Here is a 922746-nt window from a genome sequence, read left to right as displayed (position 1 = left end):
AACCTGCGCCTGACTCAGTGCAGCTGCACCCCGTGGCGGGCGGCATGCGTGCGAATATCACGGGTCAGCCGCGCCTTGTCGGCCAAGCTCAGCCAGCTCGCCTCCACCGCATTGAGCGAGAGGCGGCAAAGCTGATCCGCAGTGGCGCCAAGCTCGTCCGCCAGCGCCGCAAAGTTGGCCCCCATGTAACCGCCAAAATAGGCGGGATCGTCGGAGTTGATGGTGACGCAGATCCCCTGCTCCAGCAGTCGCAGCACATTGTGGTGGGCCATCTGGTCAAACACCTTGAGCCGGGTGTTGGAGAGGGGGCAGACGGTGAGCGGCAGCCGGGTATCGGCCAGATAGCGGAGCAGCTCGGGATCGTCGGCCGAGCGCACCCCATGATCGATGCGGCATACCTGCAGCTCGTTGATCGCCTGCCAGATGTAGTCGGCAGGCCCCTCTTCGCCCGCATGGGCCACCACCGGCAGCCCCAGCTCGCGGCATTTGGCAAAAATCCGGGCAAACTTGCTGGGCGGATTGCCCTTCTCCCCCGAGTCGAGGCCGATGCCGTGGATCCGTGACAGGAAGGGCTCGGCCTCTGCCAACGTAGCGAACGCTTCATCCTCGCTCAGGTGGCGCAAAAAGCTCATGATAAGGCGCCAGCTGATGCCAAACTCCTGCTCCCCGCGCTGCAGCGCCCGCTCGATACCGCCGAGCACGGTAGCAAAGGGGATACCGCGGGCAGTGTGGGTCTGCGGGTCGAAGAAGATCTCCACATGCACCACCTTGTCGGCGGCGCACCGCTCAAGATAGGCCCAGGTGAGGTCGAAGAAGTCCTGCTCGGTCACCAGCACACTGGCACCGCGATAGTAGAGGTCGAGAAAGGATTGCAGGCAGTCAAAGTCATAGGCGGCGCGCACGCTGGCCACGTCGGGCCAGGGCAGCGGCACATTGTTGCGTTTGCCAAGCTCGAACATCAGCTCGGGTTCAAGGGTGCCCTCAATGTGAAGGTGCAGCTCCAGCTTGGGCAATTCGGCTATAAAGTGTTCGGCAATAGGGTTATCCATGGCGACGGCTCCATCAGCGACCAGATCCCGGGGGCAACCCCTCCACACGATTGCCCCGACTTCATGCTTATTGTGCGCTCAAGTTGCAAGACAGGGGAGACTTGTCATCAAACAGATTTATAATGGCGTCACAAAAATCATAAATGATTGAACGTCTTACCGATTGGCAGCTCGTCTGCGCCCTGACAAGGAGTTTTCATGAAGAACGTCATCTGTGACATCGACGGTGTCATCCTGCACAACAACGATCTCATTCCCGGCGCCGACCGCTTCGTCCATCGCCTGCTGGAGCAGGGCAGCAAGCTGCTGTTTCTGACCAACTACCCGGCCCAGACCCAGAAAGATCTGCAAAACCGCTTCCGCTCCGCCGGGATCGAGGTGCCGGAGGAGTGCTTCTACACCTCCGCCATGGGCACCGCCGACTTTCTCAAGCGTCAGGATGGCAAGAAGGCCTATGTGATCGGTGAAGGGGCGCTGACCCACGAGCTCTACAAGGCCGGCTTTACCATCACCGATATCGACCCCGACTTCGTGGTGGTGGGCGAGACCCGCAACTACAACTGAACCATGATCCAGCAGGGGGCCAAGTTTGTCGATCAGGGGGCCCGCTTTATCGCCACCAACCCCGATACCCACGGCCCCATGATGCACCCGGCCTGTGGCGCCCTGTGCGCCCCCATCGAGCGGATGACAGGCAAGAAGCCGTTCTATGTCGGCAAGCCGAGCGCCTGGATCATCCGTGCGGCACTGAACCGGATGGAGGCCCACTCCGACGACACCATCATCATCGGCGACAACCTGCGCACCGACATTCTGGCGGGCTTTCAGGCAGGCCTCGAGACGGTGCTGGTGCTCTCCGGGGTGAGCAAGGTCGCCGATATCGACCGCATGCCGTTTCGGCCGAACCACATCTTCGACTCCGTGGTCGACATCGATATCGTCTGATACCCAAGGATTTAAACCGGGCAGGTCTCCCCTGCCCCAGCTGGACCTGTTATGGAACCCATTCTCATCGCCGTGGCCTTTGGCTGCGGCATGCTGGTCAATCTGATTGGCCTGCCCCCTCTGCTCGGCTTTCTGGCCGCCGGTTTTATCCTCAATGGCATGGGCTATCACAACACCCCGGCCCTCAACGAGATCGCCGATCTCGGCGTCACCCTGCTGCTGTTCACCATCGGTCTCAAGCTCAATATCAAGACCCTGATGCGGCGCGATGTGTGGGGCACCACCAGCCTGCATCTGCTGCTCTCCACCCTGCTCTTTACCGTGGTGCTGCTGGTTTGCAAGGGGCTCGGGCTGGTGCTGGCCCTGTCGCTGGACTGGAAGCTGGCACTGCTGCTGGGCTTTGCCCTCTCCTTCTCCAGCACCGTCTTCGCGGTCAAGGTGCTGGAAGATCGCAGCGACATGAACGCCCTCTACGCCCGCATCGCCATCGGCGTGCTGGTGATGCAGGATGTGTTCGCGGTGGCGTTTCTGGCGTTTTCCAGCGGCAAGTGGCCCAGCATCTGGGCGCTCTGGATACTGGGGCTGCCGCTGCTGCGCCCATTGTTGTTCAAGCTATTGGAGCGGGCCGGTCACGGCGAGCTGCAGGTGCTGTTCGGGGTCTTTCTGGCGCTGGTGGTGGGCGCCGCCGGTTTTGAAGTTGTCGGCCTCAAGCCGGATCTGGGAGCCCTTATCATCGGCATGATGCTCGCCTCCCATCCTGCCGCAGCAGGGCTGGCCAAGGCGCTCTTCAACCTCAAAGACCTGTTTCTTATCTGCTTCTTCCTCACCATCGGCCTCAACGGTCTGCCGACCCACGACACCATGTTGCTGGCACTGGCGCTGGTGCTGGCCCTGCCGCTCAAAAGCGCGCTCTACTATCTGGTCTACAGCGGCGCGCACCTGCGAGTGCGCACCGCGCTGCTCTCCACCCTGGCGCTCACCAACTTCTCGGAGTTTGGCCTGATCGTCGCGGCCATCGCCGCCAAGGCGGGCTGGCTCTCCCACGAGTGGCTGGTGGCGGTTTCGCTGGCGCTGGCGGCAAGCTTCATGATCTCCGCTCCGCTCAATGCCCAGAGCGAGCGGATCTACCATCGCATCGGTCACTGGCTCAAGGGGCTGCAGGCGAGCAACCTCCATCCGGAAGACAGACCCATCGAGCTTGGCGATGCGGAGGTGATCATCCTCGGCATGGGGCGGATCGGTCAGGGGGCCTACTTCGAGCTGGAGAACAAGTACGGCAACGTCATCCTCGGGGTGGAGAACGACAGCGAGAAGCTGCCGACCCTGCGCGCCCAGGGGATGAACGTCATCGAGGGGGATGCCACCGATACCGACTTCTGGGACAAGGTGCTGCTCTCCAATCAGGTCAATCTGGTGCTGCTGGCGATGCCCCACCACTCGGGGAATCTCTACGCCATCGAGAAGCTGCGCAGCCACGGTTTTGCCGGCAAGATCGCCGCCATCGTCCGCTTCGAGGATGATATCGCCTCCCTCAAGGAGCAGGGGGTGGATGCGGTGTTCAACGTCTACAACGAAGCGGGCAGCGGCTTTGCCCGCCATGTGATCCGCCGTTTGCAGCCGCTCTGATCCTGCGGCCAGCGGCCCTTGGCAAGGGCTCTTGGCAAGGGAATGATCATCGTTTAAGTTATGCACAACCTCGTTTAATAAAACGAACAAACGCGGGGCCTGGATGGCCCCGCTTTCCTATCTGCCGCAGCCAAGGAGGCACCATGAAGACCCTCAACGACTGGATTTTGCTCGACCGCCATGAGGCGGCCCCCATCCCGCTGATGCCTGCCCCCGAGCGCATTAAAGCGGGCAACCCGAGTCAGACGGTGTGGAACCACTACTCCGATCCCAGCCAGCAGTTTCACATCGGCTTCTGGGCTTGCGAGCCGGGCCGCTGGGCCATCCACTACACCGAGCACGAGTATTGCCAGCTGCTGGAAGGGGATGTGGTGATCCACGATAGTCTGGGCGGCCAGCTGGCCCTCAAACCCGGCGATCAATTTGTCATTCCCGCCGGTTTTGTCGGAGAGTGGGAAACCCTTACCCCCTGTCGCAAGGTCTACGTCATCTTCGAACCCGCCTCGACTTGACGCTCACGTCACCCAGCCCCGTTGCAGCAGCCCTTATCCTGTTGATCCGCTTGACGCTTACGGCATGATTTTCTGCGGTTTTCCCGCTTGCAAAAGGTTTTTCCGCTAGGCATTGTGTCTGACGAGGAATGTAAATGGAATTTCGAGCCCAAACGTGGGGGGCTCATATAAAAATCAAGAGGATTACCGCCAATGTGTTCAATTTTCGGCATTCTGGATATCAAGTCCGATGCAGTAGCCCTGCGCAAATCGGCGCTGGAGATGTCCAAGCGACTTCGTCACCGCGGGCCTGACTGGTCCGGTGTCTACAGCTCCGACAAAGCCATTCTGGTGCATGAGCGTCTGGCCATCGTCGACCCGGGCAATGGCGCCCAGCCGCTCTACAACCCCGAGCGCACCCATGTGCTGGCGGTCAACGGCGAGATCTACAACCACAAAGAGCTGGAAAAGACCCTCAAGGTCGACTTCCAGTTCCAGACCAAATCAGACTGTGAAGTGCTGCTGGCGCTCTACAAGGAGAAGGGCCCGGCGTTTCTCGACGATCTCAACGGCATCTTTGCCTTTATCCTTTATGACGCCGAACAGGATGCCTACCTGATTGGTCGCGACCACATGGGGATCATCCCCCTCTATACCGGTCGCGACGAGCACGGCAACTTCTATGTCGCCTCCGAGATGAAGGCGCTGGTACCGGTCTGCAAGAGCGTCGAAACCTTCCCGCCGGGACACTACCTGTGGAGCAAGGATGGCGAGCTCAAACAGTGGTACAAGCGCGACTGGATGGAATACAGCGCGGTCGAGCACAACGTCAGCGACAAGGCCGAGCTGAAAGCGGCGCTGGAAGCGGCGGTCAAGCGCCAGCTGATGTGCGACGTGCCCTATGGCGTGCTGCTCTCCGGCGGGCTGGACTCCTCCGTCATCTCCGCCATCACCAAGCTCTATGCGGCGCGCCGCATCGAGGACGATGGCAAGAGCGAAGCCTGGTGGCCGCAACTGCACTCCTTCGCCGTCGGGCTGGAAGGCTCACCTGATCTCGCCGCCGCCCGCAAGGTGGCTGACCATCTGGGCACCATCCACCACCAGATCCACTTCACCGTGCAGGAGGGTCTGGATGCCCTGCGCGACGTCATCTATCACCTCGAGACCTATGACGTCACCACCATCCGCGCCTCCACGCCAATGTATCTGATGGCCCGCTACATCAAGGCGATGGGGATCAAAATGGTGCTCTCCGGCGAAGGCTCCGATGAGCTGTTCGGTGGCTATCTCTACTTCCACAAGGCGCCCAACGCCAAAGAGTTCCACGAAGAGAACGTGCGCAAGCTCGCCTCCTTGCACCTCTATGACTGCCTGCGCGCCAACAAATCGATGGCCGCCTGGGGCGTGGAAGGTCGTGTGCCCTTCCTCGACAAGGAGTTCATGGACGTGGCGATGCGCCTGCAGCCGGCTGACAAGATGTGCGGCAAAGGCAAGATTGAGAAGCACATCCTGCGCGAAGCGTTCGAGGATCTGCTGCCCCATGAAGTGGCATGGCGTCAGAAGGAGCAGTTCTCCGATGGCGTGGGTTATTCATGGATCGACAGCCTGAAAGCCATGGTAGAACAAGAGGTGACGGATCAGATGTTCGAAGCGGCCGCATTCCGCTTCCCCATCAACACCCCGCTCACCAAGGAGGCCTACTTCTACCGCGCCATCTTCGACGAGCACTTCCCGCTGGAAGCTGCCGCCCGTACCGTGCCCTACGGCAAGTCGGTCGCCTGCTCCACTCCCACCGCGCTGGAGTGGGATGCCAAGTTCAAAGAGATGGCCGACCCGTCCGGCCGCGCCGTAATGGACGTGCACCAGCAGGGGTATTGATCTGCTGATTGGCAGTCGATGAACAAAGGTATATGTGTTGATAAAGCCTCTCTTAACGAGAGGCTTTTAATTTGCCCCATTAACGCACTGGCATTAATGAAATAACCCAACCAAAGAGATAAAGGATTGGGCTGCTGGTCAAGACACCCTGATGATATCAGTGCTGGGCATCCGGCTGGTTGGCAGGGGCCGCCTTGATAAAGGCCTGCAACTGTTCGCAGTTGGCGACGATGCGGTTGATGGTCGGATACGCGTCCAGCGTCATGTCGTAACGGCGGGCGTTGTAGACCTGGGGCACCAGCATGCAGTCGGCCAGGGTCACTTCGTTGCCGACACAGTAGATACCGGCGGTAGTCATCAGCAGTTGTTCGAGGGCGGTGAAGGTTTCGTCAATCCAGTGGCGATACCAAACCGCCTCGTGCTCCTTGCCCACTCTGAAGTGCTCTTCCAGATAGTTAAGCACCCGCAGATTGTTGAGCGGGTGGATATCACAGGCGATCATGTTGACTATCTGGCGCACCTTGGCACGCGCTTCGGGGGCCGAGGGCATCAGGGGGTGGGCGGGATAGGTTTCGTCAAGGTACTCCATGATGGCGACCGACTGACCGATCTGCACATCGCCATCCACCAGAAAGGGCACCAACCCCTGCGGGTTAATCCGTTTGTAACTCTTCTCGCGCTGCTCCCCCTGCCGCAAATTGATCGGGTGCTGCTCATAATCCAGTCCCTTGAGCTGCAACACGATCCGCACCCGAAAACTGGCTGACGAGCGCCAGTAGCCAAACAACTGCAACATACTTCGTCCTTCTTTTGTCAGCCGACAGGCAGCCTCGCCCCTGTCGGCCCCCCATCTCTCGGGGATCATCACTCTGTCTGGCTGCCACCCTGCACCACTTGCTGGGAGAGTGTGCCAAACAGGCTCTTGCCATTGCGATCCAGCATGGTGATGGCCACTCTATCACCAAATTTCATATAGGGGGTTATAGCTTGATCACAATCAAGAATTTCCAGCATGCGCCGCTCGGCGATGCAGGATGAACCTGCGCTGCGATCGTAGTTGGAGACGGTGCCGGAGCCGATGATGCAGCCCGCACCAAGGGGGCGGGTCTTGGCCGCATGGGCAATCAGCTCGAAGAAGTTGAAGGTCATGTCCACCCCAGCTTCGGGCGCACCGAACAGCGCACCATTGAGGTGAGTCAGAAGCGGCAGATGAACCTTGCCATCGCGCCAGTCATCCCCCAGCTCATCCGGGGTGATGGCCACTGGCGAGAAGGCGCTCGATGGTTTGGACTGGAAGAAGCCAAAGCCCTTGGCCAGCTCGCCCGGAATGAGGTTGCGCAGGCTTACATCGTTGACCAGCATCAGCAATTTGATGTGGCTGGCAGCACCCTGCGGGCTTACCCCCATCGGCACGTCGTCGGTGATGATGGCCACTTCCGACTCGAAATCGATCCCCCACTCCTCGGAGCCCATGACAATCGGCCCACGGGGAGCGAGGAAGCTGTCGGAGCCCCCCTGATACATCAGCGGATCGTGCCAGAAGCTCTCCGGCATCTCGGCGCCGCGGGCCTTGCGCACCAGCTCCACATGGTTGACGTAGGCGCTGCCATCGGCCCACTGGTAGGCGCGCGGCAGCGGAGAGAGGCAAGACGCTTCGTCAAAGGGGAACGCCTCGGCCACGCGGCCCTCGTTAAGCTGCTGATAGACAGCCTCAAGACTGGGGGCAGCCTCGGCCCACTCATCGAGGGCGGCCTGCAAAGTCGGGGCAATCTCGCTCACCCGCACTGCACGGGTCAGATCCCGGCTCACCACCACCAAAGCGCCATCGCGCTTGCCATTGTTCAATGTTGCCAATTTCATAAGCGATTCCTTATTTGCCAGCAGCCGCGTCCGGGCGCTGCCAGCTGGAGACATACCGGGTGTTCTCGATCCGTTCGCAGAGGCTACCGACGTTCAGCGCATCGCGGGTATCAAGCATGACCGCCACCTCGTCGGTGAACTTCTTGGCATAGGCCTGCCCCGCCGCAAACGCCTTGGGATGGGGGCCGTGGGTGAAACCGGCAGGGTGGAAGGTAACCATGCCCCGCTCGATATTGTCCCGGCTGAAGAAATCCCCGGCGTGGTAGAAGAGCACCTCGTCGTAATCGTCATTGCTGTGATAGAAGGGCACCTTGAGGGCGCCGGGGTCGCTCTCGATGGGGCGCGGCACGAAGGTACAAATCACGAAGCGACTCGCCACAAAGGTGGAGTGTGCCGACGGCGGCAGATGGTAGCGGTGGCTCATCAGCGGGCGAATATCCCGCCAGTTGAGGCGCACCACGCACAAATCCCCGTGCCAACCTTGCGCATCCAGCGGGTTGAACGGCCAGGTGATGACCGACACCTGATCATGGCGCTTCACCTGCAGCGACCAGGGATTCTCATCCTGCTGGGCCAAAAAGCGTTCGTTGATGGCGGGCACATCCAGCGCAGTCGGGTCGAAGATGGCGTGATTGCCCACCAGCCCCTTGTCCGGCAGCTGGTAGCTGTCGTTGGTCGCCTCGATCATCAGGATGAACAGGGGCGCCGTCGGCTCGATGCGCCACATGGTGCCACGGGGGATCACCACATAGTCACCATCGCGCAGGGTCAGGTGGCCGTAGTCGCAGAAGAACTCGCCGCCCCCCTCGTGGATAAAGAGCAGCTCGTCGCCGTCGGCGTTGCGCACCAGAAACGGCATCGCCTCGGAGAGCCGCCATATCCGGTAGCGGCAATGGGGGTTGCTGAGAATGTCGGGAGCCACCCAGGGGGAGATCGAACTTACCTCCTCCTGCAGGGCATTCAAGTCAAACAGCCGTGGCCGCAGCGGCCCTTCCCAACTGCTCCAGTCGGTGGGGGCATGCTTGTGGTGCATGTGGGTGGCGGGGCCGAAAAAGCCACTGCGCCCCAGCTCGCGCTCATAGATGGCCTGTTCAGGCAGGTCGGCATGAGCCTGTCGGGAGTGAGCGCCCTCCCGATGGGGGAAGTTAATCCAGTTACGCATTGCTCGCTCCCTCTTTGCGGGCACCCTTCTCATCCTCGCCGCCATCCAGCACGCCACGGCGGATCTGGTCCAGCTCGATCGATTCAAACAGTGCCTTGAAATTGCCCTCACCAAACCCTTCGTTGCCCTTGCGCTGGATGATCTCGAAGAAGACCGGGCCAATCACGGTATCGGTGAAGATCTGCAACAGGATGCCATCCTTGGTGGGAGAGCCGTCGATAAGGATGCGCAGCTCTTTGAGGGCCGCCAGATCCTCCTGATGCCCCTCGACCCGGCTATTCACCTTCTCGTAGTAGGTATCCGGGGTCGGCATAAAGCCGGTACCGCGGCTGCGCAGGGTGCGGATGGTGTGGTAGATGTCGGCCGAGGAGAGCGCAATGTGCTGGATCCCCTCCCCCTTGTACTGGCGCAGGTACTCCTCAATCTGGGACTTGTCATCCGCCGACTCGTTGATGGGGATGCGGATCTTGCCGCAGGGGGCTGTCATGGCGCGTGAATGCAGCCCGGTCAGCTTGCCCTCGATATCGAAGTAGCGAATTTCGCGGAAGTTGCCAATCCGCTCATAGAAATTGGACCAGACATCCATATTGCCGCGATGGACGTTGTGGGTCAGGTGATCGATCTCGATAAGACCGGCATCCACCTCTGCCATCCGGGCCTGCCAGTCGGGGTAGAAGACAAAATCCACGTCATAGATGGAGCCCTTGTCGCCATAACGGTCGACAAAGGAGAGGGTGCTCTCGCCGATACCGTAGATGGCGGGAATATTGAGCTCCATCGGGCCAATCTTGCCGATAAAGGGCTTGGCCCCCTTGGCGATGGCGTACTGCTGTGCCTTGCCCGCATCGCTCACCCGAAATGCCATGCCGCAAACGCTCGGCCCGTGCAGGCTGGCAAACTGCTCCGCCTGGGAGTGGGGCTCGGCATTGACCACGAAGTTGATATCCCCCTGCCGGTAGAGCCAGCACTGCTTGTGTTTATGTTTGGCGACCTCGGCAAACCCGAGCGAGACGAACAGGCTCTTGAGGGCGGCAATCCCCTTGGCATCGGGGGCCGTGTACTCGACGAACTCGAAACCGTCAGTGCCTAACGGATTGATGGTATGGGTGGCGGAAGAGGTGGCATTCATCGGGCGCTCCTTGCTCTTGATTCGGTTAAAACGGATTGCGGCACCCAGCGGCGCAGCAAGTGTTAACAACTTGTTTCATTAGAGGCAGGGCGTAGCAGGAAGAGAAGAGGCGGGCTGCAGATAGTTTTTCTCAGCTGGCAGCAAAAGATGTAAATGGATTGTGACATTCAAGCCGCAGCCCTGCGGATCAACGTGTGACGACCCGCATGGCTGTCAGCTTTGCCTTACAGTTGCCAGTTTTTGACCATCAGATGGGGCAAGCTGGCACGGGCTTTTTGCAGTCGCGTGGGCGTCGGATTGATCAACCACGCCTCTTTCCCCAACCCCAGCAGCGGCAGATCGTGCAGGCTGTCGCTCAAGGCCAGCTCGGTATCGAGGGCGCAGATCTCTGGCAGCAGCTTGTGCTGACCGTGGCAGTAGAAGCGCGGCATCAGGCCGCCAAGCCGGTAGTGCATCTGCGAGCCAATAATCCGGTGGGGCAACTGGCCGGGCAGTTGCTGATAGAGCTGGGCTCGCACCAGTGCGCAGGGGCTGGCGGAGATCACCCAGCAGCGCGCGCCCTCGCTTTGCAGCAGCTCGCGAGCCTGACGATACAGCCCCGGCCTGGTGCTGCAATAGGCGCGCACCAGCTTGCGCCAGCCGAGGGGAGAGAGCCAAAGCGTGATGGCCCACCAGATAAGGGAGATGCCGCGCCGCCGCTGGCTGGGAACCAGATAGACCAACCCACCCAGCGCAATCACCGGCAACAGCAATAGCGGCCAGAGCCTGCGGCGCAGAATATAGCGCAGTAAGCCGGCATGGCTGTCGCCGGGGGCCAGGGTGTCGTCAAAGTCGGCCAGGATCCAGCGCGCTCCACTCCCGCACTCTCGATTCCCCCCCCCTCTTTCGGCACCACAAGTTCAGCTGGCGAGCGGCTTATCATCGGAGCCTCAAGGTGCAAGAGCGGCAATCGCGGCGGTCAGCTCGGGGGTGACAAACTCGGCCCCCTGCGTGGGCGGGCAGAAAAAATCGAACGGCTCGCCCGCTAGGGTAAAGCTGAGCCGCCAGGCATGCAGATAACCGCGATCTGCTGACGTTCCGCCATAGCGCTCATCCCCGAGAATGGGGGCGCCGATGCTTTTGAGGGCAACCCGGATCTGGTGGGTCTTGCCGGTCTGCGGTTTGATGCGATAGAGCCGCAGCCCCTCGCGCACCGACACCGAATCAAACCAGCTGATGGCAGGATTATCCAGCGTGCGCACCAGCATCCAGCTGCCGCCGCGCCCCTTTTGCATATCCCCCTTCACCCAACCCTGTTTCTTCTTCGGTTTACGATCGGAGAGCGCCAGATACTGTTTGCTCACCTCGCGGGCCGCAAAGGCCATGCTCAGTTCGCGGTTCGCCTCAGTGGTGCGGGCCAGCAGCACCAGACCGGAGGTCATCTTGTCGAGCCGGTGTACCGGATAGAGGGTAAGACCCGTATCGGCCTTCACCCGATTGACCAGCCCTGGCTCAGTCTCTCCTCCCTCTTCTCCCTTCTCGTCATGCATGCCGATGCCGGGCTGCTTGTCGATAACCAGAAAATCGGCGTGTTGAAACAGGATCCGGTACATAACACCTCGGGGGACAGGAAAAAGGCCTGCAACCGGCACGCCGGCTGCTCTCGGGCAGGCATTGTCCCTGCTCGGCCACCATTTGGCAAACGGCCGATGGCGATTGCCGGGCGAAAAAAAGCCCCGTCGACATGGCGGGGCTTTTCATCTGGCGTTAACCGGTCACACACTGCGCGGGCGCAGATGGGCGTGCCAGCGAGTCTCCCACTTCTTGAACAGCCAGACGATGACAAAGGTGAGCAACATATAGAGCAGACCGGCTGTCAAAAACGCCTCGAACGGACTGTAGTAGCGGGAGTTGATGATCCGCGCAGCGCCGGTCAGATCGACGATGGTGATGATGCCCGCCACCGCCGAGCCTTGCAGCATGAAGATCACCTCGTTGCTGTAGGCAGGCAACGCCCGGCGAAACGAGTTGGGCAGAATAATCCGGGTCAGGGTCTGCCAGCGGGTCATACCAAAGGCGTTGGCCGCCTCAATCTGGCCACGCGGCATGTTGTGTACCGCCCCGCGCACGATTTCTGCGGTATAGGCGCCGGTGTTGAGGGTAAATGCCAGCAGCGCGCAGAACCAGGCCTCGGAGAAGAGCGACCAGGCAGCACTGTTCTTCAGCCACTCCCACTGGGCAGCGCCGTAGTAGATGATAAAGAGCTGCACCAGTAGCGGAGTACCGCGAAAGAAGTAGATGTAGGCCCAGATCGGCCCCTTGATCAGCCAATTGCGGCTGTTACGCAAAATGCCCAGGGGGATGGCGATCATCAGGCCAAGCAGCAGGGAGAGAGCCACCAGCCAGACCGTGGTGTAGAGACCCTCCCAGTAGGTGGGCCACTCTTTGAGAATGATTGAGAAATCCATGGCTTACCTCGTTTTGATGGCGTAGTGACGCTCGGCCCACTTGAGCGCCGAGGTAGAGACGGCAGTGAAGATCAGGAAGATGAGCGCCACGGCCATGTAGAAGGTAAAGGGTTGCTGAGTCGAACCCGCCGCCAGCGACGCTTTGCGCACCATGTCATCGAGCCCGATGATGGAGACCAGCGCGGTGGTTTTGAGCAGCACCAGCCAGTTGTTGCCAAAGCCCGGCAGGGCGTGCCGCATCATCTGGGGAAAGAGGATCCGCACAAAGAGCTGGCTTGAGCGCATGCCAAAGGCACGAGCCGCCTCCAGCTCCCCCTTGTCCACCGCCAGAATGGCGCCGCGGAAGGTCTCGGTCATATAGGCGCCGAAGATAAAGCCGATGGTCGCCACACCGGCGGCAAACGGGCTGATATCCACATAATCGGGCAGCAGGGAGACCCACTCCTGAGACGGGTTGCTCTGCAGCAACCAGTTATTGTAGGTCTCGTTAACCCAGGAACAGACGGCGTTGATGAACACCTGGCCGCCAAAGAAGAGCAGCATCATCAGCACCAGATCGGGAATGCCGCGGATCAGGGTGGTATAGCTGCTGGCAATGGCGCGGGCCCACTTGTAAGGGGAGAGCTTGGCGAGCGCCCCCAGCATGCCGAGCAGCAGCGCCAGCAGCAGGGAGGCGAGCGCCACCTCCAGCGTGACCCAGGCGCCCTCCAGCAACGAGGCTTCGTATCCTTTCAAATCAAACATATGCAGCTCCATTGCAACTTATCGAGTGGGCTGATGCCTCTGAACAACAAGAGAACCCACATCCTTTCAATACGGCCAGATGCAGCTCCATTGCAATTAATAGGGCCCATCGCTCCACACGGAGAGAACGGGCCCGATGACGACTGACGAGGTGAGCCGGTCGGCCTGTTATTCGCTATCTATGTGGCGAATGACTCACCGTACACGGCTCCGGTTTTTACTCGCCGTATACGTCGAACTCAAAGTACTTGTCGTTGATCGCCTTGTACTTGCCATTAGCTCGCAGCGCCAGAATGGCGGCGTTGAATTTCTCTTTCAGATCCTTGTCAGCCTTGCGCACCGCAATACCGGCACCTTCGCCAAACCACTTGGGATCGGTCAGTTTCGGGCCGACGAATTCAAAGGCATCGCCCCCCTCTTTCTTGAACAGACCGTCGGTGATGGCGGCGGAGTCGGCCAGCACATAGTCGACACGGCCGGATTTCAGATCGAGATAGGCTTCATCGGCAGTGCCGTAACGTTTGATGGTGGCGTTCGGGAAGTTGTCGGTAATGAAGGTATCCATGGAGGTAGCACGCTGTACTGCCACGGTTTTCCCTTCCATGAAGGCTTTGTCGAGCTTGACGTCAGTCCCTTTCTTGGCGGCAAAGCGAGCCGGAATGTGCTGGTACTTCTGGGTGAAGTCCACCTTCTTCTTGCGCTCTTCAGTGATGTCCATGGTGGCGATGATGGCGTCAAACTTGCGCGACAGCAGCGCAGGAATGATGCCGTCCCAATCCTGCTTGACCAGGGTGCACTTCACTTTCATCTCTTCGCACAGGGCATTGGCGATGTCGATATCAAACCCTTTTACCTCGCCATTGGGCTCGGTCCAGGAGAAGGGGGGATAGGCACCCTCAACCCCGATACGCACCTCTTTCCACTCCTTGGCCATCAGGCTGCCGGAAGAGAGGGCAGCAATCACGGTAGTCGCCAGCATCAGCTTGTTCATGTATCTCTCCTTGATAAAACAGTCGATCGTGTAAATCCGGGCTCCGGCCATCAATAGATGGAGGAGATGAATTGTTTGAACCGCTCGGATTTGGGATGGGCAAAAATCTCTTTGGGGTTGCCCTCCTCCTCCACTCTTCCCTGATGCAGGAACATCACCTTGTTCGATACATCGCGGGCAAATGACATCTCGTGGGTCACCACCAGCATGGTACGCCCCTCTTCGGCCAGCTCGCGCATCAGGCCGAGAACTTCTCCCACCAGCTCGGGATCGAGCGCCGAAGTGGGTTCATCAAAGAGCATCACCTCGGGCTCCACCGCCAGCGCACGGGCAATGGCGGCACGTTGCTGCTGACCGCCGGAGAGGTGACCCGGGTAGTAGTCACGCCGCTCCCAGAGTCCAACCCTGTTGAGCAGCTGCTCCGCCTTGGCGATTGCCTCGGCACGGGGCACCTTGAGCACCTGGATCGGCACTTCGATGATGTTCTGCATGATGGTCATGTGCGACCAGAGATTGAAGCTTTGGAAAACCATCGCCAGCCGGCTGCGAATGCGCTCAACCTGACGCATATCCTCCGGCAACCGTTCACCGGAACGGCTGGTTTTCATCCGAATCAATTCGCCATGGAGGGAGACGCTGCCGGATGAGGGGGTTTCCAACAGATTGATACAGCGCAGAAAAGTCGACTTCCCAGAACCCGAGGAGCCGATAAGGGAGATGACATCCCCCTTGTGGGCAGTCATGTCGATGCCCTTGAGCACTTCGTGGGTGCCAAAATATTTGTGCAGATCACGTACTTCCAGTGCGGCAACGTCGCTCATCCATTACAACCTTGTCTGTCCCTAGACGCCGCAGGGGCGTGACTCCACCATCGCAAACTTAACAAAAATTTAACTGATGGCAACCTTCAGCGAAAATATCACCCGGATAGTGAAAAAACAATATGGAACGCGGTAATCCTGGTCAATCGCTCTATTTTCATTCGACTATTGCGTATTTTTCAGCACTTTATTTGCATAAACAGCCGTTTCATCGGCGTTTGGAATACCGCCTTTTTATACCCCAATCATGGCTGTGGCAAGAGAAAAACCACATTCAGTCCGTAACGACTCCAAAATGGCTTTATGCAGCTACTCCCCATGCAGATTCTGGCTGGAGCGAATGGATCAAACTGATTTTATTGGTCCCTTGTCAGGAAGCTGCGTTCCCCTTCGCACACCCCACATCAGGCTGAAAGTAACAACTCCCTAATAAATGGCCCCGACACCCCATGGAAAGCGAGAGAAATGTGACACAGAGCCAATAAGTAATGATAAGGTGGGATTTTTATCAGTTTTTGTGATCGAGGCCCCGATGTTGCTCAATGTCTTGCTGATCCTGTTGCCACTGGTGATCGGCTATCTGGTTCCCCTCTCCTCCGCCCGATTGATCAAGCTGGTCAATCAGGGGCTGGGCAAGATGGTCTACCTCATTCTCTTTCTGATGGGGCTGGGGCTTGCCTATGTGGAGAACCTTGGCAGCAACCTCGCCGTCATCTTCAAAGTGGCCGGGATCATGCTCGGCGCCATTACCCTCTGCAACCTGCTGGCCCTCTGGTGGCTCGACAAGCGCTCGCCGCCGACCCATGCCGCCAGCGATGCCAAAATGCCGAGCAAGCTCCATCTCCTGTGGGAATCGCTGCAGCTCTGCTTTGTGGTACTGGGTGGCGTGCTGCTGGGTCTGCTGGTAGATCTGCGCGCTCTGCCCATCGACAAGTGGAGCGAGTGGGCGCTGATGCTGCTGCTCTTTCTGGTCGGGGTGCAGATGCGCAACTCCGGCATGCGGCTGCGCCAGATCCTGCTCAACCCCTGGGGAATGAAGATCGCCGCCACCGTCATTGTCAGCAGCTGGCTGGGCAGCCTGCTGGCGGCCCAGTTGCTGGGCATGCCCCTGGCTCACGGACTAGCGCTGGGATCGAGTTTCGGCTGGTACTCGCTCTCCGGTATTCTGGTGGCCGACAAGCTGGGGCCTGTGCTGGGCTCTGCCGCCTTTATCAACGATCTGGGACGCGAGCTTATCGCCATCCTGATCATTCCGATCCTGATGCGGCGTCACCCCTCGGCCGCCATCGGCTATGGCGGCGCCACCGCCCTCGACTTCACCCTGCCGGTCATTCAGAAGTCGGGGGGCATCACCGTCGTGCCGGTGGCCATTGTCTCCGGCTTTATCCTGAGCCTGCTCGGCCCCATCCTGATCCTCGGCTTTCTGGCTATCTAGGCGGCCTCTCTCAAGCAAAAGCCCGACACAGTTGTCGGGCTTTTTGTTTGGAAATCGAGACGCGCAATAAAACGCCAAGAGCTTAGCTACGCCACTGACCGCCGCTCATCACCTTAGTGATGGCGAGCGAAGCTGATTTGATCAGCAGCAAGTCGGCATCCTGACCGACCCCGATCCGCCCCTTGCTGCCAAGCCCCAGCGCCTGCGCCGGGTTGGCGCTCACGACCGCCAACGCCACCTCGAGCGGCACCCCGAGCTGGCAGGCACGAACGCACTCCTGCCACAGGCTGGCGATCTGGCCGCAGCGCATCTCGATAAGGCGCCCCTCGCCATCAAAGCGCGGCAGACTGGCGTTGGCATCCGAGCTGAAGCTGATGCGATCGGCCGGTACGTTGGCGGCCAACAGCTCCACCAGCGCATCGGCCGCCAGCCGCTCGCCATCCTCGACCAGATCGGGAAAGCTGGAGGTGGTGAGATCGACCCAGCCTCCCGCCTTGCCCCACTCGATCGCCTCGGCGAAGAGCCAGGGGTTGCGATTGCAGTGGGTCGGATAGAGCTGGCGCAGCGGAATATCGGTTTTGTCACGCAGCGCCCGCAGCGGCGCCAGTGCGCCCTGACCATCCCCCAGATGAAAGAAGCTGACCCCGCTCTTGCCCGCGAGCAACCCGGCCACCCGTGCCTCGCTCACCAGACGGGCCAGCTCGTCGTGGGTTGGTGCGCTGGATCTGTGGTCGCTGATGGCCACCTCCCCCACCCCCAGCACTTCAGGGATCAGGATGATGTCTGACTCCACCGTGCCGGTGATGCTCTTGACCGGCAGGTGGTAGGAGCCGGTATACATGAAGGCGCTCACGCCGGCGGCGCGAAACTCACGCACCTTGCCGAGCACCTGAGCCGGCGAGCGGGTCAGGCTGTCGGTACCAAGCGCCGCCACCAGTGTGGTTACTCCAGCCTTGAGCGCCTCGCTCGCCGCCAGCTCAGGGGTGCGAAAGGCAAAGCCCCCCTCACCGCCACCTCCCGTAATATGCGCCAGCGGATCCACCATGCCTGGCACCAGATAGTGACCCCGTCCATCGACGCGCACCAGTGGCCAGTCGGCGGGCACGCTCATTCCCTTGCCCATCCAGGCGATGCGGCCATCCGCCACCAGCAGATCCTGCTGGCCAAGGTAGGCAGGGCTGAAAATTTCGGCCCCCTCGATCAGGGTCAACATCATGGTTACTCCTCGCTCAATACCGTGACATGCCATCAGGCAGATGGACTATTTACCCACTATTGGCGCGCCGGTGAAAGCACTTCCTGAACAAGACTTTCATGAGAGATGGAAGATCCGCTACTCTCAGCGGCACTATCCGTTCGCAGGCCCCGCTTTCATCATGAACTTTCTGGCTCACCTTCATCTGGCCGCCCATACCGGAAGCTCCCTCACCGGCAACCTGCTCGGTGATTTTGTCAAAGGCTCGCTGCCAACGGGCCTTGCCGCACCGTTTGACGAGGGGATCTGGCTGCACCGCAAAATCGATGCCTTCACCGATAGCCATCCCGAGCACAAGGCGGCCGTCGCCTGTTTCGAGGCCCCCTGGCGCCGCTTTGGCAGCATAGTGGTGGATATGCTCTACGACCACTGGCTGAGCCAGCACTGGGCAGCTTTCAGCACAGACCCCCTGCCCCGCTTTCTCGCGCAGAGCTATGGCCAGTTGCTGGCAGATCACCACGTCTTGCCAGAGGGGTTGCCGCTTCCCCTCAAGCGGATGGCCGAGCAGAACTGGATCGCCTCCTATCAGCGCAAGGAGGGGCTGGCGCAGGCCCTCAATGGTATTGGCCGCCGGCTACGCCGCCCGATGCCGCTCGGCGATGCGCTGCTCACCCTTGATGAAGCGCAATGGCGAGGGTGCGAAGCAGGATTTCTGCGCTTCTACCCGCAACTGATGGGTCACAGCGTGCAGCAGCTGGCCCTGCTCCGGGCAGATTCGGGTCTGGTATCACCGCCATAAAAAACGCCCCTTGCGGGGCGCTCTTCATCACATTGCTGCACGTTACTTCTTGCATTACCTGGCTTCGTCTTTCTTCTTGCGAATGCTGAGGCCCAGTTCGCGGCCACGCAGCCGGGCGTAGTAGATGGTGCCGACAAACGCGAGGGTGGTGAACAGCAGCTCCACCACCGCCAACCACCGCTCCCCCTCATCCGTGGTGATCAGGGTCAGGGCATGGAGGAAGTAGGGCATCAGCACGAAGTTGCCCCAGGCATGGGTATAGGGGTTGCCCTGCACTATCCCCTTGAGGGGGAAAAGCAGCGGCACCGTCCAGATCACCGGCAACAGCCAGGGGTTGAGATCAGGATGGGGCGAGAGCCACAGATGCCAGAGGATGACCCAGCCCAGCAGACCAAAGAAGCCGACCAGGGTCAGCAGACGGGCAAAGCGGGTGCTCACTTGAGGATCTCCAGCACCAGCTCCGGCGGGCGACCAATGCGGGCCTGACCGTTCTTGATGACGATGGGGCGCTCGATCAGCTTGGGATGCTGGTGCATGGCACGGATCAAGTCGTCGCCATTCACTTCACCAAGGCCCAGCTCCTTGTAGAGATCTTCCTTGGTGCGCATCAGCTGGCGCGGGTCGCTAAAGCCGAGCAGGGTCAGCAGCTTGCGGATCTCCTCTTCACTCGGGGCCTGCTCCAGATAGAGCACTACATCAGGGGCGATCCCGTGCTGTTCCAGCAGCGCAAGGGTTTCACGGCTCTTCGAGCAGCGCGGATTGTGGTAAATTTGGGTCTCGCTCATGGTAACTCCCTGATTAATCGCAAGATGGGACAAGAAACGGCGCTATTGTAGGGGAAAGTGATGGTCAGGGTAAGCGGCAGTGGAAAGGAATTGAAACGAATTTGTTGGCTGATTGTGGCTGGCCTGCTGGGCGCCTGCACGCCCGCCCCCGAATTTACCGACGCAGCGGGGCAAACGGTGGCTCTTGACCACTTTGCCGGCAAGCCGCTCTTGGTCAACTACTTCGCCCCTTGGTGCGCCCCCTGCCTGCGAGAGATGCCGCACCTCAACGCGTTGGCTGCCGAGGGAGAGATCGCCGTGGTGGCAATCAACTACGATCCGATCACCCCGGCCGAGCTGGACAAGCTGGCCGCCCAGTACCACATCAAGGTGCCGCTCCTTATTGCCAATGAGGATGCCAGGCTCCCCTTCCCTCGCCCAAGCGGGCTGCCTACCAGCTACCTGCTCGATAGTGAGGGCAAACTCAAGCAGACGCTGGTTGGTGAACTGGGTCAATCGCAGATCGACGCCCTCAAGGCATCCATCAGGCATCCGGGCAACTGAACACCCCCACAGGGTGCAGAGCTGTTTCTCTGACTCACCATAAACAACAAGGGCGCACCAGAGTGCGCCCTTGTTGTTGGCAATAACCTCTCGTCACCCCTTGAGGCTGTCGAGATCCTTCTTGGCTCGCTCCAGCTCGGTGATACGCGCCTCCAGTCGGGCCAGAGTCATCCGGTCACTGGTGGTGCCACGCGCCACGATCAGCTCGTCGATGGCCGCCTGATAATCACCGCGCAGGGAGAGGATTTCAGCCCGCGCCATGTGCAGCTCGGTCATTCTGCCCGCCTTGCGATAGGCGTCGGAGAGCAGGTTCCAGGCCAGATTGTTCTCCTCATGCGCACGGGCATAGGGGTCGAGGATGGCGATGGACTTCTTGTAGTTGCCGCTTTCGAGATAGGCGTTGCCAAGGTTGACCACCACCACCTCGTTGTCCGGCATCTGGCTGCGGAACTTCTCGAGGCGCGCGATGGCCTGGGCACTGCGTCCCTTGGCCAGGTCGATGTCGGTCTGGGCATCGACGATAAAGAGATCTTCCGGATGACGGGTGGCCAGCTCTTTCATCAGCGTATCTGCTTCGTCGGTGCGTTTGAGCTGGATCAGCGCCAGCGCCTTGCCATAGATGGCGGCATCCTTGAGCGGATAATCCCCTTTCTGGATCCGGCTATCGAAGTAACTCAGCATCCCCTGCGGGGTATCTGTGCCATAGCGCACCTGAATGCGCACCTTGGCCAACCAGAAGTCGAGGCTCGGCGGCAGGTCGCGGCGGCCATAGCTGCTCGCCCGGGCTCGGGCCTCGCTGATCCGGGTCTCCGGCAGCGGGTGAGTCAGCAGCATTTCAGGCGGCTTGCTGGCATAGCGATACTCGGCAGCCAGTTTCTGGAAGAAGTTGGCCATCCCCATGGGATCGAAACCGGCATCGTAGAGGGTCTTCATGCCGATCCGGTCCGCTTCGTATTCGTTGTCGCGGGTGTAGTTGATGGCAGACTGCATGGAGAGGCCCAGCGTGGTCTGCAACGCCGCAATACCGGCGGTCGGGTTGATCACCGCCAGTGCGATGGAGCCCACCAGACCGGCCAGAGTCACCGCCGAGCTGCTTGCCTGCGCTTCCATATAGCGGGCGATGTGGCGCTGGGTCACGTGGGTGATTTCGTGGGCCAGTACCGAGGCGAGCTCGCTCTCGCTGTCGGCGTAGAGGAACAGGCCGGTGTGCACCTTGACCCGCCCGCCAAGGAAGGCGGCCGCGTTGATGCTGGGATCGTTAATCAGGAAGAAGGTAAACGGGAAACGCACCCCATCGGCGTTGGAGAGCAGGCGCTGCCCCAGATCGTCGATATATTGGCTCAACACGGGATCATCGATGATCGGCAAACCGGCACGGGCAAAGCGCATGAAGGCGTTGCCATAGCGTACCTCCTGCTCGATGGGCAGGGCCGATACCCCGGCGGTGCCTATGTCAGGAAGCTGATTGTTCGCCTCGGCATGAAACGTGGCGCCCATCAGGGAAGCCAGCAGGGGAAGTGATGCCATCAGGGGGGAAAAGCGTGCCACGTTATCTCTATCTCCATCAGAAAGGGCCTCGGCAGAATACCCTTGCCCATCAAGGGCTACAAGCGTTGTTTCATGCTCTTATCACGGCCATAATAGCGGCCATCTGCGTGATGGAGCCCCCATGGAATATCTCGACCTGACCCCCTGGCGCTGTCCCGAGCCACTGATCCGGCTCAAGCTCTGGTTGCGGGAGGCCAAAACCGGCCAAACCGTGACCATACGGCTGGCCGATGCGGGCTCACGGCAGGATATTCCGGCCTATCTGCAGCGTCTCGGCCACGGGGTCATTCTCACCCCCGAGCCGGATAATACCCTCTCTTTGCAGCTGGTTGTCGGGGCGACACAGCCATCTTGAGCCCCTGTCGTGTAAGGATGCAGTCATGTTAGAAGTCTTGAAGCGCTGGTATCAGACCCGGTTCTCCGATCCCGATGCCGTTACCCTCTTCCTGTTGCTGGTCTTCTGCTTTGCCATCATCTGGCTGTTTGGCGATCTGCTGGCCCCCCTGCTGGTGGCGCTGGTGATGGCCTACCTGCTGGAGTGGCCGGTGGCCCGGCTGCAAAAGGCGGGGCTGTCGCGCACCCTGGCCACCAGCGTCATTCTGATCCTCTTTATTACGGTGGCAGTCGCCGCCCTCTTGGGCCTTATCCCGACCCTGGTCAGTCAGGGGATCAATCTGGCCAAAGAGGCGCCGGCCATGCTGACTCACGCTCAGGATTATGTCCGCACCCTGCCCGACCGCTATCCCGAACTCATCGACGTCAGTCTGGTGGAGACCGTCATCGACAACATTCGCCAGCGCATTCTCAGTGGCGGCGAGCATCTGGTGAGCGCCTCGCTCAGCTCGCTGGTGAACGTGGTCGCCATCATGATCTACCTGATCCTGGTGCCACTGATGGTCTTCTTCATGCTCAAGGACAAGCGGGTCTTGATGGGCAGCCTGCGCCGCTTCCTGCCTCGCAACCGCACCCTGGTCAACCGGGTGTGGGTCGAGATGAACAACCAGATCATCAACTACATCCGCGGCAAGGTGATCGAGATCCTTATCGTCGGCATCGCCACCTATGTCCCCTTCGCCCTGATGGGGCTGCGCTACTCGGTGCTGCTGGCGGTCGCGGTCGGCTTCTCGGTGCTGATCCCCTACATCGGCGCCGCAGTGGTGACTGTGCCGGTGGCCATGGTCGCCCTGTTCCAGTGGGGCCTCACCCCGGAGTTCGCCTGGCTGATGGTGGCCTATCTGGTCATTCAGGCTCTCGATGGCAACCTGCTGGTGCCGGTGCTCTTCTCGGAGGCAGTCAACCTCCATCCGGTCGCCATCATCATCGCCGTGCTGGTCTTTGGCGGATTGTGGGGATTCTGGGGGGTCTTCTTCGCCATTCCCCTCGCCACCCTGGTCAAGGCGGTGATCAATGCCTGGCCAAAACGCGAAGATCTGCCGAGCGCCGCAAAATAACCCGCTTCCCCATGCAATCGTGACAACGGAGTGTCCATGACCTTTTTTCGTCAAATCAGAGCGGCAGGGCTGACGGCCCTGCTCCTCGCTGCCGCCTTGCCCGCCAGCGCCGATATCGACCTTGGTTCCATGGATCTGCTCACCAGCGACAGCCCTACCAGCCCGGTGCCACAGGGCTTTGTCGCCGGTGCGGCGCTCATCGGGGGACAAGCCCGCTATGAGGCGCAAGATAATGCCACCTACGCTATCCCGGGCTTTATCTACTTCGGCAAGCAGTTCATGTTTCTCGGCGATCGGGCGCGCTACTACTTCCACAAAGATGAGAACGTCGCCCTGTACGGCTATGGCCGGGTGCGGTTTGGCAATCTGGACCCCGAGGATTCTCCAGCATTCAGCGGCATGGAACAGCGCAAATGGCAGCTGGAAGGCGGGATTGGTGGCAACATCATCACCCCCTACGCCCTGCTGACAGTGCGAGCCAACAGCGATATCACCGGCCGCAGCAAGGGTCAGGAGCTGCTGCTGTGGGCCGACTTCCCCATCCAGCGCGACAACCTGCTCATCATGCCGGGGATGGGGGTGATGCTGCGCAGCGACAAGATGGCCAACTACTACTTCGGCGGCATCTCCGAAAGCGAGGCCACCGCCCAGCGGCCAGCCTGGGACACGGGCTCAACCCTCTCCCCCATGGCGGCGCTCATCACCAGCTACCGCTTCAGTCCCAACTGGATTGGCATGTTTGCCATGAACTACGAATTGTATGATCGGGACATCAAAAACAGCCCCATCGTCCAGCACGACGGCGAACTCTATGCGGGATTTGCCTTGGGCTATATCTGGTAACGGTGATGCGCTGTGAGATACGAACAAACAAAAGGGAGCACTCGGCTCCCTTTTTCACGACCATCTTCAGGCTGCCCATTCAGGCTGATAGCGCCGCCAGAAACCCGGTCAGCTGCTGATTGACGAAGGCCGGATTTTCCAGCGACGAGATGTGGCCAGCTGCCGGGATCTCCCTGAACGGGCAACCCAGTACCTCGGCCATCAGATAGCCCTCCAGCACCGGGCGCGCCTTGTCCTCGCAGCCGGTCATCACCAAGGCAGGAATGCTGATCTCCTCCAGCCACTCGATGCGATCTTCACGGGTCACAAAGCTGCGGCCCACCGCCACCATGGCGGCAATCTTATCCTTTGGCCAGGCGGCAAGGCGCGCCTTGAAACCGCTCATCAGCGCCTCATCAGGCTGATTGGCAAAAAAGAGCGGCGCCACCTGTTCGACGATGGGCGCCGGCACAGTGCCAAGCTGCTCGATCATCGCCAGCATGCCGAGGTAGCGCTCGCAGGTGATCTGCGGCTCGAGGCCAACGAAACTGTCCATCAGCACCAGCCCCTTGAGGCGAGCTGGGGCCATGCGCGCCAGCTCCACACCCCACATGCCACCGATGGAGAGGCCCACCAGCACGAACTCGTCAACCCCGAGGGCATCGAGCAGCGCCAGATGATCGCGCGCCAGGGTTGCCAGCGTGCAGGCGCCTTCCGGAAGCAGATCGGAATCGCCGTGGCCCCACAGCTCGGGAACGATGCAGCGATAGCTCCCTTTGAGCGCCTCGATTTGCGGCGCCCACATGGCGCTATCCCACAGATAGCTATGGCCAAACAGCAGCACCGGCCCTTGCCCTTCATCCAGATAGGCCATCCGGCGGCCCGCTATCTCCATAAATTGCTTCATGTTATCTCCTGTTGCCAGCGATGGGCGGGCAGTGTATCACGTCCCCCTTGGCAGTCGACTCTCCCTGGTGCAAGCTGAAGTGACGGCAAGAAGGGACTCAAAAAGGAGAAGAAGATGCCGAAGGACAAGAGCAAGAAGCGGCCACGTCTGGAGAAGAAATGTTATGAACACCACCTCGCCCACCTGCAGGAGGAGCTGGTCAAGCTGCAGGAGTGGGTCAAGCAGGAGGGGCTCAAGGTGGTAGTGCTGTTCGAGGGACGGGACGCTGCCGGCAAGGGGGGGGTCATCAAGGCGATCACCGAGCCCCTCAACCCCCGGGTCTGCCGTGTGACGGCGCTGCCCGCCCCCTCAGACAGGGAGCGCTCCCAGTGGTACTTTCAGCGTTATGTGGCCCACCTGCCCGCTGCTGGCGAGATGGTGCTGTTTGACCGCTCCTGGTACAACCGAGCCGGGGTCGAGCGGGTGATGGGCTTTTGCAGCGACGCCGAGTATCGCGAGTTTCTGCGCGCCTGCCCCGAGTTCGAGCGGATGCTGATCCGCTCCGGCATCACCCTGATCAAATACTGGTTCTCGGTCTCCGATGAGGAGCAGGAGAAGCGCTTCAAGGAGCGGATCAACACCCCCATCAAGCGCTGGAAGTTCAGCCCGATGGACTTGCAGTCCCGCTCGCGCTGGGTCGAATACTCCCGCGCCAAAGATGACATGTTCACCTACACCGACACCCAGGACAGTCCCTGGTTTGTGGTGGAGGCGGACGACAAGCGCCGCGCCCGCCTCAACTGCATCGCCCATCTGCTGGGCAAGGTGCCCTACGAGGCGATCCACTACGAGCCCATCAAGCTCCCCCCCATCAAGACCGAAGGGTACGAACGCCCGCCCCTGACCAGCCAGACCTTTGTCCCCGATATTACTGCTGATTTCGAGGGCTGAGCCCTGCCACCGCGCCTGCCGGTTTAGCCAAACGGCAGGCAATAAAAAGCCGGTCGCAAGACCGGCAAAAAGGCATTGAAGATACGGAAAACTTGCACCAAACCGCGATCAGGTACGGATGTACTTGGCGGTGCGGGGGAACGCCTGCTCCTTGGCATCAAACAGATAGCAGGCTTCAGCCGGGATCCCCACGCTGTAGCTCTGACCAGTCGCCACATCCACGTCGGAGGTGGTCTTGACGGTAAAGTCGTGACCATCCACATCCATATAGACGAATGATTCGGCCCCAAGATGCTCGGCAACCTGCACCACGCCGCTCAGCTTGCTGTCGGCATGGGCGTGGCTCAGCGGCACCAGATGCTCCGGGCGGATGCCCAGCTCAACCTTGTCACCCACCGCGCCACGACGGGCATCGACCCGCACCCGCACGCTGTCGCCGGTAGAGAGCTTGACCACGCACTCCTGCTCACCAATCTCCATCAGCTCGGCGGCCAGGAAGTTCATCTTGGGCGAACCGATAAAACCGGCCACAAACTTGTTGTCCGGGTTGTGGTAGAGATCCAGCGGTGAACCGAACTGCTCCAGGTTGCTGGCGGCATCGGCCTTGAGCGGACTCAGCACCACGATCTTGTCGGCCAGGGTCATCGCTTCCACCTGATCGTGGGTCACGTAGATGATGGTGGAGTTGAGCTCCTTGTGCAGCTTGGCGATCTCGATCCGCATCTTGACCCGCAACGCGGCGTCGAGGTTGGAGAGCGGCTCGTCAAACAGGAACACCTGCGGCTGCTGCACGATGGAGCGACCGATGGCAACCCGCTGGCGCTGACCGCCGGAGAGTGCCTTGGGCTTGCGCTCCAGCAGCGGCTCCAGACCCAGAATTTCAGCGGCACGCATCACCCGTTTGTGGATGTTCTCCTTGTCCATCTTCTTGAGCTTGAGGCCAAAGGCCATGTTCTCGTAGATGTTCATGTGCGGATAGAGGGCGTAGGACTGGAACACCATGCCGACGTTGCGCTCTACCGGCGGCACGTCGTTCATGTAGCGACCGCCGATGGTCAGCTCACCGCTGGTGATGTCTTCCAGACCCGCGATCATTCGCAGCAGGGTGGATTTACCGCAGCCGGACGGACCGACGAAGACGATAAACTCCCCTTCCTTGATGGAGAGGTTGATATTGCGCAGGGTGTCCTTGTGAACAGCCGGGTCGTAATTTTTGCGAACGTTGTTGAGTACTACTTCAGCCATGACGAGCTCCGCTCTTGAATCTTTGCAAATCGTGATAGCAGGGGGAGCCTGCTCCCCCTGCCATAAACTTAACCTTTCACACCACCGGCGGTCAGACCGCCAACCAGCCAGCGCTGCGCCAACAGGAACACCACTGTGATGGGGAAGCCGGAGAGCACGGCGGCTGCGGCAAAGTCACCCCACAGGTAGTTCTGCGGATAGAGGTACTGCTGGGCTCCGACCGCCAGGGTCAGATTGTTCACATCCTGCAGCAGGATGGAGGCCATGGGCACCTCGGTAATGGAACCGATAAAGGCCAGAATGAATACCACCGCCAGAATGGGTACCGACAAGGGCAACAGGATCAGGCGGAATGCCTGCCACGGAGTCGCACCGTCGATGGCCGCAGCCTCCTCCAGAGAGGAGTCGATGGTCTCGAAGTAGCCCTTGATGGTCCAGACGTGCAGGGCGATGCCGCCCATGTAGGCAAGGATCAGGCCACCGTGGGTGTTGAGACCCAGCCAGGGGATGTAGTCACCAATCTTGTTAAAGAGCGCATAGATGGCCACCAGTGCCAGCACAGCCGGGAACATCTGGAAAATCAGCATGCCCTGCAGGATGGTGGACTTGCCACGAAAACGCAGGCGGGCAAAGGCGTAGGCACAAGTTGTGGAGAGCGTCACGATCATCAGGGCAGTGATGCCGGCGATCTTGATGGAGTTCCACAACCAGGTCAGCACCGGAAACGGCGGCGGTGTGATGCTGCCGTCGGCGTTGGTGATGGAGATGCCCAGCGCCAGTTTCCAGTGATCCAGGGTTGGGTTGGAGGGGATGATCTCCCCTACCGCGAAGTTACCGTTACGGAACGAGATGGCGATAACCATGATCAACGGGAAGATGATCAGCGCCAGGAAGCCCCACATGACCAGGTGGGTTGCCCACACTCGGTATTTGACTGATTTGGGTTGTACGATTGCCATGTTGAAGCCTCCTTACAGCTGTTTGTCGGCTTTGGACAATTTCAGGTTGAGCAGCGCCAGCGCACCTACGATGAGGAAGATGGCGGTGGCGATGGCACTGGCCAGACCGTAGTCCTGACCACCCGATCCCTGGAATGCAATCCGGTAGGTGTAGCTCACCAGCAGGTCAGTAGTACCGGCCGGAGTGCTGGCACCGATGATGTCCGGAGCACCGTTGGTCAACAACTGGATAAGTACGAAGTTGTTGAAGTTGAAGGCGAACGAGGCAATCAACAGCGGGGTCAGCGGCTTCATCAGCAGCGGCACGGTGATCTTGAAGAAGTTCTGCACCGGACCGGCACCGTCCATGGCGGACGCTTCATAGAGGTCTTCCGGGATAGCTTTGAGCAGGCCCATGCAGAGGATCATCATGTAGGGGTAGCCCAGCCAGGTGTTGACGATCAGGATCATCACCTTGGCCAGCATGGGATTGGTATACCAGTCCGGCTTGATGCCAAAGGCCGCTTCCAGGAACATGTTGATCTCACCGAAGTTCTGGTTGAACAACCCCTTGAACACAAGGATGGAGATAAACGCCGGAATTGCGTAGGGCAGGATCAACATGACCCGATAGAAGCCGCGCCCCTTGAGCGATTCCCACTGCACCAGACAGGCCAGCACCATACCGATGGCCAGAGTGAACGCCACGGAACAGGCAGAGAAGATCACGGTCCAGACGAAGATCTGCAGGAACGGCGCCTGAATACCCGGGTCAGTCACGATGCGGGCGAAGTTCTTCCAACCCACGCTGACCACAAAGCCCGGAGCGATGCCCTTGCCGACAAACTGGCCCTGATCGTCGATGTACTGGTAGAAACCGGTCTCGCCGTTGGGCAGCATCAGCTCGCCGCTCTGGTTGTCGCGCAGCAGGTTGCTGTCTTTGATCACCACGCCGGACTTGAGCACGGCGCCATCCATCAGACGGGTGTACTGGGACTTCTGGGCGGCAAACTTGCGCAGGCTGCTCAGGGTAAGATGGGTGGAACCATCGGGCAGCACCAGATCCAGCGCGCTCAGGTGGGTGCGATGATCTACGATAGCGCGAATGGGCGCCGGTTTGCTGGCAATCTCGCCAGTGACCGGAGTCAGCTCGATAAGCTGAGGTGTAGTCTGTACCCGCCCTTCACTTACGGCCAGTTCGCGGGCCTTGTTGTTCATCAGGGTGACGGGTTGGCTGATATAGGCGTGATCATCCTGGTTCAGCTGCAGCTGGAACTGGCCGTTGTCGCCACCCAGCAGAGTAAAATCGAATTCACCGCCCGACACCTTGTAGGTTTTCTTCAGATGATAATCACGAGCCTGCTCCACGGAGAGCAAGTTGGAGCCCGAATAGTTGGTGAAGGCAATGCCAATCGTGTAGGCAAGAGGGAAGATGATAAATACAACCATGCCAGCCACACCCGGAAAGATGTAGCGATGGGCATAGGTCTTCTTGTTCATGAAGACATACAGACCGACGGATACCACCACCAGATCCAGCAGCGCGAATACCCACTCGCCACTGGCGTACATCATCACGGCTGCGTAGCCGTTGAGGATGGCGACCAGGGCCGCGATAGTCCACTTAAGCCAGGTGTGCTTATCCTTCGGACCGGCATAGGACTCAACAGAAGGTACTACTTCCATGCCAATTAACCTTTATAACGCCAAGAGAGATTTGAGAGAGTGGGAGGCCATTGCGGCCTCCCGGGTAGTGCGAGCTTACTGAACGATACGCTTGGCAGCGGTATCCAGCGCTTCGTCAACACCTTGACGACCGGAGGTCACGTTCTTGAGGGCAGTTTCGAAGGAGGACCAGAAACGGCTCATCTCGGGCACGGACGGCATCGGCTCGCCAGCCTGGGCGTTTTGCATGGTGGCCTTGATGTGCGGATCGGATTCCAGCGTCTTCTGGAAGGATTTCAGCGCAACGGCACCCAGCGGCTTGTCGGCGTTGACCGGAGCCAGACCGGCATCGGTCAGCAGGTAGTTTTCCAGGAACTCGATGGCCAGATCCTTGTTCGGGCTGGCGGCGTTGATGGTGGCACCCAGTACGCCAACGAAGGCTTTAGCCGGTTTGCCCTTCAGGGTCGGCAGCGGCGCTACGCCGTACTTGATGCCGCTCTTGTCCAGGTTGCTCCAGGCCCAGGAACCGTTGATCATCATGGCCACTTCGCCCTTGTTGAACTTGGCATCCATTACGCCGTAGTCGATACCCTTCTCCAGGTGACCGGATTTGATCATCTCAGAGATGTAGCCTACGCCGATCTTGGCGCCAGCGTTGTTCACGCCGGTGTCTTTCACGTCATAACCGGTAGCGGTTTTCTTGAAGGCGTAGCCACCGTTGGCAGCCACCAGCGGGTAGCTGAAGTAGGGGGTGTCATAGGCCCACATGATGGCGCGCTTGCCGTTCTTCTTCAGAGTCTCGTCAATCTTGGCGATCTCTTCGAAGGTCTTCGGCGGCTCAGGCAGCAGATCCTTGTTGTAGATCAGGCTGACTGCTTCCATGGCAACCGGGTAGCCATAGGTTTTACCGTCAACAGTCATGGCATCCCATGCCAGCTGTTCGAATTTGGCTTTAGTCGCAGCGCTCGGCGTTACCGGAACCAGCAGACCGGCCTTGACCCACTCACCGTAACGGTCGTGAGCCCAGAAGAAGATGTCCGGGCCGTTGCCAGTGGCGGCGGCTTGCTGGAATTTCACTTCAACCTGATCCGGGTGAGCAACAGTAACCTTGATGCCGGTTTCTGCTTCAAATTTCTTACCCACTTCAGCCAGACCGTTGTATCCCTTGTCACCGTTGATCCAGATGGTCAGCTGGCCTTCATCGATGGCAGCAGTAGCAGTGCAAGCGACGCCAAGAGTGGCCAGACCGATCAGGGATGACAGCAATTTCTTTTTCATGAGCCTTTCCTTGTAGTAGTTCCGCGCTGTAAGAGCATTGTGTGCGAAGTGAATATTATCCCAAGCGTCATTCGCCTCACATGACGCAACTCGCATTTTTGAAATGCAATTACGTATTTCCTTCCAGAAAGTTTTGAAAACATTTTCTTAAATCGGGGAAATAACCCTGTTTATCGGCTTATTTCAAAACAACAACCGAAATATAATTACCAAACTGAAATATAATTACCCCAATGAAAGGGTTTTCACTTGAATGAAAACCCTTTCAGGTGGTTTATTTTGTTTGATCTGTTAACAAAGCACCGGCCCGGTTTCGCCCTGCCCCTTTCGCCCAATAAAAAAGAGACTCTGCCAAGGCAGAGTCTCTTTTTGCCGGAAATGACGGCTTGATCACATTACGACTGGCGCAGCAGCTGATCCTTGAGGTTGGGCGGTACCCCCTTGATGGTCAGGGTGTCGGTCTGCGGGTCATAAAACACGCGGCTGTTCAACAACTTCTGCTCAAAACTCAGTGTCAGACCGCCGCCGGAACCAACAAACTTGGTCAGCCCGCGCAGGGTAGAACGGTCGGCCGGGAAGCGCTCTTCCAGTTCGTACTCCTGACCAATGAAGCTGTAAAAATCGAGGTCACCCTCGTCGGCATCTTTTGCGGAGAGTTCTGCCGACAGCTCCTTGATCTCGATCTCTTCACCGGCACTCGCCTGCTCGGTGCAATATTTGAAAACCTGCTTTTTATAGTCATTGCGCTCTGCCGGTTCGAGCTGGCGACTCTCGCAATAATCTTCAACTGCCTGCAGCAGCCCTTTATTCTGGATCTTGGCATCCATTCCTTCACGGGCACCCAGCAGATCCATAAAGAAGTCGCCCAGCTTGCGACCAATACGTCCCTTGCTGAAGGTAATATAACGGCGTGACTCGGGTTGGGTTTTCCACTCGGTCAAATCGATGCGGGCCACCAGATTGAGTTTGCCAATATCGAGATACTGGATGTGACGCAACTCCAGCGCTTCGCTGACGGTGACGCTCTCCTTGCCCTCCAGCAGGGCGATCATCAGATAATCGACACCGACATAGTTGTATTTGGCAATCAGCAATACCCCCTGCTCATCGAGGGCGTGCTCCACCAGCTGTTTGACCAGCATCTGGGTCACATTGACCGAGAAGGGAACAAATTCGCTCTGCTCGCCGAGCAGCTGTTCGAGGGCAATGCGAAACGCGGGAGAGGGCTGCTTGGGGGCCTCTTCCCCCTCCGCCAGCTCGGCGACGGCAGCCTCGGGGTCGGCGAAGAAGCCAAAGCCCTTGCCTCCCTTGCCGTTATAGATGCGATGCAGCTCCGCCATCAGCCCCTGTACCGCCTCGTCGGGAGGAAGGGTCTGGCTGCGGGTATCGGCGTGTGGTTGACCATCGCCGCCCTGGCGCAGGGAGTGAAGTATGATCTTGTCGATATCGAGACTCATGTCACAAAGCCATAGTGTTAGCCGAAAGGGTGAAGTATTATAAGGCGCTTTGAACCGAGATGAACTGAAGATTATGCCCATCGTATCAAAGTACAATAACGAGCAGTTTGACGCCCTGATGAACGACCTGATCACCGCCCTGGAGAAGCACAAGGCGCCGGTGGATCTCAGTCTGATGGTGCTCGGCAACCTGACTACCAATATCATCAACGGTATGGCTCCGGCCCAGCGTCAGGCCATCACCGAAAAGTTTGTCCAGGCCCTGACCGCATCGGTCGATAACCGCCACGACACGCACTGAGTCCCCGACTCTGTTGATTTGACGTTTCTCAACGCAGATGGATCACTATGGTCGAAACCGGTAACCCCTATCGTGATAATGTCTCTCGCCTGATCACCTGGGGGCATTGGTTCTCCTTCTTCAACATCATTCTCGCCATGCTGATTGCCACCCGTTACCTGGGTGCCATCAGCTGGCCGTCGACCACCCTTGGTGTGGTCTACCTCGTTGTAAGCTGGATTGGCCACTTCTCGTTTTTAAGTTTCGTCACCTACCTGCTGACGATCTTCCCTTTGAGCTTCGTATTGCCCAAAGAGAAGCCCCTGCGCTTCATCTCCGCCGTCGTGGCGACGCTGGCGCTGGTGCTTTTGCTGATCGACACCCAGGTATTCCGGCTCTTCAAGTTCCACCTCAATGCCCAGGTGTGGCAGTTGCTGCTGGATCAGGCCCAGACCGAGGAGGGCTCGATCTGGAGCATCATCTTCGTTGCCGTGCCGACCATCTTCCTGCTGCAACTGCTGCTGTCGGCCTATGTCTGGCGCAAGATCAACAAGCGCAAGCGCCGTCAGTATGGCAATCAGGTAGGGCTGGCGCTGCTGGTCTGCTTTATCCTGACCCACGTGGTCAACAGCTGGGCGGATGCCACCCTGTATCAGCCCATCACCATGCAGCGCGCCAACTTCCCCCTCTCCTACCCCATGACGGCCCGCTCCTTCCTGGCCAAACACGGCTGGCTGGATCTGGATCAGTACGAGAAGCAGGCAGCCAACCAGAGCGATGACAGTGACAGCCGGATCCGCTATCCGTTGCGGCCGCTCAACGTCAATGCGCCCCTTACCCACAGCAACCTGCTGATTGTGGTGGTCGATTCGCTGCGCTTTGACATGCTCAACAACATCAACATGCCTAATCTGCAGCGCTATGCGGATCAGCATCTCAGCTTCCGCAATCACCTGAGCGGCGGCAACGATGACCTGATGGGGATGTTCAGCCTCTTTTATGGCCTGCCCGGTCACTACTACAAAGAGATCAGCAGCGACAAGCGCCCGCCGGTGCTGTTTGACGAACTGCTGCGCCAGGATTACCAGTTCGGCCTGTTCGGGGCGATAGAAGATGGCCAGAAGTATCGCAAGAGCATCCTCGCCGGTCTGCGCAAACAGGTGTTTGTCTCCGAGCAGACCAACGACGGCAAGCTGCTGACCGACTGGCAGCAGTGGCTGGAGAAGCGCACGCCGGAGCGCCCCTGGTTCTCGCTGGTCTATCTCTCAAGTCCTGGCGACTACCAGCTGCCCGCAACCATGAAGGGCCCTTTCCAGCCGGAGCTGACCAACTTCAATCCGGCTACCGCCTATCGGGCGGAAAACCTGGTGAAGCTGGAGAATCGCTACAAGAACTCGGTCTTCTATACCGACCAGTTGCTGGAAGAGATGCTGACCAAACTGCAGCTGCAGGGCATGGATAGCAATACGGTGGTGGTCATCACCTCCAACCATGGTCAGGAGTTCAACGACACCCAGAGCAACAGCTGGGGCGCTGGCAGCAACTACTCCCTCTATCAGGTGCAGGTGCCCATGGTGGTGGCCTGGCCTGGCCGAAACAGTCAGGTGATCGAGCAGCCGAGCAGCCATTTCGACCTGGCACCGACCCTGATGCAGGGGATGCTGGGGGTGCGTAACCCGCCGCGTGATTACAGCATTGGCCGCTCGCTGTTCGACTTCAGCCCGCGCAACTGGCTGCTGGCCGGGGATCAGAACGACTTTGCCATCTACCAGAGCGGAACTATCACCCACTTCAACAAACAGGGTGACTTCGAGCTACTGGATCGCAACAGCTATCAACCCATCAAGCGGGCCACTCCCGACATGGGCGCCATGATCCAGGTAATGAACGAGCTCAACCGCTTCTACCGTCACCCCTGACAGGCATCTATCTCAAACAAAACGCCCCCGCATTCGGGGGCGTTTTTTGGAGTGGCGCCAAGCAATTGCTGGTGTGGATTATTGAACCTGCCCGGTCGACCATGCCTGCGGCAATTTGTAGCCGGCAAACCGCTTGGCGGCATAAGCCTTGAACTCCGCAGAGTTGTAGGCGGCCGCCACATCCCTGACAAATGGCTTCTCGCTGTCGACCTGCTTCACGACCACCCAGTTGATAAAGGCGTAGCTGCGCTCAAGAAAGAGCCCCTGGCTAAACGGGATGCCGCTGGAGGCGGCAAAATTGCCGTTGATCACCGCAAAATCCACATCCTCCCGCGAACGGGGCAGTTGCGCCGCCTCGAGCAGTACCAGCTTGAGATTGTGCGGGTTGTTCACCACATCAAACTCACTCGCCTTGAGCGGGTTAATCCCCTTCTTGAGAGTGAGCCAGCCCAAATCCTGCAGCATCAGCAGGGCGCGCGCCTGATTGGTGGGATCGTTGGGGATAGCCACCGTACTCCCCTCTTTCAGCTGATCGAGTGTGGCCAACTTGCCGGAATAGAGCCCCATCGGCCCGGTGGGGACCTGCACAACGGGTGTCAGTGACAAACCGCGGTCTTTGCTAAAGCTCTCGAGATAAGGCTTGTGCTGGAAACAGTTCACATCGAGCGAGCCATCCGCCAGCGCAATGTTGGGGGAAACATAGTCGGTAAATTCCACCAGCCTGACCTTGTACCCTTTGGCCTCCAGCTGCGGCTTGATGGAGTCGGTCACCATGTCGGCAAAATCCCCCACCGTAGTGCCGATCACAATCTCTTGGCGATCCTGCTCACCCGCCCAGGCAGTGCCAGCCAGAGTGCCGCTCAGCAAGAGCAATAGAGAACAAAACCAGAAGGTGCGACGCAACATACAAGACTCCCTGTCTCAAGACTCATCAAGGTGATAGCGGACTACTGATTTCAAATTGGAAATCCAGACGTCCAAACGGCTAATGAAAGACAACTTATCAGAGTCGGCTACCAATACCAAGCGACAAAATTGAGGAAGCTTATGAGCCGGGCGACGAAGAGATGGGGAATGAAGAGAACGGAGTGCAAACAAACTACGCCAATGTGGCAGCGCACATCGCGCGCCAGTCAGCATTGACTGCTAACCACCTGACTTAACAACAAAAAGATCAATAGCGAGCGCTGATAAATGCTCTCAATAAAACACACGATCAGCTCCAATGGAATATCTAACATAAAAAAGATCGGATTTCTTTGAGGCTGATCTAACTTATGAAAACAGGTTCTTTTGGCTCTTCATCATCCGTGTGTAGATTCCATTCGCACCCAGGAAGGTGCTCTATAAGATGGAGTTTAAAAATAATGAAGCAAACATCGTTAGCACTGGCGATCACAGCACTGCTGTCGGCTCTGCCAGTTGCATCTGTTCAGGCAAATGAAAGTTGTGCCCCCCTGACCGGCAAGGAAGCCGGACTGGATACCGGCCGCAGCAGCAGCGAACGCTGTCTGCCCGGCATCAACCCGCTGCAGGATCAGCAGTGGTATCTGCTCAACAGTGGCCAGGATGCCTTCAGCGCCCGTGGCGGCGTAGCAGGCAACGACCTCAACCTCTGGTGGGCACATCGCACCGGCGTGCTGGGACAGGGGGTCAATGTGGCCGTGGTGGATGATGGCTTGGCTATCGCCCACCCGGATCTGGCGGACAACGTCCGTCCGGGATCCAAAAACGTGGTGACCGGCAGCGATGACCCGACCCCGACGGATGCGGATACGGCGCACGGCACTTCGGTCTCCGGCATCATAGCGGCGGTAGACAACGCCATCGGCACCAAGGGGATCGCCCCGCGGGCCCAGTTGCAGGGGTTCAACCTGCTGGACGACAACAGCCAGCAGTTGCAGAAAGACTGGCTCTACGCCCTTGGCGACAGCGATGCCAGCCGCGATAACCGGGTGTTCAACCAGAGCTATGGCATGAGCCTGGTCGATCCCCGTCCGGCCAACGACCTGGATCAGGCCCAGCTCGACCGTCTGTTCGAACAGCAAACCCTCAAGGCGCAGAGTGCCGCCTATATCAAGGCTGCCGGCAACGGCTTCAACAAGATAGCGGCGGGCGGCTATGTGCTCAATCGCACCGGCAACGGCCCCAAATTGCCGTTCGAGAACAGCAATCTCGACCCCTCAAACAGCAACTTCTGGAACCTGGTGGTAAGCGCGCTCAACGCAGATGGTGTCAGATCCTCCTACTCCAGCGTCGGCAGCAACGTCTTCCTGAGCGCCACCGGCGGCGAGTACGGTACCGATTCCCCCGCCATGGTGACCACGGATCTGCCCGGCTGCGATATGGGCTATAACCGCACCGACGATCCCCGCACCAACCGGCTGCACGGCAACCCGCAACTGGATGCCAGTTGCGACTACAACGGCGTGATGAACGGCACCTCCTCTGCCACCCCCAGTACCTCGGGTGCCATGGCACTGCTGATGTCCGCCTACCCGGATCTGTCAGTACGCGATTTTCGGGATCTGCTGGCGCGCAGCGCTACCCGGGTCGATGCCAAACATCAGCCCGTGATGGTCAGCTACACCAGCAGCACCGGCAAGGTGCGCGACGTGAAAGGGCTGGAAGGGTGGGAGCGCAATGCCGCCGGCATGTGGTTCAGCCCGACTTACGGTTTCGGTCTGATCGACGTCAACAAGGCGCTTGAGCTGGCAGCCAATCACCAGCCCCTCCCCCCGCTGGTGCAGCTGCCGTGGCAGAAGATCAATGTCACCGGCAGTACCGCTGCCATCCCGGATGTGGGCAACAGCCCGACCAGCTCGACAACCCGCATTGCCACACCGTTGACGGTCGAAGCGGTTCAGGTGATGGTGAGCCTGGATCACCAGCGTCTGCCCGATCTTCTGATCGAACTGGTCTCCCCCGCCGGCACCCGCAGCATCCTGCTGAGCCCCTTCAACAGCCTCGTCGGCCAATCTCTCGACCAGCAGCAGCTGGGCTTTGTGCGCACCAAGGGATTGCGTGACATGCGCCTGCTCTCCCACAAGTTTTACGGTGAATCGGCCGAAGGCCAGTGGCGACTGGAGGTAACCGACGTTGCCAACGGTACCCGTCAGGTCTCTCTGCTCAATCGCAAGACCAAGGAGCGCACCACCCTGACCGAGCGCAACAACCGTCAACCGGGCAAGCTGATCTCATGGTCCCTGCGGGTCCTGGGTCACGATGCCAACCGCAGCTAACACGCTAGGAGTATTACCATGAACAAACCTGTTACCTTGCTTCTGGCAACCCTGCTGGCCCCCCTCTCGGGACAGCTCTGCGCCGAGGAGTCCGTCACCATGGATGGCAAGCAGTACAGCACCATAGAGGTGAACGGCCAGACCTACCTCATTCCCGACAACGGCAGCAAGAAGCGCGTAGCCCGCAGTCTGGATGACAAAGTGCCGCAGCAGAGCCTGCGCCGCGGCGACGTATTGATGCAGGGAGCCGCCAGCCCCGAGCTCACCGTCAGCGGAACCCTGCTGGTGGAAGCTGACAATGCCACCGCCAAGGCGCTGGCGACGCGCCACGGCTTGAACTTCAAGCAGAGCAGCGGCGGTATCGCCCTGCTGGAGGCCAAATCGGGCACCGATCTCAACGCCATCGCCACCAAGCTCCAGAGCGAGGGGGTGAAGGTACAGATCGAGCTGTCGGGGGCCGAGCGGCAACCAAAATAGGTCTCGTCAGCGGGATAACAAAGGGGGCCATCATGGCCCCCTTTCTATTCTCTTCACTACGACAGCGGCTTACTTGCGGCCATTCTGCTCCGCCAGATAGAGCCAGGTGTCGACCACGGTATCCGGGTTGAGCGACACCGAGTCGATCCCCTGCTCCACCAGCCAGGCGGCGAAGTCCGGATGATCAGACGGCCCCTGGCCACAGATCCCCACGTACTTGCCCGCCTTGCGGGCGGCAGCAATGGCCATTGCCAGCAACGCCTTGACCGCCTCGTTGCGCTCGTCGAACAGGTGGGCGATAAGCCCCGAGTCCCTATCAAGTCCAAGCGTGAGCTGGGTCATGTCGTTGGAGCCTATGGAGAAGCCGTCCACGTGCTCGAGGAACTTGTCTGCCAGGAGAGCGTTGCTCGGGATCTCGCACATCATGATCACCTTGAGCCCCCGCTCGCCACGGCGCAGACCGTTCTCGGCCAGGATGTCGATCACCTGCTCCGCCTCGCCCACGGTGCGCACGAAGGGGATCATCACCTCGACGTTGGTCAGCCCCATGACATTGCGCACCCGCTTGATCGCCTCGCACTCGAGGGCAAAACAGGGGCGGAAGCTGTCGGCGATGTAGCGCGACGCGCCACGAAAACCGATCATCGGGTTCTCTTCATGAGGCTCGTAGCCACGGCCGCCCACTAGGTTGGCGTACTCGTTGGACTTGAAGTCCGACATCCGCACGATCACCCGCTCCGGCCAGAAGGCGGCGGCCAGGGTGGCGATACCCTCGGTCAGCTTGGCGACGTAGAACTCCCGCGGGCTCTCGTAACCGGCGATCATCTTGCCGATGGTGGCCTTGAGTTCGGGGCTCTGGCTGTCGAACTCCAGCAGCGCCTTGGGGTGCACCCCGATCATCCGGTTGATGATGAACTCGAGACGGGCCAGACCGACACCGGCGTTTGGCAGCTGGGCGAAGTCGAACGCCCTGTCCGGGTTGCCGACGTTCATCATGATCTTGATGGGCAGACGCGGCATGTTGCCCACCTCGGTGACCGCCACGTCGAAGTCGAGTTCGCCGTCATAGATAAAACCGGTATCCCCTTCCGCGCAGGAGACGGTGATAAGCTGGCCAGCCTCGATGCTATCGGTGGCATTGCCACAACCCACCACCGCCGGAATACCCAGCTCGCGGGCGATGATGGCGGCGTGACAGGTACGGCCGCCCCGGTTGGTCACGATGGCGGAGGCCCGCTTCATGATGGGCTCCCAGTCCGGGTCGGTCATGTCGGTGACCAGCACATCGCCGGGCTGTACTTCATCCATCTGACTGATGGAGGAGATGACCCGCGCGGGGCCCGCGCCAATCTTGTGACCGATGGCCCGCCCCTCGATCAGCACCTTGCCCGCTTGCTTGAGAGCAAAACGCTCCAGGGTGTTGGCCTCCTGGCGGCTGCGCACGGTTTCCGGGCGCGCCTGCACGATGTAGAGCTTGCCATCCTGCCCATCCTTGGCCCACTCGATGTCCATCGGGCGGCCATAATGCTGCTCGATGATGAGGGCCTGCTTGGCCAGCTCCATCACCTCGGCATCCGTGATGCAAAAGCGGCCGCGCTCGGCTTCATGGGTGTCGACGATCTGCACCTGGCGGCCATGGCTGGCATCGCCGGAATAGGTCATCTTGATAAGCTTGGAGCCAAGCGTCTTGCGCACCACCGCCGGGCGTCCTGCCTTGAGGGTCGGTTTGTGCACGTAGAACTCGTCCGGGTTGACCGCCCCCTGCACCACCATCTCGCCAAGACCGTGAGCGCCGGTGATGAACACCACGTCGTTGAAGCCCGACTCGGTATCCAGAGTGAACATGACGCCGGAGGCGGCAAGATCCGAACGCACCATCCGCTGCACCCCGGCCGACAGGGCGACGCCCTTGTGGTCATAACCCTGATGCACCCGATAGGAGATGGCGCGATCGTTGAACAGGGAGGCAAAGACATGCTTGATAGCCACCATGACCGCATCGATGCCGCGCACGTTGAGAAAGGTCTCCTGCTGACCGGCAAAGGAGGCGTCCGGCATATCCTCGGCGGTGGCGGAGGATCGCACCGCAAAAGAGGCATCCAAACCTGCACTCAGTCTGGCGTAAGCCTCCCGGATCGCCTGCTCCAGCGCGCTCTGGAACGGGGCTTCAATCACCCAGTCACGGATCTGCTGACCGGCCCGATTGAGGGCGGCAATGTCATCCACATCCAGATTGTCGAGCAGATGGTGGATCTTGCCGTTGAGGCCGCTTGACTCCAGAAACTCGTTAAACGCAAAGGCGGTGGTGGCAAAGCCCCCCGGCACCGATACACCGGCGCCAGAGAGGTTGCTGATCATCTCGCCAAGGGATGCGTTCTTGCCGCCAACTCGTTCTACGTCCTGCATTCCGAGTTGCTCGTACCAGAGTACGTACTGTTGCACTTGCATGTCTCCAGGTTGGTGGGCAAGGTGCCATGGCACCTTTTTTGTGCCCGATTTTTATAGGTGAGTAAGGTGCGTTATTGTCTCTTTCTTCTATTGCCAACGACCATGAAAACGTTTTCTACTTATGGTCAAAAAAATCCCCGAGCAAGATAGGGGATGGTCGAATGACCCGAACATTCTACAATGCCGACATAAAAAGATAACGACTCAGGTTTGCTAGCCACTTCACAACTTGGGCATGGCAGACCGGTTGACAACAGGGGGATGGTTTCGACAGATACTTCCTGGCCAGCCCCTTGGTCGATGTAACAGGAGCTCTACGTGCACACCGTATTTTATGTTTCAGATGGCACCGCCATCACCGCCGAAGTGTTCGGCCACGCGGTACTGAGCCAGTTTCCACTGGCCTTCGAACAGATCACCATCCCCTTCGTGGAGAGCCGTGAAAAGGCGCGGCAGGTGCGGATGCGGATCGATGAACAGTTTCGCCAGACCGGGGTGCGCCCCATCCTGTTTCACACCATCATCGATCCCCAGGTGCGCGAGGAGGTACTGAAAGCCGAAGCAAGCAGTCACGACTTTCTCAACACCTTCGTCAGCCCGCTGGAGCAGGAGCTGGGGGTGAAGGCCGAGCCCCGCCCCCATCGCACCCACGGCATGGAGAACCGCAAGCTCTATGACGATCGCATCGAGGCGGTCAACTTCGCACTGGCCAACGACGATGGCATCACCACCAAAGAGTACGACGAGGCGGACATCATCCTGATCGGGGTCTCCCGCTGCGGCAAAACCCCCACCAGCCTCTATCTGGCGCTGCAGTTCGGCATTCGCGCCGCCAACTACCCCTTTATCGAGCAGGACATGGGTGGGCTGGAACTGCCAACGCCCCTCAAGGCCAACCGTCACAAACTGTTTGGTCTCACCATAGCGCCGCAGCGGCTGCACGAGATCCGCAACCAGCGCCGCGCCAATAGCCGCTACGCCTCGCTGGAGCAGTGCGAGCAGGAGTTGGCCAGCGTGGAGCGGCTGTTTCGTCAGGAGGCGATCCGTTTTCTCGATACCAGCTCCCACTCAGTCGAGGAGATCAGCGCCAAAATCCTCGAGGCAACCGGCCTGCGTCGCCAGCTCTGTTAAGCCAGCTTGACAGCAAATAAGCCACGCCAGATGCAAAGAGGGGAGAAGCCATCAAGCCTCTCCCCCTCTGTTTCTGGTTATTACCCCATGGCCGCCGTGATAAAAAGCCGTCCGGGATTGCCTAACGATTGAGTTCGGGATTGTTCAGCAAACGGGCATAAAAGGGCAGCAGGCCGTGGCGCCTGCGGATCCGCTCGGCCAGCAAACAACCAGCCAGCGCCCCCACCACACCTCCAGCCAGCAGAAGCAACGGCCAGTGGTGCAACAACCCCTCATCACCCAGTACAAACCAGCCCCCCATCATGGCCGTCATCCCGACCAGCAGCAGCGGACTGGCGGCTATCAGCAGCCAGATCGTCACCAGCAATCCGCTGGCAACCCAGCGCTGCAACAGTGTTACCTCGTCACGAGTATGTCGCTGCTCACCCTGTTGCCTCTCCATCATCAGCCCTCTCCTCCCGGTCAAACACCCAGAAATCAAAACAACTCAACAAATGTCAACAAAACACAATTCGATTGATTGAATTTCAAGCAAAACCTATCTCATCACCTGAAAATCTAATGAAAAAGCTGGTTTGCGACCAAAACACCACCACTTGGCGCGGAAAACAGGTGCATTTATGGCGAATTATCACTATTCTGCTTCCGTTGCCAGTCCAGATTAAAAATTGAAAATGACATGGCGTAACGAAATAAATACAGATTTCGTCAGGTTTTGGCTACGCATCGCGATGCTGCTCAGGAAGAGCCCAACACCGGCAAGAGACAACAGAGATAGGTAAAGGACAGATCCATGGATTTGAAACAAGACGGTGAAGAGCTGAAACGCGGCCTCAAAAACCGCCACATTCAGTTAATTGCGTTAGGCGGTGCCATCGGTACCGGCCTCTTTCTGGGGATTGCCCAGACCATCAAGATGGCAGGCCCCTCCGTACTGCTGGGTTATGCCATCGGCGGCTTTATCGCCTTCCTGATCATGCGCCAGCTCGGTGAAATGGTGGTGGAAGAGCCGGTAGCCGGCTCCTTCAGCCACTTTGCCTACAAATACTGGGGTGAGTTTGCCGGTTTCGCGTCCGGCTGGAACTACTGGGTGCTCTACGTGCTGGTGAGCATGGCCGAGCTGACTGCGGTGGGTATCTACGTCCAATACTGGTGGCCCGAGATCCCGACCTGGATGTCGGCAGCCTTCTTCTTCGTGCTGATCAACACCATCAACCTCTCCAACGTCAAAGCGTTTGGCGAGATGGAGTTCTGGTTCGCCATCATCAAGGTGGTCGCCATCATCGGCATGATCGGCTTTGGCGGCTATCTGCTCATCTCCGGTGCCGGCGGCCCCGATGCGAGCGTGACCAACCTGTGGGCTCAGGGTGGCTTCTTCCCCAACGGCATCAGCGGTCTGGTGATGGCGATGGCGGTGATCATGTTCTCCTTCGGTGGTCTGGAGCTGGTCGGTATTACCGCCGCCGAAGCTGACAACCCCGAAAAGAGCATCCCCAAGGCCACCAATCAGGTGATCTACAGGATCCTGATCTTCTACATCGGCGCCCTGGCCATCCTGATGTCCCTCTACCCCTGGGGTAAAGTGGTCGAAGGCGGCAGCCCGTTTGTGATGATCTTCCACGCACTGGATAGCGATCTGGTCGCCACCGTGCTCAACATTGTGGTGCTGACGGCAGCGCTGTCGGTCTACAACAGCTGCGTCTACTGCAACAGCCGCATGCTGTTCGGTCTGGCCAAACAGGGTAACGGCCCGAAAGTGCTGCTCAAGACCAACAAGAGCGGTGTACCGCTGGTTGCCCTCTCGGTCTCTGCCATCGCCACCCTGCTCTGCGTACTGATCAACTACCTGATGCCGGGCAAGGCCTTTGGTCTGCTGATGGCACTGGTGGTCTCCGCACTGGTGATCAACTGGGCGATGATCAGCCTCGCGCATCTGAAGTTCCGCAAGGCCAAGGTCGCGGAAGGTATCCAGCCCAAGTTCAAGGCGTTCTGGTATCCCTTCGGCAACTACCTCTGCCTCGCGTTCATGGCTGGCATCCTGGTGATCATGTACATGACCCCCGATTTCCGCATCTCGGTCGAACTGATCCCTGCCTGGCTGGTCGTGCTAGGCATCGGCTTCGTCATCAAGCGCAAGGGACAGGCTCAAACCAAGACAGCCGTCAATCTGGGTTGATAACCGGGCTTCTCAATACCAAAAACGCCGATCATCTGATCGGCGTTTTTTCATTCCTGCGATGGGCTTACTGCTAACCAACTGGTGCCTTGGTGGGTAACGGCACTTCACGTGAAGGACTGTTTACGCAGCACTCCTCCTGGAAAAAGGCGATGATCTCTTCCAGTACTGCATATTGGGAGACGCAAAGCAGGGTGCGGCTCTCGCGGTTCTGCTTCACCAGCCCGACCGAGACCAGTGCCGCAATATGATGGCTGAGAGTTGATCCCGGGATCTCCAGCTGCTTTTGCAGCTCACCCACCGGCAACCCCTGCTCCCCCGCCTTGACCAGGTGCTTGAAGATAAACAGACGGGTTGGATGACCCAGCTCCTTCAACGCCTTGGCAACCTCTTCCAGCTCCATTCTCATTCCCCTGCGACACCATAATATTTCGATAATACCAGAAATATCTTGACCATCACATCATTTCGAATATTTTAGAAATATAGTTTTAACCAAGCGAGTATCATGATGAACCACTGGTTACCGATGCTGACTGATGCATCCCGTATGTTTCTGTTCCTGACTTTTGAGCTTTCCATCCTGTTTCTGGTCATCAGTGCAGGGGTCAGTCTGCTGCGGCAAAAGATCCCCGATGAAAAGATCCAGCGCCTGTTGGGGGCACGCAAAGGGAGAGGCTACTTGCTCTCGGCACTGCTCGGCGCCGTTACTCCTTTTTGCAGTTGCTCCACCATCCCCATGCTGAGAGGATTGCTCTCCGCCAAAGCCGGCTTTGGCCCGACCATCACCTTTCTTTTCATCTCCCCGCTCTTGAACCCCATCATCGTCGGCTTGATGTGGGCCACCTTCGGCTGGAAAGTGACACTGCTCTACGCAGTGATTGCCGCCAGCGTCTCCATGCTGGCCAGCCTGCTGCTCGACAAGATGGGGTTCGAACGGCATGTCATTGATGCCAAAGAGGCAATCTCCGGCAGTTGCACCACCGGTTGCAAACCCGGCACCAAGAGATCCTCTCCGGCGCAAACCGCCTGCTGCACAACCAACGCAAGTCCCATCAAGGCCATGCGGCCGATGGCAAGCGCCACCTGCTGTAGTACCTCAGCTCTGAGTGCAGAGGTGCCCCACCCTCTCGTGCTGCCCGGATACCGCTACGACCCAGGTTGCTACAGAAATGCTGCCTGCCCAGTTGCGCAAGGCAGGTGCCGATGCCCGGCAGCAGTTTCGCGATGTACTGCCCTTCCTGCTGCTTGGCGTACTCATCGGCTCTTTCATATATGGCTTTATTCCGGCCGAGTGGATCGCCGCCCATGCCGGCGCCGACAACCCGCTGGCCATCCCCTTCAGCGCTATCGTCGGGATCCCGCTCTATATTCGTGCCGAGGCGGTCATTCCTCTCGCTTCCGTGCTGCTTGGCAAAGGAATGGGGGTGGGCGCCGTAATGGCCCTTATCATCGGCAGCGCCGGCGCCAGCCTGACCGAAGTGATCTTGCTTAGATCCATGTTCAAAGCCCCGATGATAGCGGCCTTCCTGACCGTCATCCTCGGCATGGCAGTCCTGATGGGCTACCTCACGCAACTGTTGTTCTAACAACGCCCTATCCCTCTAAATGCAAAACGCCGATCAGATGATCGGCGTTTTTCAAACAGGTCAGAAGAGCGATGCAGAGCTGCGCGGCAAGAGAAGTGCTGGCAACTCTACGGCAGTATCAACTCTTCACCATTCCACGCCCCATACCATCGGGGTCAGGCAGTCATGCTCGGCGGCATTCGTTGCTGGCGACTCTGTGCACAAAATTCAGATAACGCGGTGCAATACGACGCAAAAAGCTCCATATGGCAACAACAAATCTATTATGTAACAACATAATAAGAGTAATGTATCTGTCATACTCACATGGGACATTCCCATCCAGTTACCGGAGCCTGAACATGGACAGCAGAGCGCTTCACACCCAAGATAACGAGGTGGAACTGACCGATGATACCCAGCTGGTATCCACCACGGATCTCAAGGGGGACATCACCTATGCCAACCCGGCGTTTTGCCAGGTGGCAGGGTACCGCCTCGAAGAGATGATCGGCCAGCACCATAATCTGGTTCGCCATCCCGATATGCCCAAGGCGGCCTTTGCCGATCTCTGGGCCCATCTGCAAGCTGGGAAACCATGGCGCGGACTGGTCAAGAATCGTTGCAAGGATGGCCGCTACTACTGGGTTGACGCCTATGTCACCCCTATCTACGAGGGGGGCCAGATCTCGGGTTACCAGTCGGTTCGCTGTCGTCCCGCCCCGGAGCACAAGGCTCGGGCCGATAAAATGTACAAGGTGCTCAGAGCTAGAGAGAGCGGCTCAGCCATCCGCTTTGGCCAGAATCTGCTGACGCCGACCATGTTCAGCATTCCGTTGTTGCTGGTTTGCGCCGCCATGGCTCTCTGGCTACTCCCCCCCATCCAGGCCTTGCTGGTCATCGCTCCTCTGCTGGCCGTGCTCTGGCTAAACCGCCACCCGCTCTTTCTGACACCAAGATACCTGCAGCGGCTCGAGCAGGATTACGACAGCATCAGCCGTCTAATCTTCTCGGGCGATGCCCCCCATAGCATCGCCGATTTCCATATCAAACTCGGGCAAGCTAGGATCCGTACCGTGCTCGGCCGGGTTGACGATGCAACGGGCTCGCTCAACAGCATGGCCAACGATCTGCAAGGTTCAGCCTCGCTGGCCAGTAAGGATATCTCCTCGCAGGATACCCAGATCCAGCAGATAGCCACGGCCGTGACCCAGATGGCCTCAGCGGCAGAGGAGATCAATCGCAATATTCAGGACAGCAACCAGCAGATTGAAGAGGCTCGCCACCACTGCACCACCACCAACAAGCAGCTCTGCGAGGCGGGAGAGGAGATCGCGACATTGGCAACCCAGGCAGAGCAGGCATTCCAGTCAGCCGTCGAGCTGGCCAGCGAGTCGGAGCGGATCGGCAGCATCATGACTGAAATTCGCGGCATTGCGGATCAGACCAACCTGCTGGCCCTCAATGCTTCCATTGAAGCGGCACGAGCGGGCGAACAGGGGCGCGGTTTTGCCGTAGTCGCCGATGAGGTGCGCAACCTGTCTACCCGTACCCACAAGGCTACCGAGCAGATCCAGAGCAGCATCGGCCACATCCAGCACACGCTGGGGGGATGGAAAGAGATGATGCACCTCAATGTGACTCGCACCAACGCCTGTCTTGCCACTACCCGGGCAAGTACCGGCAACCTGAATCAGGTCGTAGTCGAGATCGACAAGGTCTCGGATTTTTCCAACCAGATTTCCGCCGCGGCCACCCAACAGCAAGCGGTCATCGAAGAGATCAGCCGCAATATCAACCTGATCTCCTCGCTCTCCCACGACAACAGCCTCAAGATCGACAAGGTGAGCGAGACCAGCGCCAGCCTGCTGAACAAGGCAAGCCAGCTCAAAGATTTGAGTCGCACTTTCGGCTAGCGGCCAGCCCTCCCATAGCAAACAGGGCCACCCGTTTGGGTGGCCCTGTTGTTTATAGGTTTACTCCGGACACGCCCTTACTTGGCGTAATCCTCGGTCGGGATGCAGGCGCAGAACAGGTTTCGATCACCGTACACATCGTCGATACGGTTGACTGACGGCCACAGTTTGGCAGCGCGCACGGCCTCCGACGGGAAGACCGCCTCGGCGCGGCTGTAGCCACGGGACCACTCTGCATCCATCACGTCATCCTGGGTGTGCGGCGCATTGACCAGCGGGTTGTCGGTGAGACTCCACTGCCCCTCCTGCACCTTGGCAATCTCGGCGCGGATGGAAGTCATCGCCTCGACGAAGCGGTCCAGCTCGCGCTTGGATTCCGACTCGGTCGGTTCGACCATCAGGGTGCCAGCTACCGGGAAGCTCATGGTCGGCGCGTGGAAGCCGTAGTCCATCAGCCGCTTGGCCACGTCCATCTCGCTGATGCCGGAAGCCTCCTTGAGCGGACGGATATCCAGAATGCACTCGTGAGCTACCCGACCGTTGCGCCCGGAATAGAGCACCGGGAAGGAGTCACCCAGCTTCTTGGCCAGATAGTTGGCATTGAGGATGGCCACCTGAGTGGCTCTCTTCAGTCCTTCGTCACCCAGCATGGCGATGTACATCCAGCTGATGGGCAGGATGCTGGCCGAACCGAACGGTGCAGCCGACACGGCGCCGTTGTTGCGGCTCTCCTTGTCGGTCTTGACTACGGCGTGACCGGCCACGAACGGTGCCAGATGTTTCTTCACGCCGATGGGGCCCATGCCCGGGCCGCCACCGCCATGAGGAATGGCGAAGGTCTTGTGCAGGTTGAGGTGAGATACGTCCGCCCCGATAAAGCCCGGCGCCGTCAACCCGACTTGCGCGTTCATGTTGGCGCCGTCCAGATAGACCTGACCACCGTGCTGGTGAACGATGTCGCACACCTCCTTGATGGTCTCCTCATACACCCCGTGGGTGGAGGGGTAGGTCACCATCAGACAGGAGAGTTGATCCCCCGCCTCGGCCGCCTTGGCGCGCAGATCGTCGAGATCCACGTTGCCCGACTTGTCACAGGCGGTGACGATTACCTTGAGCCCCGCCATCTGGGCAGAGGCCGGGTTGGTACCATGTGCAGAAGCCGGAATGAGACAGATGTCGCGATGCCCCTCACCGCGGGACTCGTGGTACTTCTTGATGGCCAAGAGACCAGCGTACTCGCCCTGAGCCCCGGAGTTGGGCTGCATGCAGACCGCATCGTAACCGGTCACCTTCACCAGCCAGTTTTCGAGGTCGGCCAGCAGCAGCTGGTAGCCCTTGGCCTGCGCCAGCGGGGCAAACGGGTGCAGTTTGCCGAACTCGGGCCAGGTCACCGGGATCATCTCGGCGGTGGCGTTGAGCTTCATGGTGCAGGAGCCCAAGGAGATCATGGCGTAGTTGAGCGCCAGATCCTTGGCTTCGAGACGGTGGATATAACGCAGCATCTCGGTTTCGGAGTGGTACTTGTTGAACACCTCGTGGGTCAGCACGGCGTCGGTGCGCAGCAGATCCTGCGGGATAGCGTGATGAGCCTGAGCCGCCTTGTCGAGAGCCTCGATATCAAGCCCGTGACCTTGACCGAGGAAGAGCTCAAACAGCTCGGCCACATCAGCGCGGGTGGTGGTTTCAGAGAGGGACACCCCTACCGCGCCGTCGAGATCCGCGCGCAGGTTGATGCCCAGCCCCTCGGCCTTGGCGATCAGCTCTGATTTGCCCGTGGTCAGCACGGTCAGGGTATCAAACCAGCTGGCATGCTTGAGGGCGACCCCCTTGGCCTTGAGGCCAAGCGCCAGAATGGTAGTGAGGCGATGCACGCGGGAGGCGATGGTTTTCAGCCCCACCGGGCCGTGATAGACGGCGTAGAAGCTCGCCATGTTGGCCAGCAGCACCTGAGCGGTACAGATGTTGGAGTTGGCTTTCTCGCGGCGAATATGCTGCTCGCGGGTCTGCATCGCCATGCGCAGCGCGGCCTTGCCGCGGGCATCTTTGGAGACACCGATGATACGGCCCGGCATGGAACGTTTGTAGGCATCGCGGGTGGCGAAGAAGGCGGCATGGGGACCACCGTAGCCCATGGGCACGCCAAAACGCTGGGCGGAGCCCAACACCACATCGGCCCCCAGCTCGCCCGGGGATTTGAGCAGCAGCAGGGAGAGCAGATCGGCGCTGACGCAGGCCAGCCCTTTCTGGGCCTGTACTGCTGTAATCAGGGCACGCAGATCTTTCACCTCACCGGTGGTGGTGGGGTACTGGAACAGGGCACCGAACACCTCTTCGCTCACCGCATCGCTCGCGGCGCCGACCGCCACGTCGAAACCGAAGTGAACCGCGCGCTCCTTGACCACGTCGATCACCTGCGGGTGAACGTCGTCGGCCACGAAGAAGAGGTTGGATTTGGACTTGGCCATCCGCTTGGCCAGCGCCATCGCCTCGGCGGCGGCGGTCGCTTCATCCAGCAGGGAGGCGCTCGCCAGATCCATGCCGGTGAGATCAAGCGTCAGCTGCTGGAAGTTGAGCAGGGCTTCGAGACGGCCCTGTGCCAGCTCGGGCTGGTACGGGGTGTAGGCGGTATACCAGCCCGGGTTTTCCAGCACGTTGCGCAAAATGACGTGGGGCACATGGGTATCGTGATAACCCATGCCGATATAGCTCTTGGCAATCTTGTTCTGGGCGGCATAGCCCCTGAGTTTGGCCAGCGCCTCCACTTCGGTCATGCCGGCACCGATGCCGAGCGGGCCCGGCAGGCGAATGGCGGCGGGCACGGTCTGGGCAATCAGATCGTCCAGACTCTCGGCCCCGACGGTCGCCAGCAGCTGGCGCAGCTCTTCCTCGCCCGGGCCGATATGGCGGCGGACAAAATCGTGTTTTTGTTCGAGTTCAAACAGTGACTGGGTCATTTCCCTGATTCCTGATAAATAGGTCCTGCTAATAAATCCTGTATAGACAGTGCTGATAGCCAGCCGTGCCGGCTTCACTCATGTTCGCTATGCCGTTGTCAGAACAAAGCGGCACCGGATGCTCGCGGGCATCCCGGGGGTCACCCTGTAAACAGACCTCAAGCCGTGCCTGAGGATCGAATATGGGCCACTTCACCCGCCTGCAGACCCGGGGCCTGCAGCCATACAAATGGGCCCCGCACTCGCAGGGCCCAAGGGCATTACTCTTCGTCTACCACGTTCTGGTAGCCTTCGGCATCCAGCAGGTTGGCCAGTTCACCTGCGTCATCCAGCTTGATGCGATAGAGCCAGCCTGCGCCGTAGGGGTCGGAGTTGACCAGCTCGGGGCTCCCTTCCAGCTCTTCGTTGACGGCAATGATCTCGCCGCTCACCGGGCTGTAGATGTCGGAGGCAGCCTTGACCGACTCGGCCACGGCGCAGTCGTCACCGGCGCTCACCTGCTTGCCCACTTCCGGCAGCTCGACAAACACCATGTCACCCAGCAGCTCCTGGGCGTGCTCGGTGATGCCGACCACGGCCTCACCGTTGCCTTCGACACGGATCCACTCGTGGGAAGTGGCATATTTCAGTTCGCTCGGGATATGGCTCATCTCTGTTTCCTTTGATCTTTGAGTCGGGTTGAAACGCTCATTGCTAAATCGGGCAGGCGGACGCCTGCCCGCCTGCAAATGTAAGAGGGTTATGCCAGCTTCTGGCCGTTACGGACGAAAGCGGGCTTGGTGACCTTCACGGTGACCAGCTTTTTGCGGATCTCCACCTCGGCCTGCTCGCCGATATCGCGGGGCACCCGCGCCAGCGCGATGCTGTAGCCGAGGGTGGGCGAGAAGGAGCCGGAGGTGATCACACCTTCCCGCTTCTCACCGTTTGCCGCAGTGAAAGTGACCGGCATGCCGGCACGCAGCACCCCTTTCTCCTCCATCACCAGCCCCACCAGCTTGGGCTGGTTGCCCGATGCTTTCTGCGCTTCCAGCGCAGCGCGGCCGATAAAGTTGCGATCAGTCGGCTCCCAGGCGATGGTCCAGGCCATGTTGGCGGCGAGCGGAGAGATTGACTCGTCCATATCCTGACCGTAGAGGTTCATGCCCGCTTCGAGGCGCAGGGTATCGCGGGCACCGAGACCACACGGGGCGACGCCGTTATCCAGCAGTGCCTGCCACAGCTCGCAGGCTTTCTCTTGCGGCACCACGATTTCATAACCATCCTCGCCGGTGTAGCCGGTGGTGGCGATAAAGAGATCGCCAGCCTGCACGCCGAAGAAGGGCTTCATCCCCACCACGGCAGTGCGCTGGGCTGCACTCAGCACGGTAGCCACCTTGAGCTTGGCGTTGGGCCCCTGCACCGCGATCATTGCAAGCTCGGGACGCTCGGTCACGGTGACATCGAAATCGATGGCGTGATGGCGGATCCAGGCCAGGTCCTTCTCGCGGGTGGCAGAGTTGACTACGAGTCGGTAGAAGGTATCGGTCAGGTAATAGGTGATGAGGTCATCGATCACCCCGCCTTCCGGGTTGAGCATGCCGCTGTAGAGGGCCTTGCCGGAGACGGTGAGTTTGGCCACGTCGTTGGCCAGCAGGTGTTGCAGAAAGGCTTTGACCTGTTCGCCGGTCAAATCGACGATGGTCATGTGGGAGACATCGAACATGCCGGCATCGCTGCGCACCGCGTGGTGCTCTTCCAGCTGGGAGCCGTAGTTGATGGGCATCTCCCAACCGTGGAAGTCCACCATCTTGGCGCCGGCTTCCAGGTGTTTGGGATGCAGTACTGTAGTCTGGATCATCGCATTCTTTCCTTAGCAAAAAGCCTTTTCGCTTCAGCGACAGCCCTTGCGATCCGCATCTTCACCCCGGCAGCGCTGCGCCGCAGCGGGAACACTATCGGATCACAGGGTGTGGCTCGCTCCTGCCCTTGCCAGGCAAGAGGGATTCCTTGAACGGAGCGGATTATATGACAAGCCGTCGAGCGTGCCGCTCAAAAAAAACTAATCCCCTCCCCGTAAACTGACTCAAGACACTAAGATAAATGGCGCGATAAAAACAGCCTCAAGCGGCCATAGCCGAGATTAAATTTTGATTTTTACCGTTTCGTCACAATTTGCAGAAAAACGTTTCGCCACACACCAAAATTAAAGGCTGATGCCCAAAATGGGGCATCAGCCTTGTCGGATTACTTTTGTTGCCAAAAGCGGCCAGTAATATTAGTTTTTTTCACCTTTTAGCCGGGTAGGTGCAGGCGTAACAGACGCCACAATCCCGTCAAGACGGGCCAGTGCCGGCAGTTCACCCTCCAGCCCCATGGCCGCACGGATCACTCCCTCCTTGAACGGAGTCAGCAGGTTGGCCGCGCGCAATCCCACGCCCCGCACCAGCTTCTTGAGCGGGTTGGCACCGCTGAACAGCCGCTTGAGCCCCTCCATCGCCGCCAGCATGCGAGCCGCCTCGCTCTTGCGCCAACGCTCGTAGCTGCGCAGGTTGGCAAGCAGACCGATATCTTCGCCCGTGGCATGGTTTTGCAGGATCTGCTCGGCCAGCGCGGCCGCATCGAGCAGGCCGAGGTTGACCCCCTGCCCTGCCAGCGGGTGGATGGTGTGGGCGGCATCCCCCACCAGCACCAGCCGCTCGCGGGCAAAATCGCGGGCATAGCGGGCGGTGAGCGGAATCGCGCTGCGCGGCCCCTCCACCTTGCACAGACCGAGGCGGGCATCGAAGGCGGTGGTGAGCTGACGGTTGAACTGTTCGTCATCACAGGCGCAGAGCGCTTCGGCGCGTGCCGCAGGCAACGACCAGACGATGGAGCAGAGGTTCTCCTGCCACAGGGGCAAAAAGGCGAGCGGGCCATCCGGGGTGAAGATCTGGCGTGCCACCGCCTCGTGGGGCTCGGCACAGCGCACCGTTGCCACCAGCGCGTGGTGACCATAATCCCAGCTGGTGAGCGGAATATCGGCCTGACGGCGCACCCAAGAGTGGGCGCCATCGGCAGCCACCACCAGCTTGGCCGAGATGGCCTGACCATCTTCAAGGAGCAGCAGGGCACCCGCCGGGCCGCTCTGCAGGCTCTTGGCTCTGGCGGGGGTCAGCAACTGGATATTGCTGGCATCGGCAATAGCATCAAGCAGCGCCAGCTGGATCACCCGGTTCTCGACGATATGACCAAGCGAGGGCTGGCGCAGGCTGGCCGCATCAAAGTCTATATGGCCAAAGCTGTCCTGCTCCCACACCGCCATCTTGTCGTAGGCCTGCAGGCGGCGCGCTTCAATGCCGTCCCAGGCGCCGACATGGCGCAGGATCTGCTGGCTGGCGAGGCTCAGGGCGCTGACCCGATTGTCGGCCACCTCCCCCAGCTGCGGGTCGGGTAGTTGCCCCTCGACCACCACCACCTTGAGGGCGCTCTCCTTGAGGGCAGCGGCAAGCCCGAGGCCCACCATGCCACCACCGACAATCACCACATCGACACTTTGCATCTGCATCATCTCATCCTTTCATGGCTGGCCATCGGCCAGCAGAGGGAGGCGCATGGCCTCCCCTCGTGCAACTGTTGAACTCTTTGCTGGGCTCTTTGTTGAACTCTTGCGATTTATTGCCGCCGATTATTGCTACAGAGATCGGCAACGAATCCCAGAGTTCGTGCAGCGAGCGGCGCCTTGAGACAAGGCAGGCGCCCCATCAGGGAGAGCGCCAGATTGCGGCCCGCCACCAGCGGATCGTGGCTGTTGGAGAAGAGCTGAGCCAGCGAGGAGGTGAGCCAGACCGTCTGCTCCTGATCGCGCTGACGCTGCTGCCAGTAACCGCTCAGCACCTTGAAGCTGCCGATATCCTCCCCCTCTGCCAGCGCCTTGGCCACCGCCCCGGTAAGCAGGTCGAGATCCCGCATGCCGAGGTTGAAACCCTGCCCGGCAATGGGGTGCAGGGCATGCGCTGCATTGCCCACCAGCACGGTACGTTGGGCCAGCGGGTAGTCACAGGCAGTCAGGATCAGCGGATAGACGTTGCGCACGCCACATCGCTCGAAGCGACCGAGCCGCCAGCCAAAAGCCTGCTGCAAGCGGGCAAGGAAGGCGGCATCATCGAGCGCCATCAGCTCATCCACCTCGTCCCGTCTAACGCTCCACACCAGCGAAGAGAGGCCGCCCTGCATCGGCAACAGCGCCAGCGGCCCGCTCTCGGTAAAGCGCTCGAATGCACGGCCAGCCGGATCCTGCCGGGTTTTAACGGTGGCGATGATGGCGCTCTGCTCATAGTCGTGACGGCTCACCGGCAGCTTTAACTGGTGGCGCACGAAGGAGTTGCCCCCGTCTGCCGCCACCAGCAGGCGGGTATCAATCTGCTCACCACTCTCGAGGGTAAGAGTCACCCCCTCCTCCCGCGGCGCGACCTCGCGCAATTTGGCCGGACAGATCACCTCGATGTGCGAAATGGCGGCCATCACCCGCTGCAACTCACTGCCCGCCGCAGCCAACTCGATCACCTGACCGAGCGCAGGCAGCCCATACTCCGCCGCCGAGAGGCGAGTCTGACCGCTGTGGCCGCGATCCGAGACATGGATCTGGGTAATGGGGGCGCAGTGGGGCGCAAACAGGGGCCAGAGTCCGCGCCGCTCGAGGGCTTCGCAGGTACCGGCCGAGAGCGCAATGGCGCGCGCATCAAAACCGGGGTGAGCAGGGGTTGCGGATGGTTGCGCCTCGGGGGCACTCGCCTCCAGCAGCAGGATGTCGAGGGGCGAGCCGTCCGGCTTGCGCAGGGCCGCCAGCGAGAGGGCCAGCACGGCACCACTCATTCCACCACCGACCAGCGTCACATCGACCTGTCGCACATCAGATTGGGGCATAAGCAGAGAGGGAGAAGTGAAAAACGTGGCCTCATGCTACCACAAAGGCGACCGGCGGATGTGCGCTTGAGGGCAAAAAAGCGGTTATGGCTCACAGGGTTAGCCAGAATATGGCCGACAAAAAGAGCGCCTGTTGGCGCTCTTGCAAAAGGAGGCTGACTTGCCTGCAACAATCTATCAGTGCAGGGTCGGCGGCGCGCTCGGGGTATCGGGGCGCTTGCCAAACTCTTCGAAGGCCATCATGACCCCCAGTTTGACGTGTTCGTAGAGCACCAGGAAGGAGGCTTCGTTCTCGTCATCTTCCTGATCGAACTCAGCAGAGACCTGAGTGATGCTGGCGATATCCTGGATCATCTCCTGCAGCTCTTCCGACGCACGCGACAGCTCCTGCTGCACTACACCGAAACCGGCCAGAAACGCCTGGGACCAGTCCACCAGCGCATCGATCCGCTCATCGAGGGGGGCATCATCGCTTGGCAACAACAGTTCAACCCCTTTTTGAGCCATCAGGCTCTCGACTACATTGTGATAAAGATCGGTCATCACCTGGCGCACCGGGGCCGGCAAACCGAAACCGTCGTTCACCAAATCGTTGAAATGGGGAACCCAGCTCTTCTCATCCAGTGCCACACCACCACACACCAGACCGCAGATCACACCATGGGCCTCGACTGCACTGGCCATCAGCTCATGCTGCTCCATGATGTCGGCCACAGCCGCATATTTAAGGGGGTTTGTTTTGCTCATAGAGGATCCGCTCAAAGTTCAGGCAAATTTGCAGAATTAATGGTCAGGATCCTAGCATTCTCCCTCTTCCAGAGCCAGCAAGGCCTTGAAACTTATGTATCTGCGCTATATAGTCCCGCCCAGTTGTCCACGTGGATAAAGGCGGAAATCAGCTCCGCCGTATTGAGGAAGGCATGAGCACAGAGGCCGTAGAAATCGTCATTTTGGGACGTCCCTACAAGGTATCCTGTCCCCTGGGACAGCAGGATGCCCTGCGCCAGGCCGCCGACCAGCTGACCGATAAACTGATCGACCTGCGTCAACGCTCCAAAGTCTCCAGCAACGAGCAATTGGCGGTCATGGCGGCGCTTAATTTCTGCCATGAGCTCTGTCTTGAAAAAGAGAAGAACCACCAATACTCTGAGACCATGGACAAGCGGATCAAGATGCTGCAGCGCACTATCGAAGCGGCCTTGATTGAACACGGTCAATATGGCGATTCCAGCGAAGAGGGGCAGCAGCCCTAATCGCAAACTGTTTTGAAATACCCTGGGGTGTTTGTCAGCCGGTTCAAGTCCCCGAGCCGATATTCATACCAAACAGGGGTTCTGCCTTCTGGCTATTGCGCATGCTCGGCACGACCGAGAAGCCTGCGGTCAGATCCGAACCCCGCCTTGAACCGACGGTTCAAGGGCCCAAACCGGCAACGGCATCTCCGGGGTTCCAACTGCAAAAAGCCCGTCACTCATGTGACGGGCTTTTTCTTTTCCTGCTTTTCCCCCCCCCTGCCCCGCACACCAGAAAAATACCCCGGATGAACAGTTCATCCGGGGCATCACTGCATTCACTGTGCAGGCTGTGTTGGCGCAGCCTGCCGCGTTATTCCGTTTATTTGACCAGCAACAGGTTCTCCGGCTGGCGGGAGGCAGTCACCAGCACCGGAATGGACTTGGAAGTGGGGGTAAACGACCCAGCCCCGATACTGTCGATAGGCACCAGTGGGTTTGTCTCCGGATAGTAGGCCGCGATGTTGCCACGCGGGATCTGGTAGATCACCACCACAAAACCGGTCACGCAGCGCTCGCGCCCATCATTGCAGATGGTCGCCATGTCGACCCGATCCCCTTCGGCAAAGCCAAGCTGGCGTGCATCCGCCTCGTTCATGAACACCACGTTGCGCTGGCCCTTGATGCCGCGATAACGGTCATCCATGCCATAGATGGTGGTGTTGTACTGATCGTGAGAGCGCAGGCTCTGCAGCAGCAGTACCGGCTGATCCGCCATCTGCTCGGCATGGCGGGTACACTCTGGCAACACAGAGTGCGGCAGGGTACTGGCACGAAACTCAGCGCTGCCGCTGGCGGTATTCCAGGTCAGCAGCGCTGCGGAGTTATCGAGATGAAAACCGCACGGCTGCTGGATGCGGGTATTGAAATCGGCAAAGCCGGCGATGGTCTGCTCGATAAGATCGCGAATACGAGCATAGTCATCGCGCAGAGCCAGCCAGTCGACCCGCTCGCTGCCCACAGTGGCATGAGCCATCCGCGCCACTATGTCGGTCTCGGAGAGGCAGAGGGGCGACACCGGCTCGGCTGCGCCGGTCGAGGCGTGCACCATGCTGAAGGTGTCCTCCACCGTGATCTTCTGGTTGCCCGTGCGCTGGATATCGAGCTCGGTGCGGCCAAGACAGGGCAGGATCAGTGCCGCCTTGCTCACCTGCAGATGGCTGCGGTTGAGCTTGGTGCTGATCTGCACGTTGAGCTCGGCCTTTTTCATCGCCCCGTAGGTGAAGTCGGTATCGGGCGCCGCTGCCGCCAGGTTGCCGCCCAGGCAGATGAGTACCTTGCTCTTGCCCTCGTGCAACGCCTTGAGCGCCTCATAGACATTGTGGCCACGGGCCCGCGGCAGGCTCACCTGCAGGTGACGCTCGAGCCGGTCGATAAAGGCAGCGGTCGGCTTTTCGTTGATACCCATGGTGCGGTTGCCCTGCACGTTGCTGTGGCCCCGAACCGGACAGAGTCCCGCTCCCGGCTTGCCAATCTGGCCGCGCATCAGGTGCAGGTTGACGATTTCACGGATGGTATCGACCGAGTGCAGATGCTGGGTCACCCCCATGGCCCAGCAGCTGATGATGCGCTGGCTGGCGGCAAATACCCGGGCGGCCTGAACGATGTCGGCCCGGGTCAGGCCGGATTGCTGCTCGATCATGGCCCAGTCGGTGGCACGCACCTGCGCCTCGTACTCGGCAAAGTGGCGGGTGTGGCGGGCGATGAAATCGCGATCCACCGCCTCCGGCGCCTCCTCCAGGATGTACTTGGCCATGCCGCGGATGGCGGCCATGTCGCCACCCAGTTTCGGCGTCAGGTATTGGTGGCTGATGGTGGTGGCCGCCGGGGTCAGCAGCTCGAGCGGGCTCTGCGGGCTGGCAAAGCGCTCCAGCGCCACCTCTTTCAAGTTGTTGAAGCTGACGATCTTGCAGCCGCCGCGCGCTGCCTGACGCAGGGCATTCATCATGCGCGGGTGGTTGGTACCCGGATTCTGACCATAGACGAACACCGCATCGGCCTGGTCGAAGTCATCCAGCACCACAGTCCCCTTGCCGATGCCGACCGACTGGATCAGCGCTACCCCGCTCGCCTCGTGGCACATGTTGGAGCAGTCGGGGAAGTTGTTGGTACCAAACAGGCGACCAAACAGCTGATAGAGGTAGGAAGCTTCGTTGCTGGCACGCCCCGAGGTGTAGAACTCCACCTCGTCCGGGCTATTGAGCCCCTTGAGGGTGTCGGCGATCAGGGTGAAGGAGTCGTCCCAGCTTACCGGCTCATAGTGATCGGTCGCCGGGTTGTAGCGCATCGGCTCGGTCAGCCGCCCCTGATACTCAAGCCAGTAGTCGCTCTGGGTGGCCAGCTGGCGCACCGAGTGGGCGGCGAAAAACTCGGCCCCCACCGTCTTGCCGGTAGACTCCCATGCCACCGCCTTGGCGCCGTTCTCACAAAACTGGAAGGTGCCGTGGTCGTTGTCACCCCAGGCACACCCCGGGCAGTCGAAACCGTCGGTCTGGTTGACCCGCAGCAGGTTCTTGATGTTCTGACGGGTCTTCTGGCTGCGCAGCACCTGTTTCATGGTGGATTGCAGGGACGAAAAACCGCCGGCTTTGGCGGGCTTTTCAATATGACTCATGGCACTCTCCGATGGGATCCGCCGGGCGATAGCTCGAATAGCTGACCGGGGCATCAAACTTGGGAATATGAACGACGTTGAGGTTGTATTTGAGGGCCAGCCTGACCGCCAGCTGGCTGGGCGATGCCAGACAGATAAGATGACGGGCACCAAAGCGGACGGCTTTTTGCACCAGCTCGCTACCGCAACGGCTGGTCACCACCAGGGTGTCGCACGCACCTTGCTGACGCAGCAGCAGGCCGATCAGCTTGTCGAGGGCATTGTGGCGCCCGATATCTTCCCGGCAGTGGAGGATCCGCCCCTCGGCATCCAGCGCCAGCGCCGCATGCAGGGCGCCGTGTTGCTGTCCCTTGAGCTGCCACTGGGCGATCTGCGGGCGCAGCCCCGCCAGCAAGGCCCCATCCAGCGGCGGCGTCAGTGGCAATACCGGCAGTGCGGGCAGCGCCTGCTCCACCGCCGCTACGCCGCAGATGCCGCAGCCGGTCACCCCGGTCAGCCGGCGCTTGTGCTCGGTCAGAGCGGCCAGAGAGCGGTTGGCGATGGTCACATCCAGCACAATACCCTGTTCGGCTGGCGCGATCTCAATGTCGTGGACTTCGTGGTTATGCCGGATGATCCCCTCGCCAAACAGAAAGCCGACGGCAAAATCGTCGAGATCGTCCGGGGTCGCCATCATCACCGCATGGTTGATGCCATTGATGTTGATGGCGACGGCTACCTCCTCCACCAGATGATCCAGTGACGGCAAGTTGGCGGGGGTTGCGACGGGAGAATGGGCAGGCATGCAGGTTGGCCTAAAAATGCAAACTGCATTCAAGTTTAGAGAGGCGACTGACGCAAAACCAATGAAATAAATCTATATCCTGATAGAGTTGCTCTATCGAATATGTTTTTTCAATTGATTAATTCTTCAATAGCCGGTTCCACTGCCTCCACTACAACCAGATGAACATCAAGCAACTTCACTACTTTCACGAGCTGGCCAAACATCGGCATTTTGCCAAAGCGGCCAAAGCCTGCCACATCACCCAACCCACCCTCTCGGCCAGCATTACCGCGCTGGAAAAGAGTGTCGGCACCGATCTGGTGGTACGCACCAGCCAGTTTGTCGCCCTGACCGAGGCGGGTGAGCTGGTGCGCCAGTATGCCGAACGGATGTTGCTGGAACAGGAGGCGCTCAAGCAGGAGCTGGCGCTGTTCCAGGGCGAACTCTCCGGCACCCTGCGCATCGGCATCGTGCCCCAGTCCAATCTCGACATCATGCCGTTTATCGCCCGCTGCAAGCAGCGCTATCCCGACATCGTCATTCGCCTGTCGGTGCTCAGCAACGAAGCCCTGCTCTCACAACTGGAGCTGCATCAGTGCGATATCGGACTGGGATTTGATGAGCCCGCCGGCGGAGTTGGCCGGCGCGCCTTTCATGTCTACCCGCAAGGCGCCAACCAGATGGCGGTGCTGATGAACCGTGACGAAGCGGATCTGTACCCGCACAGCGGCGACATTGCGCTTGCTGAACTGCAGCAACAGCCGTTGGTGCTGCCCAGCCGCACCATGCAATTTCGTCAGTATCTGGATCGCGCCGCCGAGCAGGGGGGAACCTCGCTCAACGTGGTACTGGAGACCGACTCGCTGTTCCATCTGGTCAGCGCCGTACGCCACCGGCTGGGCTGGGCCATCGTCAGCGCCGGCCTCGCCCGCTCTGCCAGCAAGCTCTCGGATCTTGTCTGCTTGCCACTCGCTCCGCTGGAGAATATCGGCCATACCGCCTTTCTGACCCGCCAGCAGAGCATCACCCCCGCCATGCGTGCCTTTCTTGAACTGGTGGCTGAAGGTGAACCGGCAAACGTGCCTTGACGCAGGCCGAGCAGTAGAGCGCATTCGGTTCTGACAAAGAAAAAGCCCGCCAGAAGGCGGGCTTTCAGAGAGCAAGCGCGAGCATCAAATCGCCATCTGCTCGTGCGGCGAGCCGTGGTGGCGCAGCCAGACAAAACTCAGCGCCACGATCAGCACCATCAGGGTCATGATGGCCCCCAGAGTCACCTGCCCGGTCATCGGGAAACCGGCCGCCAGCAGGGTCACCACACCGGCTCCCAGATTCTGCATCCCGCCGAGAATGGCACCCGCGGTGCCGGCCTGCCCCGGGAAGGGCTCGATGGCACAGGAAGTGGCGGTCGGGTAGAGAATACCGCTACCGATGAAGTAGACGGCCGCACCACCGACCAGCGAGGCGGCACTCACCACCCCGAACAGCCCCGGTACCAGAATGATGAGGGAGCCGAGCGCCAGAAAGGCGATGCCAAGACGCATCAGTTTGCCCTGAGTCAAACGGAAGCTCAGCTTGGCAGAGAGCCAGGCACCGAACAGATAGCCGGGCAGCGGCAGCACGAACAACACGCTCACGGTACGGGCGCTCAGTTTCAGCACATCGCCCAGCAGCACACCGGCCGCCGCTTCAAATACCGCGAGTCCCGCAAAGGTCGCCATCAGGCAGAGCAGGTTGCCCTGAAACTTGGGGTTGCCCAGCACATGGCGATAGGCAGCACCGACGCGCAGCGGTTGACGGGCAGCAGCAGGCAGCGTCTCACCAAACCAGGCCATGATCGCCAGGGTGGCTACGGCACCAAAACCGAACAGGAACCAGTAACCGGCACGCCAGTTGAACAGCTCGGTCAGCCAGCCGCCCAGCACCGGTGCCAGCAGCGGGGAGAAGATCACCCCCATGCTCACCAGACTGTTGGCGCGGTTGAGCTCGGCGCCATTGTAGCGATCGCGCATCACGGTACGGCTCATGGCGCCACCGGCACCGGTGCCCAGCCCCTGAACAAAGCTGCCCACCAGCAGGGCGGCGAAATGGGGGATGACCTGAATGATCAGGGTGCCCACCAGAAACACCATCATGCCGACGATCAGCACCGGACGACGACCGATGCGATCCGACAGCGGCCCGTAGACAAACTGGGAGAGGCCATAGGGGATCAGGTAACAGGCCATCACCGCCTGCAACTGGCCCGAGGCCACATTGAAGTCCCCCGCCATCATGGGAATGGAGGGGACATAGAGGGTCTGGGTCATCTGGCCCACAGCGACCATCAGAATGGTCAGTAAAAACAACGGATAAAAACTGTGCCGATCCATATCAGTCCCAAAAAATCGAAAAAATGCTGCCGCCCTCTGGCACAAAATGGCCCAGAGGAATCTGATCACAGAGGCTGTGATGCAATCAAAAACAGTGTTGGAAACAGTAGGCGGGGAGCCCGCCAGACCACCGCACAGGACGCTTGGTGGTATGGGGGCATCATAGTGATTCAGCTCACAGAAAACGAACGAATCTTTATAATCGGCTTGCCTTAGTTTTTCTAATATTACGGGGCGATACGCCCCGTCAGCAGTTCAAAATCAACGTGTTACCATCTGTTGTGCCTGCTTGATAAGCTCATCCGGCTGCTCTTTGCGCGGCGGTATGGTGATCCCCTTCTGGCAGGCAGGCTTCTCGGCCATCCGATCCATCCAGGCTTGCAGATGGGGTAACCCCTCGATGGAGATGCCGCTCCAGTCATAAATCCGCACCCAGGGCCAGGTGGCGATATCGGCGATGCTGTACTCGTCCGCCAGATATTCGTGATGGGCCAGATGGTTGTCGAGCACCTCGAACAGGCGACGCCCCTCTTTCTGATAGCGTTCGATGGCGGCGGGGATCTTCTCGGGGAAGTAGCGATAGAAGACGTTGGCCTGCCCCATCATCGGCCCTACCCCGCCCATCTGGAACATCAACCACTGAATGGCCTGAGAGCGGCGTTTGGGATCCGCCGGCAACAATTTGCCCGTTTTCTCCGCCAGATAGATAAGGATGGCCCCCGACTCGAATACGGCAAAATCGCCGTTATCCCGATCGACGATGGCTGGAATGCGACCGTTGGGGTTGATGGCGAGAAACTCGGGCTTCTTCTGATCCAGTGCCGAGAGATCGAGAGGAATGACCCGATAAGGCAATCCCAGCTCTTCCAGTGCAATGGCCACCTTGAAGCCATTGGGTGTTGCGGCGGTATAAAAGTCGATCATCCTTCACTCCTTGCTGATGTAATCACACTCAAGAGTGAGCATCCTGATGCCCCCTCTTTCACCAAACATGGTTTTACCATAAAGAGTGCGGCGCGCTATCTGTCAGTGATGACAGATAGCGCGCCGCTTGCATAACTTGCCGGGGAAATCAGTTCAAGACGACGGCCGACTTGCGCTGACGCAGCAGGATAAGACGAGAGAGCAGCGGGAAGTAGGATTCCAGCTTGCGCAGCAGCACCCGGCTACACGAGGGGTCTGCCAGTTCTGACTCCTCCAGCACGATGCCGTTGGAGACAAAGTAGAAACGGGGGTCACGCACATCGGGGCCGCAGATGGTGAGATCCTTGTCCCCCTTGCGGATCAACAGCGGCAGTACCGGCAATCCGATGGCATCATCTTCGCCACGGATAAACCCGGCATCCTGCCAGGGGGTATCGCCATCGATCAGCAGGATCGCCGCTTCGGCCTTGGCCGGTTGCCACTCGGTCAGTGGCGTCACGCTGATGTGGGCAAAATGGTCACCATACTCAGGTGATGACCGCAAAATGGCCAGCAGACCTTCACTGGCGCCTGACACGTTTTGACTCACTAATGACAAATTCATGGCTCATATCCCTATGCTCATGGCAGCCAGTATCCGGCTGCTGCCATAAGACTAGCGCAGATTAGGGCTATATTGGAGCCGTCAGATCTGGCAGTCGCAATCAATTGGTCGTAGGGGGATAACAGTTGCCATCGCACAAAATACTGGTATCATACCGCGTCCTTTTATCCCCCGTTCTTTAACATCCAGTGGTGAACCTATGCATCCGATGCTGAATATCGCCGTGCGCGCTGCGCGCAACGCCGGTCAAGTTGTAGTAAAAGCCTTCTCCCAGCCCGAGAACATTGAGGCTATCCAAAAAGGCAGCAATGACTTCGTGACCAACGTTGACCGTGAAGCTGAAGCGGCCATCATTCACACCATCAAAAAATCTTACCCGGAACACAGCATCGTCGCTGAAGAGTCTGGTGAGATTGCCGGTACCAATCCGGACTACCAATGGATCATTGACCCACTGGATGGCACGACCAACCTGGTCAAAGGCATTCCGCACTTTGCCGTCTCCATCGCCCTGCGCGTCAAGGGCAAGACTGAACAAGCCGTTGTTTACGATCCGATCCGTGACGAGCTGTTTACTGCTACCCGTGGTAGTGGCGCCCAGCTGAACGGCTACCGCATTCGTGTCGGCAAGGCCAAAGAGCTGGCTGGCACCGTGCTGGCGACCGGTTTCCCGTTCAAGCAGAAGCATCACATCGAGCCTTACCTGAAGATGTTCCAGAGCATGTTCATCGAATGTGCCGACATCCGTCGCTCCGGCTCTGCCGCACTGGATCTGGCCTACGTGGCTGCCGGTCGTGTCGACGGTTTCTGGGAAATCGGCCTGAAACCCTGGGACACCGCTGCCGGTGAGCTGCTGGCAAAAGAAGCTGGCGCCATCGTCACCGACTTCGTTGGTGGCCACAACTACGAAAACTCCGGCAACATCGTGGTTGCCAACCCGCGCGTCCTGAAAGAGATGCTGGGCAAAATCCGCGAAGAGCTGCCGGAGTCTCTGGCCAAATAAGCCAGCCTTCGAGCAGACAGATAAAAAAACCGGCGCAAGCCGGTTTTTTTATTGCTGCGATATCCCCTGTCAGAGCATTCCAACCAACTGCTGATGCTTTTCTTCCCCGTAGCGCACGCCCCAACAGCTCGCCCCGCTCCCCCTCCCCAAAACAGTTCGTCGCCCTTCTCTCGTTAGCACATACGCCTTAACCAACCTTCTTGAATATCACCGCACACAGGCCGGGATAATCATCTGCCCCCCCTGTTTGCCCTGACCTTCATCCTCTTGCGAAGAACCCCAACCATCAGGCCTCGTACCAATAGCCAGATAAAAAAACACCCGGCACATGGCCGGGTGTCGTGAGGGCATGCAAAGCGCCCCGACTTTTATGAATGAAGAGGCTGGCGTACACCAGCCCCTTTATCAGGCGAGGCGGAAGCGACCGATGGTCTGCTTCAGACCCACCGCCAGCTGGCTCAGCTCCAGACAGGCACGGGCAGTATGATCGGCGCCCAGAGCCACCTCGTTGGCGGACTCGTTGATCCGCTCGACGTTGCGGCCCAGCTCGTCGGAGACCGCATCCTGCTCGCCGCAGGCGCTGGCGATCTGGATCGCCATGTCGGCAATCTGGGCGACCGCCTCTTCAATCTGCTGGATGCCGTTGCTGGTCTGCTCGCTCTGATCCACACACTGGCGGATCATCTCGCAGCTCTGGCCAGTCACCTCTTTGGCCTGATTGGCGCGCGCCTGCAGGGTTTCGATGATGGCCACAATCTCGCCGGTCGAGGCCTGGGTACGACCCGCCAGGGTGCGCACCTCGTCGGCCACCACGGCAAAGCCACGGCCTTGCTCGCCGGCACGGGCAGCTTCGATGGCAGCATTGAGGGCCAGCAGATTGGTCTGCTCGGCGATGCCGCGGATCACATCCACAACGACGTTGATCTGGGCGGATTCACGCTCCAGCTCGGTCACCAGCGTACCGGCCTGCTCGATCTCCTCGGCAACCCGGGTGATGGCCACCAGCGAGCGCTGCACATCCTGATTGCCGCTGCGGGCCAGCGCATTGGCAGAGCTGGCAGAGCTGGAGGCAGTTTCGGTATTGCCAGCCACATCGGCCACGGTGGCCTTCATCTGGGTCATGGCGGTCGCCACCAGCGAGATCTCCTGCTGCTGGCTCTGAATGCCCTTGGCAGACTGCTCGGAGACGGCGCTCACCTCCTCGATGGCAGTGCCAAGCTGGGTGACCGCAGCCACCACCTCTTCGATCAGACCGCGCAGGTTGTCCTGCATCTTGAGAGAGGCTTTGGCAAGCATGCCCAGCTCGTCGCGGCCGATATGCTGACGCTCCAGCTGATGGGTCAGATCGCCGGCGGCAATGGCGTTGGCCTGAGCCACCACGGCTTGCAGCGGCAGGCAGATCTGGCGAGTCAGGAACCAGGTCATCACCACCATGAACACCAGCAAGGCACCGATGCTCACCATGGCGAAGGTGGTCACCATGCTCACGCTGCCAAGCAGGCTGCCACGGTTCTCTTTGACGAAACCGAGGTTCACCTGGATCAGCGAGTTGACCGCCTGCTCCAGCGCCCCGAAGAGCGGGTTGGAGGCAAACAGCTGGGTTTTGGCCTGATCATGCTGGCCCTGCACCAGCAGCATATCAAACTCGTTTACCGAACGTTGATAAGTGAGCCACTGTTGTTTGGCTTGGTTAAACACCTGGCGCTCGTTGTCGGCCCCCACAGTCGCCTCGTAGGCACGAAATGCCTCGTCAACCTTGCGAATATTCTCCTGAATGCGGCCACGACGGGCCTGCAGGTCGGCGGCATCATCCACCATCAGCAGGGCAAACTGGGCCCGACGTACATAAGAGACGTCGTAGAGCAGGGTTTCGACCGAGAGCACGCTCGGCAAAGTGGAGTCGGTAAAATTCAGCACCCGATCGCGCACGCCGCGCAATTCGCTGGAGAGAAAAACACCGAAGACAACGTTGACTGCGGCAATGACCGCAAAAACCACGGCAATCTTTTTGCCGATGGAGAGATTCTTGTAAAACATGATTGGCTGTTGATCCTCAACTGCTGACAAGCAGGTAAACAGTAGCGATCACATCCGTATGAGCTGATCCCGGCCATTCCTGACGGGAGATGGAAGGTTGCGAAAGCGGGGGAAGGACGATTTCGCGAGGCGCGCACTCTATCACAACATCGCCTAATCCTTCACCAGATTTCACTAAATGAATGCAAGCTGATTTCCTTCACAACCCGACATTCATCACAAAATATTTATAGCGACCAAATCATTTCAAATAGTTAACCGATAAATGCAATCGAGGCCGTGGCATGGACAAGGGGCCATCAACTCGTTGTAATGACCAACATAATCCGATGGCGGAGCGCCATCACCCTTCGTTGTAACCATTTGCTGTAACAAGAGGCCCTGTTTATGGATAACAGCTCGTATCTGCCCGCTTCAACCTGGTCTGCCCAGCTGCGTGAACAACTGCAGGCGCGGCCACTTACCGCCCTCGGTCTCTTTATCGCGCTGGCTGCCGTCTTGTTGCTGCTGTTGCAGAGTCTCATCATGCTCGCTACCGGCGAGGTGACCAGCGGCGTGCGCTATGGCCTCATCGGTGGTGCCGCCGGGTTTGCAGCCACCGCCATCGGCGCCCTGCCCGCCCTGTTTCTGCGCTCGGTACCGCAAAAGGTAGAGGACACCATGCTGGGCTTTGCCGCCGGCATGATGCTGGCAGCCAGTGCCTTCTCCCTGCTGCTGCCGGGGCTGGAGGCCGCCGAGGGGATCACCGGCAACGGCTTTAGCGCCGCCGCTGTGGTGGTGGTCGGCATGACCCTCGGGGTGCTGTTGATGCTGGGACTGGATCAGTTCACCCCCCACGAGCATGACAAAACCGGCCCCTGCGGCCCCGGCCACGAGAGCTGCTCCCGGGTCTGGCTGTTCGTCTTTGCCATCGCCCTGCACAACCTGCCGGAGGGGATGGCCATTGGGGTGAGCTTCTCCCAGGGTGATATGTCGGTGGGGCTGCCGCTTACCACCGCCATCGCACTACAGGATATTCCGGAAGGATTAGCGGTGGCGCTGGCCATGTGCGCCGCCGGTTTTCGCCCCTCTGTCGCCGTGCTGGTTGCCATCGCCAGCGGCCTGCTCGAACCGGTTGGCGCCCTGCTCGGGGTGGGGCTCTCCAGCGGCCTTGCCATCGCCTACCCCATCGGACTTGGGCTCGCCGCCGGCGCCATGCTGTTTGTGGTCTCGCACGAGGTGATCCCGGAGACCCACCGCAACGGTCACCAGACCTATGCCACTCTCGGCCTGATGGCGGGCTTTGCCCTGATGATGACCCTCGACACCGCGCTCGGCTAAAGGCTCTCTCTCCTCTCTCATCAATGCTTTTTGTCACCCGCGGCGCTCCCATATGGAGCGCCGCGTTTCATCTCTCCTTGCGCTTGCGCCTCTCGGCGCCGACGCCATCTTTTGTTATGATCTACAGCAACTTAAATTCAGCCACACGGCTATCAAGACGAGGTCAGCAATGAAAGTAGGTATTATCGGCGCCATGGAGCAAGAAGTAGCCCTGCTGCGCAGCCAGATGAGCAACCCCACCACCCTGCAACTGGGCGGCTGCGAGTTCTATCAAGGGATGCTGGCAGGCAAAGAGGTGATCCTGACCCGCTCCGGTATCGGTAAGGTCGCCGCCAGCGTGGCCACCAGCCTGCTGCTGGAAAAATTCGCCCCCGACTGCGTCATCAATACCGGCTCTGCGGGTGGCTTTGCCCAGGATCTGCATATCGGTGATGTGGTGATCGCCAGCGAGATGCGTTTCCACGATGTCGACGTGACCGCCTTTGGTTACGAGATGGGCCAGATGGCGCAGCAACCCGCCGCCTTCCCCTGCGACGAGAAACTCATCGCGGTCGCTCAGGATTGCATCGCCGAGCAGGGCAAGCACCAGACCAAGGTCGGCCTTATCTGTACCGGCGATCAGTTCATGTGCAAACCGGACGCCATCTCCAAGGCTCGCACCGACTTCCCGCAGATGCTGGCGGTCGAGATGGAAGGTGCCGCCATCGGTCAAGTGTGCCACATGTTCAAAGTGCCCTATCTGGTGGTACGCGCGATGTCCGATATCGCCGGCAAGGAACAGGTTGAATCCTTCGATGCCTTCATCGAAGTGGCCGGCAAGCACTCCGCCGAAGTGATCATCAAGATGCTCGGCAAGCTGTGATCGAGACCGGTTCGCTTGATTTGATGGCCGGCGCCCTCCTTTCGACGACGGCGGCCATTCTGGTAGGTGCTGCCCTGCTGGAGGCGGTGATCCCGTGGCCATCCCATCTGCGTCTTTCGGCCGTCACGCCCCTGCTGACCCGGCTGGGGCACAAGGTACACAGACCTGATGGTTCGCCCGGCCAGCAAATGCAGGCCGGCCTGCTGGCAATGCTGGTAGTCTGGCTCCCCTGCGCCGCCGGGCTCTGGTCGCTGCGCAATCTGGCCCTGAGCGAGCCGATCTTCGACCTGCTGTTCCTGCTGCTGATGCTCGAATCCCGTCCGCTGCGCGAACTCGCCCATGCCACCCGCTCGCTCGCCACCCAGGAGACCCTGCCGCTGGCGAGATTGCAGGCAGCCCCCTGGCTCAAACGGGAAACCGGCAAACTCTCGGCCATGGGGCTCGCCAAAGCGGTGACGGAAAGCTGCGCCCTGCGTCTGGTCGGCCAATGGGCTGGCCCGCTGCTGGGATTTGCCCTAGCTGGCGTACAGGGCGCCCTGCTCTGGCGGCTGGTGCAGCTGATGAATCAAAGCTGGAGTCGCAAAGATCCCGCCTTCGACCACTTTGGTCGCGCCGCCAGCGCCCTCTATCAGGGGCTCTATGCCTCCGTCATTTTGCTGCTGGGGCTGCCACTGCTGGCAAGCCGTCTCAAACAGGCCGCACAGCTGCTGCGAAGTGGCGCGCTCTGGCCCTATCCCGCCATGGGGATGCTGCTCACTCTGCTGGTAGACAAGTGCCAGATCCGCCTTGGTGGCCCTCGTTACTATCAGGGGGCTCTCCAGCGCTGGCCCGTCATCGGCACTGGTGCTGAGCCAGATAGCGAGACACCGCGCAAGGTACTCAACATTCTGCAAGGGTGCGGCTGGGGCTGGTTGCTACTGGCGCTGGTTGTCACGGTAGCGGGGTTATTTCATGGGTAGAGTGTTGCGCTTGCCTATCTGGCTGCCCTGCGTGCTGCTTGCCTGGTTGCCCGGTGTCCTGCAGGCCGCTACGCCGACCCGGGTGGTGAGTGTTGTTCCTCACCTGACCGAATTGCTCTACGAGATTGGCGCCGGCGACAAACTGGTGGCCATCGATGATGCCTCAGACTATCCCCCCGAGGTCAAAACCAAGCCAAAGGTGGCGAATTATCGCAGCATCAATGTCGAGGCTGTGCTGGCGCAAAAGCCGGATCTCATTCTCGGCTGGCGCTCGGCTCAATCACGGATGCTGGCCCCGTTGGAACAGCTCGGGATCCCGATCTTCTACTCGGAGCCTACCGATTTTGCCTCGCTGGCCAGCGAGATGCGGGCGCTGGGCAAATTACTGGGGGTGGAAAAGAGCGCCAACGAAGCCGCCGATCGCTATCTGGCACGCCTGCATTCCCTGCAACAGCGCTATGGCCAACCAACCGGCGTCAAGGTGTTCTACCAGCTCTGGGCACCCGCCGCTCACCAGCGTGAGCGGCAACGCCTGGCCCGCTCAGGCCATCGAGCTCTGTGGCGGAGTCAACGTCATGAGCAATGCCAGAACACCCTACCCTCAGGTGAATATTGAACAGGTCATCAGGGCCAACCCAGCTCTGATCCTGGCCGGGAGTCAAGATCCTGACGCCCTGCGTCACTGGCAGCAGTGGCCAAACCTTGATGCGGTGAAACATCACCGACTGATGCTGGTCAACTCCGATGAGCTGCACCGATTCACCCCAAGAGCCCTCAATGCGGTGGAAGATATATGCAGGGCAATCAGAAAGTAACAAAAGCCAAAGAGACCAAAACCTAAGTGATGCCCTTGGCTTTAAAACCGTTTTTATGAATTGATCACACTCTTTACAGAAAAAGCTGGTACTTTATTTGCTAGCATATGATTCATCTACTGTTTTTGAGACGAGATGCCCACAATGTTCAACGATAAAACGCTACTCATAACTGGTGGCACTGGCTCGTTTGGCCAGCGATTGGTCAAGACAGTACTGGAACGTTATAAACCCAAACGCCTTATCATCTATTCTCGTGACGAGCTGAAACAGTTCGAGATGCAGCAAGAGTTCGACGATTCCTGCATGCGTTATTTCATTGGGGATGTCAGAGACGCCAACCGCCTTACCATGGCAATGCGTGGAGTGGATTACGTGGTTCATGCAGCCGCACTCAAACAGGTGCCCGCCGCTGAATACAACCCCATGGAGTGCATCAAAACCAATATTCATGGTGCTGAGAACGTCATCCAGGCAGCCTTGCTCAATCAAGTCAAAAAGGTTATCGCCCTCTCAACTGACAAAGCCGCCAACCCGATCAATCTCTATGGCGCCACCAAGCTGGCATCAGACAAACTCTTCGTGGCGGCCAACAATATTGCGGGTCAAGACCCAACCCGTTTTGCAGTCGTTCGGTATGGCAATGTAGTTGGCTCCCGTGGATCTGTTGTTCCCTTCTTCCAAAAGCTGATTGATCAGGGTATTGATGCCTTGCCGATTACCCATGAAGAGATGACTCGCTTCTGGATCACCTTGCAACAAGGGGTGGATTTCGTTCTTGATAATTTTGGACGGATGAAGGGGGGGGAAATATTCGTTCCCAAATTGCCATCTGTTCGCATCACAGATTTGGCCAGTGCCATGGCACCAAACCTGCCACACAAGATCATCGGCATTCGCCCGGGAGAGAAGCTCCATGAAGTGATGTGCCCTGCCGATGACTCTTATCACACCTTTGAATTTGATGACTTCTTCGTGATCGGCCCAACAATCAACTTCAATAATCGCAACAACGACTTCTCCAAGACAGCTGCGGGCGAAAAAGGAAAGATGGTCGATCAGGGATTTGAATACAACTCTCGAAGCAACCCTGACTTTTTCTCCATTGAACAGCTACAGAAGATGAACCAGAGCAAGGTAGCAGAATGACCCCCTACGGCCGTCAATCTATCAGCCAGGCAGATATCGATGCCGTCGTGGAAGTTCTCAAGTCCGACTTCCTGACCCAAGGACCAGTCGTTCCCCGCTTCGAGCAAGCGGTTGCCGACTACTGTGGAGCTAAATTCGGGGTGGCGGTCAATTCAGGTACTGCTGCACTCCATATCGCCTGTCTGGCGCTGGGCGTCGGCCACGGGGATTGGGTCTGGACATCGCCCATCAGCTTCGTTGCATCCGCCAACTGTGCTCTCTATTGCGGTGCACAAGTCGACTTCGTCGACATTGAGCCAGATACCGGCAACATGTGCGCAGTGGAACTGGAGAGGAAGCTGATTGCCGCCAAGGCGGAAGGGAAACTACCCAAGGTGGTCATACCGGTGCACTTTGCCGGCCTCCCCTGCGATATGAAAGAGATCCATCGGTTGGGGCAAGAATATGGCTTTCGGATCATCGAAGATGCCTGTCACGCCCTAGGGGCTCGCTATCACGATGAACCCACCGGCAACGGCCGCTACAGCGACATCACCGTCTTCAGCTTCCACCCGGTGAAGATCATCACCACCGGTGAAGGGGGAATGGCCATGACCAACGCCCCTGCGCTTGCCAAGACGATGCGTATGCTCCGCAGCCACGGTATCACCCGCGAACCGGAAGACTTTATCAATGAGCCGGATGAGTCATTGGTACTATGAGCAGCAGATGCTCGGTTTCAACTACCGCATGACAGACATTCAGGCTGCGATGGGGTTGAGCCAGATGGCCAATCTGGAAACCTGGATCCTTAAGCGCGGAGAACTGGCCCGATACTACTTTGAAAAGCTGGCACCTGAGCTGCTCCCTCGCTACTTCAGCTCAGAGCGCCGTAGCGCCTTTCACCTGTATGTACAGCATGTAGCCCCAGAGCAACGCAAAGCCCGATTCCAGCAACTTCGTGAACAAGGTATAGGGGCTAACGTGCACTATATGCCGATCTACAAACAGCCTTGGCATCAATGCGGGGAACACCTAGCGAAAGCCGAAAAGTTCTATGCCAGTGCCATCACCTTGCCGCTGTTTCCTGAGCTACAGGTCGAGCGACAAGAAGAAATCTGTCGTCTATTGTCTGGTACGGTGGTATAGAGCTAGTTATCGGACTGTATGGAGATGGTATTCACCTGACTGTTGTCCACAAAAGGGAGTGGTCATACGGCTTCAAACCGGATAACAAAACGGTACCCCTACAGTGTCATCTAGAGTCACCGTATGACCACCAACGAGAAAATAGCACGTCGCAAACTCAGCCAGCTAGAGCTCGCCAAAGAGCTCAATAATGTCAGTAAAGCCTACAAACTCATCGGCTACAGCCGTCAGCAGTTCTACGAAATTCGCCGTAATTACCAGACCTATGGTGCAGAGGGATTGCTCGACAAATTGCCCGGCTGTAAAGGGGCTCATCCCAATCTGGTCGCTCCCGAGATTGAACAGGCCATCCTCGATTACTCCCTCACCAGACCAACTCATGGCCCGCTGCGGGTCGCCCAAGAACTGGCTCTGCAAGGCATCAATGTCAGTGCGGGTGGTGTGCGTGGCGTGTGGCAACGGCACGACTTGCTCTCCAAACACGACCGCTTGCTGCGCCTTGAGAAAACTCACCGTGAGCAGACCATTGAGCTCAATGACGAGCAAATTCGCCTGTTAGAGCGCTTTAGCCCCGAGTTTCGCGAACGCCAGATTGAGGTCCACTACACCGGGGAACTGGTTGCGGTCGACACCTTCTTCGTCGGCGCGCTCAAGGGGGTTGGCAAGGTGTATCTGCAAACAGTGCTGGACTGCTATAGCCGCCACGCTTGGGGACGGCTCTACACGAGCAAGCTGCCGGTAACCTCGGTTCATGTGCTCAATGAAACGGTGCTGCCGTTTTTCGAGGCCCACGAGGCACGCGTCTATACCATCCTGTCGGACAACGGCGCGAGTTCTGTGGACGACCTGACCACCATCCCTACGAGCTGTTTCTGCAACTGGAGGGAATTGAACACCGGACAACCAAGGTACGCAGGCCGCAGAGCAACGGCTTTATCGAGCGACTGCATCGCACACTACTGGATGAACACTTCCGCATCAAAGGGAGGACGACCTGGTATGAGTCGGTAGAGCAGATGCAGACAGACCTAGATAGCTACCTGGAGCACTACAACACCAAGCGGCCACATCAAGGCAGGATGATGGAGGGTCAAATCCCCTACAGCATGTTCAAGAAGGGTCTGAAATTGATACCGAAGGAAGTGCGCTCTAAAGTAGCGTAAACAAGACATCGGTTTGAGGCCGGTGTCAGGTGATAACTAGACCTGTACAAACAGGACGACTGCCTAGTTAAACCCGTTTCGCAGTTTGATCAGACCCGCAATCTCATGCTTTGCTCGTTGCTCACACAAACCAAGAGTAAATAGCAGTCAGCTTTACTTTGTGGAGTAAACAATATTTATACCGACTGTGGTTGTGTTCTTCTCTCCACTCGTTTTTTAGGTTAATCTACTATTGTCCTGCTGTTAATCTGACTGTGTTGTTTCTTTTCATGTGAAGATAATATATCGAAAAATCAAGAAACCAATATGATACATTGTCTAAAAAATTTAATATTATAAATTGGATGTATACCCCCCTTTATTACAATAAATTAATTCAGACCGTTTAATATAGGAGTGTTAGGAATTGAATAATAAAGAAGGTGAGATTCTATCTTTGACTGGGCTGCGATTTGTTGCAGCTCTATATGTTTTTATATTTCATATCCACATTCGCTGGCCAATAACATCTAACAATTTTGTTAGCAACATTGTTGGGCAAGGCGCCGTAGGAATGAGTCTGTTTTTTATACTCTCGGGTTTTGTTCTTGCCTATCGGTATGCAGGGCAGTCGTTCACAGTAAGTGAATACTTAAAGAATAGATTTGCTAGAATATATCCTATCTATGTTGTGGCAGCATTAATAACACTACCGTGGCTTGGGTTTGACATCATTGGAATGTCGATAACCGACACATTTAAAGCGATTTGCAAGGTTGTTTTAATTGTTACATCGAATATATTTCTTGTTCAAGCATGGTTTCCTCAATTTTTTGGTTATTGGAATGATGGTGGTAGTTGGTCAATCTCTGTGGAGGCATTCTGTTATTTAATGCTTCCTTTAATGCTTCCATATCTCTTGAGGGCATCAACGAAAAAACTATTTTTAACGATAGCTATATGTTGGGTATGGGCTACATTACCAGGGATTTCTGCTACTCTGTTTGATGCTACGACCAACCCTGTTTTTTATTCTATGCCCATTTTCCGTTTACCTGAGTTTCTCGTCGGGGTGTGTTCTTTTTTGCTAATTCGCCGAGGCTTTATTTATCAGCACGGTGTATTGGCTCAGATTATTGTTATCTTTTTATTTTTGTTTTACCTTGGTTTTGTTGGGTCAAGGATGTCTAATTATGTTGGTCATAATTGGATTGTAATTCCTGTAGTAGCCTTTATGATCTTTTCATTATCAAACAACAAAGGGATTATATCTTTAATTTTGTCTTCTCGTATTTTTGTTTGGCTAGGCAAAATAAGCTATTGTTTTTATTCTTTTCAAGTATTTATTCTCTTGTTCATGACTACCTATCACGCCAAGTTGGTGGAGATAATCCCAGTCCTTTCCAATAATATTGTTTTAATGGTGGTATCATTTTTTGTGTTAGTGGCGATGTCTGCTGCAGGATATTATTTGATTGAAGAGCCAGCTCGCAAATTCATTAGAATGAAGGGTAGGCGCGTTGAAATGGCAGCATCTCAGCTTTGACCGATATTGCTAGATGATTTCAGGCTGTTCATTAAACTGTTAATATAAGTAAAAGCCCGTTTGGGCTTTTACTTTCTTGACTCACATGTTAGCAGTTATAATAGCCGAGAGAGATTAAAATTAACTATCTCTTCACCAAAGGAATACGAACTGCCGGAATAGTTCCATGTTATCGAGCGTATAACTGTAGCCTCGCCTATACCGTCAGACCTGACAGTTATTGTTATTCAATGAAGGATGCCATACGTCTGCGGCACGGAATTCCAGCTTGTTACGCTCCACGAAGACCTTTCAGCACGAGCTGCCGCCCCTCCGGCCTCAGTGACCCCATCAGGAGCTGAGCTCGTGGGAGAAAACCATCAAGGGGCTGGATAACAAACTGGGAGACCTGATGGCGTGAAACTCGCGACCAACCTCACCCTGGGCGGCCAACCGGCTAATCTCATCGACCACGATATCGTGCTGGATCTCTGCGCGGGCGGCCGCGCAGCCCTCACCATCGAGGGGAGCGCGGAGAAGGGGCAAACCCTGACCGTGGATCTTGGCTACAACGGCGAGCTGCGGCGCTGGTTTATCGGATACGTGTATGACGTGCAGCCCGCCAGCAAGCTGCTGTGCCGCGAGTTGGCCGGTATATTAGGGAGCTCATTTCCAATCAGCCTGCAGCAGGCCACCCTGCGCGGTCTGCTGGCCTGGTTGAGCGACCAGACCCAGCTCACCTTTTTGCTGCCGGATGGGACCGACTATACCGACAAGCCGATCCCCAACTTCACCAGCGCTGGTACCGGCTATCAGTTGCTGAACAACGCGGGTCGCGCCTTCGCAGTGCCGGACTTCATCTGGCATCAGCAATCGGATGGCACCATCTTCGTGGGCACTCATGCCCATAGCCGTTGAGCGGATAGGCCAGTGGAGCTGGATCCGGCTTTCTCTGGCCGCCAGGCGGGAAACACCACCACCACCGCGCCGATCCCGGCCATGCGCCCAGGCGCACTCGTCAACGGCAAGCGGATGGTTAGGGTACGCCTCAAGGGCGACGAGATGGCCCTCACTACGGCAACACCCGGTAAAAAGGTGAAGTCGCCGGAGCGGCGCAAGATGGAGGGCGAATTCCCGGAACTGGCCTACCAGATGCACCTACCCAAGTTCGGGCGAGTCGAGGCCATCAGTGACAACGCGGCAGCTGGCCAGCTCAATGATCCGTTTCGCCCACGCTATGCGGTGGACGTGCAACTGCTGGGGTAAGATGGCCAGCCGGACAAGACCGCCCCACTCTATCGCGCCGTGCCGCTGCCGGTAATGTTCGGCGGGCCTGAGCAGGGACTGCTGCAGTTCCCCGTTGAGGGGACCGTCGTCGAGCTGGGGTTTGCCTTCGGCCGCGCTGACAGGCCATTTATTCGCACCGTACTGAGCTCGGGCTGGCCGCTGCCGGACATCACTCTGGGCGAACAGCTCCAGCTGCTGCGGGTCGAAGTGTTCAGCCGCACCGATGCCGTGGGCAACCAGCGCCGCCATACCGACCGCACCCAGCATGTATCGAGATGGTATTCACCTGACAGTTGCCCACAAAAGGGAGTGGTCATACGGCTTCAAACCGGATAACAAAACGGTACCCCTACCGTGTTATCTGGAGTCACCGTATGACCACCAACGAGAAAGTAGCACGTCGCAAACTCAGCCTGCTAGAGCTCGCCAAATTGCCCGGCTGTAAAGGGGCTCATCCCAATCGGGTCGCTCCCGAGATTGAACAGGCCATCCTCGATTACTCCCTCATCAGGCCAACCCATGGCCCGCTGCGGGTCGCCCAAGAACTTGCTCTGCAGGGCATCAATGTCAGTGCGGGTGGTGTGCGTGGCGTGTGGCAACGGCATGACATGCTCTCCAAACACGACCGCTTGTTGCGCCTCGAGAAAACCCACCGGGAGCAGACCATTGAGCTCAATGACGAGCAAATTCGCCTGTTAGAGCGCTTCAGCCCCAAGTTTCGCGAACGCCAGATTGAGGTTCACTACACCGGGGAGCTGGTGTCGGTCGACACCTTCTTCGTCGGCACGCTCAAGGGGGTTGGCAAGGTGTATCTGCAAACCGTGCAGGACTGCTACAGTCGCCACGCCTGGGGACGGCTCTACACCAGCAAGCTGCCGGTGACCTCGGTTCATGCGCTCAATGAAACGGTGCTGCCGTTTTTCGAGGCCCACGAGGCACGCATCTATACCATCCTGTCGGATAACGGGCGCGAGTTCTGTGGATGCCCAGACCATCATCCCTACGAGCTGTTCCTGCAACTGGAGGAGATTGAGCACCGGACAACCAAGGTACGCAGGCCGCAGAGTAACGGCTTTATCGAGCGACTGCATCGCACACTGCTGGATGAACACTTCCGTATCAAGGGGAGAACGACCTGGTATGAATCGGTAGAGCAGATGCAGACAGACCTGGATAGCTACCTGGAGCACTACAACACCCAGCGGCCACATCAAGACAGGATGATGAAGGGGCAGACGCCTTACAGCATGTTCAAGAAGGGCCTGAAATTGATACCGAAGGAAGTGCGCACTAAAGTAGCGTAAACAAGACACCGGTTTGAAGCCGGTGTCAGGTGATAACTAGATCTGTACACAACTATTTAATCCGTTTTAGAAAACCATCTGGCGCTACGGTAATCTGCAGCTTGGCAGGTATTGCAGTATCGATGACAAATTGATCATGCTCATTAATATATTGCCACACGGCAGTCTTAGGGTTGTTACCTTTACCCCAGAGGCGTCCTTGGCAGAATTCATCTGGCATATGCTCAATAACCGAATCAAAAACAACACAGTAACTACCTTTTGATACCAATGGAGCATAGGCCTCTAACTCGGCCAATACATGCTCGTGAGTGTGATTGCTGTCAAGGCACACAAGAATACGTTCATAAGAACGTGACAACGTTTTGACCTTTTCGACCACTTCAGGTGCGATACTAGAACCCTGAATCATTTCAATGCGTGAACGCATGGGATGAGCATCAATAACCTCACGATTATGAACTCGAATATCAATATCAATACCAATAACCTTACGCTTTGATATCCTTGGGTCAATCATCTTCCCCGCCTGTATAGCATCACACATATCCAGATGTGCCAACATGGATGCGCTGAAAACCAGTGAGCCACCATGTGCAATCCCTGTTTCGATAATTAAATCTGGCCTGACCTCCCAGATTATTTCTTGCATCGCAACTATATCTTGAGGATATTGGATAATGGGTCGCCCCATCCATTGAAAATTATAGGTATATGAGCCAACTCGAGCCACCTCAAGCATCCAGTGTAGAGATGTATCAAACAGTTCACTATCCTGTTCTAGTCGTTGAATATTTTCTGCTACTTGCATTTTGAATTTTACTCTCGGATCCATGAATGACTCCTGTCATCTTTCAATATTTAAAAAATCTATTCGGCCACCAATTTGCGCTCCAAGACGCAGATTTTCATAGCAAAATGCTTCTAGTCCAAAGTTTTTCATTGCCAAGATAGTACGATCCAGATCATATTCTAGCCGTCGTAAGCGGACGCATTTTCCATCAAATAACGCATAACCAGTGCGCCAATCTCCATCTCGAGGTTGTCCAACCGAACCAGGATTACAATAGCAACCATTATCAAAATACACTAACGACTGTACATGGGTATGACCTGAAAAAAGCCATCGTTTTCCTACTGGAATTAGGTCACGGTGCAATTGATACAGATACTGATCCTGTAGGTCATCTGGACCACCATGTACCATTAGAACATCCTCAAATTCGATTTTATTGACCGAATTTTCCAACCATGCAAGATGCCGGTCACCTAAACTACTTTTTTGCATGGCAATAATTTGACTCACCACTCTTGAACGTGGACAATTCTCATTATTAATGATATAGCGGTCGTGATTCCCCAAAATATTGATTGCTGACAATTCTTTTAATAAATCTATACATTCTGGAACTTGAGCCCCATAACCTGCAACATCCCCCAGAGAAATAAATTCTGTTGCTCCTTGTGACTGAGCGTCTTCGACAACGGCCTCAAGCGCAGGAAAATTACCATGAATATCAGTCAATATTGCTATCATATTCGACTCTATCTGCAAAATAACGCCAACCTATTCCTTTACGAATAGTAGGCATATCAGGATTAATACCATTACAATAATATTTTATAGACATGTCTGCTTCGTTGAAGCCAAAGGCAGTTCTCAAAGAGTTACTACTCGAGAAACGGGGATTTATTTCCAATAGGTATGCTTTTCCATCTGATATCCTGAATTGAAAATTAGTGGGACCTTCTGGCTGATAATATACACAAAGCTTTCTGATAACATCATCCATAACTGGAATTTCTTCAACCACTTCCGCCTGCTGTGTACAACCAGCACTGGCTAATCTACGCAAGAAACGGATTGGTCCAATATAATGACCGTCTCCAAAACCAAATATTCCTACGGTATATTCTTGCTCATCAGATCCGACAAATTTTTGTAACATCCACTCTGAATCACACTTTGCAGAAAAATAATTAAAGTCTAACTCATCTTCAATGAGGTGAATTCCCTTAGATCCACTTCCCTCAAGAGGTTTTAAAATAAAAGGTGGGGCCCCAAGGGTGTAGATAGCCGTTATCCAACTGTCAGGACAGCAACTTGGAATAACTTCGATGTCCAACTGAGAAATGTCCTGATGAAATAACCATTTATTAGTTGTTGCCTGCAATAGTTTTGGAGAATTTAGAGCGACAGATACTCTTAATGTATAAAATAATTCTCTATTCATATTGAAAAAACGAATATCTGCATCCACACTGGGAAAAATTAACTTTACTTGATGTCGTGAAACTAGTTCAATCCAAAAATCTAAATAACTTTGGCTAGCCTCATCACATTCTGGCTTTGACTCAAACTCATCAACTATTTGTCTGGAGGAACAACGTGGATTTTTATCAACCCCCACAATTTTAATGCCCGAGCCAATATTTCTTAGACTGGAGATGATCCCCTGGCCTATAATAGCACCAATGCCTGTAACAATAATAGTTAATTCATGATTCATGACACGTCCATTGGCCAAAAGGCGGTAGCAGTTTTTGCATATTTAATTCTATCAAAGCTATCTAGAATAGAAATCCTAGGAAAATATCCCAATCTATTGTAAAGGGTAAAATCTTCACTGAATTTCACTAATCTAAATGGTTTTTTTGAAGGGTCTAGGGTTACCCTTCCCCCAACATTAAATGCTGAATATGCTCGTAATGCCAATGTAGACATATCAATAGATATCTGAGCACAAGCTGGATAAATACCAGACAGTCGGCTTTCTGCTGCCAGCAACATCAAGGTAGCCGCGTCTTCGACATGCAAAAAATTTCTAGGCCCCAGAGAAACTGGCATATTCAGATCCATCCCCCTAGAGGCATATGCAATGATACGCCCCACCCAAGGCTGATGAACACAACATAGCCCCTCATCATCCCAGAGTTGAGTCAAGCGCAGTGAACAAAAACTCCCCCCCAGTTGACACATTCCCAATTGTAACCACTGCTCAGCCTGAGCTTTAGACAATGTATAGCTATTAGGTTGTTGCCCCGCCTCTAACAACTCAAAATCAGAGCCAATTGTCCCAGCATAAACAAGCGAACAAACCCCCGCAGCCTGAGCCAACTTCAAAACCTGATGGCAAGCAGCAACATTAACAGAAATGTTCTGCCCAATCCCCTCTAAGGAATCATCTGAGAAACTGGCAGCACAATGAAATAACACATCAGCTTTGAAACCTGTGGGCAATTCAATGTCTCGCGGAGCACCCAACTCGAGCCAAAAATCATCTTCTTGACCTCTTCCAACTAGCCATACCTGATGCCCACGGGCTTCAAGTAATTTCCTTAACTTGAGACCCAGCATTGAACGGCCCCCCAGTACAATACACTTCATATAATTGTCAGTTCCAACATTATCCCTACACATAATTCAGGAAAGTCAACACCGACTTTCAACATTGCCTGCAAGTTGTCTTCAAAGTTATCGAGAGTTTTAAGAGTGCTTAATGGAAGGGGTTTTAAATATATCCCCTCTTGATAGGTAACTTTATAGCCAGCATGAGTAACCGCCAGTGTGAGTGTGTCCAAGCAATATTGACGAAGATGTCCTAATGCCAAATCATTTTCATTCAGTGAATAGATATCATCAATTATTCCGAGTGCAAGCCCAAACCTGCGATTAAGCGACTTGGCATTAGGTACCGCAATATACAACCTTCCATTTGACTTCAACATATTGCGATACTTTTTCAGTATCAGATGTGGGTCATCTACATGTTCAAGAATAAACCCCATCACTATGACGTCATAATTTTCATCTGACTGAAAATCTTCAAAGTACGATTCAATAACACAACCTGTAAAATCAGGATTATTAGCTTTGAATTGTTTAATAACTACTGATGAGCCGTCCAACACAGTGTAACTATCACTGTGCTCGTTAAATATCTTAGCAGTATGGCCATGCCCTAGACCTAATTCAAGAAGCCGTTCTACATGACCACTTCGCCGAATAACTCTATGGGGGTACCAATTCAAAATGAGATCATTTTCAATACTTGTTACTGAGTTTGGATTATACTCTCCTGATACTAGATTCAAATCTCTTTTCATATTACTTTTGCTCCCAAGAGTAGTATTAACTAAATGCTCGCCACGAAATTTTCCTTGCAGGTAAGAGCGTTACAGCTTCAGGTCCCAGATGGGCAATGGCATCAAGCGCCGTAACATAAGGTGTAAAATCACCAAACTGTTGCGGGTATGGAGTCAATACATAATCGATATAATTGACCTGCAAGCCATTTTTTTCAAATTGCTCATGAAATAAATAATGTTTTGCTCCATGGCCAGTTAAATATTCGCTAGCATGGAGATGCTGGCAGATTTTAATAAGTCGATCACTACTTTTCCCATCAATATTGAGTGACGATGAACAGGAAAATTGTCGTTTTTCTGTCTCAAGCCCCAAATACTGACACATAATTTTGGTTGAAACGATGGCTAGATCACTCAGCGAGTCTGACTGCCTAGAAAACACACTTTGCACAATGTCCATCACATCAGCGCCATAGCGCGTTTGACTAAATGCCTGTTGAAGCATATTAAGATGTTGAGATTGCCAAGGCTTTGTGTTGTCTATCTGTACATCACTGATACGCGCGCCACGATGCCACTTCATCAATGGTACGGTCAACCACACTATGCCATGCTTATTTTTTAGCTGTACCCTATTGAAAAAACCACGAGTGAATTGAACGTCGTCATAAAAAACAAAGGCATTAGAGTAATTTATTTGTTGAAACAAACCGATCCAGGGGAAATACATTGGTTGAGAAATGACTACCGTATAACCATTATTATTGCACACGACAAACCTCACCGTGTAACTTAACAATCACTTGAATAACCTGATCCATTTGCGCAGGAGTAATATCATGATAGCTCGGGAGGTTAATGCTTCTAGCGGCAATATCTTTTGCTAGTGGTTTTCCTTCTGCACCACTAAATACCGGCAGTTGTGATAACGGCCAGAAAAAAACTCTGGCATCAATGTTGGCACTGCTGAATTCAGAAATCAGATGTTCACGAGTGATGCCTAAGTCCCGTTCAAATATAACAGTTGGCATCCAAGCACCATTAACGCCATCAAGAGGCTCAGGATTCATCGACAGTCCTCTCAGGGGAAGCAATGCTTGGCGATAATACTGCAAAATTTGTCTCTTTCGACAAATCAATTCTTCAACCCGAGCCATCTGACCACAACCGATCGCCGCCTGAATATTCGACATCTTGTATTTATATCCCACAGTCTCTGGCCAGAACTGGCGAGTCTGTCCACGTGCTCGACCGTGGTTGCTCAATGTTAACACCCGTTCATAGAGGTCGTCATCATTGGTAACAAACATGCCACCTTCACCGGTTGTCATTGTTTTGGTTCCATGAAATGAAAAAGCACCAAAGCGCCCGATAGAACCAGCTCGCTGGCCATGATATATAGAACCAATCGCTTCTGCTGCATCTTCAATTACAGGAATCCTGTAGCGTTTACCAATCTCAAGCAATTGCGTCATATGGCAGAGGTTGCCATAGAGATGTACTGCAAGAATGGCCTTGGTACGTGGCGTAATTGCAGCCTCAACCAAGTCAGGATCCAGACACCAGGAGTCGGGTAATATATCCACAAAAACAGGTTTCGCCCCCAAATGGATTACGGGGGCAACGCTGGCAATCCAGTTACTGTCAGCCAATATCACTTCATCACCAGCACCGATGCCTAGCGCAGCCATCCCCATATGCAGGGCACCGGTACCGCTTGACGTGGCGATCACGTATTTCACACCCAGATGCTCACGGAAAAGCCGTTCAAAACGGTCAATATATTCATAACAACGCTCTCCCCAGCCGTTGGTCGCCGCATCAGTGGCGTAGCCAATTTCTAGCTCGGTGATAGATGGTTTGGTATATAAGATACGCTCACTCATAGGATCTCCAAACGCGGAACCGCGACGACGAAACGAGTTCCTGCGGCCCTCAGAGGCGCCAGTTGGCGGCTGATTTCATCAGCCAAATTCCAAGGTAAAATCAGGACAAAATCAGGGGGATTAGCCATCAGTACTTCCGGCGGCAAGATTGGAATATGGCTCCCAGGCATAAATCGCCCCTGTTTTGAACAGGCAGCATCACAGATATAAGGCAGCAGATCGGGACGAACACCGGCATAGTTCAACAAAGTATTGCCTTTAGCGGCTGCACCATAGGCAACCACCGTCTGCCCCGCTTGATGCTGTGTTAATAAGAATGAAAGTAGTGAATTTTTGACTCTGTCCGCCTGTGCTTGGAACTTCAGATAGATGTTCAACTGATGTAATCCAGCCACGGCCTCCTGATGCAAGCACTCTGCGACAGCCACAGTATCCGGTCGTTGTTCATCGGCATGACAGGCAAATACCCGTAAGCTTCCGCCATGGGTCGCCAGTGACTCCACGTGGAACACTCTCAGGCCAACCGAAGCCAAAATCCGTAGCACAGTCTGCAGCGACAGATACGAAAAATGCTCGTGATAAACTGTATCGAACTGAACCTGCCGCAATAATTGCAGCAGATGAGGAAACTCCAGCGTCAAAGTTCCACCTGGATTAAGCAGACATTTCAAGCCACGACAAAAATCATTGATATCCGGCACATGGGCGAGAACATTATTACCGATCAGTAGATCCGCCCCTTGTCCTTTTCCTCTCATTTGTTGAGCTAACTCGGAACTAAAAAACTCCCGGATAATCGGAATATCCAGCAATTCAGCAGAAGCGGCAGTACCAGCGGTAGGTTCCACTCCCAGGCAAGGAATCTCTGCAGCTACAAAGTTCTTCAGCAAATACCCATCGTTGGCAGCAATCTCAACCACATGACTCGTGGACGTCAGAGACAACTCGTCAATCATGCGCGCACAATAACGGGCGGCATGAGCTAACCAGCTGGTCGATGTACTTGAAAAATATGCATAATCTGCACAAAAAAGCTGATCTGCCGAAGCAAAATCCTCCGTTTGTACCAGCCAACACTGGTCACACACTCGCAAGCGCAAGGGGTAGGTTACTTCTGGTCGGGAGAGATCGGTGGCAGACAGATAGGCATTCGATGGCGGAGCAAAGCCCAGATCGAGAAAACGATGAACCAGCGGGGTACCGCAGTGTCGGCATCTCATCGAATTAACACTCCTTGAAAACTGTCGTTTAATGCAGAATGCTGGCGATCACGTGCGGAAATTTCTGTTATCGGCATCGGCCATGAAATCTGAAGATACGGATCCAATGGATAGAGTCCTCCTTCTGCAACTGCAACATAGGCTGCCGAATGACAATAAAGCATTTCGACTTCATCACTCAGGGTCTGAAAACCGTGCGCAAATCCTTCTGGAATCAGCAAAGAACGGAGGTTCTCATCCGAAAGTTCCTCCGCATGCCACATCAGAAAAGTCGGTGAATCAGCCCGAATGTCGACAATTACGTCCCAAACCCGCCCCCGAATACAGGTCACCAACTTTTTCTCGGCATGCGGTGGATATTGGAAATGGAGCCCACGGACAGTGCCACAGCGGGACGTACATGTCAGATTGACCTGTGCCACGCATGCCCCCCAACCCAGAACAGACAGATCTTCGACACAGAAGAGTCTGCTCAAAGCACCGCGTGAGTCAGCATGCACTTCGCGCTGCAACAATCTGGCACCAAGTAATGGTTCGGACAATAGGGTAAAACGACTCATGGCTGAGCCTCGTAGGCTTTAATTTGTTGCTCACACAAATCTCGGGCCCCCGCCCCCTGATACCAATCGCGATACCAAGACATGGTCTTCTCAACGGCCTGTGACAATGGCCACCGAGGTGAAATGTTCAAAGTATGCCGCGCCTTGGCTGTCTCCAGCGCCAACCAACTGGTCTCATGAGGGCCAGGTTCACCCACCAAACGCCAAGCCTTCTGATTGAGCCCATAACTAAAAGCCGCCAAATCCACCACCTGCGCCACGCTTGCAGCATCCCGGCTATCTCGGACCGAAGTTATAAGCCCCTGACAATCGAGGCTCTTGATACAGACGTTGAGCCAACACCATATAGGCGGCAATAGGCTCCAAGACATGCTGCCACGGTCGAACGGCCTCGGGGCGCCGAATGGATAAAGTCTGACCTCCTTGCCAGGCCCGTACCGCATCAGGAATCAAACGATCGGCGGACCAATCTCCTCCACCGATGACATTACCAGCTCGAGCAGTTGCGATGGCAACCCCCCTAGCGGCCAAGAATGCCTCACGATAACAACTTATCACCAGTTCACTGGCAGCCTTGCTTGCACTGTATGGATCGTGCCCCCCCAAACGGTCAGTCTCCCGATAAGGCCAAACAGACTCTTGATTGTAATAGACCTTATCCGTGGTAACCATAACAACACTCTTGACTGAGTCCAATGTCCTGAGCGTGTCTAATAAATACACCGACCCCATCAGATTGGTTTCAAATGTTCGTGCTGGCTCACGATAACCCTCTCGAACCAATGATTGCGCTGCAAGATGGAATACGATCTCTGGTCTCACTGTATTTACAAGTGGCACAAAATACTCCGGCGTACAGATATCGCAAATATGATGACGGCATATCTTAGCTATCTCCGCGGCATCAAACAGATTGGGAGTCGAGCTCGGTGCTAGACTAATTCCGCTCACATCAGCACCAAGTCGATGCAGCCACAAGGTCAACCAACTGCCCTTGAAACCTGTATGTCCGGTGACAAGCACCCGTTTCCCCGCCCAAAAGGAAGCATCAATACGCTGCGTCATGCCCATACCTTCCAAGGAGCCCTGTGATTGGCCCATAACTCCTCCAACTGATTCTTTTCACGCAACGTATCCATCGGCTGCCAAAACCCTTGATGTTCGAATGACATCAACTGCGCCATATTTGCTAATGTGGCCAGAGGTTCACCTTCCCAACTGCATTGATCTCCCTCCAGCAATGTGAAAACGGCAGGAGAGAGCACGAAAAAACCGCCATTAATCAAACCTCCATCGCCTCTGGGTTTCTCAGAAAAGCCTGTCACTAGATTGCCGTCCCGAGTCAGAGCACCATAACGACCTGGCGGTGCAACCGCAGTCACTGTTGCGATCTTGCCGTGAGCTTTATGAAAATTAATAAGTTGCCGAATATCCACATCACTGAGTCCATCCCCATAAGTAAAACAAAACGCTGCTTCACCCTTCACGTACTCCTCTACACGTCGTAACCGTCCCCCCGTGAGAGTATCTTCACCAGTATCGACCAATGTTACCCGCCAAGGTTCAACATGGTTATGATGAACTTCCATACGATTATTCGGCATATCAAATGTAACATCCGACATATGTAAAAAATAATTTGCAAAATATTCTTTAATAATATAACCCTTATACCCCAAGCAAATTATGAAATCATTAATCCCATGATGCGAGTACATTTTCATGATATGCCAAAGGATAGGCTTGCCACCAATTTCAATCATAGGTTTTGGCTTAAGATGAGACTCTTCACTTATTCTTGTTCCGAGACCACCAGCAAGGATTATTGCTTTCACACTCACCTCATGTGTTAATGTGTGTTAATGCCAAGTATCTGACATGAATAGTTATTATAGTCTTCTAAATAGTCTAATGCTTCAAATAATTCCATTGCCTTTTCTGATACAGGTTTTCTTGGCAATGCAATACCATCATGCCAATGAATATAAGCCAAGTGTTCGGCGGATATCCCACGAACAAACTCATTTGTTTTTTTCAAGCCAGAGTGATAAATCTCACTTTTTGCTGGTTTAGAATGCTCTATGAGGTTATATTCCAATCTCTCCAGCCTTGGCTTATCAATTGAAGAAATCCAAGGAAGCAACAATTTCTCAAACTTGGCTCGCTCAGTGAAATCAATATCTGACACAACCTTAAGATCCTCTTTTGCCCAAAATGCAATAGCCCCTTTATCTAATTCCAGATTTTTAACTGGACCATCCTTCGCCAACGACTTAATTAGATCAAATTCGGCAGAAACATAAGAGTTATGTCCTACTCCAAGTCCCTTGATTGGTAATTTTTGCCAATAGTCAAATGAATCTCTTCCATAACTTTCAATATACTTACGGGCAGCATAAAGTGACGACCGAGTAGCAGCACCAGTTGAAATCCCATCCATGCTAATAATCAGCATCAAAGCTTGGTTTATGTCGATACATATTTTACTTTCATTTAGAATAGCAATCATCGATGTAAAATCAGGACTCATTGGATGAAATATTCTACCATAACAATTTTTAATGTAAATTAATATGTCTGCCCTAACAAAGCCAGAATATATCTTCCCATAACTATCAGATGACTTGTTAAATCGGCAAAATAAAGGAAAATCAAAACTAAAGCGACGTTCTAATTCTAGAGATGGGGAATATGGTTTTGCAATACCAGGCTTTATTAAAGGATGATAGTCTCCATATAACCCCCCGTTTACTGATTTATTTACATCAAAAAATTCATATTGCCATGTTACTACATCAGGTGTGTATTTTGAGATTTCTTTAGCCATTAAAGACAACGCATCAGAACGCAAAATGAACTTATCACCTAATACTGTAATATATTCACCTTGCGCGCTTTCTATCGCAAATTCCCAGTGATCACACATATTCATAACGGAAGATGGTCTCTTATAGTGAAACCTTGCATCACCTAAAAATGAAGATATTTTATGTTCACACAAAGGAATACACCCATTATCAGATATAATAACTTCAAAATCTGAGAATGTTTGCAACGTTAACGATTTCAATACTTTTATTACAAGCTCGGGTCGATCTCGAGTAGGAATCACAATACTGAAGAATGGTTTTTTAGCCATGACACCCTCCAAGACTAATAAATATAAGTAATAATATTTTTAAAAATCCGGCGCTTATTAAAATTTAAAATGCTCAAAATATTTTATTAAGTCCTAACAAAAAGATAACTTCAAAGAAAGTCTAGGTCGTAGCAGTGCCCCTAAGTAACGCCGTATTAGTAATCCGAGATCTAAGTGTTTTGTTTGAAGTCTGTTTCTCTAGAATATTTACTTCAAAGATGTGTCTTCTTCATTCCTTAATATATTAATTATTTTTCCACATGTTTCTCTATTAATATTTTCAAAATCTTCTTTAGCAGAGAAAATGACATTTAACTTTCCATCACATGCACTTTTCATTTCTGAATAAAGAGCATCAATATTATTCTCCACTAATATCCCTCCACCTAAACGAGTGATTAGCTCCATAGAACCAGCAGTTTTTGTAGCAATCACAGGAGTCCTCAGTAAAAGTGCTTCTAAAATGGCCAGAGAAAAACCTTCAGCACGTGACGATGATAGAAAAAAATCAGCAGCATCAATATAATCATAAGGGTATGCAAGGTGCCCTAAAAAACTGATATTAGGAATGTTAAGCTCTTCTATCATATTCAAAAGTAGGGGCCTGTCGCTGCCTTCTCCAATTATGAGTAGCTGATAATTATCGTAACCCTCATTATTTAATCTATGGCATATATTAATTAGCAAGTCAAAGCCTTTTACATAATCAAGACGACCTACAGTAACAAACGTTAATTTATCAAATGCCAATATATCTCTATTTTTTTTATGACTTGTAATATCATCAATATTTACTATGTTGTAAATCACATGTTTTTTCACCTGCTTAATATCAGGAAATAATGAATCCCATGCCACTTGAGAATTTTTTGTTACAAAAACCACATCAGTAAACAGAGAATACACCGCTGATGCTTCTTTCTTTTTCTGCTCATTGTCAAGATAATAAGAGACATCAGAATGTATCCATCCAATTTTTTTACTTGCATTCCCGGCAACAACTAAAAATGAGCTAAATCCATCAAGGAATGATACATCAATCCGACTATTAGTAATTTTTAATATCCTTCTTAGAACATTCCAATTTATTAATTTAAAAGCAATCTCTACTAATTCTTTATCACTTGGATTAAATAGTATTCTTATCGGGAACTGACTAGGGATTGCATCGAAATAACATCCGATGTTAAAAAGGACAATAATAGATGCTGAAAAAAAATTCTTCGAAAGCATCGTTGTGAGATCAACGAGGGCCTTTTCAGCACCACCATTTCCCAATGTATCGATGAAAAAAGATATGTCACTCTTGGCGTTACTAGCATATCTATCACTACAAATCAAGGCTCTTTCAAGTAAAGGTTGGAATATGCCTGTAAGCATTTTTTGTCCATTGGTTATCAGAAGCTCATCCACACCAATTTTAATTAACTGATCAATTATTTCTTTAGAATAGGAGCTTAATATAACAACTCCATCGAACTCTTTCCCTATAATATTTGGAGGGGATATTACCGGAATGCCGTCAATTATAGAGTCATGTAGGCAACTATTATTATCGGATAGCGCAACAATGTCAAAGACACCATTTATATATGGCAATGCTCTCTTGTATAGACTTCCCACACCAAATATTACTATCTTTTTTTTCATATTATTTTATTCCAGACGTAGTCTACAATTATGTATCTAATATTGATGTTTTAGATTGAGGGCTATATTGATAGAGCCGAGACATAAGTGGTAAAGCTAAAGGACTATTGATGGGCGTTGTTGCCTAAATTAGCCATCAAGTCAAGACTTCCCCTGCCCTTAGTGAGGCCTTCTTACCGGCAGACCAAGGGCATTCAGTTTATTCATTGCACTTACATACGCCATTACCTCTCCCACTTGGCCATTGTATTTTCGCAGACTGATTTTCCCCGCCAACAACTGTTTGAAACAATACATCGCCCTCTCAGCCAGCGAGCTGTGGTGATTCACCGATATCTTCTCCCAATACGCAAGCCCTCCCTTGTGCATAACCAGCACAGCTTCATTTCGCTTCATTTCTTGGTTGTCCCTTTTTCCATAGACCGAGTTCTTGCGAAGCTGGATACAGGCTATCACCCCTTCGCGCGAGGTAAGCAGATGGCTGGCTTTGCTGTCATAGGCACCATCCGCATAAATGGTGCCCAGCTTACGCCACAGAGGATTGGGCCAAGTTGGCAACACCTCGGAATCATAGACATTTTCCAGCGAGATTTCCGCCGCTACGATCTCGTGGGTTACAGGGTCTACCGCCAGAGGCAATTTGCGCCAGACTCGGCGTTTCTCGGCGCCGTGTTTTCTGGCCTTTCACTCGCCTTCACCAAACACCTTTAGCCCGGTTGAGTCGATAACCAGATCGGTAATTCGTCCCTTTGGGGGCTGTCGATAAGCCATCGTTACCGTGCGTGCTCGCTTGCTGACACAGCTGTAATCGGGGGCACAAATCGGTACGTTTATCAACTCGAACAGGAGTCGACTAGCGCCTGAGTTACCCTCAGAGTGGGGCTGAAAATCCCCTTGAGCATCAGGAAAGTAGAAATGGTCTGGTCAGTGTAACGCTGGCTGCGACCTCGTCACCAGTGATAGCCATGGTGAAACCAGTTGTTCATGACTTCAGCATCAATCCAGAAGGTGAGTGAGTCACGGTTAATCAAAGACTTGTTGTATTGAGGCCTGTCAGTGATGGGGTGAAGCTACATACTCATGATACAGGCTTGGATGCAGGCTTGAATGGGGATGATGGTGAGCAAATCACCTCGCCTTCAGTATGTTTCCTTCAAGCGACATCGATTTAGGAAACAACGCCCTATTGACGTATACATACTCATGTATTAACACATACTTAATCTACAGCTTAAGCCTACGTAATTTTACAAGAGGAAAAGTTCTAACTTAATTCTTTCAGAGTTTTTTACCACAACCAATTATAAAAATACTTTTTTTCAAAAAGGCACTCTGAAATTGAAAATAAACATTGTAAAATAGCAACTATATAATAAGTGTTTTCATATCAAGAAAAAAAGTCATCTTCCAATTTAGTTTTTAATGAAAAAAGACCAAGTTGAGATTTTTTGGTATATGTAGGTATGAAATCTTCCTGTGACATTGCCTGACATATTCCATTAAAAATCCCCCTCTCATTGTTCTCAACAACAAGGCCAAACTCACCATCGCGTAGCATTTCTCTACATGCCTTTGAACCAGTGGCAATTATAGGAAGCCCGAGAATAAATGCTTCTCCAATTACTAAAGGCTGTCCCTCATAATATGAAGGCAGTATTAGGATATCTGCTGAACGCATGTAAGGATAGGGATTGTCGCATTCTCCAATCAGCACGACATTATTATCAATTCCTCTATCTAAAATGATGGATTGTACTGTTAGAAACAGATTCCCATGACCAACAATTATCAACTGCAAATTATCATTTACTTTTAAAGCACTCTCAAATGCGTTAAGTAACCGAATAATTCCTTTTTCTTTTGATAGTCTACCAACAAATATAAATTTAATTTCATATTTTTTTTTGCTATGGCGTAACATGTGATCATTTACGTCTAGCAACGCTGATTTACTTACAACATCTTTAACATCAAAAATATTCCCCATAACTGTTTTTTTTACATCTACCCCTTTAAATAGTAGATTGAAACCATTCAAGGCGGAATTAGAAACAAACACAATCTCAGTAAATTCATTATAACAATTAACTTCATCCTCAATCGAAATAAAATTACTTTTTGTTGGATGTGAAACACTGAAATCAGAATGAATCCAAGCTATTTTTTTATGTGCAGGAATTGCACATGCCAATTTTGCAGAAGAGCCTATTGTATAAGAAACAACAATATCAAAACATCTATTTATATAAGTATTATACAGTACATTTGCTGGAAGATATCTAAACAAGCATTGCTGCATTGCACATTCGTTTGGGGTCTTATATATTTCAATAGTAACTACATCATCAGGAATGCGAGTGGTTAGTGTACCGCCACCATTAATAATGACTAATATAACCCTGTTTTTAGAGTAGTCTATAGTTTTTAAAGTATTTAGAAGTGATAATTCTGAACCGCCCATAACCATGGAGTTAACTATAAACAAAATATCTCGTTTAGTACTTGAAACTATTGATTTCAGCTCACTATTTACTCTGCTAGTGTTCGCGTTATCTTTGATATCTGAAAAAGCCATAGCTAGCAATTGTGTTTCATCTGCTATATTGGAAATTCTAGTAGTGCAAACACCTAAATTTATGAGCTGTTGCTTTATTTCATCGAAAAAAAAACTTGCAACAATTATTTTTTCATGCACTAAACACAACGAGGCATCTGGCTTTACAATTATTGAACCATTAATGTATAGGCCATGCTTGCTATAGTCATTATCTAAAAAAAAACTCACATTGTATACATCATATATATACTTCTGAAAGGATTTAAATAATCCACCACTACCAAAAACAATTATCGACTCCATATAATACACCAATCTTTTCTTAAGACGAATTAAAAAACCTTTAACATTAGATACTTCTCACCTGATTGCTTTTTAGAAAAATCAGCTTTTCCTTTGTACTTTCTCAAAGGGAATTTTTGGCAACCAGCAAACATCAAATTGCGCTTGATATAAGATATAAATATCCAAGCTAACATCATTATTTCGGCATAGATGATGCCAGCGTTCTGCTAATACACCAAAATTATCAGGTAGTGTTTTGTGGGTAGAAAGAAAATTAAGCCAATCAGCTAATCGATACAGTTGTTCATCTGATAAGTTTGTCGGTTGATTTACCAGCCATTCATGAGCCTCCATATCTTGCTCAGTAGCTGAAACACCTAGCGAATCCAGATACTTGCTGACAATGCGCCGGTAAAGCTCTCGTTGTCTTACTTTGCGCAATATGGACGATTGGGCGCCATGAATACGATACAGCACCAACACCTCACGCAAGTTGGCGAAACTAACTTCAGGCTTGCTGGTAGCCATTCTGGTCCACAACTCGGTATCTTCAACATCTGTATATTCGGGGTCATATCGAAAACGCTTGTAAACATCAGCACGCACCAGAATCGCGTTGTGTCCAACTCCGTTACTGAATAGCAGAATCGCATTTTTGATAAAATTATCATAAGGTCGGTAATGCCATACCTCATCACGGACACCGAACAGTCTCAGCCAACACCCCACTAGATCTATATGCGGATGTTCGTGTAAAAATGCCATCTGTTTTTCTATTCGCTCAGGTAACGAAATATCATCCCCATCCATCCTGGCTATAAATTCTCCCCGAGCTAGCAATAGCGCTTCGTTCAGACAATTGGCTATTCCCTGCTGCCGCCGGTGATAATGAATGATTCGACTGTCCTTTGCTGCCATCCTGCCAATTACGGATCCAGTTTCATCAGTTGAGCCGTCATCAAATATTATTATCTCCAGATTCTTATAGGTCTGCTTCAATATGCTATCCAGCGCATCTTCGATATAACTAGCACAGTTATGAACAGACATAATGACCGAAACCAAGGGTTTACTAGGTGTTTTTTCAAAACTTGTGCTAAAAATATTTAATGCATTACTCACTGCATCATCCATATCGAAATAGCGGTACTCGGCAAGACGGCCCAAAGCAATCAGTTGCGGGAACTGTGCTAATTCATCGCGGCAAGCCTGATAATGCTGCTTAGCTGAGTCGGTAAACAGCGGGTAGTAAGGCTCTAACCCCTGCTCTGGCTTATAGTCACAGGGATATTCGTACACGATACTGGTGCCGGGATGCTGCTGCCCGCTGAAGTGCTTGAATTCGGTGATCCGCGTGAAGGCTTCTTCATTCGGATAATTGACGGTGGTGACCGGTTGAAATTGCTCTTGCGCCAGATGGCGATGTTCAAAACGCAGTGAGCGATATGGCAGGCAATTCCCTTCTGCCGACATCAACTGATCCAGCATACCCGTATAGATCAGTGGACCGTCGAAAGGCACACCATCCAACATCACCTGCTTCTGCTGCCAATCCAATCTGACACGCTGCACCATGGGGGTAGACAGCCGCACGTCAATCAGCGGGTGCGCGAGCATGCGCTCAAACATGGCGGTATAGCCTTCCGCCGGCACCGCCTGCCAGGGATCGGTGAAGTAGCGATCATCCCGACTCACCACCACGGGCACTCGTGCCGTCACCTCGGGGGAGATCTGCTCGGGCGGTACCCCCCACTGTTTGCTGGTGTAGTTGACGAAGGCTTTCTGATAGATGAAATCTGCCAATTCACCCAGCAGGGGATGCGCCTCTTTGCGCAGTTCCAGAATAGGCACTCTGGCACCATCACCAAACCGAGTGCGCAGGGCCTCAATCATGGCGGCTGCCTTGTCGGCGGGGAAACAGCACTCGATGCTGGTCAGGTTGAACGGGATAGGCACCAACTGCCCGTCGATGCGTGACAACACACGATGCTCATAAGGCAGCCACTCGGTAAACTGCGACAAGTAATCCCACACCTCCTTGTTGTCGGTATGGAAGATGTGTGAACCATAGCGATGGACCAACACCCCATGCTCATCATACTCGTCGAAGCAGTTGCCACCGATATGGTCGCGCTGCTCCAGCACAAGTACCTTCCAACCGAGCTGGCTGGCCATTCGCTCAGCCATGACGGCACCGGAAAGCCCGGCGCCAATGACGATCGCCTGATAACTCATGCCGCCTCTCCAAACAGTTGTTGCATGACCCGTGCTGGATGAGCTCGCTGCGCCCACGCCAGTTGATGTCTCTCATCGAAGAACCAGCCTGGCGCCAGCTTCGCTACCTCAGTAACTGACTGTTCGATAAGTTGCGTGAAGCGGGCAACGTCATCCTGCCGCAGAAAGTAGAGCGCGGCAGAGTAATAGTGATGGGCACGCCCCTGGGCAATGGCCACGGGATCCGCCCCAAACGCAGCGGCATTGTCACAGGCTCGCAGCAGATCACGCAGCGACTGCTCACGACGTTCAGCCGATTTGCGGGTCTGTCCGCCAAAGCTCTGGGTATGGAAGCGATAGCGGCCCAATAACTCGGGGATAAAATCCAGCGTCCCCGGATTGTGGGAGAGGTTCAAGATGTGCCAAGGATAATCGAGGATGATCTTGCACCCCTCGTCGATGGCATTTTCCATCCCTTCATAACGGCGAAACATTATGGAACTGGCATTGACGAACACCCCGAAGCGGATCAATGTCTCCCGTGTCATCACGGGTTCGAGATAGCGAGCATTGTAATAATCGCGGGTGAATAGCTTGATCCGTGCGCCACTTTCATCATCAAACATCTCCGCTTCGTGGTAGCAAAGCGTGCAGCCGGGGTGCGCGTCAAGATAATCTGCTTGGCTCTGCAGCTTGCCCGGCAGAGCCAGATCATCCCCATCGACATAGGCGATGTATTCACCGATAGCCTCTCTCAGCAAGCGTTTCTGGGTCTTGGCCAACCCCATATTCTGCGAATTCTGTAGTGCCTTGAGATGCGGCCACTGCTGCGCCAGCCGCTGCATAATGGCCCAGGAGTCATCGCTCGAGCCGTCATCAATGGCAATGACCTCAAAATCGAAATTGGTTTGCTGTTCCAGCAGACTAAGCAGACAGGGCTCGATAAAGCGCCCGAGGTTATACACCGGCACCAGTACGCTGACTTTCATAGAGGATCCAGAAGTAGAGTAAAAAAGAAGCGAATTGGAGAAAATGGACAAGGCTACCGCACGGTCTCTGTCAACCCTTCCTGCCCTTCATGGCAATATTTACTGCAAGAGCCGTGCCTGACCAAGCTAATTCATTGATATGACTTGATTTATGTGACCTGGCATCCACTATTCAATCCGAGCAAGCTGACGGCTGCAGGCCACCAGCATGTCGATGCCGTCCCAAAGCCATTCGAATGCCAGCGCTTGTCCCGGACTTGCCACCCTATCGATACGGCAGCAAGGCGACAGCTGTAGAGCACACTCAAGCCGCATTTTATCTGGCCCAACCCAGACACAGGTCTGCATATCCCAAGGTTGTAACAGCAACTCATCAAGGGTATCGGCAACGAATTCGGCAACTGTACCTCCTCCGATGTGTTCAAGCCGCAAAGAGGCGGTGGGAGTCAATAAGGTGACGCCAGCAAAGGTCTCCTGCTGCATCTGACCATCGAGAGCGGCATTTTGTTGACAATTGATGAGGCGTTCCATCATCAGGACAGGGCTGTCTGCAAAGGGGGCAAAGACTGCTTCGAGCAAACGACGTCGCAACACACTATCGGGAGTGCCCAACCAGCAAATCGTGGTGGGCGAGGCGCAGGCTTGCTGATTGAAGCGAGTAAAGTCTTGTTGCAAAGCCGCAACCAATTGCCGCCATGCGGCAGCATCCAGGCTGGCGAGCCATTGGCTATCAAATACCGCCATGGAGCGACGATCCGGAAACACAATTTCCTGAGCGCGGGGTGAAAGCGGAATAGCCCGTACCCGACCGATGGTTTCATCACCGCCCCAAATGATGCGAAGGCGGCACCGAGCCGACAGCCAAGCGGTGACGCGTTCGTCATGGTCATACCGGATAAAACGGGTACGCGAGGCAATCTCTTGCCACTCGGGCAGAGAGAAAAGCTCGTTCAGGATGGTCAGCATGGCCTCTTGCACCGGGTCGATGCGCGATGAGAGACGTACCACGGACCCATTGCCCATCAGCAGCGCCATGATCCAGGAGTAGAACGCGACGGTCGGCACGTTGGAGGGTACCAGATGAAAAACCATCCCCAGCGGTGCGCGCCCTGCCATGCGTTTGCGCTGTACCTCAATCTGGCGTGGCCGCAACCAAAAACCAAAAGCGGCCAAATCCGGATTCTCTCGTCCCTCCTGCTGCAGACGTGCAGAGAGCGCAGCCACAAAGTCACCTATGACGGGCGCAAAGCTTGGCAGCGGGCGAGTGACAAAACCTTGCCAGCCGCCGCTGACGGGGGCTACGAAATCGACCTCTGGGCCCGCTTTCCAAATGGCATCTTCTGCATCTGACCGGATCACTGGAAAGTGTCGCTGCATCCCCTCACCTCGGCGCCTTGCTGACGTCCTGATACATGAAAATAACGGCCACGACGACCGCAGGGACAATCATCCTCGCCCAGCAGCACACCAAGATCTTCGCTGAGTAAACTGTGGCCTGGATAACTTTGGGGAATGGCAGAGATCACCTGCAACAAACCGGGTTGGCCGATCCCGAGCGGTCGATGGGTCAGCGGATCCCGCACCAGCAGATCAGCAAAAAGCGGGGCGTGCAGATGGCCCTGCTCGCACTCGACAAACACCGACCCCACCTGTTCCACCATGCCATAGAAGTTGTGGACCCGGCTCAGCCCCAACTGTTCATGGCAGCGCAGCTTGAAGGCAGGATTATCTACCGCGAGGTGTTGCAGCTTCTTCCAGCCACCACTGTGAAAAAGCGTGCCCTGCATCAGCGGCAGTTGCAGACCTCGCTCACGCAGTGGTTCCAGCAGACATTGCCACACCATGAAGGTGAAGCCAAACAGCAGAACCGGCTGGCCCGCATATTTGTCACAAAACGCCTCGATGACCGGCCAGTTGGGCCGCATCTGCTCATCGAGGGCATAGGTATGGTCTCGGCCAAGGAAGGAGAGCCCAAGCGCACCGGCACCGCGGGCTGAAAAGCCGCTGCGGTTTTGAATAAGGGCAGGTTGCTCCACCAGCAGCATGGGCAACCGTTGCTTGCCGACAAACTCTTGCAGGATCTTCACCAGCACCTTGCTCTGCAACGCGGCTGTATCTCGATCCAGCACAATTCGTGACGGCGTTCCGGTAGTGCCAGAGGAGGTCAGCACCTTGAACACCTCGTCTTGCGGCACGCTCTGCCATTGGTCCAATTTGAACAGGCGGGCGGCCAGATAGGGAAGCTCTTGATACGTCGAAGCCGGCCCCCAACCAAACGCCGACAGAATATTGGCAAAAGCTGGGCACCCCTGCCCATGCCGCTGCGTCAATTCATTCAGACGAGCAAGGAGCAGCCCACTTTTTTCACGTTGGGGCAGCCCGAAAACCGGCGCATCAAACAGCCTGTTCATAGCTGCTCCAGCGCTGTTAATAGGGCCGGATAATCAATCTTCATATTGCTGCGTCGTGGCAAATGGTGTTGGTAGATACGCACGCTTGATGGTGGCACCATCAGCCAGCGGGCCACCTCCAGCTGTAGTTCGTCACAGGGGCACGCGTCTGCCTCGATGGCTACCAACAGGCGATCATCGCAGCCGGTCGCGGCGCAGGAATAGCCCCTCCCCTGCAACCAGGCCTCCACTTCAGCCAAGCTCACCCGTTTGCCAAACAGCTTCAGGAAACGATTGAGCCTCCCGGTCAGATAGAATCGGCCCGCCGCATCACAACGAGCCAGATCGCCGGTAAAGAGCGCATCCATATCACGCCCCCGAGCCAGATCTTCAGGGCGCTCCGCATAGCCCAACATCACATTTGGCCCTTGGTAAACCAGCTCCCCCTCCCCGTCGGGAAAGCCGGGCTCATGACGCAGAGAGAGATGCCCGCCCGGTACGGCACGGCCGATGGCATCGGGGGCAATCATCACTTCATCGTGTGCCAACCAGGCGATGCGCGGTGCCGCTTCGGTCTGGCCATACATCACGAAAAAACGGCGTCCCAGTGCAGCTGCCTGCTCGGCAAACTGTTTTGCCAGCGCTGGCTCAAGTCGTCCTCCAGCCTGGGTCATTGTCATCAGACTGGGATAACGCGCCCAGTCAAAACGCAAGCGGTTTAGCATCTGAAAGGTAAACGGTACCCCCGCCACACTGGTGACCTGATGACGATTTACCTCATCCCAGAAGTGGCGCTCAAGGGAGCTGGCAGTGCATGAAACCAGAGAGGCGCCAGCCAAAAGATGGCTGTTGAGCACCGACATGCCGAAGGAGTAAAAAAGTGGCAACGAGGTGATGGCTCGCTCACCCCCGTTCAGCGTCAGATATTCGGCGATGGCCGCAGCATTGGCATCAAGATTGGTTCGCGACAATCGCACCCATTTGCAGGAGCCGGTACTGCCCGATGTCGGCAGCAGCATGGCCAGCTCAGGGTGAAGCGAGGGCGCATCGCCAAGATGCGCAACTGCCCCATCTTCCAATACCCGCAGGCTGACACCAAAGCGCTGGCACTGTTCATGGTGCAACCGGGCATCCTGAGCAGGATCGGCCAACATGATGGCGTGGCCATCACGCAGGGCCAGCAAGTAGTGCAGCAAATGCAGGGTGGACGTCACAAATGGCAGGTAGACCAAATGGCGGCCAGCAGGATAGATGGTGGCCAACTGCGCCACACGCCGAGCCAGCTCCCCATAACTGAGCCACCCCTCTTGCGGGTCTCGCCAGGCGGGCTCCTCATTGCTTTCAACCAGATGCGTCAACAAATCAGGCTGGCTCAAATCACCATCCCCCCATCGACCCCAATCACCTGCCCGGTCACATAGCTCGACAAGTCGGATGCGAGAAACAGGGCCACCTTGGCCACTTCATCTGGCGTACCAATCCGTCCCATCGCGATGCTGGCCACCCGCTCGGCAAACTTATCTTGCGGGATGGCGTGGGCCATATCGGTATCGATAAAACCGGGGGCAATCGCATTGACACGGATCTGGCTGGCGGCCAGCTCCTTGGCCAGTGACTGGGTAATACCGATCACTGCCGCCTTGCTGCCGGCATAGCTGCTGAGCCCAGCTGCCCCCACTTGCCCCATCAGGGAGGCGAGATTGATGATGCTGCTGCCACCACCGCTGCGTTGCATCAGGCGGACGGCATACTGGCTGCAGTAGACCACGCTAAAGGTATTGTTGCTGAATGTCTTTTGCAGATGGGTCTGGTTCGCCATCCCCAATAACGCCTCTTCCAGCATGCCGGCATTGTTGACCAGCACGTCCAGCTGACGAGTCTGAGCAAACAGCTGCTGAAAAGCCTGCTTGACCGCCGACGGATCAGCCACATCAAAACAGAGAGGCTGGCAAGGCACGCCAAACTCGGTACCAATCTCGGTCGCCAGCTGGCTCATGGTCACCTCATCACGGCCTCCCAGCCACAGTTCAGCCCCCTGAGAGGCAAACTGGCGGGCGATGGCAAGACCGATGCCACGCCCGGCACCGGTGATCAACACCCGCTTGCCCTGCAACAGCCCCAGCATCAGAAAGCGACCCCGTACTTGGCCAAGATCTCCCGCGCCTTGCCGACCGAGCTCATGTCGATAATGTCATCGGTGTCGAGCAATACACCGTAGTTATCCTCCAACTGGGCAATCAGCCCCATGTGGGCGACGGAGTCCCACTGCGGGATGCTATTGTAGGCCAGCCCATCGCTGACGCTGCCGATATCGATACCCAGAGCCTCGGCAAAAACCTGTTCCAATGCGATTGTCATCTGAAAAATCTCCGTAGCCGCTCACGGGCGGCATAGTAATCCGCAGGCAGCAGTTCCAATGCGAAAAATCCGTTCTCTTGCCCTATCTGACGGTAACCCAGTTGTTCATTCAAGCGCAGGGCCGAGCGATTGTTCTCCCGAACCAGGGTCCGGATACAACCGATGTGCAACTCATCAAAACCCTGATCAAGCTGGGATAAGGCAGCAGCAATGGCCAACATGGGATGTCGCACGGTCGAGTTGCCCAGATAGAGTCCCGCATCGGCAATCGCCTGCCCCTGTAGCGCGTCCTGGCACTCACCTTTAAGATTGATGTAGCCCGCTCGCACGCCCTTGCACCAGAGCACCCAGTGCTGCTGATCCAGTCGCTCACGGGTGGCGGCAAACCATTGGCGCTGTTGCCGCGGCGAAATACGCGTCTGGGATACCATCTGCATTCGCACCTCATCCTTATTGCGCCAACGTCGCAAGGCAGGAAGATCCCACGGCTCTATCGGGCGTAACTCAACGCCATAGCTCATCTTAAACGCCATCCACTTTTCATGACCTGTCTCTCTTATCGACCACACTGCTGCCATTCCGTAGCAAAAATCGATAATACAAGCAGAAAAACCAGTATAATATCAAAAATAATCAAAGAGTTGTCATCGATTATCCTGGCTTTGGCCAGGCATTGATCCAGCGGAGAGAGCCCATCATGGCCATCGCCATTATCCCGGCCCGGGGTGGCAGCAAACGCATTCCACGCAAGAATATCCTCCCCTTCTGTGGTCAGCCCATGCTCGCCTATGCCATCCAGGCGGCGCAAAAATCTGGCTGTTTCAGCAAGGTGGTGGTCTCCACCGATGATGAGGAGATTGCCAAGGTCGCTCGTCAACTGGGCGCGGAAGTGCCATTTCTGCGGCCAGCCAACCTCGCCGATGATCACACCGGTACCACCCCTGTGGTGATCGACACCATCCAGCGACTCGACCAGCTCGGCATCCAGGCAGAGCACTACTGCTGCATCTATGCCACCGTGCCGCTGATCCAGGCCGACGACCTGAAGGCCGCCTATCAGCAGCTAATCGCAAGCAAGGCTCCATTTGTTTATACCGTGGCCGAGTTTGGCTTCCCTATCCAGCGCGCCGTGCGCATGGATGAGCAGGGCCGGGTCACCCCCTTCTGGCCGGAGCAGATGGCGAAACGCTCTCAGGATCTGGAGCCTGCCTATCAGGATGCTGGCCAGTTCTATTGGGGGACGCAGGCTGCCTGGTTGGGCGGGATCAGCCCCGTCGGTGGAGAGGGGATCGGCCATATTCTGCCAAGACACAGGGTGGTCGATATCGATACACCGGAAGATTGGCACCTGGCCGAATTGCTCTATCAAGTGCTGGCCCAAGATGGCGTTTAAGGTTGCCTTCCGGCTCGACGCCGGCGCCGAAATCGGCCTGGGTCATCTGATGCGCTGTCTGGCCATCGCCGATCGGCTGATAACGGCTGGCGCCGAGTGCCACTTTCTCTGCCATCAGCTACCGGCCCACCTGTTGCCACTGCTGCAATCCCACCAGCATCACCCTCTTTGCGCTCTGGACGACGCAGGCCCCTTGCCCACCTTGCGCCCGGAGTGGCTGGTGTGTGATCACTACCACATTGATCGACAAATCGAGCAGACACTGGCGATGCACTGTGGTCAGTTGCTGGTGATCGACGATCTGGCCGATCGCCCTCATCATGGTCAGTTGCTGCTGGATCAGGGGCCGCTGCGCAGCGCCGCCGATTACCAGTCGCTTACCCCCGCCGATTGCCGGCTGCTGCTGGGCGCCGACTATGCCCTGCTGCGCCCCGCCTATCGCCAGCTAGCACGCCAAAAGGCCAGCCTGTGGCAACGTGGCCTCATCTGCTTTGGCGGCGCTGATCCGGCCGGAGCCTGCCTCACGACCCTCAACACGCTGGCTCGACTGCCCTGGGCCCGAACCATCCGCTGGACCCTGGTGGCTGGCGGGGCCAATCCCTTCTGGCCCGAGCTGGAACAGAGAGTGGCCGAGCTGGCCGACCTCGATTTGGTGCTGCTGCGCCAGAGCGACCAGATGGCCGACCTGATGAGCCGGCACGACTTCGCCATCGGCGCCGCCGGCGGCATGACCTGGGAGCGGGCCTGTCTCGGCCTGCCGACCCTGGCGGTGCCCATCGTCGACAATCAGCAGTTCAACGACGATGTGATCGCCCGCTTCCAGCTGGCTGAGCGGCTGACCCTGAGCGAGCTGGCCGAGCCTGAGCGGCTGCTGCAAGCCCTGCACCGGCTTGAGCAACAGTCAGACGACTACCGCCACCGCGGCCAGCAGCAGGTGGACGGGCTGGGGCTGGATCGCCTCACCGCTTGGCTGCTACCACAGCCCGATTATCAACTGATACCAGATGGCCAACAGTGGCAACTACGCCATGATGACCAGCAGCTGCTCACCCTGACGCTGAACGGTCAGCAACTGACATGGCAGGCCGCCCGGCCACTTCAACCAACGGAGTGGCAAGAGCTGGCACATCGCTTGCAGACAATTCTCTCCCAATTTCCCCTCTATCTTGCCGAGCCACCGCAGATAGCGCCCCCTGCCCCCTGGCAACAGGCGCCGCAAGGCTGGCAACTTGGCACAGGAATCTGAACACAGATGCAGATCGATCATCGCCCCATCAACCAGGAACAGGTTCCCTATGTGATTGCCGAACTGTCGGCCAACCACAATGGCAATCTGGACCGCGCCCTGGCCATCATGACCGCAGCCAAAGCAGCGGGTGCCAGCGCCGTCAAGCTGCAAACTTACCGCCCGGATACCATCACCCTCAAAAGTGATCGACCGGAATTTCAGATCCACGGCGGTTTGTGGGATGGCCACAGCCTCTATGACCTTTATGAGTGGGCGCACACCCCGTGGGAGTGGCACCAGGCGCTGTTTGCCAAAGGGCGCGAGCTGGGCCTGACGGTCTTTAGCAGCCCGTTCGACTTCAGTGCGGTGGATCTGCTGGAATCCCTCGACTGTCCGGCCTACAAGATCGCCTCCTTCGAGCTGGTGGACTTGCCCCTCATCCGCTACGCAGCCCAGACCGGCAAGCCGCTCATCATGTCCACCGGCATGGCGAACGAGGCCGAGATCGCCGCCGCGGTCGAGATGGCACTCAAGCATGGCAACGGCCAGCTGGCACTGCTGCACTGTGTCAGCGGCTATCCGGCGCCGGCAGCCGAGTACAACCTGTGTACCCTCCCCATGTTGCGCCAGCGCTTCGGTGTCGAGGTGGGGCTCTCTGATCACACCCTGGGATCGGCCACGGCCATCGCCGCCATCGCGCTCGGGGCAACCCTCATCGAGAAGCACTTCACTCTGGCACGCGCCGACGGCGGGCCGGATTGCGCCTTCTCCATGGAACCGGCCGAGCTCACCGAGCTGGTGGCCTCGGTCAATACCGCCCATGCCGCCCTCGGGGTGGCTGACTACCAGCTCACCGCCAGTGAACAGGGTAACCGTGCGTTTCGCCGCTCCCTCTATCTGGTCAAGGAGATGGTAGCCGGCGAGGTGCTCACCGCAGAGCACATCAAGTCGGTGCGCCCCGCCCTCGGTCTGCCCCCGGCCGATTACGATCGACTCATCGGCAAGCGGGTTAACCGCGACCTGAGCGCCAATCAGCCTCTCAACTGGGAGTGGATTGCAAAAGATGAATGAAGAGCTGTTGCGCCACCATCTGGCGATCATTGAACAGCGTTGGCCACGGCTAGCAGCCCACCTCACGGTAGCCCAGCTGGGCGATCTGCAGGTTGAATTGTGCGAGGGCATCAGCAGCACGCTACTGGTCAATGGCATCCAGCTGACCAGTCGTCACAACCGGGTTGCAGAAGCCGAATTGCAAGCAGCCAGTCTGCCTATGGCTCCGGTTATACACCTTTACGGCACAGGCCTTGGCGATTTGCAGCGAACATTACTGACACGCCGCGATCTGCGCACCCTGCATATCCACATCCTCAACCAAAGTCTTTTCACTTTGGTACTGGCACTGCTTGAACAGGATGATTGGCTGCAAGACCCCCGCGTGCATCTAACCATGGCTTGCGACGAGCAGGAGATACTCCTGCCCTTCTTCGCTCTACCAAGTGAACTGGAACTGGCAGAAGAGAGTGCTTGTCGTATTCGTGGCCGTTTGATGAGCGAGATACTGGCTGGTTACACACGCCAACGCTTTGATCCCGCATCGCCACGGATCTTAAGCCGGCTGGCTGAGAATATGTCTCTGGTGGCAAACGATGGTGACGTAAGCTCTCTATTTGGCTCTCGTCCTGATGGCAGCGCACTGATCATCGCCAGTGGGCCCACCCTGACACAACATCTGCCAAAACTGGCTGACTGGCTGGCACATCATCCAGACTGGCTGGTAATTTGCGTCGATACAGCGCTGGTTTCGTTACGCAGTTATGGCCTTGCACCTCATGTGGTAGTCAGTATCGATGATGCTATTACCCCGGACAGGTTGCCAGGGGCAGGGTTGGATACAGTCCCTCTTGTCTATGCGCCCATGGTACCATCCGACACTCTTAATGCTTGGCCAGGCCCACGGCTTACCACCTACTCGGCCAGTCCCATGTATGCAGCGCTGGCTCGGAAACATCCCAAGGGAACCCTGCATCAGGGAGGAAGCGTCATTCATCCGACCGTCGATCTGGCAGTACAAATCGGATGCACAGAGGTACTCCTGCTTGGTTGCGATTTTGCCTTCCCCGGTGGCCAGACCCATGCCGGCTGGCAAGACGGGGCTCTCGGCCCCTGCGCCAGTCAGGCACTGAGCTGGGTCGTGGATGGCCATGGGAAACGGGTCTGCACCAATCCCAACTTCACAACCTATCAGATTGAGCTGGAACGCTATATGGCGGCCCATCCCGAAGTTCATTTCTGGAACAGCAGCCGAGATGGTGCAGCTCTGCTCGGTAGTGAATATCATCCGGACTTTGCATCATGACGCTCAAACACCATTGCATCGCCCTCGCCCACCGTTTTAGGCTCGGCCATCATGTGGAGAGTGCCCTGACCCTTCCGGATGTACTCGAACAGGTGTTGCTGGCGCTCCCACAGGAACATCGCAGCGAGGCAGCCAGAATCATTGCCGCATTGCTGGCATGCCAAGAGCGCCATGACTGGCTTGGATTAGCCGATTGGCTGGAAGGTGAACTAGCGGCACTGCTAAGCACCTAGACCGGACTGAGCAAGCCCGCTTCGAGCAACATGTCTGCCAGTTGGCGGGCTTGCCAGAATGGAATGTGGATCGTCTCGGCAATCTCGAACAGGGTCATCTCTCCATCACTGTAAGCAAGCAGGTTCATCATGTCCCGCACAGCCCATCCTGACCAGCGGGTCGATAGATCAGGATAGAGACCGCGCTTGCCCATTTGCGGCTCGCAAAGCACCGTTACTCGATAACGTCCATCCAGCTCAATACATTCAATTGCCCTGCGCACTGCCATAAAGCCTCCCGCCAAGCCAGCAGGCGTTACGAGAGAGAGATCATCAAGCGAGGTGTGATACTCAGGGTAACAACCATATTTGGTGCGCATAATCGAGGCGATCGGCAGGTCAACCCCGGGAGCGCACAGCTGACGCTCATTGGAACCTCGATCCAGAAAGCTGAAACGATGAAATCCCGGGTCAATGTGGGCAAGAGCGTGCAATGCGGCTCTGTCAGCCAATGTACCACCACGGCGTGAGGGCAAATAGGAGTAACCACGTTCATCCCCAAGACAAGAGAGGTTGAACCCCGCCAGCGTCTGTGCTTTCAGGTGTGCCAGATGGCGTGACAGGTATACAATGGCGCCCAGCGTTTCAGGCACCAATATGAGGCGATAGCTATAACGGCGACGCGGCATCCTGGCGAGCCAGGCCATCAAAAACACACCGACCAAGGGACCCGAAAGCTCGTTGTTGGCCATGGATGGATGGCAAAGATAGCTTGACAGCAGGATCTCTTGCTTGCTCTCTCCTGCCAAACACATATCTGCATAAGTCAGTGACCCCGGAGCAAGCGTCGCATCGATCACTACCCGGTACTGCCCTGGCTGCAACTGTTCACGAACCCTGTGAGTCAGACAAAAGCCCCACCGACGCCGGTAGTAGGAAGTGACATAAGGAATGGCATCAGGCAACTCCGGTAACGAGTGCAGGTGCAGCTGCAGTTCTTCCAGAGACAGCATCGTATCAACAGGCTCTGAATACCCCACCAGATGCAGATTGTGATCGCGAAAATCGACTACCCGACGCCCATCCGGCCCCACTATGTAAGCCTCGCGTACGTTCCATTCTTCAGGCACTTGCCAGTCAAAACACTCAGTACCGGTCGGCACTTCGTGAACCTGCAACTCCGGCAGGCAATGGCATAGCAATGCAAGGCTTTCTCGAACGCCATTACCGGTCAGGCTGCGATTGATAGGATAAAGGCGCGCCGCCAGATCATACATGGCCTGGCCAATCTGCGTCGGGTCTTGCCAGTCTGCAGGTAAAAAATCCGTGTCAGGAGTCATGGGTATGCTGAACCAATTCGACAATGTGCCCAAGCGGGCTTAGGAAAAATTGAACGTGGGCGCCGCCAAAGGCGATAGCGGGCTGGCTGGGCCCGAGGGGAAGGTGACGCTGAGCCCGAAGTCGTTCGGCTGCCATCGCTATATCTGCCACTTCATAGGCCAAGTGATTAAGCAGGTTATGACGCGTACGTAACGCCTGGCTGACCGGGCTATCGTCACCGGCCGGAGCAATCAATTCGTAGCAAATCCCGGCATCATCGTATGCAAAACAGATATGTACCCGCTGCAAAGGATCGAGCACCGGCTCGCTAAATCGGGAAATCCCGAGGGTCTCGCGGCAATAGCAAACCCCGAGCTCAAGCTCGGATACCACCAACCCGACATGATGCAGTTTCATGCCCCCTCCCGGATGAGAGCATGGGGATGCTCTGCAATCAGTTGTTTGGCCACCGCGGCAAAGTCGGCGCAACGAACCGCCCAGACCGGTAACCGGCCAAATAACCCCTGATGCCACTTGTTTTGACTTTTAAGAGCTTCAACCAGACGGGAAAGATCTATCTCGCTGGCCAGATCGAGTTTTCGCACAAAGTAGTCACAATACCAGGGGCGCACAGCACCGCCATCGCAGACTTCACCCTCAAAGCGCTTCATAAAGCGATAATCGACACCAAGTTGCTGCTCCACATAGTGGGTGAAGGTAATGCGATCGGGATGGCAGGCAAAACCGGCAATCCAGCCATCATGGGCAGCCAACCAGGCAAAGGGGCTATCTTGACCAAAACAGTCATGACCGCCAGCGGTAATAATCTCGTCCCCCCCCGCACCCCATACGGCCATGCTGAAGATAGGGTCGCGGGTACGCCCCACATCAGGCAGAGTGCGAAACAGTTCCGTCATCAGGCCCACTTCACTGGGAGACGTCACCCGGTCGAAACATACCTTGCGTGTCAGGCTATAAGTGAATGTCGGCACCAGCAGAGTGCCCTCGTCTCCAAGCCACTCCTGTATCCCGCTCCAAAAAGCTTGCATTCCAGCGTTATTACTCTGACCAGGAAACTGGGCTACAGCCATAGCGTCAGAGTGAACCATCAAGGCACTTCCGCGCGAGATCCCTAGCGTGCTCAGAGCATGAGATAGAGCCTCAATCACAGGGCAAGACCACGACGCAACAGCGCATCACGAATATCCTGAAGTTGCTTCATCATCGCCAGCTCTTCAGGATCGAAGCGTACCGAGAAAGTCTGTTCAACCAGTAGCAGAAAATTAAAATGACCGAGCGAATCCCATTCCGGAAATGCGCCGAATCCCAACTGATAGTCGCCTCGCGTGACGGTTGCAGAAGGAAACTGCTGTTCTAACAGAGTGAAGAGATCAGTCATGGTGATAAAACTCCAAAAAAGGCAAATTCAGCTGTGCAAGCGCCAGACTATGGAAATGCTCATGAGAGAAACGGGTGGGATCCGGATTATCACAGGGGGATAACGACAGGGATGCCAACCATGTCAGCGCAGGTTCATTACGTTCACAACGGTTCGAGCCAATAACCAGACGCTCGATCCCCACCTCACGCAGTTCAGCCGAGATACGATCCAGCAGCCAGTATTCCAGACCTCGCGACAGAACTCTGCAACTCAGTGCCAGCGTATCGAGAAAAGCAGTCGTTGAATTGACAGTCTGGATCAGCACAATCCCCACCAATCCATGGTCTGCAAAACAATCCCGCAAAGACACCAACCCACAGAACCCATTTTTAGCCAACAACTCGAGTGTGCGAGCATCATGGCGCAAACAGGAGAGATTAAACTGATTGGTTTTTTTAACAAGCTGTTCTGCCCGGGGAAGATTATCCGGTGCCAGAGGATGAAAATTCGCACACAAGGACAAATGGCGCAGATAGTCGCTTTCACTTCTGGCTTGCTCACGCAGTCGCTCACCTTCGGCCAGTGCGCGGTAGGAAGCCTGGCGCAAGCTGTCATCCTTTGTCAGCCCTTGGGCAAAACCACCGTACGAGAGCAGACTATTGGGCCAATCCCAGATCTCTTGCGGCGGTTCAATCACGTCCACCTGCGATAAAGCAGCGCGAACTTCGGCTCGCTCCAGAGGGGAATCATCCCAAAACACCAGTGCATCAAGACCAAGGTTAAGAGTGCGTGCGATATGGCGCAAGCCGTCTGATTTTCGTCCCCAACCGATTGCCGACGCTGCGATTTGTGCTCGCGACAATTTCATCGCACCATGCTGTTCAAACACAAGCCAGACATCGTCAGGGCTATTCTTGGAACAAAGAGCCAGCAAAACCCCGCGGTTGTACCAGTAACGCACAGCCTCCTGGAAAGATTGGTATAACTTGCCTGCCCCGTCTTGCCCCAGCTGCAAGCCACTTACGCCATCTTCACCGACCACGCCACCCCAAAGGGTATTGTCGCAGTCAAGTACCAAGACTTTGCGCCGAGGTTCCTGATCGCGTGTCCAACGCTCGGCAATCCATGTTGCGAGAGAGCTAATCCCTGGAGCAGAGAGAGGACAGGAAAGCAGGTATCGGTTACGCGAGTCAAAACAGCGTTGTGCACCTTCTTTCATCAACCAGCGAGGTAGATCAAGATTAATGAGGTGAAGCTCGGCAAGCCGTTGGGAAAAGCGAGCATCAAGGGTTTTCACCCAAGGATAGAGGTCGGCACAAGCGCCAGGGGCAGTGAAAAAACAGGCTCCGAGGTAAACTGGTGTGCCACCATCCTCATGAAACGGAAGAAGCAACTCATCCAGCCACATATCAATCTGTTGCTCGAGAGATACAGGTTCAAGGTTCGACCAATGCTGACAACGCGTCTCCGTAAGTAACTGCTCCCAAAACCAGATTACGACCCGAGCATCACCAGAATTGCAGCTATACCATTGTCCTTGTTGCTGGAAGTGGAGTGCAGCCAATTTGGCCAGCGGAGCCCAAGCAACATTGCCAGGCATCAGAAAGGCGGTTGACGCTAGAGAAAGCGAAGCCATTAGCATTCCCTATGATATGAAAAACTTTTTATATCATACAGTTACAAAGTGGGCGTGAACAGTGTCACGCCCCTGAGAAGATTTTACTTAAACACATCGAGACCAACGAAGTAGGTCGTATCGTGCCGTTCAAAAACATCAGCATAGATTTTCTCGGCATCAGAAAAAAACTTGTCCAGCAGCACGATAGCTGAATCGAGTTGCTGAACAAAATAGTCATCTTCTTTCTGAAGTAATGCCATCATCAAAGTAATGATATTGGCATAAAAGTAATTAATTGAACCAATCAACATTCGATACAAATGTGCTTCAGTGCTTGTCAAAAGGTAGAGCAAATAATCATGATGACGCTGCATCATAAGCTGGACCGCATTATAGTCACGATTAACATCATGCCAATCTGAGCGAAACTTTTCGATCACCTGATTAAACAGAGGGACATTGAGGCCAGACTTGAAATCAACCAACGTGAGGTCGAGTGGCTTAAAACATGTATCCATTAGCTCATCAACTATATGACGCTTATCAATATCCCCCCAGACAGGGTTAATTTTTTGGACATACTGCGCCACAGCCCCTTCAATATAAGCACCATCACTAGCGTTGACACAATCAACATCATTATAATCTTTCAAAACACGAGCCATGTTGTGGATTGAAAGCCCAAAGAGATGATTAATTAGAACCTCTCCACCAAAATTACCTGGAGCAGGAAATGTATCGTTAAGGTCTTGATGATATTTTGCCTCCTGCTTTTCATTGTAATACAGGCTCAATTTTGAGTGGTGTTTATCTGCACTTTTATAACCATTATCTATACCAAAAAGGTATATTTTTTTGAACCCCAAAAGTGCAGCATAATTTAGACCCGTATTTCCGACAAAGGGATTTGAATACTCTATGGTATCGAAATCGAATTTATACCCTAAACGAGAACTCAGTAATTTATACATTGGTTCATTGGGTTTGAATGCTAAACCGGTTCTACGGAAAAAGCTCTTACACTCGGGGTGTATAACATCTACACTCAGGAACGCACACCCCTTGAGAAAGTCTCCCGCATTCAATATGTGCAGAAAATCCGCTGAACTTTTAGTTCGTTCAACAGCGACATAAATATCTGGCTTGATCCCCGCTTTATAAAGAGCACTTACGGCTGTGCCACAGGAAATAATTACTGCTTTATTTTGATACTCTGCAATAAAATCTATCGTTTGATCAAGTGATGGCCCATTACCCACAACGAATACAGGGATATCAGCAGACAAACTCATATCTCGCGACTGCTTCAGAAATGGCGTTCCTTCTTGAAGATGAGAATGACTATGTGCCAAGGCATAAACGTTATCATCAAAGAATCCCCAGCCAGTTCTCAACAAGTAGAACTCGGTCTCTACCTTATGAACCAATTTGTCAATCTGGGGGGAGCGATAGTGGCAAAATGAAAAGTATGATGCAGACCAGAAAGCGCCTTTACGATGGAGAGCCTCCATCATATCTGCCGCAAGCAATTGCTCATCGACACCAATAAAAAGATGAATACTGAGCGACTCACTATCCATATATTCAAACAACGAATGCCAATCAAAGCAAAAGAGTGATGCGTAGAAAACATCAAGGTCTGGTTCAAATGCAAACAAATTTCTGACTTTACAGCGCTCGTATAGATAGCCTAGTTGATAACCAAGACCGATGCCATACATTAATGAAAGTGGAATATCCATGGCTAATGCATCTCTCAGATGCAGTCCATTCAGATCCGATGCTTGCTTTAACTGCGATATTTCATTGTTGTATTTGATGTGAATTTGACCATCTATGTACCACTGAGGAGCAAAGTCAACACTTTGGAGAATGCTACTATCAATTACTTCATCTATCTGTTGCTGGGCCTCTACAAACGGATTTTTTCCGTACATAGATACTTGGTCATCCAGCCATAATATATTGGGAATACCATTTTCATTGCAATAAAAACGAAATGCTTTGGCCGGTTTATAATTATTAAAGAAATTATATATATCAGGCATTTTTTCCGAGAATGCCTTCATGTTTAGTTCATATCTTGCTGGAAGCACCTCCAGCATGGCTGCTTCCTGGATCTTTTGCTGTTCAAGACGAGATAGTTCATTCTCGATATTTGTAATTGTTTTTTTCAGATCCATAGAATGGTCAACCTGCATTGGATTTATAACGCTTTGTCGCTTTACCAGCTTTTGAAAATTGCAACAGTTTAATTTCCACACTTGACTTTTGTTCTTCAATCAGAGTAAATATATCTTTAAACTGCTTCAATACCTGTCTTTCTTCTGCATTCAAGTTAGTCCCCGACTTAATCCCAGAAAAAATATCGTCAAGAGAACCTAGATATTTATCTAATTCTATGTCGGCCAAATCAAGTTCACCCCGATTTAGCAACCTCAGAATCAGGTGGCCGTTATCTATAATTCTGGAAAAGGGAGAGTGATTCATTAAACTCCACCACTACTCTTCTGTTGAGCCAATGCCTTATCCTTCTCTTCCACTGGTATCGCATCCCAACCACTCTTCACTGTCACCATCAATTGCAGCACCTCATCAACAGCTGCAGGATCCATATCACGACTCGCATCCATCAAACGACCTTTCATGTAATCATAAAGAGCGAAAAGATCCTCAGGTATCTTGCCATAAGACATATCGAGAGAATCTTGCAAACCATTGATGATCGCCATTGATTTGGAAATGGATTGAGACTTGCCCTCAAAATCGCGGCGTTCAATTGCCCCACGAGCTTGTGAGAGCCGTTCAAGACATCCTTGCATCAAAAGTTGGATGACCCGGTAAGAATCTGCGACTGCCAACTCGGCTTGAAGATTCTGAGTGGTGTAAGCCTTGATATTTTTGCGGTACATACGAGGCACAGCTCCTGACTACAGGTTAATTCGATTTGGTATTGAGCAAATTGAGATAAGAAGCCGATTTGTTCATCTTGGCCAGCATGGTATCCAGGCTGCCGTAACGAGCACGCAAGGTCTCCTGATACTTGGTAAGTTGGGAAGTCACATCCGATTCCTTGCGGCTCACTTCACGCAGATCAGAATTTAAGGATTCCTCGCGCTTTGCCAGCAAACCACCCGTCTTGGAATAGGTTTCCAGCTGAGTTGCCAATTTACCCGCAACCCCATCCTTACCACCAAATACTGCAACGACCTGATCGAAATTCTTGTCGATGGCTTCACTGAACTTGGTATCGTCAATGGACAGCACACCCTTGTTGTCCATCTTTATGCCCATCTGAAAAATGGTTGAATAGGTGGAGGACTTTTGAGACGGGTCGGTAATAACCCCATTCATCATATTTGTCACTGCTCGTGTCGTTGCATCACCGGCCAAGGCTCCACCATCATTCTGGCTCTTTCCTGCAACAATCGAGTTGCGCTTGCCAAGCTCATTGCTCTTTTTGACCAGAGCGTTGTAGCCATCGACAAAACTCTTGACCATGTCTTTGATACCGGCCTTGTCGGTAGTTACTGAAACCTTGTTGGAGCCGAAGGTCGTCACTGGCTTGCCATCACTGCCAGTAGAAGTGGTGCTATCAGATACTCTCAGCACAGTCAGTTTAAGGCCAACAATAGTTCCATCAAATGTATTGGTTGGACTGGTCAGCTCGTTACCATCGACCTTGATCTTGGCATCTTGTGCAGTCTGGCTTTTTGTCAATTTTGAGACAAAATTGTCAGTCAATTCGGTCGTGCTACCAGTGATCTGCAAATCCTTGCCGCTACCGCTAACACCAGAATCAATCACCAACTTGGATTTGCCATCTGACGTATTCATGATGTTGACGCTCAGACCGAAATTGTTAGCGTCATTGTTGATACGTTTGCGAATAGACTGCAGCGAATCGCCCGCCTTGACATCCACATCAAAGCTCTTATCACCAGCCTTTAACGTCAATTTTCCGTCTTGGGTGATAAGCGGTGTCGTCGAGGAGTCAAAGGTACCGTCAAATTTACTGGTTTTCGCCAATTGCTCGACACTGATGTCATATTGCCCATTCGAAGCTCCCGTCTTGCTCTCCACCTTTAGCACGGGTTTATCTTTGTCTTGGGTAATGTCAATTGCACGCTTGTTGAATGCATCATCCTTTGCCATCGCCTGCAGAGTCGTGACGAAAGAGGAGATGGCCGATTTGAGCTGCCCGACACCGGAGAGAGTAATCTGAGTGTTAGTCTTTTTGGTGGTGATAGGCTGCATCAATTGCGCCTTCTTGGCGTTGACACTAGCCGCAATAACTGACTCCAGATCGAGTCCCGAACCAGCACCAGCAGACGTAATAGTAGGCATACTCACTCTCCTCTTAACTCTTCGTATCAGATCTCGTTATCAAGCAACAACCCTACACGAGAACTTCCACCGGCAGCATTCCCATCACGCAGATCCTTGATCCGTTTGCTGATAGCGAGCAACTCTTCGCTCGGGATCTGCCGAATCATTGATTTGGTCTCGGCATCCACCACTTTTATAACTACCTGATCGAGATCTTTTTCAACACTGAAATTGACTGTCCAACCTTGCAACTTGCTGAACTCTTGCAAGTTTTGTACCTCATTTTCAATGTCTGCACTGGACATATTCTGCTTGGTGTTTTTTTCTCCTGCTTGGCTATCCTGCTGTCTTTTCACATCCTGTTGTGCCGTCACCCGCTGCTCTTCTGTTGTACCAAGTAGCACTTGAGCGGCCGGTTGGCCGCTCTTGCTACTTGGCTGAAGAGAAGAAGGAGTGACTGATGACGGGATCCCAATTTCATTGGCCATATCGTCGCTCCTTTTGCTATCTCATCACTGCTTTTCTATTAACCCAGCAGGGACAGAGCAGATTGCGGTCTCTGGTTGGCTTGTGCCAGGATACTGGATGCAGCCTGTTGCAGGATATTCTGCTTGGTCAGGTTGGCAGTCTCAGTCGCAAAGTCTGCGTCACGGATACGAGAGCGTGCTGCGCTCAGGTTCTCAGAGACGTTGGACTGGTTGCGAATAGTGGAGTCAAAACGGTTCTGCACAGCCCCCAACTCAGCTCGTTTGCTATCAACTGCCTTGATCATATAGTCAAGGTTTGCCATCGCAGACTGAGCTGCACTAGCGGTTTTGATGCTATTCATGTTAGCAACAGTCACAGCACTCGAAGCTGCAGTCACTTTATACGGCTCTTTACTACCAGTAGAACCGGCGGCAATAGTAGCACTACCTTTCGATGCTGAAGCGATACCACTGATGGTAAAAGCGCTGGTCATCTTAAAGGTAATGGTCTGACTGGCATCGGCACCAACCTGGAATGTGCCCTTATATTTACCATCCAATAACTTCTGACCACCGAATGTAGTATCACTAGAAATTCGATCTATCTCGGTCATCAGCTGATCATACTCTTGCTGCAGTGCAGTTCGGTCATCGGTATTATTGGAACCGTTTGCTGACTGCTGTGCAAGTGTACGCATGCGTTGGAGCATCGAGGTTGTTTCATCCATGGCTCCTTCAGCTGTTTGAGCAACTGAAATGCCATCATTTGCGTTGCGGTTACCCTGATCCAACCCGTTGACTTGTGAAGTCAAACGGTTGGAGATCTGCAGACCGGCAGCATCATCCTTGGCAGTGTTGATACGAAGACCGGATGCCAACCTGGTATAGGAGGTATCCAGAGACTTGTTGGTATTCATCAGGTTACGCTGGGCGTTCAGTGATGAAATATTTGTGTTGATGTACATGGCCATAAAATATTCTCCCGAAGAACATGCGACTGCAGGTTGCGTCGTCAAAACCGCACGACGGCCCACCGTTTGAAGAGAAGGTTGAACATTCCTGTCTCTTCAGGCGGGTGTCTGTTTGAACGGACAGCCACCCGCAGTAGTGCAAACGTTGGATTCCGAACACCCCTCGATTGCTTCATCTAGGTTAACGGCCACGCTCACACAACCTTTAGGAAAATTGTTGCCGAAGGCGGCAAGAATTATCCGGCAAGCGGCAAACATAGAGGGAGGATAGAAAACGTACGACGGAGGAAAAGCTATCAGGAGGGCATCAACGGCATTGGCATGCTTTGTGCTTTAACTTTGGAAGAGTGACGCTATCTTGGCGCCACAATAAAAAAAGAGGCCGGTAAACCGGCCTAAAACAGAGCGTATGCTCAGGAGAATATGACCAAGCGTGACAGAACTGAACAGCTGGACAACACTTGGCATTACTAGTAGAGAATTATATCTCTCCCGATAGAACAGAGTGCGAACCCGAACACCCCTTTGTTCCATCTCTTGACCAGGGCGGCCTGAACAACCGCCCTGTTTTCTTTTGTTAGCCTTGCAGCAGCGACAGTGCAGATTGCGGACGCTGGTTAGCCTGAGACAGTATGGTCGAAGCAGCCTGTTGCAAAATATTCTGTTTGGTCAGGTTTGCAGTTTCGGTCGCAAAGTCCGCATCACGGATCCGTGAACGTGCTGCACTGACGTTTTCAGAGACGTTTGCCTGGTTACGAATTGTCGAATCGAACCGGTTTTGTACCGCACCCAATTCAGCACGTTTGCTATCTACAACTTTAATCATATAGTCCAAGTTCGCCATTGCTGACTGTGCAGCACTAGCACTCTTGATGGAATTCATGTTCGTAACAGTGATAGCGGAGGACGAGGCAGTTACCTTGTAGGGTTCTTTACTACCAGTACTGCCTGCAGCTATTGTGGCACTTCCTTTGGCCGCAGATGCCATACCAGAAATGGTGAACGCAGTGGTCATTTTAAAAGTGATGGTCTGGGCTGCATCAGCACCAACCTGAAATGTTCCTTTATAACCACCGTTTAGAAGTTGCTGACCACCAAATGTAGTATCTTTGGCAACGCGATCGATTTCGGTCATCAGCTGGTCATACTCCTGCTGTAAAGCAGTACGGTCATCCGTGTTATTTGAACCGTTGGCTGATTGCTGTGCCAAAGTACGCATCCGCTGCAACATACTGGTCACCTCATCCATCGCACCTTCAGCGGTTTGCGCAACCGAAATACCATCGTTGGCGTTGCGGTTACCTTGATCCAGCCCGTTGACCTGGGAGGTCAAACGGTTGGAAATTTGCAAGCCGGCGGCATCGTCTTTTGCGCTGTTGATGCGCAGACCAGATGCCAAACGGGTGTAGGATGTATCCAGTGATTTTGTCGTATTCATCAGGTTACGCTGAGCGTTGAGCGATGAAACGTTGGTGTTGATATAAAGGCCCATGACTATTCTCCTAAGCTATTAAATTTACTCTTCTATTTGCTCGAGCTTTATTATGTTTCGTGCCCGATGCGTCTTATTTAACGGCCCGTTTTTCGATGTCTTTAGCATTTTTTTCAACGCTTCATCGCATTAACGCCGCTTACCCTATTTATCGGCATGTCATCGATTAACTTAAGAAAAAAATCGCCACCAGAGTGAAGATGGGAAGGCCTGTACCAACGAGCCCCTCGCAGCATCGCAAGCAACCCATACGACACCGACGGTTCCACGAAGAGGAAAAAAATCGGGGCAGACTCGCAATTTTGTCGACGGCATCTTGGCGGTTGACGCCGCCAGCCCCTAAAATCGCCGCCCCATCAACAATTTGACGTGAGTTGTTTCCATGCAGACAGTGGTTGAGCAGCTTGTTTACATCAGCGACATGTTTGGTACTGCGGTATTCGCGTTTTCAGGGGTTCTGGTGGCGGGCCGGCTCAGAATGGACGGATTTGGCGTCATGGTTTTGGCGGCAGTCACCGCCATCGGTGGCGGTACCATTCGCGATATGATCCTTGGGGCTACACCTGTATTTTGGGTTCGTGACCCTCTCTACATCTGGGTGGTCATTGCAACAGCACTCATCGGTATGTGGATGGTCAAGTTGCCGCGCCGCATGCCCTGGTATGTCTTGCCGGTGGCGGATGCCTTTGGGCTCGCCCTCTTTACTGTGATCGGCGCCCAGAAAGCCCTCAACTTTGGTACTTCGGGACTAATCGCCGTACTGATGGGCACCATGACCGGAGTAGCTGGCGGCATGATCCGCGATGTGCTGGCCCGAGAAGTGCCCATGGTGCTGCAAAAAGAGATATATGCCACCGCCTGTATCCTCGGCGGCATTCTCTACACGCTGGCACTGGAGGCCGATATGGATCGGGTCACCGCCATGCTTATCTGCATGAGCGCCGTATTTGGCCTGCGGGTTGCCGCCATCTATTGGCATCTCTCCCTGCCCACCTTCTCGCTACAGCGCAGCAATTGAGGGAAGCCCCGCACAGTGTGCGGGGCTTCGCGTTGAACCAAACGCGCTTTTCTGTTGTCATACAACACAGTTGTTGTTAGCCGGAACTTCTCATGCAAAAGATCGGAATGTTCGCCACGCTCTTTCTCACCAGCGTGACGGCACTTCATGCCGAGGCACAGGCGGTGTTTGGCCGATTGGCCTCGGCACCAGTACAGCAGTTCAATCAGGTAATACGTCAGGCCAGCAACGAGCAGCAAGGCTGGGTCAATGACTATCGGGAAGTGGCGCTGCGCTTTGTCGGCCATGGCGACATGACCAGTCGTATCCACGCCCAGCAGCTGGATAACGATCTGGTGCTCTCTGTCGCACTGGATGGCTCGCACAGCGACATGCTCTATATCCTGACCCTCTATCGCAGCAATAATCTCTGGCAGATGCGAGAAGCCGAGATGGGCTGGCGCTGTCAGGGACAAGATTCTTTCACCCCGGTCCCTGCCCCTGATGGGCATGACAAACTGGTGAAATAAAAAAATCCGGCACATTGGCCGGATTTTTTATGGGAGATTGAGCGTCAAATTACGGACGGTAAACTTTGACGTTGGTAAAGCCCTTCTCTTTCAGGTAAAGCGCCTGCAGCTTGCTCATCACGCCGCGATCACAGTAGAGCAGGTAGGTCTTCTCCTTGGGCAGATCGCCAAAGGCGGTAGCCAGCTTGAAGAAGGGGATATGCATGACCTCACGCCCTTCCACCAGCAATGGCTTCTCGTCGTGCTCGTCCATGGAGCGAATATCGAGGATTACCTCATTGTCACCGCTCTCGGCAGTGGTCTCCACTTCCTGAACCTCGGCGGCGGTCTCTTCACCGATACGACGGATATCGAGGTAACGGGCCTCAGCCACCACCTTGTCCAGAATGGCGAAGTCGAAGTTGCCCTCTTCCTCTTCAATGCGCGCCAGATCGGCCTTCACGGTCGGCTTTTTGGAGATGACGCCACAATACTCCGGCATGGTCTCGGCGAACTCCAGAGTGCCGATGCGGCGGGCTTCACTGATGATGTCCGGCTTGTCCCAGGTGATAAGCGGGCGCAGGATCACCTTGTCGGTCACCCGGTCGATGACGTTCAGGTTGGTGAGGGTCTGGCTGGAAACCTGACCCACACACTCGCCGGTCACCAGCGCCGGGATCTGGAACTCGTCGGCCACCTTGGCGGCGGCACGCATCATCATCCGCTTCAGCACCACCCCCATCTGGCCGTTGTCGATCTTCTCGAGGATCTCGGCAACCACCGGCTCGAAGTCCACCGCAGTGAAACGTACCCGATGGGAGGAGCCAAAGCGGTTCCACAGGTGATAGGCCACCTGCTTGACGCCGATTTCGTGAGCGGCGCCGCCCAGATTGAAGAAGCAGTAGTGCACCCGGCAGCCACGCTTGATGAACTGGAAGGAGGCCACACCGGAGTCAAAACCGCCGGAGATGAGGCTCAGCACATCTTCCTGAGTGGCGATGGGCATGCCGCTCAGGCCCTGATGGATGGCGCTGACGATGAAGAGCTCTTCGCCATCGATCTCGAGGTTGATCTTCACATCCGGATTCTTGAGGCGCACGCCGTTGCTTTCACAGTGCTGGTTCAAACCACCGCCCACATAGCGCTCAATCTCGAGAGAGGAGAACTCGTGCTTGCCGTGGCGCTTGGCGCGCACGCAGAAGGTTTTGCCCTTGAGCTGGTCGCCCCACACGGCTTTCACCTGCTCGAAGATGTCGTGCAGATCGGTGAACTTGCTGGCCTGAACCTCGAGGAAGGCCTGAATGCCGGGAATACAGGCCAAAGCTTCGATGGCCTGCTCGCGGAACTGGTCATTGCGGGAGCTCACAATCAGCTTGTCCCAATCCATCCGTACGCGGGCATCGTCGTCGAAGCGGCGCAGGACGTTGCGGATATTGCCCTGCAGGATCTTGATAAAGCGCTGGCGAACCGACTTGCTCTTGATGGTGATTTCCGGGAACAGCTTAATAATGAACTTCATGGTAATGACTCGGGTGACCTTGATTTAAGGGCGCGAATTATATCAGAACTTTGTGGCCAGCGCCTACTGGATGAGCGTTTGCTCACATTACCCCACGCAGTGTTTGCCGTGCAGCGCCAATCTTGCGTATATTCCCGACCCTGCACCCCGGCACCACTTCTGGCGACAGACCGATACGATGAAGACCTATATCTACTACCCCGGTATGGAGGTACGCGACGAGCTCTGGCTCAAGTTTGCCCTGCTCTATCTGGAGCGGCTCGCCTTTGTCTTCACCGTCAGCGAAAAGAGCGGTCTCACCACTCTGCAGCAAACCCTCGAGCAGGAGACCGATCTGCTGGCCAAGCGACCCGATGCCGCCTTCTTTGCCGCCATCACTCCGCAACTCGAAAGCCAGTTAAGCGGTTTGCTTGCTCCCGATTTTGTCCGTCACAAGGTGTTTGGTAACAAGGAGCTGGTCACCCGCTGGCGTCAGGGGGCCAACCACGACTGCTTCTGCCCGGATCAGGCGGGGCTGGAGCGGCTGCACGGCTTTTGCCTCAACCATGGTTTTGCCAGTCGGGATCAGGGGGGGATAAGAATGGCACGGCGCTTTGCCAATCTGCTCTCCATGCGCCTTGCCCGTGAGTGGGCACTCGCCAATGACGGGGCGCTCATTACCGATCACGACTATCTGGACCGCCTGCTCCATCTGCTCGAATCCCGCTACCACAATCGCGGCGGTCAGGATTGCTTCCATCTCGAGATCCCGTTGCAAGTACCCACTCACCTCGGCGAGATCTCTTTCGCCGAGCTTATCGCCCTGCGCGGGCGCAGCGGCTTTCGCCAGCAGTTGGCCGAATTTCATCTGGCCCTCGACAACCTGCTCACCATGCTGGGGAGCGGCTATGCCGATCCGTCGGCCCTGACCCGCTTCGAGCAGGCCCGGCAAGGGCTGAATCAACTGCTCGGCCCCGAGACCATCAGCATGCCACTCACCACCCTGGTCAGCACCAGCCTGCCCGCCGTAGCGATGCTCCACCAGTTAAAAGCGAGTCACCCCGAAAGCAACCTCATCTTCCATCCCATCAAGAAGAGCCACTTTCACCAGCGCAAGAGCCAGCACTTCTTCACCCGGCTCGGCCATCTGCGCCAACCGGGCTGAACCGGTGGAATGAAAAAGGGGTTGGCATCTGCCAACCCCTCTCGTTATCTGCGGCCTACCAATCATCACCACGGTGATTGGCCCGCTCTTGTGCGTCACGGCGCGCTTCCATCGCCCTGTCACGGCGGATATTGGCAGGGGTACAGGCAAACTGTTTCTGATAACAACGTACAAAACTCTCGGAAGCGGGTTCGAAAGGTGAATAGAACCCGGTACGTTCAGGAGAAACATGGTGATCACCATGATTGGTAGTGGCACAGCCCGAACTCATCAGCACCAGCAAGGGACACAGAACACGCAGCAAAAGAGAACTCCCGATTGGATTTGAATGAACTCGCAATTATTCAAAAATTAATTCATCCAATCAAATATTGATGCATTTCAAATGGTTAATTACATTCACCTCAATGGCTGTCGGCAAAACGCTCAACGGGTGATGGTGCCGGCATCACTGTCAGGATGCACCACGCGAAACTCGATGCGATCGCTGTTGCCCGCCTCATCCACCACCACCAACTGGTAGAGCCCCGCCACGCTCAGCACCTGATCCCCATCCCAGCGCAGCCGCTGGCCGTTGAGAAACCAGGCCGGCTTGCCGACACCGCCGAGCACCTTGGGCTGCAGCCGATAGCGCTGGCTGCGGATAAGATTGCCCTCCCCCAGCGCCACGATGCGAATGGGAGCCTGCAGCTCGGCACTCTGCCCCTCCCCTGCACAACCGCTGGCCAGCAGCGCCTGCCGTCGCTCGCCGGGGACCGCCACGGCTCCAGCGACAATGGCCAGAGGGCCCGAAAACCAGATTGCGCCGCATCGGGGCAACGGGTCAGCGTCGGCTTGCCCGCGGCAGTGAGCGCAACTTGACGCAGCGGCGAGGGCCAGTCCATGGGATCCGGCAAGGTGGGAGGATCACGCCCTTCCAGCAACCAGGCACTCTGACGCAGCAAACAGGCTTCAGGCTGGGTCGCGCTCATTTTGCGCCCCAGCGGCCAGCAGATCTCGGCTTCGCTCACCGTATTGGGCTGTGCCGGCAGGGGGCTGTTGTCGGCAAGCCGCGAGTAGACAGAGAGCAGCAGCGGCACAGCTGCACTCTGGCCGTAAAAACCGGGCATGGGGGTGCCGTCGGGGCGTCCCAGCCAGACGCCGATAGTCCAGCGACCGGAGACCCCCATCGCCCAGCTGTCGCGATAGCCATAGCTGGTGCCGGTCTTCCAGGCCAGTCGATTGACCCGGCCGGTCGCCTCGCTGGCAAAAGGCTGATCCGCCCGCCCCTGCGCGCTCAGGATCTGCCAGATAATCCAGGCCGCCCCCGGGCTCAGCAAGGGGCGCGACACCGCCTGCTGCCCCGCCAGCCAGACCGGCATTGCCACCTGCCCCTGCCGGGTCAGCGCGCTGTAGAGCGCCACCAGCTGTTCGAGCCGAATACCCGCAGCCCCCAGCGCGATGGCCGGGTTGGGCTTGTCGGAGAGCGCCAGTCTCACCCCGGCGTTGTCGAGGCGGCTGACCAGTTTGTCCGGCCCAAGCGCCTCCAGCACCTGCACCGCCGGCACGTTGAGGGATTGCTGCAGCGCCTGCGCAAGGGTCACCGGCCCCTGAAAGGCACCGGAAAAGTTGGCGGGGCGATACTCCGAGCCCAGCCTTGGCGCATCGGAGAGCAGGGAGGCCGAATGCACCAATCCTTCGTCCATGGCCAGACCGTAGATGAAGGGCTTGAGGGTGGAGCCGGGAGAGCGGATCGCCTGCACCATGTCGAGGTAACCGTGGCGACGCAAATTGCCATACTCGGCGCTGCCCACATAGGCGCGCACCGCCATGGTTTTGTTGTCTACCAGCAGCAGGGCAGCGGAGGTCTGCTCGGGAAAGCGCCGGATATAGCTCGCCACCCGCCCCTCCAACCAACGCTGCAGATCGCCGTCTATGGTGGTGTGCACCAGCGCCCCGGCCTGATTGTCGGCGGCAAGACGGGCAAAGAGCGGCGCCTCCATCGGCGTGAAGTGGCCGCGAGCCAGCACCGGCTCGATACGCCCCTCCAGCCACACCTGTTCGGGCCAGACGCCTTGCGCTACCAGCCGCTGCATCACCTTGTCACGGGCGGTGCGGGCCCGCTCGGGATGGCGGTCCGGCCGGTTGCGGCTGGGAGCCTGCGGCAGCACCGCCAACAGTGCAGCCTCGGCATAGGTCAGCTTGGCGGCGCTCTTGCCAAGATAAGCAAAACTTGCTGCCTGCACCCCCTCCAGATTGCCGCCAAACGGCGCCCGGTTGAGGTAGACGGTGAGCAGGGTGCGCTTGTCATAGTGCCACTCCAGCTGCAGCGCGCGGGCCATCTGACGCAGCTTGCCGGGCACGCTCCTGTGGTAGGGCTCGATAAGACGCGCCACCTGCATGGTGAGGGTCGAGCCGCCCGACACGGCGCGCCCGTAACGCAGCCACTGCCAGACCCCGCGCACCATGGCCACCGGATTGACCCCGGGATGGCGCCAGAAGTAGCGATCCTCGTAGCCCAGCAGCGCCTCGATATAGCGGGGGGAGACCTGCTCCAGGGTCACGGGATAGCGCCACACGCCGCTGGTATCGGCAAAGGCGCGCAGCGGTCGCCCCTTCATGTCGAGCACCACCCGTGCGTAGGCAGGGTCGAGCGGTGGCGGCGGGAAGAGTCGATCCAGTGCCAGCAATGACAGGAGCAGTGCTACAACGCCCAGCACCGAGCAACGCTGCCAGCGTGGCAGGCGACCAAGCCAGCGCCAGCAAGCGTGGCCACTGCGACCCAATTTCAGCCAACCACGCTGCCAGAAAGTGAGCGGGCGAACCCGCTCAAGGGAGGGAACATTACTCAGAGATGATCACCTCATGGATATCCTCACCCACGGCACGCAGCTCGGGGCGGTACATATCCTCCACCTGGGTCGGCGGCACCTGATAGCGACCCGGCGTCACCGCCCGCATCAGGTAGACCAGTTGCTGGTTGCTCCCCTCGCTCAGATCCAGCGCAGCCGTGTAGCGGTCATCGCGAAACTCCTGATGCTTGAGATAGTCGTTCCACTCGCTCTGCCACGCCGGTTTCCCCTCAATGGAGAGCTCTTCGAGCTTGATGCTGTTGCCAAGGGCCGGGTTCTCCAGCTCGAAGCCAGCGGGCACCATCTCTACCAGCAGGGCATCGGGCACCGCCGATTCGCTGCTGACATTGAGCCGCACCACCACCAGATCGCCCACCTTTACCTTGGCGGGATCAAACGGCTGGCCGTCGCTGTTGAACCAGCTGCGGGTCACACTCATCCCCTTGCTGATCCGTGCTGGCGCCTGTTCGGGGTAACCGACCAGAGTGCGCTGCACATAGAGCGAGCCCTTGCCCTCGTTGGTGACCGCACTGGCCGCCAGCGCCTCGGGGGCACTCAGCTGCAACGGGGCCGAACCGCTCAAGGCTTCAATGCCAGAGGATGAGGCGACCCTGGCCTGCCAGTCGACGGCCGGATCGAAGCGGGCGAGTCGCAGCAGGGCGAGCCGCTCCTGAGTGCTGAGCCACTGACGGTGGGCCAGGGTATCGGCCACCTTGGCGCTGAGGGCTGGCCAGCGCTCCGCAGCCAGCTTGTGCTGGCGCAGCAGGGAGAGCTCAAGGGCCTGATCGCGCAGCGGTGAGCCGTAATCCCCGAGATAATCATCACCGCGCTCGGTCGCCAATGCCCGGCTGAGGGCCTTGGCGGCGTTCTGCTCATCCCCCATGGCCGAGAGGGCCAGCGAGAGGTGCAAGAGCGGCAAGCCGGAACGGGCATGATCGGCCTGCTGCTCCCAGATAAGACGCAGGGTAGCGAGCGGTGCCTTGCCCACCCGGGCCAGCACATAGGCGCTGTAAGCCTGATAGGCCAGCCGGCTGTGCTCGGGGGCACTGCTCCAGCGCTCGCCGTACTGGCTGTCGGTGAGATAGCTTTGCAGCCGGTTCAGCGCCTGATTAAGCATCGCCTCCGGCACGGCGTCACCCGCCTCCTTGCGCGCCAGCAGGTAGTCGGCGGCATAGGCGGTGAGCCACTGCTCCTCGTCGGAGCGGCCATCCCACAGACCAAAGCCGCCGCTTGGCAGTTGCAACCGCTGCAGCCGTTGCAGCAGGGCGCGCTGCACATCCGCCTCGCTCGCCGCTTTCTTGCCCTCTGCGGGTTTGCTCCAGGCGGCCCGCTCATCCGCCGTGGTCAGCAAGTAAGGCCAGGCACGGGACAGGGTCTGCTCCAGACAGGCGTAGGGGTAGTCAGCCAGCGCCTGCCACTGGGCTGCCGGATCCCAGGGCGGAGTACCGGAGAGGCTGAGCAGCCCCTGCAGATTGGCGCGATCCAGCCCGGCCAGCTCACTTTGCGCAAAGCTCATCTGCTGGCCGGGGGCCAGCATCTGGTAGCGCTGGCGAGTCTCGGCAGGCCAGGGGGAGCGCAGCGGCAGATACCAGTCGCGGCTGATGGCAAAATCCTTGCCGCTGGCCGCCAACTGCAGGCTCGCCACACCGCTCGCCACGGTCACGGTGAGCGGCAGGGTCAGCCACTGCTCCTCGCCATTTTTAAGGGCAAGGGTGCCGGGCAACTCGCCATTTGCCTTGAGCCCGCCATTGAGGGTCCAGGCAAGGGAGAGGGTCTGATCCTCGCCGCTCATGTTGCGCAGCTGCACCAGCGCCCGGGTCTCATCCCCTCTGGCGCCAAAGCGCGGCCAGCCGATCTCGGCAACCAAGGGCGCCACCACCTTGACGGCGCGCTCGGCCTCGCCGACTTGCTGTTCGTTCCAGGCCAGCGCCATCAGCGCCAGTTCGCCGTTGAAGTTGGGCAGATCGAGCGGGATCACCGCCTTGCCCTGCTGGTCAAAACTCACCTCGCCGCTCCACAGTGCGGCGATCTCGACCCGACTCTCCAGCGCGCCACCCTTTTTCAGCGGCGCCCGGTCACCCCCATAATTGAGGCGGGCCAGCTTGCCATCCTGCGGCGGGATCACCTGGCCGTAGTTGTCGAACAAATCTTGGGCGAAGCGCTTGCGGCCAAAGAAGATCTCGAACGGGTCGAGAGGCTGGTAGTCGCTGATATTGAGCACGCCCCGATCCACCGCAGCCAGCACCACGCGGCCCTGACTGTTGGGGGTGGAGGTCGCGGTCACTTCCAGTCGAGTGAGCGGCACCGCTTTATCAGGCGCGCTCAGGGTGAGCGGCAGACGGCGCGCTTCCCGATCCAGGGTGAGCGGCACCAGCCCGACCGAGCGCAAGCTCTGTCCCTGCTGGCTACTGACCGGTTTGGACGCGCTGTCTGGCGCGGCGATCTGGGCCGAGATATGCAGATCATGACGCTGCCACTCTGGGCTGACCGGGATCTCGAACTCGCCACGGGCATCCTTGGCACCGCCACCGGCCCCCTTGAGCTCGATACGCAGCCACCAGCGCAGGCCGTCGCCATCCTCCACCAGCAGCAACCCCTTGCCGGGGCGCGGCGCCACCAGCGTCACCTTGGCCTTGTCACCCGCCTGATAGGCACGCTTGTCGAGGGTGATGGCAATCTTGTCAGGCCGTGCCTGCTCGCCACCGCCCCCCCAGGCGTAACTGCCGATCTCCACCCGCAGGCTCGATTGATGGCCCTGACTGTTCTCAACCTCCAACCGATACCAGCCCGCCGCCAGTTGCAGCGTGAGCGGGGTCGGCCCCTTGCCATCCAGCTGCAGGGTCTGCTCCTGCTCCAGATAGGGCTGGCTGTTGAATTCGTACTTCCACCCCTCACCATCGGCGTAGTGCCAGTAGTAGTCACGGTACTCGTTGACAAGGCGCACTTTCACCGCCCCCGCCACCGGTTGGCCTTGCTCATCGAGATTGAGGATCTGGAAGGGCAGAGGCTTACCCCCCTCTACCCGATCCGCCACGAAGTCGGCCTTGAGCGCCGGCCACTGGCTGCCCGCGGGCCAGCCATACTGGGTGCGGCTGCGATTGACGGCGCGACCACCGGGCTCAGCGAGCGACACCCGATAGGCCACCTCCAGCGGCCCGAGGGTACGCACCCCATCGAGTTCATCAGCAAGCGAAAAAGTCCCCTGCCCCTGCGCATCGAGGGTGAGATTGAGGGGCTCGAGATCCCTGGCCTGCTCGGCGAGCTGCACGTCACCCAGAGTGAACTCCTGCCACTGGGTAAAGGGCATGGTAGCGCGGCTGATTTTCACCTCTGCCTTGGCCTTGGTGGCACTGGCTGGCGCACCGTAGAGATAGTCCCCTTGCAGTGGCAGAGTGAGGGCGGCGTCCAGACTCGTCACTTCCCCATCCGGCCCCTTGCCAAGCTGCAGTTTCAGCCGCTCCGGCAGAAACTCCTCCACCAGAAAAGGCCACTCGAAGCGGCTACCGGCGGCGGTCTTGAGGTTGATGGTCCAGCGCCCGAGCGGCGCATCGTCCGGCAAACGCAGACCGTAGTGGGCGGCGCCCAAATTGTCCGGCAGCAGCCGTTTCTGTTCGAGCAATTGACCGTCCGGCTGCTTCACCTCCAGCTCCACCGCCATGCCGGGCAACAGCTGGCCATCCTGCCCCTTGAGCAGGATCTCGCTGTCGAGCCGCTCGCCGGGGCGATAGAGATCGCGCCCGCTGAACAGATAAAGCTGCTGGGCCTGCCAAGGCTGGGTGCCGAGATCGAAGGTGGAGAGATCGAGCGCCGCCCCATCGAGGCGCAGCACCGCCAGATGGTTGCCCTGCTCGGCCAGCAGCAAGCGAGCACCCTGCACCTGATCGAAGCGACGATGGCCCTGCGGATCGGTGGTTTGCACCTGCAGCCGGTTGCCTTTCTCGTCGAGCAGGGAGAGCTGCACATCCTTGAGCGGGTCGGCGCTGGCCAGGGAGCTGACAAACACCTCCAGCTGATCGCGGTAACGGCGGGCACTGAGCCCCATGTCGCTCACCGCAAAATAGGTGGTCTCCTTGCGCCAGTCATAGTTGCCAAGGGGCGACATCACCGCAAAGTAGACGCCAGCCTCCGCCAGCTGCGGCTCCTTCACATTGATGAGGCGGGTCTCGCGCCGGTTGGCATCGAGCTCCAGCGCATAGCGGCCGCTAAACACCCGCTTGGCCCGCTTGGTGATCTGTTCAAGCTCCCAGTTGCCCATGCCGGCACCGGGGCGATACTCGGCCAGGAAACGGGGCAAATACTCGGCATCGACCCGAAAGAAGTCGATATTGACCTCATCCACATTGACCGCGCTGATGGGCAGGCGCAGCTCGTCGCGCAGCGGCAATACCATGCCACTGGCGGTAAAAGAGGCTCCCGCCTCCAGCGGCCGGGTCTTGAGAGTCCAGCTCTGGGGGGATGGGCCCAGCCCCGCCTTGAGGCTCACCTCATAGCTCTTGTCGGGCTGAACGTTCGGGAAATAGAGGGTGCGACCATCGTCGGCCAGGATCCACTCCCCCTGCACCTGCTTGCCCCCTTCACTGACCCCAAGCCAGCTCTGCCAGTTTGCCTTGGGCACCAAGGGGCCGGAGAAGACCAGCGCCAGCGCTGGCGCGTCGCGATATTGACGGGCATTGGCTTGTACGACTGAGCTCGGTGCCCCGGCCTCCTGCTGGGCAGCGGGCTGAGTGGTCGGCGTATTGGCGACAGGCTTGTCGGGGCCACAACCGGCCAGCAGCAAACCGGCCAACCCGGATAGCAGCAGGGCCGACCAGCGGCGACGATTCAGAGAGAGTGCTCCTTGGGCAGAGCAACGGGAAACCGGGCGAGCGTGAAAGAGGCGCATAGATTCCATCCTGGCTGGGATCCGCTGCAACAGCAGCGAGGCAGCAAACAGGATAAAGCATCGAGCGCCCCTGACACAAAGAGGATTCTCGCGACAACAGGCAGAAGCCACCGTGCTGCGACAACGGCCGCCCTTTCAGAGCGGCCAAACACCCAGCAGACCTAAATCAACGGAGGGGGGATTGCTCTCTTTTGGCACCCCCCTTGAACCAGCGAAAGAGGATGGCCGTGACGGCGATAAGGAAGAGCACCAGAGAGGTGATCAGCAGCATGCGGGTCAGCAGTTCGCTATGGGCCACAAAGAAAGGCACCGTCATCGCCAGCTTGCCCACCAGACTCAAACAAAGTGACCAGAGCACGGCGCTGGCAAAGCTCGCCACGCACATGCGCAGCACGCTCAGGCGACCTATCCCCATCAGCATGGGCGTCAGCACCCGGACGAACGGAATAAAGCGAGAGGCGAACATGGCCAGAAAACCATACCGGTTCAGCAGCCGGGTCGCTTTGGGCAAACTGTCTGGCGGCAACATCCGCTCGATATGCTCCATAAAGCGGGTACGCTGCAGCGCCCTGCCTTGCAGATAGGCAAGCACGGAGCCAAACCCCGCCGCCAGCGGCAGATAGATGAGCGTCACTTCCGTCCCCAGAACGCCCATTCCCACCAACCCACCGGCCAGCAGCACCAGGCTGTCTCCCGGCAGGGGGAGAAAGACAAACGCCGACTCCAGCAACAGCACCAGCATCAGACAACAGATGAGCATGGGCACCGCCTGCATCTGGATCAGGGCATCAAAGTCCTGATGCCAAATGGCCATCAACATATCCAGCATCTCTTACTCCCTACCACAACGTTCACCGTGAACGAGGCAGGGGTTATAGCACTCCCCCCATGAACAAAACGTTAATTTTGTCTCGCAGAGAGAAAAAAATGCGGCGAAATGGCGCCAGGCGGAAAAAAGAAAAAGCCCCTCATCTTGCGCGCACAAGGGAGAGGGGCAAACAGGCACAGAAAGGGGTTACTCGGCAGTAGCCATCTGCCAGGTTTTAAAGCCGCCGGAGAGGTTCTTCACCTTGAAGCCATGCTGGCTCAGCAGGCGGCAAGCGACGTGACCACGCAGCCCGACCTGACAGCTGATCAGCAACTCTTTCTCCTTGGGCAGCTCATGGAGGCGACCACGCAGCTCGTCGAGCGGGATATGCATGGCACCCGGAATGCGGCCCAGCTTGTCAAGCTCGGGGCCATTGCGCACATCCACCACCTGCTGGTGAGGATTGTGAGCCTGCACCTCGGCCACGTGGCAGAGCAGGGTATCCCCCTTCAGGTGGTTGCTCGCCACAAACCCGGCCATGTTGATCACATCCTTGGCCGAGCCAAAGGGCGGCGCATAGGTGAGCTCCAGATCCTGCAGATCAAACACGGTCAGGCCAGCGCGCTGGGCTACCGCCAGCACATCGATGCGCTTGTCGATGCCATCCTTGCCCACTGCCTGGGCACCGTAAATCTTGCCATCCGGGGCAAACAGCAGCTTGAGGCTGACTGGATGGGCGCCCGGGTAGTAACCGGCGTGGCTGCCCGGATGGACATAGACCTTCTCGAACGGCAATCCCAGTTGCACCAGTCGCTTCTCGTTGAGGCCGGTGCTGGCCACCGCCAGATCGAACAGCTTGCAGATGGCGGTGCCTTGGGTCTTCTTGTAGGTTTCGCTTCGGCCCAGCATATTGTCGGCGGCGATGCGCCCCTGCCGGTTGGCCGGGCCCGCCAGCGGGATCAGCACTGATTCGCCGGTGACGAAGTCAATCTCCTCCACCGCATCCCCCACCGCATAGATAAAGGGATCCGAGGTGCGCATGCCGGCATCCACCTTGATGCCGCCGCGCGGCCCCAACTCCAGCCCAGCTTTGGCGGCGAGCAGGGTTTCCGGCTTGACGCCGATGGCGAGGATCAAGAGACCGGTATCAAGATGGGAACCATCATTGAGGGTCAGGCGCAGGCCACCGCTGTTGGCGGTAGCCACGGCGGCGGTTTTCTCGGCAGGCAGATCCAGACTCTCGATGGCGGTGAGGCCGGTGCGCAGGCGCAGATCGATCCCCTCTTCCCGGATGCGGGCATGGAGCATGTTGGCCATCTCCCTGTCCACCGGCGCCATCACCTGATCGGAGAGCTCCAGCAGGGTGACATCCAGCTTGCGCTGGTGCAGCGCCTCCATCATCTCCAGCCCGATAAAGCCGCCGCCCACCACGGTCACGTGGCGCGGTTGATCGTGGTGAAGAGAGGCCAGAATCCGGTCCATGTCGGGGATATTGCGCAGGGTATGCACCCGGGGGCTATCGATACCGGGGAAAGGCGGCCGGATCGGCGCAGCGCCCGGGCTCAGCAGCAGCACGTCATAAGGTTCGCGCTGCTCTTCACCGGTTTGCAGGTTGCGCACCAGCAATGTCTTGCCTGCCCTGTCTATCTCGATCACATCGTGGAAGACCCGCACATCGACGTTGAAACGGCGCTTGAAACTCTGGGGAGTCTGCAGCAGCAAGGCATCCCGATTGGGGATATCCCCCCCGATGTGGTAGGGCAGACCGCAGTTGGCAAAGCTGACAAACTCGCCCCGCTCGAACATCACGATCTCCGCCTCTTCGCTCAGCCGGCGTGCTCTGGCGGCCGCCGATGCGCCCCCCGCAACCCCACCGATAATCAGGATCCGTTTCATCTGCAAGACTCCTCCTAGAAGATAATAGCCAATAAATTAGCAATCTCTAATTTAGATTTCAATGAAATTTTGTTTCCCTCGATTTTGCAGTATTCTTGCAGCCCCGACGGTTGCTTAACAGGATGTTGTTCGTTCATGTCGTCTACCGCTCTCAGTCATCTTCCCCCTGCCCTCCAGACTCCCCTTTTCTTTCGTCTGGATCTGCGCAGCCAACGGCTGGTCGCCCTGACCGACGTGATGCAAACGCCGCTCTACTGGCTCGACGAACCGCGCGCCCCCTGGCCTGCCCAGCTGCCCGCCGATCTGCGCCTGCCCATCGAGCAGATGCTGGCCAATGGTCATGGCGGCAAACTCTCCCTGCGCTTTGGTGGCCAGCTCTGGCACATTGCCATCGCCCACGAGCAGGATGGATTCTGGCTTATCTGCCTGCAGCACCGGCATCTGGAGCCGGTTTCCGAGCTGGCACTGCAACTGCCGCGCCTTAGCCAGATGGCGAGCCAGCAACAGTATGCTCTCCTGCTGGAAACCCTCAAGGATAGTCTGGGCGCCGATCGACTCATTCTCTGGCACTATCAGGCCAACGGCGATCTGGGCTGCGAGCAGCTCACTCCCGTCTTTACTCTGGGTGTTGATGGCATCTATCCCATTCGTGGCGACAGCCGCTATATCCGTGCCCTGCGCACCCGCAAATCCCTGAGCTTCTCGGAAGCGGCCCATCAGCCGATGCTGAGCAACCACCTCTATCTGGCCAGTGCCGGCGTCAGCTCGCGCCTCGACGGTGCCATGCTGGAGCAGGACAAGCTCTTTGGCGTGCTCAGCATCGAATATCTCGACCCGACTCCTCTTGGCGACGAGATGCTGCAACTGGTGCGCCACTGCGCCCAACTGCTTGGCCACTGGCAACCGGTGCAGGAGGAGAGCGCAAGCGACCTCGCCCTGCCTGCCGAGCTGCACCAGCTCACAGGCATTGACTACTGCAAAACGTTGCTGCAATGGGCCAAAGCCGCCAGCGGTGCACGTGCCGGCTGGATCGGCGAGTTCCAGCCACGGGGGCAGGATCTCTGGATCATTCCCCGCTGCGTCCTCAACGAGGAGACCTTCTCCGCCCTCAAGCCCCTGCAGATGGATCCGGGCCCCGGCAGGGAGCTATTCCAGCACGGGCAGGCCATCTATGTGGAAGATCTGGCGCTGCGCTATCCTAAGGCTCACCGCCTGCTAGCCCTCAATGCCAGGGCCTATATCGGCATCCCGCTGCACAACTCCGGGGGTACACCGACCGGCCAGCTCACCCTGCTGCTCGACGAGACGCTGAGTGACCCTGAGCCGCTGCTGGATCTCTTGAGCAGCCAGCACGAGCGGGCCGCCATCGAGCTCAAGCGCCTGGCTACCGACGACGCCCTGCGCCTGGCCGAAGTGGCCTTCAATACCCACGACGGCCTGCTGGTGATGGATCACAACGGCATCATCCTCAAGGTGAACCACTCCTTTACCCGCATCACCGGATTTGGCGAGGTGGAGGTCATTGGCCACTCCATCCGCAAGCTGCGCCCCACCTACTATGGCGATCACCTGAAAGAGGATGTCAGTCGGGCCGTGGCCGAGCAGGAGTTCTGGCTGGGTGAGGAGCGCTGCCTGCATCAGGATGGCCACCTCTTCCCGGTGCGCCTGATGGTGAGCGGCGTGAAGGATGAGCGGGGGGAACTCAGCCACTTCATCTGCAGCTTCTACGACATCACCAAGGAGAAAGAGGCCGCCAGACACATAGAGCAGCTCGCCTACTACGACGATCTCTGCGGCCTGCACAATCGCCGCAGCCTCAACACCATTTTGCAGCGCACGCTGGAGACGTCCGATGGTCAGTGGGGGGCATTGCTGCTGGTCGATCTCGACAACTTCAAGTCGATCAACGACTCCCTCGGCCACGCCTGTGGCGATCTGCTGCTGCAGGCGGTGGTGCACCGCTTCAGGGAGCTGCCGCAGGACAATCTGGTACAGGCCCGCATCTCGGGGGATGAATTTGCCCTGCTCTTTACCCAGCTTGGACAGGGTGAGGTAACCGCCAAAATTCTGGCAGAGCACTTCGCCCGCGAGTTGATGGGGCTGTTTCGCACTCCGTTCGAAATCGCCGATCACAAGCTGCACTGCAGCGCTTCAGTCGGGATCAGCCTCTTTGCCGGCAACGGCATGGATCACCTCACCCTGATGCAGCAGGCTGACACGGCCACTCACATGGCCAAGCGCGCCGGTCAGGGCAACTACGTCTTCTTTACCGAAGCGATGGCCGAGCAGGAGAAAAATCGCCTCACCCTCACCAACCAGTTGCGCGATGCCCTGCGCCACCACGAGCTGCAACTGCACTACCAGCCGCAATATCGGGTGGATAACGGCACCCTCTCGGGGGTCGAGGCGCTGCTGCGCTGGCAGCGCAGCGATGGCACCATGGTGCCCCCCGGCGAATTTATCCCCATCGCCGAGGAGACCAGCCTTATCCTCGAGATCGGCTACTGGGTGATGAAAACCGCCTGCGCGCAATACAGCTTCTGGCTCAACCGCGGCCTGCAGCTCCCCCACCTGTCGGTCAACGTCAGCGCCCGCCAGTTCCACACCCAGGGCTTCGTCCAGCAGGTGGAGTACATTCTGCGCGATACCGGCATCCCGCCCTCCCGCCTGCTGCTGGAGGTGACCGAATCCGTAGTGCTGGAGAATCGCATCGAGAGCATCGCCCGCATGCGCCAGCTCAAGGAGCTCGGCATCCTCATCTCCATCGATGACTTTGGCACCGGCTACTCGTCGCTCGCCTACCTGCGGGATCTGCCCGCTGATGAGGTGAAGCTCGACAGAAGCTTCATCCAGACCCTGGTGCACAGCGAGCAGGACAGGGCCATCGTCAAGGCGATCCTCGATCTGGCTCAGGTATTCCGCTTTACCGTCACCGCCGAGGGGGTGGAAGAGGAGGCACAACTGGCCATTCTCCGAGAGCTGGGATGCCAGCATTATCAAGGGTTCCTCACCAGCCGCCCGCTCACCATCAGGGAGCTGGAACAACTGCTGGACGGCAACGGGCCGGACTAAAGGTGTAGGATCAATAGGGGTTTATGTAATAAAATAACGGCCTGCTCGAATCGTTGGAGTTGTCTATGTCAGTCATTAACCGGATCCCTGCCGTTGAAATCAGTGAACAAGCCGAGAGTCACGGCGCCATTGGCCGGATCCATTCCGTTGAAACCTGCGGTACCGTCGACGGTCCGGGAATACGCTTTATCGTATTCATGCAAGGATGCCTGATGCGCTGCAAGTACTGCCACAACCGCGATACCTGGGATACCGAGGGTGGCCGCGAAGTGACAGTGCCGGAGTTGATGAGTGACATCACCAGCTATCGCCACTTCATGAATGCCTCAGGTGGCGGTGTGACCGCATCCGGCGGTGAAGCCATGCTGCAACCTGCTTTCATCACCGAACTCTTTACCGCCTGCAAAGAGAAAGGGATCCACACCTGCCTCGATACCAACGGCTTCGTCCGTCATCTCGACGAACAGGTGGACAAGCTGCTCGACCAGACCGATCTGGTGCTGCTCGACATCAAGCAGATCAATGACGAGAAACACATTCCGCTGACCCACGTCAGCAACAGGTACACCTTGGAGTTTGCCCGCTATCTGGCAGCCAAAGGCAAGACCATGTGGATCCGCTACGTGGTGGTGCCGACCTGGAGCGACGACGACGAGAGCGCCGAAGGGCTGGGTCAGTTCATCGCCGAGCTGGGCGAGAGCGTCGAGAAGGTGGAGCTGCTCCCCTATCACGAACTCGGCAAACACAAGTGGGATGTGCTGGGTGATCCTTACGAGCTGAGCGGGATCAAGCCCCCCAGCAAGGAGACCATGGAGCGGGTCAAGGGGATCCTTGGCAAGTACCACAACAACGTGAAATATTGATGTGCAAGCAGGCTGACTCGTCAGCCTGCTCTGTTTTCGGGTGGCAGGGATCTGGCTGCCCAGCGTAATCTGACTGCCTCGTGAGTGAACGAATGATGAGTGAAGGACAACTCGCCGCTCTTCTGATCTGGCTGCTGCTACTGACTTTCAGCCTGCGCCGCCCCCTGTGGCAACTGCTTCATGACAACCCCCTCTACCAGCATCTGCTGCTGGGGAGCGCCATCGCCCTCATCCCGCTCTGGACGCTGCGCGCCGGTCTGCACGATGGATTGGAGGTGCATTTTCTCGGGCTCACCACCCTCACCCTGCTACTGGGCTGGCGGCTGGCCCTGCTCGCACCCTGTCTGACCCTGCTGGTACTCGACTACTTTGGCGTGACCAATCTGGCCGATTTTGGCTGGCAGGCGCTGGTTGGCATTGCCCTGCCGGTAGCCAGCAGCTGGCTGCTGTTTCTGGCCAGCTGGGCCTGGCTGCCACGCCATCTCTTTGTCTATATCTTCGTTGCCGCCTTTCTTGGCGGCGCCCTCGCCATCTCGGTCAAGGTGGCAGCCAGCGCCCTGCTGATGGGGATAAGCGGCAGCTACCCCTGGCATACCATCACGGCAGACTACCTCTCCATCTGGCCGCTGCTGCTCTTTCCGGAAGCCCTGCTCAACGGCATGGCGATGACGGTGCTTGCCATCTACCGCCCCCACTGGGTCAACACCTTCTTCGATCGCACCTATCTGGGCAAATAACTCCTTTTCCCCGATCTGCGCTCATAAAAAAGGAGAGGCCATGACCTCTCCTTTTGCTATTCCGAATTGTGACACATCCCGGCTTAGTGCAGCTTCAGGGTCGGACGCAGCACACGGTTGATACGACCCACCAGCATGATGAGGCCGGTCTTGACGTAGCCGTGCAGGGCGATCTGGTGCATTCGGTAGAGGGAGATGTACACCAGACGGGCGATGTAGCCTTCCACCATCATGGAGCCGCGCATCAGGTTGCCCATCAGGCTGCCCACGGTGGAGAAGCGGCTGAGGGATACCAGCGAACCGTGGTCGTGATAGAGGTAGGGCTTCATCTCGCCACCGTTCATCTTGGCCAGGATGTTCTTGAATGCCTGGCTGGCCATCTGGTGGGCAGACTGGGCGCGCGGCGGCACGAACTTGCCGTCCGGCTGCGGGCAGGCGGCGCAGTCACCGATGACGAAGATGTTCTCGTCACGGGTGGTCTGCAGGGTCTCTTTCACCACCAGCTGGTTGATGCGGTTGGTCTCAAGACCAGCGATATCCTTCATGAAATCCGGCGCCTTGATACCGGCAGCCCACACCATCAGGTCAGCTTCAATCAGCTCGCCATCCTTGGTATGCAGACCTTCGGCGGTCGCTTCGGTGATCATGGTGGCGGTACGCACATCCACACCCAGCTTGACCAGCTCCTGATGAGCGGCGCCGCTGATGCGCTCCGGCAGGGCCGGCAGGATGCGGGGGCCCGCTTCCACCAGCGTCACCTTCAGGCTGTCAGTGGTCAGGTTCTTGAAGCCGTAGGCGTAGAGCTGCTCGACCGCGTTGTAGAGCTCGGCAGAGAGCTCGACGCCGGTGGCGCCGCCACCAACGATGGCAATCTTCACCTTGTCGCCCGGCTTATATTCGGTCGCGAACTGCAGGAAGCGGTTCATCATGCTGTTGTGGAAACGGTGTGCCTGGGAGGGGCTATCCAGGAAGATGCAGTGATCCTTGATGCCCTTGGTGTTGAAGTCATTGGAAACAGAGCCAATGGCCATCACCAGATAGTCGTAAGGCAGCTCGCGCTCGTTGACCACGATGTCGCCACTGTCGTCGTGGATCGGGGCCAGTACGATGCGTTTCTCGTCACGCTTGATGTCGGTCAGGGTGCCGAGCTGGAAGTCGAAACCGTGGTTTTTGGCGTGAGACTGATAGCTCAGGGCATCGATGCCCGCATCCATGGAGCCGGTAGCTACTTCGTGCAGCAGGGGCTTCCACAGGTGGGTGCGGTTACGATCAACCAGAGTGATCTTGGCCTTGTTCTTCTTGCCAAGCTTGCGACCCAGACTGGTGGCCAGCTCCAGACCACCGGCGCCGCCGCCTACAACGACAATATTCATCATGATGATTTTTCCTCGGTTCCTCAAAACGAAAGGGAGCCATTGGCTCCCTAAAACGAAATCGGTCGACGTGATGGATCAGGCTTCTTTGAAGGCCTTCATCCGCTGCAGATGGTGCGAGATGTTTTTGAACTTATGGGTCTCGCGATCATCCCACACGATGTCGTAATAGTTCTTCAATTCACGTTCAGTGTCCCGATTATCGCGCACTTCATCCTGAACGGAAAGGATACACAGGCAGTTTCCTGAATTTTTCTTACGAAATTCAGTTACACACTTGGTGCCAATATCCTCGTACTCCTCCGGCCGGTCGATCTTGCCCTGCATGTTCTCTTCGGGGTGCAGATTGGGGTTGAAGATCACCTGACGAATGCCGCACAAAAAGCCGATGCGCTCGCTCCAGTAACCGCCGAGTCCGACACCGCAGATGAGGGGCTTGGGATCTGTGCTCATGTCGAGCTGCTTCTTCACTTCCTTGAGCAGGTGGCTCATATCATGACGGGGGTGAACCGTGCTGTAGTGCACGAAACGCACATCATCATCAATAAACTGCAACTGCAGCACTTTCTCGTGATTGCCGGGGCTGGTGGCATCGAAGCCATGCAGGTAGATGATCATGGATAAGACCTCAGGATCTGTGTCGGTTTTATCGAAACTACCCCAGCGGCAGCCTCACGCGCCACCAAAACATCCAACTTTCTTGCTTTGGATCACGCCAGCCCCTGCAACAAGATGCAGCGCATGAGCCCTTGCCAGGCGCAATACGCAAAGCAGCCCTATCAAAGTGAGAGGCTGTGGCCAAAAATGATACCGCCATTACCAATCTGAGATGCCCGGCTACGCCCTTTGTCCCTCTTCTTGTGCCTGATCCCGATCCGGATGTGATTGAACCCTCAAAAAGCCAAACGTTTTCACCACCAGTCACGATTGAGCATGTTTTGTGCACTGACCATGGCCTGCACCGGATCCCTCTCTCTTGCCCATCCCGATGAGTCCGGCGATCCACGCACTCGATAACATCTGTGACCGGGAAAGCCGCGGCTTTCGCTATCTTGCCCCTGCCCGTTGCCGGGGCTCGCCAAGGAGAGATCTGTTGATGAACGAGACCAATCCCCCCGCCTCCCGACCGGGAAAGCGAATACGTCCCGATGACGAAGTGGAGCGCATGCTCCCTGCCGGCCAGCTATTTACCCTAGGCCTGCAGCATGTGCTGGTGATGTATGCCGGCGCCGTCGCCGTCCCACTGGTGATAGGCGGCAGCCTGGGGCTGCCCAAGGAGCAGATCTCCTACCTCATCAGTTCGGATCTCTTCTGCTGCGGCATCGTCACCCTGCTGCAGTGTGTCGGTATCGGGCGTTTCGCCGGGATCCGGCTACCGGTCATCATGTCGGTCACCTTTGCCGCCGTGATGCCCATGCTGGCCATCGGTGCCAATCCGGATCTGGGGCTCACCGGCATCTTCGGCGCCACCATAGCCGCGGGTATCATCTCGACCCTGCTGGTGCCACTGATAGGCCGGTTGATGCCGCTCTTCCCCACCGTGGTGACCGGGGTGGTCATCACCTCCATCGGGATCAGCATCATGCAGGTGGGGATCGACTGGATGGCGGGGGGCAAGGGCAATCCCGAATATGGCAGCCTGCGCTACATCGGCACCAGCTTTCTGGTGCTCGCCTTCATTCTGGTGGTCACCCGCTTTACCAAGGGCTTTTTCAGCAATATCTCGGTGCTGCTCGGCATCCTGTTTGGCTTCGTGGTGGCCATCGCCATGGGGGAAGTGAGTCTGGACGGCCTGAGTGAAGCGGCCTGGTTCGCCCCCATAGTGCCGTTTGCCTTTGGCTGGCCCACCTTCGATCCCATCTCCATCGCCACCCTAACCGTCATCATGCTCATCACCTTTATCGAGTCGATGGGGATGTTTCTGGCCCTTGGCGACATCGTCGGTCATCCGGCCAGCCGCGGCGATATCGTGCGCGGGCTGCGGGTGGATGGCATCGGCACCATCATAGGCGGCGTCTTCAACAGCTTCCCCCACACCTCCTTCTCCCAGAATATCGGGCTGGTGAGCGTGACCGGGGTATCGAGCCGCTGGGTCTGCGTGATGTCTGGGGGGATCCTGCTCGCCTTTGGTCTCATCCCCAAGATGTCGGTGATGGTCGCCTCCATCCCTCCCTTCGTGCTGGGTGGCGCCGGCATCGTGATGTTCGGCATGGTGCTGGCAACCGGGATCCGCATTCTGGCGCGAGCTGACTACAACACCAACCGCCACAACCTCTACATCGTCGCCATCAGCCTCGGGATCGGCATGATACCGACCGTCTCCGGCCACTTCTTCCAGCACTTCCCGGCGGCGCTGCAACCGTTGTTTCATAGTGGCATTCTGCTGGCGACCATCAGCTCGGTAGTGCTCAACCTCTTCTTCAACGGCTACCAGCCTGATCTCATCCACAAACCCAAGCCTTTGCTGGTCGGCCCCATCAAGCCCGAACAAGAGCAGGCATAACCAACAGGCCCCGGGCACAGGTACGGGGCCTGTCACTCACATCACCGCTTACCCAATCAGGCTGGCAGCTGTGCGAAGCGCTCTACCGCCTGAGCCACCTGAGCCAGACTCCCCTGCCAGAAGGCCGACTGGCGAATATCCTGCCCCAGATGTTTTGCCACCAGCGCCTCGGCGCTCATGCGGCCGGTATCGCGCAGCAGGTCGCGGTACGCCTGCGCCACATTGTCGCCTCCCGCCGCCTGGCGACTCATCAGTTGCTCATACACGCCGAGGCTGAAGAGATAACCGAACAGATAGGGATAGTTGTAAAAACCCAGCCCGGCGATGGAGAAGTGCGCCTTGGCCGCCCAGAACATGGGGTGATAGCGGCAGAGGCTCTTCTCATACCAGCGTCCCCACGCCTCATCGGTCAGCGCCTTGAGGCGGGCCGGCGCAACATAGCCATGCTCCCGCTCGGCCACCAGCGCCCGCTCGAAGTCGAAACGGGCCGGGATATTGACCAGGAAGGTAGCTGCTCCATCGGCCTCGGCCCAGGCGATCGCCAACTGCTCCTCAGGACTTTCTGCCTGCTCGAACAGGGCGCTGCGCACCAGGGTCTCGGCAAAGATGGAGGCTGTTTCGGCCAACGTCATGGGATAGCTGCGCTGACTCATCGGCAGATCGCGGATCACCCAGTTGTGCCAGGCGTGGCCCAGCTCATGGGCCAGCGTAATGACGTTGTCCATGGTGCCGGCATAGGTGACGAAGACCCGCGGCTCGACCGGTTCGGCAAATTTGGTGCAGTAGGCGCCGGTGCGGCGATTTGGCGTAGGGGCCGCATCGATCCACCCCTTCTCGGCCATCATCCGGGCAAACTCCCCCATCTCCGGATCGAAACGGCTAAAGGCATCGGCAATCAGCTCGATCGCCTCCTCGAACGGGATCTCGCGGCTGCTGGCAGCCGGAGGCGGCGCAAAGAGATCCTCGGCCCCCGGATCGTCGATACCAAGGCGTGCGGCCATCAGCTCCAGCGCCCGCTGACCCAGAGTGCGGGCCTGCCAGGTCTCGCTCATCAGCGTATCCAGGGTGGCGCGCTCGATATGGCTCTGATGACAGGAGAGATCGAGGGCATCGAGCTGCCGCTCACTGCCGCGCTGACGCGAGAGCTCCAGCCGCCAGCCGTTGATGGCGTTGAGGATGGCGGCCACCGTCTCCTGCTCTCCCTCCCAGCCGGCGCTGATGGCATCGAATGCTTCCCGGCGCAGGGAACGCAGCGGGCTGGAGAGCAGATTGCTCGCCTCTGCCAGTCCCATCTCGCGGCCATCGATCACCAGCCGGATCTTGCCCACCAGATCGTTGTAGAGGTTGCCCCAGGCGTGCAGCCCATCGGTACCAAGACCGATCACCAGCTGCTCTGCCGCCACCGGCAGACGCTGATCCTGCAATCTGCGTTCGTGACGCAGGCGATACTCCTCCTCACCAAGCAGGGGATCCGCCATCAACAGACCAAATTCGGCCTCCGGCAGCGCCAGCATCAGGTCTTCCACCGGCGCCAGCGTCTTGAACAGGTCGGCATTGAGGGCGCGAGCACGGGATGCCAGCTGCTTGGCCTGGGTATCACGAGCATCCTGACTGCCCCGGCAGGCCGCCAGAATCGCCACGTTCCAACCGATATGACGAATGCGGCGGGCACGCAGGCGCACCTCCCGCAGGCAATCTTGCCGCGCATCCCCCGCAAGGTCGGCCAGATTGGCGACCAGCGCCGCCAGTGGTGCAAGGGCAGCACGGGCCTCGGCCATGTCGGACTCAAGCTCGGGACTGTCGAGAGCGGGATAGATATGGTGGTTGTGCCACTGCTGAAGGTATCGGGTTGCTTGCATTGAAGGCTCGTTATCAAGATGTCAAACAGGGAGAGATGGCCGCCAGCGCTTCTCGCTGGCGGCCCCGAAAGATAATGCAGACGCTTATTTGGCTGGCTTGAGTTTGCTTATCAGCGTCATCGCCAGCACCAGCAGCAGGCCCGCCACCACACCGGCCACGGCGTTGAGCAGAGTCGGCGTCACCACTGCCAGTACGGCCCCCACAGTGGGCAGAGTGGCGACAACTGCGGCGGCGCCTTCAATGAGGTGATGGGCGAAAGGCCAACCATGCACCAGAATGCCGCCGCCCACCATAAACATGGCGATCGTCCCCACCAGCGCCAGCAGATGCATCAGCTTGGGCGCCGTACTCAGCAGTCCCTGCCCGACCGAACGGCGCAGTGCCCCGCCATCCGGCTTTTTCAGAAGGTGCAGGCCGATATCATCCAGTTTGACAATCAACCCGACCAGCCCATAAACCCCGATGGTCATCAGCAGTGCGATACCCGCCACCACCGAGAGCTGCAGGGCGATGCTCGCCCCCTGTACTGTGCCAAGGGCGATGACGATAATCTCGGCGGAGAGGATAAAGTCGGTGCGGATCGCCCCCTTCACCTTCTGCTGCTCGAAGGCCACCAGATCGTCAGGAATGGGGCCCGCGTGATGCTCTCCCTCCTCCTGATGAGGCAAAAACTTGTGCGCCAGCTTCTCGGCACCTTCGAAGCAGAGGTAAGCGCCTCCCAGCATCAAGAGCGGGGTGATGAGCCAGGGCACCAGCGCACTGATGGCGATGGCGGCAGGTACCAGAATCAACTTGTTGCGAAATGACCCCTTGGCCACCGCCCATACCACCGGCAGCTCCCGCTCGGCACGCACTCCGGAGACCTGCTTCGCATTGAGGGCAAGATCGTCCCCCAGCACCCCGGCGGTCTTCTTCGCCGCCATCTTGGTCATCAGCGCCACATCATCAAGCACGCTGGCAATATCGTCGAGCAGGGCCAACAAACTGGTTCCGGCCATATCAGAGATTCCTTATATCAGTGAGAAACGTCTACCCAAAAAAAGTCTCGCTCTTGTTCATCACGACCTTGGTCATCAGCGCCACATCATCAAGCACGCTGGCAATATCGTCGAGGAGGGCCAACAAACTGGTTCCGGCCATATCAGAGATTCCTTATATCAGTGAGAACAACCCCGGGAGAGAGGTGTGCGGTCTGATGACCACCAGGGTCTGCAGGGCCACCTCATGGCGCTCGCAGGCCATCATCAGCCGCGCAAGGCAACCGTCGCTCGCCATCTGGGGTTACTTCTTTCGGGCAAAAGATGGCACAGTGTAACGAGAAGCTACCATTTCGGCAGCACCCCGGAGCCATTTGTTATTGGCCCTCCTCAATACACCAGCAAGGAGTCCCCATGCAGCCCTGGCAACCTCTGCTCGATTTCTGGTTTGGCGACCCGGCCGACGACGCCCTGCGTGCCAAACGACAAGCCCCGCTCTGGTGGGGCAAAAGTCGCGAGACCGATGCCCTGCTGGCCCGGCGCTTTGGCATGCAGGCAGAGGCGGCCGCCAACGGGGAGCTGGCCGACTGGGCCGAGCTGCCTCACGGCAGACTGGCGCTGATCCTGCTGCTCGACCAGTTGCCCCGCAATATCCATCGCGGCACACCCACCGCCTTTGCCCGGGATCCGCTCGCCCGCGAGCAGTGCCTCAAGGGGCTATCCCTTGGCATGGATCGGCAGCTCTCGCCGCTGGAGCGGGTCTTCTTCTATCTGCCGCTGGAACACGCCGAATCCCGCGAGCAGCAAGCCAGAAGCGTGGCCCTGTTTGAAGAGCTGGCGGCCGAGCAGGCTCATTCCCCAGCGAACGAGACCTTCGCGGGCTTTGCCGACTTTGCCCGCCGCCATCAGGTGATCATCGAACGCTTTGGCCGCTTCCCCCACCGCAACGACATTCTGGGTCGCACCTCGACGCCGGAAGAGGCGACGTTTTTGCTGCAACCCAGTTCGGGCTTCTAAACCGGCCAGCCATAAAAAAATCCCCGCCATGATCATGACGGGGATTTCTCTTTGCACCGGCCAACCCTCTGGTCAGCTCAAGCCATGGTTATGCCTTGGCGGGAGCACTCTCGCCCAGCTCTTCGGTCTCACCCAGACTGTCTTCGGTCTTGGCGACCACGCTGGCGGCGATGGCGTTGCCCAGCACGTTGGTGGCAGAGCGACCCATATCGAGGAAGTGGTCGATACCCAGCAGCAGCAGGATGCCCGCTTCCGGAATGTGGAACTGGTTCAGGGTCGCGGCAATCACCACCAGAGAGGCGCGCGGCACCCCGGCCATCCCCTTGGAGGTGACCATCAGCAGCAGCAGCATGGTGATCTGCTGGGCGGTGGAGAGCTCGATGCCATAAGCCTGAGCGATGAACATCACCGCGAAGGTGCAGTACATCATGGAGCCGTCGAGGTTGAAGGAGTAACCCATCGGCAACACGAAGCTGGCGATGCGTTTGTCACAGCCGAACTTCTCCAGACGATCAAGCGTCTTCGGATAGGCCGCTTCAGAGCTGGCAGTAGAGAAGGCAAGCAGGATGGGTTCGCGGATCATCGCCAGCAGCTTGATGATGCGGCCACGCAGGAATGCGCCCCCCATGGCAATCAGCAGCAGCCAGAGGCAGCCAAGGGCAATGTAGAACTGGGCCATGAAGCTGCCGTAGGTAACCAGAATACCCAGCCCCTCTTTGGCCACCATGGCGGCAATGGCGCCAAACACGGCGAACGGCGCAAAGTTCATCACGTAACCGGTCACTTTCAGCATGATCTCGGCAGCACTGGCCATCAGCACCACCACCGGCTTGGCCAGATCGCCCAGCGCCGCTGCGGCCAGACCAAAGAACAGGGAGAAGACCACGATCTGCAGGATCTCGTTGGTGGCCATCGCCTCGACCACGCTTTTCGGAATGGCGTGGGTCACGAAATCTTTCAGGGTAATCGCGCCGGCAGAGATGCCAGAGGTAGCGGCATCATTGGGCAGGGAGAGCGAGAGACCCACACCCGGCTGCATCAGGGTGACCATCACCAGACCCAGGCTCAGGGAGAGCAGGGAGGCCAGCATGAACCAGCCGAGGGTTTTGGCACCGATACGACCCACAGTGCGGGTATCGCCCATCTTGGCGATGCCGACCACCAGGGTGGTGAAGACCAATGGTGCGATGATCATCTTGATCAGTCGCAGGAAGATATCGGTCAGGATAGTGATGTTGTTTGCAAAGTCTGCCGCCTGATCGGCAGCAAACAGGCGATAGCCCTGGCCGGTAAGGATGCCAAGCAACATCGAAATGAGGATGGCGACCGTCAGTTTATTCATTTTCATGGGGGAGTCCCGGTTTTGATTGGTGCAAGCCGTTGACAGTGGCATGGGAGCCACTACAGTCCGTTTTTGTGATCCGAGCCGTTGATTCCTGGCGGCTGGTATGCTGGGAGAATGCCTAAAAGCAGGGGGTAAATCTAGAGGCTTACTCCAGAATTTTATGCTGCTGTTAGATGTATGTGATATGGATCTTGCAACAAACCGATATTAATCACCGCTTATTTTAATGTCCGCAAGATATTTGGTGGAAAGCGACTGTTCATTAATTGCCCGCTTTAGCAACCGGAAGGTAAGCAGGGCCGAGATGGTGTGCTGTACCTGCATCTGCGCCATGAAGGTGTCCGGCTCATCCTCGTCAAAGCCGAACATGGGGCGCTCCGGGGTCACCCTTACCGCATCGCGCGCAATGGTCAGCTCCTCCACCTGCAGCATGGGGTAACCCTCCCGCTGCGCCAGCTCCCCTGCCCGCTTGAGCACATATTTGCGGGCCGTCTCCCTGTCCACCAGATCGTTGCCGACAAACTCCAGCTGCCACTTGTCGGGCGCAAGGCGGGTCTCGGAAAAGCCGGTGCGGCCATTCCAGAACGACTTCTCCTGCTGATATGGCGTGGCACAGCCGCCGAGCAGCAGCGAGAGCAAAACCAGAGATCGCCAGATGGATGCAAAGAGAGACACGGTAACCCCCGTCAGGGCAGAAGAGAGTCGCTACTACAGCACAGCGCAAGGGGGATAAACAATCGCAGTAACGGCGAAGAGCAGAAAAGAAAAAAGGCCTTGTCGTTTGACAAGGCCTTTTCCGGGGAATGATGGTCGGCGTGAGAGGATTTGAACCTCCGACCCCTGACACCCCATGACAGTGCGCTACCTGGCTGCGCTACACGCCGACGAAGTCAGTCTGAGCTGACGGGGGCTGAGTTTATGGAGATGGCCCTGCCCTGTCAACAAAGAAACGCCGCCAATTCCCCGACAATGGTGCGTTCGCCTGCTTTGCGAACAATCAGCGGTTAAAGGTCAGCCGCTTGCCCAGGATCTGGTCAGTGACCTGCCCGTTTTGCCAGGCGATCTGACCGTTCACCAGAGTCATCTCCACCGTGCTGTGGAAACGGTAGCCGTTGAAGGGCGACCAGCCACAGTGGTAAAGAATGTTGTCATCGTTGACCACATAGGGCTTGCCCAGATCCAGCAGCACCAGATCGGCAAAGTAGCCCTCGCGGATGTAGCCGCGATCCTGCACCTGGAAACGCTCGGCCACCGCATGGGAGGTCTTCTTGACGATGGTCTCCAGAGTGAACACGCCGTTATGGTAGAGTTCCAGCAATGCCTGCAGGGAGTGCTGCACCAGCGGCACACCGGACGGCGCCTTGAAGTAGCTGTTCTGCTTCTCCTCCCAGGTGTGGGGCGCGTGGTCGGTAGCGATGATGTCGAGCACATCATTGCGCACCGCATCGAGCAGTGCGTGCTGATCGGCCGCGCTCTTCACCGCCGGGTTGCACTTGATCTGGCTACCGAGGGTGTCGTAATCGGCCTCGTTGAAGAACAGATGGTGAACACACACCTCGGCAGTGATGTTCTTGTCTTTCAGTTCACTCAGGTCGTGACTGGCGGTAAAGAGCGACAGCTCCTTGGCGGAGGTCAGATGCAGCACATGCAGCTTAGCGCCGTACTGCTTGGCCAGCGCCACCGCCATGCTGGAGGATTTGTAGCACGCCTCGTCACTGCGAATGCGGCCATGCTCGCCCATCGGCACATTCTCGCCCCACTTGGCCCGCGCCGCCTCTTCGGCTTTGGCGATGGTCGGGGTGTCTTCGCAGTGAGTAACGATCATCACCGGACTCTCGCGGAAGATGGCCGCCAGGGTCTCCTGATTGTCCACCAGCATGTTGCCGGTCGAGGAGCCCATGAACACCTTGACCCCGCAGGATTGCTTGGGATCGAGACGCTTGATCTCTTCCAGGTTGTCGTTGGTAGCACCCAGATAGAAGCTGTAGTTGGCAACGGAGGAGTTGGCGGCGATCTGGTATTTGGCTTCGAGGGCGTCGAGGGTGGTGGTCTGGGGATTGACGTTGGGCATTTCCATGAAACTGGTGGTACCACCGGCGACGGCGGCCCGGGATTCACTGGCGATGGTCCCCTTGTGGGTCAGCCCCGGCTCCCGAAAGTGGACCTGATCATCGATCATTCCGGGGATGAGGTGGCGACCTGCGGCATCGATCACCACCGCATCGTGCGCGTCGATATCGGGTGCGATGCGGGCAATCCGTTCCCCCTCGATCAACACGTCGGAGGCATAGATACGGCCTTCGTTGACCAGGGTGGCATTCTTGATAAGCAGTTTGTTCATGGGGGGTTCCAGTTCCTTTGCCGATAATCGCGGGTCATAATAGCGCAAAACTGCCCTTTCTCTGTAGCAAGGCCTGACTGATGAAGTTATTTGTAAGAGATTTGACCGTGATCGACTCCAGCTACCTGTGCGAACGCCGCGGCATGGTGGGTGAGAGCTGGCTGGTAGATATCGAAATGAGCGGCGAGCTCAACGAGATGAGCATGTTGCTGGACTTCGGCCGGGTAAAGAAGCTGATCAAGTCGATCATCGATGACGAGGTGGATCACAAGCTGCTGGTCCCGACCGAGTGCCCTCTGGTGCATGTCGAGACGCTGGAAGATGGCGAGAGCTGTGTCGATCTGCTGCGCCCCGGCCGCTCCATCCACCTGCGCTGCCCGACTCAGGGCTTTGCCTTTATCCCTGCCCCGCAGGTCGACAAGGAGTCGGTCACCCGCTACCTGCTGGCGGTACTGGCCAAACGGCTGCCGGGCAACATCAAGGATCTGTCGCTGACCCTGCGTCAGGAGGCCATCGACGGCCCCTTCTATCACTACAGCCACGGTCTGAAAAAGCACGATGGCAACTGTCAGCGTATCGCCCACGGCCACCGCTCCCCCATCGAGATCCACATCGATGGCGAGCGTGATGGCGATCTCGAACAGCAGTGGGCCGAACGCTGGGCCGATATCTATCTCGGCACCGATGAGGATAAAGTTGCTCTCGAAGAGCTGGCCCTCAGTGCCCGTGCCAATGTGCAGCTGGGTGAACACCACACCGGCTTCAAATATGTGGCGCCACAGGGACTGTTCCAGCTGGCCATCCCCACCACCGAGGTGGAGATGATCGACACCGACACCACGGTCGAGCTGCTGGCTTGCTACATCGCCCGCGAAGTGAAGAAGATGGTGGGCGACAAGTTCGTCAAGATTGTCGCCTATGAAGGGGTCGGCAAGGGCGCGATTGCCTACGCCTGATCCCCTTGTCACTACCGTAATAACGAGAAGGCCCCGCATCTGCGGGGCCTTGTTGTTTCAACTCTCGACCATCAGGCGCTGAGGCGGAAGCGCTTGACCAGGCTCTCCTGCTGCTCGGCAAGGGAGTCGAGCTGCTGGCTGGTCTGGGCCACCCGCTCGATCCCCTGATAGTTGAGATCCGAGATATCGGAGATGCGGTTGAGGTTGGTGGCGATGTCAGCGCTGGTCGCCTGCTGCTGCTCGGCGGCAGAGGCAATCTGGCTCGACATGTCGCTGATGAGCACCACGATCCCCTGCACCTCTTCCATAGCATTGTTGGCGTGGGAGCTCTGATCCATGCAGCTGTCCATCTCGCGCGAGCACTCCTGCATCACGTTCACCGCTCTGGCGACCCCCTGCTGCAGATTCTCGATCATGGTCTGGATCTCGCTGGTGGATTGCGCGGTGCGCCCCGCCAGACTGCGCACCTCGTCCGCCACCACGGCAAATCCACGCCCCTGCTCGCCTGCGCGCGCCGCCTCGATGGCCGCATTGAGTGCCAACAGGTTGGTCTGCTCGGCGATGCCGCGAATGACATCGAGGATATTGCCGATCTGGCTGCTCATGCTGCTCACATCGCCAATCACCTTGCCGGTCTGTTGCAGCTTGCCCGCCAGCTGATGGGTGGTGGTGATATTGCCCGCCATCACCTTGCGCCCCATCTCGGAAGCCTTCTCCACATCCATCACCCGCTCCAGAGTCTGGTTGGCAGCTTGCGCCACCTCGCGCACCGAGGCCTCCATCTGGGTCATGGCGGCCGCGACCGAGGCGGTCTCCTGCCGCTGTTTCTCCAGATCGGCCCGCACCGATTCGGTGGTATGGCGGTTGCCGTGAGCGGCATCGTTGAGCTGGGCAGATGCGTTGGAGAGCTGGGCCAGCACCTCCCCCATCTGCTCAATCAGCAGGTTGAGCTGGCTGCCCAGCTGGCCAAATTCGTTCTTGCTGTGAAAGCCGATACGCTGGGTCATGTCACCGCGAGTCACCTCAGAGAGGACTCGCAGCAGCTCCCGCAGCGGACGGCGGATCGCCTTGCCCAGGGTGTAGGCCACCAGCATGGCGATCAGGATGGCGACCACGATGCTCGCCCCCTGAGTCAAAGTGCTCTGGCGCTGCACCTCTTTGGCATGCTGGATACTGCCGTTCATCAACTGCTGGCTGCTCGCGGTCATCCGCTCCAGCCGGTTCTGGATCTCGACGATAAGCGCGCTGGCCTGCTTGCTCTTCTCCCGCATCAGCTCCTGCTGCTTCATCAGCGCCAGATACTGGGCCAGCACCCCTTCACTGGCGGTGGTGTCGCGCACGAAGCCGTGGACATAGTGGCCCATGTCGTTCTCGAAATTCTTGAGCTCACCCTGCAGATCCTTGATGGTGCTGTTGAACCCCTCGATCTGCATCTTGTTGCGCTTGAGCGCCCCTTCGATGGGAGCCGGGATGGTCTGGTTGAGGGCGTCCATGGTGGAGAGTTCGATGGCGGAGAGCTTGGTGGTCAGGGTCTCGGAGAGCATCTTGATGAAGCTGTCGTCGATGGTGATCATCATGTCACCCAGATTCTTCTTGAACTGGGGCAGGCTGACCTGAAACTGCCCCTTGGCCAGATTGACCTTGTACAGCCGGGTGAGCAGCGCCTCGTGCTCGCCGGGCAGGGTATCGGTCAGTTCCAGATAACGCGCCACCTGCTCGCCAAGGGCGGTCATCTCGCCCTGCAGTTCGGGGTGTTCGGCCACCTGCTGCCGCAAGGCGGCCAGGGTCTTGTCGACCTGCGCCTTGGCCTGTTTCAGCTCGGCCACTTCGGCCGGCAGCTGTTTGGAGTCCTGCTCGGTCAGCACATCCCCGAGCCACTTGTTGGCACTGAGTAGGCTGATCTGGGTCTGACTGCTGGCGATCACCAGCGGCATCGACTGCTGGGTAACCTGTTCCAGCGCCCCGCCGAGGGTCTCCTGACTACGAAATGTGAGCAGTGAGCTGGCCACCATCACGGCCACCAGAATAGCGAAGCCGAGATAGACCCGCTGCAAGATGGAGAGATCCGACATTGATTGTTTCATTATTATCCCGCTGTATATGCAAAAGTCCCTTGCCTGAGTACCCCGTCCTTTTGATACCCTGCAGACCACCCTGAACAGGCGCTACAGATGACGTCCCTCCGGCTATCGGTATTTTTAACAATAACTGAAGGGAATGGGACATCAGCTGTGTCAAATCTCGGCTTGTGTCACACTTGCCGTGCAGCGCGGAGCCGCTTGGGATCCAAATTCGATTTTCTTTTTCTCATAAGGGAGTTAGCCATGGCGCAAGAAACCATTTTCAGCAAAATCATCCGCAAAGAGATCCCCGCCGACATCCTTTATCAGGACGATCTGGTGACCGCTTTCCGGGACATCCAGCCCAAGGCCAAGACCCACGTGCTGATCATCCCCAATGTGCTGATCCCCACCGTCAACGATGTGGAGCCGGAGCACGAGCTGGCCCTTGGCCGGATGTTCACCGTGGCCCGCAAACTCGCCGCCGACGCGGGGATTGCCGAGGATGGCTACCGCCTCATCATGAACTGCAACCGCCACGGCGGGCAGGAGGTCTACCACATCCACATGCATCTGGTCGGTGGCCAGCCGCTGGGACCGCTGCTCAGCCTGTAATGACTCGCCACATCGCTACCTGCCGCAGCGCCCTGCTGCTCTGCGGCGCCCTGCTGTTGCTGGGGGGCTGCGCCTCCCGCTGGCAAGACATGTTCGTCTCCTACTCCGATCAGATGGTGCCGCTGCGCAACCAGCTGCTGCTGGGCCATGCCGCCGAGGCGCTGCCCGAGGTGCGCGACTCCACCCTCGGCGATGACACCTTTGTCCTCGATCGCCTTGAAGAGGGGCGCATCGCCTGGCTCGCCGGTCAGGATGCGGGCAGCAAGCAGGCGTTTTCTGCCGCCGACAGTCGCCTCGAGTGGGAAGACAATCAGGCCGAATACCGGCTGAGCCACGGTCTGGATCAGGTGGGCAGCCTGCTCACCAACGACCAGTCGATGGCCTACCTCACCCCCGATTACGAACGCACCATGCTGCACCACTATCTGGCCCTCAACTACCTGCAACGGGGTGATGCCGATGGCGCCCTGGTGGAGGTGCGCCGGGCCAATCAGGTGCAGGAGCAGGCCCTGAAACGGCGAGCTGACGAGGTGCGCAAAGCGAAGGATGAGAGCGAAGAGGCCGAGACCGAGGGGGAGATGCGCCAGCTGATGTCGCGCGGCGCACCCGAGCTCGACCGGCTGATCGGCAAGGTCAAGAACGGTTTCCAGAACGCCTATACCTTCTACTTCTCCGCCGTGCTCTATGAGGCTGCGGGGGATCTCAACGACGCTTGGGTCGATTACCAGCGCGGCTACCAGATAGCGCCGGACAACCGCAGCCTGCAAGATGCCTTGCTGCGTCTGGCGGTGCTGCGCGGCGCGCCGGACGAGATCCGCGCGACCGAGAAAAAGGTGGGTCGCAAAGCGCCACCACTCACTAAAAATCAGGGCCAACTGGTGGTGCTGTTTGAAGATGGCCTGATCCCGGCACGGCGCGAACTGTTCCTGCCGCTGCCCATCTCCACCTCACGCGGCGATTTTCGCACCTTTACCGTAGCCATCCCCTATTACGATAATCGGGCCAGCGACACGGGGCCGCTTACAGTCACGCTCGGCAAACGGGTCGAGCAGACCAGCGAATTGGTCAGGCTGGAAGCGCTGGCCGCCAAGGATCTGCAGGAGCGGCTGCCCGGTATGCTGACCCGCCAGGCGCTGCGGCTGGTGGCCAAGGAGCAGATGCGCCGCACCGCCGCCAAAGAGGGGGGCGATGTGGGCAATATTCTGGTGGGGATCTTCAACACCCTCTCGGAGCGTGCCGATACCCGCAGCTGGCTGACACTGCCGGCGCAGGCATCGAGCTGGCAGGGGATGGTGCCGGCGGGTGAGGTGAACCTCACTCTGGGAGCGGGTGCCGCCCAGCGTCAGTTGCCGCTGACCATTCATAGCGGCCGCACCACCCTGGTGTGGGTTCAGCGCCTCGGCGCCGGCCTGACCACCCGGGTGATGCCGCTCTGAGCAAGCGGCAAAGAGAGATGAGCAAGACGATTAACCGGGCAGCTCCCAGTGCTGCCCCACTCACTCCAATCAAGGAGAGCAAGATGAAAGCATACGGGTTGGCCCTCGGGCTCGCGCTGCTGCTGACCGGCTGCGCCACCAACACCTCCGGCGTGGCGCTCTATGGAGCACCGGGCGCCGCAGCGGTGGCGGAGCAGCATCAAAACGTCAACGTCACCCTGACCGAGCTGAGCCGCCGTGAACAGAACGGACTGCTGCAGGTCAATGTGGCCGCCGCCAGCACCCAGCGTGGCGACAACAAGCTGCAATATATGTTCTATTGGTATGATGAGGCCGGTCAGGAGGTCGCCAGCGACGGTCGTGGCTGGACACCGCTCAAGCTGCATGGCTATCAGACCCGCACCCTGTCTGCCCTGGCGCCGAGCCCGACCGCCCGCGGTTACCGGATTTATGTACGTGAAGTGATTGAGGAATCCTACTGATGAAAATGAATCATGCCCTGCTGATCCTGACTGGCGCCCTGCTGCTGGGCGGCTGCTCCAGCACCACGGTCAGCTACGGTGATCCGACCGAAACCGAAACGGTCACCGTCGATTACGGCTCAAGCGATCTGCAGGCCATTGCCGACAAGATGGCGGATTCCATGCTGGCCTCCCCCGCCACCAGCGAGATCACCGCAGGCGGCCGTCCGGTGATGTTCATGGACTCCATCCGCAACAAGACCTCCGAGCACATCGATACTGAAGCGATCACCGACACCATCCGCACCAAGCTGCTGCGGGCCGGCAAGTTCCGCTTCGTTGACATGAGCAAGGTTGCCGCCGTCAAGCAGCAGCTCGAATATCAGCAGAGCAGCGGCATGGTTGATCCCGCCTCCATGGTGCGGCTTGGCAAGCAGACCGGTGCCCGCTACATGGTCTATGGCAACCTCGCCAGCATCGTCAAGGACAATGGCAAGGTGAAAGATGTCTACTACCAGATGACCATGAACCTGATGGACCTGCAAAGCGGCGAGCTGCTCTGGGCTGACCAGAAAGAGATCCGCAAGCAGGCGAAGAAGTCCACCTTTGGCTGGTAAGGCTAATCCGGTGATGCTCGCCCCCGACGCCCTGCTCGCCACGCTCCCCGTCCCATGGCGGGACGGGGCTCTCGAGCCGCTCGGTACGGGCCTCACCAACAGCAACTATCGACTGCGCCTCCCTTCGGGGCGCAGTTACTTTTTGCGTCGGGGCCACCCGGATCCGGTGCGCCTTGGCATCGACCGCGCCACTGAGTGGCAGCTCTATCAGGGAGCGATGGCCGAAGAGCTCGCGCTGCCCTGCCACTATGGTGATCCCGCCAGCGGCCTGATGCTGCTGGAGTGGTGCGACGAGCCAAACTGGCTAGAAGCTGCGCCCCCCGTCGCCGAACAGCCCCGTTTGCTGGCTGAGGTGCTGCGCAAGCTGCATCGCCTCCCTTTGCCCTCCGTGGTGATGGCGGTACGGACCCACGCCGCCGGTTATCGCGCCCGGCTGGCTCATGTACCGACCTGGTTGCCGGCACTCGAGCGCAGCCTGCTTGCCAGCCACGAGCCCGACAATTGCTGGCGACCTTGCCACCATGATCTCAATCCGGCTAACTTGTTGGGTCACGCGCCCTGGGTTATCGACTGGGAGTACGGTGCGGCAGGCCATCCCGGCTTTGAGGTGGCCAGCATCCAACGCACCCACGACTGGCCCGCAGAGCGGCGCAAGGCGCTGGAGGAGCACTATCTGCGCTCGCTCCCGCGCCATGAGTGGCCCGATTTTCACAGCGAGGCGTTCATCCCCTGGGTCGACTATATCGGTCTGCTCTGGGCCCTGCTGATGGCCGAGCAACACGCTTCGCCCGACTACGACGCACTGATTGCCCTTAACCGGCAACGACTGGAGTGACAGATGATCAACAAGGTGCGCTGGCACAAGCCAAAAACCTGGGGTCTGCTACTGCTCGGCCTGCTGCTGACCGGCTGCTCGACCCGGGTTATCTACTACTGGATTGATACCGCCATCATCTGGCAGCTGGACGACTATTTCGTCCTCACCTCACCCCAGAAGGATCTGCTGAGCCGCGAGGTCAAAGGGCTGATGGCATGGCACCGCCAGCACGAGCTGCCCCGCTACGCCCGGGATCTCGATACCCTCGCCAAAGCGGTAGCCAGCCCCATGACACCGGAGCAGATCTCCACCAATCTCGATGCGGTGCAGCAGAGCCTGACCCGCACCCTGGAAAACGCCATTCCCCGCACCGTCAGGCTGGCGAGCACCCTGAGCGATGAGCAGGTGACCCGCTTCATGGCCGATCGGCTCAAGCGCCAGCAGGAGCGGCAGCAGGAGTTTGCCAGTGAACCCAAAGAGAAGATGCTGGCGGAGTTTCGCGACAAGATGAACCAGCGCCTCGAGTACTGGATTGGCGAAGTGAAACCGGCGCAGGCGCCACTGGTGGCCCAGTGGGCCGAGTGGCAGTATGAGCTGATGCCACCTTGGCTCGAGTTCCAGACCTCCTGGACCAAAGAGCTGGACAGGCTGATGCAGCAGCGTCAGAGCCCCGATTTCACCCGCGAGCTGACCGAGCTGCTGGCACAGGGGGATGGCATGATGGATGGCCGCTTCACCGGTTATACCGAGCAGTCGCGCCAGCGCACCGTCAACTGGCTCTGCGCCATGAGCCAGTCGCTGGATCTGGCCCAGCGGGCCCATCTCTACTCCCTGCTCAAGGGCTATGCCCGCGATTTCCAGCAGATGACCGGGAGCTGACAAGGAGCTTCAGAATAATCCTAATTGGGCGGCAAGGGTTGTCCCGCCTGCGCCGCCTGTGGTAGTTTCCCCTTTCCATTTATCGGGAATACCCTTTTGCGCCTTATCGACAAAGTCAAACTGGGGCTGGTGGCACTCGTTGTCTCGCTCACCCTGCTTTGTTCCATCAATGTGATGGAAGGCCCGCTGCTACCCGATCAGCAACAGACCCAGAGCCTCTCGCAAGCGAGCGAGAGCGACGATGGCGTCATCAAGTTTGTTGCGACCAACCAGAATCACCTGCTGCGTTTTGAGCAGTCCCTGCGCAGCGACAACCAGCCCAAAAATGTGGTCTACGAGCTGATCCAGAGCTGGTCTGCCCAGGCCATTCTGCTGGTGCTGCTTGGCTGGCTGTTGCTGGCCGCACAGCTCTACCACAAGCAGCTCTTTCGCGATCCCTTCGCCACCATTCACCGCCACCGGCTGCAGCGCCAGTATCTGCAGTACCGCTTCACCCAGAGCTATCTGAGCGCCTGACCCCGAGGGGTTGGCACAGCCACTGTTTGCTCATCTCCTCCTTCTGACGGATCCCGCTTCGGCCTGATCCGAACTTGATGCATCCCTTTTTCTGCGCCTTGCCGAGCCTTGATGCTATCGGCCTGCGCACCATTCTCCTGACAGAGGCCAATTTGCCATGAGAAAAACCAGTCATACCCTTCTTAACCGCATGAGCAAGTGGCAGTACGCCCTACTGCTGCTCATGCTGCTGACCTTTACCTTCTATTCGCTGCCGACCTTTTTTGGCGAGCAGCCCTCTCTTGGTCTGCACGGTCAGCAGAGCCTGACCACCAAACAGCATATGCTGCTGACCGACAACCACCTGACCCCGACCAAGATCATCGAACAACCTGAGCGGGTCGAGCTGGTCTTTGCCAGCCAGAGCGAACAGCAAAGAGCCAAACAACTGCTGGAGCAGCAGGGCCTCGACAGCGCCGCGCTGACGCTGGAGTTCCACTCCAACGCCCCGACCTGGATCAGCCGCCTTGGTGCCGATCCCATCAAGCTCGGCCTCGATCTGCGCGGCGGCTCCCAGCTGCTGATTGGGGTCGATGTCGATTTCGTCCTCGATGCCCAGACCAAGAATCTGGTCGACACCCTGCGCACCCGCTTCCGTGAAGCCAATCTGCGCGGTGCCGGCGTGGCCCGGGCAGATCTCGGCAGCGTCAATGTCACCCTGCCGGAAGCTGACGATCAGAGTGGCTGGCTCACCATCATCAAGGAGAGTGCCGGTACCCGTCAGGATCAGTGGAAAATGACCCGCAGCGGCAACCAGCTCAAGCTGGTGCTGAGCGAGGCCGAACGCACCCAGCTCATCAACAACGCCGTGACCCAGAACCTCTCCATCCTCAAGAAGCGGATCAACGAACTCGGCATCGTCGAAGCTTCGGTACAGCGTCAGGGGCAGGATGGCATCCGCATCGAGCTGCCGGGTGTGCACAACCCCAAACAGGCGAAAGAGGTGATCGGGGCGACCGCGTCACTGGCCTTCTACGAGGCCAAGGCTGACAGCCACTTCTACATCGCCGATCGCAACGGTCAGGCCGTCGGCATGGCACGCCGGCCAGTGCTGACCGGCGAACACATCGTCGATGCCCGGGCCAATATGGGCGAGATGGGCCAACCGCAGGTCAACATCGTGCTCGACACCCTGGGTGGCAACAAGATGAACCAGTTCAGCCGCCAGCATGTGGGCAAGCCGATGGCGACCGTCTTCACCGAGTACAAGACCAATGCCCAGGGCAAGCTGCGCGCCCAGAGCGAGGTGATCAACGTCGCCACCATCCAGACCGCCCTTGGCAACCAGTTCCGTATCACCGGGATTGGCAGCCTGCCGGAAGCGCAGGAGCTCGCCATGCTGCTGCGCGCCGGTGCCCTCACCGCACCGCTCAAGATCCTGGAAGAGCGCAGTATTGGCCCGACCCTCGGGATGCAGAATATCGAAGCGGGCTTCACCGCCCTCGGGTTCGGCATGGCGGGCATGATGCTGTTCATGATGGCCTGGTATCGCAAGTTCGGCTGGGTCGCCATCACCGCGCTGGTCGCCAACCTGCTGATGCAGGTCGGCATGCTGGCGGTGCTGCCGGGGGCCGTGCTGACCCTGCCGGGGATCGCCGGTCTGGTGCTGACGGTAGGGATGGCGGTAGATACCCACGTACTCATCTTCGAGCGGATCAAGGATCGCCTGCGTGACGGCGGCTCGCTGGCCAACGCCATCGACTTTGGCTATCGCTCGGCATTTCGCACCATCTTCGATGCCAACATCACCACGCTCATCTGCGCCGTTGTGCTCTACTCCATCGGTTCCGGGCCGCTGCAAGGCTTCTCCATCACTCTCATTCTGGGGCTTATCTCCAGCATGGTGACCGGGATCTGGGGTACACGCGCCATCATCAACCCCCTGTGGGGCCGCAGCAGCGAGCGCACGCTGAAGGTGTAACGGGGCGAACTGTCCCCTGATGAGCGGATCCGGCGCCGCCGCCGGCCATTGATATGGCCAGCCAAACGCGCCGGATCAGAGACATTTCCCCCGCAGTGCCAAGGCACGTCGGGATGCGGCCGCCAGCCAGGCGCTGGCAGGCCAAGGAGAGAACTATGTTGAAAATGATTGTTGCCATGGGGCTGACCCGCTGGCGTTACATCGGCCTGTGGGCCTCTATCGTACTGACAGTGGCGAGCATCGCCATGCTGCTGGTCAACGGCCTTGCCCTCGGCCTCGACTTTACCGGTGGCACCCTGCTGGAGTTTCATATCCAGACCCTCAAGGAGGCCCATGAGCTCAACGCCATGCTCACCTCCCCGCTGGCAGGCGCGGTGGAGCTCAGCTCTGCCGGTGTTCCCGGCGAGTGGCTGATCAAGCTGCCTCCGCATGAACTGCCCTGGCAGGCCACCGAGCTTGCCACCATGCTGACCCAGCAACTGGGCATGCCGGTCGAGCTGCTGCGCACCACCATCGTCGGCCCGCAAGTGGGCGCCGAGCTGTTCCAGCAGGGGATGCTGGCGGTGCTGGTCGCCTCCCTCGCCATCTCGGCCTATCTGGCATTCCGCTTCGAGTGGCGTCAGGCCATCGGCATCCTTATCTCGGTGATCCACGATGCCATCGTGGCGCTGGGGTTGCTGGCGCTGTTCAACATCGAGTTTGATCTCAACGTCATCGCCGGTCTGATGGCGGTGATCGGCTACTCCCTCAACGACAGCATCGTGATTTCGGACCGCTTGCGGGATCTGCTGAGCTCGCGCACCCAGATGGGGATCCACGAATGTTCTGATGTCGCCATCAAGGCCACCTTCAGCCGCACCATGATCACCTCGGGTACCACCCTGTTTACCGTCGGGGCACTGCTGCTGTTTGGCGGCGATACCCTCTACGGTTTCTCCTTCACTCTGTTCACCGGCATTCTGGTGGGGACCATCTCCTCCATCACGGTAGCCTCGACCGTGCAGGAGCTGCTGGGTCTGAGCCCGCAGGCCTATCAGAAGAAGGGTGAGGAGCCGCTGGCAGAGGCGGCATAACCGCCCTTTTGGCGGTTCTTTTTACGGTCTGTTTTACCTCCCACCTTCCGGCCCCTGCACACAGGCAGGGGCCTCTTTCCAGCCCCGCTGTTAACGCTGTTAGCTTCTTTTTGCGAAGAAAATTTACGAGTGAGCAGATTGACAGCAAAAGATGAAAAAACAACCACACCTTAATAACAAAAAAGTCATTTTATTACGGCATACCCCGCAAAAGTGTGACTGAAAGCACTTTCTTTAGGTCTCAAAAGCGGCAAGATTGTAGTGATTTATCTACAAAGGGATACAAGATGTTGTTACAACCTGCCAATACAGCAAAAGCAAGACAGTTGCTGAACGAGACCATGGCTTTGGTTCTCGCCGGAGGGCGGGGTAGTCGCCTCAAACAGTTAACTGATAACAGAGCGAAGCCTGCAGTCCACTTTGGCGGAAAATTCCGCATCATCGATTTTGTGCTCTCCAACTGCATCAACTCCGGCATCCGCCGCGTCGGTGTGGTGACCCAGTACAAATCCCACAGCTTGCTGCGCCACCTTCAGTCAGGTTGGTCTTTCTTGCGCTATCAGATGAACGAGTTCATCGACCTGCTGCCCGCGCAGCAGCGCGTGGACGAGGTCAACTGGTATCGGGGCACCGCTGATGCGGTCTATCAGAACCTGGACATCATCCGCGACCATGGTCCCAAATATATCGTCGTACTGGCAGGCGACCACATCTACAAGATGGACTACGCCGCCATGTTGCTCGACCACGTCAACATGGGCGCCAAGGTGACCGTTGCCTGTATCGAAGTGCCGCGCAGTGAAGCGAGTGCCTTCGGGGTAATGGCGATCGATGGCGATCGCAAGATCAATGCCTTTGTGGAAAAACCGGCCAACCCGCCTGCCATGCCGGGCAAGGAAGATACCTCCCTCGCCTCCATGGGGGTCTACATCTTCGATGCCGAGTATCTCTATCAGTTGCTGGATGAAGACATCACCAACGACGAATCCCACCACGATTTCGGGATGGACGTGATCCCTCGCGTGGTGCGGGAAGGGACTGCGTATGCTCACCCGTTTGGCATGTCCTGCGTCGGCTGCAATGCCGAGAAACGCCCCTACTGGCGCGATGTGGGCACAGTGGACTCCTTCTGGGAAGCCAACATGGATCTCGCCTCCGTCACTCCGGAGCTCGATATCTATGATCAGGACTGGCCCATCTGGACCAGCCAGACCATGACGCCGCCTGCCAAGTTCGTGCAGGACAGAAACGGCCAGCACGGCATGACCATCAACTCGATGTTCTCTGGCGGCACCATCGTCAGCGGCTCCTTTATCCTGAGCTCGGTGCTCTTTACCAATGTGCGGGTTCACTCTTTCTGCACCCTGGATCAGGCCGTGGTCTTCCCCGGGGTCGAGATCGGACCGGGCTGCCGCCTGCGCCGGGTGGTGATCGACAAGGGCTGCAAACTGCCGGAAGGGATGGTGATCGGTGAGAACGCCGATGAAGATGCCCGTCGCTTCTATCGCTCCGAACAGGGCATTGTGCTGGTCACCAAAGAGATGCTGGACAAACTCAAGGCGTAATATCACGTCTTGAACGGGGCTCTGGCCCCTATCCGAAGGGGCCATCAGGGCCCCTTTCTTGTTTCTCTGCAGTGTCGAGCCAGCTCTCCCTTTATGCTCTTTTTGCCCTCCCCCAGCACACCGTAAATATTTAATTACAAAAATCACACTTCGTCACGCTATCCCTCGCTATTTTATTACCATAACGACTATGTCAACGCGTTTTTATCTGCATAAATGGCAGTAAACCCGCTTGTTTCACTTGATTGTTTGTTTTTACTTGGTAAGGTGAGGGCGGTTGCGTAACAAAGCACGTACCAGTGTAAACTTAAGCGTACGACTGCTTTTAGAATTCAGTCCAGAGAGAACGACATCATGCAAAGAGATCCCCTGAACAACATCCATATCCAGTCCGAACAAGTGATGATCACGCCTGCCCAGCTCAAGGAAAAATTGCCTATCTCCGCCAAGGCGCTGGCATTCGTGCAAGGGGCCCGCAATACCATCGCCGACATCATCCACCGCCGTGACCACCGCCTGCTGGTGATCTGCGGCCCTTGCTCCATCCACGACATGGAGGCCGCCAAAGAGTACGCAACCAGACTCAAGGCCTTGCATGATGCCTATCAGGACTCTCTCTACATTGTGATGCGGGTTTACTTCGAGAAACCCCGCACCACGGTGGGCTGGAAGGGCTTTATCAACGATCCCAATCTGGATGGCACCTTCGATGTAGAGCTGGGGCTGCATCGTGCCCGCGAGCTGCTCTGCTCGCTGGCCGAAATGGAGCTGCCGCTGGCGACCGAAGCGCTCGACCCCATCAGCCCGCAATACCTGGCCGAGCTCTTCTCTTGGTCGGCCATCGGCGCCCGCACCACCGAATCCCAGACCCACAGAGAGATGGCATCCGGTCTCTCCATGCCGGTCGGCTTCAAGAACGGCACCGACGGCAATCTGGGCACCGCCATCAATGCCCTGCAATCGGCCTCCTCTCCCCACGCCTTTATGGGCATTAACCAGCAGGGCCAGGTCGCGCTGCTGCAGACCCAGGGTAACCCGGATGGCCATGTGATCCTGCGCGGTGGAAAACACCCCAACTACGATTCGGTCAATGTGTCGCTGGCGGAAGAGGCGCTGGAAAAAGCGGGCCTGCAACCTGGGCTGGTGGTGGATTGCAGCCACGGCAACTCCAGCAAGGATCACCGTCTGCAGCCCAAGGTGGCTGACAACGTCATCCACCAGATCCTGGAGGGGAACCGCTCCATCATCGGAGTAATGCTCGAATCCAACCTGTTTGAGGGCAACCAGTCGAGCGAGCAACCCAAGTGCGAGATGCGCTACGGTGTCTCCATCACCGATGCCTGCATCGACTGGAAGACCACAGAGGCGCTGCTGGCCCGCTGCCACAGCCAGCTGGCAGCACCACTCAAGAGCAGAACTGGCGGTTAAGCCGTGATATCTTGATGCAACATATTGAATCACAAGGTGCCGCTGCTGACGGCACCCACAGGGACTGAAGATGGCAGAAGAGTTGAATGCCCTCAGGGACAAGATTGATGCGGTAGACCGGCAGCTGATCGATCTGCTGGCCGCCCGTCTGGCGCTGGTGGGAGAAGTGGGTGAAGTGAAGAGTCGCCACGGGTTGCCCATCTACGCGCCGGATCGGGAGGCCAGCATGCTGGCCCGCCGCCGTACCGAAGCCGAGGCACTGGGCGTGCCGGGTGACCTCATCGAAGACGTGCTGCGCCGGGTGATGCGCGAATCTTACGCCAGTGAAAAAGATACCGGCTTCAAGTGCATGAAGCCGGATCTGGGCAAGGTGGTGATCATCGGCGGTCAGGGCCAGCTTGGCCGCCTGTTTGGCCATATGTTCACCCTCTCGGGCTATCACGTCGATACCCTCGAACAGGCCGATTGGCCGCGCGCTGACGAGCTCCTCGCCGGAGCCGGTCTGGTGATGGTAGCGGTGCCCATCGACATCACCTGCCAGATCATCGACCGGCTCGGCAACCTGCCCGCAGATTGCCTGCTGGTGGATGTCACCAGCATCAAATCAGCGCCGCTCGAGCACATGCTGGCTGTGCACCGGGGGCCTGTGCTGGGGCTGCACCCCATGTTCGGACCGGATGTGGCGAGTCTCGCCAAGCAGGTGATCGTCTGCTGTCAGGGACGTGACGCTGCCGCCAGCCAGTGGCTGCTGGAGCAGATGACCATCTGGGGCGCCCGCCTGCAGCAAGTGGAAGCCAAAGCCCACGATGAGGCGATGACCTTTATCCAGGCGCTGCGCCACTTTGCCACCTTTGCCTATGGCTGGCACCTCTCCCGGGAAGGGGCCAATCTGGAGCGACTGCTGGCGCTGAGCTCCCCTATCTACCGGCTGGAACTGGCCATGGTGGGGCGGTTGTTTGCCCAGGATCCCCACCTCTATGCCGACATCATTTTGTCGTCGCCACAGAACCTCGCGATGATCCGCCGCTACTATCAGAACTTCGGCGAGGCGCTGGGTCTGCTGGAGCGTGGAGACAGGGAGGGTTTTATCGAGGCGTTCAGCCAGGTTTCCGGCTTCTTTGGCGAACACGCCGACCAGTTCCTGCGCGAAAGCCGCACCCTGCTGGCACAAGCCAACGATCGCCGCCAGCACAGCTGAGCGAGCCTGCACCAATCGATTGCCCAGGGAAGATGCCCGTCATCTTCCCTTTTTATTGATACGCCCTTTATTGCCACACTATTTCTTGGCTCTCCATTTTGACTCGCCATCCAAAAGCCCCGGCCTAAACGCAGGTTGGTGATCCTGTTGCAGACCACACTCTTCCCTTATCAGCTCGCCAGCTGAAAATAACCGCACCGGTTTTCCTACCCACTGCTAATAGTCGCTCGCTTGCCACTAATCTGACGGCAATCGAACATCGAACAGCAATACAACCGAATAGCCAAACCACAGGCCCAATCAGCCATATCGGCTATTGGCCTCTTCTGCCACAGATCTGAGGACGAACCAAACCATTGCAGATACACGAAAAGCTATAACGTCCATCCAACAGGCTCTCAATTAGACAACTCTTTAAGGTCAGCCACATCCTTCACTACGTTGAATACAATGCTCCAAACCCCGACAACAGGCCAAGAAGGCTGCCATAAATTTAATTTATGCATTTTCACCAAATGACCTAATTTTTGTTTATACCGCACATATATTTCTCCCCCAGCTCCTTCGTAGCCATTCTCCACCGGATAGAGGCCGTGCCCGAATTTGGGCTGTTCACTCAGCAGAACGTAGCCTGTTAGCCTGAAGACATTTATGAGCTGCAGGAGCAGGAGCAGGAGCAGGAGCAGGAGCAGGAGCAGGAGCAGGAGCAGGAGCAGGAGCAGGAGCAGGAGCAGGAGCAGGAGCAGGAGCAGGAGCAGGAGCAGGAGCAGGAGCAGGAGCAGGAGCAGGAGCAGGAGCAGGAGCAGGAAAGATTAATCGTTACAACGGCTTTGGCAACTTGGGCTGCAATGCGACTTACCCAGCCCCCCATCCAATCACAATCAAGACCGCAAACCGCCCAAAAGAAAATGGCCGGATATCAATCCGGCCATTTTAACGCTTGGTCAAAGACTCAAGCTTGGATATCGCTTGTCAGCAACTTCTTATTAGAAGTTGTACTGCAGAGCAACAGTCCACTCGTCGTCTTTGTTATCCAGACCAACGATTTTATACTCTGTGTAAGCCTTCAGCTTCGGAGTAAAGGCATACTGCACACCCAAGTAGGTGTAATCTGCAATGTCTTCAGGTTTAACAGTTGAGTTAGTAACGCTGTCAATCTTGGAGAAGTTGTAACCAGTCAGGAAAGTCCATGCATCGACATTATAGCTTGCTGCAAGTTCATAACCTTTGAAATTAACTTCTTCGCTACTGCGAGTGATCTGGCTTTCGTTGTACAGACCAGCGAAGTAGAAACCATTGATTGCGTAAGAAGCTGCCAGAGCCCAATCTTCTTTATCGCTCTTCACACCAGTGGTGTTGGACTTATAGTCGTTTTTAGCATAGCCAGCAGCAAGGCCAAGACCGAAGTCAAAATCATAACCCATACTGGCGGCATAACCTTTATCCAGCTTGGAGGCCAGAGCAACAGGCTTGCCGTTGTTGTCGGAACCGAAGGTCAGCTCAGCTTTGTCATCGTTGGTCTGGTAAGAAGCGTTAGCAAAGAAGCCACCCCATTTACCCATGTAAATGACCTGACCTTCTTGACGACCACCGTAAGCGTTCGCTTCAGAACCCCACTCATTGAAGATATCGGTTTTTTCGATCAAACCAGTGTAATAAGCAGTATCGGTCTGACCAAACAGTACTTTGCCGTATTGGGAACCATCGAAACCAACGTAGATATGACGCGGGTCGATATCACTGGTTTTATAGCCAGAGTCTTCTGCAGCGACTTGCCACTCGGTTTTAGCAAAAGCAGACCAAGTGTTGTTCAGTGCAACCTTACCAGACCAACCCAGACGGGTCTGCGCTTTCAGCTCACCATCAACATCTTTATATGCACCAAGATCTTTATCCCATGCATTTGTGTCGCCGTAGTAGTTAGCCTGTACACGGCCGTATACGTCGAAAGTGGTACCGTCTTTGTCATAAATCACAGCAGCGTTAGCTGCGGATGCAAACAGAGCCGGGATAGCAATAGCCAGAATTGTCTTTTTCATAGTTTCCAATGCCTACTGTAATTAAACACTAAGTCTTTGTTATTCCCTGTGTTAGCGATGTACTTTGCATCACTATGACGGCGAGACTAGCACCGGGTTTTCACAACCGCAACGAAAAAACTTGGAACTTTTTATGAAAAGCATAGTCACCGAGGCAGAAATGTGAGCCAGCTCTCACATTGTCCACCCATCAAAGGAAAACGTTTACAATGCTTTTTGCTGTTTTTTTATACTTGCGTAGCCTGTTTTTTAGGTAATTGCAGCTAACTCCCTGATAAACAACCAACCTCATCAGACCAGTGCAAAATAAGGGTGATGAAAGAGCGCCCCTCGACCCCGACAAGGGGATACGGGTATCCTTGGCCTTTCCCCGCGCAACAACCAAACTGGCCTCCTCTTTATGCTGTCAACTCGCCTCAAAGCCACCATTCGTCAAACCTACCGCCAGATTTCGGATGGCTTACCCGGTTTTGTGCCGCGTAAAGAACAGAATTTCCTGGTTGCCGAGATAGCCAAGACGCTGACCGGGGAGTATGACAAACAGCGTCGTATTCTGGTGGCCGAGGCGGGCACCGGTATCGGCAAGTCCCTCTCCTATGCTCAGGGAGCGATCCCTGTCGCAAGATTGACCCAGAAGAAGCTGGTGATCTCCACCGCCACCGTGGCATTGCAGGAGCAGCTGATCCACAAGGATCTCCCCTTCTATCACCGCCACAGCGAGTTGCCATTTCGCTTTATGCTGGTCAAGGGGCGCCAGCGCTACTGCTGCGAACATCTGCTGGAGCAGGCTGCAAGCGGTAGCGAGATGGCCAACTTCGAATTCGACTTCGGCGCCCTGAGCAAACACAAGCCGTCAGAAGCCGACAATAATTGCTATCAGGCGCTATGGCAGGCCTACACCGAAGGCAAGTGGGATGGTGATCGGGACAACTGGCCCAAACCCATTCCCGACCTGTGTTGGGATCGTATCGCCGCCGATCGCCACACCTGCAACAAGGCCCTGACCCATCATCAACACTGCCCCTTCCACCGTGCCCGCAACGACATGGACAGTGCCGATGTGCTGGTGGTCAACCATGCACTGCTGCTATCCGATCTCACCATGGGTGGTGGCATCATCCTGCCGCCACCCGATGAGTGCATCTATGTGCTGGACGAAGCCCACCACCTGCCCACCATCGCCCGGGATCACGGCGCCGCCTCGGCCAGCGTCAAAGGTTCGCGCCGCTGGCTGGAAAAACTGGTGCAAAGTGCTGGCAAGCTGACTCGAACGCTCAATAAAGAGAGCCTCATCGATCCGCAATTGAAGTTGCAGGATGCCCTCGCCTCCATTCAACCCGACCTCAAGGCGGTGGAGCAGTGGCTCGCCAGCAATGACCGGCTGTTTGGCAGCGAGATGCACTACCGTTTTGGCGAAGGGGTATTGCCAGACCCACTGCCGATGCTGGCAGAAAATCTCAAGGAGTCGAGCAAGAAGGCGCTGAGAGCGCTGGACAGAATGCAGGCAGCCATCGGTGAAGCCCTGAAAGATGGCGAGATCCGTCGCAAGGAGGCCGAGCCGCTACTGGCAGAGAGCGGTTTTCATCTGCAGCGCTTGGAGAGCTTCTGCGCCCTGTGGGAGATGTTGGGGCGCCATATTCCCGAGGGGAAGACCCCGCTCGCCCGCTGGATGGCCAAGAGTGACGATGGCGACATCTGGCTGCATGCCTCCCCCATCGAGGTGGGTTATCTGCTGGAAGAGTGGCTCTGGTCCAGATGTCTGGGCGCCGTGCTGGTCTCGGCCACCCTGACCGCCCTCTCCTCCTTTAGCTATTTCCGCCACCAGGTGGGTTTGAAGGAGCACGACGGCACCCGCTATCTGCGCCTGCGCTCCCCCTTTGATTATCAGAAGGCCGAACTCTATCTGCCCAAGATGGCCCATGAGCCCAACTCCCCAGCCTTTACCGACGAGCTGATTAGTGCTCTGCCACGCCTGCTGGCGGGTAAAGAGGCAAGCCTGGTGCTCTTCTCTTCCTACCGGCAGATGAACGAGGTGGCCATTGGTCTCAGGGCAAAGGGGCTCTCTTTGCTGGTACAGGGCGAGGCCTCCCGCAACGCCCTGCTCACCCTGCACAAGCAGAAGTGCGACGGCGGTCAGGCCAGCATCCTGTTCGGTACCGGCAGCTTTTCCGAAGGGCTGGATCTGCCCGGTCACTACCTCACCAACCTGGTCATAACCAAGCTGCCGTTTGCGGTGCCCAACTCGCCGGTGGAAGAGGCCACCGCCGAGTGGGTCGAGAAGCGGGGCGGCAATCCCTTTTTGCAACTGACGGTGCCGGAGGCGTCGCGCAAGCTCATTCAGGCCTGTGGTCGCCTGATCCGCAAGGAGGCCGATCGGGGACGGGTCACTATTCTCGATCGCCGCCTGCTGACCAAACGCTATGGCAAGGGGCTGCTCGATGCCCTGCCCCCGTTCAAACGGCGCATTGAATGACACGCCCGAATCACGCTGCTACTCAATCTTAATGAGAGAAAAGATGATATCTGGGTTGATTTTGACCAACTCAAAGAGCAATTGCCGCAGTGGGCCAAACCTGTAAAAATGAGCCCCTGTTTTCAGCAGGCAATCGTCTGACTGTTCAAGGAGATGAAATGAAACTGACTGTTCTGGTACCGGCACTGGCTGGTCTGTTGTTTGCGGGTAGCGCTCTGGCCAATACCCAGGTCGAAGTAAGTGCCCCTTATGTTGCCCAGCTGATCGACGGCCAACCGATCAACCCCAAACTGCTCGACAAAACCAGCACTTTCCCGCTCAGCGCTGGCAAGCATCAGCTGGTTGTTGCTTTTGAAGGGAACTACTCCAGCCGCAACGACATCAAGCTGGTAACTGCCGAACCGCTGGTGCTCAACTTTACTGCCGCCGACAACCAGAAGCTGGTGCTGGACTTCAAAAAGCCCCGCAATGAAATGGAAGCCAAGCAGTTTGTCAAGGATCAGAAAGTCGCTCTGAAAGACGCCGCCAGCGGTCAGACCGTGGCCAGCGAGCAGTTCGTGATGCCGAAAGTCGAAGGCTTCCAGCTGACTCGTGACTACCAGCAAGAGCTGATCAATATGGGCAAGGCATTCAACCAGCCCAAGACGGTCGCCATCTCCTCTGCTGCTGTTATGGCTGCCGCCAGCGCACCGGTACAGGTAGCGCCGAGCAAGGCCGAGAGCAACCCGGAAGCCCTGACCCAGCTGCAAAACTGGTATAACAAGGCTGATGCGGAGACCCGCAAAGCGTTCCAGATCTGGGTTATCCAGCAGCAGTAACTGGATGATTCATCCCGCATCGCCGGGAGAGACAAGGGGAGCCTGGCTCCCCTTTTTCATATCTGGAGAGGCCCTGCCGTCATGTCACTGCGCATCTTCTATCACCCCCTCTACTCTGCCCTGGCCCTGCCGGAGCGCCATCGCTTCCCGCTGGCCAAGTATCAGGCGCTGTTTGAGCACCTGGGCAGCCTCGGCTATCCACTGGCTGAGGCCGCGCCCGCCAGCCGCACACAGATAGAGAGCGTGCATGATGCGGCTTATGTTGAGGCGGCCCTCGCCGGCACCCTCGATGCGAGCGCCATCCGCCAGCTTGGTTTTCCCTGGTCTCCCTTGCTGATTGAACGCACCCTGCGCTCGGTGGGGGCCACCATTGCCGCCAGCCGCCACGCCCTGGAGCAGGGTTGCGGCCTGCAGATCTCCGGCGGTTATCATCACGCCCACCGGAATGTTGGCAGCGGCTTTTGTCTCTTCAACGATCTGGTGATCGCCGCCCAGACCTGTCTGGACGAAGGGCGCTGCGAGCAGGTACTGATCATCGACCTCGATGTCCATCAAGGGGATGGCAGCGCAGCCCTGTGCCAAGGGCGGCGCGATATTATCACCCTCTCCCTGCACGGGGAGCACAACTTCCCCCGCCACAAGCCCGCCTCCCACATGGATTTCCCTCTGCCAAGCGGCATGCAGGACGATGCCTACCTCACCACGCTGGCAGAGGCGCTCAATCTGGCGCTGCGCCTCTACGCTCCCGACCTCATCCTCTATCAGGCTGGCGTGGACGTGCACCGGGACGACGAGCTTGGCTATCTCGCCTTGAGCGATGAGGGAGTGCGCCAGCGCGATGCCATGGTATTTGACTGCGCCCGGCAGCACGGCTTGCCCATTGCAGCCGTGCCGGGTGGTGGCTACCGGCGCGACTGGCAGCAGTTGATCCCGCTGCATATGCCCCTGTTTGAAGAGGCAAAAAAGCGTTACGGCTAGCCGTTAATCTCTGATAACCGCTGTTGCAGACAACAACAAGGCGGCTCAAGGGCCGCCTCTGCGTTATATCTCACCTCATTTCGCAGTCTTTCTCCCTTATCGGGACGCGAGGATGGCGCCCTGCTGCTCTCGTTCAGGCGTGGGCCACCGGCGTAGGGTGTTTCCCCATGGGGCGCAGCAGCATCAGCAGATAGATAAGCGACACGCTGGCAATCATGATGAAGAGCAAGTTGTCCGAAAGGTGCTGCATCAGGAGCGCAGTATAGGCTGGGCCGAGCAGGCTGCCGATGGTATAGCTCAGCAGCAGTGCCTGATTCATCGCCACCAGCTGATGGTGTTCGACCTTTTCGCAGGCCCAAGCCATGGCCACCGGATAAAGAGTAAAACCGGCAGCGCCCAGGATAAACAGGGCCGGCCCCATCGCCACGCCACCGAGCATGGCTGCGCAACCCAGGATCACCACCAGCACCTGCACCCGCAGTACCGGCAGACGCCCGAAGCGATCCGCCAGACGGCCGACCGGCCACTGCCCCAAGATACCGGCACTCACCATCACCGCCATCCAGTAGCCGATCTCCCCATCGCTCACCCCCTGATGATTGAGGTAGAGCGGCATCAGACCATAGAGCGATCCCAGCACGATGCCGGAGATGATGCAGCCATCGACCCCGAGCCGCGCCTGACGCAGCCGCAGCATCGGCCAGACCCGGGTCGTTCCCTGTGCTTCGCTGTGCTCACTGACGATGCGGGTGAACAACAGCGGCAGAATCGCCGCCAATATCAGTCCGGTCGCCCAGGGCAACACGTCCATCAGGCCGGTCGGCAGCTTGCTGACCAGCAGCTGCCCAAGCACGGTTCCCAGGTAGTAGACCATCATGTAGGCGGCCAGCAGTCGCCCCCGATTTTGCGCGTTGCCGCTGCACATCAGTGCGCTCTCCACCACCACCCAGATCATGGCGCAGCCGATGCCGGCAATGAAGCGCCAGGCGAGCCAGCTCCAGAAACCGAGGGTAATGCCGAGCCCGACACAACCTGTGGCAAAGATAACGGAGGAGAGGTAGTAGCTGCGGTTGAAGCCAAAGCGCTTGATCAGGGTGCCCGCCAGCAGGGTTCCCAGCAGGTTGCCGCTGAAATAGGAGGAGCCGACCATGCCTACCTGCCAGGTCGGCAGATTGTCATGGGCCAGCCAGAGCGGCACCAGAGTATTGAGCACCGCGATGGAGAGGGTCAGCAGCAACAGGCCACAGAGCAGTAACAGCACTGGCCGGGAATATATGGTCATGGGTAGAACCGTGAGGAGAGTCAAAATGCGAGCGCATCATGCCACTGCCAAATCCATTGTCAATCGGCGCTGTAGCCAAGTTGCAAGGTTTTGTTGCACGCAGTGATTACTGCGAGATATGCCCCCATTTAACGCCAGCTGTATCCTTTTGATTAACGAGAGATTTGGCTATAAAACCGGGATATGGCCAGTTGAAAATCCCCCCCTTCGGCCACCTTGGCTCGCTTTTGCGGCCATAAACAGAAAAGGCGGCCCCGTGGGCCGCCTCTTCTTTTATACCGAGCTCAATGCTGGTTAACGCTGACGCTTTTTGGCGTACTTGCGACGGGCCCGCGCCTGGCGCTCCTCTTCCCGCTCCGCCTTCTCTTTGGCCTTCTGCTCGGCCTCGGCATCGGCCTCCACAATTTCGACGCTCACCATCTCCGGGGTCTCCAGCGAGATGCGGCCCAGCATCCCAGAGCGGAATTCGTTGACCAGGATCTCGGACGCCTTGTGCAGATCCGCCAGCCCCCCCTTGCGCATGAAGCCGCGCTGGCGAGCGATCAGATCCAGCAGCTCGATCTCGGTCTCGGGCAGCTCTTCAATCTGATAGCGCGCCTTGATCCGCTCCGGATACGCCTTGAGGAAGTAATCGGCGGCGAACATGGCGATGTCCGCATAGTCATAGACGGTATCCTTGATAGCCGCCGTGATGGCCAGCCGATAACCGCAGGAGGGCGGGTTGAGCTTGGGCCACAAAAAGCCCGGGGTATCGGTCAGGATGACGTGGTTGTCGAGCTTGATCCGCTGCTGGGACTTGGTCACTCCCGCCTCGTTGCCGGTGCGGGCGATGATGCGACCGGCCAGGGTGTTGATCAGGGTAGATTTGCCCACGTTGGGAATACCCATGATCATGGCGCGCACGCCGCGCAGCTCCAGATTGCGCTCCGGCAGCATCTCGTGGCAGAGGGTCAGCAGTTGCTTGATCTTCTCGGGCTCCTGCTGGGTCAGGGGCAACGCCTTGATCCCCTTCTCCTTTTCCATGTGGGCCACCCACAGCTCGGTGATCTCGGGGTCGGCAAGATCCGCCTTGTTGAGCACCTTGATCACCGGAGTATCGCCACGCAGCTCGGGCACCAGCGGGTTTTCGCTGGAGAAGGGGATGCGGGCGTCGAGCATTTCGATGATGACATCGACCTGGGGCATGACCTCGGCAATCTCTTTGCGGGCCTTGTGCATGTGACCGGGGAACCAGTTGATGGACATATCCGTTACTCTCATCTAGGGACTGCGGGCGCGGGCTTGCAATGAAGCGAGCGGCGAGCGGTGGTGGACGCTGGGCGTCGCAAGGGGGCGCATTTTACCTGCACCCGCCCCGATTTGACAGGCCATTCTAGCCCGCGGGTCCTAAACCGGCCAGATTTCCTCCCGTTTGTCAGCCTTGGCAGGCTGCGCTGCAGAGTCCGATTATTGATAGATAAGTGATTGATACAACATCACATTCAGATATCACTTTCACCGGATTGTCATTCACTCTCACTAAAAGTGTCATCTGCGACCTCTAGGCTGCGCTCAGGTTTTACAAGGAGCGAACCTCGATGAAAAAAATGGCAGGTGTTGCAGTGATGATGGGGGCCGCACTGGTCGCCGGCTGCAACTCAGAGAACAACTCGCAGGAGAACAAACCCGGCTCTGGCGCCCGGAACGTGATCTTCTTCCTCGGCGACGGCATGGGGCTCAACACCCTGACCGCCGCCCGCATCTACGGTGTCGGTGAAGAGGGCAGTCTCACCATCGATACCCTGCCGGAGACGGCCTTCATCAAGACCTTCTCCCACGACTCTCAGGTAACCGACTCGGCCCCCTCCATGTCCGCCTACATGACCGGGGTCAAGAGCAACAACGGCGTCATCAGCATGGACAGCGACGCCACTCAGGAGAGCAACTGCAGCAAGAGCGCCGGCAAGCCGGCCACCACCTTGCTGGAGCTGGCCAAGGCCGCCGGCCGCGGTACCGGCGTGGTCACCACCACCCGGGTGACTCACGCCACCCCCGCGGCCACTTATGCCCACCTCTGCAACCGGGATCTGGAAGCCGACATCGCCGCCCAGCTGGTGCCCGGTGGCGCCGGTTACAACAGCGCCCTCAAAGAGGGGGTGGACGTGGTGCTCGGCGGCGGCAGCAGCTTCTTCCTGCCCAAGGCCGACAAAGGCAAACGCGAGGATGGTCGCAACCTCATCTCCGAGATGAAGGCCAAAGGCTACCAGTTTGCCGGCAATCTGGACGAGCTGAACAAGGCCGAGGCGGGCAAGCCGCTGCTGGGGCTGTTTGGTGCAAGCCACATGAAATATGACCTGGATCGCCCCGCCAGCGAGCCCTCCCTGGCCCAGATGACCCTAGCCGCCATCAAGCAGCTCAAAGAGAAGAAGCAGGGTTACTTCCTGATGGTGGAAGGGGGTCGCATCGACCACGCCCTGCACGACACCAACGCCAAGCGTGCCCTGCAGGACACCCTCGCCTTCGACAACGCCATCAAGGCGACCCTCGACGAGGTGACGAAAACCGATCCCGAGTTGAAAAACACCCTGATCGTGGTCACCGCCGACCATGACCATACCCTGGTGCTCAACGGCTACGCCAAGCGTACCGGCAAGACCACCGACGACAACCCCGGCGTGCTCGGGCTGGTGAAGAACTACGAAACCGGCGAGCCGAGCAAAGATGCCGACGGCATGCCCTACACCATCATCGGCTTTGGCAACGGCTACAACCGGGTGGACGGGCCGCGCAGCAGCGTGGCACCGCTGGATGACGCCACCGTCTCCGCCAACGACTATCACCAGGAGGTAGTGGTCAAGGTGGGTGAAATCGGCAACGAGACCCACGGCGGCACCGACGTCTTCCTCGGCGCCATCGGCCGGGGAGCGGATAGCTTCCACGGCTCACTCGACAACACCGCCGTGTTCGGCAAGGTCAAGGCTGCGGCCGGGCTGTAAGGAGCATTCCCATGAAAAGAGCCATCAACCAATCCATGAAGCTGAATCTGCATAAAACCTTGGTCAGCACGGCCCTGCTGGCCGCCCTCTGTGGCGCGACCCAGGCACAGGCCGCCGATGCCAAAAACGTCATCCTCTTTATCGGCGACGGCATGGGCCCCACCGTGCTCACCGCTACCCGTCTCTACAAGGTGGGGGAAGAGGGCAATCTGGAGATGATGAAGCTGGCCCGCAGCGCCCGCATCAAGACCTTCTCCAACGATGCCCAGACCACCGACTCGGCCCCCTCCATGGCGGCGTATACAACCGGGGTCAAGATGAACAACGAGGTGATCGCCATGAGCAGCGACACCAAGGCCGTCGCCCCCGGCAAGGACGCCAACGGCAACAAGGGCATCAACAACTGCGCCAGCGACAACGGCAAGCCGGTGCCCACCATTCTCGAGCTGGCCAAGGCAGCGGGCAAGTCGGTGGGGGCCGTCACCACCACCGAGCTGACCCATGCCACCCCGGCTGCCACCTACTCCCACATCTGCCATCGGGATGCCGCCTACGCCATCGCCGCACAGGCGGTACCGGGCGGCGCCGGCTTCAACCAGGCTCTGGGGAGCGGGGTCGACGTGCTGATGGGGGGCGGCGCCAACCACTGGACGCCCTACAACAGCACCAGCAACAAGGGGGGCCGCGCCGACGGGCGGGATCTTACCGCCGAGCTGACCGCGCAGGGCTATCGCTACGTCACCACTCGCACTGACCTTGCCAAGGTCGATAGCGGCAAGCTCATCGGCCTGTTCAGCGCCAAATCCCACCTCGACTACGAGCTGGACCGCGTCGCCAAGGGGGCGGCCAATACCCAGCCGTCGCTCTCCGAGATGACCGCCAAGGCGATCGATCTGCTGAGCCAGAACAGTCAGGGTTACTTTCTGATGGTGGAAGGGGGCCGTATCGATCACGCCCTGCACGGCACCAATGCCAAGCGCTCGCTCACCGACGCGGTGGCGCTGGACGACGCGGTCAAGACGGCCCTCGGCAAAGTGGATTTGAAAGATACCCTGATCGTGGTCACCGCCGACCATGACCACACCATGACCATCAACGGTTACTCCGCCAAGGGCAACAAGGTGCTGGATCTGGTGAAAAATGGCGACGGCTCGACCCAGAACGACGTGGATGGCAAGCCGTTCACCACCCTGGTGTTCGGCAACGGCCCCAACCGTCCCGACGTGCGCCCCACCCTCACCAGCGATCAGGTGATGGCGGACGACTACCTGCAAGAGACCGGGGTCAAGCTCGGCTCCGAAACCCACGGCGGCGGCGATGTAATGCTTTTTGCTGACGGCGCCGGCAGCAGCCGCTTCAAGGGGACGCTGGACAACACCCGGGTGTTCGGCAAGCTGAAGGAGGCGCTCGGCCTGTAGACGACAGGGCCTGGCATCGCGCCGGGCCCTGCTCGTTCGAGCGATCACTCATGATGCGATATTTACTTCCGCTGTGGCTGCTCGCCAGCAGCCTCTCTTTTCCCCTCCTTGCCGATGAAGCACCCGATCTGGCCGCCCGCATCCACTATCAGGACAGGGTGACCAGCAGCGACGGCATCAGCAAGGAGAGCCAGTGGCAGGAGAAGTGGCTGCGGGTTGGCGATCAGGTGTGGAGCCAGCGGCTCATCCCGCTGCCCCTTGCCCGCGCTTACCACGCCGCTCACGATGCCACCCCGGGCCACAAGCACTTTACCCACCAGATGGCGGCGCGCTGGGTAACCCGCGACCAGCAGGGGATGCTGCAACTGCGCTACGCCGACAGCTGGCACAACCAGCTGGTGGAGGTACCGGAGGAGGAGTACGGTCAGGTGGCTTTCAAACCCGACTGGCCGCGGATCCGCCACCTCATCAACCCGGCCCTGTTGCAGGAGATGACCCCCCTCGATGAAAGCGCCCCCGAACAGGCGCGCTGGTATGAAAGACGCGAGGGCAACCAGCGTACCCGCATCCTCTGGTCGAGTCGCTGGCAGCTGCCGCTGGTGGTGGAGTCGGCGAGCCTCGATGGCTATCGCAGCTACCGGATGGAGGTTGCCCTAAAAACGCTGCCCAAGAATTTGCCCTGGCAGCAGCTGGAGGGGTATCAGACGCTCGATCTGCGGGACTTTTTCGATTGATATGAGGCTCCATAGCGGGCTGACTTGTCTCTGCGGGATGTTACACTCTGTGTACTCATCCCGGATCTGGTCTGCCATGCGTCTCCCCTTGCTCCTGCTGCTCTGCACCTCGCTCCTGCCAGCCTTTCACGCCCGGGCCATGGTGGTGGTCGCGGCTGAAATTCCCCCTTACGTGATCCGCTCTCACCAGGGCGCCCCGAGCGGCATGGCCATAGAGGTGCTGGAGGAGGCGGCCCGTCGCCTCAAGGAGCCGCTGACCATCGAGCTGATGCCGCTGGCTCGCGCCCTCAGCCAGACCCAGCACCGGCAGGATGTGCTGCTGGTGCCGCCGGTGAGAAGCCCCCAGCGCGAGCCACTGTTTCTCTGGATCGCCCCCTTGCTGGACGAGGCCTTCGTGCTGGTGACTCATCGCCAGCACCATCCCCAACCGCTGACAACCGGCGATCTGCCCGGCCTCACCATCGGCGTGATGCGCAGCTCCTATGGCCAGAGCCTGCTGCTCCCGTTCAAACGGATCAAACAGGAAGAGGTGGCCGAAGAGGTCAACAACGCCAGCAAGCTGGCGCGGGGCCGCATTCAGGGCTGGGCGGTGGCCTGGAACTGCGCCCGCTACAACCAGTTGCAGGCAGGCTTGCCGCTGGCGGATCTGGTTCGCGGTGAAACGCTGAAACAGGCTGCGCTCTACCTGGCGGCCAGTCTCCATTTTCCAGCCAAAGAGGCAACACGCTGGCGCGACACCATCGCCGCCATGCGCGATGACGGCAGCCTGGCCCGCATCATCAAGCAGTACGATTACCAGGCACCCTGACAACCTTGTCAGGATAATTGCCAAAGCCGTTCAGAATGGTTATGGTAGCCCCATGAAAAGATTCACTATTTCCTCTCACAAGCTCACACCCTGCTGAGCCCCCGCCTCGCTCCTTCGGCCGCGAGTCGCTTGGGGGCATGGCACTTTCTCGATCTCTCGACACCCTTGTGATGGCCAGCCTGCGTGAGTGGGCCTGGCCCTGTAAGCTATTGATAAGGATTATCTTATGAAACAACCGCATCTCGTTATCTCCAGCCTTGATCTGGATCGGATTGAACAACTGCTCGGCAACCATCCCCAGCACCTTGCCCTGCAAGAGGAGCTGGATCGCGCCGAAATCCGCGAGCCGGCCGATATGCCGCCCGATGTCGTCACCATGAACAGCAAGGTACGCTTCAAGATGCAGAGCAGCGGCAACGAGTTCTGCCTCACCTTGGTCTACCCGCGCGATGCCAAGGGTGACGAGACCAACATCTCGGTACTGGCACCGGTGGGCAGTGCCCTGCTCGGTCTGAAAGTGGGGGACAGCATCGCCTGGCCGGGCCCGGCCGGTCGCACCATCGAGGTGGAGATCCTTGAAGTGGTCTATCAGCCGGAGCGTGCCGGCGAGCTGCACCGCTGATCACGGTTGCGGGCAGGCCAACCCGGAAGGCCAGCCCGCACAGCCTGATCCCGATCAAGCTTCCCCTGCTTATCGGGTCGATTTTCCCCCTATTCCCCCCCGCCCCTTGAGCCTGACTCGGGGGGCAGGTATCTTGTTGGCCGCGTCATGGTCATGACGCACCGAATTTCAGGCTGACATCATGATAAACATTGCCCTTATCGACGATCACCAGATCGTCCGTTCCGGTTTTGCCCAACTGCTCAATCTGGAGCCCGACCTGCAGGTGGTCGCCGAATTTGGCTCCGCCAGCGAGGCGCTGGCCGGCCTGCCCGGCAGTGGCGCCCGGGTCTGCGTCTGCGACATCTCGATGCCCGACCAGTCGGGGCTGGATCTGCTCAAGCAGCTCCCCTCCGGTCTGGCGGTGGTAATGCTCTCGGTACACGACAGCCCCGCCCTCATCGAGCAGGCGTTGCAGACCGGTGCCAAGGGATTTCTCTCCAAGCGCTGCAGCCCGGACGAGCTGATCGCCGCGGTGCGCACCGCCGCGCTCGGCGGCTGCTACCTCACCCCCGACATCGCCCAGAAGCTCGCCAGCAGCAGCCGGGATCCCCTCACCAATCGGGAGCGGGAGATTGCCCAGCTACTGGCGCAGGGGCTGGAGGTGAAGAGCATCGCCGAGCAGCTTGGCCTCTCCCCCAAGACGGTGCATGTCCACCGCGCCAACCTGATGGACAAGCTCAAGGTCAGCAACAACGTCGAGCTGGCCCACCGCATGCTGGATAGCTGGTGATCCACCGTCTTGCCAGCTATGTCGCCATCACGCTGGCGGCCTGCTTCATCTTTGCCGCCGGCTGGTTTTGCCTGTGGAGCATCAGCCTGCATCTGGCGGGTGGCCCGGCACTGGCGGTACTGCTGTTCCCCTTCGGCCTGCGCCTCGGCCTGCTGCTGCAAAGTCCCGGCCGCTACTGGCTGCCGCTACTGCTCTGCGAAGGGGGGCTGCTCTACTGGATCAATCTGGAGGTCGGGCTGCCCCACTGGCAGTGGTTGCTGATCGGCAGTCTGCTCACCCTGCTGCCGCTGCTGATTGCCCGCCGCCAGCCAGTGCGCAACGACTGGCAGCAACTACTGTTGCTGCTCGCCACCGTCTCGGTGGCAGCCCTGCTGCAATCCCTGCTCTGGCATCTGGCGGGAGAAGATGGCCTCTCGGCCCTGCTGCTCACCCTCACCGGCGGGCTCACCCTCACCTCCACCTGCATGCTGATCTGGCACTACCTAACCCGCGCCACCTGGGTGCCGCTCGGCCCTGCACTGGTGGATCAGCCGGTAGACTGGCGCTTTCGCCATCTGGTCTGGTATCTGCTGTTATTCGTGCTGAGCCTCTGGCTGCAGCTGGGGCTGCCCAACTCGCTGGTGCGCTTCACGCCGTTTTGTCTGGCCATCCCCATCATCGCCATGGCGTGGCGCTATGGCTGGCAGGGGGCGCTACTCGCCACCCTGATGAACACCATCGCCCTGCTGGCGAGTCAGGCCTGGCACGACCACCCCCTCGATCTGCTGCTCTCCCTGCTGGCCCAGAGTCTCACCGGCCTGCTGCTGGGCGCCGGGATCCAGCGCCAGCGCGAGCTCAATCAGGCGCTGACCCGCCAGCTTGCCCACAATCGCCAACTCACCGAGCGGCTGCTGGAGACCGAGGAGAGCATCCGCAAAGAGGTGGCGCGCGAGCTGCACGACGACATCGGCCAGACCATCACCGCCATTCGTACCCAAGCCGGTATTGTTCGCCGCCTCGCCCCCGACAATGCGGGGGTGGGCCAGAGCAGCGCCCTGATCGATACCCTCTCCCTTGGCATCTACGACGCGGTGCGCGGTCTGCTCGGTCGCCTGCGCCCGCGCCAGCTCGACGACATGACCCTGGAGCAGGCGGTGCGGGCACTGCTCAGAGAGCTGGAGCTGGAGCGCCACGGCATCGTCACCCGGCTCGAGTGGCAATTGGCGGACAGCGATCTCTCCGATGCCCAGCGGGTCACCCTGTTTCGGGTCTGTCAGGAGGGGCTCAACAACGTGGTCAAACATGCCAACGCCCACTCGGTGACAATCCGGGCGCGGCACGCTGAAGAACAGCTGCAACTGGTGCTGGAGGATGATGGTCGCGGCCTGCCGCAAAGCCGCGCGGCGCAGGGCTATGGTCTGCTCGGTATTCGCGAGCGGGTGCAGGCGCTGGGAGGCACCTTGCAGCTCTCCTGCGTCCACGGCACCCAGTTGACGGTCAACCTCCCCTGCCGCAAGCGGGAGGAGAGCCATGAGTAACCTCGCCCTTCATCAGGGAGGAGCCCCATGCTGAGTTTTATGAGAAGCGCACCGGCGCAACCGCCGATCCGCGAGCAGGCCGAGATCGACGCCACCTATCGCCACTGGCGGCTGCATCTGCTGCTCACCATGTATCTGGGCTATGCGGTCTTCTACTTCACCCGCAAGAGTTTCAACTTCGCCATGCCGGACATGCTGGCGAGCGGCATGCTGGACAAGTCAGACATCGGCATGCTCTGGACCCTGTTCTACATCACCTACGGCTGCTCCAAGTTCTTCTCCGGCATCATCAGCGACCGCGCCAATCCGCGCTACTTCATGGGGATCGGGCTGATGGCCACCGGCGTCATCAATATCCTGTTTGGCCTCTCGTCCGCACTCTGGATGTTTGCCGCCCTCTGGGTGGCCAACGCCTTCTTTCAGGGCTGGGGTTGGCCACCCTGCTCCAAGTTGCTCACCAGCTGGTATTCGCGCAGTGAGCGGGGGGTCTGGTGGTCGGCCTGGAACACAGCCCACAACGCCGGCGGGGCGCTCATCCCCCTTATCGTCAGCACCCTGGCCCTGCAACATGGCTGGCGCTACGGCATGATAGTGCCCGGCCTTATCGCCATTGCGGCCGGTCTGCTGCTCTGCTGGCGGCTGCGGGATACCCCGGCCGCCATGGGACTGCCAACCGTGGGCGAGTGGCGCAAGGATGCGATGGAGCTGGCCCAACAGACTCAGGATGCCGGGCTCTCCCATCGCCAGATCCTGCGCAAATATGTGCTCGGCAACCCCTATATCTGGCTGCTGGCCTGCTGTTACGTGCTGGTCTATGTGGTGCGCACCGCCATCAATGACTGGGGCAACCTCTACATGACCGAGCAGCGCGGCTTCAATCTGATGAGCGCCAACTCGGCCATCTCCATGTTCGAGGTGGGGGGCTTTATCGGCGCCCTGGTGGCGGGCTGGGGATCGGACAAGCTGTTCAACGGCAACCGTGGCCCGATGAACCTCATCTTTGCGGTAGGGATCCTGCTGGCGGTGGGATCGCTCTGGCTGATGCCCTTCTTTAGCTATGTGATGCAGGCGGCCTGCTTCTTCACCATCGGCTTTTTCGTGTTCGGCCCCCAGATGCTGATCGGCATGGCGGCAGCGGAGTGCTCCCACAAAAACTCGGCGGGAGCGGCCACCGGCTTTGTCGGCCTGTTTGCCTATATGGGGGCGGCGCTGTCAGGCTATCCGCTGGCCAAGGTGATGGAGATCTGGCACTGGAACGGCTTCTTCGTGGTGATCTCGGTGGCGGCGGGCGTCTCGGCCCTGCTGCTGCTCCCCTTCCTCAAGGCGCAGGCACCGCGCCCCCAACCTGCCGACACTATGTGATACCGGACTGGGCGGGAGTTACGCCTCCCGACCAGCCTGACAGACCCGGTTCTTGCCCTGCCGCTTGGCGCAATAGAGCGCATGGTCGGCCTGAGTGAACAGAGGATCAAAATGCCACTCCCCGTGCCAGTGGGAGAGCCCCATGCTGACCGTGATGGAGAGGCCGCCCATGTTGCGGTTCGCGACCGCCGCCAGTAATCCTTCGCAGCGCTGCAGCGCCAGCACACCGGGCTGCGAGAAGAGCAGCACAAACTCCTCGCCACCGAAACGGCTGCACATCAGATCGGGCTGGCTACCCAGATAGGCGCCGAGCTCGGCCAGTACCCGATCACCCACCTCGTGGCCATACTGGTCATTGATCTGCTTGAAATCATCGATGTCGAGTACGGCCAGCGCGCCGCCGTCACCCAACTTTTGCTGCTTCAGCTGCTCCATAAAGCCGCGCCGGTTGAGCAGGCCGGTGAGAGGATCGTGGCTCGCCTGCTGGCGCAGCGCCAGCGCCCGGTATTGAGTACAGAGCAGCAACACCCCGAAGGTGGAGAGATAGCTCCCCATCAGCATGGAGAGGAAGGGCAACACATTGACCCCGCTCTTATCCATCAGCATCTGTACGTTGTCCTGCCACAGGAACCAGAGCCGCATCAGGTTGAAGCCGTAGAGCAGGATATTGACCACGGTAAAGACCATCACCGCCGGCAAATAGTCGGGATAGCCGTGACGCCAGACCAGATAGACGATCACCGCCCCCAGCACCATGTAGCTCAGGCAGGCCAGCATCACCCGGGACTCCATCCCCCCCTTCACGATGCACCAGCTCAGGATCACCAGATAGACCAGCATGAAGAGCACACCGACACGCCAGTTCGGAGGCTGGCCGAAAAAGCGCTGCAGCGCCAGCGGCATCAGCGCGATGCAGAGCGTGATCAGGGTGTTGGCCAGCCAGATACCGGATGGGCTGGGGAAAAATGCCTGCAACGAGAAGAGCGTCTGGGCCACCAGCGCACAGAGTGCAGACCACCACCAGTAACCGATACCGGGGATCTCCCTGTGGGTAGACCAGATGATGGAGAGGGTGATAAAGCCAAGACTGTAGCCACCCAACGCCATCAGCATCAGGGTAAAAACGTCCAGTTTCAGCAGCAGTGAGAGCGCCATACAAGAACCAGTTTCAGAAGGTAACTGAGTATATGAGAAGCGTTTGCCAAGACCCAGAGGGGACTGACTGTTTTCACAATAAAAACATATTGTTTACTCTCTCTGTGGCCTGCTTTCCCTGTCGGGATCGCACCACCGCAGGTACAGAAAAAGTCAGAGTACAAAACAAGTCACAAGCGAACCCCATCATATGTAACAAAAGGTATTGAACACAATTTGGGCTTGAACCGGCCACGTTAGATAGATATGTTGTTTTCGTGTGATTTTATGAGTGAAGCGGTGAGCAAAAAGCGCCTCTAACCTATTGAGTATTCTGACACAATTGGTTTTTGGTACATTTTTTGCTCAATTTCGATTCATAGCATCCCATATGGGGCTTTCCCCCGACCCAAGACATTCATCCTGTCTTGCCTGTTGCCGGATGCAGCAGTCTCTTGTGCCACGGAGTCGCACGGGATCAGGTTCAAGGCCGAACACAACATCGACAGAGACGTCACCCATGATCAAAAAACTGATTCTTTCTACCCTGCTCTTCTGCGGGCTGGCGACCGCCGCCCCCGCCACCGCCACTACCCCCACCTCAACCCTGGATGCCGTGCTGGAGCGCGGTGTGCTGCGGGTTGGCTTCGACGCCGGCTATCAACCTTTCGAGATGACCAACAAACAGGGCCAGTACATCGGCTTTGACGTCGATCTCGCCAAGATGGTCGCCAAGGAGATGGGCGTGAAGGTCGAGTTCGTCAACACCGCGTGGGACGGCATCATTCCCGCGCTCCTGACCAACAAGTTCGACGTCATCATGGGCGGCATGACCGTCACTCCGCAGCGCAACCTGCGGGTCAACTTTGCCGATCCCTACATCGTGGTCGGCCAAACCATAGTGGTGCGCAAGGACAAGGCAGCCGAGATCAAATCCTTCACCGACCTCAACGACCCGAAATATAAGATTGCGGTCAAGCTCGGCACCACCGGCGAGCAGGCAGTCAAGCGCCTCATCCCGAAAGCCACCCTGCTGCAGTTTGAAACCCAGGATGACGCCAAGCTGGAAGTGATCAACGGCAAGGTCGATGCCTTCGTCTACGACCTGCCCTACAACGCCATCTTCGCCTCCCAGAACAAGGGCGCCGTGGTACACCTCGACAAGCCGTTCACCTTCGAGCCGCTGGCCTGGGCCATCCGCAAAGGGGATCAGGACACCCTCAACTGGTTCAACAACTACCTGCGCCAGATCAAGGGCGACGGCAGCTACGACCGCCTCTACAAGAAGTGGTTCGAATCCAACGCCTGGCTGAGTCAGCTCAAATAACCTCAAAAGGGGGCGCCTTGCCGCCCCCTCTCGCAACACCCCACACAATAACGAGAAGAGGTTGTGACTGTGCACACACCCAAACCGACAAGACAGATGGAAAAACAGCCCAACCCGCTGCTCTGGCACGGCGTCTTTTTGCTGATGCTGCTGGTGGCCGTGTTCGGCATCTACAAGGCGGTGCAATCCGTTGACTACACCTGGCGCTGGGAACGTATTCCCCAGTACATCGCCTATCAGGCCGAACAGAAGAATTACGCCGAGTTTGACGGCACCGTGGTGGCCGGCACCACTGCCGCAGAGAAAGGCAAACTGTTCCTGCAAAACGATCTCGACCCCAACCAGCGCCAGCCCATCGCGACCAGCGGTGTGCAGGTCAGCGAAGGGGATACCGTCTTTCGTGGCGATGCCCTCGATATCCAGCTGAGCTGGACTGCCGGCCCCATCGCCTGGGGCGTCTGGATGACCATCAAGCTCTCGCTGGTGGCGGGCATCTTCGCCATTTTGCTCGGCACCCTGGCCGGACTGGCCCGACTCTCCCCCAACCCGGCCCTGCGCAATCTGGCCGTCACCTATGTGGAGCTCATTCGCGGCACTCCGCTGCTGGTGCAGATCTTTATCGTCTACTTCTTTATCGGCACCGTACTGAACCTCGATCGCTTCACTGCCGGGGTCGCGGCACTGGCCGTCTTTACCGGCGCCTATGTGGCGGAGATCGTCCGCGCCGGCATCAGCTCCATCCACAAGGGACAGATGGAGGCAGGCCGCAGTCTGGGCCTCACCTCGGCCCAGACCATGCGCTACGTCATCCTGCCGCAGGCGTTCAAGCGGGTGCTGCCGCCACTGGCGGGTCAGTTCATCAACCTGATCAAGGACTCCTCGCTGGTGTCGGTCATCTCCATCACCGACCTGACCAAGGCGGGGCGCGAGGTGGTCAGCTCCACTTTCAGCCCATTCGAGGTGTGGTTCACCGTGGCGCTGCTCTATCTGGTGCTGACCGGTACTCTCTCCTTTCTGGTGCGCCGTCTCGAGGTGAAATATGCGAAAAGCAACTGATCCCATCATCAAGGCGACCGGTGTAGAAAAGTTCTACGGCAGCGAAGTTCATGCCCTGAAAAACGTCAGCACCGAGGTCGCCGAAGGGGAAGTGGTCGTGATCGTCGGCCCCAGCGGCTCCGGCAAGTCCACCTTTCTGCGCACCCTCAACCAGCTGGAGACCATCAACGATGGCGATATCGTGGTGGACGGCATCTGCCTGACCCAGCCGGGCGATGTCAACAAGCTGCGGGAAGAGGTGGGCATGGTGTTCCAGTCCTTCAACCTCTTTCCCCACCTGACGGTACTGGAGAATATCTGCCTCGCCCCGCAAAAAGTGCGGGGACTGTCGCGCAAGGAGGCCGAAGATCGAGCCAAGGTCCTGTTGCTGAAAGTGGGGCTCTCGGCCAAGGCGGGCAGCTACCCCTCCCAGCTCTCCGGTGGTCAGCAGCAGCGGGTGGCCATCGCCCGGGCGCTCGCCATGCAGCCGCGCATCATGCTCTTTGACGAGCCCACCAGCGCGCTCGATCCCGAGATGGTGGGGGAAGTGCTGGACGTCATGAAGGGTCTCGCCCGCGAAGGGATGACCATGGTGGTGGTGACCCACGAGATGGGCTTTGCCCGGGAAGTGGCGGATCGGGTGCTCTTTATGGAGAGCGGCGAGCTGCTGGTAGACGAGAAACCGACTGAGTTTTTCGACAATCCCCCCTCCCCGCGCCTGCGCCAGTTCCTGAGCCAGGTGCTGTAAACGCAGACCCACAGCCAGTTAAAATGGTCAGTCAAAAAAGTGAGAGGAACCATGGTTCCTCTCACTTTTTCTTTGCGGATCGGATGACACAACACTACTCACTGCTGAAGCCGCTCCCGCGGTTACCGGCTCAGCGCGGGGACTTTCCCAGATAGCGCTCGACGATGGGCTTGATCCCGTCGCGCTTTTTGAGCTGATAGAGCCCCTTGTCAAACTGCTCGATAAAGCTCTCCTTGTAGGGAAAATCCCCCTTGCGACTATAACCGAGAAAACCCTGCTCTCGACTGAGCACCGGCCCCTGTTTGAGTAGCGAGATATCGGTCACCGCCAGCTGCTCCCCCTTGATCATGGCGAGCAGTTCATAGAGCAGAGAGAGGCGATCGTTGATGGTGCAATCCACCCGCCCCCGCACAATCTTGAGCAGGTTCTCCCGGTTGCTCTTCACCTCCTCCACATCGATTTTCTTCTCCTTCACCGCCTGCCAGAAGGCATCGCCGCCGACCGCAAAACCGGCATTCATGCCAAAGCGCAAACCTTGATAGTCGAGTGGAAACCTTGCCTGTGGGGTATTGGCAGCCACACTGGCGCCGCACACAACCACCAACTCTTCGTCGAGTAGCGGCTGGGAGTAGGGCCAGATATAGGGGCGAGTATCGGGCAGATAGTAGGGAGGGAAAATGGCAAATGCGCTGCCCTGCTCCACCATGCTCAGACCGCGGCGCCATGGCATCGGTTTGAGCACCACCTCATAGTCGGGCATGACGGAAGTCACCTCGCGGATGATATCGGCATAGATCCCCCGCACCTCTTTGCCCTCCTGCCAGGAGTAGGGGGGATAGCTGGCATCCGCCACTATCTCCACCCGGGTTTTGGCCTGTGCCAGCAGGCAGAATCCCAGCAACAGATAAACACAGATACGCATTAACCAATCCTCTGACGCTCAATCTGCATCAAGCATAGTCAGCGGTCACCATCCATCGGATTGAATTGCGGCCTCACTGCAAACTCGCCAGAGCCATCGGGCAAGAGGCTCGAAAATGTTAATGAAATATTGCTTTCATCCTTTATGCTGGAGAGCAATTGCTCTGAATGGATACCTGCTCATGGATGTGCAACTGATCCTGCTCTACCTATCCCCGATTTTTCTGGCCTTTATCGGCTGGGAGATGGCCTATCTGCGCAAGCATGGCGCAGCTTTTCCAACCGCCACCTACCAGTGGAAAGACCTGCTGGCCAACGCCGCGCTGGCCCTGATGCATCAGGGGGGCGATGCATTGGCAGCCATCGCCATCGCTTATCTCTATGACACCCTCTGGGGCTGGCGACTGTTCGATATCGAGCTGAACTTCTGGAGCGTATTGCTGCTCTTCCTGCTGCAGGATCTCTGTTACTGGCTGTTCCACTTCACCAGCCACCATGTGCGCTGGCTGTGGGCTTCCCACGTGGTACATCACAGCTCGGAGCGGCTCAATCTCTCTACCGCCTTTCGCCAGAGCCTGATGTATCCCATCTCCGGCATGTGGCTGTTCTGGATCCCGATGATTGTCATCGGCTTCCCGCCCGAGGCGGTAGTGGCCACCGTGCTGCTCAGCCTGGGTTTTCAGTTTTTCGTCCACACCCAGGTAGTGGGCAAGCTCGGCTGGCTGGAGTGGATCTTCAACACCCCCTCCCACCACAGGGTGCACCACGCCAGCAACGCCAAATACATAGATCGCAACTTTGCCGGCGTGCTGATTATCTGGGATCGGCTGTTCGGCACCTTTGTCGAGGAAGACCCGACCGAGCCGTGTCGTTTTGGCATCACCAAGCCGATCCACAGCTTCAACCCCCTCACCCTCACCTTCCACGAGTGGCGCGACATGCTGCGCGACGCCCGTGGCCTGCCGTGGCGACAAAAACTCGCCGTGCTGTTTGGCAAACCGGCCGGGCCTGCCAGCCGCTGAGCCTTCTCCCCGGGTCACAACTCCCGGATAGCAAGTCCCTGATAACCCATCCCTGATAACAAGAGAGCGCCATGGTGGCGCTCTCTTTTATGGTCAGTCACCACCTCGATGTCAGAGATGGGCGAACGACCAGACGGCGGGGATCAGGCTCAGCAAGGTCACTCCGGCCAACAGCCGCTCGCGACCGCTCAAGCGAAGATCTGTGCCCAGCTGGCGGCGGCTGTAGAGAAACAGCAGCAGGCCCGGCCCATAGAGCAACAGCGACAACAGCAGATACTCCACCCCGGCAGCATAAAGCAGCCAGAAACCGTAACCGCTCGCCACCAGAGCCACCGCCTGCATCAGGCCTCGGCCCAGCCCGCTCTCCCCCTCCTTGCTGAACGAAAGCTTGAGCAGAAACAGGCCGATCAGCAGGTAGGGCACCAAAATCATCGAGGTGGAGATAAGCAGCAGGCTGGTGTAGCCCTTGCCGAGCAGCCACACCAGCAGCAGACATGTCTGCACCGTCAGGCTGGTGAGCCATAGCGATGCGATAGGCGTCCCGTTGCGGTTCTGGCGCCGGAAGATAGCAGGAAACGCGCCGTGGCGGGCCGCGCTGAACGGCACCTCGGCCGAGAACAGCGTCCAGCTCACATAGGAGGCGAGCACCGAGACGATAAGACCGACGCTGATGAGCAACTTGCCCCAGGAGCCGGTCATCTGGGCCATCAACCCAGCCATGGAGGGGTTGGGCAGGGCCGCCAGCTCAGGCCGGCTCAATATTCCCAGCGCCAGCACCGAGATGAGCACATAGAGCAGCAGCGCCAGTACCACGCCGAGCACAGTGGCCGTGCCCACATCCCGCCGGTTTCTGGCGCGGGCCGACAACACCGCCGCCCCCTCGATGCCGGTAAAGACCCAGAGGGTAATCAACATGGTGTTGCGCACCTGCTCGGAGACCGGCACCGCCAGAGTGCTGCCCTGCTGATCCGCCGCGAAGGTGACCGGGTCGAACCAGTAGCAGGCGAACAGGATAAACAGCAGCAGCGGCAGGCTCTTGGCCAGAGTCGCCACCAGATTGAACAGCGCCGCCTGCTGCACGCCACGGGCCACCAGCAGGTGTACAGACCAGAGGATGCAGGACTCGCCGACAAACGCCGCCAGGGTATTGCCGTCACCAAACCAGATCTGCTCGGGGGTATCGATAAAACTGCCCAGCGCCGCAAAGGCGATGACCAGATAACCCACCACACCGATGGTGGCGCAGAGCCAATAACCCCAGGCGGAGAAGAAGCCCACCAGATCGCCGAAACCGGCGCGGGCGTAGCTGTAGATGCCACCGTCGAGATCCGGCCTTAACCGCGACAGGTAAAGGAAGCTCATGGCGAGCGCCACTATGCCCACCCCGGTCACGCCCCAACCGATCAGCACGGCGCGGGCGCCTGCCACCTCGGCCATATTCTGCGGCAGGCTGAAGATCCCCGCCCCCACCATGGAGCTGAACACCAGCGCGGTGAGAGACCAGAGCCCAATCTTGTTCTCTTTCATGGGGACTCCTTAGCGCAACCGGCTGCTCAGCGCCTGAATATGCTCGGGGCCGATACCGCAGCAACCACCGATAAGATTCGCCCCGGCCGCACGCCAGCGTTCGGCCCAGCCAAGGTAATCCAGCGGCCCCAGATCGGTGCGGATCTCGTCCAGCCCATCGTTGGCGGTGGCCTCCTTGGGTTGCGGCGGGAAGGCGTTGGCATAGGCACCGAGGCGAATGTCGATGCGACCCAGCGCCTGCAATCGGGTGCGGGCAACCTCGAAGGCTCCCTCAATCACCTCGGGCTGACAGCAGTTGAACAGGATGGCGTCCACTCCGGTCGCCACCAGCGCAGTCACCGCATCGGCCACCCGCTCGCCGGAACGCAGCCGCGGCTCGTAGCCCGGCGTCTCATCTTCCAGGGTGAAGGAGACCCAGAACGGCTTGCCATCTTCCGGCAACAGCGCTTTAAGGGCCAGTGGTTCGGCAATCAGGCTCATGGTCTCGGCCAGCCAGATATCCACATGAGGGGATAGCGCCCGGATAAGCGGGATAGCCAGCTCGCTCACCTTGTCCGCCTTGAACAGATCGGCACGGTAAGAGCCAAAGAGCGGTGGTAGAGAACCCGCCACCTGCACGCTGCCCTTCTGCTCGTCAGCCACCTCGCGGGCCAGTTGCCCAGCCAGCGCTGCCAGCCCCTCCCCATCGGCAAAGAAACGCTCATCGCCGATATGAAACGGCACCAGCGCATAGCTGTTGGTGGTGATGACCCGGGCACCGCTCGCCACGTAGGCCTGATGCACCTCGCGCACCGTCTCTGGCGCCTCCATCAAGGCCAGCGCCGACCACTCCGGCTGACGAAACGGGGCCCCCCGCCGTGCCAGCTCGCGCCCCATGCCCCCATCCAGCACCCACAATTCCCTGGTTTCCATCTGTCGTGTCTCTTTGTTATTTGCGTATGTGTCTTGCTGATCTGCGGTTTCACGCAGAATCGCAGCAGATCGTCCGGCTTCATCCGGGTGAAGTACCCGACGGTATGGCCATAAAAACATATAGATGTTTAGATGGCCAAAACAAGATAAAACAAAGTGCCACTGACGGCAATCCGTCGCAGCAGAAATCAGCATGCACACGGCGAGACACACGCAGAAATGCAAAAGGCCACCCGAAGGTGGCCTTTTGTGGCGATATGGTGAGCTGGCCGCTTAATGTCCGGCCAGTACCCGCTTGATCTGTTTCACCCAGTCGGATACCCGACCATCCTGTGGCAAGCGGCGCCAGATCTGCTCCCACTGGGCAGGGCTGAGCGGGCGGCCCAGACGACGCTGCACACCGGCATAGAGGTAGTCGTGCGCCGTGGTGGTGGCATGGGCAGAGGTGAGGAATTTGTAGACCGGATCGGTCAGCCGCACATCTCGCATACCAAGCAGCGGATAGTCATTCTTCACCGCCGCCAGCATGGTTTCACGCATGGCCGACTCGATGTAGCCACGGGCAAACAGGGCGGTCACCGACTCCAGCGATCCCTGCTCCGGCCCGTGATACTCCTCGTCAAACACCGGGCTGGGCTCAGCCACAGCGCTCTGCACCACCGCATCGGGATCCGGCTGCGGCACAACCACGGCGGGCTTTGGCGCCACCGGTTTGGCAGTTACGGTTGCCTTGCGCGGTGCACTCTGGCTGCAGGCGCCGAGTGCCAGAGCGAGCGCCACACAGGCGATCGCACGGGAATGAGACTGCATTTTCATGACTCCTGAAAGCTCCTTTTACGCATCCTGAGCAAGCTTGTCGGTAACGACGGCGGGTTCAATCCGGGTGACCAGCAGCTGATCGATCTTGTAGCTGTCGATATCCACCACTTCGAACTTGTAACCCGCATATTTGACCGAATCGGTCCGTTTGGGGATCTTGCGCAGCATGTACATGATAAAGCCGGCGATGGTCTCGTAGTTCTGATCGTCAGGGAACTCTTCGATATCGAAGGCTCGCATCACGTCGGAGATGGGGGTAACCCCGTCCACCAGCCAGGAGCTCTCGTCCCGCTGCACAATCTGCTCTTCCACCACGTGGGTAGCCCACTCGCCCATGACGGTACTCATCAGGTCGTTCATGGTGACGATACCCACCACCAGCGCGTACTCGTTCATCACCACGGCAAAGTCGCCTCTGTGGTTCTTGAAGTACTCCATCGCCTCGTAGAGGTTGAGGGTATCGGGAATGATGATGACGTTCTGCACCAGCGAGCCGCTATTGAGATCGATGCTCTGGCCACCGATGACGCGGATCAGCAGCTCTTTGGCATCGACAAAGCCCTTGATGCTGTCGAGGTTGTGGTCACAGACCAGAAACTTGTTGTGCGGGTGCTCGGCGATCTTGGCCTTGATGCTCTCTTCATCCTCTTGCAGGGTGAAGTAGATGAGGCTCTCGCGCGCGGTCATGGCGGAGGTCACGCCAAGGGACTGCAGCTCGAACACGTTCTCGATGAGCTGATGCTCCTCGCGCTGGATAACACCCGCTTCGGCACCGGCATCCATCACTGCATAGATATCGTCGGAGGTGATCTCGTCGTTGCGCACGGTGGAGACCCGCATCAGACGGAACAGGGCATTGGCCAGTCCGTTGAAGATCCACACCAGCGGCATCAGCACGGTGACAAAGAAGAGCATGGGACGCACCACCACCACGGCGATCTGCTCGGGCATGATCATGGCCAGGCGCTTGGGCATCAGGTCGGCGATGAGGATAAACATACCGGTGACGAACACGAAGGACGCACCGGAGCTGATCTCGCCAAGCCAGGGGCCCTGATAGAACTCGGAGACGATCCCCTTGATGGCGGGGTTGAGGGCAGACTCACCTAGGATACCACCCAGAATGGCAACAGTATTGAGGCCAATCTGCACCACGGTAAAGAAATTGCCCGGCTGGGCTTGCAGTGCCAGCACCTTTTCGGCCTGACGATTGCCTTCGTCAGCCATCACCTGCAATTTGATTTTGCGGGAGGCCGCGAGGGAGATCTCGGAGAGGGAGAAGAACACACTGCCGCCAACCAGCAGCATCAGAAAGAACAAACTATCGGCAAAACTCATGATTAACCTAATTGCTACGCCCGCCTTAGCACAAGACGGCAAACTGGGCCCGGGAGACCGGACCGTGAGTCCATCCGGGACTCACACAGGGGGAGTATTCTATCAGAAAACAGCCAGTTGGGGGCTTTATCTTACTCCGACCAGTTATGCAACAAAAAAGGCGCCTGACGCGCCTTTTTATTCACTTTCCGCTTAGCCCTTGCCCAGCAGGGTGCCCAGATCGTCCGCCTTGGTGTGGCGCACGTCCTTACCCTTGACGTAGTAGACGATGTACTCGCAGATGTGCTGGCAGCGATCACCGACCCGCTCGATGGCCCGCGCCGCCCACAGCACGTTGAGCACCTGCGGTATGGTGCGGGGATCTTCCATCATGTAGGTCATCAGCTCGCGGATGATGGACTCGTACTCCCGATCCACCTTGTCATCTTCCTTGTAGACCGCCAGCGCTGCATCCAGATCCATCCGGGCAAAGGCGTCGAGCACGTCGTGCAGCATCTTGATGGTACGGCGGCCCATGTTCTCCAGCGACACCAGCGGCGGCTGCGGCTTGTTGGCGTTGTCGGTCAGCATGCGGGCGATCTTGTCCGCCACATCGCCGATGCGCTCCAGATCTGTGATGGTCTTGATGATGGCCATCACCAGTCGCAGGTCGGAGGCGGTCGGCTGACGCTTGGCGATGATGCGGGTGCACTCCTCGTCAATCGCCACTTCCATGGCGTTGACCTTGTGGTCATTGGCCACAATCTTGCGCGCCGCTTCCAGATCCTGATCGTGGATCGCCGCGATGGCGTCGGTCAGCTGCTGCTCCACCATGCCACCCATCACCAGCACCTGGTTGCGCACACTCTCGAGCTCGGCATTGAACTGACCGGAGATATGTTTATTGAGGTTCATATTGTCCATACAAATAGTCCTTGATACTCCGATTATGCCTTAGCCGTTGAATTGACTGCCAATCTGTTTGTGGTGGTTCATCCTCTCCGCTCCTTAACCGTAGCGACCGGTGATGTAGTCTTCGGTCTTCTTCTTGGCCGGGGTGGTGAAGATAGTGTTGGTATCCGAGTACTCGATCAGCTCGCCCATGTACATGAAGGCAGTCTGATCCGAGACCCGCGCCGCCTGCTGCATGTTGTGGGTCACGATCACCACGGTGAACTGGCTCTTGAGCTCGTTGATCAACTCCTCGATGGTGAGGGTTGAAATCGGGTCGAGCGCCGAGGTCGGTTCATCGAGCAGCAGCACTTCCGGCTCGATGGCGATGGCGCGGGCAATCACCAGACGCTGCTGCTGACCACCTGAAAGACCGAAGGCATTATCGTGCAGACGATCCTTCACCTCATCCCACAGGGCCGCGCCGCGCAGGGAGCGCTCGGCAGCATCGTCCAGAGTGCGGCGATCGTTGATCCCCTGCAGACGCAGGCCATAGACCACGTTCTCGTAGATGGACTTGGGGAAGGGGTTGGGGCGCTGGAACACCATGCCCACCCGACGGCGCAGGGCGGAGACGTCGACGCTCTTGTCATAGATGTTTTGACCGTGCAGCTGGATCTCGCCGTCGATGCGGCAAATTTCCACCAGATCGTTCATCCGGTTGATGCAGCGCAGCAGGGTCGATTTACCACAGCCGGAAGGGCCGATAAAGGCGGTTACCTGACCTTTGGGGATCTTCATGTTGACGTTGAACAGCGCCTGTTTGCTGCCGTAGTACAGGTTGAGATCCTTCACCTCCAGCGCGGTCTGCTCCGGGCTCAGGTTGAGCAGGTCGGTCGCGGTATGCTGGGTCGCGGCGGTCGTTACGTTGATCATCTGTTACCTCAAAATCTGTCGGTGGCGGCGGGCAATCTCATCGCCCGCGGCCGGAACGCTTGGCTGGCAGGGGCCTGTCCCCTGCCCGTCTCTGTGGTGGCTGGCCTATTAATGTTCCAGCGACCGGAATTTCTCGCGCAGGTGGTTGCGAATACCGATAGCCGTCAGGTTTAGGCCGACGATCACCGTCACCAGCAGGAAGGAGGTGGCGTAGACCAGAGGACGCGCCGCCTCCACGTTGGGGCTCTGGAAGCCGACGTCATAGATGTGGAAGCCCAGGTGCATGAACTTGCGCTCCACATGCAGGTACGGGAAGTTGCCATCCATCGGCAGGGTCGGAGCCAGTTTCACCACCCCCACCAGCATCAGCGGCGCCACTTCACCGGCCGCACGGGCAATCGCCAGAATGAGACCGGTCATGATGGCCGGGCTCGCCATCGGCAGCACGATGCGCCACAGGGTCTCGGCCTGGGTGGCCCCCAGTGCCAGCGAGCCCTGGCGAATGGTGCTCGGGATCCGCGCCAGCCCCTCTTCGGTGGAGACGATCACCACCGGCAGGGTCAGGATGGCCAGGGTCAGCGCCGACCAGATCACGCCGGGTGAGCCAAAGGTCGGGCTCGGCAGCGCTTCCGGATAGAAGAGGCGGTCGATGCTGCCCCCCAGGGTATAGACGAAGAAGCCCAGACCGAACACGCCGTAAACGATGGAGGGCACGCCCGCCAGGTTGATCACCGCGATGCGGATAAGCTTGGTCAGGCTGTTCTTGCCCGCATACTCGTGCAGGTAGACCGCCGCAATCACGCCGAGCGGGGTCACGATGATCGCCATCAGGAACACCATGAAGACGGTGCCGAAGATGGCCGGGAACACCCCGCCCTCGGTGTTAGCTTCACGGGGATCGTCGGAGACAAACTTGCCGATCTGGTGGAACCAGTAACCTACCTTGGCCAGCAGGCTCATGTCGTTGGGCCACACCACATCCAGTACCTTGGACATCGGCATGGTTACCTGCTCGCCACGCATATCCTTGACGGTGATGCTGTCTCGGTCAGCCTGACTGCGCAGGGAGAAGAGCTCCTTCTCCAGCACCTGATAGCGATCGTTGAGGGCCTGACGCTCGCTCGCCAGCTGGGCTTTGAGCTGATCGGTCAGGTTATTCTCAAGCTCGGCCTTGCGCTCTTTGAGGCGCAGCCGCTCCAGCTGATAGTTGATGCTGCCGATGTCCCCTTTTTGCAGGTCGTTGGCCTGTTCGGAGAGGCCATTGGCCCGCGCCAGCACCCGCTGCAGAGCGGCGTGCAGATCCGTGGTGATCTCGCGCCCATCCTCTTTGACCGAGCTGATGTAGCCGTAGAAGTTGCCGTTGGTGGCGCGCTCAATCATGGCGAGCTCGACCGGCTGACTCTGGGATTTGATGTCGGTCTCCAGCACCCAGCGGAAGTCCAGATCGACAAACTCGCGGTTGCCGGTCTTGACCAGATAGCGGGTCAGCAGCTCACGCTCCTCCCCCTTGAGCGGCAGGCCTGCGGCGCGCAGGCGCTCCACCGGCACCAGCTCGCGATCGTTGATCTCGCCGATCAGCACGCTCTTGTTGCCACTCGCATCTTCCAGCTGCCACTCATAGATAGGGTGAGGCCAGAAGTAGACCAGACCACGCCAGCCGATGAGCAGCAACAGCCCCAGTACCGCGACCAGACTCAGGCTGACGGCGCCGCCGGTCATCCAGATCCACGGGGCCCCTGATTTAAACCACTTACCCATTGTCATTCCTTGGTCCTTACAGAGAGCTGTATTTTTCACGCAACCGCTGACGGATGAACTCGGCCAGGGTGTTGAACAAGAAGGTGAACACGAACAGGACGAAGGCTGCGAGGAACAGCACCCGGTAGTGGGAGCTGCCCACTTCCGACTCCGGCATCTCTACCGCAATGTTGGCGGCGAGGGTACGCAGCCCCTGGAACATGGAGAAGTCCATGATGGGGGTGTTACCGGTGGCCATCAGTACGATCATGGTCTCACCCACGGCGCGGCCAAGGCCCATCATCACCGCCGAGAAGATGCCCGGGCTGGCGGTGAGGATCACCACCCGACTCAGGGTCTGCCACGGGGTGGCACCGAGGGCCAGCGAGCCCTGGGTCAGGTGCTTGGGCACAGAGAAGACCGCATCTTCAGCGATGGAGAAGATGGTCGGAATGACTGCAAAGCCCATGGCGATGCCAACTACCAGCGAGTTGCGCTGGTCGAACTTGATGCCCATGTCGTGGGTCAGCCAGATGCGCGAATCACCGTGCATAAAGGCATTCTCGATGAGCGGGCTCAGCGCGAACGCCCCCCAACCGATGAAGAGCAGCACCGGGATCAGCAGGATGGCGTGCCACCCCTCCGGCAGCCAGGTACGGCTGCGCTCCGGCAAATAGTTCCACACCAGCGCGGTCAGCAGCATTCCCGCCGGCAGCAAAATAAGCAGCAGCACCACGCCAGGCAGAGAGCCCTCGATGATGGGCGCCAGCCAGAGACCCGCCAGGAAGCCGAGGATAACGGTCGGCAGGGCCGCCATGATCTCGACGGTCGGTTTGACATATTTGCGCAGCCCCGCCGACATGAAGTAGGCGGTGTAGATGGCGCCCGCAACACCGAGCGGCACCGCAAACACCATGGCATAGAAGGAGGCTTTCAGGGTACCGAATACCAGCGGCACCAGGCTCAGCTTGGCTTCAAAGTCGTTGCTGGCGGAGGTGGATTGCCACACATACTGGGGCTCGGGATAGCCTTCGTACCACACCTGTTGCCACAGGGCAGACCAGGTCACCTCGGGGTGCTCGTTCTCCACCGCAAACAGCTTGAAGGCATCGCCCTGCTGGGTCAGCAGCAGGTTGTGGCGCGGCGAAATGGCCAGCGCAGAGAAGGCGCCGCCATCGACATGCTCGCTCAGCAACTTGGTCTCGCCGGTGGCGTGGAAGAAACTGACGGTGCCATCCTTGTCGGCGCTGATAAAGCCCTTGCGAAAGTGCTCCGGGGTCAGCTGCGCCACGGCGCCATCACCCTTGAAGTCACGGATCTGGGTGAACTGGCGTTTGCCATCCTTTGCCACTTCAAACCACTGGGAGATGACGCCATTGTCATTGCCCACCAGCAGGGAAGAGGCGCCGGAGAGCAGCTCGACCCGGGTCACGTTGGCATTCGGGGCGTTGATCTCCAGCACGTTGCGCACCGAGATATCGCTCAGGTTCTGGATGTCGTAGACAGAGAGGCGGTTGCCCTCGCGCACGAACAGGATGCGCAGGTTGGGGGTGAGCAGCATCTGATCCACATGGCGCGGCAGGGAGGGAATGGTGTAGTTCTGGGCACTCCACTCAATCTCGCCGGAGAGGAAGTTCTCCTCACCGCTCATCACCGTCATCACGCCACGACCATCTTCGGTCACGGCGGCAGCGGCCATCTTGTCCTTGGTGGCTTCAAACACCATGGTCTTGAGCGCCTTGCCCTCGGGATCCACTACCACCGGCTCTTCGCCGAAGGGGTACTGGAGGCTGGGCTCAATGACGCGCACATCGTTGGGATAGGAAACCTTGAAGGAGGGCTGCACCACCTGTGCCTTGCCGTCGGCAAAACCGTAGGCAATCAGCTTCTGACCCGGCGCGGGCGGCGCCACGGCAGTGATGTCACCGGCCACCTCAGCCTGACCGAGGGATTGACCGACCTTGATCTTGCCATCGCCCTGCACGGCGAAGAAGTTGACCTGTCCGTTGTCGCTGAAGCGATAACCGATCTCGTTCTGCTCCTCCACCCCGAGCCAGGCGGTCTTGCCGCTTGTCGGCAGGGTAAACGAGGCGGTCGGCTCCATCGTGGCGCCATTGAAGATGGGCTTCACCACATAGAGCAGGTAAAAGAAGATAAGCAGTAACGCCACCAGCACCAGCGCCCCACCCGTGGTGACGCCGTACTTGGCCAATTTGTCCTTGATGCGGCGTTTTCGACTCCCCGCCATACCCAGGTGTAACGATTCCGATGACATGCAAAACCTCAATGTAAGCTAGGCTTGGCGGCATTATATGGCGGTTGCATGACAGTTTTGTTACACCCGCCACCTTAAATAAGCAGGATATACAGGGGACGGAATACCAGGGGAGAGAGGAAGTGAAGGCTTAATAACTGATTGTTTTTAAAGTGGTTATAAAAATGGCGAGCGGCGGGTTAGTACATCCCGCCGCTGACCGGCTCAGGCGGAAGCCTCACCCGATTGTTGCAGCGCCAGTTTGGCCGCCTTTTTCTCGGCGCGGCGCCGCTTGAAGAAATCGGAGAGCTGGGTCGAGCAGGCCTCGGCCAGCACGCCTGCGGTCAGCTCGACCCTGTGGTTGTGACGCGGGTCCTGCAAGATCTCGAACACCGACCCCGCCGCCCCCGTCTTGAGATCCGGGGCGCCAAAGACCACCCGCTTGACCCGGCTATGGATGAGGGCACCGGCACACATGCAGCAGGGCTCCAGCGTCACATAGAGGGTGGTGTCGAGCAGGCGGTAGTTCTCCAGCCGGCTACCTGCCGCGCGGATCGCCATCACTTCGGCATGGGCACAGGCATCGTGCTCGCTGATGGAGCGGTTCCACCCCTCCCCCACGATCTCGTCACCCAGCACCAGCACGGCCCCAACCGGGATCTCGCCGATCCCCTCGGCGCGTCCCGCCAGTGCCATGGCGTGGCGCATCCACTTCTCATCCGTTGCGGCCTGTTCCGGCGCATCGGCCCCCTCTGCTGGTTTCACGGCCATGCCTCTCTGTCTGTTCAATCTCTGCATTGGTATTCCATACTTCCACACCTTTCAGCCGACATCATGAATATCTTGCATGAATAGTGGCTGCTGCGGGGCGGCGATTATGCCAAAACTCCCTCCTCCGCCCAAGCCGCATCTTGGCTGCGCAATAAAGAAGCAGTCGGCATCTCTATGATAAAAAAGGAGTTGCACCCATGAGTGCAGATCATTAGACTTCCTCCCCGTCAGCTCAGACTGACCTTGTCGGCGTGTAGCGCAGCCAGGTAGCGCACTGTCATGGGGTGTCAGGGGTCGGAGGTTCAAATCCTCTCACGCCGACCATCATTCCCCGAAAATAGCCCAGTCAAACGACTGGGCTATTTTTTTGCTCCCGTTTTTGCTCTGACCAGCCTTCCCTTTCCCAGCCTTTTGCCCGGTTCAACCCGCACCATCACCGTCAGGAACAAAAAACGTACAGAATCGCTTGAATCTTTTTGATGCGCTCATTAATATGCGCAACTTTCCGCCGGTATCAAGACAGGGAGGTGGAGGCACAAGTGAAGGGATCACTGGCCGGCTTGCATTCAATACGGGAGCAAGCATGAACCAGACCACCGATTTCACCCCGCTCATTCCGCTCTACCCTGTTCCTCACGACAACTCCTGCACCCCGCAGGGTGAAGAGGAAGAGTTGGTCATCCAGCTGGATGTCATCGATCTGGCCGAACCTGACGATGACTACTGAGCCCGCCTGCGGGCGATTTCTCCCTCTCTTTACCTGCTTTTTTCCCTGCTTTTCCCCGTCTTATGCCTCTTGAGACGTACCGCCTTAAAAAAACGACAAACCACTACCAAAACATGATTACACAGTTTAATTGACTGCTGTTTAACCACCACTCCCCGCCCGGTTGATCCCCATCAGCTGATACAAACCTACGTTATTGCGCTCCACTTTCAATGCGGCAAGCCGTCAGCGCCAACAGAGCCCTGCGAAAGCCTGACGGTTTTAAACGAACGTTCACTATCCAGCATCAACGCCATCAGCCTATTGATTGAAATATTTAAACGCACTTCATACAGCTGTTTTTAAAAAGCCTGGAGTAAGGTCGGGATTTGTTTTTGCATTTGTAATTTTATTACGTAATAACTTACGAATCGCATGACAAGAAGGGTGACCGGACGAGCCATCGCCCGGACAGAAAAACCAGGAGCATAACCATCTGTGTAGAGCTTTTATACCAATCCAATAACTCAATTAAAAACATCAACTTAAACATCGACCCCAAACAGGCGTTTTAAAAAAACTGTTGACGTAATCGACAATATTTCGCACCTTATCAATCGTGTTACCCCGTTGTTGCGGGAACGTTTCAGGAACAGGGATTCGACTTTAGTCGTAGTTAGTAAGTTCAAAATGTAATTCTCAAAGGAGTGAACCTTATGTCGGCACCGGCTCAGACCCACTGTAGCGCCCGCCTTCGCATCCAGGGCGAGATGCTGCCCGAATACGCGCAAATTCTGACGCCGGACGCGGTGGCGCTGGTCTCCGAACTGGTAGAACGTTTTGCTCCCCAAAGAGGGGAATTGCTGAAACAACGTGTGGCACGTCAGGCCCGTATCGATGGTGGCGAGCTGCCGGACTTCCTGCCGGAAACCGCCCACATCCGTGAAGGTGACTGGACCATTCGCGGCATTCCCGCCGACCTGCAAGACCGCCGTGTGGAGATCACCGGCCCGGTCGAGCGCAAGATGGTGATCAACGCCCTCAACGCCAACGTCAAGGTATTCATGGCTGACTTCGAGGACTCACTGGCACCCGCCTGGAATAAAGTGATCGAGGGTCAAATCAACCTGCGCGATGCAGTCAACGGTACCGTCTCCTACACCAGTCCGGAAGGAAAGGCCTATACCCTGAACCCCAATCCGGCGGTGCTCATCTGCCGGGTGCGTGGTCTGCACCTGCCGGAAAAACATGTCACTTTCGATGGCGAGCCGATCCCCGGCGGTCTGTTCGATTTTGCCCTCTACTTTCTGCACAACTATCAGGCGCTGCTGGCCAAAGGCTCCGGCCCCTACTTCTACGTACCCAAGCTGCAGAGCCATCTGGAAGGGCGCTGGTGGAGCGAGGTATTTGCCTGGACCGAGGACAAGTTCGGTCTGCCCCGCGGCACCATCAAGGCCACCGTGCTGATTGAAACCCTGCCAGCCGTGTTCGAGATGGATGAACTGCTCTATCAGATGAAGGATCACATCGTTGCGCTGAACTGCGGCCGCTGGGACTACATCTTCAGCTACATCAAGACCTTGAAGAACCATCCGGATCGCGTCCTGCCGGACCGTCAGGTGGTGACCATGGACAAGCCGTTCCTCTCCGCCTACTCGCGGCTGCTGATCAAGACCTGTCACAAGCGCGGTGCGCTGGCGATGGGTGGCATGGCCGCCTTTATTCCGGCCAAGGACGCGGCCGTCAACGAGCAGGTCTTCGCCAAGGTCAAAGCGGACAAGGAGCGCGAAGCCAATAACGGCCACGATGGCACCTGGGTGGCCCACCCTGGCCTCGCCGATACCGCCATGGCGGTATTCAACGCCACCATTGCGGCTGGCGCCAAGAACCAGATCGGCGTACTGCGCGAGCAAGATGCCCCCATCACCGCCGCCGACCTGCTGGCCCCCTGTGAGGGCGAGCGCACCGAGGCCGGGATGCGCACCAATATCCGGGTCGCCCTGCAATATCTGGAAGCCTGGATCAACGGCAACGGCTGCGTGCCCATCTACGGCCTGATGGAAGATGCCGCCACCGCCGAGATCTCCCGCACCTCCATCTGGCAGTGGATCCGCCACGGCAAGAGCCTCGCCAACGGCAAGGTGGTGACCAAGGAGCTGTTCCGCCAGATGCTGGCCGAAGAGCAGGAGGTAGTCAAAGCCGAAGTGGGTGCCGAGCGCTGGCAGGCGGGTGGCTTTGCCGAGGCAAGCGCGCTGATGGAAGAGATCACCTGCGCCGATACCCTGATCGATTTTCTGACGCTGCCCGGTTACGAGCGGCTCTGAACTCCGGGCCCCGGGCGGGGCTCGCCAATAACAAGTCAATGGAAACGTGAAATCAATGAAAGAGGGAACTGATATGGCACTGACCCGTGAGCAACAGATCCAGGCTATCGAGAAAGACTGGGCGGAAAACCCCCGCTGGAAAGGGATCAAGCGCGGCTACAGCGCCGAAGATGTGGTAAACCTGCGCGGCAGCTTGCAGCCGGTGCACACTCTGGCCCAGCGCGGTGCCGACAAGCTGTGGGGTCTGATCCACGGCGACGCCAAAAAGGGCTACGTCAACTGCCTCGGCGCCCTGACCGGTGGTCAGGCGGTGCAGCAGGCCAAGGCGGGGATCGAGGCGATCTACCTCTCCGGCTGGCAGGTGGCGGCGGACAACAACTTGTCCTCCACCATGTATCCGGATCAGTCCCTCTACCCGGCCAACTCGGTGCCGTCCGTGGTGGAGCGCATCAACAACTCTTTCGCCCGTGCCGACCAGATCCAGTGGGCCAACAAGGTTGGGCCGCAGGATGATGGCTTTATCGACTACTTCCTGCCCATCGTGGCGGATGCGGAAGCCGGTTTCGGCGGCGTGCTGAACGCCTTCGAACTGATGAAGGGGATGATTGAAGCAGGTGCCGCCGGCGTGCACTTTGAAGATCAGCTGGCATCAGTCAAGAAGTGCGGCCACATGGGTGGCAAGGTACTGGTACCGACTCAGGAAGCGGTGCAGAAGCTGGTTGCCGCCCGTCTGGCAGCCGATGTGTGCGGCACCACCACGCTGGTGATAGCCCGTACCGACGCCAACGCCGCTGACCTGTTGACCACCGACGCTGACCCGTACGATGCAGACTTCCTGACTGGCGAGCGCACTGCCGAAGGGTTCTACAAGGTACGTGCCGGTATCGATCAGGCCATCGCTCGCGGTCTGGCTTACGCCCCCTACGCCGACATGGTGTGGTGCGAAACCGCCAAGCCGGATCTGGACGAAGCACGTAAATTTGCCGAAGCGATCAAGGCCAAGTTCCCGGATCGTATCCTGGCCTACAACTGCTCGCCGAGCTTCAACTGGAAAAAAAATCTGGACGATGCCACCATCGCCCGCTTCCAGCAGGAGCTCTCCGACATGGGCTACAAGTACCAGTTCATCACCCTCGCGGGTATCCACAACATGTGGTTCCACATGTACGAGCTGGCCTACCAGTACGCCCGTGGCGAAGGGATGAAGCACTACGTCGAGATGGTGCAGGAGCCGGAATTTGCCGCAGCCAGCCGTGGCTACACCTTCGTGGCCCACCAGCAGGAGGTCGGTACCGGTTACTTCGACAAGGTCACCACCGTCATTCAGGGTGGCCAATCCTCGGTGACTGCGCTGACCGGCTCGACCGAAGAAGATCAGTTCCACTGATAGGCCGAGTCCCTTGAGATACCCCTTGATATAGCAAAACCCCGGCCTGAAGCCGGGGTTTCTTTTTATCTGCCACTCAAACGAAAGTCAGGTGCACAACCGCACACCGCTGAGAGGATCAGAGCTCGAGAATCTCTTTGACAAAGGGGATGGTGAGCTTGCGCTTGGCGCGAAATGAGGCGTTGTCGAGCTGATTGAGAGTGGTAAGCAGAGTGCGCATATCGCGCGAGAGGCGGTTGAGCAGGAAGCGGCCCACATCGATGGGCAGTTTGAAGCCCCGCAGCTCGGCACGCAGCTGCAGGGCACTGAGCTTGCCTTCATCATCCAGCTCTTCGAGATGGAAACTCACCCCCCAGTCAAGGCGCGAGGCGAGATCCGGCAGCTGCAGCCCCAGCTTGCGCGGCGCGCTGCAACCGGTGACGATCAGCGTCCCTTCCCCTTTCTCCTGCCAGCGATTGTAAAAATCAAACAGCGCCCGCTCCCAAACGGCATTGCCGGCGATGGCCTCAATGCTGTCGAGGCAGACCAGCGGCAGACTTTCGAGGGCATCAAGCATGCTGGGATCGAGCTGTTCAAACTGATCGAGGGAGAGATAGGCCGCCGCTGCATCGCGGGCATTGACCTCGGCACAGGTGGCATGGAGCAGGTGGGAGCGCCCGGAGCCCTTGGCTCCCCAGAAATAGAGGAAAGGCGACCCCTGACCGATGGCCGCATTCTTGAGGGCGGTGATCAGATGAGCATTGGTGCCGGGATAAAAACTGACGAAGGTTTCATCATCCGGTAGTTGTACGGCTAGGGACAGTTGGGCCGGTTGCTTCACTCGTTGGGCTTTGACTGTGACATTTGTGGCTAAGTGTACCATCGCAATGGCAGATAGAGAACCGCCCGGACAAGCCGGGCGGTAGACAAAAGCCTTGTGAAATCAGGGCTGCGACCATTGGTAACGCAGATTGCTGCCATTATCGTCAACCTTGTGCAAGCGGCTCTCCAGCTGCAGGGCGCGTACCAACTCGCTCTGATCCCCCTGCAGGGTGAAGTTGAAGGTGACCTGATTGCCTTCCAGCTTGCCGATCTCCACCTTGCTGACGTTGGCCATCCCCTGCAGCATCTTCTGCACGGAGATCATGCTGTCCACATCGGATAGGCCATCCACCACCAGGGTCTGACTGGTTGCCGGCCCCGAGATGCGGGCGCCGTAGTTTTTCACCAGCCAGGTCGCCAGGGTATCGGCAAGCCCTTGCGCCACTTCGGCCTGGGTACCCGTGGTGTTGCCTCGGGTCAGTTCGGCCACTTCACCAGCGGCCTTGGGCCCGTAAAGTCCCCAGTCGATGCTCCACTTGTCCCCTTCTGGGGTCAGCTTGCCCAGCACCACCATCTCGGCGCCATAGCGCTGGCTCGCCTTGAGGATGGGATCGGCAAAACGGCCCCAGACGTCGGTGGCACTGACCGCCATGTTGTCGTCGAGATCCATCAGGGGAATGCTGACCGGCAGCCCCAGCGCCAGGGTCTGTTCGCGCAGTGCCTGTGCCCAGCCATCGGTAGACTGGTCTGCCAGCAGATGGCGCTCACCCTGATCCACCACCAGCCAGAGGGCCATCTGGGGACGAGCCGGGCCAAGCAGGGCGAATTTGCTCTCGGAGACCAGGCTGTTGACCTTGTCGCTCTTGAACTCGGCCTTCAGATACTTGACCGAATCCACATCCTGATAGCCATAGCTCTTTACATAGTCGCCCGGCGCAGCCAGCGCCTTGACCACGGCAGGCTGGGTCAGAATGTCCCGCTTGCCGGTCACCTTGATCAACACCTCGCCCAGCGCCTGACCCTGAGCAGCCACCATGTCGCCGGTGGTCGGGGCCTTGCCCTGATAGAGGTCGGTCACCTGAGCGGCCGAGGCAATGAATGACAAGCCGCAGCAGAGGGCGGTCACAACACGTTTGAACATGAACAGAGTCTCGAAATGGGAGATGGTGCTTATGGTAGCGGCAAGGCGCGTCCTGCGGCAAGGCTGGGACAAAGGCCATAAACAGCGAAGCCGGCAGGACGCCGGCTCCGTCAGCCACCTCGGCAGAGGCGGCGTATCACAGCAACTTACTTGGTACCGAAGATCTTGTCGCCGGCATCGCCCAGACCCGGCACGATATAGCCTTTCTCGTTCAGGCCCTGATCGATGGAGGCACAGAACAGCTCAACATCCGGGTGAGCGGCTTCCAGCGCCTTGATGCCTTCCGGTGCGGCAACCAGTACCAGCACCTTGATGGACTGGCAGCCTTTCTTTTTCAGCAGATCGATAGTGGCGATCATGGAGCCACCGGTGGCCAGCATGGGGTCGATGACCAGCGCCAGACGCTCTTCGATGTTGCTGACGATCTTCTCGAAGTAGGGAACCGGCTGCAGGGTCTCTTCATCGCGGTAGATACCGACCACGCTGACACGGGCACTCGGCATGTGCTCCAGCACACCATCCATCATGCCAAGGCCGGCACGCAGGATCGGTACGACGGTTACCTTCTTGCCCTTGATCTGGTCAACTTCTACTGGCCCATTCCAGCCATCGATGATAACCTTCTCGGTTTCGAAGTCAGAGGTAGCTTCATAGGTCAACAAACTGCCCACTTCTTTGGCCAGTTCACGGAAACGCTTGGTGCTGATATCGCCTTCACGCATCAGACCGATCTTGTGTTTGACCAGGGGGTGTTTGACTTCAACGACTTTCATTATTATCTCCTCTAACCTGCCGCAAAAAAATCGCGGAATCATACAACAAAAGCCGCCGCTTGTAGAGCAGTTTTGCGCAAAAACGCGCAAACGATTTCCTTTCTGGTTTTTCGCCGCCACTGTTAGAATACGCCCCGAATTTTACCCTCCACTTCTCACATGACGGGGACTACTCGTGACTGACAAAACCTCACTGAGCTACAAGGATGCTGGCGTGGATATCGATGCCGGCAATGCACTGGTTGAACGTATCAAGGGCGTGTCAAAGCGCACTCGTCGTCCTGAAGTCCTTGGTGGTCTTGGCGGCTTTGGGGCCTTGTGTCAAATCCCTGCGGGCTACAAGGAGCCGGTGCTGGTCTCCGGCACCGACGGTGTGGGCACCAAGCTGCGCCTCGCCATCGATCTGAAAAAACATGACACAGTGGGTATCGATCTGGTGGCCATGTGCGTCAATGACCTGATCGTACAGGGCGCCGAGCCGCTGTTCTTCCTCGACTACTATGCAACCGGCAAGCTGGACGTGGACACAGCAGCAGCCGTGGTCACCGGGATCGGTGCCGGTTGCGAGCAGTCAGGCTGTGCTCTGGTGGGCGGCGAAACCGCCGAGATGCCGGGCATGTATGAAGGGGAAGACTACGACATCGCCGGTTTCTGCGTCGGTGTGGTGGAGAAGAGCGAGATCATCGACGGCAGCAAGGTTGCTGAAGGTGATGCCTTGATCGCCCTGGCCGCCAGTGGCCCCCACTCCAACGGTTTCTCCCTTATTCGCAAGATTCTGGAAGTCTCCAAAGCCGACGTGCATCAGCCGCTGGGTGACACCACCCTGGCCAACGCCCTGCTGGAGCCGACCCGTATCTATGTGAAACCTGTGCTCAAGCTCATCAAAGAGTGCGAGATCCACGCTCTCTCCCACATCACCGGTGGCGGCTTCTGGGAGAACATCCCGCGCGTGCTGCCCGCCAACACCCAGGCGGTGATCGACGAGCAAAGCTGGCAGTGGCCGGCAGTGTTCAGCTGGCTGCAACAGGCTGGCAACGTCACCCGCCACGAGATGTATCGCACCTTCAACTGCGGCGTTGGCATGATCATCGCCCTGCCTGCCCATCAGCTGGAGAAGGCGCTGACCCTGCTCAAAGCCGAGGGCGAGAACGCATGGCACATCGGTCATGTGGCCAAGGCCGCCGATGGCGAGGAGCAGGTCGTCATTCAATGAATGACCGGATCAACAGCCAAATGACCTCCCCTATGAAACGCATCCTGGTGCTAATCTCCGGCAACGGCAGCAATCTGCAGGCAATCCTCGACCACTGCGCCAGTGGCAAGATTGGCGGTGAAGTGGTCGGCGTCATCAGCAACAAGGCCGAGGCCTATGGCCTGATCCGCGCACAAGAGGCAGGGGTGGCAACCACCACCCTCAGCCAGCAGCAGTTTGCCAGCCGGGAGGAGTATGACGCCGCCCTGCTGGCGCTGATGGCAGACTATCAGCCGGATCTGGTGGTACTGGCCGGCTTTATGCGCATATTGAGTGGTGATCTGGTGCGCCACTTCGCCGGACGGATGATCAATATCCACCCCTCCCTGCTGCCGAAATATCAGGGGCTGCACACCCACCAGCGCGCTATCGATGCCGGTGACAGTGAGCATGGCGCCAGCGTCCACTTCGTGACCGAAGAGCTCGACGGTGGTCCGGTGATCCTGCAGGCCTGCGTCCCCATCTTCGAAGGGGATGATGCCGACGAGGTGGCAGCACGGGTACAGGTGCAGGAGCACAGCATCTACCCGCTGGTGGTGCAGTGGTTCTGTGAAGGGCGCTTGCAGATGCGGGATGGATCAGCCTTTCTCGATGGCAAGCAACTGGGCCCGGCAGGCTATGCCAGCGAGTAACCGCTAATCACAGCACGCAAAATGTAACAAGGGAGGCCCAGGCCTCCCTTGTCATTTCCATAGATCAGCGCAATGACCACGTTCATCTTCGATTACGCCGCTACGCGGCTAATCAGACCGGATTGTCGATATCGATAAAGGTGACATCCAACCCGTGCACGGTCGCCAGCCACTCGCCCAGCGCCTTGACGCCGTAACGTTCGGTGGCGTGGTGGCCAGCAGCGTAAAAGTGCATCCCCATCTCGCGAGCGGTGTGGATGGTCTGCTCGGAGGCTTCACCGGAAATAAAGGCATCGATACCCTGCTCCGCTGCCAGATTGATGTAGCTCTGACCGCCGCCAGTGCACCAGGCCACGGAACGGATCAGCTCGGGGCCGCTGTCGCCACAGTGGAGCGGCTCACGACCAAGACGCTCGGCAATCAGCTTGGCAAAATCGCTGCCGCTCATCGGCTCTTCCAGCTTGCCCACCATGGCGACGCTCTTGCTGTTCCACGGCTCCAGGCCACGACGCACCTTGATATCGAGCAGCTTGGCGAGCTGGGCGTTGTTGCCCACCTCGGGATGGACATCGAGCGGCAGGTGGTAGGCAAACAGGTTGATATCGTGGGCCAGCAGGGTCTTGATGCGGCGCTGCTTCATACCGGTGATCTGGGCCGGTTCACCGCTCCAGAAGTAGCCATGGTGAACCAGAATGGCATCGGCATCGGCTGCCACGGCGGCATCGATGAGGGCTTGACTGGCGGTCACGCCGGTCACCACCTTGCGAATGCGCTCGCGCCCCTCGACTTGCAGACCATTGGGGCAGTAATCCTTGATGGCGTGGGGCTCAAGCAGGTGGTTGAGTACGGTTTCCAATTTTCGGTGAGAGATCATAAGGGTCCCTTTATAACGGCGCGATTCCCTGTTTTACCAATAAAAACAAGGCCCCGGCTCAAAACGCCAAGGGCCCTATGATAATCGAGAGCCGCCATCAAGACCATGACGGTTCCCACACAGTGATACTTCCCTCTATTGAGGCACCAGCCTGATTCAGGCAGGCAAGTCGATGCCGGCATCCCGCATCTGGGCCAGCTTGTAGCGCAGAGTACGCGGGCTGATCCCGAGCCGGTCGGCCACATCCTTGCGACTGCCGTTGCACTCTTGCAGGGTGTCGAGAATGATCTGGTGCTCTTGCTGCTTGAGTTCGCTGCCGAGACGATCACCGCCATAAGCGCGCTCTGCGACGGCAAACTCCATCTCCTGCTCGTCCACCTCTTCCAGAATGAGGTGGCTGCAATCGATCACGCCATCCGGGCTGAGGATCAACGCCCGCTGTACCACGTTATCAAGCTCGCGCACGTTGCCGGGCCAGGGATGAGAGAGCAGCCGCTCGCGCGCCTGCGGCTCCAGCTGAGGGGTGGGCAGCCCCTGCTGGCTGGCATGGAGGGCCAGCAGATGTTCAGCCAGCGGCAAGATGTCACCGGGTCGCTCGCACAGGGCTGACCAGCGCAGCGGAAAAACGTTGAGACGGTAGTAGAGATCTTCGCGAAACAGACCATCCTGCACCGCCTTCTTGAGATCCCGGTTGCTGGTGGCGATGACCCGCACATCCAGCGGGATCATCTTGCGGCTGCCGAGCCGCTCTACCTCTTTCTCCTGCAGCACCCGCAACAACTTGGCCTGCAATCCCAGATCCATCTCGGTGATCTCGTCGAGCAGCAGAGTCCCTCCCTGTGCCTGCTCGAACTTGCCGGGGCACCCCTGCACCGCGCCGGTAAACGCCCCCTTCTCATAGCCAAACAGGGTCGCCTCCAGCATGTTCTCCGGAATGGCGGCGCAGTTGATGGCGATAAAGGGCTGCTCAGCGCGGTTGGAGTTGTCGTGGATGTAGCGTGCCAGTACCTCTTTCCCCGTACCACTCGGGCCGGTCACCATGACGGTGGCCTCGCTTCTGGCCACCCGGGTCGCCAGCTGGAACAGCTCGGCGCTCTTGGGATCGCCATAGACCACGGCACGTTTTTCTACCTTCTGGGCCGGCACATAGCGGCTCACCTGGTTGAGCAACACCTCGGGCGAAAAGGGTTTGGCCAGATAGTCGATGGCCCCTTCCCGCATGGCGCGCACCGCGCCGTCGATGTTGGCGTAGGCAGTCATCAGGAGCACCGGCACCTGCGGATACTGCTGGCGTATGGTGGCCAACAGAGTCAGGCCATCCATTCCCCCCATCTGAATATCGGAGATCACCATGTCAAACGGCTGACGGGAGAGCGCCAGCAAGGCCCGCTCGCCGCTGTCTACTTCACGGCACTCATAGCCGCCAAGCAACAGGGTATCGACCAGCGCCTCACGCAGGCCATTGTCATCTTCCACTACCAGGATCCGGGCCTGAGTCATGCTACACCTCCCACGACAGCCAACCTGGCCGCATTGATATGGCTCCCTCTCGGCCGGCACAACTCCTTAACAAGGCTCATGCTGCACCTCCAAGTTGAACCTGCTGCTGATGCAGGGGGAACGACAGAGTAAAACAGGTGCCCTCTCCGGGAACCGAGGCCACACCGACCTCGCCCTGATGGGCACGCACGACGGATTGCACCACCGCCAGCCCAAGGCCGGTGCCCTGGGAGCGAGTGGTAAAGAAGGGTTCGAAAATCTGGCTGAGCAGGTGGGCAGGCATCCCCTTGCCATTGTCGATCACCCGCATCTCGACCCGGGCACCGCTGCGCACTGCACTCACCAGAAGTGACGTTGCCCCCGCCTGCTGGGCGTTGGCAATGAGATTGTTGATGGCTCCGGAGAGCGCACTGCTGTTGGCCAGCAGGCAGAGATCGGGCTCCGGTGCCTCCATATGCAGCTCGCAACCCTGCTGGGCGCAGAACGCCTCAGCCCCCGCCTGCACTTCAGCCAGCAGACCCTGCACCGAGATGGGGGTGACCACCTGATTGTCGCCATTGCGGGCAAACAGCAGGATGTCGTTGATCTGCTTCTCCAAGTCCTGCAGCCGAGCCATCAGCTTTTGCTGAAACTGGGTGCGGGATTCGGGTTTGAGGGTGCGGTTGGCCAGGTTGGCGGCATAGAGCATGGCGGCCGAGAGCGGGGTGCGGATCTGGTGGGCCAACGAAGCGGCCATATTGCCAAGGGCCGACAACCGCTTCATGTGGTTGATGCGATCCTGCAGCTGACGGGTTTCGGTCAAGTCGTTGATAAAGACCAGCTGGCCCGCCTGATCCTGCAGCGGCTGAGTCGAGAGCTGGACCCGGCGACCATCGCGCAGGGAGATCTCGTGGCCGTCATCCTCGCGCGGCTCGAAGCAGCGGGTGATGACGTGACGCCAGAGCTCCCCCTCCAGCGGCTCCCCCAGCAGGTCTATCGCTGCCGGATTGGCACGGGTAATGATGCCAGTGCCATCAAGCAACAGCACCCCGGTCGGGAGCGCCTTGAAGATGGCGTAAAGCTGGCTCACTTCGTGAGACTGGAGTGGGATATCCTGCTGTTGGGCTGTCATAAACCTGACCTCAAACTGGCGACCTGGTCAGGTTATTCAATTTCCATGCCACTAAATTAATCTATTAAAACCAATAGATTGCCGCCTTGCGTCAAGGCTTTGACCCTCAGACGTCTTTGCTCATCCCGTACTTTTTCATCTTCTCGACCAAGGTGGTGCGGCGCATGCCGAGCAGATCGGCGGCGCGGGCCACCACCCCGTCCTGTGACTCCAGCGCCTGACGGATCAGCTCCACTTCGAGGTCGGCCAGCATCTCCTTGAGATTGACCCCCTCCTCCGGCAGCTGCATGGTTCGAGGCGAGGAAAGCGGATGGTCGATCTCCGGCGGATCCTGAAACACAGCGGCCAGTGCATCCCGCTCATCCATCTCGGTCAGTCGCTCATCACGCGGCTCGCTTGGCAGCAAGCGGTAGCGGCTCGGCAGATCGGCCACATCGACAATCTGCTGCGGATAAAGAATGAGCAGCCGCTCAAGCAGGTTGGAGAGCTCGCGCACGTTGCCCGGCCAGGGGTACTGCATCAGCGACTCCATCGCCCGCTGGGTCAGACGGATGGTGCTGTGGTGCTGTTCGGCATGACGGTTGAGCAGCTCCTGCAGCAGCAGGGGGATATCGTCGATGCGATCCCGCAGCGGCGGGGTTTCGATGGGGAAGACGTTGAGGCGATAGTAGAGATCCTCACGAAAACCCTGGGTGCGGATCAGCGCCTCCAGATCCCTGTGAGTCGCGGCGATGATACGCACATCGGCCTGAATGGGCTTGCCACCACCGACCCGATCAAAGAGCCGCTCCTGCAACACCCGCAGCAGCTTGACCTGCATCGGCATCGGCATGTCACCGATCTCGTCGAGAAACAGAGTGCCCCCCTGCGCCAGCTCGAAGCGACCACGCCGTGCGGCGATAGCGCCGGTAAACGCTCCCTTCTCGTGGCCGAACAGCTCGCTCTCCAAGAGCTCCGCCGGAATGGCACCGCAGTTGATGGGCACGAACGGCCCCTGGCTGCGGCCAGAGAGTTCGTGAATGGCGCGCGCCACCACCTCTTTACCGGTACCCGACTCACCGAGGATCAGCACGTTGGCATCGGTCTCGGCAACCTGGCTGATGAGGCGACGCACTTCCTGAATCCCCTTCCCCTTGCCCACCAGCAGGCGCAGTAAAGCCTGCCCCTTGTCATGGGTCTGCTGACGGGGATGCAGAGAAACAAACGCCTGACAGAAGTGCAGGTGGCGAGTCAGCGACTCATAGGTAAACGGCGCCTCGGCAACCCCGATAAAGTTGCTGTTGGGCAGGTCGGCCTCGACCAGAGAGATAAAGGGGGGTTCGGGGGAATGCAGCCAGCAGATCCGGCAGAACACGGGCGCCGAGCTCGCCGGCCAGCACACCTTGCAGGGGGCCGGAAGAGTCGATGGCGACATCCAGATCGCCTTCAGCTACCTCTTGCCACGGGATCCCCATAAACGAGAGCACTGTTCCCAACTGCTGACGCCGCTGCGCATCGGCATCAACAATCAACACGCCCATCTCCACCATATCAATCCCTCGCGACGACCGAATATAATTCATTGTTTTATATAGATATAAAACATATATCACTTATTTTATTTCAGACAGACAAAGTGCCAAAATTCCGACACTTTGTCAAAAATTGTCGTATTCAGGCTAAGTGTATCGACATAAAACGGGGATAAACGAAATGGCTACGGCATTTTTTTCGCAGGGAATATTCAGGTGATACCGCCTTGCCGGCGGCGGTATCACTCAGATGCAGCAGTTCAAGGGTGGATATGGTGGCGCGGGGTCGCGTAGCGGCACTCGGGGAAACGGCTGCAGGCCAGAAAGAGGCGACCGGCATGGGGCCCTTTCTTGGCTTCACGCTCCACCAGCGGCGCATCGCAGCGAGGACAGTGGTGCACCTCTTCATCCTCGTCTTCAGACGGATCGGCAAACAGGTTGTCGGCAAGCTCCGGCTCCTGCACGGGAACCGCAATGCTCGGCGCAGGGCGCTCCAGATTTGGGAAGTGAAGCGGCTCTTCATCGACCGGGCGAACAGTTGCCTGTGGCGAGCCACCGCGGAGCGGCGTGCCAAGATCGACCCCGTCCAGCAACAGAGGATTGAAGGTGGGTTCGCGCCGCTGGCCCGGCAGCAAATCATCGACCAGCGGCTCGCTGGTTTTGACCAGCAACGGCAGAATCTGTTCGCGCAACTCTTCCACCTGATAACCGCTGCTGGCCGGAATTTGCAGCAGGGGCAGACCGGCGCTGTCGCAGGCAGTTTTCAGAAAGAGATCACGCGCCTTGCGCTTCTGATGACGGTGAGAGCTGTCATCCAGCTCGATGGCGCAGATAAACGAGAGGTCGGTCGGATGGCAGAGCAGATAGTCAAAATGCTTGCCGCTGATCTTGTTGAAGTGTTGCTGCCATTTGCTCTTGCCGAGTCCCGCTTGCGGGGTCAGCACATCGGCCACCCGCACCTTGGCCAGGACTCTGGCCTTGTCGCCTACCGCCAGATCCAGAACCCCGAGAAAAGAGCGCTCGGCCGGAGTGAAGAGCGTCTCCTGCAGATCGTAGGGCAGCTGCTTCTGCTCCTTGTTTCTGCTCCAGAAAATCGCCAGCACCAGCAGGGCCAGCAGCAGTAATCCCGACAGGACGAGGGTATTCATGAGAGCACAATCCAGTTCACAACACGAAAGGGGGAACACTTTACCACAGCCAGCGTCACGCAAGGCAGCAGGCAAGCGTATGGAAAGTGTAAAAGTCCCTGCTTTTTATCCATTTGCCAGCGGGCGGGGCTTCATATGACCAGCCACAGCAGGCACAATGCTGGAGAAACCCAATTCCAAGGAGAGCAGGATGCAAAAGCAATTGGTGGTCACCGTGATCGGTGCAGACAAACCAGGTATCGTCGAGAGTCTGGCTGCCGTCATCAGTCGCGAGCAGGGCAACTGGCTGGGCAGTGCCATGAGCGAGCTGGCAGGCCAGTTTGCCGGCATCCTCCATGTAGCCGTGCCCGAGGAGCACTACCGCAGCCTGTGCGAAGCGCTGGCCCTGCTGCCCGGCCTCACCATCAGTTTTGCCGAAGGGACCCCCACCGCCGAACCGGCCCATCAGGTGGTGATGACGGTCACCGGCAATGATCGCCCCGGCATCGTCCACGAAGTGGCGAGCATCCTGCGGCAACTTGATATCAATGTGGCCGATCTCACCACTGGCTGTGAACCGGCACCCCACTCCGGCGCATCGCTCTTCTACGCCCATGCACTGGTTGCCCTGCCAGACGGGCTGGAGATGGAGAGTCTTGTCTCTGCGCTGGAGTCTCTCTCCGATGATCTGGTGGTCGATATTGATGAGGCGATGCCCGAGTAATATTGCTGTCACTTTTCTGTCATATATTCACGTCATACCTGCCGCGCAGAGGCGAACTGATTAGAGACCAGAGGCATAACATGAGCACCGACAAGCTGTATGAAGAGAAAGAGCTGAGCTGGCTCTCATTCAATGAACGGGTGTTGCAAGAAGCGATGGACAAGACGGTCCCCCTCATCGAGCGGGTCCGCTTTTTGGGGATCTTCTCCTCCAACCAGGATGAGTTTTTTAAAGTTCGGGTGTCGGACGTCAAGCGCCGCATTCTGATCAATGAAGTACATGGCGGCGACGATGAAGCCAAGGTGCTGCTGCGCGCCATCCAGCAGAAGGTGATGGCCCTTGGCGAGGCATTCGACAACACCTACAAGGAGCTGCTGATCGCCCTGGCTCGCCACAACATCTTTCTGGTCAACGAAAACCAGCTCTCCGACGCCATCCAGAAGTGGCTGCGGGTGTTCTTTCGGGAGAAGGTGCTGCGCCACATCATCCCGATCCTGCTCAACAAGGAGGTCAACCCGGTCAAGTTCCTGAAAGACGAGCACACCTATCTGGCCATCGAGATGAAAAAGAATGGCCAGGTGATCCAGTATGCGCTGGTGGAAGTGCCGACCGATGACCTGCCCCGTTTCTTCCAGCTGCCGCCGGAAGGGACCCGCCGCAAGAAGCAGATCATCATTCTGGACAATGTGATCCGCTTCTGTCTGGACGAGATCTTCAAAGGCTTCTTCGACTACGACGAGATTGCCGCCTATGCGGTGAAGCTGACCCGGGATGCCGAATATGACCTCTCCGACCAGCTGGACTTGAGCCTGGTCGACAAGATGAGTGACGGCTTGAAACAGCGTCTCACTGCCATGCCGGTACGTTTCGTCTACGAGCGGGAGATGCCGGCGGCGATGATAAGCTTCCTCAAGCTCAAGCTGCAGATCAGCTCCTACGACGCCATCATGCCGGGCGGGCGGTATCACAACTTCAAAGATTTCATCGGCTTCCCCAACGTGGGCCGCGACTATCTGGAAAACCCCAAGCTGCCGGCCATCGATTGCCGCGACTTTGACGGCTTCGTCAATGCCTTCGATGCCATCACCAAGCAGGACATCCTGCTCTACTACCCGTACCACAAGTTCCACCACTTCACCGAGCTGGTGCGTCAGGCGGCGTTCGATCCGGCAGTCAGCGCCATTCGCATCAACATCTATCGAGTCGCCAAGAAGTCGCGGATCATCCACTCCCTCATCGATGCCGCCAACAACGGCAAGAAGGTGACCGTGGTGGTGGAGCTGCGCGCCCGCTTCGACGAAGCGGCCAACATCGACTGGGCCAACATCCTGACCGATGCCGGGGTCAAGGTGGTGTTCGGGGTGCCGAGCCTCAAGATCCACTCCAAGCTCTGCCTCATCACCCGCCACGAAAACGGCGAGGCGGTGCGCTACGCCCATATCGGGACCGGCAATTTCAACGAGAAGACCGCCAAGATCTATACCGACTTCTCGCTGCTGACCCGCCATCCTGACATCACCGCCGAGGTGGAGAGCGTGTTCGAGTACATCGAATACCCCTACCGGCGCTACAAGTTCAACCACCTGCTGGTCTCCCCCATCAACAGTCGGCGTCAGCTCTATCGTCTCATCGACAACGAGCTCTCCAACGCCAAGGCTGGGCAACCCAGCGGCATCACCCTCAAGATCAACAACCTGGTGAACCGTGATCTCATCAACCGGCTCTATGCCGCCGGGCAGGCCGGGGTGCCGATCCAGATGATCATCCGTGGCATGTGTGCCCTGCGCCCGGGAGTGCCAGGCCTCAGTGACAACATCAAGGTGATCAGCATCATCGATCGCTTCCTCGAGCACCCGCGGGTGATGGTGTTCCACAACAAGGGAAACCCCCAGCTCTATATCTCCAGCGCCGACTGGATGAGCCGCAATATTGACGGCCGGATCGAGGTGGGTACCCCCATCTATGACGAGCGGCTCAAACAGCGCATCATGGATATTCTCGAGCTACAACTGAGTGATACCTGCAAGGCGCGGGTGATCGATGCCGACCAGCAGAACGAATATGTGAAGCGGGGCAACCGCCGCAAAATCCGCTCTCAGGTCGCGATTTACGACTATCTCAAACGTATCGAGTCAAACAATGGACAATAGCCTCTACGCCGCCGTCGATCTCGGCTCCAACAGTTTTCATATGGTGATCGCCCATCTGAGCGAAGGGCGTTTTCGCATCGTCGATCGCATCAAGGAGCGGGTGCGGCTGGCGGAAGGGATGGATGAGCAGAAACGAATGAGCCCGGAGGCGATGGAACGCGGCCTCGCCTGTCTGTCACTCTTTGCCGAGCGGCTCACCAACATCAAACCGGATCAGATCCGCATCGCCGGCACCTACACATTGCGCCGAGCCAGCAACGCACGCGAGTTCGTCAGCGAAGCGGCCAAGGTGCTCAACCACCCCATCGAGATCATCAGCGGGCAGGAAGAAGCACGGCTCATCTATCAGGGGGTCGCCCATACCCAGCATATCGAGGGCCAGGTACTGGTCATCGATATCGGCGGCGGTAGCACCGAGCTCATCATCGGTGAAGGGTTTGAACACAAGGCCCTCACCAGCCGCAAGATGGGCTGCGTCAGCTTTACCCAGAGCTTCTTTGCCAGCGGCAAGCTGAGTGACAAGCACTTCACCAATGCAGTGCTGGAGGCGCAGCACCAGCTCGCCCCCATCGTCAACCAGTACCGCAAGCTGGGCTGGCAGAGCTGTCTTGGCAGCTCAGGCTCGATCCGCACCGTGCGGGATGTGCTGCAGGGTGAAGGGCTGACCGATGGCAGCATTACGCTGGAGGGGCTGGAGCGCCTCAAGGCGCTGATGATCGAACACAAGCGGGTCGATAACCTCAAACTGGTCGGGCTCACCGAGGAGCGTCAGGAGGTGTTTGCCGCCGCGGTTGCCATCCTGCTTGGCCTGTTTACCTCGCTGCCCATCGAGCGGCTCGACTACTCTGACGGTGCCCTGCGTGAAGGATTGCTGTATGAGTTCGAGGAGCGCTTGCAGCACCACGATATCCGCGAGCGCACGGCGCAAGCGCTCGGCACCCACTACCGGATGGACCGCAAACAAGCCGCCCGGGTGGAGCAGAGCGTGCTGACCCTGTTTGATGCCCTGCAAGGGCCCTGGCAGATGGAAATAGAGCCCTATCGCGCCATCCTCGGCTGGGCGGCACGGCTGCACGAAATTGGCCTTGCCATCAACTACAGCGGCATCCACCGCCACTCCGCCTATATCCTGCAACACACCGACCTGCCCGGCTTCAACCAGGACGATCAGGCATTGCTGGCCGCGCTGGTACGCTTCCAGCGCAAGGGGCTAAAACTCTCCGAGCTGCCGCCCCTGCCCAACCACGACCTGCAAACCGTGCTTCGCTGCATCCGCATTTTGCGCCTCGCAGTCGCCGCGCACCACAAGCGCCAGGACAACCTGCTGCCTGAGTGGAAAGTTGCGGTACAAGGGGATCAGCTGGTAGTGACCCTGCCGATCGACTGGTGCGAGGAGAACCGTCTCCTGATGCAGAATCTGGAGAAGGAGCACCGTTATTGCCAGGAGCAGGGCTGGCCACTGTTGTTCCAGCTCGGCTGAACCGCAAAGAGAGATATAAAAAAGGCAGCCCGTGGGCTGCCTTTTGCATTCTCAGGTTCTGGCTTACTGCAGCTCGGGCAACAACAGCTTGGCAATCTCGAAGTAGATGATAAGACCGGTACCATCCACCAACGTCGCGATAAAGGGGGCCGATACGACCGCCGGGTCGATACGGAAGCGGCGCAGCACCATGGGGATAACCGACGCCACGGTGGCACTCCAGAGCACGATGGCGATGATGGTCAGAGTAACTACCATGCCAATCTGGGGCCCCACCCCCAGACTCCAGGCTCGCACCCAAGCCGCCAGCGCAATAGCGGCCGAAATGAGCAGACCGGTGGAGAGCTCCTTCTTCAGCACAGTGCCGAGGTTGCGCAAACTCACCTCCCCGACCGCCATGGCTCGCACTATGGTAGTGGTGATCTGGGTACCACTGTTACCACCGGTACCGATCAGCAGAGGGATAAAGAATGCCAGGGCAATAGCAGCTTCCAACTGCTCCTCGAAAGCCCGCAGCACGGTGCCGGTATAGGCTTCGGCCACAAACAGAATGAGCAACCAGCCCACCCGCTTGCGCCACAACTGCCAGGGAGTTGCCTGCAGATAGGGGGTATCCAGCGGCGATGAACCACCCTGCATCTCGGCATCCTCGGTGGATTCGAGCTCCAGGATATCTGCGGCATCATCAACGTGGAAAATACCGACCAGCCGCCCCTGATCCTCGACCGGCAACACCGACAGGTCGCGGTCAATCAGCAGGCGCGCAGCCAGCTCCTGATCCGCACGGGCGTTGATCCGCACCGTTTCACGATCCATCAGAGTTGCGACGCTGGCAAGCGGGTCAGCGATCAGCAGAGTCTTGAGCGAGATGCTCCCCTGCAGACGCCCATCCGCGTTGACCACATAGATGTGGCGAAACAGCTGGGCATTATCCCAGGCATCGTGGATCAGCTGCTTGGCCTTGCCTACGGTATCCTGTTCGCTCACGGCCAGGTATTCATGACGCATGTTGGCCCCGACCGACTCGGTAGGCCAGTCGAGCAGGGAGTAGTACATGGCCTGGGCCTGGGTCGGGAAACGCGCCAACAGCATGGTGCGATCCTGACGGCCGAGCTTGCGCAGGATAGCCACCATCTCGCGACGGGGAATGGCTTCTTGCAAGACTGTAACTATGCTGCCATGCATGCGTTGCAACAGACGACCCGCACTCTCTGCCGACAGAGAGGCGATAAGTTCAGCCCCCTGCGGCACAGGCAAGGTATCAAAGATGCAGTTGAGCTCTTCCGGACGCAGGGTCAGCAGTTGATCGGCGCGCTGAACCGGATCCAGATTGTGTTCCAGCCAACCCTGCAGGCTGGCGAGATCGAGCAATTGATGACGGTTGAGAATGGTGTGTGTTTTCTTCATCACAAATAATCCCATGTGATTTCAGGCGAGCCTGAGCGCGAACGGAGATCCGTTCGCCATCTGAAAGAAAACAGCAATTTGATTGACGAGTAATAGGCAGGAAATGACGCCGTTCGGCGTGTCATCATCCCCACGTACCAGCTTTAGCACTGCATAACGTATCCGGCATGCCGGAAGCCACTTGGGTTTACACCTTAATCCGATGAAAACTGTCCTGATCTTGGGCGTCTCTGGACGTCGTGAGATCAGTGGCCTGTGTTTATACAGGAGCCTCGCCTAACGAGATGCTGCAATTAAACTTGCACAACGCACTGTTGTGCGGGCGGCATAATTGTCCAATCACACAGCAAGGTCAACCCCGCTTCCGCCAGAAACCACCATAGGTAACAGCTTGTTACAATTACTGGCCAAATCACGGCTCAACAACGGGATAGCCCAATATGCAAAAAGGCCCCGGTGGGGGCCTTTTTGCATTTAGCGGATGTAATCAAACAGGGTCAGCCGGCTTATCTTGCTGAAGGAGAGTTGCGACGCACTCAGCGCTGCATCCTCTTTCGACAGTGTTGATATCACCTCGTAGAGATCGGCCTCGGAAACCTTGGCCCTCGCCTCGGTATTCAGTGTGCTCAACCCCTCGTTGGAGCTCATCACCTGCTCAAGGCTATTCATTCGGCCACCCAGCTCGCCCATCCCGTGATCCATGTTCAACCGGGCGTTTTTCATATGGACGGTTGCATCAGCTACCTTATCCTCGAAGGTATCGGCAGAGATGGTCGGATCACGCAGCGCGTTGATGAAGTCGGACATGCCATTGAGAATGTTGTCGTTCTTTGGCGGATTGAGCGAAAACTGCTGTGCTGCCCCACCTGCTGGCAAATCAAGCGTCAACTCAAGGCCGTTGAACGGGATCGCGGTGCCTGGTTTGTAATCACCCGTCTGCAGTGTTGTCCCACCGGAATCCTTGATCTGATAGGTGTCGGGAGGTCCTATTGTGGTGGAAACGGTGTAGTCATTGCTGGCCAGCGCCGAGTTGTAGTTTGACTGGAAAAAGTTATCAAAGTTGCCCTGATCCGCAATGCCAACTTTGATATTGGCTGTCCCCGCGCTGGCAGTTCGCCTGGTTGCCACTATCTCGAAGAGATCCTGACCCGAGTCATTGGCCGCAATCTTCACGGTCGGCGAGACCTGGATCTCGCGCTGCCCGGTATCCCCCTGATAGATGAACTTCCCGTTGGTGTCCTTCACATAGGGCTGGGTCTTGCTCTGGTTGCCGCCAAAGATATATTCCCCCTGAGAGTTCTTGCTGTTCATCAGGTCAAACATCTGCTGCTGCAACCCTTCCAGCTCACTGGCGATGGCTTTGCGGTCATCCATGCTGATGGAGCCATTGTGTGACTTCTGGATCAGGGTCTGGGCACTCAGCATGGCGGTATTCAAAGAATCCAATACCGTCTCTTCATGGCCAAGGCTGTTCTCCAGCAGGCTACCGTTGACCCCATACTGCTTGAAAAGGTCGATCTCCTTGGTCAGCGCCATCTTTTGGCTCATGCCAGCCGGGTCTTCGCCAGCCGTCTGGAATTTATTGCCGGTCTGCAGCTGCTGATACGCGGTATTGAGCCGCTCATTGGCATTGTTGAGGGAATAGATATTCCGGTCGTAGATCATGTTGGTCGTAATGCGCATGACGTTACCTCACGGAAGAGAGCAGTGTGTCGAAAATAGTTTTGGCGGTACTGACGATCTGAGCTGATGCCGCATAGGATTGCTGGAACCGGATCAGATTGGCCGCTTCCTCTTCCAGATTGACCCCGGAGACACTCTCGTAAATACCGGAACTCTGAATAAGTTTGGACTCATTGGCCTTGAGCAAAGTCTTCGCCTGGCTGGTATTGTTACCTACCGACATAACCAGTCCAGAGTAGGCCTCATTAAAGGTCATCTTGTCGTTGGTGGTACCGCCATTGGTGCTCTTGCGCACCAGATCCTTGTTCTGTAAATCGGCCAAAGCGAGACCATTGCTGTTATCGGCAAAGCCGTTGCTGTTGTAGCTGAGAGTAAAGTTGTCACCCGCCTTGACCGTACCGGTAATACTGAACTCGTAACCTGGGGTCTGTTTGGGATTTGCATAGACAGGCCCCGTAGCGGGAGGCGGCAATTGCAGGGCTGCCATCAAATTTTGCCCCTTGCTGGCAGCAGGAGCGACCCCGATTAGAGTCGTTCCTCCTTGGCCATAGACCTCATAGTCACCGGCAGCGTTAATTTTGACCACCTGAGGCGCCGTCGAGCTCAGGCTATTGGAGCCAAAACCTGACCCTGTACCTGTATTGAATACGCCCCCCAGCTTGATATCTGCGCTCCCCGGATTATTTGTGTCCTTCTGCGCTTTGAGCGGAGAAGCCAGAGCCAAATCTTCCGGCCGGGTAATATTTTGCGTTATGCCCGCAGCTGCACTCTTGGTCGGTTGCAGCAGCAGTTTGTCGCCGGTAACTGGTGCTCCGGTCAAATCCACCGAAATACCGTGGCCCGGGATCTGGAAAGTGGCAGGTGGCATAGTCCCCGTTGCAACCGAAGTTGCATTGCCATCCTTGTCCAGTGAAAAGACTTCGTAACCGGTAGCGCTGCTGAAACGGATCTCATAATCAAAAGGAGTCACCTCTGCGCCCTTGCCGGGTACAAAGCTGACTGTAGCCCCGGAGGTTCCTCCGTTGGTGCTGTATGGCAGACCCTTGCTGGTTGGCAGGGTGAAAATATCGCTACCCAGCTCGTTATCCAGATCCATCCCCAGCCGGTTTTGCTGGTTCATGGCATCAGCCATGGCGATGGACAGCTGCCCAAGCTCACGTTTGGTCGGTTCCAGGTCGGTTCGAGCCTTGAAAAGCCCGCCCATGGCGCCACCAAAGGTGTCATGGTTGATAACAGTCTGGTTGGCTCCCAGCGTTAATTGCAGCTCCTGATTACGCGAATCCGGATCTCCAGCCACCTGTTTGAACTGCGCGACACCACCATCCAGAACCAGAGAGTGACCGGTACTCATGTTAACCAGCACACTGCCATTGGCTTGGGGGATGGTGCGAATATCCATCTTTTCTGAAAGCTGGCGAATCGCCTCATCGCGCTGATCAAACAGCATCAGGTTCTCTTCGGGTGAGCCCTGAGTTCGGATAATGGCCTGGTTCAAGTCGTTGATGCTGGTTAGCAGGCTGTTGACCTGCTTGGTCTCGTCATCAATGCGGGTGTTGATGGTGTCACTCTGTTTGTCGAACTGGGCCGAGAGGGTGTGAAACCGGTTGACCATACCGCTCATCTCGCTCATGGCGACCTTGCGGCCACCAATGTCGGCGGGAGACTCGTTGGCAGAGTGAAATGCCTTGAAGTAGGAGGTGATAGCAGCCCCTACGCTGTTGCTGGTATCGCCCAGCAAGCTGTCCACTGATGACATTTGATCATAATGGGTCATGGCTGCATGGTAGGCAGAGGTATCACGACGCACCTCCCCCTGCATATAGCTGTTGAGGATCCGCTCGGTCTTGATATCACCAGTACCCAGGCCAACAGAATTGGTATACACCAGCGTACGCTCACGCACATAGCCCTGGCTATTGACGTTCACTATGTTGTTACTGGTGCTCTGCAGCAGGCGTTGCTGTGCCAGCACACCTGATGAACCAATTCCAAGCAGATCGCTTGCCATATGTTACAGCTCCATCTCGTTGTATTGCGCAATAGCATCGCTGCGCAATACCTGTTTCAGTTTGTTGGCGTAGTGAGGATCTGTGGCATAACCGGCCTTTTGCAGCGCTTCAAAATAGTGATCCGGGCTGTCTACCTTGGCCAACGCCCCCTTGTAACGGGAGCCGGAGGTGAGAAAATCCACGTAATCGTTGAAGCTCTCTTCAAAAGAGTCGTAGGAGCGGAAGGCCGCTTTTTGGCGCGATGCAACCCCTTCCTCATACTCGAGCGTACTCACCACGGCCTTGGGCCCCTCCCAACGGGGATCAGCCTTAATGCCAAACAGGTTGTGAGTTACGTTCCCCTCGCCATCCTTGATCACCCGCTTGCCCCAGCCACTTTCCAGCGCGGCCTGAGCCACCAGTACCGCAGGGCTTAGTCCCAGCTTGTCGGCCGCTTTCTTGGCAAGTGGCATCAAGCGCTGCACAAACTCTTCCGGGCTATCAAACTCTTTGCCATCGGCACTGCTACCAGCTTGGGCGGCTATGCCCATCGGCGGCACGGTACGGTGAGGGCGTACCGGCATGGTGAGCGCAGGTTTATCCTCTGCCATCCCCTTTTCAGCAAAATCCTTGCCAACTTTAGAGGCTTCAATCAAATCATTGGCTGCCCCGGAGGGCGGTTCGTAGGGTTTGTAGGCTCGCTCCGTGCGCTGCGGCATCTTGAGCACCCGTCCATCCTTGTGGGTAAAGGTGGCCGGTGAGAGCTGCTTGGCCACCATATCAGCCAGACCTAACCCACCTTTATTGGTCATATCGGAAACACGCTGCTCATCCAGCATCCCTTCATAAAACTGGGTATAGCTGCTGTTGAACGGGCTATCCTGGGTCAACACCTGATTGGCCTGCCGCATTCCCTGAAAAATCATCTGGGTGAAAATTGACTCGAACTGGCGCGATGCACTCCGGAGCGCTTCCGCCTGCCCCTCTTTGCTGTTGCTCATCTGGCGGAGACGATCCAGGTTTTTGACGTCCTGTACGACCCCGAGATTGATACCGCTGTTAGTGTCAAAGTCCGCCATTTTGCTTACCTCTTTGCCGCCCGTGGCAACCCCTTGCCGCTTGTTACAATATGATCAGCTGTCCTTCGATGGCGCCTGCCTGCTGCAGCGCCTCGAGGATGGCCATCAGGTCACCGGGAGCAACCCCGACCTGGTTGACGGCCCGAACCAACTCATCCAGCGTGGCGCCGGTGTCAAACTTGAACATCCGCCCCTGCTCCTGCTTGACGTTGATAGTCGAACTGTTGGTGGTAGTGGTCTGCCCGCCAGAGAGTGGATTGGGCTGGGAGACCTGCTGGTTTTCCGCGATGGTGACGGTCAACCCACCGTGGCTGATAGCCGCCGGTTTCAACCTGACTTCACTGCCAATGACGATAGTGCCGGTGCGCGAGTTGACGATGATCTTGGCCGCTTCATTGGCCGGATCCACTTCCAGATTCTCGATGGTCGCGAGATAGGAGACTCGCTGACCCGGATCACGCGGCGCATAGACCTTGACCGAAGTGGCATCGAGTGCCTGCGCGGTATTGGGGCCGACCAGGTCGTTCACCACATCGGCCAGTCGGCGTGCAGTAGTAAAATCCGGGCGGTTCAGGTTGAAGGTGATGGTATCGCCCTGACTGAACGCATTGGGTACTTCCCGCTCGACGGTTGCCCCGTTGGCAATGCGCCCGACGGTCGGGGTATTGATCACCACCTTGGAGCCATCCGCCCCTTCAGCGCCCAGACCGCCGACCACCAGACTGCCCTGGGCAACCGCATAGACCCGACCATCAAGCCCCTTGAGAAAGCTCTGCAGCAGAGTACCGCCACGCAGGCTTTTCGCCTCGCCAATCGCGGAAACCGTGACATCAATGGTTTGGCCCGGCTTGGAGAAGGGCGGCAAGTCGGCATGAATAGCTACCGGCGCCACATCCTTGATCTTGGGCTTGATGTTGTCCGGCACCTTGATGCCAAAGTTGTTGAGCATGGTGCGGAAAGTCTGCTCGGTGAAGGCGTTGTTCTTCTCGCCAGTACCGGGCAGACCGACCACCAGACCGTAACCAATCAACTGGTTGGTACGAACCCCTTCAACCGAGCTGATGTCCTTGATCCGGGCGGCATGAGCCATGCCCAGCGGCAATAGACAACAGAGGAGTGTGGCAAGACGGAGTGACTTCATAACATCTCCTAGAGCGGCCACCAGGGACCATTGAAAAAGCTGGTCAGCCATCCCTGTTCCTGGGTATTGGCCAGATCACCGGTACCACCGTAGTAGATACGGGCATTGGCAACTTTCTGGGATGAAACGCTGTTATCAGACGTCACATCTTCTGGCCGGATAAGACCGGTAATACGGATATATTCGTTGCCATTGTTAAGCATGATCCACTTCTCGCCACGCACCAGCAGATTGCCGTTGGGCAATACCTTGGCCACGCTGACCGAGATATTCCCCTGCAGGCTATTGCTCTGATCTGCCTTGGCTTGTCCCTTGAACGCGCCAGTCTGGCCGATGCTCGCCGAGAGGTCATAGGGCCCTGCCGTCACCGGCACGCCACCTAAGCTAACCGCATCCAGATTGAACTTGTTGTCCTTGCCACTCTGGGTGTTGGCTTTTTTGGAGGCAGAGGTCGATTCAGCCAGCTGAATGGTGATGATGTCACCCACCTTGTGCGCCTTGATATCCGAATAGATGCCGTTGACCTGCTCCGGCTGAAAGATAGCTCCTGTCGGTCTCACCGAGACCGGCTCCGACTCCCCGTAAACGGGGGAAAACTCGGGATCATCGGGTTTTGGGGTATTGGGGGTAGAAGTACAACCACCCAGTACCAACAAGCCCAGCATCCATAAGGCTTTCATCATGCACCTCCTACTTAGGTACGCTGGATAAGGAAGGACATCATGCCGTCCACCGCCGAGAGTACCTTGGAGTTCATCTCGTAAACCCGCTGGGCCTGGATCAGGTTGACCAGCTCTTCAGTCACGTTGACGTTGGAGGTCTCCAGCATCCCCTGTTTCACCACGCCCATACCATCGGCCCCCGCAGTTCCCTGAATGGCCGCGCCACTGGACTGGGTTTCCACAAACAGGTTTTCACCCATGGGCTGCAGGCCGCTGGCATTGACGAAATCGGAAAGAGTGATCTGGCCGACCACCTGAGATGCGCCATCTCCCTTGAGCTGGACAGAGACCTGGCCATCTTCGCCAACCGTCACGCTCTGGGCATTTTCCGGGATCTGGATCTCCGGTTGCAGGGTGTAACCGTTGCCAGGAGTAACGATGGTCCCTTCGCTGTTCAGGGTAAATTGACCGTTGCGGGTGTAGGCAGAGCTGCCATCCGGCAACTGCACTTCAAAGTAACCGCGGCCACTGATCATCAGGTCGAGGGAGTTATCCGTGGTTTGCACGTTACCCTGGCTGTGATCTTTCTGGGTCGCGACCACCTTGGCACCGGCACCCAGCATCAATCCAGAGGGGCGCTCGGTATCGGCAGAGGAACGGCCACCGGGCTGGTTGATGTTCTGATACAGCAGATCTTCAAAGATGGCCCGCGACTTTTTAAAGCCCACGGTGCTGGCGTTCGCCAGGTTGTTCGAGGTGACCGAAATATTGGTCTGCTGAGCATCCAACCCGGTCTTGCTGATCCAGAGTGCAGGATTCATGGTGTAACTCCTTGGTTAGCTGATACGCAGCAACTGGGTTTGGGCCTCATCATTCTCTTCGGCCGTTTTCATTAACTTGATCTGGGTTTCGAACTGACGCTGCAGTTGAATGAGGTTGGTCATCTCATCCACCACATTGACGTTGCTGCCTTCCAGAGAGCCGGCAATCAGACCGACCGCAGCTGAGGCTGGCTCATTTTGGCCATCCTTGCGGCGAAACAGGCCATCAGTACCCTTCTCTACCGCATTGGCAGCCGGGTTAACTAACTTGATCCGCTGAAAATCCTCAGACAGGTTGGCAGCCGCACCTTCGGGACGACCGCTGATGGTGCCATCACGGTTGATCTCAAGCTTCTCCATCGGCATCGGCAGCACGATGGGCTGGCCACCATCATCCACCACGTTCAGACCGGTTGAGGTCTGCAGATTGCCAGTCGCATTCACCTGCAAATTTCCCATACGGGTATAGGCCTCACCCCCTTTGGGGTCCTGCACAGCAATCCAGCCCGGGCCATCAACAGCCACATCAAGATCCCGACCTGTTGTCATCAACATGCCATGCTGCAAGTTCTGACCGGGACGCTCCGTCATGGCAAATACCCGGCTGGGCAAGCCTTCCCCAAAGGCCTGCATGCTGCGGGCCTGCTCGAAGTCGGACTTGAAGCCGGTGGTATTGGCATTGGCGAGGTTATTGCTGCGAATAGCCAGGCTATTCATGTTCTCTTTGGCCCCGGACATGGCGATGTAAAGCAGGTGATCCATGGGATTCTCCGTCAAACAGATGACTCTGATGAGGGAACTGCAATTTGAGTGCCAACAGGAAAAATTGGAGGGATATTGAGGGGAGCCTGGACTCAGAAATACAGAGGGGGACATCAGTCCCCCTCTTAAAATAGCCAGTAGATCAATTAACGGATCTGCAGGATGGTCTGTTGCAGCGAGCTGTTGACCTCCAGGGAACGGGAGTTGGCCTGGAAGTTACGCTGGGCAGTGATCAAATCCACCAGCTCTGAGGTCAAATCCACGTTGGATTGTTCCAGCGCCGAGGATTTGACAGTACCGAATGTCCCGGAGTTGGGCGTTCCCGGCAAGGCATCGCCGGAGAGCAGTGACTGCCGCCAGGAGGTATCACCCACCTGGGTCAACCCTTGTGAGTTGGCAAACTTGGCCATAGCGACCATAGCAACCTTCAGAGTCGTGGCGTTGCTATAGGTTGCGGAGACAATGCCATCCGGCGTAATCTCGACTTTGGTCAAGCGGCCAACAGTGGAACCATCCTGTGTCAACTTGTTCACCTCAAATGGTGAGGAGTACTGGGTTACAGTACCGAGCTGAATATCTACCTGCTGGGTACCGTCTGCGCCATTGTTGATGATGCCAGCACCAGGGGTACCCAAGGGAATTGTTTTGATTGCGGCAGGCGTGGTCGGAGTGATCATCTTGCCATCGGCACCGAAGGTGAAGCGGGCTGCCAGTGGTGGAACATTGGTAACGGTTCCCGACATCGTGGTTGCCACACCGCCAGCTACATCTATCGGTTTATTCCCCTCATACATGTACATACGCCAAGCCGTCGGACTTGCCGGCTTGGTTGGATCTGTCGGATCAGCCTCTTTAACAAAATATTGGGTAATTACATGAGGGGATCCCAAAGAGTCATAGATCGTAACTGATGTGGATGAGGCATAACTCTTCGGATTGTTGATTGGATCAAAAAACGAAGGGTCTGCCGCTGAACCACCGGCGGCCAGAGGGGTTGAGTCAGATTTGAGGTTGAAACTGGCTTCGATTTTAGTGGTCTTGGTCGGCTCACCAGCACGATCAGGGATCTGGATCGGTTTGGTTGCGTTGATGCTCACCGCTTTCGGCGTGCCATCGACGTTTACCTCATAACCCTGCAGATAGGCCCCTTGGTTATTGACCATATAGCTGTTTTCATTGAGCTTGAAAGCCCCCGCACGGGTGTAGGTGCGATCTAGGTTGGTCAGACCATCCGAAGTGACAAAAAAGCCGTTACCCTGGATCGCCAAATCCAGCGCATTATTGGTAAATTGCAGTGCCCCTTGATGGAACTGCTGGGCAACAGCGCCTGTCGCGACACCATTACCGACCTGCGTCTTTCCATTGACAAAGATTGAGTTGGCATAGACATCAGCAAATTCAGCACGTGACTCTTTAAAGCCCATGGTGTTGACGTTGGCAATGTTGTTGGCGGTGACGTTCAAGTCTTTCTGTGCCGCATTGACACCGCTCAAGGCATTGTTAAATGACATATATTGCTCCTCAGATCGATGCTGTCGACTTGGTCGTTGACGGTTTCTGGTTTTGGTTGCTTCCCGAAATTTGCAGGATGCTGTTCAGGGTTGTAGTGCCCAGTCCTCTCAAATTGAGCTGGGTCGGATTTGAACCGTTCCCCAGGACCACGCTATCAACCTTGCCATAAGTAAACGCAGTGATACTTTCCGACTTGCCATCCATTGCCCCGTTGGCCTTGATGACGTACTTGCCTGCTTTTGCCGGGTTGCCATCTTTATCTTTGCCATCCCAGCTAAATTCCACGTTACCTCGTTGCTCCCCTTCCAGGGAAAACTCCTTGATAACCTGTCCCTTCTCATCTTCTACCGTAATCTTGACGTTCGAATACTTGTTCTCAAGACCCACAGCAACGACACCGGAAATGGAACCATCCTTTTCCAGATAACCCACGTTGCTTGGCAGCAATACATTCTGGCCAACCAGCGCAGATGCCTGCAACGCCTGACTAGAGGTCATCAGGGTGTTGAGATTGCTCATTTGTGCAGAAAGACTGCTGATGCCCTCAGATGTCGACATCGAGGTCATTTGAGAGAGCATCTGCGCATTGTCTACCGGCTTGAACGGATCCTGGTAGGCAAGTTGCTTGGTCAGCAGCGTCAAAAATGCTGCCTGATCCAGCTCCTTTTTGGGGGCAGTTGTCGTGCCTGTCGTCTGACTAGTGGTTCGGCTGATGCCGTTCACACTGTTGGTTGTATCAACCATGTTGCATTCCCCCTATCAGGACTTGCCAAGATTCAGCGTCTGCTGAAGCATTTTCTTGGCCGAGTCTGCAACCTGAACGTTCGTTTGATAGCTGCGCGAGGCATTGATCATGTCCGCCATCTCTTCAACCATGTTGACGTTCGGCTTGAAAATGAAGCCATCCTTGTCCGCCATGGGATGATTGGGGTTGTACTCCTTGAGCAATGGAGCCTTGCTCTCGACAATCCCTTTCACCTCAACCCCAACCGAGCCCTGATTATCCGACATAGCCTGATCGAGCTGAGCGGCAAAAATTGGCCGCCGGGCATGGTAAGTTTTTTCCACACTGGAGCTGACGCTATCTGCGTTGGCCATATTGCTGGCAACAGTGTTGAGCCGCACGGTCTGCGCGCTCATGGCCGAGCCGGCTATGTCAAAGACCTTGAACAAACTCATCACTGTTCTCCTTTCAGCGCCTTGAGCAGGCCGCTGATCTTGCTATTCATGAATTCAAGGGAGGTCTGATACTCAAGGCTGTTACGCAGGAACTCTGTGCGCTCCTGCTGCACATCCACCGTATTGCCGTCACCGGTATCAGGCTGCAACGGGTTGCGATATTGAACCGAACCGGGCGCATCCATATTCAAGGCAAAGTGTTTTTCGCTGGTGGTAGCCAGACCAAACCCCTGTTGTTGGTGCTGCGCATCCTGCAATGCCTGTGCAAAGTCGATATCTCTGGCCTTGTAGCCAGGGGTATCGGCATTGGCAATATTGCTGGAAAGCACTTCTGCACGCTTGGCACGAACCCCCAGCGTGTATTGATGAACACCAAATGCCTTGTCGAATGAAAGAGCCATAGCTCACCTCCTGCTTGATACTGTTTCCAAGCAAGAGCTATGCCACAAAAGACAGGTAATGAGAGGTACGCAAGTAAAGGGTTGCATCATCAGGAAGCACGGAATGCGCCAATAAACAGGCTGACGATGGAGAACCCACGCACAGAGGGCTTCTGGCATGTCTGGTATAAATAAAGAGGGAGGCATTGTGCCTCCCTCTGGCGTGATATTGCCGCTATTCTGTCAATCCAGCTGGAGTGCGGATTGAAGGCCTATTTCACCTTGTAAACAATCCCCGGATTGCAACGGATCATCTCGAATCGATCAGTCAAACCAGCCAGTGACTCCGATGCCCCCAGCATCAGATATCCTCCCGGATTGAGGCTTGCAGCAAACTGGTTGAGGATCTTTGACTTCACTTCTGGGGCAAAATAGATCAGCACGTTACGACAGAAAATAATGTCAAATTTACCGAGCAAGCTATAGCTTTCCAGTAAATTCAAGGGACGGAACGTGGTCAATTTTCTGACTCGTTCCACCACCCGCATTTTATTGTCACCGTATGGTTCAAAGAACATCTTCTTGCGCTCAGGTGACAAGCCCCGCGCCAAAGCAAGGCTGTCGTAGACACCCTCTTTGCACTGGTTGAGCATGGTGGTCGAAATATCCGTCCCCACGATCTGTACACCACCAGGCAAGGTGCCGGGCTTTTTCATCTGCTGCTCCAGCGCCGTCATGGCAATGGAGTATGGCTCCTGCCCGGAAGATGACGCTGCAGACCAAATCTTGACGGGTCGGCCGCTTTTACCCAGTTCAGGGAAAATCTTGTCAGTCAGCAACTGGAACGGATAGGTGTCACGAAACCAGAGTGTCTCGTTGGTTGTCATGGCATCTACCACTGCCATTTTCAGGTCACGCTCTCGCACACTCATTGCACGGGTAACCAGGTCAGACAGACTCTCGATGCCAAACTGAGCCATCAAAGGTGAAAGACGGCTCTTCACCAGATACTGTTTGTTATCACCCAGCACGATTCCGCTCTGTACCGCCAGAAAATTGCTGAACTGTTTGTATAAGTCGTCCGAAAGTGTCTTCATGCAGCTGTTCTTCTTTATTAGAGTGCGTTTTGTACGGCCTTGGCCAATTCATCCGGTTGGAACTTGGCGATAAAATTGTTGGCCCCCACTTTCTGCACCATTGCCTGGTTGAATACTCCACTGAGGGATGTGTGCAGAATAACATGCAAGTCTTTGAGATTGGGATTATTGCGGATCTCGGCAGTGAAGGTGTAACCATCCATCTCCGGCATTTCGATATCCGAAATGACGAGGGCAATCTGCTCCTTGATAGGACCATTCTTGGTCATCTCAAGCAGCATGTTCAATGCTTCACGACCATCTTTTGCCAATACACACTCAACCCCGATTGCCTCAAGTGCGCGCTGAACCTGTTTACGAGCAACCGATGAGTCATCGGCTACCAGCACAGGGCGTCCGAGAGTGGGGTGCTCGACACTCGCTTCAACCAGCTCCTGACTAACCTCGGTGGAGACCGGAGAGATCTCGTTGAGAATGCGTTCAACGTCGAGAATTTCAACCAACTCACCGTCCACTTCGGTAACCGCCGTCATGTAGTTGATACGGCCTGCGCCCTTCGGCGGCGGTAGAATTGATTCCCAGTTCATGTTGATGATGCGCTCGACCGAGTGGACCAAAAATCCCTGAATGGAGCGGTTGTACTCGGAGATAATAATGAAGCACTTGCTCAGGTCTTCAATGGGACGTTTGCCCATCGCCATGCTCAGGTCAATAACCGAAATAGTCTGACCCCGAATGTGCGCTACCCCGCGAATGCAGGAGTTCAACTTGGGCATCACGGTCAAGGGAGGACACTGCAACACTTCACGCACTTTGAATACGTTGATGCCAAATCTTTGACGTCCATTGAGACGAAACAACAACAACTCCAGCCGGTTTTGCCCCACTAGCTGGGTACGTTGGTTGACCGAGTCCAGGATACTGGCCATAAACACTCCCTAAAAACGCTTGGCATTAATCATGCATGCGTGATGGATTGCGTCAGACTATCGATGTGACAACGAACAGATTCTGAAGCAATCATAGTTAAATATGGTGATATGCGTGAACAACTTATCGACCAACGAGCAAAAATGATTAACCGACTTTTACTCATCAGCCTCTTTTTTGGCAGCATCTCTTCCAGCCACGCCTCGGACGTCACCACCTATTTGCAAGAAAAAGCACAAGAGTTCGTGTTTAACCAGCTCGAGGTGCCATTAGATGCCAAGGCTGAAGTAACGGCGGCAACCCTTGATGAGCGACTTCCATTGACCCGCTGCGACGATCTATTGACCATCAGCTTACCTGGAAAAATGGAAATTCGCCGTAATACAACAGTTTACCTGAAATGTGAGGAAGACAAACCCTGGGATGTCTATCTTCCGGTACGAGTGAGCATCCAGAAGCCCTATGTAACGGTCAACGCTCCGATTGCCAAAGGCGACCTATTGAGTGAAAGCCAGCTGCAACTGGGTTATCAGGATCAGACGCTAATCCGCGGCGACTACCTGACCGACATGAGCATGCTGGTCGGCGTACGCAGCAAACGAGAAATCAAACCGGGGCAACCAATCCGTTTGAGTCAGGTATGTGTAGTATGCAAAGGTGATCAGGTCACTCTGACAGCCGAAAATAGCAGCTTCCAGATCAAAACCATGGCCCGAGCCTTGCAAGATGGCAGCTTCGGAGAGATCATCAAGCTTGTTAATATTCGCTCCGGAAAAACTGTCGAAGGAAAAGTCAGTGCAGTCGGTGCCGTAACGGTCGCTTTTTAAATGTCGGGTTTATCACCAACTTTTTTCTAAAGTTTTGACCTGCCGCACCGATAAACAGGTAAGCAAACCTTAAAGCAGACGAAGGTAACTCAAATGGCCATCAACAATATCAACAACTTGGCGAATAATCGGTTGCAAAACACCGTTAGCAGCCAGGGGACAGGCAACAAGTCAGTCACCTCTTCTTCGCCAGAGCCCGAAAATAAAGCGGCTGCAGTCAAGCTGGACTCCGTCTCCTTGACCAGCGAGGCCCAACAATTGCAAAAGATGCAGCAGAATCTCAATGCGGCCTCAACCGGCAACGAAAGTAAGGTCGAGCGGCTCAAGAAAGCCGTTGCCAGTGGCGAATATCAGGTGAACAGCGAAGCTGTGGCCAAGAAGATGTTCAGCTTTGAGACCAATCTGGACAAAGTTCTCGGATGATGGATCTGCCTTCGTTACTGCACACCCAGGATGAACACCTCAGCCAGATGCAAAGCATTCTGGAAGAGGAGTTCTCGTTGCTCGAAAAGCATCAGGCACTGGCCCTGCCCGAACTCACCGAGCGAAAACAGCTGCTGCTTGCTGAAATAGAGAGTCTGGATAAACAGCTGGCCCAATTGCCTGAGTTGGCTCAGCAACTGGCGGCTTATCCTGACGAGATGACCAGGATCCGGGAAAAACTGGATGCCTGTCAGGAACAAAATGACCTCAACGGTCGACTGCTGGAGCTCAGCATTGTCTCCAATCGCCGTCTGGCGAGCTTTTTAAGTCAGCTGCGCGATCGCAACAGCCTCACCTACGATGCCAAGGGCAATACCCGCTCAGGCACCCGCTCCTTCGGTATCAAGGCCTGACTCTCGACGAGTCAGGCCTTGCCACTTTCTGCAATCAATAAGACCTACAGCACCAGTCGCAGTAATTCTCGCCCGTCGACACAACTTTTGACGCTCAGGACTCCCGCCTCATAGCAGCCATAACTGGCTGGCAGTTCACCGCGTGGAAAACAGATGGAGCCCGGATTCATCAAGATCTGGTCTCCCTGCCGCTCCAGTACCGGAACATGACTGTGGCCGCTCAAAAATACACTGTCCGCAGGCAGTTGCACCTCATCGGGGCGGTAGAGATGACCGTGACTCATAAACCAGCGGCGCCCATCAACCAGTAGCTGGTTGTAAGGGGCTGTGATGGGAAACGCGAGCAGCATCTGATCCACTTCGGAATCGCAATTTCCCCGCACCGCCATGATATAGGGGGCCAGCTCGTTGAGGCGCTCGGCAACTGCAGCCGGGTTGTATCCTTCAGGCACGGGATTGCGCGGGCCGTGGTTGAGCAGATCGCCGAGCAACAGGTAGTGGTTGGGCTGCCAGGTGTCCAGCCGTGACAGCACCAGATCCAGAGCCGTGATGCTGCCGTGAATGTCGGAAATAATGGCAAGTTTCATTAGGTGCTCCTTACAGCGGGCCGAAATAGAGATCCTTGGTGGCAATCGTCCCTTTCAGATTCTGGCTGGGAAGCCCGTGCAAAGTGGGATCAACCAGTCGCATCTGGTTGTAATGATACACGGGGATGATGGGCGCCTCTTCCATCAGCAGCTGTTCGGCATGCTGATAGAGTGCAACCCTGCTCTTCTCATCCAGAGTGCTGGCCGCCTGTTCCAGCAACAGATCAAAATCGGGATTGCAGTAACCGCTTTCGTTGCGCAGATCCTGGCAGCGGAAACTGTTCAGCATGGCCGAGGGCTCGACGTAATCACCGAACAGAAAGCTTCTTGCCACCAGAAAATCACCGCTATCCTTGGCGACCTGATAGTTGTTCCACTCCAGATTGTTGAGCGTGACCTCAACCCCCAACTGACGCCACATACCGGCAATCAAGGTGGCTATCTTCTTGTGGGTATCAGCCGTGTTGTAGGTAATGCTCAGCCTAAGTGGATGAGCACTGCTGTAACCGGCTGCGGTCAGCAATGCAACGGCCCTGGCCTGGCGGGTCATCTGGTCTTCCAGTGCAACAGGGAGAGAGAGGTGGGAGTAACCCGGCATATCGGGCACCAGAGACCAGGCGGCCAGTTCCTCCTGGCCGATCACCGACTTGGCCAACTGATAGCGGTCGATGGCCATGGAGAGTGCCTGGCGCACCCGCACATCCTGCAGCTCGGGGCGGCGCATATTGAAGGTGTAGAGATAGGTGCCCAACAACGGCGATCCCCAGACTCGCAGCGGATCGCTCTGCTTCATCTTCTGGTAATAGTCGGGCGATACCCGGTTGGTCAGCTGTATCTCCCCCGCCTCATAACGCAAACGCTCGGCATGTTGTGAGGCGATGGGCAGATAGGTGACTCGCTGAATGCGGGTATGGCGATCATTCCAGTAATTGCTGTTGCGCTCCGCTTCAAGCCGCTCGTTGGTCACCCGGTTTGCCAAGCGATAGGCACCATTGCTCACCAGCTTGCCGGGCTCGGTTCACTGCTTGCCAAAACGGGCGATCGCCTGCTGATTGACCGGCACGAATGGCAGCTGGCTGATGAGCTGCAGGAAATAGGGAACCGGTCGCTCCAGAGTAACCTTCAGGATCTGCTCGCTCTGCGCCTCGACCCCGAGATTGGCGGGCTCCAGCGCACCGGCATAGATGGACTGGGCATTGTTGATCCCGGCAGTCAGCAGCAAGGTCGCCGAGGGGGAACCGAGGGCAGGATCAAGCAGCCGGCGCCAGGCGTAGACAAAGTCATCGGCAACCAGCGGATCTCCATTGGACCACTTCAACTGGGGGCGCAGGAAAAACCGCCACTCGAGGCCATCTTCGCTCACTTCCCAACGCGCAGCCTGGGCAGGCACGATACGTCCCTGGCCATCCTCGCTAACCAGACCTTCAAAGAGATCCACCAACACCTCCTCACCGGGAAAACCGCTGCGCATCAGCGCCGGATCCAGAGAGTCGGGTTCACCGCCATTACCCTTGACCAACACCTGCCGATCCGACAAGCGGGGCGCCATCTCCACCGTAGTGGCGTATGCCGGCGGTAACGCCAGCACACCGAGTAAAAGCGGAGAAAGCCAGCGTTGCGCCAGCCGGGGGAAGAGACCATACCTCATGACAAAACCTCGAATAAAACCACTGCAGGAGGGGAAGGCCGACGGCGCGCCTGATGAATGCCTGATGCCGCCCTTGTTATCCCCGAAAACGCCCCGTATTGTATCGGGCTTGCCCCGGAGATGGAGTCTTTAGGGTTAATTTTTTCGGGAGTTTTTATGGGTTATGAGTGGCTGGCTCTCGCATCGGCCAGTTTATGGGCAGTTGCCGCCCTGATTTCGGTCAAACCAGCCCGCCATCTGGGCCCGTTTGCCTATAGCCGCTGGCGGATGTTTCTGGTCAGCCTGATGCTTGGCAGCATCAGTCTGCTGACTGGCGGCTGGCACACCCTCTCCGGCAGCGCCCTTCCCCTACTCGCCCTGTCCGGACTGATCGGTATCTTTATCGGCGATACCGCGCTCTACGCCTGTATGAACCGGCTCGGCCCGCGGCGCAGCGGCCTGCTCTTCTCCTGCCATGCCCTCTTCTCTGCCCTGCTCGGACTCTGGATCTTCAATGAACAGTTGACCGGCTCGCGACTGGCTGGCGCCCTGCTGGTCTTTGCCGGCGTCATGCTGGCCATCCTGTTTGGCCGGCGCAGCAGTGGCAGCGAATGGGAGCGGATACGGGGAAGTCTGGCTATCGGTGTGGCGCTTGGCCTCACCGCCGCCCTCTGTCAGAGTCTGGGCGCCATTATCGCCAAGCCGGTCATGATGAGCGGCAACGTCGATGCGGTGAGTGCATCGGGAGTCAGGATGGTCAGCGCCCTGCTGGCCCACTGCGCATTGCGGCTGACCGGATTGCCGCTGACCCGAGCATTTCGTCCCATCAACCGTCAAATCTTCGGCATGATCGCCATCAACGGCTTTCTGGCCATGGCGCTAGGGATGACGCTGATCCTGCTCGCATTGCGATATGGCGACGTGGGAATGGTGGCGATCCTCTCCTCCACCACGCCGGTGATCCTGCTGCCGCTCTTGTGGTGGCACTCGGGGGAACGGCCTTCGGCGGCGGCATGGTGCGGAACCCTGCTCGCCACGCTGGGCACAGTGCTGGTACTGGGTGCCAGCGGCCACTGACACCCGGGAGGATTTAGAAGAGAGCAATCTCGTCTGCGGTGAGTTCACGGTACTCGCCGGGTGCCAGATCTTCATCCAGCGCCAAGCCACCGACCTGCTCGCGGTGCAGACCCACCACCTTGTTGCCGATGGCGGCAAACATCCGCTTCACCTGATGGTACTTGCCCTCGTGGATGGTCAGACGCGCCTCGCACTCACCCAGTAACTCCAACTGGGCGGGACGAGTCTTCTCGGTTTCACTGCGCAACAGCACTCCTTCGGCAAAGAGGGCGATGGCATCCGGGCTCACCGGATCGGCCAGCCAGACGTGATAGGTCTTGGCACACTCGTGGCGGGGAGAAGTGATGCGATGGGACCACTGGCCATCATCGGTCACCAGCACCAGTCCGGTGGTGTCGAGGTCAAGGCGCCCCACCACGTGCAACTTGCCCATGGAGGGCTCATCCATCAGGAAGAAGACGGTCGGATGATCGGGATCCTCGTTGGAGCAGACATATCCCTCGGGTTTGTGCAGCATGAAGTAGCGATTGCGGCGATCCAGAGTGAGAGTGACGCCGTCGAACTCGATCTGGCTCTCTTCATTGATGTGAAACGCCGGCTGCTTGACCACGATGCCATCCACCATGACCTCACCCTGACGGATCAGTTTGCCAACGAGCGAACGGGTCAAATCGGAACAGTCGCACAGAAATTTATCAAGCCGCATTCACAACCTCGGAGTCCAAAAAGTAAAGGGGCAACATTATATCTGGCGGGGGCGACAACGCCACTGTTAACGGGCGGCCAATTGTGACGAAGTGGCCATCCAATGTTACACTGCGCTATGACCCATCACGGGCGATACTCATAATAATAAATCTCGGGAAGCCGCCATGAAGTCTCAAGCATCCTATCCTGTCATCCCCGTCAATCAGCTGAAACCCGGCATGTATGTCATCGCTATTGCCAGCCAGACCGGCGGAATGGAAATTGCCCAGATGGGGTTGGTCACCACTCAGGGACAAATTGCCAATCTGGTTCGTCAGGGTGTACTCACGGTGCGGATCGATCTCTCCCGCAGCAAGCTGGGTCATACCGAGAGCGAAGCGGTCGCGTCGCCCGAGCTTGGCAACGGCAGCGATCAGGCCAGACGCAGGGTCAGTGCCAACGGTGAGGGCAAGGAGCTCAAGATCCGCCGCCTCTATCAGGAAGCACGCGAGCTGCAAGGCAAGTTCATCAGCCATCTCAAGGCAGGCGAACCCATCGATATCACCCCGCTGGCCGAAGTCGCCGAAGAGATGGTAGACACCATGTTTACCCACGGCGACGCCATGCTCTGTCTGGCCCGCATCCGCGCCAAGGATGCCTACCTGATGGAGCACTCCATGAACGTCGCCATCCTGCTGGCCAACTTTGGCCGCTATCTGGGGCTGGAGCGCAGCGTGCTCAAGGAGCTGACGCTCGGGGGATTGCTGCACGATGTGGGCAAGATCATGACGCCCGACGAGGTGCTCAACAAACCGGGCAAGCTGACCGACGAGGAGTTCGCCATCATGCGCCAGCATGTGGTGCACAGCTACGAGATCTTGAGCAACACTCCCGGCATCACCCCCACCATGCTGGAAGTGGCGGCCAATCACCACGAGCGGCTCGATGGCACCGGTTATCCACAGCGGCTCAAAGGCGATCAGCTCTCGCTCTATACCCGCATGAGCGGCATTGTTGATGTCTATGATGCCATCACTGCAGATCGGGTCTACAAGGCGGGGATGCAACCGACCCAGGCGTTTCGCATCCTGCTCAAGGGGCTGCACAGTCACTTCGATGCCGAGCTGGTCACCAAGTTCATCAAATGCATGGGGGTCTATCCGGTGGGTACGCTGGTGCAGCTGTCAAACCAGCGGCTGGCCATTGTCATGCAGCGCAATCAGCAGGAGCCGCTCAAGCCGGTGGTCAAGGTGATCTATCACGCGACCCAGCGCCACTACCTTGATGTGCAGTGGCTGGATCTCGCCAAAAACGGGGTTCAGGAAACCATCGAGAACACGGTTGATCCCAAGGAGTTTGGCATCAATCTGGCCAACTTCGTCTAAATCCGCTCCATCTAGCCCGACTCGCCTTCTCGCTGCCGCTCGGCGCAATGCTGGATGAGAAACTCCTCATCCAGCGGCGACAAATCAAAACGGATACACGCCTCTTCGATGGCTCGAATATCGTGTTGATGGTGCTCGCTGAGCCAGCGCACGGCGCGGCGCAAATCTTCACCATGGGGCAGCAGGGAGTGGTCGCTCATGGGGCACCTCCGATCAGCCATCGACACCAGCCCGTCACGTCGGGCGCTCTCTTATAGCTTAGCCCTCTGCCACCCCGTCATCTTGCCTTCAATCAGGTTCAGGCAAATGCCTGCTGCCAATCCTGATCAAATTTCGCCAGCGCCGCGTCCACCGCCGGCACTCTCAGCAGCTGCTCGGCCACATCGAGCGGCAGAGTGATGGACTGGCAGCCCGCCAGCAGGCAGTCGAGCGCCTGGCGCGGCGTGCGGAACGACGCCGCCAGCACCTTGCTGCCCGGAACATGCAGCGCCAGCAGTTGCTGCAGCTCCTGCACGGTGGCGATGCCGTCGCCCCCCTGCGCATCCAGCCGGTTGACGTAGGGCGCCACGTATTCAGCCCCCGCTACCGCCGCCAGCCAACCCTGCAGCGGGGTATAGACCGCCGTCCCCAGCGTCGGCACCCCGTTGGCAGTCAGGGTCTTGATGGCTGCCAATCCCTCTTCACATACCGGGATCTTGATCACCAGATCGCGGTCCAGTTCACGCAGGGCAAACGCCTCGCGCACCATCTCGGTCTCGGTCTTGGCCATCACTTGGGCAAACAGCCGTGCCTTGGGCCCAAGCACCTCCCGCAAGGCGGGCAGCAACTCGGTCAGCGGCATGCCGCCTGCCGCAGCAATGGACGGATTGGTGGTAACGCCAGCCAGCGGCAGGATCCGTGACCAGCGGCGCACCGCAGCCACATCGGCAGTATCGAGATAAAGCTCCATCTCTGACTCCTTAAAGGGATGTTCAATCTGTCGCCATTTTAGCCAGATAACATCCGCAATTTAGTTGATCAAAATCAAATCAACTTTTGAACGAAAGCAAATAGAATGCAAATACAAAAGGAGGCGGTATGATTTTCGACCTGCAACGCTATTCAACTCACGATGGCCCCGGCATTCGCACCCTGGTATTTCTCAAGGGGTGCTCGCTGGCCTGTCGCTGGTGTCAAAACCCGGAAAGCCGCTCTCCCAAGCCGGACATACTACTCGACCGGCGCCAATGCATCGAGGGATGCCGGCTCTGCAGCGATGCCTGTCCGGCAATCTTGCGTGACAGCCAGGGTGTCCAGCTCGCCCGCTCAACCCTCGGCAATCAGGATGTGGAACGGCTGCGCGGCCTCTGCCCCAGCGAAGCGCTGCAGGTATGCGGCCGGGAGGAGAGTCTGGATCCCCTGATGACCACCATCTTGCGGGATCGCCCCTTCTTCGAGCGCAGCGGCGGCGGAGTCACCCTCTCTGGTGGCGAGCCGTTTATGCAGCCCGAATTTGCTGCCGATCTGCTGGCCCGCTGCAAGGCCGAGGGGCTGCATACCGCAGTGGAAAGTTGCCTGCACGTGCCCTGGCACCAGATTGAGCCAAGCCTCCCCCATCTCGACCTGCTGCTGGCAGATCTCAAGCATGTGGATGAAGTGCGCTTCTTCGACTGGACCCGCGGCAAGGTCGCCCTGCCTCTAGCCAACCTCAAGCGTCTGGCCGAGCGCGGCGTGGCCATGCAGATCCGGGTGCCGCTCATCCCCGGCTTCAATGCCGACCATGCATCCATAGAGGCCATTACCCAAGCTGCCGCCAGCCTTGGCACTGTGCAGGAGATCCACTTTCTCCCCTACCACACCTTGGGCGCAGGCAAATACGCCCTGCTCGACCAACCCTATCAGGCCCCCCTGCTGCCACTCGATGACCCGGCACTGCTCGCCTTTGCCCATGAGTGTGCCCGTGCGCAGGGGCTGACCCCGCTCACCCGGGGCTAGCAACACCCCATGACATCAGCCACTCACGGCCCAATGACCAGAGGATAAGACCATGACCCAGCTCGACCTCACTACCCTGCCCCCGCGGATCCGTGCCCACAAGGAGAGCCTGATCCACATCGTCCAACCGCCGGTCTGCACCGAGCGCGCCCGTCACTACACCGAGGCCTATCAGGCCCATCTGGCCCGGCCGCTGCCGGTGCGCCGCGCCCTGGCGCTGGCCCACCACCTCAAGGAGCGCACCATCTGGATCAAGCACGACGAGCTCATCGTCGGCAACCAGGCCAGTCAGGTGCGGGCGGCGCCGCTCTTTCCCGAATACACGGTGGGCTGGATCGAGAAGGAGATCGACGAGCTGGCCGACCGCCCCGGCGCCGGTTTTGCGGTGAGCATGAGAGACAAGCAGATCATCCACACCCTCACCCCCTTCTGGCGCGGCCAGACGGTGCAGGATCGCTGCTACGGCCTCTTTACCGATGAACAGAAGGGGCTGCTGGAGAGCGGCATCATCAAGGCCGAGGGCAACATGACCTCGGGGGATGCTCACCTCGCGGTCAATTACGAGCAGCTGCTTGCCCTCGGTCTCGATGGCCTCAAGGCCAAGGTAGCCGAGCGGCGTGGTCGGCTCGATCTGGCTGACTGGGCCGACCTGCAACGCGAGCAGTTTTTGCAAGCCGTCGCTATCACCTTCGATGCCGTCAGCCTGCACATCGAACGCTACGCCGCGCTGGCCCGCGACATGGCAGCACAGGAATCGCGCCCCGAGCGCCGCAGTGAACTTGAGACCATAGCGCTCAACTGCGCCCACATCGCCCACCAGCCTCCAGAGACCTTCTGGCAGGCGCTGCAGCTCTGCTACTTCATCCAGCTCATCCTGCAGATCGAGTCCAACGGCCACTCGGTGTCGTTTGGCCGAATGGATCAGTACCTCTACCCCTGGTATCGCCGCGAGGTGGAATTGTCGGAATCCCTGCCGCGCACACGCGCCATCGAACTGCTGCAAGGGTGCTGGCTCAAGCTGCTGGAGGTGAACAAGATCCGCTCTGGCACCCACTCCAAAGCATCTGCCGGCAGCCCGCTCTATCAGAACGTCACCATCGGCGGCCAGAACTGGCTGGATGGCAAGGCCCATGACGCAGTCAACGGTCTCTCCTACGCGATTCTGGAGTCCTGTGGCCAGTTGCGCTCGACCCAGCCCAACCTCTCGGTGCGCTACCACGCCGGCATGAGCGAAGATTTTCTCGACGCCTGCATTCAGGTGATCCGCTGCGGCTTTGGCATGCCCGCCTTCAACAACGACGAGGTGGTGATCCCCGAGTTCATCAAGCTCGGCGTAAGTGAGGAGGATGCCCACCACTACGCCGCCATCGGCTGCATCGAAACCGCAGTGCCCGGCAAGTGGGGCTATCGCTGCACCGGCATGAGCTTCATCAACTTCGCCCGCATCCTGCTGGCGGCGCTCGATGGCGGCCGCGATGCCACCACCGGCAAGGTCTTTTTGCCTCAGTCCCAGTCGCTGCGGGACGGCACGTTCGGCCACTTCGACGAGGTGATGGCCCGCTGGGACGAGCAGGTGCGCTACTTCACCCGCAAATCCATCGAGATCGATTGTGTGGTCGACAGCGTGCTAGAGGCTCAGGCCCACGACATCCTCTGCAGCGCCCTGGTGGATGACTGCATCGAACGTGGCAAAACCATCAAGCAGGGGGGCGCCGTCTATGACTGGGTCTCCGGCCTGCAGGTGGGGATCGCCAACCTGGGCAACAGTCTGGCGGCGCTGAAGAAACTGGTGTTCGAGCAGGGGGTCGTAGACCAGAGTGAGCTGGCCGAAGCGCTCGAGCAGGATTTTGCCGGGGTCAAAGGCGAGCAACTGCGTATGCGCCTCACCAATGCCGCCCCCAAATATGGCAACGATCTGGACGAGGTAGACATGCTGCTGGTACAGGCCTACCAGAGCTACATCGACGAACTCAAGGGGCTGCACAACACCCGTTTCGGACGCGGCCCCATCGGCGGCACCTACTATGCGGGCACCTCCTCCATCTCGGCCAACGTGCCCTTCGGTGCGGCCACCATGGCCACCCCGGATGGCCGCCACGCCCGCACGCCGCTGGCGGAAGGGGCCAGCCCCTCATCGGGTTCGGATCGTCTCGGCCCCACGGCGGTGTTCAACTCCCTTGGCAAGCTGCCCACGGCGGCCATCCTCGGCGGCGTGCTGCTCAACCAGAAGCTGAGCCCGGCCAGCCTTGAAAACGAGCGGGACAAGGCCAAGCTGATGAGCCTGCTGCGCACCTTCTTCGAGGTACACAAGGGGTGGCACGTGCAGTACAACATCGTCTCGCGGGAAACCCTGCTGGCGGCCAAGGCCCATCCCGATCAGTACCGGGATCTGGTGGTGCGGGTGGCGGGTTACTCGGCCTTCTTCACCGCCTTATCCCCCGATGCGCAAGATGATATCATCGCCCGAACCGAGCACAGTCTCTGACGGGCCCCACCAGGGGCAGCTGTGCCCCTTATATGACCGGCAAGCCACCCGAGCGGTGGCTTGCCGCTATCCACTGTCAACCAGCGAGGTCCCATGAACCCACGCCACCAACTGATCCTCACCCTGGTCCATCAGGCCCGCAAGATGAGCGTGAGCGAGCTATCCCAACGTACCGGGGTCTCGGAGGTGACGGTGCGCAACGACCTGACCGCTCTCGAAAAGCAGGGGCTGCTCAAGCGGGTGCACGGCTCGGCCATGGCGCTGGAGAGCGACGACCCCGATGCCAGGATGAACATCAACTACCTGCTCAAGGAGCGCCTCGCCGAGCGGGCCGCCCAGCTGGTGGAGGATGGCGAGACGGTCTTTATCGAGGGGGGCAGCGCCAACGCCCTGCTGGCCCGCCATCTGGCCCTGCACAAGCGGGTCACCATCATCACCATCAGCAGTTACATTGCCCACCTGCTGCGCGATACCCAGGCTCAGGTAGTGCTGCTCGGCGGCCTGTTCCAGCATCAGAGCGAGAGCGTGGTGGGGCCGCTGACCCGACTGTGCATCGAGCAGGTGCACTTCTCCAAGGCCTTCATCGGGGTGGATGGCTTTCATCCCGAGATGGGCTTCACCGGCCGCGACATGATGCGGGCCGACGTGGTCAACAGCGTGCTGGCCAAGGGGGTGACCAATGTGGTCATCACCGACAGCAGCAAGTTCGGCGCCATCCACCCGAGCCCGCTCGGTACACCGGGCCAGATCGGCGTGCTGGTCACCGACGACGCCCTGCCCGCCCCCATGCGGGCCACCCTGGCCGCGCGTGGCATCACGGTGCACTGCGTCGCCGCCTGAATCGCACCTTGCCCCCCGTTGCCGGGGTGCTCCACCACCTGACGGCTTGACGGCGCCCACCGAGGCTGGGGTATGCTCGTCCTCTTTTGGCCTCTCCCGGGCCACGAACCGAAGGACGCCGCATGCACATCAAGGACAAGTTTCTGGCCGCTCTGGTCATTCTCTGCTGGGGGCTCAACTTCGTCGCCATCAAGTGGGGGCTGGAGGGAATTCCCCCGTTGCTGCTGGGGGCGCTGCGCTTTGTCGGTGTGGTCTTTCCCGCCATCTTGCTGGGTCCCCAGACCCGCCATGCCCTGGCGCTGGCTGCTGGCCTATGGCGGCGCCATCAGTCTGGGCCAGTTCTCCTTTCTGTTCTGCGCCATGAAGTTCGGCATGCCGGCTGGCATGGCCTCGCTGGTACTGCAATCCCAGGTGGTGTTCACCCTGCTGTTCGCCATGATCTGGCTGGGTGAGCGCTGGCAACACCACCACTGGGTAGCCCTGCCGCTGGCGGGGGCCGGCCTCTATCTCATCGCCACCCATGGCGAAGGCAATCTCACCCTGCTCGGCTTCGTGCTGACCCTCTGCGCGGCCGCCTGCTGGGGCCTTGGCAACGTCATCAATCGCCAGATCGGGCTGCGCTATCAGACCACCCTGCCCAGCCTTATCGCCTGGGGCGGAGTGGTGCCCATCCTCCCCTTCTTCGCACTCTCCTGGCTGTTCGAGGGGCCGGAACTGATGACCAGCAGCCTGCTCAATATCAGCTGGCAGGGTTTCCTGTGCGTGCTCTATCTCTCCTTTGTCGCTACCTGGCTCGGCTACGGTCTGTGGGGGCGGCTGCTGATGCGCTATCCGGTGGCGCAGGTAGCGCCCCTCTCCCTGCTGGTGCCCTGTGTCGGCATGGTGGCGGCAGCCCTGCTGCTGGACGAGCATCCCACTGCGTTGCAGTGGCTGGGCTCTGCTCTGGTGCTACTCGGCTTTGTGGTGCATCTGCTGGGCGGCCGGCTGCGCTGGTTCAAACCACAGGCCGCCTGATCCGTTATTTGCCCGCCGCCATTGACCGGGGCGAGGAAAATTTCCATCATGAGCCAGCCCCCAACGGGGCTGAAGCCACCATCAGGTGACCTGCAGGACGCAGCTATCAGGAGAGCAAGGATATGCCATCGACATTCACCGCCGGATCCCGGATCATCCCGCGCCTTCTTCGCACCAGTGCCATCACCCTGACCCTCTGTTTGAGTCACTACAGCTGGAGCGCCATCCTGCCAGCCGATTTGAAGTGGGAGAGCAACAACACGGATCCCGTTTACGCGGATCCTGCAGCCAAACGGGGGGGAACATTCCGCGACTTCGTCACCAGTTTCCCCCTCACCCTGCGCAAGTTCGGGCCTGACTCCAATGGTGCGTTTGCTGCCTATGTCAGGGAGACCAACCTGCCGCTGCTGGCCACTCACCCAATTACCGGCAACCCCATGCCGATGCTGGCGAGTGAATGGGCTTTCGGCTCCGACAACAAGACCCTCTATTTTCGCATCAACCCGAAAGCTCGCTGGTCGGACGGCCAACCGGTTACCGCCGATGACTGGGTGTTTACCCTCAAGATGATGCGCAGCAAGGAGATAAACGATCCCTGGTACAACAACTACTACAGTACCCAGATTGTCGATGTGACCCGCTTTGACGACCACACCCTCTCCATCTCCAGCGGCATTGCAAAGAGTCGCCAGGATCTGCTGGAGTCACTGCCCATCAGCCCGGAGCCGAGCCACGCCATCAAGCTCACCAGCAATTGGGTCAAGGAGTACAACTGGAAGGTGCTGCCGGTCACCGGCCCCTACCAGATCGACGAGGTGAAGAAGGGCAAGTCGGTCACTTTCAAACGGGTCAAGGATTGGTGGGGCGATGACGAGCGCTACTTCCAGCACCGCTTCAATCCCGCACGACTCGAGATCAAGGTGATCAGGGATCAGAACATCGCCTGGCAGCACTTCCTGCGCGGCGAGCTCGATACCTTCCCACTGGTGATGCCCAACTGGTGGCATGACAAGAGCAAAACGCCGGAGTTCGAGAAGGGCTATATAGAGCGGCTGTGGTTCTACAACCAGACCCCGCAATCCCCCACGGGCCTCTATCTCAACACCGCCGATCCGCTGCTGAGCGATCTCGATGTGCGGCTCGGCATCCAGCACGCCCTCAATATCGACAAGATGCTCACCACCCTGCTGCGCGGTGATTATCAGCGCCTCAACAGCTACGGCGCAGGTCAGGGAGATTTTACCAACACCGAGCTCAAGGCGCGGCCCTTCGATCCGAAACTGGCGCGCACCTACTTTGCCAAGGCGGGCTTTACCTCCGCCGGCCCTGACGGCATTTTGCAAAATGGCAAGGGAGAGCCGCTTACCCTGACCATCACCTACACCACGGCAGAGCATGCCCAACGTCTGACCCTGCTGCGAGAGGAGGCCAAGAAGGCGGGGCTCAATCTGGAGCTAAACCTGATGGACGCCTCGGCTGGCTTCAAGTCGATACTGGAGAAAAAGCACCAGAGTGCCTGGATGGCCTGGAGTGCTGGTCGCTACCCCGCCTACTGGGAGCACTTTCACAAGATCAACGCCCACAAACCGCAAACCAACAACATCATGAACATCGATGACGAGGCGATGACCGCCCTGGTAGAGCAGTACGACAAGGCTTTCGATTTTGGCAAAAAGGCCGAGCTGTCGCGCCAGATCCAGCAGCGGCTCTATGAGCTCGCCAGCTTCGTGCCCACCTATCAGGTGCCCTACACCCGTGATGGTGCCTGGCGCTGGATAAAACTGCCCAAGGTGCCCGCTACGCCCAAGAGCGAGTTGCTCCACTGGCCCCTCGATGGCGGCAACAGCGGTTACAGCTATGGCGGTCTGTTCTGGATCGACGAACAGGTAAAAAATGAAACGCGGGAGGCCATCAAGAGCGGCCAGAGCTTCCCTACCGTAACTCAGGTCGATACCCGCTTCAAGCAGCCCTGAGCCAGCGGCAGATACAAAAAGACCCCACACACTGGCGGGGTCTTCTTTTGCAACCGGTTTTTTGCAACCTCAGTTGCTCGCGTCGAGCTGGGGGCGATTAGCCGCGCTTGGCCTGCTTCTGGGCAATAGCGTCAGCGATGTCGGCCGGCTCCAGCACAATGCCTTCCTGATCCGGAGTCGGGAACACGGCGACGCACAGTTCGTCCTGCTCCATGCCGTCGATCCAGCGATCAAGCCACACCTTGAGGGTGATGGACTGCGGCTTGCACTCGGCCCACTCCCCTTCGGCCCACGCCTTGGCGTATTCCGGGTGCGGCCATACCGGGATGCAATCTTCATCGTCGGTAGTCAGCATCATGACGCCGTGCTCGTCGGTCAGTACAAACAGCTCTTCATGCTCGACCAGCTTGCTGATGAAGTGATCGTAACGGTAGTCAGCGTTCAGTTGCAGCGCGGCATTGCGCTCGGTGTCGCTCAGTTCATAGCTCATTGGCCAAGTCTCTCTCAATCGATAAAGGGCGCCATGTTCACATCTTGTGGTCAGCTTGTCCAGCCTGCCCCCCCCTGACGCCAGACGGGGGAAGCGAAACGCCCATAAGGATAGAGCAGGGAGCCGGATAAAAAAGCCAGGCTCGCCATATTGGCCGGATTAAAACACCGGGGTGATCAGCTCCACATCCGGTGTTTCACTCAGTTTTTGCCGCAGCCAGTAGGCTGACTCGACCTCGACAAAGCAGAGTTGCTCCCGGCCACTCGCCGCCGCGCTCATCAACTGCTCGAAGCGAAGTTGCTGCTGCGCCAGCCAGGCTGTCGCCAGTTTGGCGCCGTGCGCTTCATCGACCACTTCGCGGCGCAGCTCGAACAGGTTGTCACTGATGGGGCTGTTGATCTTGGCCGCACTGTGCCAATACATCTGGAGATTCTCCATCATCTCGGCATCGTAGTTGGCAAGGGCATCCAGCTCGGCAGTCGCCCCCTCCTTACCGGTGGCAAAGTCACACCAGCCGGCATCGAGACTTGCCAGTTCACGGGCCTGAGCCCCTTTGGCATGCTTGCGCAGTTGGGCAATATCGCTCCCCTTGCGGGCAGGCAACCACAGATCACCCTCATGGCTCTCCAGCAAGGAGGTCAACAGAGAGACGGGGTAGACCGGAAAACCGGCAGAGTGTGAATGCAGCAGGGATACCAGAGTGATCTTGACCATGAGCAATACCTTGAACTGGGCGAACAGTCGCAAGCGAACCGTCCGGTTAACAGGAGGGCTCTATCCTATCACGTTTGGCATGGTGAGGGGCTTGCGAGGAGAAGTGGCAACCATCTGATTACGCCCAAAAAAACAGCACTCGGCAGGGTATGGCAGAGACAAAGACCAATACTTTGAACCAGCGCCCACTAAAGTGGATCCGGGAGTGCTAGTTTGCATACATCTTTAGCGTAAGGAGTAGATCCATGATTGGTATCGATCAGATTTCTGATGACGTAATAAACCAGTTGAAGATACTGGCATGCTTTGATCCGGCCAACATGAGCCTGGGCATCAAATTACGCAGCGACATGTCTGAAGAGCTGTGCCAGGCAGCGGTTCACCTGCATCAGCAAGGGCTCATCAGTGCCGAAGATGGCGGCTACCTCACCCCGTTTGGCATGACCATGGTAGAGCATCTGCAGCACCTGCTGGTCGCACTCAAACCGCTTTGACCGGCTGGGGAGCCCACAGCGAAAAGTTGAGCAGCTCCCAGCGCTCTCCCTGATGGAGATGACAGGCAAACAGCAAAGGACGCTTCGGGTCACTTTTACTTTGCCATCGACCAGCCACTCTGACTCCCTGTCGGGGATCAGGCGGGCCTCAATTTCATCCGGTTGCCGCTCTTCACCTAGCCGCACATGGACAAACTGCTGGCAAACCCGCTCAGCCTCCATGGCGGCCTGCACCGGTGCGGGTTCATCCACAATCGGGGTCAATGCAGTCAGGAGCAACAGGGTCTGGAACATGATTCACACACCGTATGAGTCAGGAACAAAGGCCATATAAACAAAAAGCCGTGGTACCAGAGGCACCACGGCTTTCTTAAATTCTGTAAGAATTACAGAGCAGTTACGTTCTCAGCCTGCGGGCCTTTCTGACCTTGGGTCACAGAGAACTGTACGCGCTGACCTTCAGCCAGGGTACGGAAACCGTTACCTTGAATGGCGCTGAAGTGAACGAAAACGTCCGGGCCGTTTTCTTGCTGGATGAAGCCAAAACCTTTGGTTTCGTTGAAAAACTTAACGGTACCGGTGATCATGTTAGACATATCTTTAAACCTGTATTCAAAATAATTACTTATGCTTTTCAGCGGGTAAAGCTCAAAAAACGGGATTAATTTATGAACAACAGGAAAAGATGTAAAACATCAAATTCATTGACATAACTATCGCCCTTTCAAGCTGCCTAGGATTATACGTGGCTTTGTAGATTACGCAAACAAATTTGTGCCCTGCCAACGGCAGGGCACAACCGTTACAGGGTCGGCGCTTCCAGCGCTTGTACCAGTGCCTTGAGGAAGCGGGCCGCCTCGCCGCCGGTACAGGCTCTGTGGTCAAATGTCATCGACAGCGGCAGTGCCCTCACCGGACGAGCCTCGCCATGGATGAACACCACTTTCTCGAACAACTTACCCGCCCCGATGATGGCCACCTGCGGCGGCGTCACGATAGGGCTGGCATAACGGCCTGCGATGGCGCCGAAGTTGGTGAGCGTAATAGTCGCCCCCTGCAACATCTCGCGGGGCACAGCACGCGCCTTCACATCGGCGATCATCCGATCCAGCCCCTGCCGGATATCTGCCCCCTCCCGCTCGGCTACGTTCTCCATCACCGGCACATAGAGGCCATGTTTGGAATCCACCGCAATGGCCACATTGACCTCTTTGAACAACCGTCTTGACAGGGTTTCACCATCAAACCAGGCGTTCATCGAGGGCTCGGCGCGGCACGCCACGCCAATGGCCTTGATAAGGCGCACCGTCACATCCTCATCAGGGCGCCAGTGACGCAAATCCACCTCGTCGGTGATGCTGACCGGCACCACCGTCTGATGAGAGAGCTCCATCGCCTTGGCCATGGCTCGCCGTGACCCTTTGAGGAATTCGTTGCCACTGCTCTGCTGGGCCTCGAATGCCTGCTGCACATCCAGTTCGGTCACCATACCGCCGCTGCCACTTCCCTTGATCCGGTCGATATCCAGACCCAGTTTTTGTGCCAGCAGTCGCACCGCTGGCATGGCTTGTACCAGCGAGCCACCCGGGGCAATGGCCCCCACCACGAAGTGATCCTCGATATGCTGCTGATGGGCACTCACCTTGCCCACCACGGTGCCATCATCTTCGCCCCCCTCGAATTCCACCAGCGGCGCACCGATATGGAGGATATCCCCCTCGGCGCCGCAGAGACGGGCAATCACCCCGGCCACCGGAGAGGGTACATCCACCAGCGCCTTGGCCGTTTCCACCGACAACAGCACCTGATCGACCTCGACGGTATCACCGGCACTCACCTTCCATTCGACGATCTCGGCTTCGGCCAACCCTTCACCCAGATCAGGTAATTTGAAAAATTTCATAGCCACTGGTTCTCCATCAGCTGGTGAGCGGCATCGGCGATATCCTGCTCGGTGATGAGGTAATACGCTTCGTTGCGATAATAGGGCACGGCGGCATCCACGCCGGTCAACCGTTTGGGCGGCGCCTTGAGGCAGGGAAGTGCCTGCTCGGTCACCCGCGCTACAATTTCGGCCCCGACCCCGAAGCTGCCACACGCCTCATGCACTACCAGCAAGCGACCGGTTTTGCGCACCGAGGTGAGGATGGTCTCCATATCCAACGGCTTGATGGTGGCCAGATCCAGCACCTCGCACTGAATATCCTGCTCGGCCAGCAGGTTCGCCGCCCGCATCACCTCCTGAATGCAGGCTCCCCAGGCCACTACCGTGATATCCCGGCCCGGGCGCAGGGTGAAACAGACATCCAGCGGCAAGCCGACACCGTCATCCACCACCTCGGATTTCATCGAGCGATAGATGCGGTCCGGTTCAAAAAACATCACGGGATCCGGATCACGGATAGCCGAGAGCAGCAGGCCATAGGCGCGTCTCGGGCTGGAGGGGATCACTACCCGTAGCCCGGGAATATGGGCAAACAGTGCCTCGACGCTCTCGCTGTGATGCTCCGGCGAATGGATGCCTGCGCCATAGGGAGAGCGATAGACAAGGGGGCAGGAGAGGCGACCTCGGGTGCGGTTTCGCATCCGCGCCGCCTGACAGATGATCTGCTCCATCCCGGGGAAGATGAAGCCCTGAAACTGGAACTCAGCCACCGGCTTGAGCCCCTGGGTCGCCATGCCGACCGCCACCCCGGCGATCAATCCCTCGGCCAGCGGCGTGTCGATCACCCGCTTGAAACCGAACTTGTCGCGCAGGCCAACCGTGGCACGAAACACCCCGCCGTTGACCCCCACATCCTCGCCCAGTACCACCACATCAGGGTCGTGCTCCATCTCGTAGTGAAGGGCCATGTTGACCGCTTCCAGCAAACTGATCTCACTCATGGCCAACCTCCTGCTTCATCCCCTTGGCAATCACTCGCTCGCGCTGGGGCAAGAGTTCGGCGGGCAGGCTGGCGTAGTGATAATCGAGCATCGCCTCCGGCGGCTGGGGCGCCATCGCCTCATAACGGGCGACCGCCTGCTCTACCTCTCGGGCGGCCTCCGCCAGCAGGCTCTGCTCCTGCTCTTCATCCCACCAGCCCTGGCTGTGCATGAACTGGCGCAGCCGCTTGACCGGCTCCTTGGCCCAAGCGGCCTCGACCTCGGCCCCATCGCGATAGCGAGTGGCATCGTCGGCCGTGGTGTGATCGCCGAGGCGATAACTGACCGCCTCGATCAGGGTCGGCCCCTTACCGCTGCGGGCCCGTTCGACGGCACTGCGGGCGGCATCGTAGACCGCCACCACATCGTTGCCATCCACCTGCAGGCTGCGCACCCCGGCGCCAATCCCCTTCTGGGCCAGCGTAGGGGCGCTCGATTGCAGCTTGCGCGGCACCGAGATAGCCCACTGGTTGTTGTTGACGATGATGACCATCGGCAGGTGCCAGACACCGGCGCAGTTGAGCCCCTCCAGAAAATCCCCCTTGGAGGTGCCACCGTCGCCAATGGTGACCACGGCGACGCGCGGTTGATTACGCAGTTTGAAGGCCGAGGCAATACCGCAGGCGTGGGTGATCTGGGTGGCGATGGGGACGCAGATTGGGAGATCTTCAGAGGGAGTCCCATCGGGTTTGAGAAAATAACTGCCCCGTTCGTCACCACCCCAATATTGCAGGTTCTTCTCCATCGGCACGCCCCGCACATAGAGGGTGGGCATGTCCCGATAGTAGGGAACGTAGACATCCTGCGGCTGCATGGCGAGCCCAATGCCAATCCCCACGGCTTCTGCGCCGAGATGGGAGGGAAAAGTACCGAGTTTGCCGGTTCGTTGCAGCGCAATCGCTTTTTTGTCATAGCTGCGCACCATCACCATATTGCGGTAGAAAGTGTGCAGTATCGCCTTGTCCAGCCAGGTCGGTAAGGTGGCGACCGGGCACCCTTCCGCATCGAGGTAACGAAGGAAAGGGATGTCGACATGGGTCATAACTGGCTCCTTGCCGTTGTAGGCGTCACCGATGCTGGTGACACTTAGATGTAAATACCTTGTTAAATAAAAAGCAAAGGGATTTACTCAGGTAAGACCAGTAGAAACTTCTTTAAAGTAGCGAAGGAGCTGAATTTTCGGCGATGAGTTGCAAGGTATGCCGTAAATGGTGCAACTTTGCAGCGCTGAATGCAGGATGCAAAATGTGAAAAAGGGGAGCCTTGCTCCCCCATTGAGTTACTCAAGTCAGCAGTTACGCCAGCCACTGTTGCAGCTGGCGGGCCATGCCAACTGGCAGCAAGTGAGCGCGACTCAACAAGCGGCTACGCCAGGGCTCGGCCAGCAAGGTGGGGCAAATTCGCATCTCCCGTCCCCGGTCAGTCACGCGCACCAACCTGTCGATAAGAGTCTCCAGCGGCGGATGCGTCGGCCAGTGGGGATAGAGGTCGGCAGTCGCAATCCCGGCCAGCTCGCACACCCGCTCCTCTTTCTCATCACCCTTCCCAGCAACCATTGGCCAGGGGTGAAGGACATGCAGCCAGCCCGGCCATGCAGCCTCCAGCAACTGGCCCAGCGTCGGCTGAGCAAAGTAGGGATCCCCTGCGGCTTTGAGCAGATGGCGCGCCCCCGCCAGCACCACCACGCCGCGAGCGGGAAGTGCAAGAAGACAGTCGGCCAGCGCCTGATCCCGCCCCCTGTTGTGCTGCTGCCACCGCTCCGGGCTCATCTCCTGCCACTCGAATGAGGGCTCGCAGAGATGCACCCGCAGCCGCACATGTTCAGGGCGCGCCATATTGCTCTGGCGCAGAGCGGAAAAGAGAGCCGGAAACTCGGGGGCCATCCAGGCGGGGAAGGCGCAGGAGTCGAGCCAGACTGGATAGAGCCGTGCCAGCGTCAGCGGCTCACCCTGCCAGCTCTCCTCCCCCGCCAGCCATGCATCGAGCAAGCCCTGATGGCGGCGGTTGCCGCACTCCAGCACCAGATCGGTCATGACTCCCCAGAGCGCCGGATCGCAGAGCCAAGCGTGCTGGCACCGGATAAAATCCGGGTGCCAGTGCGGCTCCCCCAGCCCTACCAGCTTGCCCGCCAGCAAGGCTTCCCGGATGGCGGCAACCGGGGTCATGCGTCCCCCTCCTGCCGGATGTTCGGTTGTTGTCCGACCCCATCGACCCGCTCACCAATAAGGGCGCCGACCTTTGCCAGCCAGTCGGGATGCACCATCTCCTGATGCAGGCAGGGGAAGCGCTCATAGCTGATTTCCCCTTTTGTCAGCGACGCCCAGCCACGTCCATCCAGCCAGGGTTGGCGGTAGGCTGACGCCTCGATAAAGATGACGTCCCCGTGGTAGCAGTAGTCGACCGGCTCACGGATCAGTCGGTTGTTGTGGCCCACCAGCTCAATCATGGCGCTCACCACCTGCTCGTCGAGCATGGCCAGCGCACTCCCCTCCGCTCCCAGCCTGGCCACCACGTCACCCCGAGTAAGGGAGTCAAGCGCCTCGTCCGCAACCGCAATGCCTCCCATCCGCAGCAGCGCATCGAGCATCCGCCGCTCGTCGGGCAACGGCTGGGTCTGCCACTGCTGGCAGGGGTAGGCATCGAGCAGCAGCACCATGGCCACCTCCTGTCCCTGCTCTTGCAGCATGGCGGCCATCCGGTGCACCAGCATACCCCCGAGCGACCAGCCGAGCAGCCAGTAGGGCCCCTCGCTCTGCTGACGACGCAGCTCGGTCACATAGTCGAGGGCCAGCTCGTCGAAGCTGACAGGCTGCGGGGCATCCGGCTGACAGAGCGCCCGCGCCTGCAGGGCATAGACCGCCATGTCGGCCGGCAGATGGGGCACCAGCGGCGCATAACACCAGCCGAGCCCGCCGGCGGGGTGGACGCAAAAGAGAGTGGGGCCCGATGTACCCGACTGCGTACCGGGCGCCCGCAGGGGCAACAGCATGGGCATGGCCTCCCGCTCGCCGCCAAGACTGCGCGCCAGCTGGGCGGGGCTCGGTGCTTCGAACAGGCTGGCCAAGGTGAGAGTCTGTCCTATTGATTCCTCAATACGCACCACCAGCTGTGCCGCCAGCAGGGAGTGGCCGCCGAGGGCAAAGAAGTTATCGTCGGCGCCGACTCGCGCCAGCCCCAGCACCTCGGCGAAGAGGCGACAGAGCCGCTCCTCCAGCAGGGTTTTCGGCAACGCCTGACCCACCGCCGATGTCATATCAGGCAGCGGCAGCCCCTTGCGATCCAGCTTGCCATTGGGGGTGAGTGGCAGCTCGGCCAGGTTTACCAAAAGTCCCGGCACCATGTAGTCGGGCAACGCCGCGCCAAGGGCGGGTGCCAACTCGGCCAGCGTCAACTCTCTGCTATCTATGGCCACCACATAGGCCACCAGACGGCGATCGCCGGGGGCAAATTCGGGGGCCAGCACCACCGCCTGCGCCACCCGGGGATGGCGCAGCAGCACCTGCTCGATCTCCTCCAGTTCGATGCGCTGGCCGCGGATCTTCACCTGAAAATCGAGGCGCCCCAGATACTCGATGGCACCATCCTCGCGCCAGGCGGCCAGATCGCCGCTGCGATAGAGCCGTCCCGCCCCGAAGGGGTTGGCAATAAAGCGCTCGGCGGTGAGCTCGGGCTGGCCAAAGTAGCCATCCGCCACCTGCACGCCGCCGATCCAGAGCTCCCCCGCCACACCGGGCGGCACTGGCTGCAACCAGGGGTCGAGAATGTGGATACAGGTATTCCAGACCGGATAGCCGATGGGCACGCTGGTCACCGCCTCATCTGCCCGGCAGGGATACCAGGTGACATCCACCGCCGCCTCGGTCGGGCCATAGAGGTTGTGCAGGGGGGCTGAGAATGTCCCATACCAGCGTTGCACCAGATCGGCGGGCAGCGCCTCGCCGGAGCAGAATACCTGGCGCAGTGCCCTGCAACGCGCAGGTTCGGCTTGTGCGACGAAGATCTGCAGCATGGAGGGGACAAAGTGCAAGGTGGTGATCCCGGCCTGCTCAATCAGCTCGGCAAGGTAGGCGGGATCCTTGTGGCCGCCCGGTTTGGCGAGCACCAGCCGCGCTCCGGTCATAAAGGGCCAGAAGAATTCCCAGATGGAGACATCGAACCCGGCCGGGGTCTTTTGCAGCACCCGATCCGCCGGACCGATGGGATACATGTGCTGCATCCAGAGCAGCCGGTTGACGATGGCGCCATGGCTCACCACCACCCCTTTGGGCCGACCGGTCGAGCCGGAGGTGTAGATGATGTAGGCCGCATCTTCCGGCTTGGGGGCTGGCAGCTCACAAGGTGCTGTCGTTGCCAACTCTACCGCCGCCAGCTGCTCTGCCACACCGGGGGCATCGAGGCAGACAAGTGGCGCGGCCACATCGAGCGGCATCCGCAAGGTGCAACTGGTCAACACCAGCGCAGGATCGCTGCTGGCGAGAATGTAGCCGATCCGCTCCGCCGGGTAGTCCGGGTCAACGGGTACATAGACGGCCCCCACCGCCATGATGGCCTGCTGGGCGAGAATAAGCTCGGGAGCGCGCGGGATCACCACCGCTACCCGACAACCGGGGCCCACGCCCCTCCCCGCCAGATAGCATGCCAGCTGGCGGGTACGCTGGCGCAGCTCGGCCACACGCCAGCGCTCGGCGCCACACTCCAGCGCGATAGCACTCTGATCTGCCGCCGCCAGCCCTTCGGCCAGCAGTGCGCTCAGAGTGGTAGTCGGCAGCGGATGGTCGGTCTGGTTCCAGCGCGCCAGCTCAGCCTGCTCGCAGGGCAGCAGTAGCGGCAAACGCACCGCTTCGGCCTCGTCATCCGCCTCACTCCAGGCGGCCAGATAGGCCAGCAGCCGGGCCAGATGACGCTCGCTCTCCTGATGGCTGAAGCGCCCCTGACGGGTTTCGAGGGTCAGGGTCATAGCGCCTGCCTCCTCGGCAAAGTAGAAAGCGCACTCCTCCACCGACCCCGCCGCCAGCACCTGCACCTCGCCATGAACCTGGTTGTGCCCTTCACCAAAGCTGAGGGTGCGGGCAAAGGGCATCAGATTGACCTGAGGGCCAAACAGCGGCTGGCCCGGCTGACGCTGTTGCAACCACTCCTGACGGCAGCCCTGATGGCGGCGCAGGGCGGCAAATTGCCGCTCGACCAGTGCCAGCAACTCCCCTACCCGGCTGGTGCCGCTCAGCTCGATGCGCAGAGGCACCACATTGACCTTCATGCAGGGGGTATCGGCCGCCGCTGAGCCCAGCCGCCCCATCAGCGGAATACCCAGCACCACCTCGCCAGCGCCACTCATCCGCTGCACATAGCTGGCCACCGCCGCCAGCAGCAGGCTGTAGGGGTGACAGGCCGAACGACTCGCCCGCGCCACCAATGCCTGCCACTGGCGGCCAGCAAGCCGTTGTTCAAGACGATATGTGGGGCCCGGCCCTTGCGCCGGACGGCGGGAGAGCGACGCCGGGTTCTCCACCCCGGCCAGCTGCTGCACGAAGAAATCGCGATCCCGCGCGGCGCGCGGCGAATCCTGATAGGCCGCCTCTTCGGCCAACAACTCCTGCTGGCTCGCATAACGGCAGGGGGCTGGCTGCTCGCCGGCGCAGAGCGCCTCATACCAGCTCGCCACCCGCTGGCAGAGCAAACTCAGGCCAAAGCCGTCGATGGCGATATGGTGCACGGCGATAAACCAGGCCCACCGCCCCTCGCCAAGGCGATAGAGGGTAGTGGCAAACAGCGGCCCCCCGGCCAGATTGAAGGGGACGGCCAGCTGCGCACGCATCTCGGCCTGCGCGGCTGCAAGCGGGTCGGCTTCGCTGCGCAGATCCCGCTCTGCCAGCTGCCAGCAAGCGGGATTGGCCACCATCTGCGGGCCATCGGCAGTGGCCACAAAGGCGCAGTGCAGACCGGGGATCTCGTCGATGGTCTGACGCACCGCGCGGGTGAAGTGATGGGGAGCCAGCGCCCCCTCCAGCAGCCAGTATTCGCCGGTGTTGCAGGCGGGGCTCTGCGGGTATTTTTGCTGGGCAAACCAGATACCCGCCTGAGCGGTGGTTAGCGGCCAGCGCGGGTGCTCACCACGCTGGTGGGTGGCGCGCATCGCCATTGTCTGTTCCATGGGAATGTCCTTGCGCAAACATCGAGCGGGCAGCGGCTTGCCCCTGCCCGCATGGCTGAAAAGCGAGGAGGCCAGGCCTCCTCCATAAAGAGAGTGTCACGCCTGCCAGATCGGCAGAGTGCAGGCTAGACCCCCAGGGTGGCACCGCCATCGACCACCAGATCCTGCAAGGTGATATGGCTGGCGGCATCAGAGGCGAGAAACAGCACGCAGGCAGCCACCTCGTCGGGGGTTCCAAGTTTGCCAAGGGGGATCCCCAGCTTGAACTGCCCGGGCAGACCCGCGATGGTGCGCAGCTCCCCTTCGCGCTGCTCCGCCTCCCCCTCCTGCCACATGCCGCAGAGCATCGGAGTTCGGGTCGAACCCGGCGACACCAGATTGCAGCGCACCCCATAGGGGGCAAGTTCCAGCCCTGCCGTTTGGGTGAGGCTGGTCAGCGCCGCCTTGGAGGCGCCATAGATGCCCATCCCCACTCGCGGCACCCGACCGGCATTGGAGGAGACATTGACGATGGCGCCCCTGCACCGCCCCTTAAACCAGGGGGCCAGGGCCCGCATCAGGTAGAAGGGGGCGAAGGTATTGATGGCGAAGGTGCGCTGCAAGAGGGCGTCATCCACCTCATCGAGCCTGCCGGTCGCCAGTACGCCGGCGACATTGACCAGCACATCGGGCCCCAGCCCCTCATCCAGCAGCTGTTCGCAGCAGCGGGTCACGGCCTCGCTATCGCTGACATCGATCACCACCCTCTTCACGTTGCCGGGCAGCGCCTCGGCCAGTTGCAGATCGAACGCCACCACGCAGGCCCCCGCCTCGGCAAAGGTGCGCGCCACCGCATGGCCAATTCCCTGCGCCGCGCCGGTCACCCAGACGGTTCTACCTTGCCACTCGCTCATGGGGTGCACTCCGGTTCGCTGACGTGATCTTCGTTGACCTGATAAGCCGTATCCTGACTGACATTGAGCTGGCTGACATTGTGCTGACTGGAGAGAAGCTCCCACCACTGAGCCAGGGTCGGCGTGCGGGCCAGCTCGGACAGCTCCACCACCAGCCCCTGCTGACGCCACTCTTCCACCAGCCCCATCACCGCCAGCGAGTCGAGACCGTAGTCGAGCAGGTTGTCATCCTCAGTGGGTTGCTCCTGCTGCATCTCGGCGGGCAGCCGCGCCAACACCAGATCACGCAGTGACTCTCGACTCAGGGGACGTTTGCTGGCCGCCATCACCTCGGCCACGGTAATTACCCGACCGGCATTGCGGCTGACATAGGAGAGCGCCAGCAGATGATCCTCGCGGGAGAAGTCGGCGATGGCATCTGCCACCAGGAAGGGGCGGATATCGCGCATAAAAGCATCGACCGCCGTCTGCATCACCCCGATATGGCCGTAGATGCCGCAGATCACCAGCTGATCCCGCCCCCATCCGGCCATCAGCTCCGCCAGCGGTGAGCGGCAAAAAGCGCTGTAGCGCCACTTGGTCAGCACCGTATCCTGCGGCTCGGGCGCCAGCGCCGGGACGATCGGTTGACGCTCCGGCGCCCGGGTCAATCCGGGCCCCCACATGTCATTGAGCAGCGCCCGATCGGCCTGACTCTGCTCAGCAGGCTGGGCGGTGTAGACCACCGGCATGCCGAGGGCACGCGCCTGACGGATCAGGGTGGCGATATGGTCGATGACCTGATTGATCAGCGGATTGTCCGGCCCGTAGAAGTCGACGAAATAGTGCTGCATATCGTGAACCAGCAAGGCGGCCCGGCCCGGTTCGAAGGGCCAGTTCACCCGCCCGCTGGGCAGCTCCTCAGCAGTGGGCAGCGGATAGGCGGCGAGGGATTGAATGGTCATGCACACTCCTTGGCGAGCTGCTCGCGCAGCGTCTGTTTGTCTATCTTGCCGACCGGGGTGTGGGGCAGTTGCTCCACCAGCACCAGGCGATCGGGCAGTTTGTAATCGGCCACCCCCTGCTCGCGCAGGAAACGGCGCAAGCGGGGCAGATTGAGGGGCTCGCGGCACATCAGAAAGGCGCAGCTGCGCTCCCCGAGCATGGGATCAGGCATGGCGACCAGCGCCGCCTGCCGCACCTCCGGGTGGGTCAGCAACAGCTCTTCAATCTCGAGGGCGTCGATCTTCTCCCCGCCCCGGTTGATCTGATCCTTGTTGCGCCCCACCACCATCAGATGGCCGCCGGGCAAGCGGCAGACCAGATCGCCGGTGCAGTAGAAACCGTCCCGGTCGAAAGCCCGCTGATTGTGGGCATCGGCCTTGAAGTAGCCGCGAAAGGTGTAGGGGCCACGCGTCCAGAGCTCGCCACACTCACCATCAGGCAAGGGGCGCCCGTCGCTATCCCGCACCTCCACCTCGTCACCCGGGCTCATCGGGCGGCCCTGGGTATTGACGATGTGCCACTGGTCATCCTCGATGCGGGTGTAGTTGACCAGCCCCTCGGCCATGCCGAACACCTGCTGCAAGCGGCAGCCAAGGCGGCTCGCCACTGCCTCGGCGTGAGCCGGGCTGAGGCGCGCACCGCCCACCTGCACACACTCCAGGGAGGTCTGCGGATAGTGGCTGGCCGCCTCCAGCCAGAGCGCCAGAGCCGGTGGCACCAGTGCCGCCCAGTTGATCTGATGACGCTGCACCAGCGGCAGACAGGTTGCTGCGGAAGGATCCTTTGCCAGCACTACGCAGCCACCGGCATAAAACACTCCGAGTGCGCCGGGGGAGCTCAGGGGAAAGTTGTGGGGCGCTGGCAGGGCGCAGAGATAGAACACCCGCTCATCCCAACCGCACACCGCCACGCTCTGGCGCACGCTGTAGCCATAGTCATCGTGGGTGCGGGGGATCAGTTTGGGGGTGCCGGTGCTACCGCCGGAGAGCTGGAAAAAGGCGACCTGATCGGCTGGAGTCGGTGTAGGGGTTGGCGCAGTGGCCGTCAACGGCGAACCATCAGCATGAGCCACGGTTTCAGACTGACGCCATGCAAATCCTGACTGAAGATCGCCCCCTTCTGCTGGCTCGAACAGCAGTGTCTGACAGGAAGGCGATATCCGCTCATCAAGGGCCGCGAGGCTTCCCCCTTCACCGGCAAAGCCGGGGTGAGAGGGGCTGAGTACCAGCAAGGCGGGCTCAATCTGGCGGGCAAAGGCCACCAGCTCGCGCCGCTGATGGCTATAAAGGGCGTGCACAGCCACCACTCCGCTGCGGATCAGGGCAAACCAGCAGATATAGAACTCGGCGCAGTTGGGCAACTGAACCAGCGCGGTATCGCCATGACCCAACCCGCGCACGGTCAGCCGCGCCGCCAGCGCATCGACCTCACGTTTTAACTGGCCATAACTGAGGGTGCGCTCGCCGCAGATCAGGGCCGTGCGCTCGGGATAACGTTCGGCAGAGTCATCGAGCAGGGCGGTGAGCGGTTGCCCGCACCACCAACCTTGTGCTCTGTAGTGGGCTGCCAGCTCTACAGGCCAGGGGGTAAAGGGCACCAGCGGCTTCATGCAGTTACCTCCGGCTCCCGGCTTTCGAGACCAAACGCCCGCAACATGGTGCCGAGCTTGGCGGCGGTCTCTTGCCACTCTGCTTCCGGCGAGGAACCCACCACCACTCCGGCGCCGGCATAGAGCCGCAGTTGCCTGCCGGCCAGCACGCCACAGCGAATGGTGACTACCCACTCGCCATTGCCATCGGCATCCATCCAGCCGACGGCGCCACAGTAGAAGCGGCGATCGTACCCCTCAAGCCGGGAGATGGCCTGACGCGCAGCCGAGAGCGGCGTGCCGCATACCGCCGGCGTCGGGTGCAGCGCCAGCGCCAGTGCCAGCACGGAAGAGGGTTCATGGAGCCGCCCGGCGATGCGGGTCGAGAGGTGCCACATGGTAGGAGTGGCGATCACCTGCGGCTCCGGGGGGACATCCAGCTCGCGGCAGTAGGGAGAGAGGGCCGCAGCGACTGCATCGGCCACCAGCGCATGTTCATAGCGATCCTTCTGGGCCCCCAGCAGCTCGGCACTGGCTGCCTGTTGATCGGAAAACGCGTGGCGCGGACGGGAGCCCGCCAGTGGATTGCTCACCACCGCCATCTCGCTGCGCGATACCAGCAGCTCGGGGCTCGCGCCAAGCAGGGTCTCCCCCTCCGGCAGCGGGATCTGGAACACATAGGCGCCCGGATTCTGGGCAAGCAGAGAGCCATAGGCGTGTGCAGGTGAGGTCTGCTCTGCGCTCTGCACGTCGATGGCGCGTGACAGCACCACCTTCTCAAGCTGGCCCTCACTGAACTGCTGCAGCGCTGCCCGCACCGCCCCCTGATAGTGGGCTGAGCCGGTCACTTCGCTCACCTCGCCATGGAGCTGGCAACAACGGGCGGGCAACATCGCATCCCTTGCGACCCACTGCGATTGCGCCGGGATCACCAGATGCCAGGGGGATTGGGTATCAAACGGAATGGCGCCGATGGCGATGGGATTGTCCATCCCCTGCTGGCGCAACTGACGCAGATGGGCGAGCAGTTTTTCCGGTGGAATGCCGGTAAAACTGTCGTGGATACCGGAAGCGACCAGTACCCTGTCACCGCTGGCAAAACAGCACACTTTATCCAGCCCGGCCGCTGTGGCGGGCCACTCTCCTTCCAGTGCATGGTCACACATGACGGTGCTACTCCTTGGAATCAATCACTACCTGAAACGACAAAAAGTGAGTCATTTGACTCACCACATCGCAGGGTGAGCGGCATCCTAACAAGGAGTGAAAAAACGATCAATACAAATGATAATCAATTTCATTAACTTATTTTTAGTCAAAAGAGAGGGGCGAACGAAACCGAACATCGCCGATAAAAAAGAGTTGCGATCGGAGCAAATTAAACTTGATAATGATAACGCTTATCATTTGAATGTTATGGAAGATGTAAATAATGAAATCCTCAACCTCCCGTTTTATTGCCCCCAGCCTGCTGGCCACTACCATCGTCACCCTGCTGACCCAGCAAGCCATCGCCGCCAGCAACGCCCCTCAAGCCGACGAGGTGATCACCGTCACCACCACGGCGCACAATACCCGCTCGGCCCCTGCCTCCATCTCGGTTATCAGTGCCGAACAGATCAAGGCCACACCGGTCAATGACCTTGCCGACCTGCTGCGCCACGAGGTGGGCATCCAGGCCGAGACCGACACCAATGGCCGCAGCGACATCGGTATTCGCGGCATGTCCGGCAAATACACCCTGGTGCTGGTGGATGGCAAACGCCTCTCCTCCTCCAATGCCCTGTGGCGCGGTGGCAACTTCGACAACACCCCGGTGCCCCTTGGCATGATCGAGCGGGTCGAGGTGATCCGCGGCCCCATGTCGGCACTTTACGGCTCCGATGCCATCGGCGGTGTCATCAACATCATCACCAAGCAGCCGGGCAAAACCTGGCAAGGGGCAGCCGATGCCGACTTCAAGGCCATCGAGGGCAAGGATGGCGGCGATCAGCACAGAACCAACCTGGGCTTTACCGGCCCGCTAACCGACAACCTGCTGATCCGGATGAATGGCGAAGTGTACGACCGTCAGGCCTGGACTCCGCCGGAAGCGGCCGATAGCATCCCGCTCATCGAAGCCAAGCAGACCCGCAACTTTGCCTCCACCCTGAGCTGGCTGGTGGATGAGCAGCAGCGCTTCGAGTTTGACTATCTCTACAACCAGGATGAGCGGCCCCTCGATATCTTCCGCAAGACCGGCAACAAGGTGCACAGCCGCCAGCAGCAAAACGATCGCAACCTGTTTGGTCTGACTCACAAGGGGAACTGGAGCTGGGGTGACACTACCGTCATGGCCAACTATGAAAGCTCCCAGATCGACGACTTCAACACCAGCTACTCTGCCCCGCAGCAGCGCGAACTGGAAGAGAACACCTTGACCCTCAAGGGCTATACCAACCTGGCGCTGGCCAACCACTACCTGACCCTGGGTGGTGAATATCTGGATCGGGAGCTGGTGGATGCGGTGAGCTACAAGGATATCGGCGGCAAAGAGAGTCACTCCCAGGAGGCACTATTCGCTCAGGACGAGATCGGCCTGACCGACAGCCTGACCCTGACTCTGGGCGGTCGTTACGATCACCACGAGATCTACGGCAGTCACTTCACCCCGCGCGGCTATCTGGTGTACGAACTGAACGATGTGGTGACCGTCAAAGGCGGGGTCAGCCAGGCCTTCAAGGCGCCGGCACCGCACCAGTACTCCAATGGCTACAGCATCGAGAGTTGCGGCGGCAGTTGCCGCATCTATGGCAGTGACAAGGTCAAGCCGGAAACCAGCACCAACTACGAGCTGGGCGTTATCGCAGGGCAAGGGATCTGGGAAACCAGCGCCACCCTCTTCTACTCCGATATCGACGACATGCTCACCTTCAAACAGCTGCCAAACTCCACTGACCGCACCTGGTACAACCTGGAGAAGGCCACCACCAAAGGGCTGGAGCTGACCGGCAGGCTCAATCTGACCAACGACATCAATCTGGGTGCCAACTACACCTACCTGAAAGCGGAAGGCGATCAGGGTCAGGCCCTACCTGAACGGCCGGAGCACAAGGCCAACGCCAAGCTGACCTGGCAGGCCACCGAGCGGGTCAACGCCTTCGTTGGCACCACCTACACCGGCACCCAATATGCGGAGCAGACCGTCAACAAGGCCGTGGTGCTGCACAAGCTGCCCAGCTATCAGACTTTCGATCTCGGCACCGGCTTCAAGGTCACCGAGAACTTTGATCTGCGGGTCGGTATCACCAACCTGACCGATGTGCGCCTGCAGGAGAAAGACCCCACCTTCCAGAACGTGGAGCCGGGTCGCAGCTACTACATCAGCGGCTCGGCCCGCTTCTAAAGCTCATCAAACCAACAGCGCGGGCCCATGCCCGCGCTGTGTTGCCCGACACAATAAGGGGAAGCTCCCCACTGGACAGCAATGAGCATGCAGGTTTCCATTTCCATAAGGATCGCTCATGTTCACCTCACTACTGAACGCATCACCCCTTGCCACCCTGCCCACCCCGGATGAGTTGCTGCAAGATCACCCCGTACCTCCCCGACTCGCCCGTCAGATAGCGCGCAGCCGCCAGCAAGCCCGCCATATTCTGCATGGAGAGGACGACCGCTTGCTGCTGGTGATCGGTCCCTGCTCCATCCACGATCCCGTCGCCGCCCGCGACTATGGTGGCCGGCTGGCCGAACTGCAGGGCCAATACGGGGATCAGCTGCAACTGGTGATGCGCACCTACTTCGAAAAGCCGCGCACGACGCTCGGCTGGAAGGGATTTATCTTCGATCCGCATCTGGATGGCAGCGATCGGCTGGCAGAGGGATTGCGCCAGGCGCGCGAGCAGCTGATGGCACTCGGGCAAGAGGGGCTCGCCTGTGCCACTGAATTTCTCGATCTCACCAGCATGCTCTATCTGGGGGATCTCATCAGCTGGGGCGCCATCGGTGCCCGCACCACCGAATCCCAGCTCCACCGCCAGCTGGCCTCCGCCCTCCCCTGCCCCATCGGTTTTAAAAACGGCACCGATGGCAACGTCCAGATCGCGGTCGAGGCGATCCTTGCCAGCCGGGCTGCGCACCTCTATCCGCAGCCTTCCGGTGACGGGCGGCTGGCACTGGTGCGCAGTCATGGCAACCCCGATAGTCACCTGATCCTGCGCGGTGGCCGCCTGCCCAACTATCAGAGCAATCATGTGGCAGAGGCTGGCGAGCTACTGCGCCAGCATCATCTCTCCCCTCGCCTGATGATCGATTGCAGCCACGGCAACAGCCAGAAACAACACGCCCGCCAGCTACCCGTGGCCCGGGATCTGGCTGCCCAGCTCGGCAACGGCTGCCACACCATCGCCGCCGTCATGGTGGAGAGTTTTCTCAAGGAGGGACGCCAGGATATAGCCAGCAAGCCGCTGTGCTACGGCCAGTCGGTCACCGATGGCTGCATCGGCTGGGAGCAGACGCGGGTAGTACTCGATGCCCTTGCCGAAGGGGTGGAAGCGCGCCGCCAGCAGCGTATTGCCCTGGCGGGGTAAAACCGGAACGCATGTGGCAGATAAAGATATGGCCCCGATGGGGCCATATTGCTCAGGACTTCTCGCCGCAGATCAGGCGACCGATTCACGCTCCACCAGCTGGGCTTCGAATTTGAGCGGCAACCCCTCTACCGGCTTGTGATCGAGCAGGCGCAGGGCCAGCTCGGCGGCGCGGCTGCCCATCTCCTCGATGGGGTAACGCACCGTGGTGAGCTTGGGATAGATGTAGCGGGCATAGGGAATATCGTCGAACCCCACCACCGACACCTGTTGCGGGATCTTGTAACCACGCTCCAGCAGACAGGAGATGGCTCCGGCCACCATGCCATCGTTGAAACCGAGCACGGCAGTGAACTCGACACCGCGCGCCAGCAGCTCGCTCATCGCCACATAGCCACCGTTCTCGTCGGCAAAGCCGCGGCTGATCAGGGCCGGATCAAGGGCAATACCAGCCCGCCCCAGCGTCTGGGTATAGCCCGCCATCCGTTGCTGACCATCGACGAACTCCTCGTCATCGGAGGTAATAAAGGCAATCTTGCGATGACCGGCATCGAGCAGATGCTGGCAAGCCGTGGTGATCCCGGCCTTGTTGTCGAGCCAGACGCAGCGATCTTCGGCGCCCGGCACCTGACGATTGATAAAGACGATGGGAGTGGTGCCCGCCGCCAGCTCGCTCAGCTCCTCGTCGGGCAGCGCCTTGCTGTGCAGGATCAGGGCATCGCACTGACGCTGCAGCAGAGCCTGAATGGCATGGCGCTCGCGGGTAATGTCATGGTTGCCCGACATCACAATGGTGAACTTGTTTGCCCGATCGACCATGGTTTCAATGCCCCGCATCATCTGGGCGAAGAAGGGACCACCGCAGAGGTCGCCGACCAGCACGCCAATGCAGTTGGAACGCTTGCTGACCAGAGCCTGGGCAAAACTGTTGGGCCGAAAATTGAGTTCCTTCATGGCCGCCAATACGGCCTCGCGCTTTTCCGGGGCGACCTGCGCCGTGTTGTTGATCACGCGCGATACGGTGGAAATAGACACATTTGCCAGCTGAGAAACGTCTTTTATCGTTGCCACTATCCATTCCTTTATTGTGAGGGGAACCTGCTGGTGCCGACGGCCGAGTATATCCCGCTCCCTGGAACATTTCCCGGAGCCCGATCACCACTCATGTTTCCTTTTGTAACAGAGCGTTGCTGATGATACCCGCTGCCTGCGGGATTTGAAAACGGGGCCGACTGGCGGCCCCGTGCTCAATAGGCGTGGTTGAGCTCCCGATCCGACATGAAGCGCAGCGGCTGCTGCAGCTTGTGCTGATAGATGAGGTCAAACGACAACACGTTCTGCACGTAGTTGCGCGTCTCCTTGTAGGGGATGCTCTCGACCCAGACATCCATCGGCTTGTTTTCACTCTGATCGCGCCAGCGCTTCACCCGACCGGGCCCGGCGTTGTAGGCCGCTGCCGCCAGGATCCGGTTGCCATCGTAGAGATCGAGCAAGCGCTTGAGGTAGGCGCTCCCCAGCCGGACGTTCATCGCCGGATCAAACAGCTGCTGTTCGCTGCGATAGGGCACACCGAGCTTGCCGGCAGTCTCTTTGGCGGTCGAGGGCATCAGCTGCATCAGGCCGCGCGCCCCCACAGGTGACTGGGCCATCGGATAGAGCGCACTCTCCTGACGGGATATGGCGTAGAGCAGGCTCATGTTGACCGCCCGCTCCCGCGCCACCTGACTGAAGGTCTGGGTGTAGGGTTTGGGGAAGCGCAGCTCCAGTGCATCCCACGCCTCGGCGCGGATGCTGGAGAGAATGGCCAGCTCATGCCACCCCTGATTGAGGGCGATATGACCAAACTCGATGCGCTGGGCCACCGGGTTGCGATCCATGTTGTGGATCCACTCGGCCCGTGCCGCCGTGATTTCGTTCATCGACAGCAGCTCGCGCACCCGCAGCAGGAAGGGCCAGCGCTGGCTGGCAGTGCGCCAGTCCGGTACATGCTTCACCCCCTGATTGACCATACGGTAGGGCACGCCGGTACGCTGGGCCGCCATAAAACCGTAGAAACCGCGCAGGTTGGCGGTCTCCAGATAGAGATCCTGAGCCGGTTTCTTCTGCCCCTGCACCTCGAGAGAGCGCGCCATCCAGTAGCGCCAGCGATCCTCTTTCTGACGCGCCATCGGCATCTTTTTCACCCAGCCGGATAGGCCGCGCCAATCCTGTTCCCAAATCGCAAGACGGGCCCGCAGCTCGGTGATATCGGGGTCGGCCAACCGCACCACGGTATTGTCGAGCCAGCTGCGCTGGGCCAGTGAGCGATCCAGCAACAGACGACGGGCAATGGCACGCTCAACCGGTTTGACCTCGGCCTGAGTCAGGCCGAAACGGCTGCGAAAGAGCGTCAGCTGGCGCAGTACCGCTTCCGGCTCCTGATTGGCATAACGGGCCAAACCGAGCGAGAGCAGCTTCCTTGAGTAGGGATTGCTGCTGAAATAGGCGGGATTCATCGCCTTGGCGGGCTGTTCGAACAGGGTCACCATCTGATCGCCATAGCTTTGCAGGCTACCCGACAGGTTGGCCCCCAGATGACGGATCAGGTTGGGGTTCTCCGCCTCGAACGCCAGGGTCATCCGCTGCCAGATTTTATCCTGGGTACGCTGACCGGATGCTTGCCACAGCTTGAAGAGCGGCGAGCAGGCGTCAGGGCGGGATTGACCGCTCATCCAGAGTTTGCCAGCCCCCTGCAATGCTTCACCCTGTTTGCCGGTGTTGTAGAGCGCCTGATAGTGCATGCAGAGCAGATCGGTGGAGCTCGGCTTGGCTGGATAGAAGCGCAGGAATTGCGACCACTGCTCGCTCTGGGCCAGATAGGTGAGGTAACTGCGTTCCAGTCGGTTCGACTGGGGGGTATCGCCATGCTCGCGGATAAAGCGGGTCACATCGTTGTAATCGGCCGCCCCGGGCCGAAAAGCGAGCTGGTAGTAATCGAGGTAGGGCAACAGGGGATAATGAGCCAAACGGGCTCTAATTTGCTGGAAACGGGCCTGATCATCGGCCTTTACCGCATCATAAGCCTGACGGTACAGCGACTGCTCCGCTGTTTGTGCCATCAGACCCGGCGCAAACAGCGCCGACAAAACAATTCCCCATACAGCTTTCACTGAACATCTCCATTGCGAGGCAAGAACACCGCCCGCGGGCGGTGGGTCTACTGCCTCCCATTCTACCCGTTGCCAGCCAAGGCGACAGCGGGGAGAAGAGACTATTTTTCTACGCCGCTCAGCTGGATTTCGCGCGGGTACTCTTGTCTCGCGAGGCGCTGCACATATTTCTCCAGATAGGGCACCGGCAACGGCTTGGAAGCAAGATAGCCCTGATAGAAGCTGCACCCCTGCGCCTTGAGAAACTCCAGCTGCTGACGTGACTCCACCCCTTCGGCGGTAACGTTGAACCCCATGTGGCGCGCCATGGCGATCACCGCCTCGACGATGGCCATGTTGTCGCCATCCTTGGGGATGTCCTGAATGAAGGAGCGGTCGATCTTGAGCTCGTCGGCGGGCAGCCGCTTGAGATAGCTCAGGGAGGAGTAACCGGCGCCGAAATCGTCGATGGCAAAGCTGATGCCAAGAGATTTGAGATCCGTCATCTTGCTGATGGTGTCCTCGGCATGGCCCAGCACCACGGATTCGGTGATCTCCAGATTGAGGCAGGCCGGATCCATGCCGGTTTGCGCCAGCACGTCGTGGATCCGCTCGACAAAGTCGGTGGCATGGAACTGCTTGGCACTGACGTTGACCGAGATCTGCGGGATATGGATACCATTCTCTTCCCACAGCACATACTGGGCGCAGGCCTCGTGGAGCACCCAGTTGCCGATATCGACGATGAGATCGCTCTCCTCGGCGATGGGGATAAACTCGGCCGGCGAGACCAGTGCGCGTCCCGCCGGCTGCCAGCGGATCAGCGCCTCGACGCCGATGATGTCGCCGCCATCCACCAGATGCTGGGGCTGATAGTAGAGCGTCAGCTCCTGCTGGTTAAGGGCGTTGCGCAGCTCGTTGTGGATGTGCAGGCGACGATCCGCCTGCTGCTGCATGGAGGCGTCAAAGAAGCGGCGAGTCTTGCGACCGGCCGACTTGGCCTGATACATGGCGGTATCCGCCTGCTTGAGCAGATCATCCACACCCTGCTCCCGATCAGGAAACAGGGTGATGCCGACGCTGGCACCGATGTGCAGTACCTGCCCCGCATAGGTGTAGGGCGCAGCAATCTCGGTAATGAGCCGCTCGGCAATGATGTCGGCCTGCATCTCCGCCTGGGGCGGGCTGGCCGACAGCGACGGCAGCAGCAGGACGAACTCATCCCCACCGAGGCGAGCCAGACAATCACCCTGACGCACCAGCCGTTTGAGCCGGGTCGCGACCTCCTTCAATAGCCAGTCGCCGGTGGCGTGGCCAAGGGAGTCGTTGATGGTCTTGAAGTGATCGAGGTCGATAAAAAGCAGCGCGCCGATCAGACAGCTGTGAGTCGCCTCATTGAAGGTCTGAACCAGGGTTTCATGCAATTGGCGGCGGTTGGGCAGACCGGTCAACTCGTCGTAATAGGCGAGATCCTGGATCCGCCGTTCGGCCGCCTTGCGCTCGGAGATATCCTCGAAGCAGATGACGAAGTGGCTGATCCCCCCCTTCTCATCCTGCACCGGCGTTACGATTTCCCACTGGGGATAGGTATGACCATCGGCGTGCAGGCGCTGGGTTTCACCCTGCCAGCGGCTCAGGGGATTGAGCTCGTAACCGAGCCCCCCCAGATTGGGCCAGAGATCCTGTTCCAGCTGCAGGCCGAGCACAGCCTGGCTGTCGAATCCGGTGATCTGGCTAAAGGCATTGTTGACCCGCAGGATCTTGAAGCCCGGGTCGGTGATGATGATCCCCTCATGGGTTTCGAAAGCTACCGCAGAGAGGCGCATCTGGGCATCTGATTGCAGCCGTTCCAGCTCGGCAACCATCCGCACCGTGAAGGTGTTGAGTACCGAGTTGAGGTTCGCCATGTCTGCCGGCGCCGAGCTGAGCAACGCCAGATGGCCCAGCAGCTGCCCCCGGCCATCAAACAGCGGCTGACCGTAATAGGTCTGACCGGCAGCCAGCCACGGCTGGTACTCCTCCTGCTCGGAGATCACCTCCAGGCAGACCGCGCCCTGCCGATAGAGCTGCTGGCAGGGTGTTCCCGCCAGCGGGTAATCCTTGAGCACCAGCCCGTCGGCGGCCAGCACCCGCACCCGATCCGCAGAGCTCAGCTCACCGACCCAGACCGCATCGACTTGCAGAATGTGGGAGAGCTGTTTGACCAGGGTGTTGAAGAAGTCGAGCCCGGTGCGGGCAGAGAGTGCCTGCGCCAGCTGGGTGAGCAGACTGGTCTGCAGCAAAGGCAGAGAGAGCTTGAGAGACGTTGCAGCAAGCGGGATCAGCCAGCCACAGCAAACCTCCTGGTTGGGCACGAACTGGCCGCTCCAGAGCACATGGTTGAGGGCCCCCTCTTTATCTCTGAGGTGGCCGATAAACTGTTCCGGCAGGTGTGATTCATGAAGGCGGATGAGGAAGTCGGCAAAGCCCGCTTCATCTTCCGGCAGCAGCTGATCGGCCCATGGATGAACCCCCTTTCCTTGCCACTGCTGGCAGGTGCCCTGATCAGAGAGACTCCACTGATCATGCTGCCGATCAAAAAACCACATGACCTGCGTGGCTTGATGCTTCATTTATGACTCCAACACAACAACCGACCACGTTTGATGTCCAGCAACAGGCAGCAGCAACCGCTCCGGATCCGCTCATGAGGTCGAAGAGAGGAGGGGCAAAGTGCAAACATGCGATATCAAGCAGTGGGAACCGGATATGAGGTCGACACAGGGTGCTGCCAAGAGGGGACAGAAACGATCCTATTCCCGTCATACTGCCTGCCAGTTTCAAGGAGCTCAAGCGATTTTTGGCACGAAACCGGAAAAGATCACAATTTATAAGTTGCTGAATAATGATGGCCGCATTTTGTGATTTACGTCACATTTTAAGTACCACCAATCAGTAATCTGAAGGTGAAGACACAAGCAAGACGACCCGAAGGGGGCCTATATGAAAATCGAAATTACCAGCAAAATCATCGACATCACCCCGGCTATTCGCGAGCGTATCGAATCCCGCTTTGAAAAGCTCGAACGTCTTCAGGTGCCTCTCATCACACCCCATGTGATTGTCTCCAAAGAGCGTCTGATGTTCATTGTCGAAGCCAGTGCTGGCATCCCCAACGGCAAACTGTTTGCCCAGGCAGAGCATGAGGATCTCTACGCCGCCATCAACGAATTGGGACAAAAACTGGAGCGTCAACTCAATCGCCATACCGAAAAACCCATTGCCCGTCGCGCCAATGCCGCGTTGAAGGAGCAGGTTGAAACGGACGAAGCTGACGCATAAGGCATCGCGGATCACAAAGAGCATAAAGGCGGGTTATCCCGCCTTTTTGTTTGCCTGATTTTCAGCTGGCTGAACAAAAACACCAGCCCCTAGCTGAGCCAGTGAAGACGGGTATCGACCCCCTGCTGCAAGCGGTCGAGCACCGGCAACAGCACCAGCGGATCCTCCTCCCGCGGCACACTGGCTAGCTTGTGTTGCAGCTTCTCGCGTCCCAGCAGTGTCAGATTGTCAAACACCGCCTCATCGATCAGCGGCTGTCTGGCTACCAGTGGTGGCGTTTGCAGTGCCAGCCAGAGCCGCACATCCACCATGCTCCCCCCCTGCTGCAACCGCTCATTGATGGCACTGCAGTCACTCCCCGCCCCCTCGGCCATCAGCACCTGAGCCTCTCGCAGCTCAAAGTGCGCTCGCCAGTCCCGCGTGTCCGGGCTTGCTGCCGGCTTGGCATCGAACCAGGGCTGCTCTTCAACCGCATCGGTCAGCAGCGCCAGCTGCAATCGGAAATCAGCCCGATCGCCATGCTGAAGATCCAGGTTGAGGCGTTGCCCCAACTGGCCTTCATCGACGAGCAGCTGATTACGGATTGAACTGGGTAGCATGGGATAACTCTTGGAAATGGTGATTTCATCTCTTATCGGCCACATATCCAATTCTTTTAATGGAAAAATCCGCTTCAGGGGTTCACAAAAGCGGAAGATCTGTTAGTATGCGCCTCGCACTTGGGGAGGGGTTCCCGAGCGGCCAAAGGGATCAGACTGTAAATCTGACGGCTCTGCCTTCGAAGGTTCGAATCCTTCTCCCTCCACCATTCAAGTGCAAAAATATGAAGCAATACCCCGTGGAGGGGTTCCCGAGCGGCCAAAGGGATCAGACTGTAAATCTGACGGCTCTGCCTTCGAAGGTTCGAATCCTTCTCCCTCCACCATTATTCAGAAAACCCGGCCTCGCGCCGGGTTTTCGCTTTTCTGGCCATTGTAAATCAGAGCCGGAAGCCATAGCCCTGCCACTCCCCGCCAATCCGATGGCGCAATAAAAACGGGAGGCCAGCGCCTCCCGTTGTTCAGTTCTCACCGCCATCAGAGCGTGAAGCGATAGAAGATATCCACCGCCTGTGCCACCCCGCTCATCGCCTGCAGATAGAGGCGCGGCAGCAGTTCGTAGCGCAGTTTGAACTCGGCGATGGGGCTGAACACCCCGACCCCGTATTGGAACTGCAGGCCCGGCAGCAGATAGGCTGACAGGGTCACCTGGGTGTTATCGCCACTGCCTGCCGTATCGAGGGAAACATCGCTCATCCCGAGCGACTCGCCAATACTCGACACCACCCCATTGGCCTGACTGACCGCCCCCGCCACCAGCAGACCGTTGAAACCGCCATCTTCCCCGGTGGTTTGCAGCCCTTTACCGCGCAGCAGGTAGGAGAGCTGTTCCGACTGCGCCATCTGCGGCTCGGAGTAGACATTGATCGCCGGCTTGCTGGCCGGACCGGTCACCCGCACCCCGACCGTCACCTGCCCCTCGATGGTATCGGGATCACGGTACGCCTCGATATTGAGGAAGGGGCGATCGAGCGGACCAGAGAAGAGGATCCGCCCCTCCTTGATGATCAGGTTCTGGCCATAGGCCTTGAAGCGACCATTGGTGAGCACCAGCTGACCATTGCCTGCCAGCGGCTTGCCCGGATCCTGACGAATATTGAGGCCACCCGATACATCGGTCTTGAGCCCCATCGCCTCCAGCTTCACATCGTTGCCAAGGCGGATCGCCACCTTCATCGCCAGCGGCAGGCTGGCCTGCTTGGGTGGTGGGGGCAGATCGTCATAAACCACGGTGACATCGTCAGAGACAGCGACCGCCGAGTCAGGCAGGCTCTTGACCAGAATGCGCGCCCAGGGGATATCCACCTGACCGGTCACCCGGGTCTCGTCACCCAGCGAGACGGCGATATCGGGGGAGACCTTCACCCGCCCCATCCCCGGATACTGCGCCTCCAGCTCCTTGCCCTGAATGGTGAGGCTGCCGGTCACCGGCATCTTGGCCCAACTGAGCCAGCCCCCCAGTGCCAGCGGCCCCTTGCCAACCAGCATGGAACCATCCAGCTCGGCCCGGTTGCCTTCAATCTTGAGGCGGGTCACCAGCTTGGTCAGGGTCACCATGTCGGAGTGGGTCTGCACCTCGCCATCACTCAGATTGAGCTGGCCAAACAGCAGCGGCGCCGCCAGAGTGCCATCAAAACGGGCATTGGCCGAGATAACCCCGTGCAGGGAGCGCACTTCGGGAATGAGCGGTGCGAAGGTGTCGAGTTTGAGATCATCAAACTTGAGCTGGCCGCCGAGCAGACCGCGGCCGGCAGGCTCCCTGATCAGCAGCTCGGTATCGATATTGCCGATCTGTCTGGAGGCAAAATCGAGACGAATGGCCGCCTGCTGCCGCTCGAAATCAAGGCCCAGCGCCAGCTGCTGGTAGTCGGTCTTGAGATCATCGGTGACAAAGGTGCCCGGCGTGGTACGCACCACCGCATGCAGGGTCGGCTGGTTGCCGCGCCAGCTGGCCCGGCCATCGGCAGAGAGCACCGCCTGCCAGCTAAAGTTGTCCGGCAACCAGGGACGCAAACGCTTGAGGTCAAACCCGGCCAGTGCAAACTCCAGCGAGCCTTGCGCTGCCGACACCTGGCTTCGTTTCACGCAGAGGCTGGCCCCTTGCGAACCGAGGCAGAGCTCCCCCATCGCCACGCGCTGGCGCGGCAGATCCACATCCAGATCCCAGGGCGAGGTGAGATCCCAACGACGCAGCGGGGTTTTGAGCTTGAGCTCGGAGAGCGCGCCACGCCAGTGATCTCCGCGCATGCCGCCCGCCAGTTTGAGGTTGGCCGCAACCGGGTCACCCTTCATGGTCAGGGTCAGCTGATGCTGGTTGAAATCACCATTTAGATTGAGCAGCAGCTGGCTCAGCTTGGTGGCCCCCTGGGTCAACTCGGCAACCGAGAGTGTCAGCTCGCCAGCGGGCTTGGCCCCCAGCGCGCCGTTGCCCTTGAGGGTAATGCCACCGAGATTGGTTCCCGCGTAGTAGAGGCGGCCAGCGGTCAGATCGGCTGCCACTCTGGGGGTCTGCTGGTTACCGCTTACCTTAACCTGCCCTTTGATATCCCCCTTCAGACCGGGATAGATGCCGCCGAGCTGGGGCGCATCGAGTGCCGCATCCAGCTGCCAGCGGGCGGGTGCTATGCTCCCCTTGGCCTGCAGCTGGTTGGGACCGCTTTGCAGCGAGAGGGTCGGGATCTGCCACTCCATCTTGTCGTTGCCGCGCAGCTCACCCTTGAGGGCCAGCGGATACTGGTTGAGCTTGCCATCGATCTTGAGCTTGGGCAGGTTGAGCTCCCAGTGGCCCGCCTCGTTCATCGCAAACCGGCTCTCCAGCTCTCCCGCCAGAGTGCCCTTGAGTTCTGGCAACAATTCGGCCGGATTGATCCCCTTGAACAGGGTCGTCCCCTGCCATTCGATCCCCTTGTTCCACGCAAGCTTGCCATCGAGTTTGAGCTCCCCCTTGAGGGCGTTGAGCTGCAAGGCGATCTTGCTGAGCCGATCCAGATCCCCCTTCCCTTCAAGCACAACCTTGAAAGGAGGCACGTCGGTACCCTTGCCGGCGGTATTAAGAGCAAATTGATAGCCGGAAAGCTTGCCCTTGGCGGTCAGGCTCCCTTTATCCAGCCGATAGTTCGGCTCATCTTTGGCAGGCTTGTGCAACGGCCAGCCGAGGCTCTTCCAGTCGAGGGCCAGATCGAAAGGCAGATCCGGATCGAGCGCGGCCAGAGATCCCTTGAGGTTGGCGGCAACCGGCCCCTTGGCCGCCAGCGTCAGTGCCAGTTTGCCAACCGACCCACCCAGAGTCAGGGTCGCCTGCTCCCCTTGCAGCTCGCCGTCGAGCAGCCCCTTGCGGGCCTTGGCATCCAGCGTCACCGCCAGCGGATAGTCATCCCCCAGCCGGATATTGCCCTTGAGCGCCAGATCCGCCATGGCGTGGCGCAGCGACAGCTCGCGCACCTCGATGTGATCGCCGACGGCACTGGCAGAGAGCTGCAACTTGTCGATCCCTTCGACCAGCTCGCCCTGCTTGTATTGCACCCGGGTCGCACTCACCCCTTCAAGCTGGATGGGAAATGGCAGGTGAATGGCGGGCAGTACTATGGGTTCTACCTTCGCTGCCTTGTCGTTGCCAGCTTTCGCTGTCTTGGGTGCCTTATCGCTGTCACCCTTGGCTGCGCTCTTTGCTACCGGGGAACTTGCGGCCTTGCCGCTAGCCTGAGCCGGCGCCCTGGCTGAGGTGCTGGCAGGAGCATCAGCAATGGTCACACTCAGCTTGTCGAGCACAGGCCCGCGCACGATCAACCCCTTGCGATTGAGGGTGGCGCCGATATCGAGGGATCCCAGCGTCACGGCAACACCGGGTACCGCCAGATCGAGGTCAGCCACCTTGAGGCTATCGACCTGAATTTTGAGGGGGAGCGGATGCCAGACAAAAGGCTCCGATGGCTCTTCCGGGGCTGGCTCCGAGTCAGCCACCTTCACCACCGGATGGGTCACTTCAAGAGATTTGATCCAGAGTTTGCCCTGCAGCAGTTTGCCAAGATCCCAGTCGAGCACGGCGCGATCGACGGTGACATCCACCAGCTCATCCTGCCAACCCGCCCCTTCCAGAGTCCAGCCATAGCCAAGCTGGCCCGCCACCAGCTCCCCCTTGAGGGAGGGCAGCGCCGCCCTGGCCTGTTGCCACAACCACTTGTTGCCCTGATGGGTGAATCCCAGCAGGCTGACGCCGATGAGCAGCAGGAAAATCAGCCCCATCAGCCAGAGAAAGATGCGTTTTACCCAGATCATAATTCAGGCCCCAATGCGAAATGCAGCCGCAAGGGCTTGTCCTCTTCCGATACCCCGACCGCCAGATCCAGCCTGACCTGACCGATGGGGGTCACCCAGCGCACACCGACACCGGTACCTATTTTCCACGGCTCGCTGTAGTCGTTGGTGGCGGTACCGCCATCCACAAACAGGGCTCCCAGCCACTTGTCGCTGAAGCGGTAGTTGTACTCCATACTGGCGACGCTGGTGTAGCGGCCACCGGTCAGCTTGCCGTCCGAGCCGGTCGGCGAGATGGTCTCGTAGCCAAAGCCGCGTACCGTCTGATCACCACCGGTAAAGAAACGCAACGACGGCGGCACCAGCGAGAAGCTGTCGCCTATGATGGCCCCCTGCTCGGCACGCATCAGGAATCTGTGGTTATCCCCCAAGGTACGCAGCCATTTGCTGCGTCCCCACACCCGCATAAAGCTGATGTCGGAGCCCCAGCTGGGGTCGGAGAACTCCAGCGTCAGCTGCTGGCGATCCCCCCAGTCGGGCACCAGACCACCACGCACCCGCAGCCGCGACCAGGAGACACCGGGGATCAGCAGCAAGCTGTTCCCCTCGTCGGCACCCTGGGTATAGATTTCGTTTTCCAGCCGGATAAAGACGTCACGGTCCCAGCTCTCCGGTCGCCGCGTCCAGCGGTGCACACCGACGGTCGTCAGGTCGGAGCGGGTATCGTTGTTGTCCTTGTACTGGTAACCAGTCTGGATCGAGTAGTAGTCCCGCAGCGGGTTGCCCACCGGGATCTGGTAGTCGAAGCTGAGCTCGGCCTCCGGCTGGGAGACCTTGGCGGTAGCAAAGAGGCGGTGGCCATAGCGGTTGACCCAGGGCTTCTCCCAGGTGGCACTCATCCGCGGCCCCACGTCGGTGGCGTAGCCGATACCGGTCTCAATCTCGTGATCGACCCGGTTGTCCAGCGTCACCGAGATGGGCACCCGGTAGTTGCTCGCCTCACTCAGCACCGGCTTGATATCGACCTGACGGAACAACTTGGTGGAGGAGACATCCTGCGACATCTCGGCCAGACGGATGGCGAGATAGGGGTCGCCGCTCTTGATGTTGATAAGCGGCCGAATAAGGTGGAGCGCTTCGGGGGTGGCGTCGTAGCGGATCTCGCCAAAGTGGTAGCGGTGGCCCGACTGGAAGAGGATGTAGATCTCCGCCGTCCCCTTGTCCGGGAATACCTTGACCTGGCTCTTGCCCAGCTTGGCATCGAAGTAACCGCGGGCCAGCCCGAGGCTGCCCAGATCCGCCTTGATCGACTCGTATTTGGCGTGATTGAGGGGATCCCCCTCTTTGAGCGGCAACTGATCGAGCAGGGCGCTGTAGACCTCGTCGCTGCCGGCATCCCCCTCCAGCAGAATATCGAGGCGCGAGACGATGACCGGCTCCCCCTTGTCCACCTCAATCATCACTTTGGACGGGGTTTTCTTGTCGCGGCTCAGGGTGATCTTGGGCTGGTAGTAGCCATACACCTGCAGCGCCTTTTGCACGCTCTCGGTGATTTTGGCGCGAGCCGGGCGGTATTGCCGCTCCTGATAGACGGGCAAGGCGTTGAGGTAGGCTTCAACGTTATCCTTGTTCTCCCCTTTCAACCCCTTGACCTGATAGGTGAGCTTGGCAGCCAGTGCGGGGGTGGCCATCAGCGACAGCATAAGGCCCAACCCGAGCACCAGGAGGCTACGTCGAAGGGCTGAGCCAAAGAGCGAACTCCCTGTCAGCAGGGACGGATTGCATCCTGTCAAAGGTCAATATTCCTGAAAATTGGTTAAGATGGCGGAGCGGCTCACGGCACATCGGAAGCAGAGAAACGGAGCACCCCAGCAAATTGCGAGCCCTATCCTAACATAGGCACCGGCTGGCAACAGTGCGGCATCCGTGGCAAATTCACCATATCTTTGAATACGTTGGCTACAAATCATCCGCTCTGGCGCACATCGCCGGGTTAAAAAACGCCGACCTTGGCCTTCATCTCACCCCAACGCCGCGCTCACCAGTACCACATACCCGCTACGTCCGGATTCCCGCCTGCAAAGGAACGCAAAACAACATGCGACAGGGTTTGTCGGCAGCCGGGTTCCACGGCGCGCTTTTGCTGCAGAATCTCGTCGAATGCCAGTGCCCCGTAGCACACAACCCATTTCGGTTAAGAAATGCTCGTTCAGGGCAATCGAATTATCCCGCTCCCCTTGCCGCCCCCCCTGCCCCACACTTGAAGTCAGCAATTTAAAGGAGACACATCATGCATGCACGTAGCGAACAGATGGCTGACTATATTGCCGATCGTCTCGAGTTCATCACCTTTCTCGCCTGTTGCAGCGCCCTGCTGGCCCTGCTGACCGGCATGAGTGGCCAGCAGGCGCTGGCCTTTACCGCCCTCAACCTGCCGTTTGGCCTCGGGATCCTGCTGGCCATGGCTCTGCTGGCACCGCTGCCCGCTTACTGGCGCCTGCCGGGTATCACCCTGCTGCTGGCAGCTGGCGCCCTGATGACCCTGCAACTGGGCGGCGAGTGGCTCAATCCGCTGGCCATCTGGAGCCTCTACGCCCTGCTCGGGCTGGAGATAATCTGGCAGGCCCGCCCCAAAGCTGCACTGGCGGCTGACGGACGCGGCCAATTGAGGTAACCTTGCGCCCCCGATTTGCCAACCCCAATACCCGAGGAGCGCCCGATGAAAAAAGCCTGTGCCCAGCACATTCTGGTCAAGACCGAAAAACAGTGTCTGGAGATCAAGGAGAAGATCGAAAAGGGCGCCGACTTCGGCCAGATGGCCAAGCGTTTTTCCACCTGTGCCTCTGCCAAACGCTGCGGCGATCTGGGGGAGTTCAACAAGGGGGATATGGTTAAGCCCTTTGACGATGCGGTATTCAAGGGCGAGCTGCTCAAGGTACTGGGGCCGGTGCGCACCAAGTTCGGCTTCCACCTTATCAAGGTGCTCTATCGCAACTGATCCATCCCGTCAGCGCGACCCAATCCCCTGCCAGCGAGGACCGTTTGCAACGGGCCTCGCGCTGTTTTACCGTCTCCCTTGACTTATGGGCCAAAAGCCCCCCAAGCCCATACGAATTTACTAACGTTATCAGGCTATTAAGTTTATTCTTCTCGGCACGTTCCGCACTTCGAGGATGGATCCCGCGCTATGCCCAGCTTATACAGGTGGCCACTGCTGGCCTGGTTGCTCCCTTTGGCAGGGGCTCTTGGCAGCCGCTTTCATCTCTGGCCCTGGTGGCTCGGGTTCACCCTCTGCCTGCTTGGCGCCATCATCTCTCTGGTGTTGCTGGTGCGCCTGCCCTGGTGCCGCAGCCGACACGCCAATGGCTGGGGCGCCGTGCCGCTGCTGCTGCCTCTGGCCTTTGTGGTACAAGCGCTACGCGTACCGCTGGTCAACGATGTCAGTACGGATCCTTACAACCCGCCCCTGTTGCGCTGGGCCAGCGAGCTCAGAACGGCGCAGGATCTGCCGATTAATCCGGCTCCGTTGAAAGCATTTGAGGGTAAACCCGGTCCTCTCTATACCAGGGCCTCCCCAGCCGAAGTGCTCACCGAGGCCCACGCCCTGATGGAGCAGCTCGGCTGGCAGGTGCGGCCAAGCCCTGATGGCCTCGATGCGGTGGCCACCACCGGCTGGTTCGGTTTTCAGGATGATGTGGCGCTGCGAGTCTTTGTCGGCCCCAGCGAAACCCGCATCGACATGCGCTCAGCCTCCCGTCAGGGGCAGAGCGACCTGGGTACCAACCGGGCACGGATCGAGGATTTTCTGATCCGCCTCAACGAGCGGTTGGGTCAGGCCTACAAACCCAATTTGAAGCAATAAGAAGGTCATCAATGCGCGTCGAGGTGAAACCCGACCGGGAATATGCCTGGTTCATCCGCCCCTTTTTCTGGCTGCAACAGCGCAACTACGGTCAGGTGCTCATTCCGGGCAAGTGCTGGGGCCGCTCGCCGCGCCTGTTTGCCGCCGTCGCCACCCTCTATGGCGTCATCAACCGCAAGCGCTCTCCTATCGACCCCGTACTGCGCTCTCTGGTGACGGTGCGGGTCTCCCAGCTCAACTGGTGCCGCTTTTGCGTCGACATCAACGCCATGACCCTCATCAAGCGCGCAGGCTCCAGCGAGAAGGTGGAGGCGCTCGCCAACTGGCGCGAAAGCCCGCTGTTCGACGAGCGGGAGCGGGCCGTGCTCGACTACACCGAGGCGATGACTGGCCTCGATGGGGTCAGCGATGAGCAGGCCGCCCGCCTCAAGCCCTGGTTTGACGATGACGCCATGGTGGAGCTCACCGGCCTCATCGCCTTCCAGAATATGTCGGCCAAGTTCAACGCCGCCCTCGATATCGCGCCGCAGGGCTTCTGCCAACTGCCGGTGCAGCCAGTGCGTCCGGCCCAGCCAGATAGCAAGGACGCCTGATGAGCGGCTCCCGCTTGCTGCTGGTGCTGGTGATGGGCTGCCTCATCGGCGCCTTTTTCGCCTTCGACCTTGGCCACTACCTGAGCCTGCCCCAGCTGCAGGCCCGTCAGGCCGAGCTGGCCGCCCTGGTCGATCGCCATTTCGTCAGCGCCGCCCTGCTGTTTGTCGTCGTCTACGTGGCGAGCACCGCCCTCTCCCTGCCCGGCGCCAGCCTGCTCACCCTGGCCGGCAGCGCCGTGTTTGGCGTTGCCTGGGGGCTGCTGCTGGTCTCCTTTGCCAGCAGCATTGGCGCTACCCTGGCCTTTCTCAGCGCCCGCTTTCTGCTGCGCGACTGGGTCGAGCGGCGCTTTGGCGACAAGCTGGCCAGCTTGCAGGCCGGCATGAAGAAGGAAGGGGCGCTATATCTGCTGAGCCTGCGCCTCATCCCCATCTTCCCCTTCTTTCTGGTCAACCTGCTGATGGGGCTCACTCCCATCAGAGTCAGCACCTACCACTGGGTGAGCCAGCTTGGCATGCTGCCCGGCACCTTTGTCTACGTGCTGGCGGGGAGCGAGCTTGCCAACCTCACCAGCACCGGCAATATCCTCTCCCCCGGCCTGATGGTGGCGCTGACCCTGCTCGGACTGATGCCGATGCTGCTCAAGGGCCTGCAGCGGCGCCTCGCCCTGCATCGGCTGCACGCCCCCTACCGCAAGCCGACCCACTATGACTACAACCTGCTGGTGATTGGCGCCGGAGCCGGCGGCCTCGTGACCAGCTATATCGCCGCGGCGGTGAAGGCCAAGGTAGCGCTCATCGAGAAGCACAAGATGGGGGGCGATTGCCTCAACAGCGGCTGCGTTCCCTCCAAGGCGCTGATCCGAAGCAGCCGCTTTGCCGCCGAGCAGCGCCGGGCCAGTGAACTGGGCTTTGGCCCAAGCCAAGCCAGCGCCGATTTCGCTGCCGTGATGGAGCGGGTCGCCCGCGTCATCAAGGAGGTCGAGCCCCACGACTCCATCGAGCGCTATCAGGGGCTGGGGGTGGAATGTATCGAAGGGGAGGCTCGGCTGGTCTCCCCCTGGGAGGTCGAGGTGAACGGCCAACGCCTTGCCAGCCGCCATATCGTGCTCGCCACCGGCGCCCGGCCGCTGGTGCCCACGCTGCCGGGCCTTGAGCAGGTGCCCTGGCTCACCTCCGACACCCTCTGGCAACTGCGCAGCGCGCCGCGCCAGCTGCTGGTGCTGGGCGGCGGCCCCATCGGCTGCGAGTTGGCCCAGAGTTTTGCCCTGCTCGGCATTCCCGTTACCTTGGTAGAACTCTCGGAGCAGCTGCTACCCCGTGAAGAGCGGGAGGTGGCCGAACTGCTGGCGGAACAGCTGGCCCGCGACGGCGTGCGGGTGCTCACCGGCTGGCGCGCCGAACGAGCCGACTACCTGCCCGCAGTCGCGGGGGATCTCCCCATCCGGCTGCAACTGCGCCGAGGCGAAGAAATGCAGGTGGTGGAAGGGGATCAACTGCTGCTGGCGCTGGGCCGGGTCGCCAACGTCAGCGGCTTCGGGCTCGAAGCGCTGGGGGTGGAGCTGACGCCGCGCGGCACTGTGGCGGTCGATGATTTCCTTGCCACCAACTACCCCAGCATTCTGGCGGTGGGGGACGTAGCGGGCCCTAACCAGCTCACCCATGCCGCAGCCCATCAGGGCTGGTATGCCGCGGTCAATGCCCTGTTCAGCCCGTTCAAGCGCTTTCGGGCTGACTATCGGGTCATGCCGGCCGCCATCTACACCACGCCAGAAATCGCCCGGGTCGGCCTCAACCAGAAAGAGGCCAGGGCGCAGGGCATCCCCTTCGAGCTGACCCGTTTCGAGCTGGCCGAGCTGGACAGAGCCATCGCCGATGGCGAGCGTCAGGGTTTTATCGAGGTGCTCACCGTACCCGGCAAGGATCAGATCCTTGGCGCCACCATAGTGGGCACTCACGCCGGCGAGCGGATCGCCGAATTTGTGCTCGCCATGCGCCACCGCCTCGGCCTTGGCAAGATCCTCGCCACCATTCACGCCTACCCCACCCTGATGGAGGGGAACAAGTATCTGGCAGGTGAGTGGCGACGGGCCCGTCAGCCCGCCACCCTGCTGGCGCTGCTGACCCGTTATCACCGCTGGCGCCGCGGCGCCAGACCCAACTCCAGGTAACCCGGATGCGACACTCATTGCCCTCGTTCAAACAGCTGTTGTGCGCCCTGCCCCTGCTGGCAGGCAGCCTTCTCGTCCATCAGGCCAACGCCGCCGGCAACCCGCTGTGGCAGCAGACCCTTGATGAGGCCAAAGGGCAGACCGTCTACTTCAATGCCTGGGGCGGCAGCCCGGAGATCAACGCCTATCTGGTGTGGGCCGGGCAGGAGCTGGCGCGCGACTATCAGGTCAAGCTGGTGCAGGTGAAGGTGGATGACATCGCCCAGAGCGTCAGCCAGCTGCTGGCCAACAAGCAGGCGGGCAAGCAAACTGGCGGCCCCATTGACCTGCTCTGGGTCAACGGCGAGAACTTCAAGGCGCTCAAGGAGCAGGGGCTGCTCGGAGCTCCCTTTACCCGGGAGCTCCCCAACATGGCGCTGGTAGACAACAGCCTGCCAGTGAGTGAGGACTTCACCCTGCCGGTGGAAGGGCTGGAAGCCCCCTGGGGCATCGGCCAGCTCAATCTGATGGTCGACACCGAAGAGGTCACCAGCCCCCCCACCTCGGCTGCAGCCCTGCTTGCGTGGGCCAAGGCCCACCCCGGCCGCTTCACCTATCCCAAGCCGCCCCAGTTTCACGGCTCCAGCTTTCTCAAGCAGATCTTGCTGGAGCTGACGCCGGATCCCGCCCCTCTCTATCGGGAGGCGACCGATGCCGAATTCATCAGGATCACAGCTCCGCTCTGGGCCTGGCTCGATGAGCTGCACCCGGCACTCTGGCGCAAGGGCAAGCTGTTTCCGGCCAGCGCCGCCGAAACCCGCCAGCTGCTCGATGATGGCGAGCTGGCGATGGCCATCAGCTTCAACCCGCAGGAGGCGCAGAGCGCCGCCCAGATTGGCGCCCTGCCCCCCAGCGTCGAGGCGGTCGCCATGGCAAAGGGGTCGCTCACCAACAGCCATTTTCTCGCCATCCCCTTCAACGCCAACGCCCGCGCGGGGGCCAAGGTGGTCGCCAACTTCCTGCTAAGCCCTGCCGCTCAGGCGCGCAAGGCCGACCCGGCGTACTGGGGTGATCCCGGCGTGCTGCGCAGCGATGCCCTGCCGGACCCCGCCAAGGGACAACCGGCTCTGCGCTTTAAATCGGTGGCAGAGCCCCACCCCAGCTGGCAGCTCAGGCTGGAAGCCGCCTGGGCCGAGCGCTACGGCCACTGATGAGCCGGTTCGGCTACGATCCCCTCGGTTGGCGCCCCCTGTTCACCGCAGGGTGTGCTCTGGTTTTTGGCCTTCCGCTGCTGGCGGGGGGCTGGCTGCTGCTGGCTGAGGGCTTGACCCGACCCCATCTGCAATTGCTGCTGGCCCAACCGGGCCTGTGGCACTCGGCACTGCTGAGCCTGTGGATTGGCGCCGCCTCGACCCTGACCAGCCTGCTGCTGACCGCCCTGCTGCTGGCCCAGAGTGACAGCCGGGCCGTCGGTTGGCTGCGTCGGTTGCTCTCGCCCTTGCTGGCGCTGCCCCATGTCGCATTTGCCATCGGCTTTGCCTTTCTGCTCGCCCCCTCCGGCTGGTTGCTGCGCCTGTTCTCGCCGACCCTCACCGGATTTGAACTGCCACCCGACTGGCAGACCCTGCGCGATCCCGCCGGACTCGGGCTCATCCTAGCCTTGACCCTCAAGGAGACCCCCTTCCTGCTGCTGATGGCGCTCGGTGCGCAAGACCCCACCAGGGTGGCACGCCAGCAGTGGCTGGGGGCGAGCCTCGGCTTTAGCGCCCCTCAGATCTGGTGGCGCCTGCTGCTGCCGGCGCTGTGGCCCGCCCTGCGCCTGCCCATCTATGCGGTGGCAGCCTACGGGGTGGCGGTGGTGGATCTGGCCCAGCTGCTCGGGCCCGATCTCCCCGCCCCGCTGGCCGTGCGCCTGTGGCTCTGGTATCAGGACCCGGATCTCGTCTGGCGCGGCGCCACCGCCAGCGGCGCCCTGCTGCTGCTCGCCATCACGGCGCTGCTGCTGGCCCTGTTGCGGTTGCTGGAGCTGGCCCATCGAACCTTTGGCAAACCCGGCTGGCTCGATGGCAGACGCTCAAAACCAAGCGCTCTTGGCCACACCCTTGCCACAGGCAGCGTGGCGGCCCTGATCGCCATCAATCTGGCGGTATTGGGGGCGCTGCTGCTCTGGTCACTGGCACGGCGCTGGCCCTTTCCCGCCCTCTGGCCGAGCCAGTGGAGCGGCCACTATTGGCTCGACCTGCTGCCGACCCTGTCGCCGCTGCTGACCTCCAGCATGCTGCTGGCGCTGGCGAGCGGGGCTATTGCGCTGGCGATGGCGGTGCTGAGTCTGGAGGCACAGGCGGGCCGCCGCCCCTGGCCGCTCTGGCTCATCTGCCTGCCGCTGCTGCTGCCGCAGGCCAGCCTGCTGTTCGGCATCCGGCTCGGGGTGGACTGGTTCAGTCTCGGATGGGGGGGCGATGGCATCGGCTGGAGCTGGGTGCTCTGGAGCCAGCTGCTGTTTGTCTCTCCCTACGTCTATCTCTGCCTGCACGGCCCCTATCGCCAGTTTGACCCGCGGATCACCCAGAGCGCCCTGCTGCTGGGGGCAACGCCGTGGCGAGCCTGGTGGCAGGTCAAAGCGCCGCTGCTGGCGCGCCCGCTGCTGTTTGCCTTTGCGGTAGGGGCTGCGGTGAGCCTCGCCCAATACCTGCCAACCCTGCTGTTTGGCGCAGGCCGGGTGGTCACCATCACCACCGAGGCGGTGGCCATCGGCAGTGGCCTCAACCGGCGACTGGCGGGGCTCTACGGCCTGCTGCAACTGCTGCTGCCGCTCGTTATCTATCTGCTGGCGCTCTGGTTGCCGGCGCGGATCAATCCAGCGCTCAAGGGGGGCAGCTCACGATGAACTCTCATGATGGAAATGGCCCCATGCTGAGCACCACGCCTCTTCGACTTTATCTTGATGAAAATCTGCTGCTCTCACTGCCCGCCCTGCAGGTGGCGCCGGGCGAGGTGTTGACCCTGATGGGGCCCAGCGGCTGTGGCAAGAGCTCGCTGTTGGCGGCGCTGGCGGGGGTACTGCCCGCAAGCGGCCCGATCCGGCTGGAGGGGGACGTGATCCTTGGCGAGCGCCGGCTCACCCATCTGCCGCCCCAGGTGCGGCGCATCGGCATGCTGTTTCAGGATGATCTGCTGTTCGACCACCTGACTGTGGCGGAGAACCTGATGTTCGGCATGCCGGCCAGCGTGAAGGGGCACAGGGCGCGGCGGGAAAAGGCGGTGGCTACGCTGGCGCAGGTGGATCTGACAAGTCAGGCGGACAAGCTGCCGGGGGCGCTCTCTGGCGGCCAGAAGGCTCGCGTCAACCTGTTGCGGGCCCTGCTGGCCGAACCCGAGGCATTGTTGTTGGACGAACCCTTCTCCCGCCTCGACAAGCCGCTGCGGGCCGCCTTTCGCGAACTGGTGTTCGCCCAGATCAAGGCGCTGGCCATCCCTGCCATTCTGGTGACCCACGACGAAGAGGACGCGCCGGGTACCATACTTCAGCTCACCGAATCCTGTTTTTGACCGAGGAGTTCACCTTGTTTGATCGCCACCTGATCCCCGTTATCCGCAGCCCCCTCAACCGGCTCGCCAAACCGCTCTGCCGCGCCGGGGTCAGCGCCAACCAGATAAGCCTCACCGGCTTTGCCATCGGTATGCTGGCGCTGCCGCTGCTGGCCTTTGGCTGCTATCAGTGGGCGCTGGCGGCCATCCTGTTCAACCGGCTGCTGGACGGGCTCGACGGTGCCGTGGCGCGGGAAACCGGCATCACCGACTGCGGCGGCTTTCTCGACATCACGCTCGACTTTATTTTCTACGCCGCCGTGGTGCTGGGCTTTGCCCTCGCCGCCCCCGCCAATGCGCTGCCCGCCGCCACCCTGCTGTTTGCCTTCATGGGCACCGGCTCGAGCTTTCTGGCATTTGCCATCATGGCGGGCAAGCGGGGCATCGACAATCCGGTCTACCACCACAAGTCTCTCTACTATCTGGGCGGCCTCACCGAGGGGAGCGAGACCATCGCCCTGTTCGTGCTGATGTGCCTGTGGCCCGCCGCCTTCGCCCCGCTCGCCTACGGCTTTGCCCTGCTCTGCGCCATCACCACCCTGACTAGGCTCTGGAGCGGTTACCACACGCTGCGTCCCCCCCGGCGCTAACCAGTGCCGCCCTCACCGGAGGGCTAATCCATCACGCGATGAATTGGCGATGGGTGCAGCGCACGGAACACTTGCGCCCGGATGACAATGTTTTACCATGGCGGCACTTTTATCAGTCTCCTTGAGAACCCTATGCGTCGCCTTGCCTCTCTTCTCACTCTGTCGTTGTTTCCTCTGCTCGGTGGCTGCAGCAGCACGCCGGCTGCCAAGCCCGTGGTCGTCCCCCAACCCAAGAGCGCCTTCATCAACCAGACGCCGTCGCGCAGCCCCGTTTACAGCCAGGGGGTGAGCAAAGGGGACTTCGCCAATCGCACCAATGTGGACAGGTTCGTCCAGAAGATGGTCGAGAAGCACGGTTTTGACAGCGCCCAGCTCCATCAGGTGCTGGCGCAGGCAGAGCGCTACGACTGGATCATCCGTCTGATGGATGCCCAGGCGCCGACCACCGCCAAGCCCACCGGCCCGACCGGCGCCTGGAACCGCTACCGCGCCAAGTTCATCACTCCGGACAACGTACAGAACGGCGTCAACTTCTGGCGCGAATACGCGAGCGAACTCAATCGGGCGGAGCAGATCTACGGAGTGCCGCCCGAGATCATCGTCGGCATTATCGGGGTCGAGACCCGCTGGGGCCGGGTGATGGGCAAGACCCGCATTCTGGATGCGCTGGCCACCCTGGCGTTTGATTACCCGCGCCGCGCCGAGTTCTTCACCAGCGAACTGGAAGCCTTCCTGGTGATGACCCGCGATGAGGGGATGGATCCCACCGAACCCAAAGGCTCCTACGCCGGTGCCATGGGCTACGGCCAGTTCATGCCCTCCAGCTTCCAGCGCTACGCGGTGGATTTTGACGGCAACGGCCACACCAACCTGTGGGATCCGGTGGATGCCATCGGCAGCGTAGCCAACTACTTCAAGGCCCACGGCTGGGAGAAGGGGCAACCGGTGGCGGTGCGTGGTCAGGGCCAGCTGCCCGGCTATGAGCACGGCTTCCAGACCCGCTACCCGGTCGCCTCCCTGCGTCGCGCCGGGCTGACCCCCACCAGCAGCCTTGGCAACCACAGCGAGGCGAGCCTGCTGCGCCTCGATGTCGGCACCGGCTACCAATACTGGTACGGCCTGCCCAACTTCTACGCCATCACCCGCTACAACCACAGCACCCACTACGCCATGGCGGTGTGGCAGCTGGGGCTGGCGGTGAAGGCGGCGCGCTGACAAACCGCGATCAGCAGATAAAAAAAGGAGCCTTAACGGCTCCTTTTTTATACCAATTACTTTATTTATTCACGGCAGATTGACCCGAAATCAGACCCCGGCCTTGGCCAGTGCCGCGGAGACGATCTGCTGGGCCTCCTGCTGGATGAGGTCGAGGTGCGCGTCGCCCTTGAAACTCTCCATGTAGATCTTGTAGATGGACTCGGTGCCGGAGGGGCGCGCCGCGAACCAGCCGTTCTCGGTCACCACCTTGAGGCCGCCGATGGCGGCATCGTTGCCCGGCGCCTTGGTCAGCTTGGCGATGATGGGCTCACCGGCGAGCGTTGAGGCCTCCACCAGTGCCGGATCCAGCTTGGAGAGCACTGCTTTCTGGGCACTGTTGGCCGGGGCGTCGATACGGCGGTAGCTGGAGCGGCCAAATTTGGCTTCCAGTGCGTCGTAATGAGCCTGCGGATCCTTGCCGGTGACCGCCAGAATTTCTGCCGCCAGCAGCGCCAGAATGAAGCCATCCTTGTCAGTGGTCCAGACGGTGCCATCTTTGCGCAGGAAGGAGGCGCCTGCGCTCTCCTCGCCACCAAAGCCGAACTCGCCGCTGTAGAGGCCATCCACGAACCACTTGAAGCCGACCGGCACCTCTTTCAGGGTACGGCCAATCTCGCCGGCAACCCGGTCGATCATGGAGGAAGAGACCAGCGTCTTGCCGACGGCCGCATCGGCAGACCAGCCGGTACGATGGGTAAACAGATACTGGATCGCCACCGCCAGATAGTGGTTCGGGTTCATCAGGCCGGACTTGGTAACGATGCCGTGACGGTCGTAGTCAGGGTCGTTGCCAAGGGCGATGTCGAACTTGTCCTTGAGCGCGATCAGGCTGGCCATGGCGAACGGGCTGGAGCAGTCCATCCGGATCTTGCCGTCTTTATCCAGGGTCATGAAGGAGAAGGTCGGGTCGACCTTGTAGTTCACCACCTCGATATTCAGGCCATAGGTCTTGGCGATGACGTCCCAGTAGGCGACGCCGGAGCCGCCCAGCGGATCGACACCGATCTTGATGCCCGCGTTCTTGATGGCATCCATGTCCAGCACGTTCTTCAGATCATCCACATAGGGGGTGACATAGTCGTGCTCCACCACGAACGGGCTCTTGAGCGCCTCGGCGAACGGCATCCGTTTCACGCCAGCCAGACCCGCTTCCAGAATCGCGTTGGCGCGGTCCTCGACCCACTTGGTGATCTCCCCTTCGGCGGGGCCACCGTGAGGCGGGTTGTACTTGAAGCCACCATCTTCCGGCGGGTTGTGGGACGGAGTGATCACCACGCCGTCAGCACGGGCAGCAGGCTTGCCTGCATTGTGGCGCAGGATGGCGTGAGAGATGACCGGGGTCGGGGTAAAGCCGAGGCCAGCCTGAATGCGGGTTTCAACGCCATTGGCGGCCAGCACTTCGACGGCGCTGGCAAAGGCGGATTCGGACAGGGCGTGAGTATCCATGCCGACAAACAGCGGGCCAGTGATACCGGCCTGCTGGCGATACTCTACCAAGGCCTGGGTCACCGCCAGAATATGGGATTCGGTAAAGGCACTGTGCAGAGCGCTGCCACGGTGGCCGGAGGTACCGAAGGCAACTCGCTGCTCGGGGCGGCTCATGTCCGGCTTGTTAAGGTAGTAGGCGCTGACCAGACGGGGAATATTGGTCAGGTCGCTTAAACGGGCCGGCTGACCGGCGTGGGAATGCTGAGCCATGGCGTTTTCCTTGCGTAATGGCGGCCTTGCCGGGCAAGGCCTGAGTCTTGAAAAACCGTTAGATTGCGCCGCACACCTGCGCGATCACCTCGTCGCCGTAACCCATGCTGCTCATCAGCTGAGCGACCATGTTCTGCTTGCGACTGGTGTTGGTGTTGGTGATCACCCAGAACGGGGTTTCCGGTACCGGCTTGGGCTTGGTGGTGCTGCCACTGGCGCGCAGAGCCTCGGGATCCCGCGAAAAATAGACGCGCTTGCGCCCCTTGATTTCGGTGGCCTGGGTAAACCCGACCGGATCATCCCGGTAGAGGGTACTCAGCACCTGCATGAAACGGTTGATGGACTTCTCTTCCTGCTGCAGCTCGCCTGAATCGAGCAGGGCTTGCAGCCCCTGCGGTGCAGCAACGGCACGGTGTGGTGCCGCAGGCGCTGGCTCGGCAACGGCGGCTGACGCGGCCCCCTGAGCAGGCTGTTCCAGCAGACGGCGCAGGATGTCGGAGGCACTCTCACCGATGTGCCGGGTCTGGCTGGCGATATAGAAGTAGAGATCGTCATCAAGCTCGATGGTTTTCATAGGGATGCGCTGGACTCGTCGAAATTCGGATGCGGCGATTATACATAGGCAAACCCGACAGCCCAAGGGAGGGGCTGGCAGATGTACATGAATCTCATCGAGAATACGGCATAATAGCGGCCCAAGTGTGTGATCGGCCGCACTGATAGCCGATCTGAACGGGATTTTTTAGAAAAAAAACCACACAAATTTCCCCTTCATCACACGAAATCCTTTTCTTTCCAGTGCGTTAAATCATATCGGCAACGCACTCATGACCGAACAAGGTGTCATTTTGCAACAAAAGAGCGTAGTGAACTTCAAAGAGCAGGGTCAGGAACCGGCCGTCATTCTGATCCACGGGCTGTTCGGCAGCCTCGATAACCTGGGCCTGCTGGCCCGCGCCCTCGGCGAGCACTATCGGGTCATCAGCGTCGATTTGCGCAACCACGGCGTCTCGTTTCGCAGCGACGACATGAGCTATCCGGCGCAGGCCGCCGACATACTCGCGCTGATGGATCACCTTGGGCTGGATCAGGCGGCGATAGTCGGCCACTCCATGGGGGGCAAGGTCGGGATGCAGCTTGCCAAGCTGGCGCCCGCGCGGGTGAGCCGGCTGGTGGTGGCCGACATGGCGCCGGTCGCCTATCCCCACTCCCGCCACCAGAATGTGTTCGCCGGCCTCAACGCCACTCTGGCAGCTCAGCCCCAGAGCCGCAGCGATGCAGAGCGCATTCTGGCCGAACATATCGAGATCGCCGGAGTGCGCCAGTTTCTGCTCAAATCCTTCGCCAAAGGCGACGATGGCTGGCAGTGGCGCTTCAATGTGCCTGCTCTTGAGGAGAACTACGCCAACATCATGGGCTGGCCCGAGGATGAGCGCCGCTTCGAGGGGCCAGTGCTCTTTATCAAGGGGGGGGATTCCGATTACATGCAGCCGCAATACAGCGAGGCGGCACTGGCCCAATTCCCGGCGGCAAAGGTGCGCGTCATCGCCGGAACCGGCCACTGGCTGCATGCGGAAAAACCGATGTTGTTCAACAAACTGGTTGTGGATTTCCTGTCCACAGGCGGTTAACAGTTCCAAATCCTTTGTGATATAGTGCGCCCGTCATAAGGAGTGTGCGCAATCCATGCTAAGTGAACATATCGACCTGATCGAAAGTTTGGGCCTCAAGTTATTCTTTGTGGCCATTTTCATATTGATTGGCCTGGCCATTCAGGACGTTCTCAAACGCGGCAACGTGCCCCGTTTCGGTCGTTTCATCGTCTGGTTGGTACTGTTTCTGGGTTGTGCAGGTTTTGTCGCCAAGGGGCTGATCGAACTGGGCTGGGAAGGCTCAGGACTAGGCTAACAATTTTCATCTGTGATGTATGGCCAAACAGCAAACTGATCGAACAACACTGGATCTGTTCGCAAACGAGAAGCGCCCCGGCAGGCCAAAGACCAACCCACTCCCCCGCGAGACCCAACTCAAGATCAACAAGCGTAACCAGCTTAAGCGCGATCGGGAGAATGGGCTGAAGCGGGTAGAGTTAAAGGTGGAGGCCGAGTTGCTGGAGCGCCTGAACCAACTTGCGTTGCAACAGAACATCAGCCGAGCCGAGCTGATCCAATCTATCCTGAAGCAACAGATTGAGTCCGCCTTTGCGGTGGATATTGCAGTCTGAGCGTCAAGCATTAACACCAAATACGGGTAACTAAACACTATGGCAAGTGTAGGTCTGTTTTTTGGCAGCGATACCGGTAACACCGAAGCTGTCGCCAAGATGATCCAGAAAGAGCTGGGCAAGAATCTGATTGAAGTCCGTGACATCGCCAAGAGCAGCAAGGCCGACATCGAGAACTTCGATCTGCTGATGTTCGGTATCCCGACCTGGTACTACGGCGAAGCACAGGCCGACTGGGACGACTTCTTCCCCGATCTGGGCGAAATCGACTTCACCAACAAGCTGGTTGCCATCTTCGGTTGTGGCGATCAGGAAGACTACGCCGAGTACTTCCTCGACGCCATGGGTACCCTGCGCGACATCGTTGAAGCCAAAGGCGCCATCATCATCGGTCACTGGCCGACTGCCGGTTACGAATTCGAAGCCTCCAAGGCGCTGGTAGATGACAAGCACTTCGTCGGCCTGGGCATCGACGAAGATCGTCAGCCTGAATTGACCGCCGAGCGCGTCAAAGGCTGGTGCAAGCAGTTGCACGAAGAGATGTGTCTGGGCGAGCTGGAGTAATCTCCTCCCCCTGCTTGAAGCAACAAGGGCCCCGTCGGGGCCCTTGTTCTATTTGCAATTTGCTGCCGTTCACTCTCCCCTGTGCTCGGGCTTGGCCCGCACATAGAGAGTACGTTTCACCTGCGCCACCAGCTCCCCCTGACCGTCCTGCACCGTCACCTCGAATTCGGGAAAGTATTTGATCCCCCCTTCGGTCGCCGCAACGATTTCGGCCAGCTTGCCATCGCTCAGGTTGAATTCCGCCACCAGCTTGCCCTTGCCCGGTTTGATGTAGTTGATGCTGCCCGCCTTGTCCCAGACGTAATAACGGTTCTTGAAGTAGCCCATCAGCATCAGCGGATAGATGGGATCTGTCATGGCAAACATGCTGCCGCCAAACTGGGTGCGGTTGGCATTCTTGTTCCACCAGCGGGATTTGAGGGTCACCCGGCAGTAGCGAAAATCATCGCTCAGGGTCTCTATCTTGATGCCGGCGCCCCAGAAAGGGGGCCAGGCATTGAGGGCGCGGCGCACCCAGGCCGCGTTGTCAAAAAGCCAATCCATGGATCTCATCCGACCAGATATGTGAAAGTTACATCTTATCAACATCTGCCATCCCGGCAAGTCGATCAAGGTGATTGATTATTTCAATCCAGACCCGGATGAGTGGCTAAACCCTTTGAATTTGCGGGTTTATTTTTAGGGAGGCTACGACCTATAATGACAGGCCAAGCGAGTTGAAGGTTGCCATTCCCGCGGCAGTCCATCAGAATAAACCCCACCTTCGAGAATGCGAATAAGTAGAATATGGCAGACAACAACCAAGCGTTAAAAAAGGCCGGGCTCAAGATCACCTTGCCCCGGGTCAAGATCCTGGAAATCCTGCAACAGCCGGACTGCCAACACACCAGTGCCGAAGATCTCTATAAACGCCTGATCGATCTGGGTGAAGAGATTGGCCTCGCCACCGTCTACCGCGTTCTCAACCAGTTTGATGATGCCGGTATCGTGACCCGCCATCACTTCGAAGGGGGCAAGTCGGTATTCGAACTGGCGACCCAGGAGCACCACGACCATCTGGTTTGCCTGGACTGCGGCAAGGTGATCGAGTTCTCCGACGAGGTGATTGAGCAACGCCAGAGCGAGATCGCCAAAAAGCACAATATCCGTCTCACCAACCACAGCCTCTACCTCTACGGTCACTGTGCCAGCGGTGAGTGCAAGCACGACGACTGAGTCGGCTGCAACATCAGATCACGGACAATAAAAAAGCCAGCATCAGCTGGCTTTTTTATTGTCCGAAACAGGATAGAAGCACAATGGAGGGCAGAGTCTCCCCTGCCCCACTGTATCAGCCTTCTACCTTGCCCCAAGAGTCGCGCAGGGCAACGGTGCGGTTGAACACCAGATGCTCCGGGCTGGAGAGCTTGTTGTCGGCGCAGAAGTAGCCTTCGCGCTCGAACTGGTAAGCCTGCTCCGGCTTGGCGTTCTTGAGCGAAGCCTCGACACGGGCACCCTCAATGATCACCAGGGATTCCGGGTTCAGGGCTGCTTCGAAGTCCTCTTCGGCGCCCGGGTTCGGCACCTTGAACAGACGGTCATAGAGGCGCACTTCTGCCGGCAGGGAGTGAGTAGCGCTGACCCAGTGGATCACCCCTTTCACCTTGCGGCCATCGGCCGGATCCTTGCCCAAGGTCTCGGGGTCGTAGCTGCAGTAGATGCAGGTAACCTTGCCGTCGGCGTCCTTCTCGATGCGCTCGGCCTTGATCACATAGGCATTGCGCAGACGCACTTCCTTGCCCAGCACCAGACGCTTGAACTGCTTGTTCGCCTCTTCTTTGAAGTCCGCTTCGTCGATAAAGATCTCGCGGGTAAAGTTCAGCTCGCGGGTACCCATCTCGGCGTTGCTCGGGTGAGCCGGGGCGGTCAGCACTTCATCGGCAGCCAGGTTCTCGATCACCACCTTCACCGGGTGCAGCACGGCCATGGCGCGCGGCGCATTCTCGTTGAGGTCTTCACGGATACAGGCTTCCAGCATGCTCATCTCGACGATGTTGTCCTGCTTGGTCACGCCGATGCGCTTGCAGAACTCGCGGATGGAAGCCGGAGTGTAGCCACGGCGACGCAGACCGGAGACGGTCAGCATGCGCGGGTCGTCCCAGCCATCGACGTGCTTCTCGGTCACCAGCAGGTTCAGCTTGCGCTTGGACATGACGGTGTATTCGAGGTTCAGACGAGAGAACTCGTACTGACGCGGGTGACAGTCGATGGTGATGTTGTCCAGTACCCAGTCGTACAGACGACGGTTATCCTGGAACTCCAGAGTACAGATGGAGTGGGTGATCCCTTCCAGGGCGTCCGAGATGCAGTGAGTGAAGTCATACATCGGGTAGATGCACCACTTGTCACCGGTCTGGTGGTGGTGGGCAAACTTGATGCGATAGATAACCGGATCGCGCATCACCATGAAGGGAGAAGCCATGTCGATCTTGGCGCGCAGGCAGACGGAGCCCTCGGCAAACTCGCCGTTCTTCATCTTCTCGAACAGGGCCAGGTTCTCTGCCACGCTGCGGTCACGGAACGGGCTGTTCTTGCCCGGCTCGGTCAGGGTGCCGCGGTACTCGCGCATCTGCTCGGGGGAGAGCTCGTCCACATAGGCCAGACCCTTTTCGATCAGCTCAACGGCGTAGCCGTGCAGCTTGTCGAAATAGTCGGAGGAGTAGCAGATCTCGCCGTTCCACTGGAAGCCGAGCCACTGCACGTCCTGCTTGATGGACTCAACGTACTCGATATCTTCCTTCGCCGGGTTGGTATCGTCAAAGCGCAGGTTGCACTGGCCCTGATAGTCGCGGGCGATGCCGAAGTTCAGGCAGATGGATTTGGCGTGGCCGATATGGAGATAACCGTTCGGCTCGGGCGGAAAACGGGTATGCACGCTGCTGTGCTTACCGCTGGCCAGATCTTCATCAATGATCTGACGAATAAAGTTAGTTGGGCTGTTCGCCTGACTCATGGCTCACCTCAAAAAAGCGTCACTGGCGGAAGTTGTGCCGGCTGGCACCCTCATCCCCCCGCCGTCAAGCCGGATATGATCCCTCATTACGCGCCCTGCCTCAACCTGAATTTGGCAGTTCGGGCTATTGGCGTGCTAAAAAGCGGGTCAAAGCAGCCTCGTCACGCCGGATGTATAAAAAAGCCCCGCACTGGGCGGGGCTGAAAGTGATGAAAAACAAAACAGACAATACACACACAACAAAGGCTCACACGCACAGTCAACCTTTCCCAAATCCGATAGACCATCGCCCTTGGGAAAGGCGGGTCTTGCGACCCACCTTGCGTTACGGCATGTGTACTATCAGTTCAGCTCGGTGACGCGGCTGGTGCGCTTGCCATCGAAGCTGGTGGTACGCAGGTAGACCTTGCCATCAACGGCCGGCTTGGCTGCGGCGTCGTAGGCACTCCAGGTCTTGCCATCCAGGCTGTACTGGATGGGCAGGCCCGGCAGATCCACGTTCGCTTCCAGCACACCGTTCACCACTTTGGCACCCGGTACGGAGAGGCGGTATTCAACACCGGCCTGATCCAGTTTCGGCAGGACACGCTGACCCAGCACGTTGGCGAACTGGTTCCACTCTTTGTTCAGAGTGGCCTTGTTGACATGCTTGGTCTCGCCGGAGAACTCGCGACCTTTCACATAGTTCAGCTCGAAGCCACCCTTGTGCCATGCGCGCTCGGCCATGGAGAAGATACGCGGGTAAACCATGTACTCGTACTGAGCGTCGGTACGTACGGTTTCACTCCACTGCTGACCGGAAATGCCCTTGAACTTGACCGGATCCTGGTCACCCTTGGCCACGAAGGCGTTGCCGTCGCGATCAACCGAGGTCTCGGCGTTCTGCGGCAGGTTTTCCGGGGCGAAGGCGAACACCTTGCGGGTGTCGTTGAAACGGGTTGCCCAGTAGTAGCCACGCTCAGCCGGGTGCACCTCGTTCGGGAAGTCGAAGTAGAGGTAATCCGGGTTGGAGAGGACCACTTCGTAACCCTTGTGCGCCCACTTCATCGCTTCGTTGAAGCCACCCCAGTAGAGGGTTTCCCAGAAGTTGACACGGGTGTTGTCGGTGGCGAAGTCCTTGGCGCTGTTGGCGTACTTCAGACCATCTTCCCACGCCTGCAAGGTGGAGAAGCCGTGGCCCTTGACCATCTCGCCCACTTCCTTGGCGAAGTAAACCGGCAGCTCGGCTACGTCCTTGATCTTGCCATCGTCGATCATCTTCTGGCACATCGGGGACTTGCCAAACGGCTTGTCCTGCTTGCTGGAGTCGACATTGCCTTTCCATGCCACCAGCTCTTCTTTCTTGGTGACAGCCGGATCCTGATAACCACCGCCCTGCATGATGTTCTTCGCTTCGTCACCACCGTAGTGCCATGCGGTCAGCGGCTGGCCGGCGGCCTGATGCATCTGGGCAACTTCATCCATCACCTTGGCCACGAAGGTGGCAGCACCCGGCTGGCAAGGGTTGATGAAGGACATCTTGTCGTAGAACTGAACCGAGGTGACGTTGGAGGTATCAGCCGGGTCAGTCAGGCGGAACTGGTTGGCTTCGGCTTCTTTGCCTTCAGCCATCAGACGCTTGTAACGCGCTTCCATGGAGACCACGGCGGCACGGGCGTGCGCCGGCATGTTGATCTCGGGGATAACGGTCACACCGCGCGCTCTGGCATAACGCACCAGGTCGATATAGTCGGACTTGCTGTAGAAACCGGAGCCCTGGTTGTCGCTGGTCGGGCCGGAGCCCAGTTGCGGCAGCAGGCACTTGGTTTCGGAGAGATCGTGGCAACGCTGGCTACCGACCTGAGTCAGTTCCGGCAGGCCCGGGATCTCGAGACGCCAGCCTTCATCGTTGGTCAGGCCCAGGTGCAGCACGTTGAGCTTCATGGCAGACATCTGGTCAACCAGCTTCTTCATGGTCTCCAGGCTGCGGAAGTGACGAGCCACGTCGGTCTGCATACCGCGGTATTCAAAGCGCGGCGCATCTTCAACGGTCATCTGGCTAACCAGCTTGTCATTGACCCCCAGGAGGGAGATCAGGGACTGAGCACCCCAGTAGGCGCCTTCAATGTCGTGACCCTGGATAACAGTGCCTTTCTTGCCGATGGTCATGTCATAACCTTCGGCCTGCTTGAGCTTGCTGCCCAGCTTGATGGTGACCGGGTAGCCGGTGTCGGAGAGGGTAACACCCAGCTTGGTCAGTTGTGCTTTCAGGGCTTCGGCGCGATCGCTCGGCAGATCCAGGGCATTGAGTTTGATGGTGGAGAAGTCAACCTGCGGGCCAGCCTTGACCACCTGCTTCATCGGGGTCGGCAGGATCTGGTTATCGACCTTGCCAGCCGGCAGCAGGGTGCTGGTCTGGTTGGCAGCAAAACGGGTCTCGCTGTTCATCAGGATGTTCTTGTCATCCTTGATGCGCTTCCAGCCATCAGCCGGCATCGGCTTCTCGTAGGTGGTGGCATCGTCGATGTTGCTCATGCTGGCCAGCACTTTCGGCTCGGCACCTTCGCTGGCGACATACCAGTTCGGCATGATGTCAGATTCGAACAGTACCCAATATTCGACCACCAGCGGTACTTCGACGGTGGCATCCTTGGCGAACCCCTGGAACTTCTCGGTTGGCGTCAAACGATAGAGGTCGCCGGTCAGGTGAGTGATGGTGAACTGGTCGTTGTCCACACGCTGGATGCGGCGGATGGAGGAGACATAGATGCTCCAGTCCTTGGAGGTGACGTCAGCACCGGTGTTGGTCAGGTGCAGCTTGGCAACGCCACAGCTCGCCCACTCGGAGCCCAGCGCCTGGCAATCGAGACCGGCACCGGCGCCATCGTTGGTGACCACTTCATACTTGACCACCAGGTTGTTGGCGAGGGAGTCGACCACGGCTTGCTTGGCGGCATCGGCTGCCTGGACCTGGCTGACGAAAACGGTAGACATGGCAATGGCTAACAGAGAATGTTTCAAGTTCATAACTGCTGCTCTCATTTGAAGTAAAGGTTGGATTTTCTTGGCTTTTTTTATATGGGGCCCCGAGGCGGGGCCCTTAGTTATGTCAACAATGGACTTAGACTTGAGGTGAGCGAGTCGCTCGATTAACGCAGGGCTTTCATCTCACCGGCGATGATTTCGGCCAATGGGCCCAGAATCACCTGCAGGTTCTGCTCGCCGAGCTTGACCACACCGGCCGCACCCAGGGCTTTCAGCTTGCGCTCATCGACGATGCTGCGGTCTTTCAGGGTCAGACGCAGACGAGTGATGCAGGCATCGATTGTAACCAGGTTGTCCTGACCACCCAGCACTTCCAGATACTGCTTGGCCAGTTCGGTACGGTTGGTGGACTGGGCAACAGCCGGAGCAGCAGCTTCATCATCTTCACGACCCGGGGTTTTCAGGTTCAGCTTGGCAATGACTACGCGGAACACTGTGTAGTAGAGGCCGAAGAAGACCAGACCCTGAGGGATCAGCATGTACCAGTTGGTTGCCAGCGGGTTGCGGCTGGAGAGCACCATATCCACCAGACCGGCACTGAAACCGAAACCAGCCATCCAGTGCATGGAGGCAGCGATGAACACGGAGATACCGGTCAGCACGGCGTGGATGACATACAGTACCGGAGCTACGAACATGAAGGAGAATTCGAGCGGCTCAGTTACACCAGTGAAGAAGGAGGCAAAGGCAGCAGCGATCATGATGGACGCAACTTTCTCTTTGTTCTCTTTCTTGGCGGAGTGGTAGATGGCCAGAGCGGCACCCGGCAGACCGAACATCATGATGGGGAAGAAACCAGCCTGGTACATACCGACCACGCCTTTCACCTGATCCAGGCTCTTGCCAGCGGCCAGAGCGGCATCGATGGTAGCCTGACCACCCAGGAAGTTCGGGATATCGTTGATACCGGCCACGTTGAACCAGAACACGGAGTTCAGGGCGTGGTGCAGACCAATCGGGATCAGCAGACGGTTGAAGAAGGCGTAGATACCGGCGCCGGTGGAGCCCAGGCTCACAATGGACTCACCGAAGGAGACCAGACCACCGTAGATTGCCGGCCATACTGCCATCAGGATGAAAGATACGACGATCATCACGACGGAGGTTACGATCGGTACCAGACGACGACCGGAGAAGAAGGAGAGAGCCTTGTGCAGCTCGACGCTGCTGAAGCGGTTGTAGAGCTCAGCAGCGATAACACCACACAGGATACCCACGAACTGGTTGCTGATCTTGGCAAACGCGGCAGGAACCTGCTCCACCGGGATGCTCTTGATCTGGGCCACAGCGCCCGGGCTCAGCAGGGTGGTAACGACCAGGAAGCCGACCAGACCTGCCAGAGCAGCAGAACCGTCTTTATCCTTGGACATACCGTAAGCAACACCGACTGCGAACAGTACGGACATGTTATCGATAATGGCTGCGCCCGCTTTAATCAGGAAGGCAGCCAACGCGCTCTCACCACCCCAACCATTCGGGTCAATCCAGTAGCCAACCCCCATCAGGATCGCGGCGGCAGGCAATACCGCTACCGGCACCATCAGGGCACGGCCGATCTTTTGCAAATAACCGAGAATGTTCACGGTTCCTCTCCTTAGTTAATGTTTTTCTAGAAATTAAGTGCTTATCACGTTTGACGCATAAGCCATCAAGGCTTGATTTGCAGTCTAGGGCTTTTATTTCGCTGCGCAAATTAATAAACCGATAATCGTGATCGTTATCACCCAAACAAGATAAAGGTGGTGGATAGATGTGGCTTAGTTCGCAATCTTTATTTACGCTATAAAACAACTTGAATCCGTCTTAGCCCATTGCCACCGTCAAGCCGGTCGCAACCCGACACAGAGGTATCCATATGCGCCTGATCCCGTTGAAGTCCGCCAGCCAAGTAGGCCTGTGGTCTGCCCGTTACATCGTTGACCGTATCAATGCCTTCAAGCCGACAGCAGACCGCCCCTTCGTACTGGGCCTGCCCACCGGTGGCACTCCGCTCAATACCTACAAGCGTCTGATCGAGTTACACAAGGCTGGCGAAGTGAGCTTCCAGAACGTGGTCACCTTCAACATGGATGAGTACGTAGGCCTGCCGGAAGATCACCCGGAGAGCTACCACAGCTTCATGCACAACAACTTCTTCAGCCACATCGACATTCGTCCCGAGAACATCAACATTCTCAACGGCAATGCCGAAGATCTGGTGGCCGAGTGCAAGCGCTACGAAGACAAGATCAAGTCCTACGGCAAGATCCACCTGTTCATGGGCGGCGTCGGCAATGACGGCCACATCGCGTTCAACGAGCCGGCCTCTTCCCTCTCCTCCCGTACCCGGGTCAAGACCCTGACCGAGGATACCCGCATCGCCAACTCCCGCTTCTTCGGTGGCGATATGGAGCAGGTACCCAAGCTGGCGCTGACCGTGGGTGTCGGCACCCTGATGGATGCGGAAGAGATCATGATCCTGGTGACCGGCCACGGCAAGGCACTGGCTCTGCAGGCCGCCGTGGAAGGCAGCGTCAACCACATGTGGACCATCTCCACCCTGCAACTGCATCCGAAGGGAATGATGGTGTGTGACGAGCCCTCCACCATGGAGCTCAAGGTCAAGACCGTTCGCTACTTCCAGCAGCTGGAAGCCGCCAACATCGGCCGTCTGTAAGGAGCGCCCATGTACGCATTGACCAACTGCACTCTCTATACCGGCAGCTGCGTGCTGACCGGTTACGGGGTGCTTATCGAGGGCGACAAGATTGTCGCCATCTCCCGCGAGGCCGAGCTGCCTGCGGGTATCGAGCAGATTGACCTCAAAGGCGCCAATCTGACCGCCGGTTTCATCGACGTGCAGCTCAACGGCTGTGGTGGCGTGATGTTCAATACCGACATCACCACCGAGACCCTGGCCACCATGCAGGCGGCCAACCTGAAATCCGGTACCACCAGCTTCCTGCCGACCCTGATCACCAGTCCGGATGCGGACATGAAGCAGGCCGTCGCCGTCACCCGTGACTACATGGCCGCCCACCCCAACGAGGTGCTGGGTGTCCATCTGGAAGGTCCCTACACCAACCTCAAGCGCAAGGGTATTCACCCTGCCGCGCAAATCCGCCAGCCAGCAGACGAGATGATCGACTTCTTCTGCGCCAACGCGGACGCCATTGCCAAGATCACCCTGGCACCGGAGCGCAACGATTCGGCCCATGTTCGCCGTCTGGTGGATGCGGGGATCCTGGTCTCTGCCGGCCATACTGCAGCCAGTTACGATCAGGCTATGGCTGGTTTTGACAACGGCATTCGTTTTGCCACCCACCTCTACAACGCCATGACCCCGACCCTCAACGGTCGCGAGCCGGGTGTAGTGGGCGCCATTTATGATCGCAAGGATGTCTACGCCGGTGTCATCGTCGATGGCCACCATGTGCACTGGGCCAACGTGCGTCTGGCACACAAAATCCTTGGTGAGCGACTGGTACTGGTCACCGATGCCACTGCTGCGGCAGGGGCGCCGGAAGGGTTTGAGAAATTTGATTTTTGTGGCACCACCGTCTTTTTGCGCGATGGTCAGTGCATTGACGAGAATGGTACACTCGGCGGTTCCTCCCTCACCATGATTGAAGGGGTGGAGAATCTGGTCAAGCAGGTCGGATTACCGCTCGATGAAGCACTGAGAATGGCCAGCCTCTATCCCGCGCGCGCCATTGGATGGGACTCACGTCTCGGTAGTATCCAGGTCGGTAAAGTAGCCAACCTCACTGTCTTCGATCAGGACTTCACGGTCGCGTGGACCGTGGTTAACGGACACTACACACAACAGTGACATCATGACTGGCGGACAAATAGCAAACGTAGATCTTATCAAGCAGGTCAACAGTGCAGCCGTATATCGGCTCATCGACCTGCAAGGCCCCATCTCGCGGGTCAAAATTGCCGAGTTGAGTCAGCTGGCTCCGGCCAGCGTGACCAAAATAACCCGGCAACTGATCGAGCATGGCCTGATCAAGGAGACCTCTCCGCAAGCCTCCACCGGCGGGCGGCGAGCCATCTCGCTGACCACCATCAAGCATCGCTTTCAGTTTGTCTCCGCCAAGCTGGGCCGTGGCTACCTGCAGCTGAGTCTCTATGATCTCGACGGCAAGGAGCTCGACCAGCACGTCATTCAGGTGACCGAGATCGACCAGCAGCCCGTGGTCGACATGCTGCTGCGGGAAATTGGCGCCTTCATCGACGCCAACGCCGAGCGCAGCCGCAATCTCATCAGCATCGCCCTCACCATGCCGGGTCTGGTCAATCCGGAATCCGGCATGGTCATCTATACCCCCAAGTACCAGATCCGCAATCTGGGACTGGCCAAGCTGCTTGAAAACCACTTTAACCTCCCCTGCTACGTGGGCAACGACACCCGCTCGCTGGCGCTGGCCGAACACTTCTTCGGCGAGTCCCGCGACTGCATGGACTCGATTCTGGTGAGCGTCCACCAGGGCACAGGCTCCGGGATCATCACCAAGGGTCAGGTGTTCCTCGGCCAGAACCGCAACGTCGGCGAGATCGGCCATATCCAGGTCGAGCCGCTCGGCAAGCGCTGCCACTGCGGCAACTTTGGCTGCCTCGAGACCATCGCCTCCAACGAAGCGATCATCGACAAGGTGAAGGAGCTTATCAGCCGCGGCCACCAGAGCTCGCTGCAGGAGAAGCACATCACCATTCAGGAGGTGTGCAAGGCGGCACTGGCGGGGGACGAACTGGCTCGCAGCGTCATCGAGAACGTCGGTGAGCATCTGGGACGGGCGGTAGCCATCACGGTCAACCTGTTCAACCCGCAAAAGGTGCTGATCGCCGGCGAAATCACCGCAGCCGAAGAGATCCTCTTCCCGGCTATCCGCCGCTGCGTAGAGCACCAGTCCCTGCCGAGCTTCCACCGTGGTCTGCCCATCGTGAAAGCACGCTTCCAAAACCAACCAACCTATGGCGGCTTTGCGCTGGTTAAACGTGCCCTGCTGGAGGGAGATCTGCTACAGATCATCATGGAGCAGAAGTAAGGTTTATCCTTTTGCAATAAAAAACGGCAGCCACTGGCTGCCGTTTTTTATTGGGCGAATCTCGCCCCCTCATGACTGACTTCTGCAGGCTTTGAACAGATCAAGCTCCCCGTCGTAGACCTTGGTCTGCACATCCATGATCCCCAGCATCGAGTGGAACAGGTTGTCGTGGGAGAAGCGCTTGCTGCTCGCCTCCCCGGCCAGGCAGCTCATATCCAGCTGACGGTCGGCCACCATTTGCGGAGAGAGCCAGGTCAGCAGGGGGACTTTGGTCTGATCGTCCGGCGCGAACTTGTAGGGTGTGCCGTGCAGATAGAGCCCCATGGCTCCTAGCGACTCACCGTGATCCGAGAGGTAGAGCAGGCCGGTGTTGTACTGGCTCTCCAGAGCCTTGAGCTTGTCGATAAGCTGCGCCACCACCTTGTCGGTATAGCGGATAGTGTTGTCATAGGTGTTGACCAGCTCCTCGTCGCTGCAGTTTTCAATGTCGCTGCGCGGACAGTCGGGCACGAATACCCGATCAGTGGCAGGATAGCGGCGATAGTAGGTCGGGCCATGACTCCCCATCAGGTGAAAAACCACCAGCTTGTTGCCCTTCATTCGGGCGATCTGCTGATCCAGCCCCTCCAGCAGTACCTCGTCATAACAGGAACCATCCTTGCAGAACGCCGGATAATCCTTTGGCGCTATATCGATGGTCGGCACATTGCGGCATACCCCCTTGCAACCGGCATCGTTGTCCTTCCAGAGCACCGAGATACCGGCATGCAGCAGCACATCGAGCAAGCCATCCTGAGCGTTCGCCTGCTGCTCGTCATAGCCACGGCGAGTCAGGTTGGAGAACATGCAGGGCACCGAAACCGCGGTGGCGGTGCCGCAGGAGCGCACATCCCGAAACGAGACGATCCCTTCCTCTTTGTCGGTAAAGCTGTTGGTCGGTTTGCCATAACCGTTGAGGGAGTAGTTTTTGCTGCGCGCCGTCTCCCCCACCACCAGAAACATCAGGGTCGGTTTATCCCCTTTGGCGATGACTTTGGCATCAGTCCCCAACGGTTGATAAGGAATGGGGGTGGCAAATACCACGTCGCGGGCATATTTGTAGATGCCGTTGACATAGTTGGCCGGCACTATCTGCTTGCCCAGGATCCGGTGATTGCGGCCGATCGAGACGTAATCCTGATAGTAAAGAGCCGCCACGCCTCCCACGAACAACAGCGAGAGGACCAGTGTGCCAGCCCTGATGGCCAGCCCCTTGTACCAGTTGGCCGGATAGCGCACCTTCAGCGACCAGAGCACCAGCATGGGCAACACGCCGGTCAGCAGGAACCAGAGCACGACCGGCACATTCAGGTAGGAGGTCGCCTCGCTGTTGTTGGTCTCCACTATGTTCTGGATCATGCTGGCATCGAAGATGACGCCGTACTTGAGCATGGCGTAACTGACGATGGAGCCCGTCAGGATCAACAGCGAAAAGAAGGGTTTGAGCAACCAGCGGAAGGTAAAGGGGATAAAGACAGCGTTGAGTGCGGCAAGCAGCACCAGAGGAACCGAGATAACGAAACCGGCCCGGACATGTTCCAGACCACTGATAACAGAATAAAAACGAAGAAAGAAAGGCCAGTTCAGCACCAGTGCGAAAAAGAGCACCAGCAACAAATTCACCTTCATCACACCGAGCGTGATGCGCATAGAAGACTCCTGAATGCCGGACGACACAATAAATGGCGGGGCAACACTACCAGAAACAGTGCCGCCAGCGTAGAAGGCAAAAATTAAGCGTGAATTAAGAGATAACGCAGCGCCCCGTGCGCATCATCACAGCCTCGCATCCAGTCAGCCGTTACCTTGGTTTTTTTGTTGTCTATCCATCGGATTTTGCTAGCTTGTTGGGTAGGCATTCAAGAAATGCGAGTTCATCAATGGCACTGATCGAAGCCTCTATAGAACAGCTGAGGGTTGGCCACTTTATCCATCTTCCCACCGGATGGACAAACCATCCTTTTATGTTCAATGCCTTCAAGATCAAGGATCAGCAGCAGCTGGACATCATTCGCCACCTTGATCTGAACCTCATGATGGTGGACCCCGACAAGAGCGACCTGCCGATCGAGCCGCTACTGCGCGGCGATGTGCCCGATGCTGGCCCCGACCTCGAAGAGCTGGAAGAGCTGATCGCCTCAGGCCCGCCCCCCTTTGATGAGAAAGCCTTCCGCCGCTCCATGCGTGCCGCCGACAAGGCATTTGGCCAGTCGATGAGCGAGCTGCGCGACGCATTGGGCTCCCTCAACCTGAAGCCGGACGAGGGGCTGGCCAATACCGCCCAGATTGTTCGCAATGCCGCCCTCCAGCTCAGTCAGCATGAAGGGCCGCTTGGACTGCACCTGATCCGCAACCCCCACACCGACATTTTGCTGCAACACAGCCTCAACGTGGCCTTTATCGCCATGCTGATGGCACGCGAGCTGGGCATGAACCCCATTGAACTGGAAGAGACCGGTCTGGCCGGACTTATCCACGATATCGGCGAGCTCAAGATACCGAGCCAGATCATCCAGAAGCGTGGTGAGCTCAGCAAGGCAGAGCAAAATTTTCTCAACATGCACCCGCAATACGGGCTCGATATGCTGACCCAGCTCAATGCCTTCGAGCCCAAGATCCGTCAGGTGGCACATCTGCATCATGAACGGCTCGACGGCAGCGGCTATCCGCTGGGGATCAAGGGAGGGGAGATACCACCGCTGGCACGTCTGATTGGACTGGTGGACTTTTATGACGAGCTGTTGCATCCGCGCAGCAGCGCCAATCCGGCGGCGCCCAGCCAGGCCATCAGCCAGCTCTACAAACTTTCCCAGAAGAAGTTCGATCAGACGCTGGTCAAGCTGCTGGTCAAGGTGCTGGGGGTTTATCCACCGGGATCGCTGGTGAAACTCTCGGACGAAACGGTGGCGCTGGTGTTGTCCACCGAACCGACCATGCCGCTCAAACCGAAAATTCTCACCTATATCAAGGGACAGCGCCCGGAAGCCGTACCGATGATCGATCTGCGCGAGGACGAGCGCACCATCACCGCCTTTATCAAGCAGGAAGAGCTGGATGAGGGGCAACGGCTCTTCTTCAATCTGACCCGTCGCTTCTGTTACTACTTTGCGTTTTGAGTTATCCCCAGAAGCTGGGGATAACTCATTGGACAAACCGGAATAATTGCTCGAAGACCCGCCGAAAGGTTGTCATCTGACCATGTATAAAAAACGCCCAGCCATTGGGCCGGGCGGAGCATGCCACCTCCGTGTGGCGTATCCAGCGGATACATTCATGCTCCATCCACCAATACCAACCCCGGTGCGCTTACACAAATATCAATTTAACTTGCTGATTTAATATGGTTTTATCCATCCGTTCTGGCAAACTGGCAGACCGTGCCGCCCCGTTCAGCCGCCAGAACAAGATCCTGATCACACTTATGCACGGGCTGGCGATTATTTCACCCGACTTATGAGGAGCGTTTTTTATGCAGTTGGTCCTCTCCTTGCTGCAGCAGATGAGCGTCAGTCTGGTAATCGCCTACCTCTTTTCCAAAAGCCCGCTGCTGCGACCGCTTGCCAACTATTCTGTCAGACTACCTCACAAGGTACTGATATACATTATTTTTTCCAGCTTTTGCATCCTTGGCACCTATGTCGGCCTCGACATTGATGACGCCATCGCCAACACCCGGGCCGTCGGTGCCGTACTGGGCGGCTTGCTGGGCGGTCCGCTGGTGGGATTTCTGGTCGGACTGACCGGGGGTTTGCATCGTTATACCCTGGGAGGATTCACCGATCTCGCCTGCGCCATCTCCACAACCTGCGAAGGGCTCTTGGGCGGCATAGTGCACTGGCGTCTGATGCGGGCCGGCAAGATGGATGCACTGTTCGAGCCTCGCATCGCCTTCTTTACCACCCTCTATGCCGAAATCCTGCAGATGGTCATCATCCTGCTGGTGGCGACCCCGTTCGACAAATCCCTGCTGCTGGTGCGCACCATTGCCACCCCGATGATTTTGGCCAACTCCTGCGGCGCGGCGCTCTTTATCAGCATGATCCGCGATCAACAGCAGATGTATGAGAAGTTCTCCCGGGTCTTCTCCGCCAAGGCGCTCAATATCGCCAACCGCACCGTGGGGATCATGAGTCAGGGCTTTACCCCCGAGGCGAGCCACAAGATAGCCCGCATCATTCAGGAGGAGACCGGCGTCGGCGCCGTGGCCATTACGGATACCGACAAGATCCTCGCCTTTATCGGCACCGGCGAAGATCACCACTTGCCGGGCACGCCCATCACCTCGGCTATTACCATGCGCGCCATAGAGCGCAACAAGGTGTTGTTCGCCGATGGCAATGCTCAGCCCTATCGCTGCAGCCTTTCGCCTCAATGCCAGTTGGGCTCGGTGCTGGTGATCCCGCTGCAGGGGGACAAAGGGGTGATCGGCACCATCAAGCTCTACGAGCCCAAAAAGCGGCTCTTTCTCAAGATCAACCACACCCTGGGGGAAGGGATCGCCAACCTGCTGTCACAGCAGCTGCTGGCCGGTCGGCTGGAGCAGCAGCAGCGGCTGCTGGTACAGTCCGAACTCAAACTGATCCAGGCCCAGATCAATCCCCATTTTCTGTTCAATACCCTCAACACCATTAGCGCCATCACCCGCCAGGATCCGGGCAAAGCGCGGGATCTGCTGCTGCATTTGTCACGATTTTTCCGCAAGAATCTCAAGCGCCAGAGCGGCCTTACCACCCTGCAGGAGGAGCAGGAGCACTGCCGCTCCTATCTGGAGATCGAGATGGCTCGCTTTGGTGATCGGCTGACGGTGCAAAACGATATTCCGGCCCATCTGGCCACGCTGCAGCTGCCGAGCTTTACCCTGCAGCCCCTTATCGAAAATGCCATCAAGCATGGCATCTCCACCCTGCTGGATAAGGGGTGCCTGCATCTCTACACGGAAGAGACACAGGAGACAGTAACCATCCATGTGGAGGACAACGCCGGTGCCTGGCAGCCGCGCCCGGCCGGGGATGGACTGGGAATGACCATAGTTGATCGGCGTCTCAAGAGCGCCTTTGGCGAGCGCTACGGGGTGACCGTGAGCTGCGAGCTGGAACAGTGGACGCGCGTCTCCGTCACCTTGCCCAAGGAGCAACCATGATCCGGACCCTGATAGTCGATGATGAACACTACGCCCGCGAAGAGCTGAAACAGCACCTTGCCTGTGATCCCGCCATCGAGATAGTGGGGGAAGCAGGGAATGCCATCGAGGCGTTGCCGCTTATTCAGCGTCTCAAGCCAGACGTGGTCTTTCTCGATATCCAGATGCCCAAGCTGAGTGGCATGGAGCTGGTCGCCATGCTCGACCCCCTACCCCGCATCGTCTTTGTCACCGCCTTTGACGAGTACGCCATTCAGGCCTTCGAGGAGAACGCCTTCGACTACCTGCTCAAGCCGGTGGAACCGGCGCGGCTGGCCAAGACCCTCGCCCGTCTCAAGCAGGATATCTCCCCGCAACCGGTCGAAGCGCTGGCCCCCGCCATCCGCCATATTCCCGGCTATCTGCACAACCGGGTACGGCTGCTGCCCATCGAGCAGGTGGAGTATGCCTTCTCCGATCTGGGCGGCGTTCATGTCGCCTGTCAGGGCGAGCTGTTCCACACCCAGCTCACCCTCAAATCCCTGGAGGAGAAGAGCCCGCTGCTGCGCTGCCACCGTCAGTATCTCATCGCCCCTGACGCCATCTTCGAGATCCGGCTGCTCGATAACCAGCTGGCGGAGATCGTCACCCCGAGCGGCGCCCGGGTACCGGTCAGCCGCCGCTACCTGAAAGAGCTGAAGGAGCGACTAGGGCTGGAGTGAACTGTGGAGTGTGCGCCGGATCACAGCCGCCGACCGTTCGGCACGCCATGGCGCCGCTCAACTTTTTTCACCTGCCATTAACAGCTCAACGTCCTAGAGTGGCTGCGCACACCTAAAAATAACAATGCAGGAGCGTAGCAATGATCTGGTTCTTCCTCTGTGTCGGCTTACTTGTGGCCGGCTATTTCATTTATGGCAAGTTCATCGAACGGATATTCGGCCCGAAACCGGAGCTGAAAACCCCCGCCATCACCATGGCTGACGGGGTGGACTATGTCCCCATGTCGGACAAGAAAGTCTATCTGGTTCAACTGCTCAACATCGCCGGCGTCGGCCCCATCTTCGGCCCCATTCTGGGTGCCCTCTATGGCCCGGTCGCCATGCTCTGGATCGTCTTCGGCTGCATCTTCGCCGGCGCGGTTCACGACTACTTCTCCGGCATGCTGTCGGTACGCGCCAGAGGTGCCTCGGTACCGACCGTAGTCGGTGAGCATCTGGGCAATGCCGCCAAACACTTCATGAACCTGTTCGCCGTGGTGCTGCTGATGCTGGTGGGCGTGGTGTTCGTGCTGAGCCCGGCAGGGCTGCTCGCCAACCTCACCTCCACCGATCTGGTCTACTGGATCATGGCGATTTTTGCCTACTACATCCTCGCGACCATAGTCCCCATCGACAAGATCATCGGCCGTTTCTACCCCATCTTCGGCGCCCTGCTGGTCTTCATGTCGGTCGGCCTTATCATCGGCCTGATTGTCTCCGGCAAAGGTTTCTACAACACCGGGATGGACTTCTCCAACCTGCACCCGACCGAGCTGCCGCTCTGGCCGCTGCTGTTCATCACTATCGCCTGTGGCGCGGTATCCGGCTTCCACGCCACCCAGTCACCGCTGATGGCGCGCTGCATGCAGAACGAGAAGTCCGGCCGTTTCATCTTCTACGGCGCCATGATCGGTGAAGGGATCATCGCCCTTATCTGGTGCACCCTGGGTCTCTCCTTCTACGACAGCACCGAAGCGCTCAACGCCACCATGGCCAACGGTGGCCCTGCTGCCGTAGTGCACGAAGTCTCCACGAGCCTGCTCGGCACCGTGGGCGGCATTCTGGCCATTCTCGGTGTGGTGATCCTGCCTATCACCTCGGGCGACACCGCGTTTCGCAGTGCCCGCCTCATCGTGGCGGACTTCCTGAAGCTGACCCAGAAACCGATGGCCAAGCGTCTGCTGATCGCCATCCCCATGTTCATCCTTGGTTTCATCATCTCCAAGGCCGAGTTCGGGGTGATCTGGCGCTACTTCGGCTGGGCCAACCAGACCACCGCCGTCATCATGCTGTGGGCTGCGGCCGCCTTTCTCATCAAAGAGGGCAAGCTGCACTGGGTCTGCACCATCCCGGCCATGTTCATGACCGCCGTGGTGTTTACCTACCTGGCCAACGCCCCCATCGGGTTCGGGCTGGAGATGGGGATCTCGACCATCATAGGTCTCGCCGCCACCACCGTGATTACCGTGGCCTTCCTGGTGAAATTCCGCCAACCGCTGGTCAGCAACCCCAGCGAAGGGTGATGCCGGTATCCGGTTGTAAAAAAAGGGGCCAGCAGGCCCCTTTTACATTGACAAAAAAGCCAATAAAACAACCCGAAATCTCCTTAAGCTCCTATACAGCAGAGCCCCTTTAGATTCCGTGCGGCCTGACGATAAATATGTGATTCTTAATTGCTTTCCCGAATATATGAATCAATGATAAAGCTGTGCTTGAAGCCAGTGGAGGTTATACATGTTCCTTGATTACTTTGCCCTTGGCCTGCTCGTCTTTGTCGCGCTGGTCATCTTCTACGGAATCATCGTGATCCACGATATTCCGTACGAAATTGCCAAACATCGGAATCACCCTCATCAGGATGCCATCCATGTTGCCGGCTGGGTCAGCCTGTTTACGCTGCACGTGTTGTGGCCTTTCCTCTGGATCTGGGCAACCCTCTACCGCCCGGATCGCGGCTGGGGCTTTAACCAGCGCCTGCAAAAAGATGAAGATGATATCGCAGCCCTCAGAGAGGAGCTGGCCGAGCTGAAAGGCCGTCTCAACCATATCGAACAGCAAGAGCAACAGGGATAAATCATGGACCTGCTACTGATCCTGACCTACACGGCACTCTGCGTGGCCATCTTCAAAATCTTCCGGATCCCGCTCAACAAGTGGACTGTTCCCACCGCAGCGCTGGGTGGCGTCGTGCTCATCGGCACCCTCATCATGCTGATGAACTACAACCACCCCTACTCCGAGATGGCGCGCAACTACTACCTCTCCACCCCCATTGTGCCGCTGGTCAAAGGCCGGGTGGTCGAGGTGCCGGTACAAGCCAACCAGCCGGTGAAAAAGGGTGACGTGCTGTTTCGCCTTGATGACGAGCCTTTCAAGCTGAAGGTGGAAAGTCTGACTGCACGGCTCAATGCCAACAAGGATCAACTCAAGTCGATCGATGCCAGACTGCGCTCCGCCAAGCTGGATCGGGATCGCGCCAGCGACCTGATGCGCCGTGGCGTCGGCAAGCAGCGCGACCTCGACGTGACTCAGGCGAGCGTGGACGAGATCGCCGCCCAGATGGATCAGCAACGCGCCACGCTGGAAGACTTGCAAGCCCAGCTCGATGAAGCCAAATACCAGCTGGCCCAGACCGTGGTCTATGCCCCGAGCGATGGCCATGTGGTGCAGCTTGCCCTGCGCCCCGGCATGATCGCCACCCCCTTCATGTATCGTCCGGTGATGACCTTCATCCACAAGGATGAGACCGCCTATGTCGGCTGGTTCTGGCAGAACAGCATGCAGCGTCTGGCGGTGGGTGATGAAGCCGAAGTGGTGATCGACGGCATCCCCGGCAAGATCTTCAAGGGCAAGGTGACTGCCGTGATCCCGGCCATCGCCGCCGGCAACGTGCAGGCCAACGCCATGCTGCTGGATCAGACCAGCGCTATCCGCCCGGGTCGCATGCCGGTACTCATCTCCATCACCGACCCCGAGTGGGCCAAGTATCAGGTGATTGCCGGAGCCAGCGGCCAGGCCGCCGTCTATACCGAGTACTTCCAGCACGTCTCGGTGATGCGCAAGGTACTGCTGCGCATGGCAAGCTGGATGAACTACCTCTTCCCCTTCCACTAAGCACACATGTATTCAACGGGCCGGCATCATGCCGGCCCGCTGTTTTTGTGGCGGCAAGATCCCTATAATGGCGCCATCCTGCCAAGCCCCGCGCCAAACCTGCATGTTCGTTCTCAGACCCTATCAAACCGACGCCGTCAACGCCGTCATCAGCCACTTTCGCAAACACCCGGATCCTGCCGTGGTCGTGCTGCCCACCGGGGCTGGCAAGAGTCTGGTAATCGCCGAGCTGGCCCGCAAGGCGCGCGGTCGGGTGCTGGTGCTGGCCCACGTCAAGGAGCTGGTGGAGCAGAACCACGCCAAGTACGAGGCGTGGGGGCTCAAGGCCGACATCTTCGCCGCCGGCCTCGCCCGAAAGGAGGCGAGCGCCCAGGTGGTGTTTGGCTCGGTGCAGTCGGTAGCACGCAATCTGGATGCCTTCGACGGGGCGTTTTCGCTGCTCATCATCGACGAGTGCCACCGGGTCTCGCTCGATGACGACAGCCAGTACCATCAGGTGATCGACCATCTCAAGGCCGCCAATCCCGCCCTCAAGATCCTCGGCCTCACCGCCACCCCCTATCGCCTCGGGCTGGGCTGGATCTACCGGCGCCACTACCACGGCATGGTCAAAAGCCACGGCGAGCGGCTGTTCGGCGACTGCGTGTTCGAGCTGCCGCTGCGCTTTATGGTCAAAAACGGCTACCTGACGCCGCCGCGCATGGTGGATGCCCCCATCGTTCACTACGACTTCAGCAAGCTGGTGCCGCGGGAGAATGGCCTGTTCAGCGAGGCGGATCTCAACGGCGAGCTCAAGCGGCAGGAGCGGGTTACACCCCATATCCTGAGCCAGGTGCTGGAGTATGCCGCCGACCGGCAGGGGGTGATGATCTTCGCCGCCACCGTCGAACACGCCCGTGAAATCCACGGCCTGCTTGGTGCCAGAGGGGAGCAGGCAGCCCTTATTACCGGCGAAACACCGGGGCCGGAGCGCGATGCCCTCATCAACGCCTTCAAGGCACGCGAGCTCAAGTTTCTGGTCAACGTGGCGGTGCTCACCACCGGCTTCGACGCCCCTCATGTCGATCTTATCGTGATGCTCAGACCCACCGAGTCGGTCTCGCTCTATCAGCAGATCGTCGGGCGGGGCCTGCGCCTCTCGCCGGGCAAGGAGGATTGTCTGGTGCTCGACTACGCCGGCAACAACTTCAACCTGTTTGCCCCCGAAGTGGGGGAACCTCGCCCCCATGCCGGTACCGAGCCGGTGCAGGTGCCCTGCCCCGCCTGCGGCTTTGCCAACACCTTCTGGGGCAAGACCGACGAGGATGGCAAGGTGATCGAGCACTATGGCCGCCGCTGTCAGGGACTGTTTGAAGATGACGAGGGCAATCGCGAGGAGTGCGACTACCGCTTTCGCGCCAAGATCTGCCCCGCTTGCGGCGCCGAAAACGACATCGCAGCCCGCCGCTGCCAGAGCTGCGATCAGCTGCTGGTCGACCCTGACGACAAGCTCAAAGAGGCGCTCAATCTCAAGGATTGCATGGTGATCCGCTGTGCCGGGCTGACCCTCACCGCAGGGCGCGGCAAACAGGGGGAGCGGCTGGAGGTGACCTACCACGATGAGGATGGTCTCACCCTCAATGAGTACTTCGGATTTCACTCCGAGGGCGCGCGGCGCTTGTTTCAACAGCACTTTGTGCGTCATCATTGGCCCGCCCCGGGTCTGGAGCCCGAATTTGCCACCCTGGCGAGCGTGCTGGCGGCAGAAAGCCAGTTTCGCCATCCCGATTTCGTCATCGCCCGCAAATCGGGGCGCTTCTGGCAGATAAAAGAGAAGATTTTTGATTATGAGGGTCGCTATCGCACCGCCAACTCGCTGGCGTGATGGCCAGTGGCGACCGGCATAAATCGTATGAATTGCTTTGCCACGGCCGATCCTGCATCGGCAGGTGAAACAAGGTTGAATTATCAGGGTCAGTGCTATCGGTCTGGCCCCTTCGTCACGTTAGAGGATGTTATGCAGCGGCTGTTGATTGGTTTTTGTGCTCTTTTCTCTCTGGCGGCTCATGCCGCCCCGCTGACGCCCCCTCAGGGTGGCCAGTACGCCATCATAGTGCAGGGTAACAATGGCGTTGAGTTTGCCCGTCATGCGGATCAGATGATCGCCCCCGCCTCCACCATGAAGGTGCTCACCGCGCTGGCGGCCCGCCTTGAGCTGGGTGCCGACTTCCGCTTTGCCACCGACATTCAGGCCCAGCCCGGCGCCAAGCAGGGCAACGTCATCAATGGCGATATCTGGATCAACTTCGTCGGCGACCCCACCCTGTCACGGATGGATCTGCTGGCCCTGTTCAAGCAACTCGGCGTCAACCAGATCAAGGGCAACGTCTACGTCAACACCGGCGCCTACAACGGCTACGAGCGTGGCAACGGCTGGTCGTGGGGGGATCAGACCCTCTGCTTCGCCGCTCCCGTCTCCTCGGTCATCATCGACAAGAACTGCGCCTACGGCACCATTACCGCCACCCAGATCGGCAAACCGGCGGTCGGCAACGTGGCCACCGGCGTGCCCATCGGCATCGGTGCCGACAACGTGGAAGTGATGAGCTACGCCGACATGGCACGCCAGTTCTGCGCACTGGAAGTGGACATGGCCAAGGGCAACTTCTACGAGCTCAAGGGCTGCATCACCCCGAACAAGGATCCGCAGGGTCTGCGCTTCGCCATCCACGACGTGGAGGCCTGGGGCTGGGACAACATTCGCTGGGCGATCGGCACCGTGCCGGTATCAAGCATGACGGCCTGCTGCGGGTTACCCACAAGGCACCGGACAACGCCGAGACGCTGGGCACCCACTACTCGGTCTCCCTGCCGGTGATGCTGGCCAAGATGCTGAAGAAATCGGACAACCTCTATGCCGATACCTTCCTCAAGACCGTGGGCCGCCACTACTACAACAAGCCGGGCAGCTATCGCAGCGGTACCATGGCGGTGCGCGCCATCCTGACCAAGAACGGCATCGATCTGGGCAACGCCACCCTGGCTGACGGCTCCGGCCTCTCCGCTCACAATCTCATCAGCGCCCGCCAGATGCTGTCGGTGCTGAACTTCATCCAGAAAAATGATGCGGAGCTTGGCCTGATCAAGCTGCTGCCAAGCTCGCAGGTAGATGGCACTCTGGCGTGGCGGCGCAGCGTCACCGCCCCCATGATGAAGAACAAGGTGCATGCCAAGACCGGCACCATCACCGGCACCTCCAACCTGGTGGGCTTTATCGATACCGCCGGTGGCCAGCGCAAGGCGTTCGTGATGTTCCAGCGCGGCCTGTCGCAAGACCCGGCGACCCACGATCGCTACCGTGCCAGCAAGGCCCCCTGGCCCTGGACCGTGTTCGAGAAGGGGGTGCTGGAGAGCATCTACCAGCAGCAGCCGATCCAGATTGCCGACGAGAACTGAGGCAATAGAGCCGCTCGAATCACGGTATCGACAATTTCAACTTTAAGTCGTGACGAGGGGGGGATATGCTGTCCCCTGCCTCTTATCAATGGCCTGACCTGACGGTTTCACATAACGGCCTCACCAACGGAGAGAAAAGATGTTTGCAGTGATTTTTGGTCGCCCCGGCTGCCCCTATTGCGTTCGTGCCAAGCAGATTGCCGAGCAGCTGGTTGAACAGCGCGATGATTTCAAATTCCGCTACGTCGATATCCACGCCGAAGGCATCACCAAAGAAGATCTGGCCAAGAGCGCCGGCAAGCCGGTCAACACAGTGCCGCAGATCTTCCTGGACGAGCAGCACATCGGTGGCTGCACCGATTTCGAAGCCTACGCCAAAGAGCATCTGGGCCTCTATCAGCAGTAATGCCTCTGTCGCTGGCAACAGCGCAAAAAAATCCGGCGCCATTGGCGCCGGATTTTTTATGGGGCAATCACCGGTTTACGGCGTCAGCGACTGGGCAGCAAAGCGCGCAATGATGGGGTTGTGATCGGAGCTGTCGGTCGCCGGTGAACTCACCTCGACCAGATCCAGATTGCGGTAGTAGAGGTGATCCAGCGGGCGACCGAAAGCGGTACGGCGCAAGTCAGGCACCGGCACGGCCTCCTGCAGACCCAGCTCTTCAACCAGCTTGCTCAGCCAGAACTGGCGTTTGTCGCTCCAGGTGTTGAAATCACCGGCCAGGATCACCGGCCCCTGATGGCGGCGCACCAGCGCGGTCAAATCATTGAGCTGCTCGCGGAAGGTGGCCATCCCCAGTTCGAAGTTGACCGCATGGAGGTTGATCACCAGCACGCCGTCAGGATCGCCCTGCAACGGATAGAGGCTTACCAGCCCGGATTTGGGGATGCGCAGCAAGGGTTCGGGGGAGCGCACGCCACAGACGAACGCCTGCGGGGTCTTGGCCACCGTCATCACCCCGAACGACACGCCGCCCTGGGTGAAGGCCTGCAGCTGTTGCCACTGGAAATCACCGGCGCGCAGCCAGTCGAGCATCTCGGGACGGGTGGCCGACTCTTGCAGCAGCACCAGATCCTGCCCCTTGGCGTAGCTGTCCATCCCCTCGCGCCAGTTCTTGCGCTGTCCCTTGTAGAGGTTCCAGACCGTGATGCCGAATTCACGGGGCAGCGCCGTGGTCGCCAGCGCCACCAGCGGCGGACGCTGGCAGTCGATACCCGGCACAATCCCATCGGCCGTGACCAGATGGTTCTGATCCGGCACCTCGAAACAGCCTACCAACCCTAGGGTCAGCAGGGAGGTGCCAAGAATGCGATAACTATTTTTCATCGGCTAAACCGCCCGCCTTTGCTTTGTATCTTGACCATCACAAACGTCATCAACGCCGACTAAGCTGATAGTCCCTGTTCCACTCAACCAGAAGGACGCTGTCTCATGGCGAAAGAACTTCGGTACAACGTGACGTTTTATGATCAACAAGGAAACTGTCATCAAGTGGAGCTGGCCACCGTCTACCAGATCAGACGTGACCCGCAGTGCGATCTCTGTCTGTTCGACACCCTTCAGTATGTAGGGTCAGAGGAGATGCTGGAACGCATGATACGGCAAAAAACCGGGCTTGAGCAGGAAATATCCATCATCAACGCCCGGCTTATTTGATCAGGCACTCACCGGAACCGGGCGGGATTTGCCGTGTTCGTCGATGGCGACATAGGTGAAGATCCCCTCGGTCACACAGTAACGCTGGGCGTCGTTTTCGCGCAGTACCGGCTTGACCCACACCTCCAGCTTGAGCTTCATGGAGCTGCGGCCGATCTTCATGCAGCGGCCGTAGCAGCAGACCACATCGCCCACCTTGACCGGACTGTGAAACGTCATGCCTTCGACGGATACGGTACAAATACGTCCTTTTGCCAGCTCCTTGGCCATAATGCCCCCACCTATATCCATCTGGGACATGATCCAGCCACCAAAGATGTCGCCATTGGGGTTGGTATCGGCTGGCATTGCCAGGGTTCTCAGCAACAACTCCCCATCGGGGTGACGTTTTGTATCTACCATCATTACCGCCTCTCTCTCATGGATGGCGGCATGATAGGGGGCGATCACCCCCTTGGCAAACCTCAATTGCCCGAGGCGGCGAGCTCGGCAAACCAGTGGGCCGGATCGGGCCAGCGATAGTTGAATCCCATCTGCTGACAAATCAGCTGACCGTCGATGGGCTGAAATTCACCGGCAGGCTCGATAAAGACCGGCACGGGCAGCCCCTGCTGGCGCGCCGCAAAGGGGTAGAACTGCTCACGTCGCGGATGCACCGGCGCACTCAGGTTGAAGACATCCCCGTCCTTGCCCCGCTCCAGCAGCAAGATGCAGGCCGCCACCACATCGTCCAGATGGACCAGATTGACCGACTGGGCGCCGCCATCCAGGGTCTTGCCCGCCAGGAAACGGCCGGGATGGCGATCCGGGCCATAAAGGCCGGAGGGGCGCACTATCATCACCACCTCGAAACCGGCCGCCAGCACCGCCTGCTCCGCCGCCAGCATCCGCTCGCCACGGGCATGGCGGGGTTTGGGCTGTTCACCCTCCTGCTGCCCCGCTCCCCATACCGAGGTGGCGCTGACAAACAGTACCCGCCGGGTACCACTCGCTTTGGCAAGCGCGCAGGCTTTTGCCACCGCCTGCGGATAGTCATCGGTCTTGCTGGGCGGTACGCAGATAACCAACGATTCGCAGGGGATGGGCCACGCATCCGACATATGGGCAGAGATCGTCAGCGGATGAGCAGCGATCCCCTCCCCCTGCAGACGGGCCGCCTTCTCGGCGCTACTGACCGTCACCGACACCTGCTTGCCTGCCGCCTGCAGGGCCCGCGCCAGCGGCAGCCCGAGCCACCCCGCCCCCAGAATGCCGATCGTCCCGGCGAAATGTTGCTCTGTCATCGTCCCTTCTCCTGCTTGACGCTATTTGCCCCGCAGCTTACCTGCCTTGGTCGGAAAAGGAAGCCTTGGCCAACTCTCCTACAGCCTACAGATAGACAAATGCCGCCAAGATGGCGGCATTTGTCTATCTGGTTCTGTGTCAGCTTCGTCAGCTTCTTATAAAGCCTTTTCTATAGCTCTTTCACCTTGCACGCTTGCTCTGAGCATCAGCAAAAAGGTAGCCACCAGAATCTCTGCTGATGGTTATGAATTCATCTTCATGTTCCCCGTCAAAAAAGGTGCATTCATACGAGGCGGATCGTTCTGCTTCAATTCTTATGCCCGTTACAGTTGCTGGGACTGCACTTCCAATGCTCATCGCAGCAAGTTCTTCCACTCTGGAAATATCAGACTCTAGCTCAGGAAGAATCGCCTCTGCATTACGCAAACAAGCTAAACGGTCTCTGCCTGAAGGGTACTCGACCCAAACAAGCAATCTCCCGATTTGAAATTCGTCACACTCTGGATATGACCCCAAGAGACTTAAAAGGCGATTAGTCATAAGCACCTAACAAATTTGTTCTGTGAAGTGAACCACTCTAACACAGACGTATTTATGAAAAACTTTCAATGCCTTAGTGCCATTCACCTTAAAATACGACCTCGATTAGAGTCGGAAATATGGATGCTTTTACTCTATAACGAGCCCGTCCCTACCCAAATGACTAAAAAGCGGGCCAGTGGCCCGCTTCGTTTTATGCCGAGTTAACCCCATCCTCACACCGGCGGATGGAACTGGCTGGCCTCGCGGGTGGCCATCTCCTCGTAGGTGGCCCACTTCTGCCACGCCACTTTTTGCGCCACCTGCATCAGCCGCTCGGCCTCCTCCGGATGGCTCTGGGCCAGCACCCGATAACGGGTCTCCTCCTGCCGATATTCAGCAAGGGGAATGGAGGGGCGCAGGCTGTCGAGGCTGAAGGGGTTCTGCCCCGCACTGCGCAATACCGGGTTGTAGCGCATCAGCGGCCAGTGACCGGAGGCCACCGCGCGTTTTTGCTGGGTCAGGCCAAACTCCATATCGATACCGTGGGCGATACAGTGGCTGTAGGCGATGATAAGCGACGGGCCCGGATAGGCCTCCGCCTCACGCAAGGCCTGCAGCGCCTGCTGCGGGTTGGCACCAAAGGCGATGCGGGCAACATAGACGTTGCCGTAGGAGATGGCCTGCAACGCCACATCCTTCTTGGCCAGCGTCTTGCCCCCCGCCGCGAACTTGGCGACGGCACCGAGCGGGGTCGATTTCGACATCTGCCCACCGGTGTTGGAGTAGACCTCGGTATCCATCACCAACACGTTCACATCGCGGCCGGAGGCGAGCACATGGTCGAGCCCCGATGAGCCGATGTCATAGGCCCAGCCATCGCCGCCGATGATCCAGACCGAGCGGCGCACCAGCTGATCGATAAGTGACAGCAGCTCGCGGGCCTTGCCGGATTTCACCTCTTCCAATCGCTCCCGCACTTGCGCCACCCGGGTGCGCTGGGCGCGGATCTCCGACTCCAGCCGCTGCGGGGCGCTGATCAGGGTATCGACCAGCTCGGCGCCCAGCTCCCCTTTCATCGCTTCAAGGGCCGCCACCGCCTGACCGTGATGCTGATCGGCGGTGAGACGGAAGCCAAAGCCAAACTCGGCGTTGTCCTCAAACAGGGAGTTCGACCAGGCCGGCCCCTTCCCTTCGCCGTTCTTGGCCCACGGGGTAGTCGGCAGGTTGCCGCCATAGATGGAGGAGCAACCGGTGGCGTTGGCCACCAGCATGCGATCGCCAAACAGCTGGGTCAGCAGCTTGAGATAGGGGGTCTCGCCACAACCGGCGCAGGCACCGGAGAACTCGAACAGGGGTTCGAGGAACTGGGTGCCACGCACGGTGGAGAAATCCACCCGCTCGCGGGCAGGCCAGGGCAGGCTTTCGAACCAGCGCAGCGCCTGCTTCTGACCAGCCAGATGGGGGGCCTTGTCCATCATGGTGATGGCGCGCTCGCCCTCGTGTTCCTCATCCGCCCCGACCCGCACCGGACAGGCCTGCACGCACTGGCCACAGCCGGTGCAATCTTCCGGATAGAGTTGCAAGGTGTAGCGACTGTCGGGGAAGCCCTTGGCTGTGACGGGCACCGACTGCGCCGCCTCGGGGGCAGTCGCCAGCCAGTCCTGATGGTAGAACTTGGCCCGCAGCGCCGCGTGGGGGCAGACAAAGACGCAGTTGCCGCATTGGATGCAGATATCCGAATGCCAAATCGGGATCTCGCGGGCGATATCGCGCTTCTCGAAGCGGCTGGTGGCAGTGGGGTAAGTGCCATCCACCGGCAACATGGAGACTGGGATCAAATCGCCGCGCCCCGCCAGCATCTCGCCGGTGACCCGCTGGACAAACTCGCTGCCACCCGGTGCCAGCGGCAGCGGATAGTCGCTGATCTGCTCCTCACCGGCCGGGATCGCCACCTGATGGAGATGAGCCAGGGTGTCATCCACCGCCGCGAAGTTGCGCTCGACCACTTCTGGCCCCTTGCGGGCATAGCTCTTCTCGATGCTCTCCTTGATCAGCGCAATCGCCTCGTCCCGCGGCAAGATACCGGCCAGGGCGAAGAAGCAGGTCTGCATGATGGTGTTGATGCGATTGCCCATGCCGTTGCGCTCGGCGACCCGATCGCCGTCGATGCAGTAGAGCTGGATGTTGAGGGCGCGAATGCGGGCACGCAGCCGCTCGGGCAGCTCGGCCCAGACCCGGTCAGGCTCATAGGGAGCATTAAGCAGCAGGGTCGCACCTTCGGCGGCGTGCTCCAGCAGATCGACCGACTCGACAAAGCCCCACTGGTGGCAGCCGATAAAGCTCGCCTGTTCGATAAGCCAGGGGGCGTCGATGGGCTCGGGGCCAAAGCGCAGGTGGGAGACGGTACGCGAGCCCGACTTCTTGGAGTCGTAAACGAAGTAGCCCTGGGCGTGGAAGCCCTCCAGCTCGCCGATGATCTTGATGCTGTTCTTGTTGGCGCCCACGGTGCCGTCGGCGCCAAGGCCGAAGAAGAGTGCCCGCACCCGGCTGGCAGGCTCCAGATCACCGATGGGGTGCCAGGCCAGACTGAGGCCCGACACGTCATCCACTATCCCCACGGTAAAGCGCGGGCGCGGCGCATCGGATGCCAGCTCCTCGAATACCGCCGCGCACATGGCGGGGGTGAACTCTTTGGAAGAGAGGCCATAGCGACCGCCGCTAAGCCACGGCAGCCGCTTGATAAGGCCGCGCTGCAAGCCATCGATAAGGGCGCTCTGCACATCCAGCAGCAGTGGCTCACCACCCGCCCCCGGCTCCTTGGTGCGATCGAGCACCGCCATGCGCCGCACGCTCTGCGGTAGCGCATCGAGCAGCGCCTGTACCGGGAAGGGGCGATAGAGGCGAATGACCAGCACCCCGGTCTTGCGATCCTGCCGGTTGAGCCAATCCACGGTGGTGCGGGCGGTGGCCGCCCCCGAGCCCATCAGCACGATGACGTCGGTGGCATCGGGCGCGCCGTGATACTCCACCAGCCGGTAGTGACGACCGGTCAGCTCGCCGAGGTTGTCCATGCACTGCTGCACCCGCGCCGGTACCGCCTCGTAGAAGGGGTTGACGCTCTCGCGGGACTGGAAATAGGTATCCGGGTTCTGGGCGGTGCCGCGCATCACCGGATGATCCGGGTTGAGGGCCCGCGCACGGTGGGCGCGTACCCAGTCGTTGTCGATAAGGGCGCGAATTTCATCTTTGTGCAGTGCGACTATCTTGTTCACCTCGTGGGAGGTACGGAACCCGTCAAAGAAGTGGATAAAGGGCACCCGGCACTGCAGGGTGACGCTGTGGGCGACCAAAGCCAGGTCCTGCGCCTCCTGCACCGAGCCGGAGGCGAGCATGGCAAAGCCGGTGCTGCGCGCCGCCATCACATCCTGATGGTCGCCAAAAATTGACAGCCCCTGCGCCGCCAGCGAACGGGCCGCCACATGGAACACCGCCGAGGTCAATTCACCTGCGATCTTGTACATGTTGGGCAGCATCAGCATCAGCCCCTGACTGGCGGTGAAGGTGGTGGCGAGCGCCCCCGCCTGCAGGGCGCCGTGTACCGTGCCAGCCGCCCCCCCTTCGCTCTGCATCTCCACCACCGTGGGGATGTTGCCCCACAGGTTGGTCTGCCCTTCTGCCGCCCAGGCATCGGCCAGTTCGGCCATGGTCGAGCTCGGAGTGATGGGGTAGATGGCACACACTTCGCTCAGCTGGTACGCCACCCGGGCCGCGGCTTCGTTGCCGTCAACCATGATCAGTTCATGTTTCATTGGGACTCCTCCGGTTGGCGCAGCTCGATGGCGTGGCAGGGACACTGGTCGTGGCAGGCACCGCAGCCGGTGCAGCGCTCGGCATCTACCTGATACCCCAGACCAGGCCCCAGCTTGGCGATGGCCTGCTCGGGGCAGCTGCCATAGCAGCCGTCGCACTCAAAGCAGTTGCCGCAGGAGTAGCAGCGCGCCGCCTCGTAGCGGGCGGCCACCTCATCCAGCCCGCCGATGATCTCGCCAAAGTCGTCCCGCGCCGAGGGAGGTTTGACCGGCTGGCTGCTGGCCGGGGCGTGGGTCTGGAACCAGAGCTGCAACTGCTCCGGCCCCACCAGCGGGTAGGAGAGCGGTTTGTGATAGTGGCGACCGCGCAGCCAGGCATCCATGTGGCGCGCAGCCTTCTTGCCGTGGCCGGTGGCGATGGTGACGGTGCGCTCGGAGGGCACCATATCGCCGCCTGCAAACAGACCCGGCACATCCGTCATCAGGTTTTCGCCAACCTGCACCACCCCCTCCTTGTTGACCCGCACGCCGGGGATGCTTTCCAGCACGCTCAAATCAACTTCCTGACCGAGCGCCAGGATCAGGGAGTCCGCTTCAAGGGTTTCAAACTTGCCGGTGGGCACCGGTTTGCCCTCGGCATCCAGCGCCATCACCTCCACTTCGATATTGGTGTTATCGAGCTGGCGGATGGTGCGCAGCCAGTTGATCTTGATCCCCTCCTCCTCGGCCTCGTCGGCCTCGAAGGCGTGGGCGGGCATATGGTCCCGGTCGCGGCGGTAGATGATCATCGCCTCTTCCACACCGAGGCGGCGGGCGGTACGGGCCGCGTCCATGGCGGTGTTGCCGCCGCCGTAGATGGCTACCCGCCGTCCCAGTTTTGGCGGCGGCAATCCTTTCTCTTCGGCAAGACTGGCCTGTTCGAGGAAACTCACCGCATCGAGGATCTTGCCCGCCTCCCGGGCCGGAATATCGACCCGCTTGGCCAGATGGGCGCCGATGGCCATAAAGACGGCGTCAAAGCCCCCCTCGTCGCGCTCGCGCAGCACATCCTCCACCTTGTGATTAAGAGTGAGGGTCACCCCGGCCGCCACGATGCGGGCCACCTCCCGATCCAGCACATCGCGGGGCAGACGGTAAGCGGGAATACCAAAGCGCAGCATGCCGCCCGCCAGCGGTCCCGCTTCGCGGATCTCCACCTGATGGCCAAGCCGGTTGAGGTGCCAGGCGCAGGAGAGACCTGAGGGGCCGGCGCCGATCACCAGCACCTTCTTGCCGCTGGCAGGGGCAGGTGGCGCGGGCTGCCAACCGCGGGCCAGCGCTTCGTCGCCGAGGAAGCGTTCGATGGCATGGATAGAGACGGATTCATCCACCTGCCCGCGGTTGCAGGCGCTCTCGCAGGGGTGATAGCAGACCCGGCCATGAATGGCGGGCAAGGGGTTCTCTTCGATCAGGGTCTGCCAGGCCGCTTCAAAGCGACCGGCCTGCGCCAAAGAGAGCCAGGCCTGGATATTTTCTCCGGCCGGGCATGCGTGATTGCAGGGTGGCAGGGCCGGCCGCCAGACGGGTAGCCGGGTACGCACCGGGCCTGTTCCCGTTTTCAGGGAGAGATCCGGCAATGGGGTCATGTCCAGTTGTTTGCTCATACATTGCTTTCTTCTTTTTGTGTGACAGGCCCCACCCGATGGCGCTTGATACCGTTTAGCCGAGGCGGACGGTGGCCGGATGAGGAAGAAGCGAAAGCGTTAGAAACTGGGAACTGAGTCGATAATGGCGTCTTTTTTGTACTGATTAGCGAATCAGGATCAAAAAATGTTGCATTTAATGGGTGGTTTTAAACAGAACGTGACCGGGATAACATCTTTCCCGCTTGACTCCACTCCTTATCTCGCCAAGGTTGTGGCCAAGCGGGCAAAAACCGGATAGCCCGGTTGCCCCTCTGCGATTTTTTGCAAAAAAAACTGCATCTATCGAACCCGCATCTCTGCGCCCCGCAAAGAGATTGCCCCTCGCAGTGGGAACCGTTATGTTCCCCTTTTTCCAGGCGAAAGCGCCGCTTCACAAGGATACGAAGATGCCAAGGCTAGACAGCATTCACCTCTACCCCATCAAATCGACCGCCGGCATGCCTCAGACACGCGCCCGGGTCACTCAGGAGGGACTCGCAGGGGATCGCCGCTACATGGTGGTCAATCCTGATGGCACCTTCATCACCGCCCGTACCCACCCCCAATTGCAGCAGGTGGTTGCAACTCCAGTTGCAGGCGGCCTGCAACTGAACTATCCGGGGTTCGAGCCTCTCTCCCTGCAAGAGTCCGACTTCAGCCGTGCCCCTCAAGCGACAGGGGTCTGGGGCGACCGCTTCACCGCCCTGCATACCACCCCCATCGCCGACAGCTGGCTGAGCCGGGTCGCTGGCGAACCGGTAGCGCTGCTTTGGCTCGGCACAGAATCCGACCGCTTTCGCGAGAAGACCGGCACCCGGGTCAGCTTTGCCGACGGTTATCCCCTGCTGCTGATAAGTCAGGCCTCCCTTGAGGATCTCAATCTGCGCTCCGATGCGCTGCACCAGATGAGCCAGTTTCGCACCAATCTGGTGGCGAGCGGCACTCGCCCCTTCGAGGAGGACAGCTGGGTGCGCATCCGCATCGGCGAGGTGGAGTTTCAGGTCGCCAAGCCCTGCAGCCGCTGCATTATGACCACAGTGGAAGCGGGCACCGATCGCTTCAATGCCCTCAAAGAGCCGCTGGCGACCCTCACCCGTTACCGCCGCGGCGAGGATGGCGAGGTCTACTTCGGCCAGAACCTGGTGGCCCTCAACGAGGGCTGGATTGAAGCGGGTAGCGAGATCGAGGTACTGGAGCGCAAGCGCCCTGCCCCCTACCCTGACGGCGCACCGAAAAAGCGCGAGCTGATCTGCGTGGCCCGCGAACCGCTGGCGCGGGATCTGGAGACCTTCTGGTTCGAGGCGGCCGATGGCGAGCCACTGCCCGACTACCTGCCGGGCCAGCATCTGCCCATCAGCCTCGATATCAAACACGAGCGGGTTCAGCGCCGCTATACCCTGAGCTCTACGCCGGATCGGCCGGAGCGCTACAGCATCAGCGTCAAGAAGGTAGGGGGTGGTCGCATCTCCCACTGGCTGCACCAGCAGATGCAGGTGGGCAACACCCTGCTGGCCGCAGTGCCGGCTGGCGAGTTTCACCTTGGTGCCGAGCGCTCGCTTCTGCTGCTCTCGGCAGGCTCCGGCGTCACCCCCATGCTGGCGATGGCCCGTACTCTGGCCTTGCGCGGCGAGCTTGGCGATGTCCACTTTATGCACCTGTGCCGCAGCGAGGCGGATATTCCGGCAGCCAGCGAGCTGCACGCCATGGCGCAGCAGGGGATGACCCTCACCATTATCCTGAGCCAGCCGGACAGTCACTGGCAGGGGCAGCAAGGGCGGCTCGGCGATGAGCATCTCGCACTGGTCAAAGGGTTGGCCGGACGGGAGGTGTTTATCTGCGGCCCCCACGGTTTTATGGCCGATGCAGCGGCAAAAGTGGCAGCGCGCGGCGTACCTGCCACACGCATCAGACAGGAGAGCTTTGGCGGCGCCATTCTCTCGGTTGCCCGCGCTCATCAGCCAGTGCAACTGCGCATCGGTGAGCGGGAGTTTGCCGGCAACAATCAGGGCACCATCCTCGATCAGGCCAGCAAGCAGGGGGTAGATCTCCCCTGGAGCTGCCGCGCCGGCATCTGCGGCAGCTGCAAGCAGACGCTGGTATCTGGCGAGGTGGATCACCCCGACGCCCCCGCCATCAGCGCCGCCGAGCGGGCCGAGGGCAAGATCCTCACCTGCTGCGCAGTGCCGCTGACCAACCTCGTCATCAAATAAGGTGATCGAGCCGCGATAACGCGCGGACAATAAAAAACGGCTGCCGAGGCAGCCGTTTTGCTTGGTAAAAACAGGCGAGATTAACCGCGCAGGGCGGCGATCCGCTGCTCGATGGGCGGGTGGCTCATGAACAGCTCGCTCATGGAGCGCTTGCCGTTGATGCCAAAGGCCATCATGGAGCCTTCCAGCTGCGGCTCGGCACCGCGGGAGAGGCGCTCAAGGGCGGCAATCATCTTGTCGCGACCGGCCAGCTTGGCGGCACCGGCATCGGCGCGGAACTCACGCTGACGGCTGAACCACATGACGATGATGGAGGCGAGTACGCCAAACACCATCTCCAGCACGAACACGGTGATCATGTAGGCAAAACCGCCGGTGCTGCTGCTCTCTTCATCGTTGTTGGAGCTGAAAAAGTTGCTGATGACCCCAGCCACGATGCGGGCGAAGAACATCACGAAGGTGTTCACCACACCCTGGATCAGGGTCAGGGTCACCATGTCGCCGTTGGCCACGTGGCTCACCTCGTGGGCCAGCACCGCTTCCGCCTCGTCGCGGCTCATGCTGTAGAGCAGGCCGGAGGAGACAGCCACCAGCGAATCATCGCGGCGAGCACCGGTAGCAAACGCGTTCATCTCGGGAGAGTCGTAGATCCCCACTTCCGGCATCTGGATCCCGGCTTCACGGGCCTGACGGGCCACAGTGCTCACCAGCCAGTGCTCGGTCTCGTTGCGGGGCTGCTCGATCACCTGGACGCCATAGCTGCGCTTGGCCATCCACTTGGACATCAGCAAGGAGATAAAGGAACCGCCAAAACCGAACACGGCACAGAAGACCAACAGGCCGGAAATACTGGACTTGTTGATACCCAGAACCGAGAACAGGATATTGAGTACCACCCCCAGCACCAGCATGACGGCCAGGTTGGTCACCAGGAATAGTATTATTCGCTTCATATTGACTCCTTGTGAGAATAACGGACATGGCCGGGGTTCATTGAACCTCCCTATCACCATGTTATGGATGGCATTTTAGGGAGATTCGATGAATGTTCGCTGAATATGCCGTCACAGCAGTGGCGAGATATCGAGGCGGCCCTGCAGGTTAGCTTCAAACGGATTGTTTATAAAGGGAATTTCCCCCAGAAACGGCGCTGGCAACAAGCCCCTGAGGGTGTCCAGATTTTCCTGATAGTGGCTCATCGAGCTGTGCAGCCGATTAATAACCCAACCTGCGACCGGCAGCTGATCGTTGCGAATGGCGGCGAAGGTGAGCAGCGCATGGTTGAGGCAGCCAAGCTTGGCCCCCACCACCAGAATCACCGGCATGTTCTCCTGCTTCACCCAGTCTGACAGCAGGTGCTTGCGATCCAGCGGCAGATACCAGCCCCCCGCCCCCTCGACGATGGCAAGCTCGGCCCCCGCCTGTTCAATCTTGCGCAACCCCTCGCTCAGCCCCTGCAGACTGATGGGCTGGCGCGCCTCGCTGGCCGCGATGTGCGGCGCAATCGGCGGCTCGTAGGCATAGGGGTTGACCGCCTCGTAGGGCAGCGGCAGGCTCGCCGCCTCCTGCAACAGGACGGCATCGAGGTTGCGCAGCCCCTCGGGCGTGCGGGCACATCCGGCCGAGACCGGCTTGTAACCCGCACACTTGATTCCCTGTGCGCTGAATTCCCGCAGCAGGGTGCGCGCTACCAGCGTCTTGCCTGCGTCCGTGTCGGTGCCGGTGATAAAGAATGACTTCATAATGCTCTCTCCTTGGCAGGAGAGGGCCCAACGCGCCCCTCCCCCTCATAACTCTGGCTGGTTCAGCAAGGTTTGCCGAGCCGGCCCAGACAGACCCGGTAACTGGCCACCAGCTGGCCATCGGGCTGACGAAATGCTTCATACGCCTGAGCCAGCCGCTGCAATCTGGCGCGACCGCTCAGTCCGGCCGGTGCACTGCGGGCACACTCATCATTGATCTGATTTGCCCCGATCCCCTTGAGATCGCGCAACAACTGCGGCAATTCAAGATAGGCAAGATCCCAGTTTCTGCACTCAAGCCCCGGGGTAATGGCGCCCGCCGATAACAACGCCTGCTCCAATTGTGGCAGGCCAAGGAAGCGGTTGACATGGGCTCGGCCATCTACTTGCTGCCAGGCTGCGCGCAGTTGCCAGAGCGATTCATCGAGCAGGGTGGAGAAGAAGATCTGGCCACCGGGTTTGACCACCCGCAGCAGCTCGGCGAAAGCCTGCGCCGGTCGCTCGCACCACTGCAGCGCCAGACTGGAAAATACCCAGTCAAAAGCGTTGTCGGCAAAGGGGAGCTGTTCGGCATCGCCGCACACCAGTCGGGCGCCGCTGCCGCGCAGGGCCGCCTGCTCCAGCATGCCGGGGGCGAGATCCAGCCCGGTCAGCCCGGCGCAGCGGGTGGCAAGATGAGGCAGGAAGAAGCCGGTGCCGCAGCCCAAATCGAGCCCGCAGCCCCGACGCTCCTCACGTACACCGGCCGCGCTCATCAGCTCGAGCAGCGCCAGCCCCACTTCCTGCTGAAAGCGGGCATGGGCGTCGTAGTGACGAGCCGCCGCCCCGAAACGACGAGCGAGCTGCGCCTTGTCCACCGTTTGAAAACGCTCAGCCATGGCAAGCCTCCCCAACCGTTGTTGCAGCAGGGCTGGCACCCAAGGCATCGAGCAGGCGATCCACATCCTGTTCGCGGTGAGCTGCACTCAGAGTAATGCGCAGCCGGGCCGTACCGACCGGCACGGTGGGCGGGCGGATGGCGCCAACCCAGACACCGCGATCCCGCAGTCGCTCGGCCAGTTGCAAAGCAGCAGAGCTCTCCCCCACCAGCAGCGGCTGGATGGGGGTACTGCTGACCCCGAGTTGCCAACCCAACGCCTCTGCCCCTTGTCGGAAACGGGCGATGAGCTTACCAAGATGGGCGCGGGCCTCATCGGCGGCGCGTACCAATTCGATACTCTTGCTGACCGCACAAGCCTGCGCCGCCGGCATATGGGTGCTGTAGACATAGTGGCGGGCAAAGTTGACCAGATACTCCACCAGCTCGCGGCTGCCGCCGACAAAGGCACCGGCGACGCCAAGCGCCTTGCCAAAGGTGCCCATCTGGATGTGTACACTGGCCGGGTTCACCCCCTGCGCCGCCAGCGTGCCGCGCCCCTCGGGCCCCAGCACGCCGAGACCATGGGCATCGTCGATCATCAGCCAGTTGCCGCTCCGGGCTGCCAATGCCGCGAGTTCACCCCAGGGGGCCTGATCACCATCCATGCTGAACACCCCTTCCGAAACAATCAGTCCGCGATTTGGCTCAAGCTGCCGTTCAAGGGCCGCCATATCGTTGTGGGCAAAGCGCTTCATCTTGCAGGGGAGCTGGCTGCCCATCTCCTGCAGGGAGGCGTGGTTGAGTTTGTCCTGCCACAGCAGGTGTTCCTTGCCAAGCAGCGCTTTGAGCACCGCCTGATTGGCTGAAAAACCGCAGTTGAAGAGCAGCACCGCCTCCACCCCCAACCACTCGGCCAGGGTCTCCTCAAGCTCTTGGTGGGCACGGCTGTACCCGGTCACCAGCGGCGAGGCGCCGGAGCCCGCGCCATAGCGCTCAATCCCCGCTTTGAAGGCGGTCTTGATGGCAGAGTGATCCGCCAGCCCCAGATAGTCGTTGGCGGAAACGTTGAGGTAGTCGTGCCCCGCCACCCTGAGCCGTCCGCCACTCGCGCCATCGGTCACGACGCGGCTGCGTAGCAGGCCGGCCTGCTCGCGCTCGACCAGCGCCGCGCCCAACCCAAAGGGGCCCGTTACTGCAGGGCCGTTCATGGCTGCGCGGCCCCGGCTCGGGGGCGGGTGGCGTCATAAAAGAGATCGCTTGGTTCGCTCTGGCGGCTCATCTCGGCCAGCAACTCCTCTTCTTGGGCCTGATCCGGCTTCTGGGCCCGCTGGGCGGGACGAATGCCGAGCCGCTTGAACAGCTGCATATCGCTGTTTTCGTCCGGGTTGGGGGTGGTCAGCAGCTTGCAGCCATAGAAGATGGAGTTGGCCCCAGCCATAAAGCACATGGCCTGCATCTGCTCGTTCATCTTCTCTCGCCCGGCGGAGAGGCGTACATGGGAGGCTGGCATCATGATCCGCGCCACGGCGATGGTGCGGATAAATTCGAACGGATCGAGGTTCTCCTGATCCTCCAGCGGCGTCCCCTTTACCTTGACCAGCATGTTGATGGGCACACTTTCGGGGTGGCGCGGCAGGTTGGCGAGCGCCATCAAGAGGCCCGCCCGATCTTTCGCCTGCTCGCCCATGCCGACGATGCCGCCGGAGCAGACCTTCATGCCGGCACTGCGTACATGTTCCAGCGTATCGAGCCGATCCTGATAGGTACGGGTGGAGATGATCTCGCCGTAAAACTCCGGCGAGGTGTCGAGGTTGTGGTTGTAGTAATCGAGCCCCGCAGCCCCCAGACGCGCCGCCTGATCGGCGGTGAGCATCCCGAGCGTCATGCAGGTCTCCATGCCGAGCCCGCGCACCTCCTCGATCATCCGGATGATGTAGGGCATGTCCTTCTCTTTGGGGTTACGCCAGGCGGCCCCCATGCAGAAACGGGACGAGCCGTTGGCCTTGGCTTCGCGGGCCCGCTCCAGCACCTTCTCCACCTCCATCAGCCGTTCGGCCTCAAGGCCAGTGTGATAACGGGCGCTCTGGGGGCAGTATTTGCAATCCTCCGGGCAGGCACCGGTCTTGATGGAGAGCAAGGTGCTCACCTGCACTTCGTTCGGGTCAAAGTGGGCGCGGTGGACACTCTGGGCCTGAAACAGCAGATCGTTGAATGGCAGGGCAAACAGGGCCTGAACCTCGGCGAGCGTCCAGTCATGACGAAGGGCGTGACCGCCCGTAGTGAGAGCATTCATACATGGCTTCCGGTTGTTATTGGTGGGATCCTGCGCCCGCCATCCTTGCAAAAGGTCTTTGCAAGAGCGTGAGCGCAAAACCCGCTGCCGAGCTCGTGCGAATAGTGATCTGCGCAGAGCCAAGTGGCTGAAATTGTTGGCTAGTGTAGAGAGCCCGCGTAGACTGTCAACACCGACCAGATCAAACCAATTGACAACAGAACAACAAATGACCAACCAAGAATTTGACCTGCACCATGTGTGGCACCCCTACACCTCTCTCACTCACCCCCTGCCCTGCTATGAAGTGGCCAGCGCCAAGGGGGTGAAGATCAGCCTCAGCGATGGCCGTGAACTGGTGGATGGCATGAGCTCATGGTGGGCTTGCGTGCACGGCTATCAGGTGCCGGAACTGGACGCCGCCGCCACCGCCCAGCTCGGCAAGATGTCCCACGTGATGTTTGGCGGCCTCACCCACGCCCCGGCGGTCGAGCTCTGCCGCAAGCTGGTGGAGATCACTCCGAAGGGGCTGGATCGAGTCTTTCTGGCCGATTCCGGCTCGGTGGCAGTGGAAGTGGCGCTCAAGATGGCGCAGCAGTACTGGCACGCCAAAGGGACGCCCAGAGCCAAATTTGTCGCCCTGCGCAGCGGCTATCACGGCGACACCTTCGGTGCCATGAGCGTCTGCGACCCGGATGGCGGCATGCACGAGCTCTACAAGGGATTCCTGCCCGAGCACTATTTTGTCCAAGCGCCCAGCTGTCGCTTCCACGCCGAGTGGGACGAGCAGTGCGTGGTGGAGCTGGCCGCACTCATGGCGGATCATCACGAGGAGATCGCCGCCATCGTGCTTGAGCCCATCGTGCAAGGGGCTGGCGGCATGCGCTTCTACCATCCCCGCTACCTGCAGTGGGTACGAGCCCTGTGCGACGAATTCGGCGTGCTGCTCATCGCCGACGAAATAGCCACCGGCTTTGGCCGCACCGGCCAGCTGTTTGCCTGCGACTGGGCCGGCATCACTCCCGACATCATGTGTCTGGGCAAGGCGCTCACCGGCGGCTACCTCACCCTCTCGGCAACCCTCACCACCGAGCATGTCGCCCGCACCATCTGTGACGGCAAGGCGGGCGTCTTTATGCACGGTCCCACCTTTATGGGCAATCCGCTTGCCTGCGCGGTGGCCAACGCCTCCATCGAGTTGCTGCTCGCCTCGCCGTGGCAGGAGCGGGTGCGCGCCATCGAACACCAGCTGCGTACCGAGCTGGTGGAGCTGACCCTCAACCCGGCGGTCGCGGATGTACGGGTGCTCGGCGCCATCGGGGTGGTGGAGATGAAGGAGCGGGTGGACGTGGCGCGCATCCAGCGCAAGTTTGTCGAACTGGGCGCCTGGATCCGCCCCTTTGGCAAGCTGGTCTACCTCATGCCCCCCTTCGTTATCACCCCCGAAGAGCTGCGGGTGTTGACCGGTGCCATCAGCCAGGCGATTGCCGAGGGCGAGTTTTAAACATCATCGCGGGTGGCCTCACCGGCCGCCCGTCTGTGGCATCCCCATTTGATATATAAAGAGGGCAAGTTTATGCACCTCACACCCCGTTCACTTGCCGGAATGTGAGCAAAACACCAGACCTGAGGCGCCAAGAGGGGTAGACTGCTGCGGTTTTACCATCAAGAAAGATTGCTCATGCGCCTCTCCATTGCTGCCAAAATCAACTTTTTCCTGCTCTTCATCTTCTCTATGGTACTGGTCTTCTCCGCCGCCTATCAGGCGGTGCGCGAGCGCGATCTCATCCTGAGCCTCATCAAGGAGCAGAGTCAGGAGCAGACCGAAGCCTACTTCGACGGCCTCAACATGCTGATGCTGACCGGCAAGATGGATGCCCGCGACACCCTGCGCGCCAAGTTTCTCGAGCACGCTCATGTGGAGGATGCCCGCATCGTCCGTGGCGACGCGGTAAGCAAACAGTTCGGGCCGGGGCGCCCAGCAGAGCAGGGCAAGGATGACTATGACCAGCTGGCGCTGGCGGGCAAAGGGAGCCTGGAGGTGGTGCACAACGGCATGCACAGCCGGCTGGTAGTGACCCGTCCGCTGCTGGCCAAGAAGGATTTTCGCGGCACAGACTGCACCAGCTGCCATCTGGTGCCGGAGAATACCGTGCTCGGCGCCGTCCGTTTTGATTACTCTCTCGACTCCCTCTTTACCCGGGTCGAGCAGAATATCCTCACCTCGGCGCTGATCCTCACCGGCATCTTCGGGCTGGGGCTGCTGCTGACCCTCTGGGTCATCCGCACCTGGATCGTCCGCCCCCTCAACCAGCTGACCCGCTCGATGGAAGAAGCCACCGACATGCATGACTTCGGCCACCGGCTGGAGGGGGACGATGGTGACGAGATTGGCCGGCTGGCGCTGGCCTACAACCAGATGCTCGACAGCGTGGAGCGCCAGCTTGGCAAGCGTCCCGTTTGCAGCAAGCGGGATCATGAACAGACCCGTACTACGGGCCAACCAGAAGACTAGAGATAGTAGAAGAGCAGGCTGGCGATAAGGATAAGCAGGAGGATCGCCAGATGGACGTGGCGGGCATCCTCCCGGCGGCGATGACGCTTGCGGCCAACAAATAGCGCCACCAGGGTGAGCAGACAGCAACCCCAAAGCCCGTGCAGCAGCCAGGGGGTAAAAACCGGATCCCATCCGGCCCGCACGCTCTCGCCGCCATAGACCAGAAAACCGTAAGCTCGTTCGGGACGGGCGTGGTGATAAATAGAGAGCAGCACGATAAAGCCACCCCAGCAGAGCAGTACCAGCCCCTGCAACAGCCGTGTCAGCCAATCGGGCCCCTTCCGCCGATCTTTCACTCGCCTCTCCTGCCCCGCGACCCCATATCGGGTGAACCATGCCGAAAACCCCACCAGGGTCCGACATTTTTGCTTGTTTATCAAACCCGCGCGGGTAAGATTAACGGCTTAGTCTGCCATCATGGGCCAATGATTGCCCGGGCCAGACCCATAGCGCTGCAAAGAACAAGCTGGAGACAATATTTCGATGACGCACGCATCCGTAGTTGATGTGCTGACCGGTAAACATGCGGTTGGCACCACCCTGACTGTACGAGGGTGGATCCGGACTCGCCGTGATTCCAAGGCGGGGATCTCATTTTTGGCCATTTCCGATGGCTCCTGTTTCCATCCGGTACAGGCCGTCGTCCCCAATACCCTGGCCAATTACGAGAATGAAGTGCAGCGTCTGACCACAGCTTGCTCCGTGGAAGTGACTGGCGTCGTGACCGAATCTCAGGGCAGCGGCCAGGCGTTCGAACTGCAGGCCACCGAAGTCAAGGTTGTCGGCTGGGTCGAAGATCCGGACACCTACCCGATGGCCGCCAAGCGCCACAGCATCGAGTATCTGCGTGAACAGGCTCACCTGCGCCCGCGCACCAACATCGTTGGCGCCGTGACCCGGGTTCGTCACTGCCTGGCTCAGGCCATCCACCGCTTCTTCCACGAAGAGGGTTTTGTCTGGGTAGCGACCCCGCTCATCACCGCCTCTGACACCGAAGGTGCCGGCGAGATGTTCCGCGTCTCTACCCTGGATATGGAAAACCTGCCGCGCACCGACGCCGGCAAGGTGGACTACAACGAAGATTTCTTCGGCAAAGAGGCCTTCCTGACCGTATCCGGCCAGCTGAACGCCGAAACCTATGCCTGTGCCCTCTCCAAGGTCTACACCTTCGGCCCGACCTTCCGCGCCGAAAACTCCAACACCAGCCGTCACCTGGCCGAGTTCTGGATGGTGGAGCCGGAAGTGGCCTTCAACAATCTGGAAGATAACGCCGCGCTGGCCGAAGCCATGCTGAAGTACGTCTTCAACGCCGTACTGACCGAGCGTCGCGACGATCTGGAGTTCTTTGCCCAGCACGTGGACAAGGATGCCATCGGTCGTCTGGAGCGTTTCGTCTCCTCCGACTTCGCCCAGATCGACTACACCGACGCCATCGAAGTGCTGCAGAACTGCGGCAAGAAGTTCGAGTTCCCGGTCTCCTGGGGTATCGACCTCTCCTCCGAGCACGAGCGCTATCTGGCCGAGGAGCACTTCAAGTCTCCGGTAGTCGTGAAGAACTACCCGAAAGATATCAAGGCCTTCTACATGCGCCTCAACGACGACGGCAAGACCGTTGCCGCGATGGACGTACTGGCTCCGGGGATCGGCGAGATCATCGGTGGCTCCCAGCGTGAAGAGCGTCTGGAGGTGCTGGATGCCCGCCTGGCCGAGATGGGCCTGAAGCAGGAAGATTACTGGTGGTATCGCGACCTGCGTCGCTACGGCACCGTACCGCACTCCGGTTTCGGTCTGGGCTTCGAACGTCTGGTGGTCTACGTGACCGGTATGGGCAACGTCCGCGACGTGATCCCCTTCCCGCGTACCCCGCGTACCGCCGAGTTCTGATAACGACAACCTGTCGCACAGATCTGAAAAGCCGACCTTCGGGTCGGCTTTTTTATTGCCCGCTTTATGGCGATACTCAGGATCAATCGGCACAAGGGATCTGTAGCCCATGGGATATCGTCTGCTTCTGTTACTGTTACTGCTCTCTCCCCTGCGGCTTATGGCCGAAACCGTCCGCCTGACCACGCTGGAGTGGCCCCCGTTTACCACCCAAAGCCTGCCCGATGGCGGCCTCACCGGCCATATCGTCAAGCGCGTCTTTGCCGAGGCGGGGCTGGAGGTGGAGTTCGATTTTTTCTCCTGGCAGCGGACGGTGTGGCTCGCCTCCGATCCGGCCCACGGCTATATCGGCTACTTCCCCGAGTATCTAGCCGACAACCAGAGCGACAAGTGGCGTATCTCCGCCAGCGTGGGGGACAGCGTGCTGGGTCTGGCGCAGAAGGCGGGCAAGCCCATCCCCTGGCAACGGCTTGAGGATCTGGTACCCTACCGGATCGGCGTGGTGGCGGGTTACGTCAACACCCGGGAATTTGACGCCATGATGGCGAGCCAGCAGCTCCACACCTTTGCCGTGGATGGCGATCACCTCAACCTGCGCAAGCTGCAGCGCGACCGGCTCGACCTCGCCGTCATCGACCGGGATGTCTTCTATTGGCTGATCCGCCACGATGACAAGCTCCATCCCGAGCAGCTCCAGTTCAATCCGAAGATCCTCGAGCACAAGAGCCTGCACATCATGTTCCGCCCCGACCAGCAGGCATTGCAGCAGCGGGTGGACAAGGCGCTGGCCAGACTCGATATCCAGAAACTGAGCGAGGAGTACCAGCGCCGCTATCTGGCCGATAAATAAGGACTCTTTCGGAATGAGCGGCAAAAGGCCGCCACTGCCGAAAAAAACATCCGAAGAGCCCCCTTTTTACCCCTCTTGTCCTCCTGCCAACCATCCGCAACCAGTTTTCATTTGTCTCCCTTCCTCCATGCTTTTGCACCACCCTATCGGGCAAGATGCCCCTGCTTAAGGGATGGCAACCGGATGAAAAAATGATGGATTTGTTATTAGGTGGTTTTTAAGTGGTTTAATCAAAAATTCATCGAGTTATTGAAGTAACTCAATTTTTTCACTTTTGCAGGGGAGCAAAATAATAACTAACCCTTTTGGGCTAATTAAAAACAGACAATGACAATTCATGGTTCAGGCTACCCGCGGCAACATGGGTTGAATCACACGAGGTAATGGAATGATCTTGATGGAATTTTTGGTGGTACTCGGCTGCTTGCTGCTCGGTACCCGCTTTGGGGGCATGGGGCTTGGTCTCATCAGTGGTATCGGTCTCTTCCTGCTGACCTTCGTTTTCGGTCTGGTGCCGGGCGAACCGCCGGTGCAGGTAATGCTGACCATTCTGGCGGTGATCGGTTGTGCCGCCACCCTGCAGACTGCCGGCGGTCTCAACCTGATGATGCAGGTAGCCGAGCGTCTGCTGCGCCGTCACCCGCAATACATCACTATCCTGGCACCGCTCACCACCTGGACCCTCACCTTCCTGTGCGGTACCGGCCACGTGGTCTACACCATGTTCCCCATCATCGCCGACATCGCGCTGCAGAAGAACATCCGTCCCGAGCGCCCGATGGCTGTCGCCTCCGTTGCCTCCCAGATGGCGATCTGCGCCTCGCCGGTATCGGTTGCCGTAGTCTCCATGGTCTCCATTCTGGCGGCTGGCCACGGTATCGGTCAGGCCTATGGTCTGCTCGACATCCTGATGGTCGCCATCCCCTCCTCCCTGACCGGCGTTATCGTGGCGGCCCTGTGGAGCCTGCGTCGCGGCAAGGATCTGGACAAGGACGAGGAGTTCCAGGCCAAGATCCAGGATCCGGAGCAGCGCGCCTTCATCTACGGTGGTGGCGAGACCCTGCTCAACACCAAATTCCCGAAAGAGGCCTACTGGTCTACCTGGATCTTCTTCGCCGCCATCGCTGCCGTGGTGCTGCTGGGTGCCGATGAGGCGCTGCGCCCCGTCTTCACCATCAAGGACAAGACTGGCCCGCTCTCCATGAACCTGGTGATCCAGATGATGATGCTGATCGCCGGTGCCATCATCCTGATGCGCTGCAAGGTCAAGCCGGGCGAGATCGCCAACGGCGCCGTCTTCAAGGCGGGCATGGTCGCCATCTTCTCCGTATTCGGGGTTGCCTGGATGAGCGAAACCTTCTTCCAGGCCCACATGCCGCTGCTCAAAGAGACCCTGGCCCACGTGGTACAGGCCCAGCCCTGGGCCTACGCGCTGGTGCTGTTCCTTATCTCCAAGCTGGTGAACAGCCAGGCCGCGGCCCTCACCGCCATCGCCCCCATGGGTCTGGCACTGGGTGTGGAGCCGAAACTGCTGATCGCCTTCCTGCCGGCGAGCTACGGCTACTTCGTGCTGCCGACCTACCCGAGCGACCTGGCCTGTATCGGTTTCGACCGATCCGGTACCACCCGCATCGGCAAGTTCATCATCAACCACAGCTTCATCATTCCGGGGCTGATCGGGGTGGTGACCTCCTGCTCGCTGGGCTTTATCCTGACCAGCATCCTGCTCTGACCGGCGCTCCCTGTTCAATCACTGCCACAGGCCCCCGCACGGGGGCCTGTGCTTTGGTGGCGCACACCATACCGCTTTGCCAACCGCCCGCACTCTGGGTAGCATGGCCCCTCTTTTCTTTGCGGAATCTTCCCCATGTCTCGCGTCATCGTACTCTGGAGCGGCGGCAAGGATGCCATGCAGGCCCTCTGCCATGCCCGTGAAGCGGGCCATCAGGTGGTGGCACTGGCTACCTTTGCCCCCCCTGCCCCCCGCTTTCTGGCCCATCCCCTGTCGCAAGTACGTCGACAGGCGGCGGCCCTCGCGCTGCCCCATCTGCTGGTCACCATAGAGGCGCCGTTCGATCTCGGTTATGAGCGGGCGCTGGCCAAGCTCAAGGAGGAGTGGCAACTCGATGGGGTGGTCACCGGCGATATCGACAGCGTGGGCGGCGCGCCTAACTGGATCCGCGAGCGCTGTCGCCCGCTTGGTCTCACCGTGCATACACCGCTCTGGCAACTCTCCCGCGAGGCTCTGCTGGCGGATCTGCTGGCCCGCGGCATCGTCGCCCACCTCTCCTGCGTCGATACCAAAGTGTTGGCCTCCGAGTGGGTGGGACGCACGCTGGATGCGGCCACCCTGGCCGAGTTGCAGCAGCTGGCAGCAACCCGGGGCTTCGATGCCTGCGGCGAGCAGGGGGAGTACCACACCATGGTGACCGACGGCCCGGGCTTTGCGGCGCCGCTGGTGCTCGGCCACTGGCAGCTTGCCCGTCAGGAACAACTTGCCTATCTGCTGGAGGATGAGGGGTAGCGGCGCAGCGCTGTTCGATGTCTCTGCACCGGTACGGCAGATAAAAAACGGGAGGCGATGGCCTCCCGTTTTGCTTGTCTTTGACGCCGACCTATTTGGCCAGCTTGCCCAGCACCCGCTGCAGCAGGCGGATGCGCGGCTCGATGCTATCGAGCAGCAGGAATTCCGCCTCCGAGTGGAAACCGCCGCCCATGGGGCCGAAACCATCCAGCGACGGCACACCCGCCGCTGCGGTAAAGTTGGCATCCGAGCCGCCACCGGCCTCCAGCCAGTTGAAGGTGATCCCCTCCTCCTTGGCTGCCGCCTCCACCAGCGCCATCACGGCCTCGGTGTCGCCACTCGGGCGCATCGCCGGCTTGAAGGTCTGGCGATCCACCTCGACCCGACAGCCCGCAAGGAAGGGGTTGTTGGCCATAAAGGTGAGCCGCTCGTGCACCGCTGCCGCCTCTGCATTGCTCCAGAAGCGCAGATCGACGATCGCCTCGGCAAAGTCGGGCACCACGTTGACGCCGGTGCCGCCCTGTACCACGCCGACGTTCATGGTGGTGCCGGTCTCCATATTGACCTGCTCGTTGATGGCCAGCACCCAATGCGCGAGTTCGGTGATGGCGGAGACCCCTTCGGTCAGCGCCGAACCAGCGTGGGAGGCCTTGCCGTGGAAGGTAATACGGTACTTGGCATTGCCCTTGCGGGCGCTGATGAGATCCCCATTGGGACGGGCTGCTTCGGCCACCAGCACGCAGCCGCTCTGCCTGGCTTTTTCCACCAGCCAATCTTTGGACCAGGGGGAGCCAATCTCCTCGTCGCAGTTGCAGCAGACCAGCACCCTGAGCTTGGCCAGCTGCGCCGGATCCATCTCTTTCAGGGCATACCAGGTGGAGAGCAGGCCGCTCTTCATGTCCGAGACGCCCGGGCCAAAGGCCTGATTGCCTGCAATCTTGAGCGGGCGCTTGGCCGCCGTCCCCTCGGGGAAGACGGTATCCATGTGGCCCACCAGCATCACGTCGTAGTGATCGGCCCCCGGGGCATTGGTTGCCTCGAGGCAGGGGCCACACTCGGCGGCGAACTGGTGGCGGGTCACCTGCCAGCCGATGGCCTCATATTTCTCGGTCATGATGTCGGCCACTTTGGCCACCCCGGCCGGGGTGCGGGTGCCGCAATCGAGGTTGATGAGCGGGGCCAGATCGGCCAGATAGGTATCGAGGGAAAACGGGCGCGTGAGGTTGGTCATTATCTTCTCCATGAAACAATCTGCGATAAAAGCAGCTTGTTTTTGCAACAATGCGGAACGGCGGGCTGTTACACCCGCCTTGCCAACAGCGGTCGACCAGCCCGAACCGGGTGGCCGACCGCCCTGTAAACCACAGCTTTTACATGAACAGCAGATAGTTGAGGGTCAGCGCCGTCACCAGCGCCCCCGCCATGGGCACGCAGGTGCGCTTGACCACCACGAAGGGGGAGACCTTGGCGATGCCCGCACAGGCGATCAGCACCGCCGCAATCGGGGAGACGGTGCGGCCGATACTGGAGGCGAGCTGCATCGGCAGCAGCATGGTCACCGCAGGTACGCCGAATTTGGCCGCCACGGCAGGTGCCAGAGTCGAGAAGCTGAGGAACGCCGCGTTGCCAGAACCCATGATCACCGCCGCCACCATGATGAGGCCCACCATCACCAGGGTCATCAGGCCGCTGCCGATGCCAGCATTGCTGGCTGAATGCAGCAGGGTATCGATGGCGCCGATGGCTTTGAGGGATTCGGCAAACAGCTCGGCACAGACGATCAGCGCCACTACCGGGCCAAACACCTTGCCCATGCCGTCGAGGAAGCTGGAGAGCCCGGCGAAGGCGGTGCGCACCGAGCGGGTTCGCAGCAGCTCACACAACATGCCGATAAAGACCGACAGCAGCATCGCCACTTCCACACTGACGCTGATGGTGGTCACCAGCAGTTTGGAGAAGGTCATCATCAGCACGAAGGGGATGATAGGCAGCAGGGCATACCAGGTGGGCGCCGCTACCGCGTCGGTGCCCTGCTCGTCCAGCTCGGCGTGTTCGCCGCGATGCTGGGCCGGATCCCAGCCATCCTTGCGGTCACAGTGGCGCTGCCAGAAGAAGTGCAGCACCATGGTCACCAGCAGCATGGGGGCCACCAGCCAGATCTGGTAGTCAACGAAATAGCTGGTCGGATCCATGCCGGACTGGCCGGCGGAGAAGATGGCGTTGGTCTGGGTCGGGCCAATCTCGAACGCCTGGGAGGTGGCGATGACGCCACAGGCGGAGGCCGGACTGATACCGAGGTTGCGCATCACCGGATACATGGTGACCATCAACAGCAGACCAAGGCCGGTGGCGGAGGTAACGAACAGGGAGACAAAGACCGCCACCAGATAGCAGATGGAGAGCATCAGGTAGCTGGACTGAATGCCTGCCACCGGTTTGACCGCCACCCGCACCAGCGCCTGGGAGGCACCGATATGGGACATGTAGGTAGCAAAGCCGGCCACCGCCATGATGGTGAGGCCGAGGCCCGCCGCACGGTAGGAGAAGATCCCCTTGAACACTTCGAACAGATCGAACAGGGCGAAGCCGGTGCTCTTGTCAGCGGGCAGAATGGGGTGCAATCCCAGCCAGTAGGCCAGGGTGAAAATGGCCATACCGGCCAATGCCAGCACCGCCTGCGGGTTGTAATCCTTGATGATGCCGTAGACCACGGCAACCAGTACGAGCAAGACGAAGACGAGTTCCAATATTCACTCCTGATAAATTTATCGAAGAGCGAAATCTAGTGATCTGACCAGAACTTGCCTTTGATCCCCATCAATAAAGGGGCCATCACCACTATCAGACAGCATAATATGTCGAGCAGGTAACACTTTTTCATCATTCACACTACCGAGAACCGTTTTACACGGTTTAATCGGGAATTGTGTAACGCGACTCCCCTCTTTTTTGCGTTGGATCAACATAAGCAGCCCCCGAAGCGGCCAAGATGCGCATCGACAAGAGCGACCATTTCGCGCCGGAGAGAGTTATGACAAACCAAGCCACCGCAGGTGTCTCGACCTGCGATTATCAGCTGTGGGATATCCTCGTCGAGTCTGCAAAGGAACGCACCACCATTCGTTACTCCAAACTGGCCAAACTGGCCGGACTGGAGCAGCGTCAGGACGAACTGCGCACCCTGCTGCAGCGTGTTCGCATGTACTGCACCGAAAACCATCTGCCAATCCTCTCCGCCATCGTGGTGGACGATGTGGGCAAATACAGCGGCCTCTCCTCCAGTCTGCCCGACGCCCCCTGGGAACGCGCCCGGGTCTTTGATCACCCCTGGCATCCGCTGCACTGATACCAGCTGCCCCCGGCAGCACAGAAGAGATACTCTTCTGCCTCTCCAGAGCGCGCCACCCGGCGCGTTCTGGCTATCTGGCTCCCCGCGTTTCCTCCTCTCGCCCCTTCCGACGGTGCCATCAGCGTTGCCATGGGATCGCCACAATGCCAGAATCGGGCCCTTGCACTCTGTTGATTCGGATTTTCGGGCGCGGCCACGGCCAGCGCCCACAAGAGAAGGACTCCCCATGGCCACCACCCTCTATGGCATCAAGAACTGCGACACCATCAAGAAAGCCCGCAAGTGGCTGGATGAAGCCGGCATCGACTACCGCTTTCACGACCACCGCGCCGATGGCCTGAACCCGGACGATCTCGACCGCTGGCTGGCCAAGCTCGGCTGGGAAGCGCTGCTCAACAGCCGCGGCACCACCTTCCGCGCTCTGCCGGATGAGGCCAAACAGGGGCTCGACACCGCCAAGGCGCGCGCCCTGCTGCTGGAGCACCCGGCGATGATCAAGCGCCCGCTGCTGGATCGTGACGGCGAGCTGACCCTGGGTTTCAAGGCCGATCACTACCAATCCCTCTTCTCCCGTTAAGGACAACTAAGGACAACTGATGTCGGATGTCATCGCACTGGCCAAGGATCTGATCCGCCGCCCCTCCGTTACCCCGCTGGATGAAGGGTGCCAGACCCTGATGGCGGAGCGCCTCGCCAAACTCGGCTTTGTTATCGAGCCCATGGTATTTGAAGACACCACCAACCTCTGGGCCCGCCGTGGCAGCGAGGGGCCGCTCTTCTGCTTCGCCGGTCACACCGACGTGGTGCCTGCCGGCCCGCTGGACAAATGGCACACCCCGCCGTTCGAGCCGACCATCCGGGATGGCGTGCTCTACGGCCGTGGCGCCGCCGACATGAAGGGCTCGCTGGCAGCCATGGTGGTGGCGGTCGAGCGCTTTGTGGCCGAGCATCCGGATCACACCGGGTCGATCGCCTTCCTTATCACCTCCGATGAGGAGGGGCCCTTTATCAATGGCACCACCCGGGTGATCGACACCCTGGAAGCGCGTAACGAGAAGATCACCTGGTGCATCGTCGGCGAGCCCTCCTCCACCGCCGTGGTCGGGGATGTGGTGAAAAATGGCCGCCGCGGCTCCATCACCGGCGATCTGCTGGTGCGCGGGGTGCAGGGCCATGTCGCCTATCCCCATCTGGCGGACAACCCCATTCACAAAGCCGCGCCAGCGCTGGCTGAACTCGCCGCCACCGTGTGGGATGAGGGCAACGCCTACTTCCCCCCCACCAGCTTCCAGATCGCCAACATTCAGGCGGGTACCGGCGCCTCCAACGTCATTCCCGGCGAACTGCACGTCCAGTTCAACTTCCGCTTCAGCACCGAACTGACCGACCTGGATATCCGCGAGCGGGTCGAGGCGCTGCTGGATAGACACGGTCTCGATTACCAGCTGAACTGGACCCTCTCCGGCCAGCCGTTCCTCACCGATACCGGCAAACTGCTGGCGGCGGCGGTCTCTGCCATCGAGGCGGTCAATGGCCAGCAGCCAGCCCTGCTCACCACCGGCGGCACCTCCGACGGGCGCTTTATCGCCCCCACCGGCGCCGAAGTGATCGAACTCGGCCCGGTCAACGCCACCATCCACAAGGTGAACGAGTGCGTGAAGGCGGACGATCTGGATCTTCTGGCCGACATGTACCAAGGGGTGCTGGAGCGACTGCTGGCATGACACAGGAACAGCTGATGGGGCTCGACGAGAGCCACCTTATTGTGGTGGGGCGCGGCCCCCACCGCCTGACCCCGGCGGCGGCAGCCTCCTTCAACGACATGCAGGTGGCCGCCGCCCACGCCGGTTTCAACCTGCAACCTGCCTCCAGCTGGCGCGGTTTTGATCGCCAGCTCGCCATCTGGAATGGCAAGTGGCGCGGCGAGCGACCGCTGCTCGATGCCAACTGTCAGCCCATCGATGCCCTGCAACTCGGCGAGGAGGAGCGGCTGCACGCTATTTTGCGCTGGAGCGCCCTGCCCGGCACCAGTCGCCACCACTGGGGCACCGATCTCGACATCTATGACCCGGACTGCCTGCCGGCAGACACCAAACTGGCGCTGGAGCCCTGGGAGTATGAAGCCGGGGGCTGGTTTGCCGACTTGAGCGAGTGGCTCACCGACCATATGGGGGATTTCGGTTTCTTCCTGCCTTACGCCAAACCGGTCGGCGCAGGCAGTGGCGTCGCCTACGAGCCGTGGCACATCAGCTTCGCCCCCGAAGCGGGCGAGCAGCAGCTCGACCCGGCTGTGCTGGCACTTTGCCTGCAACAGGCGGATATTGAAGGCAAGGCGACCATTCTGGCCAATCTGGACAAGATCCTGGCTCGTTACGTCACCTTGCCATCCACTGAATTGCCCTGCGATGAAAGGAGTAGCACATGAATCTCTGGCTCTGGATAGGGCTGCCACTGCTCTTTCTGCTCGGGCTGTTTCTCAACGCCATCAAAGACATGAAACGGCTGGAGAAGCAGTTGCCCAAATACAAGGACAAGATCCGTGAAGTGAAGGACGATGACGACGACTGAGTCGTGCCATCCGGGGAGCACCAGTGTGCTCCCTTCTCTTTTTCTCCTGTTTATCTCCTCCCCTTGCCGCTACTCCCCCGGCGTCAGGTTTCCATCTGACCATCACTGCCAACATCCCCTCTCACCCACTCTGCGGGGTCAGAAGATGGCGCGCGAGTGGTGAAAAAATGTCAAAAGATGCAAATTAATGCACGATTAAACCACACAAGGGGGTCTTAAGTGCATATAATGTGCCTACTTTGCCGTTAGTCAGAAAGGAGTTCGCCCTTGGATGCCGTGACCATCAACAGTTTCTTTTTTGTCGGTGCCCTGTTGGTTGGAGCCAGTGTCCTGCTAAGCGCGCTCTCTTCCCGTCTCGGTATTCCCATTCTGGTCATCTTCCTCGCCGTCGGTATGCTGGCGGGGGAAGATGGCCCCGGCGGCATCCACTTCGCCGACTACTCCATCGCCTATCTGGTGGGCAACCTGGCGCTGGCCATCATCCTGCTCGACGGCGGCATGCGCACCCGGGTCTCCTCATTCCGGGTGGCGCTCTGGCCAGCCCTGTCGCTGGCAACGGTCGGGGTAGCCATCACCACCGGCCTGACCGGGCTCGCTGCCGCCTGGCTGTTTGACCTCAACCTGATGCAGGGGATGCTGATCGGCGCCATCGTCGGCTCCACCGATGCGGCGGCAGTCTTCTCCCTGCTCGGCGGGCGCAGCCTCAACGAGCGGGTGAGCGCGACGCTGGAGATAGAATCGGGCAGCAACGACCCCATGGCGGTCTTTCTCACCGTCACCCTGATCGAGGTGCTGGCCAGCAGCCAGCAGGATCTCAACGCCGGTTTTCTGCTGCTGCAGCTCATCAAACAGTTCGGCCTTGGTGCCGGGATCGGCCTTGCCGGTGGCTGGCTGCTGTGGCGGCTGATCAACACCGCCCGCCTGGCTCCTGGTCTCTACCCACTGCTCACAGTGAGCGGCGGCCTGCTCATCTTCGCCCTCACCACAGCGGTGGGTGGCAGCGGCATCCTCGCCATCTATCTCACCGGTCTGTTGCTCGGCAACCTCTCCCTGCGCAGTCGCAGCACTACCTTGTCGGTGCTGGATGGCCTGACCTGGCTCAGCCAGATCGGCATGTTTCTGGTGCTGGGGCTGCTCGCCTCGCCCCACAAGCTGCTGCCCATCGCCCTGCCGGCACTGGCGCTGGCGATGTGGATGATCCTCTTTGCCCGCCCCATCTCGGTCTGGATCGGGCTGCTGCCGTTCAAGAACTTTGCCCCGCGCGAACGCTGGTTTATCTCCTGGGTTGGCCTGCGCGGCGCGGTGCCCATCATTCTGGCGGTATTCCCCATGATGGCGGGGCTGCCCAACGCCCAGCTCTACTTCAACGTCGCCTTCTTCGTGGTGCTGGTCTCGCTGATTTTGCAGGGCAGCTCGCTGCCGCTGGCCTCAAAACTGGCGCGGGTGGAAGTACCGGCCCCACCGTCCCCCATCAACCGCTCGGGGCTCGAGATCGATCTCGACAGCCAGTGGGAGACCTTCGTCTACCAGCTGGGGGAAGAGAAGTGGTGCATCGGCTCGCCGCTGCGGGATCTGCGCATGCCTGCCGGCACCCGGGTCAGCGCCCTGTTTCGCGGCCGCGAGCTGCTCCACCCCTCGGGTAGTACCTGCCTGCAGGCGGACGATATCCTCTGCGTCATCGGCCATGAGCGCGATCTGCCCGCCCTTGGCCAGCTCTTTAGCCAGGCGCCGGAGCAGGATCTCGGCCCGCGCTTCTTCGGTGACTTCCAGCTGGATGCCGCGGCGCGACTGGTGGATCTCGCCCCTATCTACGGGCTGGATGTGAGCGAGGTGGCGGATCAGACACTGGGCGATTTTATTGCCAGCCAGCTTGGCGATAATCTGGTAGTCGGTGACAACATCGAGTGGCAGGGCCTGATCTGAACCGTGGCCGAAATGGATGAGAGCATTCCCGTCAAGATCGGGGTTCGTTTTCAGGAAGAGGATCCGGTCTAGACGACCGGCCCGTATCAAGTCCCCCAGCAAGAAGGGAGAGAGTTATGCCATATCAGAGTTTGCAGTCCGGTCTGCTGCCCCCCTCTGCCAATCTGGGGGTGATCGAGGGCTTTTTTGGCAAGGGATGGAGCTGGCAGGCCCGTGCCCGCTACGCCCAGTGGCTGCCGCGCCACGGTTACGGCTTCTATATCTACGCCCCGAAAGAGGATGGCTATCTGCGCAAGCACTGGGCCCTCCCCTGGCCCGAGCAGCAGCTGGCGGATCTCGCCGAACTGGCACGCCAGTGCCGCGCCAACGGGCTCGCCTTCGGGGTGGGCTTGAGCCCCATGGGGGCGCATCACGACTATGATCGCAAGCGCCCGGCGCTGCTCGAGAAGGTGCGCCTTATCGACGAAGTGCTGCAACCCGACATTCTGGCAGTGCTGTTTGACGACATGAAGGGGGATACCCCGGACCTGGCCCGGCACCAGCTCACCATCGCCCACGACATTGCGGCCCACAGCAAGGCGAGCCGCCTCATCTTCTGCCCCAGCTACTACTCGACCGATCCGGTGCTGGAGAAGGTGTTCGGCGCCATGCCACCCCGCTATCTGGAGGAGATTGGCGAGCAGCTCGACCGCCGCTTCGAGATCTTCTGGACCGGCCCCAAGGTCTGCTCGACCGAGTATCCGGCAGCACACCTCAAACAAGTGACCGAACTGCTCGGCCGCAAACCCTTCCTGTGGGACAACTACCCGGTCAACGATGGCAGCAAGGCGAGCAGCTACCTCTATCTGCGCGCCTTCGAAAACCGCCCTGCCGAGCTGGCGGATCAGCTCTCCGGCCATGCGGTCAACCCGATGAAGCAGGCGGCGCTCTCCGCCCTGCCGCTCGCCACCCTGCCGATGAGCTACAAGCTCGGCAAGCAGTATGATCCCGACAAGGCGCTGCACGCCTCCCTCAACGCCACCTGCGGCCCGCAGATCTCGGCGATGATTGAGGCCGACCTGCCGCTGTTTCAGGATCTGGGGCTGGCCCGGCTCACTCCCGAGCAGATTGCCACCCTCAAGGCGCGCTACCTGCCGTTTCGCGATCAGGCTTGCGTCGATGAAATCGTGCGCTGGCTGGACGGCGAGTATGTGTTCGACCCGGACTGCCTGACCGATTAAACCGCCCCCAAGGGCAGAAAGGAGGTTGTATGGATGCACACCTGCTTTACCAGAACCTGGCGGTGATCGCCGCCTTTTTACTGCTCTACAGCCTGATCGCGGGGCGCTTCGAGTCAAAACTGATCAACGGCCCCCTGCTCTTTCTGCTGAGTGGCTGGCTGCTGGGGCCGGGAGGGCTGGAACTTGTCTCCCTCTCCATCGACAGCGCCGGCATCAAGCTGCTGGCAGAGCTGACTTTGGTGATCGTGCTGTTCAACGATGCCGCCAACACCAACTGGCAGGTGCTGCTGGCCAACCGCCAGCTCCCCATCCGGCTGCTGCTGATCGGCCTCCCCCTCACCCTGCTCTGTGGCGCCCTGTTTGGTCACTGGCTCTTCCCTGACCTGCCGCTCCTGGAGATGGCCATCCTCTCCACCATTCTTGCCCCCACCGATGCGGCGCTCGGCAAGGCGGTGGTGAGCAACCCGGCGGTACCGGCACCACTGCGCGAAGGGCTCAATCAGGAGAGTGGCCTCAACGACGGCATCTGCGTGCCTGTGCTGCTCCTGCTGCTCGCTCTTATCGCCCCCACCGAGGAGCACACCGGCACTGCAGCGCTGGCCATCACCCTGATGCTGGAGGAGATCGGTATCGGTCTTTTGGTCGCCTTCGTGCTGACCGTCCTCACCGTCCGGCTGCTGAAAGTCTCCTATCTCAACGGCTGGCAACTGCCGCTCTGGCGTCAGCTCACCATGCCCGGGCTGGCCCTGCTCTGCTTTGCGCTGGCCCAGACTCTCGGTGGCAGCGGTTTTATCGCCGCCTTCGTCGGTGGTTTGCTGATGGGACGGCGCCTTGGCGAGCACAAACACGCCTATATGGATAGCTGCGAGGGGTATGGCGATCTGCTCTCGGTGGTGATCTGGATGGTGTTTGGCGCCACCCTGATGCCCATCCTGCCGGAGCTGCTGCACTGGCAGTTCTGGCTCTATGCGGCAGCCAGCCTCACCCTGCTGCGGATGGTGCCGGTCTGGCTGAGCCTCATCGGTACCGGCCTCAAGCCGGAGCTCAAGCTCTTTATCGGCTGGTTCGGGCCGCGTGGGCTTGCCAGCATCGTCTTTGCGGTGATGGTGCTGCAAAACGAGCCGGCCCTTATCGGCCAGCGCCCCATCATCGCCACCGTGCTCTGCACCATCATCCTGAGCGTCATCCTGCATGGCCTCACCGCCAACCCCTGGGTCGAGCGTTTCAAGTCCCGCTGAGCCACTTTGCTTTCATAAAAAAATGCCACCTTGCGGTGGCATTTTTCTTTGGTGGCATGGGTCACTGACGGCTCTTACCCGAGCGCCAGCCAGCCCCCCACTCCCAGCATCAGGGTACCGGCGATGCGGTTCATCAGGGTGACGTTGCCGCTCTTGGCGAGGAAGTGGCGCAGGGTGCGACCGCCGCTGGCGTAGAGCAGCAGGCAGGAAAACTCGATGACCAAAATCAGCGCCACCAATGCGGTGATCTGCGGCGCCATCGGTCGGCTGGCCGAGATAAAGGGGGGGAGCAGGGAGATCATGAAGGCCCACCCCTTGGGGTTGGCAATGGCAGTGACAAAGCCCTGCAGCGCCAGCCCCATGGGGCTGCTCTGCTGCCCGGCCGCGAGATCGGCCGGAATAGCCATCTTCCCCTTGGCCTGCCACATCTGGATGCCGAGCCAGATGAGATAGGCACCGCCCACATATTTGAAGGCGGCGAAGATAGCCGGGTAGTTGAGCATGATGGCCGCCACCCCGATCACCGAGAGCACCGACACCAGCCCGACGCCGATCAGCTCGCCCCACATCATGTGCAGGGTGCGGCGCACGCCAAGGCTCATCCCCAGCGTCATCGCCAGAGTCATGCACATGCCGGGGGTGACGGAGACAAAGAAGAAAGTGGGGATAAAGAGCGCCAGAATGGCCGGATCAATCCAGCTGGACACGACAAACCTCCATGGCAAAACAGGGTAGCAAACGAGGATCAGGCTGCGGTAAACGGCGCCGGAATGTTATTTGAGCAAGCCTGTCATCTTGCCCATCCCGCGCTTTTCAGACAAGAAAAAACCTTTGCTTTCAGCATATTTCAGCAAGAAAAGGCTGTGACACCCCCTGTCGCGGCTGTGTAAGATAGCGCCTCCTTCATTTTCGGGGTTACGTCTCATATGTCATTGAATAATCTATCAATAAGAATTCAGGTACTGATACCGCTGCTGCTGGCCAGCCTGCTGATGATGGTGATGATTGCCATCAGCAAACAGGGTCTGGACGAAGCCATTAGTGACATAGATGAGACGACCCAGAGCGTGGTGCGCAACAAGGACGACATTGCCAGGCTGATCCACGCCACCTACCGGCTGCGCACCAGCGCCATCTACGGCCTCTACGACGCGGCCCAGTTTGCCGCCCTGCCCGCCAACCTCAACAGTGCCGAGCAGGAGATCACCACCATTCTCGGCCGTCTGGTGATCCCGGGCGCTGAGCAGGATAACCGTCAGGTGGCCGCAGCCCTGCAGGCCTACCTTGGCCACACCCGCAACAACATGCTGCCGCTGCTGACCCAAAAGCATCAGGGGGGTGGCGATGCCGCAGCATATGAGGCCGCCCGCCTCCAGTTCCGCGAGCTGGGCGAACAGCTCATCAAAGAGATCGACACCATGTCGGCCCACATCAACCAGCTGACCCAGAGCGAGCTGGCGCAGGAGCAGGCCCACTACCATGCCACCCTGCTGCGCACCCTGCTGCTCACGGCCGTCGCCCTGCTGGCGGCACTGCTGTGTGGCTGGTGGCTCTCCGGCCGCATCGTCAGCCCCATCGGCCAGCTGCAGAGCGTGATGCACGCCGTCGCGCAGGGTCGCTTCAACGTCCGCGCCAGGGTCGAGGGTGACAACGAACTGGCCCAGCTGGCCAAGGATATCAACCTCACTCTGGGGCAGCTTGGCAGCACCATCGAAACCCTGACCGGCATCAGCAACAACGTCGCCTCCGCTGCGACCGAGCTGGCCGCCGTGATGACCCAGGCTGAAGCCAACGCCCAGCAGCAGCGCGGCGAAATTGAGCAGGTTGCCTCCGCGGTGACCGAGCTCTCCAGCACGGCCGACAACGTCAACCACAACGCCGCCGTGGCCGACGAGCTGGCCCGCGATGCCAACAGCCGGGTTGAGCAGGGGCTCGCCCTGTTTGGCGAGAGCATTGCCGCCAACAGCCGGATGGCGGGTAGTCTGGAAGATGCCGCCGCCATCGTCGCTCGCCTCAAGACCCAGTCCGAGCAGATCGGCAAGGTGATTGAAGTGATTCAGGGGATCTCCGAGCAGACCAACCTGCTGGCCCTCAACGCGGCCATCGAGGCGGCCCGTGCCGGCGAAACCGGGCGCGGTTTTGCCGTCGTCGCCGACGAGGTGCGGATGCTGGCGGCCAGAACCCAGGCCTCCACCAAGGAGATCCAGGCCATCATCGAGCAGTTGCAAAGCCAGTCCCAATCCGCCAATCAGGGGGTTCAGGAGACGCTGGAGATCCTCGAGAACAACCAGCGCCTCTCCGCGCAGGTACAGGATCTGCTGAGCGGTATCACGGGTGCGGTGCGCCAGATCAACGACGCCAACGCCCAGGTGGCCACCGCCGCCGAGGAGCAGTCCTGCGTCACTGCCGACATCAACCGCAACATCACCAACATCCACGAGATCGTGAGCCAGAGCTCCGCCGGTATCAGCCAGAGTGCCAGCGCCAGCCATGAACTGTCGGATCTGGCCGAGCAGCAGCGCAAGCAGCTCTCTCACTTCCAGCTCTGACACGCGGCCTGAAAGATAAAAAGAGGCCTTCGCAGGCCTCTAGATAGCAATAAAGCCCCTTATTTTATAAATAAGGGGCTTTATTTATTCGGCCACTCCGGATGCCGTTCAGAGGTCATTTACACAGGAAAAACGAGCCGGGGGGCACACAGGGGCCCCCTCCGATCTGCGCCAGCGCTATCGCTCCTGAGGGAGGCACAATGTGAAGCTTGAGTGGCAATGGGTTGCCGCCTGACGGCAACTGTCTCACTCAACCTTCCCGACTTATGCCTGCACGTTGACCTGCTGCTCTTCATCACCACGCTCTTTGCGCCGCTCGGCGGCCTCTTGCAGCAGCGCCTCACGCTCCTTGTCGAGATCAGCCAGCATCCGCTGTTTCTCCTTGATGCTCAGCTCGGGATTATTTGAGATCTCCTCCTTGGCCTGTGCAATCTTGTCGAGCTTCTCCTTGTCCACGCCCAGACGCTGTGCCACCAGGCTATCCCTTGCAATACGAGTCAAGCCGCTCTGCGGACCGGCCGCACTGCCCGAAGAGGAGCTCTCTGTGGTGGAGAGCCCCCCTTGGGCAGTGAAGGCTGCTGTACTCATCACGCCCTGACGGGAGTAGGTCAGTGGCGTGGCGGCTCCGGAGAGGGTTACCCGCTCCCGGCTTGCCTGAGCATCACTGCCCGCCACGGTGCCCACAGGGGTATCCAATACCGGCTGCACACTCTTGCTATTGACGGGATAGGGTTGGCCTACCCGATTGTTGATGATCATCTCGACCTCCTGGACTCCATACGAAACCAATCATGCAGCCAATATTCAGCAATAACCGTGCCCATTCACTCCGGTGTCCTGCGTGACGAGCGCATACGCCCGGCAGGTAAGCCCGGACAAGGTTGCCGGATGGTGGCGAGAAGGCAGATAGAAGGTGGTTGTTTTAAACGCCATTTTTTGGCCATTGGTGTCATAAGGGGCTGGGCTGCGGGGGCAAATGTGAGTATGGTAGAGGCACGTCACTCCCCCTCACGTGAGACCATCATGAGCCTGAGATTCAAGAAACCCGCTTTTATCGCCCTGGGGCTCATTGCCCTCGTTTCCGCCACCTGGCTCGACTACTACCTGCCGGAACACACCATCGCCACCATCACCGGGGTTGAGGTGAAGCGCACCGACAAGGATGGCCCCATCAGCCAGAAGAACCCGGCTGACGGCCCCACTACCGATGTTTACTACATCTATACCGAGCGCACCGGCGAGAAGATCCGGGTGTTCCGCAACGAGGATACCGAGTGGGGCTGGCCCTTCTACTTCAAGTTCAACGCCGCCGACGTACAGGCCAAGGCCAAGTCGATGGAGTTTGAAAAACGGCTCGCCATCATCACCTCCTACGGCTGGCGCATCAATATGCTCTCCATGTTCCCCAACGTCACCAAGATCGAGAGCACCGAGCCTGACGCCTCCACTTGGAGCTTCTTCCGCTGGTTCTGGTTCGGCATCTGGGCACTGGTGATGGGCAAAGCAGCCATCGCGACCTGGCGCTACTTCGATCGTCTCGAGGACGAGCTATGAGCGAGCCGAGCAAGACCCGCACCAGCTTCTACCGGCGGCTCTATGTCGCTTGGCTGATAAGCCAGGGCACGGATACGGTGCCAGCCATCATGGAGGCGACCGGCATGCCGCGCCGCACCGCGCAGGATACCCTGACGGCGCTGGCCGAACTCGATATCAGCTGCGCCTTCGAGCAGACCGAGGGGGCTCGCCACCTGCAGGGGCACTACCGCATCAGCGACTGGGGTCCCATCAATCCGGCGTGGATCAAGGCCCAGCTGCCGCTTATCAAAGAGACGCTGAGCTATCCCTGAAATGACGTCGAGTCAGGCCTGCGACTGGGGAACCCTATTGCAATCCGGCGTGGATCAAGGCCCAGCTGCAGCTTATCAAGGAGACGCTGAGCTATCCCTGATCCGGGAACCGCTCTGCAATCACACTCTGCTTTAAATTAAAGAGGGACCAGCCGACAAGGCTGGCTCCTCTATTTTATTGCTGATGGTGTGGCAGGTCGCCCTACTCGGGCATGGCCGAATCCTGCAACTCCTCGTCAGACTCCCCCTTGGTGCAATCGATGATGGAGCGCTTGGGGTTGTTCGGATCGCGCAGCAGCAGGGGCGCCAACCCCTCGTCATGCTTCTGCTCGTCGCCAAACTCGCTGCCGTAGGCGTTGTGAGTCAACCGGCGGGCATTGGCGATGGGGGTATCGACAAAGAGAGCATGCACTTCGAAGCTGGAAGCGGGCACGATAAAACCGACCACCGGCAGGCCGTGCAGCTCCTCGTGCACCTTGTACCAGGCAAAGCCGTCGCTCACCTTGTAGGGGGTGTAGTTGGCCAGTTGTAGATTGGCGGGCCTGCCCGTCTCATCCACATAGAGATCGGTAAATTCACAGGTCGCCAGCCCCTGCCACATCCGCTCGAATGGCGTCGCACAGCCTGTCAGTTGCAACCCGGCCAGCAGCACCAAGCCTCTCTTCCACATTCCCCGCCCCTTCTTGCAAAAATGAACCGGCGCTCAGTCAAACGCCCGCAGCCGCGTCACCAGCAGATCGATAAAGCCCGGACGATCCAGCCCCAACAATACCAGCGCATTGGCTGGCTTGCCGGTCAGACCATAACGATCCACCACCGTCATCCCCACGGTATGCTCCCCGCTGGTCTCGATATCGACCCGGCACTCGACCCCGTGGAACAGCTCGGGAGCCAGCAACCAGGCAATGGTACAGGGGTCGTGCAGCGGCGCGCCAGCAAATCCCCACTTGGGATCCCGATGGTAGATCATGAAAAAGTCGAGCAGCCCGGCCACACACTGGGCCACCGGATTGGTGATGGCGCGCACCCGCTCGATATCCTCGTCCATCACCTGCGCCTCGTGGGTCACATCAAGGCCACACATGGTGATGGGGATACCCGACTTAAAGACCATATCGGCCGCTTCCGGGTCCACATAAATATTGAATTCCGCCGCAGGCGTCCAGTTGCCAGCCCCTGCGGTGCCCCCCATCAAGACAATGCGGGCAATCTTGGGTTTGAGCTCGGGATGTGCCGCCAACAGCAGGGCGACATTGGTGAGCGGTCCAGTCGGCACCAGGGTCACGGGCTGCGGGCTCTCGCGCAGACATTTGGCCATCAACTCGATCCCCGTCATCCCCTGCGGCGCAAAGGCGGGATCCGGCAGTTTGGGGCCATCGAGGCCCGATTCGCCATGGACGTTGTCGGCGATGATCAACTCGCGGGCCAGCGGTTTCGGCGCCCCCGCCGCCACCAGAATATCGTCCCGCCCCAGCAAGGTGAGGATGCGCAGGGCATTGTTGAGGGTCTTGTCCGGCGTCTGGTTGCCCGCGCTGGTGGTAACTGCCAACACGTCAAGTTCTGGGCTGGCCAGCGCCAGAATCAGGGCGATGGCGTCGTCGTGGCCGGGATCACAATCGAGAATAACGGGCAGTGCCATGGAGAGGGTCCTTACAACATAGGGGTGGATAAGGGGCCGGATTTAGCCGATCCCGAGCGAGCGATTTGAACCATTTGTTAGGCCATGGGCTTCGAGTTGAACGCAGATGATGAATAGAACTATGAGCTAACAAGTATTTTTTCCATCATCCTCGGATCGTTTGGCATTGATGCATATCCTTGTCTGATGTACCACGAAACTAGCCAGCTAGAGTCGATCGTGCGATCAAAAGGGTGGGGCTCAAGCCGAATAGATGTACAGCAAAGGCTTTTGGCTAGCGCTTCTGAGTACGCAAGTAAACTGCGACCGGCCCCTTGACCTCGATACTCAGGAAGAACAAGTATTTCGTAGATGAAGCCATTCTTCTGATCGCTCCAATCTTCGTAGCAAAGAAAACCAACCTCGCATTCATCTATTTTTGCAATGTAATTCCTCGACCTTCCGTTTTGCGCGCGTTCTGCACGCTCGCGGAGCATTGAGTGCGAAATAAGGTCAGGTTTTTTACTTTCGGTGATGGATAGCACTCGCGCTCCAGATGTGAGATTGGCCTAACAGGGAGCCATACCTTAACAAGCAAGCTTCGGATGAACTCGGGAGGGGGTCACAAAACGGGGCCTTGTTGGTGACCCAGGCGGTATGCACGGCACACCGCCTCGCTCAAAGCAGCTCATTATCAAGAGGTTGTGTGGCGCATCCCGTTCATTTTCCGAGGCTGCGCACCGCCCATTCGCCCGGCCGCGCCGGTTCGGGTATGATCGACCCACGTTTTCTGCCCGTGCCCCCTATGTCCGTTATCGTCGACACCTTTATTGCCCCGCCCTGCAATGCCGCCATCGAGACCCTGTTCAAGGATGGGCACCTGCTGCTCATCAACAAGCCGAGCGGCCTGCTGAGCCTGTCGGGCAAAAATCCGCAAAACCTCGACTCGGTGCACTATCGACTGGTGCAGGATTTCCCCGGCTGCACCCTGGTGCATCGCCTCGATTTTGGCACCTCAGGCATCATGGTGGTGGCCAGAAACAAGGCCATCAATGCCCTGCTCTGCCAGCAGTTCAGTCAGCGGGCAGTAAGCAAGGCCTACAGCGCCCTACTCTGCGGTCATCTGATTGACGACGAAGGAGTTATCGACGCCCCCATCGCCAAGGATCCGGCCCTCTTTCCGCTGATGAAGATCTGCGCCGCCAGCGGCAAACCCGCCCGCTCCCGCTATCGGGTGGTTGAACGGCTGGCGCAGCAGATACAGGGGCAGACCGTGCCTTTGACCCGGGTACGACTGGTGCCGGAAACCGGCCGCACCCATCAGCTGCGGATCCACAGCCAGCTGCTGGGCCACCCCATCCTCGGCTGCGATCTCTATGGTGGCCTGCTGCCGCCCGGCTGCGAACAGGCGCCGCGGCTGATGCTGCATGCCAGCGAGCTGGATTTTGCTCATCCGGTGAGCGGCGAGCCGATGCAGATCCGCTGTGCAGCGCCTTTTTAGGAGCAATAAGTAGAGACAACCAGCGCGAGTGCGACGGGATCAGTGAAAGGCGTGACGGGAGAGGAAAAGCGGTAAACGGCGGATAAAGATAGGGGCCGCGCTTTCGCAACGGCCCCCACCCCCCACTCTTTGTGGTGCTATCAGATCAGCTTGCGGGCAGCGCCCAGTACGATCTTGATGGCATCAGATTCGGTCTTCGCCATGGTCTCGGCGTTCGGGATCTCTTGCTGGGTACGGTTGACGATAACGCCAGCCACCATACCGGCACGCAGGCCCTGGCTGGAGCACATGGTCAGCAGGGTTGCAGATTCCATCTCATAGTTCAGCACGCCCATGGCTTGCCACTCTTTCATGGAACCCTGGAAACGGCTCACTACGCGGCCGGATACGGTGTCGTAACGCTCCTGACCCGGGTAGAAGGTGTCAGAGGAAGCAGTCACACCGATGTGCAGCTTGGAGCCCATCTCTTTGGCGGTGTTCACCAGCGCAGTGGTACAGTCGAAGTCGGCAACAGCCGGGAACTCCATCGGTGCGAAGTGGAGGCTGGCACCGTCGAGGCGCACGGAGCCGGTGGTCACGATCACGTCACCCACGTTCAGGTGCGGCTGGATGGCGCCGGTGGTGCCGATACGCAGGAAGGTGCGGATGCCCAGCTGGGCCAGCTCTTCTACCGCGATGGAGGTGGACGGGCCACCGATACCGGTAGAGCAGATGATCACGGCCTTGCCGTCCATCTCGCCGCGCCAGGTAGTGAATTCACGATGGCTGGCCAGGTGCACCGGGTTATCCAACAGCTCTGCGATACGCTTCACGCGCTCGGGGTCACCGGGGACGATCGCCAGGGTGGCGCCTTGCAGATCCGCTTTCTTCAAACCCAAGTGAAATACATCAGACATATTGGACTCCTGGTTGCCCCCTGCCAGCATGGTCAGGGCACAAGTTAAGATGATTCTTTATGATACTTTCAAGCCTTTACCCCCCTCTTCGGGGAGGCGCCAACTATGGTCGAAAGCGCTTTCCAATTCCTTGAAGCGCCTCACACTTCCACGCATTGACAGTGACAAACATTGCGCAAAACGTTTGCTAACTCAATGAAATAATTGACAAACGTTTTTCTGCAAATCGAGTCAGATGCGGGAAAGTCAAGCCTGGTTCAGCGCTTAATTAACGACTCGTGATCGACCCCGTAAAGTTGTAAACAAGATGCTTTTGTATCCCTTTCTAGATGGTAGCCTAGCTCTCAACTACCACTTAATGGCTAACTATAGGAAGTCCATCATGGCTACATTCAAGTTCTATATTCCCGCTATCAACCTGATGGGTGCCGGCTGTCTGCAAGAGGCTGCCGCCGATATCAAGGGTTACGGCTATCGCAAGGCGTTGATCGTCACCGACAAAATTCTCAACCAGATCGGCGTGGTCGCCAAGCTCACCACCCTGCTGGCTGAACATGGTATTGAAAGCGCTGTTTTCGATGAGACCAAACCCAACCCCACTACCAGCAACGTCGAAGCGGGTCTGGCCATGATCAAGGCCAACGGCTGCGATTGTGTCATCTCGCTGGGTGGCGGCTCGCCCCACGACTGTGCCAAGGGCATCGCGCTGGTCGCCGCCAACGGTGGCAGCATCAAGGATTACGAAGGGGTGGATCGCTCCGCCAAACCGCAACTGCCGCTTATCGCCATCAACACCACCGCCGGTACCGCCTCCGAGATGACCCGCTTCTGCATCATTACCGACGAAGCGCGCCACGTGAAAATGGCCATCATCGACAAGCACGTTACCCCGCTGATGTCGGTCAACGACCCCGAGCTGATGCTGGCCAAGCCGGCCGGTCTCACCGCCGCCACCGGTATGGATGCCCTGACCCACGCCATCGAGGCCTATGTCTCCACCATCGCCACCCCGGTGACCGATGCCAGCGCCGTGATGGCCATCGAGCTGATCGCCAAGCACCTGCGCACCGCCGTTCACCACGGCGATGATCTGCACGCCCGCGAGCAGATGGCCTATGCCCAGTTCCTGGCCGGCATGGCCTTCAACAACGCAAGCCTGGGCTATGTGCACGCCATGGCCCACCAGCTGGGCGGTTTCTATGACCTGCCCCACGGTGTCTGCAACGCCGTGCTGCTGCCCCACGTTCAGGCGTTCAACGCCCAGGTGAGCGCCGCTCGTCTGAAGGATGTCGCCCGCTACATGGGGGTGGACGTGAGTGCCATGAGCGACGAACAGGGCGCCGCCGCTGCCATTGCCGCCATCAAGCAGCTGGCGCTGGATGTGAAGATCCCGGCCGGTCTGGAGCAGCTCGGCGTCAAGGCCGACGACTTCGATACCCTGGCCAGCAACGCTCTGAAAGATGCCTGCGGCTTCACCAACCCGAAACAGGCCAGCCACGAAGAGATCGTTGCCATCTTCCGCGCCGCCATGTAACGGCCACCGGATTGCCAGAAAGGGTCGCAGTGCGGCCCTTTTTATTGGCTGATGGATCAATGGCTTTTTACTTCCGTGGAGGGAGTCGGTATGATTTGCCGAGCCAAAAAAGACTGTATGGATGATCTGAACTCGATATGCGGATGAAACACCTGATTGCCGCGGCTTTGACCGCCCTCACCCTCTCCGGTTGCAGCCTGGTCTATCGTATCGATATTCCCCAGGGCAACTATGTGGAACAAAAACAGGTCGACAAACTGCGCCAGGGGATGACCCGCGAGCAGGTCAGCTATGTGCTGGGGACCCCCATGCTGCGTGACGGCTTTGACCCCAACACCTGGTACTACCTCTATGAATTCCAGCCGGGCCACGGCGACAAGGAGCGCAAAGAGCTCACCGTCACCTTCGCCAACGACAGGCTGACCACAGTGACGGGTGACTTCCCGCTGCCAGCAGCTTTCAATACCCCGCTCTGATATACCGCAAAACCGGCCTCGCGCCGGTTTTGTTTTATCCAGCCCCGCGTTATGCATCCTGCCCGTGATCCTGTCAGGGGATACAGTGTCATCTCCCCCATTGCAGCTACCCGCAAATTGCCTGATGCTGATGAGCAGCCACCATGGCATCAACACCATCGAATGACACAGGGAGAATCCCCATGAGCCGGATCCTGATTGCCGGGGCCAGCGGCCTGATCGGTCGCGAACTGGTGCAGCAACTGCCTGCCGAACATGAACTGACCCTGCTCTGTCGCAAGCCGGGCAAGGAGGCGCACCACTGGCTGCCGGTCAATTTTGATGATCTGGCCAGCGTCACCCTCTCCCGCCCGGTCGATATCGCCTTCTGTACCCTTGGTACCACCCGCAAGGAGGCGGGCTCTGCCGAGGCATTTCGCCGGGTCGATCTCGACTATGTGGTCGCCTTTGCCGATCTGGCCCGCCGCCACGGTTGTCAACGGCTCATCGTGGTCTCAAGCATGGGGGCCAGTGCATCGTCCCCGGCTCTCTATCCGCGTACCAAGGGGGAGATGGAGCAGGCCCTGCTGGCCCAATCCTGGCCACGGCTCGCCATCGTGCGGCCCGCTATGCTGCTCGGAGATCGCCAGCCACCGCGCCTCTCCGAGCAGATCTTTCAGACCATCTACCCGCTGTTTCGGCCACTGCTGGTAGGCAAGCTCGCCCGCTGGCGCGCCATCGAGGCCCGTCAGGTGGCCCGCGCCATGATCGCCCTCTCGAAACTGCCCGCCGGGTGCGAGATTGTCGAGAATGAGCAACTACTGGCCCTCTGAGCCCGGCCTTTTCCACCGCTTTCGCATACCGTCGTGAAAACAGAAGGGCAAGCCAACCGGCTTGCCCTTTGTCTATCTGTTGGCGTGATACACCCCAACCACCTCTTGCCACCATTGACCGCGCTCAGCAGTCAGGGCAACCGCCATCAACAGCGAATATGGTCGATAAAGGCGTCGATCTGCTCGCGAGTGCAGGCCGGATTCATAAAGACCGCCTTCTCCCCGGCGATGTAGGAGTATTTGCCGCGGGCGTCGTAGTCTGAGTGGGCCACCGCCTCCACCCAGTTGGTGTAGAGCCCCACCTTGCCGCGCCCCTTGAACAGGCTGCGGTGGTAATCGGTGTTGCGCTGCAGCCGCGCCTTGTAGGCAGGGTCGCTGGAGCGGGCCAGCTCGAAGGCGAACTCGGCTTCTGGGTCACTCACCCACTCGGGGTTGTAGATCTTGAAGCCGACGCTCGGCCCCTGATTCTCCTGCGCCACCAGCTTGACGTTGCCGAGCTGGCTTAACCGGAAGCGGAAGTAGTTGGCATTTTGCAGGCAGTGGGCCAGCACGGTGCGATACCCCTCCACCCCCATATAGTTGAGCGCCGCATAGGCACCGAACAGACCGCTCGCGCCGCGGGAGCACTCGATGGTGGATTGCAGGTGGGTCTGGCCCTGAATGTCCCGCTCAAAATAGGAGAAGTTCTCCGGGTCATTCTCCATCGCCTTGAGGTCATCCTGCTCTTTAATCATCACCAGACTGGAGGTGTAGGGCACATAGCCCCACTTCTGGAAGTCGACGGTAAAGGAGTCGGCATATTTGAGCTCGGCAAAGCGCGCCACGTTGCGTTCGATCCCGGCCAGGGTCGCGGCATTGATGCCAAGCGGGTTGGCGGCAAAGTCGTAATCGAGGAAGAAGATCATCGACCAGCCGATGGCGGCATCGACGTGGATATGCGGTTTGACTGCCACTTCGAACTGCTCGCAGAGGCGATTGCGCAGCTCGAACACGGGTTTCACCTGATCCACCCCGAAGGTATCGGTGGTGCCCATGGTGAGCATGATGGTGGGTACCACGTGCTTCAGGGCAAAACAGGCGGTCAGGGTGCGCTCGAGGTGGTCAAGATCGATGTCATTGTTCTCGCCGACCTGAATGCGGATGGTCTTGTTCTCGATATCGACCCCGAGCAGGGAGAGGTTGGTGATGTTGGAGTAGTGACCGCCCTGGGAGTTGATGATGCGGTAATCCTGATAGTGGCCGAGCCCCTTGTGCTTGGCCTCCGGCAGGCTTTTGCGAATGCCGAGCAGGTAGCCATAGAGGTTACAGAAGGTGCCCCCCTGGGTGAAGATGCCGGTGGCACGTTCGGGATCATAACCCGCCAGCAGCGCAATCTGGCGTACCACCTTCTTCTCCAGCTCCTCGGCCACCCCGGCATATTCGGAGTAGACCAGATTGGGGTTGGCCAGAATGCCCAGCTGGGCACCGTAGATGGCGGGATCCGCCGACATGGTGATGACGTTCTCGACGCTGGAGGGGTTCTCCCAATCCTTCGACAAGGCGGCGGCAAACAGCAGCTCGGCCATCGGCTCGCCCGGGGTGCGCATGGTGGCGGGCACCGGCATGGTCTCGCAGAGATCGGCAAGGCGGGCGCGGCCATCTGGCCAGGCGTTCAGGCGGGCATCCGGGGCCAGGCCACGGGCCCGAAATTCATTGAGGGTGGCAAATCCGGGTTCGCGAAAAACCGGCCATAGATCGGGATTGCGCGAGAAAAAGTTGGCTTTGACTGTGGCGAAACGGGCGGAGAAATCGGGGTGGACGGCATTGACTCTGTCGTCTTGAAGATAAACTAAGTCACTCATTTTTATACCATTAGTACAGCAAATGTGCGGCCGTTATACCCCTGTGCCAGCGGGGCCGACAGTGATAATATCTAATGGCCTACCCTACTTTTTGTCATGTATCAGCCATCACAAGGGCTGGCAAAAAGGCGCCTTTGAGGCGCCTCTTTATATTTCGTGATCTTGCTCTCATCCTGGCTGACAACGCACTAACGGACCGCCATCAGCGCAGGGAGGCCAACAGCCACCGGGCAAACTCCGCCAGCTCGCTCTGCTGCTGCGGGAAGGCCGCCAACCAGGGCTGCAGACGCGCGGCGACAGCGTCCGGTCGATAGCCGCAACCCGCCAGTTCGGCCGCCAGCAGATCAAAGGGGGCCGGCTCCAGAGTATCGCTGAAGAGCTGCGCCCGGGTGATGACCCCTTTTTCCACATCAAAGTGCAGCTCCACCCCGCCCCAGCTGAACCGCTCCTCCAGCAGATGGCTGAACGCCGGGGCATGACCATAGTTCCACTCCCAACTGCGCTGACGGGCGAAGGTCTCGGCAAAGCCCGGCAGATCCGGCATCTGCTCGGGGGAGATATGCTCGGGCTCAACTCGCGCACCGTAATGGTGGAAGAAGGCTTCCTGCAGCGCCTCGCTCACCTGTTGATGGTCGATCCCCGGCAGCAGTTCGCACAGGTTGGCCACCCGGCTGCGCACCGAGGTGATCCCCTTGGCCGCCAGCTTCTTGGGGTCGGGGTTGAGGTAGTTGGCAAGGCGGCCGAGATCGGCGTCCAGCAGTAGGGTGCCGTGGTGAAAACCGCGATCCAGAGTCTCCCGATAGGCCGACCCCGATACCTTGCGCTCCCCGTCCGGAGTCGCCACCAGCAGATCGTTGCGACCGGAGGCAAACGCCTCGATCCCCAATCCCTTGAGCCCGTCCAGCACGATGGCGGTGGAGACGCTCTTGTCATACTCCGGCTTGCCCGCCATGAAGGTGAAGCAACTGTTGCCAAGGTCGTGAAACACGGCGCCACCACCGCTGCTGCGGCGCGCCAGCGTCACTCCGTCCTCTTCCATGCGGCGAGTGTTGCACTCCTTCCACGGGTTCTGGGCACGGCCAATCACCACGGTATTGGCGTTGCGCCAGAGGAACAGCACCCGTTGACGGGGATCCATCTGGCGGAAGATGCACTCCTCGACGGCGAGGTTGAAGAGGGGATCGTGAGAGTCGGAGACAAGCAGACGCAAACGGGACATGAAACAGCCTTATCCGGAACAGGGGGTAACATCATAACACCAGAGCTCGCCAACCGGGTGACGAGGCTGATTTAACCATCAACAAACAACCTGAATACATATTTCCCTCATGTTGAAAACATCGCAGAAGTATCGCATGACATGACGACACAGGCTGACGCTTTCCCGACAAAAAGCGGCAATTTAAACGAAGATTCGGAGGAAAAAACGGCATGATAATGGCTAAAATGCAGCCATTTTCGCAAGCCATATGACTCCGGGATGGGGCAGGCAAGTTGTGAAAACAGACTTCGCAGGCAATTAGTGTGATGAAAAACACAAAAACAAATTCTTATACCGCTACTGCCCTGCTCCGCTAGCCTTTTTCCCCTATTGCAGGTTACAAAAAATTGTTTGACTCTAGCTCTGATACCGCCTCCCGAGAGACACCCTGTATGACGGAGCTCGAACCCTCCCCACGCTGTACGCTCTGGTTCCTGCCCATGCTGGCCAGCTGGATGTTCTCTGCGCTTGCAAGCGTGCCACTGAAGGCCGAAGAGCAAGTCACACTCCAGCTCTCCTGGCAGCATCAGTTCCAGTTTGCCGGTTACTACGCTGCCATTGCCAAGGGCTACTACCGTGAAGCCGGGCTCAACGTCACCCTGCGCGAAGCCACGCCCCGCACCGATGTGGTCAAAGCAGTGACCAATGGCCAGGCGCAGTTTGGCATCAGCGGCAGCGACTTGCTGCTGGCCCGCGCCGCCGGCAAGCCGGTGGTGGTGCTGGCAGCCATGTTGCAGCACTCTCCCCTGCTGCTGCTGACGCTCGATCGACCCGATATCCGCAATGCCGCCGATCTCGCCGGCAAGCGGCTGATGCTGGAACCCGGCTCCGGCGAGCTGCTCACCTATCTCAGCAAACATATTCCCGCCCGGACGTGGCAGATCCACCCCTACGACAACGGCGTCGAAGCGCTGCTCTCAGGCAAGGTGGATGCCATCAGCGCCTACAGCACCACGGAGCCCTTCTACCTGCAGCAAAAGGAGATCCCCTATCGGGTCTTCAGTCCCCGCAGCGCCAACAACGACTTTTACGCCGACAACCTATTTACCTCCGAGCGGGAGCTGGCGACCCGCCCCGGCCGGGTCTTTGCCTTTCGTCAGGCGAGCCTGCGCGGCTGGCGCTATGCCATGGATAATCCGGAGGAGATGATCGACTGGATCATGGAGCACTACCCTAGCGGGGCCGGACGGGAGCAACTCACCTTTGAAGCGCGCGAGACCCGCTCGCTGATGCAGCCCGACTTTGTCGAGCCGGGATACATGCAGCCGGAGCGCTGGCAGCAGATCGCCAATATCTATCGGGAGGCGGGCCTGCTCGCCTCCGACATCAGCCTCGATCGCTTTCTCTATAATCCAGCCCAGGAGCGGCTGCGCCAGCAGCGGCAACTGCTCGACAAGAGCGTGGCCATCGCCATGCTGATCACCTTTACCCTGCTAATCCTGCTCGGCATCTTCCTCCACCTCTACCTGCGTCTGCGTCAGGAGTCGCGCGACCGCCAGCGCCTCACCCGCGAGCTGGCCCAGAGCGAGCAGCACTACCGCTTCGTGGCGGAGAACAGCGCCGACGTGATCTGGACCATGGATACCGCCAGCCTGCGCTTTCGCTACATCAGCCCGGCCATCCAGCCGCTGAGCGGTTACAACGCGAGCGAGCTGTTCGCCCTGCCGTTCAAGAAGCTGCTGCCCGATGCCGCGCGCATAAAACTCAAGGAGGAGATCACCGCCACCCTCGCCGCCTGGTATCGCGGTGAACATGAGCAGACCCGCAGCGTCATTCGCACCGATCTGCGCCACAAGGATGGCCATCTGGTAGCCACCGAGACCATCACCACCCTGCACGGCAACGAGCAGGGGGAGCCGGAAGCCATTCTGGGGGTAACCCGCGACATCACCGAGCGGGCGGCCCGCGAGGAGATGATGCGCCGCCTCGCCTTCTACGATCCCCTGACCGGTCTGCCCAACCGCCGTCTGCTGCAGCAACGGCTGAAAGAGGCGCTGGAGCACAACGCCGACCAACCATTGGCACTGATGTTCATCGATCTCGATCACTTCAAGCCGATCAACGACACCTTCGGCCACGAGACCGGCGATGTGCTGCTCAATATGGTGGCCAAGCGGATGCGCTACTGCGTGCGGGAACATGATCTGGTGGCACGCCTTGGCGGCGACGAATTTGTTATCCTGCTGCCCGACACCAGCGACGAGGCGCTGACCATCGCCGACCACCTCCATCACAGCCTGCGTCACCCGTTCAGGATGAGCGACGAGCAGGAGCTGCGCATCTCCAGCAGTATCGGGATTGCTCTCTATCCGGAGCACGGCGAGGATGCAAAAACCCTGATGCACCACGCGGATCAGGCGATGTATCAGGCGAAAAACCGTGGCCGTGGCCGGGTCTGTCTCTATACCGCCGGGCTCGATCCCGCGCAGGGCTCGCTGGTGTGGCAAGGCAGCCACGAGTGCGGCCATCCCCGCATTGATGCCGAACATCGCCAGCTCTTTGTGCTCACCAACCGGCTGCTGGAGCGGATGAAGGATCACGAGGCCCATCCCGCCCTCTATCTGGAGAGTCTGGAGAACCTGTTCGAGATGGCGCACCACCACTTCACCTTCGAGGAGAGCCTGCTGGCCGAGCTCGATTACCCCGAGCTCGAGACCCACCGTCAGGACCATCAGCAACTGCTGCAAAAAGCCAGCCAGCTGATGACCGCCGCCCGCGCAGGCACCCTCGGCAACGACGAGTTGCTCAACTTCATCATTCAGGAGCTGGTTGTCGGCCATATGAGTCAGGCTGACCGACGCTACTTCCCGCTGCTGAAGGGACGCTGACTCAGCGCCCCGGCCACCTGAATGTGTGAAACGAGAAGGGCCACCCAGGTGGCCCTTCTGTCATTGTGCGCCCGGCTCGTTTGCCGTGATCGCGACCCCACGGCGCGACATCAGGCTGTAGTAGAGCAGCGGGATCACCACCAGGGTGAGCAAAGTGGAGACCAGGATCCCGAAAATCAGGCTGATGGCCAGCCCGTTGAAGATGGGATCATCGAGGATGAACAGGGCCCCGATCATCGCCGCCAACGCGGTCAGCATAATGGGTTTGGCCCGCACCTGCGCCGCCGCAATCACTGCCTGTTCGAACACCACGCCACTCGCCCGCTGCTGCTCGATAAAGTCCACCAGCAGGATGCTGTTGCGTACGATGATCCCGGCGAGCGCAATCATCCCGATCATCGAGGTGGCGGTAAACTGGGCCCCCAGCAGGGCGTGGCCCGGCATCACCCCGATGAGGGTGAGCGGAATGGGGGCCATGATGATGAGCGGCACCAGATAGGAGCGGAACTGGGCCACCACCAGCAGGTAGATGAGGATCATCCCCACCCCATATGCGATGCCCATATCGCGGAAGGTCTCGTAAGTGATCTTCCACTCCCCGTCCCACAACAGCGCCACCTCTCCCAGCTTGTCGGGCTGCTGCACGTAATACTGGGGCAGCGAGATGTCGGCACCAGCGCTAAACATGCCGTAGAGCGGGCTGTCGGTATGGCCCCCCATGTCGGCTACCACCATCACCATGGGCAGCATGTTCTTGTGCATGATATACCCGGGGGCCACCTCATCACGGCGGCTCACCAGCTCGGATACCCGGATGAGCTGGCCGCTCTGGCTGCGCACCTTGAGGGCCAGTACGCCCGCCAGATCCCGTTTGTCACCGGGGGCGAGTTCGATGCGGATCGGCACCGGATACTTGGCGCCGTGCCCCTGCAGCCAGCTGGCATCCTGATAACCCACCCCGCCATTGAGGGTGTTCACCAGATCCCCGAGATCGACCCCGAGCAGGGCCGCCTTGCTGCGATCGATCACCAGCCGCCACTTGGGCTGCGGGTCGGTCAGATAGATATCCACGTCCACCAGATCCGCTGTGGCCACAAAACGGGCCTGTACGGCGCGCGCCGCCGCTTCGCGGGCGGCCTGAGTCGGGCCATACACTTCCGCGACTATGGGGGACCAGACCGGCGGGCCGGGCGGCACTTCTACCACCTTGAGATTGCCTCCCACCGCGCTGGCGATGGCCTGCAGTGGGGCCCGGACCGACTGGGCAATCTGGTGGCTGCTGCGATGGCGCTCATGCTTGTCTACCAGATTGACCTGAATATCCCCCACGTTGGCGCCGCTGCGAATGAAGTAGTGACGCACCAGCCCGTTGAAATTGATGGGAGCAGCGGTGCCGGCGTAGATCTGGTAATCCTTCACCTCGGGCACCTTGGCAAGCTCCCGTCCGACCGCCAGCAGGGTGCGCTCGGTCTGCTCCAGGGTCGCCCCCTCCGGCATATCGAGCACCAGCTGAAATTCCGATTTGTTGTCGAAGGGGAGCATCTTGAGCACCACCCACTGCACCATGGGCATGGCGGCGGCTCCCGCAACCAGCAGCAGGATAGCCAACCAGAGCTTGTGTCTGGATTTCTTGGCGCCGTCACCGATCAGGAAAGGAGTCATCAGCCGGTGAAAAAGACCAGCCTTGGCCTCGCCGTGGGCACCGTGCGCCTCCTCCTTGAGCAAATGGCTCGCCAGCCAGGGTGAGAAGATAAAGGCCACCAGCAGGGAGATAAGCATCCCCATGCTGGCATTGATGGGGATGGGGCTCATGTAGGGGCCCATCAGGCCACTGACAAAGGCCATCGGCAGCAGGGCCGCGATGACAGTCAGGGTCGCCAGTATGGTCGGCCCGCCCACCTCGTCCACCGCCCCCGGAATCAGATCCTTGAGCGACCCCCTGCTCAAACCGCGATGGCGGTGGATGTTCTCCACCACCACGATGGCGTCATCCACCAGAATGCCGATGGAGAAGATCAGCGCAAACAGCGATACCCGGTTGAGGGTAAACCCCCAGGCCCAGCTGGCAAACAGGGTCAGCGCCAGGGTGATGACGATAGCAACGCCCACCACCAGCGCCTCGCGCCAACCCATGCTCACCAGCACCAGCAGCACCACCGCCGTAGTGGCAAAAATCAGCTTGCCGATCAGGGTGTTGGATTTGGTCTCGGCGGTGACGCCGTAGTCCCGAGTCACCGTCACCTCGACCCCGGCAAGGATGAGCCGGTTCTGCAAACTCTCGACCCGTTCTTCCACCCGCTTGGCCACATCAACCGCGTTCTGGCCGGGCTGCTTGCCGATGGCCAGCGTCACCGCCGGATAACTGGCTTGCCCCTGCCCCATACAGCTGCGCTTGGTCGGAGTCTCCTGACCCAGAGAGACCCTGGCCACCTCCCCCAGATAGACCGGCTTGCCGTCGTGCAGCCCCACCACCAGCTCGCGGGCCTCCTGCTCACTTTGCAGGAACTGCCCCACCTGCACCTTAATCTCACTGTTGTTCTGCTCGATAGCCTGTGTCGTGCCTACCTGATTGGCGGCCGCAAGTCGCTGGTTCAGCTCGCCCCAGCTGATGCCATGGGCGCTGAGGGCTGCCGGATCCGGCATCACCCGCAGCATGGCACGTTGGCCCCCCAGGCTGTAGATATCGCGGGTACCGGGAATGCGCTTGAGTTCTGTCTCCAGCTCATGGGCGACCCGGGTCAGCTCGGGGGCGCCCAGTTGCTTGCTCCCCTCTTTGCTCCAATCTTTGCTCCATAAGGTCAGACTCACGATGGGGACATCATCGATCCCCCGGGGTTTTACCAGTGGCTGACCGACTCCGATCCCCTGTGGCAACCAGTCTCGGTTGGAGTCGAGCTGGTTGTTGAGATCGACGATGGCCTGCTCGCGGCTCACCCCCACCTTGAACACCACCACCAGCAGGGCGCCATCGGGCTGGGAAAAAGAGTAGAGGGTATCAATTCCCTTTATCTGGGAGACCACCTGCTCGGCAGGGGTGGTGACGAGAGACTCCACCTCTGCCGGCGTGGCTCCCGGGAAGGGGATATAGACATCGGCGAAGGTGACATCGATCTGCGGCTCCTCCTCCTTGGGGGTCACCAGCACCGCAAACAGGCCGAGCAACAGCCCCACCAGCGCCAGCAGCGGGGTGATGGCCGAGCCCTGAAACAGCGCAGCCAGACGACCGGCAGGCCCCAGCCTCTCCTTGTTGCCGTTCAGCTCGCTACTCATGGGCCACCTCCTGCTGCTGCGCCCAACCATCGGAGGCCAGCTTGTCACCGGCTTGCAGACCGGCCAGGATCTCGCACTGCCCTTCAAAGCAATGGCCGACCCGCACCGGCGTCAGAGCCCAGCCAGCGGGTTGCTGCAGATAGACGCCGTTGAACTCCCCTTGCCGCAGCAGAGCGCGATCCGGCACTTGCAACACCTGACGCTCACCCTGCTTGAGCTGCACCTTGAGCCACATGCCGGGCAATACCCCGGTGGTTTGCGGCGGCAAGTCGAGGCGCAACCTGAAGGCGTGACTCTGGCTGTCGGCATAGTTGAAGCGGGTCAGTTTGACCGGGGTAACAGACTTGCCATCCGGCAGCAGCACCTGCACATCCGCAGGCTCACGAGCAAGCGTCAGGGCGGATTGGGGTAACTCCACCTCCACCCGCAGTGTATCTAGGGAGAAGCCGGAGAGCAGAGGGGTGCCGGGGGCAACTGTCTCCCCCAGCTCCACCAACCGCTTGGTCACCACCCCGGCGTAGGGAGCCAGAATGCGGGTATAACCGTAAGCCTCGCGGGCCTGAGTGAGGGCCGCATCGGCCGCATTGACCTCGGCGCGGGCGGCGCGATCAGTCGCCTGGGCTCTGTCGAGCTGGGCGCGGGTGATCACCCCCTTGGCAATCAGCGCCTGAAAGCGGGCAAGCTGGCGCTCTGCCTCTACCTGCTGGGCCTTGGCTCTGGCAAGCCGCGCCTCGGCACCAGAAACGGCGGCAAACTGCTCCTTGCCGCTGATCTCGAGCAGCGGCTGTCCCGCCTGCACCTGATCGTTCACATCCACCAGCATGCGGGAGACCCGGCCGCTGGTCTGGGCTGCCACCGTCCCCTGATTGATGGCACTGACAGTGCCATCCAGCGTCAGCCAGTCGGTCACCTGATGGGGAACCAGAGTCAGGGTGGCATCACCATTCGCCTCGGCAGACCATGTCATCGGAGAGACAAGAGCGGAGGTCACGGCCAGCATGGCGGCCCCCAACAAGCGGATCTGTTCCATGATATTTCTCCTTCCCCGATCCATTCAGGCAGAGCGGGGGTGGCAGAGCTTCTCCCGCACCTTTACCAAGACCCGATCAACAAGCAAAATCCCGGCCACCATCGCCGCAATAAACAACAGTATCATGGGCTGACCACTGGAAATGAGACTCAAGGCTGGCCCCGGGCAGATACCCACCAATCCCCAACCGATACCGAACAGCGCAGCACCACCGACCAGATTGCGATCCAGCTTTGGGGCAGGTACGGCCGCGATGGGCTCGCCCAGCACACTCTGGCGGCGGGGTTTCACCAGCAGGAAGTAACCCGGCATAAAGACCAGCAGAGCCCCCCCCATCACGAAGGCGAGGCTGGGATCCCAGGCCCCAGCCAGATCGAGAAAACCGGTGACCCGGGCGGGATCCACCATGCCGGAGATGGCCATACCCAGTCCAAACAGCAGGCCCGCAAACAAACTTGTCAGCAATTTCATGGCGATCAGCCCCTTACGACAGATGATGAGTGACGAAGACGGTGATAAAGCCAGCAGCCATAAAGGTCAGGGTGGCGACGATGGAGCGCAGGGAGAGCCGCCCCATGCCGCAGATGCCGTGGCCACTGGTGCAGCCATTGCCGACACGGGTACCGATGCCAACCAGCAGACCGGCCAGCAGCACAACCGGCCAACCGGGCAAGGTAGTGAATGCAGGCATGCTGGCCCAACCCAGAGTCAGCGCTAACCAAGCGCCCGCCCCCAGCCCCAGCAGAAACAGCACCCGCCAAGGCGCACGGTGTTGCAGCGCACCGGCCAGAATACCGCTGATCCCGGCCACCCGGCCGTTGAACAACATCAGGATCAGGGCCGACAGCCCTGCCAGCATGCCGCCGCCCAAAGAGAGCAGCCATTGGCTTTCCATCATCAAGATTCCTTATTTTCTGAGTGACAAAAATGGGTTTGCAGCGCCGTCAGCACATCGGCGGCCACCTCGCTCACCAGCGAGTAGTAGATCTGCTGGGAGACCTTGCGCGAACGGATCAGGCCGTAGCGCTTCAATACCGAAAGTTGCTGGGAGAAGGCCGACTGCCCCAGCTGGCTATGGGCCAGCAGCTCCCCGACCCCCTTCTCCCCCTCCACCAGCTGGCAGAGCACCATCAGGCGTTCGGGATGAGCCAACGCCTTGAGCAGGGAGGCGGCAGCTGTCGCATGTCTGTTCATCTCGTCGAATTGGCTCATAAGAGTAAATTAGCAATTGCTGATATTTGTTCTATTGTATAAAACAACACTAAATTAGCAACATCTAAAATAGATGCGAAGAAAGGCCATGACAGTAGATAACGGAGTCAGAATCGTCGCGGGTTGCATGTTGCTGCTCTCGTTGATCCTTACCACCTGGGTCCATCCGGGTTTTGTCTGGTTGAGCGCCTTTGTCGGGGTCAACCTGATCCAGAGCGCCTTCACCGGTTTCTGCCCGGCAGCCATCATCCTGAGGCGCCTTGGGTTTAAATAAGCGTGCTTGATCGGAGTTGGATGGGTCATGTCAGCCGTCTGTTAGCTCCAGCGCAAGATCTGGCCAGCAGCATAAAGGCGGCTCGACAACCGCAAACGGCCGTCAAGCGGTCGCGGCGAAGTGAGAGCTCAAATTTGTTTCAGGATGTTTCCGCCACTGGCTCGGGGTTTACCCTCTGCATCAGCTCGGCTATCATTCGAGCCTCTTATCAATAGCGGAGACCATCAGTGGGCAACTCATCAAGTGACAGTTGTAGACCGGCCCTGTCAGCCGGTACCAAGGTCGCGAGCTAGCCGCAGGTCTTTCTCTGCCGCATGCTCGCAGCCCTGCGAGAAGCGGAAATCCACTCCCCTCTTCTCTTTTTACACTTGACGTCTGGCGACCATTGGCCAAAAGCCGTGGCCGTCATGCCTGCATAGTTTCTGCTTCCCACAAGGAGGCTGCTATGCGTTTTGTATCAACCAAGTCCGTTGCCAACCCGATGATGGCAACACAGGCTCATCCCCTGCTGAGCAAGCTGGGTCGTGGCTGGCTGCCACTCTGGCTGCGCGGCAAACAGCGCCAGCACCACTACCGGCTGCAGATCCGCTGCGAGGATCGCGCCGATATGGAGCAGGTGCTGGAGATGGTGAACCACACGCTGCAACCTGCCGGCCTGCAGCCCATGCAGTCGATGCGGCCGGGACGCAGCGGTGGTCGGGAGCTGGTGCTCAATGTGCACTGCACCCCGCCCCAGCGCCGCTATCTGGTGCAGTTTGTCCATCAGGTGGGCGTTGCACACCCGGTGCGCTGGGAGTTGCGGCCACGCAGTGATGGCAATCCCCAGCTCAACTGAGCCAAACCATTAACTCCGGGGCTTGCCAGCCCCGTTCAATCCGAGTGAAAAAGTGCCTGCTTCTCCGTGCAAATGGGAGAGGCAGGCCCATTTGACGTGCGTGCTCATCCCCTTTGTGATGGCCTTCACCACGCGCGTCTACTTATCTGCCCGGGTTATGCCAGCACCATCTGGCAGCCCGCTCATCCCGAAGGCCATCGGCAACCAAGAAGGAACAGGCCATGAAAATGTGGCAACAACTTGATCTGATCTCCCTGATCGATACCCTAGCCAGCCTGATGCTGGCCTTCGTGCTGGGGGCGCTGGTCGGGCTGGAGCGCCAGTACCGACAGCGTACCGCCGGTCTGCGTACCAACGTGCTGGTCGCCGTGGGCGCCGCGCTGTTCGTCAATCTGGCCCAGCGTATCTATGACCTGCACGGTGGCAGCTACAGCGTGGTCCACGTAGTGGCCTATATCGTCTCCGGCATCGGCTTTCTCGGCGCCGGTGTCATCATGCGCGAGTCGGGCAATATCCGCGGCATCAACACCGCAGCGACCCTGTGGGGGGTGGCCGCCGTCGGTGCCGCCTGTGGTGCCGGTCTGGCTATAGAAGCGATTCTGGGGGCGCTGTTCGTGCTCGCCGCCAACACCCTGCTGCGGCCGCTGGTCAATCAGATCAACCGGCGTCCGGTGGATAATCTCGACACCGAGGTGACCTACAAGGTGACGGCGCTCACTCCGCGCGAGCACCAGAAAGAGGTGCTGCACTGGCTGGAGGAGATGCTGGAGCAGGCCAACTACCCCCTGAGCGAGCTCGACATCGAACCGTTTGGCGAACGGGATCTGGAGATTTCGGCGGTGCTGCTCGCCACCTCCATCGATGGCGACGAGCTCGACGCCCTGATGGGCAAACTGGGTATTCACCCCCATATCAAACAGGTCTTCTGGCGCGCCAGCACCACAGATTGACCGAAAAAGGCCAAAAAAAGAGCCGGCACAAGGCCGGCTATGTTTATTCGGGTGGCTGAAATCAGCTGGTCAGATCGTCGAAGAAGCGTTTCACCCCTTCGAAGAAGCCTTCCGATTTCGGCTTGTGGGTCTTGGCAGCAGCACCGCTGAACGACTCGTCCAGCTGGCGCAGCAGCTCTTTCTGCTGCTCGGTGAGGTTGACCGGAGTCTCGATCACCACCTTGCACATCAGATCCCCTACCTGGCCGGAGCGCACTGACTTCACGCCCTTGCCACGCATGCGGAACATCTTGCCGGTCTGGGTCTCCGGAGTGACCTTGAGCTTGACCCGGCCATCCAGGGTCGGCACTTCGATCTCACCGCCCAGGGCCGCCGCGGTGAAGCTGATGGGCACTTCGCAGTAGAGGTTGTTGCCGTCACGCACGAAGATCTCGTGCTCTTTGACGTGCACCTGTACGTAGAGATCCCCTGCCGGAGCCCCCGCTTCCCCCGCTTCCCCTTCGCCGGAGAGACGGATGCGATCGCCGGTATCGACACCTGCCGGGATCTTGACCGACAGGGTCTTGGTGCGCTGGTAGCGACCTTCACCGTGGCACTTGCGGCACGGATCCTTGATGATCTTGCCGCGACCGTGACAGTGCGGACACGCCTGCTGCACCGCGAAGAAGCCCTGACGCATCTGCACCTGGCCGGAGCCATGGCAGGTCGGGCAGGTCTGGGCGCTGCTGCCGGTATGGGCACCGGAGCCGTTACAGACTTCACAGTGAACCAAGGTCGGCACCTTGATCTCCTTGGAGACCCCGCGTACCGCCTCTTCCAGCGTCAGCTCCATGGTGTAGCGCAGGTCGGAACCACGGGCCGGGCCACGACGACCACCGCCACGGCTGCCACCGAAGATGTCACCGAACACATCGCCAAAGATGTCGCCAAAGTCGGCACCACCGCCGAAACCACCATGGCCACCGCCACCCTGGCTCGGGTCGACACCGGCATGACCGTACTGGTCATAACGGGCGCGCAGGTTGGCATCGGTCAGGATCTCGTAGGCTTCCTTGACCTCTTTGAACTTCTCTTCGGCACCGGCATCGCCCTGGTTGCGGTCAGGGTGATACTTCATGGCCAGACGCTTGTACGCCTTCTTGATCTCGCGCTCGTCGGCATCTTTCGATACCCCCAGCACCTCGTAGAAATCGCGCTTCGACATACTCATCCTGTGGTTACGCAGACGGGCGTTGGTCACCCAACGCCCGTGAATTCATAAACTAAACCGATGGGCGAAGCCTGCTTCGCCCATCTGGGTCGGGCTTACTTCTTGTCGTCTTTCACTTCTTCGAACTCGGCGTCGACTACGTCGTCGTCAGCCTTGGCAGAAGAGGAGGACTGACCGGCGTCAGCACCGGCGGCACCTTGTGCCTGAGCCTGCTGCTGGGCAATCTCCATCAGCTTCTGGGACGCTTCCAGCAGAGCCTGCTGTTTGGCTTCGATGGCAGCCTTGTCGTCACCCTTGATGGCGGTTTCCAGCTCGCTCAGAGCGGCTTCGATCTTGGTCTTGTCGTCGGCAGGCAGGGCTTCACCGGCTTCGGTGCTCTGCTTGCGTACGGAGTGAACCAGACCATCAGCCTGGTTGCGGGCATGCACCAGCTCTTCGAACTTCTTGTCCTCGGCCGCGTTGGCTTCGGCTTCGCGTACCATGCGTTCGATCTCGTCATCAGACAGACCAGAGGAGGCCTGGATGGTGATCTTCTGCTCTTTGTTGGTCTCTTTGTCTTTCGCAGAGACGTGCAGGATACCGTTAGCATCGATGTCGAAGGTCACTTCGATCTGCGGCAGACCACGCGGAGCCGGACGGATGCCTTCCAGGTTGAACTGGCCCAGAGACTTGTTGTCGCTGGCGCGCTTGCGCTCACCCTGCAGCACGTGAATGGTCACGGCAGACTGGTTGTCTTCGGCAGTGGAGAACACCTGGGACTTCTTGGTCGGGATGGTGGTGTTCTTCTCGATCAGCGCAGTCATCACACTGCCCATGGTTTCGATACCCAGAGAGAGCGGGGTAACGTCCAGCAGCAGTACGTCGGTCTTGTCACCGGACAGTACGGCACCCTGGATGGCAGCACCCATGGCCACGGCTTCGTCCGGGTTGACGTCTTTACGCGGCTCTTTGCCAAAGAACTCGGCAACGGTCTTCTGAACCAGCGGCATACGGGTCTGACCACCAACCAGAATCACATCGTCGATCTCGCCAACTGCCAGACCGGAGTCTTTCAGAGCTACGCGAACCGGCTCCAGAGAGTCCTTCACCATGTCTTCCACCAGGGATTCCAGCTTGGCGCGGGTCACCTTGATGTTCATGTGCTTCGGACCAGTGGCATCTGCAGTGATGTACGGCAGGTTGACGTCGGTCTGCTGGGCAGAAGAGAGCTCGATCTTGGCTTTCTCGGCGGCATCTTTCAGACGCTGCAGAGCCAGCTGGTCGTTGCGCAGGTCGATGCCCTGCTCACGCTTGAACTCATCTACCAGATAGTTGATGACGCGATTGTCGAAGTCTTCACCACCCAGGTGGGTGTTACCGTTGGTCGCCAGTACTTCGAAGGTGGTTTCGCCTTCGACTTCGTCGATCTCGATGATGGAGATATCGAAAGTACCGCCACCCAGGTCATATACGGCAACCTTGCGCTCGCCCTTGACCTTGTTCACGCCGTAAGCGAAAGCAGCTGCAGTCGGTTCGTTGATGATGCGCTTAACATCCAGACCGGCGATGCGACCGGCATCCTTGGTAGCCTGACGCTGGGCGTCGTTGAAGTAGGCCGGAACAGTGATAACTGCTTCGGTTACCGGCTCGCCCAGGTAGTCTTCGGCGGTCTTTTTCATCTTTTTCAGCACTTCGGCAGAGATCTGCGGCGGTGCCATTTTCTTGCCCTTCACCTCAACCCAGGCGTCACCGTTGTCGGCTTTGGCGATGGCGTACGGCATGATCTTCAGGTCACGCTGTACTTCGTCATCTTCAAAACGACGGCCGATCAGACGCTTGATGGCGAACAGGGTGTTTTTCGGGTTGGTGATGGCCTGACGCTTGGCCGGCTGACCAACCAGGATCTCGCCATCATCGGCATAGGCAATGATGGACGGAGTAGTACGATCGCCTTCTGCGTTCTCGATCACGCGAGCAGTGTCGCCGTCCAGAATGGCAACGCAGGAGTTGGTAGTACCCAGGTCAATACCGATGATTTTACCCATTTGAGAAATCTCCAAATACTTTGAATAAACTGGCGAGGAACTCGCCTTAATGCGTTAACGGCTAGGTGGGGCCTGCCAATCTGGCTTTCAAGCTCCCGGCATCAAATTTTTTGTGCCGCCGTGGCCTTGCATCCTATATGGGGTCGCAAGCGGCCACTTCAAGCCCTGCCCCGCAAAAACCCTACCTTTTGTCGTGATCAGTCCATGACAGACCAGACAGATAAACAAAAAGCCCGCCAAGCGGCGGGCCTGGGCATCAAGTGCCGACTCAGTCGGCGGCCTTGGATACCATGACCATGGCCGGACGGATCACCCGACCGTTCAGCTCATAGCCTTTCTGCATCACGGCGATCACGGTGTTCGGCGCCACATCGGCACTCGGCACCATGCTCATCGCCTGATGGGCATTGGGGTCAAACGGCTGGTTGGTCGGATCCAGCGCAACCAGACCGAACTTGGCCACACCGCTCTGCATGGATTTGAGGGTCAGCTCGACACCTTCCACCATCGGCTTGAGGGCGTCGTTCTCCTTGTCGGCGAGCTCGATGGCGCGCTCCAGGTTGTCCAGCACCGGCAGCAGCTCGGCGGCGAACTTCTCCAGCGCAAACTTGTGCGCCTTCTCCACGTCCAGCTCGGTACGACGACGCAGATTCTCCATTTCGGCAGCGGTACGCAGGGCGCGTTCGCGCTCTTCCGCCGCCTTCTGGATGGCGGTCTCCAGCTGCTCTTCCAGTTCGGCGATACGGGCCTGCTCGGCTGTCACTTCACTGTCTACATCGGTCGGCTCGACTGGCTGGGCTTCCACTTGCTCCATCGCTTCAACCTTTTGCTCTTCGTGGTTCATGACATCTCCAGATTCCGGGGTTACTTACGAGGGCCTTGACGTCTGGCTGAGCGACCAGTGACATCAGACCGACTATGTTGGCGCTATTATGGGGATGGATCCCTGTCTTTCAAGGGGAAAAAGGGCAATCCGGGTCACGCAGACAGGACAATTGGCACTTTCCTTGCTGCATCTCTGGCAATCCAGCTCAGCTTTTAACCAGTAGCGTCAAGGAGATAGCCCTCTCCCCTCTGCAAGGGAAGCGCGCGGGAGGACGTCACAAGCGTGACAAACCGCTGTATACTGCCCCCAATACTCACCCAGACCCGACAGACTATGGATTCTCCGTTCAAAACCATCGCCCTGATTGGCAAGCCTCACCACGAGGGAGCCAACCAGACGCTGACCGGCCTGCATCAATACCTGACCTCACGCGGTTTCCGGGTACTGGTGGAGAGCCGGGTTGCCCAGACCCTGAGCATCCTCGATGAAAACGTCATGGATCTGGTTCAGCTCGGCCAGCAGGCCGATCTGGCCATCGTAGTCGGCGGTGACGGCAACATGCTGGGCGCGGCGCGGGTACTGTCGCGCTTCGATGTGGCGGTGATCGGGGTCAACCGGGGCAACCTCGGCTTTCTAACCGATCTCTCGCCGCAGGATTACCTACTGCCGCTGGAACAGGTGCTCTCCGGCCACTACAAAAGCGAGCACCGCTTCCTGCTGGAAGCCTCGGTCTATCGCCATGGCGAGCGCAAGTCGAGTAATCTGGCGGTCAACGAAGCGGTGCTGCACCCGGGCAAGATCGCCCACATGATCGAGTTCGAGGTCTATATCGATGGCAGCTTTATGTATAGCCAGCGCTCGGATGGCATCATTGTCGCCACACCGACCGGCTCAACTGCCTACTCCCTATCGGCAGGTGGCGCCATCCTCACCCCCAAGCTCAACGCCATCACGCTGGTGCCCATGTTCCCGCATACCCTCAGCAGTCGCCCCATTGTACTCGATGCCGACAGCGAAGTGCGGCTGCTGGTCTCGCCGGACAATCAGGACGATGCCATGCAGGTGAGTTGTGACGGTCAGGTGACGCTTGCTGTCCACCCGGGGGACGAGATCCTCATCAAGAAGAGCCACCATCAGCTTCATCTGGTGCATCCGCTCGACTACAGCTACTTCCACGTGCTGCGCAACAAGCTCGGCTGGGGCAGCAAGCTGTTTTAATCGGCGCTGACCGACAACGGCATTGCCACAGAGGGCGCCTGAATTGGCGCCCTTCTCTTTTCTTTTGTGGCAACGTCCCCTGCACTCTCATATCAGTACCTCGCGCCAATAGTCAGCACCGCATTCTCATAGCTATACCGCACTGGCGCGGCTTTCCTTTGTTAAAAATGGTGGCGCCCTCTTTACTGTATATAAGACCAGTATATACTGGATGCATACACAGTAATGTTGACCTATACAGGATGAGACTATGCTGACCCAGCTGACCGTCAACAACTTCGCCATCGTCAAGTTTCTCGAACTCGATCTGCAACCGGGGATGACCTGCATCACAGGTGAGACCGGTGCCGGTAAATCCATCGCCATCGACGCTCTCGGTCTCTGTCTGGGTGAGCGGGCCGAAGCCAGCATGGTGCGGCCCGATAGCGACAAAAGCGAGGTCAGCGCCCGCTTCCTGCTCGACAACAACCCGGCCGCCCGTGCCTGGCTCGCGACCAACGAGCTGGAGAACGAAGGTGAGTGCATCGTGCGGCGAGTCATCTCTGCCGAAGGGCGTTCGCGCAGCTATATCAATGGCGTGCCCGTCCCCCTCACCCAGCTCAAGAATCTGGGCCAGCTGCTGGTCAACGTACACGGCCAGCATGCCCACCAGATGCTGCTCAAACCCGACTACCAGCTCGCCCTGCTCGACGGCTACGCCGGCCACCATCTGCTGCTCGACGAAGTACGCCAGCACTATCAGCAGTGGCGCCAGCTGCAAAACGAACTTAACCGGCTCAAGGCCGAGCAGCAGCAGCGGGAGGCCCGTCGCCAGCTTATCGAGTATCAGGTGCAGGAGCTGGACGAATTTGCCCTGCAGCCGGGCGAGTTTGAGGAGATCGAGGAGGAGCACCAACGGCTGGCCAACGGCACCGAATTGATGCAGGAGTGCGGCTTTTGCCTCGATCTGCTCTACGACAACGAAGAAACCACCATTGCCGGTCTGCTGCAGACCGCCGTTGATCGGGCCGAGGGGCTGGTCAGCATGGACAGCCGCCTCACCCCTGTGCTGGAGATGCTGAACGAAGCCCTGATCGGGGTGCAGGAGAGCCACAGCGAACTGCGCAGCTATCTGGATCGGCTGGAGCTGGATCCCGAACGTTTCAACGAACTGGAAACCCGCCTCTCCAAGGCAATCAATCTGGCCCGCAAACATCACGTCAAACCGGCAGATCTGGCCCAGCATCATCAGGAGCTGGCCTCTGATCTCGCCCGCCTCAACTCAGACGAGGAACGGCTAGAGGGGATGGAAGACGAGCTGGCCGAGGCCCGTCAGGCGTTTGTTCAGGCCGCCGAGGCCCTGAGCCAGAGCCGCCAGCGTTACGCCCAGGAGCTGGGCGCCAAGGTGACCAGCAGCATGCACGAACTGGCGATGCCCGATGGTCGCTTTGCCATCGAGGTGCGCCCCGATGCCCAGAGCAGCCTCTCTCCGCTGGGTATAGATCGGGTCGAATTTATGGTCACCACCAACCCGGGCCAACCGATCCAGCCGCTTGGCAAGGTGGCTTCGGGCGGTGAACTATCGCGTATCAGCCTTGCCATCGTAGTGATCAGCGCTCGCAAGGTCTCCACTCCGACCCTGATTTTCGATGAGGTGGATGTGGGGATCAGCGGCCCGACAGCGGCCGTGGTGGGTCGCCTGCTACGTCAGCTTGGCGAGTCGACTCAGGTGATGGTGGTCACTCACTTGCCGCAGGTGGCGGGCAATGGCCACCAGCACATGGTGGTGAGCAAGCACACCGACGGCAAGACCACCGAAACCCGGATGGATGCGCTCGATCAGAGCGCCCGGCTCAACGAACTGGCTCGCCTGCTGGGAGGGGATCAGATCACCGACATTACCCTGGCCAACGCACGCGAGCTGCTGCACCATTAATCCCCTGGCCAGCCTGATGGCAACATATCCACCGGCTGGCTCTGGCAATAGCATGCATAGTCAGCAGTAGAAAGACACCCCATGCCATTTGCCGAGACGGTAAGATCACCGACCCAGATCAATAAAATGGTGGATTTGGCCAAGCAGGCAGCAACATCTGCCGGGATCGGGTTGCCTTGACGAGGGGGATTTCGCATAGTGTTGCCCCCTTTATGGGTATCCAATTGTGAGGCTTTGTCTATGATCCACGTTTTTGGCCACAAGAATCCCGACAGTGACAGTATCTGCAGCGCTCTGGTGATCGCTGACTGGCTCAATGCACAAGGCCGTCAGGCCACCCCATGGCGCCTCGGCGATCTGCGTACCGAAACCCGCTTCATTCTGGAGCAAGCAGGTGTTGCCGAGCCCGAGCTGCTGACTCAGGATCTGACCGATAAAGATGTCTGGCTGGTCGACTTCAGTGATCTGGAGCAGGGCCCAGCCACCCTCTCCCAGGCCAATGTGCTGGGTCTGGTGGATCACCACCGCCTCGGCTCCCTGATCACCCAGTCTCCGCTGGATGCCTGGATCCGTGCCGTTGGCTGCACCTGCACCATCGCTTTTGATCTGCTGAGCCAACAAGGTGTCGTTACCCGCAGCCAGGCTCGTCTGATGCTGGGTGCCATCATGAGCGACACACTCTGTCTCACCTCGCCAACCACCACCGAGCATGACAAGATCGCCTGCGAGCGTCTTGCACCGCTGGCCGAGGTATCGCTGGCCGAGTTTGGTCAACAGCTGCTGATGGCAAAAACCGATCTGAGCGGCCTCACTCCTGCTCAGTTGCTGCAGCAGGATGAGAAAGCATTCCAGGCCGAAGGTCTGAACTTCATCATGAGCCAGATTGAAGTGGGCAGCGAACAACAGCTTGCCGACCAGATCGACACTCTGCAGCAAGAGATGGCACACCGTGTTGAAGCCGAAGGGCTCGACTTCTTCGTCCTGATGGTGACCGACCTGACCGCCGCCGCCAGCCGCATCTACTTTACCCGCCATGCCAAAGTACCGGCAGAGTCCAGCTACCACCCCGGCTTTGTCAGCCGCAAGAAGCAGGGGCTGCCCTGGGTGATGGAGTTGCTGGCCAAGGCTTAAGCATGCCTATCACCAAGCCTCAGCAAAAGCCCCGCCTCTGTGCGGGGCTTTTTTATTTCACCACCGCTCGAGTCGCGACTTGCCCCCCAATTGACAGGTAACACCATAACTTTGCTTACATATTTTCGGCTGTTATTTGCCATGGCTTTGCTGCACGATTGTCGCCCTGTAACCCTTTCGTGTTCTGATTTCATTCAGGTGTTCAATGAAAATAAGCTCCAAGCTGAGAACCCGGGCGATCTTCACTCTGCTCGGGCTGGCACTGATCGGCTGGCTGGTATGGCCAAGCGATCCTCCCAAAGCGATCCTCAAAGCGCCGGTTACCCGGGAAGATATTGCCCAGACCGTGCTGGCCAGCGGCGTGCTTCAAGCCGTTGAACAGGTTGATGTCGGCGCTCAGGTTTCCGGCCAGGTCACCAAGCTGGCGGTCGAGGCAGGCGATCGGGTCAAGAAGGGGGATTTGCTGGCGGAGATTGATCCGCTCATCGCCCAGAACAACCTGAAAACCGCCGAGGCCGAGCTGGCAAGCAACCGCGCCCAGCTCAAGATCAAGCAGGCTCAGCTCAAGCAGTATCAGCTGGCATGGCAGCGCCAGTCACAGATGTTCAGGCAGGAGGCGAGTTCGCGCGCCGATCTGGAGAGCGCCGAAGCGCAGCTGGCCGTCACCCGGGCTGATCTGCAAAGCAGTCAGGCCAACATCGACAACGCCATCATCAAGGTGGAGCGAGCCAAAACCGAGCTCGGCTACACCAAGATCCTGGCGCCGATGGATGGCACCGTGATTACCATTGTCACCCGCCAGGGCCAGACACTGGCAGCGAGCCAGACGGTACCGACCGTGCTCAAGCTGGCCGACCTCGATACCATGACGGTCAAGGCGCAGATCTCCGAAGCGGATGTCACCAAGGTGAAAGCGGGGATGCCGGTCTATTTCACCCTGATTGGCGATCCGGATACCCGCTATCAGGGGAAATTGCGCGCCGTGGAGTTAGCGCCCACCAACATCAACGATCAGGCTGCAACCGGTACCACCACCAGCAATGCAGCCGTCTACTACTACGCCCTGTTCGATGTGCCCAACCCCGACCATACCCTGCGGGTCGCCATGACGGCCCAGGTGACCATAGTGCTCGGTGAGCGCAAGCAGGTACTCACTGTGCCGCAAACCGCCCTCGGCAAGTCGCTGGGAGACAACGAGTATGAAGTCACTGTGATCAAGGACGATGAGACGACCGAAACCCGCCATATCAAGACCGGCATGAAAGATGAAATCCGGATCGAAGTCGTGAGCGGTCTGGACGAAAAAGAGCAGGTGCAGCTCAATCACGGCGCACCTGCCGCTCAGGATGATGTGGCGGTCATGCTATGAGTGAGCCCCTGATCCAGCTAAAAGGGATCGAGCGGCGCTACCAGAGCGGCGAGCAGGAGGTGACCGTCCTCCATCCCCTTGATCTCGTTATCGAAGCCGGAGAGATGATCGCCATCGTTGGCGCCTCCGGCTCCGGCAAATCGACCCTGATGAACCTGCTGGGCTGCCTCGATCGCCCCAGCGGTGGCCAGTATCTGTTCCGGGGAGAGGATACCGCGACGCTCGATGCGCTGGCGCTCGCCCGCCTGCGCTGCCACCACTTCGGCTTTATCTTCCAGCGCTATCACCTGCTGCCCCATCTCGATGCGGCCGCCAACGTCGAGATCCCGGCCATCTATGCCGGTACCAGTCGCCATGACCGACAAGCACGGGCACGTCAGCTGCTCGGTCGCCTCGGGCTCGCCGAGCGCAGTCACCATACGCCGGGACAACTCTCCGGCGGCCAGCAGCAACGGGTCAGTATTGCCCGGGCGCTGGCCAATGGTGGCGAGGTGATCCTGGCGGACGAACCAACCGGCGCGCTGGACAGCCAGAGCGGCAAGGAGGTGATGGCGATCCTCAAAGAGCTCCATCAGCAGGGGCACACCATCATTCTGGTGACCCATGACATGGAGGTGGCCAGCCACGCCGACCGGATTATTACCCTCAAGGATGGTCGGGTGCAGGAAGATAGCGGACGCAAGGTCGCCGCCAACCAACCTGTCCTCAACGTGCCACCAGCCGCTGGCGAAGGGGCCAGTTATGACTGGGATCGCTATCGGGAGGCGGGGCGTATGGCGGTTCACGCCATGCTGGCCCATCGGATGCGCACCTTCCTCACCATGCTCGGCATCATCATCGGTATCGCCGCCGTGGTGAGCGTGGTCGCGCTGGGACAAGGGGCTAGAACCAAGGTGATCGACCAGATCAATGCCATGGGCACCAACACCATCGAGATATTCCCGGGCAAGGGGTGGGGTGATGAGAAGATGGCGAGCATCCAGACCCTCAACAAGGGGGATCTCGATGCTCTGCTCGGGCAACCCTATCTGGCCGGCGCCAGTCCCGAGATTGCCAGCCCGGGCCAGCTGCGTTACCGCAACAAGACCAGCAGTGGCAGCGTGACCGGGGTGAGCAACGACTACTTCAAGGTGAAAGGAATGACGCTGGTGAGCGGACGCCTGCTCGAATGGCAAGACATCCAGCAGCGTGCTGCCGTCGCCGTGGTGGACAAGAAGAGTATTGGCAGCCTGCTTGGCAAGGATGATCCCGTTGGCAAGGTGGTGATGGTCGGCACGCTGCCGGTGCGCATCATCGGGGTTGTCTCGCAGGAGACAGGTTTTGGCCCATCCAGCCAGTCGGTCAATGTCTGGCTCCCCTACAGTGCGGTGATGAGCCGCCTGATTTCGCAGCATCACTTCAGCCAGCTCACCATTCGGGTCAAGGATGGCATACAGCCGGCACTGGCGGAGCAGGCGGTGATCGAGCTGTTGACCAAACGCCACGGCGTGAAGGACTTCTTCACCTTCAGCAGCGACAGCATCATCAAGTCTGTGGAGAAAACGACCGCCACCATGACCCTGATGGTCTCGGCCATCGCGCTGATCTCGCTGATCGTCGGCGGTGTCGGGGTAATGAACATCATGCTGGTGTCGGTGGTGGAGCGAACCCGCGAGATCGGCATCCGCATGGCGGTCGGAGCCCGTCAGTCCGACATATTGCAGCAATTCCTGATTGAAGCAGTGATGGTAAGTCTGCTCGGTGGGATTTGCGGGGTTGGCCTCTCCCTCGGGATCGGCATGCTCTTCTCCCTGCTGGTCGACAGCATCAAGATGCAGTTCTCGCTCTTCTCTATCCTGATGGCCTTTGGCTGCTCGTCACTCATCGGGATCCTGTTTGGTTATCTGCCAGCGCGCAACGCGGCAAGGCTCGACCCCGTGGTCGCACTGGCGAGGGAATAACATGTACAAATTATCCTGGCTGGCTCTCTGTATCGCCCTTGGTGGCTGCAGCCAGCAGAGCACCTATCACCGGCAAGATCTCGCCATCGCTCCCGTCTGGCAGCAGGCGAACAGCGAACAGCTTGCCACCCAGGCTGGCCCCTGGTGGCAGGCCTTTCACGACCCGCAGCTCAACCAGCTGGTTGAGGCGGTGCTGGCCGCCAACCCGGACATGCGCATTGCCGCCCTCAATCTCAAGAGCGCCCGGCTGGGTGCTGATCAGGCCGATACCAATCTCACCCCCTCGGTCAATGGCAGCTTGGGCGCGAGTAGCAACAAGGATCTGAAGAGCGGTAAATCAACCAGCAGTATGGGGCCATCACTTGGCCTGAGCTATGAAGTGGATCTGTGGGGCAAGCTGGCATCGGCGCGGGATCAGGCAAGCTGGGAAGCGGCCGCCAGCGAGCAGGATCTGGCCAGCACCCGTCTGATGCTGATCGGCAATAGCCTCGAGCAGTATTGGCAGCTTGGCTATCTCGCCTCGGCCATTACCTTGAGCGAGCAACAGCTGGCCAACCTGGCTCGCACCGAACAGTTGACCCAGGCCAAATACAAGGCCGGGGCCATAACCCGACTCGATCTGGCACAGGCCCGCCAGCAGCAAGCGGGCAAACAGGCTGAGCTCGCCTCTCTCAAGGCGCAGCAGGAGCAGGCCCGTAATGCCTTGCGCCTGCTGCTTGGCCGCAGCCACGGACAGCTGGAGTATGCACCGACTTCGCTGACAACCCAGCCCATTCCTGAACTTGCAGTCGGCATTCCAGCCGATCTGCTGGCCCGTCGCCCCGATGTGAAAGCGGCGGAGCTGCGGCTGCGCAAAGCCCTGGCCAGAGGGGATGAGATCCGCACCGGTTTTTATCCGAGCCTCACCCTGACCGGCAGTGCCAGCACAGCCTCGGACAGACTGGCGCAGGTGCTGCAAAATCCGGTCGGCTCTCTGGGTGCAACCCTTGCCCTCCCCTTCCTTGAGTACAACCACACCCGTCTTGCTATTGCGAGCTCACAAGTTGATTACCAGATTGCCGAAACCGAGTTTCGCAAGCAGCTCTATACCGCACTGGTCGAGGTGGAAGACAATCTGGCAGCTCGCAGCTACGGCCAACAGCGGCTCAGCTACCTGCAGGAACAACTCGGGTATGCCAAAGAGTCTGAGCGATTGGCCAAGGCGCGCTTTGAAGCTGGGGCTACCGGAGTTCAGGCCTGGCTCGACGAGCAGAACCGCCTGTGGGATGCCGAGCAAAGCCTGCTGGCTCAGCAGAAGGAACAACTCAACACTACAGCGAAGGTCTATCGTGCCATCGGCGGCAGCGATAAGCTGACCCAATAATCAACATGCCCCACCTCGTGAAAGCGGGTGGGGCCTTGTACATTACCCCCATTTTTACTCCCCCCCCTCCAACGCTCTCCCTTATCTAGAAATATGCAGGATGAGAGATAACGCTTGGTGCAGTTTTGTTTCTGTTGTCATATTCCCCTTCCCATCATTTTGAAGCAAAGACATACAAGGCAAACAACCCTTGTCGGGATCGAGCCGCGCACTACCTGCATTTATCGCAGCTCATAAAATGCTAGAGATAAGGTTTACGGAGAACCAGTTCATAAAGAGGGAGGAAAACGAGTGGTGAGCGGATTGAATAATGCAGTGAGAATATGCAGCAGACAAAAATAATGCCGCACAGAGGCGGCATTATCGAATATCCAAACTGACAAAATCAGATCAGGAAATCGTTCAGATCTTTGCCCTGCTCAACTTGAGCGGCAATGGCTTTCGGCATGCGCCCTTGACCGGTCCAGGTTTTCTCCTGACCATCTTCCTGATATTTGTATTTCGGTGGGCGCGGAGCACGCTTGCTCTTGGTTGCGCCAGTAGAGGCAGCAGGGGCAGCAGCAGTTGCCAGTAGTTCGCGGGGATCAATACCTGCCTGCTGCAGCATTTCAGTGAACTCGCTCAGCTTGCGCTGACGCTCTTCCTGTTCCGCACGCTCCTGCTCAACAGAATCAGCGCGCTCTTGATAAACCAGATCAAACTTCTCTTTCGCTTCCAGCAATTGCTCAAACGGCAGCTCACGAATAGCCGCACGCAGACTACGAATGTTCAGCAGAACCTTCAGAAACTCGTTCATTATTTCCTCACAAAAATCGGTCACAGAGATAACGGTTTTAGAATAGCATGGACAATTCACGACAACATACAGTTTTTATTTACTTCAAGCTTTTTATTCGCAGTTAAGTCAGCGGTGGTTGTCTGTGTTCGCAAAAGAGAACACAGATAATAGATGAAACACGCTTATGCTAGGCTGCCGTTCTGAAAAAACAAGGCTAAATAAACGACAAAGATAGACTCATAATTACCACATAGTGCCGATGATCCCACTCTACATCGGCCAAGTCTATGTTTGATAGACATGAGAAATACCTTAATAAAAAGCACAATGCAATACAATCCACTATATCAAATCAGGAGAGTAGGTCTGCAAACTCAGTGGTTAATGATATACCCCTTCCCCAATTAAGCCCTCGAAGAAATTGCCATCAAAAAATCATCTTATCCATATAAATCATCATGTTATGATGACCCAGATAGCTGGTTCTTGATTTATACAGCTGCAAAGGTAGTAACCAATAGGAAAGGCAGCACTTTAAGAACTGGCTTTCCCGTGAGATTACTGCCCCTTGGCTTCCTTTGCTGCACTATTGGCTCGCTGATCAACGCTATTGATCACTGAGGTGGCTACAGAGCCTGTCAATAAAGGCTCGGTTGGGTATAGCACCAATGCCTCATGACGCAGTGCATTGGCCTCCTCAATCCGCCCCAGCGCATTAAGAGCTATGACCATATTGGCGTATATATTGGCTCTTGGCGTATGGCGAACAAACTCTTTGCCCCAATCAAGATAAGCGTCAAGTTCACCTTTGTTATGGGTCCGCAAACCGACCATAAGACGAACCGAGTTCACATCGAACTCAACTCTGGTCAACCATGCCATTGGATTGACTATATCCAGCAACAAGGTCGGCTCCTTATAGCCACCTCGCTCATATTTGGTAACTACCCAGGCGGTATGGATCGCAGTCAGCATAAAAGGAACCACGACCAGAGGAATCGCAATTGCCATAAAACGCAATAACAACCAAGGGCGACACTCAAATTCCCACCATGTGGTACGCCCATCATTGGTAAGGGCAGCTTCTTCAACCTCAGCATCAATGATGTAAATCAACGTCAGAAGCAGCCACCACAATGCGATAGCATGATAGAGAGGATATTCTGTCTGGGTATGCAACAAGATGGGTGTAACCAGCGCCAACAACGCCATTCCATGACTCAATCTTGTCTTGCTTAGCCGCCACAATAATGCTCCCCCCATGATCACCATTCCGATCATAGGGGCAATGCCACCTTCAACAGCCCAGTAGAGAAATTCATTGTGAGGATGGTCAAGATTGTATTCTATCTGCACCATAGCCGGATTCAGCGCTTTATCCGCCATATAGTGATGCAGGAATACAGACTCAAAACTGCCATATCCCCATCCAGTCCAGGGTGCCTGTAAAATCAGCTTTATTGCGTAGGGCCAATAAATGGATCGCATACCTCCAGATTGATAAATCGCTAGGCCACGCTTGGCTCCCTCCATCCAGTATTGTGATAGCAAGCCAATCACTACCGCTAACATAACCAGAGCCAATACACGCCAAAGCAATTGGTGACGATGGAGTTGCGGTAGCAATAAAAACAGGGCTAACAGGCCACCCAATTGCCCCACCCGGGATTGCAAAACAACCAGCAACAGTGTCACAGATAGAATGACACCATAGCGCAGAGTCATCAGCAAGCGACTCCCATCGCTACGTAATTCCAACCAGATAGCAAGAGCAACCCCGGTTGCCATAAAGGTTGCCATCACATTGGGCTGTTGAAAGATCCCGTAAGGGCGATTGGCCTTGGTGTCATAGCCAATCCAGTTGCCCGGGGTCAGTAGATAAAACTGCACCAGACCAATCACAGCCTCTATCGCGATCGCAATCAAGACGAGATAGAGCAATCGGTCACGCTGCAACCGATTAAATCGCCATTGATAGAGCCCAAATAAAAACAGCAGACCAGCAAACAGCCCCAGCAATCTGGGAATGGCAAAATCCTTAAGTGCAAAGCCTGGATAGAGCATAGGGAACAGCAGTAAAAAAGCCCCTATCCATAACCCAGCCTGTAATGAAGAAAATACCAGGCGCTGGCGTAGCGTCACCTGCCACAGTCCTAGTCCAATAACCAACGAGGCAAAGGTCCATCCCCATGCATTAAAGGGAAGATATAGCCCAGCACCGCCCGGGTTGTGCATAAAAAAGTGCATGCCCATCAGCCAGTAGAGCACGCTTAAAATCATCATGATTCGCGTTAACGTCATAGCCCAGTTCCTGAAGCAGACCCAAAACTGAAAGGGCACCGAAAAGATAGATAAAAAGAAAGGGGGCAAATAGCCCCCTCCACTAAGTCAACCACTCACATTATGCTGCTTCTGGCCGACGAAAAGCATGGCGTACCAGCACAATTGCGACCCCCAGCATACCACCGAGAAGGGTTGCCAATACCACTATCAATGGACGTTTGGGTTTATCACGGCTTAGTGGCTCTTCTGGAGCATCAAGATACGAGAAGGGTCTGAAGCTAATATCATCCATTTTGACAAGCTTGAGACGATCAATCTTCACCTGAAGCTCGGTTAATTTAGGTTGATATGTGGCCAGATCTAGAGTTTTGAGCACCTTCAGTTTTTCTTCCAACCCTTTAGTGCCTAAAGTGAGTGCAAAGCGATCATCGTTATTATAGTTAGTCAGTGGTTGCTCAACGCCAGCAGCTTTGGCAATTGATATAGTCAGAGTCAGATTATCAATATCACTTTTTAACGCACGTTCGGCATCTTCTTTGATTAATTGCAAGCTAGTGTTCAAAATAGAAATATCAGCTGACTGTTTTTCCTTCAGTTTACTGACTATTTCGTGCTGTTGCTTTGAAATAATGAATTGAATATAGGTTTCCAGCAACGTTAATGCCTGACTTGAATTTTCTGCACTGCTCGTAATGATAATCCCTGGTTTTTCCCCTTTTCTATCCACGGCCTCAGCAGTGATTAACTCGGCCCACTTACGTAACCACAGGCGTTGTTCACGCGAATCCAACTGAGCCGACTGAACTTGTTCTTGGAAGAAGGAACTGCCCTTCAAAAAATCGCGACGATTCTCATAAGAGTTGAACTCACGAACGAACTCATCATACAACTCCTGTCCACTGGGAAAACCGCTTATCCCAAACAGTGTAGCTTGGTTGGCCATTCGTGATAGAGGACGCAGATCTTCGCTACGCGGCGCAAAGATCACCGCCTTGGCCGACCAAACTTGTGGCGACAATAGAGCATAGGCAATACCTCCCATAGCAAACACGCCAGTCACCAACAATATCAGAACTTTTTGACGCCACAGCACCAGCACCAACTCTCGCAGATCTATCTCATCTGATGTAGATACTTGTACCCACGGCTCAGGAATAATTGGCGTTTTTTTGCTCATCTTTCTCTCTTCATTGTTAATGTTAAAAATATTACAACATGATTACCATTAAGGGGCACCAACAAAAAAAGGGGCTTGGCGGTCTTTATCCGACAGCAATAAAGGCCACTGTTCAGATAGTGGCCATTTGATCGCTAGGTTAGGGCTATCCCATCGAATAGCAGCTTCATCATTGGGATGATAATAATCGCTACATCTGTAAAAAACATCAGCGCTATCACTGACCACATAAAAACCGTGCGCAAAACCAGGAGGAATCCAGATAAGCTCACCGAGTTCTGCATTTAATCGACGACCCAACCATTGCCCGTATGTGGGCGATGCAGACCGAATATCAACCACCACATCAAAAATGGTTCCGCTAATGACCTGCACCAGTTTACCTTGTGGTCGGCTACGTTGGTAATGCAAGCCACGCAAAGTGCCCCCGACAGAACGACTTAGATTGTCTTGCACCAGCGGATAATAGCCACAGTGTTGCTCAAACTCATCTTGACGAAAACACTCGCGAAATTTGCCACGATGATCAGAAAAAGTTGTGGGCGTAAGAATCATAACCCCCACCAGCGATGTTGTACGATATTGCATTGATAAATCCATACGAAAAAATCAGATGGCCGCTTGCTGTTGACTGTCTAGGCCGTTACTTGACAACGTATCCTTCTGCTCGAAAACACCACTCGAGTCACACACCTAGCGGCGTGGCGAGGAACCATAGCATATATTATTTGTTGCTTACGTATTGGCGAGCACTCGTAACTGGTCGGCATCTCCACAGAACGATGGCTTCAGGCTCTTGGCGCTGTCCACCACGCTGTTGTCGTAAAAATAGAGACCAGTGACCGTATAGTTGTTCTTCCGCTTAAGTGGCTTCTCTTCCAAAGAGATAGTGGTACCCTCTTTATCAAATTCCACCACCCCATAACGTTCTAGGTCAGCACGTGGCAGGCAAAGACGGTTGTAGTACATCTCTCTTTGGCCGCGACTGTCTCCAATTGCCTCTGTAGGTCGTAGCCGTAAAGATATTGTCACCCAGTACCTACACAGGGATTAACGCTTTACCCATAATTAAGGCCTGGGCCAACTCTGCCGAGCGCGGCTGAACCTTGTATTGCAAGTTCAGGCCCCACTGGCTGCCATCACCCTGCAATTACTCAAAACGGGTAGAGCTTGCAGGGTGCTGATGATCAAAATATCGCGAATATCGGCCAACATCAGGGTAGTCAGCGGGTAGCAGACATCGGCTTGTCATAGATAGATGGGCAGCTGCTGCTTGCTCACCGCCATGGTCACCGGATAGAGACGGGTGCCTGAGCCACCGGCCAGAATAATGCCTTTACGTTTGGTCATGATGCTTGTTTCTTATTTTTAAATTGCAAAAGAAAAGGGTGGCTTGTGGCCACACCTTTCTGTTTTATCCCTGCCAGCCAGGGAGGCATTCAACACATCCCTGGCCAATGATTTATTTGCCGAGGATCTCGGTCAACATCCGCTCCACACCGACGGTCCACTCCGGCAGCACCAGATCGAAGGTGCGCTGGAATTTACCGGTATCAAGGCGGGAGTTATGGGGGCGTTTGGCCGGAGTCGGGAAGGCACTGGTCGGCACCGCATTGAGTTTCGTGACAGCAAGTTCAACCCCGGCCTCTCTGGCTTTGGCAAACACCAGCTGGGCGTAGTCAAACCAGGTGGTGGCCCCAGAGGCAATCAGATGGTAGAGCCCGGCGACCTCGGGTTTGCTCTGCGCAACTCGGATCGCATGAGCGGTACAATCGGCCAGCAACTCGGCGCCAGTCGGGGTGCCGAACTGGTCATTGACAACCGACATCTCGCTACGCTCTTTACCAAAACGCAGCATGGTCTTGGCAAAGTTGGCACCGCGGGCGGCGTAGACCCAGCTGGTGCGGAAGATCAGGTGACGGGAGCAAATAGCGGCGCCTTGTTCACCCGCCAGCTTGGTTTCGCCGTAGACGTTAAGCGGTGCCGTTGCATCGGTTTCTACCCAGGGGCGCTCACCGCTGCCATCGAACACATAGTCGGTGGAGTAATGTACCAACCAGGCACCCAATGCTTCCGCTTCTTTGGCGATAGCAGCCACACTGGTGGCATTGAGCAGTTCGGCAAACTCCCGCTCGCTCTCTGCTTTGTCCACTGCGGTATGGGCCGCGGCGTTGACAATCACGTCCGGTTTGACCAGACGTACCGTTTCGGCCACCCCTGCCGGGTTGCTGAAATCGCCGCAATAGTCGGTGGAGTCAAAATCAACGGCAGTGATCCGCCCCAGCGGCGCCAGTGCGCGCTGCAGCTCCCAGCCTACCTGGCCGTTTTTGCCAAACAGCAGAATATGCATCAGGCACGCTCCCCATCGTTCTGTTCAATCGCGGAATAGTGCTGCTCAATCCAGGATTGGTAGGCGCCGCTCTTGATGTTACTCACCCACTGCTGGTTATCCAGATACCACTGCACGGTTTTGCGAATGCCAGACTCGAACGTTTCTTGTGGTTGCCAAGCCAGCTCACGGCTCATCTTGGTCGCATCGATCGCATAGCGGCGATCGTGACCGGGACGATCCGCTACATAGGTGATTTGATCGCGGTAAGAGCCCGCTTTCGGCACCATTTCGTCCAGCAGATCGCAGATGGTGTGTACCACCTCCAGATTCTGTTTCTCGTTATGGCCGCCGATGTTGTAGGTCTCCCCGACCACGCCCGTTATCACCACCTTGTAGAGCGCGCGCGCGTGATCTTCCACGTAGAGCCAGTCACGGATCTGGTCGCCCTTGCCATAGACAGGTAAAGGCTTGCCATCCAGCGCGTTAAGAATGACCAGCGGGATCAGCTTCTCGGGGAAGTGATAAGGGCCGTAGTTGTTGGAGCAGTTGGTGACGATGGTCGGCAGACCGTAGGTGCGGCGCCAGGCGCGCACCAGATGGTCGCTGGAAGCCTTGGAGGCAGAATAGGGGCTGCTGGGGGCGTAGGGGGTGGTCTCGGTAAAGAGCGGCAATGGCTCACCGGCAGCCACTTCATCCGGATGAGGCAGATCGCCATATACCTCGTCGGTGGAGATATGGTGGAAGCGGAAGGCCGCCTTGCGAACCTCGTCCAGGCCGTTCCAGTAAGCGCGAGCCGCTTCCAGCAACATATAGGTGCCAACGATATTGGTCTCGATAAAATCAGCCGGCCCTGTGATGGAGCGATCAACATGGCTCTCGGCGGCCAGATGCATCACCGCATCCGGCTGGTGCAGGGTAAACACCCGATCCAGCTCGGCACGATTGCAGATATCGACCTGCTCAAACGCATAACGCTCGTTTGTCGATACATCGGCCAAGGATTCCAGATTGCCGGCATAGGTGAGTTTATCGAGATTGATAACAGCATCCTGGGTATCACGGATGATATGGCGCACCACGGCAGAGCCGATAAAGCCTGCGCCACCGGTAACGAGAATTTTCATAGATATGCGTTCTCTTGCGAGGAGTGAATACGGAATTGGGTATCGGGGGTATAGAACGGTGAGCAGCTTGAGCAGCTCAAAAAAATCAACAGATCAACAGATAGCATCTGTTACTAACACTATGGCAGAGCTGCCATTCCGCTTAATTGTTGAGCATAAAGATGGGTAATACAGTGGCTACCGCCCCTGGGTTACAGCCCCCAGTTTGCTGCTTTTAACCGATTTTTGTTTGCTGTTGGTCATCGTGTCCTCCAGCATTTTTATGTTTTGATGGTCGATAACTGTGTTACCCGCTCGCATTTTATAGCCAAAAGAGGGGTACCAAACCAAACGACACATAGTCTACCAGCCCGATAAGGGGCAGATTCTATCTCGTTTTCTGTAAACCTGCACAGCAAAAAAGTGCCTTCTACTGTTGTTTTTAATCAAGATTCGATGGAGAACCGAAAGCACTTGATGAACTCATCCGAATCACCTTTCAAAATCGAAAAGTTCGCAGCCAAGTTACCGTTTTTCAGACGAAAAAAATGGGGCAACCGCTCGTGTTGCCCCATTTTATAGTAAGCTTTAACTGACTCTTTTATCAAATTGTGATCTATCGCTCAGAAGAGCTGGACACACTTTTGCTCAGTCACCTTTTGACTCAACCGCTGCAGCCATGCGCGCCTCTTTGCTCTGGTGGCTGGTGAAGTAGCGCATCACCAGCACAAAGAAGAGCGGCACGAAGAAGATGGCCAGCACGGTGGCACTGATCATCCCCCCCATCACGCCGGTACCGATGGCGTTACGGCTGCTGGCGCCGGCGCCGGAGCTGATCACCAGCGGCAGTACCCCGAGGATAAAGGCAAGCGAGGTCATCAGGATCGGGCGCAGACGCAGACGCGCCGCTTCCACCACAGCCTCACCCAGTCCCATCCCCTTGTCATAGAGCTCTTTGGCAAATTCCACGATCAAAATCGCGTTCTTCGCCGACAAGCCTATGGTGGTGAGCAGGCCCACCTGGAAGTAGACATCATTCTCCAGCCCACGCAGAGTTGCGGCCAAAATAGCCCCCAGAACCCCGAGTGGCACCACCAGCATCACCGAGAAGGGGATGCTCCAGCTCTCGTAGAGGGCAGCCAAGCAGAGGAACACCACCAGCAGCGAGATAGCGTAGAGCGCAGGCGCCTGCGAGCCGGCCTGCCGCTCCTGGAAGGAGAGCCCGGTCCACTCGATGCCCACCCCTTCCGGCAGCTTCTTCACCATCTGCTCGATGGCGGCCATCGCATCACCGGTACTCTTGCCGGGCGCCGCTTCCCCGACGATTTCCATCGCCGGCACGCCGTTATAACGCTCAAGACGCGGTGAGCCGAAGCTCCACTCGGTGCTGGCAAACGCGGAGAAGGGCACCATCTGACCGGCGCTGTTGCGCACATACCAGAGCTTGAGATCTTCCGGGTTCATCCGGAAGGGCGCATCAGCCTGCATATAGACCTTCTTGATCCGGCCACGGTCGATGAAATCATTGACGTAGGCAGAACCCCAGGCGCTTGCCAGCGTGTTGTTGATCTCTGCAATGGAGAGCCCCTGCGCCAGCGCCTTCTCGTAGTCAATCTTGATATCGAGCTGCGGCGTATCTTCCATCCCGTTCGGGCGCACCCGCACCAGAGTGGGATCCTGCGCTGCCATGCCGAGCAGCTGGTTGCGCGCCGCCATCAGTTTCTCGTGGCCGATACCGCCGCGATCCTGCAGGAAGAAGTCAAAACCGGTCGCCGTACCCAGCTCCGGGATCGGAGGCAGGTTAAAGGCGAAGACTTGCGCCTCCTTGATGCTGAACAGATAGCCCATGGCGCGGCCGATGATGGCATTGGCGCTGCGATCCGGGCTCTTGCGCTCGCTCCAGTCCTTGAGTTTGATAAAGGCCATGCCGCTGTTCTGACCGCTACCGGCGAAGCTGAAGCCCGCCACCGTCAGTACGGAGTCGACATTGTCCTTCTCGTTTTTCAGGAAGTAGTCGCGCATGTCCGCCAGCACCACCTCGGTGCGCTGCTTGGTCGCCCCCACCGGCAGTTGCACCATGGACATGATGACCCCCTGATCCTCCTCCGGCAGGAAGGAGGTAGGCATCCGCATAAAGAGCACAGCCAGCACCGCCAGCATGGCACCGTAGATGAGGCTGTAGCGCACGCCCTGCTTGATCACCTTGCCCACCCCGCGCTGGTAGCGCTGGGTGCCGGCATCAAAGGCGCGGTTGAACCAGCCAAAGAAGCCGCGCTGAGCACCGAACTCGCCGTGTTTCATCGGCTTGAGCAGAGTGGCACAGAGCGCCGGCGTCAGGATCAGCGCCACCAGCACCGACAAGGTCATGGCCGAGACGATGGTCAGCGAGAACTGGCGATAGATGGCGCCGGTCGAGCCGCCGAAGAAGGCCATCGGCACGAATACGGCGGAGAGCACCAGGGCGATCCCCACCAGCGCGCCGGTGATCTGGCCCATCGACTTGCGGGTCGCCTCAAGCGGGGAGAGATCCTCCTCGCTCATCAACCGCTCCACGTTCTCCACCACCACGATGGCGTCATCCACCAGAAGGCCGATGGCGAGCACCATGCCGAACATGGTGAGGGTGTTGATGGAGAAGCCAAATGCCGCCATCACCCCGAAGGTACCGAGCAGCACCACGGGCACCGCGATAGTCGGGATCAGGGTCGCCCGGAAGTTCTGCAGGAACAGATACATGACGCAGAACACCAGGAAGATCGCCTCGATCAGGGTCTGCACTACCTCCTCGATGGAGATCTTCACAAACGGCGTGGTGTCGTAGGGGTAGACGATCTTCATGTTGGCCGGGAAGTACTCTGACAGCTCGTTGAGCTTGGCGCGCACCTTCTCGGAGGTATCCAGCGCGTTGGCACCGGTCGCCAGCTTGATAGCTACCGCCGCGGTAGGCTGACCGTTGTAGAGCGCCTCGGCGTCATAGCTCTCGCCAGCCAGCTCGACCCGGGCCACATCTTTCAGCCGCACCTTGGCGCCATCCTGAGTCACCCGCAGCAGAATGTCGTTGAACTGCTCGACGGTGGAGAGACGGGTCTGGCCCATGATGGTGGCGGTGAACTGCTGATCGGCCACCGAAGGGGTTCCCCCCAGTTTGCCGAAGGCTACCTGGGCGTTTTGCGCCTTGATCGCCAACTGCACATCACTCGGGGTCATCTGCACCCTGTTGAGCTTGTTGGGGTCGAGCCAGATCCGCATGGAGTACTGGCTGCCGAATAGAGTGATATCCCCTACCCCGTCCAGACGGCTCAGCGGCTCCTTGATGTTGGAGACCACATAGTCCGCCAGATCGTCGTTCTTCATGCTGCCATCGCTGGAGATGAAGGCGGCAACCATCAGGAAGCTGCTGGAGGTCTTCTGTACCCGGATCCCTTGCTGCTGCACCTCTTGCGGCAGCAGCGACATCGCCTGCTGCAGCTTGTTCTGCACCTGCACCTGGGCGATATCGGGATCTGTTCCCGGCTGGAAGGTCAGAGTGACCGACACCCGGCCGGCAGAGTCGGACTGGGAGGACATGTAGAGCAGGTGATCCAGCCCCGTCATGTTCTGTTCGATGATCTGGGTCACCGAGTCCTCTACCGTCTTGGCAGACGCGCCCGGATAGCTGGCGGAGATGCTCACCGCCGGCGGTGCAATGCTCGGATACTGGGCCACCGGCAGCTTGATGATGGCCAGGCTGCCCGCCAGCATGATCACCAGCGCGATCACCCAGGCAAAAATGGGTCTGTCTATGAAAAATCGAGCCATGAAGCGACTACTCCATCCTACTTGTTGGCCGGGGTGACGGCTGTTGCCGGCGCCGCAGCCTGTTCAGCCGGATTGACCACGGCACCCGGACGCACTTTCTGCAACCCGGCCACGATCACCCGCTCGCCGGCATTGAGACCGGACTCCACCACCCAGCTGGTATCGACGATGCGACCCAGCTGAACGTTGCGCAGATCCACCTTGTTGTCAGCGGTCACTACCAGCACGGTAGCGCCACCGTTGGGGGTGCGAGTCACCGCGGTTTGCGGCACCAGCAGCCCTTTGGCTCGCTCGCCCTCTTGCAGGGTGGCGCGCATGAACATGCCGGGCAGCAGCAGATGGGTGGGGTTGGGGACAATCACCCGCAGGGCCACCATGCCGGTGGTCTCATCCACGGTGACGTCGGAGAACTGCAGCGAGCCCTCTTCGCCATAAGTGGTGCCATCTTCCAGCTGGAAGCTCACCTTGGCGCCCTTGTGTTCGTCCTGCACGACCTTGCCCTCGGCCACCAGCCGCTTGAGACGCAGCAGATCGGCGGTAGACTGGCGCACATCGACATACATGGGGTCGAGCTGCTGAATGACGGCGAGGCTGTCAGCCTGCTGGGCGGTTACCAGCGCCCCTTCGGTCACCGCGGAGGTACCGATGCGGCCGCTGATGGGCGCAGTGATGCGGGTGTAACCCAGATTGATCTCGGCGGTGCGCAGGGCCGCCTTGCTCGCCATGATCTCCGCCTGCGCCTGCTTCCAGCTGGCGTCGGCATCGTCATAGTCCTGACGGCTGATGGAGTTGACCTTGAGCAGCTCCTGATAGCGCTTGGCCTTGAGGCGGGCGCTCTGCTCGTTGGCCTGCGCCTTGGCCAGATTGGCCTTGGCGCTGGCGACGGCAGCCTGATAGACAGCCGGATCGATCTGATAGAGCAGATCGCCAGCCTTCACATCGCTCCCCTCGGTAAAGAGGCGCTTGAGGATGATACCCCCCACCTGCGGGCGCACTTCGGCCACCCGCAACGGGGCGCTGCGGCCGGTCAGCTCGCTGGTCAACTTGAGCGGAGCACTCTGCAGGGTCACCACGTCAACCGCGACGGGAGGCATGCCCCCCTGTCCCTGCGGCGCGCCCTTGTCGCCACAACCTGCCAGCAAGCCTGTTGCCAGCAGGGCAAGACCTACCGAACGAGCAAGAATATGTTTATGCATGAAACACCTGAGCCTTTGCCAGTCAATGAACAATCAGGGCCACGTGGGCCCTGTTGGTAAAAATCGGAAAGATGAGGCAATATACATACATTCATAAATGTATGTAAGTGACTTTTTTTGCTGATTAAGGGGCGCAGAAGCAGATGGCCAGACGGACCAAAGAGGAGGCACAGCAGACCCGCTGCACCATCATGAAGACGGCGCTGGATCTCTTCTGCAGCCAGGGGCTGGCCAAGACCAGCCTGACCGACATCGCCAGAGCCGCTGACCTCACGCGCGGGGCCATCTACTGGCACTTCAAAAACAAGGAGGAGCTCTTCTTCTCCCTCTGGGAGGAGCTCTGCCAACCCCTCGCCCACCAGCTCGACGCCTGCGTCAATGAAGAGGAGCCCGACCCCCTCGGCAAGCTGCGCGACTTCCTCAAAGAGGTGCTGACCCGCATCACCCGGGATCAGGCCCACCAGCAGATGTTCACCATCCTCTTCAATCTCGAATCGCTGGAGGGGGAAGCCATCTCCCTGCGCGAACATATCCGCAGCCAGTCCAGCAACTTCTTCCGGGATCTGGAGACCACCCTCACCAACGCCATCCGCCGCGGACAGCTGCCCGCCAATCTGGATCTGCGGCTAGCCTCCACCCTGCTCCACTGTACCCTCGATGGCTACATCATCAACTGGCTCCACTTTCCGGAGCGGATCGATTTGGCTGCCGAGTCGGAGTACCTGCTCGACTGCATGTTCACCATGCTGACCCAACCCCGCAATCCGGCGGTTCGTTCCTAGTGTTCACCCTCTGCGCCAACTTGCGGACCGCTTTGCCAGCGCAGCCCCCGATTTGCTAAGGTAGCGCCCCCTGTAGCCGCCTCGGCCCGAGACCATCGTTGTGACATCCACTGACGCCATCACCCAAGATACCGCCCATTCCGCCAGCCTGACTCCGGCGCACATCGCCTTTACGGCCCGGCTGACCGCTGGCTCCCACCTGCTCAACCTCGACTGCGGTGACGGGGTGGATCTCTGCTGGCTGCGGGATGGCGGTTTTCGGGTCACCGCCTGCGAACCCGAGCTGGCGCTGGCCCGCAGCGCATCGCGCCGCTCGGGTCAGGCGGTGCGCATTTGCCCCATCGCGGGGATGCGCAGCGTGCTCCCCTATGACGGCATCTGGCTCAGCCGCCCCACAGACCTTGCAGGGCAGAAAGCAACTGACACCCTGAGCCATCTCGCCACCCTGCTCAAACCGGGTGCGCCGCTGGCGTTGCCGGTTGCAACCGATCTCGCGGCAGCCATGGCGCAACTGGCCGAACGACTCAAAGAGGATGAGATCCCGCTGGCGATCTGCGCGGAGCAGCCAACCCAATCCGCCGCAGCGTTGAGTTATCTGCTGCTCACCCGCACGACCGCTTGATTGGCGGCGCCGGTTAACCCCTTAACGGCGCTCGCTTTTATCCCGCGCAGGCCCTGACCCGAAGGCCCTGCACGCCCTCTGTCAACCCACCATCTTCAGCACACCATTTTCAGCACTCTATGCCGTATCTTGGCCGCATCTTGCGCGTTTAAATATGGGCGCTTTCCGGTCGGGGAAAATAGCCATTAACAATATTTAACTCGGCATTAACCCATTCAAGACAGACATAATGCGGATTCTGTGTTAGAAAGTGTGATTAATATCAAAATTTAATAACAAATCAGACAATACAACCAACACCGGATTTCCTTATGAAACTTGTCCTCAAACTCATTGCTGGCATCCTTGCCGGTCTCTTGCTCGGTCTCTACGCCCCTGAGTGGGTGGCGCGCGTGCTGTTTACGGCCAAGACAGTCATAGGTCAGCTCATTACCTTCACCATTCCGCTCATCATCCTCTTCTTCATCATGAGCGGTATCGCCAGCCTGCCGAAGAACTCAGGCAAGCTGCTGGGCAAAACCGTGGCCCTCTCCTACTGCTCCACCATTCTGGCGGGCCTGTTCGCCTTTACCGTGGCGAGCCACCTGATCCCGCAGCTGACCACCGCTGCCGAGCCCACTACCGCCGAGGCGGTCAAGCTCGCCTCCTACGTCAATCTGGAGATCCCGCCGCTGTTTGGCGTGATGTCCGCGCTGGCCGCCGCCTTCGTGTTCGGTATCGGCATCAGTGCCACCCAGGCCACCGATCTGCGCCGGGTCGCCGATCAGGGCCGTGACATCATCGACCGCCTGCTGGCCAAGGTGATCATTCCGCTGCTGCCGTTCTACATCGCCGGCGTCTTTGTCGAGATGACGGTGGAAGGCACCGTGTTCGCCACCCTGAAGACCTTCGGCGTGGTGCTGGTGATGGCCATCCTGATGCACTGGATCTGGCTCTCCGTGCTGTTCGTCGGTACCGGTCTGGCCCTTGGCCGCTCACCGGCCCAGCTCATCAAGAACATGCTGCCGGCCTACTTCACCGCGCTGGGTACCATGTCGAGCGCCGCCACCATTCCGGTTGCCCTGCAGTCGAGCAAGAACAACGGGGTGAGCGACGGCATCGCCAACTTCACCGTGCCGCTGTGCGCCACCATTCACCTCTGTGGCTCCACCATTACCCTGGTGACCTGCGCCACCGCGGTGATGTTCCTCTCCGAGCATCTGGCCATTCCGGGCATCGACACCATGCTGCCCTTCATCATGATGCTGGGTGTGATCATGATCGCCGCCCCGGGCGCACCTGGTGGTGGCGTGATGTCGGCACTGGGTCTGCTCACCTCCATGCTCGGTTTCGGTGAAGCCTCCATCGCCCTGATGATCGCCCTCTATCTGGCGCAGGACAGCTTCGGCACCGCCTGCAACGTCACCGGTGACGGAGTGATTGCCCTGTGGGCCGATCGCTTCGCCAATGGCAGCGAGAGCGCTGCTCCCGTGGCCGAGGCCAAACAGGCGTAAGCTCGCCAGGATGGCCCGACCATCCTCTGCCAAAACCACAGGCCCGAACCTCTGTTCGGGCCTGTGTCGTTTCTGCCTTAAGCCATCTGACCTGAGCCAATAAGGCACCATCAGCGCAAGTCGGCCCCCCACACCATCAAATCGGTATCCTGGGGCCACCCACTGCACTCGTCAGATTGTTACTCTAGCGAAACAGTTGCTAAGTAGACTGTTGCGCTCACGATAACAATCAAGCGCATCAACCGCCGCCGGGCCATACTTGCTGCCAGCATCACAGCCGCCCGATCACCACGTGGGCGGCCGCCATCACCGCAGGAGAAGAGATCATGTCCATCTGGTTATTGAGTCTGCTCGCCTCGTTTGTGCTGATCCTCGCCATGACCACCATCATCTGGTGGAGTCAGTATCGGCTGGCCCAGCAGCGACCGGACAAGCAGATCCGCCCCTGCGGCTGCTCAAGCGCCAACGCCGACCACCTCGGCCAGTCAAACGAGCCGCCGCGCAAACCATAACGGGCTGCGGGCGACGAGCCACAAAACCGCTGCCATCAAATCTGACAAATGCAAAGGGGACGCTCGCTGGCGTCCCCCTCTCTTGCTCTGCCTCTTTGGCCCTCTTGATTGCCCCTTATCTCCCTTGTGCTGGTTTTGCCTTCCCCATCTCACTCGGCCGGTTTCGCCTCGTCCGTCTCCGGCGTAGTGGCCGGATCCTGATACTGCTGATAGATGGTATAAAACTCGGCCTTGTTGCGCAGGGCCGCGGCGACACAGGCGGGATCAAACTGGCTGCCGGCATGCTCCTCCAGATAGGCAAAGGCCGTCTCGAACGGCCAGGGCTGCTTGTAGGGGCGCTCGCTGGTCAGAGCATCAAACACATCGGCCACCGCCACGATGCGCGCCGCCAGCGGGATCTCCTCCCCCGCCAGCCCCAGCGGATAGCCGGTGCCGTCGAAGCGCTCGTGATGGCTGGCGATGATATTGGTCAGCATGTCGGTGTGGTGAATGCCGTCGAGGCCAAACTCGCTGATCATCAGGTTAATCATCTCCTGCCCCTTGCCGGGGTGGCTCTTCATGATCTCGAACTCTTCCGGGGTCAGCTTGCCCGGCTTGAGCAGGATGCCGTCCGGCACCGCAATCTTGCCGATGTCGTGCAGCCCGGAGAAGAGATAGACAAACTCCACCTCCTCATCGCTGAGGCCAGTGACAGGGGCCAGGGTTCTGGCGATCAGCCGGGAGTAGGCCGACATCCGGTGCAGATGGTTGGCGGTCTCCTCATCCCGATAGCGGCTGAACTCCCGCGCCGTGGTCAGCGCCCCGCCAAGGGTCTGAATGGAGAAAAACTCGACGGCGATGATGGCCGAGAGCATCTGGGCATAGGCTGACAGCTCGCTTCGGATCGGCTCGTTGAAATAGTCCGGCTCCATGGCATCGCAAAACAGAAAGCCAAACAGCTTGCTGTTGAACAACAGCGGCTCGGTATAGCTGGAGGAATAGCCCGCCTCCAGCAGCTTGCGGCTGTGCTCCGATGCAGAGTCACGCAGAACATCGAGATTGCCGAGCACGCGGGTGTGGTGGTGCTCCGCCAGATAGCGCAGGGAGGGCACATCGCTCAGCTTCACCTCGTACTGCACCAGCGGAGAGTGGCCTTCGGTGCTGTGGGCAAAGGTCTTGAGCTGATCGGTATGAGGGTCGTAGATCGCGATGGCCACCCGGCTCAGCTTGTCAAAACGCTCCCTGAGGGTGGCGTGTACGCTCTGCATCCTTTCGCCAAATGAACTCTCCATGACCATCTCCACCGGATCTCCGTGGTGGGATTATAGTGAATCCCTCTGTCCCCCTCACCTCTGTTGACAGGAAAATCAACAAAGCGGGATCCCGATAACAACCCCGCTCTGCGGGGGCGATAGCCCCATTGATGGCAAGCCATTGGCGGCGATTCACGCCGCCCAATCCTGCCTACTCGGAGATATTGTTCGGTTCTCCCGGCTCCGCTGTATAGTTTTTGGTTAGCCATTTAGGTAAAATCCGCGCCCTTAAAGAGAAGCCACCTAAGAGTGATTGAGCGATGTCCAACACAAAACAGGCCCCCAAAGTAGGATTCGTCTCCCTGGGTTGCCCGAAAAACCTGGTCGATTCCGAGCGCATCCTGACCCAGCTGCGTACCGAAGGGTACGACGTGGTGCCCAGCTATGACGATGCCGAGCTGGTTGTCGTCAACACCTGTGGCTTTATCGACAGTGCAGTGCAGGAGTCGCTCGAAGCGATCGGCGAAGCGCTGGCCGAGAACGGCAAGGTGATCGTCACCGGCTGCCTTGGCGCCAAAGAGAATCAGATCCGCGAGATCCACCCCAAGGTGCTCGAGATCACCGGCCCCCACGCCTATGAAGAGGTGCTGGGTCACGTCCACAAATATGTGGAGAAGCCGCAGCACAACCCCTTCACCAGTCTGGTTCCGGCCCACGGCGTCAAGCTGACCCCGCGCCACTACGCCTATCTGAAGATTTCCGAAGGGTGCAACCACCGCTGCACCTTCTGCATCATCCCCTCCATGCGCGGGGATCTGGTGAGCCGCCCCATCGGCGACGTGCTGGCCGAAGCCAAGCGCCTGAAAGAGGCCGGCGTGAAGGAGCTGCTGGTGATCTCCCAGGACACCTCCGCCTACGGCGTCGATGTGAAGCACCGCACCGGTTTCTACGACGGCATGCCGGTCAAGACCAGCATGGTTGCCCTGTGCGAAGAGCTGGCCAAGCTCGATATCTGGGTACGTCTGCACTACGTCTACCCCTACCCGCACGTGGATGACGTCATCCCGCTGATGCGCGATGGCAAGATCCTGCCCTACCTCGACATCCCGCTGCAGCACGCCAGCCCGCGCATCCTCAAACTGATGAAGCGCCCGGGTTCGGTCGAGCGTACGCTGGAGCGGATCCAGAAGTGGCGCGAGATCTGCCCGCAGATCACCCTGCGCTCCACCTTTATCGTCGGCTTCCCGGGCGAGACCGAGGAAGATTTCCAGATGCTGCTCGACTTCATCGACAAGGCGGAGCTGGATCGCGTCGGTTGCTTCAAATACAGCCCGGTCGAAGGGGCACTGGCCAACGAGCTGCCGGATCCGGTGCCGGAAGAGGTTCAGGAAGAGCGCTTCCAGCGCTTTATGGAGCTGCAACAGCAGGTCTCCATCCGCAAGCTGGCCCGTAAAGTGGGTCAGGAGATGACCGTTATCATCGACGAAGTGGACGAAGAGGGCGCCACTGGCCGCTCTTTTGCCGATGCACCGGAGATCGATGGTCTGGTTTACCTCAACGGCGAAACCGGCCTCAAGCCGGGGGACATGGTCAAGGTGCGGATCGACGAATCCGACGAATATGACCTGTGGGCCAGCCTGATTGGCTAACCCTGCCATGGGTAAACACGCCGCGCGTTGAGCCGATAGCGTTCAACGTAACTAAACAAAAAGCGCCTGATGGCGCTTTTTGTTTAACAACTACCGGCGATAAACCCCTAGCCGAGGTCGTGCAGCGCCTTGCCAAGGGGCGCAGTGAGGCGCAAATCAGAGAAACGCACCGCCAGTCCCTGCCGCTCCGGTGTGCAGCACATCACCCCGATAAAGCAACTCTCGCTTGGCGGAAACGGGGCGAGGCGCAGCAGCGGCCACACCTTGCCATCGGTGGAGTATTGCAGGCGCAAACAGTCCGCCAGCCGGGTCAGCCGCAGCCAGAAACGGCGCGGATTGCCGCTGAAAATGCCGGTGGCCCAGTCAGAGCGCGGATTGGTCAGCACGCTGCCGATCATCGGCTGATCGTCGTTGTACTCGATACCGGCCTTGAGCCAGTGCGCGTCGTCTTGCAGCAGCATCAACCCCGCCTGATCGTAGAGGGTGGTGAACTCCCCCTCGACGCAGACCTGAAAGGTAAACTCACCCGCCACCTCGCAGCCGTAAACATGGCCGCTGTGGCGCTCGAAGCCATACCAGGTGCTACGCCAAAAATCGGTCTGCTGGTCTGTCACCACCTGCAAACCATCGCTGGTCTGGTGCCATTCGGCAGGCTCATTGAGCCAGCGCCACTGCGTCCCTTCCATCATCTCGTTTAACTCCTGTTGTCTCGCCAACTTGCCACTGGCGCCAGCCTGCCGCTTACTTGCCCTGCTTGAAGAGGATGGCGGTAAAGTGGCTCTCTTTGGTGCGCGGGAAGTAGCGATCCTTGTAGCACTGCTTCTCACTGCTCTCGCAATGTACCCCGTTGCTCAGGGTGTAGCTGCCAGGGTCGGCCCCCTGCAGGTTCTTCTGCAAACGGCTGGCCGCCTGCACCCCGAGATGGGCGCGGGTCAGGCCGATGGAGATCCCCTGCGGGTCGGCGCAATAGCCGCCCTTCTTGTCGCACACCACCTTGGCGGCGGGCGAGAAAACGGCCGGAGCCGCGTGAACGCCCCCGATTAGCAGCAGCGCCACCAGCGCAGCCGAGCGTTTGAACATGGTGTTACCTTGATAAACCTTGCAAATCAGGGCGTTAATTTATCACTCCGCTCCCGTGATGGCCAATTGCAACCGCCCTATCAGCCGGTTGCAGTGCCAAGCCCACATAGAGGCTTGGCGCCAAGCGGGCCGCCACCGCTGCAGGGCTGGCTTATCGGGGGGCGAACATGTGTAATAGCCGCCTGTACACGTCAGTCAAAGAGTCCGCCATGCAACTCAAACCCCTTCTCAAGGGACGCTTTCAGCCCCACTGGCAGGCCAGCCATGATCTCATCGAACAGGTGGTCATCTCCTGCATCACGGAGCGGCGCCTGATCCCCGAGGGGGAACCCCTGATGCGTCAGGGGGAGCTATTGCGGGATCTGGTGCTGGTGCCAAGCGGGCGCATCGCCATGGGCCACACCGCCATGAATGGTCGCCGCTTTCAGCTCGGCACCCTGGAGTGCGACAACCAGCTGTTTGGCGAGATGGAGTTCTTCACCGGCTACCGCTGCCAGCTCGACATCATCGCCGAGGAGCCGCTGGAAGTGGCCCGCATCGACGGCGAGCAGCTGGAACAGGCGCTGGTCGCCCACCCCAAGGTGGCGCTCTTCTTTGCCACCGCCATTGCCATCGACTATCAGGACACGGTGGATATCTTCACCTGCCGGATGCTCTATCCCATCAGCTACAACATCGCCCTCGACCTCTATCACAGCCACTGCCACGACAATCCGGTGAGCGGCTTTCGCAAGGGGTATCAGGAGGCGGAACGCTTCGGCACCACGGACAGGGTCTACCGGCGGGCGGTGAAAGAGCTGATGGATAAGGGACTGGTGGAGCGTGGCGAAGAGGGGTTGCAGATCCGCGATCTGGCGGGGCTCAGGGCCTTTCTGGAGCAGCCATAAGTCGCAGGCATCAGTCGCCGCCTGAACAGCAACAAGCGAAACAGCAACAAAAAAGAGGGGCTGTCGATACCGCCCCTCTTGCTGTTTACTCTCCCGCTCAGGCCAGACAAGGCTGGGGCCGGGCCATGCGCAGCGACGCCACCAGCATGGCGAGGATCACGCCGTAGATAAGCGGGATGGCGTACATCACCGCCTGCAGGCCGATCACCTGCTCGAACAGGGCGCTGATGGCCGGGCTGAACATGGCCCCCGCACTGCCGCTGATGAGGATGTAGGAGACGTTCTTGCTCGATGCCTGCCGTACAAACGACACCCCGTAGGCGATAAAGGCGTTGTAGAGCGCGGCGCAGACAAAGCCGTAACCGTAGGTGAGGTATGGCAGCTGGCTCAGGTTGTCAGTGGTGACGATAAGCGCCGTCATCCCCATCGCCAGGGTGATGATCACCAGGAGGAAGGTGCGGATCGCAACGCGGGTCACGATGGCGGTGGAGACCAGCGCGCCAAGCAGGGCCGCCGTCCAGTACTGGGTGATGATATTGCCCGCCTCCTCGAAGGGGATGCCGAACTTGTTCTTCACGAACATGGGCGCCCAGGTGAGGAAGGTGTAGAGCGCCAGCATGCCGAGAAAGAGCCCCAACCCGCCGCTGATGATGCCAAGGTTCCACTCCGAGTGCTCGTTGCCGGCGCTCTCGCCGCCCGCCTCGCAACTGCGAAAGTTGGTCAGCACCGCCACCAGCATGGTCGCCAGCGCCACCACGCCCACCGCCAGATAGCTCCAGCTCCACGCCATGGCGTGAGTCAGGGTGTAGGTAGTGATAAGCGGGAAGACCACCCCGGCCACGTTGAAGGTGGCATCCTGCACCACCAGCATGGTGCTCTGCATCCGCGCCTGCCAGACGCTCACCACCAGAGTCCCCGCAATGCAGAGCCCCACCCCGCCGCACAGGCCGATCACCGTCATGGCCGCCATCACCACATAGAGCGAGCCGGTCAGATGGAGCGAAGCCGCCGCCAGCGCGATCAGGCCGTAGCAGAGCAGCGTCATCCGCTTGAGCCCCACCTTCTCGATGAGGAAGAAGGCGGCAATGGTGCCCGCCAGCGCCCCGCCGTTGAGCAGGGAGAAGATGGAGGCCACCTGATTGACGTCGGCGCCGAACTTGGCGGCGATGGGGTCGATCAGCATGCCGAACTGGGTCGCAAAACCGGCCATCACGAAGTTGGCCAGGAAGCTGATGGCAGTGAGGGAGAGCTTATTGTTCATATTGGATCTCTCTTGGGGTCAGGGTGCGTGCAGGGTTGGGCGGGCCGCGGCGCTTACAGCGCGGTGTGCAGCGCCAGCTCGATCATCTGGTTGAAGGAGAGCTGCCGCTCCTCGGCAGTGGTCTCTTCACCGGTCAGGCAGTGGTCGGAGACCGTCAGGATGGCGAGCGCCTCGATCCCCTGCTGATGGGCCAGCCCGTAGAGACCGGCCACCTCCATGTCGATGCCGAGCACGCCGAACTTCTCCAGCGCCGGAATGAGGTTTTCGTCCGGATCGTAATAGAGATCGCCGGTGAAGATATTGCCCACCTTGACCGGAATGGCCTTCTCCTGCGCCTTGGTAAAGGCCTTGTGCAGCAGGGCGAAGTCGGCCGAGGTGGCCATCTGGTAACCGGCGCTGCGCTTGGCGTTGGTCGGGGAGTCGGTGCCCGCCGCCTGCGCCAGAATCACGTCACGCATCTGCACGTGGCGTTGGGTCGCCCCCAGACTGCCGATACGGATGATCCGCTTGACCCCGAAGTCGTTCACCAGCTCGTGGGCGTAGAGCACCATGGAGGGGATCCCCATGCCGTGGCCCATCACCGAGATGCGCTGGCCGTTGTAGTAGCCGGTGTAGCCCAGCATATTGCGCACATTGGTCACCTCGCGCGCATCGGTCAGAAAGGTTTCGGCGATATAGCGGGCCCGCAGCGGGCCCCCGGCATGATAACGGTCTCGGCGAAATCGCCCGGGTTGGCATTGATATGAGCGGTCATTATTGTTGTGCTCCAGTTTGACTCGTGTGGATGAGGGCATCCTAGCCCCCGCCCCCTCGCCCCTTGCAGGACAAAAGTCCTGTTGCCCCGATCGAGATCCCAGTTCCGGCAACTTCTCCGGGGCCAGCCCCACGTGCCCCCCTTCACCGCCGCTTGTTGGCTCTTAATCAGCCCTGCCCTTGCGGCAAGCGAGCCGTCACTCGCTCAGCGATAACGCCCCTGCGCCCCAAAAAGCGCGGGGGGCCTGATGGCCCCCCGCAAACACACCGGATGAGAAAATGCCTTACTTGGCGGCGCTATCCTTCACGCACTTCTGGACAAAGCTGTTCTTGGCCGCGCCAGCCAGCTTCTTGTCGGCCGCCGCCTTCTCGCACTTGGCCGCCGGATCCACTGCCGCGCCCGTCTTCACGCACTTCTGGATAAAGCTGTTCTTGGCCGCACCGGCCAGCTTCTTGTCGGCGGCCGCCTTCTCGCACGCGCCGGTCGCGGCGCCAGCGGCATCTTTCACGCACTTGCCGACAAAGCTGGTCTTGGCGGCGCCGTTAAGCTTTTTGGCCGCGGCCTGCGCCTCGCACTGCAACTGGGCTGCGTCGTTGGCAAAGACCGGATTGGCCAGCAGCACGCTGCCGCAGAGCAGGCCGAGCAGAATGGTACGCTTCATGGGAGATCTCCTCTCTATCTGGTGATGTGTTTGCATGGTCATATTTGCATGACGATGTGTTGCAAATGGCTGTGATTGCAACAGCTGATTGTTGCCGCAGATCCCCCGCCTCGCCAGCTTGGGAGACGGGCACAGGGCAACTATCGCCCGCACTATAGCGCCGATTGGCAGAGCGGGGTTGTCCCCCAGCCAGTCCTTCCTCAACAGCAAGCCATCCCTCTCTTCCCCGTCACACTCGCCAACCCCAATAAAACCAAGGGCCATGGGAATCCAGTGCCATGCTGCCGCGATTTCTTGAGCCAGCGCAAAAAATCAGTCATTACTGACACTTACGTCACTTTTTGACTGGGGATCACAGATTCGATTGGCTTAACATAGCCATCCGGTGCCTATTCATCTGCGATGGGCTGCTGCCCTCGCTGGTCAATGGAGCATTTTGGAAGCTGTAATCCACGGGCGGTAGCGTGGGTTTTGCACAGTGATTCATGCATTGCGTAGGTTGGCGCTGAGCGTAGCGAAGCCCAACAAGCGTGCCCTCGGTCAGTTGGTGGCCATTAGGTGCAACCGAACAGACCGGATTTTTCACCCCGACACCGGAAAGGAGAACCATGCGCTATCGCCGAGCAACAACCAGTGGGGCATGTTGGTTCTTCACCGTCAACCTGGCTGACCGAAAACAGGATCTGCTGGTACGTCATATCGACCTGCTGCGCGAAGTGCTCCGCCACGTCAAACAGCAACACCCCTTCGAGATTATTGCCATGGTGGTGATGCCGGATCATCTCCATGCCATATGGCAACTACCGCCGGGTGACAGTGACTATCCCATGCGCTGGTCTCTGATCAAGGCAGGCTTTTCACGGGGCATTGCCAAAACAGAGCGGATACGGGAGAGCCGACTCAGAAAACGGGAACGCGGTATCTGGCAACGCCGTTATTGGGAACATCTGATCCGGGATGACAAGGATCTGCAAGCCCATGTCGATTACATCCACTTCAATCCGGTCAAACATGGTTATTGTGCCAAACCTGTCGATTGGCCTTACTCCTCCATTCATCGCCATATCGCCGCAGGATGGATAGGGTCAGATTGGGCCATTAATAGTGATTCGGGTCGGGAATAATCGGCTCGGAATGTGTTGTAGGTTGGCGCTGAGCGCCAGCGAAGCCCAACAAATGGGAGATATTACTCCAAAAAATACGATAGAAATCGTGGCAATAGAAAATCAGCAACCAAATTTAGCATTCTCGGTAAACGTTGGGCTTCACTTCGTTCAGCGCCAACCTACTAGATAACTAGACAGATAGATGAGGATATTATGAACACAAAGCAAGTTATCTTTATTCACGATTATCTAACAAGGTATTTCAGCGATAGTGATGATCCAGTCTCGCCACCTGGAATAAAGAATGAAACTTTATTGGACTCTGCAGTAAATAGACCATTTATGAGTGCGGGAGGGGTGGACGCTTACGATAGTATATTTGACAAAGCTGCTGCATTATTTCATTCACTAATAAACAATCATTGTTTTCACAATGGAAATAAGCGTGTGGCTCTACTTTCTACTCTTGTATATCTAAGTGAAAATGGTTACTTACTTAACTCCGCCTCTGATGAGGATTTATTTGAATTTACTAGACAAGCTGCTGCACATGAACTATCAGAAGATAGAGCCCATGAGTTGGGCATAATATCATACTGGCTTATGTGTAACTCAAGACGCCGTAAAAATGGTGAAAACCAACTCAAGTTTTCTGACCTAAAAGAAATATTGATTGGATTTGATTTTGAAGTTTCTGACTGCATGGGAAGAACTCATGATGTAATACAGAATGGTCGTGTAGTAACAACAATTCTGCAGAAAGGAAGCAAAGGAAAGGAAGATTATGACAAACAGTATATATCTAAGCTAAGGAAAAAATTAAAGCTTACCGCCGAATATGGCGTTGATAGTTATGCTTTCTATGGTGATCGTGGATTTGACCAAACGCTAGGTCGCTTTATGAAGATGCGAGACAAAGTAATGCGTGAGCTAGCGAAAATATAATGACATAAAGAATCCCCCATTACCGGGGGATTTTTATTTCTATCGGTTATCTCAACTCAGCGGCTTAACCCACCAAAAACGCCCTTAACCGGGCAAACTCCGCTGGCAAATTAACGGAGAGCAGCGGCAGCTCGGCGTGCTTGGCCAACGGGCCGGGCAGCGGCACATCGAGATTCAGGATCTCGTCCACCGACTCCTTGAACTTGGCCGGATGGGCGGTGCAGAGGAACACCCCCACTTCATCCTCGGCCAGCTGTTCCCCCAGCAGATCCCAGGCAATGGCGCCGTGGGGCTCGCACAGGTAATCCAGCTGGTGCAGCCGTTTCAGCGCATCTCGAGTCTGAGCATCGTCACGCATACCTGACCCTAAGGTCTCCAGCGCCCAGCCTTTGCGGCGGCACAGTTCTTCTACTCGTGGCCAGTTATTGGGGCGGCTCACATCCATGGCATTCGACAGGGTTGCCACTGTCTGGTGCGGCTCCCACTGACCGGTTTTGAGGTAGCGCGGCACAGTGTCGTTGGCGTTGGTGGCGGCGATAAAGCGCTTCACCGGCAGCCCCAGCGCCTTGGCAATCAAGCCTGCGGTGAGGTTGCCAAAGTTGCCGGACGGCACGCTGATCACCGCCTTGGCGCGATCGGCCTTGGGCAGCTGGGCCACCGCTTCGAAGTAGTAGCAAACCTGCGCCAGCAGACGGCTGATATTGATGGAGTTGGCGGAGTTGAGGCCAATGGCTTTTTTCAGCGCCTCGTCGTCAAAGGCCTGTTTTACCAGCGCCTGACAGGCATCGAAGTCGCCGTCGATGGCGATGGTGCGAATATTGCCGCCGAGGGTGCAGAAGAGCTTCTCCTGCAAGGGGCTGATCTTGCCCTTGGGATAGAGGATCACCACCTCGATCCCCTCCAGCCCGTAGAAGGCGTGGGCCACGGCGGCGCCGGTGTCGCCGGAGGTGGCGGTAAGGATAGTGATCTTGTCATTTGTTCTGAACGCCGCGAGGCACTGGGCCATAAAGCGGCCGCCGAAATCCTTGAACGCCAGGGTCGGGCCGTGGAACAGCTCAAGGGCATAGGTGCCATCCTTGAGCTTCACCAGCGGTGCCGGGAAGGTGAAAGCGGCGTTAACAAGCTCGCTCACTTTGGCGGCGGGCACTTCGTCCCCCAGCAGGTGGCTCAGGATGCGGGCAGAGCGTTCGGCCAGCGGCAGATCGAGCAGGGCATCCACATCGGCGAGCGGTTCGAGTTGTTCGGGGAAGAAGAGCCCCTGTTCGCGACCCAAGCCCTGACGCACCGCCTGCGCGAAGCTCACCTGTTCGCTGTTGTCCTTGATGTTGTAGAGATTCATAGCTCGCTTCCTGTTACCCGTGCCCCGGCCATGTCCAGTTTGCAGACCCGGGCAAATCCATCTTCGTTCTGCACGAAATGTGCTTCCATCCAATCTTTCATCCGCTCGGCCTGCGCCAGCTCCTTCATCACCACAAACACGGTGGGGCCGGAGCCGGAGATACCGGTGGCCAGCGCCCCGTTCTGGGCCGCCTGCGCCCGCACCTCGGCAAAGCCTTCGATCAGCGCCGCGCGGTAGGGCTCGGCAATCACGTCTTTCAGCACGCTCGCCGCCAGCGGCTCCTGCCCGGTGTAGCTGGCGTGGACAAAGGCAGCCAGGCGGCGACCATAGGTGAGGCAATCCTGACGGCGATATTGGGCCGGCAGAATGGCGCGGGCCGCAGCGGTGGAGACCACAGTGCCCGGATAGCAGACCACCCAGTACCACTCGTCAAACACCGGAATGCCCTGGCTGATAACCCCCGCCTCCTCCACCACCAGCTGCATGCCGCCGAGATAACAGGGGGCCACGTTGTCGTAGTGGACGGAGCCGGAGATGCGCCCTTCCATCTCACCCATCAGCAACAGCAGGGCGTGCTCGTCGAGAGGCTCGCCGTGAAAGGCGTTGAGCCCCTCCAGCGCCGCCACCACGCTACAGGCGCTGGAGCCCAGACCCGAGCCGACCGGCAGGTTCTTCTCCAGCACCATTTCGAGCGGCTTGAGGCCAAGGCCGCGCTTCTCCAGCGCCTCGCCATAGGCGACCCAGCAGTCGAACAGGATATTCTTTTTCGGATCGTCCGGCAGCTTGTGGGCGTAGCGGCCCACGGCGGAGAGGGCGAACGGCCCAGCTGTTGCAGAGAGGGCCGCTTTTACCTGCACCCGATCGCCCAAGAGGGAACCATCCACGGGGGCGAGCGCCGCCCCCAGTACATCGAATCCCACGCTCAGGTTGGCGCTGGAGGCGGGTGCATAGGCGACCACGCTACTGCTCTGGTACATGTCTGAACTCATGCTTATAGCTCCTGCTTCCAGTTCTGGGTGCGCAGCACGTCGGCAAAGACGCCCGCCGCAGTCACTTCGGTACCGGCGCCATAGCCGCGCAGCACCAGCGGGATCGGCTGGTAGTAGGTGGAGAAGAAGGCGAGCGCGTTCTCACCGTCTTTGACCTTGAACAGCGGCTCGTCGGCCCCGACCGCCTTGATGGCGACCTTGCACTTGCCACCTTCAATCGATCCCACATAGCGCAGCACCTTGCCTTCACGCTGGGCCGCGGCGAACTGGTCACGGAACCAGCCGTCAGCCTCCGGCAGGCGGGCCATAAAGGCTTCCACGTCGCCACTGACGTCAAATCCCGGCGGCAGCGCCTGCTCCACGTCCACATCGGAGAGCTCCAGCGCCATGCCCGCCTCGCGAGCCAGAATGAGCAGCTTGCGCGCCACATCCATGCCGTTGAGATCGTCGCGGGGATCCGGCTCGGTAAAGCCGTTGCCACGGGCGATCTTGGTCGCCTCGGAGAAGGCCATCCCCTCGTCCAGCTTGCCGAAGATAAAGGAGAGGGAACCGGAGAGGATGCCGTCAAACGCGCGCAGCTTGTCACCGGCCATGATGAGGTTCTGCAGGTTCTCGATAACCGGCAGACCGGCGCCGACGTTGGTCTCGTACAGGAACTTGCGACGAGTCTGGCGGGCGGTGCGGCGCAGCGCCTTGTAGTAATCGAGCGAACCGGTGTTGGCCTTCTTGTTGGGAGTGACCACATGGAAACCGGCGGCGAGGAAGTCGGCGTACTGGACGGCCACCGCCTCGGAGGAGGTGCAGTCGACGATCACCGGGTTGATGATGTGGCTCTCCTCCACCAGCTTTTTCACCCCGTCCAGCGAGAAGCTGTCGCGGGCTTCCACCAGCTGTTCGCGCCAGTTGGCGAGGTTCAGACCATCCTTGTTGACCGCCATCTGGCGGCTGTTGGCGATGCCGACCACCCGCAGACCGGTGCCCTGCTCGGCCAGTACCGGTTGCTGGCGGGCAATCTGATCTACCAGTGCGGCGCCGACGCCACCCACCCCGACCACGAACAGGTCGATAAAGTGCTGGCTGCCAAAGAAGTTCTGGTGGCACGCCTTGATCGCTTCCGCCACCTTGCCGGAGCGCACCACCGCCGAGATGGAGCGCTCGCTGGAGCCCTGCGCGATGGCAACGATATTGATGGAGGCTTGTGCCAGCGAGGTGAAGAAGCGGGCTGCCATCCCCTTGCTGGTGCGCATGCCGTCACCGATCAGGGAGATGATGGCCAGATCGTTCATGATCTCGAGCGGGTCGAGCAGCTGGTTCTTGAACTCCAGCTCGAACTCGCGCTCCAGCACCTTGCGGGTCTTGTCGCTGTCGTAGCTGTGGATACAGAAGCTGACGCTGTATTCGGAAGATGACTGGGTGATCAGCACGATGCTGACCCCGGCGCGGGAGACGGCGGAGAAGATGCGACCGGCCATGCCGACCATCCCCTTCATGCCGGGGCCGGAGACGTTGAACATGCACATGCCGGCCAGATCGGAGATGGCCTTCACTTTGAGGTCATCATCACCGCTCTCGGGGCCGATCAGGGTGCCCGGCCCCTGCGGGTTGAAGCTGTTTTTGATAAGGCAGGGAATGTGGAACTGGGCTACCGGCGCGATGGTTTTCGGGTGCAACACCTTGGCGCCGAAGTAGGAGAGCTCCATCGCCTCCTTGTAGGAGAGGGTTTTCAGCAGGTAGGCATCCGGCACCAGACGGGGGTCACAGCTGTAGCAGCCCTCGACATCGGTCCAGATCTCGCAGCACTCGGCATCGACACAGGCGGCCAATACGGCGGCGGAGTAGTCGGAGCCGTTGCGACCCAGCAGCACGGTTTCACCCTTGTCGCTACCGCCGGTAAAGCCCGGCATCAGGTAGAGGCATTGCTGCTTTTCTGCCACAACAGGACGCAACCCCCTGGCGGCAAAGCGCACCCGGGAGGCTTCGATATCGACGTGAGCTTCGAGGTAGCCGCCATCGGTCACCAGCAGCTCTTCCGGCACGATGAGACCCAGCTCGAGGCCACGCACCCGCAGCAGTTCGTGCATAAAGGCGATGGAGAGGTTCTCGCCACGGCTCAGGATGCGCGCCTGCACATTGTCCGGGCAGAGCCCCAGCAGGCGGATGCCCTGCATCAGCCGCTCCACCTGATCCAGTTCGCTGGTGAGACGAGCCTGCAGCGCCTTGTCATTGAGCGCCGGATAAGCCGCCTTCAACCCGGCCAGCAGGCGGGAGAAGATACCGTTTACTTCAAACAGGGTACTGCTGGCATCCATGCCACGGCTGGTCTGCTCGACCAGCGCCACCAGATGGTTGGTTACCTTGGCAGGAGCAGACAGCACCAGGGCTACCTGAGACTGGCCATGGGTATTCACCGCAATGTCGGCAACCCGTAAAAAACGCTCTGCGTCGGCCAGAGATGACCCGCCAAACTTCAACACTCTCATCGCTTTCTCTCCCTGTAATCCCTGCTGTATAACCGAAAAACCGGTCTGAAAATCATCCAACAAAAAGGCCCGTACTGGGTGGGTACGGGCCTTTTCTGATTTCTGTGCTTGTTCGTCAGCGCATCAACCGGCCCCAGTGCCACCTGTGGTGGTACCGGTAATAATGGTGGTGATGATATTGGTGAATAGCTGCATGACGAACACTCGTGAACGAAACTGGCTTTTAGCAATACCGCGCCGGGCGCAGGGCTGTCAACTTAAACCTCTTTGCCAAGTTTGCGGGCAAGGTCCTTGCAGAGCAGGTGGAGCATGTTCAAATCCCGCTGCGGCAGCATGGGTACCCGGTCCATCACCCACTGATGCAGTTTTTCATCCTGCGAAACTCCGAGTTCACCCAGAATTTCTGCTGTTTTGCTTTTGAGCACGCGAACCTGTCCGCTGTTATCAATATTTTCTGCTGCGACACTTGCCTCATCGAGCAGCGGGCTCAGCTCGTAGGCGTAGAGCATGATCGCCTGCCCCAGATTGAGGGAGGGGTAGCTCACCTTGAGGGGCAGATAGCTGATGAGGTCGACCTCGGCCAGCTGCTCGTTGGAGAGGCCAGACTCTTCGCAGCCAAAGACGATGGCGACCTTGTTGAGGGAAGGCTTGGCGCGGATCTGGTCGCGAATTTCAGCCGGGGTGAGGTAGTGCTGGTAGCGACCACGCTGGCGGGCGGTGGTGGCGATCACCAGATCCATATCGGCCAGCGCCTCGGGCAGGGTGTCGAACGCCTCGGCCTGGGTCAGGATCTCCTGCGCGCCGTGGGCTACCCAGCTCGCTTCATCCTCTTCGTGCACCCGGCTTGCCACCAGTCGCATGGCATCAAAGCCCATGGTTTTCATGGCGCGGGCGGCGGCGCCGACGTTGGCGGGGCGGGCAGGTGCCACCAGGACAAAATAGAGCTTCATCGGGTTTCCTCACAGGCCGGACGGCCTCTCAAACAGACGGCAAACAGTCGCTAAACCATCGCCAAAACAGGGGCGCAATCTACCGTTTATCCGCGAAAATTGCCACTTGAACAGATGTTTCAATGTTGCCATAGTGGCCTGACGCACGCCTTTTTTGCGCCCGTTTTCCGGCGCGTTCGGCCCGAAGAATCACAAGGAAGAGAGAGATGCAGCAGCCATTGGAACAGGCCGTCGCCGAGACCATCTTGCAACGGTTCGAGTCGTTTTACAGCCGGTTTCTCGAGATCACCCGCGGTAGCAAGAGCCGCTTCGAGAACAGCGACTGGCTGGGAGTGCAGCTGGCGGGGCGCGAGCGCATTCGCCTCTATGACCACCATGTGGGGGCCACCGCCAGCTCCATCCGCCAGATGATGGGAGAGCACCACGCCACCCAGGAGCTGCTCAAGCGGGTCAAGGGGGCCTTCAGCGATCTGCTGCCCAAGTGCGAGAACTTCGAGGTGGCGGAGTCCTTCTTCAACTCCGTCTATCGCCGGATCTTTCGCCATCGCAACATCCGCGACGAGAACCTCTATATCCACCCCTTCGTCAGCCGCGGCGACAAGCCCGATCTCGGCGCATTGCTGCGAATCTATCGCACCGATCTGGCCCACCTGCCACAGACCCTGAGCCAGCTTTTGGGGGATTACAGCTTCACCCTCCCCTACGAGGACAAGCAGCGGGATATTGTCGACATCCACCGCCATCTTGCCGAGAACGGCCCGCAAATACTTCATGATGAGCCCTTTGCCATCGAGCTATTGAAAGAGGTGTTCTACCGCAACAAGGGGGCCTATCTGGTGGGGCTGATCCGGGTGAAGGATCAGGTTTTCCCCTTTATCCTGCCCCTGCTCAGCACCGGCCAGAGCATCTATGTGGACACCGTCATCTTCGAGCCGGATCTCGCCTCCATCGTCTTTGGCTTCGCCCGCGCCTACTTTATGGTCTATGCCCGTGAACCGGCGCTGTTTGTCGCCTTCCTGCGCCAGATCATGCCCCACAAGCCCGATTACGAGATCTACAACGCCATCGGCTGCCAGAAGCACGGCAAGACCGAACTCTATCGCCACTACCGCCACCATCTGGCCCAGAGCCGGGATCAGTTCATCATCGCGCCGGGCATCAAGGGGATGGTGATGAGCGTGTTTACCCTCCCCTCCTACGACGTGGTGTTCAAGGTGATCAAGGACGAGTTCACCCCGCCCAAGGAGGTGAGCCACGAGCAGGTCAAAGAGAAGTACCGGCTGGTTAAACAGCACGATCGGGTTGGCCGGATGGCCGATACCCAGGAGTTCACCAACTTCGAGTTTCCGCTGGATCGCATCTCGCCGGAGCTCCTTGCCGAACTCAAAACGGTGGCACCGTCGGCCCTCACCATCACCGACGACAAGCTGGTGATCAAGCACCTCTACACCGAGCGCAAGATGATCCCGCTCAACCTCTATCTGGACAAGGCGGACGAGCAGCAGACCCGGCTCGCGCTGGAGGAGTACGGCAACGCCATCAAGCAGCTGGCAGCGGCCAACATCTTCCCGGGGGACATGCTGTTCAAGAACTTCGGCGTCACCCGTCACGGCCGGGTGGTCTTCTACGACTACGACGAGATCTGCTACATGACGGAGTGCAACTTCCGCCAGATCCCGCCGCCCCGCTACCCCGAGGATGAGTGGAGCGCCGAGCCCTGGTACTCGGTGGCCCCCAACGACATCTTCCCCGAGGAGTTCGCCACCTTCCTGCTGCAAAAGCCGCAGGTGCGCGAGATCATGCTGCAGCTGCACAAGGAGATGTTCGACGCCAACTACTGGAAGATGCTGCAGAGCAACATCAAGGTGGGGGTGTTCGAAGATGTCTACCCCTACCGGCGCAAGAAGCGCTTCAAGTACCAGCGCGGCGGCTGATCCCGCTGGCCCAGCGCGAATGGCAGCAACGAAAACGGGGTGGCCCAAGCCACCCCGTTTTGCTATCCGCTTTGCGCCTTAACTGCCGCGACGGCGGATCACCCCCTCCTGCATGGTGCTCGCCACCAGCACACCATCGCGGGTAAAGAACTGGCCGCGCACCAGACCGCGACCGCTGCTGGCGCTCGGGCTGTCTACCACGTAGAGCAGCCAGTCGTCGAAGCGGAAATCCCGGTGGAACCACATGGAGTGATCGATGGTAGCCACCTGCATATCCGGCTCCCAGTACGACACCCCGTGCGGCTGCAGCGAGGTGAGCAGGAAGTTGAAGTCGGAGGCGTAGGCCAGCAGGTATTTGTGCACCCGCAGATCGTCCGGCATCTGGCCGTTGGCCTTGAACCAGACGTGACGCACCGGGTCCTGCACCGTCGGCCGAATAGGGTCGACCAGGGTCACCGGGCGCATCTCGATGGGCTGCTCGCAGAGGATCTTGTCCCGCAGCGAGGCCGGAATCAGGTTCTCGTAGGGGCGCACCAGCTCCAGCTCGCTCTTGAGCTCCTCCGGCGGGGTGATGCCGGTGGGCATCTGCGCCTGATGCTCGAAGCCATCGGCCGGCACCTGAAACGAGGCGTTGAGATAGAAGATGGGCTTGCCGCCCTGAATCGCCTTGACCCGGCGGGTGGAGACGGTCTGGCCGTCACGGATATTCTCCACGTCATAGACGATGGGACGGGTCACATCCCCCGGACGCAGAAAGTAGGAGTGAAAACTGTGAACCTGACGGCCGGTCTCGACCGTCTGCTTGGCGGCTGACAAGGCCTGCCCCATTACCTGTCCGCCAAACACGGCCCGCAGACCGAGATCCTGGCTCTGGCCCCGAAACAGGCCCTCCTCGATTTTTTCCAGCGCCAGCAACGCCAGCAGCCCATCAAGTACCTTGCTCATTGTTCACTCCTCTGTCAGAGCCGCACAGGCTAACAAGCTCACCGGAGCAGAGCAACCGCCACGCGTCCGTTCATGTCGCCCGGAAGGCGCAGAAACAGAGCGCTTCGAATCTGTTTTTTCCCCGGTGAAACCGTTAATCTGAAAAAAGTCGATAGAGGCGAGGTCACCAGCCATGCACGTTCGTTATCCACTCACCCTCTCTGTCGCTTATCCCTCTTGTTTGCGCCTGCGCCATCCGCTGCTTGCCCCTCTCCTTGCGCTCTCGCTGCTCCCTGCCAGCGCGGCGCAGAGCGCGGTGATCATCACCGGCGAACTGCCCCCCTACTCCTCTGCGGAGCTGGCCAACGGCGGCGAGCTGGCAAGCAAGGTGCTCACCATTCTCAAAGAGGCTGGCCACCCGGATCTGCAGATCTCCTATCAGCCCTGGCCACGCGGACTTAAAAACATCGAGCTGGGCAACGCCATCGCCGCGTTCCCCTTTACCTGGACCAACGAGCGCAGCAACAGCCTGCTGTTCAGCACCCCCATCGCCTTCGATATCCAGTCCTGGTACACCACGCCCGACAAGAAGGGGTTGGAATCCCCGCCCTGGCAGCAAAAAACCGCCTGCGTGCCCAAGGGGTGGTTCTCCGACGCCATCGAGCGGGTCATCAACGATCAGGGGCTGATCGTCAGAACCACCAACCGCCTCAACCAGTGCGTCGAGCTGCTGAAAAAGGGCAAAGTCGATCTGGTGCCCATCAACGACACCTCGAAAAAGAGCCTATCCGAAGAGGACAGCGCCGCCCTCTACCGCCTCTCGCTGTTTCGCCAGAACGTCACCTTCTATCTGGTTACCTCCCGCAACGAAGAGGGGGAGAAGTTTATCCACGACTTCAACGACAAATGGAACGCCCAGGCCTACTGATCCGACCGCCCTTCCGGCTCGCAGACACCGCCACATATCCCCTCCCCCTGGCCGAAGAACACAGCCTGGCCGCATCGGCACCATCAATACCGCAGGATCGGAGGCCGTTGCCACCCCGCTATTCGGTGACTCACTCTGCAACCACTTATGGGATTATTTCACTGGTGATACAGCGAGCCAGCAACTCGTTACATGGATGCAAAAATCATCGCATTGGGCGGGAGCTGGCTGGACGACCTTCTTGCCACCATGGCTGGCCGACAACACCAAACAGCGGCTCGACTTTTTCTCTGCGAAAGATACAATCCATGCACTGGAGATGGCATTCCTCCACATGCATACGCACACAAACCGCCGTTGTGGCTAATGATGCCTACGTTTCAGTCCAGGTCAGGGCTGCGTAGCATATGCACCACTGTCCTGGAGTCTCTGCACTAAAGGACGATTTATATGCTTAATTCGATTCTCGCCATCAGCGTTGGCGCCTCGTTCGGAGCCATATTTCGCTGGCTACTGGGCACATCCCTGAACGCTATCTTTCCTACCCTCCCGCTGGGCACTCTCGTGGCAAACTTGCTGGGAGGCTATCTGATCGGGATCGCTATCGCTTTCTTTTCCGCAAACCCCAATCTCCCCCCTGAATGGCGGCTGCTGGTGATCACCGGTTTTCTCGGCGGGTTAACCACCTTTTCAACATTCTCTGCTGAAGTCACTTCATTACTGCAGGCAGGTCGATTGGCCTGGGCAGGAGGGGCGATTTGTGTCCATGTACTGGGTTCGCTGGCTATGACTCTTGCCGGCATGTGGTCAATGTCAATGCTGCAACGGATGTGACAGGAGTATCTATGCAAGGCTATCAATTAACATTTTACACTCGCCAGGATCGCTCAATCGAGGGTCAACCCTTGGCACAATGGCTGGTCGAACAGGCTAAAGAGCTCGGTATTCAGGGGGCCACCCTGTTGGCTGCCAATGAAGGACTTGGGCATGACCGGCGTCTGCACTCGGCTCATTTTTTCGAACTGTCAGATCAGCCATTGGAAGTGACGTTTTCAGTCACTGACAACGAGGTAAACCTCATTTTCGACCTGCTAAAGAGACACAACACGAGTGTGTTTTATACCTTGATGCCCATAGAGTTCGGGATGTCTGGCGATCGCTAATCTGGTAATCAAATCACTATATCGCCTCTTGTCTGGCATAAGAGGCGATATCGCTTCACCGCACGATTTTACTCTTTCATTGTCTGTTCCAGCACTACTGCCACCGGGGCACTAACCATCGGATGGTTGCGTTAGATAAAAAAAGCCCGCACCAGTTGGTGCGGGCTTTTTGGCAAGTTTGCACGTCTATCAGTGTGTGTCACTGACAAACGGCGCTTATTTGCTGCCGGTGCCGGAGTTGCGGGTAGACGCTTGCGGCTTGCGACGGGCGGTGGTGGCACGGGCACGGGGCTCCTTGCCTTGCAGCTCCTTGTGGCGCTTGACGGCGCGACGGATCTGGGCGGCCTGCTTGTGGCGGCTGCTCTTGCCATCCTGCTGCAGATCGACCTTGGATTCGGTCTCCGGCGGCAGGTTGACCAGACCGCGCAGGTAGTTCACTTCCGGCAGTTTCAGCTCTTGCCAGCCGCCGCGCGGGATAGCACGATCCAGCTTGACGTCGCCGTAGCGGATCCGCATCAGGCGGCTCACCTGCACTTCCTGGGATTCCCACAGGCGGCGCACTTCACGGTTGCGACCTTCGGTCAGGGTGACGTTGAACCACTGGTTCAGACCCTCGCCGCCAGCCGGCTTGATCTTGTTGAACTTGGCCATGCCATCTTCCAGCTGTACGCCCTTGCGCAGGCGCTGCAGCATGGCTTCGGTGATTTCGCCAAACACGCGCACGGCATATTCCCGCTCCACTTCGTGGCTCGGGTGCATCAGGCGGTTGGCCAGCTCACCATCGGTGGTGAACAGCAGCAGACCTGAGGTGTTGACGTCGAGGCGACCAACCGCGATCCAACGGGCCCCTTCCATTTTGGGCAGGCGATCAAACACGGTAGGACGACCTTCCGGATCGTGACGGGTACACATCTCCCCTTCCGGCTTGTGGTAAGCCAGCACGCGGCAGATCACTTCCTCTGCGGCACGGGTCTTGACCTGGTGACCATCCACCCGGATCACGGCGTTCACTTCGACGCGATCCCCCAGCGTGGCGACCTTGCCATCCACACTGACCCGACCTGCGGTGATCAGGGCCTCCATCTCACGACGGGAGCCGTGACCCGCGCGGGCCAACACTTTTTGCAGTTTTTCACTCATCGGGGTTACCTGATTGTTGATCGCTGCCCGTAAACATGGCGGACAACGGGGGTTGCAGCTCGGGATCCAGCTCGGGGAGCTGCTCCAGACTCTGCAGATTAAAGTAATCCAGAAATGCTCTGGTGGTGGCGAGCAGCTCGGGGCGACCCGCCACCTCTTTGTGGCCTATGCTGCGCACCCAGCCACGATCTTTCAAGGTATTCACTATCTGGCTTGAGACCGCGACCCCGCGGATCGCTTCGATCTCGGCCCGGGTGATGGGTTGACGATAGGCAATCAACGTCAGCGTCTCCATCACGGCGCGCGAGTAGCGGGGCGCCCGCTCGCTCCAGAGCCGCGAGAGCTCTTCGGCATAATCCTGACGAGCCTGAAAGCGCCAGCCGGAGGCCACTTCCTTGAGCTCGACGCCCCGTTCGCTGTAATCCTGTTTGAGCTCCGCCAGCAGCAGTTGCACGTAGCGGGTGGTGACCGGATAGTCGGCCAGCACGCTGCCTTTGAGCTCGCTGACGTTGAGCGGACGCCCGGCGACAAAGAGGGCCGCCTCGATCAGCGTCTTTAATCGTTCAGCTGGCAGCGCCATTGGGCGTTCCTCGCAAAAGCCATCTCAATAGGCAAGACCACGCTTCCCCTCCTCACTCTGGTTGGCCAGGGCAAAATGGATCGGACCAGAGGCTCGGCCTGCAAAATCCAGATCAGCTGCTCCTTGCACAGCTCCAGCAGTGCCAGAAAGGTCACCAGCACGCCCATCCGCCCCTCTTCGGCACGCAGCACCTGCTCAAGACGCAGGGTCTGGCCCAGCGAGAGCATGGCGAGGATCTCCGCCATGCGCACCCTGGTCGGGATCTGTTCGCGGCGGATCTGGTGATGCTCAAAATGAGTCGCGCGTTTTACCACACTTTGCATGTAAAGGGCGAGCTCAACCAGCGAAACATCGGGCGCCAGTGGCTTGAGATCGCCAAAATCGGGCGGCAGGGCGGCCGCGATAAAGATCTCCCGCTCCACTCGTGGCAGCTCGCTGACCCGCTCCGCACCTACCTTGTAGCGCTCGTACTCCTGCAGCCGGCGAATAAGGGTGACGCGGGGATCTTCCCCCTCCTCTTCGTCCTCCAGCTCGGGCGCCTTGGGCAGCAGCAGGCGGGATTTGATCTCGGCCAGCCAGGCTGCCATCAGCAGATATTCAGCCGCGAGCTCCAGATTGAGCCCCTGCATCAGCTCCACGTACTCCATGTACTGGGCGGTGATCTGCAGGATCGGCAGATTGAGGATATCGAGCTGCTGACGCCGGATGAGGTAGAGCAGCAGATCGAGCGGCCCCTCGAAGGTATCGAGGAACACCTCCAGCGCATCGGGCGGGATGAACAAGTCCTGGGGCAGCTCGTGGTAGGGCTGCCCCAGGACTTTCGCGATGGGAGGTGTGACGCCTGCGCCGTTATCGCCGGTGCTGGTCGTCACAGGATCTGCGGTATCACTCAAACGGGGTCGGGTCTCCGGCACCGCGACGACGCACGACCGGGTCATCGTCGGAGAAGTCCACGACCGTGGTGGGCTGCTCGCCCAGATAACCGCCGTTGACCACCAGATCGATCTGCTTGCCCAGCTTGTCGTAGATCTCCTCCGGGTCGAACTCCGCCATCTCGGAATCCGGCAGGATCAGCGAGGTGGAGAGCAGCGGCTCGCCGAGGGCTTCCAGCAGCGCCTGGGCAATCTTGTTGTCCGGCACCCGGATACCGATGCTCTTCTTCTTCTCGTTCATCAGGCGGCGCGGCACCTCTTTGGTCGCCTTGAAGATGAAGGTGTAGGCACCCGGAGTGTTGTTCTTGATCAGGCGAAACGCGCCATTATCGACTTTGGCGTAGGTGGCGATCTCGGAAAGATCGCGGCAGACCAGGGTGAAATCGTGGTTGGCGTCGAGCCGACGGATGCGGCAGATGCGCTCCAGCGCCCCCTTGTCACCCATGTGGCAACCCAGCGCATAGCCGGAGTCGGTCGGATAGACGATAACGCCACCGTTCTGGATGATCTGCACCGCCTGGCTGATCAGACGCGCCTGCGGGTTTTCCGGATGTACGTAAAAGTGCTGACTCATACCTTGTTCTCGCAATGGGGGCAGCAACATCTGCCCGCTTGATGGCCATGGAGCCGGGCTCCACGGCACTCACTTACTATTCTGCTTTAAAATTCTTCTCTTGCCGCCGGTCAGCGGCTGGCCACCAGAGCTGCATGCTCTTCCTGACTCAGCCCGAAGTGATCGGGAGAGACCAGCCAGAGCGGCGTCCCCTCTTTGGGTAGCCAGAGATGGCGACCCAGCTCGGCCCAGTTGGAGGGGAAGTGAAAATCGGACCCCACCGAAATGGCCAGACCATATTCGTTCGCCCACTGGCCCAGATTGGCCCGCTCCTGCGGGCTCTGCTGCGGCAGCGAGACCTCCATGGCATCACCGCCTGCCGCCTTGAAGGCCACCAGCAACCGCTTGATCCACTTGGCGGTGAGATCGTAACGGCTGGGATGGGCCAGCACCGCCAACCCGCCCGCAGCGTGAATCGCAGTGATCGCCTCGCCCATCTCGGGCCACTGGGCAGGAGCATACCCCTTGTTGCCTCGGCTCAGGTACTTCTTGAATACCTTTTGCATGTTGTCGGCCACCCCGCGCGCCACCAGCACCCGGGCAAAGTGGGCCCGGGTCACGGCGGCGTCACCGGCCAGCGCTTTGGCCTCTGCATAGGTGCCGGGAATGAGGCACTTCTCCAGACGGCGCCCGATCTCCTGCGCGCGCTCTTCACGGCGAGCCTGCTGACCGGCCAGAAAGTCAGTCAGCTGCGGATTTTTTTCATCCGCCCCCAGCGCCACGATATGAATTTCGTGATGCTCCCAGCCGGTGGAGATCTCGACCCCGCTCACCAGTCGCAGCGGCAGCTGCTCGGCGGCGATGGTGCTGCGTGCTTCATCAAGGCCGGCAAGGGTGTCGTGGTCAGTGATTGCTAACACATCGACCTCTTTCTCGGCGGCGCGGCGCACCAGTTCGGCAGGGCTCAGCACGCCATCCGAAGCGGTAGTATGACAGTGAAGATCGAATCTCATCGGGTTATTCCGCTCTCGTGGTCAGGTCACCATTCATGAAAAATCGGTGAAAGAAGGCTAAAAAGCGACTTGACTTGGCCGCGGCTTTATCGTTTTCTGTAGGCACTTCATTGCAAACATCTTTTTACAGGACTTTATCATGCAAACGACTTCCATCCTGACCATTTGGTGGTGGCACACTCCCTGACATGCGGGCGTGTGGTCGTTGCTGTACCTGTAAACTGACAGCAAATTAAGAACCCAAAGAAAAAGCCCGCTGACCCCAGCGGGCTTTTTTATTATCCGGCAAATGGAGCTGTGATGAAACCGAGAATTCAGACAAGCGTAATGACCAGGCGATGGCGCCCCTGCTGAAACCGCCAGAACCCACCTCATTTTCAAGGCACTTTTTCAAGGTATTAGACGTCATGAACATCGGTAACACGCATCACACGCAAGGGAACGCACTATGACAGCCACGCACCGCCTTCCTCTGGGTGAATTCGATACCCTCAAACTCAACGCCCCCTATGTGGCCGATCCACTGGCGCTCTACAGCGAGTTTTGCCAGCAGCGTCCCAACACCCTGCTGCTGGAATCAGTCGAGATCGACTCCAAGGCAGGCAAACAGAGCCTGCTACTGATCGATGCCTGCCTGCGCATCGAGTGCCGCGGCCGCACCGTGCGGGTACGCAGCCTCAATGACAACGGTGCCCAGTTGCAGAGCCTGCTGACCGAGCGCCTGCCCACCGCCGTTATCCAGAGCCTGGTGGCCGGCGAGCTGCAACTCGACTTCCCGGCCTCCGATCGGGAGCAGGATGAAGATAGCCGCCTGAAGGGGATCAGCGTGCTGGACGTGCTGCGCACCCTGCAACGGGAGCTCGATTGCCAGCTCGGCAAAGAGGCCCTGTTTATGGCGGGCAGTTTCGCCTACGACCTCATCGCCTCTTTTGAAGATCTGCCCGAGGTGCCACAGGGGAGCAACGACTGCCCCGACTACTGCTTCTACGTGGCCGAAACCCTGATCACCATCGACCATATCGAGCGCACCACCCAGCTGATTGCCTGCATCTTTGGCGGCGACAGCGACGAGAGCCGGGTGGAGGACAGATACCACCGCCTGAGCGAGCGTCTCGCCCGGTTCAAGCAAGCCTGCCAGCAGGCGCCGCAACAGGAGCCGGTCACGCCAGCCCTGAGTGGCGGCATCAGCGTGGACAAGAGCGACAAGCAGTTCTGCGCCGAGGTGGAGAAGCTCAAGGGCTTTATCCGCCGCGGTGACATCTTCCAGGTGGTGCCGTCCCGCTGCTTCTCCCTGCCCTGCCCCAGCCCCATCGCCGCCTATCGCCGCCTCAAACAGACCAACCCCAGCCCCTATATGTTCTACGTGCAGGATGAGGGCTTCACCCTGTTTGGCGCCTCCCCCGAGAGCGCGGTGAAGTTCTGCGCCACCAGCCGCGACGTGGAGATGTACCCCATCGCCGGTACCCGTCGCCGCGGCTTCAACCCGGATGGCAGCATCAACCGGGATCTCGACGGCCGCATCGAGCTGGAACTGCGTCAAGACGAGAAAGAGGTAGCCGAGCACCTGATGCTGGTAGATCTGGGCCGCAACGACATCGCCCGCATCTCGGAGCCCGGCACCCGCTACGTCAAGGAGCTGCTGAAAGTGGATCGCTACAGCCACGTGATGCATCTGGTCTCCAAGGTGGTCGGCACCCTGCGTTCCGACCTTGACGCCCTGCACGCCTATCAGGCCTGCATGAACATGGGCACCCTCACCGGCGCCCCCAAAATCCGCGCCAGCGAGCTTATTCGCATGGTGGAAGGCAAGCGCCGCGGCAGCTACGGCGGCGCGGTCGGCTACATCAACGGCGCCGGCGAGATGGATACCTGCATCGTCATTCGTTCTGCTTTCGTGAAAGATGGCGTGGCCCATGTGCAGGCCGGTGCCGGGGTGGTCTATGACTCCAAGCCGCAAGCCGAAGCGGACGAAACCCGCGCCAAGGCGGCCGCCGTGCTGGCCGCCATCGCCGCCAGCCATGGCACCTCCCTGCAAGCCCTGAGCGCCCAGCAGGAGCAACATAAGGACGTGAGCCATGACTAACATCTTCCTGCTCGACAACTTCGATTCATTTACCTACAACCTCGTCGACCAGTTCCGCTCCCTCGGCTATCCGGTGCGGATCTACCGCAACAGCCTGCCGGCCAGCCGCATCATGAGCGAAATCGCCGCCTGCGAAGGGGATGCCGTGCTGGTGCTCTCCCCGGGGCCGGGCGCCCCCCACGAGGCGGGTTGCCTCATCGACCTCATCAAGCTGGCTCGTGGTCAGGTGCCCATCCTCGGTATCTGCCTCGGTCATCAGGCCCTGTGCGAAGCCTACGGCGGCACCGTCGGCGCGGCGGGCGAGATCGTCCACGGCAAGCGTTCGCTGATTGAGCACAACGGCCACGGCGCCTTCGCCGGCCTGCCGAGCCCGCTGCCGGTAGCCCGCTATCACTCGCTGGTCGCTACCTATGTACCGGAAGAGCTGACGGTGATTGCCCACTATCAGGGCATGCCCATGGCCATCGAGCAGCAGGATGAGCGGGTGCTGGGCTTCCAGTTCCACCCGGAATCCATCATGACCTCGGAAGGGGCCCGTCTGCTGACTCAGGCGCTCGCCCATATCACCCGCCCAGAAAGCAGCGTGCGTTAAGGTAAGGAGACCAACATGCATCATCATCTCAACACCCTCTATCAGGGTCAGTCTCTGAGCCGTGAAAGTACCCGCGACGCCTTCGGCCAGGTGGTACGTGGCGAAGTGGATCCCATAGTTCTCGCCAGTTTATTGACCGCCCTCAAGATCAAGGGGGAGACCCCGGAGGAGATCGCCGGCGCCGCCGAGGCCCTCTTGGCTGAAGCGCGCGACTTCCCGCGTCCGGATTATGAATTTTGCGACATCGTCGGCACCGGTGGCGATGGCCTCAACACCATCAACGTCTCCACCACCTCGGCGCTGGTCGCCGCCGCCTGCGGCCTGAAAGTGGCCAAGCACGGCAACCGCTCGGTCTCGAGCAAGTCGGGTTCGAGCGATCTGCTCGACAAGATGGGCATCAAGCTAGACATGAGCCCGGCACAGGCGCGCCGCTGTCTGGATGAGCTCGGCATCTGCTTCCTGTTCGCCCCCCAGTACCACGCCGGGGTGCGCCACGCCATGCCGGTGCGTCAGGCCCTCAAGACCCGCACCCTGTTCAACGTGCTGGGGCCGCTTATCAACCCCGCTCGCCCCACCTATCAGCTGATGGGGGTCTATGCCCCCGAACTGGTGCGCCCCATCGCAGAAACCCTGCTGGCACTGGGGCTGAAAACCGGTATGGTGGTGCACGGTGCCGGGCTGGATGAAATCGCCATCCACGGCCCGACCCAGGTGGCCCAGATCCGTGACGGCGAGATCCGCGAATTTATGATCACCCCGGCTGACTTTGGCCTCGAGACCTATCCGGTCAGCGCCATTCAGGGCGGGGAACCGGAAGAGAACCGCGCCATCACCGCCGCCATTCTGGAGGGGCGTGGCACCCCGGCCCACAACGCCGCCATTGCCGCCAATGTGGCACCGCTGCTGCTGATGGCGGGCAAGGCGAAGGATCTCAAGAGCGCGGCGGCCGAGGTGCTGGCGGTGCTGGCAAGCGGCAAGGCAGCGGATCTGGCTGCTCGGCTGGCCACTTTGAGCCATCAGGAAGCGGGTCATCAGGAGGCATGATGTCAGCCGCCATGTTGCACAACAGTCATTCAGAACGCCCGCAGGGCAAGAGCCAGTTTCGCAAGGATAACGAGATGTCAGACCTTATTGCCCCCCATGCTTTTCTGAACATGGCCTCTATCAGCCAGACCATTCTCGGCAAAATCGTGGCGGCCAAGCAGGAGTGGGTTGCCGCCCGCAAACTGGCCCAGCCGCTGGAGAGCTTCCAGAGCACGCTGACCCCCAGCGATCGGGATTTCGTCGGGGCGCTCAAGGCGGGCTCCACCCGCTTTATTCTGGAGTGCAAGAAGGCCTCCCCCTCCAAGGGCTTGATCCGCGACGATTTCAGCCCGGAAGCGATCGCCGACATCTATGGCAAATACGCCACCGCCATCTCGGTGCTGACCGACGAGAAGTTCTTTCAGGGGGATTTCGCCTTTTTGCCGCGGGTACGCAGCCGCGTCAGCCAGCCGGTGCTCTGCAAGGATTTCATGATTGACCCCTATCAGGTCTATCTGGCCCGCCACTATCAGGCGGACGCCATCCTCTTGATGCTCTCGGTGCTCACCGACGAGGGCTATCGCGCCCTGTTCGCGGTGGCCAAGGAGCTGGGTCTGGGCGTGCTCACCGAGGTGAGCAACGAGGAGGAGCTGACCCGTGCCATCGCGCTGGGGGCACCGGTGATTGGCATCAACAACCGGGATCTGCGGGATTTGAGCGTCGATCTCAACCGCACCAAACAGCTGGCCAAAGACATTCCAAGCGATCGGGTAGTGATCAGCGAGTCCGGCATCAACCACCGCGCCCAGGTAGCGGATCTGCGCCACCACGCCAAGGGCTTTCTGGTGGGCTCATCCCTGATGGCCGAGCCGGATCTGGAGGCTGCGGTGCGCAAGCTGGTACTGGGCCAGAACAAGGTGTGCGGCCTGACCCGCGCCGAAGATGCCGCCGCCGCCCATCAGGCGGGTGCGGTATTTGGGGGTCTTATCTTTGTTGCCAAAAGCCCGCGCTATGTGGACATCCCCGCCGCTCGCGCCGTGATGGCGGGCGCGCCGCTCTCTTACGTCGGGGTATTTCGCAACTCCCAGCCCGCCACCATCGTCAAGACGGTGGAGGCGCTGGGGCTCGCTGCGGTGCAGCTGCACGGGGATGAAGATGCCGCCTATCTCGAGGGATTGCGCGCGCTGCTGCCGGCTGGCTGCCAGATCTGGAAGGCAGTTGGAGTCACAAGTGGCGAGCCGCTGCCCGCCCTCGACTACCCGGCCGATCGCCTGCTGCTGGATACCAAAGTGGGCAGCCAGAGCGGCGGCACCGGTCAAGCGTTCGACTGGGCCATGCTGGCCACGCTCGACAAGAGCAAGTTGATGCTGGCGGGCGGCCTCAATCCCGACAACGCCCTGCAGGCGGCGCAAGTGGGCTGCCTCGGCCTTGATTTCAACTCCGGGGTGGAGAGTGCCCCGGGCCAGAAGGATGCGCACAAGATTGCAGCCGCCTTCGGCGCACTGCGCCAGCTGTGAAAGAGCGCTGAGAACCCGCCAAACACATGCACCAAATGAATGAATCGCTTAAGCCTATAAATACAAGGAATAGTCTATGACCCTGCTCAACCCGTTTTTCGGCGAATTTGGCGGCATGTACGTGCCCCAAATCCTTATCCCAGCCCTGCTCCAGCTGGAGAAAGCCTTTGTCGATGCCAAGGATGATCCGGCCTTTATCGCCGAGTTTCAGTCCCTGCTGACCGAGTATGCCGGTCGCCCGACCCCGCTCACCCTGACCCGTAATCTGACCAAAGGCACCAAGACCCGCCTCTATCTCAAGCGTGAAGATCTGCTGCACGGCGGCGCCCACAAGACCAACCAGGTGCTGGGTCAGGCGCTGCTGGCCAAGCGGATGGGCAAGAGCGAGATCATCGCCGAGACCGGTGCTGGCCAGCACGGCGTGGCCACTGCGCTGGCCTGTGCCCTGCTCGGCCTCAAGTGCCGGGTCTATATGGGTGCCAAGGATTGCGAACGCCAGAAGCCCAACGTCTTTCGCATGAAGCTGATGGGCGCCACCGTCATTCCGGTGCACTCCGGCTCCAGCACCCTCAAAGATGCCTGCAACGAGGCGCTGCGCGACTGGGCTGCCAACTACGAGTCGGCCCACTACCTGCTCGGCACCGCCGCCGGCCCCCACCCCTTCCCCACTATCGTGCGGGAGTTCCAGAAGATGATCGGCGAAGAGGCCAAAGCCCAGTGCTTCGAGAAAGAAGAGCGCTTGCCCGATGCGGTGATCGCCTGCGTCGGCGGCGGCTCGAATGCCATCGGCATGTTTGCCGACTTTATCGATGAGCCGTCGGTGCGCCTCATCGGCGTCGAGCCAGGCGGTCACGGTATCGAGAGCGGCGAGCACGGTGCGCCGCTCGGTCACGGCAGCAAGGGGGTCTTCTTTGGCATGCACTCCTACCTGATGCAAGACAATCAGGGCCAAATTCAGGAGTCCTACTCTGTCTCGGCGGGGCTCGACTTCCCCTCCGTCGGCCCGCAGCACGCCCATCTGGCCGCCATCGGCCGCGCCGAGTACCCCTCGGTGACCGACAAGGAGGCGCTGGACGCCTTCCAGGAGCTGGCCAAATCCGAAGGGATCATACCGGCACTGGAGTCCTCCCACGCGCTGGCCCACGCCCTCAAGATGGCCCGCAGTGAACCGGAAAAAGAGCAGGTGCTCATCGTCAACCTCTCCGGCCGTGGCGACAAAGATATCTTCACCGTCGCTGACATTTTCGAGAAAGAAGGAACCTTGTCATGAACCGTTACGCACAACTCTTCTCCCGTCTGGACGCGGCCAATCAGGGCGCCTTTGTGCCGTTCGTGATGCTGGGAGATCCCACTCCTGAACTCTCGCTGGCCATCGTCGATGCGCTGGTCGCAGGGGGCGCCGATGCCCTCGAGCTCGGCATTCCCTTCTCCGATCCGGTAGCGGATGGCCCCACCATTCAGGGCGCCGCTCTGCGCGCTTTTGCCAGCCACACCACCCCGGACGACTGCTTCGAGCTGCTCGGCCGCATCCGCGCCAAGTACCCGCAGCTGCCCATTGGCCTGCTGGTCTACGCCAACCTGGTCTATGTGCGCAAAATCGACGGCTTTTACGAGAAGTGCCAGCAGGCTGGCGTGGATTCGGTGCTGGTTGCCGACGTGCCGGTACAGATGTGCGCCCCCTACAAGGCGGCCGCCGACAAGTTCGGTATCGACAGCATCTTTATCGCCCCGCCCAATGGCGACGCCGAGACCCTGAAACAGGTGGCGGAGCTCGGCAATGGTTACACCTATCTGGTGAGCCGAGCTGGCGTCACCGGTGCCGAGACCAAGGCCGGCATGCCGGTGGAGGGACTGATCAACACCCTGCGCGAGTTTAATGCGCCCCCCGCCCTGCTCGGCTTTGGCATCAGCGAACCGGCTCAGGTGCGTGAGGCCATCGCCGCTGGCGCCGCCGGTGCCATCTCCGGCTCCGCCGTGGTGAAGATCATCGAGACCCATCACCAGAACCCGGAGCATATGCTCACTCGTCTGAAGGAGTTTGTGGAAGGGATGAAGGCCGCGACCAATAGATAAGGTTGGATTTGGGGTCAGCTGGTTGTGACCCTGATCTGCCAGTTCACATAACCACGCCATAACCATGAGAAAGGGAGCCTGACCGGCTCCCTTTCTTTTTATCTCGCTTGCACCCGCTTGCAGCTCCTAGCTGTTTGCCCCCTCGCCCTCCGGGAGAGGGCTGGGGTGAGGGAAGTCTACGTCAACCCTATTTGCTCACATTGAACACTACTAATGACTAATTTATTGATCCAACACAGATTCCCACCAAAACACGCTTCTCAACGCACGACCATCCCCCTTAAGATACCCGAATGACAATCAATCTATCGGAAGAACGCCATGACAGCGATTGTTGCAATCTCGCAGGTTAACAGCAGCGAACTGGGGGCTGTCACTCAGGGGCGGTAGCCTTGCTGATGCTTGCCATCACCGACTCCTTCGCTGTTTCTTTACACAAGGGTAATAGAAGCGTTAAACAAGGAGATCAAGCAAATATATTAAAATATCAGAGGCATACTGATGATATTTTATTTAATTTTTTCCATGGCAACTATCAGGGCTGAGGCATATGGAAGGCTCTACTATCGGATTGGTGCGACTGTCTATCTAATCACTGTTATACGACTTTCAGCGGAGTGGAGTAAATGTCAGATTCCTTTAAAGAACTTGAAAATCTGAAATCAGTATCCGTAGGCATAAATTCCGATGAAAAGGGCTATATCGACAAACAATGCCCATCAGAGGATTGTGAATTTCTTTTTAAAGTGAACAGTGACGACTGGATTAATCTTTTTAAAGATGAATCGGTTTGGTGCCCGATGTGCGGGCACGAAGCTCCTGCAGACAATTGGTTTACAATTGCTCAAATCGAACATGCTAAAGAAGAAGCTATAAATATAGCAAAGGGGTTAATAAACAAATCTCTTTCTGATATGGTGAAAAAGTTTAATCGTAGCCAGTCTAAAAATAGTTTAGTCTCAATTAACATGAAGCACAATTATTCAAACGTTAGGACATATACTATTCCAGCGAAAGCCGCTGAAGCGATGGAATTAGAAATTACGTGCGAGAAGTGCAATTCACGTTTTTCAGTTTTAGGGAGCGCTTATTTCTGCCCTGCGTGCGGGCACAACTCTGTCACGAAAACATTTAGCGATTCGCTAAGAAAAATTAAGGCTAAATCGGATAACATAGATGTAGTAAGGAAAGCGCTAATCGAAGCGTCAACTAAAGACGATGCCGAATTAACTTGCCGCTCTTTATTGGAAACCAGTATTTCTGATGGTGTTGTGGCATTTCAAAAGTTCTGTGAAGGATTATATGAACCATTTGGAAAAGCACCATTCAATGCATTTCAAAGGCTTGAGCAAGGCAGTAGCTTATGGGCAAACGCCATTGATAAAACCTATAGCGATTGGCTATCCCCTTCTGAAATTAATGAGTTAAATATACTATTTCAAAAACGCCACTTGCTTGCTCATAACGAAGGAATTGTGGATGACAGGTATATTACTAAGTCTAATGATAGTTCATATAAGGTAGGTCAACGAATCGTGGTCTCAAAAAAAGATGTTGAGGCCCTGTTGGTAATCCTTAATAAGTTGGGGCAAGGATTGAAAGAAGCTTGTTGCATCGTATAACAAGAAAATCAGCTGCGCACCTGTGGTTCCGAACGCAGAAAAGCTGCGCCAACAAATCTGGGACACCCACCTTTCTGAGCAAGGAGTAGCATAGCCAGAACACAATAGATGGGGGTCCAAGGTCTGATTCATTCATGGCAATAGGCTGAACTGAACCTTTAAATTATTATAGCACCACATTAGGGAGTTTTAGATGTTGCTTTAAGATACTCCTCGAAACTTTCCCAAGGAATAACACCAAAATCACCAGCAGCCACAAAAACATCACTCATTTCATCATCGGTACGACTCATTTTTTGTGATAGCTGTTTGGCTAATATCTCTATATTGTGTTTTAGAACATCTTGTGTGATCCGATCCGTGGTACCTTCCAACTGCTCACGATACTTAGAAATCCGTTTCAACAATTCAAGTATTTCATCCATACCCTGTTTCCTGTGCGTTTAATCACACAGTACTATAGCATGAGCATGAAAAAAATCAGATACAGAAACTGTGCCACGAAAAAATGAAAAAAAGGCCAGAAGGCCCCAAAACAAAAAGTTTAACTATGAACACCTGTATTTAGTGCTCTTAATCCTTTTCCTTAATCTCTGTTAGAAACTCAACCAACATTTCATAAATCTTGTCCATTATTGGAAGAGAGAAGTCAGCACACCCACCTTTCTGAGCAAGGCGTAGCGCAGCCATAACACAAAAGATAGGTGCCCAGTTTTTTACTCAGCCACAATATATCCAACAACTCTTTCCAACCCCACCACTACCGCCCCCTTCCCCACACCCGCCACCCCATCAATAACAGCATCAATACAACCCCCGGCAGCCAGACCCAGTAGAGCTCGGAGAGGATCACCGCCTCACCTCGGGCGGTGAGATAGGCCTCCAGCTTGAAGGGGGCGACCCGGATCACCTGCCAGGGGCGAAGAAGCGCTCATCACGCCACGGCCAGAGCCAGCCAACCCCCTTGCCGCCGGTGGTGAGGGAATCGAGCAGGCTGTGGGAGAGTAGCGAGACCAGCAGGTGGCGGAATGCTTGGGGTATTCCTATGAGCAGGCAGACTCGTCTCTATTCGTGTCTCAAAGCGCTTGCCATGGGTATCCATCTTACGCATCATTCACAATCTATAGAGTCATACGAAAACGGAATGGTTATGAAAAGGGTTATTACTGCTTTTAATGCTGTTGCAAGCACAAGTTTTAGCCGAAGGTGCCTCCCTGAAAGCCAAAGACCCGCTCGATTTTGTTCCCAAGGGATATGTTGTCTTTGAGAAAATCGAGGGGGATTTAAACAAGAATGGCCAGAGTGATATGGTCATCGTCGTCAAGGGCACTGACAAGCGCAATGTCATTGTTGATGAACACCGTGGTGAGCTGGATCGTAATCGACGAGGACTTATCATCGCGTTCAAGAAGGGGGATCACTATGAGCTGGCTCTCGAAAATCCAAACTGTTTCTCCTCGGAAAATGAAGATGGTGGTGTCTATTTTGCCCCTGAGCTTTGGGTCTCCGTAGAAAAAGGGATCTTGCAAATTCACTATGGCCATGGACGTTATGGTTACTGGTCTTACAAATTCAGATATCAGAACGCCGGTTTCGAATTGATTGGCTACGACATGAGTGAAAACCGCGGCCCCCTCGTTGAGCGGATGACGAGCATTAACTTCTCAACCAAAAAAATATTAATAAAGGAGAACATCAATCAGGATGCTCAAGAAGATGGTGACGAGATCTTCAAGGAAACTTGGAAGCGCTTCAAACTCCCGGCTCCATTCACCCTTAAAACGATCACGGATTTTGACAACTTCTATTACGACAAGTTATATAAAATATCTAACTGATTATATGGTAGAGCTGCGTCTCCATTTCCCAAGAAATACCGTTACAATAAGCGAGCGACAATTATTTGCGAACATTCGTTCTAAAAAATATAATATCAACTCAAGCATATTGGTCACACCATGTACAATTATAGAACAAGTTACTTTGCATCAATCTTATCAAAGAGTAATTCACTCATAGCAAAGATTATTTTTATCATCCTCACCACAATGTTCGCGACCATGACTGCTTTTGGAAAGACAGTCAATGATAATGCTATCTGCAATCTTCCTTCTGCTATGTGCAAACTGGAAGCAGACCTATTGGCAGCAGATAAGGAGTTAAACAAAACTTATCAATCCATATTACAAAAAAATGCATCTGGCGGTTTTGACGACAGTTACGTAAGCAAAGGAGAAATACGAAAAACTCTCATCCAGAGTCAACGGGCCTGGCTTTTATTTTGGGATGAAAACTGCAAAGCCTATTACACATTAAATAGTGGTGGAGCACAGAGAAATGAAGCGAAGATGGAGTGCCAAATAGATATGCTACAAGAACGTATTCAGTATCTAAAGAAAGTTTATTTATAACAAAACCATTTTATTACGGTGGCGCCAATGATGATCCTGTTCCTACTCTCACTACTTCTATTTTCACCCCATACGATGGCGATTGAACCGGCACCGGTAGCCATTTCGCTTGAACATGACCATAGCATTTTACTCACTCAGCAGGTGCAACTTAGCCAGCAAGATAACAAGATAACATTACGCTGCGCCAATCAAATGCTTACGTTTGAGCAAGATGGTATGGGGGATATCAAAAGCCCCGTGCAACGCTACGACTATCCACACTTTAGTTTGCTGACACTCCCGGTAAGCTCTGGTTATGGTGGTGTGAATATATTCCATCGTCTGGTGAAATTGGTGGGTAACGATTGTTCACTCGCGACCAATGATGAAATTGCTAATCCCGAGCTGATGTCAGACAAGATCGAGAGTTCGATGAAATCCGGCCCCAGATATACTGATCGAACCTATCAGCTCAACGCTGACGGCAAGCTGGCACTTATCAGCGAGCGAGAGAATTACGCCTATTTCTGTATCGAAACTCTACATCCTGCCAAAATTGCCGCTATCGGCTGCGATAGCAAACTCCCTGATATCTACCTGACCGTCGGTGTGGCACGAGCCTCTTTTTATGCCAGCGCCGAGAGCGAAAAACCACAAAAGAGTTACCTCATCAAGGGCGATCGGGTACACCTGCTTGATTTCAGTTTTCCGCATGCCCGCTACAAGGTTGCGTTTCACGGCAAAATCGTTACTACCGGCTGGATTGATGCTGCAGATATCGATTTGCCACAATAAGTCGCAACAAAATCAACACCAGCATCAATACAACCCCCGGCAGCCAGACCCAGTAGAGTTCGGAGAGGATCACCGCCTCACCTCGGGCGGTGAGATAGGCCTCCAGCTTGAAGGGGGCGACCCGGATCACCTGCCAGGGGGCGAAGAAACGCTCGTCACGCCACGGCCAGAGCCAGCCAACCCCCTTGCCGCCGGTGGTAAGTGAATCGAGCAGGCTGTGGGAGAGCAGAGAAACCAGCAGAAACGACCAGACAGTGGCGGCGCGGGCCCTTAACTGGCGGTGAAACAGTATGGCCAGAGTGGGCAGGGCAAAGGCAAACAACAGGGAGTGGGTAAAGCCGCGGTGGCCAAAGACATGGCCGTAGGCGACCCCCAGTTTAAAGGCGAGCACATCGGCATCGGGCAGCATGGCGATGGCAACCCCTGCCAGCAGCAGGCGGGGAGGGATAATCCGGCTGCCAAGCCCGAGCCCAAGGCAGAGAGGTACGGCGGCGTGAGTGACTATGGTGGGCATAGCATAAAGCTCCAAGTGAAAACGTGAGCCTACCCTACCCCCGCTCGGTGAAGTGAAGGTGAAGTGCGCCCACTGTATTGGTTCGCTGTTAGCTCAATGCAGCGCCAATCAGCGTTGGCGCGTTAACTTGAAATGTTCATTTAACAGCGGCTGACATGCAGAACGGGATCGTGATAAGTAGTCTCTTCGATTCACATCACAGGAATAGTGGCAGCGATGAATGTACCAAAAAGCGTCGTGCAGATTGCGAGCGTTATCAGCCTTTGGTTAATGACAGGATGCATGGCAGAGGCCGCCTCTGCGCAGCCGCATCAAGAGCCGTACGCGCTGATCTATAACGGGCCGGTTTCTGATGGGGATAGCACGAAGGCGATTGCTGATGTGGTCAGGCAGGTGGGCTTGCCAGTGAGGTATCTCTCCAATATCAGAGAGCTGCCTGCAGAGCTCGATAATGCCAGGGTGTTTATCGTTGGCGGCACAGAGGACGATGTGGAGCCGCTCCTCAACGCCTTCACCTCGGACGCGCGTTCGGCATTAAAAACCTATTTGCAGAATGGTGGCCGCTACCTCGGGATCTGTGGGGGTGCCTTTGTGGCATCCACCGGCTGGTCTGAAGAAGAGGGCTTTGTGCCGGCGCTGGGCCTTGTCCCTGCAACATCCGATGATTATGACGGCGACTTTAGCGCCAGGATCTTCCCGATCACCTGGCTTGGTGAAGAGCGCCAGATGTATTACCAGGCCGGCCCGCAATTTACGCCGGTGCCAAGCCCCGAGCAGGTCAAGGTCATCGCCCATTTTCAAAACCATCATATTGCCGCGCTGATCAGCTCATACGGCACAGGCAAGGTGGCGGTTTCCGGGCCACACCCCGAAGCCCCCGAGTCATGGAAAGCGAACGCGGTGGACGGCGACAAGATGGAGTCGAATATTCATCTAGCCGTTGGACTCGTCAACGAGTTGCTCTCCGAAGAGCCCGTCACCCATTCGAAGTAGGCGCATCCCTACGCCCCTGGATTTGCTCCCATTGCTCGGCCCGGAAGTCAGGGTACCCAATCAGCCGCGATCCATAAAAAACCACCTCCCTGCAAAAGGTCGGTGGTTTTTTATCGGTGGCAGATCACGGGTCGCCGATAAGAAGCGCGCTACCTCAACTTTCGCCCGGGAGCGAGCACAGCTCTTCCTGCACCTGCGGCTATCTCCTTGTGTGAACGCGTAAAGAGCGGCTGACGGCGCGTTGGCCAACCTTTAAAGGAAAATGCTGCGCTGTTGCCAAGTGAGGCGTACCGGCAGATTTCCGGCGTGTTGCTGTGCCCATGATCACACAGTCACAACTCTCGCCCTCCTCTCACCGCGCCCCTGCTTTTTATCATCTAGAGTTAGCGGGCAGTGCAAAGCTGCTGATTTATATACATTCGCCGCCAAGAGGGATCTTTTTTCATGACCGAGCATATCGATCTGCTACCTATCAGCACGGATGATGAGCAGGACGCAGGCAACCGTTACCTCTACTACACCGAAGGGGATCTGGCCCGCATTCTCGCCAATCTGGAACAGCTGCGCCATGCGGTGTTTCCCGCCGCCATCGGAGAGAGCGAAACGGGCGCCGCCGTGCCCCACAACTTTCCGTCCGTCTGTCTGGTGGGGCTGGGGCGCTGCGGCTCCAACATCGCGCAGGATGTGGCCTCGCTGGTCTACAACGCCCGCAGCTTTTATCTCAATGAGTTCAACAGTGAAGAGCAACGCAAGCGGGAGAAGGAGTTTGGTCCGGTGAGCTGGATCCGGCGCAATCTGCGGCTGCCAAACAACGGGGCCCGGCCGGTCTTTCTGATCGAGCCCATGGTGATGCTGGGGGATCTGGACAAGGACATCGATGGCCGCATCCGCCACTCCAATCGCAGCGGCGAAGGTGGCTCCTTGCGTGATTACGCCAAGATGCGGGTGATGGACTTGTCGGAGATCCACGCGGGAGGCGCGGGTAACGCCCCCATCCTTGGCCAGTATCTGGCCAAGATCATCCTCAACAAGAGTCCCCACTACTTCGCCAACTCCGAGTGGCAGGCCATTCATACCTATCTGGTGGACTCCTGTGGCATCAAGGCCAACCAGTCCCGCCTCTATTTCTACATCTTCAGTGCCGGGGGCGGCACCGGCTCCGGCATGGCCTCCGAGTTCGGGCTGGCCCAGCAGTACTCCTACATGAGCAAGACCTTTTCCCCCCCGTCAGAAGAGGAGGAGCACCTCTCCCTCGGGGAGCACTTCATGTTCGATCCCATCTTCACCAGCGGCATCTGCATCCTGCCCAATATCTGTGATCGGGGTATCGAGATCTCGGAAGCGCTGCACATCAACGCGGGGCGCCTGCTGTGCAAGTATCTGGCCGAGGAGTGGGACTTCTCCTATCACTTCGACAACGAGCAGGCGTGCGATGCCAGCATGCTCAAGCGGATCAGGCCCTGGAATGCCATGATGCTGATCTCCAACGACATCATGCGCTATGCCGAAGAGAGCGACGATGGCGAGATCCAGCATGTTGACGTCAACACCATGGAGAAGTACGCCAACCAGTACATCTCCCAGCAGATCTTCAACATTCTTACCGCCCAGGCCGTCACCACCGACTACGACGAAAACTACTTTCGCCGGGCGGGCATCGACATCAGCGAGACCATTCGGCTCGATGCCAACGACCTCTTTATGAGTCTGGCGGGGCCGGTGGCGGTGGCGTATGCCGAGTCTATCTCGCCCCCCGGCGGCCTGTTTGACAAGGAGGACGGGCTCAATGTGGACGATCTCTTCACCCGTTCCATCGAGCTGCCCCACTTCAACAAGATGACCCAGGCCATCGAGGGGATCAGTCTGCTGCCCATCGAGGCGGGCAACTATCGGGAGTATCTGGACGACTATGTGAAAAGTGGCCATGACCCGGCCCACCTCAACGAGCTGCACTTCTTCAAGAACTGCTCCTCCGTGGTGTCGATCATCTCCCTGCCCAAGGAGTACAAGCTCTCCTATATGGATCTCAACCGGCTCAAGTCTCACCTCAACGGGCTCTTCCCCAATACCACCCTCAAGCGCTATGCGCTGGTCATCGGGGCGTCGGCGAACATCTCCCTCACCACCCTGATCGTCAAGAGCCCCTGCCTGAGCGATGACTTCCTGACCCTGATCGTGGCCTTTATCAAGCGCTGCTTTGCCAAGGATCACTATCGCTTCGATGAGCATCTGGACAAGGCGGTGATCGAGATGATCAGCAATGAGGAGTGGAACGATGAGCTGCTCGACAGCATGCTCAACGAGTTCGAGAACCCGGCCAAGATCCTCGATACCAACTGGTACGCCATCAAACCCATGTATGAGAAGAAATATCGGGAGCTTATCCGCGAGAAAGAGAAGTTCGTCTCCATCAACGATATTCGCCTCAGCCGCGAATCAGTGAAAAAGGCGCTGCTCTATCTGCGGGAAATCTATCGCCACCGGGTCAGCAAGACCCGCATTCTCTCCCTCAACCCAAGGCTGGGGGAAGCGAACGCTCGCTAGCACCCTGCCCATAAAGCAAAGCGCCCGCCCCAGATGGGGCGGGCGCTTTTTTACTGGCGCAGCCTGGCTTTATCTCATCAGAGGGAGACAAAGATCCCGGCCAGGGTGGCGCTCATCAGGTTGGCGAGGGTCGCCGCCAGCACCGCCTTGAAGCCCATATTGGCCACATCGTGACGGCGCTCCGGCGCCATGGTGCCGATGGAGCCCAGCTGCACCGCAATGGAGCCCAGATTGGCGAAACCACAGAGGGCGAAAGTGATGATGATCTGGGTGTGGGCGCTCAGATCTGCCTTGATATTGGCAAAGTCCAGATAGGCGACGAACTCGTTCATGATCACCTTCTGACCAATCAGGGATCCTGCCGCCATCATCTCGCTGGCGGGCACGCCAATCAGCCAGGCCACCGGGGCAAACAGATAGCCAAGCAGCTGCTGCAAGGAGAGATCGGCCCAGCCGAACCACTCGCCGACCGTGGTGAGACCTGCGTTGATCATGGTGATAACGCTGACAAAGGCGAGCAGGATGGTGCCGATGGCCACAGCGATTTTCATGCCGCCCATGGCGCCACCCGCCAGCGCATCGATGGCGTTGCTGTAGTCGCTCTTGTCGAGGGTGATCTCGGTCTGATCGCTCACCTGCTGCTGCTCCGGCACCAGCAGTTTGGCCATCAGCAGGCCACCCGGCGCCGCCATAAAGGAGGCGGCGATGAGGTACTTCAGATCCACACCCAGACCGGCGTAACCGCCCAGCACCGAGCCCGCCACCGAGGCCATGCCGCAGGTCATCACCGCAAAGAGTTCAGAGCGGGTCATGCCGGCGAGGAAGGGGCGAATAAGCAGCGGCGACTCCCCTTGCGACAGGAATATGTTGCCGGTGGCCACCAAAGACTCGGCGCGGCTGGTGCCGAGCAGGCGGTGAATCGCGCCGCCCAATACCCTGATCACCCACTGCATGATGCCGAAGTGGTAGAGCACGGCGATCAGCGCGCTGATAAAGATCACCAGCGGCAGTACCCGCACGGCGAAGATAAAGCCGTTGCTGGCCAGATCTCCGAACACGAAGCGGATACCGCTGTCGGCAAAGCCGAGCAGGGCGGAGACGCCATTGCTCATGGCACCGAGCATGATTTGTCCGGGGGGGAAATAGAGCACCAGAGCAGCAAAACCGGTTTGCAGGGCGAGCGCCCCCAGCACGGTTCGCCAGCGGATGGCTCGGCGGTTTTCACTGGCCAGCCAGGCGATAAACATCAGGGCCAGCATACCGACCAGACTCAATAACAGTGTCATCTTGCACCTATGAAGAGAGGAGTTTCATATGGCAAGTCTGCAGACAGGCGTCGCGGGCGATCCGGCGGGAGAGGTGCCGACCCACGCGACACGCAGACCACAAACCTACAGGTTAGTGGCGGGTCCCATCCTGGGGTCATTCACGTTCCGGGTGACAGCATGTATCGGGTGACGCCAGCGCCGTCGCAGGGGGAGATGCGGCCGGGTGGCAGGTCGGGCGGCGATGGTACAGTGATCATCGTCACAGAAAAAGCGGTAAAACGATTGGCCGAAATAACTTTTTCAACTCGTTCACACAACGAAACAGGGCCAGCGTGATGCTGGCCCTATTTCAATCCGTACTTGAGTACTCAGATGATTACTTGAGGCGCTTGCCGCTCGCATCCACCACCTGCTCGCCATCTTCCTTGGCGAAGGCCCCTTTTTGCTGATCGGGCAATATATCGAGCACCAGTTCCGACGGGCGGCACAGCTTGGTGCCGAGGGGGGTGACCACGATAGGCCGGTTGATGAGGATGGGGTGGGCCAGCATGGCATCGATCAGTTCATCATCGCTGAAACGATCTTCCGCCAGACCGAGCGCCTCGTAAGGAGGCACGTTCTTGCGCAGCAGATCGCGCACCGGCATGCCCATGACGGCGATCAGCGCCACCAGCTGGTCACGGAAGGGGGGCGTCTCCAGATAGTAGATGACCGTGGGCTCGACGCCGCTGTTGCGGATCAGCTCCAGGGTGTTGCGGGAGGTACCACATTCCGGGTTGTGATAGATGGTGATTGCACTCATTTGCGTGTCTCTCATGAATCAAGTGAATAGAAAATCGATAGCATCAGTTGGCGGCCATCTGTTAATGGCCATCAGTTAGCGGCTCAGCCCCGCTTCGTACCAGGGTTTGCTGGCGTTAACCACCCGCACCACTAGCAGCATAACCGGCACCTCGATCAGCACCCCGACCACGGTAGCGAGCGCCGCGCCGGAGTGAAAACCGAACAGGCTGATGGCGGCGGCCACCGCCAGCTCGAAGAAGTTGGAGGCGCCGATCAGGGCGGAAGGACAGGCGACCGAGTGCTTCTCCCCCACCTTGCGGTTGAGCCAGTAAGCCAATCCCGAGTTGAACAGCACCTGGATCAGGATCGGTACCGCCAACAGGGCGATAACCAGCGGCTGCTCGATGATGGCGTTGCCCTGAAAGGCGAACAACAGCACCAGAGTGAGCAGCAGGGCCGCCACCGACCAGGGCTGGATGCGGGTCATGACGCTGTCAAAGTGGGCCTCTCCCTTTTGCAGCAAGGCCTTGCGCAGCAGTTGGGCGATGATGACCGGGATGACGATATAGAGCACCACAGAGGTGAGCAGGGTATCCCACGGCACCACTATGCTGGAGACCCCGAGCAGCAGCGCCACCAGCGGGGCGAAGGCAAACACCATGATGAGGTCGTTCACCGCCACCTGCGACAGGGTGAAGTAGGGATCGCCGTTGGTGAGGCGGCTCCAGACAAACACCATGGCGGTGCAGGGAGCCGCCGCCAGCAGGATCAGCCCCGCCACATAGCTGTCGAGCTGATCCGCTGGCAGCCAGTCGGCAAACAGCACGCGAATAAAGAGCCAGCCAAGGAAGGCCATGGAGAAGGGCTTGACCAGCCAGTTGATAAAGAGGGTGACCCCAATTCCCTTCATATGGCCCTTCACCTGATGCAGGGCACCAAAGTCGATCTTGAGCAGCATGGGGATGATCATCACCCAAATCAGCAGCCCCACCGGCAGGTTGACCTTGGCCACCTCCATGGCGCCGATCGCCTTGAAGAGATCCGGTAATCCCTGCCCGAGGCCAATCCCCACCAGAATGCAGAGAGCGACCCAGGCCGTCAGATAACGTTCAAAAAAGCCGATGGCAGGCACGGCCTTGGCATCACATGTTGCAGACATCACAGCTCCCGATGCGGCGCAATTCCGCATCTCCTATTGATTCAAAAAGGTTCAAAACACGGATTTATAACCAGTAACGGCATATTCAAACCGCCCCGGCACGAGCTGGGGCGGCGACTCAATGGTGTTGGCAGAGACGGCGCAGGGCATCGGGCCCCACCGGCTCCTCGGCAAGCAGCGGCACCACGGCGTAGCGGCTGGCGTGTTGCTGCTCGACCGCCTCGATATAGGGCAACTGGCGCTCGGCCCGCAGTTGCAGCAGCGGCGAGCTGACCGAAGCTTGCTGCAAGCTGTGGTTGATAAGCCAGCCCCAGGGCTCGATGCCCGCGCGGCGCAGATCGGATTGCAGATTGGTTGCCTCCTGCACTGGCGTCGGCTCGGGCAGCGTCACAATCAACACCTTGGTCTGTTTGGGATCCTGCAACTGCATCATGGGGGTGGTGAAGTGCAGCCCCTTGTTTCCCATCTGGCGAGCGATCTCCCTGTGGTAAGCGCCGGTGGCGTCGAGCAGCAGCAGGGTGTGGCCGGTGGGGGCTGTATCCATCACCACGAAGCGCTTGCCCGCCTCGCGAATGATGCGGGAAAAAGCCTGAAACACGGCGATCTCCTCGGTACAGGGGGAGCGCAAGTCCTCCTCCAGCAGTGCCCGCCCCTGCTCGTCCAGCGCAGCTCCCTTGATGGCCAGCACCTGAGCGCGGTAACGCTCGGTCTCGGCGTGGGGGTCGATGCGGCTCACCTCCAGATGGGGCAAGCTACCTGCCAGGGTCTCGCTCAGGTGCGCGGCGGGATCCGAGGTGGTGAGGTGCACCGGCAGGCCGCGGCTGGCCAGCGCCACCGCCACGGCAGCCGCCAAGGTGGTTTTGCCTACCCCGCCCTTGCCCATCAGCATGATGAGGCCGTGACCGTCGGCGGCCAGCTCGTCCACCAGCGCACTCAACTCGGGCTGGGCTTGCTTGACCGTGGACTGTGCGGTCGAGAATTGAGCGGTTGTTCCCTCTGATTGCAGCAACAGACGCAAACTGTCGAGCCCCACCAGATTGGTGGCCAGCAGCGGGATATGAGCCTGCGCCAGCCCCTTTATCCCCTGCGGCATTTGGGCGAGAGCCCGTTGTTCACGCTGCCAGAGCGCCATTGCCAACGGATCTCCGGCAATGGCGCCTTCGGGGAAGAGGCCATTGATCACCTGTTGCTGATTCAACAAACCGATGGCGGCCAGCTCCTCGTGGGTGCGAGCCACTTCCCTCAGGGTGGAGTGCTGGGCCCGCGCCACCAGCACCAGACGGGTACGGGCAGCATCAGCCAGCGCGGCGACCGCCTCGGCATACTGGCTGCGCTGTTTCTCCAGCCCCGCCAGCGGGCCGAGGCAGGAGGCATCCCCCTTGCCCTGCTCCAGAAATTCGCTCCAGGCCCCCGGTAGTTGCAGCAGCCGGATGGTGTGGCCGGTAGGGGCCGTATCAAAGACGATATGGTCATACTCGGCCAGCAGCGCCGGGTCGGTCAGCAGGGCGGTGAATTCGTCAAAGGCGGCGATCTCGGTGGTGCAGGCGCCGGAGAGCTGCTCCTCGATGCTGCGCACCACGCTCTCGGGCAACTTGCCGCGCACCGGCCCGACTATCCGCTCCCGATAAGCTTTGGCCGCCGCGGGGGGATCTATCTCCAGCGCCGACAAACCGGGCACTGCGGCGATGGTGGTAACGCGATTACCGATCTCGGTGGCAAACACCTGCCCCACGTTGGAGGCGGGGTCAGTGCTCACCAGCAGCACCCGCTTGCCGGCATCACAGAGGGCCACCGCACTGGCGCAGGCCAGCGAGGTCTTGCCCACCCCGCCCTTGCCGGTGAAAAAGAGAAACGGCGGTGGATTGGTCAGAAAATGGTACATAGCCTCTCCCGAATGGTGCGTCGCGCCTTAGCAGCAACCGCTGCCAGAGCAGCAGCCGCCCTTGACGATCCCCTTGATGGCCGCTTGCGGCGCAGGCAGCCCGGCATAACGGGCCAGCTCGCTGCGGCTCGGGTAACGGCCGGTCAACACAACCTGCCCCTCCACCAGCACCAGCGGCAACCCCTCCTCCCCGGCGTGGGTCAGAAAAGCGCTGACGGCAGGTGTCTCGGCAAACTGCATCGGCTGCTGGGCCAGATTGAAACGCTCGATGGCCACCCCCTGCGCCTTGGCCCAGGCTAGGTCGGCAGCGAAGGTGACCAGTGCCTGATCAACCTCGGTACCGCAGACACCGCTGGAGCAGCAGAGGGCGGGATCAAAAATCTGAATGGAGGACATGGCATTACTCCTTGTTGCAGCAGGGCTGTGCAGGCAGAACATGGGGGGAGCAAGCTGACTCGGCACGCATCACGCCGCACGCCTCGGGATGACCGGCACAGCACTCCTCGGTGAGGTAGGCGATCACATCCAGCATCAGGGGAATATTGGCGCGGTAGCGCAGAAAGCGCCCCTCCTGCTCCACCGACAGCAGACCGGTGTTGAGCATCGCCTTGAGGTGAAACGACAGGGTATTGGGGGCAATATCGAGCTCGCTGGCCAGTTCACCGGCGACCCGCCCCTCCAGCCCGGCCTTCACCAGCAGCCGCCATACATCGAGCCGGATGCCGGATGCCAGCGATTCAAAGACCTTGGTAGCCATCTCTTTGTTCATAGTTGCCTCTCGTTGGATGCCCTTTCATTTCAACTATACAAGAATTATTGAAATGATCAATTTGCAGACTCTCATTTCGCCATGATGCGAGGGAATAGCAAAAGAACCGGGAGAAGAAGCAGGGAGGGGATTGCGTCGGATGAAACAGAGACGCCCTCCGGCAGGGAGGGCGCCAGCCAAGGGTCTGCAACAGACTCTTACTTGGTCACGGGAACGGCGTTGAAGGTGAGCAGGGCCGCCTTGTGGGCATCACTCAGAGTGAGCTGGTTGCCGTTGATGGAGTAGGTTGCCACCTTCTCCAGCTTTTGCAGAAACTCGGTCTCTTTGTTCATGGCGTCGCCGATGCACATCATGCGAGTGGAGCCCATGGCCCCCAGCGTCAAGACACCGTCACCCTGCTTGGTGATACCGCCAAAATAGCGGTTGCAGCCGCCTTTGCCCGCCACCTTGCCGTCGACAACTTGCAGGGTAAAGGTATCGCCGGTGGCACCTTGCAGTTGCCAGCCGGATGCCTGCAGTTGAGTCATGGTAGAACCGGTCGCCATGGCGCAGCCTCCCAGTGCCAGCGCGGCCAGCAGAGTCAGTTTCTTGTTCATGGATTCACCTCTTAATGATTGGACTCATCAATACGGCAGCCTGTTTAACATGCTCAGCGCCTCAGCCAAAGCGATTTATTGTGATCGGAGTTCACTTAACTCCGCTCTGGCATGTGCCATGCTTAAGCTCAGTTCCGGACCCAGGGAGGGGAAAAGAATGACCAAGGCGCTTCTCATCACACTGCTCGCATCCTGCACCAGCGTGGCCGCTCAGGCTGCCGACTGGGATCTCTTCAAGCAGCCAGCCGACCCCGCACTCTATGTGAAAAGTTACTCCGGGGTGCTGCTCAACAGTCAGAGCCATCACAGCGACAGTTTTGATCTCTGGCTGGTCAACAGCGGCTATCAATATCCGCTGATGGATGATGTCAGCCTCTTTATGGAAGCGGGACCGGCGGTGGCGGATCAGAACCGCCAATCAGGTTTCAACATGAGCTCGGGGGTTCGCTATCAGCTCTCCCCCGCCTTCAATGTCGGCAGCCAGATCCGCCATCTGGAGCTCAATCAGGGCAGCACCCTGCTGGAGCTCAACTCCAGCCTGCTGCTGACGCCCAGACTCTCCCTTACCGCCAATTACGGCGTCAGCACCTTCAAAGCCGATCAGGCGCTGAGTCTTGGGGTGGGTTTCAACTTCTGAATCAGATCAGCGGCGTGGCACTCACCACCACGCCGTTGCGATCCGCGTAGATGTAATCCCCTTCATGAATGGTCACGCCGGCAAAGTTCACTACGGCGCCAAGCTCGCCCTGCCCGCGCTTCTCGGTCTTGACCGGACAGGCCGCCAGCGCCTTGACCCCGAGCGCCAGTGTCGCCAGAGTGCCCACATCCCGCGCCGCACCGTGGATCAGGATCCCCTCCCACCCCTGCTCCACCGCCTTGATGGCCAGTTGATCACCAAGCAGAGCCCGGCGCAGTGACCCCCCCCCGTCAATCACCATCACCTTGCCCTGGCCGGGACGATTCACCAGCTCCCGCACCAGACTGTTGTCCTCGTAGCAGGAGAGGGTCACGGCGCGACCATAGAAGATGGCCTTGCCACCAAAATCGTGAAAACAGGGTTCAGCCACTTGCAGCATATCGCCGTGCTGATCGCAGAGGTCGGGCAGAAGATCCAGCATGATTTGATTCCTTTCAGATGCATGAAGATGTTCATTCTTTCATCAACAATCGGCTCTGACAATCCAGAAAGCAGCGATATCTCCCAGACAAACTGCTGATTTATCGCTTAATACCGGCACCAGCCAGAGCTGTCCCTTTTCGATCCAGTAGATGGCGTTCTGGCCAAAGCGGGCAGCCAGTGCGCAAGCCTCTGGCAGGGGCAGCGCCACGGCGAGCGAGGACTCGCGCCAGCTTTCGTCCGGTGCCGCTCCCCACACAGGGCCAGCCATATTGACGCCCGGCATGGACTCCAGATGACGCCAAAGTGCCCGCTCGCGACGCCGGTTGCGACGCTCTCCGACCCATTGGCTGGCTGGATTCCAGGCTGTAACGATGGCAAATTCGGGCCAGGAAGGCATTCCAAATGGCGCTAAAAAGCAAATTTTCTTGTAGTTTTCCCACAAAATCATGTCAATCACATGTTACATTCCATTACATTTTATAGGGGCGAAAACCCGGTTAAGGCCAAGTATGATGCTGTTGTGCCACGGTTTGACCTATATCAAAACAGAGTTAAAAAGTTGCTATCTGACGGCAAAGGGTGTTGTTATGCTCCTGTTAACTGATAAAATGCGGCAACTTCGTAATGGATGACCTTTCCAGGCTTTGCTCGAGTAGTCTTCTCGGGAACCTATAAGTGGCACAGGGATATTTGCCGATACTGATGCCAAATTCACACTATGCCGACCTGACCTTCATACCCAGGATGACGTAATTAATTTTCAGGATCAGTCAGGAAATCGGCTTGAAACGCCAAGAAGTGTTAAATTTAAGATAATTAACTGATAAGAATCTGGGAATACTCATGCAAACACCACACATTCTGATCGTCGAAGACGAACTGGTCACTCGTAATACCCTGAAAAGCATTTTCGAGGCAGAAGGCTACATCGTACTCGAGGCCAACAACGGCGACGAGATGCATCAGGCCCTCACCTCTCACACCATCAATCTGGTGATCATGGACATCAACCTGCCGGGTAAAAACGGCCTGTTGCTGGCCCGCGAGCTGCGCGAGAACGACAACATCGCCCTGATGTTCCTGACCGGTCGCGACAACGAAGTAGACAAGATCCTGGGTCTGGAGATCGGCGCCGATGATTACATCACCAAGCCGTTCAACCCCCGTGAACTGACCATCCGTGCCCGCAACCTGCTGAGCCGCACCATGAACGTGGCTGCCGGTGGCGAAGAGAAGAAGCTAGTTGAGCGCTACCTGTTCAACGGCTGGGCGCTGGATATCAACAGCCGCGCACTGGTCAGCCCCACTGGCGACATGTTCAAGCTGCCGCGCTCCGAGTTCCGTGCCATGCTGCACTTCTGCGAAAACCCGGGCCAGATCCAGACCCGTGCCGAGCTGCTGAAAAAGATGACCGGCCGCGAGCTCAAGCCCCACGACCGTACCGTCGATGTGACCATCCGTCGTATCCGCAAGCACTTCGAAAGCGTCAACGATACCCCGGAGATCATCGCCACCATCCACGGCGAAGGTTACCGTTTCTGCGGCGAGCTGGAGCAGGAGTAATTCCGCACCGCTTACCCATCCGAAGAGGCGCCCGTGGCGCCTTTTCTTTTTCCGGACCCCGGTGCGCCATGAAGAGTGGCAAAGAGAAGCAAATTGCGGACAAACAAAAAGCCCACTCGCATGAGTGGGCTTTTTGCTTTGAAGCTGGAGCGGGCAGCGGGAATCGAACCCGCATCATCAGCTTGGAAGGCTGAGGTAATAGCCATTATACGATGCCCGCCTGGCATCTGAAATTTGGAGCGGGTGATGGGAATCGAACCCACGTATGCAGCTTGGGAAGCTACCGTTCTACCATTGAACTACACCCGCGTCAGGGCTCCTACTATATGCATTTTGCCGGTGAGCGCAATGCCGTCCTTGCCACTTTTTTCAATAAATCAATCTGTTCGGACAAGGATTGAACAGTCGGTTGCTTTTTCAAGCAAACATTTTCAACACAGATAATTTACAAGGTTGCCAAGGCCAAACGGCGAGGATAGTCTTGCGCCACTCGACGCGAGGATGGTGGTAATGGATAAAAAAACGCAAAAACGTCTCTATGGCTGGTTGCGCACGCAATCGAGTCACGGTCGCCGCTGGATCACGATTTCCATCGCTTTTGGCCTGGGTCAGGGCATTCTGATGGTGGCGCAAGCCTGGCTGCTGGCGACCCTGCTCCACGGCTTCATCATTGAGGGCAAACAGCCGGAACAATCCATCACCCTCTTTATTACCCTGCTGCTGGTAACCCTCGGCAAGGCGGCACTCGCCTACGGCCGCGAAGTGGCCAGCTTCAAGGCCGGCAGCGCGGTGCGCCAGACCATCCGCCAGCTGGTACTCACTCGCTTAAGCCGTCTCGGCCCTGCCTATATCCAGCGTCGCCCGGCTGGCAGCTGGGCCAGCCTGCTGCTGGAACAGATTGAAAACATGCAGGATTTCTTCTCCCGCTATCTGCCGCAGATGGCCATCGCGGTCTTTATTCCGGTGGTCATTCTGGTGGCCGTATTCCCGGTCAACTGGGCGGCGGGCCTGATCCTGCTGGGCACAGCACCGCTTATCCCCATCTTCATGATCCTGGTCGGTGTCGGCGCCGCCGATGCCAACCGCCGCAACTTTCAGGCGCTGGCCCGTCTCTCAGGCCACTTCCTCGATCGCCTGAAGGGGCTGCGAACCCTGCAACTCTTCATGCGCACCCAGGCGGAAGGCGACGCCATTCGCGACGCCTCGGAAGATTTTCGCGAGCGCACCATGGAAGTGCTGCGCCTTGCGTTCCTCAGTACCGCCGTACTGGAGTTCTTCGCCGCCATCTCGGTCGCGCTGGTCGCCGTTTACTTCGGCTTCTCCTATATCGATCACCTCGATTTTGGCCACTATGGCAGCAAAGTTACTCTCTTTACCGGCCTGTTCGTGCTCTTCCTTGCCCCCGAGTTCTACGCACCGCTGCGGGAACTGGGTGCCCACTACCATGCCAAGGCACAGGCCATCGGCGCTGCCGAACAGCTGCTCGAATTCCTCGAAGCCGAGGTGAGCGAGCCAGCCGCAGGCAACACCCCTTTTCACGCCGACAGCCCCATCAGGGTGGAAGCCAAAGGTCTGGAAGTGCTGAGCGCCGAGGGCAAGGTGCTGGTCGGCCCCATCGACTTCACCCTTGAGGCCGGTTCACGCACCGCCCTGGTCGGCATCAGTGGTGCCGGCAAAAGCTCGCTGGTCAATGCCCTGCTCGGCTTTGCCCCCTATCGCGGCGAGCTCAAGGTAAATGGTCAGGAGCTGGCCACCCTCGATATGAGTCAGTGGCGCCTGCAACTGGGCTGGCTCTCGCAAAACCCGCAACTGTTCCACGCCTCTCTTCGCGACAACCTGCTGCTGGCCAAGCCAACAGCCAGCGATGCCGAGCTGGAGGAGGCCCTGAAACGGGCGCAGGCATGGGAGTTTGCCATGGAGAAGGGGTTTGACTATCCGGTTGGCGATCAGGCTGGCGGCCTCTCGGTCGGTCAGGCCCAGCGCCTCGCACTGGCGCGTACTCTGCTCAAGTCAACCCAGCTGATGGTGCTGGACGAGCCGACGGCCAGTCTGGATCGCCACTCGGAGCGCGCCATCATGGCCACCCTTGAAGAAGCGATGGCCAACCAGACCCTGCTGATGATCACCCACCGCCTCGACCAGCTCGGCCAGATGGATCAGATCCTGGTGCTGGAGCGCGGTCAGCTGGTGGAACAGGGCAACTTCCAGCAACTTTGTCAGGCAGAGGGGCCGTTCGCCCGGCTGCTCTCCCAACGTTCCGAGGGCTCTCTCGATGACTGATCTCTTGCCGTTTCTGCGCCTCTACCGTCAGCATTGGCTCAGCCTCTCCCTCGGCCTGCTGCTGGCACTGGTCACCCTGATTGCCGGGATGGGGCTGCTGTCCCTCTCCGGCTGGTTCCTCTCTGCCGCCGCCGTTGCCGGGATGGCAGTCGCCAGTCGCGACAGCTTCAACTACATGACGCCGGCTGGCGGGGTGCGCTTCTTCTCCATCATCCGCACCGCCGGTCGCTGGGGTGAGCGAGTAGTAAGCCACGATGCCACCTTCCGGGTACTGACCCGGCTGCGGGTCTGGTTCTGGCAAAAGCTCTCGCCACTCTCCACCGGTACGCTGGCAGGCTTTCGTCAGGCGGATCTGCTCAACCGGCTGGTGGCCGACATCGACGCAATGGACCACGTCTACCTGCGCCTGCTCACCCCCATCGGTGCCGCACTGCTGGGCACGGGCGCCATGGTGCTGTTCCTCTCCCTGTTCGACAGCCGTCTCGCCCTGACCCTTGGTGCCATTCTGCTGTTTGGCATGATCGCCCTGCCGCTGGTGTTCTACTTCCTCGGCCGTCGCCCCGGTCAGGCACTGATCGCCGAAAAGGCCAGCCTGCGCACCCGCATGGTGGACTATCTGGATGGTCAGGCCGAGTTGCAGATGTTTGCCGCCGTCCCCAAGGCTCTCGGTGAACTGCAACAGGCCGAGCAGGCACTGCTCGCCGCCCAGGCCCACATGGCCAAAGTGAGCGGGCTGGCCAACTTCTCGGTGCAACTGCTGAGCGGCTGGACCCTGACCCTGATGCTCTGGATGGCAGGCCACGGCGTTGCGGGCGCGGCTCCCGATCCCGTTACCGCCCTGATGGTATTTGCCACGCTGGCGAGCTTCGAAGCGCTGATGCCGCTGGCGGGATCCTTCCAGCACCTCTCCACCAGCCTCACCTCGGCACGCCGCCTGAACGAGATCCTGCAAGAGGCCAAGGCGCCCGAGTGGGGCAGCGAGCAGGCTCACGCCAGCCAGGGTTCCCTGCAGATCAATGACCTCTACTTCGGTTATCCCGGCAATCCGCAGCCGGTGCTGCGCGGCTGCACCCTGCAACTGCACGCTGGCGAGAAGCTGGCGCTGCTGGGCCAGACCGGCTGTGGCAAATCGACCCTGATGGGCCTGCTGACCCGCGAGTGGAGCCCGCAGGCGGGCAAAATCCTGCTGGGTGGCAAGCCGCTGACCGACTACAGCGAAGGGGCGCTGCGCGCCTCCATCTCGGTGGTGAGCCAACGGGTACACCTCTTTGCCGATACCCTGCGCGGCAACCTCAAGCTGGCGGCACCGACCGCCACTGACGAGCAGCTGGTTGAGGTACTGACCCGGGTTGGCCTTGCCACCCTGCTGGAAGATGAGGCGGGTCTGGATGCCTGGCTCGGCGACGGTGGCCGCCCGCTCTCCGGTGGTGAACGCCGCCGTATCGGTATCGCCCGCGCCCTGCTGCACGATGCGCCGCTCTGGCTGCTCGATGAGCCGACCGAGGGGCTAGACAGCCAGACCGAGCGGGAGATCATGGCGCTGCTGTTCACCCTGGGGGCCGACCGCTCCATGCTGCTCATCTCCCACCGTCTGCTGGGACTGGAGCAGATGGATCGCATCGCCCTGATGGAAGAGGGGCAGATCCGCCTCTGCGCCCCCCATCAGGAGTTGCTGGCAGATGAGTACTATCGCAGCCTGCATCAGCGGCTGGCACCGGCCTGATATCTGCCTGATGGCGGTCACACCCTGACATTCGGGGTCAAAACGGGGCTGGCCGCCACAGGCGACTGGCCCCTATAATGGCCCCTCATTATTCAACAAGATGCCGACATGGAGCGCCTGCGCCTTTCTACTGTCCTCATCACCGACACAAGATACGAGATGATGAAACGCCTGATCCTGATGATGCCCCTGATTGCCTCCGGCTGTGCCAACTACGCCTTCAACAGCAATCTGGATAAAGAGAACTTCGACGACTACTTCAAACCCGGTAGCGTGCGGATTTACGAGCAAGCTCAGCTGGCCGATCTCAACTACCTCTACCTCGGCACCGTCGAGGGGGAATCGTGCCAGGCCGATGCCAAGCAGCCGGTGCCCAACGCAGGTGAAGCGCGCACCCTGGCTCGCCGCCGCGCTGCCGACATGGGCGGCAACGGCGTCACCTTCGACAAGTGCAGCGAATTCAGCGATACCCCCGGCTGCCTGAAGCAGGTGATCTGCTACGGTCAGGCGCTGAAAGTGGCTGAAGAGAAGTAACGACTCATGGCGCTCGCCATCGTGCGTCTCGGCTCGCCCCGTCTCCCCGACGAGGGGCTGCGGATCGGCACGGTACGTCGCCCGCCCCGCGGCGTACCAAAGACCGAGTTTGCCAGCCAGAACTGGTATGACGTCTGGTTCCCCAACCTCGCCCCTAGCAGCGAAACCATGAAGCTGGGGCAGGCCGCGGAGACCCCGGCCCAGTGGGCAGCGTTTGGCAAACAGTACAAGGCCGAGATGGCGCAACCTGCCGCCAGGCATGATCTGGCACTGCTGGCCGCCCTCTCCCACACCACCAACCTGTCGGTGGGTTGCTACTGCGAGCAGGAGTCCCGCTGCCATCGCGCCATTTTGCGGGAGTTGCTGGCGGCCGCAGGTGCGGACATCCGCTAGCACCCGCATGCCATGCCGGTAAAAATAGAAACAAGAGGGCATCATTACGATGCCCTCCTGTTTTCAGGTATGGCATAACGTGCCAATTCGCTATGCGCTATCGCACCTGCTGGCGCAGCAGCGTCTCTTGCTCAACGGTCATCCCTTCAGCCACCGCTGCATCCGGCGTTCGTACCAGCCACTCAGCCAGATCAGCGGCCGTCTCCTCCAGCGGCCGGAAGTTGAGACCATGCACAATGGCCGCCTCGGCGCTGATCCGGCCATAACCGGCATACTCCGGTAACATATTGGGCAGCAGGGTCGGATAGCTCAGCCAGGGCTCAACACCGGCCGCCAGCAGTGCCGGCCAGGGCACCCAATCAGCCTCTATGGGGGAGGCAACTCCCACTCTCGCCGCCAGCCGCTCGACCCAATCGGCCAGCGCAATGCCCGGTTTGACCAGATTGAAAACTCCCGCCAACTGCTGCTCGGCAGCCCGCAGCACAAACTCGGCGCAGTCGCGCACATCCAGATATTGCAGTCGATCCTGCCCCGCCCCCGGCAGCAGCCAGCGCCCACCCTGTTGCACCCGCTTCACCCACCAGGCCATGCGGCCGGTGTGATCATGGGGGCCGCACAATACGCCCGGGCGCAGGATGCAGAGCCGATCCCCCCAGCGGGCGCGATACACCTCTTCGCACACCACCTTGAGCGGGCCATACTCCTCGGGCTGCTCTCCCCCACCGATGACATGCAGGGGCGCCGATTCATCCATTCCGGGTTGAGCAAAGTCGCGATAGACGCTGATGGTGGAGATAAAGATGAGCCGCTCGCAGCGCCCGAGCAGGGCCGCCGACAGGCTCGCCGCATGCTCTGGCCGATAGCAGCAGGTATCGATGACCAGATCCCACTGCAGCCCCTCTCCCTGCAGCGCACCCAGATCGCCATTGCGATCACCGGTGAGCTGTACCAGCTCCCGCCAGTCGGGATGCTGGTGATGGCCGCGATTGAACAGGGTCACCTCGTGACCCCAATCGAGCGCCAGCGCAGTCAGGTGGCGCCCCAAAAATCCGGTGCCACCGATAATCAGCAGTTTCATCCCTCTCCCTCCTCATCCATCCGGCTTACTGTTACGGTCTTCGCACCGTGGCGAGCCAGCACCGCCCCTCCTGTTTGTCCCACCCTACGCAACTTGGCGCCAAGGCACAGCCCTCGATATACCGGGATGAGACGGGGATCACGGCAGCCGACGGCGAGGGCGCCGCACGGGGAAACCTGCGTTTTGGGGCCGCATGTGCTAAATTGCCAGGGTTTTCAGCCAGGATCCGCCATGAAGTTCGAAATCGACACCCTCGGAATTATCCGCTCTCCCTACAAGGAGAAGTTCGCCATTCCGCGCCAGCCCGGCCTGGTCAAATCGGCCCGTGCCCGCCTCGAGCTGCGCCCCCCCTACGATCAGCCGGACGTGCTACGCGGCATCGAGCAGTTCTCCCATCTGTGGCTCAGCTTCGTCTTTCACCAGACCATGGAGCAGGGGTGGAATCCGACGGTTCGCCCGCCGCGCCTGGGCGGCAACGAGCGGGTCGGGGTCTTTGCTACCCGTTCCACCTTTCGCCCCAATCCGCTCGGCCTCTCGGTGGTCGAGCTGCACGGGGTGGGTCGCGAGCGCGGTAAACTCTGGCTGGAGCTGGGGGCCGTCGACCTGCTCGATGGCACTCCCATCGTCGATATCAAACCCTATATTCCCTATGCCGACAGCTTGCCGGAGGCCCGTGGCGGCTTTGCCCCCGATGCCCCGACCCCGCCGCTGACGGTGAGCTTCAGCACGGACGCAGAGTTGCAGCTGCAAACATGGAGCCAGCGCTACCCCGAACTGCGCCAGCTGGTGAGCGAAGTGCTGGCACAGGATCCACGCCCTGCCTACAAGAAGGGCAAGCCGGACGAGAAGGAGTACGGCGTGCGGCTGTTCAACTGCAACGTCCGTTTCCGGATCAGCGAACCCGCCTGCCTGGTCATTGCCATCGAACCGGCCTGACCATCAGGGTCAGGCCAATCTTTTCACGGGCGCTTCACACTGCTCACGGTTTAATTAACCTGTAAATTGTGTGGTATTGATCAGCTCCTCAACGAGCCGGCAGTGATACCATCTCCATGGCAGTATCATGCGGAAAATACAGACGATTTTCCTCTAACGGGCGCTCCGGCCTGCACCTGTGTGCATCCGGCAGGCGTCGCCAATGGAACTGGCCTCCTCCGATCGTTTCGCTCATCGGGAGATGCCACACGGATGTGACTCTTTGACTGAAGGAAACCAACCATGCTGATGAACAGTGAACAACGCTACGGCACCCTGAGTCTCGGGCTGCACTGGCTCACCCTGTGGGCCATGATCGCCGTCTATGCCCTGATCGAATTTCGCGACATTTTTCCCAAAGGAGACCCGGGTCGGGACCTGATGAAGGAGTGGCACTTCATGCTGGGGCTGCTGATCTTCGCACTGGTCTTTGTCAGACTGGCCCTGCGCTGGATGAGCCCGACGCCGCGTATCGTGCCCGAGCTCTCCCCCCTGATGCACAAGCTGGCCAAGCTGGCCCATATCGCCCTCTACGGCTTCCTCATTCTGACCCCGCTGTGTGGCTGGCTGCTGCTGAGCGCCGCCGGCAAGCCCATCCCCTTCTTCGGGTTTGAGTTGCCTGCGCTGATATCGCCGAGCCCTGACGCCAAAGGGTTTATCAAGGATGTGCATGAGACTCTGGGCAACCTGGGTTATGCCCTGATCGCCCTGCACACTGTGGCCGCCCTCTTCCATCACCATGTGCTCAAGGACAACACCCTGACCAATATGCTGCCGCCACGCCGCAGCTAAGGCGTTGCAGACAGACAAAAGAGGGGGCCACCATGGCCCCCTCTTGCTATCCGGCATCCATCACGCCTGCCTGGCCAACTGCTCGCTGCCTTTGCCACGCCCCTCTTTGGCCAGTGCCTTCACATTTCCTTTCCCCTCGACGGGCACGCTCTCTAGCTCCTGATTGGCTGGTACCGGTGCGGGAGAGCTGGCAGAGCTCTCATCCGGACGAGAGTGACCGATAAAGTTGCCTCCCTTGCTGATGGAGAGGCTGCCGCCCTTGAACGTCCCCTGCATGCGGCCACTCTCGAGTATTTCGACTTCGGCGGCAGAGCAGGTACCATCCAGCAAGCCATTGATGATGACATGGGGAGCCTTCACCTCTCCCTCGACACGACCACCCGCCATGATGCGCAGGATCCCGTCGCTCAGCACTATGGTGCCGACCAGCACTCCACGCACCTCCAGATCCCCCTCAAGCTGCAACTCCCCCTTGAAGCGGGCACCTGCGGCGATCACCGTTGCCTTTTCCGGCACTGAGCCCTCGCTCTTGGCTTTTCGTCCAAACATTCCGAATCTCTCCCCCAACCAGACAAGCAGAACCAGCGGCATGGGCGCCACTGGCCATAAATAGGCATCCGACCCCAGCACATAGAGCAGCAGTGCCGCACCCCAGCAGAGCCAGACCAGATAGAGAAGGTCGCTACGCTCCCGCTCCTGCAGGTGGCATCGCCACCTGATGGCCATCTCTCTCATCACCACACCCTTTGCAGCATGGCCAGTCAGCAAATGCCGATGCGATGGCCATCGATAACAACATGCTCGGGATAGACGACCAATCGGAGGAAACTCTGAAGCCCGGGTGATTCAGTCCCGATACAGGCGGGAGGCATTAGGATACGGATTGACTCCGCATAGCGAACATCTTCTAATTGACTGCTTGGATCCCTATGACCGCCGCACACACCATGAAAATTCTCCTGGTCGAAGACGACAAGCTGCTCAATCACCACCTCTCCTCTCTGCTGACCGAAGCAGACAATCAGGTCTACAGCACCGATCAGGCAGGGATTGCGCAGCACTATGCAACGGATTACCCCATCGACGTGGCCATCATCGATCTGGGTCTGCCTGATATGGATGGCCTGCAACTGATCCGCGAACTGCGCGAAAAGCAGATCCCCTTTCCCATCATCGTCCTCACCGCCCGTGGCAACTGGCAGGACAAGGTGGAAGGACTGGAAGCAGGTGCCGATGACTATCTGGTCAAACCGTTTCAGAAGGATGAGCTGCTGGCGCGTCTCAACGCGCTGGTGCGCCGCAGTGCCGGCTTTATCTCGCCGCGAGTGAAAGCGGGTGACTACGAGCTCGATCTCTCCCGCAAGGAGCTGACCATCGCCGGTGAAGTGGCCGTGCTCACCAGCTTCGAATACCTCATTCTGGAGTACCTGATGCGCAACGCCCGTCAGGTGGTCTCCAAGCAGCAGCTGCTCGACCAGCTCTACGGCGATGGCGAAGGGGATCCCAACACCATCGAGGTCATGGTGAGTCGCCTGCGCAAGAAACTGGATCCGGAGGGGACGATTCAACCCATCTCCACCATCCGCCGTCAGGGTTACATCTTCAACCTGTCGTGCAACTGATGCGATTCTGCCCGCTACTGCGGATGGTGCGGGTGCTGCGCCGCTCGCTGCATATCAAGCTGCTGCTCAGCTCCCTGCTGGTCATCGCCCTCAGCATGGGCTTTGCCGTCTATGCCCTCTACCTCGGCCATGTCGAGGAGCAGACCCAGAAAGCGAGCGCCCGGATGCAGGAGAACCTGGCCAAACTCTTCTCCTCGACCGAGCCGAGCCATGGCGGCCCTACCGATCTCAGCCACATCTCCCGCAATGCCGGGGATGCCGACCTCGATACCCTGATTTGCCGCGCCGATGGCGAGCGTATCTGGTCGAGCCTGCACATGCCGGAAGTGATCAAGGCCAAGGAGAGTATCTGTGGCGACCTGATGCAGTATCTGGGGGGGATGGATCTCGACTACTTCTTCAAGAAGCACACCATCAAGAACGGCGAGAGCTACTTCGTCTACAGCCTGCGTTTTATCCGCAATCCCGGCAACGGCACTACTGCATACTACGTAGTGATGATCGATTCGGCCAAACGCTACCACGCCGAATCCCTCGCCTATCTCGGCCATATCGCCCGTCAAGCGGTGCTCGCCTACATGCTGCTGGCCAGCCTGCTGCTGCTCACCACCTACTGGAGCCTCGGCTCCCTGCGCACCATTGCCCGCCAGATCGATGACATTCGCTCCGGCAAGTTGGACTCTCTCTCCAGCGACTTCGAGCAGGAGCTCACCCCGCTCACCGAGTCGGTCAACCAGCTGCTGGAGAACGAACGGCAACAAACCCAGCGCTACCAGCACGCCTTGAACGATCTCGCCCACAGCCTGAAAACCCGGCAGGCGCTGATCCAGATGACCACCCGCGAGCTGGATCTGGGCCGGGAGATCCATGACAACATCAACGAGCAGATCCTCACCATGGATCAGATGATCCAGTACCAGCTCAGACGCGCCGTCACCGGCCGCCAGCGCCTTGCCAGCAAGGGAACCGAGCCGGTGCCACTCATCGAGAAGCTGCTCGCCAGTCTGACCAAGGTCTACCGTCACAAGAAGCTGCAAACCCACTTCACATTCGATGATGATGCCCTGTTCCACGGCGAGCAGGGGGACTTGATGGAGTTAATGGGCAACCTGCTCGACAACGCCTGCAAGTTTGCCATCAGCGAGGTGCGGGTGACCCTCCGTCGCCATCTCGAGCGCCTGCGCATCGAGGTGGAAGATGATGGCCCCGGCATCGACGAGGCCAAATCCGAACAGATCTTCCAGCGCGGCGTGCGCGCCGACAGCTCCCCGGGTCAGGGCATCGGTCTGGCGGTAGTGACCGAAATCGTCCACAGCTACGGCGGCCAGATCCGGGTGGATGAATCTCCTCTTGGCGGTGCCCGTTTTACCCTGGACTTGCCCTGACCTCCGGCCAGCCTCCCTGCAAAACCTCTGCGTTGCGGGCCCTTTAGCGGCCCGCAACCCTTTGCTCATCAGACCACATATTGGTCGCATTCATGTCCCTCGATGTTACAATCCGGTCACAAAAAATCGGGAAAGGTAATGAAAACATGAAGATCCGAATGCTATTGCTGGCCGCCCTGCTCTGCCACGGCGCCGTACAGGCGCAAGAGAAGGCCCCCGATGGCTGGCAAGATGGCCCCATGACCCGTCTCAAGGCACAGGCCCTGCTGCAAACCCTCAACGCCACCTTGCTGAGCAACCCGAGTGCTACCGTCACCCTGCAAAACTGGTGCGCCGACCACAAGATGGCGGGCGAACCGCGCATTCGCGCCCTGCGTGACCAGACAACACGCAAACCAGCCGATGCCGCCACCCGCGAGCTGTTCAAGATCAGCGCCGATGAGCCGGTGGGCTATCGTCGGGTGCAGCTAACTTGCGGTGATCATATCTTCTCGGAAGCGGACAACTGGTATGTCAAAAGCCGCCTCACTCCGGAGATGAACCAGCTGCTCGACAGCAGCGACACCCCGTTCGGGCTCGCGGTCAAGGCGCTCAACTTCAGCCGCAAAACCCTCTCTTCGACCCTGCTCTGGTCACCCCTGCCGGCTGGCTGGGAGATGAAGATGCCCGCCATCACCACCAGCAAGGCGCCATTGGCCATCCCCGAGCAGGTATTGCAGCACCGTGCCCTGCTCTCCCGTGAAGATGGCACGCCGTTCAGTCTGGTGGTCGAGACCTACCGCCGGGATCTGTTCTCCTTCCCGCTGGATGCGGGCAGCAAGTGAACATGGACGGGATATAAGGGGAGTCGCCCCGGTGCAGTGGATGGGGCAATGCAGTAGGCGGAAAGTAATGAGAGCTCGATAACCGGCACAATGCGCAAGCGCTGGTCGGTTATCGACTTATTGATGTGGCATAAAAAAGGCCATCCGGCCAGATCTGTATCCGGATGAGCCGGCATTTATATCAATAGGCATATCAAACGGCTTGATATAAAAAGAGGCCGGACTCTTTCCATTTAGTCCAGCCCCAGGCTACACGGGAGCGATGCATATCAGGCTTCAGGATGCACGGCTTAAAGCGGTGCGGCACCATAACGGTTGGCATATGGGTTGCCACGCTTGGCCTTGAAAAAGAGCACCATCAGCGGGCCGATAATCGGGATTAATCCCAGCAACAAAAACCAGCCATTGCGGTCAATATCGTGCAGACGACGCACACTCAATGCCCAGCAGGGCACAATAATAAAGAGACCATATACGCCCATCAGTTTGTAGCCATAATCCAGCTGTTTGGTCAGCAGCGAGAGAATGACACAAATAACGGTGTTGATAAGTACAAACATCCAATATTCTTTGCGCGAGGCCCGTCCTTTGAAATCAGCAAATTTCTGAATTGCACGAAAATACCAGTTCATAAAAACTCCAGCTTCTGCGTCTATGTTGATTTTGCACGGAGGAGACAGAAATAAGCGATAACATACCCATCGGTATTGATGTTGGTCGCTTGTCATGACCTGCTGCGGCCAGACAAAGATAATGGGACATTGCGATATTCAGCAAGGGGATTTGGATTATAAAATATAAAAGAAAACACCACATTAATCGCCAATATGACCGATGAGCGCCGCCAGCTGCGCCAGCCCTGACTTTGCGCAATGTGACAGGCCGCTGGTTTTAAAGATTTTTGATAATTTTTGATAACTTTTCATCGTGCGAACGCGCACAATAAGGGCTTTGCAGCAGAGCCATAGGGGTGTTTCCGGTCAATGCTGGCCCCGCAAGCCGCACGGTAACGAATGGCAGCTGAAGAATGGAAGCTGGATAACGGCAGCCAACAGTGCGGTAACTGGATAAACGCTACGTTGGCAAGCCAGGCTCAATAACAGCGCATGGATATCAGGGATGACCAGATGAACAAGACTGCGGCTATATTCTCCATTCTCTTCAGCATGAATCTCCATGCAGGCCAGACCATTAACAGTGATGCTCATCCGGTTATCGGGGTATGGCGCCTCAATTTTGCCGATACCAGCTGTTATGAAGAGTACGACTTCAGGGCGGATGGCCGTCTCTATACCTCGGCAAACCAGCAGCAGATCGAATCATCCTATATTATTGAACGCGAGCCATCCGCTTCCGGATTTTACAAGCTGGAAGAGCATATTCTCAATGAGAATGGCGGCAAAGATTGCTTTGATATGTCGCAGAATGAGGATACCGACTATGTCTACTATCTGAAATTTTCGCCATCGGAAGATCAGTTGTTAATCTGTCTCGATGAGAGCGATGAAGAGTGCATTGGCTATTTTATTCGTCAGTCCAGTCCGCACCAACAAAAACTCCAGCAGATAGCGGTAACCACCATGTAGCCCCTGTCTTTATGGATTCCATTTATTTTGTGCTGGCCAGATATTTAAAATATAAAAAGAGGTTGGGTGAGTTCACAGCAAATAAAAACATCTGACCTTGCTTCGACAATACATCTAACAATGTTGCCCACCAAAGAGATAAATATGGTTGTGCTAACCGGTTATATCATTGTGCCTGCCTCCGATTTACCAGCCGTCATGGGGGAGCTTGATAACCATATCCAGCTGACCCGACAGGAACATGGCTGCCAGCAGTTCGAGGTGATGCAAAGCAGACTCAATCCATGCCGCTTCGAGGTCTGCGAGACCTTTCGCGATCCGGCCGCCTTTGCCGCCCATCAGGCCCGGGTCAAAGCCTCCCGCTGGGGGGATATCACGGTCAATGTCGAGAGACACTATACCGTGACGGGACTTGGCGAATAGCCGTAGCCCCTCGCCTATTTTCCACCTTCAACGATTGAGGGACTTATGATCCGCCCATTATCAGAATCCGATCTCGATGCCGCAGTCGAGCTCTGGTATCAGGCCTCGGTCAAGGCCCACGGCTTTATTCCCGCCGACTTCTGGCATGCGCAGCGTGCAGCGATGCGGGATATCTATCTGCCCGCCAGCGAGAGCTGGGTTTATGACGACCAAGGGCTGCTGGCGGGGTTTATCTCCTGGCATCAGGGCTCTGTTGCCGCCCTCTTCATCGCCCCGAGCTTGCAATCACAGGGGCTGGGTCGCCAGCTGCTCGACCACCTCAAGTCACGGCATGAGCAACTTGAGCTCACCGTCTACGCCGAGAATGAGCAGGCGCGACGCTTTTACACCCGCAACGGCTTTCACGAGGGGGAGCAGAGAATATGCGAGCATAGCGGCCACGCCGAGATCATCATGCATTGGCAGCGGGGCATCTGAAGTCAAAAACAGTGGCTGATTGCTGACATGCTGCGGCAGGGCGGGCAGGCGTTACCTTGAATGCCATGACGCCATTCTCTACAATGCCCCACTTTATATCCATTTCGGGTCATAGCCATGAGCGATACCAGCACCAAGCCGGCACTGCCGGATCACCTCTCCTGCAATCCCCGCAGCCCCCACTATGTGGCGGCCTGCTTCGAGCATCCGATCGGTATTCGCCTGAACGGCAAAGAGCGCACCGACGTCGAAGAGTACTGCATCAGCGAAGGCTGGGTGAAGATCCCCTCCCCCAAGGCGCTGGATCGCCGCGGCCAGCCCATCCTGATCAAGCTCAAGGGCACCGTCGAAGCCTATTACAGCTAATTGCAGCTGCCCGCTTCGGTTAAAAACAAGGCCACCCTCGCGGTGGCCTTGTTGTTTGCGTCGCTCAGCCCTGACAACGGGCTGAACGGGTTTATACCCCCAGCCGATCGCGCAGGGTGTACCAGGCGGCGCCGGCGGCGGTGAAGGGGATGCGGAACAACCGGCCACCCGGGAAGGGGTAGTGCGGCAGTTTGGCAAACGCATCGAAGCGCTCCGCCTGACCGCTCAGCACTTCGGAGAGCAGCTTGCCCGCCAGATGGGTACAGGTGACCCCATGGCCGCTGTAGCCCTGCATGTAGTAGATGTTGGGGCCGATGCGGCCAAACTGCGGCAGGCGCGACAGGGTGAGCAGGAAGTTGCCGGTTCAGGTGTACTCCACCTTGACGTCAGCCAGCTGCGGGAAGGTCTTGAGCATCTTGGGGATGATCAGCCGCTCGATATCTTCCGGATCCCGCGCGCCATAGACCACGCCGCCGCCATAGATCAACCGGTGATCGCCGGAGGTACGGTAGTAGTCGAGCAGGTAGTTGCAATCCTCCAGACAGTAGTTCTGCGGCAAGAGTGAACGGGCCCGCTCCTCTCCCAGCACTTCGGTGGCGATCACCTGGGTGCCGCAAGGCATGCTCTTGCTGGCCAGTTCCGGCACCAGATTGCCGAGGTAGGCGTTGCCGGCCACCACGATAAAGCGTGCCTTCACCGCTCCTTTGGCGGTCTTGACCAGCGCCGGCTGACCCGGAGTGATGCTGGTGACGGCGGACTGCTCGAAAATCTGCCCCCCCTGGATGCGGATCGCTTCCGCCTCCCCCAGCGCCAGATTGAGGGGGTGAATATGGCCGCCGCTCTTGTCGAGCAGGGCGCCGACATAGCGATCGCTCGCCACCACCTCGCGCACCCCCTTGGCATCGAGCAGCTCCAGCTGCTCATTGCCCCACTTCTCCCAGCGCGCCTTCTGCGCCTTGAGCTCGTGGAACTGCTTCTCGGTCTCGGCGGCAAAGACGCCCCCCTCCTGCAGATCGCACTGGATGTTATAGTGCTTGATCCGCTCACGGATGATCTGCCCCCCCTCAAACAGCATGGAACCGAGCAGCCTGGCCTGATCCGGCGGGCAGTTCGCTTCTATGGTGTCAATGTCGCGGCTGTAGGAGTTGACGATCTGGCCGCCGTTGCGGCCGCTGGCGCCAAAGCCGACTCGTGCGGCCTCCAGTACCACCACCTTGTAGCCCTTCTCTACCAGATGCAGGGCGCTGGAGAGGCCGGTATAACCCGCCCCGATGACGCAGACATCGCACTCCAGCTGCTCAGTCAATGTCGGGTAGGGCGCGTGTTTATTGGCGCTGGCTGCGTAGTAACTGTTTACATGTTCGGTCATGATCCCTGTTTCCTTACCGGTTCTGTTGCCAAACTACTGTCAGGATTAAAAGCTCGCCGGGGTGTGGGCACTGACGATGCGGCAGGTCTGCCCCGACGGATTGCTGAAACTGTGGGGCTCGCCGGTGTCGATCACATAGCTGTCGCCCGCTTCGAGTTGATAGCTCTGGCCTGCCACCGTCAGGGTCACCGACCCCTCCAGCACAGTGCCGACCTCCTCCCCCTGATGCTTGACCTGCCCGCCGGTGTCGGTGCCGGGGGGATAGGTCTCCAGCATAAAGCCGAGCTGGCGGCGGTTGTTGCCATTGTGCACCAACTTCATCGAGACCCCCTGACTGCCCAGCTCGATAAGCTGTTCAGCCTTGATCACCACGCTGCAGGTGCGGCTCTCCTCCTCGGCGAAAAAGCGCGACAGCGGCAGGCCATAGACGGTGAGCAGCTTTTGCAACGACGCCACCGAGGGGCTCACCTTGTCCTGCTCTATCATGCAGATGGCACCGTGGGTCAGGCCGCTCAGCTCCGCAGCCCGCCGCTGGGAGAGCCCCAGCTGATGGCGCACTGCCGCCAACCGCTCGCCCATGGTACGGGCACCACTCTGCGGCACCAGCTGCAGACGAGCCTCGCACTCACTGCTCTGTGGCCCGCTCATGGCAGGCCCCCTCTCATCTTCAGCCTGCACTCCCGCAACATGGGTCATCTCCCTCTTCCCTCTGGTTAAAATAGCGGACCAGCACCATCCCTGGCTGTTTGCGATGCTACACACACATCGTTAATTATTTTGCACACCCCAACCATCACACCAAGCCACCGGATCGGGGTAAACTGCGCTACACAGCCCATTTTCTAGCACGCAGCACACCAACAATTCAAATATATTTAACACTTGAAAAACATTTCAGCTCAATTTATGGTCTCCCTGTGCTTATTATTTTATACGGCAGCACCACAGGATGAGCCGCATCATCGCCACCTTGCTGCCAGGTTTCACCATTGAGGCTTGCCATGTCCGCTACCAGCTCCAATCAAAGCTTGATCAAATCCCGCGCCTATATAGATGGTCAGTGGTGCGAGGCCGCCAGCGGCCGCACCTTCGAGGTCACCAATCCGGCTACCGGTGCCGTGATCACTCAGGTGCCCGACATGAATGAAGAGGATACCCGACGCGCCATCGCGGCCGCCCACGCGGCACAACCCGCCTGGGCAGCCCTCACCGCCAAGGAGCGCAGCAACAAGCTCTACGCCTGGTTTGCCGCCATCACCGCCCACAGCGATGAACTGGCCCGCATCATGACCTGCGAGCAGGGCAAGCCGCTGGCGGAAGCCAAAGGGGAAGTGACCTACGGCGCCAGCTTCATCCAGTGGTTCGCCGAAGAGGGCAAGCGCGCCTATGGCCGCACCATCCCGGGCTTTAGCGGCGATCGCCGGCTGGCCACCATCAAGCAGCCGGTCGGGGTCGTCGCCGCCATCACCCCGTGGAACTTCCCGATTGCCATGATCACCCGCAAGGCGGGCCCGGCGCTGGCCGCCGGTTGCACCATTGTCATCAAGCCGGCCGCCGAAACACCGCTCTGCGCACTGGCGCTGGCGGTACTGGCCGAGCAGGCGGGCATCCCCGCCGGGGTCATCAATATCGTCACCAGCCACCAGCCGAGCGCGGTGGGCAACGAGCTGTGCAACAACCCGACTGTGCGCAAGCTCTCCTTCACCGGCTCGACCCGCATCGGCAAGCTGCTGATGCGCCAGTGCGCCGACACCATGAAGCGCCTCTCGCTGGAGCTGGGCGGCAACGCCCCCTTTATCGTCTTTGACGACGCCGACCTCGACGCCGCCGTGGCCGGGGCGCTCGCCTCCAAATACCGCAATGCCGGGCAGACCTGCGTCTGCGCCAACCGCATTCTGGTGCAGGCCAGCGTCTATGACGCCTTCGCCGAGAAGCTGACTGCCGCCGTCGCCGCCTTCAAGGTGGGAGATGGCATGAGTGAAGGCACCCAGATCGGTCCGCTCATCAATCCGGCCGCCGCCAGCAAGGTCGCCGAGCTGGTGCAACAATCTGTTGCCGCCGGTGCCGAAGTACTGCTGGGTGGCGAGCCCCACCCCGCCGGCCCCCTCTTCTACCGCCCCACCATTCTCGGCAAGGTCGCCAGGGACAACCCCATCCTGCAGGAGGAGATCTTCGGCCCGGTCGCGCCGCTGGTGCGCTTCGAGAGCGAAGCCGAGGCCATCGCGCTGGCCAACGATACCCCCTATGGTCTGGCCGCCTACTTCTATGGCCGCGACATCGCCCGGGTGTGGCGCGTCGCCGAGCAGCTTGAATACGGCATGGTAGGTATCAACGAGGGGATCATCTCAACCGAATTGGCCCCCTTTGGCGGCATCAAGGAGTCGGGTCTGGGTCGGGAGGGGGCAGCCGAGGGGCTGGAGGAGTATCTGGAGACCAAATACCTCTGCTTTGGCGCCATTCGCTAGAGCAATAGCAACAAAAGGCATCGCATTTACAGATGCCTTTTTGCTGCAACCCATCGTTTTGATAGATAGAGGCAGATAGAGCCGAGCAGTCTGATGGGCTGCTCGGCGAGCACGGGCGGTTTGCCGCCCGCCACCAATTCAGTCAGGGAATTTCGGGGCCAGGGCCCCTCAGGGAGGAAAGATGAGTCAGTCAGAATCAAACAAGGCGTGGCAAGCGCGCCGCGAAGCGGCCGTGGTCAACGGCGTTGGCACCCTGCTGCCGGTCTTTATCGACCGTGCGCAGAATGCCGAGCTGTGGGATGTGGAGGGCAACCGCTACATTGACTTTGCCTCCGGCATCGCCGTGCTCAACACCGGCCACAACCATCCGAAAGTGGTGGCAGCGGTACGCGAGCAGCTGGAAAAATTCAGCCACACCTGCTTTCAGGTCACCCCTTACCCAGGCTATATCGAGCTTGCCGAAAAACTCAACGCCCTGGTGCCCGGCCCGACCCCGAAGCGCACCCTGTTTCTCTCCACCGGCGCCGAGGCGGTCGAGAACGCCATCAAGATCGCCCGTGCCCACACCGGTCGCAGCGGCACCATCGCCTTCAAGGGGGGCTTTCACGGCCGCACCATGATGGGGATGGCGCTCACCGGCAAGGTGGTGCCCTACAAGACCGGCTTTGGCCCCTTCCCGGGCGAGGTCTACCACATCCCCTTCCCCGCCGATTATCTGGGGGTGAGTGAAGAGGATGCCCTGCACGCCCTCGACCTCTGCTTCAGCGCCGATATCGAGCCCTCCCGCGTTGCCGCCATCATCATCGAGCCGGTACAGGGCGAAGGGGGCTTCTATCCCGCCTCGCCGAGCTTTATGCAAAAGCTGCGCAGCATCTGCGACCAGCACGGCATTCTGCTCATCTGCGACGAGATCCAGAGCGGCTTCTGTCGCACCGGCAAGACCTTCGCCACCGAGTATGCCGGCATCGAGCCGGACATCATGACGTTGGCCAAGAGTCTGGCGGGCGGCTTCCCCCTCTCCGCCGTGGTGGGCAAGGCAGAGATCATGAACGCGGCCAAGCCGGGCGGCCTTGGCGGCACCTATGCCGGTTCCCCCATCGCCTGCGCCGCCGCGCTGGCGGTATTGCAGGTGATCGAAGAGGAAAAACTCAACCAGAAAGCACTGGATCAGGGTGAGCAGATCAAGGCGGGGCTGCAACGCATAGCCGAGCGTTTTGACTGCATAGGTCAAATTCGCGGGCCCGGTGCCATGGTGGCCATGGAGCTGGTGAAACAGCGCAATGCCGACCAGCCCGATCCCGACCTCACCAAACGTCTGGTGGCCGAGGCGGGCAAACGCGGTCTGGTCCTGCTCTCATGCGGGGTGCGCGCAAATGTCATCCGTTTTCTCGCCCCGCTGACCGCCCCGGCGGCAGTGATTGACGAAGGGATGCAAATCCTTGAAAAATCACTGGAGGCCGCGCTGGCCTGACCAGCAGGAAAGTAACCGCTAACCTGTGCAAAAAAATGCAGTTTTGCCCCCTTTTTTTCTTGTCAAGGGGGCCCTGCAAATGCACAATGCGCCGCCACTGCAAGGACCGGTATTACCACATCTCGCCGGTCCTTTTTTGTACAGTGAACAAACCCATAAACGAGGCCGGATCACCCCCGGAAAAGATAGCGAGATTGGCAGCAATCTCCCGACACCACATTCAGTGAGGAACAACATGGGGCATCTCAATGCTTTCCGACCGGCTCTGGCCGGTGCGCGCCACCCCGGCGCCCTTGATTCCCGGGCCTCTTTCCCGGTTTCGTTGATGGAGTGTGCCGCCCCGGCACCGCGTGAGGAACAGGCATGATGAACGCCCAACCGGTTGGTCTGAAAAAGACCCTGAAACTGTGGCAGGTCGTGGTCATGGGTCTTGCCTACCTCACCCCCATGGCAGTGTTCGACACCTTCGGCATCGTTACCGAGATCACCGAAGGCCATGTCCCTACCGCCTACCTCTTTGCCCTCATCGGCATGCTGTTCACCGCCCTGAGCTACGGCCATCTGGTGCGCAAGTTCCCGTCGGCAGGCTCCGCCTATACCTATGCCCAGAAGGTGTTCCACCCCTATGTCGGCTTTATGGTGGGCTGGACCTCCCTGCTCGACTATATGTTCATGCCGATGATCAACATGCTGCTGGCCAAGATCTATCTGCAGGCGCTCTTCCCGAACGTAGAGCCCTGGACCTATATCTTCGGTCTGGCGGCGGTGATGACCGCCCTCAACCTGCGCGGCATCAAACTGGTGGCCAACTTCAACAGCGTCATCGTCATCATGCAGTTCAGCATCATCGCCGTCTTTATCGGCCTGATCGCCTGGGGCGTGCACAATGGCGAGGGGCTGGGCACCGTGGCCAGCAGCCGTCCCTTCTTCTCCGAGCAGATCAACATCTCGCCGCTGCTGATGGGGGCCTCGATCCTCTGTCTGTCGTTTCTCGGCTTTGATGCCATCAGCACCCTGTCGGAAGAGACGCCGGATGCGGATCGGGTGATCCCGCGCGCCATCGTGCTGACGGCGCTGATCGGCGGTGTGCTGTTTGTCACCACCTCCTACTTCCTGCAGCTCTTCTTCCCGGACATCTCCCGCTTCCAGCATCCGGATGCGGTGCTGCCGGAGATCGCCCTCTATGTCGGTGGCAAGCTGTTCCAGGCGGTCGTGCTGGTCTGCACCACAGTAGCGGTACTCGCCTCCGGGCTCGCCTCCCACGCCGGCGTATCGCGCCTGCTCTACGTGATGGGACGGGATCGCGCCCTGCCGAGCCGCTTCTTCTCCTATGTGCATCCGAAGTGGCAGACCCCGGCCTGCAATGTGCTGCTGGTCGGCCTGCTCGCCCTCTCCGCAGTTTCGTTCGATCTGGAGATGGCGCTAGCCCTGATCAACTTTGGCGCGCTGGTGGCCTTCACCTTCGTCAATCTGGCGGTGATTGCCCACTTCTATGTGAAGCTCGGTCGCAACAAGAGCCTCAAGGATCATCTGATCTATCTACTGCTGCCGCTCTGTGGCGCCGCCTGCATCGGGGTGCTGTGGCTCAACCTTGAGCCCTCCTCCTTCGAGTTGGGTCTGATCTGGGCTGCGCTCGGTGCCATCTACCTCTTCCTGCGCCTGACGGTGTTCCGCATTCCGCTGCGCACCAGCGAGGAGATGGCGCAATAAGCCAGCCGCGCGGATAAAACGATAAAGGAGCCTGCGGGCTCCTTTGTTTTTACTCTGTCATGCTGATTGTTTAGCGCGTTGCTCTTCGTTTTAACGCTTTGCGGTTGCTCTCCTTCACTGCGCTGGCGATCCCCCTGATCTGCTGTATGTGATGCGGTTATGACCGCCACCTTTTGGCCGCCCCGCATGTTTTGCCATTGCGCTTTTTGCTGAAAATGTGACTGATTTCAAATCGGCACCCGCCACTATCGCCCTCCGTGACGTGGCACTGACCAGGCAAACCATTTAACTTAGTCATTTTTATGACTAAAAATGCAATCGCTATTTTCCCCCGCCAACCCCCTTATTCCCGCCAGCAACGCCTCCGGGAGGTTGGGCAACAGCCCAGGGGATGGCGGCAAATATGATCAGGATCAATCTTGAGGCGCAATGCGCCCTGCAGGGACAATCAGGACAAATTTCGCACAGCAGGAAAATAGTGAACCGCCCCCCTGAATGCCCCCGTAAAGAGGGGGGCGGCACGGGGTCGGCCACAGGGGGCGAGTGACCACTTACATTCGCGGCGATTATGCAAAAAAATGCGATATTGAGCCGATTATTGCTTGTCAAGGGGGAATCCCGAATGCACAATACGCCGCCAATAAAGGACCGATGTTCACTGCGACATCGGTTTTTGTATTTTGAAGAGCAGTGCAAACCCACCACAAGAGGCCGGAAACGTTCCGGAAGTGATACCCGAGATTGCCAACAATCTCCCGACGTTAATGAGGAAAAACATGGGGCGTTTCAATGCTTTCCTGCCGGCTAATACCGGTTTGCGCCTCCCCGGCGCCTTTGATCTGCAGGCCTGCGAATCCACCGCAATCCTGTACTCGTTGCAAGCACGTGCTGCGGCACTGATTGAGGAGAAAGCGTAATGGCATCTCAAGGCGCCAAGCTGCTCAAAACCCTGACCCTGACCCAAGTGATCGTCATGGGTTTGGCCTACCTGACCCCCATGGCTGTATTCGATACCTTCGCCATCGTCGGTGACATCACCGAAGGCCGGGTCGCCACTGCCTATCTGCTGGCCCTCGGCGGCATCCTGCTGACCGCCTTCAGCTACGGCCATCTGGTGCGCAAGTTCCCCTCTGCGGGCTCTGCCTATACCTACGCCCAGAAAGTATTCAACCCCTACATCGGTTTCATGGTCGGCTGGTTCATCCCTGCTCGACTACATGTTCATGCCGATGATCAACATCCTGCTGGCCAAGATCTACCTGACCGCCATGTTCCCGGGTGTCGAGCCCTGGGTCTTCATCTTCGGTCTGGTGACCGTGATGACCTTCCTCAACCTGCGCGGCATCAACCTGGTGGCCAACTTCAATGGCCTCATCGTGGTGATCCAGCTGGCCATCATCACCATCTTCATCGGTCTGATGGCATGGGGCATCTACCACGGTGAAGGCGCCGGCACCCTGATGAGCAGCCGTCCGTTCCACTTCGAGTCAGCACAGCTGGTACCGCTCTTCACCGGCGCAACCATTCTCTGCTTCTCGTTCCTGGGCTTTGACGGTCTCAGCTCTCTCTCCGAAGAGACCCCGAACGCCGGCAAGGTGATCCCCAAGGCGATCGTGCTGACTGCCCTTATCGGCGGCATCATCTTCGTGGTGGTCTCCTACTGCCTGCAGCTCTACTTCCCGAGCCTCTCCCGCTTCCAGCATCCGGATGCGGTACTGCCGGAGATCGCCCTCTATGTCGGTGGCACCTTCTTCCAGTCGGTAGTGCTGGTCTGCACCACGGTCGCGGTACTGGCCTCCGGCATGGCGGCTCACGCCGGTGTGTCGCGCATCCTCTACGTGATGGGTCGTGACCACATGATCCCGGAGCGGGTATTTGGCTACATCCACCCGAAATACCGCACTCCGGCCATCAACGTGCTGATGGTCGGTGCGCTGGCTCTCTCCGCCGTGTCGTTTGATCTGGATACCGCGCTGGCGCTGGTCAACTTCGGTGCGCTGGTGGCATTCAGCTTCGTCAACCTGTCGGTGATCGGTCAGTTCTGGGTGCGCGAGAAGCGCAACAAGACCCTCAAGGACCACATCGTCTATCTGCTGATGCCGCTGCTCGGTGCCGCCACCATCGGCGCCCTCTGGATCAACCTGGAGCAGAGCTCCCTCGAGCTTGGCCTGATCTGGGCTGGCCTCGGCGTGACCTATCTGTTCTTGCGTCTGGCGGTGTTCCGTATCCCGTTCCGTCAGTACGAAGAGGCGGCCGACGCCTGATCGCCTGCGGATAGCGCATAACAAAAGGGGAGCCATGGCTCCCCTTTTTGCTGCCGGTCTGTTGCCGGTCACACGGGCTTGGGCCCGGTCTGCTTACTGCTTATCCAGCACGGCGGTCGCAGCAGCCTTGAGCGGATCGCGAGCGATGGTCTTGGCATCCTGCTCCGCCTTGTGCAGTTGCTGGTTTGCCTTGTCCATCTTCTGCTGCACACCGTTGCTGCTCTCCTTGAGGTCGGCGCGCTTCTCGCCCAGCAGGTCGGTGCGACCTTTTTGCACCTCGGCTTTCACCTTCTCTTTCTCCTGCTTCACCAGCTTGCTGGTATCACAGTTGCCCTTGACACCCAGAGTGGCGTTCACCGCTTCGTTTTTGAGGGCCTTGTCGAGGTTGCAATCTGTTTTCAACAGGCTGGCCTGTGCCCCTGCCGAGAGCAGCCCCAGCGACAGAGAGAGGATCCATGCACGCATCATCTTGTTTACTCCTGCTTGCCAATAAAGGGGCGCAGTGTAGCGATCACGTCCCGGCTGGCAAGGCGGCAGTGCCTTCATTCCCCCTTTTGTCACCCCAGAGCCAACCGGCTCGGTCAGCGCCTGTCGCCGCAGCTCGTCGTCATAAAAACATCATCGAAATGTCACGTTGTCATATTTCTGTCATTAACCACTGATTAAATGCGCGGGTCATCAACAACCCAAGACGGCACGGCCGTCCCAAGAGGCTTTATGCAACAGAGTGACTCCCAACAGCAGCAGTCAGCGACCCGCGCCCTGTTCAACTGGATGAGTGTCATCGCCCTGGTTTACCTGATCCTGGTAGCCGTCGGCGCAGTCTCCCACGGTTTCAAAGGTTTCTCCGGCGGCGCCGAGGGCGCAGCCCAGATCTTCGCGTTTGCCAACAACCCCTTCGTCGCCCTGCTGCTCGGCATCCTGGCGACCGCGCTGGTGCAATCCTCCAGCACTGTGACCTCGGTCATCGTCGGTCTGGTTGCCGGCGGCCTGCCCATCGGCATGGCCATCCCCATGGTCATGGGTGCCAACCTCGGCACCACCATCACCAACACCATCGTTTCGCTGGGCCATGTCCGCGACCGTACCGAATTCCGCCGCGCCTTCGCCGCCGCCACCGTACACGACTTCTTCAACCTGCTGGCCGTGGTCATCTTCCTGCCGCTGGAGCTGATGTTCGGTCTGCTGCAGCATAGCGCCGAATGGCTGGCCAACATGCTGGTGGGCTCTGCCAACATGTCGATGAAGGGCATGGATTTCATGAAGCCGCTGACCGCACCGGCCCAGCAGCTGATCGACAGCGCCGTCTCCTTCCTGCCGGGCAAGGGTGCCGCCATCGCCACCATCGTCATCGGTATCCTGCTGATCCTGGCCAGCGTCACTTATCTGGGCAAAGTGCTGCAGAAGGTGCTGGTTGGCCGCGCCAAAGAGGTACTGCACAAGGCATTGGGCCGTGGCCCGCTGAGCGGCATCACCTCCGGTGCGCTGGTGACCATCATGGTGCAGTCCTCCTCCACCACCACCAGCCTGATGATCCCGCTGGCTGGCGGCGGCGTGTTCAGCACTCGCCAGCTCTACCCCTTCACTCTGGGCGCCAATATCGGTACAACCATCACCGCCCTGCTGGCTGCCACCGCCATCAGCGGAGCCGGTGCCCAGCTGGCCCTGACCATTGCGCTGGTCCACGTACTGTTCAACGTCTTCGCCGTGGCGCTGATTTATGGCCTGCCATTCCTGCGTGACCTGCCGGTGCGCGCCGCCGAAGGGCTGGCCCGGATTGGCAGCGAGAACAAGCTGCTGGCGCTTGGCTATGTGGCGGGACTCTTCTTCGCCCTGCCGGCCCTGATGATGGTCGTGGCCAAGTAAGCGCTGCCGCCATAACAAGGGGCGAGTCACCGACTCGCCCCTTTTTACGTCTGCGCTACCCTGCTTTGCCTGCCCGCTCACATCCTCCCGCCCTGTGGCTCGCCATCAGGGGCGGTGCGCGATAAGATGGCTCCTCATTGCACTCTTTGTCTTTCTTGGAATAGGAAAACCGATGAAATTCATACTGATCGCGCTGCTGGTTGCCGGTGTCGCCTATTACTTCTACTCCAGCAGCAATAACAAGAAGCTGGCCGAAGATAATGTTCGCCAGGGAGCCGAGTTCCTCGCCAGCAATAAGGAGAAACCGCTGGTGACCACCACCGCCTCCGGCCTGCAGTACGAAGTGCTGACTCCGGGCACCGGCACGGTTCACCCCACCGCCACCAGCAAGGTGAAGGTGCACTACGAGGGCAAGCTGCTGGACGGTACCGTCTTTGACAGCTCGGTCGCCCGTGGCGAGCCCATCGAGTTTGGCCTCAATCAGGTGATCAAGGGGTGGACTGAAGGAGTTCAGCTGATGGTGGAAGGAGAGAAGACCCGTTTCTATATCCCGGCCAACCTCGCCTACGGTGACCGCGCCGCCGGCAAAATTCCGCCGGGATCCGTGCTGATCTTTGATGTGGAGCTGCTGGGTATCAAGTAAGCCCCTGTGGCGAAATCCCACGCCCGAGCTTATCTTCGACGTGGCGCTGCCGGGTATCCAGTCAACCGCAGCTCAAAGAGGGCCGACCACCAGTCGGCCCTCTCTGTTTGGAATGAACTCTGGCCATCAGCGCCCATAAAAAAACCGCCCTCGGGCGGTTTTTTGCAATCAGGCTGAATCAGTTCAGATGGACTGCTCTTCGCCCCCCAGGGCGGCAAACAGCGCCGGAATGAACTGGGAGAGCTCGGCGGTCACCAGCGCGAAGTCGGCATCCAGACGGGCGGCCGGGTCTTCGCTGGTCACGTCGTCGTTCTGCTCGCGCAGCTCTTCGCTGAACTTCAGGCGCTTGATGGAGAGATCATCCCCCAGCACGAAGCTAACGGTCTCGCCCCAGTTGAGGGCCAGCTTGGTCACCAGCTTGTCGTTGGCCAGATGGTTCTTGATTTCATCCGTCATCAGATCCTGCTGCTTGCAGCGGATGATGCCGCCGTGCTCCATGGCACTGCGCAGCTCGGCTTCATCTTCCAGGGTGAACGAAGCTGGCAGATTGCCCTCGTTCAGCCACTCGGTCATGGTGATTTCGGGCGGGTTCTTGAGGGCTACCGGCACTACCGGCAGGGAGCCGATGGATTTGCGCAACAGTGCCAGCAGGTCATCCGCCTTCTTGGCAGAGCCCGCATCCACCACCATCAGGTTGTCGGCCGGATTGATCCAGGCGAAGGTCTGGCTGGTACGGCTGAAGGCGCGCGGCAGCAGGGTATGGAGGATCTCCTCTTTCAGCGCTTCCTTCTCTTTCTTCTTGAGGGCACGCCCCTGCTCGAACTCGATCGCCTCTACCTTCTCCGCCAGCATCTCCTTGACCACGGTACCGGGCAGCATCTTCTCCTCCTTGCGAGCGCAGATGAGGATATGGCCGGAGGCAGAGTGGGTCAGGGTTGAGCCGAATTTGCCAAGGGGCTTGACCCACCCGAACCGGGAGATGTCCTGACTGCCGCAAGGGGTGAAGGCACAGGCCTCCAGCTGGGTTTCCAGCTGCTCCACGGTCAGGTCAAAGGGGCGGGTAAAGCGATAAATCTGCAGGTTTTTAAACCACATGGCGTCCTCGGTCTCGATAGATTGTCCGGCGGGCATTGTACTAGAGAGGCGCTTTGTGATCAGCCAATCATTCTTGCTAAATAAAGGGCGATCGACTTCACAGGGTGCCATCCCAGTTACCGGAACTGTCATCAAGTTCCCCTAGACTGCGAAGGTGAAGTTGTTAACAAGGATGAAGATATGTTGCGGCCCAGTCGCCCCGAAGACATGGACGAGATCGTCGAAATCTGGTTGCTGGCCTCCCTGCAGGCCCACGATTTCGTCGATGCCTCCTGCTGGTGGCAGGCTCAGGAGGATCTGCGCACCCGCTACCTCGATCACGCCCATATCTGGGTGTTCGAGGAGCGCGGTGACCTGCTCGGATTTATGGCGCTGGTAGACAACTACCTCGCCGCCCTCTTTGTGCGCCCCGACCGACAGGGACGCGGCGTCGGCCACGCCCTCTTGCAGGAGGCGAAGCGTCAGGGTGCGTCGCTCCACGCCAGAGTCTTCGTGGAAAATTCCCAGGCTGTGCGCTTCTACCGCCGCCACGGCTTTGTCATCGAGGCGGAGGAGTCCGACCCCCTTACCGGCCACCCCCAGTACAAGATGTGCTGCGAACCCGCATGAACTGACGGCAGCCCCCTGTTTTACTTGAAAAAAGCACGGGGCATCCTCATCTTGTCACCATCGGGTGCCACCGGCACCATCCCAGGATCCGGGTTGCTTTCTCATGAAAATCCTCCATACCGCCGACTGGCATCTTGGCCATCAACTCCATGGTCACGACCGCCGTTTTGAACACGATGCCTTCCTCGACTGGCTGACCGATACCCTCAAGGCACGCGAGATCGACGCCCTGCTGGTAGCGGGCGATCTGTTTGATACCGCCAATCCGCCCGCCAGCGCCTGGCAACAGCTCTACCGTTTTCTGGCGCGGCTGCGCGCCGAGCTGCCTCACCTCAACATGGTGCTGATCGGCGGCAACCACGACTCCCCCTCCAAGCTGGATGCCCCCCACGAGCTGCTGCGCGCCTTTGACCTGCATCTGGTAGGCAGCATCAGCCGCGATGGTGATGGCAAACTCGACATCGACCGTCTGCTGGTACCGCTGCAAGACCGGGAGGGCAAGATTGCCGCCTGGTGCGCCGCCGTGCCCTTCCTGCGCAGCAGCGATCTGCGGGTGGAACAGCTGGCAGAGGGGCAAGACAGGCTGATCGAAGGGGTACGCCAAATCTACGCCGAGGTGCTGGCCGAAGGGCGCGCCCGCTGCGGCGATGATCTGCCGCTCATCGCCATGGGCCATGCCTATCTGGCGGCAGGCCAGCTCTCCGAGCTTTCAGAGCGGCGAGTGCTCGGCGGCAACCAGCACGCCCTGCCTGCCGAACTCTTTGCCGGTGCCGACTATACGGCGCTCGGTCACCTCCATCTGGCCCAGAGCCCGGCCGAGGGGGTGCACTACAGCGGCTCGCCGCTGCCGCTTTCGCTCGCCGAAGCCAACTACAACCATCAGGTGCTGGAAGTAACCTTTGCAGAAGGCAAACTGGCCGGGCTGGAGCGGATCCCGGTGCCCCGCGCAGTGGAGATGATCCGTCTGCCCCAGAGCCCTCTCGACGAGGCACTCGAAGCCATCGAGGCACTGACGCTCCCCCCTTGTCCACAAGAAGCACAACCCTTCCTCGAAGTGCGGTTGCTGCTGCCCAAGCCAGAGGCCCGCATCCGCGAGCGGATTCTGGCGGCCATCGCCGACAAACCGATGCGGCTGACCCGCATCAGTACCCAGTATCAGGGCTCGGGCAAAGGGCTGGCCGATGGTCGCGAGCGGCGCAGGCTGGATGAGCTCTCCCCCACCGAGGTGTTTCGCCTCTGCTATCAGCGCCAGTTTGAGGGGGAGCCCGAGGCACAGCTGGTCGCCTCGTTTGAAGAGATCCTGGAGCAGGTGAAGGAGTCAAACCAATGAAAATCTTGTCTCTGTCTGGTGAGAATCTGGCCAGTCTGACCGGCGCCTTCACCATCGACTTTACCCGCGGGGCACTCGGCGCCGCGGGGCTGTTTGCCATCACCGGCAATACCGGCGCCGGCAAGAGCACATTGCTCGACGCTATTTGTCTCGCCCTCTACGACGAGATGCCGCGCTTTATCGCCAATCGCAAGAACGTGGCCGAAGTGGGCCGCATGGATGACGAGGAGAAGCTCAAGGCCAACGACGTGCGCGGCATCCTCAGCCGCGGCCATGCCAGCGGCTTTGCCGAGGTACAGTTTCGCGGCTGCGATGGTCGCATCTGGCTGGCCCGCTGGGCGGTGCGCCGCGCCCGCAACCGCGCCGAAGGGCGCTTTCAGGCACAGGAGCGCACCCTGACCGATGTCGAGTCGGGTCAGGTTTTCTCCGGCAGCAAGCGGGAGCTGCAGGATCGCATCGATGAACTGGTGGGGCTCTCCTGGGAGCAGTTCCGCCGCGCGGTGATCCTGCCGCAGGGGGAGTTTGCCGCCTTCCTCAAATCGGACGCCAACGAGCGCTCCGCCCTGCTCGAACGAATGACCGGCACCGAGCTCTACTCCGCCATCTCCATCCAGACCTATGAGCGGGCGCGGGAGGAGCAGCAGAAGCTGACCGCCATCACCCAGCGCCTCGGCGACGTGGCGCTGATGGACGAGGCAACCCGCGAGCAGTGGGTAAGCCGGCAGGTGAGCCTCGCCACCACCCTCAAGCATGAGCAGCAACAACAGCAGCTGATGCAGGATCTGCGTGACCTCAACGGTCGCATCGCCACCCAGCAGCAAGGTTGCAGCGAGGGTGAAGCCGCGCTGGAGGCCGCTCTGCAGGCCCACGGCGCCGCCGCTCCCGAGCGCGAGGAGTTCGCCCGCGCCGAGCAGGCACAGGTGGCCCGCGCCGATCACGACGAGCTGGCCCGCCTCACTCTTGAGGTGCAGCAGCAGGAGAAGGTGATCGCCGAGCTGGGGCCGGAGCTGGCCAAACTCGAGGAGCAGACCCAGCAGAGCGCCCTCACCGAACAGCAGCTGCTGGCCGAGAAAATTGCCGCCGAGCGCGAATGGGGCGCCCTGCAACCCGAACTCAAGCGGGCACAGGAGCTGGACACCCGCATTCGGGAAAAGCAGCAGCAGTTGCAGAAGATCCAGCAGGAGGGGACTCAGGAGCGGGAAGTGCAGCTCACCCTCGAGCAGGGGTGGCGCGAACAGAGTCAGCAGGTGGAACAGCTCAGGCGCCAGCACCAGCAGTGGAGCCTCTGGCTGGAAGAGAACAAGGAGCTGGCACCGGTCGCCCGCCAGTGGCAGCCCCTGCTCACCGCCATGCAGGATTGGGCCGGGGATGCCGACAAGCTGCAACAACTGCTCACCCTGCGGGATCACAAGCTGCGCGCCCTGCAGCAGCTGCAGCGCCAGCTGGAACAGGGTCAGCAGGAGCGCGACTACTGGCAACATGAACAGACGCGGCTACAGCAGCAACAGAACGAGTTGCAGGAGCAGCAGTGGGAGAGCCGCCTCGCCAAGGCGCAGGAGCTGTGGCAGCAACAGACCGAACAGCTGGGCCAGCTGCGCCAGCTGCTGGAGCTGGCCGACTATGGCCGCAATCACGGCGAGCAGCATACCCGCTTGCAACAGGAGATTGCCCAGCTGGAGCAGGCGCTCGGCAAACTCGCCACCCTTGGCGACGAGCTGGCGCCAGCCCGCGAGCGGCTCGCCCTGCAGCGGGACGAGGCGCGCCACGCGCTGGAGCAGTCCCGAGCGGTGGCCACGTTCGAGCAGTATCGCCATATCCTGAGCGATGGCACCCCCTGCCCGCTCTGCGGCGCCGAGGAGCACCCCTACAGCCAGAGCCAGCCGCAGGTGGCGGGTATTCTCGGTCAACTGGCGGAGCGGGCCCGCAGCCTGGAGCTCGAATGGGAGCGGCTCAACCACCAATACATTCAGTGCGAGAGCGAGCGTCAGGAGCTGGCTCGCCAGCTGGCAGTGCGCCAGCAGCACCTGCCGGAGCTGGAGGCGCGCGCCGAACAGCTGACCCAGCGCTGGCTGCAGCTGGGAGGCGATACCCTGCTGGGCCATCCGCTGCCGCTGCGCCAGAGCCCCATCGAGTGGAACGAGCTGATGAGCACCCTGCTCGGCCACGGCCAGACGCTGGAGCAGGGGCTGGCCCACAGCCAGCAACTGCTGCGTCAGGCCCAGCTAGGCCAGCAGCAGTTGCAGGGAGTGCGTCAGCAGCTGAGCCAGCTGGGCGCCCAGCACCAGCAGTTCGAGCAGCAGTGGCAGGAGACTGACCGTCATCGCATTGCGCTGGAAGGGGAAGTGAAGGCAATGGGCGAGCAGGAAGCGACCCTGCGCCAGCGCCTCGAACAGGGGGGCAACCGTCTCGATGAACAGATGGCTGGCCAACCCTGGCGCCAGTGGCTCGGCAGCCAGCAGTGGCGCGAGTGGCAGCGGGCCTGCGAGGCCTGGCTGCACGGCCAGAGCGAGTGGGAGCGGCTGGCCAGCGAGATCGCCAGCCTCACCCCGGCCCGGAGCGCACAGGAGGCGCGCCTGCAGACCCAGCGCGAGCTGCTGCACAGGCTGGAGCGGGACTACAAGGAGCACGAGCAGCAGCGGCAGGGCCTGCTGACAAGCCGCGCTGCCTGTCTGGGTGGCGAGGAGATCGCACTGGTCGAGAACCGCTGGCAGCAACGACTGCAGCAGCTCGCCAGCGAACTTGAGGCGATGCAACAGAGCGCCCGCGCCCTGCGCGAGCGGCAGACCGAGCTCAAGACCCGTCTCACCCATGTGGAGCAGGAGAAACAGGTGAGCAGCCGCCGCAAACGGGAGGTGCTGGGCCGCTGGGCTGCCCACGCCAGTACCCTCGGCATCGCCGAATATGACTTGCGCCGCCTGCTGGCCATCAGCCCCGATGAGCTCAAGGCGCGCCGTGCCGCCCTGCAAGGGCTGGAGGATGCGGTTGGCGAGGCGCGCACCCGCCTTGCCGAGCGGCAGCGGGCGCTGGCGCTGGAGGAGAGCAAGCGGGAGCGCTATCGCGAACATCACCCCGAGCTGGCTGCCCTGCCGCAGGAGGAGCTGCTGCTGCGGCTCACGGCGCTGGAAGCCCACTGCCGCGAGCTCGACGAGCAACTGTTCGAGTGCAAGAGCACGCTGGCGCAGGCCGAAGCGGCCGCCCTCAAGGCGGGCAGCCTGCAACAGGAGCTGGCCGCCCAGCAGGCGGTGGCCGATCACTGGCAGCAGTTGTGCGATCTGATCGGGCAGGCCAACGGCGCCAAGTTCCGCACCTTTGCCCAGAGCCTCACCCTCGAACGCCTGTTGCTGGAGGCCAACGCCCAGCTCGCCGAGCTCTCGCCCCGCTACCGGCTGGAGCGGGTGCCCGGCACCGATCTGGCACTGCAGGTGGTGGATCTCGACATGGGGGACGAAGTGCGCTCGGTGGACTCCCTCTCCGGCGGCGAGAGTTTTCTGGTGTCGCTGGCGCTGGCGCTGGCCCTCTCCAGCCTCTCGTCGCGGCAGACCCAGGTCGAATCGCTGTTTATCGACGAGGGGTTCGGCACCCTGGATCCGGACAGTCTGGATCTGGCGCTCGCCAGCCTCGACTCCCTGCAGGCCGCCGGTCGCCAGATCGGGGTTATCTCCCACGTCCAGACCCTGGTGGAGCGGATTGGCGTACAAGTCAGAGTTGAAGCCCTCGGTGGCGGCGAAAGCCGGGTTATCGTCCCCTGACCGTAGCCAATCCCCAAAACGACAAGAGCCCGCCAATTGGCGGGCTCTTGCTTGCACGGAGCTCGTTAATCGAAGCGGTAAGCCCCCATGTAGAGGCTGCCGCCATCCCAGCTCTCGTGCAGCAGGGTCGGTGCCTTGCCCTGCGCAGCCCCCAGCGCCACAAAGAGCGGGCGCAGGTGGTCATCGTGGGGATGGGACTCCACCGCTCCGGGGGCCAACCGACGATAGTCGAGCAGCGCCTCTCGCTCCCCTGCCGCCATCGCCCCTTCCAGCCAGTCGACAAACTGGCTCGCCCAGCGCGGCACCGGCGACCCCTCGGGCCCCAAGGCCCGCAGGTTGTGGGTGATGGCGCCGGAGGCGAGGATACCAATCCCCTGACTGCGCAAGTCGGCAAGTGCCTCCCCCAGCTGCCAGAGCTGGGTCGGGGTGAAGCTGGCAGGGATGGAGATCTGCACCAGCGGGATCTCGCTGTCCGGGTCGATCAGGGAGAGCGGTGACCAGACCCCGTGGTCCAGCTCGCGCCTCACCGGGGTGGCTGCCAACCCCGCCAGCGTCAGCTGATCGCCCACCGCCTGCTGTAACCATTCGGGGCTGCTGGCTGGCCAGCGCATCCGGTAGAGCGGCTCGGGGAAGCCGTAAAAGTCGTACATCAGCGCCGGCTTGGGCTCGACGTTGATTTGCAGCTCGCGACTGAACCAGTGAGCGGAGATGACCACCAATCCCTTGAGATCCCCCAGCCGCAGGGTGCTCAGAAAACGGGTGGCAGGTTGATCACGCAACACCAGATCCGGTGCGCCGTGAGAGATAAACCAGACAGGGGCGAGGGACATAACAGTGACTCCAGCAAGGGTTTGGATGGCGATTTTTGCCACAAGGCAACGCCGCTGAATTCATTATCAGCCCGCCTAAACAAGTTAACAATCAGGCTAAATAGATAAGCACTATCAACCTATTTTTGATAATCAGGCGACCAGCCCCACCATTGTCAAAAGAGGGCACCCGGCTGGTTAGCCCGTTTTGCGGTTGCCCCCGCCACCTGATGACCGTTCAATGCCTCTCGCCGGAAAGGGCCACGCGGGTCGCCGCCCCCTGCGCCTGCCACTCCTGCAACAGCAATCGCTCTGCGGCCACCTCTGCCGAGAGCGGTGCCGCACCTTCGGCCGAGTGGTTGCCGGTAAAAGCTGATCGCCAGTGGTGATTGCCCGGCCAGCTGGCGTCAGGCATGGCATGGGCCAGCAACAGTGCCCCCGCCAGCAAAAGCAGTACCGGGCCACCCCATGGGCTGTTTTCCATCTGTTTCCCCTTCACAAGCGCGCCAATGGGCTAACATCTTTGCGCAAGCTGGTGACAAGACGGTGACAGTGAGCAGGTGGTCATTTTACAACATCTGAACCTTCTCTCCGCCAATAAGACACAGATGGCAACATTTGTCGTCAATCAGCTCAGACCAGTGGATGCATGCTCTAAAAAGTGACCAACAGGAAAACGTTATCCCTGAAAAGAAAACGTTATCTGGTCAAAACGTTGTTTCTGGATCATAAAAAGAATCCAAAAACTGGTGTATATTGCTCGGCGGAAACTCCTTAACCATGAAGACTGACATGAAAAAGACCAAAATCGTCTGCACCATCGGTCCCAAGACCGAATCCAAAGAAATGCTGGCAAAAATGCTGGACGCCGGCATGAACGTCATGCGCCTGAACTTCTCTCACGGTGATTACGAAGAGCACGGCACCCGTATCCGCAACCTGCGCGAAGTGATGGCCGAGACCGGCAAGCGCGCAGCTATCCTGCTGGATACCAAGGGTCCGGAAATCCGTACCATGAAGCTGGAAGGTGGCAATGACGTAGCACTGGTTGCTGGCCAGACCTTCACCTTCACCACCGACCAGACCGTGGTTGGCAACAAAGACAAAGTGGCCGTGACCTATGCAGGTTTCGCCAACGACCTGCGCGTCGGCAACCGCATCCTGGTTGACGACGGCCTGATCGGTCTGGACGTCATCGAAATCACCGAGCGCGAAGTTGTTTGTAAAGTACTGAACAACGGCGATCTGGGCGAGAACAAGGGCGTCAACCTGCCGGGCGTCTCCATCAAGCTGCCGGCCCTGGCCGAGAAAGACAAGCGCGACCTGATCTTCGGTTGCGAGCAGAGCGTTGATTTCGTTGCTGCTTCCTTCATCCGCAAGAAAGAAGACGTACTGGAAATCCGTGAGCACCTGAAAGCCCACGGTGGCGAGAACATCCAGATCATCTCCAAGATCGAAAACCAGGAAGGTCTGGACAACTTCGACGAGATCCTGGCTGTTTCCGACGGCATCATGGTTGCTCGTGGCGACATGGGTGTAGAGATCCCGGTTGAAGAGGTTATCTTCGCCCAGAAGATGATCATCGCCAAGTGCAACAAGGCCCGCAAAGTGGTTATCACTGCCACCCAGATGCTGGACTCCATGATCAAGAACCCGCGTCCGACCCGCGCCGAAGCCGGCGACGTGGCCAACGCCATCCTGGACGGTACCGACGCAGTCATGCTGTCCGGTGAGTCCGCCAAGGGTAAGTACCCGCTGGAAGCCGTGACCATCATGGCCACCATCTGCGAGCGTACCGATGCCGTGATGCCGTCCAACCTGTCTGCTTCTAACGACAGCAACAAGCTGCGCATCACCGAAGCCGTATGTAAAGGCGCGGTAGAGACCTCCGAGAAGCTGGACGCCCCGCTGATCGTGGTTGCCACCGAAGGCGGCAAGTCTGCCAAGGCTATCCGCAAGTACTTCCCGAAAGCCTGGATCCTGGCGATCACCACCAACAAGAAGACCGCTGCCCAGCTGGTTCTGACCAAGGGTGTGGTTGCTCACGTGGTTGACAGCATCGCCTCTACCGACGATTTCTATCGCATCGGTAAAGAAGCCGCGCTGGAAATCGGCATGGGCCAGAAAGGTGACGTAGTTGTGATGGTCTCCGGTGCTCTGGTACCGAGCGGCACCACCAACACCGCTTCTGTTCACGTTCTTTAATCGGAACTGAACAAGCTGAAAACGGCGCCTGCGGGCGCCGTTTTTTTTATCCCTCCCCCCTGCTTCGCAAAGAGTGCCGGTGTTAGAATCCCCGCGGATTTAATCTAGGTGGGAAATTTCCCGATCACCGCGCAATAACCCGGAAGTTATATGCAATCAACACCCTTCAAGAGAGCATCGGCCATCCTGTTGCCGCTGCTCTGCCTACTCGTCAGCCTCTGCGGTGCCCCGCAAGCCATGGCGCAGGATGTTCCATCCCGCGCTTCCGTCCAGCGGGCGCTGGACAATCTGGGCAAATCCGAGACCCTGACCGTCAGCCAGCAGGCCGACCAGAAGTTTCTGACTGAAACCCTCACCCTGCTCGACAGCATCGACAAGGAGGAGGCGAAAGCCAAGGCGCAGGCCCAGCGCATTCGCAATCTGCCGGGTGAGCTGCGCGACATCAGCGCCAAGCTCAACGACCTGACCCAGGGCAAGAGCCCGGAGCAGATCAAGAGCGAATACGCCAGCATGAGTCTGGCCGAGCTCGACAACCGCCAGCCCGATGTGCTGGCCAACATGCAGGCCGCCCAGGAGGCGCTCGGCGCCATCGGCAGCCAGCTCACCAACCTGCAGACCCTGCCGGAGCGCGCCCAGAGCAGCATGAGCCGTGCCTATCAGCGCAGTCAGGAGATCCGCAGCCGCCTTAATGCCGGCGAGAGCGTCAGCAGCGCCGAGAAGATGAAGCTCAACACCGAGCTGGCACTGCTCGACCTGCAACTTTCCCAGCTGCAAAAGGATCTGGACAACCGTACCAGCATGCAGGATCTGGCGGTCAAACAGCGCGACTACCAGAACGCCCGCCTCACCAGTGAAGAGCAGAAGCTGCAACTGTTGCAGGAGCAGAGCAGCGCCAAGCGCCTCGGCGACACCGAGAAGACCGCCGAACAGACCGGCGAGCTGGTAGCGACCGAAGACAGCCCGCTGGTACAAAAAGAGCAGGTTCTCAACCACCAGCTCAGCCAGCAACTCATCAGCGCCACCACCAACCTCAACTCGCTGGTACAGAAAAACCTGCAGGCCAAGAGCTGGCTGGAGCGCGGCACCCAGACCGAGCGCAACCTCAACGAACAGGTGCAGATGCTCAAGGGTAATCTGCTGCTGTCACGCATCCTCTATCAGCTCTATCAACAGCTGGAAGCGGCGCCGACCATCGCCGTCAAAAACCTCGAAGAGCAGATCGCCGATCTGCATCTGGCCCAGTTCGAGCTGAGTCAGCAGCGTGACCAGCTGTTCCAGAAGAACCTCTATCTGGACAACCTGATCGCGAGCAGCAAGGAGCCGGTCAGCGATGAAGACAAGGAGAGCCTTGCCAAGCTCATCGATACCCGCATCAACCTGCTCGATCAGCTCAACCGCCAGCTCGACAGCCAGCTCACCAACGCTATCAGCCTGCAGCTGACCCAGCAGCAGCTGGCGCGGGTCTATGCCTCTATCGAATTTACCCTGCAACAGCACATCTTCTGGGTAAGCAGCAACAAACCGATCGACTTCAAGTGGTTTATCAGCTGGCCCGCCCAGGCCTACAAACAGGCCTCCGACTGGGTGCTGAAACCGGACTGGAGCCAGTGGCGCGAAGAGCTGCTGGGGATCTCCCTGCTCGCCTTCCCGCTGCTGCTCATCGGCGGCCTGCTGATGTGGAAGCGTCCGGCACTGGCCGAACGCCAGAAAAAGATTGCCAAGGATCTGGGCCGCTTCCGTCAGGACAGCCAGTGGCACACCCCGCGCGCACTCTTCTTTACCCTGTTGCAGCGCCTGCCGGGCAGCCTGTTCATTCTGGCGGGCGGCCTGCTGCTCACCTACTGTGGTCTGTTGAGCCCCAAGCTCATCTTCCAGATCACTCTGAACCTGGCACTCAGCTATCTGGTCTTCAGCATCTACATGGCGGTGATGCGCCCGGGCGGACTCGGTGAATCCCACTTCCGCATCCCGCGCGCCGAGCTGCAGGCCAAGCGCAACAGCATGCGCTACCTCTGGTTGCCGCTGCTGCCCCTCATCATGCTGTCGACCAAGGCGGTGGTAGAACCCTCCTCCCTAGGCAACGACGTGATTGGTCAGGCACTCACCCTGATCCTGCTGGCGCTGGCCGCCTATCTGGTGTTCCCCATCTCCCGCGCCCGCATCAAGGGTGAGGCGAGCATGGCCCAGACCATGACCGCCATTGCGCTGGCCCTGGCCCCGGTGGCGCTGATCGTGCTGGCGGTGCTCGGCTACTACTACACCGCGCTCAAGCTGACCGGTCGCCTGATCGAATCCTTCTATCTGCTGATCATCTGGAGTCTGGTCTACCGCACCGCCCTGCGCGGGCTGGAGCTGGCGGCCCGTCGTCTGGCCTACCGCCGCGCGGTGGCCAAACGTGAGCACAAATCTTCGGAAGATGCGGAAGGTGGCGAGTCCATCGAAGAGCAACCGATGGATCTGGAGGATGTCAGCCAGCAGTCCCTGCGTCTGACTCGCACCGTACTGCTGCTGATCTTCGGCGTCGCCTTCTACTGGCTCTGGTCCGATCTGGTCGCGGTATTCTCCTACCTCGACAGCATGGTGCTGTGGCACCGCACTGAAGGCACCGGTGCCAATGCCGTGCTCTTCCCCATCAGCCTGAGTGACGTGCTGATCGGCCTCCTGCTGCTCGGCGGCGCCTGGTCGCTGGCACGCAACCTGCCGGGTTTGCTGGAGGTGCTGGTGCTCTCCAAGCTCAATCTGGCTCAGGGGACGGCCTACGCCATCACCACCATGCTCAACTACGTACTGATCGGCTTCGGCTCCCTGACCGCCCTCTCCATGATGGGCGTGCAGTGGGACAAGCTGCAGTGGGTAGCGGGTGGTCTGTCAGTCGGTATCGGTTTTGGCATGAAGGAGATCCTCTCCAACTTCGTCTCCGGCATCATCATCCTGTTCGAGCGTCCGGTGCGGATCGGTGACACCGTCACCATCGGCTCCTTCTCGGGTACCGTCTCGCGGATCCGCATTCGCGCCACCACGCTGACCGACTTCGACCGTAAAGAGGTGATCATCCCCAACCAGCAGCTGATGACCGAGCGTCTGATCAACTGGTCGCTGAGTGACACCGTGACCCGGGTCATCGTGCGGGTGGGCGTGGCATACGGTTCCGATCTGGAGCTGACCCGCACCCTGCTCAAACAGGCGGCGGACGAGAACAGCCGGGTGCTGAAAGACCCGGCGCCCATCGTCTACTTCCTCACCTTCGGTGCCAGCACCCTGGATCACGAGCTGCGCTTCTTCGTGAGCGAACTGGGGGATCGCAACCCTGCGGTGGACGAGTTGAACCGCAAGATCGACCAGCTGTTCCGCGAGAACGGCATCGAGATCGCCTTCAACCAGATGGATGTCTACATCAAGAACATGCAGGGGGAGGAGCAGAAGGTCGAATCCAGCTCCGGCGCCCTGCCGCCACCTCCTGCCGAAGAGGGCAAGCAGCCCGCTTAAGGGGAAGACTGTTCCGGCAAAGCCGCTCACCTGTGTGAGCGGCTTTTTTATTGCGTTCACATGATCGGTCAGCAGATCGGAGGAGGCTCGGCAAGCCCTGGGGAGGTGGCTACCCGGCAAGTGTGGCCCTCTCTGGCGCCAGAATACCGTTATTTTATAAACAAAATTGTTTATAAAATAAGCCGCTAAACGCGTTGAATCATTGCCGCAAGCCGCTCTGATGACATCGGCAGACACCCAGCAGCCCCCTCCGAACCGGTGCAACATGCTGCTACAGCCCCCTTTTACCCTGCTTTCAGATGAGACGATAGCCAGCCCCGGCCGCGCCCCAGAAATCCATTTACCACCTGCGCTGGCTAACCTATGTTAGAGAAAGTGACAAAAGGATCAGGGAGCACCACGTGACGATGGAAGAGAGAGAACTGCAGCAGATCCTGTTTCGCTCCTTTGACGTGATACCGCTCCCCATTCTGGTGTCAGAATCGGTGGCGCGCCGCGAGGGTCTGCCCGATACCGGTGACAACATCCCCGTTCGTCGCCATCGCTTTCTCAACCGCGCCTTTCGCGAACAGCTCGGGTATGACCTGGCCGATCTGCCCGATATGGACAGCTGGTTTCGCCTCGCCTATCCCGATGCAACCTACCGCAGCGCGATCATTCAGGCTTGGCACACCGAGGTAGAACAGTCACTGCAACAGGGTCTGGAGGTGGCAGAGATGCCCGCCCTGATCCGTTGCAAGAATGGCCAGCACCGCTGGTTCGTGGTAACGGCCCAGCTGGGGGCCGATGCCATTCCGAATGGCCATATCGTCACCTTCCGCGACATTCACGACCTGCAGTGTATGGTGGAAGAGGTGAGCCGCCTCTCCTGTACCGACCCCCTCACCGAGCTGTGTAACCGTCGTGGTGCCGAGCAGCAGCTGCAATCCCACCGGATGCAGGGCGATGCCTTTGCCCTGGTGCTGGGCGATATCGACCACTTCAAGCAGATCAACGACCGTTACGGTCACCCTGCGGGGGATGCGGCGCTCTGCGCAGTTGCAGACACCATGACAGAACTGCTGCAACCGGGGGAGTGCCTGGCCCGCTGGGGCGGCGAGGAGTTTCTGCTGATCTTTCCGGATCACACGCTGGAGCAAGCTGCTTGCCGCGCCGAACGGCTGCGCCAGCAGGTCAGCGAGCTGGCCATGCCATGGCAGGGACAGACTATCACTCTCACCATCAGCCTTGGCTGCGCCGCTACCCGGGGCGATCAGAGCATCGACTACCTGCTGATGATGGCCGATCGGGCGCTTTATCTCGCCAAGGAGCAGGGACGTAACCGGGTGGTGGTCACGAAAGAGTAAGGGAGGAGAGGAAACAGGTTCTGGGCCTGTTACTGCTTATTTCTTGATGCGGATCACCGGGGTCTCGCCCACAGTCACGGCACCAGTCATCTTCACCAGCTCTTTGATCTCGTCCATGTTGGAGATGACCACCGGAGTCAGGGTAGATTTGGCTTTCGCTTCCAGAACGGCCAGATCGAACTCGATGATGGTGTCGCCGCGCTTGACCTGCTGGCCTTCCTGAGCGATACGCTTGAAGCCTTCGCCTTTCAGCTCAACGGTGTCGATACCGAAGTGAACGAACAGCTCGATGCCGGAGTCAGATTCCAGAGAGAACGCGTGGTTGGTCTCGAAAATCTTGCCGATGGTGCCGTCGCACGGAGCAACCATTTTGTTGCCAGCCGGCTTGATGGCGATACCGTCACCAACGATTTTCTCGGCGAAGACGACATCAGGCACATCTTCGATCGGCACGATTTCGCCAGACAGCGGAGCAAAGATTTCGATGCCACCGGTGTCAGAGCTATCGTCAGAAACCAGTTTCTTCAGTTTGTCGAACAGACCCATATAAAGCTCCTAGAGATGATTTTTCGCTGTTTGCAGCCGATCTTAGCAGACTGCCTTCTGCTTAATAAAGTTATCTACGCATGCTTCGATTTCAGCAGCGGTGGCAAAGCTCAGTGCTTGATCAGCCATTGCCTTCACATCTTCGAAGTTGGTGTTGCGGATAAGCTTCTTGATACGCGGTACAGAGATGGCGCTCATGGAGAACTCATCCAGACCCATACCCAGCAGCAGCAGGGTGGCACGCTCGTCACCAGCCAGTTCACCACACATACCGGTTCACTTGCCTTCGGCATGGGAAGCATCGATAACCATCTTGATCAGGGTCAGGACGGAGGGTGACAGCGGGTTGTACATCGCGGAGATCATCTCGTTACCACGGTCGACAGCCAGGGTGTACTGGGTCAGGTCGTTGGTACCGATACTGAAGAAATCCACTTCCTTGGCAAGATGATGAGCCATGACGGCAGCAGCCGGGGTCTCGATCATGATACCCACTTCGATGGATTCATCAAAGGCTTTGCCTTCGGCGCGCAGTTCGGCTTTCAGCGTCTCTACGGTAGCTTTCAGGCTACGGAACTCTTCGACAGAGATGATCATCGGGAACATGATGCGCAGTTTGCCGAAGGCAGACGCGCGCAGGATGGCCCGCAGCTGAGCGTGCATGATGTCTTCGCGGTCGAAGAAAATACGCACGGCACGCCAGCCCAGGAAGGGGTTCATCTCTTTCGGGAAATTCATGTACGGCAGCTCTTTGTCGCCGCCAATGTCCATGGTACGCACGATGATCGGCTGATCCGGCATCGCTTCGGCCACTTCTTTGTAGGCTTTGAACTGCTCATCTTCGGTCGGCAGCGCGTCACGGTCCATGAACAGGAACTCGGTACGGTACAGACCCACGCCTTCGGCGCCATTGCGGATGGCACCTTCGGTATCCTTGACGGTACCGATGTTGGCGCACACTTCGACCTGATGACCATCCAGAGTGATGGCAGGCAGATCTTTCAGCTTGGCCAGCTCGTCTTTCTCGGCCTGATAACGGGCCTGAGTCTCTTTAAACTGGGTCAGCTCGGCTTCGCTCGGGTTGATCACAACTTTGTTGTTGATGGCGTCGAGCAGGATCATCTCACCGTTCTTGACGCGATCGGTGATGTCGTTGGTGCCCACGATGGCCGGCAGCTCCAGGGAGCGAGCCATGATGGAGGTGTGGGAAGTACGGCCACCGATGTCGGTAACGAAACCCAGCACATATTTCAGGTTGATCTGAGCAGTTTCGGACGGGGTCAGGTCTTTGGCGACCAGAATCACCTCTTCGTCGATGGTGCTCAGGTTGACAACGGCGATGCCCAGTACGTTCTTGACCAGACGGGTACCGATGTCACGGAAGTCGGTTGCGCGCTCGCGCAGATAGGGGTCGTCCAGCTCGGCCATCATCTTGGCGTACTGTTCGATCACCTCGTAGATGGCTTTGTCGGCGGATGCCTTGTTATCTTTGATGAAGGATTTGATATCCCCTTCCAGCTCTTCATCTTCGAGCAACATGATGTGGCCTTCGAAGATGGCCTCTTTTTCTTCGCCGAAGGTGCGACCGGCCATCTCTTTGATGGCTTCCAGCTGTGCAGCTGACTTGGTGCGGGCTTCGAGGAAGCGGTTGATCTCGACATCAATCTGGTCAGCAGAGATCTTGCCCTGATTGATAACGATTTCATCTTCTTTCAGAAGAAGCGCCTTACCGAATGCGATACCGGGGGACGCAAGAATGCCAGATATCATAATCCTTCCTATTAAAACGACTGTGGGGGAGGAGTAAAGCTGGATTACTCCAGCTCGTCCATCAGGGCAACCAGCTTCTCAACGGCTTTCTGAGCGTCCGGGCCGTCGGCCTGGATGGTCACGTTGGTGCCTTTGGTCAGACCCAGAGTCTGCAGCTTGAACAGGCTCTTGGCGCTGGCGGATTTGCCACCGGAGACCACAGTGATCTCGCTTTGGAATTCTTTGGCTTCTTTCACGAACTGAGCTGCCGGACGGGTGTGCAGGCCGTTTTCAGCAGTAATAACAACAGACTTCTCGTACATGGTTTCACCCCATATTATTGATATTTTTTAGTGAGCAGGTCGCTTTTCAGACAACCTGACCCACCGTGTCAGTATGGATATGTTGTAAAGTAACGAAAGCAGACCCGCAATGGTTTAATCCAGGTCAATTTTCTGTGCAGTATTTCGGTGTCTTGGTCGGGATTTTTCCGTTATTGGGCTACAAGCCGCATCAGGACTGGCCTGAAATTATTTTATAACGAAAAATAACACTTTGTTACTTTGTGATACCTGACCATCAGACACCGCGTGACGCCGCACAGGATATGAGATTTATCACAGAATGTCTGCTTTTTTTCTCGCTCCGGAGCTTGTTATTTTACCCCAAAAAATAAGGGCCCGAGTGGCGCTGGGCGATGCAGAGTCTAGCCCATAAAGAAACGGCGCTCCTGGGAGCGCCGTCTGGTCAGTGCAATCTTGTTGTTTACTGCTGCAATTCCTGTTCGCTGAATACGCCGGCAAACAGGGCGCTGGAGAGGTAGCGCTCCGCGGCGCTCGGCAGGATAACGACAATCGTTTTTCCTTCAAACTCCGGCAGCTCGGCCAGACGGCTGGCAGCCACCACGGCAGCACCGGAGCTGATCCCGGCCAGGATCCCCTCCTCCTCCATCAGGCGGCGGGCCATTTCGATGGCTTCGTCACTGGTCACCTGCTCAACACGATCAATCAGGGAGAGGTCGAGGTTGCCCGGAATAAAGCCGGCACCAATACCCTGGATCTTGTGGGGGCCCGGTTTGATCTCTTCACCGGCCAGCTTCTGGCTGATGACCGGCGACTCGGCAGGTTCGACCGCGACAGAGACCACCGCCTTGCCCAGAGTCTTTTTCAAGTAGCGGGAAACACCGGTAATGGTGCCACCGGTACCGACCCCGGCCACGAACACATCCACCTCACCGTCAGTGGCATCCCAAATCTCGGGGCCGGTGGTCTTTTCGTGGATCTCCGGGTTGGCCGGGTTTTCAAACTGTTGCAACAACACATACTTGCCCGGCTCGGACTCGAGGATCTCGTTGGCCTTGGCGATGGCCCCTTTCATGCCAAGCGGTCCTTCGGTCAGCACCAGATTGGCCCCGAGCGCCTTGAGCAGCTTGCGGCGCTCCAGACTCATGGTGGCCGGCATGGTCAGGGTGATGGGATAGCCGCGAGCAGCCGCGACGAAGGCCAGAGCAATACCCGTGTTGCCGCTGGTGGGCTCGATGATCTCCTTACCCTTGGTCAGGATGCCGCGCTTCTCGGCATCCCAAATCAGGTTGGCACCGATCCGGCACTTGACGCTGAAGCTGGGGTTGCGGCTCTCGATCTTGGCCAGCACGCGGCCTTTGGTAACACGGTTGAGACGAACCAGCGGGGTGTGACCGATAGTCTGGCTATTGTCCTCAAAAATTTTGCTCATGGTGCTATCCCTGTGTTTGTTACGACGATGAAACAAGATTACCCTGTGGTTTCTGAATGAGAAGTGACTATTCGTTATAACCATATGGTATTACAACATATAGAGCTTATTCTCTCTGGCCCCTGACTCCGGGAGCCAATCGTCAAAGGAACCGACGTTATGGGATTTTCAGGAAGCAGCCAGTATCTCGCCTCCGATGCATTGAAGATGGCGGTCAATGCCGCCATCACCCTCGAAAAACCGCTGCTGATCAAAGGGGAGCCAGGCACCGGCAAGACGGTGCTGGCGGAAGCGGTCGCCGACCATCTTGGCACCGATCTCATTGCCTGGCATATCAAGTCCACCACCAAAGCCCAGCAGGGACTCTACGAATATGATGCGGTAGCGCGGCTGCGCGATTCCCAGCTCGGCGACCCCAGAGTGGCCAATATCAGCCACTACATTCGCCAGGGCAAGCTGTGGCAGGCTTTTAGCGCCGAGCAGCGACCGGTGCTGCTGATCGACGAGATCGACAAGGCCGACATCGAATTCCCCAACGATCTGCTGCTGGAGCTGGATCGAATGGAGTTCGATGTTTACGAGACCGGCGAGCGAGTCAGGGCTCGCCAGCGGCCGGTGGTCATCATCACCTCCAACAATGAAAAAGAGCTGCCGGATGCCTTCCTGCGCCGCTGCTTTTTCCACTACATCCGCTTCCCCGACAAGGCCGAGATGCAGGCCATCGTCAAACTCCACTATCCCGACCTCAAGGAGAGCCTGCTTGGCGAAGCGATGGACCTCTTCTTCGAGCTGCGCGAGGTAGAGGGGCTGCGCAAGAAGCCCTCCACCTCGGAACTCTTGGACTGGATCCGCCTGCTCCTGGCCGACGATATCGCCCCCGAGGCGATGCGCGCCCGCGAGCCCGGCAAGCTGGTGCCCGCGCTATATGGCGCTCTGCTCAAGACCGAGCAGGATTTGCATCTATTCGAGAAGCTCGCCTTTCTGGCCCGGCGCGGCAGCTGACTCATGCTGATCGACTTTTTTACCCATCTGCGCCGCCACAAGCTCCCCTGCAGCCTGCGCGAACTGCTGGACTTGCACGCTGCACTGGCTGCCCGGTTGGTCGCCATCGATATGGACGAGTTCTACCAACTCTCCCGCTGCCTGCTGGTAAAAGACGAGGCTCACTACGATCGCTTCGATCGCGCCTTCGCCGAATACTACGAGGGACTGGAAGCCATTCCCCTGCTGCCGGAGAGCCTGCCCGAGGAGTGGCTGCGCAAGGAGTTCGAACGGCTGTTGAGCCCAGAGGAGAAGGCGTTGCTCAAATCCCTCGGCGGACTCGACAAACTGCTGGAGACCCTTAACCAGCGGTTAAGCGAACAGAAAGAGCGCCACGCCGGCGGCAACAAGTGGGTGGGAACCGGTGGCAGCAGCCCGTTTGGCCACGGCGGTTTTCACCCCGAGGGCGTCCGCATGGGTGGAGAGGGGCTGCACGGCAAGGCGACCAAGGTATGGGAGGCCCGTCACTATCGCAACTTCAGCGACGACTCGCCGCTCGGCCAGCGCGCCATTCAGCTGGCGCTGCGCAAGCTCAGACGCTGGGTGCGCAAAGGCAATCCCGACGAGCTTGATCTCGACGACACCATAAAAAGTTCTGCCCGCCAGGGTTGGCTCGATGTGAAGTTGCGGCCCGAGCGCCACAACGGGGTGAAACTGTTGGTCTTTTTCGATGTGGGAGGCTCCATGGATGCCCACGTGGCCGAGGTACAACGCCTCTTCTCCGCGTTGCGCCACGAGTTCAAGCATCTGGAGTACTTCTATTTTCACAACTGCCTCTACGACTTCGTCTGGAAGGATAACGCCCGCCGCTTTGAGGAGCGGTTCGATACCCTGCGCCTGCTGCGCACCTACGGCAGCGACTACCGGGTAATCCTGGTGGGGGATGCCACCATGGGCCCCTACGAGATCACCTGGCCGGGCGGCAGTGTCGAGCAGTGGAACGAGGAGTCGGGTCAGGTGTGGCTCACCCGCCTGCAGCAGCACTTTCCCAAACTGGTGTGGATCAACCCCACCCCGCGCCGGGAGTGGCTCTGGCACCCCTCCATCAAGCTGATGAATGATGTGGTTGGCGGACGGATGCATCCGCTGACCCTGGCGGGTCTCGCTGCGGCGATCGACCAGCTGTAACCCTCTCTACCCTATAAACCGACAAGCCGGGAACGCACCCGGCGAGGAGCAAAGATGACCGCTATCGTGATCAGTGGCTCAGGCCTCTATACACCCCCCTTTGCCGTCAGCAATGAAGAGCTGGTGGCCGCCTTCAACCAGTATGTGGATCTCTACAACGAGGAGAACGCCTCCGCCATCGACGCCGGCCAGCTCCCCGCCAAGCAGCACTCCAGCTGCGAGTTCATCGAGAAGGCGTCCGGCATCAAGAGCCGTTATCTGGTGAGCCGCGAGGGAGTGCTCAACCCCGACATCATGCAGCCGCTGCTGGCTGAGCGGCCCGATGAGATGCCCTCCATCATGGTGGAGATGGCGGTGGCCGCCGCCGAACAGGCGCTGATCGCCGCCGGCCGCGAGCCGGGAGAGATCGATCTGGTGATAGTGGCGGCATCCAACATGCCACGCCCCTATCCGGCGCTGGCCATCGAGCTGCAGCACTATCTGGGAGCGAGCGGCATGGCCTTTGACATGAACGTGGCCTGCTCGTCTGCCACCTTCGGTATCAAAACAGCCGCCGACATGCTGGCGGCAGGCAGCGCCAAACTGGCGCTGGTGGTCAATCCGGAGATCTGTTCGGGGCACCTCAATTTTCGCGATCGGGATAGCCACTTTATCTTCGGTGATGCCTGCACCGCGGTGCTGCTGGAGCGGGAGGCCGATTGCAAGGTGGCCAATCCGTGGCAACTGGTAGCCAGCAAGCTGGTGACCCAGTACTCCAACAACATCCGCAACAACTTCGGCTTTTTGAACCGGCTGAGCCCGCGCACCCGCTACAGCGACGACAAGCTGTTTCGTCAGCAGGGGCGCAAGGTGTTCAAGGAGGTGTTGCCACTGGTGTGCGACCAGATAGCCAACCAGCTCGATGAGCAGGGCTGGCCCGCAGACTCTCTGAGCCGGCTCTGGCTCCATCAGGCCAACCTCACCATGAACCAGTTCATCGGCCGCAAGCTGCTAGGCCACGATGCCAGCCAGCAGGAGGCACCGGTCATCCTCGACAGCTATGGCAATACCAGCTCGGCGGGTTCCATCATCGCGTTTCATCTGTACAATCGCGACCTTCCTGTCGGGGCGCGCGGCGTCCTCTGCTCGTTTGGCGCCGGCTACTCTATCGGTAGCCTGCTGCTGCAACGGTGCTGAGGATGGTGCGCCTGTCGCGGCGGCCATAACAACAAAAACGCTGTTCAGGTGAAATCATGATGAGAATCTCGGGGCGCTGCGCCCTGCACTACGGGGTAACCCTGTCACTCTTTTGTCTCTATGGCTGGCAGGTCTGCCCGTTTCTCGAGAGCCTCACCCTGCCCCAGTTGCTGGGGCCGACCCTGGTGACGTTCGCCATCATGTTCACCGTGCGCAACCAGCTGCTCTCAAGGCGGCCCCTGCCGCGTAACGGGCTGGACGGGTTCGGACTGGAGGTAGGTTTCTACCTGCTGGGAGCACTGCTGCTCTCGGGCTACAACGCCCTGGTTCACGACTTTCCGCTGGAGAGTCACCTCAAGGTATTGCTGGGGATGACCACCCTCGGCTTTCTGGTGGCGGCCGACCTGACTCTGGAGCGGGATTGGCATCGGGCCAGAGCACGGCAAGCCGAGCAGAACCTGGCACTGAGCCAGCCGCTGGCCATGCCGCTGCCACGCAAGTTCACCCTCTTTACCCTGGCAACCCTCACCTTATTGGGGTGCGTATTCTTCTTGCTGTTCAACAAGGATCTGGAGTGGCTGGTGACGGTGGAGCGCAGTCTGCCGAGGGTCGAGGCCCAGCACTACATCCTGTGGGAGATCGCCTTCGTGATGACGGTGACCTTCAGCTATCTCGCCCTCATCATTCACGGCTACGGCCGCAACCTTGGCCTCTCCCTGCGCCACCAGACCAGCACCATGGCCAGAGTGCAATGCGGTGACTTCGATGCCCGGGTGCCGGTCACCCGGGATGACGAGTTTGGCCTTATCGCCGCCAGCACCAATCAGATGATCGGCGAGCTGAAATCCCGCAGCGACGAGCTCAACCTCACCCGTGATGTGGCCATTCTCGGCCTCGCCTCGCTGGCGGAGACCCGCGACAACGAGACCGGCGCCCATATCATCCGCACCCAGCACTACGTCAAGGCGCTGGCACTGCATCTTAGCCTCAGCGACTGGGATAGCTATCCACTGGATGATGCCACCATAGATCTGCTGTTCAAATCGGCCCCGCTGCACGATGTGGGCAAGGTGGGCATTCCCGACGCCATCCTGCTCAAGCCGGGCAAGCTGACCGATGAGGAGTTCGCCATCATGAAGCGCCACCCGCAGATCGGAGCTGATGCGCTGGCGAGCGCCGAGGCGCAGCTGGGCTCCAACTCCTTCCTGCGGCTGGCGCGGGAGATCTCCCTCACCCACCACGAAAAGTGGGATGGCAGCGGCTATCCGGCAGGGCTGGCGGGTGAGGCTATTCCTCTCTCAGGGCGGCTGATGGCGGTGGCGGATGTCTACGATGCCCTCATCTCGAAACGGGTCTACAAACCCGCCTTCAGCCATGAGGACGCGAAGGAGATCATCGTGAAAGGAAGCGGCAGCCATTTCGACCCGAACATCGTCAACGCGTTTCTCGCCTGCGAGGCGCAGTTCAAGGAGATAGCGGCCAAATTTCAGGATCATCGCTGAGTCGGCAAACCCGTTAACGAACCGACAGGTGAAAACTTTGCCTCCTCAAGCTGTTGACAATAAACTTATTTTTGCAAATCACCGCTATTTTTTGACCATTTGAGCGGCACAATCCCGACGCTGGATCACAAGATGAAGGGAAAGTGCCGTCATTTGTCTCTTGTCCACTCGGATAGCTTCCAATGAGTGCGAGGTTTGCTATCATCCGGAAATATTTTTTACCTGTAACCGGTCACAAAAGAATCCCTCATGTACACACAGTTCTTTGGCCTCTCGGAACACCCGTTCTCCATCTCGCCCAATCCCAAATATCTCTATATGAGCGAGCGGCACGGGGAGGCTCTGGCCCATCTCAGCTACGGATTGCAGGATGGCGGCGGCTTTGTGCTACTGACCGGCGAAGTGGGCACCGGCAAGACCACCGTCTCCCGCTGCCTGCTGCAACAGCTGCCCGCCGAGACCGAGATCGCCTATATCCTCAATCCCTCGCTGACCGAGCGGGATCTGCTGGCGGCCATCTGTGACGAGTTTCAGCTTGCCTACCCGACCGAGGCGGGGATCAAGCTGCTGTTCGACCTTATTCGCGACCACCTGCTGGCCAATCTGGCCGCAGGCAAGCGCAGCGTGGTTCTGGTGGATGAGGCCCAGCATCTGCTGCCAGAGGTGCTGGAGCAGCTGCGTCTGCTGACCAACCTCGAAACCGACGAGAAGAAGCTACTGCAGGTGGTGCTGATCGGTCAGCCAGAGCTGCAGCAGATGTTGCGCCAGCCCCTGCTGCGCCAGCTGGCCCAGCGCATTACCGCTCGCTACCACTTGCTGCCCCTGGGTGCTGGCGATGTCGATGCCTATGTTCGCTTCCGGCTGCAGGTCGCCGGCTGCGTGCAGCCCATTTTTACCCCAAAAGCTATCCAGACCCTCCACCGCCTGAGCGGTGGCATTCCCCGTCTTATTAACCTCATCTGCGACCGCGCCCTGATCGCCGCCTTTGCCCGTGGCAGCTACAAAATTGTCCATGGCGACATCAGTCAGGCCGCCTTTGAGGTGAGCGGGATCCGCGACGAGGGGAGCTGGCTCTCGGGCCTTGCGGTCGCGCTGGCTGGGGCCCTGCTGGTAGCTGCGGGCTGGTGGGGCTGGCAGTTCTTCGGCGTCTTCCCCACCCGGCCGGTGGTCAAGGTCGAGGTACCAGTTACCGTCGATGAGACCGCCGAGCAGCAGGAGCAGCTTACCGAGGCGATCAATCAGGCGCTCGACCCCGAGGGCGCAATGCAGAATCTCTACCGGGTCTGGGGCTACGAGCCCGAGCTGGAGGATGCCACCTGCGACAACGCCCCCCGCGCCGGCCTGCGCTGTCAGGAGGGGGAAGCGAGCCTCGACGAGCTGCGCAATCTGCAATACCCCGCCATGGTCAGTCTTACCGACGAGACGGGCGGCATCTACTACGCCACCCTGGTCACTCTCGGCCCCAAGCAGGCGCGCCTGATGATCGGCAACCAGAGCTGGCAGGTTGAGAGGCAGTGGCTCAGCGACAACTGGGGCGGCAGTTACACCCTGCTCTGGCGCATGCCCAAGGGGGGCGCTAGCCTGATCGGCAACAATGCGGGGCAGGCCCAGATCCAGTGGCTCGACAATGCCCTGAGCCGCGCGCTGCAACAGCCCGAGCGCAAGGTGCGCCGTTTCGATAGCGAGCTCAAGAACAAACTGCAGCAGTTCCAGCGGGATCAGGGGCTCAACCCTGACGGCATCGCCGGCAGCAATACCCTGCTGCGCCTCAACGCCCTCTCCGGTGAACCCATGCCCAGACTGGAGGAGGCCTCCTGATGTCTACCCTGCTCAAGGCGCTGCACCGCGCACAGCAACCGCAGCCACAAACCTGTATCCCCGCCATGGGGCTTGCCATGCCCCGTGAAGAGGCTCGGACATCCCGCCGCCTCGTCTGGCTGCTCGCTCCACTCGCCCTGCTGCTAGGTGCTGGCGCCAACTATGGCTGGCACCTGCTCCACCTGCGCCCCATCGAGGAGAAGGTCGAGGTGAAAGAGGTGGTCACCCCGCCCTTCGTGCGAGTGGAGCCCAAGGCGATGGTAACGCGGCCGCTGCCACCTCCCCTGCCGGAGCCGGTGGTGCAGCAGCCCAAGGTTGCAACCGCCACCAGCAATCCGGCCGCCAGTCGACCAACCCTGGCCGAACAGCTGATGCGCGCCCTCAACGAAACACCGCTGCAACAGGAGTCGGGTACAGTGCCCCAGAGCGTACAGCCGGCCCAGCTGATGCCGCTGAATGCCGCGCCGCTTTCGATCCGCCAGCAGGTTCCCGCGTTCAGCTATGGCTCTCACGTGTTCTCATCCAACCCCGCCAAACGGGCTGTGGTGCTCAATGGCCGTGAATACCGGGAGGGGAGCGAGATTGCCCCCGGGGTGCGCCTGGCCTCCATCGCTCAGGAGTACATGGTGCTGGATGTGGGTGGCCAGAGTGTCACCCTCAAGGCGCTGCAGGATTGGCAGGGCTGAGATTCGCCACAACCAGGGTGCAGACCGGCACTTGGTTGCCTCTTTAATAAGCAATGGAACGCTCAAGGTGTGATGAAATATCAAGTTTTGCCGATTGCAACCGCACGAACGTTGTGTCCAAACGGCTCGCCGTACACAATAGCCAGCTGCACCAAAGCCCGAAAGAATGTTGACGAACATGACCCGACCATCCAGGGATGAGATCTTGATCAAGCTGCTGGCCCAGTGCCGCCGGCTGCCCATGGCCCGCATCACTCAGGCGGTCTTTCTGCTATTGCTGATCCTGCTGGCCCAGCAGTGTGCCAACCTCACCTGGCGTCTGCTCGCCCTGGCCACGCCCCAGAGCAGTCAGCCGTGGCAACCCTCCGTCATTGCAACTGCGGGCCAAAGTGCCCCCCGTCTTGAACTAGGGGAAGTGAGCCGCCTCTCCCTGTTTGGCAAGGCAATCCCCAAGGTGCAACAGATCAAGGAGGTCGCCGCCAACGCACCGCGGACCCAGCTCAATGCCCAGCTCAACGGCGTGCTGGCCAGCTCCGATCCGGCCAAATCGATCGCCATCATCGCCATGTCGGGGATCCAGAACTCCTACAGCGTGGGGGATCTCATCGACGGCACCCAAGCACGGATCCGTCAGGTCTACCCGGACCGGGTCATCATAGAGCGCGATGGCCGCGACGAAACCCTGATGCTCGATGGCGAAGAGTACGGCAAACCCCTGCCCCAACAAGGCGGTAGTGCCCAGCTCTCTTCCGTGCGCAGCGAGCTGATGAGCGATCCCGGCAAGATCACCGATTACCTCAATATTTCACCGGTTCAGGTGGATGGCCGCCTGGCCGGCTATCGCCTCAATCCGGGCAACAATCCGGAACTCTTCAACCAGAGCGGGCTGCAGGCCAATGATCTGGCCCTCAGCATCAACGGCCTGGATCTGCGTGACAACATGCAGGCCATGCAGGCAATGCAGCAGCTGGCTGGCGCTACCGAATTGACCGTGACCGTCGAGCGGCAGGGTGAACAGTTCGATGTCTATGTTCGCTTGTCAGAATAATGATTTTGGAGTCGTACCAAGAATGACCAATAAAGGGAAAGGCTGGCGTCTGGCCACCATAGCGGCGGCACTGATGATGGCAGGATCAGCCTGGGCCACCGAGTATTCGGCCAGCTTCAAGAACGCCGATATCGAAGAGTTCATCAACACGGTGGGCAAGAATCTCAACAAGACCATCATCATCGAGCCCTCGGTGCGCGGCAAGATCAACGTCCGCAGCTACGACCTGCTCAACGAGGAGCAGTACTACCAGTTCTTCCTGAGCGTGCTCGACGTCTACGGTTTTGCCGTGGTGCCGATGGATAACGGCGTGCTCAAGGTACTGCGCTCGCGCGATGCCAAGACCTCCGCCATTCCGGTGGTGGATGGCAGTAACCCGGGCTCTGGCGACGAAATGGTGACCCGGGTAGTACCGGTGCGCAACGTCTCGGTGCGCGAACTGGCCCCTCTGCTGCGTCAGCTCAACGATAACGCCGGTGGCGGCAACGTAGTGCACTACGAGCCCTCCAACGTGCTGCTCATCACCGGCCGCGCCGCCGTGGTAAACCGGCTGGTTGAGGTGGTCAACCGGGTCGACCGTGCTGGCGATCAGGATGTGGACATCATCAAGCTCAAGTTCGCCTCGGCTGGCGAAATCGTGCGGCTGGTGACCAATCTCAACAAGGATAACAACCCGCAAGGGGGCACCACCAGCTTGCTGCTGGCCCCCAAGGTGGTCGCCGACGAGCGCACCAACTCGGTGGTGGTGAGTGGTGAACCGAAAGCACGCGCCCGCATCATCCAGATGGTACACCAGCTCGACCGCGACCTGCAGAGCCAGGGCAACACCCGGGTCTTCTACCTCAAATATGGCAAGGCCAAGGATCTGGTGGATGTCCTCAAAGGGGTCAGCTCCAGTATCGAAGCGGACAAGAAGGGGGGCGGCAACGCGGCCTCCATGGGCGGTGGCGGCAGTATCGGCGGTGGCAAGCTGGCCATCTCTGCCGATGAAACCACCAACGCCCTGGTCATCACCGCTCAGCCCGATGTGATGGCAGAACTTGAACAGGTCATCGCCAAGCTCGATATTCGCCGCGCCCAAGTGCTGGTAGAGGCGATCATCGTCGAAATAGCCGATGGCGATGGCCTCAACCTCGGCGTCCAGTGGGGCAATGCCAATGGCGGTGGCACCCAGTTTACCAACACCGGCCTGCCGATCGGTGGCGCCATCGCGGCAGGCAAGGATTACCAGAACGGCAGTACTGCCGCCGCCAGTAAACTTCTGGAAAACTTTAACGGTATGGCTGCCGGCTTCTATCACGGCGACTGGGCCATGCTGGCCACGGCGCTCGCCTCCAATACCAAGAACGATATTCTCTCCACTCCGAGCATTGTCACCATGGATAACAAGGAGGCATCGTTCAACGTAGGCCAGGAGGTGCCTGTCCAGACCGGTTCACAGAGCTCGACCTCTGGCGACAACATCTTCAACACCATAGAGCGCAAGACGGTCGGCACCAAGCTGGTGGTCACCCCCCAGATCAACGAAGGGGATTCGGTTCTGCTCACAATAGAGCAGGAGGTATCCAGCGTGGCAACCAAGCCTGCAGAAGGCACCTCTACTCTTGGCCCCACCTTCGATACCCGCACCGTGAAAAACGCAGTATTGGTTAAAAGTGGCGAGACAGTCGTTCTGGGTGGCCTGATGGATGAGAAGACCAGCGAGAACGTGTCAAAAGTGCCGCTGCTCGGTGATATTCCGGTGCTGGGTTACCTGTTCCGCTCCACCTCCAACAGCACCTCGAAACGCAACCTGATGGTCTTTATCCGGCCCACCATCTTGCGCGATGCCGACGTCTACTCCGGCATCTCCAGCAACAAGTACTCCCTGTTCCGGGCCGAACAGCTGGATGCGGCCGCCCAGGAGGGTTATCTCACCTCGCCCAAACGCCAGGTACTGCCGGCTTATGGTCAGGATGTAATGATGTCGCCCGAGCTGCAAAAGGAAGTACAAAAGCAGGTTGAACAGATGAAGGTTCGCCAGCAGAGCGCGGTAGAAAGCACCACACCCTTTGTGCAGAGCCGCCCCTGATGAGTGCCTATCATCTCGACGGGAGCAGCCTGCCTCCCCCGCTGCCCGAGCTCCCCTTTGCGTTTGCCCGCAACTACGGGGTGATCCTCAGCGAGCGTGACGGCGCACCTGTGCTGCAGTGCCGTACCGGCGTGACGCCGCAGACCCTGCTGGAAGTTCGCCGGGTGGCGGGCTGTGCCTTTGCGGTGGAGCAACTTGACAACGACGCCTTTGAAGAGCTGCTGATGGCCCACTATCAGCGTGACTCCTCCGAGGCGCGCCAGCTGATGGAAGATCTCGGCAACGAGATGGACTTCTTCGCGCTGGCCGAAGAGCTGCCCCAGAGCGAAGACCTGCTGGATGCCGATGACGACGCCCCCATCATTCGCCTCATCAACGCCATGTTGAGCGAGGCAATCAAAGAGGAAGCCTCCGATATCCATATCGAGACCTTCGAGCGAGCGCTGGTGATCCGGTTTCGCATCGATGGGGTGCTGCGGGAGATCCTGCGTCCCCATCGCAAGCTGGCCTCGCTCCTGGTCTCGCGGATCAAAGTCATGTCGCGGATGGATATCGCCGAGAAGCGGGTGCCGCAGGATGGCCGCATCTCATTGCGCATCGGCGGCCGCGCCGTCGACGTGCGGGTCTCCACCATGCCGTCCAGCTACGGCGAGCGGGTGGTACTGCGTCTGCTCGACAAGAACACCATTCGCCTCGAGCTCAAGCAGCTCGGCATGACGGCGCGCAACCGCAGCATCATCAGCGAGCTTATCCGCAAGCCCCACGGCATCATTCTGGTCACCGGCCCGACCGGTTCCGGTAAATCCACCACCCTCTATGCGGCGCTCTCCGAGATCAACTCGCGGGATCGCAACATTCTGACCGTCGAAGATCCCATCGAATATGACCTCGAAGGGGTGGGTCAGACCCAGGTCAACAGCAAGGTGGACATGACCTTCGCCCGCGGCCTGCGCGCCATTCTGCGCCAAGACCCGGATGTGGTGATGGTGGGGGAAATTCGAGATCTGGAAACCGCCCAGATCGCGGTGCAGGCCTCCCTCACCGGCCATCTGGTGATGTCGACCCTGCACACCAACACCGCCATCGGCGCCATCACCCGGATGCGGGACATGGGGATCGAGCCCTTCCTGCTCTCCTCATCGCTACTGGCGGTACTGGCCCAGCGGCTGGTGCGCACCCTCTGCCCCGATTGCCGCGCATCGCGTCCGGCCACCGAGCAGGAGCGCCTCTCCATGGGGATCAAACTGGAGCCGGATCAGCATATCTGGCATGCGGTGGGCTGCGAGCAGTGCAACCACACCGGTTATCGCGGTCGGACCGGCATTCATGAACTGGTGGTGGTCGATGAGGCGGTGCGCGAGGCGATCCATGGCGCCAGCGGCGAGATGGCCATCGAGCGGCTGATCCGCGGCCACACCCCCAGCATCCGCCGCGACGGCATCGACAAGGTACTCAAGGGGCAAACCAGCCTCGAAGAGGTGCTGCGCGTGACCCGGGAAGATTGAGATGGCGGCATTCGAATACAAAGCCCTCGACGGCAAGGGGCGCAGCAAGAGCGGTGTGATGGAGGGGGATTCCGCCCGTCAGGTTCGCCAGCTGCTGCGAGAGCAGGGGCTCACCCCGCTCGAGGTGAACGAGACCACCGAGAAGGCGAAACGGGAGGCGACCCGCTTCGCCCTGTTCCGGCGTGGCGCCTCCACAGCCGAGCTGGCCCTGATCACCCGCCAGCTGGCGACTCTGGTGGGGGCCGGTCTCACCATCGAAGAGGCGCTCAAGGCGGTGGCCGAGCAGTGCGAAAAAGCCCACTTGCGCAGTCTGGTGGCAACCGTGCGCAGCAAAGTTGTGGAGGGTTATTCGCTGGCCGACTCGCTGGGGGCTTTTCCCCATGTGTTTGACCAGCTGTTTCGCTCCATGGTGGCGGCCGGTGAAAAGTCGGGTCATCTGGAGAAGGTGCTCAACCGCCTCGCCGACTACACCGAACAGCGCCAGCATATGCGCACCAAGCTGTTGCAGGCGATGATCTACCCCATCGTGCTCACCTGCGTCGCCATCGGGGTTATATCGATCCTGCTTACCGCGGTGGTGCCCAAGGTGGTGGCCCAGTTTGAACACATGGGCCAGCAGCTGCCGGGCACCACCCGTTTTCTCATCGGTACCAGCGAGCTGATGCAGGCCTATGGCCTCTGGTTCCTGCTACTGCTTTTTATCGCCAGCTTTGTCTGGCGCTGGTGGCTCACCGACGAGAAGCGCCGCCGGCGCTGGCATCAGGTGCTGCTCGGCCTGCCGGTGATTGGCCGGGTCAGCCGGGGTCTCAACACCGCCCGCTTCGCCCGTACTTTAAGCATCCTCAACGCCAGCGCGGTGCCGCTGCTGGAGGGGATGAAGATCGCCGGTGAAGTGCTCTCCAATGACTTTGCCAGAATGCGCATTCTCGAGGCCGCCGAACGGGTGCGCGAGGGGACCAGTCTGCGCAAGTCGCTGACCGAGACCAAGATTTTCCCGCCCATGATGCTGCACATGATCGCCTCCGGCGAACAGAGCGGCGAGCTCGACAGCATGCTGGAGCGGGCGGCAGACAACCAGGATCGGGAGTTTGAATCCCAGGTCAATATCGCCCTCGGGGTGTTCGAACCCATGCTGGTGGTCTCCATGGCCGGGGTGGTGCTGTTTATCGTGATGTCGATCCTGCAACCGATCCTCGAGCTCAACAACATGGTGAATATGTAAGGTTCGGATGTCCGAATACGCTTCGCTATTCGAACCTACCAATCCAATCGACCTCGTAGGTTCGATTAGCCGACAGGCGTAATCGAACGATCGCGGTTTAACAATCAATCGTCGATGGTTCATGCCATCTCATCTGTGAGGGAGTCAAAGTAATGCAAAAGCGTCGTCAATCCGGTTTTACCCTGCTGGAAGTCATGGTGGTCATCGTGATCTTGGGCATTCTGGCCAGTCTGGTGGTGCCCAACCTGATGGGCAACAAGGAGAAAGCTGACCAGCAGAAAGCAGTCTCCGACATCGTGGCGCTGGAAAATGCCCTCGACATGTACAAGCTGGACAACAACCGCTACCCGACCACCGAACAGGGTCTGGAAGCACTGGTGACCAAACCCTCCATCGACCCGGCGCCGCGCAGCTACCGCGATGGCGGCTACATCAAGCGCCTGCCGCAAGATCCCTGGGGCAACCAGTATCAGCTGCTGAGCCCTGGCCAGTACGGCAAGATCGACATCTTCTCCATGGGTCAGGATGGCGAAGCGGGTACCGATGACGACATCGGCAACTGGAACCTGAAGGATTTCCAATAAGTGATGCTTCCTCACCGCACTCATTGTGAGCTGGCTGCATGAAGCCCGCTTTCTCCTCTCACCGCCAATCCGGCTTTACCCTGCTGGAAGTGTTGCTGGTCGCCATGCTGATGGGACTGGTGGCCACCGCCGTCACCCTCAGCATGGGTGGCGCAAAAGGTGACAGGGAGATCGACAAGCAGGCGCGCCGCCTGATGGCGACGGTGCAACTGGCGCAGGAGTACGCGGTGATGGATGGCCGGCTGGTGGGTATTCGCGTCGAAGAGAATGGTTGGCAGTTTATGCAGCGTCAGGCCAAGGATCGCAAGTGGCTGGCCCTGACCGGTGACAAGCAGCTGGGTCAGGTGCAACTGCCGGAGAACATGGTGCTGACCCTCGAGCTGGAGGGATTTGGCTGGCAGCCCGATCCCGATGAAGATCGCGAGAAGAAGCGGGATGACAAGGAGCGCACCCCGCAGCTCCTTATCTTCCCCGGTGGCGAGCTGACTCCCTTTACCCTCACCTTCAGCCAGCAGGATGACGATGTGCGCTACACCCGCATCGTCAAGGGGGACGAGTTCGGCCGCCTGACCCTGCTCACCGGCGATGAGGATGAAGAGGTGACAGAGTGAACGCCCGCGGTATGACACTACTCGAAGTGATGGTGGCGCTGGCGGTCTTTGCCATCGCGGGTCTCGCGGTGATGAAGACCGCCAGCGAGCACCTCTCGGCCCTCAACTATCTGGAAGAGAAGACCCTCGCTACCTGGGTGGTGGAGAACCAGCTGGTGCAGCAGAAGCTCAAGAACAAGTGGCCCGGCGACAGCTGGGTAGAAGGGGATGAGCAGATGGCCGGGCAGACCTGGTACTGGCGCTATCGCGGGGTCGCGACCAGCGACAGCAACTTCAAGGCGCTCGATATGGAAGTACGCACCGAGGCCAAGGCCGAGAACCCGATCGCCATGATGCGAACCTATATCAACCGATGATCCCGAGCAACACCTGCCCTTCCCGTCACCGTGGTTTTACCCTGCTGGAGATGCTGGTGGCCATCGCCATCTTCGCCACTCTCAGCATGGGCGCCTATCAGGTGCTGCAAGGGGTACTCACCAGCGATGAGGTAGCCAAGCGCAAGGAGGCCCGCCTCTCCGAGTTGCAGCTCGCCTTCACCCTGCTGGAGCGGGATGTCACCCAGATGGTGCCGCGCAGCGGCCGCCTCGAGGGGGAGAACAACAAGGTGCTGCTGGCCGCCTCCCGTTTTGGCCAGCAGAGCGATGACTGGGGCATGGCCTTTATGCGCAGCGGCTGGCTCAACCCGGACGGCATGCTGCCCCGCTCTCATCTGCAGCGGGTCGGCTGGCGGCTCAAGGATCAGAAGTTGGAGCGCCTCAGCTACCTCTATCCGGATCCGGTGATCGGCACCGAGCCGCGCACCCAGCAGCTTCTGACCGGCGTCACCGCGTTTCGCCTCTACTTCTACGACAAGGGGAGCTGGAAGGAGGAGTGGACCCAGCGCAGCGTGCTCCCTTACGGGCTCGCGGTCGAGCTGGATCTGGAGGATTACGGCACCATTCGTCGGCAATTTTTGATTGGCGCCGGCGGCCAGCGCGCCGAAGAGAACAGCCAGAGCAGCAATCCCAATCCGGGCGGCGACAGCAATAACGGCAACAACAGTGGCAACGGTAATAACAGCGGCGGCAACCAGAACGGGGGGAGCGCCAATGCGAACTAACCCTGTACTCCCCGGCCGCCAGAGCGGCATGGCCCTGCTGGTGGTGCTGCTGATCCTCTCGGTGATGGTGATCATCGCCAGCAATATGAGCGGCCGTCTGCAACTGGAGCTGCGCCGCGCCAGTAATGTCACCGCCGGCAAGCAAGCCTGGTGGTATGCACTCTCGGCGGAGGCGCTGGTGAGCAAGGTGCTGGCGCAGGATTTCAAGGATGATCCCGAGGTGGTAAACCTCGGCCAGAACTGGGCCCGCAAGAACACGGTGTTTCCGGTGGATGATGGCCAGCTCAAGGGCGAGGTGACCGACCTGCAATCCTGCTTCAACCTCAACAGCCTGAGCGTACCCAATCAGGCGGGCAACAACGGGGAAGAGCTGGAGCAGCAGCCCTATCCGGTGCAGGTGTTTCGCGCCCTGCTCAAGGAGCTGGCGATGGATGATTACGAGGCGGCCCAGCTCACCGACGCCATCCGCGACTGGACCGACAAGGATACGGTGCTGGTCTCCAGCCTCGGCGCCGAGGATGCCTACTACGAGGGGCTCAAGCCGCCTTACCTCACCGCCAACCAGTGGATGCTGGGCAAGGATGAATTGCGGGCGGTGCGCGGCGTAACGGCCAGGGTCTATGCCAAACTGGCCCCCTATGTCTGCACGCTGCCAAGCGACAAACTGAAGATCAATATCAACACCCTGCTGCCCGAACGCCCCGAGCTGCTGGCAGCCCTCTATCTGGGCAAGATTGGTAGCGATGACGCCAAGCGGGTACTGACCGAGCGGCCGAAGAAGGGGTGGAAAGAGAGCAAGCTGATGACGGATCAGCTGCCCGTACCTCTTGAAACCGTCAAGGGGCTCAAGGAGGCGCTGGTGGTCAAGAGCGACTTTTTCGAGGCCCGCGTTGTTGCCGAGGTCGGCGACAGTCGCGCCTGGCTGGAGAGCATCTTCCAGCGGGGCAAGGACAACAAGCTGGTCATGCTGCGCCGCCTCAATAGTGGCGCCGAATAAACAAGCGCTGACGGGAGCGACTCCCGGCAGGGCAAACATTGGATGCAGCCTGCGGGCTGCGCACCGGTTGCGTCGGCCTGGCCCGCGCGAACCGGTATCGCAGGAGAGAGATGCGTGAGCGAGAGTCTGGTCATCCGTCTGGGGACCACCAAACAACAACCGGTCGCCTGGCTGGTCTGGTCGAGTCAGGAGCAGGAGATCATCGCCTCCGGCGAGCTCCCCTCAGCTGACGCGCTGGGCGAGCTGCAGGAGCGCGCTGGCGGCCGCCCCGTGGTCACCCTGGTGCCGGGCAGCGATCTGATCTTCCGCCGCGTCACCCTGCCGGGGCGCTACAACCGCCAGTCGGCGGCGGCCCTACCCTATCTGCTTGAAGAACAGATCGCCTCCGACGTGGATGAGCTGCATCTGGTGGTGCTGGCCCACGACGGCCCGCAGGTCGACCTGATGGCGGTGGATCGCCAGAAGATGGCCGAGTGGCTCGGCTGGCTCGAGGCTGCCGGCCTTAGAAGTCAGCAACTGCTGCCCGATGTGCTGGCACTGCCGCAGGCGGCTGATGGCTGGTCTGCCCTGCAGCTCGGCGCCGAGTGGCTGATCCGCCAGAACCCCTGTCAGGGGATCGTGGTAGACGAGTCGCTGCTGGCCATCTTGCTGGCCGCCGAAGCCGAACCTGTCACCATTCACAGCCATACCCCGGCGCCCGCCATTGCGGCGGCTAACTGGCAGCCGGCCGAGCCCGAGCTCCCCATGCTGCTGCTGGCCAAGGGGGCCCTCACCTGCCGCGCCAACCTGTTGACCGGCCCTTACCGGCCACAGACCGAATATGCCCGCTACTGGTTGCAGTGGCGCAAGGTGGCCATTACCGCCGCGCTCTTGCTGCTGGTGGCACTCGTCCAGCGCGGTGTCCAGCTGCATCAGCTGGCGGAGCAGGACAAGGCGCTCAAGGCGGAGATCCGTCAGGTCTACAGCCGCATCTTCCCTAACGAAAGCCGCATCGTGAACGTGCGCAGCCAGATGACCCAGCACCTGCGGCTGATGGGTCAAGCGCCGCAAAACGGCATGCTGCTGATGCTCACCGAACTGGCCCCCACCTTTGCCGAAGTGCCCGGCCTCAAGCCACAGGTAATGCGCTTTGATGCCAGCCGCCGCGAGCTGCGGCTGCAGGTGACCGCCCCCGGCTTTGCCGAGATAGAGCGGTTCCGCGAGCTGGCGGGCAAGCGCTTCGAGGTGCAGCAGGGCGAGGTGCGCAGCACCGAGGGCAAGGTTGAAGGGGCGCTGGTGCTCAAGGGGAAATCATCATGATGGAAAAATTGCAGAGCTGGTGGCAGGGCATCACCGCACGAGAACAGCGACTGGTGGTTGCAGGCAGCATCCTGCTGCTGGTCGGCCTCTTCTACTGGAGCGTCTGGCATCCTCTCAACAACCGCATCGCCGAGCGCGAACGTCAGGTGCAAAACCAGCAACAGACCCTCGCCTGGCTCAAGGAGAAGGGGGAGGAGGTGCTGGCCATGCAGGGCGGTCAGGGGCGCCAGATAGACACCAGCGGCACCCTAGAGGGGGTCGTCAACCGTACCGCCTTCAACCACAAGATCAAGATTGCCCGCCTGCAACCACAGGGGCAGGAGCTGCAGGTGTGGATCGATACGGTCCCGTTCGATGATCTGCTGCTCTGGCTCGCCACCCTGGTGGAGCAGCACGGCATTCAGGTTCAAATCATCGAGCTGGCCCGCGAGGAGCTGGCGCCGGGTCTGGTCAAGGTCAGACGTTTGCAGTTGAGTCGTCCCCAATGAAAAAACGCATCCTGATTGCCAGCCTGTTTCTGGCAGCCTACTTCATCTTCCTGCTGGCGACCCTGCCTGCGGCGCTGGTGGTGCGCTATCTGCCGCTGCCCGCCAACGTTGCCAGCCTGCTGAAGATGGAAGGAGTGAGCGGCACCCTGTGGAGCGGCCAGATCGCCCGGCTGCAATATGCCAGCGAATCCATCAGCCAGCTGCGCTGGGATCTCAATGGCTGGTCACTGCTGCGCTTCGCCCCCGAAGTGGCCATTCGCTTTGGCGAGCGCAACGGCCTCAACGGTCAGGGCGTTGTCGGCTGGAATGGCGCCGCCTTCGGCCGCGACCTGACCCTCAATGCCCCGGCCCCCTGGGTGATGGCGCGCATCCCACTGCCGCTCCCCTTCCCGGTCACCCTCACCGGTCAGCTGCAACTCAAGGTGGATCAGTTTGCCCAGGGCACCCCTTGGTGCGACAACCTCTATGGCAACCTCGACTGGTACAACGCCAGCGCCGATACCCCGGCGGGCAAGCTGGATCTGGCCGATCCCGAGGTGAAACTCACCTGCCTCGACTCCAGACTGGTGGCCGAGCTCAAGCAGGGTTCGGATGCGGTACAGACCAGCGGTCGCCTCGAGCTGCAACCCAATGGCCAATACCTGTTTCAGGGCAGCCTGAAACCGGGCCCAGCCCTGCCAGAGCAGATGCAGCAGGGGCTCCCCTTCCTCGGCCAGCCCGACAGTCAGGGCCGCTTCCCCCTGCGCTATCAGGGCCGGATCTAACCCCTTCAATAACAAGGCCCCGGAGTATTTCCGGGGCCTTTATTCACTAATAACCTGCTCCTGTTACCAATATTTGTTTATCTCGCGGCGTAACGCTTCGGCGGTTGCCTGACCGCTTTCCGATGCCAGTGCCCGCCCGGCGATAAAGGTCTTGGCCCGGATCCCTTCAAACAGATGGATATCTTCCGGCACGATACCGCCGGTGATCGACAGCTCCAGCCCCAGCTCGGAGAGCGCACGCATCTTGCTCAAATCGGCCTGGGTCCAGCTGACCCCGGCCAGCTCGGCATCCCGCGAGCGGTGATAGATAGCCTGGGTGATCCCCATATCGGCCCACTGTTTGGCATCATCCAGCGTCCAGTTGCCATAGATCTCGATCTGGATCTCCCCGCCAAACTCGTCCGCAACTTTCTTGCAGGCAGCAATGGTAGCAACATGTGCGGCGGCCGATACCGTGATCCAGTCAGCTCCGGCCGAGAAGGCCATGCGAGCCAGAATGGTACCACCATCTGTGGTCTTCATATCACACACGATAATGTGATCAGGGTGACGCTCGCGCATGGTGCGTACCGCAGACATCCCTTCTGCAAAAGCCAGAATAGTGCCGACCTCGATCACTTCGACATAACTGGCGACGCGATCGGCAATATCCACGGCAGTAGCAAGATCGGTAGAATCCAGAGCAATCTGTAACATGGGTTTGGTCATACTATATTTCCTCAATTTAAAACCTTGGCAGAATGAATTGGCCCATTGATTTAAAGTCAATAAAGGGCCGTAACCTGATGTCACTAACATAAATAGATGGGCAATTTAAATAACGGGTCGACTAATTAGCGCTGGCCGTAATAGGCATTCTCACCATGTTTTCTGAAATAGTGTTTGTCAGACAACTCCTGCGCAATATGGATGGCCGGATTCAATGCTCTGGTTGCCAGCGCCATGGTGGCGACCTCCTCCAGCACCAGCGCATTGTGCACCGCATCCACCGCACTCTTGCCCCAGCAAAACGGGGCATGGCCAGTAATGACCACGCCTGGCAAGGCCTGCGGATCCAACGCCCGTCGCTGAAATTCTTCGACAATGACCTTGCCGGTATTTTTTTCATAATCAACGCGAATTTCATCTTCGGTCAACGGACGGGTGCAGGGAATATCGCCATAGAAATAATCGGCATGGGTGGTACCCAAGGCGGGAATATCCATTCCCGCTTGCGCCCAAATAGTGCCATGACGGGAGTGGGTGTGCACAATACCGGAAATACCTTTAAACGCTTTATATAAAACCAGATGGGTTGCGGTATCACTGGACGGGGATAAATGCCCATCGACGATCTGGCCTGCCAAATCAACCACCACGATATCGTCAACGGTCATATTGTCGTAAGAGACCCCGGATGGCTTGATAGCCACCACGCCCAAGCTGCGATCTATCTGGGATACGTTGCCCCATGTCAGGGTAACCAGACCGTATCGGGGCAACAGCAGGTTGGCCTCCAGTACCGCCTCTTTCAATGAGTTGTACATTTCGTTCTCCTGAGCCCCTTGCGGGGCTACGTTGGGTGCCTCAGACCACTTGCGCCAGCGCCTGATCAATGACGTTGAATACATCTGCCGTGCTCTGGCACGCTCGCAGCTTGTCGAGGTTGATCCCGCTCTCGCTGTTTTCATCCTCCAGCACCTGAGTCACCTCCATCAGTCCCTCCATGTGTTCATCCGAGGTACTGCCCGCCAGCGTCACCAGCACGTCCACCGGCTCCTCTTCCCCTTCAAATTTCACCGGCGTGGTCAGGATGACCAGTGCAAACGCCGTGCGATTGACTCCATCCTCCGGCCTTGCATGGGGCATCGCGAATTGGGGGGCAATCACGATATAGGGTCCCATCTTTTCAATGCTGCCGATGATTGCATCGTGGTAACGCGGCTCTACTGCGCCGGAGCGGATCAGCATGTCGGTGCCCAGCTTGATGGCGCTTCGCCAGTCGCTGGCGGCCGCGTTGAGCAATACCGAGTTGTTTTCCATCAGAGATTGTTTGAATTTCATCTTGTTCTCCTTGCCCGCGGCTACATGCAGCGAGGCTCATCGGCTTAATTTGCAAAGTTGTTCTTGATGATGCCCAGCAGTTCATCACCAAACGAATTGGGGTTGAGCATGTTCTGTACGCCCAGCACGAATTTGCCCTCACCGGGGCTCATCTCGCCGGCCAGATGCTTGGAAGAGACGATGATGTCGGTGGTCTGCAGCTTGGTTTTGTAATCGGCCACGGCGCAGGAGTCCATGACATGGGGCACGCCACGCTGCTCGAGAAACTTGCCGATCTTCATCTTCATCATCATGGATGAGCCCTGACCGTTACCGCATACCGCCAGGATCCGCACTGCATGTCCCCCTTTGGCACTCTCGACTGGCGAGGCTGGCTGATCGGCCGCTTCTTCTGCCACGGCGGCACTCGGGACAGCCATATCTTCTTCCATCCGCAGGGTGCGGGAAGCGAAGTACATATAAAGCCCGGCGCCGGCCAGCAATACCACGAAGAACAGGGAAGATAGCGAGAGGCCCTGCATGATCACCGGGAATACCAGCGCCCAGTCAGCCATCCCCATCCAGCCGTTGAAGCTGGTGCCATTGACCGCGAACAGGTGGATAGCCCAGGCAGAGCCCAGCACCTCGATGATCCCCATGACGAAGCAGATCTTCATCACCGCTCGCCAGCCGCCAAAGTGGTTGGCGAACACCCCTATGGTGGCGTTGGAGAAGAACATGGGAATGAAGCCCGGGATAATCATGATGGGCGCCTGGAATGCCAGCAGGGCAAGCACAGCAAGGAACTGACCGATAGCCCCCCACATGAAGCCAAAGACCATGGCATTCGGCGAGTAGGCGTAGATGGCGGCGCAATCGATTGCCAGGACGGCGTTGGGAATGACCCGTTCGGAGATCCCCTTGAAGGCCTCGGAGAGTTCGGCAACGAACATCCGCACCCCCACCACGATGACCTGAATGGCGACCGCAAACTTGAGACCGGTTTCGAGAATGTAGATGGACCAGTGAGTCTGACCCGCCATCTGTTGCAGATTATCGAGGCCAAACGAGAGCAGGATGATACCGAAGAAGATGGTCATCACGATGGCGGTCGCCGTGATGCTGTCGTGGAAGATGTGCAGCCACTTTGGCAGCTTCAGGTGATCGACGCTCTCTTCCTTGTTGCCCAGTTTCGGCGCCACTTTGGTGGCAATCCAGGAGGCGACCTGTTGCTGGTGGCCGATGGAGAACCCCGCCCCGCCAGTTACTTCCTGAGTCGGCTTGAACATGATGTTGGAGGAGATCCCCCAATAGAGCGCCATGATAACGGCGGAATAGAGGATGGTTTCCCACATCGAGGCGCCCATCACCATATAGAAGACCGCGATGAGGCCCACCTGCTGAAACATGATGTGGCCGGTCAGCATGATGGTGCGGATCCCGGTATAGCGCCGCAGCAACACCAGCAGAATATTGAGGGCAAGGGCCAGCAATACCGCATAGCCGACCCAGGAGTAGTTCTCTCCCATGGTTTCCATGGTCGCCATCATGGTGGTGTAGGGATCAATCACTGAACCGGTGAGGTGATGATATTCCGCAATTTTGTCCACCACCGGCTTGAAGCCTGCCACCAGCGTACTGGCGCCCACCTGCACCAGCATGAAACCGACGATGGTCTTCACGGTGCCCTTGACGACCGTCGTGCCATCCTGCTTGAGCAACAGGTAGCCAATACAGGTCACCAGCCCCAACAGCAAGGGTGCCTTGGTCATCACCTGACTGTAAAAGATGTAAAAAGCGTTGTAGAGGGTTTCCATATTTATGCTCCGTCCAGATGAGGACAACTCATGGCTATTGGATTGGTGCGGACATCTCACCATTCATATGGGCATTGCTTTACCTGACGCCCCGCGAGCAGATTCAACTGTCACCACTCACTATCAAATCCAAAATAATCATACATAATCACATGGTGATTTATTGTGATGAAGATCGAGGTCGGGAGAATCTCTTTTTTCCACCATCCGGATGTGAAATTTAGGTTAAAAGGGTACTCAAAGCTGCATGAAAGGATTCAAAGAATCCCTATAAATAGGCGAAAAATAAGTAAACCCAATAAATACAATCACTTAAAAACATGTTCATCTCTTGATTGTGATATGCCGCAATTAATCTCACAAAACAATCACCACAATCATTGATAATCATAAAAGTGAGTAATATAGTCACAATCAATCAAAGCAAATCACTGACTCGCAACCATGCAAGTCATGTCATCACCCGATGAATCACCACTGTGTGAACCATCCAAATCAGAAAGGTATGTGAGATGAGCAAGATTGAAGAAATCACCCGTGAATCATGGATCCTCAGCACCTTCCCCGAGTGGGGCACCTGGCTGAATGAAGAGATTGAGCAGGAAGAGGTCAAACCGAATACCTTCGCCATGTGGTGGCTGGGTTGCACCGGTATCTGGCTGAAGTCTGCTGGCAATACCAACATCTCCATCGACTTCTGGTGCGGCACGGGCAAGCGAACCCATGGCAATCCCTACATGAACAAGCAGCACCAGATGATGCGGATGGGGGGCGTGCGCAAGCTGCAACCCAACCTGAGAACCTCACCTTTCGTGCTCGATCCTTTCGGGATTAAAGATATCGATGCAGTGCTCGCTACCCACGATCATGCCGACCATATCGACGTCAATGTGGCGGCTGCCGTGCTGCAAAACTGTGGTGAGCATGTGAAGTTCATCGGCCCGAAAGCCTGTGTCGACCTCTGGTTGCGCTGGGGGGTGCCTGCCGAGCGTTGCGTGGTGGCCCGCGTAGGTGACGAGATCCCGGTGGGCGATATCGTGATCCAGGTACTCGATGCCTTTGACCGTACCGCGCTGGTCACCCTGCCGGCGGGGGTCTCTTCCACCGACAAGAGCATTCTGGATGGCATGGATGATCGGGCAGTGAACTATCTGGTCAAGACATCCGGGGGCAACCTCTACCACTCGGGTGATTCTCACTACTCCAACTACTATGCCAAGCATGGCAATGACTACCAGATCGATGTGGCGCTGCTCTCTTATGGCGAGAACCCCCGCGGCGTGACCGACAAGATGACCTCATCAGACATCTTGCGGGCCGGGGAGTCCCTCAACACCAAGGTGGTGATCCCGTTCCACCACGATATCTGGGCCAACTTCCAAAGCGATCCCCGCGAGATCGAAGTGCTCTGGAACATGAAAAAAGATCGCCTCGGCTATCGCTTCAGCCCCTTCTTCTGGCAAGTCGGTGGCAAATACACCTTCCCGACCGACCAGAGCAAGCTGCACTACCAGCACCCGCGCGGGTTCGATGACATCTTCATCGATGAGCCGGAGCTGCCTTACAAATCTTTCCTGTAAGCACGCCTGTCAGACGTCGGGTAATACGAGGGAGGGTGATGGAGATGGGCCAGCAAGGCGTCATCTCAATCACCCCCTCTATTGCCCCCACCTCACCGGATAACAAGAAGATCAGACGATGCGCTATCACGCCCTGGCCCTCGATCTCGATGGCACCACCCTGACCAGTGCTCACACCATCATGCCGGCCGTCAAAGAGGCCATCATGAGGATCAAGGAGCAGGCCACCGTCATGCTGGTCACCGGCAGACACCACACTGCCGCCCACCCCTATCACCACGAACTGGGGCTGACCACTCCCATCATCTGCTGCAACGGCACCTACGTTTACGACTACGACCGGCGCGCAGTGCTGGCAGAGAACGCCATTCCCCATCAGCTGGCACAACGCTTTATCGCGCTGGCAAGGGAGCACCGGCTCAACCTCGTCATGTATGTCACTGACCGCATGGTCTACTCCGCTCATCAGCCGGTGCGCTACGTGGCGGCCCTGCAGCAGTGGGCCAGCGGCTTTGCGCCGCCGATCCAGCCGCAGGTAGCCAGTGTTGACTCGTTTGAAGAGGAGCTGGCCAACAGCAGCCATGTCTGGAAGTTCGTGGCCGAGGGAGAGATCGCCGCCATTCAGGCCTTCTCACATCACCCCTGGGTACGCGAACACTTCAGTGGCGAGCAGTCATGGACCAGATCGGGTCGATTTTGCCCGCCGCGGCAACAGCAAGGGAGCGCGACTGCAGGATTATCTGGACCAGCAAGGGATCAGCCCGGCGCGACTGGTCGCCATCGGCGACAACCACAACGACACCTCCATGCTCTGCCTCGCAGGGATGGGCATCGCCATGGCCAATGCCGAGCTGGAGGTCAAACAGATGGCCAACCGGGTCACCTGCGAGAGCAACGACGAGGGCGGGATCCTCGAGGTATTGAACCGCTATTTCCCTATCTGAATGCAGGAGCTTGTATGCACCACTTTGACCATGCCTTACGCCTCGGCCTCTATGAAAAAGCGATGCCCTCTGCACTGGAGTGGCAAGAGAAAATTCTGTCGGCCAAGGAGCTTGGCTTTGATTTCATCGAGATATCCATTGATGAATCAGATGAAAAACTGCAACGGCTCGATTGGTCAGATAGCGAAATCTATCGGCTCAGACGCCTGTGCGAGCAGCACAGCTTGCCGTTGCACTCCATGTGCCTGAGCGCCCATCGCCGCTTTCCGTTTGGTTCGCAGGATCCGGCCATCCGCGCACAGGCGGCCATCATCATGGAAAAAGCGATCAATCTGGCGTACAAGCTCGGCATTCGCTGCATCCAGCTGGCGGGCTACGACGTCTATTACGAACCGCAAAGCGACGAGACCCACCGCCACTTCATCGACGGGATGAAGGCGGCTGCCAAAATGGCAGAGCGGGCAGGCATCATGCTGGGTGTGGAGATCATGGATACCCCCTATCTCAACTCCCTCAGCAAATTCGAGGTGCTGAAAAAGCAGATCTCCTCCCCCTACTTCATGGCCTATCCGGATGTCGGCAATATCACCGGCTGGAACTATGACACCTGCACCGAGCTGCAATTGAGTGCAGACCATATCGTGCAGATCCACCTCAAAGACACCCGCAAGGTAACGGCCAGTTGCAGCGGGCAGTTCCGTGATCTGGTCATTGGCGAAGGAGAGGTCGACTTTGCCGCCATTTTCCATACTCTGGCAAAAATCGGTTACAACGGCCCTCTGGTGTTGGAGATGTGGGCCAAGGATGAAGAGTGGGCCAGCGACCTGAAAACGGCCAAAGCGCGACTGGTCGAACACGCTCGGCAAGCCGGTCTGGCGATCGCCTGAACGCCCATTATCAGAAGAGTAAACAAGGTTGCTGTCATCGACACCCATGCGCGATATAATCACCACCCAATCAGATTCAATCATCATCAGGCATGATATGACAGAAGCACATCGCCATAACGCCATTTTGGAACTGCTCAATCAGAAACGTCATCTGTCGGTCAACAGCATAATGCAAGCCTTTGATATTTCTCCGGCCACTGCGCGCCGCGATATCAACAAGCTCAATGACTCCGGCAAGCTGCGCAAGGTGCGCAACGGGGCCGAAGCCCTGATGCAGGCCAGAAAGACCCACTGGTCTCCTCTCGACAGCAATGAAAGCCTCAATCACAGCGAAAAGGTGCGCATCGCCCAGGCGGCTGCTGCGCTGATTAAACCGGGGGAAAGCGCGGTCATCAACTGTGGCTCCACCGCCTTCGTGCTGGGTCAGGAGATCTGCGGGCAGGATGTTCAGGTCATCACCAACTACTTCCCGCTCGCCAACTACCTGATCGAGAATGACCATGACGGCGTCGTGATCATCGGCGGTCAATACAACAAGTCACAATCCATCACCCTGGCACCGCAGGACGAGATCTCCTCCCTCTATGCCGGGCACTGGATGTTTACCAGCGGCAAGGGTGTCACCGCCGATGGTCTCTACAAGATGGATATGCTGACCGCCATGGCGGAGCAGAAGATGCTCAACCACGTCGGCCGACTGGTGGTACTGGCCGACAGCAGCAAGGTGGGACAACGGGCAGGCATGCTGTTTTGCGCCGCCAGCAAGATCGACATTCTGATCACCGGCAAGGATGCGGATAAAGAGGTTATCGAGCAGATCAAAGCCAAAAATGTGCAGGTCATTCTGGTCTAGGACATAAAGTGCCAGGGCGCTTTGTCGGCGCCTTCATTAAAGGCCATTTTCGGTCAGAAACCGCAGATACAAAAAAGCCCAAGCGGGTGACCGCTTGGGCTTTCTCTTTGAATATGGCGGAGGAGGTGGGATTTGAACCCACGGATGGTCGCCCATCGCCGGTTTTCAAGACCGGTGCATTCAGCCGCTCTGCCACCCCTCCGAACGGCGAGCATACTACGTCAAGCGCTTGTTCATATGCAATACATATTTCCTGTGGGATAGTGTGCGGGAGCAAAATGGCAGGTGGCTTGAAATTGTTCCTCGTCATCCCTATTTGTTCTTCATAGAATGCTTAGGCTTTAAGTGATGACGAGACGGCCGCTCGCCGCCTCAACAGGACACCAAGAGGACACCCAAGATGGATACCCGTTCTATCTACACCGGCACCCAGAGTGCCGCACGCGATACCAACAAGGTGCTGCGTAATACCTATATGCTGCTCTCCCTCACCCTCGGCTTCTCTGCCGTGGTGGCGGGCATCGCGACCGTGATGAACATGCCGCCGCTGCACTGGGCCATCTTCCTCATCGGCGTATACGGTCTGATGTTCCTGACCGAGAAGAACCGCAACAACAGCATGGGCCTGGTATTCACCTTCGCCCTGACCGGTCTGCTGGGCTATAGCCTGGGCCCCATCATCAACATGTACATGAACAATGGTGGTGGCGAGATCGTGATGACTGCCCTTGGTGGCACCGCGCTCACCTTCTTCGGTCTGTCGGCTTATGCCCTGACCACCAAGCGTGACCTCTCTTTCATCGGCGGTATGCTGTTCGTCGGTTTCTGGGTACTGCTGGTGGCCATGATTGCCAACATCTTCCTGCAGATGAGCGCCCTGAGCCTGGCTCTGTCCGCCATGTTCATGCTCTTCTCCTCCGGGGCCATCCTGCTGACTACCCAGCAGATCGTGCGCGGCGGCGAGACCAACTACATCTCTGCCACCGTCACCCTGTATGTCTCCATCTACAACATTTTCCTGAGCCTGCTGAGCCTGCTTGGCGGCAACCGCAACTAATCAAAAACCCCGCTTCGGCGGGGTTTTTATTGGCTCCTGTTTCTGTCAGGATAAGTTGCAAATCAAGGATATGATGCGAAGCGGCCCTGATCCAAATCAGGGCCGTTTCTCCTTTGGCGGGGTAACATCCTGCCCTCGTTTCGTTCAAGGGTTGTTCCTGTTTCATGCCGATGGATCTCTCTGGCCTGCTGCGCCGACTGCTGACCGATAGTCACATCTACTTCGCCCTCAAGGTGCTGCTGGCCATTCTCGGTCTGCTCGCCTTCACTTTGGCCACCGGCAATATCCAGCTCACCGTGCTGCTCTCTCTCGGGGTAGTGGCGGGCGCCATCGCCGAAACCGACGACAGCCTGTGGGGACGGCTCAAAAACCTCGCCATGACGCTCATCTGCTTCATATTCGCGTCCCTCTGTGTGCAGTATCTCTACCCCACCCCCTGGCTGTTTGCCATTGGGCTCGCCAGCTCCACCTTTATCTTCGTGATGGTGGGGGCGCTCGGCGCCCGCTACGCCACCATCAGCTTCGGCTCACTGCTCATCGCCATCTACACCATGCTGGGGGCCGCCAAGGCGCCGGATCTCTTCTACCAGCCGCTGGCCCTCGGTGCCGGCGCCCTCTGGTACGGACTGGTCTCTTTCATCTGGCTCTGGCTGCTGCCCTACAAGACCCTGCACGAGCAGCTGGCCCAGAGCTACTTCGCCCTTGGCCGCTACCTGCTGGAAAAGTCCCGCTTCTTCCCGGCGGACGAGCACGGCGCCCAGGCCATTCGCCACAATCTGGCCCAGCTCAACATCAATCTGGTGAGCGCACTGACTCTCACCAAGTCGGCCCTCAACGCCCGCCTGAGCCGCCGCCATCCGGCCAGCCCCGAGCTGGCCAGCCTGCTGCGCCTCTACCTGCTGGCGCTGGAAATTCACGAGCGTGCCACCTCCAGCCACTACCCCTACAGCCGGCTGGAGGCGGAGCTCAAGCAGGGCATCGTACTGGAAGGATTTCAGGAGGTGTTTCTGCAACTCTCCGAGGCGTGCCAGCGGCTCGGTTACGCCATTCTGGTGCACAAGCCCTATGCCCATAACAAGCGCATTCACTGGACGCTGGAGGCCCTCGGCGATCAGCTGGAGTTCACCAATCTCAAGCAGCACTACCCGAAAACCCTGCTGACGCCGATGAAGTTCCTGCGCCGCAATCTGGCCAGCATCAACCAGCTGCTCGGCAGCGCCGAAGTGCTGCAAAACCCCGAGCAGCCGGAACAGGAGTTGCCCGCGCTGGCGCGGCCGCCCCGCCTGCCGCTGCTGACCCAGCTCAAGCAGCACCTCACCTTGCACTCCATGGTGTTTCGCCACGCGCTGCGTTTGTCGCTTGGTCTGGTGATCGGCTACGGCATACTGCAAGCCTTTGACCTGGAGAAGGGCTACTGGATTTTGCTGACCGTGCTGTTTGTCTGCCAGCCCAGCTACAGCGCCACCCGCCGCCGACTGGTGCAGCGGATGCTCGGCACCTTCGCAGGGATTCTGGTGGGCATTCCGGTGCTCTGGCTCTTCCCCGAGCTGCACGTCCAGCTGGTGGTGATGGGGCTGGCCGCCTTCCTGTTTTTCACCCAGGTGCGCAACAACTACAGCGCCGCGGTCTGCTTTATCACCCTCTACGTGCTGATGGCGTTCAACCTGCTCGATGGCATCGGCTTTGCCATTCTGGGGCCACGGCTGCTCGATACCCTGCTCGGCTGCCTGATCTCCTACGGGCTGGTGGCCTGGCTCTGGCCGGACTGGCAGTACAAGCGGCTGCCGACGCTTATCGCCAACTCGCTCTCGGCCAACGCCCGCTACCTCTCGGCGGTACTGGCGAGCCTCAAGCAGCAGCGGGACGAGTCCATCGACTATCGGGTGGCGCGCAAGAGCGCCCATCTGGCGGACAGCGAACTGGCCACCGCCTGGCAGAGCATGCTGGTGGAGCCGCAAAAGCGCCGCCGCTTCCTCGATCTCTGCTTTACCCTCACCTGGCGCAACCACGCCCTGCTCTCCTACATCTCGGCACTGGGGGCCCATCGCGACAAACTGGAGGCCATCAGCGGGCTGGATGAGGTGCGCCACCACATCTGCCACACCCTGGAGCAGGCCGCCGGTCATCTGGCGGGCAACCCCTCCAGCTCCATCGGTGGTCAGTGCCCGGTGATCAGCCCGGATAGCAGCGAGGAGCAGCTGATGCTGACCCAGCAGCTCAACCTGATCAGCGAGCTGGCGGATCAGCTGCTGCATCTGGCCAACGAGAGCCGGTTGCTCACCGGGGATCAAGGCGCTACCATGCCCGCCCAATCCTGATAGCCCCATTAGCGAGGAGCCCTCATGTCTGCGTCCGAAAAACATCAGCTGGAATTCAACGGCCAACTCATCGAGACCGATGCCAAGGGCTACCTGCTCAACAGCAGCGACTGGAGCGAGGAGCTGGCGCTGGTGCTGGCCGCGCAGGAGGGGATCACGCTTGAGGAGCCGCACTGGGAAGTGGTGCGCTTTGTGCGCGCCTTCTATCTGGAGTTCAACACCTCCCCCGCCATCCGCGCGCTGGTCAAAGCGATGGAGAAGCAGTACGGCCCCGAAAAGGGCAACAGCCGCTACCTCTACAAGCTGTTCCCGGAAGGCCCAGCCAAGCAGGCGACCAAGATTGGCGGCCTGCCCAAACCGGTGAAGTGCATCTGACCCCATAAAGCGGGCGGTGCAAAATCACCGCCCATTCCATTCGTTGTTGGCAACAAAAAGCCATTTATCTACCAAACAACCTTGCAAAGAATCCCTTCTTTTTTTCTTGTGTTACTGGCTCAGTCATACTTTCTATCTGAGCAAGTTGTTCAAGGCTCGCCTCTGCATACAGCAAGGCTCCATCAGGATAACAATTAAATAAATTTGTCAAACTGCGAGTTGAGTTCAAATCTAGTGGATTCGGCTCAACTATTTCTGTCGCCTCAACCAGTGCCAAGTCATTTTCTATAGCGTCATCAACTGCACGCCAAAATATATCCAGACGACCATGAGAAAAAACATCGTCCAGTTTGTCACGAACTGCAGAGTTACAACTGTAATCACTGCGTAATGCTTTCAGTGCCTCGTTGGACAAGAAAACACCTCCACAGTAATTTTCTGTCAGGCGATTATCAAATACGCAGTTTTTAAAATCTTCTGGCACTAATTGTTTCCAGTCACTAACATAGCGTGACATTAATTTATCATCAGCTAAAAATGAAAATGCAGCGCCTCTGAGGTAATGATGTTTGCGTAAAAACCCAGAAATAATTGCTATATAAAAGGCATGACCTTTGTTAAAAGGTAAATCTTTTTCGATAGTTCTCGCTTCTGCGAATCTTGACTTTAATTGTTCAGTGTAAAAATCATCCACTCCAAATTGCGAAGCAATGGTCTTGTAATGCTCAAGATCTTGCAGACCTTTAAAATAAATTAAATGAACTTCTTCTTTACTGATTGGGTGATAAGTAATATCCCATCCCATAACACCGCCTCAAATAATAACTTTTATTCACCTTGAGATGAATTTGAGTGTAACAAAGAACCAAGTATCCTGTCCGATATGGAATATGATTCTTGCCAGTGCAATAAAACTACCAAGGATGTCATATCACTCAGCATGGTAGTTGTCATTTTTCCACCTCTATTCGTTAAACCGCAAGCTCCACCAACTGCTCCGCCAACCGGTGACCGTGCAGGTAGGAGGCGATCAGCTCGCTATCGGCCTTGCCGATTGCAATCTGCTGATACCAGTGCTCCAGCATGGCGGCAAAGCCGCGCTGGGTCAGCACCGGCTGCCAGTCGTTGGGGGCCAGCATCTGCGCTGCCTTGTCGCGGGCGATGCTGCCGCGGGTGCAGTTCTCAAGGTGCAGGGAGAGGTTGTCGCCGTAGGCATCGATGCGCTCCTCGGTGATCCCCGCGCTGCGGTTCATGCTGCCGCTGATGGCGCGATCGCCGCTCTGCCAGCTGACGCTTACCACGGCCAGCAAACTCTTGTCCTGCGCATCGGGGCGCAATACAGCATGAAAGTCGCCGTCCGGCACGCCGCCATAGAAGCAGAGGCTGTCGAGCACATGGATAAAGTCGTCGAACATAAAATCCCGCGCCTTGCCCGGTAGGGCAAAGCGGTGCTTTTGCCAGTTAAGCTCGGTGAGCGGCTGGGCCCGTGCCTCGGCCATGGCGGGCAGATAGCGGCGGTTAAAGCCGGTAAAGAGGGCACAATCTTGCGCCACGGCGAGATTGGCCAGCGCTTCTGCCTCGGCCAGATTGTCGCACAGGGGCTTGTCGACAAAGGTAGGGATCCCTGCCCGCAGGCACTGCTCGGCCAGCTCGCGGTGCACGGCGGTGGCGGCGTGGATCATCACGGCGTCGGGGCGGCTGGCCAGCATGGCCGCCACATCGGTAAAGCACTCGGCGACCCGATACTGGCGGGCCAGCAGCTCCAGCACCGCTGGATTGCGGGTGCAGAGCAGCGGGGTGACCCGCCCATCGCTGGCAAGCAGCGGCAGATAGGCTTTTTGGGCGATATCCCCCAGACCAATCATGGCAATGCGCATGACAACTCCTTGTTTTATCTGGCAAGCGTGTGAAGGGCTGCGGCAACGACTCTTGCGGCAACCCGGCAATGCAAACTGGCGGACAGGGTAACACTCCCCTCGGGCCGCCTCCATCGGCGGCACCAAAAACAGCAGGGGCGACCCGCTGGTCGCCCCTGTCGATTCATCCCTTGCCTCTCCGGCCAACCAATGGCGGCCTGCGGGCATCAGCCCCGTGACAGCCCTTTGAGGGACTGGCAGTCGTAGTAGGTGATGCGCGGCTTGTCGTTGTAGTTGAGATCGATCACCCCGAACAACATCTTCTGCGCCGGCAGATAGATGTGAACGTAGTTGGCCTGCTTGGCATCGGCGACCTTGAGACTCTCCTGACTGTTGTTCATGTAGGAGTTGAGCATGCCGGCGCTGCTGTAGCGCTCCAGCAGGTTCATCGGCATCTCTTCGTTGTGCTTGAGGGTGCAGTTGTTCTCCGGCTTGGGCGGGAACTGACCAATAACCACTTTGCGCCCTTCCGGGCTGGTCTTGTCAACAGAGGTCATGCTGCCGGCACAGGCCGTCAGCAGCAGAGCGGGCAATAACAGAAACAGTTTTTTCATGGAACCTGAACTCACAAAATGAGGCCATCCCGGCCCGGGTTTTCGCCGCGGTGGGGGCCGGAGCATCTGCCGCCAGCCTCACCGCCGTCGCTTGTTATATAGGTCTCGCCAAGGCGAGTGGCGCGCATCTTCACACCCCGCCCGTCGATATTCAATCACTATTCAATCAATAGGGCGGGAAGAGTGTAACCAGATATTTCATGGGGTTATCCAGCCCGCGCTGGACGCACCTTGCCGCCCTTTTCCGCCAACCATCCCATCGGCGCAAGCCCCCATCCTTGCTGGCCTTGGGGCCGACTCCCCTTGCCTCTTTTGGCCGCTGTTATCCGGTGATCGGGGGGATGGTTTGCTGCGCCCCTCCCCCTTGGGTTTACCCATGCCAAGAACCAATCGTTTCACCTATGTAACGCTTCAAGGGATTCGTGTTTCACCTGCGCAAAAATCAGGGTTGGACTGGCAGCGGCGGTTGGCAGGCAGGGACGAACAGCGATCGTCCGACTGGGTCACAAGGGATTGGCCGAACTGGAGAAATGGTGGGACGGGGCTGAACAGGACGGCTGGTGATGGCCGGACAATGACTTTCCCTCAACCGGCCTCACCGGCCCGAACGCTTGTGGTGCGCTCAGGCGGAAGCGAGCGGGGTGGCGGCCTTGATCACCTCGGCCAGCCACTCGATGGCGAGATTGCCCTGACTTTTGCGGTGTCTGCCGACCACCACCTCGAACTGCTGCGGCGCCCCGGCCAGCTCCACGGTGCGAAAATCGCCGAGGGCGGCGATGGCCGACGGAATGCAGGCCGCCACATCATTGACCGACATAAAGGCTTGCAGCGAGGTGTAACAGGGGAGCGTCGCCACCGCCGCACTGGCAACCTGCTGCGGGCTCATCTGCCCTTCGAAATTGCCGACGCTGTTGGCGAACTGCACAAAGGGGATGGCCGCCATATCCTGCGGAGCCTTGTCCGGAAGATATCGGGAGTCGCGGCGCAGCACGCAGCAGTAGTGATCCCGGCGCAGGGTGGCGCGCAGCAACCCCGGGTCGAGATAGGCATCAAAACCAATCACCAGATCGACCTCGCCGCTGGCCAGCCCCTCCAGATGCAGTTCGGCCTGAAAGTCCACCACATCGAGCCGGATGGAGGGCGCCTGACTGCGCAGGGCGCTCGCCAGCCTTGGGATAATGGCGAGCTGGGCATATTCGTTGGCCATCACCCTGAAGGTGCGCTCGCTGCTGGCGGGATCGAAGGGGGTTGCCACAAAGACCCCGTCGATATCGGCCAGGATCTGCTCGAACCTGGCGGCCAGCTCGCAGGCGTAATCGGTCGGCTGCAACCCGGCGCTCTGGCGGATAAACAGCTCGGCGGGAAAGAGATCGCGCAGCTTTTTCAGATGGCTGCTCACCCCCTGCTGGGAGATCTCCAGCAGCTCGGCCACCCGCGACACACTCTTGTATCTCACCAGCAGCACGAGTAACCGCATCTGCCTGATATCGATCTTCTCCACCCTTACCTCACCAATTTCAGTTGTATCACATACAAATCACCCATGATTTACATTGTATCATTGGCTCTCTAACCTTGCAGCTCTTCCAGCAAAGCGAGGTTAACGATGAAAACTGTCATTCTGATTGGTGCTCAGGGGAAAATGGGGCAAGCCGCCCTCAGCGGTCTGGGCAAGCACAAGGTCATTACCGCCAGCCGCTCCGGCGAAGGGTGTGATTTTCAGGTGGATATCACCAGCAGAGAGTCCATCGAGCGGCTCTACCAAAACGTGGGTTCCTTCGATGCAGTGGTCAATACCGCCGGCTATTGCGAATACGCCCCCTTTGGCGAGATGAGCGACGAGCAGTGGCAAACCACCATCCAGAGCAAGCTGATGGGGCAGATCAATCTGGTCAATATCGGCCTCAACTACATCAATCAGGGGGGCTCCTTCACCCTGATCTCCGGCATCCTCAATATCAAGCCGATCCCGCTGGCCATTGCCGATGCCACCACCAGCGGCGCCATCGATACCTTTGTCCAGTGCGTGGCCCACGAGCTGCCCCGCGGCATTCGCATCAATGTGGTCAACCCGACCGTACTGGAAGAGGCGTGGGACGTATATGGCGAGATGATGCCGGGCTTCCAGCCGGTGCCGGGCGCTCTGGTCGGCAAGGCGTTTGAGCGCTCCGTCGATGGCTTTATTAGCGGTCAGGTGCTCTATGTCGATGCCTGATCCGGTTCAGGTATGACCCCAATGCCTTGGTAATTCTTTGTCGATGTTTTTCCTCTTCCCCGAAAGCGCCAGCTCTCGGGGCTTTTGCATGGCGGGGGCTAAAGCTGCAATAGAATGGGTTTCGTATTGAGCCCATTTTGGCTAACATGCCGCACTTCACTAAGCGACAAGGGCAAGGACGCGATGAGCAACAAGACACTGCAATCCCTCTTTCACTGCAAACGCTGGGCCGATGGCGAGCTGCTGGATGCCATCGCCACGCTCGATGCGCAGCAATATGGCGAGGCCCACCACACCTGCCTCAGGATCTTCAACCATATCCATGTGGTCGATGCCATCTTCAAGGCCAATCTGCTGGGGGAACGCCACGGCTTTACCGCCACCAATACCCCGGAGACACCGACCCTGACCGCCCTGCACGGCGCAGTCACCGAGCTGGATAACTGGCTGGTGGATTACGTTGGGGCACTGAGCCCGCAAGAGGGAGCAACCCCACTCTCGTTTCGCTTTGTCGATGGTGACCAGGGGCAGATGAGCCGCGACGAAATGCTGCTCCATCTGGTCACTCATGGCGGCTATCACAGGGGCGCCATCGGGCGGATTCTGGTGCAGTGTGGCATCACGCCGCCGCGCGATACCCTGACCACCTTTTTGCATCGCAACGAGCCGGAGCGGCGCAACCGCTGATCCCGGCACCGGCAGCCACCACAGCCGCCGGTTTATGGCGTCCAGCTCACAGTCATGATGGCTTCGTTTGGCTTACCATGGCGCTCTTGTCCCTGTTGCCATGCAAAGGGCTGTTGCAGGCTATTTGCCGGAATGGATTACCGCTGATCGAACCCCTGTTTGGCTGCTGCCGTTTATTGGCGGCGGCCATGGTGGCTTGTGCGCTATCGGCGCCTATAAAACGCGTTATTTATGGATATATAACGATGAAAGCATCAATTGCAGTCAGGGCCCTGTCGCCCTATATATTCGCTATTTTGTCAGTTGGGCTGATATCCAGCGGATACAATGCGCTGCCGATATATTGCGGCCTCGCAGTGGTGCTCTATCCGGTGCTGGTTGCCATGCTGGCCAACGACTGGGAAAAAGAGGGGCTGGTCTATCGCGAATCGACCCTGGTCGAGGTGGATGTCAATGTGCGCGGGATCCTTATTACGGAGCAGAGACGACATCTGGAGAACCTCTATTTTGTCTCGCCGGAAATAATGCAGGCCAAGCTCACCCGCCTCGCCCGTATCAAACTGCTGCTCTGTGGCGCCATGTTTGCCGTGTCGCTCTATGAACTCGCCCTGCAAGCCGAGGCTCAGTTTGCCCTGCCCGCCGTCAATATGCTGGATATCAATCTGCTGGATATATGCGGCCTGATGATCGGCCTTGGCGCCGTGCTGTTTCTCGGCCACTGCGCGAGAAAAAGCCTCTCCCTCTATGAAGCCTGTCGCCATAAAAACTATCTGGTGCACTCTTATGACGAGCCCGGTGCCCAGCTCTATAGCGCCACCATTGCGCTCAAGGGGGACAACCTGCAAGTGCGCCATACCCGCATCTTCGATGCACTGCTGGCGTGGTATTGAACAAGCGTTACCTGAAACTCGGGATAACGACCTTGCAGGGTGTTTCCTCTTCCCCCAAAGCGCCCTGCTCTCGGGGCTTTTTGTATGGCGGGGGCAAAGCCGCACAGAAGATAGAAAAAAGGAAGGAAGTCGAGACTTCCTTCCTTTGGGCTTGTGCAGCGGCCTGTGACTCAGTTGATCTTGCCCATTTCAACGGCAAAGCTGGTCGCCAGCTGGGCAAACTTGAGAGCGTGGCCAGCCGAGGGATCCGAGTTTTGCAACGTATCCTGCGCCGTGTGGATCCTGGGGTTGTATTCGCTAAAGCGTGACTCGAACGGCATGGCGGCGGGGTAGCCCTGATTGTGCCAGGAGGCGTGATCCGAGCAACCATAACCACAGCTGTCATAGCCATAGCTGACTTGCGGCAGGTAGGCATCGATCAGCTGGGTGAGGTAGCCGGTCAACCCCTTGTCGGTGTAGTCGGTCATAAAGACGATGTCGTTCGCCGAGCCCTTGTAGTTGGTCATGTCCAGCTGGAGCGCGGCCAATACCCTGGTGTTGGCCGCCTTGTAGCGGCTGGCGATATCCTTGGAGCCCCGCAAGCCCACCTCCTCCGCCGCATAGCCGATAAATTGCAGGGTGCGCTCCGGCTGGCGGCCCTGCTCGGCGATGACCCGCAGCACCTCGGTCAGGGTAGCGATGCCGGAGGCGTCATCATCGGCGCCGGGGGCCAGCGTCTTGCTGTTGGGGGCCGAGCCTGCGGTGGAATCAAGATGGCCGCCGAGCACCACCACCTCGTCCGGATAGCGGCTCCCCTTGAGGGTCAGCACCACCGATTGTTGCGGGTAGCCGCTATGTTTGACCCGGCTGACGCTGGCCCATGGCAGGGTGCTACCGAGGCTCTGCCACTGGCTGGCCACCCAGTCGGCAGATTGCGTGCCGGTGGGGGTGGTGTAGTAGCGGTTGCGCCAGCCGGACAGCTTGCTGATGGTGCTGGCGATATTGCCTTGATCCAGATGGGGCAGCAGCCGGTTGACACTGGCCCCCTGGGTCAACGGCGGGGCGCTGAACAGGTTTTGGCTAAGGGGCTGGGCCATGCTCTGCAGCGCATCGGCCAGGGTCGTGTGCACCACATAGCCGCCGCAGCGCTGGTGCCCCTCGTGCATCAGGTGCGAGAGGGAGCCAAGCTCGCTTGCCTCAATCTGGGCCAGCTGGACGGGCGCCCCGCTGGCACTGAACAGGGGAGAGAGCTTGGCATTGACCTGCTTGAGTTCAACCCCGCTATCGGCCCCAATGGTGATCCACACGGGCACCCCCGCCTGAACGGCAAGGGGAATCAGGGGGAGCAAAAGGGCTGCAGTCATCGCTTTCATGTCGGATCCTTCCGGTTATGGTTAACAGTAAACAGGCTTAATAGGTCTCATAAGAAGACCAAGCTAGTCTAGTCACCCACTGCCGTTAAATCGACCACTTCCTGCACCAAATGGCACCACCTGATGTAAAGCGCGCCAGCCGGGGGTTTTATCTCTAGCGGGCCACCTGTTTTTCCCTCCCCGCCCCTGTTGACCGACTAGCATCGCCCCTTGATTGTTCCGCCTGCGCAACAGCTGCTCGCTTATGCGTTGCACCAGTAAAACAATTTGAGGGGTTCTAGCACCCGGCCATAGCCGCAGGATGACCAGCAGCCAGCGCCCGATCACTGTCCGGTTGGCAGCAAGGCCGCAGAGAATGAAGAGTTTGATAGCGGTCATAAAACGCGTTGTTTCTGATGGTTACATCAGGTTAAGGCTCACCTCGACAGTGTCGTTTGGCTTACCATGGCCGCTCAGAACCTGTTCGGCTGCGATGAGTTGCGGCCCTCGTGGATCAAGGGAGCATATTGGAAGCAGGCATCTTGGAAGCAGGTATCTCGGAAGCAGGAATCCATGGTGGCGGTAGCGTTATGCCTTGCTCACACAGGCAGGTGTCCCGGATTTCGTATTAAAACGGGATAACAGCGGGCGGCAAGGCAACAGCACGAGAAGGAACATTGCATGATGATATTCAGCGTCTTTGGCCGACTGGTCGGCGTAAAACGGGAGGGGGAGCAGTGGCTGCTGTTTAACGTCAGCCTGCCCGAGCGCAAATACTCGCGCATCCGCGATGTGATTATTCCCGACTTTCTGACCGAGGATGAGATCCCGCGCTGGCTTGACGATATCTATCATGAAGCCGCCAGCGCCGCCCATCCCGATGTCGTGCGTATCGAGTAAACCGCCCGTTTGCTGCCTGTCGGCCATGCCATGGTTCAGATCGGCGGGGCTGCTTTGTCCCTCCCCGCCACTGTGGCCCTGCCCACACCGCCCTTGATTGTTCCGCCTGCGCAACAGCTGCTCGCTTATGCGTTGCACCAGTAAAACAATTTGAGGGGTTCCAGCACCCGGCCATAGCCGCAGGGTGACCAGCAGCCAGCGCCCGATCACTGTCCGGTTGGCGACAAGGTCGCAGAGCAAGAAGAGTTTGATAGAGGTCAAAAAACGAGACGTTTCTGATAGTTACATCACTTTAAGGCTCGCCTCGGCAGTTTCGTTTGGCTTACCATGGCCATTCAGAACCTGTTGAACTGCGATGGGTTGCTGCCAGCGCAGGTCAAGGGAGCATATTGGAAGCTGTAATCCATGGGCGGTAGCCTGCAATTTGGCTGCACAGCACCTTGATAAGAAGGGTGGGTGTCCCAGATTTCTTAATTTGTGGGCTTATTAAGTAAGGATTTAATTTTGATTATTCCTGAAATTAAAAGGTTTTCTAACAATGTTGAATTACATGTATTAGATTTCATTAATTTAACACCAGAAATCACTAAACAAATAGATGACCAGTTAGTCCAAATATGTGAGGGAGATAGTGACTCCGATCTGGATTTGGTTAAGTCTAATTTTCTCAAATTCCTCGAGACCAAGGATGAGCGAACTAAAATAGGAGCTGTTGCAGAGTTTTTTGTTCATTTATATTTAAGGCAAATGAAATTAAAGCAAGAGTTTCTATTTTTCAATCTTGAGGAAGGATCAATAAAAAAAGGGTTTGATGGTTTCTTTTCCAGTGAAACAGAAGAATATCTAGTTGAAAGTAAATCGGGATTGGCCTCTACAGATGGCATTAGCCACAAGAATAAAATAAAAGAAGCATACAGTGACATATCATCTGTAATAGCTGGAGATAGTAGAAAAAGTAAAAATAACCCATGGAGAAACGCTTATAACCATGCATGCCACGCGGATGTTGGCACTAGCAAAACGATTAGAAAAAAAATTAAAGAACTATCAGATCTTTTTGACAACGGTGAGTTTGGAAAAGTAGACAAGTTTAATATCATCCCATGCTCAAGTATATTTTTGATGAACGGTTGGGATTCTAATTTCTCTCATCAAATATTAAGAACTGATGATGCTTTTTTTGAATCATTAACAGCTAAGTCAACGAAAGCTATCTGTATAACAAAGGCAAGTTATAATTCATTCCTGCTATATCTTAGAGGTGAATCGTGAGCAATTCAGATACGTTAACTTGGTTAAGTAAAGATTCACGTTTTTATGAAATAAATGAAAAAATAGCTAAAAACATTAACTTAAATGAGAAGGAGAGCACATATGCATTATCAGTTGCCATTCTTCTAATTAAAGAGTTTGAAAGAGATAGAAGGAGGGCTTATTTCTTGGAGTTTGGATACTTCTTAATCCTATCATACTCATTACAAAGTAATAATTACACTCCGTTATTTGATCTAAGTACTAACCTGGGATTTTATCCTATCTCTAAGTTCATTATAGATAATGACCTTATTGAAAATAGCTTTTCTAATGAACTTGTAGCCAATGGACTGAAAAAATTCAAATACAATGATATAACAGAGACACTAGAGCAAAACAAATATAGAAATCAATTAATTGAAAGTAGTGCAAATGATAATTGCTATATAGCACCGACATCATTTGGTAAAAGTGCAATGATAGTGGAACTCATAAAAAATATAACATCAGGAAAAATATTCATTATCGTTCCAACTAAGTCACTACTCACTCAAACCTACAAATTGATAAGCTCTTTCTTTACAAATAGAAAAGTAATTTTCCATGATGAAATGTATGATGGCGAAGATAGTTTCATAGCTGTATTTACTCAAGAACGAGCGCTACGACTATTAAAAAGTCAAAATAATATGCAGGTTGATGTTCTATTAATTGATGAGGCTCATAATCTCTTTGAGTCATCATCTAGGAGTATTCTATTAAGTCGATTAATTCGTAGAGTTAGAATGAGAAAACCAGACTCTCACCTCTATTATTTCTCGCCATTGATAAATGATAGTAATAACTTGAAATTTGAAGAGCAGCAAAGGATAGAAACAAGAAAAATTCAATTTAATATTAAAGAACCTGATATTAGTGAATTTAGATTGGATGGCTCTGTATATAGATACAATCGCTTCCTTAATGAATTTTTTGAACAACAAGAGAAAACCGCTGTCTTCCCTTATATTTTTTCTAATGCAAAAAATAAAAATTTCATTTATCTAAGAGCGCCTAAAAAGGTTGAAGAGTTTGCAGGGCTTTTAGCAAACACCCTGACACTTTCAATCACTAAAGAACTAGAAGAATTGGCCCAAGTTATATCGCAAAATGTACATGAAGACTTTTACTGCGTTGAGTTAGTGAAAAGAGGAATGCTGTATATTCATGGGAAACTACCTGACCTGATAAAAGAGTATTTGGAGTTTAAATTCCGCACTATAAACGAGCTGAACTTTATAGTTGCAAACTCAGTAATTCTTGAAGGCGTGAATTTACCCATAGACAATTTATACATTTTAAATACACACTCCCTGGGTGCAAAAGAGCTCACCAATCTGATTGGTAGAGTAAACAGACTTAATGAGGTATTTAGTGGTGACGCCCCTAACCTTTCTAAATTAAAGCCCTCCATACACTTTATTAACACGGAGGAGTTCAATAGAAAAAATAGCAACATGAGCAATAAAATTAAGGAGTTAAAGGCAGGGCGTACTAATGATGATGAAGTTAAAAACCCAACATTACTAAATTTTGACATTACGAAATTTGAAAACATAATTGATACATCAACTAATTTAGATGCCATCGATGCAGCTAGAAATGCAAAAGAAAAAGCCTTGTCTATCATTGAAAGGGAAAAGTTTTTAACTGAGCTACCAAGCTCAGAACTAGAGAGATTAAAAATTCTCTTTTTTGAGTCAGGATTGCATTTAACATATATTGATCCAGATGATGCATTTGATGAAATAACTAATAATGTTAAGAGTATTAAAGCACATCCTAACTTTGTTGATATGGATACAATAGAGAAGATATATCACATTTTCATATCTGGATTTGAAAATAAAATCCTTGATCAATCATTTTCTCGTCTAAAAAATGAAAAAGCCCAAAATTATTACCGTTCGTTCGTCAAAAACATTCACATGTTAACCCTCAAAGAACATATTAACTCGACCGTCAGATATTTTTATAAAAATGCAACCGATACAGGCAATAATTTATTTTATATTGGGCGTTCATATGGTGAAGTTAACAAGGATGGCAACTCTAGCGGCACAAGGACTTATATAGATTTATCGACAAAAAATAAAAAGGAATTGGTGAATTTAGCTCTGGTTAAAATAAAAATGGAAAGTGACTTTCTTTCATATAAACTAAATGAGTATGTAGCCATATTAAAAGAGTTTGGCGTTGTATCCGAAGATGAATATAACATGTTTATTTATGGTACAGTTAGGAAGGCTAGTACTAATTTAACAAGGTTGGGATTAAGCGGGGCGATAATAAGAAAGTTTGAGTTGGATGGGCAAATCAATAATATAGAAATCGATTCTTTTGGGCATGTTTTTGTTAACGATTCTTTTATGAAATATCTTAATAAACAAGATGATTTAGTACAATTTGAGATTAAGAAGTATCTGGCGTTATAACCTATCACAGGTGATAAATTAGTTATATTGCTGTATTTAAAATATAAAAAGGCGACCATCCGGTCGCCTTTTTATTTCCAACAATATCCCAATCAGGAATATCACCGTGCCGGTCGCTTGGCACCATTTCCTTTCGCTGCAGGCTTGCCGCCCTGAGTGGCGGGTTTGGCAGAGCCGGCACGGGTCGGCGCCTTGCCCTTATGGGCGGGTTTGCCAGCCGGTTTGCCCTTACCTGCACTCTTACCAGCACTATGACCTGCGCCTTGTCCGGCGGGCTTGCCGTTCCCCAGCTTGAGCTCGGAGCCCAGCGGCTTGCCATTGCCGCTCTTGTTGGCGTTGCCGCTAGCGTGCTGGCCGTTGCTCTGGCCCGCCCCCTTGTTGCCTGCGCCATTACCACGCTGATGGGCAATGTTGCTGTGGCGAGTCAGGGCCGGTTTCATCCCCTTGCCGCTGGCGGCGCGCTCGTTGCGTCCTTCCGCAGGCACCAGACAGCCGGGGCCACTGCCAATCAGGTGGCCCTTGCCCATGGCGAGCAGGGCTTCGCGGATCATCGGCCAGCCTGCGGGGTCGTGGTAGCGCAGCAGCGCCTTGTGCAGGCGACGACGACGCTCGCCCTTGGCGACAAAGACATCGCCCCCTTCGCGGCTCACCTTGTTTAACGGGTTTTTCTCCGTGTAATACATGGTGGTGGCGTTGGCGAGCGGCGACGGGTAGAAGTTCTGCACCTGATCGAGCTTGAAGCGGTTCTCTTTGACCCAGAGCGCCAGATTGACCATGTCTTCATCGGTAGTGCCCGGGTGGGCGGAGATGAAGTAGGGGATCAGGTACTGCTGCTTGCCCGCCTCTTTGGAGTATTTGTCGAACAGCTCCTTGAACTGGTAGTAGCTGCCCATGCCCGGCTTCATCATCTTGGAGAGGGGCCCCTCCTCGGTGTGTTCCGGCGCGATCTTGAGGTAGCCGCCGACGTGGTACTTGGCCAGCTCCTTGATATAGCGGGGATCTTCGACCGCGATGTCGTAACGCACGCCGGAGGCGATGAGGATCTTCTTGATCCCCTTGAGATCGCGTGCCTTGCGATAGAGGTTGATGGTCGGGCTGTGGTCGGTGTCCATATGCGGGCAGATGGTGGGCCAGACACAGGAGGCGCGACGGCAGGTCTGCTCGGCTTTGGGGCTCTTGCAGCGCAGCTTGTACATGTTGGCGGTGGGGCCGCCGAGATCCGAGATGACGCCGGTAAAGCCCGGCACCTTGTCGCGGATATCTTCGATTTCTTTCAGGATCGACTCTTCCGAGCGGCTCTGGATGATGCGCCCTTCGTGCTCGGTGATGGAGCAGAAGGAGCAGCCGCCAAAGCAGCCGCGCATGATGTTGACCGAGGTCTTGATCATGTCGAAGGCCGGGATCTTCTCCTTGCCATAGGCGGGGTGCGGCACCCGCTGGTAGGGCAGGCCGAAGACGCCGTCCATCTCCTCGGTTTCGAGCGGGAAGGCGGGCGGGTTGACCCAGACGATGCGATCGCCGTGAGCCTGCGCCAGGGCGCGGGCACAGCCGGGGTTGGTCTCGTGGTGCAGAATGCGCGAGGCGTGGGCGTAGAGCACCTTGTCCTCTTTGACCCGCTCATAGGCGGGCAGCTTCACGTAGGTCAGCTCCCACGGCTTGGGCTTGGCCGGCTGCACCAGCACGGGTTTGGCCTCCTGCGCGGCGGGTGCCGCGTCGGTGGCGTCATCTGCGCAGGGCGCCCCTTCCATATAGGGGTTGGGGATGGGATCGATGCGGCCAATCTGGTCGAGCTTGCTCGAATCCACCCCTTTCCAGCCCGGCAGCGGCTCCTTGCGGATAACGGCGGTGCCGCGAATATCCTGCATGGTCTCGATGGTCTCCCCCGCTGCGATGCGGTGAGCCACCTCCACCAGCGGCCGCTCGGCGTTGCCGTAGATGAGGATATCGGCCTTGGCATCGAGCAGAATGGAGCGGCGGATGGTCTCGGACCAGTAGTCGTAGTGGGCGATACGGCGTAAGGAAGCCTCGATGCCGCCGATAACGACGGGCACCTCCTTGAAGGCCTCCTTGCAGCGCTGGGTATAGACCAGGGTGGCACGATCCGGCCGCTTGCCGCCCACATCCCCCGGGGTGTAGGCGTCGTCGTGGCGCAGCTTTTTGTCGGAGGTGTAGCGGTTGATCATGGAGTCCATGTTGCCCGCGGTCACCCCGAAGAAGAGGTTCGGTTTGCCCAGACGCATAAAGTCATCCTTCGATGACCAGTCCGGCTGGGCGATGATGCCGACCCGAAAGCCCTGCGCCTCCAGCATCCGGCCGATGACCGCCATGCCGAAGCTCGGGTGATCCACATAGGCATCCCCCGTCACCAGAATGACGTCGCAGCTGTCCCAACCCAGCTTGTCCATCTCTTTGCGGGACATGGGCAGGAAGGGCGCCGTGCCGTAGCACTCGGCCCAATAGCGGGGATAGGAGAAAAGGTTGGTAACCGGCTGCATTTTAACCACCTGGAACAATTCGGGTCGCGCATTATACCGGTTGCGGCCAAGGGGGGCGATGGCTTTTTGCCCCCAGAGTTCGCACGGGATAAGGGCTGGCCATCCATTCCGGCAACCACTGGCTAGCAAACGGGCCAAAAGCAAGGGCGCCTGCAGGCGCCCTTGTTGGCAACGCTCACCCTGACGGCGGCGCGTCAGTGAGCCGGGGTCTGTTCGTCCCCCTCCCCTTTGCCGGTCAATTTGGCGGCCAGCGCCTCGTCCACCTGCTGATCCCGCTGCCCGGTCATGCCGGCGTGGCGGGCGATCAGGTGGTAGGTGGCGGGCACTACCAGCAGGGTAACCAGAGTCGCCAAGGAGAGGCCGAAGAATACCACGGTACCCACCGCCATCCGGCTCTCGTAGCCCGCCCCCATGGAGAGCATCAGCGGCACCGCACCGATAATGGCGGTGAGCGAGGTCATCAGGATCGGGCGCAGGCGGCGCACCGAACCTGCGATGATCGCCTCCTCGAATCCTTCGCCGCGCTGGCGCAGCTGGTTGATGAACTCGACGATGAGGATACCGTTCTTGGTCACCATGCCGATCAGCATGATCATCCCGATCTGGCTGTAGATGCTCATCTCCTGCCCCGTCAGCCAGAGGCCAAGCAGGCCGCCGAAGATGCCGAGCGGCACCGTCATCATCACCACGGTCGGGGTGAGGGTGCTCTCGAACTGGGCCACCAGCACCAGATAGACCACCAGCAGGGCGAGGCCGAAGACCATCGCCATCTCCCCCTGATTGTAGCGGTAATCCTTGGAGTCACCGGCGTAATCGACCGTCATGCCGCTCGGCAGATGCTCGTTGGCCCAACCATCGAGGAAGTCGAGGGCCTCACCCAGAGTGTGATCCGGTGCTACGTCGGCGGTCAGGGTCACCGCCTTCTGGCGCTGGTAGTGGTTGAGGCGGTTGGCGGTCGCCACCTGCTTCACCGTCGCCAGGGTCGAGAGGCTCACCATCTCGCCATTGGCCGCCTTCAGGTAGATGCGACCGAGATCCGAGATGCCGTTGAACTCCTTCTGGTTGGCGCGCAGGTAGACGTCATACTCCTCGCCCCTGTCCACATAGGTGGTCTTGCTCACCCCGCCCAGCATCGCCTGCAAAGTGCTGGCAACGGTGGAGACCGGAATGCCGAGCTGGCTGGCGCTGTCGCGCGAGACGGTCACTTGCAGCTCCGGGGTCTTCTCGGCGTAGTCGAGATCCGGGCTTATCATCAGGCCGCTCGCCTGCGCCGCTTTTTGCAGCTCCAGCCCCTGCTGGTAGAGCTCGGCATAGTCGTTGCCCTGCAGCACGAACTGCACCGCGGCGGTGGAGCCGCCCCGAAAGCCCGGCTGGAAGGTGCGGATCATCACGTCGGGAATACCGGCGAGTTTGGCACCCAGCGAACGGGAGAACTGGGTGGCGGTGATGTCGCGCTCGGCCCAGTCGGTGAGCTGGATGATCACCATGCCGGTCTGATCGCCGCCACGGCCAAAGGCGGGGGTGCTGAAGCTCATCGCCTTGACCACCCCCTTGCCCAGCATCGGCATGATGGCGGACTCCACCTGCTGCATGTTGCGCTTCATCCGCTCGATACTGGTCCCCTCCGCCCCCTTGACGAAGACGAAGACCACGCCGCGATCCTCGGTCGGGGTGAGGCTGCTCGGCAGCTGGGTAAAGAGGGCGCCGATACCGGCCAGACAAAGCAGCAGCGCCAGCGGCATCCAGCGCGAGCGGCGCAGCAATCCCTGCAGCAGGCGGCGATAGTGCCCCTCCACCCAGCCAAGGCCGCGATCGAGGGCCGCCGTCAGCCGGTTCGGCTTGTCGAGCGGGCGCATCAGCCAGGAGCCCATGGCCGGGGTGAGAGTCAGCGCCACCAGCGAGGAGCAGAGCACCGCCAGCGAAAGCAGAATGGCAAACTCGGTAAAGAGCCGGCCCACCATGCCATCCATAAAGGCGATGGGGATAAAGACCATCACCAGCACCGCGGTGGTGGCGATGACCGCAAAGCCCACCTCGCGGGTGCCGTGCCAGGCCGCCAGCAGGGGCGGTTCACCCCGCTGCAGATGGTGGTGAATGTTCTCCACCACCACGATGGCGTCATCCACCACCAGACCGATGGCGAGAATAAGCGCCAGCAGAGTGATGAGGTTGATGGAAAAGCCGAGATACCAGGCGCCGATAAAGGCGGAAATCAGCGACACGGGCACCGTGATGGCCGGAATAAGAGTGGTTCGCCCCTGACCGAGGAACAGGTAGAGCACAGCCACTACCAGCACGGCGCAGATGGCCAGGGTTTCATATACCTCGTCGATGGCCTGCTTGATAAAGATGGTGGAGTCGTAATCGACCTCCAGCTTGGCCCCCTCAGGCAGGAAGCGCTGCATCTCCACCAGCTTCTTCTCCACCCCCTGCGCTACCGCCAGCGGGTTGGCGGTGGACTGGGCGACAATGCCTATCCCCAGACTCTCGCGGCCGTTGCGCTGGTAGGCGCTGTCTTCGTTCTTGGCCCCCACCTCCACATCGGCGATGTCGGAGAGATAGACGCTCTGGCCGTTGGCGGCGGTGCGCACCTGCAACTGCTGGAAATCTTCAGCCGTGTGATAGAGCCGGGCAATCTGCACCGACATGGTCATGGAGTTGTTGCGGATCTCGCCGCCCGGCAGCTCGATGTTCTCGCGCTTGAGGGCATCCTGCACATCCGCCACCGTCACGCCGCGCGCCGCCATATCAGCGGGGCGCAGCCGCACATACATCACCTGGGTGAGATCGCCGGAGAGCTCCACTTCGCTCACCCCGTCCACCAGACTGAGGGGGTCGACCAGCACCCGGTTGGCGTAATCGGTCATGGCGGTGCGATCCATCTGGCTGCTGCTGAAGTTGAGCCAGACCGCCACATCACCGCTGCCGCTATCCTTGGTCACCAGCGGATCGTCGGCATCCTCCGGCAGCTTGCTCTTGGCGCGGGTCAGGGCATCGCGCACATCGGAGACCCCCTCCACCATGTTCCAGCCCAGCTTGAACTCCACCGTGATCATCGAGCGCCCCTTGCGGGTCACCGAGTTGATGTTCTTGATGCCGCTGATACCGGAGAGCTGATCCTCGATGGGTTTGGTGACCTGACTCTCCATCACCGCCGGGGCTGCCCCCTCATAGGTGGTGGTGATGGTGACCGACGGGGTCTGCACATCGGGCATCTCCCGCACCGTCAACTTGCTGAAAGCGACCAGACCGAACACGGTGAGCAGGGCGCTGAGCACCACCGCCACCAGCGGGCGGCGTACTGAGATATCGGAGAGCCACATCAGCCGTTTACCTCCGCCAGATCGCGGACTTTGGCGCCATCACGCAGATTGACCAGCCCCTCGACCACGATGCGATCGCCGACTTTCAGCCCTTCGGTTACCCAGACGGTCTCCCCCTCGGTCTCGCCAAGCACCACCGGCACCCGCTTGACCCGGCCATCGGCCTCGAGGCGGTAAACGAAGCGCTGCTCGCCGGCATACTCCACCGACTGGGCAGGAATAAGGGTGAGCTGGCGGGAGGGGAGCGAGAGCTCGACGTTGAGCAGCATGCCCGGGCGCAGCTGGCCGTTGTGGTTGGGCAGCTCGACCCGCGCCTTGATGTTCTGGGTCTCGTTGGAGATGCGGCTGTCGAGGGTGGTGAGGGTGCCGTTGAAGTGCTGATCCGGCCAGGCAGCGCTGGTCGCCGTTACCGCCATGCCGGGGCGCAGCAGGGCGAGGTAGCGCTCCGGCACCGCCAGATCGAGGCGCAGGGTGTCGATATCGTCGAGGTGCAGCAGGGTATCGCCGCTATTGACCAGCGCCCCTTCGCTCAGATCAATCAGGCTGACGGTGCCGGCAAACGGCGCCTGCAAGTTACGCAGGGAGAGCTCGTAGCGGGCGGCATCGACGCGCGCCTGCACCTGATCGACGGTGGCCTCCTGCCCCTCCAGCACCGACTGGGTGACGGCGCCACGGGCCACCAGCTTGCGCATCTCGTTAAGCTTGCGGTGCTCGTCGCGCAGGCTGGCGCTCTGCTCGGCCAGCTCGGCGCGCTGCTTGCCGTTGTCGAGGGCGATCAGGGTCTCCCCTTTGGTAACGCCCTGCCCGGACTTCACGGCGATATTGACGATGCGACCGGTCACCTCGGGACTGATGACGACGGAGCGGTTGGCCTCCAGCTTGCCCACCAGCTTGAGGGTCGGCTCGGCCAGACTCTGCTTGACGGTCTGGGTGCGAATATTGATCTCGCGGGTCGGGGCCTTGGCTGCCGGTTGAAAGTGACCAACCGCCCACCAGATGGCAGCCACCAGAGAGAGCAGGCCGAGGCCCAGCCAGATACGCATTTTCATCGAGCAATCCATGAAGAGTTGAGAGAGGGAAATCTGATTGGGGGCCATTTTAGCCCCAGACTATGCCGTGACTATGTATAAATGTGACAAAACGTAACAGGAGTGGCGCAAGATCACTGCAATCAAGCCTTTTCGATCCCTTTTTCAGCAGAGTCGCATACACTAGCGACAGTTTTCTTCGCAATATAGCCAAATCGCCTATGCCAAATGTGTCTGACCGACGTTTCCTCTCACGCCTGACCTGGCTGCTGTTTGCCTCCGTCATCCTGCTGGTTGGTCTGACCCTGCGGCAAAGTCTGAAACAGATAGAGGATCTCTATCTTAGCGATACGGCCAACAGCGCCATTCGCCTGCGCGATCAGTTCAAGCAGACCGAGATCTTTCTCGAGGCGATGCGCGGTCAGGCCGAAGAGCGGCTGCGCAGCGATCCCCAGTCGGTACTGACCCGCCAACTCTATCGCCATCTCGAACAGCTGCCGGAGGGACTGGCACTCGATCGCCCGCCAGCCGACCTGCCTGCGGGGCTGGTCGGCAACCTCACCGGGCTGGGGCCCCTGCCCCCCCGTGGCAGCGAGCGGGAGGCTCGCATTCATCTGGCCCTGAGTCTCTCGCCCCTGCTCTCCACCGCCAGCCAGCGCCTCGGCAAGGAGATCGCCTGGGTCTACTTCACCGGTGCAGACAACTTTGTCTACCTCTACCCCTGGCGCCCCTCCAGCCAGTACCGTTTTACCAATGCCATCTATGAGAAGTCCTACTGGCAGGATGCGCAGGCGACCCCCAATCCGGGCCGCACCACCATTCTCTCGCGCCCCTATGAGGACTTTGCCGGGCTGGGCACCATGATCACCATGTCGCAACCCCTCTATAAAGGCTCGACACTGGTGGGGGTCATCAGCATGGATGTGCTGCTCTCGCGCCTGCACCAGCAGTTGCAGGCGCTCACCCCAAAGCTCGGAGGTTACCTGCTCATCAATCAGTACGATCAGGTGCTGGCCTGCAGCAACTCGGATCCCCATCCCCAACAACATCTGGCACCGGACGATCAGTACCGCTGGAATCAGGGGGGCTTTCAACTCACCCAGGCGCTGAGCGATACACCGCTGCGGCTGGTGCATCGCATCCCCCTGTTTGAGCTGCTCGTTGCGCTGATCTGCCAGTCGGCACCAACCCTGCTCGCCATCGCCTTCATGTTGCTGGCGGCCCTTTCCAGCCTGAGATCTCGCCGTCTCAACCTGCAGCTCAACTACCTCTCCTGCCACGATGCGCTCACCGGCGCCTTCAATCGGCACTATCTGACCCAGCAGGAGCAGAGTGGCCAGCTGGCAAAACAGATGCCTGTCGGGGTGATCCTGTTCGATGCGGATCACTTCAAACGGGTCAACGACCGCTTCGGCCACGGAGTGGGTGATATCGTGCTGACCCGGCTGGTGCAGATCTGTCAGGAGCAGATAGGCCCATCGGATTGCCTGATCCGCTGGGGGGGCGAGGAGTTTTTGCTGCTGGTCGCCCGCTGTGACGACGCTCGTCTCGCCGCGCTGGCCGAGCAGATCCGCAGCGCGGTAGAGCATTATGACTGGCGCAGCATAGTGCCCGAGCTGGCCGTCACCATCAGTCTCGGTTACCACCCTCACGCAGATTCCATCCCGCTGCACGAGGCGATCCGCCGCGCCGATGTCGCCCTCTATCAGGCCAAAGGCAATGGCCGCAACCGCTCGGAAAGATGGCAGGGTGACGAGGCCCAGCTCACAGAGTAAGCTGGGCCCTCCACACTTTTCAGGAGTCACTTCGTGCCACGAAAACCCCGCGTAGGGCTCGCTCTGGGGAGCGGCGCCGCCAGAGGATGGGCCCATATCGGCGTCATCCGCGCTCTTGAACGACTCGGCATCAAGCCCGATCTCATCGCCGGCTGCTCCATCGGCAGTTTTGTCGGCGCCGCCTATGCCGCTGGCGAGCTGGACAGACTGGAGAACTGGGTACGCGGCTTTACCCGCCTGCAGGTGGTGAGCCTGCTCGACCCGGCCCTCTCCGGCGGCCTCTTTCGCGGCGAAAAGGTGTTTGGCATTGCCGCCAACCATCTCGGGGATCCCGAGCTGGAGAGCCTGCCCATCCCCTTCGCCTGCGTGGCGACCGAACTCGATACCGGCCGCGAGATCTGGCTGCAACGGGGGCCGCTGCGCCAGTCGGTGCGCGCCTCCTGCGGCATGCCGGGGATCCTCACCCCGACCCGGGTCAACGACCGCTGGCTGGTCGATGGTGCCGTGGTCAATCCGGTGCCCATCTCGCTGGCGCGCGCCATGGGGGCCGAAGTGGTGATCGCAATCAACCTCAACACCGACATGCACCAGCCCTGAACCGACGAGCCGGATCAATCCGGTGGCGGCCTGCTCAGCCAGTGGCTCAATCGCGGTGAGGCAACACCGGCCACGCCCGGCATGTGGAGCGTGATGAGCGGCTCCATCAACATCATGCAGGAGCGGATCACCCGGGCGCGGATGGCGGGGGATCCCCCGGAAATCCAGCTCTGCCCTCGCCTTGGCAGCTTCTCCATCATGGACTTTCATCGTGCCAGCGATGCCATCGAGGAGGGGGAAGCCTGCGTCGAGCGCAACCTCGACCAGCTCAAGGATGAACTGGGCCGGCTCGGGGTGATCTAGCCCGCAGCCCCATCGCCAAAACCACCAAAACAAAAAGAGCGCCTTGCGGCGCTCTTTTGCTATGCGGGAACGATTGGCTTAGAAGAGTCCCAACCCCTTGAGCATCACGATCAGGATCAGCAGCGGCGATACGTAACGGATGATGAAGAAGAGCGGCTTGAGGATCGGCAGCTCCAGCTCGCCACCATTGGTCAGGGCATCGCGCAGCTTCTCCTCGCCCCATACCCAGCCCACAAACAGGCAGAGGAAAATACCGCCCAGCGGCATCAGGATGTTGGAGGAGAGGTAGTCGAACAGATCGAAGAAGGTCTTGCCGGCAATATGCACATCCGCCATGGCGCTGTTGGAGAGCGCACAGGTGGAGCCGACGGCGCCCAGCACCAGCAGGTTGATCAGGGTCGCTTTGGGGCGGCTCATCTTGAAGCGCTCGGAGAGCACGGATACCGGCACCTCCAGAATGGAGAGCATGGCGCCGGTGGCAGCGATGGCCGACAGCACGAAGAAGAGCACCATAAAGAGGTGGCCAAACGGGATGCTGGCAAAGACCGCCGGAATGGTGATGAACAGCAGCGACGGGCCGGCGGTCGGTTCGAAACCGAAGGCGAACACTGCCGGGAAAATGGCGATACCGGCCAGCATGGAGACGAACAGATCGGCACACATCACCCGGAACGCGGTGACCGGGATATTCTGATCATCACGGAAGTAGCTGCCGTAAGTCATCATGCAGCCCATCCCTATGGAGAGCTTGAAGAAGGCGAGCCCCATGGCGGTGAGCACCACGGCACCGGTGATCTTGGAAAAATCGGGCGAGAAGAGGAAGGAGAGCCCCTGACTTGCCCCCGGCAGGGTCAGGCTGCGCACGCCAATCACCAGCAGCAGAATGAAGAGCACCGGCATCAGCTTCTTGGTGACCGCTTCGATCCCCTTGGAGACCCCCATCAGCAGGATGCCCCCCATCAGGGCCAGCACCAGCCACTGCCACAGCAGACTCTGCAACGGATTGCTGATCAGCGCGTTGAAGGCATCGCCGGTGACCTTGGGATCGGTCGAGAGGATGGAGCCATCAACCGCCTTGAAGATGTAGGCGAAAACCCAGGCAGCCACTTCCGAGTAGAAGGACATGATAAGGAAAGCGGCCAGCACGCCCATGACGGCGATCAGCCACCAGGGTTGCCCTTTGGGCGCCAGCTTGTTCAGGGTGGTTACCGCATCGGTTTTGCTTTTGCGGCCCAGCATGATCTCGGAGATCATCACCGGCAGGCCGACCAGAAGGGTTGCGATCACATAGACAAGCAGAAAGCCGGCACCGCCGTTCTCACCCGTCAGATAGGGAAATTTCCAGATGTTGCCAAGACCGACGGCAGAACCTAGGGTGGCGGCGAGTACGCCGAATTTGCTGGTAAAGCCGTCTCTGGCCTTGGGGGTGGTTTGACTCATTCTTGTCTCACTTTCTTTCGCATCATGCGAGATGAACCGGGTTTTGAGGGTCGGAATTTTCTGAGGTTTGGTGTGGTTTGCCAAGATGTTTTGCGTAAAAGCTCTATGCAGTGCACAGATACGGGAAACGTCTGGCCGGGCACTGTTTCAGGGACAAAAAAATGCCGCCCAGGGGCGGCATTTCTCTATCTGTCACAGTGACGATTACGCCTTGGCGAGATCGTCCGGACCAATCTGGCCGATTTCGGCGACTTTTTTGTCAGCCAGCAGCCAGAGAGTGAACTTGTGCAGTTCCGGGTGATGAGCCAGGGCAACCAGGAAGGCACCACCGACTTCACGATAACCCAGTTCGTAGTTCTTCAGGGTTGTGGGGGGAACACCCAGCAAATCAGCAAACTTCGGACGGCTCAAACCAACCGCTTCACGGATCTGACGGATCTTCTTGCCAACAGTGACGATATTTGAATTCATATTGTTCCATACTCCGTTTGGCGGATTTAATCCGCCTTTTATTTTTCGCGACGACTCGTAGTCAAGTGTATCAGTTTTGTTCGGACTCGTTATGGTCGAGCCTCTATCTTTATGAGCGCCTTTCGGCGACAACCCTTGCCTTCAAGGGGGGATGGTAATCGCTCAGCCGCCTCAGGTAAACAGTCTCGAAAAGAAACCTTTATTGTTGCCATCCCAATAAACCGTATAATTCGCCGGCTACCCATTAAGAGGAATAAGTATGGCGTTTCCCGGCATTATCTCTCGCCTGCACACGGTTTCCAGCGACATAGAATTGCAACTGCAGCTCCAGCAGGGAGCGCAATATCGCGCCGAAGCATTCTGGCTTCCCGCCTCACTGAGCGATCAGAGCGGCACCATTCTGACAACCCTGTCAGAGAAATGTTCACTCTTTCTGGAACAGGATGAACCAGCCCTTCAACTGCGCAGTCATGACGGCGTGTTGCAGCAAAATGGTCTGCTGCTCACCGGCAATGGTCAGGAGATGATGCTGGCCGTCACGCCGGGAGATAAAGGCATAGTGCCGGAATCAGAATTGGCTGACATGGCCAAATGGCTGGAAGCGGGCCACCTGCACTTTGTCTGCCCGGCGGCCATCCAGCCGGTCGCCCGTGCCATCCTCAATATCTGGCCACTGGATCCCTATCTGGCCCGCCATTTTCTGACCAGTCTCACTCCGTTGCTGCAAAACGCGACCGAGCAGGATTATCTCGCCGTCTTTGCTGCCAGAGCGAATCCGGCCAACCCGCAGCCAGACTGGGTTCAGGCCTATATGAAGCTCGAAAAGCGCCTGCACAGGGCCTATCTGGATCACTAATTAATCTGGATAAACAGCCAGTTATCGACACGACACAATTTGCCATCAGGTTCATTTGTGAGCTTGATCATGTTTCAAAATCGGCATAGAGTGCGCCTCGTCATCGGAATGACATCGTTGCCTGGCTGCGGTTTTTCACGCTCAGCGTGCCCTGCCAGCGCATCTGACACACCAGGAGAGTGTGCGACCCGACACCGGGTCACTGCCAGACTCGACGCCAGCAGTACGGCGGAGCCTGCAGCTTACATAAATTCAATAGTGCGAAGCATGTGAACAACGTGCGATCTCAACGAGGATTTTTTTATGATGAAAATGGCTCCTTCCCTGATTGCCATCACCATGGCTGCTCTGGGTGCCACCGCTGCTCACGCCGCTGACGACATCTACTTCGGTGCCGGTGTTGGTGCTGCTCACTTCAACGGTCTGAACAAGCTCGAAAGCACCAACGTTGGTGAAGAAGATGCTGCTGCAGCCAACGCATTCGTCGGTTACAACTTCAACGAAAACTTCGGTACCGAGTTCGGCTACCAGTACGCTGGTCGTGGCAACACCGACGGCAACCGTTACGAGAACCAGGGCGCCACCCTGTCCGGTATCGCTCGTCTGCCGCTGGGCGGCGACTTCTCTGCCTTTGCTGAAGGCGGCGCCTACTGGGCTCACACCGATGGTCTGGGCGTAAGCGACACCAAAGTATCCCCGCTGGCTGGCCTGGGCGTGACCTACAAGGTTAACGACGCACTGGATCTGCAAGCTCGCTACCGCTACATGTGGGACGTGGCTGACCTGCACGCTGACAACGGTGACCGTTACAAGTCCAACCAGAGCGTTGCTACTCTGGAAGCCGTATACCACCCGTTCCGTTCTTCCTACGTAGCCCCGGCTCCGGCTCCGGTTGTTGAAGAAGCACCGGCTCCGGTTGCTCCGCAAATCGTTGAGAAAAACTTCGCTCTGAACTCCGACGTCCTGTTCGCCTTCGGCAAAGACAGCCTGAAGCCGGAAGGTGTTGCAGCCCTGAACGCTCTGTACCAGCAGATCGTTGAGTTCCAGCCGAAAGATGGCAACGCTGTTGTTGTTGGTTACACCGACCGTATCGGTTCCGACGCTTACAACCAGAAGCTGTCTGAAGCACGTGCCCGCACCGTTGCCAACTTCTTGGTCAGCAAAGGTATGGCTGCTAGCAAAGTTGCCATCGAAGGTCGTGGCGAAGCCAACCCGGTTACCGGCACCAAGTGCAACGGCGTGAAAGCTAAAGCTCAGCTGATCTCCTGCCTGGCTCCGGACCGTCGCGTAGAAGTTCGCGTATCTGGCGTACAAGAAGTTCAGAAGTAATCTGACTCTGCTTGTGTGCATGAAGGGGGAAGCCAAGGCTTCCCCCTTTTGTTTATCCCCTCTTTTATATCTCTCTGCTAACACCGTACGTCCTGCCCCCCTTTCCCCCTGATCTTGCCTGTATGGCGTCAAAGGCATACAGTAGTTGCGCCTGTAAGGGATTGGATAAGCGCGAGATAACGCTTCCCTTCCGGCCTGTTGTCCATGATGCCAATGCCTCATGAGTGTCCCGAAGCCATCCGCTATCCACTTTGCTGGCGAATTTTTCGCAGCTAATAAAAACGACTGTTTCGAATGCCCGCAAGGGCAGATGCAACGAGGATAATTCGATGAAAATCAACATGGCACCAACTCTGATTGCACTGGCGCTCGCCGCAGCAGCTACCACGGCCCAGGCCGCCGATGACTGGTACGGCGGTATGGGCGCAGGCTGGGCCTATGCCCACAATCTCGACGATTTCGGCAAAGATGCCGACAAGGATGCTACCGCACTGAACCTGTTCGGTGGCTACAACTTCAACCAGAACTTCGCCGCCGAGCTGGGCTATCTCTACGCTGGCAAAGCTGGCGTAGACGGTACCGACTTCAAGGCTCAGGGGGGCACTTTATCCGGTATCGCTCGCCTGCCGCTGGGCGATATCTTCTCCGTATTCGCTGAAGGTGGCGCCTACTTCAACCACGTCAACGGTAACGGCAACGACGCCAACGGCACTGCGCCGCTGGCAGGCCTGGGGCTGACAGCCAAGCTCTCCGACCTCATCGATGTGCAGGCTCGCTACCGCTACCTGTGGAATCTGGGTGACGAGCAGAAAACCTGGGAGAGCGACATGAGCGTCGCCACCCTGGAGCTGGTGCTGCACCCCAACCGGACATCTTATGTCGCACCGGTTGCCGCTCCGGCCCCCGAGCCCGTTCCCGAGCCCGTAGTCGTCGACAAGAACTTTGCCCTGAGCTCTGACGTGCTGTTTGCCTTTGGCAAATCCAGCCTCAAGCCAGAAGGTGTCGCAGCGCTCAATACCCTGTATCAACAGATCGTCGACGTGCAGCCGAAAGATGGCAGCGCCGTGGTGGTCGGTTATACCGACCGCATCGGCTCCGATGCCTACAACCTGAAGCTCTCCGAAGCCCGTGCCCGCACCGTGGCCGACTTCCTGGTGGGCAAGGGTCTGCCGGCTGGCAAGGTCTCCATTGAGGGTCGTGGCGAGGCTAACCCGGTTACCGGCACCCAGTGCGACGGCATCAAGGCCAAGGCCAAACTGATCGCCTGTCTGGCCCCGGATCGCCGCGTCGAAGTGCGCGTCACCGGCGTCCAGCAAGTAACCAAGTAACCAAGTTCTGTTTGCGTAGCGAACGCTGTATTACCTGAATCAAGGGGGGATGTCCGGGCATCCCCCCTTGTTATTTATCCTTCGCTTCCACACCACTCAAACCAGCTTGCCGTCATGGTCTTGCCAGCATAAAGTCTGCACTCCCGACCGGTTCAAGTCATAGATAAATACACAATGCATGACGTGCGTTATACCCCCTCCCGCATTCGCATGAGATGCGTCTCGCGCTCGGCAGGCAAATACAACTGGCTGCTGCTTCCAGGTGGTCCGGGGCTCGGCTCGGAAAGCCTGCAGATGCTGGCAGAGCAGCTGACGGTCAACGGCACAGTCTGGCTAATTGATCTGCCCGGCGATGGCAGCAATACCGACATGATCGATCATACGACTGCGTACGAGCGCTGGCCGGATGTACTCATAGAAGCTGCCGATGCACTTCCCAACCCCGTTTTCATTGGTCATTCAACCGGTGGCATGTATCTGCTCTCGGTATCTGAACTGGCTACGCGGCTGGCTGGGCTGGTGTTGATAAGCTCGGCCCCCTCTGCTCGCTGGCAGGCCGACTTTGCAAGCATGTGTGAACAGCACCCCTTGCCCGAGAGCGAGACTGCCGCGCAAGCTTTTTCCCGCGAACCAAATGTCGCGACCCTCAGGGCGCTCGTCATGGCAAGTGCTCCCTGGAACTTTTCGACGCACACGTTGGCCATGGGGCGGGCCATGCTAGCGAGCCTCCCCTTCAACCTTGCGGCCATGAGCTGGTCGGCAGACCACTTTGATGAAACGTACGAAGCCCGCTGGTGGCCAGCGACTATCCCGGTGCTTATTATTTCCGGTGGTGATGATCGAGTAGTCGCTCAGCAGCAGTGGCAGGATCCCCGCTATCAGGGGGATAACGTTCGGCAGGTAACCATCCCCAACGCAGGCCATTTCCCTTGGTATGAAGCACCAGATGAGGTCATGGAAGCAATCATTCAGTTCGATCGCTCACTATCGCAATAACTCACCGGATGCAAAAAGGGATGCCGAGGCATCCCTTTGTTTTTTCTGCTATTTAGCGCTGAGTTGAATCAGAAAGAGGTGCGGCGGTAGCGGCGATACTCCGGATGCCAGAAGTTCGCTTCGATGGCCTGATCGATGACCTCGTCCGGGGTCTGCACCGCCTTGCCCTGCAACATGGCGGTCTTGGCCACCATCTTGGCGATGTAGCGGGAGACCTGATGGATATCCGCCAGATCCGGCAGCAGGGAGCCCTCCTCCCCTTTCACCAGCGGTGAACAATCAGCCAACGCACGACTGGCCGACATCAGCATGGCGTCGGTCACCCGGGTGGAGCCGGAAGCGATGACGCCAAGGCCGATCCCCGGGAAGATGAAGGAGTTGTTGCACTGGGCGATGACGTAGCGCTTACCCTTGTACTCCACCGGTGCAAACGGGCTGCCGGTGGCCACCAGCGCCTGACCGTCGGTTCAGCGAATAAGATCTGCCGGTGTCGCCTCGACCCGGGAGGTGGGGTTGGAGAGCGGGAAGATGATGGGACGGGCACAGTGCTTGTGCATGGTCTTGACCACCTCTTCGGTAAACAGCCCCGGCTGGCCGGAGACCCCGATCAGGATGTCCGGGCGACCGTGCTCCATCACCTCCAGCAGGGAGATGTTATCCCCCACCGGCCAATCGGCGATGCGCTCCACCGGCTGGGAGAGGCGGCGCTGGAAGTCGAGCTGGTTGGGGATCTTGTCGGTGATAAGGCCGAATCTGTCCACCATAAAGACCCGGCTGCGCGCCTGGGCATCGGTCAGCCCTTCGGCCTTCATCTGCGCCACGATCTGCTCGGCGATGCCGCAACCGGCGCTGCCCGCGCCGAGGAAGGCAACCCGCTTCTCGGAGAGTTTGGCGCCGGAGGCCTTGCAGGCTGCGATCAGGCTGCCGAGCGTCACCGCCGCAGTGCCCTGAATGTCGTCGTTGAAGCAGCAGAGCTCGTTCTTGTAGCGGTTGAGCAGCGGCATGGCATTGTTCTGGGCGAAGTCCTCGAACTGCAGCAGGATGTCGGGCCAGCGGCGCTTGACCGCCTGAATGAAGGCATCGACGAACTCGGCATACTCTTCACCGGAGATGCGCGGATTGCGCCAGCCCATGTAGAAGGGGTCGTTCAGCAACTGCTGGTTGTTGGTGCCGACATCCAGCACCACCGGCAGGCAGTAGGCGGGCGAAATGCCGCCACAGGCGGTGTAGAGCGACAGCTTGCCGATGGGAATGCCCATGCCGCCGATGCCCTGGTCACCCAGACCCAGGATCCGCTCGCCGTCGGTGACCACGATCACCTTGACGTTCTGCTTGGTGGCGTTTTGCAGCATGTCATCGATCCTCTCCTTGTCCGGATAGGAGATGAAGAGGCCACGGGCGCGGCGATAGATGTTGGAGAACTCCTCGCACGCCTTGCCCACCGTCGGGGTGTAGATGATGGGCAACATCTCGGTCAGGTGGTTGTGCAGCAGCCGGTAGAACAGTGTCTCGTTGGTGTCCTGGATGTTGCGCAGGTAAATGTGCTTGTCCATGTCGTTGCCGAACGCCATAAACTGGCGATAGGCACGCTCGGCCTGCTCCTCGATGGTCTCGATATTCTGGGGCAGCAGCCCCTCGAGGTTGAAGTTGCTGCGCTCTTCGCTGGTGAAGGCGCTCCCCTTGTTGAGCAGCGGGGTCTCCAGCAGGGCGGGACCGGCGTAGGGAATGTAGAGAGGACGTTTCTGGTTATTATCTTCAAACATGGATCTTGATACCTAAACGGTTAGCTAGACGCAGGAACCCGCCGATCCTAGGGGCTTGTGTCATTAATTTCAAAGAGTTTGCATATCCGTTGCAAAAGGTTTGCGACCGAGTCGACGAAATGCACCCGGGGTCTGACCAGTCAGGCGTCGAAACGAGTTGGCAAAGTTGGCGCCATCGCTATAACCGACCCGGGCGGCCAGCTCGCTGAGCGGCCAGTTGGTGTAGAGCAGCAGCTGACGCGCCTTGTTCATTCTGAGCTCGGTCACCCTCGCCATCGGCCCCATGCCAAAGTGTTGCTGACAGAGGCGGTGCAGATGGGGCACCGAGCAGGCCATCTGGTCAGCGAGCTGGGCCACGCTCCAGGGTTCGTCGAGGCGTGCCTCGACCCGGCGAAACAGCGCCTGCAGGCGCAGCTCCGGCGTGCCACGCACCTCTCCCTGCAGGGTGCGCTCCAGCAGAGCCAGCAGCAGAGTGAGCAGCAGGGGCTGGAGCGGGGAACGAACCCCTTCGAGCTGGATCAGGCTGAGCAGATGATGAAGCTGATCACCGCCATCCCCCTGCCAGATACGATGACCAAGCCGGTGTAGATGCTGCCAGCGCGGCACGTCATCGAGCAAAATCCAGCTCATCTGCCACTGCTCCCCCACCAGCTTGAGGCCGCCGGGCACGGCGGCGGGTAAAAAGATGAGCGAACCATTCGGGACAGGCTGCTCGCCCCGGTCGGTAAGCAGTGCCCCCCCCTCACTGTGGCTCGCCATCAGAATGTGAAACTCGGGCCGATTGCGGCGAATGAGGTAGTGCTCCCGAATGGTCGAGAGGCCGGTCAGAAAGATACCGGCCTCGCCGAGCAGCGGCAGCCCTTCGCGCCCCAGCATCCGCTCATCGCAGGAGGGCGCTATCTCCAGACACTCGCTGACAAAGGGCATAACACCTCAACAGGATAGTTTCACACAATAAACCAGAGAGAGACTCACAGTGAAGCCACTCGCCACTCCCCCTATCATACCCATGACAAACCTTGCTTTTCTCATACCCGGTTAACACTAATGAATTATTGGCAAGCGATTTTAAAACAAACCACCGATCGCGAGTTCATGACCCGATTGTGGCGGCTGGCCCTGCCGGTTTCGCTGCAATCCATGATGTTCTCCCTGCTTGGTCTCATCGATATCATGATGGTGAGCCAGCTTGGCACCACGGCTGTGGCGGCAGTCGGCTTGGGTAACCGGGTCTTCTTCTTCAATCTGCTGGTGACAGCGGGCCTCGCAGGCGGGGTCTCGGTGTTGGCAGCACAATATTACGGCCGCGGCGAGATGGCCGGGGTACGCCGGTCACTGGCACTGGCGCTGGTCGGCGCCCTGCTGGTGGCGCTGCCGTTTGCCCTTGTATATGTGCTCGCACCGGGCGACGTGCTCGGATTTGCCAGCCAGGATCCCGAGCTGCGCGCGCTGGCCGACCAGTTTCTGATGATCACCGGCGCCACCATCCTCTGCACCGCCGTGGTGGTGCCGCTGGAGTCGGCGCTGCGCTCGGTCGGCAATGCCGCCGCCCCCACCCGGATCGGCATCATCGCCATCATTGCCAACGTCATCCTCAACTACGCCCTCATCTTCGGCCACTTCGGCTTCGAGCCGATGGGCGTCGCCGGCTCTGCCTGGGGCACCACTATTTCCCGGCTGCTGCAGACGGTGCTGCTGCTCATCTATGTGCAGCGCAACGAGGCTCGCCTCGTGCCGCGCAAGGCTGACTGGCTGGCAGCATTTCGGCGCAAGGAGGTGGTGCGCTTTACCCTGATCGCCCTGCCGCTGCTGTTTCATGACGGCCTCTGGGCGTTCGGCATGCTGCTCTACGGCTTTCTCTATGCCCATCTTGGCACCGATTCGCTGGCCATCATGACGACCCTGAGCACGCTGGAGAGCATCCTCATCTCCCTCTTCTTCGGGCTGGCGGTGGCCTGCTCCACCCTGCTCGGTCACCGGCTTGGCGCCGAGGAGTACGAGGTCGCCTGGCAGCACTCCCAGCTCTTCCTGCTGCTCGCCCCCATCGGCGGCCTGCTGGTGGGGATCGCCGTCTGGCTGCTGCAGACCAACCTGCTGCAGTGGGTCGGCAACCTGCCTCCCGAGCTGATGGCCGAGGCGGGTCAGGTGCTCGGCATCATGTGCTTTGGCATGCTGCTCAAGGTGTTCAACATGGTGGGGATCATCGGGGTGCTGCGCTCGGGTGGCGACGTCAACTACACCATCTTCATCGATATCGTCGGCATGTGGTGTATCGGCTTGCCGCTGGCGTGGGTGGCGGTCTCTCTGCTCGGCTGGCCCCTCTCCTGGGTAGTAGCGGTGGTGCTGCTGGAGGAGATCAGCAAGATGGTGCTGGTGCAACGCCGCATTCGCCAGCGCCGCTGGCTGAAGAATCTGGTGATGGGCTAATAAACGACAAAGCGGGGTCATATCAATGACAGAAAATCCCCGTTTGCAGTATGCTAGCCCCCTCTTCAATCAGAGGCAGGGCGCCGCCACATGCAATGGCTCAATGCCCCTGCCCAGTAGTCGTTTAAGGAGACGAGCATGCAACCACAGAAAGAGCTGATCACCGAGACTGCCCTGCTGGAGATGGCCAACAAGATCATCAAGGAACACGAAGATTTCATCCACGGCATGCGCGCCGACTCGGTGGAGCAGAAGGGGGATATTCTGGTGTTCAAGGGGGAGTTCTTCCTCGCCGAAGATGGCACCCCGACCGGCAAGACCATGGCAGTGTTCAACATGTTCAAGCTGCTGGCCCAGCAACTCTCCGGCAAGTACAAGCTGAGCTGATTTCGTCAGCACCTTGCCAACAAGATGCCGCCCTCAGGCGGCATCTGTCGTTTCGGGCTGCTGGCGTTCGAACACCACGCAGTTGCGCCCCGCCATCTTGGCCTGATAGAGGCACTCGTCGGCACGGTTGATCAGCGCATCTATGCTCTCCCCGGCCCGCGCCAGGGCGATGCCGGTACTGACCGTCACCTCCAGCAGCTCATCGGACGTCGGGCTCTTGACCAGCCGCGCCTCGACAGCAATACGCAGCCGCTCCGCCATCCTGATTGCCACCGCCGGATCGCTGCAATCATGCATCAGAATGGCAAACTCCTCGCCGCCATAACGTCCCAGCACCATCTCGGGCGCCAGCTGCTCAGCCAGCGTGGTCGCCACCTCCTTGAGCACCGCATCCCCCGCCAGATGGCCGTAGATATCGTTGATCCGCTTGAAGCGATCGAGGTCGAGCAACAGCAGGGCGAAGGGTTTCTTGCGGGTCAGCAGTCGGGCTCTCGCCTGCTCCAGCTGCTTCATCAGCAGGCGGCGGTTCATCATGCCGGTCAGCTCATCGGTGGTGGACTCCCGATAGAGTCGCAGCAGCATATTGAGCTGACCACACTGCACCCAGCAGCTGGCCAGGGTAAACATGCCGAGCACCCAGATCTGGTTCAGGGTGGCTTGGCTCCAGAGACTCTGCCCCACCAGCAGCCAGTATCCCAGCAGCATGGTCACCAGCACCACACCAGCCAGCTGTAGCCCAAGGGAGAGCGGGATGGGAAAGATGGCAAACAGGGTGATGAGCAGATAGGGGAAGACGGCATAACCGGCCTGCAGCTCCTGCTCGCTGCCAAAACTGTGCAGGCAGAAGAGGGAGAAGATCATCATCACCATCATCAGATAGCCGAGAGCGAGCTTCATCCGCTCGCGACGAAAGTGAATGAGGTAAGAGAGGGGGATCAGTGGAGAGAGTGCCAGAGTGCAGAAGATGCGGGCCTGAAACAGCTGCTCGAAATGGGGGGCAGGCAGAGTAATCCAGTCCACCACGGCCCAGGCTGGCAACCCGGCCATCAGCAGACAGGTGAGCAGGCGCAACCGCACCGTCATAAAGCCCATACGGGTACGGGTAAAGTCTTCGGAGTGAACCCTCGCACTCCAGAACTCTGACAACTTAAGCATCCAGAGTCTCCACGATTAATTCCGAGGGCTCATTCTACACCTACAAAGTGGTAAAAATGTCATTAGCGAGGGGAATAAAAAGGAGAGGACGATCACACAAACCGACAGATGATAACGACACCGCGCAAACGTTTCAATACACAGAAAAATAAACCTTTTTTCTCTTCATTAACGCTGGTCATCCCCCTCTCGATCACTACAATAGCGCCCAATTTTTCCCCCTCCCCCCACACAGTCGAGGTACATATGGAACAGGCAGCAGTCACACGCGCCAATCGAGAGGCACATCCACCCAGGCGAGCCCATAGCGAACTAGTCTATGGCATAGAGGATGTCCCGCCTCTGCCCCAGACGCTGTTCGCCGCCCTGCAGCATATGCTCGCCATGTTTGTCGCCATCATCACCCCCCCTCTCATCATTGCCAATGCCCTCGGCCTCCCTGCCGCCGACACTCGCTATATCGTCTCCATGTCGCTGGTCATGTCCGGCATCGCCTCCTTCATCCAGACCCGCCGCTTCGGCCCCATCGGTTCCGGCCTGCTCTCGGTACAGGGCACCAGCTTCAACTTCCTCGGCCCCATCATCGCCTCCGGTCTCGCCCTCAAGCAGGCGGCCATGCCCACCGACGATCTGCTGGGCACCCTGTTCGGCACCATGCTGGCGGCCGCCCTCACCATCGTAGTGATGAGCCGCTTCCTCCATCTGGTGAAACGGATCATCACCCCGCTGGTGACCGGCATCGTCGTGCTGCTCATCGGCCTGACCCTGATCAAGGTGGGGCTCATCAGCATGGGTGGTGGCTACGGTGCGCTGGCGGACGGCAGCTTCGCCAGCCACACCAACCTGTTCCTCTCCCTGCTGGTGCTCGGTCTCATCGTGCTGCTGCAGCGCAGCCGCAACCCCTGGTTGCGCCTATCCGCCATCATGATCGCCATGCTGGCGGGTTATGCCGTGGCACTGCTGCTGGGCAAAGTGAGCGCCCCCACCTTCGATGGCCCGCTGGTGATGGTGCCCATTCCACTCCACTACGGTCTCGGCTTTGACTGGCAGCTGTTCGTACCGCTCGCCATCATCTTCGTGGTGACGGCGCTCGAGGCGATCGGTGACATGACCGCCACCTCCGACATCTCCGGCGAGCCGCTGGAAGGGCCTGTCTATATGGAGCGGATCAAGGGCGGCGTGCTGGCCGATGGCGCCAACTCCATGCTGGCAGCGCTCTTCTCCACCTTCCCCATGTCCACCTTCGCCCAGAACAACGGCGTTATTCAGCTGACCGGCGTCGCCAGCCGCCATGTCGGCCTCTTCATCGCCGCCATGCTGGCCCTGCTCGGCCTGTTCCCGGCTGTCGCCAGTCTGGTACAGCAGATCCCCGAACCTGTGCTGGGCGGCGCCACCATCGTCATGTTCGGCACCATTGCCGCCGCTGGTGTACGCATCATCTCCCGCGAGGAGCTGGACAGACGCGCTCTGATGATCCTGGCGGTGTCGCTGGCCATGGGCCTCGGGGTCGCGCAGGTGCCGGAAGTGCTGCAACACCTGCCGGAGCTGGCCAGAAGCGTGCTCTCCTACGGCGTCGCCACCGGCGGCATCACCGCCATCGTGATGAACCTGCTGCTGCCCAAGCGCAGCAAACAGCCTCTCTGATCCCGCGACGAACAGAGCGCAATAAAAAAGCCACGACCCGGGTCGTGGCTTTTTTCGTTTGGATAGATTGTTGCGGGATCAGGCGGTCTGCGGTTCCGGCTCTGCTTCGCCATCCTGTTCGCGGCTAAAGTAGGCGCGGGTCTCGGCAATCACCACGTGGCGCAGGCCAATCAGACCGATAAGGTTGGGCACTGCCATCAGGCCGTTAACTATGTCGGCCAGCAGCCAAATCATATCCAGATGGAGGAAGGCACCGCTCGCCACCAGCACCAGATAAATGAGGCGGTAGGGCTTGATCGCCTTCACCCCGAACAGGTACTCGGTGCAGCGCTCGCCGTAGTAGTTCCAGCCAAGGATGGTGGTAAAGGCGAAGAACAAGAGGCCAATGCTCACCAGATACTGGCCGACATGGGCATCAAGCCCCTGGGCAAAGGCCTGACTGGTCATGGCGGCGCCGCTCACATCGCCGCTCCACACCCCGGTGACAACCAGAGTCAGCCCAGTCATGGTACAGATGATGATGGTGTCGATGAAGGTGCCGGTCATGGAGACCAGCCCCTGCTCCACGCACGAATCGGTCTTGGCCGCCGCCGCCGCGATAGGCGCCGAACCCAGTCCCGACTCGTTGGAGAAGACCCCGCGCGCCACCCCGGACTGAATGGCCAGCATGATGCTGGCACCGACGAAACCGCCGGTCGCTGCATGGCCGGTGAAGGCACTCCCGATCACCAGCACGATCGCCTCCGGCAAGGCACTGGCATTGTTCACCAGCACGCCCAGACAGGCGACGATGTAGAAGATGGCCATGAAAGGTACCACCTTGCTCGACACGCTGGAGATGGACTGGATGCCCCCCAGGGTCACCAGCGCCACGATCAGGGTCAGCACCACGGCAGTCGCTTCACGGGGTACCGAGAAGGAGAGGCTCATGGCGTCACTGATGGCGTTGACCTGCGGGAAGGTGCCGATGCCAAAGAAGGCGACGCCGATGCCAAACAGGGCAAACAGCTTGGCCAGCGGCCTGGAGCCGAGCCCCTTCTCCAGATAGTACATGGGGCCGCCAGCCATCTGGCCGTTGGCATCCTGCTCGCGATATTTGACCGCCAGCAGACACTCGGCGTACTTGGTCGCCATACCAAACAGCGCTGCCATCCACATCCAAAACAGGGCACCGGGGCCGCCGAGCTTGATGGCGGTGGCGACCCCGACGATGTTGCCGGTGCCGATCGTTGCCGAAAGCGCGGTACAGAGGGCGCCGAAGCTGGAGACATCCCCCTGCTTGCCCTGGCCCTGATCGCGGCCAAAGACCAGACGCAGAGCGAGCGGCAAGCGCACCACCTGAAGCAGACCCAGACGCAGAGTGAGGTAGATACCGGTCCCGACCAGCAGGATCAGCAGGGGTGGCCCCCAGATAAAGCTATCGATGGCGGTTAACGCCGATTGAATTGATGACATGCATCCTCCTTAAGAAACAAAAATTAAGGAGGAGAAGGATGATCTTCCCATAGGTGTCGCGATCCCCAGAGGCGATCGGATGCGGGCAAAGCCCAGGTACAACCATCCCATCCCCTCTGTCCTTTTGCCTGAGAGTTTCCGGCGCCAGATTGCGATGCAATCATGGTGCCTTGCTCCTTCGGCGCCCGATTAAACGGGTCTCTCCAGAGTATCGTCCAGTAGCAGTCCACACCGGTTGCCCGGTACCTGAAAGATTCACTTCTTCGGTGGATGGTTGCCCATCACTCTCCTGCTACCTTCATCCGAACTAATTTGGATTAGGAAGCGGGCATGTTAATCCAAAAAATGTGAGCTGTCTCGCACTTGGAACCCCGCTGCCGCACTTTTTTGTCCTGCGCTCAAACCCTCGCCAACATGTTAAATGTTAGTTAACTATCAACAAGTTAAGCCCGAACAGCAGCGAAACGGTTCGATCAGGAATGTAGCTGAATTGATAGCAATCCTCTCAATCGTTTCGGCCAGAAAAACTTGCCAACATATCCAATCAAATAGCTTGCACACAGAGTCAATAAGCAGATAATCCGACGCATAACCAAGCACTTTGCCATCAATTTATGCACTGTGTTCGGTTGGTCCCACCGGACCGCTCGCCTGACCCGGCCGTCGCCGGTTCAATCGCATATGGCTTGGGCATATCACGCCCCCTAAGGATGACCAAAAGAGAATGAACGAGACCCTGGTAGCACAAGATTACCGTCAGCTGGTTGAACAATTTGGCTCCCCCCTGCTGCTGCTCGACAAGGCAGCCGTCCGCAAACAGTATCGGGCCCTGGCCGCCGCCCTGCCCGATGTACGATTGCACTATGCACTCAAACCCCTGCCCCATGAGGCGGTGGTCTCTGTCTTGAAGGAAGAGGGGGCCTGTTTCGATCTGGCCACCAATGGCGAAGTGGATCTGGTGCGCAGTCAGGGGGTTCGCCCGGGACGTTGCATTCATACCCATCCCATCAAGCGCGACAGCGATATCCGTTATGCGCTGGAGTTCGGCTGCACCGTGTTTGTCTACGACAACCCGCTGGAGCTGGAGAAGTTCATTCCCTACAAGGACGAAGTGAAACTGCTGCTGCGGGTCAGCTTCCCCAACCCCGAGACCAAGGTCGATCTCTCCAAGAAGTTCGGCTGCACCCCGGAACAGGCGCTGCCACTGTTGCAACTCGCCCATGCCAAAGGGATCAAGGTGATGGGGCTGTCGTTCCACGTCGGCTCGCAGGTGCCTCACGCCCGTCGCCATGTGCAGGCCATCGACGCCTGCCGCGAGATCATGGAGCAGGCCTGGGCACTCGGGCTCAAGCCATGGGTACTGGATATCGGCGGTGGTTTCCCGGTCGATTATGAGGGCGGCGAGTTCGATATCGACGGCTTCTGTGCCCCGATCCGCGAGGCGCTGGCCAAGCTGCCCGCAACCGTACAGAAGATTGCCGAACCGGGCCGCTTTATCAGCGCGCCGGCCATGACCTCGGTCTCCAGCGTGATGGGCAAGGCCCACCGCGGTGACAAGATCTGGTACTACCTGGATGACGGCCTCTATGGCAGCTACAACGGCCAGCTCTACGACCATGTCACCTATCCGGTGAGTACGCCCTATGCCAGCGGCGAGCTGCACAACTCGGTACTCTCCGGCCCCACCTGCGACAGCGTGGATGTGATCCGCGAGGGCATCATGCTGCCGGATCTCGAGCTTGGCGAGCTGGTAGTGGGCAAGGTGATGGGCGCCTACACCTGGGCCTCCGCCTCCACCTTCAACTTCTTCCCCAAGGCGAGCATCCTCATTCTGGACAGCAGCCAGAAGGGCCAGAAACTGGTGGCTGTCGCTTAAACGCCGCCAACAGAATGCAAAGAGGGGAAGCCATGGCTTCCCCTCTTTCGTTGCATCTTGCCCGATATGGCTAGACAAACTGGCTGCCCAGCAACCAGCCGGTGTAGGCGACGAAGCAGGTGAGCAGCACGCCCCCCTCCAGCCGGTTGATGCGGCCCTGTCCCTTGCGGCCCAGACACATCACCAGCAGCAGCAGGGTCAACCCCATCATGATGCTCCAGTCGCGAGAGAGCACTTCCGGCGCCACATCGAGCGGGTGAATACCGGACGCAATCCCCACCACCGCCAGGGTGTTGAACAGGTTGGAGCCCAGCACGTTGCCAAGGGCCAGATCGTGCTCGTTCTTGCGAATGGCGATAAGGGACGAGGCCAGCTCCGGCAGCGAAGTACCGATCGCGACGATGGTGAGACCAATCACCAGATCGCTGATGCCAAGTGCCTGAGCGATGGTCACCGCTCCCCAGACCAACAGGCGGGAGGCACCGATCAGCAACACCAGCCCGACCACCAGCCAGAAGATGGCGCTCTTGAGGGACATCCCCTCACTCGCGATATCCTCTTCGGTCTCGGTATCCAGCGCATCTCCCTTGCCGTTCATACCAGCCCAGATGGACCAGCCCATCAGGCCAACAAAGACGACCCCCAGAATGGCGGCATCCATCCGGCCAAGATGGCCATCCAGCAGCAGGGCACCGGAGAGCAGGGTAATGCCGAGCAGGATCGGGATCTCCTTGCGCACCACCTGAGAGGCGACCGCAATGGGGCTGATAAGGGCCGTCAGACCCAGGATCAGCGCAATATTGGTGATGTTGGAGCCATAGGCGTTGCCAAGGGCCAATCCGGGATTACCCTGAGAGGCAGCCAGCGCGGAGACCACCATCTCGGGGGCAGAAGTGCCGAAACCGATGATCACCATGCCGATCAGCAGCGGCGGCATGCCGGCATAATGGGCGGTTGCCGCCGCCCCGTCCACAAACTTGTCAGCACTCCAGACCAGCAGCGCCAGTCCGGCAATCAGGGCAACAAAAGCCAGGGTCATACAGTCTCTATCCCATCGCCAGTAAACAGGAGCGCCAGCAAAAGCTGCTGGCGCCATTGGAAAGTGGCGCCCAGTGTAACGGCGCCGCCTGTCAATTCAAGGGGAAATCAAACAACGATTAATCGCTACAGTCTGCTCAGCAGACTCGCCGCATCGGAGACCTCGAACTTGCCGGGCTCCTCCACAAACAGCTGCTCTACCACGCCATCGTTGGCGATCAACGCAAAGCGCTGGGCACGCACGCCGCCAAAGGCACCGGTCTCTTTGGCAAGTCCCAGCGCCCGGGTCCAGCTGCCATCGCCATCGGCCAGCATGGTGATGGCCCCGGCGTTCTGGGCATCCTGCCACGCCTTCATCACGAAGGCGTCGTTGACCGACAGACAGCAGATGGCATCCACCCCCTTCTCCTTGAACTTGTCCGCCAGCACCACGTAACCCGGCAGATGGGCGTTGGAGCAGGTGGGGGTAAAGGCGCCGGGCACCGCAAACAGCACCACCCGCTTGCCGCCAAATAGGCTTTGGGTGTCTCGCTGCTGCTTTCCCTCGGCGGTGATGAAGGTGAATTCGCCCGCAGGCAGGGTCTGACCAATCGCGATCATCATGCTCGTCCTTTAGTTGAGGGGGGATCTGTGGATGAAACGAGCCCCAGTCTACCTCACACCTGCCATGTGACACAGGCCCCTCTCTGCCGGGGCCATTTGAACTAACCTTGAGCAGGATCTGCCGACTCAGGAGGCCTTCATGCATAACCATTACGACGGGCTGGAAATTCGTCCTCCCGCCCTGCGCGCACAACAGCAGCTGGATCAGCTTAATCATCAACTCGCCCATGTCAGCCAGTATTGCTCCGGCTACTCCAGCGCCTATCGCCACTGCCGTCTCGACGATCTGGAGCAGCTCGCCTCCCTGCCGCTGCTCGACAGTACGGATCTCTTTGCCGCCCAGCAAGCCTATCCCCCCTTTGCCGGACTCACCGGTCGGCCAGCCAGTCAGGCGTTGCGGGTCTTCTCCTGCCCCGGGCAGCTGGCCATTCCCGAATATGCCGGGGCCGACTGGTGGGGTGCCGCTCGAGCGCTCTTTGCCGCCGGCTTCAAGGCGGGAGAGGTGCTGCTCAACTGCCATGACTATCACGCCGGCCCCACCGCCTTCATCTTTGATAACGGGGCGCGCCAGCTTGGCTGCCCCGTGGTGCCCTGCGGCCCCGACGACACCCAGCGCCAGCTCGAAGCACTGCGGCGCTATCAACCCACCGGGTTCGTCGGCCCGCTGGTCACCCTGCTCGATCTGCTGGAGGCCGCCGAGCTGGCCGAGACCCCCACCGAGTGTCTGCGCCACGCCCTGCTATGCGAGGTGACCCACCCCGAGACAGCACCGCTCGAAGCTATCCACGGCATTGCCGCCTTCAACTGTCTGGTGTGGCAGGATGTCGGGGTAGTGGCTTACGAGAGCCGCCCCGGTCAGGGTTTTATCGTCAACGAGAGCTGCATCGTCGAGATCATCGACCCGGCCAGCGGCAAGCCGGTAACGGGGGAAGATCCGGGACAACTGGTGGTGACCAGGCTAGATCTGGAGTATCCGCTGCTGCGCCTTGCCACCGACTGGCAGGGCTACTGGCTGGCCAGACCCAGCCGTTGCGGGCGCACCAACCGCCAGCTCAAACTTGTCTAACCGCGCAACAAAAACGGGCAGCCCACAGGCTGCCCGTTTTTTGTGACTGCACTCTTAACGCCGCGCCTGCCAGGTATCGATGGCGAGCAGGGAGTCGGGGGTAAATTCAGAGGCTCGCTCGGCAATCTCGGCCAAGCTCATCCACTGCACCTCGCTCACCTCTTCAGCCTGCAGTTGCAGCGGCCCCTGATAACGGCAACTGAAGAGGCCACCCCAGACCCGATATCCCTCCCCTTCGGCATAGAAGTCACCGAATGCCTCGAGCGGCACATCGCGGATCCCCAGCTCCTCGGCCAGTTCGCGCCGCGCCGAGGGTTCCATCTCCTCCCCGGTGGTGACCACGCCGCCGGCGCAGGCATCCAGCATACCGGGGCAAAAATCCTTGCTGAGGGTGCGCCGCTGCACCAGGACGCGGTTCGCCTCGTCGAGTACCAGAATGTAGCTGGCCCGATGGCAGAGATTCTCGCGCCTCACCCTGGCACGTTCGGCCACGCCAATCACCCGGTTATCCGCATCCACTACATCAACCCATTCCACGCGCAGACCCTTTTGCTCATCCAGTCAAAGTGCTCGCAGTATATCGGGGCCGGGCCACTGCACCGCACAACTTTTTCATGGCCGTGTTGCCGCGCGTGACCGTGACCGGATTAATTGAACGCGTACAAAACCGTCATCAGCATGTCATATACGAGTCCCATTATCTCCCCCGTCCGGTTCAATCAGGGTTTGTTGTGATGAAGGTGTTCAAGCAGTTATCCCCGCGCCAGATTGCTCGCTACATCAAGAGCTTTCACCGAGGTTACTTTGCCATCGAGGCATTGGGGACATTTGAATTCAACGCCGGCAGGATCAGCCTTCACGGCCTGACCTGTCGCCAGCGACTGAGGCTGGCCCGCCAGATCAATCTGGCGGTCAGACAACTTGGTCACCGCGACCCCTTGCCGGACATGTGAGTCAAGGGACTTGCCCTTCTGTCTGTTGTGCATCCATGCCTTTCGCCCGCCGGCTACTCGCCGCGCGGGCCATTTTCGATGTCGATTACCTTGCCGTTGCGCACGGTGACAAAGCGCATGAACTCGTTCTTGCCGAAGTTGTAGGTTCAGCGTTCGCCATATTTGACCTCGACCACGTTGCCGTACTGATTCTCCTCGTTACGGGTAATATCTTCCCGCAACATCGGCTCGCCGCACTTGAGCAGCATCTCGGCTGTGCTGTCCCCTTCGGTTATGAGCGCATTCTTGCAGCGCATGGCGTCGGCGCTGGCCGGAATGCTGAGCAGCAGCAAGGCGGTCAGCACGGCGTTGTTCATGTATCTGTTCATCCTGGGTTCCTCGATTTGATCTGACGGTTTGCAGTATGCCGGCCGCCAGAGTGAAAAAATCAATCAAGAGTCGAAAAAGATGGCGGCTATCGTCCCCGATTTCATCTGGTCGCGACAACCGGTGTCTCATTAGGGGTGCCCAAAAACATACGGCGACCCGAGGGTCGCCGTATGTTTCAAACCAGCCGGATTACAGGATATCCAGCAGCTCGACTTCGAATACCAGCGCGGAGTAGGGCGGGATGGAACCGGCACCACGGGCACCGTAGGCCAGATCGTGCGGGATGTAGAGCTTCCACTTGGAGCCAACCGGCATCAGTTGCAGCGCTTCAACCCAGCCAGCGATAACGCCGGTCACCGGGAACTCGGCCGGCTGACCGCGCGCAACGGAGCTGTCGAATACGCCACCGTGGGTGAAAGTACCGTGGTAGTGCACGCGTACGGACTGACCCGCTACCGGCACGGCGCCATTGCCCTCTACCAGCACTTCGTACTGCAGGCCGGAATCGGTCACAGTCACTTCGTCGCGCTTGGCGTTGTCGGCCAGGAAAGCTTCGCCAGCAGCGGCAGCTGCTTTGGCAACCGCTTCCTGCTCTTCCTGCATGCGAGCGGTGATGACCTGGAAGGCATCGTTGATATCGTCACGGCTGACCGCGAACTCCAGACCGTTCAGGGCATCTGCCAGACCTTGCTGCAGGGCCGGGATATCCAGACCGGCGAAGGCTTGCTGCGCCAGCTGATCACCCATGTTGCGGCCGATGCCATAACTGGCTTTCTGTTCGATAGAGTCGTATTGGGACATTGAGATGTGCTCCGGGTCCAGATGATAAAAGAGACGGGATGATATCAGACTTTTTCGCGAGGTGCTGCCGACCTCGCACCTGATTTCCCCGAGCGTGGGAGAGAGTTCACACAAGCAAAAAGAGGGGCGCCAGCAAGTGGCGCCCCTCTTTTGTCCGTTTTGTCCGAAAGGTTATCGATCCAGCAGTACACGAACTACCGCCACGCGGAACGTATCAGGCCTTGTCCAGCAGGGCCCGAACTGCCGCGACCTTGGCGCCATCGGTGATATTGACCCGGCCATCATCCGAGGTGCCCATATTGACGCCATGGGGCACCATGCCGCCGCGCCAGCCCATACCGGACATATGCACTTCGCTCACCCCGGTAAACTCGATGATGGTGCGCACGTTATCGGCATTGACCCCCGCCCCCGGCATCAGGCTGGCACGCCCCGCCAGCGCCTGTTGCATCGCCTGCAGATTTTCCAGTCCAGCCAGCGCGGTCGGTGCATGGCCGGAGCTGAGAATGCGCTCACAGCCAGCGGCGACAATGATCTCCAGATCGAGCCGCCAGTCAGAAGAGAGATCGATGGCGCGGTGGAAGGTGACTCCCAATGGTCCGGCGGCATCCACCAACTGTTGAAGTTTGGCGGCGGGGACTCGCCCCTCCTCATCCAGCAGACCGACCACAACCCCTTGCAGACCGGCAGAACGGGCCGCCGCGATATCTTGCAGCATCATCTCGAACTCACCGTCATTGAAACAAAAATCCCCGGCGCGCGGCCGGATCATGGCATAGACAGGGACGGTGGCGTGACGAGCGGCCAACTGCATGAAGCCATAGGAGGGGGTCAGCCCCCCAAGCCCCAGCGCAGAGCAGAGCTCGATACGATCGGCGCCAGCCTCCTGGGCGGTGAAGAGGGATTCCAGATTGTCGATGCAGATTTCAAGAGAGGTCATGAGGACTCCTTTTATCGGGGAGATCAGACCTGCATCTGATCTCATAGATTGAGCAAGGCTGCGCCCCGCACCCCACCGGCACCGCCAAAACGGGCTTCGCGGATTTCGGGCACTGCCACCCCGGGCAGCAGATGGCCGGGCAGGCGCAGCGGCAACTGTTCGTAAAGGGCAGGCAGGCCGCTCAGGCCACCCCCCAGCACCACCACCTCGGGATCCATCACCGAAATGGCGGTAGCGAGTCCGGCCGCCAGGATCTCCAGCCAGCAGTCGATGGTGACGACAGCATGGGGCTCATGAGCCTCGAAGCGCGCCACAATCTGATGGCCAGTGGCCCGGTGGCCGTGAAAATGGTAGTAGAGGCGCTCAAGGCCTGTACCGGAACCATAGGTCTCAAAACAGACCAGACGGCCACAGCCGCAGCGCGGACGTGGCAAGTCGGGATACTTCATCAGGATGGTGGCCGGCAGCGGATAGTGGCCGATTTCGCCAGCCAGCCAGTTACGCCCCTGGATCAGGGTACCTGCCAGATAGATGGCACCACCTATGCCGGTGCCAATGGTCATGCCAAGCGCACTGCCGGCCCCATCGGCCGCCCCCTTGTGCACTTCCGACCAGAGGAAGCAGTTGGCATCGTTATCGACCTTGACCGGCCGCGCCAACAGCTCGGCCAGATCAGCCCCCAGATGGCGACCATTGATGGAGGGGAGGTTAGCCGCCACTATGCTCTGGTCGTGACGGTTGAGAATGCCGGGAAAACCGATGCCGACCGCCCCTTTGACGCCAAAGCGGGTATCGGCCTGCTCGACCCGGGAGCGAACCAGCTGCAACAGCCCCTGATAGTCATCGCCGGGCGTACTCATGCGCTCTTCATGGCAGAGGTTCAGGGCGCCGTCGTAGACAGCGAACGCAATCTTGGTACCACCAATATCAAAGCCGTAATACATGCCGCACTCCCTGTCAGCGAGTTCTCATCCCATCTGTTTCGGGTGACATTGTATTAATTCGCTAAAAAAATAAAGTGACCGGGGGCGAAAAACGGGAGAGAGATCAGAGCAAACGGGACATTTCCCGCTGCAGACAGGGGTGGCCAAGGCTCATCAGGGTGCGCTCCTGACCATCAAACATGAAGCCGCGGCGCAGGTAGAAGCCCTGGCCGATGTGATTGCCATCGAGCAACCACAACTTGACGCAACTGCAACCGGCGCGGCGCATCTGCATCGCCACTGCCTGCCACAACCGCTTGCCATAGCCCTGCCGCCAGTGATCGGGGTGAAGATAGAAGGCGCGGATCCAGGCGATGGTCTCATCACCCTCCTGCACCGGTTGCCAGTAGAGCAACCCGATAACGACATCGTCGAGGCAGAGCAGCATGGGCCTTGGCCCAGTGTCAGCCAGCCGCTGCTGCCAGATCTGCAGATGGGAGGTCACCGCCAGCTGCTCCAGCAGATCCGGGCCCAGCACCTGACCATAGGCAGCGAGCCAGCTGGCTCGCTGCATCACCGTCATGGCGGCAGCATCCTCGGGCCGCGCCATGCGCAGGCTTATGCCTTGCATTGGGGCACCAGACCCGACGCGCGAGCCTGTTGATAGAGCGGCTCAACTTCAGCCTGCTGCGCCTGCAACTCGGCAATCCGACTCTCGTTGCTCGGGTGGGTGGAGAGCAGCTGGGGCGGATTGTTGCCACCGGAGGCTGCGCTCATGTTTTGCCACAGCGGAATAGCCTCAGCCGGGTTGAAACCGGCACGCGCCATCAGCTCCAGCCCCAGCCGGTCCGCTTCGCTCTCCTGGGTGCGGCCATAGGGGAGCATCACCCCCACCTGCATGCCAAGGCCAAGCGCCGCCATGGTGGCGCCGCGGTACTCGCTGCTGCCGAGGGCAACATCGGCGGCCGCCATACCAATACCGGCCAGCTGGCTGCGGGAGAGGCGCTCGTTGGAGTGCTGGGCCAGCACGTGGGTCAGCTCGTGACCGATAACGGTTGCCAGCTGATCCTGATTCTTGGCCACCTTGAGCAGGCCGCTGTAGACCCCGATCTTGCCGCCGGGCAGCGCAAAGGCGTTGACCTGCTTGGAGTCAAACACCACAACTTCCCAGTTGGTGATGCCGTAGCTGGCGGGCACCTGGGCTGCGACCGCCTTGGCGACGCAGGAGACATAGGCGTTCATTTTGGCATCCGTGCTCACCTTCTCCTGCTGCTTCATCTGGGCAAACGAGTCGGCACCCAGCTGGTTCATCTGCTGGGGAGAGTAGAGCAGCATCTGGCTGCGGCCGGTTGGCGACTGGGCACAAGCGACCAGCAGGGAACTGCAGAGGGCTACCAGGCCAAACTTGGAGAGAGACGCAATCATGAAGGGGTCCTTTGCCATAACGTTGCCCTATTCTCGGAAATGCCGCCCTGCTCTGCAAGGGAGCTGGCGCCATGCCGATGCAAAAAGATCCCGCGCCAACTATTAACAACATTGACAGTCACCAAAAACAAAACGAGCCCCGCAGGGCTCGTTTTTACACTCTCTGGATATCGAACTGTCAGTTGATGCCCAGCTTCTTCAGGTCAGCCTGTACCACCTTGGCCGGTACCGGTACGTAACCATCTTTGGCAACGATATTCTGGCCCGCCTTGGAGAGCATCATCTTGACAAACTCTTGCTCCATCGGGGAGAGCGGCTTGTTCGGGTGCTTGTTCACGTAAACGTACAGGAAGCGGGAGAGCGGATACTTGCCGGTGATGGCGTTGTCAGCGTTCGCTTCGATAAAGGTCTTGCCATCCTTGGAGAGTGGAACTGCACGCACGCCGGAGGTGACGTAGCCGATGCCGGAGTAACCGATGCCGTTCAGGGAGGCGGAGACGGACTGCACCACAGAGGCAGAACCCGGCTGCTCGTTCACACCGCTCTTGAAGTCGCCGTTACACAGGGCGTGCTCCTTGAAGTAACCGTAAGTACCGGATACGGAGTTGCGACCAAACAGTTGCAGATCCTTGCCGGACCAGTTACCGGTCAGCCCCAGATCAGACCACTTGGTGGCCGCCTTGGCTTCACCGCACTTGAGGGTGCTGGAGAAGATGGCGTCGATCTGCGGCATGGTCAGCCCCTTGATGGGGTTGTCCTTGTTGACGAACACGGCCAGGGCATCGACTGCGACGCGGATGGCAGTCGGCTTGTAGCCGTAGCGCTTCTCGAATGCTTCCTCTTCACCGGCCTTCATGGCGCGGCTCATCGGGCCAAACTGGGCAACACCCTCGGTCAGGGCGGTCGGCGCGGTAGAGGAGCCGGCAGCCTGGATCTGCACGTTGACGTTGGGATACATGCGCTTAAATTCTTCAGCCCACAGGGTCATCATGTTGGCCAGGGTATCCGAGCCGACAGAGGACAGGTTGCCCGAGATGCCGCTGGTCGGGGTGTATTCCGGCAGGTTTTTATCGACACCATAGGCCAGGGTGCTGGCAGAAAAGAGGGTTGCTGCGGTGAATCCGATTACACCAGCCAGTTTGTTGAGTTTCATCCAATCTCTCCAAAGTTACAGAAGGTCCGTTCTTAAAACGGCGCCAGTATCTGACCTGGCAGTGACAAATTTATGGATTTAATGTGACACTTTAATGACATGGCGGCGCTTTTGTCCAAATGGCAAAGGACTGCCAACGCAGCCCTTCCCCTATATCTAACACCTTGTCATATAAGACTATTTTATCACCACCATCCGGCCGGGGATGAGAAAGCTGAAGCGGCTGCCAAAGCCGACCCGACTCTCGATATCGAGCTGGCAGTCGTGATGGCTCAAGGCATGCTTGACGATGGCAAGGCCGAGGCCGGAGCCACCGGTGTGGCGCGAGCGCGCCTTGTCCACCCGATAAAAACGCTCGGTGAGCCGTGCCAGATGCTCGGGCGGGATCCCCTCCCCCTCATCCTGCACTGCAAACAGCGCCATCGCCCCCTGCTTGCGCCACTCCACCGTCACCTTGCGCCCCGGCGGCGTGTAGTGAATGGCGTTGTAGACCAGATTGGAGACGGCACTGCGCAGCTGCTCCTGATCCCCGCGCACCAAAAGGTTGGGCTGCACCAGGAACTCGATCTGATGGGCCCGCTCGCCCGAGAGCGCCCGCGCCTCCTGCTCCAGCAGCCCCAGCATGGCTGGCATGTCCACCAGATGGGAGAGATCGACGCTCGGAGCCGCCTCGATGCGTGACAGGGTGAGCAGCTGATTGACCAGATTGTCCATCCGGATGGTCTGCTCCATCATCACCCGGTGCGCCTTGGCCCACATGGCGGGCGGCGGCGGCTCCTCGGTCATCTCCAGATAGCCCTTGAGCACGGTGAGTGGCGTGCGCAGCTCGTGGGAGACGTTGGAGACAAAGTGTTTGCGGGTCTTCTCCAGACTGCGCAAGCGGGTGACATCGCGCACCACCAGCATCGCCTGATCGGAGGCGTAGGGCATGATGCGAAACTCGAGAAACTTCTCCTCGTTGACCGGGGAGTGCATCTCCAATGGCTCGTCAAAAGCCTGTTTCGCCAGATAGGCGGTAAAAGCCGGATTGCGGATCAGGTTGCCGATATGCTGGCCGGCATCTTCCGGCCAGCGAAAACCGAGCAGCTGCTCGGCCAACCGGTTGCACCAGAGGATGCTGCCATCATCGCGCAATACTACGGCCGCGTCAGGCAATGCCTCGGCCCCTTCCCGAAAGCGGCGGATCAGGCCCGCCAGCTCGCGGCGTCGGGCGCGGTGGCGCTGCTGCAACTTGTAAATGCCGTTGAAGATGTGCTCCCAACTGCCTTTGCCGTTGGGAGGAACCAGGCTGCGATCGTGCCACAGCCAGTCCGACAACCGCTTCTGGAAGCGGTAGTGCCAGCCAAGATGGAGCAACGCAGCGACCAGCAGAGTGAGCGAGAGGTGATCAATCAGCCAGCCAACCAATGCGAAGGGCGCGTAAAAAAATGCCATTCGCCACAACTGTCGCCGCCAGGCGTAGGGTTGCAACATAACAGCCTCTAGAGACGGGTTGAGAAGCGGTATCCGGCTCCACGCACCGTCTGAATCAATCTATCGTGCCCTGTCTCTTCGATCGCCTTGCGCAGGCGGCGAATATGGACATCCACGGTTCTGTCCTCGACGTACACATTGGTACCCCAGACATTGTTGAGCAACTGCTCGCGGCTGTAGACCCGCTCCGGGTGGGTCATGAAGAAGTGGAGCAGCTTGAATTCGGTTGGCCCCATGTCGAGGGCCCTCTCTTCGGCGCTGACCCGGTGCGAAACAGGATCCAGCTTGAGCCCCTGTACCTCGATCACCTCATCCACCGAGGTGGGAGAGACGCGGCGCATCACCGCATGGAGGCGGGCAGTCAGCTCCTTGGGAGAGAACGGCTTGGTGATGTAGTCATCGGCCCCCGCTTCGAGGCCGCGGACCTTGTCCTCCTCCTCGCCGCGGGCGGTCAGCATCACCACCGGGATCTGGCGGGTCACTTCATCCTGCTTGAGCTGCTTGATGAACTGGATGCCGCTGCCACCGGGCATCATCCAGTCGAGCACGATGAGTTCCGGGTAGGGTTCGCGCACCTTCGCCAGTCCATCGGCAAAATCTTCCGCTTCAATCGTCTCATATCCCTTCTGTTCCAGCACGAAACAGAGCATTTCGCGGATCGGTGCTTCGTCCTCGACCACCAGAATTCGCTTAGCCATTCCCTTCTCTCTCCTCTGTGAAGATGGGTGCGCCAATTATTAGAATTTTCTGTGACACTTTTATGACTTTGTGACAGACGGGATGATAAACGTTTTCAAATGCCACTGGCAGATATCCGTTGCAGCAGATCCCAGCGGTTGCCACTGATATCTTCAAATACCACTACGGTGCCGTAAGGCTCGTCACGGGGCTGTTCACAAAAATGGACACCATACTGCTGCATCCGCCGGTAATCCCGCCAGAAGTCGTCGGTCTCGAGAAACAGAAATACCCGCCCGCCGCCCTGCTTGCCGATGGCGGCACGCTGCTCTTCACTGGCGGCACGGGCCAGCAGCAGCGCGGAGCCTTGGCTGCCAGCCGGAGCGACCCGTACCCAGCGCTTGCCCGGTTTGCCCGGCTCGTCGAGCCGGGTATCTTCCAGCAGCGCAAACCCCAGTCCCTCGGTGAAAAAGGCGATGGCCTCGTCGTAATCGGCCACCAGCAGGGTCAAGGCCCCGATGGTTTGTCCTGTCATAGGGTTTTCCCGTTTTATAAGAAGTTGTCGAATGGCGGTCTACACGGCGTGCTGCCCACCCTCACTGCGCTTCCACCCGATTGCGGCCACGCTTCTTGGCCTGATAGAGCGCCTCATCGGCCCGCTTGAGCACCCGCTCCGGGCTATCTCCCGCTCGTTCGGCCACCCCGAACGAGGCGGTCACCTGCAGGGAGGCGGGCCAGTGAGGATACTCTTCCAGCCGGGAACGCAGCCGCTCGGCCAATGCACAGGCCCGCAGCAGGTCGTAATGGAGGCAGAGCAGCACGAACTCCTCGCCCCCCCAGCGCACCAGATGGCAGAGCGCATCGCTGTTTAGCTGGATCTCGCTGACCAGATGCTTGAGCACTTCGTCCCCCACCGGATGACCGTGGGTGTCGTTGATCTGCTTGAAGTGATCCACGTCGACATAGATGAAGGCAAACGGCAGATCGCCGATATCGGCCAGCAGCCGCTCCCCGCCCAGACGGTTGAGGGCACCGGTGAGCGGATCGTAACAGGCCAGCTCGCGGGAGCGACGGCTCTCTTCGCTCAGACTGCGGTTGAGCGCCTCCACCTCCTCTTTAGCGCGATTGGCGTGGCGCAGCCGCTGCTTCATATGCAGGTGGTTGACCATAAAGGTGGCGCAGCCATAGAGAAACCAGACCAGCAGGATCAGGCGGTAGAAGAGGGTCGCATCCAACCAGTCACCATGAAACTGCAGCTCTTCGATCACCACGCCGTGCTCGCCCACCGACATGTCGGACCCCGCCGCAATCTCGATGGCGTAGACCCGGCTCAAATCTGGCCCCTGCAACTGCAAGGGCACCTTGTAGCGCTTGATCCACCAGGTGGCCGGGGTAAACACGTCGAGCGGCACCTCGTGGCTTCTGCCGTAGTCGGCGGGGCGGAAGATGATCTCGTTGAACTTGGACGACATGGGATCGCCGGGGATATTGAATGCCCGGTTGTAGTTGCGCAGATAGAAGCGCCAATCCTGCTGGCCATTGCCAGTCACGCTCAGACGCACATGGAGGGTCTTGAAACGCCCGAGGTTGAGCCCTTGCTCGGGGGCCGAAAGCGTCAGGATCAAACCGCAGCCGGGATAGGTACTGTGCTCGCCGGAACGGATACAGCTCACGCCGGGCTCCCCTTCCAGCGAGGGGGCATAGCGGGCTGATGCTTCGCTCGCACCGGGAGCCCGCGTCACCTCGACGGTGTGGGGCCAGCTTTTGATATCCAGCACACGCTCGGGGCCGAACTCGAACAGCAGAATGGAACAACCGGTCAATGCCAGCAGATACCAGAAAACGGACTCGGCAAAACGGGAACCGGAAGCGAGCATGCTTACCCCATGGCATCAGGATGGATACACAAACCTCAGGATCAAGCCGGGCAACATAATAGCCCGGGCCTCATCGTGGAATCTCGAAACAAGCCACTATGATACCCTCGATACCGACAATAAACATGTAGCTTATCAAGATGTTCGCGACTCTTTGCCCGGCACTCCCGCCAGCGAACTGCCTCGTGATTGCTGGCGATAGCGCTGGGGCGAGCAGCCCAGTTCCCGGTTGAACATGGCAATGAACGCGGAGGTGGAGCCATAACCGAGCCGCCAGCTGATCTCCTGAATGGGCAGTTCCCCCTTGAGCCAGGCCAGCGCCTTGATAAGCCGCAGCCGCGCCCGCCACTGGCCGAAGTTCATCCCGAGCTCGCGCAGACAGCGCCGGGCCAGAGTGCGCTCTGTGGTGTGCAGCTGCTGCGCCCACTGGGCCAGGGTGCGAGGATCGGCCGGATCGTTGTGCAGCACCGCCAGCATGGGGGCCAGCAGTTTGTCCTGACTCATCGGCAGGTAGCTCTCCTGACAGCGGGTACGGGTCAGCTTGGCCACCAGCAGCTCGGCCTGACGCTGATCCCACTCATCCACCATATGGCCCACCTTGCGCTCGCAAAAATCGGCGAGCAGGGCGCGGATGAGCGGCGTCATCAGCAGCAGGCGCGGCTCGGCCGGCAAGCGGGCGGCCAGCTCGTGACTGACATAGATGGAGGTGTAGTCGAGGGCCTGCTCGTTATAAGCCGCGTGCTCCAGATCCGCCGGCACCCAGATCAGGTAGTCGGCGGGCACCTGCAAACGCTGGTTGGCCAGCCCCATCTCCATCACCCCCAGACTGATCATGCTGAGTTGCCCCCAGGGGTGGGAGTGCATCGCCATGACGTTCTCCGCCTGCAACTGCTGGTAGCGAAAGTAGAGGGGATTGGGCGCTGGCAGCTCGCTGTCTGCCGGGTGGTAGTGCCGGTTTGTCATGGTCTCTTCGCTCTCCTCTCGATGTTCGCCTCTATACCCGCCTGATGTCCCATCTCGGCCCGTATCAGGCCGGCGCCATACCCTAACCGGTGGCATTAGCCTTGCAACAGATAACGGGGAGTTGTCTTTTCTGCGGGATAGTTTGTCAGTTTTACGTTACTTGACAACATACAGACAAGGTTAAACTTGTCGCATCTACTCCAAGGAGCCTTTGATGCGACTCTTCTCCCCCCTCCTGTTTCCGCTGATGGCGGTACTGATCTGGGCCACCAATACCGTGGTCTCCAAAGCGGCGGCCAGCGTGCTCGACCCCGCGGCCATCTCCTTCTATCGCTGGGTGATCGCCGCCCTGGCGCTGACCCCCTTCTGCCTGCCCACCCTCTGGCGGCGACGCAGCGAGGTTCGCCCCTGGCTCGGCAAGCTGCTGGTGCTGGCGGCGCTCGGTATGGTGCTCTACCAGTGTCTGGCCTACTACGCCGCTCACAGCACCTCCGCCACCAACATGGGGGTGATCGGCTCTCTCATTCCGCTGCTCACCCTGCTGCAAGGGGTACTCTTCTTCGGCCAGCGTCCCGGCAAACAGGCGCTGCTCGGCATGAGCCTCTCCCTGTTCGGGGTGTTCTGGCTGCTGGGCAAGGGCGAGCCGCTGGCTCTGCTGCACAACGGCATCAACCCGGGGGATGGCATGATGCTGCTCGGCTCCGCCAGCTATGCCCTCTACGGCCTGCTGATCCGCCGCTGGCAGCCCCCCTTCGGCCCCTGGCTCAACCTCTACATGCAGATCCTGCTGGCTGTACTGCTGCTGGTACCGCTCGCTCTCAGTGCCGACTCGATGGCGGTGCCGGCCGAAGGGTGGGGACTGGTGCTCTTTGCCGGGCTCGCCTCCTCCCTGCTGGCGGCCTACTGCTGGATGCGCGGCCTCGCCTGCATGGGCGCCGAGCGCACATCGGTCTTTATGAACCTGATGCCGCTCTGTACGGCGCTTATCGCCGTCGTCGGTCTGGGCGAGCCGATCCACGGCTATCACCTGCTGGGGGGTGGCCTCATTCTGGGGGGCGTGATGATCTCCCAGCTGAAAAAGCGTGTCCCACTGCCGGAGCGCAATGCGGTCTGACGGGCAACATGCCAAAAACAACAAGGGAGCCGCGGGCTCCCTTGTTCATTTCTATCGTGTTCTGGCGACCGTGAACCGGCTTTACCCCGCCCGGCGCCAGCGGTAGCGCCGCTCCGGTCGTCCGCGCTGGCCGTAGTTGAGATCCACATCCACCCGATCTTCCGACTCCAGATACTCCAGATAACGGCGTGCCGTGGTGCGACTCAGCGACAACCGCTGCGCCACCGTATCGGTCGAGAAGACGCTCTCGGGCTCGGCGGCAAGCAGATCGAGCACCTGACGCAGGGTAATGCTGTCGATCCCCTTGGGAGTAGTACGTACCTCCTTGGGTTGGGCACGTCCCTTGCCGAGCAGACGATCGAGATCCTCCTGCTCCAGCCGTCCCGGCTCGGAGAGCTTCTGATGCAGTTGCAGGATTTCGTCGAGACTCTGCTGAATGCGAAACAGCCGCAGCGGCTTGATGATGTAGTCATGCACCCCGAGATTGAGCGCCTGCTGGATGGTCTCCACATCGCGCGAGGCGGTCACCATGATCACATAAGCCTCGCGGTTGTGGCTGCGCAGGCGGCTCACCCACTCAAGGCCGGAACCGTCAGGCAGGGAGATATCCACCAGCAGCAGCTGCGGCACCACGCCGGCCATCATGGCATCGGCCTGGGCCAGCGTACCGGCCCGCCCCAGCAGGGAGAAACCGGAGGTGGAGGCCACCAGCTCGGACAAGATGGCACCAATCCGATCGTCATCTTCAATAACAAGGGTGAGTATTGGATCCATGGCTCACATTAATTTGTTTTTATTCAGGTAGATGCCAAACAGGGTGGTCTGCTCGACAGTTCGGCGCCATTCTATCACACCCTCGTAGCGCCCCACGGTTTCCTTGACCAGAAAGAGTCCTACGCCATGATCGCCGCTCTGGCGGCTCACCCCGTAATCGAACAGGTGATCGGCCAGATCCTCGTCCACCCCCTCGCCACTATCCTCCACCTCGATCACCAAGCGGCGCCCCACATCGCAGAGCGAAAGCAGTACCCGCGGCGGACACTGCTGACGATTGCGCCAGGCCGCCTGCAAACCGTTATCCAGCAGGTTGCCGATGAGGGTGATGAGATCGGCCGAGACGGCGGCCGGATACTCGCCGAGCGCCGAATCGGGATCGAGCTCAAGCGTGACCCCCAGTTCGCGCGCCCGGCTGAACTTGCCGAGGATAAGGCCGGCCACCGGCTTGTTGTCGATAAGTTCCAGCAGCTCCTGCAGCAGGGTCTGGCACGCCTCGTTCTCCTGCTGGATAAGCTCCACCGCCTGATCCACATGGCCCAGTTGCAACAGGCCGGAGAGACTGCTCAGCTTATTGGCAAACTCGTGGCTCTGCATCCGCAGCATCTCGGCGTACTGGCGCAAGTGGGTGACCTGCACCCCCAGACTGGTTGCCACTTCGGGACGACTGAAGATCAGGAGGCGCCCGGGCTCCTTGCCATGCACCACCTGCCAGCGACCGACGAACGATTCGCCCTGAATGGAGAAGGCAACCTCGCCCTCCTGCTCCAGTACGGGCGCGAGCGGTGGCACCAGCTCGGCCAGCGCCTGCCCCTGCAGGGCGTGACGACCGGTGGCAGGCAGCCGCAGCTGATAGATGGCTGTGCTGTTGATCATGGCGATGTGGCCGCGGCCATCCAATGCAATCACCCCTTCGGCGATCTGCTCGAGCACCAGATCCTGCAGGGTGAAGCGGCGGACGATCGCCTCCGGCTCCAGATCGAGCAGGGTCTTGCGCAGCAGATATTGCACCCAGAGCGCCAGCAGCAGGCCGCAACCAAAGACGGCGCCGATGGCGCTGATGAGCAGGGCAATCCGCTCCATGTAGATGCCCTCCACCTGCTGCATCAGGTAGCCCACCACCACGGCCCCCATGGCGCGCCCGTCAGCCCCCATCACCGGAGAGAAGCAGCGGATCGCCGGCCCCATGGTTCCCATGTCGCGCGAGCAGTAGCTGCGCCGCTCGTGGATCGCGGGCCAGAGATCCTCACCGCGAAACAGCCCCCCCACCAGAGCGGAGTTGGGGTGACTGAGGCGACGGCCATGCTCGTCGGTCACCACCATATAAGCGGCATCTGTACGGCGGCACACCTCCTCCATGTAATCGCGCAGCGCAGGCTCGCTCCCCTGATGCAGCGCCGCCACCACCCGGCTGTCAGCCGCCATGATGCGGGCCAGATCGCCCCCCTTCTCCTCCAGATTGCTCTCCAGCAGGTGGCGGATAAAGAGCGCGAGCAGGCTGCCCAGAATGATGATGAGCAGCAGGGAGAGCCCAAGGGAGAGGGTAACCAGCTGGTGGCGAAGTTTCATGCACGGACCTTGCAACGTCAGGAAGCCACCCAATAGTGCGGATGCCACCAGGTCTGGTCAATCAAAGGTGCCGGATCACCGGCAAAATCGGCCAAACCCTCCTCACGGGCGCAGAGCGCCACCGCTCTGGCGACGGCGCGAGCCACCTCCCCCACCTGTTCGATGGGAGGCAGCAGGCGACCCGCCAACAGCGGATAGGCACCGACCGCCCGCACCGCGGCCAGCAACATGCCATCACTGATACGGCGCGCCTTGACGGCGCAGGCCCCGAGACCAATCCCCGGGAAGACATAGACGTTGTTGCACTGGGAGACCACCCGCCGCTCACCGGCCACCGTCACCGGCGCAAACGGGCTACCGGTGGCCAGCAGGGCGCGGCCATCTGTGGCGGCCCACACCTGCTCGGGCGTCGCCTCGGCGCTGCGGGTCGGATTGGAGAGCGGCAGGATCACCGGCTGATCGCACACCTCCCCCATCGCCTGCAACACCTCGCGGGTAAAGAGGCCACCCTGACCACTCACCCCGATCAGCACCGCCGGTCGCACCTGGCGGATGGTCTCCAGCAGCGAGCTGTTGGCCTCCTCCACGGCGCGGGCAAAGGGCTGCTGGGCGCGGGTCAAGTTGGGACGATCGCAGCAAACCACCCCATCCTGATCAAACAGCCAGACGCCGTCGTGACTCCCCGCCAGCTGGGCCAGCATGGCGGCAATGCCGCAACCGGCCGAGCCCGCCCCGACGATCAGCACCGGGGCATCGCACAGGGCCGTGCCCGCCTGTTGCAACCCGGCCAGCACGCAGGCGGAGGCCACTGCCGCCGTCCCCTGAATGTCGTCGTTGAACATGCAGAGCTCGTCGCGATAGCGGGCCAGCAGGTTGGCGGCGTGCTTGCCGGCGAAATCCTCAAACTGCAGCACCACCTGCGGCCAGCGCTTGCGAATGGCGGCTACCACCTTGTCCATGAAGTGGTAGTAGCTCTCGCCGTCGATGCGCGGGGATTGCCAGCCGAGGTAGGAGTCATCCTCCAGCAGCTCGGGATTGTTGGTGCCCACATCGACGCAGAGCGGCAGAGTACGTGCCGGGTTGATGCCACCCGCGGCGGAGTAGAGCGCCAGCTTGCCGATGCAGATCCCCATGCCGCCGATACCGAGATCGCCGAGCCCAAGCACCCGCTCGCCGTCGGAGATGACGATCACATCCACCTCCTGCTCCACCGACTCGAGGATGTCGTCAAGATCGTCCCTGTCGTGCCAGGAGAGGTAGAGCCCGTGGCTGCGCAGATAGAGATCGCTGTGGCGCTGGCACGCCTCCCCCACCACCGGGGTGTAGATGATCGGCAGCAGCTCCGGCAGGTGGTGGCGCACCAGATCGTAGAAGAGCACCGGGTTGTCCTCCTGCAGCTGGCGCAGCAGCAGATGCTGGTCAAACGGACTCTGCATGGCGCTGACCAATCGGTAGATCCGGCGCCGCTGCTGGGAGAGAGACTCCTCCTTGTGCGGCATGCGGCCACGTACACCCTGACGCTTGCGTTCTGCATAGGGCAGGCTGGTGCCCATCATGATGTCGTTCATCTTGTTTGTTCCTCAATCCGATATCAGGCAAGCAGGGAGATAAGAGCGGTCGCCAAAATCAGCATCACGGCACCGCCGAGACGTGAGGAGATCTGGGCAAAGGGCATCAGCTTCATTCGCTGGGCCGCCGAGAGCACGGCCACATCGCCGGTGCCCCCCATGTTGGCCATGCAGAGCCCGCCGGTGATGGCCGCCTCGATGGGATAGAAGCCGATCAGCTTGCCGACCAACGCCGCACCGAGGGCGCCGCCAATCACGGTGACCATGACCAGTACGAAGTAGCTGATGGAAAAGGCGCTGATGAGCTCGGGAATACTGGTATAGGCGACGCCGATCCCCACCAGCAGGGAGGGGGTGAGGTTGCTCACCACAAACTGATACCAGTCGGCTGCCGCCTGCTCATAGCGGCGCGGCAGCAGGCCACTCACCTTGATAAAGGCGACTGCCAAAATCATCAGGGCGAAGGGGTGCATGGGGATAAAGTTGCCAAGCAGGGAGCCCAGCACAAACATGCTGGAGCTGATGAAAAGGCCCATGCCCAGACTCTGCAGGGTCGGCGCTTCGGCCTGCTCGTCAGCAATGCTCTGACTATTCTCTTTGACCATCAGCTTGCCGTTGCCGGTCAGAGAAGGGTAACGGCGACCAAGGCGCGCCAGCAGGGAGCCCACCAGAATGGCCAGGGTATTGGCGATCACGACCGCCGGTACCATGCGTGACAAGAGATCCGCACTGGACATCTGCATCGGGCCGGAGAGGATCTCCACCAGAGGCACCGCGCCAGCGCCCATGCCACCGCCCATGATGGGCAGGCCGATCAGCAGCACCGCATTCTTGAAGCCATATCCCATCAGGAAGCCGACCAGCCCCACGCTCAGCAGCGCCAGTGCGACGCCACCAAGAATGACCGGCAGGTAGCGCATGGCGGCATTTTTCAGCAAAGCGCCGCTCATGCCAAACACCGAACCGGTCACCAGACTGGCGATGAAGAAGTTGAGAAAGCCCCCCTCCTTCATGAAGTTGGTGATGACCTGTCCCGCCTGCACCGGCAGCAACTGATATTCAAACAGGGCGGCACCGCCGAAGATGGCAAGGATGGTGCCGCCACCCAGATATTCGCGGATCGGCATGATCCGCTCGCCCAGCTCGGTCAGCAGGGTGCCCAGCACAAACATCAGCGCCAGCGCACCGACCATGCCGAGCGGCAGCGAGCCGTTCCAGCCGGAAAAGAGAACGCAGGTCGCCAGCCCGAGAAATATAAAGAGCGGCATACCGGCAATTTGGTGGCCACCCATAAAAGCGGCCTTTTCTTGTGTGGTTGGTAGGGTAGAGAGGTTTTTCATTGTTATGGACTCTGCGTGTGATTGTGGCCGCTACTTTATTGATCCCCCTCGCCCCTGTCGGTTAGCCAGACTGCAAAGCCATATAAAAACATTAAAAACTTAAACGTCACGCCTCGAACAAATGTCATACATCCGGTATGGCAAGCGGGCGTTATATGAAGCTCAAGCGAACAAACCGGACAATTATTTTCCAGCCAATCCCGACTTGTGGAGCGGGATAAGCAGAGGAGTCGGTGAAAATAGCAGAACCGGATGACAAACCCTGCGGGCAAATAATCTACGCTGGCAGCGAAACATATGGTCGGGGTCGGTGCCTGTCGACCAGCCGCGCCGCAGCCATCCGTGGCTATGGCAGCAGAGACACAGCAAGAGCAAGGCATCGCAAAAAACTGGCGGCTTGGCCAACGTCAGGAAAGGGGAATATCGATATAGAGCGATGAGCCAAGCCAGTGCATACATCGGCACCGGCTTGAACTCACAAGGACTACACGTGGTCAGATCTATTCCATCAGCAGCAATGGAATATTGGCAGGGTCAAAATCATGGCAGATATCGGCATGCTTGCTGGCGCCCTTATTGGGCCCCTCCCGACTCACACCATAATGGGACTCTGCACCATATTCTCCATCACTCAGCAGAGCTTCTATTGCCAGATATACACATCCACTGTCATAGCCATCCACAACCCGTCTCTCCCTGTTTTATAACCTCATCAATATTAGCGGATAAAAAATAAGCTGCGCGAGCGATACAGATATTTTCTGAAAATAGCCTCGAAATTATTACGGCATTTCGTCACATATTTCCGCTCTTCCCCTTTTTCCCCGGAGCAGGTCACGCCACAGTCAACAAGTTCCAATCAAGCCCCACCCGTTCACGATTTGCTGCTATCTGCTGATAAAGAGATCTGCATCACACTATTTACTTAGCCTGCTAAACAAATGATAATAGTTAGCAGGCTAACAAATTTATGTGAGTGAGGAACAAGGGATGACGGATCTGGAGAGGTTGCGCGAACTGTCGCTCGCCGAGCAAATAGCACGCATGCACCGGTTGTGGCGTACCGCCGCTGATCTGGAGCTGGCCCCCCTTGGCCTGACCCACCCGCGCTGGACGGCGCTCTGGAAGCTCTCCCGCATGGGCAACCATGTCAGCCAGAAGACCCTGGCCGATGCCCTCGAAATCGAGCTTCCCTCCCTGATGCGCACCCTCGGCCAGCTGGAAGAGCAGGGGCTGATCGAACGCCACTGCTGCAGTCAGGACAAACGGGCCCGCATCGTCTCGGTCACCCCCTCCGGCCAGACCCTGCTCGACCAGATAGCCAACCGCATCATGAATATTCGCAGAGAGCTGCTGGCCGGTATCGACGAAGAGACCCTGAGTCTGTTTGAGGCGACGGTGCAGCGTATCTCGGCCAATGCCCTGAGCAAGATTGAAACACACAACGAGAACGGTGGGCAGAGCACCCCGCCCGATGCACAACCCACAGAGGAATAAGATGACCCCGGATCAACAATTCAGCCGCTGGATCAAATGGTCCATGGCCGGCTTTACCGCCCTCTTTGCCTACTTTCTGATGGCAGACCTGCTGATGCCCCTCACCCCGCAGGCCATGGCCACCCGGGTTGTCACCAAGCTGGCCCCGCAAGTTAGCGGCAAGGTGGTCGAAGTAGCGGTACACAACAACCAGCAGGTCAAAAAAGGCGACCTGCTCTTCAGGCTGGACCCGGTTCCCTTCGAGCTGGCGGTCGAACAGGCCCGTCTTGCCCTGGCGCAAGCAGAGCAGCAGAACAGCGAGCTGGATGCGGCCCTCAGTGCCGCCAATGCCGAGCTCTATGCCAAGGAGACGCTGGCCAGCCAGAAGTGGCGTGAAGCTGAGCGGATTAATGCTCTGTTCCAGAGTCGCATGGTCTCGCTGCAGCAAAAAGATGAGGCGGATAGCGCCCTGCGCAGTGCCCAGGCCAGTCTGCGTGCCAGCAAGGCGAAGCTGACTCAGCTTGAGGCCAGCCGTGGCTTGACCGGGGATGACAACCTGCTGCTGCGCCAGGCCCGCAACAAACTGGCTCAGGCCGAGCTGGCACTGGCTTACAGCCAGGTGCATGCGGATCAGGATGGCACCATCACCAACCTGCAACTCAAGCCGGGCAGCATCGCCAGTGCAGGCAATCCGCTGCTGGCGCTGGTGTCGGAACAAGTGGATGTCATTGCCGATTTTCGTGAAAAGAGCCTGCGCCACGTTGGTGACCAGACCAGGGCGCTGGTCGCCTTCGATGGTGAACCGGGCCAGCTCTATCCCGCCCGCGTCAGCAGTCTTGATGCGGGTGTGAGCGCCGGTCAGTTTGATGCCAACGGCCGGCTGGCCGCTCCGGTCGAATCGGATCGCTGGGTACGGGATGCCCAGCGGATGCGCCTGCATCTGGAGCTGGATGATCTCCCGTCCCACCTCCCCGCCGGTGCCCGGGCCACGGTACAACTGCTGCCGGACAACCCGCTGACCGCCATGCTGGCTCGTGCCCAGATCCATCTGCTCAGCCTGCTGCACTATGTCTACTAATCAAGCTGCGTCACCCAGTCCAGCCACAACCCATCTGTGGCATCGGCCCCTGACCGGCAACGAGTTGCGCCAGTGCCTGCGTATCGCCTTTGGCTGCACCACCGGCTTTCTGCTCTGCAAGCTGTGTGGCTGGAATTACGGGGTCTTCTACACAGTGACCCCCGTGCTGCTGCTTGGCATGGTGCCGGTGATGAATGGTCATGCCGCGCGCCAGCTGATCGCTGCGGCAGCCATCTGCGGAGTGGAGGTGGGTCTGTTGGGGGGGCTGTTCGGCAGCCACCCCGGGCTGATGACCCCCATCGCCTTTCTGCTGTTTCTCTACCGCTTTGCCGCCATGTCGCGGGGCAGCCTGTTCCTGTTTGGTGCCAACGGTGTGCTGAGCCTCAGTATCATGCTCCACTTTGCCAGCTATCCGCAGACCGACCTCAACGACCTCATCTTCAATAACCTCTGGGCCAGCGTGCTGTCGGTGCTTATCGCCTACCTGATGACGGCCCTGATACCGGATGTGGAGGCGCGCCCCAAACCAGCCCCAACCCCCAAGGCTCCGCACCGGATGCGCCATGAGGCTCTGCTGGGAGCAACGGTCGCCACCCTCTCGTTTCTGGTGTTTCAGGTGTTTGATCTGCGTGACTCCATGTCGGCGCAAGCCACCACCCTGCTGGTGCTCTTTCCCATGCACTGGAACGGGGCGCTGAACTACGCCCGCAAACGGGCCATGGGCACCTTGCTCGGGGTCACCTTCGGTCTGCTTGGCCAGCTGCTGCTCTATGACTGGTCGGGTCAACTGCTGCTGGTGGCTCCGCTGCTCTGGCTCGGCGCCATGCTATTCAGCCATGCCCATGTGAAGGAGGCGAGCGGTTCCGGCGTCGGTTTTGGCGCCCTGACCACCCTCGGCATCCTGTTCGGTCAATATCTGACGCCGGGAAACGATCTGGTATTCAGTGCACTCTACCGGGTCAGCAGCATCCTCTTTGCCATCGTGGCCACCCTGCTGATCTGCTATCTGGTGCACCAGCTACTCAACCGCTTTGAGGCAACCCGCTTCGGCTGCTGACGGTTGGCGTACTCGAACGCCACTAACCACCTTGACCGGGCGGAGCAAGGAGGCTAGCTATGCTTGTAGAGCTGCAATGCATGGGTGAGGAGCCGCGCTATGGTCGCAGGGTGGGGAAAATGGTTGGCAGGGGTGCTCTGGCTGGCGGCAAGCCAGACCGGCGCAGCACCATTGCTGATTGGCGCCGAAGATGACTGGGCCCCCTACAGCGTGCTGAACAGGGAGACGGGTCAACCGCAAGGGCTGGCACCCGAGCTGGTTCGGGCGGTATTCGCCGCCGAAGGTATCGAGGTCGCCTTTCGAACCCTCCCCTTTGCCCGCTGCATGCACGATGCCAAGAGCGACCAGCTGGCAGGCTGCTTCGATGCCACCATCACGGATGAGAATCGCGACCAGTACTTTTGGCACAAGACTCCCATGTTCAGCGAGGATCTCGCCATCTTTGCCCTTGCCAGCGAGCCACGCCGGGACCTCGACCTCGCCTCTCTCAAGGGCAAACGGGTCGGCATCACCCTTGGTTACACCTACCCCACCAACTTTATGGCAGATCCGCAGATCGCCCGTTTTCAGGCCAAATCCGACGCCCAGATCCTCGATATGCTGGCACGGGGCCGAGTCGACTACATCCTGATGAACGGTATGCCGGGCTATCTCAAGATCCGGGAGAAAGCGCTGACGGGGCAGGTGGTCAAGGTCGGTAAGCTCTCTACCGATGGCTTCTGGGTCGCCTTCTCTCGCCAACACCCTCAAGGGGAAGAGATGGCCAGACGGTTCGAGAAGGGGCTGCAGAAGACCAAAATGAACGGCACCTACGATGCGCTAATGCAGCAGTTTGAAACCCGGCTCGGGGCACGCTGAAAGGCGCTCCGGCCACATTCTGCCCCAGTCAGACATCAATCGACGCAACCCTCGCACAAAGTGATTACAGCAGAGCGTTGAGCTGTTAGGCTCACGCCCGTATGACACCACCGTATAACATCAGGGGAGCTGTAACCATGAACAAGGTCCATATGATGAGCGCGGGGGCACTGGCTCTCTCGCTGCTTGCCGGCTGCAATCAGGGCAATACCCTCACAGTTACCGGCGGTAACCCCGTCAGCTATCAGTGCGAGCAGGGCAAGAAGGTGCAGGTGCGCTACTTCTCCCTCTCCGACGAGAGCCTCAGCTTTATCAAGTTGTCTCTACCGGACGGCAAGGATTACACCCTGCCGCAGGCCATCTCGGCCTCTGGCGCCCGCTATACGGATGAACGTGAAGCCGTCTGGTGGAACAAAGGGGATGAAGGGTTTGTCGAGATGCGCGGTCAGGACGATGATTGGCAGATCGTCTACAACAACTGCAAACAGCAGTAATAGAAGAGACCCCGGCCAGACCGGGGTCTCTCTTTTGGTTGTTCGGGGATCAGTTGAGCTCTATTTCAAAGCGGTTGGTCACCACCACGGGAATGGCATCCGGATTGCTGTCCGCCGGACTGTAGCGCAGCCGCGAGAGGGTTGCCAAAGCGCTCTGCTCCAGCTCTCCGGGCGGCTCGGCGGCGACGATCTCTGGTTTTATCGGATTGCCATCGGCATCGATCTGGTAGCGTACATCCACATATCCCCTGACCGGTTTGGCAGGCACAACAACAGGCACGTCATCACCAAAGAATGAAAGGCGGTTTTCCTGGATCCAGTAACTGGAGAGCTGCTCGAGGGGAATCGCGATCGGTGTACGGTTAGCGGCGACCTCCTGCCGGGAACTGCATCCTGCCAGCAGCAACACGGCACACCCCAACCACAATGCTTTCCATCCCATGCCAAGCTCCTTTTCGTCTCTTATGCTGGTTGTTTCTTGTTCTGCTCTTGGTCAGCAGACTGGCCGTCCACTGGTCAGTGACCCATCCTAGCGAAAAAGACCCGAGCTGGACATAAACAAAGGGCCAATCTGTGAAGATTGGCCCTGAAAACATCAAGTTGGCGAAAGTTAACCCGGCAGAATGCCGGACTCAGGAGGCAAACAGACAGGGGATGCGCTCCCCGCCCTCACGCCAGGCGTTGAGATCGTGGATCTGCTGGTTGCTGCTGCCACGCCAGAGCAAACCGGGATCCGCCAGCACCTTCTCGAACTTGCCATCCACCAGCACATCAAGCAGAGCCACCAGCTCCCGTTGAGGTACGGTGAGCTCGCCCAGCAGGTAACCGGTCCAGCACCAGATATCCTTGCCGGGACACTCGGCACGCACCCGTTTCACCAGCGCCAGCACATGAGGAACGTTGGCCGGGTGGAGCGGATCGCCGCCGGAGAGCGAGAGCCCGCGCCGTTTGATGCGGCTGTCGTTGAGATCCGCAATGACGCGATCGCTCATCGCCTGATCGAACGGCTTGCCGCCGTCAAGGCGCCAGGTGCTCTGGTTGTAGCAGCCGGGGCACTGATGTTCACAGCCCGAGACAAACAGGGTGGCACGGGTGCCGGGGCCGTTGATCACATCGACCGGATAGTATTGGTGGTAGTGCATCATCTCTCTCTATTACGGCCCCCTCATCCCCGCCCCTTCTCCCGCGAGGGGAGAAGGGAGCAAAACAGCGCAAACAGTACATCGGCCGGTGCCCTCTCCCCTTGGGAGAGGGCTAGGGTGAGGGCTCGGCTTACATATGTTTGACGCGGCGCTTCACCTCTTCCTGCTTGCCCGCATTGAAAGGGCGCGCATCCGGGCTGCCGAGGTAGCCGCAGACACGGCGGGTCACCGACACCTTGGCGGGATCGTGGTTGCCGCAGCGCGGGCAGGTAAAGCCCTTGGAGGTGCACTCGAACTCGCCGGTAAAGCCGCAGTCGTAGCACTCGTCGATGGGGGTGTTGGTACCGTAGTAGGGCACCTTGTCATAGCTGTAATCCCAGACGTTTTCGAGCGCTTCCAGATTGTGCTGGATATTGGGGTACTCGCCGTAGCAGATGAAACCGCCGCTGGCGATGGGCGGATAGGGCGCCTCGAAGTCCAGCTTGTCGTACGGGTTGACCTGCTTCTCCACATCGAGGTGGAAACTGTTGGTGTAGTAGCCCTTGTCGGTCACACCCGGCACCACGCCAAACTCTTTGGCATCGATGCGGCAGAAGCGGGAGCAGAGGTTCTCGCTCGGGGTGGAGTAAAGGCTGAAGCCGTAGCCGGTCTCCTCCTTCCACTCATCGGTCGCGGCCTTGAGGCGCTCGATGATGGCGATGGCCTTCTGCTGCAACTCGGCGCTGTCGAACAGGTGCACCGAGTCACCGAACAGAGCATTGATGGTCTCGTGTACCCCGATATAGCCAAGAGAGATGGAGGCGCGACCGTTCTTGAAGATCTCGCTGACGTTGTCGTCGGCCTTGAGGCGTACACCGCAAGCCCCTTCCATATAGAGGATGGGGGCGACCCGAGCCTTGACCCCGTCGAGACGTTCGATGCGATACATCAGCGCCTTCTTGGCGACCCGCAGGGCGGCGTCCAGCTTGTCCCAGAAATCCGCTTCATCGCGGGATTTCAGGGCAATGCGCGGCAGGTTGAGGCTCACCACGCCGAGGTTGTTGCGACCTTCGTGGATCAGCTCGCCATTCTCCTCGTAGGCACCGAGAAAGGAGCGGCAGCCCATGGGGGTCTTGAAGGAGCCGGTCACCTTCACCACCTGGTCGTAGTTGAGGATATCCGGGTACATCCGCTTGGAGGCACACTCCAGCGCCAGCCGCTTGATGTCGTAGTTGGGATCGCCCTGCTTGTGGTTGAGACCATCCCTGATGGCGAACACCAGTTTCGGGAACACGGCGGTCTTCTTGTTCTTGCCAAGGCCGGCGATACGGTTGCTGAGGATGGCACGCTGGATCATCCGCGACTGCCAGCTGTCCCCCAGGCCAAAGCCGAAGGTAACGAACGGGGTCTGGCCGTTGGCGGTGTGCAGGGTGTTGACTTCGTACTCCAGCGACTGGAAGGCGTCGTAGCACTCCTTCTCGGTGCGGGCCATGGCGTAGGCTTCCACATCGGCAATGCCCCACTCTTCGGCCACTTCACGGTGCTTCTGCCAGCTGATGGTCACATAGGGGGCCAGCACTTCATCGATGCGGTTGATGGTGGTGCCGCCATAGATGTGGCTCGCCACTTGGGCAATGATCTGGGCTGTGACCGCGGTGGCGGTGCTGATCGATTTCGGGGTATCGATCTCCGCATTGCCCATCTTGAAGCCGTGAGTCAGCATCCCCTGCAGATCGATCAACATGCAGTTGAACATCGGGAAGAAGGGGGAGTAGTCGAGATCGTGGAAGTGCAGATCGCCGCTCTCGTGGGCCTGAACCACATCACGGGGCAGCATGTGGCTGGTGGCATAGTGCTTGGCGACGATACCGGCCAGCAGGTCGCGCTGGGTCGGGATCACCTTGGAATCTTTGTTGGCGTTCTCGTTGAGCAGGGCCGCGTTGGTCTGCTCTACCAGACCGCGGATCTCCTGCGCCAGACGACCGCGCGCCTCGCGGGCCTGATCCCGATCGTGACGATATTCGATATAGGCGCGGGCAATGACCTTGTCATCGGAGGCCATCAGGTGGTTTTCAACCAGACGCTGGATCTCGTGGATATCAACCTCACCACGCCCCTCCAGCTCCTGACTCACCGCGCTTGAGATACGCTGTGCCAGTGCCGGATTGGCCTGATTGACCGCTTCCGCAGCACGACTGACCGCCTCGCTAATCAACTGGGCATTGAATGGTGCGCGACAGCCGTCACGTTTGATCACAACCGGTTTCATGAATTTTCCCCGTTAAAAGGCCAGGCAATCTGCTCTGGGCTTACCCTTGTTGGTTCCCCTCCAACGTCTCGTCCTGAACGCAAACAAATTCAGCCGAGGCTTGACAAGCCTGGGCTGAAGAGAGGAAGGGAACAGCTTATACACAGCTTAATAACACAACATATAGGTATTAAAAATGAATGCAGCCCTATATGTGGTGTCTATTAGGCACCAAAGCAGTTAGCCATTTATTGATCCAAAACAGGTTTTACAGCGAGTGGGACAGTTCACGACCAACCAATAAAAGCCTCAAACAAGGCCATTCTCAACGGTGGTGCGGGCTGGCGTCCGATCTGCCCAAGCAGAAAAAAATTCGCAATAAACACTCTGGATGGCGGCGTGACAGTGCCAAGCAAAACCACTCATACTGAGCGGGTAGAGACGACGGTTCGACACAGGACACCCCATGCGTAAATCCCTCTTGCTGCTACTGCTGACTACCCTCTCCCTGCCTGTATGGGCAGCCCACATACTGGTGATCAGCAGCTACCACCCCGACTATCTGTGGGACATCAGTTACAACCAGGGGCTGGTGGATGGTCTCAAGGAGAAACACCAGATCAGCCACTTCTACATGGATACCAAGCGTCGACCACGGGAAGAGTTCGACGGGATCGCCCAACAGGCAATCGCTTTCTACCTCAAGAGCAAACCGGATATTGTGGTGCTCGGCGATGACAACGCCATCAACTATCTCGCCAGCGAGATCTCGTCCCTCGGTACCCCCGTCGTCTTTCTCGGCATGAACGAAAATCCCCGGCTCAAGGGCTTTGTTGGCCATCCCAAGATCACCGGCGTGCTGGAACGCCCGCTGCTCAAACGCAATATCAGCGAGATGAGCCAGATGATGGGCGGTCTCAACAAAGCACTGGTACTGTTTGATTCCAGCAATGTGGCCCTCACCGCCATTGAGGATGAGTTCAAAACCCAGACCGAGCTGCGCGTCGGCCAAACCCGGGTCTACAGCCAGCTGCTCGGCGAGTATGACCTCTGGCAGGAGGCGGTGCTCAACAGCAAGAAAAACGGCTATGGCGCCATCTTCCTCGGTCTCTACCACACACTGCTGGATGAAAATGGCAAGCATGTGAATGAGAAAACGGTTCTGGAGTGAGCCAGCCGGCACAGTCCGGTGCCGGTTTTCTGCTTCTGGGAGTTCACCGTTGGCAAGGGGATGGCCATCGGTGGCCTGGTGCTCGATGGCAAGGATCAGGGGCTGCAGGCGGCGGCACTCATCAACAACATACTTGCGGGTGCGCTGCCCAAAACCCTCTCCCCCCGGGCGGCCCTGCGTGGCGAGTATGTCTTCAGCAAGAGCGAAGTCGCCCGCTGGCACCTCACAGTACCGGAGAAGTGGCGCAACAAGATCCTCTGGCGTGAATAACACCCAATAAAAGAGAACCCGGCCATGCCGGGTTCTCTTTTCATCTCAGCCTGCGGGCCACTCAGCCCTGCAACGCCTGTTGCAGCTCCTCTTCGCTCCAGACGGTGATACCCAGCTCCTGCGCCTTGGCGAGCTTGGAACCAGCCGCCTCCCCCGCGACCAGCACATCGGTCTTGGCAGACACAGAGCCAGCTACCTTGGCGCCCAGCGCCTGCAGTGCCGCCTTGGCATCGTTGCGCGACAAGGTGGTCAGGGTGCCGGTCAGCACGAAGGTTTTGCCGGCAAAGGGTTGCTCCGCGGCCTCTTTCTTCTCGATGGCTGGCCAGTTGATGCCGGCAGCCAGCAAGGCTTCCAGCACCTCCACGTTATGGGGCTGACGCAAGAAGTAGTAGACATGCTTGGCTACCACATCGCCCACGTCGGCTACTTCGAGCAGCTGCTCCACCGAAGCCGCGCGCAGGGCATCCAGGGTGAGGAAGTGGTTGGCAAGATTGAGCGCTGTCGCCTCCCCCACTTCGCGGATCCCCAGAGCAAACAGGAAGCGCGGCAGGGTGGTGCTGCGCGCCGCATCGATGGCGGCTACCAGATTGAGGGCCGATTTTTGCCCCATCCGCTCAAGACCTGCCAGCTGGATGGCATTGAGGCTGAACAGATCGGCGGGAGTCTTCACCAGCCCCTTGTCTACCAGCTGTTCGACAATCTTGTCGCCAAGGCCGTCCACATCCATGGCGCGACGGGCGGCGAAGTGCTTGATCGCCTCCTTGCGCTGCGCCTCGCAGAACAGGCCGCCGGAGCAGCGGGCAACCGCCTCTCCTTCCAGCCGCTCCACTGCCGAGCCACACACCGGGCACTCGGTCGGGAAGAGAATTTCGCGCGCATCAACAGGGCGCTGTGCCTCTACCACGGCAACGATCTGGGGGATCACATCAAAGTGTCACCTCATACCTTTCACTTCATTTAGAAAAAAATCTGCATACTCAGGCTTGCAGAGCAAAAAATGGACTACGCTCTCTATGTGAAACTTTCAACTAGGTCTGTGATTATCGTGTCGAGCAAGCGAATTGAGGCCATCTACACATACTTGGGGATGCATCTTAGCGATGAAATGATTCTGTGGCTTAAAAGGTTCAACAAGACAGCATCATATAACTATGCCAATAGGCTACTACAAGTCATGTTGGTATCCGTTGCAGGTTATAGAGATGCGTTGAACTCAAAAAACACCATTTGCATTCATGAATTCATAGAAATGTATTGTTTTATTGCAAGCCATAAGTATGACTTTAGGGTTGCTAATGAAAATATTCTTGCACTGAAGAAATTCATTCTTTTCATGAAAGAAAACGAAGCGTTTTCAGGGCAGTCTCTTAATGAGCTAGAATCGACAATAGGGAAAAAGATAACAGAAGATGTTTTTCAAAATTACAGGGCTCAGTGTCTACCTGCCCATGAATTGGAACGTTTCAATTTTGACATTAAATTACCATCTAGCACGGAAATAAAAATTTATCCTGGGCTGCCTACTCACCTAGAGACAATACGCCCCCACCTCAATAACGATATATACAATCTAATTTCCTCATTCTTATATTCATGTAGCTCCGCACATCATCAAGTGCTATCAATAAACCTAGCTAGATATATAATCCCTTTACAGAGCATATTAAACGAAAGAGATTTATCAGAACTAACCGAAACGCTTAGTTATATTACAGCGCACACTACAACCTACACAAAATCCTTACGGGTCTTCAATCTATTGCTTTTTACATATTCAAATTTATTTCAATACTTGGTTGACAATAATTATTTTGAAGAAAATATTTTAACCGTTATAACTCCAATTTTTAAAAGGATGAATGAAGCTCAGTATGACGTATGCAAAAGTAAAGTTATACCGTTATCATTTTTAAGCAAAGCAACCAAAAAACAAGGTGCCAATGATGAATTCGATGACATATTATCCTCGACATGTCCTCCTGACATTGCACAAAAAATCAAGGAGCACGTAAATACCTTTAAGATCGTAAAAAATCACAGAGAGCCCATTGGGGCCTTCCTTAAATATATATCATCACAAAGTAGCCAGTGGTATCGGCAGCCAAACGTAATAAAGGGCGAACTGATTAAATTTAGGGGAAATATTCTTAACCATCTTCAAAGGAGCACTGCATACTCGAAGTTTCAAAATGTTAAGAATTGCATTTCCGTATTAATTAAACAAGGCTTACTACCTGATTCCATTGAACTTCCAAATAACTTACGCAGGGATACTAATACCGAAAAAATCAGAGATGACAACCCAATAATTTCAAAGGTCAATATATATGATGAAAATTTATTAGAACACGCTATTGATTCGAAGTTTTTTCTAGAACAACTAGAGAAAGATATTAAAAGCAATATTCAGACTCTCTTGTCATACGCAAAAAAAATAGTTCATGACTCATACAAGAGATTTTGTGAGGCGCCAAATTTAATTGCTATAAGTAACAATGCGAAAGAGTTTCAAAGTAATGATTCTATCTGCACAAACTAAAAATAGCGCATTCAGTCAACATAACCCCATAAGGTTAGAGAACACAGTCGCATATTTCACCAAAAATTACGATAAGTTAAGCCAACTTACAAAAGGCAATGGAAAAGACAGGGTTATTCTGCAAGAAGAGGCTTTGCAATACCTTGGTTTAACTCTCATTACTGCATCAGCTATGCAAATTATTATTACAGAGGAACTTGGTATCAATCCTTATTCCCTCTACTCTATGAAAGCATTTGCTACTAATTATGGATTAGAGTTTATTCAGGTAGATGATGACGGTAGTGTTAGAGTCAGGACAATAAAAGCACGTGCTAGATATGCACGAACTAGAAAAGCAATTGGTGATTTAACGCCTATAGATAAAGTTAAAGCTCAAGATATTGACGCGTCCATTTGCCTTAAAATGGCTATGAAAATGACTGAAAATGCGCGGAATGTTGAGTTTGATCACAGCCTATGGCTATGTGTAACAATTAGAGGAATATCAAAATGTAGCCACAGTGATTTTCAACGTGGCTTCAAGCATATTCGAAACGAGGTGGCTAATAAAAGTGGTATAGAGGTAATTAATTATGCCACATTAAAAAAAGTAAGAACATCTAAGGGAATACTAATCTACTTACAGTCACATGGTGATGCACTGCGCACAGCGACATATTTTGGCAATACAGTTAAAACAACTTTAAGTAGATATATACCAAAGCATCTGAAAGAGTTAATTTACAGGGTTAAGATTCGTGCATTTCAAAGAATTTTATTGTTTATGGCTATAGCTAATGACGAAACCCCCTTCGAATCAGCCCACCTAAACGAGAGTAAATTCAAAGCTCAGCTTGCAAGTGCATTCTCTAACCCTGAAATGGGCGGGGAATTGTTCAATAGCCTGACAGCGAAACCTAGTAATAATGAATTTGAACAACCAATATATTTCTGTATTTCAGAAAAAAATTTAAAGCTAGCGATTATTTATGCTAAAGAAGGACAGGATGAGCACCTAAATAAATTATGCTCAGATGTTATAAATATGGTGTCCACCTCTAACACACCTTTAAAAATCATGTTGCGAAATGCTCATAAATCCATAGAGCAAGAGAGTTCGTAAATGAACAAAAAAATATCACCAATAAAAGAATTGGTAGACCCAGAAAAAATTCAAGCTATGGCTGATGAATCAACATACCCCAGACCACGCTGGATGCTGAATGAGTCCACAAGTGATCACATATGGCTATTGGCCTCAAATGGTATCAATCGTGAGTTTTATGATAATAATGACATTAAAAGTCATAGATTGAATTTTATAACTATGGCAACAGCACCAAATGAGCGCCTTGGCGATAAAGCAAATCGACCATTACTAATCGATATCCAACATAGTATTTTATATTTAGATGTAAATGGAAAAATAACAAGTTCCAGGACTGCTGAAGCCATATTTAGAGCGGCTATAAATCTCATATACCATACGAATGAACGGAGAATTATGGATGGAAATCCATTAATTCGCTCCTTGGGTGAAATAAAATACAATGATCTAAAGGGTTATTTATTAGCCTATGGGATTGAAGCAAATGTCTTCGAAAGTGCTCTGGAAATAATTACTGAAAAATACAGTAGCATCAAAGAGATCGATTGGAGCTACATAAAGTCATGCATGTTTCTCACTAAGCGTGAATTGCTCAGCCTTAAAGATAAGGTTGTCAACTACTTAAATGAGCATGGTGATTTTTGCGCAGACAAAGATCAGGAAACTACTTATAAAAGGCAATACAAAAATGCGTGTGAGAAACCATTAGAATTGGATGAGATGCTACTTGCAAGCGAAAGCACCATCAGCAATGCCATATCATCAATCGAGGCATTATACAATTCAAGAGCGGCTCAGAAATATCCATTTCAACATAGCCCAATCACCCTATTCAAGGGTGGTAGAGAAATTTTTGATATTTTAATAGCCAAAGAAAAGACGGCATTAATTCCTGCTCACATTGCACTTCATACAATTTCATCTGCACTTGGATTTCTTAGAGAGTATGGAAAACCTCTGTACGAGTTCATTGAAAGAATTTATGATGCTGAAATAGATGTAATTAAAAGTCTAAACTTTGCAAATACAACCGCATATACTCGTTTTAACCCTGAAATTAGAACGCTTGCGTTTAATAACGCACCGATTCCTGAAAAATTAAAACATTTAAAAATAACATCATGGGAACGTCCTAAAAATGAACTAAAAACACTATCCTTTGACAAAACCGAATATGGAATTTCCTTGGGATTGGCAGTAAGGCTATATACAGCTGCGATGTGGATTGCCATATGTAGTTTTGTTGCAGCTCGTACAACCTCATTACGCACATTGAAAAGAAACTGTTTTGTTCAATCCCCTGTAGATGAACTGTACGATATCATATTAAAAATCCCCAAAAGTTCTGAGCGATATGAGCTAGAGGATTTGCACAGACCGATTCCAGACCTAATATATGATTACGGCTTACAATTTTCTTCTTTAGCATGCTTGATTGAAGATAGGCGTGGTTTGGTTGCTGATGAAAATGATCTATATTTGTTTAGCAACTCAATCAGCTACAGAGCTATATCATCAGGTAGATTGGATGATGGTGCAGGTGATTATCTCAAAACACCTTTAAGTTCTGACTACATAAAGTCCTGTTTAGATATATTCCAGGATTGGTGTAACTCCCCACTTATCGATGGGAAAAGATGGTATTGTACAACTCATCAATTTAGACGCTTTTTTGCTGTCTTATATTTCAACTTTTCAGATGACCAAGGTCTTGAGGAACTGTCATGGTTTATGGGGCATTCAAACTTAGATCAAACATTCTATTATGCAGAAATATCTCCCAATGATGAGTGGATTGAAGAGGCTGAGAATACAATAGCAAGGATCGGTGCGACTCTAAACAAAATTATCCATGGCGATAACACTATTCAAGACATTGTTAATCGAGCCAGAAAGTCATCTACTATTTATACTGTGCTAGAGGGCTTGGTTCATGACCTAATCACAGAACACAAAAATAGAACAGGTCAAGTAGTTCGCTTCTATAAGATTGATAACAATGAAGTGTTCTTTTATTTTAAAAATAATGATGGTGAAACGGATGGCTAAGTTTAAAAAAGGTGAGACATCACAAAGCGTCATCGACAAAAAGAATATTATAACCCAGGCTATGCTGACTAAATCTATGCTTTTAAGTCAGATAAATAATTATGACGACATTCCAAAATCATTAGAAATTAAAACAGAGACAATATCAGAGACATCTGTTCATCAGTGGGAGGATGCAGAACTTGGTATCATTAAGTATTCATGGAACACTGCTCATAAGGAGCATAACGCCAAAGAACTAGCGACACTAATTGACTCTATTGCCAAAGCAAATAAAAGGCTGCTCTCAAATACGCCCACTTTAGGTAATGAAAATATAAAATCAGGGCTAACTTGGGAAGAAGTTAACCAGATTAAAGAAGAAAATGAAGAGTTACGTGTTGCCCTTGCTGAGGTGTACAGAGCATATATGCAACTTTTAGATGAGTGGAGAGAGGACAAGCAAATTGATGATGTCTATAGACGGTTGATTATCGAACAGGCAAATATCCTCGGGAAAAATAGAGCATGGGAGGTAAAATAATGTCAAAGGTAGTTATAGCTAAAAACACTAATCTCAGATTTCTCACAACAAGCAGGAAAATTGGAGGTAGTCGTGAATTGCCACTCCCCATGATTCTGAAAAAAGGAGGATCGTTTGACTGGGCCGCAAATGCATATTTAACAGAGATAGGTGGCGGTGCGCGCTCTTATAATGTCAAGTTATCAGCATCCACCGTTATCAAGAAGGCTTATAGTCTAAACCTCTTTTGTTCCTTTCTTGAAGAACTAGATATAGAGCTAAATAATATCAATGATAGCACTTTGTATAGTTTTATTTCCCATCTAAAGGAAAGAGATATAAATGATGACACGCTCTTATCCCATGGAAAAACAGCTTTAAACTATATAATATTCCTAACCAACCGGAATGCTGATTGGAATTTATCTACGAATCAAAAAGATCCTGAAAAGCAGTTTAAAGTTCATTACTCTATCAAAACGTACAAGAAAGGAACCTTCGAAACAAAGTATAACCATCATGACTCATTTAGTGGATTGATTCATATTTCATATGATATGGAATATGTACGAGACCATGAATTATTAATGTGGTATGAAGCCATCGAAACCTCAAACTACCATCCTCAATTATCCGAATTTCTTACTTCTAGATGGCAAGCCTTAACTACGGCATTAAATATCACAGGCTCCAGGATTAGTGAAGTTCATCAAATAAAGCGTTCCATGATAAAAGATGCCGCCAAGTCATTATTTACCCCCAATCAAAAAATAGTCATCAGAAACATTCCTGTCAGCAAGGGAAAATATAGCGGTAAATTTCGACAGGTACAAACCACGAGTGAGGACTTACAAATTCTACTCTGGCACGTTCAGTTAATAGAGGCTACTTTCAAGTCTCTTGACCATGATGCTATTTTCGTTGACTCAAGGACAGGAAAAGCACTAACAGCTACATACTTAAAAAACTATACGAAAAAAGTAATAAACACGAGTAAGTACAGACACCAGCTAAGCCATCTAACAAATCACTCCTTTCGTCACAGATTTATTACGCTGCTAATTGCAAGGGAAATAAAAAAGTTAACTGCATCGGGGAGTTTTTCCAACATTTTGAGCGTGGCTAGCACTGCGTGCAGAAAAGTTACGCTACATGCATCCAACCAAACGCTTTCTCACTATATCCACTTAGCTACAGAGTATAATAGAGAAGATAGTAGTGACACTCTCGGTTTAGAGAATGAGGCAACCCCATTGAGAATAAGAGTCCAAAAAATGCTAACAACAGTAAAACTGTTACGTCAGAAACAAATAGATGATAAACAGGCTCTTGAAGACCTTGTTCACTCACTGGATAGTTTAAGCCCATTTTTTGAAAGAAATTAGCATACTGAAGCAAGCTTGCTTGAGCAACAAACAAGCCTCGCAATAAAGAAGCTTGCTTGTGCAAAAAAACAGGCAAGGGAGCTGAGCTGCTTTCAGCCAGCAGGGTTATCTCGACAGTTGAAATCAATTTAGATGTAGGAGAGGTAACATTAGCGTGCTAACTCGGTGCTCCCCAAAGCCCTCATCACCTCCTCCACGGCAGCTAACCTGCCACGTAAGTCACTATATTCCTTACATCTATCACTGAGAGCATGCTCAATAGCTATATCCAGAGCAGGGTAGTCTGCTTGCAGCTTATTGTATTCAGCAATTGCTGCCTGGCACTCCTGAATTTCGATGCGGTAGATATTTGCCTTCGTTTTTAACTCATCTAAGAGAGCGTCATTCGCCCCCCCTTTGTGTTCCTGAATCCTCTTAATCTTCTTAACCTTCTGAGTCTCTTGGTCACTCAATTCCTCTTGAAAGTTCACATCCTGAAATAGAGGGGTTTTAACGAAACTTGGATACGATCGGACATCATCAACATTTCTCCGCTCCAGGAAACCCGCGTCAACCAACCTCATCAGATTACGATAAACGAGGCCATATCGCCTCTTATGGGCCTGATTGTACTCTGATTCACCAAAGACTGCGTTCAAGCACTCCGTTGTAGTGAAATCATCCATCTGCAATCGAATGAGTGCGGTATAGAGTGCGGTTGGTAACCACACAGTCTGGGTATCCATAAGTTATCCTTTTTCTCTCACGAGAATCTGAAGTAAAAAATTTTCATTCAATTGCGGATTATAGTCCGTGGTCGTTAGCCAGACAACCAGAGATAGTGCTCGCCAGAGAGAGGCGAGACATGCAAGATTTAGCAAAAAAGTTTGGTGATGCTGTACGTGATAGACGGCTTCAATTGGGCGTATCGCAAGATGCACTCGCACATGTGGCAGAGATTGATCGAAGCTATGTAGGACGGATTGAGCGTGGTCAGGTCAATGTCACCCTAGAGAAGGCTTATCGTCTTGCTAGGGTACTGGGGTGTGACATTCGCGACTTGCTGCCATAGATATATTTGCCAAGTAATTATCTCTTTACCCAGATAAAACTAAATTTCCCTATAATTATTCACAGTGATGGCAATTAGCATCATTGCCATCCTTAGCATTTGTCTATTAGCTATTAATCCCCCGCGTCCATCGATAGAAAGCGTCACAAACTGCCGTTTTCAGAAAATGCCTACATGGTCTCGATTGGCGCATTGATGATAAAGTGATCCTCTCACTACTCTTCATCGAGCTCTCCATACATGCAGAAACCCGACCTCAGAGACATCAACCAACTTACCAAGGACGAGTTCAAGCGCATTCTAGGCCCAGTGGCTGGAAGCCTTGATGACGGGTCAAAGGTCGTATTGGGGATGCAATCTGATGTGTTTGCTTGCTGCTCTATCCAGGGAGACCAAATCTCGGTGAGGGGGACACCAAGGTTTGAGCAGACCATCAAGTCGGCATATGCCCAAGCCAAGCCGACAATGTGGTTCGGTTCGGCAGAGAAAGAGCGCCCGAAGGCAGAAACCATTCCTCCTGCCCTCAAACCAAAAACCGATACAACATCAGCCACAACCTATCGTGTGCCTGTGCTCATCTACAAGTCGAAGCGCGAGCCAGGTAAGAACGTTGATGGCAGCCCCGCCGAAGATATGACTTATGGCAAAATGACGGCAGAGCAGATCAAGGCTATCCCCATGTTTGTGGGGAAGATGGGGGATGACGGCTTTATTGGCGATCTCGAAAAGACTGACCCCAAGGTGTTCTTTAGTAGCTTCCGCAACATGGCCACATTGTTTGCAACTGGCGACTTGAAGATGAATATTCTGGCCATGATCGCCAAGTTCGAGAAATCTGAGGGGGGTGAATACCGGAACCAAGCATTGGCGAGAGCTGCGCGAGCTCACCCGACCACGATCAAGTTCTCAGATACCCTTATCAAGGAAGTGAAGGCAAAGCTGGCCGAACTTGATGGTGATGTGAACAAGCTTGTTCTGAGTGACTTGATGCAGCAATACAGCAAGACCTCCGGCTTTCGGTTACCCATCTTCAACTCTGCGGCGGATAAGGTGCAGGGCCTCACAATTGCTGTTAACGATGTCTGGGCAGGCAAGGCGGAAATCACGACATATGAAAAGTTTGGCGATTTCTACAAGGGCACGATCAAAGTAACGCTATATGACCACTTCGGTCTCGATTATCCTGACATTGGCCCTGACCCCACGACAGGAAGAGTCAAGTTCTACGGCCTGGCGTCCGGTTTCAGAAGCTGGTTTGTTCTTCAACACTACAAGCGCTTTGCCTACAAGCCATTTTTGACCGTCATTGAACTCAGCTATCCATTCCAAGGGGAACTAAAGTGAGCGCAGCAGTGAAGACAGAGAGAACATGGGTATTCGTGTTGTTCATGCTCTATCACCTCTTGAATGCATCGATCCTATTCATTCAGCCTGTCTATGACTGGTTTAACGATGAATACTCACTGACTGGCCTATATGTACTGCTCATGCCCTATCTCTGGGGTTTGATAACGATACTGGGGGCGATTTTGTTCTTGTCAGATCGCTCTTGGAAATACCTGGCAGGTAATCTACTCGGTGGTTCAATTCTTCTCTTTTGGTGGCTTAGACTGGCATCCCAATATTAGTGAGTATCGTCAGGCATATGAATGAGCAGACCAGACGGCATCTGCTTGTGCGTGGCTTTATGCAGCGCAAGCTACAAGCTCACAAGAACCATTCGAAACGAAAACGAGCTCCCGCCTTGTCTATCAACTGGTTGCTGTAGCTCCACACAGCAGCAATACATCCAGTTTTTCATTAGCTCCGGTCTGAGATTTTCAACCTAGATCTCCATCCTCATTACCAGCTCTTCTGTTCTGCTGCATGTGTTATATTCGGCTCAAACATTGAGCCGAATGATGGGCTGGGTCGGCTCATTATTGAGACCCTAGCATGTTGGATGAGGAAATAATGGAACCATTGTGGATTTGGCAACAAGCAGATTGGCCCCATTTTCGTTGGCAGGATAGCGAGATATTGCCCAGATTACGGCACGTTCAACGCAGGCAGGGAATTCTAATCGGTCGTCATTCCAGGTTGGGGAACTCCGACCAAGCGTTAGATACGTTACTGGCTAACATCATCTCCTCATCCGCTATCGAAGGCGAACGCCTCAATGCTCAATCTGTGCGTTCCTCCCTTGCTCGGCGGTTAGGTGGGCCACAAACTCAGTCATATCCAGTATCAGAGCGCTCAGAGGGGCTCGCGGCCATGATGCTGGATGCCATCGACAACCATGAACAACGGTTGACGATTGAGAGGCTTTATCAATGGCATCGTTGGTTGTTCCCCGTCAACGAATGGTCGGTGCAGCGACTGAACGTAGGTCAGATGCGAGGAGATGAGCCGATGCAGGTTGTCTCTGGACGTGTTGATCGCCCCACCGTGCATTTTGAGGCACCGCCCAGAGCAACTCTGGACGATCAACTGGCCGAGTTCATCCGCTGGTTTAACCAGACTCGGCATGACCCCACGATAGATCCGCTTCTTCGTGCGGCAATTAGCCATTTTTGGTTTGTGACCCTTCATCCCGTTGATGATGGCAATGGGCGGTTAGCGCGGTCACTGACCGATCTCGCGCTGTCACAGGCTGACAGCCATAGCATCCGTCTGTATGCCATGTCAGCTGCGATTCTAGAACGGCGGGCAGACTACTATCGGGCGCTTGAGTCAGCGCAGAGGGGGCCGCTAGATATTACCTCCTGGATCTGTTGGTTCCTCGACACACTGGATTACTCCATAGAGCTGGCATTACAGGTGATTGATCGTTCTCTCGCCAAGACATTTTTCTGGTTGCGGCACTGTCATGACGATCTGAGTCCAGAGCAAACCAAAGTGCTGAATCGTTTACTGGATGGCGGCGAACAGGGTTTTGAAAATGGCATCAGTGCCAGTCAATATCAAAAAGTCGCCGGAGTTAGTAAGCCCACGGCTACACGCCATCTTGCGCAACTGTTAGATAGGGGGTGCATTGAGAAATTACCTGGTGGCGGACGCAGTACACGCTATCAGATCCGCTTGCACACCGAGGGAGTTTGAAAAAGCATCGCCATGGGGGCGTTAATTTTATTTGGTAGATGAGATCTGTACAGATTGACGAATCAATGACGATTTTTAGTTAAATATTGACACCATGATGAGTGCCGTCAGGCATATGAACAAATAAACTCAACCGACAGTCATGGCTCTCAACAGACCTTTTGAGCGACAATAAACTATTTAGAACATCGGTATCAATTTCAGGAACATCACCTGCACCGAGATTTGAAAGTAATTTGGTCACACTGAGACGTACCAGTTGCTCTTCGGCCAGCGCCTTGGCTCTTTGGACAACCTCAGGTGATTCGGATGAGATGATGTCCTTTAATGTTCTCCCCATAAGGGCTCCTACTAAAAACATAATGAAAGGCCCACGCAATACTGCATGGGCTATCAATATTAGATCAGGAAATCGTCCAGAGCTTTGCCGCCTTCAACGGCTGCCGCGATAGCCTTGGGCATGCGACCTTGACCAGTCCAGGTCTTCTCCTGACCATCCTCGGTATACTTGTATTTTGCAGGACGAGGAGCTCGTTTGGCTTTAGCTGAACCCTCAGATTTCGCCGGAGCCGCAGTGCCAACCAGCTCACTCGGATCGATGCCTGCTGCTTTCAGCATCTCGGTGAACTCTGCCAATTTTTGCAGACGCTCGGCAGATTCCTCTCTCAATTTGGTTTCTTGCTGCTCACGTTCAGCAAAAATCTCTTCGAATTTTTCTCTGATTTCGACCAGCTGCTCAAATGACAACTCACGCAATGCAGCTCGCAGACTACGGATATTCAACAAAGTTTTCAAAAAATCGTTCATTTTTATCCTCATGTATCACATTTTTATATCAGTGAAATTATCTCTCAACCCCAGCATTAGCACCACTGTTTTTGGCACCAAGATGATTCGATAAAATAGCATAATTTAAAAATCGTGAGCTAAATTGCGTTTGGGGCTGCTTAGTGGTCTAGCTCCAATCTGCTATGAAACTATGTAGCCAAAAATTAAATCTAGGTGGTAGTGAGCGTTGAGACCACCTCACCAGATGAGCCGATGAACGATCTCTGATCGGCTCACGAAATGAGCCGATTGGACAATATCATTGGCTCACAGAATGAGTCGATGATAGGAAATAGTTCTCTCCACACAAACTCGAATATGGGGGCATACTATTCAGATTATCTCCCTATTAGAATAATCACGCCCAAATGTGTCTGGGTTTGCAGCCTCATAGTCATCGTCAAACATATGTTCCCCGCGATGCATCTCCCTCACTGTTGCGAGTGTACCGAAAAAACACATTTCACAAAGATGCACCTGATAACGCTCACCATCGTGACGGGAACCATAGCCAAAATCCGCCGATAACGAGCCGTATTGATTGGTTCCAAAATTCGTTTTTGTACTACGACCACAGACATCACAGAGAATGTCAACGACCTGTTCTGTTGGCACAATTTCTTTTACGAGCATGCTGAACTCCCTATTTAAGGCTTTATGAAAGTATAATTTTTCTGCTTTTGATGTAGGAGTAACCTGGGCTGGCTATTTATCACTGCCATAACCAGCATTGAACTCTCATTTGTTATTTTTGGATGTCTTTGCACTCAAATTTTGGAGGTGTTTTCCAACCTGTAACACGCCCGCTGCGTTTGTTGATCCTGCGGTATTCATTCCCCAACAGGATTTCCCATTCAGAGCCGTTCTCCGATAGAACCTGAAAAGTAGTCCCAAGCTCAATGCCTAAACCTGGTTCAGTACAGACCAACTCGGTCATCAGCTCTCCTCAATGCAGGGGCATTTGGTTGTTAATCTTCCACTCAAAACGACAGTTTGGGGTAGGATAGCTCATGAGAGATCGTGTTTGTACATTGAGGAACGCTACATGATGCCCTATGCAACCTATCATCCTAGTAGTGACGCAGAAGCTACTGCGAACTTTCTCCTGGAAGCCCTTGGTATTCCTCGTGACCCACTAGGAGCACATCAATGGATCGTGGCTGGCGTAGCACCGGACATACTCTATCGGCTCGCTGAATTGATGAAGACTGATGTGGGGATGGTTTGCCAGTGGGCTGGTATTAGCCGGAGTACACTGGCCCGCAAGCTGCGGATTACAGCCCCCCTATCAATATCGCAGGGTGCCAGGGTATACGGAGTTGCACAGGCTCTCGATGTGGTTCTCGCCTTTCACAGGAACGATACCGTCAAGACACTGTCGTGGTTAAACCGCACCGCCTGGGGCCTCGGTGGCGTAGCCCCAGCTAAGTTGTTGGCTACACCAATGGGGGCTCAGGCTGTTGTCGATCTGGTGGGACGGATTCAGCATGGGGTGTGCCTATAAATTTAGGCAGCCTGTGGCGTCATCTTTCAGTTCAAAAAAACATCACGACAGTTTTTTTGCAAATTTTCTCATTTTAGCCACTTGAAAAATTCTGAAAACTGTCCATTTACTAATTATGAGAACAAAAGACTTTTTTAAACATTCCGCTGCTTCGCAGCGAAGATAAACCAGGTTTTATTTTAAGCAGCAATTTTTATTTATCGAACCTATCATGTGTTACGTGGCGATTGACATAATATAACCTTACATATCAAAAAAACCTGATAAGCAAAAGCAAAAACCATCAATTAACGTCACTTTACTGAACCATTAAGTGCAAATGCCATTTACTCAGCAGCAATGCACACCAATAAACACAAGCCAATAATTGGAATAAGTTTTAATAGGCGGCTAAAATATATGAAAAATCAGCGAGCTAAGATATTATGTAGTGGGTGAACTTGCGATTTAAATACTAAGTTGCAATGAAGGTGATTTAAGTATTATAGAAACCCATTCAAGTCTAGAACATGCATCCATGTTATGCAAACCGACCAATAAATTAAAATAATAACTATTTTCATCTTTGCCAGATGCATTGTCTATACTGCAAGCGTGGTCACGAAATACCTTATCTCAACCTCGTGACACAAGCCTTATGTTGGGCGTTCCTTACATTTTCAAGCGGCTACTCGTCAGCCGCTTTTTTTATCTTAAATCAATTATTTTTGATTTTCATCTGACGCTCTTGCTATCAGCAATTCTATTGCCTACACATTTATCCTGTAAGGAAGTCATTCACCATTGAGGTAAACACCATGGATTGGTTAAGAACGATATCAATAAAGCTTCGCTTGAGTCTCCTTCTTGCAGCATTGCTTGCAACCATGTTTGGTATGGGATTGAGCCAAAAGCAGTCTGCTAGCACGATCAATGACATGCTCAACAACATGTATCTCAATCAACTCGTTCCTATCACCGATGTGGCAAATGCAAATATGCAAGCCATCTATCATCATCGCGAATTATTCAACTACGTTATCGAATCAAAACAGTCAGAAATGGATAGAATTGCGGGCGTCATGGATAAATATGAAACCCAGATGATGGCATTACTCAATAAGTATCGTGCCACAGTGCTGACGCCTGACGAGACCCGTTTACTGGCTGACTTTGACCGAGAATGGCCACCCTATAAAGCAGCGGCAAAGAAAGTGATGGAGGCGTCTTATCGCAGTGATAATGAAGCGTCCATGCAGCTTATGAAGTCCGAGGCAACGCCTGCCTTTCAGCAAGTAGATGACACTCTGTCAGCGATTGTGAATAAGAACGTTGATCTTGGAAAAAAAGCCTATGATGACAGCGATGTCGTGGTCGCTCAATTGGGTCAGGAGTTCGTGATAACCATGGGGCTGGTTCTGGTTATCGCTGCCATTGCAGGCGTATTAATCATACGTAGCATCCTCGCACCATTGGATCAAACCGTTACCGACCTTTCCCATATTGCCAAGGGGAACCTGGTCGACACAGTTCCACCCTCTGGTAATGATGAGCTCACCAATCTGCAACACTCCATGGCGTCAACTCGCAAGTCCCTTAAAGAAACAATTAACGCCGTTTTGCATATCTCCGAAGAGCTGGGGTCTTCGGCGGCTCAGCTATCCAGTGCCGCGCAGCAAGTGATGACCAGTTCGGAAATGCAAGCCCAAGCAACGGCTAGTTCAGCTGCATCAATTGAAGAGATGTCTACCTCGATAGCCCAACTTTCTCATTCGGCTAACAGTGCAAATGAGCAAGCCATGAACTCAGGAAAATTGGCACAGCAAGGCGAGCATCAAGTTGAGGACGTTTCTCGGGAAGTGCGGGCCGTGACCGATGCGATAAATCAATCTACCGCGCAAATTCGCCAACTGGCGGATGATGTTACCAAAGTAGGTCAAATCACCGTCATGATTAAAGGAGTTGCAGACCAAACCAACCTGCTGGCTCTTAACGCCGCCATTGAAGCGGCCCGAGCTGGTGATATGGGGCGTGGGTTTGCCGTGGTAGCTGACGAAGTGCGCCAATTGGCGGAGAGAACAACCAAAGCAACCCAAGAAATCGATAGCATGATAAGTGGCGTGCAAACCACGGCCATGGAAACAGTCAACTCCATGGACAAATATGTGCAGAGTATCGAAAACGTTCGCCTTAATACGGCCCAAGCAAGTGACTTGATGGCCAAGGTAGACCAAAGCTCCCAAGCGGTTGTAGGACTGATGGGGGAGATCAACCTGATGTTGCATGAACAATCCTCTGCAAGCCAACTGATTGCCCAATCAGTTGAAGAGGTGAACAACATGTCACAGGAGAACGTCTCAGCTTCGGAATGTGTCAATGGTGAAGCTGTACACCTGACCCAGGTTGTAGGGGAGCTCAAGAAGAGCGTCTCTATCTTTAAAATAAGCTGATCTCTTTGGTCACAAGATATCTCTATTGCACTCTCGTAAAACGCCTGCCATGGAAGGCGGTGGGATGGTGATAATCATGTGTTATCACCAACCCACCATGGGCGAGAGCAAGACGGACAGGGTGGTCTATGAAGTCTATTTTGGTGGTAGATGATGCGAGCAGCATCCGCTTTGCCCTCAATGCATTGCTTACTGAGGCAGGTTTTAACGTAGTTGAGGCGGAAGATGGCCAAGATGCGTTGATTCAACTGTCGCAGCATCGCTTTCATTTGATTATCTCTGATCTCAATATGCCCATCATGGATGGTTTGACCTTTCTGCGTGAGGTTAAATCTCATCCTGGATTCCGTTATATCCCGTTCATCATGCTCACTACAGAAAACGCGCCAGAGCTACGTCAGCAAGGTGCTCAGGCTGGTGCTAAGGTGTGGCTGACCAAACCGTTCGAGCCACAATCACTGCTCGATAATCTTGCCAAGGTTATTCAGCCATAAAGGGGGGCGTGATGGGCATCACTATTGATAGCACGGGATCCAAGCCTCGCGCCGTTATTGAAGGGGAGCTCAGCATCATGACGGTTGCACAGGAGCAAGACAGTCTCCTGGGTTTACTCAATTACCCCTCGGTTGTTGTGACTCTTGATGCCATCACCTTACTAGATGGGTGTGGCGCACAACTGCTGAGCTTGTTGCAACAAGAAGCCACTTCACTGGGCAAATCGATGACGTTTGTCCTCGCCCCTGACAGTCTTGCAGCAGAGACATTTCGTGGTATGGGGTTGTGGGCACAGCTAACAATCGAGGGCGGCGATGGACATCAATAAAGCGCGGATGCTCTTTTTTGAAGAGGCCTACGAGCAGTGTGACAACCTTGAACAAGCCTTGCTGGATAGGGTGGGTCACCCCTTGGGAGCTGACACCTATAACCAGATGTTCCGCACCGCACACACCATTAAAGGCTCTGCTAGTATGCTTGGCTTGGAGCTGCTGGTTCGCTTTACCCATAGCATGGAGAATATCCTGGCGCGTTTGCGCAGTGGTGAGCTTGATCTTGATGATGCCCTAATTCAGCTTTTACTTCGCTGTAACGACCAACTACGCGATTTGCTGCAAAGTGCCGAGCACAATCCTGAACTCAAGCAAGTTGAAACCCAGCAAATCTTAGCGTTGATGTCTCAAACGCAAGGCTTTCAGAGCTTGCCGTCAATGACCATACCCGCCCCTCCCGTGATGGCAGATGAAAAACCAGGTATTACAACAACATCTGAGCGCTGGCATCTGTCGGTTCGCTTTTATCCTGGCTTATTCCGTGATGGTTTCGATGTATTGGCGTTGCTTAAATATCTCGGTAATCAGGGCGAGATCCATTACATCATGCCTGTGTGGCGTCCCTGGCCTCCTTTGCAACTGCTGGATAGCACGGATTGCTTCCTGGGGTACGAGATAGTCATTGAGAGTGGCTGTGGCGCAGAAAAATTGCGTAGTGCTTTCGATTTTGTCGCCACGCAAAGCATCATTGTGTTGCTACCAGTACATGGAGACCTCTCCCTATATCGAGATGCTGCACCCACGTTGTGTGCATGGCTAGGGGAAGAGGTTGGTACACAGTATGCGAGGTGGGAGCAGGCAGGCTCACTCACAGCAGCTGATATTCAGGTATTGCTTCAGCCAGCTCTTCTGGAACCCACGCTACCTACAACAACCCCACTCGCAACTGACACTCCAGAACCAGTAAACGCCTCGCGCAAAAGCCTCACTCGTTCCGACAGTCATTACATTCGCATTGATGCCGCCAAGCTTGATCAATTGATAAATCGAGTTGGGGAGTTGGTGATTGCCGCGTCTGCTACAACGCTACAAGCCCATCAGGCTGGTAATGTTGAGCTGATTGAATCTGTGGCGGTGGTCAATGGATTGGTCGAGGGGATCCGTGATGATGCATTGACGCTTCGGATGGTGCCTATCCATGAAATCTTCAATCGCTTCCCTCGCGTCGTGCATGAGCTGTCCCTGCAAACCGGAAAATCGGTCATCCTCAATATTCAAAATGCAGACACTGACATTGACAAGTCCATGGTGGAAAAACTCACCGACCCGCTACTGCATCTGGTTCGCAATGCTATTGACCATGGTATTGAGCAGCCCTCGGTGCGCCAAGACAAAGGAAAGCCTGAGCAGGGGATCATCACACTGAATGCTTACCATGATGCCGGAGCAGTGGTAGTTGAGGTGAGTGACGATGGGGATGGTATATCTCGCGAAAAAGTCTTGGCCAAGGCACAGCAAGCCGGATTGGTGGGTGATATCAAGGTGATGAGTGATAGCGATGTTTACCAGTTGCTCTTTGCACCTGGATTTTCCACCAACAGCGAAGTTAATGAACTGTCAGGGCGCGGCGTTGGGCTCGATGTTGTACGTAGAAACCTTGATGCCCTGCGTGGTGATGTCACCGTAGAAAGTAATCCTGGCCAAGGCACTACGTTTAGGCTCCGCCTGCCATTGACGCTCGCCATCATTGATGGATTTCGGGTCGAGGTTGCCGACACATCATTCGTCATCCCATTGGAAATGATGACCGAGTGCTTGGAGCTACCAGATAGCGAAGAGGAGCTGACCGTACAACAACTGTATTTGCGAGGAGAGTGGCTGCCTTACGTGCATTTGCGTGCTTTGTTTGGCCTCCCTCCCGCACAAGGTAACGAGTTTGTGGTGGTGGTTCATCACGGCGAACGCAGAGCGGGTCTGGTGGTTGACCACCTGATTGGCGAATTGCAAACCGTGATTAAGCCGCTCGGAGAGCTGTTTCGCCCCCTGCGGGGGATCAGTGGTTCCACCATTCTGGGCAATGGCCATCCGGCCTTGATTTTGGATATCCCACAACTGTTGGCGCAAGTCACGCAGTGGGAGCAACAGCGGATATTGCACACTCTCAATGAGGAGCATTTTTCCGCCCCCTGTCGTCACGCTGAAGGAATATAACCATGGACTGGTTTCATCGCCTGCAAGTCAGAACAAAGCTGGCTGTGTCATTCGCTACTTTATTGTTGTTGCTGATAACACTAGCGGTAACCAGCTATGTGTCGATCAAAACCATGGCGGAATTAGTCGAGAATATGCATGCCAATCAACTGGTGCCTATTCGTGATCTCGCTAATGCCAATATGCAAGCAATTTACCATAATCGAGCTCTCTATCGATATATCGGTGAGGTGGATCTTCAGGTTCGTCAGCAAACCCTCGACAACATGACGAAATATGAAAACAAGATGAACGAACTGATAGACCGCTATCGCATTACCTATCTGACGCAACCTGAAAAGGAAGCTCTCGCTCGTTTTGATAAATCATGGCCTGATTACAAGCGCTATTCTGATGAAATTGTGAGTATTGCCCGCTCTGATACAGGGGATGATGTAAACAATAAGCGGGCGATGCTCTTGATGAGCGAAAAAGGCAGGCCTGCGTTCAATGTGTCTGACGATATCTTAACAGAGCTGGTCAATCTTAATGACAAACTTGCTGCTGGGGCTCTCCAGGATAGCCGCGACATTTATGCCAGTAATATTCGAACCATGCTAATGATTGCGGTTTTTGCATTCGTGACCTGCGGCATTCTAGCCATGGTTGTGACGCGGAGTATTTTACGTCAGCTGGGTGCGGATCCATCTTATACCGTGCAAGTAGTGGAGAGAGTTGCGGATGGTGATTTGGCAACGGTGATCCAGCTAAAAGAAGGTGACCAAATCAGCTTGCTAAGCACAATCAATGACATGTCGCAGCGGCTGTCTGAAACATTAGGTGAAGTGAGTGCTATAGCCAATGCTATAGGTTCGGCATCTGAACAAGTGGCTGCCACCGCGAATGCCTTATCACAAACCTCATCGGAACTGGCATCGAGCGTTGAACAGACCAGTGCTTCCGTTGAGGAGATGGCAGCCACCGTGAGCCAGAATGCCGACAATGCCAAGGTCACTGAAGGCATTGCAGTCAAATCAGCAGAGAACGCGACCGCCAGTGGTCGAGCCGTGGGCGATATGGTGCATGCCATGAAAGAAATCGCCTCGCGAATCACCGTCATCAATGACATCGCCAACAAAACAGATTTACTGGCCATCAATGCGGCCATTGAGGCCGCAAGAGCGGGAGAGCATGGCAAAGGGTTTGCAACTGTGGCTGCGGAAGTGCGTAAGCTCGCGGAGCGTTCGCAAACAGCAGCCAAGGAGATTGGTGAGCTCGCTAGCCGCTCGGTGGGGGTCGCTGAACAGGCGGGCACCTTGCTACGCGAAATGCTGCCAGGCATTGACCAAACAGCAACTCTTGTTCAGGAAATCGCAGCTGCGTCTCGCGAGCAACGCGCCAGCATAGGCCAAATTAACGTCGCGGTGATGCAGATCAGCGAAGGGATGCAATCCTCTGCTGCCTCAGCTGAAGAGCTGAGCTCCACATCAGAAGAGCTCAGCTCAACTGCTTTGCAGCTACAAGAGCTGATGCGTCAATTCATGCTCCGCGACTCCACCAAGACTAATGCGGCCCGCCAATTGCCCAGAACTGTTTTGCACCACCCGATGACACCCACTAAGAAAGCATCGTTTGGTTCGCTCCATGCACATGATGCTTTGCAGGAGGGGGATGATGGCAAATTCAGCAACTACTGAGCTTGTGCAAAGCGAAGTATTTCATTGCGTAACCTTCATGTTGGGTGGAGAGCGCTATGGCATTGATATCACCCACATGCGAGAAATCATCGAGTATGAAGGGATGACGGCGGTGCCGATGATGCCCACGTTTGTTCGTGGGATCATCAACCTGCGTGGTGCGGTTGTTCCAGTGATTGATTTACAAGTGCGCTTTGGCCAGGGCATGACAGCCCTGCAATCCACTACAGGAATTGCCATTTTGTCATTACCCACCTCGCTTGATTTCTACCAAGACGTGGGGGTCTTGCTTGATGCGGTATGTGATGTGCTGGAATTACGGCGTGATGCCATTGAACCTCCGCCCCATTTTGGGGTGGCACTGAGAAGCGATTTTATTGCCGGCATTGTCACCGTTAATGATCAGTTTGTTGTACTGCTGGATGTGACTAGAGTGTTGTCTCTTGCCGAGCTGAGTGCCTTGGTCGAAAGCAAGATGGCTAGTCATCATCTTGAGTTCAAGGGCTCAGAATGAATGACGGGAAACAGAGATTTTGCGAGCAAGGGCCGCAGTTGAGCATGAGGGAATTTGCGCTATTTAAAACATTTTTGCTCACACAAGCGGGGATTGATTTAGCTGACAGCAAGCGAGCGTTGGTTCAGTCCCGTCTGGCAAAACGCCTACGTGAACTTAACCTGAGTAGCTTTCAAGCTTATTGGCAAAGGCTGTCTCACCCAAATGAAGATCAGGAGCGGCAATGCGCAATTAATTTACTGTCTACCAACGAGACGTATTTCTTTAGAGAAGAAGCTCATTTCGAGTGGCTACGTAGCTACATTCAAGCGCAAGACCGTCCTCCCAAAGTATGGTCTGCCGCATGCTCCAGTGGTGAGGAGCCATACACGATAGCGATGATTTTCGCTGAGCAATTCGGGCTGGGCTCTCCTTGGCGGGTATGGGGCACCGATATCAACACTAATGTCATTGCTCATGCTCGCAAAGGGATTTATTCGCTTGAACGAGTGCAGCGCGTCCCTCCTCATCTGTGGTTGCGTTACTTACAGCGTGGACATGCAGAGTTTCACGGTTCTGTTCGTGTAAATCCTGTGCTTGCAAAGCATGTCGCGCTCTCGCAACTCAATCTATTAGACGCATCCCAGTTTGGGGAGCTGGCATTGGATGTCATTTTTTTACGGAATGTGCTGATTTATTTCAACACAACAACAAAGCATCAAGTGTTAAGCCAGGTGTGTCAGCGCCTCAAGCCTGGCGGCTATTTACTGGTGGGGCACTCAGAAATGATCCGCGATGCAGAGCTCCCATTAGTGCAGGAAGCGCCTTCACGCTATCGGCGGATTGACCGTGATCCGGTACAGTTTAAAGAGGCCATATGACTATCAAAGTGATGGTAATTGACGATTCTGCATTAGTGCGTGAGATGCTGACCCAATGCCTTGCTAAGGCACCTGATATTGACGTAATTGCCACTGCTCTGGATCCGCTATACGCCATCTCGCAGATGAAGCTGCGTTGGCCTGATGTGATCATTCTGGATATTGAGATGCCCCGCATGGATGGTTTGACATTCTTGCGAAAAATCATGAGTGAGCGCCCAACACCTGTCATTATCTGCTCATCCCTTGCAACCAAAGGAGCCTCTGTAACCCTGGAGGCGCTCTCGTTGGGGGCGGTATCGATCATCACCAAGCCATCGCTCAATGTGAAAGATTTCCTTAGCTCCTCGACACAAGACATCATTCAGGAAATACGGGCCGCTGCACAAGCCAAGCTTGCCAATATCCTTCCTTCAACCACCAACACTGCAACCAATCTTGGCGAGCGTGCGTTACACAGTGCAGATGTGATGATATCGGCCCCCACCTCTCGTTCAAACTACCAAACCACTGACAGGGTGATTGCGCTGGGCACTTCAACGGGTGGAACCCAAGCACTGGAGTTCTTATTAACCCGTTTACCCGCCACCTTGCCAGGTATTGCTATCGTTCAGCATATGCCAGAGATGTTTACTGCTGCTTTTGCGCAGCGACTTAACGGTGTTTCGCGGCTGGAGGTCAAAGAGGCCAAAACAGGGGACAGGTTGGTTCGCGGGACAGCTTTGATTGCACCTGGCGGTAAACATCTTCTGGTGCAGCGCAGTGGCGCTCAATACTACGCTGAAGTGAAAGATGGGCCGCTAGTATCTCGCCATAAGCCATCAGTGGATGTGCTATTTCGTTCTGTAGCTGTGAATGCGGGACGCAATGCCATCGGTGTCATCATGACCGGAATGGGGGATGACGGTGCTAGAGGTATGCGCGAATTGCACGACACTGGGGCAAAAACAGTTGCTCAGGATGAAGCGAGCTGCGTGGTCTTTGGCATGCCCAAAGAAGCGATTGCTCATGGTGGTGTTGATGAAGTGATGTCGTTACAGCATATCAGCCAATACCTGGCTGCGCTGGTATAGAGGGTTACACCATGTCACTGGACAAATGGAAGGGACGCTCGGCGTTGGTGGTAGATGACTCGCGATTACAGCGATATGAAGTCACCTGCCTGCTCCAGGAGCTGGGGTTTGAGTCGGTGTACGGTGCCGAAGACGGACGCGATGCGCTAGCGCAGTTGCAACAGCTCAACCAGATAGACTTGGTACTCACAGATCTGAACATGCCAGGGATGGATGGCGTTGAGCTCATTGCTCAGCTGGAAAAAATAGTGAGTAGTCCGTTGTTTGTTGCTGTTATGAGTGCGGCAGACCGTGATGTCCTTGACGTGATCCACATGATCGCTGATGCCAGCCCGTTGGAGGTGATTGCGATATTAGAAAAACCAGTGACCAAAGATGCGTTGTCAGCAATGTTATTACAATCAAATCCCGACATGCACAAACATCAGCGAGCCAAGCATACCTTAGAGCTCAGTGAAGGGGATGTCAGACTAGCCTTGGCCAAAGGGGAACTGGTGCCATTTCTTCAGCCTAAAGTGGTCATGAGGAATGGCCACTTGTTTGGATTTGAAGCGTTGGTGCGCTGGTTACATCCCGAACATGGCACCTTACCTCCCGTGAGTTTTGTACATCACCTGGAGCAAGGGGAATTAGCATTACAATTTTTCTACGAATTTTTGAAAGCAAGTTGTAATGCCTTATGCCGCCTTGATGGACTAGCCTCCTCGCTAACATGCTCTATTAATATGCCAGTTGCCTTGTTATTGTCGGATAAGCTGGTCGATAACATGGTCGAGATCGTTGAAAGTACAGGGCTTGTTTGTAGCAAAATTATTATTGAAGTGACCGAAACCACTTTCATGTCAAATCTATCCGCCTCTCTTGGTACGCTAGCTCGCCTTAGATTACGGGGCTTTGGTATAGCAATGGATGACTATGGAACAGGCTATTCATCCATGCAGCAATTGTCACGCTGCCCGTTTACAGAAATAAAGATTGATAAAGAGTTTGTGCGGGATGCCTATTTGAGCCAAAAAAAGTTGGCCATCCTCACATCCGCAATCGCAATGAGCCAAAAGTTAGGTCTAAAAACGGTAGCGGAAGGTGTGGAGAGTGAACAGGACTGGGTTCAGCTTACCCTACTAGGGTGTGAAATTGCACAAGGATATTATATTAGCAAACCTATACCGATTGACCAAATTCCTACCTGGTATGCCAATTGGTGTGGCGGTGGACAGTTTAGTGATGAATAGACTTTTAAAATATTCAATGTGTTATTTCAACGTCTGGTTGAGGTTAACATGAGTGAACAACAAGAGAATGCTCACAGCGCAATATTGACAGAAAGTGGAACCAATGAGCTGGAGATAATTGAGTTTCACATCCATAAATTATTGCCCGATGGGCGAGTCAAAGTTGCCTTTTACGGTATCAACGTTGCTAAGGTACGAGAGGTTATACGTGTACCTGAAACAACCGATTATCCCAATGCACAGCCCCATATGGTAGGAGTTTTTTCTTTGCGTGGAAGCCTTATTCCATTGGTGGACTTAGCTGGATGGTTAAGGATAAATACTAATCGAGACAATACCGGAAAAATTGTTATTGTGACGGACTTTAACAAGATGGCCAATGGTTTTCTGGTCGATGGAGTTAGTCGTATTCATCGTATTTCCTGGGAAGATGTGGAGTCGCCCAGCCAGTTTCTTGAAGCAGGCGAAAATGATTGCGTCGTTGCGGTGGTGAGGCGAGATGGCAATCTCATCATGATCTTGGATTTTGAACGGATCATTGCAACAATCAATCCTGAGCTGAGTATGGAAAAATACAATGTCGCACAAGATAGAACAGTGCTTATCAATGACAAAATGACGTCATTACGAGGTCAGAAAACTATCTTGGTGGTTGAGGACTCGGCATTTATTCGTAAGTTGATAGAAAATACGCTTAGCACCGCAGGTTATCACGTCATCACATCTAAAGATGGTGGTGATGCATTGGAAATGTTAACTGATATTGAGGAGCACATAAATAGTGATAACTTACCTGTGAGCGCCTACCTTAATGCAATAGTAACCGATGTGGAAATGCCCCGCATAGATGGTATGCATTTATTAAAGCGGGTACGGGATAGTTCGTGTTTTGCAACGTTACCAGTTGTAATGTTTTCATCGCTTATGAGTGAAGATAATCGTGCGAAAGCCCTGCAATTAGGCGCTAATGACACTATTACTAAACCAGAATTGGGGAAAATGGTTAACTTGATGGACAGACTATCAGGGGTTACCCTCTAACTGCGATTTTATAGTCATCGATGACCCCACATACTGTGGTAAGGAGAAAAAATGTCTCTACCAGATTTTGACACACTGAAAGCAATGGCTGAACGTGGAGATGGTGAACTTGAAAAGTTGCTTCAAGCGGAGATGGAAAATATTTTGCAGGGTATGTCGCAAGAACGACAGAGGAAATTGCTGGGGTGGCAATTTCAAATTAACTGCCAAAAAGAACTATCCCGAAATCAAGAGGATTATTATGTTCGCTTGAGCAACATGCTGTGCTTATCTTATCAGAAAATGCTCTTTGAACTTGAGGGGATGAAGGAAAAAATGGCTTCACTACCCACATCCACATCTTTATTACATCAGGAATTAGGGGAAGTAGTGCCATTTCAAGGGCCGCCACGAGAATAAATGATAAAAACACCTATTAGGTGATAGCTTTATCATGGTATTTTTATGAAGGAGCCATATTTTCTCCTTAAATCATCAATGGCTTTAATTGTCCTCCTTTCTTTTTCCTCCAGCGCTTTTATTTCATTCGACTTCTCTTTTATCCACTGTGAAAGCATTACTTGAGCCTGCTCCCTTGAATTAACATCAACAATACTTGCCAGGTTTTTTGCTCTTTCTGTTAGAGCATTTTCTCGTTCTTGTAGTGATATGAGGCTATCATTTAAATTTTTCTGTATTAAGTCTAAGGATGCTGAACGCCTGCGTATTTCGACTTCACTAGCATCAAGCTGAGCCTCTTTGGCTTTAATAGTTCTATTTATATCATCAACGTGTGAATAAAATTCAGCCTTAAGTTCATCTAAATTAAGAAGGTCGTTCAGTAAGTCTTGTTTTTTATCAATCTCCTCTTGCACCTTATAAAGGCGTTCTTTTAATTCAATTTCAAAGCTTCTATATTGATCTTCCAGTAGGATTATTTTGTCCTCTATTTCTGAAATAGATGATTCTTTATCAATCCTTATTCTATCCCACTGTTCAAGAATTGAACTTGCATTCCTTTCTGCATTCCGAGCCTGTTGAATCACTATTTGCATATCGCTTAGTTCTGATTCGCGCGTATTTTTTATCGCATCGAATTCTGCATTAAGTTTTTTAACTTCTGTTTGGTGTTTCGAGCTCAACGATGAATACTGGTGCTGTAAAGATAATAACTGCTGCCTATTATGGGAGTAAATCATTTCTGAGAAGTTGCCAACAGGAGCCACAGATACCCATTTTTTAGGGCATTTTTTTAGATAATCTCTAATTTCTTCTTTTGAGATTATCTCCTCTTTCACACGAAATCCACTGAGATCAAGTTCAACGCAGGTTGCATTCACCCTCTTTAGTTCTTTAATTTTCCCTCTATCACAAAAGTGCGTAACTGCAACTTCGATGAGAACCTTCTCTCCATCGATGAACCCAATTACATCTGGGATAACTCGGCCCTCATAAACCTCACATACCATCTCATCAAAAACTATGTTTTTATGGATTGGGTTTATAGTTCCAATCGGCAGTATCAACTGCCTATCCGTTGATAAAACCTCTTTAGCCAAGATATGTATTTCGGTTTCTGGCTTCCAGGTACAGGCATTCTGCTCGATTGAATTAGGTTCATGAGCAAAATAATGGGCTTTAACTTGCCCTTTCATAGCCCAGACAGCGCCCTGACAACCGATGCATGTGCAATTGCATGCTTTTCCACTAACAACATCTTTGACATCAACTATATGGCCGTTTTCGTCAAAAGCACGAGTCATCAGGATTCTTGCCATATCTATTCAACCCATAAATGAATTATGTAATAGAACGCATCATTTTATTTAGTTCATTTAGATGCTTTCACTACATGAGTAACTACAACATTTTTATGAAAAATCATACAGTTACAGTTGATTACTTTGAACTTCATCAAGTTCCAATTGGATTTAGAGATATGACAACTCCCCAGGCGAGCTCATTGGGCTTTAGAGGATGCGTAGGAGTTGGCTGACAACATGGAAGGATGGTGGTAGAGCAGGCCGTTACAGCATGTTGGAGACGGCTTGAGATTGATTCCAATGGCAGTGCGCACGAAAGTGGCGTAAAAAAGACACCGGTTGGAGGCCGGAGTCAGGTGATAACTAGATCTGTACAATCGATATGGGAAACAACGGTACACATAATAGATCGCATGTTCAATATCGAAACCTATACTTGATAGCCCTGGCAATTATCATTCACGTCATTTATTGATCGTTCGGTGATCCAAAAATGATCCACTTGTCATTAATGAAAATGATTATCAATCAGCGATTGATAATCTGGTATTCATTTGATACATTCATTCCACATCTTAACTGGAGGCATCTAAATGGGGTTTCTAACATTTGAGCAAGGAATCTGACCTATTCCGTAGTGAAGCTATATCTGCAATTCGTGAAACTAAATTTGGCACTGTCCTCTTGCATCAGCCTTGGGGCTATATAGTGGCATCTGGAATTTCAGTTTTGATTGTGCTGTTAATCGTCTCCTTCTCATACTTTGGGATATATACAAAGAAAACGACTGCTAGAGGTCTGTTAATGCCTGAGCATGGCATTCTAAGATTAACTTCAAGTGCAGCTGGAGTATTAACAAGGATAAATGTAGCTGATGAGAGTGAGGTGGAAAAAGGAGAAGCTCTTTTTGTTATCTCTGGTGAGCAGTTTAGTGGCAGTGAAGGAATACGAAAAAAGATATCTGAACAGTATAATAAGCGTAAGATTCTCTTGGAGCAAAACAGAATAGCCTCAAACACAAGATTTCATGAACAGGCTTCAATTACTGAGCGCCGAATGCGTGGTCTTGAATCCGAATTATTAAAACTAGATGAAGAGCTGGTTTTATTTAAAAAGCGTATAGAACTGGCACAAGAAAGCATGAAAAGACAAAAGCAGCTTTTTCATAATAAGGTGATCTCCTTATCACAGCTACAGCTCGCAGAATCTGAACTACTAACTTTAAAAGGACAACAACACACACTAGAGCGAACTCACTCAAGTTTAACTAGAGAGCGGTTGGAGTTAATCTCGATTAGAGATGATCTAAAAACCAAAAACGTCATTGAGAAAAACGCAATAGATGGTGAGATTGCTTCGTTGCAGCAAGAAATATCTGAAAACAATGTAAGGTACAGTCAGAGTATAAGAACACCTGTTAGCGGAATTGTCACAGGCGTAACATCTCAGATTGGACAATTTATAACGGCAGGGACGATATTAGCAAGTATCATACCTAGTAACGCGAAGTTATATGCACACATTTACATTAGTTCAGACCAGCTTGGTTTTATAAAAAAGGGACAATCGGTAAAGTTACGATACTCATCATATCCATATCAAAAGTTTGGAATGGGCAATGGTGCTGTGATTGACATATCAAGTGTGCCGTATGCGGTGCAGGAATTGCCATTACACGTAGCAAATACAATTCAAAGTAGTAATGCTAAAGATGTGGTTTATCGGGTCGTTGTTGCTTTGGATGAGCAATTTATCAATGTGTATGGGAGGAAAGAAACCCTGAAAACAGGGATGTATCTAGAAGCTGATATTCATCAAGATACAAGAAGGATATATGAGTGGGTTCTAGAGCCTATTTATAGTATCAAAGGGAAAATGTTCTGATTTTGCTTGCATTTAAATTTTTGATTGGGAGTGTATAAATGTGCTGGGGGTTCATAATAGAAGCAATAGCTTTTATTATTGCAATGATATTGCCTGCAATTATATTTTACGGAATTCACTATCTATACTTACGTTACGTAAAAAAGGATATGAAACGAAAAGGTAGCACTCTTTCATTTATTCTTTTTATAGTTGTTCTGATTCCCTTTGCTAACAAGACACACAAGATTATTTTGGATGTGTTGTCGTTAGCTTTATGTAAAGTTAACTAAGTAATGAACTCTTAGTGCAATAAGACTCACAAAGATAATATCAAAACCATTAACTTTATAATTATCTTTGCTTGAACTGAAAATCCAAACTGTATTTTTACTTTCTATCTATTTATACATTAATCACACAATGAATGGAGAAACACCAGCAGATACTATTTGTCTAATTTAAATATGCATGTTTTATATTTTTAACCTTACTTAGATAATATATTTTGAGGTTTTAGATGAGAGAATTGTCGATTGAAGATCTTGAGTTAGTTAGCGGCGCCATAGGCCCTGCTGGAGCTGCGGTTGGAGGTATTGCTGGCGGAGCTGGATATATAGGTTATGCCGTAGCTACTGGCGAAGGAGACTTGGCTGGTTTTGCCGGAGCTGTAGGAGGTGGGGCCGCAATGGGATTTCTTGGCCCCGCTGGAGGTGGTCTAGCTTTTGGTGCTGAGACTGTACTTGCTACTCAAGTTGGTTTTTATGGTGGTATGGCAACTGGCTATATAGAAGATGCTTTTAACTGGGCTGGCGGTGATTACGCTGGCCAAAATTATCAAAAGTAATTGTTTGGCTGCTGGTGAGTCAATGACTCACCAGCAAATAAAGGGTTTTATCATGAAAATCAACTTCTGCATGACCAAAAAAGAATTCATTGATGTGTACCAAGAACGAAAACCAGTTCTTTTTAAAAAAGTCTTAAATAGTGATGAGTTCAGTTGGGACGATGCAAATGGAATTTATAACCGCAGTGATGTTTCATCCAAGGATTTTAAATTAGCATACTATGGTATAAGGCCTAAGGGCGACTATGTTGAAACTTATTCAGACATAGGTGTATTGCGTCATAGACTCATAAAACCAGCTGTATATGACTACCTGCGGAAAGGAGGAACTCTAATTGCAAATAGGATAGTCAATGAACCAATTGTGAGCATGCTTGCAAGACAGATTGGTGAGTATACTGATAGAGAAGTCGTCAGTAGTGCCTATGTCGCGTTTGGAGAGCAAAGTTCATTTAGAGCACATTGGGATACTCGTGATGTCTTTGCAGTACAACTCATTGGAAGAAAGAGATGGGAGATATTTGAACCATCTCTTGAAATGCCTTTATACATGCAACAAAGCAAAGACTATGAACACGCATATCCATGTCCAGAAAAACCATGTATGGACTTGATACTTGAGCCTGGTGATATACTTTACATACCGAGAGGGTGGTGGCACAACCCATTGCCACTTGGTGAACCAACTTTTCATCTCGCATTTGGAACATTTCCAACATATGCAATGCAATATCTAGAATGGGCGATGAAGTTAATGCCTAACTACCTTAGTGCAAGAAGGTCACTAATAAAATGGGATGATGATGAACAAACTATTAAACAAATGGGGGAGGACTTTATCAAACTCATAGATAATAAAGACTTGTACGATCAATTTATCATGGAGCACATGAATAGAGTTAGGATCGATTCTCCTCTTGCCATGGAAATCTTCGGAAATACTGAAGGAAAATCTATACCACGAGATTTCTCTCTACACTTGAATACCTCTATTATATACCAAAAAGATAGTGAGTTTATTATATCAAATGGTACCAGAATAAACTTGGATACATCAGGAGGGAAGATAATTAAATGCATAATGGATAATCCAGGGATTAGCATTACTACATTGTGTGAAATGCACCCAGATTTATTAGCTAATAAAATAGACGACCTTATAAACAATTTATGTCGCGAAGATGTCATATCTTACTATAAAAAATGAAAACAGTTCTTCAAACAGAAAAGCACGAGTGCGGCCTAGCATGTTTAGCCATGATTGCAATATATCATGGTTTTCAAACTGACTTGAATTCATTACGCAGAAGGTTTTCTATTTCATCTAGAGGCACTGACTTATCTAAATTAATTTCATATGCTCAAGCAATGAATTTTTCTAGCCGCCCGTTGAGGCTAGAGCTAGAAGAGTTAAATAAACTTAAGGTTCCATGTATTCTACATTGGAATATGAATCACTTTGTCATTTTAGAAAAGGTCTCTGCTAAAAGATTATATATAATAAATCCCGCGCTAGGACGCCGTAGCTTATCCATTTCTGAGGCATCATCTAGCTTTACTGGCGTTGCGCTAGAATTGATGCCTAACCAGAAGTTTGAGCCTCAAGAAATATCTCAGAAAGTTAAGTTATCTAGCTTAATCGGTCGTTCTGTAGGCTTGAAACGGTCATTGCTGAACATTTTAGCGCTGACGTTCTCGTTGGAGATAATATCATTACTAACTCCACAGGTAACACAGTGGATAGTTGATGGGGCTCTTGTCTCATCAGATCATAGTCTTTTACAGTTAGTTGTAATTGGGGGCTGCATACTAACAACAATAGATTTGGTATTTCGAGTAGCTAAAGGTTGGATGGCTTTAAATCTTAACCAGCAATTAATATTACAGTGGTCTACTAATCTATTAGGCCATTTAGTTAAACTTCCTTGGAGATATTTTGAGAGCAGGCATCTTGGTGATATAGTATCTAGATTCCAATCATTGTCATCTATCAGAAATGTGATCGCTAATGGCGCAATCACTGCTGTTCTTGATGGCATTGTAATGATTATTACACTAGGGATGATGATCCTCTATAGCCCACTACTAGCACTGGTTGTGATTACAGCGCTATTCTCATATATATTAATGAGAGCAATGTTTTACTCACCTCTTCGAAGTGCATCAGAAGAGAGGATAGTATTATCAGCTAAAGAGCAATCATTCTTTCTAGAAACTATAAGGGCGATTCTTCCACTCAAAATATCTAATACAACATCACTGCGTGTGGCAAATTGGCAAAATCTATTGGTTGATGTTCAGAATAGAGATGTTAAAACTCAGAAGATACTGCTAATGTTTTCTAGTTTGAATACTTTTATCTTTGGTGTTGAAGGTATGGCAATTTTATATATAGGAGGTTCGAACGTAATAAATAGTGAGCTGTCATTAGGCATGTTACTTGCCTTTATTGCTTACAAAAGTCAGTTTACATCCAGGGCTAGCAGGTTAGTCGATTTGTTTTATGAGGTTAAAATGCTCTCATTGCATGCAGAACGTCTTGCTGATATTGCTCTAGAGTCGCCTGAAGTTGACCTTGATGGCGAGGTATGTATAGATAATATTTTACCGACCATAGAGGTTCGAAACGTCTCATTCAGATACTCTGATGGAGACCCGTGGATTTTTAGGGAGGTATCCTGCATCATCGAATCTGGTAAGTCAGTAGTTATTACAGGGGCATCCGGTTGTGGTAAAAGCACCTTATTAAAATTGTTGTTAGGATTATTATCCCCATCAGAGGGAGAGATTTTAATTGGTGGAGTACCTATTCGACAATTAGGATGCAGAGCTGTGAGAAACTTGTCAGGTACGGTAATGCAAGATGATTGTTTATTATCAGGGACGATTGGTGAAAACATATCCTCCTTTTCTCATGAGCATAATCAACTCAGAGTTGAGCAGGCCGCAAAGATGGCCTGTATACACGACGCGATAGTTAGTATGCCTATGGGGTATCAGACTGTCATCTCAGAAATGGGCGCAGGGTTTTCTGGAGGTCAAAGGCAAAGAATATATTTGGCAAGAGCTTTTTATAAATCACCAAAAATATTGTTCCTAGATGAAGCAACCAGTAATTTAGATATGGAGAATGAATTTGACGTTTTGAATGCAGTTTTAAAGTATCCTTGCACAAAAATCATGATATCTCATCGAAAGGATGCGGTTAGATTAGTTGACTACAACCTACATGTGGAAGGCGGTAAAGTTCATAGAATTTAGGGGGAGTATCGAGTCCCAAGTGATAGCGACACTTGGGGCTTCCTGGCTGACAGACCAAGGGGCACAGTGTGATTATCGTGTGTATGGAGATGGTATTGCCCACAAAAAGGAGTGGTCATTCGTCTTCAAAGCGGATAGTAAAGCCATATGTCTACCCAGCGAGGAAGTCTCATGCCGTAGTCTCAGCCCGCTAGAGCCCACCAAAGTGCTCAATAACGTCAGCAACGCCTTCAAACTCATCGGTCATAGCCGCCACTGCATTCATTAGATCTATGTAACGAATGGCTGGCTCGACAGGTTGCTTGGTTGCAGAGGGGTAGCGATTAGTCCCTCCCAGGTGAGCTCATTGGAGGATGTGCTGGATTGGGCTGGTAATCAGGGATGATAGATAGAGTATGGTGAAAGGGTCTGAAATTGATACCAAAGGAAGGGTGGATGAAAGAAGCGTAAACAAGACACCGGTTTAAGGCCGGTGTCAGGTGATAACTAAATCTGTACACGCCTTTCTAGTCTCCTTATCTCTTGACTAAAAATGAACCCAGCAAGGCTATCACTAGGGGAGCCTGGTACTACAATAAATAAACCACAGTTTGGGGGATATAACAGGCCATGTTTTTTACCTCGTTTGTATCTCCAGTTTCGTCTGATATATTTCCGCACAATATCATCTACCTCTTTAGAAGATGAATATCTCATGACTCCTCCAGCGAGGATGCCTTAGTGAAATCTACAATTGTTTCTCCAAGCTTGGTTCTTTCTTGAAAATGTAGGTTTATCTGCTCATCATCAGAAGCAAAATCTTCTGATGCCCATGCCCATGCCCACTGTAATTGTCTTGTTATATTATTAGCGGCATCTTCTATGCCTTTTTTAGACCACGGTGCTGCTCGATAGCTACCATCAGGCATTAGTTCAACTAACGAAATAGTGTAACTTAGATCGTAAAAGCCAAGTTTTGCACGTTTTTCCGCAGATAACTTCCATGAGTCACAGGTTAAAGTAATTCTTCCATTATTAGCATCGACTTTCCATGAGACCTCGGGGAGATGATTAAGATGAGCACGCAACCCCTCTGCTAGACCACCAGTAAGCTTATTAACAATCCAGTAGTGAGCTCTACCACTAGCTAAAAAGCTTTCAAACACCGAATCTTCTTGGTCAGTTAACCAACCTTCGGAATATGCAATCCTGCTCTTAGCATGATCAGTTATCTCAATGATTTTCAGTCTTAAATTTTTTATGTCTGATGGATAAATAAAACCATCATTTAAGGTTACAAAATTAGCTTCATCAAATGCTATTCGGTCTAGCTCAGACAACATCCATTTATCAGCCTCACTGGGTGATACCCATTTTAGTCCATCAGGCTTCGGTAATGTCCTTGAGAAAATGAAGGTGGTTTTATGGAAATCACTAATTCTTGGATGGATAAGATCTATGTGTATCCAGGGATATGCATGCTTAACGTTGACATGCATATCATCTGTATAGAAATGGCCCACCTTCTTGATGACATCTCGTACCTCCCACATAATCTCACCAAGGCCATACTCCAAACTTGTACTTATTGAATTCATTACAGTCTTACGTACAAACCAGTGGCCATGTACATTTGCAGGGTTTAGTATTTGCTCTCTGCTCCAACCTGTAATACCTTGGAGTTTTATTAACTCATCTTTTTGACCAATCAATTGAGCCAGCTCTATTTGGATGCCAAGATCTCTTGCAAAATCATAGATATCTTCGTTCATATCAGGACATTGACTATTATATTTGCTTTGCCACTCAGAAAACTCATTATTAAGTGCTTGGTTATTGCCAAGTTCCAGCTGTGCTTTTAGTTGCTTGACTAATTTATCCATATAGTGATAAGACTCAGGAGTGTCTTTTCCTTGTAATACCTCTACTGTTGTTTCAAGCACTTGAGCTAGAGCATTTGCCAAAGCCTTGCTGGTATGTCCGTTCTTTTCTACTCGTTGGTAATGACCAATGAGGGTTTTTGGAGCGGCCTCTGGAGAGCGCCCCAAAATCTTGTAAGCCTTACTCATCAACATTTCTTGGGTCATGCCTGACTCAACACGCAAACCCTTCAGCCTTTCAGGATTGATGACAAACGATGTTCTTCCCATATGAATGAGCTCCTAAGTGACGATGCACATATCATGTCGGAAAGAATAAATGTTTCATAGACAGCATAAATACCACATATATTCTCTGGCATGCCGAACAACAGGGTTCATTGGGTCATACGCTTGGTCTTGAGCTTCGAGTTGCGTAGGGGACGGGAGAAAGGAAGGTTGCAGCGATAGTACATCAGCTGCTGGGTGGTGGGCGGCAAGAGTTTTAAGGTCAAGCAACGCTTGGCGGTGTTGGTTGTTGGTTGAAAAATGTGACCTGAGTTAACAAATATCCTTGCTGATTACTTTATCTTATCCTTTTGATAAAACTCATTATTGAAGGATTCTATGAGCTATAGTGCCGAAATCAGCCGTACCAGTCCTACTGCGTTCTTGTTTTTGGTAGACCAATCTGGGTCGATGCAAGATTCCATGACTAATGGCAAGTCCAAAGCCCAATTTGTAGCCGATGTTCTTAATCGAACTTTAGCCACTCTCATTACTCGCTGCACTAAGTCAGAAGGGACTCGTGATTACTTCGAGGTTGGTGTTTTAGGCTATAGCGGTTCTACCGCAGAAAATGGTCTTGGTGGTGCATTATCAGGGACAATTCTTCATCCAATTTCTCAAATTGAAGCTAATCCATTGCGTGTAGAAGATCGGATTAAGCGAGTAGATGATGGTGCGGGTGGTCTAGTCGAACAAGCTATCAAATTCCCAGTATGGTTTGAGCCCAAGGCTGCGGGCGGAACGCCTATGTGTAACGCCATCACCAGTGCTGCTGAACAGTTAGTGGCTTGGTGTGATGCACATCCAGACAGCTACCCACCGACTGTTCTGCATATCACTGATGGTGAGTCTACAGATGGCGAACCTGGGAGCCTAGCACAACAACTCCAACAGATTAGTACCAACGATGGCAACGTTCTGCTATTCAATCTTCATGTGAGTTCTAGTGGTGGTGACCCCGTAAAATTCCCTATATCTGACGCTGGTCTAAGTGACAGCTATGCAAGACTCCTTTTCAGTATGTCCAGCCCTTTACCTGTACACCTTCAAAAAGTTGCAGAAGAAAAAGGGATCAAAGCAACGATGGAATCTCGTGGCTTTGTTTTCAATGGCGAGATTACTGAGGTTGTGGACTTTTTTGATATTGGCACCCGCGCCGCCCAGCTACGTTAACTATGGAATTCCACATCCTGTTTGATGGAACCGTAGCCAAGCATATTGAGCAACCAAACGATAACGAAGATGCTTACCGCATAGACCAAGAACGAGGCCGCGTGGTGCTGTCAGATGGTGCTTCTGAGTCGTTTGATGCTAAAAGCTGGGCTAATTTGCTTGTGGATGAATGCATAGATACAGCGCCTTTGGATGAGGCGCTCTCTTCATGCATCACAAAATATAACCTTCTACATGATCCGAGCACTCTGTCTTGGTCAAAGGCAGCTGCTTACGAAAGAGGCAGCTTTGCTACGATGGTGATTGTCCAAGATGACCCCATTCACGAGAACATCAACGTGTGTGCCCTAGGAGATAGTCTTGCTGTTTGGAGCGATGGTCATACCCTGTTGGATACAATACCGTATTATTGTGCAGACCAATTCACTCAAAAACCGACTCTTCTATCAACGCGCAATGAGTTAAACCCATTATTAAGCGACACTAATAGTATTTTGTTTACTCAAAAGGACTGGAGTTACAAGGACGATCAGACGAAATTGCTTCTCTGTATGACTGATGCTCTCGGGGCATGGCTACTGCATCATCAGGAGCATGGTGATCGCTCGGCCTTTGAGAGGCTTATTAGTATCAGAAGCCAACAGGAACTTCAGGATCTTGTTGAAACAGAGCGCACAATTGGAAAACTCCGTCGAGATGATACCACTTTAATTATCATTAGCCTGACCAGTGAAGTGTAAGCCATGGCATATCCAACCCTTGAGCAATACAACGAGGCTCTACAATCCCCACAACTCGTATTACAAGACGCAGAGTTAAAGCATGGTACATTAAAGACTACTGGCTTAGGGCTTCCTCTGGCTTTATGTGGTGGATTTGCACTCACGTATACTGTGCAGGCTGGAGGTAAGAAGTTTGCACTGCGTTGTTTTCATAAGGAATCACGAGAGTTAGAGAGAAGATATCAAGCTATATCCTCTCGAATTAAGAAATTGGCGAGTCCTTATTTTCTACCATTTGAATTCATCCCTGCGGGTATTCGTATACAGGGGGTTATGTATCCCATCGTAAAGATGGCTTGGGCACAAGGACAAACATTAGCTGAATTCTTGGAGAATGAATATCGTAATCCTCAGTCTCTTCAAAGACTGCGGCAAGCACTGGCTGATTTAGCTGTCTTTCTAGAGAAAAATCAGATTTCTCATGGTGATATTCAGCCAGAAAATATAATGGTGAGTGCAGGTGGTAGCACGATTCAACTCATTGATTATGATGGAATGTATGTTGAAGCACTGCAATCATCTAAAGCAACTGAATTGGGACAGGTTAACTTTCAACATCCCAAGCGTACTGCTAATGATTTTAATGAAAAGCTTGACCGCTTTTCATTTTTAACGCTGGATGTGGCACTCCAAGCATTGATTGCGTCTTCTTCGATTTGGACTATTTCTCGGTCTGAACCGAGTGCAGTTGTATTTAGGCGGAATGACTTTTTAGATCCTAGCTCTTCAGTGATATTTAAAGAGGTTTTAAAAATCACTGGCGTGGGTTTGCATGTCAAAAACTTAGCTAGAGTGGCACTTGGGGACTTTAATAAAGTTCCTACCCTTGTAGATTTCCTTCAGAATAAGGGGATCTATCACGATGAAATTATATTTGGCCAAGGGGCTACCTTGGCTAAAGCAGGCTATCAAGGTGCATATGTAGTTTGTGATGCGTTGAAATATGAAAAAGTATTTGAACAGGTTGGGAGCAGAATAGAGCTCATTGGTAAAATCCATTCTGTTCGCCGTGGGTGGGGAGCGAATAGAAAACCTTATGTATTCGTGAATTTCTCTGATTGGCGTGGCAAGGCTGTCAAGTTAGCTATCTGGTCTGATGGCATGAATGCGATTGGTGCTAATGTACCTGACCAGACTTGGGTTGGTCGTTGGCTGTCCGTTACAGGCCTCGTTGATGCGCCTTATCATGGACATGCAAAATCGACTACCTACACACATATCTCAATCACTATAACTGCACCAGGTCAGATACAGCAGATACCAGAACAGGAAGCCAGATACCGTCTTCTTGGGGGGATCGCAGCTCCGGCTAGGACTGTGCCGAGCCAAAATGCAGGCATTCTCTCAACAATGACAAAAGGTACTAGAGCTTCAAATTCGCCAACTCAAACAAGGCCAACCCCCACAGCTCCCCAGAAGAGCTCAAATCAGCAGCTTCTTGAGAAGATGCGGGCTCAACAAGCACCTCAGGTAACTTACACGAGTGCGCCCCCCGTACATCTCTCTTCAAACATGGGCAATTCTGCAAGGAGCAACCCAATCGGTACTAATAGGAAGTCATCTGGCTTAGGTTGGGGAGGATGGTTTTTTATTATAGTTGTGGGCCTTGTTATGCTAAAAGGCTGCATTAATTAAAGACACAATCACTTGTGTGGTCATCTCACTTTTATATGGTTACAATAACCTAAGGATGTAATTTGGAAAAGATATTCATCCAAAATTATAATTGGGGGCCAGAGCTGGAAGTCATTAGAACACATGAGCTATTAATAGCCATCAATAATTATGTCAATGAAAATTGTGCAGAAAATGTTGACCCACGGTTCAATATATTAACGGATGAAAATAATAATTCGTTAGATGATTTACAGAAATTTTATGCAATATTAGCCTTTTCAAGGGGCGAATTGTTCGAAAATTGTAAAAGTCGAAACTATATCAGCTATAAAGCATCTACTATTTTTAACAATGACCGATTAACGATTCAATCTCTCAAACACGAATATCGCTCATATCTATCCGAGTGTGTTGTTTTGTACGATAGATTAGCTTACTTTATCTCCTTTCTAGAGTTGTGTTACAAGTCAAATGGGATCTCTTTTGAGAGCGAGACGGTAATGCTCCATACCTTTTTTAACCCTTTATTATTTGATATTAGGAATGAGAACGCACATCATCGTTATGTTGTTAGAACCGAATATTTAGAGGTGGAGTATCTTGAGAGTTTAATTCATGACATGAACTATAATGGTGACACATCACAGAATACAATAGAACAATACGTAGAAAAGCTAGGGCGCTTGATAGAAAAAGATCTGGATTGGTTTGAGTACACGTCTAAAGAGTTTGCTGGTTTTTTTATAAGGTTTTTAAACTGTATATCTACAAAGATTCTGAATGATGGTTTATTACATGAGCCGAAGGAACTACCTAGTGACCTAGTGCTTAATAAAAAATCACACCAAATTTCAGACGAAAAATACATCATAAAAAACTATTCAATGAGAGCAATGACACAGATTATTGATCGTTTAATAGGATGTTGATAGCTATAAGTATCCGAGCTTTTGATAGTTTAATGTTCCTAGATGGGCAAATAATGAAAACTTATTCAGATATCATAAGTGAGTTTAATAGCACGTTTTCTACTAATGCCAGCCTGTGTGAGGATTTAAAAGTAGGGGCGGATCTGGGAAATTGCAGGTCTTTTGCTTTATATCAGTTAGTGGAAGACCAACGTAGCGCCCCTTTTGGTACGGTTCTATACCACCATATTGGCAGCTACAACACTGGTGAGGTATACGAGGCAGAGGGGACAGCAGGCTTCAGTCTCAGCTCACGACTCGATAGTATTGAAAAATTTTTCCCTTTGTCTTCAAACAAGGCGACTCGAAATTTAGAGATTGGGTATCGGTCACCCTGGCTTGGCGGTAGTTGTGCATTTTCCTCTATTCCATTTAAGCGGTGGTGGGTTGATTCATTTAAAACATTGTGTGCAAATGCTCCTGCCCAGGCTGAGCTGGTTAGCTCATTCTTGACGCGAGAGATAGAGGTTATTGCAGAGGCTGCCAGGAATAAAGGCCATAGAAGTGGCTGGGTTTACAATAGATTCGTTGATAAACTTGAGTATTTCTCGATGCGAGTGAATCATGAATTTCTTGACTCAACACAATATTTATTTAAGCCTGTGCTGTTTTTCAATGAGTTTTCTCATAACTTGGTTAGTTTGAACGAGCAGGAGAAGACAGAAATGAGAAGTGAAATCGCAAGAGCCATCTGCTTTGATGAACCCTTTAGAAAAAAGTTTTGATGATAGCCGCCATATCTCACATTAATTGGAATTTTTCACATCAAAAAGTTTTATAATCTGGTGCAGGATTTATTACTTCTGCACCAAATTATAAGTAGTTTTAACACCCCAAAACTTAACTAATTAAATCTAGATACTCATCTTCTGTGATAACTTTAACGCCTTTCTCTTTTGCACTATTTATCTTTGTTTCACCGACCTTTGTTCCCGTAACAAGGTACGTAGTCTGACCTGTTACTGATTTTGCAACTTTAGCACCTAAAGCCTTTGCCTGTTTTTCCATGTCGGAGCGAGTGCCTTTAATCATAGTGCCAGTGAAAACGATAGTGGCCCCAGCAATAGGAGTGGAAATCTGGCTATCGTCGGATGCTTTGGGAGTAATACTCAAGTTGAAACCGAGTGAGTAGACCTTAAAGAACTCATCTTTAATGCTAGCCAACCCTTCCAAAATCGCTTCTGAACTCTGTTGTGCAAAACCATCAAGCTTACCGATATCCTCGGCAGACAGATCAAATATTTCTGTCAGAGAATAATGACGAAGAAGTTTCTCACAATTACCACCACCCAGGCGACTTACACCAAAAGCCGATAGAAAGCGCCAATCCTCAATTTCTACATTACGACTGAGCTGGAGCTGTTCAAATAAATTTTTTGCTGTTTTTTCTGCAAAGCCATAGCCAGAAAAATGATGTGCTTTAAGCTCATATATTTCATGTATGTGCTTAATTCCTTTATTGGTAAACTTCTCTATAACCTTCGGCCCAAACCCATCATTGTTACCTAATGTTTTAAAGAAATGAATCAATGTATTCTCAGTCTGAGCAGGACAGTCACTTTTGTTTTGACAAATTAAGTGATCTGCTTCCCAAACTAGATGAGACTGGCAACTTGGACAGTTTGTTGGGATTTGTGGTTCAACCCGCTTAATTACTTTTTCAATTTTAGGGATAACCAAGCCACTCCGAACGACCTGAACAATAGCTCCTTTGCCAATACCATTCGTTTTGACCATATTGTAATGATGAACTGTCACTCTACTAATCGTGGCACCACTAATCTTAGTTGGCACCAACTCTGCAACTGGTGAAACTCTTCCAGTTCTTGACGTTTGAGGCGTAACCTCAAGAACCTCCACATCTGCGGACTCAGCATTTACTTTGAATGCAATCTGCCACCGATGAAATTTCCGCGTAGCGCCCATGTTTTCTTTAATTCTTGGATCTACTGCTTCCAGGATCACTCCGTCTACATCATAATCAACCGCATTCCAAATGCTATCAATAATGTCCTCGAAGTCAGTCATCAACTGCTCATAATGCCCAGTCCAATTTTTAAGTAGGACAAATGGGTAAAAAACACATGCCCCATCATTGATTGCCTGCTGAACCAATGGATCTACATTCTTTTCAGCAATTATTGCGGCTTGAATATTGCGTGAGTTTTCGAAGTGCTGGCTTAGATTCTCTTCAAAATATTTTTTATCGATAACGATTTCTCCAGCACCAAGCCCTCGTGCACCGCTCTGTGCAACTTGAAGCCCTCGCTCAAATGCTCTTGAGATATCCTGACCTTTAACACCGTCACCACGAGTATACAAACGCTCACCATCATCGTAGGCTGCATAGCCATCTAACTTTGGTGTAACGCGTACACTTATGCTTTTTGCATCTATATTTAATTCATTTGCAGAATTAATAATTCTCTCAAGCCATTTTTGAATCTCGTCTTTGGAATATGCTTTATCTGTTGATAACATTTTCTGAGGTAATGGTACTGTTTTCCCCAGATGAAGCACTTCTGGCTCTACAGAATTAACGAATGGACTAGCTGGTTCTTTTTCAGAAAACTGGTTATAGAAGACATCATATTCTGAGTCATCAATAACAGGGAAGCCTGCTCGGTAGCAAGCATTAGCAACCTCTAGAAATATCTCTTGCTCATCATTATCAAGTTCATTGAAAGAGTTATTAACAATTGCCTGTTCAATTTTATTTGTGTTTATTTGTTTGTCTAATTTATTAATTGCAGAAAGCTGTATTTCGTTAAATTTGAATTCATTCATATTTTGATACCAAAAATTTATTATGTGCCTCTAAATGCAACTCTTGCTCTCAAGAGTGGAGACTATGAAGACTAGACCAGTGTAGCGTGGTGCTGTCTATGTGAAACATCGGCTACGAAGGTGACACCCACGTCCCCTGCCCGGCGCACGATCACGGTATCACCGACCATGACGCCAAGGCGTTCAATTTCATCAGCATTGTGCAGCGTGGCATTGGAGACCGTCACGCCGCCGACAAACACCGGTTTGAGCTTGGCGACCGGGGTCACGGCGCCGGTGCGGCCGACCTGAAACTCGACGTTCTCAAGCAGGGTCATCTCCTCCTGCGCCGGGAACTTGTGGGCGGTCGCCCAGCGCGGAGCGCGTGCCACAAAGCCGAGCTCCTCCTGCAGAGCAATGGCATCCACCTTGTAGACCACGCCGTCGATCTCGTAAGGCAGCTCGCCACGGCGGGCCAGAATGTCGTCGTGAAACGCCTGACAACCGGCAGCCCCCTCTTTGAGTTTCACCTCGGGACTAAGTGGCAGCCCCCACTCTTTGAGCTGATTGAGACGACCGAAGTGAGAGCCACCGAGTTGCTCGCCGCCGACACCGACGCCGTAGGCGTAAAAGCTCAGGGGACGGCTGGCAGTGATACGTGAATCGAGCTGACGCAGGCTGCCGGCGGCGGCGTTACGCGGGTTGACGAACACCTTCTCGCCTGCGGCCAGCGCCTTGGCGTTCATCGCCTCGAAACCAGCCTTGGGCATAAAGACTTCGCCACGCACCTCAAGCCGCTCGGGCCAACCAGAGCCCCGCAATGCGAGCGGAATGGCCTTGATGGTACGCACGTTCTCGGTGATCTCCTCACCGGTAGCGCCATCGCCCCGGGTCGCGGCCTGCACCAGCTGACCATTTACATAGAGCAGGCTCACCGCCAGGCCATCAAGCTTGGGCTCGCAGCAGAACTCGAAACGCACTTCACGCTTGAGGCGATCGCTCATACGTTGTTCAAACGCCAGCAGCTCTTCGCTGCTAAAGACGTTGTCCAGACTCAGCATGGGGATCTCGTGACGCACCTGCCTGAAGGCAGTCAGCGGTTGGCCGCCGACCCGCACGCTCGGGGACGCCGGCGTTTTCAGCTCGGGGTGGTCAGCCTCCAGCGCGATCAGCTCGCGCATCAGACGGTCGTATTCGGCGTCCGGTACGGTCGGGTTATCCAGCACATAGTACTGATGACCATATTCGGTCAGCAGCTCACACAGTTGACGGTGGCGGGAGATAGTGTCGCTCATGAAAAAGTCTCGAAGTGTGATTGAAAATCCGGCCCGGGGTAGAAACAAAAATGCGGTACCTGGGTACCGCACTTTGATTCATTCAACCCGCATGGCGTATTAGTCGCGGCTGGCCTCGTAGGCAGCCAGCTCATGACGGTAACGGGCGATAGTCTCGTCACTCAGCGGGCTGCGCTCCATATCGGTCAGCATCGCATCGAGATCGCTGGCCAGCTGATCGGCGGCCTGCAGCATGTCCTCGAAGGCAAACGCGGCATTGCTGCGCAGGGGCAGCTGCATGAAGAGGGAGACACCCGGCGTGGTGAACTGCTCCATCCGATAGGGATTGAAAGTACCCGGCTTGACCATGTTGATCATGGAGAAGAGCACCTCACCCTTGCCGTTGGCATCTTCGTGACGGTGGAAGATATCCATCTCGCCAAACTTGAAGCCAAGCGCCATCAGGGAGGAGAGCAGGGTCGCCCCTTGCAGCTCGTGACCCGGACGTCCCATCAGGTTGATGACATAAACGTCTTGCCAAATCTTCTCGACCGGCTGGGCAGCAACGCGCGGCTCTTCAACCGGCGCTTCGTAGACCGGCTCCTCATACACGGGCTCGGGAGCAACGTGACGGGGCTGCGGCTTGTATTCGGGTTCGGCAGCGCGCACCGGCTCGGCACGCACGCTCTCGTTGCGCACGCCAAAAGTCGGCGCAGTTGCATAGGCTGGCTCGACCAGCGGCTCGTCATCCTGAACCTGCATGACAGGCTCGCGCTGGGGGCGGGAGCGGTAAACCGGGGTACGACGATTGACCTGCGCCGGCTTGCGCACGGGTGCAGCAGGTTCTTCCTCTACCACTTCGGGTTGAGGCTCATCGTATGCTTCCTCTTCTTCATAGACAGGAGGCGGCGGGGGAACCGGACGGGCAGCAGGCTTGCGCACAACGGGTGGCGGCAGATCGTCCTCGTCATCTTCATCATCAAAGGCGGGCAATGAGGAGCGACGGCTGAGTTCCGGCTGGCGGCTCTCTTCGTCACGATGGAGCTTGGGTTCGGCGCGACGACCACTGCTGACCACACGCACCTGACCGATGCCATCGCTGTCGAACGCATCATCGTCACGATTACGTGACTTGGACTCCATCCGGCCAAGCGGTTTCTCTTTGATCGGTGCCTGACGATTCTTTTTGTTGCTCCACAACCCGTGAATGAGCAATGCCGCAATAGCAATACCGCCCAGGGCAACCAAGATGTAACGCAATTCCTGCATTAGCTGCTTCTCTTTCTAGTTTTGCTCAGCCAAAGCGACGGCTTCACCGATATCGACTGACACAATGCGAGAAACTCCGGGCTCTTGCATTGTGACGCCAACCAGCTGCTCAGCCATCTCCATGGAGACCTTATTATGACTGATGTAAACGAACTGTACTGTGCTCGACATCTCTTTGACAAGAGAACAGAAGCGACCGACGTTCACTTCATCGAGCGGTGCATCCACCTCATCCAGCAGACAAAAAGGTGCTGGATTGAGTCTGAAGATGGCAAAAACCAGCGCAAGTGCGGTTAACGCCTTCTCCCCCCCGGAAAGCAGGGCAATGGTAGCATTCTTCTTACCCGGAGGTCTCGCCATGATGCTCACTCCGGCCTCCAAAAGATCATCGGAGGTGAGCTCAAGCCAGGCACTGCCCCCACCAAACACTTTTGGAAAGAGGGATTTTAAATCTTCGTTGACCTTATCGAAAGTGTCCCGGAAGCGTATTTGTGTCTCTTTATCAATTCTTTTAATGGCTTGGCTCAAGGTTTCCAGCGCTTGCTCAAGATCCTGGCACTGGTTTTCCAGATACGTTGCTCGCGTTTTCGCCTCTTCGTACTCTTCCAGCGCAGCCAGGTTGATGGCGCCAAGTGCCTCTACTTGCGTCTCCAGCGTCTGGATCTCCTGGCGCAGCTTGCCGCGATCAGCGGCAATCAGCACCGCCTGATCGAGATCCACCAGTCGAACCCCCAGCTCTTCGAACTGTTCGTGTAGCCCTTGCCGGCGAGTGAGGTTGCGCTCGCGCTCAAGGCGCAGGGTTGCCAGCTTCTCCTGCAGCACCACCAACTGCTTGTGATCGGCGCTACGCGCCTGATCCAGCTCGCTCAATTGGCGTTCCAGCTCCGCCAGCCGTTGATGGCAGGCGAGTTGCTGCGCCTCCAGATTGCGCTGCTCCGCCAGCAAAGGGGCGAGATCAGGAATCGCTTCGTTCTCCGGGTTCTTGAGTCCGGCCAGCTCCAGCTCAAGCCTTGCCAACTCCTCCTCACCTAGGGTAATGAGTTGGCGCAGGTTGCCAAGCTCAAGCTGCAAACGCTGACAGGTCGCCTGCTGCTGCTCGCGCCGCCCGCGCGCCTCTTCCTGCGCTCGCTCGCAGCGCCCCACCAAATCCTGAGCCGCCTGCAACGCTTCGCTCAGAGGCTCGCCCTGCTCCTGCAACTCGGCCAGACGCGCCTCTTCAAGCACCAGCTGTTGCTCGGTCTCGGCCAGCCGCTGCGCCTCTTCGGCCTGCTCTTTATCGAGGCGGAGCAGCTCTTCGCCAAGCTGGCCGAGCCGCAGCAACCGCTCTTGTCGCTGACCTTGCTGCAAGCTCCAGGCTTCGCGCAGTTGCTGCCATTTTTGTTCCTGCCCGCGCAGGGTTCGCTGCGACAACTCCTGCGCATTAACGATGCGAGCACGCCGTTCATCGGCGGCTGCCAGCTGCCCGCTCAATTGTGCAAGTGCGTCGGCTGCAGCGCGTTGCTCGGTGTGCAACCGCTCACGTTCACCCAGCAGCGCCATGGTACCGAGCGCAGCGCCCTGTCCAATATCCGCCCAGTTCGGCCCCAACCAGTCGCCGGCAGGAGTCAGTACCGACTCACCGGCCAGCAGGGTTGGCTGGCGAGCCAGTGCCTCTTCCCTGTCATCGGCCAGCCAGATGGCATTGAGGAAGGCGGGAATGTGATCACCGTTGATCAAGGAGGCTAGCGTACCAGCAACGGCTGGCAGTGCCGGGCCAATCCAGAGTCCGTCCAAAGCGGGATTGCACTCGTCCGCAGGGGTCGCGGTGAGCCAGCGGCCCAGCACCTTGTCGAGCGCCTGTGCCCATTCGGGGACAACTTGCAGCCGATCCGCCAGAGTCGCCCCCTCCATCTGCTCGCCAAGGATCTGATCCAGCGTCGTCAGGCGCGCCTCCTGTTCCCGTAGCAATCCCTGCTGCTGGCTGTGGGCGAGTTTGAGCGCTTCATGCTCCTCAATGGCCTGCGCGAGCTGCGCTGCCAGCTCCTCGGCCGCCGCCCTGCCCAACTCCAGTTCGCCCCCCAGCATATCGAGGGCCGGTTGCAGATCTGCATCCTCTGCACCGATGGGGCCGGAGCGCTCATCCTCCAGCTTGAGGCGGGCAAGTCGGGTTTTGGCTTGCAGCTCATGCAGGCCACCGAGCCGGGCCCGGGTCTGGTTTAGCTCGCCCTGCAGTCGGGTCACCTGCTGCTGCCACTGTTGCTGCTGCTGGCGGGTCTGCTCAAGCTGCTCGGTGGCCCGCAGTCGCGCTTCCTGCTGCTCGGTGAGCAACTGCTCACACTGCTCCAGCCGCGCCTCTTCCAGCTCGCTTCTTAGCACGCCTTCAGTCAGCTGCTCCTGCTGGCTCGCCAGCTGCGCCTTGCGGCTGGTGATGCGCTCCCCGAGAGCCAGGGTGCGCGCCTGCAAGTCACGGCCAAGCTCGCTCTGGTGCAGCTGTTGCTGTTCAAGGCGGGCGATGGCCTGCCCACCAAGAAAAATCTGTTGTTGCCGATTGGCTTGCTCGGCCTGCGCCTCCTGCCGGGCCACCGAGAGGGTGACGTGGTGTCCCTCGTCGGCGGTGCGCTTGGCATCGAGCGCTGCCAATGTCTGTTCGACCTGCGCCAGCTCGCTCTTGGCCTCGCCAAGGCGAGTCTCCAGTGCCCACAGCTCGGAGCCAATCAACTCGGCGCGAGCGGCGCGTGAACGGCTCTTGAGCTGTTTGTAACGCTCTGCGGTTTCGGCCTGCGCCTTGAGGTGGTCGAGACGGGAGCCCAGCTCGCCGCGGATATCGCCCAGACGCTCCAGATTCTCCTGGGTGTGACGAATGCGTTGCTCGGTTTCGCGGCGCCGCTCCTTGTAACGGGAGACGCCGGCCGCCTCCTCCATGAAGAGCTTGAGATCGGCGGGACGGGACTCCACCAGCCGGCTGACAGTGCCCTGCTCGATGATGGCGTAACTGCGGGGCCCGAGGCCGGTACCGAGGAAGAGGTCGGTCACATCCTTGCGACGGCACTTCTGGCCATTGATCTGATAGTGGTTGGTGCCGTCACGCAGCACTTCGCGACGCACCGAGATTTCGGTAAAGCGGCCGAACTCGCCGGGCACCCGGTTGTGGGGATTGTCGAACACCAGCTCGACCGAGGCGCGGGCATGGGCGGTGCGGTTGACGGAGCCGTTGAAGATGACATCCGTCATGTTCTCGCCGCGCAGATGGCGGGCCGAGCTCTCGCCAAGCACCCAGCGCACGGCGTCGATCACATTGGATTTGCCACAGCCATTGGGCCCGACCACTGCGGTCATGTCGGCATTGAGCTCGATGCGGGTCGGCTCGACAAACGACTTGAAGCCGGCGAGTTTGATCAGTTTCAGACGCATGGCGACCTGTATCAGTGGCTAAATAAAGGGGAGGCGGGCAGGCGACTTTACCAAATCAAAAGCTTGTTTGTAATATGCAGGCTGTCTTCCCATGCACAGATGGAGCTCATATGAGCCAATCACCCCATATGGTCAAAGCATCAATCAGCGGTGCAGATTACTTCCTGCGCGGTTTTTCCCTCATCCGCCAGCCCGGCATCCGCACCTTCGTGCTGATCCCCCTGCTGGTCAACTTCGTGCTGTTCGCCGGCGCCTTCTATGCTCTGCTGTTGCAACTCGACAGCCTGTTCGCCTGGCTGCACCAGCAGATCCCGGCCTGGCTCAACTGGCTGGACTACCTGCTCTGGCCAATCGCCCTCATCACCATACTGGTGGTCTTCTCTTTTATCTTCAGCTCGGTCGCCAACTGGATTGCTGCCCCCTTCAACGGCCTGCTGGCTGAAAAGGTGGAGCAGATCCTGACCGGCGAGGCCCCCAACGACAGCGGCATGCTCGATATCGTCAAGGATGTGCCGCGCACCTTCGGTCGCGAGTGGAAAAAGCTCAAGTACTATCTGCCCAAGGCGATCGGCTGTCTCATCCTCTTCCTTATTCCCGTGGTCGGCCAGACTTTAGCCCCCGTGCTCTGGTTCCTGTTCAGCGCCTGGATGATGGCGATCCAGTACATCGACTATCCGTTCGACAACCACAAGATCGACTTCATCACCATGCGCGATGCCTTGAAGCAGCGTCGTGGCCAGTGCCTCAGCTTTGGCGCTCTGGTGACCCTCTTCTCCGCCATTCCGGTGGTGAACCTGTTCGTGATGCCGGTCGCCATCTGTGGCGCCACCGCCATCTGGGTCGATCACTACCGGCAGGAACAGCTGCGCCGCTGATCCTCAAGCAGTGATTAAAAAGGCACCTGCCAGGGTGCCTTTTTGCTTTTTCGCATGAATTAAAATAATGGATATATCGCTTTTCTTGTCCCATATAGTCCGAGTTGTTAGGATGCTCGCCTTTCTCGTACCCTGGGATATCTCATGTTACATGCACTCTTCTTGCTGGGCCTGGTGGCCGAAGGGATGACTGGTGCGCTGGCAGCGGGCCGGCGACGGATGGATCTGTTTGGTGTGGTGATCATCGCCTCGGCAACCGCCATCGGCGGCGGTACCATCCGCGATGTGCTGCTGGGGCACTATCCCCTGCTCTGGGTCGAGCATCCGGAATATGTGCTGCTGGTTGCGGGCTCGGCCATGGCCGGGGTCATCTCGGCGCCGCTGATGCGCTACCTCGGCAAGCTCTTTATGGCGCTCGATGCGCTGGGTCTGGTGGTCTTCTCCATTTTCGGCGCAGCAAGAGCGCTGGAGATGGGACATGGCGCCGGCATCGCCTGCATCATGGCGGTAGTGACCGGGGTCTTTGGCGGGGTGTTGCGGGATCTGCTCTGCCAGCGCATTCCACTCGTGTTTCGCCGCGAGCTCTATGCCGCCATTTCCCTCATCACGGCAGCCCTCTACTGCCTGGCACTGGATCAGGGGCTGCCGACCAACTGGGCGGCCTTTGGGGCGATTGGCATCGGCTTTGTATTGCGCCTCCTGGCTGTTCGCTTCAAGTGGGGATTGCCCACCTTCAACTACCAGTACGCAACCCACTGAGTACGCCAGCTTTTGACGAGAGCGTCCGGATTGCGGACAACAAAAAAGCGCCGGTATGGCGCTTTTTTCATGGGCTCTTGCAGCCTCAGTTAATCCCTTCCGAACTGAAGAAGGTTGCCTTGTCGGCGATGAAGCGGATCTTGATGTTCTTGCCATCACTACCCCAGATACAGCTGGTGGTACCCAGCGCATCGTCACAACGCTCGGCTTTGCCAAGAATGGCGCTGGCCTCGGCGTAGCTCATCCCCATCTTCAGTTTGTCGTAGTTGTCGCGGTTGAGCTTGCTGCAACCGGTCAATGCCAGGGCGATCAGGATCCCCGTTACCAGACGTTTCATCTGTCTCTCCTCTCTCAATCATTGGAGCCTAACAGGTTGGCCCGGGTGATCACCAGCTTCGTACAGGGCCGGTGTCGAGGTGAACAAAGTTGTCGTGCGGGTAGTAGCCGACCCCACCGACCTTGAGATGGAGCGCAGCCTTGCGCAGATTGGCCAGCTGCACGCCGGGAATGCGCACATCGACCGCCTGTCCCAGGGTGTGGTAGCTATGTTTGGCAACCCCGCGGCTTCTGCGGCGCTTCTGGCGATTGGTCGCCGGCGCCCGATAACCGGAGATGAGCTGGATCTCCCCTCGCCGCCCCAGTTTGTGCTGCAGCAGAAAGAGCTGATCGAACAGCTTGGTATCTATATCGAACACTTCATTGCGACGATAGTCGCGGAAGATATGGTTCAGCTCGGCCAGCCCGTCATTGAGATAGCGGCCATTCTCCCAATAACTGACCCTTGCCCGCTCACCGGTGTTGAGATTGAAAAAGCTCAGTTCACGACCAGTGGTACTGCGGCTTGCCAGCGCCGGGAAAGAGACCAGCGAGCTGCCCAACAGGCAACCGGCTCCCAGCAACAGGCGACGACGACTTATCTCTTGTTCCAGCATAAGGGGTCCGTCCATCGCAGATTCAAGCGACATGGTTGAATAAAGATTGTTCAATGAATTCGGTTCAGGCGCTTGAAACTACCTCCCGACCGGGATCATGTCAAACCTCTCTCGCCCATGAAAAAGCCCGGCCGGGGCCGGGCTTTTCACTCTGTGGCAGGGATCACAGCAGACGGCTCTGGAAGCTGACCCGATCAAATCCGTAGATGTCGTTGCGCAGTTGCTGGCGACCATCTTCGTCGATCCAGCTGCTCCAGTAGACAGTAAACACCGGGATCGGCTTGGTCAGCGGCAACCACTTGGTCTCGCTCTCCTTGAGGATCGACGCCACCTTGTCCGGTTGGTAGCGGGAGTCAGCCAGCAACAGTTCGGCCAGATCATCAGCATGCTCGACCCGGATACAACCCGAGCTAAAGGCGCGAGCCCCCTGCTCAAACAGGGATTTGCGCGGGGTCGAGTGGAGGTAGATGGCCTCGTTGTTGGGCAGGTAGAACTTGTAGCGACCGAGCGCGTTGTGATCGCCCGGCTTTTGCCGCAGACGATAAGGGAAACCGGCGGCCAGCGCCTGACGCCACCCCTCTTCGGTGAACTGGACCGGATTGCCCTCACCATCGATCACATCGAACTGCTCACGACTCAGATAGGCAGGATCGCGACTCAGCTTGGGCAGAATATCCTTGCTCAGGATCGAGCGCGGCACATGCCAGGAGGGGTTGAGCACGATGGAACGAATTTCGCTGGCGAGGATGGGCGTAGCACGCTGCTCCTTGCCGACGATGACCCGGCTGGTAAAGACCTCGTTACCGGACTCCACCACGCTCAGGCGATAGTCAGGAATGTTGACCAGTACATAACGGGGCTTGCTCAACTGATCGACCAGATCACGGCGCCAGAGGTTACGCAGCAGCAGGCTGGCACGAACTTGCGGCCCGGTATTGAGCCAGGAGCGGGTCTGACGGCCGATCACGCCGTCGGCGGTCAGACCGTGACGACGCTGGAACTGCTTGATGGCCTGCTCGGTATCGGCGTCATAGATGGTATCGCCGTGCCTGGGCGCGCTATCTCCCAGCTCGTTGAGCATGGTGCGGATCTGGCCAAGCTCGTCAGAGCTCTCACCGGCACGCAGGGTCGGCATGTCGAGGGTTGGCCATTTGTTGGCCATCGGCATCGCCAAAAGCTTGTGAGACCTTCTCCCGCACCGCATCATATTCAGCCACCTGAGGGCGCAGCGATTTCACCTGAGTGAGCAGGTCATCATCGCTTGGTTTGGTGACCACGGGACGGTTCAGATCGAACTTGAGCGTCTTCATCTGTTCCCGGGAGACCAGATCCATCGAGCGCCAGGCATACTGAAAGCGACTCAGCTTGGCGAACGCTTCATCATAGATAGCGCCCCGCGCCGCAGCAGGAGTTGCCTGCATCCGTCGCCAGAGCTTGAAAAAATCGGGATGGAGCTGGGCAAGTACCGCTTCCTGCAGCTGCTGCTCCAACTCGATACGGGCCTGTTCGGCCTTGCTGCCCTGATACCAGTCATGCTGGGTTTTGCTGGCAGCGACTACCACCTGTGCCTCGGCCGCATGCACTACTCCGGCAGGCAAACAGCCAAACCAGACCAGATTGGCAAGGGCCAGCCAATACTTCATCCCCATGGATACCTCAAAACGATGTGTTCACTCTGTCAGACCCTCTGGTCCGGCTGCTCATGATGCGTGAATGGCTATCACTTTGCCAGCACCCCGGAACATAGCGCCACCAGATAATTTCATTGTCATTGATTGAATCGCAATCGGCCAATTCATCCGTTGCGGCGAGCGGAAGAGCCAGCATCCAGCTGCCAATCGCCATATAAAAGCAAGGTGCACCCCAGTGCAGCACCGACATGCGTAAAGCCGCTACAGAGCCCGCTGTCAGCCGGTGTGTGATGACCACGTCTTGGCACCCAAAACGCATCAGGTTTATCGACTGCCACCTCGACAGACTGAAGGGGTAAGCAGGTAAAAAAAGGGCGCATATCAGTGCTATTGGAACTATCAGTAACGCCAGTGACGCCATCCGCAAGAAAATGACGCAGCAAACAGCACCCTTTTCTTATGCCAAAGAGAAGCATTCCTTTGTAATCAGCCACTTCCATAATGTTTGTTTTATCAACAAACGGTCGCATAGGGTTTGGAGCATCGAGCAAAAGGGGTTAATATGTGACCAAATATTTTTTTGTGATCCACTATGCTTTTTTTGCAATTGGATTAGCATATGCGCGAGATCTGCCTACCAATTTCAGTCAGGCGTAGAGAGTGATATGACGTATAAAAAGTTTGGTTTTCTGACCGCCATCCTGGCGCTGAGCGGTTTCTATCTTTACACCCTCTATCTGGCGGCTCACCCCAATGTGAGTCTGGCCTACCGACTCTATTATCTGGAGGGGAAAACCCGTTTTTGGGAACACAACTCCAGCATGACCTATCTGCCGGGCAACGAGCTCAACCTCACCAAGCCGAGCCGTTTCCTGTCGAGCGAAGGCTGGGCTAAAAAGCCGAGCGAAGAAGGCACCCAGCTGAGCGGCAAGGGCGGCCTCTACTTCGTGCTGCCCAAGCAGGCTGCCAATCCGGAAGAGCTGACCATCCACGCTCGCGTCAACAGCCCGCAAGCGGGCGCTCTGCTGCAGGTGGCGCTCGGTCACGACTTTACCACCACGGTCAAACTGGCCAAGGCCGGGATTAACGAAATCCGTCTCAGCCTGCCGGGGGACTCACTCACCGCAGATCCCAAGCGCCCAAATTTTCTGGCGCTCTCGGCACCAACCCCCATCAACGTTCAATCAGTGCGCCTGACCGTTGCCCAGTGATATTTGCCCTGAACACCGTTTTATAAAAACTACTATCCAATAAGGACGTTCTTATGTCGTATCCAGATTTTCGACTCTCTCTGGTCGTTCCCGTTTACAACGAGGAAGAGAGCATCGATGCCTTCATCAACGCGATAGACAACGAACTGGCCCCGCTGAAAGACCAGCTTGAAATTGTATTCGTCAACGATGGCAGCCGTGATCGCACCCGTGAAGTAGTCGAGCAGGCCATCGCCCGCGATCCCCGCGTAACCCTGGTCAACCTGGCCCGCAACTTTGGTAAAGAGGCAGCTCTCACCGCCGGTCTGCATCAGGCCAAAGGCGATGCCATCGTGCCGATGGACGTGGATCTGCAGGATCCTCCCGCCCTGATCCTGGAGTTCGTCAAACTGTGGCAGACCGGTGACTACGACACCGTCTATGGCATCCGCGTTGATCGCAGCGCCGATACCCCGATGAAGCGCCTGACTGCCGGCGGCTTCTACCGCTTCTTCAACGCCCTCTCCACCAGCACCAAGCTGCCGGAGAACGCCGGTGACTTCCGTCTGATCGACCGCAAGGTGGTTGAGGCTATCAAGCAACTGCCCGAGCGCAACCGCTTCATGAAGGGGCTGTTTGCCTGGGCCGGTTTCCGTGCCGTTGGCGTTCCCTACGAGCGCCCCGCCCGTCATGCTGGCGAGACCAAGTTCAACTACTGGAAACTGTGGAACTTCGCCCTCGACGGTCTGCTCAGCTTCTCCAGCTGGCCGCTGCGGGTGTGGAGCTACGTGGGCGTGAGCGTCTCGCTGGTTGCCTTCCTCTACATCCTGAAAATCATCACCCAGGTGCTCTTCTTCGGTATCGACGTGCCGGGTTATGCCTCTCTGATGTCAGTGGTGCTGTTCCTCGGCGGTATCCAGCTGCTGTCCCTCGGTATCATCGGCGAGTATATCGGCCGCATGTTCGTGGAAGTGAAACAGCGCCCTGTCTACCTTATCGAGGGAGTCTACGGCCAGTACGCCAAGGAGGCGGGCAACAAGCAGGATGACGAGCAACAAGAGCAGCAGGAGCAAGCGTCCTGATGATCTCCCGCGAGGAATTCTGGCGGCTGGTTCGTTTCGGTTTTGTCGGCGGGGGGGCTACCCTCGTCGATCTGGGCACCTCCATCGCCCTGTTTCACACCTGGCCAACCATCTCCGAACATCTGGTGACGACACTGGCTTTTGCCGTCGCCTTCTGGTTTTCGTTCTTCGGTCACCGTTACATCACCTTCCAGAAGCAGGGAGCCGCCAGCAAGTTTCTGCTGGTCGCCCTCTTCTCGCTGGCGGTGCGTAACCTGATCCTGAGCGGTCTGCTGTTTGCGGGTCTCTCCGGTCTCGTCCCGGTGGTTATTGCCACCCTGACCGTCACCGTACTCACCTACATCCTCTCTCGCGTCTGGGTTTTTGCCTGATGAATGACATGACCAATACCGCTTCCCTGCCCGGGGACAGCCTCCCCTATCGCCCGTCACTGCGCATCAGCGGCCGTGACTGGCTGATGATCATCGCCGCCTTCGTGCTGAGCCGCGTGGCCCTTTATGGCATGGGCTATTTCGGTGTCCAGCTCTATGGCACTCCCGGTATCGGGCCACTGCAAGCCTATTGCCAGTTCGACTGCGTCTGGTTCCAGCGCATCATCAAAAACGGCTACGACCTCTACCCGCGCTGGCTGAGCAAGGGCAATGCTGCCAACTGGGCCTTCATGCCGCTCTATCCGATGGTCTCCGGCGCCATCTCCAACCTGCTCAATGTCGAGAGTCTGATCGGCCTCATCATTGTCGCCAACGCCTCCTTCTTTGCCAGCCTGCCGCTGATGCTGCTGGTGCTGCGCCAGCTCAAGCTGGGTGATGACACAGCCCGTTTCGGCGTCTGGTTGCTGGCCTTCTCCCCCTTCTCCGCCTACTTCGTCTCCGGTTATACCGAGTCGACCTTTATGGCGCTGATGCTGGGGATGTTCCTGTTTGCCTACCGGCAGCAGTGGCTGATGGTGGCACTGCTCGGGGTGTTCATCTCCGCCACCCGCAACCTGGGTGTGATGATGGTCTTCCCTGTGCTGATCCTGTCACTGCAGGCTTACGGCTGGCGCGAGTTCTTCCGCTTCACCGAGCGCGCCTTCAAGGTGGTTTTCACCCTCTGGATGATCCCCTTTGGCCTGTTTGCCTACATGCTTTACCTCTATCACCTCACCGGTGATGCGATGGCCTTCAAGCATATTCAGGTGGCATGGGGCCGTTATATGGACAGCCCGCTGGACTGGTGGCTGAGCGGTTTCGAGCTGGGTGGTCGCAAGGCCTACCTCTCCATCATGGTGATCTTCGGTTGGGGTCTGAACCTCTACCTGTTCAGCCAGAAGCGCTGGGCCGAAGCAACCCTGATGTTCATCTGCTGCACCATTCCGCTGATGACCGGCCTCAACGCCATGCCGCGTTACATGTTCGGTCTCTACCCGACCATGCTGGCGCTGATCCTGCTGACCCATCGCTGGCCCGCCATGCGCCCGGCAGTGCTCTGCATCAGCGGTATGGTTGCCTCCTTCATTGCGGTGGCCTTCGTCAACTTCAAGTTCTTCACCGTCTGATGTGACGGCGATAGCTGAAATCTCAAATGCCGGTCAACTGACCGGCATTTTTTATGGCCGCTCTTTTTATCGGCTGCGTTCCCCTGCCACTCCCCGTCACACTTTGCTCTGCTTGAAAACGTAACCATTTGAACTGATGTCACAAATCGGCATTTTGCCGATCCAAGGCTCTCTTTGCTCCTCCTAGAATGGGCCCTTGTCCGAACTGCCCTGCTCAAGGAATGGCTTATGCGTCGCGCTCCCAACTTGTCCCCTCTCTGGCTCGCCCTGCTGGCCAGCCCTCTGCTGATCGGTCAGGCCATGGCCGCTCCCGAGGTTCACCTCTATGTGGATGGCCAACCGGTAGCGACCCCGATCGCGCTGGACAAAGGGGCGGTCGAGCTGACCCACACCCTCACCAAGGGGAGCCACCAGATCCGCATCAGCGACGCGGGCAACAGTTGCGGTACCAGCTTCGGCCCGAGCGAAAGCAAGCCTCTCCCCTTCGGCACCGCCCAGCCCATGGACAAATGCAGCAAGGGGCAGAGCTTTAACCTGCGAGTGATGCTGGCGGGGGATTATCAGTTCACCTTCAACCCGGATACCCCCAGCCTCAAGGTGCTGCGGGCGACCAAAAAGAGCGAGTTCAAGCGCCAGCCGCCGGAGGAGCCCTGCATCAGCTGGGATGGCGGGCCAGTTACCGTATCCCTGAAAGGAGTCTGGCCCGACGGCACCCGGTTGCAGGACGCTTACTCCGGCCAGGAGGGCGTGGTCAAGGGCGGCAAGCTGACCCTGACGCCGAGCAAAGAGAGCGGCGGCCTGCTGCTGCTTGAGCCGGTCAAGGCAGCCAAGTCAACGCCATTCAGCTGGGATCAGGCGAGCGTCTATTTCCTGCTGACCGACCGCTTCAACAACGGCGATCCCGCCAATGACCACAGCTTCGGGCGCCAAAAGGATGGTCAGGACGAGGTGGCCACCTGGCACGGTGGTGACTTCAAGGGGCTGACCGCCAAGCTCGATTACATCAAGCAACTCGGCATCAACGCCATCTGGATCACCCCCATGGTGGAGCAGGTGCACGGTTTCATCGGTGGCGGCGAGCAGGGCAACTTCCCCTTCTACGCCTATCACGGCTACTGGGCGCTCGATTTCACCAAAATTGACCCCAACTACGGCGACGAAGAGAGCCTCAAGACCCTGGTGGACGAGGCCCACAAGCGCGGTATGCGCATCATCCTCGACGTGGTGATGAACCACGCCGGTTACGCCACCCTCGCCGACTTGCAGGATTTGGGGCTCACCGATCTCACTCAGAACACAGACAAGCTGCCGACCGTCTGGAACCAGTGGCGCCCGAGCGGTGGCCTCAACTGGCATGGCTACAACCAGTTCATCGACTACCAGTCGCCGAAGTGGGACAAGTGGTGGAGCGGTGACTGGGTGCGTGCTGGCCTGCCCGGCTACCCGCAGCCTGGCACCGACGACGTCACCGGCTCGGTAGCGGGGCTGCCGGACTTTCTGACCGAATCCACCAAGCCGGTCGGGCTGCCGCCGCTGTTGGCGGCGAAAAAAGATACCAAGGCCAAAGTGTTGCCCAACGCCACCGTGAGCGACTATCTCATCGCCTGGCACACCGACTGGGTGCGCCGCTTTGGCATCGACGGTTTTCGAGCCGATACCGTCAAACATCTGGAGCCCGAGGTCTGGGCCCGCCTCAAGCAGGCTGGCACTGCTGCTCTCAAGGAGTGGAAGGTCGCCAACCCGACCAAGAAGCTCGACGACCTGCCCTTCTACATGGTGGGTGAGGTGTGGGATCACGGGGTGGCCAAGGATTTCTGGTATCAGAACGGCTTCGATTCGCTGATCAACTTCGACTACCAGCGCGAGTTCGCCCTGCCCCAGGCCCAGTGTCTGGCCAGTGCCGAGCCCACCTATGCCAGCTACGCCAGCCGCATTAATCAGGACCCCGAGTTCAACGTGCTGAGCTACATCAGCTCCCACGACACCAAGCTGTTCTTCGGCGACTATCAGGACGTGCCGCTGCAGCGCCGGGTCGCCAGCAGCTTTATGCTGCTGCCGGGCGGTATCCAGATCTACTACGGCGATGAGTCAGGGCGCGGACTCGCCAGGGATGGTGGCGTGTTCGATCAGGCACTGCGCTCGGACATGAACTGGCAGGAGCTGGCCGGCGGCGACAAGGCCGAGCTGGTCAAGCACTGGCAGCGGCTCGGCCAGTTCCGTGCCGCCCACCCGGCGGTGGCGGCGGGCAGCCACAAGAAGCTGGCCGACAGCCCCTATGCCTTCGTGCGGGAGAAGGGGGATGACAAGGTGGTCATCGTGTTCGCCGGCCGGGAAAAATAGAGGCGAAGAGGCTGAGAAAACAAGAGAGGGGAGCCAGTGGCTCCCCTCTCTTTTGCACGTCTATCGGCTTACTGCGTCTGGCGTACAGCCGCCGGCCACTGCAGGCGCGCTTTGACCAGGGTCTCCTGCCACAACGGCCAGGCCAGCAGTGCCTGCTGATAGGCTCCAGCCTGACCGGGCAACTGGATGCCATAGCTGGCCAGCCGATAGGCCATCACCGCATAGAAGGCGTCGACAATGCCCGCCTCGCCAAAGTAGAAGGGGCCCCGCGCCTGCGACCAGATCTCCTGCAAACGGGCCAGTTCGCCCACCGCCTCAACCGGCGGCTCGCTGCGGGTGGGAGCACCGAGGAAGAAGGGGAGCAGAGTGCGGATCTGGCGAAAACCGGCGTGCAGCTCGGCGCAGAGGCTGCGAGCCTGAGCCCGCTCGGCCTGAGATGCGGGATAGAGCTGGCGATCGGGGCACAGCTCGTGAACATATTCGGCGATAGCCAGCGAGTCGTGTACCCGCACGCCATCGTGTTCGAGCCAGGGCACCAGCCCGGCCGGCGCCACCCGCTTGAGCCGCACCAACGACTTGGCATCTTCCAGATCGAACACCTGCTCCTGCCATGTCAGGCCGCTCATGGCCAGTACCAGTGCCGCCCGCATCGCCCAGGTGGAGCCCGTGCCCACCGTCAATACCAGAACTCCCATCTTTGCCTCCTGCAGGGACTTGCGCTTTACGCCCCGTCGGCCTCTTGGCACGACATCCGGCGCCCGCTTCACATTTGCGCACAGGCAGGTTTGACCCTCCCGATGAGCGATGCTAGTTTGATTTTTCAAAACAATCAGTTAGCAACCATGTGAGCCATTAACTGAGATATGGACAGCCAATTTACCATCGTCATCGCAGATGACCACCCCCTGTTTCGGGGCGCCCTCTATCAAGCGGTGCACATGGCCATCAACGATGCCCATCTGCTGGAAGCGGACTCCATCGACAGCCTTACCCACCTCCTCGGCGAGCATCCGGAGGTCGACCTGCTGCTGCTCGACCTCAAGATGCCGGGCGCCAACGGCTTTGAAGGGCTGGCTCACCTGCGCGGCCAGTATCCCGACCTGCCGGTCGTGGTGGTATCCGCCTCGGAAGACCCTGCCATCATCCAGCAGGTGCTGCGCCTTGGCGCGCTCGGCTTCATCCCCAAATCGGCGCCGATGAAGGAGCTGGTCACCGCCCTCAATACGGTGATCGGGGGCGATAACTGGGTGCCGGAGGGGATCTCGCTCCATCCCGAATCGGAAGATGGCCCCGATTTCGCCAGCAAGCTGGCCAGCCTCACCCCCCAGCAGTACAAGGTGCTGATCATGCTGCGCGATGGCAGCCTCAACAAGCAGATTGCCTGGGAGCTCAATGTCTCCGAGGCCACCATCAAGGCTCATATCACGGCGATTTTCCGCAAACTCGGGGTCAAGAACCGCACTCAGGCGGTCATCGCGTTGCAGCAGATGGATATCAAGGAGGGTTGAGCCCTCCCATCTTGCCAGCAACTTATCTGCCGCTCGACAAATAGCACGATCGTACTTTATGCTGCCACCAGCCATGAGGAGATCGTGATGAGCAAGGGGCGCCTGACCCGGGAAAACATTTTACAGACAGCCTTCGAGCAAGCGAGCCAGCAAGGGCTGGAGAGCCTGACCATCGGCTCGCTGGCCAATGCCTGCGAGATGTCGAAAAGCGGCCTGTTCGCCCACTTCCACTCTCGCGACAATCTGCAGATCGCCGTGCTGGAGTACGCCGCCGAGGTGTTTCGGGAGCGGGTGATCCAGCCGGTGCGCCAGCAGGAACATCAGAACCAGCACGACAAGCTGATCGCCCTGTTGCAAGCCTGGCTGGCCTGGAACCAGAGCTTTGCCGGACGCTGCATGTTTCTCGATGCCTGGACTTCGGCGCAGGAGGGCGAGGTACAGCAGGCCGCCCGCCAGCTGGTGCGTTTCTGGCTCGACTATCTGGCTCGTCAGGTCGCACAGGGACAGCTGGAGGGGGAGTGGCGCGAGGGGATGGATCCCTGGCGTGCCGTCTACCGCCTCTATGGCCTCTATCTGGCGGATCAGGTGTTCAACGCCCTCAATCTGTGTCAGGATCCGGCCCGCCACTTCTGGCCCGAAGTGGAAGATCTGCTCGCCAGCTGGCGCTGATCTCTTGGCAATCCTTTTTTAAAACCGACAAAAAAGCACGACCGTTCGCACATAAAAACCACAGGATGACCATGAGCAGCAAGATCTACTTCAACACCCGCCGATTCAGCCCGAGCAAATGGCTGCTGGGGATCGGCACCCGATTGCACCATACCCTGGCCCCCGGCCATGCCAAGCGCACCGCCAGCAAGTTGCTGCTGACCCCCCAGCGCAACCAGCGGGACAACGCTGCGCCATCCGGTCTGGTCAAGCAGGCCGTCCATACCAGCGAAGGGACGCTGATGAGCTACCGGCTCGGTCAGGGGCCGCTCTGGCTGCTGATGCACGGCTGGTCAGGCAGTGCCAGCCAGTTCTACCCGCTGATGAGCCATATCGCCGCCCAGGGCTTCACGGCCATTGCCTACGATCACCCGGCCCACGGCCACAGCGCCGGCCATACCGGCCACCTGCCTCGCTTCGTGCGCGCCTTCGACGAGTTGACCGCCCGGCTGGCAACGGAAGTGGGCCCTGTCCATGGGGTTATCGCCCACAGCATGGGGGGCGCCGTCACCCTCTCCAGCCGCCGGCAACATCTTGACGGGCTGCCGCTGCTGCTCATCTCGCCGGTGCTCGACTATGTGCCCCAGCTCTACGGCATGGTGGCACGCTCCGGCTACTCCATCCGGCTGTTCGATGCGGTGGTCAAGGAGATTGAACAAGAGTATCAGCACCCCTTGAGCACGGTCGATCCACTGGGCCGCCTTGCCAGTCGCAGCGGCGAGGCCATCATAGTGCACGATGAAGAGGACAGATTCGCCCCCCATAGCGACTCCCTGCGGGCCAGCCAGGATGGTCATACCCGGCTGGTAAGCACCCGGGGTCTGGGCCACGGTCGCATTCTTGCCAGTGCGCCGGTATTCGCCGCCTTCGATCAGCTGGCACGACCGGAAAATCCTCTCCGGGCCCTTTGACCGGGGGCCATGAAAAAAACGGGCAAGCGCCCGTTTTTATATTCGATACAGCGCCTTATAGTTAATTTGTCAGTGGGAGCATCCTTGTCAGAACACTATAAGGCGCCAGCATATGGCCAGACCCAATACAGCGTTGTTGCTCACCGGAGGCGGAGCGCGCGCCGCCTATCAGATCGGCGCTCTCAAAGCCGTGGCGGAGCTCTATCCGCGCAATCTCGGCATCCCCTTTCCCATTCTGTGCGGTACCTCGGCCGGGGCCATCAACGTCACCGCACTCGCCTGCTACGCCTCCAGCTTTCATCTGGGGGTGCGAAAGCTGGAGTGGGTCTGGCGCCGCTTCGAAACCCACCACATCTTCGATTTTCACCCGGGGCGCCTGCTGTGGCGACTGATGTACGAAGGCTCGGCCGGCCTCATCAATCCCGACACCAACCACGCCTTTCATCTGTTCGACAACGCGCCTTTGCGCCGCCTGCTGGATCAGCTCATCGACTATCACCGCATCGATGACAACATCCTCTACGGCAGTCTGGAGGCGCTCGCCATCACGGCATCCGACTACGACGATGGCCTCTCCACCACCTTTTTTCAGGGGCGAGCCGACCACCATCCCTGGGAACGAGCCAGACGGCGCGGGGTGCGCACCCTGCTCACCTCGGATCATCTGCTCGCCTCCTCGGCGCTCCCCTTTGTCTTTCCGGCCACCCATATCGGCGACAAGTTCTACGGCGACGGCTCCATCCATCAGCTGAGTCCGCTCAGCCCCGCCATCCATCTGGGAGCGGAGCGGATCCTGCTGATCACGCTCGATCCACCAGCCCACTCGGCACCGACTCACCACCACGGCCACCTCACCAGCTCCAATATCGCCAGCCATCTGCTCGATACCGTCTTTACCGACACCCTCAACTCCGATCTGGAGCGGCTTTGGCGCATCAACCAGACTCTGGACCTTATTCCGGAGCGGGAGCGCAATCGCCTCAAGCTGAAGCGGGTGGAGACCTGCGTGCTCAAGCCAAGCGAAGATCTCGATGCCATCGCGCTGGCCTATCTGCGCAAGCTGCCGGTGCAGTTGCGCCGCCTGTTGCGCGTGTTGGGGGTGAAGGGGGATGAGACCAGCAGTCTGGCCAGCTTTCTGATGTTTTATCCGGGCTACTGCCAGCAGCTGATCAAGCTGGGCTATCGGGACACCCTGAAGGAGCAGGCAAGGGTGATCGACTTTCTCGGCATCGAGCCTCAGCCGAGGGAGAGAGAGTAACCCTTCTCAGCGCCCCTCCAGCAGGCGCTGCTCCGCCTGCTCGATGGCAACTGCGGTACCAAACAGGATCAGCCGATCACCTGCCTGCAGGGTCAGCTCATCCCGAGGCTCCAGCATCTGATCGCCACGCTGAACCTCCTTGATCCTCACCTCATCCAGCGGCAGCTCCCGCACTTCGCGCCCCACAGCCCACGCCTGATCATGCAGCATCAATGGGTGGAGGCGCTCCAGCAGCTGATCAGCCTCAAGATTGTTGGCGCTCTGATCCCCCCAGTAGAAGCCGTGCAGAAAGCGGTACTGGCTGCTGCGCTCATGCTCCATGCGCCGGATCACCCGCCCGAGGGGGATATCGCAATTGACCAGCAGATGGGAGACCAGCATCAGGGCTCCCTCCTGAGACTCCGGGATCACCTCAAACGCCCCCGCCTGCTTGTACTGCTCGAGAAAGCTGTCATCCCGGGTGCGTACCAGCACCTTGAGCTCCCCCGCCAGCTCGCGGATCAGTGCCAGCATCGCCTCCACCCGCTTGCGATCGTCGAAGGTGATGATCACCAGCCGGGCCCGCAGCAGACCGGCCGCCAGCAGGATGTCGCGCCGGCTGGCATCGCCAAAGGCCACCTGCTCCCCTGCCTGCTTGGCCTCACTCACCCGCTCCGGGTCAAGGTCGAGCGCCAGAAACGGGATCTCCTCGAGCTTGAGAAAACGGGCGCAGGTCTGCCCCGCCCGGCCAAACCCGGCGATGATGACGTGCTGGCTCTTGCTGAGTCCCGACTGGGCGACTTCGGAGCGGGTCAACAGCGTCGGATCGGTCAGACTGCGGGCCAGTGAGTGGGCCTGAGTAACCAGCCAGGGGGTCATGGCAATGGAGATGATGCCGATGCCGATCAACCGAGAGACCAGTTGCGGATCCAGCAGACCGTGGTGAAGTGCCAGCGCCAACAGCACAAAGCCGAATTCCCCCACCTGACTCAACATGATGCCAGCCGCCATGCTGTCGCGCTTGCGCTCTCCCATCAGCCGGCCGGCCAGCAACACCAGCAGGGATTTGCAGAGCACCAGCGCCACCACGCAGAGCAACACCTGCCACCAGGCCTGTGCCACCAGCACCCAGTCCATGTTCATCCCGATGGTGATGAAAAAGAGTCCCATCAGCACATCGCGAAAGGGCTTGATGTCCACCTCAAGCTGATGGCGATAGTGGGACTCCCCCAGCATCATGCCGGCCAGAAAGGCCCCCAGCGCCATCGAGAGACCGAGCGAATAGGTCATGAAAGCGGCCAGCAACGCCACCAGCAGGGCGCTCAGCACGAACAGTTCGTCGGAGCGGGCACGCGCCACCTCGTGAAACAGCAGCGGCAACAGCCACTTGCCCACCGCCAGCAGGCTCAACAGGGCGAAGAGCCCCTTGAGAATTGCCCAGGCAATCTCGGCAGCCAGCGCGCTGCCCTGCACCTGTGGCTCGGCCAGAATGGGGATCATCACCAGCAGGGGCACCACCGCCAGATCCTGAAACAGCAGCACACTCACCCCCAACTGGGCACGACGGGTATGGAGCTGCTTCTGCTCGCCCAGCTGCTTGATCACCACCGCCGTCGAGGAGAGCGCCAGCGTGCCCCCCACCACCAGCGCCTGCGCCAGACTCAGCCCCAGATGCCAGCCAAACCAGAAGAAGAGCAGTGAGGTGAGCAGCACCTGCAAGCCGCCAACCCCCAACACCAGATAGCGCATCGCCAGCAGCTTGGGGAGGGAGAACTCCAGCCCCAGCGAGAACATCAGAAAGACGATCCCGAGCTCTGCGATGGTCTGCATGATCGACTGGCCGGTGATCACCGCCAGCCCGTGCGGGCCCAGAAGTACGCCGGCAATCAGGTAGGCGAGGATCACCGGCAAGCCGAAACGTCGGAAAATTGCCACCAGCAGGACGGCGGCGAAGAGCAGGATCAGCAGGTCTGTGTACAAATTTTCCCCTCCTTTTTATCAACTTAAGTCTAGTCAGCCGATCCTTGGCTCAGGAAACATATATTGGGCATGCCAATTGCAGGTGAAGGGGAGCAGTCAAGTGGTTACAGGTGGAAGACCATGGAAAACAGATCGTCACTCAATGGCTTTAGCCATGGCATCGAGCAGTGGGTTCGCCAGATGGAGCGGCTCACGCCCTTGCCCAGCGTAGAACGCAATCAGTTGCTGGAGCAGTTGCTGGGGCAGCACGAGCTCGGCGGCCTGCTGACAACTTTTGCCGATCGAGCGGCAAAAATTGTCAGGATCCACAGTCTCTATATGGACGGTAGCCACCCCCATGTACTGATCCAGCACCCGCCGATGGCCACCCTCAACCTGCACAGCTACCTGTTCGAGCTGCGCGGCCAGCATGAGCAGCTGCTCGGCCAACTCCACTACGAGCTGGAACACCCGCTGAGCGGCAGCCAGCAGCGAGTGCTGCTGCAGTACCATCAGCTGCTCAGCCTGTTGCTGCCCCTCTACATGCGGCTGGAAAAACTGGATCAGCAGGTGCGCCTCGATCACCTGACCGGCCTTGGCAACCGCTCCTATTTTGACGAAGCCATTGGCCGCGCCATCGAGCAGCACAGCCGCGAGCCCCATGGTCTGGTGCTGGTGCTGCTGGATCTCGACCGCTTCAAGCAGATCAACGACACCTGGGGCCACCCGGTCGGGGATCTGGTGCTGAGCCGCTTCGCCCAGCTGCTCAAGGGGTGCATCCGCAGTACGGATCAGGCCTTCCGGCTCGGGGGGGATGAGTTCGCCCTGCTGCTGCAACCGGCCGAACCCGAAGCCTGGCGTCCGGTCTGGCTGCGCCTGCAGCACATGCTGATGACCAACAAGGAGCTCAGCACCTTCTCGGTCGGTTGCAGTCTGGGGGCCGCCAGCTGGCAATCAGGCGTCAGTGTTCAAGCTCTTTACGAGGCGGCAGACAGCCACCTCTACGCCCGCAAAAAAGCCGGCAAAGCCGGCCTCGCGGAATAACCGGGTACTCTTCTTTGCTCCGGCACATGCAGCCATGTGACCGGAGCCCTTTTTTTACTCAGGTTCCTGCTCAGGCAACAGCAACCCCTCTTGCGTTGGCAACCATTGATATGAAAGCCCCTCCTGCTCTGCCATAAATCCGTCGCAGACAAAGAGTCCGACCACAGCCGCTACCTGCTCGCCATAGTAGAGGATAGGGATCCGCCCCCGCTGCCACGAAGGAACGCCGTACTCCTGCAACAGCTTCTTCAAGCGGCGACTGCCACCACGTCCCACCGGCTTCAGCATGGCGCCCGGCACCACGCCAAAGCGTACCGACAGAGGCTCCTGTGGCCGGGGCAAACGCAGCAACCCCTCTCCCGCTTTTTCCATACGCACCACCAGTTCACCCAACCCATCCGGCAGAGTCAGCGGCTCGCCCGGCGTCAACGGCAACACCTGATGACAAGGTTGCAGATCCGGGGCGACCAGATAGAGGCGCTCCTGAAAACGGCGGCAACTCAGGCCACCCCAGTTGAGCTGCGGATTGGCATCGGGCCGCGCCAGCGCCACCTCCTGCCACAACCGGGCAAGCTGTTCGCGCGATGGCATCTCCCCCCCCTGACGGCGGATCCAGTAGCGCAGCAGGTTGTTGCGCCGGGTCGGCGAGAGTGCATGCAGCGGGCCGATATGGAGCGCATCCCCTTCGCCGGCCAGCTGCCAGTCGCTCTCGGCCAGCTCGTCCAGCAGCGCCTCCTGCTCGGCGCACAGCGCCATGCTGCGGGCCGCAGTACGGGCAATGGCAGGCCAGCGCGCCTTGAGTTGGGGGATAAGCGTCTGGCGCAGAAAATTGCGGTCATAACTCACATCCTGATTGCTCTCATCCTCGACCCAACCATAAGGCAGGGTGGCGGCAACCTCGGCCAGTTCGGCTCGGCTGATATCGAGCAGCGGCCGCAGCAGCAGACCGCCAGCAAAGGGCTGGCTTGGCAAGATGCCGGCCAGACCGCGCAGACCGGCGCCGCGCTTGAGGGCCAGCAGCAGGGTCTCCAGCTGATCATCCTGATGGTGAGCGGTGAGCAGCCACTCCCCCTCCGTCATGTGCGTCATCAGCCGCTGGTAGCGGGCGGTGCGTGCCTGCGCTTCCAGACTCTCGCCATTGCCGCGGGCAAGGGTTACCCGCTCGACAATGAGCGGCACCGCCAGCTGCTGGCAGACCAACTCGCAATGAGCCACCCACTCGTCGGCATGGGGGCTGAGACCGTGGTGCACGTGCAGCGCCCGAAGCGGCAAGCCGTGCTCACGGGCAAACTGCGCTGCCAGCACCAGCAGCAGGGTGGAGTCGAGGCCACCGCTGAAGGCCACCAGCAGGCGAGTGGAACCTTCCGGTTCTGGCAGAGTCTGACAAAAGCGAGAATAAAGATGAGAAATCATAGGCTTCCCCAAAACGGACTGGCCGATCTTAGCAGAGTCGCGGCTGGCAAGCTGCACTGTGGCGACTCGGGGCTCGTTCGGGAGTATTCATCCTGACGACGCCGCTTGCGCCGGCACGGCAACCCACCCTAGAGTAGGGCTCGCCTGTGCAGACCCGAAAGTCACCAGTTCAAAAGAGGCGCAGGCAGGGAAGCAAACAACCCGATGTGGAATCAGATCCCATGAACAACAAGAAAAGCATTCTGGCCGGCCTTATCGGGCTGGCCCTGTTGGCTGGTTGCAGCCAGGCGCCCGAGAGCGCGCCGAAACACTCCGGACTGGCGCTGGCCAATATGGACACCCGGGTCAAACCCGGCGATGACTTCTTCCGCTACGTCAACGGCAAGTGGCTCGCCACCGCCAAGATCCCCGACGATCGCCCCGCCGATGGTGCCTTCTACATGCTGCGGGACAAATCCCTCGCCGATGTGCGGATACTGGTCGAGGGGCTGGCCCATCAACAGGCCGCTACCGGCACGCCAACCCAACAGATCCGCGATCTCTACGCCAGTTATCTGGATCAGGCTGGCCGCGACGCCAAGGGGCTCACCCCGCTGGCGCCGGCGCTGGCCGATATCGACCGGATCCACGATCAGGCGGCACTGGCCCGCGCCTTTGCCCAAAGTGGCCGTATGGGCGGTGGCGCGCCGTTCGGCATCTGGATCGATGCCGACGCCAAGGCGCCGGATCGCTATGCGGTCTACCTCTATCAGGGCGGGCTGGGGCTGCCGGATCGCGACTACTACCTCAAGCAGGATCCCGACAGTCAGGCGCTGCGCCAGAAGTACCAGCAACATATCGCCGCCATGCTGAGTCGCCTCGGTGAATCTGATCCGAGCGGCAAGGCCAAGCGGATTCTCGCCCTCGAAACCCGGCTCGCCACCATCCAGTGGGACAACGTCGCGCTGCGGGATCGGGAGAAGAACTACAACAAACGCCCCGCCAGCGAGCTGGTACGTTTAGCCCCTCACCTCGACTGGCAAGCCTATCTCGATGCGGCCGGCATTGCCGCCCAACCGGATCTCGTCATCGGTCAGCCGACCTATCTGAGCGCGCTGGATCAGGTGATGGCCCAGACCCCCATCGCCGACTGGCAGGCCTACCTCAAGTGGCAACTGCTGACCGACTACGCCCCCTATCTCGACAGCGAGACCGACCGGGCCAACTTCGCCTTCTACGGCACCACGTTGAGCGGCACGCCCAAGCAGCGGGCCAGCTGGGAGCGTGGGCTGGGGGTGCTGAACGATCATCTGGGTGAAGCGGTCGGCCAGCTCTATGTGGCCCGCTACTTCCCGCCTGCGGCCAAGGAGCGGATGGAGCAGCTGGTTGAGAACCTGCGCACCGCCTATCGCCAGAGCATTGAAGAGCTCGACTGGATGTCGCCGGAGACCAAGACCCAGGCGCTCGAGAAGCTGGCCAAGTTCCGACCCAAGATCGGCTATCCGGACAAGTGGAAGGATTACAGCGCCATCGCCATCAAACCGGACGATCTGGTGGGCAACCTGCAGCGCTCGCAAGCCTTCGAGTATGCCGACAATCTGGCTCGCCTCGGCAAGCCGGTCGATCGGGACGAGTGGCACATGTCGCCCCAGACGGTGAATGCCTACTACAACCCGAGCAACAACGAGATCGTCTTCCCGGCGGCCATTTTGCAGCCCCCCTTCTTCGACATGACAGCGGATGACGCAGTCAACTACGGCGCCATCGGCGGGGTCATTGGCCACGAGATGGGCCACGGTTTTGATGATCAGGGGGCCAAATCCGACGGCGACGGCATGATGCGCGACTGGTGGACGCCGCAGGATCTCAAGGAGTTCCGCTTCCGCACCAGCCGGCTGGTGGCCCAGTACAACCGCTTCGAGCCCATCAACGGTCAGTTCGTCAACGGCCAGTTCACCCTGGGCGAGAACATCGGCGATCTGGGCGGCCTCACCATCGCCCACAAGGCCTACGAGCTGTCGCTGGATGGCAAGGAGGCGCCGGTACTGGATGGCTTTACCGGCGAGCAGCGCTTCTTCCTCGGCTGGGCGCAGGTGTGGAAAGGGATGTATCGTCCCGAACTGATGCAGATGTTGCTGCGCTCCGACCCCCACTCGCCACCCGAGTACCGGGTCAACGGCGTGGTGCCAAACATTCCCGCCTTCTACGAGGCATTCAACATCCAGCCGGGGGACAAGCTCTATCTGCCGCCCCAGAAACGGGTGAAGATCTGGTAATGCACGCCTCTTGTGAGGCATAACAGAGGGGCGGATGCCATGTGTCGGCACCGCCCCATCTCCATACGTTGACGTCAGTGAACGGCCCTGCCGCTCACCGCAGTAACAAGGGTAATGCCTATGAAAACCTTGCTGATGACACTCGGTCTGCTCACTCTGCCCTTGACCGGCCAGGCAGCGGAGAGCTTCTTCAAACAGCTGACACTCCCCTCCGGTCAGGTGATCACGGTGGCTGAAGGACGCGGTGAACCCGCCTCCATCGGCAGCTACGATGTGCGCCTCTACTCCGGCGCCAATCCCCAGTTCCCGCTGGATCAGTTCATCGACGGCAAGGTGCTGCCGCGCGATGGCTCCATCAAGGAGCTGAAATTACTGGATCTCAACGGTGACAAGCAGCCCGAGCTGGTGGTCATCATGGAGAGCGCCGGCAGCGGCAGCTACCTGAGCGCCGACGCCTTTACCATCAGTGCGCAGGAGGGGCTCGACACCTTCAACCATGTCGAGGGACTCGGCCCCAAGGAGGATGTGATCGAGGCGCTCAAGGATCCCAAGGATTAAGGCGCGACTGCCCACATCCTTCAGAAATAGAAAAAGCCCTGACCAGCAGGGCTTTTTTGTATCCAGAATCGGCGACGCTGCTACTCAAGGCGAGTGGCCCGGGTACGCACCAGCGGCAACGCCATCTCGTGTTGTGCCGCCACCAGTTGCAGCTCGTAGGCCCCCGTCAGCCAGGTGCGAGCCAGCACCGCATCGACACTGGCGTTGGTGCGCTCGAACGCCACCACCGGAGTGAAACCGGCCAGCAGATTGGCCAGCATGGTGGCGCTTAGCAGATCCCCGACCCCGATGGGGTGGCGGGCAAAAGGGTAGAGCGGACGCGAGAGGTGAAACGCCCCCTCCTCGCACACCAGCAGCATCTCGAAGCGATCCATGGCAAAGCCGGCCTTGCCCAGATGCTTTACCAACACCATCTTGACCCCCTGTTCGCGCAGCTGCTGGCACGCCGCCAGCGCCTGCGAGACATTGCCGATGTCGCGACCGGTCAGCTGTTCCAGCTCCAGCAGGTTGGGGGCCAGCAGGTCGGCGCGGGGCAAGGCCCGCTCCCGGAAAAAGTCGGTGACGCCGGGCGCTACTATGCACCCCTTGTCCGGGTGACCCATCACGGGATCGCAGAAGTAGAGGGCACCGGGATTGCACGCCTTGAGCCGGGCCACTGCCGCCAGGATCTCCTCCCCCTGCTCGGCCGATCCGAGGTAGCCGCTGAGCAGCGCATCGCACCTAGCCAGCACGCCAATCTCCGCCAGCCCATCCACCAGCTGGGCGATATGGCCCGCCGGCATCACCATCCCCTGCCACCCCTCACTGTACTGGGTGTGGTTGGAGAACTGCACCGTGTTCATCGGCCACACCTCGATGCCGAGGCGACGCATGGGAAAGACGGCGGCACTGTTGCCGGCACAGCCAAAGACCACATGGGATTGAATGGAGAGCACTCGCTTCATGATGACTCACGCAAGAAAAGAGAAATTCCGGAGGGAAAAACGGGCCTTGCGGCCCGTTGTTGTCACTGTGATTAACGCAGCACCTTGACGGTGTAGCTGCCATCGGCCTGACGATAGAGGCCGTGGATGTCGGTCTCGAAGCCCGGGTAGTGAGCACCGATCTCGCACAGCATCTCGAGGAACTCGAGCACCGGCAGAGAATCCTTGGTCACCATCTCGCCCGGCAGAACCAGCGGTACTCCCGGCGGGTACGGCAGGATCATGTTGGCGCTGATGCGGTTCACCATGTCACGCAGCGGCACTTCCACCACGTTGCCGGCCAGCTCCTGCTGCCATGCAGCGTGCGGAGTCATCTTCATCTCCGGCAGTACGTCGAACGCCTTGAACATCAGCTCTGGCAGACGGTACTTGCTGGTCAGCTCGTGAATGCGCTGCGCCAGCTCCTGGATGCGCATCCCTTCGTAGAAGCTCGGGTCTTCACGATAGAGGCTCGGCAGGATGCTCTTGATGGTCAGGTTCAGGTCGTAGCCACGCTTGAACTCGGTCAGGGCGCGCAGCAGCTGCATCGCCTTGGACTGATCGATACCGATGGAGAAGAGGAACAGCATGTTGTAGGGGCCGGTCTTCTCGACCACGATGCCGCGCTCGTCCAGGAACTTGGAGACCAGAGAGGCAGGGATGCCCTTCTCCAGCAGCTGGCCGTCACGACCCATACCCGGAGTCAGCAGAGTGACCTTGATCGGATCCAGGTACATGTGGTTGTCATCGATGTCCTTGAAGCCGTGCCAGTCATCTTTCGGATCCAGCTTCCAGCACTCGACGGTGTCGATGTTGTCCGGCTGCCATACGTCGAAGAACCAGCCTTCGCTCTGATCACGCAGACGCTTGATCTCTTTGCGGAAGGAGATGGCGCGATCGATGGAGTCCTTGATCAGACGCTTGCCGGTGTTGCCACGCATCATGGCAGCAGAGATCTCGGTAGAGGCCACGATGCCGTACTGCGGCGAGGTGGAGGTGTGCATCATGAAGGCTTCGTTGAAGGTCTCTTCCTCCACGTCACCCTTGATGTGGATCATCGAGGCCTGGGAGAAGGCCGCCAGCAGCTTGTGGGTGGACTGGGTTTCGTAGAACACCTTGCCCGGCATCGCTTCGCCGCTCATGCCGCACTTGCCTTCATAGATCGGGCTGAAGTTGGTGTAAGGCACCCAGGCACTGTCGAAGTGGATGTAAGGAGTATCCAGACTCTCCTTGATGAAGCCGGTGTTGTAGAGCAGGCCATCATAGGTGGAGTTGGTGACGACGGCGTAACGGGGAGCCTGGGCACCCGGTGTCGCGGCAACCTTGGCAGCGATGGTGTCGCGGCTGAATTCGCTCTGCGGGATACCACCCAGAATGCCGTAGGCGTTGCGGGTCGGACGGAAGTAGATCGGCGTCACGTCGTTCATCATCATCAGGTGAGTGAGCGACTTGTGGCAGTTACGGTCAACCAGCACTGTGCTGCCGGCCGGCGCGGAGTACATGCCGACGATCTTGTTGGCAGTGGAGGTGCCGTTGGTAACGATGTAGGAGCGATCGGCGTTGAAGGTACGGGCGATGTACTCTTCGGCTTCCTTGTGCGGACCTGAGTGATCCAGCAGGGAGCCCAGCTCCGGCATGGAGATGGAGACGTCAGCCTTGAACGCGTTCGGGCCGTAGAAGTCATAGAAGATGCTGCCGGCCGGGCTCATCTGGAAGGCGGTACCGCCCATGTGACCCGGAGTACAGAAGGTGTATTTGCCCTCTTCCACGTATTTGAACAACGCCTTGGTGAACGGCGGCAGGATCGCGTCCTGATACTCCTGAGTGGCCTGACCCATCTTGAGGGCGATGTCGTCAGCCATGCCGAGACGGTACTCGAAGAAGTGGACGTTCAGACGCAGGTCGGTCAGGTGAATGTCCAGGGTGGACTGGTCGTTGGCGAAGGCGAAGATCGGCAGCTTCTCGTTGCGATCGTGGATCTCCTTGCACAGACCCAGAGAGTATTTGTCCCAGTCGAAGATGGCGCCGCAAACGCGGGGGTTCTTCTCGATCAGTTTCAGCAGGTCGGCGACGTCGACCGGATAAACAACCTCGAAACCCTTGCGCTCGAGGGAGGCTTGCAGCTGGCGAATGGGTTCTTCTTTAAAGAAAACGCCGAGGTGGTTGAGGATGGCAATGATATTCATCGTAATGCTCCACACGTAAAGGGGCGCTCTCCATCAGGGATGGTGAGTGAAGAGCGCTCGGAAGATAAAAGGGGAAATCAGTTGCTGGGTTGTTCGTTCAGCAGGGCATCGTGCTGACGCAGACCCAGTTTTTTGGCGTAGAACATCAGGATGATGAGCGACACCACGAAGGTAGCTGTGAGGTTGGAACCCTTGGCACCCATCAGGGCTACCAGACAGAAGACGCAGGCCACACCGGAGAAGATCATGGCGCCGATGCTGCGGGAGGTCATGCCTTCAAAACGGATCAGGTTAATGCTGGAGTAGAAGTAGGGCAGCATGGTCAGCAGCACCGCATCTGTGGTCAGCACGTTGAAGAGATCGGCAGCGTGAGCGGACTGGGAAGTGAAAGCGGTCAGGCCAATCATCAGGGCAGTCATCTTCAGGGAGCCCAGGATCAGACCCTTCTTGGCTACGCCGTTCTTGTCCACTTCACCGTAGATTTTCGGGAAGTTGCCATCGTTGGCGGCACGCTTGCCCGCCTCGCCTACCAGCATCATCCAGGAACCGAGCGAGGTGAAGCAGGCCAGGGCGGTGAAGGCAGAGACGAACGGTGCAGACCAGCTACCGAAGATGGCGGAAGAGGCCATGGCAAACGGGGCGCCGGAGGCAGCCACTTCACCGGCCGGAAACATGCCGCTGATCACTTGGGTAGAGAGGATGTAGATAACACCCGCGATACCGGTACCCAGCATGGTGGCGAGCGGTACGGTACGCTTCGGATTCTTCACCATGCCGGAAGAGACGGCGGCAGATTCAACACCGACGAAAGACCAGAGGCAGATCAGCACTGCGCTGATGACCGCATGCAGGTCGCTGCCACTGGTGGTGTTCCAGTTCTGGCTGTAGACGGCGCTGTCAAAGTGAGTCCAGCCCACCAGAGCGGTACCCACCACCGGCAGCAGGATCAGTACCAGACCCAGAGTACAGAGTCGGCTCACCCAGCTACCGCCAAGCAGGTTGACGAAGGTGAAGATCCAGACGGCAGCGATGGTGGCTGCAGCGGCCGGGATCGGGCTGTTGAGAATGGGGAAGAAGACCGAGAGGTAGGAGACGCCGGTAATGGCGATGGCCAGGTTACCGATCCAGTTGGCGTGGTAGTAGAGCACACCGGTCTGGAAACCGAATACCGGAGAGATCTCGCCGGCGTAGGCAATGGGGCCACCCTCTTGCGGGTTCTTGGTAGCGAGGCGGGCGAAAACGAAGGCGAGGCCCATGGCGCCTACCAGACAGATAGCCCAGCTGAATACAGAAATGGAACCTATGTTGGCCAGTGCCGAAGGCAGCAGTGCGATACCGCTCCCCATCATGTTGCCGGCCACTACACCTGTACAGGCGATAAGGCCGATCTTCTTGCTCGTATCTAGGGACATAAGATCTCCGGGTCTTTAAAAAGGTCGGGTCGTCACATACACAGTTGGCACAACGTCCGGCCAACGAATGGGCACAGACTAGGCCTCTCGTCCCCGAAAAACATAAGGAGCAGCTAACGGATAAAAATATGAGGCAACTTTTTTCACCCTCCTCGCCAACCCTATAAAAAATCTTTAAAAACAGTAAGTTAATAACTCATCACCAAGCTTTCTTGATAAAACCTTGATATCCGGCAGCCCGGTTTTTTCGCCTTGATAACCCCTTTATCTCGCCGTCTTGATATTTTTCCCGCAATAAACCCGGGATAAAGGGGTTCGCACAGAACCTCCCCGCTCTCGCCCGCCCTGTTCATCTCATCGACCCGGCCAATCCCATCGCCGTCAGTGCCATCTGCTATGGAATTTGCCCTCCCTCTGAATGACAACAGCGCTGCCTATCTGGGGTCATCGGCTCGCTCAATTCGCTGTTGGCAACCCGTGCGGCGCCATGGCCACACACGCCAAATGACCTAATCGGAAGAAGTTCGCTCCGGCTGGACATAGCTGGAGGTGCGGGAATGCAGGAGATGGATGATGCGAAGAAACGACAAAAGCAAGCGGTATGCCCGGCACGGTTCGCCGGAAGATCACCTGGGGTAGAGCACCACGATATGGCTTGCAGATAGCCTCTTTTCAGGAGCCTCAAGCCTGATAAAAGGCGGCCAGAAACGGCTCAGGCCACCCGAAGGTGGCCTGAGAGAAGGGACCGACAGCAACAAAGGGGGCGGAATTAGAAGAGCTTCACCTTGCTCTGACCCAGTGCATCGAATAGCGCCGGGGTGAGGGTCTCCATGTTGCTGTAGAAACCGAGCTGCTGGCAGAGCAGATAGGTCTGCTCGGTCGCCTCCATCAGAAAAGCCTGACTGTAGGCGTCCCCCGCCTCTTCCGGGCGGCCATCCAGCTCAGCCAGCTTGCCCTGCAGTATGTAATAGAGCACCGAGCGGCCGCGTTTTGCCGCCTGCTCCAGCAGATAGTTGGCCTGCTGCTGCTCGCTGTTGAGCACCGCCTGCAGCGCCAGCGCCTCCCACACCCGGGATGGCAGGGCACCGCCAGTTTGCACCACGCGGGCGAGATGGGTTCCCACCTCCTGCAGCCGCTCGCTCTCGGACTTGCCAGCCAGGGTAGCCAGCACCTCACCGGCCAGATAGCGCTCCGCCAGCAGCAGCGGCTGATCAGGCTGGAGCGCCAGCGCCTCTTCGAGCAGCTCGATACCACGCTTGAGGGCGACCGGATCCCGGCTGTTGGTGTAGTAGTGAGCCTCCATCATCGCCATCAGGGAGGCATCATCGGTCGGCCACCCCATGCCCGGCTCAGCATCCGGCTGGTCGAGGGCGCGCAGCAGATCCTGACTGCTCTCTTGCAGCACGCCGTGCACGTTGTGGCGGCTCAGCTGGTACTGATGGCTGAACAGCACCCGGTTGGTGTTGATATTGCGGTACTCCAGATCGAGGTAGGTGCCGCGCGGCTGGCGCGAGACCCGCACGCTCAGCTCCTTGCCGGGCATGATGCCTCCCATCAGAGTGGTGGCACCATACTGCACCCGCAGTGGCGTCGCCGCCGCCACCTCGGCCATCAGGGCGCGAGTGATGCCGTCGGCAAGGCGGACGTTCTCGTTGTTGTCATCCATGCCGGAGTGGAAACGGAACACCAGCAGGTTGGGATCCAGCATGGAGTGCACCTGCGGCGCCGTGTGCTGGTAACTGAGCAGGCTGACGATGGCAACCAGAATGACGGCCACGAAGATATCGAAACTTACCATCTTCCAGCGGCTGCGAGCATCCTTGGCATGGTTGGAGATGGCGCGGGTCAGGGGCCCGGCGGGAAAAGGGGCCACATTGGCGAGCGGCTCATCCTCAGCGGGCGGACTGAGGTCGGAGAGGGTCGGATTGAGCTGGGAATTGGTCGAGGAGACCGCATGCTCCTCGGCAGCAACCAGCTCCTGCTGCGGCCGTACCGGCGCAACCAGCTTGTAGCCACGCTTGGGCACGGTGACGATATAGTCGGTCGCGTCGGTGCGACCATCTTTGAGGATCTTGCGCAGTTCGAAGATGGACTGGGTCACGACCTGATCGGTCACCTCGGCGCCGTCCCACACCTCGTTGATCAGGGCATCGCGACCAAACACGGTGCCGGCATTGCTGGCCAGAAACCGCAACAGGTTGACCAGCCGGGGTTCGAGGTAGACCTCGCGGTCGGGACGGCAGAGCGTGTTGTCGTCAACGCTCAGGGTCCAGTCATGGATCTCAAAAACCGATTCGCTCATGATTCACTCGCAGCAGATGGAGACAATGCTCGATGAGAGTGACGCAGGACCTGGGCTGACTGAACGGAACGAAGCGCTGTCACGCAAGGGCGACAGAGAAGAAGAGAACCGAAGCAGTAACATCTCTGTGAGCCAGTCTGGCCAGGCCATCCTGTTGACGTCTGAAGGGCATCCTTGCGGGCATTCCGGGCTGAGCCGGAAAAGAGTCACTTTAAGCAAAACGAGAGCCGGATCCCACTTTTTTTGCCGACAAATCACCGATGAGTTGATCCAACAGGGGGATTTTGGCAAAAAGCGCGCGGACTTATGACCCATATGAGCATCCGTTATGCCCATATCAAAAAGCCCCGCACTGCGGGGCTTTTTTCGGGGATTACTTGATGGCGCAAATATCGTCAGAGGTCAGCAGCCGGCGTCTGCGCCGCCACAACGAGAAGCCGCCGTAGCCAAGACTCAGCACCACCGCATAGAGCACCTGAGTGGCGAGCGCCACCAGCACCAGAGCGCAGAGCAGCACGCTCACCCCCGCCAGCCCCTTGCCCACCCCGCCAAGCAGGCGCCAACCCGCCGCCATGCAGAGCAGATAGACCAGCACGAAGTTGCCGTTGGCGTAGCGGATCAGCTCATCGAGCGGCAGTCGCAGCCAGATGATGAGGGTGATGCAGAGCAGGCAGATGGCGAGCACCAGACCGAGCGCCCGCAGCGGTGCGCCGCGGGCGGTGAGCACGGCCAGCGAGGTAGGCAGCTTGCCTTCGCGCGCCATACTCCAGATCAGCCGGGCAAAGCCCTGAATGTAGATGTTGATGCTGGCAAAACAGGAGAGGTAGCCGAGCACCGCCACCAGCCACTTGGCGGTGGGGCCAAACAGCAGCGCCAGCAGGGAGGGAATGGCGGTGGCGTTTTTCGCCTCATCGCCGTAGAGGCCGTACTTGAGCACCACCAGCGAGTGTACCCAGTAGATAAGCCCCGCCAGCAGCACACCGCCGAGCAGGGCGATGGGGTAGTCCCGCTCCGGCCGCTTGAACTCCTCCCCCATATGGGCGAAAGCTTCCAGCCCGACGAAACACCAGAACATCACCGCCAGCGCGGTGGCCATGGCGGGCCACTCGTCCGTCGTCGGCAGCGGTCGCGCTGCATCGCGCCAGCTCACCTCCCCCTTGAACCAGATAAGCAGGGTGAGCCCCAGAATGGCCAGCGCGATCAGCAGTTGCAGATTGCCGGAGGAACGTGCCCCGCGCAGCCCCAGCAGAAAGACCCCGAGCAGGGTCAGCAGCTGGATGGCCCAGAGGTGCCCACTCCCCCATCTCGAACAGGGCGTGCCAGAAACCGGCGGCAATCATCAGGGCGGCGGGCAGCCCCACTGGCAGCACCGCCAGAAACAGGAAGGCGGAGAAGCGCTCGGCGCCGTTGCCAAAGGCGAGGCCAATCAGGTGCGGCGCACCGCCCGCATGGGGATAGCGGCGGCCGAGGCGGGCGAAGGTAAAGGCGATGGGCAGCACCAGCGCAATCAGCAGCAACCAGGCCCAGAGCGAGGCCCCGCCCGCCAGCGAGGCGGCGGTCGCCGGTACCACGAAGATCCCGGTGCCGAGCAGCGAGGTGGCGAGCAGCCCCATCCCCTGCCAGAGCCCGAGATCCTTTTTCAACCCAGACATATCCTTTTGTCCTGACTAAAAAACATCCCGCCATGTTAGGCCTGCCCCGCCCCTTTGTTAAGTACGATGGTTAAGCGCGGTGGCGAAAATATGCAGCCTTTTATTCAGGCTCGGGCTCAGCTTGCAGGGATTCGGCCAGAAAATCCCCCAGCAGGGTGATCTTGAGCACCTGCCGCCGCGCCGCCGGATAGATGAAGTAGAGGGTCTTGGCCGGGCTCTGATAGTTGCCAAGCAGCGGCAGCAGACGTCCTGCAGCGATATGGTCACGCACCTGTTCGGCGGGCTGCAAGGTGATGCCGGCCCCCGACAGCGCCGCCGTCAGCAGCGCCGGCCAGTGGTTGATGCGCAGGCGCGAGGCGACCCGCACCTCCTCGCTCTGGCCATCGCCCCCGACAAATTGCCAGCGCTCGTGCTCGCCCCAGTTGCCATGCAGACACTGGTGGCGGGCGAGATCGGCCGGATGACGGGGCACGCCGTGACGATTGAGGTAGTCGGGCGCCGCGCAGAGCCGGTAGTGCTGGGTCAGCAATGGGCGGGCAATCAGCGCCTCATCCTGCGGGCGCAGGGTACGGATGGCGGCGTCAAACCCCTCCTCCACCAGATCGACCCAGCGCGGGGTAAGCTGCAGATCCACCTCCAGCTTGGGATAACGGTCGAGAAAAGCGGGCAACAGCGGCACCAGCCGGTGGTGGCCAAAACTGAGGGGGGCGGCGATACGCAACCGTCCGGCCGGCTCGGCCAGCAGATTCTGGGTGAGCGACTCGGTCAGTGCCAGCTCCTCCAGCACCCGCTGGCAGCGAGCGAGAAAGAGCTGGCCCAGTTCGGTCAGGGTCTGCTGGCGGGTGGTTTTGTGAAACAGCTTGCCCCCCAGCCACTGCTCCAGCCCCAGCACATGCTTGCCCACCATCTGGGCGCTGATCCCCTCTTCGCTCGCCACCGCGCTGTAGGAGCCGAGATCCACTACCCGGGTGAAGATACGCATGCTGGTCAGTCGGTCCACAACCCCTCCTTTTTGCCCGTTTCGAGGCCATTTGGCCCACGAGAAGGGCTCATATTCACAACCAAAAGTTTAGTAAGAAATGATTTTTAGCCAATTTATCGCACTTTTGGTTACCAATATAGTGGCCAGCAACGCCACCAAACAGGACATATCCCCATGAAAAGCACCTATCTGGCCGCCCTGCTGGTCGGTCTGCTGGCCACCGGTGTCAGCCACGCGGCCGAGAGCAGCTTTATCAGCAACCACGATCACGCCCCGGCCACGGCAACTCAAGTCCGGCCCGATATCTTTCGGGTCAGCCTGCTCGGCACCGGCACCCCGGTGCCCCAGATCAGTCGCGGCGGCTACAGCACCCTGGTCGAGGCGGGCAACCAGAAGCTGGTGTTCGACTTTGGCCGCAACTCCGCCACCCGGTTGTGGCAACTGCATATCCCCATCGGCCGGGTCAACGCCTTCTTCCTCACCCACTTCCACTCGGACCACACCAACGGGCTGGCGGATCTCTGGCTGACTGGCTGGCTGCAACCGGCCTATGGCCAGCGCCACGCGCCGATGGAGCTTTACGGGCCCAAGGGCACCGATGCCCTGGCTCACGGCCTGCAGCAGGCCTACGCCACCGATATCGCTACCCGGGTCAAGGATGAGGGGACGCCGCTGGACGGGGTAAAGATCAACAGCCACGAGGTGACTGCCGGGGTGGTCTACGACCGGGATGGGGTCAAGGTGACCGCCTTTGACAACGACCACGGGGTCAACATCAAGCCGTCGTTTGGCTATCGCATCGACTACCACGGCCACAGCGTGGTGCTCTCCGGCGATACCCGCTACAGCCCGCAGGTTGTGAAAGAGGCCAAGGGGGCGGATCTGCTGGTGCACTGCGTCTCCATGACCTCTGCCGAGCAGATGAAGGCCAACCCGGGCTACAAGGCGATCGCCGGGCACCTCGCCTCCCCCGAGCAGGCCGCCCGCGTTCTCAACGAAGCCAGACCGGCCCTGACCGTGTTCAGCCACATCGGGCTCAACGGCAAGATCACGGTCAAAGATCTGGCGCAGGATCTGCGTGCCCGCTACACGGGCCCCTTCGTCATCGGCAATGACCTGATGCAGATTGACCTGCCCACTACGCCGTCCGGCAAGGGCTACGCCCTCTGGCAGGCGGAGAACATCGACAACAAATAGGTGACATGGATGGCGGTCAGTCATGGTCGGCATCCGCAATCGGCACCACAGGGCTATCTTTAAGAGGTGTTTGACCACAAGGAGTTATCTCATGAGTCTGAAATGGAAGCACCTCGCCCTGGCCACCCTCCCCCTGCTCGGCATGTCGGCCGCTCAGGCGGCGCAGTTGACCAGCCTTGAATGGCCCCCCTACACCAGTGCCAGCCTGCCTGAACAGGGCAAGACCAGTCAGGTGGTGACTGCGGCCTTTGCCCTGGCAGGCGATCCGCTGACCATCAAGTTCTACCCCTGGCAGCGGGCGGTGGACGAGGCGACCAACAACCCCGAGGTGCTCGGCTACTTCCCCGAGTATCTCGATCCCAAGAGCAGCTGCCTCTTCTCCGATCCCATCGGCCACGGCCCTCTCGGCTTTGCCCAGCGGGCCGATCAGCCGGTGAGCTGGCAGAGTCTGGACGACCTGAAGGGCAAGAAGATCGGGGTCGTCACCGGTTACGTCAACACCACCGAGTTTGACCAGAAGGTGGCCAGCAAGGCGCTCTCGGCCGATGCCACCACCTCGGATAGCCAGAACCTGCTCAAGCTCGGCAACGGCCGGCTCGATCTGGCGGTCATCGACCAGAACGTGATGACCTATCTGCTGGAGAGCGATCCCCACCTCAAGGGGGTCGCCGCCAACCTCGCTTTCAACAGCAAGATCCTCGAGGACAAGTCGCTCCACGTCTGCTTTACCAACTCCGCCAAGGGCAAGGAGGCGCGGGACAAATTCAACAAGGCGCTGGCCAGCGACGAGGTGAAGAAGCTGATGAAGTAACGCTCTTCGCCGCAAACAGCCATAAAAAAAGCCGCCTCTTGCGAGGCGGCTTTTTCATTCAACAGATTGACCGGAGTTATCAGGCAATCAGCTTGTAGATGATACCGGACATGGCGATCAGGCCGATGATGGTCACGAAGCCGTTGCTGATGTTGCCAGCGTATTTGCGCATGGCAGGAACCTTGGCGATTGCGTACATCGGCATCAGGAACAGCAGCATCGCGATGATGGGGCCGCCCAGATCTTCGATCATGCCGAGGATGCTCGGGTTGATGGTAGCGATGGCCCAGGTGGTCAGGATCATGAACACTGCGGTCACTTTGTTCAGCTGCTTGACGTCAACGTTCTTGCCCTTCTCACGCAGGGACTTGGCCATCAGGCCGTTCATGCCCTCTTGCGCACCCAGGTAGTGACCCAGGAAGGATTTGCTGATGGCAACCATGGCGATCAGCGGAGCCACAGTGGCGATAACCGGGTTGTCGAAGTGGTTGGCCAGATAGGACAGGATGGAGATGTTCTGTTCTTTGGCAGCAGCCAGGTCAGCCGGGGAGAGGCTCAGTACGCAGCTGAATACGAAGAACATAACGGTCATCACCATCATGACGTGGGCGCCCAGCAGGATGTTGCTGCACTTCTTCTCGGCGTTCTCACCGTAACGACCTTTGTTGTCCACCGCGAAGGAGGAGATGATCGGGGAGTGGTTGAAGGAGAACACCATTACCGGGATAGCCAGCCACAGGGTCTTGATGAAGTCGCCGTTGAAGGCATCACCCAGCGCCGGAGCTTCAGTGATGATGGCACCGTTCCAGTGCGGGATCAGGTAGAGCGCCAGGCCCATCAGGGTGAGTACGAACGGGAATACCAGCACGCTCATCGCTTTGACGATAACCTGGCCGCCGAGGCGAACGATCGCCATCAGACCGAGGATCAGCGCCAGAGACAGGATGGCACGGGGAGGTGCAGTCATGCCCAGCTGGTGAACCATCAGGCTCTCGACGGTGTTGGTGATGGCTACTGAATACATCAGCAGGATCGGGTAGATGGCAAAGAAGTAGAGCAGGGTGATGAACTTGCCTGCGGTCTTGCCGAAGTGCTCTTCTACTACTTCGGTGATGTCGCCATCACGGGTAGAACCGGACAGCACGAAGCGGGTCAGGCCACGGTGGGCGAAGAAGGTCAGCGGCAGGGCCAGGATCAGCATGGCAACCAGCGGCCACAGGCCACCTACACCGGCGTTGATCGGCAGGAAGAGCACACCGGCACCGATTGCGGTACCGTACAGGCCCAGCATCCAGACCACATCGGCCTTGTTGATGCCACGAGCGGCGTTGCTGGCTACACGACCATCAGCTGCAATATTCATGTCAGACATAAGTTGTTCCTGTCATCTAGGAAAAATGGGTTTCTTGTTCATTCGGGCCTTGGCCCGGTTCCATCTCCCTGGAACGCCTGCTCTTCTTCCTTGTAGCTCTCACGCCCCGGCAATCTGGTCATCACTCCATGTAACAACAAGAATGCAACAAACAACGGCATGAGTTTTTGACTCTGAGGGGGGACACCTGCTCGCCTTAACAACTCGACAACATGCGTCTCTCTCGATGGGGTGACTTTAATTAAATGACCTTATTAATCACAGCGTTTTTTTGAATTAATCAACCAAAGTTTGATTCGAGTCGCCTTTCGGACGACTAAGATCACACTCAAGGCGCCTTGTTGTGAGTTTTTTTTAACATTTAAAATTAGTTTCACTGGATTCAATGAATTTTGATAATTTACACTTTTAAAACAAACAGCCATTTTCGGGTGGATTGTATGCAGCATCCCCTTGGCGTACCCTTGTGATTCACGCCTTTTTGTTGACTCAAGATGACCATAACCCGTACCGATCTCGCCGAACTGGCGGTGTTTGCCGCCGTCGCCCGCCACCGCAGTTTCAGCAAGGCCGCCCTCGAACTCGGCGTCTCCGCCTCCGCCATCAGCCACAGTCTGAAGGGGATGGAGGAGCGACTGGGGGTGCGGCTGCTCAACCGCAGTACCCGGGCCGTGGTGCCGACCGAAGCGGGCCAACGGCTGCTAAAGCAGCTGCTCCCCACCCTCAATACCCTGGAAGAGGCGCTCGCCGAGCTGGCCCGCAACAGCGATGAACCGGTGGGCAGGCTCAAGCTCTGCGCCCCGCGCAACGCCATCGACAGCCTGCTGGCACCGGTGCTCATCGACTATCTGGCCCGTTATCCGCGGATGCAGGTAGAGGTGGTGGAGCAGGAGCTGATGCCGCGCATGATCGAGGATGGCTTCGATGCCGCCCTCTTTTACGGGGATCTGCTGCCCAAGGAGATGATCGCCATTCCGCTCGGGCCGCCCCAGCGCTATCTGGTGGTGGGCTCTCCCGCCTATCTGGCGCAAAACGGCACGCCGGAGCACCCGAGCGAGCTGAGCCGCCACGCCTGCATCGGCTATCGCCTCACCCCACACCACCACTACCGCTGGGCCTTTGCTGCCGATGGCAACCTGCTGGAGATCGAGGTAACCGGGCCGCTCACCACCAGCACGCCGGCCCTCTATCTGGGCGCTGCCGAAGCGGGGTTGGGACTGGCCTACTGCCTTGAGGAGGAGGTGAGCCAGAAGGTTGCAGAGGGGAAACTCATCACGGTACTGGAGCCCTGGAGCCCCACCTTTGCCGGCTTCTATCTCTTCTATCCGAGCCGCCATCAGCTTGGCAGCGGACTACGCATCCTGATCGACATGCTCAAGGCGCACTATCAAAACAGCGGATTGCTGAGTAACACTCAGCAATTCATCAAGTAGAAACCGGATTATCACCAAAAAAGTATTAATCTAGACTAACTGTTCGATAACCGAGCACATCGAGAGAACAGATATGTCTGCCTACTTCACATTACGGCAACGGGCCATGACCCGTCGCTTCTGGGCCTATGCCCTCCCTTCGATCCTTGCCATGCTGGTGTCCGGTGCCTACTACCTGGTCGATGGCATCTTCGTCGGCCACTATGTGGGGGCGGCCGGTCTTGCCGGCATCAATCTGGTCTACCCGGTCATCATGGTGCTGCTCGGTCTGGCCGCCATGATCAGCATGGGCGCCGCCACCGGCATCTCCTACCAGCAGGGTGCCCGCAACTTCGCGCTGGCGCGCAAGACGCTGGTCAACGCCCTCTGGCTGCTGCTGGTGCTCGGCATTACCGCCCCCATCCTGCTCTATTACCTCCACACCGATATCTTGCTGGCTCTCGGCATCGAGCAGGGCACCGAGACCTGGAAGCAGGCGAGTGACTATCTGCTCTGGATTGGCGGCGGTACCCTGCTGCTGGCGAGCAACCTGGCAGTGCCCTATCTGCTGCGCAACGACGGTCGCCCGAAACTTGCCATGGTGCTGGTGAGCAGCGGCGCCGTGCTCAACATCCTGCTCAACTACGTGATGGTGGCCAGACTGGGGCTGGGACTGATCGGTACCGCCCAGGCGACCCTGATGGCGGAAGGGGCGGTGAGCCTGATCGGCCTTGGCTACTTCTTTACCCCCTGGGCCCGACTGCGCCTCGGTTGGCGCGACATGGTGCCGAGCCTGCCTACGGTGCCGAACCTGCTCTTTACCGGTCTGCCGAGCCTGATTGCCCAGTTCAACCTCGGCCTGCTGCTGATGCTGCACAACAGCCAGCTGATGGTGTATGGCAATGTGAAGGATCTCGCCGGCTTTACCGTGGCCGGTTACACCGAGGCGGTCTTTATCGTCATCCTGCAGGGGCTGGCCTTCGGCATTCAGCCACTCATCAGCAAGGCGGCCGGGGCCAAGCGCAATCGAGACCTCAAGTATCTGATGGAGATGGGGCTCAAGTTCACCTTCATCTACGGCATGCTGGTCTGGATCACCATCCAGCTGCTGCCCCAGCAGGTGGCCATGCTCTATACCGGCGATGACGACCCCGAGCTGCTGGCCGCCGCCGTCAGCAGTCTGCTGCTCAATCTGGGCGCCATTCCGCTGGAGGGGATCATCATGTTCGGCATCGTGCTGCTGCAATCCATGGCCCGTACCCGTCAGGCGCTGGTCATCTCGATTGCCAAGACCTTGCTGCTGCTGCCGCTCATCTTCCTGCTGCCGCTGCTGTGGGGCCGTGATGGGGTGCTGATGGCCCAGCCGGCCACCGTGCTGCTGCTCACCCTGCCGCTCTGCTGGCTGCTGTGGCGGGAATGGCTGCGCCTCAAGCGCGCCTGCGCCCCCACAACCAAGCGCCGCGCCAAGCCGGTCAGGGCCGACGGGGCCATTCAGCTGGCTCGCTAAACTCTGCCTGAACCCTGCCTGCAATCGGCATAAAAAAACCGGCATCCCTGATGCCGGTTTTTTCATCTCTCAGCGCCCGAGCACACTCAAGCCATCACTTCCGGCCTGAGCTGGGCCATCAACCCGGGGTTATCGCTGTAATCCACCGGAATGGCCACCACGGCCGGCCCCTCCACCGCCAGCGCGGCACGCAGGGTGGCGCGCAGCTCGTCGGCCGAGCGCACCGCAAAACCGGCCGCCCCGAACGACTCGGCGTAGCGCTTGAAGTCGATGGCACCGAACGACACGCCGGAGGTGCGGCAATACTTCTGCTGCTCCTGGATCGCTACCATGTTGTAGCCGTTATCGACCCAGATGATGTGGACGATATTGCTCTTGAGCCGTACCGCCGTCTCCAGCTCCATGCTCGACTGCATAAAGCTGCCATCCCCCGATACCGAGATCACCTTCTCCCCCGGCCGCACCAGCGCGGCGCCGATGGCCCACGGCAGGGCGACCCCCATGGTCTGCTGACCGTTGGAGATCAGCACCTGACGGGCGCGGAAGCTGTAGAGGTAGCGAGCGATCCAGATATGGAAGCTGCCCATATCGACGCAGAGGGTCATGTCATCGCGCACCAGATCCTGCAGCTCACGCACGATCCGCAGCGGGTGCACCGGCGTGCCGTGCAGATCGTCGGCCCGCATCGCCAGCCGCAGCCGCTGCTGGCGCACCCCTTGCAGCAGGCGATCTACCTCGGGGATACGCAACTTGGGCGAACCCATGCGGCGGGTCAGTTGCAGCAGGTTGGCGCGGATCGACCCCAGCAGCTCCGCTGCCGGGCAGTAGCAACTGTCGATATCGGCGGGCAGCACATCGATATGGAGGATGCGGCGCACCCGGTCGCCATTCCACAGCACGGGGTCGTATTCGATGGGGCTGTAACCGATGGCGATCACCAGATCGGCCCCTGCCAGCAGCTGATCCCCCGGCTGGTTGTTGAACAGCCCCACCCGCCCGGCGAAATCATCGAAGTGGCAGCTGTCGACCACCCCGGCCGCCTGATAGGTACCGGTCACCGGCAGCCGCGCCTTGTCGAGGAAAGCGCGCACCGCCTCGGCGTTCTCCGGCCGGCTCGCCATCAGGCCGAGCAGCACCACCGGATTGTCCGCCTCGCGAATGAGCTCGAGCGCCTGGGTCATGCTCGCCTCGTCGGCGGCGCCGGGTTCGGGCATCTCGCGCGGCACCAGCACCTCCCCCTGCACCGGCTTGTTGATGATGTCCATCGGCAGGCTGACAAAGGCAGCACCCGGGCGGCCAAACTCGGCGGCACGAAAGGCGTTGGCCATCACCTCGGAGAGAGCGGCCCCGCTGTTGACCTGAGCGCTGAACTTGGTCACCGGACGGCAGAGGTTGACCGTATCCATGCTCTGGTGGGTGAGCTTGAGGCAGTCGGCGCGGCGCACCGCACCGCCCAGTGCCACCATGGGGTCCCCCTCCGAGGTGGCGGTCGCCAGCCCGGTAATAAGGTTGGAGCAACCGGGGCCGGAGGTGACCAGCGCAACCCCGGCCTTGCCGGTCAGGCGCCCCACCGCGGCAGCCATAAAGGCGGCGTTGGCCTCGTGGCGCACCACTATGGTCTCGATGGGGGAGTCCTCCAGCGCATCGAACACCCGGTCAATCTTGGCGCCGGGAATACCGAACACCTGCTTGACCCCCTGCGCCTCCAGATGGCGCACCACCAGCTCGGCGCCGCACTTCCACTGTCTGTTTTCCATGATATTGCTCCTTCTATATCAGCCTTCCGCGGCCTGAATGGCGCGATCGAGATCGGCGGGGTTGAGGTCGGCCTGCCGGAAAGCGGGATCCGATGGCAGGGCCAGATTGAGATGACGCACCACCGAGAGACGCAGGGTGCCGTGGGCCATGGTGTAGTCGAGCAGATGGCCGCCGCCGCTGCGATCGGCAGTGATCATGTGCTCGTGAAAGCCCGCCACATTGATCCCCTGCACAAACGGCGGGCAGCGAAAGCCCACCAACGTCCCCGCCACCGCGGCAAAGCGGAACAGCGGCTGCTGCTCGATGGCCTCCAGCATGGGGCGATAGGGCGGCTCCTGACGCGGCACGGTGCGCACCTTGGCCGATTCGAACTGGCCGTCGAGGCGCATGGCGACGAAGACGTTGTCGGAGCCCACCAGCCGGTCGACCCACTGGTGAATTTCGTCGCGGCTGAGGGGATGGTCGAAACGGCGCTCCAGACAGGGGCGAAAGTGGGTCATCACCGCAAAAGGGGTCTTCTGATCGGCGCGGGCCGGTCGGGCCGAGCCATCGGCCCGCAACTGGTGGATCTGGCGCTCGAAGGCGATCAGCTCGCCATCGAGGTGGTTGAAGGTACCGAGACCAAAGTCGCCGTGGCGCAGCAGCTCGCTCATGGTGGTCTCCCCTTCGTAGACCCCCGCCAGCAGGGCGCTCATCAGCGAGCTTTGGTAGATCTCGCCGCCATCGTGCTGCCTGCGCCAGCGGGAAAACTGCTGGCTCACTTCGAGGGCACACGCGCATCCGGCACTGTCAGATGTTGCAATACGTTCCATTCGGGTTTCACCTCCGGCCTGAATCCTGTTAGCGTTCGGATTCAATGGTGACCCGGATCACATTTCAACGCCAATACACCGATCCCGCGACTTTGAGACTCTTTCGATATGGAACTGCGAACCCTGCGCTACTTCATGGCGGTCGTCGACAAACAGAACTTCACCCGGGCAGCCGAGGCGCTCAACATGGCCCAGCCGCCCCTGAGCCAGCAGATCCGCAAGCTGGAGGAGAGCCTCGGCACCCCGCTGCTGCGCCGTCTCACCCGCGGCGTCGAGCTGACCGAGGCGGGCGCGAGCCTCTATCGGGATGCTACCCAGATCCTGACGCTGGCCGATGCCGCCAAACAGAAGGTGAAGCGGATCGCCCGCGGCGAGCAGGGGGCGCTGCGTATCGGCTTTGCCGGCTCTACCGTGCTCCACCCAGCGGTGCTGACCCTGTTGCACGACTATCGGGAACGCTACCCCGAGGTGGCGCTCACCCCGCAGGAGGGCGCCATGCCGGCACTGGTGGAGGCGCTGCGCCACGACCGGCTCGATGCCGCCATCCTGCGCCTCCCCTGCAGCGGCAGTCAGGGGCTGGATCACCACCTCATCGAGCAGGAGCCGCTGCTGATCGCCCTGCCCACCAGCCACCCCAAGGCCAAGCTCGGCCCCATCGCCCTCGCCAGCCTGCGCGATGAGAGCTTTATCCTGTTCCCCCGCGAGATTGGCCCGGGCCTTCACGACGGCATCATGGCCCTCTGCCGGGAGGCGGGATTCGAGCCGCAGCTCGGCCCCGTCTGCCCGCAGGTGATCTCCACCGTCGGCATGGTGCAGGCGGGCTTTGGCGTGACCCTGGTGCCAAGCTCGGTGGCGGCGCTGCGCCCGGTCGGGGTGAGCTATCACCCCATCGCCGGCAGCGGCCTGATGACCGCCATCAGCCTCGCCACCCGCCCCCACCCCGGCAGCGCCGTGTTGCGTCGCTTTATCGCCCAGATACAAAAAAGGCCTCCCGAAGGAGGCCTTTTACGGCAATCTTGATGTCTTGCTTGACGGTCGCGGTTTACTTGACGGTCACGCGGGCAAACTTGCGCTTGCCGACCTGATAGACGGCGGTACCGGCACCGATGAGTGCCTTGCCATCTTCCAGCTTCTCGCCATCAACCTTGACCGCGCCCTGCTTGATCATCCGCAGCGCTTCGGAGGTGGTGGCCACCAGATCGGCATCTTTCAGCAGGTTGGCAATGGCCAGACCTTCGCCTTCCAGAGCCAGCTCGACTTCCGGCATTTCGTCCGGAATGGCGTTCTTGGAGAAGCGCTGGGTGAAATCTTCGTGGGCCGCTTCGGCCGCCGCTTCGTCGTGATAACGGGCGATGATCTCTTTGGCCAGCCAGATCTTCACGTCGCGCGGGTTGAGAGTGCCGGCAGCGATGCCCGCCTTGAACTCTTCAATTTCAGCCAGCGGACGGAAGGAGAGCAGCTCGTAGTAGTTCCACATCAGATCGTCGGTGATGGACATGATCTTGCCGAACATCTCGCCCGGAGCGTCGTGGACGCCGATGTAGTTGCCTGCGGACTTGGACATCTTCTTGACGCCGTCCAGACCCACCAGCAGCGGCATCATCAGCACGCACTGGGTCGCCATGCCGGCATCTTTTTGCAGCTCGCGGCCCATCAGCAGGTTGAACTTCTGGTCGGTACCGCCCAGCTCAACGTCCGCCTTCAGCGCGACCGAGTCATAGCCTTGCAGCAGCGGATAGAGGAATTCGTGAATCGCGATGGACTGGCCGTTGCTGTAGCGCTTCTTGAAGTCGTCGCGCTCCATCATGCGGGCCACGGTCTGCTTGGCCGCCAGCTTGATCATGCCGGTCGCACCCAGCTCGCTCAGCCAGCTGGAGTTGTACTCGATGCGGGTCTTGGCCGGGTCGAGGATCTTGAACGCCTGCTCGGCATAGGTGAGGGCGTTGTGCTTGATCGCCTCTTCGGAGAGCGGCGGACGGGTGGCATTCTTGCCGGAGGGGTCACCCACCATGGCAGTGAAGTCACCGATCAGCAGGATCACTTCATGGCCCAGATCCTGGAAGGTTTTCAGCTTGTTGAGGATCACTGTGTGACCCAGGTGAATGTCGGGGGCCGTCGGGTCCATGCCCAGCTTGATGCGCAGCGGGCGCCCTTCCTTCAACTTGGCAACCAGTTCCTCTTCAACCAGAATTTCTTCCGCTCCGCGCTTGATCTCGGCTAGCGCCACCTCGAGCTGGGACATTTTTTGACTCTCCATCACGATTCCACAGGGCCAAACATATTACTGGAATGGCGGGCCAATTGGAAAGGCTGTAAAATCCGTCCATTCTGCCCGACTTCATCTGCATCTCATGGTTATTTGGCACGCCTTCAACTCTCTCCCTCACTGGCACCGCAAGATGGTGCTGATTTTGAGCATCATGATCATGATGCTGGCGGCCTGGCCCAGCGAACAGGCGGTCGCCACCCGGGTCGATGAAAACGGCAACGAGATTGCCCTGCGCCAGCAACAGGAAGAGAACAGCGACGACAATCTGCCCCAGGACGACATCACCGCAGATGCCGTGCAACCGGCCACCCCGCCCAAGCCGAGCTATGTCACCAAACATGTGAAGGTGCGTCGCGGCGACAACATGGGGGTGATCTTCCAGCGTCTTGGCCTCAGCACCACGGATCTGCACCTGATCGACCAGCTCGATGACAGCAACCCGCTGCGCATGCTGCAGCCGGGGCAGGAGCTCACCTTCAAGCTGACCGAAGATGGCCAGCTGCACAGCCTCTACTACCCCCACAGCCTCGAACAGGCGCTCAAGGTGAGCCGCAAGGATGACACCTTCGTCGCCCGCAGCGTCAAGATCGCCCTCGACACCCGTGAACAGGTGACCAAGGGGGAGATCCGCTCCAGCTTCTGGAGCTCCGCCGTCGAGGCGGGCATGACCGAAGATCAGATCATGGACTTGGCAGCTATCTTTGGCTGGGACATCGACTTTGCTCAGGACTTGCAGCCGGGGGACAGCTTCCGGGTGGTCTACGAGGACAAGTTCCGCGATGACGAGCGGGTTGCCTCCGGCGATATTCTGGCCGCCGAGTTCGTCAACCAGGGCACCGCCTACCGCGCCGTGCTCAATGAAGATGGCAACTACTACACCCCGGAAGGCAAAGCGATGCGCAAGAGCTTCCTGCGCGCGCCGGTCAACTTCAAATACATCAGCTCCAACTTCAACCCGCGCCGCCTCCATCCGGTGACCGGCAAGATCCGCCCCCATAACGGCATCGACTATGTGGCGCCGGTGGGCACCCCCATCATGGCGGCAGGCTCCGGCAACGTGGTGGCGGCGGGCTACAACCAGTTCAACGGCAACTACGTCTTTATCAAACATGCCGGCAACTATGTGACCAAGTACCTGCACCTCTCCAAGCGCACCGTCAACAAGGGGCAGCGGGTCAAGCAGGGGCAGACCATCGGCCTGTTGGGGGGCACCGGTCGCGTCACCGGGCCGCACCTGCACTATGAATTTGTGGTGGGCGGCGTACACAAGAACCCGCGCACCCTCAACCTGCCGCAGGCGGAGTCCCTGAGCGGACGCGAGCTGGCCAACTTCAGAAAACTGGCGACACCGCAACTGGCCAAGCTCGACAGCCCCGAGCTGCAGCTGGCCCAGAACAAGCGGGAGAGTCGCGGCAACTAAAGCCTTCAGGGCTGGCGGGGTAGCGGCCCCGTCAGCCCTTTTTATTTTGCCTGCGCATGGCTCTGCGCCATGCTGCATCGGTGTCGGGAAGCGGACTATCCCGACCAGCGAGTGAGGAGAGCCAATGGCTGAACGCTATATCGGATTGATGTCAGGCACCAGCATGGACGGCATCGACGCCGTACTGGTGGTGATCGACGGGGATCAACTGCGGGTCGAGGCGGCCATCAGCCACCCCTGGCCCACCGCCCACGAGCTCCATGAGCTCTGCACCCCGAGTGACAACGAGATCGATCGCATGGGGGTGGCCGACAATCTGGTGGCACGCGAGTTTGCCGCCGCCACCCACGCCCTGCTGGCCAAGACGGGCCTCACGCCCGCCGATATTCGCGCCATCGGCAGTCACGGCCAGACCATCCGCCACCGCCCCCAGCTTGGCTTTACCCTGCAGATCGGCAACGCGGCCCTGCTGGCGGCGCTGACCGGCATCGATGTCATCGCCGACTTTCGCACCATGGACATGGCCCTCGGCGGTCAGGGTGCGCCGCTGGTGCCCGCCTTCCATCAAGCCTTCTTTGCCCGCCCCGGCGCCCTGCGGGTAGTATTGAACCTCGGCGGCATCGCCAATATCTCGGTGCTGCCGGGTCACGCCAACGGGGTCTATGGCTTCGATACCGGCCCGGCCAACACCCTGCTCGACGGCTGGTATCGCCGCCATCACCCCAAGGGGGCCGGTTACGATGCCGGCGGCCAGTGGGCAGCCAGCGGCCAACTCATCCCCGAGTTGCTGGAGCAGCTCTTGGCCCACCCCTACTTCGCCGCCCCCCACCCCAAGAGCACCGGGCGGGAGATGTTCACCCTGGCGTGGCTCGATGGCGAGCTGGCTGGCCGCCCCTATGCTCCGGCGGATGTGCAGCGCACCCTGCAGGCGCTCACCTGCCACAGCATCGCCCGCCAGCTGCCCGCGACTCCCGAGGCGTTCGGGGCCAGCCAGCCCAAGACCGAGCTCTTTGTCTGCGGCGGCGGCGCCTACAACACCCCGCTGCTGGCGGAGCTGGCCAGCCTGCTGCCCGGCTGGCGCATCGCCAACACCGCCGAGCTGGGGATTGCTCCCGACTGGATGGAGGGGGCGGCCTTTGCCTGGCTGGCGGAGCGCTTTATCAAGCGCAAACCCGGCAACCTGCCCGCCGTCACCGGCGCCAGCCGTCCGGCGGTGCTCGGCGCCCTCTATCCGGCGGGCTGACGGGCCCATCCCCGACCTTGCTATCGCCTGTCAGCCCGCGGCTGGCAGGCTTGTTCCCCTCCCCGGTTCACCCACACCTGTTAATGCAGCCCCTCGATACTGAGGCTGTAGTAGTGTTCATCCTTCTCGATCTTGCCGGTAAAGCGAAAACCGAACGAGGCGTAAAGCTCTTTGGCAATCCGGTTATCCTCGTCAATCATCAGCAGCACCTCCCGATACCCCTCGCGGCCAAAGTGGGCCAGCAGCTCGCCAAAGACCTGCCGCCCCAGCCCCTGCCCCATAAAGCGGGCATCCAGCATAAAGCGGAAGATCTCGACCATGTCGCACGGTGCATCACACCCCTTGTACATGACAAAGCCCACCAGATCCTCCCCGCGATAAATCGCTCTGGGCTCAAAACCCGGGAAGTAGGCCGCCTCCACCAGCGAGATGGCATTGCAGCAGAGATACTGCTCGAACAGGGTGCCCACCCCGTCCTTGTTGGTTGTCAGCTCGCACACCTCGAAGCAGTTCGAGGCGTCGATCTTCTCGATCCTGATCATCTACATCCTTCCGTTGTATCCGGCCCGCTGGCCGCGCTAAATAAGCCCTCTCCTCTCTTTGCACTGTCATAACGCTGCACAGTCATAACACTTGCACCGTCATCACGGGCAAAACCGGAGGGGTCGCCTGCCACAACAACACAGGGTTGTGCGCCCGATGGCAGGCTCAAATTGTTTCACCTGAGTAACAAAGAACAGAAACACCATTTCACTGGTGCAAAAATAGCGGGGAGCCCTGACGGCAACCGGTCGGGAAAGCGCGGTCAGGGCCGGTGGCCGATCCTGACATGCAGGGGTGAAGGGAGTCTGAACGAGCCCGTTTGCCCGGCTCGGCGCTGCTGAAAATTCATGGAATAAGGCTGATGCGTTGAGCCCCTTGCAGCGGCGTGCCACGGGATATCCGGAAAGCCTTTTCACCGGCCCCATGCAAAAGCGCTGAATTATATTCCCGTTACATCTTTGCAGGGGCCTGAATATCCCGCGGCTACCATATTTTTGCTCTGCCAGATAGTGCTTATAAAAATGCAAAAATAGATATTTATGCGGCAAAAAATGAATGCGCTGCCAGCAAGCCTGAATAATTTGCAATTATCCTGAGTGCCAGCCACCCCTATTTCTGGCGCCAATACCGTTGGCGCGGGCCTCGCGCTGCAGACCGCCAAAAATGGCCGCCAGATGCCTCTTATCATCCCTGAATTGATCCGCACCGGAGATATATTTCAGGGCGTTGAGCCATCTCATAGAAACGCGATCCCGGTTTGCATCGCTATTTTGCGGTTCATAGAATCGCGCTTGTCTGAACCCTCTCCCCCTCTGGTGCCGCAATGGTTGCCGGGCGCGCTATATCGCCGCGCCCTGCCCACATTTTTTGTCGCTGGCGGGAGGAACCCCTGACCCCAATAACGATGATTACAACGAGGTGTATCCCAATGAGTGGCACTATTATCAAGTCGGCCCGCAATACCCCCAATGCTCCGCAGCATATCGGCCCCTATACCCAGAGCGTGGCCTTCTCCCACTACAACAATATCTCCGCCCAGCTGCCGGTCGACCCGAAAAGCGGCGCCCTGATCGAGGGTGATATCAAGGCGCAAGCCAGACAGTGCCTCACCAATATCAAGGCCATCGTCGAGAGCATCGACCATGTGATGGACGACGTGGTGAAAGTGACCCTCTTCCTGCAAGAGATGGCTGACCTCGAGGCAGTCAACGAGGTCTATCGCGAGTTCTTCCCGCGCAACCTGCCGACCCGCACCGTGCTGGCCGTGGCGGGCCTGCCGCTGCATGCCAAAGTGCAGATGGATGCGCTCATCTCCAACGGCGAAGGCACCTTCCCGCAGGCCCCCTGCCCGCTGGTGAAGCTCGCCCGCAACAGCGCCCGTGCGCCGCAGGACTCGCTCTCCACCCAGACCGTCGCCTTCTCCCACTACAACAATATCGGCGCCCAGCTGCCGGTTGAGCCCGCATCCGGCGCTCTGATTGGCGGCGGCATTCGCGAGCAGGCGGCCCAGTGCCTGCACAACATCAAAGCGGTGCTGGAGGGGATCGACGTGCCCTTCGACGATATCGTCAAGGTGACCGTCTATCTGACCAATCTGGCCGACCTGGCGGCCGTCAACGAGGTGTACACCACCTTCTTCCCCGACTCCGCCATTGCCCGTGCCGCCGCCTATATGCCGGCCCGCAGCGTGATTGCCGCCTCCGCCCTGCCCATGGGTGCGCTGGTGCAGATGGATGCGGTCATCTCTCACGGTGACGGCACCCCGCCGCAACTGGTGGAAGACAGACACAATCTGGTGATCCGCCCGCGCAATACCGACAAGGCACCGCGCAGCCCGCTGCATACCCAGACCGTCGCCTTCTCCCACTACAACCATATCGCCGGCCAGCTGCCGGTTGATCTCGCTACCGGCAAGATCCTGACCGGTTGCGTGCGGGAGCAGACCGCCCAGTGCCTCAGCCATATCAAAGCGATTGTGGAGAGCATCGGCCATGTGATGGACGATATCGTCAAGGTCAATATCCAGCTCGCCAATATCGCGGATCTGGCCGAGGTGGATGCCATCTACACCAAATACTTCCCGGCCTACCTGCCGGCCCGCACCGTGATCGCGGTGCGCGAGCTGCCCGCTGGCGCGCGAATCCAGATGGATGCGGTGATGTCCAACGCCGAAAGCACCCCGCCGCAAGCGTAAGGTTTGTTGAAATAAAAAAGAGACCGGCTATATGCCGGTCTCTTTTTTGGTAACAGTAGGTGGCATTATTTTTATGGCATCGTCTTAAAGAACGCGAACGTCCGATTACGCTTCGCTAGTCGCACCTACGAGCTACCATATACTTATGAATTTAATTCACAAAACTGCTGGTAATGTTTAGATAATGAGAACTTTTCTGGCATAACGTCAATTGAAACACCACTAAACCCAGCATATTGCCCGCAACAGCGGTTGCTAACTTCAACTTTTTCAGTATCAGGGTTAATTGACAACAAGTACAAATCAAATAGTGTATGAATATCAGCTCTTAATATAATTCCATTACCGATATCATAAGATGGACTCTCCGAATGGGGAATAATATGAGCAGCTTCAAGCACTTCTATGGTTTCACATCCAGATATAGCACATTTATTATTATATTTAGATAAAAGTTTTTGTCGAAAAGCGAATTGCCCTCGCCTTGACATTATTTCCCTATAAACTTTCTTGTCTATAATTTGGAACTTTATTTCCTCATTGTCTGTATAGTAACGATTTGACTCAAAACCCACTGCAAACAAAACTTTTTCATCATCACTGATGCGCAAATTAAAACCAACTCTAGTGTCAGCCGACAGTCCAAGATATTTAACTAGTTTTTTCTGTGGCATTCCCTCTATTTTTTCGTGGTTAATAATACAACGCTTGGGTGCTTTTAAATAAAGCTGATTCTCTGCTCCCCCTCTTTCTGTTTCAACGGACAAATCACCAAAAACCAGCGTGATTTTTTTACTATCGGAAGGAAAAATTTTTTTCAAATTAAAACTTTTGTTATCTCTATCCAAGAATGCAAATTCGTTATTTGCATTTTCCTTTCTAACTCGAGCGTATAAAGTAATAGTAGCCATAGTTGGCTTAATTTAAAATTTGCTTAATCATAAACACTATTTATAGTGCAAAAATATCGTGTTTATATATTCAAAACGCCCCCCATCTTGCGATGGAGGGCGTTTTATTTTCCGGCTATTGGGCCAGAGTGGCCCAATGGTCAGCTATTACAGGGATTCAGCGGTCGCAACCACGTTTTCCACGGTAAAGCCAAATTCCTTGAACAGCAGCTCGGCCGGTGCAGACTCACCAAAGGTGGTCATACCGATGATCTTGCCGCCGAAACCGACGTACTTGTACCAGTAGTCGGCGATACCGGCTTCGATGGCCACACGCTTGGTGACGGAGGCCGGCAGGACGGACTCTTTGTACTCGGCAGACTGGGCGTCGAACACGTCGGTAGACGGCAGAGAGACCACGCGCACGGCACGGCCCTTGGCAGTCAGCTGCTCATAGGCGGCAACGGCCAGTTCCACTTCGGAACCGGTGGCGATCAGGATCAGCTCCGGAGTACCGGCGCAATCCTTCAGCACGTAACCACCCTTGGCGGTGTCGGCCAGCTGCTGGGCAGTACGGTCCATCTGGGCCAGGTTCTGACGAGAGAAGATCAGAGAGGTCGGGCCGTCGGTACGCTCGATGGCGTGTTTCCAGGCGATGGCAGATTCAACCTGGTCACACGGACGCCAGGTGCTCATGTTCGGGGTCAGACGCAGGGAGGCGATCTGCTCAACCGGCTGGTGAGTCGGGCCATCTTCACCCAGACCGATGGAGTCGTGGGTGTAAACGAAGATGGAACGCTGCTTCATCAGAGCGGCCATGCGCAGGGCGTTGCGGGCATACTCCATGAACATCAGGAAGGTGGCGCCGTAGGGGATGAAACCACCGTGCAGGGCGATACCGTTCATGATGGCGGACATGCCGAACTCGCGGACACCGTAGTGGATGTAGTTGCCGGAGGCATCGTCATTGGTCAGGGACTTGGAACCGGGCACACATGGTCAGGTTGGACGGAGCCAGGTCAGCGGAGCCGCCCATGAATTCCGGCAGCAGCTTGCCGAACGCTTCCAGTGCGTTTTGGGACGCTTTACGGGTTGCGATCTTGGCCGGGTTGGCTTGCAGGGTTTCGATGATCTTGGCGGATTCAGCAGCCCAGTTGGCCGGCAGTTCGCCAGCAGTACGGCGCTTGAATTCGGCAGCCAGGGTCGGGTGAGCAGCTTCATAGGCAGCGAACTTGGCAGCCCAGTCGGCTTCCAGTTTGGCGCCCTTCTCCTGACCGTTCCACTCGGCAGCGATGTCGGCCGGGATAACGAACGGGGCGTGGTCACCACTTCAGGAAGGCGCGAGCAGCGGCGATCTCGTCGTTGCCCAGCGGTGAACCGTGGCAGTCGTGAGAACCGGATTTGTTCGGGGAGCCGTAACCGATGATGGTGCGGCAGCAGATCAGGGTCGGCTTGCCGGTCTCGGCCTTGGCGGCTTCGATGGCAGCGTTGATCGCTTCCGGGTTGTGGCCGTCAACAGCCGGGATAACGTGCCAGCCGTAGGCTTCGAAGCGCTTGACGGTGTCGTCGGTGAACCAGCCTTCTACGTGACCGTCGATGGAGATGCCGTTGTCATCCCAGAACGCGATCAGTTTGCCCAGTTGCAGGGTACCGGCCAGAGAGCAAGCCTCGTGGGAGATACCTTCCATCAGGCAGCCGTCGCCCATAAAGGCGTAGGTGTAGTGGTCAACGATGTCGTGACCCGGCTTATTGAACTGGTCAGCCATGGCCTTCTCGGCGATCGCCATACCCACGGCGTTGGTGATGCCCTGACCCAGCGGGCCAGTGGTGGTTTCAACGCCCGGCGCGTAACCATACTCCGGGTGACCCGGGGTGCGAGAGTGCAGCTGGCGGAAGTTTTTCAGATCGTCGATGGAGAGGTCATAACCGGAGAGGTGCAGCAGGGAGTACAGCAGCATGGAGCCGTGGCCGTTGGAGAGGATGAAACGGTCGCGGTCGGCCCACTTGGGGTTGTTCGGGTTATGTCTGAGGTGGCTGCGCCACAATACTTCGGCGATATCCGCCATTCCCATGGGGGCGCCCGGGTGACCGGAGTTGGCTTTTTGAACGGCATCCATACTCAATGCACGAACGGCATTGGCAAGCTCTTTACGAGAAGGCATCTGTATCTCCTGCGATTGCTTCATTTGATGGCCAAGATGTAAGGCGCGTTATTGTCCCAGCAGGGCGCGCGGCGTGCAAATGTTATCTGGACGAATAAAGCCGCTTTGGGAGGACAATCGCTTTTCTTGGCGGCGTTTGACCAGACAGAACAACCGCAAACGTTTGATTTCCATCCCCTTGGGGATAGTAAGGAGCCAATAGTGGCCTTCTTGCGACACAGCGACAAAATAGTGCTGGCAATCGGGGGGGGCGCTAACTAAAATAGACGTCCAGATGTAGATACCTCTACACCGTCCTATTCATCCGGTTATTGCCGTGGCGATAACCCAGACAAGCTGAGATTAAAATCATGGCAAAGCTGTTTACTTCCGAGTCGGTCTCCGAAGGCCATCCCGACAAGATTGCGGACCAGATCTCCGATGCGGTGCTGGACGCCATCCTCAAGCAAGATACCAAGGCACGCGTTGCCTGCGAGACCCTGGTCAAGACCGGTATGGTCATGGTGGCCGGTGAAGTAACCACCTCTGCCTGGGTAGACATCGAACAGATCGTGCGCGATACCGTGCGTGACATCGGCTACACCCACTCCGACATGGGCTTCGATGCCGACTCCTGCGCCGTGCTGAACGCCATCGGCAAGCAGTCCCCGGATATCAACCAGGGTGTTGACCGCAGCGATCCGCTGGAGCAGGGCGCGGGCGACCAGGGCCTGATGTTCGGCTATGCCACCAACGAAACCGACGTGCTGATGCCGGCCCCCATCACCTACTCTCACCTGCTGGTGAAGCGTCAGGCTGAAGTGCGCAAGAACGGCACCCTGCCGTGGCTGCGTCCCGATGCCAAGAGCCAGCTGACCTTCGCCTACGACGACGCAGGCAAGATCATCGGTGTGGATGCCGTGGTGCTCTCTACCCAGCACGCCGAATCCATCAGCCACAAAGATCTGGTTGAAGCGGTACGCGAAGAGATCATCAAGCCGGTGCTGCCGGCCGAGTGGGTCAACAAGGACACCAAATACTTCATCAACCCGACCGGTCGTTTCGTTATCGGCGGCCCGATGGGTGACTGCGGTCTGACCGGTCGCAAGATCATCGTCGACACCTACGGCGGCATGGCCCGTCACGGTGGTGGCGCCTTCTCCGGTAAGGATCCGTCCAAGGTTGACCGTTCTGCTGCCTACGCCGCCCGCTACGTTGCCAAAAACATCGTTGCCGCCGGTCTGGCCGATCGCTGTGAAATCCAGATCTCCTACGCCATCGGCGTGGCCGAGCCGACCTCCATCAGCGTGGAAACCTTCGGCACTGCCAAAGTCGCCGAGGATCTGCTGGTCAAGCTGGTACGCGAACACTTCGAACTGCGCCCGTACGGCCTGATCCAGATGCTGGATCTGAAGCGCCCGATCTACCAGGCTACCGCTGCCTACGGTCACTTCGGTCGCAACGAGTTCCCGTGGGAGCAGACCGACAAGGCCGAGCTGCTGCGCTCTGCCGCTGGCCTGTAAGGTTCACGGTTGTGATAAAAGGGGAGCCTGGCTCCCCTTTTGCTTATCCGCCATTTGACGAGAACCCGATGTCTGCCACCTCTACCCGCCTCGACCCCGCCCTGCACCAGCAGCTGCTCGCACGCGTCGACGCCTGCTTTGTGCAGGCCGAAGCGCGCCTTGGCCGCACCTTCCCCCGCCCGCAAGTACATTGCAACATGCGCGGTCGGGCGGCGGGATCGGCGCGGCTGCAAACCTGGGAGCTGCGCTTCAATCCCGCCCTCTTTCAGGCCAACCAGCAGGCGTTTCTGGCCGAGGTAGTGCCTCACGAGGTGGCCCATCTGCTGGTCTATGCCCTGTGGGGGGAAGGTCGCGGCAGATCGCGGGTGCTACCCCACGGCCGCCAGTGGCAATCGGTGATGCGGGAGGTGTTCGGCCTTGAGCCCAGAACCACCCACAGCTTCGATCTGGCGGTTCTGGCCCAGCGCACCATCCCCTATCGCTGCCTCTGTCAGCAGCATCAGCTGTCGGTACGCCGCCACAACAAGGTGGTGCGTGGCGAGGCCCGCTACCACTGCCGCCGCTGCAAGCAGCCGCTGGAGCGGGTTGGCTCGTCGCAGTAAGCCAGCCGGTGTCGCGTCCCTGTGCTAGGGTGCCTCTCTGCTTTTTTCCGCCAACCATCTCATTGCCAAGGATCACCATGTTTCGTCCCCTGCTCTCTCTCGCCCTGACCCTGCTGGTCAGTCTGCCCCTGCATGCCCAGACTTTTCGCGCCGCCAAACAGGATCTGAACCGCCTCTATCAGGATCACCCGGTCACCTTCTACTGCGGCTGCAATATTGACTATCAGGGCAAGAAAATGAGCCCGGGCCTGGCCAGCTGCGGCTATGAGCCGCGCAAGCAGCCCAAGCGTGCCGCCCGCATCGAGTGGGAACACGTGGTGCCGGCCTGGGAGTTCGGCCACCAGCTGCAGTGCTGGCAGCAGGGTGGTCGCAAGAATTGCGGCAAGAGCGACGAGTTCAATCAGATGGAGGGGGACATGCACAACCTCTTCCCCGCCATCGGCGAGGTGAACGGTGATCGGGCCAACTTCCGCTTCTCCGACTGGAATGGCACCCCGGATCAGTACGGCCAGTGCCGGATGCTGGTGGACTTCAAAAATCGCCAGGTGCAGCCGCCCAAGGGGCCGGTACGCGGCCAGATCGCCCGCGCCTACCTCTACATGAGCCAGCAGTATGGGCTGCGTCTGGCGGCGCAACAGCGTAAACTGTTCGAAGCCTGGGACAGGCAGTACCCGGCCGACAGCTGGGAATGCGAGCGCAACCGCCGCATCGGCAAGCTGCAGGGCAATACCAACCCCTTTATTGAAAAGCAGTGCCGATAACCCCATCTATGGGCACAAGGGATTTAAACCCCCTCTTCTTGAACCAGAGACTGACACTGAGCCATGCGCATTCCACGTATCTATGAACCGGCCGCCCTGCAGGTGGGCCAGACCCTCGCCCTGTCGGAAGACGGTGCCAACCACATCGGCCGGGTGCTGCGCATGCAGCCGGGTCAGCAGCTCGAGCTGTTCAACGGCGACGGCAACCAGTACCCCGCCACCATCGCCAATGTGGGCAAGAAGTCGGTGGAAGTGACCATTGACAGCTGCGACACCCACTCGGTGGAATCCCCGCTGGCCATCCACCTCGGTCAGGTGATCAGCCGCGGCGACAAGATGGACTTCACCATCCAGAAATCGGTGGAGCTGGGCGTCACCTGCATCACTCCGCTTTTCTCCGAGCGCTGCGGCGTCAAGCTGCCGGCCGATCGGCTGGAGAAAAAACGCGAGCAGTGGCAGAAGGTGGTGATCAGCGCCTGCGAGCAGTGCGGCCGCAATACCGTGCCCGAGGTGCGCATGCCGATGGAGCTGGACGCCTGGCTGGCGGAAGAGACCCAGGAGCTCAAGCTCAACCTGCACCCGCGCGCCCCTTACAGCATCAACACCCTGCCCGTTCCCGAGCACGGCGTGCGCCTGCTGATCGGCCCGGAAGGGGGCTTGTCGAGCGACGAGATCGCCCGTACCGTGCAGGAAGATTTCAAAGAGATGCTGCTGGGGCCGCGGGTGCTGCGCACCGAAACCGCCGCCCTGACGGCGATTACTGCGCTGCAGTGCCGCTTCGGCGATCTCGCTTGATACCATCGGCCGCATCGATCAGCCCCATGGCAACCTCGATGCAGCCGCAAGCGGCCGATTACGCTGCGCTAATCGACCCTACAACCCCCTCGAGCCATTAAGAAGGAACAGCGGATGACCATTAAACTCGGCATCGTGATGGACCCCATCTCGGCCATCAATATCAAGAAGGACTCCAGCTTCGCCATGCTCGAAGAGGCGCAAAAGCGCGGCTACGAGCTGTTCTATCTGGAGATGAAAGACCTCTACATGGAGGCCGGTCGCGCCTTCGGTACCATGCGTCCGCTCACCGTCAAATATGACTATGCCGACTGGTACAGCCTGGGCGAGGTAGTGGATCAGCCACTCTCCAGCCTGGACGTGATCCTGATGCGCAAGGATCCCCCCTTCGACACCGAGTTCATCTACGCCACCTACATGCTGGAGCGGGCCGAGGATGAGGGTTGCCTCATCGTCAACAAGCCGCAGAGCCTGCGCGACGCCAACGAGAAGCTCTACACCGCTTGGTTTGCCGAGCACACCCCGACCACGCTCGTCACTCGCAGAGCCGACAAGCTGCGCGCCTTCCACGCGAAGCACAAGGACGTCATCCTCAAGCCGCTGGACGGCATGGGCGGCGCCTCCATCTTCCGCATGAAGGAGGATGACGCCAACGTCGGCGTCATCATCGAGACATTAACCTCTCACGGCAGCCAGTACTGCATGGCACAGACCTATCTGCCCGCCATCAAGGATGGCGACAAGCGGGTGCTGGTGGTGGATGGTGAGCCGGTGCCCTACTGCCTGGCTCGCATCCCGGCCCTGGGGGAGACCCGCGGCAATCTGGCAGCCGGTGGCCGTGGCGAGGCACGCCCCTTGAGCGAGGCCGACTGGGCCATCGCCCGTGCAGTGGGCCCGACGCTGAAAGAGAAGGGGCTTATCTTCGTCGGCCTCGACATCATCGGCGATCGGCTGACCGAGATTAACGTCACCAGCCCGACCTGCATCCGCGAGATTGAAGCGGCCTTCGACGTACACATCACCGGCATGCTGATGGATGCCATCGAGCGCCGGCTGGCCAAGGCTTGAGCTGTCTCAGCCACGACTACAGGCGATAAACAACAGAGGCGGCCCCGGGGCCGCCTCTTTTCTATCCTGCTTTTTTCTATCCTGCCTCTCCCCGTCAACAGCGGAACTGCCCCACCTTCACCTTGAGTTCGCTGGAGAGCTGTTCCAGCTCGTGGCAACTCTGGTTCAACTGGGAGGCGGCCTGTGTCGACTCGCTGGCGATGTGGGCGATATTGACCACATTGCGGCTGATATCCTCGGCCACCTTGCTCTGCTCCTCTGCCGCCGTGGCGATGTGGGTATTCATCTCGTTGATCACGTTGACCGAGCTGACAATCTCGCCGAGCGCCTGACCGCAGGCCAGCACGGTGCGGTTGGACTGCTCCACCTGATCCAGCCCCAGCTCCATGCTGGACGCCGCCTGAGTAGCCCCCTGCTGCAACTTGACGATGGTCTTGCCGATCTCCTCGGTGGAGCGCTGGGTACGCTGGGCCAGGGTGCGTACCTCGTCGGCCACCACCGCAAAACCCCGTCCCTGATCACCGGCCCGCGCCGCCTCGATGGCGGCGTTGAGCGCCAGCAGGTTGGTCTGCTCGGCGATGCCGCGAATGGCATCCATCACGCTGCTGATATTGCGGCTGTCATCGGCCAGCTGGGTGATCATGGCAGCGGTGTTCTGGATCTGGGACGACAGCCCGGACATGCACTGGATGGCGTCCGCCACTATCTGGTGACCGTGACGGGCACTCCCGTCGGCATGGCGCGCCGCATCGGCAGCATTGTTGGAGCTGTTGGCCACTTCCGCCACGGTCGCGCTCATCTGGTTCATGGCCGTCGCGGTCTGATCGGTCTCGGCCTGCTGCTGGGCAAAGCGCTGGCGGCTCTCGACGCCGATATGGGCCAACTGGGCCGACTCTCTGGCAAGCTGCTCCGCCATGCCGTTGATCTGGGTGATGAGCTCGCGAAAATGGCAGATCACGTCGTTGAGGGAGTGGGCCAGCCCGCCCATCTCGTCCTTGCGCAGCACCGGCGCCAGCTTGCTCAGATCGAGATCCGTTTGCATGCCGCGCAGGATCCCGCCCATGGCAGCCAGGGGCTGGCTGACGCTGCGCCCGGCCCACACCCCGAAGAACAGGATGCAGGCGCCGCCGACCACCAGCAGCAAGACAAACAACCGGTTGAGCTGCACCCTGAGCCCGTTGAGCTCGGTCATGTTCTTCTCGGCCTCCTTCAGCTGATACTCCACCAGGGCGCTGATCCCGTCGCTGACCGGGTCGATCACTCGATAGAGCGGCATGATATGGGCGGCCAGCTGGCCCTGATTGCTCCCCTGCATGTCGGCCAGGATCTGCATCACCGCCTCAATCTCCTGGTCTGCCGCCGCAAACAGCCCCTGCATCTGGTCGGCTTCCCGCTGCTCCGCCTGGCTCATCGGCTGACTGCGGTAGCCCTGCCAGATGCGCTTGATATCCTGCTGGGCGGCGCTCATGTCCGCGCGCGATCTGGCGGGGTCAAAGCCCCCCACATTGGCCTTGTTGGCTGCATCGATCACCTTGACCGCATAGAGATCGGCGATCTGCTTGAGCTCCTTGAGCTGCACCACCTCCCCCTGATACATGCTGTTCATGCCAGCCATCAGCTGTGACATCGCCTGAACAGCCCCGATCACCAGCAGCACCAGTGCCAGCAGGGGTACCACACAGCCCAGGATCAACTTCTGTCTGATCGAAATACCTTCCATGGTGTTATCTCCATCCTGACTCTGGCGGGGAACCGGCCCGCAAGCGGTAAAAAGCGGTTTTGCCCGCCTCGGCGAACTGCCATAATTGACCCAAATACCTTTGCAATATTTGGCCCATATGCAAACACTGCAAAATCACTTCCTGCTCGCCATGCCGAGCCTCTCCGATCCCTATTTCGAGCGTTCGCTGGTCTATCTGTGCGAACACAGCGAAGAGGGTGCCATGGGGCTGGTGGTCAACATCCCGGTGGACATGTCGCTGGATGCCATGCTGACCCAGCTCAAGCTCACGCCCCCGACCGTTGCGGAACTCAAGCAGCCGGTGGTGCAAGGGGGGCCGGTGCACGCCGATCGTGGCTTTGTACTGCACAGCTTCCGCCCCGGTTTCGGCTCCACGATGCAGGTGGGGGACGAAATGATGGTGACCACTTCAAAGGATATACTGGAAACCTTGGGTACGAGTGAGGCTCCCGATCATTGGCTGGTGGCGCTTGGTTACGCTGGCTGGAGTGCCGGACAGCTGGAACAGGAGCTGGTTGATGGCGCCTGGCTGGTGATCCCTCCCAATCCTGACCTTATCTTCAAAACCCCCATCCACAAGCGTTGGCAACAAGCTGCGGCCAGCATCGGGGTTAACCCGATCCACCTATCCAGCGATGTCGGCCACAGCTAACCCCTGCGACGCATATTGCGTTGCATTTCGAGGATTTTTTCATGTCATCACGCAGTATCATGGGCTTTGACTACGGCACCAAGAGCATTGGCGTTGCCATCGGCCAGGAGCTGACCGGCACTGCCCGTCCCTTGCGCGCCCTCAAGGCCAATGACGGCATTCCCAACTGGGACGAAATCGAGAAGCTGCTCAAGGAGTGGCAACCTGACCTGCTCATTGTCGGCCTGCCCCTGAACATGGATGGCACCGATCAGGAGATCACGGTTCGTGCCCGCAAGTTCGGCAACCGCCTGCACGGTCGCTTCGGCAAACCGGTCGAGTTCAAGGATGAGCGACTCACCACCACGGACGCTCGTGCCCGCCTCTTCGAACAGGGTGGATATCGCGCGCTGGAGAAGGGCAGCGTGGACGGCGTATCGGCGCAGCTGATCGTCGAAGCCTGGATGGAAGAGCAGTACAACTAAGCCATCAACAACAAGGCAGGGGGTGTGCCCCTGCCTTGTTTGCATCTATCTCTCCGTCACGCCTGTGACTGCGGCGCCAGCAACCCCTCTTCCTCCTGCGGTGCGGCATTCATCATCCGGTTCAGCCAGGGCACCATCAGGCCCATCACCACGGCGATAATCAGGGTCGCTATCCCGATCTTGCCAAACACGCCGGTGTAAATTGGCAAAGTCAGCAGCGGATCCGTAACCCCTTGCGGTACGGCGGTGAAGGTGGCGACATAGCCCCCGAGCAGCGATGCCATCGCCTGGGTCAGGAACCACATCCCGAGGATAAAGCCCATCAGGCGTTGCGGCACCAGCGCTGCCACCATGGCCAGACCCAGCGCACTGATCATCAGCTCGCCGATGCTCTGGAACAGGTAAATAAGCACCATAAACCAGGGCGAGGTGAGCCCCTGCTCATCGGCAAACCACCAGCCGGAAGCAGCGGCAGTCAGGAAACCGAGCGAGCAAAAGAACATCCCGAGGGTAAATTTGAGCGGCATGGTGAGATCCCGCCCCTTGCTGCCCATCCGGGTATAGATCACCGCCAGCACCGGGCTACCCACCACCACCCAGAAGGGGTTGAGCGCCTGGAAGCTGACCGGGTTGACGCTCATGCCCAGCATCTCGTGATGCATGTTGTTGATGGCAAAGAAGTTCAGTGAAGTCGGCATCTGGGCGTACAGCACATAGAAGAGCACCGCCTCCAGCATCAGCACGAAGGCCACATACATCTTGTTGCGACCCAGGGGGTCGAGCTTGAACGCCTCGCGAAAAAAGACAATTACCACGGCGATAGTCACCGTCATCAGCACCATGTTGGCGATCACCACGTGGTGCATCAACCAGGCACAGAAGAAGACCATGACCACCGAGCCAGCCAATACCATCAGCAACTTACCGTAGTTGAGGGGCAGATGATCCGGCTCGGAGCCGATATCTTTCACCATATTGCGGCAGGCAAAGAAGGTGAGCAGCGCAATCACCAGCCCGACACCGCAGAGGTTGTAGGTGACGGTATAGCCGTAGTGATCGGCAATGACCGGAGCCAGCGACAGGGAGATGAGCGAGCCGATATTGATCGACATGTAGAAGAGGGTAAAAGCACCATCCAGCCGCGGATCCTTCGGGGCATAACATTTGGAGAGCAGACTGGCCGGGTTGGCCTTGAACAGGCAGTTGCCGACCGCGATGGTACCGAGCGCATAGAAAATCAGGTCAGGATTGTAAATCGACATGCCGGTCATAAAATAGCCGATAACCAGTACAACCGCCCCCAGCACCATGGTGCGCTTGGTGCCGAGAATATGGTCGCCAACATAACCACCAATCGAAATAAGGCCATATACCAGCGCCGAGAAGGCGCCGAAGGTGATAAACGACTGCTCTTGGGAAAAGCCCAGCTGCTGTACAAAGAAAACCGCCAGAATTCCCTGCACGCCGTAATAACCGAAGCGCTCCCAGAGTTCGACAAAAAATATCATGAAGAAGGGTTTGGGCTGTTGTAACAACCCGGTCGGTGCTGTTGCTGGATGCATATTCATTAACCTGCCTCTATTGCTGCTTGTTGTTATTCAGATAGCGATGGTCACCATCAGTGAAATATCCGGTGGCAAGCCCAGCCAGCTACTCCGGATTGCACCAGATAAAAGCAGGCAGTGAGATGAAAGCAGGCCTTCATCTCGGCATTTCACAATGGTTGACCAGACAAGGGGCGACACGGGCTCACCAGAGGGGTCGCAAATTGAAATAGGGAGATGAATCCAGCCCCGTCATTCCAAGGTGAGCTATGCTATGTCACTGGAAACTAATGAACTTGCTAGTCGATCACACTTTAAAATCTAACAATCATGACATTTTCTAATGAAACTGAATTACTATTTCTCTTGCATCAAGGGTCACCTGAGACGTGATTTTTCCTCTGACATGTGCTTTGAAAGTCCTCACACGAACCTCACTGTACGACCAGACCATCCCGTATGAAATAAAAAAGCCGGAGCACTATGCTCCGGCTTTTTCAGATGGCAGCCGTCCTTGATTCCCGGTGATAGAGCCGCCGGATCTCGTTCAGCAGCCATATGACCTTGGCATCCTGATTGTGGCGCTTGTGCCAGAGCAGAATAAAGGTCAGCTCCAACTGCTGGTAAAGCTCCTCGGGCAGCGGCAGTGGCATGGTAATGAGGTTGGGATGATATTTGGCCGCGTGTCCGGCGCAATAGGAGGGCGCCACCGCAATCAGATCGTTGTCGGGCTGGGAAGCGATATGCAGTGACTGCTCGAAACTCGAGACCATCACGGGGACCTTGCGGGCCATCCCCTCATCTTCCAGCAGCAGATCCAGCCCCCAGGTCTCCAGAACCTCCAGCACTACGCTGCTATGAGGGCACTCCAGAAAGTTCTCCAGCGACCAGGGCTGGCGAAGCAGAGGATGATCCTGACGCAAGAAGACCACGGGTCTGTCGCAGAAGAGCACCTCATGATCAATGTAATAGGGCAAATTGCTGAGCTTGAGCTGGGAGCGGCTATAACTCTCGCGCACACAGACCCCAAGCTCGGCATCGCCGTTGACGATATCGCTGAGCGAGTTGCGATTCCACCCCAGCATCTTGACCACCGAGTTGGGATACTTCTCGTGGATCATCATGGGCAAATCGTTCAACAAGCTGTTGTAGAAAGGCGACTGCATCACCAGCGTGAACCTTGCCCCATCTGGGATCGCATCACTGTTTAGCGCAGCGATACGCTCGGTCAGCGGGAACCAGACTTTCAGTTCTTCATCCAGCGTCAATGCCAGATTGGTGGGCTGCAACTCCTTGCGGCCGCGCACAAAAAGCGGGTCGCCAAACCACTCCCGCAGCTTGGCCAACGCCTTGCTTACGGTAGAAGGGCTCACACTCAGCTGTGTAGCAGCCCCGGCAACACTCCGCTCAGCCATGAGGTACTTGAATACCACCAGCAGATTCAGATCAAGTTCACTCAGTGTGCGCATTTATCTTCTCGTCAGACGTTCAAAGGTGGCCGCTTTTGCATGGTATCGACCCGCCAACCCGATGGTCATCACGGAGGTAACCCCGGCTGACAAGCAAGGGCTGATAACGGCAAAAGCCGAGCCATCTACGCCAATACAATCATGTCCCCCTGCTTTTCTCCTAGCTCTTTTGCATCATGAACATGACGCCATCCAGAGCCGGGAAGCCAACCATCAACATCTCTGCCCCACTCTCGTTTTTAAACGTCGTGGCATAAGCGACCTCACCATCCTTGTTGGCTTTGGCCAATCCCCCGGTATTGAGATAATCGCGCGGAGTCCAGTTTGATCCTCTTGCCGGGTCAAATGCACATTTATCAAAGCCGGTAATAGTAAATCGTTCAAATTTTCTGATACTGTTCGAGGGTTTCCCCTCCCCCAGCAAGGTACATCCCGCAGCAGGGAGCTCCATCGATATACTGATTTTGTCACCGTTGCGCGTTGTCTCCACATTGCCCAACATATCGGTGCCAAGTCCATTATTTTTATGCCAGGAAGCAGTATCAACATGACGGGTATTTATCTGGGTTAACGCCATTTTACCAGACCAGTTGGGATACATTGATGTTCCGGCACTGGACAGGTCCAGTGTTTTTACAGAGTGGCTGATATCATCAAGTATTTTAACTTTGTTATCATCGGCAACACTTTCACTTTTGTCAGCTAAAAGTGTGGGTGAGCCAATCGTCACACTTACGCGGTGAATAACTGACTCTGGCAGAGAGGTGTCTTTGGCAGGTGATTTCTTTATACTCCATACCGTTGATGTTGAGTCATCATCAACCCAAATATGCCACTGCGGTCCATTAATAACAGTGGGAATATAATTTAATACAAATCCAGTTTCTCCACTGCGACTATCATTCCTCGCAAGACTGGAACGATAGAGCACATGATCAGTTTTACGCGGAGCCATTGTGAGTGCTGAATTATTTTTAACACCTGTCAGTTGCACATGAGGTGCCGGACCACTCTGCTTAACTACGGAACTCTGTTCATCAGAGCCTCCACCGCACCCGTAAAGAGCGACCAGACATACGTTCGCCAATACTAGATTATTCCGTCGACTCACCTGATATCTCCTTTGTTTTTATACTGCGCAATAAACTCTGGCCGAGCGTGGTGTATAAAACCCGCCCGTCATACCACTTAACAAAGTGTCAAGAAAGCCGACTTTTGTTTCGACTTTGACAACATTCTCAACACCATTGCAGATAGAGGCGGCATCAATCTTGTCATTCAAACCGACATCGATATCCGCAAAGAAAAAATGGTTGGTTATATCTTTTGAGGACATGTTCTTGTCTTTGCCAAGATCATGTATATGTGATGCGTTGATATCAATGACCTGTTTGGCACAGCCACAATTCAACACTGTCAGTAAAACGATAATGCAAGCTTTGCCATTCATCATTTACATTGCCTTATCAGATTTCGTCAGGATATAAGTGAGGACTCCAATAGTCATATAAAACCCACTCTCAGCAACAGAGTAGATATGACATATCAGAAAGTCATGAAAATACACTAAATAATGGCGCTATTTATCAATAGCGAGCCATAGGCAAAACATCCGGATGTAAAAGCAGGGTAGTAGTGACGAAGCAAGCCAGTTTATTGGTATTTTTTATTAGAGGTTTTATATCTGCATCAGATTTTCCCCGATGAGATAAAAAGCCATTATTATTTTTGGCAGTATGTGACAAACAGAATCAGGTCGTCTATAGAAAAAACAGAAGTCGAAAAATTCCATTTTGGAAATGATGTTATCGATTTGTTCCCTGACGCTAATATCCGGCTGATGGAAAACCCTCCCTGGTTCTCAAACAGCTCGTCACCTCGCAGCCCTTGGCTCCGTTCGATAGAGCCGATTATTGTCCCGACTCCCGGTTATAGAGCCGCCGTATTTCGTTGCGCAACCACATAACCTTGGCATCCTGATTGTGCCGCTTGTGCCACAGCAGGATAAAAGCGATCTCCAACTGCTGATAGAGCTTCTCCGGCAGCGGCAACGGCATGGCGATCAAGTTGTCATGGTGTCTGGCCGCATAGCCACCGCAATAGGAGGGGGCTACCGCGATCAGCTCGTGACTCGACTGGGCGGCAATGTGCAGCGCCTGTTCAAAGCTGGAGACCATGATGGGTACCTCCCGCTGCAGCCCCTCCTCATCCAGCAGATTGTCGAGTGCCCAGGTATCGTTAGCCTCCCACACCATGCTGACCTGGGGACTGGCCAGAAAGTTCTCCAGCGACCACTTCTGCTGGAGCAGGGGGTGATCCTTGCGCAGGAAAGCCACGGGCCGATCGCAGAACAGCACCTCGTGATCGATGTAATAGGGCAGCCGGTTCACCTTGGCATGCGAACGGGCATAGGTCTCCCGGGCACAGAAACCGAGGTCGGCATCGCCGTTGACGATATCGTTGAGGGAGTGGTGATCCCAGCCCAGCATCCTGACTACCGAGTTGGGATACTTCTCGTAGATGGTCATCGGCAAATCGCTCAGGAAGCTGATGTAGAAGGGGGACTCCATCACCAGGCTGAATTGGGCACCATCCGGGATCGCCTCGCTGTTGAGCGAAGTGATGCTGTCGGTCAGCTGATACCAGACCTTGAGCTCCTCCTCCAGGGTCAACGAGAGGTTGGTCGGCTGCAACCCCTGCCGAACCCGCACGAAGAGGGGATCGTCAAACCACTCTCTCAGCTTGGCCAGCGCCTTGCTCACTGCCGATGGAGTGACACAGAGGCGCTTGGCGGCACCGGCCACACTGCGCTCCTGCATCAAATACTTGAACACTATCAACAGATTCAGATCGAGCTCACTCAGCGTACGCATATCTCTCCTCATCGACGCTTATCCTCGCGACTGCGCTTCGCGAACGGCAAACCATGGTACCAACCCTTTGACGGCGAGATAACTGAGCAGAGTCAATAACAGGGAGTAGAACAGCATGCCGGACGGGGTAAAGCCGAGCTGCCCCATCAACCAGATGTAGAGACCGGAGAGACTAATCTGCATGACGCAGAGCACCGCGCTGGCGAATGCCACGTTGTGCTGACAACCATCCAGCGCTTCACCCATGGCCACCCCGAAACCGCAGGAGAACCCGACACAGACCAGCGCAAAAGCGGTCAGCAACAGGCGAACATCATTCTCCTGCAGCAAGCTGCCCAGCAGCAGAAGCGCCGCCAGCAGATAGGCCAGATGAGATACCGCCAGCATCCGCTGCTTGCCAAGCAGGCGCAGCAGCAGGGGCATCAGAAAAGAGGTGGACATGCTCACCCCGGCCATCACCATCATGACGACGGAGTACTGCTCGGGAGAGAAGCCCAGCTCCTGCATCAGGATCAGGGGAGAGACGCTGACGTAGACCAGAATGGCCGTCACACTGGCGCTGGTCAGCAGAGAGAGCAACATAAAGCGTGCAGAGCGCAGCAACTCGAACGGCAGACGGCTATCACTGACTGCGGAACTCGCCGGGCGGGTCTCCTTCAGCAACACCATATTGACCAGCCCGGTGAGGGCCGCGACCAGCGCCATCACCACGAAGATCCCCTGCCATGCAAAGCGGGAGAGGATCAGATAACCAAGCACCGGAGCCAGCACCGGGATAACGCAGATAACCCCGTTGATCATGGAGAGCGCCATTGCCAACCGCTCCTTGTTCAACACATCCCGCAACACGGTAAAAGTCATGATATAGAGCGATCCCGCCCCGACACCCTGCCAGAAACGGCCCAGATAGAAGTGAATGACATCGGTCGCGTTGGCAGCCACCAGCGAGGCGGCAAGAAAAATGATGGCACCGCCCAGCACCACGGGGCGACGACCATAACGATCGGCAATCATACCCCCCAACAGGACTGTCGCGGCCATGCCAAAGAGGTAGATGGAGAAGGCGGTGTGGATCTGCGCCTCATTGGCCTGCAGGCTCTCGGCAATCCGGGGGACGGCGACCAGATAGAGATCGATGCCGACCGGATAGAGGATGATCATCAGGAAGGCGCACAGCAGAAAAGTTCTCATGGAGGCTCCGTAGCAGAAATCTGGCCCCTGTTCTGCCAAAAGCGCGGCAAACAGCAGGCAAGCGGGTGAATATGCGGAGCACTATAGGGGGGAGCTACCACCACACCTAGTGAAGAGATGGCGATCGATACATTCCAAATTGGAAATATTGTTTCTACCGATGTGCGATTAAGGCAACTGGATGAACAAACCGCCAGGCAGAAGAGCACCGTGAGCTGAGTAAAAATAAATGCGATAAAAAGTGCGCCGGGCAATCCCGGCGCACTCGCTTGCGGTAAAACGCTGCCTCCGTGATTAGTCGGCCAGCTTGCTCAAAATGGCGTAGGCCGCCTTGATCCGGGCATCGTTGGGATAGTTGCGGTTGGCCAGCATGACGATGCCAATCCCCTTGGCCGGGACAAAGGCGACATAGGCACCAAAGCCGTTGGTCGATCCCGTCTTGTTGTAGAGCCGCTGCTCCCCCATATCTTTGGGCGCGGCAAAGCGTTCCACCGGATTGGCCTTGTAGCTCACTGCCGGCGAGTTGCCCGCCAGCAGCGCCTGCTCGGTGACGGGATAGGCATAACTCTCCCAGCCCAGCCCCTGAGTCATCCCTCCTACCGAGAAGAAACCGGTATGAGTCATGGCAATGGCCTGCTGCATGGTTGCGTCACCGCATTTGGTCATGTTGGCCTCGACAAACTTGATGAAATCCGCCGAGCTGGTCTTGATGCCATAGGCCTCGTCCGCCAGCACTCCCGGATTGACCCGGATCGGTTTCTCCTCTTTGGCATAGCCGTAGGCGTAATCGCCCATGGCTGCCGCAGGCACCTTGAGGTAGGTGTGGGCAAGGCCGAGCCCCGGCAACAGGGTCTGGCTCATCAGCTGCTCGAAGGGTTGGCCCAGAGAGCTCGCAGCCAGATAGCCGAACAGACCTATGCTGGGGTTGGAGTACTCCCGCTGGGTACCGGCGGCAAAGAGCGGCGTCCACTGGCGGTAGTAGGCTTGCATCTTCTCTGCCGAGTCGACCGCATCGGGGAACTGCAGGGGCAAGCCGCCAGCACTGTAGGTGGCAAGATCGGCCATGGTCACACCATCAAAGGCAGAGCCTTTCAGCCAGGCTGCGTGCTGGCTCACCTTGTCATCCAGCTTGAAGCCCCCCTTGACCACGGCGTAGGCACCGAGGGTCGCGGTCAGGGTCTTGCTGACCGAGCCGATTTCAAACAGGGTCTGCTCGCTGACGCGCTGACCGCTCTCCCGGTTGGCAACACCATAGTTGAAATAGTGGGCCTTGCCATCTTTCAGTACGGCAACCGCCATTCCCGGGATCCGGTACTCCTTGAGCACGGGTTGAATGGCGCCGTCCACGATGGCGGTGAGAGGAGCATCCTGTGCAGCAGAAGCGAATGCAGAGATCAGCAGGGAACCCAGCGCCAACCGCGAAAGAGTTGTTGGTTGTTTCATGACATCTGTCTTGTGGTGAGTTGAGAAGTGCATCATAAGGAAACTTGGTGAGCTGAGCGTGAACAACGGTGAAGTCGATGTGAAGTCATTGAAAAAACGGGCCATTTCAATGGTTTTACGGCGTACTGAGCCCGCCCTGAGCGACTGGCGTATAAGCTGTAGGTGCCAAAAAAGAGAAGCAAGATACGGACAAGCCGAAAGCGGGAGGAGTAGTGAAATCACAGGAACAGATCACGGCGGTGCTGACAGCGCTGGAACAGGTGATTCTGGGTAAACCGCTGCAGCTCAAGGTTGCACTGGTCACCCTGCTGGCCCGTGGCCACCTGCTGATCGAGGATCTGCCCGGCATGGGCAAGACCACTCTGGCTCAGGCGCTGGCACAGGTATTGGGACTGAGCTGCCGCCGGATGCAGTTTACCGCCGATCTGCTACCCGCCGATTTGCTGGGCCTGCAGATCTTTGATCCCCGCCAGCAGCACTTCACCTTTCACCCCGGCCCCATCTTCACCCAGGTGCTGCTGGCCGACGAGATCAACCGCGCCAGCCCCAAGGTGCAGAGCGCGCTGCTGGAGGCGATGGCCGAGCAGAAGGTAAGCATCGAGGGGCATACCCATCCCCTCCCCACTCCATTTTTCGTCATCGCCACCCAGAACCCGGCCGATCAGGCGGGCACCTATCCCCTGCCCGAATCCCAGCTCGACCGGTTTGCCGTGCGGCTTTCACTCGGTTTCCCTCCTCGCGAGGCGGAGCGCAGACTGCTGCGCGGCCAGCAGCTGAGCCAGCCTCTCCCCTGCCTGCTGGACGCCGATGCCCTGGCCCTGTTGCAAGCCGAAGCCGAGGCCATTCATCTCTCGGATGCCACCCTCGACTACCTGCTGGCACTGGTACAGCAGAGCCGTTTTGATGGCGAGCTGCCACAGCCCCTCTCCCCCCGTGCGGCCCAGACCCTGCTGGCGGTGAGCCGGGCCTGGGCGCTGGTGGCCGGACGACGCTTCGTCACAGTGGAGGATGTGCAGGCGATCTTTCCCTATGTGGCGGAGCATCGGCTGCGGGGCAGCTTTGGCGTGCAGCACGGCGAAGCCTGCCCCCTGAGCCAGCGGCTGCTGGCCAGCGTCGATCCGGATCGGCCATGACTGACTGGCGCCGGCTAAGGGATCGCTGGCAGCTGCGCTGGCTTGATCGCCGCATCCCCCCGTCACGCCAGATCACGCTGGGGCCGCGCAGCCTCTTCATCCTGCCCACCCGCATGGGGTTGCTCTATCTGCTGGTACTGCTCGCCATCTACCTGCTCGGCACCAACTACCAGAACAATCTGGTGCTGCTGGTCGCCTACTGCCTCGGCAGCCTGTTTATGACGGCCATGTGGCTCACCCATCGCAACTTGCAGGGTCTGGCCTTGATGGGAGGGCCCACCATCACCGGCGAGGCGGGCAGCCAGCTCTCCATCAGAATACGGGTTCAGAGCCCGCGCCCGATCTACGGCGTTCAGTTTACCCTGGGTGATGGCGCGCTCTGGCAGGCCGAGATAGGCTCCACGCCCCTCGACCTGCTGTTGCCGGTCACGGGTCTGCGCCGCGGTCGCCTCCTCCTTGGCCGGCTAAAAGTCGAGAGCCGCTATCCCCTCGGCCTCTTTCGCTGCTGGTCGTTGCCGGATCTGCAACTGGAAGGGTGGGTCTACCCCAAGGCTGTCTATGGCCCGCTGCGGGAAGGTGAGAGCACCACAGCCGACGAACAGCAGGGGGATATGTTGCCAGCCGCCATTGGCGACTTTGATACCTTGCGGGCCCACCAGCAGGGCGAAGCCATGAGCCGGATCGCCTGGAAACAGCTGGCTCAGGGGCGCGGCCTGCTGAGCAAACAGTTTTGTGAGCCGCATCGGGCTGGCCGCCATCTCAGTCTGTCGCGGGTAGCAGGCGGCGATCTGGAGCAGCGGTTGGCGGTACTCGCCTGGTGGTGCTGCAACTATGGCAAACAGGGGCTTCCCTTCTCCCTGACGCTGGCCCGGGAGACGTTGGGGCCTGATAGCGGCCCCGCATTTGTGCAGCGCTGCCTGCTGGCACTGGCGCAACTGGATAACCCGGCAGACGAGGGCAGAACGGATGCTGCTCGATAACCGGCGCCTGCTGCCCCTCATCGCCCTGCAACAGCTGCTGATCATTGCCGCACTCTGGCCCCAGCTACAGCTATGGGTCATGGCGGTGGGCGCCATCACCCTGTTTACCCGCGCCATGATGCTGTGGCGCGGATGGCGGCCTCCACCGGCACGAGTGCTGGCGATACTGGCCATCGGCTGTTTGCTGATGCTCCTGCTGCAGTGGCGGGGATTGGGCACCCTGCCCGCGCTGGTCAACCTGCTCTGGCTCGGCTACAGCCTCAAGCTCATCGAGGTCCGGCGCGATCGGGATGTCGAACAGGTGCTGCTGCTCGCCTTCTTTCTGATTGCGCTGGCACTGGTGCAGCGCCAGAGCATCGGCTGGGCGCTGTTGCTGGCACTCTCGCTCTGGCTGGCGGTCACTGCACTGGTCAATGCCGCGGCCCCACAACAAAAGCACCCATGGCGCAGCGCGGGCGGCGCCCTGCTGCTCGCCCTTCCCCTGCTGCTGACCCTCTTTATCGTGCTGCCAAGGTTGCCACCACTCTGGCAGATGCCGACCGCAACCCGAGCCCTGACAGGCCTCTCGGAAGAGGTGGCCCCTGGCGACATCAACGAGCTGGTCAGCTCCTCCGAGCTGGTGTTTCGCGTCACCTTTGCCGATGGCCCGCCGCCGCAGTACGAGCGCTACTTTCCGGTCATGCGGCAGGAGTATTTTGACGGACGGCGCTGGCAACTGAGCACCGAGGTGAAGAGATGGCAGCAAACAGTCCCCTTGCTGAACGTGACATCCACGCTATCAGATAGCCCGCTGCCCGCGGGGAGCTATGAAGTGCTCGCAGAGCCACAGCGCCATCGCTGGGCCTTCGCCATGACGGCGCCCCGTGTGGTGGCGGGGCCGGTACAAGCCACTCCGATCGCGACTCTCTACCGGCAGGGGAGCAACGAGCTGGCCATCCGCTATCGGGCAAGCACAGCGACTCTCCCCGACGCGACAGAGCGTGAACGGCAGCGCAACCTCCAGCTACCTGCCGAGGGCAATCCGCAGGCGCGGGCCTATGCCCGGGAGCTTGCCATCCATTATCCCGAACCGAGCGCGCTGGTCGGCGCCCTGATGACCCGATTTCGCAGCCAGCCTTACGCCTATACTCTGACGCCACCGCGGCTTGGCCCGGATGGGGTGGACGATTTCCTGTTCGATACCCGGCGGGGATTTTGTGGCCACTACGCAATGGCAACTGCCTTTGTGCTGCGGGCAGCTGGTATTCCGGCACGACTGGTGACCGGCTATCTCGGTGGCGAGTGGAACCCGCAAGGCAGCTATCTGGCAGTCCGCCAGTTCGATGCCCACGCTTGGGTGGAGTATCTCGACCGGCAGCAGCATTGGCAGCGCATCGACCCGACCGCAGTCGTCGCACCGGAGCGTATCGAGGGCAATATGGCGCAGGCGCTCGGCGAGCAGTTTGCCGCCGCCGACCCCCTCTCTTTGCAGCGCTATCGCAGCTGGGCCCTGCTCAACCAGTTGCGTTGGTGGGGCAACAATCTCGACTACCAGTGGAGCCGGTGGGTATTGGGACACGATGCCGACCAGCTCTGGCAACAGGTTGCGCTGCGCTGGCCATCGCTGGCCGGGCAGACCCCCTGGCTTATCCTGCTCAGTTTGCTGCTGGTCGCTCTGATGGTCAGCCTGCCGCTCCTCTGGCCTGCCCGCGAACCCGCCCCCCTGCGGATCTGGCAGCCACTGCTGCGTCGGGGAACAGCGGCCGGCTGCACAGTGCAAGCGGGCGAGACGCTGGGCCAGTGGTGTGAACGACTGGCAACGCTGCGTCCCGCTCTATCCCGCCCCTTGCTGCAGGCGGCCTGGCTCTACCGGCGTTGGCGTTACGGGCCGCTCACCGCCCATCAGCAGAAACGCTGCCAGCGACAGCTGACACGGCGAGTGCACCAGATTTGCCAGAGCTGGGATCGCCAGCCATAAGCGCATCACACAAGGCATAAAAAGAGAGGGGAGCCACCGGCTCCCCTCTCTTGCACATCATGCAACACGGATTACTTTTTGACGGGATTATCCCAGATACCCTCTTCCAGCTGGGAGCGGATCTCGGGATACTTGTTGGCATCAAAGGTAGGCACCTTGCCCAGCCTGAGCTGGTCGTTGTAATCCTTCGCCAGCTTGATGGCGACGCCGGAGAGCAGCAGGATGGCCACCAGGTTAACGATGGCCATCAACCCCATGGAGACATCCGCCATCGCCCAGACGGTCGGCAACTCTCCTACCGAGCCGAACATCACCATCCCCAGCACAAACATCCGGAACAGCATCAGGCCGCCCTTGTGGTTGTGCTCGAGGAACACCAGGTTGGTCTCGGCATAGGAGTAGTTCGCAACGATGGAGGTGAAGGCGAAGAAGAAGATGGCCGCCGCAATGAAGATATTGCCGCCATGACCAATCTGGGAGGAGAGCGCACGCTGGGTCAGCTCCACCCCGGTCACACCGGAGCCCGGCTCAAACTGACCTGACATCAGGATGATAGCTGCGGTACAGGTGCAGATGATGATGGTGTCCATAAAGACCCCCAGCATCTGCACATAACCCTGTGAGGCCGGGTGCGGCGGATAGGGGGTGGCAGTGGCTGCTGCGTTGGGAGCCGAGCCCATGCCCGCCTCGTTGGAGAAGAGACCGCGCTTGATGCCGTTGATCATCGCCTGGGAGATGGCATAGCCGAGCGCTCCCGAACCCGCCTGTTCAATGCCGAAGGCGGATTTGAAGATCAGCATCATCACGTGGGGCAGCTCGCTGATGTTCATGGCAACGATGACCAACGCCAGCAGGATGTAGGCCAACGCCATAAAGGGCACCACCAGCTCGGCAAAACGGGCGATGCCGCGAATGCCGCCGAAGATGATGAGGCCGGAGAGCAGCACCAGCGCCAGACCGCTGACCCAGTCAGGAATACCGAAGGCCACCTTCATCGCCAGACTGATGGAGTTGGCCTGCACCGCGTTGAACACCAGACCAAACGCCAGGATGAGGCAGAGCGAAAAGAGCACCCCCATCCAGCGCATGCCAAGCCCCTTCTCCATGTAGTAGGCAGGACCGCCACGGTAGTTGCCATCCTCATCCTTGACCTTGTAGAGCTGGGCCAGAGTGCTTTCGACGAAGGCGGTCGACATACCGATAAAGGCGATCAGCCACATCCAGAAGATGGCGCCGGGGCCACCCAGATAGATGGCGACGGCCACACCGGCCAGATTGCCGGTGCCGACCCGGGCTGCGAGGCTGGTGCAGAGTGCCTGGAAGGAGGAGATGCCGGCGTTGTCCGATTTGCGGCTGTTTTTCAGCACGGAGAACATGTGGCCGAAGTGGCGGATCTGGATAAAACCCAGGCGGAAGGTGAAGAAGATACCGACCCCGATGAGCAGGTAGATGAGCACGGCTCCCCACATCAGGTCGTTTAGCATCGCAATCAAGGTGTCCATAATTCTCTCGTTGTTATTCACATCCATGGCCAGTGCAAATCTGCGTACACAGGCCGCTTTCTGTCTGTTGTTTAATTATCGTGTCGCTAAAGGGGCGGAATCTAGCACAGCGGAAGAGTCCGGAATAGTGATCCCGATCACTCTGGACACAAAAAACGAACGGAAAACGCCACTAAAGCTCCATTTAAATCGCAAACTTTCAACAAATCCAATAATTTAATCAGACAAACGCGAATATAGCTCCATAGGAGTATTTTTCTGCCGGCCTATTTCCCTCCGTCAGAAACAGGCAAACGCTTGCATGAAACGGCTTTCAAGAGGGGATATTTCGCAAAACGTTTTCGCTGTAAGAAAATTTCAAGTATGCAACTCAAGAATTTATGTGATCGGCCACGCAAATATGAATATTGGCTAAAAAAAATGGCTTGGCCGCAAACCGGAAACGCTCTGCCGAAAATATAAAAAAACCTTATTAATCAGTATGTTTTGCACATTAAAACGGAATATCTCAACAGTCTGAATATTTAACAGCCAAGTGCCCCTATTGCAGGAAGCACCACATAAGTATTAATTAGGCAGGCAATGATGATGGGTCATACCCATCGCGCTTTTCTGAGCCTGAGGCATCAAGATCCTGTAATTTTATTTCAGAACCACCGTCTCAAGCCCGCAACCCAGGGATTACTCCCTCATTAAGAGATGACATTCGCTATGGCCGATAAATTAACCCAGCTGAAAGCCCTGACCACTGTTGTTGCCGACACCGGCGATATCGAAGCGATCAAACGCTATCAGCCCATCGATGCCACCACCAACCCCTCTCTGGTTCTGAAAGCCTCCGAGATCCCCGAGTACGCACCGCTGATCGAAGACGCCATCAAGTGGGCCAAATCCCAGAGCCAGGACAAGGCACAGCAAATCATCGACGCGGGCGACAAGCTGGCAGTCAACATCGGTCTGGAAGTGCTGAAGATCGTTCCGGGCCGTATCTCCACCGAAGTGGATGCCCGCCTCTCCTTCGATACCGACGCCAGCATCGCCAAGGCCCGCAAACTGATCCGTCTCTACAACGAAGCCGGCATCAGCAACGACCGCATCCTGATCAAACTGGCTTCCACCTGGGAAGGGATCCGTGCCGCCGAGGTGCTGGAGAAAGAGGGTATCCAGTGCAACCTGACCCTGCTGTTCTCCTTCGCCCAGGCCCGCGCCTGTGCCGAAGCCGGCGCCTTCCTGATCTCCCCGTTCGTGGGCCGCATCCTCGACTGGTACAAAGCCAAAAATGGCCGTGATTACACTGCCAGCGAAGATCCGGGCGTGGTCTCCGTTACCTCCATCTACAACTACTACAAGCAGCACGACTACCCGACCGTAGTCATGGGCGCCAGCTTCCGCAACACCGGCGAGATCCTGGAGCTGGCAGGCTGCGACCGTCTGACCATTGGCCCGGCCCTGCTGGAAGAGTTGAGCAAGGCTGAAGGCGCTGTGGTACGCAAGCTGGACTACACCGGCGAGCGCAAAGCGAAACCGACCCCGATGACCGAGGCCGAATTCCGCTGGGAACTGAACCAGGACGCCATGGCTCACGAGAAGCTGGGCGAAGGTATCCGCATGTTTGCCATCGACCAGGGCAAGCTGGAAACCATGCTGGCAGGCCGCCTGTAATCGGTTAATTTTTCTACTAAAAACCGGGCTCCCTCAGGGGAGCCCGGTTTTTTTGTACCCGACTTTTAGCACGGTCATAGAGCTGTAACGAAAACGTTTTATTTTCAACCTCGTTATGTTATACGGATGGTGAAAACGATAAAAACCAAGGAGGGAGCCATGGAAATGTTCAACTTCGATTATGACGAGGTAGTTGAGCTCGGTTCACGTAGCCGCGGGACAACGGGAAAAAAACGCAAATGGCGCGAGATTGAGGCGTTGAAAGACAAGCACCGCCTGCAGAAGGAGCTGCAATCAATCGATATCGCCTATGAAGGTCTGACCGACGAGATTGAGCTGTAATCGAGTCAATCTTGGTAAAAGCGCCCCGCTCACCCGGGGCGCTTTTTTGTTGCCTCCAACCAGTGCTCAGAAACACGCCTGACATCGTGTTAAAGGGCCATAAAACAAAAGCCCCCGTATCGACGGGGGCTTGATGCAGAGCAAGTGGACTTAGCAGTAGCCGTAGCCCAGCAGACGCTGGTAACGCAGCTCCAGCAGCTGCTCGCTATCGAGCGGACGCAGGGCATCCAGATCCTGCTTGATGCGCGCCTTGAGGTTTTTGGCCATCTTGGCGACATCGCGGTGAGCGCCGCCAAGCGGCTCCTCGACGATGGAGTCGATGAGCTTGAGCTCTTTCAGGCGCTGGGCAGTGATCCCCATCGCATCGGCCGCTACGGAGGCCTTGTCGGCACTCTTCCACAGGATGGAAGCACACCCTTCCGGCGAGATGACGGAATAAGTGGAGTACTGCAGCATGTTGACGCGGTCGCCCACGCCGATAGCCAGTGCGCCGCCAGAGCCGCCTTCACCGATCACGGTGCAGACTACCGGCACGGTCAGACCGGCCATCACCTTCAGGTTGCGGGCAATCGCTTCGGACTGGCCACGCTCCTCGGCACCCACGCCCGGGTAGGCGCCCGGAGTGTCGATAAAGGTGATGATCGGCATCTTGAAGCGTTCAGCCATCTCCATCAGGCGCAGGGCCTTGCGATACCCTTCCGGGCGCGGCATGCCAAAGTTGCGCTTGATCTTCTCCTTGGTCTCGCGACCCTTCTGGTGACCAATCACCATCACCGGCTCGCCGTCGAGACGGGCGATACCGCCCACGATGGCCTTGTCGTCGGCATAGGCGCGATCGCCAGCCAGCTCGTCAAAATCGGTGAAGATGTGCTCGAGGTAGTCGAGGGTATAAGGGCGCTGGGGATGACGCGCCATCTGGGATACCTGCCAGGCACCCAGATCACCGAAGATCTTCTTGGTCAGCTCTTCGTTTTTCTTCTCCAGCCGATGGATCTCGTCTTTAAGATCCACGGCACGATTGCCTTCACTCACATGCTTGAGTTCATCAATCTGCGCCTGCAACTCGGCAATCGGCTGTTCAAAATCCAGAAAAAGACTCATAGGGCCTTAGAACCTCTAATCAAAAACCAACTCGACCCGCTCTCGCCCAAGCAGGACGCGCAAGTCATCTAACAGTTGATCGGTGGGCGTCACCCGCCACTCGGTACCGAGCGTCAATCGCACCCGGGAGCCGGGGCGACGATAGTTTACCTGAACCGGACAGACTCCGGCACGGGCGGGCTCCAAAATCTCGCACAAACGCGGAAAAAAGCGATCATCGATACGCTGTTCATCAAGGGAGATGCGAATTGCTCTGGCAAAACGCTCCCTCGCATCGTTGATATCCAGTAATTCACGGGCCGACATTTTAAGGCCACCGGAGAAGTCATCAAAGCTGACCTGTCCAGAAACCACCAAAATACGGTCTTTTTGCATCAACTCTTCGTACTTTTCCAGCGCTTCGCTGAAAAGTGTCACATCGAGACGGCCGGAACGGTCGTCCAGAGTGAAGATCCCCATCTTGTTGCCGCGCTTGGTCACCATGCTGCGGGCGGCAATCACCAGCCCTGCCGCCGTGGTCACCGTATCGCGGGAGGTAGGATGCAGATCGCACAACCGGCCCGACGTATAACGACGCAATTCGCCGCTGTACTGGTTGATGGGGTGACCGGTCAGATAGAGCCCGAGGGTTTCTCGCTCCCCCTCCAGCCACACCTTGTCAGGCCAGTGCGGCACATTGGCGAACGCCTTCTTGACGTCGTCGATCTCCTCGGTGAGCACGCCGAACATGTCGACCTGCCCCACCGCCTGCGCCTTGGCATGCTGCTCGGCGGCGCGCATCGCCTCTTCCAGAGTCGCCATCAGGGCGGCACGGTGGGGGCCGAGCCGATCCATGGCGCCGGAGAGAATAAGCTTCTCCATCACCCGCTTGTTGAGCTTCTTGATGTCGACCCGGTTGCAGAAGTCGAACAGATCGCGGAACGGGCCGTCCCGATCCCGCGCGTCCAGAATCGCGTCGATGGGCCCTTCACCCACCCCCTTCACCGCGCCGATACCGTAGACGATGTGACCGTCTTCGTTGACGCTGAAGCGATAGCGGCCGGTGTTGACGTCCGGCGGGATCACGGTCAGCCCCATCCGCTGGCACTCGTCCACCAGGGTCACGATCTTGTCGGTGTTGTCCATATCGGCGGTCATGACCGCCGCCATGAACTCGGCCGGGAAGTGAGTCTTGAGCCAGAGGGTCTGGTAGGAGACCAGCGCATAGGCGGCGGAGTGCGACTTGTTGAAGCCGTAGCCCGCAAACTTCTCCACCAGATCGAAGATCTTCATCGCCAGTTCGCCGTCGACGCCATTCTTGATGGCGCCCTCTTCGAAACCGGCCCGCTGCTTGGCCATCTCCTCGGGCTTTTTCTTACCCATCGCCCGGCGCAGCATGTCCGCGCCACCGAGCGTATAGCCCGCCAGCGTCTGGGCAATCTGCATCACCTGCTCCTGATAGAGGATGATGCCGTAGGTGGGCTCAAGGATGGGCTTGAGGCTCTCGTGCTGCCACTTCTCGTCCGGATAGGAGATGGCTTCATTACCGTGTTTACGGTCGATGAAGTTATCCACCATGCCTGACTGGAGCGGGCCCGGTCGGAACAGGGCCACCAGTGCGATCATGTCTTCGAAACAGTCGGGCTGCAGCCGCTTGATGAGGTCCTTCATGCCACGGGATTCAAGCTGGAATACCGCTGTGGTCTCGTAGCGCTGCAGCAAATCGAACGACTTCTTGTCATCGATGGGAATAGCGGCGATGTCGACCGGCGGCTTGCCCTCTTTGGCAAGACGCGGGTTAATCATGCCGAGCGCCCAGTCGATGATGGTGAGCGTGCGCAGACCGAGGAAGTCGAACTTCACCAGACCGGCGTACTCCACGTCGTTCTTGTCGAACTGGGTGACCGGGTGATGACCCTCGTCATCGCAGTAGAGCGGCGCAAAGTCGGTGATCTTGGTGGGCGCGATTACCACGCCACCGGCGTGTTTACCGGCATTGCGCACTACCCCTTCCAAGCGGCGGGCCATGTCGATGAGGTCCTTGACCTCCTCATCCTGCTCGTAGAGCTCGGGCAGCTTGGGCTCGGCCTCGAACGCCTTGGCCAGGGTCATGCCGGGATCTGGCGGAATGAGCTTGGAGATGCGATCGACAAAACCGTAGGCGTGGCCCAGCACCCGGCCCACGTCCCGCACCACCGCCTTGGCCGCCATGCTGCCGAAGGTGATGATCTGCGACACCGCCTCCCGGCCATACATGTCGGAGACGTGCTCGATCACCTCGTCCCGTCGATCCATACAGAAGTCGACGTCGAAGTCGGGCATGGATACCCGTTCGGGGTTGAGGAAACGTTCGAACAGCAGGTCAAATTCCAGCGGGTCGAGGTCGGTAATCTTGAGGGCGTAGGCCACCAGAGAGCCTGCACCGGAGCCACGGCCCGGGCCAACGGGGATGCCGTTGTCCTTGGACCACTGGATAAACTCCATCACGATGAGGAAGTAACCCGGGAAGCCCATCTGGTTGATTACTTTCAGCTCGATATCGAGACGCTCGTCATACTCGGGACGGCGCTCTGCCCGCACCGCCGGGTCCGGGAACAGGAACTCGAGACGCTCCTCCAGACCCTCTTTCGATTTGGCCACCAGAAAATCTTCGGTGGTCATGTCGCCGGTCGGGAAGTTGGGCAGGAAATATTCGCCGAGACGCACCGTCACGTTGCAGCGCTTGGCGATCTCCACCGTGTTCTCCAGCGCCTCGGGGATGTCGGCAAAGAGCTCGCACATCTCCTCCTGGCTGCGCAGGTACTGCTGCGGGCTGTAGCGACGGGGACGGCGCTTGTCCATCAGGGTATAGCCATCATGGATGGCGACCCGGATCTCGTGGGCGTCGAAATCATCGGCGTTGAGGAACACTACCTCGTTGGTGGCCACTACCGGCAGCTCGAACTCGGTGGCAATGGCCACCGCCATGTGCAGATAGACCTCCTCGTCAGAGCGGCCGGTACGCAGCAGCTCGAGGTAATAGGCATCCGGGAAATGGGTCTGATAGAAGGCGACGCACTGCTCGGTCATCTGGCGGTTACCCTTGAGCAGGAACTTGCCCACATCCCCCTCGCGCCCGCCGGAGAGGACGATCACCCCCTTGGCGTGTTCGGCAAGCCAGGCCTTGTCGATGACCGGACGCCCCTGCACATGGCCGCGCTGATAACCGCGGGAGATGAGCAGGGTGATGTTCTGGTAGCCCTCGTTGTCCATGGCAAGCAGGGTGAGGCGGAACTGCTCGTCGCCAAGCTCGTCACTCTGTACCCAGAAGTCGGCACCGACGATGGGTTTGATCCCCTTGCCGTGGGCGGCACCATAGAAGCGCACCAGACCACACATGTTCATCTGGTCGGTCAGGGCAATCGCCGGCATGTTGTCGGCCGCGGCAGCCCCGACGATGGGATTGATCTTCTGCAGTCCATCCACCATGGAGAAGTCGGTGTGGACTCGCAAATGGATAAAACGGGGGTCAGCCATCGTCATGCCCTCTCATTACGCAAGCAGAACCAGCCAAGGCAGAAATCGTTCAGACAGATCAGCATGGATTATTCGAGCCCCAGTGCGCGGCGCACCGGCTTGAAGCTTTTGCGATACTCCGGCAGCGGGCCGCGCTCAGCCAGAATGGCGAGGTGCTCCGCAGTCGGATAACCCTTGTGGCGGGCGAAGCCGTACTCGGGGTGACGGCTGTCCAGCTCGGTCATCTCCGCATCACGGGTCACCTTGGCGAGGATCGAGGCGGCGCTGATGGCGGCCACCAGGCTATCGCCCTTGACCACGGCACGCGCCTCCATCGGCAGAGCCGGGCAGCGGTTGCCATCGATAAAGACCAGCTCGGGCGTCACCTTCAGCCCCGCTACGGCGCGCTGCATCGCCAACATGGTGGCATGCAGGATGTTGAGCTCGTCGATCTCCTCCGGAGTCGCACGGCCGATGGCGAAGGCCAGCGCCTTCTCCTTGATCTCGTCAAACAGAGCGAGGCGCTTCTTCTCGGAGAGCTTCTTGGAGTCAGCCAGCCCTGCAATCGGATTGGCCGGGTCGAGAATGACCGCGGCGGTGACCACGTCACCCACCAGCGGGCCACGGCCCACTTCGTCCACACCGGCAACCAGCTTGTCGTCAGGAATATCGATCATCATCTTGTAGCCTTGAATCAAAACAAGGAAGGTAGGTTCGAATAGCGAAGCGTATTCGAACGTTCCCTGGGCATCTATTAGTTAGGTGAGCGTTCGGCGACACAGTGACGCGATCGTCCAATTACGCCGCAGCGCGGCTAATCGAACCTACTACTGCTATCTGCCTAGCAGCTCGGCTACCGCCTCGGCAGCCTGCAGATCGGCGTTGCAGCGAATGAGTTGATGGAGCTCGGTGAAGGTGTTGACCAGCGCACTGTTGTCGTGCTCGAAATACTTGCTCACATCTTCCACCAGATTCTCCGGGGTGCACTCGTGCTGGATGAGTTCCGGCACCAGCATGCGCCCGGCCAGCAGGTTGGGCAGGGAGACGAATTCAGTCTTCACCAGCCGCTGGGCAAGCCAGTAGCTGAAGGGCTTGAGCTTGTAACCCACCACCATCGGCTTTTTCACCAGCATGGCTTCAAGCGCCGCCGTACCGGAGGCGAGCATCACCACGTCGGCGGCGATCATCGCCTCGCGCCCCTGCCCTTCCAGCAACACCATCTCGAGATCCGGTGCCACTTCAGCCTTGATGGCCATGAATTGCTCACGCCGTTTCTGGTTGACCAGCGGCACGATAAAACCGAGATCCGGATAGCGCACCGTCAGGTGTTTGCACGCTTCGAGAAACAGAGGGGACATAAAGCCCACTTCCGCCGTGCGGCTGCCCGGCAGTACCGCCAACCAGCGGCGGTTGGCATCGATACCCAGCTTGCGACGCACGGCAGCCTGATCCGGCACCAGCGGAATGTCATCCGCCATGGTGTGGCCGACAAAGCGGCAAGGGGCCTCGAAACGGTCGTAGAACGCTTTCTCGAACGGCAGGAAGGCGAGCACCATGTCGGTGGCCGCCTTGATCTTGTGAATGCGGTTCTGACGCCATGCCCACACCGAGGGGCTGACATAGTGAACCGTCTTGATACCGGCGCGGTGCAGTTTAAGCTCCACCCCGATATTGAAATCCGGTGCATCCACGCCGATGAAGATATCGGGCGGATTGGCGATAAAGTGACGCAGCAGTTCGCGGCGAACCTTGAGAATGCGCGGCAGACGGCCCAGCACCTCGGTGATCCCCATGACGGAGAGCTCTTCCATCTCGAACAAGGCCTTGACGCCCAGAGCCTGCATGCGCGGCCCGGCGATCCCTTCGAACTGCGCGTCCGGGTAACGGACTTGCAGCTCGCGCACCAGACCGGCAGCCAGAATGTCGCCGGAGACCTCTCCGGCGACGATACCGATACGAACCGGATCAGGCACGGATGATCCCGCGCTCGTTGTCTTTGAGGAAGTCCACATAGAGCTGGACGGCCGGCTCGGCTTGCGCCATCTCGATCAGCACAGGCAGCACCTCTTCGATGGTCTTGCCAGAGCGGAAGATCTCTTTGTAGGCACGCTTGACGGCAGAGATAGCCTCAGCGCTGAAACCGCGGCGACGCAGACCTTCGGAGTTGACCCCGAACGGCTTGGCGTAGTTACCGGCGGCCATCACGTAGGGCGGCACATCCTTGTTCAGGGCGGCACAGCCACCAACGAAGGCGTGGGAACCGACGCGACCGAACTGGTGAATGGCAGAGAGACCACCGAAGATCACGAAATCGCCGATCACCACATGGCCCGCCAGGGTCGCGTTGTTGGCGAAAATGCAGTTGTCACCGATGATGCAGTCGTGGGCAACGTGAACGTTGACCATGAACAGGTTGCCGCTGCCCACCTTGGTCAGGCTCTGGTCCTGAATGGTGCCACGGTGCACGGTGCAGTTCTCGCGAAAGACGTTGTTGTCGCCAATCTCGAGGAAAGTGCGCTCGCCGGCGTACTTCTTGTCCTGGCAATCCTCACCGATGGAGGTGTGCTGGAAGATCTTGTTGCCGCGACCAATCTTGGTCGGGCCCTTGATCACCACGTGGGAGCCCACCCAGGTGTTGTCGCCGATTTCTACCTCGGCGCCGATGACAGAAAAGGGGCCGATTTCAACCCCTTTACCGATCACGGCAGACTCATGGACGATAGCAGTATCGTGAATGGTGGCAGTCTGGTCGATCACGTGTGTTAAACCTCGCGTTTGGCGCACATCAGCTCGGCGGTACAGACCACTTCACCGTCGACGGTGGCGACACCGGTGAACTTGGCAATACCGCGACGCTCTTTCAGGAACTCCACGTCGAGCACCAGCTGGTCACCGGGGCCGACCGGACGCTTGAAGCGAGCGTTGTCGATTGAGGCAAAGTAATAGAGTTCATTGGGGGACGGCTTGCCCACCATGGTAAAGGCCAGGATACCGGTGGCCTGCGCCATCGCTTCCAGGATCAGTACGCCCGGGAACACCGGCTTGGCCGGGAAGTGCCCCTGGAAGATCGGCTCGTTGAAAGAAACGTTCTTGATGGCGCGCAGGGTTTTGCGCTCATCGCTGATCTCGTAGTCGTCTACACGATCCACCATCAGGAACGGATAACGGTGGGGCAGCAGATCCATGATTTCCTGGATGCCCAGGCTCTTCTTTTCAGTAGTCAAAACAGTACCCTATACCAATCGTGATTATTCTTGATCCAGCTTCTTCTCAAGCTTGCTTAACCGCTTGTGCATCTCTTCGATACGCATCACCCGGGCGGCGGTCTTGCGCCACTCTTTATTGGTTTGCAGAGGGATGCCGGAAGAGTAGACACCGGGCTCGGTAATGGGTCGCATCACCATGGCCATACCGGTAACGGTGGCCTGGTCACAGATCTCCATATGCCCGTTAAAGACGGAAGCGCCGCCAATGATACAGTATTTGCCGACCTTGAGACTACCTGCCATCACGGTGGAGCCCGCCACGGCGGTGCCGTAGCCGATCTCGACGTTGTGGGCGATCTGGCACTGGTTGTCGATGATGACGTTGTCAGCGATGCGGGTATCTTCCAGCGCACCGCGGTCGATGGTGGTGCAGGCACCGATCTCGACCCGGTTGCCAATGGTCACGCCACCGAGCTGGGGGATCTTGATCCACTCGCCACGCTCGTTGGCATAACCGAACCCATCGGCACCGATCACTGTACCGGATTGAACCAGACAGTCGGTACCCATAGTCACATTGTGATAGAGGGTGACGTTGGCCCACAGCCGGGAGCGGGCTCCCAGCCGGGTATTCTTGCCAACGAAACAACCCGGGCCAATGCGGACATCGTCACCCAGCACAACGCCGGATTCGATCACTGCATTGGCACCGATGGCCACTCTCTCGCCCAGCTGGACGTCGGCCGCGATGACGGCACTCGGATGGATATCCATGGCCGGCTGCGGGGTGGTGTCCAGCAGTTGGGCTACCCGGGCAAAACCCACGTAGGGATCCTTGAGCACCAGCGCATTGGTGGGACAAAAAGGGAGATCCGCTTCTGTAATAAGCACGGCAGTCGCCTTGCTCTGCTCCAGATAAGAGCGGTACTTCTTGTTGGACAGGAAGGTAATCTCACCCTCCCCGGCCTTTTCCAGTGTCGCTACCTTGCGGATTTCCAGGGTTCCGTCGCCATGGACCTGGGCCCCCAGTTGCTGGGCCAGCTGTGCGAGAGTAAATGCCATCAATTAGTTGCTCTTGCTTACCTGAGAAATAACCTGGCCGGAGATGTCCAGCTTGCTGGCGGCATACGGGGCGGCGTTACGCTCCAGCACCAGATCGTAACCATTGCTCTTGGCGATGGAGTCGATGGCAGCTTGCACCTTGGTCAGGATCTTGTTGCGCTCTTCAGACTGACGACGGCCATTGTCCTGCTCGAATGCCTGGCGCTTCTGGTTGAACTCCATCTGCAGCTTGGCCAGCTTCTCCTGGCTCTGCTTCTTCTGCTCGGCGCTCATGAAGGCTTCATCCTTGCGGAACTTCTCGACCAGCTTCTGGCCTTCCTGTTCCAGCTTCTGCAGCTCGCGCATGCGCGGCTCGAATTCGCCTTTCAGCTTGGCGGCAACGGCTTCACGCTGGGGCAGCTTTTGGAAAACTTCGCCCATGTCGACCACGGCAATCTTGGTCTCAGCGAAGGCAGAACCCATGCCGGCAGCCATCAGTGCAAAGCTCAAACCAGCTACTTTCAACGCTTTATTCACACTTACTCCTTGTTCCCTCATGGCGAGGGCTACCTGATTTACCCGATTATGCAAGCGGCATTGACACCGTCTTGTTACCTGGTGAGGCACGCAAGCTGCGCGTCCCATCATTGAATACCCCCACCGCATGGGTGGGGGTGAAACACTCATCAGAAGGTACGGCCGATGTTGAACGAGAAGAACTCGGTACGGTCACCCTCATATTTCTTGATCGGCTTGGCCAGTGCGAATACCAGCGGGCCCATCGGCGAGAGCCACTGTAGGGAGACACCGGCAGAGACCCGGATGTTACCCGGGCTGGAGTAGTCCTGGCTCAAGTAGTTGCAATCCGCCCCGGAAGCACAGGGGTAGGCACCATTGGCAAAATCAGTGCTCCAGACAGTACCGGCATCAATAAAGGCGGTAGAGCGGATCTGCGGACGATAGGTCTCGGAGACGAACGGAGTCGGGAAGACCAGTTCGAACGAGGCCACTGCCAGAGCGTTGCCGCCGACCGAGGTATCGGAACCTTCGTACAAGCAAGAACCGTCAGCATTTGTCTGACAAGTCGGACTTTGTCCAGCAACAGTTGGCTTGTTATAGACCTTGTAGATCGCCTTGGGACCGATGGTATTGCTCTTGAAGCCACGCACCGTATCGAAACCACCGGCGTAGTAGTTTTCGAAGAAGGGGAGCATGGAGTCATTGCCATAGCCATTGCCGTAGGAGACACGCCCCTTGCCGATCATTACCCAATTGTGATCCGCATCGAGCGGGAAGTAGTGGGCATCTTCGGCGGAGAGCTTGTAGTACTGCAGCTCCATGCCCGGCACGGTCACCTTGGCGTTGACCCGCTGGCGATCACCGGCAGTCGGGAACATCCCCTTGTTCAGGGTGGAGCGGGTCCAGCCTGCGGTCACATCGACGGTCACGAAGTCGAGGTTGGAGCCATCCTGCGAGTAGAGGTTCCAGAACTGATCCATCTGCACCGACTGGCGGTTGTCGTTCCACTGATCCCAGCAGTAGTCAGGATTACTCTCATTATCTCTCAAGCACTGCTCATAATTTTGAGCATTGAACGACGGACGGCTCAGTTTGGTACTCTCGACACCGGTACTGAAGTCGAGCCGATTGAACTCGTTAACCGGGAAGCCGCTGGAGAGCCGGAAACCGAAGGTCTCATTCTCATAGGAGACAATATCCGCATCATCGGCGCGGAACTGGTTGTAGTAGACCCGGCCACCCAAGCTGACGCCATCGACGGTGAAGTAAGGGTCGTTGTAGCTCAAATCGACGTTCTTGGAGTAGTCGTTGGTACTGGCGTTGATGGCAACCCGCTTGCCGGTTCCCATGAAGTTGTCCTGGGAGATCCCCGCCTGCAGGCTCAGGCCCGATTCGGTACCGTAGCCCACCCCCGCGTTGATTGAGCCGGCTGGCTGCTCTTTGACCTTGAAGTCGAGATCGACCAGATCCTCGTTGCCCGGCACCCGCTTGGTATCCACTTCCACACTCTCGAAGTAGCCAAGGCGGTTGAGGCGGCTCTTGGATTGCTCGATGTTGTCGGAAGAGAGCCAGGTGCCCTCCATCTGACGCATCTCGCGGCGCAGCACCTGATCTTCGGTGGTGGCGTTGCCGGTGAAGTTGATGTTGCGCACATAGACGCGCGGACCTGGCTCGACGTTGACGATGAGCTCGACTTCCTTGGTCTTGTCGTTGATCTGCGGGAAAGTGACCACTTTCGGATAGGCGTAACCATAACGACCGAGGAACTTGGAGAGTACCTCTTCGGTGTGGGTGACCTGGCTTGCAGAGTAGGTGCTGCCCGCTTCGATGGGGATCAGCCCCTTCATCTCGCCGCCGCGGTCGATCAGATCGCCCTTGAGCTGGACGCCGGAGACCTTGTACTGCTCCCCTTCCTTGATATTGAGGGTGACGTAAACGCCCTTCTTGTCCGGGGTCATGGAGACCTGGGTGGACTCCTGCTGGAAGCGGATATAACCGCGGTCCATGTAGTAGGAGCGCAGGGTTTCAATATCACCGGCCAGCTTCTGCTTCTGATAGCGCTGATCCGCAGTGAAGTTCCACCAGGGCACCTCGTCACGCAGGGAGAGCTGGGCAATCAGCTTCTCTTCCGGGAAGACGCTGTTGCCGACGATGTTGATCTGCTGGATCTTGGCAGCCTGACCTTCGACAAAGGTGAACTTCAGATCAACCCGGTTGCGCGGCAGCGGAGTGACGATGGCCTTGACCTTGGCGGAATACTTGCCCACGCCATAGTAGAAATCTTCCAACCCTTTTTCGAGGGAGGTAAGCACGGTGCGATCCAGCGGGTCGCCGACACGGATGCCGGAGGACTCCAGACTCTGGGTCAACTGCTCCTCTTTGATATCCTTGTTGCCGGAGAACTCGATGCTGGAGATGGTCGGACGCTCCTTGACCATCACCTGCAGCACCTGACCATCACGGTAGACTTTCACATCCTCGAAGTTGCCCGAGGAGTAGAGCTTCTTGATGGCATTCGCCAATGCGACGGAGTCGACAGAGTCGCCAACCCGGATCGGCAGGTTCAACAGTGCCGCACCCAGGGTCACCCGTTGCAAACCTTCGACCTGGATATCTTGCACCACAAAAGAGGCAGGGGCCGCCTGGGCCAGGAAACTGGCGCCCAGCAGGCAACTCAACACCAATGCTTTTTTAACAGCCATTTTGTTCTTATGTGTCCTTGTTGATGCTCTGGCCTCAGAGGCGAGCGAAATCGTTAAACAGCGCAATGCCCATCAATAACATCAGAATGGCGGCACCGATCCTGAAACCCACTTCCTGAATTCTCTCCGACACCGGTTTGCCAGTGACCGCTTCGATAAGGAAATAGACCAGATGGCCACCATCGAGCACCGGCAGGGGGAACAGGTTGATGATCCCCAGGTTGACGCTGATCAGCGCCAGAAAACTCAAGAAATAGACCAGACCATAGTCGGCACTGCTGCCCGCCCCCTTGGCAATGGAGATGGGGCCGCTCAGGTTATCCAGCGACACTATGCCAGCAACCAGCTTGCCGATCATGTCAAAGGTGAGCGTGATCAGGCTCCAGGTCTTCTGGGCTCCCTGCCACAGGGCCTGCAAAGGGCCATACTGTAACAGAATTCGGTATTCATCCGGTAATGGAACCAGTTGCGGCGAGAGACCGACAAAACCAACCAGTTTGCCCTGCACCTTTCTGGTATCCGGGGTCAGGGTCACATCAAGGTCGCGGTTGTTGCGCTCGACCACAACCTGCAGCGGTGCACCCGGTGCCTGCTGCACCAGCTCGACGAACTGGGCCCACTCGGTGATCTCCTGCTCGCCGACCCGCTTGATGCGATCACCAACCTGCAAACCCGCCTTTTCACTGGCACTCTTGGCTACCACGGCCGACACCACTGGCAATACCTTGCCACCAAGGGGCACGATCCCCAAGCTGCCAATCGGGGATTCCCGGTCCGGATCAAACTTCCAGTTGTCCAGCGACAGATTCTTGTCGGTGGCATAGCTGGTCTGGGGGGCTTTCACCTTGAGGGGGACCGACTGATCGCCCAGATGGCTCAGCAGGGCATAAGTGACGCTCTCCCAGTCGCCGGTCTGCTCATCACCGACCCCGACAATCTCCATGCCCGGCTGGATACCCGCCTCGGCCACGATGGACGCAGGGCGCACCTCGCCAATCACCGGTTTTACCGCCGGCACACCGATCATGAACATCAGCCAGAGGGCAAACAGGGCAAAGACGAAGTTGGCCATGGGGCCAGCCGCAACGATGGCCATCCGGGCCCATACCGATTTGTGATTGAAGGCGTACTGCTCGTCACCGGGTTTGAGCTCATCCACCCGGCCATCCAGCATCTTGACGTAGCCACCCAGCGGGATCAGGGCCAGCACGTATTCGGTGCCGTCCTTGCCAAGATGACGCCAGATCGCCTTGCCAAAACCGATAGAGAAACGCTCAACCTTTACCCCGCAACGGCGGGCAACCCAGAAGTGGCCAAACTCGTGTACCGCGACCAGCAGGCCAAGGGCAACGACAAAGGCCCCGATATTCCACAACACACCGCCCATCAGCCAAGCTCCTCAATCAGGTGGCGAGCACGGGCACGCGCTACGCCATCCAGGGCAAACAGATCCTCGAGGGAGCTCACGGCACTGCTCTCCAGCGCCAGCATCACCGCCTCGTTGATCCGGGCAATATCCATAAAGCCAATCCGCTCGGCCAGGAAGGCAGCAACTGCCTCTTCATTGGCCGCATTGAGCGCAGTAGTCGCTGCCTGCCCCTTGTGGCAGGCATTGATGGCCAGCGCCAGGCAGGGATAGCGATCGTAATCAGGCCGGATAAAGCTGAACTCTCCGACACTGAAGAAATCCAAAGGTTCCACGCTGGAAGGGATGCGATTGGGATAGGCCAGCGCGTGGGCGATAGGAGTGCACATATCGGGGTTGCCGAGCTGGGCCAGCACGGAGCCATCCTTGTACTGCACCATGGAGTGGATCACCGACTGCGGGTGGATCACCACCTGGATCTGCTCGGGCGCCGCATTGAACAGCCAGCGCGCCTCGATATACTCCAGCCCCTTGTTCATCATGGTGGCGGAGTCGACCGAAATCTTGGCCCCCATCGACCAGTTGGGGTGAGCGATGGCTTGTGCCGGCGTGACATGGGCCAGCTCGTCAACCTCGGTATAACGGAACGGGCCACCGGAACCGGTCAGCAGGATCTTGCTGATCCCCGCCGCCGCCAGATCGCAGAAACCGGGTTGGCGCTGCACCTCGGTCGGCAGGCACTGGAAGATTGCATTATGTTCGCTGTCGATAGGCAGCAGCTCGGCACCATGTTCACGTACAGCCTCCATGAAGAAGGCACCGGACATCACCAGCGCCTCCTTGTTGGCCAGCAGAATGCGCTTGCCGGCACGTACCGCTGCCATGGTGGGCGCGAGTCCGGCCGCACCGACGATGGCAGCCATTACACTATGAGCATCGGGGTGAGCGGCTACGTCGCACAGAGCGGCGGCACCAGACATGACTCTGGTCGCACTGCCGTGCGCTTGCAGACGAGCAGCCAACTCACGGGCGGCCACCCCATCGACCATCACCGCAAAACGGGGGGAGAATTCGAGACAATCCCGCAACATGGCATCCACGTTGCGGGCGGCGGTCAACGCCAGCACTTGCCAACTGCCCGGGTTGTGGCGCAGCACCTTCAGGGTACTCTGACCAATGGAGCCGGACGCTCCCAGAATAACCAGAGACTTGTGCATCAGAACTCCTGGCTGAGTAGCAGATAACTGAGCAGGAACACCGGCAGGGCGGCCGTCAGGCTGTCGATCCGGTCGAGGATGCCGCCATGGCCAGGCAGCAGAGAGCCGGAATCCTTGATGCCCGCTTCACGCTTGAACATGCTCTCGGTCAGATCGCCGAGTACCGAGGCGAGCACCGCCAGCAGCGAGCAGAACAGCACGATCCCCATCTTGGCTGGCACAAAACCCATGAACCAGGTCACACCCACCGCCAGCAGGCTGGCAGTAAAGAGGCCGCCACACATCCCTTCGATGGTTTTACCGGGGCTCACAGCCGGTGCCAGCTTGTGTTTGCCGAACGCCTTGCCGAAAAAATACGCGCCAGAATCTGCCGCCCAGACCAGACCCATGACGAACAGCAGGATCCAGGCCCCCATCATGGGGTCGTGATAGAAGTTGTAACCACGGATGGCCACCAGTGACCAGAAGAAGGGAACCAGAGTCACCAGACCAAACAGGGACTTGAGCCAGACCGACTCTTTCCACAGCTTGGCGCTTTGCGGATAGCGCAGCACCAGCAGCAAGCCGAGCAGCCACCAGCTGACAGCGGTCCAGAGTACGCCCATCACCAGCGGATGCAGATGAGGCGTCCAGAGCTGCTCCACCGGCAGCCAGAACAGGCTGGCCCCGAGCAGCAGGCAGAATACGATGGGTAACCATTGTTGCGGGGCGGCAGAGACAAAGCCGCTCCATTCACGGCTGGCCAGCAAAAAGACCAGCGCAGCCAACAGGGCAAAAAACTTCAATGGCAGAAAGAAAAGCGCCCCCAATACCAGGGGGATCAACATCAAAGCAGTAATAATTCGTTGTTTTAGCAAAAGAAACCTCTCTCTTGGGAGCGGGGTTTAGCCGGTCTGCTGCTCGGCGATCAATTCCCGGATCTGTTCACCCGTGCAGCCGAAGCGGCGTTCGCGGGCAACAAAGGAGGCAACGGCCTCACTGAACTCGGCCTCGTTGAAATCGGGCCACAACACCGGGGTAAAGTAGAGCTCGGCATAGGCGAGCTGCCATAAAACAAAATTGCTGATGCGATGGTCACCACCGGTACGGATCAGAAGATCCACCGGGGGCAGATCGGCCATGCATACCTCGCGGCCAAGCATGGACTCATCAATCTGGTCGGCTGACAATTCACCGGCCGCCACGGCAGTGGCCAGCTTGCGGGCCGCCTGGGCGATATCCCACTGGCCGCCATAGTTGGCCGCAATGTTCAGGGTCAAACCCTTGTTGTTGGCGGTCAGCGCTTCCGCCTTGGCGATCTTGGCCTGCAGCCGCTCGCTGAAGCGGGCGGTATCACCGATCACCTTGAGCCGGATGCCGTTGCTGTGAAGCTTGCTCACCTCACGGCCCAGCACGGTAATGAAGAGCTCCATCAAGGCACTGACCTCCCCTTCCGGGCGACGCCAGTTCTCGCTGGAGAAGGCGAACAGGGTCAATGCTTCGATCTTGGCCCGGGCGGCAAAGGTCACCGCCTCACGCACCGACTTGACGCCAGCCTTGTGCCCATAGACCCGCATCTTGCCACGGTTCAGGGCCCAGCGGCCGTTGCCATCCATGATGATGGCGACGTGACGGGGCAAAGAGGTGTTGGCGCAATCACCCAACGCAGCCAAAAGCGACATGGTTTTCTCCCACAAAGACAAAAGCGCCGTGCAGGGGCACTACACGGCGCTCGTAATATACCTTTCAGGCGCTTAGATTTCCATTAGCTCCTTCTCCTTTGCAGCAAGGGCCTCATCGACCAGCTTGATGAAGGAGTCGGTCAGTTTCTGGATCTCTTCCTGAGCGCGACGGTCGTCGTCTTCGGAGATCTCTTTGTCCTTCAGCAGCGCTTTCAGATCGGCGTTGGCATCGCGACGGATGTTGCGCACGGCAACACGAGCGTTTTCCGCTTCACCACGAACCACCTTGGTCAGGTCACGGCGACGCTCTTCGGTCAGCGGCGGCAGCGGCACACGCAGGCTCTGGCCGTTGCTGGAGGGGTTCAGACCCAGATCGGAAGTCAGGATCGCTTTCTCTACCGCCTGGATCATGGAGCGGTCAAATACGGAGATGGAGAGGGTGCGAGAGTCTTCGGCTACTACGTTGGCCAGCTGCTTCAGCGGAGTGGCCGCACCGTAGTACTCAACCTGGATACCGTCGAGCAGGCTCGGGTGAGCACGGCCGGTACGGATCTTGGACATCTGGGTCTTGAGTGACTCGACACTCTTGCCCATGCGCTCCTTGGCGTCGTTTTTAATCTCGTTGATCACAGCGGTTTTCCTTTTGGCGAACGAGCCGCCGCGCGGCTCGCATCTATCTTATTTGCTGACGTGATGGATCAGGGTACCTTCCGGCTCACCCATGATAACCCGGCGCAGGGCACCCGGTTTGTTCATGTTGAACACGCGGATCGGCAGATCATGGTCACGTGCCAGAGTAAAGGCAGCAAGATCCATCACCTTGAGCTCTTTTTCAAGAACTTCATCATAACTCAATTCATGGTACAGCACGGCATCCGGATTCTTGACCGGATCTTCGTTGTATACACCATCAACCTTGGTGGCTTTCAGCACCACGTCGGCTTCGATTTCGATCCCGCGCAGACAGGCCGCAGAATCGGTAGTGAAGAAGGGGTTGCCAGTACCGGCAGAGAAGATCACCACTTTGCCTGCACGCAGCTGGCTGATGGCTTCGGCCCAGACGTAGGAGTCACAGATCCCCTGCAGGGAGATGGCAGACATCAGACGGGCATTCACATAAGCACGATGCAGGGCATCACGCATGGCCAGACCGTTCATCACGGTTGCCAGCATACCCATGTGGTCGCCCACCACGCGGTTCATACCCGCTTTGGCAAGACCGGCACCACGGAACAGGTTGCCGCCACCGATGACCAGACCGACCTGAACACCCAACTCAACCAGCTCCTTGATCTCTTGGGCCATCCGATCCAACACCGCCGGATCAATGCCGAAACCCTCGGCGCCTTGCAGGGCTTCACCACTCAACTTCAGAAGAACACGTCTGTATGCAGGTTTGGGATTGGTACTCATGTCACTGATTCCTGGTCATATAAAGACCGCGACATAAGTCGCGGTCTGGGGAAACGGAAAAACCGGTTCGATTAAGCCTTCTGAGCGGCCGCGATTTGAGCTGCAACTTCAGCAGCGAAATCGGTCTCTTGCTTCTCGATGCCTTCGCCCACTTCGAAACGGGTGAAGGAGACAACGTCAGCGCCTTCTTTCTTCAGCAGCTCGGCAACGGTCATGGAAGGATCTTTCACGAACGGCTGACCAGTCAGGGAAACCTCACCGGTGAACTTCTTCATGCGGCCTTCAACCATCTTCTCGGCGATCTCTTTCGGCTTGCCGGAGTTGATGGCGATGTCGATCTGGATTTCGCGCTCTTTGGCAACGACGTCAGCGGAAACATCTTCCGGCTTGACGAACTGCGGGCTGTTGGCAGCTACGTGCATGGCCAGATCTTTGGCCAGCTCGTCGGTACCGCCAGTCAGCTTGGTGATAACACCAATGCGGGAACCGTGAACGTAGGTACCCAGGTTGTCACCTTCAACCAGCATCACGCGACGCAGGTTCATGTTCTCACCGATCTTGGCGATCAGGTTGGTGATGGTCAGCTCTACGGACTCACCGTTGCCGAAGTCAGCGGCTTTCAGCGCGTCAACGTCAGCAATCTTCTGGGTAGCAGCGATCTCGACGATCTTCTGACCCATGGCCAGGAAACCGGCATCCTTGGAAACGAAGTCAGTCTCGCAGTTCAGCTCGATCATGACGGCAACGTTGCCTTCGGTACGGGCGAAGATCACACCTTCAGCGGCGATACGGCCAGCTTTCTTGGCGGCTTTGGCCTGACCGGATTTACGCATGTTCTCAATTGCCAGCTCGATATCACCAGCAGCTTCTTCCAGTGCTTTTTTGCAATCCATCATGCCAGCGGCGGTGCGCTCGCGCAGTTCTTTTACCAGGGCGGCAGAAATGTTTGCCATGTCCAGTATCCTCGGTCTTGAATTGACAAGAAACAGGGGCCACAAGGGCCCCTGCTAACCAATTACATCAGCTTGGTTAATAAGGGCTTTGCAGTCCTTATCAATTACTCAGCTTCAACGAAGCCATCTTGTTCAGCTTGAACAACGATGTCCTGAGCGCGAGCTTCCAGTACGGTGTCAGCAGCAGCATTCAGGTACAGCTGAACAGCACGGATAGCGTCGTCGTTACCCGGGATGACGTAATCAACGCCGTCCGGGTTGGAGTTGGTATCAACGATGGAAACTACCGGGATACCCAGGTTGTTGGCTTCTTTGATAGCGATGTGCTCGTGGTCGGCATCGACAACGAACAGAACGTCAGGCAGGCCGCCCATGTTCTTGATACCACCCAGGCTCTTCTCCAGCTTTTCCATTTCGCGAGTACGCATCAGCGCCTCTTTCTTGGTCAGCTTGTCGAAGGTACCGTCCTGGCTCTGGGTTTCCAGATCTTTCAGGCGCTTGATGGACTGACGAACGGTTTTCCAGTTGGTCAGCATGCCGCCCAGCCAGCGGTGGTTAACATAGAACTGGTCGCAACGCTCAGCGGCTTCTTTTACGGCTTCAGACGCGGCACGCTTGGTACCTACGAACAGTACCTTGCCTTTCTTGGCAGCTACGGAGCTGATGAAGTTCATGGCATCGTCAAACATCGGAACGGTTTTTTCCAGGTTGATGATGTGAACTTTGCTGCGAGCACCGAAGATGTAGGATTTCATTTTCGGGTTCCAGTAACGAGTCTGGTGACCGAAGTGAACGCCGGCTTGCAGCATGTCGCGCATAGAAACTTTAGCCATTTTATACCTCTGTATTGGGGTTAGGCCTCCACACATCCCATATAACCGACCCGTTAAGGCACCCCGGCATATGTGTCGATGTGTGTGTGTTGTTTAAGTAAGGGTGATGAAATCGGGACGCAAGTTCCCCATTCCGGCGCGCTTTATATCATAACTTTGGCCACGACACCACCGGAGCGAGGCTAAACGAGCGCTAAATATGGATCTCGTCAACGGAGGTTGCGACTGCCATTTGACGTTGTGATGACAATCACACTGGAAGTAGGCGGGGGTTGCGGATAAAATTTTGGCCTGATTGCAAACGCATCTATTTTTCATTACCTGTCCAGCCTGTCCTCGCAGGCCCAGCGGCAGGCCGCAAGAGAGATCCCATGTCCATTAAAATCAAGACACCGGAAGAGATTGAAAAGATGCGCGTTGCCGGCCAATTGGCCGCCGATGTGCTGGTCATGATTGCGCCCCATGTCAAAGCAGGCGTCACCACTGACGAACTGAACACCCTTTGCCACAACTACATCGTTGATGTGCAGCAGGCTATCCCGGCTCCGCTCAACTACCACGGCTTCCCCAAATCCATCTGCACCTCGGTGAACGATGTGATCTGCCACGGCATCCCGAACCACAAGAAGCTGCGTGATGGCGACATCATCAACCTCGACATCACCGTCATCAAGGATGGCTACCACGGCGACACCTCTGCCATGTTCATCGTGGGCGAGACCACCCCGCTGCGTCGTCAGCTCTGCAAGATTGCGCAAGAGAGCCTCTACGCCGCTATCAAGAAGGTGCGCCCGGGTGCCTGCATCACCGAGATCGGCGCAGTGATCCAGCCCATCGTCGAGAAGGCCGGGTTCTCTGTGGTGCGTGACTACTGTGGCCACGGCATCGGTGCCGAGTTCCACGAAGAGCCACAGATCCTCCACTACCGCAACGGCGGCAAGCTGGAGCTGAAGGCGGGCATGTGCTTCACCATCGAGCCGATGGTCAACAGCAAGAAGTACCACTGCAAGGTCAATCCGAAGGATGGCTGGACCGTCACCACCAAGGATGGCGGCGACTCCGCCCAGTGGGAACACACCCTGCTGGTGACCGAAGATGGCTGCGAAGTGCTGACCCTGCGCCCCGACGACACTATCGACCGCTTCATCAAACACAGCTAACATCGAACCCCGGCCCTTAGCGAAAAGCGCCGGGGTTTTTACTGCCCGTTTCAGCCATATGCCTGCCACTTGTGTGTGAGATGCCATGGACGCCAGCCTGCTTTCCCCCCACCTGTTACCCGACGACCAGCTCACCCGCGACAACTGCAAAGAGTACCTGAGCCGCTTTCTCGGCTGGCTGCATGCCCGCTTCGATGCCGGTGACAATATCATCGAGCTGGTCGCCACCCGCTCCGAATATATGGATCAACTGCTCTGCCGCCTCTGGCAGAAGTTTGGTTTCGACAAGAGCGACCTCACCCTCATCGCGGTGGGGGGTTATGGCCGTGGCGAGCTGCACCCCCACTCCGACATCGACCTGCTGATCCTCTATGACGGCGACGAGCTGGACGAAGTGCTGGGGCTGCGCATCGGCGAGTTCATCACCCTGCTGTGGGATCTCAAGCTGGAGGTGGGTCAGGCGGTGCGCAACGTGGCGGAGTGCATCGAGCAGGGCAAGGCCGACATCACGGTGGCCACCAACCTCATTGAGGCGCGCTACATCACCGGCCGCAAGGAGGGATTCCTGCAGCTCAAGGAGGCCACCGGCCCCCAGCACTTCTGGCCGAGCGAAGCCTTCTTTCGCGCCAAGCGCCAGGAGCAGGCCGAGCGGCACCAGCAGTTTCTCGGCACAGCCTACAAGCTGGAGCCGGATCTCAAGTGCAATCCGGGCGGCCTGCGCGACATCCAGACCCTCGCCTGGGTCGCCCGTCGCCACTTCGGCGCCACCACCCTGTTCGAGATGACCAGCCACGGCTTTCTCAACCGCGCCGAGTATCGTGAGCTGCTCGACTGCCAGAATTTCCTCTGGAAGGTACGCTTTGCCCTGCACATGGCCATCAACAAAGGCGACAACCGCCTGCTGTTCGACCGCCAGCGCACCGTGGCCCAGATGCTGGGCTTCGAGGGGGAAGGCAACGCGCCGATCGAGCAGATGATGAAGCGTTTCTACCAGACGGTGCGGCGGGTTGCCGAGCTCAACGAGATGCTGCTGCAACTGTTTGACGAGGCGATCCTTGGCAACAGCGCCATGGATGTGCGCCGCCTCTCCGACGAGTTCCAGCTCCGTGGCCGCCTCATCGATGCCGTAGATGCCGAGCTGTTCGCCCGCGAGCCCGCCGCCATCCTGCGCCTCTTCTACCAGATGGCCCAGCATCCCGAGATTGCCGGTATCCACTCCGCCACCCTGCGCCAGCTGCGCGAAGCGCGGCGCAAGCTCAACTGCTGGCTGCAGGATCTGCCGGAGTGCCGTCGCCTGTTCATGGCGCTGCTGCGCCACCCCAACGGTATCGGCCTGCCGATGAGCCTGATGCACAAGTACGGCATTCTGGCGGCCTACCTGCCGCAGTGGAACCTCATCGTCGGCCAGATGCAGTTCGACATGTTCCACGCCTACACGGTCGATGAGCACACCCATCGGCTGCTCAAAAACATTCACGGCTTTCCCAACCCGGCCAATCGCCAGAGCCACCCGCTCTGCCACGAGGTGTTCACCCGACTGCGCAAACCGGAGCTGCTCAGCATCGCCGCCCTGTTCCACGATATCGCCAAGGGGCGGCGCGGCGATCACTCGGAACTGGGCGCCGTCGATGCGCTGGAGTTCTGCCAGCTGCACGGCCTCGATCGCTACGAGAGCCGGCTGGTCGCCTGGCTGGTGCGCCACCATCTGCTGATGTCGGTCACCGCCCAGCGCCGCGATATCTATGACCCCGACGTGGTCACCGACTTTGCCCAGAAGGTGCGCGACGAGCAGCATCTTGACCTGCTCTACTGCCTCACCGTGGCCGATATCTGCGCCACCAACGACACCCTGTGGAACGACTGGAAGGGCACCCTGCTGCGCGAGCTCTACTTCGCTACCCAGAAGGCGCTGCGCCAGGGGCTGGAGAACCCGCCCGACATGCGGCTGCGCATTCGCGAGAACCAGCGTCAGGCCAAGCAGCTGCTGGCGCAGCGCGACGTGCCGGAAGAGGCGATCAACCAGCTCTGGGGCGACTTCAAGGCCGATTACTTCCTGCGTCACAGCCCTGAACAGATCGCCTGGCACTGCCGCCACATCATCGAGCATGGCGACAACCCGGCGCCGTTGGTGCTGATCGGCAAACACCCGACCCGCGGTGGCAGCGAGGTGTTCATCTACTGCCGCGACACGCCGAACCTGTTTGCCACCGTCGCCTCGGCGCTGGATCAGAAGAACCTCAACATTCACGACGCCCAGATCATGAACTCGCGCAGCAACTTCGTGCTCGATACCTTTGTGGTGCTGGAGCCCAATGGCGAACCCATCAGTCCCAACCGCACCGCCACCATCAAGAAGGCGCTGGAGAAGGCGCTGCAGGAGCCGGGCAAGCTGGTGCTGCGCAACAAGCCACTGTCACGGCGCCACCGCCAGTTCAGCGTACCGACCCGGGTCGTTTTTCTGACGCACAAGGGGGAGAGCCGCCACACCCTGATGGAGCTGACCGCCCTCGATACTCCCGGCCTGCTGGCGCGGATCGGCGCAGTGTTCCAGCAGTGCGGCCTGTCGCTGCACGCCGCCAAGATCGCTACCTTCGGCGAGCGGGTCGAGGACTTTTTCAGTCTGACCAGCCTCGATGGCGAGCCATTGACGGCAGAGCAGCAACTGCAACTGGAAGAGCGGCTGGTGCATCAGCTCAATCCGCAACAATTTGTCATGGAGTGAGTGCAATCTGATTCGAAAGAGGCTGTTTTCACCTCCGTTTTCCCATACCAAACAAATGGTTGGCTGGGAAATATGAAAGAAATGGTCGCTGGCCGGAAGAATTCCGGTCAGCCACTTAAAAACAGTCGGAAAAGTGTGATACAACAAACAGAATTTTTTAAAGGAAACCTGTCATGACCGAGTTGCAACAGATCATTGAAGCGGCCTTCGAGCGCCGCGACACCATTACCCCGAGCACTGTGGACAGCGCTACCAAATCCGCCATCCTGCAAGTCATCGAGCTGCTGGACTCCGGCAAGGCCCGTGTTGCCGAGAAGATCGCCGGTGAGTGGGTTGTTCATCAGTGGCTGAAGAAGGCGGTACTGCTCTCGTTCCGTATCAACGACAACGGCATCATCAAGGGCGACGACGCCCAGTACTACGACAAGGTTCCCCTCAAGTTCTCCAACTACACCGAAGAGCAGTTCAAGGCTGCCGGTGTACGTGTGGTGCCGCCGGCGACCGCCCGCAAAGGCTCCTTTATCGCCCCCAACACTGTGCTGATGCCCTCCTACGTCAACATCGGCGCCTACGTTGACGAAGGCACCATGGTCGACACCTGGGCCACCGTCGGTTCCTGCGCCCAGATCGGCAAGAACGTGCACCTCTCTGGCGGCGTCGGCATCGGTGGCGTACTGGAGCCGCTGCAGGCCAACCCGACCATCATCGAAGACAACTGCTTTATCGGTGCCCGCTCCGAAGTGGTTGAAGGAGTGATCGTCGAGGAAGGTTCCGTTATCTCCATGGGCGTCTTCATCGGTCAGTCCACCCGCATCTATGACCGCGAAACCGGCGAAATCCACTACGGCCGCGTACCGGCTGGCTCAGTGGTCGTCTCCGGCTCCCTGCCCTCCAAGTGCGGCAAGTACAGCCTCTACGCAGCCGTGATCGTCAAGAAGGTCGATGCCAAGACCCGCGCCAAGGTCGGCATCAACGCCCTGCTGCGCTCCATCGACGAGTAAGCCGTTTTATCGTGATTTAAAGGGCGCCTGATGGCGCCCTTTTGATTTTGGCGCCGCTGTCACAGGCAAGCAGCACAAGCTCGGTTAAGATAGATGGGACAGGATCGTTTCAAACCGAGGAAGCCTGATGTACGAGAATCTCAAGAGCCTGGGGATCCAGGATCCCGCCTCCGTCGACAGCTACACCCTGCGCCAGGAGGCCAACCACGACATCCTCAAGATCTACTTCAAGAAGCAGAAGGGCGAGTTCTTCGCCAAGAGTGTCAAATTCAAATACCCGCGCCAGCGCAAGACCATGCTGGTCGACTCGGGCACCCATGAGTACAAGGATGTCACCGAGATCAACGCCAACCTGAAATACGTGGTGGACGAGCTCGACAGCCTGACCCAGGGCGTTCATGTTCATGCCGACCCCGATATCAAACAGAAGATCCTGCGCGACCTGCGCCATCTGGAAAAAGTGGTACAGAACAAGATCAGCGAAATCGAACGGGATCTGGAGAAACTCTAACCCTCCCCCTCTTGCTTAAAGAGCGCCCGATGTGGCGCTCTTTTTATTGCCGCGTACCAGCAATACCGGTCAAGCGCTTCATGACATACTCAGTTCCCAGTCACCAAACGGCACAAAAAGAAGAGGGAGGCTTGCGCCTCCCTCTTCCGGAACCTGATGTCAGGCAACTGAATTAGTTGCTCTTCATCCAGATGTCCATGTCGGTTTTCAGGTTGTCGGACTTGGTACCGAAGATGGCTTGTACGCCGGAACCAGCCACTACCACACCGGCAGCCCCCAGTTTCTTCAGACCAGCCTGGTCAACCTTGGCTACATCTTTCACGCCAACACGCAGACGGGTGATGCAGGCATCCAGAGAAGCGATGTTCTCTTTACCACCGAAGGCAGCAACCAGAGCGGCGGACATTTCGTCTTTACCTTGGCCAACAGTGGACTCGGTGCTCTCGTCTTCACGACCCGGAGTTTTCAGGTTCATGGCACGGATAACGAAGCTGAATACCACGTAGTAGATGGCAGCGTATACCAGACCCAGACCAACCAGCAGCATCATGTGGCTGGCACGCGGGGACTGAACAACGAAGTCGATGAAACCGTTGGAGAAGGTGTGACCGTGTACGATACCCAGAGTGTTGGTCAGCACGTAAGCCAGACCAGCCAGTACAGCGTGGATAGCGTACAGTACCGGAGCAACGAACAGGAAGGAGAACTCGATCGGCTCGGTAATACCGGTCAGGAAAGAGGTCAGGGCTGCAGAGGCCATGATACCTACTACCTTGGCACGGTTCTCCGGCTTGGCGGCGTGAGCGATGGCAAACGCAGCGGCAGGCAGACCGAACATTTTGAACAGGTAGCCACCAGCCAGCTGACCGAAGCCGTTACCGGCAGCGCGGGACGCGTCATCGGCGGTCAGGAAGCAGGTCATGATACCGTGAACAGTTTCACCGGCACCGTTGACGCAGGTACCAGCCTGATAGAAGAACGGTACGTTCCAGATGTGGTGCAGACCGAACGGGATCAGAGAACGCTCAACCACACCGTAGATACCGAAGGCCAGTACCGGGTTCTGGTTGGCAGCCCAGTCAGAGAAGGCACCGATAGCGCCACCAACAGGCGGCCAAATGACGGAGAGGATGACACCCAGACCGATAGAGAGGAAACCGGTGATGATGGGTACGGCACGCTTGCCGGCGAAGAAACCCAGATACTCGGGCAGCTGGATCTTGTAGAAGCGGTTGAAGGCCCAGGCAGCGATACCACCGGCCAGGATACCACCCAGCACACCGGTCTCGATGCTCTCAACACCCATGACAGGTGCCATTACCTTCAGAGTGGCGACCATGATGCCGTAGCCAACGATGGCTGACAGACCGGATACACCGTCGTTATTGGTAAAGCCAAGGGCGACACCCACTGCGAACAGCAGGGCCATCTGGCCAAATACGGAACCACCGGCCTGTTCCATCAACTGGGAAACAATTTCCGGCATCCAGCTGAAGTGGGCAGCACCCACCCCCAACAGAATACCTGCAACTGGCAGGACTGATACTGGCAGCATCAGCGCCTTACCAACCTTTTGCAGATTAGCGAAAGCATTTTTCAACATTGTGTGCGCTCCTGAATGGATTGTCGTCCCTGAACGATTTATTAGGATGAACCAACGACTCTTCATCGAAATATTATCGAATGGGGTTTGCTTATTTTGACCATCAGAATATAACCCAGCAGGTCGTAAATTTCTGCTTTCGATGAGAGAGGAATATTGATTTTGGAGGGAAGATCACAACTTGTTCTGGAGAGAGAATTACATGTATTTTTAGGATGCAACTGTACATGCTCACTCTATTACATTTAAATATAAACTACAGTTTCGCTTTGTATTTTTATTATTCCTAACAATACACACAGAAACAGCATGTAACCCAATGTAACAAGCCTATTCTCTATTATTACAGTCTACCGATTAAAAAGGCCTCCAACAAGGGAGGCCTTAATAAATATAGTGTTCACTCAAATTTGCTTGAGCTTATTTTTGCGAACGCTTCACCGCATCGACAAATACCTGTTTCGCTTTGGTCGAACCGGCACGTTCGGCTTCATTGACCAGCTGCATCGCCTTGTCGATATCGCCCGCTTTCACCGCCTTCTCGATCTGGGATTGATAGAAGGCTTCGGTTTCACTCAGCATGGCAGGAGCAGGTGTGGCTGGTGCTGCCACCACAGCGGCCGTGACACTACCAGCAGCAACAGCAGAGGTCACCGCTGGTGCGCCTTTACCCATCGCAACCTTGTCTGCATATTCAGGCTTGAATACTGCCTCCAGTCCCTGGCCTTTGGCCATATCCACAACCTTGATCTGTACAAGACCCCATGGGGAATGAGGGATCACAGGATCCTTGATATCCGGCTCTACGGTGCCATTAGCGCGGGCAAAGGCTTTGGATGGGTGCAGGATTGTGGTGCTGCCAGATAGCTGATCTGCTGGCGCATAGACGATCATGTAAGTTTCGCTAGCCGGGTTTCCGGGCATGCTGCGATCCACAAAGACACGCCCTTCAATACGGTCGTTATCAAGCAAGTGAGCAGGCTGATAACTAAATACCGAATCACCCAGTACGCGAGTCACCTTGAACTGGGCATCCAGCATGATGACCTTGGGAATCATCACAGTTTTACTTACCTGAGATGCCAGACTGATCGCCAGATTGCCAGTATTGGTTGGAAGACGATAAGCCGCAAAGTAACTCATCCCCTCATCAAACTGGAAGGCGGGTTGCTTGCCATCGATTGCCAAAAGGGTATCCCCTTCTGGCAATCCCACATAGTTAAAATCACTGAACCCGCTGCAGCAACTGCTTGCCTGCGAAAGAGCCTGCTTAGCCTGTTCGGCATTACTCAGGATGGATGCGTGATCCTGTACGGGCACAACCATGCTACCGGCGCAACCGGCCAGCAGCGCAGTGACCACAGCTGCAATAGACATCTTTACCAGTTTCATTCTTCTTATCTCCATAACCCGGTTGCCGTCACCCGGCGAAACAAAACTGCCCCCATACGGGGGCAGTCACTAACTTAACTGAAACAGCTGCTTACCACCAAGCTTCTGCTTGCACACCAAAGTTCCATGTATCTTTAGCTGTATTGCTATCGAAAGGAGTTTTAGCCATGTCGTTCTTGTCAAAGCCAACATACGAGGCAAACACACGAATTTCAGGACGAGCCCAGAAACTGGAGCCAGCAGACCAAGCTTGAGCCAGAGTCAACTTGTAACCAGAATCTTCCAAGGAAGAACCGTTAGTAGACTTGTTCTTGTCCTTGAAGTAGCCACCCTCAAAAATGGTCTTGTTGAAGTCATCCCACTTGTACATCGGACGCACAACGGCTGACATGGTTTCCCATTTATCGTTGCCATCCCACATTTCATTGCCTACACCGTAAACCAGCTGGTGTCCCATTTCCCAAGAGTTCCCCATAGGAACTACACCGTGGTTGATAAGGCGGAAGCCATCAGCACCATCTTTAGCTTCTGCACCGTACCAAGAACCATCGCCCCAAAATGCAAATGCTTTGGAATAACCCTCAGTACCATACTGAACAACCGATTTGTTAAAGCCACCCAGCACACCGGCAGTCAACTCAGCGGTGAACATCACGCCATCTTTGGCATTTTTGTATTGAGCATTGCTTGAATTTTTCTGAGCGTCAGTTGGATTGGCAATTGCGTAGTCCACACCAACTTCCAGAGAGGCGTCTTGCCACAACGGAATGCCCGCATAACGCAGATCCAAGGTATTAACATTCAGATCATCATTGTAAGTCCAGCCATCGTCGGTACCACTGCGGTCATTACGTACCCATGCAAAAGAGACTTTGCCAGGACCAGCTTGGATACCCTCGATACCAGCACCAGCACCGGAAATGTTCCAGTAGTAGAAGTCAGAGATGTGGATGTCGTGGCGTTGATAGTAACGCTTACCTGCCCACAGAGTGGCTTCCGGCGCGAAATTCAGCAGGCCTTTAGCTTGGACGTTGAACTGACGAAGTGCAAAAGTTGCATCTTCTTTATTATCACACTTAGTCAAAACACCATTAGCACCAGTGCACTGGAAACGAGACTCTGTAGATTCCCAGTCGTTTGATCCATTAGAGGTCATGGCAACCATGGAATCGACATAGAAAGTCTTGCCATCCTTGTTGAACACTTCCTGACCAAGCTGGACTTCACCATAAGTGTCATCTTCATGACCCAGACGGCCAACTTTTTGTTTTTTAATAACGGTCTGCATGTCTCCATCTTTGGAAACACCGACACCGGAACGGAAGTAACCGTGGAAATCTACGGCAAAGGCGGCTTGGGAAGCCAGGGCGGCAGTAACAGCTGCAGCAATCGGGAGCCACTTCATTTTCATTGTCATATTCCTTATTTCCCGCTGTGAGGAGTGTGATCCTGAATATTTATCACCGGGCAATCCTGCTGGTGATAACCGAGGTCGATTATAGGGAGCGCATATCGCGACAAATATGAACCGACTCACAAAATGGCGACAAATCGCTCGGCAAACGATCGCCTCACACCAATGACGCAAAAAACCCAAACACAAAGCAATAACTAACCAATCACATCAAAAATGAAGCAATCAAGATCAACCTGAAACCGCTCTCATTGATTAATTCGCGACGAGATGAAAGTGAATATTTGATCACTCATTGGCAAAAACATGACTGAAATCGCTTTCATGATTGAACTTTTATTTGCCTGATATGTCTTGCTGCCTTTTGGAACAGCACAAACAAGAAAACGGTGTCAGTGAGAAATATGTCGTTATTGTCAGTGCGGATATTTGATGGGCATGGGGAGAATGGCGCACAAATAATAATCCCCTGCCGAACCGAACAGGGGACTTATATGAGGCAAATTACAGCGTAATTTTTCGGCTATATATGCCAGCTTTTTAGCCAGGCCAGAGCGACCCGCTCCGGCTCATCGTGCAGGGTCGCATCCAGCTCAAGGCGCGGGACAACCGCTGTCGCCCCCAGCTCCTGCAACTGGCTATCCAGCCGACGGCCGGCACCGCAAAAATGGTCGTAGCTGCTGTCCCCCATGGCGACCAGAGCGTACCGCAACCCCTTGAGCCAGGGGGCGCGCTCAGCCAGATCGGTAGCAAAAGGCTGCAGATTGGGGGGAATGTCCCCCTGCCCCGTGGTGGCGCTGACCAGCAATAAAAAACGGCCGGGGTCGATATCCTCCAGCCGTGCCTCTTCATAAAGCGCTGTCTTGTGCCCTTGCCGTGCCAGCTCATCTGCCAGCGTCTCGGCCACCAGCATGGCCGCACCATAGACGCTCCCTACCACGATATCGATCTGTGCCATCACCTGCTCCCTGCCATTTCACTCGGATGATGAGTCACTTTATCGACAAGTTGGCGCCAGATGCAACCTGATGAGGATCAGTAGTCACTCTCGCTGGCAGGCCAGCCCAGCTCGGCAAACAGGCGCAGCACATCCTGGCCAAGCGGTGCCTGGATCCGCATCGGCACCTTGAGGATCGGGTGGGTAAAGCTCAGGGTGCGGGCCACCAGCAGCAAGCGCTCGCAGCCATAGTGCTCGCGGAAGAAGCGGTTATGGCGGCCATCGCCGTGGGTGGTGTCGCCCACAATCGGGTGGAACAGATGATCCATATGGCGGCGCAGCTGATGCTTGCGGCCAGTTTTCGGGAACAACCTGACCAGACTGTAGCGACTGGTGGGGTGTTTCTTGGAGACCGCATGGGGCAGCTCGACCCGATGCAGCCGGCGGAAGCTGGTGACCGCCTCCTGCGCCGGCCGATCCGGGTCGCTCATGGCGTCGGCGATCTTGTCCAGCTGCTCCTTGAGGGGGTAGTCGATCACCCCCTGCTCGGGCGCCCAGCCGCGCACCAGCGCCAGATACTCCTTGTGCACCTGACGGTTGGCAAACGCCTCGGTCAGGGTACGAGCCACCGCCGGATCGAGGGCGAACAGCAGCACCCCGGAGGTGGGCCGGTCGAGGCGATGAACCGGATAGACGTGGCGACCGCCGATCAGATCCCGGGTCATCTGCATGGCAAAGCGGGTCTCGGCCTTGTCGAGCCAGCTGCGATGCACCAACAGGCCGGAGGGCTTGTTGACCGCCACCAGCCACTCATCCTGATAGAGCAGGGTGAGCTGCAGCGCTTTCTCTTCTTTGCTCTGCTCGTCCATCATTGCTCGACCACTTTGCCGGAGAGCAGCAGGTCGAAGCGGGCGATCAGCCGCAGCAGGGCCTCCACCTCGGCCAGCTCCTCTTTATAGACTTCGCTGGCCATGGGGTAGAGGGAGACGCTGCTCGGCAACGGCGCCTGCATCACCACCAGCTGCTCCATGCGCGGGATCAGCACGAACTGCAACCACTGGTCAAAGCTCAGGGTATCGACACAAAAAGGCAGGGTACTGGCCAGTGCCTCCTCGCCCGGATGCTCCGCCTGCCAGCGCTCGAGGCGCTGCAGCTCGGCCGTGAGTTCCCCCAGCAAGCCGGCGACCAGCAAATATTGATTCATATCGTGCACTTCCTCATCACCACAGGTTGATCCGGGATGGCCGCGCGCTTGCCGAGCAAGGCAACAACAAGACGCCAGCCAGAGCGGCAGCCTTCGCAGCCAACCGCCCGTAAAAAAGGGCGATACTATACACCTCCTCCCGAGCCGCTGCCATGCAGAGATCCCGCCGCAGACTCGCCATCAGGGCCGGAGCCAACGCTGGCTATCCGTGGCCATGGCCTTATAATCGGCCCGCATCATATTCAAGCCGGAGCTCTCCATGTCTGCGACGCCGACCGCCATCAATACTCTGACCGACTTTCTGACCCAGGCTGGCACCCAGTTCCAGCTCTTTGACATGGGCCGCCAGGTGCGGCCGCTGGCCAGCGACACCTTTGTGCGCATCGAACAGCAGCAGGAGCCCTACCCCTGGCCGCTGCAGCAGCACGCCTGGCTCGGCGTCCACTTCTTCCAGCCGAGCGAGTCGCGCCACTACCTCTGGTTCCTCAAGTTTGCCCTCGACGAGCGCGGCCTGCTCATCTCGAGTGGCCCCAAGCACTTCATGGATCAGGTGGTGGAGACGCTGGGCTACAAGCTGACCGGCGAGCTCGACGAGGAGAAAGCCAAGCGACTGGCTGACAACCCCTACACCTTCCGCCCGGCCGAGGCCAAGATGGCGAGCCTGCACGCCAAGCTGGCGCGCCAGCTGGAGCAGGCCCCGTCTGCCTATTACGAAGCGCTCTGCCACTATCTGGCTGCCCCCAACGACACCGGCTGGCAGACGCTGGGGTTACAGGGTTTTGCCGATCTGGCGGAGCGGCTGCATGATGAGCGCAATCTGGCGCTGGTCTGCAAGGCGCTGCCCAAGTTGCCGCAAGAGCCGCTCTACGCCCTCTGCCAGAGTCTGGAGAGCGCCCCCTTGCCACCGGCCGTGCAAGGCGCCCTGCTCGAGCGGATCGGCAAGGAGCAGGAGTGTGCCGCCCCCAACCCGGAGACCCTGGCCTACCTCTGTCGCGCCATGGCCTCCTGCCCCGGCAGCGCGTTGCGCACCAACAAGCTGCTGACCCTGCTGCAAACCCAGCCGAGCCCGGCGCTGCTGCTCGCCATCGCAGGCCGGCTCTGGCCTGATCTGCAGGATGCCAGACTGCTGGGCGACTATCTGGAGCAGCTCGCCCTGCAACCGACCCAGTTCTTCAATCAGGTTTTTGCCGAGCTCGTCACTTTACCGGCCCTGCGCAATGATATGCTGGCCAGACTGCGTGACCCGGAGCGCAGCGAGGAGCTGGGCAAGGCGATTGGCCGCCTGTTTGCCTCTGCCTGATCTGCGGCATCGCCTGGCCCATTGGCCACGGCACGGGCAACAAGGGAGTCTGACCACAGGCTCCCGCTAGCTGGCTGACAGCCGACTCTGACAATGATCCGACAACAAGGAAGCTGCCTATGGGAGAGATGCTCGGAATTCTGGCGCTGATGGCGATAGCCGGCGCGTTCTGGCTGCAACGCCGTCAGGCCGAACTGGCGTGGCAATATATGCGCCGCTACTGCCAGCACCACGACCTGCAGCTGCTGTCGCTGGCCCGCAGCCGCCGTGAAGTGGCCGGCAAGCCGCTCAGGCTGCTCACCCACTACCAGTTCGAGTTCTCCAGCGATGGCGAGAGCCACTATCAGGGCACCCTCAAGATGCAGGGCCTGCACGTTATCGGCGTCGAGCTGCCGCCCCATCGCATTCCCACGGTTTGACATCCCCTTGCCTCATTACCCGGCCTGCTTATCCCCCTCCCCATCCGGGTCGGGGCCAGCAAGCCATATGTCAGAGATCGGGCCAATGCCTTTGATGAGCACAAACGGTGTGCTGGATGCCGCCAGCGGTGCGCTCTCCTCGGTATAAGCTGAAGCTGGGTCATTTTCCTAAAACCCATAAATTTTGTTTATAGCGGCCAAGCCGGGCCATCTCCCGCCTCTCCAACCCTCGTCATCAGCGGCGCAATGCCTCCTCCGCCATCAGGATGAAACCCCAGCCCGCCGCGGGGGGAAGAAATTCGCCTGTCTATAATCTCAGGGATTAGCCAAGGGAGAGACGAGATGGACCCCCTGCACCACGATTTGCCCGCCCTGTTCGCCCAGCTCGGCATGGCCAACGACGAGCTGAGCCTCTATCGCTTCGTCCACGAGCATCATCTCGACAACGAGACCCTGCTGCCGGAAGCGCAGTTCTGGAACGCCGCTCAGGCCAGCTTTCTGCGCGATGCCCTGTGGCACGACTCCGACTGGTGCGAGGCGATCGACCAGCTCGACCTGATGCTGCGCCAGCCCCGCTGAGCCCTCCCCTTTTATCCCCTGCGGGCTTTGGTTAAGATCCTGCCCCGACCAGCCACTTCGGCCCCCCATCTACCCATTCAGCAGAGCACACTTATGTCCGCCCACGAGATCATCCGTATCGCCAACGAACTGGCCGCCAAGGGGATCACCCCGACCACCGCCATGATCAAGGCTCGCCTGAGCCAGCCGGTTGCCATGGCCGAGCTGCTGAAAGTGCTTAGCCAGTGGAAACAGCAGCCAGCAGGTGCTCCGGAAACAGCCAGCCAGGAGCAGGCAGCCCCCGCCCCCGTTGCCGAGCCCACCCTGCTGCAACTTGCCGAACAGCTCAATCGTCTCGAACGCAAAGTGGATCGGCTGACCGACCTGCTCACACAGCAGGGGAAAAACTGAGCCATGTATATCGTCGAACTCTGCTTTGAGTGCTATCGCGACACCTCCCTCGGTGAAGCCGAGCGAGCCATCGTCAACTATCTGGACATGCTGCGCTATCAGGGCCAGATCCTCGGACGCGAGTTTCCCACCAGCATGCACGAGGGCTATTTCGTCAGCCGGGTAGTCTGCCCGGAGCAGGACAGCCTCCACCCGGACAACCAGAGCGAGCAGGTCAAGCTGGCCGAGCAGCAGCTCAATCAGGCGGGGTTGCTGGCGCCGAAACTCCATCTGCAGGGGGCGGATCTGCTCTCCGACAGCACAGATCCCTGCGGCCAGCAGGGCGAGCGCCCAAGCTGGATGATGCTCTACACCAGCTTCCTGCACACCTGCTCGCCACTGCGCTGTGGCGACCACTTCGCCCCCATCCCGCTCTATCAGGTGCCGGCCGTCGCCAACGGCGATCACAAGCAGATCATCAAGTGGCAGGAGGATTGGGAGGCGTGCGATCAGCTGCAGATGAACGGCTCCATCGCCGAACATGCGGCGCTGCACGAGATTGGGGAAGTGGGCAGTCGTCTCTACCGGCGTGGCAGCGATCTCGCCAAGCGGCTGGAGGTGCTGACCGGCATCCCCACCTACTACTACCTCTACCGGGTGGGCGGCGTGAGCGCGGCCGAGGAGAAGGCGCGCCCCTGCCCGAGCTGTGGCGGCGAGTGGGCACTGGCAGCGCCACTGCACGAGATCTTCGACTTCAAGTGCGACAGCTGCCGGCTGGTCTCCAACCTCTCCTGGGATTTCAAGGATTAAGCGCGCCCTGCCCGTGACGCAATAAAAAGAGCCTTGCCACGTGGCAAGGCTCTTTTTGTTGCGATATTCGTTTCGGCATTTCGTTTCGAGATCTGTTCCGCCAAGCGACAGTGGCGCGAACAGACGCTATTGCGGCAGGGTCTCCAGCCGCTCCAGGAACGCCGGCAACGAGGGAGCCAGCGGCAGCCTGCGGCCTGAGTCGAGCCACTCCAGCCACACCTGACCGCTCTCGTTATCAAGGGAGATGAGGGTCATCTCGTTGCGGGTGGTAGCAAGGAAGATGGAGGGAGTACGCTTGAGCTTGCGCAGCATCAGCAGGTGGCCGATGAGGTTCTCCTTGAGCAGGTCGAGATCCGCCTCGTTCCACGGCAGGATCAACTCAAGGCGCAGCCCCTTGAAGAGGCAGGGGACAGGGCGGCTGAACCAGTGGCCAAACAGGGTGGTCGCCGCAGGATGAAGCTGCAGCTCCAGCGCCTCGTTCATGGCGGTGAAATCGCCGGGCTCACTGCGCAGATGGGGGCGCCAGCTGATCTGACCGTCGACCGGCTCACCAAGCTGACAGGGGGAGCGCCACTCCGACTCCCACTGGCACAGGGGTAAGCCTCGTCTGGCCTCGCCGTCACGCTGCCAGCGGGTAAAAAAGTGCTTCAGGGCAGACAAAACTTGATCCGACATCGAAAATCCCCACAATTGCTGGCAAAGTCCGCTATTGCACCATCAAACCGGGTGACAGACAAGGTTGCCAGCGCCCCGTTGCAGCTCTGGGTTATCCCCGCTGGCAAGGCTGCGAGCACGCTCTGGCCATGCAATGGCCCGCTTCCTCCCAATCATGATGAACACATTAGGTGAGCAAACCTGTGAGCAAACAAGATAGATACGCCGGCGCCAGCGCCCTCCAGGGCTTGAGTCTGGGCCAGCAATCCGACTACATCAGCCAGTACACCCCCTCCCTGTTGCAACCGGTTCCCCGCAGCCTGAACCGGGATGATCTGAAACTCGGTGACGACCTCCCCTTTACCGGTTGCGATGTCTGGACGCTCTATGAGCTCTCCTGGCTCAACAGCAAGGGCAAGCCGATGGTGGCCGTGGGCGAAGTGACCATTCCGGCCACCAGCCCGAATCTTATCGAGTCCAAATCGTTCAAGCTCTACCTCAACTCCTTCAACCAGACCCGTTGCGACTCCATCGAGGCGGTGGCGGCCATGCTGGAGCAAGATCTCGGTGCCTGCGCCGGCGAGCCGGTCAAGGTGACCCTGTTCCCGCTCGATCGCGCCCCGCACCAGATTGCCACCCTGCCCGGCGAGTGCATTGACGAGCTGGATATCGAGGTCGACCACTACGAGTTTGATGCTGACCTGCTGCAAGGCGCTACCAGCAGCGAGCTGGTCGAGGAGACCCTGCACAGCCACCTGCTCAAGTCCAACTGTCTGGTCACCAGCCAGCCGGACTGGGGCTCTGTGGTGATCCGCTACAAGGGGCCGAAACTGGATCGGGAGAAGCTGCTGCGCTACCTCATCTCGTTTCGCCAGCACAACGAGTTCCACGAGCAGTGCATCGAGCGCATCTTCATCGATCTCAAGCACTACTGCCAGCCGGAGCAGCTCACCGTCTATGCCCGCTATACCCGTCGTGGCGGCCTCGACATCAACCCGTTCCGCTCCGATTTCGAGGCGGTACCCGCCAATCTGCGGCTGATCCGTCAGTAAAACGGGCGGACAATAGAAATGAGAGGGCGTCGGTTGGACGCCCTCTTCTTATCTGCAGGGGAAGCATGAGTAAACTCTGGACGCACAGGGGGGCGTTGGATAACATGCCCTCACCCCTGTGCCGTCCTTAATCCAATGAATCAACTGTTTTTTCTGGCCATGATGATGTCCTCCCTATCCGCTCCGAATCTGGATCTGGACAAGGAGCAGCTCTCTGTCGACCTCCAGCAGGCTCAGTCGCTGGTTCAGACCGATCCCGCCAGATGCGTCCAGATCACCTCCGCCTTCCTGACGCGCGCAGCCAACAATCCCCAGCAGATCATCAGCAACCGGCAGGAGTTCGGCTATCGCGAGCCGATCCTGAACTACAGCACCATAGCCCAGTCCGTCGGCGCCTTTCTGCTCAAGGGGGAGTGTCTGTTGCAGCTGGGCCAGTATCAGGCCACCCAGCAGGCGCTCGACAAGGCGATGGTTCTGGCAGACAAGGAGAATCTGCCAGAGCTCAAGGCACACGGCCTCTATCTCAAGATCCGCAGCCAGCTGCTCAAGCCTGACCACCAGAGCAGCAGTCGCCCCTTGCTCAGCGAGCTTGAGGAGCAGCTGACAGCCCCCAATCTCAAGCAGAGCCAGCTGCAGATCTATAGCCGGCTGCTACGCACCAGCTATGACATCGACAATCAGCAGCTCGAGGATGCCAAGGTACATCTGGCCGAGGCTCGCAACTGGGCAGCGAAAGCGGGCTATCCGCTCGCCAGCGCCTGGGTCAGCGCCATCAGTGGCGATCTCTATCGTGCCCTGCAGCAACCCCAGCTGGCCCTTGGCGAATATATCGATGCCCAGCAGCAGGCGAGAAATCTCAACGATCCGCTCTTCCTCGGCCTTCTTTCCAACCAGATCGTCAAGCTCTACCAGCAGGAGCAGGAGCCCCAGAAAGCGCTCCAGTATGCCAATGAAGCGGCCAACTACTTCCACTCCATCGGCAACCCCTCCCTGCTGTGCGACTCGCTCATCGTGCTGGCGCGCCTCAACCGGGATCAGGGAGACCTCAATCTGGCGCTGGTCTACTTCTTCAATGCCCTCGACCTCATCGATGAAGGGAGCAACCGGCCACAGTCCTCCCTGCTCAAGTACGAGATTGGCAAGACCTACCTGCAAAGCGGCAACCTCTCGCTGGCCAGCAACTACCTCAATGCGGCGCGCCAGTCCCACGAGCTGAACGATGCCAAAGAGCCGCTGATCGATACCCTGCTGCTGCTCGGCGAGCTCTATCTGAAAAAGCAGGAGGCTGCCATTGCCATCCTGCAGCTGGAGAATGCCCGGGCACTGGCCGACCAGATCGGCGATACCCGCCGCCAGTACGAAGTGTTCCGCCTGCTCTCGCTGGCCTACGAACAGAAAGGATTCCTGCGCCAGGCGCTGGACAGCTACAAGCGCTTCCACCGACTGGGTGAGGAGGTGCGCCAGCAGGAGATCGCCCAGGAGCAGGCGGCGATCCGCGACAACTATGTCCACGTCGAACGGGTGCAACACATCAAGGAGCTGGAGCAGCAGCTAGGCCAGAGTCAGCACCAGCAGGAGCGCTATCTCTGGTCGAGCATCACCACCAGCCTGCTGCTCGCCCTTTTTATCTATCTCTTCTTTACCCTCTGGCTCAAGCTGCGCACCGCCCGTCTGCAGGCCAAGCGCACCGGTGAGGCCCTGCTGATCGAGCCCCGCTCGGGACTGGCAAACTGGCAGCGCCTGATGAATCGCTGGCCGCGGGAGATGGCCAAACGCCAGCTCAAATCGGAGCGCTGGTATCTGAGCGAAGAGCCCACCAGCGAATTTGACGACAAGCTGCACTATTTGCTGTTCCGGGTTCCCTTCCTGCTCAATGTGCGGGAGCAGCACGGCTATCAGGCCAGCAGCGAGATTGAACAGGCCTTTGGCGCCTATATCGAAACCCTGACTCCGCAGGATGGCCGCATCTACGATTTGCGCGAAGGGCACCTGCTCTATGTGGTGCCGCAGCGGCATGTGGCCAATCTGCATCAGCTTGCCGGCGATCTGCTGATCGCCATCGCCGCCTTCCCCTGCGACTACCCTATCGATCGCCGGGTCAGCCTTGGCATCGTCAGCCACCCCTTCCTGCCGAAGGCGGCGACCGCACTCGATCACCATGGCCTGTTTGACCTCTGTTATCTCGCCCTGTCGGGAGCCATTCAGCTCAGTGAAAAACACCAGCAAAACGTCTGGCTGGAGCTCGCCGCCATCGATTGCCAACAGGCAGCATTTTTTAATGGGGATGTGTGGCAATGCGCCCTGATGGCAATTGACAAGGGACTGGTAAAAGTCAATTCTTCTCATGAAAAGCAATGGGTTAATTGGCACCAGCTTGCAAGGAAGCAAGACACCGGCCCACAACCGTAAAATAGATAACAGACGAGGCTCGATCACGGGTTCGGTCACTGTTGCTATCTGACACGAAAAACAATAATGACAACAGGGCGACCTGATAATGAATGATATCGCTGCCGTAGCAGGACAATTGGCAAGGCTAAGGGAATCCCTTCAGCAGAAACAGCTGGAGCTCGACGGAGTACTCTCATTCTCCGATGCAGAGCGTGCCCGCGGCATTCAGTTTATCAACAAGCTGATGCTCTCCTGCCGTGGCTTCGACCGTGAGCTGGACAACCGCTTCGCCAAACTCAAGCAGAAACTGGACGGCAACCCCGCATTCACTTCTCTTGACGCCGATCTGCTGGCTATCGAAAAACTGCTGCAGCAGCACAGTAATGCCATCGAAGAGTCGATGACCCTGACCCAGGCCGCCATCGATCTGGGCTCCAGGCAACTCAAGACCATCAAGGGCTTCCCGGAAGAGACCCGCAAATCCCTCAAGGAATTTTTGGCCAGCCCTGCCGGCTACGGCATTGCCGACCATCAGAAGAAGGTGATCCGGCTACTGGAGTTCTACCAGCAGGCCATCAAGATCCAGCTGCTGCCAAGCCAACCCCTGCTGGTCAATCCGGAGCAACCCACAGCCGAGAGTGAAGCGAACCCCGGCGAGCCCCAAACAGAAAACGATGCCTTCGATCTCAAGGAGCATGTCCGTCTGGCCGACGAGTTGCAGCGTCTCATCACCGAGCTCGATTTTGCCGGTTCCATCGGCGAGAGCCTGAGTGACATTCGCCGCCAGCTGCTGATCGGGATCAACCCCGCTCTGCTGGCCGAAACCAGCCTGCAGGTGATCGAACTCATCATCGAGGGCACCCGTGAGGAGCGCAAAGCCTCCCGCGCCTTCCTGAGCACCCTCAACGAGAGCCTTTCCGCCGTTCACGTCGGTTTTACCGAGTCGCTGGATGAAGGACGCGCCCTGCACAACGAGACCAAAGAGACCCGCGAGGCGCTGGTGAACGAGTTGCAGGCCATCGATCAGACGCTGGCCAGCCACAACACTCTCGATGCGCTTAAAGAGGCGATTTCCGGCCATATGGGCGCCATCAACCAGCTGTTGCAGGAGCGCGAAAACACAGCGGCAAGGGAGCGCCATCTGCTCACCCGCCTCTCCACCATGGAGTCCAAGCTCAGGTTGATGAAGGAGGAGACCGCCGAGTACAAGAAGCGGCTCACCATCCAGAAGCACAAGCTGTTCCTCGACAGCCTGACTCAGGTACACAACCGGGCCGCCCTCGATGAACGGCTGGAGCAGGAGTACAAACGCTGGCTGCGCTACCGCACGCCGCTCTGCATGGCCATTATCGACATCGATCACTTCAAGAACATCAATGACAACTACGGTCATATGGCGGGCGACAAGGCGCTGAAAGTGGTTGCCAAGGCGCTGCAAAGCGCACTGCGTGACACCGACTTCATCGCCCGCTTCGGCGGCGAGGAGTTTGTGGTACTGCTGCCCAACATCAATCCGGACAAGTTCCAGAAGCCCCTTGAAACATTGCGCCAGACCATCAAGAGCATCCCGTTCCGCTTTCGGGATGCCAAGGTGGAGATCACCATCTCCATCGGTGCCACCCTGTTCAAGGAGGGGGATAACCCGTCCGATGTGTTCGAGCGGGCGGACAAGGCGCTATACCACTCCAAGCATACCGGTCGGGATCAAGTGACTCTGGCCTGACTGGCGGTCAAAAAAACAGCGAACAGTCGTCCCCCTATTTCCCTCCCCCCTCAGTTACCACTACTATCGAAGTCAGGGGATGCAAGAAGGCATCCCCTTTTCTCCCCAGGGAAAAGCACAACGATAACAAGATGAGTAAAGGGGAACCCTATGATTACGCATATAAATCCGGTCGGCAGCATGGATTTGCTGTCACAGCTTGAGGTCGATCGCCTCAAGCAGACAGCCTCCAGCGATATCTATCAGCTGTTTCGCAACTGTTCACTGGCGGTGCTCAACTCTGGCAGCCACACCGATAGCTCCAAAGAGATACTTGAGCGTTTCAAATCGTTTGATATTCACGTGATCCGGCGCGAGCGCGGGGTCAAACTCGAGCTGTTCAACGCGCCGGAGCACGCCTTCGTCGATGGCGAGATCATTCGCGGCATTCAGGAGCACCTCTTCTCGGTGCTGCGCGATATCCTTTATGTCTCCAACCAGCTCGAATCGAACCGTCAGGTCAATCTGACCAATTCGACCCACATCTCCAACGTGGTCTTTGCCATCCTGCGCAACGCCAAGGTGATCCAGCCAGGCGCCGATCCCAACCTGATCGTCTGCTGGGGCGGCCACTCCATCAACGAGATCGAATACCAGTACACCCGGGCAGTCGGCAACGAACTGGGTCTGCGCGAGCTCAACATCTGTACCGGCTGTGGCCCGGGCGCCATGGAAGGCCCGATGAAGGGTGCTGCTGTTGGCCACGCCAAGCAGCGGGTACGCAACGGCCGTTACATCGGCCTGACCGAACCCTCCATTATCGCGGCCGAGCCGCCCAACCCCATCGTCAACGAGCTGGTGATCCTGCCCGATATCGAGAAGCGACTGGAAGCCTTCGTGCGCCTCGGCCACGGCATCATCATCTTCCCGGGCGGAGTAGGTACGGCAGAAGAGCTGCTCTATCTGCTCGGTATCATGATGAACCCGGCCAACGAACGCCAGCCGATGCCCATCATCCTGACCGGCCCGAAAGAGAGTGCGGACTACTTCCGTGCCATCGACGACTTCGTCAAGGCGACCCTGGGTGAACCGGCTACCCGCCTCTACCGGATCATCGTCGGCGATGCACCGGAAGTGGCACGGGTAATGAAAGAGGCAATGCCGAAAATTCGCGAATATCGCAAATCGGTCGGCGATGCCTACTCCTTCAACTGGTCGCTCAAGATTGAGCCGGAGTTCCAGCTCCCCTTCGAGCCGGATCACGCCAATATGGCCAGTCTGGATCTGCACCGCAACCAGCCGCCCCAGCTGTTGGCAGCCAACCTGCGTCGCGCCTTCTCCGGCATCGTCGCGGGCAACGTGAAAGAGGGCGGCATTCGCGCCATCGAGAAGAAAGGCCCCTTCAAGCTGCACGGCGACAAGGAGCTGATGCACCTGATGGACAAGCTGCTGGAGAGCTTCGTCAAGCAGCAGCGGATGAAGCTGCCGGGCAGTCAGTATGTGCCTTGCTACGAAATCGTACGCTGACGGGTACAGCAGGTAAATCGAGGGGCGCAATGCGCCCCTCTCTTTTGCCACTCAGCTGCCAACGGCCATCAATCCCCCATCAGGCCCGCGGGTTTGTTACAATGGGGCGTTCCGACTGCCAAGAGTGCCCCATGTCAAATCTAAGGCCACACCTGCTTATCATCGATGCCCTCAACCTCATCCGCCGTCTGCACGCGGTGCAATCACAGCAGGCGCTGACTCCTGCCCAGGCGCTGGTCGCCACCCGCGCCAACCTCGTCAATACCTGCCGCAAGTTGCTGGCCAATAGCGAGCCGACCCATGTCATTGCCGTGTTTGATGGCGAGGTGCATAGCTGGCGCAAGGAGATCTATCCGGCCTACAAGGAGGGACGTACTCCCATGCCACCGGAGCTGCGCGAATGGCTGGGTACACTGCAGGATGCCTTCTGGGAGTGCGGTATCGACGCCCTGCTTTCAGAAACCGATGAAGCAGACGATCTCATCGCCACCCTGGCCAGTGGCATTGCCCAACACGAGGCAAGGGCTACCATCATCTCCACCGACAAGGGGTTCTGCCAACTTATCTGCCCGCAGATCCAGATCCGCGACTACTTCAACAAGCGCTGGCTGGATGCCGCCTTTGTCGAGCAGCAATACGGGGTTGCGCCGACACAACTGGTCGATTTCTGGGCGCTGACAGGTATCGGGGGCTCCAACATCAAGGGTGTTCCGGGGATTGGCCCCAAGACCGCAACCCAACTTCTGCTGCAGTATGGTGATCTGGCCACCATGCTAGCTGCCAGCGAGCAGGAAGAGGCAGCGAAAGCGCTGCTCAAGCTGCGTCAGCACAGGGAAGAGGCGCTGCTGGCCCAGCGATTGGTGCGGTTGCAACAGGATATTCCGCTGGGATTCAACCTGCGGGACATCCGTTACCCGCCCCAGCCCGAATAACGCCCGAACAAAAATGCAGGCAAGGGCGCGAACCATGACGAGACTCACCCTCGTCGTTGATGAAAATGAGTAGAATGTAAAGGAATGTGGTTGGATTGCTAAGTAAATGATATAAAGCAGCCCCATCCTCCCCTATACCCTGGAAGTGGAACCCTCTCATGTCCAAAAGAACAATTACCGTTATCCCGGGCGACGGCATTGGCCCCAGCATCATCGAATCAGCCATCCAGATCCTGACCCACGCAGGCTGTGATTTCGAATATGAGTATGCAGATGCGGGTCTGGTTGCCCTTGAAAAGCATGGCGAACTGCTGCCACAGGCGACACTGGATCTGATCGAGAAGAACAAGGTCACCCTGAAAGGGCCGCTCACCACTCCGGTTGGCGGCGGTTTTACCTCCATCAACGTCTCCCTGCGCAAGAAATTCAACCTCTACGCCAACGTGCGTCCGGTCATCTCCTTCAAAGGCACCAAGAGCCGTTACGAGAACATCGACATCATCACGGTGCGCGAAAATACCGAGGGGATGTATTCGGGCGCGGGCCAGAAGCGCAGCGATGACAACAAGAGCGCCGAGGCGATGAGCATCATCACCCGCGAGGGGGCCGAGCGCATCGTCAAATTCGCCTTCGAGTTGGCCCGTCAGGAGGGGCGCAAGAAGGTCACCATCATCCACAAGGCCAACATCCTCAAGTCAACCTCCGGCCTGTTCCTCGAAGTGGCTCGTGAGATCGCCAGCCACTACCCGGATATCCAGAGCGAAGAGATGATCGTCGATGCCGCCTGCATGAATCTGGTGATGTATCCGGAGCGCTTCGATGTGATGGTCACCACCAACCTGTTTGGCGACATTCTCTCGGACCTGTGCGCCGGTCTGGTTGGCGGTCTCGGCATGGCGCCGGGTGCCAACATCGGCGATGGTGCAGCTATCTTCGAAGCGGTACACGGCTCGGCGCCGGATATCGCAGGCAAGAACATCGCCAACCCGACCTCGGTGATCCTCGCCTCCATCCAGATGCTGGAGTACCTTGGCATGCAGGATAAAGCAGAGCGGATCCGCGAGGCGGTACGCACCACTATCGAATCCGGTGATCGGGTTACCCGGGATCTGGGTGGCAGCGCCTCCACCAGCGAATTTACTCAGGCCATCATCGAGCGGTTATAAGTTAATCCATTGATATTGAAAGGGAGCTGCGGCTCCCTTTTTTATCTTCACAATAACCTCACCCAGCCGTCTGTTGCCGTCTATTTTCATAGGAGAGGTGACAGGGAGGGTCTCCGATGCGTACTACCGGAATGGTATTTTTGACAGGGTTGTTACTCTTGACTGACCGGGCTGTCGCATTGGAAAACAGCACCAATCCGGGGGCCATGCTCCCGCGTCAGCAGGCGCTGACCAGCCGTGAAGTGTGGCGCTCTACGCTGGATACCAACGATCTGCTCAAAGCTCCCAAACCGCTCTCGTTCGGCATCGAAGTCACCACCGATAACTACGGCAACCAGCAGATAACCTCCTACCCGCAGCTCAATCTCACTCCGGAAAAAAGTGTCAGCCTCTCTTTCGAGCGCTACAAACCCAAGGTCAAGTTCAGAACCGGCACCATGAATACGGCGATAAAACTGAGAGGCAACGGGGTAAAGCTGCAGCTTAATCCAGTCGACAAGAGCATTCCCCTCGAGATCGAGCTGAAGGTAACCAATGACGAATCCTCCCTGCGCGTCGATTATCGCTTCTAGCCAGTACCAGATAGCAAAAGACCGGTGAGTTTCCTCACCGGTCTTTTTACTATCTCGGATGTGCGTCCTGTCTATCAGGCCTTGGGTTGCAGCTTGGAAACCCAGTACTTGTTGTAGACATGCACGGTAATCTCTTCACGATCGTGGTAGAGCTGCTTGGCCTGGATCACGAACGCGTTGTCGATCTCCTTGAGCATCTCACGCAATACCTCGATATTGTGCACCGATTCGGCATAACGCTTCTTCATCGGCAGCTTGAGGTTGAACATCGCCTCCTGGCAATCATTCTCCCGGAACCAGTCCGCAATCATGTGAACGACCCGTGCCGGTTTATCGACCATGTCGCAAACCAGCCAGTAGGTGTTCTTCTTGCTCGGACGCCAGACAAAGCCGTCATCGCGCACATGTTTGACCTGACCGGTATCCATCAGAGATTGCGCCATCATGCCGTTATCGACCGCCGTCACCATCATGCCACGACGCACCAGCTGATAGGTCCAGCCACCCGGGCAAGCCCCCAAATCCACCGCCTTCAGGCCGGAGCAGAGACGCGTATCCCACTCTTCTCGCGGTACGAACACGTAAAATGCCTCTTCCAGCTTGAGGCTGGAGCGGCTCGGCGCATCGGCCGGGAAGCGCAGACGCGGGATCCCCATATGGAATCCGGAGTTGTTGAAGGAGTAGGAGTAACCCAGCAGCACGTGATCATTGGCCATGAAGAAGGCGTGGAACACCGGGCGGTTCGGCGTCTCCTTCTTGGTGAGGATCTCGTTGTTGCGCAGCGCCTGACGCAGCGGCACGGTGAACTTGCGGCAGAAGGCCGACAGCTCTTTCGCTTCGTTGGTGTCAGCAGTCTCTACCCGCAGATCGCCACAAATGGTGTATTCGCGAACAGCGTCGATAATGGGGGTGATCCGATCCGCAACATCCAGATCCTTCAGATCGTGGGTGACCACCAGCATCTGACGGATAAAGATAAGCTCGCGGAACGGCAGCTTGCGAGCCAGCAGATCCGCCTGCTCCTCGTCATACAGTTCGAATATCACATAACCACTGTCGTCCTTGACCCGGGCGAAACCGTAGCACTGCATGTTACCGGCACGCTCGGTGATCTCTGCAGCCGCCTCTTTCTCAAAACCGGGGCGGCAATAAAGCAGCAGATTATTCATTTTTTCCTCCAAGACGACAGCCAGCCCAGATAAGAGCCGCCCATCCCAACATAAAACAGAGGCCACCGGCCGGGGTAATGAGCCCCAGCCCCTTGCTGCCAAGCAGCACCATGGCGTAAATACTGCCGGAGAATCCCAGGATCCCCAGCACAAATGCGGTGCCGGCAACGGTAATCACCTTGCTGCGCACCCCGCACCAACCCAGTACCAACAGGGCCAGTGCGTGAAAAAACTGATACTGCACGGCGGTATTAAAGGCCGCCAGACGCTCGGGAGCAATGCCGGTGGCGGCCAGTCCGTGGGCACCGTAAGCCCCCAGCATGGTTGCCGTCAGCCCGAACAAACCGGCCAGCACCAGCCAGTGTCGATGGATACTCATCCTGACTCTCCTTCTATGATTCCCCGACGCGTCAAACCAGCGCCGGCACAACACCAACGAATTGCCGTATCCGGCTGGCGGCCTGTTGCAGATTGTCCTGCTCGCAAAGACCACTGCTCTTTCTCGGCTTGAAACCATGATCACCATCGGTCAGCCAGTGGGCCGATACGGCGGATGAGAAAGGAAAATCGGCCAGTTCGGCGCGAGAACCGAAAGTGTCGCGCTCCCCTTGCAGCAGCAGGGTCGGCGTCTTGATCTGCTTGAGTACCTCACCCCGCCAACGGTCGGGCCGAGCCGGGGGGTGGAAAGGATACCCGAGAATGAGCAAACCTGCAGCATTCATCTCGCAATAGATCTCGTCACTGATCTCGGCCGCCATCCGCCCTCCCATCGACTTGCCAGCCAGAAACAGCCGGGGATGGGCAAATTCCCGCACCATCTCGCGCCAGTGGGCAAGCAAGACGGGTTGCCGGTCTGGCGGGCGACGCTTGCCATCCAGAGCTCGCTTGCTCATATAGGGAAAGTTGAAGCGCACCACCTCGATATCCGGCCCGGCCAGCAGCCGCGACAGCTCGGCGAGAAAGATATGTTCCATTCCGGCGCCGGCACCATGTGCCAATAAAATGCGAACGGGGGCATCAACTGCCCCCTCACGGATCACCTCATGCATCGGCGAGTCGCGCTCTGCGGCGGGCCTCTTCCTGCTCCACCAGCTCCAGCATCCAGTCGCGGAAGGCTACGATCTTGCCCTGATCGGACTGCTGTTCCTGACAAACCAGATAGAAGGCATTTTTGCTCACCAGCACCTGCTCGAACGGACAGATGAGGCGGCCAGCCTCAATCTCGGGCTGAGCCAGCACGCTGTGGCCAAGCGCCACCCCCTGACCGTGGATCGCCGCCTGGATCACCATGGTTGAGTGGCTGAAGATGGGGCCCTGATTGACGTTGGGCGCATCGATATCGAGCTGGCGGAACCACGCCTTCCAGTCGCGGCGGGAAGTGTCGTGCAACAGAGTGTGCAAGGTCAGATCCTGCGGAGTGCGCAGTGGCTTCGGGCCAGTTAGCAGCAAGGGGGAGCAGACGGGGATAAGGTATTCGGTGTGAAGCTTGTCCGAGCGCAGACCCGGCCAGTTGCCACGGCCGTAGTAGATAGCCACATCAACATCATCGGTCAGGGAGCCTTCATCCAGATCAACCGCCTTGATCCGCACATCAATGTCGGGATGGCGCTCGCTGAACTTCACCAGCCGCGGCACCAGCCACTGGATGGCAAAACTCGGCTGCAGGCTCACCGTCAGCGCCCCTTTGGCGCTGCGCGCCAGCAGCTTGTCGGTCGCTTCCGAAATGGAGGCGAAGATATCCTTGATATCGAGGAAGTAGCCCTGCCCCTCTTCCGTCAACAGCAGGGAGCGGTTCTTGCGGCGGAACAACTTGATGCCAAGATACTCCTCCAGCGCCTTGATCTGATGACTGATGGCAGCCTGGGTAACGAACAGCTCTTCCGCAGCCCGGGTAAAGCTTAAGTGACGAGCCGCAGCTTCGAACGCCTTGAGGGCATTGAGCGGGGGTAAACGACGAGACATGACACCAGCCGACGATGAGTTTTTCTAATGGGGCGCATTATAATTTGTCGGTTGCGGGTCGACCAGTGAATAAACATAATTCGCCCAGCAATCAGTCGCCATATGGCTCACATTTTCTACTACATGTTGGTTTGCATGGGTTTTTCGTGAGTCGTTCGACTGTGATTGTGGTGTTGTGTTTCTTCCTCTGCGGGAAGAGGGGTTTAAATCTTATCGATTTGACCCAGTCTGTCATCTGAATGTGTTTGGCGCCTCCTGTCGGATGGCGCCTTTTTTCATTCCCCTACACCTTGAACTGACCCACCAGCTGCTGCTGCTTGTCGGCCAGTGCCGACAATTCGCGACCGTTTTCGGCGGAAGTCGCCGCCTCGGCGCGGATGGTGTGGCTCACATCGCGAATGTTGCTGACGTTGCGGTTGATCTCGTCCGCCACCCGGCTCTGCTCCTGCGCCGCCCGGGCTATCTGCTCGTTCATCTGGTGGATGGTGGAGACCGACTGGATGATCTGCTCCAGTACCCGCACCGAGAGATCGACCTTGCCAAGGGTCTGGTCAGCCTGACCATGACCATCGTGGATTGCCTTGACCACGGCCCCGGTACCGGACTGCAGTTCGCTGATCAATTTCTGGATCTCGACAATCGCATTCTGGGTACGACCCGCCAGATTACGCACCTCGTCCGCCACCACGGCAAAACCACGACCCTGTTCACCGGCCCGCGCTGCCTCGATGGCCGCATTGAGCGCCAGCAGGTTGGTCTGCTCCGCAATCCCCTGGATCACGGTGAGAATATCGTTGATGTTGTCACTGTTGGCGGAGAGCCGTTCAACCACCGGCAGTGCATTGTTGATGATGGCCATCAGCTTGCGCATCGCCTCCTGGGTATCGGCCACCACATACTTGCCCTCTTGTGCAGCAGCGTCGGTTTCATTGGCCGCAGCCACCGCCGAAGAGGCGTTGCCGGACACCTGCAGAGCAGTTGCGCTGAGCTCTTCAAAGGCAGTAGCGACCAGATCGACCTCCTGATACTGGGTCTGCATACCGCTGCTGGTGCGCTCGGCGACATGCGCCGCCTGCTCGGCACTGGTACGCGTTCCTTCTACAGTAGCGATGACCTGACTGATGGTCGATTGCAGTTTGTTGAGGAAGCTGTTGAACCACTTGGCCAGCTCGCCGATCTCGTCCTGACGATGAATTTCGATGCGCTGGGTCAAATCCCCTTCACCAGTGGCAATATCCTTGAGTCGGGCAACCACGGCACGGATGGGGGCAACGATTTGACGGGCCATCAGCCAGATAAAGCTCAAAGCCAGCAAGGAGATAAGCGCGCCAATCCCGAGCTGGGTGGCGACGCTGCGGCTTGATTCACTGGCGAGCGCCTCTTGCAGCTGCTGGGCCGATGCAAGCACCACGGCTCGGGGCAATTCGATATAGATGCCCCACTTGCGATCGGTACCACGCATGGTCACGGGGACAAAAGTTTGCAGTATGGAGCCGTCGCTGCTCCAGCGGCTCAGCTCCTGTCCTTGGTTGAGCCACCCTTTCAGGTCAGCAGCCAGCCCCTGATACTTCTGCTCCAGTGCTCGCCCCAGCGTGACATCGAATTGATCAGCACCTGCCACACGCCCTTCATGGCTGACCAGCAAGATCCTGCCTTTGCCGTCATAGAGCTCCTTGTCCATGGTGGAAACCAGATTCTGCAATGCAGTCAAAGAGATATCGACGCCAACCATCCCCAGCAAGTTGCCGTTATCCAGCAAAGGGGTGCTCACCGATGTGATCAGAACCTTTTTATCGCCGACGTCATCCAGATATGGTTCAAGCAGGCAGAGCGCCTTGGTGCGGATGCTGCAACGATACCACTCGTTTTCAACGCCGCCAGATGCGGTCGGCGTTTCGTCAGCCAGCACATCCTCGTTTTGCACTTCAGGTACCAGCTTGCCGTTGTCATAGGCCCAATAGGTTGAAAAACGCCCTTTATCATTGGAGCCAATCTCGCTGGAGCCCTGATAGTTGCTGTCCTCTCCGTCCAGCTGATCGGGTTCAAACACAGCGTAAACGCCGAGCAGATTGGTGGAAGAGGCTGCGGCATCGTGCAGCTGCTGGTTGATAGCGCCACGTAGCGCCTCGGAGTGAACAAAGTTGTCGGCCGCATTCTTGCGCTGGAACAGCACATTTTCAGCAAGCAGAGTCGCCCGGAAATAGGCCTCGTCCAGATAACTGGTCACCTTGGCAGCCTGCTCAGCACCCATCGCTTTCATCCAGTTTTCTGCCGATTGCTGAGCCTCGTGCATTGTTGCTTGTCGCACTTGCGCCTGCATCTTGTTGGCATTGTAAAGAGATGAAGCAACCAGAGCGGCTGCGGTAACCAACAAACAACAACCGGCAATCAGGGTGATCCGACCCTGGACAGAAAGAGCACTCATGCCAATATTCCTAACGTCATAGCGATATGGATAGTTTATCGACTTTATAAACAAAAACTTAACTATCTCAGAGCAAATCCAGCGATAGTTGGTTAACTTCTCCCTCTTTCGGCAAACCCACCACCAACCCCAGCAGACGTACCGATCGCCCTTGCGCCCGCAGCAACCCCTCTTTCAATAAGGGTATGAACAACTCGGCCTGATATCCTCCCTGACTGCGATAAACAGTTGTCTGGTGAAAATCAGCAAATTTGAGCTTGATCCCCTGCCCCATAAGCTGTTCTGCCGGGCAGACCTGCTGGAAGCGGCGCTCCAGCTCGGGTAACAGTCGATTTAGCACCTCCATGCAGGCCAATTCATCACAGAGATCGCTTGCCAGTGTGGTTTCCACGCCAACCGTCTTGCGAACCCGCTGTGCCTGCACCGGCTCTTCATCCAGACCCCAGATGCGGCTCGTCAGCATCTCGCCCAGCTTGCCGAACCGGCTTTGCAACTCCTCAGGCGCCAGTGCCCGGGCATCCTCGCAAGTGAACAGCCCTTGCGCCTCCAGCCGCTCTGCCGTCTTGCGCCCGACGCCGGGCAACTTGCCAAGAGGAAGCAGGCAGGTAAACGCCTCCACCTCGTCAGGGCGGATAATGAACAGACCATCCGGTTTGCGCTGCTCCGAGGCGAGCTTGGCCAGAAACTTGTTTGGCGCTACGCCAGCCGAAGCGGTCAGTCCCAGTTCGGTGACGATGGCATGACGGATCTCCCGGGCCATCAGGGTTGCACTGCCACCACAACAGCCACTGTGAGTGACATCGAGATAAGCCTCATCCAGCGACAAGGGCTCTACCTGATCGGTATAGCGATGAAAAATGGCTCTTAGCTGGCGGGAAATATCCTTGTAGAGCGCCATCCTTCCCGGCAACAGCACCAGCGGCGGACAGAGCTTTTTCGCCAGCGCAGTGGGCATCGCCGAGCGCACACCAAAGCGGCGGGCAACATAATTGCAGGTCGAAATGACGCCACGCCGCTCGGACGCCCCCCCTATCGCCAGCGGTACTTCCCGCAATGCGGGGTTATCCCGCATCTCCACCGCGGCAAAAAAGCAGTCCATGTCGATATGGATGATTTTGCGCATACCACTGTATAAATAAACAGACATCGCATCATATTACTGCAAGCCAGGGAGGAGCTCTATCTCAATCAATGGCTGCTATCCTGTTAGACTCCAAAGAGACCTCATCAATCACTGCAACAAGGAGTGTTGGCAATGAAATACCTCTGGTTGGGACTCTGTCTGCTGCCGCTCGCCGGGATCGGCAAAAACAATCCGACCGCCGAGTGCCGTTGGCTCTACGATCGCATCGCGGCACTGGAACAAGCCATCAAGAAGGGGGACAAGCTGGGCACGCAGGAAGAACTCTCCCGCTGGCGCACCGAATTCAACAAGAAACAGTGCAAAGAGTACGACTACTGACCCGGGTTATCGTCCGGGCATAGAAAAACGGGCCCCTGCCGATATGGCAGGGGCCCGTTTTTAGGCAAGATGAAAGCCCAGATAAAGGCTCATGAAGCAGATAACCCTTCGCTAAGGCAACACCATAGGCGCTGCAACCGCCGCAGCCAGCTCATCACTACGCAGCACCCGCACCAGTTCGAGGGCAAACTCGATGGCGCTGCCCGGCCCCTGGCTGGTGATCAGGCGATGCATCTCATCCCTTACGACCCGAGCGGTGGAGAGCTGCGTTGCTGGCAACCGAGCCTGAAAAGCGGGGTGACAAGTCACGCAAGCCTTATCCAGCAAGCCGTGGTGGTGCAGCACAACGGCAGGAGCTGCGCAGATGGCAGCTCGCCAGCGACCAGCACTTGCCTGCGCACTGAGCAGCTCGATGGCAAGCGGGGTATCGCGGATCACTTCGCTGCCAGGCAGGCCACCCGGCACAACGATAGCCTCGAAATCACGAGGCGCCAGCTCATCGATATGGCAGTCGGCCACCAGCTGAACCCCGCGCGATGCTTTGATCTGGCGCTTGCCAAGCGGGCAACAGGAGGCCAACACCACCTCCAGCTGGGCACGCACCAAGGTATCGACAATCGCCACCGTCTCGATCTCTTCCGATCCGGGCGCAACCAGAACCAGTACGCTCATCTTTGCCTCCTTGCTGTTGACCTCGTCAAACTCAGGCTGTCTGACTCTTCTCTTTGACCGCCTGATAGAGTCCCTGATTGACCGGGACCGCGATGCCATGCTCGGCCGCTTTGGCCAGGAGGAATCCGGTGATCGCTTCGATCTCGGTCTCTCGACCAAGCTCCATATCCTGACACATGGAGGAGTAGTTGTCGGCGGTCAGCTCGACCACAGTCATCACCCGGCGCAGCAACTCTTCAGCGGTCGTGGCAATGCCTTGTGCGCTCATCACATCGGCCACCTCGACACAGACCTGCTGCAGTGCATCAGCAAAGCGGGGGCCTGCCAGCTCGCCATTTTTCAGCTTGTGCAACGCAGTCAGCGGGTTGATGGCGCAGTTGATGGCCAGCTTTTGCCACTGACGCTGCAAAATCTGCTCATCCCAACCGGCCTGACCGAGCGCCAGTGCCAGTTCGTCAGCCAGAGCAGCATGAGCCCTGGCGGCCTCATTGACCGGCCCGAGCCAGGTTTCGCCCTTGCCGGTGTGGCGAAACACGAAATGGCCCAGCTGCATGGCACCATGGCTGGTCACCCCGGCAATAACCGGATTGTGGGGGAACATGGCAACAACCTGTTCGGCAATCCCCATGCCGTTGTGCAGCAATATGATGGGCACTTCGGCATCCAGCTTGCCAACCAGCGGCGCCAGTGCGGCCACCACCTGACTGGCTTTGGTCATCACCAGCAGGCGCTTGATCTTGCCCGGTTTGCTGGCGAAACCACGTTCGATATTGAGCAGCTGAACGTGCCCTTCCAGCGAGGTGAAATCAAACCCCGGATGCAGGGTGGATTGATGATGCTCGCGCAACAACACTCGTGTTGACTGACCGCTTTGGGTCAACAGGGAGGCAAAAACGCCGCCGAGAGCACCGCAACCCAATATGGACCATTGAGTGGTGGCAGGCTGTCGGGAATTCTTTAATCCGCTTGGCATGGTGTGACTCTGTCAGGGTAAGGGTTGCAATCCTCTCAACCTGTTACCGGGGATAAGTGAAGCTGTCGCTGGCGGACACTAACGGGTCCACCCATCCTGTGCGCACAGGATTCTAGCAGAGCAGCCCCATCAAAATCAGCAAATTTGCCTTATTTCTGGTAGATTTGGCCCCCGATAACGCAACATGAGGAGCCCGGCTATGCCGTCATTCGATATTGTCTCTGAAGTCAAAATGAACGAGGTGTTGAACGCCGTAGACAACGCCAATCGTGAACTGGCCACCCGTTTCGATTTTCGTGGGGTAGAAGCCAGCTTCGAGTTGAACAAGGAAGAGGTCAAGCTGGAGGCGGATGCCGATTTCCAGCTCAAGCAGATGGTTGAAATCCTGCGTGGCGCCCTGCTCAAGCGCAATATCGAAAACAGCTCGATGGACGTGGGCGATTCCGTTCACTCCGGCAAGCGTTTCCACCTGACCGTCAAGTTCAAGCAAGGGATCGACAAGGAAGTGGCCAAGAAGCTGGTCAAACTGATCAAAGATTCCAAGATCAAGGTGCAGGCTGCCATCCAGGGTGATGAAGTACGTGTCACCGGCAAGAAGCGTGACGACCTGCAAGAGGTGATGGCGATGGTGCGTGGCGCCGAACTGGGCCAGCCGATGCAGTTCCAGAATTTCCGCGACTAAATCATTCTGTTGCGTGGCGCCTCAATCGAGCGTGTCACGCATAAGCGCGAAAATAAAAAACCGGAGCCAAGGCTCCGGTTTTTTTGCACCTGAAGTTTGATTAGAACTTGTAGGTAACGTCGAAGTAGTGGCTGAAGCCAGAGCTCTTCCACGGAGTACCGTCGAATGCAGTGGAGCCATCTTTGTTGCCATAGGCATCCATGAAGTACTTCAGGCCATAACCGACAGCGAAGCGGTCAGAGTGCCAGTAGATACCGTGGAAGGTAGCCAGGTTATCAGTGGTGCGATCGGCACGGTTATAGGTATCCAGATCGAACTGATAGTCCAGGTAACCCTGATAGGATACGAAGCTGCCGTTGCCAAAGGTGTAGAAAGGTTTGAACCAGTTCATGGAGAACTGATAACCGTTCCAGGAATTCTCTTCTTGTCTGAAGAACTCGTTCTCGTTGGAGTAACGAGCGTACAGGTTCATACCAACCTTGCCGAACCAGGGAACCATGACATCAGCACCCAGACCGATCTGGTTTTCCATCTGACCGTCAGCCATGTTGTTCAGGTTGGCAATGTAGAGCTCTTGCACAGGGCCAAAGGAGAGGTCTTTACCAGTCAGGGCATCCAGAGACAGACGCGGAGCAAACTTCATGAACAGGTTCTGGCCGCCATGCTTGTCGCTATGCTTGTTGTCGAGGATGTCGAAAATATCGACATAACCATACAGATCAAACATGCCGGAACGACCACCGAATTCCATTTCCAGATAGGTGTCGTTGTAATCTTTCTGGCCAGCAGTGAACGGACGCTGGTCGATGGTGTGCATTACGTTGAACTGCATCCACTTGAAGTCGTTCTTGTGGATGTCACCGCTGTAGTCAGCAGCGAAGGCCGGAGTGGCAGCAGCAGCCATCAGGCCGGCAGCGATCAGAGTCTTGGTAAATTTGGCCATTTTTATTGGTCTCTTGTGCGTTAGTTGAGGTTTTCCGTAGCCTGCCCACAAGGAGCGAGAGGAATTCTAATCAAATAAAATAGGGGGAGAAACAACTTCTCGGGAACTTTATCCGGAAGTGTGAATCTAATCACCCCCAATTCTACGCAAACGCTTGCTATTTGTCAGCCGCTGAGAGCAACGCACTCCCCTTTCTGGCTACCAGCACAATCAACAACAACACAGGCAAGCCCAATAAACTGGTTCCGACAAAGAAGGCACTGTAGCCAATCTGCTCCACGATTTGTCCGGAAAAACCGGCCAGCAGTTTGGGCAACAGCAGCATCACCGAGCTGAACAGAGCGTACTGGGTCGCCGAAAAGGCGACATTGGTAAGGCTCGAGAGATAGGTGACAAAGGCAGCGGTCGCGATACCGGCGCTGAGGTTGTCGAGGGAAATGATCAGCGTCAGCAGCTCCAGATTGTGGCCCACCTGATGGAGCAGCGCGAACAGCAGGTTGGTACTGGCAGTGAGCAGCGCGCCAAGAAACAAAATGCGCAATGTGCCAAACCGCATCACCAGCACGCCACCCACGGCGGCCCCCACCAGCGTCATGATTACCCCGAATACCTTGGTGATGGTGGCCACCTCGGTCTTGCTGAACTGCATATCCACATAGAAGCTGTTGGACATCACGCCCATCACCACATCGGCAACCCGATAACAGGCGATAAGCGCCAGGATCAGCATTGCCGAGTGACCATAGCGACGGAAGAAGTCGGCAAAGGGGCTCCAGACCGCCTCATAACCCCAGGCCCCCGCACTGGCCAGCGGTGCAGGCCAGCCACGGGCCAGCAACAGCGCCTTGCGTTCCCCCTGCTGCTGGCTCTGTCCCGCCAGATCGATTTCCGGTTCATGACACAAGAGGGTGGTAATCACCCCAAGGGACATCAGCGCAGCCATCAGCAGATAGGTCACCTGCCAGCCGTGATAGTCATACCCGTTGTTGCTGCCAAACCAGGCCGCCAGCGCCAGTGCGCCGGCACCGGCGATGATCATCGCCAAGCGGTAGCCGGTCATATATGAGGCCGCCATCGCCGCCTGCAGCCGCTCCGGTGCCGACTCGATGCGATAGGCGTCGATCACGATATCCTGCGTCGCTGAAGCAAACGCCACCAGCAGGGCAAACAGCGCCAAATGGGCCAACCCACTCTTGGGATCACATAACGCCATACCGACCAGCGCACCGGCGATCAGCAGTTGGGAGAAGAGCATCCAGCTGCGGCGACGCCCCAGCAGGGTAGAGAGCAGTGGCAGCGGCATGCGATCCACCAGTGGCGACCACAGCCACTTGAAGCCGTAGGCCAGTGCCACCCAACTCATGTAACCGATATCGGTCAGGCTGACATCCGCTTCCCGCAGCCAGTAAGAGAGGGTGCCAAAGACCAGCAACAGGGGCAGACCCGATGAGAAGCCCATGGCAAAAAGGATCAGCACTCTTGGTTCGAGATAAACGGCGAGGGATTCTCGCCAGCTCGGCTTGCGGATCATGTTGAACTACCTGACGAATCTGGGAAAAGTGCGCCATTTTGGCAGGTTGGAGCGCGATAGCCAAGGCAGGGAGATAGATGAACAAAAGGCTCACCCCGAACGGGATGAGCCTTCAAAACAGTTACCGGACCAGCCAAAGAGAGCGTGGCAGGGAAAACTGGCACCTACTTCTTGGCTTTCTTCTCTACCGAGGGTTCAGCCAGCAACACCACCTTCTTCAGGATGATGGGACTGGTCGGCACATCATTGGCACGCAGAATGGGGCTGTAGCCAGTCTGTACCTGCGCCAGCTTGTCGAGCACTTCCATCCCTTGCACCACCTGACCAAATACCGTGTAACCGGCACCGCCATCGGCGTTGAGGTTGTTGTTGTCGACCAGATTGAAATAGAACTGACGCGTGGCGCTATCGACCGCCTGGGTACGGGCCATGGCGATGGTGCCGCGCTTGTTGGGCAGGCCGCCACGGGATTCGTTGACTACCGGTTCATAGGTCGGCAGCTGCTGGAACTGCTGGTTGTACCCGCCGCCCTGCACCACGAAATCCTGGATCACCCGGTGGAAGATGCTGCCATCGTAGCTGCCATCCGCCACGTAGCGCAGGAAGTTCTTCACCGTCTGCGGTGCCTGTTTGGATGCCAGCTCCACCACGATATTGCCGTGGTTGGTCTCCAGCTTCACTTTCGGACCAGCGAACGCCAGCGGGGCGATCAGCATGGCCAGCAACCAGAGTTTTTTCATCTTTACACCCCTGTGGTCGCAGGTTGACCTTTCAGATAACCGCGCAGCGCCTCGTCGGCCATGATCTGCTGCAGTGCGCTACCCAGTTGCAGGTTGAGGGTGGATTCCAGATCCGCCATGCCCGGCTCGCTCGGGCTCTCCTTGCTGGAGGACATGTTGAACTGCTTGGTCAGACGGTTACCCTGAAAATCGGCGATCACCTGCAAGCTGACACGGGACTTGGTGACATAGGTAAAGGTCTTCTCTTCCACATTGACCGCGGCGTTGGAGATGACCAGGGTCAGGTTGGTGGTACCGCTGTTGCCCACTTCCAGTCCCTGACTGCGCAGCCCTTCCGCCAGCCGTTCGGCCATCAGCAGGTTGAGCGGGCGTTCGCTGTTGACCAGCACCGGCGCTTTCTCCTTGTACTTGATGGAGAAGACATAGGCGGCTTCACGCTTGTCCACCCCTTCCATGGTGATGCGGTTACCAGAGTAGACTTGCTGGTTGGCGGGGATCACCTGCGGGTTGAGCATCGCCGTCTCCGGCCAGTGAGTGGCACACCCGCCCAGCATCAGGGCGGCCAGCAGCAAGAGTGACTTTTTCATCATGGGTTTCCTTTAGCGTTTGATGGCTTTCAAAATAACGAATTTGCTGTTCGACGCAACGACTTGTGCGTTGGCAAACAGACGCTTGAGCTTGTTGTGATAGTCCAGATGACGGTTGCCTACTATCCAGAGTTCGCCCCCCCGAGGCAACACCCGGTGCGCATCGCAGAACATCTGCCAGGCGATATGATCGGTGATTGCCTGCAACTGATGGAAGGGAGGATTGCAGAGGATCCGATCCGCCGAACCGGCCACGATGCCGTCGAGACAGTTGTTGACCATAAAGCGGGCACGCGGCAACGCATCGGCCAGATTCTGTTCCACATTGAGCCGGGCCGAGGCAACCGCCATGTAGGACTCATCGATAAAGGTCACCTCCACCTCGGGATCCCGCGCCAGCAGCGAGAGTCCCAGCACGCCGTTGCCGCAACCGAGATCGATCACCTGACGTGCGCTGTGGATGGGCAAGTTGTCCAGCATAAAGCGGGCACCGATATCGAGACTGGTGCGCGAAAAGACGTTGGCGTGGTTGTGGATGAGCATGTCGGTGCCCTCCAGCGGCCAAACGGTCGGAAAGGGGTTGGCCAGAGCCGGCAGGTCAGCCTGCGGCTCGCAGTGGATAAGACGCGCTTTTTTCCAGGCCAGCGAGGTACGAGTCGGCCCCAGATACTTTTCGAACAGCTTGAGGGTCGAGGTATGAATATCCTTCGCCTTGCCGGCTGCGATGACGCGGGTCGCCGGTGTCACCACCTCCCGCAGCGCCAGCAGTTGCTGCTCCAGCAGCGCCTGATATTTGGAAACCTTGATTACCACCAGCGAGGGGGCAACCGGTAGCGGCGCCAGTGCATCCTGCAGGGTGATCCCGCCAACATCCAGTCCGTTCTCGGCCAGATTGGCCAGGATCCCGCGCTCGCTGATGTAGGAGTCGGTCACGCAGCAGGGAGCATGGTCATGCAGAAAAGCAGTCAGCGCTCCGAAGCTGTCATTCATGATGATGACGGGGCCAGCCTGCTCGAGCGGCGCCTCCGCCAGCGTGTTGATCAGATACTCGTCTGCCGCATCCCATGCTTGCAGGGTCTCCTGGCTCAGGCGCGGATAACGGTAGAGCGTGAGCTGGCAATGGGGCGTCTCGAGAAGGGTTTGCATAGGATGAGTCCAACCTCGGCTTGATTCGGATAACAGGCGCCTGGGACGACGCAAAGTGGCGCTATTCTAGCGAGGAGCAGGAATTTCACCAGTTGCAAGCGCGTCAGAGCGCGCTGCTGACGGATGATTTCCCTCGCAAGGGGGGTTATTCAGCCCCGCAACTGCCGATAGAATGGCCCGACATTCACGTTTCGGAAACAACACAGATGACCATGCAACAACTGATCGAAGCCAAGCTGACCGCAGCCCTCTCCCCCAGCCTGCTGGAAGTGATCAATGAAAGCCACATGCATCGGGTTGAACCGGGCTCGGAGAGCCACTTCAAGGTCATCATCGTCAGTGAGCAGTTTGCCGGAGAGCGCCTGCTTGCCCGCCATCGCCAGGTCAACGCCATTCTGGCCGACGAGCTGGCAGGCCCGGTTCATGCGCTGGCGCTGCACACATACACTGGCAGCGAGTGGCAGGAGAAAGGCAATGCCCCGCGTACCCCGAGCTGTGTGGGCAAACCGTCGCTCTCCTGACGGAATTGACCTCCCGATAACCTGAACATCGGCAAATAGCCATAAATTAAACAAATCCTGTGCATTTCCAGCCTTTTTGACGGGTTGGAAATGCAATTTTCCCGGACGATGTTCAAGGCTGCTCCATCCAGGTCTCCCCCTCCAATTTCCTCGACAAAGCGCAAATAAAAAACCTTTAAAACCACGAGTTACAAGGGGTTTGGCGATTATTCATTGCAGGTTAATTTTGTGATGCCACGGGGATTTTGCCCATTTGGCATGGAAAAAAATGCACCTTGAGTGGTAAACTCAGGCGCTTTTGAATGACCTCGCATGTTTAATAATCGTTGTGTCAGCCCGCCTGGCACGGCTGCAATGCCGATTCATTCAACCACCCGTCGTGATGTATTTCTCGGCGCTAACCAACCTCTCTTCCCGTAACGGTAGTGCAATTAAGTATGATTACAATCAAAAGAGGACTGGACATCCCCGTGCTGGGTGCGCCAGAGCAAGTAATCTACGATGGCCCCGCCATCACCCGTGTTGCTACACTGGGCGAGGAGTTCGTGGGGATGCGACCTACTATGTTCGTCAAAGTAGGTGATCGCGTCATCAAAGGTCAGGAGCTCTTCGAAGACAAGAAGAATCCGGGCGTTAAATTCACAGCTCCCGCCACCGGTGTGGTCTCAGAGATCAACCGTGGTGCCAAACGTGTTCTCCAGTCCGTGGTCATCGACCTGGACGGCTCCGATGAACAGGTTACCTTCGAGCACTTTGCCTCTGCCGAGCTGGCCAAGCTCGAGCGCAGCAAAGTACAGGAGATCCTGCTTGCATCCGGCCAGTGGCAACCGCGCTGCGCACTCGTCCCTTCAGCAAAGTTCCCGCGGTAGGCACAGCCCCGCGCGCCATCTTTGTGACCGCCATGGACACCAACCCGCTGGCCGCCAACGCAGAGCTTATCATCAAGGAGCAGTCTCAGGCGTTCCTCGACGGTCTGGCCGTGCTGACTCGTCTGACCGACGGCACCGTCTATGTCTGCAAGGGCGAAGGCAGCCTGCCTCACTCTCCTCTGGCCAAGGTCAAGGAAGAGATCTTTGTTGGCCCGCATCCTGCCGGTCTGCCAGGTACCCACATCCACTTCCTGGATCCGGTCAGCAGCACCAAGGTGCAGTGGCACATCAACTATCAGGACGTGATCGCATTCGGCAAGCTGTTCACCACCGGCCAGATCTTCACTGACAAGGTGATCGCTCTGGCAGGCCCGAACGTGCTCAAACCGCGTCTGCTGCGTACCCGTATGGGTGCCTGCATCAGCCAGCTCACCAACAACGAGCTGCGCGCTGACGAAAACCGCGTCATCTCCGGTTCTCTGCTGAGCGGTGCCAAGGCTGACGGTGTTCACGACTATCTGGGTCGCTACCACAATCAGGTTTGCGTACTGGGCGAAGGTCGCGAGAAAGAGTTCCTGGGCTGGATCAACCCCAGCGCCAACAAGTTCTCCATCACCCGCACCACCCTTTCTCATCTGATGAAGGGCAAGCTGATCAACTTCACCACCACTACCAACGGTAGTGACCGTGCCATGGTGCCTATCGGCAACTATGAGCGGGTGATGCCACTCGACATCCTGCCGACCCTGCTGCTGCGGGACATGATCTCCGGTGATACCGACGGTGCCCAGGCACTGGGTTGTCTGGAGCTGGATGAGGAAGATTTGGCCCTCTGTACTTTCGTCTGCCCCGGCAAGACCGAGTACGGCCCTATCTTGCGTGAGTGCCTGACCAAGATTGAACTGGAAGGTTAAGCGATGAGTTTCAAGCAACTTCTTGAAAAAATGGAACACCACTTCGAACCGGGTGGAAAGTACGAGAAGTACTACGCCCTGTTCGAAGCGGCATACACCCTGTTCTATACCCCGGGTTCCGTAACCCGCAACGCCTCCCACGTTCGTGATGCGCTCGATCTGAAGCGCATGATGATCATGGTGTGGCTGGCCGTGTTCCCGGCCATGTTCTGGGGCATGTACAACGTTGGTAACCAGGCCATTGCCGCGATCGCCCATATGGGCTCGGCAGCCGGTGCCAGCAGCTGGCAATATGCGCTGGCGACCATGCTGGGTGCCTCCCTCGATCCCGCGGTTGCCGGTATTGGCAGCAAGATGATGATCGGCGCCGCCCACTTCTTCCCCATCTACCTGACCGCCTTCCTGGTCGGTGGCTTCTGGGAAGTGCTGTTCGCCATGGTACGCAAGCACGAGATCAACGAAGGTTTCTTCGTGACCTCCATCCTGTTTGCCCTGATCGTGCCGCCCGAGCTGCCCCTGTGGCAAGCTGCTCTGGGTATCACCTTCGGTGTGGTAATGGCCAAGGAAGTGTTCGGTGGTACCGGCAAAAACTTCCTGAACCCGGCGCTGGCCGGTCGTGCCTTCCTGTTCTTCGCCTACCCGGGCCAGATCTCCGGTGACGCCGTATGGGTTGCCGTCGATGGCTACTCCGGCGCAACCGCGCTGAGCCAGTGGGCACAGGGCGGCCAGATGGCACTGATCAACGGTGCAACCGGTCAGGCTATCAGCTGGATGGACGCTTTCCTGGGGAACCTGCCGGGTTCCATCGGTGAAGTCTCTACCCTGATGATCCTGCTGGGTGCAGCCATGATCGTCTACATGCGTATCGCCTCCTGGCGCATCATCGCCGGTGTGATGATCGGTATGATCGCCACCTCCCTGCTGTTCAACGTCATCGGTTCCGATACCAACCCCATGTTCAACATGCCGTGGCACTGGCATCTGGTGCTGGGTGGCTTTGCCTTCGGTATGGCCTTCATGGCAACCGACCCCGTCTCCGCCGCCTTTACCAACAAGGGCAAGTGGTGGTACGGCGCCCTGATCGGCGTGATGGTCGTGCTGGTTCGCGTAGTCAACCCGGCGTTCCCGGAAGGCATGATGCTGGCCATTCTGTTTGCAAACCTGTTTGCTCCCCTGTTTGACCACTTCGTCGCTCAGGCAAACATCAAGCGGAGGATTGCTCGTGGCGTTTAATAAAGACTCAACCTTCGGCACCATCAGCGTGGTAACCGGCCTCTGCCTGGCCTGTTCCATCGTGGTATCCGTTGCTGCCGTTGGCCTGCGTTCTACCCAAGAGGAGAACAAGGCGCTGGACAAGCAGAGCAACATTCTCTCCGTAGCCGGCGTGGACATCAGCGATGTGGCCAAGCGCGATCTGGCCAAGCTGTATGGCGACAAGATCGAAGCCCGTCTGGTGGATCTCGCCACCGGTAACTTTGTTGACGGCGATGCCGACAACTTCGATACCAAGCAGGCGGCCAAAGATCCGGCGCAAAACATCCGTCTGGCGGCTGCCGACGACAAGGCTGGTCTGCGTCAGATCTCCAAGCTGGTTCCGGTGTTCTTCGCCAAGGATGCCGAAGGCAAGATCGACAACATCATCCTGCCCATCTACGGTCAGGGTCTGTGGTCGACCATGTATGCCTTCGTCGCGGTTGCCGCTGATGGCCAGACCATCAAGGGCATCACCTACTACGACCACGGTGAAACCCCGGGTCTGGGCGGTGAAATCGAGAATCCGGCCTGGCGCGAGCTGTTTGTCGGCAAGAAGCTGTTCGATCAGGATGGCATGCCGGCGCTGCGCGTCATCAAGGGTCACGCTCCGGCGGGCTCCGAGCACGAGATCGACGGTCTCTCCGGTGCCACTCTGACCGGTAACGGCGTACAGCATACCTTCGACTTCTGGATGGGTCCCAAGGGCTTCGGCGCTTTCCTGGCCAAGGTTCGTGCAGGAGAAATCAACAATGGCTGACAAGAGCGAAATGAAAAAGTTGCTGTTGACCCCTGTGCTGGGCAACAACCCCATCGCCTTGCAGGTGCTGGGTGTCTGTTCTGCACTCGCGGTTACCAGCCAGATGAAGACAGCGTTTGTAATGACCCTCGCGGTTATGGCGGTCACCGCCTTCTCAAACCTGTTCATCTCTTTGATCCGCAACCAGATCCCGAACAGCGTGCGGATCATTGCCCAGATGGCCATCATCGCTTCGCTGGTTATCGTGGTTGACCAGGTGCTCAAGGCTTATGCCTATGACATCTCCAAGCAGCTGTCGGTCTTCGTCGGCCTCATCATCACCAACTGTATCGTGATGGGTCGTGCCGAAGCCTACGCCATGAAGAGCGCGCCGCTCCCCTCCTTCCTGGATGGTATCGGCAACGGTCTGGGCTATGGCGCCATTCTGCTGAGCGTCGCTACCGTGCGTGAACTGCTGGGCTCCGGCACCTGGTTCGGCATCGAGCTGCTGCCGCTGGTGAACAACGGTGGCTGGTATGTACCCAACGGTCTGCTGCTGCTGCCGCCGAGTGCATTCTTCATCATTGGTCTGATCATCTGGGGCGTTCGCACCAAGGATCCCAAGCAGGTGGAGGCGAAGGATTAAGGTATGGAACACTATCTGAGTCTGTTGATTAAATCGATCTTCATCGAAAACCTGGCACTCTCCTTCTTCCTGGGGATGTGTACCTTCCTGGCGGTGTCCAAGAAGGTCAAGACCTCCATGGGTCTTGGTATTGCCGTTATCGTGGTGCAAACCATCGCCGTACCGGTCAACAACCTGATCTACAACTATGTGCTGAAGGCAGGTGCCCTCTCCCCTGACCTGGATCTGAGCTTCCTGAGCTTCATCACCTTCATCGGGGTGATCGCGGCGCTGGTGCAGATCCTGGAGATGGCGCTGGACAAATACTTCCCGGCTCTCTACAACGCCCTGGGCATCTTCCTGCCGCTCATCACCGTGAACTGCGCCATCTTCGGTGGCGTCTCCTTCATGGTGCAGCGTGACTACAACTTCATGGAGTCTGTGGTCTACGGCGTGGGTTCAGGTGCAGGCTGGATGCTGGCGATCGTTGCGCTGGCAGGTATCCGCGAGAAGATGAAGTACTCCGATGTTCCGGAAGGCCTGCGTGGTCTGGGCATCACCTTCATCACTGCCGGCCTGATGGCGCTGGGCTTTATGTCCTTCTCTGGTATCTCCCTGTAATCGGCTTTCCTGCAATCAGAAAGGAACGATAGATGGAAATTATTTTGGGTGTGGTCATGTTTACCGTGATCCTGCTGGCACTGGTGGCAGTCATTCTGTTCGCCAAGTCCAAGCTGGTGACCGCGGGCGACGTGACAATCAGCATCAACGGTGACCCGGCCAAGGCTGTGACCAGCCCGGCCGGTGGCAAGCTGCTCGGCGTTCTGGCCGGCAACGGTATCTTCGTCTCCTCCGCCTGTGGCGGCGGTGGCTCCTGCGGTCAGTGCAAGGTGCGGGTGAAGTCCGGCGGCGGCGATATCCTGCCGACCGAACTGGATCACATCAGCAAGGGCGAAGCCCGTCACGGCGAGCGTCTGGCCTGTCAGGTCACCGTTCGTGGCGACATGGACATCGAACTGCCGGAAGAGATCTTCGGGGTGAAGAAGTGGGAATGTACTGTTATCTCCAACGATAACAAGGCCACCTTCATCAAGGAGCTCAAGCTGCAGATCCCCGATGGCGAGAGCGTACCGTTCCGCGCCGGTGGTTATATCCAGATCGAAGCGCCGGCTCACCACGTCTACTACAAGAACTTCGATATTCCCGAGGAGTATCGTGGTGACTGGGATCGCTTCAAGATTTTTGAGCTGGAGTCCAAGGTCGATGAGCCGATCATCCGTGCCTACTCCATGGCCAACTATCCGGAAGAGTTCGGCATCATCATGCTGAACGTGCGTATCGCTACGCCGCCGCCCAGTAACTGGACTGCCCCTCCGGGACAGATGTCCTCCTACATCTTCAACCTGAAAGCGGGTGACAAGGTGACCATCTCCGGTCCGTTCGGCGAGTTCTTCGCCAAGGACACCGATGCCGAAATGGTATTCATCGGTGGTGGTGCGGGTATGGCGCCGATGCGCTCCCACATCTTCGACCAGCTGCGTCGCCTGAAGTCCAAGCGCAAGATGAGCTTCTGGTACGGAGCCCGTTCCAAGCGCGAAATGTTCTATGTCGAAGACTTCGACATGCTCGCCGCCGAGAACGAGAACTTCACCTGGAACGTCGCCCTGTCCGATCCGCAACCGGAAGACAACTGGGACGGCTACACCGGCTTCATCCACAACGTGCTCTACGAGAACTATCTCAAGAACCACGAAGCGCCGGAAGATTGCGAGTTCTACATGTGTGGTCCTCCCGTGATGAACGCAGCCGTCATCAACATGCTCAAAGATCTGGGCGTTGAAGACGAAAACATCCTGTTGGATGACTTTGGTGGTTAATCCATGCACAGTGTTGTAAAGACCTGGCTAGCCTTCGGGCTAGCCTTTTTCTTGACTGGGTGCGGTCAGGAAACGGTCCAATCCAAACCGGAGATCCACATCACCGGTAGCACCATGGGCACTTACTACTCCATCAAGGTGGCGGACAGCGTCATCACCGATCCGGCCAAGCTTCAGGCCGAGGTCGATGTCTTGCTGGAGCGGGTCAACGATCAGATGTCCACCTATCGTCCCGATTCCGAGCTGTCGCGCTTCAACCAGCATCGCGGCTCCACGCCGGTGGTGGTCTCGCGGGATACCGCACGGGTAGTCACAGAGGCCATTCACATTGGCCGTGAGAGCCAGGGGGCGCTGGACGTCACCGTCGGCCCCTTGGTCAATCTGTGGGGCTTTGGCCCGGACAAGCGACCAACCAAGGTGCCGTCCGACGAGCTGATCACCCAGACCCGTCAGAAGACCGGTCTTGGCAACCTGCACGTCATCACCTCGGTGGATGCCGATACCCTGCAAAAGGATATTCCCGACCTCTACGTCGACCTCTCAGCCATCGCCAAGGGCTTTGGCGTCGACAAGGTGGCCGAGTATCTGGAATCCCTGGGGGCGCGCAACTATCTGGTGGAGATTGGCGGCGAACTGCGGATCAATGGTGTCAACGGCAAGGGCCACCCCTGGCGCGTCGCCATCGAGAAGCCCACTGCCAATGCCGGCTCGGTGCAGGAGGTTATTGTCCCGGGTGACAATGGCGTTGCCACCTCCGGCGATTACCGCAACTACTATGAGCTGGATGGCCAGCGCTTCTCCCACACCATAGACCCGCGCACCGGCAAACCGATCCAGCATCGTCTGGTGTCGGTGACCGTGATCCACCCCTCCTGCATGACCGCAGACGGGCTGGCGACCGTGTTCATGGTGATGGGTACCGAGAAGAGCCTGGCCTATGCCAACGAGCGGGGTCTGGCGATCTTTGTCATCACCAAGACCGACAAGGGCTATGAAGAGGCCTACTCCGAGGCCTTCAAGCCTTATCTGGTCAAGAAGTAAGAGGTAGAGATGCAGATTTTTCTGATCACCTTCGGGGTATTCATGCTGGTGATTGTGGCCATGGCCATTGGCTACATCTTCCAGAAGAAGACCATCTCGGGCTCCTGTGGTGGCCTGGGTAGCGTCGGCATCGAGAAGGAGTGCGACTGCCCCGAACCTTGCGACAATCGCAAGAAGAAGATGGCCAAGGAAGAGGCCCGTCGCAAGATGCTGGAGGAGAACCGGATCATCTGATCTGCCTGCCTTGCGATAGACAACAGCGCGCCATCGGCGCGCTTTTTTTATTGGCTTTCACACAGAGCACACCGGTCAGGATGTTCGCTCGATATAGAGGATCACCTCGCCCAGATGGATGCCGAACTTGCTGATGGCGGCGCGATTGATCAGGCGATCCTCATCCAGCAGATACATCCAGTCATCGAAGCTCACCCGCACCACCTCACCGTCCGGCAGCGCCAGATCGAGTTGATAGCGCCAGTTGAGGGCAAACCCTTCACTCTTGCCCACGGCCTCCCCAACCACATCCGATGCTGTCCCACGCCAGTGGCCATCAGCCCCCTTGCTCAGATACCAAATGCGAGTCTGCTGGCGGCCATCGTCAAAATAGAACTGCTCGAACAGCTCGCCCTTGCCGTGCTGCCAGCGCCCTGTCATCTCGACCCGAAAGCGGCTGGTCACTTCGCCGCTGCGGTCGGTCACCAGACCGTGGGCCACCAGCTTGCCATTGAAGAAACGGGCGAGATCCCACTGCGGACTCTGGCCCCGATAACTGTCGAGACTGGCGCCACAACCACTTAGCAGCAGGGCGAGGCACAATACAAATAGCCGCCGCCCGGGTAGCGGCGACCGTAACAACGACGGGATAAATAACATGGCAGACTCCACGATCAGGATTGGCCGCGCAGACGGCGGGTCAGTGCAGGATCCAGACTGTTGTCAGCCAGCCAGATGGCGAGAAAGGCGGCCGAAAATCGGGGATCGTCGAGGGAACCAAGGCGTTTGTCTTGCCACCAGAAGTGGCCATGCCCCGCCTCATCGACATAGAAGGTGAGCCGATCGCCCGCAGCGACATCCGGCCAGATTGCAGCAAGTTGCTCCAGCCACTGCTTGCGCTCGGTATCGCTCCCCACTCCGAGGCGCTGCCACTCGGATGAAGTGGCGCCGAGCAGATCGTCCCGCTCGATGGCTCTGGCATAGGTGAGGGTAAGCGCTTGTGGATAGTGGCCCGGCTGGTAGCGACCACTCTCGCTCAACAGGGTGGCGTCGTAGAGCTTGAACCAGAGCCACTGCATCTGCCCCTGCCCGACCGGACGCAGCTTCTGCCAGGGGAGTGTTGCCGCATCGCTGGTGGTCGCAACCAGCAGGCTAAGGGCGGCAAGGTGGAGGCTAATTCCACCCCATATGCCAGTGATTGGGGTCTTCGAGTTCATGCCAGTCCATCTCCTGTTCCTGCAGGGTATTGATATCCTGCATCACTACCTGCACCAGCTGGCCCTGTGCATTCCGCTGGCAGGCAACCACCAGATAGAAGCGATCCGTCAGCTCGTGCTGGCTCTCTTTGGTCCACTTGGAAAAAAGCAGCGTGTCGGTCGAAAAGGTGTTCATCTCGCTTCACCCTCCAGCTTGACCGTTCCCCACAGGAGTACGGGTAACCACCACATCCAGATCACTGCCAGCAGCGCCGCACTGATCCCGATGCCCCAAGGTAAGTGTACTGCCCCCATGGCGGCTCCCGCCACATAGGAGGAGGTGCCGCCAACCATGCCAAACAACGCCTGCTGCCAGCGGGGCAGACGCAGCAGCCAGCGCATACCGTGGGCCAGCGTCAGGGCAAAACCGAGCCAGAGCAGTACTAGCCAGAGGGGAAAACCGAGCCAGAGCAGTACTAGCCAGAGGGGAAAACCGGACGGGAAACGGAACAGGCCGATCTGCCAGAGCAGGGCATCCAGCAGACAGCCGGCCACCGCGATGGGAAACAGCCGCCAGTCACGCTGGCGGCTGGGTGAGAAGAGAAAGTGCAGCAGCAAGATCACCAGCAGCGGGCCCGGCTGCTGCCACTTCACCGCCAGCAACCAGTAGAGGTTGAACCCCAGCAGGTGAGCCCACTGCCACATGGTCAGTGACCGCTTACTGGCAAATCACCCGACCAGCCAGCGGGCCCCGGCTTGGCGGCCTCCAGCTGAACCAGACTGATGCTGCGCTCTCGGAATCCCCCCTCGCAATAGGCGAAGTAGAAGTGCCACAGCCGGATGAAATCCTGGCTGTAACCGAGCTTGGGCAGCTCGGGTGCCAGCGCCAGAAAGCGCTCGCACCAGTGAGCCAAGGTGCGCGCATAGTGATGGCCGTGATCGTGCAGCCGCACCAGCTGCATATCGGTCTCCCGTGCCAGCAACCCCGCCATCTGGGAGACGCTCGGCAGGCAGCCACCGGGGAAGATGTAGCGCTGGATGAAATCAACCCCGCGCAGATACTGGGCATGACGCTGATCGGCGATGGTTATGGCCTGAATGAGCAGACGGCCACCGGGCTTGAGCAGCCGCGACAGCTGGCGGAAATAGTCGGGCAGAAAGGCGTGGCCCACCGCCTCGATCATCTCGATGGAGACCAGCTTGTCATAGGTCCCTTCCAGCTTGCGGTAATCCTCCAGCAGCAAGGTGATGCGATCCCCCAGCCCCTCCCGCGCAATCCACTCCTTGGCATAGTCGTGCTGGGCCCGGGAGATGGTGGTGGTCGTCACCCGGCAGCCATAGTGGCGGGCGGCATAGACGGCAAGGCCACCCCAGCCGGTGCCGATCTCCAGCAGATGATCGTCTGGTCCCAACTCGAGCCGCTCGCAGATGGTGCGCAGTTTGGCCTGCTGTCCCTCTTCGAGCGTGGCCTCGGCGCTCGGATAGATGGCGCTCGAGTACTGCATATGGCTGTCGAGAAAACCCTGATAGAGGGTATTGCCGAGATCGTAGTGGGCGGCAATGTTGGAGCGCGACCCGGTCAGAGTATTGCGGTTGAGCCAGTGGCGCACCTTGTTGAAGGGAAAACTGAGCCAGCCGAGGCGCCGCTCGAGGGAGTCGAGCAGGGTCAGATTGCGGGCCAGCAGCCGCACCAGTGCTACCGGATCCGGGCTGGTCCAGAGCCCCTCCACCCAGGTTTCTCCGGCGGCAATGCTTCCCCCCAGCAACAGGCGACGATAGAAAGCCGGATCCTGCACCACCAGTTCGGCATGCAGATCGGTGCCCGCCACGCCAAAGCTGTGGCGCTCACCGCCATCCCGCAGCAGCAGCTGGCCATGTTCGAGGCGACCCAGCAGATTGAGCAGCAGTTGCCTGGCCCCCTTGTCGATGAAAGAGGCAGAGAGGGTTGATTGAGCAAGTTCCATTAGCGGCTCTCCGGATGGGTAAAAATCGGGGTTCGTTTGATAAATAGACGCAGGGCCTGCCAGTAGATCCCGAGCAGCACCTTCATGGTCATCCATGGCCAGCGGGCCAGCAGGGCCGCCAGCCCCTTGCGCGACAAAGGTTCGCGAGTGAGCGCCAGAGTTGCGTCAAACAGCTTGGCTTCACCGGATACGGGATGACTCTCGATGTGGATCAGGGTCTCCTGCGCGGGCGGCCTGATCCGCCAGTGATAACGCATCGCCAGCCCCATAAAGGGGGAGACGTGAAAATCCTTGTCATGGGGGGCCAACGCCGCCAGATCCAGCAGGTAGTAGTGACGCTCGTTCCAGGGGGTATTGGAGACCTCTGCCAGCAGATAGCGCGCCTCGCCCTGCCGGTAGCAGAAGTAGAAGTTGACCGGGCTGAAGTAGAAGCCCAGACAGCGCACATTGCCGAGCAGCAGCACCCGTCCCTCTGGGTCGGCATCGCCACCCAGCTCGCTCACCTTCTGCCACACCGCCTGCTTGAGGCTCCCCTCACTCCCCTTGAGATAGTCATGGCGGTGAAACGAGAGCAGCCCAACCCGCTCCACCCCGAACCAGCGCCCCTGATCGAGCTGCGGCAGCTCGTCGAGATCCAGTCCCAGCATAAAAAGGCTGTAGGAGAAGGCGTGGGCCCGCGGCGCAAAACGGCGATGGCGCACCGAGCCCTGCCAGATGGCGCTGGTGACGCCAGCCAGTTCGTCGGCACGCCCATGTTCGGTGGCTACAGTGGCGCCGTTCATAGCTCGGCCCCGAAGCGCCTGGCGACATCCAGCGCGCTGCGCACCCCATCCTCATGGAAGCCGTTGTACCAGTAGGCGCCGCAGAAGTGGGTGTGCTGTTGGCCGCAGATCTCCGCACGCCGCTGCTGGGCAGCGATGGAGGCCTGATTGAACACTGGATGGTGGTAGACGAAGCGGCGCAGTACCTTGCTCTCATCCACCTTGCCCCTAGGGTTGAGGCTGACGCAGAAGGGCTCCGGCGAGTTAACCCCCTGCAGGATGTTCATGTTGTAGCTCACCAGCGGCCGCGCCTCGTCGTTGCCATCGAGCTGATAGTTCCAGCTGGCCCATGCCTTGCGGCGGGTGGGCAGGCAGCGCACATCGGTATGGAGCCAAACATCGTTGGCCTGATAGGGTATATCGCCGAGGATAGCCAGCTCCCGCTCGCCGGGATCCGCCAGCAGCGCCAGCGCCTGATCGCTGTGGCAGGCGAAGATCACCTCGTCAAACCACTCCTCGCCGTAACTGCTCAGGATCATCACGCCATCTGCGTCCCGCCGCACGCTCTGCACCGGACAGGCGAGGCGGATCTGCGATTGCCAACCCGCGGTAAGGGGGCCGATATATTCCCGCGAGCCGCCCGGGATCACGTACCACTGGGGGCGATTGGCCACATCGAGCAGGCCATGGTTGGCAAAAAAGCGCAGGAAGAAGCCAAGGGGGAAGGCGCGCATATCGGCCAGGGTCGATGACCAGATCGCCGCCCCCATCGGCAAGATGTAGTGGCGGGCGAAGTAGTCGCTAAACTCCCCCGCCAGCAGAAAGTCCCCCAGGGTCAGCTCGGGGACTGCATCCTGATGTTGACCATCTGCCAGCCAGGCCCGTGCCTCCCGGTTGAACCGCAAGATCTCGGCGACAAAACCGTAGAAACGGGGACTCAGCAAATTGCTGCGCTGGGCAAACAGGGTGTCGAGGTTGTGGCCGTTATACTCCAGCCCCTCTGGGCTCTTTACCGAGAAGCTCATCTCGGCCGGTTGCCGCGCCATGCCGATCCGCGCCAGCAACTTCAAGAAGTTGGGGTAGGTGCGATCATTGAAGACGATAAAACCGGTGTCGATGGCATAGCTGTGGCCAGCCTGATTCACATCGACGGTGGCGGTGTGACCGCCCAGGGTCGGCGCCGCCTCGAACAGGGTGATGTCATGGAGTTTGTGGAGCAGAAAACCGGCGGTAAGCCCCGAGATCCCTGAACCGACGATGGCGATCTTTTTCTTCATGAATGGCTTCCTTTCGATACGAGTGCGCGGCCAAGGCGCAGCCAGAGCCCCACCGGCAGTGCACCAAGCAGGCGCAGCAACCAGATGAAACGGCGGGGAAAGTGGATCTGGTGGCGACCGGCGGTCAGCCCGTCCATGATGGCGCGGGAGGCCTGCTCCACCGTCACCAGACAGGGCATGGGAAAATCATTTTTGGCGGTGAGCGGCGTCTGGACAAAGCCGGGGCGGATCAGGGTCACCCCGATCCCTTTGCTGGCCAAATCGAGGCGCAAGGTATCCGCCAGATAGTCGAGGGCCGCCTTGGAAGCGCCATACGCCTCGGCCCGCGGCAGCGGCAGCCAGCTCACCGACGAGCTGACAATGGCCAGTCGAGATCCTGCACCTAGCAGCGGCAAGAAGGCGGCCAGCGCATGACCGGTGGCGATCAGATTGGTCTCAATCACCCGGGCAAACAGCTCGCTGTCAAACCCCTCAGCCACATCCATGTACTCGCAGTTGCCTGCGTTGAGGATTAGCAGATCGAGGGATGGCAGCGTAGCGGCTACCCCACTCATTGCGGCCATATCCCGGGCATCGAACTGCAGCGGGGTAATGCCGAGCAGCCCCAACTCCTGCAGCCGTTCGCCATCGCGGCCACAGCCCCACACCTGCCAGCCTGCACGCCGGTAATCGAGCGCCAGCTGGCGACCGATGCCGGAGGTCGCCCCGGTGATCAGCACCCGGCCACTCATGCGCCAAGCCTCATCTTGATAGTGCGCACCACCGGCCCGAGCAGCGGCAACTGCTCGTAGAGCATGGCGCCCAGATCAAAATAGTCCCGGTGCTGGCACACCTTGCCCGCCTCGTCGAACTCGAGGCGGGTGGCCCCCTCCACCGTCACCGGCTCACCACCACGCAAGCTGGGGTGCGAAAAGGTCATGGTCCAGCCGAGCCAGGCCTGCTGCCCCTGTTGCTGCTGACTGGTGATGACGAAACGGCAGTAGGCGAGGCGCTGATAGAGGGCGGCAAAATAGTCGCCAAGGGCCGCCAGCCCCTCGATACGGTGGGCCGGATCGGTAAAGACCACCTGTTCGGCATAGACCTCGGGCAAACGGTGCAACTGCTGTTTGTCCAGTTGCTGATAGAGGCCAATAAAGCGGGCCAGCGGCTCGTTCATCCTATTTCTCCAGAGAGCGAAACATCTCGATGGCTCTCACCCGGGCAACGGCGTGATCCACCATGGGTGCCGGATAATCCTGCCGCCCCTTGAGCCGCAGCCAGTCGTGGGGCTGATGCACATAAGCGGCAGGAATATCGGCAAGTTCAGTTACCCAGGTACGGATAAACTCCCCTTGTGGATCAAATCGTTGCCCCTGAGTGGTGGGGTTGAACACCCGAAAATAGGGCGCTGCATCGGCGCCGGTACCCGCCGCCCACTGCCAACCGCCGTTGTTGGCCGCCAGATCGCCGTCGATCAGCCGACTCATGAAGTAATCCTCCCCGAGCCGCCAGTGGATATGGAGATCCTTGGTGAGAAAGCTCGCCACTATCATCCGCAGCCGGTTGTGCATCCAGCCGGTGGCGTTGAGGCAGCGCATCGCCGCATCGACAATGGGGTAGCCGGTGCGCCCCTCGCACCAGGCAGCGAAGGCATCCGGGTCCCAGCTCCACGGCAAGGCCGCCGTCTCGGGCTTGAAGGGGCGATTCATGGAGAGGGTCGGGATCAGTACCAGCAGGTGGCGATAGAACTCGCGCCAGATGAGCTCATTGAGCCAGACAAAACCGGGCTGGGCTTTCGACTGGGGTCGATAGCCCAGCCGCTGCTGGAGCGCCGCCACACACTGACGGGGGCTGATGATGCCCGCCGCCAGATAGGGGGAGATCACGGACGTGCCTGCGATGGCAGGAAAATCCCGGGTCTCGCCATAGTCGAGCACCGCCTGCTCCAGAAAATCGTTCAAACGGCGCCGGGCTTCCGCCTCCCCCACCGGCCAGCGTGGATCAGTCGTCAGCTCGCCGAGCGTCTCATCAACCCACGCCCGCTCGGCCAGCGGCGGCCACGGCAAAGGCTCACCACGCGGTGTCGGCGCCCGATGAATGACAAACCCCTCCTCATCGAGAGCCTTGAGCCAGGCGCGGCTGAAAGGTGTGAAGACCTTGAACATCTCCCCCGACCCGGTCAGCACCCGCCCCGGCGGCAATACGCAACAGCCGTTGAGCCAGTGACAACTCACCCCCTGCTCTGCCAGCGCGGCACTGACGGCGTGATCGCGGCGCTGCTCGTCGATCTCGATAGCCTGATTGGCATAGAGCTGGGTCACCCCCTGCTCGCGGCAAAGATCTGCCAACGCTGCGGGCACCTCGGCAAAAGTCTCCACTCGCAGCAGATGGAGCGGGATGCCGAGCGCCGCCAGCTCGCGGCCCAGCACATCGACCTGGGCCAACATAAAGCGCTGACGAATCGGGGCCATTTTGTGCTGCTGCCACTGGGTGGGGGAGATGATAAAGAGCGCGGCGACCGGTTCATCACCGGCGCAGGCATGCCTCAGTGCCGGGTTGTCGGCAAGGCGCAGATCATTGCGCAACCAGACCAGCTTCATGATTTTTTCCTCCCGCGTCCACTGGCGCCAGCCGCAGCAGGTGCGTCCACCATCAGCTCGGCAAGGCTCGCCTGCCAGCCGTGGGCGTTAAGCCACTCATCGTCGTAGAGGCGCCCCAACTCGCCAAACAGGCGCGTACCGGCGGGCCACCCGGCGGCCAGCTCCTGTTTGCCAAGACCGGCTCCCAGCAATACCAGCCAGGGGGTAACGGCACGTCCCTCCAGCAGGCTGACATGGCGAGGCTCCACCGCCCCCAGCAGTTGCACCTCATAGCCCTGACCGATCAGCTCGTAGGCGGCCCAGACCAGATCGAGGGGGCCGACCTGTCCCCAGCTCGCCAGCGTGATCGGCACGCCCTTCTCCTGCTCGATCAGGTGGCGGGCGAAGCGGGTATGGAGCCAACCCAGCCACACCTGTTGCAGCAACTCGCCATCGGGCCGCTCGCGCCACAGCCCCAGCAGCCGCTCCACCAGCGGTTGCAGTACCCGGCTGCGCACCAGCTCGAACGGGTAACTCGCCAGCAGGTCGTTGAGCTCAGCCTCCGCCTTGCGCTGGTTGAAGGCGAGCAGCGCCTGACTGAACAGCTCCAGGGTCTGCTGCCAGTGATCGCTCACCGGCTGGGCGTGGGGTTCGCTCAAGAGCCCCTTTACCTGCCCGATGCTCACCCCCCGCTCCAGCCAGCTCAGGATCTCGCCGATCTGGCGAATATCCTGCTCGCTGTAGAGGCGGTGGCCCTTTTCGGTTCGGGCCGGCTGCACCAGACCGTAGCGACGCTGCCAGGCGCGCAGGGTCACGGCGTTGACGCCGGTGAGGCGGGAGACCTCGCGAATGGGGTAGATCCCCTCATCAGCCAGAGGAGCAACTTCTTGCGGTAAATCAGACATGACAACGTCCATCAAACAGAGGAGTGAAGCGCCCCGGCGCAAACAATGCGCCGGGGCAACAGAACGGATTCAGAGCCCGTAACGCAATTTGAGCGTATCGGGGTGCGGATTGAGATAAACCTGCTCGGCAAGGTAAGGATTGGGGTACTCGCGCAGGTAGTGGCGGATCAGGGTGAGCGGTACCAGCAAGGGGAAGATGCCGGTGCGGTACTTGTCGATGGTATCGGCCAACTCCTGCTTCTGGGCCGGGGTCAGCACCCGCTTGAAGTAGCCCTGCAGGTGCATCAGCACATTGGTATGGCTGCGGCGGTTAGCCCGCTGGGTCAGCGCAGCCATCAACCCCTTGATGTAGTTGTCGGCCACCTCCTGCAGGTTGGCGGACTTGCCCAGATTGCCGAGCAGCTTGCCAAGCGCCCGGTAGTGGGTGGTGGCGTGGGAGAGCACCAGATACTTGTAGCGGGAGTGGAAGCGGATCAGCGCAGAGGCGGTGATACCACGGGCGCAGAGCTGCTGCCAGTCGTGGTAGGCAAAGACCCGCAGCACGAAGTTCTCGCGCAGGATGGGGTCGCACAGGCGGCCATCCTCTTCCACCGGCAGCAGGGGGTTGGCCTCCATCAGCGCCTTGGCAAAGAGGCCGATCCCCTCCTTGGCGCTCCCCTCGTTGTTGGCACCATAAATTCTCACCCGCTCCATGCCGCAGCTGGGGGATTTGGCACAGAGGATATAGCCGGAGATAAAGTCGAGCTGGCGCGCTTTCTGCTCGCTGAAGGCAATCAGCTTTTCGGTGACATCGAAGCTGCCGTTGCTCGCCTCGGCGCGGATCTCGCCGTGACGCTTGACCAGCCTGATAGCGGCACGGGGCGCCCCGAGACCAATAGCCATCTCGGGACAGACGGGGTGGTAGTCAAAGTGAGCGCCAAGATCCCGTTCGCAGAAGCTGGAGCGCTTGTGGCCCCCGTCGAAACGCACCTCTTGTCCTAGCAGGCAGGCACTGATACCGACTTTAATCTTGTACATGATGACGCTCCTTGTATAAGCATTGATTCAGTTATAGCAGTTATACAAAGAAATGGAAGTTGTATAACTATTGCCAACTGATACGACACAAGGAGAAAAAGAGGATCACCGGAAAAAGAAAAAACCCATGGCAAACGCCATGGGTAAAAATCAAGACACTACGGACTACGGGAAGGGGGATTAGAAGCTGTACTTCACACCCAGACTGGAGATGGAACCCTGTTGCACATCCCACTTGCGGTAGGTGTAGTCGGCAGTCAGTGCCCAGTTCTGGTTGAGTTTGTAGGCGCCGCCCACTTTGAAATCGTGCATATCGCCGGTCATGTTGGCGTAGCGGTAGGCAGTGGAGAGCTCGACATTGCCGATGTCGTAGCGCAGACCCACTTCGCCGTACATGCTGCCGCTGTTTTTGCGAGCAACAGCATCCCAGCCTTTGTTAGCGATATCGCTGGGAAGTTCACGCTCCAGCATGTAGCCGGTCACACCGGTTTCGCCGTAGAGGTTCAGGCCAGTGCTTAGCGGGGTAAATACACCGACACCGATGCTGGAGATAGACATGCTGTCGTTGCCGCTGCTGCGAGAGGTGTACTCAGTGCTGCCACGACCGTAGAAATTGGAGCCGAAGCTCTTGGAGAGATCCAGGCTCAGACCGCCAAAATCACGGGTGCCTTTACTGTCATTGCTGAAGGTACCGTTGAGATAGTCGGACTTGGTGTGGGCCCAGGTAGCCGCGCCCTTGGCGTAGCTGAAAGCATCCTGTGCCAGTGCAGAGGTGGAAGCAAAACCGGCCAGAACCAGAAGGGAAACAGCGCTCTTTTTCATCTCATTAACTCCATTGATAAGCTCGTCGAGCTGGTATGGAGTCATTGTGCGGCTAGGTTCCCTGCTTGCCGAGCGGCAAGCTGTTGCCAAATCATGTCAGATGTAAGCAGATATTGCGGATGATGACAGGAGTTACAAATGGCTGGCGTGAGGCTCACGCCAGCCGGAAAAAATCAGCGGAAGACCACCTCGTCGATCTCGACTCGCACCAGCGGCTGACCGGTCAATCCGGCAGGACGGGCAACCTCGATGGCCAGTGATGGACGCTCCTGCCCCTTGCGCAGATAGGTCTCCGGCAGACGGTTCTCGGCGACCCAGAAACGGGCCTCCTGACGGGAGAGCTGTACCCCCTCTGGACTGAAGAGCGTGACCCAGCCACGCACACCGACCACATTGCGGGTACCGGTATTGCCCACCATAAAGGTAAGCATCAGGGGATCTGTCCCCTCAACCTTGTCGAGCTTGACCACGATCCCGTCACGCGCCGCCTGTGACAGCAATTCGGGGTGTGCCTTGGCCTGATCGGTCAGCACGGGGGCCGCTACCGCAACCACAGCACCCGCTTTCGCCCCTTCGGCCAGCGCCTTGACGGGCTCGGCCGGCTTGACCACCAGATATTCCCAGGTGAAGTCATCGTTCAGTTGCACCTGACGACCATCAGGCAGGGTCACCTGGGTAACAGGAGCAGCCTGCGCCAACACGGGCGAGAGACAGAGAGCAACCAGCAGACGGGAGAAAGATTTCATGGCATGAACACTCGGTAACGGGTGAAAGGGCGACAGTATAAACAGTCGCGCCCCTCCTTGCCTATGACGGGACTCACGTTCCCGCTGTCGCAGAAGCCTAGATAGCCAGGTCGTGGCGCTCTTCCTGCACCATGTCGAGGGTCACCAGATCGAACTCGGTTCCTTTGAGCGCCATCAGGATATCCGGCTGGAGATCAAAGGCCTGAGCCCGCTGGTGTTCAGGCAGACGCACCCGGGCCAGGGTCATGCCGCAATCAGAGAGGGTGTGAAAAAACACCTGTGCCTCGTCCAGCCCCATGTCGGCCAGCATCTGTTCGGCTTGATCCACCATCCGCAGATAACGCTGCTCAAGCAGCCGTGGATTGGTGAAGCGATGGCTCAGGCAGCCATTGCCCCCCTTGCCCCAGCGACCAAGCTGGCGCTTGTTGAAGCCATAGCGAAAATCCCGCCGGGTCATCTGGTTGTCGGCAAAGAACCAGATAGTGTGGTCAGGCAGAGAACCGAATTCAGCCAGATACTCATCCCGCTCTTCCAGCGCCGCCGGCACCAGCAGCGGGAGATGGTTCCACTTTGGATGTGCCCCCACATGTTCACGCAAGCGGCGCACCGGATCGATCAGCCCCTCCATGTGGGGCAGGCGATCGCAGAAAATCATTTCGTCGGTCTTGATAATCCAGTGATCGATACCGTAGCGCTGGCAGTAACGACGGGCTCGCGCCACTTCACTGCGGCTGCGGGTCGGATTGTCAAAGGTGATAGCATGGATCTTCACGCCGCTGGCACGGCACATGTCGATGCTGTAACAGGACTCCAGTCGCCCGGAAAAAGAGACCACGACCTCCTCAAACCCGGCCAGCCGCTCAAGCATCTGCTGCTCGCGGGCCAGGAACGCATGATCATATCCCTGATTCAATAGAACGACATTGGCACCCATGACAACAGCTCCGGCGGATCAACAACAGGTTCCGGTATTGTGCAACGGGCAAGCTGAATAGACCCTTAAAAAGGTCAGGGTTTGTGGTTAAAACTTGATAATGATCTCTTGCGATTCGGCCCCGACATCCTCGTTCTGGGCATCATAAACCCGCAGCCGAGCCTGATGGATCTGGTGAGCGCGAAGGAAACCTTCCGCTTGCGCCAGCGAGGTGAAGGTAAGCCGCCCCCCCTCGCTGTCGGTCAGGCAGAGGCACTCCCCTTCCGCTTCGATACATAGTTGATAACCGCTGCCATCCTTGCAGGCGATCAGCAGGCTCGACTCAGGATAGTGACTGAGCCAATTGCGAAACCGGCCATGCTCCATAACGCTCCCAAAGGGGCATTACCCCTTGCCGGTGGCGGGCAAACAGCCCAGCTCAACCAGCTGCTGGCGGCAACTCGCCGCGTCGGTGAAGACCATGCCCCTGATGCCAAGGGCCTCTGCCGCCGCTATGTTGGCGGGGCTGTCATCGATGAAGATGCACTCTGCCGGTTTGAGATCGAACGACACCAGCAGGTAGCGATAGATATCCGGCTCCGGCTTCATCATCCGCACCCGCGCCGAGACCACCTTGCCGCTGAAAAAGCGCCAGAAATCCTGATGCTGCTCCAGCCAGTCGATGCTGGCGTGCCCCATGTTGGAGAGGGCATAGAGCGAATGGCCTGCTCCGTGCAGCTCGGCCATCAAGGTTAGCATAGCGGGATCTGGCAGCAGCGACGGAGGCACCGCCTGCAAAATCGCCAGGTTTTCTGCGGCGCTCAGGCCTGTTCTGCGCTCTGCCTGACGAGCCATGGTGTGCAGTGACATGGTGCCTCTGTCCACCTCCAGCCAGTCCTGATGATTGAACAGCCGCTCCGCCAGCTGAGCGGCCCCTTCTGGGCCACGCACCGAGCTCACTATGCCGACCGGATCCCAGCTCACCACCACCCGTCCCAAATCGAAAATAATCGCCATCGCAACCTCCTGCAGCTCTGAATCGCGGGCAGAAATTCAGGTTCATATAAAGCCGTTTATACGCCTGCCACTTGACCGGATACCCTGCCCCCATCTTGCGGTGCGGGCAAGTTTTACTTGCATCGCAGCGGCAAATCCCTTAATGGTTATGACGTTACTTCAAGGACACACCTATGCACGCACCATTCTTCTTTGCTTTCTCGTTTATCCGGCCCGCTTGAGGGAAGGCCTGTCGTCGTGTGAACAGAAAGCAAAGACGAATCAAGCCTCCCCTCGCGGAGGCTTTTTTTTGCATCAATATCAATCGATTAATTGGATAGGGAACCATCATGGCAACGCTCGACGAGATCAGACAAGACATCACCCGGTTGGATCAGGAGCTGCTTGCCCTGCTGGCAAAACGCAAGACCCTCAGCATCGAGGTAGCCCGAGCCAAGCAAGCCAACCCGCGCCCCATCCGTGACCACCAGCGCGAGCAGGAGCTGCTGGTCGCCCTGATCCAGCAAGGGCGCGTGCTGGGGCTTGATGCCCAGTACATTACCCGCATCTATCACACCATCATCGAGGACTCGGTGCTCTCCCAGCAGGCCTATCTGCAGAGCCTGCTCAACCCGGAGCAGCAGGAGCCGATGACCAGCGTCGCCTATCTGGGGCCGCGCGGTTCCTACTCCAGCTTGGCCGCCCGCAAATATCTGGCGCGCTACAAGGATCAGGTGATCGAGGTGAACTGCCAGAACTTCCGCGAAGTGCTGGATGCGGTGGAGTCGGGCCGCGCCGCCTTTGGCGTGCTGCCCATCGAGAACACCAGCTCGGGCTCCATCAACGAAGTCTATGACGTGATGCAGCACACCAGCCTCTCCATCGTTGGCGAACTGACCTACCCCATCGAGCACTGCATTCTCACCGCCGTGCCGACCGAGCTTGGCCGAATCAAGACCTTCTATGCCCATCCGCAGGTGTTCCAGCAGTGCTCCCACTATCTGAGCAAGCTGGAAGGGGCTCGTCACGAGATCTGCGACTCCTCCTCCAGCGCCATGATGAAGGTGAAAGAGCTGGCGAGCGCGGAGGCCGCGGCCATCGGCAGCGCCGCCGGCGGTGAACTCTATGGTCTGGACGTACTGGCCGAGCAGCTCGCCAACCAGAAGGAGAACTACAGCCGCTTTATAGTGGTGGCGCGCAAACCCATCGACGTGGCACCGCAGATCCCGGCCAAGACCACCCTCATCATGTCCACCTCCCAGAAACCGGGTTCGCTGGTGGAGGCGCTGCTGGTGCTGCGCAACCACGAGATCAACATGACCAAGCTCGAATCCCGCCCGGTGCAGGGCAACCCGTGGGAAGAGATGTTCTACCTCGACGTCTCCGCCAACCTCAACACCCCAGCGATGCAGGCTGCACTGGTGGAGCTGACCAAGATCACCCGCTACATCAAGGTGCTGGGCTGCTACCCGAGTGAGGATGTCAAACCGACCGCAGTGCCACCGGTACTGATGGGCAAATAATCGAGCCAATCGACAAGAGGCGGGCATCATGCCCGCCTCTGTTTTTTCTGCCACCAGCCCACCTGAAGCGCGGAACAGGCTGTAGCCAGGTGCCAAAACTCGCCACCAGAGGCTATTTATTGTTCAGCAAAGCTAAATGACTACTCACCACCATCAAGGAAAAATTGACGATATGACCCGCTAAAAAGGCCCTTGCCGCGGCCAAATTGCCCGTCTTGAGCCATTTTCCCCTGCCGAACCCCGGATCCTGACTCTGCCCGATAACAAAAAGGCGAGCCGCTGGCTCGCCTTGAACACACAACTTTCGACCGGTTCACATCAGAACTGACCGGCCATCAGCTGGTTGATGTTGTAGAGGGCGCGGGTATCGAGCTCCATCTCGGTGGCATAGGTATTACCGCGGGGATAGGAGGCCACCACCCGGGCGCCGCGCACCACGCCAGCCACCGACACATCGAGCGAGTTGGAGGTCTGGGTCAGGTCACGATAGCTGCTCTGGCCGCGCACCTGCTGGCCATTGAGCTGCTCGGCCAGCTCGCGATAGGCATCCATCTTGGAAGCGCGGATCGCCTGCAGCATCTTCTCCGACTGGGAGGGGCCGGGCTGGATGTCGATCACCGCATAGCCCACCGCCTTGAGCACCGGAAAATCATCGGGCTTGCCACCCTGGGTGTAATCCGTCACCCGGTTGTAGCTGCAACCGGTGAGCAAGAGTGCCAGCAGGCAACCAAACAACATCTTCATGACTCGCTCCTTATGGGGTCAGGTTGACCAGATGACCACCCGGTCTGGCCTGACTGTCACGCATCAGATAACCGCGGTTAATCGATGCCCGACCAAACGAGTTGTTGGCACCGAACAGATATTTCTGCGGGATCAGGCTCTGGGCCGTGGTCTCCACCATCTTGGTACGCATGTCGATGATGCGGGCGTTGACCAGAACCCCCTTGCTGTTGCGACTGAAGGTGCCGACCAGAATGCGCGAGATTGGCAGACGGGGAGAGAGCTCCTTGTAGTTGCGGCTCAGCACAAAATCCCCCTGCGGCGTCACCTTGATGCTGCCGGTCAGCTTGAAGTCCACCACCACCTCGCCGCGGCGGTTGAGCTCGTAGATAAAGCTCTCCTCAATCTGCTGCCCCATCCAGTTGGTATCCTGCAGGGTATCGAGATCGACAAAAGAGGCTACCGCGATGGGATCGGTCAGAGTGGAGAGCGATTTGCGCTCCATCAGCTGATCGGTCATGCGTGCCACCAGCCAGTTGAGCTCCATCCCCTGCGCCGCCTGACGCGGATCACCCTGATCCCGATTGATAGGGTCGGAGCCGCAGCCGGCCAATGCCAGAGCGAGCGCCAACGCCGTGATGAATTTGTTCATGGATACCTTTCCTGTATCTGCACCTGATTTGTTATCGGACGCGTCGGCCAAACCTTGAGCCGGGAATGAGGCATGATTCTTGCTGAAACACTCGCTGTTAAGCCCATCTCTGGCGGATGGTCAGAAAAACGCCATCGAACAACTGTTGTGATCCATGTCGGCACGCCATGCCCTCTTCAAGAGAAGAGGCTGCGAGTCGCCTAATCAAGGTATCTGCTATGAAATTAACGCTGCTGTTGACCCTGCTGCTGGCCAGCCTGAGCGCCCGCGCCGAGCTTATCGAAGCGCAGGGCAGTGCCGCCATTCTGGGGGGGGATGAAGTCTACGCCCGTGAACAGGCGACTCGCGATGCCCTGCGTCAGGCGCTGCTGGCCAGCGGCGCCGCCGTCTCCAGCGTGCAGCGTCTGGAGAATGGCAGCCTGCGATCCGAGCAGATCCAGATCCGCTCCGGCGGCGACATTCGCCAGTACCGCCTCAAACGGGAAGAGGTGCGCAACGGCCGCATGTACATCACCCTGGTGGCCGATATTCAGGCCGAACGCCAGATCTGCCAGACCCAGCACTTCGCCAAGGATTTGACACTGGTCAGGCTGCGCCTGCGCTACCCCGATCAGGCCAGCTACGGCGCCATGGACGATATGCCGGAAAACCTCTCGCGCCGACTGTTCGAAACCCTCGCCAACGCCCCGCAAGGGGTCGCGGTGCGCCAGTGGCTGGACGAAAACCTGCGCATCGACCCGCTTCACCTGCAACAGGGGGATCGCAGCGCTCTCGAGGAGATCAAGGCCCTCAGCCTGCGCACCGACAGCCAGTATCTGGTGCTCGGCAGCATCGACGATCTCTCAATCGAACCGCAGGGCAACCAGCTGACCAGCTGGTATCAGGATCCCGTCCGCAATTTTCGCATGCAGCTCTACCTGTTCGATGGCATCAACGGCAGCCTGCTCAATCGCAAGGTCTATGAAGGGCGCGCCACCTGGACTTTCGGCAAGCGGGATCAGGTGGGCAGCAACAGCGGCCAGTTCTGGCAGTCCAGCTACGGCCAGGAGGTCAACTACCAGCTGCAGCAGGCCGCTCAGGATCTGGTGGCCCAGCTCACCTGCGCCCCGGTCACCGCCCGGGTAGTCGGCCAGAACGAACGCGGCCCCTACATCAATCTCGGCCGACGCAACGGCGTCAAGCTCGGCGACCAGTTCCGCATCCAGCACAACGCCGACTTCATCGATCCCTACGGCAAGTCCCGCATGATGCGCAACCCAGCCGACGGTCTGTTCGAAGTGGTACAGGTGTTCGACGACGGTGCCATCATTCGCAGCCAGAACAAATATTCACCATTCAACATCCAGAACGGGGATTTGGCAGTATTGGAATAGGAATCAAGGGTTTAAAAGGGAGTTGCTTCTTGTATAATGCCCGCCACAAGGCTCCCGTAGCTCAGTAGGATAGAGCGGTCCCCTCCTAAGGGACAGGCCACTGGTTCGACTCCAGTCGGGAGCGCCATATAAAACAAGGAGTTGGCATCATCACGGTGCCAACCCCTTGGTCGTTTTTGATGGTGGTCAATCCCTCCTCCTCTTATCTGTTATCACCCTCTGCATTCTTGGCTTGCACTCTCTCTGATAGACTGGCTCTCTTTGGCTGGGGCCTGCGCCCAAGCCAGCAGCTTCATCTTGCAAAGGAGTGTTGGATGTCCGGTTGTTCCTGGTGGGATAGATCCACCGGTTTTGCCTTGCTGACCATTGTGCTGTGGGCCTCGCTGGCCGCACTGACGTCGCGTATTGTCAGCGTGTCACCGCTCGTTCTGGTGGGACTGGTGCTGTTTTTCTGCGGGGCCGGTGCATTACCGTTCTGGCGCCAGTGGCGGGCCAGCCCGCTCACCTGGCTGATTACCATCACAGCCCTGCTCTTTTATCATCTGCTGCTTTTTATGAGCTTTCACCACGCCCCGGTGCTTGAGGCCAACCTCATCAACTACCTCTGGCCGCTCTGCATCATCCTCTTCACTCCGCTGTTGCTGCCAAATCATCCCCTCCACCTTCGCCACATTCTGGCGGGGATCTGCGGACTGGCTGGCTCCATGCTGGTGATGGTCGATGGCGAGCTGCAACTGCAGCAAGACTATCTGCCCGGCTATCTGCTGGCGCTGGGTGCAGCCATCATCTGGGGCGCCTACTCGGTACTGTCGCGCCGTCTGCCACCGGCGCCTGCTGTGGTCACTGCAGCAGCCTGTCTGCCCGCCGGCGTGCTGGCTCTGCTGCTCGCCCGTCTGCTGGAGGGGCCTCTGCCACTGGCACAGATCCCCATCAGCGACTGGAGCCTCATCATCGGGCTGGCCCTCGGCCCCATGGGGGCGGCCTTTGTTACCTGGTATCTGGCACTGCGTGACGGCGATCCACGCCGGATCGGCGCCCTTGCCTACCTGACCCCGCTGCTGAGTACCTTGCTGCTGGTGACATTGAACGGAGAGGAGCTGACCTCGCGCCATCTGCTGGCCGGCGCTCTGATCATGGGCGGTGCCTTGCTTGGCATGCGGAGCAAAAAAGCCCCTCCAGCCATCGCTGCCACAAGCTAGCCCCTGCCACACTGGCAAAAATCGATGCGGTAAAGATGGTGTCATAAAAACGCCATCACTCCCCGTTAGGCTCAGGCCATGCCCCATGGATGGCCTACAGCTGACAGGAACCACATCGTGAAAATTGCCCACTACGTCACTCTCTCCTCCCTCGTTCTACTGCTGGTCGCGGGAGGCGAGGCGCTGGCGCTCTACCGGGGGTGGCAACAGCTGGCGCAGACCGAGCAGACTCAGCGACAACATGAGGCGTTGCAGCAACAGGTCACGGTCGCGTTGCAAAACAGCTTGCGTGACTACCTCGCCGCAGGTGATCCCCAACAACTGGCCGCCGCAGAGAAGATCCGCACACGGGTTCTGGTTGCGCTGGAAAATCAGCCACAAGAGATAGCCGCCCCTCTGCAGCATCAGCTGGAGGAGATGGGCAAGCGCATCGAACACGACTATCAGGCGGCGGGCAAGCTCTCCGGCAACAGCCAGTTGCTGTTGCAAAATGCCGAGAACGAGATCGCCAGTCAGGCGCTGGCTCTGCTGCACTACGGAGAACAGGGTGAAAGTGGTGAACAGGCCAATGCTGCCCGGCAATACCGCTTGGCAGCCTCGGAGATTCTCGCCAGCCTGTCGCAGCTCGGCCACCAGCGTCAAAGCTACATGGAGCAGGGAAGCAGCAAACTGCTGGAAGGGCTCACTCTCGAGCTGGAAAGGATGGCGAAGCTGGCGAACCAGCTGCAAGCGCTGCCACTGCTCGGCATCTATGAACAGCCAGCGGCGGACGAATTCACTCTGGGAGAGCCTGAGCGCAAGGAGATAGGTGATCAGCCGCGCAGCGAGGTGCAATCACTCATCAAGCGCTATCCACAGGAGCTCGCCAACAGCCGCATGGCGCTGCAGCAACAGCAGGCTGCCCGCCATGCCGTGCAGCAGGATATTACCCGGATGGTGCAGCTCACCCGCGAGATGGGCGACACGATTGCCAGCGAACGGCAAGCCGTGAACCAGAGACTGGCCACCATACTCGGCACGCTGGCGCTGCTCCTGGTGGCGGTGGCCCTCCTTTTCGCGCTGGTGCAGCGCCGCTGGCTGCTTGCCCCCTTGTTGCGCTTGCGTCACGCCTTTTTGCAACTGGATAACACCGGACAGGCGGAGCCCTTGCCTGCTGCTCGCGAGCGCAACGAGCTGGGGGACATAGTCACCAGCTACAACCGTCTGATTGGCCGCCTGCAACAGGATCAGCAGCAGAAAGCGGGGCAACTCTCGGCGGTCTCCACCAGCCTGCAGGGGATGGTGAGCCAGGTGGAGGAGATCCACCAGAGCACCCGCACCACCGAGCAGGTCGTCGATGAAAGCGGCCAGATGATGGGAGAACTCAATCAGCTGGCTGGCGAGGTGCATCAGGTCGCTGCCGAGATAGCCCGCCATGCCAGCCACAACGAACAGGCCATGAGCCAGAGTGAAGGGCTGGTTGGCAGCATGCTGCATGCGACCACCCAGACCGGGCTTGCCATCGACGAGAGCGGCGAAGCGCTGCAGGCACTCAAACGCTCGGTCAGCGACGTGACCGCCATCGTCGACGTGATTGGCCACATTGCCCAGCAGACCAACCTGCTGGCCCTCAATGCCGCCATCGAAGCCGCCCGTGCCGGCGAGCAGGGGCGCGGTTTTGCCGTGGTTGCAGACGAGGTGCGCCATCTCTCTGCCAACACCCAGCGCTCGCTCAACCAGATCACCGAGATCCTCGGGCGACTGACCCAATCAGGCGACCAGCTTGGAACCGTGCTCGACCGCATCACCAGCGAGGCAAACAGCCAGCGCGAGCAGGCCGAGCGATTGCGGGAAACGACCCAGGCGGTGCGGGAGATCGCCCGCAATACCGCGGTGATCGCCCTGCAGGGCGCCGACAATGCCAAAAGTCAGGAGCACAAACTGGCCAGCTTTGCCGACCTGATCGCCCGCATTCATCAGCATGCCAGTCAGGTCAACCAGCTCTCGGTGCAGGTCTCCTCCCACATTCACCATCAGGCCCGCCAAATCCCGCTGATCCTGGGCCAGCCAAATTGAATATTGCGCGCTAACAGCCCCGCCCCCTCTCTCGCCTGTCAGCGGGAGAGTTTTTTTGTTGCGCAAAATTATCTGTTACCTGCAGGTTAATATTGACTACAGACAGGCCATCGCCCTGCTCGCCCCCCACCTCCTTCTGCAACCCATTGAAAACGCTCTCATGGCCGCATGACGTGGAATGAGAGCCCTTCGCCTCTACCCAATGAATATTTGCACTCTGTCATACTTTTGAAACTTGGCGGGAACTTTTCATTGATATTTCGCACCGCGAACGTACTCTTGTGATTGTCCGATAGCCAAGAATCGGAACATAAAAAACAAAGAGTGATGAACAGAACTGCACTGCCACAGATGTGCCAAGACATCGGGGTTGCAGAGATCAAACTGAACGATTTTTTGCCCTGCGGGGTTTTGATTGCAATGCCAATACCGAGCGGTGGGCCAGATGCCGACTGCCGGAACAAAAAAAGCTAAGTCCATAAAATCAGGAGCAATACAAAATGGAAAAAGTGATCTTCAAGCGCGCCGCGTTGAGTGCCGCTGTGGTAGCCGCTCTGGTAGCACCCGGTATGGCATTGGCAGCTCAGGACATGATGAGCCCAACCTACGGCAAATCCTACGAAGCCTTCGTCAATGATTCCAAGCTGACTGGGGGGGTTTTCTACTTCCAGCGTGAGCGTGACCGCAAACAGGGCCAAGAAGCCCACTATGACGACAAGGGTAAATATGTACCCGCCCAAGATGGCAAGTATCACACCAACCTCAGCCACTCTACTGCACAGGTAGCACTGAACTTTAACTCCGGCTATGCATGGGACATGATCGGTGTCGATGTGGGTGGCTTCGCTGCTGCCAACCTTGCTGTTGACGAAAGCAATGGTGTAAACGAAGAGAACGAGTTCTCCTTCTGGGGCAACAGCTGGTCACAAGGGGATGGTCTGTCCGAAAATGGAGCCAGCCTCTCCAACGCTGCTCTGAAACTGAAATTCCTGGATGGCGCTCTGACTGCCAAGGGTGGTTTGACCCAGCTCTATGTTCCGGGCGTAATGGGTGTTAACTGGTCATATCAGCCAGGTACCTATCGTGGTGGCCAGGTTGAAGGCAACTTCGGCGGTCTCTACCTGACCTATGCCATCGCTGACGAATACAAGGCCCCTTGGTTCAAAGATACCAACGGCTTCTCCAAAGCTGGCAACTACGATGGTGCCGCTACCCAGTACTCTGATGAAAACAAGATCGACTACATCCACGCCTTGGCAGCTCGCTATACCTTTGAGAATGGCACTGCCATTACCGGCTCTTTCGGTCAGTCCGAAGGCTATATGGACAGCTACCACTTCAAACTGGCTCACAAGTTTGACGTACTGGGTGGCCTCACCACCAGTTATCAGTTCTACGGTTCCGAAACTGACAACAATGACTATGACGGTCTTGCATGGCAACAAGCTCTTACTGCCGCTTGGGCTATGGGTCCTTATGGTTTCCGCCTGGAAGGCTTGTGGACTAAAGCTGAAGGTGACATGGGGAACTACCTGCCCCGTCTGACCAAAGGCTACGGCAACTCCCAGGGTGCCAACGAAATTTGGTGGGATTCCCGCTCTGACTGGAACGAAAACAACGAGAAAGCACTGTTTGCCGGTGTAACTCGCTCTCTGGACGATCTGGTTGGTGCCCCTGGCTGGTCTGTTGGCGTATCCGGTGCCTATGGCTGGGATGCCGAAAATGGCAATAGCACCCGTGTGGATGGCAAAGAGTGGGCCGCCAACTTTGACGTCATGTATACCGTGCAGGATGGCAAGCTGAAAGGCACTCTGTTCAAACTGCACTATACCGATTACAACAACATGCAGGATGAGAAAGGTAACTGGTACTATCCGAACATGTTCCAATCCGAACACGACGTCAAGTTCCACATCATCATGCCGTTTACCATCATGTAATCAGGCAACACGATGTCAGCAAACCGGGCCACTTGGCCCGGTTTTCTTTTACCCGATCAGCAGGTTAACATGCTGACAGACTCCCACTTTCCATCCGTCTCTCCTCTCACAAGGATCTCCCTATGCCCCGATTTGTTCTTGTCACCGGATGCTCCAGCGGGATTGGTCTGGCTGCCGCCCAGGCGCTGGGTCAGCACGGCTTTACCGTGATCGCCTCGGCGCGCAAGGCGGAGGATGTGGAGCGCTTGCAGCAGCAGGGGTTGCTGGCAGTACAGCTGGATCTGGCGGATCCCGCCTCCATCGAACTGGGTGCCAGTGCGGCGCTCCATCTTGCTGGTGGTCGCCTCTATGGCCTGTTCAACAACGGCGCTTATGGCCAGCCGGGGGCGCTGGAAGATCTTCCTACAGAGGCGCTGCGCGAGCAGTTCAACACCAACCTGTTTGGCTGGCATCACCTCATTCGTCAGGTGCTGCCCGCCATGCTGGAGGCCAGAGAGGGACGGATCGTGCAAAACAGTTCGGTGCTGGGACTGGTCGCCATGAAGTATCGCGGCGCCTACAACGCCAGCAAGTTTGCGCTGGAGGGTTACTCGGATACCCTGCGTCTCGAGCTGGCCGGCAGCGGCGTCCATATCAGCCTGATTGAACCCGGCCCCATCGATACCCGCTTTCGTGCCAACGCCCGCGCCGCCTTTCTGCGCCATATCGACCCGACCAGGAGCCGCCATCAGGCGGCCTACCAGCAGACCCTCAACCGGCTGGAGCGAGAGGGTGGCGCTCGTGGCTTTACCCTGCCGAGCGAAGCCTGCCTGCCACCGCTAATCCATGCACTGACCAGCGCTCGCCCCAAGGCGCGCTATCCGGTCACCACCCCGACCAAAATTTTTGCCCTGCTAAGACGGATCCTGCCCACTCGCTGGCTCGACCAGTTATTGGCAAAGTCAGCCTGAGCCCTTGCGCTGGCGACGACCTGAGTCGCCCCGCTCAATAGTGCTCGCCATTGCTGTAGTAGGCGCTTTTATCGATGGGGAAAACCTGCACCACCACATAGGTCTGTTCCCCCAGCGCCGCCTTCAGATGGCGGGTGATAAGGCCTGCCGCCTCATCCTGAATCTCCTGCGGCCTGGCAAACCAGTGCAGCTCGACAAACGGAAAACCGGACTCCAGCTCACCGTCACGAACCCAGTGGCTCTCGACCCGCTCCATGGTGACAAACTCCGGCTTGCCACCGGTCAGGGCACAGAGATCCGCAAGCAGCGGCGCGCCGATCTCCTTGAGGGTATCGAGTGAAACGGCGCGAAAACGAAGATGGGGCATGGCAAACCTCTTGGCTATCAGAAATGAGCACTTATCATAGAGTCTCTTGCGATGAAAAGAAGTCACCAGCCCGGATAAGGATCACCATGAAATTCCAGCGCTCCCTGTTTGCCTTTCTGCTCTGCCTGCTGCTGCCGCTCAGCGCCTTTGCCGATCCCGCCTTCTACAAGATCAGCAAGGGCAACCAGCAACACTGGCTGCTGGGCTCCATTCATGCGGGCAAGCCCTCCCTCTATCCGCTACCGGCGCCGGTCGAACGGGCCTGGCTGCAGAGTCGCGCACTGGTGATGGAGGTCGACATGAACAGCATCACGCAGGCGCAGTGGCAAGAGATGGGCTCTCTCACCCGCCTGGTAGATGGCAAGGCGCTCAAGGAGCATCTACCTGCCGAGCTCTACCAGCGCACCCTGATGGCTGGCGCGCGTCTTGGCCTCAATGAAGCTGCGCTCGCCCCGCTGCGCCCTTGGTTTGTTGCCATCACCCTGACTCAGGCCGCCATGGCCCGCTCCGACTTCAAGAGCGAGCTCGGGATCGATCAACACTTTGCCGCACTGGCCGCCAAAGAGGGCAAGCCCGTGGTGGGCTTCGAGACCCTGCTGGAGCAGCTCGGCTATCTTGCCAGCGTGGGTGACAACCAGACCCTGATGCTCTCCAGCACCCTCGACGAGCTGCCGATGCTCGACACCGGCTTCGCCGCCGTGATGAAGGCGTGGCAGCAAGGGGACGAGGCAACACTTATCAATCTGCTCAAGGAAGAGATGGCACCGCCCGCCCTGCAGAGCTGGATGGAGCAAACCCTGCTGGCCGAGCGCAACCACAACTGGCTGGCCAAGTGGCAGACCCTGCCCAACGAGAGCTTTATTGTGGTCGGCGCGCTGCATCTTTATGGCGAGCAGGGACTGCTGGCGCTGCTGGAGCAGCAGGGGTGGCGCGTCACTCTGCTGACCACGCCCACCGTGCTGCAAAGCACCAAATAAGGATTCGAGTGAGATTCATCACAATTTGTAACTGGTCATAAAACAATCTTGTGGGGAGTTGATCGGGATCATCTCCCTGCAGATAAAGGGGTATTTATGATGCCTGTCATCCACCGGGTGACAGGAGCAATGAAATGGACTTTTGGCTGGATCTGATGTTTGGCAACAGCGTGGGCTTGATGTCGATGATGGTGATTATCGGCACCTTCATCCTGATCAGCTCTTACGCTGCCTACTTCATCTACAAGGTGATGCACTCGCAACCACCCAAAGCAGAGAAGTAACCCCCACAGGCGGCAGCAACTGGCCGCCTGTTTCGTCTCCGGCCCCCCGGTTTATCCCTCCCTGCGCTATTGAACCGGACGATCGTTTTGCGGATCGGCTGGCACCGCTATAATGGCCCCCACTTTGTTTCATATGGGGAGCCTGCCGTGCCACATAGCGACGACCTCTCGCTTTTTCTGAATGAAGTGGCCGATGTCAGGCCCATTCGCAGCGACAATATCCATCCCCAGGGGGTGAAATCCGCCCCGACAGAAGCCCAGCTGGCCCGCCGTCAGGCCGCCACAGCCGAGCAGCTGGCGCTCGATCACCTCACCATGGAGGCGATCGAGATGCTCGACCCGCACGAGATCACCGGCTTCAAGCGCGATGGCGTACAAGAAGGGGTCTACAAGAAGCTGCGGCTCGGCAAGTACGAGCTGCAGGCAAGCCTGGACTTGCACCAGAAGACGCTCAATGAAGCGCGTCAGACGCTGGTCCAGTTCATCACCGATTGCGAGCAGCGCGATATCCGCTGCCTGCTGATCCTGCACGGCAAGGGGGAGCGCAGCACGCCGCGCGCCCTGCTGAAAAGCTATGTCAGCGCCTGGCTGCCGCAGTTGCCGGCGGTGATGGCCATCCACAGCGCCGAGCGCCGCCACGGCGGCAGCGGCGCCCTCTATGTGCTGCTGCGCAAGAGCGAGCGCAAGAAAGCGGAAAACCGCGAACGCCACCAGAAGCGCCTCGGCTGATCCCGGGCGCCCGTCAGGGACGATCACAAGGACAACACCATGTCATACCAGAAACTTGAACAGCACCAGCAACAGCTGCACCGCCTCAACCACCTCTCCGCCATCTGTGGCTGGGATCGTGCTGCCATGATGCCGGAAGGGGGCAATGAGGCGCGTGCCGAAGCGTTGGCCGAGCTCGGCCTCATCATCCACCACAAGCGCACCGCCCCCGAACTGGGCGACTGGATTGCCAAGGCAGAGAGCGAGCAGCTGGACGAGGTGCAGCGCGCCAACCTGCGCGAAATCAAGCGCCAGTGGCAGGATGCCAGCCTGCTGCCCGGCGAACTGGTCGAGGCGCTGTCGCTCGCCGGCAGCAAGTGCGAGCACGCCTGGCGCAGCCAGCGCAAAAACAACGACTGGGCCGGTTTTGCCCCCAATCTCGAAGAGGTGGTGAAGCTCTCCCGAGAGGTGGCACGTTTGCGGGCAGACAAGCTCGGCGTGCGCCCCTACGACGCCATGCTGGCACTCTATGAGCCGGGCATGACCAGCGCACGGCTCGATCAGATCTTCGGCGATCTCGCCAGCTGGCTGCCGCCCCTTATCCAGCAGGTCAGCGAGCGGCAGAAGGAAGAGCCCGTACTGCTGCCGCAAGGCCCCTTCCCCATCGCCGCCCAGCAGGCGCTCGGTCAGGAGGTAATGGGGCTGCTCGGCTTTGACTTTGCCCATGGCCGGCTTGATGTAAGCAGTCACCCCTTCTGCGGCGGTGTACCGACCGATGTGCGCATCACCACCAGATACAACGAGCAGGAGTTTATCTCCAGCCTGATGGGCATAGTCCATGAAACCGGCCACGCCCGTTACGAGCAGGGCTTGCCACGCCAGCTGTCGGGGCAGCCGGTTGCCGAGGCGCGCTCCATGGCGATTCATGAGAGCCAGAGCCTGTTTTGCGAGATGCAGCTCGGCCACGATCCCGCCTTCCTCTCGTTGCTGGCGCCCCATATTCGCGCCCATTTCGGCGATCAGCCGGCGCTGAGTCCGACCAATCTCGCCAGACTCTACAGCCGGGTCGAGCCCGGTTTTATCCGGGTCGATGCGGATGAGGTGACCTATCCTGCCCACGTCATCCTGCGCTACGAACTGGAGCGCGACCTGATAGAAGGGCGGATCGAAGTAGCAGATATCCCCGAACTGTGGGATGCGAAGATGCAGCAGTGGCTGGGACTCTCCACCAGGGGCAACTACCGCAATGGTTGCATGCAGGATATCCACTGGACTGACGGCTCCTTCGGCTACTTCCCGAGCTACACGCTGGGCGCCATGTATGCCGCGCAGCTGCGCTTTGCGCTGGAGAAAGAGCTCGGCAGCATGAGTGAAGTGATCGCCGCAGGCCGCCTGCCGGAGATCTTCGCCTGGCTCGGCCGCTATATCTGGTCGCAGGGTAGCCGCTACAGCACGGATGAGCTGATCAGCCGAGCCACCGGCGAGGCACTGAACCCGCACTGGCTGCGCCAGCATCTGGAACAGCGCTATCTGAAGTGATCCGTGCAATACGGGTAAAACATGACGGGGCCATGACAGGCCCCGTTTTTTATTGGTAAACGATCCGTGTCAGAGCGGATCCTGCGCGTTCAAAAACTCGCGCAGTTGCAAGATATTGCCCTCCGGGTCAAACGCATTGCGCACCACGAAACCGGGCCCGGACCACTGCTGCGGCAGCAGGCCGCCGCCAAGATCCGCCGCTTTCGCCTCCGCCCACGCAAGGCTTGGCACGGTAAAAAAGAGCTTGATGGCCCCCTGCTCACGCAGCGCCGGTGGCGTCGTGACAACGACCTGTTCGATATAGGGCTCGGGGATGGCATGTACAAGCAGCTGGATGTCGCCGTTCTCCAGCACGATCAGCTGCTCGCTCTGACTGCGGATCTCCATCTGCAGCAAGGTTCGGTAAAAGTGGCTCAGCAAGCCCGGCTCCCTGGCGTAGATCAGGGCGCCGGCACGGGCGGGACCTGGCATAGTGCAATCCTCGGTGATAAAGGCTCATCCACCTTCGCACAGTTGCGCACGACCTTCACCTTTTTCAGCGCACATTCCATGCAAACTTAATTGCTATCCCTGTCCGTTTCTGGCTAGTCATCCCCCGCGATCCTGCTTAGTCTCTCACTCATCCCTTTTGTGCCGCATCAGCAAATACCCGGCACCCACCAGCAAGAGAGCCATACCATGACGCCGCCGCACGAGCGTGACCAGCCACAGGATCACCAGATCAACGCCCTCAGCCGCGAGCAGTGCCACGCCGCACGGCTCGCCCGCGACGCTCGCTTCGATGGCCGCTTCTTTACCGGCGTCATCTCGACCGGCATCTACTGCCGACCGGTCTGTCCGGCACGTCCACCGCACGAGCACAACGTGCGTTACTTCCCGAGCGCCGCTGCCGCCGAGCATTATGGCCTGCGCCCCTGTCTGCGCTGCCGCCCTGAGCTGGCCCCCGCTGCCCGTGGCGATCTGCCGGTTGAGCTGACACGGCTGCTGGCGCGTATCGATCGCGGCGAGCTGGCAGACAACACACTCGCCGAACTGGCGACGGAGGCCGGTATCAGTGAGCGCACGCTACGCCGCCAGTTTGAGGCATACCTTGGCGCCTCACCAAAGCAGGTGGAGCAGACGCGCCGCCTGCTGCTCGCGAAACGACTGCTGACCGAGACCCGGCTCCCCATCACAGATATCGCGTTTGCCGCCGGTTTTACCAGCATCCGTCGCTTCAACGATGCCTGGCTTAACGCCTACGGGCTACCCCCGCGTACCCTACGCCAACAGGAAGGCTGCAACGATACGGCCGACCACTGTGCTTCAGGCCAGCGTGGGGCAAGGTTGACGCTGCAACTGCCCTACCGCCCTCCGTATGACGTAGCGGCCATGCTGGCGTTCTATCGGCTGCGGGCGATCCCCGGGCTGGAGCGGGTAGATGACGAGGTGTATGAGCGACGCTATCTGGTTGGCGATCAGGTTGCACTGGTGCGCATCGCACAGGGCAAGGGGAACAGCCTGCAGCTCACCGTCCATGATCTGCCGCTCGCCGCGCTGCCGGATCTGCTCTATCGGGTCCGTCGGATGTGGGATCTCGATGCCGACATGCAGCGGATCGGCGATCTGCTCGGTCGGGATCCGCTACTGGCCCGTTTGCAAGCGCGCTGGCCCGGCGTTCGGCTGCCGGGGGGCTGGGACGAGTACGAGGTGATGCTGCGCGCCATCATCGGCCAGCAGGTCTCGGTCAAGGGAGCCATCACCATACTCGGGCGACTGGTGGCGCGCACCGAGGCCCAATTCGGAGTGGCGCAACTACCGCCCCCCGCCCAGTTGTGCGAACTCGATCTCGACAGCATCGGCATGCCCGGCAGCCGCATTCGCACCCTGCGGGGCGTGGCACAGGCGCTGGCCAGCGGCGAGCTGACCCTCACGACAGCCAGTGACGAGCAGTTGCTGGCGCTGCCGGGCATAGGCCCCTGGACGGTCGCTTACTGGCGGCTGCGCTGCGGGCTGGATACCGACGCCTTCCCCGCTTCCGATCTGGTGCTGCAAAAAGCGCTGGGAGGCGGCAGCAAACTACCGGTGAAAGAAGTATTGGCGCAAAGCGCCGCATGGCAGCCGTGGCGCAGCTATGCGGCCAGCTGGCTGTGGCACGCCATGAGCGAAGCGCCTGCCTTGCTTACCGATACCGGTAGCAATGCAGCGCAGTCCGGTAACCAACAACAGGAGATAACATCATGATCCGCTACGATATTCTGCCGACCCGCTGCGGCGATCTGCTGGTTGCCATCAACGAGCATGGTCTGGTGCATGTGGACTTTGTCGCGGGCCTGCGGGCGCTGCCCGATATGAGCGGCTGGCAGCAAGACGCCGCAGCGTTGGCCCCCTTCCTCGCCGAGTTTGACGCCTATTTTGCCGGTCGCTTGCAGCGCTTCTCCCTGCCCCTTGCGGCTCGTGGCACCGCCTTCCAGCAGGCGGTGTGGCAAGCGCTGAGTGACATCCCCTATGGCGAGACCCGCAGCTACAGCGATATTGCCCGTGCCATCGGCAAACCCGAGGCGGTTCGGGCTGTGGGCGCAGCAAATGGCCGCAATCCGCTCTCGATCATCGTCCCCTGCCACCGGGTGATAGGCCAAAACGGCAGCCTGACCGGCTATGCGGGGGGATTGGAGATTAAAAAGATGCTGCTGGCGCTGGAGAAGCAGGAGAGAGAGCTAGCCACCGCGCAATAGCGCATGCAGGGCGACCGAAGAGGGATATCAACTACCACCGCCCAATCGGGTCGAGAAAAAATATGCCCCCGAAGCGGGGGCATAAGGGTTCTGCCATGACAGCGATGCATCACTCATGGCGATGCACCGCTCGCAGCCTATTCAACCAGCTGATAGATCGCGTGGTTGACGAACTTGGGATCATTCGGCTTGACCCCTTCGACTCGCTTCAGCTTGCTCCCCGCCAGTTTTTCAGCTTCCGGGTTGGTTGAGGAGTAGAAGTACACCTTGGCTCCGGCCGGCAACGCAGCAAGACTCCAGTTGTTATCCACTTTCTGCTCAAACCCTTCCGGATGCTGCTTGGCCATCTCCTTGACGTAAGCAGAGAGCACTTCGCGGGTCTCCATGGGATCTTCATGCACTACCGCCTTGCTGTCGATGCCCGGGAAATTGCCGCCACCACTGCCGCGATAGTTGTTGGTGACCACATAGAAGTTCTGCTTCAGGTCGATCGGTTTGCCCTGATAGGTGAGCTCGGTGATCCTGTGCTTATCGCTGATCTGCTTGCCATCCTGGTCATAACGGGCTGGCTGGGTGATATCAATCTTGTATTGCACCCCTTTGATCATGTCGAAGTTATAGGGGCGGAAGTCATCGACCACCAACCACTGCGCCTTGCTGGCATCGGGGACGATCTGGTTGTACTGGCTGACGCTCTTCTCCAGCCACTCTTTCACCGTCGCACCGTTAACTTTGGTCACTTGCAGGGTGTTGGGGAAGACATAGAGATCCGCCACGTTACGCAGGGAGATCTTGCCTGCCGGTACCCAGGTAAAATCGTTCGGGCCGTTGCGGCCACCACGGAATGGCGCCACCGCCGACAGAACCGGCAGATCCTCGTTGAGGGCACAGTTCACACCGTTATGGCTCAGACAATCCGCCTTGACCTGATCAATGTGCCACTTCTGGGCATCGCTCACGATCTGGAGGGAGGCATCGTCCTGCACTACCGAGAAGAAGCTGTAGATGGGCTTGGCAATCTCGCTGATGGGATCAGCCAGCCACTGGTTGGTCGCATCATGGGTTTTGTCGACCAACGCCTCGATTTGACTATCTCCCGGCACATCCATGCTCTTGTCGACCTGCCGCACTTCCGAGTGACTGGAAGCCACCTGCCAGCGGCCATCCTTCTGAGTCAGTTTGAGGTCGATAACCCCAAGATGGTTACCCGCAACCCCCGGCATGACGGCAGGCACGCCGGCAATCCGGCCCCGGGCATTATCGACCTGAGCGACATCCGGATACTCGCCCGGGAAAGCCTTGTGGGCATGGCCCAGCAACAGAGCGTCAACCCCTTTCACCTGCGCCAGATAAACCGCGGCGTTCTCCATAAAGGGCTCCTGCGGCGTCCCCGTGATACCGGTGTGAGCCACTACGACCACCAGATCGGCCCCTTTGGCACGCATCTCGGGGATGTAGTGCTCAGCCGTCTCGACCATATCGGCTACGATGACCTTGCCCTCCAGATTACGGCGATCCCACTGCATGATCTGGGGTGGATTCACCCCCAGTACCCCTACCTTGACCGTCTGCACGTTGCCATTGACGTCCTTTACCTGACGGTCGAGCAGCACATAAGGCTTGAAGCGGTTGGGCATGGCATTCCAGTCGATCTTGCCATTGCTATCGCGTTTGAAATCGCGGGCATCGAACACGTTGGCATTCAAGACCGGATAATTGGCTCCCGACAGCGCATCGGCCAGATAGTCGAGGCCATAGTTGAACTCGTGGTTACCGAGGTTGCCGACATCATATTGCAACTGGTTGAGCGCATTGATGGCTGGATGCCCCAGCTTTTTCAGGTAATCCGGATTGCCCTTGTATTGCGCAAACACGTAATCCGACAAAGGCGTGCCCTGGATCAGGTCACCATTATCGATCAGCAGGTTGTTGCCATTTTCCTCACGGGCTTTATGGATCAACAGCGCGGTACGGGAGAGCCCGAGAGAGTGGTCGACCTTGTTCTGGTAGTAGTCAAAACCAAGCAGGTTGGAGTGAATATCGGAGGTCTCGATCAGACGCAGATTGACATCTCCGGGGGCGGCTTTTCCATTATCGCTATTGCAACCGGAGAGCAACAGCAATACGGCTACCGAGCTCAACGTGAGGGTCGTCTTCATTGGAATTGTCATGAGTTGTTTCTCACTTTATGTTGTGTTTATCGTTAGTGCCAGCTCGCACATTCTACCTGCAAACCAGACAGATTCATGTGAGCAAAATTGCATAAATGGCTCATACCACTATCTGCCTTTCATAGGCTCTGACAGCGAGACAGAACTAAAAACAATGCCAATTAATGATGTTCGCAGCACCACGGTCATTTTTCAGCAGCGATACAACTTCAAACCATTACCTCAACATGAATGTATAACCACTTGAAATGGAGTTTATTTTCCCGTTCCGAACGGTCAAACCTGATTACTACCAACTTCCATTGCATTACTTTTAATATAGTGCCGACAAAAATAGCCATTGTATAAAAACCGGTGATAAGCATATTTGATGGATAAAATTACCAACAGCGCCTGAATAATACACGCCGACTCAAAATAAGAATATCAGAGTAAGAACGCTGGCTGATTTAAAAATCAATTCTTTAAAATATAACGATGGAGCCAAACCTTATATCTATATACTGACTTTATTAAATTTTGATATTGTATTGGGAATGAATGTATTACTTAAAATAGGTGATAACTTAGTTACCCAATTAATCTTATTCAGCGAATAGGTGTGCAAAGGCGCCATTCCAAGCTGGGAAGAGACCGAACAGTTCCAGCCAAAACAAAACCCCGGAGCCATGCTCCGGGGCTTTTTCATTTCTTCCCGACCAACTCTGACTTAACAGAGCCGCGCTCCGGAAATTACTTCTTCAAACTGCCCATCACATGCATTTCGCAGCGGTTGCAGTCAAAGCGCAGACGGAAGGTGTCTTTACCCATCTTGAGCTCCAGCGGCTCGGCCTTGAGACCGGGCACCTCGTTCGGGCAGAGGTTCTGGCTGTAGCGGATGCAGTGCTTGGTGATCATCAGCACCACTTCCCGCTCCTCCTTGTTCGCTTCATAGGCGGGGGCAATGCGCTCCACCCCGTGCTCATGGAAGAACTTTTCGGCCGCGCTGTTCAGCACGTTGCCAAGGTAGGAGAGACGGTGCTGGGGATAGTTGATATCCCGCAGGGCGATGCGTCGCTCGGGGCGCTGATAACTGGCCACACGCGCCGCCTCCAGCGCAGCGATGCCATCCCGGCGCAAGCCGTTGAGCTGTGATGCGGCGATAAATAGCGGCCTCGTTACTACCAACTCAATCTTGCGCGCCACAAACAGGGTATTGCCGAGCTTGCCAAGTTGATCCCGCGCCTGTTGCAGCGCCCGCTCCGGATTGTTTGCAGGTTGTTTGTCACAGGGAAGCGTCACCGCGGCGCTGATGCCCTGCTCGTCGGTGAGCGTGAGACTCACGCCCTCATCGCACTCTGCCAGCACCATATCGACCCGGATGCGGCGATCCGCGCTCGCCTTCTCCAGCATCTTGCTGAACGCCTGATCGTGGTTGCGGTAGATTTCTGTCCCCACCTTCAGCCCCGGCATGCGTTCTGACAGGAGTAACTGCTTACCTTCGACCTTGTTGAGGCGCATCCCCACCAGCTCGTTATTCGGCTTGAAGAAGCCCAGACCGTCGCCGTTGTTGAGGGTGACCTGTTTGCCATCAATCTCGATGCCGTCACGGGTCACCTTGGTCACGCGCCCCAGCGGTTCGCCCACATATTTCGGGCTTTTGGTGGAGTCGATCCCCTGCTGGCGGCCATGGAGGAAATAGTCGGTGCTGCCGCGGTTGAAGCTCTTCTTGGGGTCAGGCGTGAAGCTGTAGCTGCAACGACCCGCCGAGGCGGCCACCAGATCGGAGCGGCTATCCAGAATGGCGTCCAGCTTCTGCCGATACCAGGCGGTGACGTTCTTGACGTAGTCGAGCCCCTTGAGTCGCCCCTCGATCTTGAAGGAGCGGATCCCCGCCTCGATCAACGCCTCCAGGTTGTCGGTCTGATCCATATCCTTGAGTGACAGCAGGTGGCTGTCGGCCACCAGCACTTCGCCATCCGGCTTTTGCAGCGAGCAGGGCAAGCGACAGAGCTGGGCACACTCGCCGCGGTTGGCACTGCGGCCGGTACGGGCATGGCTGATGTTGCACTGGCCGCTGTAGGAAACGCAGAGCGCGCCGTGGATAAAAAACTCCAGCTGCACATTGGTCGCCGCACTGATCTCGCGGATCTGCGCCAGCGACAGTTCGCGCGCCAGCACCACCTGAGAGAAGCCCACATCCTGCAGAAATTTCACCTTCTCCGGCGTGCGGTTGTCAGTCTGGGTACTGGCATGAAGGGCGATGGGTGGCAGATCGAGCGCCAGCAGCCCCATGTCCTGGACGATGAGCGCATCGGCACCGGCTTCATAAATTTGGTGGGTCAGGCGCCGGGCCTGCTCCAGCTCGTGATCGTGCAGCAGGGTGTTGAAGGCGACAAAGACCTGGGCACCGAAGCGATGGGCGTGGCGCGCCAGCGCTTCGATATCTTCGATGGTGTTGCCCGCCGCGCTGCGGGCGCCAAAGGCAGGGCCGCCCATGTAGACGGCATCGGCGCCATGGTTGATGGCTTCGATGCCGTAGGCGAGGTTCTTGGCCGGAGCCAGCAGCTCCAACCGGTTGTTGTGGCTTAACGGGTGCTTGTTCTGGTGCATGGTCTCGGGATCAGGGCGGACAGCAAATGGGCGCTACTCTAGCCCATTCACCACCCACATGCCTTGATCCCGCTTAAGGTATCTGCGAAATGCAGGATTAGATAACCACCTTGAGTGCCAGCCCGAGCAGCACCAGCCCGCTCACCTTGTCGATGACAAAGGATTTGGCTTTGAGCCATGCCAGCACCGGCCCGCGGGAGAGCACCAGCGCCACCAGCACGTACCAGACGGCATCGATCCCGCCCGCGGTGAGCATCATGATTCCCCCTTCGCTCCAGCCGGTATCGGCCCGCACAAACTGGCTGAACAGGGCGATGAAGAAGACCGCCAGCTGGGGATTGAGGAAGGCCACCATAAAACCTTCAAAGGCCCCTTGCCGACCACGCAGCTGGTGCGCCTCTTCACTCGCTTCACCACTGGCTGGTTTTGCCAGCAGGGCTTTCACCCCGAGCCAAGCAAGAAACGCTGCACCGCCGTAGCGGATCAGATCAAACAGGATAGGGGTCTGGGTGATCAGGATCGAGAGGCCAAGCGCGGTTACCAGCGCATAGATACCAACCCCGAGGCCGTGGCCGAGCGCGGTGGCGACGCCGTGCCCCTGCCCGCCCTGCACAGTGTTGCGGATGATCAGTGCCAGACTCGGCCCCGGGCTGATAGCGCCCATCACGCAGATTGCGGCCAGTGCCAGCCAACTCGTCAGTTCCATGTATTTCCTCTTTATATGCTCGATATGATGCCCTGCATTCAGGGTACGGGCTGAGCCATTATGCCAGTAGTGAAAGTTATGAATAGATTCCATAACCAATGGCTATGGCACCACACAACTGACTGGGGCTAACCGCCGTGATCGAGCAGCTTGCGACTCTCGCCGACGGTACGTTGCAGGTGATCCCGCAGGAATGGGTAGGCCAGCTCGCGAAACCAGCGGTGGGCCGGATCCTGATGATGGCGCTGGTGCCACAGCAGATGATACTGCTGGTCGCAGGTAGCAAAGGGCAAGTCGACAAAGGTGAGCTCATGGTTGCAAGAGAGCTGCCAGGCGATATGGGCCGGGGTGGTCATCAGGCAATCGGTGCGCAGCAACACCTCCACCGCAGCCTGAAAGAAGGGGACTCGGGCAAACCAGCGCCGACTCACTCCCTGCGGCGCCAACACCTGCTCAACCGGACTGTCCTTGTCGCCTCCCCCACTCACCTGCAAGTGAGGCCAGGCGAGATAGTCATCGAGACTCAGCGCCTTGCCCGCCAGCGGGTGATGGCGTCCCATCAACACCGCCAGCCGATCTTCCCCCTGATGCAGGCCGCGTATCTGATCCGGCACCTGTTCGGTGATGGTGGAGACCAGATCAAGCTCGGACTGCCACAGTTGCGGTAGCTGACGTTTGTCCCACAGGCTGTACTCCATCGCCGCCAACGGCGCCTCTTTGGCGAGCGCGGCGCAGATATCGGGCAGGATATGCTGGGCCACATAATCAGAAGAGGCGAGCCGAAATACCCGCTCACAGCGGCTCGGGTCAAATCCGGGCGCCTCGTAGAGCCGCTCCAGCGCACCGAGAGAATCCGCCAGCTGGGCTGCCAGCGCTTCGGCCCGTGGCGTCAGCAGCCAGCGTTGCCCCTCCCGCACCAGCAACTCGTCGTCAAACTCGCTGCGCAACTGGGCAAGCTGCTTGCTGATGGAGGGCTGGCTCAGGTGCAGCAACTCGGCGGCGCGGCTGATATTGCGGGTCTCCAGCAGCACCTTGAGGGTGGGCAGCAGATTGAGATTGGCTCTGAGCAAGGAGATATCCTCATCGGTGGCAAAGCGCCTATCTTAGGGCAGAGGAGCCCCGCGTTTTAAGCAAAATTTCCCGCCATATTCAGCACGTTGCAGCCCATTGCGACCAGATGGCGCAGCCACTTGCCCGGCACATAACCATGACCACAAGATGACAGTGGTTGTCTCGTACGGCATAATTGCACGATTTTCCGCCCGCGGGGCGCTCCACTTTGAGAAGCGGTAACAAGATGAAATACGCCAATATCACAGGCTGGGGAAAATGCCTGCCCCCCTCCGTGCTGACCAATGACGACCTCAGCACCATCATGGATACGTCAGATGAGTGGATCTATCCCCGTACCGGCATCAAGCAGCGTCGGGTCTCCCATGTCAGTACCTCAGACCTGGCGACTCTGGCTGGCCGTCGCGCGCTGGCCTGTGCTGGTCTCGAAGCGAGCGACCTCGATGGCATCATCCTGGCTACCGCCACTCCGGACAACCTGCTGCCAAGCGCCGCCTCAGCAGTGCAGAAGAAACTTGGCGCCGTCAACGCCGCCGTGTTCGATCTCAACGCCGCCTGCACCGGTTTCGTCTACTCCCTCTCGGTCGCCACCTCGCTGGTGCAGACCGGCATGATGAAGAAGGTGCTGGTGATCGGCGCCGAGCGCCTCACCTATCTGCTGGACTGGGCCCGTCGCGATACCGCGGTACTGTTTGGCGATGGTGCCGGTGCAGTGGTGATCGAGGCAAGCGAACAAGAGTGTGGCCTGATTGCCAACAAGCTCGGCTGCGACAGCGAAGCGCGGGAGATCCTGCATGTGCCGAACTTCGGCACCGATCGGGTTCGTTTTGCCGATATCGACGGTCTGTTCACCTTCAACTTCGAAGGTCAGGAGATCTTCAAGCGTGCAGTGCGCGGTATGGGCGAAGCGACTGCTACCGTTTTGTCTCAGGCTGGAGTGACCCCCGAGCAGATCGATCTGATCGTCCCCCATCAGGCCAATATCCGCATCATCGAAACCCTCGCCAAGCGGATGAATGCGCCGATGGATAAGGTGATGGTCAACATCGAAAACTACGGCAACACCTCGGCCGCCACCGTGCCCATTGCCCTGTGCGAGGCACTGGAGCAGGGCCGTGTCCAGCCAAACTCCTATCTGCTGACCGCCGCCTTCGGTGCCGGCCTGACTTGGGGAGCTGCCATCATCAAGTGGGGTGATCGTGTTACCCCTATCAGCAAGTGCGAGGTTGAACTGCCGCCGTGCGACAAGAGCGCGCTGGAGCTCATCGCCCATGCAGTGGAAGGGTGCCAGAAAGCCCACGCCAACGAAGCCTGACAGCTACCGCTTTCAGCAAAAGAGCCTGCAACTGCAGGCTCTTTTTTTATCCAATTCACCCTACTCCTGTTCTTGTCCCCTTAACAGCGCCTCTGGCCACCTGCCATAACAGACCAATTTGCAGCCAAGTATTTTTTTTACGCTACCCTTATTGTGCCAACTATAAATAAAGAAAGAGATTCAAGAGACCCTCACATTAAAACCATCGGCTCTTGAACCCCCAAAAATTTTGCACTGGGATAAAACTTCAAATGACACAACCAAAAAGTGGCGTAAACACACCGCTTTGGGAACCGGTTTGCTGGTTCTGCGGTATCGGTCTTGGCGTGCTGAGCTGCCTGCTGTTACAGCTTGCAGGAGCCCTTTCGCTCATTTACCTGCTTGTTACCGTGCTCTTCTCCTGCGGGGCCTCTCTCTGGACATCTCGCCATTTCCATCAGCAGTTGCACAACCTGCAAACTCGCACAGCTGATTCTGCGGCCATAGATAACAGCATACATGCCCACTCCATCGCTGGTCTCGAACAGGTATGTGAAAAAGTTCTCCCCATCTGGTCAAAACAGATTGAAAACTCTCGCCAACAGACCGAGGAAGCCATGATCGATCTGACTCAACGCTTCAGCGGATTGGCCACCAAGCTGGAAGAAGCCGTCAATGCCTCTCATCTTGCTGCGGGGGAACTGGGAGATGCCAACTCTCGCGGGATGGCAGGAGTCCTGAGCGAAAGCCAGCAACAGCTCAATGAAGTCGTGGCCATCTTGCACTCGGCGCAAGCCAATCGGGATGCCATGCTGGCCGAGATAAAGAGCCTGACAACCTACACTATCGAACTCAATGCCATGGCGATGGATGTTGCCAAGATTGCCTCCCAGACCAACCTGCTGGCACTCAACGCAGCCATTGAAGCAGCACGGGCTGGCGAAGCCGGACGTGGTTTTGCTGTGGTAGCGGATGAAGTGCGCAACCTGTCACGCCTCTCAAGCGAAACAGCCCAAAAAATGACGGATAAAGTCGACACCATCAACACAGGGATCAGCCGTGCATTTCAGATTGCAGAAAATGCCGCGGCACGGGATCACGCTTCGGCCCTCAATTCCGAACAAACCATCGAGCAGGTGCTGAGCCGCTTTCGTCATGCCACCGACAGTCTGGCTGAGTCAGCGTCTTTACTGCAAAACGAAAGCACCGAAATCCATCGCGAGATCTCCAGCGTTATTGTCTCACTGCAATTTCAGGACAGGGTTAGCCAGATCCTGAGCCATATCCGGAAAAATATGGAGAACCTCTCGAACCACCTGCAATCGGAGCAAAACAACCAGCAATCGGGCCCCATCCAGATCGATGCCAACCGGTGGTTGGCTGATATGGAGCTCTCATACGCCACCGATGAGCAACGCAATATTCACCATGGTCGCACTACCCGTACAGTCCAAGCGCAAACAAGCAGCGCTGACATCACATTTTTCTAGGAGAGATATATGGGCAAAACGATCCTGATCGTGGATGACTCGGCAACCATTCGCCAAGTCGTAGGCATGACGCTCAAAGGCGCCGGTTATGAAGTAATGGAGGCTTGTGATGGCAAGGACGCGCTCAAAAAACTCGACGGCAAGAAGATCAACCTGATCATCAGCGACGTCAACATGCCCAACATGGATGGCATCACCTTTGTCAAGGAGGCGAAAAAGCTGGCCAGCTACAAATTCACTCCCGTCATCATGCTGACGACTGAGTCGCAGGATAGCAAAAAGCAAGAAGGCCAGGCCGCAGGCGCCAAAGCATGGGTAGTCAAACCGTTCCAGCCGGAACAGATGCTCTCCGCAGTATCCAAACTGATCATGCCATGATCCCGGAGCTCATATGACATTGCAAAGCGAGATGCTGGATAACAAGACAGTGGTCACTCTACCTGACGAGCTCACCATATACACAGTGGGCGAAATCAAAGAGGCACTCACCCCATTGATCTATCAAGGCCGGGAACTGGAACTCAATCTGGCAAATATTGCCGAGATAGATAGTGCGGGACTCCAACTGCTGATCGCAGCCAAAAAAAGTGCACAGCAACAGGGTTACCCCCTCTCGCTGGTCTGGCATAGCAACGTCGTGCTGGAACTTCTGGAACTTTGCCAATTATCCGGATTCTTTGGCGATCCAACTCTCATCACTCATGACGAGCGGCCCTGAGCCACCATGACAAGGAGTCACTGTGAGTATCGATCTTGATCAGGCTTTACAAACCTATATTGCCGAGGCGCGTGATCTACTCGAAGAGATGGAATCCGCTCTACTCTCACTGGAAGGTGAGCCAGATAATGGCGAACTGATAGGTGCCATCTTCCGTGCGGCTCACACCATCAAAGGCTCCGCAGGGCTTTTTGGGCTGCAGCCGATCGTCGGGTTTACCCACATCGTAGAGGATCTGCTCGACCAGATAAGAAACCAGCAACTTGCTGTCACCTCTCCCTTGATAAAGGATCTGCTGGAGAGTTGTGACCACATCCAACTACTCATCTGCGTCGTGGCCGAACAGGGCTCAGCATTGAGCGATAGCGACGAAATGCAGGATCAGCGCTTGCGGCTCGCTCTCACCCGTTACCAATGCGTACCGCAAACCACGTTGCCAGATACGGTGCCCACTCCCGAAGCCAAAATAGAAAAAGAGGGGGCTGTCACCAGCTCAGCATCGCTATGGCATATCTCTCTGCGCTTTGGTCCGGACGTGCTGCGCAACGGCATGGATCCTGCGGCCTTTCTCCGCTATCTCTGCACGCTCGGAACTATCAGTGCACTGGAGACCATTCACCAGGCCATACCGGATTGGGAGCAATTTGATCCGGAAAATTGCTATCTCGGTTACGAAATTGATTTTGACTCCCAAGCAGACAAGGCTGCCATCAGCGACGTCTTTGAATTTGTCAGAGATGACTGTCAGATTGTCATTCTCCCCCCCCACAGCAAGATCACCGAGTTCATCAATCTCATTGAATCGCTGCCGGAAGATAACGCCATGCTGGGGCAACTGCTGGTCAACACCGGTGCCCTGACTGCAGAAGAGCTGGCCGCTGGACTACAAACCCAGCAAGCAACATCCAATGAAACCGCGCCCAAGCTTGGTGAAATCCTTATCGCACAAGGCGCTGTCAATGAAGCCGTTGTCGATGCAGCACTGAAAAAACAAAACCAGACCAAAGAGAGTAAAAACAAGGAGGGACGCTACGTCAGGGTACATGCCGACAAGCTGGATGACCTGATCAATCTGGTTGGGGAGTTGGTAGTCGCCAGTTCAGGGGCAAACTTGCTCGCACAGCGCATCAGGGAAGCCCAGCTACAGGAAGCCACATCGGTGATCGCCATGCTGGTGGAAGAGATCCGCGATAACGCATTGCGCCTGAGAATGGTCCCCATTGGGGATACCTTCAACCGCTTTCAACGAGTTGTACGAGATGTAAGTCAGGAGCTAAACAAAGAAATAACCCTGGTAATATCAGGTGCAGAAACCGAGCTGGACAAATCCGTCGTAGAGAAGATAGGTGACCCGCTCATGCATCTGGTCAGAAATGCGATGGATCATGGTATCGAATCGGCGGAGCAACGCCTACTTGCAGGCAAACCTGCCAAAGGAACGTTGAACCTCAACGCCTACCACGACTCTAACAGCATCGTTATCGAGATCAGGGATGATGGTGCTGGCCTCAATAAGGCAAGGATCCAGCAAAAAGCCATTGAACGCGGTTTGATCAGTACCACCAGTACGCTGACAGACCAGGAGATTTACCAACTCATCTTCGAACCTGGCTTCTCCACTGCCGAAGCAATTACCAATCTCTCCGGCCGCGGCGTCGGTATGGATGTGGTCAAACGCAACATTACGGCATTGAGAGGCACAGTTGAGCTCGACAGCATTCCAGGCAAGGGCACCAGAGTGCAAATTCGCCTTCCGCTGACACTCGCCATCATCGACGGTTTTCTGGTCAGGGTCTGCGATACCCATTATGTGATCCCGCTGGATATGGTGATCGAGTGCGTAGAATTAACACCGAGTGCTCTGGCCGATACACAAGGACGAAATTACATCAACTTGCGAGGTGAAGTGCTGCCCTTCATTCGTCTTCAGCACTACTTTGATACCCAGGGCATCAGGGGACGTCGTGAGAATATTGTCGTTGTGAGTTATGCAGGGAAAAAATCTGGACTGGTAGTCGATGAGCTGCTGGGAGAATTTCAAACTGTCATCAAACCTCTGGGTAAATTATTCCAGCGGCTGCAGGGAATAAGCGGTTCAACCATTTTGGGAGGAGGAGAAATTGCTCTTATCCTCGATATTCCATCGCTTATTCAACACGCAATAAACCAGGAATCAGGGCAATTTAACCGATTAAATCCCCCATCAATCCAAACCCAAATCAGCATCAACTGAGGAGTCACATATGTTTAAAAACTCCACCATAAAATTACGCCTCATTGTTCTGCTTTGCCTGCTTTGCACACTGCTGCTCGGAGTTGGCAGCCTTGGCTTATATAATATGCAGAGCAGCAATACAGGGTTGCAACGGGTCTACAACGACCGGGTGGTTCCACTCAAACAACTGAAAACTATCTCTGATCGCTACGCCGTCTCGATCATCGACAACGTCAATAAAGCCAATGCTGGTCTGATCCCGGCAGAAGAGGCTCTGACCCAGATTCAGCAAGCACAAAAAGAGATCAAGGATGTATGGCAACAATATCAATCAACCACTCTTACTCGGGAAGAGCAGCGTCTATCTGCCGAAGTCACAAGCCTGTTTAATGCAGCCAACCAAGACATTGGCAAGCTGGAAAAATATCTGGCAACCCAACATGGCACGATCTCTGGCATGCTCAGCAACTTCGACGGGGCTCTGTACAACTCAATAGACCCCATAGGTAACAAGATAACCGAGCTGGTAACCCTGCAGCTCGATGTAGCCAAAGCGGAATACACTGCGGCCCAATCTTGGTACCACATCATGCTCATCACCATGGCCAGCGTTGTCGCTGCAGGCATGCTCCTCGCTGCCTGGTTCGGAGCCATGCTGATCAAAAGCATCATTGCCCCGATTGAACAAGCACTGCATGTGGCCAACAGTCTGGCTGCAGGCAACCTGGATGTGTCTATCAATGTTGAATCAAATGACGAAGCAGGACAGTTGCTGCTCGCCATGGACAATATGGTCAAAACGCTGGGAGCACTGATCACCGACATAGAGACTCTGGTTACCGCCGCCGTTGAGCAAGGGGATTTCAGCCATAAAATTTCACTGGAGGATCGCCAGGGCTATATCAAGCGTGTATCAGAACTATTGAACCGGTTATCTCATGTGACAGATACCAGCCTTGAGGATGTAATGCGCATCGCAACCTCTCTCTCCAAGGGCGACCTGACACAACGTATTGACGAGCCCTATCCGGGCATTTTTGGTCAGACAAAGGATGGCCTGAACCAAACCATTGTGGCACTGACACATATCATTGAAGAGGTACGCAATGCCGCTGATAACCTCACCAATGCATCCAACCAGGTGAGTAACACAGCACAAGCCCTTAGCCAGGCAACCAGCGAACAAGCAGCCAGCGTCGAGGAGACAAGTGCATCCATCGAGCAGATGAGTGCCAGCATCAATCAGAACACAGAGAATGCCAAAATCACCGACAGCATGGCCAGCAACTCGGTAAAAGAGGCAACCGAAGGTGGGCGTTCTGTTCAGCAAACAGTGGCTGCCATGCAGCAAATAGCCAAGAAAGTCAGCATTATCGATGATATTGCCTATCAAACTAACCTGCTGGCACTGAACGCAGCCATCGAAGCAGCTCGCGCCGGCGAACATGGTAAAGGTTTTGCTGTGGTCGCGGCTGAAGTTCGAAAACTTGCTGAACGCAGCCAGGTCGCTGCACAGGAGATTGGTGAGCTATCTTCCGACAGCGTCAGCAAGGCAGAGTGCGCTGGCAGTTTGCTTGAGAAAATTGTCCCCTCGATCCGCAAAACATCCGATCTGGTTCAGGAAATTAATGCGGCCTCCTCTGAACAAGCCAGTGCAGCCAACCAAATCAGTCTGGCGATGAGTCAACTTAATCAGGTAACACAGCAAAATGCGGCCAGCAGCGAAGAGTTGGCAGCCACAGCGGAAGAGATGAGCTCGCAGGCAAGTGAACTGCAGCAGACTATGTCCTTTTTCTCGTTGGAGAAAAATGCGCAAACCAACATCAGTCAGTATGAGCAGAGCCATAAAAGCCATAAAGCATCTCCTCCCAGAGGAAGCTTTATTGCCCCACCACAACGGGCCATTCCGCCACATCAGCCCCCATCTTCATCCGTGAATGAAGCTGATTTTATTCACTTTTAACCGGAGGACCGCATGAACAGTTCAACCAATATCACGCTGCCGCCGGCAACATTGAACGAACAATCAGGCGACGCCCAGTACCTGACATTTCTGATTAACAACGAGATGTTTGCCATCAATATTTTGGGCGTCAAAGAGATCATCGAATACGGCAACATTACTCCCATTCCCATGATGCCAAGCTTTATACGCGGGGTGATCAATCTGAGGGGATCTGTGGTATCTGTCGTGGATCTGAGTGCCCGTTTTGGCTGCGCTCCCTCAAACATTACGCGCAGAAGTTGCATAGTCATCATTGAAGGCATGCCGCAGCAAGGCGATGAGCCGGCTGGTCATGACATCGGTGTTGTAGTCGATTCAGTATCTGAAGTACTAGGCATCCCCCCATCCGACATCGAACCGCCCCCCAGTTTTGGCGCAAAAATCAGAGCTGACTTCATCAGCGGAATGGGCAAGGTGAATGGCAAGTTCGTCATTCTGATCGACACCGAAAAAGTCCTGTCACTGGAAGAGATGGCCCAGCTCAACGAAATAACCCAGCCGCAGGCTCGTTTACCGCAGAGTAATCTGCAACTTTCCTGAACCGGTATCTACACCATGACATGCAGCAAAAGGACAAGCTCATGACTCAATCACTCTTTGGCAAACTCTTCGGCAACGCTACAGCAGAAGCCCACCAGCAGGCTCGGCTACTGACATCTATCAAACAGATCCAGCAAGCATTTATCGAAGATACATCGCCCAGCACTCTCGATCTCTCCGGTTTTAATGGCGCATTACTAGAGACCGGCCACAGCATCAATGAACTTGTCACTCTGATGAACGACAAACTGGAGAGCTACAGGGAGGAGCTTAATAACAATCAGGTCCTCCTCCATGAAAACCGGCTGGTTCGCAAAGCACTAGACTGCGCCACGACCAATGTGATGATCGCCGATACCAATTTCGACATCATCTACATGAACGAGGCAGTGACCGAGATGCTCAATGCGGCTGAAGGGGATATCAAAAAGGAGCTCTATAGCTTCAACGCCAACCAGTTAATGGGTGCAAACATTGATAGCTTTCACAAGCATCCTGGTCACCAGCGTGCCATGCTGGCCAAATTGAGCAGCACCTATCGCACCCAAATCAAGCTGGGGGGGAGAACCTTCTCTCTGATCGCCAATCCGGTCTTCAATGACAATGGCGAACGACTTGGCGCCGTTGTCGAATGGGCAGACAGAACCAAGGAGGTGACTATAGAGAGAGAGATGTCTGATCTCGTGCAAGCAGTCATCAACGGCGAACTGCACCACCGTATGGATCTGGCAGGAAAGAGCGGTTTTTTCCAAGCGATGGGGGAAGGAATAAACCAGATTGCCGAAGTGATCGACAGTACGCTGAGCGATGTCATCCGGATAGTTCAGTCTTTGGCTAAAGGAGACCTTACCCAGCATATCGAGGCCGATTACCCCGGTATATTCGGTACCACCAAGGATGCTCTCAACAAGACCATTACCTCCCTGACCAATATAGTGACAGAGGTGAGAAGTGCCTCGGATAACTTATCCAGCGCAGCCGAACAGGTTAGTGCCACAGCTCAATCCATCAGCCAGTCGAGTAGTGAACAAGCAGCCAGCATGGAGGAGACCAGCGCATCAATAGAGCAGATGAGTGCCAGCATCAACCAGAATACCGACAACGCCCAAATCACCGATGGCATGGCCAGCAAGGCTGCGAAAGAGGCGATAGAGGGTGGTGAGGCCGTCAAACTCACCGTTGATGCAATGAAGCAGATAGCCAAACGGATTGGCATCATCGACGACATCGCCTATCAAACCAACTTGCTGGCACTCAATGCGGCAATCGAAGCCGCTCGGGCAGGCGATCATGGCAAGGGCTTTGCCGTGGTCGCGGCTGAAGTGCGCAAGCTGGCCGAGCGCAGCCAGATCGCGGCACAAGAGATTGGTGAGCTCGCGTCCAGCAGTGTAGATATGGCTGAGAAGGCTGGGAACCTTCTGGATCAAATGGTGCCCTCTATCAACAAAACATCGGATCTTGTTCAGGAGATCAGTGCTGCATCCACTGAGCAATCAACCGGCGTCAGCCAGATCAACCTCGCCATGAACCAGCTCAGCCAGGTTACCCAGCAAAATGCATCCTGCAGCGAAGAGCTGGCGGCAACGGCGGAGGAGATGAGCACTCAGGCAGAACAACTACAACTTGCCATGGAGTTCTTCACTCTGGAGGAACCACACAAAGAGAACAAAGCCAGCGGTAAGACTCCGCATCACAATACCAAAGGACATTTCGTTACCGAGGGGAATAACAAAAACCAGGATCGATTAGCCGGTCAATCGCGTCCACTCAATGATTCTGATTTCGTCCGGTTTTAACCATGAGAAGAGAGGCATTGCCTCTCTTCTGAATATCTCTGGTGGAGGCATAGACACTTGTACCAAATCCAGCTGCATGATGACGAATTCTCCCGTTTCCAACGCTGGCTACATCAGACGGCGGGGATTGATATGTCCCCTGCCAAAAAAGCGCTGGTCGCCAGTCGGCTGGCAAAGCGGGTATGTCACTACGGGCTGGAAAGTTATGACGACTATTTTCAGTTCATCATGGCCGACAGGAGTGGCGAACTGCAACTGGCACTCGATCTGCTCACGACCAATGAAACCTACTTCTTCAGAGAACCCAAGCATTTTGATTTTCTGACCCAGCAGGTTCTCACCCACATACCGGCAGATCGCTCATTAAGGATCTGGAGTGCCGCCAGCTCCTCTGGTGAAGAGCCATACAGTCTTGCCATGACCCTGGCAGAGAAGCGGAACACACTAGGCTGGGAGATCCTGGCCTCGGATATCTCATCACGGGTGCTTGAGCAGGCGATGAGCGGGCGCTATCCAATAGAGCGTGCCCATAACATACCGCTCTCATTTTTGATGAAATACTGCCTCAAGGGCATCGGCCTGCAGGAGGGCATTTTCATCATTGATCGCAAGTTGCGGGAAAAAGTCCGTTTCATGCAGATCAACCTCAATCAGGAACTGCCCGACATTGGCATGTTTGACGTCATCTTCATCCGTAATGTCATGATCTACTTCAACAAGGAGACCAAAGCACAAGTATTGCAACGGTTGGTTCCCAAGCTGAAACATGGCGGCTATCTGCTGGTCAGCCATGCGGAAAGCCTGCACGGCTTGCCGCATGGTTTACAGCTTGTCTCTCCCTCCATCTACCAGAAGAGATAACCAGCATGGTACGGGAGGTGATCCTGCAACCGGGTGAGCTCTTCTTTGGCAAGGAAGATGTGCACATAAAAACCTTCCTTGGCTCCTGCGTTGCCATCACCTTGTGGCATCCGGAGCAGAAACAGGGCGGTATGTGCCATTACATGTTGCCAACCCGGGGAACACCCTCCACAGAGCTGGATGGGCGCTATGCCGATGAGGCCATCACCCTGCTGCTAAAGGCGATTGCCCAGTATCCCGCCCCCATTCATGAGTACGAGGTGAAGTTGTTTGGAGGGGGCAACATGTTTGACACACCAGAATACATCCAGAGCGACAACAATGTCGCCACCAGAAATATTCAGGCAGCCTGGCAGCTGACCAAACACCTGGGACTTGATATCAAGGCTCATCATCTTGGCCACTATGGCCACCGGAGTCTGATTTTCGAGCTCAATAGCGGTAGTGTCTGGCTACGCCATCATCGTCTGCCACATCAACGGGAGTCGCGAGAATGAAACAGATCCGGGTCATGCTGGTGGATGATTCCGCCGTGGTCAGACAGGTCTTGCAAGCTGTGTTGGAGCAGGAGCCAGATATCAAGGTTATCGCAACAGCCTCAGACCCGATTTTTGCCCAGGACAAGCTGAAGAAAGAGTGGCCCGATGTCATCATCCTCGATGTGGAGATGCCACGAATGGATGGCATCACCTTTCTCACCAAGATCATGGCAGAGCACCCAACCCCGGTAGTTATCTGCTCCTCTCTGACCGAAAAAGGAGCTGAAACCACCCTGCAGGCAATGGCGGCCGGAGCGGTCGATATCATCACCAAACCAACCATGGGGATAAAGAGCTTCTTGCAGGAGTCAGCCCATGATCTGGCTATGGCAGTACGAGCCGCTGCGCAAGCCAACATCAAGCGGCTCGGCAAACCGGCGCCCCGCACGACCAATCCCAAACTCAATGCCGATGTCATGTTGTCCCCCAACCAGCACGCCATGGCACAAACCACCGAGCGGCTCATCGCCATCGGCACCTCCACGGGGGGCACCCAGGCGCTTGAGGCTGTCCTGACCGCCCTCCCACGGGTCAGTCCCGGCATCGTGATCGTGCAGCACATGCCGGAAAAATTTACCGCCATGTTTGCCGAGCGTCTCAACGGGGTGTGTCAGATAGAGGTAAGAGAAGCCAAGAACAATGACAGGGTGATCCCGGGACTGGCGCTGATCGCGCCGGGCGGCAAACACATGATGCTCAAGCGCAGCGGCGCTTATTACCACGTCGAAGTGGTCGATGGCCCTCTTATCAACCGTCATCGCCCCTCGGTAGATGTGTTGTTTCGCTCCGTAGCCAAATATGCCGGCAAGAACGCCACCGGCATCATTATGACCGGCATGGGGGATGATGGAGCCCGGGGGTTGCGCGAAATGCTGGACGCGGGAGCCAACACCTATGCCCAGGATGAAGCTTCCTGTGTTGTCTTCGGCATGCCCAAGGAGGCGATCAAACTCTCGGCAGCCCGCCATGTACTTCCTTTGCAGGAGATGCATCACGCCATCCTCGGCAGATAACTCCTTTGACCGGGATCTCCGCCATTGCCCATAAAAAAGTCCGGCTCCCCTTGGGGAGCCGGACTTTTTACTGCAACCGGAATCAGTCCGGTTTCAGACAAGCAGATTACTCTGCAGCAGGTGCTTCAGCAGCAACCGGCGCATCGGCAGCCGGAGCAGCTTCGGTCGGGGCGTTCGCTTCCTTGATGGAGAGACGTACGCGGCCCTGACGGTCCACTTCCAGTACCTTCACCTTCACCACGTCACCGATCTTCAGGTAGTCGGCTACGTTCTGCACGCGGGCATCGGTAATCTGGGAGATGTGAACCAGACCATCCTTGCCCGGCAGGATGTTGACGAAAGCACCGAAGTCAGCCAGACGAACAACCTTGCCTTCGTAGATGCGGTTCACTTCGATCTCGGCGGTGATGGCCTCGATACGGCGGATCGCTTCTTTGGCAGCGTCACCGTCAACGGCGGCGATACGGACAGTACCGTCATCATCCAGCTCGATGTTGGTGCCGGTCTCTTCGGTCAGGGCACGGATCACGGAGCCACCTTTACCGATGACATCCTTGATCTTCTCCGGGTTGATCTTGATGGTGTGGATGCGCGGGGCGAAATCGGAGATCTCGGCACGCGGCGCCTGGATGGCTTCGTCCATCACTTTCAGGATGTGCAGGCGAGCACCACGAGCTTGCTTCAGGGCAATCTCCATGATCTCTTTGGTGATGCCTTCGATCTTGATGTCCATCTGCAGTGCGGTCACACCTTCAGTGGTACCGGCAACCTTGAAGTCCATGTCGCCCAAGTGATCTTCGTCACCCAGGATGTCGGACAGCACGACGAAACCTTCTTCTTCCTTCACCAGACCCATGGCGATACCGGCAACGGAAGCCTTGATCGGGACACCCGCGTCCATCAGCGCCAGAGAGGAGCCACACACGGAGGCCATGGAGGAGGAACCGTTGGATTCGGTGATTTCAGAAACCACACGTACCACGTACGGGAACTCGTCGGCGCTCGGCATCACCGCAGCAACACCGCGCTTGGCCAGACGACCGTGACCGATTTCACGACGCTTCGGGCTACCCATCATGCCGGTCTCACCGACGCAGTATGGCGGGAAGTTGTAGTGCAGCATGAAGCGATCGGCGCGGTTGCCGGTCAGCTCATCAATGTTCTGGGCGTCACGCTCGGTACCCAGGGTCGCAACGACCATGGCCTGAGTTTCACCGCGGGTGAACAGGGCAGAACCGTGAGCACGCGGCAGAACGCCGGTAGCAACGGACAGGGCGCGGATCATTTCGGGATCGCGACCATCGATACGCGGCTCGCCACGTACGACACGACCACGAACGATGCGGCTTTCCAGGCTGTGGAACTCTTCGCCGATCTTCTTGGCATCTTCTTCCACGCCGGACGCGATAACTTGCTCAACCACACGGCCTTTGATGGCAGCGATGGTTTCGTAGCGAACAGCCTTCTCGGTGATGCGGTAGGCTTCACCCAGCTCGGCAGTGGCCAGCTCGGCAACCTTGGCTTTCAGCTCTTCGTTGACGGCAGGAGCAGCCCAATCCCACGGCTTGGTGCCGACAGCGGCAGCAAACTCGTTGATGGCGGAAATCACGGTCTGCATCTGCTCGTGACCGTATACCACGGCGCCCAGCATCACCTCTTCAGAGAGGATGGCCGCTTCGGATTCAACCATCAGCACGGCGTTGGCAGTACCGGCAACTACCAGATCCAGATCGCTCTGCGGCAGTTCGGTGGTGGTCGGGTTCAGTACGTACTGACCGTTCATGTAGCCTACGCGAGCTGCCCCGATCGGGCCGCTGAACGGGATACCGGAGATAGCCAGCGCTGCAGAAGCACCGATCATGGCAACGATATCGGGAGAGACAGCCGGATTCACGGACATTACGGTCGCAACGACCTGAACCTCATTGAAGAAGCCTTCCGGGAACAGCGGACGAATAGGACGGTCGATCAGGCGGGAGATGAGGGTCTCACCTTCGCTCGGACGACCTTCACGACGGAAGAAACCACCCGGGATACGACCAGCAGCATAGGTACGCTCCTGATAGTTAACGGTCAGCGGGAAGAAATCGCGGCCGTGATCAGCCTCTTTCTTGCCGACAACGGTCACAAATACGCAGGTATCGTCCATGCTGACCATAACGGCCGCAGTGGCTTGACGGGCCATCACACCGGTTTCCAGTGTGACGGTGTGTTGACCGTACTGGAATGACTTTACAATAGGATTCACGTGAATTTCCTTTTTACAATTTGGCTCTTTAAATTCGCGCACAAGTATACTTGATTCGATGCAAAAGGTAAGCGGCGACACGAATTCTGTGAGGGCGGCGACAACCTGCGAAGAGCAATAAAAAAGGGGAACCCGGAGGTTCCCCTTTTTCGCGAAATCTGATGGTCGATTAACGACGCAGACCCAGCTTGGCGATCAGAGCAGCATAACGCTCGGAATCTTTACGCTTCAGGTAGTCCAGCAGCTTACGACGCTGGGAAACCATGCGCAGCAGACCGCGACGACCGTGGTGATCCTTGGAGTGCTCCTTGAAGTGACCTTGCAGATGGTTGATCTGGGCAGTCAGCAGGGCAACTTGCACTTCGGGGGAGCCAGTGTCGTTGGCGCAACGAGCGTTGTCAGCAACGATTTGAGCTTTGATCTCAGCATTTAGAGACATGGTAATACTCCAGTAGAGTGTTTAAAGGTTCACAGCCAATCTCTAATTCAGCCGTGAAATGAGGGCGGTATAATAATCGTCCCCGCCCCTTTTCGCAATGATAAAGAGGCGAAACGGGAAAGAGATGCCCTATACCGCCAGAGGATCACTCCTCGTCGTGATAACGCACCAGTCGCTTGGGCGCGACACGGCCATCATCATCAATCTCGCCGACACCAATGAACTCGCGCTCCGGGCCGACAGTCATGCGAACCTGACCGCTGGCCGGTGCCCCCGGTACCTGTACCGCCTGACCCTGATTCACATAGGCGGCGACTACCGCCAGCATGTTCACCTCGGGCAGGGATGCCACGGCGGTATCCATCGGCAGCAGCAGCGGATCGAGCACTTCGCGCGGCGGAATGGTCTCGTTCTTGGCCTGCTCGAAGATGCACTCGAGCTGCTCCAGGGTCAGCATCCGCTCATAGGGATAGCTGGCAACCTGGGTACGGCGCAGCTGGGTGACGTGAGCGCCACAGCCCAGCACCTCGCCCAGATCATCGACCAGAGAGCGAATGTAGGTACCCTTGCTGCAGTGCACCTCCAGCTTCACCTCGTCCCCTTCGAAGCTGATCAGTTTCAGCTCGAAAATGGTGATGGGACGGGCTTCACGCTCAATCTCGATCCCCTCGCGGGCATACTCGTAGAGCGGACGGCCGTTGTGCTTGAGCGCGGAGTACATGGAGGGTACCTGCATGATCGGGCCGCGGAACTGGTCCAGCGCCTCGATCAGGGTACCCACAGCCACATTGACCGGGCGGGTCGCAACCACTTCACCATCGGAATCGCTGGTGTTGGTGCGCTCACCCAGTTTGGCCGTCACTTCGTAACGCTTGTCGGCATCCAGCAGGTACTGGGAAAACTTGGTGGCCTCGCCGAGGCAGATCGGCAGCATGCCGGTCGCCAGCGGATCCAGCGCACCGGTATGACCGGCCTTGGCGGCGTTATAGATGCGCTTGACCTTCTGCAACACATCGTTGGAGGTCAGGCCGGTCGGTTTGTCCAGCAGCAGAATGCCGTGAACATCACGGCCCTTGAAACGACGTCTTCGAGTCATCTCAGCCTTTATCCTCAGCGTTATCATCCGCAGCCACGTCGGACTCTTCGTCACGACCCGACTCCGCCATGCGGCGCTTGTCTTCACGGATGGTATTGGTCACCAGGTTGGAGAGACGCATCCCCTCAACCAGCGTCTGATCATAGAAAAAGCGCAGCTCGGGCACCACGCGCAGACGCATGGCACTGCCCAGCAGGCTACGGATGTAACCGGCCGCTTCGGTCAACGCCTTGAGTCCTTCATTGATGCGCTCGGCATCATTTTCCAGCTGCAAGAAGGTGACATAAATCTTGGCGTAGTTAAGGTCACGGGACACTTCCACATCGGAAACGGTCACCATGCCGATGCGCGGGTCTTTCACCTCGCGCTGCAGGATCAGCGCAATTTCACGCTGGATCTGCTGTCCGACCCGACGGGTCCGGCTGAATTCTCTGGCCATATTCTATCCTGCGATAAAAGGGGGCCATGGCCCCCTATTTTGTCTGACTCTCGGCTTACAGAGTCCGTTGGATTTCAACGGTCTCGTAAACTTCGATCTGGTCGCCTTCGCGTACGTCGTTGTAGTTCTTGACCGCGATACCACACTCGTAGCCGTTCTTGACTTCGTTGACGTCATCCTTGAAGCGACGCAGGGATTCCAGCTCGCCTTCATAGATAACCACGTTGTCGCGCAGAACGCGAATACGGTTGGAGCGCTTGACCACACCTTCGGTAACCATACAGCCGGCAACTGCGCCAAACTTCGGTGATTTGAAGACGCTGCGCACTTCGGCCAGACCGATGATCTCCTGACGATACTCGGGAGCCAGCTTGCCGCTCATGGCCTGCTTCACTTCGTCGATCAGGTCATAGATGACGGAGTAGTAACGCAGATCCAGGCTCTCGGCTTCGATAACCTTGCGAGCAGAAGCATCGGCACGCACGTTGAAGCCAACCAGGATGGCGCTGGATGCAGCAGCCAGAGTCGCGTCGGTTTCGGTGATACCACCTACGCCGGAACCCACGATCTTCACCTTTACTTCGTCGGTGGAGAGCTTGACCAGCGCATCGCAGATCGCTTCCACAGAACCCTGTACGTCGGCCTTGATCACCACGTTCACTTCGGAGACTTCGCCTTCGGTCATGTTGGAGAACATGTTCTCCAGCTTGGCCTTCTGCTGGCGAGCCAGTTTGACTTCGCGGAACTTGCCCTGACGGTAGAGCGCCACTTCGCGGGCTTTCTTCTCGTCACGAACCACAGTCGCTTCGTCACCGGCAGACGGAACACCGGACAGACCCAGGATTTCCACCGGCAGGGACGGACCCGCTTCCTTGATTTCGCGGCCCAGTTCGTCACGCATGGCACGGACACGACCGTATTCGAGACCACACAGAACGATGTCGCCCTGACGCAGAGTACCTTCCTGAACCAGCACGGTCGCAACCGGACCACGGCCCTTGTCAAGGAAGGATTCGATGACCACACCGTTGGCCATGCCGTCAACTACGGCTTTCAGCTCCAGCACTTCGGCCTGGATCAGAATGGCTTCCAGCAGGTCGTCGATGCCCTGGCCGGATTTGGCAGAAACGTGCACGAACTGGCAGTCTCCACCCCAATCTTCGGACATGACGTTGTAACGAGCCAGCTCGGTCTTGACGCGGTCCGGATCTGCTTCCGGCTTGTCGATCTTGTTGACGGCAACAACCAGCGGCACACCGGCAGCCTTGGCGTGCTGGATAGCTTCGATGGTCTGCGGCATCACGCCATCGTCAGCGGCAACAACCAGAACAACGATGTCGGTCGCCTTGGCACCACGAGCACGCATGGAGGTAAACGCCGCGTGACCCGGAGTATCCAGGAAGGTGATCATGCCGCTGTCGGTCTGAACATGGTAAGCACCGATGTGCTGGGTAATACCACCGGCTTCGCCAGCAGCAACCTTGGCCTTACGGATGTAGTCCAGCAGCGAGGTCTTGCCGTGGTCAACGTGACCCATGATGGTCACAACCGGCGCGCGCGGCTTGGCTTCGGAGGTCTCGTCACGATCGGACAGTACCGCCTCTTCCAGCTCGTTCTCGCGACGCAGCACAACCTTGTGACCCATCTCCTCGGCGACCAGCTGAGCGGTCTCCTGGTCGATCACCTGGTTGATGGTGGCCATGGCGCCCATCTTCATCATCACCTTGATGACTTCAACACCCTTGACGGCCATCTTGTTGGCCAGCTCGGCCACGGTGATGGTCTCGCCGATGATAACGTCACGGTTGACGGCAGCAGCAGGCTTGTTGAAGCCGTGCTTCATGGCGTTCGGGGTAGCAACCTTGCCACGCTTGCCCTTGCGAGCGCGCGGATCACGGGAGTTGCGGTCGTTGCGATCATCGTCGCGACGGCCTACTTTCTTCGGCCCCTTGGCGGCAGCGGCAGTACGACGGCTGCTCTCTTCCTTGCGATCCAGCTCATCTTCAGCAGCCTGGGCGTGCTTGGAGGTGGTCACATGGTAGTCGCTGCTCTCTTTGGCGCGAGCTGCTTCTTCTTCAGCCCAGCGGGCTGCATTCTGCTCTGCCATGACACGAGCCTCTTCGGCTTTCTTGGCGGCGAGCTCTTCAGCTTTTTGCAAAGCTGTCTGTTCCTGTTGGCGCTTCAGTTCTTCTGCTTCGCGCTTGGCCATCTTTTCTGCCTCTTGCTGAGCTGTGCTACTGGCTGCTTTGGCGGGCTGTTGAGCCTGTCGAGCCTTTTGTTGTGCCTCGATTCGCGCCTTTTCCTCAGCTTCACGACGAGCCTGCTCAGCCTCACGGCGAGCCTTCTCTTCCGCTTCGAGACGGGCCTTGTCTTCGGCCTCGCGACGAGCTTTTGCTTCTGCTTCCAAACGCGCTGTTTCCTCGGCTTCCGCCTGACGCTGTTCTTCTTCCAGCGCCGAACGTCTTACATAGGTGCGAGATTTGCGTACTTCTACCTGCACTTCTTTGTTCTTGCCGCCAGTACCCTGCACACTAATGGTGCTTTTGGTCTTGCGCTGCAAAGTCATGCGAGCAGGAGCGGCAACCTCGTCACCACCATGCTGTTTCTTCAAGTGTGCCAGCAGAGTCTGCTTTTCAGACTCGCTGACCATGTCGTCGGCCTTGCTCTTGCTGATACCGGCATCGACAAATTGCTGGAGAAGACGATCAACCGGTGTGTCGATGTCAGTGGCAAGTTGTTTGACTGATACTTCTGCCATTCATTTTCCTCCGTTTGATCTTACTTAAGACTGCTCTTCTCCGAACCAACAGATATTGCGAGCAGCCATAATGAGCTCACCAGCCTTCTCGGCAGTCAGCCCTTCAATACCAGCAAGGTCATCAATGCCTTGCTCAGCCAAATCTTCCAGGGTACCAACACCACGACCGGCCATAGCGTAAGCCAGTTCGCGACTCAGACCGTTCAGATTGAGCAGATCTTCAGACGGCTCGACGCCATCGAAGGACTCCTCTTTGGCCAGTGCCTTGGTGGTCAGGGCATCTTTGGCACGCTTGCGCAGCTCTTCGACCATGTCTTCATCCAGACCGTCGATAGCCAGCAGCTCGTTAACCGGTACGAAGGCGATCTCTTCCAGAGTGGAGAAGCCCTCTTCCATCAGCAGGCCGGCGAAATCGTCGTCGATGTCCAGAGTGCTGGTGAACAGGTTCATGATGCGGTCGTTTTCGGCCTGGTGCTTGGCACGCATGTCCTCGACGGTCATCACGTTCAGCTCCCAACCGGTCAGCTGGGAAGCCAGACGTACGTTCTGACCATTGCGACCGATGGCCTGAGCCAGGTTGGCAGCTTCCACGGCGATGTCCATGGTGTGGTTGTCTTCATCAACGATGATGGAGGCCACATCGGCAGGCGCCATGGCATTGATCACGTACTGGGCGGGGTTGTCATCGTACAGCACGATGTCGGCGCGCTCACCGCTCAACTCGGCGGAGACAGCTTGCACACGGGCGCCACGCATACCGATGCAGGCACCGATCGGGTCGATACGACGATCGTTGGTCTTCACCGCGATCTTGGCGCGGGAACCCGGATCACGGGCCGCGCCCATGATTTCGATCATCTCTTCACCGATTTCCGGTACTTCGATGCGGAACAGCTCTTTCAGGAAGTCAGGGCTGGAGCGGCTGACGAACAGCTGGGAACCACGCGCTTCCGGACGTACTGCATACAGCAGGCCGCGAACGCGGTCACCCGGACGGAAGGTTTCACGCGGCAGCATGTCGTCGCGGAAGATCACGGCCTCGGCATTGCTGCCCAGATCCAGGATCACGTTGTCGCGGTTGCTCTTCTTGACCACACCGCTGATGATGGTGCCTTCTTTGTCCTTGAACTGGTCAACGACTTGTGAACGCTCGGCTTCGCGCACTTTCTGCACGATAACCTGCTTGGCTGTCTGGGTAGTAATACGGTCGAAGGTGACAGAATCGATCTGGTCTTCAACGTACTCACCGATCTGGATCTCCGGCTGCTCGATTTGGGCTGCTTCCAGAGTGATCTCGGCGTATGGGTTCTCCATTGCGGCTTGATCCGCAATCACCACCCAACGGCGATAGGTGTCGTAGTCACCGGTCTTGCGATCGATTTCAACGCGCACTTCAATCTCGCCTTCATATTTCTTCTTGGTCGCAGTCGCCAGCGCAGTCTCCAGAGCCTGGAAGATCTTCTCGCGGGGTACAGCTTTCTCGTTGGATACTGCGTCAACGACCAGCAAAATCTCTTTATTCATATCCGATAGCCTCGTTAACCAAAGTTCGGCACAATGTTCGCTTTTTGGATATTGGTGAAAGCCAACACTTCGTCCTTACCATCTACCGTCAGAGTGATCATGTCGCCCTGCACGGCTTTGATTACGCCTTTGAACTTGCGGCGGTTGTTTGTTGCCATCCGAAGCGTTACCGCCGCCTCTTGGCCAACGTATTTTTCGAACTGGGCAACCTTGAACAGGGGGCGATCCAGACCCGGGGAAGATACCTCGAGGTAATACTCCTCGGTGATGGGATCTTCTACGTCCATAATGGCGCCAACCTGATGGCTGACCTCAGCACAGTTCTCAACGGTCACGCCCTGCTCGCCGTCGATATAGACGCGCAAGGTGGAGTGTTTACCCGCACGGATAAACTCAATACCCCAAAGTTCAAAACCCAAGGCAACGACCGGAGCCTCGAGCAGATCGGTCAAACGTTGTTCCAACGTAGCCAAAGTCACCCTCCGAAAAACAAAAAAAGGGCATAAAGCCCAGATAGAGATCGATTCAGAGTAAATCGCACATAACAAAAAGCCCCGATGTCAAATCGGGGCTTGGCGCTTTACCCTGATTGTCGCCTCGCAGCGACCGCCTTCCTGAGCGTAGGAAATGCGTGAAATTTGGTTGCGGGGGCCGGATTTGAACCGACGACCTTCGGGTTATGAGCCCGACGAGCTACCATGCTGCTCCACCCCGCGTCCGAAATCGTGCGAGATTATAGCCACTTCATTCTTTCTATACAAGACTGACTTGGCTATAACATCCCGGTTTACCCGGGTCACTGCTTAATTGGTGCCGTGGGCGGGACTCGAACCCGCACACCCTAGAGCACTACCCCCTCAAGATAGCGTGTCTACCAATTCCACCACCACGGCAAAACTCTTACTCGGGAACGTCAGTATCTTTCTTCACTGGCGCTTTGGTCTGCTCAACCTGTTGGGTTTGTTGCAGATTTTCCCATTCACTGCCCTGTTTGACCTTGTTGCTGGACATAGAGCCGAGCACCAGGCTGATTACGAAAAACAGAGTAGCCAAAATCGCTGTTGTTCGGGTCAGGAAACTGCCTGAACCACTGGAGCCGAATACTGTGTTCGATGCCCCTGCGCCGAAGGAGGCGCCCATATCAGCCCCTTTACCTTGCTGAATCATCACCAGACCAATCAGAGCCAGTGAAACCAGCAGATAAACGACCAAAAGAATCTCGTACATTTAACTTGCACCCTTTGCCGCTTCAACAATTCCTAAAAACGCATCGCTATCGAGACTTGCTCTGCCAATCAATCCGCCATCTACGTCGGGTTGGGCAAACAAATCTCTCGCATTGGTCGGCGTCACGCTCCCACCATAGATGATTCTGATCTTCTCACCTATTACCGGAGTATCCTCCGCCAAGCGACCACGAATAAAGGAATGAACCTCTTGTGCCTGCTCGGGTGTGGCGCATTTACCTGTACCTACAGCCCAAATCGGCTCGTAGGCGATGATAGCATTATCGAAAGCCATCGCGCCATTTTTCTCTATGACGATATCCAGCTCTTCTGCGATCACCTCGAAGGTTCTTCTCGCTTGCCTTGCTGCACCTGACTCACCCAAACAGAGGATGGGAATCAGACCTGCCGCTCTGGCTGCCGCAAACTTCTCTGCGACTATAAAGCTGGTCTCACCAAAGAGACGCCTGCGCTCGGAGTGCCCTACCAATACGTATCGACACCCTGCCTCGACCAGCATCTCACACGAGACTTCACCCGTGTAAGCGCCCGTCTCGTGCTGGCTCACATTCTGAGCCCCCAACCTTATCATCTTCTGCTCATTGAGCATTGAAGCGGTAAAGTCGAGATGCACATGGGATGGACAGAGAACAACATCTACATCACCATCAACACCTCTCAGGCACTGACTCGTAAACTGCTCTAACTGCGACCTACTACCGTGCAACTTCCAGTTGGCTGCTACAAACGGCTTGCGATGTCCCATCGGCAACTCCCTTGCGAAAGCGGGGCTGATAATATCCAGAGGATTGTCAGCTGACAAGTGCTATTTTCATTTTTTTGAATCGATTGAACAAGATACAACCAGGGCGGCTAAAAAGCCGCCCTGAGCGCTCGTTAAAACGCCGATTCAACCTGTTCGGCAATGCGCTGAGCCATATCACGCACCTGTTGCTCGTGCTCCCCTTCCACCATGACCCGGATTAGCGGTTCGGTACCTGATTTACGCAACAGCACTCGGCCACGACCGCCCAGCTCCTGTTCCACCTTGGCGACCTCCTGCTTGACTGCTTCTGCAGCCAGCGGATCCTTGCCTTCGGCAAAGCGGACATTCACCAGTACTTGCGGGAACTTGCTCATGCCGGAGCGCAACTTGGCCAACGGCATCTCGGCACTGCGCATGGCAGTGAGCACCTGCAGGGCGGCAACAATACCATCACCCGTGGTGGTCTGATCAAGACAGATGATGTGACCGGAGTTCTCGCCACCGATACGCCAGCCCTTCTCTTCCATCATTTCCAGCACGTAGCGGTCGCCCACCTTGGCGCGGGCAAACGGGATACCCAGTGTTTGCAACGCCAGTTCCAGACCCATGTTGGCCATCAGGGTACCGACGACACCGCCCTTGAGACGACCGTTGCGCAAGGCGTCCCGTGCGATGATGTAGAGGATCTCGTCACCGTCGATCAGGTAGCCGGTGTGATCCACCATGATCAGCCGATCACCGTCACCATCGAATGCCACACCTAGATCCGCCTTGCACTCCAGCACCTTGGCAACCAGTGCCTCGGGCGCAGTCGAGCCAACACCATCGTTGATATTGAGACCATCCGGAGAACAGCCCATGGTGATCACTTCAGCCCCCAGTTCACGGAACACAGAAGGCGCGATATGGTAGGTTGCACCGTGACCACAATCGACCACCATCTTCAACCCGTCCAGATTCATATTGGAAGGGAAGGTGCTCTTGCAGAACTCGATATAGCGGCCAGCAGCATCATCGATACGCAGCGCTTTGCCGAGCTCGGCAGACTCGACGCACTTGAGCTCGTGATCAAGCTCGGCTTCGATAGCCATCTCGACTTCATCAGGCAGTTTGGTGCCGTCGGCGGAGAAGAACTTGATGCCGTTGTCATAGAAGGGGTTGTGCGAGGCGCTGATAACGATGCCGGCCTCGGCACGGAAGGTGCGGGTCAGGTAGGCAACGGCCGGAGTGGGCATGGGGCCCATCAGTATGGCTTTGAGACCGGCGGCAGAGAGACCCGCTTCCAGCGCTGATTCCAGCATATAGCCAGAGATTCGGGTATCTTTGCCAATCAGCACCTTCTTGGTGCCCTTCTTGGAGAGCACCTTGCCCGCGGCCCAGCCCAGCTTCATTACAAAATCAGGGGTAATGGGATATTCGCCGACTTTGCCGCGCACACCATCTGTGCCGAAATACTTTCTTGCCATTGTCTGTTCTCTTTTATTATCTGGAAATAAAATCTTGTCCCGTCATGGCCTGCCAGCCAACCCGCAACGCATCCATGGTCTCCCGCACATCGTGAACCCTGATGATCCTGGCTCCGTGCTGCATGCCGATAAGGGCACAAGCCAGACTGCCAGCAAGACGTTCACCCACAGGGCGGTTCAGCAGGTTGCCTATCATAGACTTTCGAGACATTCCCACCAAGAGCGGAAGACCGTAGTCAAGCAACTCTTCCTGGGCGGCCAGCAGCTGATAGTTGTGTGCCAGCGTCTTGCCAAAACCGTAGCCCGGATCCAGTAGCAGCTGCTCACGGGCTATCCCGGCGGCCAGACAGGCTGCAATCCGCTCGTCAAAGAAGGCTTTCACCTCCCCGACCAGATCGTCATAGTGTGGCTCGACCTGCATGGTTCTCGGCTGCCCCTGCATATGCATCAGGCAAACCGGAACGCGCGCTTCAGCGGCAGCATCAAGCGCTCCCGGCTCCAGCAGCGCCCTCACATCGTTAATCAGATGAGCCCCAGCCTTGCAGCCTTCTCTCATCACTACCGCCTTGGAGGTGTCAAGCGAGAGCATCACATCACATTCGCTCACCAGTCGTTCAACAACCGGGATGACCCTGTCCAGCTCCTCCTGCTCGCTCACATCCGGCGCTCCCGGACGGGTTGACTCACCGCCAATGTCGATAAGGGTCGCCCCATCCGCCACCATTTGACGGGCATGGGCCACAGCCCGTTCAATCTGGTTGAAATGGCCGCCATCGGAGAAGGAGTCGGGAGTCACATTGAGGATCCCCATCACATGGGGACGTTCGAGAGAGAGGCTAAGCCCCTTGCTAATCAGCTGCATCTTCACTTCCATTCACAAAATAAAAACCCCGGGCAAGCCCGGGGTTTTCAACAACAAGATTTATTTAGCCGGGATGTCGTTGGCTTTGTCGATATTGGCATCCGCAACCGGAGCACTCTCGTCCGCAACTGCCGGCTTGGGATCGACTGCAACAGTTGATCCGCCTTGTGGCGTATCTCCGTGCTCGTCGTGCCAGTTGCTCGGGGCACGAACCTCGCGACGGGCCATCAGATCATCGATCTGCTTGGCATCGATGGTTTCGTACTTCATCAGCGCATCTTTCATGCTGTGCAGTACATCCATGTTATCCAGCAGGATCTGCTTGGCGCGGTCGTAGTTGCGATCAATGACCTGCTTCACTTCGGCATCGATGATGCGAGCCGTGTCGTCGGACATGTGCTTGGCTTTGGCCATGCTGCGACCGAGGAACACCTCGCCATCTTCTTCCGCATAAAGCATCGGGCCGAGACGCTCGGACATACCCCACTGGGTCACCATCTTGCGTGCGATGTCGGTAGCTCGTTCGATGTCGTTGGACGCACCGGTAGATACCTTCTCGGCTCCGTAGATCAGCTCTTCCGCCAGACGACCGCCATACAGACTGGAGATCATGGACTCCAGATGCTGCTTGGAGTGGCTCCACCGATCTTGCTCAGGCAGGTACATGGTTACACCCAGCGCACGGCCACGCGGGATGATGGAGACCTTGTAGACAGGATCGTGATCCGGAACTACACGACCGATAATGGCGTGACCCGCTTCGTGATAAGCCGTCATCTCCTTCTCGGACTCTTTCATCACCATGGAGCGGCGTTCTGCGCCCATCATGATCTTGTCCTTCGCCTTCTCGAACTCGGCCATGGAGACCACACGGCGGCTCTCGCGAGCAGAGAAGAGCGCCGCTTCGTTGACCAGGTTAGCCAAGTCAGCACCGGAGAAGCCGGGAGTACCACGGGCAATCAGTGCCGGGTTGACATCATCTGCCAACGGAACCTTGCGCATGTGAACTTTCAGGATCTGTTCACGACCACGAACATCCGGCAGACCAACCACAACCTGACGGTCGAAACGGCCCGGACGCAGCAATGCCGGATCCAGTACGTCAGGACGGTTGGTGGCAGCAATGACGATGATGCCTTCATTGCCTTCAAAGCCATCCATCTCGACCAACATCTGGTTCAGAGTCTGCTCACGCTCATCATGACCACCGCCCAGACCGGCGCCACGCTGGCGACCGACGGCGTCGATCTCATCGATGAAGATGATGCAAGGGGAGGATTTCTTGGCCTGCTCGAACATGTCGCGTACCCGGGAGGCACCGACACCCACGAACATCTCCACGAAATCGGAACCGGAAATGGTGAAGAACGGCACCTTGGCCTCACCTGCAATGGCCTTGGCCAGCAGGGTTTTACCGGTACCGGGATGAACCAACCAGCAGAACACCGGTCGGGATCTTGCCACCCAGTTTCTGGAATTTGCTCGGGTCGCGCAGATAGTCAACCAGCTCTTTCACCTCTTCCTTGGCTTCATCGCAACCTGCAACGTCAGCAAAGGTGGTCTTGATCTGATCTTCACTCATCAGGCGAGCCTTGCTCTTGCCAAACGACATGGCACCTTTGCCACCGCCGCCCTGCATCTGACGCATGAAGAAGACCCAGACACCGATCAGCAGCAGCATCGGGAACCAGGAGATGAAGATAGAGGTCAGCAAAGACGGCTCTTCCGGCTTCTCACCCATCACTTTGACGTTGTGATTGAGCATATCGTTGAGGAGCTGGGGATCCGGCGCCGGAATGATGGTGGTGAAACGCTCACCAGTACGCTTGACGCCATTAATGACCTTACCGTCCATCCGCACTTCACGGATCTGCTCTTGGGTCACCTCTTTAACGAAGCTGGAATAGTCCAGCTGGCGACTTGAGGTATCGCTGGGGCTGAAGCTATTGAACACCGACATCAACACGACGGCGATGACCAGCCACAGGATTAAATTTTTCGCCATGTCACTCAAATCAGTAACCTCGCAGACTGACAGTTAACGATGAAGGTTAGGGTACTACAGTTTAAAACCGGTAGCCACAATGTAGACTTCCCGTGAACGAGCGCGGGACGAGTCTGGTTTACGAATCTTGACAGTGGTAAAAAGTTGACGAATTTCATTGAGATAGGCATCAAACCCCTCTCCCTGAAACACTTTCACCACGAAACTGCCGTCACCGCGCAATACCTGATTGCACATATCCAGCGCCAGTTCGACCAGATACATGGAACGGGCCTGATCCACCTGCTGGGTACCGCTCATGTTCGGCGCCATGTCGGACATGACAACATCTACCTTGTCCGGGCCGACCCGTTCCAGCAGCGCGCCCAGTACCGCTTCCTCCCGAAAGTCGCCCTGAAGGAAATCGACACCGGCGATGGAATCCATCGGCAGAATATCGCAGGCGATCACCCGCCCCTTGTCACCGACCTGGTCGATGGCGAACTGGGACCAGCCACCGGGGGCCGCCCCCAGATCCACCACCGTCATGCCCGGCTTGAGCAGTTTGTCCTTGCCCTGGATCTCGTCGATCTTGAACACGGCACGGGATCTCAGTCCCAACTTCTGGGCTTTTTTGACGTATTGATCGTCAAAATGCTCTTTTAACCAGCGGGTTGAACTGGGGGAATGTTTTTTCTGGGTCATGATAATCGACTTTAAAAAACCACAAGGGTTATTAGTATTAAGGGCTAAGTGGGGGTAGAATACGCCCCTTTCAACCCTGACTTATGAAGAAATTGCGATGATTCTCAACAACAAACAGAAACAGTACCTCAAGGGCCTTGCCCACAGCCTCAAACCTGTCGTCCTGCTGGGTCAGCATGGTCTGACCGAAGGCGTACTGGCCGAGATCGATCTGGCACTGAACCATCACGAGCTGATCAAGGTTAAGGTTGCGTCTGAAGATCGTGAGATGAAACAACTGGTTATGGATGCCATCGTCCGTGAAACCGGTTCAGTCAAAGTACAGAGCATGGGCCATGTGCTGACAATTTATCGTCAGGCCAACGAACCCAAGATCCAGCTGCCCCGCAAATAAAAGGAAAGAGCGCTGCTCTTTCCTTCTTCCACTTCTTCCCGAGTCGCTTGCCAAAGTAGTCGCCAACCCCTTAACCTGCGATGAATACTTCCGGACACGCGCTATGGCTCACCATCAAATTCTAACCGACGATGAGCTGGCCATGCTGCGGGACTTGGGGAGCAATCAGGAGAGTCATCTCCTGAGTGGTCACCTCGACGGCCCCATGCTTGGCTTGCTGCAAAAAGCCGACAATCTCGTTCTCGAAGCCCGCTTCGCAGGACACCAGCTACGCTTTCCCCTCACCTTTACTCAAAGAGAAGATGGCTTTATCGAGCCGCGTCTATCTGCTCCGGTGATCAGGGAGCTGGGGTTTGCCCGTCCTCGCGCCTGGCGACTCAGCCAGAAAGCGCGGTTGCGTACCGAGCAAGGGCACTATCAGGTGCTCAGCCTCTCCCTCAACGGGCTCATCGTCGAGAACATGCCTCTCGGCATGGTGGCGGATACACAGCTCAACGGCGAACTCTGTCTCGATGAGGAAGAACCTCTGCCACTGCAGGGACGATTGGTCAGGTTAATCAAATCCAACCCGGCCAGCGCCACCTGGGCGATCAGCTTCCAGATGAGCGAAAGCGACATAGAGCGCCTGCGCCACTGGTTGTTTCAACGTCATCAGGATGCCTTTACCGAGGCCTATCAGGCCGGGTAAAGAGAAACAGGGGAGCACCCGCTCCCCTGTCCCATCAAATACGGCAGCGCTTAGAGATAAGCGACTTCCAGCACTTCATACTCCACGTCACCAGCCGGAGTCTTGACGATGGCCACATCGTCAACTTCCTTGCCGATCAGGGCGCGGGCAATCGGTGAATTGACGGAGATAAGGTTCTGTTTGATGTCGGCCTCATCATCACCTACGATGCGGTAGACCACCTCTTCCTCTGTCTCGCTCTTGAGCAGGGTCACGGTCGCGCCAAAAATGATGCGGCCATTGTTGGTCATCTTGGTGACATCGATCACCTGGGCATTGGAGAGCTTGGCTTCAATCTCCTGAATGCGGCCTTCACAGAACCCCTGCTGCTCGCGGGCAGCATGGTATTCGGCGTTTTCCTTCAGATCACCGTGCTCACGAGCATCGGCAATCGCTTCGATAATCTGGGGACGCAGCTCGGTCTTGAGATATTCGAGCTCTTCGCGCAGCTTCTCAGCACCGCGAACAGTCATCGGAGTATGGTTCATAGTCGAAACCTGGGTTGCTTGAAAATAGAAGCTGCGGCGATCAGCAAGAAAGCCGCAGCAGTCGGTTCGGATAGGGCATCTTAATATGAAGCCGACACAAAATCCATGTCAGCCCCCTGATGCAGATCTCGCTTTGCGACTCATCATCACTCTGCTTTCGGCACCGAGATGGGTGACGAGACAGTGGGCTTGCCCTGCATGATGGAGATCTCCACCCGCCGGTTAGCCCGCCGGTTTTCCGGGGTATTGTTGGGCACCAGCGGCTGGGAATCTGCCATCCCCTGCACCACCAGCCGCCCCTGATCAAAACCGGGCACCTTGATCATCTGGTGAGCGACCGCTACCGCACGCTGGGTTGAAAGCTCCCAGTTTGACTGGAACAGCTCGTCATGGGTTGCCACGTTATCGGTATGGCCAGAGATGGTGATCTCCCCCGGCACATCCTTGAGCAACTCGGCAACTTTACGGATAACAGGCCAGAACTGGGGCTGCAGAAAAGCCGATCCGGCAGGAAATGACGCCTTCTCCCGGATCCTGATGATGATCTGCTGGCCCAGCGCCTCGATTTCAATCGCCCCATCCTGAATCTGGGACTTCATCTGTTCGGCGAGCGCTTTGGCCAGTTCATTGGATTGCTGCTGCGCCTGGTGCGCATCCTGAGCCGTATCCCCACCGGTCTGCTTGCCATCGGTTTTGTCCTGCCCGCCAGCCTGATCCGACTCGCCGGGCAGAAACTCCAGTTCGGTCTGGGTCATGTCGATGGTCTGCTGCATGATGGTATCGATGGGGGTAGGCTCCGGCCGGCCTGGCCGAAACTCCTGGGCAATCACCGAGGTACCCTTGGGAATATCCTTCACTTCCAGAATATTCTGCACGCCGAATGCCTTCTCCATGGAACCGGCAATCTGCTTGAACTTCTGTACGTCCATCTCGGCAAACGAGAGCAGCAGCACGAAGAAGCACATCAATAGCGACATCAGATCGGCGAAAGTCCCCATGTAACCGGGCAACCCTGGTGGCGGACATTTGCATTTGGACATAAAGCCCCCTACTCCGCGCCGTTATTGCGTTTGGATTGATGCAAATAGTTCTGCAACATGGTCTGGATCACCCGCGGATTCTGACCATCCTGAATCCCCATGATGGCATCGAGGATCAGCGTGCGGCAAAGCCGCTCCTCGCCACTGCGCAGCTCCAGCTTGTCGGCAATGGGAATCGCGATCATGTTGGCCTCGATGGCGCCATACAGGGTCGTGAGCAATGCCACCGCCATGGCCGGGCCGATGGACTTGGGGTCGCTCATGTTTGCCAGCATGGCCACCAGACCTACCAGGGTACCTATCATGCCCATGGCCGGGCCGAGATCCCCCAGAGTGCGGAATACCTTGATGGCGATGACATGACGCTCGGAGGTCAGCTCGATATCCTTCTCCAGCACGCCACGCACCACATCGGCATCGTGACCATCCACCAGCATATCGATCCCTTTTTTCATGAAGGGATTGGGGATTTCCGCCGCTTCCAGCGCCAGAAAGCCACCCTTGCGGGATGCATCGGCCAGCTCAACCGCCTTGGTAATGAGATCTTCCAGCTTGTCGCCCTTGTACATAAAAGCTTTGCCGGCCACCTTAAACGCCATCAGGAACTGGCCAAGGTTGAACTTCATCATGGCGATAAAGATGGAGCCCAGAATGGTGATATAGACGGAGGGCATGTCCACATACATGGTGACGGGGCCACCCAGCAGCATGCCATATATCACCACCCCGAAGCCCAGCACTATGCCTATCAGACTACCTAGATCCACGTCCTACTCCTGTCATCTGTGCTGATGCACTATTATACGCCGTTGAATTTTCTGATATTGCGGCCCTGGCGGCAAGTTTCCATCCGAAGGGGGAGAGAGCTCATTATCGACCGATTTGTCGAGAGTTTGCGGCTCTGGCGTTTTCAACCTCCCCCCGCTGGGCGGTCGATGTTAATATAAGCCGTTTTTTTCAATCCCCGAGGATGGACATGGCCAGTAAAAAAATCGACCGTCTGAGTTTTGATGCCACTCTGGAAGAGCTGGAAACCATCGTTCATCAGCTGGAGCAAGGTTCCCTCCCGCTGGAAGAGGCGCTCAAGCAGTTCGAGCAAGGAGTCCATCTGGTGCGTGCCGGCCAGCAGAAGCTGGAACAGGCAGAACAGAAGATCCAGATCCTGCTGAGCAAAGCCGATGGCAGTGACCAGCTTGCCCCCTTCCAGCCAGAACAAGGAGAAGAGTGAGTGGCGCTGGGCCATTTTTCCCGTCTGCATCGTCAGCGTATTGACGACTGTCTGTCAGCACAACTTGAATCCTTGCCCGCCATGGCACCGCGCCTGCGCGATGCCATGAAATATGGCTTGCTGCTGGGCGGCAAGCGGGTTCGCCCCTTTCTGGTCTACGCCGTCGGCGAGATGCTGGGGGTAAAGAGCGAACTGCTCGATGGCCCGGCCGCTGCGGTGGAGTGCATCCACGCCTACTCGCTGCTGCACGACGATCTGCCCGCCATGGACGACGACGATTTGCGTCGCGGCCAGCCGACCGTTCACAAGGCCTTCGATGAAGGCACTGCCATTTTGGCAGGTGATGCCCTGCAGACGCTGGCGTTCTCCATTCTGGCCGATCACCCCATGCCAGAGACACTGCTGGCCAACCGGGTGCGCATGCTGAGCACCCTCGCCCGCGCTTCCGGTTATCTCGGTATGTGCGGCGGTCAGGCGCTGGATCTGCAAGCTGAAGGACGCCGGATCACGCTCGCTGAGCTGGAGCAGGTACACCGCCACAAGACGGGGGCACTCATCGAGTGCGCCGTCACTCTTGGCGCCCTGTGCAAGGAGAATGTGGACGAAGCGACCCTGACGGCGCTGCAAACCTATGCCTCCGCCATCGGCCTCGCCTTCCAGGTGCAGGATGACATCCTCGACATCACAGGTGACACCGCCACCCTGGGCAAACCGCAAGGCTCCGATCTGGCGCTGGAGAAGAGTACCTATCCGGCCTTGCTCGGACTCGAAAACGCCCGTGAGCTGGCTCGCGAACTGCACGGTAAAGCCTTAACAGCCCTGCAATCCTTGCCCTACAATACCGACATTCTGGAAGCGTTCGCCGATTACATCATCGAGCGAACCCACTAAACGCTGGATAACAGTTAAAAAATGAGCGTTGATATTAGCAATTTCCCCAACCTGGCCCTTGCGGACACCCCGATAGAGCTGCGTTCCCTGCCCAAAGAGCGGCTACCGGTGCTGTGCAACGAGCTGCGCGAATATCTGCTGCGCTCCGTCAGCCGCTCCAGCGGACACTTTGCCTCCGGGCTCGGCACGGTCGAACTGACCGTGGCCCTGCACTACGTCTACAACACCCCGTTCGATCGGCTGATCTGGGATGTGGGCCATCAGGCCTATCCCCACAAGATCCTGACCGGGCGCCGTGACCAGATCCACACCATCCGGCAGAAGGATGGTCTGCACCCCTTCCCCTGGCGTGGCGAGAGCGAGTATGACGTGCTCTCCGTCGGCCACTCCAGCACCTCCATCGGTGCCGCGCTCGGTATGGCGGTTGCCGCAGAGAGTGAAGGGCTGGGCCGCAAGGTCGTTGCGGTGATCGGTGATGGCGCCATCACGGCGGGGATGGCTTTTGAAGCGCTCAACCACGCCGGCGATGTCCATAAAGACATGCTGGTGATCCTCAACGACAACGAGATGTCCATCTCCGAGAATGTTGGCGCGCTCAACAACCATCTGGCCCGGGTCATGTCCGGCAAGCTCTACACCACCATCCGCGAAGGCGGCAAGAAGGTGCTGGCCGGTCTTCCGCCGGTCAAGGAGCTGGCCAAGCGGGCCGAAGAGCACCTCAAGGGGATGGTGGTGCCCGGCACCCTGTTCGAGGAGTTCGGCTTCAACTACATCGGCCCCATCGACGGTCACGATATAGAAGCGCTGGTCGAGACCCTGCGCAACATGCGCAACCTCAAGGGGCCGCAGCTGCTGCACGTCAAGACCAAGAAGGGCAAGGGCTACGAGCCGGCGGAGAAAGACCCCATCGGTTATCACGCCGTGCCCAGGTTCAATCCGGACGAGTGCGCCCTGCCCAAGGCGAGCGGTGCCAAACCCACCTTCTCGGCCATCTTCGGCCAGTGGCTGTGCGACATGGCGGCCAAAGACGAGAAGCTGGTCGGCATTACCCCTGCCATGCGCGAAGGCTCCGGGCTGGTGAAATTCAGCCAGCAGTATCCGGATCGCTACTTCGATGTGGCTATTGCCGAGCAACATGCGGTCACTTTCGCTGCCGGTCTCGCCATTGCCGACAAGAAGCCGGTGGTCGCCATCTATTCGAGCTTCCTGCAGCGCGCCTACGATCAGGTGATCCACGACGTGGCGCTGCAAGAGCTGCCGGTGCTGTTCGCCATCGATCGGGCCGGTCTGGTGGGCGCGGATGGCCCGACCCATCAGGGGGCGTTCGATATCAGCTTCCTGCGCACCGTGCCCAACATGGTGATCATGACCCCCTCCGACGAAAACGAATGCCGTCAGATGCTCTATACCGGCTATCGCCATCAGGGGCCAGCCGCGGTGCGCTACCCCCGTGGCAGCAGCCTGAGCGATGCCCCCATCTCGCAGGAGATGCAGGCGCTGGCGCTTGGCAAGGGACGCATCATTCGAGAGGGCAAAGGCACCGCCATTCTGGCGTTTGGCACTCTGCTGCAACATGCCAAAGCGGCGGCCGAAGCGCTCGATGCCACCCTGGTGGACATGCGCTTCGTCAAGCCGATGGATGAGGCGCTGGTGCTGTCGCTGGCGGCCAGCCACGATCACTTCGTCACCATCGAAGACAACGCCATCATGGGCGGCGCCGGTTCGGCGGTGAACGAGCTGCTGATGCGCAATAAACAGTGCAAGCCGGTGCTCAACCTCGGCCTGCCGGATCGCTTCGTGGAACAGGGTACCCAGCAGGAGATCTATGCCCTGCTCGGTCTGGACGATGCAGGCATCCAGCGCAGTATCGAAAGCTGGCTGCAAGCCTGATAACGCTTGAAGCTATCAATAAAAGAAGGGCGCCTCATTGGCGCCCTTCTTATTTTTGCGTTTCTGACCCGGATTACCCTTTGTAGATCTTGGGGTTAAACACATCCCGCAGCCAGTCCCCCAGCAGGTTGATGACCAGCACCAGCACCACCAGACAGATGCCCGGGAAGGCGGTGATCCACCAGGAGCCGGAGAAGATGTAGTTGAAGCCGACGCTGATAAGCGAACCGAGCGAGGGCTGATCAACCGGCATCCCCAGACCGAGGAAGGAGAGCGCCGCTTCACTCATGATGGCGTTGGCCACCTGCACGGTGGAGATAACCAGAATCGGCGACAGGCAGTTGGGCAGAATGTGGCGGAACATGATGCGCGGGGCGCGGAATCCCATCACCTTGGCCGCCTCCACATACTCCTTCTTCTTCTCCGCCAGCACCGAGGCGCGCACGGTACGAGCGTACTGCGGCCACTCGGCGATCCCGATGATCACCACCAGCATCACGATGGCAAAGCGCGAGTAGAACTCGGAGCCAAAGGTCGCCTGAAAGATGGCGGAGATGATGATCGCCACCATCATGGTGGAGAACGACAGCTGCACGTCGGCAAAGCGCATCAGCAGGTTATCGACACGACCGCCAAAGTAGCCTGCGATCAGGCCGATGACGATCCCCAGCACCAGCTGTAGCCCCACCGCAAACAGGCCGATGGTGAGGGAGATACGGGCACCATAGAGAATGGTGCTCCAGATATCCCGTCCCTGGTTGTCGGTGCCGAGCCAGAAGCGCTCCTCGCCGCCATCCAGCCATGAAGGAGGCAACTCGGCATCCATCAGGTCGAAGCTGGTCTGGTCATAGACGTTGTGCGGGGCGATCCAGGGGGCCAGCAAGGCAGCCACCACGAACACCACGAACACCGCAAAGCTGAACATGGCTACCTTGTCCCGCAGGAAGTAGTAGACGATGTCGGAGTTCTTGAAACGTGCCCAACGGCTTGGGCTTGCAGTTACAGCATTAGTCATGCGCTTACCCCTTGGCAGTCAGGTTAACGGTCGGGTTGATCAACCCGTAGAGCAGGTCGACCAGAGTATTGGTCACCACGAAGATCAAGCCCACGAAGATGACGTAGGCGGTGATCAGCGGGGTATCGACCCGGTGGATCGCCTCGAGGAACAGGAAGCCGGTCCCCGGCCACTGGAACACGCTCTCGGTCAGGATGGTGTAGGCCACCATGGTGCCGATCTGCACACCACCGACGGTAATGACCGGCAGCATGGTGTTCTTCAGGGCGTGCTGGTAGTAGACCTTGTTGTTGTCCAGCCCCTTGGCGCGGGCGAACTTGACGTATTCGGAGGAGAGCTGCTCCAGCATTTCGGAGCGCACCAGCCGGATAAACAGCGGCAGCATGATGGAGGAGAGCGACACCGCAGGCAGGATCAGGTGTTTGATACCATCCCAGGTGAAGAAGCCCGACTCCCAACCCAGCAGGTTACGGGTCTCGCCGCGACCATAGGCCGGCAGCCAGCCCAGCTGGATGGAGAAGAGATACATCAGCATGATGGCGGTCAGGAACACCGGGATCGAAATGCCGATACTGCTCCCCGCCATGATGATCTTGGTGGGAATGCTGCGCGGCCGGATCGCCGAGTAGACTCCCAGCGGAATGGAGACCACGACGATGATGAGCGCGGCGGCAAAGACCAGCTCAAGGGTAGCTACCAGCTTGTCGAGGATCACCTCAAGAGCCGGTCGCTTGAAGAAATAGGAAGTACCCAGATCCCCGTGCACCGCATTTTTCAAAAAGCGGCTGTATTTGACGAGGAAGGGATCGTTGAGGCCCATCTTCTCGCGCAATTCGTGACGCTGGGCTTCGGAGACCGATTGTCCCACCAGCTCGCGCAACGGATCCCCCAGGTTGTCCTGGATGGAGAAGGCGACCAGGCTGATGACGAACATCACTATCACGGCCTGATAGAACCGTTTCAGCAGGAATGTAAACATGCTTGTCCTTCTACGTGGCCTGTGTCGTGGCACAGGCTTCTGTTAGCAGGCGGAGTGGCCAGCTGACCACTCCGCCCCGTCCTTCCTTGTGACGTTCGCTTACTTGCCGACCACCAGATCGCCGAAGTAAGGGAAGTTCATCACGTTGACCACCGGCTTGATGTCGACGTTCTTCTTGGCGCCGTAGGCCAGATCTTCCCAGTGCAGCGGCACGTAGGCAGCATCTTCGATCACCATGGCTTCCACCTTCTTCAGCATCTCGGCACGCTTGGCCGGATCTGTCTCGGCGTTGGCCTGCTCGACCAGCTTGTCAGCCTCTGCGTTGGCATAGCCGGCGCAGTTGTACTGACCCATACCGGTCTTGGCATCCTTGGTGAAGGTCAGGAACTCGAAGAAGTTCGCGGTATCTTCAGTGTCGGAGTGCCAGCCGATCATCTGCATGTCGGCAGCGCACTTGTCAAACTCCGGCCAGTACTGGGCCACCGGCATGGTCTTCAGATCCACCTTGATGTTGATCTTGGCCAGCATGGCGGAGACAGCCTGGGCAATCTTGACGTCGTTGACGTAACGGGCTGCCGGGGCGATGAAGGTCATCTTGAAGCCCTTCTCCTGACCAGCCTCTTTCATCAGCTGCTTGGCTTTGGCCAGATCATACTGGGGCACCAGCGCTTCGTTGTGACCGGCATAGCCTTTCGGGCTCAGCTGGCCGGCAGGGGTACCGAAGCCCTTGTTGATCTTCTCGACGATACCCACCTGGTTGATGGCGTAGTTGATCGCCTGGCGCACGCGCTTGTCTTTCAGCGCCGGGTTGGTGTTCTGGTTCAGCTCGATGATGATGGCGCGGGTACCGGACAGGGTGACCAGCTGGGAGTCCTTGCCATTCTTCACCCGCTCCAGATCGTTCGGCGCAACCGGGTAGATCACGTCCACGTCACCACCCAGCAGCGCGGCTACGCGGGTCGCGTCTTCCTTGATCGGCACCACGGTCAGGTTCTCGACGTTACCCTTGGAGGCCTTGTCCCAGTAGTTGGGGTTGCGGGCATAATCGAGCTTCACGCCCTGCTCGCGGAACTTGACGGTGAACGGGCCGGTACCGGAGACGTGGGTAGAGGCATAAGAGTCGCCGTTCTTGACGATCTCGGCCTTGTCTTTGCCCGCTTCGGTCTTGCCGGTATAGAACTTGGAGTCCATCGGGAAGATGTAGGTGACGGTCTGCAGGATCAGCGGGAAGGGCTTCGCGGTAATCAGATCGACGGTGTAGTCATCTACTTTCTTCACTTCAACGATGGGGTCGAAGATCGCCTTGAAGTCGACAGAGGACTTCAGACGGTTGACGGTTCACACCACGTCATCGGCGGTAAAGTCGTTACCGGAGTGGAACTTGACCCCTTTGCGCAGGTGGAAGCGGACGGTCTTGTCGTCAACACGCTCATACTTCTCGGCCAGACGCGGCTCGAATTTCAGATCCTGGGTGTAACGCATCAGGGGATCGAATACCAGGTGCGACATCTCCAGGGTCTGACCGGAGAGCTGCTCCTGCGGATCCAGCGAGGTGGCATCGGAGGCTACACCTACCTTGATATCAGCGGCAGAGACGCTGAAGGCGAAACCGGCGGCAAACAGCGCCAGGGCAATCTTGGAAAATCCTTTCTTCATCTTTTTCTCCATGCTTTTGGCTTTTTTATTAACGAACAACGGGTTTGAGCGACCATCCGGCGCACCGGCGCTCTCCTAGCTTGCGATTTCCAGCCCCTCGCGGGACATTCCCTTGAACTCCGGCATGAGGGAGATCAACTTGCGACTGTACTCATGCTCGGCATTGGTAAAGAGTTTCTCGGTCTCGGCCACTTCCACCAGATGACCGTGCTGCATCACCCCGATGCGGTCGCACATCTGGCGGATCACCGGCAGATCGTGGCTGATGAACAGCATGGTGAGCTTGAGCTCCTGCTGCAGATCCTTGAGCAGGTTGAGGATCTGGGCCTGTACCGACACATCCAGCGCCGAGGTCGGCTCGTCGCAGATAAGAAAACGGGGGCGGGTCGCCAAGGCGCGGGCAATGGAGATACGCTGACGCTGACCACCGGAGAACTCATGGGGATACTTGACCCCGGCACCGCGGCCAAGACCGACGTGATCCAGCAGATCCCCGACAATCCCCTCGATCTGGCTCTCGCTGCTCGCCAGCTGGTGGAAGCGGATCGGCTCGGCGATGATGTCGCGCACCTTCATGCGCGGGTTCATCGACGAATAGGGGTTCTGGAACACCATCTGCATCTGACGACGCAGGGGGCGGCGCTCGCTCTCGCTCTTGAGGGCAGTCAGATCGATCCCCTCAAAGACGATTTTGCCGGTATCAGGCGGATAGAGACCGGTGATGGCGCGGGCAATGGTCGATTTACCTGAGCCCGACTCCCCCACCAGACCGAAGGTCTCGCCCTCGAAGATCTCGAAGCTGATGTTGTTGCAGGCACGCACATACTGGCGGCGGCTCGGGAAGATGGAGTCCTTGGTGACAAACTTCAGATCGACGTTCTCCACCCGCAGCAGCGCCCCTTCATAGGCACGCTCGTCCTGACTCTGACCGAGCCAGTGGGTCTTGAGGTCGATATTGGTATCCGGCGCGCTGGCATCCTCGATATAGGAGACCAGCGGGAAGCGCACCAGCTTCACGTCGGAGCGTGGCACCGCCGAGATGAGGCTGCGGGTATAGGGATGATTGGGACTGCCCAGCACCTGCTCGGTGCGGCCAAACTCCACCAGATCGCCGCGATACATCACCGCCACCTTGTCGGTGACGTTGGAGACCACGCCCATGTCGTGGGTCACCAGCATGCAGCCCACCTGACGCTCCTTGCAGAGGGTGCGGATGAGCTGGAGGATCTGATCCTGGATGGAGACGTCCAACGCCGTGGTCGGCTCGTCGGCGATGATGAGTTCAGGATCGCCGGAGAGGGCGATGGCAATGACCACCCGCTGGCGCATGCCACCGGAGAACTGGTGCGGATACTGCTTGATGCGCAGCTCCGGGCTTGGGATCCCGACCGCCTTCATCAGATCCAGCGCCTTGGCAAAGGCGGCTTCACGTGACAAGTCGGTGTTGGCCAGAATGGTCTCGACCAGCTGATGCTCAACGGTGAACAGCGGGTTGAGGGAGGTCATCGGATCCTGAAAGATAAAACCGATGCGTGAACCACGGATGGCCCGCATCTCGTTCTGGCTCTTGCCGGAGATAAGCTCGCCATTGAGGTAGATGTCACCACGGGCGATGCGACCGGGCGGGCTCAGGAGATCGATGACGGCGTTGCCGATGGTGGATTTGCCAGCACCGGACTCACCCACGACGCCGACAATCTCCCCTTTTTCGATGGAGAAAGAGAGATCCTTCACTGCGGCCAGTACCCCGTAGCGGGAGGGATACTCGATCCGCAAGTTCTTTACTTCGAGCAAGGACATGTTTACCTCTGCGGGGGACATCCGTCCCAAATAATTCGTCCATAAATCGGCCGCAGATGCCGGTGCTGCTCAGGGCAATTAATGCTCAATCCGTGTAGCAGTTAAACCAGCGATCCGGGCGGGTTTTTTGCATTTTTTTGGAATAACCCGCGAGTAAATTAGACGGTTTGCCCACGGGTGTAAATGATTGAGTTATACAATTCCGCAATGTTTTGCGCAGATAACCACCATTTCCATAGCGAAAAATGATGACTATAGTCACAAAAACGGCCCGCATATCCATATACCTACCGCTAGCATTACTTTAATTTCAACAAGAACGCAACAAGCAGCATTTATCACTATTCTCCATTCACGGTAAGGCCCCGAATGAGTAGTGAATATTTATGTGAAATGGATGATATACGGCAGCATATGCCGATGAATGAAAATTAGGCAGATATAAATCGGGGAGTGCTGTAACAGTCACTCCCCGGGAGAGGGCAATCAAGCGAGCCAGGCGGCCAGTAATTGCATACAAATGAGGGCGAACAGAGCGGCAATCAGATCGTCCAGCATGATGCCAAGGCCGCCGTGGATACGGCGATCAAACCAGGAGATGGGCCAGGGTTTGAGCACATCGAACAGGCGAAACAGCAGGAAGCCCGCCAGTACCCACTCCCAACCGGCAGGCGCCGCTATCATGGTGACGCCAAAGCCGATCACCTCGTCCCAGACGATGGCGCCGTGATCCGGCATGCCGATGGCATCGGTGGCACTCTGGCAGATGCGGATACCGACGAGGAAACCCACCACCAGCAGAGCGATAAACCAGGTTGTCGGCAGCCCACTCACCAGCAGATAAAGCGGAATCGCCGCCAGGGTGCCCATGGTGCCCGGCGCCTTGGGGCTGAGACCGGAGCCAAAGCCCACCGCCAGAAAGTGGAGCGGATTCTTCAGATCCAGTCGTTTCAGCTCGGGCTTTATCGTGAACAGACTCATGCGAAGTGATCCCACCCTTTCAGTTGCAGCTCGACCGGCTGCTCGCCACGCAGGTACTCGATGCCCGGTTCACCCGCCACGATGCGGCCGATACGGGTGAACCTGACCCCGCTGTGGGCCAGCGCGGTATCGAGCGCACCGTGATGCTCCTGCGGCACGGTGAAGCAGAGCTCGTAGTCATCGCCGCCGGCCAGCGCCAGCTGCCACGCATCCTGCTCGCTCACCGCATCCTGCAGCACTGGCGAGAGCGGCAGCAGATCGATATCAATCTGGGCCCGCACACCGGACGCCTTGAGGATATGGCCGAGATCCGATGCCAGCCCGTCGGAGAGATCCAGCGCACTACCCGCCAGCCCGCGCAGCGCCTGACCGGCCAGAATGCGGGGATGGGGGTGGTCGAGCCGTGGCAGCACGGCGGCCAGCTGGTTCTCGTTGAGGGTGCGTTTGCCCAGCAGGTGGGAGAGCGCCAGGGCAGCATCACCCAGAGTGCCGGTCACATAGATGCCGTCACCGGCTTTGGCACCGCTGCGCATCAGGGCGCGACCGGCAGGCACCGATCCCTTCACCGAGATGGTGATGGAGAGCGGCCCGCGGGTCATGTCCCCGCCCACCAGCGCCACGTTGTAGTACTCGGCGAGCTCCAGGAATCCTTCGGCAAAGCCGGCGACCCAGCTCTCGTTGATGGCCGGCAGCGTCAGCGCCAGGGAGACCCAGCGCGGCTCGGCTCCCATGGCGGCGAGATCGGAGAGATTGACCGCCAGCGCCTTGTAGCCGAGATCGACCGGATCCATGTCGGGGAAGAAGTGCACGCCGCTGACCAGGGTATCCGTGCTCACCGCCAGCTGGGTGTCGGGGGGCAGGGTCAGCAGGGCGCAATCGTCTCCAGGGCCCATCACCACGTCCTTGCGGGCGTGGGTGACCTTGAAGTACTTATCAATCAGCTCGAATTCACCCATACAGTAAAAAGCCAGCGATAAGCTGGCTCCTCTATTAGATGCTGATGAACGCAGCTATCAGCGCTTGTCCAGCGACTTGATCACCTTGTCCAGTACACCGTTGACAAACTTGTGGCTGTCATCGGCAGCGAAGGCTTTGGCCAGCTCGATCGCTTCGTTGATGACCACGCGCGGCGGCACATCATCACGACGGGTCAGCTCATAGGTCGCCAGACGCAGGATCGCCTTGTCCACCATGTCCACTTCTTCCAGCGGACGGGAGAGGAAAGGTGCGAAGACCTTGTCCAGCTCGTTGCAGTGGAGCGATACCCCGAACAGCAGATCGCGGAAGTAGTTCAGGTCTACACCCTTGGTGTCCTGATCGATCTTGAACTGCTCTTCGATGTCACCCACGTTGGCCTTGGTCATCTGCCACTGGTAGATGGCCTGGGTGGCGCAATGACGGGCTTTACGGCGCTCAGACGGTTTCAATGCATTTCTCCTCGTTACACGTCCAGTTCTTTCAGGACGTTGATCATTTCAAGCGCTGCCAGTGCAGCCTCTGCACCCTTGTTACCCGCCTTGGTACCTGCACGCTCGATGGCTTGTTCAATGTTTTCGGTAGTCAGCACGCCGAAGGCGACGGGGATTTCATACTCCATCATCACCTGGGCCATGCCTTTGCTGTTCTCGTTTGCCACCAAGTCGAAGTGGTAGGTGCCGCCACGGATGACAGTGCCGACCGCCACGATGGCGTCATATTTGCCGCTCTTGGCCAGCTTCTTGATAACCAGCGGCATTTCAACTGCGCCCGGTACTTTCACCAGAGTCAGATTGCTGTCCTGCACTTGACCTTGACGCTTCAGTACGTCTACTGCACCACTCACCAGGCTGTCGTTGATGAAGCTGTTGAAACGGGCAACGACAATGGCAACGCGCGCCTCGGGAGCGGCAATGTTTCCTTCGATAACCTTCATTGGAAATCCTGTATCTGTGAAAGCAAAAGGGCCGGAGTCAAAAGTGCGCACATTCTAGCACAACAGACCCACGACAAAAACCATGGCCGCAACGAGCGGCCATGATCGCCAATTCAATGGGCCGGCGTGGTCATGCGCCGGCATACTCCACGACTTGCCGAGGACGGATAACGGCCTCTGCAAGCCGCAGCTGTAGCGGTTATTCGCCTATGTATTCAACCACTTCCAGACCGAAACCGCCGAGGGCATGGTACTTCTTCGGCGAGCTCAACAGGCGCATCTTGCTCACGCCAAGGGCCTTGAGGATCTGGGAGCCAACACCAACCCGGCGCGAAGTACCCTGCCACTTGGCTCCTTCCGGCGCCAACCCCTTGTCGGCGGCTTCAAAACCCTTGACCCGGGCCAGCAGCTCGGCACCATGGGCTTCCGCCCCCAGGATCACCAGCACCCCGCCCTCGTCGGCAATGCGAGCCATGGACTTGGGCAGCGGCCAGCTGCGGGCGGCATGGCGGTCGGTCAGCAGCAGATCGCTCAGCACATCGTGCAGATGGACGCGAACCAGCGTCGGCTGGTCGGCCAGCACCTCACCCTTTTTCAGGGCGAAGTGCACCTGATTGTCGATGGTGTCGCGGAAGGTGATGAGGTCGAACTCGCCAAACTCGGTCGGCAGCTTGCACTCGGCCACCTTCTCGACCGTGGTCTCGTGCTGGTTGCGGTACTCGATAAGGTCGGCGATGGTACCAAGCTTGATGCCGTGCTCCTCGGCGAACACCTCCAGATCCGGACGGCGCGCCATGGTGCCATCTTCGTTGAGGATCTCGACGATGACGGCGGCAGGCTCGAAACCGGCCAGACGGGCCAGATCGCAGCCCGCTTCGGTGTGACCGGCACGGGTCAGCACGCCGCCATCCTGCGCCATCAGCGGGAAGATGTGGCCCGGCTGCACCAGATCGGCCGCCTTGGCATTGGCCGCCACAGCCGCCTGCACGGTCACCGCGCGATCAGCGGCGGAGATACCTGTGGTCACCCCTTCTGCCGCCTCGATGGAGACGGTAAAGGCGGTGGAGAACTGGGCATTGTTGCGATCCACCATCAGCGGCAGCGCCAATTGCTTGCAGCGATCCCGGGTCAGGGTCAGGCAGATGAGGCCACGGCCGTAGCGGGCCATGAAGTTGATATCCTCCGGACGGACGCAGGAGGCGGCCATGATGAGGTCCCCTTCGTTCTCCCTGTCTTCGTCATCCATCAGGATCACCATCTTGCCAGCCTTGATGTCGGCAATGATTTCCTGGGTTGTGCTCAGCGCCATGGGCTACTCCATCTGTCTATTTGGGGATTGAGCCCGCAGGCTCAACGGGAATGCGAGATATGCTGCTCTAGATTGGGGCGCATGGCCCCATTTCAATCGGAGCGGGATCACAGAAAATCGTTTTGGTCGGGGCCAACACCCCGAGCATCAGAGAAAACCGGCCTTGGCCAGCTTGTCCAGAGTCAGGGTGGAGGCGCTGCTCTCCTGACTCTTGCCCATCATCAGCCGCTCCAGATAACGGGCGATCTGATCGACCTCGAGGTTGACCTTGTGACCCGGCTTCCAGCTGGCGATGGTGGTCTCCTGGGCGGTGTGGGGCACGATCGTCAGGCGGAAAAGGTCGCCCTGCACCGCGTTGACGGTGAGGCTGATACCATCCACCGCAATGGAACCTTTCTCGGCGATATAGCGGGAGAGTTCCCCCGGCGCCTTGATCCAGTACTCGATGGCGCGGCCGCTGCTGGAGACGCTTTTCACCTCCCCTACCCCATCCACGTGGCCGGAGACCAGATGGCCGCCGAGGCGGGAGGTGGGCATCAGCGCCTTCTCGAGGTTGACCCGATCGCCCACTCTGGCGGCGGCAAAGCCGGTACGGGAGAGGGTTTCCAGCGACACGTCAGCGGTATAGCTCTTGTCGCTCAGCGCCACCACGGTGAGGCAGACGCCGTTGGTAGCGATGGAGTCGCCCAGCTTGACGTCGCTAAAATCCAGGCCCGGGGCGTGCACGGTGAGGGCCATATCCTCCCCCTGACGGCGCAGTTCGGCCAGGTCCCCACCGCTTCGATAATTCCGGTAAACATGCAGATCACCTTGCTGATGATGGGGGCAGCGGATGCCCCCTTGAACATTGAAAGATCAGGCTATTTTGGCGGTAATGCGAATATCTGGCCCCACCATGCGCACATCCTTGATGGCGAGCTTGGGCGCCTGGAACAGCCGGGTCAGGCCGGGCAGATGGAACAGCCCGCGTCCCTCGTCGCCCATCAGTTTGGGCGCCTGATAGAGCACCAGCTCATCCACCAGCCCTTTTTCCAGCAGAGCGCCGCACAGCCGCGGGCCCGCCTCGACCAGTACCGAGTTGACGTTCTGTTTGGCCAGCAGCATGAAGAGGCTGACCAGATCCAGCTTGCCATCCAGCAGCGGCAGCTCCAGCTGCTGCACCCACTCGGGCCACTCGCCGGACGCCTTGTGGCGGGCCAGCAACACCGGGCTCTCGCTCTGGAACAGCGGCAAGTCGGGGGTGAGCCGGTTTTGCGAATCGACGATGACTCGCAGCGGCTGGCGCAGGGTCTCCTTGGGATAGCTCGCCTTGACCGAGGGGGGTAACTCGTCCCAGCGCACGGTCAGGGAGGCACCATCGGCCAGCACGGTTTCGGCGCTGGAGAGCACCGCATCGTGGCGGGCCCGCAGTCGCTGCACGTCACGGCGCGCATCCGGGGAGGTGATCCACTGGCTCTCGCCGCTCGCCATGGCGGTGCGGCCATCGAGACTGGCCCCCAGCTTGACGGTCACCCGCGGGAAGGCGGTTCCGCATCCGCTTGAAAAAGCCCGGGTTGAGCGCTTCCGCTTCGCTCGCCAGCAGGCCGAAATCTGTCTTGATGCCCGCTTCGGATAGCATCCGCAGGCCACGCCCACCCACCAGGGGATTGGGGTCAACCATGGCCGCCACCACCCGGGCCACGCCGGCGTTGATCAGCGCTTCGGCGCAGGGGGGAGTACGACCGTGGTGAGAGCAGGGTTCGAGGGTTACATAGGCGGTGGCGCCACGGGCGTTGTCACCGGCGGCGCGCAGGGCGTAGACCTCGGCATGGGGCTCGCCCGCCTTCTGATGCCACCCTTCGCCAACCACCACGCCATCTTTCACCAGCACGGCGCCGACGCAGGGGTTGGGGGCCGTGGTGTAACGGCCGCGGCGGGCCAGCTCGAGGGCCCGACTCATCCATTGGTAATCATCTTGACTAAACATCCGGGCTCCTGTTTCCAGCAACGTATCCCGTGTGGTGCAGCAATCTGATGAGTTGCGTTCTTTTATCTCTTGCCGCTCACCAGCTTCTCGCCAACAACATCGGGCAGATCGGCCATGGCATTTCCCACCATGACGGCAGGCGCCGACTCGCAGGTTGCGGTCGCACGCCCTCAAATTTTTTCACCAGCGAAACAACGCTCAGCTTGGATGTTTCATTGGCGTAACAGTCCACTTGCCAGCCGGCAGCCAGCGTGGCGACACCGGCCGGTCATGCCCCCTCCGATCCGGGAGGGGTTCGCAGCCGTTACTTCTCCAGCTTGGCGATCTCTTCGCCAAACTCGCGGATATCTTCAAAGCTGCGATAGACGGAGGCAAAGCGGATATAGGCCACCTTGTCCAATCCCTTGAGCTCATCCATCACCAGATTACCCACCAGCTGGGAGGCAACTTCCCGCTCGCCGGTGGCGCGCAGGCGTGACTTGATGTGGTTGACCGCCTTTTCGATGGCCTCCATGCTCACCGGACGCTTCTCCAGCGCCCGCAGGATACCGGCCCGCAGCTTGTCCTCGTTGAACGGCTCGCGCGAGCCGTTGGACTTGATGACCCGCGGCATCACCAGCTCGGCCATCTCGAAGGTGGTGAAGCGCTCGTGACAGAGCAGGCATTCGCGACGGCGGCGCACCTGATGGCCTTCGGCCACCAGACGGGAATCGATCACCTTGGTATCAACGGCACTACAGAAAGGGCAATGCATCTGACCTCCGGCGTTAACAAAACGGGGCACCCGCCAACAGGTGCGGGTGTTAGGTCGGCCAGTGTAGCACGGCCATCCAACCGCGGTAAAAAGCGCAAAAGCGTGATTTTTCCAGCCGTTATCGCCAAAGGGCAGCTCAGTCGTCATAAGGCAGGCTATCGGGATCGCAATCCTGATAGTCGGGGGCAGGATCGACCATAAACCGCACCGCATCGATATGGCTGTGGCCCAGCAGCAGCGCCTTGCCGATCCTGTGCATGCCATCCATCACCCGACCGGCGCTGTCGAGAATGATCGGATAGGCGAGATCCGCCGCCATGATGAGCTGGCAGTGCTCGACCACGCTGCGCACCGTGGGAGTGGCGCTGCCATGACCATACCAGTGCTCGCGATCGAGCTCGGCAATCTCGCTCAACGCCACTGCCTGCTGCGGCAGATCACGGCTCAGTCGCACCAGCCGCCGCACATCCCATGCCAGCAACCCCTGCTCACTGTCACGGAAGTGATACTGGGCGCGGATTGCCAGCCGCAGCTGCGCCTCCAGCGCCTTGTCCCGCTCTGCGCAGGAGTGTGCCTCTTCGCTCTGCATCTTCTCTTCGCGGTTCAATCTCATCCCTCCCCTGTTGCCCAACGCCATAAAAAACAATGCCACCCGAGGGTGGCATTGGTCTCAAACCGGATGGTCTGACTTATCAGCCATAGACCGGGAAGCGGCGGCAGATATCCAGCACCTTCTCGCGTACGGTGGCCAGCACGGCATCGTTGTCGTGGTTGTCCAGTACGTCGCAGATCCAGTGGGTCAGCTCGATGGACTCGGCTTCCTTGAAACCGCGGCGGGTGATGGCCGGGGTACCGATCCGCACACCGGAGGTGACGAACGGGGAGCGCGGGTCGTTGGGTACGGAGTTCTTGTTGACGGTGATGTTGGCTTTGCCCAGCGCAGCGTCAGCATCCTTACCGGTCAGCTCGCGACCGATCAGATCAACCAGCATCAGGTGGTTGTCGGTACCACCGGAGACGATCTTGTAACCGCGCTCGATAAAGGTGGCAGCCATCGCCTTGGCGTTTTTCACGACCTGAGCCTGATAGGTCTTGAACTCCGGTTCCAGCGCTTCTTTGAAGGCAACGGCTTTACCGGCGATGACGTGCATCAGCGGGCCACCCTGACCACCCGGGAAGACGGCGGAGTTGAGCTTCTTGTAGAGCTCCTCGTCGTCAGCGGCGGAGAGGATCAGACCACCGCGCGAGACCGGCCAGGGTCTTGTGGGTGGTGGAGGTGACCACGTGAGCGTGGGGCACCGGGTTCGGGTAGACGCCAGCGGCAATCAGACCAGCCACGTGGGCCATGTCGACGAACAGGTAGGCACCGACCTTGTCGGCGATTTCGCGCATGCGGGCCCAGTCAACGATGCCGGAGTAGGCGGAGAAGCCACCGATCATCATCTTCGGCTTGTGCTCGACAGCCTGACGCTCCATGTCGTTGTAGTCGATCTTGCCGGACTCATCGATACCGTAGGGGATGATGTTGTACAGCTTGCCGGAGAAGTTGACCGGGGAGCCGTGGGTCAGGTGACCGCCGTGGGCCAGGTTCATGCCCAGCACGGTGTCGCCCGGCTGCAGCAGGGCCATGTAGACGGCGCTGTTGGCCTGGGAGCCGGAGTGCGGCTGCACGTTGGCGTAGGTGGCACCGAACAGCTCTTTGGCGCGCTCGATAGCCAGGGTTTCAACCACATCCACATACTCGCAACCACCGTAGTAACGCTTGGAGGGGTAACCTTCGGCGTACTTGTTGGTCAGCTGGGAGCCCTGGGCTTCCATGACACGGGGGCTGGTGTAGTTCTCGGACGCAATCAGCTCGATATGCTCTTCCTGACGACGGGTTTCGTCTGTGATGGCCTGCCACAATTGCGGATCATAATTGGCGATGGTCATGTCACGTTTCAACATCCGTTTCTCTCCTGAAAATCGTTTGCGCGATAGGTGAAGTGGGCCCGCGCATTGTAACGTGAGCTGGATCAAAGAGACAGTCCAACCACCTAAAAAAATGTTGAATTTATGTTGTAAAAATCAGGAGTGCCTGTCCGCTCCGGCCTGCCATCGTGACTCAAAAAGTCTCATTCAACCCTGCTCTTTGACTGGGCAAAACCCGAAGGGGATCACAACGATCCCGTTAGCCTTCCGGTAACATCTTCATTCGAAACAAATTTCATCATGATGGAGCTGATTGCAGTCATGCATCCGAGGGGCTGCACCTAACCGGAGGAATTGAAGATGGACCATCTGCTCACCTTTCTGATCCTGGCGATCTTTTTTCTGTTTTACTGGGTCTACTACACCAGCCAGCGCAAGCATATCCCCACCAGCGCGTGGGAGGAGCTCCCGACCAGGATGGAGTATCTGGCGATCCACCCGGAGGCGGTCGATGGCGACATCATCTTCTGTCACCACTGCGGCCATCACGAATTGATGGAAGTGGGGCTGGTACATCTGGCAGATTATCGCCGCGAATGGGTCTGCGCCAAGTGCAAGCAGGTGCTCTTTCGCGAGAGCGAATAACGACGCAGGGGCTGGCCACCCCCTCTAAACGTTGTATAGCCAGCTGGGATCAGAACGGCGAATCCCTGTTGGCCGCCAGCCACTGCTGCAACCCGCTCAACGCCGCGTCAAATTGCGCCCTGATTGCCGCAGGCTCAACGCCTCCCGCCTCAAGAGCCGCACAGTGGCTGGCAAATTCGGTCAACCCCAGCGCCAGCGCACTCCCCTTTAGCTTGTGCGCCAGCTGACGTTGCTCACTTCCCTCCCCCAGAGCCAACTTATCTACCAACACCCGCCCTTGCGACTCAAACAGCGCGACCAGCTGGCGGATCCGCGCCATACCGAGCAGGGGCAGATCGGCTTCCAGCACCGGATTGGCCCACTCTGGCTGGTTAGTTGGGGGCACGGCTACTGATAACTGCACCTGCGGCTCGATAGAGCCCCCTTCTTGCCGAAATAGCTGATCGATGGCGTTCGCCAGCACCGCCAGCCGCACCGGCTTACCGACAAAATCGACAAACCCGGCGGCAAGGCAGTGGCGGATATCCTCCGGATACATCTGGGCAGAGATAGCGATGGCGGGCAGCGGCTGCTCATGCACCTCTTCACTGATGGCGGCCAGATCCTCACGCAGGGTCATGCCGTCCATATCGGGCAGGTTGATATCGAGCAGCGCCAGTTCGAAAGGGCGCTCGGTCACCAGCGCCAGCGCACTGCGACCATCCTCCGCCTGGGTGACACGATGGCCAAGGCGAGTCAGCATGCCGTGCGCCACCAATCGGTTGATCTCGTTATCCTCCACCAGCAGGATGTAGCGGGACTGGCCAAGGTGCAGCGGCTGCGCCTCGGCGGGCAGTTGGGCGCTCGAGCGCTGCAACGGCAAACTGAAGCTGAATTCACACCCCTTGTCCGGCTCGCTTATAAGGCTCAGCTCGCCCCCCATGGCGGCCACCAGCTTGCGGCTGATCGCCAGTCCCAGCCCGGTGCCGCCCTGATGGCCTATATCACGCTTGCGCTGGCGAAACGCCTCGAACACCGCCTCCTGCTCATCGGCCGGAATGCCGGGGCCGGTATCGCGCACCACGAAGCGGATGCAGGGCTCAGCACAAGGGCCGTGACAGACAAGGGGCGCCACCGTCAGGGTAATCTGGCCACGGGCGGTAAACTTGACCGCATTGCCGAGCAAGTTGCCGAGCACCTGCCGCAGCTTGCCCAGATCCCCCTCGACCACCGGCGCCAGCCCGGGCGCATATTCCAGCGCCAGGGTGACTCCCTTTGCTGCCGCCTTTGGCCGAAACAGCGCGCTGAGCTCATCCACCAGCTGGAACAGTGGGAAGGGCTCGCGGCGTGCCTCCACATGGCCCGCCTCGATCTTGGAGTAGTCGAGAATGTCGTTGAGGATCTCCAGCAGAGATTCGCCACTGTGCTCGATGGCGGCCAGATAGCGCTGCTGGGTATCGCTCAGGTGGGTATCTTCCAGCAGTGTCAGACCGCCCAGAATACCGTTCATGGGGGTGCGGATCTCGTGGCTCATGATGGCGAGAAACACCGACTTGGCCCGGTTGGCCTGCTCCGCCTCGGCGCGGGCCTGCCGCTGCTTCTCCACCTCCTCATTGAGCCGCTCGTTGGCGTGGCTGAGCTGGCCGGTGCGCTCCTCGACCCGCGACTCAAGCTCTCGCTGATAGCGGCCCAACTCGACCGCATTGTCACGAAACACCTGTAAAGCTCGGCCCAGCTCCGCCAGCTCATCGCGTCCGGTGCTGGCGATCGGCTCAAGGGGAGCCAGATCCCCGCGCGCCAACCGGCTCATCCCCGCCACCGCCCGTTGCAGCGGCCAGACGATCCGGCCGTAAACCATGCGCCACATCAGCAGCATCAGCAGTACCAGCGTAAACAGGCCAATGCCCATCAGCGCCTGCTCCAGCAGCCTGAGACGCTGGCTTAACGCCTGCTGGCTCTGTCCCAGCGAATCGCGGGCACGGTTTACCAGCTCACCGACCTGCTGGTTGAGGTTGCTCATCAGGGCCTCATTGGCATTGGCCAGCACCCGCAACGCCTCCCCCTTGCCGAGCCAGTCGCTGCGCAGTTGTACCAGCTTGTCACTCTGCGCCAGCACGGTCAGCGCCTGCTCCACCGCCTGCCGGCGGGCCGGATCGGTCACCGCCCCGGCCCGCAGTTGCAAGATGGCCAGCTCCCGCTGCCCATCGTGCAGCAGCGTTTGCAGTTGTGCCTGCTGTTCGCTGCGCCACATCTCCTCAATGCGCTGCTGCTGCATCAAAGTGCGATGACGCAGTTCGGTCATCTGCTCCAGCCAGTCGAGATCCTGCTCCAGCAAGCGATCCAGCGTCCGGGCCGCCTGCGTACCTTGCTGTTGGTAGAGGGAACCCAATCCCGCCACCATCACGGTTTCGGCGTTCTCCATCTGACTGCGCGCCAGCTCGGCGATCTGCCCGGCTGCCGCCACCAGACGGGCCCGCTGTGCCTCGCCCTGCGCCATCAGGGTCAACCTTTCCCCCACCAGCCAGCCCTGCTGGCCCAGATTGCCGATGATGCTCTGACTGAGCTGATCGAGGCTTGCTGAACCCTGTCCACGGCCAAGTTGCGCCAGCACCTGTTGTAGCTGTTGTCCCTGCAAGGTGAGCAAACGCCCCTGATGCTCCCGCTCCTGCTCGCTGGTCGCGGTGGCCAGCAGCCGCGACGCGCTCTGGATCTCGCCGCTGAGACGAGAGAGCGTGCGGGCCAGCTCCTGATCGGCCAGGGTCTGCTGCACTCCTTGCTCAAGCTGGCGCAGATGGCTAAGCCCCACCCAGCCCAGCAGGGAGGCACTCAAAGTGAGTAACGCCATCAGGGAGAAGGCCAGCAGCAACTTGCCACCCAGGCCGGAAAAGATTCTCACGGGAAGTCCCTTGGTTGTGGTCGGCTTTGACCGGATAATATGGCCCAACACTTTAACAAAACCCCTGACCATGCGAAGCGTCTATCTCTCCCTGCTGTTACTAATGTGGTTGCTCACGCTTCCTCGCGCCGCCCTCGCCTTTGCGGTCGATCTCTGGCCCGGCGGCGAATTCAGCGGCCAACCGCTGCGCCAGCAGTGGCCGGAACCCGCCGCGGCAATCAAACCGCTGACCCTCTGTGCCCTCTACCCCCATCTGCGCGACGCCTACTGGCTCTCGGTCAATCAGGGCATGGTGGACGAGGCGAAGCGGCTGGGAGTCAAGTTGCAGATCCACGAAGCGGGGGGCTATGGCGCCCTCGCCGAGCAACGCCAACAACTGCAGCGCTGCATGCAGGAAGGGAGCGACGCCATCTTGCTCGGCGCGGTGAGCTATCAGGGCTTGCGCGAGGCGATCACAGCCACGCCGCTGCCGGTCTTTGGTCTGGTCAACGATCTGCCCAGCGGTCTGGTGCAGGCCAAGGTGGGGGTCTCCTGGTACCAGATGGGCTGGCAGATTGGCCACTGGCTGGCGCAGCGCCACCCCGCCGGCAGCAAGTCGGTCTCGGTCGCCCTCTTCCCCGGCCCGCAGGCAAGCGGCGGCAACAACTTCGTGGAGCCGGGCTTTGCCGATGCCATCAAGGGAAGCGCCATCAAGCTGGTCACCACCGAGCGCGGCGACAACAGCCGGGAAATCCAGCGCACGCTGGTGCAGCAGACGCTGGCCCGCTATCCCGACCTCGACTATCTGGTGGGAGGCGCCATCGCCGCCGAAGTAGCGGTCAACGAGCTGGCGCAGCGCCATCTCGACAGGCCCAAAGTTTTGAGCACCTACTTCAGCCACGGGGTACAGCGGGGCCTGCGCCGGGGCAAGATCCTGGCCGCCAACAGCGATCAGATGCGGCTTCAGGGGCGCCTTGCGGTCGCTCAGGCGGTCTGCCTGCTGCAACACCCTGATGCCAATGCCGAGCAGTGCCCGCGGGTGATGGGGCCACCCATTCTGACGCTATCTGCACCGCTGGCCGACCCCGCAGATTCCCTCTCGGATGGCGCTTTTCGTCCCGTCTATCGGGTCGAATAGCCGTTCCAAATCCGATTAGCCCACTCAAGGAGAAGAGATGAAAGAGTTACATGCCAGCTGCCTGTGCGGCGCCGTCGCCCTGACCCTGCCGGATCAGTTCGACTATATGGGGAACTGCCACTGCAGCGAATGTCGCAAGTTTTCAGGGGGAGATTACGCCTCGGTCGGCGGACTGGATGGCAACAAGGTCACCATAGTAAAAGGGGAAGAGGCCATCAGCCGCTACCGGAAATCGGCAGAGACCACCCTGGCCTTCTGTCGTCACTGCGGCTCCAGCTTGTTCAGCCAGAAGAGCAGCAGCGGCAAGATCAATCTGCGCCTCGGGGTGCTGGACGATGTGCCAAGCCAGCGGCCCGCGTTTCACATCTTTGTCGGCTCCAAGGCACCCTGGCACCAGATTGGCGACGACTGCCCGCAATTTGATACCCGCCCGCCGGTCTGACACCCGGTCAAACAGGTCAAAGCCACCGCAACGGGGTCAGGAGGCTATCTCACCGGCAAACAGATAGCCTTCACCATGGACGGTGACAAACAGCTGGGGATCCCGGGGATCCGCTTCCATCTTGCCGCGCAGCCGCCGGATCAAAACGTCGATGGTGCGATCGCTCGGGCCATCGCCGCGATGGCTGATGAGGGTCAGGATCCGCTCCCGGCTAAGCACCCGCCCGGCATGGGCGACAAAGGCCACCAGCACCTCATATTCGGCCTTGGTCAGGCGCACCGGCACCCCGTCCTTGCTGAGCTGGCGGCGGGGAATGTCAAAACGCCAGGGGCCAAAGCGCACCGCATCGTCAGCCACCGCAGGCTCGCTCGGTGCTGCAGCCAGCGAGATCCGCCACAGCAGATTCTTGACCCGCACCAGCAACTCCCGTAGCTCGAACGGCTTGGTGACATAGTCATCGGCCCCCATCTCGAGGCCGACAATCCGATCCACCGCATCGCTGCGGCCGGTGACCAGAATGATCCCCACCGTGCTGCGCGCCCGCAGTTCACGGGTTAGCAGCAGACCATCTTCCCCCGGCAGGTTGATATCCAGCATCACCAGATCGACCGTCTGCTCCGCCAGCACGGCGCGCATCTCCTGACCGTTTTCGACCGCCGTCACCCGATAGCCCTCCCGCTCGAAATAGCCGGTCAGCTTCTCGCGGGTCACCGCATCATCTTCAACAACCAGAATGTGGTAGCTCATGGGCAGGGTTCACGATGGTCGACAAGGGAGGATTATTCTATTCACATTTTGTCATAAATACCCCTATTTCATTAATTTGTGGCGGCAGCCCTGTTCACAACGCCTCCCTATCATGGCTCCCATCAAAAAGTGATGTGAGAGAGCATGATGAAAAAACTGTGGCACTTCCTGCGCACCCCCAGCCGTCGCTGGTCGGTACTGGCGCTGCTTCTGGTGGGCGTCGGCGTCACCCTCGCGGGCACCGTCGGCCTGCACTATGGCTTTGAGAAAACCAGCAGCCTCGAATTCTGTATCTCCTGCCACTCCATGAAAGACACCGTCTATCCGGAGTACAAGGAGTCCATCCACTTCAAGAATGCCTCAGGGGTACAGGCGGTCTGTACCGACTGTCACCAGCCGAAGGATTTTGTCGGCAAGGTGGCCCGCAAGATGGAGGCAGCCAACGACCTCTATCAGGAGTACATAGGCCACAGCATCGACACCCAGGAGAAGTTCGAGGACCGGCGCCTGCATCTGGCCGAGAAGGTGTGGGCCCGGATGAGCAGCCAGAACTCCAAGACCTGCAAGTCGTGCCACAGCTACGACAACATGGATCACGCCAAGCAGTCCCCGGCGGCAGCGCTGGCGATGAAAGATGCGGCGGCGAAGAACATGAACTGCATCGAGTGCCACAAGGGCATCGCCCATGAACTGCCCAACATGGCGGGCGGCTTCCGGGCCACCTACGCCACTCTGGCCAACGACGCGCAACAGGCGCCAGCCGCCGAGACCCTCTACAACCTGGGTGAAAAAGATCTCTATGCCAACGAACAGAGCAAGGATCCGGTCGGCAAACTGCTGCCCGCCTCCCGCATCGACGTCGTAGACCGCAGCGGCGATCGGCTCAAGGTGACCATCGAAGGGTGGCGCGAGAGCGACGGCAAGGGCCGGGTGCTGAGCGAATACATGGGCAAGCGGGTCTTTGTCGCCACCATCCGTGACGAACTGAAAGCGAGCGAGAAAGTGCTCAAGCAGGAGACCGACAACGCCACCCATATCAAGTGGGAGCTGGTTCAGGTGCAGGCCTGGGTCGATGGCAAGGGCTTTGAGTCCTCGCTCAAGCCGATCTGGGATTACGCTGGCGAGATGTACAAATCCACCTGCAACTCCTGCCATGGCGCGCCGGATCCCGCGCACTTCACCGCCAACGGCTGGATCTCGGGGCTCAAGGCGATGTCTGCCTACTATCGCCTGAGCAAGGAAGAGGAGCGCACCCTGCTCAAATACCTGCAAAACCATGCCGCCGATACCGGTGGTCAGGGCAGCCACTAAGTCCGGATTCGAAAGAGGAATAACAAGATGATCAATATTTCCCGTCGTGGTTTTCTGGGCGGCTTGCTGGCCAGCGGTGCCTCTGCCCTGATCGGCCCCTCCCTGCTCGGTCGCGCCGTGATGGCCGCCGAGTCCGGCGACAAGCTGGTGCAGTCCGGTTCCCACTGGGGCGCCTTCCGTGCCCGGGTCGTCGATGGCCGCTGGGTCGAGACCCTGCCGTTCGAGCATGACAAACACCCCACCGAGATGCTCAAAGCCTTGAGTGAGGTGGTCTACAACCCCTCCCGCATCCGCTACCCCATGGTGCGACTGGACTGGCTGCGCAAGGGCCACCAGTCCGACACCAGCGAACGCGGCCAGAACCGCTTTGTGCGGGTCACCTGGTCCCAGGCGCTGGACTTCTTCTATCACGAGTTGGAGCGGGTGCAGAAAACCTATGGCCCGAGCGCCCTCTATGCGGGTCACTCCGGCTGGCAGTCGGTGGGCAAGCTGCACTCAGCTGGCGCCATGCTTGGCCGCGCCATGAACCTGCACGGCACCTATCTGGCCAAGGCCGGTGACTACTCCACCGGCGCCGCCCAGGTGATCCTGCCCCACGTGGCAGGGGCCATGGAGGTGTACGAGCAGCAGACCTCCTGGCCGCTGGTGCTGGAGCACAGCAAGACCATCGTGATCTGGGGTTCCGACCCCGTCAAAAACCTGCAGGTGGGCTGGCTGGTGCCGGATCACAGCGTCTACGACTACTGGGCACAGCTCAAAGAGAAGGTGGCCAAGGGCGAGATCCGGGTGATCAGCATCGATCCGGTCAAATCCAAGACCCAGAAGTACCTCAACTGCGATCAGGTGACCCTGAATCCGCAGACCGATGTGCCGCTGATGCTGGGCATCGCCCACACCCTCTACAGCGAGAAGCGTCACGACGAGAAGTTCCTGAAAGATTACACCACCGGCTTTGACAAGTTCCTGCCCTACCTGCTGGGCACCAGCGATGGTCAGGTGAAGGATGCCGAGTGGGCCGCCGCCATCTGTGGCGTCCCTGCAGAGACCATTCGAGAGCTGGCCCGCGCCATGAGCAGTGGCCGCACCCAGCTCATCGGCGGCTGGTGTGTGCAGCGCATGCACCACGGCGAGCAGTACGCATGGATGCTGGTGGTTCTGGCCTCGATGATTGGCCAGATCGGTCTGCCGGGCGGTGGTTACGGCTTTGGCTGGCACTACAACGGGGCGGGCACCATCACCTCCAGCGGCCCCATCATGTCCGGTTTCAGCTCGGTCATTCCCGGGGTCAAACCGCGCCATGACGGCGACTGGAAGGGCTACTCCAAATTCATTCCGGTGGCCCGTTTCGTCGACTGCATCCTCAATCCGGGCAAGCAGATCGCCTTCAACGGCCAGACCATCACCTATCCCCACATGAAGATGGCGGTGTTCTGCGGCAACAACCCGTTCCACCACCAGCAGGATCGCAACAAGATGGTCGCCGCCTGGCGCAAGCTGGAAACCGTGGTCAGCATCGATCACCAGTGGACAGCCAGCTGCCGCTTCGCCGACATCGTGCTGCCCGCCACCACCACCTATGAGCGGGATGATATCGAGCAATGGGGCTCCCACTCCAACGCGGGCATTCTGGCCATGTACAAGGTGGTGGAGCCGCTGTTCGAGGCGCGCGATGACTACGACATCTTTGCCGACCTCTGCCGTCGCTTCGGTCGCGAAGCCGAGTTCACCGGCGGCAAGAGCAAGCTGGAGTGGATCCAGAGCATCTATGACGACGCCCGCCTGCAAGGTCGCGGCATCGGCATCCGTCTGCCCCGCTTTAGCCAGTTCTGGCACGGCGAGGGATTTGTCACCTTCCCAGCGGGCCAGCCCTGGGTGCGCCACGAGTCGTTCCGTCAGGAGCCAGATCTGGAACCGTTGGGTACCCCGTCCGGCCTTATCGAGATCTACTCCAAGACCATCGCCGACTATGGCTATGCCGATTGCCCAGGCCACCCGGTCTGGATCGAGCCCTACGAGCGCTCTCACGGCGGGCCGGGCAGCAAGCAGTACCCACTGCACCTGCAATCCTGCCACCCGGACAAGCGGCTGCACAGCCAGCTCTGCTCGTCCGACAACTACCGCGCCACCTACACGGTGCAGGGTCGCGAGCCTGTCTATATGAATCCGCAGGACGCCAAATCCCGCGGCCTCAAGGACAGCGATCTGGTGCGGGTGTTCAACGGCCGCGGTCAGGTATTGGCCGGTCTGGTGGTGAGCGATGACTACGCCCCCGGCGTGGTGCGCATTCAGGAAGGTGCCTGGTATGGCCCGCAGGAGGGCGGCAAGGTGGGGACGCTCTGTACCTACGGTGACCCCAACGTGCTGACCGCCGATATCGGCTCCTCCAGCCTGGCGCAGGCCACCACAGCCCATACCGCGCTGGTAGAGATCGAGAAGTTCCGCGGACAGGCACCTGCAGTCACCGCCTTCGGCGCGCCGGAATCAGCCAAGGGCATCGATCCCATGTTCCCGGCACTCTGACCCTAGGGGATGGAAAGCGCCCCCTTGAGTTTCCTTTATTTTTAAAGTCGTTAGAATCGGGGGCCATCAAGGCTCCCGATTGCCATCCACGGAGGAAAAATGCAGGACTTTATGGCTACCAGCGAACGCCGGGCCGAACTCTACTGGTGGTTCTCCACCCTGTTCGCCGCTGAACTCAGTGATGAGCAGATCGCCGAATATGACACCTATGATGTGCGAAGCTTCCTGAAAAGCCTCTCGACCCTGGATCCGATGCGCGAAGCCGTGGCCGAACTCAACGATGCCATCGCCCGCCTGCTGGTGCGCCCTGATCGCCAACAGGAACTCGCCGCCGACTTCGCAGGCCTGTTTCTGGTGGATCCCAAGCAGGGTGCCCTGCCCTACGAGTCACTCTACCGCGGCGAGGCCAAGCTGATGATGCAGGCTCCGATGGCCGAGATGCAGACCCGCCTCGATCGCCTCGGCATCAATGTCAGCGACAAATACAAAGAGCCTGCCGACCATCTCGCCATCGAGCTGGATCTGATGGGCAATCTCATCATCCGCGCGGCCGAAGCAAAGAGTGCAGCCGAGCGGGAAAACTGGCTCGACGAGCAGGAAGCGCTGCTGCACGACCATCTGCTGGGCTGGTTCGACAAGTTCGAGAGTGCCTGTCGCGCCGCCGACCAGTTTGGCTTTTACGGCGCCAGTGCCCGTCTGCTGGGGGTATTCCTCAACATGGATGCCAACTACCTGACTCTGGTCAAGCCGGCACCGTCCGCCGACTGAGCCCGAGATGAAAACAGCCCTGCTTCTGATTGCATGCTGGCTGCTGGCCCTGATCCCGCAGGATCAGGGCATTACCCCTCTCGTGGCCCTGCTGTTCAATCCAGATCGCGACCTCTACGGTACTGCCCAGCTCACCGGCTTCGCCGGTATCCTGCTGACCCTCTATCTTTCCAACCTCGGTGTCGAAGTTGTGCTGCGCCGCCGCTTCCAGATAGCCGGCATGCTGGCCCTGCTGGCAGCCTGGATTGACTTCATCCAGTGCAGCGGCAGCAGCGCCCACTGGCTGCAACTCTACGCGCTGGCCCTGCCCTTCCACCTGCTCGGCTGGCTGGTATTCGCACGCGGCATTCAGGCATTTGGCCGCCAGAAGGGATAAACCTTTTCCTTTCAATAACCTGCCTCTATTTCTGTAAATCCCCTTGCACGTTGTATGGCTGTAACTATCTCGCCTGGCTCCCCGTCAGAGAGTTCGTGCCATACTCAAAGACGATGTTAATGACAGATAAGTCAATGCCGGGGCCATCATGGACAGAAAACCTCTCAGCAACGATACCGATGCTCTCATGACACAGCTCTCCGATCATTCGGTGCTGGAGCAGCTCATGGGCACAGCCCCGCTGGGTATCGGCGTGTTCGATCGGGAGTTCCGCTATCGCAAGGTCAATCAGGTGCTGGCCGACATCAATGGCAAAACCATCGAGGAGCATCAGGGCAAACACCTGCGGGAGGTTGTTCCGAAACTGGCACCGACTCTGGAACCCATGTTTCAGCAGATCATGCGCAGCGGCATTCCATACGTCGATATCGCCATTACCGGCCAGACTGCAGCCCACGACAGCAACTATCGTCGCTGGCAGGCCACTTACAGTCCGATGCGCGATGAGCAAGGAGAGCTGAGCGGCATTCTCGCCATTGTGCGTGACATCACCGAGCAGTATGAAACCGAGCAGCGGCTGCAACTGGCGATGCGAGCAGCCCAGATAGGAGTGTGGGAGTGGCATGTAGAGGAAGATCGCATGCTGTTCGACGGTCAGATAGAGCCTCTGCTCGGTATTCCGGCCAACCGCTTTCGCGGGGGCTTGCAGACATTTGTCGACTGCTTTGAACCGGAATCTGCGCGCCAGCTCAAGTCGGCCCTGCTGGGGCGGGAGCCCATTCACCTCACACTGAGTTATCTCAACCCCCAGCAAGAGCGTCACTGGGTCGATATTCATGCCGACCATGTGCCTGCCACCGAGTCAGTCGGTCTGCGAGTTATGGGTGTGATCCACAATGCCACTGCCCGTCGTCGCCAGGAGGAGCGGCTTCATCAGGCCAACGTGGTGTTCGATACCACGGCTGAGGGGATCATCATCCTCGACAGCGAGCAGCGTATCATCTCGGTCAACCCGGCCTTTACCATGCTGACCCAGTATGATGCCGAGGAAGTGACGGGACGAACGCCAGACATCATCATGCACCCAAGGCGCTACATGGAGCATGACTATCCCTGGCATAACCTGCGTCCCGGCAACCACGCCTGGCATGGCGAGATGGTCTGCCTGCGCAAGGATGGCAGCTACTTCTCCTCCTGGCAGCAGATCAGCGCAGTCTACGACAGTTTCAACAACACGACGCATTATGTGATTGCCCTCTCCGACATCAGCGCTATCCGCAAGGTAGAGGCGGAACTGAACCACCTTGCCTATCACGATACGCTGACCGAACTTGGCAACCGCCATCTGTTGCAAGAGCGGCTGGCCCTTGAACTCAAAACAGCGCAACTCAATCACACTCGCCTCGGGCTGCTTTTCATCGATCTTGATGGCTTCAAGCTGATCAACGACAGCCTGGGCCATGGGGTCGGCGATCAACTGCTCAAACGGCTGGCCGAGCGGATCAATGGCTGCCTGCAGCAAAACGATCTGGCCACCCGGCTAGGAGGTGATGAGTTTCTGGTGCTCATTCCCTATCTGGAACATCCCGACGAGCTGTCTGCCCTGGCCAATACGCTGCTCGCCGTGCTGCGCGAGCCGGTAGAGCTGGACCATGAACTGGTCGCCATTTCAGCCAGTATCGGCATTGCCATGTATCCGGATCATGCCGAAACCCCGGAAAATCTGGTCAGCGCGGCAGATAGCGCCATGTATGAAGCCAAAAGCCAGGGGCGCAACGGTTATCAGTTTTACACCCCGAGCATGGCGGCGCGGGCCCGTGAACGGATGCAGATTGAACAGGGGTTGCTCAAGGCGATGGAGCTGGAACAGCTCTGTATCTTCTATCAACCGATGACCGATCTGAACGATGGTCACCTGAGTGGTCTGGAGGCCCTGCTACGCTGGCAACACCCGAATGAAGGGATGATCAACCCGGCCCGTTTTATTCCGGTTGCCGAGGAGTGCGGCCTCATCGAAAAAATTGGCGAGTGGGTGATGCGCCATGCCTGCGAGCAAGGCCAGGCTTGGCTGGCCGCCGGCCTGCCCGTCCCCCGGATGTCGGTCAACGTATCAGTGCGGGAGATGCGCTCTCCCGGCTATGTGGAGCGGGTAGCGGCCATTCTGAGCGAAACGGGATTTCCACCGGAACGGCTGGAGATCGAGGTGACGGAGAGCATTATCCAACGGGTCGAACAGAGTCTGGATCTCTTCACCCGTCTGAAAAGCCTCGGCGTGCAGATTGCCATCGACGACTTTGGTACAGGCTTCTCGTCACTGAGTTTGCTGAAAACCCTGCCCATCGATCGCATCAAGATCGATCGGGCTTTCGTACAGGCCTTGCCGGAGGACAAGAATAGCCGGGAACTCTGCCGCACCATCATCAATCTGGCCGACAGTCTGGATATGGAGGTCACCGCCGAGGGGATCGAGACGCGGGCCCAGTATACCTTCCTGCAATCACTCAACTGCGGCGAAGGACAGGGCTATCTGTTCAGCAAACCGCTGCACGTCAACCATATGGGAGATCACCTGCATCAGCGCATGCACTCTTAGTGGCAGACAGTCATTATCACCAACCGGGAGGCATCCGCCTCCTAGCTCCCAACCGGATTACCACTCAATCAGCAAGCGGGACTCCCAACCATCATCACGGTCATTGAGCATGCGTGTCAGCGGTGATTCGCCAGCATAACGGGGAGCAGGTTCACTGAAGGTGAGTCTGGTGCCGGGATCTTTGGCCTGCCATGCATGACCAAGCTGATCGGCCACCCGATCCCGCAGCGCAGGTGAAGCCTCCTGATGGGTGATCTCGAACTCTTTCAGAGGTTCGCCAGCAGGAACTGGCGCATCAAACTGCCACAGGGATGCACAGAGCAACAGGGAAAACATGACGGCCTCCAATTAATCAGCACGCCCCTTTTTACCGACGCGTTGATTAATTGTCATCGACTTCCCTGTAACCAAATATTGCCGTCTATCCAAAAGTCTAATTGCCCCCACCCGCCAAAGGTATAAGTTGTTACTTAATCATTAAAAGAATGTATTCAAAGGAGTGAGTGATGAGCGAGAGCAAGGTCTACCCGGTCAAACCCCATATCAGCAACAGCGCCCTGCTCGACAAGGGCGACTATGCCGCCATGTATCAGGCCTCCGTCGAGGATCCCGATACCTTCTGGGGTGAGCAGGGCAAAATCCTCGACTGGATAAAACCCTACACCAGGGTAAAAAACACCTCCTACGATCCGGGCCATGTCTCCATAAAGTGGTTTGAAGATGGCCAGCTCAACGTCTCAGCCAACTGCCTCGATCGCCACTTGGCAGAGCGTGGCGACAAGGTCGCTATCATCTGGGAAGGGGACAATCCGGCCGAAGATCGCAAACTCACCTACCGCGAGTTGCACACCGAAGTGTGCAAGTTTGCCAACGTCTTGAAAGCCCAAGGGGTGCATCGCGGTGACGTGGTCTGCCTCTATATGCCCATGGTGCCCGAGGCCGCCATCGCCATGCTGGCCTGCACCCGCATCGGCGCGGTACACAGCATCGTCTTTGGCGGCTTCTCGCCGGAAGCGCTGGCCGGCCGCATCATCGACTCCGGTTCTCGCATCGTCATCACCGCTGACGAAGGGCTGCGCGGTGGTCGCGCCGTACCGCTCAAGAAGAATGTGGACGAAGCGCTCACCAACCCGGATACCCAGGTCAGCAAGGTGATCGTGCTCAAGCGCACCGGTGGCAATGTTGCCTGGCACAACCATCGCGATGTGTGGTGGCACGAAGCGACCGCCGTCGTCAGCAGCGACTGCCCGCCGGAGGCGATGAACGCAGAAGATCCGCTCTTTATCCTCTATACCTCCGGCTCAACCGGCAAACCAAAGGGGGTGCTGCATACCACCGGCGGTTATCTGGTCTATGCCACCCTCACCTTCAAATATGTGTTCGACTACCACGAAGAGGACATCTACTGGTGTACCGCCGATGTGGGCTGGGTCACCGGTCACTCCTATCTGGTCTACGGGCCGCTTGCCAACGGTGCCACCACCATCATGTTCGAAGGGGTGCCCAACTACCCGGCCACCAACCGCATGAGCCAGGTGGTGGACAAACACCAGGTCACCATTCTCTATACCGCTCCCACCGCCATCCGCGCCCTGATGGCCAAAGGCACCGAAGCCGTGACCGGCACCTCGCGCCAGAGCCTGCGCATCATGGGCTCGGTAGGTGAGCCCATCAACCCGGAAGCCTGGGAGTGGTACTACCGCACCATAGGCGATGAGCGCTGCCCCATCGTCGATACCTGGTGGCAGACCGAAACCGGCGGCATCCTGATCACCCCGCTACCCGGTGTGACCGACCTCAAGCCGGGTTCCGCCACCAAGCCGTTCTTCGGCGTACAGCCGGCGCTGCTCGACAATATGGGTGAGCCGCTGGAGGGGGCCACCGAGGGCAATCTGGTGATCACCGACTCCTGGCCGGGCCAGATGCGCACCGTGTTCGGTGATCACGAGCGCTTCGAGCAGACCTACTTCTCCACCTTCCCCGGCCGCTACTTCACTGGCGACGGTGCCCGTCGCGATGCCGATGGCTACTACTGGATCACCGGACGGGTGGATGATGTACTGAACGTCTCCGGCCACCGCATGGGTACCGCCGAAATCGAATCGGCGCTGGTGGCCCATCCCAAGATCGCCGAAGCGGCGGTGGTTGGGGTGCCGCACGAGATCAAGGGTCAGGGTATATATGCCTACGTCACCCTGATTGCCGGCGAAGAACCGAGCCGCGAGCTGCATAAAGAGGTGAAGGAGTGGGTACGCAAGGAGATCGGAGCCATCGCTACCCCGGATGTGATCCACTGGGCCGAAGGACTGCCGAAAACCCGTTCCGGCAAGATCATGCGGCGAATCCTGCGCAAGATCGCCACCGGCGAAACCGACAGTCTGGGGGATATCTCCACCCTGGCGGATCCGGGAGTGGTGGACAAGCTGATCCGCGAGAAGTCGGAAGCGGCCTGATCCCTCTGCCAACTCACTTGCAAAGCCGGCCTTGTGCCGGCTTTGTTGTTTTCGGGACGGTGCAAACAGCCTGCGTTACCGGAACCTCGCTCCCAGGGCGAGAGAGCTCAATAAATAGGCAGATGTAGAGATTAGACCAGTAAAATGCTGCTAATTTTCACGAAATCAATATAATTGCGAAATCTGTGTGCCAGGGCACACCGATTTGCGCAGAAAATGGCTAGATTTCTGGTAGTCCACAAGATAGCTGATAGATAGCAGCATTATCATCGAGGATGTACTCAATATGTCGCAAAATCACCGCATTCTCCTGCTCAACGGACCGAATCTGAATCTGCTGGGCAAGCGGGAACCGGGTATCTACGGCAGCAAGACGCTTGATGAGATCGTCGCCGATCTGACGCTCAACGCCAGCGAACTCGGTGTAACTCTGGAACATCTGCAATCCAACGCCGAACACGAATTGATCAGCCGCATCCATCAGGCCATGGGCCAGGTGGATTTTATCATCATCAATCCGGCCGCCTTCACCCACACCAGCGTCGCCATCCGCGATGCACTGCTGGGTGTCGCCATCCCCTTTATCGAAGTGCACCTGTCAAACGTCCATGCCAGGGAGCCGTTCCGTCATCACTCCTATCTGTCTGATGTCGCCAAAGGGGTCATTTGTGGTCTGGGGGCCGATGGCTACCAATTCGCTTTAACCGCGGCCGTGCGCCATCTGCGCGCGGCTTGATAATCACTGATCAGATAAAGAAGAAAGAGAATGCTAATGGATATCCGCAAAATCAAGAAGCTGATTGAACTGGTTGAAGAGTCCGGCATCGCCGAACTGGAGATCTCCGAAGGTGAAGAGTCCGTTCGCATCAGCCGCAACTTCGCAGGTCAGGTTACTGCCGCACCGCAGATGATCATGCCGCAGGCTGCTGCTCCGGTTGCCGCCCCTGTTGCTGCTGCTCCGGCTGCCGCCGCACCGGCCGCAGATGCCACCCCGAGCGGTCACCTGATGCGCTCCCCGATGGTTGGCTCCTTCTACCGCTCCTCCAGCCCGGATGCCAAGCCGTTCGTTGAAGTGGGTCAGCAAGTCAATGTCGGCGATACCCTGTGCATCGTCGAAGCCATGAAAATGATGAACCAAATCGAATCTGACAAGGCCGGCGTGATCAAAGCGATCCTGGTTGAAAATGGTCAGGCCGTCGAATTCGACGAGCCGCTGTTCATCATCGAATAAGGGATATCGCCACCCATGTTGGATAAAGTAGTCATCGCCAACCGCGGTGAAATTGCCCTGCGGATCCTGCGCGCCTGTAAAGAGCTCGGGATCAAGACAGTGGCCGTTCACTCCACCGCCGACCGGGAGCTCATCCATGTGCTGCTGGCCGACGAATCCATCTGTATCGGCAAGCCGGCCAGTACCGACTCCTACCTCAACGTGCCGGCGATCATCGCTGCTGCCGAGGTAACCGGTGCCGTTGCCATCCACCCGGGTTACGGCTTCCTCTCCGAGAACGCTGACTTCGCCGACATGGTCGAGAAGTCCGGTTTCGTCTTCATCGGCCCGCGCGCCGAGACCATTCGCCTGATGGGTGACAAGGTCTCCGCCATCGAGGCGATGAAGAAGGCTGGCGTACCTTGCGTACCGGGCTCTGACGGCCCCGTCGACAACGACGCCAAACGCAATGCTGCCATTGCCAAGCGCATCGGCTATCCGGTGATCATCAAGGCCGCCGGTGGCGGTGGTGGTCGCGGCATGCGCGTAGTGCGCAACGAAGCGGAACTGGCGGGCGCCATCGCGCTGACCAAATCCGAAGCGGGCCAGTTCTTCAAGAACGACATGGTCTACATGGAGAAGTACCTGGAGAATCCGCGCCACATCGAGATCCAGGTGCTGGCTGACGGTCAGGGCAATGCCATCTATCTGGGCGAGCGCGACTGCTCCATGCAGCGACGTCACCAGAAAGTGGTGGAAGAGGCGCCGGCTCCGGGCATCACCGCCGAGATGCGCAAGTTCATCGGCGAGCGCTGCGTACGCGCCTGTATCGAGATCGGTTACCGCGGTGCGGGCACCTTCGAGTTCCTCTACGAAAACGGCGAGTTCTACTTCATCGAGATGAACACCCGTATTCAGGTGGAGCATCCGGTTACCGAGATGGTCACTGGTGTCGATCTGATCAAGGAGCAGCTGCGCATCGCCGCTGGCCAGCCCCTGTCGATCACCCAGCAGGATATCCGCATCCATGGCCACGCCATCGAGTGCCGGATCAACGCCGAAGACCCGGCTACTTTCATGCCCTCTCCGGGCCTGATCAAGAGTTTCCACGTTCCGGGTGGTCTGGGCGTGCGTTGGGACTCCCACATCTATGCCGGTTACAAGGTTCCGCCCCACTACGATTCGATGATCGGCAAGCTGATCTGCTACGGCGAGAATCGTGACATCGCCATCGCCCGCATGCGCCATGCGCTGGACGAACTGGTGGTCGAGGGCATCAAGACCAACGTGCCGCTGCAAAAAGAGATCATGAAAGACGAAAACTTCCAGCACGGTGGTACCAATATCCACTACCTGCACAAGAAGCTGGGTCTGTAAGATCTCGCAGGCAGAACAATCACTTCCGGCCGGATAGCAGCCCGCTGCTTATCCGCAATCCAGCCGGGAGGCGGCTTTGCAAGAAGCCTCTGCTGAAAAAGGGCCATGGCGACATGGCCCTTTTTTGTTATCCTTGCGCCCCTCAAATTTGTCGGAGGCCAAGGTGAACCGTTTCGCTCTCGCCCGCCGGGAAGCCGCTTTTTGTCTGCTGCTGACCCTGCTCTACTTCTTTGCCTGGTATGGCACCGCCTATTTCATCCCAGTCCATCTGGAGCTGTGGGACATCCCGCTCTGGTTCCTGCTCAGCTGCATGGTGATGCCGCTCATCTTCATCATCCTCTGCGCCCTGATGGTCAATCGCCTCTTCGTGGATATCCCGCTCGATACCCACGCCAGCCCGCAAAAGGAGCCCACCCGTGAATCTTGAGTTGATGCTGCCGCTCTTCATCTATCTGGTGCTGGTACTGGGGGTCGGTTTCTGGGCCAGCCGCCACCGCGCCGGCGGCAACTTCGTGCAGGAGTACTTCATCGGCAACCGCAGCATGGGTGGGCTGGTGCTGGCGATGACACTGGTGGCGACCTACACCTCGGCCTCCTCTTTCATCGGCGGGCCGGGAGCCGCCTACAAGATTGGTCTGGGCTGGGTGTTGCTGGCGATGATCCAGCTGCCCACCGTCTGGCTGACCCTGGGGGTACTGGGCAAGAAGTTCGCCATCATCGCCCGTCGGGTCAATGCGGTGACCATCAACGACATGCTGTGGGCCCGCTACCGGAGCAAGGCGGTGGTGGTGCTGGGTTCAGTCACCATCATCCTCGCCTTTATCGCGACTATGGTGGTGCAGTTTATCGGCGGTGCCCGCCTGCTGGAGACCGCCACCGGCCTCTCCTACCAGCAGGGGCTGATGCTGTTTGCCAGCTGCGTGCTGCTCTACACCATCATCGGCGGTTTTCGCGCCGTGGTGATGACAGATGCCCTGCAGGGAATCATCATGCTGATCGGCACCGGCGCGTTGCTGGCGGGGATTCTGGTCGCCGGTGACGGCCTGCCAAACCTTATCCACCAGCTCAAGGTGATCGATCCCAAGCTGGTGAGCCCGCAGGGGGCCGGCGACATGTTGACCCAGCCCTTCATGCTGAGCTTCTGGATCCTGGTCTGTGTCGGGGTGGTAGGGCTGCCCCACTCGGCGCTGCGCTGCTTTGGCTATCGCGACAGCAAGGCGCTCCATCGCGGCATTCTGATCGGTACTGTGGTGAGCGCCCTGCTGATGTTCGGCATGCATCTGGCCGGCGCTCTGGGGCGCGCCATCCTGCCCGGCATGGACAGTCCGGACAAAATCATGCCCTCCCTGATGATGGAAGTGCTGCCTCCCTGGCTGGCCGGGGTCTTTCTGGCAGCGCCGATGGCGGCCATCATGTCTACCATCGACTCCCAGCTGATCCAGGCCTCCGCCACTCTGGTGAAGGATCTCTACCTCAACTATCTCAATCCGAAACAGGAGAAGCTGGAGGTGCGCATTCCGCGCCTCTCCCTGCTCTGTACCCTGATCCTCGGCACCCTGGTGCTGCTCGCGGCACTGCAGCCGCCCGAGATGATCATCTGGCTCAACCTGCTCGCCTTCGGTGGCTTGCAGGCTGTATTCCTCTGGCCGCTGGTGCTTGGCCTCTACTGGTCGCGGGCCAACGGCCCCGGTGCACTGGCCAGCATGGTCAGCGGCATCGTCAGCTACGGGGTTCTGAGTCAGTGGGAGATCAAGCTGGCCGGTCTGCACGCCATTGTGCCGAGCCTCGCGCTGGCACTGGTGATTTTCGTGGTGGTCAGCCTGTTCACCGCAGCCCCCACGCGGGAAGTTCGGGCCCTTTTCGAGTAGCAATAACAAAAAGATAAATAAAGGGTTCCAAAACTATCCCCAAATGGGTGGTTTCCGGTTAAACTGTGCGCCAAGTCACAAAAGATTGCCGCAGTATGCCCGTTAAAGCCACTCGACAACTGATTACCCACTCCCTGCAGCGGCTCGGTTATGCCTTGCTGCTGCCGGTCTCCATCCTGCCGATGGCGGCCCTCATCTATCGGCTGGGGCAGCCGGATGTACTGGATCTGGCGGTACTCTCCCTCACCGGGCAGGCGATCTTCAGCCAAATGCCGCTCATCTATGCGGTGGCCATCGCCTTTGGTCTGAGCCGGCAAGAGCTGGGCGGGCAAACGCTGGCGGGAGCGGTCAACTTTCTGCTGCTCAGCACGGCGTTCAACACGCTGGCACCCAACCTGCACGCCGATATGATCTGCGGTCTGCTGGCGGGGCTCACCACCGCGATTGTCTACCCCTGGGTGCATCAGCAAAAGCTGCCCGGCTGGCTACAGATGGCCAGAGGGGAGTTTCCCAGCGTGCTGGCTTCGGCACTGGTCTGCCTGCTGCTCGCGGTTCCCCTCTCGCTACTCTGGCCACCGCTGGAGCGCGGCTTGACCCTGCTCACCTCGGATCTGCTCACCACCCCCTTCGGCGCCTTCTGTTTTGGCACCCTCAACCGCCTGCTCATTCCGCTCGGCCTGCATCAGGTGCTGGGCAGCGTGGTGGGGCTTGGCGAGAGCAACCTGCAGGCACTGGCTGCCGCCCAGCCGTTGCACGAGGGGTATATGGCTGGCCTCTACCCCATCATCATGTTCGGCCTGCCGGGCGCCTGCTTCGCCATCTGGCTGCACCGCCAGCGGATGCAACGGCTGCCACAGGGGGGTTTACTGCTTACTCTGGCGCTCACCTCGGCGCTGGTGGGGATCACCGAACCCATCGAATTTCTGTTCGCCTTCACCGCCCCCTGGCTGTTTCTGGCTCACGCCCTGATGACGGGGCTCTCGCTCGCCGTTTGCAGTGCGCTCGGCATCAAGGTGGGCAGCTACTTCTCCGCGGGTCTGCTGGATCTGGTATTGAGCTATCAGGCGGGGGAGCACAGTTTCTGGATCATTCCGGTCGGTATCCTGTTCTTCGTCGCCTACACCCTGCTCTTTTATCAGCTGCTGGAGCGCGCGCCCCTCAGCATGCCGAGCAAGCCCATCGCCAAGGAGCACCCGCGCCTTGCGAGCGTGGTGCCCACCGACCCGCAGATGCTGGCGATCCAGTACCTCAAGGTGCTGGGCGGTATGGACAACCTGCAGGCAATGAGCGTCTGTCTGACTCGTCTCAGCCTGCGAGTGCGCGACATCAGCCGGGTCGATCAATCCCGCTTGCTGGAGCTGGGCTGCCTCTCCTGGATCGTGCTCAATGACCACCAGCTGGTGCTGGTGCTGGGCCCCAGCGCAGGGCTTATCGAGGGGCAGATCCGCATGCTGGCGGAGCGCCAGTCGGTGCCGCTCGGTCTCAAGCCCAATCAGGAGTCGGCCAGCCAGAGCAGCTGGTGACAACTCAGGCAAATGGCAGCCGTTCGGCCACAAAGTCCATCAGGGTTCGCAAGGCGGGAGCAAGATGCTCCCGGCTCGGATAGATGAGATAGAAGGGATTGGGCGGCACGGCGAGCTCCGGCAGCACCTTCTGCAATCGGCCACTCGCCAGATCCCCCTCGCAGACATGATGGGGCAGCAAGGCAATCCCCCCTTCGTTGATCGCCAACTCCCGCAGCGCCAGCAGGCTGTTGCTGATGCAGGCTCCCAGCGGCCGCCAGCCTCCCTCCTGCAGCGGCCAGAGCGGCAGCGCCGAGTGCACCAGACAGGCGTATCGTCCCAGATCGCTCAATTGCTGCGGCATGCCGTGGGCCGCCAGATAGGCGGGTGCCGCCACCAGATGGCGCGGCACCTGACCGATACGCCGACAGATGAGGCTGGAGTCTTTCAGCGGCGCCGCCCGCAGCGCCAGATCATAACCCTCGCCCACCAGATCAAGCTGCTCATCGCTCAGGGTCAGCTCCAGTACCACCTCGGGGTAAAGCGCACGAAACTCGGCCAGGATCCGGCCAAGCAGCAGGGTACCGGTCGCCTCGGGGGCGGTGATCCGCACCCGACCTGCCGGGGCCGAGCGCAACCTTGCCATCGCCAGATTGGCGCTGCGAGCCAGCGTCAGCAGCCCCTGACAATGCTCCACATAGACCTCCCCCTGCGGGGTCAGGCTCAACCTGCGGGTGGTGCGCTGCAGCAGCCGCACGCCGAGCTGAGCTTCGAGTCGCGAGATCTTCTGGCTTACCGACGATTTCGGCATCCCCATCAGCTCGGCCGCCCGGGTAAAGCTCCCCTGCTCCACCACGGTGGCAAACAGTCCCATCAACTCCAGATCGACATTGTTCATATATTCAAACAGTCTTTACCAATTACCCATCTTAATCAGGATAATTAACCAGACTAGAGTGAGTGGCAATCCCGAACACACCGATTTGAAAGGAACAACCATGAAAGCCATTGCCCTGACTCACTATCTGCCGAGCGACCATCCCGACTGCTTTATCGCTGCCGAGCTGCCCGACCCCACACCGGGCCCGCGTGACCTGCTGGTGCGGGTCAACGCTACCTCCATCAATCCGGTCGACACCAAGGTGCGCGCCCCCAAAGCCAAGGTCGAAAACAGTCCGCGCGTGCTGGGTTGGGATGCGGTCGGTGAAGTGATCGCCACCGGCAGCGAAGTCACCCTGTTCAAAACGGGCGACCGGGTCTGGTATGCCGGCGACATCAGCCGCCCCGGCAGCAACAGCGCCCTGCAACTGGTGGATGAGCGCATCGCCGCCATAGCCCCCACCTGTCTGAGCGACGTGGAGGCAGCCGCCCTGCCGCTGACCGCCATCACCGCCTGGGAGACCCTGTTCGACCGCTTTGGCCTCACCCGCGAGAGCCGTGGCAAGCTGCTGATCATCGGCGGAGCTGGCGGAGTTGGCTCCATCGCCATCCAGCTGGCTCGCCAGCTCACGGGTATGGAGGTGATTGCTACCGCTTCCCGCCCCGAAACCCGTGAGTGGTGCCTCGAGATGGGTGCTCATCAGGTCGTGAACCATCACAAGCTGCAGGAGGAGTTGACCGCCCTTGGCATTACTCAGGTCGATGCCATCTTCTGCACCAATGCCACCGCCGAGCACTGGGCCACCATGGCAGGGCTGATCCGCCCGTTTGGCCATATCTGCACCATCGCCGAGTCCAAAGAGCCCTGGGATCTCTCCCTGCTCAAGAGCAAGAGCGTGACCTTCAGCCAGGAGTTCATGTTCACCCGATCCCTGTTCCAGACCCCGGACATGATCGAGCAGCACAAGCTGCTGACACAGGTTGCCACTCTGGTTGAGCAGGGCGTACTGAAGAGCACCCTGACCAAAACCCTGCCGGCCCTGACCCCGACCTCACTGGCACAGGCCCATGCCGAGGTAGAGGCAGGCCGCATGGTGGGCAAGCTGGTGATCGACATGAGCGGCTTCTCCCGCTAATCCCTTATGGGTAATTGCTGCACCATCATGGTGTGAACTCACCAGAGCCACGCCCCAACAGTGGACGCAGCAACCAGAGAGCCAGACAGTCACCACGCAGAACCTCCATAAAAACCCCATAAAAGAGGGCCATCCCACCGGGATGGCCCTAAATACCTGAACATTGGGGTAACAATCACACACATATCCTTCAGCAGGACATCAGGCTTTTGCAGCTGGCGTGCCAACTATGCCGGTTGCCTTGCAACTTCCCATCTTTGAGCCAAAAAAATGCCACCTGACGGTGGCAGTGAAAAATGACGGAACTTGAGCAAAGCGTTCGGCGAAAACCGGTCATCTTCGCCGCTACAGAGCAATACAGAAACCGTGCCAATTCGGCAAAGCCTCCTCATGACACCGCCATCGCCCGCTCCGTACGGGCAAACCACGACAGCACACGCCCATGATGATAGAATCGCGCGGTTTCACATTTATGAAGAGTCGACGCCATGCCCTGGATACAAATTCGAATCAACGCCACTGCCAAGACCGCAGACAAGGTGAGCAACATGCTGCTGGGGCGTGGTGCCCAGGCGGTGACCTTTATGGATGCCAAGGATGTGCCAGTCTATGAACCCATGCCAGGTGAAACCCCGCTCTGGGGCGAGACCGAGGTAATGGGTCTGTTCGATGCCGAAACCGATCCGGCCCCCACCATCGCCTTCTTCCAGCAGATCTTCGGCGAAAACGTCGGCTACAAGGTCGAGCAGCTGGAAGACAAGGATTGGGTGCGCGAATGGATGGATCACTTCCACCCCATGCAGTTTGGTGAACGCCTCTGGATCTGCCCGAGCTGGCGCGATGTGCCGAACCCCGATGCGGTCAACGTCATGCTGGATCCGGGTCTGGCCTTCGGTACCGGTACCCACCCCACCACCGCTCTCTGCCTGCAGTGGCTGGACGGGCTGGATCTGGCCGGTAAAACCGTGGTCGACTTTGGCTGCGGCTCCGGCATCCTCGGCATCGCCGCCCTGAAACTGGGTGCCGCCCGCGTCATCGGTATCGACATCGACCCGCAGGCGATTCAGGCCAGCCGCGACAACGCCGCACGCAACGGCGTCGCCGACCAGATTGAGCTCTATCTGCCAGCCGACCAGCCGCAAGATGTCGAAGCGGATGTGGTGGTCGCCAACATCCTGGCCGGCCCGCTGCGCGAACTGGCACCGCTGATCGCCGGCCACGGCAAAGCGGGCAGCCTGATGGCCCTCTCCGGCGTGCTGGAAAGTCAGGCTCCGGAGCTGGAAACCATCTACGGCCAGTGGTTCGAGATGAACCCGACCGCCGTCAAGGAGGAGTGGTGCCGCCTCTCCGGCCGCAAGCACGGTTAAGCGCGGTCAGCTTTGACGCCAACCCATACAATCAGGGCTCCCGTTCGGGGGCCCTGATTGTTTTGGCCTACCGAACCCACCGCCGTTGATACTCACTGTTGATACGAAGAGGTTTGAAGGCGATATGGCACTTCTCGAACACTCCCATTCGAAGGCACTACTCACCCAGTTTCCGTTAAGATGGATCCCCAACTACACGCTATCGAGAGGGATTTCTTATGCGGATTGCCATTCTGGATGACTATCAGGATCAGGTGCGTCACCTCCCCTGCTTTGCGCTGCTGGCAGCTCATGACGTCATCATTCTCAACCAGAGCGAACCCGATCCGGTGCGACTTGCAGCCAAGCTGGCTGATGTGGAGGCACTGGTGCTGATCCGCGAGCGCACCCGCATCGACGAACAACTTCTGATGCAGCTCTCCTCCCTTAAACTCATCAGCCAGACCGGCAAAGTCAGCCAACATATCGCTCCCGCTTTATGCCAACGCTATGGGGTAACCATTGCCGAAGGCATCGGCAGCCCGGTAGCACCTGCCGAGCTCTGCTGGGCACTCATCATGACTGCCTCGCGCCATATTCCCGCTTACAGTCACGCTCTGAGCCAAGGCCAATGGCAACAGTCCGGAGATCTGGGTCTGGGCCGTACCCTGCAAGGGTTAACCTTGGGTATTTGGGGCTATGGCAAGATAGGCCAGCGGATCGCCCGCTACGGCAAGGCATTTGACATGTCGGTATTGATATGGGGCAGTGAAGCTTCGCGCAAGCAGGCCGAACTGGATGGCTATGCCAGCGCCTCCAGCAAGGAGGCGTTTTTTAGTCAGGCCGATATCCTCTCACTGCATCTGCGCCTGAGCGAGGCTACCCGCGGCTGTGTTAACCGGGCCGATCTCGCCCTGATGAAAGCGGACTCCCTGCTGGTCAATACCAGCCGGGCCGAGCTTATCGAACCGGGCGCTCTTCATGCCGAACTCAGTAGCCATCCTGAGAAGCGGGCCGCACTCGATGTCTTTGACACCGAACCGGCCACACAGGAAAACGAGCCCTTGCTGCGCCTGCCAAATGTACTGGCGACGCCTCATCTGGGCTATGTGGAACAAAACAGCTACGAACTCTACTTTCGCGTGGCATTCGAGAATGTGCTGGCCTTTGCCGAAGGCAGACCCGCCAATCCGGTTCTGCCCATATCGGGCGGGTGATCACGTTACTTCTGCCGTATTGGCGCCAATATCCAACCTTTCGGCAGATAAAGGAAAGTAACCGCCATGAACGAATATCAGAAGATGATCAGCAGCCAGCCCTATAACTGCATAGACCCGGAATTGATGGCGATACGGCGCGAGGCGGCGGCACGCTACCGCCGTTTCAATCGGGCAGAGGAAGAGGATGCACAGCGGGCGCTGTTGCAGGAGCTGGTCGGCGAGCTGGCAGAGGGAGCCTTTATCTGTCCGCCCCTCTACTGCACCTATGGCCGCCACATCTACCTTGGCAAAAACAGCTACATCAACATGGGTGCCACCCTGCTGGACAACGCCCCCATCCGTATCGGGGCCGAGGTGATGATCGGGCCAAACGTGCAGATCTATACAGCAGCCCACTCACTCGAGGCCGATGAGCGGGTGCAAGGGGTCGAGACGGCGCTGCCCATCACCATAGAAGACCGGGTCTGGATCGGTGGTGGGGCCATCCTGCTGCCCGGGGTCACCATAGGACGGGAGGCAATTGTCGGGGCCGGAGCCGTGGTCACCAAGGATGTGCCGGCAGGCGCCAGAGTGGCGGGCAATCCAGCCAGGATCATGCCAGCCAAGAGAGTGGAACGAGCCAGCTGACGCATCACTGCAACCATGCGCTGCCCGTGCCAGCGAACACATAACCCCATAAAAAATAAAGCCCAATGTCACGAAGACGTTGGGCTGTTTAAAAAGGTGCTACGGAATTGCGACTCTCATCGCAGAAAAATTAGAAGGAGTGCCCTTCTAAACTGGCAAGAGGGGTATTAATAGATGCGAAAACGTTTTACATAGCGAAATACACCAGGATTGAGAGGCGTATCTCACTATTTAAATAATTACCTGCTACGCCCCGCCGACCCCCTTGGAGCCGTTTATTTTCTCCTGCCACTCTGGTTACTATTCACGGTTAAACAAAAAGCCCCTGCACTGAGGGGCTTTCTCTTTTGGACTATTTACCGAGCAACCTAGAAGTGGCGGACAAACTGCTCGATAGGCAGTTCACGCAGCTTGCGCGCTTCCAGCATGGGGGTGCCGAGGTAGAGGAAGCCCACCAGCTGATCTTCTGCCGCCAGTCCCAGCCCCTTGTTGATCTGCTCGTCGAAGATAAACCAGCCGGAGCGCCAGATGCCGTTGAAACCCTGCGCCTGCGCCGCCATCTGCATCGCCATCACGGCGCAACCGGCAGAGAGCTCCTGCTCCAGCTTCGGCACCTTGGGGTGCTCCTGATAACGGGTTGCCACCGCGATGACCAGCGGTGCCCGCAGCGGCGCCTCGCTGCACTTCTTGATGCTCTCTTCATCCTCGCCACGAGCACGGGCCGCCTCGGCCAACAGCTTGCCCAGCCGCTCGCGGCCTTCCCCTTCAAACAGAATGAACTGCCAGGGAGTCAGGGTGCCGTGATCCGGCGCGCGCAGCCCCGCCTTCAAAATATTGTCGAGCACCTCGCCAGCAGGAGCGGGATCGGCGAGACGGCCACAGGAGTGGCGGTTGAGCAGCAGGGTGAGGGCATCCATGGGCAATTCCTTCTTGGGCAATGATGGCGCTACCTTAGCACAGCGCCGAATGAAGAAAACCCCTGATGCTCAGGGGTTTATCTCCTTCATGATGGCGGGGAGAGATTAGATGACCGCCGCCAGTTCGGCGCCCTGTCTGATCGCCCGCTTGGCATCCAGTTCGGCAGCCACATCGGCACCGCCGATGATGTGTACCGGCTTGCCAGCGGCCTGCAGACCAGCATGCAGCTCCTTGAGCGGCTCCTGTCCGGCGCAGATGATCACCTGATCCACCGGCAGACACTGCTGCTTGTCACCCACCTGAATATGAAGCCCGTCGTCATCGATGCGCAGGTACTGCACACCGGAGAGCATCTGCACCTTGCGGTTCTTGAGCACGGTGCGGTGGATCCAGCCGGTGGTCTTGCCAAGACCGTCACCCACCTTGCTCTCCTTGCGCTGGAGCAGCCAGATCTGGCGCTCGGGCTCATCGATTTCAGGGGAGGTGAGGCCACCGCGCTCGCCGAGATGCTTGTCGATGCCCCACTCCTTGAGCCAGTGATCACGGTGCCCCTCGGCATCCATCTCCACCTTCTTCTCGACCAGATACTCAGCAACATCAAAGCCGATGCCGCCGGCGCCGATCACCGCCACCTTCTGGCCGACTGGCTTGTGATCCCGCAATACATCGAGGTAGTTCAATACCTTGGGATGCTCGATCCCCGGAATATTGGGAGTACGCGGGCGGATACCAGTGGCGAGGATCACCTCGTCAAAACCGCCGCCGAGCAGGCTTTCGGCACTCTGGCGCTGGCCCAGATATAGCTCGACGCCGCACTTCTCCAGCCGCTTGGCGAAATAGCGCAGGGTTTCGTGAAACTCCTCCTTGCCCGGGATCTGCTTGGCGAAGTTGAACTGGCCGCCAATCTCGCTCGCCTGATCGAACAGGCTCACCTGATGGCCGCGCTCGGCAGCGTAGCAGGCAAAGGCCAGCCCGGCGGGGCCCGCTCCCACCACCGCCAGCTTCTTGGGCTGGGGCACGCGGCCAAAGGTCAGTTCGGTCTCGAAACAGGCACGGGGATTGACCAGACAGGAGGCGCGCTTCTGCTTGAACACATGGTCGAGGCAAGCCTGATTGCAGGCGATGCAGGTGTTGATCTCGTCCGCCCGGTTCTCGGCCGCCTTGATGACAAATTCGGGATCCGCCAGGAAGGGGCGCGCCATGGAGACCATGTCCGCCTCGCCGCCTGCCAGAATGCGCTCGGCCACCTCGGGAGTGTTGATCCGGTTGGTGGTGATAAGCGGTACCTTGAGGTGCTTTTTCAGCTCGGCGGTCACCCAGCTGAAAGCGCCGCGCGGCACGCTGGTGGCGATGGTGGGAATGCGCGCCTCGTGCCAGCCGATGCCGGTATTGATGAGGGTCACCCCCACCGCTTCCAGCGCTTTGCCAAGGGCAATCACCTCTTCCAGAGTCGACCCCTGCTCCACCAGATCCAGCATGGAGAGGCGGAAGATAATGATGAAGTCAGTGCCAACCCGCTCGCGGATAGCGCGGACAATCTCCACCGGGAAGCGCATCCGCTTCTCGAAGCTGCCACCCCAGCCATCGCTGCGCTGGTTGGTGCGCTCGCAGATGAACTGGTTGATGAGATAGCCTTCCGAACCCATCACCTCGACGCCATCATAACCGGCCGCCTTGGCCAGTGCTGCGGTGGCAGCGAAGTCGCGGATGGTGCCGCGGATCTGCCGCTCGCTCATGGCGCGCGGCTTGAAGGGGGAGATGGGCGCCTTGAGGGAGCTTGGCGCCAGACTGAACGGATGGTAGGCGTAGCGGCCCGCATGAAGGATCTGCAGCGCTATCTTGCCCCCCTCCTTATGCACGGCACTGGTCACCTTCTTGTGCTTGCTTACCTGCCAGGGAAAGCTCAGCTGGGAGCCGTGAGGCACCAGCCGTCCACGCAGGTTGGGGGCGATGCCGCCGGTGACGATAAGGCCGACGCCGCCACGGGCACGCTCGGCATAGAAGGCGGCCAGCTTGTCAAAACCGCCCTTCTCCTCTTCAAGGCCGGTATGCATGGAACCCATCAAGACGCGGTTGCGCAGCTGGGTGAAGCCGAGATCGAGCGGGGTCAGCAGGGTTGGGTAACGACTCACGACGCCTCCAGTTAATTTTTTGTTATCAAACTGCAACTAGAGTAAAGAATCGAAAATGCTTTTTCAAACAATTGTTTGGATGATTTTTCAGCGAACAGCCGTGCCCTGAACGAAGTTAAGCGGTAACTCTTTGCAGGAAATGGCAATTGAAGGGCCAACTGGTTAATAATGAGCCCTCTTTAACCCATTAACAGGGCGATAACTCGACTATGTCTATCTTCAAAGGTCTGGGTTGGCTGTTCCGCACGCTGTGGCGCCTGCTCAATTTCACCCGGCTGATGCTGGTCAATCTGCTGTTTCTCGCACTGGTGCTGGTCATCGTCTACAGCGTTGGCCAGAAAGAGGCTCCGGAGACGCCCATCGAAGGCGCTCTGACCCTCAACCTCAACGGCGTGCTGGTGGAACAGCGCAGCACGACCGATCCCACCTCGCAGCTGCTGCGCCAGATGGACAACAGCGACGAGCAGCCGAGCGAGATCCTCCTCTCCGACCTGCTGTGGGCCATTCGCAGCGCCAAGGATGACGATCGCATCAAGGCGCTGGTGATCAAGCCCCAGGGGCTGCAGGGCACCAGCTTCTCCAAGCTGCAGGAGGTGACTGCCGCCATCGACGAGTTCAAGGAGAGCGGCAAACCGGTTATCGCCATGGCCGACTTCTACAGCCAGGGCCAATACCTGCTGGCCGCCCATGCCGATCACGTGCTGCTCAACCAGAGCGGCGCCGTGGTGATCGAGGGGCTCGGCGTCTACCAGACCTACTTCAAGTCGGCGCTGGAGAAGCTCAACATCACCCCGCATGTGTTCAAGGTCGGCACCTACAAATCCTTCGTCGAGCCCTATACCCGCGACGAGATGTCCCCCGAGAGCAAGGAGGCGAACCAGCGCTGGCTGGATCAGCTGTGGCAATCCTATGTGGCCGATGTAGCCGAGCAGCGCGAAATCGAACCGGACGCCGTGGCACCGGGCAAGGATCGCTTCCTCGAGCTGCTGCGCAAGGCCGGTGGCAACGCCGCCAACTACGCCCTCGACAACGGGCTGGTGGATCAGCTGGCGACCCGCGACGAGATGACCCAGGCGGTCATCAAGGAAGTGGGCGAGAGCGACGACCACGGTTGGAAAGGGGTTGGCCTGAAAGAGTATCTGGCCGCCATCCCGGATCAGTATCCCCAGAGCGGCAAGGATGAAGTGGGTCTGGTGGTCGCCAGCGGCGCCATCATGGATGGCGTCCAGCCTGCCGGCACCATCGGCGGCGATACCCTCTCCGACCTGCTGGCCGATGCTCGCCGCGATGACAAGGTGAAAGCCGTGGTACTGCGGGTCGACAGCCCGGGCGGCAGCGCCTTCGCCGCCGAGCAGATCCGCGCCGAGCTGCTGGCCCTGAAACAGGCGGGCAAGCCGGTAGTCGTCTCCATGGGCAGCTACGCCGCCTCCGGTGGCTACTGGATCTCTGCCGATGCGGACAAGATCTTTGCCTCCCCGACCACCCTCACCGGCTCCATCGGGGTATTCGGCATGTTCGCCACCATCGACAAGGCGCTCTCCCAGTACGGCGTGCACACCGACGGCGTCGGCACCACCGATTATGTCGGCGTCGGCCTGACCCGCGCCCTGCCAGAGCACGTCGGGCAGGCGATTCAACTGAGCGTTGAGGATACCTACCAGCGCTTCGTCGGTCTGGTGAGCAAGGGCCGCGGCCTGAGCCCGGAAGAGGCGGAGAAAGCGGCTGAAGGTCGGGTCTGGACTGGCGAGGATGCCAAGGAGCTCGGTCTGGTGGATGAGTTCGGCAACCTCAATGACGCCATCAAGGCCGCCGCAGATCTGGCCAACCTCAAGGAGTGGCAGGTGACCCCCATCGAGCAGGAGGAGTCCACCAAGGACAAGTTCCTGCGCCAGCTGTTTGACAGCAGCGCCCGCGTGCTCGCCCCGCAGCTGCAGAGCTGGCTGCCGGCCGGCTTTGGCAAGGCGCTGAGCGAGGTGAACCGCACTCTCGACCCGCTCACCCGCTTCAACGACCCGCAAGGCACCTACGCCTTCTGCCCGGTCTGCGTGCCATAAGATGCAGCAAACGAAGCAATAAAAAACGGCGACCATCTGGTCGCCGTTTTCTTTGCCTGCCTTGCCAGTGCGCTTGGCGCTGGCAGAGCGTTCAATCAGGGATTGAGACGGGTCGGCAGGCCGGTACGCTGCTCCAGCACCTGCTTGACCACGTTGGAGTCAGACTCGGCGTGGGCGATGAAGCGGGTGATGGCCGGGGTCATCGGGAGCGGCACGGAGGCGGTGGAGTTGAACTCCTCCTCGTTGCGCGACAGCGGCTCGTGCACTTCCATGTAGCGACCGCCATCCGGCTCGACCGAGGTCTTGACCGGCTGGTTGACGAACTGGACGCGGGTACCGACCGGCACATTGTCGAACAGATACTTGATGTCGTCGGCGCGCAGACGCACGCAACCGCTGCTCACCCGCAGACCGATGCCGAAGCTGGCGTTGGTGCCGTGGATGGCATAGAGGTTGCCGATGTATAGGGCGTGCAGACCCATGGGGTTATCCGGGCCAGCCGGCCATACCGCCGGCAGGGTCACGCCTTGGGCGGCATAACGGCGACGAATGTTCTCGGTCGGGGTCCAGGTCGGGTTGGCGCGCTTGCGCTCTACCTTGGTGATCCAGTTCTCCGGGGTGTTGACCCCCAGCTGGCCGATGCCGATGGGCAGCACTTCCACCACGTTCTTGCCTTTCGGGTAGTAGTAGAGGCGCATCTCGGCGACGTTGATGACGATCCCTTCGCGGGGGGCGTTGGGCAGGATCAGCTGATGGGGGATGATCAGGGTGCTACCCGCCTTCGGCAGATAGGGATCAACGCCCGGGTTGGCTTCCATGATGTTGGTGAGACCCAGCTGGAAGTCAGCGGCGATCTGCTCCAGCGGACGGTTGTCCGCGGGCACCACGTATTCCTGGTTCTCGCCGATCAGGCGGCTGTTGGCCGCAGGCAGAGTGTATTCAACGGCAGCGGCCTGCTGGCTGACCAGGGCAAGTGTGCAAAAAAGCGCCGAAGCGGCAGTGCGAAGGGGATTCATAAAATTCCTGTGTGGTTTCCTGTACCAAATGGGCCGGAGGCCGTCTCATCCTCGGTCTGCCGGTGGCGGGTAAACCTGCACCACGGCGCCAATAACCGAGCGCGCATTCTTTCCCGAGTCGGCCAAAATTTCAACTTCCATATGTTGCTTTTCTTGTTAAAAGTGGCCGTTTTCAGTGTGACACTTATCAACAGGGCAAAAGCTACACTAGCAAGTTGCAGCTGAGAGAGATGGATAGCACCGCCCCCCTGTCAGCAGACTACCCTCTCCCCCGTCAACCAAGATGCTGCGCCACCTTGTGTCACGGTTACAGCAGTGGCCAAAACGTTTTTCACATCCGGGGGAGATAGACCAATGTTGACGGAGGCTCTTTATTTGCATGAAAAGGGATAAAACAGCACTTGGACCACCAGCCAGTGCTGGCTACAGCCATAAAAAAACCGCTCCAAAGAGCGGTTAATGGCGCCACCAGGCAACCATAAAAGGGACTACAGGTAGTTGTCATTGGAATTACTGGACGGCCGCCTCCCCCACGCCACTCTGCTCCTTGAGGAAGCTGATCCAGGGGGATGCCCGCCCGCTGACGTTGCCATTCTGAGCCGCTTGGGTGAAGGCGTTGAGGGCCTCCTTGGGCTTTTGTTGCTCAAAATAGGCGACTCCGGTCAGGAACTTCAGATCCGCACGCTGTTCACCATTGGCATTGGCCGCAGGCTTTGCGGCCAGCTCTACCAGATCCTGATAGCGCTTGCTCTGGATCATCATTCGCGCCATTTTCAGCTGTAATTCGGCATTCGGGACCAGCTGATAGGATTTGGCCAGGGTGTCGATGGCCGGATCCAGCTCCTTGGCCTGATGCCAATAGTTGGCCAGGGTTTTGTAGTTGCTTGCGCTCTGCTCAATCACCCCATCCTTCATCCCTTTCTCCATCACCCGCGCTGCGCGATGGGGAATGCCGCTGAAGGCGAGATAGTTGGCCAGACGCTGCAATTCGGCCGGTTCGGTCAGCATGCCAAGGCTATAGGCTGCCTCCAGTACCGCCAGCGCCTTGCTATCGTTGCCTGCCTGCATATGCATGGCCGAGAGCTGGGTCCAGTACTTCTTCTGCTGCGGGTGCATGTCGACCAGGATGGTCAGCACCTCGGTCGCCTGTTTGTACTGTTTCAGTTCGTAGTGGGCCGCCATCTTCAGCAGATACCAGGACTCCGGCGCTTTGCCCGCCGAAAGCTTGATCGCCTGATCCACCGCCGGAATGGCCTCACGGTACTGCTTGAGCTGCACGTGGGCGTTGGCCAGGGTGATATAGGCGTGGGAGTTGGGCTTGTCATCTTTGCCCTGGTTGGCAAACCACTCCCTCATGGTCTTTATCGACCCCTGGAAGTTGCCCTCCGCCATATAAAGCTGGGCCAGGTTGTAGCGCACCTGCTGGGCCACCGGTGGCGGCAGACCGCCTGTCGCGATGGCATCGGCAAAGTACTTGGTCGCCTGGCCATATTTCTCCTGCTGGGCGGCCACGAAACCGAGAGTCTGCAATATGACCCCCTTGTCGTAGACCCTATCACCCACGCTGGATAGCGCCTCCTGCAATCGGGCATTAGCCAGACCGTATTGTTTGTCAGTGATCAGCTCCTGCGCCTTGTTGACCGCCCGATAAGCCCGATCCGACAGGGCCGGCTGCTCGGCGGCCCAGCTGGCGGTGCTAAGCAGCACCGCCATGGCGACCGGGGCGAGGATCATCTTGTGTAACTTGTTCATCGCCACCTTCCTTAGTTGACCGCGAACTCGATCTCTTGCTGCATGCGGCTCTCTTGCGGTTTGCCATCTGCCATAGCGGGCTTGAACGTCCACTTGGCGATGGTTTTGCGCGCCTCTTTGCCAAGGTCATAGCTGCGTGGCTCTTCCTTGACGATCCGTACGTTGCTGACGGTGCCGCGCTCGGTGACGGTAAACTCCACCAGCACCTTGCCGGAGGCCAGCCCCGCCAGAGCCGCCTTGCGGGGCATCATGGGCTCGAAGGTTGCCAGCGGAATGGCACCGTTGTTGCCACCGATCCCGCCACCGCCGCCACCGGTGCTGTAGGCACCGAGGGCGTTGCCGCCACCAATGTTGACCGGAATGTCGAGCTTGGGCATATCCATGGGAGAGCTCTCCATCTGCGGCCGATCCGTGCTGGCCACCTCCATCTCGGGAGGGGGCGGTGGACGGTTCGGCGGCGGCGGTTTCGGCAGCTCCCGTTGCTTCTCTTGCAGGGTCTCCTGGGGCTTGATGCGAATAAAATCGGTCATGGCGACGTCATCCTTCTCCACCAGCTCCCGGTGATCCGGTGTGATCAGCTTGTTCATTCCCAGAAACAGAAAGAACACCACCACACAGGAGACCGCCAACGATATCAGGTATCTCATAGGTCTCTCTCCAGCATCAGCTGCTCTTGCTGGCAGCGATGGAGATGTTCTGGACACCGGCCATACGGATCTGATCCATGACCTGCACCACCAGACCGGAACGGGATTCGGTATCGGCCTGGATCACCACAGCGCTCTCCGGGTTTTCGGCCCGCAGCCGCTCGATGTTGGCACGTACCGCCCCCACTTCGACGATGCGCTTGTCGACCCAGACCTGACCGTTTTCGCGTACCGCGACCATGATATTGCCCTTCTTCACCGTCTCGGCCGTGCTGGCACTGGGACGGTTGATCTCGACACCGGACTCCTTGACGAAGGAGGTGGTGACGATGAAGAAGATCAGCATGATGAACACTATGTCCAGCATGGGGGTCAAATCGATAGCCGCCTCGTCGGCACCGCTGTCGCTGTAACGTTTTCTCATAGCAGAAACTCCTTGCTTGTTCTGTGCCCCCGGCAGGCCATGCCTCACCGGGGGGATGCATCCTGCATCAGCCGTGTTTCAGGTTGTCTTCCAGCTTTTGCACCGCCAGTTTGGCCTTGTGATCGAGCTGGTTGACAAAAAACAGGCCGGAAAGGGCGGCAATCATGCCCGCCATGGTCGGTACCGTTGCCTTGGAGATCCCCGATGCCATCGCCCGCGGCGAACCGGTGCCGGTGATGGCCAAGGTGTCAAACACCTGCACCATCCCCACCACGGTGCCGAGCAGCCCCATCAATGGGCAGAGAGCGATCAGCACCTTGATGACCGGCATCCCCTTGTCTACCGCCATGGCGACCCGTGAGACCAGCTCGCGCCGGATCTGCTTGGCAGACCAAGAGAGATGATCGGTGCGGGCCAGCCAGGCGGCCTTGGTCTGCCTCACCTGTCTGGGGTAGACCGCCATGAAGTAGAACCAGCGCTCCAGCAACAGGGCCCACATCATCAGGGTCAGGAAGAACAGGGCGACCAGTACATCGCCCCCCAATCCCAAAAACCGGCGGACCGACTCGACTTCTTCAATCAACCAGAACCACATGGGTGACTCCTTACGCTGCGGCTTTGGAGGCGTGCAGACGTTCCTGATAGCGGGCGACGAAACCGGCGCTCTGCTCTTCCAGCACCTGGATCAGACGACGGCTCTGGGTCTGCACAATGGTGTAGAGGAACAGCATGGGTACCGCGACGACCAGACCCTGCATGGTGGTCACCAGCGCCTCAGAGATACCGCCAGCCATCAGCTTGGGATCGCCGGTACCGAACAGGGTGATGGCCTGGAAGGTGGCAATCATCCCCACCACGGTACCGAGCAGACCCAGCAGTGGTGCGACCGAGGCGATCAGCTTGATGATGCTGATGCCCTTCTCGAACTTGGGCACGTTGCGCAGGATGATCTCGTCGAGCTTGGACTCAAGATCCTCGATGTTGTCACCGCGATGGCTCTGGTAGGCCCCCAGCATGTCACCAATGGGGTTGCCCTTGATGATCTGATCGGATTTCAGCTGCTTGCGCATGGACGAGCCGATCAGCGACAGGCGGATACCGCAGAAGATGGCCAACAGGGTACCGAGCACGCCGAGCACCATGATGACGTAACCCACTTCACCACCCTGATCGATCCGCTCCTTGAGAGTCGGTGACTGCACCAGCAAAGAGAGGATCACGCCGCGAGACGGGTCGATGAAGATGGGTTTGACCCCGTCACCACCCTGTTCAAACTCGGCGATAGGTTCCAGCACCCCCTTGTCAGGTTGACGAGAGAGCTGCTCGAACTTGCCGGTCTCCGGCACGAAGGTGAGGTACTTGCCTTCGGAGACGGTGTTGAACTCACCGATCTGGGTGACGGTCTTCTCGGCCTGGTTGCCCTCGCCATAAACCACGGTCGCCGGGATCTGGCTCACCTTGCCACCATCAACCATGCGGCTGAGGGTGGTAGTCCAGAACGCTTCCAGATCGTCGCTGGAGGGGAGCTCTTTACTCTCGGCCAGACGGGTCAGCAAGGCAGATTGCTCCGGATGCTCGACCCGACGGGCGGAGGCGTTGAAGATCCCCTTGAACTCACCGGCAAACTGACGCAGCACCCCGAACATCTCACCCATGTTGCCGGAACGCTGGCGAAGGGTTTCAGTCAGCTCGGTCAGCTGCTTGTCATTGGCATCGAAGGTCGCCTTGAGCTGCTCGCCCTTGGCGGTTTCGGCAGCCAGCTCGGCCTTGGCCTTGGCCAGCAGCGCCCCTTGCTCGTTCTTGTCAGCCAGGAAGCGGGCTTCCCGCTCCTTGTTGAGTTGGGATTCGCTCAGGCTGGATGTCTTGACCTGGTTCAGCAGCGCATTGAGATCCACCGGTTTTTCGGCGGCAGTCACCGGCAGGGTGACCAGGGTTGCTCCCGCAATCAGGGAGGCAATAGCAAGTCTGATTCCTTTCATGATGCTTTCTCCGCTGTTTGAACCGGCAGCTTGATCAGCGCGGGAGGCGCCTGCTTCTTGGCGATGCGAAGGCCCTGTTCAACCGCACTGCGATACTCCTGGGGCAACTCTTCCCACTGGCGAGTCTTCTTGTTCCACATGCCGGTCTCATTGCCATCCGGGGACTGATAGAGCAGCGCAATGCGGCCAACGCGCAGGAACTCGTAGGTCTTCTCGCTGCCATCCTTGTCCAGGCTCGCCTTGTAGGACTCGATGGTGCGGCTGAAGCCCTCCTCGATCTGGTAAGCCTCCAGGATCTTGCGGTACTTCTCGGAGATGGTGACATCGGCCCGATTCATCAGGTCGGTCAGAGCCGCTACGCGGCTCCTCCCGCTCGACCTTCTGAAACGGCAGATCCAGTGACACAAACTGTTCGAGGGAGTCGATCATCTTGAGCATCAGCGGCACCACTTCGGTGCTGGTCTGATCAATCTGGGCGATCTGCTTTTGCATCGAGGCCAGCTCGGCGCTCTGGGATTCGACCATCTTGCCCACCTGCTCGTTGTAGGTGCGCAGACTGTCGACCTGACGCAGGGCGGCCTTGTACTGGGCCAGTGCAGACTCGGCAGATTCGGCATAACTGTCGATTTTCTGCTGGGAAACTTTGGCTGCATTATTGGTGGCGACTTGAGCGTCCACGGCCTGACCGGCAGTGGCGGCACTCAGATTGAAGCTGGTCAACAAGGCGGCCGAAACCAGGCTGCCAAGGAGCGCTTTCTTCATTGTAATGGTCCTTGTCTTCATAGGATTACCCTATCTCCGTAACTTCCTTGGACGTTGGGCACAGCCGGCCCGACCGGGCCGGCTGAGGTTGTGTATCAACGGGGTTGATTAGAACTTCTGGGTGTAGTCGATGTAGTAGACGCGACCGTCGATGCTGTAGAGGTCTTCTTCATAGGTGAAGCCATCGCTCGACAGGGAAGGTCCGCGGTTGAACATGTTCTTCACGCCGGTCTGGATTTTGGCATTCCAGCTGGTATCGACGGCTACGTTCAGGTTCCAGACGGTGTTGGAGGCGATATGACCCTCTTCCTTGCCATCTACATAGTCCTGGCTCTGTGAGTCGATATAGTTGGTGCTCAGGTAGGTATCCAGATTCCACAACTGCGGGAAGTTGGCACCGATCCCGGAGTTGAAGCGGAAGTCGGGTTTACCATTCCAGCCCTTCTTGTCGACCATTGGGCCGCCAGCAAACAGACCTTCCTCATATTTCAGAATGTAAGTGCTGCCAAAATCGTAACGCAGGGTGAAGGAGTTGAAGTCGTACTTGTAGTCTGCCTTGAAGTCGATACCACTGGTCTTGAGTTGCCCCAGGTTGACCATGCCCGCATAGACCATCTCGACATCACCATTGGCGTCACGGATGACGTTCGGGTTGCTGCCGGTGTTGAGCTCCTGATAGAACTGGGTCTGGGTGGTGGCCAGCTGGATCACGTCATCAATCTTGATGTAGTAGTAATCAAGCGACAGGTTCAGGTTGTCCAGAGGGTTGTAGGCAGTACCGATAGTGAAGGTATTGGCTGTCTCTTCCTTCAGGTTCTTGTTGGATTGACGGGTGGTCATATACTGCTCTTCAGAGCAGTTGGCCACACCATTTGCCTGGCAATAGACATAGTCCTTGGCAAAGTCAGCTGACTCGGCATCCGCCGCGTAAAGATCGTTCAGACCCGGCGCACGGAACGACTGGGACCAGGAGGTTCGGAACATCAGCTGGTCGAGCGGCTGATAACGCAGGCTCGCTTTGGGCGAGAAGGCGCTGCCAAAATCGCTGTACTTGTCGTAACGCCCCGCCAGGTTCAGCTCGATCTGTTCGGTGATGGGGATCAGACTCTCGATATAGGTGGCAAACACATCGCGCACACCACCACCGGAGTTACCGGATGAACCCAGTACGTTACCCGCTTCGGACTGGCTGTCATAGGTATCGGAGTAAACCCAGTCGTTATACTCGGCGCCCAAGTACCAGCTGACGGGGCCAGCAGGCAATGCGCCCATCTCCCAGCCCAGACCGCCATACCACTGGAAGAAGTCCATCTTGGAGTTGCGGCTGGTGGTATAGGAGAGATCCTTGGTGGCGTCAGCGGAGAAGCTGCCATTGACAAACTTGCCGCTGTTGACCTGGGTCTGGACAGCTGGTTCCAGAACATAACCATTACCAATGCTCTGGTTGTCGGTCTTGGAGTACATGTAACCGGCGTTCCACTCCACATCCCCTACAGTTTCGGTCGGAACGGTGCCCTCAAAACCGAGATTCAGGGTACCGGTCAAGTCGGTTACATCGTTGTCACGGGGCCCGACGTTGCTGAAACGGTAGTAAACGGTAGCGGCTTTGGCGGTGCTGAAGTTGTTGGCTGAGAGGACTGCGGCACTTTCCGGGGTGGAACCATCCACGGTGAAGGCACCGGCAGCAGGCGCGAAGCGACCAAAACTGGTGACGCGGGAACCAATCATCTGCGGCACAAAATCCACACTGTCATTGATATGGTAACGACCGTTCACATAGACGGTATCACGGGTGCGTGAAGCGGTTTTGGCTGCGACCTTGGCAAAGTCGAAACGGCAAGCCGTGCCCTTGGTGACGAAACCGGGACCGGTGCCTTCACAGTCAACCCCATTCAGAGTACGGGTGACCGTCTTGCCAGTTGTCGCGTCTACCCCCTTGATATTGCGACCATACAGGCTAGGGGACTCAGCCCCCTGCTTGGCCAGATAGTCACGATCCTTGTAGTAGATCTCGTCTTTGACATCGTGCTCGTAGACCATCATCAAGGCGCCCTTCTCACCCGAAACGCCACTGACGATGGAACCGCTCTTCTCATCCCCACCTTCTTCGCTTGGGGAACCGACACGCCCCTGGAATGACAAGCCTTCAAAACCCTCTTTGAGGATCACGTTGATAACGCCACCGATGGCATCAGAACCGTAGAGCGCGGAGCCGCCATCCAGGTTCACTTCCACTCGCTCAACCGCCGCCATTGGGATGGTGTTGAGGTTGATGGCAGTGCCTCCCATGGTAGGAGAGCCAGCAATTCGCTTGCCATTGAGCAGCACCAGGGTGCGATCTTCCCCAAGGCCACGCAAACCAACGGTGGCTTGTGACTGGGCAGAACTGCCGGATGAAGGGGAGAAACCGCCGAAGGAGTTGTAAGAGGCCTGTTTCAGATAATCCGCCACAGTCTGCTGACCAGACTGTTCGATCTGAACCTTGCTGACAGCAACAACAGGAGTTGCGCCCTCGACATCGACACGGGAGATACGGGAGCCAGTAACCTTGATTTTCTGCAGTTTTTCGACGTTCTGCCCTTCTTCGGCAGATACAGATGGGACTGCCGCAAGGCTCGCCAAGGCGAACGCAATCGCAGCAGAGATTCTGCTCTTCCTAAGCATCGCTTATATCCTTCCTGGTTGTTTATTGTTTGCTTCCTGATACCGCCCTCTTTGGAGCGATGCGTAAGGCTTATCAATCTTTGACTAGCGGCGTCAATGGAGCATGGGTGTGGTGAGGTCAGACGTTAGAATAAGCGGAGTGTATTAATTTCGACCGATATAATTAGTGAATAATTCTGCCAAATACGACCAAACCAATGTAAAGGCATTGTTAAATGCAGTGAATGGCGCTGAATTAAAAATTGATGAACTTATTAGTTAACGTGCTGTCTATTTATATCTTATTTCGACTTACCGGCCTTAATAAGAATAAAACACTAACTTCATGAGGCTTGAACCTGACCTGTTTCATAGGGATAACAGATATAACCATCGAGATGATATCGTTTTCACTCAATTTCACCAACCCCAACAAATGCAATTTAAATCAAATGCTTATATTTGCTAAAAGTTAAAATAAACAGCTATTTATATTTTTTAAAATAATGTTGAGTAGTAGCATTTTGTTTTTATTTTCGCTTTTCAGATAAAAAACATCATTTCTCGGTAATTTGGGTCTCAGCGGGTCATTTTTCCCAGTTTTCCATTTTCTTGTACTTGATTTTTGTTGCAGAGCTTTTACAGTGGCCAAGCGGATTGTCTGCTGTTTGGCAACCAATCCAGCGCGTAATTCCAGGAAGGACAGGCCCGTCACCGGATTTGACTGGTCACAAAAAGAACAACAAGGACGAGGTTCCATCATGCTGTCGTATTTCCTACGCCGGACGCTTTTGATCATCCCGACGTTTCTCGGTATTACCCTGCTCGTCTTCACCATCACCCGTTTCGTGCCGGGCGGTCCGGTCGAGCGCATGCTACTGCAAGCCCAGGTTTCCCAGAATGAATCTGGCCGCGCCAGTGGCAGCAAGGGGGCTCAGGCCCTCTCCGATGAACAGATCGAGGAGCTCAAGGCCTTCTATGGTCTCGACAAGCCAATGCTGATCGCCTACTGGGAATGGCTGCAAAAGCTGGCGGTACTCGATCTGGGCGAATCAACCCGTTATTACGAACCGGTATGGGATCTCATCAAGGATCGGCTCCCCGTCACCGCCTTCTTCGGACTGGCGACCTTTCTGCTAAGCTATGCGGTCTCCATCCCGCTCGGGGTGGCCAAGGCGCTCAGGCACAACAGCCGCTTCGACTCGTTAAGCTCCATGCTCATCTACATGGCCTATGCCCTGCCTGCCTACGTGGTGGGGATCTTTCTCATCACCGTCTTTGCGTTTCATCTGGAGTGGCTGCCGATGGGCGGTTTTCCGGGGGACGAGTACGACTCGATGACCAGCAGCTGGGATCAGATCCGCACTGTCTTTGCCCACGCGTTGCTGCCGCTTATCGCCTACGCCATCGGGGATTTCGCCATCCTCACCATGACCATGAAAAACAGCCTGATGGAGAACCTGTCGGCAGATTATGTGCGCACCGCCGTGGCCAAGGGGTTGCCGTTTCGCAAGGCGGTCACCGACCATGCCATGCGCAACAGCCTCATCCCCATCGCCAGTCACCTGGGGTCTGTGCTTACCGTTTTCTTTGGCGGATCTTTTCTCATCGAGACCATCTTCAACATCGACGGCATCGGCCTGCTCGGTTATGAATCGATCGTCGAGCGGGATTACCCCACCGTTATGGGCATTCTCGCCATCACCTCCATGCTGATGCTGATGGGCAATATCGTCTCCGATATCTGCGTTGCCCTTGTTGATCCGCGCGTGCGGTTTGGAGACTGATCATGAAGCTCAATCCGGTTACCTTGAAAAAACTCAAGCGCTTCAAGTCGATCAAGCGCGGTTACTACTCCTTCATCATCTTCACTGCGCTGGTACTACTCTCCCTGCTGGCAGAGCTGCTGGTCAACAGCCGGGCGCTGATGGTGAGCTATCAGGGCCAACTGCACTTCCCCACCTATGGCGATGTGATCCCCGGTCAGCAGTTCGGGCTCGATTATGAGTACGAAACCAACTACCGCCAGCTCAAGGCCAAGTTTTCAGCAGAGGGTCAGGGTGACTGGGTGCTGTTGCCACCGGTACCCTGGAACCCCTACGAGCAGGATTTCAAGGAGGATGCCTACCCGCCCTATGCTCCGAGCATGGCTGAGCGCCACTTCCTCGGCACCGACGCCAGCGGTCGCGACGTGCTGGCACGGCTGGTCTACGGCTTTCGCATCGCCATCGGCTTTGCCTTTATAGCGCTGGCGGCCAGTTACGCCATCGGGGTCACCATCGGCTGTCTGATGGGGTTTCTTGGCGGCCGCTTTGATCTCATCCTGCAACGCTTTATCGAGATCTGGTCCCAGGTGCCGTTTCTCTACGTCATCATGATTCTGGTGTCGCTAGCCAAACCCAACTTCGGCCTGTTTGTAGCCATCAACGTGTTGTTCGGATGGATGGGGATCACCTGGTATATGCGCACCCTCACCTACAAGGAGCGGGCGCGGGACTATGTGATGGCGGCGCGGGCGCAAGGGGCGACCACCGGGAGGATCATCTTCCACCACATCCTGCCCAACACCCTGATGATGATCGTCACACTGGCGCCGTTCGCCGTGGTGGGCAATATCTCCACCCTGACGGCACTCGACTATCTGGGCTTCGGGCTGGCACCACCAACCCCGAGCTGGGGAGAGCTGCTCTCGCAGGGGATCAACAATCTCGACGCCATCTGGATCGTCAGCTCGGTGGTGGCAGCGGTGAGTCTGGTGCTGATCATGGTCTCCTTCATCGGCGAGGCGATCCGC

At 58.2% G+C, this 922746-nt stretch carries 780 protein-coding genes, 10 tRNA genes, 1 other RNA gene, 39 pseudogenes, 3 riboswitches and 1 other annotated feature (1 of these 834 cut by a window edge); of the genes and pseudogenes, 403 read left to right on the top strand and 427 right to left on the bottom strand.

What is annotated here, in order from left to right; translation table 11 throughout:
• Nucleotides 1-14: 14 nt before the first annotated feature.
• Nucleotides 15-1049: an adenosine deaminase gene (locus tag WE862_RS12735; RefSeq protein ID WP_042029953.1), complete on the bottom strand. Its 1035-nt coding sequence runs from the start codon at nt 1047-1049 to the stop codon at nt 15-17.
• Between the two features lie 198 nt (nt 1050-1247).
• On the opposite strand from WE862_RS12735, the pseudogene WE862_RS12730 reads away from it, so the two are divergent.
• From WE862_RS12730 to asnB, 4 genes and pseudogenes are all read left to right on the top strand, one after another.
• Nucleotides 1248-1994, top strand: a pseudogene (locus WE862_RS12730) (HAD-IIA family hydrolase).
• A gap of 51 nt (nt 1995-2045) precedes the next feature.
• Nucleotides 2046-3620 (top strand): cation:proton antiporter family protein, encoded by a 1575-nt coding sequence (locus WE862_RS12725; protein ID WP_042029954.1) that lies wholly within the window; start codon nt 2046-2048, stop codon nt 3618-3620.
• A gap of 143 nt (nt 3621-3763) precedes the next feature.
• Complete coding sequence (locus WE862_RS12720) at nt 3764-4132, top strand: cupin domain-containing protein (RefSeq protein WP_042029955.1); 369 nt, start codon at nt 3764-3766, stop codon at nt 4130-4132.
• Between the two features lie 192 nt (nt 4133-4324).
• The gene (gene asnB / locus WE862_RS12715) at nt 4325-5989 is read left to right on the top strand and encodes an asparagine synthase B (protein ID WP_005344767.1); all 1665 of its coding nucleotides are present in this window, start codon (nt 4325-4327) and stop codon (nt 5987-5989) included.
• Nucleotides 5990-6146: 157 nt separating this feature from the next.
• On the opposite strand, the gene maiA is transcribed toward asnB, so the two are convergent.
• The 10 genes from maiA to WE862_RS12665 all read right to left on the bottom strand — a co-directional run bounded on the left by maiA (nt 6147) and on the right by WE862_RS12665 (nt 15143).
• Nucleotides 6147-6785, bottom strand: coding sequence for a maleylacetoacetate isomerase (maiA, locus tag WE862_RS12710; protein ID WP_042029957.1), 639 nt, complete (start codon nt 6783-6785; stop codon nt 6147-6149).
• 68 nt (nt 6786-6853) lie between these two features.
• Nucleotides 6854-7849 (bottom strand): fumarylacetoacetate hydrolase family protein, encoded by a 996-nt coding sequence (locus WE862_RS12705; RefSeq protein ID WP_042029958.1) that lies wholly within the window; start codon nt 7847-7849, stop codon nt 6854-6856.
• A gap of 10 nt (nt 7850-7859) precedes the next feature.
• Entirely contained in the window at nt 7860-9011 is a 1152-nt protein-coding gene (locus WE862_RS12700) for a homogentisate 1,2-dioxygenase (RefSeq protein WP_339058625.1), read from the bottom strand.
• Nucleotides 9004-10140 carry a 4-hydroxyphenylpyruvate dioxygenase gene (gene hppD, locus WE862_RS12695; RefSeq protein ID WP_042029960.1) on the bottom strand — a complete coding sequence of 379 codons (1137 nt, stop codon included), beginning with the start codon at nt 10138-10140 and terminating at the stop codon, nt 9004-9006. Before hppD ends, WE862_RS12700 begins: the two co-directional genes overlap by 8 nt.
• Before the next feature lie 224 nt (nt 10141-10364).
• On the bottom strand, nt 10365-10982 hold the full coding sequence (locus tag WE862_RS12690; RefSeq protein ID WP_042029961.1) for a haloacid dehalogenase-like hydrolase: 618 nt from the start codon (nt 10980-10982) through the stop codon (nt 10365-10367).
• A gap of 87 nt (nt 10983-11069) precedes the next feature.
• Entirely contained in the window at nt 11070-11732 is a 663-nt protein-coding gene (locus tag WE862_RS12685; RefSeq protein WP_042029962.1) for a TIGR01621 family pseudouridine synthase, read from the bottom strand.
• Between the two features lie 162 nt (nt 11733-11894).
• On the bottom strand, nt 11895-12587 hold the full coding sequence (locus tag WE862_RS12680) for an ABC transporter permease (RefSeq protein WP_042029963.1): 693 nt from the start codon (nt 12585-12587) through the stop codon (nt 11895-11897).
• Between the two features lie 3 nt (nt 12588-12590).
• Nucleotides 12591-13331 carry an ABC transporter permease gene (locus WE862_RS12675; RefSeq protein ID WP_041209370.1) on the bottom strand — a complete coding sequence of 247 codons (741 nt, stop codon included), beginning with the start codon at nt 13329-13331 and terminating at the stop codon, nt 12591-12593.
• A gap of 217 nt (nt 13332-13548) precedes the next feature.
• Nucleotides 13549-14322, bottom strand: coding sequence for an ABC transporter substrate-binding protein (locus WE862_RS12670; RefSeq protein WP_041209369.1), 774 nt, complete (start codon nt 14320-14322; stop codon nt 13549-13551).
• A 50-nt stretch (nt 14323-14372) separates the two neighbouring features.
• Nucleotides 14373-15143 (bottom strand): ABC transporter ATP-binding protein, encoded by a 771-nt coding sequence (locus WE862_RS12665; RefSeq protein ID WP_033115996.1) that lies wholly within the window; start codon nt 15141-15143, stop codon nt 14373-14375.
• A gap of 122 nt (nt 15144-15265) precedes the next feature.
• Between WE862_RS12665 and WE862_RS12660 the strand changes: the two genes are divergently transcribed.
• Nucleotides 15266-15556 (top strand): hypothetical protein, encoded by a 291-nt coding sequence (locus WE862_RS12660; RefSeq protein ID WP_156128656.1) that lies wholly within the window; start codon nt 15266-15268, stop codon nt 15554-15556.
• Between the two features lie 119 nt (nt 15557-15675).
• Nucleotides 15676-16578: a lysine exporter LysO family protein gene (locus WE862_RS12655; RefSeq protein WP_042030018.1), complete on the top strand. Its 903-nt coding sequence runs from the start codon at nt 15676-15678 to the stop codon at nt 16576-16578.
• A gap of 82 nt (nt 16579-16660) precedes the next feature.
• On the opposite strand, the gene iadA is transcribed toward WE862_RS12655, so the two are convergent.
• Complete coding sequence (iadA, locus tag WE862_RS12650; protein WP_042030019.1) at nt 16661-17791, bottom strand: beta-aspartyl-peptidase; 1131 nt, start codon at nt 17789-17791, stop codon at nt 16661-16663.
• A gap of 163 nt (nt 17792-17954) precedes the next feature.
• On the opposite strand from iadA, the gene WE862_RS12645 reads away from it, so the two are divergent.
• The gene (locus WE862_RS12645) at nt 17955-18572 is read left to right on the top strand and encodes an ACP phosphodiesterase (protein ID WP_042029964.1); all 618 of its coding nucleotides are present in this window, start codon (nt 17955-17957) and stop codon (nt 18570-18572) included.
• 54 nt (nt 18573-18626) lie between these two features.
• Here WE862_RS12645 and WE862_RS12640 read toward each other — a convergent pair whose 3' ends face one another.
• Nucleotides 18627-19010 (bottom strand): DUF2069 domain-containing protein, encoded by a 384-nt coding sequence (locus WE862_RS12640; protein ID WP_041209367.1) that lies wholly within the window; start codon nt 19008-19010, stop codon nt 18627-18629.
• Nucleotides 19007-19357 carry an arsenate reductase (glutaredoxin) gene (gene arsC, locus WE862_RS12635; RefSeq protein WP_041209366.1) on the bottom strand — a complete coding sequence of 117 codons (351 nt, stop codon included), beginning with the start codon at nt 19355-19357 and terminating at the stop codon, nt 19007-19009. Before arsC (WE862_RS12635) ends, WE862_RS12640 begins: the two co-directional genes overlap by 4 nt.
• Before the next feature lie 60 nt (nt 19358-19417).
• Between arsC (WE862_RS12635) and WE862_RS12630 the strand changes: the two genes are divergently transcribed.
• Nucleotides 19418-19900, top strand: a complete 483-nt coding sequence (locus tag WE862_RS12630; RefSeq protein WP_042029965.1) for a TlpA family protein disulfide reductase — start codon at nt 19418-19420, stop codon at nt 19898-19900.
• A gap of 93 nt (nt 19901-19993) precedes the next feature.
• Here the strand turns inward: WE862_RS12630 and WE862_RS12625 are convergent, their stop codons facing one another.
• Nucleotides 19994-21448, bottom strand: coding sequence for a M48 family metalloprotease (locus WE862_RS12625; protein WP_367948931.1), 1455 nt, complete (start codon nt 21446-21448; stop codon nt 19994-19996).
• A gap of 121 nt (nt 21449-21569) precedes the next feature.
• On the opposite strand from WE862_RS12625, the gene WE862_RS12620 reads away from it, so the two are divergent.
• Genes WE862_RS12620 through WE862_RS12610 form a run of 3 tightly spaced genes read left to right on the top strand, consistent with a single transcriptional unit; the run spans nt 21570 to nt 23742 of the window.
• Entirely contained in the window at nt 21570-21803 is a 234-nt protein-coding gene (locus WE862_RS12620; RefSeq protein WP_042029966.1) for a sulfurtransferase TusA family protein, read from the top strand.
• Nucleotides 21804-21828: 25 nt separating this feature from the next.
• On the top strand, nt 21829-22899 hold the full coding sequence (locus WE862_RS12615) for an AI-2E family transporter (protein WP_042029968.1): 1071 nt from the start codon (nt 21829-21831) through the stop codon (nt 22897-22899).
• Nucleotides 22900-22935: 36 nt separating this feature from the next.
• On the top strand, nt 22936-23742 hold the full coding sequence (locus tag WE862_RS12610) for a MipA/OmpV family protein (protein ID WP_042029970.1): 807 nt from the start codon (nt 22936-22938) through the stop codon (nt 23740-23742).
• A 79-nt stretch (nt 23743-23821) separates the two neighbouring features.
• On the opposite strand, the gene WE862_RS12605 is transcribed toward WE862_RS12610, so the two are convergent.
• On the bottom strand, nt 23822-24628 hold the full coding sequence (locus WE862_RS12605) for an alpha/beta fold hydrolase (RefSeq protein WP_042029971.1): 807 nt from the start codon (nt 24626-24628) through the stop codon (nt 23822-23824).
• A gap of 114 nt (nt 24629-24742) precedes the next feature.
• Between WE862_RS12605 and ppk2 the strand changes: the two genes are divergently transcribed.
• Entirely contained in the window at nt 24743-25558 is an 816-nt protein-coding gene (gene ppk2, locus WE862_RS12600) for a polyphosphate kinase 2 (protein WP_042029973.1), read from the top strand.
• Between the two features lie 108 nt (nt 25559-25666).
• Here the strand turns inward: ppk2 and WE862_RS12595 are convergent, their stop codons facing one another.
• From WE862_RS12595 to yejK, 5 genes are all read right to left on the bottom strand, one after another.
• Nucleotides 25667-26803, bottom strand: a complete 1137-nt coding sequence (locus WE862_RS12595; protein ID WP_042029975.1) for an ABC transporter ATP-binding protein — start codon at nt 26801-26803, stop codon at nt 25667-25669.
• Nucleotides 26804-26871: 68 nt separating this feature from the next.
• Nucleotides 26872-27762 carry a maltose ABC transporter permease MalG gene (gene malG, locus WE862_RS12590; protein ID WP_041209357.1) on the bottom strand — a complete coding sequence of 297 codons (891 nt, stop codon included), beginning with the start codon at nt 27760-27762 and terminating at the stop codon, nt 26872-26874.
• Between the two features lie 12 nt (nt 27763-27774).
• Nucleotides 27775-29427 carry a maltose ABC transporter permease MalF gene (gene malF / locus WE862_RS12585; RefSeq protein WP_042029976.1) on the bottom strand — a complete coding sequence of 551 codons (1653 nt, stop codon included), beginning with the start codon at nt 29425-29427 and terminating at the stop codon, nt 27775-27777.
• Between the two features lie 75 nt (nt 29428-29502).
• Nucleotides 29503-30684, bottom strand: a complete 1182-nt coding sequence (gene malE / locus WE862_RS12580) for a maltose/maltodextrin ABC transporter substrate-binding protein MalE (protein WP_339058624.1) — start codon at nt 30682-30684, stop codon at nt 29503-29505.
• Between the two features lie 395 nt (nt 30685-31079).
• On the bottom strand, nt 31080-32141 hold the full coding sequence (gene yejK / locus WE862_RS12575) for a nucleoid-associated protein YejK (protein WP_042029980.1): 1062 nt from the start codon (nt 32139-32141) through the stop codon (nt 31080-31082).
• Nucleotides 32142-32214: 73 nt separating this feature from the next.
• On the opposite strand from yejK, the gene WE862_RS12570 reads away from it, so the two are divergent.
• Nucleotides 32215-32442: a YejL family protein gene (locus WE862_RS12570; RefSeq protein WP_005344699.1), complete on the top strand. Its 228-nt coding sequence runs from the start codon at nt 32215-32217 to the stop codon at nt 32440-32442.
• 47 nt (nt 32443-32489) lie between these two features.
• Nucleotides 32490-34340, top strand: a complete 1851-nt coding sequence (locus WE862_RS12565; RefSeq protein WP_042029982.1) for a DUF3413 domain-containing protein — start codon at nt 32490-32492, stop codon at nt 34338-34340.
• Between the two features lie 78 nt (nt 34341-34418).
• Here WE862_RS12565 and WE862_RS12560 read toward each other — a convergent pair whose 3' ends face one another.
• Nucleotides 34419-35246: a MetQ/NlpA family ABC transporter substrate-binding protein gene (locus WE862_RS12560; protein WP_042029983.1), complete on the bottom strand. Its 828-nt coding sequence runs from the start codon at nt 35244-35246 to the stop codon at nt 34419-34421.
• Between the two features lie 461 nt (nt 35247-35707).
• On the opposite strand from WE862_RS12560, the gene WE862_RS12555 reads away from it, so the two are divergent.
• On the top strand, nt 35708-37582 hold the full coding sequence (locus WE862_RS12555) for a S8 family serine peptidase (RefSeq protein WP_042029985.1): 1875 nt from the start codon (nt 35708-35710) through the stop codon (nt 37580-37582).
• A gap of 18 nt (nt 37583-37600) precedes the next feature.
• Nucleotides 37601-38059, top strand: a complete 459-nt coding sequence (locus WE862_RS12550) for a serine protease chaperone (RefSeq protein WP_042029986.1) — start codon at nt 37601-37603, stop codon at nt 38057-38059.
• A gap of 69 nt (nt 38060-38128) precedes the next feature.
• Here WE862_RS12550 and ppsA read toward each other — a convergent pair whose 3' ends face one another.
• On the bottom strand, nt 38129-40507 hold the full coding sequence (gene ppsA, locus WE862_RS12545) for a phosphoenolpyruvate synthase (RefSeq protein WP_042029987.1): 2379 nt from the start codon (nt 40505-40507) through the stop codon (nt 38129-38131).
• Nucleotides 40508-40825: 318 nt separating this feature from the next.
• On the opposite strand from ppsA, the gene ppsR reads away from it, so the two are divergent.
• Nucleotides 40826-41638 carry a posphoenolpyruvate synthetase regulatory kinase/phosphorylase PpsR gene (ppsR, locus tag WE862_RS12540; RefSeq protein ID WP_033116017.1) on the top strand — a complete coding sequence of 271 codons (813 nt, stop codon included), beginning with the start codon at nt 40826-40828 and terminating at the stop codon, nt 41636-41638.
• A 121-nt stretch (nt 41639-41759) separates the two neighbouring features.
• Here the strand turns inward: ppsR and WE862_RS12535 are convergent, their stop codons facing one another.
• The gene (locus WE862_RS12535; RefSeq protein WP_052448097.1) at nt 41760-42083 is read right to left on the bottom strand and encodes a hypothetical protein; all 324 of its coding nucleotides are present in this window, start codon (nt 42081-42083) and stop codon (nt 41760-41762) included.
• A 348-nt stretch (nt 42084-42431) separates the two neighbouring features.
• On the opposite strand from WE862_RS12535, the gene WE862_RS12530 reads away from it, so the two are divergent.
• Nucleotides 42432-43814: an amino acid permease gene (locus tag WE862_RS12530; RefSeq protein WP_042029988.1), complete on the top strand. Its 1383-nt coding sequence runs from the start codon at nt 42432-42434 to the stop codon at nt 43812-43814.
• A gap of 73 nt (nt 43815-43887) precedes the next feature.
• Here the strand turns inward: WE862_RS12530 and WE862_RS12525 are convergent, their stop codons facing one another.
• Nucleotides 43888-44217, bottom strand: a complete 330-nt coding sequence (locus tag WE862_RS12525) for an ArsR/SmtB family transcription factor (RefSeq protein ID WP_042029989.1) — start codon at nt 44215-44217, stop codon at nt 43888-43890.
• Between the two features lie 108 nt (nt 44218-44325).
• On the opposite strand from WE862_RS12525, the pseudogene WE862_RS21370 reads away from it, so the two are divergent.
• A pseudogene (locus WE862_RS21370) lies at nt 44326-45403 on the top strand (permease).
• A gap of 341 nt (nt 45404-45744) precedes the next feature.
• Nucleotides 45745-47298, top strand: coding sequence for a methyl-accepting chemotaxis protein (locus WE862_RS12505; RefSeq protein ID WP_042029990.1), 1554 nt, complete (start codon nt 45745-45747; stop codon nt 47296-47298).
• Nucleotides 47299-47375: 77 nt separating this feature from the next.
• Here WE862_RS12505 and gcvP read toward each other — a convergent pair whose 3' ends face one another.
• From gcvP to WE862_RS12475, 6 genes are all read right to left on the bottom strand, one after another.
• Nucleotides 47376-50252 (bottom strand): aminomethyl-transferring glycine dehydrogenase, encoded by a 2877-nt coding sequence (gene gcvP, locus WE862_RS12500; protein ID WP_042029991.1) that lies wholly within the window; start codon nt 50250-50252, stop codon nt 47376-47378.
• A 260-nt stretch (nt 50253-50512) separates the two neighbouring features.
• Nucleotides 50513-50902 carry a glycine cleavage system protein GcvH gene (gcvH, locus tag WE862_RS12495; protein WP_033116021.1) on the bottom strand — a complete coding sequence of 130 codons (390 nt, stop codon included), beginning with the start codon at nt 50900-50902 and terminating at the stop codon, nt 50513-50515.
• An 89-nt stretch (nt 50903-50991) separates the two neighbouring features.
• Nucleotides 50992-52089 carry a glycine cleavage system aminomethyltransferase GcvT gene (gcvT, locus tag WE862_RS12490; protein WP_042029993.1) on the bottom strand — a complete coding sequence of 366 codons (1098 nt, stop codon included), beginning with the start codon at nt 52087-52089 and terminating at the stop codon, nt 50992-50994.
• Nucleotides 52090-52506: 417 nt separating this feature from the next.
• On the bottom strand, nt 52507-53775 hold the full coding sequence (locus WE862_RS12485; protein ID WP_042029995.1) for an FAD-dependent 2-octaprenylphenol hydroxylase: 1269 nt from the start codon (nt 53773-53775) through the stop codon (nt 52507-52509).
• Between the two features lie 107 nt (nt 53776-53882).
• Entirely contained in the window at nt 53883-55133 is a 1251-nt protein-coding gene (gene ubiH / locus WE862_RS12480) for a 2-octaprenyl-6-methoxyphenyl hydroxylase (protein ID WP_042029997.1), read from the bottom strand.
• Between the two features lie 177 nt (nt 55134-55310).
• Nucleotides 55311-55880, bottom strand: a complete 570-nt coding sequence (locus tag WE862_RS12475; protein WP_033116025.1) for a UPF0149 family protein — start codon at nt 55878-55880, stop codon at nt 55311-55313.
• A gap of 173 nt (nt 55881-56053) precedes the next feature.
• Between WE862_RS12475 and zapA the strand changes: the two genes are divergently transcribed.
• Nucleotides 56054-56386, top strand: coding sequence for a cell division protein ZapA (zapA, locus tag WE862_RS12470; protein ID WP_033116026.1), 333 nt, complete (start codon nt 56054-56056; stop codon nt 56384-56386).
• 16 nt (nt 56387-56402) lie between these two features.
• Nucleotides 56403-56585, top strand: a non-coding RNA gene (gene ssrS / locus WE862_RS12465) — 6S RNA.
• 162 nt (nt 56586-56747) lie between these two features.
• Here ssrS and WE862_RS12460 read toward each other — a convergent pair.
• Nucleotides 56748-59039, bottom strand: coding sequence for an FdhF/YdeP family oxidoreductase (locus WE862_RS12460; RefSeq protein WP_042029998.1), 2292 nt, complete (start codon nt 59037-59039; stop codon nt 56748-56750).
• A complete protein-coding gene (gene fdhD, locus WE862_RS12455) occupies nt 59026-59823 on the bottom strand; it encodes a formate dehydrogenase accessory sulfurtransferase FdhD (RefSeq protein WP_042029999.1) in 798 nt (265 codons plus the stop codon). Before fdhD ends, WE862_RS12460 begins: the two co-directional genes overlap by 14 nt.
• A 161-nt stretch (nt 59824-59984) precedes the next feature.
• On the opposite strand from fdhD, the gene WE862_RS12450 reads away from it, so the two are divergent.
• On the top strand, nt 59985-60893 hold the full coding sequence (locus WE862_RS12450) for a LysR family transcriptional regulator (RefSeq protein WP_042030000.1): 909 nt from the start codon (nt 59985-59987) through the stop codon (nt 60891-60893).
• 84 nt (nt 60894-60977) lie between these two features.
• Here the strand turns inward: WE862_RS12450 and emrD are convergent, their stop codons facing one another.
• The 3 genes from emrD to WE862_RS12435 form a co-directional block, all read right to left on the bottom strand.
• Nucleotides 60978-62174 carry a multidrug efflux MFS transporter EmrD gene (gene emrD, locus WE862_RS12445; RefSeq protein ID WP_042030002.1) on the bottom strand — a complete coding sequence of 399 codons (1197 nt, stop codon included), beginning with the start codon at nt 62172-62174 and terminating at the stop codon, nt 60978-60980.
• A 261-nt stretch (nt 62175-62435) separates the two neighbouring features.
• Nucleotides 62436-63098 carry a glutathione S-transferase family protein gene (locus WE862_RS12440; protein WP_042030003.1) on the bottom strand — a complete coding sequence of 221 codons (663 nt, stop codon included), beginning with the start codon at nt 63096-63098 and terminating at the stop codon, nt 62436-62438.
• 148 nt (nt 63099-63246) lie between these two features.
• Entirely contained in the window at nt 63247-63702 is a 456-nt protein-coding gene (locus WE862_RS12435) for a hypothetical protein (RefSeq protein WP_042030005.1), read from the bottom strand.
• A 199-nt stretch (nt 63703-63901) separates the two neighbouring features.
• On the opposite strand from WE862_RS12435, the gene suhB reads away from it, so the two are divergent.
• Nucleotides 63902-64705: an inositol-1-monophosphatase gene (suhB, locus tag WE862_RS12430; RefSeq protein ID WP_021230872.1), complete on the top strand. Its 804-nt coding sequence runs from the start codon at nt 63902-63904 to the stop codon at nt 64703-64705.
• Between the two features lie 405 nt (nt 64706-65110).
• Here suhB and WE862_RS12425 read toward each other — a convergent pair whose 3' ends face one another.
• Nucleotides 65111-66742, bottom strand: a complete 1632-nt coding sequence (locus tag WE862_RS12425; RefSeq protein ID WP_033116033.1) for a methyl-accepting chemotaxis protein — start codon at nt 66740-66742, stop codon at nt 65111-65113.
• A 387-nt stretch (nt 66743-67129) separates the two neighbouring features.
• Between WE862_RS12425 and WE862_RS12420 the strand changes: the two genes are divergently transcribed.
• The 10 genes and pseudogenes from WE862_RS12420 (at nt 67130) to WE862_RS12375 (ending at nt 78233) form a co-directional block, all read left to right on the top strand.
• The gene (locus tag WE862_RS12420) at nt 67130-68062 is read left to right on the top strand and encodes a ZIP family metal transporter (RefSeq protein ID WP_019446013.1); all 933 of its coding nucleotides are present in this window, start codon (nt 67130-67132) and stop codon (nt 68060-68062) included.
• A gap of 169 nt (nt 68063-68231) precedes the next feature.
• Complete coding sequence (mtnN, locus tag WE862_RS12415; protein ID WP_033116034.1) at nt 68232-68924, top strand: 5'-methylthioadenosine/S-adenosylhomocysteine nucleosidase; 693 nt, start codon at nt 68232-68234, stop codon at nt 68922-68924.
• On the top strand, nt 68921-69883 hold the full coding sequence (locus tag WE862_RS12410) for a cobalamin biosynthesis protein CobD/CbiB (protein WP_042030007.1): 963 nt from the start codon (nt 68921-68923) through the stop codon (nt 69881-69883). The genes mtnN and WE862_RS12410 overlap by 4 nt, the downstream gene beginning before the upstream one ends.
• Nucleotides 69876-70698, top strand: a pseudogene (locus tag WE862_RS12405) (cobalamin-binding protein). Before WE862_RS12410 ends, WE862_RS12405 begins: the two are co-directional and overlap by 8 nt.
• A 144-nt stretch (nt 70699-70842) precedes the next feature.
• A complete protein-coding gene (gene pseB / locus WE862_RS12400) occupies nt 70843-71847 on the top strand; it encodes a UDP-N-acetylglucosamine 4,6-dehydratase (inverting) (protein ID WP_042030009.1) in 1005 nt (334 codons plus the stop codon).
• A pseudogene (gene pseC, locus WE862_RS12395) lies at nt 71844-72975 on the top strand (UDP-4-amino-4,6-dideoxy-N-acetyl-beta-L-altrosamine transaminase). Before pseB ends, pseC begins: the two are co-directional and overlap by 4 nt.
• Before the next feature lie 123 nt (nt 72976-73098).
• Nucleotides 73099-74138 (top strand): annotated as a pseudogene (locus tag WE862_RS12390) (IS481 family transposase).
• Nucleotides 74139-74544: 406 nt separating this feature from the next.
• Nucleotides 74545-75663 carry an acyltransferase family protein gene (locus tag WE862_RS12385; RefSeq protein WP_082035415.1) on the top strand — a complete coding sequence of 373 codons (1119 nt, stop codon included), beginning with the start codon at nt 74545-74547 and terminating at the stop codon, nt 75661-75663.
• Nucleotides 75664-76059: 396 nt separating this feature from the next.
• Nucleotides 76060-77196 (top strand): annotated as a pseudogene (locus WE862_RS12380) (hypothetical protein); the annotation flags it as partial.
• A 107-nt stretch (nt 77197-77303) separates the two neighbouring features.
• Nucleotides 77304-78233: an integrase core domain-containing protein gene (locus WE862_RS12375; RefSeq protein WP_198493508.1), complete on the top strand. Its 930-nt coding sequence runs from the start codon at nt 77304-77306 to the stop codon at nt 78231-78233.
• 52 nt (nt 78234-78285) lie between these two features.
• On the opposite strand, the gene WE862_RS12370 is transcribed toward WE862_RS12375, so the two are convergent.
• The 24 genes and pseudogenes from WE862_RS12370 to WE862_RS12255 form a co-directional block, all read right to left on the bottom strand.
• A complete protein-coding gene (locus WE862_RS12370; RefSeq protein ID WP_042033478.1) occupies nt 78286-79068 on the bottom strand; it encodes a cephalosporin hydroxylase family protein in 783 nt (260 codons plus the stop codon).
• Between the two features lie 12 nt (nt 79069-79080).
• Nucleotides 79081-79770, bottom strand: coding sequence for a metallophosphoesterase family protein (locus WE862_RS12365; RefSeq protein WP_082035545.1), 690 nt, complete (start codon nt 79768-79770; stop codon nt 79081-79083).
• Entirely contained in the window at nt 79751-80743 is a 993-nt protein-coding gene (locus WE862_RS12360; RefSeq protein WP_082035544.1) for an ATP-grasp domain-containing protein, read from the bottom strand. Before WE862_RS12360 ends, WE862_RS12365 begins: the two co-directional genes overlap by 20 nt.
• Nucleotides 80740-81621, bottom strand: a complete 882-nt coding sequence (locus WE862_RS12355; RefSeq protein WP_225628413.1) for an NAD-dependent epimerase/dehydratase family protein — start codon at nt 81619-81621, stop codon at nt 80740-80742. Before WE862_RS12355 ends, WE862_RS12360 begins: the two co-directional genes overlap by 4 nt.
• The gene (locus tag WE862_RS12350) at nt 81618-82340 is read right to left on the bottom strand and encodes a class I SAM-dependent methyltransferase (RefSeq protein WP_042033477.1); all 723 of its coding nucleotides are present in this window, start codon (nt 82338-82340) and stop codon (nt 81618-81620) included. Before WE862_RS12350 ends, WE862_RS12355 begins: the two co-directional genes overlap by 4 nt.
• Before the next feature lie 25 nt (nt 82341-82365).
• Nucleotides 82366-83094, bottom strand: a complete 729-nt coding sequence (locus WE862_RS12345; protein WP_156128828.1) for a WbqC family protein — start codon at nt 83092-83094, stop codon at nt 82366-82368.
• Nucleotides 83084-84208, bottom strand: a complete 1125-nt coding sequence (locus WE862_RS12340) for a DegT/DnrJ/EryC1/StrS family aminotransferase (protein ID WP_042033476.1) — start codon at nt 84206-84208, stop codon at nt 83084-83086. Before WE862_RS12340 ends, WE862_RS12345 begins: the two co-directional genes overlap by 11 nt.
• The gene (locus WE862_RS12335; protein ID WP_052448147.1) at nt 84205-85428 is read right to left on the bottom strand and encodes a class I SAM-dependent methyltransferase; all 1224 of its coding nucleotides are present in this window, start codon (nt 85426-85428) and stop codon (nt 84205-84207) included. Before WE862_RS12335 ends, WE862_RS12340 begins: the two co-directional genes overlap by 4 nt.
• Complete coding sequence (locus tag WE862_RS12330) at nt 85425-85988, bottom strand: dTDP-4-dehydrorhamnose 3,5-epimerase family protein (protein ID WP_082035541.1); 564 nt, start codon at nt 85986-85988, stop codon at nt 85425-85427. The genes WE862_RS12335 and WE862_RS12330 overlap by 4 nt, the downstream gene beginning before the upstream one ends.
• Before the next feature lie 276 nt (nt 85989-86264).
• Nucleotides 86265-87053 (bottom strand): CDP-glucose 4,6-dehydratase, encoded by a 789-nt coding sequence (rfbG, locus tag WE862_RS12325; protein WP_339058621.1) that lies wholly within the window; start codon nt 87051-87053, stop codon nt 86265-86267.
• On the bottom strand, nt 87050-87823 hold the full coding sequence (gene rfbF, locus WE862_RS12320; protein ID WP_042033472.1) for a glucose-1-phosphate cytidylyltransferase: 774 nt from the start codon (nt 87821-87823) through the stop codon (nt 87050-87052). Before rfbF ends, rfbG begins: the two co-directional genes overlap by 4 nt.
• 14 nt (nt 87824-87837) lie before the next feature.
• A complete protein-coding gene (locus tag WE862_RS12315; protein WP_082035539.1) occupies nt 87838-89127 on the bottom strand; it encodes a glycosyltransferase family 2 protein in 1290 nt (429 codons plus the stop codon).
• 207 nt (nt 89128-89334) lie between these two features.
• On the bottom strand, nt 89335-90777 hold the full coding sequence (locus tag WE862_RS12310) for a glycosyltransferase (protein ID WP_042033470.1): 1443 nt from the start codon (nt 90775-90777) through the stop codon (nt 89335-89337).
• A gap of 159 nt (nt 90778-90936) precedes the next feature.
• Nucleotides 90937-91838: pseudogene (locus tag WE862_RS12305) on the bottom strand (IS5 family transposase).
• 326 nt (nt 91839-92164) lie between these two features.
• Nucleotides 92165-93637 carry a glycosyltransferase gene (locus tag WE862_RS12300; protein WP_082035538.1) on the bottom strand — a complete coding sequence of 491 codons (1473 nt, stop codon included), beginning with the start codon at nt 93635-93637 and terminating at the stop codon, nt 92165-92167.
• Nucleotides 93638-93718: 81 nt separating this feature from the next.
• Entirely contained in the window at nt 93719-94669 is a 951-nt protein-coding gene (locus tag WE862_RS12295; RefSeq protein ID WP_339058749.1) for a glycosyltransferase family 2 protein, read from the bottom strand.
• 45 nt (nt 94670-94714) lie between these two features.
• Nucleotides 94715-95854, bottom strand: a pseudogene (glf, locus tag WE862_RS12290) (UDP-galactopyranose mutase); the annotation flags it as partial.
• Nucleotides 95851-96822 carry a glycosyltransferase family 2 protein gene (locus WE862_RS12285; RefSeq protein ID WP_042033469.1) on the bottom strand — a complete coding sequence of 324 codons (972 nt, stop codon included), beginning with the start codon at nt 96820-96822 and terminating at the stop codon, nt 95851-95853. The pseudogene glf and the gene WE862_RS12285, both read right to left, overlap by 4 nt.
• A 168-nt stretch (nt 96823-96990) precedes the next feature.
• Entirely contained in the window at nt 96991-98199 is a 1209-nt protein-coding gene (locus WE862_RS12280) for an acyl-CoA reductase (protein WP_042033468.1), read from the bottom strand.
• The gene (locus WE862_RS12275; protein ID WP_042033467.1) at nt 98178-99233 is read right to left on the bottom strand and encodes an acyl-protein synthetase; all 1056 of its coding nucleotides are present in this window, start codon (nt 99231-99233) and stop codon (nt 98178-98180) included. The genes WE862_RS12280 and WE862_RS12275 overlap by 22 nt, the downstream gene beginning before the upstream one ends.
• Nucleotides 99230-100588: an AMP-binding protein gene (locus WE862_RS12270; RefSeq protein ID WP_082035536.1), complete on the bottom strand. Its 1359-nt coding sequence runs from the start codon at nt 100586-100588 to the stop codon at nt 99230-99232. The genes WE862_RS12275 and WE862_RS12270 overlap by 4 nt, the downstream gene beginning before the upstream one ends.
• Complete coding sequence (locus WE862_RS12265; protein WP_042033466.1) at nt 100585-101337, bottom strand: SDR family NAD(P)-dependent oxidoreductase; 753 nt, start codon at nt 101335-101337, stop codon at nt 100585-100587. Before WE862_RS12265 ends, WE862_RS12270 begins: the two co-directional genes overlap by 4 nt.
• A complete protein-coding gene (locus tag WE862_RS12260; RefSeq protein ID WP_042012685.1) occupies nt 101337-101570 on the bottom strand; it encodes an acyl carrier protein in 234 nt (77 codons plus the stop codon). Before WE862_RS12260 ends, WE862_RS12265 begins: the two co-directional genes overlap by 1 nt.
• Entirely contained in the window at nt 101567-102103 is a 537-nt protein-coding gene (locus tag WE862_RS12255; RefSeq protein ID WP_042033465.1) for a GNAT family N-acetyltransferase, read from the bottom strand. The genes WE862_RS12260 and WE862_RS12255 overlap by 4 nt, the downstream gene beginning before the upstream one ends.
• A 164-nt stretch (nt 102104-102267) precedes the next feature.
• Here WE862_RS12255 and pseF point away from each other — a divergent pair, with 164 nt between their 5' ends.
• From pseF to WE862_RS12230, 5 genes are read left to right on the top strand one after another with little or no spacing between them, the layout of a single operon-like run.
• Entirely contained in the window at nt 102268-102963 is a 696-nt protein-coding gene (gene pseF, locus WE862_RS12250; RefSeq protein WP_042033464.1) for a pseudaminic acid cytidylyltransferase, read from the top strand.
• On the top strand, nt 102953-104209 hold the full coding sequence (pseG, locus tag WE862_RS12245; RefSeq protein ID WP_042033463.1) for a UDP-2,4-diacetamido-2,4,6-trideoxy-beta-L-altropyranose hydrolase: 1257 nt from the start codon (nt 102953-102955) through the stop codon (nt 104207-104209). The genes pseF and pseG overlap by 11 nt, the downstream gene beginning before the upstream one ends.
• Before the next feature lie 6 nt (nt 104210-104215).
• Entirely contained in the window at nt 104216-105262 is a 1047-nt protein-coding gene (gene pseI / locus WE862_RS12240; protein ID WP_042033462.1) for a pseudaminic acid synthase, read from the top strand.
• Nucleotides 105255-106547 carry a motility associated factor glycosyltransferase family protein gene (locus WE862_RS12235; protein ID WP_082035535.1) on the top strand — a complete coding sequence of 431 codons (1293 nt, stop codon included), beginning with the start codon at nt 105255-105257 and terminating at the stop codon, nt 106545-106547. The genes pseI and WE862_RS12235 overlap by 8 nt, the downstream gene beginning before the upstream one ends.
• Entirely contained in the window at nt 106544-106780 is a 237-nt protein-coding gene (locus tag WE862_RS12230) for a hypothetical protein (RefSeq protein ID WP_082035534.1), read from the top strand. The genes WE862_RS12235 and WE862_RS12230 overlap by 4 nt, the downstream gene beginning before the upstream one ends.
• Here WE862_RS12230 and WE862_RS12225 read toward each other — a convergent pair.
• The 12 genes from WE862_RS12225 to flaA form a co-directional block, all read right to left on the bottom strand.
• Nucleotides 106777-108099 (bottom strand): DUF4910 domain-containing protein, encoded by a 1323-nt coding sequence (locus WE862_RS12225; protein ID WP_042033460.1) that lies wholly within the window; start codon nt 108097-108099, stop codon nt 106777-106779. The two genes, WE862_RS12230 and WE862_RS12225, sit on opposite strands and share 4 nt — an antisense overlap.
• Nucleotides 108089-108496, bottom strand: coding sequence for a VOC family protein (locus WE862_RS12220; RefSeq protein WP_042033458.1), 408 nt, complete (start codon nt 108494-108496; stop codon nt 108089-108091). The genes WE862_RS12225 and WE862_RS12220 overlap by 11 nt, the downstream gene beginning before the upstream one ends.
• On the bottom strand, nt 108493-109248 hold the full coding sequence (locus tag WE862_RS12215) for an AAC(3) family N-acetyltransferase (protein ID WP_042033457.1): 756 nt from the start codon (nt 109246-109248) through the stop codon (nt 108493-108495). The genes WE862_RS12220 and WE862_RS12215 overlap by 4 nt, the downstream gene beginning before the upstream one ends.
• On the bottom strand, nt 109245-109478 hold the full coding sequence (locus tag WE862_RS12210; protein WP_042033454.1) for an acyl carrier protein: 234 nt from the start codon (nt 109476-109478) through the stop codon (nt 109245-109247). Before WE862_RS12210 ends, WE862_RS12215 begins: the two co-directional genes overlap by 4 nt.
• On the bottom strand, nt 109471-111096 hold the full coding sequence (locus WE862_RS12205; protein ID WP_082035533.1) for an HAD-IIIC family phosphatase: 1626 nt from the start codon (nt 111094-111096) through the stop codon (nt 109471-109473). Before WE862_RS12205 ends, WE862_RS12210 begins: the two co-directional genes overlap by 8 nt.
• Nucleotides 111097-111179: 83 nt before the next feature.
• Nucleotides 111180-113261 (bottom strand): 6-hydroxymethylpterin diphosphokinase MptE-like protein, encoded by a 2082-nt coding sequence (locus WE862_RS12200; protein WP_042033447.1) that lies wholly within the window; start codon nt 113259-113261, stop codon nt 111180-111182.
• Between the two features lie 7 nt (nt 113262-113268).
• Nucleotides 113269-113568 carry a hypothetical protein gene (locus WE862_RS12195; protein WP_042033445.1) on the bottom strand — a complete coding sequence of 100 codons (300 nt, stop codon included), beginning with the start codon at nt 113566-113568 and terminating at the stop codon, nt 113269-113271.
• Nucleotides 113568-113990 (bottom strand): flagellar export chaperone FliS, encoded by a 423-nt coding sequence (gene fliS / locus WE862_RS12190; RefSeq protein ID WP_042033444.1) that lies wholly within the window; start codon nt 113988-113990, stop codon nt 113568-113570. The genes WE862_RS12195 and fliS overlap by 1 nt, the downstream gene beginning before the upstream one ends.
• A 25-nt stretch (nt 113991-114015) precedes the next feature.
• A complete protein-coding gene (gene fliD / locus WE862_RS12185; RefSeq protein ID WP_042033441.1) occupies nt 114016-115425 on the bottom strand; it encodes a flagellar filament capping protein FliD in 1410 nt (469 codons plus the stop codon).
• Between the two features lie 26 nt (nt 115426-115451).
• Nucleotides 115452-115895 (bottom strand): flagellar protein FlaG, encoded by a 444-nt coding sequence (locus tag WE862_RS12180; RefSeq protein ID WP_042033439.1) that lies wholly within the window; start codon nt 115893-115895, stop codon nt 115452-115454.
• A 38-nt stretch (nt 115896-115933) separates the two neighbouring features.
• A complete protein-coding gene (gene flaB, locus WE862_RS12175) occupies nt 115934-116845 on the bottom strand; it encodes a flagellin B (RefSeq protein WP_042033437.1) in 912 nt (303 codons plus the stop codon).
• Nucleotides 116846-117422: 577 nt separating this feature from the next.
• On the bottom strand, nt 117423-118337 hold the full coding sequence (gene flaA / locus WE862_RS12170) for a flagellin A (RefSeq protein ID WP_042033436.1): 915 nt from the start codon (nt 118335-118337) through the stop codon (nt 117423-117425).
• A 382-nt stretch (nt 118338-118719) separates the two neighbouring features.
• On the opposite strand from flaA, the gene WE862_RS12165 reads away from it, so the two are divergent.
• Both WE862_RS12165 and WE862_RS12160 read left to right on the top strand, forming a co-directional pair.
• Nucleotides 118720-119355, top strand: coding sequence for a trimeric intracellular cation channel family protein (locus WE862_RS12165; RefSeq protein WP_041209925.1), 636 nt, complete (start codon nt 118720-118722; stop codon nt 119353-119355).
• A 92-nt stretch (nt 119356-119447) separates the two neighbouring features.
• Entirely contained in the window at nt 119448-119864 is a 417-nt protein-coding gene (locus WE862_RS12160) for a hypothetical protein (protein ID WP_339058620.1), read from the top strand.
• Nucleotides 119865-119913: 49 nt separating this feature from the next.
• Here WE862_RS12160 and thiI read toward each other — a convergent pair whose 3' ends face one another.
• The gene (gene thiI / locus WE862_RS12155) at nt 119914-121362 is read right to left on the bottom strand and encodes a tRNA uracil 4-sulfurtransferase ThiI (protein WP_042033431.1); all 1449 of its coding nucleotides are present in this window, start codon (nt 121360-121362) and stop codon (nt 119914-119916) included.
• Nucleotides 121363-121540: 178 nt separating this feature from the next.
• Here thiI and WE862_RS12150 point away from each other — a divergent pair, with 178 nt between their 5' ends.
• Nucleotides 121541-122506 (top strand): hypothetical protein, encoded by a 966-nt coding sequence (locus WE862_RS12150; protein WP_042033430.1) that lies wholly within the window; start codon nt 121541-121543, stop codon nt 122504-122506.
• Between the two features lie 426 nt (nt 122507-122932).
• On the opposite strand, the pseudogene pbpC reads toward WE862_RS12150, so the two are convergent.
• The 4 genes and pseudogenes from pbpC to WE862_RS12130 form a co-directional block, all read right to left on the bottom strand.
• Nucleotides 122933-125277, bottom strand: a pseudogene (gene pbpC / locus WE862_RS12145) (penicillin-binding protein 1C).
• A gap of 52 nt (nt 125278-125329) precedes the next feature.
• Nucleotides 125330-130219: an alpha-2-macroglobulin family protein gene (locus WE862_RS12140; protein ID WP_042033428.1), complete on the bottom strand. Its 4890-nt coding sequence runs from the start codon at nt 130217-130219 to the stop codon at nt 125330-125332.
• Between the two features lie 166 nt (nt 130220-130385).
• Nucleotides 130386-131048 (bottom strand): DedA family protein, encoded by a 663-nt coding sequence (locus WE862_RS12135; protein WP_041209919.1) that lies wholly within the window; start codon nt 131046-131048, stop codon nt 130386-130388.
• 186 nt (nt 131049-131234) lie between these two features.
• Entirely contained in the window at nt 131235-132923 is a 1689-nt protein-coding gene (locus tag WE862_RS12130; RefSeq protein ID WP_042033426.1) for an FAD-dependent oxidoreductase, read from the bottom strand.
• Between the two features lie 135 nt (nt 132924-133058).
• Between WE862_RS12130 and WE862_RS12125 the strand changes: the two genes are divergently transcribed.
• The 3 genes from WE862_RS12125 to WE862_RS12115 all read left to right on the top strand — a co-directional run bounded on the left by WE862_RS12125 (nt 133059) and on the right by WE862_RS12115 (nt 137595).
• Nucleotides 133059-135995: a sensor domain-containing phosphodiesterase gene (locus WE862_RS12125; RefSeq protein WP_042033425.1), complete on the top strand. Its 2937-nt coding sequence runs from the start codon at nt 133059-133061 to the stop codon at nt 135993-135995.
• 65 nt (nt 135996-136060) lie between these two features.
• A complete protein-coding gene (gene pflA, locus WE862_RS12120) occupies nt 136061-136858 on the top strand; it encodes a pyruvate formate lyase 1-activating protein (protein WP_042033423.1) in 798 nt (265 codons plus the stop codon).
• A 95-nt stretch (nt 136859-136953) separates the two neighbouring features.
• Nucleotides 136954-137595, top strand: coding sequence for an energy-coupling factor ABC transporter permease (locus WE862_RS12115; protein WP_042033493.1), 642 nt, complete (start codon nt 136954-136956; stop codon nt 137593-137595).
• A gap of 83 nt (nt 137596-137678) precedes the next feature.
• Here the strand turns inward: WE862_RS12115 and WE862_RS12110 are convergent, their stop codons facing one another.
• Together WE862_RS12110 and ycfP are read right to left on the bottom strand one after the other, a co-directional pair.
• A complete protein-coding gene (locus WE862_RS12110) occupies nt 137679-138971 on the bottom strand; it encodes an NAD(P)/FAD-dependent oxidoreductase (protein ID WP_033113394.1) in 1293 nt (430 codons plus the stop codon).
• Nucleotides 138972-139046: 75 nt separating this feature from the next.
• Nucleotides 139047-139586: an alpha/beta hydrolase YcfP gene (gene ycfP, locus WE862_RS12105; RefSeq protein ID WP_033113393.1), complete on the bottom strand. Its 540-nt coding sequence runs from the start codon at nt 139584-139586 to the stop codon at nt 139047-139049.
• A gap of 478 nt (nt 139587-140064) precedes the next feature.
• Here ycfP and WE862_RS12100 point away from each other — a divergent pair, with 478 nt between their 5' ends.
• Nucleotides 140065-141471, top strand: a complete 1407-nt coding sequence (locus tag WE862_RS12100; RefSeq protein ID WP_042033421.1) for a nucleobase:cation symporter-2 family protein — start codon at nt 140065-140067, stop codon at nt 141469-141471.
• A gap of 56 nt (nt 141472-141527) precedes the next feature.
• Here WE862_RS12100 and WE862_RS12095 read toward each other — a convergent pair whose 3' ends face one another.
• Both WE862_RS12095 and WE862_RS12090 read right to left on the bottom strand, forming a co-directional pair.
• The gene (locus tag WE862_RS12095; protein WP_042033419.1) at nt 141528-143330 is read right to left on the bottom strand and encodes a M3 family oligoendopeptidase; all 1803 of its coding nucleotides are present in this window, start codon (nt 143328-143330) and stop codon (nt 141528-141530) included.
• An 84-nt stretch (nt 143331-143414) separates the two neighbouring features.
• The gene (locus tag WE862_RS12090; protein WP_042033416.1) at nt 143415-144329 is read right to left on the bottom strand and encodes a DUF808 domain-containing protein; all 915 of its coding nucleotides are present in this window, start codon (nt 144327-144329) and stop codon (nt 143415-143417) included.
• Nucleotides 144330-144722: 393 nt separating this feature from the next.
• On the opposite strand from WE862_RS12090, the gene WE862_RS12085 reads away from it, so the two are divergent.
• Nucleotides 144723-145325: a DUF924 family protein gene (locus WE862_RS12085; protein WP_042033413.1), complete on the top strand. Its 603-nt coding sequence runs from the start codon at nt 144723-144725 to the stop codon at nt 145323-145325.
• An 88-nt stretch (nt 145326-145413) separates the two neighbouring features.
• Here WE862_RS12085 and WE862_RS12080 read toward each other — a convergent pair whose 3' ends face one another.
• The 4 genes from WE862_RS12080 to WE862_RS12065 form a co-directional block, all read right to left on the bottom strand.
• Nucleotides 145414-146673 carry a dicarboxylate/amino acid:cation symporter gene (locus WE862_RS12080; protein ID WP_033113388.1) on the bottom strand — a complete coding sequence of 420 codons (1260 nt, stop codon included), beginning with the start codon at nt 146671-146673 and terminating at the stop codon, nt 145414-145416.
• A 204-nt stretch (nt 146674-146877) separates the two neighbouring features.
• Nucleotides 146878-147345 carry a CC0125/CC1285 family lipoprotein gene (locus tag WE862_RS12075; protein ID WP_404801009.1) on the bottom strand — a complete coding sequence of 156 codons (468 nt, stop codon included), beginning with the start codon at nt 147343-147345 and terminating at the stop codon, nt 146878-146880.
• 132 nt (nt 147346-147477) lie between these two features.
• Nucleotides 147478-147554 (bottom strand) — tRNA-Pro (locus tag WE862_RS12070).
• 113 nt (nt 147555-147667) lie between these two features.
• Nucleotides 147668-149011: a dihydroorotase gene (locus WE862_RS12065; RefSeq protein ID WP_042033408.1), complete on the bottom strand. Its 1344-nt coding sequence runs from the start codon at nt 149009-149011 to the stop codon at nt 147668-147670.
• Between the two features lie 80 nt (nt 149012-149091).
• On the opposite strand from WE862_RS12065, the gene WE862_RS12060 reads away from it, so the two are divergent.
• Complete coding sequence (locus WE862_RS12060; protein WP_042033405.1) at nt 149092-149967, top strand: 6-pyruvoyl trahydropterin synthase family protein; 876 nt, start codon at nt 149092-149094, stop codon at nt 149965-149967.
• Between the two features lie 71 nt (nt 149968-150038).
• On the opposite strand, the gene WE862_RS12055 is transcribed toward WE862_RS12060, so the two are convergent.
• Nucleotides 150039-152051, bottom strand: coding sequence for a methyl-accepting chemotaxis protein (locus tag WE862_RS12055; protein WP_042033403.1), 2013 nt, complete (start codon nt 152049-152051; stop codon nt 150039-150041).
• 240 nt (nt 152052-152291) lie between these two features.
• Between WE862_RS12055 and hinT the strand changes: the two genes are divergently transcribed.
• From hinT to tyrA, 12 genes are all read left to right on the top strand, one after another.
• Entirely contained in the window at nt 152292-152642 is a 351-nt protein-coding gene (gene hinT / locus WE862_RS12050) for a purine nucleoside phosphoramidase (protein WP_041209906.1), read from the top strand.
• The gene (locus tag WE862_RS12045) at nt 152642-154078 is read left to right on the top strand and encodes a COG3014 family protein (RefSeq protein WP_042033401.1); all 1437 of its coding nucleotides are present in this window, start codon (nt 152642-152644) and stop codon (nt 154076-154078) included. Before hinT ends, WE862_RS12045 begins: the two co-directional genes overlap by 1 nt.
• An 83-nt stretch (nt 154079-154161) precedes the next feature.
• Nucleotides 154162-154560, top strand: a complete 399-nt coding sequence (locus WE862_RS12040) for a YcfL family protein (protein WP_041209904.1) — start codon at nt 154162-154164, stop codon at nt 154558-154560.
• A complete protein-coding gene (gene lpoB / locus WE862_RS12035; RefSeq protein WP_033113381.1) occupies nt 154560-155156 on the top strand; it encodes a penicillin-binding protein activator LpoB in 597 nt (198 codons plus the stop codon). The genes WE862_RS12040 and lpoB overlap by 1 nt, the downstream gene beginning before the upstream one ends.
• Nucleotides 155146-155991 (top strand): choline/ethanolamine kinase family protein, encoded by an 846-nt coding sequence (locus WE862_RS12030; RefSeq protein ID WP_225628416.1) that lies wholly within the window; start codon nt 155146-155148, stop codon nt 155989-155991. The genes lpoB and WE862_RS12030 overlap by 11 nt, the downstream gene beginning before the upstream one ends.
• 3 nt (nt 155992-155994) lie before the next feature.
• A complete protein-coding gene (locus tag WE862_RS12025; protein WP_042033397.1) occupies nt 155995-156852 on the top strand; it encodes a DUF6279 family lipoprotein in 858 nt (285 codons plus the stop codon).
• 96 nt (nt 156853-156948) lie between these two features.
• Nucleotides 156949-157368 (top strand): hypothetical protein, encoded by a 420-nt coding sequence (locus WE862_RS12020; RefSeq protein WP_042033396.1) that lies wholly within the window; start codon nt 156949-156951, stop codon nt 157366-157368.
• 157 nt (nt 157369-157525) lie between these two features.
• Nucleotides 157526-159328: a protein translocase subunit SecD gene (gene secD, locus WE862_RS12015; RefSeq protein ID WP_042033394.1), complete on the top strand. Its 1803-nt coding sequence runs from the start codon at nt 157526-157528 to the stop codon at nt 159326-159328.
• Nucleotides 159329-159483: 155 nt separating this feature from the next.
• Nucleotides 159484-160401 (top strand): protein translocase subunit SecF, encoded by a 918-nt coding sequence (gene secF / locus WE862_RS12010; RefSeq protein ID WP_198493509.1) that lies wholly within the window; start codon nt 159484-159486, stop codon nt 160399-160401.
• A 287-nt stretch (nt 160402-160688) separates the two neighbouring features.
• The gene (glgC, locus tag WE862_RS12005) at nt 160689-161966 is read left to right on the top strand and encodes a glucose-1-phosphate adenylyltransferase (protein ID WP_042033393.1); all 1278 of its coding nucleotides are present in this window, start codon (nt 160689-160691) and stop codon (nt 161964-161966) included.
• A gap of 354 nt (nt 161967-162320) precedes the next feature.
• Nucleotides 162321-163394, top strand: a complete 1074-nt coding sequence (locus tag WE862_RS12000) for a 3-deoxy-7-phosphoheptulonate synthase (protein WP_042033391.1) — start codon at nt 162321-162323, stop codon at nt 163392-163394.
• A gap of 70 nt (nt 163395-163464) precedes the next feature.
• Nucleotides 163465-164592, top strand: a complete 1128-nt coding sequence (gene tyrA / locus WE862_RS11995; RefSeq protein WP_042033389.1) for a bifunctional chorismate mutase/prephenate dehydrogenase — start codon at nt 163465-163467, stop codon at nt 164590-164592.
• Nucleotides 164593-165578: 986 nt separating this feature from the next.
• Here tyrA and WE862_RS11990 read toward each other — a convergent pair.
• Nucleotides 165579-166631, bottom strand: coding sequence for a porin (locus WE862_RS11990; RefSeq protein WP_042033387.1), 1053 nt, complete (start codon nt 166629-166631; stop codon nt 165579-165581).
• A 400-nt stretch (nt 166632-167031) separates the two neighbouring features.
• On the opposite strand from WE862_RS11990, the gene dinG reads away from it, so the two are divergent.
• The 3 genes from dinG to WE862_RS11975 all read left to right on the top strand — a co-directional run bounded on the left by dinG (nt 167032) and on the right by WE862_RS11975 (nt 170900).
• A complete protein-coding gene (gene dinG / locus WE862_RS11985; protein WP_042033385.1) occupies nt 167032-169104 on the top strand; it encodes an ATP-dependent DNA helicase DinG in 2073 nt (690 codons plus the stop codon).
• Nucleotides 169105-169262: 158 nt separating this feature from the next.
• The gene (locus WE862_RS11980; RefSeq protein ID WP_041209892.1) at nt 169263-169922 is read left to right on the top strand and encodes a DUF2057 domain-containing protein; all 660 of its coding nucleotides are present in this window, start codon (nt 169263-169265) and stop codon (nt 169920-169922) included.
• A gap of 81 nt (nt 169923-170003) precedes the next feature.
• Nucleotides 170004-170900 carry a histone deacetylase family protein gene (locus WE862_RS11975; RefSeq protein WP_042033384.1) on the top strand — a complete coding sequence of 299 codons (897 nt, stop codon included), beginning with the start codon at nt 170004-170006 and terminating at the stop codon, nt 170898-170900.
• A gap of 133 nt (nt 170901-171033) precedes the next feature.
• On the opposite strand, the gene WE862_RS11970 is transcribed toward WE862_RS11975, so the two are convergent.
• Entirely contained in the window at nt 171034-172182 is a 1149-nt protein-coding gene (locus WE862_RS11970) for an MFS transporter (protein ID WP_042033382.1), read from the bottom strand.
• A 294-nt stretch (nt 172183-172476) separates the two neighbouring features.
• Nucleotides 172477-173427: a ribosome biogenesis GTPase YlqF gene (ylqF, locus tag WE862_RS11965; RefSeq protein WP_033114400.1), complete on the bottom strand. Its 951-nt coding sequence runs from the start codon at nt 173425-173427 to the stop codon at nt 172477-172479.
• Nucleotides 173428-173759: 332 nt separating this feature from the next.
• On the opposite strand from ylqF, the gene WE862_RS11960 reads away from it, so the two are divergent.
• From WE862_RS11960 to WE862_RS11925, 8 genes are all read left to right on the top strand, one after another.
• Complete coding sequence (locus tag WE862_RS11960) at nt 173760-175157, top strand: alkaline phosphatase (RefSeq protein ID WP_042033380.1); 1398 nt, start codon at nt 173760-173762, stop codon at nt 175155-175157.
• Between the two features lie 11 nt (nt 175158-175168).
• Nucleotides 175169-176575 (top strand): alkaline phosphatase, encoded by a 1407-nt coding sequence (locus WE862_RS11955; protein WP_082035531.1) that lies wholly within the window; start codon nt 175169-175171, stop codon nt 176573-176575.
• Between the two features lie 50 nt (nt 176576-176625).
• A complete protein-coding gene (locus tag WE862_RS11950; RefSeq protein ID WP_042033378.1) occupies nt 176626-177309 on the top strand; it encodes a hypothetical protein in 684 nt (227 codons plus the stop codon).
• Nucleotides 177310-177346: 37 nt separating this feature from the next.
• Complete coding sequence (locus WE862_RS11945) at nt 177347-178117, top strand: substrate-binding periplasmic protein (protein ID WP_042033377.1); 771 nt, start codon at nt 177347-177349, stop codon at nt 178115-178117.
• A 226-nt stretch (nt 178118-178343) separates the two neighbouring features.
• Nucleotides 178344-178739, top strand: coding sequence for a nucleoside diphosphate kinase regulator (rnk, locus tag WE862_RS11940; protein WP_041209885.1), 396 nt, complete (start codon nt 178344-178346; stop codon nt 178737-178739).
• Nucleotides 178740-178920: 181 nt separating this feature from the next.
• A complete protein-coding gene (uhpA, locus tag WE862_RS11935; protein ID WP_033114395.1) occupies nt 178921-179511 on the top strand; it encodes a transcriptional regulator UhpA in 591 nt (196 codons plus the stop codon).
• Nucleotides 179508-181028, top strand: a complete 1521-nt coding sequence (gene uhpB / locus WE862_RS11930; protein WP_042033376.1) for a signal transduction histidine-protein kinase/phosphatase UhpB — start codon at nt 179508-179510, stop codon at nt 181026-181028. The genes uhpA and uhpB overlap by 4 nt, the downstream gene beginning before the upstream one ends.
• A 27-nt stretch (nt 181029-181055) precedes the next feature.
• Nucleotides 181056-182390 (top strand): MFS transporter, encoded by a 1335-nt coding sequence (locus tag WE862_RS11925; RefSeq protein ID WP_042033374.1) that lies wholly within the window; start codon nt 181056-181058, stop codon nt 182388-182390.
• 18 nt (nt 182391-182408) lie between these two features.
• Here WE862_RS11925 and WE862_RS11920 read toward each other — a convergent pair whose 3' ends face one another.
• On the bottom strand, nt 182409-183545 hold the full coding sequence (locus WE862_RS11920; RefSeq protein ID WP_042033373.1) for a GGDEF domain-containing protein: 1137 nt from the start codon (nt 183543-183545) through the stop codon (nt 182409-182411).
• A gap of 499 nt (nt 183546-184044) precedes the next feature.
• Here WE862_RS11920 and WE862_RS11915 point away from each other — a divergent pair, with 499 nt between their 5' ends.
• The 3 genes from WE862_RS11915 (at nt 184045) to WE862_RS11905 (ending at nt 186634) form a co-directional block, all read left to right on the top strand.
• Complete coding sequence (locus tag WE862_RS11915; protein ID WP_042033371.1) at nt 184045-184851, top strand: transporter substrate-binding domain-containing protein; 807 nt, start codon at nt 184045-184047, stop codon at nt 184849-184851.
• A 96-nt stretch (nt 184852-184947) separates the two neighbouring features.
• Nucleotides 184948-185907: an amino acid ABC transporter permease gene (locus WE862_RS11910; RefSeq protein WP_033114390.1), complete on the top strand. Its 960-nt coding sequence runs from the start codon at nt 184948-184950 to the stop codon at nt 185905-185907.
• Entirely contained in the window at nt 185891-186634 is a 744-nt protein-coding gene (locus WE862_RS11905) for an amino acid ABC transporter ATP-binding protein (RefSeq protein ID WP_042033368.1), read from the top strand. Before WE862_RS11910 ends, WE862_RS11905 begins: the two co-directional genes overlap by 17 nt.
• A gap of 130 nt (nt 186635-186764) precedes the next feature.
• Here WE862_RS11905 and WE862_RS11900 read toward each other — a convergent pair whose 3' ends face one another.
• The gene (locus WE862_RS11900; protein ID WP_042033366.1) at nt 186765-187556 is read right to left on the bottom strand and encodes a substrate-binding periplasmic protein; all 792 of its coding nucleotides are present in this window, start codon (nt 187554-187556) and stop codon (nt 186765-186767) included.
• Nucleotides 187557-187737: 181 nt separating this feature from the next.
• On the opposite strand from WE862_RS11900, the gene WE862_RS11895 reads away from it, so the two are divergent.
• Entirely contained in the window at nt 187738-188577 is an 840-nt protein-coding gene (locus WE862_RS11895; protein WP_042033364.1) for a sterol desaturase family protein, read from the top strand.
• Nucleotides 188578-188688: 111 nt separating this feature from the next.
• Here the strand turns inward: WE862_RS11895 and WE862_RS11890 are convergent, their stop codons facing one another.
• The 9 genes from WE862_RS11890 to tadA form a co-directional block, all read right to left on the bottom strand.
• Entirely contained in the window at nt 188689-190104 is a 1416-nt protein-coding gene (locus tag WE862_RS11890; RefSeq protein ID WP_042033362.1) for a basic amino acid/polyamine antiporter, read from the bottom strand.
• A 9-nt stretch (nt 190105-190113) separates the two neighbouring features.
• A complete protein-coding gene (locus WE862_RS11885) occupies nt 190114-191016 on the bottom strand; it encodes a homocysteine S-methyltransferase family protein (RefSeq protein WP_042033360.1) in 903 nt (300 codons plus the stop codon).
• 273 nt (nt 191017-191289) lie between these two features.
• Nucleotides 191290-191832: a hypothetical protein gene (locus WE862_RS11880; protein ID WP_042033358.1), complete on the bottom strand. Its 543-nt coding sequence runs from the start codon at nt 191830-191832 to the stop codon at nt 191290-191292.
• A gap of 18 nt (nt 191833-191850) precedes the next feature.
• Complete coding sequence (locus WE862_RS11875) at nt 191851-193173, bottom strand: hemolysin family protein (RefSeq protein WP_041209873.1); 1323 nt, start codon at nt 193171-193173, stop codon at nt 191851-191853.
• Between the two features lie 192 nt (nt 193174-193365).
• Nucleotides 193366-194076 carry a phosphate signaling complex protein PhoU gene (gene phoU / locus WE862_RS11870; RefSeq protein WP_033114383.1) on the bottom strand — a complete coding sequence of 237 codons (711 nt, stop codon included), beginning with the start codon at nt 194074-194076 and terminating at the stop codon, nt 193366-193368.
• Nucleotides 194077-194160: 84 nt separating this feature from the next.
• Nucleotides 194161-194979, bottom strand: a complete 819-nt coding sequence (gene pstB, locus WE862_RS11865) for a phosphate ABC transporter ATP-binding protein PstB (RefSeq protein ID WP_033114382.1) — start codon at nt 194977-194979, stop codon at nt 194161-194163.
• A gap of 108 nt (nt 194980-195087) precedes the next feature.
• Nucleotides 195088-196737: a phosphate ABC transporter permease PstA gene (gene pstA, locus WE862_RS11860; RefSeq protein ID WP_042033357.1), complete on the bottom strand. Its 1650-nt coding sequence runs from the start codon at nt 196735-196737 to the stop codon at nt 195088-195090.
• A gap of 16 nt (nt 196738-196753) precedes the next feature.
• On the bottom strand, nt 196754-198991 hold the full coding sequence (locus WE862_RS11855) for an ABC transporter permease subunit (RefSeq protein WP_042033356.1): 2238 nt from the start codon (nt 198989-198991) through the stop codon (nt 196754-196756).
• 204 nt (nt 198992-199195) lie between these two features.
• Nucleotides 199196-199678: a tRNA adenosine(34) deaminase TadA gene (gene tadA, locus WE862_RS11850; RefSeq protein ID WP_232625594.1), complete on the bottom strand. Its 483-nt coding sequence runs from the start codon at nt 199676-199678 to the stop codon at nt 199196-199198.
• A gap of 310 nt (nt 199679-199988) precedes the next feature.
• Here tadA and WE862_RS11845 point away from each other — a divergent pair.
• From WE862_RS11845 to aceA, 4 genes are all read left to right on the top strand, one after another.
• Nucleotides 199989-200065 (top strand) — tRNA-Pro (locus WE862_RS11845).
• 259 nt (nt 200066-200324) lie between these two features.
• Entirely contained in the window at nt 200325-200468 is a 144-nt protein-coding gene (locus tag WE862_RS11840) for a hypothetical protein (protein WP_167335513.1), read from the top strand.
• Between the two features lie 695 nt (nt 200469-201163).
• On the top strand, nt 201164-202771 hold the full coding sequence (gene aceB, locus WE862_RS11835) for a malate synthase A (RefSeq protein ID WP_042033353.1): 1608 nt from the start codon (nt 201164-201166) through the stop codon (nt 202769-202771).
• A gap of 73 nt (nt 202772-202844) precedes the next feature.
• Nucleotides 202845-204158, top strand: coding sequence for an isocitrate lyase (gene aceA, locus WE862_RS11830; protein WP_042033350.1), 1314 nt, complete (start codon nt 202845-202847; stop codon nt 204156-204158).
• Between the two features lie 118 nt (nt 204159-204276).
• On the opposite strand, the gene hda is transcribed toward aceA, so the two are convergent.
• The 3 genes from hda to upp all read right to left on the bottom strand — a co-directional run bounded on the left by hda (nt 204277) and on the right by upp (nt 206873).
• A complete protein-coding gene (gene hda, locus WE862_RS11825) occupies nt 204277-204978 on the bottom strand; it encodes a DnaA inactivator Hda (RefSeq protein WP_033114378.1) in 702 nt (233 codons plus the stop codon).
• Between the two features lie 102 nt (nt 204979-205080).
• The gene (locus WE862_RS11820) at nt 205081-206100 is read right to left on the bottom strand and encodes a DUF2066 domain-containing protein (RefSeq protein WP_041209869.1); all 1020 of its coding nucleotides are present in this window, start codon (nt 206098-206100) and stop codon (nt 205081-205083) included.
• Nucleotides 206101-206246: 146 nt separating this feature from the next.
• Entirely contained in the window at nt 206247-206873 is a 627-nt protein-coding gene (upp, locus tag WE862_RS11815) for a uracil phosphoribosyltransferase (protein WP_033114376.1), read from the bottom strand.
• 175 nt (nt 206874-207048) lie between these two features.
• Here upp and purM point away from each other — a divergent pair, with 175 nt between their 5' ends.
• Together purM and purN are read left to right on the top strand one after the other, a co-directional pair.
• On the top strand, nt 207049-208086 hold the full coding sequence (gene purM, locus WE862_RS11810; protein ID WP_042033348.1) for a phosphoribosylformylglycinamidine cyclo-ligase: 1038 nt from the start codon (nt 207049-207051) through the stop codon (nt 208084-208086).
• A gap of 32 nt (nt 208087-208118) precedes the next feature.
• The gene (gene purN / locus WE862_RS11805) at nt 208119-208757 is read left to right on the top strand and encodes a phosphoribosylglycinamide formyltransferase (protein WP_042033488.1); all 639 of its coding nucleotides are present in this window, start codon (nt 208119-208121) and stop codon (nt 208755-208757) included.
• A 112-nt stretch (nt 208758-208869) separates the two neighbouring features.
• Here the strand turns inward: purN and WE862_RS11800 are convergent, their stop codons facing one another.
• The 5 genes and pseudogenes from WE862_RS11800 to WE862_RS11780 all read right to left on the bottom strand — a co-directional run bounded on the left by WE862_RS11800 (nt 208870) and on the right by WE862_RS11780 (nt 214901).
• Nucleotides 208870-209631: a Nif3-like dinuclear metal center hexameric protein gene (locus tag WE862_RS11800; RefSeq protein WP_042033345.1), complete on the bottom strand. Its 762-nt coding sequence runs from the start codon at nt 209629-209631 to the stop codon at nt 208870-208872.
• Nucleotides 209632-209787: 156 nt separating this feature from the next.
• Nucleotides 209788-211131 (bottom strand): sigma-54-dependent transcriptional regulator, encoded by a 1344-nt coding sequence (locus tag WE862_RS11795; protein ID WP_042033344.1) that lies wholly within the window; start codon nt 211129-211131, stop codon nt 209788-209790.
• Between the two features lie 76 nt (nt 211132-211207).
• Nucleotides 211208-212242: a sensor histidine kinase gene (locus WE862_RS11790; RefSeq protein ID WP_042033343.1), complete on the bottom strand. Its 1035-nt coding sequence runs from the start codon at nt 212240-212242 to the stop codon at nt 211208-211210.
• Nucleotides 212243-212348: 106 nt separating this feature from the next.
• Nucleotides 212349-213771, bottom strand: a pseudogene (locus WE862_RS11785) (sigma-54 dependent transcriptional regulator).
• 242 nt (nt 213772-214013) lie between these two features.
• Nucleotides 214014-214901 (bottom strand): DUF2726 domain-containing protein, encoded by an 888-nt coding sequence (locus WE862_RS11780; RefSeq protein WP_042033341.1) that lies wholly within the window; start codon nt 214899-214901, stop codon nt 214014-214016.
• A 190-nt stretch (nt 214902-215091) separates the two neighbouring features.
• Between WE862_RS11780 and WE862_RS11775 the strand changes: the two genes are divergently transcribed.
• From WE862_RS11775 to ppx, 3 genes are all read left to right on the top strand, one after another.
• The gene (locus WE862_RS11775) at nt 215092-215604 is read left to right on the top strand and encodes a glycine cleavage system protein R (RefSeq protein WP_042033339.1); all 513 of its coding nucleotides are present in this window, start codon (nt 215092-215094) and stop codon (nt 215602-215604) included.
• Between the two features lie 80 nt (nt 215605-215684).
• Nucleotides 215685-217754 carry a polyphosphate kinase 1 gene (ppk1, locus tag WE862_RS11770; protein ID WP_339058619.1) on the top strand — a complete coding sequence of 690 codons (2070 nt, stop codon included), beginning with the start codon at nt 215685-215687 and terminating at the stop codon, nt 217752-217754.
• The gene (ppx, locus tag WE862_RS11765) at nt 217744-219234 is read left to right on the top strand and encodes an exopolyphosphatase (RefSeq protein ID WP_041209861.1); all 1491 of its coding nucleotides are present in this window, start codon (nt 217744-217746) and stop codon (nt 219232-219234) included. The genes ppk1 and ppx overlap by 11 nt, the downstream gene beginning before the upstream one ends.
• A gap of 63 nt (nt 219235-219297) precedes the next feature.
• On the opposite strand, the gene mgtE is transcribed toward ppx, so the two are convergent.
• The 14 genes from mgtE to WE862_RS11695 all read right to left on the bottom strand — a co-directional run bounded on the left by mgtE (nt 219298) and on the right by WE862_RS11695 (nt 233874).
• Nucleotides 219298-220641: a magnesium transporter gene (gene mgtE, locus WE862_RS11760; RefSeq protein WP_042033338.1), complete on the bottom strand. Its 1344-nt coding sequence runs from the start codon at nt 220639-220641 to the stop codon at nt 219298-219300.
• Between the two features lie 121 nt (nt 220642-220762).
• A riboswitch (M-box (ykoK) riboswitch) is annotated at nt 220763-220932 on the bottom strand.
• A gap of 183 nt (nt 220933-221115) precedes the next feature.
• Nucleotides 221116-222324: a flagellar hook-associated protein FlgL gene (flgL, locus tag WE862_RS11755; RefSeq protein WP_042033336.1), complete on the bottom strand. Its 1209-nt coding sequence runs from the start codon at nt 222322-222324 to the stop codon at nt 221116-221118.
• A 4-nt stretch (nt 222325-222328) separates the two neighbouring features.
• The gene (locus tag WE862_RS11750) at nt 222329-224332 is read right to left on the bottom strand and encodes a FlgK family flagellar hook-associated protein (protein ID WP_042033334.1); all 2004 of its coding nucleotides are present in this window, start codon (nt 224330-224332) and stop codon (nt 222329-222331) included.
• 3 nt (nt 224333-224335) lie between these two features.
• Nucleotides 224336-225391, bottom strand: coding sequence for a flagellar assembly peptidoglycan hydrolase FlgJ (gene flgJ / locus WE862_RS11745; protein ID WP_042033333.1), 1056 nt, complete (start codon nt 225389-225391; stop codon nt 224336-224338).
• Between the two features lie 43 nt (nt 225392-225434).
• Nucleotides 225435-226532 (bottom strand): flagellar basal body P-ring protein FlgI, encoded by a 1098-nt coding sequence (locus WE862_RS11740; protein ID WP_041209856.1) that lies wholly within the window; start codon nt 226530-226532, stop codon nt 225435-225437.
• A gap of 8 nt (nt 226533-226540) precedes the next feature.
• A complete protein-coding gene (flgH, locus tag WE862_RS11735) occupies nt 226541-227212 on the bottom strand; it encodes a flagellar basal body L-ring protein FlgH (protein ID WP_042033331.1) in 672 nt (223 codons plus the stop codon).
• A 14-nt stretch (nt 227213-227226) separates the two neighbouring features.
• Complete coding sequence (gene flgG / locus WE862_RS11730; RefSeq protein WP_033114360.1) at nt 227227-228015, bottom strand: flagellar basal-body rod protein FlgG; 789 nt, start codon at nt 228013-228015, stop codon at nt 227227-227229.
• Nucleotides 228016-228030: 15 nt separating this feature from the next.
• Nucleotides 228031-228777, bottom strand: coding sequence for a flagellar basal-body rod protein FlgF (gene flgF / locus WE862_RS11725; RefSeq protein ID WP_042033329.1), 747 nt, complete (start codon nt 228775-228777; stop codon nt 228031-228033).
• A 146-nt stretch (nt 228778-228923) separates the two neighbouring features.
• Complete coding sequence (flgE, locus tag WE862_RS11720) at nt 228924-230288, bottom strand: flagellar hook protein FlgE (protein WP_042033328.1); 1365 nt, start codon at nt 230286-230288, stop codon at nt 228924-228926.
• Nucleotides 230289-230298: 10 nt separating this feature from the next.
• Nucleotides 230299-231033, bottom strand: a complete 735-nt coding sequence (locus WE862_RS11715) for a flagellar hook assembly protein FlgD (protein ID WP_033114357.1) — start codon at nt 231031-231033, stop codon at nt 230299-230301.
• 15 nt (nt 231034-231048) lie between these two features.
• Entirely contained in the window at nt 231049-231468 is a 420-nt protein-coding gene (flgC, locus tag WE862_RS11710; RefSeq protein ID WP_033114356.1) for a flagellar basal body rod protein FlgC, read from the bottom strand.
• Nucleotides 231468-231869 (bottom strand): flagellar basal body rod protein FlgB, encoded by a 402-nt coding sequence (gene flgB / locus WE862_RS11705; RefSeq protein WP_033114355.1) that lies wholly within the window; start codon nt 231867-231869, stop codon nt 231468-231470. The genes flgC and flgB overlap by 1 nt, the downstream gene beginning before the upstream one ends.
• Nucleotides 231870-232120: 251 nt before the next feature.
• Nucleotides 232121-232945, bottom strand: coding sequence for a CheR family methyltransferase (locus tag WE862_RS11700; RefSeq protein ID WP_033114354.1), 825 nt, complete (start codon nt 232943-232945; stop codon nt 232121-232123).
• Nucleotides 232946-232962: 17 nt separating this feature from the next.
• Nucleotides 232963-233874, bottom strand: a complete 912-nt coding sequence (locus WE862_RS11695; RefSeq protein WP_033114353.1) for a chemotaxis protein CheV — start codon at nt 233872-233874, stop codon at nt 232963-232965.
• 144 nt (nt 233875-234018) lie between these two features.
• Between WE862_RS11695 and flgA the strand changes: the two genes are divergently transcribed.
• The 3 genes from flgA to WE862_RS11680 all read left to right on the top strand — a co-directional run bounded on the left by flgA (nt 234019) and on the right by WE862_RS11680 (nt 235538).
• Nucleotides 234019-234702 carry a flagellar basal body P-ring formation chaperone FlgA gene (flgA, locus tag WE862_RS11690; RefSeq protein WP_082035546.1) on the top strand — a complete coding sequence of 228 codons (684 nt, stop codon included), beginning with the start codon at nt 234019-234021 and terminating at the stop codon, nt 234700-234702.
• 93 nt (nt 234703-234795) lie between these two features.
• Nucleotides 234796-235125, top strand: coding sequence for a flagellar biosynthesis anti-sigma factor FlgM (gene flgM / locus WE862_RS11685; protein WP_042033326.1), 330 nt, complete (start codon nt 234796-234798; stop codon nt 235123-235125).
• A complete protein-coding gene (locus WE862_RS11680) occupies nt 235122-235538 on the top strand; it encodes a flagella synthesis protein FlgN (RefSeq protein WP_041209848.1) in 417 nt (138 codons plus the stop codon). The genes flgM and WE862_RS11680 overlap by 4 nt, the downstream gene beginning before the upstream one ends.
• A 44-nt stretch (nt 235539-235582) precedes the next feature.
• Here the strand turns inward: WE862_RS11680 and yfcE are convergent, their stop codons facing one another.
• A complete protein-coding gene (gene yfcE / locus WE862_RS11675; protein WP_042033325.1) occupies nt 235583-236125 on the bottom strand; it encodes a phosphodiesterase in 543 nt (180 codons plus the stop codon).
• Between the two features lie 10 nt (nt 236126-236135).
• A pseudogene (locus WE862_RS11670) lies at nt 236136-237773 on the bottom strand (peptide ABC transporter substrate-binding protein).
• Nucleotides 237774-237929: 156 nt separating this feature from the next.
• Here WE862_RS11670 and WE862_RS11665 point away from each other — a divergent pair.
• Nucleotides 237930-238829 carry a DMT family transporter gene (locus tag WE862_RS11665; RefSeq protein WP_042033323.1) on the top strand — a complete coding sequence of 300 codons (900 nt, stop codon included), beginning with the start codon at nt 237930-237932 and terminating at the stop codon, nt 238827-238829.
• Between the two features lie 13 nt (nt 238830-238842).
• Here the strand turns inward: WE862_RS11665 and rsuA are convergent, their stop codons facing one another.
• The gene (gene rsuA, locus WE862_RS11660; protein ID WP_042033322.1) at nt 238843-239535 is read right to left on the bottom strand and encodes a 16S rRNA pseudouridine(516) synthase RsuA; all 693 of its coding nucleotides are present in this window, start codon (nt 239533-239535) and stop codon (nt 238843-238845) included.
• Between the two features lie 166 nt (nt 239536-239701).
• Between rsuA and WE862_RS11655 the strand changes: the two genes are divergently transcribed.
• On the top strand, nt 239702-240901 hold the full coding sequence (locus WE862_RS11655; RefSeq protein WP_042033320.1) for an HD-GYP domain-containing protein: 1200 nt from the start codon (nt 239702-239704) through the stop codon (nt 240899-240901).
• 11 nt (nt 240902-240912) lie between these two features.
• On the opposite strand, the gene WE862_RS11650 is transcribed toward WE862_RS11655, so the two are convergent.
• On the bottom strand, nt 240913-241101 hold the full coding sequence (locus WE862_RS11650; protein WP_042033319.1) for a hypothetical protein: 189 nt from the start codon (nt 241099-241101) through the stop codon (nt 240913-240915).
• A 98-nt stretch (nt 241102-241199) separates the two neighbouring features.
• Entirely contained in the window at nt 241200-241850 is a 651-nt protein-coding gene (gene fsa / locus WE862_RS11645) for a fructose-6-phosphate aldolase (RefSeq protein ID WP_042033318.1), read from the bottom strand.
• Nucleotides 241851-241978: 128 nt separating this feature from the next.
• Here fsa and WE862_RS11640 point away from each other — a divergent pair, with 128 nt between their 5' ends.
• The 5 genes and pseudogenes from WE862_RS11640 to WE862_RS11620 all read left to right on the top strand — a co-directional run bounded on the left by WE862_RS11640 (nt 241979) and on the right by WE862_RS11620 (nt 249187).
• Nucleotides 241979-242875, top strand: a complete 897-nt coding sequence (locus WE862_RS11640; RefSeq protein ID WP_042033316.1) for a glycyl-radical enzyme activating protein — start codon at nt 241979-241981, stop codon at nt 242873-242875.
• A 52-nt stretch (nt 242876-242927) separates the two neighbouring features.
• Nucleotides 242928-245360 (top strand): formate C-acetyltransferase/glycerol dehydratase family glycyl radical enzyme, encoded by a 2433-nt coding sequence (locus WE862_RS11635; RefSeq protein WP_042033315.1) that lies wholly within the window; start codon nt 242928-242930, stop codon nt 245358-245360.
• Between the two features lie 93 nt (nt 245361-245453).
• Entirely contained in the window at nt 245454-246200 is a 747-nt protein-coding gene (locus tag WE862_RS11630; protein WP_011706659.1) for a DNA-binding transcriptional regulator YciT, read from the top strand.
• A 122-nt stretch (nt 246201-246322) separates the two neighbouring features.
• Nucleotides 246323-247214 (top strand): annotated as a pseudogene (locus tag WE862_RS11625) (EamA family transporter).
• Between the two features lie 122 nt (nt 247215-247336).
• Nucleotides 247337-249187 (top strand): extracellular solute-binding protein, encoded by a 1851-nt coding sequence (locus WE862_RS11620; RefSeq protein ID WP_042033312.1) that lies wholly within the window; start codon nt 247337-247339, stop codon nt 249185-249187.
• 97 nt (nt 249188-249284) lie between these two features.
• Here the strand turns inward: WE862_RS11620 and WE862_RS11615 are convergent, their stop codons facing one another.
• Both WE862_RS11615 and WE862_RS11610 read right to left on the bottom strand, forming a co-directional pair.
• On the bottom strand, nt 249285-249677 hold the full coding sequence (locus WE862_RS11615; RefSeq protein WP_033113422.1) for a DUF2750 domain-containing protein: 393 nt from the start codon (nt 249675-249677) through the stop codon (nt 249285-249287).
• Nucleotides 249678-249836: 159 nt separating this feature from the next.
• A complete protein-coding gene (locus tag WE862_RS11610) occupies nt 249837-250391 on the bottom strand; it encodes a hypothetical protein (RefSeq protein WP_042033483.1) in 555 nt (184 codons plus the stop codon).
• A 245-nt stretch (nt 250392-250636) separates the two neighbouring features.
• On the opposite strand from WE862_RS11610, the gene WE862_RS11605 reads away from it, so the two are divergent.
• On the top strand, nt 250637-250885 hold the full coding sequence (locus WE862_RS11605; protein WP_042033311.1) for a TIGR02647 family protein: 249 nt from the start codon (nt 250637-250639) through the stop codon (nt 250883-250885).
• Here WE862_RS11605 and WE862_RS11600 read toward each other — a convergent pair.
• From WE862_RS11600 to WE862_RS11550, 11 genes and pseudogenes are all read right to left on the bottom strand, one after another.
• Nucleotides 250872-251179: pseudogene (locus WE862_RS11600) on the bottom strand (hypothetical protein). The gene WE862_RS11605 and the pseudogene WE862_RS11600 sit on opposite strands and share 14 nt — an antisense overlap.
• 92 nt (nt 251180-251271) lie before the next feature.
• Nucleotides 251272-251481, bottom strand: a complete 210-nt coding sequence (locus WE862_RS11595) for a cold-shock protein (protein ID WP_005302803.1) — start codon at nt 251479-251481, stop codon at nt 251272-251274.
• Nucleotides 251482-251687: 206 nt separating this feature from the next.
• Nucleotides 251688-252788, bottom strand: a complete 1101-nt coding sequence (locus WE862_RS11590) for a dihydrolipoamide acetyltransferase family protein (RefSeq protein WP_042033309.1) — start codon at nt 252786-252788, stop codon at nt 251688-251690.
• Nucleotides 252785-253771 carry an alpha-ketoacid dehydrogenase subunit beta gene (locus WE862_RS11585; protein WP_041209833.1) on the bottom strand — a complete coding sequence of 329 codons (987 nt, stop codon included), beginning with the start codon at nt 253769-253771 and terminating at the stop codon, nt 252785-252787. The genes WE862_RS11590 and WE862_RS11585 overlap by 4 nt, the downstream gene beginning before the upstream one ends.
• Complete coding sequence (gene pdhA / locus WE862_RS11580; RefSeq protein WP_042033308.1) at nt 253764-254852, bottom strand: pyruvate dehydrogenase (acetyl-transferring) E1 component subunit alpha; 1089 nt, start codon at nt 254850-254852, stop codon at nt 253764-253766. The genes WE862_RS11585 and pdhA overlap by 8 nt, the downstream gene beginning before the upstream one ends.
• Before the next feature lie 253 nt (nt 254853-255105).
• On the bottom strand, nt 255106-255975 hold the full coding sequence (locus WE862_RS11575; RefSeq protein WP_042033306.1) for a hypothetical protein: 870 nt from the start codon (nt 255973-255975) through the stop codon (nt 255106-255108).
• Nucleotides 255972-259961, bottom strand: coding sequence for a non-ribosomal peptide synthetase (locus tag WE862_RS11570; protein WP_042033304.1), 3990 nt, complete (start codon nt 259959-259961; stop codon nt 255972-255974). Before WE862_RS11570 ends, WE862_RS11575 begins: the two co-directional genes overlap by 4 nt.
• Before the next feature lie 125 nt (nt 259962-260086).
• Complete coding sequence (dhbA, locus tag WE862_RS11565; RefSeq protein ID WP_042033303.1) at nt 260087-260854, bottom strand: 2,3-dihydro-2,3-dihydroxybenzoate dehydrogenase; 768 nt, start codon at nt 260852-260854, stop codon at nt 260087-260089.
• Nucleotides 260851-261798 (bottom strand): isochorismatase family protein, encoded by a 948-nt coding sequence (locus tag WE862_RS11560; RefSeq protein ID WP_042033302.1) that lies wholly within the window; start codon nt 261796-261798, stop codon nt 260851-260853. The genes dhbA and WE862_RS11560 overlap by 4 nt, the downstream gene beginning before the upstream one ends.
• Entirely contained in the window at nt 261795-263447 is a 1653-nt protein-coding gene (locus tag WE862_RS11555) for a (2,3-dihydroxybenzoyl)adenylate synthase (protein ID WP_042033300.1), read from the bottom strand. The genes WE862_RS11560 and WE862_RS11555 overlap by 4 nt, the downstream gene beginning before the upstream one ends.
• Nucleotides 263444-264592 carry an isochorismate synthase gene (locus tag WE862_RS11550; RefSeq protein WP_042033298.1) on the bottom strand — a complete coding sequence of 383 codons (1149 nt, stop codon included), beginning with the start codon at nt 264590-264592 and terminating at the stop codon, nt 263444-263446. The genes WE862_RS11555 and WE862_RS11550 overlap by 4 nt, the downstream gene beginning before the upstream one ends.
• 266 nt (nt 264593-264858) lie before the next feature.
• Between WE862_RS11550 and WE862_RS11545 the strand changes: the two genes are divergently transcribed.
• Both WE862_RS11545 and WE862_RS11540 read left to right on the top strand, forming a co-directional pair.
• Nucleotides 264859-266811, top strand: coding sequence for a TonB-dependent receptor domain-containing protein (locus WE862_RS11545; RefSeq protein WP_042033296.1), 1953 nt, complete (start codon nt 264859-264861; stop codon nt 266809-266811).
• Nucleotides 266812-266929: 118 nt separating this feature from the next.
• A complete protein-coding gene (locus WE862_RS11540) occupies nt 266930-267994 on the top strand; it encodes a 3-deoxy-7-phosphoheptulonate synthase (RefSeq protein WP_042033295.1) in 1065 nt (354 codons plus the stop codon).
• Between the two features lie 72 nt (nt 267995-268066).
• Here the strand turns inward: WE862_RS11540 and WE862_RS11535 are convergent, their stop codons facing one another.
• The 3 genes from WE862_RS11535 to WE862_RS11525 all read right to left on the bottom strand — a co-directional run bounded on the left by WE862_RS11535 (nt 268067) and on the right by WE862_RS11525 (nt 273734).
• Complete coding sequence (locus WE862_RS11535) at nt 268067-269065, bottom strand: LacI family DNA-binding transcriptional regulator (protein WP_042033294.1); 999 nt, start codon at nt 269063-269065, stop codon at nt 268067-268069.
• Between the two features lie 176 nt (nt 269066-269241).
• Nucleotides 269242-271143, bottom strand: a complete 1902-nt coding sequence (locus WE862_RS11530; protein ID WP_041209822.1) for a transglycosylase SLT domain-containing protein — start codon at nt 271141-271143, stop codon at nt 269242-269244.
• 101 nt (nt 271144-271244) lie between these two features.
• Complete coding sequence (locus tag WE862_RS11525; RefSeq protein ID WP_042033293.1) at nt 271245-273734, bottom strand: putative bifunctional diguanylate cyclase/phosphodiesterase; 2490 nt, start codon at nt 273732-273734, stop codon at nt 271245-271247.
• A gap of 370 nt (nt 273735-274104) precedes the next feature.
• On the opposite strand from WE862_RS11525, the gene hpf reads away from it, so the two are divergent.
• The gene (hpf, locus tag WE862_RS11520; protein WP_033113440.1) at nt 274105-274443 is read left to right on the top strand and encodes a ribosome hibernation-promoting factor, HPF/YfiA family; all 339 of its coding nucleotides are present in this window, start codon (nt 274105-274107) and stop codon (nt 274441-274443) included.
• An 89-nt stretch (nt 274444-274532) separates the two neighbouring features.
• Here the strand turns inward: hpf and WE862_RS11515 are convergent, their stop codons facing one another.
• Nucleotides 274533-275042 (bottom strand): VC2046/SO_2500 family protein, encoded by a 510-nt coding sequence (locus WE862_RS11515; RefSeq protein ID WP_042033481.1) that lies wholly within the window; start codon nt 275040-275042, stop codon nt 274533-274535.
• A 124-nt stretch (nt 275043-275166) separates the two neighbouring features.
• Between WE862_RS11515 and WE862_RS11510 the strand changes: the two genes are divergently transcribed.
• Nucleotides 275167-275251: transfer RNA gene (locus tag WE862_RS11510), tRNA-Tyr, on the top strand.
• Between the two features lie 32 nt (nt 275252-275283).
• Nucleotides 275284-275368, top strand: a tRNA-Tyr gene (locus WE862_RS11505).
• Between the two features lie 151 nt (nt 275369-275519).
• Here WE862_RS11505 and WE862_RS11500 read toward each other — a convergent pair.
• A complete protein-coding gene (locus tag WE862_RS11500) occupies nt 275520-279317 on the bottom strand; it encodes a translocation/assembly module TamB domain-containing protein (RefSeq protein WP_042032432.1) in 3798 nt (1265 codons plus the stop codon).
• Complete coding sequence (locus WE862_RS11495) at nt 279314-281089, bottom strand: autotransporter assembly complex protein TamA (protein ID WP_042032431.1); 1776 nt, start codon at nt 281087-281089, stop codon at nt 279314-279316. Before WE862_RS11495 ends, WE862_RS11500 begins: the two co-directional genes overlap by 4 nt.
• 497 nt (nt 281090-281586) lie before the next feature.
• Between WE862_RS11495 and WE862_RS11490 the strand changes: the two genes are divergently transcribed.
• The 10 genes from WE862_RS11490 to mltB all read left to right on the top strand — a co-directional run bounded on the left by WE862_RS11490 (nt 281587) and on the right by mltB (nt 291291).
• Nucleotides 281587-281970: a hypothetical protein gene (locus WE862_RS11490; RefSeq protein WP_041208422.1), complete on the top strand. Its 384-nt coding sequence runs from the start codon at nt 281587-281589 to the stop codon at nt 281968-281970.
• A 45-nt stretch (nt 281971-282015) separates the two neighbouring features.
• On the top strand, nt 282016-282294 hold the full coding sequence (locus WE862_RS11485; RefSeq protein WP_042032429.1) for a peptidylprolyl isomerase: 279 nt from the start codon (nt 282016-282018) through the stop codon (nt 282292-282294).
• A gap of 189 nt (nt 282295-282483) precedes the next feature.
• The gene (locus WE862_RS11480; RefSeq protein ID WP_042032427.1) at nt 282484-283158 is read left to right on the top strand and encodes a DUF1499 domain-containing protein; all 675 of its coding nucleotides are present in this window, start codon (nt 282484-282486) and stop codon (nt 283156-283158) included.
• An 11-nt stretch (nt 283159-283169) separates the two neighbouring features.
• Complete coding sequence (locus tag WE862_RS11475; protein WP_016350227.1) at nt 283170-283751, top strand: carboxymuconolactone decarboxylase family protein; 582 nt, start codon at nt 283170-283172, stop codon at nt 283749-283751.
• Complete coding sequence (locus WE862_RS11470; RefSeq protein ID WP_042032426.1) at nt 283751-285919, top strand: FAD-dependent oxidoreductase; 2169 nt, start codon at nt 283751-283753, stop codon at nt 285917-285919. Before WE862_RS11475 ends, WE862_RS11470 begins: the two co-directional genes overlap by 1 nt.
• 5 nt (nt 285920-285924) lie before the next feature.
• Complete coding sequence (locus tag WE862_RS11465) at nt 285925-287109, top strand: ABC transporter substrate-binding protein (protein ID WP_042032425.1); 1185 nt, start codon at nt 285925-285927, stop codon at nt 287107-287109.
• Entirely contained in the window at nt 287109-288785 is a 1677-nt protein-coding gene (locus WE862_RS11460) for an ABC transporter permease (protein ID WP_042032424.1), read from the top strand. The genes WE862_RS11465 and WE862_RS11460 overlap by 1 nt, the downstream gene beginning before the upstream one ends.
• A 23-nt stretch (nt 288786-288808) precedes the next feature.
• Nucleotides 288809-289447: an ATP-binding cassette domain-containing protein gene (locus WE862_RS11455; RefSeq protein ID WP_042032423.1), complete on the top strand. Its 639-nt coding sequence runs from the start codon at nt 288809-288811 to the stop codon at nt 289445-289447.
• A 14-nt stretch (nt 289448-289461) separates the two neighbouring features.
• Nucleotides 289462-290076 (top strand): CDP-alcohol phosphatidyltransferase family protein, encoded by a 615-nt coding sequence (locus WE862_RS11450; protein WP_042032422.1) that lies wholly within the window; start codon nt 289462-289464, stop codon nt 290074-290076.
• Nucleotides 290077-290208: 132 nt separating this feature from the next.
• Nucleotides 290209-291291, top strand: coding sequence for a lytic murein transglycosylase B (gene mltB, locus WE862_RS11445; RefSeq protein WP_042032420.1), 1083 nt, complete (start codon nt 290209-290211; stop codon nt 291289-291291).
• A gap of 90 nt (nt 291292-291381) precedes the next feature.
• Here mltB and pgm read toward each other — a convergent pair whose 3' ends face one another.
• Both pgm and seqA read right to left on the bottom strand, forming a co-directional pair.
• Nucleotides 291382-293031, bottom strand: coding sequence for a phosphoglucomutase (alpha-D-glucose-1,6-bisphosphate-dependent) (pgm, locus tag WE862_RS11440; protein ID WP_021231101.1), 1650 nt, complete (start codon nt 293029-293031; stop codon nt 291382-291384).
• Nucleotides 293032-293089: 58 nt separating this feature from the next.
• A complete protein-coding gene (gene seqA / locus WE862_RS11435) occupies nt 293090-293605 on the bottom strand; it encodes a replication initiation negative regulator SeqA (RefSeq protein WP_042032419.1) in 516 nt (171 codons plus the stop codon).
• A gap of 292 nt (nt 293606-293897) precedes the next feature.
• Between seqA and WE862_RS11430 the strand changes: the two genes are divergently transcribed.
• Genes WE862_RS11430 through fldA form a run of 4 tightly spaced genes read left to right on the top strand, consistent with a single transcriptional unit; the run spans nt 293898 to nt 295819 of the window.
• On the top strand, nt 293898-294662 hold the full coding sequence (locus WE862_RS11430) for an alpha/beta fold hydrolase (RefSeq protein WP_339058748.1): 765 nt from the start codon (nt 293898-293900) through the stop codon (nt 294660-294662).
• A gap of 55 nt (nt 294663-294717) precedes the next feature.
• Nucleotides 294718-294939, top strand: coding sequence for a DUF2788 domain-containing protein (locus tag WE862_RS11425; RefSeq protein WP_005334296.1), 222 nt, complete (start codon nt 294718-294720; stop codon nt 294937-294939).
• A gap of 19 nt (nt 294940-294958) precedes the next feature.
• Entirely contained in the window at nt 294959-295255 is a 297-nt protein-coding gene (gene ybfE / locus WE862_RS11420; protein ID WP_005334297.1) for a LexA regulated protein, read from the top strand.
• A gap of 39 nt (nt 295256-295294) precedes the next feature.
• Nucleotides 295295-295819 (top strand): flavodoxin FldA, encoded by a 525-nt coding sequence (fldA, locus tag WE862_RS11415; protein ID WP_033113451.1) that lies wholly within the window; start codon nt 295295-295297, stop codon nt 295817-295819.
• Between the two features lie 69 nt (nt 295820-295888).
• Here the strand turns inward: fldA and WE862_RS11410 are convergent, their stop codons facing one another.
• Nucleotides 295889-296362, bottom strand: a complete 474-nt coding sequence (locus WE862_RS11410; protein ID WP_033113452.1) for a DUF4442 domain-containing protein — start codon at nt 296360-296362, stop codon at nt 295889-295891.
• A 243-nt stretch (nt 296363-296605) separates the two neighbouring features.
• Between WE862_RS11410 and fur the strand changes: the two genes are divergently transcribed.
• A complete protein-coding gene (gene fur, locus WE862_RS11405; RefSeq protein ID WP_033113453.1) occupies nt 296606-297034 on the top strand; it encodes a ferric iron uptake transcriptional regulator in 429 nt (142 codons plus the stop codon).
• Nucleotides 297035-297149: 115 nt separating this feature from the next.
• Here fur and glnS read toward each other — a convergent pair whose 3' ends face one another.
• The 3 genes from glnS to nagE all read right to left on the bottom strand — a co-directional run bounded on the left by glnS (nt 297150) and on the right by nagE (nt 303418).
• Nucleotides 297150-298811, bottom strand: coding sequence for a glutamine--tRNA ligase (gene glnS, locus WE862_RS11400; RefSeq protein ID WP_042032417.1), 1662 nt, complete (start codon nt 298809-298811; stop codon nt 297150-297152).
• Between the two features lie 342 nt (nt 298812-299153).
• Nucleotides 299154-301817 (bottom strand): beta-N-acetylhexosaminidase, encoded by a 2664-nt coding sequence (locus WE862_RS11395; RefSeq protein WP_042032416.1) that lies wholly within the window; start codon nt 301815-301817, stop codon nt 299154-299156.
• 122 nt (nt 301818-301939) lie between these two features.
• Nucleotides 301940-303418 (bottom strand): N-acetylglucosamine-specific PTS transporter subunit IIBC, encoded by a 1479-nt coding sequence (nagE, locus tag WE862_RS11390; RefSeq protein WP_033113456.1) that lies wholly within the window; start codon nt 303416-303418, stop codon nt 301940-301942.
• A 272-nt stretch (nt 303419-303690) separates the two neighbouring features.
• Between nagE and nagB the strand changes: the two genes are divergently transcribed.
• From nagB to nagC, 3 genes are read left to right on the top strand one after another with little or no spacing between them, the layout of a single operon-like run.
• Nucleotides 303691-304491, top strand: a complete 801-nt coding sequence (gene nagB / locus WE862_RS11385) for a glucosamine-6-phosphate deaminase (RefSeq protein WP_005344421.1) — start codon at nt 303691-303693, stop codon at nt 304489-304491.
• Between the two features lie 9 nt (nt 304492-304500).
• Entirely contained in the window at nt 304501-305646 is a 1146-nt protein-coding gene (gene nagA, locus WE862_RS11380; RefSeq protein WP_339058618.1) for an N-acetylglucosamine-6-phosphate deacetylase, read from the top strand.
• A 4-nt stretch (nt 305647-305650) separates the two neighbouring features.
• Entirely contained in the window at nt 305651-306865 is a 1215-nt protein-coding gene (gene nagC, locus WE862_RS11375) for a DNA-binding transcriptional regulator NagC (protein WP_033113459.1), read from the top strand.
• Nucleotides 306866-306934: 69 nt separating this feature from the next.
• Here nagC and WE862_RS11370 read toward each other — a convergent pair whose 3' ends face one another.
• Entirely contained in the window at nt 306935-308554 is a 1620-nt protein-coding gene (locus WE862_RS11370; protein WP_042032414.1) for a phosphoethanolamine transferase, read from the bottom strand.
• Nucleotides 308555-308784: 230 nt separating this feature from the next.
• Here WE862_RS11370 and WE862_RS11365 point away from each other — a divergent pair, with 230 nt between their 5' ends.
• From WE862_RS11365 to WE862_RS11325, 9 genes and pseudogenes are all read left to right on the top strand, one after another.
• Nucleotides 308785-310020, top strand: a complete 1236-nt coding sequence (locus tag WE862_RS11365) for an HD-GYP domain-containing protein (protein WP_042032413.1) — start codon at nt 308785-308787, stop codon at nt 310018-310020.
• Between the two features lie 353 nt (nt 310021-310373).
• Entirely contained in the window at nt 310374-312044 is a 1671-nt protein-coding gene (locus WE862_RS11360; protein ID WP_042032412.1) for a sensor histidine kinase, read from the top strand.
• Complete coding sequence (btsR, locus tag WE862_RS11355) at nt 312041-312745, top strand: two-component system response regulator BtsR (protein ID WP_042032411.1); 705 nt, start codon at nt 312041-312043, stop codon at nt 312743-312745. The genes WE862_RS11360 and btsR overlap by 4 nt, the downstream gene beginning before the upstream one ends.
• A 140-nt stretch (nt 312746-312885) precedes the next feature.
• Complete coding sequence (locus WE862_RS11350; RefSeq protein WP_041208399.1) at nt 312886-314307, top strand: carbon starvation CstA family protein; 1422 nt, start codon at nt 312886-312888, stop codon at nt 314305-314307.
• A 211-nt stretch (nt 314308-314518) separates the two neighbouring features.
• Nucleotides 314519-314857 (top strand): DUF3302 domain-containing protein, encoded by a 339-nt coding sequence (locus tag WE862_RS11345; protein WP_042032410.1) that lies wholly within the window; start codon nt 314519-314521, stop codon nt 314855-314857.
• Between the two features lie 3 nt (nt 314858-314860).
• Nucleotides 314861-315898: an HlyD family secretion protein gene (locus WE862_RS11340; protein ID WP_042032409.1), complete on the top strand. Its 1038-nt coding sequence runs from the start codon at nt 314861-314863 to the stop codon at nt 315896-315898.
• 103 nt (nt 315899-316001) lie between these two features.
• Entirely contained in the window at nt 316002-317762 is a 1761-nt protein-coding gene (locus tag WE862_RS11335) for a DEAD/DEAH box helicase (RefSeq protein ID WP_042032433.1), read from the top strand.
• Nucleotides 317763-317894: 132 nt separating this feature from the next.
• A pseudogene (gene dacB, locus WE862_RS11330) lies at nt 317895-319333 on the top strand (D-alanyl-D-alanine carboxypeptidase/D-alanyl-D-alanine endopeptidase).
• A 139-nt stretch (nt 319334-319472) separates the two neighbouring features.
• A complete protein-coding gene (locus WE862_RS11325) occupies nt 319473-319739 on the top strand; it encodes a GrxA family glutaredoxin (protein ID WP_033113477.1) in 267 nt (88 codons plus the stop codon).
• A 75-nt stretch (nt 319740-319814) separates the two neighbouring features.
• Here the strand turns inward: WE862_RS11325 and WE862_RS11320 are convergent, their stop codons facing one another.
• Nucleotides 319815-320660 (bottom strand): endonuclease/exonuclease/phosphatase family protein, encoded by an 846-nt coding sequence (locus WE862_RS11320; RefSeq protein ID WP_042032407.1) that lies wholly within the window; start codon nt 320658-320660, stop codon nt 319815-319817.
• A gap of 105 nt (nt 320661-320765) precedes the next feature.
• On the opposite strand from WE862_RS11320, the gene WE862_RS11315 reads away from it, so the two are divergent.
• On the top strand, nt 320766-320990 hold the full coding sequence (locus WE862_RS11315) for a hypothetical protein (RefSeq protein WP_005337874.1): 225 nt from the start codon (nt 320766-320768) through the stop codon (nt 320988-320990).
• On the opposite strand, the gene yciA is transcribed toward WE862_RS11315, so the two are convergent.
• The 5 genes from yciA to WE862_RS11290 all read right to left on the bottom strand — a co-directional run bounded on the left by yciA (nt 320991) and on the right by WE862_RS11290 (nt 328248).
• A complete protein-coding gene (gene yciA, locus WE862_RS11310; RefSeq protein WP_033113469.1) occupies nt 320991-321395 on the bottom strand; it encodes an acyl-CoA thioester hydrolase YciA in 405 nt (134 codons plus the stop codon).
• 59 nt (nt 321396-321454) lie between these two features.
• A complete protein-coding gene (locus WE862_RS11305; protein WP_042032405.1) occupies nt 321455-322273 on the bottom strand; it encodes an SDR family oxidoreductase in 819 nt (272 codons plus the stop codon).
• A 181-nt stretch (nt 322274-322454) separates the two neighbouring features.
• Nucleotides 322455-322814: a hypothetical protein gene (locus WE862_RS11300; protein ID WP_156128786.1), complete on the bottom strand. Its 360-nt coding sequence runs from the start codon at nt 322812-322814 to the stop codon at nt 322455-322457.
• A gap of 215 nt (nt 322815-323029) precedes the next feature.
• Nucleotides 323030-326605: a pyruvate:ferredoxin (flavodoxin) oxidoreductase gene (gene nifJ / locus WE862_RS11295; protein WP_042032403.1), complete on the bottom strand. Its 3576-nt coding sequence runs from the start codon at nt 326603-326605 to the stop codon at nt 323030-323032.
• Nucleotides 326602-328248 (bottom strand): NAD(P)-binding protein, encoded by a 1647-nt coding sequence (locus tag WE862_RS11290; RefSeq protein ID WP_042032402.1) that lies wholly within the window; start codon nt 328246-328248, stop codon nt 326602-326604. The genes nifJ and WE862_RS11290 overlap by 4 nt, the downstream gene beginning before the upstream one ends.
• Nucleotides 328249-328676: 428 nt before the next feature.
• Between WE862_RS11290 and WE862_RS11285 the strand changes: the two genes are divergently transcribed.
• Nucleotides 328677-330479, top strand: coding sequence for an MOSC N-terminal beta barrel domain-containing protein (locus WE862_RS11285; protein ID WP_042032401.1), 1803 nt, complete (start codon nt 328677-328679; stop codon nt 330477-330479).
• Between the two features lie 80 nt (nt 330480-330559).
• Here the strand turns inward: WE862_RS11285 and htpX are convergent, their stop codons facing one another.
• The 5 genes from htpX to bioB form a co-directional block, all read right to left on the bottom strand.
• On the bottom strand, nt 330560-331432 hold the full coding sequence (htpX, locus tag WE862_RS11280) for a protease HtpX (protein ID WP_041208392.1): 873 nt from the start codon (nt 331430-331432) through the stop codon (nt 330560-330562).
• A gap of 111 nt (nt 331433-331543) precedes the next feature.
• Complete coding sequence (gene bioD, locus WE862_RS11275; RefSeq protein WP_198493555.1) at nt 331544-332224, bottom strand: dethiobiotin synthase; 681 nt, start codon at nt 332222-332224, stop codon at nt 331544-331546.
• 59 nt (nt 332225-332283) lie between these two features.
• Nucleotides 332284-333099, bottom strand: a complete 816-nt coding sequence (bioC, locus tag WE862_RS11270) for a malonyl-ACP O-methyltransferase BioC (protein ID WP_042032540.1) — start codon at nt 333097-333099, stop codon at nt 332284-332286.
• A complete protein-coding gene (gene bioF / locus WE862_RS11265; RefSeq protein ID WP_042032538.1) occupies nt 333092-334288 on the bottom strand; it encodes an 8-amino-7-oxononanoate synthase in 1197 nt (398 codons plus the stop codon). The genes bioC and bioF overlap by 8 nt, the downstream gene beginning before the upstream one ends.
• Complete coding sequence (gene bioB / locus WE862_RS11260) at nt 334285-335373, bottom strand: biotin synthase BioB (protein ID WP_339058617.1); 1089 nt, start codon at nt 335371-335373, stop codon at nt 334285-334287. Before bioB ends, bioF begins: the two co-directional genes overlap by 4 nt.
• 208 nt (nt 335374-335581) lie before the next feature.
• Here bioB and bioA point away from each other — a divergent pair, with 208 nt between their 5' ends.
• Both bioA and WE862_RS11250 read left to right on the top strand, forming a co-directional pair.
• The gene (gene bioA, locus WE862_RS11255; protein ID WP_042032534.1) at nt 335582-336856 is read left to right on the top strand and encodes an adenosylmethionine--8-amino-7-oxononanoate transaminase; all 1275 of its coding nucleotides are present in this window, start codon (nt 335582-335584) and stop codon (nt 336854-336856) included.
• A gap of 177 nt (nt 336857-337033) precedes the next feature.
• Entirely contained in the window at nt 337034-337867 is an 834-nt protein-coding gene (locus tag WE862_RS11250; RefSeq protein WP_042032532.1) for a HAMP domain-containing protein, read from the top strand.
• Here the strand turns inward: WE862_RS11250 and WE862_RS11245 are convergent.
• Nucleotides 337864-338205: a hypothetical protein gene (locus WE862_RS11245; RefSeq protein WP_042032531.1), complete on the bottom strand. Its 342-nt coding sequence runs from the start codon at nt 338203-338205 to the stop codon at nt 337864-337866. The genes WE862_RS11250 and WE862_RS11245 overlap by 4 nt on opposite strands.
• Before the next feature lie 187 nt (nt 338206-338392).
• On the opposite strand from WE862_RS11245, the gene asnS reads away from it, so the two are divergent.
• From asnS to WE862_RS11225, 4 genes are all read left to right on the top strand, one after another.
• Nucleotides 338393-339793, top strand: a complete 1401-nt coding sequence (gene asnS, locus WE862_RS11240; RefSeq protein ID WP_042032530.1) for an asparagine--tRNA ligase — start codon at nt 338393-338395, stop codon at nt 339791-339793.
• Between the two features lie 109 nt (nt 339794-339902).
• A complete protein-coding gene (locus tag WE862_RS11235; protein ID WP_041208382.1) occupies nt 339903-340643 on the top strand; it encodes a substrate-binding periplasmic protein in 741 nt (246 codons plus the stop codon).
• Between the two features lie 388 nt (nt 340644-341031).
• Nucleotides 341032-342375 (top strand): anaerobic C4-dicarboxylate transporter, encoded by a 1344-nt coding sequence (locus WE862_RS11230; RefSeq protein ID WP_339058616.1) that lies wholly within the window; start codon nt 341032-341034, stop codon nt 342373-342375.
• A gap of 135 nt (nt 342376-342510) precedes the next feature.
• Complete coding sequence (locus tag WE862_RS11225) at nt 342511-343167, top strand: hypothetical protein (protein WP_042032529.1); 657 nt, start codon at nt 342511-342513, stop codon at nt 343165-343167.
• Between the two features lie 91 nt (nt 343168-343258).
• Here the strand turns inward: WE862_RS11225 and WE862_RS11220 are convergent, their stop codons facing one another.
• Both WE862_RS11220 and dcuC read right to left on the bottom strand, forming a co-directional pair.
• Nucleotides 343259-344398, bottom strand: coding sequence for a M20 family metallopeptidase (locus WE862_RS11220; protein WP_198493512.1), 1140 nt, complete (start codon nt 344396-344398; stop codon nt 343259-343261).
• 139 nt (nt 344399-344537) lie between these two features.
• Nucleotides 344538-345914, bottom strand: coding sequence for a C4-dicarboxylate transporter DcuC (dcuC, locus tag WE862_RS11215; RefSeq protein WP_042032525.1), 1377 nt, complete (start codon nt 345912-345914; stop codon nt 344538-344540).
• Between the two features lie 284 nt (nt 345915-346198).
• On the opposite strand from dcuC, the gene WE862_RS11210 reads away from it, so the two are divergent.
• From WE862_RS11210 to WE862_RS11175, 8 genes and pseudogenes are all read left to right on the top strand, one after another.
• Nucleotides 346199-346513, top strand: a complete 315-nt coding sequence (locus tag WE862_RS11210) for a hypothetical protein (RefSeq protein WP_033112827.1) — start codon at nt 346199-346201, stop codon at nt 346511-346513.
• 229 nt (nt 346514-346742) lie between these two features.
• On the top strand, nt 346743-347093 hold the full coding sequence (locus tag WE862_RS11205; RefSeq protein ID WP_033112826.1) for an ArsC family reductase: 351 nt from the start codon (nt 346743-346745) through the stop codon (nt 347091-347093).
• 19 nt (nt 347094-347112) lie between these two features.
• Complete coding sequence (dapE, locus tag WE862_RS11200) at nt 347113-348240, top strand: succinyl-diaminopimelate desuccinylase (RefSeq protein ID WP_042032523.1); 1128 nt, start codon at nt 347113-347115, stop codon at nt 348238-348240.
• Entirely contained in the window at nt 348237-348941 is a 705-nt protein-coding gene (locus tag WE862_RS11195) for a M15 family metallopeptidase (protein WP_042032521.1), read from the top strand. Before dapE ends, WE862_RS11195 begins: the two co-directional genes overlap by 4 nt.
• Nucleotides 348938-349084: a hypothetical protein gene (locus WE862_RS11190; protein ID WP_104015276.1), complete on the top strand. Its 147-nt coding sequence runs from the start codon at nt 348938-348940 to the stop codon at nt 349082-349084. The genes WE862_RS11195 and WE862_RS11190 overlap by 4 nt, the downstream gene beginning before the upstream one ends.
• A 267-nt stretch (nt 349085-349351) precedes the next feature.
• Nucleotides 349352-351079 (top strand): annotated as a pseudogene (locus WE862_RS11185) (potassium/proton antiporter).
• Nucleotides 351080-351123: 44 nt separating this feature from the next.
• On the top strand, nt 351124-352227 hold the full coding sequence (locus WE862_RS11180) for a beta-N-acetylglucosaminidase domain-containing protein (RefSeq protein WP_042032518.1): 1104 nt from the start codon (nt 351124-351126) through the stop codon (nt 352225-352227).
• A gap of 29 nt (nt 352228-352256) precedes the next feature.
• Nucleotides 352257-353465, top strand: a complete 1209-nt coding sequence (locus WE862_RS11175; RefSeq protein ID WP_042032516.1) for a cation:proton antiporter — start codon at nt 352257-352259, stop codon at nt 353463-353465.
• Nucleotides 353466-353539: 74 nt separating this feature from the next.
• Here WE862_RS11175 and WE862_RS11170 read toward each other — a convergent pair whose 3' ends face one another.
• Entirely contained in the window at nt 353540-354172 is a 633-nt protein-coding gene (locus tag WE862_RS11170; RefSeq protein ID WP_042032514.1) for a LysE family translocator, read from the bottom strand.
• A gap of 219 nt (nt 354173-354391) precedes the next feature.
• Here WE862_RS11170 and WE862_RS11165 point away from each other — a divergent pair, with 219 nt between their 5' ends.
• A complete protein-coding gene (locus tag WE862_RS11165) occupies nt 354392-356014 on the top strand; it encodes a methyl-accepting chemotaxis protein (protein ID WP_042032512.1) in 1623 nt (540 codons plus the stop codon).
• Between the two features lie 264 nt (nt 356015-356278).
• Here WE862_RS11165 and WE862_RS11160 read toward each other — a convergent pair whose 3' ends face one another.
• Nucleotides 356279-356773: a hypothetical protein gene (locus tag WE862_RS11160; protein ID WP_042032510.1), complete on the bottom strand. Its 495-nt coding sequence runs from the start codon at nt 356771-356773 to the stop codon at nt 356279-356281.
• Between the two features lie 264 nt (nt 356774-357037).
• Between WE862_RS11160 and WE862_RS11155 the strand changes: the two genes are divergently transcribed.
• Both WE862_RS11155 and WE862_RS11150 read left to right on the top strand, forming a co-directional pair.
• The gene (locus WE862_RS11155; RefSeq protein WP_042032508.1) at nt 357038-357568 is read left to right on the top strand and encodes a DUF1523 family protein; all 531 of its coding nucleotides are present in this window, start codon (nt 357038-357040) and stop codon (nt 357566-357568) included.
• Nucleotides 357565-357861: a winged helix-turn-helix domain-containing protein gene (locus WE862_RS11150; protein WP_005337957.1), complete on the top strand. Its 297-nt coding sequence runs from the start codon at nt 357565-357567 to the stop codon at nt 357859-357861. The genes WE862_RS11155 and WE862_RS11150 overlap by 4 nt, the downstream gene beginning before the upstream one ends.
• 202 nt (nt 357862-358063) lie before the next feature.
• On the opposite strand, the gene WE862_RS11145 is transcribed toward WE862_RS11150, so the two are convergent.
• From WE862_RS11145 to WE862_RS21365, 3 genes are all read right to left on the bottom strand, one after another.
• Nucleotides 358064-358531, bottom strand: coding sequence for a hypothetical protein (locus WE862_RS11145; RefSeq protein WP_042032507.1), 468 nt, complete (start codon nt 358529-358531; stop codon nt 358064-358066).
• Between the two features lie 33 nt (nt 358532-358564).
• Nucleotides 358565-359500 carry a pyrimidine-specific ribonucleoside hydrolase RihA gene (gene rihA, locus WE862_RS11140; RefSeq protein ID WP_042032505.1) on the bottom strand — a complete coding sequence of 312 codons (936 nt, stop codon included), beginning with the start codon at nt 359498-359500 and terminating at the stop codon, nt 358565-358567.
• A gap of 119 nt (nt 359501-359619) precedes the next feature.
• On the bottom strand, nt 359620-360024 hold the full coding sequence (locus tag WE862_RS21365; RefSeq protein ID WP_082035506.1) for a GNAT family N-acetyltransferase: 405 nt from the start codon (nt 360022-360024) through the stop codon (nt 359620-359622).
• Nucleotides 360025-360284: 260 nt separating this feature from the next.
• Here WE862_RS21365 and WE862_RS11135 point away from each other — a divergent pair, with 260 nt between their 5' ends.
• A complete protein-coding gene (locus WE862_RS11135; protein WP_156128793.1) occupies nt 360285-360980 on the top strand; it encodes an RluA family pseudouridine synthase in 696 nt (231 codons plus the stop codon).
• Nucleotides 360981-361120: 140 nt separating this feature from the next.
• Here WE862_RS11135 and udp read toward each other — a convergent pair whose 3' ends face one another.
• Nucleotides 361121-361876 carry a uridine phosphorylase gene (gene udp, locus WE862_RS11130; RefSeq protein ID WP_005337975.1) on the bottom strand — a complete coding sequence of 252 codons (756 nt, stop codon included), beginning with the start codon at nt 361874-361876 and terminating at the stop codon, nt 361121-361123.
• 382 nt (nt 361877-362258) lie between these two features.
• Here udp and yiaY point away from each other — a divergent pair, with 382 nt between their 5' ends.
• The 3 genes from yiaY to WE862_RS11115 all read left to right on the top strand — a co-directional run bounded on the left by yiaY (nt 362259) and on the right by WE862_RS11115 (nt 364698).
• Nucleotides 362259-363410, top strand: a complete 1152-nt coding sequence (yiaY, locus tag WE862_RS11125) for an L-threonine dehydrogenase (RefSeq protein ID WP_005359322.1) — start codon at nt 362259-362261, stop codon at nt 363408-363410.
• 137 nt (nt 363411-363547) lie between these two features.
• Nucleotides 363548-363886, top strand: coding sequence for an outer membrane protein assembly factor BamE (gene bamE / locus WE862_RS11120; RefSeq protein WP_005337980.1), 339 nt, complete (start codon nt 363548-363550; stop codon nt 363884-363886).
• Nucleotides 363887-364068: 182 nt separating this feature from the next.
• The gene (locus WE862_RS11115) at nt 364069-364698 is read left to right on the top strand and encodes an NAD(P)H-binding protein (protein ID WP_042032503.1); all 630 of its coding nucleotides are present in this window, start codon (nt 364069-364071) and stop codon (nt 364696-364698) included.
• A 146-nt stretch (nt 364699-364844) separates the two neighbouring features.
• Here WE862_RS11115 and WE862_RS11110 read toward each other — a convergent pair whose 3' ends face one another.
• Together WE862_RS11110 and WE862_RS11105 are read right to left on the bottom strand one after the other, a co-directional pair.
• Nucleotides 364845-366539, bottom strand: coding sequence for a pyridoxal phosphate-dependent decarboxylase family protein (locus WE862_RS11110; protein WP_042032502.1), 1695 nt, complete (start codon nt 366537-366539; stop codon nt 364845-364847).
• A gap of 202 nt (nt 366540-366741) precedes the next feature.
• Nucleotides 366742-367758, bottom strand: a complete 1017-nt coding sequence (locus tag WE862_RS11105) for a lipoate--protein ligase A (protein ID WP_042032501.1) — start codon at nt 367756-367758, stop codon at nt 366742-366744.
• 434 nt (nt 367759-368192) lie between these two features.
• Between WE862_RS11105 and WE862_RS11100 the strand changes: the two genes are divergently transcribed.
• Nucleotides 368193-370628, top strand: a complete 2436-nt coding sequence (locus tag WE862_RS11100; RefSeq protein WP_042032500.1) for a diguanylate cyclase domain-containing protein — start codon at nt 368193-368195, stop codon at nt 370626-370628.
• 60 nt (nt 370629-370688) lie between these two features.
• Here the strand turns inward: WE862_RS11100 and WE862_RS11095 are convergent, their stop codons facing one another.
• The 5 genes from WE862_RS11095 to WE862_RS11075 are packed head-to-tail and all read right to left on the bottom strand — an operon-like array spanning nt 370689 to nt 376140.
• A complete protein-coding gene (locus WE862_RS11095) occupies nt 370689-373898 on the bottom strand; it encodes an efflux RND transporter permease subunit (RefSeq protein WP_042032499.1) in 3210 nt (1069 codons plus the stop codon).
• Complete coding sequence (locus WE862_RS11090) at nt 373891-374928, bottom strand: efflux RND transporter periplasmic adaptor subunit (RefSeq protein WP_042032498.1); 1038 nt, start codon at nt 374926-374928, stop codon at nt 373891-373893. Before WE862_RS11090 ends, WE862_RS11095 begins: the two co-directional genes overlap by 8 nt.
• A gap of 24 nt (nt 374929-374952) precedes the next feature.
• Nucleotides 374953-375399 carry a YeeE/YedE family protein gene (locus tag WE862_RS11085; RefSeq protein ID WP_042032497.1) on the bottom strand — a complete coding sequence of 149 codons (447 nt, stop codon included), beginning with the start codon at nt 375397-375399 and terminating at the stop codon, nt 374953-374955.
• Nucleotides 375400-375412: 13 nt separating this feature from the next.
• The gene (locus WE862_RS11080) at nt 375413-375826 is read right to left on the bottom strand and encodes a YeeE/YedE family protein (protein WP_042032496.1); all 414 of its coding nucleotides are present in this window, start codon (nt 375824-375826) and stop codon (nt 375413-375415) included.
• A complete protein-coding gene (locus tag WE862_RS11075; protein ID WP_042032495.1) occupies nt 375826-376140 on the bottom strand; it encodes an ArsR/SmtB family transcription factor in 315 nt (104 codons plus the stop codon). Before WE862_RS11075 ends, WE862_RS11080 begins: the two co-directional genes overlap by 1 nt.
• An 88-nt stretch (nt 376141-376228) precedes the next feature.
• Between WE862_RS11075 and WE862_RS11070 the strand changes: the two genes are divergently transcribed.
• The 3 genes from WE862_RS11070 to WE862_RS11060 all read left to right on the top strand — a co-directional run bounded on the left by WE862_RS11070 (nt 376229) and on the right by WE862_RS11060 (nt 378199).
• The gene (locus WE862_RS11070) at nt 376229-376414 is read left to right on the top strand and encodes a YgaP family membrane protein (protein ID WP_042032494.1); all 186 of its coding nucleotides are present in this window, start codon (nt 376229-376231) and stop codon (nt 376412-376414) included.
• Between the two features lie 445 nt (nt 376415-376859).
• A complete protein-coding gene (locus tag WE862_RS11065; protein WP_042032493.1) occupies nt 376860-377249 on the top strand; it encodes a hypothetical protein in 390 nt (129 codons plus the stop codon).
• Nucleotides 377250-377470: 221 nt separating this feature from the next.
• Entirely contained in the window at nt 377471-378199 is a 729-nt protein-coding gene (locus WE862_RS11060) for an MgtC/SapB family protein (RefSeq protein WP_042032490.1), read from the top strand.
• Nucleotides 378200-378260: 61 nt separating this feature from the next.
• Here the strand turns inward: WE862_RS11060 and dnaJ are convergent, their stop codons facing one another.
• The 3 genes from dnaJ to grpE form a co-directional block, all read right to left on the bottom strand.
• The gene (gene dnaJ / locus WE862_RS11055; RefSeq protein WP_033113491.1) at nt 378261-379403 is read right to left on the bottom strand and encodes a molecular chaperone DnaJ; all 1143 of its coding nucleotides are present in this window, start codon (nt 379401-379403) and stop codon (nt 378261-378263) included.
• A 101-nt stretch (nt 379404-379504) separates the two neighbouring features.
• Nucleotides 379505-381433, bottom strand: a complete 1929-nt coding sequence (dnaK, locus tag WE862_RS11050) for a molecular chaperone DnaK (protein ID WP_042032489.1) — start codon at nt 381431-381433, stop codon at nt 379505-379507.
• Between the two features lie 268 nt (nt 381434-381701).
• A complete protein-coding gene (gene grpE, locus WE862_RS11045; RefSeq protein WP_033113489.1) occupies nt 381702-382277 on the bottom strand; it encodes a nucleotide exchange factor GrpE in 576 nt (191 codons plus the stop codon).
• Between the two features lie 315 nt (nt 382278-382592).
• On the opposite strand from grpE, the gene nadK reads away from it, so the two are divergent.
• From nadK to WE862_RS11015, 6 genes are all read left to right on the top strand, one after another.
• Entirely contained in the window at nt 382593-383477 is an 885-nt protein-coding gene (gene nadK / locus WE862_RS11040; RefSeq protein ID WP_041208339.1) for an NAD(+) kinase, read from the top strand.
• Nucleotides 383478-383727: 250 nt separating this feature from the next.
• Nucleotides 383728-385392 (top strand): DNA repair protein RecN, encoded by a 1665-nt coding sequence (gene recN, locus WE862_RS11035; protein WP_042032486.1) that lies wholly within the window; start codon nt 383728-383730, stop codon nt 385390-385392.
• Between the two features lie 240 nt (nt 385393-385632).
• Nucleotides 385633-386523 (top strand): manganese-dependent inorganic pyrophosphatase, encoded by an 891-nt coding sequence (locus tag WE862_RS11030; RefSeq protein ID WP_042032485.1) that lies wholly within the window; start codon nt 385633-385635, stop codon nt 386521-386523.
• Between the two features lie 205 nt (nt 386524-386728).
• Nucleotides 386729-387892 carry a macrolide transporter subunit MacA gene (gene macA, locus WE862_RS11025; RefSeq protein ID WP_042032483.1) on the top strand — a complete coding sequence of 388 codons (1164 nt, stop codon included), beginning with the start codon at nt 386729-386731 and terminating at the stop codon, nt 387890-387892.
• Entirely contained in the window at nt 387889-389832 is a 1944-nt protein-coding gene (locus tag WE862_RS11020) for a MacB family efflux pump subunit (protein ID WP_042032481.1), read from the top strand. Before macA ends, WE862_RS11020 begins: the two co-directional genes overlap by 4 nt.
• A gap of 1 nt (nt 389833) precedes the next feature.
• Nucleotides 389834-391195, top strand: a complete 1362-nt coding sequence (locus WE862_RS11015) for an efflux transporter outer membrane subunit (RefSeq protein WP_042032479.1) — start codon at nt 389834-389836, stop codon at nt 391193-391195.
• Nucleotides 391196-391580: 385 nt separating this feature from the next.
• On the opposite strand, the gene WE862_RS11010 is transcribed toward WE862_RS11015, so the two are convergent.
• From WE862_RS11010 to WE862_RS10970, 9 genes and pseudogenes are all read right to left on the bottom strand, one after another.
• Nucleotides 391581-391991 (bottom strand): H-NS family nucleoid-associated regulatory protein, encoded by a 411-nt coding sequence (locus WE862_RS11010; protein ID WP_042032478.1) that lies wholly within the window; start codon nt 391989-391991, stop codon nt 391581-391583.
• A 540-nt stretch (nt 391992-392531) separates the two neighbouring features.
• Nucleotides 392532-394274, bottom strand: coding sequence for a PglL family O-oligosaccharyltransferase (locus tag WE862_RS11005; protein ID WP_042032476.1), 1743 nt, complete (start codon nt 394272-394274; stop codon nt 392532-392534).
• A 100-nt stretch (nt 394275-394374) separates the two neighbouring features.
• Nucleotides 394375-395433: an LPS O-antigen chain length determinant protein WzzB gene (locus tag WE862_RS11000; RefSeq protein ID WP_052448137.1), complete on the bottom strand. Its 1059-nt coding sequence runs from the start codon at nt 395431-395433 to the stop codon at nt 394375-394377.
• 48 nt (nt 395434-395481) lie between these two features.
• Nucleotides 395482-396021, bottom strand: coding sequence for a dTDP-4-dehydrorhamnose 3,5-epimerase (gene rfbC / locus WE862_RS10995; protein ID WP_082035505.1), 540 nt, complete (start codon nt 396019-396021; stop codon nt 395482-395484).
• Nucleotides 396022-396195: 174 nt separating this feature from the next.
• A pseudogene (locus WE862_RS10990) lies at nt 396196-396783 on the bottom strand (sugar phosphate nucleotidyltransferase); the annotation flags it as partial.
• A gap of 112 nt (nt 396784-396895) precedes the next feature.
• On the bottom strand, nt 396896-397783 hold the full coding sequence (gene rfbD, locus WE862_RS10985) for a dTDP-4-dehydrorhamnose reductase (RefSeq protein WP_042032475.1): 888 nt from the start codon (nt 397781-397783) through the stop codon (nt 396896-396898).
• Nucleotides 397783-398889, bottom strand: a complete 1107-nt coding sequence (rfbB, locus tag WE862_RS10980; RefSeq protein WP_042032474.1) for a dTDP-glucose 4,6-dehydratase — start codon at nt 398887-398889, stop codon at nt 397783-397785. The genes rfbD and rfbB overlap by 1 nt, the downstream gene beginning before the upstream one ends.
• Nucleotides 398890-399516: 627 nt before the next feature.
• Nucleotides 399517-402666, bottom strand: a complete 3150-nt coding sequence (locus tag WE862_RS10975; RefSeq protein WP_042032472.1) for an efflux RND transporter permease subunit — start codon at nt 402664-402666, stop codon at nt 399517-399519.
• Between the two features lie 17 nt (nt 402667-402683).
• The gene (locus WE862_RS10970) at nt 402684-403862 is read right to left on the bottom strand and encodes an efflux RND transporter periplasmic adaptor subunit (RefSeq protein WP_042032470.1); all 1179 of its coding nucleotides are present in this window, start codon (nt 403860-403862) and stop codon (nt 402684-402686) included.
• Nucleotides 403863-404005: 143 nt separating this feature from the next.
• Here WE862_RS10970 and WE862_RS10965 point away from each other — a divergent pair, with 143 nt between their 5' ends.
• The 4 genes from WE862_RS10965 to WE862_RS10950 all read left to right on the top strand — a co-directional run bounded on the left by WE862_RS10965 (nt 404006) and on the right by WE862_RS10950 (nt 407271).
• The gene (locus WE862_RS10965) at nt 404006-404644 is read left to right on the top strand and encodes a TetR family transcriptional regulator (RefSeq protein ID WP_042032468.1); all 639 of its coding nucleotides are present in this window, start codon (nt 404006-404008) and stop codon (nt 404642-404644) included.
• A gap of 100 nt (nt 404645-404744) precedes the next feature.
• Complete coding sequence (locus tag WE862_RS10960) at nt 404745-405266, top strand: hypothetical protein (protein WP_052448136.1); 522 nt, start codon at nt 404745-404747, stop codon at nt 405264-405266.
• 311 nt (nt 405267-405577) lie between these two features.
• The gene (locus WE862_RS10955; RefSeq protein ID WP_042032466.1) at nt 405578-406759 is read left to right on the top strand and encodes a dicarboxylate/amino acid:cation symporter; all 1182 of its coding nucleotides are present in this window, start codon (nt 405578-405580) and stop codon (nt 406757-406759) included.
• Nucleotides 406760-407085: 326 nt separating this feature from the next.
• Nucleotides 407086-407271 carry a hypothetical protein gene (locus WE862_RS10950; RefSeq protein ID WP_042032465.1) on the top strand — a complete coding sequence of 62 codons (186 nt, stop codon included), beginning with the start codon at nt 407086-407088 and terminating at the stop codon, nt 407269-407271.
• 149 nt (nt 407272-407420) lie between these two features.
• On the opposite strand, the gene WE862_RS10945 is transcribed toward WE862_RS10950, so the two are convergent.
• Nucleotides 407421-408542 (bottom strand): HD domain-containing phosphohydrolase, encoded by a 1122-nt coding sequence (locus WE862_RS10945; RefSeq protein ID WP_042032543.1) that lies wholly within the window; start codon nt 408540-408542, stop codon nt 407421-407423.
• A 281-nt stretch (nt 408543-408823) separates the two neighbouring features.
• Between WE862_RS10945 and rimO the strand changes: the two genes are divergently transcribed.
• Nucleotides 408824-410152, top strand: a complete 1329-nt coding sequence (rimO, locus tag WE862_RS10940) for a 30S ribosomal protein S12 methylthiotransferase RimO (protein ID WP_042032463.1) — start codon at nt 408824-408826, stop codon at nt 410150-410152.
• Nucleotides 410153-410259: 107 nt separating this feature from the next.
• Here rimO and WE862_RS10935 read toward each other — a convergent pair whose 3' ends face one another.
• Together WE862_RS10935 and WE862_RS10930 are read right to left on the bottom strand one after the other, a co-directional pair.
• Complete coding sequence (locus WE862_RS10935) at nt 410260-410841, bottom strand: DUF1349 domain-containing protein (RefSeq protein WP_042032461.1); 582 nt, start codon at nt 410839-410841, stop codon at nt 410260-410262.
• 52 nt (nt 410842-410893) lie between these two features.
• Nucleotides 410894-411232 (bottom strand): YcgJ family protein, encoded by a 339-nt coding sequence (locus tag WE862_RS10930; RefSeq protein WP_042032460.1) that lies wholly within the window; start codon nt 411230-411232, stop codon nt 410894-410896.
• A 209-nt stretch (nt 411233-411441) separates the two neighbouring features.
• Here WE862_RS10930 and WE862_RS10925 point away from each other — a divergent pair, with 209 nt between their 5' ends.
• Entirely contained in the window at nt 411442-412119 is a 678-nt protein-coding gene (locus tag WE862_RS10925; RefSeq protein ID WP_042032459.1) for a Crp/Fnr family transcriptional regulator, read from the top strand.
• Between the two features lie 97 nt (nt 412120-412216).
• Here the strand turns inward: WE862_RS10925 and tsgA are convergent, their stop codons facing one another.
• The 3 genes and pseudogenes from tsgA to WE862_RS10910 all read right to left on the bottom strand — a co-directional run bounded on the left by tsgA (nt 412217) and on the right by WE862_RS10910 (nt 414795).
• Complete coding sequence (tsgA, locus tag WE862_RS10920) at nt 412217-413380, bottom strand: MFS transporter TsgA (protein WP_029304101.1); 1164 nt, start codon at nt 413378-413380, stop codon at nt 412217-412219.
• 53 nt (nt 413381-413433) lie between these two features.
• Nucleotides 413434-414134 (bottom strand): annotated as a pseudogene (gene deoD, locus WE862_RS10915) (purine-nucleoside phosphorylase).
• 283 nt (nt 414135-414417) lie between these two features.
• Complete coding sequence (locus WE862_RS10910; protein WP_042032458.1) at nt 414418-414795, bottom strand: hypothetical protein; 378 nt, start codon at nt 414793-414795, stop codon at nt 414418-414420.
• 608 nt (nt 414796-415403) lie between these two features.
• Here WE862_RS10910 and WE862_RS10905 point away from each other — a divergent pair.
• Nucleotides 415404-415919: an REP-associated tyrosine transposase gene (locus tag WE862_RS10905; protein ID WP_042032457.1), complete on the top strand. Its 516-nt coding sequence runs from the start codon at nt 415404-415406 to the stop codon at nt 415917-415919.
• Between the two features lie 195 nt (nt 415920-416114).
• Nucleotides 416115-416846, top strand: a complete 732-nt coding sequence (locus tag WE862_RS10900; protein ID WP_042032456.1) for a type II toxin-antitoxin system death-on-curing family toxin — start codon at nt 416115-416117, stop codon at nt 416844-416846.
• Between the two features lie 64 nt (nt 416847-416910).
• On the opposite strand, the gene thrC is transcribed toward WE862_RS10900, so the two are convergent.
• From thrC to WE862_RS10880, 4 genes are all read right to left on the bottom strand, one after another.
• On the bottom strand, nt 416911-418185 hold the full coding sequence (gene thrC / locus WE862_RS10895) for a threonine synthase (RefSeq protein WP_042032454.1): 1275 nt from the start codon (nt 418183-418185) through the stop codon (nt 416911-416913).
• Nucleotides 418182-419174 carry a homoserine kinase gene (gene thrB, locus WE862_RS10890; protein WP_042032453.1) on the bottom strand — a complete coding sequence of 331 codons (993 nt, stop codon included), beginning with the start codon at nt 419172-419174 and terminating at the stop codon, nt 418182-418184. The genes thrC and thrB overlap by 4 nt, the downstream gene beginning before the upstream one ends.
• Nucleotides 419175-419176: 2 nt before the next feature.
• Complete coding sequence (thrA, locus tag WE862_RS10885; RefSeq protein WP_042032452.1) at nt 419177-421654, bottom strand: bifunctional aspartate kinase/homoserine dehydrogenase I; 2478 nt, start codon at nt 421652-421654, stop codon at nt 419177-419179.
• 257 nt (nt 421655-421911) lie between these two features.
• A complete protein-coding gene (locus WE862_RS10880; RefSeq protein ID WP_033116164.1) occupies nt 421912-422604 on the bottom strand; it encodes a tRNA/rRNA methyltransferase in 693 nt (230 codons plus the stop codon).
• Between the two features lie 206 nt (nt 422605-422810).
• On the opposite strand from WE862_RS10880, the gene aceK reads away from it, so the two are divergent.
• The gene (gene aceK / locus WE862_RS10875) at nt 422811-424538 is read left to right on the top strand and encodes a bifunctional isocitrate dehydrogenase kinase/phosphatase (protein WP_041208305.1); all 1728 of its coding nucleotides are present in this window, start codon (nt 422811-422813) and stop codon (nt 424536-424538) included.
• Between the two features lie 78 nt (nt 424539-424616).
• Here aceK and tesB read toward each other — a convergent pair whose 3' ends face one another.
• On the bottom strand, nt 424617-425483 hold the full coding sequence (gene tesB, locus WE862_RS10870; protein ID WP_042032451.1) for an acyl-CoA thioesterase II: 867 nt from the start codon (nt 425481-425483) through the stop codon (nt 424617-424619).
• 172 nt (nt 425484-425655) lie between these two features.
• Between tesB and WE862_RS10865 the strand changes: the two genes are divergently transcribed.
• From WE862_RS10865 to WE862_RS10855, 3 genes are all read left to right on the top strand, one after another.
• On the top strand, nt 425656-426390 hold the full coding sequence (locus tag WE862_RS10865; RefSeq protein WP_042032449.1) for a substrate-binding periplasmic protein: 735 nt from the start codon (nt 425656-425658) through the stop codon (nt 426388-426390).
• A 306-nt stretch (nt 426391-426696) separates the two neighbouring features.
• Nucleotides 426697-426773: riboswitch (Fluoride riboswitch) on the top strand.
• Between the two features lie 67 nt (nt 426774-426840).
• Nucleotides 426841-427224 (top strand): fluoride efflux transporter CrcB, encoded by a 384-nt coding sequence (crcB, locus tag WE862_RS10860; RefSeq protein WP_033116160.1) that lies wholly within the window; start codon nt 426841-426843, stop codon nt 427222-427224.
• A gap of 11 nt (nt 427225-427235) precedes the next feature.
• Nucleotides 427236-427553, top strand: coding sequence for a DUF190 domain-containing protein (locus WE862_RS10855; protein ID WP_033116159.1), 318 nt, complete (start codon nt 427236-427238; stop codon nt 427551-427553).
• Nucleotides 427554-427769: 216 nt separating this feature from the next.
• Here the strand turns inward: WE862_RS10855 and rluB are convergent, their stop codons facing one another.
• The 5 genes and pseudogenes from rluB to rnm all read right to left on the bottom strand — a co-directional run bounded on the left by rluB (nt 427770) and on the right by rnm (nt 431771).
• Nucleotides 427770-428693 (bottom strand): 23S rRNA pseudouridine(2605) synthase RluB, encoded by a 924-nt coding sequence (gene rluB, locus WE862_RS10850; protein WP_042032448.1) that lies wholly within the window; start codon nt 428691-428693, stop codon nt 427770-427772.
• Nucleotides 428686-429273, bottom strand: a complete 588-nt coding sequence (gene scpB / locus WE862_RS10845; protein WP_033113297.1) for an SMC-Scp complex subunit ScpB — start codon at nt 429271-429273, stop codon at nt 428686-428688. The genes rluB and scpB overlap by 8 nt, the downstream gene beginning before the upstream one ends.
• Before the next feature lie 24 nt (nt 429274-429297).
• Nucleotides 429298-430211: pseudogene (locus tag WE862_RS10840) on the bottom strand (segregation and condensation protein A).
• The gene (locus WE862_RS10835) at nt 430159-430779 is read right to left on the bottom strand and encodes an L-threonylcarbamoyladenylate synthase (protein WP_041208296.1); all 621 of its coding nucleotides are present in this window, start codon (nt 430777-430779) and stop codon (nt 430159-430161) included. Before WE862_RS10835 ends, WE862_RS10840 begins: the two are co-directional and overlap by 53 nt.
• A gap of 110 nt (nt 430780-430889) precedes the next feature.
• Nucleotides 430890-431771 carry an RNase RNM gene (gene rnm / locus WE862_RS10830; protein ID WP_339058744.1) on the bottom strand — a complete coding sequence of 294 codons (882 nt, stop codon included), beginning with the start codon at nt 431769-431771 and terminating at the stop codon, nt 430890-430892.
• 448 nt (nt 431772-432219) lie between these two features.
• Between rnm and WE862_RS10825 the strand changes: the two genes are divergently transcribed.
• From WE862_RS10825 to WE862_RS10795, 7 genes are all read left to right on the top strand, one after another.
• Nucleotides 432220-433854, top strand: a complete 1635-nt coding sequence (locus WE862_RS10825) for an anthranilate synthase component 1 (RefSeq protein ID WP_042032443.1) — start codon at nt 432220-432222, stop codon at nt 433852-433854.
• Nucleotides 433847-434446 carry an aminodeoxychorismate/anthranilate synthase component II gene (locus WE862_RS10820; protein ID WP_005359135.1) on the top strand — a complete coding sequence of 200 codons (600 nt, stop codon included), beginning with the start codon at nt 433847-433849 and terminating at the stop codon, nt 434444-434446. Before WE862_RS10825 ends, WE862_RS10820 begins: the two co-directional genes overlap by 8 nt.
• A 15-nt stretch (nt 434447-434461) precedes the next feature.
• On the top strand, nt 434462-435490 hold the full coding sequence (gene trpD / locus WE862_RS10815; RefSeq protein ID WP_042032441.1) for an anthranilate phosphoribosyltransferase: 1029 nt from the start codon (nt 434462-434464) through the stop codon (nt 435488-435490).
• Nucleotides 435490-436986 carry a bifunctional indole-3-glycerol-phosphate synthase TrpC/phosphoribosylanthranilate isomerase TrpF gene (gene trpCF / locus WE862_RS10810; protein ID WP_042032439.1) on the top strand — a complete coding sequence of 499 codons (1497 nt, stop codon included), beginning with the start codon at nt 435490-435492 and terminating at the stop codon, nt 436984-436986. Before trpD ends, trpCF begins: the two co-directional genes overlap by 1 nt.
• A gap of 76 nt (nt 436987-437062) precedes the next feature.
• Entirely contained in the window at nt 437063-438256 is a 1194-nt protein-coding gene (trpB, locus tag WE862_RS10805) for a tryptophan synthase subunit beta (RefSeq protein WP_005347359.1), read from the top strand.
• On the top strand, nt 438253-439059 hold the full coding sequence (trpA, locus tag WE862_RS10800; RefSeq protein WP_042032437.1) for a tryptophan synthase subunit alpha: 807 nt from the start codon (nt 438253-438255) through the stop codon (nt 439057-439059). The genes trpB and trpA overlap by 4 nt, the downstream gene beginning before the upstream one ends.
• A gap of 626 nt (nt 439060-439685) precedes the next feature.
• Nucleotides 439686-440681 carry a hypothetical protein gene (locus WE862_RS10795; RefSeq protein WP_082035504.1) on the top strand — a complete coding sequence of 332 codons (996 nt, stop codon included), beginning with the start codon at nt 439686-439688 and terminating at the stop codon, nt 440679-440681.
• 179 nt (nt 440682-440860) lie between these two features.
• Here the strand turns inward: WE862_RS10795 and WE862_RS10790 are convergent, their stop codons facing one another.
• Both WE862_RS10790 and WE862_RS10785 read right to left on the bottom strand, forming a co-directional pair.
• Complete coding sequence (locus tag WE862_RS10790; protein WP_042032436.1) at nt 440861-441106, bottom strand: hypothetical protein; 246 nt, start codon at nt 441104-441106, stop codon at nt 440861-440863.
• Nucleotides 441107-441441: 335 nt separating this feature from the next.
• Nucleotides 441442-441701: pseudogene (locus tag WE862_RS10785) on the bottom strand (metal-dependent hydrolase); the annotation flags it as partial.
• A gap of 155 nt (nt 441702-441856) precedes the next feature.
• Between WE862_RS10785 and WE862_RS10780 the strand changes: the two are divergent.
• The 3 genes from WE862_RS10780 (at nt 441857) to WE862_RS10770 (ending at nt 443869) form a co-directional block, all read left to right on the top strand.
• Entirely contained in the window at nt 441857-442519 is a 663-nt protein-coding gene (locus WE862_RS10780; protein ID WP_042030540.1) for a hypothetical protein, read from the top strand.
• Between the two features lie 222 nt (nt 442520-442741).
• Complete coding sequence (locus tag WE862_RS10775; RefSeq protein ID WP_158025292.1) at nt 442742-443092, top strand: lysozyme inhibitor LprI family protein; 351 nt, start codon at nt 442742-442744, stop codon at nt 443090-443092.
• Nucleotides 443093-443119: 27 nt separating this feature from the next.
• Nucleotides 443120-443869 (top strand): hypothetical protein, encoded by a 750-nt coding sequence (locus WE862_RS10770; RefSeq protein ID WP_042030543.1) that lies wholly within the window; start codon nt 443120-443122, stop codon nt 443867-443869.
• Here WE862_RS10770 and WE862_RS10765 read toward each other — a convergent pair.
• On the bottom strand, nt 443826-444383 hold the full coding sequence (locus WE862_RS10765) for a metal-dependent hydrolase (protein ID WP_042030544.1): 558 nt from the start codon (nt 444381-444383) through the stop codon (nt 443826-443828). The genes WE862_RS10770 and WE862_RS10765 overlap by 44 nt on opposite strands.
• A 216-nt stretch (nt 444384-444599) precedes the next feature.
• Here WE862_RS10765 and WE862_RS10760 point away from each other — a divergent pair, with 216 nt between their 5' ends.
• Together WE862_RS10760 and WE862_RS10755 are read left to right on the top strand one after the other, a co-directional pair.
• On the top strand, nt 444600-445376 hold the full coding sequence (locus WE862_RS10760) for a BPL-N domain-containing protein (protein ID WP_042030545.1): 777 nt from the start codon (nt 444600-444602) through the stop codon (nt 445374-445376).
• 444 nt (nt 445377-445820) lie between these two features.
• A complete protein-coding gene (locus WE862_RS10755; protein WP_042030546.1) occupies nt 445821-447920 on the top strand; it encodes a hypothetical protein in 2100 nt (699 codons plus the stop codon).
• A 77-nt stretch (nt 447921-447997) separates the two neighbouring features.
• On the opposite strand, the gene WE862_RS10750 is transcribed toward WE862_RS10755, so the two are convergent.
• The 7 genes from WE862_RS10750 to WE862_RS10720 all read right to left on the bottom strand — a co-directional run bounded on the left by WE862_RS10750 (nt 447998) and on the right by WE862_RS10720 (nt 454377).
• Entirely contained in the window at nt 447998-449206 is a 1209-nt protein-coding gene (locus tag WE862_RS10750) for a NupC/NupG family nucleoside CNT transporter (protein ID WP_021230483.1), read from the bottom strand.
• Between the two features lie 358 nt (nt 449207-449564).
• Nucleotides 449565-449990 carry a glutaredoxin-dependent arsenate reductase gene (gene arsC / locus WE862_RS10745; protein WP_082035434.1) on the bottom strand — a complete coding sequence of 142 codons (426 nt, stop codon included), beginning with the start codon at nt 449988-449990 and terminating at the stop codon, nt 449565-449567.
• A gap of 75 nt (nt 449991-450065) precedes the next feature.
• Nucleotides 450066-451130 carry an ACR3 family arsenite efflux transporter gene (arsB, locus tag WE862_RS10740; protein WP_042030548.1) on the bottom strand — a complete coding sequence of 355 codons (1065 nt, stop codon included), beginning with the start codon at nt 451128-451130 and terminating at the stop codon, nt 450066-450068.
• A 118-nt stretch (nt 451131-451248) separates the two neighbouring features.
• Nucleotides 451249-453012, bottom strand: coding sequence for an arsenical pump-driving ATPase (gene arsA, locus WE862_RS10735; protein ID WP_042030549.1), 1764 nt, complete (start codon nt 453010-453012; stop codon nt 451249-451251).
• 27 nt (nt 453013-453039) lie between these two features.
• Nucleotides 453040-453408 carry an arsenite efflux transporter metallochaperone ArsD gene (arsD, locus tag WE862_RS10730; RefSeq protein WP_041208280.1) on the bottom strand — a complete coding sequence of 123 codons (369 nt, stop codon included), beginning with the start codon at nt 453406-453408 and terminating at the stop codon, nt 453040-453042.
• 4 nt (nt 453409-453412) lie between these two features.
• A complete protein-coding gene (locus tag WE862_RS10725) occupies nt 453413-453781 on the bottom strand; it encodes an ArsR/SmtB family transcription factor (protein WP_005338181.1) in 369 nt (122 codons plus the stop codon).
• A 197-nt stretch (nt 453782-453978) separates the two neighbouring features.
• Nucleotides 453979-454377: an META domain-containing protein gene (locus WE862_RS10720; RefSeq protein ID WP_042030550.1), complete on the bottom strand. Its 399-nt coding sequence runs from the start codon at nt 454375-454377 to the stop codon at nt 453979-453981.
• A gap of 157 nt (nt 454378-454534) precedes the next feature.
• Between WE862_RS10720 and WE862_RS10715 the strand changes: the two genes are divergently transcribed.
• Entirely contained in the window at nt 454535-455014 is a 480-nt protein-coding gene (locus WE862_RS10715) for a hypothetical protein (RefSeq protein ID WP_042030551.1), read from the top strand.
• Between the two features lies 1 nt (nt 455015).
• Here WE862_RS10715 and WE862_RS10710 read toward each other — a convergent pair whose 3' ends face one another.
• Both WE862_RS10710 and WE862_RS10705 read right to left on the bottom strand, forming a co-directional pair.
• Nucleotides 455016-455495: a putative 4-hydroxy-4-methyl-2-oxoglutarate aldolase gene (locus tag WE862_RS10710; RefSeq protein ID WP_041208276.1), complete on the bottom strand. Its 480-nt coding sequence runs from the start codon at nt 455493-455495 to the stop codon at nt 455016-455018.
• A 42-nt stretch (nt 455496-455537) separates the two neighbouring features.
• Nucleotides 455538-455945: a DUF3293 domain-containing protein gene (locus WE862_RS10705; protein WP_082035435.1), complete on the bottom strand. Its 408-nt coding sequence runs from the start codon at nt 455943-455945 to the stop codon at nt 455538-455540.
• A gap of 395 nt (nt 455946-456340) precedes the next feature.
• On the opposite strand from WE862_RS10705, the gene arcA reads away from it, so the two are divergent.
• Nucleotides 456341-457060, top strand: a complete 720-nt coding sequence (gene arcA, locus WE862_RS10700; protein WP_005338193.1) for a two-component system response regulator ArcA — start codon at nt 456341-456343, stop codon at nt 457058-457060.
• Nucleotides 457061-457205: 145 nt separating this feature from the next.
• On the opposite strand, the gene WE862_RS10695 is transcribed toward arcA, so the two are convergent.
• Nucleotides 457206-457280, bottom strand: a tRNA-Gly gene (locus WE862_RS10695).
• Between the two features lie 15 nt (nt 457281-457295).
• Nucleotides 457296-457369, bottom strand: a tRNA-Gly gene (locus WE862_RS10690).
• Nucleotides 457370-457570: 201 nt separating this feature from the next.
• Here WE862_RS10690 and cydD point away from each other — a divergent pair.
• The 4 genes from cydD to WE862_RS10670 all read left to right on the top strand — a co-directional run bounded on the left by cydD (nt 457571) and on the right by WE862_RS10670 (nt 461990).
• Nucleotides 457571-459340, top strand: coding sequence for a heme ABC transporter permease/ATP-binding protein CydD (gene cydD, locus WE862_RS10685; RefSeq protein ID WP_042030553.1), 1770 nt, complete (start codon nt 457571-457573; stop codon nt 459338-459340).
• Nucleotides 459333-461063, top strand: coding sequence for a heme ABC transporter ATP-binding protein/permease CydC (gene cydC / locus WE862_RS10680; RefSeq protein WP_042030555.1), 1731 nt, complete (start codon nt 459333-459335; stop codon nt 461061-461063). Before cydD ends, cydC begins: the two co-directional genes overlap by 8 nt.
• 162 nt (nt 461064-461225) lie before the next feature.
• The gene (gene rcsF, locus WE862_RS10675) at nt 461226-461597 is read left to right on the top strand and encodes an Rcs stress response system protein RcsF (protein ID WP_033113362.1); all 372 of its coding nucleotides are present in this window, start codon (nt 461226-461228) and stop codon (nt 461595-461597) included.
• Between the two features lie 6 nt (nt 461598-461603).
• Nucleotides 461604-461990 carry a DUF488 domain-containing protein gene (locus WE862_RS10670; protein ID WP_042030557.1) on the top strand — a complete coding sequence of 129 codons (387 nt, stop codon included), beginning with the start codon at nt 461604-461606 and terminating at the stop codon, nt 461988-461990.
• Nucleotides 461991-462087: 97 nt separating this feature from the next.
• Here WE862_RS10670 and WE862_RS10665 read toward each other — a convergent pair whose 3' ends face one another.
• Nucleotides 462088-463068, bottom strand: a complete 981-nt coding sequence (locus WE862_RS10665) for an NAD-dependent epimerase/dehydratase family protein (protein WP_042030559.1) — start codon at nt 463066-463068, stop codon at nt 462088-462090.
• Nucleotides 463069-463299: 231 nt separating this feature from the next.
• Here WE862_RS10665 and tsaA point away from each other — a divergent pair, with 231 nt between their 5' ends.
• Both tsaA and WE862_RS10655 read left to right on the top strand, forming a co-directional pair.
• The gene (gene tsaA / locus WE862_RS10660; protein WP_042030561.1) at nt 463300-464004 is read left to right on the top strand and encodes a tRNA (N6-threonylcarbamoyladenosine(37)-N6)-methyltransferase TrmO; all 705 of its coding nucleotides are present in this window, start codon (nt 463300-463302) and stop codon (nt 464002-464004) included.
• Nucleotides 464005-464286: 282 nt separating this feature from the next.
• Nucleotides 464287-464835: a cytochrome b gene (locus WE862_RS10655; protein WP_042030562.1), complete on the top strand. Its 549-nt coding sequence runs from the start codon at nt 464287-464289 to the stop codon at nt 464833-464835.
• A 60-nt stretch (nt 464836-464895) separates the two neighbouring features.
• Here the strand turns inward: WE862_RS10655 and WE862_RS10650 are convergent, their stop codons facing one another.
• Complete coding sequence (locus WE862_RS10650; protein WP_042030563.1) at nt 464896-465570, bottom strand: bactofilin family protein; 675 nt, start codon at nt 465568-465570, stop codon at nt 464896-464898.
• 212 nt (nt 465571-465782) lie between these two features.
• On the opposite strand from WE862_RS10650, the gene WE862_RS10645 reads away from it, so the two are divergent.
• The 3 genes from WE862_RS10645 to WE862_RS10635 all read left to right on the top strand — a co-directional run bounded on the left by WE862_RS10645 (nt 465783) and on the right by WE862_RS10635 (nt 468666).
• Entirely contained in the window at nt 465783-466457 is a 675-nt protein-coding gene (locus WE862_RS10645; RefSeq protein ID WP_033113361.1) for a response regulator, read from the top strand.
• Nucleotides 466457-467842 (top strand): ATP-binding protein, encoded by a 1386-nt coding sequence (locus WE862_RS10640; protein WP_042030565.1) that lies wholly within the window; start codon nt 466457-466459, stop codon nt 467840-467842. The genes WE862_RS10645 and WE862_RS10640 overlap by 1 nt, the downstream gene beginning before the upstream one ends.
• Nucleotides 467843-467988: 146 nt before the next feature.
• Nucleotides 467989-468666, top strand: coding sequence for a hypothetical protein (locus WE862_RS10635; protein WP_042030567.1), 678 nt, complete (start codon nt 467989-467991; stop codon nt 468664-468666).
• Nucleotides 468667-468956: 290 nt separating this feature from the next.
• On the opposite strand, the gene WE862_RS10630 is transcribed toward WE862_RS10635, so the two are convergent.
• The gene (locus tag WE862_RS10630) at nt 468957-469298 is read right to left on the bottom strand and encodes a DUF805 domain-containing protein (protein WP_042030568.1); all 342 of its coding nucleotides are present in this window, start codon (nt 469296-469298) and stop codon (nt 468957-468959) included.
• 495 nt (nt 469299-469793) lie between these two features.
• Between WE862_RS10630 and WE862_RS10625 the strand changes: the two genes are divergently transcribed.
• From WE862_RS10625 to WE862_RS10610, 4 genes are all read left to right on the top strand, one after another.
• Nucleotides 469794-470252 (top strand): hypothetical protein, encoded by a 459-nt coding sequence (locus WE862_RS10625; protein ID WP_042030570.1) that lies wholly within the window; start codon nt 469794-469796, stop codon nt 470250-470252.
• 144 nt (nt 470253-470396) lie between these two features.
• Nucleotides 470397-470675, top strand: coding sequence for a putative quinol monooxygenase (locus WE862_RS10620; protein WP_225628263.1), 279 nt, complete (start codon nt 470397-470399; stop codon nt 470673-470675).
• A gap of 45 nt (nt 470676-470720) precedes the next feature.
• Nucleotides 470721-471152: an N-acetyltransferase gene (locus tag WE862_RS10615; protein ID WP_339058743.1), complete on the top strand. Its 432-nt coding sequence runs from the start codon at nt 470721-470723 to the stop codon at nt 471150-471152.
• Nucleotides 471153-471269: 117 nt separating this feature from the next.
• On the top strand, nt 471270-471518 hold the full coding sequence (locus tag WE862_RS10610; protein WP_005347440.1) for a DUF3297 family protein: 249 nt from the start codon (nt 471270-471272) through the stop codon (nt 471516-471518).
• Nucleotides 471519-471609: 91 nt separating this feature from the next.
• Here the strand turns inward: WE862_RS10610 and WE862_RS10605 are convergent.
• Both WE862_RS10605 and puuR read right to left on the bottom strand, forming a co-directional pair.
• A pseudogene (locus WE862_RS10605) lies at nt 471610-472887 on the bottom strand (NAD(P)/FAD-dependent oxidoreductase).
• Between the two features lie 45 nt (nt 472888-472932).
• Nucleotides 472933-473535, bottom strand: coding sequence for an HTH-type transcriptional regulator PuuR (gene puuR / locus WE862_RS10600; RefSeq protein WP_042030579.1), 603 nt, complete (start codon nt 473533-473535; stop codon nt 472933-472935).
• Nucleotides 473536-473888: 353 nt separating this feature from the next.
• On the opposite strand from puuR, the gene WE862_RS10595 reads away from it, so the two are divergent.
• The 5 genes and pseudogenes from WE862_RS10595 (at nt 473889) to WE862_RS10575 (ending at nt 480797) form a co-directional block, all read left to right on the top strand.
• Complete coding sequence (locus WE862_RS10595; RefSeq protein ID WP_164537424.1) at nt 473889-475352, top strand: NAD-dependent succinate-semialdehyde dehydrogenase; 1464 nt, start codon at nt 473889-473891, stop codon at nt 475350-475352.
• Between the two features lie 181 nt (nt 475353-475533).
• Nucleotides 475534-476823 carry a 4-aminobutyrate--2-oxoglutarate transaminase gene (gene gabT, locus WE862_RS10590; RefSeq protein ID WP_042033089.1) on the top strand — a complete coding sequence of 430 codons (1290 nt, stop codon included), beginning with the start codon at nt 475534-475536 and terminating at the stop codon, nt 476821-476823.
• Between the two features lie 366 nt (nt 476824-477189).
• Nucleotides 477190-478533: an APC family permease gene (locus WE862_RS10585; protein ID WP_041208437.1), complete on the top strand. Its 1344-nt coding sequence runs from the start codon at nt 477190-477192 to the stop codon at nt 478531-478533.
• A 776-nt stretch (nt 478534-479309) separates the two neighbouring features.
• On the top strand, nt 479310-479450 hold the full coding sequence (locus WE862_RS10580) for a hypothetical protein (protein WP_167334751.1): 141 nt from the start codon (nt 479310-479312) through the stop codon (nt 479448-479450).
• Nucleotides 479450-480797, top strand: a pseudogene (locus WE862_RS10575) (APC family permease). The gene WE862_RS10580 and the pseudogene WE862_RS10575 overlap by 1 nt, the downstream one beginning before the upstream one ends.
• A gap of 93 nt (nt 480798-480890) precedes the next feature.
• Here WE862_RS10575 and WE862_RS10570 read toward each other — a convergent pair.
• Entirely contained in the window at nt 480891-481265 is a 375-nt protein-coding gene (locus WE862_RS10570) for a hypothetical protein (protein WP_225628265.1), read from the bottom strand.
• 249 nt (nt 481266-481514) lie between these two features.
• Between WE862_RS10570 and WE862_RS10565 the strand changes: the two genes are divergently transcribed.
• A complete protein-coding gene (locus tag WE862_RS10565; protein ID WP_042033088.1) occupies nt 481515-482663 on the top strand; it encodes a sodium:phosphate symporter in 1149 nt (382 codons plus the stop codon).
• 172 nt (nt 482664-482835) lie between these two features.
• Nucleotides 482836-483306, top strand: a complete 471-nt coding sequence (locus tag WE862_RS10560; RefSeq protein WP_042033086.1) for an FKBP-type peptidyl-prolyl cis-trans isomerase — start codon at nt 482836-482838, stop codon at nt 483304-483306.
• 183 nt (nt 483307-483489) lie between these two features.
• On the opposite strand, the gene rdgC is transcribed toward WE862_RS10560, so the two are convergent.
• Nucleotides 483490-484401: a recombination-associated protein RdgC gene (rdgC, locus tag WE862_RS10555; protein WP_033113354.1), complete on the bottom strand. Its 912-nt coding sequence runs from the start codon at nt 484399-484401 to the stop codon at nt 483490-483492.
• 180 nt (nt 484402-484581) lie between these two features.
• On the opposite strand from rdgC, the gene WE862_RS10550 reads away from it, so the two are divergent.
• The 3 genes from WE862_RS10550 to WE862_RS10540 all read left to right on the top strand — a co-directional run bounded on the left by WE862_RS10550 (nt 484582) and on the right by WE862_RS10540 (nt 490089).
• Nucleotides 484582-485010 carry a GNAT family N-acetyltransferase gene (locus WE862_RS10550; protein WP_041208255.1) on the top strand — a complete coding sequence of 143 codons (429 nt, stop codon included), beginning with the start codon at nt 484582-484584 and terminating at the stop codon, nt 485008-485010.
• A 103-nt stretch (nt 485011-485113) separates the two neighbouring features.
• Nucleotides 485114-486340 (top strand): exonuclease SbcCD subunit D C-terminal domain-containing protein, encoded by a 1227-nt coding sequence (locus tag WE862_RS10545; RefSeq protein WP_042033084.1) that lies wholly within the window; start codon nt 485114-485116, stop codon nt 486338-486340.
• On the top strand, nt 486337-490089 hold the full coding sequence (locus WE862_RS10540; protein ID WP_042033081.1) for an AAA family ATPase: 3753 nt from the start codon (nt 486337-486339) through the stop codon (nt 490087-490089). Before WE862_RS10545 ends, WE862_RS10540 begins: the two co-directional genes overlap by 4 nt.
• Before the next feature lie 65 nt (nt 490090-490154).
• Here the strand turns inward: WE862_RS10540 and WE862_RS10535 are convergent, their stop codons facing one another.
• Nucleotides 490155-490919, bottom strand: a complete 765-nt coding sequence (locus WE862_RS10535; RefSeq protein ID WP_042033079.1) for a DODA-type extradiol aromatic ring-opening family dioxygenase — start codon at nt 490917-490919, stop codon at nt 490155-490157.
• A gap of 217 nt (nt 490920-491136) precedes the next feature.
• On the bottom strand, nt 491137-491382 hold the full coding sequence (locus WE862_RS10530) for a hypothetical protein (RefSeq protein ID WP_042033078.1): 246 nt from the start codon (nt 491380-491382) through the stop codon (nt 491137-491139).
• Between the two features lie 308 nt (nt 491383-491690).
• On the opposite strand from WE862_RS10530, the gene pykF reads away from it, so the two are divergent.
• The 3 genes from pykF to WE862_RS10515 all read left to right on the top strand — a co-directional run bounded on the left by pykF (nt 491691) and on the right by WE862_RS10515 (nt 497935).
• On the top strand, nt 491691-493103 hold the full coding sequence (gene pykF / locus WE862_RS10525; protein WP_042033075.1) for a pyruvate kinase PykF: 1413 nt from the start codon (nt 491691-491693) through the stop codon (nt 493101-493103).
• Between the two features lie 150 nt (nt 493104-493253).
• Nucleotides 493254-496589 (top strand): mechanosensitive channel MscK, encoded by a 3336-nt coding sequence (mscK, locus tag WE862_RS10520; RefSeq protein WP_042033073.1) that lies wholly within the window; start codon nt 493254-493256, stop codon nt 496587-496589.
• Between the two features lie 407 nt (nt 496590-496996).
• Nucleotides 496997-497935, top strand: coding sequence for a GGDEF domain-containing protein (locus tag WE862_RS10515; RefSeq protein ID WP_042033071.1), 939 nt, complete (start codon nt 496997-496999; stop codon nt 497933-497935).
• A 36-nt stretch (nt 497936-497971) separates the two neighbouring features.
• On the opposite strand, the gene crr is transcribed toward WE862_RS10515, so the two are convergent.
• The 4 genes and pseudogenes from crr to cysK all read right to left on the bottom strand — a co-directional run bounded on the left by crr (nt 497972) and on the right by cysK (nt 501964).
• Complete coding sequence (gene crr / locus WE862_RS10510) at nt 497972-498481, bottom strand: PTS glucose transporter subunit IIA (protein ID WP_005303134.1); 510 nt, start codon at nt 498479-498481, stop codon at nt 497972-497974.
• A 42-nt stretch (nt 498482-498523) separates the two neighbouring features.
• Nucleotides 498524-500251: pseudogene (gene ptsI / locus WE862_RS10505) on the bottom strand (phosphoenolpyruvate-protein phosphotransferase PtsI).
• A gap of 44 nt (nt 500252-500295) precedes the next feature.
• Complete coding sequence (locus WE862_RS10500) at nt 500296-500553, bottom strand: HPr family phosphocarrier protein (protein WP_005303128.1); 258 nt, start codon at nt 500551-500553, stop codon at nt 500296-500298.
• 442 nt (nt 500554-500995) lie between these two features.
• The gene (gene cysK, locus WE862_RS10495; RefSeq protein ID WP_042033070.1) at nt 500996-501964 is read right to left on the bottom strand and encodes a cysteine synthase A; all 969 of its coding nucleotides are present in this window, start codon (nt 501962-501964) and stop codon (nt 500996-500998) included.
• A gap of 159 nt (nt 501965-502123) precedes the next feature.
• Between cysK and WE862_RS10490 the strand changes: the two genes are divergently transcribed.
• From WE862_RS10490 to exeN, 18 genes are all read left to right on the top strand, one after another.
• Nucleotides 502124-502966 carry an AAA family ATPase gene (locus WE862_RS10490; RefSeq protein WP_042033069.1) on the top strand — a complete coding sequence of 281 codons (843 nt, stop codon included), beginning with the start codon at nt 502124-502126 and terminating at the stop codon, nt 502964-502966.
• Between the two features lie 3 nt (nt 502967-502969).
• Nucleotides 502970-504133: a vWA domain-containing protein gene (locus tag WE862_RS10485; protein ID WP_042033068.1), complete on the top strand. Its 1164-nt coding sequence runs from the start codon at nt 502970-502972 to the stop codon at nt 504131-504133.
• A 54-nt stretch (nt 504134-504187) separates the two neighbouring features.
• Nucleotides 504188-505309 carry a beta-ketoacyl-ACP synthase III gene (locus WE862_RS10480; protein ID WP_042033067.1) on the top strand — a complete coding sequence of 374 codons (1122 nt, stop codon included), beginning with the start codon at nt 504188-504190 and terminating at the stop codon, nt 505307-505309.
• 56 nt (nt 505310-505365) lie between these two features.
• Nucleotides 505366-506811 carry an HD domain-containing phosphohydrolase gene (locus WE862_RS10475; RefSeq protein ID WP_042033066.1) on the top strand — a complete coding sequence of 482 codons (1446 nt, stop codon included), beginning with the start codon at nt 505366-505368 and terminating at the stop codon, nt 506809-506811.
• Between the two features lie 249 nt (nt 506812-507060).
• On the top strand, nt 507061-508629 hold the full coding sequence (locus tag WE862_RS10470) for an ExeA family protein (protein ID WP_042033065.1): 1569 nt from the start codon (nt 507061-507063) through the stop codon (nt 508627-508629).
• Complete coding sequence (gene exeB, locus WE862_RS10465; protein ID WP_042033062.1) at nt 508629-509315, top strand: GspB family T2SS assembly factor variant ExeB; 687 nt, start codon at nt 508629-508631, stop codon at nt 509313-509315. Before WE862_RS10470 ends, exeB begins: the two co-directional genes overlap by 1 nt.
• 205 nt (nt 509316-509520) lie before the next feature.
• A complete protein-coding gene (gene exeC / locus WE862_RS10460) occupies nt 509521-510363 on the top strand; it encodes a GspC family type II secretion system variant ExeC (protein ID WP_225628267.1) in 843 nt (280 codons plus the stop codon).
• Between the two features lie 22 nt (nt 510364-510385).
• Nucleotides 510386-512434, top strand: a complete 2049-nt coding sequence (gene exeD / locus WE862_RS10455) for a GspD family T2SS secretin variant ExeD (RefSeq protein WP_042033056.1) — start codon at nt 510386-510388, stop codon at nt 512432-512434.
• Nucleotides 512434-513939, top strand: a complete 1506-nt coding sequence (gene gspE / locus WE862_RS10450) for a type II secretion system ATPase GspE (protein ID WP_042033054.1) — start codon at nt 512434-512436, stop codon at nt 513937-513939. The genes exeD and gspE overlap by 1 nt, the downstream gene beginning before the upstream one ends.
• Before the next feature lies 1 nt (nt 513940).
• Complete coding sequence (gene exeF / locus WE862_RS10445; RefSeq protein ID WP_042033052.1) at nt 513941-515161, top strand: GspF family T2SS innner membrane protein variant ExeF; 1221 nt, start codon at nt 513941-513943, stop codon at nt 515159-515161.
• A gap of 152 nt (nt 515162-515313) precedes the next feature.
• Nucleotides 515314-515745, top strand: coding sequence for a GspG family T2SS major pseudopilin variant ExeG (exeG, locus tag WE862_RS10440; protein ID WP_041208232.1), 432 nt, complete (start codon nt 515314-515316; stop codon nt 515743-515745).
• Nucleotides 515746-515783: 38 nt separating this feature from the next.
• Complete coding sequence (exeH, locus tag WE862_RS10435; RefSeq protein WP_042033049.1) at nt 515784-516356, top strand: GspH family T2SS minor pseudopilin variant ExeH; 573 nt, start codon at nt 515784-515786, stop codon at nt 516354-516356.
• Nucleotides 516353-516712, top strand: coding sequence for a GspI family T2SS minor pseudopilin variant ExeI (exeI, locus tag WE862_RS10430; protein ID WP_042033047.1), 360 nt, complete (start codon nt 516353-516355; stop codon nt 516710-516712). The genes exeH and exeI overlap by 4 nt, the downstream gene beginning before the upstream one ends.
• Nucleotides 516709-517455, top strand: coding sequence for a type II secretion system minor pseudopilin GspJ (gene gspJ / locus WE862_RS10425; RefSeq protein WP_042033046.1), 747 nt, complete (start codon nt 516709-516711; stop codon nt 517453-517455). The genes exeI and gspJ overlap by 4 nt, the downstream gene beginning before the upstream one ends.
• Complete coding sequence (gene exeK / locus WE862_RS10420; protein ID WP_082035527.1) at nt 517445-518452, top strand: GspK family T2SS minor pseudopilin variant ExeK; 1008 nt, start codon at nt 517445-517447, stop codon at nt 518450-518452. The genes gspJ and exeK overlap by 11 nt, the downstream gene beginning before the upstream one ends.
• Before the next feature lie 114 nt (nt 518453-518566).
• Nucleotides 518567-519751, top strand: coding sequence for a GspL family type II secretion system protein ExeL (exeL, locus tag WE862_RS10415; RefSeq protein WP_156128810.1), 1185 nt, complete (start codon nt 518567-518569; stop codon nt 519749-519751).
• Nucleotides 519748-520239 (top strand): GspM family type II secretion system protein ExeM, encoded by a 492-nt coding sequence (exeM, locus tag WE862_RS10410; protein ID WP_042033043.1) that lies wholly within the window; start codon nt 519748-519750, stop codon nt 520237-520239. The genes exeL and exeM overlap by 4 nt, the downstream gene beginning before the upstream one ends.
• The gene (gene exeN, locus WE862_RS10405; protein WP_042033040.1) at nt 520236-521003 is read left to right on the top strand and encodes a GspN family type II secretion system protein ExeN; all 768 of its coding nucleotides are present in this window, start codon (nt 520236-520238) and stop codon (nt 521001-521003) included. Before exeM ends, exeN begins: the two co-directional genes overlap by 4 nt.
• Before the next feature lie 63 nt (nt 521004-521066).
• Here the strand turns inward: exeN and WE862_RS10400 are convergent, their stop codons facing one another.
• From WE862_RS10400 to WE862_RS10385, 4 genes are all read right to left on the bottom strand, one after another.
• Nucleotides 521067-521711, bottom strand: a complete 645-nt coding sequence (locus tag WE862_RS10400; RefSeq protein WP_042033039.1) for a 3-keto-L-gulonate-6-phosphate decarboxylase UlaD — start codon at nt 521709-521711, stop codon at nt 521067-521069.
• Between the two features lie 125 nt (nt 521712-521836).
• Nucleotides 521837-522529, bottom strand: a complete 693-nt coding sequence (locus WE862_RS10395) for an L-ribulose-5-phosphate 4-epimerase (protein ID WP_042033037.1) — start codon at nt 522527-522529, stop codon at nt 521837-521839.
• A gap of 40 nt (nt 522530-522569) precedes the next feature.
• Nucleotides 522570-523046: a PTS sugar transporter subunit IIA gene (locus WE862_RS10390; RefSeq protein WP_042033036.1), complete on the bottom strand. Its 477-nt coding sequence runs from the start codon at nt 523044-523046 to the stop codon at nt 522570-522572.
• Between the two features lie 44 nt (nt 523047-523090).
• Nucleotides 523091-524842 carry a PTS ascorbate-specific subunit IIBC gene (locus WE862_RS10385; protein ID WP_042033034.1) on the bottom strand — a complete coding sequence of 584 codons (1752 nt, stop codon included), beginning with the start codon at nt 524840-524842 and terminating at the stop codon, nt 523091-523093.
• A gap of 512 nt (nt 524843-525354) precedes the next feature.
• Here WE862_RS10385 and ulaG point away from each other — a divergent pair.
• From ulaG to ulaR, 3 genes are all read left to right on the top strand, one after another.
• Entirely contained in the window at nt 525355-526422 is a 1068-nt protein-coding gene (gene ulaG, locus WE862_RS10380; protein ID WP_021229099.1) for an L-ascorbate 6-phosphate lactonase, read from the top strand.
• Nucleotides 526423-526540: 118 nt separating this feature from the next.
• Nucleotides 526541-528253, top strand: a complete 1713-nt coding sequence (locus WE862_RS10375) for an L-ribulose-5-phosphate 3-epimerase (protein ID WP_339058742.1) — start codon at nt 526541-526543, stop codon at nt 528251-528253.
• Between the two features lie 97 nt (nt 528254-528350).
• Nucleotides 528351-529109, top strand: coding sequence for an HTH-type transcriptional regulator UlaR (gene ulaR / locus WE862_RS10370; protein WP_042033121.1), 759 nt, complete (start codon nt 528351-528353; stop codon nt 529107-529109).
• A 114-nt stretch (nt 529110-529223) separates the two neighbouring features.
• Here ulaR and WE862_RS10365 read toward each other — a convergent pair.
• Nucleotides 529224-529311: transfer RNA gene (locus WE862_RS10365), tRNA-Ser, on the bottom strand.
• Between the two features lie 198 nt (nt 529312-529509).
• Here WE862_RS10365 and WE862_RS10360 point away from each other — a divergent pair.
• The 3 genes from WE862_RS10360 (at nt 529510) to WE862_RS10350 (ending at nt 532859) form a co-directional block, all read left to right on the top strand.
• The gene (locus tag WE862_RS10360) at nt 529510-530166 is read left to right on the top strand and encodes a Bax inhibitor-1/YccA family protein (protein ID WP_033113039.1); all 657 of its coding nucleotides are present in this window, start codon (nt 529510-529512) and stop codon (nt 530164-530166) included.
• A 164-nt stretch (nt 530167-530330) separates the two neighbouring features.
• The gene (gene yccS / locus WE862_RS10355) at nt 530331-532484 is read left to right on the top strand and encodes a YccS family putative transporter (RefSeq protein ID WP_042033024.1); all 2154 of its coding nucleotides are present in this window, start codon (nt 530331-530333) and stop codon (nt 532482-532484) included.
• 24 nt (nt 532485-532508) lie between these two features.
• Nucleotides 532509-532859, top strand: a complete 351-nt coding sequence (locus WE862_RS10350) for a TusE/DsrC/DsvC family sulfur relay protein (RefSeq protein WP_042033020.1) — start codon at nt 532509-532511, stop codon at nt 532857-532859.
• Nucleotides 532860-532923: 64 nt separating this feature from the next.
• On the opposite strand, the gene WE862_RS10345 is transcribed toward WE862_RS10350, so the two are convergent.
• The 4 genes from WE862_RS10345 to WE862_RS10330 form a co-directional block, all read right to left on the bottom strand.
• Nucleotides 532924-533664, bottom strand: a complete 741-nt coding sequence (locus WE862_RS10345; RefSeq protein WP_082035526.1) for a hypothetical protein — start codon at nt 533662-533664, stop codon at nt 532924-532926.
• Nucleotides 533665-533830: 166 nt separating this feature from the next.
• Nucleotides 533831-534736 (bottom strand): Gfo/Idh/MocA family protein, encoded by a 906-nt coding sequence (locus tag WE862_RS10340; RefSeq protein WP_042033018.1) that lies wholly within the window; start codon nt 534734-534736, stop codon nt 533831-533833.
• 206 nt (nt 534737-534942) lie between these two features.
• Nucleotides 534943-535329: a hypothetical protein gene (locus WE862_RS10335; RefSeq protein WP_042033016.1), complete on the bottom strand. Its 387-nt coding sequence runs from the start codon at nt 535327-535329 to the stop codon at nt 534943-534945.
• Between the two features lie 622 nt (nt 535330-535951).
• On the bottom strand, nt 535952-536806 hold the full coding sequence (locus WE862_RS10330; RefSeq protein WP_225628269.1) for a LysR family transcriptional regulator: 855 nt from the start codon (nt 536804-536806) through the stop codon (nt 535952-535954).
• A 129-nt stretch (nt 536807-536935) separates the two neighbouring features.
• Here WE862_RS10330 and WE862_RS10325 point away from each other — a divergent pair, with 129 nt between their 5' ends.
• The 3 genes from WE862_RS10325 to WE862_RS10315 all read left to right on the top strand — a co-directional run bounded on the left by WE862_RS10325 (nt 536936) and on the right by WE862_RS10315 (nt 539121).
• Entirely contained in the window at nt 536936-537544 is a 609-nt protein-coding gene (locus WE862_RS10325) for a short chain dehydrogenase (protein ID WP_033113045.1), read from the top strand.
• 183 nt (nt 537545-537727) lie between these two features.
• Nucleotides 537728-538231, top strand: a complete 504-nt coding sequence (locus tag WE862_RS10320; protein WP_042033014.1) for a DinB family protein — start codon at nt 537728-537730, stop codon at nt 538229-538231.
• A gap of 245 nt (nt 538232-538476) precedes the next feature.
• Nucleotides 538477-539121 (top strand): hypothetical protein, encoded by a 645-nt coding sequence (locus WE862_RS10315; RefSeq protein WP_225628271.1) that lies wholly within the window; start codon nt 538477-538479, stop codon nt 539119-539121.
• Between the two features lie 170 nt (nt 539122-539291).
• Here the strand turns inward: WE862_RS10315 and WE862_RS10310 are convergent, their stop codons facing one another.
• Nucleotides 539292-540473 (bottom strand): M28 family metallopeptidase, encoded by a 1182-nt coding sequence (locus tag WE862_RS10310; protein WP_042033013.1) that lies wholly within the window; start codon nt 540471-540473, stop codon nt 539292-539294.
• A gap of 660 nt (nt 540474-541133) precedes the next feature.
• Here WE862_RS10310 and WE862_RS10305 point away from each other — a divergent pair.
• The 3 genes from WE862_RS10305 (at nt 541134) to WE862_RS10295 (ending at nt 545080) form a co-directional block, all read left to right on the top strand.
• Nucleotides 541134-541352 carry a DUF7661 family protein gene (locus WE862_RS10305; RefSeq protein WP_033135155.1) on the top strand — a complete coding sequence of 73 codons (219 nt, stop codon included), beginning with the start codon at nt 541134-541136 and terminating at the stop codon, nt 541350-541352.
• 504 nt (nt 541353-541856) lie between these two features.
• Entirely contained in the window at nt 541857-542624 is a 768-nt protein-coding gene (locus WE862_RS10300) for a hypothetical protein (RefSeq protein WP_042033011.1), read from the top strand.
• A complete protein-coding gene (locus WE862_RS10295) occupies nt 542621-545080 on the top strand; it encodes a DEAD/DEAH box helicase (protein ID WP_082035525.1) in 2460 nt (819 codons plus the stop codon). The genes WE862_RS10300 and WE862_RS10295 overlap by 4 nt, the downstream gene beginning before the upstream one ends.
• A 101-nt stretch (nt 545081-545181) precedes the next feature.
• Here the strand turns inward: WE862_RS10295 and WE862_RS10290 are convergent, their stop codons facing one another.
• The 3 genes from WE862_RS10290 to WE862_RS10280 all read right to left on the bottom strand — a co-directional run bounded on the left by WE862_RS10290 (nt 545182) and on the right by WE862_RS10280 (nt 551947).
• Nucleotides 545182-547575, bottom strand: a complete 2394-nt coding sequence (locus WE862_RS10290; protein ID WP_042033005.1) for a YgiQ family radical SAM protein — start codon at nt 547573-547575, stop codon at nt 545182-545184.
• Between the two features lie 194 nt (nt 547576-547769).
• A complete protein-coding gene (locus WE862_RS10285) occupies nt 547770-550898 on the bottom strand; it encodes an efflux RND transporter permease subunit (protein WP_042033004.1) in 3129 nt (1042 codons plus the stop codon).
• The gene (locus tag WE862_RS10280) at nt 550898-551947 is read right to left on the bottom strand and encodes an efflux RND transporter periplasmic adaptor subunit (RefSeq protein ID WP_042033001.1); all 1050 of its coding nucleotides are present in this window, start codon (nt 551945-551947) and stop codon (nt 550898-550900) included. The genes WE862_RS10285 and WE862_RS10280 overlap by 1 nt, the downstream gene beginning before the upstream one ends.
• A 200-nt stretch (nt 551948-552147) precedes the next feature.
• Here WE862_RS10280 and WE862_RS10275 point away from each other — a divergent pair, with 200 nt between their 5' ends.
• Both WE862_RS10275 and WE862_RS10270 read left to right on the top strand, forming a co-directional pair.
• A complete protein-coding gene (locus WE862_RS10275) occupies nt 552148-553701 on the top strand; it encodes a sensor domain-containing diguanylate cyclase (protein ID WP_042033000.1) in 1554 nt (517 codons plus the stop codon).
• A gap of 33 nt (nt 553702-553734) precedes the next feature.
• Nucleotides 553735-554601 (top strand): annotated as a pseudogene (locus WE862_RS10270) (patatin-like phospholipase family protein).
• A 78-nt stretch (nt 554602-554679) separates the two neighbouring features.
• On the opposite strand, the gene WE862_RS10265 reads toward WE862_RS10270, so the two are convergent.
• Together WE862_RS10265 and WE862_RS10260 are read right to left on the bottom strand one after the other, a co-directional pair.
• On the bottom strand, nt 554680-556041 hold the full coding sequence (locus WE862_RS10265) for a sodium-dependent transporter (RefSeq protein ID WP_042032998.1): 1362 nt from the start codon (nt 556039-556041) through the stop codon (nt 554680-554682).
• Nucleotides 556042-556245: 204 nt separating this feature from the next.
• Complete coding sequence (locus tag WE862_RS10260) at nt 556246-556512, bottom strand: helix-turn-helix domain-containing protein (protein ID WP_026456659.1); 267 nt, start codon at nt 556510-556512, stop codon at nt 556246-556248.
• Between the two features lie 259 nt (nt 556513-556771).
• Between WE862_RS10260 and WE862_RS10255 the strand changes: the two genes are divergently transcribed.
• The 4 genes from WE862_RS10255 (at nt 556772) to WE862_RS10240 (ending at nt 561021) form a co-directional block, all read left to right on the top strand.
• A complete protein-coding gene (locus WE862_RS10255; protein WP_042032996.1) occupies nt 556772-557368 on the top strand; it encodes a hypothetical protein in 597 nt (198 codons plus the stop codon).
• A gap of 303 nt (nt 557369-557671) precedes the next feature.
• A complete protein-coding gene (locus WE862_RS10250) occupies nt 557672-558697 on the top strand; it encodes an OmpA family protein (protein WP_042032995.1) in 1026 nt (341 codons plus the stop codon).
• A 329-nt stretch (nt 558698-559026) separates the two neighbouring features.
• The gene (gene ompA / locus WE862_RS10245) at nt 559027-560025 is read left to right on the top strand and encodes a porin OmpA (RefSeq protein ID WP_042032994.1); all 999 of its coding nucleotides are present in this window, start codon (nt 559027-559029) and stop codon (nt 560023-560025) included.
• A gap of 174 nt (nt 560026-560199) precedes the next feature.
• Nucleotides 560200-561021 (top strand): alpha/beta fold hydrolase, encoded by an 822-nt coding sequence (locus WE862_RS10240; RefSeq protein ID WP_042032993.1) that lies wholly within the window; start codon nt 560200-560202, stop codon nt 561019-561021.
• Nucleotides 561022-561089: 68 nt separating this feature from the next.
• Here WE862_RS10240 and WE862_RS10235 read toward each other — a convergent pair.
• Both WE862_RS10235 and WE862_RS10230 read right to left on the bottom strand, forming a co-directional pair.
• Nucleotides 561090-562784, bottom strand: a pseudogene (locus WE862_RS10235) (NAD-dependent malic enzyme).
• A 69-nt stretch (nt 562785-562853) separates the two neighbouring features.
• Entirely contained in the window at nt 562854-563711 is an 858-nt protein-coding gene (locus WE862_RS10230; protein WP_042032991.1) for a helix-turn-helix transcriptional regulator, read from the bottom strand.
• 120 nt (nt 563712-563831) lie between these two features.
• On the opposite strand from WE862_RS10230, the gene WE862_RS10225 reads away from it, so the two are divergent.
• Nucleotides 563832-565211, top strand: coding sequence for an MATE family efflux transporter (locus WE862_RS10225; protein WP_042032990.1), 1380 nt, complete (start codon nt 563832-563834; stop codon nt 565209-565211).
• A gap of 138 nt (nt 565212-565349) precedes the next feature.
• Nucleotides 565350-565598: a YciN family protein gene (locus WE862_RS10220; RefSeq protein WP_033115738.1), complete on the top strand. Its 249-nt coding sequence runs from the start codon at nt 565350-565352 to the stop codon at nt 565596-565598.
• 33 nt (nt 565599-565631) lie between these two features.
• On the opposite strand, the gene WE862_RS10215 is transcribed toward WE862_RS10220, so the two are convergent.
• Complete coding sequence (locus tag WE862_RS10215; RefSeq protein ID WP_042032988.1) at nt 565632-566753, bottom strand: GGDEF domain-containing protein; 1122 nt, start codon at nt 566751-566753, stop codon at nt 565632-565634.
• Between the two features lie 246 nt (nt 566754-566999).
• Between WE862_RS10215 and WE862_RS10210 the strand changes: the two genes are divergently transcribed.
• Nucleotides 567000-568397 (top strand): nucleobase:cation symporter-2 family protein, encoded by a 1398-nt coding sequence (locus WE862_RS10210; RefSeq protein ID WP_042032987.1) that lies wholly within the window; start codon nt 567000-567002, stop codon nt 568395-568397.
• Nucleotides 568398-568475: 78 nt separating this feature from the next.
• Here the strand turns inward: WE862_RS10210 and WE862_RS10205 are convergent, their stop codons facing one another.
• Entirely contained in the window at nt 568476-569852 is a 1377-nt protein-coding gene (locus WE862_RS10205; RefSeq protein ID WP_042032985.1) for an alanine/glycine:cation symporter family protein, read from the bottom strand.
• 106 nt (nt 569853-569958) lie between these two features.
• Nucleotides 569959-570069, bottom strand: a riboswitch (glycine riboswitch).
• Nucleotides 570070-570576: 507 nt separating this feature from the next.
• Between WE862_RS10205 and WE862_RS10200 the strand changes: the two genes are divergently transcribed.
• The gene (locus WE862_RS10200; protein WP_042032983.1) at nt 570577-571728 is read left to right on the top strand and encodes a type III PLP-dependent enzyme; all 1152 of its coding nucleotides are present in this window, start codon (nt 570577-570579) and stop codon (nt 571726-571728) included.
• A 70-nt stretch (nt 571729-571798) separates the two neighbouring features.
• Here WE862_RS10200 and WE862_RS10195 read toward each other — a convergent pair whose 3' ends face one another.
• Nucleotides 571799-572767 (bottom strand): calcium/sodium antiporter, encoded by a 969-nt coding sequence (locus tag WE862_RS10195; protein ID WP_042032982.1) that lies wholly within the window; start codon nt 572765-572767, stop codon nt 571799-571801.
• Between the two features lie 125 nt (nt 572768-572892).
• The gene (locus WE862_RS10190) at nt 572893-573366 is read right to left on the bottom strand and encodes a peroxiredoxin (protein WP_042033117.1); all 474 of its coding nucleotides are present in this window, start codon (nt 573364-573366) and stop codon (nt 572893-572895) included.
• 142 nt (nt 573367-573508) lie between these two features.
• Here WE862_RS10190 and WE862_RS10185 point away from each other — a divergent pair, with 142 nt between their 5' ends.
• Nucleotides 573509-574435 (top strand): phenylacetate--CoA ligase family protein, encoded by a 927-nt coding sequence (locus WE862_RS10185; protein ID WP_042032979.1) that lies wholly within the window; start codon nt 573509-573511, stop codon nt 574433-574435.
• A gap of 54 nt (nt 574436-574489) precedes the next feature.
• On the opposite strand, the gene yfcD is transcribed toward WE862_RS10185, so the two are convergent.
• Complete coding sequence (gene yfcD, locus WE862_RS10180) at nt 574490-574972, bottom strand: NUDIX hydrolase YfcD (protein ID WP_042032978.1); 483 nt, start codon at nt 574970-574972, stop codon at nt 574490-574492.
• 197 nt (nt 574973-575169) lie between these two features.
• Between yfcD and WE862_RS10175 the strand changes: the two genes are divergently transcribed.
• Nucleotides 575170-575388 (top strand): DUF1107 family protein, encoded by a 219-nt coding sequence (locus WE862_RS10175; protein ID WP_033115747.1) that lies wholly within the window; start codon nt 575170-575172, stop codon nt 575386-575388.
• A gap of 53 nt (nt 575389-575441) precedes the next feature.
• Here WE862_RS10175 and WE862_RS10170 read toward each other — a convergent pair.
• The 12 genes and pseudogenes from WE862_RS10170 to WE862_RS10115 form a co-directional block, all read right to left on the bottom strand.
• A pseudogene (locus WE862_RS10170) lies at nt 575442-575756 on the bottom strand (DUF2845 domain-containing protein).
• 190 nt (nt 575757-575946) lie between these two features.
• Entirely contained in the window at nt 575947-576558 is a 612-nt protein-coding gene (locus tag WE862_RS10165; RefSeq protein WP_033115749.1) for an FKBP-type peptidyl-prolyl cis-trans isomerase, read from the bottom strand.
• Between the two features lie 214 nt (nt 576559-576772).
• On the bottom strand, nt 576773-577498 hold the full coding sequence (locus WE862_RS10160; protein ID WP_042032977.1) for a copper homeostasis protein CutC: 726 nt from the start codon (nt 577496-577498) through the stop codon (nt 576773-576775).
• Between the two features lie 41 nt (nt 577499-577539).
• Nucleotides 577540-578442, bottom strand: a complete 903-nt coding sequence (locus tag WE862_RS10155; protein ID WP_042032975.1) for an ROK family protein — start codon at nt 578440-578442, stop codon at nt 577540-577542.
• 103 nt (nt 578443-578545) lie between these two features.
• Nucleotides 578546-579052, bottom strand: a complete 507-nt coding sequence (locus WE862_RS10150; protein ID WP_042032972.1) for a GNAT family N-acetyltransferase — start codon at nt 579050-579052, stop codon at nt 578546-578548.
• A complete protein-coding gene (locus WE862_RS10145; protein ID WP_042032971.1) occupies nt 579040-579846 on the bottom strand; it encodes a M48 family metallopeptidase in 807 nt (268 codons plus the stop codon). Before WE862_RS10145 ends, WE862_RS10150 begins: the two co-directional genes overlap by 13 nt.
• A 178-nt stretch (nt 579847-580024) precedes the next feature.
• The gene (locus WE862_RS10140; protein WP_041208175.1) at nt 580025-580999 is read right to left on the bottom strand and encodes a PstS family phosphate ABC transporter substrate-binding protein; all 975 of its coding nucleotides are present in this window, start codon (nt 580997-580999) and stop codon (nt 580025-580027) included.
• Between the two features lie 177 nt (nt 581000-581176).
• Nucleotides 581177-582472, bottom strand: coding sequence for a phosphate regulon sensor histidine kinase PhoR (gene phoR / locus WE862_RS10135; RefSeq protein WP_042032970.1), 1296 nt, complete (start codon nt 582470-582472; stop codon nt 581177-581179).
• Between the two features lie 8 nt (nt 582473-582480).
• Nucleotides 582481-583170 (bottom strand): phosphate regulon transcriptional regulator PhoB, encoded by a 690-nt coding sequence (gene phoB / locus WE862_RS10130; protein WP_033115756.1) that lies wholly within the window; start codon nt 583168-583170, stop codon nt 582481-582483.
• 95 nt (nt 583171-583265) lie between these two features.
• Nucleotides 583266-583685 carry a VOC family protein gene (locus WE862_RS10125; protein ID WP_041208172.1) on the bottom strand — a complete coding sequence of 140 codons (420 nt, stop codon included), beginning with the start codon at nt 583683-583685 and terminating at the stop codon, nt 583266-583268.
• 61 nt (nt 583686-583746) lie between these two features.
• A complete protein-coding gene (locus WE862_RS10120; RefSeq protein WP_042032969.1) occupies nt 583747-585027 on the bottom strand; it encodes a GGDEF domain-containing protein in 1281 nt (426 codons plus the stop codon).
• Between the two features lie 135 nt (nt 585028-585162).
• Nucleotides 585163-585990, bottom strand: coding sequence for an AraC family transcriptional regulator (locus WE862_RS10115; RefSeq protein ID WP_042032967.1), 828 nt, complete (start codon nt 585988-585990; stop codon nt 585163-585165).
• A gap of 214 nt (nt 585991-586204) precedes the next feature.
• Here WE862_RS10115 and WE862_RS10110 point away from each other — a divergent pair, with 214 nt between their 5' ends.
• Entirely contained in the window at nt 586205-587104 is a 900-nt protein-coding gene (locus WE862_RS10110; RefSeq protein ID WP_042032966.1) for a DMT family transporter, read from the top strand.
• Nucleotides 587105-587185: 81 nt separating this feature from the next.
• Here WE862_RS10110 and WE862_RS10105 read toward each other — a convergent pair whose 3' ends face one another.
• The 5 genes from WE862_RS10105 to WE862_RS10085 all read right to left on the bottom strand — a co-directional run bounded on the left by WE862_RS10105 (nt 587186) and on the right by WE862_RS10085 (nt 593038).
• Entirely contained in the window at nt 587186-587878 is a 693-nt protein-coding gene (locus tag WE862_RS10105; protein ID WP_041208165.1) for a response regulator, read from the bottom strand.
• 3 nt (nt 587879-587881) lie between these two features.
• Nucleotides 587882-589447 carry an ATP-binding protein gene (locus WE862_RS10100; RefSeq protein ID WP_042032965.1) on the bottom strand — a complete coding sequence of 522 codons (1566 nt, stop codon included), beginning with the start codon at nt 589445-589447 and terminating at the stop codon, nt 587882-587884.
• Between the two features lie 17 nt (nt 589448-589464).
• The gene (locus WE862_RS10095; RefSeq protein ID WP_042032963.1) at nt 589465-591015 is read right to left on the bottom strand and encodes an NAD-dependent malic enzyme; all 1551 of its coding nucleotides are present in this window, start codon (nt 591013-591015) and stop codon (nt 589465-589467) included.
• A gap of 23 nt (nt 591016-591038) precedes the next feature.
• The gene (locus tag WE862_RS10090) at nt 591039-592355 is read right to left on the bottom strand and encodes a 2-hydroxycarboxylate transporter family protein (RefSeq protein WP_042032962.1); all 1317 of its coding nucleotides are present in this window, start codon (nt 592353-592355) and stop codon (nt 591039-591041) included.
• A 500-nt stretch (nt 592356-592855) separates the two neighbouring features.
• Nucleotides 592856-593038, bottom strand: coding sequence for a hypothetical protein (locus WE862_RS10085; RefSeq protein WP_225628274.1), 183 nt, complete (start codon nt 593036-593038; stop codon nt 592856-592858).
• 307 nt (nt 593039-593345) lie between these two features.
• Between WE862_RS10085 and slyA the strand changes: the two genes are divergently transcribed.
• The 5 genes from slyA (at nt 593346) to WE862_RS10060 (ending at nt 597318) form a co-directional block, all read left to right on the top strand.
• Nucleotides 593346-593852, top strand: a complete 507-nt coding sequence (gene slyA, locus WE862_RS10080) for a transcriptional regulator SlyA (RefSeq protein WP_042032961.1) — start codon at nt 593346-593348, stop codon at nt 593850-593852.
• Nucleotide 593853: 1 nt separating this feature from the next.
• Nucleotides 593854-594909, top strand: a complete 1056-nt coding sequence (locus WE862_RS10075) for an HlyD family secretion protein (RefSeq protein ID WP_042032958.1) — start codon at nt 593854-593856, stop codon at nt 594907-594909.
• Nucleotides 594899-595966 (top strand): DUF2955 domain-containing protein, encoded by a 1068-nt coding sequence (locus WE862_RS10070; RefSeq protein ID WP_042032951.1) that lies wholly within the window; start codon nt 594899-594901, stop codon nt 595964-595966. Before WE862_RS10075 ends, WE862_RS10070 begins: the two co-directional genes overlap by 11 nt.
• Nucleotides 595967-596065: 99 nt before the next feature.
• Nucleotides 596066-596824 (top strand): substrate-binding periplasmic protein, encoded by a 759-nt coding sequence (locus WE862_RS10065; RefSeq protein WP_042032949.1) that lies wholly within the window; start codon nt 596066-596068, stop codon nt 596822-596824.
• Between the two features lie 137 nt (nt 596825-596961).
• The gene (locus tag WE862_RS10060; protein ID WP_042032947.1) at nt 596962-597318 is read left to right on the top strand and encodes an MliC family protein; all 357 of its coding nucleotides are present in this window, start codon (nt 596962-596964) and stop codon (nt 597316-597318) included.
• 49 nt (nt 597319-597367) lie between these two features.
• Here WE862_RS10060 and WE862_RS10055 read toward each other — a convergent pair whose 3' ends face one another.
• The 3 genes from WE862_RS10055 to nrdD all read right to left on the bottom strand — a co-directional run bounded on the left by WE862_RS10055 (nt 597368) and on the right by nrdD (nt 600708).
• A complete protein-coding gene (locus tag WE862_RS10055) occupies nt 597368-597760 on the bottom strand; it encodes an energy transducer TonB (RefSeq protein ID WP_042032946.1) in 393 nt (130 codons plus the stop codon).
• 190 nt (nt 597761-597950) lie between these two features.
• Nucleotides 597951-598460 (bottom strand): anaerobic ribonucleoside-triphosphate reductase-activating protein, encoded by a 510-nt coding sequence (gene nrdG / locus WE862_RS10050; RefSeq protein ID WP_042033115.1) that lies wholly within the window; start codon nt 598458-598460, stop codon nt 597951-597953.
• A gap of 130 nt (nt 598461-598590) precedes the next feature.
• On the bottom strand, nt 598591-600708 hold the full coding sequence (nrdD, locus tag WE862_RS10045; RefSeq protein WP_042032944.1) for an anaerobic ribonucleoside-triphosphate reductase: 2118 nt from the start codon (nt 600706-600708) through the stop codon (nt 598591-598593).
• Nucleotides 600709-601153: 445 nt separating this feature from the next.
• Here nrdD and WE862_RS10040 point away from each other — a divergent pair.
• Nucleotides 601154-602128, top strand: a pseudogene (locus WE862_RS10040) (ABC transporter substrate-binding protein).
• Nucleotides 602129-602189: 61 nt separating this feature from the next.
• On the opposite strand, the pseudogene ligA (WE862_RS10035) reads toward WE862_RS10040, so the two are convergent.
• Nucleotides 602190-603056, bottom strand: a pseudogene (gene ligA / locus WE862_RS10035) (NAD-dependent DNA ligase LigA); the annotation flags it as partial.
• Between the two features lie 246 nt (nt 603057-603302).
• Between ligA (WE862_RS10035) and WE862_RS10030 the strand changes: the two are divergent.
• Genes WE862_RS10030 through WE862_RS10010 form a run of 5 tightly spaced genes read left to right on the top strand, consistent with a single transcriptional unit; the run spans nt 603303 to nt 609693 of the window.
• Entirely contained in the window at nt 603303-604667 is a 1365-nt protein-coding gene (locus tag WE862_RS10030; RefSeq protein WP_339058741.1) for a hypothetical protein, read from the top strand.
• Nucleotides 604645-605772: a hypothetical protein gene (locus tag WE862_RS10025; protein WP_339058740.1), complete on the top strand. Its 1128-nt coding sequence runs from the start codon at nt 604645-604647 to the stop codon at nt 605770-605772. Before WE862_RS10030 ends, WE862_RS10025 begins: the two co-directional genes overlap by 23 nt.
• Nucleotides 605773-607806 (top strand): hypothetical protein, encoded by a 2034-nt coding sequence (locus tag WE862_RS10020; RefSeq protein ID WP_042032939.1) that lies wholly within the window; start codon nt 605773-605775, stop codon nt 607804-607806.
• Nucleotides 607799-608329, top strand: coding sequence for a hypothetical protein (locus WE862_RS10015; protein WP_042032938.1), 531 nt, complete (start codon nt 607799-607801; stop codon nt 608327-608329). Before WE862_RS10020 ends, WE862_RS10015 begins: the two co-directional genes overlap by 8 nt.
• Complete coding sequence (locus WE862_RS10010) at nt 608329-609693, top strand: tyrosine-type recombinase/integrase (protein ID WP_082035523.1); 1365 nt, start codon at nt 608329-608331, stop codon at nt 609691-609693. Before WE862_RS10015 ends, WE862_RS10010 begins: the two co-directional genes overlap by 1 nt.
• 149 nt (nt 609694-609842) lie before the next feature.
• Here the strand turns inward: WE862_RS10010 and WE862_RS10005 are convergent, their stop codons facing one another.
• Nucleotides 609843-610418: a hypothetical protein gene (locus WE862_RS10005; RefSeq protein ID WP_042032937.1), complete on the bottom strand. Its 576-nt coding sequence runs from the start codon at nt 610416-610418 to the stop codon at nt 609843-609845.
• A 119-nt stretch (nt 610419-610537) separates the two neighbouring features.
• On the opposite strand from WE862_RS10005, the gene WE862_RS10000 reads away from it, so the two are divergent.
• The 4 genes and pseudogenes from WE862_RS10000 (at nt 610538) to WE862_RS09985 (ending at nt 613825) form a co-directional block, all read left to right on the top strand.
• Entirely contained in the window at nt 610538-610744 is a 207-nt protein-coding gene (locus WE862_RS10000) for a helix-turn-helix domain-containing protein (RefSeq protein ID WP_082035522.1), read from the top strand.
• 240 nt (nt 610745-610984) lie between these two features.
• Nucleotides 610985-612088 carry a DUF3289 family protein gene (locus WE862_RS09995; RefSeq protein WP_042032936.1) on the top strand — a complete coding sequence of 368 codons (1104 nt, stop codon included), beginning with the start codon at nt 610985-610987 and terminating at the stop codon, nt 612086-612088.
• A 591-nt stretch (nt 612089-612679) separates the two neighbouring features.
• Nucleotides 612680-612931 (top strand): annotated as a pseudogene (locus tag WE862_RS09990) (DUF4172 domain-containing protein); the annotation flags it as partial.
• Nucleotides 612932-612997: 66 nt separating this feature from the next.
• Nucleotides 612998-613825 carry a Fic family protein gene (locus WE862_RS09985; protein WP_225628438.1) on the top strand — a complete coding sequence of 276 codons (828 nt, stop codon included), beginning with the start codon at nt 612998-613000 and terminating at the stop codon, nt 613823-613825.
• A gap of 79 nt (nt 613826-613904) precedes the next feature.
• Here the strand turns inward: WE862_RS09985 and WE862_RS09980 are convergent, their stop codons facing one another.
• The 4 genes from WE862_RS09980 to WE862_RS09965 all read right to left on the bottom strand — a co-directional run bounded on the left by WE862_RS09980 (nt 613905) and on the right by WE862_RS09965 (nt 615590).
• Nucleotides 613905-614165 carry a hypothetical protein gene (locus tag WE862_RS09980; protein WP_082035521.1) on the bottom strand — a complete coding sequence of 87 codons (261 nt, stop codon included), beginning with the start codon at nt 614163-614165 and terminating at the stop codon, nt 613905-613907.
• 59 nt (nt 614166-614224) lie between these two features.
• Nucleotides 614225-614632 carry an H-NS family nucleoid-associated regulatory protein gene (locus WE862_RS09975; RefSeq protein ID WP_042032935.1) on the bottom strand — a complete coding sequence of 136 codons (408 nt, stop codon included), beginning with the start codon at nt 614630-614632 and terminating at the stop codon, nt 614225-614227.
• 354 nt (nt 614633-614986) lie between these two features.
• Complete coding sequence (locus tag WE862_RS09970; RefSeq protein ID WP_082035520.1) at nt 614987-615286, bottom strand: hypothetical protein; 300 nt, start codon at nt 615284-615286, stop codon at nt 614987-614989.
• A gap of 112 nt (nt 615287-615398) precedes the next feature.
• Nucleotides 615399-615590, bottom strand: coding sequence for a hypothetical protein (locus WE862_RS09965; protein ID WP_042032933.1), 192 nt, complete (start codon nt 615588-615590; stop codon nt 615399-615401).
• 12 nt (nt 615591-615602) lie between these two features.
• Here WE862_RS09965 and WE862_RS09960 point away from each other — a divergent pair, with 12 nt between their 5' ends.
• From WE862_RS09960 to WE862_RS09905, 12 genes are all read left to right on the top strand, one after another.
• Nucleotides 615603-616157 (top strand): antitoxin Xre/MbcA/ParS toxin-binding domain-containing protein, encoded by a 555-nt coding sequence (locus WE862_RS09960; protein WP_339058739.1) that lies wholly within the window; start codon nt 615603-615605, stop codon nt 616155-616157.
• 797 nt (nt 616158-616954) lie between these two features.
• A complete protein-coding gene (locus tag WE862_RS09955) occupies nt 616955-618586 on the top strand; it encodes a methyl-accepting chemotaxis protein (protein ID WP_042032931.1) in 1632 nt (543 codons plus the stop codon).
• Nucleotides 618587-618714: 128 nt separating this feature from the next.
• Entirely contained in the window at nt 618715-619080 is a 366-nt protein-coding gene (locus WE862_RS09950) for a response regulator (RefSeq protein WP_042032930.1), read from the top strand.
• An 11-nt stretch (nt 619081-619091) separates the two neighbouring features.
• Nucleotides 619092-619409 (top strand): STAS domain-containing protein, encoded by a 318-nt coding sequence (locus WE862_RS09945; RefSeq protein ID WP_042032929.1) that lies wholly within the window; start codon nt 619092-619094, stop codon nt 619407-619409.
• Nucleotides 619396-621564 (top strand): chemotaxis protein CheA, encoded by a 2169-nt coding sequence (locus tag WE862_RS09940; RefSeq protein ID WP_042032927.1) that lies wholly within the window; start codon nt 619396-619398, stop codon nt 621562-621564. Before WE862_RS09945 ends, WE862_RS09940 begins: the two co-directional genes overlap by 14 nt.
• Nucleotides 621565-621566: 2 nt before the next feature.
• Nucleotides 621567-623240, top strand: coding sequence for a methyl-accepting chemotaxis protein (locus WE862_RS09935; protein ID WP_042032926.1), 1674 nt, complete (start codon nt 621567-621569; stop codon nt 623238-623240).
• Entirely contained in the window at nt 623215-623754 is a 540-nt protein-coding gene (locus tag WE862_RS09930) for a chemotaxis protein CheW (RefSeq protein ID WP_225628276.1), read from the top strand. Before WE862_RS09935 ends, WE862_RS09930 begins: the two co-directional genes overlap by 26 nt.
• The gene (locus WE862_RS09925) at nt 623751-624614 is read left to right on the top strand and encodes a CheR family methyltransferase (RefSeq protein WP_042032923.1); all 864 of its coding nucleotides are present in this window, start codon (nt 623751-623753) and stop codon (nt 624612-624614) included. Before WE862_RS09930 ends, WE862_RS09925 begins: the two co-directional genes overlap by 4 nt.
• Nucleotides 624611-625687, top strand: coding sequence for a protein-glutamate methylesterase/protein-glutamine glutaminase (locus tag WE862_RS09920; protein ID WP_042032920.1), 1077 nt, complete (start codon nt 624611-624613; stop codon nt 625685-625687). The genes WE862_RS09925 and WE862_RS09920 overlap by 4 nt, the downstream gene beginning before the upstream one ends.
• A gap of 11 nt (nt 625688-625698) precedes the next feature.
• Nucleotides 625699-626919 (top strand): EAL domain-containing response regulator, encoded by a 1221-nt coding sequence (locus tag WE862_RS09915; protein WP_042032919.1) that lies wholly within the window; start codon nt 625699-625701, stop codon nt 626917-626919.
• Between the two features lie 48 nt (nt 626920-626967).
• A complete protein-coding gene (locus WE862_RS09910) occupies nt 626968-627960 on the top strand; it encodes a chemotaxis protein (protein ID WP_042032917.1) in 993 nt (330 codons plus the stop codon).
• 51 nt (nt 627961-628011) lie between these two features.
• On the top strand, nt 628012-628359 hold the full coding sequence (locus WE862_RS09905; RefSeq protein ID WP_052448142.1) for a DUF3135 domain-containing protein: 348 nt from the start codon (nt 628012-628014) through the stop codon (nt 628357-628359).
• 32 nt (nt 628360-628391) lie between these two features.
• On the opposite strand, the gene WE862_RS09900 is transcribed toward WE862_RS09905, so the two are convergent.
• On the bottom strand, nt 628392-629717 hold the full coding sequence (locus WE862_RS09900; protein WP_156128808.1) for a hypothetical protein: 1326 nt from the start codon (nt 629715-629717) through the stop codon (nt 628392-628394).
• Nucleotides 629718-630311: 594 nt separating this feature from the next.
• On the opposite strand from WE862_RS09900, the gene WE862_RS09895 reads away from it, so the two are divergent.
• From WE862_RS09895 to WE862_RS09880, 4 genes are all read left to right on the top strand, one after another.
• On the top strand, nt 630312-631586 hold the full coding sequence (locus WE862_RS09895; RefSeq protein ID WP_156128807.1) for an HlyD family secretion protein: 1275 nt from the start codon (nt 630312-630314) through the stop codon (nt 631584-631586).
• A gap of 499 nt (nt 631587-632085) precedes the next feature.
• Nucleotides 632086-632412 (top strand): hypothetical protein, encoded by a 327-nt coding sequence (locus WE862_RS09890; RefSeq protein ID WP_156128806.1) that lies wholly within the window; start codon nt 632086-632088, stop codon nt 632410-632412.
• A gap of 52 nt (nt 632413-632464) precedes the next feature.
• Nucleotides 632465-633619 (top strand): JmjC domain-containing protein, encoded by a 1155-nt coding sequence (locus tag WE862_RS09885; protein ID WP_042033097.1) that lies wholly within the window; start codon nt 632465-632467, stop codon nt 633617-633619.
• 50 nt (nt 633620-633669) lie between these two features.
• Nucleotides 633670-635673: a peptidase domain-containing ABC transporter gene (locus WE862_RS09880; RefSeq protein ID WP_339058738.1), complete on the top strand. Its 2004-nt coding sequence runs from the start codon at nt 633670-633672 to the stop codon at nt 635671-635673.
• A gap of 692 nt (nt 635674-636365) precedes the next feature.
• On the opposite strand, the gene WE862_RS09875 is transcribed toward WE862_RS09880, so the two are convergent.
• Nucleotides 636366-637802, bottom strand: coding sequence for a hypothetical protein (locus tag WE862_RS09875; RefSeq protein ID WP_042032910.1), 1437 nt, complete (start codon nt 637800-637802; stop codon nt 636366-636368).
• Between the two features lie 336 nt (nt 637803-638138).
• On the opposite strand from WE862_RS09875, the gene WE862_RS09870 reads away from it, so the two are divergent.
• From WE862_RS09870 to WE862_RS09850, 5 genes are all read left to right on the top strand, one after another.
• The gene (locus tag WE862_RS09870; RefSeq protein ID WP_042032909.1) at nt 638139-638972 is read left to right on the top strand and encodes a vWA domain-containing protein; all 834 of its coding nucleotides are present in this window, start codon (nt 638139-638141) and stop codon (nt 638970-638972) included.
• 2 nt (nt 638973-638974) lie between these two features.
• A complete protein-coding gene (locus tag WE862_RS09865; RefSeq protein ID WP_042032907.1) occupies nt 638975-639712 on the top strand; it encodes a hypothetical protein in 738 nt (245 codons plus the stop codon).
• A gap of 3 nt (nt 639713-639715) precedes the next feature.
• Complete coding sequence (locus tag WE862_RS09860) at nt 639716-641389, top strand: protein kinase family protein (RefSeq protein WP_082035516.1); 1674 nt, start codon at nt 639716-639718, stop codon at nt 641387-641389.
• Between the two features lie 62 nt (nt 641390-641451).
• Entirely contained in the window at nt 641452-642300 is an 849-nt protein-coding gene (locus WE862_RS09855) for a hypothetical protein (RefSeq protein ID WP_042032903.1), read from the top strand.
• A gap of 53 nt (nt 642301-642353) precedes the next feature.
• On the top strand, nt 642354-643064 hold the full coding sequence (locus WE862_RS09850) for a hypothetical protein (protein WP_167335512.1): 711 nt from the start codon (nt 642354-642356) through the stop codon (nt 643062-643064).
• A gap of 115 nt (nt 643065-643179) precedes the next feature.
• Here the strand turns inward: WE862_RS09850 and WE862_RS09845 are convergent, their stop codons facing one another.
• From WE862_RS09845 to WE862_RS09830, 4 genes and pseudogenes are all read right to left on the bottom strand, one after another.
• The gene (locus WE862_RS09845; protein ID WP_042032899.1) at nt 643180-645126 is read right to left on the bottom strand and encodes a BRCT domain-containing protein; all 1947 of its coding nucleotides are present in this window, start codon (nt 645124-645126) and stop codon (nt 643180-643182) included.
• A 101-nt stretch (nt 645127-645227) separates the two neighbouring features.
• Nucleotides 645228-646400: pseudogene (ligA, locus tag WE862_RS09840) on the bottom strand (NAD-dependent DNA ligase LigA); the annotation flags it as partial.
• A gap of 99 nt (nt 646401-646499) precedes the next feature.
• On the bottom strand, nt 646500-647648 hold the full coding sequence (zipA, locus tag WE862_RS09835) for a cell division protein ZipA (RefSeq protein WP_033115774.1): 1149 nt from the start codon (nt 647646-647648) through the stop codon (nt 646500-646502).
• A gap of 15 nt (nt 647649-647663) precedes the next feature.
• Complete coding sequence (locus WE862_RS09830; RefSeq protein WP_042032898.1) at nt 647664-651038, bottom strand: AAA family ATPase; 3375 nt, start codon at nt 651036-651038, stop codon at nt 647664-647666.
• Nucleotides 651039-651148: 110 nt separating this feature from the next.
• Between WE862_RS09830 and cysZ the strand changes: the two genes are divergently transcribed.
• Both cysZ and WE862_RS09820 read left to right on the top strand, forming a co-directional pair.
• On the top strand, nt 651149-651913 hold the full coding sequence (gene cysZ / locus WE862_RS09825; protein ID WP_042032896.1) for a sulfate transporter CysZ: 765 nt from the start codon (nt 651149-651151) through the stop codon (nt 651911-651913).
• A gap of 144 nt (nt 651914-652057) precedes the next feature.
• Nucleotides 652058-652672, top strand: coding sequence for a trimeric intracellular cation channel family protein (locus WE862_RS09820; RefSeq protein WP_033115777.1), 615 nt, complete (start codon nt 652058-652060; stop codon nt 652670-652672).
• Nucleotides 652673-652757: 85 nt separating this feature from the next.
• Here the strand turns inward: WE862_RS09820 and WE862_RS09815 are convergent, their stop codons facing one another.
• The 3 genes and pseudogenes from WE862_RS09815 to WE862_RS09805 form a co-directional block, all read right to left on the bottom strand.
• On the bottom strand, nt 652758-653009 hold the full coding sequence (locus WE862_RS09815; protein WP_041208149.1) for a lipoprotein: 252 nt from the start codon (nt 653007-653009) through the stop codon (nt 652758-652760).
• A 49-nt stretch (nt 653010-653058) separates the two neighbouring features.
• Nucleotides 653059-653604, bottom strand: a complete 546-nt coding sequence (locus WE862_RS09810) for a YcbK family protein (RefSeq protein ID WP_033115779.1) — start codon at nt 653602-653604, stop codon at nt 653059-653061.
• A gap of 163 nt (nt 653605-653767) precedes the next feature.
• Nucleotides 653768-655253 (bottom strand): annotated as a pseudogene (locus WE862_RS09805) (L,D-transpeptidase family protein).
• A 647-nt stretch (nt 655254-655900) separates the two neighbouring features.
• On the opposite strand from WE862_RS09805, the gene WE862_RS09800 reads away from it, so the two are divergent.
• The 5 genes from WE862_RS09800 to WE862_RS09780 all read left to right on the top strand — a co-directional run bounded on the left by WE862_RS09800 (nt 655901) and on the right by WE862_RS09780 (nt 661384).
• Nucleotides 655901-656446: a hypothetical protein gene (locus WE862_RS09800; protein ID WP_033115781.1), complete on the top strand. Its 546-nt coding sequence runs from the start codon at nt 655901-655903 to the stop codon at nt 656444-656446.
• A 53-nt stretch (nt 656447-656499) separates the two neighbouring features.
• Nucleotides 656500-657507, top strand: coding sequence for a glycosyltransferase family 2 protein (locus WE862_RS09795; RefSeq protein WP_042032891.1), 1008 nt, complete (start codon nt 656500-656502; stop codon nt 657505-657507).
• Nucleotides 657507-657878 (top strand): GtrA family protein, encoded by a 372-nt coding sequence (locus WE862_RS09790; protein ID WP_033115783.1) that lies wholly within the window; start codon nt 657507-657509, stop codon nt 657876-657878. The genes WE862_RS09795 and WE862_RS09790 overlap by 1 nt, the downstream gene beginning before the upstream one ends.
• A complete protein-coding gene (locus WE862_RS09785; RefSeq protein WP_042032890.1) occupies nt 657878-659044 on the top strand; it encodes a hypothetical protein in 1167 nt (388 codons plus the stop codon). The genes WE862_RS09790 and WE862_RS09785 overlap by 1 nt, the downstream gene beginning before the upstream one ends.
• Before the next feature lie 228 nt (nt 659045-659272).
• Complete coding sequence (locus WE862_RS09780; protein ID WP_042032887.1) at nt 659273-661384, top strand: alpha-amylase; 2112 nt, start codon at nt 659273-659275, stop codon at nt 661382-661384.
• Between the two features lie 68 nt (nt 661385-661452).
• Here the strand turns inward: WE862_RS09780 and WE862_RS09775 are convergent, their stop codons facing one another.
• A complete protein-coding gene (locus WE862_RS09775) occupies nt 661453-662079 on the bottom strand; it encodes a glutathione S-transferase (RefSeq protein ID WP_042032885.1) in 627 nt (208 codons plus the stop codon).
• 168 nt (nt 662080-662247) lie between these two features.
• Here WE862_RS09775 and WE862_RS09770 point away from each other — a divergent pair, with 168 nt between their 5' ends.
• From WE862_RS09770 to WE862_RS09755, 4 genes are all read left to right on the top strand, one after another.
• Nucleotides 662248-662892, top strand: coding sequence for a response regulator transcription factor (locus tag WE862_RS09770; RefSeq protein WP_033115787.1), 645 nt, complete (start codon nt 662248-662250; stop codon nt 662890-662892).
• Nucleotides 662893-662979: 87 nt separating this feature from the next.
• Nucleotides 662980-663561, top strand: coding sequence for a TetR/AcrR family transcriptional regulator (locus WE862_RS09765; protein ID WP_042032883.1), 582 nt, complete (start codon nt 662980-662982; stop codon nt 663559-663561).
• 71 nt (nt 663562-663632) lie between these two features.
• Entirely contained in the window at nt 663633-664511 is an 879-nt protein-coding gene (locus WE862_RS09760; RefSeq protein ID WP_042032881.1) for an alpha/beta hydrolase, read from the top strand.
• A 112-nt stretch (nt 664512-664623) separates the two neighbouring features.
• Nucleotides 664624-665769 (top strand): patatin-like phospholipase family protein, encoded by a 1146-nt coding sequence (locus WE862_RS09755; protein WP_042032880.1) that lies wholly within the window; start codon nt 664624-664626, stop codon nt 665767-665769.
• A gap of 6 nt (nt 665770-665775) precedes the next feature.
• On the opposite strand, the gene WE862_RS09750 is transcribed toward WE862_RS09755, so the two are convergent.
• Nucleotides 665776-667728 carry a monovalent cation:proton antiporter family protein gene (locus WE862_RS09750; RefSeq protein WP_042032878.1) on the bottom strand — a complete coding sequence of 651 codons (1953 nt, stop codon included), beginning with the start codon at nt 667726-667728 and terminating at the stop codon, nt 665776-665778.
• A gap of 120 nt (nt 667729-667848) precedes the next feature.
• On the opposite strand from WE862_RS09750, the gene WE862_RS09745 reads away from it, so the two are divergent.
• The gene (locus WE862_RS09745) at nt 667849-668751 is read left to right on the top strand and encodes a GGDEF domain-containing protein (protein WP_033115791.1); all 903 of its coding nucleotides are present in this window, start codon (nt 667849-667851) and stop codon (nt 668749-668751) included.
• 54 nt (nt 668752-668805) lie between these two features.
• Here WE862_RS09745 and tilS read toward each other — a convergent pair whose 3' ends face one another.
• On the bottom strand, nt 668806-670164 hold the full coding sequence (tilS, locus tag WE862_RS09740) for a tRNA lysidine(34) synthetase TilS (RefSeq protein ID WP_042032876.1): 1359 nt from the start codon (nt 670162-670164) through the stop codon (nt 668806-668808).
• A 221-nt stretch (nt 670165-670385) separates the two neighbouring features.
• Between tilS and WE862_RS09735 the strand changes: the two genes are divergently transcribed.
• Together WE862_RS09735 and WE862_RS09730 are read left to right on the top strand one after the other, a co-directional pair.
• Nucleotides 670386-672419, top strand: coding sequence for a M13 family metallopeptidase (locus tag WE862_RS09735; RefSeq protein WP_042032875.1), 2034 nt, complete (start codon nt 670386-670388; stop codon nt 672417-672419).
• 120 nt (nt 672420-672539) lie between these two features.
• Nucleotides 672540-672977 carry a PliI family lysozyme inhibitor of I-type lysozyme gene (locus tag WE862_RS09730; RefSeq protein ID WP_005347855.1) on the top strand — a complete coding sequence of 146 codons (438 nt, stop codon included), beginning with the start codon at nt 672540-672542 and terminating at the stop codon, nt 672975-672977.
• An 80-nt stretch (nt 672978-673057) separates the two neighbouring features.
• Here WE862_RS09730 and pdxY read toward each other — a convergent pair whose 3' ends face one another.
• The 6 genes and pseudogenes from pdxY to WE862_RS09700 all read right to left on the bottom strand — a co-directional run bounded on the left by pdxY (nt 673058) and on the right by WE862_RS09700 (nt 682491).
• Nucleotides 673058-673921, bottom strand: a complete 864-nt coding sequence (pdxY, locus tag WE862_RS09725; RefSeq protein WP_042032874.1) for a pyridoxal kinase PdxY — start codon at nt 673919-673921, stop codon at nt 673058-673060.
• 71 nt (nt 673922-673992) lie between these two features.
• Complete coding sequence (locus tag WE862_RS09720) at nt 673993-676125, bottom strand: lysine decarboxylase CadA (RefSeq protein ID WP_339058737.1); 2133 nt, start codon at nt 676123-676125, stop codon at nt 673993-673995.
• 77 nt (nt 676126-676202) lie between these two features.
• On the bottom strand, nt 676203-677537 hold the full coding sequence (cadB, locus tag WE862_RS09715) for a cadaverine/lysine antiporter (RefSeq protein ID WP_041208134.1): 1335 nt from the start codon (nt 677535-677537) through the stop codon (nt 676203-676205).
• A 769-nt stretch (nt 677538-678306) separates the two neighbouring features.
• Complete coding sequence (gene cadC, locus WE862_RS09710; protein WP_042032872.1) at nt 678307-679839, bottom strand: lysine decarboxylation/transport transcriptional activator CadC; 1533 nt, start codon at nt 679837-679839, stop codon at nt 678307-678309.
• A 373-nt stretch (nt 679840-680212) separates the two neighbouring features.
• A pseudogene (gene yjeH, locus WE862_RS09705) lies at nt 680213-681491 on the bottom strand (L-methionine/branched-chain amino acid transporter).
• Nucleotides 681492-681591: 100 nt separating this feature from the next.
• A complete protein-coding gene (locus tag WE862_RS09700; protein WP_005347867.1) occupies nt 681592-682491 on the bottom strand; it encodes a LysR family transcriptional regulator in 900 nt (299 codons plus the stop codon).
• Between the two features lie 156 nt (nt 682492-682647).
• On the opposite strand from WE862_RS09700, the gene WE862_RS09695 reads away from it, so the two are divergent.
• Together WE862_RS09695 and WE862_RS09690 are read left to right on the top strand one after the other, a co-directional pair.
• Nucleotides 682648-683670 carry an MBL fold metallo-hydrolase gene (locus tag WE862_RS09695; protein WP_042032868.1) on the top strand — a complete coding sequence of 341 codons (1023 nt, stop codon included), beginning with the start codon at nt 682648-682650 and terminating at the stop codon, nt 683668-683670.
• Between the two features lie 91 nt (nt 683671-683761).
• Entirely contained in the window at nt 683762-684481 is a 720-nt protein-coding gene (locus tag WE862_RS09690; RefSeq protein WP_042032867.1) for a substrate-binding periplasmic protein, read from the top strand.
• A 79-nt stretch (nt 684482-684560) separates the two neighbouring features.
• On the opposite strand, the gene WE862_RS09685 is transcribed toward WE862_RS09690, so the two are convergent.
• On the bottom strand, nt 684561-685853 hold the full coding sequence (locus tag WE862_RS09685; protein WP_033115807.1) for an HAAAP family serine/threonine permease: 1293 nt from the start codon (nt 685851-685853) through the stop codon (nt 684561-684563).
• A gap of 494 nt (nt 685854-686347) precedes the next feature.
• On the opposite strand from WE862_RS09685, the gene WE862_RS09680 reads away from it, so the two are divergent.
• Together WE862_RS09680 and WE862_RS09675 are read left to right on the top strand one after the other, a co-directional pair.
• Complete coding sequence (locus WE862_RS09680; RefSeq protein WP_042032866.1) at nt 686348-687286, top strand: LysR family transcriptional regulator; 939 nt, start codon at nt 686348-686350, stop codon at nt 687284-687286.
• A 73-nt stretch (nt 687287-687359) separates the two neighbouring features.
• Nucleotides 687360-688772 (top strand): MATE family efflux transporter, encoded by a 1413-nt coding sequence (locus WE862_RS09675; protein ID WP_042032865.1) that lies wholly within the window; start codon nt 687360-687362, stop codon nt 688770-688772.
• 86 nt (nt 688773-688858) lie between these two features.
• Here the strand turns inward: WE862_RS09675 and alsS are convergent, their stop codons facing one another.
• Both alsS and budA read right to left on the bottom strand, forming a co-directional pair.
• A complete protein-coding gene (gene alsS, locus WE862_RS09670) occupies nt 688859-690529 on the bottom strand; it encodes an acetolactate synthase AlsS (RefSeq protein WP_042032863.1) in 1671 nt (556 codons plus the stop codon).
• Between the two features lie 18 nt (nt 690530-690547).
• Nucleotides 690548-691342 (bottom strand): acetolactate decarboxylase, encoded by a 795-nt coding sequence (budA, locus tag WE862_RS09665; RefSeq protein WP_033115811.1) that lies wholly within the window; start codon nt 691340-691342, stop codon nt 690548-690550.
• Nucleotides 691343-691450: 108 nt separating this feature from the next.
• Between budA and WE862_RS09660 the strand changes: the two genes are divergently transcribed.
• Nucleotides 691451-692362 carry a LysR family transcriptional regulator gene (locus tag WE862_RS09660; RefSeq protein ID WP_082035515.1) on the top strand — a complete coding sequence of 304 codons (912 nt, stop codon included), beginning with the start codon at nt 691451-691453 and terminating at the stop codon, nt 692360-692362.
• Between the two features lie 22 nt (nt 692363-692384).
• On the opposite strand, the gene tyrS is transcribed toward WE862_RS09660, so the two are convergent.
• On the bottom strand, nt 692385-693584 hold the full coding sequence (tyrS, locus tag WE862_RS09655) for a tyrosine--tRNA ligase (RefSeq protein WP_041208119.1): 1200 nt from the start codon (nt 693582-693584) through the stop codon (nt 692385-692387).
• Nucleotides 693585-693693: 109 nt separating this feature from the next.
• Here tyrS and WE862_RS09650 point away from each other — a divergent pair, with 109 nt between their 5' ends.
• Together WE862_RS09650 and WE862_RS09645 are read left to right on the top strand one after the other, a co-directional pair.
• Nucleotides 693694-695031, top strand: coding sequence for a peptidoglycan DD-metalloendopeptidase family protein (locus WE862_RS09650; protein ID WP_042032862.1), 1338 nt, complete (start codon nt 693694-693696; stop codon nt 695029-695031).
• A gap of 124 nt (nt 695032-695155) precedes the next feature.
• A complete protein-coding gene (locus WE862_RS09645; protein ID WP_198493514.1) occupies nt 695156-696274 on the top strand; it encodes an anhydro-N-acetylmuramic acid kinase in 1119 nt (372 codons plus the stop codon).
• Between the two features lie 80 nt (nt 696275-696354).
• Here the strand turns inward: WE862_RS09645 and WE862_RS09640 are convergent, their stop codons facing one another.
• Nucleotides 696355-696816: a GNAT family N-acetyltransferase gene (locus WE862_RS09640; RefSeq protein ID WP_042030290.1), complete on the bottom strand. Its 462-nt coding sequence runs from the start codon at nt 696814-696816 to the stop codon at nt 696355-696357.
• Between the two features lie 929 nt (nt 696817-697745).
• Here WE862_RS09640 and WE862_RS09635 point away from each other — a divergent pair.
• Nucleotides 697746-699011, top strand: coding sequence for a RidA family protein (locus WE862_RS09635; protein WP_042030289.1), 1266 nt, complete (start codon nt 697746-697748; stop codon nt 699009-699011).
• A gap of 143 nt (nt 699012-699154) precedes the next feature.
• Here the strand turns inward: WE862_RS09635 and WE862_RS09630 are convergent, their stop codons facing one another.
• Nucleotides 699155-699922, bottom strand: a complete 768-nt coding sequence (locus WE862_RS09630; protein WP_082035424.1) for an HNH endonuclease — start codon at nt 699920-699922, stop codon at nt 699155-699157.
• A gap of 147 nt (nt 699923-700069) precedes the next feature.
• Nucleotides 700070-702063, bottom strand: a pseudogene (gene tkt / locus WE862_RS09625) (transketolase).
• Nucleotides 702064-702413: 350 nt separating this feature from the next.
• On the opposite strand from tkt, the gene metK reads away from it, so the two are divergent.
• The 5 genes from metK to gshB all read left to right on the top strand — a co-directional run bounded on the left by metK (nt 702414) and on the right by gshB (nt 706791).
• Entirely contained in the window at nt 702414-703565 is a 1152-nt protein-coding gene (gene metK, locus WE862_RS09620) for a methionine adenosyltransferase (protein ID WP_042030287.1), read from the top strand.
• A gap of 68 nt (nt 703566-703633) precedes the next feature.
• Nucleotides 703634-704167 carry a SprT family zinc-dependent metalloprotease gene (locus WE862_RS09615; RefSeq protein ID WP_042030286.1) on the top strand — a complete coding sequence of 178 codons (534 nt, stop codon included), beginning with the start codon at nt 703634-703636 and terminating at the stop codon, nt 704165-704167.
• Between the two features lie 77 nt (nt 704168-704244).
• Entirely contained in the window at nt 704245-704928 is a 684-nt protein-coding gene (locus WE862_RS09610) for an endonuclease (RefSeq protein ID WP_339058736.1), read from the top strand.
• A 63-nt stretch (nt 704929-704991) separates the two neighbouring features.
• The gene (gene rsmE, locus WE862_RS09605) at nt 704992-705723 is read left to right on the top strand and encodes a 16S rRNA (uracil(1498)-N(3))-methyltransferase (protein ID WP_042030282.1); all 732 of its coding nucleotides are present in this window, start codon (nt 704992-704994) and stop codon (nt 705721-705723) included.
• Between the two features lie 114 nt (nt 705724-705837).
• Nucleotides 705838-706791 carry a glutathione synthase gene (gene gshB / locus WE862_RS09600; protein ID WP_042030281.1) on the top strand — a complete coding sequence of 318 codons (954 nt, stop codon included), beginning with the start codon at nt 705838-705840 and terminating at the stop codon, nt 706789-706791.
• Between the two features lie 94 nt (nt 706792-706885).
• On the opposite strand, the gene WE862_RS09595 is transcribed toward gshB, so the two are convergent.
• Entirely contained in the window at nt 706886-708511 is a 1626-nt protein-coding gene (locus WE862_RS09595; protein WP_042030280.1) for a methyl-accepting chemotaxis protein, read from the bottom strand.
• 118 nt (nt 708512-708629) lie between these two features.
• Between WE862_RS09595 and WE862_RS09590 the strand changes: the two genes are divergently transcribed.
• Complete coding sequence (locus tag WE862_RS09590) at nt 708630-709184, top strand: YqgE/AlgH family protein (protein WP_042030279.1); 555 nt, start codon at nt 708630-708632, stop codon at nt 709182-709184.
• Nucleotides 709185-709225: 41 nt separating this feature from the next.
• Nucleotides 709226-709648: a Holliday junction resolvase RuvX gene (gene ruvX, locus WE862_RS09585; RefSeq protein ID WP_033116074.1), complete on the top strand. Its 423-nt coding sequence runs from the start codon at nt 709226-709228 to the stop codon at nt 709646-709648.
• 56 nt (nt 709649-709704) lie between these two features.
• Here ruvX and dtpB read toward each other — a convergent pair whose 3' ends face one another.
• The 7 genes from dtpB to ampC form a co-directional block, all read right to left on the bottom strand.
• A complete protein-coding gene (dtpB, locus tag WE862_RS09580) occupies nt 709705-711210 on the bottom strand; it encodes a dipeptide/tripeptide permease DtpB (RefSeq protein ID WP_042030298.1) in 1506 nt (501 codons plus the stop codon).
• Between the two features lie 479 nt (nt 711211-711689).
• Entirely contained in the window at nt 711690-712661 is a 972-nt protein-coding gene (yidZ, locus tag WE862_RS09575; protein ID WP_042030278.1) for an HTH-type transcriptional regulator YidZ, read from the bottom strand.
• A gap of 160 nt (nt 712662-712821) precedes the next feature.
• Nucleotides 712822-713772, bottom strand: a complete 951-nt coding sequence (locus tag WE862_RS09570; protein ID WP_156128673.1) for a hypothetical protein — start codon at nt 713770-713772, stop codon at nt 712822-712824.
• A gap of 18 nt (nt 713773-713790) precedes the next feature.
• Complete coding sequence (locus tag WE862_RS09565) at nt 713791-714114, bottom strand: Bor/Iss family lipoprotein (RefSeq protein WP_052448100.1); 324 nt, start codon at nt 714112-714114, stop codon at nt 713791-713793.
• A gap of 457 nt (nt 714115-714571) precedes the next feature.
• Nucleotides 714572-715534, bottom strand: a complete 963-nt coding sequence (yidZ, locus tag WE862_RS09560; RefSeq protein ID WP_042030275.1) for an HTH-type transcriptional regulator YidZ — start codon at nt 715532-715534, stop codon at nt 714572-714574.
• Nucleotides 715535-715552: 18 nt separating this feature from the next.
• Nucleotides 715553-716725 (bottom strand): MdtL family multidrug efflux MFS transporter, encoded by a 1173-nt coding sequence (locus WE862_RS09555; protein ID WP_042030274.1) that lies wholly within the window; start codon nt 716723-716725, stop codon nt 715553-715555.
• A gap of 294 nt (nt 716726-717019) precedes the next feature.
• Nucleotides 717020-718168, bottom strand: coding sequence for an FOX/MOX family class C beta-lactamase (gene ampC, locus WE862_RS09550; protein ID WP_082035423.1), 1149 nt, complete (start codon nt 718166-718168; stop codon nt 717020-717022).
• A gap of 212 nt (nt 718169-718380) precedes the next feature.
• Here ampC and WE862_RS09545 point away from each other — a divergent pair, with 212 nt between their 5' ends.
• The 3 genes from WE862_RS09545 to WE862_RS09535 are packed head-to-tail and all read left to right on the top strand — an operon-like array spanning nt 718381 to nt 722238.
• Nucleotides 718381-719301 carry an AAA family ATPase gene (locus WE862_RS09545; protein WP_042030273.1) on the top strand — a complete coding sequence of 307 codons (921 nt, stop codon included), beginning with the start codon at nt 718381-718383 and terminating at the stop codon, nt 719299-719301.
• On the top strand, nt 719298-720281 hold the full coding sequence (locus tag WE862_RS09540) for a DUF58 domain-containing protein (protein ID WP_042030272.1): 984 nt from the start codon (nt 719298-719300) through the stop codon (nt 720279-720281). The genes WE862_RS09545 and WE862_RS09540 overlap by 4 nt, the downstream gene beginning before the upstream one ends.
• Complete coding sequence (locus tag WE862_RS09535; protein WP_198493515.1) at nt 720268-722238, top strand: transglutaminase TgpA family protein; 1971 nt, start codon at nt 720268-720270, stop codon at nt 722236-722238. Before WE862_RS09540 ends, WE862_RS09535 begins: the two co-directional genes overlap by 14 nt.
• Before the next feature lie 71 nt (nt 722239-722309).
• Here WE862_RS09535 and WE862_RS09530 read toward each other — a convergent pair whose 3' ends face one another.
• Nucleotides 722310-723740 carry an alanine/glycine:cation symporter family protein gene (locus WE862_RS09530; RefSeq protein ID WP_033116082.1) on the bottom strand — a complete coding sequence of 477 codons (1431 nt, stop codon included), beginning with the start codon at nt 723738-723740 and terminating at the stop codon, nt 722310-722312.
• A 711-nt stretch (nt 723741-724451) separates the two neighbouring features.
• Between WE862_RS09530 and tal the strand changes: the two genes are divergently transcribed.
• Both tal and WE862_RS09520 read left to right on the top strand, forming a co-directional pair.
• Nucleotides 724452-725402, top strand: a complete 951-nt coding sequence (gene tal / locus WE862_RS09525; RefSeq protein ID WP_033116083.1) for a transaldolase — start codon at nt 724452-724454, stop codon at nt 725400-725402.
• Between the two features lie 159 nt (nt 725403-725561).
• The gene (locus WE862_RS09520; protein WP_005338547.1) at nt 725562-725744 is read left to right on the top strand and encodes a DUF3545 family protein; all 183 of its coding nucleotides are present in this window, start codon (nt 725562-725564) and stop codon (nt 725742-725744) included.
• Between the two features lie 150 nt (nt 725745-725894).
• On the opposite strand, the gene accA is transcribed toward WE862_RS09520, so the two are convergent.
• The 17 genes from accA to rpsB form a co-directional block, all read right to left on the bottom strand.
• Complete coding sequence (accA, locus tag WE862_RS09515; protein WP_198493516.1) at nt 725895-726845, bottom strand: acetyl-CoA carboxylase carboxyl transferase subunit alpha; 951 nt, start codon at nt 726843-726845, stop codon at nt 725895-725897.
• Between the two features lie 15 nt (nt 726846-726860).
• The gene (dnaE, locus tag WE862_RS09510; protein WP_198493556.1) at nt 726861-730340 is read right to left on the bottom strand and encodes a DNA polymerase III subunit alpha; all 3480 of its coding nucleotides are present in this window, start codon (nt 730338-730340) and stop codon (nt 726861-726863) included.
• 68 nt (nt 730341-730408) lie between these two features.
• Nucleotides 730409-730999, bottom strand: a complete 591-nt coding sequence (gene rnhB, locus WE862_RS09505; protein WP_042030268.1) for a ribonuclease HII — start codon at nt 730997-730999, stop codon at nt 730409-730411.
• 153 nt (nt 731000-731152) lie between these two features.
• Nucleotides 731153-732292, bottom strand: coding sequence for a lipid-A-disaccharide synthase (lpxB, locus tag WE862_RS09500; RefSeq protein WP_042030266.1), 1140 nt, complete (start codon nt 732290-732292; stop codon nt 731153-731155).
• Nucleotides 732285-733076: an acyl-ACP--UDP-N-acetylglucosamine O-acyltransferase gene (lpxA, locus tag WE862_RS09495; RefSeq protein WP_042030265.1), complete on the bottom strand. Its 792-nt coding sequence runs from the start codon at nt 733074-733076 to the stop codon at nt 732285-732287. The genes lpxB and lpxA overlap by 8 nt, the downstream gene beginning before the upstream one ends.
• A gap of 5 nt (nt 733077-733081) precedes the next feature.
• Nucleotides 733082-733543: a 3-hydroxyacyl-ACP dehydratase FabZ gene (fabZ, locus tag WE862_RS09490; protein ID WP_005338559.1), complete on the bottom strand. Its 462-nt coding sequence runs from the start codon at nt 733541-733543 to the stop codon at nt 733082-733084.
• Nucleotides 733544-733567: 24 nt separating this feature from the next.
• The gene (lpxD, locus tag WE862_RS09485; RefSeq protein WP_005343790.1) at nt 733568-734587 is read right to left on the bottom strand and encodes a UDP-3-O-(3-hydroxymyristoyl)glucosamine N-acyltransferase; all 1020 of its coding nucleotides are present in this window, start codon (nt 734585-734587) and stop codon (nt 733568-733570) included.
• Nucleotides 734588-734590: 3 nt separating this feature from the next.
• A complete protein-coding gene (locus WE862_RS09480) occupies nt 734591-735103 on the bottom strand; it encodes an OmpH family outer membrane protein (RefSeq protein ID WP_033116088.1) in 513 nt (170 codons plus the stop codon).
• A gap of 149 nt (nt 735104-735252) precedes the next feature.
• Nucleotides 735253-737787, bottom strand: a complete 2535-nt coding sequence (gene bamA / locus WE862_RS09475) for an outer membrane protein assembly factor BamA (protein WP_042030264.1) — start codon at nt 737785-737787, stop codon at nt 735253-735255.
• 34 nt (nt 737788-737821) lie between these two features.
• Complete coding sequence (rseP, locus tag WE862_RS09470) at nt 737822-739174, bottom strand: sigma E protease regulator RseP (protein ID WP_042030262.1); 1353 nt, start codon at nt 739172-739174, stop codon at nt 737822-737824.
• Complete coding sequence (ispC, locus tag WE862_RS09465; protein WP_042030260.1) at nt 739174-740370, bottom strand: 1-deoxy-D-xylulose-5-phosphate reductoisomerase; 1197 nt, start codon at nt 740368-740370, stop codon at nt 739174-739176. Before ispC ends, rseP begins: the two co-directional genes overlap by 1 nt.
• Entirely contained in the window at nt 740370-741227 is an 858-nt protein-coding gene (locus WE862_RS09460) for a phosphatidate cytidylyltransferase (protein WP_041208079.1), read from the bottom strand. The genes ispC and WE862_RS09460 overlap by 1 nt, the downstream gene beginning before the upstream one ends.
• A gap of 27 nt (nt 741228-741254) precedes the next feature.
• Nucleotides 741255-742031 (bottom strand): polyprenyl diphosphate synthase, encoded by a 777-nt coding sequence (gene uppS, locus WE862_RS09455; protein ID WP_042030259.1) that lies wholly within the window; start codon nt 742029-742031, stop codon nt 741255-741257.
• Nucleotides 742032-742103: 72 nt separating this feature from the next.
• Entirely contained in the window at nt 742104-742661 is a 558-nt protein-coding gene (frr, locus tag WE862_RS09450) for a ribosome recycling factor (RefSeq protein WP_033116094.1), read from the bottom strand.
• Between the two features lie 48 nt (nt 742662-742709).
• Nucleotides 742710-743444 (bottom strand): UMP kinase, encoded by a 735-nt coding sequence (pyrH, locus tag WE862_RS09445; protein ID WP_041208077.1) that lies wholly within the window; start codon nt 743442-743444, stop codon nt 742710-742712.
• A 71-nt stretch (nt 743445-743515) separates the two neighbouring features.
• A complete protein-coding gene (tsf, locus tag WE862_RS09440) occupies nt 743516-744397 on the bottom strand; it encodes a translation elongation factor Ts (protein ID WP_041208076.1) in 882 nt (293 codons plus the stop codon).
• A gap of 104 nt (nt 744398-744501) precedes the next feature.
• Nucleotides 744502-745230: a 30S ribosomal protein S2 gene (rpsB, locus tag WE862_RS09435; RefSeq protein WP_005303470.1), complete on the bottom strand. Its 729-nt coding sequence runs from the start codon at nt 745228-745230 to the stop codon at nt 744502-744504.
• 371 nt (nt 745231-745601) lie between these two features.
• On the opposite strand from rpsB, the gene map reads away from it, so the two are divergent.
• From map to WE862_RS09415, 4 genes are all read left to right on the top strand, one after another.
• On the top strand, nt 745602-746390 hold the full coding sequence (gene map, locus WE862_RS09430; RefSeq protein ID WP_041208075.1) for a type I methionyl aminopeptidase: 789 nt from the start codon (nt 745602-745604) through the stop codon (nt 746388-746390).
• An 85-nt stretch (nt 746391-746475) separates the two neighbouring features.
• Entirely contained in the window at nt 746476-749112 is a 2637-nt protein-coding gene (gene glnD, locus WE862_RS09425; protein WP_042030257.1) for a bifunctional uridylyltransferase/uridylyl-removing protein GlnD, read from the top strand.
• Nucleotides 749113-749285: 173 nt separating this feature from the next.
• Complete coding sequence (gene dapD / locus WE862_RS09420; RefSeq protein ID WP_033116099.1) at nt 749286-750113, top strand: 2,3,4,5-tetrahydropyridine-2,6-dicarboxylate N-succinyltransferase; 828 nt, start codon at nt 749286-749288, stop codon at nt 750111-750113.
• Nucleotides 750114-750240: 127 nt separating this feature from the next.
• Nucleotides 750241-750624, top strand: coding sequence for a DUF3461 family protein (locus tag WE862_RS09415; protein ID WP_033116100.1), 384 nt, complete (start codon nt 750241-750243; stop codon nt 750622-750624).
• 172 nt (nt 750625-750796) lie between these two features.
• On the opposite strand, the gene ptsG is transcribed toward WE862_RS09415, so the two are convergent.
• The 6 genes from ptsG to WE862_RS09385 form a co-directional block, all read right to left on the bottom strand.
• Entirely contained in the window at nt 750797-752227 is a 1431-nt protein-coding gene (ptsG, locus tag WE862_RS09410) for a PTS glucose transporter subunit IIBC (RefSeq protein ID WP_042030255.1), read from the bottom strand.
• Nucleotides 752228-752647: 420 nt separating this feature from the next.
• Nucleotides 752648-753619 carry a MalM family protein gene (locus tag WE862_RS09405; protein ID WP_042030254.1) on the bottom strand — a complete coding sequence of 324 codons (972 nt, stop codon included), beginning with the start codon at nt 753617-753619 and terminating at the stop codon, nt 752648-752650.
• 91 nt (nt 753620-753710) lie between these two features.
• Nucleotides 753711-755030, bottom strand: coding sequence for a maltoporin (locus WE862_RS09400; RefSeq protein ID WP_042030252.1), 1320 nt, complete (start codon nt 755028-755030; stop codon nt 753711-753713).
• Nucleotides 755031-755556: 526 nt separating this feature from the next.
• Nucleotides 755557-755991 carry a flavodoxin gene (locus WE862_RS09395; protein WP_042030251.1) on the bottom strand — a complete coding sequence of 145 codons (435 nt, stop codon included), beginning with the start codon at nt 755989-755991 and terminating at the stop codon, nt 755557-755559.
• A 77-nt stretch (nt 755992-756068) separates the two neighbouring features.
• A complete protein-coding gene (gene truC / locus WE862_RS09390) occupies nt 756069-756842 on the bottom strand; it encodes a tRNA pseudouridine(65) synthase TruC (RefSeq protein ID WP_042030250.1) in 774 nt (257 codons plus the stop codon).
• The gene (locus WE862_RS09385; protein ID WP_033113715.1) at nt 756839-757174 is read right to left on the bottom strand and encodes a YqcC family protein; all 336 of its coding nucleotides are present in this window, start codon (nt 757172-757174) and stop codon (nt 756839-756841) included. Before WE862_RS09385 ends, truC begins: the two co-directional genes overlap by 4 nt.
• A gap of 259 nt (nt 757175-757433) precedes the next feature.
• On the opposite strand from WE862_RS09385, the gene WE862_RS09380 reads away from it, so the two are divergent.
• From WE862_RS09380 to WE862_RS09360, 5 genes are all read left to right on the top strand, one after another.
• Nucleotides 757434-758474, top strand: a complete 1041-nt coding sequence (locus WE862_RS09380; RefSeq protein WP_041208069.1) for a DUF3549 family protein — start codon at nt 757434-757436, stop codon at nt 758472-758474.
• Between the two features lie 119 nt (nt 758475-758593).
• A complete protein-coding gene (locus WE862_RS09375; RefSeq protein WP_041208068.1) occupies nt 758594-758893 on the top strand; it encodes a DUF3301 domain-containing protein in 300 nt (99 codons plus the stop codon).
• Nucleotides 758894-759235: 342 nt separating this feature from the next.
• On the top strand, nt 759236-759472 hold the full coding sequence (locus WE862_RS09370) for a DUF2789 family protein (protein WP_042030248.1): 237 nt from the start codon (nt 759236-759238) through the stop codon (nt 759470-759472).
• A gap of 93 nt (nt 759473-759565) precedes the next feature.
• Nucleotides 759566-759862, top strand: a complete 297-nt coding sequence (locus tag WE862_RS09365; RefSeq protein ID WP_042030247.1) for a DNA-binding protein — start codon at nt 759566-759568, stop codon at nt 759860-759862.
• A 3-nt stretch (nt 759863-759865) separates the two neighbouring features.
• Nucleotides 759866-760651, top strand: coding sequence for a Zn-ribbon-containing protein (locus WE862_RS09360; RefSeq protein WP_042030245.1), 786 nt, complete (start codon nt 759866-759868; stop codon nt 760649-760651).
• Between the two features lie 126 nt (nt 760652-760777).
• Here the strand turns inward: WE862_RS09360 and syd are convergent, their stop codons facing one another.
• On the bottom strand, nt 760778-761326 hold the full coding sequence (syd, locus tag WE862_RS09355) for a SecY-interacting protein (protein ID WP_033114237.1): 549 nt from the start codon (nt 761324-761326) through the stop codon (nt 760778-760780).
• Between the two features lie 182 nt (nt 761327-761508).
• Here syd and queF point away from each other — a divergent pair, with 182 nt between their 5' ends.
• From queF to WE862_RS09320, 7 genes are all read left to right on the top strand, one after another.
• Entirely contained in the window at nt 761509-762357 is an 849-nt protein-coding gene (queF, locus tag WE862_RS09350) for an NADPH-dependent 7-cyano-7-deazaguanine reductase QueF (RefSeq protein ID WP_042030291.1), read from the top strand.
• 135 nt (nt 762358-762492) lie between these two features.
• A complete protein-coding gene (locus WE862_RS09345) occupies nt 762493-764766 on the top strand; it encodes a tetratricopeptide repeat protein (protein ID WP_042030244.1) in 2274 nt (757 codons plus the stop codon).
• Nucleotides 764767-764854: 88 nt separating this feature from the next.
• Entirely contained in the window at nt 764855-766471 is a 1617-nt protein-coding gene (locus WE862_RS09340; RefSeq protein WP_042030243.1) for a GGDEF domain-containing protein, read from the top strand.
• Nucleotides 766472-766621: 150 nt separating this feature from the next.
• Nucleotides 766622-767977 (top strand): nucleotide 5'-monophosphate nucleosidase PpnN, encoded by a 1356-nt coding sequence (ppnN, locus tag WE862_RS09335; protein ID WP_033114234.1) that lies wholly within the window; start codon nt 766622-766624, stop codon nt 767975-767977.
• A 131-nt stretch (nt 767978-768108) separates the two neighbouring features.
• Nucleotides 768109-768909 carry a flap endonuclease Xni gene (gene xni, locus WE862_RS09330; protein ID WP_042030241.1) on the top strand — a complete coding sequence of 267 codons (801 nt, stop codon included), beginning with the start codon at nt 768109-768111 and terminating at the stop codon, nt 768907-768909.
• A gap of 158 nt (nt 768910-769067) precedes the next feature.
• Nucleotides 769068-770075, top strand: coding sequence for an isocitrate dehydrogenase (locus WE862_RS09325; RefSeq protein ID WP_042030240.1), 1008 nt, complete (start codon nt 769068-769070; stop codon nt 770073-770075).
• Nucleotides 770076-770191: 116 nt separating this feature from the next.
• Nucleotides 770192-770647, top strand: a complete 456-nt coding sequence (locus tag WE862_RS09320; RefSeq protein ID WP_225628279.1) for a hypothetical protein — start codon at nt 770192-770194, stop codon at nt 770645-770647.
• A 74-nt stretch (nt 770648-770721) separates the two neighbouring features.
• On the opposite strand, the gene rlmM is transcribed toward WE862_RS09320, so the two are convergent.
• From rlmM to dinB, 6 genes are all read right to left on the bottom strand, one after another.
• Nucleotides 770722-771816, bottom strand: coding sequence for a 23S rRNA (cytidine(2498)-2'-O)-methyltransferase RlmM (rlmM, locus tag WE862_RS09315; protein ID WP_042030238.1), 1095 nt, complete (start codon nt 771814-771816; stop codon nt 770722-770724).
• Nucleotides 771809-772195, bottom strand: coding sequence for a DUF423 domain-containing protein (locus WE862_RS09310; protein ID WP_042030237.1), 387 nt, complete (start codon nt 772193-772195; stop codon nt 771809-771811). The genes rlmM and WE862_RS09310 overlap by 8 nt, the downstream gene beginning before the upstream one ends.
• A gap of 31 nt (nt 772196-772226) precedes the next feature.
• The gene (locus WE862_RS09305; protein ID WP_339058735.1) at nt 772227-772865 is read right to left on the bottom strand and encodes an alpha/beta fold hydrolase; all 639 of its coding nucleotides are present in this window, start codon (nt 772863-772865) and stop codon (nt 772227-772229) included.
• Nucleotides 772858-773778 carry a transcriptional regulator GcvA gene (locus WE862_RS09300; RefSeq protein ID WP_005338622.1) on the bottom strand — a complete coding sequence of 307 codons (921 nt, stop codon included), beginning with the start codon at nt 773776-773778 and terminating at the stop codon, nt 772858-772860. Before WE862_RS09300 ends, WE862_RS09305 begins: the two co-directional genes overlap by 8 nt.
• A gap of 283 nt (nt 773779-774061) precedes the next feature.
• Nucleotides 774062-776203 (bottom strand): methyl-accepting chemotaxis protein, encoded by a 2142-nt coding sequence (locus WE862_RS09295; protein ID WP_042030234.1) that lies wholly within the window; start codon nt 776201-776203, stop codon nt 774062-774064.
• A 67-nt stretch (nt 776204-776270) separates the two neighbouring features.
• A complete protein-coding gene (gene dinB, locus WE862_RS09290) occupies nt 776271-777326 on the bottom strand; it encodes a DNA polymerase IV (RefSeq protein WP_042030231.1) in 1056 nt (351 codons plus the stop codon).
• A gap of 132 nt (nt 777327-777458) precedes the next feature.
• Between dinB and WE862_RS09285 the strand changes: the two genes are divergently transcribed.
• Nucleotides 777459-777665 carry a hypothetical protein gene (locus WE862_RS09285; RefSeq protein ID WP_042030230.1) on the top strand — a complete coding sequence of 69 codons (207 nt, stop codon included), beginning with the start codon at nt 777459-777461 and terminating at the stop codon, nt 777663-777665.
• 111 nt (nt 777666-777776) lie between these two features.
• Here the strand turns inward: WE862_RS09285 and WE862_RS09280 are convergent, their stop codons facing one another.
• Nucleotides 777777-778337: a DJ-1 family glyoxalase III gene (locus WE862_RS09280; RefSeq protein ID WP_042030229.1), complete on the bottom strand. Its 561-nt coding sequence runs from the start codon at nt 778335-778337 to the stop codon at nt 777777-777779.
• 31 nt (nt 778338-778368) lie between these two features.
• On the bottom strand, nt 778369-779310 hold the full coding sequence (locus WE862_RS09275) for a ketopantoate reductase family protein (protein WP_042030228.1): 942 nt from the start codon (nt 779308-779310) through the stop codon (nt 778369-778371).
• Nucleotides 779311-779509: 199 nt separating this feature from the next.
• Here WE862_RS09275 and WE862_RS09270 point away from each other — a divergent pair, with 199 nt between their 5' ends.
• Entirely contained in the window at nt 779510-779992 is a 483-nt protein-coding gene (locus tag WE862_RS09270; RefSeq protein WP_033114222.1) for a YajQ family cyclic di-GMP-binding protein, read from the top strand.
• 100 nt (nt 779993-780092) lie between these two features.
• Here WE862_RS09270 and WE862_RS09265 read toward each other — a convergent pair whose 3' ends face one another.
• From WE862_RS09265 to WE862_RS09245, 5 genes are all read right to left on the bottom strand, one after another.
• Entirely contained in the window at nt 780093-780935 is an 843-nt protein-coding gene (locus WE862_RS09265) for an outer membrane protein OmpK (RefSeq protein ID WP_042030227.1), read from the bottom strand.
• Between the two features lie 157 nt (nt 780936-781092).
• Nucleotides 781093-782466: an AmpG family muropeptide MFS transporter gene (locus tag WE862_RS09260; protein WP_198493517.1), complete on the bottom strand. Its 1374-nt coding sequence runs from the start codon at nt 782464-782466 to the stop codon at nt 781093-781095.
• A gap of 164 nt (nt 782467-782630) precedes the next feature.
• Entirely contained in the window at nt 782631-783206 is a 576-nt protein-coding gene (locus WE862_RS09255) for a peptidylprolyl isomerase (RefSeq protein WP_198493518.1), read from the bottom strand.
• Nucleotides 783207-783208: 2 nt separating this feature from the next.
• A complete protein-coding gene (locus WE862_RS09250) occupies nt 783209-783793 on the bottom strand; it encodes a YajG family lipoprotein (RefSeq protein WP_033114218.1) in 585 nt (194 codons plus the stop codon).
• Between the two features lie 12 nt (nt 783794-783805).
• Nucleotides 783806-784939: a methyltransferase gene (locus WE862_RS09245; RefSeq protein WP_198493519.1), complete on the bottom strand. Its 1134-nt coding sequence runs from the start codon at nt 784937-784939 to the stop codon at nt 783806-783808.
• Between the two features lie 206 nt (nt 784940-785145).
• On the opposite strand from WE862_RS09245, the gene WE862_RS09240 reads away from it, so the two are divergent.
• The 9 genes and pseudogenes from WE862_RS09240 (at nt 785146) to nqrM (ending at nt 793010) form a co-directional block, all read left to right on the top strand.
• The gene (locus WE862_RS09240; RefSeq protein ID WP_042032116.1) at nt 785146-785460 is read left to right on the top strand and encodes a BolA family protein; all 315 of its coding nucleotides are present in this window, start codon (nt 785146-785148) and stop codon (nt 785458-785460) included.
• A 437-nt stretch (nt 785461-785897) separates the two neighbouring features.
• Nucleotides 785898-787243, top strand: a pseudogene (locus WE862_RS09235) (Na(+)-translocating NADH-quinone reductase subunit A).
• A 3-nt stretch (nt 787244-787246) separates the two neighbouring features.
• Complete coding sequence (locus WE862_RS09230; protein ID WP_041208045.1) at nt 787247-788476, top strand: NADH:ubiquinone reductase (Na(+)-transporting) subunit B; 1230 nt, start codon at nt 787247-787249, stop codon at nt 788474-788476.
• Nucleotides 788466-789254 carry a Na(+)-translocating NADH-quinone reductase subunit C gene (locus tag WE862_RS09225; RefSeq protein WP_339058734.1) on the top strand — a complete coding sequence of 263 codons (789 nt, stop codon included), beginning with the start codon at nt 788466-788468 and terminating at the stop codon, nt 789252-789254. The genes WE862_RS09230 and WE862_RS09225 overlap by 11 nt, the downstream gene beginning before the upstream one ends.
• A complete protein-coding gene (locus tag WE862_RS09220) occupies nt 789247-789879 on the top strand; it encodes an NADH:ubiquinone reductase (Na(+)-transporting) subunit D (RefSeq protein WP_033114212.1) in 633 nt (210 codons plus the stop codon). The genes WE862_RS09225 and WE862_RS09220 overlap by 8 nt, the downstream gene beginning before the upstream one ends.
• 3 nt (nt 789880-789882) lie before the next feature.
• Entirely contained in the window at nt 789883-790479 is a 597-nt protein-coding gene (nqrE, locus tag WE862_RS09215) for an NADH:ubiquinone reductase (Na(+)-transporting) subunit E (RefSeq protein WP_041208043.1), read from the top strand.
• A gap of 32 nt (nt 790480-790511) precedes the next feature.
• On the top strand, nt 790512-791735 hold the full coding sequence (nqrF, locus tag WE862_RS09210) for an NADH:ubiquinone reductase (Na(+)-transporting) subunit F (RefSeq protein WP_033114210.1): 1224 nt from the start codon (nt 790512-790514) through the stop codon (nt 791733-791735).
• A 3-nt stretch (nt 791736-791738) separates the two neighbouring features.
• Entirely contained in the window at nt 791739-792776 is a 1038-nt protein-coding gene (locus tag WE862_RS09205) for an FAD:protein FMN transferase (RefSeq protein ID WP_041208042.1), read from the top strand.
• 9 nt (nt 792777-792785) lie between these two features.
• On the top strand, nt 792786-793010 hold the full coding sequence (gene nqrM / locus WE862_RS09200; protein WP_042030788.1) for a (Na+)-NQR maturation NqrM: 225 nt from the start codon (nt 792786-792788) through the stop codon (nt 793008-793010).
• Between the two features lie 75 nt (nt 793011-793085).
• Here the strand turns inward: nqrM and WE862_RS09195 are convergent, their stop codons facing one another.
• The 17 genes from WE862_RS09195 to WE862_RS09115 form a co-directional block, all read right to left on the bottom strand.
• A complete protein-coding gene (locus WE862_RS09195; RefSeq protein ID WP_042030787.1) occupies nt 793086-793649 on the bottom strand; it encodes a DUF3833 domain-containing protein in 564 nt (187 codons plus the stop codon).
• Between the two features lie 14 nt (nt 793650-793663).
• Nucleotides 793664-794206, bottom strand: coding sequence for a chalcone isomerase family protein (locus WE862_RS09190; RefSeq protein WP_071912290.1), 543 nt, complete (start codon nt 794204-794206; stop codon nt 793664-793666).
• Nucleotides 794163-794381 carry a TIGR02450 family Trp-rich protein gene (locus WE862_RS09185; RefSeq protein ID WP_042030783.1) on the bottom strand — a complete coding sequence of 73 codons (219 nt, stop codon included), beginning with the start codon at nt 794379-794381 and terminating at the stop codon, nt 794163-794165. The genes WE862_RS09190 and WE862_RS09185 overlap by 44 nt, the downstream gene beginning before the upstream one ends.
• Nucleotides 794378-794890 carry a DUF2878 domain-containing protein gene (locus tag WE862_RS09180; protein ID WP_198493520.1) on the bottom strand — a complete coding sequence of 171 codons (513 nt, stop codon included), beginning with the start codon at nt 794888-794890 and terminating at the stop codon, nt 794378-794380. Before WE862_RS09180 ends, WE862_RS09185 begins: the two co-directional genes overlap by 4 nt.
• A gap of 2 nt (nt 794891-794892) precedes the next feature.
• Nucleotides 794893-796149: an SAM-dependent methyltransferase gene (locus WE862_RS09175; RefSeq protein WP_198493521.1), complete on the bottom strand. Its 1257-nt coding sequence runs from the start codon at nt 796147-796149 to the stop codon at nt 794893-794895.
• On the bottom strand, nt 796149-796931 hold the full coding sequence (locus WE862_RS09170) for a DUF1365 domain-containing protein (RefSeq protein ID WP_198493522.1): 783 nt from the start codon (nt 796929-796931) through the stop codon (nt 796149-796151). The genes WE862_RS09175 and WE862_RS09170 overlap by 1 nt, the downstream gene beginning before the upstream one ends.
• On the bottom strand, nt 796928-798187 hold the full coding sequence (locus tag WE862_RS09165) for an NAD(P)/FAD-dependent oxidoreductase (RefSeq protein WP_198493523.1): 1260 nt from the start codon (nt 798185-798187) through the stop codon (nt 796928-796930). The genes WE862_RS09170 and WE862_RS09165 overlap by 4 nt, the downstream gene beginning before the upstream one ends.
• Nucleotides 798184-798918 carry an SDR family NAD(P)-dependent oxidoreductase gene (locus WE862_RS09160; RefSeq protein WP_042032123.1) on the bottom strand — a complete coding sequence of 245 codons (735 nt, stop codon included), beginning with the start codon at nt 798916-798918 and terminating at the stop codon, nt 798184-798186. Before WE862_RS09160 ends, WE862_RS09165 begins: the two co-directional genes overlap by 4 nt.
• On the bottom strand, nt 798915-799343 hold the full coding sequence (locus WE862_RS09155) for a nuclear transport factor 2 family protein (protein WP_042032124.1): 429 nt from the start codon (nt 799341-799343) through the stop codon (nt 798915-798917). The genes WE862_RS09160 and WE862_RS09155 overlap by 4 nt, the downstream gene beginning before the upstream one ends.
• Nucleotide 799344: 1 nt before the next feature.
• On the bottom strand, nt 799345-800766 hold the full coding sequence (phrB, locus tag WE862_RS09150) for a deoxyribodipyrimidine photo-lyase (RefSeq protein ID WP_042032125.1): 1422 nt from the start codon (nt 800764-800766) through the stop codon (nt 799345-799347).
• Entirely contained in the window at nt 800763-801650 is an 888-nt protein-coding gene (locus WE862_RS09145; protein WP_042032126.1) for a MerR family transcriptional regulator, read from the bottom strand. The genes phrB and WE862_RS09145 overlap by 4 nt, the downstream gene beginning before the upstream one ends.
• Before the next feature lie 69 nt (nt 801651-801719).
• Nucleotides 801720-802667, bottom strand: coding sequence for a YbgA family protein (locus WE862_RS09140; RefSeq protein ID WP_042032127.1), 948 nt, complete (start codon nt 802665-802667; stop codon nt 801720-801722).
• A gap of 180 nt (nt 802668-802847) precedes the next feature.
• Nucleotides 802848-803489, bottom strand: coding sequence for an autotransporter (locus tag WE862_RS09135; protein WP_042032128.1), 642 nt, complete (start codon nt 803487-803489; stop codon nt 802848-802850).
• A gap of 173 nt (nt 803490-803662) precedes the next feature.
• The gene (locus WE862_RS09130; protein WP_042032129.1) at nt 803663-804235 is read right to left on the bottom strand and encodes a DUF3157 family protein; all 573 of its coding nucleotides are present in this window, start codon (nt 804233-804235) and stop codon (nt 803663-803665) included.
• A gap of 97 nt (nt 804236-804332) precedes the next feature.
• The gene (locus WE862_RS09125; protein WP_042032130.1) at nt 804333-805169 is read right to left on the bottom strand and encodes a 7-cyano-7-deazaguanine synthase; all 837 of its coding nucleotides are present in this window, start codon (nt 805167-805169) and stop codon (nt 804333-804335) included.
• An 87-nt stretch (nt 805170-805256) separates the two neighbouring features.
• Nucleotides 805257-805535: a DUF6482 family protein gene (locus WE862_RS09120; RefSeq protein ID WP_041208026.1), complete on the bottom strand. Its 279-nt coding sequence runs from the start codon at nt 805533-805535 to the stop codon at nt 805257-805259.
• Nucleotides 805536-805553: 18 nt separating this feature from the next.
• The gene (locus tag WE862_RS09115) at nt 805554-806165 is read right to left on the bottom strand and encodes an HAD family hydrolase (protein WP_042032131.1); all 612 of its coding nucleotides are present in this window, start codon (nt 806163-806165) and stop codon (nt 805554-805556) included.
• Between the two features lie 169 nt (nt 806166-806334).
• Nucleotides 806335-806456 (top strand) — a sequence feature (Phe leader region).
• Nucleotides 806457-806494: 38 nt separating this feature from the next.
• Here WE862_RS09115 and pheA point away from each other — a divergent pair.
• Nucleotides 806495-807667, top strand: coding sequence for a prephenate dehydratase (gene pheA / locus WE862_RS09110; protein ID WP_041208022.1), 1173 nt, complete (start codon nt 806495-806497; stop codon nt 807665-807667).
• A gap of 318 nt (nt 807668-807985) precedes the next feature.
• Here pheA and WE862_RS09105 read toward each other — a convergent pair whose 3' ends face one another.
• Nucleotides 807986-808411 carry an LPP20 family lipoprotein gene (locus WE862_RS09105; protein WP_041208020.1) on the bottom strand — a complete coding sequence of 142 codons (426 nt, stop codon included), beginning with the start codon at nt 808409-808411 and terminating at the stop codon, nt 807986-807988.
• A gap of 10 nt (nt 808412-808421) precedes the next feature.
• Nucleotides 808422-809042, bottom strand: coding sequence for a FlgO family outer membrane protein (locus tag WE862_RS09100; RefSeq protein ID WP_041208019.1), 621 nt, complete (start codon nt 809040-809042; stop codon nt 808422-808424).
• Nucleotides 809043-809260: 218 nt separating this feature from the next.
• On the opposite strand from WE862_RS09100, the gene WE862_RS09095 reads away from it, so the two are divergent.
• The 6 genes from WE862_RS09095 to WE862_RS09070 all read left to right on the top strand — a co-directional run bounded on the left by WE862_RS09095 (nt 809261) and on the right by WE862_RS09070 (nt 816559).
• Nucleotides 809261-810415 (top strand): flagellar assembly protein FlgT, encoded by a 1155-nt coding sequence (locus WE862_RS09095; RefSeq protein WP_042032132.1) that lies wholly within the window; start codon nt 809261-809263, stop codon nt 810413-810415.
• Nucleotides 810416-810465: 50 nt separating this feature from the next.
• A tRNA-Arg gene (locus tag WE862_RS09090) sits at nt 810466-810542 on the top strand.
• A 187-nt stretch (nt 810543-810729) separates the two neighbouring features.
• The gene (locus WE862_RS09085; protein WP_042032133.1) at nt 810730-811614 is read left to right on the top strand and encodes a DMT family transporter; all 885 of its coding nucleotides are present in this window, start codon (nt 810730-810732) and stop codon (nt 811612-811614) included.
• 117 nt (nt 811615-811731) lie between these two features.
• On the top strand, nt 811732-813669 hold the full coding sequence (locus WE862_RS09080) for a methyl-accepting chemotaxis protein (RefSeq protein ID WP_042032134.1): 1938 nt from the start codon (nt 811732-811734) through the stop codon (nt 813667-813669).
• A 500-nt stretch (nt 813670-814169) separates the two neighbouring features.
• Nucleotides 814170-815609: an OprD family outer membrane porin gene (locus WE862_RS09075; protein ID WP_042032135.1), complete on the top strand. Its 1440-nt coding sequence runs from the start codon at nt 814170-814172 to the stop codon at nt 815607-815609.
• 122 nt (nt 815610-815731) lie between these two features.
• Entirely contained in the window at nt 815732-816559 is an 828-nt protein-coding gene (locus tag WE862_RS09070; RefSeq protein WP_042032136.1) for an SDR family oxidoreductase, read from the top strand.
• A 34-nt stretch (nt 816560-816593) separates the two neighbouring features.
• Here WE862_RS09070 and WE862_RS09065 read toward each other — a convergent pair whose 3' ends face one another.
• Nucleotides 816594-816926, bottom strand: coding sequence for a DUF1904 family protein (locus WE862_RS09065; protein WP_042032137.1), 333 nt, complete (start codon nt 816924-816926; stop codon nt 816594-816596).
• 86 nt (nt 816927-817012) lie between these two features.
• Here WE862_RS09065 and WE862_RS09060 point away from each other — a divergent pair, with 86 nt between their 5' ends.
• The 4 genes from WE862_RS09060 to WE862_RS09045 all read left to right on the top strand — a co-directional run bounded on the left by WE862_RS09060 (nt 817013) and on the right by WE862_RS09045 (nt 820434).
• Nucleotides 817013-817903 (top strand): TraB/GumN family protein, encoded by an 891-nt coding sequence (locus WE862_RS09060; protein WP_042032138.1) that lies wholly within the window; start codon nt 817013-817015, stop codon nt 817901-817903.
• 134 nt (nt 817904-818037) lie between these two features.
• The gene (locus WE862_RS09055) at nt 818038-818187 is read left to right on the top strand and encodes a DUF3149 domain-containing protein (RefSeq protein WP_071912328.1); all 150 of its coding nucleotides are present in this window, start codon (nt 818038-818040) and stop codon (nt 818185-818187) included.
• A 147-nt stretch (nt 818188-818334) separates the two neighbouring features.
• Complete coding sequence (gene smrA / locus WE862_RS09050) at nt 818335-818916, top strand: DNA endonuclease SmrA (RefSeq protein WP_042032139.1); 582 nt, start codon at nt 818335-818337, stop codon at nt 818914-818916.
• A 39-nt stretch (nt 818917-818955) separates the two neighbouring features.
• Nucleotides 818956-820434, top strand: a complete 1479-nt coding sequence (locus WE862_RS09045) for a carboxypeptidase M32 (protein WP_042032140.1) — start codon at nt 818956-818958, stop codon at nt 820432-820434.
• A 69-nt stretch (nt 820435-820503) separates the two neighbouring features.
• Here WE862_RS09045 and WE862_RS09040 read toward each other — a convergent pair whose 3' ends face one another.
• Nucleotides 820504-820905, bottom strand: a complete 402-nt coding sequence (locus WE862_RS09040; RefSeq protein ID WP_042032141.1) for a VOC family protein — start codon at nt 820903-820905, stop codon at nt 820504-820506.
• 207 nt (nt 820906-821112) lie between these two features.
• Here WE862_RS09040 and WE862_RS09035 point away from each other — a divergent pair, with 207 nt between their 5' ends.
• Both WE862_RS09035 and WE862_RS09030 read left to right on the top strand, forming a co-directional pair.
• Nucleotides 821113-822657 carry an AlkA N-terminal domain-containing protein gene (locus tag WE862_RS09035; protein ID WP_042032142.1) on the top strand — a complete coding sequence of 515 codons (1545 nt, stop codon included), beginning with the start codon at nt 821113-821115 and terminating at the stop codon, nt 822655-822657.
• Nucleotides 822654-823148, top strand: coding sequence for a methylated-DNA--[protein]-cysteine S-methyltransferase (locus WE862_RS09030; RefSeq protein WP_042032143.1), 495 nt, complete (start codon nt 822654-822656; stop codon nt 823146-823148). Before WE862_RS09035 ends, WE862_RS09030 begins: the two co-directional genes overlap by 4 nt.
• Nucleotides 823149-823285: 137 nt before the next feature.
• Here WE862_RS09030 and WE862_RS09025 read toward each other — a convergent pair whose 3' ends face one another.
• The 4 genes from WE862_RS09025 to WE862_RS09010 form a co-directional block, all read right to left on the bottom strand.
• A complete protein-coding gene (locus WE862_RS09025) occupies nt 823286-825307 on the bottom strand; it encodes a bifunctional 2',3'-cyclic-nucleotide 2'-phosphodiesterase/3'-nucleotidase (protein ID WP_042032144.1) in 2022 nt (673 codons plus the stop codon).
• A gap of 744 nt (nt 825308-826051) precedes the next feature.
• Nucleotides 826052-827911: a peptidase U32 family protein gene (locus WE862_RS09020; RefSeq protein WP_042032145.1), complete on the bottom strand. Its 1860-nt coding sequence runs from the start codon at nt 827909-827911 to the stop codon at nt 826052-826054.
• A 97-nt stretch (nt 827912-828008) separates the two neighbouring features.
• Complete coding sequence (locus WE862_RS09015) at nt 828009-828617, bottom strand: LysE family translocator (protein WP_042032146.1); 609 nt, start codon at nt 828615-828617, stop codon at nt 828009-828011.
• A gap of 128 nt (nt 828618-828745) precedes the next feature.
• Nucleotides 828746-829687 (bottom strand): LysR family transcriptional regulator, encoded by a 942-nt coding sequence (locus WE862_RS09010; protein ID WP_042032147.1) that lies wholly within the window; start codon nt 829685-829687, stop codon nt 828746-828748.
• Between the two features lie 227 nt (nt 829688-829914).
• Here WE862_RS09010 and WE862_RS09005 point away from each other — a divergent pair, with 227 nt between their 5' ends.
• From WE862_RS09005 to WE862_RS08955, 11 genes are all read left to right on the top strand, one after another.
• The gene (locus tag WE862_RS09005) at nt 829915-831003 is read left to right on the top strand and encodes a ketoacyl-ACP synthase III (RefSeq protein WP_042032148.1); all 1089 of its coding nucleotides are present in this window, start codon (nt 829915-829917) and stop codon (nt 831001-831003) included.
• A gap of 251 nt (nt 831004-831254) precedes the next feature.
• Entirely contained in the window at nt 831255-832472 is a 1218-nt protein-coding gene (locus WE862_RS09000; protein ID WP_042032149.1) for a methyl-accepting chemotaxis protein, read from the top strand.
• A gap of 9 nt (nt 832473-832481) precedes the next feature.
• On the top strand, nt 832482-832850 hold the full coding sequence (locus WE862_RS08995) for a response regulator (protein WP_033114172.1): 369 nt from the start codon (nt 832482-832484) through the stop codon (nt 832848-832850).
• A gap of 13 nt (nt 832851-832863) precedes the next feature.
• Nucleotides 832864-833190 carry an STAS domain-containing protein gene (locus WE862_RS08990; protein WP_042032150.1) on the top strand — a complete coding sequence of 109 codons (327 nt, stop codon included), beginning with the start codon at nt 832864-832866 and terminating at the stop codon, nt 833188-833190.
• Nucleotides 833191-833212: 22 nt separating this feature from the next.
• The gene (locus WE862_RS08985) at nt 833213-835423 is read left to right on the top strand and encodes a chemotaxis protein CheA (protein WP_042032151.1); all 2211 of its coding nucleotides are present in this window, start codon (nt 833213-833215) and stop codon (nt 835421-835423) included.
• Nucleotides 835424-835433: 10 nt separating this feature from the next.
• Nucleotides 835434-837368, top strand: coding sequence for a HAMP domain-containing methyl-accepting chemotaxis protein (locus tag WE862_RS08980; RefSeq protein WP_042032152.1), 1935 nt, complete (start codon nt 835434-835436; stop codon nt 837366-837368).
• Between the two features lie 12 nt (nt 837369-837380).
• Nucleotides 837381-837950 (top strand): chemotaxis protein CheW, encoded by a 570-nt coding sequence (locus WE862_RS08975; protein WP_042032153.1) that lies wholly within the window; start codon nt 837381-837383, stop codon nt 837948-837950.
• 41 nt (nt 837951-837991) lie between these two features.
• Complete coding sequence (locus WE862_RS08970) at nt 837992-839746, top strand: methyl-accepting chemotaxis protein (RefSeq protein ID WP_042032154.1); 1755 nt, start codon at nt 837992-837994, stop codon at nt 839744-839746.
• Nucleotides 839747-839803: 57 nt separating this feature from the next.
• Nucleotides 839804-840607 (top strand): CheR family methyltransferase, encoded by an 804-nt coding sequence (locus WE862_RS08965; protein WP_033114166.1) that lies wholly within the window; start codon nt 839804-839806, stop codon nt 840605-840607.
• Between the two features lie 5 nt (nt 840608-840612).
• Nucleotides 840613-841104, top strand: a complete 492-nt coding sequence (cheD, locus tag WE862_RS08960) for a chemoreceptor glutamine deamidase CheD (RefSeq protein WP_042032155.1) — start codon at nt 840613-840615, stop codon at nt 841102-841104.
• A complete protein-coding gene (locus WE862_RS08955) occupies nt 841101-842159 on the top strand; it encodes a protein-glutamate methylesterase/protein-glutamine glutaminase (RefSeq protein WP_041207986.1) in 1059 nt (352 codons plus the stop codon). Before cheD ends, WE862_RS08955 begins: the two co-directional genes overlap by 4 nt.
• Before the next feature lie 106 nt (nt 842160-842265).
• Here WE862_RS08955 and pnp read toward each other — a convergent pair whose 3' ends face one another.
• From pnp to rlmE, 15 genes and pseudogenes are all read right to left on the bottom strand, one after another.
• Nucleotides 842266-844407, bottom strand: coding sequence for a polyribonucleotide nucleotidyltransferase (gene pnp, locus WE862_RS08950; RefSeq protein ID WP_042032156.1), 2142 nt, complete (start codon nt 844405-844407; stop codon nt 842266-842268).
• A 169-nt stretch (nt 844408-844576) separates the two neighbouring features.
• Nucleotides 844577-844846 carry a 30S ribosomal protein S15 gene (rpsO, locus tag WE862_RS08945; protein ID WP_005338797.1) on the bottom strand — a complete coding sequence of 90 codons (270 nt, stop codon included), beginning with the start codon at nt 844844-844846 and terminating at the stop codon, nt 844577-844579.
• Between the two features lie 145 nt (nt 844847-844991).
• Complete coding sequence (truB, locus tag WE862_RS08940) at nt 844992-845942, bottom strand: tRNA pseudouridine(55) synthase TruB (protein WP_033114162.1); 951 nt, start codon at nt 845940-845942, stop codon at nt 844992-844994.
• A 1-nt stretch (nt 845943) separates the two neighbouring features.
• Nucleotides 845944-846381 (bottom strand): 30S ribosome-binding factor RbfA, encoded by a 438-nt coding sequence (gene rbfA, locus WE862_RS08935; protein ID WP_041207984.1) that lies wholly within the window; start codon nt 846379-846381, stop codon nt 845944-845946.
• Between the two features lie 55 nt (nt 846382-846436).
• Complete coding sequence (gene infB, locus WE862_RS08930) at nt 846437-849139, bottom strand: translation initiation factor IF-2 (protein ID WP_033114160.1); 2703 nt, start codon at nt 849137-849139, stop codon at nt 846437-846439.
• 24 nt (nt 849140-849163) lie between these two features.
• Nucleotides 849164-850663 carry a transcription termination factor NusA gene (nusA, locus tag WE862_RS08925; protein ID WP_041207982.1) on the bottom strand — a complete coding sequence of 500 codons (1500 nt, stop codon included), beginning with the start codon at nt 850661-850663 and terminating at the stop codon, nt 849164-849166.
• A gap of 14 nt (nt 850664-850677) precedes the next feature.
• Entirely contained in the window at nt 850678-851136 is a 459-nt protein-coding gene (rimP, locus tag WE862_RS08920) for a ribosome maturation factor RimP (RefSeq protein WP_005343544.1), read from the bottom strand.
• Nucleotides 851137-851302: 166 nt separating this feature from the next.
• A tRNA-Met gene (locus tag WE862_RS08915) sits at nt 851303-851379 on the bottom strand.
• A gap of 92 nt (nt 851380-851471) precedes the next feature.
• Nucleotides 851472-851556, bottom strand: a tRNA-Leu gene (locus tag WE862_RS08910).
• Nucleotides 851557-851563: 7 nt separating this feature from the next.
• Entirely contained in the window at nt 851564-851890 is a 327-nt protein-coding gene (gene secG / locus WE862_RS08905) for a preprotein translocase subunit SecG (protein ID WP_005343541.1), read from the bottom strand.
• On the bottom strand, nt 851891-852655 hold the full coding sequence (gene tpiA / locus WE862_RS08900; RefSeq protein WP_042032157.1) for a triose-phosphate isomerase: 765 nt from the start codon (nt 852653-852655) through the stop codon (nt 851891-851893).
• A 131-nt stretch (nt 852656-852786) separates the two neighbouring features.
• Nucleotides 852787-854121 (bottom strand): phosphoglucosamine mutase, encoded by a 1335-nt coding sequence (glmM, locus tag WE862_RS08895; protein ID WP_042032158.1) that lies wholly within the window; start codon nt 854119-854121, stop codon nt 852787-852789.
• Between the two features lie 16 nt (nt 854122-854137).
• The gene (folP, locus tag WE862_RS08890; protein WP_042032159.1) at nt 854138-854983 is read right to left on the bottom strand and encodes a dihydropteroate synthase; all 846 of its coding nucleotides are present in this window, start codon (nt 854981-854983) and stop codon (nt 854138-854140) included.
• 60 nt (nt 854984-855043) lie between these two features.
• Nucleotides 855044-856997 (bottom strand): annotated as a pseudogene (ftsH, locus tag WE862_RS08885) (ATP-dependent zinc metalloprotease FtsH).
• A gap of 45 nt (nt 856998-857042) precedes the next feature.
• A complete protein-coding gene (gene rlmE, locus WE862_RS08880; protein WP_033114154.1) occupies nt 857043-857672 on the bottom strand; it encodes a 23S rRNA (uridine(2552)-2'-O)-methyltransferase RlmE in 630 nt (209 codons plus the stop codon).
• Nucleotides 857673-857769: 97 nt separating this feature from the next.
• On the opposite strand from rlmE, the gene yhbY reads away from it, so the two are divergent.
• Together yhbY and WE862_RS08870 are read left to right on the top strand one after the other, a co-directional pair.
• Nucleotides 857770-858066 carry a ribosome assembly RNA-binding protein YhbY gene (gene yhbY, locus WE862_RS08875; protein ID WP_033114153.1) on the top strand — a complete coding sequence of 99 codons (297 nt, stop codon included), beginning with the start codon at nt 857770-857772 and terminating at the stop codon, nt 858064-858066.
• 103 nt (nt 858067-858169) lie between these two features.
• A complete protein-coding gene (locus WE862_RS08870; protein WP_042032161.1) occupies nt 858170-858754 on the top strand; it encodes a hypothetical protein in 585 nt (194 codons plus the stop codon).
• A 50-nt stretch (nt 858755-858804) separates the two neighbouring features.
• On the opposite strand, the gene greA is transcribed toward WE862_RS08870, so the two are convergent.
• From greA to pomA, 3 genes are all read right to left on the bottom strand, one after another.
• The gene (greA, locus tag WE862_RS08865) at nt 858805-859281 is read right to left on the bottom strand and encodes a transcription elongation factor GreA (RefSeq protein ID WP_041207974.1); all 477 of its coding nucleotides are present in this window, start codon (nt 859279-859281) and stop codon (nt 858805-858807) included.
• 146 nt (nt 859282-859427) lie between these two features.
• The gene (locus WE862_RS08860; protein WP_042032162.1) at nt 859428-860321 is read right to left on the bottom strand and encodes a flagellar motor protein MotB; all 894 of its coding nucleotides are present in this window, start codon (nt 860319-860321) and stop codon (nt 859428-859430) included.
• A gap of 8 nt (nt 860322-860329) precedes the next feature.
• Nucleotides 860330-861088: a flagellar motor protein PomA gene (gene pomA / locus WE862_RS08855; protein WP_041207971.1), complete on the bottom strand. Its 759-nt coding sequence runs from the start codon at nt 861086-861088 to the stop codon at nt 860330-860332.
• A 209-nt stretch (nt 861089-861297) separates the two neighbouring features.
• On the opposite strand from pomA, the gene xseB reads away from it, so the two are divergent.
• The 3 genes from xseB to dxs are packed head-to-tail and all read left to right on the top strand — an operon-like array spanning nt 861298 to nt 864330.
• Nucleotides 861298-861549: an exodeoxyribonuclease VII small subunit gene (gene xseB, locus WE862_RS08850; RefSeq protein ID WP_041207970.1), complete on the top strand. Its 252-nt coding sequence runs from the start codon at nt 861298-861300 to the stop codon at nt 861547-861549.
• Nucleotides 861550-862440 carry a (2E,6E)-farnesyl diphosphate synthase gene (gene ispA / locus WE862_RS08845; RefSeq protein ID WP_339058733.1) on the top strand — a complete coding sequence of 297 codons (891 nt, stop codon included), beginning with the start codon at nt 861550-861552 and terminating at the stop codon, nt 862438-862440.
• Nucleotides 862441-862461: 21 nt separating this feature from the next.
• A complete protein-coding gene (dxs, locus tag WE862_RS08840; RefSeq protein WP_042032163.1) occupies nt 862462-864330 on the top strand; it encodes a 1-deoxy-D-xylulose-5-phosphate synthase in 1869 nt (622 codons plus the stop codon).
• 73 nt (nt 864331-864403) lie between these two features.
• Here dxs and WE862_RS08835 read toward each other — a convergent pair whose 3' ends face one another.
• The 14 genes and pseudogenes from WE862_RS08835 to glyA form a co-directional block, all read right to left on the bottom strand.
• Complete coding sequence (locus WE862_RS08835; protein ID WP_042032164.1) at nt 864404-865345, bottom strand: ABC transporter permease; 942 nt, start codon at nt 865343-865345, stop codon at nt 864404-864406.
• A gap of 4 nt (nt 865346-865349) precedes the next feature.
• Entirely contained in the window at nt 865350-866324 is a 975-nt protein-coding gene (locus tag WE862_RS08830; protein WP_041207966.1) for an ABC transporter permease, read from the bottom strand.
• Between the two features lie 99 nt (nt 866325-866423).
• Nucleotides 866424-867980 (bottom strand): annotated as a pseudogene (locus WE862_RS08825) (ABC transporter substrate-binding protein).
• A 75-nt stretch (nt 867981-868055) separates the two neighbouring features.
• A complete protein-coding gene (locus tag WE862_RS08820; RefSeq protein ID WP_033114143.1) occupies nt 868056-869780 on the bottom strand; it encodes a dipeptide ABC transporter ATP-binding protein in 1725 nt (574 codons plus the stop codon).
• Nucleotides 869781-870266: 486 nt separating this feature from the next.
• Nucleotides 870267-870761: a phosphatidylglycerophosphatase A family protein gene (locus WE862_RS08815; RefSeq protein WP_042032166.1), complete on the bottom strand. Its 495-nt coding sequence runs from the start codon at nt 870759-870761 to the stop codon at nt 870267-870269.
• Complete coding sequence (gene thiL, locus WE862_RS08810) at nt 870758-871717, bottom strand: thiamine-phosphate kinase (protein ID WP_339058732.1); 960 nt, start codon at nt 871715-871717, stop codon at nt 870758-870760. The genes WE862_RS08815 and thiL overlap by 4 nt, the downstream gene beginning before the upstream one ends.
• A 57-nt stretch (nt 871718-871774) precedes the next feature.
• The gene (gene nusB / locus WE862_RS08805) at nt 871775-872188 is read right to left on the bottom strand and encodes a transcription antitermination factor NusB (protein ID WP_033114140.1); all 414 of its coding nucleotides are present in this window, start codon (nt 872186-872188) and stop codon (nt 871775-871777) included.
• Between the two features lie 14 nt (nt 872189-872202).
• Nucleotides 872203-872673 carry a 6,7-dimethyl-8-ribityllumazine synthase gene (gene ribE, locus WE862_RS08800; RefSeq protein ID WP_033114139.1) on the bottom strand — a complete coding sequence of 157 codons (471 nt, stop codon included), beginning with the start codon at nt 872671-872673 and terminating at the stop codon, nt 872203-872205.
• Between the two features lie 199 nt (nt 872674-872872).
• Nucleotides 872873-873982 carry a bifunctional 3,4-dihydroxy-2-butanone-4-phosphate synthase/GTP cyclohydrolase II gene (gene ribBA, locus WE862_RS08795; protein WP_042032168.1) on the bottom strand — a complete coding sequence of 370 codons (1110 nt, stop codon included), beginning with the start codon at nt 873980-873982 and terminating at the stop codon, nt 872873-872875.
• 147 nt (nt 873983-874129) lie between these two features.
• Nucleotides 874130-874782, bottom strand: a pseudogene (locus WE862_RS08790) (riboflavin synthase).
• A 55-nt stretch (nt 874783-874837) separates the two neighbouring features.
• Nucleotides 874838-875948: pseudogene (ribD, locus tag WE862_RS08785) on the bottom strand (bifunctional diaminohydroxyphosphoribosylaminopyrimidine deaminase/5-amino-6-(5-phosphoribosylamino)uracil reductase RibD).
• A 304-nt stretch (nt 875949-876252) separates the two neighbouring features.
• A complete protein-coding gene (gene nrdR, locus WE862_RS08780; protein ID WP_033114135.1) occupies nt 876253-876702 on the bottom strand; it encodes a transcriptional regulator NrdR in 450 nt (149 codons plus the stop codon).
• A gap of 136 nt (nt 876703-876838) precedes the next feature.
• A complete protein-coding gene (locus WE862_RS08775) occupies nt 876839-877315 on the bottom strand; it encodes a hypothetical protein (RefSeq protein ID WP_042032170.1) in 477 nt (158 codons plus the stop codon).
• A 79-nt stretch (nt 877316-877394) separates the two neighbouring features.
• Nucleotides 877395-878649: pseudogene (glyA, locus tag WE862_RS08770) on the bottom strand (serine hydroxymethyltransferase).
• A 324-nt stretch (nt 878650-878973) separates the two neighbouring features.
• Here glyA and WE862_RS08765 point away from each other — a divergent pair.
• Nucleotides 878974-879258 carry a hypothetical protein gene (locus WE862_RS08765; protein WP_040068625.1) on the top strand — a complete coding sequence of 95 codons (285 nt, stop codon included), beginning with the start codon at nt 878974-878976 and terminating at the stop codon, nt 879256-879258.
• 49 nt (nt 879259-879307) lie between these two features.
• On the opposite strand, the gene torS is transcribed toward WE862_RS08765, so the two are convergent.
• Nucleotides 879308-882133 carry a TMAO reductase system sensor histidine kinase/response regulator TorS gene (gene torS / locus WE862_RS08760; protein ID WP_042032172.1) on the bottom strand — a complete coding sequence of 942 codons (2826 nt, stop codon included), beginning with the start codon at nt 882131-882133 and terminating at the stop codon, nt 879308-879310.
• 70 nt (nt 882134-882203) lie between these two features.
• Between torS and torT the strand changes: the two genes are divergently transcribed.
• Together torT and WE862_RS08750 are read left to right on the top strand one after the other, a co-directional pair.
• On the top strand, nt 882204-883250 hold the full coding sequence (torT, locus tag WE862_RS08755; protein ID WP_042032173.1) for a TMAO reductase system periplasmic protein TorT: 1047 nt from the start codon (nt 882204-882206) through the stop codon (nt 883248-883250).
• Between the two features lie 37 nt (nt 883251-883287).
• Nucleotides 883288-883692: a GFA family protein gene (locus WE862_RS08750; RefSeq protein WP_042032174.1), complete on the top strand. Its 405-nt coding sequence runs from the start codon at nt 883288-883290 to the stop codon at nt 883690-883692.
• 36 nt (nt 883693-883728) lie between these two features.
• On the opposite strand, the gene torR is transcribed toward WE862_RS08750, so the two are convergent.
• The gene (torR, locus tag WE862_RS08745; RefSeq protein WP_042032175.1) at nt 883729-884439 is read right to left on the bottom strand and encodes a two-component system response regulator TorR; all 711 of its coding nucleotides are present in this window, start codon (nt 884437-884439) and stop codon (nt 883729-883731) included.
• A gap of 144 nt (nt 884440-884583) precedes the next feature.
• Here torR and torC point away from each other — a divergent pair, with 144 nt between their 5' ends.
• The 5 genes from torC (at nt 884584) to WE862_RS08720 (ending at nt 892007) form a co-directional block, all read left to right on the top strand.
• A complete protein-coding gene (gene torC, locus WE862_RS08740; protein ID WP_082035488.1) occupies nt 884584-885750 on the top strand; it encodes a pentaheme c-type cytochrome TorC in 1167 nt (388 codons plus the stop codon).
• A gap of 27 nt (nt 885751-885777) precedes the next feature.
• Nucleotides 885778-888270 (top strand): trimethylamine-N-oxide reductase TorA, encoded by a 2493-nt coding sequence (gene torA / locus WE862_RS08735; protein ID WP_042032177.1) that lies wholly within the window; start codon nt 885778-885780, stop codon nt 888268-888270.
• Between the two features lie 99 nt (nt 888271-888369).
• Nucleotides 888370-889038, top strand: a complete 669-nt coding sequence (torD, locus tag WE862_RS08730) for a molecular chaperone TorD (protein ID WP_042032178.1) — start codon at nt 888370-888372, stop codon at nt 889036-889038.
• Nucleotides 889039-889045: 7 nt separating this feature from the next.
• Nucleotides 889046-889414 (top strand): hypothetical protein, encoded by a 369-nt coding sequence (locus WE862_RS08725; protein ID WP_042032179.1) that lies wholly within the window; start codon nt 889046-889048, stop codon nt 889412-889414.
• A 187-nt stretch (nt 889415-889601) separates the two neighbouring features.
• On the top strand, nt 889602-892007 hold the full coding sequence (locus WE862_RS08720) for a sensor domain-containing protein (RefSeq protein ID WP_404801012.1): 2406 nt from the start codon (nt 889602-889604) through the stop codon (nt 892005-892007).
• Between the two features lie 57 nt (nt 892008-892064).
• Here WE862_RS08720 and WE862_RS08715 read toward each other — a convergent pair whose 3' ends face one another.
• The gene (locus WE862_RS08715; RefSeq protein WP_042032181.1) at nt 892065-892343 is read right to left on the bottom strand and encodes a hypothetical protein; all 279 of its coding nucleotides are present in this window, start codon (nt 892341-892343) and stop codon (nt 892065-892067) included.
• Nucleotides 892344-892513: 170 nt separating this feature from the next.
• On the opposite strand from WE862_RS08715, the gene acs reads away from it, so the two are divergent.
• The 7 genes from acs to WE862_RS08680 all read left to right on the top strand — a co-directional run bounded on the left by acs (nt 892514) and on the right by WE862_RS08680 (nt 900438).
• Complete coding sequence (acs, locus tag WE862_RS08710; RefSeq protein WP_042032182.1) at nt 892514-894460, top strand: acetate--CoA ligase; 1947 nt, start codon at nt 892514-892516, stop codon at nt 894458-894460.
• A 286-nt stretch (nt 894461-894746) separates the two neighbouring features.
• Nucleotides 894747-895196 (top strand): type II 3-dehydroquinate dehydratase, encoded by a 450-nt coding sequence (aroQ, locus tag WE862_RS08705; RefSeq protein WP_041207949.1) that lies wholly within the window; start codon nt 894747-894749, stop codon nt 895194-895196.
• 36 nt (nt 895197-895232) lie between these two features.
• Nucleotides 895233-895691 carry an acetyl-CoA carboxylase biotin carboxyl carrier protein gene (gene accB, locus WE862_RS08700; RefSeq protein WP_042032183.1) on the top strand — a complete coding sequence of 153 codons (459 nt, stop codon included), beginning with the start codon at nt 895233-895235 and terminating at the stop codon, nt 895689-895691.
• Between the two features lie 15 nt (nt 895692-895706).
• Nucleotides 895707-897047 (top strand): acetyl-CoA carboxylase biotin carboxylase subunit, encoded by a 1341-nt coding sequence (gene accC, locus WE862_RS08695; protein ID WP_033114123.1) that lies wholly within the window; start codon nt 895707-895709, stop codon nt 897045-897047.
• Nucleotides 897048-897210: 163 nt separating this feature from the next.
• Entirely contained in the window at nt 897211-897474 is a 264-nt protein-coding gene (locus WE862_RS08690) for a YhdT family protein (protein ID WP_043850098.1), read from the top strand.
• Nucleotides 897464-898915 (top strand): sodium/pantothenate symporter, encoded by a 1452-nt coding sequence (gene panF, locus WE862_RS08685; protein ID WP_104015589.1) that lies wholly within the window; start codon nt 897464-897466, stop codon nt 898913-898915. The genes WE862_RS08690 and panF overlap by 11 nt, the downstream gene beginning before the upstream one ends.
• 95 nt (nt 898916-899010) lie before the next feature.
• Nucleotides 899011-900438: a PTS transporter subunit EIIC gene (locus tag WE862_RS08680; RefSeq protein ID WP_041207944.1), complete on the top strand. Its 1428-nt coding sequence runs from the start codon at nt 899011-899013 to the stop codon at nt 900436-900438.
• 4 nt (nt 900439-900442) lie between these two features.
• Here WE862_RS08680 and WE862_RS08675 read toward each other — a convergent pair whose 3' ends face one another.
• Nucleotides 900443-901315 (bottom strand): LysR family transcriptional regulator, encoded by an 873-nt coding sequence (locus tag WE862_RS08675; RefSeq protein ID WP_042031671.1) that lies wholly within the window; start codon nt 901313-901315, stop codon nt 900443-900445.
• Between the two features lie 100 nt (nt 901316-901415).
• Here WE862_RS08675 and WE862_RS08670 point away from each other — a divergent pair, with 100 nt between their 5' ends.
• The 4 genes from WE862_RS08670 (at nt 901416) to WE862_RS08655 (ending at nt 905625) form a co-directional block, all read left to right on the top strand.
• A complete protein-coding gene (locus tag WE862_RS08670; RefSeq protein WP_042031672.1) occupies nt 901416-902432 on the top strand; it encodes a zinc-binding alcohol dehydrogenase family protein in 1017 nt (338 codons plus the stop codon).
• Nucleotides 902433-902920: 488 nt separating this feature from the next.
• Nucleotides 902921-903799 (top strand): 50S ribosomal protein L11 methyltransferase, encoded by an 879-nt coding sequence (gene prmA, locus WE862_RS08665; RefSeq protein WP_339058731.1) that lies wholly within the window; start codon nt 902921-902923, stop codon nt 903797-903799.
• Nucleotides 903800-904017: 218 nt separating this feature from the next.
• Nucleotides 904018-904995 (top strand): D-2-hydroxyacid dehydrogenase family protein, encoded by a 978-nt coding sequence (locus WE862_RS08660; protein WP_042031674.1) that lies wholly within the window; start codon nt 904018-904020, stop codon nt 904993-904995.
• A 66-nt stretch (nt 904996-905061) separates the two neighbouring features.
• The gene (locus WE862_RS08655; protein WP_042031675.1) at nt 905062-905625 is read left to right on the top strand and encodes a sugar O-acetyltransferase; all 564 of its coding nucleotides are present in this window, start codon (nt 905062-905064) and stop codon (nt 905623-905625) included.
• A 368-nt stretch (nt 905626-905993) separates the two neighbouring features.
• Here WE862_RS08655 and WE862_RS08650 read toward each other — a convergent pair whose 3' ends face one another.
• Both WE862_RS08650 and WE862_RS08645 read right to left on the bottom strand, forming a co-directional pair.
• Nucleotides 905994-906542 carry an NAD(P)H nitroreductase gene (locus WE862_RS08650; RefSeq protein WP_033114114.1) on the bottom strand — a complete coding sequence of 183 codons (549 nt, stop codon included), beginning with the start codon at nt 906540-906542 and terminating at the stop codon, nt 905994-905996.
• Between the two features lie 105 nt (nt 906543-906647).
• Nucleotides 906648-908675 (bottom strand): FAD-dependent oxidoreductase, encoded by a 2028-nt coding sequence (locus WE862_RS08645; protein WP_042031676.1) that lies wholly within the window; start codon nt 908673-908675, stop codon nt 906648-906650.
• A 209-nt stretch (nt 908676-908884) separates the two neighbouring features.
• On the opposite strand from WE862_RS08645, the gene sppA reads away from it, so the two are divergent.
• Entirely contained in the window at nt 908885-910729 is a 1845-nt protein-coding gene (sppA, locus tag WE862_RS08640; RefSeq protein WP_042031677.1) for a signal peptide peptidase SppA, read from the top strand.
• 95 nt (nt 910730-910824) lie between these two features.
• Here the strand turns inward: sppA and WE862_RS08635 are convergent, their stop codons facing one another.
• The 9 genes and pseudogenes from WE862_RS08635 to WE862_RS08595 form a co-directional block, all read right to left on the bottom strand.
• Nucleotides 910825-911745: a L,D-transpeptidase family protein gene (locus WE862_RS08635; RefSeq protein WP_042031678.1), complete on the bottom strand. Its 921-nt coding sequence runs from the start codon at nt 911743-911745 to the stop codon at nt 910825-910827.
• 510 nt (nt 911746-912255) lie between these two features.
• On the bottom strand, nt 912256-913497 hold the full coding sequence (locus tag WE862_RS08630; RefSeq protein ID WP_042031679.1) for a tetratricopeptide repeat protein: 1242 nt from the start codon (nt 913495-913497) through the stop codon (nt 912256-912258).
• An 11-nt stretch (nt 913498-913508) separates the two neighbouring features.
• Complete coding sequence (locus WE862_RS08625; protein ID WP_042031680.1) at nt 913509-914144, bottom strand: energy transducer TonB; 636 nt, start codon at nt 914142-914144, stop codon at nt 913509-913511.
• Between the two features lie 16 nt (nt 914145-914160).
• Nucleotides 914161-914568: an ExbD/TolR family protein gene (locus WE862_RS08620; protein ID WP_033137735.1), complete on the bottom strand. Its 408-nt coding sequence runs from the start codon at nt 914566-914568 to the stop codon at nt 914161-914163.
• A 67-nt stretch (nt 914569-914635) separates the two neighbouring features.
• Nucleotides 914636-915163, bottom strand: coding sequence for a MotA/TolQ/ExbB proton channel family protein (locus WE862_RS08615; RefSeq protein ID WP_042031681.1), 528 nt, complete (start codon nt 915161-915163; stop codon nt 914636-914638).
• Nucleotides 915164-915173: 10 nt separating this feature from the next.
• Entirely contained in the window at nt 915174-916547 is a 1374-nt protein-coding gene (locus tag WE862_RS08610) for a MotA/TolQ/ExbB proton channel family protein (protein WP_042031682.1), read from the bottom strand.
• Nucleotides 916544-917309: pseudogene (locus tag WE862_RS08605) on the bottom strand (DUF3450 domain-containing protein). The gene WE862_RS08610 and the pseudogene WE862_RS08605 overlap by 4 nt, the downstream one beginning before the upstream one ends.
• A gap of 108 nt (nt 917310-917417) precedes the next feature.
• Nucleotides 917418-919973 carry a TonB-dependent receptor gene (locus WE862_RS08600; protein ID WP_042031684.1) on the bottom strand — a complete coding sequence of 852 codons (2556 nt, stop codon included), beginning with the start codon at nt 919971-919973 and terminating at the stop codon, nt 917418-917420.
• A gap of 451 nt (nt 919974-920424) precedes the next feature.
• Nucleotides 920425-920715 (bottom strand): hypothetical protein, encoded by a 291-nt coding sequence (locus tag WE862_RS08595; RefSeq protein ID WP_156128744.1) that lies wholly within the window; start codon nt 920713-920715, stop codon nt 920425-920427.
• On the opposite strand from WE862_RS08595, the gene WE862_RS08590 reads away from it, so the two are divergent.
• The gene (locus WE862_RS08590; protein ID WP_042031685.1) at nt 920714-921739 is read left to right on the top strand and encodes an ABC transporter permease subunit; all 1026 of its coding nucleotides are present in this window, start codon (nt 920714-920716) and stop codon (nt 921737-921739) included. The two genes, WE862_RS08595 and WE862_RS08590, sit on opposite strands and share 2 nt — an antisense overlap.
• Before the next feature lie 2 nt (nt 921740-921741).
• A protein-coding gene (locus tag WE862_RS08585) for an ABC transporter permease (RefSeq protein ID WP_042031686.1) crosses the window boundary here: on the top strand, nt 921742-922746 show its 5' portion. Its footprint extends 39 nt past the window's final position; 1005 of the gene's 1044 nt are visible here — the first part of the coding sequence; it begins with the start codon at nt 921742-921744; the stop codon falls past the right edge of the window.

Source organism: Aeromonas jandaei, assembly GCF_037890695.1.
GTDB classification, from domain to species: Bacteria; Pseudomonadota; Gammaproteobacteria; order Enterobacterales; family Aeromonadaceae; genus Aeromonas; species Aeromonas jandaei.
This window is presented reverse-complemented; position numbering and strand designations above follow the sequence as displayed.

What these genes read in the sequence shown, in the direction of transcription:
- WE862_RS12735 (WP_042029953.1), bottom strand. Translation starts at nt 1,049, where the DNA reads ATGGATAACCCTATTGCCGAACACTTTATAGCCGAATTGCCCAAGCTG.
- WE862_RS12725 (WP_042029954.1), top strand. Translation starts at nt 2,046, where the DNA reads ATGGAACCCATTCTCATCGCCGTGGCCTTTGGCTGCGGCATGCTGGTC.
- WE862_RS12720 (WP_042029955.1), top strand. Translation starts at nt 3,764, where the DNA reads ATGAAGACCCTCAACGACTGGATTTTGCTCGACCGCCATGAGGCGGCC.
- asnB (WP_005344767.1), top strand. Translation starts at nt 4,325, where the DNA reads ATGTGTTCAATTTTCGGCATTCTGGATATCAAGTCCGATGCAGTAGCC.
- maiA (WP_042029957.1), bottom strand. Translation starts at nt 6,785, where the DNA reads ATGTTGCAGTTGTTTGGCTACTGGCGCTCGTCAGCCAGTTTTCGGGTG.
- WE862_RS12705 (WP_042029958.1), bottom strand. Translation starts at nt 7,849, where the DNA reads ATGAAATTGGCAACATTGAACAATGGCAAGCGCGATGGCGCTTTGGTG.
- WE862_RS12700 (WP_339058625.1), bottom strand. Translation starts at nt 9,011, where the DNA reads ATGCGTAACTGGATTAACTTCCCCCATCGGGAGGGCGCTCACTCCCGA.
- hppD (WP_042029960.1), bottom strand. Translation starts at nt 10,140, where the DNA reads ATGAATGCCACCTCTTCCGCCACCCATACCATCAATCCGTTAGGCACT.
- WE862_RS12685 (WP_042029962.1), bottom strand. Translation starts at nt 11,732, where the DNA reads ATGTACCGGATCCTGTTTCAACACGCCGATTTTCTGGTTATCGACAAG.
- WE862_RS12680 (WP_042029963.1), bottom strand. Translation starts at nt 12,587, where the DNA reads ATGGATTTCTCAATCATTCTCAAAGAGTGGCCCACCTACTGGGAGGGT.
- WE862_RS12675 (WP_041209370.1), bottom strand. Translation starts at nt 13,331, where the DNA reads ATGTTTGATTTGAAAGGATACGAAGCCTCGTTGCTGGAGGGCGCCTGG.
- WE862_RS12670 (WP_041209369.1), bottom strand. Translation starts at nt 14,322, where the DNA reads ATGAACAAGCTGATGCTGGCGACTACCGTGATTGCTGCCCTCTCTTCC.
- WE862_RS12665 (WP_033115996.1), bottom strand. Translation starts at nt 15,143, where the DNA reads ATGAGCGACGTTGCCGCACTGGAAGTACGTGATCTGCACAAATATTTT.
- WE862_RS12660 (WP_156128656.1), top strand. Translation starts at nt 15,266, where the DNA reads ATGGAACGCGGTAATCCTGGTCAATCGCTCTATTTTCATTCGACTATT.
- WE862_RS12655 (WP_042030018.1), top strand. Translation starts at nt 15,676, where the DNA reads ATGTTGCTCAATGTCTTGCTGATCCTGTTGCCACTGGTGATCGGCTAT.
- iadA (WP_042030019.1), bottom strand. Translation starts at nt 17,791, where the DNA reads ATGTTGACCCTGATCGAGGGGGCCGAAATTTTCAGCCCTGCCTACCTT.
- WE862_RS12645 (WP_042029964.1), top strand. Translation starts at nt 17,955, where the DNA reads ATGAACTTTCTGGCTCACCTTCATCTGGCCGCCCATACCGGAAGCTCC.
- arsC (WP_041209366.1), bottom strand. Translation starts at nt 19,357, where the DNA reads ATGAGCGAGACCCAAATTTACCACAATCCGCGCTGCTCGAAGAGCCGT.
- WE862_RS12630 (WP_042029965.1), top strand. Translation starts at nt 19,418, where the DNA reads ATGGTCAGGGTAAGCGGCAGTGGAAAGGAATTGAAACGAATTTGTTGG.
- WE862_RS12620 (WP_042029966.1), top strand. Translation starts at nt 21,570, where the DNA reads ATGGAATATCTCGACCTGACCCCCTGGCGCTGTCCCGAGCCACTGATC.
- WE862_RS12615 (WP_042029968.1), top strand. Translation starts at nt 21,829, where the DNA reads ATGTTAGAAGTCTTGAAGCGCTGGTATCAGACCCGGTTCTCCGATCCC.
- WE862_RS12610 (WP_042029970.1), top strand. Translation starts at nt 22,936, where the DNA reads ATGACCTTTTTTCGTCAAATCAGAGCGGCAGGGCTGACGGCCCTGCTC.
- WE862_RS12605 (WP_042029971.1), bottom strand. Translation starts at nt 24,628, where the DNA reads ATGAAGCAATTTATGGAGATAGCGGGCCGCCGGATGGCCTATCTGGAT.
- ppk2 (WP_042029973.1), top strand. Translation starts at nt 24,743, where the DNA reads ATGCCGAAGGACAAGAGCAAGAAGCGGCCACGTCTGGAGAAGAAATGT.
- WE862_RS12595 (WP_042029975.1), bottom strand. Translation starts at nt 26,803, where the DNA reads ATGGCTGAAGTAGTACTCAACAACGTTCGCAAAAATTACGACCCGGCT.
- malG (WP_041209357.1), bottom strand. Translation starts at nt 27,762, where the DNA reads ATGGCAATCGTACAACCCAAATCAGTCAAATACCGAGTGTGGGCAACC.
- malF (WP_042029976.1), bottom strand. Translation starts at nt 29,427, where the DNA reads ATGGAAGTAGTACCTTCTGTTGAGTCCTATGCCGGTCCGAAGGATAAG.
- malE (WP_339058624.1), bottom strand. Translation starts at nt 30,684, where the DNA reads ATGAAAAAGAAATTGCTGTCATCCCTGATCGGTCTGGCCACTCTTGGC.
- yejK (WP_042029980.1), bottom strand. Translation starts at nt 32,141, where the DNA reads ATGAGTCTCGATATCGACAAGATCATACTTCACTCCCTGCGCCAGGGC.
- WE862_RS12570 (WP_005344699.1), top strand. Translation starts at nt 32,215, where the DNA reads ATGCCCATCGTATCAAAGTACAATAACGAGCAGTTTGACGCCCTGATG.
- WE862_RS12565 (WP_042029982.1), top strand. Translation starts at nt 32,490, where the DNA reads ATGGTCGAAACCGGTAACCCCTATCGTGATAATGTCTCTCGCCTGATC.
- WE862_RS12560 (WP_042029983.1), bottom strand. Translation starts at nt 35,246, where the DNA reads ATGTTGCGTCGCACCTTCTGGTTTTGTTCTCTATTGCTCTTGCTGAGC.
- WE862_RS12555 (WP_042029985.1), top strand. Translation starts at nt 35,708, where the DNA reads ATGAAGCAAACATCGTTAGCACTGGCGATCACAGCACTGCTGTCGGCT.
- WE862_RS12550 (WP_042029986.1), top strand. Translation starts at nt 37,601, where the DNA reads ATGAACAAACCTGTTACCTTGCTTCTGGCAACCCTGCTGGCCCCCCTC.
- ppsA (WP_042029987.1), bottom strand. Translation starts at nt 40,507, where the DNA reads ATGCAAGTGCAACAGTACGTACTCTGGTACGAGCAACTCGGAATGCAG.
- WE862_RS12535 (WP_052448097.1), bottom strand. Translation starts at nt 42,083, where the DNA reads ATGATGGAGAGGCAACAGGGTGAGCAGCGACATACTCGTGACGAGGTA.
- WE862_RS12530 (WP_042029988.1), top strand. Translation starts at nt 42,432, where the DNA reads ATGGATTTGAAACAAGACGGTGAAGAGCTGAAACGCGGCCTCAAAAAC.
- WE862_RS12525 (WP_042029989.1), bottom strand. Translation starts at nt 44,217, where the DNA reads ATGGAGCTGGAAGAGGTTGCCAAGGCGTTGAAGGAGCTGGGTCATCCA.
- WE862_RS12505 (WP_042029990.1), top strand. Translation starts at nt 45,745, where the DNA reads ATGGACAGCAGAGCGCTTCACACCCAAGATAACGAGGTGGAACTGACC.
- gcvP (WP_042029991.1), bottom strand. Translation starts at nt 50,252, where the DNA reads ATGACCCAGTCACTGTTTGAACTCGAACAAAAACACGATTTTGTCCGC.
- gcvH (WP_033116021.1), bottom strand. Translation starts at nt 50,902, where the DNA reads ATGAGCCATATCCCGAGCGAACTGAAATATGCCACTTCCCACGAGTGG.
- gcvT (WP_042029993.1), bottom strand. Translation starts at nt 52,089, where the DNA reads ATGATCCAGACTACAGTACTGCATCCCAAACACCTGGAAGCCGGCGCC.
- WE862_RS12485 (WP_042029995.1), bottom strand. Translation starts at nt 53,775, where the DNA reads ATGCAGATGCAAAGTGTCGATGTGGTGATTGTCGGTGGTGGCATGGTG.
- ubiH (WP_042029997.1), bottom strand. Translation starts at nt 55,133, where the DNA reads ATGCCCCAATCTGATGTGCGACAGGTCGATGTGACGCTGGTCGGTGGT.
- WE862_RS12475 (WP_033116025.1), bottom strand. Translation starts at nt 55,880, where the DNA reads ATGAGCAAAACAAACCCCCTTAAATATGCGGCTGTGGCCGACATCATG.
- zapA (WP_033116026.1), top strand. Translation starts at nt 56,054, where the DNA reads ATGAGCACAGAGGCCGTAGAAATCGTCATTTTGGGACGTCCCTACAAG.
- WE862_RS12460 (WP_042029998.1), bottom strand. Translation starts at nt 59,039, where the DNA reads ATGAGTCATATTGAAAAGCCCGCCAAAGCCGGCGGTTTTTCGTCCCTG.
- fdhD (WP_042029999.1), bottom strand. Translation starts at nt 59,823, where the DNA reads ATGCCTGCCCATTCTCCCGTCGCAACCCCCGCCAACTTGCCGTCACTG.
- WE862_RS12450 (WP_042030000.1), top strand. Translation starts at nt 59,985, where the DNA reads ATGAACATCAAGCAACTTCACTACTTTCACGAGCTGGCCAAACATCGG.
- emrD (WP_042030002.1), bottom strand. Translation starts at nt 62,174, where the DNA reads ATGGATCGGCACAGTTTTTATCCGTTGTTTTTACTGACCATTCTGATG.
- WE862_RS12440 (WP_042030003.1), bottom strand. Translation starts at nt 63,098, where the DNA reads ATGATCGACTTTTATACCGCCGCAACACCCAATGGCTTCAAGGTGGCC.
- WE862_RS12435 (WP_042030005.1), bottom strand. Translation starts at nt 63,702, where the DNA reads ATGAATTTGTCATTAGTGAGTCAAAACGTGTCAGGCGCCAGTGAAGGT.
- suhB (WP_021230872.1), top strand. Translation starts at nt 63,902, where the DNA reads ATGCATCCGATGCTGAATATCGCCGTGCGCGCTGCGCGCAACGCCGGT.
- WE862_RS12425 (WP_033116033.1), bottom strand. Translation starts at nt 66,742, where the DNA reads ATGTTTTACAAGAATCTCTCCATCGGCAAAAAGATTGCCGTGGTTTTT.
- WE862_RS12420 (WP_019446013.1), top strand. Translation starts at nt 67,130, where the DNA reads ATGGATAACAGCTCGTATCTGCCCGCTTCAACCTGGTCTGCCCAGCTG.
- mtnN (WP_033116034.1), top strand. Translation starts at nt 68,232, where the DNA reads ATGAAAGTAGGTATTATCGGCGCCATGGAGCAAGAAGTAGCCCTGCTG.
- pseB (WP_042030009.1), top strand. Translation starts at nt 70,843, where the DNA reads ATGTTCAACGATAAAACGCTACTCATAACTGGTGGCACTGGCTCGTTT.
- WE862_RS12375 (WP_198493508.1), top strand. Translation starts at nt 77,304, where the DNA reads ATGACCACCAACGAGAAAGTAGCACGTCGCAAACTCAGCCTGCTAGAG.
- WE862_RS12370 (WP_042033478.1), bottom strand. Translation starts at nt 79,068, where the DNA reads ATGGATCCGAGAGTAAAATTCAAAATGCAAGTAGCAGAAAATATTCAA.
- WE862_RS12365 (WP_082035545.1), bottom strand. Translation starts at nt 79,770, where the DNA reads ATGATAGCAATATTGACTGATATTCATGGTAATTTTCCTGCGCTTGAG.
- WE862_RS12360 (WP_082035544.1), bottom strand. Translation starts at nt 80,743, where the DNA reads ATGAATCATGAATTAACTATTATTGTTACAGGCATTGGTGCTATTATA.
- WE862_RS12355 (WP_225628413.1), bottom strand. Translation starts at nt 81,621, where the DNA reads ATGAAGTGTATTGTACTGGGGGGCCGTTCAATGCTGGGTCTCAAGTTA.
- WE862_RS12350 (WP_042033477.1), bottom strand. Translation starts at nt 82,340, where the DNA reads ATGAAAAGAGATTTGAATCTAGTATCAGGAGAGTATAATCCAAACTCA.
- WE862_RS12340 (WP_042033476.1), bottom strand. Translation starts at nt 84,208, where the DNA reads ATGAGTGAGCGTATCTTATATACCAAACCATCTATCACCGAGCTAGAA.
- WE862_RS12335 (WP_052448147.1), bottom strand. Translation starts at nt 85,428, where the DNA reads ATGAGATGCCGACACTGCGGTACCCCGCTGGTTCATCGTTTTCTCGAT.
- WE862_RS12330 (WP_082035541.1), bottom strand. Translation starts at nt 85,988, where the DNA reads ATGAGTCGTTTTACCCTATTGTCCGAACCATTACTTGGTGCCAGATTG.
- rfbG (WP_339058621.1), bottom strand. Translation starts at nt 87,053, where the DNA reads ATGACGCAGCGTATTGATGCTTCCTTTTGGGCGGGGAAACGGGTGCTT.
- WE862_RS12315 (WP_082035539.1), bottom strand. Translation starts at nt 89,127, where the DNA reads ATGGCTAAAAAACCATTCTTCAGTATTGTGATTCCTACTCGAGATCGA.
- WE862_RS12310 (WP_042033470.1), bottom strand. Translation starts at nt 90,777, where the DNA reads ATGAAAAAAAAGATAGTAATATTTGGTGTGGGAAGTCTATACAAGAGA.
- WE862_RS12300 (WP_082035538.1), bottom strand. Translation starts at nt 93,637, where the DNA reads ATGGAGTCGATAATTGTTTTTGGTAGTGGTGGATTATTTAAATCCTTT.
- WE862_RS12295 (WP_339058749.1), bottom strand. Translation starts at nt 94,669, where the DNA reads ATGTCTGTTCATAACTGTGCTAGTTATATCGAAGATGCGCTGGATAGC.
- WE862_RS12285 (WP_042033469.1), bottom strand. Translation starts at nt 96,822, where the DNA reads ATGAAAGTCAGCGTACTGGTGCCGGTGTATAACCTCGGGCGCTTTATC.
- WE862_RS12280 (WP_042033468.1), bottom strand. Translation starts at nt 98,199, where the DNA reads ATGCAGCGACACTTTCCAGTGATCCGGTCAGATGCAGAAGATGCCATT.
- WE862_RS12275 (WP_042033467.1), bottom strand. Translation starts at nt 99,233, where the DNA reads ATGAACAGGCTGTTTGATGCGCCGGTTTTCGGGCTGCCCCAACGTGAA.
- WE862_RS12265 (WP_042033466.1), bottom strand. Translation starts at nt 101,337, where the DNA reads ATGCTGGGGCTGTTGCAGGGCAAGCGGGTGTTGATCACCGGTGCCGGG.
- WE862_RS12260 (WP_042012685.1), bottom strand. Translation starts at nt 101,570, where the DNA reads ATGACAATCGCATTGGAACAGGTTTTTGCCGAGGCTCTGGGTATCGAT.
- WE862_RS12255 (WP_042033465.1), bottom strand. Translation starts at nt 102,103, where the DNA reads ATGGCGTTTAAGATGAGCTATGGCGTTGAGTTACGCCCGATAGAGCCG.
- pseF (WP_042033464.1), top strand. Translation starts at nt 102,268, where the DNA reads ATGGCCATCGCCATTATCCCGGCCCGGGGTGGCAGCAAACGCATTCCA.
- pseG (WP_042033463.1), top strand. Translation starts at nt 102,953, where the DNA reads ATGGCGTTTAAGGTTGCCTTCCGGCTCGACGCCGGCGCCGAAATCGGC.
- pseI (WP_042033462.1), top strand. Translation starts at nt 104,216, where the DNA reads ATGCAGATCGATCATCGCCCCATCAACCAGGAACAGGTTCCCTATGTG.
- WE862_RS12235 (WP_082035535.1), top strand. Translation starts at nt 105,255, where the DNA reads ATGAATGAAGAGCTGTTGCGCCACCATCTGGCGATCATTGAACAGCGT.
- WE862_RS12230 (WP_082035534.1), top strand. Translation starts at nt 106,544, where the DNA reads ATGACGCTCAAACACCATTGCATCGCCCTCGCCCACCGTTTTAGGCTC.
- WE862_RS12225 (WP_042033460.1), bottom strand. Translation starts at nt 108,099, where the DNA reads ATGACTCCTGACACGGATTTTTTACCTGCAGACTGGCAAGACCCGACG.
- WE862_RS12220 (WP_042033458.1), bottom strand. Translation starts at nt 108,496, where the DNA reads ATGAAACTGCATCATGTCGGGTTGGTGGTATCCGAGCTTGAGCTCGGG.
- WE862_RS12210 (WP_042033454.1), bottom strand. Translation starts at nt 109,478, where the DNA reads ATGACTGATCTCTTCACTCTGTTAGAACAGCAGTTTCCTTCTGCAACC.
- WE862_RS12205 (WP_082035533.1), bottom strand. Translation starts at nt 111,096, where the DNA reads ATGGCTTCGCTTTCTCTAGCGTCAACCGCCTTTCTGATGCCTGGCAAT.
- WE862_RS12200 (WP_042033447.1), bottom strand. Translation starts at nt 113,261, where the DNA reads ATGGATCTGAAAAAAACAATTACAAATATCGAGAATGAACTATCTCGT.
- WE862_RS12195 (WP_042033445.1), bottom strand. Translation starts at nt 113,568, where the DNA reads ATGAATCACTCTCCCTTTTCCAGAATTATAGATAACGGCCACCTGATT.
- fliS (WP_042033444.1), bottom strand. Translation starts at nt 113,990, where the DNA reads ATGTACCGCAAAAATATCAAGGCTTACACCACTCAGAATCTTCAAGCC.
- fliD (WP_042033441.1), bottom strand. Translation starts at nt 115,425, where the DNA reads ATGCCTACTATTACGTCTGCTGGTGCTGGTTCGGGACTCGATCTGGAG.
- WE862_RS12180 (WP_042033439.1), bottom strand. Translation starts at nt 115,895, where the DNA reads ATGGCCAATGAAATTGGGATCCCGTCATCAGTCACTCCTTCTTCTCTT.
- flaB (WP_042033437.1), bottom strand. Translation starts at nt 116,845, where the DNA reads ATGGCCATGTACATCAACACAAATATTTCATCACTGAACGCCCAGCGT.
- flaA (WP_042033436.1), bottom strand. Translation starts at nt 118,337, where the DNA reads ATGGGCCTTTATATCAACACCAACGTTTCATCGCTCAACGCTCAGCGT.
- WE862_RS12165 (WP_041209925.1), top strand. Translation starts at nt 118,720, where the DNA reads ATGCAGACAGTGGTTGAGCAGCTTGTTTACATCAGCGACATGTTTGGT.
- WE862_RS12160 (WP_339058620.1), top strand. Translation starts at nt 119,448, where the DNA reads ATGCAAAAGATCGGAATGTTCGCCACGCTCTTTCTCACCAGCGTGACG.
- thiI (WP_042033431.1), bottom strand. Translation starts at nt 121,362, where the DNA reads ATGAAGTTCATTATTAAGCTGTTCCCGGAAATCACCATCAAGAGCAAG.
- WE862_RS12150 (WP_042033430.1), top strand. Translation starts at nt 121,541, where the DNA reads ATGAAGACCTATATCTACTACCCCGGTATGGAGGTACGCGACGAGCTC.
- WE862_RS12140 (WP_042033428.1), bottom strand. Translation starts at nt 130,219, where the DNA reads ATGCGCCTCTTTCACGCTCGCCCGGTTTCCCGTTGCTCTGCCCAAGGA.
- WE862_RS12135 (WP_041209919.1), bottom strand. Translation starts at nt 131,048, where the DNA reads ATGCTGGATATGTTGATGGCCATTTGGCATCAGGACTTTGATGCCCTG.
- WE862_RS12130 (WP_042033426.1), bottom strand. Translation starts at nt 132,923, where the DNA reads ATGAAACGGATCCTGATTATCGGTGGGGTTGCGGGGGGCGCATCGGCG.
- WE862_RS12125 (WP_042033425.1), top strand. Translation starts at nt 133,059, where the DNA reads ATGTCGTCTACCGCTCTCAGTCATCTTCCCCCTGCCCTCCAGACTCCC.
- pflA (WP_042033423.1), top strand. Translation starts at nt 136,061, where the DNA reads ATGTCAGTCATTAACCGGATCCCTGCCGTTGAAATCAGTGAACAAGCC.
- WE862_RS12115 (WP_042033493.1), top strand. Translation starts at nt 136,954, where the DNA reads ATGAGTGAAGGACAACTCGCCGCTCTTCTGATCTGGCTGCTGCTACTG.
- WE862_RS12110 (WP_033113394.1), bottom strand. Translation starts at nt 138,971, where the DNA reads ATGATGAATATTGTCGTTGTAGGCGGCGGCGCCGGTGGTCTGGAGCTG.
- ycfP (WP_033113393.1), bottom strand. Translation starts at nt 139,586, where the DNA reads ATGATCATCTACCTGCATGGCTTCGATGCCACCAGCCCCGGCAATCAC.
- WE862_RS12100 (WP_042033421.1), top strand. Translation starts at nt 140,065, where the DNA reads ATGAACGAGACCAATCCCCCCGCCTCCCGACCGGGAAAGCGAATACGT.
- WE862_RS12095 (WP_042033419.1), bottom strand. Translation starts at nt 143,330, where the DNA reads ATGCAAGCAACCCGATACCTTCAGCAGTGGCACAACCACCATATCTAT.
- WE862_RS12090 (WP_042033416.1), bottom strand. Translation starts at nt 144,329, where the DNA reads ATGGCCGGAACCAGTTTGTTGGCCCTGCTCGACGATATTGCCAGCGTG.
- WE862_RS12085 (WP_042033413.1), top strand. Translation starts at nt 144,723, where the DNA reads ATGCAGCCCTGGCAACCTCTGCTCGATTTCTGGTTTGGCGACCCGGCC.
- WE862_RS12080 (WP_033113388.1), bottom strand. Translation starts at nt 146,673, where the DNA reads ATGAAAATGAATAAACTGACGGTCGCCATCCTCATTTCGATGTTGCTT.
- WE862_RS12065 (WP_042033408.1), bottom strand. Translation starts at nt 149,011, where the DNA reads ATGAACAAACTGCTTATCAAGAATGCCACCCTGGTCAACGAAGGCCGT.
- WE862_RS12060 (WP_042033405.1), top strand. Translation starts at nt 149,092, where the DNA reads ATGAAGTTATTTGTAAGAGATTTGACCGTGATCGACTCCAGCTACCTG.
- WE862_RS12055 (WP_042033403.1), bottom strand. Translation starts at nt 152,051, where the DNA reads ATGAAACAATCAATGTCGGATCTCTCCATCTTGCAGCGGGTCTATCTC.
- hinT (WP_041209906.1), top strand. Translation starts at nt 152,292, where the DNA reads ATGGCGCAAGAAACCATTTTCAGCAAAATCATCCGCAAAGAGATCCCC.
- WE862_RS12045 (WP_042033401.1), top strand. Translation starts at nt 152,642, where the DNA reads ATGACTCGCCACATCGCTACCTGCCGCAGCGCCCTGCTGCTCTGCGGC.
- WE862_RS12040 (WP_041209904.1), top strand. Translation starts at nt 154,162, where the DNA reads ATGAAAGCATACGGGTTGGCCCTCGGGCTCGCGCTGCTGCTGACCGGC.
- lpoB (WP_033113381.1), top strand. Translation starts at nt 154,560, where the DNA reads ATGAAAATGAATCATGCCCTGCTGATCCTGACTGGCGCCCTGCTGCTG.
- WE862_RS12025 (WP_042033397.1), top strand. Translation starts at nt 155,995, where the DNA reads ATGATCAACAAGGTGCGCTGGCACAAGCCAAAAACCTGGGGTCTGCTA.
- secD (WP_042033394.1), top strand. Translation starts at nt 157,526, where the DNA reads ATGAGAAAAACCAGTCATACCCTTCTTAACCGCATGAGCAAGTGGCAG.
- secF (WP_198493509.1), top strand. Translation starts at nt 159,484, where the DNA reads ATGTTGAAAATGATTGTTGCCATGGGGCTGACCCGCTGGCGTTACATC.
- glgC (WP_042033393.1), top strand. Translation starts at nt 160,689, where the DNA reads ATGTTGTTACAACCTGCCAATACAGCAAAAGCAAGACAGTTGCTGAAC.
- WE862_RS12000 (WP_042033391.1), top strand. Translation starts at nt 162,321, where the DNA reads ATGCAAAGAGATCCCCTGAACAACATCCATATCCAGTCCGAACAAGTG.
- tyrA (WP_042033389.1), top strand. Translation starts at nt 163,465, where the DNA reads ATGGCAGAAGAGTTGAATGCCCTCAGGGACAAGATTGATGCGGTAGAC.
- WE862_RS11990 (WP_042033387.1), bottom strand. Translation starts at nt 166,631, where the DNA reads ATGAAAAAGACAATTCTGGCTATTGCTATCCCGGCTCTGTTTGCATCC.
- dinG (WP_042033385.1), top strand. Translation starts at nt 167,032, where the DNA reads ATGCTGTCAACTCGCCTCAAAGCCACCATTCGTCAAACCTACCGCCAG.
- WE862_RS11980 (WP_041209892.1), top strand. Translation starts at nt 169,263, where the DNA reads ATGAAACTGACTGTTCTGGTACCGGCACTGGCTGGTCTGTTGTTTGCG.
- WE862_RS11975 (WP_042033384.1), top strand. Translation starts at nt 170,004, where the DNA reads ATGTCACTGCGCATCTTCTATCACCCCCTCTACTCTGCCCTGGCCCTG.
- WE862_RS11970 (WP_042033382.1), bottom strand. Translation starts at nt 172,182, where the DNA reads ATGACCATATATTCCCGGCCAGTGCTGTTACTGCTCTGTGGCCTGTTG.
- ylqF (WP_033114400.1), bottom strand. Translation starts at nt 173,427, where the DNA reads ATGTCCATCAACTGGTTCCCCGGTCACATGCACAAGGCCCGCAAAGAG.
- WE862_RS11960 (WP_042033380.1), top strand. Translation starts at nt 173,760, where the DNA reads ATGAAAAAAATGGCAGGTGTTGCAGTGATGATGGGGGCCGCACTGGTC.
- WE862_RS11955 (WP_082035531.1), top strand. Translation starts at nt 175,169, where the DNA reads ATGAAAAGAGCCATCAACCAATCCATGAAGCTGAATCTGCATAAAACC.
- WE862_RS11950 (WP_042033378.1), top strand. Translation starts at nt 176,626, where the DNA reads ATGATGCGATATTTACTTCCGCTGTGGCTGCTCGCCAGCAGCCTCTCT.
- WE862_RS11945 (WP_042033377.1), top strand. Translation starts at nt 177,347, where the DNA reads ATGTTACACTCTGTGTACTCATCCCGGATCTGGTCTGCCATGCGTCTC.
- rnk (WP_041209885.1), top strand. Translation starts at nt 178,344, where the DNA reads ATGAAACAACCGCATCTCGTTATCTCCAGCCTTGATCTGGATCGGATT.
- uhpA (WP_033114395.1), top strand. Translation starts at nt 178,921, where the DNA reads ATGATAAACATTGCCCTTATCGACGATCACCAGATCGTCCGTTCCGGT.
- WE862_RS11925 (WP_042033374.1), top strand. Translation starts at nt 181,056, where the DNA reads ATGCTGAGTTTTATGAGAAGCGCACCGGCGCAACCGCCGATCCGCGAG.
- WE862_RS11920 (WP_042033373.1), bottom strand. Translation starts at nt 183,545, where the DNA reads ATGGCGCTCTCACTGCTGCTGAAACTGGACGTTTTTACCCTGATGCTG.
- WE862_RS11915 (WP_042033371.1), top strand. Translation starts at nt 184,045, where the DNA reads ATGATCAAAAAACTGATTCTTTCTACCCTGCTCTTCTGCGGGCTGGCG.
- WE862_RS11910 (WP_033114390.1), top strand. Translation starts at nt 184,948, where the DNA reads ATGGAAAAACAGCCCAACCCGCTGCTCTGGCACGGCGTCTTTTTGCTG.
- WE862_RS11905 (WP_042033368.1), top strand. Translation starts at nt 185,891, where the DNA reads ATGCGAAAAGCAACTGATCCCATCATCAAGGCGACCGGTGTAGAAAAG.
- WE862_RS11900 (WP_042033366.1), bottom strand. Translation starts at nt 187,556, where the DNA reads ATGCGTATCTGTGTTTATCTGTTGCTGGGATTCTGCCTGCTGGCACAG.
- WE862_RS11895 (WP_042033364.1), top strand. Translation starts at nt 187,738, where the DNA reads ATGGATGTGCAACTGATCCTGCTCTACCTATCCCCGATTTTTCTGGCC.
- WE862_RS11890 (WP_042033362.1), bottom strand. Translation starts at nt 190,104, where the DNA reads ATGAAAGAGAACAAGATTGGGCTCTGGTCTCTCACCGCGCTGGTGTTC.
- WE862_RS11885 (WP_042033360.1), bottom strand. Translation starts at nt 191,016, where the DNA reads ATGGAAACCAGGGAATTGTGGGTGCTGGATGGGGGCATGGGGCGCGAG.
- WE862_RS11880 (WP_042033358.1), bottom strand. Translation starts at nt 191,832, where the DNA reads ATGAAAATGCAGTCTCATTCCCGTGCGATCGCCTGTGTGGCGCTCGCT.
- WE862_RS11875 (WP_041209873.1), bottom strand. Translation starts at nt 193,173, where the DNA reads ATGAGTTTTGCCGATAGTTTGTTCTTTCTGATGCTGCTGGTTGGCGGC.
- phoU (WP_033114383.1), bottom strand. Translation starts at nt 194,076, where the DNA reads ATGGACAATATGAACCTCAATAAACATATCTCCGGTCAGTTCAATGCC.
- pstB (WP_033114382.1), bottom strand. Translation starts at nt 194,979, where the DNA reads ATGATCAACGTAACGACCGCCGCGACCCAGCATACCGCGACCGACCTG.
- pstA (WP_042033357.1), bottom strand. Translation starts at nt 196,737, where the DNA reads ATGGGTAAGTGGTTTAAATCAGGGGCCCCGTGGATCTGGATGACCGGC.
- WE862_RS11855 (WP_042033356.1), bottom strand. Translation starts at nt 198,991, where the DNA reads ATGTCATCGGAATCGTTACACCTGGGTATGGCGGGGAGTCGAAAACGC.
- tadA (WP_232625594.1), bottom strand. Translation starts at nt 199,678, where the DNA reads ATGCGCCACGCCATGGCACTGGCGGGACGCGCCGAGGGGATCGGCGAG.
- WE862_RS11840 (WP_167335513.1), top strand. Translation starts at nt 200,325, where the DNA reads ATGAACCAGACCACCGATTTCACCCCGCTCATTCCGCTCTACCCTGTT.
- aceB (WP_042033353.1), top strand. Translation starts at nt 201,164, where the DNA reads ATGTCGGCACCGGCTCAGACCCACTGTAGCGCCCGCCTTCGCATCCAG.
- aceA (WP_042033350.1), top strand. Translation starts at nt 202,845, where the DNA reads ATGGCACTGACCCGTGAGCAACAGATCCAGGCTATCGAGAAAGACTGG.
- WE862_RS11820 (WP_041209869.1), bottom strand. Translation starts at nt 206,100, where the DNA reads ATGTTCAAACGTGTTGTGACCGCCCTCTGCTGCGGCTTGTCATTCATT.
- upp (WP_033114376.1), bottom strand. Translation starts at nt 206,873, where the DNA reads ATGAAAGTCGTTGAAGTCAAACACCCCCTGGTCAAACACAAGATCGGT.
- purN (WP_042033488.1), top strand. Translation starts at nt 208,119, where the DNA reads ATGAAACGCATCCTGGTGCTAATCTCCGGCAACGGCAGCAATCTGCAG.
- WE862_RS11800 (WP_042033345.1), bottom strand. Translation starts at nt 209,631, where the DNA reads ATGATCTCTCACCGAAAATTGGAAACCGTACTCAACCACCTGCTTGAG.
- WE862_RS11795 (WP_042033344.1), bottom strand. Translation starts at nt 211,131, where the DNA reads ATGACTCAGGCCCGGATCCTGGTAGTGGAAGATGACAATGGCCTGCGT.
- WE862_RS11790 (WP_042033343.1), bottom strand. Translation starts at nt 212,242, where the DNA reads ATGACAGCCCAACAGCAGGATATCCCACTCCAGTCTCACGAAGTGAGC.
- WE862_RS11780 (WP_042033341.1), bottom strand. Translation starts at nt 214,901, where the DNA reads ATGAATACCCTCGTCCTGTCGGGATTACTGCTGCTGGCCCTGCTGGTG.
- WE862_RS11775 (WP_042033339.1), top strand. Translation starts at nt 215,092, where the DNA reads ATGCAAAAGCAATTGGTGGTCACCGTGATCGGTGCAGACAAACCAGGT.
- ppk1 (WP_339058619.1), top strand. Translation starts at nt 215,685, where the DNA reads ATGAGCACCGACAAGCTGTATGAAGAGAAAGAGCTGAGCTGGCTCTCA.
- ppx (WP_041209861.1), top strand. Translation starts at nt 217,744, where the DNA reads ATGGACAATAGCCTCTACGCCGCCGTCGATCTCGGCTCCAACAGTTTT.
- mgtE (WP_042033338.1), bottom strand. Translation starts at nt 220,641, where the DNA reads ATGAAGAAAACACACACCATTCTCAACCGTCATCAATTGCTCGATCTC.
- flgL (WP_042033336.1), bottom strand. Translation starts at nt 222,324, where the DNA reads ATGCGCATTACGACCAACATGATCTACGACCGGAATATCTATTCCCTC.
- WE862_RS11750 (WP_042033334.1), bottom strand. Translation starts at nt 224,332, where the DNA reads ATGGCAAGCGATCTGCTTGGAATTGGTTCATCAGGTGTGCTGGCACAG.
- flgJ (WP_042033333.1), bottom strand. Translation starts at nt 225,391, where the DNA reads ATGGCGGACTTTGACACTAACAGCGGTATCAATCTCGGGGTCGTACAG.
- WE862_RS11740 (WP_041209856.1), bottom strand. Translation starts at nt 226,532, where the DNA reads ATGAAGTCACTCCGTCTTGCCACACTCCTCTGTTGTCTATTGCCGCTG.
- flgH (WP_042033331.1), bottom strand. Translation starts at nt 227,212, where the DNA reads ATGAAAGCCTTATGGATGCTGGGCTTGTTGGTACTGGGTGGTTGTACT.
- flgG (WP_033114360.1), bottom strand. Translation starts at nt 228,015, where the DNA reads ATGAATCCTGCACTCTGGATCAGCAAGACCGGGTTGGATGCTCAGCAG.
- flgF (WP_042033329.1), bottom strand. Translation starts at nt 228,777, where the DNA reads ATGGATCACCTGCTTTACATCGCCATGTCCGGGGCCAAAGAGAACATG.
- flgE (WP_042033328.1), bottom strand. Translation starts at nt 230,288, where the DNA reads ATGTCATTTAACAATGCCTTGAGCGGTGTCAATGCGGCACAGAAAGAC.
- WE862_RS11715 (WP_033114357.1), bottom strand. Translation starts at nt 231,033, where the DNA reads ATGGTTGATACAACCAACAGTGTGAACGGCATCAGCCGAACCACTAGT.
- flgC (WP_033114356.1), bottom strand. Translation starts at nt 231,468, where the DNA reads ATGAGTTTGTTCAAGGTCTTTGACATAGCCGGCTCGGCCATGAGCGCG.
- flgB (WP_033114355.1), bottom strand. Translation starts at nt 231,869, where the DNA reads ATGGCTCTTTCATTCGACAAGGCATTTGGTGTTCATCAATACACGCTG.
- WE862_RS11700 (WP_033114354.1), bottom strand. Translation starts at nt 232,945, where the DNA reads ATGAAGACACTTTCGGACGACTTATACAAACAGTTCAGCAATTTTCTG.
- WE862_RS11695 (WP_033114353.1), bottom strand. Translation starts at nt 233,874, where the DNA reads ATGGCCAGTATCCTGGACTCGGTCAACCAACGTACCCAGCTAGTGGGG.
- flgA (WP_082035546.1), top strand. Translation starts at nt 234,019, where the DNA reads ATGATTAACCGACTTTTACTCATCAGCCTCTTTTTTGGCAGCATCTCT.
- flgM (WP_042033326.1), top strand. Translation starts at nt 234,796, where the DNA reads ATGGCCATCAACAATATCAACAACTTGGCGAATAATCGGTTGCAAAAC.
- WE862_RS11680 (WP_041209848.1), top strand. Translation starts at nt 235,122, where the DNA reads ATGATGGATCTGCCTTCGTTACTGCACACCCAGGATGAACACCTCAGC.
- yfcE (WP_042033325.1), bottom strand. Translation starts at nt 236,125, where the DNA reads ATGAAACTTGCCATTATTTCCGACATTCACGGCAGCATCACGGCTCTG.
- WE862_RS11665 (WP_042033323.1), top strand. Translation starts at nt 237,930, where the DNA reads ATGGGTTATGAGTGGCTGGCTCTCGCATCGGCCAGTTTATGGGCAGTT.
- rsuA (WP_042033322.1), bottom strand. Translation starts at nt 239,535, where the DNA reads ATGCGGCTTGATAAATTTCTGTGCGACTGTTCCGATTTGACCCGTTCG.
- WE862_RS11655 (WP_042033320.1), top strand. Translation starts at nt 239,702, where the DNA reads ATGAAGTCTCAAGCATCCTATCCTGTCATCCCCGTCAATCAGCTGAAA.
- WE862_RS11650 (WP_042033319.1), bottom strand. Translation starts at nt 241,101, where the DNA reads ATGAGCGACCACTCCCTGCTGCCCCATGGTGAAGATTTGCGCCGCGCC.
- fsa (WP_042033318.1), bottom strand. Translation starts at nt 241,850, where the DNA reads ATGGAGCTTTATCTCGATACTGCCGATGTGGCTGCGGTGCGCCGCTGG.
- WE862_RS11640 (WP_042033316.1), top strand. Translation starts at nt 241,979, where the DNA reads ATGATTTTCGACCTGCAACGCTATTCAACTCACGATGGCCCCGGCATT.
- WE862_RS11635 (WP_042033315.1), top strand. Translation starts at nt 242,928, where the DNA reads ATGACCCAGCTCGACCTCACTACCCTGCCCCCGCGGATCCGTGCCCAC.
- WE862_RS11630 (WP_011706659.1), top strand. Translation starts at nt 245,454, where the DNA reads ATGAACCCACGCCACCAACTGATCCTCACCCTGGTCCATCAGGCCCGC.
- WE862_RS11620 (WP_042033312.1), top strand. Translation starts at nt 247,337, where the DNA reads ATGCCATCGACATTCACCGCCGGATCCCGGATCATCCCGCGCCTTCTT.
- WE862_RS11615 (WP_033113422.1), bottom strand. Translation starts at nt 249,677, where the DNA reads ATGAGCTATGAACTGAGCGACACCGAGCGCAATGCCGCGCTGCAACTG.
- WE862_RS11610 (WP_042033483.1), bottom strand. Translation starts at nt 250,391, where the DNA reads ATGGTCAAGATCACTCTGGTATCCCTGCTGCATTCACACTCTGCCGGT.
- WE862_RS11605 (WP_042033311.1), top strand. Translation starts at nt 250,637, where the DNA reads ATGATTGGTATCGATCAGATTTCTGATGACGTAATAAACCAGTTGAAG.
- WE862_RS11595 (WP_005302803.1), bottom strand. Translation starts at nt 251,481, where the DNA reads ATGTCTAACATGATCACCGGTACCGTTAAGTTTTTCAACGAAACCAAA.
- WE862_RS11590 (WP_042033309.1), bottom strand. Translation starts at nt 252,788, where the DNA reads ATGAAATTTTTCAAATTACCTGATCTGGGTGAAGGGTTGGCCGAAGCC.
- WE862_RS11585 (WP_041209833.1), bottom strand. Translation starts at nt 253,771, where the DNA reads ATGAGTGAGATCAGTTTGCTGGAAGCGGTCAACATGGCCCTTCACTAC.
- pdhA (WP_042033308.1), bottom strand. Translation starts at nt 254,852, where the DNA reads ATGACCCATGTCGACATCCCTTTCCTTCGTTACCTCGATGCGGAAGGG.
- WE862_RS11575 (WP_042033306.1), bottom strand. Translation starts at nt 255,975, where the DNA reads ATGACCCCGGTTGCCGCCATCCGGGAAGCCTTGCTGGCGGGCAAGCTG.
- WE862_RS11570 (WP_042033304.1), bottom strand. Translation starts at nt 259,961, where the DNA reads ATGGAACAGACAATGGCGATGCGCGCCACCCACCAGCGTGGTGAGCAC.
- dhbA (WP_042033303.1), bottom strand. Translation starts at nt 260,854, where the DNA reads ATGAGCGAGTGGCAAGGTAGAACCGTCTGGGTGACCGGCGCGGCGCAG.
- WE862_RS11560 (WP_042033302.1), bottom strand. Translation starts at nt 261,798, where the DNA reads ATGACCATTCAATCCCTCGCCGCCTATCCGCTGCCCACTGCTGAGGAG.
- WE862_RS11555 (WP_042033300.1), bottom strand. Translation starts at nt 263,447, where the DNA reads ATGAAGCCGCTGGTGCCCTTTACCCCCTGGCCTGTAGAGCTGGCAGCC.
- WE862_RS11550 (WP_042033298.1), bottom strand. Translation starts at nt 264,592, where the DNA reads ATGTGTGACCATGCACTGGAAGGAGAGTGGCCCGCCACAGCGGCCGGG.
- WE862_RS11545 (WP_042033296.1), top strand. Translation starts at nt 264,859, where the DNA reads ATGAAATCCTCAACCTCCCGTTTTATTGCCCCCAGCCTGCTGGCCACT.
- WE862_RS11540 (WP_042033295.1), top strand. Translation starts at nt 266,930, where the DNA reads ATGTTCACCTCACTACTGAACGCATCACCCCTTGCCACCCTGCCCACC.
- WE862_RS11525 (WP_042033293.1), bottom strand. Translation starts at nt 273,734, where the DNA reads ATGAAGCATCAAGCCACGCAGGTCATGTGGTTTTTTGATCGGCAGCAT.
- hpf (WP_033113440.1), top strand. Translation starts at nt 274,105, where the DNA reads ATGAAAATCGAAATTACCAGCAAAATCATCGACATCACCCCGGCTATT.
- WE862_RS11515 (WP_042033481.1), bottom strand. Translation starts at nt 275,042, where the DNA reads ATGCTACCCAGTTCAATCCGTAATCAGCTGCTCGTCGATGAAGGCCAG.
- WE862_RS11500 (WP_042032432.1), bottom strand. Translation starts at nt 279,317, where the DNA reads ATGATCTGGGTAAAACGCATCTTTCTCTGGCTGATGGGGCTGATTTTC.
- WE862_RS11490 (WP_041208422.1), top strand. Translation starts at nt 281,587, where the DNA reads ATGCATGCACGTAGCGAACAGATGGCTGACTATATTGCCGATCGTCTC.
- WE862_RS11485 (WP_042032429.1), top strand. Translation starts at nt 282,016, where the DNA reads ATGAAAAAAGCCTGTGCCCAGCACATTCTGGTCAAGACCGAAAAACAG.
- WE862_RS11480 (WP_042032427.1), top strand. Translation starts at nt 282,484, where the DNA reads ATGCCCAGCTTATACAGGTGGCCACTGCTGGCCTGGTTGCTCCCTTTG.
- WE862_RS11475 (WP_016350227.1), top strand. Translation starts at nt 283,170, where the DNA reads ATGCGCGTCGAGGTGAAACCCGACCGGGAATATGCCTGGTTCATCCGC.
- WE862_RS11470 (WP_042032426.1), top strand. Translation starts at nt 283,751, where the DNA reads ATGAGCGGCTCCCGCTTGCTGCTGGTGCTGGTGATGGGCTGCCTCATC.
- WE862_RS11465 (WP_042032425.1), top strand. Translation starts at nt 285,925, where the DNA reads ATGCGACACTCATTGCCCTCGTTCAAACAGCTGTTGTGCGCCCTGCCC.
- WE862_RS11460 (WP_042032424.1), top strand. Translation starts at nt 287,109, where the DNA reads ATGAGCCGGTTCGGCTACGATCCCCTCGGTTGGCGCCCCCTGTTCACC.
- WE862_RS11455 (WP_042032423.1), top strand. Translation starts at nt 288,809, where the DNA reads ATGCTGAGCACCACGCCTCTTCGACTTTATCTTGATGAAAATCTGCTG.
- mltB (WP_042032420.1), top strand. Translation starts at nt 290,209, where the DNA reads ATGCGTCGCCTTGCCTCTCTTCTCACTCTGTCGTTGTTTCCTCTGCTC.
- pgm (WP_021231101.1), bottom strand. Translation starts at nt 293,031, where the DNA reads ATGGCTCAGCATTCCCACGCCGGTCAGCCGGCCCGTTTAAGCGACCTG.
- seqA (WP_042032419.1), bottom strand. Translation starts at nt 293,605, where the DNA reads ATGAAAACCATCGAGCTTGATGACGATCTCTACTTCTATATCGCCAGC.
- WE862_RS11425 (WP_005334296.1), top strand. Translation starts at nt 294,718, where the DNA reads ATGCTAAGTGAACATATCGACCTGATCGAAAGTTTGGGCCTCAAGTTA.
- ybfE (WP_005334297.1), top strand. Translation starts at nt 294,959, where the DNA reads ATGGCCAAACAGCAAACTGATCGAACAACACTGGATCTGTTCGCAAAC.
- fldA (WP_033113451.1), top strand. Translation starts at nt 295,295, where the DNA reads ATGGCAAGTGTAGGTCTGTTTTTTGGCAGCGATACCGGTAACACCGAA.
- WE862_RS11410 (WP_033113452.1), bottom strand. Translation starts at nt 296,362, where the DNA reads ATGGATTGGCTTTTTGACAACGCGGCCTGGGTGCGCCGCGCCCTCAAT.
- fur (WP_033113453.1), top strand. Translation starts at nt 296,606, where the DNA reads ATGGCAGACAACAACCAAGCGTTAAAAAAGGCCGGGCTCAAGATCACC.
- glnS (WP_042032417.1), bottom strand. Translation starts at nt 298,811, where the DNA reads ATGAGTCAGGCGAACAGCCCAACTAACTTTATTCGTCAGATCATTGAT.
- WE862_RS11395 (WP_042032416.1), bottom strand. Translation starts at nt 301,817, where the DNA reads ATGAACTTGAAACATTCTCTGTTAGCCATTGCCATGTCTACCGTTTTC.
- nagB (WP_005344421.1), top strand. Translation starts at nt 303,691, where the DNA reads ATGCGCCTGATCCCGTTGAAGTCCGCCAGCCAAGTAGGCCTGTGGTCT.
- nagA (WP_339058618.1), top strand. Translation starts at nt 304,501, where the DNA reads ATGTACGCATTGACCAACTGCACTCTCTATACCGGCAGCTGCGTGCTG.
- nagC (WP_033113459.1), top strand. Translation starts at nt 305,651, where the DNA reads ATGACTGGCGGACAAATAGCAAACGTAGATCTTATCAAGCAGGTCAAC.
- WE862_RS11370 (WP_042032414.1), bottom strand. Translation starts at nt 308,554, where the DNA reads ATGCGCATCACGCTCGGTGTGATGAAGGTGAATTTGTTGCTGGTGCTC.
- WE862_RS11365 (WP_042032413.1), top strand. Translation starts at nt 308,785, where the DNA reads ATGGCACTGATCGAAGCCTCTATAGAACAGCTGAGGGTTGGCCACTTT.
- WE862_RS11360 (WP_042032412.1), top strand. Translation starts at nt 310,374, where the DNA reads ATGCAGTTGGTCCTCTCCTTGCTGCAGCAGATGAGCGTCAGTCTGGTA.
- btsR (WP_042032411.1), top strand. Translation starts at nt 312,041, where the DNA reads ATGATCCGGACCCTGATAGTCGATGATGAACACTACGCCCGCGAAGAG.
- WE862_RS11350 (WP_041208399.1), top strand. Translation starts at nt 312,886, where the DNA reads ATGATCTGGTTCTTCCTCTGTGTCGGCTTACTTGTGGCCGGCTATTTC.
- WE862_RS11345 (WP_042032410.1), top strand. Translation starts at nt 314,519, where the DNA reads ATGTTCCTTGATTACTTTGCCCTTGGCCTGCTCGTCTTTGTCGCGCTG.
- WE862_RS11340 (WP_042032409.1), top strand. Translation starts at nt 314,861, where the DNA reads ATGGACCTGCTACTGATCCTGACCTACACGGCACTCTGCGTGGCCATC.
- WE862_RS11335 (WP_042032433.1), top strand. Translation starts at nt 316,002, where the DNA reads ATGTTCGTTCTCAGACCCTATCAAACCGACGCCGTCAACGCCGTCATC.
- WE862_RS11325 (WP_033113477.1), top strand. Translation starts at nt 319,473, where the DNA reads ATGTTTGCAGTGATTTTTGGTCGCCCCGGCTGCCCCTATTGCGTTCGT.
- WE862_RS11320 (WP_042032407.1), bottom strand. Translation starts at nt 320,660, where the DNA reads ATGAAAAATAGTTATCGCATTCTTGGCACCTCCCTGCTGACCCTAGGG.
- WE862_RS11315 (WP_005337874.1), top strand. Translation starts at nt 320,766, where the DNA reads ATGGCGAAAGAACTTCGGTACAACGTGACGTTTTATGATCAACAAGGA.
- yciA (WP_033113469.1), bottom strand. Translation starts at nt 321,395, where the DNA reads ATGATGGTAGATACAAAACGTCACCCCGATGGGGAGTTGTTGCTGAGA.
- WE862_RS11305 (WP_042032405.1), bottom strand. Translation starts at nt 322,273, where the DNA reads ATGACAGAGCAACATTTCGCCGGGACGATCGGCATTCTGGGGGCGGGG.
- WE862_RS11300 (WP_156128786.1), bottom strand. Translation starts at nt 322,814, where the DNA reads ATGACTAATCGCCTTTTAAGTCTCTTGGGGTCATATCCAGAGTGTGAC.
- nifJ (WP_042032403.1), bottom strand. Translation starts at nt 326,605, where the DNA reads ATGAAACATGAACTGATCATGGTTGACGGCAACGAAGCCGCGGCCCGG.
- WE862_RS11290 (WP_042032402.1), bottom strand. Translation starts at nt 328,248, where the DNA reads ATGAGCAAACAACTGGACATGACCCCATTGCCGGATCTCTCCCTGAAA.
- WE862_RS11285 (WP_042032401.1), top strand. Translation starts at nt 328,677, where the DNA reads ATGCCAAGGCTAGACAGCATTCACCTCTACCCCATCAAATCGACCGCC.
- htpX (WP_041208392.1), bottom strand. Translation starts at nt 331,432, where the DNA reads ATGAAGCGAATAATACTATTCCTGGTGACCAACCTGGCCGTCATGCTG.
- bioC (WP_042032540.1), bottom strand. Translation starts at nt 333,099, where the DNA reads ATGGCTGAGCGTTTTCAAACGGTGGACAAGGCGCAGCTCGCTCGTCGT.
- bioF (WP_042032538.1), bottom strand. Translation starts at nt 334,288, where the DNA reads ATGAACGGCCCTGCAGTAACGGGCCCCTTTGGGTTGGGCGCGGCGCTG.
- bioB (WP_339058617.1), bottom strand. Translation starts at nt 335,373, where the DNA reads ATGAATGCTCTCACTACGGGCGGTCACGCCCTTCGTCATGACTGGACG.
- bioA (WP_042032534.1), top strand. Translation starts at nt 335,582, where the DNA reads ATGACCAACCAAGAATTTGACCTGCACCATGTGTGGCACCCCTACACC.
- WE862_RS11250 (WP_042032532.1), top strand. Translation starts at nt 337,034, where the DNA reads ATGCGCCTCTCCATTGCTGCCAAAATCAACTTTTTCCTGCTCTTCATC.
- asnS (WP_042032530.1), top strand. Translation starts at nt 338,393, where the DNA reads ATGACGCACGCATCCGTAGTTGATGTGCTGACCGGTAAACATGCGGTT.
- WE862_RS11235 (WP_041208382.1), top strand. Translation starts at nt 339,903, where the DNA reads ATGGGATATCGTCTGCTTCTGTTACTGTTACTGCTCTCTCCCCTGCGG.
- WE862_RS11230 (WP_339058616.1), top strand. Translation starts at nt 341,032, where the DNA reads ATGATCTTGATGGAATTTTTGGTGGTACTCGGCTGCTTGCTGCTCGGT.
- WE862_RS11225 (WP_042032529.1), top strand. Translation starts at nt 342,511, where the DNA reads ATGTCTCGCGTCATCGTACTCTGGAGCGGCGGCAAGGATGCCATGCAG.
- WE862_RS11220 (WP_198493512.1), bottom strand. Translation starts at nt 344,398, where the DNA reads ATGACCAACCTCACGCGCCCGTTTTCCCTCGATACCTATCTGGCCGAT.
- WE862_RS11210 (WP_033112827.1), top strand. Translation starts at nt 346,199, where the DNA reads ATGACAAACCAAGCCACCGCAGGTGTCTCGACCTGCGATTATCAGCTG.
- WE862_RS11205 (WP_033112826.1), top strand. Translation starts at nt 346,743, where the DNA reads ATGGCCACCACCCTCTATGGCATCAAGAACTGCGACACCATCAAGAAA.
- dapE (WP_042032523.1), top strand. Translation starts at nt 347,113, where the DNA reads ATGTCGGATGTCATCGCACTGGCCAAGGATCTGATCCGCCGCCCCTCC.
- WE862_RS11195 (WP_042032521.1), top strand. Translation starts at nt 348,237, where the DNA reads ATGACACAGGAACAGCTGATGGGGCTCGACGAGAGCCACCTTATTGTG.
- WE862_RS11190 (WP_104015276.1), top strand. Translation starts at nt 348,938, where the DNA reads ATGAATCTCTGGCTCTGGATAGGGCTGCCACTGCTCTTTCTGCTCGGG.
- WE862_RS11180 (WP_042032518.1), top strand. Translation starts at nt 351,124, where the DNA reads ATGCCATATCAGAGTTTGCAGTCCGGTCTGCTGCCCCCCTCTGCCAAT.
- WE862_RS11175 (WP_042032516.1), top strand. Translation starts at nt 352,257, where the DNA reads ATGGATGCACACCTGCTTTACCAGAACCTGGCGGTGATCGCCGCCTTT.
- WE862_RS11165 (WP_042032512.1), top strand. Translation starts at nt 354,392, where the DNA reads ATGTCATTGAATAATCTATCAATAAGAATTCAGGTACTGATACCGCTG.
- WE862_RS11160 (WP_042032510.1), bottom strand. Translation starts at nt 356,773, where the DNA reads ATGATCATCAACAATCGGGTAGGCCAACCCTATCCCGTCAATAGCAAG.
- WE862_RS11155 (WP_042032508.1), top strand. Translation starts at nt 357,038, where the DNA reads ATGAGCCTGAGATTCAAGAAACCCGCTTTTATCGCCCTGGGGCTCATT.
- WE862_RS11150 (WP_005337957.1), top strand. Translation starts at nt 357,565, where the DNA reads ATGAGCGAGCCGAGCAAGACCCGCACCAGCTTCTACCGGCGGCTCTAT.
- WE862_RS11145 (WP_042032507.1), bottom strand. Translation starts at nt 358,531, where the DNA reads ATGTGGAAGAGAGGCTTGGTGCTGCTGGCCGGGTTGCAACTGACAGGC.
- rihA (WP_042032505.1), bottom strand. Translation starts at nt 359,500, where the DNA reads ATGGCACTGCCCGTTATTCTCGATTGTGATCCCGGCCACGACGACGCC.
- WE862_RS11135 (WP_156128793.1), top strand. Translation starts at nt 360,285, where the DNA reads ATGTCCGTTATCGTCGACACCTTTATTGCCCCGCCCTGCAATGCCGCC.
- udp (WP_005337975.1), bottom strand. Translation starts at nt 361,876, where the DNA reads ATGTCTGATGTATTTCACTTGGGTTTGAAGAAAGCGGATCTGCAAGGC.
- yiaY (WP_005359322.1), top strand. Translation starts at nt 362,259, where the DNA reads ATGGCTACATTCAAGTTCTATATTCCCGCTATCAACCTGATGGGTGCC.
- bamE (WP_005337980.1), top strand. Translation starts at nt 363,548, where the DNA reads ATGCGGATGAAACACCTGATTGCCGCGGCTTTGACCGCCCTCACCCTC.
- WE862_RS11115 (WP_042032503.1), top strand. Translation starts at nt 364,069, where the DNA reads ATGAGCCGGATCCTGATTGCCGGGGCCAGCGGCCTGATCGGTCGCGAA.
- WE862_RS11110 (WP_042032502.1), bottom strand. Translation starts at nt 366,539, where the DNA reads ATGAGTGACTTAGTTTATCTTCAAGACGACAGAGTCAATGCCGTCCAC.
- WE862_RS11105 (WP_042032501.1), bottom strand. Translation starts at nt 367,758, where the DNA reads ATGTCCCGTTTGCGTCTGCTTGTCTCCGACTCTCACGATCCCCTCTTC.
- WE862_RS11100 (WP_042032500.1), top strand. Translation starts at nt 368,193, where the DNA reads ATGACGGAGCTCGAACCCTCCCCACGCTGTACGCTCTGGTTCCTGCCC.
- WE862_RS11095 (WP_042032499.1), bottom strand. Translation starts at nt 373,898, where the DNA reads ATGAGTAGCGAGCTGAACGGCAACAAGGAGAGGCTGGGGCCTGCCGGT.
- WE862_RS11090 (WP_042032498.1), bottom strand. Translation starts at nt 374,928, where the DNA reads ATGGAACAGATCCGCTTGTTGGGGGCCGCCATGCTGGCCGTGACCTCC.
- WE862_RS11085 (WP_042032497.1), bottom strand. Translation starts at nt 375,399, where the DNA reads ATGAAATTGCTGACAAGTTTGTTTGCGGGCCTGCTGTTTGGACTGGGT.
- WE862_RS11080 (WP_042032496.1), bottom strand. Translation starts at nt 375,826, where the DNA reads ATGATGGAAAGCCAATGGCTGCTCTCTTTGGGCGGCGGCATGCTGGCA.
- WE862_RS11075 (WP_042032495.1), bottom strand. Translation starts at nt 376,140, where the DNA reads ATGAGCCAATTCGACGAGATGAACAGACATGCGACAGCTGCCGCCTCC.
- WE862_RS11070 (WP_042032494.1), top strand. Translation starts at nt 376,229, where the DNA reads ATGACAGTAGATAACGGAGTCAGAATCGTCGCGGGTTGCATGTTGCTG.
- WE862_RS11065 (WP_042032493.1), top strand. Translation starts at nt 376,860, where the DNA reads ATGCGTTTTGTATCAACCAAGTCCGTTGCCAACCCGATGATGGCAACA.
- WE862_RS11060 (WP_042032490.1), top strand. Translation starts at nt 377,471, where the DNA reads ATGAAAATGTGGCAACAACTTGATCTGATCTCCCTGATCGATACCCTA.
- dnaJ (WP_033113491.1), bottom strand. Translation starts at nt 379,403, where the DNA reads ATGTCGAAGCGCGATTTCTACGAGGTGCTGGGGGTATCGAAAGATGCC.
- dnaK (WP_042032489.1), bottom strand. Translation starts at nt 381,433, where the DNA reads ATGGGTAAAATCATCGGTATTGACCTGGGTACTACCAACTCCTGCGTT.
- grpE (WP_033113489.1), bottom strand. Translation starts at nt 382,277, where the DNA reads ATGAACCACGAAGAGCAAAAGGTTGAAGCGATGGAGCAAGTGGAAGCC.
- nadK (WP_041208339.1), top strand. Translation starts at nt 382,593, where the DNA reads ATGGATTCTCCGTTCAAAACCATCGCCCTGATTGGCAAGCCTCACCAC.
- recN (WP_042032486.1), top strand. Translation starts at nt 383,728, where the DNA reads ATGCTGACCCAGCTGACCGTCAACAACTTCGCCATCGTCAAGTTTCTC.
- WE862_RS11030 (WP_042032485.1), top strand. Translation starts at nt 385,633, where the DNA reads ATGATCCACGTTTTTGGCCACAAGAATCCCGACAGTGACAGTATCTGC.
- macA (WP_042032483.1), top strand. Translation starts at nt 386,729, where the DNA reads ATGAAAATAAGCTCCAAGCTGAGAACCCGGGCGATCTTCACTCTGCTC.
- WE862_RS11020 (WP_042032481.1), top strand. Translation starts at nt 387,889, where the DNA reads ATGAGTGAGCCCCTGATCCAGCTAAAAGGGATCGAGCGGCGCTACCAG.
- WE862_RS11015 (WP_042032479.1), top strand. Translation starts at nt 389,834, where the DNA reads ATGTACAAATTATCCTGGCTGGCTCTCTGTATCGCCCTTGGTGGCTGC.
- WE862_RS11010 (WP_042032478.1), bottom strand. Translation starts at nt 391,991, where the DNA reads ATGAACGAGTTTCTGAAGGTTCTGCTGAACATTCGTAGTCTGCGTGCG.
- WE862_RS11005 (WP_042032476.1), bottom strand. Translation starts at nt 394,274, where the DNA reads ATGACGTTAACGCGAATCATGATGATTTTAAGCGTGCTCTACTGGCTG.
- WE862_RS11000 (WP_052448137.1), bottom strand. Translation starts at nt 395,433, where the DNA reads ATGAGCAAAAAAACGCCAATTATTCCTGAGCCGTGGGTACAAGTATCT.
- rfbC (WP_082035505.1), bottom strand. Translation starts at nt 396,021, where the DNA reads ATGCAATATCGTACAACATCGCTGGTGGGGGTTATGATTCTTACGCCC.
- rfbD (WP_042032475.1), bottom strand. Translation starts at nt 397,783, where the DNA reads ATGCATATTCTGCTGTTTGGCAAAAACGGCCAGGTAGGCTGGGAGCTG.
- rfbB (WP_042032474.1), bottom strand. Translation starts at nt 398,889, where the DNA reads ATGAAAATTCTCGTTACCGGTGGCGCAGGCTTTATCGGCTCTGCCGTG.
- WE862_RS10975 (WP_042032472.1), bottom strand. Translation starts at nt 402,666, where the DNA reads ATGGCTCGATTTTTCATAGACAGACCCATTTTTGCCTGGGTGATCGCG.
- WE862_RS10970 (WP_042032470.1), bottom strand. Translation starts at nt 403,862, where the DNA reads ATGCATAAACATATTCTTGCTCGTTCGGTAGGTCTTGCCCTGCTGGCA.
- WE862_RS10965 (WP_042032468.1), top strand. Translation starts at nt 404,006, where the DNA reads ATGGCCAGACGGACCAAAGAGGAGGCACAGCAGACCCGCTGCACCATC.
- WE862_RS10955 (WP_042032466.1), top strand. Translation starts at nt 405,578, where the DNA reads ATGAAACTTGTCCTCAAACTCATTGCTGGCATCCTTGCCGGTCTCTTG.
- WE862_RS10950 (WP_042032465.1), top strand. Translation starts at nt 407,086, where the DNA reads ATGTCCATCTGGTTATTGAGTCTGCTCGCCTCGTTTGTGCTGATCCTC.
- WE862_RS10945 (WP_042032543.1), bottom strand. Translation starts at nt 408,542, where the DNA reads ATGGAGAGTTCATTTGGCGAAAGGATGCAGAGCGTACACGCCACCCTC.
- rimO (WP_042032463.1), top strand. Translation starts at nt 408,824, where the DNA reads ATGTCCAACACAAAACAGGCCCCCAAAGTAGGATTCGTCTCCCTGGGT.
- WE862_RS10935 (WP_042032461.1), bottom strand. Translation starts at nt 410,841, where the DNA reads ATGATGGAAGGGACGCAGTGGCGCTGGCTCAATGAGCCTGCCGAATGG.
- WE862_RS10930 (WP_042032460.1), bottom strand. Translation starts at nt 411,232, where the DNA reads ATGTTCAAACGCTCGGCTGCGCTGGTGGCGCTGCTGCTAATCGGGGGC.
- WE862_RS10925 (WP_042032459.1), top strand. Translation starts at nt 411,442, where the DNA reads ATGCAACTCAAACCCCTTCTCAAGGGACGCTTTCAGCCCCACTGGCAG.
- tsgA (WP_029304101.1), bottom strand. Translation starts at nt 413,380, where the DNA reads ATGAACAATAAGCTCTCCCTCACTGCCATCAGCTTCCTGGCCAACTTC.
- WE862_RS10910 (WP_042032458.1), bottom strand. Translation starts at nt 414,795, where the DNA reads ATGAAGCGTACCATTCTGCTCGGCCTGCTCTGCGGCAGCGTGCTGCTG.
- WE862_RS10905 (WP_042032457.1), top strand. Translation starts at nt 415,404, where the DNA reads ATGCGCTATCGCCGAGCAACAACCAGTGGGGCATGTTGGTTCTTCACC.
- WE862_RS10900 (WP_042032456.1), top strand. Translation starts at nt 416,115, where the DNA reads ATGAACACAAAGCAAGTTATCTTTATTCACGATTATCTAACAAGGTAT.
- thrC (WP_042032454.1), bottom strand. Translation starts at nt 418,185, where the DNA reads ATGAATCTCTACAACATCAAGGACAACAGCGAACAGGTGAGCTTCGCG.
- thrB (WP_042032453.1), bottom strand. Translation starts at nt 419,174, where the DNA reads ATGAGTTCAGACATGTACCAGAGCAGTAGCGTGGTCGCCTATGCACCC.
- thrA (WP_042032452.1), bottom strand. Translation starts at nt 421,654, where the DNA reads ATGAGAGTGTTGAAGTTTGGCGGGTCATCTCTGGCCGACGCAGAGCGT.
- WE862_RS10880 (WP_033116164.1), bottom strand. Translation starts at nt 422,604, where the DNA reads ATGAAGCTCTATTTTGTCCTGGTGGCACCTGCCCGCCCCGCCAACGTC.
- aceK (WP_041208305.1), top strand. Translation starts at nt 422,811, where the DNA reads ATGCAGCAGCCATTGGAACAGGCCGTCGCCGAGACCATCTTGCAACGG.
- tesB (WP_042032451.1), bottom strand. Translation starts at nt 425,483, where the DNA reads ATGAGCAAGGTACTTGATGGGCTGCTGGCGTTGCTGGCGCTGGAAAAA.
- WE862_RS10865 (WP_042032449.1), top strand. Translation starts at nt 425,656, where the DNA reads ATGCACGTTCGTTATCCACTCACCCTCTCTGTCGCTTATCCCTCTTGT.
- crcB (WP_033116160.1), top strand. Translation starts at nt 426,841, where the DNA reads ATGCTTAATTCGATTCTCGCCATCAGCGTTGGCGCCTCGTTCGGAGCC.
- WE862_RS10855 (WP_033116159.1), top strand. Translation starts at nt 427,236, where the DNA reads ATGCAAGGCTATCAATTAACATTTTACACTCGCCAGGATCGCTCAATC.
- rluB (WP_042032448.1), bottom strand. Translation starts at nt 428,693, where the DNA reads ATGAGTGAAAAACTGCAAAAAGTGTTGGCCCGCGCGGGTCACGGCTCC.
- scpB (WP_033113297.1), bottom strand. Translation starts at nt 429,273, where the DNA reads ATGGCGCTGCCAGCTGAACGATTAAAGACGCTGATCGAGGCGGCCCTC.
- WE862_RS10835 (WP_041208296.1), bottom strand. Translation starts at nt 430,779, where the DNA reads ATGAGTCAGCACTTTTACGTACATCCGGAAAACCCGCAGGCGCGTCTG.
- rnm (WP_339058744.1), bottom strand. Translation starts at nt 431,771, where the DNA reads ATGAGATTCGATCTTCACTGTCATACTACCGCTTCGGATGGCGTGCTG.
- WE862_RS10825 (WP_042032443.1), top strand. Translation starts at nt 432,220, where the DNA reads ATGACAGCCACGCACCGCCTTCCTCTGGGTGAATTCGATACCCTCAAA.
- WE862_RS10820 (WP_005359135.1), top strand. Translation starts at nt 433,847, where the DNA reads ATGACTAACATCTTCCTGCTCGACAACTTCGATTCATTTACCTACAAC.
- trpD (WP_042032441.1), top strand. Translation starts at nt 434,462, where the DNA reads ATGCATCATCATCTCAACACCCTCTATCAGGGTCAGTCTCTGAGCCGT.
- trpCF (WP_042032439.1), top strand. Translation starts at nt 435,490, where the DNA reads ATGTCAGCCGCCATGTTGCACAACAGTCATTCAGAACGCCCGCAGGGC.
- trpB (WP_005347359.1), top strand. Translation starts at nt 437,063, where the DNA reads ATGACCCTGCTCAACCCGTTTTTCGGCGAATTTGGCGGCATGTACGTG.
- trpA (WP_042032437.1), top strand. Translation starts at nt 438,253, where the DNA reads ATGAACCGTTACGCACAACTCTTCTCCCGTCTGGACGCGGCCAATCAG.
- WE862_RS10795 (WP_082035504.1), top strand. Translation starts at nt 439,686, where the DNA reads ATGTCAGATTCCTTTAAAGAACTTGAAAATCTGAAATCAGTATCCGTA.
- WE862_RS10790 (WP_042032436.1), bottom strand. Translation starts at nt 441,106, where the DNA reads ATGGATGAAATACTTGAATTGTTGAAACGGATTTCTAAGTATCGTGAG.
- WE862_RS10780 (WP_042030540.1), top strand. Translation starts at nt 441,857, where the DNA reads ATGCTGTTGCAAGCACAAGTTTTAGCCGAAGGTGCCTCCCTGAAAGCC.
- WE862_RS10775 (WP_158025292.1), top strand. Translation starts at nt 442,742, where the DNA reads ATGACTGCTTTTGGAAAGACAGTCAATGATAATGCTATCTGCAATCTT.
- WE862_RS10770 (WP_042030543.1), top strand. Translation starts at nt 443,120, where the DNA reads ATGATGATCCTGTTCCTACTCTCACTACTTCTATTTTCACCCCATACG.
- WE862_RS10765 (WP_042030544.1), bottom strand. Translation starts at nt 444,383, where the DNA reads ATGCCCACCATAGTCACTCACGCCGCCGTACCTCTCTGCCTTGGGCTC.
- WE862_RS10760 (WP_042030545.1), top strand. Translation starts at nt 444,600, where the DNA reads ATGAATGTACCAAAAAGCGTCGTGCAGATTGCGAGCGTTATCAGCCTT.
- WE862_RS10755 (WP_042030546.1), top strand. Translation starts at nt 445,821, where the DNA reads ATGACCGAGCATATCGATCTGCTACCTATCAGCACGGATGATGAGCAG.
- WE862_RS10750 (WP_021230483.1), bottom strand. Translation starts at nt 449,206, where the DNA reads ATGACACTGTTATTGAGTCTGGTCGGTATGCTGGCCCTGATGTTTATC.
- arsC (WP_082035434.1), bottom strand. Translation starts at nt 449,990, where the DNA reads ATGAGTGCAATCACCATCTATCACAACCCGGAATGTGGTACCTCCCGC.
- arsB (WP_042030548.1), bottom strand. Translation starts at nt 451,130, where the DNA reads ATGTCTGCAACATGTGATGCCAAGGCCGTGCCTGCCATCGGCTTTTTT.
- arsA (WP_042030549.1), bottom strand. Translation starts at nt 453,012, where the DNA reads ATGTACCATTTTCTGACCAATCCACCGCCGTTTCTCTTTTTCACCGGC.
- arsD (WP_041208280.1), bottom strand. Translation starts at nt 453,408, where the DNA reads ATGTCCTCCATTCAGATTTTTGATCCCGCCCTCTGCTGCTCCAGCGGT.
- WE862_RS10725 (WP_005338181.1), bottom strand. Translation starts at nt 453,781, where the DNA reads ATGAACAAAGAGATGGCTACCAAGGTCTTTGAATCGCTGGCATCCGGC.
- WE862_RS10720 (WP_042030550.1), bottom strand. Translation starts at nt 454,377, where the DNA reads ATGAACAAGAAACTGACTCTGCTGGCCGCGCTGGCACTGGGAGGCTGC.
- WE862_RS10715 (WP_042030551.1), top strand. Translation starts at nt 454,535, where the DNA reads ATGACCAAGGCGCTTCTCATCACACTGCTCGCATCCTGCACCAGCGTG.
- WE862_RS10710 (WP_041208276.1), bottom strand. Translation starts at nt 455,495, where the DNA reads ATGCTGGATCTTCTGCCCGACCTCTGCGATCAGCACGGCGATATGCTG.
- WE862_RS10705 (WP_082035435.1), bottom strand. Translation starts at nt 455,945, where the DNA reads ATGATTTTGTGGGAAAACTACAAGAAAATTTGCTTTTTAGCGCCATTT.
- arcA (WP_005338193.1), top strand. Translation starts at nt 456,341, where the DNA reads ATGCAAACACCACACATTCTGATCGTCGAAGACGAACTGGTCACTCGT.
- cydD (WP_042030553.1), top strand. Translation starts at nt 457,571, where the DNA reads ATGGATAAAAAAACGCAAAAACGTCTCTATGGCTGGTTGCGCACGCAA.
- cydC (WP_042030555.1), top strand. Translation starts at nt 459,333, where the DNA reads ATGACTGATCTCTTGCCGTTTCTGCGCCTCTACCGTCAGCATTGGCTC.
- rcsF (WP_033113362.1), top strand. Translation starts at nt 461,226, where the DNA reads ATGAAACGCCTGATCCTGATGATGCCCCTGATTGCCTCCGGCTGTGCC.
- WE862_RS10670 (WP_042030557.1), top strand. Translation starts at nt 461,604, where the DNA reads ATGGCGCTCGCCATCGTGCGTCTCGGCTCGCCCCGTCTCCCCGACGAG.
- WE862_RS10665 (WP_042030559.1), bottom strand. Translation starts at nt 463,068, where the DNA reads ATGAAACTGCTGATTATCGGTGGCACCGGATTTTTGGGGCGCCACCTG.
- tsaA (WP_042030561.1), top strand. Translation starts at nt 463,300, where the DNA reads ATGAAGTTCGAAATCGACACCCTCGGAATTATCCGCTCTCCCTACAAG.
- WE862_RS10655 (WP_042030562.1), top strand. Translation starts at nt 464,287, where the DNA reads ATGCTGATGAACAGTGAACAACGCTACGGCACCCTGAGTCTCGGGCTG.
- WE862_RS10650 (WP_042030563.1), bottom strand. Translation starts at nt 465,570, where the DNA reads ATGAGAGAGATGGCCATCAGGTGGCGATGCCACCTGCAGGAGCGGGAG.
- WE862_RS10645 (WP_033113361.1), top strand. Translation starts at nt 465,783, where the DNA reads ATGAAAATTCTCCTGGTCGAAGACGACAAGCTGCTCAATCACCACCTC.
- WE862_RS10640 (WP_042030565.1), top strand. Translation starts at nt 466,457, where the DNA reads ATGCGATTCTGCCCGCTACTGCGGATGGTGCGGGTGCTGCGCCGCTCG.
- WE862_RS10635 (WP_042030567.1), top strand. Translation starts at nt 467,989, where the DNA reads ATGAAGATCCGAATGCTATTGCTGGCCGCCCTGCTCTGCCACGGCGCC.
- WE862_RS10630 (WP_042030568.1), bottom strand. Translation starts at nt 469,298, where the DNA reads ATGAACTGGTATTTTCGTGCAATTCAGAAATTTGCTGATTTCAAAGGA.
- WE862_RS10625 (WP_042030570.1), top strand. Translation starts at nt 469,794, where the DNA reads ATGAACAAGACTGCGGCTATATTCTCCATTCTCTTCAGCATGAATCTC.
- WE862_RS10620 (WP_225628263.1), top strand. Translation starts at nt 470,397, where the DNA reads ATGGTTGTGCTAACCGGTTATATCATTGTGCCTGCCTCCGATTTACCA.
- WE862_RS10615 (WP_339058743.1), top strand. Translation starts at nt 470,721, where the DNA reads ATGATCCGCCCATTATCAGAATCCGATCTCGATGCCGCAGTCGAGCTC.
- WE862_RS10610 (WP_005347440.1), top strand. Translation starts at nt 471,270, where the DNA reads ATGAGCGATACCAGCACCAAGCCGGCACTGCCGGATCACCTCTCCTGC.
- puuR (WP_042030579.1), bottom strand. Translation starts at nt 473,535, where the DNA reads ATGAGCGGGCCACAGAGCAGTGAGTGCGAGGCTCGTCTGCAGCTGGTG.
- WE862_RS10595 (WP_164537424.1), top strand. Translation starts at nt 473,889, where the DNA reads ATGTCCGCTACCAGCTCCAATCAAAGCTTGATCAAATCCCGCGCCTAT.
- gabT (WP_042033089.1), top strand. Translation starts at nt 475,534, where the DNA reads ATGAGTCAGTCAGAATCAAACAAGGCGTGGCAAGCGCGCCGCGAAGCG.
- WE862_RS10585 (WP_041208437.1), top strand. Translation starts at nt 477,190, where the DNA reads ATGAACGCCCAACCGGTTGGTCTGAAAAAGACCCTGAAACTGTGGCAG.
- WE862_RS10580 (WP_167334751.1), top strand. Translation starts at nt 479,310, where the DNA reads ATGGGGCGTTTCAATGCTTTCCTGCCGGCTAATACCGGTTTGCGCCTC.
- WE862_RS10570 (WP_225628265.1), bottom strand. Translation starts at nt 481,265, where the DNA reads ATGATGCGTGCATGGATCCTCTCTCTGTCGCTGGGGCTGCTCTCGGCA.
- WE862_RS10565 (WP_042033088.1), top strand. Translation starts at nt 481,515, where the DNA reads ATGCAACAGAGTGACTCCCAACAGCAGCAGTCAGCGACCCGCGCCCTG.
- WE862_RS10560 (WP_042033086.1), top strand. Translation starts at nt 482,836, where the DNA reads ATGAAATTCATACTGATCGCGCTGCTGGTTGCCGGTGTCGCCTATTAC.
- rdgC (WP_033113354.1), bottom strand. Translation starts at nt 484,401, where the DNA reads ATGTGGTTTAAAAACCTGCAGATTTATCGCTTTACCCGCCCCTTTGAC.
- WE862_RS10550 (WP_041208255.1), top strand. Translation starts at nt 484,582, where the DNA reads ATGTTGCGGCCCAGTCGCCCCGAAGACATGGACGAGATCGTCGAAATC.
- WE862_RS10545 (WP_042033084.1), top strand. Translation starts at nt 485,114, where the DNA reads ATGAAAATCCTCCATACCGCCGACTGGCATCTTGGCCATCAACTCCAT.
- WE862_RS10540 (WP_042033081.1), top strand. Translation starts at nt 486,337, where the DNA reads ATGAAAATCTTGTCTCTGTCTGGTGAGAATCTGGCCAGTCTGACCGGC.
- WE862_RS10535 (WP_042033079.1), bottom strand. Translation starts at nt 490,919, where the DNA reads ATGTCCCTCGCCCCTGTCTGGTTTATCTCTCACGGCGCACCGGATCTG.
- WE862_RS10530 (WP_042033078.1), bottom strand. Translation starts at nt 491,382, where the DNA reads ATGGAAAACAGCCCATGGGGTGGCCCGGTACTGCTTTTGCTGGCGGGG.
- pykF (WP_042033075.1), top strand. Translation starts at nt 491,691, where the DNA reads ATGAAAAAGACCAAAATCGTCTGCACCATCGGTCCCAAGACCGAATCC.
- mscK (WP_042033073.1), top strand. Translation starts at nt 493,254, where the DNA reads ATGCAATCAACACCCTTCAAGAGAGCATCGGCCATCCTGTTGCCGCTG.
- WE862_RS10515 (WP_042033071.1), top strand. Translation starts at nt 496,997, where the DNA reads ATGGAAGAGAGAGAACTGCAGCAGATCCTGTTTCGCTCCTTTGACGTG.
- crr (WP_005303134.1), bottom strand. Translation starts at nt 498,481, where the DNA reads ATGGGTCTGTTCGACAAACTGAAGAAACTGGTTTCTGACGATAGCTCT.
- WE862_RS10500 (WP_005303128.1), bottom strand. Translation starts at nt 500,553, where the DNA reads ATGTACGAGAAGTCTGTTGTTATTACTGCTGAAAACGGCCTGCACACC.
- cysK (WP_042033070.1), bottom strand. Translation starts at nt 501,964, where the DNA reads ATGAGCAAAATTTTTGAGGACAATAGCCAGACTATCGGTCACACCCCG.
- WE862_RS10490 (WP_042033069.1), top strand. Translation starts at nt 502,124, where the DNA reads ATGGGATTTTCAGGAAGCAGCCAGTATCTCGCCTCCGATGCATTGAAG.
- WE862_RS10485 (WP_042033068.1), top strand. Translation starts at nt 502,970, where the DNA reads ATGCTGATCGACTTTTTTACCCATCTGCGCCGCCACAAGCTCCCCTGC.
- WE862_RS10480 (WP_042033067.1), top strand. Translation starts at nt 504,188, where the DNA reads ATGACCGCTATCGTGATCAGTGGCTCAGGCCTCTATACACCCCCCTTT.
- WE862_RS10475 (WP_042033066.1), top strand. Translation starts at nt 505,366, where the DNA reads ATGATGAGAATCTCGGGGCGCTGCGCCCTGCACTACGGGGTAACCCTG.
- WE862_RS10470 (WP_042033065.1), top strand. Translation starts at nt 507,061, where the DNA reads ATGTACACACAGTTCTTTGGCCTCTCGGAACACCCGTTCTCCATCTCG.
- exeB (WP_042033062.1), top strand. Translation starts at nt 508,629, where the DNA reads ATGTCTACCCTGCTCAAGGCGCTGCACCGCGCACAGCAACCGCAGCCA.
- exeD (WP_042033056.1), top strand. Translation starts at nt 510,386, where the DNA reads ATGACCAATAAAGGGAAAGGCTGGCGTCTGGCCACCATAGCGGCGGCA.
- gspE (WP_042033054.1), top strand. Translation starts at nt 512,434, where the DNA reads ATGAGTGCCTATCATCTCGACGGGAGCAGCCTGCCTCCCCCGCTGCCC.
- exeF (WP_042033052.1), top strand. Translation starts at nt 513,941, where the DNA reads ATGGCGGCATTCGAATACAAAGCCCTCGACGGCAAGGGGCGCAGCAAG.
- exeG (WP_041208232.1), top strand. Translation starts at nt 515,314, where the DNA reads ATGCAAAAGCGTCGTCAATCCGGTTTTACCCTGCTGGAAGTCATGGTG.
- exeH (WP_042033049.1), top strand. Translation starts at nt 515,784, where the DNA reads ATGAAGCCCGCTTTCTCCTCTCACCGCCAATCCGGCTTTACCCTGCTG.
- gspJ (WP_042033046.1), top strand. Translation starts at nt 516,709, where the DNA reads ATGATCCCGAGCAACACCTGCCCTTCCCGTCACCGTGGTTTTACCCTG.
- exeK (WP_082035527.1), top strand. Translation starts at nt 517,445, where the DNA reads ATGCGAACTAACCCTGTACTCCCCGGCCGCCAGAGCGGCATGGCCCTG.
- exeM (WP_042033043.1), top strand. Translation starts at nt 519,748, where the DNA reads ATGATGGAAAAATTGCAGAGCTGGTGGCAGGGCATCACCGCACGAGAA.
- exeN (WP_042033040.1), top strand. Translation starts at nt 520,236, where the DNA reads ATGAAAAAACGCATCCTGATTGCCAGCCTGTTTCTGGCAGCCTACTTC.
- WE862_RS10400 (WP_042033039.1), bottom strand. Translation starts at nt 521,711, where the DNA reads ATGACCAAACCCATGTTACAGATTGCTCTGGATTCTACCGATCTTGCT.
- WE862_RS10395 (WP_042033037.1), bottom strand. Translation starts at nt 522,529, where the DNA reads ATGTACAACTCATTGAAAGAGGCGGTACTGGAGGCCAACCTGCTGTTG.
- WE862_RS10390 (WP_042033036.1), bottom strand. Translation starts at nt 523,046, where the DNA reads ATGAAATTCAAACAATCTCTGATGGAAAACAACTCGGTATTGCTCAAC.
- WE862_RS10385 (WP_042033034.1), bottom strand. Translation starts at nt 524,842, where the DNA reads ATGGAAACCCTCTACAACGCTTTTTACATCTTTTACAGTCAGGTGATG.
- ulaG (WP_021229099.1), top strand. Translation starts at nt 525,355, where the DNA reads ATGAGCAAGATTGAAGAAATCACCCGTGAATCATGGATCCTCAGCACC.
- WE862_RS10375 (WP_339058742.1), top strand. Translation starts at nt 526,541, where the DNA reads ATGCGCTATCACGCCCTGGCCCTCGATCTCGATGGCACCACCCTGACC.
- ulaR (WP_042033121.1), top strand. Translation starts at nt 528,351, where the DNA reads ATGACAGAAGCACATCGCCATAACGCCATTTTGGAACTGCTCAATCAG.
- WE862_RS10360 (WP_033113039.1), top strand. Translation starts at nt 529,510, where the DNA reads ATGGATACCCGTTCTATCTACACCGGCACCCAGAGTGCCGCACGCGAT.
- yccS (WP_042033024.1), top strand. Translation starts at nt 530,331, where the DNA reads ATGCCGATGGATCTCTCTGGCCTGCTGCGCCGACTGCTGACCGATAGT.
- WE862_RS10350 (WP_042033020.1), top strand. Translation starts at nt 532,509, where the DNA reads ATGTCTGCGTCCGAAAAACATCAGCTGGAATTCAACGGCCAACTCATC.
- WE862_RS10345 (WP_082035526.1), bottom strand. Translation starts at nt 533,664, where the DNA reads ATGGGATGGGATATTACTTATCACCCAATCAGTAAAGAAGAAGTTCAT.
- WE862_RS10340 (WP_042033018.1), bottom strand. Translation starts at nt 534,736, where the DNA reads ATGCGCATTGCCATGATTGGTCTGGGGGATATCGCCCAAAAAGCCTAT.
- WE862_RS10335 (WP_042033016.1), bottom strand. Translation starts at nt 535,329, where the DNA reads ATGAAAAAACTGTTTCTGTTATTGCCCGCTCTGCTGCTGACGGCCTGT.
- WE862_RS10330 (WP_225628269.1), bottom strand. Translation starts at nt 536,806, where the DNA reads ATGCGGTTACTCGTGCTGCTGGTGAGATACAAGAGTGTGTCGCGGGTG.
- WE862_RS10325 (WP_033113045.1), top strand. Translation starts at nt 536,936, where the DNA reads ATGAAAACTGTCATTCTGATTGGTGCTCAGGGGAAAATGGGGCAAGCC.
- WE862_RS10320 (WP_042033014.1), top strand. Translation starts at nt 537,728, where the DNA reads ATGAGCAACAAGACACTGCAATCCCTCTTTCACTGCAAACGCTGGGCC.
- WE862_RS10315 (WP_225628271.1), top strand. Translation starts at nt 538,477, where the DNA reads ATGAAAGCATCAATTGCAGTCAGGGCCCTGTCGCCCTATATATTCGCT.
- WE862_RS10310 (WP_042033013.1), bottom strand. Translation starts at nt 540,473, where the DNA reads ATGAAAGCGATGACTGCAGCCCTTTTGCTCCCCCTGATTCCCCTTGCC.
- WE862_RS10305 (WP_033135155.1), top strand. Translation starts at nt 541,134, where the DNA reads ATGATGATATTCAGCGTCTTTGGCCGACTGGTCGGCGTAAAACGGGAG.
- WE862_RS10290 (WP_042033005.1), bottom strand. Translation starts at nt 547,575, where the DNA reads ATGCAGCCGGTTACCAACCTTTTCTCCTATCCCCGCTATTGGGCCGAG.
- WE862_RS10285 (WP_042033004.1), bottom strand. Translation starts at nt 550,898, where the DNA reads ATGTGGCTCTCCGATATCTCAGTACGCCGCCCGCTGGTGGCGGTGGTG.
- WE862_RS10280 (WP_042033001.1), bottom strand. Translation starts at nt 551,947, where the DNA reads ATGAAAATGCGTATCTGGCTGGGCCTCGGCCTGCTCTCTCTGGTGGCT.
- WE862_RS10275 (WP_042033000.1), top strand. Translation starts at nt 552,148, where the DNA reads ATGCCAAATGTGTCTGACCGACGTTTCCTCTCACGCCTGACCTGGCTG.
- WE862_RS10265 (WP_042032998.1), bottom strand. Translation starts at nt 556,041, where the DNA reads ATGAGTCAAACCACCCCCAAGGCCAGAGACGGCTTTACCAGCAAATTC.
- WE862_RS10260 (WP_026456659.1), bottom strand. Translation starts at nt 556,512, where the DNA reads ATGAATTCAAATATCGTCACTGTTGGCAAGAAGATCCGTCAGATCCGT.
- WE862_RS10255 (WP_042032996.1), top strand. Translation starts at nt 556,772, where the DNA reads ATGGCGTTTCCCGGCATTATCTCTCGCCTGCACACGGTTTCCAGCGAC.
- WE862_RS10250 (WP_042032995.1), top strand. Translation starts at nt 557,672, where the DNA reads ATGATGAAAATGGCTCCTTCCCTGATTGCCATCACCATGGCTGCTCTG.
- ompA (WP_042032994.1), top strand. Translation starts at nt 559,027, where the DNA reads ATGAAAATCAACATGGCACCAACTCTGATTGCACTGGCGCTCGCCGCA.
- WE862_RS10240 (WP_042032993.1), top strand. Translation starts at nt 560,200, where the DNA reads ATGCATGACGTGCGTTATACCCCCTCCCGCATTCGCATGAGATGCGTC.
- WE862_RS10230 (WP_042032991.1), bottom strand. Translation starts at nt 563,711, where the DNA reads ATGCCCTTTGTCAGCGAGTGTCTGGAGATAGCGCCCTCCTGCGATGAG.
- WE862_RS10225 (WP_042032990.1), top strand. Translation starts at nt 563,832, where the DNA reads ATGAATTATTGGCAAGCGATTTTAAAACAAACCACCGATCGCGAGTTC.
- WE862_RS10220 (WP_033115738.1), top strand. Translation starts at nt 565,350, where the DNA reads ATGCAACCACAGAAAGAGCTGATCACCGAGACTGCCCTGCTGGAGATG.
- WE862_RS10215 (WP_042032988.1), bottom strand. Translation starts at nt 566,753, where the DNA reads ATGCTTAAGTTGTCAGAGTTCTGGAGTGCGAGGGTTCACTCCGAAGAC.
- WE862_RS10210 (WP_042032987.1), top strand. Translation starts at nt 567,000, where the DNA reads ATGGAACAGGCAGCAGTCACACGCGCCAATCGAGAGGCACATCCACCC.
- WE862_RS10205 (WP_042032985.1), bottom strand. Translation starts at nt 569,852, where the DNA reads ATGTCATCAATTCAATCGGCGTTAACCGCCATCGATAGCTTTATCTGG.
- WE862_RS10200 (WP_042032983.1), top strand. Translation starts at nt 570,577, where the DNA reads ATGAACGAGACCCTGGTAGCACAAGATTACCGTCAGCTGGTTGAACAA.
- WE862_RS10195 (WP_042032982.1), bottom strand. Translation starts at nt 572,767, where the DNA reads ATGACCCTGGCTTTTGTTGCCCTGATTGCCGGACTGGCGCTGCTGGTC.
- WE862_RS10190 (WP_042033117.1), bottom strand. Translation starts at nt 573,366, where the DNA reads ATGATCGCGATTGGTCAGACCCTGCCTGCGGGCGAATTCACCTTCATC.
- WE862_RS10185 (WP_042032979.1), top strand. Translation starts at nt 573,509, where the DNA reads ATGCATAACCATTACGACGGGCTGGAAATTCGTCCTCCCGCCCTGCGC.
- WE862_RS10175 (WP_033115747.1), top strand. Translation starts at nt 575,170, where the DNA reads ATGAAGGTGTTCAAGCAGTTATCCCCGCGCCAGATTGCTCGCTACATC.
- WE862_RS10165 (WP_033115749.1), bottom strand. Translation starts at nt 576,558, where the DNA reads ATGTCCCAATACGACTCTATCGAACAGAAAGCCAGTTATGGCATCGGC.
- WE862_RS10160 (WP_042032977.1), bottom strand. Translation starts at nt 577,498, where the DNA reads ATGACCTCTCTTGAAATCTGCATCGACAATCTGGAATCCCTCTTCACC.
- WE862_RS10155 (WP_042032975.1), bottom strand. Translation starts at nt 578,442, where the DNA reads ATGTATTACGGCTTTGATATTGGTGGTACCAAGATTGCGTTCGCTGTC.
- WE862_RS10150 (WP_042032972.1), bottom strand. Translation starts at nt 579,052, where the DNA reads ATGCAAGGCATAAGCCTGCGCATGGCGCGGCCCGAGGATGCTGCCGCC.
- WE862_RS10145 (WP_042032971.1), bottom strand. Translation starts at nt 579,846, where the DNA reads ATGATTGCGTCTCTCTCCAAGTTTGGCCTGGTAGCCCTCTGCAGTTCC.
- WE862_RS10140 (WP_041208175.1), bottom strand. Translation starts at nt 580,999, where the DNA reads ATGAAACTCAACAAACTGGCTGGTGTAATCGGATTCACCGCAGCAACC.
- phoR (WP_042032970.1), bottom strand. Translation starts at nt 582,472, where the DNA reads ATGTTGCAACCCTACGCCTGGCGGCGACAGTTGTGGCGAATGGCATTT.
- phoB (WP_033115756.1), bottom strand. Translation starts at nt 583,170, where the DNA reads ATGGCTAAGCGAATTCTGGTGGTCGAGGACGAAGCACCGATCCGCGAA.
- WE862_RS10125 (WP_041208172.1), bottom strand. Translation starts at nt 583,685, where the DNA reads ATGACAGGACAAACCATCGGGGCCTTGACCCTGCTGGTGGCCGATTAC.
- WE862_RS10120 (WP_042032969.1), bottom strand. Translation starts at nt 585,027, where the DNA reads ATGCTCGCTTCCGGTTCCCGTTTTGCCGAGTCCGTTTTCTGGTATCTG.
- WE862_RS10115 (WP_042032967.1), bottom strand. Translation starts at nt 585,990, where the DNA reads ATGACAAACCGGCACTACCACCCGGCAGACAGCGAGCTGCCAGCGCCC.
- WE862_RS10110 (WP_042032966.1), top strand. Translation starts at nt 586,205, where the DNA reads ATGCGACTCTTCTCCCCCCTCCTGTTTCCGCTGATGGCGGTACTGATC.
- WE862_RS10105 (WP_041208165.1), bottom strand. Translation starts at nt 587,878, where the DNA reads ATGGATCCAATACTCACCCTTGTTATTGAAGATGACGATCGGATTGGT.
- WE862_RS10100 (WP_042032965.1), bottom strand. Translation starts at nt 589,447, where the DNA reads ATGAAACTTCGCCACCAGCTGGTTACCCTCTCCCTTGGGCTCTCCCTG.
- WE862_RS10095 (WP_042032963.1), bottom strand. Translation starts at nt 591,015, where the DNA reads ATGAACGACATCATGATGGGCACCAGCCTGCCCTATGCAGAACGCAAG.
- WE862_RS10090 (WP_042032962.1), bottom strand. Translation starts at nt 592,355, where the DNA reads ATGAAAAACCTCTCTACCCTACCAACCACACAAGAAAAGGCCGCTTTT.
- slyA (WP_042032961.1), top strand. Translation starts at nt 593,346, where the DNA reads ATGACGGATCTGGAGAGGTTGCGCGAACTGTCGCTCGCCGAGCAAATA.
- WE862_RS10075 (WP_042032958.1), top strand. Translation starts at nt 593,854, where the DNA reads ATGACCCCGGATCAACAATTCAGCCGCTGGATCAAATGGTCCATGGCC.
- WE862_RS10070 (WP_042032951.1), top strand. Translation starts at nt 594,899, where the DNA reads ATGTCTACTAATCAAGCTGCGTCACCCAGTCCAGCCACAACCCATCTG.
- WE862_RS10065 (WP_042032949.1), top strand. Translation starts at nt 596,066, where the DNA reads ATGGTCGCAGGGTGGGGAAAATGGTTGGCAGGGGTGCTCTGGCTGGCG.
- WE862_RS10060 (WP_042032947.1), top strand. Translation starts at nt 596,962, where the DNA reads ATGAACAAGGTCCATATGATGAGCGCGGGGGCACTGGCTCTCTCGCTG.
- WE862_RS10055 (WP_042032946.1), bottom strand. Translation starts at nt 597,760, where the DNA reads ATGGGATGGAAAGCATTGTGGTTGGGGTGTGCCGTGTTGCTGCTGGCA.
- nrdG (WP_042033115.1), bottom strand. Translation starts at nt 598,460, where the DNA reads ATGCACTACCACCAATACTATCCGGTCGATGTGATCAACGGCCCCGGC.
- nrdD (WP_042032944.1), bottom strand. Translation starts at nt 600,708, where the DNA reads ATGAAACCGGTTGTGATCAAACGTGACGGCTGTCGCGCACCATTCAAT.
- WE862_RS10030 (WP_339058741.1), top strand. Translation starts at nt 603,303, where the DNA reads ATGTTGGTATCCGTTGCAGGTTATAGAGATGCGTTGAACTCAAAAAAC.
- WE862_RS10025 (WP_339058740.1), top strand. Translation starts at nt 604,645, where the DNA reads ATGATTCTATCTGCACAAACTAAAAATAGCGCATTCAGTCAACATAAC.
- WE862_RS10020 (WP_042032939.1), top strand. Translation starts at nt 605,773, where the DNA reads ATGAACAAAAAAATATCACCAATAAAAGAATTGGTAGACCCAGAAAAA.
- WE862_RS10015 (WP_042032938.1), top strand. Translation starts at nt 607,799, where the DNA reads ATGGCTAAGTTTAAAAAAGGTGAGACATCACAAAGCGTCATCGACAAA.
- WE862_RS10010 (WP_082035523.1), top strand. Translation starts at nt 608,329, where the DNA reads ATGTCAAAGGTAGTTATAGCTAAAAACACTAATCTCAGATTTCTCACA.
- WE862_RS10005 (WP_042032937.1), bottom strand. Translation starts at nt 610,418, where the DNA reads ATGGATACCCAGACTGTGTGGTTACCAACCGCACTCTATACCGCACTC.
- WE862_RS10000 (WP_082035522.1), top strand. Translation starts at nt 610,538, where the DNA reads ATGCAAGATTTAGCAAAAAAGTTTGGTGATGCTGTACGTGATAGACGG.
- WE862_RS09995 (WP_042032936.1), top strand. Translation starts at nt 610,985, where the DNA reads ATGCAGAAACCCGACCTCAGAGACATCAACCAACTTACCAAGGACGAG.
- WE862_RS09985 (WP_225628438.1), top strand. Translation starts at nt 612,998, where the DNA reads ATGATGCTGGATGCCATCGACAACCATGAACAACGGTTGACGATTGAG.
- WE862_RS09980 (WP_082035521.1), bottom strand. Translation starts at nt 614,165, where the DNA reads ATGGGGAGAACATTAAAGGACATCATCTCATCCGAATCACCTGAGGTT.
- WE862_RS09975 (WP_042032935.1), bottom strand. Translation starts at nt 614,632, where the DNA reads ATGAACGATTTTTTGAAAACTTTGTTGAATATCCGTAGTCTGCGAGCT.
- WE862_RS09970 (WP_082035520.1), bottom strand. Translation starts at nt 615,286, where the DNA reads ATGCTCGTAAAAGAAATTGTGCCAACAGAACAGGTCGTTGACATTCTC.
- WE862_RS09965 (WP_042032933.1), bottom strand. Translation starts at nt 615,590, where the DNA reads ATGACCGAGTTGGTCTGTACTGAACCAGGTTTAGGCATTGAGCTTGGG.
- WE862_RS09960 (WP_339058739.1), top strand. Translation starts at nt 615,603, where the DNA reads ATGCAGGGGCATTTGGTTGTTAATCTTCCACTCAAAACGACAGTTTGG.
- WE862_RS09955 (WP_042032931.1), top strand. Translation starts at nt 616,955, where the DNA reads ATGGATTGGTTAAGAACGATATCAATAAAGCTTCGCTTGAGTCTCCTT.
- WE862_RS09950 (WP_042032930.1), top strand. Translation starts at nt 618,715, where the DNA reads ATGAAGTCTATTTTGGTGGTAGATGATGCGAGCAGCATCCGCTTTGCC.
- WE862_RS09945 (WP_042032929.1), top strand. Translation starts at nt 619,092, where the DNA reads ATGGGCATCACTATTGATAGCACGGGATCCAAGCCTCGCGCCGTTATT.
- WE862_RS09940 (WP_042032927.1), top strand. Translation starts at nt 619,396, where the DNA reads ATGGACATCAATAAAGCGCGGATGCTCTTTTTTGAAGAGGCCTACGAG.
- WE862_RS09935 (WP_042032926.1), top strand. Translation starts at nt 621,567, where the DNA reads ATGGACTGGTTTCATCGCCTGCAAGTCAGAACAAAGCTGGCTGTGTCA.
- WE862_RS09930 (WP_225628276.1), top strand. Translation starts at nt 623,215, where the DNA reads ATGATGGCAAATTCAGCAACTACTGAGCTTGTGCAAAGCGAAGTATTT.
- WE862_RS09925 (WP_042032923.1), top strand. Translation starts at nt 623,751, where the DNA reads ATGAATGACGGGAAACAGAGATTTTGCGAGCAAGGGCCGCAGTTGAGC.
- WE862_RS09920 (WP_042032920.1), top strand. Translation starts at nt 624,611, where the DNA reads ATGACTATCAAAGTGATGGTAATTGACGATTCTGCATTAGTGCGTGAG.
- WE862_RS09915 (WP_042032919.1), top strand. Translation starts at nt 625,699, where the DNA reads ATGTCACTGGACAAATGGAAGGGACGCTCGGCGTTGGTGGTAGATGAC.
- WE862_RS09910 (WP_042032917.1), top strand. Translation starts at nt 626,968, where the DNA reads ATGAGTGAACAACAAGAGAATGCTCACAGCGCAATATTGACAGAAAGT.
- WE862_RS09905 (WP_052448142.1), top strand. Translation starts at nt 628,012, where the DNA reads ATGTCTCTACCAGATTTTGACACACTGAAAGCAATGGCTGAACGTGGA.
- WE862_RS09900 (WP_156128808.1), bottom strand. Translation starts at nt 629,717, where the DNA reads ATGGCAAGAATCCTGATGACTCGTGCTTTTGACGAAAACGGCCATATA.
- WE862_RS09890 (WP_156128806.1), top strand. Translation starts at nt 632,086, where the DNA reads ATGAGAGAATTGTCGATTGAAGATCTTGAGTTAGTTAGCGGCGCCATA.
- WE862_RS09885 (WP_042033097.1), top strand. Translation starts at nt 632,465, where the DNA reads ATGAAAATCAACTTCTGCATGACCAAAAAAGAATTCATTGATGTGTAC.
- WE862_RS09880 (WP_339058738.1), top strand. Translation starts at nt 633,670, where the DNA reads ATGATTGCAATATATCATGGTTTTCAAACTGACTTGAATTCATTACGC.
- WE862_RS09875 (WP_042032910.1), bottom strand. Translation starts at nt 637,802, where the DNA reads ATGGGAAGAACATCGTTTGTCATCAATCCTGAAAGGCTGAAGGGTTTG.
- WE862_RS09870 (WP_042032909.1), top strand. Translation starts at nt 638,139, where the DNA reads ATGAGCTATAGTGCCGAAATCAGCCGTACCAGTCCTACTGCGTTCTTG.
- WE862_RS09865 (WP_042032907.1), top strand. Translation starts at nt 638,975, where the DNA reads ATGGAATTCCACATCCTGTTTGATGGAACCGTAGCCAAGCATATTGAG.
- WE862_RS09860 (WP_082035516.1), top strand. Translation starts at nt 639,716, where the DNA reads ATGGCATATCCAACCCTTGAGCAATACAACGAGGCTCTACAATCCCCA.
- WE862_RS09850 (WP_167335512.1), top strand. Translation starts at nt 642,354, where the DNA reads ATGAAAACTTATTCAGATATCATAAGTGAGTTTAATAGCACGTTTTCT.
- WE862_RS09845 (WP_042032899.1), bottom strand. Translation starts at nt 645,126, where the DNA reads ATGAATGAATTCAAATTTAACGAAATACAGCTTTCTGCAATTAATAAA.
- zipA (WP_033115774.1), bottom strand. Translation starts at nt 647,648, where the DNA reads ATGCAGGAATTGCGTTACATCTTGGTTGCCCTGGGCGGTATTGCTATT.
- WE862_RS09830 (WP_042032898.1), bottom strand. Translation starts at nt 651,038, where the DNA reads ATGCGTCTGAAACTGATCAAACTCGCCGGCTTCAAGTCGTTTGTCGAG.
- cysZ (WP_042032896.1), top strand. Translation starts at nt 651,149, where the DNA reads ATGAGCCAATCACCCCATATGGTCAAAGCATCAATCAGCGGTGCAGAT.
- WE862_RS09820 (WP_033115777.1), top strand. Translation starts at nt 652,058, where the DNA reads ATGTTACATGCACTCTTCTTGCTGGGCCTGGTGGCCGAAGGGATGACT.
- WE862_RS09815 (WP_041208149.1), bottom strand. Translation starts at nt 653,009, where the DNA reads ATGAAACGTCTGGTAACGGGGATCCTGATCGCCCTGGCATTGACCGGT.
- WE862_RS09810 (WP_033115779.1), bottom strand. Translation starts at nt 653,604, where the DNA reads ATGCTGGAACAAGAGATAAGTCGTCGTCGCCTGTTGCTGGGAGCCGGT.
- WE862_RS09800 (WP_033115781.1), top strand. Translation starts at nt 655,901, where the DNA reads ATGACGTATAAAAAGTTTGGTTTTCTGACCGCCATCCTGGCGCTGAGC.
- WE862_RS09795 (WP_042032891.1), top strand. Translation starts at nt 656,500, where the DNA reads ATGTCGTATCCAGATTTTCGACTCTCTCTGGTCGTTCCCGTTTACAAC.
- WE862_RS09790 (WP_033115783.1), top strand. Translation starts at nt 657,507, where the DNA reads ATGATCTCCCGCGAGGAATTCTGGCGGCTGGTTCGTTTCGGTTTTGTC.
- WE862_RS09785 (WP_042032890.1), top strand. Translation starts at nt 657,878, where the DNA reads ATGAATGACATGACCAATACCGCTTCCCTGCCCGGGGACAGCCTCCCC.
- WE862_RS09780 (WP_042032887.1), top strand. Translation starts at nt 659,273, where the DNA reads ATGCGTCGCGCTCCCAACTTGTCCCCTCTCTGGCTCGCCCTGCTGGCC.
- WE862_RS09775 (WP_042032885.1), bottom strand. Translation starts at nt 662,079, where the DNA reads ATGGGAGTTCTGGTATTGACGGTGGGCACGGGCTCCACCTGGGCGATG.
- WE862_RS09770 (WP_033115787.1), top strand. Translation starts at nt 662,248, where the DNA reads ATGGACAGCCAATTTACCATCGTCATCGCAGATGACCACCCCCTGTTT.
- WE862_RS09765 (WP_042032883.1), top strand. Translation starts at nt 662,980, where the DNA reads ATGAGCAAGGGGCGCCTGACCCGGGAAAACATTTTACAGACAGCCTTC.
- WE862_RS09760 (WP_042032881.1), top strand. Translation starts at nt 663,633, where the DNA reads ATGAGCAGCAAGATCTACTTCAACACCCGCCGATTCAGCCCGAGCAAA.
- WE862_RS09755 (WP_042032880.1), top strand. Translation starts at nt 664,624, where the DNA reads ATGGCCAGACCCAATACAGCGTTGTTGCTCACCGGAGGCGGAGCGCGC.
- WE862_RS09745 (WP_033115791.1), top strand. Translation starts at nt 667,849, where the DNA reads ATGGAAAACAGATCGTCACTCAATGGCTTTAGCCATGGCATCGAGCAG.
- tilS (WP_042032876.1), bottom strand. Translation starts at nt 670,164, where the DNA reads ATGATTTCTCATCTTTATTCTCGCTTTTGTCAGACTCTGCCAGAACCG.
- WE862_RS09735 (WP_042032875.1), top strand. Translation starts at nt 670,386, where the DNA reads ATGAACAACAAGAAAAGCATTCTGGCCGGCCTTATCGGGCTGGCCCTG.
- WE862_RS09730 (WP_005347855.1), top strand. Translation starts at nt 672,540, where the DNA reads ATGAAAACCTTGCTGATGACACTCGGTCTGCTCACTCTGCCCTTGACC.
- pdxY (WP_042032874.1), bottom strand. Translation starts at nt 673,921, where the DNA reads ATGAAGCGAGTGCTCTCCATTCAATCCCATGTGGTCTTTGGCTGTGCC.
- WE862_RS09720 (WP_339058737.1), bottom strand. Translation starts at nt 676,125, where the DNA reads ATGAATATCATTGCCATCCTCAACCACCTCGGCGTTTTCTTTAAAGAA.
- cadB (WP_041208134.1), bottom strand. Translation starts at nt 677,537, where the DNA reads ATGTCCCTAGATACGAGCAAGAAGATCGGCCTTATCGCCTGTACAGGT.
- cadC (WP_042032872.1), bottom strand. Translation starts at nt 679,839, where the DNA reads ATGAGCGAATCGGTTTTTGAGATCCATGACTGGACCCTGAGCGTTGAC.
- WE862_RS09695 (WP_042032868.1), top strand. Translation starts at nt 682,648, where the DNA reads ATGAAAAGCACCTATCTGGCCGCCCTGCTGGTCGGTCTGCTGGCCACC.
- WE862_RS09690 (WP_042032867.1), top strand. Translation starts at nt 683,762, where the DNA reads ATGAGTCTGAAATGGAAGCACCTCGCCCTGGCCACCCTCCCCCTGCTC.
- WE862_RS09685 (WP_033115807.1), bottom strand. Translation starts at nt 685,853, where the DNA reads ATGTCTGACATGAATATTGCAGCTGATGGTCGTGTAGCCAGCAACGCC.
- WE862_RS09680 (WP_042032866.1), top strand. Translation starts at nt 686,348, where the DNA reads ATGACCATAACCCGTACCGATCTCGCCGAACTGGCGGTGTTTGCCGCC.
- WE862_RS09675 (WP_042032865.1), top strand. Translation starts at nt 687,360, where the DNA reads ATGTCTGCCTACTTCACATTACGGCAACGGGCCATGACCCGTCGCTTC.
- alsS (WP_042032863.1), bottom strand. Translation starts at nt 690,529, where the DNA reads ATGGAAAACAGACAGTGGAAGTGCGGCGCCGAGCTGGTGGTGCGCCAT.
- budA (WP_033115811.1), bottom strand. Translation starts at nt 691,342, where the DNA reads ATGGAACGTATTGCAACATCTGACAGTGCCGGATGCGCGTGTGCCCTC.
- WE862_RS09660 (WP_082035515.1), top strand. Translation starts at nt 691,451, where the DNA reads ATGGAACTGCGAACCCTGCGCTACTTCATGGCGGTCGTCGACAAACAG.
- tyrS (WP_041208119.1), bottom strand. Translation starts at nt 693,584, where the DNA reads ATGTCCCAGCTCGAGGTGGCGCTAGCCGAGATCAAGCGCGGAGCGGAA.
- WE862_RS09650 (WP_042032862.1), top strand. Translation starts at nt 693,694, where the DNA reads ATGGTTATTTGGCACGCCTTCAACTCTCTCCCTCACTGGCACCGCAAG.
- WE862_RS09645 (WP_198493514.1), top strand. Translation starts at nt 695,156, where the DNA reads ATGGCTGAACGCTATATCGGATTGATGTCAGGCACCAGCATGGACGGC.
- WE862_RS09640 (WP_042030290.1), bottom strand. Translation starts at nt 696,816, where the DNA reads ATGATCAGGATCGAGAAGATCGACGCCTCGAACTGCTTCGAGGTGTGC.
- WE862_RS09635 (WP_042030289.1), top strand. Translation starts at nt 697,746, where the DNA reads ATGAGTGGCACTATTATCAAGTCGGCCCGCAATACCCCCAATGCTCCG.
- WE862_RS09630 (WP_082035424.1), bottom strand. Translation starts at nt 699,922, where the DNA reads ATGGCTACTATTACTTTATACGCTCGAGTTAGAAAGGAAAATGCAAAT.
- metK (WP_042030287.1), top strand. Translation starts at nt 702,414, where the DNA reads ATGGCAAAGCTGTTTACTTCCGAGTCGGTCTCCGAAGGCCATCCCGAC.
- WE862_RS09615 (WP_042030286.1), top strand. Translation starts at nt 703,634, where the DNA reads ATGTCTGCCACCTCTACCCGCCTCGACCCCGCCCTGCACCAGCAGCTG.
- WE862_RS09610 (WP_339058736.1), top strand. Translation starts at nt 704,245, where the DNA reads ATGTTTCGTCCCCTGCTCTCTCTCGCCCTGACCCTGCTGGTCAGTCTG.
- rsmE (WP_042030282.1), top strand. Translation starts at nt 704,992, where the DNA reads ATGCGCATTCCACGTATCTATGAACCGGCCGCCCTGCAGGTGGGCCAG.
- gshB (WP_042030281.1), top strand. Translation starts at nt 705,838, where the DNA reads ATGACCATTAAACTCGGCATCGTGATGGACCCCATCTCGGCCATCAAT.
- WE862_RS09595 (WP_042030280.1), bottom strand. Translation starts at nt 708,511, where the DNA reads ATGGAAGGTATTTCGATCAGACAGAAGTTGATCCTGGGCTGTGTGGTA.
- WE862_RS09590 (WP_042030279.1), top strand. Translation starts at nt 708,630, where the DNA reads ATGCAAACACTGCAAAATCACTTCCTGCTCGCCATGCCGAGCCTCTCC.
- ruvX (WP_033116074.1), top strand. Translation starts at nt 709,226, where the DNA reads ATGTCATCACGCAGTATCATGGGCTTTGACTACGGCACCAAGAGCATT.
- dtpB (WP_042030298.1), bottom strand. Translation starts at nt 711,210, where the DNA reads ATGCATCCAGCAACAGCACCGACCGGGTTGTTACAACAGCCCAAACCC.
- yidZ (WP_042030278.1), bottom strand. Translation starts at nt 712,661, where the DNA reads ATGCGCACACTGAGTGAACTTGATCTGAATCTGCTGGTGGTATTCAAG.
- WE862_RS09565 (WP_052448100.1), bottom strand. Translation starts at nt 714,114, where the DNA reads ATGATGAATGGCAAAGCTTGCATTATCGTTTTACTGACAGTGTTGAAT.
- yidZ (WP_042030275.1), bottom strand. Translation starts at nt 715,534, where the DNA reads ATGCGTACGCTGAGTGAGCTCGATCTGAATCTGTTGATAGTGTTCAAG.
- WE862_RS09555 (WP_042030274.1), bottom strand. Translation starts at nt 716,725, where the DNA reads ATGAGAACTTTTCTGCTGTGCGCCTTCCTGATGATCATCCTCTATCCG.
- ampC (WP_082035423.1), bottom strand. Translation starts at nt 718,168, where the DNA reads ATGAAACAACCAACAACTCTTTCGCGGTTGGCGCTGGGTTCCCTGCTG.
- WE862_RS09540 (WP_042030272.1), top strand. Translation starts at nt 719,298, where the DNA reads ATGACTGACTGGCGCCGGCTAAGGGATCGCTGGCAGCTGCGCTGGCTT.
- WE862_RS09535 (WP_198493515.1), top strand. Translation starts at nt 720,268, where the DNA reads ATGCTGCTCGATAACCGGCGCCTGCTGCCCCTCATCGCCCTGCAACAG.
- WE862_RS09530 (WP_033116082.1), bottom strand. Translation starts at nt 723,740, where the DNA reads ATGGACACCTTGATTGCGATGCTAAACGACCTGATGTGGGGAGCCGTG.
- tal (WP_033116083.1), top strand. Translation starts at nt 724,452, where the DNA reads ATGGCCGATAAATTAACCCAGCTGAAAGCCCTGACCACTGTTGTTGCC.
- WE862_RS09520 (WP_005338547.1), top strand. Translation starts at nt 725,562, where the DNA reads ATGGAAATGTTCAACTTCGATTATGACGAGGTAGTTGAGCTCGGTTCA.
- accA (WP_198493516.1), bottom strand. Translation starts at nt 726,845, where the DNA reads ATGAGTCTTTTTCTGGATTTTGAACAGCCGATTGCCGAGTTGCAGGCG.
- dnaE (WP_198493556.1), bottom strand. Translation starts at nt 730,340, where the DNA reads ATGGCTGACCCCCGTTTTATCCATTTGCGAGTCCACACCGACTTCTCC.
- rnhB (WP_042030268.1), bottom strand. Translation starts at nt 730,999, where the DNA reads ATGATGATCGATATTCCTGACGACAAGCTGGTTGCCGGTGTGGACGAA.
- lpxD (WP_005343790.1), bottom strand. Translation starts at nt 734,587, where the DNA reads ATGGCATTTACTCTCGCACAGCTGGCCCAGCAACTGGGGGCCCAGGTC.
- bamA (WP_042030264.1), bottom strand. Translation starts at nt 737,787, where the DNA reads ATGGCTGTTAAAAAAGCATTGGTGTTGAGTTGCCTGCTGGGCGCCAGT.
- rseP (WP_042030262.1), bottom strand. Translation starts at nt 739,174, where the DNA reads ATGGGCGGTGTGTTGTGGAATATCGGGGCCTTTGTCGTTGCCCTTGGC.
- ispC (WP_042030260.1), bottom strand. Translation starts at nt 740,370, where the DNA reads ATGCACAAGTCTCTGGTTATTCTGGGAGCGTCCGGCTCCATTGGTCAG.
- uppS (WP_042030259.1), bottom strand. Translation starts at nt 742,031, where the DNA reads ATGTCGCTTTTGGCTGCGTTGGGTGATTGCGCCAACACCTCTTTGCCC.
- pyrH (WP_041208077.1), bottom strand. Translation starts at nt 743,444, where the DNA reads ATGAGTACCAATCCCAAACCTGCATACAGACGTGTTCTTCTGAAGTTG.
- tsf (WP_041208076.1), bottom strand. Translation starts at nt 744,397, where the DNA reads ATGGCAAACATTTCTGCCGCCCTGGTAAAAGAACTGCGCGAGCGCACC.
- rpsB (WP_005303470.1), bottom strand. Translation starts at nt 745,230, where the DNA reads ATGGCTAAAGTTTCTATGCGCGACATGCTGCAAGCCGGCGTTCACTTC.
- map (WP_041208075.1), top strand. Translation starts at nt 745,602, where the DNA reads ATGTCCATTAAAATCAAGACACCGGAAGAGATTGAAAAGATGCGCGTT.
- glnD (WP_042030257.1), top strand. Translation starts at nt 746,476, where the DNA reads ATGGACGCCAGCCTGCTTTCCCCCCACCTGTTACCCGACGACCAGCTC.
- dapD (WP_033116099.1), top strand. Translation starts at nt 749,286, where the DNA reads ATGACCGAGTTGCAACAGATCATTGAAGCGGCCTTCGAGCGCCGCGAC.
- WE862_RS09415 (WP_033116100.1), top strand. Translation starts at nt 750,241, where the DNA reads ATGTACGAGAATCTCAAGAGCCTGGGGATCCAGGATCCCGCCTCCGTC.
- ptsG (WP_042030255.1), bottom strand. Translation starts at nt 752,227, where the DNA reads ATGTTGAAAAATGCTTTCGCTAATCTGCAAAAGGTTGGTAAGGCGCTG.
- WE862_RS09405 (WP_042030254.1), bottom strand. Translation starts at nt 753,619, where the DNA reads ATGAAACTGGTAAAGATGTCTATTGCAGCTGTGGTCACTGCGCTGCTG.
- WE862_RS09400 (WP_042030252.1), bottom strand. Translation starts at nt 755,030, where the DNA reads ATGAAAATGAAGTGGCTCCCGATTGCTGCAGCTGTTACTGCCGCCCTG.
- WE862_RS09395 (WP_042030251.1), bottom strand. Translation starts at nt 755,991, where the DNA reads ATGGCACAGATCGATATCGTGGTAGGGAGCGTCTATGGTGCGGCCATG.
- truC (WP_042030250.1), bottom strand. Translation starts at nt 756,842, where the DNA reads ATGATGGACGAGCAGAGCAAAGAAGAGAAAGCGCTGCAGCTCACCCTG.
- WE862_RS09385 (WP_033113715.1), bottom strand. Translation starts at nt 757,174, where the DNA reads ATGAATCAATATTTGCTGGTCGCCGGCTTGCTGGGGGAACTCACGGCC.
- WE862_RS09380 (WP_041208069.1), top strand. Translation starts at nt 757,434, where the DNA reads ATGTCTGCGACGCCGACCGCCATCAATACTCTGACCGACTTTCTGACC.
- WE862_RS09375 (WP_041208068.1), top strand. Translation starts at nt 758,594, where the DNA reads ATGGGAGAGATGCTCGGAATTCTGGCGCTGATGGCGATAGCCGGCGCG.
- WE862_RS09370 (WP_042030248.1), top strand. Translation starts at nt 759,236, where the DNA reads ATGGACCCCCTGCACCACGATTTGCCCGCCCTGTTCGCCCAGCTCGGC.
- WE862_RS09365 (WP_042030247.1), top strand. Translation starts at nt 759,566, where the DNA reads ATGTCCGCCCACGAGATCATCCGTATCGCCAACGAACTGGCCGCCAAG.
- WE862_RS09360 (WP_042030245.1), top strand. Translation starts at nt 759,866, where the DNA reads ATGTATATCGTCGAACTCTGCTTTGAGTGCTATCGCGACACCTCCCTC.
- syd (WP_033114237.1), bottom strand. Translation starts at nt 761,326, where the DNA reads ATGTCGGATCAAGTTTTGTCTGCCCTGAAGCACTTTTTTACCCGCTGG.
- WE862_RS09345 (WP_042030244.1), top strand. Translation starts at nt 762,493, where the DNA reads ATGAATCAACTGTTTTTTCTGGCCATGATGATGTCCTCCCTATCCGCT.
- WE862_RS09340 (WP_042030243.1), top strand. Translation starts at nt 764,855, where the DNA reads ATGAATGATATCGCTGCCGTAGCAGGACAATTGGCAAGGCTAAGGGAA.
- ppnN (WP_033114234.1), top strand. Translation starts at nt 766,622, where the DNA reads ATGATTACGCATATAAATCCGGTCGGCAGCATGGATTTGCTGTCACAG.
- xni (WP_042030241.1), top strand. Translation starts at nt 768,109, where the DNA reads ATGTCAAATCTAAGGCCACACCTGCTTATCATCGATGCCCTCAACCTC.
- WE862_RS09325 (WP_042030240.1), top strand. Translation starts at nt 769,068, where the DNA reads ATGTCCAAAAGAACAATTACCGTTATCCCGGGCGACGGCATTGGCCCC.
- WE862_RS09320 (WP_225628279.1), top strand. Translation starts at nt 770,192, where the DNA reads ATGCGTACTACCGGAATGGTATTTTTGACAGGGTTGTTACTCTTGACT.
- rlmM (WP_042030238.1), bottom strand. Translation starts at nt 771,816, where the DNA reads ATGAATAATCTGCTGCTTTATTGCCGCCCCGGTTTTGAGAAAGAGGCG.
- WE862_RS09310 (WP_042030237.1), bottom strand. Translation starts at nt 772,195, where the DNA reads ATGAGTATCCATCGACACTGGCTGGTGCTGGCCGGTTTGTTCGGGCTG.
- WE862_RS09305 (WP_339058735.1), bottom strand. Translation starts at nt 772,865, where the DNA reads ATGCATGAGGTGATCCGTGAGGGGGCAGTTGATGCCCCCGTTCGCATT.
- WE862_RS09300 (WP_005338622.1), bottom strand. Translation starts at nt 773,778, where the DNA reads ATGTCTCGTCGTTTACCCCCGCTCAATGCCCTCAAGGCGTTCGAAGCT.
- WE862_RS09295 (WP_042030234.1), bottom strand. Translation starts at nt 776,203, where the DNA reads ATGAGTGCTCTTTCTGTCCAGGGTCGGATCACCCTGATTGCCGGTTGT.
- dinB (WP_042030231.1), bottom strand. Translation starts at nt 777,326, where the DNA reads ATGCGCAAAATCATCCATATCGACATGGACTGCTTTTTTGCCGCGGTG.
- WE862_RS09285 (WP_042030230.1), top strand. Translation starts at nt 777,459, where the DNA reads ATGAAATACCTCTGGTTGGGACTCTGTCTGCTGCCGCTCGCCGGGATC.
- WE862_RS09280 (WP_042030229.1), bottom strand. Translation starts at nt 778,337, where the DNA reads ATGAGCGTACTGGTTCTGGTTGCGCCCGGATCGGAAGAGATCGAGACG.
- WE862_RS09275 (WP_042030228.1), bottom strand. Translation starts at nt 779,310, where the DNA reads ATGCCAAGCGGATTAAAGAATTCCCGACAGCCTGCCACCACTCAATGG.
- WE862_RS09270 (WP_033114222.1), top strand. Translation starts at nt 779,510, where the DNA reads ATGCCGTCATTCGATATTGTCTCTGAAGTCAAAATGAACGAGGTGTTG.
- WE862_RS09265 (WP_042030227.1), bottom strand. Translation starts at nt 780,935, where the DNA reads ATGGCCAAATTTACCAAGACTCTGATCGCTGCCGGCCTGATGGCTGCT.
- WE862_RS09260 (WP_198493517.1), bottom strand. Translation starts at nt 782,466, where the DNA reads ATGATCCGCAAGCCGAGCTGGCGAGAATCCCTCGCCGTTTATCTCGAA.
- WE862_RS09255 (WP_198493518.1), bottom strand. Translation starts at nt 783,206, where the DNA reads ATGAAAAAACTCTGGTTGCTGGCCATGCTGATCGCCCCGCTGGCGTTC.
- WE862_RS09250 (WP_033114218.1), bottom strand. Translation starts at nt 783,793, where the DNA reads ATGAAAAAGTCACTCTTGCTGCTGGCCGCCCTGATGCTGGGCGGGTGT.
- WE862_RS09245 (WP_198493519.1), bottom strand. Translation starts at nt 784,939, where the DNA reads ATGCAAACCCTTCTCGAGACGCCCCATTGCCAGCTCACGCTCTACCGT.
- WE862_RS09240 (WP_042032116.1), top strand. Translation starts at nt 785,146, where the DNA reads ATGACCATGCAACAACTGATCGAAGCCAAGCTGACCGCAGCCCTCTCC.
- WE862_RS09230 (WP_041208045.1), top strand. Translation starts at nt 787,247, where the DNA reads ATGAGTTTCAAGCAACTTCTTGAAAAAATGGAACACCACTTCGAACCG.
- WE862_RS09220 (WP_033114212.1), top strand. Translation starts at nt 789,247, where the DNA reads ATGGCTGACAAGAGCGAAATGAAAAAGTTGCTGTTGACCCCTGTGCTG.
- nqrE (WP_041208043.1), top strand. Translation starts at nt 789,883, where the DNA reads ATGGAACACTATCTGAGTCTGTTGATTAAATCGATCTTCATCGAAAAC.
- nqrF (WP_033114210.1), top strand. Translation starts at nt 790,512, where the DNA reads ATGGAAATTATTTTGGGTGTGGTCATGTTTACCGTGATCCTGCTGGCA.
- WE862_RS09205 (WP_041208042.1), top strand. Translation starts at nt 791,739, where the DNA reads ATGCACAGTGTTGTAAAGACCTGGCTAGCCTTCGGGCTAGCCTTTTTC.
- nqrM (WP_042030788.1), top strand. Translation starts at nt 792,786, where the DNA reads ATGCAGATTTTTCTGATCACCTTCGGGGTATTCATGCTGGTGATTGTG.
- WE862_RS09195 (WP_042030787.1), bottom strand. Translation starts at nt 793,649, where the DNA reads ATGTTATTTATCCCGTCGTTGTTACGGTCGCCGCTACCCGGGCGGCGG.
- WE862_RS09190 (WP_071912290.1), bottom strand. Translation starts at nt 794,206, where the DNA reads ATGAACTCGAAGACCCCAATCACTGGCATATGGGGTGGAATTAGCCTC.
- WE862_RS09185 (WP_042030783.1), bottom strand. Translation starts at nt 794,381, where the DNA reads ATGAACACCTTTTCGACCGACACGCTGCTTTTTTCCAAGTGGACCAAA.
- WE862_RS09180 (WP_198493520.1), bottom strand. Translation starts at nt 794,890, where the DNA reads ATGTGGCAGTGGGCTCACCTGCTGGGGTTCAACCTCTACTGGTTGCTG.
- WE862_RS09175 (WP_198493521.1), bottom strand. Translation starts at nt 796,149, where the DNA reads ATGGAACTTGCTCAATCAACCCTCTCTGCCTCTTTCATCGACAAGGGG.
- WE862_RS09170 (WP_198493522.1), bottom strand. Translation starts at nt 796,931, where the DNA reads ATGAACGGCGCCACTGTAGCCACCGAACATGGGCGTGCCGACGAACTG.
- WE862_RS09165 (WP_198493523.1), bottom strand. Translation starts at nt 798,187, where the DNA reads ATGAAGAAAAAGATCGCCATCGTCGGTTCAGGGATCTCGGGGCTTACC.
- WE862_RS09160 (WP_042032123.1), bottom strand. Translation starts at nt 798,918, where the DNA reads ATGAGTGGCCGGGTGCTGATCACCGGGGCGACCTCCGGCATCGGTCGC.
- WE862_RS09155 (WP_042032124.1), bottom strand. Translation starts at nt 799,343, where the DNA reads ATGAACGAGCCGCTGGCCCGCTTTATTGGCCTCTATCAGCAACTGGAC.
- phrB (WP_042032125.1), bottom strand. Translation starts at nt 800,766, where the DNA reads ATGAAGCTGGTCTGGTTGCGCAATGATCTGCGCCTTGCCGACAACCCG.
- WE862_RS09145 (WP_042032126.1), bottom strand. Translation starts at nt 801,650, where the DNA reads ATGTCTGATTTACCGCAAGAAGTTGCTCCTCTGGCTGATGAGGGGATC.
- WE862_RS09140 (WP_042032127.1), bottom strand. Translation starts at nt 802,667, where the DNA reads ATGTACAAGATTAAAGTCGGTATCAGTGCCTGCCTGCTAGGACAAGAG.
- WE862_RS09135 (WP_042032128.1), bottom strand. Translation starts at nt 803,489, where the DNA reads ATGAAAAAGAGCGCTGTTTCCCTTCTGGTTCTGGCCGGTTTTGCTTCC.
- WE862_RS09130 (WP_042032129.1), bottom strand. Translation starts at nt 804,235, where the DNA reads ATGAAATCTTTCTCCCGTCTGCTGGTTGCTCTCTGTCTCTCGCCCGTG.
- WE862_RS09125 (WP_042032130.1), bottom strand. Translation starts at nt 805,169, where the DNA reads ATGGGTGCCAATGTCGTTCTATTGAATCAGGGATATGATCATGCGTTC.
- WE862_RS09120 (WP_041208026.1), bottom strand. Translation starts at nt 805,535, where the DNA reads ATGGAGCATGGCCGGTTTCGCAATTGGCTCAGTCACTATCCTGAGTCG.
- WE862_RS09115 (WP_042032131.1), bottom strand. Translation starts at nt 806,165, where the DNA reads ATGGCGATTATTTTCGATTTGGGACGGGTGGTGGTGAGCTGGGATCCG.
- pheA (WP_041208022.1), top strand. Translation starts at nt 806,495, where the DNA reads ATGGCAACGCTCGACGAGATCAGACAAGACATCACCCGGTTGGATCAG.
- WE862_RS09105 (WP_041208020.1), bottom strand. Translation starts at nt 808,411, where the DNA reads ATGAAGATGTTGTTTGGTTGCCTGCTGGCACTCTTGCTCACCGGTTGC.
- WE862_RS09100 (WP_041208019.1), bottom strand. Translation starts at nt 809,042, where the DNA reads ATGAACAAATTCATCACGGCGTTGGCGCTCGCTCTGGCATTGGCCGGC.
- WE862_RS09095 (WP_042032132.1), top strand. Translation starts at nt 809,261, where the DNA reads ATGAAATTAACGCTGCTGTTGACCCTGCTGCTGGCCAGCCTGAGCGCC.
- WE862_RS09085 (WP_042032133.1), top strand. Translation starts at nt 810,730, where the DNA reads ATGTCCGGTTGTTCCTGGTGGGATAGATCCACCGGTTTTGCCTTGCTG.
- WE862_RS09075 (WP_042032135.1), top strand. Translation starts at nt 814,170, where the DNA reads ATGGAAAAAGTGATCTTCAAGCGCGCCGCGTTGAGTGCCGCTGTGGTA.
- WE862_RS09070 (WP_042032136.1), top strand. Translation starts at nt 815,732, where the DNA reads ATGCCCCGATTTGTTCTTGTCACCGGATGCTCCAGCGGGATTGGTCTG.
- WE862_RS09065 (WP_042032137.1), bottom strand. Translation starts at nt 816,926, where the DNA reads ATGCCCCATCTTCGTTTTCGCGCCGTTTCACTCGATACCCTCAAGGAG.
- WE862_RS09060 (WP_042032138.1), top strand. Translation starts at nt 817,013, where the DNA reads ATGAAATTCCAGCGCTCCCTGTTTGCCTTTCTGCTCTGCCTGCTGCTG.
- WE862_RS09055 (WP_071912328.1), top strand. Translation starts at nt 818,038, where the DNA reads ATGGACTTTTGGCTGGATCTGATGTTTGGCAACAGCGTGGGCTTGATG.
- WE862_RS09045 (WP_042032140.1), top strand. Translation starts at nt 818,956, where the DNA reads ATGTCATACCAGAAACTTGAACAGCACCAGCAACAGCTGCACCGCCTC.
- WE862_RS09040 (WP_042032141.1), bottom strand. Translation starts at nt 820,905, where the DNA reads ATGCCAGGTCCCGCCCGTGCCGGCGCCCTGATCTACGCCAGGGAGCCG.
- WE862_RS09035 (WP_042032142.1), top strand. Translation starts at nt 821,113, where the DNA reads ATGACGCCGCCGCACGAGCGTGACCAGCCACAGGATCACCAGATCAAC.
- WE862_RS09030 (WP_042032143.1), top strand. Translation starts at nt 822,654, where the DNA reads ATGATCCGCTACGATATTCTGCCGACCCGCTGCGGCGATCTGCTGGTT.
- WE862_RS09025 (WP_042032144.1), bottom strand. Translation starts at nt 825,307, where the DNA reads ATGAAGACGACCCTCACGTTGAGCTCGGTAGCCGTATTGCTGTTGCTC.
- WE862_RS09020 (WP_042032145.1), bottom strand. Translation starts at nt 827,911, where the DNA reads ATGCACCAGAACAAGCACCCGTTAAGCCACAACAACCGGTTGGAGCTG.
- WE862_RS09015 (WP_042032146.1), bottom strand. Translation starts at nt 828,617, where the DNA reads ATGGAACTGACGAGTTGGCTGGCACTGGCCGCAATCTGCGTGATGGGC.
- WE862_RS09005 (WP_042032148.1), top strand. Translation starts at nt 829,915, where the DNA reads ATGAAATACGCCAATATCACAGGCTGGGGAAAATGCCTGCCCCCCTCC.
- WE862_RS09000 (WP_042032149.1), top strand. Translation starts at nt 831,255, where the DNA reads ATGACACAACCAAAAAGTGGCGTAAACACACCGCTTTGGGAACCGGTT.
- WE862_RS08995 (WP_033114172.1), top strand. Translation starts at nt 832,482, where the DNA reads ATGGGCAAAACGATCCTGATCGTGGATGACTCGGCAACCATTCGCCAA.
- WE862_RS08990 (WP_042032150.1), top strand. Translation starts at nt 832,864, where the DNA reads ATGACATTGCAAAGCGAGATGCTGGATAACAAGACAGTGGTCACTCTA.
- WE862_RS08980 (WP_042032152.1), top strand. Translation starts at nt 835,434, where the DNA reads ATGTTTAAAAACTCCACCATAAAATTACGCCTCATTGTTCTGCTTTGC.
- WE862_RS08975 (WP_042032153.1), top strand. Translation starts at nt 837,381, where the DNA reads ATGAACAGTTCAACCAATATCACGCTGCCGCCGGCAACATTGAACGAA.
- WE862_RS08970 (WP_042032154.1), top strand. Translation starts at nt 837,992, where the DNA reads ATGACTCAATCACTCTTTGGCAAACTCTTCGGCAACGCTACAGCAGAA.
- cheD (WP_042032155.1), top strand. Translation starts at nt 840,613, where the DNA reads ATGGTACGGGAGGTGATCCTGCAACCGGGTGAGCTCTTCTTTGGCAAG.
- WE862_RS08955 (WP_041207986.1), top strand. Translation starts at nt 841,101, where the DNA reads ATGAAACAGATCCGGGTCATGCTGGTGGATGATTCCGCCGTGGTCAGA.
- rpsO (WP_005338797.1), bottom strand. Translation starts at nt 844,846, where the DNA reads ATGTCTCTAAATGCTGAGATCAAAGCTCAAATCGTTGCTGACAACGCT.
- truB (WP_033114162.1), bottom strand. Translation starts at nt 845,942, where the DNA reads ATGACTCGAAGACGTCGTTTCAAGGGCCGTGATGTTCACGGCATTCTG.
- rbfA (WP_041207984.1), bottom strand. Translation starts at nt 846,381, where the DNA reads ATGGCCAGAGAATTCAGCCGGACCCGTCGGGTCGGACAGCAGATCCAG.
- infB (WP_033114160.1), bottom strand. Translation starts at nt 849,139, where the DNA reads ATGGCAGAAGTATCAGTCAAACAACTTGCCACTGACATCGACACACCG.
- nusA (WP_041207982.1), bottom strand. Translation starts at nt 850,663, where the DNA reads ATGAATAAAGAGATTTTGCTGGTCGTTGACGCAGTATCCAACGAGAAA.
- secG (WP_005343541.1), bottom strand. Translation starts at nt 851,890, where the DNA reads ATGTACGAGATTCTTTTGGTCGTTTATCTGCTGGTTTCACTGGCTCTG.
- tpiA (WP_042032157.1), bottom strand. Translation starts at nt 852,655, where the DNA reads ATGGGACATCGCAAGCCGTTTGTAGCAGCCAACTGGAAGTTGCACGGT.
- glmM (WP_042032158.1), bottom strand. Translation starts at nt 854,121, where the DNA reads ATGGCAAGAAAGTATTTCGGCACAGATGGTGTGCGCGGCAAAGTCGGC.
- folP (WP_042032159.1), bottom strand. Translation starts at nt 854,983, where the DNA reads ATGCAGCTGATTAGCAAGGGGCTTAGCCTCTCTCTCGAACGTCCCCAT.
- rlmE (WP_033114154.1), bottom strand. Translation starts at nt 857,672, where the DNA reads ATGACCCAGAAAAAACATTCCCCCAGTTCAACCCGCTGGTTAAAAGAG.
- yhbY (WP_033114153.1), top strand. Translation starts at nt 857,770, where the DNA reads ATGATTCTCAACAACAAACAGAAACAGTACCTCAAGGGCCTTGCCCAC.
- WE862_RS08870 (WP_042032161.1), top strand. Translation starts at nt 858,170, where the DNA reads ATGGCTCACCATCAAATTCTAACCGACGATGAGCTGGCCATGCTGCGG.
- greA (WP_041207974.1), bottom strand. Translation starts at nt 859,281, where the DNA reads ATGAACCATACTCCGATGACTGTTCGCGGTGCTGAGAAGCTGCGCGAA.
- WE862_RS08860 (WP_042032162.1), bottom strand. Translation starts at nt 860,321, where the DNA reads ATGTCCAAATGCAAATGTCCGCCACCAGGGTTGCCCGGTTACATGGGG.
- xseB (WP_041207970.1), top strand. Translation starts at nt 861,298, where the DNA reads ATGGCCAGTAAAAAAATCGACCGTCTGAGTTTTGATGCCACTCTGGAA.
- dxs (WP_042032163.1), top strand. Translation starts at nt 862,462, where the DNA reads ATGAGCGTTGATATTAGCAATTTCCCCAACCTGGCCCTTGCGGACACC.
- WE862_RS08835 (WP_042032164.1), bottom strand. Translation starts at nt 865,345, where the DNA reads ATGACTAATGCTGTAACTGCAAGCCCAAGCCGTTGGGCACGTTTCAAG.
- WE862_RS08830 (WP_041207966.1), bottom strand. Translation starts at nt 866,324, where the DNA reads ATGTTTACATTCCTGCTGAAACGGTTCTATCAGGCCGTGATAGTGATG.
- WE862_RS08820 (WP_033114143.1), bottom strand. Translation starts at nt 869,780, where the DNA reads ATGTCCTTGCTCGAAGTAAAGAACTTGCGGATCGAGTATCCCTCCCGC.
- WE862_RS08815 (WP_042032166.1), bottom strand. Translation starts at nt 870,761, where the DNA reads ATGAGTCTGTTCACGATAAAGCCCGAGCTGAAACGACTGGATCTGAAG.
- thiL (WP_339058732.1), bottom strand. Translation starts at nt 871,717, where the DNA reads ATGGGTGAATTCGAGCTGATTGATAAGTACTTCAAGGTCACCCACGCC.
- ribE (WP_033114139.1), bottom strand. Translation starts at nt 872,673, where the DNA reads ATGAAGGTTATCGAAGGAAACATTGCCGCTCCCGAGGCGCGCGTTGCC.
- ribBA (WP_042032168.1), bottom strand. Translation starts at nt 873,982, where the DNA reads ATGGCGCTGAGCACAACCCAGGAAATCATTGCCGACATCAAGGCTGGC.
- nrdR (WP_033114135.1), bottom strand. Translation starts at nt 876,702, where the DNA reads ATGCATTGCCCTTTCTGTAGTGCCGTTGATACCAAGGTGATCGATTCC.
- WE862_RS08775 (WP_042032170.1), bottom strand. Translation starts at nt 877,315, where the DNA reads ATGAGATTGAACCGCGAAGAGAAGATGCAGAGCGAAGAGGCACACTCC.
- WE862_RS08765 (WP_040068625.1), top strand. Translation starts at nt 878,974, where the DNA reads ATGGACCATCTGCTCACCTTTCTGATCCTGGCGATCTTTTTTCTGTTT.
- torT (WP_042032173.1), top strand. Translation starts at nt 882,204, where the DNA reads ATGCGAAGCGTCTATCTCTCCCTGCTGTTACTAATGTGGTTGCTCACG.
- WE862_RS08750 (WP_042032174.1), top strand. Translation starts at nt 883,288, where the DNA reads ATGAAAGAGTTACATGCCAGCTGCCTGTGCGGCGCCGTCGCCCTGACC.
- torR (WP_042032175.1), bottom strand. Translation starts at nt 884,439, where the DNA reads ATGAGCTACCACATTCTGGTTGTTGAAGATGATGCGGTGACCCGCGAG.
- torC (WP_082035488.1), top strand. Translation starts at nt 884,584, where the DNA reads ATGATGAAAAAACTGTGGCACTTCCTGCGCACCCCCAGCCGTCGCTGG.
- torA (WP_042032177.1), top strand. Translation starts at nt 885,778, where the DNA reads ATGATCAATATTTCCCGTCGTGGTTTTCTGGGCGGCTTGCTGGCCAGC.
- torD (WP_042032178.1), top strand. Translation starts at nt 888,370, where the DNA reads ATGCAGGACTTTATGGCTACCAGCGAACGCCGGGCCGAACTCTACTGG.
- WE862_RS08725 (WP_042032179.1), top strand. Translation starts at nt 889,046, where the DNA reads ATGAAAACAGCCCTGCTTCTGATTGCATGCTGGCTGCTGGCCCTGATC.
- WE862_RS08720 (WP_404801012.1), top strand. Translation starts at nt 889,602, where the DNA reads ATGACACAGCTCTCCGATCATTCGGTGCTGGAGCAGCTCATGGGCACA.
- WE862_RS08715 (WP_042032181.1), bottom strand. Translation starts at nt 892,343, where the DNA reads ATGTTTTCCCTGTTGCTCTGTGCATCCCTGTGGCAGTTTGATGCGCCA.
- acs (WP_042032182.1), top strand. Translation starts at nt 892,514, where the DNA reads ATGAGCGAGAGCAAGGTCTACCCGGTCAAACCCCATATCAGCAACAGC.
- aroQ (WP_041207949.1), top strand. Translation starts at nt 894,747, where the DNA reads ATGTCGCAAAATCACCGCATTCTCCTGCTCAACGGACCGAATCTGAAT.
- accB (WP_042032183.1), top strand. Translation starts at nt 895,233, where the DNA reads ATGGATATCCGCAAAATCAAGAAGCTGATTGAACTGGTTGAAGAGTCC.
- accC (WP_033114123.1), top strand. Translation starts at nt 895,707, where the DNA reads ATGTTGGATAAAGTAGTCATCGCCAACCGCGGTGAAATTGCCCTGCGG.
- WE862_RS08680 (WP_041207944.1), top strand. Translation starts at nt 899,011, where the DNA reads ATGCCCGTTAAAGCCACTCGACAACTGATTACCCACTCCCTGCAGCGG.
- WE862_RS08675 (WP_042031671.1), bottom strand. Translation starts at nt 901,315, where the DNA reads ATGAACAATGTCGATCTGGAGTTGATGGGACTGTTTGCCACCGTGGTG.
- WE862_RS08670 (WP_042031672.1), top strand. Translation starts at nt 901,416, where the DNA reads ATGAAAGCCATTGCCCTGACTCACTATCTGCCGAGCGACCATCCCGAC.
- prmA (WP_339058731.1), top strand. Translation starts at nt 902,921, where the DNA reads ATGCCCTGGATACAAATTCGAATCAACGCCACTGCCAAGACCGCAGAC.
- WE862_RS08660 (WP_042031674.1), top strand. Translation starts at nt 904,018, where the DNA reads ATGCGGATTGCCATTCTGGATGACTATCAGGATCAGGTGCGTCACCTC.
- WE862_RS08655 (WP_042031675.1), top strand. Translation starts at nt 905,062, where the DNA reads ATGAACGAATATCAGAAGATGATCAGCAGCCAGCCCTATAACTGCATA.
- WE862_RS08650 (WP_033114114.1), bottom strand. Translation starts at nt 906,542, where the DNA reads ATGGATGCCCTCACCCTGCTGCTCAACCGCCACTCCTGTGGCCGTCTC.
- sppA (WP_042031677.1), top strand. Translation starts at nt 908,885, where the DNA reads ATGTCTATCTTCAAAGGTCTGGGTTGGCTGTTCCGCACGCTGTGGCGC.
- WE862_RS08635 (WP_042031678.1), bottom strand. Translation starts at nt 911,745, where the DNA reads ATGAATCCCCTTCGCACTGCCGCTTCGGCGCTTTTTTGCACACTTGCC.
- WE862_RS08630 (WP_042031679.1), bottom strand. Translation starts at nt 913,497, where the DNA reads ATGAACAAGTTACACAAGATGATCCTCGCCCCGGTCGCCATGGCGGTG.
- WE862_RS08625 (WP_042031680.1), bottom strand. Translation starts at nt 914,144, where the DNA reads ATGAGATACCTGATATCGTTGGCGGTCTCCTGTGTGGTGGTGTTCTTT.
- WE862_RS08620 (WP_033137735.1), bottom strand. Translation starts at nt 914,568, where the DNA reads ATGAGAAAACGTTACAGCGACAGCGGTGCCGACGAGGCGGCTATCGAT.
- WE862_RS08615 (WP_042031681.1), bottom strand. Translation starts at nt 915,163, where the DNA reads ATGTGGTTCTGGTTGATTGAAGAAGTCGAGTCGGTCCGCCGGTTTTTG.
- WE862_RS08610 (WP_042031682.1), bottom strand. Translation starts at nt 916,547, where the DNA reads ATGAAAGGAATCAGACTTGCTATTGCCTCCCTGATTGCGGGAGCAACC.
- WE862_RS08600 (WP_042031684.1), bottom strand. Translation starts at nt 919,973, where the DNA reads ATGCTTAGGAAGAGCAGAATCTCTGCTGCGATTGCGTTCGCCTTGGCG.
- WE862_RS08590 (WP_042031685.1), top strand. Translation starts at nt 920,714, where the DNA reads ATGCTGTCGTATTTCCTACGCCGGACGCTTTTGATCATCCCGACGTTT.
- WE862_RS08595 (WP_156128744.1), bottom strand. Translation starts at nt 920,715, where the DNA reads ATGATGGAACCTCGTCCTTGTTGTTCTTTTTGTGACCAGTCAAATCCG.